Below are 922,746 nucleotides of genomic sequence, written 5' to 3'. Positions count from 1 at the left end.
CGGGAAACACCGCGATCGCTGCAATGTACCACGTGCCAATAGCCATGCCCTTCAGCTCATTGAGTGGTTCCAGGACGCAGGCAGATGGACCTGTCGGTGCGGTTAAGTGAGTTCTGGAGAGGGTATAGCCGTTCACCGCCCCCAGAACGTTGGCTCGTGATTGTGCCACAAGCCAATTGCTGTGATGAATCGTGTTGGCTTGGTCGCCCCGGATTATCGAACGCCAGATCTCGAAAGGTGGCTTCCCCTCAGATGCGACTGCCGTCCACAGAAACGAACTCAATCCCCTTGTCGCCATATCTGCAATTATTGCTAGGTCACCGCTGTCCCCTGGCGAGGCCGGTCGAATTTTAAGGCTGTTTGACATAGCCCCTCCTCAGTAGCACTGAAGAAGGACATTCCCTCGACGCGATTGGAGTTCGTCAGGTGGGAGCTTCATCTTCGAAGACAATGTGATTGTTCGTATGTGACGACACACACGGGATGCAAGTGGCTATCGAACAGGCTGAACCATCAAAATCCCGAAAGCCGCCATTCACTCATAGCGCAGCATCGTACACTTTGGGCTCCTTCCGGACATTCATTTCGTGTGGGCATTTTAGATGCTGTCGACGGCTAATCTGAAACTATGCGTTGGGTCGGAATTGCTCGACGATTGGGTCAGGAATGCGTGACTTTTTCAGCACTCGACTCCAAGCCAGACTCGGATCCCGAGTCGGAAATCGGTGACGCCCCACACCATTGTCGAGAGTCGAACAAACCTTCCTTTGTGGTGCTCGAACTACCATTCTCGACGTCCCTACCCTCTCCGCGCGTCTCGTTCCCGAGGTCTCAAGCAGCGCTGTCGCGGCTGCTGAAACGCACTGATCAGCCAAGCCCGGCGGCTCGTTGGGCAACTTGTATCTGACGGTCATGAGGCACCCCTCTGGTCGCTGGTTTTGAGCGAAGCCCCTTGGGGCGCTCGTCTGAGAAAACCTGCTCCCGGCGAGGGTTGGGGGTAGCAAGTGCAACACTATTCGACAGGGACTTGGTGCGGCGCGCAGCCCTTGGGCGAGGACACGGCCCTGTCTAATCGCGTTGCGCGCGCGTGGGGACGACGTCCCCTAGCTCTTCATGAAGAAGGAGGAATGCTCGCCGCAGACGGCGAGCTCAGTTCGCAGTGCGTCGGGGTTCGGAACCTGGAACCGGTGGGCGGGAAGCGGACCTTCGCTGTGGGTGCGAGAAGCGCCTCCCTGTTATTAAGCGGACGTTGGTTGACGGCGGCTAGAACGAAGCTGAGAGAATCTCACGCGCACGGCATGAATTTTCAAACACTTTGGGGCGTTTTTCTGCTCGAAGCACCGCATCATGCAGATTGCAAGCTATTGGATGTACAAACAGGCCCGTAAACGTTCAGGAAGTGGAAAACCTTCTTGATCTATGACTATGATTTGCTCGTCAGTTTCGTAGTCGGCCGATATGCCGTCGGGTACGGGATCGGTCAGTGCGCCGTATCGATCTACTAAGTAATCTGGCCGCGTTTCAAAGAGGACAGCGAAAAAATCTCTGAACTGATCAACCGCGTATGGCGGGTCAATGCTCGGAAAACATCGCACCGACGGATCGAAAGACCGACATCGCGTCGACAAGATCGCGGGTGCTGTTGACGCCGACCTTTTCATGAACGGACTGAATCTGGTTGCGGATGGTCTTTTCAGACCGGTCCATATCGGTCGCAAGTGTGGCCGCGGTCTGACCTTCCAGCAAGCCGCGACAAACTTCGGCCTCGCGCAGGGTCAACCCGAAAGCATCGCGCAACAGCCGCAAACTGACGCCGCCGCTCGGCCGCGCGCCGATGAAGACCGCAAACAAGAGTTGTCCGTCAAATAGCTTTTTGTCCACGTCAGTGGCAAAGGACAGCGCGGGTCGATAGGGACAAACACAGAAGGCCAGTGCCGTGTCCTCGATTGTGGCCTGGAACGCATGGGGGCCGCCATCGTGCAAAGCGGCTGCGATGGCGGCCTTGAACGCGGCATTGCCGCGGTCGTCCGGAAGGCGAGCCGTTCCACTGAGCGCATCGACTTGGATAACTTGCCCCCCCTCCAGAACCTGCTGACCGATGGCATTCGCCATTTGCACGCGGCCTTCTGCGGTCACGATGATCATTGGCAGGGCAATGGCGTCGATGAAGGCGGAATAGGTCTCTGCTACGCTTTTCGCCATATTGAGCGCCCGCGCGAAGGTGTTGGCGCGGATCATGTGCGGGGCAATGATCTCGATCACCTCCTCGACGCGGGTGTTGTCCTTTGGCGTGTCCACAAAGTCATTTTCAACCACCATAATCGCCGCCCGACGCCCGCCCGAGATTGAAAAATGAGCGCCGGTCCAATGGCCCGCGCCAATTGGTTCCATCGTCTGTTTATAGCCTTCGAAGTTGCGGAATTCATACTCTGTAAATATTCGGCGGGTGCTGTAAAGCGTGCCAAGTTCCAGCGGCTGGCGGCGGAACAGCGTATCGTTCAGATCGTCAGGCTGGCTCACTTCACCGGCCTCGACGTCTTCCATCAATTCGGAGATCTTCTTGCCATGTTCCCCTCCCGGTAAAGTGGGCACATGGCTGGACACCCAGCGCGCGTCCTCAAACGTGACCACGGCCGCAACATGTCCCGGGCACAGAGCGAACAACCGTGCAACAAGGCTGGACCATTGATTCTTTTCCAGACTGGAATCGTAAACTAACCCGATCAGTTCACTTGCCTCAGACACACACAGTGACTGCGCCATACCATTCACTCCTCACACTCTATTGGGACGCTAACGGTGGGTTCACCACAGGTCAATTTGTTGGCGGTTTTGGGTAAAATTACCCTACCGCCGCACCGGACGTACCACCACAAATCTTCTGGAGTGGACATTGAGCAGCGAGGTCATGCTGGACCAAACAGAAGACAACTTGGCATTTGACGTCGGCCAAGACGGCGTATTCTAGGATCTCACTGTTATCGGTGCCGGGATCGCGGTACTGAATGCGCTGTATGCGGCGACCGATTGTCTGCCCGCGGGGGCGCGGGTGCTGTTGGTGGATCAGAAGGATGCACCAGGAGGGATGCGGAACACGGCCTATGATAGTGGCCGGCTGCATAAGCCGCACCCGATGTTCACCGTGGGCGACATCGAATGGAAGTGGCGCCAGTCGCGCCAGTACTTGGCCGCGCGGGATGAGGTGCAGAGCAACCTGTGCCAAGCGCTGGCGCGTGCGGGCCGCAAGATGGACGTGACGCTACGCTTTGCGACCACGGCATCGGGCTGCGTCGATGTGGACACGCCACAAGGCCCCATGGCCCGCATCGAGCTGCACCCGAAAGAGAATCCGGCATAGCGAGTAGCGATTCATGCCTCGCGTGCAATCCATGCGCCGGCTCTGAACTACCGCTTAGCAACGCCTTTGCCGTTGAGCAGCGCCGCGTTGCACCCGATCATCCCTCAAGACCTGCGTGCAACCTTGCAAGCGCATCCCGGCGCGGCAGTGATCGTGGTCGGTGGCGGCAAAATCGGGATGGACACGGTGATGGCCACGCTGAGAGACGCCGCCAATCGCCACGTGTCTCTGTTCAAAGGGCGTGGCGTCAACTTTATCAATCGCGACAAATAACTGCCCAACGGCCTGAAGCACTGGACCGCGGGTCAACTGACCTCCCGCCTATTCCGCGACAGTGCGCTGACCTCCGATGGCAACAACGATGACGGACTGATCGCGCAGCTGCGCCAGAACTATGCGACTGACCTGACGTCTGATAGCGGGGCGCTTCTCTATGGGTTGCAGTCGGTCGATGAATGCAGGCGCATCAAGGCCAGGCTCGCCGCGACCTACAGCGACTATCTGACCGAAATCACCGACACTCCGGACAGGCCTCAGGCCCATTTGCGCAGCGGCAGGTCGGTCCCAGTCGCACCTGGCACGATCGTCGTGAATTGCAGCGGCAGCTTGTTCAGTGACGACCCGCTTTCGGAATTCGCACCGCTGGTATCCCCTGCCACGCCGCAGGGCCGGGTGTTTCGCATGAAATCCACCGCCGCCGCAGATTTGGCCCATTGTTGGCGCGTGCTGGACCGCGCGGCAAAGCGGTTCGATGGGCGGGCAGCGCCATTCAACTAAGGCCGGACCAGCCGGCCTTTAGGTAAAATTGCTCATGCCCTGGGTCTGTTGCCCATCCATTCTTTGCCTATTCGCAGCGTTTGCGGGGGGATGGGAACAGTTCGTGCCACCGCACATTTGTCAAAGAGGAAAACTAACATGACCAAAGCGGGTCCTTCTGGCGCCTTTTCCGGGCCAGCAGTCGCCATTCCGGGTCGGGATCAACCTCGCGAACGCGTCGACTTGGCAAAGGCCACCCAATCCGGTTTGCATCCGCGCTTGCGCGCTTGGTCAATGGTGACCCGCATTTCGACATGGCAGGTCAGCGACCCGGGACGTTTGCGGGGCCAGCTGGAACAGAAGCGCGATGCCATTGCCGCGCTGCCGGGCGTGGTGTCGTGTCATGTCGCATGGACCCCGGATGGCAATGGGATTACCTTTGCCGTGTTCTCCTCAGAGTCGGCGGCAGCCGCTTTTGACGCCTTGCCGATCTTTGCCGACACCGATGGCCTGATCTCACCACTGAGCACAGCAGTCTATCCAAACGTTGTGGCCCTGAAATGATCTTTGCATATTGGATGTCCAATTGGGCTATGCAGTTGCTGCTTTGGCTGACGGTGGGTGTTGTCACGATCGTTGTGGTGTTGGCCGTTTGGCTGATCCTGACGGCTTTTGGAATGAAACACCGACAGTCGCAAAGAAAGACATCAAATTGGAGACGGAACTAAATCGTTGCGCACAAAAATCGAGAAAGGCTTTGTGCCCACTGCAGTTGCAAATCTCTCACCTTAGGCGGCTTATCGAAAGCCGCCGTATTTAAGAATTCTCTCATCTTATAAGCATTTATCTAGCTGCGTACGGTAAAAAAACAGGCGAATGCTGGCTGCTTTAGAAATATATCCGTTCAGGTTTTATGTTCGATTGTTCTCAATACCCTGAGCATCACCGCAGTCGCATCGAAGCGCTAATATTGACTTCTACTGCTCTCGCTATTGCCGCGAAGCGAAAAATTCAGGCTTTGGGCAAAAGAATCCAGTTGGCCCATTTGTCCGCGATTTATGAGTTCAACGCGGACCAGAATTTGCAGGAGCGGCGAATGTCTCCTCTGACGGGCCGCGTTGCAACATCTTGGCCGTTGAGTGAACGTCTGCTTCGGGCCGTCGTTCGCCTAGCAAAGTGGCTTTTTCCGGGAATGGCCAAAGCTGACACAAGAACAGTGTCTCGTCAGTGGCTCTGAGGATTGCCCGAGTCGAAAGATTTGCACATTAGTTCGCTAGGTCCCCTATCTAGCGAGACTCTATTCTTCAGAGCGTTTCCATCGCCGCCAATGTATGTTCCAGCCCCAGCCGTATATGCGCCTCGAGGACACCTTTAGCGGTCTTGGCATCGCGCGCCAAAGCCGCTTCAAACATATCCTTATGTTCTTTCACAGCCTCTTCTCCACGATACGTAAGCACTAGCATCTGATAGCGAAGATACTTGTCAAATATCGTGCCATGCAAAGCTAAAAGGTTCTGCGAATTGCAGGCCTGAATAAGCGCCTGGTGGAACTCCCAGTCGTAGCGTTTCCAAAGTTCTTTCTGCGACGTTTCACCATTTAGCATCTTTTGCTCAATCAAGTGCAGCTTGTGATGGGCTGCAACAAGGTTGCCTTCCCAGTCTGCATCGCCCGACGCGATCGATGTCTCAAGTGCTGAGCATTCAAGCAAGATACGCAATTCTGCGATTTCTGTAAGATCTTCGGCGGACACAGGGCGCACGAAGAACCCACGTTGTTCCGCGGCTTGTACAAAGCCCTCACTGGCCAAACGACTAAGTGTTTCGCGCAACGTCGTAACGCTGGCTGCGTAACGTTCCCGCAGGCCGTCAAGCTTCAGCTTTGCACCCGGCTCTAACTCACCAAAGATGATGTCATGCTTGATGCGTTCGTAAGTGCTTGATCCAACGGTCGGGGTGGACTGTGACATGTAGGGCCTTCTAGCGCTTTTGCCTGCTAATAGCATGATCATCAGATATTTCTCAACTGAGGATAAAATAGGCCGTTATTTAAAACATCATATATTATTGCGAATCTCGTGAACTCTGATAGCGTGCTCGCATCAGGGAGAGACGCGACAAATGTCGAAGCCAATCAGACTTGCAGTTGTTGGGGCGGGCCTTGTGGGTCAGCGGCACATCATGGCAATGACCCAAGTCGACGGGGTCGTGTTGACCGCAGTGGTTGAGCCCGGGCCAACGGACCAGACTGTACCGGTTTATGAAACCCTGGAAGCAATGTTCGCGGCAGAGACGGTGGATGGCGTGATTTTGTCCACACCGACATTGTTGCATGTCGAGGGTGGGTTGGCCTGCGTAAGGCGTCGTGTGCCCGTTCTCGTTGAAAAACCATTGGCGGCGTCAGCAGACGCGGCCGAAGCGCTTGTCCAATCCGCGAAGGCCAACAGTGTTCCAATTCTTGTTGGCCACCATCGACGCCACAATCCAATCATCCAAAAAACGGCTGAGCTGATCAAACAGGGGGCGATCGGTCATGTCAGGGCTGCACAGGTAACCTGCTGGTTTTACAAACCAGATGATTATTTCGACGTGGCACCATGGCGCAAAAAGGCTGGTGCCGGACCAATTTCAGTGAACCTTGTGCATGACGTTGATCTTATGCGCCACTTCTTGGGCGAGGTTGTCACCGTGCAGGCGCAGATGGCTCCGTCTATGCGCGGTTTTGAGAATGAAGACCTCGCCGCCGCCGTACTGCGGTTCGAAAGTGGTGCGGTATGCACGATCACTGTTTCGGATAGCATAGTATCGCCCTGGAGCTGGGAACTGACCTCGCGCGAGTACCCGATCTACCCGGCCACCAATGAGTCTTGCTATCTGATCGGAGGATCCGAGGGGGCGCTCAGCATCCCTGACATGCGGCTCTGGCAGCATGAAGGGGACACCAGCTGGTGGAATCCCATCAAGGCGACCGCGATGCCGGTAAGCCAGTCGGATCCGCTGATCAATCAAATCGCCCATTTCGCAGATGTCATTCGCGGAGCGGCCAGCCCGCTGGTGACCGGAGAGGAAGGTCTTAAAACCTTACGGGTCGTTGAGGCGATCCAGACGGCAGCAAAAACACAAAGACTGATCACGATCGGCGCTGCCGCTGGCAACTGCTCGACGGCTGCTGAATGAAATATCCGATATTTTGCAAAATGTATTGCGAATAGAGGAAAGACAGGCATTGAATATGCCGCACACACTGCCTGTCAGGGCAGAAAACGTCTGGGAGGACTGAAATGACACTCAAACTAACTCGCCGCATTGCGATGGCCGCTGTGATCGCTGCTACCACATTGTCTGGTGCGGCATCTTTCGCGGATGGCCACGCCGTCCAGCTGCGGATGTCCACATCCGGCTCTGAGACGGATGCCCGTTCCGTGGCGCTCGCCGAGGTTTTCGGCCCTGCCGTTGCTGAGTTCGCGTCCTACGAGCCATCCTACAACGCAACGCTTTTCGACCAGGGCACAGAGCTTGACGCCATCAGCCGTGGCAACCTTGAAATGTCGATCACTTCGGCGCAGGAACTCGCTCAGTTTTTCCCCGAGTTCTCGATCTTTGCCACCGGCTATGTTCATCAGGATGCGGCGCATCAGGTTCGCGTCTTTAACGATCCGCTGATGGAACCCTTCAAGCAGACTGTTGAAGACGAGCTCGGTGTGCGCCTTCTGTCCGTCATGTATCTGGGTCGTCGCCACGTGAACCTGCGTCAGACCCGCGAAGAGCTGGATGTGCAGACACCTGCTGACCTCGCTGGTGTGAACCTGCGCATGCCAGGCACCGATGCCTGGCAGTTCCTCGGCGCAGCGTTGGGAGCATCACCGACACCAATGGCCTTCACCGAGGTTTACACTGGGCTGTCCACTGGCGCGATCGATGGTCAGGACAACCCACTGCCTACCGTCGTCGACCGCAAATTCTATGAAGTAACCAACCAGATCGCACTGACATCCCACCTGGTTGACCTGAACTACATCGCAATCTCCGCGGAAACCTTCGATTCCCTCTCACCCGAGCAGCAGTTGATCGTTCAGCGCGCCGCCGATGCTGCAGCCTCAGTTGGTCGCCTGCGTCAGCTTGAGATGGAAAACAACCTAGCCGCTTTCCTCGAAGAGAACGGCGTGGAAGTCTACACACCTGACACGGCCGCATTCCGCGAGCATGTTCAGGCGCAATATGTCGGGTCCGAGTTTGCTGCAAGCTGGCCAGAAGGTGTCCTCGACGCCATCAACGCACTGGGCAACTAAGAGCCAAAGAGGAGATCCACCATGTCCAAGTTTTTCAGGTGGGTTTCCCGAATTTCTGACGCGATCGCGGCCACACTGCTGGCCGTGATCTTTTTTACATTCCTTTTGCAGATTGCGACGCGCTATGCGCCCAAGATCATAAACTATTTTGGATTGGCAGAGATCTTTCCAGCCTTGGGCGCCATTCAACCCCTCGGCTGGACGCTAGAACTGATCGCGATCCTGTGGGTTTGGGTCATCTTTTTCAGCTGCGCCTTCGTGGTGCGTGAATGGGATCACGTGAAATTCGACATCGTTTTTCTAGCTGTTTCCCGCCGGATGCGCGCGATCTTTGCAGTGATTTCAGCCGTAGCCATCGTTGCGGGAATGCTCTACGCCCTGTTGCCCACACTTGATTACATCGACTGGATGAAGATCCGCAAAACCTCGACCGTGCGGAACCCATTCACGGGTAGCAAAATTCCAATGCGCACGATCTTCAGCGTCTACGGTGCCTTCATGATCGTCGTTGCCGTTCGCTATGCGTGGCTGGCGATTGACACATTTCGTAACGGCCCACCCAAGACCGAACTTGAAATTGTGCTTGAGGCGGAAGCCGCCGCTGAAGAGGCGAAATCATGAGCTTTGAGCTGATCTCTCTTCTCGTCACCCTTTTCTTTCTCGCCGGGATCGGTACGCCTATCGGCTATTCGATACTGCTCGCAGCCATTGTGTATCTTGGTGTTTCGGGCGCTGATGTGGCGTTGGCTGGAGAGAAAATTCTCCAAGGCTTCTACGGCAGTGCGATCCTTTTGGCTGTGCCGCTGTTCATTGTCGCTGCAAACATTATGAACGCAGGTTCAATCACCGACCGGTTGCTGAACTTCTGCGTGGCGGTCGTGGGTCGCTTCAAGGGTGGTATGGGCCATGTGAACGTGGTCGCTTCACTCATCTTCTCGGGTATGTCCGGCTCTGCGGTGGCAGACGCGGCAGGTATCGGGAAGATCATAATCTCAATGATGACCCGGAATGGTAAATATAACCGAGGGTATGCCGCGGCCATAACTGCGGCCTCGGCCACCATCGGCCCGATTATCCCTCCCTCGATACCGATGGTCCTCTACGCTTTGATTTCAAATGCTTCAATCGGGGCTCTGTTTCTGGCGGGCATCCTGCCGGGGTTGATTATGGGTGTTGTCCTGATGGCGATGAACGGCTTTCTTGCGCATAAGCGCGGGTTTGAGGTGGAAGAAGCTGTTCCGCTTAAGCAACTGCCCCGCATCACGGGGAACGCATTTCCAGCGCTGTTGATGCCGGTCATCCTGCTCTATGGCATTTATGGTGGCGTAACCACTCCAACTGAAGCCGCTGCGGTCGCTGCTTTCTATGCGTTGCTTCTGGCCGCTTTGTTCTACAGATCACTGTCGTTCAAGGTACTGTATCAGGTATTCGTGGATTCAGCCCGCTCGTCGGCCGCCGTTGGGATCGTCATCGGCGGGGCTTTTGTCCTCAACTACATCGTGATCACTGAACAGATCCCGCAGGCCATTCAAGGATGGCTGCAAGGTGCGGACATCAGCCCGATTATGTTCCTCATCATGGTCAACATGCTGATCCTGGTCCTTGGCTGCGTGTTAGACGCAACCACGATCATTCTGGTAATCGTGCCTTTGTTCATTCCGACATGTGAGGCCCTTGGGATCGATCTGGTGCATTTCGGCGTGCTTGTTGTCGTCAACTCCATGATCGGTTTGATCACGCCGCCCTATGGTATCCTTTTGTTCGTGATCAATGCTGTCACAGATATTCCGCTACGCGAAATCATCTCGGAAATCTGGGCTTTCCTTGCCGTGCTCGTCGGGGCTCTGGTCGTCATGATGTTGTCGCCTGATCTGGTGCTGTGGTTGCCGCGACTGCTAGGCTATCAGGGCTGATGCTGTCGATTTCGACAAGTCTACTGGCAGGTCCGTTCAAGGACCGTTTGAAGGCGATCTCCGCTGCTGGTTTCGACGCAATCGATCTGGATTTGACCGACGTTGCCCAGTTTGGGGGATCGATTGATGAACTCCGTGCAACGATCGCTGCGGCTGGTCTCCAAGTGTCAGCGCTTGGACCCCTGCCCGCCGATGCGGCGGCCTCGCTGATCAATGCGAAGATTGCGCTAGCGAAAAGTCTCGGCGCAGGCTGCCTAGTTGTTGGGTTTGACAGCATGGAAACCATGGTCATCCCCGACCCTGATGGGATAAGGATTGCGGTGCGTCCTACGCGGCGCGCAGAAGATGCAGCGATCCGCGCAATCACTGATGCGCATGACCCGCTGATTGGTCTAGCGCTCGACAGCTTCGCGGTGCTTGGGGACAGGTCTCGTCCGGCGCGACTGCGTGATATCGGCGGGGCAAAGGTCTTTCACGTGACAATGTGTGACGGACCGCAAAAGCCAATGCTGCCTGGTCAGGGGACGCTCAATCTTGGTGGCTTTGCACGCGTACTGGCCAGGGCAGGCTATGACGGGCCTTGGTCTGTCGGGAACGCCGTTGACGCTGAAACAAGCGTTCTGAACGCCTACCGCGCACTCGCCAATGCCTTATCAGACGCTGCCGAAACCGAGCCTTTGCTGCGCCCTGCTACACCCCGACTACCGCAAAAGGTGCCCGTACGGGGCGTAGAGTTTGTCGAATTCACAGTTGACGCGGAAAGCGCACGTGAACTTGAAGGCGTACTTGAAACACTTGCATTCCGCCGGGAGCGCCAGCATCGCAGCAAGGATGTGACGCTTTGGCGGCAGGGGGCGATCAATATCGTCATCAATCGCGACGGGGCCGGTCACGCCGCAGACGCCTTTGCGCAACACGGACCTTGTGTCTGCGACATGGGCTTGCGCGTAGGTGACGCCCGCCAAACAGTCGCACGGGCCGAGGCTCTGGGCAGTGCTGCTTTCGCGCAGGATGTCGCCTTGGGAGAGTTATCAATTCCCGCGATCCGCGGCGTTGGTGGCGGCGTGATCCACTTCATCGACGAAAATTCTGATCTGCACCGCGTCTGGGATATCGAATTCGAACCCTTGCCGCAGAACGCACCACCGCCGCCTGCCGGTCTTCGCCGCATAGATCACGTGGCGCAGACAATGCGATATGATGAGATGCAGAACTGGCTGCTTTTTTACCTTACCACTTTCGAGATGACGAAAGAGCCGATTGTAAATGTTGCCGATCCTTCAGGTGTCGTGCGATCTCAGGCCCTTGCGACTCCCGAAGGCGAGGTTCGACTAAACCTCAATGGGGCGGCAGGTGCAGCGACACTGGCTGGGTCGTTTGTGTCGGGTCAGTCCGGAGCGGGCGTGCAGCATCTTGCGTTTTCGAGCGACGATATCTTCGAAACGTCTGATCATCTGCACTCCGCTGGCTTCACACGCCTTGCCATCCCATTGACCTATTACGCCGACACCCAAAGCGCCTTTGATTTGAGCGATGCTATGACGGAACAACTGCGCGCACATAACGTTCTCTATGACCAAGACGAACACGGCGCCTATTTCCAACTCTATGGCTGCAGCATCTTTGGCGGTTTCTTCTTTGAGATTGTCCAGCGGACCGGGCGATACGCCGGCTATGGCGCCCGCAACGCACCGATCCGGCTTGCAGCACAAACTCATTTGAAAATACAAGGCGGTGCCGCATGAGTAGCGATGCAGACGCAATACGCAATTGGTGGCACACGTCCATCATCGATATGGAACCCGGGCGGATCGCCTTTCGCGGTCACCCAATAGAGACGTTGATCGGCAAAATCAGTTTCCCGCAGATGATCTGGTTGATGACTGCTGGTCGCCTCCCTTCGTCAGAAGAGGCGGTATTGCTCGAAGCGGCCCTTGTGGCTGGCGTCGATCATGGCCCGCAAGCGCCTTCCATTGCTGCTGCCCGTATGACGGCGACCTGTGGCGTCGGCCTAAATAACGCGATGGCCACTGGCGTTAATATGTTGGGCGACGTGCATGGCGGTGCAGGGGAACAATGCGCAGAGCTGTATTACGATATTGCCGCACGCATGGACGCTGGTGACGCATTGGAGGCGGCAGTTGAGACCGGTCTTGATGCTTGGCGTGCCGTGAACGGCAAGATCGTCAGTGGCTTTGGTCACCGTTTTCACAAACCGGTCGACCCTCGCGCCCCACGCTTGATGGCCTTGGTGCGCGAAGCAGCGCAAGCCGGCACAGTTGACGGGCAGTTCGCAGAGATCGGTGAGGCTGTGCAGGCCAACCTCAGTTTGCGCAAGCCGATCGCCATGAACATCGACGGCGCGACGGCAGTAATCTTTTGCGAGTTGGGATTTGCCGCGCCCTTGTCGCGTGGCCTGTTTTGCCTATCGCGATCTGTCGGAATCCTTGCCCATGCGTGGGAGCAAATGGAGCAAGGAGGCCGAAATAAGGGGCCGATGCCGCCATCCTATTTTCCGAAATATGACGATACATAAAATCACATAGATTTTGGATTACATATTATGATAATGCTATTTGCGGATATCATAAGGTGATTCACTCATGCCGGACGACGCTGGCACCCCGCTTTATTCGCTTGCTCATCTGACGCTGATCAATGCCACAGCGCCGGAACTGATCTATATCGCTGCGCGCGCGGGATATGACGCAGTATCGCCGCGCTTCATTCAGATGAACGTGCCCGGCGAGTTTCGCGAAAGTCCCATCGACAAAGCGATGGTGTCAGCGACGAAAACCGCGCTGCAGAGCACGGGTTTGAAGGTGCTCGACATCGAACTTGCGCGCGTTACCGAAGACTGCGACCCACGCACCTTCGAACGTGCCTTTGAGCTTGGCGGAGAATTGGGCGCCACGCGTATGATCATGTCCGCATGGACAACAAGCCGTGACGACCGTGACTTCGTCGTCGATTGCTATGCCGAGACCTGCGAAATCGCCGCACTGTATGGCTTGTCTGTCGATCTTGAGTTCCCCAGCTTTAGCCGCCTGCGCACGCTCGACGAGGCATTGGACATCGTCCGCGCCGCCGACCAACCCAATGGTGGTATCCTTGTTGACACTCTGTACCTGCATCTCAGCCGAGTGGATGTTGGTGAATTGCTGCACGTTCCCGGAAATCTGCTCAACTTCCTCCACATTTCAGACGCGTTGCCCGGCATTGCAGATACCCGTGAGGGCATGATCCAGCTCGCGCGCGATGCGCGGCTGTATCCCGGAGAAGGCTGCATTGATTTCGCGGGCATCATCGAACGGATGCCGCCCGTGGATTATTCCATCGAACTGCCCAACCAGTCCCGTGTCGCGGAACTAGGGTTCGAAGAGCACGCCCGTCGTTGCCTGATCCACGCCAAACGCACCTTTGGCTCTGTAAGAAGCCAGCGGCGCACTTATCCCATTCCACCGACCGAAAGCACAACTGATGCCCAAAGAGCTTACTGAAGAGGACCGCGCAATCGCGGCCGACATGATTGCTCGCGCCCGTGGAGCGATGGCCGAAATCGAAGATTGGACGCAGGCCGATCTCGACCGCCTCAGCCAAGCAATCGCTTGGTATGCGGGAAACGAAAAGACCTTCACACGGCTGGCTGAGCAGGGCGTTGATGAAAGTGGCATCGGGGATCGTGCGGGCCGCCCAGCCAAAAGGTTCAAAATCCAGATGGTCCTGCGCGATGTGTTGCGTACGCCCTCCACTGGAATAGTCGAAACGGATGAGGAGAAAGGCCTCGTCAAATACGCCAAACCAGCAGGAGTGATTGCCTCACTCATCCCAATGACCAACCCAGCCATGACCCCACCGGTCACAGGGGTCTCTTCTGCCAACGCCCGCAATGCAGTGATCTTCTCACCCCACCCGCGCACGGCTGGTACCACTTTTGAGATGACGCAAATAATGCGCAAAGCCTGTGTTGAAGCTGGCGCACCTGCCGACCTGTTTCAGTGTGTGCGTCACCCCTCGATTCCAATGACTCAACATTTGATGGAGGAATGCGACCTCACGCTTGCCACAGGCGGCAAACCCATGGTCACAGCGGCCTATTCCTCCGGTCGCCCTGCGTATGGCGTCGGTGCTGGCAACTCCTCTATCGTAATCGACGAGACGGCCGATATTGAGATTGCTGCTCAGAACACCCGAATTTCCAAAACATCTGACTTCGGGTCTGGCTGTTCGGCGGATGGCAACATCATCATTCAGAGATCCATTTACGATCAAATGGTCGCTGCGCTGCAGGCTGAAGGTGGATACCTCTGTAGTTCCAAGGAGAAGGCGCTGCTCGAGGCCGCGATGTGGGACGAAAGCGGAAACCGCACCTTCCCGACAATTGCATGCCGCCCGCAGCAGGCGGCTGACGTGGCAGGGTTTTCGATCCCCGAGGATCGCAAGTTTCTGATGGTCGAAAATCAGGGCCAGATCGGTGCGAAGTACAAGTTCAGCAAGGAAAAGCTAACGACACTCATGGCGCTCTATCATTTTGAAACCTTTAACGACGCACTCGATACCGTGCGCGCCATCTACAACACAGGCGGTAAGGGGCATTCATGCGGCATTTACAGCCACAGCGACGCCAATATTGACGCACTGGCCCGCGTGGCACCTGTGAGCCGGATGATGGTACGTCAGCCGCAATCCAAGGCCAATGCGGGCGCATGGACAAACGGAATGCCGATGACGTCCAGCCTAGGATGCGGGATCTGGGGCGGCAACATCACCAATGAAAACGTCACTATGAAGCACATGATGAACTACACTTGGGTGGCACGACCTATCCCCGAGGATCGCCCCTCTGAGAAAGAGCTCTTCGGTGAGTTTTACGGACGGGACGTGGCATAATGGTTGGTCAAGAAGCAGTCACAAAAGTAAGCGGTAAGACCGTTGCAGAGCACATCGTTGATTTCCTGCAGCGACGGGATGTTGAGCATGTCTTTGGCCTATGCGGACATACCAATATAGCTGTTCTGGCAGCTCTCGCTGAAAGCCCAATCGATTTCGTAACGGTGCGCCACGAACAAATCGCGAGTCATGCGGCGGATGCCTATGCGCGTGTAACAGGACGGGCATCGGTCGTACTCTCGCACCTTTCGCCGGGCCTAACAAACTGCGCTACAGGTGTTGCCAACGCGGCCCTTGACTGTATCCCAATGGTTGTGATTGCGGGTGACATACCTACTCATTACTACGGCAAACACCCGCATCAGGAGGTCAATTTGCATGCCGATGCGGCACAATGGGAAATTTATCGGCCCTTCGTGAAGCGAGCCTGGCGTGTCGATCGGGCGGACTTGATCGCGGAGATCTTGGAGAAAGCTTTCCACCTGGCTGAAAGTGGTCAACCCGGCCCCGTTCTGGTGAACGTGCCGATGGATATCTTTAGTGAAGTTATCCCATCTGATACCTTTGATCGCGTCGCTAGGAATACGAGGGCCCTGAACAAGCCCAGCATTGACGATGAGACAGCCCGCGCAATTGTCCAAAAGATCGCAAATGCTAAGACACCTGTCGCCTATGTCGGAGGCGGTATCCTTTTGGCGCAAGCATCAGAAGAGCTCGACGCATTCGCCACTCATATGGGGCTTCCCGTTGCGCATTCGTTGATGGGCAAAGGTGCGCTCCGCGACAACCATCCGCTCGTGATGGGAATGACGGGCTTTTGGGGGACCGCGTTGGTAAACCAAACCTGTCTGGCCGCGGATGTGGTATTCGCCGTCGGTACGCGGTTTAAAGAGGCTGACTGTTCCAGCTGGTACCCCGGGTTCACCTTCAATATTGGGACCGAGGGCAACGACACATCTGTGATCCACATCGACATCGAGCCGCAAGAGATAGGGCGCAACTACCCGACGGAAATCGGGGTTGTCGCGGATGCTAAGGCGGCCCTTCGGGTCCTGACCCGCATGGCAAAAGAGATGTATCCCGACGGGTTTGATCGCGTCGAGAAGAAGGCCGAGATTGCTGCCTTCCGCGAGCGTTTCACCGCCTCCAACGCAGAGATGCAGACCTCTTCCGCTTTCCCGATGATGCCTGAGCGCATACTTGCTGATACTCGATCAGCCTTGCCGGACGATGCAATTATCACCACGGATGTAGGATGGAACAAGAATGGGGTCGGTCAACAATTCGACATTCTTACACCGGGTTCCATCCTAACACCGGGTGGTTTTGCGACGATGGGTTTTGGACCACCTGCGGCCATTGGTGCAAAACTGGCAGCGCCTGATCGCGTTGTTCTTTCGCTGGTGGGCGATGGCGGCTTTGGGCAAAACCCGTCAATGTTGGCAACGGCGGTCGAGCTCGATCTGGCGATTATCTGGCTTGTGATGAATAATAATGCTTTTGGCACCATCGCAGGTTTGCAAAAGGCGCATTATGGTTTGACTTACGGCACCACATTCCCGGGCACTCCCGAGGCTCCAAAAAATGGGCCGAGTTATGCCGAAATCGCGCGGGCTTATGGGGCAGAGGGAATTCGCATCAGTTCCGCTGACGAGCTGCTGCCTGGGTTGCGAGCTGCAATTGCCTCAGGCCGCCCCACAGTGTTGGACGTGCCGATGATAAATAATCCAACTCCGACGACGGGTCATTGGAACATCCTCGACATCTATTCACCCGAGAAGGATGTAAGTCACGTGGCTACGTAAACAAATCTTCCACATTAGTCGTCGATGGGGATGCCTACTCCCCGTCCCTCCTCAAGATCGGTACCTAGTCCACTTCGGCACTTGGCGTAACAACCCCGACTCAAGCGGTTGAATCGGAACGTGTGATGTTTGTCTCGCTCTCAAGACAACTCACTACTGTCGGAAGTCTAGGATCAAAGAATAGTACTCCCTGCTTTCTCCCGCCAACCTGCACTTTTACTCCCAGAATGCGCTGCTTTGCAGCCAATGACAGTTTTCGAGAACCGCGACACAGCACACGGCTCGCTACCCCAATGTCAGCCTAAGGCCGCCCGCTGTCGTGTTCCGCAGTCATGCGCTTTACATGCTGGAATGCCTACCAAAGCAGCAATGGGCCCGCACCGTCCGATGCTGCGCAGCGCATGAACGGCGATATCAACTAGATCAAGCTGCAGTTGCAACATCTTGTTCCGCGTAGAATGCGACCCGGGTGCCCGGGCAGTTCCATAAGTCCGAAAGAAAGCTGCTGTAGCGGCTCACCTCTTTCACTCGTACGTCCGGTTGGGGGGTAGCTCCGCGTTTAGATGCGGCCGTGAGGCACTCGTGAGGAGGCGGTATGAGACGCGACATCAGGTGTCGTAACTGAGCACATGGCCGGCCGGTACAGACTTACACTGGTATGAAGCGGGGTTGTTTGAGACTCTGGAAAATTGCCAAGGTGGCCAGCAGATGAACCTTCACTACAGCGCAACGCGCAAGATAGATCCTTCGCAGGGCAGCCGCCTCGGCGACGGCACAGAGAATAACGGCAACCGCGTTGAGATTGGACCCACGCCGCTCGCCTTCGAGGAATGGCGAAAGGCAGGGTTGCAACTGCCGGATCTGAAGCTGATGCGCGAGGCGCGGCACCGTCGCCTAACGGATGCCGTCGTAGCAAGAGGCTATGGCGGTCTTCTCATGTTCGACCCTCTAAATATCCGTTATGCAACCGATACAACGAACATGCAGCTTTGGAACACGCACAACCCATTCCGGGCGGTGCTGCTCTGCGCAGACGGCTACATGGTCATCTGGGACTATAAGAACGCGCCCTTTCTGTCCGGGTTCAACCCGTTGGTGCGCGAGGCGCGGTCCGGTGCTGACATGTTCTATTTCGCACGCGGCGACCGGATTGGTGACGGCGCGAAGGCCTTCGCTGCCGAGGTCGCGGACCTTCTAGAAACCCACGCGCCAGGTCACAGGATGATCGGAGTCGACAAAATCCAGCCCCACGGACTCGATGCGCTTCGGGCGGCGGGGCTGGAGTATCGCGACGGCGAAGAGGTGACGGAGCGCACACGTGCCATCAAGACCGAACACGAACTGCGTGCGATGCGCTGTGCTGTCCATTCCTGCGAACGTGCCATGGCCGTGATGGAGGACTTCGCGCGGACGGAAATCCCGCGGGGCGGTGTCACCGAAAACGACGTCTGGGCGGTGCTGCATGCAGAGAACATCAAGCGAGGTGGCGAATGGATCGAGACGCGGCTGTTGACCTCTGGTCCCCGCACGAACCCGTGGTTCCAGGAATGCGGTCCCCGCGAGATCGCCAAAGACGAGATACTCGCTTTCGACACCGATCTGATCGGCCCCTACGGTATCTGCGCCGACCTAAGCCGGACGTGGTGGATCGGCGATGGCCCGGCTCCAGCACACATGCGGGAGAGCTACGCCGAGGCGGTGGAGCATATCCGTTATAACACTTCGCTGCTCCGGCCTGGCTTACATATGGACGAGCTGACGTCGTCACTCCATGTGCTTCGACCTAAGTATCAGGAGCTCAAATACTCGTCGCCACTGCATGGGGTGGGCATGTGCGACGAATGGCCATTGATCGCTTATCCCGACCGCTTCGTGCCGGGCGCCTTCGACGCAATTCTCGAGCCAGGACTTACCCTATGCGTTGAGGCACTGGTGGGCGAAGTTGGCGGTGACCACATGGTCAAGCTTGAGGACCAGGGCGTTCTGACCGAGGACGGCTATGAGACCATATCCACATATCCGCACGACAAGCGGTTCCTGTAGCCGCAATGTACCGAAAAAAGCGGGTCTTGCAGCATCCGCCGCGAATGGCCATTTTATCATGCCGAGCGTTACTTCGGTCGATCAAATGCACGGCAACGCAGCGAATGGCCCGTTTGCCGGACTGCATCGCAGCATTCAGCCCCCTGCCCCAAGGTCGGCTCCGGGCCACCTGCTCCAACGTGGCCAAACCAATGCTGCTGCGCGACTATCGTCTCGAATGAGCCCAATCTGCTCGTTGCTGCGTCATAAACGAACGTCCGCCATGGAGATGTACAGCGTACAGCGCGATGGAATTGAGTGATTCAAACAGGCCCGGCAGACAGTGTGACCCAGTCCAGAAACACCTTGGCGCTCAGAGACTTCGGTAGCCTTGCGGTGAGGTAGTACGACGTACCTAAATCTATTTCCCCCTCCGGCCACATACGCAGAGCCCCGTCACGCACCGCACCGCTCGCGATCGAGCGCCAGCCCAGCATGACCCCGCGCCCGTCGAGTACCGCCTGCGCCGCCTGCACGTAGTTGTTGAAGGTCTGCCCCGAGAGACGCGCCCGCGGGATGCCCCGGGCGCGAAGATAGTCCTCCCACCCGGCCCAATGCTGGTTGTGCGGACTGCGCACATGGATGAGCGGCGCCCGATCGAGACCCACACCCTCGACCTGCAACCGCTCCAGCAGGGCAGGCGCGGCCACCGGGCAGACCCGCTCATCGAAGAGCTTGAGCGTCGTGCCCTCGCGCCAGCCGCCGGTGCCGTAGCGGATGGCGATGTCGATGCCAGGCGAAAGATGCGGCAGGTCGGTCGCGGGGGCCTGCACGTTCACCGTCATCTCCGGATGCGCAGCATAGAACTCGGGCAGGCGCGGCATCAGCCAGTAGGTCGCCATGCCAAGCGTGCAGGACACCGTGACCTGGGCCTCGTCCTGCCCGCTGAGCGCCCGGATGTCCTCGAGCGCGGCCGAGATCTGCCCCAGCCCGTCGCGCACCGCGCGGGCCAGAAGCTCGCCCGCCTCAGTCAGCTGAGCCGGCCGCGTGGCGCGGTCGAAGAGCGTCGCCCCCACGTGCTCTTCCAGCGCCCTGAGCGCCTGGCTCACCGCCGGCTGGGTCACGTTGAGCCGCGCCGCCGCCAGTCGCATCGAGCCGTGACGGGCGACGGCCTCGAAGGTGGTGAGCAGGCGGAGTGGCGGGAGACGGTCCATCAACTTAACCCATGACTTAAGATATCATCAGGCTAATCCGCCTGTTTCGGGAAAGGAAGGCGTGGAATGCTTGTTTGCAGAAACGCTCCCCAACCCTACGCAACAGGCTGAGATACGTAATGAATGTCATGACCTCCCCAGTGGTGGCACCGGTCCTGCAGAACAACGGCCTGCGCATCGCCCTCTCCGACGGCGAAAGCCACTACTTCAACTACCACTGGCTGCGCGACAACTGCCCGAGCTCGTTCAACAGCTCCACCCGCGAGCGCAGCTTCGACATCTTCCACCTCGAGACCGCGCCTAAGGCGAAGACCGCCGAGGTCACCGGCGACGTTCTCGAGATTACCTGGGAAGCCGAGGATCACGTCACCAGCTTCCCGCTAAGCTGGCTCGAGGCCTACAAGATCCCGCGGCGCCGCCCCGACCCCGCCGACCTGTCGCGCGAGGCATGGTACGGCGACCACTACCCGGACGTGCCGCGCTTCAGCCAGCCGGAGCTGCTCGGCGATCCCGCCCTGCGCGCCAAGTGGATCGAGGCGATGCTGGTCGAGGGCTTCACCATCATCACCGACATGCCGAACAGCAACGAGGGGCTCACCGAGACCGCCGAGATGATCGGCCAGGTCCGCCCGACCTTCTTCGGCGACTATTTCGACGTGAAGACCCACATCAACCCAACCAACACCGCCTACACGGCCTCGGCGCTCGAGCTGCACACCGACACCCCCGCCGAGGAACACGCGCCGGGCATGCAGTTTCTGCATTGCCGCGCCAACACCGTCAAAGGCGGCTACAGCCTCTATGCCGACGGTGTAGCCGTCGCCAATGACTTCCGCACCCGCTACCCCGAGGGGTTCAAGCTGCTGGCCGAAACCAAGGTGCCGTTCTTCTGTGAACACGACACCTATGACATGCGTTCGCGCCAGACGGTGATCGAGCTGGACCAGTACGGCGACGTCTCGGGCCTGACGATCAGCCAGCACATGCTGGACATCTCGGACCTCGATCAGGAGCTTCTCGACAGCTGGTACCCGGCCTTTTGCCGCTTCGGGAAGATGTTGCAGGAAGAGAAATACATGATGACCTTCCTGATGAAGGCAGGCGAATGCATGGTTTTCGACAACCACCGCATCGTGCATGGCCGCGCCGCCTATACCGCCGAAAGCGGCGAGCGTTACCTGCGCGGCTGCTACACCGACCGGGCCGAGATGCGCTCGACCTACCGCGCGCTGGTCAGCGAAGGGCGTTTCAAATGAACGACATGCGCCCGGTTTCCTCGGAAACTTCCCTGCGGCAGGATCTCGCGGCTGCCTTCCGCATCTGTCACCGGATGGGATGGAGCGAGTCGGTCGGCAACCATTTCAGCGCCGCCGTCTCCGAGCACGAGTTCCTGCTGAATCCCTGCTGGCAGCATTTCGCGACGGTCCGGCCCGAGGATCTGCTGCGCATCGACGCCCGCGACGGGCGGGTGATCGAGGGCGCGGGCAGCCCCGACGCCTCGGCCTGGTGCGTGCACGGGACCCTGCACCGCCGGAAGCCCGAGGCGAGGGTAATCCTGCACGCGCATTCGCCCTATGCCACGGCTCTGGCCTGCCTCAAGGACCCGACGATGGTGCCCATCGACAACAACACCGCGCGGTTTTATGGGCGGATCGCATACGACCTCGACTTCGGGGGCATCGCTGATGCGGTAGAAGAAGGCGAGCGACTGGCGGACAGCCTGGGTGAAAAATCCGTGCTGGTGATGGGGAATCACGGCGTTACTATCGTCGGCGAGACGGTCGCCGCGGCTTTCGAAGACCTATATTTCTTCGAGAAGGCGGCGCAGACGCTGATCCTCGCGCGCTCGACTGGCGAGCCGCTGGCTGTACTGTCCGACGCGGTGGCGCAGAACACCGCCGACGGCTGGATCGCGTATCGCGGCATGGCGGATCGGCATTTTGATTACCTGAAATCTCAAATGCCTCATCTTGGCGTTTGAGAGGTTGATGTAGTCGGACTTCTTGTTGTGCCGAGCGGCAAGGGTTCCAACCCTGCACCCTTGAAACCAGGCAGCAGCAAATAGTCGGCGATCGGCAGCTTCGCCAACAGAGCTTCACTCTATTCGATCAAACACATGGCACCGCAGCGAATGACCGGTATGAAGAACCGCGATGCAACATCGATCCCCCTGCCCAAATGTCGGGTATGGGCCGGGTTCGGAGATGTCTACATCAACCATCCAGATCATCCCATCGTCAACGGGCCCAAGCAGGTTCCTACAGCGCAACAGTGTAGATTCGTCAGAGCGTGGGACCGAGCGCACGTTTTGTCCCGATAGTAAGATATGAGGAGGCTTTCCGGCGGCAGGACGACACGTGCGACGGGATATTTGGCTGACGGATGTAGGTTTGTCCCATAAGACAGTCCATCGACGTAGGTCGGTGTCTGGAAGTTTATCTCTTGGCGGACCACATTTGTGCGTGATTGCACATGACTATTGGTTTCTATTGGATAAGCTAACAATTCCCGACACACAGGTGAGGAGAAACGGCAGTGACGATGACACCAGGATGCGCACATGCTGCGCTTGGGGAGCTAACACCAGCCGAGCAAGCGCTGCTTGCGGCTGAATTGCATGGAGAGCTTGCGGAAACCGGACAAGCTGACGATAGCGCAATGGCAGTACCCGTTCCGACATCGACCTGGCCGCGTTGCGGGTCCTACTCGAATGAGACGGTTATTTCTGCTCCTGTGACGGCAATTTCAGCGCCGTGCATGGATCAAGCCAGCGACTCCGCTCTTGCAACGATCCCGACTGCGTTGGCCAATATGTGTTTTGCATCAGTCGACTCTGCTATTGAAGCGATGCCGCCGTCGCTACCTCCGGTATGTCGCTATGCTCCGGTCGATTCGGCTATTGCGGCACCCAAGCCGACGATGCCCCCAATTTGCGGTTACACGCCAAACGATTCAGCTTTCACTGCGCCTACGTCGACGACGCCGTTGGCATGTGGTCGCGCGCCGTCAGATGACGCAGCGCTTGCTGTGCCGATGCCAACCACCAGCCCGCTGGTCGTGTGTAGGCCATAACTGGCCTCTGAGGCGTCCCTGTCGTCGAATTCCTGTTGTTGCGACATTGGGATGACGACACTGCATGACTGCCGAAAGTGACTGCAAGAGGCTGGATTTCTGGCCTCTTGCCTTCTTTGTATTTACCGATCTCGATGGATATTTGCTGGGCCGTCATGTGCCAGGGAGTTGCTAAGCTCGTGGATCATGCATCCCTTCAAATGCAATCGGAGCAATCGCAGGGTGGCCCAACTGCGCGTGCGGTTGATGTTTTTGGTGATCTCTTCGACGAGCATGTTGGCCAGGCTGCCGCCGCTTTAGAGTGGGGAGCGGAATTTTCGCCCTCCGCTCAACAGAACCTGATTGACGCGCTGCGCGAACGCCTCGTCTGGGTGCATGAGCTCGCGCTCTACGAAGATTTCGCGATCTTTCGCACGCTGTCTGAGCGTCGCGCCGCGCCGGAGGAGGCCGCGCGTTCGGATTGGTTCGTAACCTGGCATGTCGGCATGACCCAACAGGGTGGGTTTATGCATTTGCTGGAAACGCGGCCTGTCTTGACGGAGTATTCGGCGCGTATCACCGCGCAATGGCAGCGAAGCACGCAGGCCTTGATCGACAGGTTTGCTGCGGATCGGCCTCCGCTTGTTACTGCGGGCCTCCTCACTGAACAGGCCGGGACTGTTCGGGAGGTTTCACAGGGTCTTTCCGACCCGCATGACGAAGGCCAAAGCGTTGCAATCCTTCATTTCGAAGACGGCACCCGGCTCGTCTATAAGCCGCGGTCGATGGAGGTGGATGCGCGCTTTCACGCTCATGTAAGTGAACTGACTGCCCAAGGAGCCCCCGAGGCCTTGCGTGCGCCGCGTGTTCTAGCGCGCGACGGATATGGTTGGGCCGAGGCCATTGAGCCGACGCCGCTCAACGAACCGGCCGATGCCGAGCAGTTCTATGCAAAGGCAGGGGCTCTGCTTGCCCTGCTCCAGCGTCTTCGCGCGACCGATTTTCACTTCGAGAATGTCATTGCCTGTGGCGACTGCCCGGTTCCGGTGGATTTGGAGACGTTTTTCCAACCGCTGGATAACCCGGCCCGGCCAACGCCAATCCGTGCAGCAATGGCGCGGGGATCGGTGCTGAGCCTCTATTCCACACATATGTTGTTTTCCCGCGCCTCCGGCGCTGTCGTCGGTGAAATGGGTGATCCAGCGCTGCGGCAAAACACGGTCATATCGACCTATCCAGACTGGCGATATAGCCACGCACGCACGTCCCAAATGCGACGGCGACACCATCCTACCCCGATCGCAAGCCCGACAAATCTACCCCACCTCGAGGGTGAACCTGTGGCGCCAAAACCTTATGCGGCAGCAATGGTTCGGGGATACGAGACTTACCAGTCGTTTCTGGAACGCACGTTAAAGCCGGGATGGGACCAACGTTATGTAGATGTTCCGCTCCGCTGGGTTCGGCGGGCGACACGGGACTATGCCGACCTGACGGATGCCTTGCGACGACCTGAACATCTTGTTTCCTCAGCGGCGCGGGATGTATTTCTTGAAAGCAGAGTTGCCGCGCCGATTGAGGCCGTGGCGCATGCTGAGCGGACTGCGTTGTGTCGGCTAGACATTCCAAAATTCACCTTTCAACGCGATGATAATCGGGTTTGGGAGAATGGGGAGATGATCGCCCACGACGCGATCACTCCTGCCGATCCGTGGCCATCTCTTGGCGCCAGTATAACGGCGGAGGCCGCAAGTCTTGGCCTCGCACTGGATCATGAATGGGTTTCGCGGCAGCAGCCTCGGGTGGCAGATCTTCCCGTGCCATTGGCCAGAGAGGCCGCAATTGCTGAGGCAACCCGATTGGGAGACTATCTGCTATCGCGTACAATTTGCGTAGACGGTCACGCGAACTGGCATGGGCTCGAACTGCGGCCAGGCGCAGAGCGTTTCGATATCTGCCCGATGGACACGGACCTCTATTCCGGGCTCGCTGGACCTGCGTTGTTCCTTACCTTGCTGTCGAAGGTTACCGGTGAAGCACGTTTTGGCGAGATGGCGCTGGCTGCCGAACAGACACTCACAGCCGGCCTACACCAGCGTCATGATACACCAATGCCGAGTGGTGGCTTTGCAGGGCCCATCTCTGGAGCATATGGCCTCGATCGTTCCGCTGAGATTCGGGGGGAAAGCACGCCACCTATTGCCGTGTCACTCGCGATGGCACTATCACCGGAAACGCTGCGATCGGATCGGTTGCTCGATATCGTTGGCGGCTCTGCGGGGTTGATCCTGATCCTGCTTCGGTTGTGGCGCAGAACTGGTCACGCAGGACTGCTGGATCGGGCCGAAGTCGCTGCGCGTGTGCTGCACGAGCACGCTGAAAGTGCGAAGCATAGATTGTGGGAATTGGGTCAGTCAGGCCGCACACTCACGGGCTTTAGCCACGGGACAACGGGCATAAGCTTTGCGTTGGATCGGCTTCGGCAGGCGCGACCAAGCCCCTTGCTGGACGATTTGATCACCCGGGCGTCACGGTTCGATGCCGACCTTTTTGCAAGATCGGGCGGCCGCTGGCCGGATCTGCGATCGGCGGAGGCGACGCCAGAAACGGCGGGTTGCCCGGATCAGTGGTGTCATGGAAGTGGAGGTGTCGCTCTCGCGCGCTGTCTTTCCCCAGGCACTTTGCCGGTGACGGAGGATCCCAACGCGGCTTATGAGCGGCTCGCCGCCTCGATCGAGACGCAGCTTGATGACTTGTGTTGCGGTGCAATGGGACAGGCCATGATCCTTGACGAGGCCGGCCGAACACTGGGGCGGGAGGATCTGCAAGTCAGGGCCCGTCAACGGGCGGGGGCGTGTCTTGAGCATGCCGCACTCACTGGCAGCTATCGTCTGTTTTCTGGTGATATGTACTATGCGCCGGGGTTCATGAAGGGCCTGTCCGGCATTGGCTACGCTTTGCTGGCCATCGCATCGGAGGAGCGGTTGCCCAACCCGCTTTGTCTGGAATGATCCCCACAGGACTGATGGAGAAATTCCAGATCACGCGGCTTGGCGCACAGGATGATGCAGAAATTGCAGCATTTGCCGCAAGCCTTGAAGAAGAGCAGCGTGCTCCCTTTTTGCCGGAGGTCATTGAAAGACACCGTATCGCCATTGCGGAGGAAAACCGTGTTGTCAGTCTGGTTCGGGATGTGGAGCTTGTTGCCATCGTAATCGAACAAGGGACACGGGTCGCGGTGCCGATCCCCTACCCAACGGTCCATGTTCGCGGGACACGGCGGCGAGAAGGCATCGGCACGGCCCTCATCAAACGCATCTTGGAAGCTGCTCGCGACGCTGGCTGTGAGGCGATTGCGGCGAGCGTCGCTGCCAAGGACACCACGCTTGCAAACTGTCTGACCCGCCTCGGCTTCAGGCACACAGAGACCCTGCTCAAGATGGAAACGCCACTGATCTCCGTGGAGACTGGCCTAGACAGCTTGGTGGATATTCAAGCCTGGGACGCCTCAAAGAGCGATTGGAGCGAACAGATTTCCAACCTCTACAATGTTCACTTCTCAACCCGGGGCAATATCCCCAGCATTACTGCGGAAAAGATGATTTGCGCCGCCAAGGAGGCCGGTGCCAGATTTCTTGTTGCGCTGGATCGAAAGACGGAGCGCTTGGTCGGATATGCCGACTGGTATGACGGAGGAATGGTGAATTCGATCGTCGTGCGAAAACGCTGGGGCGGGCGCGGCGTGGCAGAGGCGCTGGTGAACCGGGTGAAGCACGATGTCGGTGCGAGTGGTGGTGAAAAGCTGACGTCCTTCGTGTCTACGCGCAACGCCGCCTCTATCCGCTTGCACCGCGTCGCTGGCGCAGTGGAAGTCGATCAATTGCACACCTATAAGCACGCGCTTCGACCGGTTGCGTAGCTGAAGGTGGCGTATGCTGGCCATAGCACGATTTAACTCGCCTGGTTGCCGTGCCCTCGCGGTCACATCTAAGCCCGAGAACAACAGAATGGCAGGAAGCAGACATTGGCCCGCGTCTAGCGAATTCATACTTTGTCCCGTTAGCTTCACCTTGGTTGGTCAAATGACGGCACTGCAGCGAATGGCTGGTCTTAGAAACTGCGGTGCAACATTGCCCCCCCCTGTCCCAAGGTCGGCTAAGGGCCGAGATCGATGGCCTTTTCAACGCGGACAAACCAATGCTGCTGTGCCACTAATGTCTCGAAGGAGCCCAAACTCTCTAACAAAACGCCACACGTCTCTCGACGCTGAGGGCCTCAAGCGGACCTTGACGCCCCGGGGTAGCGCCCTCGCCAGACAGTCAGGACGCGATCTTCAACCACGAACAGCCTTTCGCACTCAGGCGCAATTAGACAATTGGAAGTCTCTCGGTCTTCGGCCAAAACGATCCGAGCGAAGTAAGCGAGGCCGAAAGAGGGGTGTATCGCGTCCGATAAACGGCCCGAGACTTTGGGCTTCAGCTGGTCAGATATGAGTTCCTGTTTGCATCTTCGGTGTTTGAGATCTGCCTGACTGAGGGTCCGAGACGCGCTAGCGTCGCCTAGTTTGGGGCAAGTGCTAGGTTGGGTTCTAACGACAGCCTATTGCGAACATCTGCCATGCCTACGCCATCTGACGGCGCAGAGCGATGGGCTGGTCAGTCGCTACATAGACAATTCGAATGCGCATTTCATATTCAGGCTCAATAGCTAGGACCCGTGGGTGTCGACTCCATTCGGTTGACTGTTTCGGAGACTTTGCCGGACAATAATTCGGCGGCTTCAAGCGTTGGAACACCGAGATATCCTAGCCCACATGGACTTAGACGATATGCGACGATAAGACTGAGTTAGGCTAACTTCAGTGCTGCCCTAATTTATAGATTTTGATTTTTTTGCTTACCAATATTGACAAAATGCATCATAGATGTGGTGAAATTTTGATTGAGGTCGAAATTTGGAAAATTTTATTAGAGACTTTTTTTACCTTTGACAAATATGTCAAGAAATTTTGCACTCTGAGTGGGCTGGAGGTGTGGGTATATTCCTCCAATACGGCAAGGATTTCCCTAATTTCAAGAAAGATAAGGATTATATCTTGGCAATTTTCTGAGCGCTTCTCTTTTGATAAAAAAGGGAGAAATCTGGGCATCGCTTCACATTCTTTTGGATAGGGCTGTTGGTGATTACAATAACTTTGGATTTAGAATTTTTAAACACAAAGAAAAAATATATTTAGAGAGAAATAACGATGGCTATAGATTTAGAATATACCAACATGAAATCGATGATATTGATTTCATAATGAAGGAGATAATAGATGGCTGATCCTAAAAGTAATTGGCTTGACGATGCTACGGTCACTTCATCGGCGATACCGTTTAGAGGAACAGTTACCATTGGTCCTGCAAAGGCTACGAACGATATTACCATTAATGCCGATACAGGTGATGTTGCGACACGATTTGGGGTGGAGTATTTAAACTACCGCGTACGAGTTACGTTCGACGAGGATCAATTTCCGACTTATGCCTTTGGTAACGCGCTAAATCGGTGAGGCCCCATCCGTAGGATGTCAGTGCGCTATCAATGCCTCCGATATAGTCACCAGTGATGACTGACAGATACAACGGGTTGTAGATAGGTCGAATACCGGTGCCGTCCGCTTCACCAGACTCCGATGCGCGAGCGGCCATATGTTCGCGCATTTCCTGCAGGCGATCTCTGCGGCCAACCTAGCCCTGAGAAACGGGCAACACATGAGTTCCGACCAATATATCGCAACCGCAACCAGCCAAGTTGCCACCAGCAATACCACCAAGGGTAGCCGCGCCGCCTCCAGCCACAACTGCTCCTGGACCTGTGGGACAGAAAACCACAGTGACAACGGCGCCAGCAGCTAATCCACCTATGACTTGACTTCGCCCCCCCCCGCCACAAAGAAATCTCGAACATCGATGCCATCCATAGTCTCGAACGCGAGCGTCATTGTTGCGCCAATTGGAGTAATCGCCTTTGTCCCGAAGCGAATACCAACCTCGGCAACATCAGAAAATTCATCAAGAGCAGCAGCGAGTAGTGAAGTTGTTGCTGTAAAAAAACCGCAACATTATCTTCATCGACCACTTACGATCTCAACGGAACGTAGTTAAAATCTTCATCAAACATATATTAAATCCGGAATGACTTTATAAATCGAATTGATATTCTTGCCGATTCAAAAATCAAATATGGTATCTGAATTGCCCCGGCAAATTTTGCCCTATTTATATAATTTCTCGAATCCATTGATTCATCATAGTCTCTTGGTATATAAATATAAATCAGAGATATCGATAAAACGATAAGAGATAGCACTATTAAATTCAAATTAATACCGCTAAATATTTTGCGGCCGTGTATATTATTCATTTTCTATACATCCATAGAATTTACACCTAACTTACGAGATGCCACCTTGTACCTTTGAGTCACATTCTCGATCAAAATTTGACGCTATTTGATATCACAAATCTCAGCGGCTTCACGGTATCGATTGACACGAGGTCGGCAAAAATTCTGATTTTGATAACGCACCTCAATGTCGATCCGATCGCACGGCAGAGGTGAATTTTGACCCACGTGCTAGGCTCTTTTGAGGATTCAACTGAAGCCCAGCAAGCTTCCCATCCGCCGACACGAATAATCAATAATGAGGTGGCATCCATTCGGTTCGCAAATTAAACAGTCGGGCCGCTCAGTCTGCTTTGCTAGAAGACAACGGCAAGGCCAGTTTCTGCTAGAGACCGTCTGCCGAACTCCGACTAAAGCTGACCCAAGCTCACAAATGCGAGCACGCCTCAAGCCCTCAATCAAGCAGGTCTCAAACTCTGATGAGGCAAACGAGAACTTATATCTGACCCAGATGGAGGCTAAGGTACCTGACCTGCTCCCCCTTGAGTCCGCGTTTATTGGTTAGCTCTGTTCAGGGTTTGGTCCTCTCTTCACCGTTGGTGATACTCCCACGGTGTGAGCCCGTCGAGGCTCGAGTGGGGTCGGTGATGGTTGTAGTCGTCGCGCCATGCCGCAATCAAATGGCGGGCATGGTGCAGGTTGGCGAAGAGGTGCTCGTTCAGACACGAGTCCCTCAGGCGGACGTTGAAGCTTTCTACGAAGCCGTTCTGCATCGGTTTGCTCGGTGCGATGTAGTGCCATTCGACCTGTCGATCCTCCTGCCACGTTAGGATCGCATTCGAGGTGAGCTCAGTTCCGTTGTCGGACACCACTATGTATGGGTAGCCTCGCATCTCGGCAATCCGGTCCAGCTCCCGAGCGACACGCACGCCCGACAGCGACGTATCGACAACCGAGGCCAGGCATTCCCGGCTGAAGTCGTCGATCACGTTTAGGATGCGGAACCTGCGTCCCTCGGAAAGCGTGTCTGACACGAAGTCCAGGCTCCACCGCTGGTTTGGCCCCTGCGGGATCGCCATCGGTGCCCTTGTGCCGATAGCACGCTTGCGTCCGCCCTCGTTTACGCACTGTTAACCCTTCTTCGCGGTAGATCCGATAGAGCTTCTTCCAGTTCACTTCCCAGCCCTCGCGCTTCAGCAGGATGTGCAAGCGGCGATATCCAAATCGACGCCGCGCAGCCGACAGCTCCCGCAGCCGCTGGCGCAGATCTTTGTCCTCCGGCCGCTTCGGGTGCCGCCGATACACACGCGGATCGATCCCGGCCAAGGCACAGGCCCGCCGTTGCGAGTAGCTCTTTTCCTTCATCGCCCAGTCCACGGCTCGCCGCCTCGAACCGGGCCTCAGAAGTTTTTCCCAGCATCTCTTTCTACGTGGCGACATCAAGCATCTGTTCCGCCAGCATCTTCTTCAACTTCGCGTTCTCCGCTTCCAGCGCCTTCAGCCGTCTGGCATCAGACACCTCCATGCCGCCATACTTCGAGCGCCAGTTAATGGGATGGATGTCTCTCCCTCCAACCGCGACGCTGTGAGGGTGTCACAGCAAATTTGGAGGAAGAGATGACGATAGCATTTATGGGGATCGATCTGGCCAAGAACGTGTTCCAGCTTCATGGCGTCGATGCTGAGGGCAATGCGGTATTCAAGAAACGACTTCGTCGGGAGGCATTGCTTGCCGAGTTGGCTGATGTGCCCACTTGCATGATTGGGATCGAGGCCTGCACGGGCGCGTTCTGGTGGCAGCGCCAGTTCGAAGCCCTCGGCCATAGGGTCAAAGTCATCGCGCCCCAATATGTCAAACCGTTCCTCAAACATCAGAAAAATGATCGCAACGACGCAGAAGCCATTTGTACTGCGCTGATGCAGCCAAACATGAAGTTCGTACCGCCCAAGAATGAAGAGCAGCAGGACATTCAGGCGTTGCATCGCGCACGACGGCGACTCGTGAACCATCGCACTGCCTTAGCCTGCCAAATGCGGGGCCTCTTACTGGACAGAGGCGTCACCATCCCTTTGACCTTGGGGCGTGCGCGGCAGCGCATTCCAGAGATTCTTGAGGATCAATCTAACGGTCTGACGGAGATGACCCGGGAGATTATCGCCGATCTGTTCGAGTTTATGCTTCAACTTGATACGCGGATCAAAGCCTTCGACAGGCGCATCGATCAGGTCTTCCGGGCCAATCCAGATTGCCAACGGATCGCCCAGATTTGCGGCGTCGGCTCCAAGACTGCGACTGCGGTCATCGCTGCAGTTGGTGACGGCAAAGAGTTCAAGAATGGGCGGCATATGGCGGCCTGGATGGGACTTGTGCCCAGGCAGCATTCCAGCGGTGACAAACGCCTTCTGATGGGCATCAGCAAACGCGGAGACAAGCACCTCCGAACCCTACTAATCCATGGGGCCCGTTCTGTTGTCCGCGTGTCGCAAGGCCGAACCGACGCCTTCAGCAGGTGGGTCAACTCGATCCGTGAGCGGCGCGGTATGAACAGAGCTATCTGTCGCCGTCGCCAACAAGAACGCACGCATCATTTGGGCGATGTTGCGCAGAAACGAAGAGTTCCGCGCTCATGTCTGAGCGTGAGACAAGGATTGCAAGACGACCAAGGAAATGAACCGACCGGCAAACTCCGGTGTGTGAGGAACCTGGCTTTTATAATGGCCTACTGAGGCCGACCATTTGTTGAGGCTCACCACGCGGAATTCCCATTTGGGCGCGCCATCCAACGGCGACGCCGGATAGATGTTTGCAACCAGGGAAACGCCGTCAAATCAGGACCGAAGAAACCTTGCAACGGGAGAGACATCCATAGATGTAGAACGTGGCATCGCTGATCCCGTACTTACGGCACAGCTCCTGCGCTTTCACGCCTGCCTCGTATTCCTTGATCATTCCAAGGATCTGTTCATCTGAAAATCTGCGTTTCATAGTCCATCCTCTACTCGGACGGATTACTAACACCTCACTGGCCTGATTTCAGGGGGCTGGGTCAACCATTCTCTGCAGCACCGCAAGCGTTCTTCACACCAACGATTGGCAGTGCACTCTGGACGATAGGAAAACAGCCCACTGTCAGCCTTGCTGCACTAAAATCAGACTGAGCGCACATAGACCAAAACTGTGAAGGTTTTTCATGCGTATTTCATGCATGTGCGTGTCACAAGAATGCGTTTCGATTGCGCGTACCCATGTTTGCCCTTGCCTCACGGCCTCAGGCTCTCGCAATCAGCTGAAGGGAATGAACCGCATGATCTCCGGGCGCGCTTTGATTGAGACACCGTAGCAATCGCAACTTAGGCCTGGTTCGTTCCATCTGACGCAGCGAGTCGGGTGGACCTGAGCTGGGCAATCGTGCACTCACTACAGCCACGCAGATTGCGAAGGTTGAGCGTATGGAAATTTGCAAGTCAGTAGCCGAAATCCGGGCCATTGTTGCGAACTACCGAAGAGCTGGCGAGCGTGTCGGGCTGGTCACGACCATGGGTGCGCTGCATGAAGGGCACCTGACATTGATGCGTGCCGCCCGCCGCGACAATGACCGGGTCATCGCTACCATATTCGTCAACCCGACACAGTTCGGGGAGGTCGCCGATCTGGCGCACTACCCGTCCGACGACATCAGGGATATCAACTTGTTGGAGGCGGAAGGCGTCGATGCGCTGTTCCTGCCTGAAGTCGCGACGATCTATCCACCGGGCGACGACACGATTGTCGAAACGGTGACGCTCGCCAATATGCTGCACGGAAAGGTCAGACCGGGGCACTTCCGCGGAGTGGCAACTGTTGTCGCAAGACTTTTCAACATAACGCTGCCTGACGCCGCCTATTTCGGGGAAAAAGACTACCAGCAGCTTCAGGTCATTCGTCGTATGACAAACGATTTGCATTTCCCGATAGAGATCCACGCCGTGCCAACGGTCCGGGAACCGGATGGACTTGCCATGTCATCTCGGAACGTAAGGCTGACACCAGAGGATCGCGCCGAGGCCGTTGTTCTGAGCCGCGCGCTAATGCAGGCGCAAGAATTGGTTGCAGCTGGTACGACGGTCGAGGCATTGGCCGAGGCTCTCCGTAGAACGATCAAGGCCAGCCCTCGTGCGACCTTGCGCGGTCTCGATATCGTCGAAGCGGAAACCCTCAGCCCCCTCAGCGGTCCTGTCGACCGAAAGATTGCCATCCTGATATCTGCCGAGTTTGGCGGAGTCCTTCTAATCGATCAATGCGAGGTGTCGCCATGAGCACGCAGAGCGCTAAACCCATCCGCCGTATCACAGTCCCCGCGATCACGTCGCGCAAGGGAAGCGATCCGATCGTTTCGCTCACCTCCTATCACGCGCATACCGCAGCGATTGTGGACAAGTTTGCAGATTTCATCCTGGTCGGCGATAGCCTCGGCATGGTGATGCATGGGATGGAAACCACGGTCGGTGTACCCCTGGATCTGATGATCATGCACGGACGAGCGGTTGTGCGCGGCACGCGGCGCGCGCTGATCGTGGTGGATATGCCCTTTGGCAGCTATGAGGAGAGCCCACAAATCGCATTCCGGAACGCCGCACGGATCATGAAGGAAACAGGCTGCGGGGCGGTGAAGCTCGAAGGCGGCGCGCGCATGGCCGAAACCATCCGCTTCCTGACAGAGCGCGGCATTCCCGTGATGGCCCATATCGGTCTCACACCGCAGTCGAGCCACGTTATGGGCGGCTTTAAGACGCAAGGACGAGACGAGGAAAGCTGGGCCGCACATCAGGCCGACGCCGCAGCAGTCGCCGATGCAGGGGCTTTCGCTCTCGTACTGGAAGGTATGGTCGAACCGCTCGCTGCTCGCATTACAGCTGAGATCGCAATTCCAACCATCGGAATTGGCGCAAGCGTCGAATGTGACGGCCAAATCCTTGTGCTGGAGGATATGCTGGGTCTCAACCCGACCCCGCCAAAATTCGTGAAGGTCTATGGCGATCTGTTGGGGCAAATCGAGCGCGCGGTTGAGCAATACGCCGATGACGTAAGATCCCGCAGCTTTCCGACCGAAGATCAGGTCTATCGCTGAGGCCGTTAGCTAGACTAGACGACGATCTCAGAGAGCGATCCAGCATCTCGTTGGCAGACCGTATCTGTACGAGTTGCACGCGTCTAAGGCGCAAGCGGATGGGAAAATCTTTTCTGGCCCCGGAAGCGAATGGGAACCCATGCTCCCTTGAAGGCTAGGGATGCGGAGACCTATGACATTCGCACCCAATTCGCCCGCGGCCTTAGGTGACGAAGCGAAAGTTACGTCTAAGAGGGTGACATTGGCGACAGTCTCATATCCTCAAAAGAAGATATTGAGGCCGATCATCGACACGATCAGGAACAGGACCGTCATAATGCCGCCTGAGCGGACAAAATCGACAACGCGGTAACCTGCGGGGCCCATGATCAAGGCATTGACCTGGTGCGTGGGGATCAGGAAGGAGTTTGACGTCGAGATTGCGACGGTGAGTGCGAAGATCGCGGGATCACCGCCTGCTGAAATCGCGATGGAAATTGCAAGCGGCACCAGCAAAACCGTCGCACCGACATTTGACATTACCAGCGTGAAAACCGTGGCAAGGATGGCGAGGCCTGCTTGAAGCGACCAGATTGGCCACCCGTCAAGCAAGGCCAATATCTGTTCCGCGATCCATGCAGCCGTGCCTGTATTCTGAACCGCCAGCCCAAGTGGAATAAGCGACGCGAGCAGAAAAACAGTGCTCCAACTCACGGCATCATAGGCCTCGTCGATCGAGAGAACGCGCGACAGGACCATACCGGTCGCTCCGGCCAGCAGCGCCAAAGATAGGAGCAAGTCCGTGAACAGGATAAGTCCAAGGGTCATCAGAAAGAAGCCCAGCGCCCAATAGACCTTCTGCGGACGCAATTCTTCCTGAGGGAAGTCCGATGTGACGACAACGAAGTTCTGGTCCGACTTCATCCTTGTCAGGCGCGACCACTGCACATGCGCGACCAACGTATCGCCGGCCTGCAGGTTCACCTCTCCGATATGGGTCGCCACATGATCATCTGTCTCGACATGGCTCATCGTTTCTTCGCCGCGATGGATCGCAAGAATGGACAAGCCGTGGGTTTGGCGAAGGCGCAACTCGATCGGCGATTGACCAATCACACTCGAACCAGGCGGAACCACCACTTCAGCCACGCCGGACTCAGTGGCGGCAAAATCATCGGCGAAAACATCGAGTTCGGGAAGGATCTGAAGACCATACGGCTCCGTAAATTCCTCGCAAACCACCCGCCGAAGGCCAAGCACAGCAAGACGTGCGGGGGCTTCGATGACCGTATCGGCCATCGGAGCAATCACCTTGTGGCCCTTGTGGGACGTTCCAAGAATATAGAGATGGTGGGCAAACATGATGTCGGACAGGGTTTGTCCGATCAGCAGCGACCCTTCGGGTACGCGCACCTCAAATATATCCGCCCTCAAACCATATGTATTTTCTACATAGGTCTGCATGGACCTTGCCGCGCCTGCATCCTCTCCACGGCCGCGCCGGCCTGGGAGGATCCAGCGGCCGAGCAACACGAAATAGAGCACGCCCGTACTCACCAGCATCAGCCCAACGGGTGTGACGGAAAAGAGTCCAAAAGGCTCCACCTGTTGATCAGCAGGCAGTGTTCGATTGGCGGAAAGCAATAGGTCGTTGAGCAGGATCAGCGGGGAAGATCCGACCATCGTGATCGTTCCGCCCAAGATCGCGCAAAATCCCATTGGCATCGCCAGACGGCTCATCGGGATCGAGGTCCTGGCTGAGATCCGGCTGATCACAGGCAGGAACAGCGCAGCCGCGCCAACATTCTGCATGAATGAGCTGATCACACCGACTGTGCCCGACACGATTGGAATGAGCCTGGGTTCCGTCGTTCCGCCACGCTTTAGAATGAAGGAGGCGACCTTTGACATCAGTCCGGTCTTGTCGAGCCCTGCCCCAATAATCATCACAGCGATGATGGACATCACCGCATTTGACGAGAAGCCCGCGAAAAGATCGCTGCGGGTGGAGAGATTTGCCAGTTCAGGAACGGTACTTAGCATTCCAAGAACCACCATCACGAGGATCGCGGCGAGGTCGATCCGGATGATTTCTGAAACGAACAGGAACACTGTGAATGCCAGCAGCCCAAGAACCACCATCATTTCCAGTGTCAGTGCTGTAGGTTCCATAGTCACTCCTTTGAGCGAAACTAACAGCCGTATTTCAAGACGGAAAGTATCAATCAGGGCTCAGGCACTACAAAGCGGCCGGCTGATCAGTCTCGCTCTACGTCACGTAAGCGTGGGGCGTGAACATGGACCCGGATGACTATCGCCGCGACGGCACCCGCAATCGCGCCAAACAGATGCGCTTCCCAGGAAATGCCAACCTGCCCGGGCAGTACACCCCATACAAAGGAGCCATATAGCAGGCCAATAATCAGCGCCGAGACAAGCGTAACCACCGACCGATCCACGAAACCGCGCACGATCAGAAAGCCAAACCAGCCAAATATAAGCCCCGATGCACCGACATGGATTGCAGAGCTTCCAAATAACCAGACAAGCGCGCCGCCCAGCCCGACGATCACAGCATTTACCTCCCGCAAGGCGCGGGTCGCGGTTACGGCCAGCAGCGTGCCCATGATAAGAATGGGAGGCGTGTTCGCGGTCAAATGGGCGAAGTTTCCGTGCAGCAAAGGCATCCCGACAACACCATCGAGCCCCGACACATGCCGCGGGATCAGACCGAACGCCAAGTTCAGGTAGTATCCTGATAACCAGTTCAGAACCTGAATTCCCCAAAGCACCGCCACGAAAAGACCCAGAAGGCCCAATCGCCTTAGCGCAGTGCGGGTATGTACGGTTCCGATCATCGGATGGAAGCTAACGAGATATGGCAGGCGTTCAAGATCGAACGAACGACGCCCATCGCTGAAGCATCTACGCGCGCCAATTCAGGTGAACTTTAGACCGGGACTCGACATTCAGCAGCGGACATATGAACCTCCTCAAAGTTCTCAACAGTGGAGATTGCCCCATGAAAACGATCGCGACTGCAAGCCTGGCCTTTGTTCTGACTTCCACTGCCGGATTGGCTGATGGTCACGCGAGCTGTGCAACTGGCAACACGCTGACCGATGGTGTTCTGACCATCGCTACGGGAAACCCGGCATATTATCCTTGGGTCATGAATGATGATCCTGAAAGTGGTGAAGGTTTTGAAGCCGCAGTCGCTTATGCAATCGCCGCAGAGATGGGGTTCGCAGCAGATGCCGTGACCTGGGTCCGCACCAGCTTTGATGAAGCGATCCAGCCCGGAGCGAAGAATTTTGACTTCAACATGCAGCAATACTCCATCACGCCCGAGCGGGACGAGATGGTGGATTTCAGCGCACCTTATTACACCTCTGCGATGGCTGTTCTCACGACACAAGCTGTGATCGATGCAGGCGCCGAGGCTTCGCTAGAGAGTTTGCGCAACCTCAAATGGGGCGCAGTCGCAACCACCACTGCCCTTCCGCTGCTGAGCGACGTGATCCAACCCGATAGCGATCCGCTGCTCTACAACGACAACGCGGATGTGAACGCCGCAATCATGGCAGGTCAGATCGACGCCGCGCTCTATGATCTACCAACAGCGCTCTACCTCTCAGCCGTGGTTGTAGAAGGCGGCGCGCTCTTGGGCCAGTTTCCCGCAGAGCAATCTGAGACGCCCGATCAATTCGGCCTTTTGATGGAGGATGGGAACCCGCTTAAGGAGTGCGTGGATGCCGCAATCGCGGCTCTGAATGAAAGTGGCGAACTGGCCGCAATCGAAGCGCAGTGGCTGGCCGATGCAACCGGCGTACCCGTCATCGAATAAATGAGCGAAACATCGCATAAGCCGAGCGCGGTTGCCCATGCAGCGACCGCGCCAACGCGCCGCGAACTCTACGAAGCGGGCGTACGGAAACGGTCCAACCGGGTTGCACTGCTCTCAACCCTTGCTGTCCTTGGCGCAATTGTAGTTCTCGTACCACTTGCACCCGGTTGGGAAAGCGTCCAGCGCGCCTTCTTCAACGGGCGTGTTTTTGCAGCGACATTTCCCGGGCTGCTTGAGGCATTTGTCCTGAACGTCGCGATCTTTGCGTGGTCGGCACCGCTCATCGCAATTGTCGGGCTCGCGATAGCGCTGTGTCGCGATACCCGCTCTCCTGCGCTCTTTCCCCTACGACTGTTCGGGATCGCATACACGGACGTGTTCCGCGGTCTCCCGGTCGTTCTCGTGATCTACATCATTGGTTTCGGCATTCCTGGCCTTGGGCTGCCGCGACCATGGAACAGCCCCTACATCTGGGGAACCCTGGCGTTGGTGCTGGTCTATTCAGCCTACGTGGCTGAGGTCTTAAGATCGGGCATCGACTCGATCCATCAATCTCAACGCAGTGCCGCTGCCTCTTTGGGGCTGAGTGAACGGGACACGATGCGATATGTCGTGCTGCCCCAAGCCATCCGAAATGTCGTGCCCGCCAATATGAACCTGTTCATTGCTCTGCAAAAAGACGTGGCGCTGTTGTCGTTCATCGGCCCGGTCGAGATTTTTCGTCAAGCGGGTGTCTACAAATCACTCTATGCCAACTTCACACCTTATGTCGGGGCTGCGCTGATTTTCCTTGCGCTCACGATCCCCGCGACACGCTATGCAGATTATCTGATGAATAAGCAAAACCGAGCCAGACGATGATGGCGAAGCTTTCCCTGCGCGGTGTGCGCAAACGATTTGGCGATGTCGATGTCTGCAACGGGATCGATCTCGATGTCGCCGATGGCGAAATGGTCTGCCTCATCGGTGCGTCTGGCTCTGGCAAGTCGACGCTGCTGCGCTGCATGAACCTGCTTGAGCCGATTGATGACGGCTCAATCTGGCTGGATGGCTCGGACATCTCGGAACCGGGTCTCGACGCCCAACCCGTACGTCAAAAGATCGGGATCGTGTTCCAAAGCTACAACCTGTTCCCGCATATGACAGCCGCAGAGAACGTCATGCTGGCACCGCGTCGTGTCCACGGCCACACCAGGGATGCACTCCGGCCGAAGATCACAGCGTTGTTTGAGCGGTTCGGGCTGGGCGACCGTATGGATCATTACCCCGATCAGCTCTCTGGTGGACAACAGCAACGCGTGGCAATCATCCGCGCGCTCGCCATGGCGCCAGAGATCATGTTGTTCGACGAAATCACGAGCGCCCTTGATCCGGAACTCGTTGGCGAGGTGCTTGATGTCCTTCGCGACCTACGCCAGCAAGGCATGACCATGGTACTCGCGACCCATGAAATGGGGTTCGCTCGCGAGCTAGCTGACAAAGTGTGTTTTCTGGACGCTGGCCGCATTCTGGAACAGGGGCCACCAGCGAAGCTATTCACGGCCCCCCGAGAAGCACGCACGAAGGCATTTCTGTCGCGCGTGCTCTAGTCATGCCATTTAGAGCTCTCGCCACGCTCCACCAGCAGCGCTCGACGCCTGACAGGTGGAGATGAAGCGCACCCCTGCCATGCCTTGATCGAGACCGATGAGCGTTGAAGGTGGATGTCCCTCAATCGCATCTGCCGCCTCGCGATAAAGCGTAGCAAAGGCATCCAGATAGCCCTCGGGATGACCCGCGGGAATTCGGGTCACCGCCTCCGCCGCCATGCCCGCGCCCGCTCCGCCGCGTGTGATGATCTGCGAAGGTTGCCCGAACGGAGTGTAGGTCAGGCTGTTGGGCGCCTCTTGTGACCACGACAATCCTGCCAACTCACCATAAAGGCGCAAAGTCAGCGCATTCTCATTTCCCGTGGCCACCTGACTGGCCCAAAGGTGGCCCTGCGCGCCACTGGCATAACGCATTTGAACCCGCGCATCGTCGTCAACCTGCCGGCCGGGCACGAATGTTGACAGGGTCGCACACAGCGCTGTCGGCAGCTCTCCAGTTACGAAACAGGCCAAATTATAAGCATGTGTCCCGATGTCGCCTATCGCGCCGCCGCCAGCCTGTATCGGGTCCGTTCGCCATGCCGCCTGCTTATTGTCTGGATCCGGCGTGTCGCTCAACCAATCCTGGAGGTACTCCGCCTGAATAATCCGAAGGCGTCCAAGCAGCCCATCTTCGACCATCTGCCGTGCCTGACGGACCATCGGATAGCCGGTGTAATTGTGGGTCAGAAAGAACTTCGCATCTGCGCCCTCCGCCACTTTGGCAAGCGCTTCCGCTTGGGCCAAGGTCGCCGTCAGCGGTTTGTCGCAAATTACATGAATCCCCGCAGTCAGAAAGGCGGTCGCAATTTCGCCATGCAGATGATTTGGTGTCACGATCGAAACAGCTTCGATCCCATCGGCGCGCGCGGCTTCAGCCGCCGCCATCTCGTGGAAATTGCTGTATGACCGATCAGCAGAAATGCCGATAGCCAGCGCAGAGCGCGCCGCGCGGTCTGCATCCGAGGACAGCGCGCCGGCCACAAGACTGAACCGCCCATCCAAACGCGACGCCATGCGATGGACGCCACCGATGAAGGCACCTTCGCCGCCACCAACCATGCCCAGCCGGATCGGTCTCATGATGAGATACCCAGCATGCGATGCAACTGCGCCGTATCCGTTTGGGCACCGGCAAAATCGTCAAACGCCTTGTCGGTCATGCGGATAATATGATCCGCAATGAAAGGCGCGCCCTCTGCCGCGCCCTGCTCAGGATGTTTCAAGCAACACTCCCATTCCAGAACCGCCCAGCCATCGAACCCATGGGTCGCGAGGCGCGAGAATATGCCGCGGAAATCGACCTGACCGTCGCCCAGCGACCGGAACCGCCCAGCGCGCTGGGTCCAGTTCGCATACCCGGAATACACCCCTTGCCGTCCGTCTGGATTGAACTCTGCATCCTTCACGTGAAAGGCGCTGATCCGTTCATGATAAATATCGATGAAGGCGAGGTAGTCGAGCTGCTGCAACAGAAAATGCGATGGATCATAGTTGATGCGGCACCTTGGGTGGCCGTCCAGTGCCTGCAGGAAGAGTTCGAACGTCGCACCGTCAAATACGTCTTCACCTGGATGGATCTCGTAGCCTACATCCACGCCGTTTTCATCGTAGACATCAAGTATCGGCCGCCAACGGCGCGCAAGTTCTGCAAACGTCTCTTCAACCAGACCGGCGGGACGCTGTGGCCAGGGGTAGAGGAACGGAAAGGCAAGTGAGCCGGTAAAACTCACCGAACCGTCGAGGCCCAGATTGCGCGACGCCCTGGCCGCCATCTTCACCTGGTCCACAGCCCAGGCTTGTCGCATCGCTGGGTTGCCGCGAACCTCTTCGGGCGCGAAGGCATCGAAAGCTTCATCATAAACCGGATTCACCGCGACCAACTGGCCCTGCAGGTGTGTCGACAACTCGGTAATCTCGACACCATGTTCAGCACACAAACCGGCAAGTTCGTCGCAATAGTCCTTACTTTCCGCGGCAAGTGAGAGGTCCATCAGGCGAGTATCCCAAGTTGGGATCTGTACACCCTTGTAGCCCAGATCCGCTGCCCATTTCACGATAGATGGCAGGGAGTTAAACGGCGCTTTGTCATCAAGAAATTGGGCAAGAAATAGGGCTGGGCCCTTAATGGAATTCGGCATTCGAGCCTCCGCAAGTCTTATGTCTTCAAGCCATCAGGGCCTGTGCTGCGTCCGGGGTCAGCGCGTCCGGCCGGTCACAGCTTGTGCTGATCTGTTCCACCTGACCCGTCTCACCCGCACGCAAGATTGAGGTCATCACGTCAACCACATGCAGCGAAAACTCCAGCGAGCATCTATGCGGGCGGCCCTGCGCAATGGCCTGGACCATGTCCGCCAATCCGGCGCCGCGGTAATTTGCATGATCACCATCATTCGCAACGCCAAATGGATGTGACCATGCCGGGGTAGCCACGGCATCCGCCTTAGCTGTGATCCGAAGATCCCCGCCGAAGAAATTGGGGTCAGGCACATACATCGTACCGTCCGTACCATAGAGCTCCATATTATTGTGCTCATTACTCCAAACATCCCAGCTTCCGATCAAGGTGATGATTGCGCCGCTGTGAAAGCGCAGCACCGCGTGGATTGTCGTCGGCGTCTCGACTGGAACCGTCTCCCCCTGCCGGGGGCCATTTCCAATCGTCCTTGTGTCACTGGCGGCCCCCGTAAATGCGGTGACGGACGCAACAGGCCCCAACAGCTGAACAAGATTGCAGATGTAGTAGGGGCCAATATCAAGGACTGGTCCTGCGCCCGGTTGGAAAAAGAAGTCCGGATTTGGATGCCAGCTTTCCATTCCGGGGCTCATGACCATTGCGGTTCCAGAGGTGATCCGACCCATCTGGCCACTGTCGACCAAATGACGTGCAAGTTGGTGGGATGCGCCCAAGAACGTGTCTGGGGCGGAACCCACTCGCAAACCATTTGCTGCAGCAAGTTTGGCGAGCTCCTCACCCTCGTCGACGCTCAGAACAAACGGTTTCTCCGAGTATACGTGCTTGCCAGCTTCAAGCGCGGCTTTCGAGACCGCCGCGTGCGCGGCAGGGATCGTCAGGTTAACAATCAGATCAATGTCCGCAGCGCCGAGCAGATCGTCGACCGTCTCCGCCCGAACATCGAAGGCTTCAGCCTGCGCCTTCGCCGCTTCGATATTGAGATCCGCCACCGCACGCACTTCGTAGCCCGCAAACAGGCTGGCCAGGCGCAAATATGCAGTGGAGATGTTCCCGCATCCGATGATGCCAACACCGATAAGCTCAGACATTCGTGTTCTCCCAAACCTTGGCAAAGGCGGCGGCCGATGTCGTCGCATATCGCATCGGATCGCTTGGATTGTCGTGCTCAAGGACATATTCGATTTCCTGCGGCAGCCTGCGACACGCAGCGATCAGCGCAGTCCAATCCACAGTTCCCTGCCCCAGGTCAGCCCAACCATCCTCGTCCAAATTCTCGCCGTTCGGCGCAATGTCCTTCACGTGAATGGCCGCCAGCTGCGCGCTGTATTTGTTGATGTAGGTGAGTGGATCACCGCCCCCGACGATGACCCACGCGAGATCCCCCTCCCAGGAAAGCTCTGGTGCCGCTTCAAACATAACGTCCAGCGGGATCGAGCCATCGTCCAACGCACGAAGCTCGAAATCATGATTGTGCCAACCGAAAGTAATACCCGCGTCCCGAAATGGGGCACCGGTCGCAAAGACTTCCTTGGCAAATGCGGCATAGCCCGCCGCGTCGGTCGGTCGCTGTGCCGCGTCGAGGTAGGGCACGAAAACCTGCTTCGCACCGAGGGTCTGCGCCACTGCAACAGCTGCTGAGGGGTCTGACTGAATGTAGTCGAGGCCCATATGGCATCCTGGCATTTCCAACCCCGAGTCGTTTACTGCACGAACGAACGCGTCGGGTGCTTCAAAGACGGCACCATAGGCTTCGACTTTCGTGATCCCCAGCGCGGGTAGCTTTGGCAACAGAGTGGCGAAATCCTCGCCATTGCGCATGGAATAGAGTTGCAATGATGCAGTCATGCTATTTGTCCTGGAATTGGCCGGTGCTCATAGCCGGTCTTCAGATTGATGATCGAAAATGGAAGCGCGGGCGGATTGAAGTCCGATGCGCAATGTGTCGCCCGGCTCCAGATCGCTTTGCCCATCTGTTCGCACCCGGATTGGCTTGCCGCCAAAGTTCACCCAAACCAACGTGTCTGAGCCCATCGGCTCAACAATATCAACGATAGTATCTGCCGACAGGTCGGCGGCTGCCGCCGCTTCACCTGTCACGATGTGTTCCGGGCGCAGACCGAGCCACGCCTTCCGGCGACCGATCTGAGGGGTTTCAAACTCATAGGATGTCAGCGGAAGTGTGAAATCCGGACCTTCGAAGACGCAGCTACCTGCCTCTGCGCTCAGATCGCCTTCAAAGAAGTTCATCGAAGGTGAACCGATGAAATCAGCAACGTATTTGTTGCGTGGCTTTCCGTAGATCACGGAAGGCGTGTCGAGCTGCTGGATCTTTCCGTCACGCATGATCGCGATACGATCGGCAAGTGTCATGGCCTCCACCTGATCATGCGTGACGTAAATCATGGTGTTTTTCAGCTGTTTGTGCAGGGCTTTCAGCTCAACGCGCAGATCGGTTCGCAGCTTTGCATCAAGGTTCGAGAGCGGTTCGTCGAACAGAAAGACATCCGCTTCCCTAACAAGCGCCCGGCCGATGGCAACGCGCTGACGTTGACCGCCAGACAGAGCGCCGGGCTTCCGCTTTAGAAGTGGTTCGATTTGCAGAATCTCTGCCGCACGGGCGACGCGTTGGGCGATTTGGTCCTTTGGCATCCGCTGATTTTTCAGACCAAAGCTGAGATTTCCCTCGACCGTCATCTGCGGATAGAGCGCGTAGGATTGGAAGACCATGCCAATGCCACGATCCGAGGGTTCTTCCCACGTCACATTGCGGCCAGAGATGTGAATCTGACCGCCAGATACGTCGATCAACCCGGCTATACAGTTCAGCAGCGTTGACTTACCACAGCCCGATGACCCGAGCAGGACCAGAAACTCCCCTTCTGCAATTTCCAGATTCAGGTTTTTGAGAACATCGACCGCGCCAAAGCTGAGGTCGAGATTTCGTATGGAGACAGAGGACATCGGATTACCCTTTGACCGCGCCGGCAGCGATGCCGCGCACGAACAGCTTACCGGAGATGAAATAGATGATGAGCGGAACCAGACCGGTGAGCAGTGTCGCGGCCATGTTGACGTTGTATTCCTTCACACCCTGTACCGAATTGACGATGTTGTTGAGCTGCACGGTCATCGGATAGGTCTCAGGCTTGGTGTAAATCACTCCGAAAAGGAAATCGTTCCAGATGCCCGTCACCTGCAGAATGATCGCAACGACGAATATGGGCAGCGCCATTGGCAGCATGATCCGGAAATAGATCCCCCAAAAGCCCGCTCCGTCCACACGCGCGGCCTTGAAAAGTTCCTCAGGGATCGATGTGAAGTAGTTGCGGAACAGAAGGGTCAGAATTGGCATACCAAAGACGGTGTGAACCAAAACCAAACCGGCCAGATCGCCCATCAAACCGATCTCTCTGAGCAATATCACGATGGGGTAGAGCATCGTCTGATACGGGATGAAGGCCCCGATGATCAGGATGGTAAAAAACGTCTCTGACCCTTTGAATTTCCAGTGCGCCAAGGCGTAGCCGTTCACGCTGGCAATCGCGATGGAGAGCACGACAGAGGGGATCAGAATGTTTACGGAATTCCAAAACCCGCGGCTAAGGCCATCGCAATTGATACCTGTGCAAGCCTCTGCCCAGGCCCGCACCCAAGGTTCGAATGTGATCTCAATCGGGGGGGCGAACACATTGCCCAGGCGGATTTCCGGCATGCCCTTCAGCGAGGTTACGATCATCACATAAAGCGGGAGTAGGTAGTACATCGAAACGACGATGAGCGTGCCGTAGAGAATGATGTTCCCGCGAGAGAAACGCTTGCTCGGTTTAGAGCCGGACGGCTCGATAACGGATTGATCAGTCACGTTTCTTGCCTCCGAATTCGAGGTAAGCCCAAGGAACCAGTATGATGATGACGGACACCAGCATCATCGTGGATGCCGCAAACCCCTGCCCAAGATTCTGCGCGCGGAACATGTAGTTGATCACGTATTTTGCCGGAACCTCTGACGCGATGCCCGGCCCGCCATTGGTTTGCGCGACAACCAGATCGTAGAGTTTGATGATGCCCGAAGCGATCAGTACGAGGGCCGTGATGAAGACAGGGCGCATCATCGGAATGATAATGCGGACGTAAGTTTTTACGGTGCCGATCCCATCCACTTTGGCTGCCTTCCAGATGTCCTCATCAATTCCGCGAAGACCCGCCAGCATGATGCACATGATCAGGCCTGTTCCCTGCCACAGTCCTGCGATGAGCAGGCCGAACATTACGATGTCGGGATTGTTGAGCGGGTCGAAAGTGAAGCCCTCCCACCCCATGCGGCGCACGACTTCCTGCAAGCCGAAATCCGGGTTGAGGATCCATTGCCACGCAAGACCCGTCACCACGAAGGACAATGCGAAGGGATAGAGGAAGATAGAACGGAACACCGCCTCGCCCCGAATTTTCCGGTCGAGCATTGCTGCGAGGGTGAAGCCGATCAGCAGCGTCAGGATCAGACTGCATATGCCGTATATCGCAAGGTTCTCAATTGAGATCAGCCAACGGCGCGTCGACCACAACCGTTCGTATTGATCAAGGCCCACAAAGTTGAGGCGGGGCAACAGCCGCGAGTCTGTGAATGAGTAGACGACGGTCCACGCTGTCCCCCCGACAAAGACCACGAGGGCCGTTAATATCATCGGGATCGATGCGATTTTTGCCATTGGATTGCGAAACAGCCTGATTGGTCTGCGCGCAGCTCTGGCGTCATCTTGCGATGTGGTGGTCATGTGATGCTCCCCGCCGGGCGTGTCTCCGCCCGTTTCGGTATGTCCCGGCAGCCATCACTGCCGGGACACGTACCTTGCCCAAACGCTTAGTCAGCGCTTGCGATGATATCGACATAGCGCGCTTGCGCTTCTGCCGCGGGCAGATCCGAGGACCAGAACTCAGCCATCAGATCTTCGATCTGCGTCTGCGTATCGGCGCTCAGGTTCATATCACCCGACGGTAGAACATTGCCTGCTGCAAGGATCTCAAGACCCTTCTGCATGCAGTCATTCGCAGTGCTCAGGTCAATATCGCCACGGACCGGGAGAGATCCTTTGGCAAGGTTAAACGAAACCTGGACTTCCGGAGAGACGAGAAGCTCGGCCAGCTCCAGCTGTGCTGCCTGTACTTCCGCATCCTCAACAACTGGGAAATAGAAGGCATCGCCCCCTGTATCGATGATCTCGTTCAGGCCAAGGCCGGGCAGGCAAGTATAGTCTTCGCCCGCAACCTGTCCGGCAATCTGGAACTCACCCTGCGCCCAGTCGCCCATGATCTGGGCACCAGCCTGTCCGGTGATGACCATGTTGGTGGCAAGGTTCCAATCCTGAACGTTGCTGTCTCGCGCCAATTCGCGTGCATCCGCGACGGCTTCGAAAACTGCGGTATACTCAGGACCAGCCGCGACCTCGGCATTGCGGTTCACTGAGACCTCGCGCCAAGCATCAATGCCTGCCACGGCGATTGTGATCGTGCCGAATGCAAGGTTTTGCTGCCAACCCTGCTGACCCATTGCCAACGGCACAATGCCGTTTTCCATCAGTGTGGGTGCTGCGGCCACAAATTCATTCCAATCCGACGGAACCTCAAGACCTGCGGCGTCGAACGCACCATGGGACAGCCAGATCCATTGGGCGGAGTGGATGTTCACCGGCGCGCAATAGATGCGGCCTTCATAGGTGCAAGCGTCCAGAAGCGATGGCGGATTGATGACCTCACGCCAGTTCTGCGCTTCGGCAACGTCGGTCAGATCGGTCAACAAACCCGCTTCGATAAGTTCTTCTGCCTGACGGCCATGGTTCAGCTGGGTTGCCCCCATCGGGTCACCGCCGATGATACGGCTGATGATGATCGGGCGTGCAGTTCCGCCGGATCCGGCGATAGCGCCGTCGACCCATGTGTGCTCCGTCTGCCCATTGAACGCGTCAGCGAACTCAGCAACTGCCGCAGCTTCGCCACCAGACGTCCACCAATGCGTGACTTCCAACTCCGCAGCCTGCGTGGACGCGGCTGCAACCAAGGCTGTCCCTGTGAGTAGGGACTTCCAGACAGTGTTCATAAATTCCTCCCGGAAACGGTGTTCCAATTTTTGTTCCTCGCTGCACCTTATGTTTGTGCAATCGATTACATGATCATTCTGATGCCGATGTGGCTTGTCAATAAAATTTGCAATCGATTACACTAACGTTGATCGACGGAGGCACTGATGTCAGAAAAAGTTGCGACGGCTCAGGATGTTGCGAGGGCTGCTGGCGTCTCCACAGCGACTGTCTCGCGCGCGCTTTCCCACCCGATGAAGGTCTCCGAGGCGACGCGAGCGCGCGTTGCACATGCCGTTCAACAGACCGGATATCGGGTCAATCGAACCGCCCGAAACCTGCGCACCAGACGTGCTGATTCGGTCCTTGTCCTGCTGCCTGATCTGGCCAATCCGTTCTTCTCCGGCATCCTGGAGGGGATCGCCCAGCACCTATCCACGCGCGGGATTTCCATGCTTGTCGCCGGTACGCGCCAGATGAAAAACAATGGGGAGCGTCTGATTGATTACTTCGATGACGGTCGCGTCGATGGTCTGATCAATCTTGATGGGGCCCTTGGTGAGGAAACTCTCAAGACCCTTTCCAACTCTCCGCATGGCGAGCGGATCATCTATGCCTGTGAATGGACCGAGGATCAGGCATTCCCCTGCGTGCGCACCGAAAATTTCGAAGGGGCGGCAATGGCGGTTCGTCATTTCCATGAACTCGGCCACCGGGCGATCGGGCACGTCATGGGACCGGCTGATAACGTGCTGACCCACGCGCGACGCGACGGTGTGATCGCTGAACTGAGCCGCCTGGGGCTGACTGCGCCAGACTACTGGATCATACCCGGTGACTTCTCGCTCGAAGCAGGCGTTGCGGCCGCACGGGCATGGCTGGGCATGGAAGAGCGACCAACAGCACTGTTCTGCGCATCGGATATCATCGCTTTCGGCCTAATCTCGGAACTGACGAAGCGCGGCTTCTCCGTTCCCAAGGATGTTGCGGTGATCGGGTTCGATGATATCGAGCTTGCGGCACATTTTATCCCGCCACTCACAACAATCCGACAAGATCGCTACGAGATCGGCATCGCCGCAGCGCGCCTTCTGACCGACCGGCTATCACCGAGCGTCGAAGATCAACCAAAGCTCGTGACCTTACCCGTGTCGTTGGTGTCCCGCGAAAGCTGCTAGGCGCGCTTGCTCGCTAGACGGGCCGCTCTCCTTTGACAGTCACGCGGCGGCCTTTCCGCTCTTCGGGCCAATAGTCCCAGATCGCCCGGTGCATACAGCAGCGATTGTCCCAGAACGCCATGTCATTGAGGCTCCAGCGGAAGCGGATTTGATAGTTGATGTGCTCCGCATGCTCAAACAGCATATTGAGAATTGCATCGCTCTCACTGTCGGAAAGACCGAGGATCTTGGTGGTGAATGTCCGATTGACGAATAGGGACTTCCGGCCCGTCTCGGCATGCGTGCGCACAATCGGATGGACCGCCTGCGGACACTCGATATCCGCATCATTGCGTCCCCGGTCGGAGTAGCGCCCCTTGTAAATGTGCTCTGAGCTATGGAGCGCGGAAAGCCCGCCCAGCATGGTTTTGATTGGATCGGAAAGATCCTCATAGGCGGCATACATATCGCTGAACATGGTGTCCCCGCCGCAACTGGGCAGGATGTGAATTTGAAGCATTGTTCCAAGCGGTGGGGTCTCATCACACGAAACGTCCGAGTGCCAAAACTCGCCATTAGCAACCTTCGAGTCCTTTGTCGCATGGATCTCGAAGATCTCAGGATAGCCTGCCATGGTTGGCGCGGCCGGATGGGCGTGCAGAGGTCCGAACCGTTTTCCAAACGCGATGTGCTGCTCTGGTGGGATCTCCTTTTGCGCCTTGAAGAACAGTACCTGATACTTGTGAAACGCGTCGCGGATCTCAGCAAATTGTGCGTCGGGCACCGGCTCGCTGAGATCAACGCCATAGATTTCTGCCCCCAAATTGGGCGCGAAAGGCTTTGCCTCAATCAATTTGTAGTCGTTGGTGAGCGGAGCAACCATAGCGGCCTCTTAGAATTGCAACTGCAGGCGGGTGAGGTCGTGGGTAAAGGCAAAATGGATTTGATAAAAACGAAAAAATATGAACCTTTGATTTAGGCAATTTTAACAAAGGTCATCCCATTTGAGCATTCGTGCATTACGCACTCTGGTCTTTATCCACCGTCATGGAAGTTTTCGTGCGGCTGCTGACGCTGCCCATCTCACGCCCGCTGCAGTCAGTCAGCAAATGCGTCTGCTCGAAGAAACATGGGGTCTGGACCTGTTCGACCGATCTTCCCGGACACCGCGCCTTACTCAGACCGGGCTGGCGCTCGTCGGCGAGGCACAATCTGTTCTATCGGCCTATGACAGCCTGCCGGACAAGGTCGGCGCAAAGCTGCAGCTATCAGGCGAATTGATCCTAGGCGCAGTACCGACAACGCTGACCGGGCTCGTCCCCCTTGCGTTGTCGGAGCTGAAAATCAGGCAACCGGATATCAAAGTACGGGTTGTGCCCGGCCTCACCAACCGCTTGCTGTTGCAACTGGATCGTGACCAAATCCACGCCGCTATCATTTCCCGCCCTGAGATCATCCCTCCGACACTGCAGTTTGCGAAAGTGGCGAGCGAGACTTTGGTTCTGATTGCCTCGGAAAAAGCGCCCAACGAAAACCCAACGGTCCTTCTGCGAACCCAACCCTTTATCAGGTTCAATCGCGATGCCGTCGTCGGGCGTCAGGTGGAGGCCTGGCTTCAGCGCGAGGACATTGCCGTCAATGACGTAATGGAGCTGGAAGGGTTGGAGGCTATTTCCAGCATGGTCGCCGCGGGGCTGGGCATCTCTATTGTCCCACAGCGTTGCATCCGCGAAGCCTCGCTCCATCGGCTCAAAACAATCCCGTTAGGTCAGACCAGCCCAGTGCGTCATCTTGGCTTGGCAAGCCGCAAGGACACTCCGAAAGGCAAGATGATCACCGCAGCCGAGCAATCGTTCCACGAGGCGGTTTTGATTGGGGAGTTCAAGACCGCCCGGGATTAGTGTTGTCCTCATCATGGACAAATGCTCCACGCGAAGCGCGCTAAATAACGATCCGGTCGGTCAACTCTCCTCAAGCACCTTTTTGGCGACGCGAAAACACTCCAAAGCTTGCGGCACACCACAGTAAATACCAATCACGTGGATGATCGCGCGGATCTCCTCTTTCGAGACGCCGTTGCTGACCGCACCACGGCAGTGAATTTCCCACTCATGCATTTTGCCCAACGCACCGATCATCGAGAGGTTCATCATTGACCGGGTCTTGGCATCGATCACATCATCGCCCCAACCAAAGCCCCAGCACCAAGCTGTCATCGCCTCCTGAAACGGTCGGGTGAAATCATCCGCTGCGGCTAGGTTCTTCTCAACATATTCAGCGCCCAGCGTCGCCTTGCGTTGTTCAAGACCCCTCAGGAACAGATCCTCATCAAAAGCGCTCATGACTGTTTTCCTTCTTTTCCTGTGGGAATTTTGCGGGCGTGTCGTGCGCCAAATCTATGCATCAACGCCTTCGCGCATCCAGCGCTGCAGATGCATCACGGGATGCTCCGAATTCACACCGCCTTTAGGGTCGATGACAAGTGGTCCGGGCCTATAACCCCTCGATCCAAGTCCACGCTGCACGCTTTCAACGAGGTGAATGTCTTCTTCGACGGTGGTTGAGCGGTCCTGTGCGGCCAGCCGCCGAACCTTCTCATCATCCACACCGTCGACCGTGTACCATCCGCGCCAGACCACAACGTGAGACGCATCCAGCGCCCGCCAATGATATGTGTTCAGGACATTGCCGGGATAGACTTGGAAGGAAAACATCGGCCACAAAAACCAGCTGGAATACTCATCAAAGTGATCAAAGCCTGAGTTGATGTCATATGTCATTGCATCAAGGCTCTGACACTCGGTTGTGTGCCGCAGACAGTACCCCTGAGGCTGAACGTCATATGTCTCCGGTCTGATTACGCCGCTGGCAAATGTCGGATGACATAGCGAGCAGTGGTAACACTCGGAGTAATTCTCGACGGAGACCTTCCAGTTGCATCTCTCTGGGATGTCGACCCATTCCAAAGGGCGCAGGTCCGCCCAGTTTGGAACCCATGCCTCAAGCTGCTGGCGCGCCTGCGGAAACCAATGGTCCATCGGCTTTGCGTCCGCGTCGAGATTCACGAAGAGGAAGCCGACGAATGGCTCTGACCGCACCTCGGTCAGGCAGATCGTTGAACGATCAAAGCCTTCGACCGAATGGATGTTCGGCCCGGCCCGCAATTGTCCGGTCAACTCATAGGTCCAGGCATGATAGGGGCATACGACGACGCGCGTCGTCCCCGCCCCTTGTACCAGTTGGTGGGCGCGATGTTGGCAGACATTGTAGAAGACGCGCACTTTGTCATCGCGGCCGCGGATGGCAAACAGGCTCTCGCCAGCGATCTCAAACGTCGTATAGGCCCCGATCTCGGCCAGTTCAGACAGGTGGCATCCAAACTGCCACGTCTTTGCCAGCACACCGCGCTTCTCTACCTCAAAGACCTGCGGATCGGTGTAGTACCGGGCGTCGAGACTGCGGATCGGTTCGGGCATCTCTATTCCTCGTGATACAGGCCAAGCTGATGGCGACGCTTGTGGAACGTGGCGACGCGCTGGGGAATCTCATCGCTTGCGACGGCGACCACGAATGACAGAAGCGTTTCAAGCAGCGCGATGATACTGACCGAGGACGGGAAGAATTGCGGGGTTTCCACCGAGACGGTGAAGCCGTGGTCGGCATCCCGCAGGATTGGGCTGGCAGGACTGTCTGAAAGCGCGACGACAGTCATACCCTGTTCCTTAGCGATGGAGACGGCCTCAACGACCTCCACCCGGTACGGCTTGCAGGTGATTGCAATCAAGACGTCGCGCTCATCGGCCCAGGCAAGATCGTCAACGGGTGTGGAGCCGGGCCGCGGTATCGCATGGATCTGCACCATCCCCGTCGTTGCAAGGTAGGTAAAGTTCCGGGCGTTCGAGTTGTTGATCCCAACGCCAAGGACGTAGACATTGCGCGAATTCCAGATTGCGTTCGCAGCCGCCTCCAGTTGATCGGCGCTGACAGCAGCGAACGTGTCCTCCACGTTTCGCAATGTCTCCTGCACCATATCGGCCAGCAGTGCGCCCATATCACCAGACTTGCGAATGTCCTGTAGCCAGCGCGCGCGGTCAGGAAAATCAGCCGCCCCCTTCCGGATCGCCTCGCGAAATGGCGTCCGAAAATCCTCATACCCTTCGAAACCCACCTGACGCGCCATGCGAACCACGGTGTTGGGCTTGACGTTCGCGGCTTCGGCAATTTCACGCACCGTAGAGACACCCACATCGCGTGGGTTTTCCAAGACGTAAGTCGCAGCCTTGCGCGCCTCTGGCGTCAGCTCGGAAAGCTCTGCGGCCAGCCGCTCCAAAATCGCCTTTGATACATTTGTCCCATTCATGATTGACGATGGTAAATCTGTCCGCTTAGCCTGTCGAGAGAAAAAGCGACTCGAAGGACCCGAGCGATGCCTGAATTTCCAACGCACAAGCGTGTCGTTATCGTCGGCGGCGGCGTGATGGGTGTGGGGCTTGCCTATCACCTTGGGCATGAAGGTTGGGGCGCAGACACGGTCCTTCTGGAAAAGGCCGAACTGACCAGCGGCAGCACTTGGCATGCAGCGGGACAGATCACGCACTCAACCTCCAGCTTCGGCCTTGGCAAATGCGTAGATTACAATATCGGCCTCTACTCTCATCAGCTTGAGGCGGAGACCGGTCAGCCCGTGACATGGCACGGATGCGGGTCGTTCCGTCTGGCCTACACATCGGATGAGATGGATTGGCTTCGCCACACCCTGTCCGTCGGGCGATCCCTGGGTTTCAACATCGAGCTCGTCGGTCCAGAGGACGTCGCAAAGCTGCACCCGTACTATAATCTGGAAGGCGTGCAGGGTGCACTTCACACCCCCGATGACGGTCATGTCGATCCGACAAATGTCACCATGGCAATGGCCGCAGGCGCCCGACAAAAAGGCGTTCAGATCATTCGCCATTGCAGGGCCACCAACATCACTCAGGCCGCTAACGGAGAGTGGATTGTAGAGACAGAGCGCGGCACAATCACCTGTGAGCATGTCGTGAATGCCGGCGGAACATATGCACGCCAGATGGGCGAGTGGTCTGGCCTGCAGCTGCCGATGACGTCGATGACCCACCACTATTTTGTCACCGAACCTGTCCCGGAATTCGGTGGGTTGGATCACGAACTCCCCGTGATCCGCGATGACAAGAAAGTCTCAGGCTATATCAGGATGGAGCAGCAGAGAGGACTGATCGGGATCTACGAAAAAGAGAATCCGAACTCCGTCTGGCACGACCATTGTCCCTGGGACTATGAGAACTGGCTCTTCGATGCGGATTACGACCGTGTCATGCCCTATCTGGAGGAGAGCCTGAACCGTATGCCAATCTTCGCTGATCTCGGTATCCAGCGAGAGGTTCACGGCGCGATCTCTCACCCACCGGACGGAAATCCGCTGATCGGCCCTGCGCCGGGCGTTCGGAACTATTGGTGCTGCTGCGGAACGCAGATCGGCATTGGCTGGGGGCCCGGTCTGACGCGGGAATTGGCACGTTGGATGGTACATGGTGCGGCCGATATCTCGATGCGCGACTATGATCCCCGTCGTTTCGGATCATACGCGACAAAGCAGTGGCAAGTGACCAAGGCGGAAGAAGACTACTGCCTGCGTCATGAAATTCCCTTTCCTCATCTGAACCGTCTGGCAGGCCGCCCCGTCAAGCCATCGCCACTGCACGAAATTCTCAAGGAAAAAGGTGCCGTTCATGAAGAAGTCTTTGGCTTTGAGCGTCCCCGTTTTTTTGCCAAAGGCATTGAGCAGCGCGACCACTACAGCTTCAACCGCACCGTTGTTGACGAGATGGTCAACGCCGAGGTGAGAGCAGTTCGCGAAACAGTCGGCCTGATGGATGTCACTGCGTTCACCAAAGTACTCGTGGAAGGCGCCGGAGCATTTGCTTTGCTTGACAGGCTTACGGCCAATCGCATGCCGCAAAAGCCCGGATCGATCACGCTTACCCATAAGCTGAACCGGCGGGGACGGATCGAGTTGGAAACAACCATTGTCAGGCTGGCAGAAGATCGCTTCTACCTCGTTTGTGCCGCCTTTTTTGAACAGCGCATGCTGGATCATCTGACACAGAATAAGAATGACGAACAGGTGACGATCACCGCACTGTCGGATCAATGGTCTGCGCTGTCTCTGAATGGACCACGTGCGAGGGACGTTTTGGCCGCATGTACAGATGCGCCGCTCGACAATGCTCGTTTCCGGTGGCTCAGCGCCCAGACAATCTCGGTAGCAGGTCATGAGGTGTTGGCTCTTCGCATGTCCTATGCGGGCGAGCTCGGCTGGGAGCTTCACATGCCAAACGCCGCATGTGTCGATGTCTACTCCGCACTGACGAAAGCGGGCATTCCACACGGGCTCACCGACTATGGAAGCTTTGCGATGAATGCCATGCGCATGGAAAAGGCGTTCAAGGGCGCAGGCGAACTGACCAACGAGGTCACGTTGGCGGAGGCCGATGTCCTCAGATTTGCCCGGCAGGACAAAGAATATCTGGGAAAGGCACAGACGCTGAACGAGGACCTGCCTTGGATCTGCGCATATCTTGAGATCGAACCAGACGGCAAAGCCGACGGGCATGGCGGTGAGGCGGTGATGCTCGGCGAAGGGGTCGTGGGTTCGACCGCCTCAGTCGCGTATGGTCCGACTGTCGGCAAGATCCTCGCCTTCGCCTATGTAAAGCCGCATGCCGCAGCTCCTGGAACACGACTTGAGGTGATCATTCACGGGGAACCCCGTACCGCGAAGGTGCTGGGCGCCCCGGCCTATGATCCAGAGAGTTCGCGACCGCGAACAGATCAGGTATTGGAAACCTCCCAATGACTGTCGGTAGACCTCCGACAGCGTCAGAAGAGATCGTGATCACTGATGGAAAGCGGGTGAACCTATCGTGCCCGATGTGTCGTCCATGGTCCCACCTTGGGGACCACAGATGAAGATCAGCCGCATCACGATCTATCAAGTGGATCTGCCCCTGGAGCATCCGTACTGGTTGTCCGGCGGGCGCCTGAAATTTGAGACGCTCGACGCGACCATCGTGAAGGTAGAGACCGAAAACGGTCTGGTCGGCTGGGGCGAAGGCACACCATGGGGCCACACCTACGTTCCAGCCCATGGACCGGGCATACGCGCCGGGATCGAAACGATGGCGCCATTCCTCATTGGCTTGGACCCCCGACGTCTGCTGGATGTCGAGAGAGCGATGGATCTGGCCCTGCCCGGTCATCTCTATGCCAAGGGCCCTATCGACATGGCATGCTGGGATATCGCCGGTAAATTTGCCGGTCTGCCAATTGCCGATCTGATGGGCGGCGGGTCGCGCACCCCGCGCCCCATCGCGTCATCTGTGGGTGCGAAGACCGTCTCAGAAACGCGAGAGGTCATAGAGCGATATCGCCAGCGGGGCTACATCGCGCATTCCGTGAAAATCGGGGGGGACGTGGAACGTGACATCGCGCGCATCTGCGACGTGGAGGCGATGCGGAATCCCGGTGACATCATTCTCTATGACGTCAATCGAGGCTGGAGCCGACAGCAGGCGCTGCGCGTCCTGAACGCTGTTGAAAGTCTCAACGTGATGATCGAACAGCCCTGCGAGACGTTGGAGGACATTGCCGCCATCAGTGCGCGGCATGCAACACCGGTCTCGGTCGACGAAAGCCTCGTCACCCTTCAGGACGCCGCCCGCATCGCGCGCGATGGTATTGCCGACATCTTCGGTATCAAACTGAACCGGGTAGGTGGTCTGACAAAGGCCGCACGCATGCGCGACATCGCACTGGCCCATGGCATCGACATGTTCGTAATGGCGACCGGCGGCACTGTCCTAGCCGATGCCGAAGCACTCCATCTCGCAGCGACAATTCCTGATGCGAACTGCCACGCCGTCTGGGCCTGTCAGGACATGATCACTGTCGACATCGCGCCGGGGCGCGGCCCCAGAAATAAGGACGGCCATTTGCATTTACCCGAAGCACCCGGACTAGGCGTTGAACCAGACGAAACCCTGCTCGGCCCAGCACTTGCGAGCTACGGATGAAGATCAGAGACCTCACACTCTGGTCGGTGCCGCTGACGAGCCATGAGACCTATTATATGGCGGAAGGTAAGACTTGCGCGACCGTCACCAGTCACGTGCTAAGACTGGAAACTGATATCGGTCTCACCGGCTGGGGCGAGGCTTGTCCCATCCCACACTATCTTCCCGCTTTCGCCGGCGGCATCCCAAGCGCCGTCGCGGAGATGGCGCCGAATATCCTCGGCAAGTCTCCATTGGGGGTCGATGCGATCATGGGGCGATTGGATGTGGTCTTGCTGGGCCATGAGGCGGCGAAATCACTGATCGATATCGCACTCTGGGACCTTTTCGGAAAAGCTGTTGATCAACCCCTCTACACCCTGCTGGGCGGGCGGACCCGCGCCGACATGCCGCTCTATCACTCGATCACATGCATAGAGGCTGATGAAATGGCGCGGATTGCACGTGATGCGTACGCAACAGGCATCCGGCAATTTCAGGTCAAACTGGGGGCCGACGCCTGCTGGCAGACCGATGCGGAGCGCCTCATCAAGGTGCGCGAAGCAGTTGGCCCCGGGCCCCTTGTTTACGGGGACTGGAACTGCGGAGCGACGAAGTTGCACGCGACTCGGACAGGGCGCGCGGTGGCTACATTGGATATCATGCTGGAACAACCCTGCAAAACTCTGGAGGATTGTGCCGCTGTTCGTCAGGTGACAGGCCTGCCGATGAAGATTGATGAAGGTGCCCATGATCTCGCAACTCTTCTGAGGGCACGCCAATTGGGCTGTCTGGATGCGGTCGCTCTGAAGCTATCGAAATTCGGCGGTCTGTCTGCAATGCAGCGTGCACGCGATCTGACCGTTCATCTTGGCGCGGAAATCTGTGCCGAGTGCACATGGGGGTCGGATATCGTGACGGCGGCAAGCCTGCATTTCGCCGCCTCAACTCCGCCCGGCTCGTTACTGAACACCTGTGATTTGTCTAGCTATGTCGCGCCGCGTATTGCACCCGACGGGCCGACCCGCGCGAACGGCCGCATTGCGCCGCCAGACGGGCCGGGGCTCGGCATCACGCCGGACGTCTCTGTCCTCGGCGCCCCGATCCTGGAGATATCGTAATGCTCAAACTCTCGACACAAGCAGATTGGATCGCACGCGCGCAGGCTGTGCTTCCTGCCGGTGGATTTGGGAATTTCGATCCGGGCATCATCATCTCCCACGGTCACGCAAGCCGTGTCTGGGATCAAGACGGCAACGAATATGTCGATTACCTAATAGGATCCGGGCCAATGCTACTGGGGCACGGGCATCCAGAGGTGATGGAGGCGGTCCTGGAACAATTGCCGCGTGGCATGACGTTCTTTGCCAACAATGCGAAGGGAATAGAACTGGCCGAGGCAATCGTCGAAGCGGTTCCCTGCTGCGAACAGGTTCGCTTCGTTGCGTCTGGCGGGGAAGCCGACATGTATGCGATCCGCCTGGCGCGGGCGTTTACGGGCCGCGACAAGATCCTCAAATTTGAAGGCGGCTATCACGGAATGAGCGCCGAGGCACAGATGAGCCTTGCGCCAGATCGCAAGGTAAACTTCCCGCAAGCTGTTCCAGACAGTGCCGGCATTCCGCAAAGTGTCGCCGATCAGATGTTGATCGCACCCTACAATGATCTTGCGGCAGTCGAGGCCTTGCTGTCAGAGCATGCCGACGTGGCCGCAATCATAGCGGAGCCGCTTCAGCGCATCATTCCGGCTCAGCCAGGATTTTTGAAGGGTCTACGGACGCTCTGCGACAAGCACGGGGTTCTGTTGATTTTTGACGAAATCGTCACCGGCTTCAGACTGGCCTATGGCGGCGCGCAGGAGCGGTATGGCGTCACATCTGACATTTGCACACTCGGCAAGATCATAGGTGGAGGCTTCCCATTGGCCGCACTCGGAGCACGCGCCGATATCATGGCCCATTTCGACAAACATGCAGTCGGCGCAGGTAGATGGTTGATGCAACTTGGAACGCTATCCGGCAATCCTGTCGCCGCCGCCGCTGGCCTCAAAACAATGGAGGTTCTTAGTCGGGACGGCGCCTATGAGCAATTGCGTGCGACCGGGGCCGACATTCAGAAGATGATCAGAACTGCGCTGGCGAGGGCCGAAATCGACCATCAAATCTGCGGTGATGAAACACTGTTTGACGTCTACTTCACCTCAAACACCTGCACCAATTACAGAAACGCCCGCCACGACGATCCGGCGCGCAACGCCGAGTTCAACGCCAGCCTGCGCACAAACGGAATCTTCAAATCCCCCGGCAAACTATACCCCTCCCTCGCGATCACGGACGAGGATTTGCAACGCACCCAGTACGCCATCGATCAGGCAGTTAGGGCCATTCACTAGTCAAATCGGGGAATGTCGTCACAATTGCTGGACTGATCGCAGAGGCCAGTTGGTCAGCAATTTTGCCACAGGCACCATTTCGCGGTTGCAGCCCGCCGGGGTTTGCATACCGTACGCGCATGGCGAACTACTCTCTCAGAATGATCGGCATTGTGGCGGGTGTTGCCGTACTCGCGACAGTTCTCCTGCTTGGCGGAGCACGTTTCCTTGGGTCTAGCAATGGACCGGCGGCTCCGCTGCCCGCACCCGGTGTCGCGGCACCTGTGGATGGAGACGCCTTGATGGATGCGTCTTACAATGTGACCATTGCTGTCCTGCAAGAAATCTACGCCGCCTTTGCCGAAACGTCCGAGACTGCCATTTACGATGGACTTGCTGGGGTGGCCGTCGGTGACGCGCTGAGTGCACTTTATCTGGAACGGGCGGGCGCGCTTGCCCGTGGTGGCTTGCCCGATCAGGTTGTTCACGAATTGCAGCTTTTGGGCGGCACTTGGGATTTCGAGAACGGCGCGCTGCGCGCTGACATCCGCTGGGCGGTATTGGGCGAGGTGGGTCATGCTGAGCATACCCACATGCGCGGCAATGCCTATTCCGCGGTCCTGCTGATTTCTGCAACAGAGACGGCATGGCGCCTTAGCGAATTTGAACTCACCGATGTCGACCGATCAGACAACGGTACGCTTACCACAATCGAACCACTGGGCACGGTCACGCAATGATCAAGGTTAGCGATGTCCGCTTTGCCTACGGATCAGGCTTCTCCATCAGCATAGATACGCTGACCGTCACAACGGGTGAGAAGGTGGCGGTTGTCGGTCCGTCAGGCACAGGTAAGACGACGCTGCTCAACCTGCTCTCTGGGATTGTCGTGCCAGATACAGGGCAGGTGCTTCTGGATGGAGAGGAAATTTCCGGCCTGCAGGACCATCAGCGCCGCCAAATGCGGGCCAGCAGGATTGGTTTTGTCTTTCAGGAATTCGCACTGGTGGACTATCTCAGCGCCGAGGAAAACGTTCTCTACCCCTATCGCGTGGGCAAGGGTCTAAAGCTCGACCGGACCGCCCGGGACAGAGCACGCGGCCTGCTCGCCGATTTCGGTCTCGGACAGAAAATGCGCCGCCGTCCCGCGCAACTCAGCCAGGGCGAGCGACAGCGGGTTGCGATCGCCCGCGCGCTGGTCGTACGCCCGCGCATCCTGCTGGCAGATGAAGCGACCGGTAACCTCGATCCCGCAAACAAGGCGGCCGCCTTGGATCTGCTCTTCGCCCAAACGGATGAGACAGGCGCTGCACTGCTCGCCGTGACGCATGATCATGAGTTGTTGCCCCGCTTCGACCGCGTGATCGACTTCAGCGAACTGAGCCAAACGTCATGAACGCGCTATATCTGGCTGCAGCCAATCTTCGATATCACTGGGCGCGCACAATCGTGCTGATCGTTGCGGCAGCGCTCGTCCTGTCCGTACCGGTGTTAACGCGGACGTTGTTGGCTGCGGGTGAGGCTGCGCTGACCGCGCGCGCCGAGGCGACACCCCTCTTGCTGGGAACACGCGGCAGTCGCCTCGATCTTGTGATGGCGGGCGCGTATTTCACGGATGATCTGCCAGAGCCCACCACAATGGCCACGAGTGAAGAAGTCTGGGACAGCGGGCTCGGCATCCCGGCCCCTTTGCACACTACATTCACGGCGTCAGGTGTGCGGATCGTCGGCACAACACTCGACTATTTCGACCTACGCAACCTCGAACTTTCCGAAGGGCGGGTCTTTGCGACACTTGGGGAAGCCGTGCTGGGGGCCAACGCGGCCCGCGAATTGTCGCTGGGCGTCGGGGAAACCATTCTATCGGATCCCGAAAACCTGTTTGACCTTGATGGGGCATACCCACTTGAAATGAGCATCAGCGGTATCTTAGAGCCGCGCGGCACGCCGGACGACGATGCGGTGTTTGTAGACATTAAGACCGCTTGGATCATTGAGGGCATTGGCCACGGTCATGAAGATATCATTGTGGAGGGCGAGGACGCCGCCAGCGCTGCCGCCCGCGTCGTACAGTTTTCCCGCATAACGCCCGAGAATGAAGCCAGCTTCCACTTCCATGGCGATCCGAATGGCTACCCGGTCACGGCGGTGATGGTCGCGCCTTATGACATCCGTTCAGAAACCATTTTGCGAGGCCGCTATCTGGATGCGGAGGGCCCGGTTCAGGCTGTTGTGCCGTCAGACGTGATTGATGCGCTTGTGGCCCGGCTGCTTCGCATTGCGGCCCTCGTTGACACTGTCACAGTCATTGTCGGATTTGCTGCGGCCCTTGCCCTTGGGTTGGCACTGTTTTTGTCGTGGCGCTTGCGCGCCGGTGAAATGTTCACCGCTTTCGCCCTTGGCGCCGGTCGAAGCATGATCGCGCGCCTGGCGCTGGCGGAGGTTGCGCTGGTGCTTCTGGGGGCCGCATTGCTTGCGACACCAGTTGTAATTGCACTGTCATCTTACGCCGATATCATCGTATCTCGCCTCGTCGCATTTGGATCCTAAGGAGTATTTGATCATGAAATTTGTCATCTCTACCGCATTCGCTGCATTGATTGCTGCTGCGCCCGTAGCTGCACATTACGGCATGATCATCCCATCAACCCCGATGCTGGCTCAGGAAGATGGCCGCTCCGTCGATTTGGCCATCAGCTTTTCCCATCCGTTCGAAGAGGCGGGCATGATCCTGGAGCGCCCCGAAGCGTTCACAGTGACGCATGAGGGCGAGGCCACCGATTTGCTCGGCGCACTGGAAGAGGCAACGATCATGGGAGAGACAGGGTACACGCTGTCTCACACCCTCGACCGCCCGGGCACACATATCTTTGCGATGACGCCCGTTCCATATTGGGAACCGGCAGAGGACGCCTTCATCCAACATTTCACCAAGACCTACGTGTCCGCCTATGGCGATGACGAGGGCTGGGATGCGGAACTTGGTCTGCGCACAGAAATTGTTCCGCTCTCCAAACCCTTCGGACTGTGGGAAGGAAACGTGTTCCAAGGGATCGTCATGCTCGAAGGCGAAGCCGTTCCCTATGCCGAGATTGAGGTCGAGTTCTACAACGAAGGTCAGCAAACTGCCGCACCGTCTGAGCTGATGATCACCCAGACGATCAAGGCCGACGAGAACGGTGTCTTCACCTATGCAACGCCCTCCGCTGGATGGTGGGGTTTCGCCGCCCTCAATACCGCGCCAGAGACAATGGCGTTCGAAGGTGAGGAGAAGGCCGTTGAACTGGGCGCCGTGATCTGGGTGCATTTCGAGGAGTGGATCTCCCAATGATCCGCACGTTTCTCGCCTGCATCCTGAGTCTCACCCTCGCTGCGCCTGCGCTCGCGCATCGTGTGAATGTCTTCGCATCCGTTCAGGATGTGGACGGAACCGAATTCGTTGTGGTGGAGGCACGTTTCTCCACCGGGCGGATCCCCGTAAGTGGGGACGTCACCGTTGAGGATGCGCAAGGCGAGGAACTCTTCGTCGTGGCTCTGGAGAGTGACGGCACAGCGCGCTTTCCGCTCGATCGGGAAGTGGCATCAGACGGATTGTCCATCGTCGTTCAGACGGGGGACAATCATGAAGGTTATTGGCTGCTGACCCCCGCAGATCTTGGGGAGGAGAACTGATGCGTTTGCCATTGCTGCTCCTTTTTTGCATGGCTGGCGCGGCAAGCGCACAGGATCGCCCGGTGATTGTCGCTGACAGCTATCCCGTCGCATATTTCGCAGAACAGCTTGCCGGCGACTCCGCGGATGTAAGGCTGGTTGTGCCGGAAGGACGCGATCCTTCATCTTGGCGCCCCAGCCTGGCGGAGATTGGGGAAATTCAATCGGCCGATTTGATCGTTCTGAACGGCGCCGGGCTTGCCGATTGGACCAGTCGCGCCGCCCTGCCCCGTGCCAGAACCGTGGAGACGACACGCGGCCTTACAGATCGCTTCATCCAGACCGAGACGATTACGCACAGCCATGGCGCCGAAGGCAGCCACAGCCACGAAGGGGTCGCAACGCACACATGGCTCGACCTTGAAATTGCTGCGGCGCAGGCCGAAGCGCTTTCCGTAGCCATTGGCCGAGCCTTGCCAGATATTGATGTTGCTGCAAATTTGCAGGCATTGGCCGATTTGCTTGCAGCGCTCGATGCGCAAGGAAATGCGCTTGTCGACGGCGACGCAGTTCCCACAATCGCCAGTCACCCGCGCTATGAGTATCTCGGCGCGGCTTATGACCTGGAGATCACCTCGCTAGACTGGGAGGCGGGGGCAGAACCGAATGCGGACCAGCTCGCCGTACTGAGTGAATTGATCGCAGAGACGGGTGCCACACTCTTCATCTGGGAGGCAGCACCACCGGCGTCTGCGAATGCTGCCGTCGCCGACTTAGGCCTCGCTCAAGCTGTCGTGCATCCATTAACGATGCCCTCGGGTGACATGGATTTTGCACAGACCATGCGCGCCAACTTTGCCGCAATTGAAGAGGCCCTGCGCTAACAGGGCCACCGCGCTCAACCGTTTGTCATCCGCTTCCGGCGTTCCTTGATCCGGTCATTCGATGCCTCGGTTCCGTCATGGAACGAGCCGAAAAACTTGTCCCATGGCAGTTCAAGTGACCCGTAATTGCACTCGAAATACCGGTGATGCATCTGATGATGGAACGTCCCGAGCCGCAGCCGGTTCTGATCCTTGACCACCAGCCCCTCGAAACCCGTATGGGTCGTCGCCGCCGTCAGGGCATAATATTGCAGGTGATAGAGGATGTGCACCGGATGGGCCGCAACGATCCAATGGATCAGCACAGAGCCTAGGAAAATCACATGCTCGACCGGGTGCATCGACAAACCAGACCAGGGACCGACATTGATGTTGCGGTGATGGAGGGCGTGCACATGCTTATAGAAGAATGGAATGTGCAAAAAGCGGTGGATCCAATAGAAATAGAAGCTCTCCCAAATCGGGATCAGCACGAATAGTGCAACGAACCAGCCCGGGTGAGCGGCCCATGTCAGCATCGGGGCATATCCGTTGGCCAAGGCCCAGAACATCAAAACCTCGTAGGCGGTCCAGATCGTCACGCCGCTGGCTAAGGTCCAGAATATGTTGTCCCGGATCTGCCCACCCAACGTGAACTGACGACCGTTCTTCATCAGGGGACGCGGATCGTATTTCAGGCGCTGGCCCTGCTTGGTGAATGTGTAGAAATACAGGTGCAGGCCGCCCGCAACGGCCGTCATCAGCACGAGGTTGCGCACGTACATTTCCGCGACCCAGCCAAAGGCAAGGGTCCGTGTTTCCTCAAGTGGGGGCTGGAACCAGTAAAAGGAGGCAAAGGCGACCCCGACCAGGATCAGTCGTTCCGTGATCAGAAACCAGGAATTCCAGACCCATGCGACCATTTCCAGCGGACGCAACGGCCAACGGAAAAAAGGCGACACTTTCAGCGGCACGTCAGGAACATGGTTCCAGCCCTTTAGGGGAGCATCAGACATCGGCACCTCGCGATCTTGAATCTCTTGCCCACCGTGATCGAACTCTGATGTAATGAAAAACAGTTTTAATCGCTCATTTTCAGCTGAAAACCCGAGGATGCATGGCTCTGACCCTGAAAGCGATGGAGTATTACGTTACCGCGGTTCGGCACGGAAACATTGCCAAGGCTGCCGACGAACTGAACATCGCGGCCTCGGCTGTCGGGACCGCGATTGATCAGGTCGAGCATGCTTTCGACCTCACCTTGATCACCCGTCAACGCTCAAGAGGTATTCAAGCAAATGCGAATGGACTCGCCGTCGCCCTAAGATGTGAACACCTTTTGGAGGAGTATCGCGGACTTCTGACCGAAGGGGCGGACCTTAAACACAAGCTTGGAGGAACGTTGCGAATTGGCTATTACGCCCCCATCGCCCCGGCTTTTCTGCCGCAGATCCTCTGCAAAATTCTGCCGCCGGATGCGGATGTCGAATTGCAGCTTGATGAGTGTGACAATGACAGCGCACAGCAAGGGCTGATCGACGGAACATACGACGTCATCCTTTTCGTCAGCGATGATGTACGTCCGAACGTCGCATTCGATGTCCTGCTGGAAGCGTCCCCCTATTGCCTTGTTTCGGAGGCGCATCCATTCGCGTCTCGCGACAGTGTTTCGATTAAAGACGTCGCGAAAGAGCCTCTCATCGTTCTGAACCGACCCGTTGCCGCAGCCTATTACAACGGGCTTTTCACGGCGCAGGATCAAGGGATGCAGGTACGCGGCCTTGCCTCCTCAACGGAAATGGTACGCAGCATGGTGGCCAGCGGCATGGGCTGCGCCATCCTGAACATGCGGCCTTCGACTGCAACGAGCTATGCGGGCGCAGACGTGGTCTGCGTCCCGCTTTCTGACCCGCTTCCGCCACTCTCGCTGTCGATCGGATATGACAAGGTCCGCGCTCGCCGGATCGTCACAGCCTTTGCGGCAGCCTGCCGGGCACACTTTGCCGGCGAAAACGGGCGTCGCTACAGCGTCGAATAGCTGTTGCGCAAGGGGTGTACAAACAGCATCAATCCCGATATGTAACCGCTTACATTTTTGATTGCAGAGTATCTTCACGCGCAATTCAGCGCGGGGCGTGCGGCGTTGGACTCATACCTTTTTCAGAAAGGACCTAGCCAAACGCTCTCAAATCGTTAGAAACTAGCGATCTAAAAATAAGACCAGAAGTATCAATAACGCGGCCAAGGCCCAGAGCGACAGGATCAAAATATGGGTCACCATCAGCCATCCATCGACACTTCTCCGAAGGTCTCGGACGAAATTCGCAAGACAACCTGCTACATGTGCGCCTGCCGTTGCGGCATCAACGTGCACATGAAGGATGGCAAGGTCGCCTATATTGAGGGCAACCGCGATCACCCGGTGAATAAGGGCGTGCTCTGCGCCAAGGGCTCTGCCGGGATCATGCAGGTGAATGCGCCGTCACGGCTGCGCAAGCCGCTCAAGCGCGTGGGGCCTCGCGGCTCTGGTCAGTTCGAAGAGATTTCGTGGGACGAGGCTTACGATATCGCCGAGGGTTGGCTGCGCCCGCTGCGCGAGACGGCGCCTGAGAAACTCGCCTTCTTCACCGGGCGGGACCAGTCGCAGAGTTTCACGAGCCTCTTTGCACAGAGCTTCGGCACACCGAACTACGCTGCACATGGCGGCTTCTGTTCGGTGAACATGGCCGCCGCCGGGATCTACACAATGGGCGGCGCGTTCTGGGAGTTCGGCCAGCCTGACTGGGACCACACCAAGCTGTTCGTTCTGTTCGGCGTGGCCGAGGACCACGACAGCAACCCGATCAAGATGGGCATTGGCAAGGTCAAGGGGCGCGGGGACAAGGTGATCGGCGTCAACCCAATCCGCACCGGCTATAACGCCGTGGCAGATGATTGGTACGGCATCACACCCGGCACGGACGGTTTGCTGATCCTTTCGCTGATCCACTGCCTGATGAGTGCAGGTAAGATCGACCTCGACTACCTCGCGCAATTCACCAACGCACCTTGCCTTGTGAACGCCGACGAGAGCAGCCCTGAATATGGCCTTTTGATCAAGGATGCCGACGGGCGTCCGCAAGTGATCGACGCCCGTACCGGCGCGCTGGCACCGTGGGATGGCGAGGGCGTCGAGCCGGACTTGTCCGCAACCTACGAACGAGACGGCATCACCCACCTGCCCGTTCTGCACCACATGGCAGAGCGCTATCTCGACCCGCAATACGCCCCTGAAGCCGTGGCCGGGCGCACCGGGATCAGTGCGGATCGGATCCGCCAGCTTGCAGGTGAAATCGCAAAGACCGCATTTGAGAGCCCGATCGTGGTGGATCAGCCGTGGACGGATTTCCGCGGAAAGACCCATCCCAACATGGTTGGACGCCCGGTTTCGTTCCATGCGATGCGCGGAATTTCCGCGCATTCGAATGGGTTTCAGACGTGCCGTGCACTGCATGTTCTTCAGATCATTCTGGGCGCTGTTGAGACGCCTGGTGGGATGCGCTTCAAGCCTCCGTACCCCAAACCCGCGACTGCCCATCCCAAGCCGCATTGTAAAGTGACGCCGGGTGCACCGCTCGACGGCCCGCATCTTGGTTTCGTGCATGGGCCCGATGATCTTTGTCTGCGCGAGGACGGCTCACCTGCGCGTATCGACAAAGCGTTCACTTGGGAGAACCCCATGTCGAGCCACGGGATGATGCATATGGTCATCTCGAATGCGCATGCGGGCGATCCGTACAAGATCGATACGCTGTTCCTCTACATGGCGAACATGTCGTGGAACTCCTCCATGAACACGTCGGGCACGATGAAGATGCTGACGGACAAGGATGAGAACGGCGATTACGTGATCCCGCATATCATCTATTCTGACGCCTACTCGTCAGAGATGGTGGCCTATGCCGACCTGATCCTGCCCGACACGACTTATCTGGAGCGGCACGACTGCATCAGCCTTCTCGACCGCCCGATCTGTGAAGCAGACGCTGTTGCCGATGCGATCCGCTGGCCGGTCATCGAGCCGGATCGCGATGTGAAGGGCTTCCAATCCGCGCTCTGCGACCTGGGCGCCCGTCTGGGCCTGCCTGCCTTCACCAATGAGGATGGCAGCCAAAAATACGCGGATTACGCCGACTACATCACCAATCATATCCGCCGCCCCGGCGTCGGACCGCTCGCCGGATGGCGTGGCGCTGCAGGAGACAGCGACGGACGCGGCGATGTGAACCCCAACCAGCTTGACCGCTATATCGAAAATGGCGGCTTCTGGATGGAGCATGTCCCTGACAATGCCGCCTACTACAAACCCTTCAACCGGGCCTATCAGGATTGGGCGGTCGAGATGGGCTTTTACGACAGCGTCAAGCCTTACATCTTCCAACTCTATGTGGAGCCGATGCGTCGCTTCCAGCTGGCCGCCGAAGGCCACGGAGAGCGGCAACCGCCCGAGCACCTGCGCGACCAGATCAAGGAACGTCTCGACCCGCTGCCAATTTGGTACGCGCCCGTTGAGGATAGCCATGTCGACACCGACACTTTCACCATCCACGCGCTCACACAGCGTCCCATGGCGATGTATCACAGCTGGGGCTCGCAGAACGCCTGGCTGCGCCAGATCCACGGGCGAAACCCGCTCTATGTACCCTCCAAAATCTGGAAGGAGCACGGCTTTACCGAGGGCGACTGGGCGCGGGTGTCCTCCGCCCATGGTGAGATCACTGTGCCGGTGATGGAGATGGCCGCACTTAACGACAACACCGTCTGGACGTGGAACGCCATCGGTAAGCGCAAGGGCGCCTGGGCGCTGAAAGGCGACACGCCGGAGGCAACAAAAGGCTTCCTGCTCAACCACCTGATCCACGAGCTTTTGCCTTCGCGCAAGGACGGCATGCGCTGGTCCAACTCTGACCCGATCACCGGGCAGGCAGCTTGGTTCGACCTGCGGGTCAAGATCGAGAAGGCGGTCGCCCCCGAAGCAACGAAACCGCATCACCCGGAAATACCCAGTCCCGTGCCCAGTGCGCCGGACAGCCTCGACTGGAAGGTGGGCAAATGACACAGCTCCCCCAAACAACCGAACGTAAACTGGGCCTTGTGATCGACCTCGACACTTGTGTCGGCTGCCATGCTTGTGTCGTGTCCTGCAAAGGCTGGAACACCGAAAACTATGGCGCGCCCCTGTCGGATCAGGAGCCATATGGCGAAGATCCCTCAGGCACCTTCCTGAACCGCGTGCACAGCTACGAGGTGACACCGGCGGAACCGGACGCGACAGCAAAACTGATCCACTTCCCCAAGTCTTGCCTACATTGCGAGGATGCCCCCTGCGTCACGGTTTGCCCTACGGGTGCAAGCTACAAGCGGGTCGAGGACGGCATCGTGCTTGTGAACGAGAGCGACTGTATCGGCTGCGGCCTGTGCGCCTGGGCCTGCCCCTATGGCGCGCGTGAGCTCGACGCCAAAGAGAAGGTGATGAAAAAGTGCACCCTCTGCGTGGACCGGATCTATAATGAAAACCTGCCCGAGGAAGATCGGGAGCCGGCATGTGTACGCACCTGCCCGGCAAACGCCCGTCATTTCGGCGATTTCGCTGATCCGGAAAGCAACGTCTCAAAGCTGACGGCAGAGCGTGGCGGCATGGATCTGATGCCTGAGATGGGCACAAAGCCCGTGAACAAATACCTGCCCCCGCGCCCGCGCGATGCAGCGCCCGATATGGACGTCCTGACACCGCTGCTCAAGCCGGTCGCGACGGAGGCGAAAGGCTTCGTCGGCTGGCTTGACAAGGCCCTCTCCACCCTGCCCGGAGGGAAGAACTGATGCATCCCGCACCATCCGTTATCATCTTCACCACGTTTTCCGGTCTCGGCTTCGGCATGCTGTTCTGGTTGGGGATCGGCGTTCACACGCCAACAGGCTTCACGGCCTTTGCCTATTTCACCGTCGCCTATTTGATGGCGGTCGGGGGTTTGCTGGCCTCAACGTTCCACCTTGGCCATCCTGAGCGCGCGCTGAAAGCCTTCACCCAGTGGCGCTCCAGCTGGTTGAGCCGTGAGGGGATTGCCGCGGTCGCAGCTCTTATCGTCATGGCTCTCTATGGTGCTGGCCTTGTCTTTGCAGCGACGCCTTTCCCCCTCGTCGGGATCATCGGTGCCATCTTGGCCGCTTTGACCGTCTTCACAACGTCGATGATCTACACGCAGCTCAAGACAGTGCCGCGTTGGAACCAGTGGCCAACACCCGCCCTGTTCATGTCGCTCTCACTGGGCGGCGGTGCACTTTTCGTCGGTCAGGTCACATTGGCATTCCTGCTGCTGCTGATCGCCGCTGTGATCCAAGGGATTCATTGGGTGGCGGGCGACAGTCGGCTCGCAGACTCGGGCACCACGCTGGGCACGGCGACCGGACTTGGCACGATGGGCCGCGTGAAGGCGTTCGAGCCGCCCCATACCGGCACCAACTACTTGCTGCGTGAGTTTGTGCATGAGGTCGGACGAAAGCACGCGTTCAAACTGCGCGTCATCGCCTTCGGCCTGGGATACGCATTGCCACTTCTTTTGCTGGCACTGCCCTACAGTTTTCTGCTTGCAGCGCTCGCCGCGATTGCGCATGTGGCGGGCATTCTGGCCTCGCGCTGGCTGTTCTTTGCCGAAGCTGAGCACGTCGTCGGTCTCTACTACGGTAAACGGTAACTGCAATGTCCTTCTCGTTCGCTGCGCTGCTCCCCCACCCTTGGTGGCGGGACGTCAGCTCCGGTACTATTCGTGCTGATCTGTTCGCCGGTCTAACCGGCGCAACTGTCGTTTTGCCGCAAGCTGTTGCCTTTGCCTCGATCGCGGGCCTGCCGCCCCAGTACGGGCTTTATGCTGCAATCGTAACGCCCATCGTGGCCGCGATCTTCGGCTCCTCAATGGTGATGGTCTCAGGACCGACAACTGCGATTTCAGCAATTGTCTTCAGCTCCCTCGCGGGCATTATCGAACCGGGCACACCGCTCTTCTTCCAAACCGCCGTCCTGCTCGCGGTACTGGTCGGGATTATCCAGTTTGCGCTGGGGATCTTCGGGCTGGGCAGATTGATTGCCTTCGTCTCCCACTCAGTGATGCTGGGCTTCATGTCGGCCGCGGCCATCCTGATCGCTGTCAGTCAGCTTGGTCCGGCCATGGGCATCTCGATCTCAGCCCATTCCGTCTTTGAGCGACTGGTCGGACTTGCCAATTCGATTGATCAGGCCCAATGGCCTGCGATCATGATTTCGGCATCGGCTCTCATCATCGCCCTGATAGCAAAGCGCATTTCGGGACTGCTGCCACACTACCTCATCGGTCTAATCGGCTCCGGCATTGTTGCCCACTATTTCGCCGTGGAAGGGGCGGACATTCGGATGGTTGGGGAGCTTCCGGACGTCGTGCCTGTCTTCGCAGTGCCCAACATCAACTGGTCGATCTTCACCAGCGTGCTTGAAAGCGCAATTGCAGTTTCGATGGTCGCATTGCTCGAAGCCGTGTCGATCGGGCGCGCCTTCGCGCCCAAAACGGGGCACCGCTTCAATGCAAATCAGGAGATCGTGGCCCAGGGTCTGTCAAATGTCGCAGGCGGCCTGTTCGGCGCCTATCCAGGCTCCGGTTCGTTCACCCGTTCCGGCATCAATTTCAGCGCCGGTGCAAAGACACCACTCGCAGCGATCTTCGCATCACTGTTCCTGGTGATACTGCTGCTGAATTTCGGCTTTCTGATCGCCCACATCCCACTGGCCGGCCTCGCTGGCCTGATCCTGTTGGTCGCGTGGAATCTTCTTTCGCCCTCAGAAGTCGTCAGACTGTTCAAGACCGATCGGACCGAGGCCTGGATCGTCACCTTCACCTTTGCGTCGGGCGTGTTTCTCGGGCTTGAGATCGCGATCCTCGTGGGCGTTTTGATTTCGCTTCTCGTCTTCCTGTCGAAGTCCTCCAAGCCAAATCTCATCGTGATCGCGCCAGAGAAGGCAGGCGTCTTCCGCAACGCGCAATTGTTCAAGTTACAGCAATGTCCGCAGGCGGTGTTTGTCCGTCTGGACGGGCCACTCTACTTTGGATCGGCTGAGGCGGTTGAGCGCGGCTTGCAGTCCATCTCACGGCTTTACCCACGTCAGAAACATGTGGTTCTGATCCTCAAGGGGGTCGGCGACGTCGATTTGTCTGGCGGGCAGGTCCTGATTGATGAGGCGGAGCGTATTCGCAAGCGCGGTGGCGCCCTGCACATCGTGATCCGCTACGCACCGCTAGAGCATCGTCTAAGGCAGATCGGCGTATTCCACGCCGTCGGGGAAGACCACATCTACCAAAGCAAGGGCGACGCGATCCGCGCGATCGTCGATCTGGCAGATCGAAGCATATGCCAATCTTGCTCCGCCCGCATCTTCCGCGAATGCCAGGGAATAGAAAAGGCAGCCTGACCCAGCTGCCGCGCATCTGGGACGGTGGTTGACGGCTCCGCAGCTCCTATATGTGCCTTTTGAGGCAGATTACGAAGGCGCGATGTCATGTCTGGAAAAACGCTAAGCCCCTGCATCAAAGTTTGTAAATTCAAACGTCAGGGGCACTGTATCGGCTGTTCAATGACAAAAGAGCAGAAATCCCTGTTCAAGAAACTGAAGGGGGAAAAGCACCGCCGGGCATTTCTTGTCCTTGTCATGAATCAGCAACGCGCACTTGGCCGTTTTACACATTGGACAGCAGCCTATCTCAAACGCGCGCGAAAAAAGGGCGCACGAACCGAGCTGCCCCGTTAGACCCGCGGGACATTGAGCGCTGTCAGACGATCCGCAAGTCCAGCCACCAACAATCTGAACAGTCGCTGATGTTGTGGCCGCAAACGAGAGCGGATCAGCAACTCGACCGACGCCAGATCCCCGGCCCGCCACCGCTCGAAGAGCCTCAGCAGCCACAATTCATCAAAGCTGCGACCAGTATCGCGTGGCGTGTAGAAGACAGCTGGACGGCCCAGCGCCTCCTCCAGCACCGCGACAAGTGTTTCCGCCATGGGCTGCGCTGGCCCGTCAACGGACAGCATCGAGCAGGCGGGCCAAAGGGCGGTGCGGCGGCCCGCACCACATCGCAAGGCCGTCATGCGCAGCACAAGCAGTTCATCGGTTGCCGCGAGCGCACCCGATATGCCGCTTCTGCCTTCATCTCGTCTCGCACGTGCCTGCATCAAACACTCTCAACATCAACGCCTATTCCGACTTTATTTATCGGATATACCGCAATGCGCAACCACCGTGTGAAAATTTGTGCGCTTCCTGCACAAATATTGTGGCGTGCACTGGCGGAGCCCCCTATACCTGAGTTACTTTATCGGAAATAAGGCGGTCAAGATGCGCTCCGTTCTGACAGTTCTGTTCGCCGTATTTCCCTTGGCCGCATTCGCAGACGTTCCGCTCGATATGCCGCATCTCGACATCGTCCCGCGTACGCTCGAAGAGCAGGACCGCATCCGGACTGTGACGGCCCCACCTCAGGATTTCAGCCGCGCACAAGGGTTCGAGGCAATGTCCGGCGGCGCAGGAACATCGCTGGCCGCACCAGATGCAGACGCATTCTCACATCCGTCCGAAACGCTCAGTTTCGCCGAACGCGGCGACTTTTTCGTGGGCAATGGGCTGTTTCGCCGGCTCTGGGTTACAGCGCCCTCTTCAACGATTGCGTCCGACGGGCTGGGCCCGCTTTATAACGCACGGTCCTGCCAGCGCTGTCACCTGAAGGACGGGCGTGGTCATCCACCTGAATCCGATGACGACTTGACCACTTCAATGCTCCTGCGGATCGCGGCCCCCGGACTGGGCGCCGATCAGGGGTTGGTCGATGCGATTGAAGGCTATATCGGCGCGCCGCCGCATCCGGTCTATGGGGGGCAGTTGCAGGACAGGTCCGTTCCCGGAGTGCCCGCAGAGTATGACCTCCGCATCCGCTATGAAACCTTCGAGGTCGATCTCGCCGGAGAGGCGCCGGCAACCCTTCGCCGTCCAATCTATGACCTTGCCAATCTGGGATACGGACCGCTCGGCCCAGACTATGCAGTCAGCCCCAGGATTGCCCCTCAGATGATCGGGTTGGGCTTGCTCGAAACAATTTCCGCCGAAGACATTCTGGCATATGCGGACCCTGAAGATCTCGATGGAAATGGGATTTCAGGCCGGGCGCAGGTGGTTTGGTCGGCCGAGTTCGACCGCCCCCTTCTGGGCCGCTTCGGATTGAAGGCGGGCGACCCGACAATAACCGAGCAGAGCGCCGATGCGTTCTTCAATGACATCGGTATCTCGAACCCGATCAATCCATCAGATCACGGGGATTGCACCACAGCGCAAGACGCATGCCTTTCCGCCTCCGGTGGCGGATCAGAGGCACAGGGCGGGTTGGAGATTGATCAAAACACGCTCGATCTCGTCGCATTCTACTCACGGAACCTCGCGGTGCCCGCCCGGCGGGACGTAGATGACCCCGGCGTTTTGCGCGGCAAGGCGGCGTTTCATGAGGCCGGATGTGCCGACTGCCATCGGCCAAGCTTTGTGACGCAGCGGCTTGTGGGTGGCGGACCGCAGAGCTTTCAGTTGATCTGGCCCTATACCGACATGCTGCTGCACGACATGGGAGAAGGGCTTGCCGACGGCCTGCCCGAGGGGCGCGCGACGGGACAAGAATGGCGTACCCCACCTCTTTGGGGCATTGGCCTGACCGAAACGGTCAGCGGCCATACCTATTTTCTGCATGATGGACGCGCCCGCAGTTTGCTGGAAGCCGTTTTGTGGCATGGTGGGGAGGCCGCCGCTGCGCGCGAGGCGGTTCAACAGATGACACCGGCCACGCGTTCCGATCTCATTCGCTTCTTGGAGAGCCTCTGATGTTCCGCCTCTTTCTTGCCGCCACCCTCTCGCTTGCCGGTGTGGCCTCGGCTCAAACCCATGGCGAGGTGGCCCAGATCGTCGTGGACCAGCACATCCTGCCGGGCTTCGCAGCTTTTGATCAGGCTGCGACCCCCTTGGCAGAGGCGTCCTGCGCTGAAATGAGGCCGGTCTATGATGCCGCGTTTGACGGCTGGATGGGGGTAAGCCATCTGCGATTTGGCCCCACGGAACTGGACGAACGGGGGTTCGCACTTGCCTTTTGGCCGGACACCCGCGGGGCGACACCTGCAACACTGCGCGCCCTGATAGCAGATGAAGATCCGATCATCGCATCGGAGTATTCCGACGTCTCGATCGCCGCACGCGGCTTTTTCGCTCTCGATTGGTTGCTCTTCGATACAGATGCACCTGTCATGGAGCCAGGCACCTATCCCTGTGCCTTGGCTGAGGCCATCGCCCGCGACATTGCGAACATAGCCGAAGCGCTGCATTTCACCTGGCAGAAAGAAGCGGTGTTGCTGACAACTGCCGGGGCCGAAGAGAATTTCTTCTATCTCGATGACGAAGAGGTCGTCCGCACCCTGTTCAGCGCTGTGCTTGTTGGCCTCGAAATCACAATTGAAAAACGTTTGGGCCGCCCGCTGGGCACGTTTGAACGTCCGCGACCGAGGCGGGCAGAGGCTTGGCGCTCCGCGCGCAGTCTGCCCAATATCGTTGGCTCCATGACGGCGCTGCGTGATCTGGCCAATCCCTTCCTGGCCTTCATTCCAGAGGAAGAGGCCGATCGCATCAACGCGGCATGGGACGCCACCTTGCGCACCGCCAACAATACCGCAGACCCCACGTTGGCAATAGTGGCGACGCCTGAAGGGCGCGTGCATGTTGAAGCCATACAAAGCCAACTTACCGGTGTGCATGACATGTTGGAGACCATCGTAGGGCCTGCACTTGGTGTGTCTCAAAGCTTCAACGCGCTTGACGGCGATTGATGCGTCGCCGTGGCTTTCTGGCCGGCCTGATGGCTGGCAGCGCAGCACCTTCCATTTCATGGGCGGGTGCGGGGGGTGCGGCCTTCATCGGCGCGGCGCGTTGTCCGGATCAGAGCTTCGCCCTGATCGGATTGACATCCGATCTGCGGGTTGCCTTTGAACATCCGATCCCCGCACGCGGACATTCTGGTGCCGCCCATCCGTGGCGCGCCGAGGCGGTGCTTTTTGCCCGTCGGCCAGGACGCTTTGCGCTTGTGCTCGATTGCGCGCGGGGCGACGCGCTGCACCGGCTTGAACCGCCTGACGGCTCTCATTTCTACGGCCACGGGGCGTTTTCGGCGGATGGTGATCTGCTGCTGACGACCGAGAATGAATACGAGACCGGCTCTGGCCGCATTGGCCTTTGGGATGTTGCGTCCGGCTATCGACGCGTCGGAGAGATTGCCTCGAACGGAATTGGCCCACATGAGATCATCCGCCTACATAACGACGGTTATGCCGTCGCAAATGGCGGCATCCGAACCCATCCTGCCACCGGTCGGGAAAAGCTCAACCTGCCTGATATGGCATCCAATCTCACGATACTGAATGCCGACTTAGGCGTGGAAGCCGTAACGACGCTGCCCGCGCGCGACCAACGCTACTCGATCCGCCATATTGCCCAGGGCCCTGACGATGCCATCATCATGGGCCTTCAATGGAATGACGAACGCGGACCGACGCAGTCGCCCCTCGCCGTCTTGGACCGGGACGGTCTCGTCCATCGCCCCACCTTGCCCACCCCATTGCTCACGCGGAGTGAGGGATATGTCGGCAGTGTCGCGGTCGATGCTGCGGGCGTCTTCTATGCATCGGCACCGCGCGGCAACTGCATGTTCCGTGTGAGCGCGACCGAATTCCTGTCGGTCGCTCCCGGCACCGATCTGTGCGGTCTTGCCGCCAACGGAGATCGGCTTCTGATCTCTCAGGGCGACGGGGGGGCATGGCTTGCCGATGGCAGTATTCGCCAGGAATTTGCGGTGAATTGGGACAATCACCTGCTCGCGGTCGGTGCCTGACCGAACCGCTTGCACTCCGCCCCTTGGCAGCGACGCAATCTGCGCTACATTAGAATAATTCTAAAGCGGTCAAGCCAATCCCAGCCAGACCGCCAGCTAATGGAGCACGATATGGCTGACCTCGCCCTTGATCTTTCACCGAACGCACAAACCGCCATCGCTGACGCGCTCAATCAATCTGTCGCCGAAACGGCAGTGACCACGATGATGGCGCAAAACTTCCACTGGAATGTCGAGGGGATGGCCTTCGGCCCGCTTCATGAACTGTTCCAGACCATCTATGAGGATCACTTTACCGCACAAGATGATCTGGCAGAGCGGATCAAAGCGATCGATATGCATGCCGAAGGTACCCTAGCTGGCATGATCAACCGGTCGAAAGTGGTGGAGGCCGAGGGGGCATTTGATGCAAGTGAGATGCTGCAGCATCTGCTCAAGGCCCAGATGACCCTAGCCAAGACCTTACGCGGTGCTGCTGCAATTGCAGAGGAGCATGGCGATCTGCTGACACAGGACCTCGCCATCGAACGCGGGCGTGAGCACGAAAAATTCGCTTGGATGCTGCGCGCGCACCTCAAGTCGGCCTGAGGCGACGTAAAAGTTCTGGCGGGGGCGGATCGATTGCCCCCACCGTACCATCATTACTCGAAGACCGCGTTCGGATTGTCGAGGCTGTCCGATCCCTCAAACGCAATCTCGGCCACGTTCAGCGCTGCGACCGCGCGCTCGATCGAGCGGGTCTGATCGACCAGCGCGTTCACCCCACCCATGACGAGCGCTTCACCGGCCGCGTTTCCACGCTCCAGCATCATGTCATAGGCGAAACCAGCCTCGGCGGCGGTCTTGATCCGGCCCAACGCCATCATCGTCGCATCCAGACGGGCGGAAAGTTCTGCATCCACATCTGCATCCGCGGCGGCCACCAGCGAAGAGAGCGACGCCCCAGAAACCACACGACCGTCGATGCCAGTATACGTGCCATTGTAGACGTTCCAGATGCCCAGCCCGTCATAGTAGTGGTCGTTATGCGTGTTGTCGGCAAAGCACGAATGCTCTTCCTCCGGGTCATTTAGCATCAGGCCAAGGCGCATCCGCTCGCCTGCCTGCTCCCCATAGGACAGGCTGCCCATGCCGGTCAGGATGGTGGAGATACCGACGGCCTCATCGGCCATCAGCGCGGCTCGTGCCGCTCCGCCCTCGGCCCACTGCGCACTCATCCATTCCAGATCGGAGACAAGCAACTGCGTCGCGGCCAGCAAGTAATCTCCACGTCGATCGCAATTGTCATTGGTGCAGGCATCGCCCACCGCATAGTCGGTCCACGGACGTTCCCCTGCACCGGCGTCGTGACCATTCAGATCCTGTCCCCACAACAGGAACTCAATAGCATGATAGCCGGTCGCGACGTTGCTCTCCACCGCGTCGGCCTCATGCAGCGATCCCTCCAGCAGCGCCGGTGTGATTTCCGTCGCATCAATCTCAACGCCTGACAGCGTGAACGTCGGGTTCGCAATTACATTGAGGGCGGCATACTCATTTTCATCTGTCGGACCGCCATAGGTTGCGTCGACATAGTCGATCAAACCCTCATCAAGCGGCCAGGCATTCACCTTGCCTTCCCATTCGTCGACAATCGCATTGCCGAACCGATAAACCTCGGTCTGCTGATACGGCACGCGTGCCGCCAACCAAGCAGCACGTGCGCGATGAAGTGCCTCGGCAGACGGGTTCGCCAACAGCACTTCCACCGCGTCCTCCAGCCGCTGAGCTGTTACAAGACTGTCAGTGTATTTGGCTTCGGCAATGTTGGCGTAATTGGTCAGGACATCGCCTGGCTCGGCAGCCAGGGCCGATGTGGCCAGACCGCTGGCGACAAGCGTGGTCAGATAAGTGCAGCGCATTTTGGGGGCTCTCTCTCAGTTCAACTTGCGGGGATTTTGTTGCGGTTGATGCGTATAGTTTGGGGCTGCGGCATGAAGCCGTGCAAGGTCCAGCCCAACCTCTTCAGCCAGCATCGTCATCGGCAGCCACGCCTGCGGCAGAACGAGGTGGGACGCCAGAAGCATTGCATCTTCCCGCTCTCCGACTGCCGCAGCAGCAACGAAATGAGCAAATGCACTTTCGTCGCCAGAGACAAGCGCGCACCCCATATGCCGACGTTGAAGCGGTCTGCGTGCCGCGTCAATCAGACCGCGCATAAGGCGTGAAAACTGATCCATCAACTCGGCCACATCTGCGGCCCCAGCATCATAAAAGGCGAGCGCCAATTCACTGCGCCCATCCTCGCCGGAACACCACATCCTCAGATAGCAGACAATCGCGGCCTCAATCCGCGGCATCTCCTCAAGATGGCCAACCGCCGCGCCACCCGCAGGCGGGGGCGAAATATGCCGATCATGAACACTCATTTTGTCAGGATCAGCTTATTCTGACGGGTAATGCGCAGCACATAGGATTTGTCATCCAGCCTGATGACGGCATCGCCATCCGGCCCGATCAACTCACGAGCATCATGCGCCGGTGCGGCCTGCGAGGCGGGTGAACTGGTAGAGACTGTCTCACACATGGTGGGGCTCCATCTTGCGTCGACCTGGCTTGCAAATGCTGGCTTGGCGTTGCCGCAAACCTGACAAAAAGAGTCGGCGCCGTCAATCCCGACTTTTTCTGTCAGCAAATCCTCGGATTGGTACGGAACGCGCCTTACGCTGCGGGATAACGTCGCAGGTTTTAGTGGCAAAGTGACGCATCTTGGTGTTAACCTCTCCGAACTTCGCTTTAGCCCTCATCGTCGCAAGACGTTACGGAGAATTGCCATGAGCACCCCCCCAAAGGACAAAAAGTCCAAAAACACCCTCACCGAAGACGACATCAAGACAGGTTCTTCCGAATCGCGTCGTAGCTTTCTTGCACGGACAGGCGTTGTTGCCGGTCTTGCCGCCGTAGGCGTCGCAGGTACCGCACAGCGCGCAGCAGCGGCCGACCCGGTCGGTGGCGGCTCTGACCGCGACCCTAACGACCCCATCGGCGGTGGTTCCGACCGCGATCCTAACGACCCGATCGGTGGCGGCACCGACGCGGATGTCGGCGGCTCCTACGGCGGCGGAAACTACTCCGATCCCGCAGGCACACGCACCAACAGCGATCCGAACGATCCCGTTGGCCGCGGCAGCGATTACGATTGATTTTCAGTCGAGTTGAGAGAAATATCACGGCCTCGGAATTCCGGGGCCGTTTGAGTATCTGCGTAAATCAGAAAGACGACTATCCATGAGCAAGACCGCTGACGCCCCCGCCTCGGTTCAGCCCGGCTTTTCATTCGAGCAGGTGATTGCCCCCCTCACCAAGGCCGAATTCTTTGAGAAATACTACGAGAAGGAAGGACTGATCGTTCAACGGAACGATCCCGAGCACTTCGCCTCCCTCCTGACCCTCGATCAGATTGATGAGTTCATCACGACGTCGAGCCCGAATGCAGCCCATGTCGCGATGGCCAATGCGGTGTCCGAGGTGACGTCCGCCGACTTCACTGGCCCGGACAACCTGATCGACGCGGCCAAGCTCTATCAACAGTTCAACGATGGCAGCACGATCATACTGCCGGGCCTACAGCGCAAGATCCCGGCCCTGGCCGCACTCTGCCGAGCGGTCGAGCAGGAGTTCGATGCGCAGCTTCAAACCAATATCTACCTCTCGCCGCCCAATGCGCAGGGCTTCAAGACCCACTACGACACCCATGATGTGTTCGTGTTGCAGGTCGCAGGCTCTAAGGAGTGGCGCTCATACGACGTGCCCGTGGAATTGCCGCTGATCGGGCAGAAATTTGACTCCAGCAAGTATACTGAGATCCCACCGGTCAAGGAATTCCGCCTGAATGCGGGCGATCTCTATTATTGCCCGCGCGGATTGGTCCACGATGCGCGCTCCACCGACGATATCTCGCTCCACATTACCTTTGGCCTCATGGCGAAAACGTGGACCGAAGTTATGGTTGAGGCCGTTACCGCCGCCTGTGTCGCAGATCCAGCCTTCCGCGAAAATCTGCCGCGCGGATTTGCCAGCGACCCCGACTTCGATCGTGATGCCGCCCGCGCGAAATTCCAGGACCTGCTTGCCTCCATCGGGGATCACGTTGATTTTGATGCGTTGCTCGACAATCTGGGCAGCAGCTTTGTGACAGACCGTAAACCGATGTTGCGCGGGCAAATGCACCAGATGATGCAACTCTCCAAGGTCGATACCGACACGCGGATCATGACCCGCCCGAACCTGATCTACACCGTCTCCACCGCGGACGAGGAGGTGACAGTGGCGAGCGGCCAGACCGTCCTCACGCTGCCCGATCATGTTGAGCCAATCCTGAAGGACATGCTCGCATGTGCAGAGCCGAAAGCCCTGTCCGCCTTCGATGGCGACTTGGATGCGGATGGCCGTGTGGTTCTGGCAAAGCGCCTGATCCGCGAAGGGCTGATCCTGGCTGCGGATCATCAGAACGGCTGACGCCCGCCAGACAAACGAATAATCCACAAGACGGGCGCATCAATGGCGCCCGTCTTCTTTCCTGACGCCGGGATTGCGGGCAGAGTATGCCCAAACCGGAACGGGAGAGCACCGATGCCCTTTCAATCGCCCCAACATAAAACCTATGACGTGATCATCGTCGGTGGCGCCATCATGGGCGCTTCGGCGGCATGGTTCCTGTCGGGCGATCCCGATTTTGATGGCCGCATCCTTGTGGTTGAGCGCGATCCGACCTATTCGGCCTGCTCCACCATGCACACCAATTCCTGCATGCGGCAGCAGTTCTCAACAACTCTCAACATCCAGATTTCACAATTCGCAGCGGCCTTCGTGCAGAACCTCGCCGATCATATCGGCGACATACCCTCAGTGCCGCAGCTGAGGGTCCACAATTTTGGCTATATGTATCTTGCCAACACAGAGAGCTTTGCCGAGACGCTGCGCGCCAATCACAAGGTCCAGCAGGCCGCTGGCGCCGCCACACAACTGATGACACGTGATCAGATCAGCACGGCTTATCCGTTCTACCAACTCGATGACATCATACTCGGCTCAATCAATCTGGTGGATGAAGGCTATTGGGATGCAACGGCGGTATTCGATTGCCTGCGCCGCTCTGGCCGCGCGCGCGGGGTTGAGTATCTTCACAACGAAGTCGTCGCGATGACCAAGTCGGCGGATAGAGCCCGCGTCGAAAGCGTCACGCTTGCGTCCGGTGATGTCATCGGCTGCGCAAGCCTGCTCAATGCATCGGGTCCGCGCGCTGACAGAACAGCCCGAATGGCCGGAATCTCACTGCCGGTCGAGCCGCGGAAGCGATATTCTTGGGTGTTCTCTGCCGCACAACCACTTGATCGGGATCTTCCGCTGACGATTGATCCCTCCGGCGTCCATGTGCGCGAAAATGGCGGCGGCACCTATCAGGCTGGCGCCCATACCGCGATTGACCCCGCCGTCGACTATGACGACTTCACCATGGATCAGGCGTTTTGGCAGGATCATGTCTGGCCGATCCTCGCCACCCGTATCCCGCAATTCGAGGCCATAAAGGTCACGGCCGAATGGGCCGGGCATTACGCATACAACACGTTCGATCAGAATGCGGTTGTCGGGGCCCATAGCGAGGTCACGAATTTCTACTTCCTCAACGGCTTCTCAGGTCATGGCCTACAACAGGCGCCCGCAATGGGTCGCGGTGCGGCAGAGTTGCTCGTCCACGGCCAGTACCGCACGCTCGATATGACCCCTTTCGACTATAGCAGGCTTGAAAGCGGAAAGGCCGTAATCGAAGGCGCGATCATCTGATCAGAGATTGTCAGGAAGGGTGTTTACGATGGTCGGGCAGAGAGGATTCGAACCTCCGACCCCCTGCTCCCGAAGCAGGTGCGCTACCAGGCTGCGCCACTGCCCGACTTCATCGTGACCGGATTGCCATAGCCGTCCGGTGCGCAGCATTTGCCTTATTCAGGGTCAGAGCGCAAGGGCCGATTGGCAGCATCCCGCATGCGCAGAACGTCGCCTGCCCGCAGGCCCGGGGCCGTATCGCCCCGTGGCGTACGAGAGCCAGAAACCGGGGTCGTCTGGCTACGCCCGCCGCTACGTTCTCGCGCAACGATATAAAGACCCGCGGCGATGATCACGCCAGCACCAACGGCGGTATTCCAGGTCGGGAACTCCATGAAGAACAGCGCGCCCAGCAGCGCTGCCCAGATGATCTGGGAATACTGCATCGGTGCCACAATGGCGGCAGGTGCAATCCGATACGCCAGGATCATCATCAGCATCCCGCCAAAGCTGAACAATGCAATCGCCGCAAGCGTCGCAAGCTGCACGCCAGATGGCGCAACGTAAACGAAGGGAAGCGCCAACCCCATGCACGCGAAATTCGCCAGCATCGGATAGAGGATCAGCACCGCACTGCGCTCTTCCCCACCGATCTTGCGCAGGATGATTGATACGACCGCTCCACCAAATGCGGCGATGAGTGCTGCCAGATGCCCCCATTGCAGATCTGCATTGCGCGGATCGAGCACGATCATCACCCCGATCAGGCCAACCAACACGGCGATCCAGCGCCGCCATCCGACACTCTCACCCAACAGGGGCACCGACAGCGCCGTGATCAACAGCGGTTGCGCAAAGATGATCGAATAGACCTGGCTCAACGGTAGAGAGGTAAAGGCATAGAACGCGCCGAAACTCGTTGTCACCGCAAGCAAGGTTCGCAACCCGACCAACCACGGATGCCGCGGCCGCAAGGTGCCTTCCGCCCTGTCGCGGATCAGCATGAGCATCACCAGCGGAAACCCGAACAGGACCGAGAAGAAGACAATCTGAAAAACACTGATCGCACCGCCCAGCGATTTGACCAGTGCATCGTGGCTTGAAAAGAACGCGAACGACATGAGGGCGGCCAGCGCCCCCTTTATCGGAGCCGTCATGATCAATGCCTTTCCAGCTGCGTGCTTACGCTTTCGTCAATCGCGTCTTACGCCTTGTCCTGCTCCTCTACCATGAGTTTCTGCAGGGTTTGTGCCGTCTGTTGGGCGGTCTTTGACATCTTTCGGATCTCATCCCCGATGATCGAGAAGCCTCGTCCACCCGCCCCCATCCGCGCCGCCTCGATGCTTGCGTTCAGGGCGACGTAGTAGAATTGCCGTCCGATCTCATTCAACTCCCCCACTGCACGCGCAGCCTGTTCTGCCTGCACGATGTGCGACTTCAGAACACGGATCAGAAAGATCTCTCTAAACCTGTCCAACGTCGCTTCGACTTGCAGCACGAACCGTCCTTGCAAGAAAGTGTAAAGCTCCACCCCGTCAGGCGAACTGTCGACGTCGAGCAATCGCTTATGGGTCTCACGCAACAGATTTGCGGTCTCTCGAAAGCGCGTCTGATCCTCGATGCCAACTGCAATGCCATGATCGCTGAGCAGTTGTGCCGCACGCATGCGAAAGGCATCCTCCGCACATTGCAGAACAGGCCCGATCTCCGGTCTGGCAATATTCAGGGCTTGGGCCACGCACCAAAGCGGAACCTGATGCAGGACCGGCAGCACATCCCGTTCCATCTGTATGATCGGATCCACCGTCCAATCGGGCGCATCGGATAAATTTTGGGCGACTGAAGACATCCATCTCCAATCGCCCAAAACTGCTTAAATTTCTCTGAAGATGCGAGGCTCAGAGGCTTGCATCGAGCTCCTTCAGGATCGCATCACCCATTTCAGAGGTGCTGAGCGGCGTACCGCCTTCCGGTCCCATCAAATCGCCGGTGCGCGCACCAGCTGCGAGCGTCCGCTCAACCGCCTGCTCCAGACGATCCGCCTCGGCGCCCTGATCGAAGGAATAGCGCAGCGCCATGGCAAAGCTCAGCACACATGCGATGGGGTTCGCCTTGCCTTGCCCCGCAATGTCAGGGGCGGAGCCGTGCACCGGCTCGTAGAGCGCCTTGGGGCGTCCATTCTCCATCGGTGCGCCGAGGGAGGCAGACGGCAGCATACCCAGCGACCCGGTCAGCATGGCCGCAGTATCCGACAGCAAGTCGCCAAACAGGTTGTCCGTCAGGATCACGTCAAACTGCTTGGGCCAGCGGCAAAGCTGCATTGCGCCTGCATCCGCGTACATGTGGCTCAGCTCCACATCCGGATATTCGTTCTGGTGGACCCAGGTGACTTCCTCACGCCACAGGATGCCGCTCTCCATCACATTGGCCTTCTCCATCGAGCAGACCTTGTTACCGCGACGGCGCGCCAACTCAAAGGCAGAGCGCGCAACGCGGCGAATCTCGGAGGTGGTGTAGCGCTGGGTGTTGATGCCAACCCGCTCCCCATTCTCCTCAAAGATGCCACGCGGCTCGCCAAAGTAGGAACCGGAAGTCAGCTCGCGCACGATCATGATATCGAGGCCAGAGACGACGTCGCGCTTGAGGGAGGAGAAATCCGCCAGCGCGTCAAAGCACTGCGCCGGACGCAGGTTCGAGAACAGGTCCATCTCCTTGCGCAGACGCAGCAGGCCACGCTCCGGCTTCACCGAGAAGTCGAGATCGTCATATTTCGGGCCACCAACAGCGCCCAGCAGAACCGCGTCCGCCTCTTGCGCGCGGGCCATCGTGTCATCGTGCAGCGGGGTGCCGTGCGCGTCATAAGCCGCGCCGCCTACCAAGTCTTCGGAGACGTCAAAGGCCAGATCCCGCTTCGCGCCAAACCAGTCGATGATCCGCCGCACCTCCGCCATCACTTCAGGGCCGATACCGTCGCCGGGCAGGATAAGAAGGGAGGGATTGCTCATGGGTCATCTCCAGATTTTCAGTCCGGCCTGTCGTGGCTTCACACCGCCCGAAAGTCAAGCAAACGCCACCGCGAGATGGTCATAGACCGCACGTATGTTGGGATTTGTGCGCAGCGCCCGCGGCGCTGTCAGCCAGACGGGCAAAGGCCGGATCATCAAGTCCGGCAGGACCTGACGCAGCAGCGGGTCAGCCCTGCCCGCATCCAATTGTCCGACTCCGATTCCGCACCCCGCGCGCACCATCTGCCAATTCGCGACCTGATCATCGCATCGAACAACAAAGTCCTCTCGCGTGAAATCGAGGCCCATTTCCGCCATCGCATCCAGGATCAGGGTCGAGCTGTCATAACCGATCAGGTCATGGCTGCCGAAGGTCTGCAGATCGACCGGCACACCGCGTCGCTCCAGATAGCTGTAGGCGGCAAACAGGCCCAGCGGCAGGTCCGCGACATGCCGTGTGATGACATCCGGTTGCGTGGGCCGATACATCCGCACTGCGATATCAGCCTCCCGGAACAGCAAATTTGCAGTGCTGTCTGATGGAACCAGTTCAATCGCAATCTCAGGGTGCTTTTGCCGAAGGTCGGCGATGACCTGCGGCAGCCGAAAGCTGCTCAAATAGGCGCTCGCCGTGATCCGAACCGTGCCACCGGGCGCTTCTGCCTGCCCCGCAGCGGTCAGCCGCATCCGCTGCATCGCATCCCGCATGGCCTGCGCGTCTGGCATCAACTGAGTGCCAGCTGCACTTAGATCCAGCCCGCGCGCGTGCCGCATAAACAGCTCTGCACCAACAGACTCTTCGAACTCACGGACATGACGCCCCAGGGTGGGCTGACTAATGCCTGTTAACCGCGCCGCAGCCGAAAGAGAGCCGGTCTCCGCCACCGCCAGAAAGCTCTCTACATAGGCCCAATCCAATCTATCCATTCAATTATGAATACCAGATAGCATTTTTTACGCAATTGTGTTCGCATGCTTTGGCGGTCACTTTGAGGGACATCAGCGAGAGGAGACGCAGAATGCCAACCATATTCATCTTGGGCGCGGGCGGCCGCATGGGCCGAAATGCGGCGGACGCCTTTCAAAATGCGGGATGGAACGTCGTGCGGCTGCAGCGCCCGGGCAAGGCGGCACAACCCGGCAGCATCAGTGCAGATCCCTTTGATGCCACGGATATGGCCCGCGCGGCCGCGGCCGTGAAACCAGATGTCATCTTCAATGGTCTTAACCCGCCGTACCATGATTGGGCACGGGACGTACCACGTCTGACCGAGGCGTGTATCGCCGCAGCCCGTGCGACAGAAGCAACCGTTATTCTGCCGGGCAATGTCTACACGTTCGGCGCGGACATGCCCCGGGTGCTGACCGCCGAAACCCCGCATCGCGCGGCAACAAAGAAGGGGCGTATCCGAATAGAGATGGAACAGAACTGGCGCACCTCTGGCGTTCAGGTCATCAACCTCCGCGCGGGCGACTTTATCGACACATCAGACAGTGGAAACTGGTTCGAAAGCCATATGACAAAAGGCGTCTCAAAGGGCCGTCTGATGTATCCCGGCCCAACCAATCAAGCCCACGCATGGGCTTTCCTGCCAGATATGGCGCGCGCCGCCGTTGCACTGGCGGAAATGCGGGACAGCCTGCCACGCTATCTCGACCTACCCTTTCCCGGGTACACGCTGACCGGTCAGCAACTTGCAGATGCGATTGCCAGCATCACGGCCAGGCCAATCCGCCTGACGCGCTTTCAATGGCCTCTCATCCGCGCCTTGGGTCTAATCAATCCGTTGATGCGCGAACTCACCGAAATGCGGTATCTATGGCACGTCCCACATCAGCTGGATGGCAGCGCATTTGAGGCCCTGCTCCCTGATTTCTCAATGACACCGCTGCACGACGCACTGCATCAATCACTGGCAGGGTCCCAACGGATATCGACCCAGACCAACCGATGGTCAGAAACAGCCGCTTCAGCCGCCAACGGCTGATCCTCCATCGGCCAAAATACCCCGGATCCCACCACCTCCAGCGCGGCATCGGGCAGAACATAGTCCACCCTCAAATTGCCCGGGCCGCGCTCATCATTCCAGTCTGCCGTATCAAGCGCCGGATCGCCCTGATGCGCGGCATTCACCCCGCCTGTCAGGGTCGCCGCCATCTGAGAACGCGGCTCTGTGTCCTGCACCCGCGGATGCGCCAAAAGGGCCGCGATGACATCATGCCAGCCATCCCCATCTGCGGGATCAGCATTGAGATCACCCAAAACCACAACCGGAGCGGGGCCAATCGGCCGGGCCTCGCCGGTATCATCCACGACAGGTTCACCATCGAGGTATCGCAGCCAGAACGCGATCTCATCCGCATTGCGCCGCCCGTTCGCGTCCTCGGGCCCATCGAAAACGGGCGGAGTTGGGTGTGCTGCAAGCAAGTGCAGCGGCGCGCCGGGCAGTCGCAATTCAACATCCCAGTGGCTCTTGCTGGACAGGCGCAAAAGGTTTTCAGCCTCCAGACCGAAATGATCCTGGGGCATGCGGCTGTCGGGCACGTCTCGCCAAAGCTCCGTTTGAAATGTCCGCACCTCGCCTACCGGATAGCGGCTGAACAGCGCCATTCCATAGTGGCCCGGCCAGCGACCGAACCCGTGGGCATCACGTGGACCGGTCAAGCTGCCATCACCGTCAAGATCGAGGCCGGTCAGCTCTCCAGCATTCACCGGTGCCGTGAAGACATGCGGCAGATCCACGCCCGCCTCTGACAAACGTTGCTGAAACGCCAGCGCGGCGCGCCGCTGGGGATCATGATCCAACTCATTGATCAGAATGATGTCGGGCTGCACCGCGGCGATCACAGACACTGCCGCCATTACATCCTCTGTCCCACGCTCGATATCGCGCAGCAGGGCACCGGCATAGGGGCGCTCCAAAGCGGCATTGAACGTTGCAATTCGGATTGTATCAGCGGCAGCGGGCAGCGCCAAAAGGGCTGCTGCAACTGTCAGCGCCAAACACCTCAATCGGTGCGCGCGCGATCGATCAGCCAAGCAATCTTCAGCATCGCCGATCCGCGGTTGAACAGCACCACAGGCGTAAAGGCCCAGAACACGCAGCCCCAGATCAGGGATTGGTGGTTCTCCAGCGCGGACGGATCAAACCAGCCGCCAGAGCGGGACGCGATAGAAATCGTGGTGTAGGGCAAGGCGATCGCGACGAGCATATTCATCATGCCCTGCCGCCGCAGACGCCAGCTTATGTCCTGACCAAGTGTCGGATCGAAGGTTGGCAAATTGACCCACAGATTGAAGCTTTCTCTCTCGGTCGGCCAGCGGAAGATCCAGATATAGGCCGAGAAGAAGATGATGGAGCAGGTCGCTATCGTGAAGCTCAGCGCCGCAGCCCGCGCGACGAGCGGGATGCCCTCCTCCCCATCCATCATCAGTCCGTCCGCCAGAACGACCGGGCTGAATGGCACGTTGAGAAGGCGCACCAAACCATCAGAAAACGCAATCATATCAGCAGAGAAGCTGTCCGCGCCAACATCCGCGCGACATAGGAAAATCAGCGCCATAACCAAGACGGCAAAGCTGAAAAAGCGCACGCGGTTATATGGCGGCGCAAACCTGAAATCGACCAATCCCGGATGGGAGGACGCGTATTCAAACATCGTGAACGCGCCGAGGATCGCCCCGATAATCAGGGAAATCTCCTGCGCGTTCCGATTGGCTTCCGGCAACAAAAAGGCCGGGGCGGCTATGAAAACAAGAACCAAAAATGCCCGCGAGATGCCGGTTATCAGCCTGACGAACATGCTGAAGGGAGTGGCGCGCTTGCGGGATATTTCGTTTCTTACAGCCACGGTGCCTGTTGTGCGTATTGCGCCTCGAACGAATCGATGGACGCGGATTTCTGAAGCGTCAGCCCGATGTCATCGAGGCCGTTCAACAGACAATGCTTGCGGAACGGCTCTACGTCAAACGTGATTGTGCCCCCATCGGGCCCGGTGATGGTCTGCGCTTCGAGATCGACCGTCATCACAGCGTTCGCGCCACGCTCTGCATCGTCCATCAGCTTGTCGACATCTTCCTGCGGCAAGACGATCGGCAGAATGCCGTTCTTGAAGCAGTTGTTGAAGAAAATGTCGGCAAAAGAGGTGCTTATCACACAGCGAATGCCAAAATCAGCCAGTGCCCAGGGCGCGTGCTCGCGGCTGGAACCACACCCGAAATTGTCACCTGCGACCAGGATCGACGCTTCGCGGTAAGCGGGCTTGTTCAGCACGAAATCCTCGATTTCCGAGCCATCGGTGTTGAAACGCATCTCGTCAAACAGGTTCGCGCCAAGGCCAGTGCGCTTGATCGTTTTCAGGAACTGCTTGGGGATGATCATATCGGTGTCGATGTTGACCAGCGGCATGGGTGCAGCAACACCCGTAAGAGTCGTGAATTTTTCCATAACGTGTCCTACTCCCCTTCGGGATGGAATTCTGTGATGTGCACAGAGCGTACACCAAGTGTGCACAACCCGTGCACCGGAAGAACGAACCGGCGAGCCTTAGGCCCGCCGGATGTTTTTAGTTCAATTCCCGTACATCTGTCAGACGACCGGTGATTGCAGCAGCAGCCGCCATCGCCGGGGAGGCCAAATGCGTACGTCCGCCACGGCCCTGACGCCCCTCGAAATTACGGTTCGAGGTGGAGATGCAACGCTCTTCCGGCTTCAGCTGATCGGGGTTCATCGCGAGGCACATCGAGCAGCCCGCCATGCGCCATTCAAACCCAGCTTCCTTGAAGATGTCGGCAAGGCCTTCCTCTTCGGCCTGTGCGCGGACGAGGCCGGAGCCCGGGACGACCATGGCGCGCATCCCGTCCTTGATCTTCTTGCCCTTCAGCACGGCAGCAGCGGCACGCAGATCCTCGATCCGGCCATTGGTGCAGGAGCCAATGAAAACCGTATCGACAGTCACGTCGCTCAGCTTCTGACCTGGCTCAAGACCCATATACGCCAGTGACCGGCGTGCGGCCTCAACCTTACCGCCTTCGAAATCTTCGGGCGAAGGGACGGTGGCCGTGATCGGCAGAACGTCCTCGGGCGAGGTGCCCCAGGTGACAAGCGGGGCGATGTCCTCACCCGCGATGGTCACGACCTTGTCGAAATGCGCGCCCTCATCGGTCTTGAGAGTTTTCCAGTAGGCGAGCGCTGCTTCCCACTGTGCGCCTTTCGGTGCGTGCGGGCGACCCATGCAGTATGCGAAGGTCTTCTCGTCCGGTGCGATCAGGCCCGCACGTGCGCCGCCCTCGATTGCCATGTTGCAGACCGTCATGCGGCCTTCCATCGAAAGCTCTTCGATGGCTTGCCCGCAATATTCGATGACGTAGCCTGTGCCGCCTGCGGTGCCCGTCTGGCCGATGACGGCCATGGTGATGTCCTTGGCGGTCACGCCGGGGCGCAGCGACCCGGTGATCTCCACCTTCATGTTCTTGGACTTCTTCTGGATCAGCGTCTGGGTGGCGAGCACATGCTCCACCTCGGACGTGCCGATCCCGTGAGCCAGCGCGCCGAAGGCACCGTGGGTCGCGGTGTGGCTGTCGCCGCAAACGACCGTCATGCCAGGAAGGGTCCAGCCCTGCTCTGGCCCGACGATGTGAACGATCCCCTGACGCACATCAGAGACGGGGTAGTAGTGGATGCCGAATTCCTTGGCATTCTTGTCGAGGGCTTCGACCTGAATGCGGCTGTCCTCGGTCATGGTCGCGGCATTGGCGCGGTCCAGCGTCGTGGGCACGTTGTGGTCCGGCACGGCGATGGTTTTTTCCGGCGCGCGTACGGTGCGACCCGCCATGCGCAGCCCTTCGAAGGCCTGCGGCGAGGTTACCTCATGCACGAGGTGGCGATCGATATAGAGCAGGCTGGTCCCGTCCGTATCTTCGTGGACGACATGCGCGTCCCAGATCTTGTCATAGAGTGTCTTGGCCATGGGTCATGTCCCTTGAGGCTGTCGTGATGGCTGAAAAAGGCAGGCTGCGCCGCGCTGTACATCAGCGGGCGCGGGGCGGCTCATAGTTGGGATTCAAGCGCCTTCGCGTCGCCAAAGAAGCGCCACGGAAGACGTGCATGGTCATCAAGGACCGGAATCTGACATGAGCGGCAGGTCATGGGGTACACATACGCAACCCCATGACCCGGCGCAAGCGATGTGCTTACTCGACAGTGATCGAGGCGATATCCTCGTTCACGCACTGGCTGAGCACGACACGACCCTGCATTTCGGCAGAGCTTTGCAGGCTGGCCATCCAGCGGCGCAGTTCACCGACCGCGCGCGGCGATTGGGCGAACTGCTCTTGCGAGATCAGCGCCTCGTAGGGCGTGTCGTGAAGCTTGATCCGGTCTGCACCACCGGTTGCTGCGATCACCGCCATGCCGCAAAGACCGACCTGATCGGGACAGGTCGACGAACAATACGCGTTCACGGTCGCAAGATTGGAATCGAGCGGCAGCTGACGCTCCATCACCGCGGCAGCATCCACGATATCACCATTGTCGACGAGGAATTCCGGCGTGCCGCGCATGGCCTGAATATAGTCGCGCAGCTGTTCGGAGGGGCGCAGATGCGGCGCCAGAACCGGGGCGACCAGTGACACCATCATCATGCCGCCGGTCCGGCCGGTGGCGGGGGTATCGGTAAGCCATGCCCAGGCATCCGGTCCCGGAGGAGCGCCGAAATAGCTGCGGCTCCAGCTGACGAAATCGAGCTCTCCCAAAAGGGGATCGTCGGGGGTCAGGGCGAAAATCTCGTTCCAGCGGCCACGGTCGAAGACCTGCCACGCCAGCGCGGTGCCCGCCTGTACTTCCCCCTCCTGCACGAGGAAGGACGCGGTTTCGAGCGTGGCGTCGGGCAGGCGTGCCTCCATCAACGCGGCCGCAAGCGGGTTTCCGTCCCGCTCTTGCACACGGGTCCAGGAGGTGCCTGACAGCCCGCCCTCGGACCGCAGAAGCGCGATGCGCTCACGGCGGTTGAGGTTGGCCAGAAACTCCGATCCTGCTCCGGGCGGGGCCACCGCCTCGATCTGCCCCAGCAACATTTGCGCATCCACATCGCCGGCATTGGCCAGGTCCGACAAGATGGGCAGCGCGGTTGCGTCGTCATCCGCGAGCCACGCGTCGATGCCGTCCTGCAAGCTCTGGGCCTGTACTGCCGTGATGCTGAGCGCACAGGCGACCAATGCGCCTGCAATTCGTGACGTAAACGTCATGTGTAATCCTTCCCTAAACCACACCCATCCACGCGCCCCCGAACATGGATGGAAGGTTTTTAACGGGCTTCGAGGCAGGAACAAGGGCAATCTCGCCCGATCCGTTCACAACTCGGCGTCGAGCCAGGCATCCATGCGCTCAACCCAGCCGGATGGGATTGCGTGCCCCCCCGGATGCAGCGTCATCGCCATGGCGGTCGCATTGGTGCAGTCGGACCACGCCCGGGTGAGGTAGGGCATGTCATCCTGCATCTGCTCGGCCGGGCGTGAGGTGCAGCCCATCGTCTGCCGCATGTCACCCAGGATCGCGAAGACATCACCTTGTGTGATCCCGGAGCCGACGGTGCGGCCTTCGAGCGGCACCACGCCGTCTGTCCAGCCATGGGTGTGGTGCAGTAGCGCAGGCGCGCCGCAATCGGTCGGGGCGGGATCCCAGAATGTGCCCGCGACCGGCAGATATGCCGCGAAGGCGTCGGGCGCATCACACGCGACACGCCATGTCATCATGCCCCCGCCGGAAAATCCGGCCAGCATCGTGCGTCCACGATCGAAGCCGAAGCGGGCGGCGGCATCGTCAGCGACACTCTCGATGAAGGCGACGTCATCGCGGCGTGGGGCGGGACGGGCGAGGCTGTTCCAACTGCCGCCGCGGTCGCCTGAGAAGCGCGGCATGCCCTGGACCGCGATCACGGCATAGCCATGCTCGTGAAAAGCCGACATCAGACCACGATTGCGCACAACGCTTTCTGCCCGGCCACCATAGCCGTGAAGCCAGACAAACGCGCCTGATATCTCTCCATCGGGAAGTGATGCATGATATTCGCCGCCTGAAAGCGTACACGGATCGCCCTCTGCCCCGCAGCTTGGCACCTGTGCCAGCGCTGCGGGAGATGTGCCAAGAAGGGCAAGTGCGATGGAGGTGAGATAGGCGGTCAGGCGCATGGGGCGGCTCCGATAGGGTGCAAACTTGATCCGCAATCTAGCTGGGGGTCGCGGGAAGCTGGAATCACGAAAGCGACAGCGCGAAAAGGCCCGCTTCAGCCCCCGTTCGCGCGCTGGCCTATTGCTGCCAGCCGCGCCGTGTCCGCAATGCGGCGAGCGCGGGTCTGAGGCTGCTTCGCAGTCTTGATCCACTCCAGAATGCCGCGTTTGGCGGATCGGGGAAATGCGTCCCATTCTTGCCGCGATGGAGGCGAGGCCGCGAACGCCTCTGCAAGGTCTGGCGGGATTTCGAGCCGTTCGACATCATCGAGAAAGCTCCACATTCCGTTAGCCTTTGCGGCTTCAATCAGCGCGCGGCCCGCGTCGGTCATCTGCCCCTCCGCCTCAGCGACGTCGACAAGACGCTTGTTCACGGCAGACCAGGCCGATTTCGGATTGCGCGGAGACATCAGAAGACGTGAGCTGTCAGCGTCACGCTTGCGCACGGCGCTGTCGATCCAGCCCCAGCACAGCGCCTCGGCCACTAACTCCATGTGATCGACATAGTGCGGGGTGTGCTTCTTCCAGCGGATCAACCAAACAGATCCAGCCTCAGCGTGATTGGTACTGAGCCAAGCCCGCCAGTCGGCCCGACTGCGGATGTCCACGTCTTTAATGTGCGACATCCGCGTCGCGCCGGGCGCGGGTATTGAAGAGCCAACCCCCATTCTCACGCGTGCCAAATTCACCAATGATGGCGTGTTCGCACCATTTCGCCTGCCCCAATGTCAGAAAGGGAAAGAGGCTGACGCCCAGGAAGCCCCTTGGCTGAGCCATGACAAAATCGAGCAAATCCGGCTGCATCCATGTCAGGCCAATGCGACCATCCCGCACCTGATCCTTTTCAAGATGCGCCAGCACGCGGACATCGCTGGCGCTGACACCGCAAAGGAAGGGCACACCTGCCGGACGGTCCCATAGCAGCCAGCAGAGCGGGGTGCGGCGATGATCGTTCAACCACAGCCGGGCGTCATCTGCTGACAGGATTTCGGCCATCGGGACAGCCCCGGCCGAAGATACATTTGCAATCCCCATGGGCACCTCCCCTTCGAAAACGTGCCCCCTCCACGACCGAATCATGGCAGACCGGCTCAGCGCTGAAAAGAAAAAGGGCCTGTGTTCGGCGCTCAAATCCCCAAGATGTGAGCGTAATTTCGCGCCTTAGCTGAGTTGTGCCGCACCCAATCGACCAGGGATTGTGACCCCCTCAGGATGCCCTGCCAAAGCGGACATGTGCCACAGAAGGGTTTGATTGCTGCTGAGCACCGGCATTGCGAGCCGATCCTCAAGCTCTTCAATCAGATCGAGCACCCTGAGGTTGGTGCAGGACAGGAACAGCCCATCGACCCCATGCACCAGCGATGCGGCAGCCGACCGGATACTGTCAGCGTCGATCCGCACAACATTCGCCTCAACCGGCTCGTCAAATGTGCCGAAAACAGGGGTCGCGATCCCCGCTGCCCTGAAACAGTCGCGCAGGGGGGCTGAGACCACCTCCACATAGGGAGAGAGGATCGCGAGGGATTGCAGGCCGAGCGCCCTGCAGGCCGCTATGGTGGCCGAGACCGGTTCGGTCACATGCTGTGTCGACGCACCGGCCCGGATCCGCGCAGCCACCGCCCCTGCCCCGATCTGGGCTGTGGCACTGGTGCATCCATAGCCAATCACGTCGAAGCGGTGCCCGTCAGGGAATAGCGCCGCCGCACCAGTCAGACGCGCCTCCATCGCACGCAAACTGTCTGGCGTGACGCTGTTGCCGCTTTCGACCCGTGTGACCAGAGGTTGGAGCGCCGGGGGCACCATTCGGCCTACGTCACGTTCCAACGTTTCATCGGCGCGTAGGACGATCAGTCCAAAAGCCGGGCCCGTAGACGGTGCCAGTTCGTATGAAAAGCGCCGCGACACCTTAGGTATCAAGCACAAGCAGATCGTCACCTGCACGGCTCGAAAGGTAGTGTGCACCATCCGCAGTGATCACGATGTTTTCTTCATGAACCATCATGCGATCCGGCCCAAATACAAGGCTGGGCTCCAGAGTGAGGACCATCCCTTCGGTCAGTTCCGTCGCGTCCATGGGCATGAGGGACGGGGCCTCCGTCAGTTGCAGACCCAAACCGTGACCGTATCGACCAACATCGGCTCCGCCCGCACCACCGGTCAGTACCTTGTCCATGGCGTGGAAGATATCGGCAGCGCTGTTACCTGGTCGGCAGATAGCGCGCCCTGCCTCGGTCGCTGCGATGAGGGTCCGGTGGGCCTCGGCTATTTCAGATGTCGGAGCGCCCACGCTGTAGTTGCGGTCGAAATCGCAGAAATAACCGCGCCGGATCAGTCCCGTATCAAGCATCAGGACATCGCCCGGCATGAGCGGTTCATCTGTCGCGGGTGAGATGACGTCGGCATATCCGCCCTGCCCTGCGGCGCCGGCCAGATAGGGCACCCAATCCGCGCCCTCTTCCAATCCCAACATCTGAAACCGGCGGAACACGTCGCTGAGGCGATCACCGGCCCGTGCGATGGATGGCACGCGTGCGAATGCGCGATCGGCCACGGCGCAGGTGGCGCGGATCAGCTCGATCTCGGCGGTTGATTTGGTCATGCGCAAAGTGCGTACCACCCCGGCATCCCCGCGAAAGTCGACCGGGGCGGACCGCAGCTGCGACCAGTCATGCAGTGGCATCCGCAGATGGGTCTCATGCCCGCTGGGCACCCCGACGCGCCCGCCCGCGCCGATGCTGTCGATGAGGGTGTCCTGAAGGAGAGAGGTGCCATCATCCTCCAGATCAGGGGCGCGCCAGGTTCGGATTTGGCCGACAGCGCAGGTGCGCATGAGGGCGGCACCAATCTGAGGGATCACCGCAACGGTGGGGCCCTGGACAGGCACGATCAGAAACCACGGTCGGGTCGGGCTTTCCCAAAAGCGGGTCAGAAAGCCGGTGAAATAGCAGATATCCGCCGGTGTGGTTAGCAAGAGCCCGTCCAGCCCTGCCCGCCGCATCAAGCTGCGCGCGCGGTCATGACGGGCGGCGAACTCTTCCGGCGCAATGAGGTTGAGGCTCATGCCTCGGGGCCTTCGCTGAAGATCAGCAGAACGCGCGCGGTTGCGGGCAAATCCGTGCCCATTGCCCCGCCCAGCCCGGCGGTGCCCGAAGGTGTCGAGGGCAGACCGGCGCGGGACGCCAATGCGGCTGCGGCGTGTCCTTCCTCCTCCGAGAGCGTGGCGAAGTGGTTCGCATCGCGGGCAAGGCCCTTGAGCGCGATCAGCGAGGGTTCCTTACAGTCGAGCCGCCCCATGGCCGAGACAGGTCCGGGGGCGTGCACCGCCTTCCCGGCACGGATGGAGGCTTGCAGGGCCGGGGCGGCTTCTGGCTCAACCACCGTGATTTCCAAGCCGTCGCCCCAAGCGCTGCGGGCCAGGGCGGCAGCGGCCCCGGCCAACCCACCGACGCCTGCTTGCAAGAAGAGATGCGTGGGGGGTGGATCGAGTGCCTCGATCACTTCGGCCATCAGGACGAGGTAACCCTCCATCAAGCGGTGGGGAACCGCGGTGTAGCCTTGCCAAGAGCTGTCAGACAGCAAGGACCAGCCATTGGTGGTCGCCGCATCAGAAGCAGCAGTCATGCTCTGTTCGTAATCCGACCCCGCGCGCACCACCTCGGCACCGATCTGCCGCAAGCGGTGGGCGAAAGCCTCTGGCACCGTGTCGGAGAGGTAAATAACAGCCTTCGCGCCGAACGCCTGTGCGCCTGCGGCCACGGACAGGCCGTGATTCCCCGCGCTCGCCGTGACATAGGTGCGGCCAGCGGCGGCGCCCTCCTGAGCGTCGCACGCGATCACATAGGCTGCGCCCAGCGCCTTGAAACTGCCCAATCCCATCCGGGCGCGTTCATCCTTCACCCAGACCTCAGCCACGCCCAGTGTCGTTTCAAGCGTCGCATTGCGCGCAAGCGGTGTCGGGGCATGGTGCGGGCAGCGGGCGACAAGGGCCTGTGCGCGGGCGGCCTCGACACTGGGAAAAGGCACGTCTGCAGGCAGCGCAAGCGCTGCATCGCCGAAGCGGTAGGGGTTCAAAAGCGTTTCCATCTGCCAACTGCACGGCAGATCGCCCTGCCGGGTCAATCTAATTCGGTGCGCGCACGCAAAATCACAAAGCCGTTGGATCGCTTGCCCCAGCCCATGCCGGGGCGGTAGGCAATGCGGAACGAAAGGATGGCCGATGCTAGACGCGCGGATGCGAACGCTGATTGACCCGGTGCTCAACACTGTGGGGCGCACGCTTGCCGCATGGGGGCTGACTGCAAATGGCGTCACGTTGATTGGCCTTGCGCTCGGCCTGATTGCAGCCGCGACAATCGCGCTGGGGGCCCCTTTGCTCGCCCTGATCCCGCTTCTATTCAGCCGAATAGCAGACGGCTTGGACGGAGCCGTCGCGCGCGCCACGCAAAAGACCGACTTCGGAGGCTATCTCGATATTGCGTGCGACTTCCTGTTTTACGGAGCAATACCGATGGCCTTTGTCTGGGCGGACCCGGCCAACAACGCCGTCGCGGGCGCGTGGCTGCTAACCAGCTTCTATTTCAATGGCACCAGCTTTCTGGGCTATGCCATCCTAGCTGAAAAGCATGGGATGGAGACGACTGCACAGGGATCGAAATCGCTCTACTATTCCAACGGACTGCTCGAAGGCACGGAAACCATCGTTTTCTTCGTGCTCATTTGCCTGTTCGCGGACGCCTTTGCGCCGCTGGCGTGGATATTCGGAAGCCTGTGCTTTCTGACCGGAACATTGCGGGTCTATGCGGCCCGCCAGATTTTCACCAAGCAAGAGGGACCAACCCCATGAAATTCATCGCCTTCGCGGCAGCAACGCTGACCGCGACCACTGCCTTTGCCCAGACTGATCCAGCAGATTGGGACGCGGTCGTCGCCGCCGCTGACGGGCAGACCGTCTATTGGAACGCCTGGGGCGGATCGACCACCACGAACGACTTCATCGCCTGGGTGGGCGAGCGTGTGGCAGAGGACTACGGCGTCACACTGGAGCATGTGAAACTGTCCGACACCGCCGATGCCGTGAGCCGTGTTCTGGCGGAGCGCAGTGCGGGGCAAGACAGCGACGGCGCGATCGACATGATCTGGATCAACGGCGCCAATTTCGCAGCCATGAAGGATGCGGAACTGCTGTTCGGCCCGTTCGCGGAGCAGCTTCCGAACTGGTCCATCGTCGATGTCGAGGGTAAGTCGGTGCAGACTGACTTCACCGTGCCGACGGAGGGCCTCGAAAGCCCGTGGGCGATGGCACAGGTGGTCTTCATCCACGACACCGCCGATCTGCCTGAGCCATTGGCAGATATGGAGGCGATTGCAGAGTGGGCCGCCGCCAATCCGGGTCGCTTCACCTTCCCCCAGCCGCCCGATTTCCTCGGCTCTACGTTCCTCAAGCAAGCGCTGCTGGACCTGACCGATGATGCGACGCCGCTTTATGCCCCGGTGGAAGAGGCGGACTACGAAGCCGTCACCGCGCCGCTGTGGTCTTTTCTTGAGGAGCTGACCCCGAACCTGTGGCGGCAGGGCCGCGCCTATCCGCAGACCGGACCGCGCCAGTTGCAGTTGATCGCGGACAATGAGGTAGACTTGGCCATTTCCTTCAGCCCCGGTGAGGCGTCCACCGCCATCGCCAATTTTGAGCTGCCGGACACGGCGCGGACCTTCGTGCTGGAAAACGGCACCATCGGCAATGCGAGCTTCGTGGCAATCCCCTACAACTCCTCTTCCACGGAAGGCGCGATGATCGTCGCGAACTTCCTGTTGAGCGCGGAGGCGCAGGCGCGCGCGCTTGATCCAGAGGTGCTGGGCTATGGCACAGTGCTGGACGTGGCTGCCCTGCCCGAAGCAGAGCGTGCTCTGTTCGACAATATCGACCTTGGCATTGCAACGTTGACACCCGAGGAGCTGGGCACCGCCCTTGCCGAGCCGCATCCGAGCTGGATGACCCGGATCGAGGCTGACTGGATCGAGCGCTACGGCGTGGCCGAGTAAGACCGGGACGGCCGATCATGTCTGCGCGGCGTGGCCTGCGCTTTGTCCCGGCGCTGACGCTGCTGGCCCTTGTCGGGCCGGTGGCGGCCGGGCTGATCGGCACCCTTTTGCCCGCCTTCGGCTATCTGCCGGCGGCGGGTTTGACGGATTGGGGTCTTGCCGCCTTTGCAGAGCTGGGCGCATGGCCGGGTCTGCCTGCCTCCGTCAGGTTGAGCCTGACCACGGGGCTGATCGCGACCGCCCTTTCGCTGGCCATTGTGACACTGGCACTTGCAGGTTGGCAGGGCACACCGGCCTTTCGGTGGATTGAGCGCAGCCTGTCGCCCTTGCTCTCGGTCCCCCATGCGGCGGCGGCATTTGGCATCGCCTTTCTGATTGCGCCGTCGGGCTGGGTCGTGCGGCTCTTCTCCCCCTGGGCGACGGGATGGGAGCGGCCTCCTGACCTTTTGATCCTGCAAGATCCTGCCGGAATCTCTCTGATCGTCGGGTTGGTGGCCAAGGAGGTGCCGTTTCTGTTGTTGATGAGCCTTGCCGCGCTGGGCCAGACGGAGGCAAGCCGCTCTCTGCTGGCTGCGCGCACGCTGGGCTATGGCCGCGTTGCGGGCTGGCTGGTGACAGTGTTTCCGCAAGTGTACCGTCAGATCCGCCTGCCGGTTTTCGTCGTGCTCGTCTTTTCGATGTCGGTCGTGGATGTGGCGATCATTCTGGGGCCGAACACGCCCAACACGCTGTCGGTCCAGATCGTGCGCTGGATGGGAGACCCGGATCTGGCGCTGAGGTTGCGCGCTGCCGCGGCCGCAATGTTGCAGCTTGCCCTAGTCTTTGGCGGATTGCTGGCCTGGCGGATCGGAGAGTGGGCTTTCGCCCGGATTGCCCGGCGTATTCTGGTCCGCGGACGCCGGGGATGCATGTTGGACCGAACACGGGGGCTAAGCGCTGGGGCGATCCTGTTGATTGCCGTTGCTCTTTTTGCCGGAATTGCCGGGCTGGCGCTGTGGTCATTTGCGGGCTTCTGGTCTTATCCAAACGCTTTGCCCGACATGCTGATCCTGCGCAGCTGGATGCGGCATGGACCGGAACTGCTGGGGCCTTTGGGCAGCACGGCGCTGATTGCGGGGCTGGCGGCTGGCATCGCGTTAGTACTGACAATCGGATGTCTGGAGGCCGAGCATCGCCACGGGGTAAGGATGCGGCGGGCGGGGGCGTTTCTGCTATACCTGCCGCTCCTGATCCCGCAGACGGCCTTTCTGCCGGGGTTGCAAACCCTGATGTTGAGCGCGGGTCTGCAATCGGGGCTTTGGCCCGTGGTGCTGGCGCATGTCGTGTTCGTCCTGCCCTATGTGTTCCTGAGCCTTGCTGATCCGTTCCGGGCCTGGGACACCCGGCTCGACATCGCGGCGCGCAGCATGGGGACCAGTGCAGATGGTGTGTTGTGGCGGGTGCGGCTGCCGATGCTGCTCGCGCCGCTGCTGACCGCCCTTGCCGTCGGGCTGGCGGTGAGTGTCGGGCAGTATCTGCCAACGCTGCTGGTCGGTGGAGGGCGTGTTCAGACGTTGACGACCGAAGCAGTGGCGCTTGCTTCCGGCGGGGATCGGCGGGCGATTGGGATTTACGGATTGGCCCAGACGCTGGCAGCCCTTCTGCCCTTTGCAGCAGCGGTGTTGGTGCCGCGTCTGGTGTGGAGAAACAGGCGGGGGATGCGCCATGATGGATAAAGCACGCGGGCTGACGCTCGACCATCTCACCTTGAGCAAGGGAACCGAGACGCTGTTGAGCGTCGACGCGCATGTCGCGCCGGGGGATGTGTTGTCGGTGATGGGACCTTCAGGGTCGGGGAAGTCAACGCTGCTCTCCGCCCTGATCGGGACACTCGCGCCCGCATTTGCGATGCAGGGCCGCATATTGCTCGACGGAGAAGACCTTGCGGGCAAACCGCCAGAGGCACGGCGGATCGGTCTTCTGTTTCAGGACGCGATGCTGTTTCCGCACCTGTCGGTCGGAGAGAACCTCGCCTTCGGGCTGTCACCGGATGTGCGCGGGCGCGTGGCGCGCCGTCAGGTTGTGGAGGAAGGTCTGATCGAAATCGGGCTGGAAGGCTTTGCCCCACGCGATCCGGCGACCCTGTCGGGCGGTCAGCGGGCGCGGGTGGCCCTGATGCGGACCTTGCTGGCAAGGCCGCGCGCACTGTTGTTGGATGAGCCGTTCTCACGCCTGGACACCGACCGCCGCGCGTCAATCCGGTCGCTTGTGCTGGAGCGCGCCCGCAAGGAACGACTGCCGGTCATCCTTGTCACCCATGACGAAGCAGATGCACAGGCCGCAGGCGGGCGAGTGGTGCGGATCGGGCAAGAGTGATGTGTGACAGTTGCCAGCGCGAGCAGCGCCAGGGATCTGAACAGCAACCTTAGCCATCACATGGTCTGGCCTGCGAGAAATGGCGGCTTAGCTCAGAACAACGTCATCGAAAAATGAAAAAAGATGCGATTTTTCGTCCTTTTTGAGAAAATAGGGCCAAAATCGCGTGTATTTCTAAATTTGGATGCCTAAGGTGCGGCAACGATAACAGGAGACGCATCATGTCTGACGACGCACCACAGTATTCCTTTGAGACCCTTCAGATCCACGCAGGCTCTCAACCCGACCCGGCAACCGGCGCGCGCCAAACGCCGATTTATCAGAACACCGGCTATGTGTTCCGCGATGCCGATCATGCCGCGGCGCTGTTCAACCTTCAGGAAGTAGGCTTCATCTATTCCCGCCTGACCAACCCCACCGTCGCCGTTCTGCAAGAACGTGTGGCGACGCTTGAGGGTGGCGTTGGCGCGGTGGCCTGTTCCTCGGGCCACTCCGCCCAGATCCTCGCCCTGCTGCCGCTGATGAGCCCGGGCGACAATGTGGTCGTCTCCACCCGTCTTTACGGTGGCACGGTCACGCAGTTCTCCCAGACCATCAAGCGCTTCGGCTGGGAAGCGAAGTTTGTTGATTTCGACGACAAGGGCAGCGTGTCGCGCGCGTGCACCAAGAAGACCAAGGCGATCTTCTGCGAGTCAATCGCGAACCCCGGCGGCTATGTCACAGACCTGCCTGCGATCGCGAAGATCGCCGAGCGTAAGGGCGTGCCGCTGATCGTCGATAACACTACCGCCACGCCTTACCTGTGCCGCCCGTTCGAGCATGGCGCAAATATCGTCGTGCATTCGACCACGAAATACATGTCCGGCAACGGCACCGCGATGGGCGGCATGGTTGTGGACTCCGGCACCTTTGACTGGTCGGCCTCCGAAAAGTTCCCGTCGCTCAGCCAGCCTGAGCCAGCCTATCATGGGCTGAAGTTCCATGAGACGTTCGGGGCGCTGGCCTACACGTTCCACGGCATCGCTATCGGTCTGCGCGATATTGGCCCCTGCCAGTCACCGCAGAACGCCTTCCAGACGCTGCTGGGTCTTGAGACGCTTTCGCTGCGGATGGAGCGCCATTGCGAGAACGCCAAGAAGATCGCGACCTGGCTGGAAGATGATGACCGGATCGAGAGCGTCTCTTATGCCGGGCTTAAATCCTCGCCCTCCTATCGCAAGGGCCGCAAGCTGTGTCCGAAGGGCACTTCGGGTCTGTTCACCTTCAAGGTGAAGGGCGGGTATGAGGCCTGCCAGAAACTGGTCGATAACGTCAATATCTTCAGCCATGTGGCCAACCTTGGCGATACAAGGTCGCTGATCATCCACTCTGCCTCCACCACGCACCGCCAGCTGACCGAAGAGCAGCAGGAGGCCGCAGGGGCAGGACCGGACGTAGTGCGCGTGTCCATCGGACTTGAGAATGCAGACGACCTGATCGCCGATCTCGATCAGGCGTTGACGGCTGCGCTGGCCTGATATCTGCAAAATGGCGTGCCCCGGACCTGATCCGGGGCCGCTTACTCATGACGGGACGAAGAGCCGGATGCGCTGGCTCCACATCTATTCGATCCCAAAGACGATGGAGACCTGGGCGCTGATCCCGACCTCCCCGGCGGCGACCGGGACGTTGTCGGCCATGCGCGACATCGCCATCATTTCCGGTCTTGGGCCGCCAAAGCCGCCCTGTTCGTTGATCGTGATGACCGGGCCGAGCGTCGCCCCCGCGGTTTCGACGTAGAGTGCCGCCCGCGCCATCGCATCTTCGACGGCAAGCTGGCGGGCCTCGTTCATCAGGGCCTCGGTTTCTGCGATCCCGAACGAGATGCCATTGATCCGGTTGGCCCCGGCCTGTGCCAGATCGTCGAGCACTTTGCCCAAAACACGCAGATCTCGCACACGGATCGTCAGCGCATTGCTTGCACTATAGGCAACGATGCGCGGCCCCTCACCACCAACCGAACTGCGGTTGTCATAGACCGGTTGCAGGCTGATACCCTGCGTCTGGCGATCGGCACCGTCGATCTCTGCCGCATCCAGAACGTTGAAAAGAGCGGTCATCGCGCCATTGTTGAGACGCAGCGCATCGGAGGCGGAGGCCGCCTGCTCGACCACTCCGACATTGATCGTGGCAAGGTCGGGGGCAGCAGCGACACTGCCCGATCCGCTTACAGTGACCGTGCGGGCCGGAGGTTCTTGTGCAAGGGCCGGAGCGGCGCTCAAACCGGCCAGAAGGAACAGAATTGCTATTCGCATGTTTTAACCCATGGATATGACGTCATATTACGACCATACAGGACTTAGAGCGGATGCGCGATTTAGGAGGGCTGCCGTGAAGCAACTTGTCAGCATTGGCATCGCACTGGGGCTGGCGCTCGGCGCACAGACAGCCAGCGCAGAGCTTCGCGCGGAGTTCGAAGGCGCGCCCGAAACCTATCTACGCGATGTGACACTGCCAATTGCGCCCGGCATTCAACTGGTCGAGGTGCCACTGATCGTGGGGACCGGTGTGCAGGTCGCTCAGGACGAGGGGCCGGATACCTCGCTCATTCCGCCGCCGCGCCCAGGACAAGTCACGCTGAGCGACGGCACCGAACCGCCTGCGCCACGTGTTCCGGCCCCCGCCCCGCCTGAGGGTGAGGGCAATCTTGCGGTGGTCGCCTCATCAGATGGTGCAATCCTGCGCCCGCGTCCGCGCCCCACGGATGAGATTGCCCGGATCCTAGAAGGCGTGCGCGCCGGTGCCACGCCTGTGGTCGCGGCTGACGCAATCGAATTGTCGGTTGTGACGGCTGACACGGTCATTCCGCGTCCGCGCCCCGCACGGTTGAGCCGGCCGCCCGAACCGCAGCCCACCGCTGCTGATGTCGCGTCGGATGCGACGGACACACCGAACGCGGTGTCGGCGCAGGCAACCGGGGTCAGTACGAATATGGCGCTCGACCGGATATCGCTCATCGGCGTGTTCGGCACAGACACCGCGCGGCGCGCGCTGCTGCGCATGCCCGACGGCAGCCGCATTCGCGTGGCAGCCGGGTCGCGCGTGTCAGGGTGGAGTGTCGTTGCAGTCGATCCCCGCTCGTTGAGGATGATCCGGGACGGCGAGGTTCGACTGCTCGAACTTCCCTAGCCGTTTCGCCGGGCGCGCCAGTCGGCCCATGCCTCAGGCGTATCGAGATCGGTGAGGGGAGCATCGTCCTCGACTTCGATCAGCTCCAGCGCGTCATGCGCTGCCGCGATCACGTCGCGGGCGCCACGGTCGCCTGTCACCGCGCACAGTGCCGGGACGTGTGACTTGCCAAAGAGAACGGGATGTCCCGCGCGGCCGTCCCTGAGAACGGGGCGAACGATCTCTGCCCCACCTTGCGCGCCTGCGCGCGCGATCAAACGGTCGAGAAGGGTTGTGCTGATGTCGGGCATGTCGCCAAGCATTACGATCGCGCTGTCAGCATCGCCGATCTGTTGAGCGGCAGCGCGCAAGCTGGCAGACATCCCTTCAACAGCATCCGGCACCTCCACAATCGTCACCGGAAGGCCCGCGAGGGCTGCGATGCGATCCGTGTGGCCGCTGGGTACGGCCACGATGACGGAGGTCGCCGCACTGGCAAGTGCCCGGTTGGCAAGGTGCCGGATCAGGGGTTGGCCGTCGACATCCTCGAGCAGCTTGTCAGCGCCACGCATCCGACGCCCTTGTCCGGCGGCCAGCAACAGGATCGCAGCGCGTGGCGCGCGTTGGGTCCGGCGTTGACGCGGTTGCGGTCGGGTCGGGATCTCCTTCAGCAAGCCCCCCACACCCATGGCTGCGATGTCGGCCGAGGTAACCTCAACACCCGCGACGAGCCGCTCTAGCACCCAATCCGCGCCGTTGAGCGCAGGCGACCGTGCGCAGCCCGGAAGGCCCACGATGTGCGACGCGCCCTTTTGCGCCAGAAAAAGCAGATTGCCCGGATCAACAGGCATGCCGAAACGCTGGATCTGCCCCCCCGCGGCCCGCACACCCTCGGGCACCGTGTCGCGGCGGTCGGATGTGGCGGAGCCGCCGAGGATCAGGATCAGATCTTCATGCGCAGCGTGCAAGGCATCGGCCAGCGCGGCGCTGTCATGCGGCACGACAATTGACGCAGCGGGCGAAAGGCCAAGTGCCGACAGACGCTCTGCAGTGACCTGTCCGCCCTTTGCCACCACGCTGTCCTTCAATCCCGGCGTCTGCGTCAGGATGATACGGCAAGTCAGAGGCCGAAACGGATGCAGGGTCAGGACACCGGGTGCGGGATTGGCCCGCTCCAGCGCTGTGGCAGGCGCGGCGTAGGGGATGATCTTAACAGTCGCCACCATCGCGCCCGCTGCAACGCGGGCGAGATGGGGCAGGGTTGCGAGCGTGATCGCCTCATCCACACTGTTCAGCGCATCAACCCCACCGCGATCAACCGCGATCAGACCCGCGCGTTCTGCAAACAGGTTCACCCTGCCTGTAAAGGGATCAGCAACGCGCAGTCCCGGAGCGGCAAGCGCTGTGGCAAGCCGGCGTGCGGCTTCATCTTCCGCGACATCGCCGGGCTCAAACCGGGCAACTGTCACCTCGGCAAACTGGGCTGCGCGCAGCATCGCGACATCGTCGTCAGACAGGACCGCCCCTTTGCGCAGCCGAAATCCATCGACCGTGATCGAATGCGCGAGCGTGGCGCCATGCGCCTGATCCAGGGGGACCGGACCGAATTTCATGCGCCGGGACGGGTCTGCGGGCGGCGCAGTCGCTCTGTGATCTGAGCCATGATGGACACAGCGATCTCTGCCGGGGCACGACCGCCAATATCGGCACCGACCGGTGCATGAATGCGGGCGATCTGGGCGGCAGTGAACCCGGCCTCCTCCAATCGCGCGACACGTTTCGCATGGGTCCGCGTGGAGCCGAGACACCCAAGATAGAAGATGGGAGAGGACAACGCGGTGCGAATAGCCGGATCATCAAGCTTAGGATCATGGGTCAGCGTCACCACGGCCGATCTGGTGTCGAGCGCCGCCGCCTGAAGCGCCTCATCGGGCCAGTCGTGGATCAGCCGCGTTTGCGGGAAACGGGCAGCGGAGGCAAATGCCTCCCTCGGATCAATGATCGTGACATCATATCCAGCCATGGACGCCATCCGGGACAAGGGCTGCGCGATGTGCACCCCGCCTATAATGAAGAGTCGGAGCGGTGGGTTGTGCACACCGAGGAACCACTCATCCCCCGCACGCTCCACAAGGGTTGCCCGGTCTCCGGCCAGGGCTGCCATACCATCCGCATCGAGGGTTCCCGCCGCTTCTAGCCTTCGCTCCCATGTAGAAAGGTTTACGGCATAGACTGTAGGGGTGCCCGCCGCACGGGCGGCAGCAAGGGCCTCAAGCACTTCAGGGTTCAGGCCACTTTGGCCGCCAACTGGTTCGACCAGAACGCGGATTGTGCCACCACAGGCAAGCCCTACGGCGAAGGCCTCATCATCCGTGACGCCAAAAGTCAGCAGGCGTGGTGTGCCATCGGCAAAACTGTCCAGTGCTTCCTCAACAACCGCACCTTCGACACACCCGCCAGAGACACTGCCCATCATGGCGGCTTCATCCGAGATGACGAGCTGTGATCCGACCGGGCGCGGCGCAGAACCCCAGGTCTGGATCACTGTGGCGAGGGCAACGGTGCGCCCGTCCCGCACCCATTTCAGGGCGATTTCGGGGATGCGGTCCACGTCTTCGTTCATGTCACGAGATCTCCTGTTCCATCCGCCCCATCATCTGCCGCCGCAGGCCAATATCGTCGGGCCGCGTCAACGCATCAGATAGGTCCTGCAACGATGCGATGGAATGGCTGGCGCGGAAACTGTCCACATGGGGCAGAAGCGCGCGAACCCCGCGCGCCTTTGGCGCAAACCCATCGAACCGCAGCAGCGGGTTGAGCCAGATCAGCTTGCGCGCTGAAAGACGCAGACGTTCGGCCTCTTTCACCAGCTGGGCGGGATCTTCCCGGTCGAGACCATCGGTGATCAGCAGGACCACCGCCCCCTGCCCCAGCACGCGCCGGGACCAGTCGCGGTTGAAAGCGTGCAGGCTGGCGCCGATGCGGGTGCCGCCCTCCCAATCCTTGGCTTCGGCACCCGTCGCCTTGAGCGCTGCATCCACGTCGCGCTGGCGCAGATGGCGTGAGATATTCGTCAGGCGCGTGCCGAAGGTGAAGGCATGAACCTGTGCCCAGCCCGCCCCCTTCTGGTTCGCCGCCGTGTGTAGAAAGTGCAGCAACATGCGGCTGTAGCCGGACATCGAGCCCGAGATATCGCAGAGTGCGACAAGATTTGGCCACCGGGTGCGCCGCTCTTTATGTCGCAGGGCGGCCACATCGCCCCGGCGCATGGCATCGCGCATCGTACCACGCCAGTCGGGCAAGGCCCCTCGGGTCGAGGCGCGGGTACGACGGGAGGCAATGGGCTGCACGGGCAGCTCCAGTTTCGCGATGGCGCGGCGCGCCTCGGCCAGCTCTGCCGTTGTCATCTGTTCGAAGTCCGTGTGGCGCAGTTTTTCCTCGGCCGAGAAGGTCAGCGTGGCGTCGATCTCGATGAGTTCGCTATCCTCTTCGGATGGAAGCTCCGGCGGTGGCGCGTCGGGCTCGTCAAGGATGGCCTCCGCCGCGCGGCGCTCCGCCTCCTTTGGATCCGGGGCTTCGTTCACACCACGCACCATTGGCGTCAGCATCGACATCATATGTTCAAGGAATTGCGGATCGCGCCAGTAGAGCCGGAAGACCTGTCCGAAGACGGCGCGATCCTCTGGCTTGCGCACGAAGCAGGCATGCAGCACCCAGTAGAAGTCCTGCTTGGTGTCGAAGCCCGCGGCTTCAACCGCGCGGATCGCATCAATGACCTGGCCGGGTCCGAACCGAAGTCCGGCGCGCCGCAACGCGCGGGCAAAATGGGTGATGTTCTGTGCCAGCTTCGGATTTTCGGGGAGCGGCAAATCTGCAAATTCGACCATGCGCCCCTCCTTGCTGAAGCTGTGCCGCTATTAGGACAGAAACGGCCCGGCACGCGCAAGCGCACCGGGCCGCAAAACCGGGATCATGTCTGATCAGTAGTTGTATTCCGTGATGACAAGGCGGGCACCCTGACCGCGACGGCCATCATAGGTGCCGACCCAGATGTCATAGAGGCCCTGGACGGGATAGCGGAAGGTGATTGCCGGGTTCAGGCCACGGTAATCATCGCTCCAGTGCCAAGTGCCGTTCGGATCGTTGATCAGCAGAACCGTGTCTGCACCGGACTCGGCTGCGATGGTCAACTGGCTGGCAGAGCCGCTCCAGTAGAGATCGAAATCGGGACGCGTGGACACGTAGCCCGCCCAACCACCGTTGATGCAGCGGGAAATCTGGTTCACGCCACCGGCGGTCACGTTCACATTATAGGGGTCGGGCAGGAAGCCAGCGCTGAGTCGTGCTGTCCCAAAATGGGGTTGTCCCTGCCAGTTCGGGCAGGCAATTGCGACGACCGGGGCCATCAACAGAGAGATAATCAAGGCGAGTGCCCGCATGGCGTGGCTCCTTCGGCTACTTCAGTTTTTCGTGCCCCCGCACGCAGGAAGTTTCATAGCGACGGCCCCAATCTGTCAACCCGTTGCGCCCTCGCGCGCCGCATCGAGAAGACGTTTCGCCTCTGATCCCTGAAGCTTTTGAATGTCGTCCTGATATTTCAGGATCGCACCGAGTGTGTCCGCAATAACCGCTGGGCTGAGTTCGATTGCATCCAGTGCGACGAGGCATTTCGCCCAGTCAATCGTCTCGGCGACACCCGGTTTCTTGAACAGATCCTCTGTACGCAGCCGTTGCACGAAGGCGACGATCTCGCGGCTCAAGCGCTCTGCCGCTTCGGGCGCGCGGGCGGTCACGATCTCCAGCTCACGGTCGAAATCCGGGTAGTCGACCCAATGGTAAAGACAGCGCCGCTTGAGCGCGTCATGCACTTCGCGCGTTCTGTTAGAGGTCAGAATGACGATTGGAGGCTCTGGAGCCTCTATCGTCCCAAGTTCGGGGATGGTGACGGCAAAATCACTCAGCGCTTCGAGCAGAAACGCCTCGAACGGCTCATCGGTGCGGTCAAGCTCATCAATAAGCAAAACAGGTGCACCACCGGGCTGGGGACGCATCGCTTCCAGAAGCGGGCGCTCAATCAGATAGTCGTCCGAAAACAGCTCATCCTTCAGGGCGGTGCGATCCGCATCACCGGATGCTTCCGCCGTGCGGATGGCAACCATCTGTGCCGCGAAATTCCACTCGTAGACCGCGCTGGATGCGTCGAGCCCTTCATAGCACTGCAAGCGGATCAATCGGCGGCCCAATACCGCGCTTAGCGCCTTTGCGATCTCGGTCTTGCCTACACCGGCCTCCCCTTCCAGAAAGAGCGGTCGCCCCAGTTTGAGCGCGAGAAAGGCCACAGTCGCGATGTCGCGGCCTGCGACATAGCCGACATCCCCCAGCATCTGGACAGTCTGGTCGATGCTTGTGGGCAATGCGATCTGGCTCATGGGATGCTCCTGACAAAACGGGGACACGCTAGCGCCACCAGCCTGCCGCCGCAATCGGTGGGAATGCTTTCATGTTTTTGCAAATTCGCAAGCTAGAGCAGCAAGGCAGAGGCGAGGCCGAGGAAGAGCATGAAGCCCACAACATCCGTAACCGTCGTTACAAATGTGCCCGACGCGAGCGCCGGATCAGCGCCAGCCTTATCAAGTGCAATGGGGATCAGGATGCCAGCAAGCCCGGCCACGGCGAGGTTGCCCACCATTGCGATGGCCAACACGACGCCGAGCATCGGGATGCCAAACCAGACCATGCCGATGATCGCGATGATGATTGCGAACGCCACGCCGTTTAACGTACCTGCAACAAGTTCACGGCGGACCACCCGCATCATATTTGACGCAGTCAAATCGCGTGTGGCGATGGCACGGACCGCCACGGTCAAGGTCTGGGTCGCCGCGTTGCCCCCCATACTCGCCACAATAGGCATCAGGATGGCGAGCGCGACGACGGCCTCCAACGTATCGGCGAATAGCGAAATCACGATGGAGGCGATGACCGCCGTCAGCAGATTGACGAGCAGCCATGGAAAACGACGTTTCGCAATGGCCCAGGTCGAATCCGAAATCTCCTCATCGCCGACACCGGCCAGCAGGCGCATATCCTCCTCGGCCTCATCTTCCAGCACGTCCATGGCGTCATCGATGGTGATCGTGCCAACAAGGCGCCCATGCTCATCCACCACCGGTGCCTGGATCATGTGATACTGGTTAAAGGCGTATGCGACATCCTCCTGACTTTGGTTGACAGGGATGGTGCGAAATTCGTCCTCCATAAGGGTGGAGAGTTTCACCGTGCGCGGATGGGCCATGACCTTACCGAGCCGCACTTCCCCAACCGGCTTTAGTGCCGGATCAACAATAATGATGTCATAGAACTGCTCGGGCAGATCATCAGAGGCGCGCATGAAGTCGATGATGTCGCCCACCGTCCAGTGTTCGGGGGCGGTGACCATTTCGCGCTGCATCATCCGACCAGCGGAGTATTCGTCATAGGTCAGCGATTGCTCGACTGCGACCCGGTCTGCATCGTCGAGCGCATCGAGCAGGATTTCCTGCTGCGGCTCGTCCATATCCTCGACCAGATAGACAACATCGTCTGTCTCAAGCTCCTGCACCGCCGAGGACAGCTGATCCGGTGTCAGCGTTGCGAGGACCAGATCGCGGGCACCTTCCTCAAGCTCAGACAGAACTTCGGGATTCAGATCCTTACCCCAGAGCTCGATCAGCCGTTCACGCTGGCTGACGTCGATCTGTTCGAGGAGGTCGGCAATGTCCGCGGGGTGCAGATGATCGAGGGTTTCGATCAGGCGCAGACGTTCCCCCGCCTCAACAGCAGCCAGAATGGCATCCACCGTTGCGGCATTCAGGGCGTAAGCATCCTCGTTTTCGACAATGCGCTCTGCTGGATCGGCCATGGCATCCCTTCCGAGGGAGAAGTGTTCGTTGCACTGCACATATTAGTTCCGGCGAGGCGGTCCACCAGTGCCACTTTGCAAAAAGCGTGAGGCGGACCTATCTGCTCAACGCAGAGTAAGGGATTGGCATGAGTAACACGATTTCGGGTCAGAGCGCCCAGCAGGCCCGCACCGCGCGGGAGTTGCGCGGACATCTCGCCGCGTTGGAGACGTTCACGCCGCTGGCCCTGGCAATCCTCGCGATTGCCAGCGGGATTTACACATATCTTGGCGTCTCAGGACTGCTGGAACAGACCGGCGCGATGAGCCTGTTCGCAGCGGTTGCCTATTCGATTGCCGTGTCGGTCGGGATCTTCGTGTTCTGGTCCTACATCCTGCGACTGCTGCCCTCGATGACGACAATGGCAGGACGGATCGGGCTGTCGGTCGCGACACTGGCGGGATCGCTTGCCATCATCGCGATGTCCAGTTGGCTGAACGCCGCTGCGCTGGCCGGATCGGCCGCCGTCGAGCAGCATCTGGCGGAGACCGTGCAAGACTATCAGTCCGCGCTGGAAACTGCGAATGCGAATGCTCTTGCCGCGCAGGGTCTGGCTCAGGATGTGGCCCGTGCGCGCGACAGCTTTGTTGCGTTGAGTGAGCAAGAAGCCTCGGGCGCGTTGTCAGGTGTCGGTGGACAGGGGGCTGTCTATCGACTGTTGCAACAAAAGGCCGGGGAGTTGTCCGCCCTAGAAACACAGATTGAAGCGCAGGGCCCGCAAATCTCTGCCGCGTTTCTGACCGGGAACGAGATTTTGAGCCGCATGCGCGCCCTGATCGTCGCCGGTGGCGCGGTTGAGCAGCGGTCCATCGGATTTGCAGAGCAATCGGTCCGGTTGGCCGGTGTGATCGCCGATCTGCGCCAGCTTTCTGTCGCGCCGCTGGTCGAGCGCGCGGCGAGCGACCTTGCCGCCTCCACCGTACTGCCGGAACTGGCAACGACCGACGACATCCGGGCCGCACAGAACGCAACGATTACATCGGTACTGGAAGCACTGGACACGCGTGCACAGACCCTCGGCGCCGCTGCGCAGGAAGTCCAATCTCTGCCACCGCCATTGGAGACGACATACACCCCGATTTCTACGGCCGATGCGGTGATCCGTTATGCGGGCAATTTTGCACCCAGCTGGGCCGGGGCGATCGCGATCGACCTGCTGCCCGCGGTGCTGGTGCTGATCCTGACGGTTGTTCAGGCCGCCATCCGCCAGAATGAGGGACAGCTCGATACAGAGCAGACAATGACCCTTGCCGATCTGGAGGCTGCGCGACGCGCGCTCGCCCGGCTCGACACGCCGCCGACGTCGGTGGCTCCGGCCCCGAAGGCCCGCGATGACAGCGCTTAGCCTTATCAACCGGGTCAGCCTGCGGGCGGCTCTGTGGCTGGTGCTGGGCGTGCAAGTGTTGATTGCTGGCGCGCTGGTCTGGAACGATTTTGATCGCATGCGCTTCCTGCCGGGGACGGATCGGGAGGTCGCGCCCCGCATCACCGATCCGGCGGCGCCGGGGGATCAGACGCGCCCCTATCGGCCTGGAACAGTGCCAGCGCGCGAGGGTCGCCCCGGCGGGCCCATCGCCCTGCCCCAGCAAATGGATGCGATGACATTTTCCTTTCAGGAAACGCAGGAGTATGGCCGGGTGATGCTGTTATCGGGCACGATTACGCCCGGCACATCCGATCGGTTCGAGCGGGAATTGGATGGCACCCCGGCACCTGACACAGTTGCGCTGCATTCCCCCGGCGGGTCAGTGCGTGACGCGCTGCGGATCGCACGCATCGTGCGGGAGAGCGGCTGGAACACGCTGTTGTCGCAGGACGCGGCCTGCGCCTCTGCCTGTCCGTTGATCCAGTTCGCGGGGGTCGAGCGATTTGTCTCACGCACGGCTTGGGTGGGCATGCATCAGGCTGCATTCGTCGATGGCGGTTTCCTGACCAGCGCGCAGGCGGCGCGCGAAATTCAGACGCTACAGGGCGAGATCCTGCAACATGTCGTTGATATGGGTGTCGATCCAGCTGTCCAGACCCATGCCCTTTCAACCCCGCCCGAGCAGGTCTACTATCTGCTGGAGGAGGAAATCGAGCGCTACGGGGTCGCGACGGAGTTCATCGACTAGACGATCTGGCCCAGCGCTGCATTCACCCGATCCGGACGCTCCAACGTGATGATGTGACCACAGCCTTCAATCACCTGAAGCTGTGCGTTCAGCATGGTGTCAGCAAGATCATGATGCAGGCGCGGCGGGCAGATGCGATCTTCGGAGCCTGCCAGTATTAAGGTGGGCACAGAGCAGCTCGCCATCGCCTCACGCAGATCAGGGCGGGTGTTGAGCGCGTGGGATTGGCGCAGATAGAGCGCCCCCCCCATTTCGATCATCATCGCCTCGGCATCGGGCCGCAGCCGTGTGGCGCAATCTGCATCATGGGCGAAGAACATCTGTGAAAAGGTCCGCGCGAATGCGGGCAAGCCCGCGTCATTCATGTCAGCACGCCAAGCCACCTCCTTTTCGCGGGCGGGCGTCGGGTCGGTGGCCAAGAGCAATGCAGAGGTCACACGATCCGGGGCTTGGCGCATCACCTCCATCGCCACCATCCCACCCATTGACAGACCGGCCAGCGAGAAAGTTGCAGGTGCCATGTCCAGAAGACGTGCGGCCATCCCCACGACGGTATCGTCACGGGTGACATCGGCAACGAGGGCATCAGGATAGTCCGCCAATTGAGGCGCATAGAGGCGCGCATCGCACAGATGGCCGGGCACAAGAACGAGGGTCATGTCGCGAAATCCTGAGCTTGAAGTGCATAGAGCACATGGGGGCGGAGCGGATGATCAGGCGGTAGGCCCGGATGATCGAAATCTCGTGCCGGATCGTGCTGCATCCCCAAGGCCAGCATTACATTGCGCGAGGCTGTGTTCTTAGGAACTGTGAACGCCACAATTTCCGCCAAGCCCAGATCTTCGAAACCAATTGCCAGCGCGGCCAATGCCGCCTCACGCGCGTAGCCCTGCCGCCAATGCGGGCGTGCGACGCTCCAACCGACTTCAACGACGGGGGCGCCCGCTGGCTCGAAATTCGGTCGGTGCAAGCCAACCATGCCGATGAAAGCGCCGTCGAACTTGCGCTCCACCGCGGCGAAACTGAAATCGTTTCGATCCCATGCTGACTGCATCTGGCTGACACGGTCCTCCGCCTCCAGGGCTGAGAGCGGCGCGGGGAAATAGCGCATGACCACCGGGTCGGCGGTCATCGCAGCGTAAGGAGCGATATCGCGCGGCTCCCACTCTCGCAGGATCAGACGCTGTGATTGTGCCCAGATCACAGGGGGACGGCCGCGAAATGGGCCGCAAGTTCATCAATCAGGCCCTCATGCACGGCGTCCATATGGGCGGAGGGTTGATGCGCTGCGATCCGAGCGGCGAGCGGATCGGTCGCGAGAATTTTGGAGCCGCTCATCTGCGCGAGAACGGCGTGACCGCAAAACGGCACATGCACCTCGGAATATCCGCCCTCATGCGCCATTGCGAGACGGCCCTCACACAGCGTATCTGCCGCCCGCATAAGCATAGCGGTCATCAGTCCGAACGTATCTGATCCCGCAAGCATGCGGGCGAGTGGATCAACCCCACTGGCATCGAAGCCGCAGGCCACGATGATCAAATCAGGCCGGAACCGCTTCAACGCAGGCAAAACGATCCGATCCATCGTCCGCAGATAGGCCTTATGGCCACTGCCCGGCGGGAGTGGGATGTTGATGTTGGCCTGTGCCGCTGTGTCCACGCCACCGGTGGTCCAGGGATAGTTCCCGTCCTGATGGACAGATAGCGTCAGCACATTCGAATCGTCCGCAAAGATTGCCTCCGTGCCATTGCCGTGATGTACGTCCCAGTCCACGACTGCGACGCGCAGATCGGAAGCCGCGCTGCGGATCGCTATTGCAATATTGGCCAGCAGACAGAACCCCATTGGATAGTCCGGCAAGCAGTGGTGACCGGGTGGACGGGACAAAGCGTAGGCGTTGCGTGCCTCCCCGGCGAGGACGGACCGGACGGCCTCTGTCACCAGACCGGCCGACAGCGCAGCAATGTCATACCCGCCCGGCCCGAAGGGCGTACGCTCCCCCAATTCGCCGCCGCCTTGCGCGGAAAGCTGGGCGAACTCAGTCAGGTAACTCTGCGGATGAACGCGCAGCAGATCGTCGAGCGGGGCGGCCGGGGCAGATCGGATCGTCAGATCAGCGGCAAGTCCCGTGACGTCGATCAGGTTGCGCAGGCGGCGCTTCGTCTCCGGGCTTTCCGGCAGGCCGCCCGCCGCGAGCGGCTGTACCAGCCCCCCAACAGGCGCGGTCAGCGCGTAGTTGCCGCCCGAGTGCCAGAAGCATTTTTCGTCAGTCAGAAACAAGGTCATGGCGCAGGCTTGTCCGAGGGCTCGCCCGCGTCAAGGGGAACCAGAAACACCTGCCGCGCATTTGTTCTGCATAGGTAAAGAGTTTGAGTAGAGGTATTTGATCATGGCTTTTTCCCGCCGTTCGCTGTTGCAGGGCCTTGCCGCCGGGACTGCAACACTTGCCGCCCCATCCATCGTACTGGCCAATTCCGGGCCTGACTGGAAGCCCTATTTCGACAGGATTGATCAGGGCGGGCTGCATGTGTCCACGACAGAGCGGAAGGTCACATATTGGACACCGGGCGGGCATTTTCACCGCCGCATGCCGACGGCCATTCCACGGACAGAAGAGCTGACACGGCGGGGGCGGACTGAAATTGTGCGCAAGCGCGCCGCACCGTCCTGGAATCCGACACCTGACATGTTGCGCCGGGACCCCAACCTACAGGGCACCCCAGGGGGGCATCCGGACAATCCGCTCGGCTCTCATGCACTGTATTTCGATTGGACCTATTACGCGATCCACGGAACGAATGATCCCAGCTCGGTCGGTGAGGCGGCAAGCTCGGGCTGTTTCCGGCTGCATGCGGAAGACATTGCTTTCCTCTATTTCACGGTGCCGGTTGGCACGCCGGTGCTCGTCACCTGAGCAGGGGGGTAAGTTCCTCGGCCAAGGCCGTCACCTCGGTGGCTGCTTTGGAGCGGGGCTGAAGCTCGGACGCAGAGCGCCCTTGCGCAAATGCCTGCTGGAATACAACGCGGTTGCCCAGGGCAGCATTTAGAAGGTCAGTCTCGATAGCGTTACGGGCCTGCGCCTCCGCCCCTCCGGTGGGGGGGACGCGGTTGAGCACGACGCGCATCTGGGTCTTTTCCCTTGTGGCCATATCGATAACGGGGTCGAGTGCCCAGATGTCCATGATGGATGGCTGGCACGGGGCAATCACCAGATCGCTGTCACGGATGGTCGCCCGCAACAGGATATCGGCATTGCCCGGGCAATCGACCAACACAAAATCAGCCTCACGCGCAGCGGCACGAATGTCGCCTGAAGCCTTCCAATCCGACGAGGTCCGGCAGTTCAGATCATCGCGCATCCCCGCCCAGCGTGCGAGGGACCCTTGCGGATCGAGATCAACCAAAGCGACCGAGTTCCCCGCATCCCGCCACGCGACGGCCAGTTGAACGAGGGTCGTCGTTTTGCCAGCGCCGCCCTTTTGCTGCGCAAATGTTATGATTTTCGCCATGATCGCCCTCATACCGCAGTGCAGCATGAGCCTGCCACGTCTTGCGCGCCGGGGAAAGCCCTTCGCCGCGTCTAGTCGCGCCGCAACCTGTATGCGCCTTCGGGAAGGTCGAGTGCTGCTGCAAGGTCGCGCATTTGTCCTGTCGTCAGTGCAATCGCACGAACCTTACCGGTCCGTGCTTCCAATTGCTCGACCCGCGCACCGTCGTCGAAAACAGAAATCGTGATGTCCTCGGCTGCCTGAGCATCATCGACAATCGTGATTATGGTTGCGTCGAAATCATGCTCAATCGTGAACATCGTCTAGTCCGCCTGTTTTGATCCGTGCTGTTGCAGCATGATCGACAAATCGGGCCAATCCAAGCGAATAGCGGTAATCCCTGCGCCGTGATCAGGGTCGGGGCCGCGCCACGTCTCAACCGCGCCGAGCCGTTGATAGAACCGTTGGGCATCATCATTGCCCTCAAGAATATAGAGCCACGCCCCGCGCACTCCGCGGGCAGCAACGGCGCGAAAGGCCGCGACAATCAGGGATGCGCCAAGACCGCCTCCCTGCGCAGACCGGCGGACATGAAGCGCGTCAAGATAGGCCGGATCAGCATCATCGATAGCAGTAAACCCCAAGAGCCCCGTGTCATCTTCGGCGACAAGAACCGTGCCGGTTGGCAGGACCTGCCATTTCCGAGCGAGATAGCGCGGGGCCTCTTCCGCCAGAAACGTCGGGGGCATGAGCGTTCGATAGGTGTGTTGCCAGCTTTCCAGATGGAGCGTCTGGATGGCAGCAAGATCATCTTGCGTCGCCAGACGGATCACACTGGTGTGCCCCACAAATCATACTCGCTCGCCTCGTCCACGCGAACGGGCAGAATGTCGCCCGGCGACAGATCCTCAAACCCCTCATCAATGAACAGGTTGCCGTCGATCTCCGGCGCGTCCGCTTTGGTCCGGCAAACGGCACCTTCGCCATCAACCTCATCGACAATCACATCGAGTGTAGAGCCAACCTTGGCTGCCAGCTTTTCCGCACTGATCCGCTGGGCGACTTCCATAAAGCGCGCGTAGCGCTCTTCCTTCAGTCCCTCGGACACGTGATCGGGCAGAACGTTGGAGCGAGCGCCCGCGACATTTTCGTATTTAAAGGCGCCAACGCGGTCGAGGCGCGCTTCTTCCATCCAGTCCAGCAGATGCTGGAACTCCGCCTCCGTCTCGCCGGGGTAGCCGACGATGAAGGTCGAGCGCAGAACGATCTCTGGGTTGATACTGCGCCAAGTCGCGATCCGCTCCAGCGTTTTGGAAGACGCAGCGGGGCGGGCCATACGCTTGAGCACGTCGGGGTGCGAGTGCTGGAAGGGGATGTCGAGATAGGGGAGCAGGTTCTCGCCCATCTCGGGGATCAGTTTGTCCACATGCGGATAGGGGTAGACATAGTGAAGGCGGACCCATGCGCCGAGTTTCCCCATCTCACGGGCGAGGTCGGTCATATGGGTGCGCACCTCCCCACCCTTCCAAGGATGCGTGTCGTGCCTGCGATCAACGCCATAGGCAGATGTGTCTTGGGAGATCACCAGAATTTCGTGCACGCCGCTTTCGACAAGCTTCTCCGCCTCGCGCAGCACAGCGTGGGCGGGGCGGCTGACGAGTTTTCCGCGCATATCAGGGATGATGCAGAACTTGCACTTGTGATTGCAGCCCTCTGAAATCTTCAGATAGGCAAAGTGGCGCGGGGTCAGCTTCAAGCCAGCAGGTGGCAGAAGATCAATATAGGGATCTGGGTCCGGCGGGACCGCGGCATGCACAGCATCCAGAACCTGCTCATATTGATGGGGGCCAGTGACGGCGAGGACACTGGGGTGCGTGCCTCGGATATAGTCCTCTTCCGCCCCCAGACAGCCGGTGACGATGACCTTGCCGTTTTCGTTGAGCGCCTCGCCGATCGCATCGAGGCTTTCCGCCTTTGCACTGTCGAGGAACCCGCAAGTGTTGACGATCACGCTGTCCGCACCGGCATAGTCGCCAGTGATCGCGTAGCCTTCTGCCCGGAGGCGGGTCAGGATACGTTCACTGTCCACCAGCGCTTTGGGACATCCCAGAGAGACCATGCCGATGGTCGGTTGGCCCGGGCGGGCCGCGCTGCGGATATTCGCTGCCGGAGCGAGGTCGGGGCGGAGGTCTGGTGGATTGGTGCTCATAAGCTGCGCCTTAGCCCAGAATTGCAGACGGGAAAAGCTCTGCCCTGTGCCAATGACAGGAGCTGGCAACGTGAAAAAAATTTGCAACCGGTTGCAATGCGCTTGACGGCTCCGCGACGCCGCGTCAGGTTGCAACGCAACATAATTGCGGAGGCCCCAGCATGGCAAACAAGGTTTACGGCTCAGCGGCAGAAGCACTGGAGGGCGTGCTGTTTGACGGCATGTTCATCGCCTCCGGCGGATTCGGTCTGTGCGGCATTCCAGAGAATCTGGTGGCGGGTATTGCTGCCGTCGGAACGAAGGACATTACGATTGCATCTAACAATGCAGGCGTGGACGGGTTCGGTCTGGGCGTGTTGCTCGAGAATCGTCAGGTCAAGAAGATGATCTCGTCCTATGTCGGGGAGAATGCTGAATTCATGCGTCAGTACCTGTCAGGTGAGCTGGAGTTGGAATTCAATCCCCAAGGCACCTTGGCAGAGCGGATGCGCGCCGGTGGTGCCGGCATCCCGGGCTTCTATACGAAAACAGGTGTCGGGACGGTGATTGCAGAAGGCAAGGATCACAAGGATTTCCCGACAGGCCCGGATGGAGCGATGGAGACCTATATTATGGAGAACGGCATCTTCGCCGATCTTTCCATCGTAAAGGCCTGGAAAGGCGACACCGCCGGAAACCTGATCTATCGCAAGACTGCGCGGAACTTTAACCCAAATGCGGCGACATGCGGGAAGATCTGCATTGCCGAAGTGGAAGAAATTGTGCCCGTCGGCTCCCTCGATCCGGATTTGATCCACACGCCCGGTATCTATGTGAACCGGATCATTCAGGGCGAGCACGAAAAGCGCATCGAGCAGCGCACGGTGCGGGCGGCCTGATGACCACTGGCACGCCAAGGATTGCGGGAACATCGCCAATCGTCCCGGTGCGGGACATTGCGGCCAGCCTTACCTTCTACACGGAAGTGCTGGGGTTTACGGTGCAGATTTCAAACCCAGAGCACGGGTTTGCGATGGTGCAGCGCGGGTCGCTGATGATCTCGCTTATCGCTGGCGCGGATGAGGCCGCATTGACGGCAACGGCAAACAATATCTCTGCACAACTGTGGATGGAGGATGTCGCCGGCTATTGGGACGAGATCAAGGACCGCTTCGGTGCCTATCCCGACCTTGCCAGCGATGGGCCGGTGGACCGCGACTATGGCGTGCGCGAATTGCACATCAAGGACCCGGATGGGTTCCTGATGTTCTTCACGGATTTGAACGATTTTACGAACGGAGTCTGATCACATGGCATGGGATCGCAATCAGATGGCCGCACGTGCGGCGCAAGAACTGGAAGACGGCACTTACGTAAACCTCGGGATCGGCATCCCGACGCTGGTGTCGAACTACATCCCGGAAGGTGTGGACGTGACGCTTCAGTCAGAGAACGGAATGTTGGGGATGGGCCCTTTCCCGACCGAGGATGAGATTGACGCGGACCTGATCAACGCAGGCAAGCAGACGATCACCGAGCTGGACCGAACCTCTTATTTCTCGTCTGCCGACAGCTTTGCCATGATCCGGGGCGGACATATCGCACTGTCGATCCTCGGCGCGATGGAAGTCGCTGAGAATGGCGATCTTGCCAACTGGATGATCCCCGGCAAGCTCGTAAAGGGCATGGGCGGTGCCATGGACCTGGTGGCCGGGGTCAAACGCGTCGTGGTCATTATGGACCACACGAACAAGAAGGGTGAGACGAAGCTGCTGAAGGAATGCACCTTGCCGCTAACCGGAGCGGGCGTTGTTGACCGCATCATCACAGGTCTGGGCGTGTTTGATGTGGTTGAAGGCGGGTTGAAGGTGGTCGAGATCGCTGAAGGCGTGACACTGGAACAGATCGAAGCTGCAACTGACGCGACGCTCGAGGGCTGATCGAGTTCAATCTAATCCAAGAGCGTGCCCGTTGCCGAGAAATCGCAGCGGGCACGTGCTGTTTGAGGAGGTGTCGCGCACAAGCCTCGTGCGACGCTCCACGCAGCCAGTACGCGCGGAACATAAGCGCGCGTTTCCGCATAGTTCGGCACACCGCCCGCACGCCGCACCGCACCAGGTCCCGCGTTGTAGGACGCTAGCGCCAAAAGTGCGTCGCCGGAGTGAAGGGCGAGCAACTGATCCATATAGCTGGTGCCGCCGCGAATGTTCTGGGCAGGGTCCGAGCTGTCAGCCACACCAAGATCGGCCGCAGTACCAGGCATCAACTGCATTAGACCAACGGCTCCTACCGGACTGACCGCGTTGGCCCGCCCCCGCGACTCTACATATATGATTGCTGCGATCAGAGCCGCGGAAACGTTCTGAGCCTCTGCCGCCCGCCGGATCGGCAGAGCGTAAGTTGTCAGAATCGTCTGAACATCAGAGCGGCGTACATTGAAAGGCGTGTGCGTCCTTGCAAGTTGTGAAGCGTCCAGAATCCGCGATGCATCCGCTGCACCGGACCGATGGGAAATTTGCCCCCAAAACCAATCCGCCGTGTTTGAGTCCGGCGTCGAGCGTGCTTGTCCCTGCTGGGAGAACAGATCGATCACGCCGCCGCGTGGACGACGCCCCAATTCCTCGTTGACCGAGCGAAACGTGAGACCTGGAGCAGTCTGAGCAACAACCTGCGCGGGAATCACGGCGCTCAAGATGGCGATGGTAAAAAAAAGTGCAGCAGCCGGTGGAGCAAATAGGACCGAATATGACCGGGAAAGGTCGCGAAATGCGCTCATTTGCGGCCGAACAGGCCCAGATCCAGCAATTGAGGCACAACCGCCCGCGCTTCGCCACATTCTCGCCACAATTGCCCTCAACTTTCTACCTGTGATTGAAAAAATATTTTTGAAGCCCGCCCCATTCAGGCCACAAACGGTTTCTAAGTTGATCTCAATCGCAGCAGACAAACTCTGCGACGCAGTTAACCGAAGCATTCCTTGGAGGGGATCACAATGTTCAAGTTCATCGAGAAGTTCCAGAAAGACGAGTCCGGCGCAGTCACCGTGGACTGGGTTGTCCTCGCAGGCGCAGTCGTTGCACTCGCAGTCGGCGTTGTTGCAACGATCGAAACCAGCCTCGAAGGCGCAGCATCCAACATCGATTCTCAGCTCGATTCCGTTATCACCGGCTCCGCAATCACTGACGTTGACACCAACTAATAGTCTTCTCAGGCTAGTGGGAAGAGAAACGAGGGGGCTGCCACCTTTGGCTGCCCCCTTTAATCTGAGATGGGGGGACTAGGCATGAGCATTTCTGAGAGCAAAAAGCCAGCCACCAAGCTTCTGTCCGATGAATCTGGTGCAGTGACTATCGATTGGGTGGTCCTGACCGGTGCGGTTGTCGCTATCGCTGTGGGAGTAATCGGTTTCATGGAAACCACTCTGGAAGATACCGGTTCGACGCTGACAACTTTGACAGACAATGCGCGGGCATCGACCACAGGCACAAATATTACCCTTACTGACTGATCACCACGCAGCACTTGCCGTTTGAACTCGCGGCGGGGGCCACGTAAGCTGATGTCGTCGTATTGGGGAATATCGACATCTAAGCGGGGGCTAATATGCGTGTAATCTTTCTATTGGTGCTGATTGTAGGCATGGGTCTGGCTGGCTTTGCCGTGCTGGAAACAAAGAACCGTTTCGATCAGTACAATGCGGCGCTTGCGCAAGCGAATGCCATTGCACAGGAACAAAACGCCAATCGCGTCGAACTCGTGCAGGTTGCCGTTGCGACCCGTCGTCTTGAGTATGGTGACACACTCATTCCCCGGAATGTCGAGTTTGTCGATTGGCCCGCCGATGCCGCGCCGGCGGACTATTTCTCTGTCGCTGCGGATATATTCGACCCTGAAGGTGAGGATCTGCGGCTCGTTTTGCGTACGATCGAGCCGAATGAGCCGATCCTTCCCGTCAAGATTACTGGATTTGGGCAAGAGGCCGGTATGGCTGCCCGGCTTGGTGAGGGTTTTCGCGCATTTACGATTCGTGTCGATGTCGCCTCCGGCGTATCGGGCTTTCTGACGCCATCAGACCGGGTCGATGTGTTCTGGTCCGGCGCTTTCCGCGGGCAGAACGTGACCCGCCTGATCATCGAGAATTTGCAGCTCATCGCGGTCGACCAGACCGATGATGTTCAGCGCAATCGTCCGATCGTTGCACGAACCATCACGGTCAAGGCGACACCTCAACAGGCTGCGATACTTGCACAGGCGCAAAGCTCGGGCGCGCTATCGCTCAGCCTGCGCGGCTTGGCCGATGACAGCGAGATTGGAGCCGTCGAGGTGAGCCTGGATGACGTCGTAGGATATGTCGCGCCGGAGCCGGTCGCAGCGCCCGAGCCGGAAGTCGTTGCGCCGCGTCGCACAATCACCGTCCGCCGCGGCGGCGATGCCGTGTCCACAGTGACGGCCGACTAACCACTTCCGTGGTGTTGCTCAAATCCCATAGCAACAACACCCTATAACCCATTGATTCTTGCCTTATTTCTAAATTCAGGCAGGATGAATGCAGAAACCGCCCCGTTAGATGGGTGGGACACCAGAGGTTGTGGGTCAGGAGATTTCGGCAACATGTCCTTGATAAAACTGATTCGTGCTGGCGCGATGGGGTTAGCGCTTTGCGCCATCACCTACCCCGCTTTTTCGCAATCCGGCCCTGTATTGCGGGTGGTTCGAGGGGCGACGGCCAGCAATATTGCTGTGACAGTCGACCGCGCCATCGTGGTGGAAAGCCAGGTGCCCGTTAGCGAGCTGAGCCTTGCGAACCCGGCCATTGCTGATGTGGCCGTTTTGAGCGAGACCAACCTCTATGTTCTTGGCCGTGCGCCTGGGCGAACCACCCTGACGATGATCGGCTTGAACGGTGAGTTGATTGCAAATGTTGAGATTGGCGTAACGCCCGACCTCACAGAGTTCAAAGAACGACTGGCTGACATCCTGCCAGGTGAACCGATCGAAGTACGCTCCGCTGGGGAAGGCATCGTGTTGAGCGGCCGGGTCTCTGGCGCGCGCCGCGTTTCCCGCGCTGTGGCGCTGGCGGAACAATACGCACCGGGCGCGGTGACGAATCTTTTGACAGTTGGCGGCTCCCAACAGGTGATGCTGAAAGTCCGTTTTGCCGAAATGCAGCGCTCAGTCAGTCAACAGCTCGGATTTGGTTTGGGGATCGGGGCGCAAGCGGGCGTTTTGACTGGTGCCGGTGCAACTTCAAACATCCTCGCAGGCACTCTCGGTGGGGAAGCCGCAAGCACTATCCCGATCAGCGGTGAGAGCTTTGGTGCGTTTGCAGCGCTTTTCCGCTCTAGCGACCTTGCGCTCGACCTTGTGATTGAGGCCCTGGAAACGGAAGGTCTTGTCCGAACCCTTGCCGAACCAAATGTCGTTGCCCTGTCGGGAGAGGAAGCGTCCTTCCTCGCAGGTGGTGAGTATCCGATCCCGGTCCAGAACGATGACGGGACAACCAGTATTGAGTTCAAGCCTTTTGGCGTCCAACTCGACTTTACCCCCACGGTGATCGACGAAGACCTAATCAATCTTGAGATTGCGACTGAGGTGAGCTCACTCAACGCGAATGTCACGGTCACCGCTGCGGGAATTGCGATTTCGGGATTCAACACGCGAAATGCGAATACCACGGTTGAGATGCGCGATGGGCAGAGCTTTGCCATCGCTGGGCTTCTACAGGACGATTTCACCGACACGGTCGCGCAGGTTCCACTCTTGGGGGATGTGCCAATCCTGGGGACGCTGTTCCGCTCAACCAGCTTCCGCCGTGCCCAAACGGAGCTTGTGATCATTATCACGCCCTACCTCGTTTCTCCGACGGATGGCGAACTGCTCTCCCTGCCTACAGATCGCGTGCAGATTCCAAACGAGCGCGAACTGTTCCTGATGGGACGTACGGTTGGAGCTGGCTCGGAAATTGCGGGCCAAGATTTCGAAGGGGGGTACGGCTATGTCCTTGAATAAGTATCTGTTGCTTGGCGCTGCGACAGTTGCGCTCGCAGCATGTGAGCCGGGCCCTCAGCTGGGTGCACCTATGGCGGGATTCGGCTCTACGACCGAAATGAATCACCTGGTGCATGTTGGCTACGCTGATAGCGGCATCATTTATGATCGCTATGCGAACAATTTCGCAGCAAATGTAACAGACACCGTTAACTTCGCGTTCAACAGTGCCCGGCTCACGGCCGAAGCGCGCGCGATCCTAGACGGACAATATCGCTGGCTTCAGGCAAATCCGCTCGCCCGCCTACAGTTGGCGGGCCATACCGATCTGGTTGGCGGTGAGGATTTTAATCTTGGCCTTGGGCTGCGCCGTGCCGAATCTGTCGCGAACTATCTGGTTTCAAAGGGTGTTTCGGCAAATCGGCTCGACACTGTCTCGACCTTTGGGGAAAGCCAGCCTGTCGTACCGACCCAGCGTCGTGAGGAAGCGAACCGTCGGGTTGTAACGACGGTTGCGGGTGTTGCGATCGGTGGAGGCGACGGGTTCGATGGACGTCGTGCAGACATCATCTACACCAACTACGCCGATGGTGGACAGGAAGTGGTCGCCGAGGAATAGGCCCAAGCGCCCGGATGCGACCCACCGGAACATGAAAAAATCTTTACCCACGTTCATTTAATGGTACTCTAGTAGGGTGGGGAAATAAGACTGTATCCATGGGGGGTCGAAGGTGCTCAAAGTAGCCTTTGATCGGATGCGTTCCTTTTGGCGTCGTGATCGAGGGGCGATCACGGTCGAATTCGTGGTGACGCTTCCGATCCTACTTGCCGTGCTGATGTTCGTTCAGCAGTACGGAGAAGCTATGCGCATTCGCAACGCCATGGATATCGGCGTTCGTGATGCAGCCCGCTTCCTTTCGCGTGCTCCAATTGATGAAGTCAGCGGCGGGATTCCCGAAACATTTGTGTGCCGCGCACGGACAATCGTAACAGACCGTTTGGCAATTTACGGCGCGACACCGTTTTCAGCCAGTGTCGATGGCGTGACAGCAGACGGGTGCAGTGGGCTCTACATCGACGATGCTACAGGAGATGCCGCAACTTACGACGATGGTGCGCTGATTGCCGACGCGTTGTTGATTGTGGCGACGGAGGATGCGGTTGCAGTCAGTGCGAGTTATGGCGTCCAGCTTACCTTTGCCCAAGCCTTCGCAAGCCGGAAACAGGATGTCGTCGTCACATTGGACAACCTGGGCAATACTGTTCAAACGCTCACGGCGCGAACCGATTTGCCTGAGGATCAGGAGGACCTGAACCGCTCCATCATCATGACGGTCATCGAAACATGGCCCAGAACGCAATGACGGGGTCAGTCTTTCATAAGTTTCGCCGGGACGAAAATGGCGCCGCGGCGATGGAATTCGTTATCGTCTTCTTGCCGTTGATGTTCCTGATCTTCCTAATCGTTCAGGTTGCTGTCGCCTATCATTGGTCGTTGAGCGCGCAGAAAGGTCTGGAGGTTGCTTCTCGTACAGCAGCCGTAAATGTGCCGGTCGCAAGCGAATTGGTTTCCATAACGGCTCAGGGCATATCGGGGATCACGAGATCGACCGTCGCGGGAGCCTCCGTCGGCGATGACTGTTTTGATGGCGCATGCGAAGCGATACCAACCTATTCCTGCAGTGGTGCATCGTTCCCGCCGCACAATACAAGTGGCGTTCCGACAACCTGTGATTTTGATCGCTTCATGGAAATCTACGACGCACTCGATGGTTTTGCGTATCAGCTTGACTCAACGGACCTCACGGTAACCTACGAAGATGTGGGCCTCGGACGGGCCGGACGTGCATATGTGCCCTTGATAACGCTCAGCATCTCTGAACAATCTCTTCCCACGATAATGCGTCTTTGGTCGTTTAACGTGACCGATGACGGCAACTCCGAGACGCTGGAGATCGGGGAACTGACGATTGACCAGACCGATGATGGCAGGGTCGAATTTGTTGTTCCTGCCATGACCTCCGTTATCGTCGCGGAAGATCTGGGCGGCTGAGGCAAGTATGGTTTTGAGATCGAAGAAGGCGCAAGCGACAGAGTCGCTCGTGATTGCTCGTGATATCGAGGAATTCGATCTTTTGATCGAGGATATGGATGGGGAATATCCAGAGGTTTGGAGTTCCTCCGATCTGGCAGGGGCCTCCAAGGCTATCGCTGCACTGGATGAAGACACGTCTGAGTCGGTCATTCTTGCCGTTCAGCGCGAGGACGAAGACAATCTTGACCAGTTCGTTGACCTGATCAAACAGGCCAAGGCGGCAGATATGCTTGCGCTTCTGGTTTTGGACGAAGTGTCACCGGCAGCGATGCACCGGCTGATCCGTTCTGGAGCAGATGATTTCACGCCCTACCCTTTGCCTGAGGGCGTCTTCAGTGAAACGGTCTCAAAGCTCCGCGAAAGACCTGCTCAAGCGGAAGCCACAACCTCATCAGCACCCCGCGGGCGGGGCGGAATGATCCTGCCGGTCTATGGTGTCGCGGGTGGTGTTGGTGGCACGACATTCGCGACAAATCTTGCTTGGGAACTTGCGCAATCTCCCCGCAAGGTAGACCGCAAGGTCTGCATCCTCGATCTCGATCTGCAATACGGCTCGGTCGCGTCCTCACTCGACATCGCACGGCGTGAAGCGAGTTCGGAACTGATGCTTGAACCGCAAGGCAAGGATCGAGAGAGCTTTTCGTCCGCGATGAGCAACTACAAGCAAAAACTTGATGTCCTGACCGCACCTCCCGACAGCATGCCGTATGACGTCATCGCACCGGAGGACCTGCGCGCTTTGCTTGAAATCGCGCGTGCCTCCTATGACTTCGTTGTGATCGACATGCCCAAGGCCTTGGTCAGTTGGTCCACGGAGGTGCTCTCTGCCGCCGAAGCCTACTTCGTTATTATGGAAATCGACATGCGTTCAGCCCAGAACATGCTGCGATTCCTGCGGTTGCTGAAATCCGAAGACCTGCCAATCGAGAAACTGCAATATATTCTGAACCGCGCGCCAGGTGGCCTGGACCTGGGCGCGAAAACACGCGTGAAGCGAATGGCGGAATCGCTTGGAATCGAATACAACGTACTTCTTCCTGATGGAGGTAAGACGGTGACGAGTGCCAATGACCAGGGTGAGCCTCTGGCAGAGCATTCGGGATCCAATGCATTGCGTAAGGAAATCCGCAAGGTCGCCAAGACATTGACCGAGTTGGCGGAGAAGCAACGCAACTCAGGTTTGTAACGCGTAACGAGGGGGGTCAGCGTGTTTTCGAGATACCAAAAGCCAGGGCAAGCGCCTAAGCCTGTTCCCCCGTCTCCTTCGCTGGAAAAGCCAAAGACGCCTGACGTTTCAGCAAAATCTGCGCCCGAAACGGCAGTTGTCAAAGAAGTGTCTCCGCGTATCGCCCCGGCTGCTCCTGCGCCCGACGCAGCTGAGCGGGAGCGTGAGGCCAAGCGCCGTGCGCGCCTTCTCGACATCCGAATGGAGCTGCACCGCAAGCTGTTGGAAACCCTCAACCTTGCCGTCATCGACAAGGTGGGTGAAGGCGATCTGCGTCGTGAGATCAGCGCCATCGTGCGCGAAGGCCTTCGTGAGCAGGGGCTGGTGCTCAACGGCTCGGAGACAGAGCAGCTCAACGCTGACCTGTATGACGAAGTTACGGGCCTAGGGCCACTTGAGCCTTTGCTGAAAGATCCGACCGTCAACGATATTCTGGTCAACTCGCATCGACAGGTCTTTGTCGAACGGGCTGGTAAGCTGCAACTGACTGATACGGTCTTCAAGGATGAAAAGCATCTGCTGCGCGTGATCGATAAGATCGTCTCGGCCGTGGGCCGCCGTGTTGATGAATCGAACCCATATGTCGATGCGCGCTTGCCTGACGGCTCACGTTTCAATGCGCTGGTGCCACCTTGTGCGGTTGATGGTCCGCTGGTCTCCATCCGTAAATTCTCGAAAGAGAAACTCTCGATTGATGAGCTGGTGGATTTCGGCGCCTTTACGGAAGAAATGGCGACCTATCTGCAGGCGGCCGTTTCCACGCGCCTCAATATCATCGTGTCCGGCGGTACGGGTTCAGGTAAAACGACGACGCTCAACGCGTTGTCGAGCTTCATCGACAATGCCGAGCGGATTGTAACGATCGAAGATACCGCGGAACTTCAGCTTCAGCAGATCCACATTGGCCGGATGGAAAGCCGCCCAGCCAACGTTGAAGGCAAAGGTGAAGTCACGCAGCGCGATCTTCTACGCAACGCGCTTCGGATGCGCCCCGACCGCATCATCGTCGGTGAAACGCGCGGTGACGAGGTCATCGACATGTTGCAGGCTATGAACACAGGTCACGATGGATCCATGACCACGATCCACGCAAACTCTGCCCGCGACGCCGTGTCCCGTCTGGAAAACATGATTGCGATGACCGGCGTAGAAATGCCGGTGACCGCAAGTCGGCAACAGATTGCTGCAGCGGTTAACTTGCTCGTGCAGGTTTCCCGTCTCCAAGACGGCTCTCGCCGGATGCTGTCGATTACAGAACTCACCGGGATGGAGGGGGAGATCGTGTCGATGCAGGAAATCTTCCGCTTCAAGCGCACGGGCCTTGCAGAGAATGGCAAGATCATGGGCCACTTCACGGCAACCGGCTTGCGATCTACCTTCTCGGAGCGGTTCGACCAGTGGGGTTACAGCCTGCCGAACTCTATCTACACGCCGGCCAAGGACTGATTTGATATGAGCTTTGAGCCGATCATCTATGCCCTGATCTTCGTCGGTGTCCTGCTGATGGTCGAGGGTATCTACCTGTTGATCTTCGGCAAGTCGGTGCGGCTGGAGAGCAAGATCAACCGCAGGCTGGAACTGCTCGAGAAAGGCGAAGACCCAGAGGACGTGCTGGAGACGCTTCGTGCGGAGCGGGACCAGCATCGCAAGAATACCGGAATTCCGGTGCTCGCCCCACTCTACGAGCGTGCAGCCCAGGCTAATATCGCATTCACACCGCGAGGACTTGTTCTGGTGATGGCGACACTCGCCATCATGTGTTTCGTGGCGATGACCATTTTTTCGTCCGCTGGCATCGTTCTGCGCATCGGCGTGTCGTTCATCATGGGCTATGGCGGCCTCTACATGTGGCTGAACAACAAGGCCAAGGCGCGCATGGAGCTGTTCGAAGAACAACTGCCCGACGCCGTCGAGCTGATCGTACGCTCGCTGCGCGTGGGCCATCCGTTCAGTTCCTCTGTCTCAATTGTCGCGCAAGAGATGCCGGACCCCCTCGGGACGGAGTTCGGGATCATCGCCGACGAGGCAACTTATGGCATGGAGATCACGGAGAGCCTTAACCGGCTGGCTGAACGTATCTCGGTTCAGGATTTGCGATTTCTGGCGGTGGCCGTGAACATTCAATCCCAATCCGGCGGTAATCTGGCAGAAGTTCTTGCCGGTCTGGCTGTCGTGATCCGCTCACGCTTCAAGCTGTTCCGGCGCGTGAAAGCGATCACTGCCGAAGCAAAATGGTCTGGCTGGTTCCTGTCGATGTTCCCGCTGCTCGCGATCATCATGATCCAGTTGGTGGAACCGAATTACTATGATGATGTCGAGGAAACCTCTCTGTTCATCCCGGCGATGATCGTTGTGGGGATCATGCTCGTCGTGAACATCATCTACATGCGTGCGATGGTGAATATTAAAGTATGACCTGGACCGATATCGTCTTCGGCCGCCTTCAGGGGGCTTATGATTTTCTAGAGGCGGCGTTTGGCCCGTTGGGCCCGCTCTATGCCTCCGTGGCCGCATTCCTGCTGATGGTCGCACTGGCGGCCCCCCTGGCGCTGCGCCGTCCGCCCGATCCCCTTGATCGTTTAAATGAGGAGGGCGGCGCCGGTCGTCAGCCAGAGCAACCTGTTGAGAAAGTCCCACAAAATAATGGGCTGAAGCTGCGCGCAGAGTCCAACACCGGACTGGCCTCTCTGGCACCGTACCTTGAGCCACAGGATCAAAAGCAGTTCTCTGAAATTCGCCTGAAGCTGACCCGCGCAGGCTACCGTTCACGCTCGGCAGTGTCCTCTTTCTATTTCTTGCGGGTCGCGCTCGGCCTCGGCTTGTTGGGCGTTGGCCTGATCTTCTACCTGGTCACCAAGGGTGAGCAGCAAGACATCATGAAGATGGTGATGACCGTCGGTTTTCCCGGTCTGATTGGATATTACGGCCCGGATTACTGGGTGACGCGTCGCCTTCAGGAACGGCAGGAAGAAATCACGACAGCATTCCCTGACGCACTGGACCTGATGCTCGTCTGTGTGGAAGCGGGCCAATCGCTTGATCAGGCGATCTTGCGGGTCGCGACGGAAATTCGGGTTGGATACCCTGTGCTTGCCGAAGAATTTGAGATCGTCGCCAATGAAATACGAGCAGGTAAAGACCGGGTCACCGTGCTGAGGGACATGGCAGAACGTTGTGGGGTCAACGACGTTTCCAGCTTTGTGACAGTGCTGATCCAGTCTGCAAGCTTCGGTACCTCCATTGCGTCTGCATTGCGCGTCTATGGGTCAGAAATGCGCGACAAGCGCGTGATGCGGGCCGAAGAAAAGGCCAACACCCTGCCCACCAAGATGACGCTGGGCACGATGCTGTTCACCGTGCCCCCACTGCTCATCATCCTTGTCGGGCCTTCCATGTACGAAATCTCGCAGTCGCTTGGCGGGGGCTAAGTCGACATCCGTTCTGGCGCTCGGCCTGGTGCTGGGATGTGCGGAGCCGGACCTTCCCGCGCTCACCCCGCTTGAAGGCGAGTTTCGGGCCAGCGCCGTGCAGAATGATGCATTGCCTGACCAGCTGACAGTTGGCCATCGTATGATGGCAGCAGGTCAGTATGAACTGGCTCTTCGTGCTTACACACGTGCCTTCGGAGTGGCACGTCCCGAGCAGACAGCGGAAATCTTGTTGGCTGTCGGCTCTGCCAATGCCCGCCTCGGCAGAGTTTGGCGCGCGCGCCGCACGCTCGAAAGTGCTGTTACCGCCGATCCCCGCTCCGTCACCGCGTGGAACAATTTGGGCGTTGTCCAGATGAGCCTCAATGACCCCTTCCCTGCCCTTGATGCGTTCCGCACGGCTGATCGGTTGGCACGTGGGCGCAATTCGGTTGTTCGGCGCAACATTGAGCGGGCGGAGGCTCTGCTCCAGTTCGATGCGCAACCAGATGAGATGATCGGCGAATTCGTACTAGTACGCCAAGGTTCTGGGCGGTATCGTCTTGAAGAACAGAGCGAATGAGGGGAACGCGATGATCATCCGAACCGGGGGAGCCCTCATTCTGGCTGCCACGATCCTGATGGGGTGTGAGGCATCCGGCCCCGCAGAAGGGGACGTCAACGCGGTCGATGTGATCGACTCCACCAATCTGGCAAATGTGGTTCTGGCGAGCGGAGACGCTGACGCGGCGGTGGAGTTCTTTCGCAACTCCCTGACGGAGTCGCCTGAGCGGGTCGACTTCCAGCGCGGCTATGCGGTCTCACTGTCGCGCGCGGGGCGTCATGAAGAAGCGACGATCGCCTTTGAACGGTTGGATGAACAGGGTGACCTGCAACCGGGTGATCGCCTGCGCTATGCTGAAAGCCTGATCCGGCTGAATGAATGGAACCGTGCCGAGGCACAGTTGAGCCTGCTGGGTCAGGCCAATGACAACTACCGCTGGAACCTGCTCAATGCCCTGATCGCGGATAATGGTCAGAACTGGGACATCGCGGATCGTTTCTATGCCTCTGCACGCGGGCTGACCTCTGCGCCAGCCTCGGTGCTGAACAATTGGGGCATTTCGAAGATGTCGCGCGGTGATCTGGACGGGGCCATTCGCAACTTCTCTGAGGCGGTCCGCTTTGATGCGACGCTCTTTGAAGCCAAGAACAACCTTGCCCTCGCGCGCGGTTTGCAGGGCAATTATTCGATCCCCGTTGTTCCGCTGACAGAGATTGAGCGCGCACAAATCTATCACAATCTCGCTGTTGTTGCCCTGCGTCAGGGCGAGGATGACATCGCGCGAGGCTTGCTTGAATTGGCCGTAGAGACGCATCCACAATTCTTCCCAGCCGCAGCGGACAAGCTGGCCGGTCTCGATACACAGGTTGACCGATGAGTGCTGCAACCGCCCAAATCTATCTTGCGCTGACGCTGATCCCCTGCCTGATCACGATGTGGAAAGATCTCAGCCAGATGCGGATCCCCAATCTGGTCTCGATTGCAATGATCGTGATCTTCGCCGTCACCGCTCCTTTCCTTCTGGAATGGTCCGAAATCCTGCGGCAGGTGCTGTTTGCCGTGGGCCTCTTTGTGATCCTGTTCATCTTCTACCTGACGGGCGCCGTGAGCGCCGGTGACGTGAAATTTGCAAGCACAATGGTTCTGTTCGTCGATCTGGGCGATGCGACCTTCTTTTTCCGCAATCTGGGCCTGATCGCGCTTGCGGGACTTTTGGCGCACATCATCGTCAAGAATATCCCGGCGCTGCGAAACCTTGCGCCAGAATGGCAGAGCTGGAAGGTCAAAGGTGTGTTTCCCTATGGGCTCGCCCTGTCCGCCAGCCTGATTTTCTATCTTATCACGCGGAGCATCTGATGCCGGTTCCCGCACCCGTAGCCCCGATCCGACTGGACGGATTGGGCATCGATCCCACCTTTGCCCGTGATTTGCTGCTCAAAACCATCTTCAGGATGAACCTGAGCACGACGATGGAGATGGCAACGACATGCGCTGTCGTAGCACCGGTCATCGAAACACTTATCGACATGTGCCGTCAGGAAGGGTTGATCGAAACGCTGGGCAACCGGGGTGCCTCCACTGCCGCCGAGTTGCGTTATCAGCTGACTGACGGTGGACGGACGCGGGCGCAGGACGCACTCACACAATCAGAATATTACGGGGCTTTCCCCGTCAGTCTCGAAGGTTTTGAAGAGCAGACCCGCCGCCAGACGATGCAGGGCCAACCGATCCTGCGTCCGCAGCTGGAGGCCGCGTCCAACCATCTGGTGATGCCCAACGGACTGCTCGACAAGCTTGGCCCGGCGGTCAATTCCGGGCGGTCAATCCTGTTCTATGGCCCGCCGGGCAACGGAAAATCGGTGCTGTCTGAGGCGATCCGCGATGCGCTGGGGGATGAAGTCTATATCCCGCGCACAGTTGTGGCATTCGGACAGGTCATTTCGGTGTTCGATCCACTCGTGCACCGCGTTGTATCTGAAGAGGTTGAGGATCCGAACGCGCTTCGCCGGGCCGCGCCTTATGATCGACGTTATGTGCGCTGCAAGCGTCCTTCGGTGATCACGGGGGGTGAATTGACCCTCGATATGCTCGATCTGGGCTACAACCCTGTCAGCAGAACCTATCAGGCACCGCTTCAGTTGAAAGCGACCGGCGGCGTGTTCATCGTCGACGATTTGGGACGCCAGCGGGAAAGCGCGCAAGCCCTGATGAACCGATGGATCGTTCCAATCGAGCAGCGCTACGATTTGCTGAGCCTTCAGTCAGGGCAAAAGTTTACGGTACCCTTTGACACCTTGGTGATCTTCTCGACCAACTTTGCTCCGACAGAACTGTTCGATGGGGCGGCTTTGCGGCGGATCTACTACAAGATCAAGATCGATCGCCCGTCACAGAGTGATTTCCTCAAGATGTTCGTGCTGATCTCACGCAAGATGGGGATCACCCCGCGAGAGGATGTCGTCGGGCACCTGCTCAACAATCTCTATCCCAGTCCGCAAGGCCCTTTCGCGGCCTATCACGCGCCCTTCCTGCTCAGCCAGATGCAGTCTATTTGCGATTATGAAGGCATGGAACGCCAGATGAGCATTCCGCTGATCGAAAGAGCCTGGGAAAACCTCTACGTCGATGCGGAAGACAGCTCCGCGAAAGGAACAGGATGAGCCGCGTCTCCGTCGAAATCAGTGATCACATCGCCCATGTCACATTGACCCGAGGCGACAAGATGAATGCATTGGACCCTGCGATGCTGGACGCCATCGCACTGGCTGGCGAGCAGGTGAACCGCGACGATGTACGCGCAGTCGTTCTGGCAGGAGAGGGACGGGCGTTTTGTGCCGGTCTGGACGTGGCCAGTTTCGCAAGCGTCGGTGCCAATCCGGCCGCATTGCTCGACCGCACGCACGGTCGCACAAACCTCTATCAGCAGGTTGCGCTGGTCTGGCGTGACTTGCCGATGCCCGTCATTGCCGCCCTACATCACACCTGCTTCGGAGGCGGCCTTCAGATCGCATTAGGGGCCGATATTCGCGTTGCAGCCCCCGGCACACGCATGAGCATCATGGAGATGAAGTGGGGGCTCGTACCGGACATGGGCGGAATGGTCTTGCTGCCCCGTTTGATGCCCGGCGACGTCATGCGCCGCCTGATTTACACCGGTGAAGTCTTTGAGGCCGAACAGGCGCTAAGCTGGGGACTGGTAACCGAGCTTGCTGAGGATCCACTGACGCGCGCACAGGCATTGGCGCAAGACATCGCGACGAAGTCACCCAGTGCAGTACGGACAGCAAAAGCACTTTCCGCCATCGCTGAAACGGCAGATGAGGATGCGGTCCTGATGGCGGAGTCCCGCCTGCAGGCGGATCTGATCGGCAAACCGCACCAGATGGAGGCGGTCATGGCCAATATGCAAAAGCGGGCACCCAAGTTCGAATGAAGGTCGCGGTCTGCGGATGCGGACGTATGGGCGGCCCAATGGCGGCGGCTCTACATCGTTCCGGTGTGGATGTCGTCGGCTTCGATGTGGCTGAAAAGCCGTGGCCGTTCATGGCGACATTGTCGGCACTTGACGATCGAGAGACCATCTTCACCGTCGTCCGCGATCAGGATGAAACGGACGCTCTTCTCTTCGATGTACAGCGTGTTGCGTCCCTTCCCGCAATGCGCACGCTTGTGATCTGCTCGACATTGTCACCCAAATATGTGCGGCAGCTGCGTGAGCGCGTGCCATCGCACATCACTCTGATCGACGCCCCGATGAGTGGCGCTGCTATCGCGGCTGAGGAAGCCCGGCTCTCTTTCATGCTGGGAGGCGAGGTGAAGGCCATCGCGGCGATCCAGCCGCTTCTGGATATAATGGGCAGCCACTTCCATCATATGGGCCCTTTCGGTGCTGGCATGGCGGCCAAAGTCCTGAACAATCTTGTTGCGGCAAGCTCAACAGCCGCGACCCGAACGGCACTTGCTTGGGCAGACGCGCATGGGATGGATCGCGAGAAACTGTTGGCGCTGATGCACAACAGTTCTGGCCAGACGTGGTTCGGGTCTGGATTTGAGAGCATCGAATTCGCGCGTGACGGCTTTGCCGACGAGAACACGATCGGGATTTTGGCAAAGGACGTTGCGGCCGCCATCGACGGCGCGCCGACGGATGCAGACACCACTCTTGCACAAGAATTGATCCGCACCATTCGCAACTTGAAGCCTCTGGACTAGGTTCCGGGCCATGACGCTCCCCGATATTTTCACCGAGTGGTTCGCACAGCAGGGCTGGTCTCCCCACCCACATCAGTTGGCCCTGCTGACGGCGACTGGCCCATCGACATTGCTGATTGCGCCGACAGGCGGGGGAAAGACTTTAGCCGGTTTTTTGCCAAGTTTGGTCGATCTCTATGACGGAAACCGCACGCCGGGATCAGTCCACACGATCTATGTCAGCCCACTAAAAGCGTTGGCCGCAGACATCCGCCGCAATCTTGATCGCCCGGTACGGGAAATGGGGCTCGACCTGCGTATCGAGGATCGGACGGGCGATACCAAGCAATCCACCCGCCAGCGCCAGCGCGTCGATCCGCCCGACATGCTACTGACGACGCCCGAGAGCCTCGCGCTCATGCTCTCCTATCCTGAGGCACCCAAGATCTTTGGCGGCGTACGCCGGATCGTGCTCGATGAGATCCACGCGCTGGCTGAGAGCAAACGGGGCGATCAGCTTTCGCTTTGCGTGGAACGCGTTGCCGCCTTCTCTACCGATCTGCGCCGTACGGGACTGAGCGCGACGGTGGAGGACCCGAGCGCACTCGCCCGGTTCCTTGGCGAAGGGACCCATGTGGTCGAGGCTGATCCCGGCCCGCCCGCTGATATCGCAATGCTCAAGGCCGAGCTGCCCGCGCCGTGGTTCGGACAAGGCGGACGGCATGCGGCGCGCGATGTCATGGATCAGGTGCGACGGCACAAGACCACCATCATCTTCATCAACACCCGCGCGCAGTCCGAACTCTTCTTCCAAGCGTTGTGGGCGGAGAATGAGGAAAACCTGCCCATCGGCCTGCATCATGGCTCTCTCAGCCGAGAGGCGCGGCAAAAGGTTGAGGGCGCGATGGCCGCGGGCCACCTGCGCGCTGTGGTCGCAACAGGCTCGCTCGACCTCGGCATCGACTGGGGGGATGTGGACCTCGTCATCCAAGTGGGCGCGCCGAAGAACGTCAAACGTCTCGTGCAGCGGATCGGGCGGGCGAACCATCGCTACAACGCACCCTCTAAGGCGCTACTGGTCCCCGCCAATCAGTTCGAGATCATCGAGTGTCAGGTGGCGCTCGACGCCGTGGTGGAGGCCGATCTCGACGGTGACCCGCGGCCTGATGGCCCGCTTGACGTGTTGTGCCAGCATATCCTGCTGACCGCTTGCGCGGCTCCGTTCGACGCTGACGCGCTCTATCACGAGGTGAAGCGCGCGCAGCCCTATGCCCGCCTCTCCCGCGCGGGCTTCGAGCGGTGCCTCGACTACTGCGCAACGGGTGGCTACGCCCTGCGCGCCTATGACCGCTATCAACGGCTTGTGGAGCGGGACGGCCTCTGGCATTTGCGCGATCCGCGCGCGGCGCGCGACCTGCGCATGAATGTCGGCACCATCCTCGACTACAACAACCTCAAGGTCGCCTATCGGCGCGGGAAGATGCTGGGTGAGATCGAGGAAGGGTTTGCCAGCACGCTTGTCCCCGGCGACACCTTTCTGATCGGCGGACAGGTCGTGAAATACGAAGGCCTGCGCGAGATGACGGTGCAAGTCTCGGCCACAAGCGGGAAGGAACCACGCATCGCGACCTTCGGTGGCACCAAACTGGCCATGACGACGAAGCTGGCCCATCGCGTCCTCGACTTCCTGAACAACCGGGAAGAGTGGACGAAACTGCCCACCCACACCGCCGAGTGGCTGGACCTGCAAACGCGGATCAGTCGAATGCCTGTGGCCGAGCGCCTGCTGGTCGAGACCTTTCCGCGCGGACCGCAAAATTACGCGGTCTTCTATGCCTTCGCCGGGCGCAACGCACACCAAACACTTGGCATTATCCTGACACGGCGCATGGAGGAAGCTGGGTATGGCCCGCTGGGCTTCGTGGCCAATGACTACGCACTGATGATCTGGTCGCTCGATCCGCTAGACACTCCCGAGAAGCTGATTGATGGCCAGGATCTTCGCGCCGCGCTCGATACCTGGTTTGCCGAGAACATGGTCATGAAGCGGACCTTCCGCATTCCCGCGCGGGTGGCCGGACTGATCTCCCAGAACCAGCCGGGGCAGCGCAAATCCGGCAAACAGGCGACCTTCTCCACCGACATTCTGTACGACACGCTGCGCCGCTACGACCCAGATCACCTGATGCTGGAGATCACGCGGGATGAGGCGATGCGCGGCCTCGTCGATTTCGACCGGATTGAGGAATTTCTGGGCCGGGTGCGCGGCCGCGTCGATCACGTCGAGGCACCGCATGTCACCCCGCTCTCCGCCCCACTGATCCTTGAGGTCGGTCGCGTTCCGGTGAAGGGTGAGGCCGAACGGCGGCTGCTCGACGAGGATATCGCCGCCGTGCTGACCGAAGCGGGGATCGGAACGAATGGTTAGACGCTCTGGTAAGGTTAAGACGCAATGATCCTGGCCTTCGATGCGGACGACACGCTTTGGCACAATGAGAGCGTCTTTCAGATGACTGAAGCGCGGTTTGCCGACCTGCTGGCCCCTTATTGCGAGGGCAGCAATCTCGCGCAGCGATTGGCCGCGACGGAGAAACGCAACCTCGCGCTTTACGGCTACGGCGTGAAGGGCTTCACACTCTCAATGATCGAGACGGCGTTAGAGGTGACCGAGCAACGTGTGCCACAGCCCCTGCTTGCCGACCTGCTGCATCTGGGGCGAGAGATGTTGGCCCATCCAGTCGATCTGCTTCCCGGGGTGGAGGAAACGATTGAAAGCCTGTCGGCCAGCCACACCCTCTGGATCATCACCAAGGGCGACCTATTCGATCAAGAGCGTAAGGTTGCCGCCTCCGGCCTAGGCGAGCACTTCACCCAGGTACATATCGTGAGCGAAAAATCCGCAGGCACCTACCGCCGCCTCTTCGGCGATCGACCGGCGATGATGATCGGCAACTCCCCGCGTTCTGACATTCTTCCGGCGCTGGAGGCAGGCGCAAACGCTGTTCACATCCCCTATGAGACGACCTGGGCGCATGAGGATGCTCCCCTGCCGGATCATCCGCGCCTACACCGCCTTCCGTCCGTCACCGCCCTGCCCGAACTCTTGCGGGAGACCTTTACAAAACCTTGATGTTCCTGCTTTGTATCGGCCATGGCCCCTTTCAGATTCCATACTGCCGATCTGGACGCGCTTGAAAGCGGCGCCCTCTATTGGGCGGCGGAGCGGCTGCTCTGCGTCTCCGATCTGCATCTGGGCAAGTCCGAGCGGATCGCGCGGCGCGGCGGCGCGCTCTTGCCGCCTTATGACACGCGGGAGACGCTGGATCGCCTCTCCGCCGAGATCGCGCGCCACGATCCGGCGACGGTAATCTGTCTTGGCGACAGTTTCGACGACCTGGACGCGCTCGACAGGCTGGCCGAAGCGGCGCGGCGCCATCTTCTAACGCTGATGGCCGGTCGGCGCTGGATCTGGATCGAGGGCAACCACGATCCCGGCCCCACCGATCTGGGCGGGGAACATCTGTTCGAGGCGAGTATCAACAGCCTGACCTTCCGCCATGTCGCAGAACCGGGCACGCCACCCGGAGAGGTTTCGGGCCACTATCACCCCAAGGCCAGTCTGACCCTGCGCGGACGGCGGGTCAGTTCCGCCTGTTTTCTCAGTGACGCGACGCGGCTGATCCTCCCCGCCTTCGGGGCCTATACCGGCGGATTGAAGGTGTCCGACCCGGCCGTGAGCAACCTCATGATGCCAGAGGCTTGCGTGCGCCTGACCCGCGCGCCACAGCATGCCATACCGCTAAGGCTCGTTGCATGATCCCTCGCAACCCCCAATTCGAGGCTGCCTGCCGGGCCGCGTTCAACCGCCAGGGCCTCATGCAGACGTTCGGGGCATCGATCAGCGCCATCGCGCCAGGCCTGTTTGAGATTAAGGCTCCGATCAGCCCTGCCGTGAGCCAGCAACATGGCTATGGACATGCTGGCCTCACATTCGCAATCGGCGACAGCGCGGCTGGGTTCGCGGCGCAAACCCTCATCGGTGCCGATCAGTCGGTTCTAACCGTTGAAATGAAGATCAATCTGATGGCGCCGGCACAAGGCACACAGTTGGTGGCGAATGGCCGTGTCCTGCGCGCAGGTCGCCGCGTTTCGACGGTGGAAACTGATGTCTTCGATGATCAGAACCGTCAGGTCGCACGACTGCTCGGAACGATGATGATATTGGACGGCTGAACTGGGGTATTTATGCCAATCCGAAACCAGCTTCGGATTGGCTCAAATACCCATGCACTGTCTTAGGCCGTAAGGCCTTCTGGCTCTTCCAATCCATGCGCGCGGCAACAGGCGGTAACCGTGTTGGCCAACAAACAGGCGATGGTCATTGGACCGACGCCGCCGGGGACTGGTGTGATGGCACCGGCAACCTCGACCGCGCTGTCAAAATGGACATCACCAACAAGTTTGGTTTTCTCTCCGTTCGGAATCCGGTTGATACCGACGTCGATGACGGTTGCGCCAGGCTTGACCCAATCACCGGTGATCATCTCTGGACGGCCAACAGCCGCGACGAGGATGTCGGCTCGGCGACAGACTTCCTCGATATCCTTTGTGCGAGAGTGAGCAATGGTCACTGTCGCACTGTCACGCAGCAGAAGTTGGGCCATCGGCTTGCCCACAATGTTCGAGCGGCCAACGACCACGGCATTGAGACCTGATAGAGAGCCATGCTCCTCGCGCAGCATCATCAGACAGCCAAGCGGTGTGCAGGGGACCATCGCTTTCTGTCCAGTCCCCAGAAGGCCAACATTCGAGATGTGGAAGCCATCGACATCCTTCGCCGGGCTGATCGCTGCCAGAACCTTATCCGCATCAATATGGTCAGGAACCGGCAGTTGGCAAAGGATGCCATGCACCTCAGGGTCGTTGTTGAGTTGGTCAATCAACGCCAGAAGATCTGCCTCAGACGTGCTCGCGTCCAGCTTGTGCTCAATGGAGTTCATGCCAACTTCGACGGTCTGCTTGCCCTTGTTGCGGACATAGACCTGGCTTGCCGGATCCTCCCCGACCAGCACCACGGCGAGGCCGGGTGTGATGCCGTTCACCTCTTTGAGGTGAGCAACGTGATCCGCCACCTTCCCACGCACATTTGCTGCGAAGGCTTTCCCGTCGATGATTTTCGCGCTCATGGCGTTCCCCTTATCGTTAAGCGCCTTCGGCCATATAGGCGTTGGCATAGTGTTCCATTTGCATCCGTGTTGCGGCGACCGCGTTCTGCATCAAAACCGCCACCGTGACAGGCCCGACACCGCCGGGTACGGGCGTCAGCCACCCGGCGACCTCAGCACAGCTTTCCATATCGGCATCGCCTACAGTGCGCGGCCCGTCCAGCGTCTCGACCCGATTGATCCCGATGTCGATCAGCGCCGCGCCCGGCTTAAGCATATCGCCCGTCACCAGCCCCGGCTTGCCGACAGCCACGAACACAGCATCCGCGGCACGAGAATGCATGGCGACCGAACGGGTCATATGGTGACAGACTGTAACTGTCGCCCCCAGCCCCATCAGAAGGAAGGCAATCGGCTTTCCCACGATCTCTGAATGGCCGATGACGGTGACGTCGAGCCCCTCCAGCTTCAGCGGCAGGGTCTTGAGGATTTCAACGGCGGCAACAGCCGTGCACGGGCCCAGCGCCAAATCGTTATAGACGATGTTGCCAATCGACGAGGGATGCATCCCCTCAACATCCTTAAGCGGGTGAACGGCCTTCTGCAGGGCCTTCACCGGAATATGCGCGGGCAGCGGACGTTGGATGATGATCCCATTTACGCGCGGATCTGCGTTGAGACCGGCGAGCACGCCAGTCAGCTGCTCCAGCGAGATTTTTTCGTCAAAGCGGCGCTCCTCGAATGCGACGCCCGCCGCTTCGGCATTTCGCTTCTGATTTCGGACATAGATGTCCGCGGCAGCAGTATCTCCGACACTGACAGAAACGAGGCGCGGGGCCCAACCCTTGGCTGTCAACGCATCGGCCTCCGCCTTTATCCGAGTGTGCATCTCAGCCGCGATGGTGCGACCGTTGATCAGAGCTGCGCGCGTCATTCGCGACCTCCATCCCGTGGGGGTTTGGTAAAGTGAAAGGCTGCAAGCAGCATGGTTGCGGTCGCAAATCCCCAGACCTCGATCGCACCGAAGCTCAATCGTCCAGTGCGCACATAGAGCACCAGCAGGACCAGAAGGGAGCCCGCAACCGCCGCCAGAATTGCGAGCAGACGTTTGCGGCTCATACGCCTGCTCCTATTTTCCCAGAACGACCTCTTCGCGCGCGATGGACCACTCGATCATCTCGCGCCACAGGGACTCGGCCAAATCCGGATCGAACCCCTGCTGTGTCGCGTTGCGCCGTGCGTTGGCAAGCACGGCCAGCACACGATCCTCGGCCCGCGCCTTGATACCCTCTGCCGGTTTCAACTCGATGGCTCGGTCGATGAAGCTGACGCGCCGGGCGAGCAGCTTCATCAATTCGATGTCCAATGCGTCGATCCCGGCGCGCAGTTCGGTCATGTTGCGGCAGGTGGCAGGGTCGGTCATGGCGGTCCTTTCGTGTTGCCATGGTCGTGACCCCTTGTGCCCCTGCCGTCAACAGCCAGTCCTTAGAACAGGCCTTCGATCTCACCCGCGTCATTGAGCATGATCTGCTCGGCCGACGGAACGCGCGGCAGGCCGGGCATTGTCATGATCTCACCGCAGATTGCGACGATGAAACCTGCGCCCGCGCTCAGGCGAACTTCACGGATTGGCACGGAGTGGCCTGTCGGCGCACCGCGAAGGTTCGGATCGGTAGAGAAGCTGTACTGCGTCTTCGCCATGCAAACCGGAAGGTTGCCGTAGCCTGCAGCCTCCCAATCCTTGAGCTGATTGCGGATTTTCTTATCCGCGATTACCTCGTCGGCGCGGTAGATGCGCTTCGCGATGGTTTCGATCTTTTCAAAGAGCGGCATTTCATCCGCGTAGAGGGGCGCGAAGTTCGCCATATCCGCATCCGCAATCTCTGCCACACGGGTCGCAAGCTCTTTCACACCGGCAGAGCCATCGGCCCAGTGCTTGCACAGGATCGCCTCGGAGCCTTGCGTGGCGACATAATCCTTCACCGCCTGTACCTCGGCGTCTGTGTCGGTGACGAAGTGGTTGATCGCGACCACCACCGGCACGCCGAAGGACTTCACGTTCTCGATGTGACGACCAAGGTTTGGGCAGCCCGCTTCGACCGCCGAGACATTCTCGGCGCCCAGATCAGCCTTCGCAACGCCACCGTTCATCTTCATCGCGCGTACCGTTGCGACGACGACCACAGCGGAAGGCGCGATGCCAGCCTTACGGCACTTGATGTTCATGAACTTTTCGGCGCCAAGGTCCGCGCCAAAGCCCGCTTCCGTCACCACATAGTCCGCAAGCTTGAGCGCCGTGGTGGTCGCAACGACCGAGTTACAGCCATGCGCGATGTTCGCGAACGGGCCGCCATGTACGAAGGCCGGGTTGTTTTCCAGCGTCTGCACGAGGTTCGGCTGCATCGCCTGTTGCAGCAGAACCGTCATCGCGCCATCGGCCTTGATGTCGCGCGCGTAGATTGGGGAGCGGTCACGGCGATAGGCCACGATGATGTCGCCCAGGCGCCTTTGCAGATCGTCCAAATCAGTCGCAAGGCAGAGGATCGCCATAACCTCGGACGCCACCGTGATGTCGAAACCAGTCTGGCGCGGGAAGCCATTGGCAACGCCGCCAAGCGAGGTCACGGTGTCGCGCAGCGCTCGGTCGTTCATGTCGAGCACGCGGCGCCAGGTCACGCGACGCTCATCAATCTCCAGCTCATTCCCCCAATAGATATGGTTGTCGATCATCGCGGACAGCAGGTTGTGTGCCGAGGTGATCGCGTGGAAATCGCCCGTGAAGTGAAGGTTCATCTCCTCCATCGGGACGACTTGCGCATAGCCGCCGCCCGCCGCGCCACCCTTCATGCCAAAGCATGGGCCGAGGGAGGCTTCGCGAATACAGATCGCCGCTTTTTTTCCGATAGCGTTCAGCCCGTCGCCCAGACCAACGGTCGTGGTCGTCTTCCCCTCACCCGCCGGGGTCGGGTTGATCGCGGTGACGAGGATCAGCTTTCCATCGGGACGATCCTTGACCGAGGCGATGAACTCCTCAGAGATTTTCGCCTTGTCATGGCCGAAGGGCAAAAGGTGCTCCCAGGCGATGCCAAGCTTCTCACCGATTTCCTGAATCGGGCGCTTCTTCGCTTCGCGGGCGATTTCGATATCGGTCTTGTAAGCCATGGTGATGTCCTTCAGGCGGTGTGCTGATGTTTTTGTCCTCCGTACAAGAACAGCGGCGCAAGGATGTTGGACGTACCTTTGCGACGGAAATGACAACACGTGCGACAGGAGCGCACACCCCGCGACGCCAATGGGAAACGGTGCGCATCATCGCGGACGCGGGGTTCTGGACTCACGATCAGAGGTGTGGATAGAGCCTCTGGGGCGGAACATGCAGGCGCACGGCCTCTCCCAATCGAATGCGCCCCTCGGCCTCGACCCATCCGGTTATCCCACGACGCCCCTTGGCTGCCGCCTTGTAACGCGCGCCATGTCCTGGGTGATGCCCTTCGATCTCCCGCGCGGGCCACTGACAGGGGGCGTTTTCCATATCCACAACGATGCTGGCCCCGTTGGCAAACAACAGTCGCGAGGATGGTGGAATCTGCGTGAAATCAGGGATGCCTTCAAGGATCATGCTGGCGCCCACCCATTCCGGTGCGATGTGCTCCAGTCCCATGGCTTGAGCTGTGGCAGCCATCTCTTCAACCGATAGGATCGAGATCTGTCGCGTATTACGAATTGGCGTGCCAACTGGATATTGCGTCTTCACGCGCGAGCAGCTTTCCCGGATCAGGCCTGAATGATATTCGCCCTCGATCCCGGCAAAACCAACGTCAACGGCTTCGACCGCTTCGGAGGCAAGCGAGACCTTACGGTCAGCAACGCGCCCCAGCCACGTGACGGTGCCGGTGATCTCTGTTGCGGTCAGGATGGGCATGTTCAGTCTTTCTTCAAAATCAGGAATTGCCGCCGAAAGGGAAACAGCACCGAACCGTCTGCGCGACGCGGGTAGGCATCCTCCAATGCGGCATCATAGGCCGTAAAGAAGCGGGCCGTTTGATCGGGGTCAAGCGCACTATGCACGGGCCTCGCCGCCGTCGAGCGTGTAAATGTGCGCACAGGATGCGCACCGTCCGGGTCTGCGGGCAGCTGCTGACAATATTCTGTCTCCCAGATCGTCACCTGGCCGAGTGGGGCGCAGATATCGAACAGCACCGCGGGCTCCGAGACGGGCGGCGTTCCGATTGAACTCGGTCTGAGTGCGAACAGCTCCTCCGCAATGGTTCGTATCAGGACATGGGAAGGCGCATCAAACTGGCGTGGCATCTGCACGGCCATCACCCCGCCATCGCTGAGCATCGAGGCCAAGCGCGGGAACAGCGTTTCATGATCCGGCAGCCAGTGCAGGGCCGCATTCGAAAAGATGAGCGCTACTGGTGCGTGCGGAGCCCAGTAGGCAATATCGGCCTCATCAATACGGTCATAGAGGTTGAGTGCCCGCGCCTTCTCAAGCATCTCAAGCGAACGATCGACACCGATTAAGCACCGATCATCTGATGCAAAGCGGCCGTGGAGATCAGCGGCGACTGCTCCACTTCCACATCCGAGGTCGATCACGTCTCCATCCGGTAGCGCCGGAACCTGCGCCAAGAGATCAAGTGCAGGACGCAAACGAAGACGCCGGAACCTGTCATAGGTCCCGGCGTCCCAATTGCTGTTCGGATCTGTGTAGGTCACGCGATCACGTTGGCTGCGGCTCAGCGTCACCAGCTCCGCCATCGGACCGCTTGCCGAGTTTCGGGATCTTCACGACCGACGGCTTGCCACCCTCATCCTCGTCATCATCAACACCTCGGTTGAGAGGCTCACCGGCAATCACCTTCGTGATCTCGTTGCCTGTGAGGGTCTCATATTCGAGCAGACCCTGCGCAAGATTTTCGAGATCTTGCGCTTTCTCTGTCAGAATGCGCTTGGCCTCATTATAGGCCTCATCGACCAACATACGAACTTCCTCGTCAATCTTGGCCTGCATTTCGGGGGAAGCCGAAGTGCCGTTCCCCTGCGGCCCAAGATAGCTTTCCTGCTCGTTCGAGTAGTTGATGTTACCCAGCTCTTTGGACATGCCAAACTGCGTGACCATCGCCCGCGCAATGCGCGTGATCTGTTGAATGTCGGACGACGCGCCAGAGGTGACGTTTTCCGGTCCGAAGATCAATTCCTCAGCAACCTTACCGCCCATGGCCATTGCCATCTTGGACTTGTATTTGGTCTGAGTGACTGAAAGCTGGTCACGCTCTGGCAAGGACAAAACCAAGCCCAATGCGCGCCCACGCGGAATGATCGTCGCCTTGTGGATCGGATCGTGTTGCGGAACATTCAGGCCGACAACGGCGTGACCCGCCTCGTGATAGGCTGTCAGCTTCTTCTCATCATCGGACATGACCATGGAGCGGCGCTCGGCCCCCATCATGACCTTGTCCTTAGCACTCTCGAAATCTTCCATCGTGACAAAGCGCTTGCCCGTACGTGCCGCCATCAGAGCAGACTCGTTAACCAGGTTGGCAAGATCCGCGCCCGAGAAGCCCGGCGTGCCACGCGCGATGACGCGAAGATCGACGTCAGGGCCGAGCGGCACCTTACGTGCATGGACTTCCAAGATGCGCTGGCGCCCCTTGATGTCGGGGTTCGGCACCTGCACCTGACGGTCGAAGCGACCGGGGCGCAGCAGAGCGGGGTCGAGGACGTCCGGGCGGTTGGTGGCTGCGATCAGGATCACACCTTCATTCGCTTCAAAACCATCCATCTCGACAAGAAGCTGGTTGAGGGTCTGCTCGCGCTCATCATTCCCGCCACCATAGCCAGCGCCGCGGTGCCGACCAACCGCGTCGATCTCGTCGATAAACACGATGCAGGGCGCATTCTTCTTCGCCTGTTCAAACATGTCGCGCACACGGCTCGCACCGACACCCACAAACATCTCGACGAAGTCAGAGCCAGAGATGGTGAAGAATGGAACACCCGCTTCGCCAGCAATAGCCCGCGCAAGCAAGGTCTTACCAGTGCCCGGAGGGCCGACGAGCAGAGCGCCCTTAGGGATCTTGCCACCGAGACGGGAGAATTTCTGAGGATCGCGCAGGAACTCCACGATCTCCTCCAACTCATCCTTGGCCTCATCAATGCCGGCAACATCATCAAACGTCACGCGACCGGATTTCTCGGTCAGCAGCTTCGCCTTGGATTTGCCAAAGCCCATCGCTCCGCCTTTGCCACCACCCTGCATACGGTTCATGAAGAAAATCCACACACCGATCAGAAGCAGGATTGGCAGGAATGGCGCCAGCACCGCGAGGAAGCCGGACTGCTGCTGCGGCTCTGCCTGAATGGCGACGTCGTTTTCACGCAACAAGGTGAAAAGTTCACGGTCTTCGACCGGACGCACCGTCTGGCGGGTAACGCCGTCGGTCGTCGTCACCTCGACCCGCTCCCCATCCAGCACAACATCACGCACGCGGCCATCTTCCACGGCACTCACGAACTGGGAATACTCCATCTGGTTCGCGCGCGTGGTGTTCGAGCCACTGTCAAAAAGTTGGAACAGCAGGATAATCAGCCCGAACAGGGCCATCCAAAAGAGCAGATTCTTACTATTGCCCAAAGTCATTCTCCCATCAGCGCGGTGTGACGCGCCGGAAACAGGCTATCACAGTTAGCTTCAACATAGGGTGCAGCCCGACTGGGTTCAACGCGACCGGGCACTCATGGTGAAGGGAATCAGGCGGATCATGCCGTGCGACATCGCCGCACCACCTGGAATCACAGGTGCGAGGCCCGTCTGCACCAGCGTCGGCACCGTTCTTGCCAACTCGGCAGGGTGAGGCGCGCCCATCCTTGGCCACGATTCGCGATCATGCGTCGCGAGAGGCATCACTTGATCGTCAGAGCGGGTTTTCGTGATCCTCCACCGATGATCCCAACAATGATCCGCGGTCCAGCTTGCGACCGCACGCGGCTCCCGTCGCAAATGAACGGAAGATTTGCTCTGCCGGATCAGCAGTCCTGCACCGGCCATCTCGCCCCCCTCCCGCAGGCAATTGTCCATTTGCGCGATCAAATCGTGGCGCGGCGCGTGACGCTGACCATTCATCCAATAGGTCAAAACGCGCAGAAGACGATATCGAAGGTCAGCCGGTGCGTCCGCGTAGACTTTGGGAGCAATCACTGCCTCACCAAGAGCCGTGAACGTGACGCATTCCGCGATAAGCGCGTCTGTCGTGGCAATAGCAGCGTGCCGCACGTCCCGCAGCGATGTGGCTGCTTGCGCAAGGCGCTCCGGCTCCAACCTTAAATTCGTCATCGCGTGTCGGATGCGCGCACGCTCAAAGCGCACGTCAGAATTGCTTGGGTCATCGGCCCAGTTGATCTGCTGATCGCGCAGCAGATCACGCAACTCGGCCCTACGAACCTGAAGAAGCGGCCTCAGCCACGTGATGCCCTGCGCATTCCGCACCGGCTCCATTGCCGCCAACCCGTCCGGGCCGCTGCCGCGCGCAAGTCGCATGAGTAACGTCTCGGCCACGTCGTCTATAGTATGGCCCAGAGCAACGCTTCGTCCGCCGTGCCTCCTGATCCATTCGGCAAGCAGCTTCTGCCGCCCTTCGCGGGCTGCCTGTTGAAGATTGCCGCCCTCAACCCCCGTCCACCTCAGCGTTTCATGGGGAATTCCCATGGACTTGCAAAGACGCGCTACCGCGTCCGCCTCATCCGCCGACTCCGCCCTTAGGCCATGGTCCACCGTCGCAGCGGTGAGCTGATATCCGGCTTGGTGCAACAACCAAAGCAGCGCCGTGCTGTCGCCGCCTCCCGAGACTGCAACGCCCAGCGGCCCCGGCCCGCACTGGGCCAGAACGGACTGATCCAGCATAGGCTCAGTTACAGCCCAGCGATTGCTGCGCGTTCAATATGTTCGTGGAATATGTCTCACCCTCAGAGGAAAAGCGGGCCAGCGCCTCTTCGTAGGTGAGGCAAGCCTCTGTCACCTGCCCGATACGCCCAAGCGCGTCAGCAAGGCTCGACAGCGCGAGCGGCGCATTTTCGCCATTCGGAGCGGCGGAATAGGCGTTGAGGAAATTCAAGGCCGCCTCGCGATAATTCCCCTGCGACGCCAGTACCCGTCCAAGGCCATAGCGCGCATCAGGGGCCAGCGGGCCACCCGGGAAACTTTCAAGGAAGCTCGAAAACGTATCCTGAGCTGCAGGAAGATCGCCCGCCTCAGCCAGCGCGACAGCGCGATCAAATGCGGCCTGTTCGGTTACGGCAACGACGGGGCCGGATGCGCCCCCTCTGCTCGCGGCATTTTCATTTGATACGCCACCGCCCAGTGGCGAAGCGGGAGCAGGCGCGGTGGCGCCGCTGCCCTCAAGCTCTCCAAGGCGAAACTCGATATCCGCAATCCGGCGTCCGCCATCTTCGGCCATGCGCTGCACGTCGAATTGCAGTCGCTCCACTTCCCCGGTCAGAACGCGGATACGGGTTTCCATCGCATTCAACCGTTCCAGCGTCGTGGCATCGAACGGCACGCCGGGATCCACCTGCCCCGTCGTGACCAGCTGTTGGCGCAGCTCCGTCAGCAGCTGGTCCAGCTCCTGCAAAGAAAGCCTAAGGTCCTCAAGGCTGGGGTCGGGTGTCGCGCTGGGATCAAGCAGTTCTGCCAAAGGATCCGTCGCTGTGTCTTGTGCAGAAAGGCTCGCAGGCAGCAACAGCACCGCGCTGAGCATGAGCAGGGACAGAAGACGGGTCATAGGGCTCTCCGACAGCAGAAAGGACGGGGCTCAAACGCCCCATCCGTGTGTTCACTCTTAAATGAGAGCGCCTAGCCTGTCAGCCCACCGGCGACCACGGTGACCGCGCGGCGGTTTGCGGCCCAGCAGCTTGCATCTGAGCACAGCTCCTCCGGACGCTCCTTGCCAAAGGACACGGTCGACATGCGAGACGGATTGACGCCTTGGGCGACCAGGAAGTCGAAGGCCGCCTGTGCCCGGCGTGCGCCAAGTGCGAGGTTATATTCGCGGGTGCCACGCTCATCCGCATGACCTTGAATAACCAGTGTACGGTCGGGATAGGTCGCCAACCAATCAGCCTGCAGGGCCAGCGTCGCCTGAGCGCTGGAATCGAGAGAGCTGCTGTCAGTGGCAAAGAAAACGCGGTCGCCAACGGTCGTTGTGAAATAGGCAATGCTGCCCTGATCGACGCTGGTGTTCACACCACCTGCGCCGCCCGCGCCAATACCCGCACCACCAGCCGTTCCGGCACCTGTGCCGTCGACCGAGGAACAGGCCGCGAGGGACACTGCCAGAGCTGCCGCGGTTACAAAGTTGAAAACCTTCATGATCTTAATCCTGTGCAAGAGTTGCGATGACTTCGTCATTCATTTTCTGCTCTTCATACAATGCGTCCCGCTCACCGGATCGCATCGGCCTTCTCATCCACGCGCGGCCTCAATTCGCGCGCAGCGGTGACCAGTTGGGGTCAGACCCACCCGCCGGGGTTGGTACATACCGCAAATTCTGGCCGGTAACATCGACTGACACAAGCGCGGCGGCGCCCAACGGCCCCGGCGTCTCACGGAAGAACATCAGAACCCGACCGTTCGGCGACCATGTCGGGCCTTCGTCGAGGAAGGAGGCTGTCAGCAACTGCTCTCGCGATCCGTCCGTATTCATGACGCCAACATGGAAACGGCCAGAGATGCTCGCCGTGAAGGCGATGCGGTCGCCGCGCGGGCTCCATACCGGGGTGCCGTAAGTTCCGTTGCCAAAGCTGATGCGACGGGCCGTGCCGCCGTTGGCAGGCATCACGTATAATTGCTGGCTTCCGCCCCGGTCACTCTCAAACACAATTTGCGATCCATCCGGGGAAAAGCTGGGCGCAGTATCGATCGCAGGGCTGCGGGTCAAACGGGTCCGCGCACCTGTGGCAAGATCAATCGTAAAGATATCGGTATTTGCGCCACTCGTCTGGCTCAGCACCACGCGACGACCATCCGGGGAAAACCTTGGCGCGAAACTCATGCCCTCGGTGTTGCCCAGCGTCTGGCGCGCGCCAGTGACCAGATCCTGAAGATAGACTTGCGGGAACCCGGTGCGATAGCTGGTGTAAAGAATCGCGGTACCGTTCGGTGCAAATCGGGGCGCCAGAACCAGATCGCTGCCATCCGTCAGATAGCGCACATTTGCGCCATCCTGATCCATGATGGCGATCCGCTTCACACGCGCATTCTTTGGGCCCGTCTCAGCAACAAAAACGATCTCACTGTCGAAATAGGCGCTCTCACCGGTGAGCCGAGTGTAGATCACATCCGACGCCTTATGCGCCGCACGCCGCCAGTTGGCCTGATCCGTGGTGAAGGTCACACCATCACCGATCTGTGTGTTGTTGAACGTGTCCCAAAGCTGGACCGCGACCGTCAAACGCCCATCCGCACCGATGGACGTCGCCCCGGTCACAAGGCCCTGCGCATTGATCACGGTCCAGTCCGTAAAGGTCGGCGTCACATCAAAATTCGGACGCGGCGTGATGAACGCGTCGGGTGAGATCGCTCGAAACAACCCGGTTCCCGTCAGGTTTGCGGTGATGACCTCTGCCACCTGACCCGAAAACTGCTCCGCCGCCGCATCCCGCGCCGTAAACTGCGGAATTGCCATTGGGATCGGTTCAAATACGCCCCGTCCAATTGTCGCGCGCAACGGCTCTCCGGTCTGCGCGAACAGCCCACCGGGCAGCGCGAGGACCAAGAGCGCGCAAAGCGCGCCAAATAGGTTTCTGATCGACATAGTGCTCACCTCATTACCCCAATTTTGTATGAGACGGCCCCGATCTTATGCCGGGTGCTGTCAGAAGCTCCAACCGCTGGACGGTGATGCTCCCTGCGATGCATCGAATGTTAGCTCGACGCGCCGCCATTGCTCGTACTTCTCTTGCGGAAGCTCAAATTCGTTGCCCCTGCTGGCAATCAGGATCGCGCGTCGCGCCGCCTGAAAAGTCTGTTCCTGCGTCGCCTCTGGCCCTGTGCCAGAGATCTTGACGACATCACCAACCACCTGCCCGTTCGGATCGAGCTCAAAGGCAACCGTGACGACCGTCTGATCGAAGCCGGGCAGACCCGACAGGCTCGCCAAATTCCAACGGTCCTCGATTGCTGACGTCATGCTGCCGATCTCTCCGGCCAGAAGCGGTGGACCCAGAGACGGTGCTTCTTCCACCGGCTGCGCCGGCTCGTCGTCTTCGTCGGTGGCCGTCGGTGCTTCTTCGGCAGGTGTCTCTTCCGGCTCCTCCGCGACAGGGGCTTCGGGCTCGGCCGGTTCTTCAACTTCTGCGACCTGCGGCTCTTCGGGCTGCGGGCGGGCCCGAGGTGGCGCTGCGACCAGCGGGGCCGCGTCCTCCTCGGTGACTTCCGCGACCTCTGTGCTGTCCTCAGGCAGCGGGTCCAGCGGCAGATCCTCGGGCAGATCTTCCGCGATCTCAGGAACGATCTCGGTGGCTGCTTCCTCGGGCGCGGTCGCCTCTTGCGGCGTCTCATCCGTCGTGCCGTTTTCGCTCAGCACAACCTCTTCCTGCTGTTCATCCGCAGTCTCGGCCTCTTCAGGCGGCGGGGCTGCGGGCGTGGTATCAATGCGCAGGCTCGGTCGTTGGGGGGCTGGCGGGCGCATGCCCCCAGGGCGCGCTGCCTGTGTCGGCCTCGCCCGATCAGGTCTCGCCGTCGGCACGACAAGCGCGGTATCGAAACTCTGCGGCAATGTCGGCGCCAGATCAGCCGTCGAGGTTCCCGCGCTCACCCGGTTCTGCACCAGAACTGCGGAAAGGTCCGCTTCAGCATCCGCGGCACTCGGATCATCGGGGCCGTCAACATCGTTGATGGTGACTTCCATCTCGAAATCGGGCTGCTCTGCATCAAAAATTTCGGAGTCAGGCGCTGCGCCCAACATGGCCAGCTCGGTCCCGACCATATCCGGTGCCTGTGACACCGCGGCCGAAAACTCGTCTTCCGTCATGATCGACACCTCGGTGACCACAACAGGTTCGAGGGGCAAATCCTCCTGCCAGCTGATTTCAGCCAGCGTTACGACCAGCAACGCAACATGCGCACCAGCGGAGAGGAGGATGGGACCGCGCACGGATCACTCGCCCCCTGCGCTATCCAGGGTCGGACCGTCACCGCTGGTCACCAGATTGATCTGCGTAAATCCGGCGCTGTTGAGCGCGCCCATGATCTGCGCGACCTGCTCGTAAGGGATGGTGCCATCCGCGCGCAGGAAGACGGCATTCGACGTGCGCTCCGCCGCGATGGCCCGCATTCGCGGGATCAGGCTGTTGCGGTCGATGGCAGTGTCCTGAACAAGTACCTCTCCCTCCGCCGTCATGGTCAGCGTCAGCGGACGCTCCTCATCCTGCGGCAGTGCCCCTGCCGCTGTTTCCGGCAACTGCACGGGAACACCGCTGGACAAGAGCGGTGCCGCCACCATGAAGATGATTAGAAGCACCAGCATCACATCGACAAAGGGCGTGACGTTGATCTCCGACATGGCCGCAGCCTGGCCGCGCCTGCGCCGCCGTCCACCGCCGCCGCCCCGCTTTGCCATTTGCGCACCCATCAGTCAGCCCGCTTTTCAAGCTGACGCGACAGGATCATCGAGAATTCATCGGCGAAATTCTCATGCGCACCCGAAATGCGATCGCTGTCCGCGCTGAGTTTGTTATAGAAAACCACCGCAGGGATTGCGGCCAAAAGGCCCAGCGCCGTCGCCAGAAGCGCTTCCGCAATTCCGGGCGCAACCACGGCAAGATCGGTGGATCCCTGCAAGGCAATCTCTTCAAACGCGTGCTTGATGCCCCAGACCGTGCCAAACAATCCGATAAACGGCGAAACCGCACCGATTGAGGCAAGCGATCCGAGCCCGTTGCCAAGCTTTTCTGCCTCTCGCGCGATGACAACGTTCATGGAACGATCAATGCGCTGCTGTGCGCCGGCAATCAGACCCGGTTGGCTGGCGCCCTTGTTCCACTCCGACATACCAGCCGCAAAGATCCGGCCCGTCGGCGCATCCGGCTTTTCGCCAACATCAGAGTGGATCTCATCGAGCATACGGCCAGACCAGAATGTGCTTTCGAACTCAGCATCCTTGGCTTTTGCGGCCCGGTAGACACGGAACCGGTCGAAAATGATCGCCCATGACCAGATCGACGCAATCACCAACATGATCATCACGATCTTGACCGTGATCGTCGCCCGCATGAAAAGTGCAATCAGCGAAAAATCGACCTCGCTGGCCGCGCCGAGAACTTCTGCTTCCATCTGCCTGCCGCCTGTCTGTCCAAAGTGCGGTTGTATCCGCACAGATTACCCCACTTGTCCCGTGACTGAGCCCATTATGCAAGGCGCTGTCGCGGTCCACTCCTCCAAAAGTTGTCTAGCAGCGTTCACTATTGCATGAAATCGGCAAGTTTGTGGCGGATTTCCGCCGGGAGCCGCGCGGGCCGACCCTCAAGCGACATGACGGCACAATCGATCCGCGCGCTCAATAAAACCTCGTCACCCCGCATCACGCGCTGCGGCATCGAGAAGCGTGCGCCTCGCATATCCTCAAGACCGGTTTCCACCGTCAGGATGTCATCAAAACGGGCGGGCTTGTGATAATCAGCCTCAACCCGCCGGACCACAAAAACCAGACCGGCTGTCTTCATGTCGAGTTGACTGATGCCCGCATCACGCACGGCGTCGGAACGGCCTCGCTCCAGAAACTTCAGGTAGTTTGCGTAATAGACGACCCCGGCCATGTCGGTGTCTTCGTAGTAGACGCGAAATGTAGATGTAGCCGTCATTGAAGGGGTCCCTGACTGGCGGTGATCCGCGCCTGCAATCGCAGCGCATGGGTCTCCGACTGTGTGGCAGAGGGCAGGACCGGATCGTATGCTGCACGCACAACATCCGCGATATCCGGGCGCAAAACCGGTCCGTCTTCCCCGGCAATCATAATGGAGCTTCCCAGAAACGCCTCGTCAGACCACAGCAGGATCGACTGCACGGCCTGCCCCAAAGTCAGTACATCCGCAGGAATGTCGGACATGATCTCATCCATCCGAATGAACACAAAGCAGGCTTTGATCGCGCCGTCTGGCTCAAATCGAAAAATGCGATACTGGTTTGCGTCTGCTGCCTGCAGGCGCCCCACCAGCGGCGCAAGATCGGGGATCAGCCGGTCAAGGTCCGGTGTCTCCAGCAGCTCTGACCAGTCCCGCAGGAAAAACCACATCATATTCGCGCCAAGCTCCGGATCAGTCTCGGCCATCTTATGCCCGGCGAGGGTCACCACCGCCTCAACCGCGCCCTTTACGGTCGCGATTGTCTGATCCTCGACGCCAAAAACAATCGGCGCAATCGGGCGCCCCCATCGCGCAAAGACAAACTCGCCATTAGACCGGGTAAACAGTCGGGTGATCGCCTCGACACTCATCACAGTCCTTCATTTTTTTCCCAAACTTGCCGACGAAGGCATGGCGCACCGGTTAGCTTTCGTCAAACAGATCCGATTGTTCAGCCCGCCGGGGCGGTGCAAGGCCCAGATGAGTCCATGCCTTGTGTCCTAGCATACGTCCGCGCGGGGTCCGCGCAATCAGGCCCTGTTGCAACAGAAAGGGCTCGATTACTTCCTCGATTGCATCCCGCGCTTCACTCAACGCCGCCGCGATGGTTTCGACTCCAACCGGCCCACCCCCATAGTTCTCGGCGAGCAGGCGCAAATAGCGCCGATCCGCGCCGTCCAATCCCAAATCATCGACGCCCAGCCGGGTCAGCGCCCGATCGGCGAGTTGCTGAGTGACGGTGCCATCGCCTTCGACAATCGCGAAATCGACGACCCGGCGCAGCAGCCGGCCAGCAATCCGCGGGGTGCCCCGCGCACGCCGCGCGATTTCTCGCGCGCCATCCGGTGTCGGAACCGTATCCATCAGTCGCGCCCCGCGCTCCACGATTTTTACCAGTTCATCGACGGTGTAGAATTCCAGCCGCGTGGGAATGCCGAACCGGTCGCGCAGAGGCGTCGTCAAAAGGCCAAGACGCGTTGTCGCGCCCACCAGCGTGAAAGGCTGCAGATCAATTCGCACTGTGCGTGCCGCGGGCCCCTCACCAATCACGAGGTCAAGCTCGAAATCCTCCATCGCGGGATAGAGCACTTCCTCAACCACAGGGTTCAGTCGGTGGATCTCATCAATGAACAACACATCACGCGCATCCAGATTGGTCAGGATCGCTGCAAGGTCTCCGGCTTTTGCCAGCACCGGTCCCGACGTCATGCGAAAATTGACGCCCAATTCACGAGAAACGATTTGCGCCAGCGTCGTCTTTCCAAGGCCCGGCGGACCATAGAACAGCGTGTGATCCATCGCCTCGCCGCGTTTGCGGGCACTCTCGATGAAAACACGAAGGTTCGCGCGCGCCTCGGCCTGACCGGTAAAGTCGTCGAGTGTCTGCGGTCGCAGGGCGCGATCCATTTCGGACCCGGCCAGATCCGCAGGCGTCTCATGCGGGCTCATATCGAAGGGATCACTCATGCTGACAGGCCGTATCCGATCCCACCACGCCGGTCCATCACCGATCGCGTCACTGGCTTAGCCTTTCGGGGCGAGCGCCTTGAGCGCCGCTTTGATGAGGGTCGATGCATCGTCCCCTTCAGCACTTGCGACGGCTGCGGCCGCCTCACCATGCGCATAGCCCAAATTGACGAGGGCCGAGAGCGCATCCGCCTGCGCGACCCCATCCGAGGAGGCTGCAGGCTCTTGCGTATCAACGACCACGGGTTCGGATACGTCCGACGTGTTCGCCGACGCAGGGGCTGTCGCCATGGCGCGGCGCGCGCCACTGGCCCCCAACGCCATGATCGCCGGGGCCTTGTCCTGCAACTCGTTCACGACCCGCGCCGCGATCTTGGGACCTATGCCGGGGGCCGCCTTTACAGCGGTCGCATCACCAAGGGCGATGGCCCGACTGGTCCCCTCTGGCCCCAAAGTGCCCAGAATAGCCAATGCCGCCTTCGCTCCGACCCCTTGTACCGACGTCAACAATCGATGCCATTCCTTCTCCGCAAGCGTGAGAAAGCCGTAGAGCTGCATGAGGTCTTCGCGCACCACCATCTCGGTATAGAGCGCGACTTGGGTTCCCTCAGCTGGCAGAGCGGCCAATGTCCGCTCGGAGCAATAGACGAGGTAGCCGACACCCCCCGCCTCAACCAGAACATGGTCGCCCATGCGATAATCCAACCGCCCCGAAACCTTCCCGATCATGCGCCTGCCCTCGCAATCGCCGCATCCAGCCGACCGGCAAATCGGGCGTGATGGGCATGGCACAATGCAATGGCCAATGCGTCCGCCGCATCCGGTCCCGCAATTTCAACGCCCGGCAATTGCATGCGCACCATATGATCGACCTGTGCCTTTGCAGCATGCCCAACGCCAACGACGACCTTCTTGACCGCATTGGGCGCATATTCAGCAACGCTCAACCCAGCCCGCGCCGGTACCAACAGCGCAATACCGCGCGCCTGGCCCAGCTTCAGGGTCCCGGCCGCATCCTTATTCACGAACGTATGCTCGACCGCTGCACAGACGGGCGCGAACCGCTCCACCACATCTGTCAGCTGATCGAAGAGCGTGTGAAGACGCGCGGCCAGATCGCTGCCTGACCCGGTGCAAACACCATTCCCGACATGGCTGATTCGAGATCCGGCAACGTCAATCACGCCCCAACCCATGCGCCGAAGGCCCGGATCGATTCCCAAGACACGCATCCGCCAGCCCCTCTCGCAAAAAATATCTTTCACAACGCTTAGCACGAAAGGGGAACATGGCAATAGGGCGGACAGGTGAAGGTCATTTTCGACACGCACTATTCTATCCGCGACACCTCGAAGCGCTTTGGTTTAACCCGTTAAGACCCATGCACAAATTGCATATCCGCCTAGGCCCAAACGCATCTTGTGGCGCCGCGCGACTTCCCCCAAATGCCGCGCAGAGCAGGATGATCCAGCTCGACATTGCTCGCATTTTTGGAGACCTGACATGGCAATGACCACCCAAACTTCTGTTGCACCATTCGGTGCCACTGCCGTTTACCGCTTCGTGACCGCAATTGACCGCGCCGTTCTGAAAGTGCGCCAGTGGATGATCGCGAACGAGACCGCTGAAGGGCTCCACCAACTCACTGACCGTCAGCTTGATGATCTTGGCCTGCTGCGCGCGAACATCGATGATGTCGCATCCGACATGGCGCGCCGCGTCTACTAAGACCCCGCCGATATCAAGACAGCTAGAGCCGCCCCAACCCGGGCGGCTTTTTGCTGCCGGCCCTCAGGCGCGACGCAATGTCAGTGTTGTCCACTCGCCAATCACGCGCCGCTCCATTCTGTGGAAACCGTAGCCCTGATAGGTCCGCTCCACACCGGTCGCCTGACGGTTCAGGATGCCCGAGAGGATCAAAACCGAGCCCGTTTCGGTATGCGTCACCATCTGAGGCGCAAGCCGGCGCAGCGGATTGGCGAGGATGTTGGCAAAAACCAGATCATATGGCCCGCGCTCGGTGAGGCGCCGATGCCGGAAACCAGGTGCTGTGACGCAGGCCACCCGATCGCCCAAGCCGTTCCAGCGCAAATTCGCCCGTGCGGTCACGGTTGCAAGGTCGTCAATGTCGCTTGCAATTGCGGCGCAGGGAAAAACTTTCGCTGCCGCCATCGCCAAGACGCCCGTGCCTGATCCGATATCGGCCACGTTCTCTGCCCGCAATCCCATCGTGATCAGTTTGTCGAGCGCCAAAAGGCAACCCTGCGTCGTGGCATGATGCCCGGTTCCGAATGCCATGGCCGCGTCAATCTCAAGCCCGATCCGATGCCCGGCGGCCCCACGGTCATGTGATCCGTGCACCACAAAGCGACCTGCCCGCACGGGCGCGAGTTCGCGTCGGACCTGCGCAACCCAATCCCGATCATCAAGCTTGGATACGGCAAAGGCCTCGGCGCCGTGCAGTGCCTCAAGCAGTGCAAGCCCCGCCCGATCAGGTTGCTCCGTAAAATAGCCGCCCACTTCCCACAAACCGGACCCGTCCTCGACCTCAAACACGCCGACACCGGTGGGCGCTGGATCGAGCGTCTCCATGGCTTCGCCAAGGGCGAGCGCGGGCGCTTCTCCGGCAAGGGTCGTCAGGGCGGTCCAGGTCGTCATCGCGGCTCTCCTGCAAAGTTCACGCGGGTATGCGCGGCAGGCTTGGGCCGGTCAAGCAGCGCGCGGAACTTTTGCTGCGAAAAGTCCCCCGCGCGCCGTCAAAAGGCAGGCCTTACGCCCCCACCCCAATCGGGCAGGTCACACCCGTTCCTCCGATACCGCAGTAGCCGCCGGGATTCTTCGCGAGGTACTGCTGATGATAGTCCTCCGCGTAGAAGAACTCTGGCGCGGAAACGATTTCAGTCGTGATCGCGCCATAGCCAGCCTTTTGCAGACGCGGCGCAAACTCGGCCTTTGTCCGCTTAGCGGCCTCCGCCTGTGCGTCGGTATACGTATAGATCCCCGAGCGGTACTGCGTCCCGGTGTCATTGCCCTGCCGCATGCCCTGGGTGGGATCATGCCCTTCCCAAAACACCTGCAAGAGTGCTTCATAGCTGATCACGTCAGGGTCAAAGACGACCAACACAACCTCATTGTGTCCCGTCTGCCCGGTGCAAACCTCCTGATAGGTCGCATTGGGCGTATAGCCACCCGCATATCCGACAGCCGTGGTATAAACGCCCTCCAGCTTCCAAAACATACGCTCCACGCCCCAGAAGCATCCCATCCCGAACATCGCTGTTTCCAGACCTTCAGGAAACGGGCCTTTCAACGGATTGCCATTCACAAAGTGGCTTTTCGCCGTCGGGATCGCGTCCGGGCGCCCGGGAAGGGCCTCAGCGGCGGGCACCATCGTCGACTTCTTACGGGTAAAGAACATGCATTTCTCCTTGCGTTGGCCCTAGATTTAGCCACCCGCCGCCGCCTCACAAGGGGGTGAGACGTTGTGTTCACACCCTTCTGATTGTCGCGTTACTCAGCCGGAGCAATCGAGCGCCCGGAAAAGATCGTCTCGTTGCCCTTCTCGGGATGCCTCGGGATCAACAGCGCTAGCATCAGCGAGATCGAGGCGAACGCCGCCGCGAGAATGAAAACCCCAGCCGGTGAGGTCAGCCAGAGATAGCCTAGCGCAGCGGGCAAAAACACGGCCGCAATATGATTGATGGTGAAGGCAACCGCCGCCGTCGGCGCAATATCTCCAGGATCAGCGATCTTCTGGAAATAGGTTTTCAGCGCAAAGGCCAGCGCAAAGAACAGATGATCCAGAACATAAAGCCCTGCCGCAATCGCTGCCCCAATCGCCAGATCGCCCCAATCGGCAAAGTAGAGCGCGCCATAGGCCAGAAAGATCGCAATCAGGCCGATATACTCAACCGTCAGCGCCGTTCGCTCCCCGAACCGTTGTACGAATGTCCCCATCATCGGCGCAAAGATCATGTTGGCCAGATAGTTGGCGAGGAAGAGGCCCGTCACCTCGTGCACCTCAAAGCCGAACTTCTCCACCATCATGAACGCTGCGAACACGACAAAGATCTGCCGGCGCGCGCCCGACATGAATTGCAGCGCGTAGTAGAGCCAGTACCGCTTGCGCAGCACCATCTTCTTGATCTGCGGATTTGGGCTGTCAAATTGCGGATAGGCCAGCCAGCAGACAAGCGCGAGCAGCACGGTCGCTCCACCCCCGGCAAGGTAAACCGCGTTATAGCTCCACTCGAACGTCTTCCACCCGATCACGAGTGCGCCGTAGGCCACCAAAGATGCGCCGGAACCCACGGCGACAATCCACCCCAGTAATTGCGGAGCTTTCGCCTTATCGATCCACTGAAGTTGCAGCGATTGATTCACCGTCTCGTAATAGTGAAACCCGATCGAGGAAATCAGCGTCGTGATGAGCAGGCCCTGAAAGCTAGGGAAGAACCCGGTTATCGCAACAGCGACTCCAAGCATGATAAGGGAAATGATGGCCAGCGTCTGCTCCCGCACGAAGATGATGATGAAAATCACCCCAATGGCGAGGAACCCGGGAATTTCCCGCACACTTTGCAGCCAGCCAATGTCAGCGCCGTCGAACTGCGCCGCCTCGATCACAAAGTTGTTGAGCAATGCCTGCCACGTCGAAAAGGCCAGCGGCATCGCCGCCGCCATCAGGATCAGCAGGGCAACGGGTCTGCGCCACTGCGGCAGCGCGCGGGACTCTTCAATCGACATAGACATGGCATGACCGTTACGCCCGCATCCGGGCCAAGCCAAGACAATTCAATGTGCGGGCACAATCCCGACGGTGGCGAGCCGCGCGGTCTGGACCTAGGATCGGCCCAGCCCCATCCCTCACCGCGAAGGTTCCCCATGTCGACACCCGCAATTTTTGACGGTCACAACGATGCCTTGCTTCGGCTTTACAAATCCGGCGGCAAGCCGGCACTGGCGGGGTTTCGGTCCGGCGGGCCGGGTCACATTGATCTGCCTACTGCCAAGGCGGGAAATCTGGCCGGGGGGCTGTTTGCGATCTTTGTGCCCGATGATGGCCCCTTCGACATGGCGGCGATGCTCAAGCCTGAATATGACTTGCCGACCTCTCCTAAACTGGAGCATGCGCCCGCCCTCGCAACGACACTTGCACAAGCCGCGCTGCTGATCGAACTGGACAGGCTCGGCGACGTGACGCTGTGCACTAGTGCTGCGCAAATTGAGCTGGCCATCACACAAGGCCAGCTCGCGGCCGTCATGCATCTCGAAGGGGCAGAGGCAATCGGCCCGGACCTCATGGAACTGGATGTGCTCTATGCGGCCGGCCTGCGCTCCATCGGGCCGGTCTGGTCGCGTGAGACGATCTTTGGCCATGGCGTACCCTTCCGCTTCCCCTCAACCGGTGACACCGGACCTGGCCTGACCGATGCGGGCAAAGCCCTCGCCCGTCGCTGTGCCGAATTGCGCATGGTCTTTGACACTTCACACCTGACGGAGAAGGGGTTCTGGGACGTGGCAGAAATCGGCCTTCCCCTCGTCGCCACCCACTCAAACGCACATGCCGTCTGTCCACATGCGCGCAGCGTGACAGACGCGCAGCTCAAGGCGATTGGGCAAACCGGCGGCATGGTCGGCCTTAACTTCGCGGGCGCCTTTCTGCGCCCGGATGGGCAGATGCGGGCTGAGGGTGCACTGGAATGGATGGTCCGACACCTCGATCATATGATCGAACACGCGGGCGAAGATCACGTCGGCATGGGATCAGATTTCGACGGCGCAGTCGTTCCGGCCGAGATCGGCTCGGCCGCAGGCCTCGATGCCCTGCGCGACGCGATGCGTGCTCACGGCTATGACGATGCGCTGATGGAGAAGCTCTGCCACCGCAATTGGATCGAACACCTGCGCCGCACGTGGGGGGAATGAGGCAAGCCACGCAATTCAAATGAAAAGGGCCGCCCATCGGGCGACCCTTTCCAAAATTCGATGATGTCGGCGAAGATCAGTTCTTCGCGTAGAATTCGACCACAAGGTTCGGTTCCATGACAACTGCGTAAGGCACATCGGCCAGAGCAGGCTTGCGCACGAAGGTCGCAGACAGCTTGGACGTATCGCAGTCGAGATACTCCGGCGTGTCACGCTCGGAGGACGCAACCGCTTCCATCACGATGGCAAGCTGGCGGGACTTCTCACGAACCTGCACGACATCGCCTTCCTTGACGCGGTAGGACGGGATGTTGACGCGCTTGCCGTTCACGGTGACGTGGCCGTGGTTCACGAACTGACGTGCGGCAAAGATCGTCGGCACGAATTTCGCGCGGTAGACGATCGCGTCCAGACGGCTTTCCAGCAGGCCGATCAGGTTCTCACCGGTGTCGCCGCGCAGACGCTCTGCTTCGGCATAGATACGGCGGAACTGCTTCTCGGTCAGATCACCGTAGTGGCCTTTCAGCTTCTGCTTGGCGCGAAGCTGGATACCGAAATCAGACAGCTTGCCCTTGCGGCGCTGGCCGTGCTGGCCGGGGCCGTACTCACGGCGGTTGACCGGGGACTTCGGACGACCCCAGATGTTTTCGCCCATACGGCGGTCGAGCTTGTACTTGGCAGACGTGCGTTTGGTCACGGCTGGATCCTTTCTATGTGCGCGTGTTGCGCGGTTGAAAGGTGCTTTCCTCTCCCTTTCGGGCGACAGGAGATCCCTTGCGGGGTCCACAAACACCAAGGCCCGCATGACCAATATGGCCATCGGGATGCGCGGGTTATACGGGGCAAACGGGCAGAGTCAACCGCCGCACTGGCTGTCATCTGCGCGATAGGGTAGACCCCGCTCATGCTGAGCTATCAACACGCCTATCATGCCGGTGGACCGGCCGATGTGCACAAGCATGTGATCCTGGCCCGCATGCTCACCGTGATGCTGCGCAGCCCTCGGCCAATCAGCTATCTTGAGACCCACGCAGGGCGTGGCCTCTATGATCTGGCAAGTGCCGAAACCGCAAAGACTCGCGAAGCGCATGAGGGCATCGCCATCGCAAATCTGGAGCGCGAACCGCTGGGTGAGGTCCTTGCCAATGTGCAGGATACGTTTGGCAACACCGCCTATCCAGGCTCTCCGGCGATCGCTGCATTGATGCTGCGCGATCAGGACGACATGCACCTGATGGAGCTGCACCCGGCAGAACATCGTGCGCTGTCCAACAACCTTCCCGGTGCAAATCTCCAGAGGCGCGATGGCTATGAGGGTCTTTGCGCCACCTCCGTTCCGCGAACCCATCAGACCTTGATCCTGATTGATCCGTCCTACGAGGTGAAATCGGAATATGTCCATGTGGCTGGCAAAGTTCCCCAGATCCTCGACACGCATCCGAATGCCACGATCCTGATCTGGTATCCCATCCTGCGCGCAGCCCGGCACGAAGCGATGGTGGATCAGCTTTCAGACCTCGCCCCGTTGCGCCACGAGATCAGCTTTGACTTGAAGGACGGAAAAGGCATGACCGGTTCCGGTATGCTCGTCCTAAATCCGCCCAAAGGCTTTGATCCCGGCCCCAAACGACTGCCCTAGCGGTGTCGTTTCATTTCTGTCGGAAACGCCCGGAAAAGGCGACCAGACGGCAGCACAATCTGCATGATATGGAACATCAGGCATTAGAAAAGCTTGGGAAAGTGGTGCCGCTGAAGGGACTCGAACCCCCGACCCCATCATTACGAATGACGTGCTCTACCAGCTGAGCTACAGCGGCGACGGCGTTTCTTTAGTCCGCCTGTTTCGGGCGTGCAAGCGCAATCATGCGCTAGCTCGCCTTTGGTTCTTCCCGCGCGCCGTCGGTCTCTGCCGCCGGGTCCTCTGCGGAGGCGGCTTGCTCCTCCACGATCTGCGGATCGGCATCCTCTTCCGCTTCGGGGGCATCGGCCTGTTCTAACATGCCATGGATCACCGGCAGCATCGCAGCCGACGTTGCATGTGTCGCCGTGGCTTCCGGCAGGTCCAGCCAATCAACCGTGTCAAAGCTATCGCAATTGGGGCAGACAGGCTCCCACCGGGCGTGGACAGCGCGGCAGTTCGAACAGGTCCACTGCGGCCCGCGAGGTGCCGTCAAAGCTCGGGTCAGCAGGCCGCGCACATCGCGATCCTCCGCCCCTTCGCCCTTTGCAATGGCCGCTTGCAGGGCCAGCGCACGCGTCGTCGGATGAGTCTCTGTCAAGTCGCCCAACGCGCGACGCGCAGCAGGAAAGTCCTCATCTGCAATGGCCAACTCGGCCCCTAGCATCCGGGCCTCAGGATGATCCCTGTGGAACCGCAGCAAGGGCTCGAATCGTTTCCGACGCTCTGCAGGGCTCTCACCCGCCTCAAGCTCGGCCAACGCCTCTGCCAGTTCGGGATGCGGTTCCATCTTCCACGCCTTGGTCAAGGCACGCTGGGCCGCTTTCGGGCTGCCATTGGCCGTGTGCACCTGCGCCACGGTAACTGCGGCAGGAACAAATCCTGGTGCAATCCTGTTTGCGTCGACCGCCGGTTCCTTGGCCTCAGCGATATTGCCGTGCGCCATCAAATTCCGTGCATCCGCGAGGCTGAGAACGGCATCCCGGCGATTGGCCACATCCTTCGGCAACGCCGCCGTCCGCATCTGAGTCGAGAGGGTTGAGCGGGCACCTGCCCATTGGCCCTGCTCGGTCTGCAAATTGAACAAGGTGGACTGAAGCCCGGAATGTTTGGGTCGAATGGCAAAGGCCTTTTCAGCCAGTTTCAGCGCGGTCTCGGTCTCTCCCATCGCGAGACGCTGGCGCATCAAACCATGGATACCAACAAAGCGCGTCCGCGGATCCTCCAGCATCGCCTTATATTGTTCTTCGGCCTCTTGGCGGCTTCCCGCCTCTTCCGCGGCCTGCGCGGTGACCAAGCGGGTCAGCTCTGGACGGCTCAGCAAACGGTCGGCTTTGCGCGCCTTGACCAAGGCGGTCTTTCCGTCGCCGGAGGCCTGCATCATCATCGCCTCGGCAAGCGCGTTAAAGCCGCGCCGCTCACGATTACGGTCAAAGAAGCGCGAAATCGCCGTCTCGTCCCCCGTCAGGAAGCGCAGCACCGCGATCAGCAGGCCTGCCACTTTGAGCAGGATGAAAAACGCGATCATCGCCAGCACCAGCAGGACCAGCACCTCAATCGGCTCAAACGGATATTCCCGACCACCCAGAGAGACGGTCAGCCCGCCATCCTGATCGATCACATAGAGCACGCCAAACGCCGCCGCGGTGACCAGAACGACAAACAGGACGATTTTGAGCAGAGACCAGAGCATATGCTTACTCTTTCCTTGGTAATCAGTTGCCGGCTTCAAGCTGCGCAGACAGCTCGTCATAACCGTTGAGAGCGTCCGCGCGTGCGTCGAGTTTTGCAAGCCATGTGCCCAGCACGGACTGCGCCGCATCGCTGAGCCCGTTGGCCTCGTCCCTTGCGGCATCGAGGTTGCCCTCACGCAAGCGCGCCTCGATCCGAGAGAGAACGGCATCGGTGTCCGGTCCCTCAAGCTCGGTCAGGGAGCGTCCCGCGACGCGCGCACGCAGGAAGGCTGACGCATTGCCAAACAGCCCGGCCCCTTCGCCCTCGGCCACGATAGCATCCTGGATGGCGGCATGTGCCAGATCGGGGAACTCACTCTCCAGCTGTTCCTGTGTGGCCACACCGGTGGAAGCTGATAGGCTCAGCCCTGGCGGGATCGTGGTCTGCGCGGCCAGCCCGTCCAAAGCATCTGCATAGGGCGCGCCGGTGGAAAGCGCATTGCGCAGCGCGATCATGTCGGCCTGCTCAGAGACCTCCATCACCTCGGCCGTCGCCTCAGCTTCAGCCTGTGCAACACGGTCATTGGCTTCCGCGATCTGCCGCTCGGCCGTGGCAGAGACGTCATCAATTCGCTGGCTCAGATTTCCATTCTGCTGGGCGAGCAGCGCAAGCTCCGCCCGCAGCCCCCCCAATGCAGCGGCAAAGGCGTCGATTTCGGCTGCATTCTCGCCAACCGCACCATCCGCACTCTCGGCGACACCGCTCAGATCAGCCCGCAGCGCATCCATTTCGGCGCGCAATCCTTCCAGCTGGACCTCTACCTGTCCAAGCCGCTCTTCGATCGGCGCGCTGTCAGAGGCGGCCACCTGGTCGGACACGGCGTCGACGCGCTCGGAAAGGCTCTGCGTTAGAGCAGCCATACGTTCTTCTGCGGCGATCATTTCCGCCTCGATCCGCGCATCCACATCGGAACCGGACAAACCAAGTTCAAGCGCTTCGATCCGCTCGTTCAGCCGCGCCTCTGCATCGGCAAGCTGGGTCTGCGCGGCACGCTCACCAGGCACCAGCCAATCTGCGACCGGCGCCATAAAGGGGGGCAGGTGCGGCGCGACCTTCGGTGCACCCCATAGAAACAAAACGCCCCCCGCGACGAGCAGGAACAGCCCCAGAAGGACACGGGATGCGATCGACGGCTGATCGTCTTCATAGTCGTCATACCCACCGTCATCATTCGCGTCCGCTGCTACCGGCGCGGCAGGCGGGATATAGTCAGGTGAGTTGGGATCGGTGGTGGACCGCTGGCTTATGTCCGCCGCTGCCCCGCCCCAAGGCGTAATCACTGGCGCAGGATCAGAGACTGCCTCAGGCTCAGTCGCTTCGACATCAGCATCCACGTCACCCTCCGGCACAGCACTCTCGGTACTGTCTTGCGCAGTATTATCCTGCTCCGCATCTGCGGAAACACGCTCCGAGTCCGTAACATCTTCAACCGCATCAGCCGCGACCGCCTCATCCTCTGCTTGAGCCGCACCCTCAGCATCGGCATCAGTATCGTCTGGGCGAGTTGCCTCAGCCTCTGCCGCGTCAGACGATTCCGATCCAGCCTCATCCTCCGATGCCGGAGGCGTAGACTCCACCATTTCGGCGTCTTCTACATCATCCGTGGGGCGTTTGCGGTTTGCCATAATATGGGTCTCGTCTCTCGTCGGTCGGTCGTCATTCTCATTGTACCTAGCACTGGCACAACGCGCTGCAAGCTATCCTAGCTGATTCCATTGCGCTGCAACATGCCTACAAATCCCGCCTCATCTGGTGTCAGGCTCACATGACACTGCGAAAAGCCAAGATTGTCGAGGGGACGCGCAACTTTCACACTGAGGCAAAAGGCGCTGACCTCTCGCAATGACCAGCCCTGCTTCAACGCCTCATCTGCAAAAAGCCGCGCGGCCCTGGGCGAAAAAAAGCAAATGCCGCCAAATCGGTTGCGCTCTAATCCGGCTTTCACCTCCGTCGAGAACGCCTGCGCAACTGCGTCATAGAGCGGATACGCGATGTAGCCATAGCCAAGCTTGGCCAATGACCGCTCGGGATCACCGGCAACATGCCGCCCGCGGACATGCAGGATCGCGCCGTCGTCAGCCCGCAGAGACGCGGCAATCAGGCGCACCAGCGCGGCCAGATCGCCAGAGGCATCCGACACCTCGAACCCCGCAGCCCGCGCCGCCTCGCTCGTCCGCGTTCCAACGCAAAAGGCGGGGAGTTGGACGGGCAGACCTGCGGCACGCCAACTGCCAACACCGTTTTGGGATGTGAACATCACCGCCTGTACACCGTCAGGCAGCGGTCCCGGTTCGGTCAATACGATCCGCGTCAGGGGGGCGATCACAGGCTGCCAGGGTGCCGGCACCCGCGCGGCGAAACGCTGTGCCAATACCTCTGGCCGCGTGATCAACAGGTCAGGCAAGAAATCCCGGGCCCGCCCGCTCTTTCAGGATACGACCAGCCGACGCGCCCATCGCCACTGCATCCGCGCGCGGGGCCCGCCATTCATCGGAATGGGAGATCTTGCCATCCGGGCGCACGATTTCACCCCGCAGCACGACATCCCCACCTTCCAGCGTTGCAAGCCCACCGATCGGCGTGCGGCAAGAGCCATCGAGCTCGGCCAACATCGCCCGCTCCACCCGGACACACAGCGCAGTATCCGCATGGTTGAGCGGCGCAATCAGGGCGGAGACGCCCTCATCCCCCTCCCGCTGCTCCAGCGAGATGGCACCCTGCGCCACCGCAGGCAGCATCACATCGACCGGCACGGGGTTGATCAGGTCGGGTTCATTGAGCCGTTGCAGACCCGCGCAGGCCAGAAAGGTCGCCTCTGCCAAACCGTCGTCAAGCTTGCGCAAACGCGTCTGCACATTCCCGCGAAACTCCACAAAACTGACATCCGGGCGCAATGCCAACAGCTGCGCGCGCCGGCGGATCGACGAACACCCCACAACAGCCCCCTGGGGCAAATCGGCAATGCTGGCATGTTTGCGGCTGATGAAACTGTCCCGAACATCTTCGCGCGGCAGATAGGTACTCAGCACCAGCCCATCGGGCAGAGTGTTGGCGACATCCTTGGTCGAATGCACGGCCAGATCGATACGCCCATCCATCAGGGCGGCCTCGATCTCTTTCGTGAACAACCCTTTGCCGCCAATCTCGCTCAGCGGACGGTCCTGCACGGCGTCACCTGTGGTGGTAATCACCGTGATCGCGAATGCCTCTTCGGGCATATCGTGCGCGTCCATCAGCCTCCGGCGGGTCTCGTGCGCCTGCGCGAGCGCCAGCGGAGACCCCCGCGTGCCAATCTTCAGCGGACGGTCGGGAGTGTAAACTTCACTTGTCATACCCCTACCTAGCCCGCCCGGACGCGCCCTGTCTATCGCTTCCCTGCATGGACGCCGTCCGTCGGGCACGATAGGACCATGGCATGAGCAAGCCTGCCCTCATCCTTGGCCTTGAATCGAGCTGCGACGACACCGCCGCCGCCGTCCTGCGCTGCACGGACGACGCGGGCGAGATCCTGTCGTCCAAAGTGTTCGGCCAAACCGACCTCCACGCTGATTTCGGTGGCGTGGTGCCGGAAATTGCAGCCCGCGCGCATGCAGAACGCCTCGACCATGTGACCGAAGCCGCCCTTTCTGCGGCAGATGTCTCGCTCGCCCAGATCGATGCGGTTGCCGTGACCGCGGGACCGGGCCTGATCGGCGGCGTTCTGTCGGGCGTCATGTTTGCCAAAGGCCTCGCCGCCGGGGCAGGCAAGCCGCTTATCGGCGTCAACCATCTGGCCGGTCACGCGCTGACCCCGCGCCTCGATCCCGGCCTGACGTTCCCTTACCTCATGCTGCTGGTCAGCGGGGGGCATTGTCAGTTCCTGTCAGTCACCGGGCCTGACAGCTTTACCCGTCTGGGCGGCACGATTGACGACGCCCCGGGCGAAGCCTTCGACAAAACGGCAAAGCTTTTGGGCCTGCCGCAGCCCGGCGGCCCGCACGTAGAGCGACAGGCCGCATCGGGCGATCCCACCCGTTTCCCGCTTCCGCGCCCCCTGCTCGACCGGCCGGGCTGCGACATGAGCTTTTCCGGCCTCAAAACAGCGCTGCGCCGCGCGCGCGATCAGCTTGTGACGGCCCAAGGCGGGCTCTACCAGCAAGACCGCGCCGATCTGTGCGCAGCCTTTCAGGCGGCGGTCGCAGGCGTGCTCGCCGAAAAGACCCGTCGCGCCATGGTTGCCTTCGCCTCCGAACATGGCCCGACGACCATCGCCGTCGCTGGTGGGGTCGCGGCGAACACGGCCATTCGCCACGCCCTACAGGACGTCGCAGACAAGACGGGCTTTGCCTTCACCGCCCCGCCGCTCCACCTTTGCACCGACAATGGCGCCATGATCGCCTGGGCCGGGTGGGAGCAGTTTCGCCTCGGCCACCAATCCGACATGACGCTGGCCGCCCGTCCACGCTGGCCGCTCGATCAATCCGCCGCCCCCCTGCTTGGATCAGGGAAGAAGGGTGCCAAAGCCTGAACAGGAGACCTCAATGCTCGTAGCTCTTTTCGCAAAGGATCGCCCCGGCGCGCTCGACATCCGCAAGGCAAACCGCGAGGCCCATGTCGCCCATCTCAAAGACAGTGGCCTGATCGCGCAAGCTGGCCCCTTGCTGGACGATAGCGGAGAGATGTGCGGCTCCCTCGTCATCCTCGACGTCGAAACCTTCGAGCAGGCACAGGAGTGGGCCGCAAACGATCCCTACGCAAAGGCCGACCTGTTTGAGAGCGTGACGCTCATCCCATGGAACCGTGTGATCGGAGGCTGACATGAACTATTGGCTCTTCAAATCCGAACCCAACACCTGGAGCTGGGATGACCAGAAGGCCAAGGGCGACGCGGGCGAGGAATGGGACGGCGTGCGCAACTATCAGGCGCGCAACAACATGCGCGAGATGAAGATCGGCGATCTTGGCTTCTTTTACCACTCGATGAAGGAAAAGAGCATCGTCGGCATTGTCGAGGTCATGGCCGAAGCACACCCCGACAGCAAAACCGACGATCCCCGCTGGGAATGTGTGGACATCAAGGCCGTGGCCGACATGCCCACGCCCATCACCCTTGAGGATTGCAAGGGTGAGCCGCGCCTTGCCGACATGATCCTGGTCAACAATTCCCGCCTGTCAGTCCAGCCGGTGTCCGCTGAAGAGTGGAAATTGATCTGCGAAATGGGCGGCTATCAGGGCTAGCGCGTCCAGGCGCACGCCCTCGAAAGTCTAAGCGCCCCCGGGAAAGGGGCGCTTGACGGGCCGGGCCGATCGGTCTAGCGGTGCGTCAGGTCGTAGACACCCGCCGCCCGCCGACATCTGTCTTGGTAAAGTTCTGCACTGGAAAAGTCTGTCCATCTCTCTCCGCATATCGCGCGGATGGCAATGCGGGTCCCATCTCAAACAGCGTGATTTTAGCGAAAGAGATCGGGATATGACTGACGCTCCCACCAACACATTTACCGATGGGCCACTAGGCCGCATCTACCTCAAGACCGCATTGCCGATCATCTTTGTGATGGGCATGAACGGATTGCTCTCCGTCGCAGACGCAATCTTCCTCGGCATCTTTGTCGGGCCAGAGGCACTGGCCGCTGTGACCTTAATGTTCCCGATCTACATGTTGATCGTCGCACTTTCGACGCTGGTGTCGAATGGTATGTCGAGCGTCCTGGCCCGCCATCTGGGCGCCTCCGATTGGGCGGGGGCCCGTGCTGTCTTTGCAGGCGCGCACGGGCTGGCCCTCACAGTTGGGGCACTGCTCATCGCGATGTTTACCGTGCTCGGCTCAGAGACGGCCCTGCTCGTCGCTGGGCAATCCCAACAGCTGGCTGATCTGGGCCTGATCTATCTGACGATCACGATCCTGTTCTGCCCCCTGCTCTTCGTTTTGTCTGTCAATTCCGACGCGCTGCGCAACGAAGGCCGCGTGGGCTTGATGGCAGGTATGAGCCTTTTCGTCTCCCTCGCGAATATCGCCTTCAACTATCTCCTGATCGCGGAGTTCGAGATGGGAGTGGCCGGATCGGCCTATGGCACAGCCGCCGCCCAGGCGCTCGCCTTTGCAATCATCCTCGCCTTTCGCATTTGGGGGGCGACCGTCTTGCGTCCCGCGGACCTGCTGCGCACCTCCTGGACGGGTCGCTGGCGCGAAATTCTGGCGCTCGGCGCACCACAAAGCCTGAACTTCATCGGAATTTCCCTCGGCGCGGCCTCGACCATCGCAGCACTGCAATGGGTCGGAGCACCGGGTTACGCGGACACAGTGACGGCCTACGGTATTATCACACGGATCATCACCTTCGCCATTTTACCGCTCTTGGGCCTTTCCTTCGCGATGCAGACCATCACCGGCAACAATTACGGCGCCGGTCACTGGCACAGGTCCAATACCAGCTTGCGGATCGCCCTCTGGGTCGCCGTCATCTATTGCAGCACAGTGCAGATCATCGTGCTCAGCGCACCGGCGCCCATCGCCTCGGCCTTTGTGGATGACCCTGCCATCATTGCCGAGGTCGTGCGCATCCTGCCGATCATGACAAGCGTCTTCTTCCTGATGGGACCGCTCATGATGGTGTCCGCCTATTTTCAGGCCATCGGCGCGGCGGCAAAGGCTGCAATCCTTGGCCTGACAAAACCCTATGCCTTCGCCATCCCCCTGACACTGTTGCTCCCGCTCGTGGTGGGTGAAATCGGGATCTGGCTTGCCGGGCCCATCGCCGAGTGCTGTTTGCTCGCGCTAACCGTGCTGGTTTTGCGGCACGCCGCGCGAACGGGCCCGCTACGCTGGGGCATTTTCCATACCGGGTTGGAGGCACGGCCATGAAAACGCCCCTTCCCACCAAGGCACAGGCAAAAGCGCTGGCCAGGCAATTGCGCACACGGCTAGAGGCGGCCGGTACCGACCTGACCCACACCGCAGCACTAGAGCGGATCGCACAGCAACACGGGTTTCGCGACTGGAACACGATGAGCGCCGCCCTTTCGGATGACCCAGCGCCATCTTGGTCCATCGGGGACAGGGTTACCGGGAAATACCTCTCCCACCCCTTCGCGGCACGGATCAATGCAATATCCGTGGTGCATGAGGGCTGGGTCAGGCTCGAACTTCAACTGGATAAGCCTGTGGACGTGGTCGCGTCAGAGCATTTCTCCAGCCTGCGCCACCGCATTCGCGGAACGGTCGGCCCCAAGGGCCACTCCAGTGAGATGACGAGCGACGGCACACCTCAATTGCAGATCGATTTGCTCTGATCATCAGCGCACCGGGCCGGGCAACCGGTTCGGTGCCCCAAGGCTTGCCTCACGCAGCCAATCACGCAAGACTGCGACATTCCAACGCACCAGATAGGGGAGTATCTGCCATGGAATTCGTATCTGTCCTCGCTGCGGCTGTAGTGATCTGGATCATCGGCGCGATCTGGTACGGCGTCGCCTCAAAACCGTGGATGGCCGCCAGCGGTGTCACCGCCGAACAAGCCGCCGCGATGAACAAGGTGATCTACCTTGCCAGCTTCATCGTCTTCATCTTCCTGGCTGGCTTCATGCGCTATGTCTGGGCCCGCATGGGTGTGGCCAGCGTCAGCGAAGGCCTCGTCATGGGCGCCTGCGTCGGAGCCTTCTTCGGCGTACCCTGGATGGCCGTGAACAACATGTACACCGGTCGCCCGATCATGCTGACCGTCATCGATGGCGCCTATGCTGTGATGGGATTAGCAGCGGGTGGGGCAGTGCTGGTGTTGGTCTAGCACCTTCTACAATCTCACTGGTGATGTCAGGGACAGGGTTTGTACCCGACAAGACAGGTGTCTTATCTAGAAGTAAATGCTGCGGTGGACAGAAATAAGTAAGCGCGGCGCTATTCATCTTGAGTAAAGATCGCATCCTTTAAGGAGGTTGCGGAAAACGGGACGCCTTGATCGAGAGCACTGGGTTGGTGCGCCATCGCGTAGTCCTCCAGGATCTCGACGAAACGGTCGAATTTCATACCTATTTCCAAATGATGGACCCAGATCACACGATCGCCATTCGGTAACGTCTCACCAGCAGGACGAGACTTAAGCGGTACCGATGTTGCGCTGGCCCCGCGGATCCATAAAAAAATGCCTTCTGTGGACTTCCATCCGCGCCGATATGGTGTCCAGTATCCGATCTTTTTGACGTCGCACCACGGAACTTCCCCGCCCAAAAGACGGTCAAACATCAACCCGCTTTTTGACAATACGATACGATTCCTTCGGGTTCTAATTGCCAAAAAACAAAAAGCGACAGATAAAACAGAAACTAAAAGACCCAACGAATTTTGTAAATAATGGTCGAAATCTGTATTACACTTTATAGTGCATGGCATGTATATTAGAGCGAACCCAAAAAACGCGAAAGCACACGCATACAGGATGGATTTTCGCATGCCAGCCCGCACAACGAGAGTCTCAGTCGGGTCGGCGCGCATCGAATATCTCAAATCAAGTGGTGCAGCAGCGACATGCTATTTCAGTCAAGCCTGTCTTCAAAACAAAAAAGCAGCACCACGACACCCGCGATGCTGCTTTTCCAATTCACGATCAGATCCGCGCGTTAGTAGCGATAGTGCTCCGGCTTGAACGGCCCCTCAGCGCTCACGCCGATATAAGCCGCCTGCTCATCCGACAGCTTGGACAGCTTCACGCCGATCCGGTCGAGATGCAGGCGCGCGACCTTCTCATCAAGGTGCTTGGGCAGGATGTAAACGCCCGGCTGATACTCTTCACCCTTCGTCCACAGCTCGATCTGCGCGAGCACCTGGTTGGTGAAGGAGGCGGACATCACAAACGAAGGGTGGCCCGTCGCGTTGCCGAGGTTCAGAAGACGACCCTCAGAGAGCAGGATGATGCGGGAGCCCGAAGGCATCTCGATCATGTCCACCTGATCCTTGATGTTGGTCCACTTGTGGTTCTTCAGGCTTGCCACCTGAATTTCGTTGTCGAAATGGCCAATATTGCCGACGATCGCCATGTCCTTCATCTCGCGCATATGCTCGATGCGGATCACGTCCTTGTTGCCGGTCGTGGTGATGAAGACGTCCGCAGTGGACACGACATCTTCCAGCGTCGTCACCTCGAAGCCGTCCATCGCGGCCTGAAGCGCGCAGATCGGATCGACCTCCGTGACCTTCACCCGTGCACCAGCACCGGCCAGCGACGCGGCAGAGCCTTTGCCCACGTCGCCGTAGCCCATTACGACAGCAACCTTACCGGCCATCATCGTGTCGGTGGCGCGGCGGATACCGTCCACGAGGCTCTCTTTACAGCCATACTTGTTGTCGAATTTCGACTTGGTGACGCTGTCGTTCACGTTGATCGCCGGGAAGGGCAGCTGGCCCTTCTTGTGCAGATCATAGAGGCGGTGCACACCGGTCGTCGTCTCCTCAGAGACACCCTTGATGTTCTCACGGGTCTTGGTGAACCAACCGGGGGAGGCCGCCATCCGCTTCTTGATTTGCGCGTGGATCACTTCCTCTTCTTCCGAGGTCGGAACACCCAGATCCTCACCCGCCTCAGCGCGCGCGCCCAGCAGGACGTAGAGTGTCGCATCGCCGCCATCGTCGAGGATCATGTTCGCGCCAACGCCGTTCTCGTCCTCGGGGAACAGGAAAGACTTGTCGAGGTAATCCCAGTGCTCTTCCAGCGACTGGCCCTTGATCGCGAAGACCGGGGTGCCACCCGCCGCAATCGCCGCCGCCGCGTGATCCTGCGTGGAGAAGATGTTGCAGGATGCCCAGCGTACATCAGCGCCCAGCTCCACCAGCGTCTCGATCAGAACCGCCGTCTGGATCGTCATATGCAGGGAGCCGACAATGCGCGCGCCTTTCAGCGGCTTAGCCTCACCAAACTCCGCCCGGCAGGCCATAAGCCCCGGCATCTCGGTCTCGGCAATGTCCAGCTCCTTGCGGCCAAAGGCTGCAAGCTCGATATCCTTAACGACGTAATCCTTGGCCATAGCGCCACGCTCCTCTATCACAACTTGCCGCGCGCATAGCACTGTGTGAGGGCCGGGGCAATGTGGTGTGCTATCAGACCGCAGACGACAACGTATCCGCGCAACCGAACGACCCGCATTGAACCCTCAACTTGATCTGAGGTTGAGGCCCCGCCAGTGTGACCCCAGTCCAACAAACCGAGCACCTCATGACTGCCAAGTACACCCCAACGGATGAACCGATTAAGATCGGCGGTATTGATGGTACGAAGGTGGAGTATTACCGCGAGATCCCAACCGCAGATGTGATCCACAAGAATGCCAAGTTCTTTGCGTTTACCGTTTCAACAAACCAAGTTGCGCCACATCGGGACTACGGGTCCGTGAAGTCCGACTGGGTGGATTGGATGAAACCAGGCTGGGGCATGGACAGCCCCTTCCGGAAACGTATCGAAATGCCCGAACCTCAGCCCCTGTGGGATGCTTACCTGTATGATTTCGAGCCGAAGGATATCGGACCCTATCTGCAAGACTTCTCCGTCAACGGCGCTCGGGCACATTGGGTGCCGGACATTTGGACTGCGGTAAACGGCCTGATCGTGACAGAGCGGGCGAGGAATGTGATCAAAGAGCTTGACCCTGGGCTGAGCTACTTCTTCCCGATGACAATTACGATCACTGAGACAGGTGAGCCTCTGCCCGAAAGACGGTTCTATTGGAAGCCGAGACGCACCTTTGATTTTTGGGATAGCCTTGGAGGAAAATCGCTTGGCCGCTTGACCAAGCCATTTTCGGCAGGATGTGCCTTCGGGCGACTAGAAGTTGCCTGGCAGCTCACCAACAACGAGGTTCTGCGAGACCACCTCGCCTCGCTTCCCTTTTGGACATTGGAACCAGACAATTCAAACTTCGGAATGCGCCCGGATGTCTTTGCTCGCCTAAAGTCAGAATTGTTCACCGGATTGATTGAGATCGTCGGCGACAACCGCAATGCGCCCGGCTTCGACAAGAACGCCAATATCGGGGTGTTCTAGGTTCGTCCCTGCTTGCCCGCACCGGCCCGTACTCCTTATGTCTGGGCCAACGTGACATCCCAACCGGACCGAGACCCAAATGACCCAACGCGCATGGCAACGGATGCTTTCGGGCCGCAGGCTCGATCTGCTCGATCCCTCTCCGCTGGATGTGGAGATCGAGGACATCGCCCATGGCCTCTCCTTCGTGGCGCGCTGGAACGGGCAGACGCAGGGCGACTGGCCCTATTCGGTGGCGGAGCATTCGCTGCTGGTCGATGACCTCTTCATCGAACTCTACCCCAAGGCCCCCGTCAAATGGCGGCTCGCCGCCCTCCTCCACGACGCGCCCGAATACGTGATCGGGGACATGATCTCCCCCGTAAAGGCCGCGGTCGGGCCGGGCTACAAGGCAATGGATGTGCGCCTGACCGAAGCCATCCACCTCCGCTTCGGCCTGCCCGCGGCCCTGCCCGCCACGATCAAGAAACAGATCAAGCGCGCCGACAAGATCTCCGCGTGGGCCGAGGCCGTCTTCATCGCGGGCTTCACCACGGAGGAGGCCAACAAGTTCTTCGGCGCCCCCCGCCACGCCCCCGCCGCCAAGCTGCGCATCGACCTGCGCCCGCCCATGCAGGTGAAGGCCGCCTTCCTCACCCGGTTCGAACAACACATGAGCGCGCTGTGAGCCGCCCGATCGAGGTCGGCCTGTCCGCCGTGCTCGTCGGCGTGATCGAGAGCGATGGCCGCGCCGAGCCCGTCGTCCTCACCCTGCCCGGCCCCGAACTGCCGACCCGCCCCTTCGACCCAGACCGCCACGGCACCCTCGAACTCTCCCTGCGCGATTGGGTGGAGACGGATACCGGCCACACGCTGGCCCATGTCGAGCAGCTCTACACCTTTGGCGACCGGCCCCAGCGCAGCGATCCCGCGCACCGCGTCTCCATCGGCTATCTCGCCATCGTGCCGGGGCGGGAGCGGCTGGAGGGGCAGGACTGGCGCCCCTGGACCCAGTTCTTCCCATGGGAGGATCGCCGCGCCGGCCCCGCCCCGATCCTCACCGAAACCCTCGCCCCCGCGCTGGAGAGTTGGGCCACGACACCCCAAAGGCGCGAACGCCTCAACCTCTCCTTCGGGCTGAGCGGCCAGCCGTGGCGCGATGAGCTGGTGCTGGAGCGCTACGAACTGCTCTACGAGGCCGGATTGGTCGAGGAAGCCGCCCGCGACCGCGCCCTCCCCCCGCCGCGCCCACTGGGCCGCGCCATGCCACGCGACGACCGCCGTATTTTGGCGACCGGCATCGGCCGCCTGCGCGCGAAACTGAAATACCGCCCCGTGCTGTTCGAGCTGATGCCAGAGACCTTCACCCTCTTCGACCTCCAAACCGCCGCCGAAGCCGTCTCCGGCCAACCCCTCCACAAACAAAATTTTAGGCGGATGATCACCCAATCCGGCCTAATCGAACCAACAGGCGCACAAACCGCCCGCAGAGGCGGCAGACCCGCAGCCGAGTACCGCTTCGCCGCAGAAGCGCAATGGGAGCGGAGGGTTAGCCCGGTGAGGTTCGGGGGCGCGAGGGCGAGTTGACCGCTACACTGGCACTGGTCAAGCTTCATGCAACCTCCAGCGAACAATAGAAACTCATCTACAAATTCCAAAACTAAGGCTTAGGTTTGACATTAGAACTTCGAACGCCGCACAATACTTCCAGTGTAAACAGCAATCCGCTCTAATGCACCGCCTTTTGAAAATCTAGCCAAAATTGATCCCGCCATGCAATCGTATGAAAACGAAAAAATTAGGTCTGAATTCACCAATTTGATCGACTCAAATCAAAGAGAACAAGTATATCAGGATTTTATGGAGAGACATACAGGGCTGATACCTCGCAATTTTGTTCTTAATCATGGGGTTCACTTTAGAATTGTACTTAGGAAGCTTTCATTTGGATCTGACTACAAGTCAGATTTTTTCTTTTTGACGAAAAGTAGTATTGATTGGAGCGCTGTTTTTATAGAAATCGAGAAGCCACAATCAAAATTCTTCCGAGACAAAAGCAATGAATTACATTCAGATTTTCAAAAAGCGATTCATCAAATAAAAACATGGCAATCATGGCTAAGTGATAGTGGTAACGCAGCTGGCTTTTTATCCTCCATTAGTGATATCCGAGTACCGCGTCAGATGGCAAATCACCCAACTGATTTTAAATTTATTTTAGTTCATGGGCGCAGATCAGAAATAGAGAATAATGACCAGAGAAAGCAATTAATTAAATCTTACCAAAGCGAAAATATTAAAATTATATCATTTGACAGCCTCATAGAAGGAATTCCGCTAAACTATCCCCTTAATATAGCCGTACGCAAAAACGAGTTTCTCGATATATTTGGTGACACAGTTCATGATGGATCTATTTTTTCTGCTATAGATCCATCCAAATTAAGAGTCAGTAGTGCAGTACAAAAGAGGCTGGAAGAAGGCTCAAAATCGCCTCAACACCTTGTAGAGTGCAACGGAGAATACGTCGATGCTTGGATTCTGGCAGCCCAAAAAGTACGAATACATAATTGATGTATCTTACTATTTACGAACCTAGTTTAAATAATTTGGAATAAGGTCGAGTTTTTTGACGCAGGTGGTGTCAGCACGAAATTGCGAAGTGGTTCCGCTGCACACCGTTCTCATCAAAATTCCCCGGCTCCAGCCACCGCTCGAACCGCCCCCGCAAATCCTCCCACTCCCCATCGAGCACGGAGAACCACGCCGTGTCCCGGTTCCGCCCCTTGGTCACCAACGCCTGTCGGTGCACGCCCTCGAAGGTGAACCCCAGCCGCTCCGCCGCCCGTCGTGACGGCGTGTTCAGCGCGTTGCACTTCCATTCATAGCGGCGATAGCCCAACTCAAACGCCTCGCGCATCATCAGGTACATCGCCTCCGTCGCCATGCGGGTCCGCTGCATCGCGGGCGAGTAAGTCAGGTGGCCGACCTCGATCGAACCCGCCTCCGGGTTGATGCGCAGATAGCTGCCAAAGCCCATGGCCCTCCCACTCTCCACATCGACAAAGGCGAAGAACAGCGGATCGCTGCTCGCAGGCTTGTCCGCCATGTAGTCCCGGAACGCGGCCTTATCCTCGAACGGCCCGCCCATCAGGTAGCGCCAGACTGCGCCCTCCCTATCGACCGCATAGGCCGCCCACAGATCGTCGAAGTGCCGCGCCTCCAGGGGCTCCACCCGAGCGTAGCGTCCGGTCAGCACCTTGCGCTCCGGCACGCGCGCACCCTGCCAATTCTCGACGATCTCACCCAGTTTCATGTCGACTTCCGTATGTCACATCGGTGCACGGGTTGTGCACGCCCTGTGCACAGGTTGTGCACACCACTTTTGACAGATCAAAGGTGAAGTTGTGCCGACACATCGACGGGCGTAAGACGGTCCCATGACCAAGCGCCCCGCCTTCTGGACCCGCCCCCTCGACACCCTCAACCGAGAGGAGTGGGAGGCGCTGTGCGACGGCTGTGCCAAGTGCTGTTTGCTGAAGCTGGAAGATGAAGACACCGGGGAAGTCGCTTATACCTCAATCACCTGCAGGCTTTTGGACGCAGGCACCTGCCGCTGCGGGAACTATCCGTTGCGCAAAACGCTGGTGCCCGGCTGCGTGGTCATTGACGCGGAGAATGTGGAGGAGATCAAGGACTGGATGCCCGCCACCTGCGCCTATCGCCTGCGCGCCGATGGCAAACCCCTCCCCGATTGGCATCCCCTGCTGACCGGAGACCCGCAAAGCCCTGTAAAAGCAGGGAAATCCATCCCGCGCCGCACCGTTGCAGAATACGAAGTCGATGAGGAAGACTTCGAAGATTACATCATCGAGGACCTGTCATGAACTTCGCCTCCGACAATTCCGGGCCCGCCCATCCAAAGGTGATCGAAGCCATCGTCAGGGCCAATGACGGCTACGCGATGCCCTATGGCAACGATCCGTACAGCATTGATGTGAATGACAAAATTCGCGATCTGTTCAACGCTCCGCATGCAGCGGTCGTGCTGGTCGGGATTGGCACTGCTGCCAACGCTCTCGCCCTGTCAACAATCTGCCCACCCTGGGGCCGTATCTTCTGCCACGAGCTCGCGCATATCGAGGAAGATGAGTGCGGCGCCCCCGAAGCCATGATCGGCGGCGGCAAGTTAACCCTTTTGAAAGGCGATCACGCCAAGATCACGCCCAAGACGCTGGCCGACGCCATTGCGGGCAGCACCGCTGGGATCGTGCATTCCCATCAACCTGCCGCCCTTTGCGTGTCAAACCTGTCAGAGCTGGGGGCGGCTTCCACCCCGGCAGAGCTTCAGGCCCTCGCGAAAGTCGCACATGCGGCGGGCTTGAAGCTTCACCTTGATGGCGCCCGGTTCGCGAACGCCTGCGCTGCGACCGGCGCCACAGCGGCAGAGATGGCCGCGCCCGTCGACACACTCGCCTTTGGCGGAACAAAGAACGGTCTGATGGGTGTCGAAGCGGTCGTGATCTTCGATCCCGATGCCCAATGGGAACTGGAATTGCGCCGCAAGCGGGCCGCGCAATTGTTTTCAAAGCATCGGTTCCTCGCGGCACAGATGGATGCCTACCTGACTGACGATCTGTGGCTGGAAATGGCGCATGCCGCCAATGCGGCGGCGACGGATCTGGCCAATGGCCTGCGCGATGCCGGGGTGGAGATCGCCCATCCCGTAGACGGAAACCAGATCTTCGCCCGCCCCACCCGCGCCCAGCATCGTCGCCTGCAAGACGCCGGTGCCGCCTACTACCTGCACGGGTCCCTTGAAGGACCGGATGAGGAACGGGTGACCTGCCGCCTTGTCACAAATTGGTCGACAAGCCAGCAGGATCGTCAGCAATTTTTGGCGGCACTCTAGCCTTCGGATTGGTCAAAATACCCCCGCCGAAGGCGGTCTGACCTAGAATGGCAGGTGCCGCGCCACCTCCGCCGGGTGCGTGATCGCCACCATATGTCCTGCGCCGGGGATCTCAGTCGGCTCCACCCCAACAGCACGGCCGACATGCCGCGCGATGCCAATAGCGGCGCCGACGGTCTGCGCGCCGTATAGGATGCGTACCGGGCCGGGCAGTGACGGCAGAACCGATAATGTCATTTGCCCAGGAGGATTGCCCATCACGTCCTCGGCGGACCGATCTATGAAGTGAATGCGCTCAATGGCATAGGCACGCAGCCTAGCGGGCAAATCCTCCCACGCGACACCGTTGCCCCAACGCGCCATGAAGGCACGGGCCTGCGCCTCTCGATCCCCGGTGGCCAGGGCGTCGGCATAAGCCGCACTCGCCACGCGCTCATCTTCGGCCAAGGGGTCGCCGGCCTCTTGCAGCAGATGAAACATCATCGGCTCTATCAGCGTGAGCGATGCAACGGCGGAAGGGCGCTCCAGCGCGGCCCTTGCCATCACGCGGCCACCAAAAGAGTGACCAACCAGATGCGCGGGACCATCGCCCAATATATCAAGCACCGCATCCGCGGCCTGCCTCTCGGGGGAGCGCGCTTCATCTGTCTCACTCTGCCCGTGACCGGGCAGGTCCAGCGCCACGGCGTCCAGATCGGGGCGAACCGACAACAGGGGTTTCCAGGCGCCCGAATGGGACAGCGAGCAATGGGACAGGATCACGCGTGGACCGTCACCGGCCCTGCGCATGATCCCGGTCCTGGCCCCGCTAAGGGTCTCAGGCATTTTCTGCGAGATAGGCGTCGAGATAGGACAGACGATCCTGCCCCCAATACACCTGATCGTCGACGATATAGGTGGGCGCGCCAAAGACGCCCGCATCCATCGCGGTGACAGTGTTCCGCTCGAATTGAGCAAGCGCCGCCTCGGCATCCCCATGGGCGACCGACGCGTCATAGCCGGCGGCAGTCAGGCAAGCCTCGATCACCTCCAGTTGGGAGATGTCCTTCTCTTCAGCCCACACAGCACGCAGAATCCCGTGGGTCAGCTTGCCCAGATCGCCGCCTTCCGCAGACTGCGCGTTGATCATCGCGATCACGGCTGGTTTCGGATCGGTGGGCCAGTGTGCCGGTTTGAGGTTGATCTCAAGCCCGTTCATCTTGGCAACACGCGCAAGCTCTTGCAGGCGATAGGCCTGACGAGATGGATGCCGCTTTCCCGGAGGCTGCGTGCCCTGTTCCCCAAAGACCTTCAGCAGATCGAACGGGATGTAGTTGATCGTCGCGCCGTGCGAAGCGGCGACGGCCTCCAACTGCTCCCCGGCGAGATAGGCGAAAGGGGACAGCGGGAAGGTGTAGTAATCAATCGTGGCCACGGCGCGGCACTCCTGTCGTTCTTTGTCTTATAGATGACACATAGGGTTTGCTTGGCGGGCGCACAGTGCTAACGCAACCGCACCAGCCCAGCCCGCATGAAAAGGTCTGACATGCCTGCCAAAAGGACGCCACCGATGAAAGCCGACATCAACCTCAAACTCATCTCTGGCAATGCCAACCGCGAGCTTGCCGAAACAGTCGCCAAGCGCATGTCGGTCTATCGCGGATCGCAGGTCGCATTGGCAAACGCCCGCGTAGAGCGTTTCAATGACAAGGAAATTTTCGTCGAGGTCTATGACAATGTCCGCGACGAGGACATGTTCATCATTCAGTCGACCTCTAATCCGGCCAACGATAATTTGATGGAGTTGCTGATCATGGCAGACGCGCTGCGCCGGTCGTCGGCTCAGCGGATAACGGCGGTGATTCCTTATTTCGGATATGCACGGCAGGATCGCCGCACCTCCGCCCGCACACCGATCAGCGCGAAGCTCGTCGCGAACCTGATTTCCGAGGCGGGCATCGACCGGGTCCTGACCATGGATCTGCATGCGGGACAGATCCAGGGCTTCTTCGACATTCCGGTGGACAACCTCTATGCCGCGCCGGTCTTTGCGCTCGACATCATGGCGAATTTCGATGACCTCAGCGACGTCATCATCGTCTCCCCCGACGTAGGCGGCGTGGCGCGGGCCCGTGAATTGGCCAAGCGGATCGGCGTCGGCCTTGCCATCGTGGACAAGCGCCGCTCCAAGCCCGGTGAAATCGAAGAGATGACGATCATCGGCGAAGTGGCAGGCAAACGCGCTATCATCGTCGACGATATCTGCGACACGGCGGGCACGCTGTGCAAAGCGGCAGAGATCATCCAGAACGAGGGCGGCGCCAAGGAAGTGCACGCCTATATCTCACACGGCGTTCTGTCCGGCCCGGCCGTTGGACGGATCGAAAAATCCGTACTCAAGAGCCTCGTCGTCACCGACTCCATCGAGCAGCCTGAGCCTGTGAAGGCGTGCGATAACATTCGCGTTGTCCCGATTGGCCCGATGTTTGCACAGGCGATCCTGAACATCTCGAACGGAACCAGCGTCTCCTCCCTGTTCTCGGAAGAAGCCCTCGGCCCGATTTACGAGGCATTTTACCCGATGCGGTAAATGTTGGGGCTTTAACGCCTGACGCCAAACACACATCTAAAGCCCCGAAGGAACATTCGGGGCTTTTTTTATGGCGCAGCGACTGCATGGCCTCGATCTGGCAAGATTTCTCGCATTCTCAGGCATGGTGCTCGTCAATTTTGACATCGTGTTGCGCGATCCAGAATTCGGCGCGCCGTGGCTGGTCGAGCTGTTGCAGGGCCGCGCTGCTGCTTTGTTCGTGGTACTGGCGGGCGTCAGCTTCGCCATCGGCGCGCGGGGTCGGTCCGCGAAACAGATCTCGCGGCGCACATTGAAGCGATCCGCTGTTCTGCTCGCAGTTGGGCTGGCGAACCTTGCGATCTTTCCGGCGGACATAATCCACTATTACGCCGTCTATTTCGTAGTCGCCCTGCCATTCCTGTTCGCATCAACACGCGCCGTTCTGCTCGCATGCGGCGCGCTGCTGATTGGACAGGTCGTGGCTATCCTCTTGTTTGACTATGATGCGGGTTGGGCGTGGGAAAGCCTGACCTATCTCGACCTCTGGACGGTTGAGGGTGCGCTCCGAAATCTTTTGTTCAATGGATGGCATCCGGTCCTGCCGTGGGTTGGCTTCCTGCTATGGGGCATCTTCCTTAGCCGATTTGACCTTGGATCTCGCAAAGTACAGGGGCACCTGATCGGTCTGGGCCTCGCGGTGGCGCTGATGGTGGAGATAGCATCTCACTTCCTCGTCGGCGCTGCCGGCCCGGACGAGTTGTCGTTGTTATTCGAGACAGAGCCGGTGCCGCCCATGCCACTCTACATGATAGCGGCCACGGGCTGGGCGACGGCAGCAATCGGGCTTTGCCTTTGGCTCTGTCCGTCTGAGAGAGGTTTTGCTGCTGTTCTTTCCGCCGGACGGCAGACACTCACACTCTACATCGCGCAAGTGATCCTTGGCATGGGGACGTTTGAGGCGGCGGGTTGGTTGATGAACCTGTCGGGTGGCGCGGCGCTTTTGACTTCTCTCTCCTTCATCCTGACATTGGTGACATATGCTTGGCTCTGGCAGCGCTATATCTCCACAACCGGACCGCTGGAAATATTGCTGCGTCGCCTATCGGGCTAAACGTCCCACAGCTCATCCGTGTCTACGAGAACACCGATCGCGGTCCAACGCATTCCAAGGCGGGCGATGCGCGTGTCCTCCCACGTGTCGGCGGCAATGGTGAAATCGGTGGTTGTCACGTCTTCTGTCCGCAAATTCAGGCGCAGATAGCTTTCATTGTCGGCATCAAGCACGGCAATCGAAAGGGAGACGGTTGGCGGCTCGGCAAACGGTTCATCGAACGAGACGGTCGCGCGAACCGTACGCTCCCCGGCACCATCCCACATCACCGTGGTTTGGGCCCAATGATCGAAGAGGCTGACAAAGCCCTCATCGATACCAATTTGATGCGAATTGAGACGTTTCATCCGCTCACCCTAAACAAAAAGCCCCACCGCATGCGATGGGGCCATTCGTTTCACTTTTAGCAATCAGTGCGGTCAGAGACCGAGCTGCTGCTTGAGGAACCGGGCGTGGTTCACGCGCTGGTTCACCGTGATCTTGTTATCGTCCGTGGCTTCGAGAGCTGCCTTTTCAGCAGCGTCCACGACACGGTCGATCCAATCGGTCGTGACGTCGGCTTTCAGGCTTGCCTGCTCTGCCAGAACGGACACGCCTTCCGGGCCGATCTCGGCAAAGCCGCCGGTCACGACATAGTCGTGAGCCTCGGTGCCTTCGTAAACCGTCAGCATACCGGGGCGCAGCAGGGTCAGCGTCGCGGCGTGCTGCGGCATAACCGTCATCTCGCCCTCTTCGCCATGGATCTGGACCTTCGTGACCTGAGCAGAGTGCAAGCTCCGCTCCGGGCTGACGAGGTCGAACTGCATGGTATCGGCCATTCAAGCCTCCTTGGTCGGGCGGGCGGGGTGCGGCTTGGCACCCCTGCCTACCTGTTCAGATCAAGCTGCTTCGGCAGCCATCTTCTCGGCTTTCGCGATCACTTCGTCGATGCCGCCAACCATGTAGAAGGCCGCTTCGGGAAGGTGATCGTACTCGCCAGCCACAACGGCCTTGAAGGACGCGATCGTGTCTTCGAGCTTCACCTGAACACCGGGGGAACCGGTGAACACTTCTGCCACGTCGAACGGCTGCGAGAGGAAACGCTGGATTTTCCGTGCGCGGGAAACCGTCAGCTTGTCCTCTTCGCTGAGTTCGTCCATGCCGAGGATCGCGATGATGTCCTGCAGCGACTTGTAGCGCTGAAGCATCTGCTGAACGTCGCCTGCCACCTGATAGTGCTCCTCACCCACGACCTGCGGGTCAAGGATACGGGAGGTGGAGTCGAGCGGGTCAACCGCCGGGTAGATGCCCAGCTCGGAGATCGCACGGTTCAGAACGGTCGTCGCATCGAGGTGCGCGAACGAAGTTGCCGGTGCAGGGTCGGTCAAGTCATCCGCCGGAACGTAGATCGCCTGCACGGACGTGATCGAGCCGGACTTCGTGGAGGTGATGCGTTCCTGCATCGCGCCCATGTCGGTTGCCAGCGTCGGCTGATAGCCCACAGCGGACGGGATACGACCCAAAAGTGCGGACACCTCGGAACCGGCCTGCGTAAAGCGGAAGATGTTGTCCACGAAGAACAGAACATCGGTACCGGACTGGTCGCGGAACTGCTCAGCCATGGTCAGGCCGGACAGAGCAACACGTGCACGCGCACCTGGAGGCTCGTTCATTTGACCGTAGACGAGCGCCACTTTGGACTTCGTCAGGTCGTCCGCGTTGATAACGCCAGATTCGATGAATTCGTAGTAAAGGTCGTTCCCCTCGCGGGTCCGCTCACCAACACCTGCGAACACCGAGTAGCCGGAGTGCACTTTTGCGATGTTGTTGATCAGCTCCTGAATGAGAACCGTCTTGCCGACGCCCGCACCACCGAACAGACCGATCTTACCACCCTTGGAATAAGGCGCGAGCAGGTCGATCACCTTGATACCCGTCACCAGGATCTCGGAGGAGGTGGACTGCTGATCGAAGGTCGGTGCTTCGCCGTGGATGGCGCGGTACTCGGTCGCTTCAACCGGGCCCTTCTCATCCACAGGTGCGCCGACAACGTTCATGATCCGGCCGAGGGTCGCATCGCCCACGGGAACCTGGATCGGGTTGCCGGAGTCGGTGACGGTCTGACCGCGCACCAGACCTTCGGTCGCGTCCATCGCGATGGTGCGCACGGTGTTCTCACCAAGGTGCTGCGCCACTTCGAGGACGAGGTCGTTGCCATTGTTGTCCGTGTTAAGAGCGGACAGGATCGCGGGCAGGTGGTCGTCGAATTGGACGTCGACGACCGCGCCGATCACCTGGGTGATTTTGCCGACAGCATTTGCCATGTTGTTTCTCCAGTCGTCTTAGAGCGCCTCGGCGCCCGAGATAATTTCGATAAGCTCGTTCGTGATCGCTGCCTGACGGGTCCGGTTGAACTCGATGGTCAGCTTGTCGATCATGTCGCCTGCGTTGCGGGTTGCGTTGTCCATTGCGGACATCCGCGCGCCCTGCTCGGAAGCGGCATTTTCCAGCAGACCGGTGAAGATCTGCGTGGCGACCGAACGGGGAAGCAGATCCGCAAGGATCGCATCTTCCTCTGGCTCGTAGTCATAAAGCGCGCCGGTATCGGCATCGTCTTCAACAACCGCCGGGATGATCTGCTGCGCTGTGGGGCGCTGCGTGATCACGTTCTCGAACTGAGCATAGAACAGCGTGGCGACATCAAATTCACCCGCGGCAAAGCGGCCCAGAACGTCCTGCGCGATGGCGGAGGCATTGTCGTAGCCAACACGCTTCACTTCGCTCAGATCCACGTGATCGACGAACAGGTCACGGAAGTCGCGGCGCAACTGCTCGCGCCCTTTCTTCCCGACTGTGATGATCTTCACGGTTTTGCCTTCGCCCTGCAAACGCTCGATGTGAGCGCGTGCCAGCTTGGCAATATTGGTGTTGAAACCACCGCAGAGGCCACGCTCCGCAGTTGCGACGATCAGCAGATGGGTCTGGTCCGACCCGGTGCCGCGCAGCAGCATCGGTGCGGAAGCGGAGTTCTTCGACCCCGCCGCCAGATTGCCAAGGACGGCCTCCATGCGCTCGGCATAGGGGCGCGCAGCCTCCGCCGCTTCCTGCGCACGGCGCAGTTTCGCGGCGGCGACCATCTGCATCGCCTTGGTGATCTTCCGTGTCGATTTGACACTTTCGATCCGGATTTTCAGGTCCTTGAGGCTCGGCATACGCCTTGCTCCCTTCCCTTAAGATTAACCGAACGTCTTCGCGAAACCGTCGATGACCGACTTGATCTTGTCCTCAAGATCGCCAGAGACCTTGCGGTCGTTGTCGCGGATGTCGTTCAGCAGATCCTGATGCGAATTGCGCAGCTCGGCCAGAAGGCCAGCTTCGAACGGCTTCACCTGGTTCACAGGCAAATTGTCGAGATAACCTTTGGTGCCCGCATAGATCACGATGACCTGCTCGGCGTTGGTGAGCGGCGAGTATTGGGGCTGCTTGAGCAACTCCGTCAGGCGCGCACCGCGGTTGAGCAGTTTCTGCGTGGAGGCATCGAGGTCGGAACCGAACTGAGCAAACGCCGCCATTTCGCGGTACTGCGCCAGCTCCAGCTTGATCGAGCCTGCAACCGACTTCATCGCTTTCGTCTGAGCGGAGGAACCCACACGCGAAACCGACAGACCGGTGTTTACAGCAGGACGGATGCCCTGGAAGAACAGTTCCGTCTCAAGGAAGATCTGACCGTCGGTGATCGAGATCACGTTGGTCGGAATAAACGCGGAAACGTCACCACCTTGCGTTTCGATAATCGGCAGCGCCGTCAGCGAGCCCGCGCCATTGTCTTCGTTCAGCTTCGCCGAACGCTCCAGCAGGCGGGAGTGCAGGTAGAAAACGTCACCCGGATACGCTTCACGTCCGGGCGGACGACGCAGCAGCAGGGACATCTGACGATAGGCAACCGCCTGCTTGGACAGATCATCATAAACGATCAGGCCGTGCATGCCGTTGTCGCGGAAATACTCCGCCATCGCCGTCGCGGAATACGGTGCGAGGTACTGCAGCGGTGCAGGCTCGGATGCGGTGGAGGCTACAACGATGGAATATGCCATCGCGCCGGTCTCTTCCAGCTTCTTCACCAGCTGCGCCACGGTGGAACGCTTCTGACCGACAGCGTTGTAGACGCAGTAGAGCTTCTTGCTCTCATCGTCGCCAGCCGCGTCGTTATAGGATTTCTGGTTCAGGATCGCGTCGAGTGCCACGGCAGACTTACCTGTCTGACGGTCACCGATGATCAGCTCGCGCTGGCCACGGCCGACGGGGATCAGGGCGTCAATCGCCTTGAGGCCGGTCGCCATAGGCTCGTGCACGGATTTACGCGGGATGATGCCCGGCGCCTTGACGTCCGCGACGCGACGCTCGGTCGCCTCGATCGGGCCCTTGCCGTCGAGCGGGTTGCCCAGCGCGTCGACAACGCGGCCCAGCAGGCCTTTGCCGACGGGGACGTCCACGATGGCGCCCGTACGCTTCACGGTGTCGCCTTCTTTAATCTCGGCGTCAGAGCCGAAGATCACGATACCGACATTGTCGATCTCAAGGTTCAGAGCCATCCCCCGGACACCGCCCGGGAATTCGACCATCTCACCGGCCTGGACGTTGTCGAGGCCATGGGCGCGCGCGATACCGTCACCGACGGAAAGCACACGGCCGACCTCAGCAACTTCGGCGTCCTGACCGAAATTCTTGATCTGCTCCTTGAGGATCGCAGAGATTTCCGCGGCTTGGATTGCCATTATCCGACCTCTTTCATTGCATTTTGCATGGCGGCAAGCTTCGAGCGGATCGACGTGTCGATCATGCGCGAGCCAACCTTTACGATGAGACCGCCGATGATGCTTTCATCGACGGTCGAATTGATTGCGACGTCCTGACCAACGCTTGCTTTCAGTGTTTTGGCCAGCGCCTCGGACTGTGCCTTCGTCAGCGCTTTCGCGGACGTGACCTCTGCGGTGATCTCACCACGGGCGTCAGCAGCCAGCGCCTTCACACCCTTGATGACATCTTCCAGCACAAAGAGACGGCGACGCGACGCCATCAGCGCCAGCGTGTTCGTCACCGTGTTGCCCAACCCCATAGCGGATGCGAGCGCGCGCATACCGCTTTGCTGGTCTTCGCGGCTATAGACCGGAGATGTCGTAAGATCGCGCAGGTCAGCGCTTTCGTTCAGCGCGGCCTGCAAAGTGTCGAGGTCCCCCTCAACTTGGGCCAGCGCGTTCTCTTCTTGTGCAAGCTCGAACAAAGCAGTCGCATAGCGACCGGCGATGCCAGAGACATGAGCGGATGTTGTGGCCAAGGGGCACCCCATCTTTCTAGCAGACCAGCCAGCACATTCACGACATGCCAAATGGTCCGCAGTGGTTCATGGCCACCCGGATGAGCGACCTGCGGAATGAAACTGCGCGGGTGATAGCAGAGGTACTTCCGCAGAGCAACATAAAGACCCATTTTATTAACGCTTTGAAAATATTTATCAAATTCGGTATTCCATGGTATTCCGTGGAAGAAAGCGCATTTTTTTTCGTGAATCCAATGTGCATTTTTTCACATCGGTGCGGCAGAATGCCCCGAATCCGACAGCGAGGAGCCTGCTTCGCGGCCCGATCCAGAAATTCAATGCGGAAAACGTTTTCAGCAAATCGGGAAAACGCTTGCATTTCACCCGGGCGATTCCCTCAGTCGCAGCGATGCCTGCGAGACGGAAGCGGCGTCGGTGCGGGTGCCGGAGCCGCCAGACCGCCCAGCAGGCGGGGCCGCCGCGCCTCTGCCCGGCGCCCGCGAGGCAGCGCATGCACTTCCTTGATCGCCTCGACCAACAGCGCCCCCGCGATCCGATCCGCCTTCATCTTCCGGCCAAGGCGCTCTGCGGTATTTTGCAGTCGCAACATTGAGCGTTTGTGCGATGGCGGCAGAAACAGGGCCGCGCGATGCCCTTCAGGCTCGAACCGGTGGGTGCGCAACTGTGCATCGAGCTGTCCGAAACTGTAGGGACGACCATATCCGAAAGGCGTGACATCCCGCTGCGCCCAGGCGCCGGTGCGGTTGGGCACCACAAAGATCACACGCCCACCCGGGGACAAGACGCGCCAGATCTCCTCAAGCAATGCTGTCGGACGCTCACAGGTCTCCAGACCATGGGCGACGATGATCCGGTCGAAGGCCCCCGCCTGCGCGGGCCAATGCGTCTCCTCGACCAGCGCACAATGATTGGGCTGTCCGGCGGGCCAGGCCATGACGCCCTGCTGGGCCGGCATGAAACTGAGCACACGTTCTGCATCCTTGAGAAACGGACGCAGGAAGGGCGCGGCAAATCCGAAACCGACCAGGCTCTGCCCCGTCAGATCTGGCCACATCTGACGCAAAGCGAATTGCAAGGACGCCTGCGCACCACGGCCCAGCCGGGTGCGATAGTAAAAGCTCTTCAGATCGACGACATCGAGATGCATTGCACTAGCTGCCCGAATGAACCAACGTCACGCACAGTATCGCACCCGGAGGACCCGCACCATGGCGCTCGACATTCAAACCGTTCCCTGTCTCGAAGACAATTACGCCTATATCCTGCGCGACGCTGAAACAGGCAAAGTTGCGGTCGTGGATGCACCCGAAGCCGGACCCTTGATCGAGGCGCTGGAGGCCCGTGGCCTGGGCCTCGATCTGCTGCTGATCACCCATCACCACCCTGACCATATCGATGGCACGGCAGAGCTGCGGGCGAAATACGGGTGCGAAGTGTGGGGCGGGAAAGCCGATGCGCATCGTCTGCCACCGCTCGACCGGGCCCTGGAAGAGGGCGACGATATCGCCGTCGGCGCCTCCACCGGCAAAGTCCTCGATGTCTCAGGCCACACGGTCGGCCATATCGCGTTTCACTTCGCAGGCTCCGACGCGGTGTTCAGTGCGGACAGCCTTATGGCGATGGGCTGTGGTCGGCTGTTCGAGGGAGATGGCCCGATGATGCAGACCACGATGGAGAAGTTTCTGAACATGCCCGACAGCACCATTGTGTATTCGGGGCATGAGTACACACAGTCGAACATGAAATTTGCGCTGACGATCGAGTCACAGAATGCCGACATGCTCGCCCGCGCCACCCGCATCGACAGCGCACGAGAGCGCGGACAGCCCACTGTGCCCTCCTCCCTGGCAGAAGAGAAGGCAACGAACCCCTTTCTGCGCGCGCATGTGCAAAGCGTGAAAGACGCCGTCGGCCTGCCCGATGGCAGCGATGCTGAGGTCTTCACCGAAGTGCGCCGCCGCAAGGACAATTTCTGAACGCAGCGCCGCCTCCGGCGGGGATATTTCAGCCAAGAAGAAGGCTGCCTCTTCTTCTTGGTGACAAATATCCTCCCCGAAGGGCCGACCAGAAGGGGAGCGTGACATGGCCCATGGATATGAGACTGGCAGGCTGGACCTGCCCTTCACCGGGATCGCGACTTTCGGCAAAAGCCCCTGGGTCAGCGATTGGGAGAAGATTGACGCCGACGTGGCCATTCTGGGCGCGCCTTTTGATGGCGGCACGCAATGGCGCAGCGGCACCCGCATGGGGCCAAGAGCGATCCGCGAGGCCTCCACGCTGTTCTCCTTCGGGCATGCGGGCGCTTATGATCACGAAGATGATGTCACCTATCTGCAGAATGTTCGGATGGTCGATATCGGCGACGCGGATATCGTGCATACGCTGACGGAAAAGAGCCACGCCAATATCGAAGCCGGCGTCCGCGCCATTCGCGCAGCCGGAGCTTTGCCTGTCGTGCTGGGGGGCGATCATTCGGTCAATATCCCCTGTATCCGGGCCTTTGACGATCACGGGCCGATCCACATCGTTCAAATCGATGCCCATCTCGATTTCGTGGATGAGCGGCATGGCGTGCGCTATGGCCATGGCAACCCGATGCGGCGCGCGGCGGAGCAGGACTACGTGACCGGGCTCAGCCAGTTCGGGATCCGCAACGTCTCCTCCACCGCGAAGGAAGGGTATGAAGATGCACGGGCGCGGGGCTCTGACATTCTGTCGGTGCGCCAGATCCGCAAGCTGGGCGTGGAAGCCGTGCTGGAGCGGGTTCCGGCCGGGGTGGACTATTATCTCACCATCGACATTGACGGGTTCGATCCCTCAATCGCGCCGGGCACCGGGACGCCCAGCCATGGCGGATTTCTCTATTACGAGGTGTTGGAGCTGATCGACGGCCTGACCAAGCGCGGCAATATTGTCGGGATTGATCTGGTCGAAGTTGCGCCCGACTATGATCAGACGGGAACGACGTCGATCCTCGCAGCCCAAATTTTGCTGAACACGATCGGGCGCATATTTGCCAATCGGTAAGCTTTTGGTTTCGCACGCGAAACCTCAATTTTACCTAATTTGGCAAGGATCTATTCACCCTTTTCCAGACGCTTTCGCATACGGCGAAGGGCGAACCACACGCCTGCAACAACGACCGGCGCGATCAGCGCGAGCAACCAGGCCTTGCCCAGCCCCGCCATCTCCCCAAACGGGGTGAAGAAATAGGCCGCAAGTCCAACCGCGTAATAGCTGATCGCAACAATCGACAGGCCCTCAACCGTTTCCTGCAAACGCAGTTGCAGGGCGGCGCGGCTATTCATGCTTTCCAGCAGTTTGGCATTCTGACGCGCAAGGTTCACATCGACCCGGGTGCGGAGCAAGTTTGCCGCCCGTTCCGTGCGCAGGGCGAGGTCCACCAACCGTCGCTCGGCACTTTCACAAGTGCGCATGGCCGGTTCGTAGCGGCGCATCATGAATTCCGCGAAGGTCTGACCGCCCCCGATACGGGTCTCGCGCAGCACCTCGATCCGCTGGTTCACGATCGCAGCGTACGCGCCACGCGCGCCGAAGCGGAACGCGGTGTCGGCGCCCAATGCCTCGATATCCGCCGACATGGACAGCAGGCGGTCGAGTGCGGCGGCATCGTCACCGTCCTGCGCGCTCATCCCACGGACCAGATCGCTCAACTCCCTGTCCAGCTGCCCGACTTTGCCGGACACATCGCGCGCCACAGGAAGTGCGAGCATGGACGCGCTCTTATAGGTCTCGATTTCCAGCAGGCGCTGCACGATCCGTCCGATCCGGCGAGGTCCGGTAGAGGGACGCGCGAGGACGGCAAAGCGGATATGCCCGCCTTCCTGCATCCGAAAATCACTCATCACCGTGGCGGCACTGTCGAGGACGTGGGATTTTGAAAAGCTCTCTGCCGCGAAATGGGTGCTGAGCCCGTTTTTGACCCGGGCTTTCGCTTCCTGATCGTCGGTTGCGACCTCAACCCGCACAAGGCAGGAGGTCAGCAGACGTCCCGGGGCCTGTTGCAGCCAGTCGGTGGGAAAATGGGCGAACAGTTCCCCCTCGAACGGGCGATCACCCAAACCTTCGGCGAATAGGGTGTAGGTCATGAATTCGGTGTGACGCTCCCATTTCAGGAACGCGCGCCCCAATGGGCCAGACCAGTGATTTGCATCCGGCGCGGGGTGCTGCGCCCCGAACCGGTCGAGCAGCGCGCGCAGGTGGTCCCGCTCTGCCTCACCATCCCGGTTCGGGCCGCCATCGGCCATGATGGCGACATGCGCCGCCCGGCCAGGGGCCTTCAACTCCGGAAACGGACGGGCGTGCAATTCGTTGGAAAGCGCGGCGCGATCGGGCAAATCGGCAATGGCGTGGCTGGGCATGATGTGCCTCCGGCGACTGGTCTGTCCCGGATACATCTAGTGCATACCGCCCGCGTGCAAGGAATACATGGGCATGCGGAATTATACCGAAACTCAGCTCCGCCCGAAGAGCCGCTCGATATCCGTCATCTTCAGCTCGACATATGTTGGTCGACCGTGGTTGCACTGCCCCGAATGGGGGGTCGCCTCCATCTCTCGCAGCAAGGCATTCATCTCTGCCGCCTGCATCCGCCGACCTGTCCGCACGGAGCCGTGGCAGGCGATGCGCGACAGGATCGCGTCAAGCCGCTCCGCCAGTGCGGTGGTGGCACCTGTATCGGCAAGCTCGTCGAGAATATCCGCGATCAGGGCGCGGGCATCGGGCTGGCCCAACAGCGCGGGAACCTCCTGAACCGCGACGGACGCGCCGCCAAACGGCTCAAATCGCAGCCCAAGCTGGGCGAGATCGTCGGCTGCCGCCATCAGGCGTGCCGCGTCCTCTGGCGAAAGCTCCACGATGTCGGGGATCAGCAGCGCCTGAGACACGACGCCGCGCTCTGCCATCTGCCGCTTCAACCGTTCGTAGACCAGCCGCTCATGGGCGGCGTGGGCATCCACCAGCACCATGCCATCCGTGGTCTGGGCGAGGATATAGTTCTCGTGCAATTGCGCGCGGGCAACGCCAAGTGGCAGGTCCGCCGGATCGGCTGGAGCCGTTTCATCCAGAACCCCGGTGGCCTCAGGCTCTTCCATTCGGGCGGAGGACCAGTCACCGTTCTGCAACTCTGCAAAGCCCGGTGCGGGCTGATGATCAGGTGCTTGCATCCGGTAGGAGGCGGAGCGCGCGCCCAAAGACGGGCGATCCATCTGATAGATCGGAGCGCCAGGCGCCGTGGCCGGACGCAGGGCGCCAAGCGTCGCATCACTCACAGTGGTCGAAGCACGATGCCCCGCCCCGGCCAGTGCGTGTCGCAAGCCGCTGACGATCAGGCCGCGCGCTATCCCCGGCTCACGAAACCGCACCTCGGTCTTGGCTGGATGCACATTCACATCCACCCGCTCTGGATCGCAGGTCAGAAACAGGCACGCGGCCGGGTGGCGGTCACGGCTCAGGAAATCGGAATAGGCTGCGCGCAACGCCCCCAGAAGCACCTTGTCGCGCACCGGGCGTCCGTTCACGAACAGAAACTGCGCGACTGCGGCCCCTCGTGAATAGGTCGGCAGTGCTGCAAAACCGGTGAGGGTGATCCCCTCACGCTCCGCATCGATGACGAGTGCGTTGGTCGCGAAATCCCGGCCGAGGATCGCCTCCATGCGTGCAAGATGGGCGTCGATCAAATCGCCCTGATGCCGTTCCACCTTGAATGTCGTCTTGCCGGTGCCGGTGTCGGTCAAGGTGAACGCGACATCCGGAGCGGCGAGCGCCAAGCGCTTCAACACATCGCTGATCGCCTGATTTTCTGCGCGATCCGAGCGCAGGAATTTGAGGCGTGCCGGTGTGGCATGGAACAGGTCCCGCACCTCGACCACAGTGCCACCGCGTAGCGAGCAGGGCGCGACCTCACCCAGCTTGCCGCCGTTCACGTTCAACTCCCACGCCTCGCCCTCTGACACGCGGCTGGCGATGCGCAGACGCGCCACGGCTCCGATAGATGGCAGCGCCTCGCCCCGGAAGCCAAAGGAGTGAATGTTGAGCAGGTCGGTTCCGTCGATCTTGGACGTCGCATGGCGCGACAGCGCCAGCTTCAGTTCTTCGCGCGGTATTCCGTGCCCGTCATCGGTGACACGGATCAGCGTTTTGCCGCCATCCGCGATCTCGACCCCGATCCGGGTCGCCCCTGCGTCGAGCGCATTTTCCACAAGTTCCTTGATCGCACTTGCGGGACGCTCCACCACCTCCCCGGCGGCGATGCGGTTGGAAGCGGTCTCATCCAGCTGCCGTATGGCGCGGCGCGATGGGCTTATGTTGCGGTCCTGAAGGGTCATGCCACTATTTCTAGCAGGGCGCGTCCGAGTCGCCCACCCGGAACCTGCGCGCAAGAACCGAAAAGCCTGCCCCTGCGTAACAGGAAACAAAATTTCCTAATTACGCCACGACTCACGCTGGCCTGACTTTCAAATCCCTGCAGCCTGTGGCATTGCAGCATAAATTTCGCCTGATGAGAGGAGACATCTCCATGAAGATCGGAGCGCTGAAGGAGACATGGCCCGGCGAGGCCCGTGTCGCCATGACGCCGCAGAGCATCGCGCAGCTGACGAAGCTGGGCCATACATGTGTGATCGAAGCGGGAGCCGGTGAGGCTGCGCGGTTCGATGACGCCCTCTATGCCGAGGCTGGCGCGGAGGTCCTGCCGGACGCCGCCGCCGTCTATGCTGCTGCGGACGTGATTTCGAAGGTGCGCGCGCCCGAGATGGCCGAGGTCGCGCATGTGCGCGATGGCCAGACCATCATCTCCTTCATCTGGCCGGCCCAGAATGCTGAATTGCTTGAGGCACTTAAGGCGAAAGGTGCCACGACCATCGCCATGGATATGGTGCCGCGCATCAGCCGTGCGCAGAAGATGGATGCGCTCAGCTCGATGGCCAATATCGGCGGCTATCGCGCCGTGGTCGAAGCCTCGAACAATTTCGGCCGCTTCTTCACCGGTCAGATTACGGCAGCGGGCAAGGTGCCTCCGGCAAAAGTTCTGGTCGTCGGTGCAGGCGTCGCCGGTCTGGCGGCCATCGGTGCCGCGACCTCGATGGGTGCGATTACCTATGCGTTCGACGTACGGCCCGAAGTGGCAGAGCAAATCGAATCGATGGGGGCGGAATTCGTCTTCCTCGATTTCGATGAAGAGCAGACCGACGGGGCAGAGACGGGTGGATATGCAGCACCGTCCTCACCTGAGTTCCGCGAAAAGCAGCTGGAGAAGTTCCGCGAGCTTGCGCCTGAGATCGATATTGTCATCACCACCGCTCTGATCCCCGGCCGCGATGCGCCGGTGCTTTGGACCAAGGACATGGTCGAGGCGATGAAGCCCGGCTCGGTCATCGTGGACCTTGCCGCTGAAAAAGGCGGCAACTGCGAGTTGACGGTCGAAGGTGAGAAAATCGAGACGGCGAATGGCGTCACGATTGTCGGCTACACCGACCTGCCCAGCCGTATGGCGACGCAATCCTCGACCCTCTACGCGACGAACATTCGTCACATGATGGATGATCTCACGCCCGAAAAGGACGGTGTTATCAACCACAATATGGAAGATGACGTGATCCGCGGGGCGACCGTGACCCATGCGGGTGAGATCACCTTCCCGCCGCCGCCGCCAAAGACCAAGGCGATTGCGGCAGTCAAGAAAGAGAAGGTGCCAGAGCCGACCGCAGAAGAGTTGCGCGCGGCAGAGGTTGCGGCCTTCAAACAGCAGACCAAGACGCAAGTGGGCCTGCTCGCAGGCGGTGCTGCCCTTCTGTTGCTGATCGGCTCGATTCCGGGCATGCCGGCGAGCTTCATGCAGCACTTCATCGTCTTCGTGCTCAGCGTGTTCATCGGCTTCCAGGTGATCTGGAATGTCAGCCACTCGCTGCACACGCCACTGATGGCGGTCACCAACGCGATCTCGTCGATCATCATTCTGGGTGCGCTGGTGCAAGTCGGCTCTTCCAGCGGACTGATCGCACTGCTTGCGGCGCTGGCCATCTTCATGTGTGGCATCAACATCTTCGGCGGCTTCATGGTCACGCGGCGTATGCTCGCGATGTTCCAGAAATCGTAAGCGCGGGGAACACGACAAATGGAAAACGCACTTCTCATCGCGGCCTATGTGGTCGCTGCGATCCTCTTCATCCTTTCGCTTGGCGGTCTGTCCGGTCAGGAAAGCGCGAAACGCGCGGTCTGGTATGGCATTGCCGGTATGGCACTGGCCGTGCTGGCCACTCTGATGGGGCCAGGCTCTGGCCTGTGGCTTCTGACGCTGATCCTGATCGGCATGGGCGGTCTGATCGGCTGGCAACTGGCCAACCGGGTGCAGATGACACAAATGCCCGAACTGGTGGCGGCCATGCACTCCCTCGTGGGTCTGGCAGCCGTATTCGTTGGCTTCAACGCACATATCATGATCTCCACCCTGACAGGTGTATTTGCTGAAGAGGGTCTGACCCTCGGCGGAACTGCGGGTGATGGCTATGCCTATGCCTCGCTGGCAGCGTACGAAGGTCTGTCTTCCTTCGGACAGCTGATCGCCAAGAAAACGAGTGTCGAGATTGGCATCCTGCGGGTCGAACTGGTGCTGGGCATCTGGATCGGTGCTGTCACTTTCACCGGGTCTGTCATTGCCTATGGCAAGCTGGCCGGGAAGGTCGACACGGCGGCGAAAAAGCTGCCGGGTGGTCACCTGCTCAACGCGACGGCGGCGGTTCTGTCTGTCATCTTCGCGGCGGCCTATCTGGGCGGCGCGGGCACCTGGGCGCTGATCATCATCACGCTGCTGGCGCTGTTCATCGGCTATCACCTGATCATGGGGATCGGCGGCGCGGACATGCCGGTCGTCGTGTCGATGCTGAACAGCTATTCCGGCTGGGCCGCTGCGGCCATCGGCTTCTCGCTCGGCAATGATCTGCTGATCGTGGTCGGTGCGCTGGTCGGCTCGTCAGGTGCGATCCTCAGCTACATCATGTGTAAGGCGATGAACCGCTCGTTCGTGAGCGTCATCCTCGGCGGCTTCGGCGGCGAGAGTGGCCCGGCGATGGAGATCGACGGGGAAATGGTGGCCACGGATGTGGATGCCGTTGCCAACGCCCTTGAAGAAGCCGACAGCGTTGTGATCGTGCCGGGCTATGGCCTTGCCGTTGCACAGGCTCAGTCCGCTGTGTCCGAGATGACCAAGCGCCTGCGCGCCAAGGGCAAGGAAGTACGCTTCGCGATCCACCCGGTCGCGGGTCGCCTGCCCGGCCACATGAACGTGCTGCTGGCTGAAGCGAAGGTGCCCTACGACATCGTTTTGGAAATGGACGAGATCAATGACGACTTCCCGGAAACGGATGTCGTGATGATCATCGGCGCGAATGACATCGTGAACCCGGCCGCGCAAGAGGACCCGAACTCCCCCATTGCCGGCATGCCGGTTCTGGAAGTGTGGAAGGCCAAGCAGGTCTTCATCTCTAAACGTGGTCAGGGCACGGGCTATTCGGGCATCGAAAACCCGCTCTTCTTCAAAGAGAACAGCCGCATGCTCTATGGCGACGCGAAAGCATCACTGGACGGATTGCTGGCCAAGATCAGCTAAGCGTCAGCCGTCACGAACGGATAAACCGCCCCGGCTTGTCTGGGGCGGTTTTTTTGTGGTCTGTCGTCATCAGTCCTAGCGGTTTGGACTAGTTTATCACCCCAACGGGCTAGGACGCGCGGAATTGTCCTTGTTAGAGTTGTCCCAACGTAACCCTGACAAGGACGGAGGTTTCCATGCGTGCCGTGACGCTCACCACACTCCCACTTTTGGCTGTTCTGGCAGCCTGCGGGCCGCAAACCGCAGGCAGTTCACCAACTGCCTCCATGAGTTTTGCCAGCAGCCAACCGTTTGGAGCACCGTTGCCGGGCTGCTCGGTTGACCGGGACACGCCAACGCCACCATGGGAGATCGTGGATCCAAGGGACGAATATTACGGGGCGGAGACAGATCCGATGTCTACCGCGCTCGATGGGTTCGCAGCAGCCATGCAGACCCTGACGGTGCGCGCCGCCTCCGACCCCGCAGCGGAGGCGCAGTTGCGGCAGAGTATTCTGGCGTGGGCGCGTGCTGACGCTCTGCGCTGGCCACGTGATTGGAACGCTGGCCGCGACAGTGGTCCTGCGACCGTCTACTTCACCGCACACACCATCGCGCCAACGGCCATCGCCTACGGCACATGGAAATCCAGCTTTTCCCCAGACGAGCAGGCAATTGTCGAAGGCTGGCTGGACCGTGTGCTTGAGCGTACGGGCAACAACCCGCGCATGCGGGGCTGGAATGAAAACAAGAAATTTCTCTACGGCGTCGGGCTTATGGCCTACGGCATCGCCGCAGAAAATACAGACGCATTCAACAGGGCCGTGCGTATCTATCAACGTGGCATAGACGCGATGCGCCCTGACGGCTCGATCCCCGGCGATACGGAGCGGGGCGGCAGCGCGATCCACTACGTCAACACCGCTGTTTCATCACTGGTGGCCATGGCGGAAATGGCGGCAGGGCAAGGCGTAGATCTTTATAGCTATGCGTCGGGCGGCACTGATCTTCATGACGCGGTCCGGTATATCGCTGATGCGACCCGCGATCAGGATCTCATCATTCAATATGCGCGCAATTCGGATCCAGATACCGGGTCGTTCCGCGCCTATTCGATCACCAACCAGCGGCGCGATTGGGTCGAAAAGCAAAATGCCAACTGGATCATCTTCTACCATGACCGGTTTCCCGCCCGCTCTGCGCAAGCTGGTTTGATGGCGCTATCATCCTATGCACGCGACCCGAGAAACGAGACACACCCGCCTTCCGGCGCCATTGCCCCGTGCTTTGTCAGGTAGACCCAAACGGGCGGGTGCCGGTCTCAGCACCCGCCCGTCAATAGGGGTTCGCGTGTCGCGCCCTCAATGGGCGACGGGCGCGCCCGGCGGGTTGTCGCGATCGACGAACAGCTCGTATTTCGGATCATGCTCTTCATCGCGCACGACAAGCTGGGTGTAATCCCCCAGACGCTGTGCGCAATCCGGGCTGAGACCGTGGAATTCGAGCGTCTTGCCCTCACGCTGATAGCGCTCCGCCAGGCTCTTGAGCGCATCGACGCCCGACATGTCCCAAACACGGCTTTCCGTGAAATCGGCGATCACGCGCTGCGGATCAGTCTTCGGCGTGAAGAGTTCACGGAACTTTTCAATCGACGCGAACATGACCGGGCCATTCAGGTGATAGGTCTTCACGCTATCATCGTCGGCACGCCAGGTCCGGGCCGAGACGAGGCGGCTGACCCGCCATGAGTGGATGAGGCTCGCCAGAATAATCCCGACAACAACTGCAATGGCCAGATCGGCAATCACCGTCACACCGGTCACAACCACGATCAGTATCGCATCCGATGTCGGCACCTTTCGCATGATCTGGAAGGTCCGCCACGCAAATGTTCCGATCACGACCATGAACATCACACCGACAAGTGCGGCCACAGGGATCTGCTCAATCAGGGAAGAGCCCACGAGAATAAAGGTCAGCAGGGCAAGCGCCGCCACAAGGCCGGAAAGGCGCTGACGGGCCCCAGATGAGATGTTGATCATCGACTGGCCGATCATCGCACAGCCGCCCATACCGCCGAAAAAGCCGGTGACCAGGTTGGCGACACCTTGGGCCACACACTCGGTCGAGTTCCGGCCGCGCGTCTCGGTGATCTCATCAATCAGGTTTAGGGTCAGAAGACTCTCGATCAGGCCAATACCGGCCAGGATCAGGGCGTAGGGCAGGATGATGTAGAATGTTTCCAGCGTGAACGGCACCGTGGGGATCGCGAATGTCGGGAACCCGCCCTCAATGCTCGCAAGATCACCGACCGAACGCGTGTCGAGGCCCAAAACCTCCACAACGGCCCAAACCACAAAGATGGCGACAAGTGGTGCAGGAACCGTCTTTGTGAACCGGGGCAGCACCCAGATGACCGCCATCGCCAGACCGACAAGCGCCAGCATCATCGCCAGCGCGCCGCCGCCCAGCCATTCATGGCCACCATCGGGGGTGCGCACCTGAAACTGCTCCAACTGGGCAAGGAAGATGACAATGGCGAGGCCATTCACGAAGCCCATCATCACAGGTTGCGGCACCAGACGGATGAACTTGCCCCACTTCAAAGCACCGAAAATGATCTGGATGATCCCCATCAGAATGACGGTGGCAAAGAGATATTGCACCCCGTGTTCCGCAACGAGCGACACCATTACGACCGCCAGCGCGCCGGTCGCGCCGGAGATCATGCCGGGGCGTCCGCCCATGATCGACGTGATCAGCCCGACCATGAAGGCCGCATAGAGGCCAACGAGCGGCTCGACCCCGGCTACGAAGGCAAAGGCCACCGCCTCTGGTACCAGCGCCAATGCAACTGTCAGCCCCGACAGGACCTCGATCCGGGCTTGAGAGCCGGACATCTGGAACATCTGTTGGAAATGCCGCTGAAGGATCGGGGCAAGAAGCATGGCGGGACCTGACAAATGGCTGAAAAGGGGACTCAGCGACCCTTTGGTCGCGGATCAGCGCGCCTTGTAGGCTGGATGGCGGCGCAGCGCAACTGCCCCGTCCAGCAACACAAGGCCCTCGCGATAGAGCGCTCAATCACAAGGAGAGTGTGACCTTGCGTCACTCGCGTCAGATTCATAGATTTCAATACTTTAGAGCCCCAAACTGTACCAAAGGATACATTGCAAACGTATACATTGCTCCGCTAAGCAATTTTGTAAGCGGTCTTGTTGGGGGATTTGGTCGCGAAGTCAGTTAGCGCAGAACGGGAACAGACAGCTATGAAATTCGCACTCCTCCTCACCGCAGCACTTGCTGCAGCTCCTTTCGCAAATGCACAGGCTCAGCTCGACCGGGCGGAAGCCGGCGCCTACCGCATTGACCTTGCCGGATCGATGCGCATGCGCACGCAGCGCATGCTGCGCAATGCCTGCTATGTTGCCATGGATGTCGATGTAGAAGGCAACGGCCAGGCCCTGAACGCTGACATTGCCGGGATGACCGAAACGCAAGCGACCTTGCTTGATGGCAACGAAGAGATCGGCCTGACTGCCGAACGCTCCCCCATCATCCGTCGTGAGTTGTCGAATATCGCTGAGACGAACTGGGCCCAGTATCAGATCTATCCGCTCTACATCGCCGCACGCGGCTATGCCGAGGGCACAGAGCTTGAGGACATGGCGCGCATTTCCGGGCGCCTGGTAGAAGAGGTCAACGGGTTGGTCGCATCCATGGAGGAGAAATACTCCCGCGCGTCGGTCCTGCCGGCCGACCAGTCTCGCACGCTCAACGTGATGGGACGCCAGCGGATGTTGTCGCAGCTTCTGGCCGCCCAGCACTGCCTGCTGGCGCAGTCGGATGACCCGATGACGATGCAGGGGGAGCTTGCAGCAACCTTTGCGACGCTGGTCGGTGCTCTGGCAGATCTGCGCACCGGCAATCTGGACAACCGTATTGTCGAACCGCTGCCGGAAGTTGCAACCGTGCTCAACTGCGCGCACGAAACCTTCACCGGGATCTCGGCTATCGTTCAATCCGCCATCATGGGGGAAACCCCGGACGCGGCGAAACTGGCTGAGATGCAGCGGCTCAGCGACCAGATGATGGCGCAGTCCAACGAAGCGTTGCAGATGGCGACAGCCCTGTTCTCAGGCGGGGAGCCGATCGCGGTGCAGAGCTGCACAGCCACCTGATCCATCAATAAGTTAGCCTAGCTGCGAAATTTCGCAGCCAGGCGTTCGAGGGGGGAAAGTGACTTTTCCTCCCCTGCCGGAGGGGGCAGGACCGGGCGTGGAGTGGTTTCACTCTGCGCCCGCTTCGATTTGTCACCCGTAGACGCGCGGGGCGGCGCGGTCCGCAGGGCCACGGCATTCAAGAACTTCCCGCTCTCTCCTGAGGCAAGCTCTGCCGCGCCATCCGATACACCGCGCAGCACATCGTCGAGCCAATCCTGATCCGCCTTGGCAAAGTCACCCAGTACATAGCCGGACACACGGTCCTTATGACCCGGATGACCGATTCCCAGCCGGACGCGCTGATAGTCCGGATCCGCATGTGCGTGGATCGAACGCAACCCGTTGTGACCGGCATGACCTCCGCCGGTTTTCACACGCACCTTCCCGGGCGCAAGGTCGAGCTCGTCGTGAAACACCGTCAGGTCATCTGTCGTCAGCTTGTAAAAGCTAAGTGCCGCGCCAACCGACTGACCGGAATTGTTCATGAAGGTCGTAGGCTTGAGCAACACCACCTTCTGCGTGCCCAGCCGCCCGTCAGAAACCTCCCCCTGAAACTTGGCGCGCCACGGCCCGAACCCGTGATCCGAAGCGATCCGGTCAAGCGCCATGAACCCGATATTGTGCCGGTTGCCGGCATATTTCAGGCCGGGATTGCCCAATCCAGTAAATATCAGCATCGCCCAATCCTCCGACAAACGAACCTGACAGCGACATAGCAAGTCACCCCGCCCCTTTCCACATCACCGCGTTCACGATAGGCCAAGAGACATGCAATCCTGCCGCCTAGACCGGATCGCACCGGTCGGTGTGATATCTGCCTCCATCTGCTTCGGGCTGGTCCCGTGGTTCAGCAAGGGGCTGACCGATGCAGGCCTCGCACCCCATGCTGTCGCCTTTGCGCGCTATGCCTTTGCGGCATTGGTGCTCGGCCCGCTACTGATCCGAGAGCGGACGGCGTGGCAGGCGATCCTCTGGGCGTTGGCCGCCGGGGCCATGATGGGATTGGGCTGGATCGGCTATGTCAGCGCGCTGCAATCATTGCCCGCCGCCACGGTGGGTGTGCTCTACATGACCTATCCCTCGTTCACATTGGCCGTGGCATGGATCGTCTTTCGGGACACCCCGCGCCCTCGGGCCGTCATCGCAGCGGCCCTGATCCTGACAGCCGCAGCGATCGCGGGCGGCGCGGTCGAGTTGGCAGGAGGCGGGCTGCAAACCATGCTGATTGCGCTGACCGCTCCACTGGGCTTTGCAATCGGGATCACCGTGCTTGTCCACCGGCTGGGTCCGCTCAGCGCGCTGGCGAGGGTCGCGGGGGTCTCGCTCGGCTCTCTGATCGGGCTCGCACCATTGATGGCCGGATCCACGATGGTGGAGATCACGCCCCCTACTCCGCTTGCATGGGCCTATCTGGCGGGCATCGGCCTGCTTTCAGCCCTGGTACCGCAATTGATCTATGTGATCTGCTCTCCGCGGATCGGCACCGCGCGCACCGCCGTTTTGGGAAGTGTCGAGCTGCCCACAATGATCGCGGTTGGCTATCTGGCGCTGGGTCAGGCGGTCGGGTTGCGCGAAGCGCTGGCTTGCCTGCTGATTGTGGGGGCGATGGTGCTGGCGCAGCAAGGTGCTGCGACCCCACGCTCGATGGCGGCAGATCGGTCATGAAAAACGCCGCCCTCCAGGGTGGAAGGCGGCGTCAAAGCATTTAGCGATGGGGCGCGGATTACTCCTCGCCGCCCTCTTCGCCTTCGCCCTCTTCACCTTCGTCATCATCAGACTGCGACGCGAGGCCGGACGGCGCCTGGATGTTCGCAATCACAAAATCGCGGTCGGTGATCATCGGGCGCGTGCCCTTGGGCAGCTCGATGTTGGAGATGGTGATGGTATCGCCGACTTCGTAACCTTCGAGGTTCACGACCAGCTGCTCGGGGATGTCCGCTGCCGTCACCTTCAGTTCCACTTCCGGGCGCACGACGGTCAGGACACCGCCCTTACGCAGACCCGGGCAAGTATCTTCGTTCTCGAAGACAACCGGGATGTAGAGGTTGATGCGGGACTTGTCGGACAGGCGCAGGAAGTCCACGTGGGTCGGCAGATCTTTCACGGTGTCGCGCTGAACGGCGCGGCAGATCACCTTGTGGACGGTACCGTCAATCGTCAGATCCATCAGCGTAGACAGGAACTTGCCACGCTTGAGCATCGTGAACAGCTTGTTGAACGGAACGTTGATCGCGATCGGGTCCTGACCGCCACCATAGATCACACCAGGTACCAGACCCTCACGACGTGCTGCACGAGCGGCCCCTTTGCCCGTACCTGCGCGCGACGTGCCTTCGAGAACGAGATTCTCAGCCATCGGCTATCTCCAATATCATATCACGTTTCAATGAGCGGCGATCCTCCAGGGGTGTAAACGCCGCAAGAGGCTGTGCCATAGTCCAGATCAGGTGGAAATTAAAGCGAAAGATTCGAGTTCCGTGTTCAAGCGTCTCCTGCCCTGCATTCTGGCACTCGCCGTGGCCGCACCAATGCCCGCCGCCGCAACCGTAACCTCCGACGAAGGCGTCACTTATGACCAGCAGCGCAACCGCTATGGCGTCGTGCTCAGGGCCGGTGATGACGTAATCTATCTGGGCGTCTCCTGCGATGTGCTGTCAGAGGCGCGGGGCGAGGGAAAATGGGCGACGACCTCTGATCAGGTGATTCTCGATTTCTTCGACCGGTCGCTCAGCCTGCAACCGATCGGACAATTTGTCGGACGCGACATTGCGGAATGCGCGCTCTGACCGCTTCGGATTGGGCCAAATACCCATGCGCTGCAGGTGCTCTCAACGCGCTGGGATATCCGCCTGCGCCGCTTTCGTCAGGGTCGCGCGGACCGCATCATAAGATGTCTCGATCCGTTCCTTAAGATCCGCCTCATCTACATCCTTCAAGGAAAAAGCCGCCCACCCGCCGCGCGGCAGATGCGGCGCTTTCTCGGCGGCGCCGATCTCGATCAGGAAGGCGGCCGTCTCGGCATCCTTGCATTTGAGCGTCACGCGCCCTGTCTTATCTGCGAAGATTGCGAACACCTTCGCCTTCTGTCCCGGTCCCACTTTGAACACATGGGCGCCCATCCACTGGACAACCATCCACGCGCCGGGCAGCGATCCTGCGTGATCTTCCAGCGCTTGTGTCATGGGCCGCCCTCCTTTTGTGCGGGGACAGAATGTGAACATCCCGCCCCCGCTGTCAACGAAGGACCGTCGCGCTGCGTTAGAACCGCAGGTCGTAGCGCAGGCTGACACCGTATCTGCGGACATCGTTCGAGATTTCCGCCGCGCTGAAATCCGCGCTCAGCGATCCTGCCCCCGCCTGCATCGAGAACCCGGCCTCCAATCGTGGGGAGATGCCATCCGACCGGCTCGTCCCGTTGTCGAACTCCCATGCGTCGAAGCCGATGGCGACATAGGGGTCAAACGCACCACGCGTCTCGAAATCGACACGGCTGCCGACACCCAGCGCATATTGTGAGATATCCTGCGCCGCCAATGTCCCCGCCGCGTCGATATCCTCCTGAAAACCGGACAGGTTCAGGAAGGGAGAGACGATATACCGGCTCTGCGGAAAGCGGCCCGACACACCCAGCGAATAGGTCAGACGCGACGCATCCGCCGACACCCCACCGCCAAAATCATAGTCTGGACGGCCGTAAAGGATGAAACCGTTCAGATTCAGGTTCTGGTGCTGATAGGCAAAATAGGGCCCGGCGACAAAGGCTCTCGCGTCGACATTGCTGCCACCTGAGTTCAGATCAAGGGTGCCGTAGCTGCCTGCCAGACCCGCGGTCAGGGCATCTGTGACCTGACGCTGAATGCCAAAGGTTAGATCCAGTCCCGTCCCCTCCGTCGTTCCATCATAGGTCGAGGCGCTGAACGCAGCCCAGGCCTCAAAGCCGGAAAGGCCGTCAGGATCACTGATCGGCGCCTGGAAATAGAGACCGCCGTCGCCGAAGGGCCGGATGGGCTGTTTGGTAAAGCCAGGCGCACCTGCGATTGCGTTGCGGATCGCTGCACCGACGTTGAAACCTTGCGATTGGCCTGTGGCCTGTGCAGCAATTCCAAGCAATTGCTGACGCAGGTTGTTAACCTGCGTGATTGTGGGCTGTGTCGTGCCACCACCTGCTGCGGCTGCGGCACCTCCGCCAGCGCCAGCACCGCCACCACCACCGCCTCCCGCGCCGGCAGCCGAACAGGACACCGTCGCGGTGATTGGCGTCGTGAACGAGGCATTTCCAATCGAGATGTTGAACCCGTTCTCAGCCGCCGCCGCCGTGAGCGAGCAAGTTGTCCCGCCGCAGAGCGTAAAGCCAGCAGCGCCGCCGCCACCCAAGCGGCCTGTCATGGTTCCGCTGGTGGTGACTGTCAGCGTTTCACCCGCTTGCAGGTCATAATTCTGGGCAAAAAAACCACCGACAGCGATGTTATTTGGGCCGGAGGCCGCCGTCGCGCAGGTCAGGGCCTGCGCATAAACAGCGGAAGAAAAACTCATCGCCGCTGCGATCAGCGCGGGGAGCATTCGCATGATACGTATCCTTCTGGTCGCATGTCGCGATCCAGCTTGCGTGTCGTCCGATTGCCCACCGAGATACTTAACTCATCAAAGTGAGGTGTAAAGAGACGATGCTTTCGCAGGTCTGCCGTCTAGGAGGTCTGCAGGGCCGCGTTACTCCACCCCACCTGCGACCAAAAAGACATGCAGCGCCACCGGTCCATGTGCGCCCAGCTGGAGCGTCTGCCCGATATCGGCAGAGCGCGACGGCCCGGTCACAAAATTGACTGTGCGCGGATCATGACCAGCGGCACGCAGTCCCGCGAAGACATCCTCGAACCCCGCCTTTACATCACTCTCTTGCAGCACTGCGAAATGCGTCTCGCCCAGGAAGGTAAGCGTCACCGGATTGTCAGGACCGGAGAGCAGCACCAGTGACCCCGTCTCCGCCATCCCGAAGGTCGCACGGGACAGGGTTGCGGGCTCCTCTATCCGGCCGGGCCCGTGAGAGACCTGAAGCCCACCGAAATCGAGGTGGGCAAAGTCGGGATCTGCGCCCATTCGGATCGCCGCAGGCAAGTTGCGCTGACGCAACTCGTCCGCCAAGGCAGCCGGAAGCGCCTCAAAACTGTCGAGGCGCGACAAGGTCGCAGAGGCCGCCTCGACCTGAGCGCAAAACCTCTCGATCCGCGCGGCCCCTTCGAGGGAGGCAATACCGGGAACCGGTGCTGCCAAATGCTCTGCCGCGGGCGCCTCGGCCTTTCGGATTCGGCTCAGAATTCTGTCCCGCGCACTCATCGCTGCGCCCTTTTATATTGCGCCATGAACGTGTCGCCTTGGGGTGCTGGCATATCCCTTGAACCAGTCCAACCACCGGCCAACGGGACGGAGGCGAGCTTTCCGCGACCGCGCCCCATCACACGCAGCGCGGCCATGCCCATCCGCGTTCCCAGACGATAGAGCGCGGGCCGCCGCGCGAACCACGCCCAAACGCCCAGGCCCCACCGGGTCGCCCCAGGGGTCAGCTTCTTTTCGAACTCTCGTTCCCGCCAATGGCGCATCATCTTGGGCAAGGGGATGCGCATTGGGCAAACATCCTCGCACCGCCCGCAGAAGGTCGAGGCGTTGGGCAACTGCCCGCCCTCCTCCACGCCAATCAGCGACGGCGTGAGGACCGATCCCATCGGACCGGGATAGACCCAGCCATAGGCATGTCCGCCGACCGTCTGATAGACCGGGCAATGGTTGATGCAGGCCCCGCAGCGGATGCAGCGCAGCATGTCCTGAAACTCGGTGCCCAGCATGTTGGAGCGGCCATTGTCGAGCAGGACGACATGGTATTCCTCCGGCCCGTCCGGGTCCTCCGCCCGCCGTGGCCCGGCACTCAGCGTGGTGTAGACGCTCATGTCCTGCCCGGTGGCAGAGCGGGCGAGGATCCGCAGGACCGTGCCCGCATCCTCCATCGTCGGCACGATCTTCTCGATTGAGGCCATGACGATGTGGACCTTGGGCAGGCTCTGGCTCAGATCACCATTGCCCTCATTGGTGACAATGATGCTCTGCCCTGTCTCGGCGATCAGCATATTGGCGCCAGTGATCCCGACCTCTGCCTCGAAATATTTGGCGCGTAACTCGCCCCGCGCCTCCGCCAGAAGCGTGTCGAGGCCCGACAGGTCGCGCTCTGCATCCAGATGCGGATGCGCCTCCATGAAGGCGTCGCGCACTTCGGGCACCGTCACATGCACGGCAGGCGCGATGATGTGGGAGGGATGCTCACCGCGCAGCTGGATGATGTATTCGCCCAGATCCGTCTCGACCGGCTTGATTCCGTGGGCCGCAAGGTGGTCGTTGATCCCGCATTCCTCCGAGATCATCGTCTTACCCTTATTGACGGTTTTGGCACCCGCCTGCTCGCAAATGTCGAGGACGATGGCCCGCGCATCCTCCGCCGTCTCAGCCCAATGCACATGGCCGCCAGAGGCTGTGACCTTGGCCTCATACGCCTCCAGATAATCGCCCAGATTGGCGAGAACGTGGTTCTTCAGATCCCGGCCCGCATCACGCAGCGCATCAAACTCGTCTGGCCCCAGCTTGGCGCGCGCTGCCGCCCGCCCGTTGACGAAACCGTTGCGAGCGCCACGCAGGGCCGATTGCAGGTTCTCATTGGCCAAGGCCTGCCGCGCGTTGGCTTTGAACTGCGGGGTGGTCGGGTTGTCGAGGCTCATGCACAGCCCTCCGACCAACATGCCCCGGACTTGATCCGGGGCCGGGTTGCCATCTGGGAATGGCCCAGGATCAAGTCCGGGGCATGTAGCGCGGTAATTCCCATCACTTCCCCTCCCCAATCGCAGGCGTGTCGGTCATCCCCGCCAGCACCTCGACCACATGGCGCACCTCGATCCCTCGACCCTCACGACTGGCCTTGCCTGCCATGTTCATCAGACACCCCAGATCACCGGCCAACAGCATCTCGGCCCCGGTCTCGGTCGCGTTTCGCACCTTGTCCCCCACCATGCTGGTCGAAATATCGGGATATTTCACACAGAACGTTCCGCCGAACCCGCAGCAAACCTCCGCCTCTTCCATCTCCCGCACGGTGATCCCGGCAGAAGCGAGCAGCGCGCGCGGTTGCTCCTTCACCCGCAGCGTGCGCAGGCCCGAACAACTGTCGTGATACGTCGCCAGACGCGGCACGTCCGCCGCAACGCTCGTGATGCCCAGCACGTCGGTCAGGAAGCTTGTGATCTCATGCGTCTTGGCCGCCAACGCCTCGGCCCGTGGCACCCAGGCCTCCTCCACCATCTGCGGATAGTCCTTTACGATCGTCCCCGTGCACGAGCCTGAGGGCGCGACGACATAATCGTACCCTTCGAATGCGCGGATCACATCCTGCGCAATCTTTGCCGCCGTCGCCCGATCCCCAGAGTTCCACGCCGGTTGTCCGCAACAGGTCTGCGCCTCGGGCACCTCAACGGTGCAACCTGCCTCTTCAAGTAGTTTTATCGTGGCAAAACCGACACTTGGCCGGAACATATCCACAAGACAGGTGACAAACAGCGCGACTCGCGGCATCTCAAAACTCCGAAATTGGTAAGATTACCTTACCACATCAGCCGAAAAGCACTAGCGGCAAAATGTGCCGCCGCCATATTCATCGGTGACATCGAAGTGCAGATGGTCGCGATGGGCCGCGTTGTAGTTGGGCCCGAGCACGGTGTTGAACGGCCCGCAGGCCCGCCCAGCGGCCTCCTGCAGGATGGTTGAATTCGTCCAATCCGACAGCACGCTCAAACGCCCACCATCCGCAAAGCCAAGCGCCGAGATGTCAATCGCCTGGCCCAGCGCATGGTTGCTCAAACGCCGCGTCCGTGTGCCATTGCGATTGCGGCAGGCAAAGCTTGCGACCGTGACGATCTCGGTCACCTGTCGCCCGTCGCGCGCGGCGGCCACTTGAAGACCCCCTTCGGCCCAATCCGCAAAGGCGCGCGCCGTCCGACAGGTCATCGTCGGACGCCCGGCCACAGTGATCCCAGCCACACCAGAAAGACGCACCGGGTCCGCCATCCCACACGCCCCCGGCCCCGTCACCGGAACCTGCGCCGTCCCGACGAGACGCGGATCACCGCAGAGCGCGCCCGCGACCGGTCCCCGCTCCACCGGCACATCCGCCGTGCATCCGGCCAGGATCAACAAAGCCAAAAGAGATCGCCTCATCGCGCCAACATCCTCAACCCGCCGGTCACATCCGCCCGCACAGCCAAACGCAGACCCGGCTCATCCCCCGCCTTCAGCGCGGCAATGATCTTCATATGATGATCGACCGCCTTGGTCTGCTGCTGCGTGGCATACATCGCCCGCAAGGTCGGGCCTGATTGCAACCAGACCGTCTCGGTCAGGGCCAGCATCGCCGGCGCCTGCGCCCGCAGATAAAGCGAGCGGTGAAATTCCATATTGGCACGCACATAGCCAGAGCGCGCACCCTCACTGACCAGCCGCTGAATCTGCCCGTTGATGTCCTGCAACCGCTCGATCAGCGCCATGTGGGCGCGCGGCATGGCCCGTGCCGCCAGTTCCGGCTCCAAAAGCGCACGGATGGCGGCAAGCTCCTCGATCCGCTCATTGGTCAGGGCGGGGGTCGCGATCCGGCCCGATTTCGACAGTGTCAGCGCCCCTTCCGCCACCAGCCGCCGCAACGCCTCGCGCACCGGGGTCATGCTGACGCCAAGCTCGCTGGCAATTCCACGCAGGGTCAGGCTCTCGCCCGGCTCAATCTCGCCATGCAGGATCCGGTTGCGCAGGCTGCGATAGACCCGCTCATGCGCAGGCCCCGGTCCGTCGATATTCCGCTTGTCACTCATGGCCGGACTGTCCGTCAGTGTGATCACAAAATCAAGCACGGGCCCGCGTCTTCTTGGCCAAAATATCCCCGCCGGAGGCCGCCACCGCTGGACACGCAGCACACCCTCGGCAAAGCTGGGCACAAGGCAATGGAGCACCCCTGATGGACCACCGCAAAGACTACGCTTTCCTCTCTGACGATCCGACCGTGGAAAGCCATGACGAGAATTTCTATTCCGGCGCTCTCAGCTTTTGCCGCCGCCCCTACACCCGCGACGTAGCCACGCTCGACGTGGCGGTGATGGGTGTCCCCTATGATGTGAGCGTTACAAACCGTCCGGGCACCCGTTTCGGCCCGCGTGCCGTGCGCGCCGCCTCGTCCAATCTGGCCTGGGCGCGGGCGTGGCCCTCCAGCTTTGATCCGTTCCAGCGGCTGAAAGTGGGCGATTGGGGCGACATCCATATCGACAATGGCCATCCAGAAAAAGTGCCCGCCCATATTGAAGCCGCCATCGCCTCCGTCCTCGCCAAAGACACAGCGACTTTGCTGATCGGTGGCGACCACTTCACGACCTACCCCTCGCTCAAAGCCCATGTCGCCAAGCATGGCCCACTTGCGCTGATCCAGTTCGACGCCCACACCGACACATGGAAGGATGACGGCAAGCGCATCGACCACGGCACCATGTTCTATCACGCGGTGCAGCAGGGCCTGATCGATCCAGACCGCTCGATCCAGGTGGGCATCCGCACCACGAATGACGACCCGATGGGCATCCTGATCCGCGATGCGATCGAGGTGAATGACACCCCGCTCTCCGAAACAATCGCCGCCATTCGTGACCGGGTCGGCGACAGCCCGGCCTATCTGACCTTCGACATTGATGGGCTTGACCCCTCCTGCGCGCCGGGCACGGGCACACCCGTTGTGGGCGGTCTGAGCACCCATCAGGCCATGAGCATCCTGCGCGGCCTGCACGGGCTGAACATCGTCGGTGCAGATGTCGTCGAGGTCTCTCCCCCCTACGATCATGCAGAGATCACGGCGCTGGCCGGGGCCACCATCGCGCTTGAACTGCTCTGCATCATGGGCAGCCGCGCATGAGCGACGACCAGACCATCGCGACCTATAACGCACAGGCCCAGCGCTATGCCGATCTGGTGAGCCGGACAGAACCCGACGCCGACCTGCAACGGTTCATGGACGGTGTGCCCGCAGGTGGCACCGTGCTCGATCTGGGCTGTGGACCGGGCAACTCGGCGGCAATGATGCAAAAGGCGGGGCTGGCCGTCACGGCCACGGACGCCTCTGAAGAAATGATCCGCATCGCGCGGGATACCTTTGGCCTCGACGCAAAAGTCGCCGTTTTCGATGATCTGGACGCGGTCGAGGCTTATGACGGCATCTGGGCCAATTTCAGCTTGCTGCACGCCCCGCGCGATGACCTGCCCCGCCACCTTGCGGCCATCCACACCGCGCTGCGCCCCGGTGGCCTCTTCCATATCGGCATGAAAACCGGCGAAGGCATGCAGCGCGACCGCCTTGGCCGTCGCTACGCCTATTTCACACCAACCGAACTGCGCGCCTTGCTTGGGCAGGCAGGGTTTGCCGTAGAGACGGAGCGTGAGGGGGAGGACAAAGCCCTCTCCGGCGAAATGTCACCCTTCGTTGTTCTCACCGCCAGAAAGACAGCCGCATGAGCCGCCCGGACTATGAAAGCATCCAGACCCGTCCAGCGCCCGACGGGCTGACCGTGCCGGAGCTATACACCCGTATGACCAGCCGCACGCCCGGATGGATCAACCTCGCCATGCGGGTCCGCGACCGGATCGGACGGCTCTTCGGTCTGCGCACTATTGACGACTTCAGCGCACCAACGGCGATGCAGGAAGGCAGCACGGTCCATTTCTGGCGGATCGAGGAATTGGGCGACGACCGCATGCAGGTCTCTGCCGAAGATCACCACCTGATCGTGCGCGCCGTACTGGAACGCAATGAAGATCAGTTTCGCCTGACCACGCGCGTCCATATCCACAATTGGGTCGGACGGCTCTATATGCTGCCCGTGGGGATCGCCCATCCGATCATCTGCAACACGATGCTCAACCGCGCCCTCACCCCGCCCTGACCACAACTTTGCTCCCGAAATATCTCGGGGTCCGGGGCAGCGCCCCGGTTCAACCTCTCAAACAGACCGAACCGCCATGAGCCTGCCCACCCCCGAATCCATCGCCACAACCCTCGCGACTGGAGAGTACCGTTCGATCGAGCTGGTCTATCCCGACATGAACGGCGTCTTGCGCGGCAAGCATGTGCCGCTCGATCAGGCGGGTAAGCTCTTCGGCGGGGTGCGCCTGCCCCGCTCAACCTACAACCTCGACATTCTCAGCGCGGATGTGGAGGCCGCAGGCATCGCCATCGACACCGGTGACCCTGACGGCCTGGGCCATTGCGTGGCCTTCGGACCCGCGCAATGGGCCGATCACGCGACGGCCTTGATGACGATGACCGAGGTGGATGGCAGCCCCAACCCCTATGACCCCCGGCAGGCACTGGCGGGCGTGGTCGCCCGCTTCACAGAACGTGGCCTGACCCCCGTCGTCGCCCCAGAGCTCGAATTCTATCTGATGGACGCCGCCCGCGATCCCGGCGGGCGCGGCCAGCCGCCGATTTCGCCTGTCACCGGCGACCGGCTGGCGGACCCGCAGATCTACCGCCTCAGCGTGCAGGAGCCGTTCCTGCCCATCCTCGACGCGATCCGCGAAGCCGCAAATGCGCTGGGGGCAGCTGCCGATGTCGCACTTGCAGAGTTCGGGCCGGGCCAGTTCGAGATCAATCTGGCCCATACCCCCGATCCGCTCAACGCCGCCGATCAGGCCATTATGCTCAAACACGCGATCCGGGGCGTGGCCCGCGCCAACGGGATGGAGGCCTGTTTCATGGCCAAGCCTTATGGCGACCATTCGGGCAGCGGATTGCACTATCACATCTCCCTGCTCGATGAGACCGGCACAAACATCTTTGCAGGCGACAGCGACATCCCCAACGCAGCACTCGGCGGCGCGGTGGCCCGGCTGGTGGAGGTGATGGGCGAAAGCACGCTGGGCTTTGCGCCGCACCTCAACAGTTACCGCCGTCTCGCCCCCGGCACCTACGCGCCGATCATCGCCGCATGGGGCCTCGACAATCGCGGCGTTGCCCTGCGAGTACCCGCCACGCAAGGGGTTGCTGCGCGGCTGGAACACCGGGTGCCCGGCTCTGACGCGAACCCCTACATCGCGCTTGCCCTCATCCTGCAAGGCATCCTCGAAGGGCTCGATGCCACGAAAGATCCGGGCACGCCCGTTGTCGGAGAGGCGACGACCGACCATGGTGAGGAACTGCCACTCGGCTGGGGCCGCGCCCTCGTCGCTTTTCAGGACAGCCCCTTCGCCGCCCGCGCTCTGGGGTCAGAGTTCCACCGCGTCTACGCACTGATGAAGGCGCAAGAAATGGACAGCCTGCGCACCCGCGTCACGGATGTGGAGTTCGACGTCTACATGCGCTCAATCTGACGCGCCGCAGCCACTTCGGATTGGCCCAAATACCCCCGCCGGAGGCATCACGCCCCAGCCAAGAGCTCTTCGAGCTGGGTCAACGCGGTGCCCCAACCGCCCTCGAAGCCCATCGCCTCGTGCTGGGCCCGCAATTCCGGTGTCGGGTGCAGGACGCGGGCTGTGTACTGGGTCTTCTCCCCGACCCCGACCATTTCGATGATCGCGGTGAAGGGGAAGTCGCTGGGCACGGGCTGAAACCCGCCCGACATCATCGAGGTGAAGATGATCCGCGCCTCGGCCTCGGCCAGCAGGAAGCATCCCGGCGTGCGCATCGCCTCCCCATCGGGGCCATGCATCGTCATCTCGAAAGCCCCGCCTGCCTGGACATCATGCTGATGAACTTTGGCGCGCCACGGGCGCGGCACCCACCATTGCGCGAATTTCTCCGCGTCGGTCCACGCGTCCCAGACCCTTGCGACCGGCGCGTTCAATACGCGGCTCAACTCCAGAGTTGTCTCTTCACTCATTGCCCTTGTCCTCCTGCAAAAATGCCTCCAGCCGATCCGTCCGCGCCTCCCAGATCAGGCGCTGATGATCCAGCCAGTCCGTCACAATGCCAAGCGCAGCGCGATTGAGTGTACAGGTCCGCACTCGACCGGCCTTTTGCGTGTCAACCAGACCCGCATCGGCCAGCACGTCCAGATGGCGCACGATTGTTGGCAACGCGAGCGCATGGGGTGCGGCCAGATCGCCGACACTTGCGGGCCCTTCGCCCAACCGCTCGACCATCTGCGCGCGCACCGGATGGGCCAGCGCATGCGCAACGGTAACAACTTTCTGGATTCGCTCAGCCATATGGCTAAGTATCACGTCCAATCAAAGCCGGCGACAAAAACTTAGCACAAAGCCTAACTGTCAGAGAGCTTCGCGGTCAGGATACTCGCCGCTGCTCCGCCAAAGGCGAGCGCAAACACGGCTTCCAACCCGCGCCGGGCGCGCAAATAGATCCGCGACAGCGGCGGGATCGAGAAGATCAGCGCATAGCCATGAAAGACAATCAGGCTCTGCACACCCACGGCGAGGATGACGGTGATGAGCACCAGCGGATCGGTGCCCGGTGCGATCCCCAGCGAATAGAGTGCACCGAAGAACAGGATCGCCTTGGGATTTGTGATGTGCAGGGCCAGCCCGCGCAGGAAGAAAGACCGTCCCGCAGGTGCCGTGCGCGGCATCAGCGCGCCGGGCGTCAGGGCGGATTTGGCGGATTTGAACGCCAGCCACAAAAGATAACCCGCACCGGCATAGCGCACGATCTCCAGAATCCAGCCATGGGCCAGCATCACCGCGCCCAGCCCAAAAGCCGCAGAGATCGACCAGAAGAAAGAGCCAAGCGTGATGCCAGAGGCCAGCGCCAACGCGGGCGCACGGCCCTGCCCCATGGCGGTTCCCATCAAAGTCAGCGTTGCAGGCCCAGGGCTCGCACTCGCGATCAGGGCGGCAATCAGGATCAGCGGAAGATCAACGGTGCTCAACATTTCCCCATCCTGCACCGCATCGCACATGGCTCAAACCGCTCATGCGTAACGATACATTTACACGAAGCCCTCGCGCGGGGTCACGGCTGCTTGAGCGGGTCTGTTAACCGGCGTCGCACGGCCCAAGTGCTGCTGACGCCCGCCGATCCCCGGCGGGTCGCTACACTTAGGAAAGGAGCCGCATCATGCAGACGACGGTTCACGATCTGGACAGCGCCCCCGAGGCCTCCAAACCCCTCCTCGAAAGTTCGATCAAGGCTTTTGGCCGGTTGCCCAGCCTTCACGGTGTGATGGCCACCAGCCCCGGCCTTCTGGAAGGGTACCAGCACCTCCACCGCCTTGCCGTGCAGGCAACGGCCTTTACCCCCGAAGAACGCACAGTGGTCTGGATGACCGTCAACGTGGCCAACCGCTGCCACTACTGCGTGCCGGCCCATACCGGCATCGCGCATATGGAAAAAATCGACCAGCCGATCATCGACGCCCTGCGGGATGAAACGCCGCTGCCCACCGAAAAGCTAGAGGCGCTGCGCACCTTCACACTGGCCGTGCGCGAGACCCACGGCCGCCCCGATGCCGCAGCTGTCGCCGCATTCGAAGCGGCCGGATATGGGGAACGTGCAGTGCTCGACATCATTCTGATCCTCGCCCAGAAGGTGATGTCCAACTACACTAACGCCATCTTCGATACGCCCACCGATGCCGCCTTCGCGAAGTTCGCGTGGACGCCAAAGGCAGACTGACCCACAGCCGTCCGGGCACGGTGTCCGGGCGGCTTAGCCTGCGGCGGCTTTGGTCTTCTGCGCAGCATATTCGCGCAAAAGACCGACACGGCGGGGGCGGAAACTGCGGCCATTAAAGGTTGCCGCCTCGATGCCAGAGGCGTGAAAATGCCGCCAATCCTGGCGCAAACAACACCAGACCAGCACCAGCAAGGATCGCTCGGAATAGCTGATGCCCAGGGGCCAGACCTCACGCTCGGTCACAGTGCCGTTCCGGTCGCGATAGCGCAGGTCGAGCGCGCGCTCTTCCCAACACGCTTGACGCAACAGGCCCATATCAACTCCCAGCATCGCGGGCCGCGCGGCGGGCCGGAAACTGCGCAGCGCGGTATGATGTGCCTGACGGGACTGATCGTCTGGCAAGGTTGCGATAATCCGGGCAAGCGCAGATCGGCCCGCCTGCTCCAGCGCAGGATCGCCGGTCTGCGCCAACTCCCCAACGGCCAGAACCAGCGCTTCGATTTCGAGTTGAGAGAAGCTCTGCGGTGGCAATGCGCCATCCTCGACCAGATGATAGCCGACGCCAGCCTCCCCATCGATCAGGGCACCGCCCGCCCGCAACGTCGCAATATCGCGATAGAGCTGGCGACGGGACACGCCGGTTTCCCCGGCCAGGTCGGCGGCAGTGGCCGGAGCAGGAAGACGCCGCAACGCGTCCATCAATCTCATCAATCTGTCCGCGCGCGCCATGCTGACAGAATATGTCAGTACCCGTCCGTTAGACAACGCCCATTCCCAATGAATGGAAACGGACATGCTCACGCTCTACCACGCTCCCAACAGCCGCTCTTCAACCATCATCGCCTTGATCGAGGAACTCGGGCTGCAATCAAAGGTCACGATCACCGAAGTATCGGTGCGCCGCGCCGATGGCAGCGGCGGACCCGATCCCAAAAACCCGCATCCCGAAGGGAAAGTGCCGTATCTGACCAGCGGAACGGATCATGTTTTTGAACGCGCCGCGATCGTGGCGTTTCTGATCGATCTCGCTCCCGACCACCCGATGGGCCGGGCCGTCGGTGATCCGCAACGCGGCGCCTATCTCAGCTGGTTAGCCTATTATCAGGGCGTGGTGGAACCGGTTCTGGTCCTGCACATGGCCGGGGTCGCACATCCAGTGCTCTCGGCAACCTTCCGCGACCTCGATCATGTCACTAGCCGCCTAAGCGCGACACTCGATACGCAGCCCTATCTGCTGGGCGACAGGTACAGCGCTGTCGATCTGCTTCTTGCCAGCCCATTCCACTGGATGCCCGACATCGCGCCAAGTGGCTCATCCCTTGCCGATTGGATCGCCCGGTGCGCGGCCCGGCCCAGTGTTGCGGCGATTGCCAAGCGGGAATTGGCCTTGCTCGCCAATTAACCATCAAAGATCGAAAAAGGGCGGCCCGCATAGGCCGCCCTGGTCAATTCATGCATTGCGGTCAGGCTTATAGTTCGGCCTCGATCACCGCGACGAAGTCGTCATAGCTCATGTTGGAATGCATGGTTCCGTTCACGACGAAGGAGGGCGTGCCCGAAATCTGATGCTCTTCCATGTGGTCCTGATACCGGGCCACCAGCGCCTCTGCGAGGTCCGCGTCAGCCAGACATTCGCCAATCTGATCCTCGGTCAGACCAGCCTGCGCGCCGATGCGCCCCAGCTGCGCCACAACCTCCTGGGCGGTTCCCGCCCGCGACCAGTCCGCCTGACGGGCATAGAGCAAGTTGGTCAGCCCGAAATACCGCGTGCCATCGCCACACCGTGCCAGCATCGCGCCCCAAAGGCCCGGACGGTCAAAATAGACCTCACGCACTTCGAACCGCACCTTGCCGGTGTCGATATAGTTTTCCTTCAGCTGCGGATAGACCACGCCGTGAAAGCGGGCACAGTGCGGGCAGGTCAACGAGGCATATTCGATGATCGTGACCGGCGCATCAGCATCACCAATCACCATCGGATCGGTCATCGGACCCGCGGCGCTGGCCTCAGCGGTCTCGCTGTCCTGCGCGAAAGCAGCAGCGGCAAAGCTGCCAGCACCCAGCGCTGCGGCACTGGCCAGAACGGAACGTCGGTTGAAAACTTTGGCCATGGTACTCCCCGGCGATTACTTCGTTCGTGTCTCTATGTTTTTACCTAAAGACAGAAGCGCCGCGCGCAAGCCTTCATCCCCCACCTCACGAAGGTCTGATCGCATCTGCGCTTCAATTTCTGGTGAGAGTGCCGGCGCGGCCTGCGGCTTATGGGCGAAAGGCACCTGCCCTTCCGCAAAACCTGTCGCGGCCGTCTGGGTCAATGTCACACGGCTGATCGCGGAATATCCGTAGCACGCATTCACACGCTCCATGATCTGCGGGACCATCATCTGAACCTGCGGGGCTGCCGCACCCTGAACCAAAAGCACCAGCGTCGCCCCGAATCCCTTCTTGGCGTAGCTCACCTTCTGCGGACGGGCGAGCGCTGCGATATCTGGCCCCACGATCTCCTCCCAGTCGGTCAGCAGACGGATCTGGGCAAAACCGCGCGTCTCAGACGCTCTTTTCAACTGCGGCGCGATGAGAGAGCCCGCCTTGGTGAAGCGACGCGCCCGTTTCGGCTGCCACTGCGTCCCTTTGGCCTGTTTGCGCATATGCACCGCTCCCGCTACTCAACAAGGACAGAGCTTATCACCGGATGGATCATGGACGCCACAACCCTTCTCGACTGGTACGACATCCATCACCGCGACATGCCGTGGCGCGTTCCCCCTGCTGCTCGGAAGGCAGGAGAGGTGCCAAACCCCTATCATGTGTGGCTGTCCGAGGTGATGTTGCAGCAGACAACCGTTGCCGCCGTCCGGGCTTATCACACGAAATTCACAGCTCTCTGGCCCACGGTTGAGGATCTCGCCGCGGCGGATGATGCAGACGTGATGGCCGCCTGGGCCGGGCTTGGCTATTACGCCCGCGCCCGCAACCTGCTGAAATGCGCGCGAGAGGTCACGGCCCGTGGCGGCTTCCCGAATACAGAGGCGGAACTGCTGACCCTGCCGGGCATCGGCCCCTACACCGCCGCCGCCGTCGCCTCCATCGCGTTCGACCGCAAAGCGACGGTGCTCGACGGCAATGTCGAGCGGGTCATGGCTCGGCTGCACGCGATTGAAGAGCCTCTGCCTGACAGTAAGGAGACGTTGCGCACCTTGGCCGCAGAGCGCACCCCGGACGCGCGACCGGGCGACTACGCGCAAGCGGTCATGGACCTCGGCGCGACCATCTGCACGCCCAAAAGCCCCGCCTGCGGCATCTGCCCGTGGATGAAAGGGTGCGCCGGGCGCATCGCGGGGATCGCGGCAGAGCTGCCGCGCAAACGCCCCAAGAAGGCCAAGCCGACCCGACTTGGTCACGTCTACATCGCCCGCCGCCCCGATGGCGCAACCCTGATGGAGACCCGCCCGCCCAAAGGCTTGCTCGGCGGCATGCTCGCCCTTCCGACCTCCGAGTGGACCGACGCGCCCAGCCCTGCTCCACCCTTGGAGGCAGGCTGGCGAGAGATCGGAGAGGTGCGCCACACCTTCACCCATTTCCACCTGATCCTGACTGTCTGGACAGCCGAGACGCTGGCCGCCGAGACCCGGGGCCACTGGGTCGATCAGGCAGATCCCGGCGACCTTCCCACCGTGTTCGCCAAGGCGTTGAGACTGGCGCTTTAGAGACGGCACACTTTTTGGCCGGATGCGACCAGCATCCGGCCAGCGCCCGACCTCCCCCCGGGAGGGCGCTTTTGCGATCGATCACGTTGCGAAACCGCCCGGCGGGCTTGTGAGATAAACTGCATCGTCCAGAGGGCCCAAACGCCCACCCAAGGTCGGGGCTGGCCTACCCGAACCCCACCTAATCAACATTGCCGCCCGAAATCCGGCGACAGGGCGCCGCGCCACCCGCTACACTCTGCGCATGTTATTCGATCTCCCTCCTCACGCGGACCTCTACGCCGCGCTTGCCGACCGCGACAAAAGCTGGGACGGGCGCGCCTATGTCGGCGTGTCCTCCACCGGCATCTTCTGCCGTTTCGGCTGCCCGGCCCGCACGCCCAAACCCGAAAACTGCGCGTTCTTCGAGACGGTGGCGCACTGCATGGAGGCCGGGTTCCGCCCCTGCAAGCGCTGCCACCCGCTGAAACCAGCCGCACAAAGCGAGCCGGTCATCCAGACCTTGCTTGACGCATTCGCAGCCCGCCCCGACCATCGCTGGCGTGAAGGAGATGTCGCCGCCCTTGGCGTTGACCCCTCCACAGCCCGCCGGGCCTTCAAGCGGCATTACGGGCTGACGTTCCTCGAAATGGTCCGGCTCGACCGCCTGCGCCGGGGCTTCGAGACCCTGTCGGACGGAGGGCGCGTGATCGACGCCCAGATCGACGCAGGTTTTGAGTCGCCCAGCGCGTTTCGCGAGGCTTTCGCGAAACTCCTTGGCGACGCGCCGGGCAACCTTGCCAAAGACGCCCTGTTGCGCGCGGACTGGGTGGAAACACCGCTCGGCCCGATGATCGCGGTCGCTGACGCCAAGGCACTGCACCTCCTCGAATTCATCGACCGTAAGGCCCTGCCCAAAGAGCTGGCGGATTTACGCAAGGCCGCGCGCGGGTCTCTTGGCTTTGGCCGGTTCGCGACGCACGACCAGATCGCGAAGGAGCTTGAGGCCTTCTTTGCCGGCACCTCCCCCACGTTCCAGACGCCGATCAGCCCACTTGGTACGCCCTTCTCGCAAAAGGTCTGGGCGGCTCTGCGCACAATTCCGGCCGGTGCAACCGTCAGCTATGGCGACCTCGCCCGCCAGATTGAGCAGCCCACAGCGACGCGCGCTGTCGCCCGGGCCAACGGGGCCAATCCACTGGCCCTGATCGTGCCCTGCCACCGGGTGATCGGGGCAGATGGATCGCTCACAGGCTATGGCGGCGGGCTATGGCGCAAGCAAAAGCTGATCGAGGTCGAACGCGCCTACGCAGCGTAATGTAGCGACCGCTACATTTTTCTTGATCCGTGGCACCGGGGACTGCACAGTCCGCTCACCCTGTGCTAAGGAATTCGCTATTATGCCTGCACCCGCCTTGCCGTTCTGGATGTCCCTGTCACTCGTGCCGCTGATCCTGCTTGCGGCCCTCAATGGCGGCTGGTGGCTCGCAGCAGTGACAACCTACACCATCGTCGTCATCACGTTCCTCGATGCCGTACTCAGCCACGACACCTCGAACGCGGACCCCATGACGCAGGACCGTCACCTGTTTTGGCATAAGCTCGTCACCTGGGTCTGGCCGCCGATGCAGTTTGTCATCGTCTTCGGCGCAATCTGGTGGGCGGTGAACGGCACGCTTGAACGGTGGGAGGCGATTGCCCTCTTCGCCGTGATCGGCGTCGCAACCGGGGCCATCGGCATCAACTTCAGCCACGAATTGATCCATCAGCGCAACCGGTGGGAGCCGCGGCTGGGGGAGTTCCTGCTGACCATGGTCTGCTACGGGCACTTCCGCTCGGAACATGTGCTGGTGCATCACCGCTATGTTGCCACGCCGCGCGACCCGGTCACGGCCCGCTATAATGAAAGCTTCTTCACCTTCTTCCCCCGCGTGCTCTGGCAGCAGGTCGTCAGCGGCTTCCGGGCCGAGGCGGCATTGCTCGCCCGCAAGGGCAAGGGCGCGTGGGACGCGTCCAATCCCTACTGGCGCTACATCATCGCAACCGCCCTGTTCGCCGCCCTCGCCTACCTGATCGGCGGCCTGTTCGGCCTCGGCCTCTTCGCGCTGCAGGCTTTCGTCGCCGTGCTTTACCTCGAGCTCACCAACTATATCGAGCATTACGGCCTGACCCGCCGTCATCTGGGCGACGGGAAATACGAGCATGTGAAGCCGCACCATTCCTGGAACGCCAATCACCGCGTCTCCAACTGGTTCCTCATCAACCTTCAGCGCCATTCGGATCATCACTACAAGCCCGACCGCCGCTTCCCGCTGTTGCAGGCCTATGACGAGACGGACGCCCCGCAGCTTCCCTTCGGCTATCCGGTGATGACGGTTCTTGCGCTGAACCCGCTGCTTTTCCGCCGGGTGATGAACAAGCGGGTCAAGGCATGGCGCCGGCGCTTCTACCCCGACATCACCGATTGGTCCGATTACAAGGCCGGAACGAACCCGCAGCCGCGCTGACGTTAAGTCATCTGTTCAATTCCCCCGCACCTCGCATAGTCTTTCGACCAAAGGGATCGAGGGGAGTTGAGCCATGGACGCAGATGCACTCATCATCGGGGCGGGCCTCGCCGGGTTGGTTGCCGCCTGCGAACTGATCGACGCGGGCAAATCCGTGTTGGTCGTGGATCAGGAGCCTGAGCAGCATCTGGGCGGACAAGCCTTCTGGTCACTGGGCGGCATGTTCCTTGTAGACAGTCCCGAACAGCGCCGCATGGGCATCAAGGACAGTTTCGAGCTCGCCCGGCAGGACTGGATGGGAACCGCAGGCTTTGACCGGAACGAGGATGGCTGGCCGCGCCAATGGGCCGACAAATATCTCGAATTCGCCGCGGGTGAAAAACGCTCATGGCTCATGGAGCGGGGCTTCAAGTTCTTCCCCATCGTCGGCTGGGCCGAACGGGGCGGGGTAAGCGCGGAAAGCTATGGCAACTCCGTCCCCCGCTTCCACATCACATGGGGCACCGGACCGGGCGTGATCGACCCCTTCGTTCAGCGGGTGCAGGAGGCCGCGAAAACCGGCAAGCTGCGCTTCGCCTTTCGCCACCGGGTCGATGGCCTGATCATCACCAATGGCGTGGTCGAGGGCGTTCATGGCGCGACCCTCGCCCCGGACAATGCCGTGCGCGGGGGCAAGACCAACCGCGACGAGGTTGGCACATTTGAGCTGCGCGCACCTGTCACGCTGCTCTCCTCCGGCGGGATCGGCGGCAACCATTACAAGGTGCGTGAACACTGGCCCGCGCGCCTTGGCACACCACCGGAATTCATGGTCTCCGGCGTACCGGATCACGTCGATGGCCGCATGCTCGACATCGCAGATGCGCAAGGCGTCAACCTGATCAACCGCGACAGGATGTGGCATTATGTGGAGGGTGTGCGGAACTGGGATCCGATCTGGCCCGCCCACGGCATCCGCATCCTTCCCGGCCCCTCTTCCATGTGGTTCGACGCCCATGGGGAACGTTTGCCAGTGCCAAACTTTCCCGGCTTCGACAGCCTCGGCGCGCTCGAACATATCTGCCAGACCGGCCAGCCCTACACCTGGTTCGTGCTCAATCAGGCGATCATCAAGAAGGAATTCGCCCTGTCGGGCTCCGAACAGAACCCCGACCTCACCGGCAAAAGCTGGCGGCAGGTCATCGGCCGCGCCTTCGGCAAAAGGGCGATGGGGCCTGTCGAGGCGTTCAAGGAACATGGCGAGGATTTCGTTGTCGCAAACAATCTGGAAGAGCTCGTCGCGGGCATGAACCGCGTCGGCACTGTAGAAGTTCCGCTCGACCGTCTGCGCGAACAGATCGAGGCACGCGACCGCAACGCCACCAATGCCTTTACCAAGGACGCGCAAATGGCCGCGATCCATGCCGCCCGCAACTATCGCGGCGACCGTTTGATCCGCACGGCAAAACCCGGCCCGATCCTTGATCCGGACAACGGCCCGCTGATCGCCGTGCGCCTCAACATCCTGACCCGCAAAAGCCTCGGCGGGATCGAGACCGATCTTTCTGCCCGCGCGCTCGGCAAAACCGGGGAGCCGATGCCAGGTCTCTATGCCGCGGGTGAGGCGTCCGGCTTCGGCGGCGGCGGCGTCCACGGCTATCGCAGCCTTGAGGGCACATTCCTGGGCGGCTGCGTCTTCTCGGGCCGCACCGCAGGCCGCGCCATGGCAGGTGCGCTGAAATGATCAAGTTCATCTATCCCGACGGAACTCACTGCTACCGCGCGCTCCACACCGTCCACGCGATCTTCAGAAACGACGCGGGGCAGCTGATTGCCCGCGCGGAAAAGGCGTATCAAAGCGGCATGTACGAGTTCGAGATCAAGGCCTTCGAAACCCTCGCACCCGGCACAATCTACGACTGATGCGGACCTGTGGCCAATCCGTACCACAGGCCGTTGCGCATCGGTGACGTGGCAAAGCTACAGCGCACCTGACGGAATCCCCCTTCCGTTAACCCTACAGAAAGCTCCTTCCTCACCAAGGCATGGACGCTTTGCGCAGTGCACTTTCGGTGCACGGGTTGTGCACGCTTGGTGCACGCCCTGTGCACGGGGCTATTGCCAAAGTGACACTTCCCGAATCGAACATATGTTCCTATTTTGTTCTCATCAGGAGAACGCAGATGGACGACTTCTTTTCAGACGACATTGACCCGGAGACCAGACGCGGACGCGGCGCGACCCGCAACCATGCGGGCCGGTTTGAACCGCACACCCGCCACCGCATGGATGATGGGTGGGAAGCTCAGGATCAAACCCCTGTCGCCACACAAGTCTACACCGACCATCCCCGCCGCATCATCACCCGAAACCAGTCCCCGGACGTGCCCTTTGACCGCTCGATCAACCCCTACAAAGGATGTGAGCACGGCTGCGTCTATTGCTTCGCGCGGCCGACGCACACCTATCTGGGCCTCAGCGCCGGGCTCGATTTTGAAAGCCGGATCTTCACCAAACCAAATGCCGCGGCCCTTCTGGAAAAGGAGCTTGCACGCCCGGGCTATGTGCCTGCAACCATGGCCATCGGCACCAACACCGACCCCTACCAACCGCTGGAAAAACAGCACCGCATCATGCGGCAGGTGCTGGAGGTGCTCGACGCCTGGAACCACCCCGTCGCCATCGTGACAAAGGGCGCGCTCGTCACCCGCGACACCGACATTCTGGGCCGCATGGCGCGAAGGGGTTTGGCCAAGGTCGCCATTTCGGTCACGACGCTAGATGCCAAGCTGTCCCGATTGTTGGAGCCACGGGCAGCGGCCCCGCAGGTGCGGCTGCGCGCCATTGGCGCACTGGCCCGCGCAGGCGTGCCCACGGGCTTCATGATGGCCCCCATCATCCCCGCGCTCAACGATCATGAGATTGAAAAGATTGTGGAAACCTGCGCCAGCGCCGGGGCCAGCTGGACCTCGTCCGTCGTTCTGCGCCTACCGCATGAGGTCTCACCCCTGTTTCGCGATTGGCTGGCAGAGCATTATCCGAACCGTGCTCACCGCATCATGGCGCAGGTCCGCGAAATGCATGGCGGCAAGGATTATGACGCGGAATGGGGCAAGCGGATGCGGGGCGAGGGCGTCTACGCCAACCTGATCGCCCGGCGGTACGAGGCCGCGATGAAGCGGCACGGCCTGCGCCGCCGGATCGCACCGCTCGATTGCTCCCGCTTTGCCCGCCCACCGCGCAAGGGCGATCAGTTCACTCTGTTCTAGTGGCACGCGCGCAAAAAAGCCTTAGCCTCATCGCACCCGCCCGGCAGCCATCGTTGCGCCCCCACGGGGCGGCGCTCCTGCATCGGATGGTGTATGTCAGGTCTTTGAAGGGGCACTTTAGGGGCTTGCCACGCGGACAGTGCTGACGCACGACGAAGCATGCAAAACGCTCCTGATCCCGCCTTCGATGCCCGCTATGCCCATCACGGCCCCGTCTGTGGTGTGGACGAGGTCGGGCGTGGCCCTTGGGCCGGTCCCATCATCACGGCTGCGGTGATCCTGGGGCCGGATGCGCCAAGCGGCCTGAACGACTCCAAAAAGCTCAGCGCGAAACGGCGCGAGGCGCTCTATGACGAAATCTTAAGCACCTGCCATGTAGGAATTGGAGAGGGCACCTTGCGCGAGATTGAGGAACTCAACGTCCTGCAAGCCTCGCTGCTGGCCATGGCCAAAGCAGTCAAAGCCCTGCCCGAGCATCCGGCTTTCGCCCTGATCGACGGCAACAAAACCCCGCGCAACCTCCCCTGCGCCAGCGCCACGGTCGTGAAGGGGGACAGCTTGTCGCCCAGCATTGCGGCGGCGTCGATTGTGGCGAAGGTCACACGAGATCGAATGATGGTGGCACTGGCGCAACAGTTTCCGGGCTATGGCTGGGAGACGAACATGGGATACGGCACAAAAGCGCATCAGGATGGCCTGCGCCGCTATGGCGTAACACCACATCATCGCAAGACCTTCGCACCCATACACAAGATATTGGTTCAAGAAAATTATTTAACCGACTGATTCATAACAATATTGACGGCGAATCACTCAATCGGTCATTTTGTCCCCAACAACCAGATAAGGGGCATGACATGGCGATCCGGCAGAAAAACGATACAGGCGACCTGCCATTGGACGTCATTCTGGACGGGGATTGCGTCGCGCGCATGAACGCGCTGCCCGAGAATTCCGTCGACCTGATCTTTGCCGATCCGCCCTATAACCTGCAGCTGAAAGGGGAGCTGCATCGCCCCGACAACTCCAAAGTCGACGCGGTGGACGATCACTGGGATCGCTTCAACTCTTTCAATTCTTACGATAAATTCAGCCGTGAATGGCTCGCCGCCGCCCGTCGCCTGCTTAAGCCCAATGGCGCAATCTGGGTTATCGGCTCTTACCACAACATCTTCCGCGTCGGCTCCGCCCTGCAGGACGCGGGGTTCTGGATTCTGAACGATGTGGTCTGGCGCAAATCGAACCCGATGCCGAATTTCCGCGGCAAGCGTCTGACCAATGCGCATGAGACGATGATCTGGGCGGCGAAGTCCGATACCGCGAAATACACCTTCAACTACGAGGCGCTGAAGGCGCTGAACGAAGGCGTGCAGATGCGCTCTGACTGGGTGCTGCCGATCTGCAATGGCAATGAGCGTCTGAAAGATGACAACGGCGACAAGGCCCATCCGACACAGAAACCGGAAAGCCTTCTGCACCGCGTGCTCATCGGCTCAACCAAGCCGGGCGACGTTGTGCTCGACCCGTTCTTTGGCACCGGCACGACCGGTGCGGTCGCGAAACGTCTGGGCCGCCATTACATCGGGATCGAACGGGAGGCTGCGTACCGCAAGGTTGCGGAAAAACGCCTCGCCGCGATCAAACGGTATGACCGCGACGCGCTGGAGGTCTCCACCTCCAAACGGGCTGAGCCCCGCGTCGCGTTCGGCACGCTCGTTGAGCGGGGGCTGCTCCGCGTGGGGGCGGAACTGCGCTCGCTCAACGGGCGGCATAAAGCGAAGGTGCGCGCCGACGGGACTCTCGTGGCCTTCGACACAAAGGGATCGATCCATCAGGTGGGCGCGGCTTTGGAGGGCGCACCATCTTGTAATGGCTGGACATATTGGACGTTCAAGCGCTCTGGCGACTGGGTTCCGATTGACCTCTTGCGCCAGCAGATCCGCGCGGAAATGGCCCCGGCCTGATCCGCATGCAATGCCCGGTTTCACGCCTGTGGAACCCACTTACCGACCGGAGCGATCCGGTCGGTTTTTTGCTTGAAAGAGGTTCAGGATGACGTCCGAAGCGGTCTGGTGGTTCGAGGGGTTTTGGGAGGAAGATCATTGTCGGGCGCCGGTTGCTGCTTACGCTGACACTGGTCAAGATCCAGTCCAAGTCATCGGGAGGTTAAGCAAAGAGCTGCGCCAACGCGAAATCAAATTTGGGAGAAAAGCTGGACCAGATTGCCTTTTTGTGTCCGATCCGAACCGCCGAAGCGACCGGGAATTCGATGATCTTGGTCCCATGACGATGAGAGGAATTCTCATTTCCGGCGCGATGATTGATTTGTTTACAGACTTTGAACTTGGCGCAAGCCAGGTTCTTGAGCTGCCGATGTACGAGGGCTTAGGCAAACAACTCAGTTCCCCCTCTGGTCTCAAACAACCAGATCTCACGCGCCCAGTACCCGGACGCTGGGGTCTGCTGCATGTGCGGGAACGGAAGAACTCGTTGATCGACGATAGATGCAGCGGTGTCAGCTTTCGTATCCGCAAGGCATGGATGGAAAACCCTCCACTAATGGCGGAGGTGCCATACCGAAATTCTCAAACTGTGATTGGATTGGATGCTACCAAAGCGAATGCTGGGCCAGACCTTTGGTTTGAAGAGCGAATAGATGATGTCCCCTTTATCTCCGACTGCCTGCGGCGGGCGATCCTCGATGCTGGGCTGCGGGTGCCTACCATGAAGTGGCTAAAGCAGGCGCGGCTCTACTAGCTGTTCCGGCGGTCAGTCATCGCGTCCATTGGTCACCCATGCGGATTGGGCGAGGCGTTGTGCGAGGGGTGCTACGGTCAGGCCCTGTACGATGATTGAGAAGATCACGACCATATAGGTCGCGCCCAGGATGAGCGGTTTCCACTCACTGTCGGGCAGGGCGAGCGCGAGGGCGATCGAGATGCCCCCCTTCAGCCCGCCCCATGTCATCACCGGGATCACGTCGCGCTCATGCCGTTTGAACGGCCGCAGCATCAGCACCGGAACGGCGACGGCGGCAAGACGGGCGAGCAGGGCGAAGAAGATGGCGAGCGCACCGGTGACCAGCACCTCCTGATTGAAGGCGACGGCAAAAACCTCGAACCCGATCAACAGGAAGAGGACGGCATTGAGGATCTCGTCAATCAGCTTCCAAAAGCTGTCTACATAGTCGCGCGTAATCTCTGACATGCCGTACCGCGTGCCGACATGGCCGATGAACAGACCCGCGACGACCGCCATGATCGGGGCGGAGAGGTGCAGCGCCAGGCTGAGCGAGTAGCCGCCAAAGGCAAGGCCGAGGGTCAGCAGAACCTCCAGTGAGTAATCATCCACCCGCCGCATCAGGCGGAAAGTGAGCCAGCCGAGAAGACCACCCATAACGGCGCCGCCCACGGCCTCTTGCAGGAACAGCAGCACGGCGCTGCCGAACGTCGCTGCATGGCCATCATCGGCCGGGAAGGCGAGTGCGACCAGCACCAGATAGACGACATAGCCGACGCCATCATTGAACAGGCTTTCCCCCGCGATCTTTGTCTCCAGAGACTTACGCAGGTTCGCCTCTCGCAACACGCCGAGTACCGCGACTGGATCTGTTGGGGAGATGAGCGCCCCGAACACCATCGCGATCAAAAGTGGCATACCTGTGAGCAGCGTGAACGCCGTCCCAACGACGAGGGTGGAAAGACCCACGCCAATCGTGGCCATCAGCAGGACAAGCGGCGCCTGCTTTTTCAGATCATCGAGCGAGACGTGGAGCGCCCCTGCAAACAGCAACAGGCCCAGCATCCCCTCTAACAACGCGTCTGAGAAGGCAATGCCGGTCACGCCGTCGCGCACCGTATCGCCAATCCCGAAACCCGGCGCGATCCAGTCAAAGGCGATGATCACGACCGAGGCGATCAGTGATACGACCAGGATGCCAATGGCGCTCGGCAGCTTCAGGAACAGGTAGTTCACCGTGCCGAACAGCCCTGCCAGCACGATAAGCAATGATGTAACCTGAAGAATGTCCATGACGGGGCCTCGCAAATATCGGGAAGGTCAGATGGGGCGGTTGCGCCCTGTGTCCACCGGGCAGCTTACCCGTCAGGGCCGATGACGAACTGGATCAGCCGGTGCATGAAGCGCGGCTGTTTGGGTTGGTAGGGCTGAATGGCGCGCAGCGCGAAGGGAAACAGGATGCCAAAGATCAAGGCCCCAAAAAACGCAAACGCGGCAATCGTGTAGGGGATCATCAGCCAAAGCGGATCATCCCACAGCGACACGACCACCAGAAGGGCAAGCAGAGCGGGGCCGGACCATTTCATGACCGTCAGCGCCTGTCGAGTCCGCGTCCTCACTTTGCCGACCGCCAGCGGTTCGCAATCGGATAGCGCCGGTCGAGCCAGAAGGCCCGTGTGCTGAGCCGCGTGCCCGGTGCCGACTGGAAGCGCTTATATTCCGAGATGTAGAGCAAGTGCTCGACCCGCTTGGCCGTATCGTGATCAAAGCCCGCGGCGACACAATCCGCGACGGAGCCTTCCTGCTCGATCAGGATCTCAAGCATCGCGTCGAGATCTTCATAGGGCGGCAGGCTGTCCTCGTCCTTCTGATCTTCGCGCAACTCGGCTGAGGGCGGCTTGTCGATGATGCGGGTCGGAATCACTTCGCCCGCGTTGCCCTTCATCCAGGCCGGATCATGGTTCGCGTTGCGCCAGCGGCAGGTCTCGAACACGCGGGTTTTGTAGAGGTCCTTGAGCGGGTTATAGCCGCCGGACATATCGCCGTAGATCGTGGCGTAGCCCACCGCGACCTCTGACTTGTTGCCCGTGGTCAGCAGCATCTCCCCAAACTTGTTGGAGAGCGCCATGAGCAGCAGCCCGCGCAGGCGCGACTGGATGTTCTCTTCTGTCACATCCGGGGTCGTTCCCGCAAAGAGCGGCGCGAGCGCGTCTGTCACGGCAGCGCGCGGGCCGGAGATCGGCACGTAATCATAGTGACAGCCGAGCGCCGTGGCGCAGGCTTCCGCATCCTCAAGACTGTGCTGCGAGGTATATTCCGAGGGGAGCATCACGCAGCGCACATTCTCGGGGCCCAGCGCGTCCGCGGCGATCGTCGCCGTCAGTGCCGAATCGACACCCCCGGACATGCCCAAAAGGGCCTTCTTGAAGCCTGTCTTGCGCCAATATGAGCGGATCGATTCGACCATAGCGCGATAATCGAGGGCATAGTCATCGCCCAGCGGCGCGCGCGCCTCAGTGACACATTGCCACCCGGCCGGGCCACGTTCGAAGTCTACGATCTGTTCAACCGTATCGAATGAAGGCAACAATACGGCAAGGGATGCATCGGATTGCAGCACGAATGAGGTGCCGTCAAACACCTGATCATCCTGTCCTCCAACCATGTTCAGATAGACCAGCGGCAACCCGCTTTCGACCACGCGGGACACCATGTGATTCATGCGCCGCTCGTGCTTGGCGCGGTGGTAGGGGGACCCGTTGGGGATCACGAGAATTTCCGCGCCGCTCTCCTCAAGCGTCTCCGTCGGACCCTCGTGCCAGCTGTCTTCGCAGATCGGGATGCCGACGCGCAATCCAGCAATGTTGACCGGGCCCTGAGGAGGCGCCGGCGTGAACAGGCGATGTTCGTCGAACACGCTGTCATTGGGCAGAATCTGCTTTTTTACAATGGCCGAGACGGCGCCATCTTTAAGGATGTAGTAAGCATTGTAGAGGTCGGCGCCCTCAAGATAGGGGGCGCCAATACCCAGTGCCGGACCGGTCGCAAGCTCAACGGCCAACGCCTCAACGGCTGCCATCGCTTCGGCCACGAAAGCAGATTTGCGCCCCAGATCAACGGTCTGATAACCGGTCGCAAACATCTCTGGCAGAGCGACGAAATCTGCGTCGGCCGCGGCCCCCTTGGCGTGCAGCGCGCGGGCTTGATTGATATTGCCCGGAATGTCCCCAACAACGGGATCAAGCTGCCCCAGCAGCAGGCGGAACCGATTGCTCATATCGCACCTCTCGCGCTTGGGCGTGCCTCAATATGGCCGCATATCGTGTGCAGACATAACTCTGCAAGGGCCAATGGCCGATGCATGATGTTACCGCTTAGGGCGCAATCGCTAGTTGTCAGCTTTAAATTGAGCAAATAGGATCGTGTCAAATTGCCGGATCGCCTGAGGGGGCGGTGTAACTCTGACAGGGGGCTGGCCATCGTTTCGGCTGGCAGAATGAACGCATGAAGACACGGATTTCACATATCGCCGTCGCGGCATTTGGACTGGGCGGCCTCGCGCTGGGCAGCGTTGCGGCAAATGCGCAATCTGATGGCAGCGTACAGACACGGCAATATGACACGGGCGGCGTATATGAAGGCGAGTTCCTGAACGGCCTTCAGCACGGCCAGGGTACATACCGCCTTCCCAACGGTTACGAGTATACCGGCACGTGGGTCGAAGGCCGGATCGAGGGTGAGGGTACTGCCCGGTTCCCGAACGGTTCTGTTTACACCGGCGAATTCATGAATGGTGAGCCGCATGGCGAAGGCTCCATCGTCTTCGCGGATGGCGGTACTTACGAGGGCCAGTGGGTCGACTCGGTCATTCAGGGTACCGGCGTTGCGGTCTATGCAAATGGCGTGCGCTATGAGGGCGAGTTCCAGAACTCTGTCCACCATGGTCAAGGCACGATGATTTCGACCAACGGCTACCGCTATTCCGGGACATGGGTTGATGGGACAAAGGACGGCAGCGGGACGATCACCTATCCCGACGGCGCTGTTTATGAAGGCGATATCGTGCGCGGCATTCGCGAAGGCACGGGCACTCTGACCCTGCCCGATGGCCTGACCTATACCGGTGAGTGGGTGGACAACCAGATCAACGGCACGGGTGTTCTGACCCAGGCGAATGGTGACGTCTATGAAGGGACGCTGGTCGACGGCCAACGCTCTGGCACGGGCATCGCGACTTTCGCGAATGGCGATATCTATGAGGGCGAGTTCCTGAACGATTTGCGCCATGGAATGGGCACCTATCAGGGCACCGACGGTTACGTATATGAAGGTCAGTGGGTCGAGGGCCGCATCGAGGGGACGGGGCTCGTCCGCTATCCCGACGGATCGGTCTATGAAGGCGAGTTCGAGAATGATCTCAGCCATGGTACCGGCACGATCACCTATCCCGATGGCTCTTCCTATTCCGGCGACTGGGTAGAGGGCGTGATCGAGGGTCAGGGCATTGCGCGCTATGATAACGGCCTGGTCTACGAAGGTGAGTTCCGCGATGCGCGCAACCACGGCTATGGCGTGATGACCTATGATGATGGGTATCAGTATGCCGGGAACTGGCAGGACGGTCTGCGCCACGGTGACGGTGTGGCGACCTATGCGGACGGTACGATCTACACCGGCAATTTCGCCAACGGTCAACGCCAGGGTGCTGGCACGATCACCATGCCGGATGGCTTCGAATATGTCGGTGGCTGGTCCGAAGGTGAGATCGACGGTGCAGGCACGGCAAAATATCCCAATGGTGACGTCTATGAGGGGTTCTTCGTGGCCGGACAGCGTCAGGGCCGCGGTCTTATGACCTACGCCTCTGGTGACACCTATGACGGCTTCTGGGTCGAAGGTGAGCAGGCGACCGAGGAAGAGGCCGCCGCAGCCGGCGTCGATGTGGAAGGTCAGAGCAACTGATCCAAAGACAGCCATTTGAATAGCGAAAGGGCGCCCGTTCGGCGCCCTTTTTGCTTTGCTCAGCCCCGCCTCACTGTCGCACTACCCGGCGGCACGTACCCTAACGAGCAAACGATCGGTCGCCGTCCCGTCCGGGATCAACCCATTGGCCTGCTGAAACTGCCGGATCGCACGTTCCGTATTCGGACCAACGAAACCGTCCGCGCCTTCTGTATCGAAGCCCAAGGCGGTCAGCCGCTCTTGCAATTCGCGACGGTCTGCCCGCGTGAGTGGCAGGATGTTCTGCGGCCAATCCGCGATGACGCCCTGCCCGCCATAGACCTGATCGCCAATCAGGCCGATGGCCAGCGCGTAAGCGGTGGAGTTGTTGTAGCTCTTGATCACTTCGAAGTTCGGATAGGTCAGGAAGACAGGCCCGCCTGCCCCCATGGGCGCGACGAGCGAAGCTGGCCCATGGTCGGGAAGCGCACCACCCAGGATCGGTGTCACACCCGCCTGTTGCCAGAAGGTTGTCGGGCGCTGAACGAAGCGGTCAACAAGGATCCAGTTGAAATTCGCAGGCAGAGAGACCTCGAACCCCCACGGTTGGCCCGGCGTCCAGCCCTCACCCCGCAGGTAATGCGCAGTGGATGCCAGCGCGTCGGTCGGGTCCGACGACCAGATATTGCGGCGGCCATCACCGTCGAAATCCTGTGCGTAGGCGTGAAAGCTGGAGGGCATGAACTGGGTGTGCCCCATCGCCCCAGCCCAAGAGCCGCGCAGATCCGCGGGGCTGGCGTCGCCCTCCTGAACGATACGCATCGCGTCGATCAACTCACGTTCCGCGAAATCGCGGCGACGCCCCTCATGAGCCAAGGTTGCCAAGGCTTGTACAACCGAGGTGTTTCCGCGCACAGCTCCATATCCGGTTTCAAGGCCCCAGATGGCCAGGACCACTTCTTTGTCGGTACCATAACGCTGCTCGATCGCAGTCAGCGTACCGGCATATTGGTCCGCACGACTGCGCCCGATGCGGACGCGGTCATCGCTGACGGCACGCTCCAGATATTGCCAGATCGGGCGCACGAACTCCGGCTGTGAGCCGTCAAGTTCCCGCACACGAGAAGACGGGCGGACATCGGCCATAAGCGCGTCGTGCAGCGCAGGATCAATGCCCGCCGCAAGGGCCCGCGCACGGAAACTGCTGCGCCATTCCGAGAAACTCAGCTCCCGCGCTTCACGCACCGCCATATCCTCACGCGCGACCGGTTGGGCGGATGTCGCCGGAGCGACGGAGACCGGATCAGCATCACCCTGCGCCATGGAGCATCCGGCCAACAGGGCGCTGGCCAGCAGCGACGTGGGAACGAGCGTCAAACGCATGAACGATCTCCTTGGAAAAACCGGGTGAAAGCGACCTCATCCTCCAAACAACCCGCGAAGGAGGGATTCGATCAAATTTGGCGCTTCATTTTGCTGTGAGGGCGCGGGCGTGGCGGGCTGAGGAGCCGGTGCTGCGACCTGCGGCGCGATCGGAACCAGAGCGGGCAAGGGCGTTGCCGGGCGCCCGGCATGCACACCTTCCATAGTGCGCTTCCAGATCTCCGCTGGCAGGCCACCACCGGTTACGCCGGTTAGCGGCGTATTGTCATCATACCCCATCCAGACCCCGGCAACATAGTCCCCTGAGAACCCGACGAACCAGGCGTCGCGCGCCGCCTGTGTCGTGCCGGTCTTCCCGGCAACTGAACGATCCTCAAGTGCGGCCCGCCGACCTGTGCCAAATGGGGAGGAGACGACCTGTGACATCATCCATGTCATGTAACCCGCTGTGCGTTCACTCATCGCGCGGACGGGTACCGGCGCCTGATTTTCGAGCAGGACGTCGCCGCTCTCACGCAGCGAGAGGGTGAGCAAACCGTAAGGCTCTGCCCGTACACCTCGATTAAGGAAGGCCGCATAGACGCCGGTCAGGTCAAGCAACGTCGTCTCGGACGCGCCGAGGGCAAGGGCCGGACTGTCATTTAGATCGCCGTCCCAACCAAGGGACCGCGCCATGGTGATGACACTGCCACGTCCCGTCGTCTCCGATATTCGGACAGCGGGTGTGTTCAGAGAGCGGGCGAAGGCCTCCCACATCGTGACATAGCCCATATAGCTGCGCGTATAGTTCTGTGGCGACCAATCCCCCGATCCGGGGATTCGCAAGGTGATGGGCGCGTCGTTCACCAGATCATTGGGGTCCATGCCGCTTTCCAGACCTGCCGCAAACACGATGGGCTTAAAGGCAGAACCGGGTTGCCGCAGGGCCTGTGTTGCCCGATTGAAGGTTCCCGCACCGCCAATCGCACGCCCACCGACCATCGCGCGAACCGCCCCGTCCGGGCTCATCACCACAATTGCAGCCTGCGCCTGCGAGCCCTCGCGCACCAGATCTTCGAACACAGAGGTCAGCGCGCCTTCGGCGGCCGCCTGAATGTCGCGATCGAACGTGGTTGCGATGCGGACATCCTCAGCCGTTTCGCGGGTTAGGAACTCTGGCCCATCGCTCATCACCCAATCTGCGAAATAGCCACCCGCACGGCTGCGCGCGCTGGCCGAAAGCTCTGCCGGATTGGCCTGTGCCAGCGCAAAGGTCAGATCATCAATATAGCCCTGTTCATGCATCAAACGCAGGATCACCTGAGACCGGTTCTGCGCGCGGGCCAGATCACGGGTCGGGGCAAAGCGGCTGGGCGCTGTTAGCAGTCCGGCCAGCATGGCGGATTGCGGTACATCCACCTCGCGCGCACTGATCCCGAAATAGCGCTGCGCGGCAGCCTCAAACCCGTTTGCAGACGCGCCAAGATAGGCGCGGTTCATGTAGATCGAGAGGATCTCCTCTTTGGTGTAGGCAATCTCCATTGCCAGGGCATAGGGGATCTCCAACAGCTTTCTGGTCATGGTTGGGTAGTCGGACAGGAAGACCAGCTTGGCCACCTGCTGCGTGATCGTGGACCCACCGTGACCTGAAAGCGCGGATCGGCCTTCGCGCAGGTTGATGCGGATCGCGCCAGCAATACCGCGGGGACTTAGCCCGAAGTGCCAATAAAAGCGCTTGTCCTCTGTCGCGACGACCGCGTTGCGCAAGTCTTCTGACATTTCCTGGGAGGACAGCACGCCCCCCTGCTCACCGCGCCAGGCAAAGACCCGGCCATTGCGGTCCAACATGGTAACCGAGCCGCGCTCGCGTCCATCGAGCAGCTCGTTAGCCTCTGGCAATTGGACCAAGACCCACGCCGTTGACGCCGCGACCGTGAGGCCGCCAATCAGGATCAAACGCAGCACAATCCAGCGCATCAGCCGAAACACCCCGGTGATCGCGCGCACAACGATGTTCCGACGCTTGCGCGGCGGGGTCGATTTTGCCTTGGTCATCTGCTCGCCAGCCTCTGTTCGGGCGGTTTCGTTCCAACATAGTGATTTTTTGCGCCGTTGCGAAGGGGCGCGATTTTGCTGCGATCAAATTCTGAGCAATACAAGTGCCTAAAATTTGATCGGCGGGATTTTGCTGATCAAATTTTAGGCACAACTGAATCGAAGCACGAACGACAAGGTGCCGGTGTTTTTTTATATCCTTGTTTTTCTGATGCTTACGCGATTTTCGGCCCTATTGGCACACAAATTGCATAGAAAGCCGCGAAAGCCAATAAGTCCATGAGGGATCAGAATGAAGCTTATCATCGCGGTCATCAAACCATTCAAGCTGGAGGAAGTGCGCGAAGCACTGACCACCATCGGCGTTCAGGGCCTCATGGTTTCTGAAGTCAAAGGCTACGGCCGTCAGGCCGGTCACACCGAAATTTATCGCGGCGCAGAATACGTCGTGAACTTCGTCCCGAAGGTGAAGCTGGAGATGGTCGTGGACGACGCGATCGTCGATCAGACCGTCGAGACGCTCTCGAACACTGCCAAGACCGGCAAGATCGGTGACGGCAAGATCTTCGTGCTCGACGTTGAGCAAGCCATTCGCGTGCGTACCGGTGAAACCGGCGCCGACGCAGTTTGACCCCCAGAACACACGACAACGAGGGACATGTAATGACCAAGTTTCTGAAAATCGGTGCAGTCGGAGCGTCCGCGCTTCTCGCTGCATCCCCTGTGCTGGCGCAGGACGCGTCTGCGGACCCCAGCCCCTATATCTTCACCACACTGCTGTTCCTGATGGGCGGCTTCCTGGTGTTCTGGATGGCGGCAGGCTTCGCCATGCTCGAAGCGGGTCTCGTCCGCTCTAAGAACGTCACCACTCAGCTGACCAAGAACATCGCGCTGTTTGGTATCGCGTCCATCATGTACTGGCTGGTTGGCTTCAACCTGATGTATCCGGGCGACTGGTGGATCTCTGGCTGGCTCGGCCCGTTCTTCTCCATCACGTCGCTTGAGCCTGTTGGTCTGGCCGCAGCTGACGCGTCGCTCGACTACGCATCTGCTGGGTCCGACTTCTTCTTCCAGCTGATGTTCTGTGCGACGACCGCGTCCATCGTGTCCGGTACGCTGGCTGAGCGCATCAAGCTGTGGCCGTTCCTGATCTTCGTGATCGTGCTGACCGGCTTCATCTACCCGATCGAAGCATCCTGGCAGTGGGGTGGCGGCTGGTTGTCCGAGTTCGGCTTCTCCGACTTCGCAGGCTCCACTCTGGTGCACGCAGCTGGCGGTTTCGCAGCACTCGCAGGTGCCATCATCCTCGGCCCGCGTATCGGCAAGTATTCTGCTGACGGCCGTGTGAACCCGATCATGGGCTCCAACCTGCCGCTCGCCACGCTGGGTACGTTCATCCTGTGGCTCGGCTGGTTCGGCTTCAACGGTGGTTCCCAGCTCGCCATGGGCACCGTGGGTGACGTGACCGACGTGTCCCGCATCTTCGCCAACACCAACATGGCCGCTGCAGCCGGTGCGGTCGCCGCGCTGATCCTGACGCAGGTTTCCTATGGCAAAGTCGACCTGACCATGGTGCTGAATGGTGCCCTCGCAGGCCTCGTCTCCATCACGGCAGAGCCGCTTGCGCCGTCGCTGTTCGGTGCGCTGATCACCGGTGCAATCGGTGGTGCGATCGTCGTCTACACTGTTCCGCTGCTCGACAAGCTGAAGATCGACGACGTTGTCGGTGCGATCCCTGTCCACCTGATCGCCGGTATCTGGGGCACGCTCGCCGTCGCCTTCTACACCGGTGGCTGGGTTGCTCAGATTGTCGGCATCGTGTCCATCGGCGCGTTCGTCTTCATCACCTCCTTCATCGTCTGGATGATCCTGAAGGTGACCATGGGCATCCGCGTTGGCGAAGAAGAAGAGATCATGGGTCTCGATGCATCCGAGCTGGGCATGGAAGCCTACCCCGAGTTCACCAAGGGCTAAGCCCAACGGTGTAATCGCGGCGCTCCTCCTCCCTGCGCCGCGATACGATTTCCCCGGAATGGGCTGCCTTACCCGGCTCATTCTAACTGGCCCGGAGCTTCGTGCTTCGGGCCTTTTTTGTGGGCTGGGCTTGAACGGTCGCCTCTCGGAATCGTGAGCAGGCGGCGGTTTGGGCAATGCGAGGGCACGCCCCATATGGCGGAGGATGACACAACCCAGATTGAACCGCCGTCACCTGCTCGCCAGCTTTGCCGCACTGCCCCTCGCGACGCCGAGCCTGGCACAGGACCGTTTTGCGGATTTGCGTGCGGAAGTCGCTGGGCTCGACCAGATCCACACTTTGCTGATTTCGCAATCCGGGCAGGAGGTTCTGGCCCAGACCTTGCGCGGCGGTGGCCCTGACCGGCTGGCCAACGTCAAATCCGTCTCTAAGAGCTTCGTTGCCGCGTGTCTGGGTGCCGCGCTGGATCGTGGCGTCGTAGCAGATGTGGATAGCCCTCTCGCCCACGTTGCCCCGTCCCTGATCCCGGGCAGCGCGGATCCCCGCGCTGCAGAGATCACTCTGGAAGATCTGGTGACCTTGCAGGCGGGGCTAGAGCGCACCTCTGGCGCAAATTACGGCCAGTGGGTGTCGAGTCGCAATTGGGTGGCGGATGCGCTTGCACGTGATTTCGTGCGCGAACCGGGGGCGGGCATGCTCTACTCCACGGGTTCGACACATATTCTGGGCGCCGCCCTTTCCGTGGCCGCGGATGAGACATTGCTGAGGTTGATGCGGGATTGGATCGGGCGCCCGCTTGGCATTGAGATTCCCGCATGGACGCGAGACCCGCAAGGTTACTACCTGGGCGGAAACGAGATGGCGATCACACCGCGTGCGATGCTGCGGTTCGGCGAGATGTACCGCAATGCGGGCATGTACCAGGGCGAGCAAATCCTGCCGGCCGATTGGGTGCGAGAAAGCTGGGTTGCCCGGACGCGCTCCCCTTTTTCACGTCATGACTATGGGTACGGCTGGTTTCTTGCGCAGGCCGGAGATTATCGGGTGGCCTATGCGCGCGGATATGGCGGCCAGATGATCTATGTCGTGCCGGAGCTTGAGCTGACAGTCGCGATCACATCGGATCCCACCCGACCGGCACGGTCGGGTGGATATGGCGGTGTGCTTAATCGCTTGCTGGCGCAGAGCATTATCCCCGCGCTGGCCTGATCAAAGCGTATGGAGGTGGGCGAGCGGGCCGCTGAGGGCTTCGTTCACCATGTCCTCGGCAAATTTGCCCTCGACATGCGGCAGCATGCCGGTGGCCAGTACCTTGCCCAACTCGACACCCCATTGGTCAAAGCTGTTGATCCCCCAGAAGACGCCCTCGGTGAAACACCGTGCCTCTGCCAGCGCAATGATCCGCCCCATCGTGCGCGGCGTCAGATCCCGGTAGAGCAGAAGCGTTGAGGGGCGGTTGCCCGGGAACGTCCTGTGCGGTGCGAGGCGGCGCGCCTCCTCCGCATCCATGCCGTCTTCGATCATCAGGGCTTCGGCTTCCGCCTCGGTCCGACCAAAGGCGAAGGCCTGATTTTGCGCAAAGCAATTGGCGATGAGGATGTTCTGAAGGTGCTCCAGCCCTTCTTCCACCGGTTCAGCCGCGATCATGAATTCGAGCGGTTGTGGCGTGGGAGACTGGTGCAACATCTGGAAATAAGCGTGCTGGGCGTTGGTGCCCGCGCTACCCCAAACAACCGGCGAGGTCGGCACAGCGACCTCATCCCCGTCTAGCGTGACGCGCTTGCCGTTGCTCTCCATATCCAGTTGCTGGAGGTATTGCGGCAGGGTCGCAAGACGCTGGTCATAGGGGACGACGCACCGGGTCGGGAAACCGCAGCCATTGCGGTGCCAAACCCCGACGCAGGCCATCAGAACCGGCAGGTTCTCGGCCAATGGCGCGCTCTGGAAATGAGTGTCGATCTCGTGGGCACCGGCAAGGAACTCACTGAAATTCGCGGTGCCCATGCCGATCATCAGCGGCAGGCCGATGGGCGACCAGACAGAAAAGCGGCCACCAACCCAATCAGCGAAGCCAAAACACCGCTCCGCCGGAATGCCGAACTGCTCAGCCGCAAGTGCGGGTTTTGTGGTCAGGGCGGCAAAATGAACAGATGCGTCGGCGACCTCTGACTTCATCCGGGCAAGCGCGACCTTGGCCGTTTCCATAGTTTCAATGGTGCCGAAGGATTTGGATGCAATGATGAAGAGCGTGCGGGATAGGTCGCAGTTTTGGAAAACCTGCGTCAAAGCCGCCCCATCAACATTCGACACGAAGTGGAGGCGTGGTCCGTCGCAATGTGCGGTCAAAGCCTCGGCAACCAGCACCGGACCCAGATCGGATCCGCCGATCCCGATATTAACCACATCGGTGAAGCTGCCCGCTGCCGCCGCATAAGCGCCGGAGCGCACGTCCTCGGCAAACGCGAAGCAGGCCGCGCGGCTGTCGAGAACCTGACGCGCTATGTCTTCACCCTCTGCATCCAGTACGGCATCCTCGGGCAGGCGCAGCGCGGTGTGCAGCACGCGCCGACCCTCGGTATTGTTGATCTTGGCTCCGCCGTACATGGCCGCCCGTTTTTGCGCGAAGTCGCGATCCTCAAGCATGCCAAACAGGGTAGCACGCGCGGCGACGGTCATTTGCGTCCGCGAATAGTCGAAGAGCATGTCTTCGTAAGTGGCCGAGAACTCCGCAAAACGCTCATCATCATAGAGCTCTGCGATGGTGTGGCCGCTTTCCGCCTGCAGGTCGGTCCAGCTCATAGCGTGTCCCCTTCGATGTTAATGTCCATTCCGATGTCCAGCGTGCCCGCCGCCATCGTGATCTTTGATGTGGAAATGTAGTCCACGCCGGTCGCGGCGATATCACTGACCGTGTCGAGATCAACGTTGCCAGAAGCCTCCAAGGTCGCGCGACCTGCGTTCAGGGCAACTGCGTCGCGAAGTTCGGTAAGGCTCATATTGTCCAGCAGGACGATGCGCGCGCCAGCATCGAGCGCCTCGGCAAATTGCTCTAGCGTATCGACTTCGATCTCAACTGCGGTCAGATGCCCTGCAAAGGCGTAGGCCCGCTCAAGCGCGGCCTTCACACTGCCGCAGACCGCGATGTGATTGTCCTTGATCAAAATCGCGTCGGCCAGACTCATCCGGTGGGACGATCCGCCACCACAGCGCACAGCATATTTCTCAAGCGCGCGCAGGCCAGGTGTAGTCTTGCGCGTGCATGTAACCCGCGCGGGATGCGCCCCGATTGCCGCAGTGAAGCGGGCGGTATGCGTCGCAATTGCCGATAGGTGCATCAGGAAGTTCAGGGCCGTCCGCTCTGCGGTCATTACAGCGCGTGCCGGGCCGCGGATCTCTGCAATCGTCAAACCGGCTGTAAGAGCATCACCGTCGGAGAGCTTCGTTTCAAAGGTGATGGAGGGATCGACCTCAGCGAAAGCAAGGCGCGCAAGCTCCAACCCGGCCACGGTGCCAGGATCGCGGGCATTGATCCGCGCCGTCGCGATGGCCTGCGGTCGCAATGTGGCCTGCGCGGTGATGTCTCCTGATTGACCCAAATCCTCAGCCAAGGCGCGCTGCACCGCCTCTCGCAAAAGATGCGGGGGCAATTCGGGGGGAAGGGCGTTGATCATCTCGGTCCTCTTGCGCAATGTCGCATGCGACAGAAATGGAGACACCCATGCATCCCCGCTACGCCGATGTTCATGCCGCAATCACGTCCCTATGTGAAGGGGAGGACGATCCTATTGCCCTGATGGCGACTGTCGCATGCGAGCTGCACCATAGCTTTGAGCACTTCAACTGGACCGGATTTTACCGGGTCGTCGCGCCGGAGTTGTTGAAGATCGGGCCTTATCAGGGGGGGCATGGCTGCCTTGTCATTCCGTTTTCGCGCGGGGTTTGCGGTGCTGCCGCGCGTGAGCAGACCACGCAACTGGTGGCAGATGTCGATGCCTTTCCCGGCCATATCGCCTGCGCCTCCTCCACCCGCTCGGAGATTGTCGTTCCGGTCTTCAACAAAAAGGCAGAGGTGATTGCGGTGCTGGACGTGGACAGCGACACCCCGGATGCGTTCGATGCGGTTGACCAAGCATCGCTGGAGCAGATCGTGCAGGAGGTATTCGGGCGGGTTTGACCCCACGACACCAATCCAGACGCAGACTATTATATCTCCAAACCCATCAATCATGAAATTTCCTTGCGCAATAAAATTTCTGCGCTATATCTCTTCGCAGATGCACAAAGGAGCGATTCATGTTGGATACGGGTCATAATCTGCCCAAGGGCACGATCGTCATCGAAGAGTTACAGGTCGGTATGTCGCGCTCCGTCGGCAAGACCATTGGCATGGCCGAGATTGAGGCCTTTGCCGAGCTGTCCACCGACCACAACCCGGTGCATCTGGACGAGGAATATGCGCAAGACACGATCTTTGGCGGTGTTATCGCGCACGGGATGCTGACCGCCGGTCTGGTTTCTGCCGTCATCGGGGAACAGCTTCCCGGTCACGGCACAGTCTATCTGGGGCAGAGCCTGAAATTCATGGCACCGGTCCGTCCCGGCGATCACGCCGAAGCGACGGTTACAGTGGCAAGCATCGACTACGCGAAGCGTCGGGTCACGCTTGATTGCAAAGTCTGTGTAGGCGATACGGTTGTGCTGAAAGGGGAAGCACTGGTGCTGGCCCCGTCCGCGAAGTTCGACTGAGCGCATCACCCGGTGCGCCGGGGGGTCCATGCAGGTCCATCATTCTGTCTCCGTGCCCGATGACGCACGCGGCGCATCTGTCGCCATGGGCAATTTCGACGGGCTGCACCTTGGCCATCAGTCCGTGCTCGATCTTGCCCGTCGCGCGGATGCGCCCCTGGGTGTTGTCACGTTCGAGCCGCACCCGCGTCAGGTTTTTGCACCAGACGCGCCGCCATTCCGACTGATGAATGCAACCGCCCGTGCGAACAGATTGGCCAAGCTCGGCGTCGATCAGCTTTACGAAGTGCCCTTTGACGCTGCACTCGCAGGGCTGACCCCTGAAGCGTTCATCAACGATGTTTTGATTGGCGGACTTGGTATCTCTCATCTGGTGGTGGGTGCGGATTTCCGGTTCGGAAAGGGTCGTGCCGGTGACGTGGAAACGCTTGCCCGCGCGCCTTTTGACCTGACCGTCGCGCCATTGCTTGAGGCGGACGGGGTGGAGATTTCATCGACGGCGATCCGCATGGCCCTGTCCGAGGGGCGTCCACAAGATGCGGCTTCAATGCTAGGCCACCTGCATCGGATTGAGGGCGTTGTGGAGCATGGGTTCAAGCGCGGTCGCGAGATGGGTTTCCCGACCGCAAACCTGTCCATGGCGGGGCTGCATCTGCCAGCTTTCGGCGTTTATGCCTGCCGTGCAGACGTTCTGACCGGGCCGCACAAGGGAAGTTATGATGCCGTGGCCTCGCTCGGCTCACGCCCGACATTCGGGGATAACGCGCCCAATCTGGAGGTCATGCTCCTCGATTTTGACGGCGACCTCTATGATGCAGAGATGTCGGTTGCGCTGATCGAATTTCAGCGGCCCGAGCTGAAATATGAAGGTATGGAGCCGCTGATTGCCCAGATGCATAAGGATCTGGACAAGGCGCGCATCATTCTGGCTGCGCGCTAGAAATCCGTTGAATAGGTGATCCCGACAGACGAACTGTCACCGCCCGTCGAAATCTCGGCATCGACGGTGATGTTCTCAAAAACATCCAATTCAATGCGAATCGCACTCGTCCCATCTGCCTGAGTTCGGGCACCGACAAAGATCCCCTCTCCCAGTGTTTTGCCGACAGTGAGGCTGGCGGCCTGCCCTTCGGAACCACCCTCGATCCGCAAGACATCCACGCCGAGCGCGCCGCGCACAACATCGAGCGGACCGGCGCTGCCGGACACAAGGGTCGCAATACCCGCTGCAAGCTGAAGGGCATCACCCGCGCTGAGGCTTTGCTGTGACGTGCCGAACAGGAGTTGGGGCAGAACCTCCTCCTCAGGCAGCGCAGGCTCGGACGCGAAGCTGAGCGTCGGGTTGCTTGCGGGGCCGGTTACAAGGATCTGGCCGACAAGATCCCGGTCAGCCCGCGTCAGGGCAATGTCGAGTTGTGGATCAATTTTGGCCCCACCGTTGAACACGACCTCTCCGCGCGAAAGATCGAAGCTGCGGCCAAGCAGGCTGAACGTTCCGCGCAACCGCTCAACCGAGCCGAGAATGCGCGGCTGGGTCGCCGTTCCGCGAATATCCAGCGCAACGCGCCATTCGGATTCAAGTCCGCGTCCGCGCACGAACACCCCGTCTGCAGCCCGCACATCGACGTCGAGCCGCAGGATCGCAGGCGGTGGCGGCGCTTCACGTGGGGGATCGTCACCAATCATGCGGATGTCGCCGAGGGTCACGATCTCTGGCGGGGAGGAGTTTACGAGGCGCAGCTCTGCGCGGTCGATCTCGACATCACCCTCAACGACCAGGTCATTTAGCGGGCCCGCGATCCCGACAGTTCCGCTCAGCTGAGCACTAAGATCATCACGCCGGATCAGCACGGCGTCGATGGCCTCAAATTGCGACGCGACGGTTATCGGGCCGTCGCCTGCCCGGATGTCGAGTTGTCCGAACAACTCCCCCGACCCGCCGTCGCTGGCATTGATCAGAAGAGTTAGGATGTCATTCTCAAAAAAGTCGGAGATAACAGTAAGTTCCGTCAGAATGAGACCGGCATCGAGATTCTCGTACCGTCCGTCAGAGACAGAGATGTTGCCCCCCACGCTGGGTGCGGAGAGCGATCCGCTGAGTTCAAGATCCAAAGTTGCAAGCCCGGACAGGATCTGACCTGAAACCGGCACAAGTGCCCATAGCGGACGCAGTTCCCCAGCCCAGCGAAGTTCGCTGGTGAAAGGTTGATTCATCTGCACGCTTGGGATGGGGCCAGGCCCGGCGCGCACGGGCAGATCGGCCGTTATCACAAAGGGCTCCCCGACTTCGGCTTGTATCCGCGCTTCGGTTACGAAGCGCCGTCCGTCCCAGTCGCCTGAGACGGTGGCATTCACAGCCGAGCCTTCATCGAGGATATCGGTCGCCAGCACCTTATCAAAGGCACCTCGCAGCTCGGCGGTTGCGCGACCGGGGCGGGTGTCGAAGCTGGCCCTCAAGTTCATACGACCGCCCGAGATGCTTACTGGCAGGGGCTCTGTCATCGCTCCCAAATCAGCGTTCGCAATGCGAAGCTCCCCAACGAGACCGCCTCCGATCAGATCGACCTCGCCAAGGATTTGGCCGCCGCCGGGCAACAGAATCTCGAGCGGGCCACCGTCGATAATGCCATTGCGCAAAAGCAGGGTGAGGGGCTGGGTGAGAGAGGTCTCATCTTCCTCAACGATCAGAGAGAGCGTATCGAGCGTGACCCGCGTCGCACCATCACCCAAGGCAATGGTGGAAGCCAGGTCGAGGGAGATCGGGATCGTCCCCAGCGCGCCTTCTGTCTGACCAGCGACGCGCAGGCTGGTGAGCGGTCCATTCGCCTGAACGCTCAGCCCGTCGATCACGACCTGTCCGGCCGTCAGACCAGATGTGGAAAGATCGGCCTGCACCCGCGGCGCACCAAACAGATCATCCAGCCGCGCGCTCAGGTCGATGCCTGCGAGCCGGGTGGCGCCCGCCCCTATGTTTCGCAAGCCGCCCGTGAGCGCCGCCGATTGGGATGTACCGCCCTCCAGCGTGAGTGTCAGCGACCCCGAACCTTCGAACTGAGCTCCGAGACCCAGCGCCCGGTCGAGGGCAGCCAGATCCACGCTGGTCAGATTCACTGAGCCATCCAAACGCGGACCCGCCGAAAGATCCGCCGCCACAGCGCCATTGACTTGCTGCCCAGCGACACGCCCCTGAAGCCCATCCACCCGAACGCTGGGCAGGTTGGCCGTCACGTTTGCTGACAGGTTGGTATCAGCAAGTGTACCACCCTCACCAACCAGTTGCAGCGACGCGTTGATTTGCTCATCAATCTCAACATCATGGGTCAGGCGCAATGTGCCAAAGCGCGTGCCGTTATAGGTCAGATCGGTCGCGGCCAAGGTGCCGGTGGCCTGCACAGGCTCGCCCGGACGGGCAGTCCCCGTGAGGCGAACCGCGCCAGAGGCGTCCTGGGCATAGGCCTGTGCGATGGGCGCGATCTGCGGCACAGTGGCTTCATAGTCGAGGCCAGGTCCGTCTGGCGTCAGATCGCCTGAAACAGTCAGGTCGAGCGCGTCGGATTCGACCCGGGCCTGCTCAACGATCACTCCTTCAGGCAGCATCGTTGCATCGACGCGCAACGTGGTTGCACCCCAAATCTCCGGTCCAATTTGATCAACGCGCAAGGCACGCAGGGCCGCATCGGCAGAAAGCTCCGTCGTGCCGCTTGCCTGTCTGAGAGATGCCTCGAACCGACCCTGCCCAACATCGGCCAGCGGGTGAGTGAAATCGCCCAATCCACCATTGGCCGTCAGCTCCACAACACCGCCACGTCGGCCGCCTTCGAGTTCCAAAGCTGCACGGCCCGACACATCCTGCCCGATCAAGGCAGACAACGGCGCAAGCTCCGAGACCGCCAAGGTTGCAGCGCCTTCAGCATCACCGCTGGTCGGATCAAGTTGAGCGCGCCCGGTCGCGTCGAGCAGACGTGACGACAGATTGAAGCTGTTCACCGCCAGCACGTCGGGTCCGACCAAGCCTTCAGCCTGCACACTGACCTCACCCAGATCGGCGGCGGAGAGGTCGAACCCCTCGACACCGCGCCCGCGCAGGTCAAGGACGATGTCGTAGTCGCCAGCGCCTGTAACATTGGCATTCACAAGAATCTGTTCGCCTGTCGCGAGGTTCGCGTAACGCAAACGCTCCAACACCACCTCAACGGTCGTATCCAATACGCCGTCTGTCAGCGCGCCCATGCCTGTGCTGCGCAATTGGCCGCCAGCGGGCACGTCATATGCTGCGGCGATGGGCGCAAGCTGACGGGTGCGCAAGTCATAGTCGAAGCGCAGTGCCCCGGTGTCTCGGTCCATATCGGCGGTCGCTTCAAGCTGGAACGGCCGCGCGGACAAAGACGCATCACGCAACGTGATCGTATCAGGTTCGAGAAGCACGGTGAGCCCCAGACGGCTTTCCCCAAGGATGGACGGGTCGATCTGGTCGAGGCGCAGTCCATCCGCATCAGCACGCAGTGTTGCCCGGATGGTTTCAGCCTCCTGCCCCAGATCAATTCTCAGATCCACCGACTCTGCGTCAGCCGGGGTGGAGGCAAAGTTTGAGAGCCTGCCGGCGGCCGTGCCGCTCACCACGCCATTCACGCGCTGAACATCTGCATCAAGTGTCAGCGTGCCGGTGGCCGGGAAATCATATGCACGGGTGATCTGTCCGAGATCGCTCGTCTCCACCGCGAGATTGGCATTGAGGTTCAGGAAATCGAGGGTTGTTTGCCCAGCCGCCGTGAGTTCCAGAACCGGGCTTTCCAGCAATAGGCGGCGCAGCTCAATCCCTTCGGGATCCTGCCTGAGATCGAGCCGTAGAAACGCTTCGCCAAGTGTATTTTCGTCCAGTTCATCCAGCCGCAATCCGCGCCCATCGCCGTTGGCGGTGAGGTTCAGAACCTCCCCCACACGGGTTGCGTTGATATCGAGAACAACGGCTTCTGCATCGACAATTGCAGAGCGCAACTCCGCCACCGTTGCCTGACCCTGCGCGCGCAAGTCATCTGGCGGGCCGGTCACGCGGCCTTCGAATGTCACTGTTTCAAACCGCGCTCCCGGTGTCAGCGCCGCCAGATCGCGCCCCGCATCCAGGAACACAGCGAGATCGGAGGAGGCGGTCGCGCGATTAAACGTGCCGGTCGCCTCAAGCCCCAACGCGGGGCTTTCAAGTCGTAACCGGCGCACGCGAACGATCTGGTCATCGCCTTCGGCAATATCGGCGGAGAATGTCGCAGTCTCCCCCACAATGGGCCGGAGGGACGCCGGAAACTGTGGACCGGCATCGACCGAGAAATCGGCAATCGCGCTAAGCGGCGCGACCGTGCTGACCGTCGCGGTACCAGTCGCCTCGAAAACGGCATCGCTTTGCGCATCAAAGCTCAAATCAAACGCGGTTCGGGTTCCTTCGCCCTGGAGCGTAACGTTCGATGCGCTTCCCGGCGGAAGACCCGCGAGTGTCGCGACCAGACCGCCAGGCTCTTCCTGCGCCGTAAGGTCGACATTGAGAGTATCGGCGGCGAAATCGCGAAGGTACTCGATTGCGATTTGGCCGGAAATTTCGTCAGTGCGCTCGACATCCAGAACCAAACGCTGCTCATCATCCTGATCGGCGGCACGGCCAGATGCGTCGAACGTGATTGTATGGCCGAATACGTCCGGCCCGATGCGAATATCTTCCATCACCAGCTGATTCAGCACCACAGGGATCGGTGCACGCGGCCAGTCAAAAGGGGATGGTGTGCCTTGGGTCTGCTCAACATCAAGCTCTGGCGCTTCGGAACCCGCGGCAGGGGCCCGCGCCACATTCATCCCACGGATCAGAATCTCATTGAGAGCAAGTTCACCGCGCAAGATGCGACTGCTGTTCCAGTCGACGACAAGCTGATCAATTGTCATCCAGACACCCTGTCCATCCAGGATGCTGACGCCGTTCAGCCGCGTTGCGCCTGTTTCGGTATCGTCCACAAGCTCTGCCACGATCTCAAAGCTGCCGGGGCTGCTGATCTGGCTAAGCGCGAATTGCACCAACCGGTTGTCGAGATCAAAAATCGACGTCTGTGCCCAAGCGAATACGGGCATAACCCAGATAAAGACAGTAAGGATCAACCGCCGCATCAGAACGCCTGCCCGATTGCCAGATAGAACTGAAAGGCATCCTCACCGGCCCTTGGCGAAATCGGGAACGCAAGGTCCGCACGAACCGGGCCGATGGGTGAATAGTAGCGAACCCCGCCGCCAATTGCCGTGCGCAGGGGTTGCGACAGATCCGGCAGTTCACTGTCGGTGACATTCCCCGCCTCGACAAACGCCACCGCCCCAAGCGTCTCACCAAAACGGTAGCGCAGTTCGGCGCCAAGCTCGACCACGGATAGCCCGCCGCGGGCGTCACCATCACTGTCAAGCGGTCCAAGGCTGTCGCGCGCGAACCCACGAACACTGCCGCCACCGCCAGCGAACAAGCGGCGCGTGACCGGAACCTGTGTCGCACTCTCACCGGTGATTGAACCGAGCCTTACGCGACCTGCCAGGACGGTACGTCCCTCATCATCCAGAGGGATGTAGGTTGCGAGCCTGCCGTCCAGCCTGGTGAACGCAACCTCTGCGCCATTCACGGTGCCTGCAAAGGGTGTAAGTTCCAGCCGCCCACGCAGGCCACGCGTTGCGTCCAAAGGCTCATCGGTCGTGTCATAGGTGACGAAGAGTGGCAGGCCGACCAGATTGATCTCTGAATTGGCACCGTCCTCAACGACAACAGATCGTTCGGTCAACAGGCCGTAGCCGCCACGCATCTCCTCATTGATGCGCCTGTCGATGCCGATGGAGGCCTCAATGACTTCTCCATTGTAAGCCTCCTCGTCAATCTGGGCATATCGAGTCCCGATCGTCAGGTCCTGCCCATCGCGTCGGAATTGAGGGATGGTGAACTGGATGCCTGCCGAGCTTTCGTTCTCGCTCAGGGACACATCGAAAGAGGCACGCTCATTCCGGCCAAACAGGTTTCGATGCTCCACGCCAAGCGTGACCGTCGCCCCCAGATCGGTGTCATAGCGCAAACCTGTGGAAAAGGTGCGCGGCAAGCGCTCATCCACGGTGACGGTGATGGGCAAAGCCTCCTGCGCGGGAGGGTCTTCAGGCGGTTCAACCGTGACGGCGTTAAAAAGCTCTGTCGTGATCAGACGTTGCTGAAAATCGGCAAGATCGCTTGCGGAAAAGGTGACGCCTTGTTCCCAGGTGACATAGGTTGTCAGGTATTCTGCCGACACGCGCGACAAGCCGACATAGGTGATCGGTCCAAACCGATAGGGGCGGCCAGCCCGTATCGTTGTCGTGACCGTCGCCGTATTGCTCTCTGGATCGCCGAGCACATCGCGGGACTCATATTCAGCGTAAGCATATCCTGCCCTGCGCAAAGCTGCGACGGCGGCATCCTCAGCCAGTATGATCTCTTCCGCGTCGGCTGGGGCATTGATGGGCGCGCCGAGTGTTGCGGGATCCAGTACAGGCGGTGTCCCTGTGAGGTCCTGCAGGTTGAACCTTTGTGAAGATAGAATGAAGGGCTCACCGGGAGTGAGGGTAAGGGTGGCGATCAGAGGCTCATCCTCACCATCGCCCGTCACGGTGCGGCTGGCCTCCGCCAGAAAATAGCCCTGCGATTGCAGAATGGACACGAGCGTTGGCAGATCGGAATCTGCGCGTCGTCGCAAGAAGGCCGGAGAAGCCGTACCGTCATCCTGACGCAGGTAGAGATCGAGCGTTTCCTCAGCGACCAATTGCACCTCTGCATTCGGTGCATTCTCAATTACGACATCGTAGGAGAAACGCTCCGCCGTATCAGGAACTGCAAAATCGACCTCATCGCCGCCGCAGGCGCTCAGCAGCGCTGGCAAGGCAAGTACTGCCAGAAGCCGTGCGAATGTCATTTGGCCCCCTCGCCTACACGCCTGGATCGGCGCTGGCGTGAGATTAGACCGCCAGCACCAGAGGCTCAATCGTTGCTTTGCCACTCATCGAGTGGCAGCGCAAATCAGACATTCGTGACAGGTAGCATCCGGAAAAAGAGCGCCTGATCGATCAGGACCTTCAGCTTACGTTCCTCGAACGGCTTGGTGATGACATAGGCCGGCTCAGACCGCTCGCCGGTCAACAAACGGTGGGGGAACGCGGTGATGAAAATGACGGGCACATCGCTGTTGCCGCCAACACTGAGAATGTCATCAACCGCCTCGATGCCGCTTGAGCCATCGGCGAGGCGAATATCTGCAAGGATCAGATCGGGGCGCAGGTTGCCCACGGCCTCCACCGCTTCGGCGTGGGTACGGGCCACTGCGATGACCTCGTGCCCGAGGGTTTCCACGATGTTGCTGATGTCCATGGCAATCAGCGGTTCATCTTCGATCACCAGAACGCGGCTTCGGGTCGTGCTCTCAATCTCACGCATGCCGATATCGATCAGCTCGCGCGCCTCACCTTCGGAGACGTTCATGATTGCGGCAACGTCAACCACACCAAAATCCTCTAGCAACCGCAGAAGAAGTGCTTCCCGGCTTTGCGGGGTGAGGACGGTCAGCCGTTCTTGCATGACCTTTTCGCGGCCCGACATCTCGTTATTGATCTGCTCGACCCGCGCGCCGGTTGAGCGCCAAATTGCGCAGAACACGGTGAACAGGTAGCGGCGGGCATCACCCGATTGGGTGATTTGCGCACTCTCCTCCTCCGCCAGGATGGATTCGAGTGTTGCTGCGGCATAGGCGTCACCTGTCGCCTGCGATCCGCACAGTGCGCGTGCAAACCGGCGCAAGTCCGGCAAGGCAGTGGCCAGCGCTTCGGGATCGTACTGCATAGTCATCCTTCTCATTCCTTATGAGCATTTCGCCACAAAGGCGCATTGGGTACGGAACGTTTCCGCCCCTGTTGAGTTGTAGGGTAGAGCGGCGGGTTAAGGGGTCAAATGCCGCCTTTGCGAAAAAGATCTTCATTTTGGTCCGGTGAACCAAAGCCACGCTGTAGATTTTTCCGTTCACCGACCCAGGTTGAAAATCGATTGCCGCCTAAGGGGAGTTACGAATGTCGAAGGAGAAGCAGGGCGCTGCAGAAAATGCCGAGACGCGCATTGAGTCACATCTCAAACGCGTCTTCGAGGATGATATGCAGGCGCCCATGTCCGACAAATTGGCAGCGCTCGTCGAGCAACTCCGCGCAAAGGGGAAGGCATCAGATGAGTGAAATGAGCTTTGAGGAAGAACTCGTATCGCTGGTCCCGGATCTTCGCGCATTCGGAAAATCGCTGACACGCGACAATGCCCGCGCCGATGATCTGGTGCAGGACTCCATGGTCAAGGCCCTTTCCAATCAGGACAAGTTCCAGCCTGGCACGTCGATGCGCGCTTGGATGTTCACCATCTTGCGCAACACCTTCTACTCCATGAAACGCAAGCAGAAATGGGAAGTGGAGGATGTGGACGGCGCCTATCAGGACAGTCTCAGCCAAAAGCCCGCGCAGGACGGCGTGATGGACCTCGCCGATTTCAGGCGCGCCTTTGACACACTGCCCTCCGATCAGCGTGAGGCGCTGATGCTGGTGGGTGCAGCGGGCATGACCTATGAAGAGGCAGCAGAAATCTGTGACTGTGCGGTCGGCACGGTCAAAAGTCGGGTGAACCGCGCACGCGGGCGCCTGACTGACCTTCTTCACTTGAACGATGATGAGCATGGCCGGACGGAGGGAACGACCCTCGCAGCCATGATCGAGGCATCCACCTAAGACCATCCAACCGAAGGAGATTTACGATGACCTACGCAAAGCTCGGATTGATTGGGGCCGCGCTGCTCGCCCTTGCTGCATGCAACACGATCCAAGGTGTGGGCCAAGACGTGCAAGATGGCGGACGTGCCCTTGAGAACGCCGTGACGAACTAAGCCCCTAACGCACTCCAGCAGGGGGCAATATCGTTCGCTGCTGGTGTTGCTGCGTAAACACCACGGGCAATTGCGCGGGCAAGGCAGATCGCCGCCGCGTGCCCCAAAAGTGACGTATCGGTGCAAGACCGCTCGGCTGTCGATACGCCGAAAATCAAGTCTCCATCCATTGGCGTATGGGCCGGAACGATTGCCCGCGCGAACCCATCATGCGCCGCTGTGGCAAGGCGCGTACATCCTGCCTTATCCAGAATTGCATTGGTGGCGACAGCTGCAATCGTCGTATTCTGGCCTTGGCCCAACGCACGCTTGAACAACTCTGCCTTCGTGCGGAAGGTATCTGCCAAGCTTGGCGGTGGTGCGGTCCCCAGACCTCCAAACTCATTCTCCTGTTCGAAGGGGGCTGCCCAGAAATGGCGACCAGAGCTGAGCACCGATCCGAGAGAGTTGACGGCGACCATTGCCGCCACGATCACACCATCCGGCAGGTGCAAAGACGCCATTCCAAACCCGCCTTTGATGTGGCCTGCGATTGCGCCCATGCCGCTGCCGACTGTTCCGATTGCCGGCCTTTCCGTCGCTGCATCCAGTGCCTCAACCCCAAGTGCGCGATACGGGTTCACGTCCCAGTTCTTTTCCCCGCCATTAATCAAGTCAAACAGGATCGCCGCCGGGACAATGGGCACCCGTGCTGGCCCTACAGCAAAGCCGCGCCCCTGTTGTGCAAGCCGGTCCATAACTCCGGATGCCGCATCCAGCCCAAAAGCTGACCCGCCAGATAACACAAGCGCGTCGACCGCGTGCACGGACTTGTCGGGGGCGAGCAGATCAGTCTCTCGCGTGCCCGGTGCGCCGCCCATGACGTGCACGCCGCAGACAAACGGTTTGTCTGCGACCAAGACCGTTACACCTGACTTCAGTTCTGCGTTCTGAGCATGACCGACCCTAAGGCCGGAAACATCTGTGATCCCATTTTGGGGGCCGGGCGTGTAGTCAACCATAAGCCAAGAGGTCCTTTTCCAGATTGCATCGCATTACGTGGCGAATGTGACCGTCACCATCGGGATCAGCCGGGACCGTGCGTTCGTGAACGAAACCCTCACGCTCCCAGAAGCGGCGCCCGGCCGGGTTGGCCTCTAACACAGCGATGCGCAGAACCGTTCCTTTGGCGTTGCGCGCAAGCTGAATGATATGGCGGAGGGCAAGTCGCCCCAAACCCATACCGCGCACCGCCGGATCCAATAGCAAGAGACCAATGTACCACTCATTCGGCTCGTAGTGACCCGTGAGACATCCAACGAAACCGGCCAATTCGTGGTCCGTCCGCTCCAGACCAAAAAGATGAATATCCTCGGGTGGCACTTGCGGTGGCGCCTCGACCATCGCTTCTCTTGCATAGTCGATATCCGGATCGCGGCCGGTCTCCAGACGGATATAGTCGCCGGCCCGATCAAACAGATCGGCGACCCGCATCAGGTCTTTGTCGGGATCGAGAGATACGATGTTGATCATGTGGATATGCGACCCGACCCCGTGCCGGAGGTCAAGGCGCATCCGGCAGCGTCAGAGTGCGCGGCACTCCGAAACATCTGGGTCAACCTGCGCGGCTGTCACTGCGATCATGTGAAGAATATCTTCTGCATCGCAGCCGCGCGATAGGTCATTCGCTGGCATGCTCAGACCCTGGAAGATCGGGCCAATTGCAACGGCACCGCCGATGCGCTGTGCGATCTTGTAGGCGATGTTTCCGGCATCAAGGTTTGGAAAGACGAATACATTTGCTTCACCCTGAAGCGCACTGTCCGGCGCCTTGCGTGCTGCGACCGATGGCACGAAGGCGGCATCGAACTGCAATTCTCCATCAATCATCAACTCTGGTGCCGCAGCTTTGGCGAGGGCCGTCGCCTCTGTTACCTTGCTGACATTGGGGTGTCGTGCGCTGCCCTTCGTGGAAAAGGACAGCATGGCCACCCGTGGGGTCTGACCCGTGAGCGCGGAGAATGAACGGGACGAAGATAGCGCAATCTCTGCCATCCCCGCCGCATCCGGATCGACGACCAAACCAGCGTCAGAGAAGACCACCGCACCCTTCCGCGCATGATGGTCCTTGCACAGAAGCATCAGAAAGAAGCTCGACACCATCTTGGCGCTGGGGGCTGTGCCGATGATCTGGAGCGCGGCGCGTGCAATATCTGCCGTTGCAGCCACCGCCCCGCCCAGCGTGCCGTGGGCATAGCCCGCCCGGACCAGCATTGCGGCAGCCGTGACCGGATCGGTCATGGCTTTCTCTGCCTTCTCGGCGGTCATGCCCTTATGCGCACGCAGTTCATGATAGGCATTTGCCAACTCCGCCCGTTGCGGTGCGTTTTCCGGGTCATAGATCTCGACCCCGTCAGGCAGGTCACCGCCAAAGGCCTCGACGATCTCGTCCGTCGCCCCGACGAGGATCAGACGCGCGGCTTGGGCTTCGCGTGCCGCGCGGGTCGCAGCAACAACGCGTGGGTCCGCGCCCTCACTCAGTACGATTTTCCGATCGGAGCGGGCTGCGTTTTCCAGGATAGTCTGAAGTGGTCTCATGATACCTCCGACAACAAGGTGATGCCCCACAGGATGAAAGCACCGATGAAGATCGTTTCCGCTACGATCACGACGATGGATTGCCCGCCGACCTCCTGCACGATGCGGAGCGAAGTTTTCATGCCAACGGCAGCGATGGAGATGAGCAGAGCCCAACGGCTGATGTCACTGATGATCCCCTGAACAGCGCCCGGCACGAGGCCAAGTGAATTGAATGCAGCCAGCACCAGGAACATGATCACGAAAAACGGAAGCAGCGGCGGACGCTCTCCATCATCATCCTTGCTGTCCGTAAAGGCGCGGATGGAGAGTGCGAAGATCAACACGACCGGCGCAAGCATGGTGACCCGCATCAGCTTAACAAGGGTCGCGGTGTCCCCCGTTTCCTCTGAGACGGAGAAGCCTGCGCCAACAACTTGCGCAACATCATGGATCGTACCGCCGAGGAAGATACCGCTTTGCACATAGTCGAGGCCGAACCATTGCGTGATGATGGGATAAAGGACCATCGCAACAGTGCTGAGGATCGTGACACCGAGCACCGTAAAGATCAGGTTCTGCTCGGATTTTTCATCCTTTGGCAAAACAGCGGCAATTGCCATTGCAGCCGAAGCACCACAGATCGCAACTGCGCCCCCGGTCAACAGACCCAGGCGCCAGCCCCGGCCAACAAGGCGCGAGCTGAGAAGTCCAAAAACAATAGTCAGGGCGACACCGGCGATGATCATCGCGATCATCTCCCACCCCAGCTCGATGATCTGATCGACGGAAATCCGTACCCCCAGAAGGGCGACACCGATACGCAAGACCGTCTTTGAGGTGAAGGCAACGCCCGCGACACACGGGCCTGATTCAGCGAGGAAATGAAAGGCGAGCCCCAATAGCAGGGCCATGAGCATAGCCGGCGCACCGTAATGCTCCGACAGAAATTGAGCGACGATGGCAACCATGGTGGCAACCGCAAACCCTTGACCGTTTACCTTGAAGAACGCGCGGGCGCGGTCAGGTAGTGTCATTGTGGCGGGATTGGGTTGGTCAGTCATAGTCCGCTCCGGATAAGTCTCAGAAAGGACTTGTCATAGCTGAGGCGCCCCAGATGGAAAGGGGCGCCTCAATCTGTTTGCTTAGGCGATCTGCTGAGGGCGCATGTCGGATGCGTTGATCGGCGCGACAGATACCGGCTTCTTCATCGCGTCACGACGGAACGGCTCACCCAGCTCCTGGTTCAGAACAACCTCGATGAAGGTCGTGACGTTGTCGTCCATTTGCTCCTTCACGGCGGTGTTCAGCGCGTCGGTTAGCTGATCCATGCTGCGCACCTGCACGCCTTTCAGGCCGCACGCGTCCGCAACTTTGGCGTAGTTCACGCCTTCGTTCAGTTCGGTACCGACGAAGTTGTCTTCGAACCACAGAGTCGTGTTCCGCTTCTCCGCGCCCCACTGGTAGTTGCGGAAGATGATCATGGTGATCGCGGGCCAGTCACCACGGCCACAAGCCGTCATCTCGTTCATGGAGATACCGAAAGCACCGTCACCTGCAAAACCGACAACCGGGACGTCCGGGCAGCCAATTTTAGCGCCGAGGATCGCGGGCAGGCCATAGCCGCAGGGGCCGAAGAGACCAGGGGCGAGGTACTTACGTCCGGCCTCAAAGGTCGGGTAGGCGTTGCCGATGGCGCAGTTGTTGCCGATGTCAGAGGAGATGATCGCCTCTTTCGGCAGTGCCGCCTGGATCGCACGCCATGCCATGCGCGGGGACATACGGTCGGGCTGACGGTCACGCGCACGCTCGTTCCAGTTGGTGCCCGGATCGTCATCCTCATGATCCATGGAGGACAGGGTCTGCAGCCAGCTGGACTTCGTTGTCGCGATGAGGTTCTTACGCTCCTCACGGCCTTCGTCACCGGCAGTTGCGTCGAGCTGTGCAAGGATGTCCTCTGCAACAGTCTTTGCGTCGCCCTGAATGCCAACGGAGACCTTTTTGGTCAGGCCGATGCGATCAGAGTTGATATCAACCTGAATGATCTTCGCATCCTTGGGCCAGTAGTCGATGCCATAGCCCGGCAGGGTGGAGAACGGATTGAGGCGTGTTCCGAGCGCGAGGACGACGTCGGCCTTCGCGATCAGCTCCATGGCGGCCTTGGAGCCGTTATAGCCGAGCGGGCCAACGGACAGCGGGTGGGAGCCCGGGAACGCGTCGTTGTGCTGGTAACCACAGCAAACCGGCGCGTCGAGGCGCTCAGCCAGTGCGGCGGACGCGTCGATGGCACCGCCGATCACAACACCAGCACCATTCAGGATGACCGGGAACTTCGCGTCGGACAGCAGTTTTGCGGCCTCTGCGACAGCGGCGCGACCACCTTGCGGACGCTCAAGGCGCACGATCTGCGGCAGTTCGATGTCGATGACCTGCGTCCAGTAGTCACGCGGGATGTTGATCTGAGCGGGCGCGCAGCCGCGCCATGCTTTCTCGATCACGCGGTTGAGGACTTCGGCCATACGGGACGGGTCGCGAACCTCTTCCTGATAGCAGACCATGTCTTCGAACAGTTTCATCTGCTCGATTTCCTGGAAGCCACCCTGACCGATGGTTTTGTTGGCCGCCTGCGGCGTGACCAGCAGCATCGGGGTATGGTTCCAGTATGCGGTTTTAACCGGCGTCACGAAGTTGGTGATGCCTGGACCGTTCTGAGCAATCGCCATGGACATCTTGCCCGATGCGCGGGTGTAGCCATCAGCGACCATGCCGCCCGAGGTTTCGTGCGCACAGTCCCAGAACTTGATGCCCGCAGCAGGGAACAGATCGGAGATCGGCATCATGGCCGAGCCGATGATCCCGAACGCATTGTCGATGCCGTGCATCTGTAGAACCTTCACGAAGGCTTCTTCGGTCGTCATTTTCATAGCAAATCTCCTTGCAGGTGCGCCGAGGGCAACACGGTGTTCGAGAAATCCGGCTGGATCAGTCTTGCCGGATCAAGAGTATTTTGGTGCGCCGCCCGGTAGGGCCAGACGCGATTAGGCATAAGGCCAGACAAATCAGGCCGGGACGCGAGCATCTTCGAGCATGAGATCACTCGCTTTTTCACCGATCATGATGGCCGGTGCATTAGTATTTCCTGACACGATCTCGGGCATGATCGAGCAATCGGCGACCCGTAGACCGTCGATCCCGTGCACGCGCAAACGCTCATCTACAACGGCTCCGGGACCGGACCCCATCTTACACGTACCTGTCGGGTGATAGATCGAGGACGAGTTGTTGCGCGCCCAATCGAGCGTGCCTTCGTAGTCATCCATGGAGAGTGCAGCGGTGGGCCGGAACTCCTCTGCAATCTTCGAATCGAGCGGCGCATGTCGGGCGATGCGGCGGGCGATGTTCACCCCTTCAACGATCGTCCGGCAATCCGTCTCGGTCGCCAGGTAGTTCGGATGGATCTTTGGATAGGCCATCGGATCAGGGCCCGAGAGCTTGATCTCTCCACGGCTTTCAGGCCGAAGCTGACAGACCGACATGGTAAAGGCCGAGAATGGATGCACGCCCTCGCCCGGACTGTCCGCAGACCATGGCTGTACGTGGAATTGAATATCCGGGGTCGCAACATCCGGCGACGTCTTCATGAACCCTGTGGCCAGGCTGGCTGCCATCGTCATCGGCCCGGCACGGAACATCGCATATTTTAATGCGATCCGCGCCTGATTGAGGAGCGAGCGAACTTCATCATTCAGCGTAGGCTCATTGCATTTGTAAACCAGACGCGCCTGTAGGTGATCCTGAAGGTTCTTGCCAACACCCTGAAGATCGTGAAGCGGCGAGATACCATTGTCGCGCAGATGATCTGCGTCACCGATGCCCGACAGCATCAAGATTTGGGGTGATCCGATCGCACCGGAACTCAGCACGATTTCCCGCCGTGCCTTGATTTTTTGCAACGCACCGGACTTGTCCCGCCAGACCACCGCGCTGGCACGTCGGCCATCCAGCTCGATTTTCTGAACCTGTGCGTTTGTTATGATCTCAAGGTTGTCGCGGCTGCGCGCCGGATTGAGATACGCGACAGCGGCCGAACAGCGTCGACCATTGCGGGTGGTCAGCTGGAAATAGCCGACCCCCTCTTGCTCAGCACCATTATAGTCAGGATTGAAGGGATACCCGGCGGCCTGTGCCGCCGCGACCCAAGCGTCACAAATGGGACGTTGAATGCGCATGTTCGAGACTGAAAGTGGACCACCGACACCGTGGTACTCGTCTTCACCACGCTCCTGATCCTCAGCACGTTTGAAGAGCGGCAGGACATCTTCCCAAGCCCAACCCGAATTGCCCATTTGCCGCCAGCGGTCATAATCTTCCGCCTGGCCGCGCACATAGAGAAGACCGTTCAATGATGAAGAACCGCCCAGCACCTTGCCGCGCGGCCAATCGAGGCGCCGCCCATTGAGGCCGGGATCGGGTTCGGTCTTGTAACACCAGTCCACAGACGGATTGTGCATTGTCTTGAAGTAGCCAACCGGGATGTGGATCCAAGGATTCCAGTCTCGTCCACCGGCTTCCAATAACACAACGCGATTCGCTGGATCAGCGCTGAGACGATTGGCCAAAACGCACCCGGCAGAGCCAGCGCCGATGACGATATAATCAGCCTCCTGGACGGTCATAACCTTCACTCCCCATGGTGTTTTAATTTTCTTTGGCAAGTTTTCCTTGCGTCATGTTTTGATACATGCTTCAAATTGAGACCACAAGTATCATTATTGAAAAATGATCGTGTTTAAAGGGAGGAATGACCATGAAAGTCAGCCAAAAGTTGAGTCGCATCAATCGACGCGATTTGTTCAAGCTTGCCGGACAATATGGCATGAGTTCAACACTCATGGCTGCCGGCACGTTCGGTGGTGCGATGAGCATCGCGGAACTCGCGAAAGCGGCAGAATCAACCTATGACCGCCGTTTCGGCCGTGAAGCACGCTTCACGCTGAAGTTTGGCGCCGCAGGTTTCAACGCACGCAACCTGTTGATCGAGCGCGCAGGCGCACTGGAATTCGCACGTGACATCGAAGCACGTACGGACGGCGAGATTCGCATCGAATTCATCGGCGACAACCAGATCTGCGGCCAGACATCCTGCGTTGAGAAGACGCAGCAGGGCATCGTCGACATCTATGCTGCATCCACGCAGAATTCCGCAGGTGGCGCGCCCTACCTGAACGTTCTGGACTATGCGTACATGTTCCCGGGTCGTGCGTCGCAGTACCACTTCCTCTACTCGCCTGAGTCCCAGCGTATTCTGCGCGATCCGCTGGAGCAGCGTCACGGCCTGAAGTTCCTCTTCTCGCATGCAGAATTGCGCGGCATTCAGCTGGGCCAGAGCTTCGCGGACAAGCCAACGGTCACCTCGATCGAAGAGCTGTTTGGCACCAAGAACCGTGTCACCGGCACCCAGTTGGGCCGGATCGCAATGGAAGCACTGAACCTGAACCCTGTTCCGGTCGCGTGGGAAGAGACCCTCGACGGTCTGCGTCAGGGTCTGATCGACGGCGCAGAGACTTGGGCCTCCGCTGTGGCATATGCTGGTATGTCGCCAGTGGTGTCCCAGTGTGTGGACCTCAAGTTCTTCTGCGGCACCGAGCACACGTCCATGTCCGCCTCTGTCTTCGACAGCCTCGGCGGCGACCTGCAGGACGCGGTTCTGGAATCCTCCTACTGGGCGCAGACCCACGTTCAGGCGGCAAACGAAGCAGCACTCGTCAAAACAGTCGGCTTCTCCGATCCGCAGCTTCCGGGTACGATCTTCGCAGAGAACGACGTGCGTTGTGCGTTCCTGTCGGACGACGAGATCCGCAAGGCCGAGGAAATGTGTTCGCCCGAGTTCCAGCCGCAGCTCTGGGAGCAGTGGCGTGAGCGTCTCAACGGTTGGGCCGGCGGCATCGACACCTATCAGGAAATCTACGACATCGCGCGTGAGGTTCCGGCAGACATGCTGCCCGAGAACGTTGAGCCCCGCCGCTGGTGGCGCAGCTAATCGGTTTCGACCGACAATTTCCCTGAAGACGTGTCAGCCCTCCTTGCGAGGGCTGACGCATCAGTAGAAACTGAAACGCAAGGCCCGCTTTAGTCGGGCCACTTCTATAATCACCGGGAGGAGCCAATGTCCCTGTTGGCAGACGCGCTCAACGTCGTGACAGCGATGTTCAGCGGAGATTCGTGGACACTGACCACAGCGCTGAAAACTGAAGGAGCCTGGATCACCGGGACGATCGCGACCGTCTTGGGCGGCCTCCTCGTCATGGTGCTTTACACCGCCGTTCCTTGGATTGATCGGCATCTGGAACGTTCGATCATGGTGTATTCGTACCTTTTGATCGCGATCATCATTTTCGTGGAGGTCTTTCGGCGGTTCGTTCTGTCGGTGCAGGCTCCGTGGTCAACGACATTCCCACCCGTCCTGTTTCTGGTCATGGCGTGGTTCGGGTGCTCCTACAACATCCGGCTGCGTACGCATCTGGCCTTTAGCGAGTTCCGCACGAACATGAACCGCAAGATGCAGTTCCTGTGCCTCAGCATGGATGCTGTCCTCTGGCTTGGCTTCTGCGTCATCGTTGTGGTGACAGCGAGCCGTGTTGCCGCACAATCCGCAAGCAATTTCCAAATTCTCGAAGGCACCGACAACGTGCTGAAGTGGTGGTATCTGATCGCGGTTCCGATTGCCTTTATCCTGATGGCAGGACGGGTCTTTCAGAACTGGCGCGATGACTATCGCAACTATCGCAGCGGCGAGCCGCTGATCAAACAAGCTGTTATCGGGGGGGATGTCTGATGTCTGACGGAACCATAATCACACTTATCTCTGTCGGCGTGACCTTCCTGTTCATGCTGGGCGTGCCGGTCTTCCTCATCATCGCCTATTGGGTGGTCGGTACAACATTTGTGCTTGGCACGCCGCTCGACAATATCGGTGCAGAGCTTGGTAATGTGTTCTCCAAGGGCTTTGCACTGTTGGCCATGCCGCTCTTCATCCTGACGGGGGATCTGATCAACCAATCGGGTATCGCGAAACGGTTATCAGATTTCGCTTATGCCTGTTTGGGATGGCTAAGAGGCGGTCTCGCCATGGCTGCGATCGGCGCTTGCGGCCTGTTCGCGGCGATCTCCGGCTCCAACTCCGCGACAACGGCAACCATCGGCTCGATGCTGCACCCTGAGATGGTCAATGGCGGCTATGATGAGCGGTTCTCTGCCGCGACGGCAGCCGCGGGTGGCACGGTCGGGATCATTATCCCGCCCTCGATCATCTTCATTGTCTATGGCTACCTGATGAACCTCTCGATCTCCGAACTGTTCATCGCAGGCATTCTTCCCGGCGCACTGATGGTCTTTGCCATGCAGTTCGCATGCTGGCTGATCTGCCGCATGAACGGCTGGGGCCACCTGATCCCGCTGAACCTGAACCGCATCCTGAAGACCGGATTCGGCGCATGGTTGGGCTTCTTTGCCATCGGGCTGGTGCTTTGGGGCATCTACACCGGCAAGTTCTCTCCAACCGAAGCAGCGGCCGTGACGGTTGGTTTCTGCCTGATCGTCGGGGTGATCTGCTATCCGCTGAACAAGATCATGAAGAACGACTCAAACACCCCGATCGAGCAGAAAGGCTTTGCCGACATGCTGGTCGTTGAGGGCTTCACGATCCCACAGATCCCGTCCATCGTTGTGCGGTCTGCCCAGATCACAGGCATCCTCGCACCGCTGATCGGGATTTCGGTCGTGATGCAGCAAAACCTCTCGCTGCTGGGTGCACAGGAAACCATTGGCAACTTCGTGACCGGCATGGGCGGCTATTACGCGGTTCTGTTCACATCCATGGTGATCGTGTTCTTCTCTGGCATGATCCTAGAGTCGCTCCCCGTGACGATCATTCTGGCCCCAATCCTGGCGCCAATTGCAGCCAGCGTTGGTATTGATCCGGTCCACTTCTCGGTGATCTTCCTGGTCGGCGCGTCGATTGGTTTCATCACGCCACCATATGGTCTGAACCTCTATGTGGCCTCTGGTGTGACAGGTGTTCCCTATTTCCGGCTTCTGAAATACACAGTTCCTTATCTGATCGCATTGATCAGCATCTGGTTCATCGTGGCGTTGACGCCGCAACTGGCCTTGATGCTGGTTCCGCAAATTTAAGGAAACCGGAAAATGGCAGATGGCGCAGAGGACAAGGGCAACATACCCACCAATTTGCGCCTTCTGATGGTTCTTGAAGAAATGGCCTCGGCCGGGGTTCCGGTGACCCCGACCGAGGTGAACAGAGAGTTGGGTCTGCCCAAGCCAACGATCCACCGTCTGTTCACCACCCTCGAATCTGAGGGTTTCATCCAGCGAGACATTGACGGACGAGCCTATTCCCCCGGGCGCAGGTTACGCTCTCTCTCCGCCGGTATCCTTTCGAGCCTGCGGATCAGAACGGCACGCATGGCCGTGCTGAACCGGTTGGCCGAAGAAATCGGCGAGACCTGCAACATCGCCCTTCCTGACCGGGATTGTATGCTCTACCTCGACCGGGTTGAGACGACATGGCCCCTGCGCATCCAGCTTCCAGTCGGTACGCGTGTTCCACTTCACTGCACGGCGTCGGGCAAGATGTATCTGAGCACGCTGAGCGAACACCATCTCAGCAGCTACTTGCGCACGACACCGATGGAAAAACGGACAGAGGCGACATTGATCGACCCTGATGCCATCATGAGTGAGATGAAGGCCATACGGACACAAGGCTACTCCGTCGACAATGAAGAGTTCATGGAAGGCATGATTGCCGTTGGAGTGGCGATTGATGATGCCGATGGGCGTCTTGTCTCTACGCTCAGCTTTCATGCGCCTGTCCAGCGACTTTCCCTTGATGACGCCCTGTTGAATCTCGACAGGCTCAAGGCTGCGGCGCGCGACCTGTCTTCTATCCTGATCGACTAGACCCTATTCGCACTCAAATTGGCAGCTTCGGCACTGCATCGATAAGCTGTCGCGTATAGGCATGGGACGGTTTCGCAAAGACTTGGGCAGTATCTCCCTGCTCAACAATAGCTCCATCTTTCATGACCAGCACGCGATCCGTAATAGCTCTGACAACGCTCAGGTCGTGGCTGACGAAGAGGTAGGACACATCAAACCGATCTGAAAGCTCAGCCAACAGGTCGAGGATTTGAGCGCGCACCTGTACATCCAATGCGCTGACAGCTTCATCCAGCACGACAATCTCTGGCCGGATGATCAATGCGCGCGCAATGGCGATCCGCTGCCGCTGGCCACCTGAAAATGCATGGATGTGGCGATCCATGTCGGTCGCGTTCAGTCCCACGCTTTCCAACATCTCACCCACCGCGGCGCGCTGCTCTGCCTTGGATGGTCGGCGGTCAAGCAGATGAAATGGTTCTGCCACCAACCGCGCGACGGTATGTCGTGGGTTGAAGCTTCCAAACGGGTCCTGGAATACGATCCCGATCCGCCGGCGAAGGTCACGCGCGGCGTCCATATCCATCAACTTCCCGCCAAGCTCGATCGAACCGCCCTGCACCGGCTCCAACCCCAACAGCGCACGGGTCAGCGTTGACTTTCCTGAACCACTTTCGCCGACGAGACCCAGATTCTCGCCCTTTCGGAGTTCAAACTTGACGTGATCTACGGCTCGAAAGGTCGGGCGCACGGAAAAGGGGTTACGGCGGGGAAGCGCATAGTCCCGCACGACGTCGCGCGCCTGCATCACCACCTGAGTCCCGTCACGCGGCGGCCTGAGTGGCGCATGGCTGGACGCTGCGATCAGTGCGCGGGTGTAGTCCTGTCCGGGCGCCTTCAGAACTTGCGATGTGACGCCGGTTTCAGCAACGCGCCCCTTCTCCATGATCGCCACGCGGTCGGCCATATCGTGGACCACTGCAAGATCATGGGTGATCAGGATCATCGCCATGCCGTCTTCGCGGACGAGTTTGCTCAGCAGGTCCAGTATCCCGGCCTGCGTTGTCACGTCGAGTGCCGTCGTCGGCTCATCCGCAATAAGCACCTTCGGACGGAGGGCGATGGCCAGCGCGATCACAACGCGCTGGCGCTGGCCACCTGACAATTCATGTGGATAGCGGGTCAGAGGAATATGCCCGAGGCCGACACGTTCCAACACGTCGGCCGCTTTCCCCAGCGCCTCACGCCGCCCAACGCGGCTGTGCAGCTCAATCGATTCTGCGACCTGCTGGCCAATCGTGTGCAGTGGATTGAGGGCCGTCATCGGTTCCTGAAACACCATGGCCACGTCGCGCCCACGCCGTTTGCACATTTCCCGTTCCGAAAGATCGCTCAGCATCTCTCCGTCTAGTGCGATCGTTCCGCTTTGATGCATCCCATCCGGCAAAAGCTGCATGATCGACAGTGCTGTTAGTGACTTGCCTGAACCACTTTCGCCCACCAGGCCGAAGATCTCACCCCTAGAGACCCTGAAGCTGACGTCCTTCAGGAGAGTGTTGGCGCCGACGCGCAGCGACAGGTTTCTCACGTCCAACAACGACATCACACCCGGCCCTGCTTTAGCTTAGGGTCGAACAAATCACGCAGACCGTCGCCCATCAGGTTCAGCCCAAGCACGCAGATCACGATGGCAAGGCCGGGGAACAGAGCCATATGCGGTGCGATTGAAATGAGCGTCTGGGCATCTGCAAGCATGCGACCCCAGCTTGGCAGTGGAGGTTGAGCGCCAAGTCCGACATAGGACAATGCCGCTTCGACCAGAATGCCAACGGAAAACTGTATGGTTCCCTGCACAATCAGCAGGTTTGCGATGTTTGGCAGGATATGTTCCGCGCTGATATGCACCGCACCCTTGCCCGCGACACGGGCCGCCATGATGAACTCACGGCTCCACAGGCTCAGCGCCGCGCCTCGGCTCAGGCGCGCGAACACAGGGATGTTGAAAATGCCGATGGCAAGGATCGCGTTCCAGACACTGGGACCGGCCAGCGCAGTGATGAGGATCGCAATCAGGATCGACGGAAAGGCAAAGATGAGGTCGTTGCCGCGCATGATGACCTCGTCCAACAGGCCGCCCCGCCGGGCCGCTGCCCAAAGGCCCAGTGGGACACCGACCCCCATCCCAATACCCACAGCAGCAATCGCGACTGCGATAGAGGTGCGCGCACCAACCATCAGCATTGACGCGATATCGCGGCCCAGATGATCCGTTCCCAGCCAATGCGCGCCACTCGGGGCTTGCATGCGATCAGGGATCGACAAAACGTCGACGTCGTAGGGGGTCCAGAGAAAACTGATCAGGGCAAGAGCGGCGAAGACGACCGAAAAGGCCGCGCCCACAATCAGGGAAACCGGCCACCTCATCGTCGCAACCTCGGATCGACCAGCGCGTAAGCCATATCGACGGCGAATGTCACGACAACCACGGAAAAGACCAGGAGCATGACGGCCCCCTCGACCACGATCAGATCGCGTTGGGTAATCGCCTGGAACAGCAGACGCCCCAAACCCGGCAGATAAAAGACGTTCTCGATAATGATGGCCCCGGCCAAAAGGAAAGAGAACTGAAGGCCGATGATCGTAAGCACCGGGATCATGGCGTTGCGCAATGCATGGTGCCAGATCACGCCCCGACGGCTCTGACCCTTTGCCCTCGCCGTTCGGATGTAGTCTTCGTCCAATGTTTCGATCAGGGCAGAGCGCATGATCCGCGCCAGGATACTGGCCTGTGGCAGTGCCAGCGCAATGGCCGGAAGGGTAAGACCCATCAGCCCCGCGACGGGGTCTTCCCAGCCCACAAAGCCACCAGCGGGAAAAATCCGCCATTGGATGGCGAATATCAGGACAAGAAACATTGCAAACCAGAAATTGGGGATCGCGATGCCAAGTTGCGTAAGCCCCATGACACCGTAATCCGCCACGCCTCCGCGCCGCAGCGCTGCAAGAATGCCAATCGGGAAAGCAATCGCGGTAGACAGCACCAAGGCATAAAGCGCGAGCGGCAGGCTAACCCAGATGCGATCGCCGATAAGCTCTGCAACCGGCACGCGGTAGGTGTAGCTCTGCCCGAAATCCCCAATCAGCAAACCGCCGACCCAATCGAAATAGCGGGCGATGAGGGATTGGTTGAGCCCAAGCTGATCTCGTAACGCCTCAACCGCTTCCGGCTGCGCATTTATGCCCAACATGAATGCCGCCGGGTCGCCAGGCAGGACTTCGATGATCCCGAAAATCAGGATCGAGGCCACGACAAGGGTAAGGCAAAGCGACACGAACCGCCTGCCCAGATAGATCAACACTTGATCACCCGATCGGGGCGCGCGCATGCCCGCATATCAAAATCCGTAAAGATCGCCGAATTTGGCGTTCAGATACTCGACAAGAGGTGCCGAGGTGACCGGACCGCCGGTCGCGCGCTCCATCAGGTTCGGTGCGGTCAGGATCGAACCATGCTGATGAACATTCTCGCGCAACCACGCCAGTGCGGCCGTCGTCTCACCCCGTTCCAGATCGGAATCGATGGACGGAACCGCGGCCCGAAGGCGCGCAAAGAGCGCGGCCGCATAGATGTTGCCAAGGCTATATGTCGGGAAATACCCGAACAGTCCCGCCGACCAATGGACATCTTGCAACACCCCTTTAGAGGGCTGGGGAACTGCAACCCCGAAATCGGCCTCAAACCGTTCGTTCCAGGCGGCCTCAAGATCGCTAACCTCCAGTTCGCCCATGATGAGGGCGCGCTCAAGATCGAAGCGCATCAGAACATGCAGATTGTAGTGTACCTCATCCGCCTCGGTCCGGATGAAGCCCGGGCCAACCCTGTTCACCGCGGCATAGAATTGCTCGGCATCAAGGTCGATGCCGAATTGCGCGACCATCTTGCCATGCAAGAATGTGCAGAAGGCACGGGAGCGGCCCATTTGATTTTCGAGCATCCGGCTCTGGCTTTCGTGCACACCCATCGAGACATGCCCCCCCGCCGGGGTTAGGGCATGTTCCAGGGGGAGGCCTTGTTCGTAGACCGCATGACCGACCTCGTGAACGACACTGTAGAGACAGTCAAAGGGCCGGATCGGGTCAACGCGCGTTGTGATCCGCACATCCGTCAGCGTGCCCGAGCAGAATGGATGGGTTACAAGATCCATACGGCCCGCCTGCCAATCGTAGCCAAAGACAGTCGCCAGCTCTCGCGCCACGGCCATCTGGCCGTCCGCATCGAACTGACCCTCCAGCGCCCTTGGTTGATGACCACTCTCTGCAATGCGGGCGCGCAACTCTGAAAGCGGAGCACGCAATCCGCCAAGGATGTCGGTAAGGGGACCGGTACGCATGCCCGGCTCGTAACCGTCCAGCAAGGCATCATAGCGCGTCTCATCATCGAGTTTTTGCGCGTCAGCCGCTTCCCTTTGCCGCGCAACCATGCGGGTCAGCGTCGGCAGGAATGCAGCAACGTCTTCATCCGCGCGCGCCTGTGCCCAGATCCCATGCCCGACAGATGTGAGCTTGGCCAGCTCCTCCGCAAGGTCGGCTGGCATACGCTCATTGCGCAACCAGTCACGCCTGATACGCCGGATGTTCGCAGCTTCCGCGGGGTTCAGCGCCGCCGCGTCGATTGACGTCAACCAGTCCCCAATGCGTGGGTCGGTGCGGCGGGCATGCAGGACAGCAGCCATGGCACCCATCTGCTCTGCCCGTTGTGCGCCAGCCTTAGGCGGCATGATTGCCTCCTGATCCCACCCCAGGAGACCCGAAACCTGGCCCAGCGCCTGCGTTTGTTTTTCAAACGCAATCAGTTCGGCATAACTCATCAGATAGGCTCCTTGCAGTTCGGATGCAGCGCACAAGAAATGCGGGGTGGGGTCAAGGACCCAAAGCTGCGCAAATGCCCCCAACTATTAGCCGGGGGCTGCGCACTTAGTACAACAACGCCATCACTGAACCCAGCGCACACCCGTCAGGTCGATGGCTTGCGTCGGGGAATTCTCCCAAAGTCCCTCGATGCGCGCATTCGCCACTCCAGTCTTCGCCAATTGGAAAAGATACGCGTTGACGTAGTCATCCGCGATCATCTCTTGCGCTGTCTGCATCAGATCAACCCGCGCGGCCTCATCTGTTTCGACATCCAGCGCATCCATCAAAGCGACGAAGGCAGGGCGGGCATATGCGAAATAGTAGTCTTCGCGCGCATAGATACCGATATCCATAGGCTCAGTATGGCTGACGATGGTGAGGCCATAGTCACGACCCCGGAAAACCTGTTCCAGCCATTGCGCCCACTCAACATTCTCGATTTCTGCCTCGATACCAACCGCGCGCAGTTGCGCTGCGATGATTTCACCGCCACGGCGCGCATAGGCTGGAGGGGGCAGTTTCAACGTCGTTGTGAAGCCATCGGCATATCCGGCTTGCGCCAGCAATTCCCGCGCCCGGTCAGGATCATGGGGACTACGATCCAGCAAATCGACATAAGCCGGATTATGTGGCGCGAAATGCGTGCCAATCGGCGTGCCGAAGCCAAACATTGCGCCGTCGATGATCTCCTGCCGATTGATGGCGAGCGCCACGGCTTCACGCACCAGCGGGTCAGCAAAGGGTTCGGCCGAGTTGTTCATGGCAAGGATTGTCTCGCCTTCCGTGCTGCCGACGATGACGTTGAAGCGCGGGTCAGCGTCAAACTGCGCCAGGTTCTCAGGCGCAGGAAAGACCGGGAATGCGTCGACATCCCCCGCCATCATCGCAGCAAACGCAGCGACCGGATCGGAGATGAACTTGAATGTGGCGGCCTCCAGCGCGATCGGCTCTCCCCAATAGTTTGGGTTCGCGGCAAGCTCTACACGGTCGCCCTGTACCCAATCAGAAAAAACAAAGGGACCGGTCCCAATCGGGTTGGTCGCATTGCCAGCCGCAGATTCAGGCGCGACGATGACAGCGTCGCCCCAGGCGAGGTTGAAAGGCAGATTTCCGCTGGGACTGCTCAAGGTGATCTGGACGGAGTTGGGTGCCAGCGCCTCGACGTTTTCAATTCCTGCGAAGAGCGCCTTTTGCGCGTTGGTGCTGTCCTCAGCGCGTGCCCTGTCGAGGGTGAAGACCACATCATCCGCGTCGAAATCAGATCCATCATGGAATGTCACACCTTCGCGCAGAGTGAACGTATAGACCGTGCCGTCATCGTTGATGTCCCAAGCGCTTGCGAGCGCCGGTAGGACTGAGCCATCGGAGCCAAAGCGCGTCAGCCCCTCAAACACATTCGCATAGACCACCTCATCGATGGCTGCCGCCGCACCACCGGTAGGATCGAGATTAGGTGGCTCAAGCTGCATACCGATTGTGATTGATGTGTTTTGCGCCATCGCTGTGGTCGCAATCAGCGATGCGGCTAGTGTCGCGACAAGGGCTTTCATGTGCCGGTCCCCAAATTTTTTCCAACGCCTGATGCAGCGCAGCGAAGGAACAATGACGCAAGTGGCAATCAATTTCCACAGCCGGGGCAAGAGTGTCGCCTCTAGCCCACGTTCAAGGTCAAGACCTCAGCCACGATAATCGAATAGGTTGGACAGTCGCGGCCCAGGGAATGTCATATCCGTCTGTTCACGCCCAATTCGTCTGTGGCAGGTTGCACAAACGACGCCCAATGCGGGCCAGTAATTTGAGGTATTTGAGATGGGCCGCGTGTTGGATTGGATCGGAGCGCGCGCCCGTTGGGTCATGGCGCTCGGATGTGTCGCCGCCTTGCTTCTGCCGGGCCTGGCCAGCTTTTTGCGCCCCGCCTTGCCTTTTCTGGTGTGCGTCGTCCTTGCCATGGCCATGGCGCGCATTGATCTGGCGCAGGTGGCCCGGGACGCTTTGAGCCGTCGGCGCCTTTTCGAATGGTTGTTTCTTGTCGCCCTGATGATGCCGGCCACTGGTGCAATTGCCTGGCTCATTGGGCAATTCCTGCATCCTAACGACGCGTTCGCGCTGATCCTCTTCGCGGCGGCACCGCCAATCGCCTCATCAGCCGGAATTTGCTTTCTGATGGGCTACGATGCCCGGCGCGCAGTCGAGGTCACCATCTTCGCCACTATACTAACGCCCGTGATTGGTCCGCTGATGCTGGATGTCTTTCTGGACGCACCGGTCGCACTGTCATCGCTGGATCTGGCCCTGCGGCTTGCGGGAATGATCGCTGGCGGCATCACTTTAGCTTTGGGCATCCGTGCCACGCTCGGCGGCGAGAGGATTGGGCGATTGGGACGGCGTTTTGACGGGGTAGCGGCCTGTGTGATGGTCACGTTCGTCTTCCCGCTATTTGATGGTGTTGGCCCGCTCGTCGTGGAGGAACCGCTGCGTGCGGTGCGCGTCCTCGTGCTGTCCTTCGTCATCAATCTCGGCCTGTGTATCGCAATCGTGATGACAGGTTCGCGCCGCATTGGCCGCCCCGCAGCGGGGGCACTTGGCGTTATGTGGGGCAACAGGACCGTCGCGCTCTATCTTGCCGCACTTCCATTTGATCCGACCTTGGCTTTGTTTGTCGCGCTCTATCAGTTTCCGATGTATCTGACGCCCTTGATACTACATGCGCTAAAGCTCGGTCATACTGACAACATGGTTGACCTTCGACCCCAAGGCGGCAATGTGCCGTAAACCTGATGTAAGGCCACCGCCATGCCACTGAACCGCTTATTGCTCTGGGCCGTGATCGCATTCGGCCTCGATCGCCTCTCCAAGCTCGTCATCGTTGAATGGATGAACCTCAAGGAGCGAGGCGTGATCATCTTCCTCGATCCCTATTTGAACTTCGCGATGGGCTGGAATCGCGGCATCAATTTCGGGCTGTTTGCCGATGATGCGGAAACGGCAAAGTGGATCCTGATCATTGTCGCGTTCGGGATTTCGGGGTGGCTGTTCTGGTGGGCCCGCAGGCAGTCAGCTCGGCTCATCCATATCGGAGCGGGCCTGGTCATCGGGGGTGCGTTGGGCAACGTATGGGACCGCTTTCAATATGGTGCTGTCGCGGACTATCTGAACATGAGTTGTTGCGGCATTCGCAATCCGTACACCTTTAACGTCGCGGACATCTTCATCTTTGCCGGTGCCGCCCTCTTGATCTTTGCTACCAATCGCGAAGACAAGAAAGCGTGACTGCACCCCGCGCATATCGTAGAGAGATTTGCATGACCCGGAACCTGACCCGAACCGCCCGCCTTTCGCTCTGCCTCGTCACGGCTTCGCTGACGCTTGCTGCATGTGGCGATGACCTGGATGAGAACCGTTCGCTGCTAGAGCGTTTCAGCATTGCCCAGGGTGGCCCGGACGAATTCCTCGTTATCGAGCGTGCGCCGATTGAGATCCCAGCAGACATACGTGCGTTGCCCACGCCAAATCCGGGCCAACGCAGCCGGGTTGAGCCGCAGGTCGATGTGCTTATCGCACAGGCCTTCGGTTCGAATGCGGCGCTGCAAAGCTCTGTCACGGTCTCGGGTGGCGAACTTGCCCTGTTACGGGCTGCTGGCGCCACTGATGTGCCAGAGGGAACGCGCGAGCTGATTGAGGCTGAGCATGTCGCCCGCGTGGCAGCAGGTGTCGATGCCGAAGGCCTGTTCGATGTGCTGATCCCTAACCTTGGCGACCCGTACCGGGAGGATCAGCTTGATCCTGTCGAAGAAGTGATCCGCCTTCGTCGGCTTTATCCCGGCATTGTGACCCCCGCAGCACCGCTGGACGAATAGACGCAATAGACTTTGCGCCGACGCGCACCCATGTTGTCAGGCAGCGCCACGACATGGGAGAATTGTCTTGATCCGATTGCTTTTGATCGCACTGACTGCGACGGGGATTGCCACGGCCTCCTCCGCGCAGATTGAGGTCACGACCCATACGCTCGACAATGGAATGGACATTGTCGTGATCCCGGACAATCGCGCGCCTGTGGTCACGCATATGGTCTGGTACCGGGTCGGCGCAGCGGATGAACCACCGGGAAAATCAGGGATCGCTCACTATCTTGAGCACCTGATGTTCAAAGGAACCGAGGCCATCCCAGATGGCGAATTTTCCGACATTATTGCCGCGAATGGAGGGGAGGAGAACGCGTTCACCTCTCAGGACTACACTGGCTATTTCCAACGAATTGCCGCAGATCGCCTTGCTCTCGTAATGGAGCTTGAGGCAGATCGGATGCAGAACCTCGTGATTTCCGAGGATAGCTGGCTGGCCGAGCGTGATGTGATCCTCGAAGAGCGGCGCAGCCGCGTGGATGCAAGCCCTGGTGCAATGCTGGCAGAGCAGCGCACCGCCGCGCTCTATATGAACCATCCCTACAGCACTCCAATCATCGGATGGGAGCATGAGATTGACATGCTGACGCGGCAGGATGCGTTGGACTTCTATGATCTCTACTATGCGCCCAACAATGCGATCCTGATCGTTGCCGGTGACGTCGAACCGGATGAAGTGATTGCATTGGCCGAAGAGCATTATGGCCCTGCCGAACCGTCGGACAGTTTGCCTGAGCGTGTGAGGCCTCAGGAACCGCCTCAACTTTCGCCCCGGCGCCTGTCCTATACCGATCCACGGGTCCGTCAGCCCTATATCGTACGTTCATACCTTGCGACGGAGCGGGATGCCGGCGCTCAGGATGAAGCGGCCGCATTGTCGATATTGGCTGATTTGTTAGGTGGTGGTGTCACATCCGTGCTGAACGAGGACCTGGTGCTGGACCAGCAAATCGCCCTTAGCGCAGGTGCCTTTTACGGCGGTACCGCACTCGACACGACATCGTTCGGGTTCTTCGTTGTTCCAACTGTGGATACGAGTCTCGAAGATGCGGAGGCCGCCCTTGATGCATCCCTCGCCCGCTTTCTAGAGGAGGGGCCGGATCCGGAGGCACTGGAACGGATCAAGGTTCAGGTCCGCGCGTCAGAGATTTACGCCCGTGATAGTCTTCAAGGTCTCGCCCGAACCTTTGGTACGGCACTGACCAGCGGATTGGCCGTGGAAGATGTGCTGAGCTGGCCGGACACGCTGGCCGCCGTGACCGAAGAGGATGTCATGACCGCAGCACGCAACCTGCTTGACCTTCGTAGATCAGTGACGGCCAGCCTCCTTCAGCCGGATGTTGAGCCCGAACCTGTCTCCGTGACAACTCAAACTATTGAAGCCGACGACGAGGAGCAATCCGAATGACCCGCCTCCTGCTGATCATCACCGTTCTCCTTGTTGGCCTCGTCCCCGCGCGTGCTGCAACCGAGATTGAAGAGGTTGTCACGCCAGATGGCATCACCTTCTGGCTGACCGAAGAACCCTCCATCCCCATCGTAAGTCTTGAGATTCGGATCGAAGGGGGCAGCTCACTCGATCCAATTGGTAAGGAAGGCCTCGCAGTGATGGTCATGTCGCTACTGGAAGAAGGTGCGGGCGATCTCGACAACACCGAGTTCGCAACCCGCTTGGAAGAGCTTGCCGCCGCCTTCACCTTTGAAGCCAATCGAGACAGCGTGACAATCTCCGCCACCATGTTGCGGGAAAACCGGCAGGATGTGGCAGAGCTGCTGCGCCTGGCCGTACAGGAGCCGCGGTTTGACGCGGACGCGCTGCAACGTGTGACAGCACAATTGCTTTCCATCATTCGATCCGAGGAAACGAACCCGGATCGCATCGCGTCACAACGCTTCTTCGAACTTGCCTTCCCCGATCATCCTTACGCGCGCCCGACCAATGGGACGTTTGACAGCGTGACCACCTTCACGACCGAGGATCTGGCGCAGCACCATGCCGAGCTTCTGGTTCAAAACCGCGTGCTCGTCAGCGTGGTCGGCGCTGTTTCCGCAGAAGAGGCATCTGCGCTGGTCGACACAGTCGTCTCCGATCTGCCCGTGGGTGGTCTCGCGCTGCCGGAACCCGCTGATATCGCTTTGGATGGTGGAGTTCACGTGTTCGATCTGCCCTCGCCGCAGTCTGATGCATTGTTTGGACATGTCGGCCTTGCTCGCGACGATCCGGACTTCATCCCAGCCTTCGTGATGAACCGTATCCTTGGGGGCGGCGGCTTCACCTCGCGCCTCACATCCGAAGTGCGGGAGGAGCGCGGCCTGACATATGGAATCAGCACGTTCCTTGCCCCGCTGGAATATGCGCCCCTCTATCTGGGGTCCGTTTCATCCGCGAATGAAACCATGGCCGAGGCGATCGAGATCGTCCGTGCCGAGTGGGCCCGTCTGGCCGATGGCGGTGTGACGGAACAGGAATTGGACGCCGCAAAACGCTTCCTCACCGGCGCCTATCCGCTGCGCTTTGATACAAATGCGAAGATCGCCGATATTCTGGTTGGGGTGCAGGCCGGAGAGTTGGGTATCGACTATACTCAACGCCGCAACAGCTTGATCGAAGCGGTCACGCTTGACGATGTATCCCGTGTGGCACGCCGGCTACTTGACGCGGACGCGCTAACCTTTGTCGTGGTTGGCCAGCCCGAAGGCTTGGAATAGCTCAAAGGCCGGGAATGTTCCCGGCCTTTATCCTCACTCAGACGGCTCTTCGGGTGCAGCAGGGTCTGGGGTCTTGCGCGCCGGCACCTCCGTCGGTGCACCGCTGAAGTCTTTTTCGCGGTAAAGGGCGAATTTGATGATCCTTGCGGGATTGCCCGCGACCGTCGCGCCTGCGGGAACATCGTGGGTGACGACACTGCCCGCACCGATGATTGCATCATTTCCGATCGTGACGCCGGGCAGGATAATGGCATGACCACCGATCCAGACATTGCGCCCGATGCTGACCGGGCGCCCAATCTCCAGCCCGGCCGCGCGAACTGCAGGATCCCGTGGATGGTCCGCTGCATAGATCTGCACACCCGGCCCGATCTGCGTCTTGTCGCCAATCGTGATCGGGCAGACATCCAACAGCACGCAGCCATAATTCATGAACACATCTGCGCCGAGATGAATATTGTAGCCGTAATCCACTCGGAACGGTGCGCGGATCGCGCCCGCCTCACCAAGCGTGCCCAAAAGATCTGTCAGAATCGTTCGGCGAATGGCCGCGTCAGCAAGCGTCGTGGAATTGTAGCGCTGCATCGCAAGTTGGGCGCGCATCCGATCCTCTGCCAACTCGGCAGCACCGGGCCGATATAAATCACCCCGAGTCATCTTGATCCGCTCGCTCATCGACTCTCTCCCGTCCCAAAGGCTGTCAGACCCACATATGAATGTTTCATAACAAATGTCTCGCCATTTATCGGCAAGCCATCATTTATGGCCAGTCAGGTATCAAAAGAATGGTGACCCCGGCAGGATTCGAACCTGCAACCTGCCCCTTAGGAGGGGGCTGCTCTATCCAGTTGAGCCACGGGGCCAGCGTGGCGGACACTGCCCCACCGATCCAAGATCGTCAATTATGGCCTTTCGTCCAAGCCCGATCCCTGACTTACTGTGCTCATAGCCTGCCTGAGGGGGAAAGGACGGGATATGCGTGTTGCTCTGACCGCATTGCTTTGCTTGATGATTGCGGGCTGTGCACCGCTTCAGATCACCGCCTCTCGGACCGATCGCTTCTCACAGGAACTGATCGACGATCTTGGTGGCCGGTTCGGCGATCCGGCGATTCAATCCTATGTCGAAGACATTGGGTACGAGATACTCGATGCCATTGGACGGCCGCATAGCGAGTTTCGCTTCATTGTTGCCGACAGCCATGTCAGCAATGCGTTCGCACTGCCTAACGGCGACATCATTGTCACACGCCGTATGGTTGGCACCTCGCGCGATCGGGCGGAACTTGCCGCTGTCATCGCTCATGAAATCGCCCATGTGACCGCAGGTCACTCGGTTCAGATGATCGGGCGTCGCAACGAGCTGATCGAGGTTGCGCGAAGCGATCTTCGGGGCGGAATGCCGTTTGATGTCAATCAGGTCAACGATGGTATCACGCGGCAACTGGCCGCCTTCAATCGCACACAGGAACAGGATGCGGACAACCTCGCGATCGGGTATGCGCAAGCAGCGGGCTTTGATCCGGTTGCGCATCTGGACCGATTGGCCGCGTACCTGCGCGAAGAAGAGCTCGACATCGCAACCGGTCGTTTGCCGCCGGGGGCCATGAGGCCCAGCGTCTATGATCGCCATCCACCGACAGCCGCGCGCTTAGCCATTGCCCGTACAAATGTTGCCCGGTTTCCACCCGGCGGAGAGCGGGGGCGCGGGCAGCATCTCGCAATCACTGACGGTTTGCTCTGGAGCGAAAGCGGCAGCGGCTTTCTTGCGCGCGGGGCTCGGCTGTACGATCGATCAGCCGGACTGTCATTCCGCCTGCCAGTGGAGTTCAGTGCAATGCCGGACGGTGATCGCGCGCTGCTTGTTTCAGACGATCTTCTAGTGCTGATCCGTCGTGCCGCCGATGGCGTGGCCAGGCGCGAGGGCATGACGGCAGGGGCATCGGGTCGCAGAGGTGCGCTCTCAATTGGCTCAGACACCATTTCGAGCGCACAGACCCCGGGCGGCGTGGAAACGATGGTCCGATTGATAGCGGCGCGTGCAGCAGGGGCTGAGTACCGCATTGCGGCACTGACGCCGCCTGATCAGGGTGCGCGAGCCCGTCTGGCGTCACTCGATCAACTGCTCGACGGTTCCAGGGCATTTGCACCTGGTGGCGACAATGCCCCCGCGCCGCGCCGACTGAGCACGATCACGGTGGATCCAAACGATACGGTTGCAAGTCTTGCGCGCCGCATGGCAGTTGAAGACAACGCTGTCGAACGCTTCCTATTGCTCAACAACATTCCTGCGGGAAGCTCCCTTGCACCCGGCACGCAGGTCCGCTTGATTGTCGAATGACCCTACCTTCTGCACTCCGAACTGAATTGATTGGCCGTCGCTACATCGACGGGACAGAAGAGCCGCAACTGCAAAGTGATGGATTGACCAACGAGGTCTGGCGGGTTGGTCGCGTCGGCGTGAAACTGTTTCGGAGCGCTGAGACATCACCCCTATTCCCCAATGCACCGGTCGCGGAATGGGATGCATTGCACCGTTTTGCACCAACCGGGATCGCTCCGACGCCGCTCGATTTGTTCACTCATCGAGGACAGGCAGTCTTGGTGTACGAATGGGCGAATGCTGATGGCGGTGAAGTGTCAGCAAAATCACTCGGAGCGATCTTGTCTAGGGTGCACAGACCGGCCGATGTTGGGGACGTCGGACGGGATCCTCACGCTGACGGCACCGCTATATTGAAAGAGTGTGCGGATCAGTCGCTTTGGCAGCTGGCCCCGGAACGCGTTGTCATCTCCTCACCTGCGGTCCAGTTGCATGGCGACCCGGTGCCGGGAAATACCGTGCAAACATCATCCGGCCTGCAGCTTATCGATTGGCAGGCGGCCAATTGCGGAACCGCATGGCACGACATCGCAATTGCGGTTTCGCCAGCAATGCGGATCGTGGCAGGCCTGCAACCATGGACTGAGGCGGAGCGTCGGGATTTGATCCGAACCGCCGGTCTGGATCCGGAAACCTGGCATGATCTCGCCCCGGCCTATCACTGGCGCATGGCGTGTCATTGCCAATGGCGGATCGAGCGCGGACATGCAGCCTATCAGGCTGGGCTGGTTGCCGAGATCAGAGCAGCGTTGCGATCCACAAACCAAGTAGCGTAAAGCCTGCGCCCGCTCCCATGCCAAGCAGCCCGATGCCCCAACTGGAAGATTTGCCACGGGAGGGTTTTTCACCCTCGCCCCGATTGCGGTTGATCAACGCTTCCTCAGCCATACGCGGAAGGAGCGGGCCAAACCTGGATAGGATGCGCACGGTCTCGAACAAGTCGCGTGCAACGGCACCGGGGCCGATATTGTCGCGGACATATCGCTCCACGACCGGTTTTGACGTTTCCCACATATTCATACGGGGATCGAGCGAACGTCCAACCCCTTCAACAACAACCATCGTGCGTTGTAGCAGGATCAGCTCCAGCCGAGTCTCCATCCCGAACCGCTCTGTCACGTCGAAGAGATGGGCCAAGAGGCGAGCCATAGAGATCTTAGATGCATCCTGTCCAAAGATCGGGGCAGCGACCGTGCGAAGTGCCTGGGCAAATTCGTCCATATCGCGATCTGCAGGGACATAACCTGCCTCGAAATGGACCTCTGCCACGCGGCGATAGTCCTGGCGCAGAAAGCCATAGACGATCTCGGCAAAAACACGCCGGGTATAGGCGTCGATGCGCCCCATAATGCCGAAATCGAGCGCAATCAGGTCACCCTCGGGACCAACCTTCAAATTTCCCTGATGCATGTCGGCGTGAAAGAAACCATCTCGCAATGCATGGTTCAGAAAAACCTGAACGACGCGCGCGCCCATTTCTTCCATATCGATACCTTGGGCACGCAGCGCCTCCACATCACCCATATTGGTGCCCGTCACCCACTGAGAGGTCATAACGGTTGAGGCGGAAAGCTCCCAAATTACCTCGGGCACCCTAAATCCCGCATCATCAGCTGAATTGGCAGCAAATTCTGCTGCCGCGGCGGCTTCTAGCCGAAAGTCCAACTCCTGCTGCACGACGCCATCGAAATGCGCAATGACGTCCGTTGGTTTAAGGCGGCGGGTCTTGGGCGCGAACCGCTCAATGGTTCGAGCAACGAAATAGAAGGCGGAGATATCGCGAGCGAACGCCCTTGCGATACCCGGGCGCTGAATTTTGACGGCAACCGTCTCCCCGGTGTCGGCACGGACAGCACGATGGACCTGCGCAATCGAGGCTGCGGCAATCGGCTCGCCAAATTCAGCGAACAGCGCCTCAACCGGTGCACCAAGTTCGAACTCAACGGCCCTGCGCGCGCGGTCCATCGAGAACGGCGGCAGCTTGTCCTGCAAGACACGAAGCTGCAGGCTCAACTCAGGGCCAGTCACATCAGGACGGGTGGACAGGATCTGTCCAAATTTCACGTATGAGGGGCCAAGCGCCTGAATTGCACGCACGACAGGTGGCAAACTGGGGTCGCCCTTTTCCCCCAGCCACTGAACGGGCCACATCAGAACTTTTGCCGCTACACGCAATCCTGTCGGAGCTTCGAGCGTGCGCATAGCCTCATCCAAGGCACCCGTTCGCTGGAACGTCGCGCCGGTGCGAACGAGCCGCCAGAGATCAGAGAAAAAGCTCAAATCTTCCACCCGGAATGCAGCGCGGCGATACCCATCGTCAAATTGCGATACTTGACCTGCTCAAAGCCTGCGGTGCGGATCATGGATGCAAACTTGTCCTGATCGGGAAACCTACGGATTGATTCAACAAGGTATTGGTAGCTTGCGCTGTCGTTCGCGATCACCTGACCCATACGGGGGATAATGTTGAACGAATAGAGGTCATAGACCTTCTGCATCAGATCATTGGGGATCTGCGAAAACTCCAGGCACAGGAAACGTCCACCCGGCTTGAGCACGCGGTACGCCTCGGACAAGGCATCCTCGATCCGTGTGACATTCCGAATACCAAAGCTGATGGTGTAGACGTCGAATGTGTTATCCGCGAATGGCAGCGCCATCGCGTCTCCGACAATCCATTCCATTGGCGCGCCCTGCGCCTCTGGTCGCAGCTTGCCCTCTTCCAGCATCGCAGCGGTCATGTCGCAGACTGTGGCCCTGCCCCCACCGCGGTTAAGGAAGCGGAACGCCACATCGCCCGTGCCGCCCGCAACATCAAGCATGTGTTGATGCGGACGTGGGGCCAGCCAATCCATCATCGCATCTTTCCAGATACGATGGATGCCCATACTCATCACATCGTTCATGACATCATATTTAGAAGCGACGTTTGAGAAGACGCCGTGCACGCGCCCTGCTTTCTCTGCCTCCGGCACGTCCTCAAAACCGAAATGTGTGGTCTTCTCGATCTCGGACATCTTGCGCTCCGTCACTTGGCATATTGCTGTGCAACCTAGTGATTTCCCGGGTAATGGAAAGCGCCAGACGTACGATTGCGGCGGAGCATCGCAGAGGTTATCCATAACATTCACCAAATGCAGGATGACCAATGCCCGAGTTGCCTGAGGTCGAAACGGTCCGACGTGGGCTGACACCCGTGATGGAGGGGCGCCAGATTGTGCGTGCTCAGGTGCGTCGGCCAGATCTGCGCTGGCCGCTGCCCGTTCAGATGGAAGATCGACTGACTGGCAAGCGCGTGCTGCGACTGGGTCGACGATCAAAGTACCTAATGGCGGAACTCGATTCAGGTGAGACCCTTATCATCCATCTCGGCATGTCGGGCCGTATGTTGATTGCAAAAGGCGATGAACGGGCCACGCAAGCGGGCGCGTTCTATTATAATCATCCGGCACCCGAAAAGCATGACCATGTCATCTTCGACATGGAAGACGGCACACGCGTAACCTTCAACGATGCCAGACGTTTCGGCGCGATGGACCTCGCCCCGACTGCAACAGTTGAGTCTCACAAACTGATTGCAGTGCTCGGACCAGAGCCGTTCGACAACGCCTTCAACGACAGGTACCTGGCGGCAAAACTGAAGGGACGGGCGACACCCATCAAATCGGCACTACTCGATCAGCGAATCGTGGCGGGTCTGGGAAATATCTACGTTTGTGAGGCGCTCTGGCGCACCGGGCTCCACCCGACCCGGCAGGCCCGTGACGTTACGGCCCGACAAATCTCATCTCTCACCACACAGATTCGCAATGTTCTGACAGACGCGATCGAAGCTGGCGGGTCCAGCCTGCGGGACTACCGCCAGGCAGATGGCGAACTTGGCTATTTTCAGCATAGTTTTGCAGTCTACGGGCGAGAAGGTGAACCATGTCGAACCACCGGATGTGATGGCGAAATCGGGCGTGTTGTTCAATCGGGACGGTCGAGTTTTTACTGCCCTATCTGTCAGGGTTGAAACCCAAAAGCGCTTGCAATCCGGGCCATGTGCCGTCAAATCGCCGTTCACATGCACGTCTTCGGCAGGAAGGGATGGACTTCATGGCCTATGAAATGCTGATCACGGAGATCTCCGACTATGTTGGTGTGATCCGACTGAACCGCCCCGATGCACTCAATGCTCTAAACGCGCAGTTGCTGCGGGAATTGGCTGATGTGCTCGGTCAGTGGGACACTGATGACGATGTTCGCGCCATCGTCCTGACCGGCTCTGAGAAGGCCTTCGCTGCCGGCGCGGACATTAAGGAAATGTCTGAGAAGAGCTTCGTTGACATGTTCGGCTCTGACTATTTCACGAACGAGACGGAAGCCGTTTCGCGGGTTCGCAAGCCGATCATCGCCGCGGTTTCTGGTTTCGCGCTAGGTGGCGGGTGCGAGCTTGCCATGATGTGCGACTTCATCATCTGCTCGGACACTGCAAAATTCGGTCAGCCAGAGATCAACCTTGGCGTCATGGCCGGTATAGGCGGCACGCAGCGCCTGACCCGCCTGGTCGGGAAGTCGAAAGCCATGGAGATGAACCTGACAGGTCGTTTCATGGATGCTGAGGAGGCAGAGCGTGCGGGCCTTGTATCCAGGGTTGTCCCCGCGAAAGATCTGATGGACGACGCCATGAAAACGGCAGGTAAGATTGCCGAGAAGTCTCAGATTGCCGTCATGGCCGTGAAAGAAGCCGTCAATCGCTCCTACGAGACGACGCAGCGCGAGGGCCTGCTGTTTGAGCGTCGGGTCTTCCACTCCCTCTTTGCCACTGAAGATCAGGCCGAGGGCATGGCGGCGTTTACCGAAAAACGCTCCCCAAAGTTTCGCGACAGTTAATTCGCTGCCGCGCCGTTGACACATCCGAGCCGTGGCGCTAATGCAGCGGCTCATTCTTTGAAGAAAGACCGGAATCAGACATGGCAAATTCGCCTTCCGCTAAAAAGCGCGTGCGCCAGATTGAGCGCCGCACCCTCGTAAACACGGCCCGCCGTTCGCGCATCCGCACGTTCCTGCGCAAGGTCGAAGAAGCAATCGCAAGTGGCGATCAGGATGCAGCTAAGACCGCTCTCCAGAACGCACAGCCTGAAATCATGCGTGGCGTGACCAAGGGTGTTCTTCATAAGAACACTGCATCTCGCAAGGTTTCCCGCCTCGCGAGCCGCGTTAAGGCAATGGCCTGATCGCTTAACCCTTTCGGGTTGAATTGGAATTTGGGCGTGCGGTGGCGCGCCCTTTTTCATGTCTGAAACCAACACCTGTTGCCGAGATGCCAAAACGCGAAGCCGCGTTAATGTTCTTTCTTTGTCCCGGTTGCCAGAATCGAGCCTCACTTCTACGGTCCTAACACTGCAAGACGCAGCTTGTGGATCAGAAATTGAAGACAATCACTATATTCGAGCGTGAAATTCCGCGGCTCGAGGTAGTAAATATTTGTCCTTAAATCTGAGAAAATGAAGTCGAAGGGCGCCGCCAGCTGCGTCTTAATTCGATTTACTTGACGTTACTAATCAGGAGGCCCAGCGTGCCAAATATAGAGCAGTTTACCCCGACAGAAGCGTATGAAGCGCTCCGGGAGGATGAAACTGCCGCGCTGGTCGACGTTCGTTCACGGGCAGAATGGACATTCGTCGGTCTTCCTGATCTGGCCGAACTGGGTCGAGATACGATTCTCGCCGAGTGGCGCCAGTTTCCTGGCATGACGCCAAATCCGTCCTTTCTCGATGATATGACCCGGCAGATGGGTGGCACCACCCCACAGACCGTTTTGTTCATCTGTCGTTCGGGCGCGCGATCGCAGGACGCAGCGATCGCGGTATCGCAGCTGATGGAGGAGGCAGGCACTCCCATCCGTTGCATCAACGTTGCTGAAGGGTTCGAGGGTGACCTCGACGGCAGCGGTAAGAGGGGCGGTTTGAACGGCTGGAAAGCTGCGAACCTTCCTTGGAAGCAAAGCTGACGGGATCCAATAGGACCCGTCCAAAAGAAAAGCCTGCCGAGATTGCAACAATCCGGCCACGATGACTGTTTGGGGACGGACATGACGCAAGCTGCTGCCTGGGGACGTATCTGCACGGATCTGCAAAAGAGCCTCGGACACGAGGCCTATAAGAGTTGGATTGATCCTCTCGTCTTGGATTGCGTGGATGGTTCGGTTGCGAAATTCAACGCGCCGACCTCCTTTATCGGACGCTGGGTCGATCGCAACTATGGCTCGCAGATCTGCGCAGGCTTCCTGAAAGAAGGCGTACCGGTGACGAAATTGGCGTTCAGCGTCGTGCGTGCCGCGAACGTAGCCAAAGCTGCACCAGCCCAAGCTGCGATGCCCGCAACACCATCCGCGGCAGAGGACGAATTGCCAGGATCGCCGCTCGATCCGAAATACACGTTCAACAGTTTCGTGGTTGGTAAACCCAACGAGCTCGCCCACGCGGCCGCGCGGCGCGTCGCCGAGAACCGCGAAGTCAGCTTTAACCCACTCTTTCTTTACGGCGGTGTCGGGCTCGGAAAGACCCACCTGATGCATGCAATCGCGTGGAAACTTCAGGAGGAAAACCCGGGGTTTCGCGTGCTCTATCTCTCGGCAGAGCAGTTCATGTACCGCTTCGTTCAGGCGCTTCGCTTCAAGGACATGATCTCGTTCAAAGAGCTGTTCCGCTCGGTGGACGTCCTGATGGTGGACGATGTCCAATTCATCGCGGGTAAGGATTCAACACAGGAAGAATTCTTCCATACTTTCAACGCCCTGATTGATCAAAACAAACAAGTGATCATTTCAGCGGACAGGGCGCCCGGGGAAATTGAAGGGATCGAGGATCGCATTCGTTCGCGCCTTCAGTGGGGCCTTGTCGTCGATTTGCATCCGACAGATTTCGAGCTTCGTCTCGGCATCTTGCAGTCTAAGCTGGAAGGCCAGCTTGCAATGCACCCCGACGTGCAGATCGAGGAGAAAGTCATCGACTTTCTGGCACATCGCATCTCGACAAACGTGCGAGTGCTTGAGGGCGCCCTGACCCGGCTGTTTGCTTTCGCATCTCTCGTCGGACGCCGGATCGATCTGGACATGACGCAGGAATGTCTGGCCGATCTTCTGCGCGCCTCGCAGCGCAAGGTAACAATCGAAGAGATCATCCGGAAGGTCGCAGATCACTACAACCTGCGCATGAATGATCTTTTGTCAGCGCGTCGCGCGCGCGCCATCGCGCGACCGCGACAGGTTGCGATGTTCCTTGCAAAGACCCTGACATCGAAATCCCTTCCGGAGATTGGCCGCAAGTTCGGTGGCAGGGACCACACAACTGTGATTCACGCCGTGAAAAAGATCGAAGAGCTCAAGCATACTGACAGCCAGATCGCTGAAGATGTCGAGCTGCTACGCCGGATGCTGGAAGCTTAAAGCGACGGGTTGAAACGATCCCGTATCCGGGTGGCGCGCCGCCGTCCTGCGATGCCCACTTCTGTATCCAGCCACTCATCACTGCTGTCAGCGGCAAGCAGGTAGGTTTGCATCACGGCGGCGCGGGCCTGTTCGACAGCCCATCCGTCATCTGCCCCCGACGCACCTGGCAGGGGCTCAAACTCGGCCATCAAGTGACGCCAGCGGTGTAGGGCCGCAATGCGCACGGAGGCGACCTGCTCGACGGGAAGGTCGACCAAATCGTCTGACTGCTCCAACAGCGCAGTCAGTGCCAAAGCAATCTCGTCGAATTCTTGCCGCAGATTTTCGGGTCTGAAGGGCTTCACCGCATCCGGTGGGAGTGTGAGACGGCCACGCGCCACGATAGCCCGGACGGGAATGGCTTGTTCAACGGAAATATCCGTTTCCGGGCGGATGTGAAGGCCCCGCCGCACCGAACGAAACCCGGCTCTGCTTAACCTATCCCGCTCCTCAGGGCGCAAATCCGTAACATGGACGAGCAGCCAGCTTGGCGCCTCAATCGGGGAGCGCGCGGCATATAAGCGCCGAACAGCGCGCCCTGCGGTGATCCTTCTGGATGTCGAAAAGCCGTAGCCAGCAGCACCATCGACCGTCTGGGCGCGAACCAGATCACCAGCTTGCACAGCCCTGACAAGCGCTGTGCGGACAGCGCCTTTCGAATAGCCCAATCCCGCCAGAAGGCTCTGAAGCCCTCCGGCCGTCAGAACACCACCGCGTGGCATCCCGACATCGATGAAGATCGTCATCAAGACCGAACGGAGCGGGACGCGAGCTTTGGAACCAGCGTTAAGCAATGCAGCCGCGGGCCCGATATCAGCATCCTCTGACATCAACACACCGTATCATTCGACCCGTTGATCGTGGCAGCGACCCTGGCTCAACCAATTGCACAGTGAACGCATCTGAGCATTGACCGTGGAGCCGTTCCGTAAGCGGCTCAACACCGGCAAGACCCTCCACCTCGACACGCGCCCGATCCAAGTCGCCATCACGGAGGCGTACGATACGGTAATGCGGGGTCAGGCCATCGATCGCCAAAATCTCTGCCTCGATCCGGGTTGGCAATATGCGTTCCCCTCTGAGTTCAACAATATCGTCCAAACGGCCCTGAATGCGGCTGATCCGTTGCTCCCCATTCGGTCCGTCTGGCTGCCGCATTGCGATATCCCGGGTGCGGAAGCGCAGAACCGGGAAAGCTTCGGTAGCAAGGCTGGTCAGGACCAACTCACCCGGCTCGCCGGACACTAAACTTTGGCCAGTGTCAGGATCGACAATCTCAGCCAGAAAGCGATGCGGCGTCACTGTAAGCGGCCCCTGCCCCATGGCGACACCGGGGCCGCCAAGTTCTGCCAGACCGTATATGTCAGCAACAGCAATATCGAAGACCCGCTCAATCCATTGGAGCAAAGCATCGCTCATCGGCTCGCCCCCCAGGAGGGCGAATTCCAGGGCAGTATCACGCGGATCAAATCCGGCACGACCCATAGCGTCATGGAGAGCAATCATCTGCGATGGCGTGGCGCAGATGCATTGCACTGCGCCATAAACGATCTGATCCAGATGCTGGGGCCGCAGGTCACCAGATAGCGGAAAGGCGACACATCCAGCGCGTACCACCCCCCGTTGCAGGGCCTGAGCATCGGCAAGCCGGTCAGTCCCATGCAAGACCGCAACCAACGAACCTTCGGCCAAACCGATCTGCCTGATTGCGGACGCAATTGTCTCGGCTGAGGCGGTGGCATCATTCGCAGTCTCACCGCTCAGAACCGCAGGGCCAGTTGTGCCCGAAGTCGCAAGAACCCGTACCAACTCCGACTGCGGCACCGCCGACATCGCCAGCATGGGATATGCGCGCAAGTCGCCTTTGGTGGTGAGCGGCAAGCTGGAAAAAACCTTTTGATCAAGCTGTTCTATCCAGCCTGAGCCGCCGAAATTGGCCAGCACCGAATAGTGCGGAACATGCTCAATCGCGTACCCAACACTCCATTGAAGCTGCCTTCGGGTCTGCTCATCGAACTCATGTGCCATCTGACCTCCCCCAGCCGTCGCATTGGTCACGGTGAAGGCCGCAGCCTGACCGGTCAAGGTGAAGTGAGAGCAGGAAACAGCCGCCCCCCTCTTTCACACCCGTCTTCGACGGGCATATATGGACACTATGACTGAAAACGATCAAACGCACTCTGCCCAACCATCACGTGAACCGTCCATCGCCCTGCTTTGGATACTGGTGGGGGTAATGATCGTCATTGAGATCGCGGCTTCCCTGGGGGATGCCGGGGTAGGGCCAGTCAGCCGCAACACTCTGATGTACTATGGAGCGTTCTGGATAACGTTGCTTGACGGAATGTCGGGCCTGTTTCGCGGCCAGCAATGGACAATGTTCCTATCGCACGCCTTCTTGCATGGCGGCGCAGCCCACGTCGCGATGAACACTGTCGTCCTGCTTTCTGTTGGGAAGCTTGTCGCAACGATCTGCGGGCAGTTTCGGGCCCTCATCCTGTTTGCACTGACCGCGATCGCAGGCGGCATCGGTTTCTGGCTGCTGGCGCCTGTCGAGTTGGTGCCAATGGTCGGCGCATCCGGTGCGGTCTTCGGCTTTCTGGGGGCATGGAAGCGATGGGAATTCAACGCGCTGCGCGCGACCGGTCAATCGGTACGGGGGGTCGGACTATTCGTGCTCGGCATGATCGTATTGAACATTGCCCTCGCTTTCGCGCTTCAGGGCGGATTGGCCTGGCAGGCCCACCTTGGCGGTGGGGTTGCAGGCTGGCTGATCGCGCCTTACCTCGCACGGCGCCCCGGACGGGCATGAAGGAGATCGCGATGAGCGAACAACAAAGATTTCCCGGATGGCACGGCACGACGATTGTGGCCGTGCGCAAGAACGGCAAGGTGGCTGTCGTAGGCGATGGCCAGGTCAGTGTAGGACCGACTGTTATGAAAGGAACTGCGCGCAAGGTGCGTCGCCTTTCGCCTGATGGGTCCGATGTTATATGCGGGTTTGCAGGATCGACCGCAGACGCGTTCACGTTGCTGGAGCGTTTGGAGGCAAAGCTAGAGGCTGCACCAGGCCAATTGGCGCGGGCCTGTGTCGACCTCGCCAAAGACTGGCGGACGGATAAGTATCTGCGGAACCTCGAAGCGATGCTGATTGTCACCGATGGTCGTGACCTGTTCATTGTCACCGGTGCAGGTGATGTGTTGGAGCCCGAGCATGACATCGCCGCAGTGGGTTCCGGCGGGAATTTCGCATTGGCTGCTGCGCGCGCGCTGATGGATCAGGAGATGGATGCAGAGGCGATTGCGCGGCGGGCTCTCTCCATTGCAGCCGACATTTGTGTCTACACCAACGGCAATGCCGTGGTCGAAGTCATCGGATAACAGGATCGGCGGCTATGAACGATCTCGCACTGGTCATCACAGGCGGCCTTGTCGGCGCGTTCATCAGCCCGCTCTTGCTTGAAATGTGGCGTCAGCACCAACGTGAGAAACGCTGGGCACGGCCGCGCAAAGAGCTGCTACGCAAGATGCTGAGCGCGAGTAATCGCACATTCACGTCTATCGAACGTCTATCGCGCACAATCGGTGCCAGCGAAGATGAAACCCGTTCGCTGCTCATCGAACTCGACGCACGTGGCGGGCGGATGAAGAGTGGCAAGGAAGCTTGGGCGCTCATCTCTCGTGCGCCGCTGGATCAGGACCAGGAGCCGGCCGACGACTTCTGAGCGCCGCGTCTCGAACCTTGCGCCCCGGCCGCATGCGCTTATCTGGGGGACAGCAAAGAGGATTATGCATGACTGACCTTACCCCGCGCGAAATCGTTTCGGAGCTTGACCGTTTCATCATCGGGCAGAAGGACGCGAAACGCGCCGTCTCAGTCGCGCTGCGCAATCGTTGGCGTCGCCGCCAATTGGATGATGCGATGGCCGAGGAGGTCTATCCAAAGAACATCCTGATGATTGGGCCGACGGGCGTCGGCAAGACCGAAATCAGCCGACGTTTGGCAAAACTGGCGCGCGCGCCTTTCATCAAGGTTGAGGCCACGAAATTTACCGAGGTTGGCTATGTCGGTCGCGATGTGGAACAGATCATCCGCGATCTTGTCGATGCGTCCATTGCGATGACCCGTGATTTCAAGCGGGAGGAAGTGAAAGCGCGCGCCCACGAAGCCGCCGAGGCGCGGGTCATCGCGGCCCTTGCCGGTGACGGCGCACGCGAACAGACGCGCGAGATGTTCCGAAAGAAGCTTCGCGACGGTTTGCTTGATGACACCGAGATCGAATTGGAGGTCCGCGATACCTCGAATCCGTTGGGTGGCATGGACATCCCCGGAATGCCTCCGGGCGGTGGTCAGATGATGGATCTGGGTGCGCTGTTCGGCAAGGCGATGGGCGGGCGCACGGTTCGCAAGAAGATGCGTGTCGCCGACAGCTATGAAGTGCTGATCGCGGAAGAGGCTGACGCGCTGCTTGACGAGGAAGCGCTGACACGGGACGCGGTACAGGCCGTTGAACAATCCGGGATCGTGTTCCTGGATGAAATCGACAAGGTGGCCACCCGCCAGGATGCACGTGGCGGTGAGGTCAGTCGTGAAGGTGTTCAGCGCGACCTGCTGCCACTGATCGAGGGAACAACCGTTTCCACCAAGCACGGACCGGTGAAAACGGATCATATTCTGTTCATTGCAAGTGGCGCGTTCCACATCGCAAAACCCTCGGACCTGCTGCCTGAGCTTCAGGGCCGTCTTCCAATCCGGGTCGAGCTTCGCGCACTGACGGAGGAAGATTTCGTCCGCATCCTAACGGAAACCGACAACGCGCTTACCCGTCAGTACACGGCCTTGCTGGGCACTGAAGGTGTCACGGTGACGTTTACCGAAGACGGCATTGCAGCGCTCGCGCGCATCGCGGCAGAGGTGAACACGAATGTGGAGAATATCGGCGCACGCAGGCTCTACACAGTGCTTGAACGGGTGTTTGAAGAACTCAGCTTCACCGCACCGGACCGTTCGGGGGAGAGCATCGAAGTGGACGCTGCGTTCGTCGAAACCCATCTGGGCGAACTGAGCCGGTCGACAGATCTCAGCCGCTACGTGCTGTAGACGGTACCGCCATCACAGCACGCGCGCTTTTCCACTTTCGGCTGAGAGTTTGCGGGTTTTGGCAAAGAGGCGCCCCTGCTTGATGCGGAGTGGAACCGTGCGCAGCTCCGGCCTACAATAGCACAATGACGCTTCTCGCCTGTCCTGCCTGTGATCTGTTGCACGAGGTGCCTGACCTTGCGCCGGGACGCCGCGCACGGTGTCGCCGGTGCGATACAGTCATCGTATCGGGCCAACGGGTTTCGCTAGACCGCACATTGGCGATGGCGGTTGCTGTGACGGTTCTAATCTTCTTCGCATTGTTCTTCCCGTTTCTCTCGATCAGTGAGCTGGGCTTGTCGAACTCGGCCACTCTGATCGAAATCGCGTTGGTCTTCATGTCGGGCTGGACCGCACCGCTTACTATTGCCGTCGCACTGACAATTGTGGGTATTCCGTTTCTGCGTGCGGCAATCCTTGTCTACGCGCTCGGCCCCATTCGTTTCGGTTACCCCATTCCCGACAAGGCGGCGCAGGCTTTCCGGCTCAGCCAGGCTCTGCGACCCTGGGCAATGGCGGAGATCTTTTTTTTGGGGTCGGCTGTTGCGTTGGTGAAAATCATCGATCTGGCCCATGTTGGGTTTGGCGCGGCCTTCTGGGCGTTTTGCGCCGCCACACTTATCATCGCTTTCGAGCGCAACACGACGGATTCTGCAGCGATATGGTCCCTGATCGACGATATGGAGTGACAGCGCGCGAGGCCGGTCTGGTCGCGTGCCATCGTTGCGAACTGGTATCTGAAAAGGATTTGCAAAGGTGCCCGCGATGCAATGCGCGGCTACGTTCGCGTAAGCCGCAATCCTTGCAAAGGGTCTGGGCGTGGTGGATTGCTGGCTTTCTCGCCTACATTCCGGCGAACCTGTACCCAATGCTAACCACGCGCCAGCTTGGCCGCGAAAGTGCAGATACGATCATTGGCGGCGTGATTGTCTTGATCGAATATGGCAGCGTCGGAATTGCGCTTATCATCTTTGTGGCATCTGTGGTCGTGCCGATGAGCAAATTCCTGGTCATTGCCTTACTTGCACTGTCGATTATGCGGCCCTCCCGCCTCAGTCAAAAAGCCCGCATCCATCTGCACGAAGTCATCGAATTTGTTGGTCGATGGTCGATGGTCGACGTCTTTGTTGTGGCCTTGCTGGCAGCGCTGGTCCAATTGGGTGCTGCAGCAGAGGTGAACCCCGGGCCTGCAGCGATTTGTTTTGCATTGTCCGTCGCTTTCACGATGCTGTCCGCGCAGGCATTTGACCCCCGACTGATCTGGGACACCCTTCCAGCAAAATCAAAGATGGAGAAACAGGCGTGACTGACGGACCGGCAGAGCCCCGTATAGAAGAGCGCCGACCTCCGCTTTGGGAGCGGGTTTCGATCGTCTGGCTCGTACCAGTTTTCGCAGTATTGGTCGCGCTCTATGTCGCCTGGCAAACTTGGTCTGATCGCGGTCCGGTCATTTTTGTGTCTTTCGAAAATGCGGCCGGCCTCGTGGCCGGGCAAACACCTGTTCGGTATCGCGATGTCCGTGTCGGCACCGTTGAGGGCATCGCATTTTCCAGCGACCTCTCCGAAGTTCTGGTTGAGGTACGGGTTTCGCCAGATTTGGCCTCCTATTTCACGAAAGAAGCTGAATTCTGGATTGTCCGTCCTGAGATCAGCGCACAGGGCATCTCCGGTTTGAACACAGTGCTCAGCGGCACCTATATCGGTGCAGAACTGCCCAGTACGCCGGGTCCTGTTGAAAGGCAGTTCGAAGGGCTAGAACGTGCGCCGTTGACCCCGATTGACCAACCCGGACTTCGGATCACGCTTCGCTCCTACGGGACTGCATCACTGGGAGTTGGCGCACCAATCCTGTATCGCGGTGTCGAGGTCGGACAGATTGAGGATCTGACATTGTCAGATGACGGCCAATCGGTGATCTATACCGCATTCATCAATGCCCCTTACAATGAGTTCGTTACAGAAGGCTCCCGCTTTTGGAACGCCTCTGGCTTCTCATTTGAATTGGGGTTATCCGGTGCTCAGCTCAACGTTGGGTCTCTCGTCTCACTTTTGCGCGGTGGCGTGACATTCGAAACGGTTTTTGACGGCGGCGGTCCGGCCAGTAGCGGTCGCGGTTTCCGCCTCTACGAGTCTGCAAGCGCGGCGCAATCCTCACTCTTCGACACGGCGACCAAAACGCCCGTTACGATCGGAACTGTTTTTGAAGGCTCCATTGGCGGGCTGACGGTGGGATCAACGGTCAGCTATCGCGGCGTTCCAGTCGGTCGTGTGTCCAGCGTCTCAACCCGGCTGACGTCCCGTGATGGCGCGAGCCGCGTCGAACTGCTGGCAGGGTTCGAAGTCGAGCCAGGGCGACTTGGCCTGCCACCTGATGCGCAGCCCGGCGATACGCTTGAATTGCTCGCGAACCTTGTTGAAAGCAACGCCCTGCGCGCAAGGCTAAGCTCCTCCACAATCCTGTCGGGTTCCCGCCAAATCGACTTGGTCGAGATGCCGGATGCACCAGCGGACATACTGCGTCTCGACGCGGAACCGTTCCCGATGATGCCTGCCGCATTCTCCGAGGCGGACTCAATGGCGCAGACCGCATCAGAGGTGCTGAACCGTGTTGATCAGCTGCCCCTTGCAGAGGTCCTCGCCTCCGCGACGCAGGCCATGGACTCTGTGACGCTGCTTCTGCGCGATCCGTCGACCCGCTCGCTCCCCGCCGGCCTTAACGGCATGCTGGGAGATATTCGGGGGCTTTTGCAGTCAGAGGGCGTACAGCGCGCGCCTGAAGAAGTACTGGCTTCGCTTCAATCGGTTCGTGCTTTGCTTCAGCAGGCAGAGGAGGCGGCCCTCGTCGATGCATTGACCCAGGCGTTACAGGACGCATCGGCCGCGGCCCAAACGCTGACCGACGCAACGGACACCCTGACGCCTGAATTGGGAACAGCTGTGAGCTATGCGCAGACGACGCTGCGCGCGGCCTCCGATCTGATCGCAAATCCGGCAACACAACGCCTGCCGGGGACAACAGCCAACGTGCTCGCCGGTTTGCGTGATCTGGTCAACAACCCCGAATTTCAGAACGCGCCAAACCAGCTGGGCGATGCACTGGCGCGGGTGAACACGATCCTGACCCAGCTTGAGAACGCCGCCATCGCTGACCGGCTTGCAAGCTCGCTCGACAGCGCTGAGGTCGCGGCGGATCGCATTGGGGCGCTGGTACTGAATGCCGAGACTCTGCCAGAAGATGTCGCGGAATTACTAGCGCGCGGCAGCTCGACACTTGAGAGTGTCTCCACCCTCCTCGACGATCCGGCGACGCGCGCCCTACCCGGCACCGCGCAAGGTGCGTTGAGCGATCTACGCACCATTCTCGGCGATCCGGCTACGACCGCACTTCCGGGTGAGGCACGTGATATGCTGCGGGTCGCAAGGCGGTTCTTTGAGGATGTTGAGGCAGCTGCCCTTCCCGAACGGCTCGCGACAGCTCTGGACGGCGCGACAACGGCCGCTGATGAGTTGGCTGCGCTCGCTTCCGCGTCGGCAGACATACCCGGAAACGTAAACGAGCTTGTCCTGCGCGGTGGAGAGGTTGTCGACGCCGCGGGTCGCCTTGTGGCTGACCCAGCGCTCAGCGCTCTTCCGCGTGAAGCCACCTCGGCGCTTGAAGATTTGCGCGCGCTCCTCAACGATCCGGCGACGCGCGCGCTCCCCGCAACACTGAACGCCTCCATTGGCGCGGCGGAGACCCTTTTGGACCAGATGCTCGAAGGACAGCTGGCGCAGACGTTGACCACGACCCTGCAAGATGCGAGCCGCGCCGCTGCCTCCATCGCAGACGCATCTGACGGCGTGCCGGGCTTGATCGATGAACTCAATCTGTTGGCGGTTCGTGCAAACGAAGTGCCGCTCGATCAGTTGGCACGGGACGTGCAAAATCTCGTGCGCAGCGCTGACAATGTGTTGAGCGCGCCGGGCGCGGAGGAGCTTCCAGCCGCATTGACCGAAAGCCTGCGTGAGTTGCGATTAACCCTGCAAGAATTGCGCGGCGCGGGCATTGGCGATGGTTTGAGCGGTGCACTGACCAGCGCGACGGAAGCGGCCGATGCCATCGCAATCGCCGCGCGGGGTGTCCCGGCGCTGCTGACCCGCTTGGATCGGATCGCGAACACGGCGGATGCAACCTTGCTGAGCTATGGCGAAGGGTCAGAAGTGAACGAGGCAGCGCTGCGCGCATTGGCGGAAATCCGTGACGCCGCTCGTGATATTGGCGCGCTCGTGCGCACCATCGAACGCAATCCAAACTCCGTTCTCTTTGGCCGGTAAGGAGAATTTCCATGATCCGTCCCCTCTTGATCCTTTGCGTTCTCGCGCTTGGTGCGTGCACGTCTCCGCCCGATCCTCGGCTGCTGTTGCCCGGCGCACAGCCTATGACCGGCGGGGTGACTGTCGCGCGCAGTGTCGAGATCCGCGAAATCTCTCTGCCCTACTACGCAGAGGGTGAGGAAGTCGCGATCCTTGGGGAGAACGGGACCGTTGAAATCCTCGACAGCCTGCTTTGGGCCGATCTGCCCCCGCGCGCCTTGACCCTGCGGCTGGCCGAAACTCTGGCCCGTGCACTTCCCCAAACTGCGGTAGCAGCAGAGCCTTGGCCTTTGCTGAGCCGCGCGGAACTGAGCGTCAATGTTCAGGTATCTCGCATTCTTGGCGCACCGGGCGGCGTGCTGGATTTTGAGGGACAATATTTCATCGTAGCAGAGGATCGCGGCAGCTACGAACGCGCCCGCGCCTTCGATCTCAGCCTGCCAGTGACGAGTGTTGGGGCCGGCGGTATTGCATCAGCGCAGGCACGCGCAATTGAGGAACTGGCAACACTGATTACAACGGATCTGGCCGGTGTAACCACCCGCGACCTCGGACGCCGCTGATGCCCAGCGAACAGCAGGATTTCGATCCAGATATCTTGTTTGCGCGCCCACTAATGGCCCATTTGGCCACCAGCGGAGCGGGTGGTGCCGCCTTTGGCAGTCCAGTCTGGTTTCTTTGGGAGGAGGGAGCTTTCTGGACGATCGGTGATCTGTCCAGCAGTTTTCTGAAACGCCTCGGGGTCCAGCCTGTTTGTGCCGTAACGATCACAGAGTTCGACGCTGAAGAAGGTATCCTCCTGCATCTCGGCCTACGCGGTCGCGCAGATGTTCTTCCGATGGATGCGGCGCGGTTCCGACGTTTGTTGGCGAGATATCTTGGCCCAGACCCAACAACATGGAACCCATGGTTCATCGACAACATAGCTGCCATCGATGATCCGGACGGACGGCTGATCCGAATTGCGCCAGATCATCTGGTCACGAAGAATGTCAGCTACTTTCGGACCGGGCCAAATATCATTCAGCCTTAGCGATCACTGTCCTGCCAGCGTGGGTTGATCCATGGCTGCGCATTGGATCGGGCCAACTTGCGTCCCAAAATGTGGTCCGCGGCCTTTTCGCCAACCATGATAGATGGGCCATTCAGATTGCCGTTCGGCACTCGCGGAAAAATCGAGCTATCGGCAAGACGTAGGCCGTCTACGCCGATGACTTTGCAATCAGCATCAACCACCGCCATTGGATCATCCCGCCGCCCCATCTTTGCAGTGCCACAGGGGTGATAGGCACTCTCGGCATGCTCGGCGATCACCGCGTCAATCTCATCATCGCTTTGAACGGAGGCGCCTGGCTTGATCTCCTTGCCGCGATAGGGGTCAAAGGCAGGCTGTGCAAAAATCTCGCGCGTCAGCCTGATACAGTGGCGAAAGTCGGCGCGATCCTCTTCGTTGTCGAGATAGTTAAACTGGATCACCGGTGCTGCCGTTGCAGTTGCATCCCGCAACCGGACAGTACCGCGAGAGCGTGCGCGCATCGGTCCGACATGGGCTTGATACCCATGCCCCTCTGCTGCGGCCTTTCCGTCATACCGCACGGCGAAGGGCAGGAAGTGATATTGGATGTCAGGATACTCGACACCGGGTTTGGATCGCAGGAACGCCGCGCTTTCGAATTGGTTGGATGCACCCAATCCAGTGCCGGTGAAAAGCCACTGTGCCCCCAAAATCGCCTTTGAGAACAGGTTCCAGTGCTTATAGAGCGTGATTGGTTGAGTGCAGGCCTGCTGAACATAGAACTCCAGATGATCCTGAAGGTTCGAGCCGACGCCGGGCCGATCCGCGATAACCTCAATATCATGCTCTGCCAGATGGGCGGCTGGGCCGATGCCAGACAGCATCAACAGTTTTGGCGAGTTGAAAGCAGAAGCGGCAAGGATCACCTCCTCGCGCGCGCGCACGACATCGGTGCGACCCGAGCGGGCGACAGCCACGCCCCGGGCACGCCCCTGTTCGATGACCACTTTCTCGGCAAGACCGCGCAGGACGGTGCAGTGCCCGGTTTTCTTGGCAGGTTCCAGATAGGCTTTTGCTGCCGACCAACGCCGTCCCTTTCGGATCGTCGCCTCCATGGCGCCGAAACCTTCCTGTTTCTCACCATTATAGTCGTCGGTGGTCTCAAAGCCTGCCTGCGCGCCCGCTTCGACAAATGCATGGAATAGCGGGTTTGTTCTGGGTCCGCGGCTGACGGTCAGCGGGCCGTCTTTTCCCCGCCAATCACTCTCACCCGCGGTCCAACCCTCCATTCGCTTGAAGTAGGGCAACACGTCCGCATAGGCCCAACCATCCGCGCCACTTTCAGCCCAGTGGTCGTAGTCGCGGGCATGCCCGCGCACATAGACCATCCCGTTAATTGACGATGATCCGCCCAGAACTTTGCCACGCGGCGCAGCCAACCGCCGATTGTTCAGATGCGGTTCCGGCTCGGTCGTGTAGCCCCAATCATATATCGGCATATTCATGGGATAGCTCAGAGCCGCGGGCATCTGGATCAGAGGTCCTGCGTCGGTTCCGCCCGCCTCAATCACGATGACGGACTTTCCCGCCTCGGCCAGTCGAAAGGCCATCGCGGATCCTGCAGAACCGGACCCGACGATTACGTAATCTGCCTCCATGCTCATCACGCTGCTCCATCGAGGTAGGACGCAATAATCCGCTGCATTTGTCGGGCATCGGGCGTCGCGCCGCGCAATGCGTGCCGAATGTAGAAGCCATCGATCAGTGCGGCAACGCCTTCGGCCGTGTCATGTGCAGCATCTCCGAAATCTGGCTTCAGCGCATGGACAAGGTTCGAGCGCAGCCGTCGGATATAGATCGACAAAAGCCGAGCCGCCTCTGGCTCAGTCTGCGCATACACATAAAATTGCAGCCAGGCTGAAACCGTCTGCGCGGCAAACTGCTCCGCATCCAGACTGGCCGCCACAATCGCCTCGACCCGCTCGCGCGGTGTGGCCGCAACGGCAAGGCGCGCGCGGACCGAGTTTCCGTATGCCGTCAGGATGTAGCGCATCGCGGCAGAAAAAATGCGTTGCTTGGAACCGAAATAGTGATGCGCCAAAGCGGATGACATGCCCGCCCGTCGCGCGATCTGAGCAACGGAGACGTCTAGCGAGCCTGCGGCACCGACCTCGGCAACCGTCGCCTGGACCAACGCAGCCCTGCGCGGGGCTTCCATTCCAACCTTTGGCATTTGTTCGCTCTCCACCTACACTACGCTTGCAAAAACCAGTTGAACCGTTTTGATTGACTCGTCAATCAACAAAAAGACCGCAGGAGGTTTTCCGATGATCCGCACGATGACCAGTGCCCTTGCCCTTAGCCTAGTCGCCGGCGCTGCCCTCGCAGATGGCCATGCCGCTTGCGGCGAAGTGACATTCTCAGACGTGGGATGGACTGATATTACGGCGACCACCGCTGCGACTCAGGTCGTCCTTGAGGCCCTTGGATACGAAGTCGACGTGAAGCTTCTGTCTGTTCCCGTGACCTATGCATCCCTCGCAGAGGGTGACGTCGACGTATTCTTGGGTAACTGGATGCCGACGATGGAAGGTGACATCGCTTCCTATCGCGAGGCGGGCACCGTGGATACGGTCCGCGCGAACCTCGAAGGTGCGAAGTATACCCTGGCCGTCAACGCGGCAGCAGCAGCACTTGGGATTGCGGATTTCGCGGACATCGCGACCCATGCCGATGCATTGGACAGCGAAATTTACGGCATCGAACCCGGAAATGACGGCAACCGTCTGATCATGGATATGATCGCAGCAGACGCGTTTGGCCTGTCGGACTTCGAGGTGGTCGAAAGCTCCGAACAGGGGATGCTTGCCCAGGTTGACCGTAAGTCTGACCGTGATGAACCGATTGTCTTCCTCGGCTGGGAACCCCACCCGATGAATGCGAATTTCGAGATGTCTTATCTGACCGGCGGTGACGATTGGTTTGGCCCGAATCTGGGCGGCGCAACAGTCTTCACCAACACGACCGCCGGCTACGTCGAGACCTGCCCGAATGTTGGCGCGCTGCTGACGAACCTCGCCTTCTCCCTTGAGATGGAAAACGAGATCATGGGCGCAATCCTCAACGATGGCGAAAGCCCCGATGAAGCTGCCACCGCATGGCTTCAGGCTAACCCGGCCATTCTGACCGGATGGCTCGACGGCGTGACGACCCTGGATGGCGGAGATGCCATGGCCTCCGTCAACGAAGCGCTGGGCCTCTGATTTGACTGGGCGCCCCGTAAGAGGGGCGTCCGACCACACTTCCCCTCAAACATATTAGGCAGGTGCGCACTTGGACTGGCTGACCGAAAACAAGATCCCCGTGGGCAAGACCGCGCGGGACATGTTCGACTGGATGCGCGACAATCTGGGCTTTATTTTTGATGCCATTGCCGTCGCGATGGAAGCCTTGATCGATGGCCTGCTCTGGCTGTTTCAGACGCCACATCCGCTGATCATCATCGCGCTATTCGTTGGCCTGACATGGGCCATCCAGCGCAACTGGAAAACCTGTCTGCTGGTTCTGGTGGGATTCCTGTTCATTCTCAATCAGGACTACTGGGAAGAAACGACCGAAAGCCTCACACTTGTCCTTTCGGCCTGTGTGGTCTGCATGGGCATCGGTGTTCCGATTGGCATCGCTGCGGCACATCGGCCACGTCTGAACGCCGCGATGCGGCCAGTCCTCGACCTGATGCAGACGCTCCCAACCTTTGTATATCTTATCCCGGCAATCGTCTTTTTCGGGATCGGAATGGTGCCCGGATTGATTGCCACCGTGATCTTCGTACTGCCGGCACCCATCCGTCTGACGGCCCTTGGCGTGGCTTCAACACCGAAGGCGTTGCTGGAGGCCGCTGATGCCTTCGGCGCAACGGGCAGGCAAAAGCTATGGAAGGTTGAGTTGCCCTATGCGCTTCCGCAAATCATGGCTGGCCTGAACCAGACGATCATGCTCTCCCTCTCCATGGTTGTGATCGCGGCCCTTGTCGGGGCGGACGGGCTCGGCGTTCCCGTCGTGCGCGCTCTGAACACCGTGAATACCCAACTTGGGTTCGAGAGCGGCTTTGTCATCGTGGTTGTGGCGGTCCTGCTCGACCGGATGCTTCGGATCGGAAAGGACGAGAAATGAGTGCGGTTCGCTTCGACAACGTCAACATCGTCTTCGGGAATCGGCCGCAAGATGCACTTCCTCTCATGGATCAGGGGCTTGAACGGGCTGAAATTCAGGAGAGGACGGGCCAAATTCTAGGGGTCCACAACTGCGACCTTGATGTCGCACAGGGTGAAATCCTCGTTCTGATGGGGCTTTCCGGCTCGGGCAAGTCAACGCTGTTGCGCGCAGTCAACGGCCTGAACCCCGTCGTGCGCGGTTCCGTGACTGTCACCGACGGGGACTGGACGTGCAATGTCACTGGCGCAGCGACGCCGGACCTGAGACGTGTAAGACGTGAGTGCGTGTCGATGGTGTTTCAGCAATTCGGCCTGCTTCCATGGCGCAACGTTGCGGAGAATGTCGGCTTCGGTCTTGAGGTTTCTGGCCTGTCAAAGGAAGAGCGGTCAGAGAAGGTGCGCACGCAACTTGACCTTGTTGGCCTGACCGATTGGGCGGACCGAAAGGTGGGTGAGCTTTCGGGCGGCATGCAGCAGCGCGTCGGTCTTGCGCGCGCCTTCGCGACCCCGGCGCCGATTCTACTGATGGACGAACCCTTTTCCGCGCTCGACCCGCTGATCCGCACCCGGCTGCAGGACGAACTTTTGGAACTTCAGCAGCGCTTGGGACGGACAATTATCTTCGTGAGCCATGATCTGGATGAAGCTTTCAAACTGGGCGACCGGATCGCAATCATGGAAGGGGGACGGATCGTGCAATGCGGAACACCGCGCGACATTATCCGCAACCCAGTGAATGCCTATGTTCAGGATTTCGTTGCCCACATGAACCCGCTCGGCGTGTTGACCGCACAGGATGTGATGCAGCCGGGACAAGGAACTGGACCTGCCGTTGAACCGGACACGCCGCTCAGCGATATCATGGAGCAGCTCGCGGACGTGCCCGCGCTAACCGTCGTGGATGGTGGCGAAACAGTTGGTGTCGTAACGGCGCACGACACGCTGCAATCCTTGAATCGCTAGACCGCCCTCAGCGCCGCGCGACGGGTCAACACCTGACGGCGGACAAAGGCGAAGATGAACATGGCGGTTAGGATCAGCACGATCGTCGGCGCCGGTGCGCTGTTGAGAAAGAAGCTGGCATACGTCCCGGCCACCATGGCGAACATGCAGATTATAACGGACACCCACAGCATCCGCGCAAAAGTCCGAACCAGCAGAAATGCAATCGCCCCCGGCGCAATCAACAGGCCGATGGCGAGGATCAGGCCAACGGCGCTTAGCGTCGCGACAATTGTCAATGAGAGGGCAGCGAGCAAGCCATAGTGCAGCCACCCAACAGCCAAGCCAGAGGCCCGCGCCTGTGCTGGGTCAAAGCTGTGCAGCAACAAGTCGCGCCACTTCATCACAAGAGCACCGCCAACCAACACAGCTATGATACCGGCTGTCCAAAGCTCCGCCCGATCGACTCCCAACATGTTGCCGAACAGGATGTGGTCCAGATGCATGCTCGTTTCGATTGAAGTGTACAGGACTAGACCGACACCAAACATGCCGGAAAACACCACCCCCATGACGGTGTCCTGTTTCACCCGGCTGTTCTCGGCCAGATAGCCTGTTGCAACCGCGCAGGTCATACCCGCCACAAAAGCACCGATAAGCAAGGGAAGGCCAAGTATGTAGGCCAACACGATTCCGGGCAGCACCGCATGGCTAACCGCGTCCCCCATCAGCGCCCATCCCTTCATCACGAGAAAGCAAGAGAGCAGGGCCGTTGGTATCGAAACGATCAGGGAGATCAGGAACGCGTTCTGCATGAACGGAAACCGAAACGGAAGAAGGAGCCACTCCAGTTCCATCAGGCTGCCCCCGCCCCGATGTCTCGCAAGGCGGCCCGCGCCTTTCGTTTTTGCGCCAGAAGACCATGCTTTGGCGCGAGAACGAAGGCGAGCAGGAAAACAAGTGTCTGAAGACTGACGATGACACCACCCGTCGCGCCGTCCACGAAATAGCTGAGATAGGCCCCGAAGAAACTTGTAACGGCCCCAATCGTGACAGAGGTGACAATCAACCGCGGAAACCGGTCGCAGAGCAGGTACGCCGTCGCACCCGGCGTTACGACCATCGCAATCACCAGAAATGCGCCAACGGTCTGCATGGCCGCGACGACGGATGCCGACAGCAAGATGAAAAAGACGGCCTTCAGGAGTTGAGGGCGCAGACCGATGGTTCTGGCATGGCTCTCATCAAAGAACGTCACCATCAGATCCTTCCATTTCGCGAGCAGTACGATCAGTGAGACAAACCCGATGATCGCCAGCTGAAGCGTATCCTCTGGCGTGATCGCAAGGATGTTGCCCATGGTTATCGTCTGTATGGAAACCGAAATCGGATTAATGGAAATCAGGAAAAGACCTAGTCCGAAGAAACTGGTGAAGATCAGGCCGATGACAACGTCCACTTTCAGCCCAGAGCGTTCGGAGAGGAACAGCATCGCACCTGCCGCCAATCCCCCCGCCAGGAACGCCCCCAAGGCGAAGGGCAAGCCCAGCATATAGGCCCCGGCCACGCCCGGCACGACCGAATGGGAGAGCGCGTCCCCAATTAGCGACCAACCTTTCAGCATCAGATATGCAGACAGAAAGGCGCAAACCGTGCCAACCAAGGCCGACACCCACATCGCGTTCGTCATGTAGCCGTAGCTGAACGGCTCGACCAAAAGATCGATCACGTCTTTGGTTCCGTGATCTGGGTCTTGTCGCCATATTGAACGAAAGGCCGCTCATCATCGGTAAAGATCGTGACGGCACGCGCATCCTCATCATCGTGCAAGGCCTCACCGCCCAGCGTGAAGTGACGCAACACGCCGCCAAATGCGGCCTCAAGGTTTTCCCGGGTGAACGTCGTTTCGGTCGGTCCGTGGCTTAACACCGTCCCCTTGACGAGGACCGTGCGATCACAGAACTCAGGGACCGAGCCAAGGTTGTGCGTGGAGACAAGCATAACGCGGCCTTCCGCCCGCAACTCCCCCAACAGAGCGATGATCTGCTCTTCTGTCGTCACATCGACGCCCGTGAACGGCTCATCAAGCAGGATCACCTGGCCGTTTTGCGCAAGCGCGCGGGCAAGAAAGACCCTCTTGCGCTGCCCCCCCGATAACTCACCGATCTGACGATGTCGGTAGTCCTGCATATTGACGCGTTTCAGCGCCTGCTCAACGGCAGCATGATCTGCGGTGCGTGGGCGACGCAAAAAGCCCATATGCCCGTATCGCCCCATCATCACCACATCTTCGACCAGCACCGGGAAGGTCCAGTCGACCTCCTCCGATTGTGGAACATAGGCAACGAGGTTTTTGCTGAGGGCCTGCTTCACGCTCTGCCCCAGTACCTCGATCTTTCCTGAAGATGCTGGGACAAAGCCCATGATCGCTTTGAACAGGGTCGATTTGCCCGCGCCGTTCACACCAACCAAGGCGGTCACTGTACCGCGCGGTATCTCGAAGCTCGCATTCCAAAGGGCGGTATGCCCATTGCGATAGGTCACCGTCACGTCCCGAGCCAGCAGCCCAGCGCCTTCGCGCGCCACTGGCGCCGTCGCTTTAACATTATCCTGCTGGTCTTTGGGCATCGGGTTCAGGCTCTCAAGTTCATGTCACAGCATCAATCAACCGCATCCAAAAGACCCGCGGTGACCGTGCTTACCGTGACTCGCAGCAAATCAAGGTAGGTGGGCACCGGGCCATCAGGCTCACTCAATGAATCGACATAGAGCACTCCGCCATAGTCGACACCGGTTTCACGAGCGACTTGTTCGGCGGGGGCCGTGTTCACAGTGCTTTCACAGAAGACGACCGGAATAGCGTTTTCCCTCACGCCATCGATCACGCTGCGCACCTGCTGAGGTGTCCCTACCTGATCGGCATTCATCGGCCAGAGATAAAGTTCCTGAAGCCCGAAATCACGCGCGAGATAGCTGAATGCCCCCTCACATGTCACCAGCCAACGCTGGCCCTCAGGCACCTGCGCAATTGCCGCCCGCAGTGGCTCAAGCGTTGCGCGCAATTCAGCGCGATAGGATTCCGCGTTCGCACGGTAGGTTGCGGCGTTGTCAGGATCGTTGGCGATAAAAGCCGCTTCGATGTTGTCGATATAGATCAATGCATTATCGAGACCCATCCACGCGTGGGGGTTGGGCAACCCCTCGTAGCTGCCCGATCCGATCGCAATGGGATCAATGCCGTCGGTCAGGGTGACCGATGGAACATCACCGAGGTTGTTGAGGAACTGCTCGAACCAAAGTTCGAGGTTAAGGCCATTCCACAGGATCAGATCCGCATCGAATGCTGCGACAATATCCTGCGGCGTCGGCTCATATCCGTGGATCTCAGCCCCAGGCTTGGTGACGGACACGACATCTGCCGCATCACCGGCAACGTTTGACGCCATGTCGGCCAGGACAGTGAATGTTGTCACCACTTTCATCCGATCATCGGCAAATGCGATGCCAGCAGACAGGGTCAGGGCAAGGGAACATGCAGAAACGCGCGCAATCATTCAGCAACTCCAGTCGAATCCTAATACATCGAGGCATCATTAATGCAAACCATTCTCAATAGTCAATCTTATTGCGAGGCGTTCTCAATAACCAAATAGCGACAAATCGTCCTGCAACTAGCGCAAACAGAGCGCTCGAAGGATTGCGACGCGATGTTGTGATTGAGTGGCGCACCCATCAGGATTCGAACCTGAGACCTCTGCCTTCGGAGGGCAGCGCTCTATCCAGCTGAGCTATGGGTGCGTCGGTCCCGCTCTTACTGTAAGCCGGGGGGGAGCGCAAATTGTTCTTTGGGGATCACTATGAGCTTCAATATTCTGATGGTGATACAATCTGGCCGCCTAAGCGCCGAGGCTGTCCTCGCCTTGGCCAGCTTGCGTGAGGTCGGCACGGACGAGACCCGGATTACACTGGCCGAGCCGCAACCCGGGCCGCTATGGGCAACGGATCCACGTATCTCTGATCCTGAAATACGCAGTTTCCTGACAGAGCGTGGCGCGCGTATCGTGCCCCTGCGCAGCCAGCATTTCGGCAGTTCGTATCCACATGGAAACAAAATTGAAGCGCTCAATCTGCTGCCAGCCGACGAACCCTTCATCTTCTTCGACACAGACACCCTGTTTTTGAACGACCCGCTGGTGCTGGAAACGGATTTCACCACTCCAACCGCGTCGCTGCGGCGCAGCCCGTCGTGGCCGAAGATTGAGACTGAAGATGAGCGCGCGCAAATCTGGAAAAGCCTCTACACGCGCTTTGGGTTGGAAATGCCGGTTGATCCAGCTCGGTCAAAATCCGATTGGCAGCGCATCCCCTACTATAATGCAGGTTGGATCCTGGGGCCGTGCCCGCATCGGTTTCAGAGCCGCTTCCTCAGATACGCTACTGAGATCAAAGCGCGCCCTGGCGTTGAGCTAACGGGGCAAAGCCTTGACCCGTGGCTCGATCAGATTGCTCTACCGCTCGCGATTGCGGCCGAGGGTGGGCACACGCGCGGTGTGACAGGGCTAGATGAACACATCAGTTGTCACTACCGCACCCTACCGCTCCTCTTCGCGCGAGAGGATGCGCATGTGGTCGAAACTGTGACCCGCGTTGCAGCCCGAAACAGAACGAAGAAGCTGCTGAAGCGGCATCCCGCCTTTCACCAAATGCTCTATCGCGGCGGCAGCGCGCGCGTTCAGGCACTCTTTGCCGAAGGGGCACCGACCGATGAAGCAGATCTGCGGAAGCGATTGCGCGCGGCTGGTCTTTGGATGCGGTAGCGCTATTGGGGCGACCGCACCTTGATCATCCGCCCCAGGAATGCACCAGCAAAGATATGGACGTGCAGATGCGGCACCTCCTGATGTCCATCAGGCCCAGCATTGGACAGCATCCGGTACCCTTGGCCTGCATCCGGCGTGACGCCCATCATCTGTGCGACCTTGCCGACTGCGCGCACATAGTCGGCAATCTCCGCTTCCGACGCTTCGGAGGCAAAATGATCAAAAGTCACATAGGGCCCCTTCGGGATCACCAGAACGTGTTGAGGGGCCTGGGGGTTAATATCCTCGAACGCAAGCGAATGGTCAGTCTCGAGAACGGTCTTGTTCGGAATCTCACCCCGCAGAATCTTCGCGAAGATGTTCTGTTCATCATAGCTATAGGCCATCGAAGCCTCCTTCAGTCTGTCAGGTTCACATTCTGCGCAATGTCGTCGGCATCCGATTGCGGAAGATCCGCAAACCGCGCGATCTGCTCTGATATCTGGGCTGGGCCATCTTCGGGCCCAATTGAGTAGAAGTGCAACAGGTCGAGGTCTCGCAACGCCTCGCTCTCATCTACAAACTGGCGAGCGAGCGTTGCGACCAGATCTCCGGCATTTTCAACACGAACCATGCGATCCGCCAACCCAACTCGATGCGCGTGGCCCATCAGGTATTCTGCATCGACCTTGGTCTGGATCTCTAACACCCGCAGACTGCACCGATCCGCGTTGAGATCGCGCAGAACGTCGATGTTCGACGGGTCGAGGCAGATCACCAACCGGTCCGCTTCATGATACTCAAAGAGCAACCGCATGACGGCACGCCTGTGCCTGCCCCGTTTCTCGCGCGTGCTTTCGATCCCCCCTAGATGAGGCAGCACGCCAACATCTTCATCAAACACATAGCCAAGCGACACCGGCCCGCTGGCATTGCGTAGTGCGGCTATGAAGCGTTTGCCGAGGTGATACTTTTTGCACACCACGACCATGACAGTCTGCCCGCGCCCGATCTGCCCCCCGCGCTCCCACATGCGCGGCATGCTTCGTGCGCCAACACGGCCGCGGCTCGTCACATACTCATACAATGTGCCAAATGCGCCCGATACAGCCGTAACCGTCGCACCGCTCGCATAGTGTTCGTAGAGGTCCTGCCTGAAAGCTGGCGCGGTCGCTGAGATTTTACGTGCGAACAAGGCGTCCTGCCGCAACAGAAGGTCCTTGTGGTCAGAATGGAGCACCAAAGGCAGGCCGTAGTCAGAAAAGGCCCGAAACGTGAGAATTTTTCCCGAAATCTGCTCCCGCGGAATGAGGTGCGGAACAAGGGTTTGAAAAAACGTCTCGTCCGGTATCCACGTGGTAGAGAAGAAGCGGATAATATCCTTTCGCTTCCGCAACAGCGCTAGGATCTTGTCGACAGTTGACCGGCGCAACACACACCATTGAGAACCAATGCGGATCTCCAGACCTTTGGGCAGATCCCGCTTAAGTTTCAGCTCTCGCTGAATTTTCAGCATGCCGTAGAACAATGGCTTGTTACGACGCTCATTGAAGAAGTGGCGATAGATCAGCCGATCTTCCTTCAAGCCAGTCTTGATCCAGTTGCTCTTGAAGAAATCGTGGTTCTCAACAAAGTCCATGTCATGGGTTGCGAGGTAGTCCGCGATCTGACGGCGCGATTTGATCGGCAGGCAATCGCCCGAGATGAAATAGAAGTGCGTGGCATCCTCAAAGGCAGTTCGCGCAGCTTCGATCCCGTTGAGCGTCGCGCGCACCAGCGACCACTCTCCCCAACCACATTTCACACGCTTCGCAAAAACGACCCTCTCTTCGCCCGCCAGCGCGTCGCGAACCTTTGCATGCATTCCATCCGCGGCATTCAGATCAATATGGAGGGATACGTAGTCGCCCTGCCCCGTCAGTGCGCGCGCCTGTTCGATCACCCCGTCCGGGTTGGCATGACACAACAGGATATAGGCGATCCGAACCACGGGCAGACCTCACGATACCGACGTGTTTTCTTGACAGGTTGAGACGAAAGCGACAAGCACCAGCATACTTCAAACGAGAGCCGAGGTCGGATCATGCCATTTCCCGGTGTCTGGATGACGCAAAGCAATTCGATGATCTACCGCGTCGTGCCCAAATGCGCGTGCTCGACGATCGGGCAGATCATGTACCATTCCGATCATGGTCGTTTTTTCGACGGCGACATCCACGACGCCAAAGATGGACTGCACAAATGGGCCCTCGAGGACAGTCAGCCCGTCATCTCTGCCGCCGTTCCGGCCCAACAGATCTACACATTCACGGCCGTTCGCAATCCATGGAGCCGGGTGCTGAGTTCGTTCTTCGACAAGATCGCCGGCATTCAGCGCAACGGCAAACGGTATCGCGGCAACCTGGTCCCGATGCTGACACAGCGATATGGAGTTGAGGTCGAAGGCGACTTTGACCAGATCCAAAGCTTCCGCCGTTTTCTGATGTTCGTGCGTGACACCATTCGGTTCCGCAAACCAATGGACCCCGACATTCATTGGTCTGCATGTTCAGGCCATGTCTCGACCCTGATCCGCAATGGCGGTCGCTATGACCTGATCTTCCCGACCGAGAAGTTCAACGAAGGTATGAGCGACGTTCTAAAGCACGTCAGCGTCCCACATGCCATCGATCTAGAGGCTATGCCGCGCTTCAACGAAAGCGCCGGTCACGGACCCAAACAGGCCCATCCCATCGAAGACTATTTCGATGATCTGTCGATTTTCATGATGCATGACATCTATCGCCGCGATTTCAATCTGTTCAAATACAGCAAGAACCCGAACCGGAATCCGCCTGTAAAGGAAATGGACCTCGATGAAATTCATGCCAAGTTGGGGAAGTAGGAAGAGCGCGCCCGACTGGCCCGATCTCGCCGAAATTGACTATGCCACGAAGCGTCTTCGCGGTCGGATTGTGGCGACACCAACGCTCGACCTGACACAAGCAGCACTGAAACCCATTTTTCCAGACGGCGCGCGTATCAGCATCAAGCTAGAGCTGTTTCAGCAAGCCGGATCATTCAAGGCGCGGGGCGCTCTGCTTTCTGTCGATGCGCTATCAGATACCGCGCGCGAAAGCGGCATTACGGCCGCATCCGGCGGCAACCATGCGTTGGCCGTCAGTTGGGCAGCTGCGGCAGCGGGCGTGTCAGCCCGCGTTCACATGCCCCGCGCAACCGATCCGGCACGACTGAACGGATGCCGGGACCTCGGCGCAGAAATCACACTACACGATGATATTGCAGCAGCTTTTGCGGCTATGCAGCGCGATGTAGAGGCTGGTCTTAGCGCTATTCATCCGTTTGAGGGGCGACCGATGACGTTGGGTGCGGCCACCTGTGGTTATGAGATCACGAATGCCCGACCAGATCTGGATGCCATCATTGTCCCGGTGGGTGGCGGAGGGCTGATCTCCGGAGTGGCCCGTGCGGTCAAGCTCTTCGCCAACGGTTGTGAAGTGATCGGGGTAGAACCCCAAGGCGCCGACAGCATCACACGATCCCGTGCCTCTGGTGCACCTGTTACTTTGGACAGGGTCGACACTGTCGCTGACAGCCTGGGGGCACCTTACGCGATGCCTTATTCCTTCGGTCTGATCGAAGAACACGTCGATGACATGGTCACCTTGCCAGACAGTGCGCTGATCGATGCGATGGTGACGATGCGCGATCAGCTCAAACTCGTTGCAGAGCCTGCGTGCGCTGCGAGCTTCGCGGCACTAACCGGTCCGCTGAGAGAGCGTTTTGCCGGAAAGAATGTTGCCATTATTGCGTGCGGCTCAAACATCTCGGCAGCGCGTTTTGAGAGTATCACCGCACGCGGTTAGCTCTAAATTTCAAAGCGACCTTCGGCGATTGCGGCGTCAACCTCTTTAAGCAGTGTTTCACAGTCAGGGTCGTGAATCCGCAGATGCGCGAACTGGGATACGATGTTCGCAAGATAGTCGCGGCTAGACCCCAGAAATCCAACGCCGGTCGCAGCCATCCGAACCTGGTCGGCTCGCGCAATCGAACTGTCCATCAGGTCAGAGTTATGATCGGCAAGGAACGTGAGTGCGCTGACCTGCTCATTGCCAATTCGCACAGGGACAAAGAGCGCGTGATAGCCGGGACCAACCATCTCGCGTTGAAACAGTACCTGTGTTTCTGACTCGACCTGATCCTCGGCGATGCGGAAGACCAGCCCCTCGCACCCTTCGCCGTCGTCAAGCGCGGCCATCAGGCCCGGACGCTCCGCCGTGCCGCGCCCGCCCTTGCTGTCAACGAGGATGAAGCGTCTGGCATGCGAGGGCGCAAATCCACGGCGCACCTCTGCGAACAGCAGAGCTGGATCCCACATCAACGATCCATAGGCAAAGACCCAAAGATCGCCAAAATGATTGCGCAAAGCTTCTTTGCGCAATGTCTCCCGCTCCTGATCACTGCGCAGCCAGGGCCGGATACTCTCTGGCTCTGGATGGCTGGCAAGAAGCGTCTCAACCGTCGCTGTTCGCCAAAACGAATCTTCCGCGGGCGTGATCAGATCCCTCAAACCCGGATGATGGCGAAAGGGATCAGGCGCCAGACTCAAAGACCGGCATTCGCAAACAAGGCCTTCATGTCAGCATGAGGTCGCGCACCCATGTGCGAGATGACTTCAGCAGCGGCGATGCAGCCCATTCGACCCGACTCTTCCAGGCTCCGACCGGTCGCAAGGCCATTGAGGAAACCGGCCGCAAATTGGTCGCCGGCCCCTGTCGCATCAACTGGCGTGACCTTGTTGACCGGAATATCGATGCGGTGACCGTTTTCGATCATTGCGACCGCATCACCTGAGCGCGTGCAGACGACAAGCGGACATGCGCGCGACGCGGCGGCCAAGGCATCATCCAGATCGTTGGCTTCGTAGAGTGTGCAGAACTCCGCTTCGTTCCCGATGACGAAATCCAGATCCTCAGCGACGAGCTTTTGGAAATCGGCCCGATGACGGTCAACGCAGAATGGATCGGACAGCGAGATACCGGCCTTACCGCCTGCCGTACGGGTCGCCTGCGCAGCTTTGCCAAAAGCGGATTTGCCTGCATCCTTGTCGTAGAGATATCCTTCGAGGAACAGGATTTCGGCCTCCGCCGCTACATCAGCATCAACATCCTCGGGTCCGACCTCGGACGAAATGCCCAGATAGGTGTTCATCGAGCGCTCGCCGTCGGGGCTGACGAAGATCATCGAACGAGAAGTAGGAAGCTCACCTTCAGACACAGGCTCGTTCGGGAAATCTGTACCGCCAGACTGCATGGCTTCTGCGTAGTAGCGCCCAAGGGCGTCATCGCGCACGCGGCCGATGAAGGCTGTCGAACGGCCCATATTGCCCAACCCGGCCAGCGTATTTGCGACCGAGCCACCCGCGGCCTGCACCCGGTTCTCCATCGCCGCATAGAGCGTCTCACCGCGCTCTTTCTCTACCAGCTGCATGATGCCTTTCTGAATGCCCATATGCTCCAGAAAGCTATCATCCGATTGGGTCAAGACATCGACAATTGCGTTGCCGATGCCGACAATCTGGTAACGTTTGGTCATGGCGTTTTCTCCTCGAAAGCGCAGTAATCATTGATAAGACAGTTGCCGCAATCGGGCTTGCGCGCCTTGCAGACATAACGACCGTGCAGGATCATCCAGTGGTGCGCGTGTTGCTGAAACTCGACAGGCACGTGATCTTCGATAGCACGCTCCACCGCCACGACATCCTTGCCAGGGGCGATACCGGACCGGTTGCCGAGCCTGTAGATATGCGTGTCCACAGCTTGCGCGGGATGCTTGAACCACATGTTGAGCACTACATTGGCCGTTTTGCGGCCGACACCCGGCAAACCTTCGAGCGCTGCGCGGGAAGACGGCACTTCTCCACCATAATCCTCGACAAGAATACGGCTGAGCTTCATGACGTTTTTCGCCTTGTTGCGATACAGCCCAATCGTCTTGATGTACTCAATCAGCGCGTCTTCGCCAAGATCCAGCATCTTCTGCGGTGTATCCGCGACCGCGAACAGGCCACGGGTGGCCCTGTTTACACCCTTGTCTGTCGCCTGCGCTGACAGAGCAACCGCGACGACGAGTGTATAGACATTCACATGTTCCAGCTCGCCCTCCGGCTCCGCGCAATCGTCGCGGAAGCGCGAAAAGATCGCGTGCATCTGTTGATATGGAAGCTGCTTGGCCATTGAACCCGTGTTTGGCACAGCCATGCATGGGCGGGCAAGGCACCTAAATCACGTATTGTGAGGAGGCGGCCCCCACACAGCACCGCCTCCTCGCGCGGGTCACCAAAGCCGATCTGGTTCAGCTTTGCTGGGCGACCCGAACCCACTCCTGGATCAGCGCTTGGTTGGCCGCGACCCAATCCTCAACGACAAATTCCATGCCAATCTCCTTGACCTGCGCAAGGAAGATCAGCTCGGTCATCTGTTCTGCCTCCACACCGAATTGGCTCAACAAAGTTGCGATCTGCGGATGAGAGTCGCGCAAGCGCGTGGCATAGGCGATTTGGACATTTTTGATCACGCTGGCCGATGCAATATTGCTCTCTTCAAGCCAGTTCTCACTGTCTTCGGGCGACACCAAGGTATAGTTTTCCGGATCGTGTGGCGGTTCTTCGAGCATGGTGAGATAGTCGTAGGCGAACCAGCTGTGCGGCTGATAGCAATAGAACGCCACCGGCTGGCGGGCTGCGAGGGCGTCGAACAGGATCGCCTGCCATTCAGCCTCGCCCATCACCACAGTATCAAGCTGTGACGTGAGATCGTAGCCATCTGCCTTAGCCAACATGACCTGTTGACTGACCCATCCATCGGCACCGACCCAAAGATCGCCGCGCCCGTCCCCATTGATGTCAAAGATGTCTCTGCCACGATCGGAGATCAGATCCTCGACACGGCTAATTCCATAGTCCTCGACAACATAGGTCGGGACACACATACCATCTACGCCACGATAGTTGGTCCCTGACAGGGCGATCGTACCAGCCTCTTGTCCGGGACCGACCCAGCGGATTTGATTGGGCATCCAGCTGTCTGCATGGATGTCATAGGTCGACGGCTCTGCAACCATACCGTCATAGATTTCACCGTTGCTGCCCGGCACGCGCTCAACTTCAACATCGAAGTTATCTTCGATCACCCGTTCCAGGATGAGCGAGATAAGTTCTCCTGAAAACCAGCTTGGCTGCCCGATACGTATTGGATCGGCGCTCTGCGCCTGTGCAGCGCTTACTGAGAGTAGGATGCCGAATAGAAGTGTGGGCGTTCGCATAGCTATCCTCGCTTTCGGCACATTCACCTGCTGCGATCAATCAGCGGGTGAGCATGCCAATCAGAAAATTGGTTCGATTCTGCCCCCAAGGCTGAGGGTGAACCGCACCACCCACCGCGACAATGCGATGAGTTCTGCAATGCGATAGATGCACTATTGATTTACGGAAACTTCCGACGGCTGTTGCCGATCGTACCGACTCTTTCATTTCGGAAAGAGTGGGTACGAATTGCCAAGTAGGCTCGAGAAAGCGGCGGCTCGATCAGCCCTGCCGTGCCCCGGCAACCCAATCGTCAATGAGCGGCTGATTGACTGCGATCCAGTCCTCGACCACGAACTCGAGCCCGATTTCCTTGACCTGGGCCAGGAAGATCAGTTCGGTCATCGCTTCACCGGACACACCAAATTGGGAGAGGAAGCCAGCGACTTCGGGATGACTGTCACGCAGCCGGGTCGCGTAGGTGATCTGGACATCTTTTATGTCATCTGCCGAAGTGATGTTACTTTCCGCGATCCAGTTCTCACTCTCTTCTGGCGAAACCAACTGCCAGTTCGCAGGATCGTGCGGAGGCTCTTCGAGGACGGTGATGTAGTCATACGCAAACCAGACATGGGGCTGGTAACAATAGAATGCGACGGGTTCGCGCGCGGCCATCCGGTCGAACAGGATTTCCTGCCAGTCCCCTTCCGACATCAACATGGGCGTCAATTCGGCGGAGAGGCCGTAGCCCTCCATCTTGACTTGCATAACGCGGGTTGAGCCCCATCCTTCTGCCCCGATCCAGATATCGCCCCGACCATCCGCATCGATGTCGAAGATTTCCCGCCCACGTTCAGAGATCAGGTCATCTACCGACCTGATATCATATTGCTCCGAGACGTATTGCGGCACGCACATCGCATCGACACCGGGATATGCGCTTTGCGACAGCGCCATGGTTCCCGCCGCGACCGCCGGGTTGACCCAGCTTGCGTGATTGGGCATCCAGGTATCGGTATGGATATCGACGGTAGGCGTGTCCGCGACCATGCCGCCGAACAGTTCGGGGTTCGAACCCGGGACAAGCTCAACCGCTACGTCGAACTCCGCCTCAATCACGTTGGCGAGAATCTTTGCAATAAGTTCGCCCGCAAACCAATTGGGCTGTCCAATGCGGATCGGATCCGGCGACTGCGCACTTGCAGACGTTGCGGACAATAGGCTGAGCGTTAGCAGAGTGGGGAGGCGCATCTTGATCTCGCTGGGATCGGGCAAAGGGTGAAACCCCAGCCACAGGCGTTGCATCACGGCGAGACCATTGAAAAACCGGCCAGCTCAAGGCGCGTCCCCACACGCGCCTGAGCCGAAGCCGGTTGAACCCGGCCCACATCCGGACCAACGCCTCGACATAGTTCACGCTAGCCGCGCCAGCCGAGACGATTTGGCCTAGATTGGGCCGAGGGGGCGCAAATCGACTAAATTCAGATCAAATTTGCGCCAATTTGCCCTCAGAGGGTTTCGACACCCGAGAACCATCCATTGATCTTCTCTTCGTTCAGAACGATCCAGTCCTGCACGGCAAGCTCGATTGACATGCCCTTCATGTCGATCATGAACATGAACTCAGTGATGTCGTCGTTCGTCAGACCGAAATTTGCAAGGAATGGTGCGATTTCCGGATGAGCATCGGCAATGGCTGTCGCGTATCCGATCTGAACCGTACTCAGTTCCTCGGCCGTTCGGATAGTCGACTCTTCCAGCCAGTTGTCGCTGTCGCCGGGAAGCACGAGGGTATACTCATCCTCCCCGAACTCTGGCTCTTCGATATACTCGATATACTCCATCGCAAACCAGCTCATCGGCTCATAGCATGCAAAGACAACATGCTCGCGATTGGCAAAGGCGGCATAGAGGTCTTCCTGATAGTCGCCTTCGCCCGCAATGACAGGCTCATAAGAATCGCGCAGGCCATAATCGCGCAGTTTGATCTGCCCGACCGCACTCATCTGCCAGCCTTCGCCGCCGACCCAGTAGGGAATATCCCCATCTCCATCAGGGTCCAGCCCTGCGATGACTTCGGAGCGCGCCATATCCTCGATGGTCCGCAGGCCCAGCGCATCGGCCGTGTAGCGCGGTGTGCACATACCGATACGGCCGTCATAGGTTGTGGTGGCCAGCGCAATGGCACCGTTTTCACGACCGTCTTCGACCCATTGCGCATGTCCTGGCATCCAGACATCTGCATGAACGTGATATGCGCCAGAATTGCTAGCAATCGCACCGAAGATTTCCGGATTGGTTCCGGCGGCGATCTCTACTTCGAGGTCGGTGCGCTGCTCGATGATGTCGTGCAAGACATTTGCGATGACCGTTCCGGAAAACCAGTTCGGCTCTCCGATGATGATGTCCTGAGCGGCGGCAGGCATCGCAGCTGCAGCGATCAGGATAGGAGTAGCGAAGCGAAGCATGTGGGGTGCCTCCTCAATAGATTTGCTCCCCGACAGTCGACCGCACGATTCGGGTCGAGATGCCGGTAATCCCAGTTTAACATGATTTTCCGTGCATTGAGAGGTTCAAATACGCCCCATGGTTGTCCAAAATTCGCAATTTGAGACTATCGCCGGAGTGATGCGACGGATCGAGGAGCGGCAGGAAGACCCCGCCTCTCTTGACGAACTGGCGGAACTTGCTGGTCTCAGCCCGTCCCATTTCCAACGCGTGTTCAGCCAATGGGTTGGGGTGAGCCCGAAGCGTTACGAGCAATATTTGCGCCTCGATCATGCCAGAACCTTGCTCGCCAACCGGCACACAGTACTAGACGCAACCTACGCCGCGGGGCTGTCGGGCCCGGGGCGCTTGCACGACCTGTTCGTACGTTGGGAAGCCATGGCACCTGGCGAATATGCAACTGGCGGCGAAGGGCTCTCATTAAATTACGGCTGGTTCGACACGCCATTCGGCGACGCGCTGGCCGTTGCTTCGGGTCGGGGCTTGTGCGGGCTTGCCTTCACTTCTGAGATAGGCCGGGAACCGGCACTTACGGAAATGACAAAACGCTGGCCCAACGCGACGTTGCGGGAAGATGCCTCGGCGCCACGTCCCCATGTCGAGGCTGCGTTCACCTCGGGAAAGGCCGAATTGCACGTGATTGGCGCGCCGTTTCAAATCAAAGTGTGGGAAGCCCTCCTTCGCATCCCAAGTGGTCATGTCTCAACATATGGAGACATTGCTGGCGCGATCGGCTCCCCGAAAGCAGTGCGCGCCGTTGGAACAGCGGTTGGTCGTAACCCGATCGGCGTTCTGATCCCCTGTCATCGCGCGATCAGGAAGTCCGGGGAACTGGGCGGCTATCACTGGGGCACACCTGTCAAACGCGCTGTGCTTGCCTGGGAATCAGCTCGGCTGGAGGCGGCGGAGGTTGCCTGACGTCTTGTCCTACTTCGCCCGAGCAGGCACGGTATAGTAATGACAGAGACTTCTACAGAACCGCAGGGGCGACTGGCCCTGCAAACGATCGCGATGCCCGCAGATACCAATGCGAATGGTGATATTTTTGGCGGGTGGCTGATGGCACAGATGGACCTTGGTTCATCCGTGCTGGCCCGCACACGTGCGCGCGGCCGCGTCGCGACGGTGGCTGTCGAGGGGATGACTTTCCTGAAACCAGTCCATGTCGGCGACCTTGTTTCGATCCATGCCGAGATGTTGCGAGAGGGAAATACTTCGATGCGCATCGGGGTCGAGGTTTGGGTTACACGTCAACCTGAAGGTGTTCGGTTGAAGATGACAGAAGGCATTTTCACCTTCGTGGCCGTAGATGAAACCGGCGCGAAACGCCCGCTGCCTGAGGAGGTCTGACACATGCGTGCACTTTGCATCGCCCTTCCATTCGTCATCGCAACATCTGCCGTGGCACAGGATATCGTTCCGTCAATCGCCCGCGTCATTGGCGTTGCGGAAGGGGACGTTCTGAATATGCGGGCAGGACCAGACGCGTCAGATGAGATTGTGGGCGCATTTCCGCCCGATGCCGATGGAATTGAGATCACCGCCTACACGCCCGACGGCCGTTGGGCCCGAGTGAACGCGGATGAGTGGAGCGGCTGGGTCGCAGCACGCTTCCTAGCGCCCTCAGACCTGCCAACGTTTCTGAGCTGCTTTGGAACCGAACCGTTCTGGAGCATCGACCTCTACGGCCCCGATGGCGGCATATGGTCAACACCGGAAGGTGAATTTTCCCCAACAACCAGCGAGGTGCTGACCCGCACTGTCGATGTAGACATGCGCGAAACACTTATCGCACTTTACGAGGATCGCCGCATTACCGTCACAAGCTTTCCGGAGACTGCATGCTCTGATGGAATGTCAGACAAGCTCTTCGCCCTCGGCGCGAGTGCCATCATTCAATATGATGAAGGCTGGGGTGAGGTTTGGTCCGGGTGCTGCACGATGGTCGCTGACTGAGCTGGTCGGCTCTGTCACATAGCGTTCCGGCGCGCCTCAACTAAAAGATCCATGGCGGCCATGCGAACGGCGACCCCCATTTCAACCTGTTCCTGAATGACCGACCGGTTGATGTCGTCGGCAATTTCGCCGTCAATCTCAACGCCACGGTTCATTGGACCGGGATGCATCACAATTGCATCGGGCTTGGCATGTCCCAGCTTCTCGGCGTTTAGGCCAAAACGATGGAAGTACTCCCGTTCGGACGGAATGAAGCCGCCGTCCATACGTTCCCGTTGAAGCCGCAACATCATGACGACATCTGCATCCGCCAACCCCGCGGCCATGTCGTCTGTGACTTCCACACCGAATTTTTCGATCCCCGGCGGCATCAGCGTTCGTGGGCCGACAAGCCGAACACGGTTCTCCATCTTGCCCAGCAAGATGATGTTGGACCGGGCGACACGGCTATGCGCAATGTCTCCGCAAATCGCAATCGTCAGCCGCCGCAGCCGCCCCTTCCGCCGTCGGATCGTCAAAGCGTCCAGCAATGCCTGTGTTGGATGTTCATGCCGACCATCGCCCGCATTCAGAACAGCGCAATTCACTTTCTGGCTCAACAGATTCACGGCCCCCGAGTTGGGGTGGCGGACCACCAAAAGATCGGGATGCATGGCATTCAAGGTCAGGGCAGTGTCGATCAGCGTTTCACCTTTTTTGATCGAGCTGGCTTGCATCGCCATGTTCATGACATCAGCCCCCAAACGTTTGCCGGCAATCTCAAAACTTGCCTGCGTCCGGGTGGAGTTCTCGAAAAACATATTGATCTGCGTGAGACCAGTAAGCTGTTCGGAATGTTTTGAGCCACTCCGCGACTGATCCACGAATTGCTCTGCACGATCGAGGATTGCGGTGATTTCGGCCGGGTTGAGCGGCGCGATTCCCAACAGGTGCTGTTGCTGAAACATCCTAAATCCTCCGGCTGACCGGCTTGCTTATGGCAACAGCCTGTCCACGCGGCAAGGGTTCGGCGCGCGAATGCGTCGAATTGGGAACGTCTATGGGGGAGTGCTGGGCATATCCCGGATCATTCCGATCAATTCGCCGAGCCGATCCTGACCGCGACGCAAGCAACACATTCCCGCAGCCCGCGTCCCGATGCGAGATGGGACCAATCGGCGCGTGGGGGGCATGACGTCGATAAACGGCAGCACGTCAGTTTGGCGGAGAACTGCGCACTAGGGAGTAAACACATGACCAACCAACCCACATGGTTGGTGGGCGCAATTGCGGTCGCGGCCACACTTGCCCCACAGATTACCCATGCCGCCTGTGACCCGGGCGAGGAATTGATCCGCTTTAGTCACGTCACCGCCGAAAGCGGTCATCCGAAAGGGGAAGCAGCAACACTGCTTGCCAACCGCATCAACACCGAACTGGATGGGCGTGCGTGCATGGAGGTGTATCCGCGCTCCTCCCTGTTCAACGACGATGATGTGCTGGATGCAATGCTCAGAGGCGACGTAGAGATGGCCGCGCCATCCCTGTCGAAATTCGAAGCCTATACACTGGCGTTTCGCATATTTGATCTTCCGTTCCTGTTCGAAGACATTCTCGCAGTTGAGGAATTTCAGGCCTCTCCACAGGGTCAGGAAATGCTGCTTGCCATGTCAGATCAGGGCCTCTTGGGCTTGGGATTCTGGCATAATGGGATGAAGCAAATCAGTGCGAATGTGCCGCTGGAACGTCCGTCTGATGCGGAAGGCTTGATGTTTCGGATCCAACCTTCCGCCGTGATTGCTGCACAGATCGCGGCGCTGGGCGCCGAAAGTCAGGCAATGCCGTTCAGCCAAGTCTTTGACGCGCTTGAAAGCGGTCAGGTCGATGCTCAGCAGAACACCTGGTCCAACATCTACACGCAGGGCTTTTATCTCGTGCAGGACGGCATCACCGAAACCAATCACGGCATCATCGATTATCTCGTCGTGACCTCATCCGATTGGTGGCAAGGGCTTGATGACGGGCTAAGGGCGGAGCTCGAACAGATCATTCTCGAAGTCACGCATGAGCGTAACCGCTTCGCCTTCGAACTGGGGGAGCTGGCCCGCATGCGTGTTCGGCAGGATGGCGGCGTGATCCGCAGACTCGACGACGCCGCGCGCGAAGAATGGGTCGCGGCCTTTGCGCCCGTCTGGGATCAGTTCCGTGATGAAATCGGCAGCGATCTGATTGCCGCGGCGCAGGCCGCCGAAGGGGGTATCTGACGTCCGGCGTTTCGGGCCGGTCCTTCCCCCGGCCCGTCTACTGCAGGTCAACTGGTCTGATCTGCGGTTACAGGAGGGAGTGCGGTGTGGGGCCGCCTCCCTCCACTTTTTGTCAGTTTCGCCCCGCCATCACGCCACCATCAACGGGCAGGATTGTCCCGGTGATCCAGTCCGCCTCGTCCGAGGCAAGGAACAGCTGCGCGGCGACGACATCACGCGCCTGCCCGTTCCGGCCCCAAGGGTGGAATGCGTTGAAGCCGTCAAGCACGCCAGCCACGTCCTCCTGCGGAATGAACGTGCCGTATACGTCTGTCTCCACCACCGCTGGCGCCACGGTGTTGATCCGAATCTTGTGCTCCGCCAGTTCCAACGCAAGGTTCTTGGTAAGCTGGTGAACCCCCGCATTTGCTGCGGAATATGCTGCAGACGGGGTCGCACCAATCGCCTGTAGCGCCCACATCGATCCAGTTTGAACGATAACCCCGCCACCGCGGTGGATCATGGCTTTGGCTGCTGCTTGGGCCGCAAAGAATTTCCCGCGCAGGATGATATTTAGGAACCGGTCGTATTCCTCAACACTTTGCTCAAGGAAAGGTTTGGGCGCGAAAATCCCGGCATTGTTCACCAGAATATCCAGCCCGCCAAAGGCGTCCACCGCCATATCAACTGCTGCCTGCGCAACGCCCGTCTCACCGATATCGCCGGCTGCAATGCGCACATTGTCGCCATTCGGATCAATGATACCTGCCGCGCGTTGCAGTTTCTCCGCATCGCGGCCCGTGATCACGACGGAAGCGCCTTCGCCGACCAGGCGTTGTGCTGCCTCACGCCCAATTCCGGAACCACCGCCGGTGACAAGCGCCACTTTGTTTTCAAATCGCATCTAAGCCTCCTGATTCTACCTAGTAGCAGGTAGATTACTTGCCCATTGCGATCACATGCACAACCCCCTATCTACCACATGGTAAAGAGGTGACATGACGGTATCGACGGCAGATCGGTTGAGAGAAACAGCCCAACGGCTGATCCAAACCCATGGCTATAACGGTTTCAGCTTTCGGGACTTGGCGACTGAAATTGGAATCAAGAGCGCGAGCATCCACTACCATTTCCCCACCAAAGGGGACCTCGCGCGTGACGTGGCGCAGCAATACAGAAAGAAATTCGCGGATCGGCTAGAGCAAATTCTGCAAGATCATGACGACCTTCCGGCCCGGCTCGCAGCCTATTCCGAGTGCTTTTCAGAGACGCTTAGAAACGGCAACCGCCTGTGCCTGTGTGGAATGCTTGCGAGTGAAAGCGACACACTCCCCCCGAAGGTGCACGATGAAGCCCGCTTGTTCTTTGCTGAGCAGGTCGCATGGCTCGAATTGGTAATCGCCGATGATGGCCCTCAATCGGACGAAACGCGCCAGTTTGCGGCCACCTATCTGTCTGCGCTCGAAGGCGCGATGATGATTGCCCGAGCAACGGGGGAAACAGACCGGATCGCACGCACATCAGCACAGCTGATCGATATGCACCTCAAGGGGCGCAACTAGCGCTCCGTATTCATGCCCCGTTGACAGCACAGGGTCCCGCCCCCATTTTCCCGGCCCAACGCAGACCAGTTCGGTCAAGGGAGTAGTTACATGGCAGTTGTCGTCGTCGAGTCGCCCGCAAAGGCAAAGACGATCAACAAGTATCTGGGGGACGACTATACCGTTCTGGCCAGCTATGGACACGTGCGCGACCTCCCGCCAAAGGATGGATCCGTCGACACCGAAAACGATTTCGAGATGAAATGGGAGGTCGCCTCAACCTCCCAAAAGCATGTCCGCGCGATTGTCGATGCGCTCAAGGACGATGACAAGCTCATCCTCGCAACCGACCCTGATCGTGAGGGTGAGGCGATTTCTTGGCACTTGCAGGAGGCACTGACAAAGCGCCGCGCGATCAAGAAATCCACGGCCGTCGAGCGTGTCGTCTTCAACGCGATCACAAAGACCGCCGTGACCGAGGCAATGAAAAACCCCCGCCAGGTCGATATGGAGCTGGTCGAGGCCTACCTGGCCCGCCGTGCGCTGGACTATCTCGTAGGGTTCAACCTGTCCCCGGTCCTGTGGCGCAAGTTGCCAGGGTCGAAGTCCGCAGGCCGGGTGCAATCCGTCACGCTGCGCCTGATCGTTGAGCGTGAGATGGAAATCGAGGCCTTCAAGCCCCGGGAATATTGGTCCGTCAAAGCGCTGCTTACGACACCGCGCGGGCAGGAATTCGAAACCCGCCTGACCGTGCTCGGCGGCAAGAAGCTCGACAAGTTCGATATCGCGACTGGAGAGGCTGCCGAACTGGCGGTCGCAGCAATCCAATCCCGTGATCTTTCCGTGCAGAGTGTCGAGGCCAAGCCTGGCACACGCAATCCTGCCGCACCCTTCATGACGTCGACCCTGCAACAAGAGGCAAGCCGCAAATTCTCGTGGGGCGCACGCCAGACCATGCAGGTCGCCCAGCGCCTCTACGAGGCCGGGCACATCACCTATATGCGGACCGACGGGATCGACATGGCACCCGAAGCCGTTGAGGGTGCACGCGCCGCTATCAAGGATCGCTATGGTGACAGCTATCTTCCCAGCGAACCCCGCATCTACAAGAACAAGGCGAAGAACGCGCAGGAAGCGCACGAATGTATTCGCCCGACCGATCTGTCCAAAGCGCCCGCCGACCTCGGCAGCTTAGAGCCCGACCATCGCAAGCTCTACGATCTGATCTGGAAACGCTCCATCGCTTCACAGATGTCGAGCGCACGTCTCGAGCGCACGACGGTTGATGTCGGCTCCGCTGATGGGGAGGTGATGCTGCGCGCCACGGGGCAGGTGGTGAAGTTCGACGGCTTCCTCAAGGTCTATGAGGAGGGTCGCGACGACGTGGATGAGGAGGACGGCAAGCGTCTGCCTCAGATCGCCGAAGGCGATGCGCTTACAAAGAAATCCGTTTCTCCCGAGCAGCATTTCACCCAACCCCCGCCCCGCTACACCGAGGCCACGCTGGTCAAGCGGATGGAAGAACTGGGGATCGGACGTCCCTCGACCTATGCCTCGATCGTTACGACGATTCAGGATCGCGGTTATGTGGTGAAGGACAAGAACCGCCTGATCCCGCAGGACAAGGGACGTCTGGTGACGGCCTTCCTCGAAAATTATTTCCGCCGCTATGTGAGCTACGACTTCACCGCGAAGCTGGAAGAAGAACTCGACCACGTGTCCGCTGGCGAGGCGGAGTACAAGGCACTGCTTGAACGGTTTTGGACCGACTTCAAAGCCGCGATTGATGAAACTGCGGAACTGCGCATCACGGATGTGCTCGAAAAGATCAATGAAGTGCTGGAGCCGCACCTCTTTCCCGCCAAGGAAGACGGCTCGGATCCACGCCTGTGCCCCAACTGCGGTGCGGGGCGGTTAAGCATGCGAACCGCCCGATCCGGCGGTGCATTCATCGGCTGCTCCAACTACCCCGAATGCCGCTACACCCGCCCGCTGGCGGGTGATGTGGAGGGCGGCGACGTTCTCGGCCCCGATGGGAAGCTGCTGGGCCATGACGATCAAGGCGTGCCAGTGTCCCTGCGCACTGGTCGCTTTGGGCCCTACGTCCAGCTTGGCGAACCGACCGAGGAAGCCCCCAAGCCCAAGCGCGCAAGCATCCCCAAGGGCACCGAGCTTGATCAGGTCACGCTGGAAATGGCGCTTCCGCTTCTCGCCCTGCCCCGCTTTATCGGCAAGCATCCCGATGGCGGCGATATCGAGACCAATATCGGCCGCTTCGGCCCCTATGTAATGCTGACCGAGCCATTGCCCGATAACGCGAAGGCCAAGGACAAACCGAAGAAAGTGTATGCCAACCTCGCCGATCCCGAAGAGGTTCACACGATCGGCCTGAACCGGGCGGTTGATCTGATCGAGCAAAAGAAGCTCAATCCGGGGCGTCGCGCTGCTGCGGCCGAACCTCTCAAGACACTTGGTGATCACCCGGACGGTGGTGCGGTGAACGTCATGAAGGGACGCTACGGCCCCTATGTGAAGTGGGAGAAAGTGAATGCCACGCTTCCCAAGGACGTTGAGCCTGAGAGCGTGACCCTCGAACAGGCACTCGTCTGGATCGAGGAAAAGGCTGGCAAGTCCAAGAAGAAGGCTCCCGCCAAGAAGAAAGCCACCGCGAAGAAACCTGCGGCCAAAAAGAAAGCCCCGGCCAAGAAGGCTTCTTCGAAGAAAACGGCAGAGCAATAGCAAAGCGCCGCTGTTTCTGCGTCACGCCCCTGAAAATTCAGTCAGGATGCCACCGGCGCGGCATCCTGGCACAAATTGCCATTAGATCCGAAACCAACCACGCCGTTTTGCGTTGATCCTGCACCAACTCATTTTGGTGAAAGGATTTTATTATGGCACTCAATACTCTCAAAGACATCTATATCGACCAGATGCAGGACATCTACAGCGCCTGCAAGCAATCCAAGAGCGCGACGCTGAAGCTCGTCGAACAAGCGACGGATGAGGATCTGCGCCACGCCCTGAAGGCCGGCGTCGTCGGCATCGACAAGGGAATGGAAACGCTGGAAGGCATCATCAAAGCCCATGGCGCAGACCCTGAAGGCGAATTCTGCAAGGGTATGGAAGGTCTCGTGAAAGAGGTGGAGGCCCACGTCATCGACGCCACCTTTGGAGATGATGCTGCAAAGGATGCGATGATCATCACGCAGTATCAGCGCATGGCCCACTACGCGATCGCCGGCTACGGCTGCTGCAAGGCCTTTGCGAAACGCCTGAGTCTCGATGAGGACGCGCACAAGCTCGATAAGTGCCTTGAGGCGTCTTACGAAGGCGACGAGACGATGACTGAAATCGCGACAGGCACCCGCGGCATCAACGCTGAAGCCGCCTAAACGTCATTCGAATGCCAATCTGCAGCCCCCGCCTTCGATCAGGTGGGGGCTGTTCATTTCCGCACTCCGCGGTTGTTCACCCTCGGTAAGAACTCAGGTCTTCAGGCGCATAGAGAAGCGTACGCTGATATTTCGGCAGATCATCGAATAGCGTCAGGGACGGTAACCGCTCTGGCCAATTGACATGGAATTGCGGCGCAAAGGTCTCTGGCGCATCCCTTGATCCGGCATAAAGGTGCATCCCTCCGGCATAGTGATCCGCCTCGAATCCTATCGGCGATCCACACTCCCCGCAGAAGTGGCGCCGAACCCCAGGCGAGCTGTTGAAGATGCGCGGGGTGGTCCCGGTCCACTGAAAGCTGCGCAGCGGCACGCCAAGCCATCCCACGACGGGCGCCGCGCAATTCCGGCGGCAATCGTCGCAGTGGCAATAGCACTGCCAGGTTGGTTCGCCCTCAAAGCGCCAGGTTGTTTTTCCGCAAAGGCAGCGCCCGGTCGTCATGCTCGTTCTCGCCCCCATGTTATAGTCTCAATTTGCAGACCTACCTGCGCGGGGGGGGCGTCGAGGCGGGACGTTCGACGAACCGAAAACGACGAGTTGTAGTTATCGAGGCCCCGCCTGCATGACCATCGGCAGGATGCGGCCCCATTGCGTATCCCGTGCGGGACCTTCGACCGCGAAGCCAGCCTTGCGATAGCTGGCAATGGCACGCGCATTGTCAGGATGTGGATCGACAGCAATCACCGGTGCGCCCTCCGACACGAGCGATGCAATCCGCGCTGCGATGAAGGCCGTACCGTGCCCGCGCCCCAACATGTCTGGCGGGCCGATAAATTGGTCAATGCCACGCGACCCGGCGGGCAAATGCGCACAGGGGTGATCGGGCCATCCATGCACCGTGTAGTCCTGCATGTAGGCGAACGGCCGCCCCTCGCACGAGACAATCCATCGGGCCACGCGCGCATCGGCAAGGGCCGTGTCGTCATGGGGCTCGGACGTCCCCCACCATTCGACCACATGCTGTTCTTTGCGCCATTCCGCGAGCATGTCGTAGTCTGCGCGCGTCACCCTTCGGAAATCGTACACTTTGGTCATGCTGTCATCCTAGCAGATCGCCCCCTCGTTATCCCCCGCGCTGCGTGCTACATGCCAAACATGAAAGACTTTCCCAGCAAAGAGCAGATCCTCGACTTTATCCGCGAGAACCCGAAGGCCTCCGGCAAGCGAGAGATTGGACGCGCCTTCGGCATCAAGGGAGCCGCGCGGATCGAGTTGAAACGCGTGCTCAAGGAAATGGCGGCAGAAGGCCTGATCGAAAAGGGCCGCAAGCAGTTCCGGAAGGCGGGTGAGCTGCCGCCGGTGACCGTGCTCAAGGTCATGGAGCCAGATGAGAGCGGCGACCTTTGGGCCGAACCGCTCAGCTGGGAGGGGGAGGACGCAATCCCACGCGTCTCCATCCGGCAGGCAAAGGGGGAGAAGGCGCTCGGCCAAGGCGACCGCATCCTGACAAAGATCGAACGATCTGCGCAGGGTTATTACGGGAAGGTCATTCGGCAGATCGGGTCCGGGCCCGCGAAGATCCTGGGCCTTTTCCGCCAGTCGGAGTTTGGCGGACGGGTCATTCCAGTGGACAAAAAGTCTGACAAGGAATGGCGGATCGAACCGCATGACGTGAATGGCGCGCGCGACGGCGAGTTGGTGGAGGCGGAGCAGACAGGCCCAAAGGCCCGGATGGGTCTTCCCAAAGCGAAGATCGTGGCGCGACTGGGCGATCCCGCAGCACCCCGCTCCGTCTCGCTCATTGCGATCCACGAACATGGCATCCCGGACCAGTTCCCCGACGAGGTGGTAAAGCAGGCCATCAAGGCCAAGCCAGTCAGCCTCGGCGACCGGGAGGATCTGCGTCACCTGCCGCTCATCACAATCGACCCGTCCGATGCGCGCGACCATGACGACGCTGTCGCCGCTGAGGTCGATACCAACCCCGCCAATCCCGGCGGTCATATCGTCTGGGTCGCCATCGCAGATGTCGCTCATTACGTTACCCCCGGCTCACCGCTCGACCGTGAGGCGCGCAAGCGGGGGAACTCCAGCTACTTCCCCGACCGGGTCGTGCCGATGTTGCCCGAGGAGCTTTCGGGCGACCTCTGCTCACTGCATGAGGGCGTGGACCGACCTTGCATAGCGCTGCGCATCCAGATCGCGGAGGACGGCACCAAGATCGGCCACCGCTTTACCCGCGCGCTTATGCGCTCACCCGCGGCGCTTTCCTATGAAGAGGCGCAAGCGGCCATCGACGGGGACGTGACGGAGCGGACCGAACCGTTGCTCGACTGGGTGCTGCGCCCGCTCTGGAACGCCTATGAGGCAGCCCAGCAAGAGCGCGCGCGCAGGCAACCTCTCGACCTCGATCTGCCCGAACGAAAAATCGTGCTGGATGACACCGGGGAAGTGACCTCCGTCGCCTTCCGCGACCGGCTCGACGCGCACAAGCTGATCGAGGAGTTCATGATCCTCGCCAATGTCTGCGCGGCTGAGACGCTGGAAGCGAAGCGCCGCCCGCTGCTCTACCGCGTGCATGAAGAGCCGAACGCAGACAAGATGGAGGCCCTGCGCGATGTGGTGGAGGGGGTCGGCCTGACACTCGCCAAGGGACAGGTCCTCAAAACCCGCCACCTCAATGCGCTGCTGCACGACAGTGCGGGACAGGAATTCGCGGAAAGCGTGAACATCGCTGTCCTGCGATCAATGACGCAGGCCTACTACGCGCCAGAGAATTTTGGGCATTTCGGACTGGGTTTGGTTCGCTATGCGCATTTCACCTCCCCGATCCGCCGCTATGCTGACCTCATCGTGCACCGCGCGCTGATCTCTGCCCATCGCTGGGGCAATGACGGGTTGAGCCCCGACGAGATAGACGAGCTGGAGGCGACCGCCGATCACATCTCCAAGACCGAGCGCCGGTCGATGCTGGCTGAACGGGATACGACTGACCGCTACCTCGCTATCTATCTCGCCGACCGGGTGGGGGCGGAGTTTGAAGGTAAGGTGTCAGGTGTGGCGCGCTTCGGTCTTTTCGTGAAGCTCGACGAGACGGGTGCTGACGGTCTGATCCCGATCAGCCGTCTGGGTCGCGAATACTGGCACCACGACCCTGAGACCAACACGCTGACCGCCGAACGTTCCCGTCGGGTGATCGCGCTGGGTCAGCATGTGACCGTGCGCTTGTCCGAGGCGGTTCCGGTCACCGGCGGGCTTCTGTTCGAGCTGCTGAGCATCGAGGACAAGGCGATGCCCCGGGCCCCGACTGGCCCGCGTAAAGGCGGGCCAAAACGCAAACTGACAAAATCGCGCAAGGCGGCGCGAAAAGTCAGTCGCAACCGACGCCGTGGTTGACAGCAGGCCAAGGCTCATGACGCTCGCGGAACTCAGGCGCGGGAGCCAAACCAGCATGAGCTGCGCAAATTGCCGCCAAATGCAACGTGACGGTCGAACAGGTCAGCTTGACCGCACCGTTTCGCGATCTATCGCCCGATCCTCTTGGCCGTCTCGCTCCCTGACGAGAGTTGAGATCGGAAATGCAACAGTCGCTCGGTCGCGGTATGCGGGATCAGATTGCTCGACGTGAGGCGCTGCGCTTCTGCGCGACACGAAACCCAACGCTTACTCCACGGCTTTAATCAGCTTACGTTCCAGCACACGCAGTACCGTCTTCAGATCATGGCCTCGCTTGAGGATATGGCCGTCCATGCCAATGACAGAGTACATCCCCTGTGCGCGGCTGAGCTTCGGGCGCTTTTCTATGCGATAGATCGGATGTTCAGCGGTGTGGCGAAAGATTGAGAAGACCGCGACATCCTTGAGCCCTGAAATTCCATAGTCCCGCCACTCTCCGGCCGCGACCATCCTGCCATAGAGTGACATGATCACATTCAGCTCGGTGCGGTGAAAATGAATCGGATCAACTGCGCGTGCGCCCGGAAAGGCTGAAGGGGGGATTTGTTTCATCGTCTCAGGCTACCGTTTATGGCCAGCTTGGCAAGCGCGGTCACTATTTGGGCGGAGCCGCCACAATTCATCACAAAAGCACCCATTTCGGCCCGCGGAATCGCCGCATTCAGTGGCGATATTGAAACTGTGCTACACGGAACGGCTCATTTCATGCCCCCAAACTGAATTCGGGCTTAACCGTGTAGCACACGTTTCCACCCAGTTTGATCCTTGCAAATCGTCACTGCGCGCTATCCTGTGCAAGGCGTTAACAATCATGGACGGGGGGCCACCATGCGCGATTTCCACCTTCCGGGGCGCTCCCCGGTTTTTGCGACAAATGGTATGGTTGCGACGTCGCATCCGCTTGCAGCCACCGTCGCCCTCGACACGCTCAAGCGTGGTGGAAATGCCGTGGACGCCGCCATCGCAGGGGCCATCCTGCTCGGCCTGTGTGAGCCGCAGATGACCGGGCTGGGCGGCGATATGTTCGCTCTGATCGCGGAAGACGAGAAGATCACAGGCCTGAACGCGTCCGGCCGCGCGCCCGCTGGCATAGACGCCCAGGGCCTGCGCATGCAGGGACACGACGCCGTTCCGGCTTATTCGGTGCACGCTGTCACGGTGCCCGGCGCGGTAGATGGCTTCTGCACACTGGCCGAGCAGCGTGGCAAGCTTGGCATCGCTGATATAATCGCCCCACTGATCCCCTATTTCCAGAACGGTGTGCCGGTCGCACCACGTGTTGCAGACGATTGGGCGAAAGCCACCCATCTGAGCGGTGACGCCCGCGACCACTACCTGATCCGCGGCGCGGCACCAGCACCCGGAACAATCTTCGCCGCACCCGGTCAGGCGCGCGTGCTTGATGCCATCGCGCGTGAGGGCCATGCAGGGTTTTATTCCGGCGAAGTTGCCGACGATATGGTCGCGTCGTTGAACGCTTTGGGCGGCAGCCATACCGCACAGGACTTTGAAGACACGGCCTGCAATTGGGTCGAACCGATCAGTGGAACCTACCGGGGCGCAGAGCTTGTCGAACTCCCGCCGAATGGATCAGGCGCAACGGCCCTGCTGATCGCAAAGATCCTCGAACAATTTGATATTGCCGCCCTCGATCCGTTCGGTGCCGAGCGTGCCCATCTAGAGGCTGAGGCTGCAAAACTGGCCTATGATGCCCGCAACCGGTTCATCGCCGACGCCAGTCACACAACGCGCCTGGACCATATGCTTTCCGAAGAGACGGCAAAGGCGCTGGCGGCCCTGATCGACATGGATCGAGCCGCCGCCGCACCGCCACCACTGGCAGAGCAAGTACACAAGGACACGGTTTACATCACTGTGACGGATCGCGACGGCATGGCCGTCAGTCTGATCTATTCGATCTTCCACTCGTTCGGCTCGGGTCTTGCATCCTCGAAATTCGGGATCGGCTTCCAGAACCGTGGTGCGGGCTTCACCCTAGAAGCCGGACATCCGAATGAAGCGGGCCCGGGCAAACGTCCGATGCATACGATCATCCCGGCCATGTTGCGGCGTGAGGGACGGGTCGAGATGCCGTTTGGCGTAATGGGTGGCGCCTATCAGCCCAACGGTCATGCTCGCGTCATCAGCAACATGCTCGACTACGGCATGGATCCGCAAACCGCGCTTGACGCGCCACGCAGTTTCGGCGCGCTCGGCCCGATGGATCTGGAGAATGGCTACGCTACAGAGGTCTGGGATACTTTGCGGAATAAGGGCCACAGCGTGCAGTCCCCTGAAACCGCCATTGGTGGCGCCCAGGCAATTCGTCTGCACCCCTCGGGCGTGATGGAAGGCGCAAGCGATCCCCGCAAAGACGGATGCGCTCTAGGCTATTGAAGAGGGCTAGTGAGTGGCGCCCGCAAGGCGGTAGCGGCCATCTTCCAGCAGATCGAACATCTCTCCGATATCTGGATGGTCGATCGGCTCTCCGCTTTCATCGGCCAACAGGTTCTGCTCGCTGACATAGGCGACGTAATAGCTCGTCTCATTCTCAGCAAAGAGATGATAGAACGGCTGGTCTTTCGCCGGGCGATGATCCTCTGGGATGGCCTGCCACCACTCCTCTGTGTTGGCGAATGTCGGATCAATATCGAACACGACGCCGCGGAACGGATGAATCCGGTGTCGCACAACCGAACCGAGAGAGAATTTTGCAGTACGTTCCATGGCTCCGCCTCCTGCCCCTTCGCTTCGCATAGTTGAGGGCTGAGGCCAAGGGTACAGCCCTCGCAAAAAAGAGAGTGCCGCAAAGGCACGTAATGCTGTAATATAGGCGATATGACGGACGGACCGGATACAAGGTCTGCCGTATTGAGCGAACCCGAGACAGTCATAGATACAGGAAAATGCCCCCATGCTTCGCCATCTGGCCCGCCTGACAAGTGCAGGGCTGCTCACCCTTTTGGTGGCCTGCACTGCACCTGCCCCCCAAGTTGCGACCGTTGGTCGCGACGACGCGCCCAGCAATCTTTTGAACATCTGCGCAATCTTTGCGGAACGTCCACATTGGCGTGACGCGATATACGCCTCATCCAACCGCTGGGGCATGCCGGTCGATGTGATGATGGGCATCATCTGGCGTGAAAGCCGCTTTCAGCAACACGCCTCCCCGGGCACCAGCAGTGCCTATGGCTATGCCCAGGCGATCAATGGGACCTGGGACTGGTACAGAGAGGCGACAGGGCAGCCGAACGCACGACGAGACCGCTTCAGCGACGCCGCAGATTTCGTCGGTTGGTACATGACACAAACTGTCCGCGCTAACGGCCTGTCCCCGACGGACAGCTTTGCCCAATATCTCGCCTACCATGAAGGCCACACTGGCTTTTCGCGTGGCACATATTGGGAAAAGGACTTTCTGCTTCGCGCAGCATCAGAGGTTCAGTCGATCAGTCAGGTGTACAGGACACAGATGAACCTCTGCTCTGCCTAGCGCGCCCTTGAAAATTGGCTGAAAAGCGCTTTCGTCAGGGGGACGGAAGCGAGGTAGCAGATGGATCGATTGGCACAGATGGAGGCGTTTATTTGCGTCGTGGACCAAGGTGGGTTCACCGATGCTTCGCGCAAACTGTCCATCTCAAAGTCAGCGGTGTCCAAGCACGTGTCGGCACTGGAAGCCCGCCTTGGGGCGCGGCTTCTGAACCGAACGACCCGGCGCGTCAGCCCGACGGAAATTGGGCTGGCCTATTACGACAAGGCCACGCGTGTCTTGTCTGAGGCGCAGGACGCTGACGCAATGGTCAGCTCCATGCAATCTGCCCCGCGGGGCGAATTGCGGCTTTCCGTGCCGATGGGGTTCGGCCTCAGTCACATATCGGGCCTTGTGGCGGACTTCTTGCTAGAGCACCCGGACGTAAGCGCTCAGATGATGCTTGACGATCGCTTTGTCGAACTCGTCTCTGAAGGATTTGACCTGGCGATCCGGATCGGTGAATTGCCAGACAGTTCCCTGCGGGCGCGCAAGTTGGGCGAAGGGATTGGCCTTCTTGTTGCAAGCCCCGCCTATCTCGAGAAGCACGGCATGCCGCAGACAATCGATGATCTGAGCGACCATGAATTGCTGCATTACTCCAACCTTGCAAGCGGCGCCTTCTGGAAACTTCAGACACCCAATGGGCAAGAGCGGCAGATCCGCGCGGGCGGCAAGCTAACAGCAAATAACGGTGAGGCGCTGCTCCGCGCGGTCGAAGCTGGCTTAGGCATCAGCCAGGTTCCAAGCTTTATCCTGCGCGACTCAATCGAGAAGGGGCGAACCGTCCAGGTTCTGCCCGATCTGCCGACCCGCCCTCTTTCCATCTATGCCGTCTATCCCCCAGGCCGCTTTCCCCAGCCGAAGGTTCGCGCGTTCATCGAGTTCATGGCCGCCCATTTCAAAAAACAGGGCCCGGTCATCTGGTAATGCTATTCCACGCCGCGCGTGGACCGGATCCGCAAGGCAAATTCCACGATCAGCGCCAGCGTGATTGCGACGACCGTAAATTGCAGCGGGTACTCGATATTCGTGCGCATCGGCGTGTAATTCACGAATGTTTCGCCCCGTGCCTGATCAATCGTGTGAAACAGCGGGTTCCATGAGAAGAATGGCAGCGTTGCGAGCGGCAGGGAATTTGCGACGAACATCTTGCCACTCGTGATCATCTGCAAGCGACGGTACACATTGTAGAGGCCGGGGATAATACCGGGTGCAAATGGTGTGAACGCCATAAAGAGCAGTCCAACGGCGAGGCCACTGGCCCAGGCAAGCGCCAGGGGCGCGAGCAGCCCCGGCGGATTGTAGATATCCAGCTCCCCACGATACAGAAAGATCACCAAAAGGATCAGAATGATTGAAATCGCAAGGATATAGGCCTCGTTGATCGCGGTGGACATGATGTTCACCAGTGTCGACGTCTTGGCGTAGAACATCATCCCCGCCTGATTGTGCCCCATGCCCTTGATCTGTTTTACCGCCTGAATGTGGGCGAGATAGAGGAAGATGCCGGTCAGAAGGTACAGCATGAAATCCCCGCGAATTACGGGAAGCCTGCCCACAATTTCATAGATCACATAGAAAGCGCCAAGCAGGAACACCGGCCGCATGAACTTGAAAATGAACCCAGTGATCTTGCCGCCCGTAGCGCCCCGAAACTCACGAATGATGCTGATATAGAGCGTATCCATGAAGGCCTGGGTGGTTTCCCAGGTTGAGGTGGTCCGGACATATCTTTGCAATCTTGGCATCGCTGACTTTGCTCACACTGCATTCACACCTTGTATCGCCAACCTATCCTGTCTCATACACGGTGGAAAGCTGACGTTCCGTATGGAGATAGACACCCATGGATTACGAATTCCTTGCGGAGAGGTTTCGCGCGCTGGCACTGGAAGCGGGCGACGCAATCATGGAAATCTACGGAACAGATGATTTTGGTGTGCGCGCCAAAGAGGATGAAAGCCCGGTCACCGCAGCGGATGAAGCAGCGGATGCGCTGATTTCGGCAGGTCTGCGCGCCGCATTTCCGGATTTGACGCTCGTGACCGAGGAACAGGCCGAGACCCACTCCCAGTCAGGAAAGACTTTCCTCATCGTCGACCCGCTCGATGGCACCAAGGAGTTTGTGAAGCGGCGTGGAGAGTTCACGGTAAACATAGCACTCGTCGAAGATGGCGTTCCCACCCGTGGCGTCGTTTACGCTCCCGCACGCGGCAGGCTCTTCTACACGGATGCGAATGGAAAATCGGTGGAAGAAAAGGCTCCCTTCCAATCGGCGACCGGTGCGACGCATCCGATTGAGGCCGCAACCGCTGACGGCCCCCTCCGCGTGGTTGCATCGAAATCCCACCGTGATCAGGCGACTGATGACTACATCGCGAAATATGACGTTGCCGATCTGGTGAGCGCCGGGTCATCCCTCAAGTTCTGCCTGGTCGCAGCAGGGGAGGCCGACCTCTACCCCCGTCTCGGGCGGACTATGGAGTGGGACACCGCTGCCGGGGATGCTGTCTTGCGCGGCGCAGGTGGACAGGTTGTCCGTTTCGACGACCATACACCGTTTCAGTATGGCAAGCCGGGATTTGAGAACAGCTTCTTCATCGCCATGGGCAGAGGGGTGGAGCTGAAGCAATGACCGATGTTCTGATTGTCATTCCCGCACGCTATGCATCGACACGGTATCCTGGGAAACCGCTTGTCGAACTCACGGGCGCTGGTGGGGAAAGCAAATCTCTGATCCGCCGAAGCTGGGATGCAGCAATGTCAGTCGACATCGAAGCGGATGTAGTCGTTGCAACCGATGATGATCGGATCAAAGACCATGCGGAGCGTTTTGGCGCAAAGGTCGTGATGACTGCCGAGAGCTGCCGAAACGGGACGGAGCGATGCGCCGACGTGCTCGGACGTATTGATCACCAGCCCGGTATCGTGGTGAATCTTCAAGGGGATGCGCCTCTCACACCGGCCTGGTTCATTTCCGATCTGGTCGCCGGTCTTGAGGCAAATCCAGATGCCGCGGTCGCAACACCTGTGCTGAGAACGGATGCAGACGCTCTGCGCGGTTTCAAGGAAGATCGCAAGAATGACCGCGTCGGCGGCACGACCGCCGTTTTCGACCAGACAGGTCGCGCGCTTTACTTCTCAAAAGAAGTGTTGCCCTACACCGGACGCGATTTCGCGGAAGGTGAGGAAAACCCCGTCTTTCATCATGTGGGCGTATACGCCTACCGGCCAGACGCACTAAGCCGCTATGCCCAGCTTCCCGAAGGCCGTCTGGAAAAATGGGAGGGTCTCGAACAGCTACGCTTCATGGAGCATGGACTCCATGTTCAATGCGTTGAGGTTGAAGCACGGGGGCGTGCGTTCTGGGAGCTGAACAACCCTGTCGACGTTGCCCGTATTGAGGCAATTCTGTCAGCACAGGGGCTGGACTGACCTGCCCATGACGTCGTGTGTCTCGGTCATAATTCTGCACACCGGACAACGCGATCATCATCTGGCCCGCGCACTCACGGCCATATTTGCCCAACGGCGACCGGCGGATGAGGTCATCGTCGTTTCTGACAAGGCGATCCCCCTCGACCTGCGGGTGACCTGGGCGCACATTAAGGGAAACAACGTCGCATCCGCCAGAAACGTGGGGTTGAGCATCGCAACCGGCGACTTGATCGCATTTTGTGACGACGACGCGGCACCCGAACCGGGCTGGCTTGGCCATCTGCTCCCAGCCTTTGACACCCCCCGCGTCGGAGCGGCGGGCGGGCCCGTGCGCGGCTCCGATGGAATCCAGATTCAGTGGGGAGAGACCCGGTTCGATGCCGACGGCGCTGATCGGCTGGATGGGGCCCACGTAAAGCTGAACGGCACCAACATGATGCTCCGTCGCGCGGCCGTGAAGGAACTCGGCGGCTTTGACCCGGAGTTTCGTTACTATCTCGACGAGACTGACCTGTTGCTGCGCATGGAGGCTGCGGGATGGAAGAGCGCTTGGGTGGACGCTGCGGAAGTGCACCATTCTGCGGCCCCGAACGCCATTCGCGGCGCAACGGCAAACGCGTCGGGCTTTAAACATATGGGCCAGTCCCTTGCCAGGTTCTGCGACAAACACCTGCCTGCCCCATTGCATGAAACGGCGAAAGCCCAATTCCTCGCCGAACAACGCCGCAGATTGCTACGCAGGTTTCAAATCGGTCGGCTAGACGCCACGCAGCTATCGGAAAGGTTGGACGCATTGCGTCTTGGCCTGAACGGGGCGCTCAGCGCAACGGAAGCATGTCGCCTCAAATTCATGAACGAGCCGTCCCGGTCCGATTTGCCCAAAAGTGCACGGGCGCGAGTTGTCATCGCATCGCGGCTAAGGACACGGCACCAAGCACACGAACTTGCCCGACGCCTCGTCGGTAGCGAATGCGAGGTTACCCTGCTCGCATGGCGATATTTGAACAGCCGACGTCAGGTCCGTCTCACTCATGAAGGATATTGGCTTCACTCAGGTGGCCTATACGCACGCAGAACACGGGATCGACGATGGTCCGGTGCTGTGCGGCGGGAATTGGCGCGGATCAAGCAACAACGCGCACCGAATGTAACGTTGCACGCCAATCGCGATCGCAGTTGGCTCCTCTGCGTTGACGGGAATCGGAAACATATCCCTGCAACCGACGATTTAGAGACTCTTCAAGAAACAGTACTAGGTGCTCTTTAGCACTTGGTTGCACCGCACACCGCCGCCTAAGCTGCTGTGTGCGTCACCCAGTGATGATGAGCTACGCCAGCCGGTTCCGGCGCTATGGGAGAAATTGAACCCGATGAAACGTAAAGTCACCAAAGCCATCTTTCCTGTCGCCGGACTTGGAACACGGTTTCTGCCTGCAACCAAGTCCATCCCGAAGGAAATCATGACATTGGTCGACAGGCCACTGATCCAGTACGCGATTGACGAGGCCCGCGATGCCGGCATTCGCGAATTCATCTTTGTGACAGCGCGCGGCAAGCAAAGCCTTGAGGATTATTTCGACGCGGCACCGGAACTGGAAAAGGTTCTTCGCAAGAAAGAGAAGGCTGATCTCCTGGCAGAGCTGCGCAAGACCGAGATGGACAGCGGCGCAATCGCCTATGTCCGCCAGAAAGAGGCGATGGGCCTTGGGCACGCCGTCTGGTGCGCGCGCCGCCTGATCGGGAATGAACCTTTCGCGGTTCTGCTCCCCGATGACGTCATCCAAGGCTCACCGGGCTGCCTGACACAGATGGTCGAGGCGCATGAAGAAACGGGCGGCAACATCGTCGCAGCGATGGAAGTCCCCACAGACAAGGTCAGCAGCTACGGCATACTGGGTGTTGATGAGGACACCGGCGAAGATTGCATCCGTGTCAGCGGCATGGTTGAGAAACCACCGGTGGATGAGGCGCCGTCAAACCTAGCCGTCATCGGCCGGTATATCCTGACCCCCAACGTCATGCGTCAACTGAACCGGAAGGAACGGGGTGCCGGTGATGAAATTCAGTTGACCGACGCAATCGCAAGGCAAATCCCCAGCGAAGAGGGTGTCTACGGCCTGCGGTTTGCAGGTGAACGTTTTGATTGCGGGTCAAAGGCAGGCTACCTGCAAGCGACCGTTGCTTTCGGCCTTGCGCGATCCGAGCTGCGTGATGAGCTCGCATCTTTCCTTGGCTCCCTCGATCTTTCGGAGCGCTTGGCAGACCCGGCGAAGTGATGACCGTGCGGGTCTGTGTCGACCTGACCCGCACCGCCAACCGAAAGATTGCGGGTCAACCCACCGGGATCGACCGGGTTGAGGCCGACACCGCCCGTTTGTTGCTTTCGAACACTGAAAGCTGCGCTGTCTTTCGAAGTGCGAGCAGCTTTCAACTGGTGGACGGACCGCACGCCCTTGAGCCAGATCGTGATCGCACCAAGTCTTTTCGCCCCCTTCGGCACCTGGCCGATGGCATCGCACAGCGTGCTGCAACATATCTCAGCGTTGGGCACAACCTTCCACCGGCGGAGCTGTTGGTCCTGCTGAAAAAGCGAGGCGTGCGCATTGTCGTGATGGTGCACGACATCATCCCCGTACTTCATCCAAGCTACGCCACATCAGCGTCTCGACGGAAGGCGGAACGCCAATGGCCGGCCGTCGCCGCCCACGCGGACTGCATCATTCACCTCACAGATGTTGGTCGGCGAAAGTGGATGAATACACTTGGCGAACCGCCTGAGGGCCAAGAACACGTCGTGATCCGCCCACCCGTGCACCGACCCTTAGCCCCGAACCGGCCTGTCACCGAGCGCCATGGTTTCTTAGCCGTTGGCACGATTGAGCCGCGAAAGAATACTGGCTTCCTCCTCGACATCTGGGAACGCATGCCCGCAGCAGAACGCCCTGCGCTTACGATCGTGGGGCGCGCAGGGTGGGAGTCCCAAGACCTGCTCAATCGGTTGCATCATGCGGCACAAAGCGGCGTTGTAACTTGGCATCAAGATCTTGATGACCCCGCACTCGCAGCTCTTTATCACCAGTCCGAAGGGTTGGTCTTTCCCTCACTGGCTGAGGGGTTTGGCCTGCCCATTGCAGAGGCAATATTGGCCGATCTTCCCGTGATCGCGACGGACCTTGAGGAACTGCGTGAGGTGCATAGAGAGGCCGTCACCCTTCTGCCAGCGACTTCGCCTGAACAATGGATCGAGGCTATCCATAAGAATATCTCGCAATTTTCGTCCATTAGCCGTAATTTCTCAGAAATTGAGCGGTGGGGGCCGAACGCTTATGGGGAAGCGTTGCAGGATGTTTTGGGCTGAAAAGCCGGTAGCGGGGGCAGCATGAAGGCGTTGAGGATTGCCAGGCAACTTGCGTTGCGGGCCAAGCGCCGTGGGCTGCAAGTGCGGGCAATCCGCAAGGGGCGCGAATTGAAATGCGCCGTAGACCGCACCGCCCAAATTCGGCCTGATGCGATCCTTCTGTTCTGCACTCTGCGCAATGAACTGATCCGCCTGCCCTATTTTTTCACCTACTATCGAAATCTCGGGATCGATCACTTTTTCTTCGTCGACAACGGGTCGGATGACGGAACGGCGGAGTATCTGGCAGGCCAGCCAGATGTGTCTGTCTGGCACACTGATGCAAGCTACAAAGCAGCGCGATTCGGTTCAGACTGGATCAACTACCTGCAGGCTCGACATGGACATGATCACTGGACACTCGTTGTGGATGCTGACGAGTTCTTCGTCTTTCCGCATTCTGACGTTCGACCAATTCGCGCGCTGACGGATTGGCTGGATTCATCGTCAATTAAGTCCTTTAGCGCAATGCTGCTGGATATGTATTCGAAAGAGCCCATAACCGACGTTGCGTACAAAGCCGGGCAAAACCCCTTCGATATCTTGCAATGGTTCGATCCCGGAAACTATCTGATCCGAAGAGATCGGCGTCATGGGAATCTCTGGATTCAGGGTGGGCCACGTCTTCGAGCACTATTTGCGCATGATCCGTCGCGTGCTCCAGCGCTCAACAAGATCCCGCTAGTGAGGTGGAAACGCAGTTACGTATACATTAGCTCAACCCACAGCCTACTTCCCAGGGGGCTGAATCGCGTATTCGATGAATGGGGTGGCGAAAAGGTCTCAGGCTGCCTTCTTCATGCCAAGTTTTTGGATTTACTCGATTCCAAGACGCGTGAAGAATTGGTACGCAAACAACACTACGCCGGGGGGCGTGAATATCGTGCCTATCGTGCGCGTATCGAAGCGGGGGAGTCATTTTGGACGCCCACGTCAGAACAGTACGAGGGATGGCGGCAGCTAGAGCGCTTGGGCTTGATGTCGTCAGGCGGATGGATATGAGGGACGCAGGCATTTGACAGTCGGTATCTGCATATTGGCACATGACCACCTGTACCGGGTGGAGCAATTGGCGCGCCATCTCGCGACCAATGGCTGCCGTGTTGCAGTTCACATCGACAAGCGCTGTTCGGATGCTGAATTCTCAAAGCTACACCATGCGCTGTCCGACCTGCCCGAAATACTGTTTCAAAAACGGACACGGTGTGAATGGGGAACCTTCGCGCTTCACGATGCCGCTCTCGAGACTGCGCGCACCCTGATCGATACCTACGAAGATGTGTCTCACGTCACTCTGGTAAGTGGTTCATGTATTCCCGTGCGCCCAATCGCAGAGTTGGAAGCGCACCTCAAACAGAACCCGAACACTGATTTCGTTGAGAGCAACATTGTCGGGATCAAGGATTGGGTTCAGGAAGGTTTGGCAGAAGAACGCTTTACGCTCTACTTCCCCTTCGGCTGGCGCTCGCAACGATGGCTCTTTGACAAATTCGTGGACCTGCAGCGTAAGTTGCACGTCCAGCGTCGCGCTCCCGAATACCTTACCCTGGCAATGGGATCTCAGTGGTGGACGCTTTGCCGAGGTACGCTTCGCGCCATTCTCGATGATCCACGCAAAGAGGAAACGGATCGGTTCTTCAAGAAATGCTGGATCGTGGATGAATCCTACATCCAGTCATTGGTGCGTACCCATTCCGTTAACCTCATCAACAAGTCACTGTGCCTGACTGAATTTGATCCGCAGGGTAAACCATTCACGTTCTATGATGACCATGCGCATCTTCTGGAGGAGACGGAAAGCTTCTTCGCGCGCAAGGTCTGGCACGGGGCAGATGGTCTCTATAACCGCTATATCAATGGCGTCACGCCCTTGGCGGTTGCACGGCGTCCACGCACCGAAAGCCTGAAGCAGATTATCGCACGGGGCCGCGATCTGCGTTGCGTTGGGCGTCCGGGCCTCGTGATGCAAAGCCGCTTCCCGGTTCAGGCGCATGAGCGTCAGCACTCCACAGCGCGGCGCTATATGGTCCTTGATGGATATGACGCCTTGTTCGATGGCATGCCACAATGGCTTGAAGACGAGGGCATCGAAGGCGCGCATGGCCGCATTTTCGCAAAGGATCGGGTCGAGTTTTCGGGCAATGGCGACACTGGCCCTGGCGGCATCGTTGCGAATCCGCGCATCCGCAACTGGAATACTGAACAGTTCCTGACCCATCTGATCTGGAACCGGCGTGAGTCTCAGCAGGCCTTCCTGTTCCACGTCTCCGATACAACACGAATGGCATCCTTCATCCTGAAGGACCCGAATGCGGATATCTTCCTGATCCGTGGTGCCTATTCCCTGATGTTGGAGCCGCAGATCGGCGAGACGGCGAACGATTTCCGTCGGCGCGCAAAGAAAATGCGCCGCCTTGAGGAAAAGCACTTGGCAGAGATCAAAGCCCCCACCACCCGGGCCAATGTACAGATCTTCGACCTACAGGAAGTGGTGCGCAATCCTGCCCTGCCCCTTGCCGCGGTTGCCAACGCGATCGAGAATCGCGCGGCGGCACTGAACGAAGAAAGTCTGCCACAACTGCGCAGCGCATATGGTTTGAGTGAACTGACCGCCCGCATGCGCAACGCTGCCGCTGCGGACCGCAAAGGTCAGATCGCTGCTGCGCTTGGCAAGCTGGCCTCGGATGGGGCGTAATGCCCGCCAGACCTTTCCGTTATTTCGTTATTCTGGGGTCCATGCGTACGGGATCGAACCTGTTGCAACGGACACTGGATCAGTTCGCCGACATCACCTGCTATGGCGAACTGTTCAATCCCAACTTCATTGACGGCCCCAACCAGCCGGATCGCCTTGGTGTCAGCAGATCACAGCGCGATACTGATCCTGACAGCCTGATAGAGGCGATGGAGCGGGCCAATCACGGTGTTGCCGTACCGGGTTACCGCTATTTTGACGGGCACGACCCCCGCGCGCTGAACCTCGCTTTGCATGATCGATCCATCGGCAAAGTGATCCTGAAGCGCAACCCGCTGGACAGTTTTGTCTCCCTGAAAATCGCGCAGACGACTGGCCAGTGGATGCTGGGCAAAGCACGTGGACGAAAATCCGCACAGATCCAGTTCGACATCGACGAGTACAACAGCTACCTCGCTCGATCAGAGGCGTTTTATGCGTTGATCGAGACCGCATTGCAGACGACCGGTCAGGCCGCCTTTCGGCTGAAATATCCTGATGTACAAGAACTTGACGTGATCAATGGGCTGGGGCGCTGGCTGGGAAGCGAAAAGTCCCTCCAGCGCATCGAACCGACCATCGAACGTCAAAACCCCGGCTCTCTTGAAGATAAGGTTATCAACTTTGAAGAGATGCAGCAGGCGCTCGCAAAGGCTGGTGGCCTGCATCGCACGGGTGAGGGCACATCGGGGGATCGTGCGGGCGGACTGCGCTTCATGCACACCTGCCGTCGTTCACCCGTCCTGTTTGCAGAGGTGCCCGGCACTGACGCCATGCCAATCAAGCGTTGGCTGCACAGTATTGATGGCGGCGATCCGCTGCGGGGCGATTTCGAGCAGATCCTCTTAGACGCGTCTCCTCTGGGGCGCCCTGCCAATCGCAAGGCGCTCAATGACTGGCTTCAAACCCATCCGGGTGCACTGACCTTCAGCTATGTAAGCCACCCGGTCGAGCGTGCCTATTCCACCTTCATGAACCACATCTGGGAGCCGGGTGATTCCAGTTTCCCACGCATCCGCGCCTTTTTGGAGGAACAGTACGGATTGATGCTCCCTGAAGCGGAAATGCGCGCGACCGGAAGCCGCGAAGTTCTGCAACGGGCCGGTCACGATGCAGAGGAACACGCCAAGGCCTTCTCAGCGTTCCTGGACTTCCTGCGGGCCAACCTGGCTGGGCAGACACCGATCCGTGTCGATCGACACTGGGATCTCCAAAGCCATTTCATTGAAGGCTTCAACACCGCTTTGCCGCTATCAATGGTCGTGCGTCAGGGTGAGATGCTGCCGGCCGCCGCCTATATCCGGAAGCTGTTGAACACGGATCGGATGAAAAACAAGGTGCTCCGCCTGCCAGCCAGCAACCATATCTTCAACCTGTCGGAGATTTGGTCAAAGCAGATCGAAATGCAGGTGCGGGGGATTTATACCCGCGACTATCTGATGTTTGCTTTTTCAGATTGGAAGCCCGCTCAGGCCGCCTGAGACGTCGCAGGCTCTGTCAGGATCATGTGCAATGCGCCTGCATCATCGGTAGAGCGCAACTTACGGCATACGTCGGCATTGCGCAGTGTGCGGCTGACACGGGCCAGCGCACGAAGGTGCTCGGCTCCGGCATCTTCCGGCGCCAACAGCATGAACACCAAGTCGACAGGACGACCGTCAACGGATGAGAAATCCACCGGCTTTTCCAACCGCGCGAAAAACCCGATGACATGCGGCAGGTGGGGCAGCCGTGCATGGGGAACGGCAATGCCATCCCCCATACCTGTTGGACCCAGCGCTTCACGTTCCTGCAACGCGTAAAGGCACTGACCGGCGTCAATATCGGTACACAGGTCAGCCGCCATCTCAGCAAGCTCCTGCAAAAGCCGCTTTTTGCTACCGACCTTAAGGCCAGCGCGCACAGCATCGCTCTGTAGGATGTTGGAAAGCTCCATGAAGCACGGTCCGCTTACTGTTCTAATGTCTACGCTACGCGCCCTTCAGGACGTCTTCCTGGGATCGATCCAGCCGATATTCCCATCGTCGCGGGTGTAAACCACATTAACGCCGCCATGGGAAGAGTTTCGGAACACCAGAAACGGAACGTCGCCAAGCTCCATATGCATGACGGCCTCACCGACAGAAAGTGTCAGCACAGGCGTCTTCATCTCTGCGACAATAACCGGCTCAAAGCCCTCAGGCTCATCTTCTTCCGCATGATCGGGATTTGCGATGACATATGAAGGCGCGCCGATGGACTCAATCGGGTCCTCGCGGTCCTTGTGATGGTCTTTCAGGCGGCGTTTATAGCGGCGCAGCTGCTTTTCCATCTTGTCCGCGGCCGAATCGAATGCGGCATAGATCTCCGTCGCACGTGCGCTTGCCTGCGTTTTCAGGCCAGAGGAAAGGTGTACCGACGCGTCGCACTTATATTCATGCGCATCACGCGAGAACGTGACATGGGCCTCAACTGGGCGACCGGAATATTTCGAAACCGAATCCTCCAACCTGTCCGCCACATGACCGCGCATCGCATCCCCAACGTCGATATGCTTTCCACTGATCTGTATCTGCATTTAAGCGTCCTTTCTTGTTGGCAGGTCCGACAAGATGTTGAACCCGCTGACCAATTAGATGGTCCTACAAGGTATCCGCTTCAATATTTCGGAGGGATTGAGGGCGTTCTCAGCCATCACATTCCCCTGAGACATCAGGGCCGGGAAGCGGCCTTAATACGTCGTCTCTGAACCGATGACGGGATACCCATAGCCTCACGATATTTCGCAACGGTCCGTCGCGCAACATCGACGCCACTCTCCCGCAGCATTTGAACCAGTTTGTCATCAGAGAGAGTGCGATGCGCAGGCTCGCTTTCGATCATGGTTCTCAGCCGCGCCTGCACGGCCCCTGCGGCAAAGCTGCTCGCCCCATCGGTTCCGCCAACCCCTTGCGAAAAGAACCAGCGCAACTCCCTCATGCCCTGCGGACTTTCCAGAAATTTGTTCGCTGCTATCCGGCTGACCGTGGACTCATGCATCCCGATATCCTCAGCCAACTCTGCCATGGTAAGTGGCCGCAACGCCTCAACGCCGTGCTCAAAATAGGCCGATTGCCGCCGGATCAGTGCCTCCCCAACTTTCAGGATCGTCTCTGCCCGCTGTTCAAGCGCCTTCGTCAGCCAGCCAGCGCTTGCACGGCAGCGTGACACGAAACGCGCGGCCTCCTGCCCCATCGCCGTCAGCTCACTCGCATAGGTATCGTTCATCAGGATGCGGGGCAGCGTGTCCGAGTTCAACTCAACGCGCCATCCCGCCCCCGCCCTGCGGATGAACACATCCGGCGCGGCAAGCGGCGGCTCATCTGTTGTAAAGGCACGCCCTGGACGCGGATCCAGCCCCCGCAGGTCGCGCAGCACCTCGGCAAGACGCCCCTCACTGATACCGTGCTCTTCCAGAAACCCTGCGCGCTCTGGCCCGGCGATCCGTTTCAGTCCATCGCAGACAGCCTCATGATCGGCACTCAGCAGACCCTTTTCGACTAGCTGAAGTTTCAGACACTCCCTAAGGGAGCGGGCGCCGATACCAGTGGGCTCGCAAGCCTGCACCAAGGCCAGAGCCGCATGCACCTGCCCGGCCACAACGCCATAACGGTCCGCCACTTCGAACGGAGGTGTCGTCATCCGGCCATCTGCATCCAACTCGTCGACCAGCACGCGGGCCAGTGCCAGAATACGCGGCTTTGCCTTCATCACGCCGATCTGGGCCAGCAAATGCATGCGCAAGGACGGCTTTTGTTCGACAAGAGCCGCCTTGTCGAAATCTTCCCCGCCGCTGCGCAGACCACCGGGCAATGCGCGGGGACGTTCGAGCGTCAGCAGGGGGTTCTTTTCGACCTCCTCCGCCAGCTTCGCGGTCAGATCGACATTCGACATCTGAAGAAGCGCAATCGCCTGACGAAGCTGCGGGGTCAACCGCAACTGCTGGGTCTGTGTCAGATCAAGGCGTTGTGTCAGAGCCATGGGTTAGCCTACCGCGCCACCCCGGCCCCAGCAATCAGACTAACGGCGGAAGCTCTCACCCAGATAGACGCGGCGCACATTCTCGTCGGCGACCACTTCATCCGGCCCACCCGACATCAGGACCGTGCCGTCATACAGGATATAGGCCCGGTCAATGATCTCCAGCGTTTCACGCACATTGTGATCCGTGATCAGCACGCCGATGCCGCGATCCTTGAGCTGTCCGACGAGGCTGCGAATCTCTCCGACAGCGATTGGATCAACGCCCGCAAAGGGCTCATCCAGCAAAACATAGGACGGCCGCGCGGCAAGACAGCGCGCAATCTCAACCCGCCGACGCTCCCCACCTGAAAGCGCCAGCGCAGGCGCGCGGCGCAGATGAGTAATGGAAAACTCCGCCAACAGCTCATCAAGCTGCTGCTCGCGCTTGCGACGCACCGGTTCCACCAGTTCCAGAACGGCGCGAATATTGTCTTCGACATTCAGGCCGCGGAAAATCGACGCTTCCTGCGGCAGATAGCCGAGGCCCAGCCGCGCACGACGATACATGGGCAGCAAGGTCGCATCCGTCCCATCAATCGTGATCGAACCAGAATCAGGCGTGACCAAGCCGGTGACGGAGTAAAAGCACGTGGTCTTACCCGCGCCATTGGGTCCGAGCAGACCGATGACCTCACCCCGATGCAACGTCAGCGAGACGTCCCGCAGAACCGGACGTTTGGAATAGGACTTGCCGACATTCTGAACGAACAGCCCCTGATCGCCATCCGTCACCGTCAACTCAGGCGCTGCACTCACTGGGAAGTCGGCACGAAGATGGTACGGACGCGGCCAATGAATTCGCCACTGCCGGTGTTCAGGTCGATGCGCATTTCGTCAGAGGACAACGCATTGTTGCCTTGGGTCAGCATCGCGTCGCCGCTCATATTCAGCGTCCCTTCAGCCACCATATAATCGGCAAACTGGCCTTCGGCAGTCTCGAGCAAACTCTTGAGGAAGACATCGCCCGTAGCAACCAAACGGACAACATCGCCCGTTGCCTCATCATATGTGACGGTCATTTCGTCAGCGGTCAGGGTCAACTCACCCTGCACGGCCTCAACAGACCCACGGAATACGGCCGTGTTCGCAGCCTGGCTGACGCCCAGCGTGTCCGAGAAGACCTCAAGCGGTTGCGTGGGATCATGCTGAAACGTCGAGAAAGGCTGGGCCTGTTGTGCCCCCACAGGGGAGGCCAACGCCACAAGGGCCGAAATCAGGATCGCGCGGGACATCATTTCTCTAATTCTCCGAATGCGGGGGCGTGCCCTCGACAAATAGCCGAACATTGCCTTCAAACCAAATCGTATCGTCGAGGGGAAGGTTTCCCTCCCGTCGGGCTGTGTCCGCACGCAGCGTGCCACCCGCAAATTCGACATCGACCGGCGTCAGGATCGACAGCGCACCGGTATCCAGTCCGATGCGCAAGTCATCCGAACGCAATTGGACCGAACCTTCTTCTACATCAACTTTCACAACCTCGGTGAGATAGAGCGAGTTTGTCGCCCCATCATAATTCCCTTCCTGAGACACAACCGTGATCCGACCTTGTTCAGCGGTATCCAACCGGGCCCGCGGCATGGTCAGCAACATTCCATCAGTCAATTGCTGAACTGATTCCGCAACGAGGCGATACGGCTCACCCTCATCGGTCCGACCGCTCATATCTGCATTCAGCACGCTTTGCGTGACGCGCCCACCTTCTGACAATTCGCTCAACGGCGGCAAATCGAGGTCAATTTGGTCGTCATCAATCAGAAAGATAGTGCTCATCAGTCCGAGGGCCGCCAGTGGCAGCACAATCTTGAACCAGCGTACAAAAGCTGAATATCGGCTCGAGCCTCGCATCCTCGCTTACACGATCCCCGCCCGCAAAAGGTCATGGATGTGTAGGATCCCCGTGGGTGCGCCGGTCTCCGGCTCCGTCACGAACAGCGTCGTGATCCGTCCCGACATGATGTTGAGCGCCTCCTGCGCCAAGGCGCCCGCATCAATGGTGCGAGGGTCCGCCGTCATCACGTCACCTGCCGTGCGAGACAGCAGATTGTCCATGTTGCGCCGCAAGTCACCGTCAGTGATGACACCGATCAACCGACCGGCGGGGCTGACGACACCCGCCGTACCGAACCCCTTTTGCGTAATGACCAACAGCGCTTCGCTCATCTGGGTTTCCGGTGCAATCAGCGGCATGTCCTCGCCGGTATGCATCAGATCATTCACCCGCATCAGCTGCGCGCCAAGCTTGCCGCCGGGATGAAAGACCCGGAAATCGCCCGCGCCAAACTCCCGCTCCTTCATCAGCGCAACGGCAAGCGCATCACCCAGCGCAAGCGTCATGGTGGTTGAGGTCGTCGGCGCCAAGCCGTTCGGACACGCCTCTGGTGCCTGTGTCAGCTTGATCGCAACATCCGCCTCGGTCAGAAGCGTGGATCCCGCGCGTCCTGCGACCCCGATCAAGGGAATCGAAAACCGCTTCGCATGGGCGATGATATCCGCCAGTTCCGGGGTCTCACCCGAATTGCTCAACACGATCAGGCTGTCCGCCGGGGTGACCATGCCCAGATCACCGTGGCTCGCCTCTCCTGGATGGACGAACTGCGCCGGTGCCCCGGTTGATGCGAACGTCGCCGCCATCTTTCGTGCCACATGGCCGGATTTGCCCATGCCCGAAATCACAATGCGCCCCTTGGTCGCCTTCAGCACACCAACAGCCTCGGCAAAACTTTCGTCGAGCGCTTCGGCAAAGGCCAGCAGCGCATTGCCCTCCGTCCGCAATACGTCACGGCCTGCCGTCAGACGGGTTTCGATTTCGCTCATCGCGTCCCTTTCAGTCTCCGAAACGGCGTCGCGTTCCGACGCAGTTCGGCTTAGTGGGAGAAGATATCCTGCTCAGGCCAACCGGCCAGATCAAGCGCCGCGCGCACAGGCAAAAAGTCAAAGGCGGCCTGCGCGATCTCGCGGCGGCCCTCGCGCTCCAAACGCCGGTCAAGCTCTTCGCGCAGACGATGCAGGTAGAGAACGTCAGAAGCCGCATAGGCGATCTGCGCGTCGCTGAGTTCCGCTGCGCCCCAATCACTCGACTGTTGCTGTTTGGAGATATCGACGGCCAACAGCTCATGCAGCAGGTTCTTAAGACCGTGGCGGTCCGTATAGGTCCGCACCAACTTCGACGCGATCTTTGTGCAGTAGACAGGTGCCGTGCGCACACCGAACGTGTGCTCCATCACCGCAATGTCGAAGCGACCGTAGTGAAACAGCTTCAGCACGTCTGGATCGGCGAGCATCCGCGTCAGGTTGGGTGCTTCAGTCTGCCCCTTGGCGATTTGAACCAGATGCGCATTGCCGTCACCGCTGCTCAACTGTACAACACAAAGGCGATCGCGGTGCGGGATCAGACCCATTGTTTCGGAATCAATCGCAACGACAGGACCAAGGTCCAGGTCGTCGGGCAAATCGTTCTGATGAAGATAATTTGTCATCTCATATCCCTCACGTCGCGCGGGGGCGGGAGATGTGGTGCCCAGGAGAGGACTCGAACCTCCACGTCCTTTCGAACACTGGCACCTGAAGCCAGCGCGTCTACCAATTCCGCCACCTGGGCAGGTGTCGTGGAGCGGCGTTTAGACGTCTGGCGCGGGGGTGTCAACGGGACTTTTGCGCGGGACGGCCTTTGTCCACCTTTTGATGAAGATGCCGGGTGGCCGAGGCCCGAATTGCGTCGGTCACAGGCGCCATCACTGTCGCCAATCGGCGGGGCCATTGCCAATGGAGGGGCGTGTCCAGCGGCGCGTCCGGCGCAAGGTCGATCAGTCTGCCGCTCGATAAATGGTCGGACACCAATGGTTCAGGGTTCATTCCCCATGCCAGCCCGCCCAGGGCCGCATCCACGAATGCATTCGTGTCCGGCACGATCGTGACAGGCGGTTCGCGCATGGCCCCCCGCGCCTCAGCCCAGCGATGTTGCAGGCGGTCCTTGCGACTGAAGGTTAGCATCGGGGCAAGCGATAACGCGGCAGGCGTCAGCCCATCCGGAAACCACTGCTTCGCGAATTCCGGGGATGCAGTGGCCCGGTATCGCAGCGCACCCAGAGAGATTGCGTCGCACCCTCGCAGGGGTTTTTCCTGGGCCGTCACAGCAGCCATGACGTCACCACGTGCCAGCAACTCTGCACTATGATCCTGATCGTCAATAATGATCTCAAACCGCCGTCCGCGGACCTGTGACAACCCCTCCATGAACCATGTCGGTAAAGAATCAGCGTTGACGGCGAGCCTCAGCAATGCGGCCTGATCAGCGTCGGGCCTGACCTCCTGATCCAAGGCCTGCTCCAACGCCGCCACTTCCCGAACATGACGATAGAGCGCTCTGCCCTGACTGGTGGCCTGACAGGGGCTGCCCCTGATGATCAACGTGGCGCCAACCCTCTCCTCCAACTGGCGGATCCGTTGAGAGATTGCGGACGGGGTAACGCCCAGCCGTGCAGCGGCAGCATCGAAACTGCCTGTGTCAAGGATTTCAGCGAGGGCACGCAGAGCCTGATAGTCGAGCAAGATTAGAAATCCTAATGCAGTATGCTTTTCTTTAATTTCACTTTATCACCGCCTCATCATATCCAGAAGCCTGTTGAAAGCAGGAGGCTCGACATGGATGCGGCACTCGCAGGTTTTTTCCTCAGCTTCGGGCTGATTCTCGCAATCGGCGCGCAGAACGCCTTCGTGTTGCGGCAGGGTATCCGAGGGGAGTTCGTGCTGCCTGTTGTTCTGACTTGTGCCATCTCGGACGCTCTGTTGATCACTCTGGGGGTCAGTGGATTTGGTGCGATCATGGCGGCGGCACCGTGGGTTGAACCTGCCTTTCGATGGGGCGGCGCGGCCTTCCTTTTATATTATGCATTTCGGGCCGCACGCTCCGCCTGGACTGGGGGAGAGGGGCTTGATCCGGCCAAAGGGCCCGGCGCGGGGCTGCGCGCGACGATTTTGACCTGCCTCGCGCTGACGTGGCTTAACCCCCATGTCTACCTTGATACGGTTATCTTGCTCGGCTCGATCTCCACCCAATATGCGGGCGCTCGGCTTGCATTCGGGGCGGGCGCGGTGACGGCCTCATTCACGTTCTTCTTCATGCTCGGCTTTGGTGCGTCACTTCTCAGACCGCTTTTCGCACGCCCGGCATCCTGGAGGGTTCTGGATGCCATCGTCGCCTTGATCATGGCCACCATCGCGATTTTGCTGATTTCCGGCCATTGAGCTGGTCCACGCGGCGCTCTGCCCCCTTGCCCGCTGCGCGTGGCGGGCCTATTGACGGGGTGGAAAAAGGATTGCGCGCCTGCGGCAGGAGACCAGCCATGACCATGACCCATATGCCCATCGCGACTGTGTTCGGCGGCTCCGGCTTTGTCGGGCGCTACGTGGTCGAAGCGCTGGCGCACGCCGGTTACCGCATTCGCGTCGCTGTTCGCCGCCCGAACGAGGCGCTGTTCACGATGACCTACGGCACGGTCGGTCAGGTGCAGACCGTGCAGGCGAACATTCGCGATGATGCCTCTACGGAAGCCGCGATTGCGGGCGCATCCCTGGTGGTGAACTGCGTTGGCATCCTGTTCCCCGTCGGCAAACAGAAATTCGACGCCGTCCAGAATGAAGGTGCGGCGCGTATCGCCCAGATGTCCGCCCGTCATGGGGTGGAACGCCTGGTGCACATCTCCGCCATCGGCGCGGACGCCGACAGCGACAGCGCCTATGCCCGCTCGAAAGGTGAGGGGGAGCAGGCGATCCTTGCAGCCTTCCCCAAGGCTGTGATCCTGCGGCCCTCCATCGTGTTTGGGCCAGAAGATGACTTCTTCAACCAGTTTGGCACCATGGCAGCTCGCTTCCCGGCGCTGCCGGTTGTGGGCGCAGAAACCCGCTTCCAGCCCGTCTATGTCGGCGACGTTGCAGAAGCAGCGCTCGCAGCTGCGCAAGGCAAGGTTGCCAGCGGAACCTACGAGCTGGGTGGGCCAGACATTGAAACCTTCCGTGAGTTGATGGAGCGCATCAAGCGTGTCACGCGCCGCCCGCGCCGTGTTCTGATCAACATTCCGACGCCAATTGCGGCGATGCAGGGATCGCTGCTCGACTTCCTGTCGAAACTGTCGCTGGGCCTCGTCCCCAACTCGCTGCTCACCCGCGATCAGGTGCGCTTGCTCAACCGTGACAACGTGGTCGGTGAGGCGGCAAACGGCTTTGACACGTTCGGTATCGTGCCGCGTGATATGGACTCGATCCTGGATGGCTATATGTGGCCCTATCGGCCCAGCGGTCAGTTTGCAGAGATGATTGAGTCCGCCAAGAACCTGCGTTGATTGGCTAGGTGTAAGCGATCACCAGCAGAACGACGCCCAGCGCGATCCGGTAGATTACATAGGGCGTGTAGCTCACGCTCTCCAGAAACCGCATCATCAGCCGTAAAGCGATCAGCGCGGCGACACAGGCAAAGGCAGCAGCGATTGCGGCATCGCGCCAGACCTGCGCATTGCTGGCCGGGATGTCGAGGCCGATCACAACAGCCGAGGCGATGATCGTCGGGATCGACATGAGCATCGCAAGCCGCGCCGCCTCTTTTCGCTCATACCCCAGAAAGCGCGCGCCCGTGATCGTGATACCGCTGCGCGATGTGCCGGGGATCAGCGCCAGCGCCTGCCAAAGCCCCATGATCAATGCGTGCTTCAGGGTCCATTGCGGTGCTGTCCGCTCCACCGGGCCGCGCTGATCCGCGATGTAGAGCAGGATGCCAAACAGCAGCATGGTCCAGCCAATCACGGTGATGGACCGCATGGCGTCGTTCAGATCCGTAATCGCGAGGATCAGGCCAAGAATGATCACCGGGATCGTCGCCAATACTAACGCCAATGCCAGATGAGCGCCCGGCGCGCGCAGATCGCCCTTGAGAAGCGAAATTCCGCCCCGAGTTGCCACCAGAACATCCGCGCGGAAATAGGCAATGACGGCAAAAAGCGTGCCGACATGGACTGCGACATCAAGTGTCACGCCCTGATCTGCATTTCCCGTCAGCGCGGGCAACAGGATTAGATGTCCGGAAGAGGAAACGGGAAGGAACTCTGTCACGCCCTGGATCAGGGCCAAAATAATCAAGTCCAGCAATGGCATAGGGATGCCGCCCCCTTGGATCGATTCGGATATATGATCAATCTATCCGCAGTGCGCAGCGGCGTGAATCCCCGCAATGGGGCCGGATCGGACCTATTTTTTGCAAAAATTTAAGCCCTAGCGCCAAAAAATCTGCCGCATCGCTAAATTAGGTCAGCACTTATGACTTTATAAGTCCGCGGCAACCGTATAGACGGGCGTGGAAACATGAAAAGCGTTGGCGGTGCACCCGTCGCGGAAGCGCCACATCGCTGCCGCCGTGCGCTGTCTGATTCGTACAGATATACGAGGAAAAGGTTATGGCAAAGGAAACGATGCTCAAATTCACCGACGTTCCGCGTCTTATGCCTGAAAAGCGTACGGCGACGGATCGGACGGAGGATTTCGGGGAGATCTATCGTGAATTTGCCGAGGCGAAGGCCGCAGAGCAGGCGTCGCGATGCTCGCAATGCGGTGTGCCGTTCTGTCAGTCTCACTGCCCACTTCACAACAACATCCCCGATTGGTTGAAGCTGACCGCCGAGGGCCGGTTGCAGGAGGCGTATGAGGTCAGCCAGGCCACAAACACGTTCCCGGAAATCTGCGGCCGCATCTGCCCCCAAGACCGCCTGTGTGAAGGCAACTGCGTCATTGAGCAGTCGGGTCATGGCACCGTCACCATTGGTTCAGTTGAGAAGTATATCACTGATACGGCTTGGGAAAACGGCTGGGTAAAAGCGATCAAGCCTCCCTCGGAACGTGCAGAGAGCGTGGGCATCATCGGCGCCGGGCCCGGTGGGCTTGCCGCGGCGGACATGCTGCGCCGCGCCGGCGTGCAGGTCACCGTCTATGACCGTTATGACCGCGCGGGCGGCCTGATGGTTTACGGCATTCCGGGCTTTAAGCTGGAAAAAGACGTCACCGAGCGGCGCAATCGTCAGCTGGAAGACGGCGGCGTTGAATTTGAGCTGAACTGTAACGTTGGCGAAGACATTTCCTTCAACGAAATCAGAGAGAAGCACGATGCCGTCCTGATCGCGACGGGCGTTTACAAGTCTCGCGATATGGGTGGACCTGGTGCAGGCCTCGACGGGATCGTGCGGGCCATCGACTATCTGACCGCTTCCAACAAGGTGAATTTTGGCGACAGCGTGCCGGAGTTTGAGAGTGGCGAGCTGAATGCCGAAGGGCGTGACGTCGTTGTTATCGGCGGTGGCGACACAACAATGGACTGTGTGCGCACGGCCATCCGTCAAGGCGCCAACAGCGTCAAATGCCTCTACCGTCGCGACCGCGCGAACATGCCCGGTTCTGCCCGCGAGGTTGAGAACGCGATCGAGGAAGGCGTTGAATTCGTGTGGCTTTCCCTGCCGACAGCTTTCCACGGCGAAGGCTCGGTCAGCGGTGTGCAAGTCCAGCAGATGCGCCTTGGCGCACCGGATGCAACGGGCCGACAAGCACCGGAGCCGATTGAGGGTGGCGACTACGTCACAGACGCGGACATGGTGATCAAGGCGCTCGGTTTCGAACCCGAGGATCTGCCGACGCTGTGGGGCGAGCCGGATCTGGAAGTGACCCGTTGGGGCACGATCAAGGCCGATTTCCGCACCCATGCGACCAATATGGACGGCGTCTATGCGGTCGGTGACATCGTGCGCGGCGCGTCGCTGGTCGTCTGGGCGATCCGCGACGGGCGCGAGGCGGCTGAGGCTATTCTGGAGCGGTTCAACACGGCCGCCGCGACCATCGCGGCGGAGTAAAATTCGCAATCAAAGCGGCCGAAATCCGGTGTGCACAAGGCGTACACAACCCGTGCACAAACCGTACACCGCAAAAGCAGACGCGGGAAAGCGCGGCGTTTTTCACACAAGTCAGCCCTGCTGACGCTTGATAGGTAAGGGAAAATTAACAGATGAGCACTGGTCACTGCCTTTGCGGATCCGTCCGCTACACCCTTGCCGAGACACCTTCCAGCTTTGGTGCCTGTCATTGTGAGAAATGTCGCCGCTTCACCGGCGGGATCGAGTTGGGAGTCAATGTGATGCCCGGTGGGATCACGTTCGATGCAGACGAAACGCTGAAGACCTTTAAGTCTTCGGATTGGGCCGAGCGCGGCTTTTGCTCGCATTGCGGGTCGAGCCTGTTCTGGCGGCTGACCGCCCCCGGTCCGATGCAGGGCATGGTGGTGGTGTGCGCAGGTACGCTCGACTCTCTCGACGGGTTGGCATTCGACACGGAAGTCTATGTCGACAACAAGCCCGACAACTACACCTTTGCCGGTGAGCGCAAGCAAATGACTGAGGCGGATGTGCTGGCCATGGTGGGCGCATCGTCATGAGCTGGATTGAAGCCTATCGCGAAGACGGGCGGCTGGAGGGCCGCTGCCTATGTGGTGATGTGCGCATCACCGTAGACGGGACCCATCTGGCCGCCATCGGCGTGTGCCATTGTGGCATGTGCCAGCGCTGGTCCGGCCATACATATGGTACATTCGAGGCGCCACCAGAGAGTGTGACGGTCGAGGGCGACGTACGCAGCTTTGCATCCACCGATTTCGCACACCGGGCTTTCTGCCCGACCTGCGGTTCGCATCTTTGGATGCGCAATGGGGAAGGCGACTATGAGTTGCACCCCGGACTGTTTCCCGACGCGGCGGCGTTTCCGCTCGTCTCCGAAATCTACAAGGACAAGGCCCCGGCCTATGCGCAACTGAGCGGTGACCACCGCAGTGCGACGCAAGCCGAGTACGAGGCCAAGAACCCCCATATCGAAGGAAATACGCCATGACCAAATTCGATGAAGCCTGGGTGGCAGGATATGAAGCAAAGGCCGCGCATCTGGCCGAAAAGGGCATGTATCTGCCTGAAGAAGAGCACGCGAACTGTGGTGTCGGTCTGGTCGTCTCCGTCGACGGTAAGCGGTCGCGCCAGGTCGTGGAGAACGGCATCAATGCGCTGAAGGCGATCTGGCATCGCGGTGCGGTCGATGCAGATGGCAAGACCGGCGATGGTGCGGGCATTCACGTGCAGATCCCGGTGGAGTTCTTCAAGGACCAGATCGCGCGCACGGGGCATGAGCATCGTGGCGAGCTGATTGCCGTTGGGCAGGTGTTTCTGCCCCGCTCTGACTTTGGCGCGCAGGAAACCTGCCGCACCATCGTGGAGACCGAAGTGCTCCGCATGGGGTACACCATCTATGGCTGGCGCCACGTGCCTGTCGAAATCTCGTGCCTTGGGGAAAAGGCGAATGCGACCCGGCCGGAGATTGAGCAGATCCTGATCTCCAACTCCAAGGGTGTGGATGAAGAAGAGTTCGAGCGTGAGCTCTATGTCATCCGCCGTCGGATCGAAAAGGCCGCGGCGAGCGCGCAGGTGCCTCAGCTTTACATCTGTTCGCTGTCCTGCCGTTCGATCATCTACAAGGGCATGATGCTGGCCGAGCAGGTGGCTGTGTTCTATCCCGACCTGATGGATGAGCGCTTCGAGAGCGCGTTCGCGATCTATCACCAGCGATATTCCACCAACACCTTCCCGCAATGGTGGCTGGCGCAGCCCTTCCGCATGCTGGCCCATAATGGCGAGATCAACACGTTGAAGGGCAACCTGAACTGGCTCAAGAGCCACGAGATTCGCATGGCGTCGAGCTATTTCGGGGACCTTGCCGAAGACATCAAACCGATCGTGGCGAATGGTGCATCTGACTCTGCCGCGCTCGACTCGGTCTTTGAGGTGATGGTGCGCGCAGGGCGCAATGCGCCGATGGCCAAAACGATGCTGGTGCCCGAGGCGTGGTCGAAGACCGCGACGAAGATGCCGCAGGAATGGCTCGACATGTATGCCTATTCCAATTCCGTCATGGAGCCGTGGGACGGCCCGGCAGCACTTGCCATGACCGATGGTCGCTGGGTCTGTGCGGGCCTCGACCGCAACGGTCTGCGCCCGATGCGCTATGTCGTAACCGGTGACGGGCTGGTGATTGCGGGCTCGGAAGTCGGCATGGTTCCGACAGATGAGATGAACGTTGTCGAAAAGGGCGCTCTGGGCCCCGGGCAGATGCTGGCCGTCGATATGGAGCGGGGCGTTCTGCTGCATGATGAAGAGCTTAAGGACGAGCTTGCCGCCTCTCAGCCCTTCTCTGAGTGGGTGGGCCGGATCACCGATCTGGCGAGCCTGACCGACACCACCGGTGAGAGTGCCGTGCTGACGGGTGAGGCGCTGCGCAAGCGTCAGATCGCCGCCGGATACGACATCGAAGTGTTGGAAACCGTGCTGCATCCGATGGTGGAAGATGCCAAAGAGGCGCTTGCGTCCATGGGCGATGACACGCCCGCAGCGGTGTTGAGCGAAAAGTACCGGCCGCTGTCGCATTACTTCCGGCAGAACTTCTCTCAGGTCACCAACCCGCCCATCGACAGCTTGCGCGAACACCGGGTCATGAGCCTTAAGACACGGTTCGGCAACCTGAAGAACGTGCTGGACGAGACGGGCGCACAGACCGAGATCCTGACGCTGGAAAGCCCGGTGCTGACAAATGCGCGCTTTGCCAAGATGCGGGAGTATTTCGGCGATGGCGCGGTCGAGATCGACTGTACCTTCAGCGGCGATACCCTGCGCGCCAATCTCGACCGTGTGCGCAGCGAAGCAGAGCAGGCCGTGCGCGCCGGAGCGAACCACATCATCCTGACCGATGAGCATGTCGATGCGGACAAGGTCGCGATGCCGATGATCCTTGCGACTTCGGCTGTCCATTCCTGGCTGACCGGCAAGGGCCTGCGCACGTTCTGCTCTATCAATGTGCGGGCAGCAGAGTGCGTTGACCCGCATTACTTCGCCGTGCTTGTCGGATCAGGTGCGACCACTGTGAATGCCTGGCTTGCCCAGGACAGCGTGGCCGACCGCATTGAGCGGGGTCTGCTCGATGGGCCACTTTCAGTGGCGATGGACCGGTTTGCAGAGGCGATCAATCAGGGCCTTCTGAAGATCATGTCGAAGATGGGTATCTCCGTCATTTCGTCCTATCGCGGTGGTCTGAATTTTGAGGCTGTCGGGCTGAGCCGCGCGATGTGCGCGGAATTCTTCCCCGGTATGCCGAGCCGAATTTCAGGCATCGGCATCAACGGCATCCAGAAGAACGCCAACCGGGTCCATGCCCGCGCCTATGCCAGCGGCACGGACGTTCTGCCGGTCGGCGGGTTCTACAAGTCACGAAAGTCGGGTGAAAGCCACGCCTGGGAAGCACAGCTAATGCATATGATGCAGGCGGCGTGCGACCGTGGTTCCTACAAGATCTGGCAGGAATATTCCGCAGCAATGACGGCGCGTGCGCCGATCCACCTGCGCGATCTGCTGGGCTTCAAGACCGACCGTGCCTCCATCCCGGTGGAGGAGGTGGAAAGCATCACCTCGATCCGTAAGCGCTTTGTCACGCCGGGCATGTCGCTGGGCGCGCTCAGCCCGGAAGCGCACAAAACGCTGAACGTCGCGATGAACCGCATCGGCGCGAAGTCGGATTCGGGGGAAGGCGGTGAAGATCCCAAGCACTTCTTCCCCGAGCCGAACGGTGACAATCCGTCCGCGAAGATCAAGCAGGTCGCCTCGGGCCGCTTCGGTGTGACGGCGGAGTACCTGAACCACTGTCAGGAGCTTGAAATCAAGGTCGCACAGGGTGCCAAGCCCGGCGAAGGCGGGCAGTTGCCCGGCTTCAAGGTGACCGAGATGATCGCCAAGCTGCGCCACTCGACACCGGGGGTCACGCTGATCTCCCCGCCGCCGCACCACGATATCTATTCGATCGAGGATCTGGCGCAGCTGATCTACGACCTCAAGCAGATCAACCCGGATGCGAAGGTCTGTGTGAAGCTGGTCGCGCAAACTGGCGTTGGCACGATTGCCGCCGGTGTGGCGAAGGCGAAGGCGGACGTGATCCTGATCTCCGGCCATAATGGTGGAACCGGGGCCTCTCCGCAGACCTCGATCAAACATGCTGGTCTGCCGTGGGAAATGGGCTTGAGCGAGGCACATCAGGTGCTGTCGCTCAACAACCTGCGCGATCGTGTGACGCTACGCACCGATGGCGGACTGCGGACGGGGCGTGACATTGTGATCGCCGCCATGATGGGCGCCGAGGAATACGGCATCGGCACCGCCGCGTTGATCGCGATGGGCTGCATCATGGTGCGCCAGTGCCAGTCCAACACCTGCCCGGTTGGCGTGTGTACCCAGGATCAGGCGCTGCGCGACAAGTTCACCGGCAATGCGGACAAGGTCGTCAACCTGATCACCTTCTACGCGCAGGAGGTACGCGAAGTGCTGGCCAGCATCGGTGCACGGTCGCTGGATGAAGTGATCGGACGCGCGGATATGCTGACGCAGGTCAGCCGTGGGTCGGCCCATCTCGATGATCTGGACCTCAACCCGATGCTGATCGCGGTGGATGATGAACGCACCGCCATCTATGACCGGGACCGTCCGCGTCAGGCCGTGCCCGATACGCTCGACGCGAAAATCGTGCGGGACGCGCAGCCCTTCTTCAAGGATGGCGAGAAAATGCAGCTGAGCTATGCGATCCAGAATACGGATCGCACAGTAGGCACGCGCGTTTCATCCCATATCGTGCGCCGATTTGGCATGCGTAATGAGCTGCAGACAGGCCATCTGACGGTCAAGCTGGAAGGCTCTGCTGGTCAATCCCTTGGGGCCTTCGCGGCACCGGGTCTGAAACTGGAAGTGTCCGGTGACGCCAATGACTATGTCGGCAAGGGCCTGTCCGGAGCCCAGATCGTGGTGAAACCTGTTCTGGGCTCGCCGCTGGATGCATCCGAGAACACCATCATCGGCAACACGGTGCTCTACGGCGCAACCGACGGCACGCTCTTTGCCGCGGGTCGCGCGGGTGAGCGTTTCTGCGTGCGGAACTCCGGCGCGAAAGTGGTGATTGAGGGCTGTGGATCGAACGGGTGTGAATACATGACCGGCGGTGTTGCCGTCATCCTTGGCAAGGTTGGCGACAATTTCGGCGCGGGCATGACCGGCGGAATGGCCTTCGTCTATGATGCGGCGGGTGATTTCGACGCGCGCATGAATGGCGAAAGCATCATCAGCGTCGATGTCGACAGCGCTCATTGGGAAGGTGTACTGCGCGGCTTGATCGAACAGCATTTTGCCGAAACCGGATCCCGCAAGGCAGAGCAATTGCTGCGCGACTGGGCGCTTGAACTGCCGAAGTTCCGGCAGATCTGCCCGAAAGAAATGCTGGAGCGGCTGGCCGCTCCACTCAGCGATACCGAAGCCGCAGCTCAGGCGTGATGCTTCGGATTGGTTGAAATACCCCGCCGAAGGCGCTCTATGCTGAGGGCAGGTGCCTCCGGCGGGGATATTTTGACCAAGAAGAAATTCAGACCTTTGCGATGGCTGTTCCGCTGGTGGGTGCGGATCGTATTTCTATGCACCGTAGCCGGTTTCCTGTTGGTCGGTGCCGGACGCTGGGCCATCCCACCAATCACGCATACGCAATGGGCAGAGCAGCAGCGGCTGGGCGGGATTGCGCGCACATGGCTTCCACTCGACAAAACCGGCGAAATGGCCGCAGCGGTGATTGCCGCCGAGGATGTCGAATTCTGCAATCATGCAGGCTTTGACATCGACGCGATCCGGGATGCGCTTGGTGATGGGCGGCGGCGCGGGGCGTCAACGCTGTCTCAGCAGGTCGCAAAGAACGTGTATCTGTGGCAGGATGCAAGCTGGCTGCGCAAAGGGCTGGAGGCCGCAATTACCGCAGTGATTGAACTCACTTGGCCGAAATCGAGGATCATCGAAGTCTATCTGAACGTGGCCGAGACCGGCACGGGCGTCTTCGGGGCCGAGGCGGCCGCACAGCATTGGTTCGGGGTGCGGGCACGTGATCTGAGCGCGCAGCAAGCAGCCTATATCGCAGCAATCCTGCCCAATCCGCGGGGACGCTCTGCCAATCCGCAGAGCAATTTCATCGCAGAGCGCGGCCGTGCAATTTACGGCGGCATGCGTATCATTGCTCGCGATGGGCGGCTTGACTGCCTGACCGAGGGTTGAAGCGCGGCCCGTCTGCTTCCATACACAAGATCAGTGATTTGTCTTGAAAGTGTTTCGGAATGCGGCGTCTGCATCATCTTCCCCTCTCCCCCTTCTCTCGCAAGGTTCGGCTTGTCCTGGCTGAAAAGAAGATCGAGGTGGAACTGATCGAGGAGAAGCCGTGGGAAAAGCGGATGGAGTTTCTGCTGCTCAATCCCGCAGCCCAGGTGCCCGTTCTGCAGATTGACGGTTTGACGCTGAGTGACAGTGTGGCGATCTGCGAATATCTCGACGAGGTCTATCCCGACATTGCACTGATGCCCCGAACGCCAGAGGCGCGGGCCGAGGTGCGCAGGCTGGTGCACTGGTTTGATGACAAGTTTCACCGCGAGGTGACGGAAAACCTGCTCTATGAACGGGTGACCAAGAAGATCAAGAAGACCGGCTATCCTGATGGCAGTCGCATTCGTGAGGGCACGAATGCGATCAAATATCACCTCGACTATCTCGACTGGCTTTTGGACAAGCGAAAGTGGCTGGCCGGCGATGAGATGACGTTGGCCGATTTCGCGGCGGCGGCCCATCTAAGTTGTCTCGACTATATCGATGATGTGGACTGGACCCGATCAGAACATGTGAAGGACTGGTACGCACGTATCAAGTCGCGCCCGGCCTTCCGGGGCATTCTGGCGGACGCGTTGCCGGGCATGCGGCCCCCGCCCCATTACGCGGATCTCGATTTTTGATCGGACGGGCCGAGGTTGAGGCAGAGGCCAAGGCGCTCGGCTTCGCGGCGATGGGCGTGTGCACGCCCGATGCGATCCCGCAGGCGATGGGGCGGTTACAGGACTTCCTCGACAAGGATTACCACGGCACGATGAATTGGATGGCGGATCGGGCGCACTGGCGGGGCGATCCGACGGCACTTTGGCCGGACGCGCGATCTGTCATCATGCTGGCAGAGCCTTATACACCCGATGTCGATCCGCTAACCCTGCTGGATGCGCGCGATCGCGGGGCGATCAGCGTCTATGCCCGCAACAAGGATTACCATGATCTGGTCAAGAAGCGGCTCAAACGGCTGGGCCGCTGGATGATCGACCAGGCCGGTGGTGAGATCAAAGTTTTCGTGGATACCGCACCGGTCATGGAAAAGCCGCTGGGGGCGGCGGCGGGATTGGGCTGGCAGGGCAAGCACACAAATCTGTTGAGCCGCGAGTTGGGCAACTGGTTCTTTCTGGGTGCAATCTTTACGACCCTCAATCTTGACCCGGATGCGCCGGGGGTTGAGCGGTGTGGATCGTGCACCGCCTGTCTGGACGCCTGTCCGACCAATGCCTTCCCGGCCCCGTTTCAACTCGATGCGCGGCGCTGCATCTCCTATCTGACGATCGAGCATAAAGGGCCGGTTCCGCTCGACTTGCGGGAGAAGATGGGCAACCGGATCTATGGGTGCGATGACTGCCTTGCCGTCTGTCCCTGGAACAAGTTCGCGCAAGAGGCCCGGGATGCTGGCTATTGGGCACGGGTGGAGCTGAAGGCCCCGAAGCTTGCCGAGTTGGCGCAACTCGACGATGGGACGTTCCGAGAAATCTTTGCAGGCTCACCCATCAAGCGCATCGGTCGAGGGCGCTTTGTGCGCAACGTCCTCTATGCAATCGGCAATTCGGAGGATGCGACCCTGTCAAAGGTTGCTGCAACGTTGTGCCGTGATGATGATGTGGTGGTGGCCGACGCGGCCAGATGGGCCGTGGAGCGGCTGGCTGGAGGCGCAACGGGTTCGCACGCACAGGAAGAGAGCAAATGAAGGTTCTGTTGTCGATTGGCCATGGCTTTTCTGCCCGCGCATTGGTGCCCTTGCTGGACGGATTCCGCATCATCGGCACGACCCGGTCCGAGGAAAAAGCGGTAGCCCTGCGTGCGGAAGGGATCGAGGCGGTGGTCTGGCCCGGAACCGACCTCGCACCCCTGATCGGGGAGGCGACACATATCCTGACTTCCGTCGCGCCAGGGGTTGAAGGGGATCCGGTTCTGGCGGCTTACGAGGCGGCTTTGCGCGCGGCCCCGGCGGAATGGGTCGGGTATCTGTCGACGACGGGGGTCTATGGGGATCGCGGCGGCGATTGGGTTGATGAAGGCTCAGCCCTCCTGCCCGCGACGAAGCGTGGCAAGGCGCGGGTCACCGCAGAGGCAGGGTGGACAGCGTTGGGACTGCCGCTGCACATCTTTCGTCTGGCCGGGATTTATGGACCTGGGCGCGGCCCGTTTGCAAAGGTGCGCAAAGGCACCGCCCGCCGGATCATTAAGGAGGGCCAGGTCTTCTCCCGCACTCATGTTGAGGATATCGCGCAGGTGGTCGCGGCAAGCATTGCGCGACCTGCACCCGGCACGGCTTATAATGTCTGCGACGATGATCCCGCTCCACCCCAAGACGTGATCGCCTATGCGGCTGAGTTGCTGGGTGTACCGGTTCCCCCCGCAATTCCGATCGAGGAGGCGGAAATGACCCCAATGGCGCGCAGCTTTTATGCGGAGAGCAAGAAGGTGCGTAACGACCGGATCAAGGATGAGTTGGGGGTGGTGTTGAAGTACCCGGATTACCGGGTGGGGTTGCGGGCGTTGTTGGAGGGGGAGGGGTAAGTCTAAGAAATTAGTATCATATCAGTACCAATTAGCCTTATCGTTTCAGCACACTGATACTTTATGGGCTAAGGAATGATAATATGCCGGATTTTGATATAAGTTGGGTGAGCGGACATGAGTCTGACTATCCCAATTTTCGCGCTGAAATTTTGCAAATACACGCAAGCGCCAAAAAGAACCTACGTGGTGCCGCGCAATTTCTAGAGCGAGATGCAGTAAACGTTAGCCAATACGGCTATACTGCCGTGGATAAAGATTTCGTCCATTATGAAAAGTATTTTGGGGCGTTTGATGAAGATCGCGCACGGTTTGTTGCAAATGTTTTTTCAAAAATGGCTGAAATTCTTCATATCAAGAAGCTGAAAATTGTTGTTGAGACAGCCGCTCTCGACCCCCACAAATCTAACGATACGATCGCATATACTTATTTAAATGCACAAGATGCCTCAATGTGGGTGTCGAAACTGTTCGTAGAGCAGCCTACGACGGGCGATAACTCAAAGCTGGATACGTTGGTGCATGAATTGGCGCATAACGTAACGACCAGCGTCGTGGATCAGAACAAAACATACGGTATGGACAAGGTAATAGCTCTTGCGAAATCTGATCCTGAAGCGGCTATAAATTGTGCCGAGTCTTATGGCTTTTACTTCGTTGAAGGACTGAAAAACGGCATTGTTGGCCCACCGGTTGCTGAAGGTTGGTCGAGCGGTTGGGTTTACCGCGCGGGTCCCGGGGCGCAATTGCAGGCAGATCGCTTCGAGACGGGATTCAAGACCGGACTTGGCTATTTTGGCCAACCGACGCCACCCGATGCATTCGGACCAAACAAATTCTTCTCAATCCATAGCGCGTTAACATCCGCATCAGCTGGTGTTTCCACTGCGCGTGCACCGTCCAGTGGGTGGATCAAGGAAAATCAGCGCTCTCGCTGGGTCGATGTGCCGGATGATGATGGTGAGCACCTATTTGTCAGCTTCATCCAAATCAGTGACACGTTTGATTTTGACCACGATGCAATCAACGGCCGCTGGTCCTGCGACGACAATGGCCGGGCCGTCCTCTATAATGATGAAGTGGGTGAGAAACCATTGAGCCAGTCCAATACGTCATGGAACAAATGGACGGAGTTCTCGGCAACACAAGCGGCCGGATTGCGGTACGGGCACAACGAAATCCGCTTTTACGTCAAGAATGATGGCGGTGGGGCAGGTGGGCTGCGTGTCGAGATCGAGCCGCCATTTGAGTGATCATTTGCGTGATAAAGGTGGGCTGGGGAACGCGCCCCCAGCCTCTCAATCACGAACCTCAAATGCCGCCCATGCACAGATACTTGATCTCCAAATATTCCTCGATGCCGTATTTGGAGCCCTCGCGGCCAAGGCCTGACTGTTTCACTCCACCAAACGGCGCCACCTCAGTTGAGATCAGGCCGGTATTCAGGCCGACGATGCCGTATTCCAGCGCCTCACCCACGCGCCAGCTGCGGCCGATGTCGCGGGTATAGTAATAGGCGGCCAGGCCGAAGATCGTGTCATTGGCTGCCGCGACGCCCTCTTCCTCAGTCTCGAACTTGAAGAGCGGGGCGACCGGGCCGAAGGTTTCTTCCTGAGTGACCTTCATGTCGGAGGTGACGCCGGTGACGACCGTTGGGGTGAAGAACAGCTCACCCACATCGCTGTCAGTGCCGCCCTGAATGATGGTTGCGCCCTTGGCCTTTGCGTCGTCGAGGTGGTCCTGCACCTTTTCCTTACCCGCTTTTGAGATCAGCGGGCCGATATCCGTGCTCTCATCAAAGCCATTGCCGACTTTGAATTCGGCGACCTTGGCTGCGAGCTTTTCCGCGAACGCGTCATAGACCCCGGCCTGCACGTAGATGCGGTTGGCGCAGACACAGGTTTGACCGGCATTGCGGAATTTGGAGATGATGCAGCCTTCGACCGCTGCATCCAGGTCAGCATCGTCGAAGACGAGGAACGGGGCGTTGCCGCCCAGCTCAAGGCTCATCTTCTTGATAGTGCCCGAGCACTGCTCCATCAGGATGCGGCCCACGCGGGTGGAGCCGGTGAAGGTGATCTTGCGGACCTTGTCATTCTCACACAGCTCTTTACCCATCTCCGAGGAGTTGGAGCCCGAGACGACGTTGAACACGCCCTTGGGGAAGCCTGCCTTCTCGGCCAACTCAGCCAGCGCAAGCGCAGTCATCGGGGTCAGTTCCGCCGGACGGGCGACGCAGGTGCAGCCCGCGGCGAGGCCGGGAGCAAGCTTGCGCGTAATCATGGCGAGTGGGAAATTCCACGGCGTGATCGAGCCGACAACGCCGATGGGCTGTTTGATCACGACGATGCGCTTGTCGGGCTGGTGCTGCGGAATGGTGTCGCCGTAGATGCGCTTCCCTTCCTCAGCAAACCACTGGATGAAGGAGGCGCCATAGGCAACTTCGCCGCGCGCTTCCTTGATCGGTTTGCCCATTTCGGCGGTGATGATCTGGGCGAGATCCTCCTGCGCCTCCATGATCAAGGCGTACCACTTCATCATGATCGCAGAGCGTTCGGAGGCCAGCTTGGCCGCCCAGTTTGCCTGTGCCGCATCGGCGGCGTCGATCGCGCGCGCCACTTCTGCCCGACCCAGATCCGCGATGGAGGCCACAGTCTCACCATTTGCGGGGTTCACGACATCAAAGGTCGCGCCATTGTCGGCCCCGACCCATTCGCCATCAATATAAGATTTGGTGGCGAAGAGGGCTTCGTTCTTGAGGTTCAGCATCGTGGGCTCCGCAATTTTATGTCGTCTGTTTTCGGTCTTATAGAACAGTCAGAAGTCTGACGTTATCCCCTTTTTCTCCCAATCGCCGAAGCGAATGGGCTCTGGCCCGTCGCGCCCGCCCAGTTCGGTCGGCAGGTCGAGGGGTGGGGTGTTCCGCTTACGCTCCTCCGCCTCGGCCAGCGCGCGCGCAGCGGCTTCTTTCAGGCGGTTCTGTTTATCAGAGGGAACGGTCATCCTATATCCTCCGTTATCCATGTGCTGATCTGGCATATGCGCCTTTGGCCCGTGCAAGCAAGGGAGTGCGGCATGAACTACGCGAAGACAATGATGTTGCTGGCCTCGCTGACCGCCCTGTTCATGGGCGTGGGTTGGCTTCTGGGCGGAACCGGCGGCATGGCCATCGCCTTTGCCATCGCCATCGCGATGAACGGCTGGGCGTTCTGGAATTCCGGGGAAAGCGTCCTGCGCAGGCACAATGCCCAACCTGTCACGCGGCAGTCGGTTCCAGAGCTTTATGAGATGGTTGAAGACCTGGCGCGCAATGCGAACTTGCCGATGCCCAAGGTGTATCTGATTCAGGAAAGCCAGCCAAACGCCTTTGCCACGGGCCGGTCGCCGGACCATGCCGCCGTCGCTGCGACCACGGGGTTGTTACAGCGGTTGAATTCGCAAGAGGTGCGCGGGGTGATGGCGCATGAGCTGGCGCATATCAAGAACCGCGACACGTTGATCATGACGGTCGCGGCGACAGTTGGCGGCGCAATTTCGATGCTGACGCAATTTGCCTTTCTGTTTCGCGGCAATGGCCGCAATTCAGGTCCGCTGGGTCTGATCGGAATGCTTGTCGCCATCTTTCTGGCACCGATGGCCGCGATGATGATCCAGATGTTGATCAGCCGGACGCGTGAGTATTCCGCCGACAAAATGGGGGCCGAGATCGCCCGTGATCCGATGGGTCTGGCCAACGCGCTGCGTAAGATCGCGGGCGGCTCTACCCGTCATGAAATGGAGAGCGCGGAGCGTGATCCGGCCTCTGCCCATATGTTTATCGTCAATCCGCTGACTGGACGTGGCGTCGATAATCTGTTTTCGACCCATCCTAATGTCGAAAACCGGATCGAGGCGCTGATGAAGCTCGCGAATGACCCAAATTTTGCTGTTGAGGCGCAACCTGCCGCGCGGACGATGACCTCTCCCGCGCCGACCACGCGGCGCAGCTCGATTCCACGCACGGGCGCACGGCGTTGAGCGCGCCGGGACTGGCCGCGCGAATTGCTGCGGCGGATATCATTCAGGGTGTCCTGAGCGACAAGCGCATGATCGGTGAGTTGGTCGAGGATCTGCCGCGCGATCTGCCCGGCCCATCCAAGGCGCGGGCGCAAAGCCTCGCCACGATGGTGCTGCGCAATCTGGAGCCGCTGACGATCGTGCTGGATCAGTTCCTGCACAAAAAGCCGCCCGCGCGGGTTCTGACGATCCTGCGGATCGCAGCCGCCGAGATGCTGATTGATGGCATCCCGCCCCATGCCGCGGTTGATGCCGCAGTGAATGCGGCGCGGGCGGATCGGAAGACGGCTCACCTGAAGAACCTTGTGAATGCGATTGCCCGCAACATCTCACGCGAGGGGGCGGAGATCTGGGCTGAGATGGAACCACAGTCCCTGCCACACTGGCTGCGTGTGCCGCTGGTGCGCGCCTACGGTGAAGACGGTGTCGCTGCGATTGAGCAAAGCCACGCGAACGGTGCGCCGCTCGACCTGACATTGCGCGGTGATCTGCCCGACGGGCTGGAGGCGGATGAAGCGCCGACGGGGTCCTACCGCATAGCGTCGGCGCAGGTGACAGCGCTGCCTGGATATGAAGAAGGTGCGTTCTGGGTGCAGGACGCGGCAGCCGCGCTGCCTGCGAAAGTCCTAGGCGATGTTGCCGGTCAGACCGTGCTCGATCTGTGCGCCGCACCGGGTGGCAAGACGCTGCAATTGGCCGCCGCTGGCGCGCAGGTCACGTCACTGGATATCTCTGGCCCGCGCATGAAACGGGTGCGCGAAAATTTGGCGCGCACGGGCCTCGACGCAGAGCTTGTGACCGCAGACGCATTGCACTGGACTCCAGAGCAACCATTCGACGCGGTTTTGCTGGATGCGCCGTGCACCGCGACAGGCACCATCCGCCGCCACCCCGATCTGCCCTTCATCAAGACCGGTGAAGAAAACAAAGGGCTCGTCGCGTTGCAGCGGAAATTGCTGTCTCGGGCTGCCGACTTCGTCAAACCCGGCGGGCGGCTGGTCTATTGCACCTGTTCCCTGCTGCCCTCGGAGGGTGAAGTGGCCGTGGAGAAGTTCCTTGCGGAGAACGACGCCTTCACGCTGGAGGCCATCGATGCCGAGGCGCTGGGCGGTGAGGCGCACTGGGCAAAGGACGGCGCATTGCGGCTGAGGCCCGATTACTGGCTCGAAAATGGCGGAATGGACGGGTTCTATATCGCGCTTTTGAAAAAGCGGGGCTAGACTCGGCCAATATCCCAAGGATCGCTCATGGCCCGCCCTACCCTTCGCAACAGACTAAGCGCCGCTGACAATCGCGTTCAGGCGTTGCGTTCTGCCTTTGCATCGAAGGTGAAGGCAATCCGATCGCAGCCAGAGCCGCGACGGATCGGGGATGCGGCCCTTGCCCGGCAGATGAAGGCCGGGCTCTTCCAACTGGGCGGCGAGATGATCGAAGCGGGCCCGCGCGGGATCTGGAACCTGCCGGAGCCAAGCGAGGCCGCAAAGCTTGAGGCGCAGGGTTTTGTCTGGCTGGACGATCTGGCGGCAGCAGGGGACGATGCGTCGCGCGCGCTGGCACAGGATTGGGTTTGGGAGTGGATTGAACGGTTCGGCGCGGCCAAGGGGCCCGGTTGGTATCCGGATATCACCGGACGTCGCCTGATTCGCTGGATCGTACACGCGCCCTTTCTGCTGAAAGGGCAGGAGGCCACCGCCTCTCACCTGTTTTTTAAGTCGCTGGGGCGGCAGACCGGATATCTCAACCACGCCTGGGATGATGCCGCGGATGGGTTGCCCCGATTTGAGGCGCTGACGGGTCTGATCTATGCGGCGATTTCGCTCGAAGGGGCGGAGTCGGCTTTGAAGAGCGCGCGCCGGGGTCTGGCGAAAGCCTGTGGCGTGATTGGTCCCGATGGAACCATCCCATCCAGAAGCCCCGAAGAGTTGCTGGAGATCTTCACCCTTCTTGTCTGGGTCGCGGATGCGCAACGGGCTGCGGGCCATGCACCGGAAGGCACGCATTTGGATGCCATCACCCGATGTGCTCCCGCGCTGCGTGCCCTGCGCATGGGTGACGGCGCGCTCGCCCGCTTTCACGGTGGGGGGCGCGGTGCGGAAGGTGCACTGGATCAGGCTTTGCTCGACAGTCGCGAAAGGGCAGGTCAGCGACCGGCCACCGCCATGGGGTATTCACGCATTTCAGCAGGGCGCACCGTCGTGATATTGGATGGCGGTCCGATGCCCAGCGACCCGTTCCGCGCCCATGCCGGAACGCTCGCCTTCGAAATGTCGAGCGGGCGTCGCCAGATGATCGTGAACCAAGGACCGGGGGACCGGTTTGGAGAGGACTGGCGCAAGGCCGCGCGGGAAACAGCGGCCCACACGACGCTGGAAGTTGCCAATCGGGCGATGGCCGATTTCGGGGACGTGCAGCGCTTTGGCTCTGCCGAGGCGACGCCGATGATCAACGGACCGACAACCGTTGCCGTCGAGCAGACCCGCGACCCTTCGGGCCATTGGGTTCTGGGAACCCATGACGGATACTCGAACCGGTCGGGGCTGATCCATTCCCGCCGGCTGTTCCTGTCGCCGGCAGGCGATGAATTGCGCGGGGAAGATACGCTGAGCGCGCAATCGAGCAGGGAGCGCGCGCGGTTCGCAAAAGAGCGGCAGGCCGCCCCCATCCCCTTTGCCATTCGCTTTCACCTACATCCCGAGGTTGAAGCGACGCTCGACCTGGGAGGGGAGGCCGTCAGTCTGACGCTGAAATCGGGTGAAGTCTGGGTTTTCCGGCAGTCCGGCGGGGAAATCGGGCTTTCCAATTCGACCTATCTCGACAGTCGGCGGGTAAATCCGCGTTTGTCGCAACAAATCGTGGTCACCGGCGCTGCAATGGACTATTCGACGCGCGTGAACTGGGTGCTGCGCCGGATCGACGGCGGATCGACTGCGATCAGGGATGTGGTGCCAGACCTGTCAGACGACTGAAGGACCTGCCCTGCCATGACCGTTTCGAACCTTGCTCCGCTGCAACGCGCGCTGCTTTCCGTATCCGACAAGACCGGGCTGGTCGATCTGGGCAAGGCATTGGCCGCGCGTGGGGTTGAATTGGTTTCGACCGGCGGCACCGCTAAGGCACTGCGGGACGCGGGCCTCAACGTGCGCGACGTCAGCGAACTGACCGGCTTTCCGGAAATGATGGACGGTCGCGTGAAGACGCTCCACCCGATGGTGCATGGCGGTCTGCTGGCGCTGCGTGGCGATGCAGGCCATGTTGGCGCGATGGACGCGCACGGGATCGTGCCGATCGATCTGCTGGTCGTGAACCTTTATCCGTTCGAGGAAACGGTGGCCAAGGGTGCGGATTACGAGACCTGCATTGAGAACATCGACATTGGCGGCCCAGCGATGATCCGCGCCGCCTCAAAGAACCACGGCGATGTCACCACCATCGTAGATGCAGAGGACTACACAGCGCTGCTGGCCGAGTTGGAGGAAAATGACGGTCAGACGACCTATGCGTTCCGCCAGCGCATGGCCCTGACCGCCTATGCCCGCACGGCAGCTTATGACACCGCTGTGTCGAGCTGGATGGCCAAGGCGCTCGACGAAAAGACCCCGCGTCGCCGCACGGCTGGCGGCACGCTGGCCGAAAGCCTGCGCTATGGCGAGAACCCGCATCAGGGGGCAGCGTTCTACACGGATGGCTCGAACCGTCCAGGTGTCGCCACGGCCCGCCAGGTCCAGGGCAAGGCTCTGAGCTATAACAACATCAACGACACGGATGCGGCGGTTGAGCTGGTGGCCGAATTTGGCGACGACGCGCCGACCTGTGCGATCATCAAACACGCCAATCCTTGTGGTGTCGCAACCGGTAAAACTCTGCTTGAGGCCTATACCCGCGCATTCGATTGCGACCGCACGTCCGCCTTTGGCGGGATCATCGCACTGAACAAGCCGCTGGACGCCGCAACCGCCGAGGCGATTACCGGGATCTTTACCGAAGTCGTGATCGCGCCTGGTGCAGACGAGGCGGCCATGGATATTTTTGCCAAGAAGAAGAATCTGCGGCTGTTGTTGATCGATGCGCTGCCTGATCCGGCGGCTCCTGGCCTGATGATGAAGCAGGTTGCGGGTGGCTGGCTGGCGCAGGATCGTGACAATGGGCGTATCACGATGGACGACCTGAAGGTCGTGACCAAACGCGCGCCTTCAGATGCGGAAATGGCCGACATGCTGTTTGCCTGGCGGGTGGCGAAACACGTGAAATCGAACGCCATCATCTATGTCAAGGATGGGGCGACGGTCGGCGTGGGCGCCGGGCAGATGAGCCGGGTCGACAGCGCCCGGATCGCGGCGCGAAAATCCGAGGATATGGCAGAGGCCATGGGCCTCGACACGCCGCTCACACAGGGCTGTGTCGTCGCATCTGACGCCTTCTTCCCCTTTGCTGACGGGTTGCTGTCCGCTGCGGCTGCCGGGGCGAAGGCCGTGATTCAGCCCGGTGGCTCTATGCGGGATGAAGAAGTCATTGCTGCCGCGGATGATGCTGGTCTGGCGATGGTGTTCACAGGTATGCGGCACTTCCGCCACTAACGGAGACTTGCGATGGCTGAGATCGTTCTGCTGGACGGGGGCATGGGCCAAGAGCTTGTCGCCCGGAATGACGCGGATCCGACACCGATGTGGTCTGCCCGCGTTCTGGCGGACAGGCCAGATCTGGTCGAAGCCGTACACCGTGACTTCTTCGAGGCAGGCGCGACTGTGGCGACACTGAACACATATTCGGTGACGCCTGAACGTTTGCACCGGCATGCACCGGATGAGGATACGGATGCGCTGTTTGAACGGTTGCAGGCCGCTGCGATCCGCGTTGCGAGTGCTGCGCGTGGTGACCGTGATGTGGCACTCGCGGGCTGCCTGCCGCCGCTTGCGTGGAGCTACAGACCTGATGCAGCGCCGCCGCAAGGTCTGATGCAGCAGACTTATGCGCGACTGGTTGCAGCACAGGGCGATCATTGCGATCTAATGCTGGCCGAGACGATGTCTGGTGTCCGAGAGGCGGGCGCCGCCACCCGCGCAATCGTCGCCGCAGGTCACCTCGCCTGGATTGCACTCAGCGTCGATGATCGTGACGGAACGCGCCTACGCTCGGGCGAGCCGTTGGAAGATGGGATTAGTGCCGTTGCCGAGGCGGGCGCCGACGCGATCCTGCTGAATTGCTCTCGGCCCGAGGCTATTGCACAAGGCTTGCCGATCCTTGCGACAGTTCATGTGCCTTTTGGGGCCTATGCAAACGGGTTCGAATTTGCCGGGGATCTTGAATTTGGCGGAACCGTCAAAGGGCTGACCAAACGGCTTGAACTGACGCCTGAGGCCTATGCCGATCATGCCATGACCTGGATCGCGGCGGGCGCGACCATTGTTGGCGGATGTTGCGAGGTTGGTCCGGCCCATATCGCGCATCTGGCCCAGCGCATTCGCGCCGCCGGACACCGTGTCGTGCGGCCTTAGCCGAAGCCATTGCCCGCCTCACGCGGTGCAAGGCGGATCAGACGTGAAGTCTCGACCGCATGCTGCCGGTGCGTGACGGCCCGTTGGTAATCGGGATCGCGGATCATCTCGATAAAGGCCGCAGCATTGGGATAGCGCGCGATAAAGACGACGTCCCAGCTTTCCTGGTCCGGGCCGATCAGAACCGCCTCGAACTGCCCGGACCATTCCACATGCCCCCCCACCCGGGCGAGAATTGGTGCCGTTTCCTTTGAATAGCGCCGATAGGCCGCTGCATCGCGCAGCTTGACCAGATTCAGCATTGAGATGGGCGTGTCCTGAGGGAGCTTTGCGAAGGCGCCGAACTGCTCTCGCGTCGGGTCGATATAGGGTGTTGTCATGGCGGTGGCCTTCCTGATTTTTCGCCAGTCTGTCAGGTGAATGCGGGCTTGCGAACAGGGTGTTTCATCGGTCTTGCGGCAAAGCCGCATTGCGAGCGGAAAATTGCCGGTTTGCATTTGCACTCCGACCCGGTTCAGCCTACCGTTTCCACCCTGCCAACCACCCTCGGAGACCGACCGATGAAAGTCAGCATCGAACGCAGCGCCCTACTCAAAGCGATGAGCCGTGCGCAGTCGGTTGTCGAGCGGCGCAATACCATTCCGATCCTGGCCAATGTGCTGATCGAAGCGGAAGGCAACAGCCTGAGCTTTCGAGCAACAGACCTGGACATCGAGGTTGTCGACAAGACGGACGCGATGGTCGAAGTCGCAGGGGCGACGACGGTCAGCGCGCATATGTTGCATGACATCGTGCGCAAGTTGCCGGACGGATCCACGGTGCAACTGTCCGAGGACATGGCAGCCGGGCGGATTGAGATTCGTGCGGGACGCTCGAATTTTTCGCTCGCGACGTTGCCGCGCGAAGATTTCCCGATCATGGCCAGTGCTGAATATGACTGCAATTTCGGGGCCAAGGCCGCGTTGCTGCGGCGGCTCTTCGACAAGGCCAAATTCGCCATCTCGACCGAGGAAACGCGGTACTATCTGAACGGGATCTATCTGCATTCCGCGACCGCGAGTGGCGGGCAGATGCTGCGTGCCGTTGCAACGGACGGACACCGGCTGGCCTGTATTGATGCCGATCTGCCGGACGGCGCAGACTCGATCCCCGGCGTGATCGTACCACGCAAGACGGTGACCGAACTTCTGAAGCTGCTGTCGGATGATGACGCCGATATCGCAGTCAGCGTGAGCGAGACAAAGATCCGCTTTGCCACGCCGGACATCACGCTGACCTCGAAGGTCATCGACGGCTCTTTCCCCGACTACACCCGTGTTATCCCGCAATCCAACGTAAAGCGGCTGGAAGTTGATGCGGCCGAGTTTGCGCAGGCAGTCGATCGTGTTTCGACCGTATCGTCCGAGCGGAGCCGCGCCGTGAAGCTTGCACTGGATGAGGATCGTCTGGTTCTCAGCGTAAATGCACCCGATAGCGGTGCCGCGGATGAAGAGCTGGCCGTGGCCTATGGCGATGAACGGTTGGAGATCGGCTTCAACGCGAAATATCTGCTGGAAATCGCCAGCCAGGTGGATCGGGAGAACGCAGTGTTCATGTTCAACTCCTCTGGCGACCCGACGCTGATGCGCGAAGGCAATGACGAAAGCGCTGTTTACGTCGTCATGCCGATGCGCGTCTGACGGGGTCTGGCTGGGGCGATGCCCCATATCACGTCTCTCAAACTCTCAATGTTCAGGTCTCATAAGCTCAGTGAGATCGACGTTGATGCGCGGCCTATTGCGATCCACGGGCCAAATGGGGCGGGCAAGACCAATATACTTGAGGCCATTTCCATGTTGTCGCCGGGGCGGGGCCTGCGCCGTGTGCCGGTTGGAGATCTGTCGCGCGCGCCTGAACGGCTGGGCTGGCAGGTACGCGCAGGGATCGAAGCCGATGGCCCGCGGGAGATTGTGACACGGTTGCAGGGCGAAGGCTCTCGCACGGTTGAGATCGACGGCAAGACCGCCCCGCAGACCGCTCTCGCCAAGTTGCTGCGCATCGTATGGTTGGTGCCCTCAATGGATCGACTGTGGCTGGATGGCGCGTCAGAGAGACGACGATTTCTCGACCGCATGTCCATGAGTTTCTTTCCCGATCACGCGGAAGCCGTGCTGGGATATGAGCGCGCCATGCGGGAGCGGAACCGGCTGCTGAAAGATCAAGTGCGTGACCCCCGCTGGTACGAGGCCCTTGAAGAGCATCTGGTGGAATTCGGCAGCAGGATTACGGCGAGCAGGCGCAACACGCTTGATCGTCTTGGGGTCGCACAAGACGCCGCGACCACCGCGTTTCCCGCGGCGCGGCTGTCTCTGATCGGGCCAGATGGTGCGGTCCGTCAGAACGAAGACGATCTTGCGCCCCGTCTGGCCGAGGGTCGTGGGCGCGACATGGCGGCGGGTCGGACGCTGAATGGTCCGCATCGCGACGACTTGCATGCTGTCTACTCAGCGAAGGATATGGAGGCACGGGACTGCTCAACCGGAGAGCAAAAGGCCCTGCTGGTGTCAGTGATTCTCTCCAATGCGCGGGCACTTTCCTCGGAAAAAGTTAATCGACCCGTCCTTCTTTTGGACGAAATTGGTGCGCATCTTGACGCAGGGCGCAGATCAGCCCTTTATGACGAGATCATCGAGCTTGGTGCACAGGCTTGGATGACCGGCACCGGAGCCGAGCTTTTCGAATCACTCGAAGGCCGGGCGCAATTTCTGCAACTTTCAGAAATTGCAGGTGAAACCAAACTGACATCTGCGCGTTAAGCCGCCATCAGGCTGCGGTTCGCCCATACGCAGCTTCCCTTCGTCTGAACAGTAGTTTCGTTAAACATTCATTAAGTTTTTAGGAAAAAATGTAATAATTTGAATGCTTTACGGAACGTGAGGCGCACCCGATGCTGTGTGCATCAGATTTGAGAGGAGCGTCAGAATGACCAGTTTCAAGCAGAAGCTTGCCGATCCCACCAAGCGTTTGAGCATGCATGTGAATGTGATCCCGTCCGCTGTTGTAACACAGGCAATTGCCGCCTCAGGCGCGGATGTGGTGGTGATCGACCGTGAACATGGTGCCGTCGATTACGGGACATGCCATGCTATGATCGCAGCGACCCAAGGCACGGAGTGCGCACCCGTGGTTCGCGTCAGTGAAATAGCCGATGCCGAGGTGAAGCGCGTCCTCGATCTTGGCGCGGAGGGGATCATCTTCCCCCTCGTCAAGGACGCCTATGACGTGAAGCGCGCCGTAGCCTCCATGCGGTATCCGGGGTCAATGGGTACGCGTGGCTTTGGTCCGTTCATCGCCCACTCACGCTGGCCCAATGACATGATGACCTATGCCAAGACCATCGAAGATCGCCTGACCTGCGGTATCCTGATCGAGACGGTTGAGGCGGTCGCCAATATTGATGCGATCGTCGAGCAGGAAGGCATCGATTACATGATCCTTGCCGCCTTCGACCTGTCGGCCACGATGGGCATTCCAGGTCAATTCGATCACCCGCAATTCGTCAAAGCGACAGCACGTGTTGAAAGTGCCGCGCGGGGCGCGGGCATTCCGCTCGGCGGGATTGCATTGACGGAAGAGGATGCGGCTGCGCGGTTCTCTGAAGGGTACCGCATCGTCTCGGGCTTCGACGTGCTTCACCTGAAGTCTCGTGTGGCTCAAACGGCGGCTTGGGCACGCCGTCCCGATCCGGTGCACGCTTATGTGCGTGACGGGGTTGCCGGGCCGAAGCATCCGCTGACTGTCCCGCACTAAATCTGCCTGTATAGTAAGCGCCCCCGGTTGCAGATCGTGCAGCCGGGGGCGCAGCCCTTTCGAAGGTGGCTTTAGATCAGAGCGTCCAAAGCTCTGTACCCGGGTGGAATTGCGACCAAGCGAACCAGAAAGCCTCGTGACTGCCCAGATCTGACCCATCCACATCGACCGCGCGGATGCCGCCTGCATCGAGTTCCAGCCTGACGTTTTCAAACGCGATCTCTTGTCCCTGCCGCAAAGCAAGCAATGCAGCGCGCCGCTCAAACGCGATGGGCTGACCTGAAGCAGTGATCACGCCGATGACGTCGTCGTGGACATCGAGCCGAGGATCGACGTCGCCTACAGGGAAGATCGGGCCGTTCGCATCACGTCCATTTCGGAAATCAAAGTCCCGTCCAAGGGCGAGGGATTCGACCAATACCGTTGTTTCAGGATGCGTGCGCCGCCATGTTCCCCAGTCGGTGGTCACGACTGTCGCCTGTTCCAATTGCAGGCCGATCTCCGCCAGAGGGCCTGTCACGGCGCGACCCAGGAAGGTGTCGAATACGGAGTGCGTTGTGATGTCGTACATGACCTTGTTCGACCGGATCAGCAGGCCAGTGGTGCGCAGGACCGGACGCTCTACCCCAGCTGGCAGTTGATCGGTGAAATATGCCTGCGCTGCACCGCAAAGCGTGCAGTACGGAATGCCAAGATCACGGCCACCCAGCGTGTCATTCACCATCTCGCGCACTTCCATGATCTGGCGGGGATAGGCGCGGTATTCCCCATTCACCTCGATGCCAAACACGATGTCGTCGTCGTCAAGCCATGTAGCCTCATCCGCCGCGCTGACCTGCGGATTGTCCGCCGCGGGAATGCAGTTGCAAGCCTGATGGGTCCGGTCATAGGGCCGCGCATCAATCAAGACGCCGCCCCAGGACACAAGGCGCCAGTCGATATCCCCCTCGACAAAGATCCGGTCCCAACCGGGAATGAAGTTGGTGAAGATAGCGCGCTTGTGCTGCAGATACCCGGGATAGGACGGAATATCCCATGCGATCAGATGGTCGGTCACCGCTCCCCATCTGCGATGGGTATTGATGGTGATGCCCAAAAGCGCCTCTGCCGCGGCAGCCAGATCGTTGTCATGCGCCTCGCGCCATGTGAACCGCATCATGTCGCTGATCACCCAAACCAAACGGGGATCGCCTGCGTCCACGATCCGTTCAAGTGCGGCGACCTCAACCGGGCCCCAACTCGATTGTTCAAGATTGTCCCCGAAGGCTGTCTGAATGTCGGCGGCCAGTGCCGCACTGATCGGACCTTCGGGCACGGCGGGCGGCTGGCCGAATTCGGCGACAACATAAGAGGGAAGCTGCTGTGCGGTGACCGGTGTCGTCGTGCAACCGACACCGCCGATGATCACGGATGTAGCGACGCAGAGCCATCGGGGCAGATTGCGAATGTTCAGCATGGGTCATTTCCTTGCGCGAGCGGGCAGAGACAGGGTCCTTTCCGGACTGGCCTGAAATTCTCAACCTTCGCGCTTATTTTGCCTAATCACGTTCGCTTAAGTCCGCGTGAACGCCGACCGTTACGGCACCCGGGAAGCTGCCGTATTTCGTGGGTCAAGCCCGTGACAATGCTCACAGAAAACGATAGAAACGGAACACAAAATAGAGGGCTAAGCAGATGTCAGACTCCAACGAGAACAATCAGGATTACGGCGCTGATTCCATCAAGGTTCTCAAGGGCTTGGAGGCTGTGCGCAAGCGGCCCGGGATGTATATCGGTGACACGGATGACGGTTCGGGCCTGCACCACATGGTGTATGAGGTCGTCGACAACGGAATTGACGAAGCGCTGGCCGGTCATGCTGATGAAGTAAAGGTCATTCTGCATGTCGATGGCAGCGTGTCTGTCAGCGACAACGGGCGCGGAATCCCGGTCGGCATCCATGAGGAAGAGGGCGTTTCTGCCGCTGAGGTCATCATGACCCAGCTTCACGCGGGCGGTAAGTTCGACAGCAATTCCTACAAGGTCTCTGGTGGTCTGCACGGGGTCGGCGTCTCGGTTGTAAACGCGCTCAGCGACTGGCTGGAACTGCGCATCTGGCGCGAGGGCAAGGAACATGTCGCCCGGTTCGAACGTGGTGACACGGTCAAGCATCTGGAGGTCGTGGGCGACACGGATCGCACCGGGACGGAGGTGCGCTTCCTTGCATCGACCGACACGTTCTCGGATGTGAACTACAAGTTCGCGACGTTGGAACACCGCCTGCGCGAGCTTGCTTTCCTCAATTCCGGCGTCCGCATCACCATCATCGATGAGCGGGAGGCAGAGCCGCTTGAGACAACGATGGAGTATGAGGGCGGCGTGCGGGAATTCGTGCGCTATCTCGACCGATCAAAGACAGCGATGATTGACGAACCGATCTTCGTAACCGGAGAGCGTGACGATATCGGTGTCGAGGTCGCGATGTGGTGGAATGACAGCTATCACGAGAATGTTCTGCCCTTCACCAACAACATTCCGCAGCGCGACGGCGGCACCCATATGGCCGGTTTCCGTGGAGCGCTGACGCGCACGATCAACAACTACGTCGCCTCTTCCGGCATAGCGAAAAAGGAAAAGGTGACGCTGACCGGTGACGATGCGCGCGAGGGGCTGACCTGCGTACTCTCCGTCAAGGTGCCTGACCCGAAATTCTCCAGCCAGACCAAGGACAAGCTCGTCTCCTCCGAGGTGCGTCCGGCGGTCGAAAGTCTGATGAATGAAAAGTTGGCCGAGTGGTTCGAGGAAAACCCGAACGAGGCGCGCATGGTTGTGGGCAAGATCGTGGAGGCCGCACAGGCCCGCGAGGCGGCGCGCAAGGCCCGCGAGTTGACCCGGCGCAAAAACCCGATGGACGTGACGTATCTGGCGGGAAAGCTGAAGGATTGTTCTGAGAAGGATCCATCGAAAACCGAACTGCTTCTGGTGGAGGGCGACTCCGCCGGTGGATCGGCGACGCAAGGCCGGGATCGCGGGACACAGGCCGTGCTTCCCCTGCGCGGCAAGATCCTGAACGTGGAGCGCGCGCGTTTCGACCGGATGCTCGGCTCGCAGGAGATCGGCAACCTCGTCATGGCGCTCGGCACCGGAATCGGGCGCGACGAATTCAATATCGAGAAGCTGCGCTATCACAAGATCATCATCATGACCGATGCTGATGTAGACGGCGCACATATCCGCACGCTGCTGCTGACGTTCTTCTACCGCCAGATGCCGCAGCTGATCGAGAATGGGCACCTCTATATCGCGCAACCGCCGCTCTATAAGGTCGCACGCGGCAAGTCGGAGGTCTATCTGAAGGATCAGGCCGCCCTTGATGATTACCTGATCGAGCAGGGCCTGAACGATGCGATGCTGGAACTGGGATCAGGCGAGCAGCGCACTGGTGCCGATCTGGCAGAGGTCGTAAGCACCGCGCGCAAGGTACGTGGTGTCATCAACGCATTCCCGACCCATGTGCCCCGCGTGGTGCTGGAGCAGGCGGCAATTGCCGGGGCCATGCAGGCAGAGAGCATCCAAGGTGATGCACAGGCCGCAGCCGACCGTGTGGCGGACCGTCTGAATCTGATCGCGCCAGAGACGGAAAAGGGCTGGTCCGGCCGTCCGACGCAGGATGGCGGCTTACGGTTCAGTCGCGTCGTGCGTGGTGTCGAGGAAGTGCGCACATTGGATGGCCGCGTCTTCCGCTCTGGTGAGGGGCGTAAACTGGCTGAGTTCACCGACGGATTGCAGGAGGTTTACGGCGCGCCGGCAAAGCTACACCGCAAGGACAAGCACATCACCGTGCATGCACCGACCGAACTGCTCGACCTTGTCATTGCGGAAGGTGAGCGTGGGCTGAGCTTGCAACGCTATAAGGGTCTTGGCGAAATGAACCCGGATCAGTTGTGGGAGACCACCTTGGACGCGGAAGCCCGCACCTTGCTTCAGGTCAAGGTCGACCAGATGGACGAGGCAGATGAGATATTTACCAAGCTGATGGGCGATGTGGTCGAGCCGCGTCGGCAGTTTATTCAGGACAACGCGCTCAGCGTTGAAAATCTCGACTTCTAGTCGACGCAGAGGATCGGGCTGGCTCGAACGTTCTAGAACACGACGGTGCAGGACAGACCTGCGAGCCAGCCGTTATCCGCATTGTCCACATCCGCATGTAGTCGGAATGTGCGGCTTCCAAAGTCGATGACCGGATCGACGAAACTGATCGTGCCGCGCTTTTCCGCGCCAGTTTCTGATCGCAGAACCAGGGACTGACCGACGCTATAGCGCCCGTGCAATGCCGCTGGCACCGATATCTCCGCCCGCAACGTGGAGACATCGATGATGGTCATCACGGGCTGGTCCGTCGCCAGCTCCCCCACTGATAGAGGTGTATCGACAATGATACCTGCATGGGGCGCGCGCAGGATATAACGATCACGCTCGGCCCGTACTTCGGCTGCGTCGGCGCGCGCGCGTGCAACGGCGTTGGACAGTTCGTCACGCTCTGCATCTGGCAGAAGGTTACCCAAGCGCTCCCCCCGGGCGAGCGCCCGCTCTGCAAAACCAATTTCGTTCTCGAGCCTGGCAAGACGTGCATCGAGCGCCGCATGGCCGAATTCGATCAGCGCCTCGCCTTCACGGACCCGCTGCCCCAGCGCAACGGGCCGTGCGACGGCAACCTCCTGCACCGCGCTGGCCAGCTCAGTATGTTCTGCGGGACGAATAAGGCAGTTTGAAAAGAATGAGGCCGATTCCTGCTGGGCGAAAACCGCCCCAGGGAAGGCTAAAAGCACGCTAACCGCGACGCGTAAAGCTGAGCATTTCATCGCGCTTTTCCTCACTCTTAAGCAGCTTCGTACGTCTGCCCCGTCTGATATTCTCCAACCGTGTTCGGCGGTGCGCGATATAGGCAAAGTATACCTTGCTCACGAACGGTCGCCCAACGGTTAGCATGATAGACAGAGTAGCGATGGTGCGTTTCGGCACAAGACGCTTTAATTCCGGCTCATCCAACGCATGAACAATGTCATAGCTGCCCGGATCGCCCTGACGCCCTGCCCGGCCATAAAGCTGCCTGTCCAACCGGTCACTGTCGAGCGCATCGAGGATGACAACATGAAGACCGCCCGCCGCCTTAACCTCTGCGCTGAGTTTGATGTCGGTTCCACGTCCAGCCATGTTGGTCACGATCGTGACGCGGCCCGGATGTCCGGCCTCTGCAACGATATCGGCCTCTTCTTCCAGCCGTCGTGCGTTGAGCACGTCATGTGGCAGTCCGAGATCCTGCAAGCGCTCTGAAAGCTCCTCTGACAATCCGACCGATGAAACGCCAAGCAGAACGGGCCGGCCCTGCGCACGGACCGCCTCAGCACGGCTTGCAGCCCAGTCCAACTTTTCAGCGGTGGTGTGAAACAGCCTGCGGATCTGGCGTTTGCGAATGATGGGCTTGTTGGTCGGTACGGCGGCGAGCGCCGTACGGTAGGTATCGCGCATCTCCTTGCGAACTTCCTTGAGAGTGCCGCTCATCCCCGCGATCTTGTGATACTTGCGAAAGAACGTCTGAAAGCTGAGCTTTGAGAGCGTCTTGCGGGAGGCCGTAGGCTCCAATCCTTCGCGCACTTCGAGGATCTGCTGCAATCCGAATGGCAGGGAGCGGTCGGGCATGGGACGGCCGGTCTGCTGATCCACGAGGACGATTTTTTCCTCTTCAACGATGTAGTGTGTATCGGCACGAAATCTGTCCTGCGCCGCTTTCGCCTGTGTCAGCATCTCTTCGGCAAGGGCAAGCGCGGCCCATTCGGGATCGGGACCCTTCAGGGTCGCGATCAAATCCGTCATCAACTCTGTCCTGAGCGCGGAAAACCCGAGATCGTCTTCCTTTTCCCACATCTCTTCGGGCGCCTCCGCCGCGAGCTGCACCGCCTGCTCGATGAATTGAACGGAGAGCGTGGTGCGCGTGGGTTCGGTCAAAATGAGCGGGATGTTAGCCTCGTCGATCAGGACGCTGTCCGCCTCGTCGATGATGACGAAATCGAGATCCGTGACGAGCGGTTGGCCGTCTCCCTCCAACCACAGGCGATAGGCAAGCGGGGAGCGTGTTGCCTCCTTCGAGCGGTCGCGCAGGTAGTCAAACACCAGTTCCTTGTTGGTGCAGTATGTCACGTTAGCGGCATAGGCCAACCGCTTTTCCGGCTCTTTCATGTCGTGGATGACATGGGCGCAGGTCAGCCCCAGCCGTTCGAGGATCGGGCGGGTTTCCTCGGCATCACGCTCTGCCAGATAGTCGTTGACTGTTACGACGTGGACCGCACAGCCGGACAAAGCATGGATTGCAGCGGGGAGCGCGGCGGTGAAGGTCTTGCCCTCACCCGTCGCCATCTCCACAAATTTGCCGGTGCACAAATGAATGCCCGCCATGAGCTGAGTGTCGTGATAGCGAAAACCGGTCTCGCGATGAAAAGCCTCATCAAGCAGGCTAAGACCTCGAACGAGCAGAGGCCCGGTCAGCCGACCACGCCGCAAGAGTTGCCCAAGCGCCTGCGCCTCTTCAATCAAGTCTGCATCTGCAAGCGAACCGCGGGCGGCCCGGATCGCCCTCAACCATGCCTTCCGTCGCAACCGGTTGTTCTGCCACAGCCCGGCAGCGGTCAGCACGAAGGTTGGGACCTTTTCCTTCCGCTCAACACGCTCTGGTGCACGTACCGGAAGGGGGCTGCGCGGCGCAGGTATCGTCAGTGCGCCGCTCATCCCGGACCGAAGCGCCGCAGGACTTCGCGGATCAGCGGCTGCACGATGCGGGGGGCCAACGGCTCCCACGGATGGCTGATTTTGAGATGAACAAGTTCGCCCAGCGCGAACTGGTCAAGAGGTGCTTCGACCTCGATCCAGAAATACGGGGACGTGGCCTGATACTGATCCGTATCGGGAATTGGCTCGGTCAGAACGGGACCGCCGAACCGATCAGCCAATCGCTCGTCCATCAGCGTGCGCGAGGCATTGGGCATAATCCGCATTGGGCCCGCCGTCAGGACCTGATCAGCACGGGATGGCGCGATGAAGCTGATGTCTTCGATCCCTCTCGCGAGCTTTCGATCTGCCCCCTCGGGGATCATGGCGAGCAATTCCCGACTGTCAGGACGATCCACCAAGCCGATGCGCGATCCACGCAGGATCAAAGATCCTTCCTGCGGGGCCGGATCATCCCAGACCCAAACCCCGGCGCGTGGGGACGTGACCAATGCAGCGGCGACACGTGCTGCATTCTGATTGCGGGCCGCTTCGAGCGCGCGCAACTCCTCTGCGATAGCGCCTGCAAGTGTCAGGTTCCCCTGTGCCCTTGCGATGCGCAGCTCAGCCTCGCGCGCATCAAAGCGTGCAGTGAGTGAGTCGCCTTCAGTCTCCAGCCGTTCGGGCCGCAACCGCAGAATGGCATCGCCCTCCTCGACCACATCGCCCTCTGTGACGAGCCTTTCGGTGATGAAACCCTCCGAGCCGGAATAGACGGCAGCCTCCTCCCCGCTCGCGACCAGGGCCCGCACGGTTGTGGAGCTTGGCAGCGGCACAAAGAAGATCAGCGCCACAAGGGCCGCGATGGTTGCAAGTAGACGGATGGTGATCCTCCGTTTGCGTTGAGTGAAGGCCGGGCTGCGGAGGTTTTTCCACGCGGCCTGCGCATTCGGCCAAATCAGACCGGCCATTACGATCCAGATTGCCAGAACTTGCCCGATATAGGGAACCTTGTCCGTAACAATGGCTGCAATCGAAAAGGTCACGAACACACGATAGCAAAACGCCGCGGCGGCATAGCTCATCATATAAAAACGGCCTGAGGAGCCCGCCGTCTCGGTCTCCGGTTCGGGGGGGTAGCCAAACAGACGCTTGAACCACGCGCCCAGAAGTTGCTGGCCCCGATTGCCCAGATTGGGGGTCTGCGTGATATCGGCCAGCGCGTAGTAGGCATCGAAGCGCAGCAGCGGGTTGCCATTGAAGAACAGTGTCGAAATCGTGCAGATGATGATCACGTTGAAGAGCACCGCGCGCACCAGGCCCGGCTCGGTATCAGCCCAGAGCAGGATTGCAGCCGCGCCGATCCCCAATTCCGCAAGAATACCCGCCAGTGCGACAATCGCCCGAGAGCCATGCGCGCGAAAATAGTTCGCAGCCGATGCATCCACATAGGGCATGGGAACAAAGATCAAGAACATGATGCCCGTCTCAGTCACGTGCCCGTCAAAGCGCCGGACGGCAAGGGCATGGGCAAGCTCATGCACCAACTTCACGACGGGATAGACGCAAATCAGGATGATGAGATTGTTGGGAGCAAGCGCGCGGTCGGCAAGATTGCCTGTCAGCGGCTCCCACTGACGGATCAGCTCCAACCCCGCGCGCCCCATCAGAATGACCAGCAGTAGCAGCGCAAGCGGTGAGAAAAGGGCACGTGCGACGCGCCCCGCCGCAGGGCCGTCCAGCCAGGCAGATGGATTGTAGAGCGGGATTTTCTGACTGACTGGGGATTTCAGCAGGGCTTTGAGCGGGGCGAGGGCCTTTTTGCGCTGGCTGCTGGCAAGCTTCTCTGCCTTTGGGATGCCCTCAACGCTGACAATGCCACTGTCATAGAGACGGCTCATTAACTCTATGAACTCGTCTTGTGGCGGCAGGTCCGGGTCGTTGTCACGGGCTAGCTGGGTCCAGATGTCATCAAGACTGCGTTGCCCATCAAAACGACGCACAACGGCCCATGCGGCCTCGGCCAGTCGATGGGTCTTCCCGCTCGCCTGATCGAGCAAGACATACCAGCGTGTCCCCAGATATTCGTGCAGCGCGACATCAATTTGTGCGCGTAGGCGAGGGCGCAGCTCGGCAACGCGGTACCAGTCCTGCGAGAGAAGCTGCGCGCGCGCCATGGCTTAGGGCAGCCACGACCAGAGGAACAGGTAGAGCGTTTCCCATGCAGGCAGGAGCCAGATACGCCAGAGCGGCGCTTCCCCCAATTGCAGACGCGCTGCACCCTGCATTCCATTTTCAAGCCGGATATCGGTCTGAGCGATGCGCGCATAGCCTACAAAGCGCAATTCACCGTCGACACTTTCAGCTGCTGGTTTGACACGAATGACTTCGATGGCGAGGGGTGTTTCGGGCGCGACATTCAGGCGGAGTGTTCCGGTCAGACCGGGGACAAGTTCGTCGCCATCGCGATTTGCGACATCCACGCGGACCTCTACGTCCTGCCGTGGAGCGATCTCCATAAGCGCTTCACCCCGCTCGACCTGACCACCGATGCGTTGGCGCAAGTCGCCCTGCAAGACGAGGCCGGTCGTACCGGCGCGAATAACGGTCTGCTCAAGCTCACGCTCAAGAAGGGACAGTCTGGCCTCTACCTCGGCGGTTTGCGCCCGGGCGACCGCTACGGCGCCCTGATCGGCCTGGCGGGTGGCGATCGCCTCTTCCGCGCGATAACGGGCGGCTTGCGCCTCTAGCTCTAGCTGCCGCAGCCGCAAGTCGCTGTCGTCGAGGACCGCAATCACCGTGTCGGGTGTCACCTCATCTCCGGGGATGACCCGAACTTCCGACAAAAAACCATCGGCGGGGGTGGAGACAATCCGCAAACCGGTATCATCAATCACCGTGTCGGCCCGCAAGGTCAGTGTGCCTGTCCCCCAGTACATCAACGCCGCGAGCGCAAGTACCGCAACCGTCCCGGCCTTTAGCCACAGATGCCCTTTGCCCAACAAAGCACCAAAAGCCGCCCCGATGCTGGATCCAGCGACCTGGAATATATTCCGGTTTGCGCGCCGGCGTAATTCGATGGCCGGTGCGGCCAGGATCCAAAGGCTCGACCAGTCGGACAGCATGTCATCACCAACCCGTTCCGGCCACTCGATAACAAGTGCGCCGCGAACCCGGCCACGGGCATCGGAAAGCGGTACGGATGCCGCCGATTTATCCTCATGCATGCGGGCAAGTGAGCGGAGCGGGCCACCGCCATCCCCTTCGTGATGGACAATAGCTTCGCGGCGGGCAATTGCCTCGGCCCCGGCCTGCTCAGTCAGGTCGTTCAGTGTCGTGCGACGATCCAGCGTCGTGGTTCCTGACACGGCACGCAGGCGCACCTTTCCCCGCCAGTTCTTCATCACGAGGCTGACGCGCGATGCCCCCATGCGATCCGCAACGATCGAGCACAGAAGCTGCTGCATCTCCAGCACCTTGCCCGCATCCAGAAGTTCGGAGAAAAGCTCGAAGCTTCCCTGAAGCCGATCCGAGCGGGCTTCCGCGCGCAGGCCAGCCTCCCGCACAATATCCCACCAGACCCAACCGGCGGCCAGTTGCACCTGCTGCATGATGAGTTGGAGTTGCCGTTCGGGCAGTTCAGCCAGCCCGATGAGAGCCACATGCATGGGGCCGACCGGATAGGCGATGACTTCCGCAACGCCATCCACCTCCGTCGCCATGGGCTGCAGCAAGCCTGAATCGCGCCCAGCAACGGCGTCGGCCGCTTTGGCATATTTGCCAAGTTCGAGTGAAGCAGGCGCCATCGCGAGGGCAGCCAACCCCTCATCCACTCGTGCGACAACCGCTACCTCAAGAACGCCGCGCAGCCGTGTGCGCAACATCTCACACCATTCGGTGAGTGCAGGGGCGCGCAGCTCCACCCGATCCGCGGAGACTGCGTTTTCGTTGACCGGTTGTGAAAGCGTCACCGCTGTCAGGCAGACCCGCCGGGTCCACTCCCATCAACTGGGCCGGCGTCGATTTTGCCGTACTTTGCCTCATGCTGTGCCACAGCATTGACCAGCATTGCCGCAAGACGCTTTGCCGTGAACGGAGACATCATGACACGATCGTTCAGATCGACCTCATATTCCTCTCCCTTGCCGTGCCAGCTGCGACCAATTCCATAGAGCACAGAAATCTCTTCCTTGGTGCTCGCCACATTCGCGACATTGGCATAGCTGGTGCGCATTTCCGCATCGCGAAAAACCACACTGCGGCCTTGGCCCTGATCCGTGTCGGACATTCGTTGCGTCCCCTTATCCTTTTGTTTCAGGTGAGCATACCGGTCCGCCCGGCATCGGTCCATGGTTTGAACCGCGCAGAGAGAAGCCCGCCCCCGACCAGGTGCGCAAGCGACGCTCAAGACTGCCCGCTCTCGGCTTGTGCCTGCGGATTGCGGGTGCCGCCATCAATGCAGCTGCACCGGCGACAATCGTGCCTTCGCCCTCTAGCTCATCCTGCTCAAATGCGGCCAAGAGGTCGAGGTCGCCGTCCTCAGCTTGCACCTCCACAACCACTTGCGGATCGGCATTTTCAGGCGTGGGCACCACGTCGTCCAGCAACTCCTCAAGCAGACCGTCGAAGTAGCCAGGAAGCTGTTGTCCCGGCGGTCCCTGTTCTGTCACTGGCTGTGGCTGATCAGGATCAACGCTGTATTCGCCTGTACGCGGCGTGCTCATCAGTTGCATTGCATTGCGGTTGACGACGCTACCGTCCGCCAGCGTGGCAAAGCCACGCAGGAAGGAATCGAACGAGAAGCCGGTTGGCGCACCGCTGTCATCACCGCGCGAGTTCTGGATCGCCTGTCGCGCCTCAGTCGCCCCGCTCGTGATTTCCACGAAGATCGTTTCAGCCGTGTTGGTCTGGACCACACGGTTGTCCAGAACCCCGCCCTGAACGCCCAGATTGAAGTAGGCCGCGATGTTGTTCAGGCCCTGACCCACGGTGAAGTCCAGCGCGCCGAGCGTTTCGAAGACCACATCAACGCCAGCGGCAACATTGAAGAAGTTCTGACCCGTTCCGCCGAAGATGAAGTCGCTGTCATAATTCGATGTCAGCGTGTCATTGCCGCCAAAGTCCTGATAGGCGGCCGTGGTTTCGATCTTCAACTCAAGCCCGTTCTGGAAGGTCATGTCGGCAAAGTCGCCGACCACGAAGTCCCGTCCAACCTGTCCCTCGACAAGATCTGCGCCTTCACCGCCAAAGAGAATGTCGTTCCCGGCTCCACCGCGGAGAGTATCTGCACCTGCCGAGCCTGTTGGCGTTGGCGTCAGGAACAGCGGCGTGAAGAAGTTGCCGAGTGCCGGCGCAAATGTCGCCGTACCGGTGTCCCCGAACAAAATGTCTCGACCAGCTGATGTTTGGAAAATGTCATTGCCGTTCCCCCCCATCATGATTGAGCGGCCTGCGCCCATCGTGACGGTGTCATTGCCTGCCTTAGTGCTATCCAAGGCAATAACGGTCGACAGGAAGCCCTGCGCTGTGAGCGAGATCTGTCCGTGATCGGTGAGAAGCGCAGCATCACCGGCGCCCAGCGAGATCACATCATCCCCACCTCCAGCGATTCCGAGGTGACGACCGGCACCAGCTGTCCAACGGTCATTGCCAGCCTGATCTACAGCCGGATCGGTGACCGGTCCCAACAGGCCGGTGATTTCATGCGTCGTGGCATCGACTCGAATACGCCCGCCATCACCCATGAATACGCCATCGCCATCGCCGGAGATCAGCGTGTCATTACCTGTTCCCATGATCGCACGCAGAGTGCCATCACCAATCGTGACGGCGTCGTCACCCTTGGGTGTCGTCGCAACATCATTGGACTGCATTCCGAGCAGGTTTCCAGTCGCAGCATCAATGTCGATTGTCGCGAGATCACCGGCGATCAATGCGTTCGCGACATCGCCAGCCGTGAATCGATCATCGCCACCGCCAAGCATGACGGACGCCTTTGCAGCACTCGTCAATGTCACCGTATCGTTGCCAAACTCGGTGTTCGCATCGGCGAACAGTCGTGTCAGGCGACCCTGTTGGTCCCAGGTGATTGTGCCGTGATCGGTCAGAAGCGCCGTCTCACCAGTGTCGAGAATTGCGGTATCACCGCCGCCACCAAGGATACCCGAGTGTCGGCCAAGGCCCGCCGTCCAGCGATCCGCACCGGCGCGGCTTATGGCAGGATCTGTGATCCGGTCGCTGAGGCCGATCACCTCATGCGAAGTTGCGTCAATCGTGATCTCTCCACTATCGCCGAGGACAGCTGCCGCGCCGTTGCCGGACGTAAGCGTGTCACCGCCCGTTCCGAGGATGGCGCGCAAGGTTCCGTCACCAATGGTGATCGAATCCGCACCTTGCGGCGTGGCGGCCACATCATTGGACTGCATGAACAAAAGATTGCCTGTCGGTGCATCAATCCGGATCTCGGCCAAATCGCCTGCCAAGAGCGCGGTCGTGACGTTGCCGGATGTCAGACGGTCGCCGCCTGCGCCCAGAATGATTGCGGCACGCGCCGCATTGCCTGTCGTGACAACATCTGCGCCTGCAATGCCCTCAAGCCCCGTGACTTCAACCAAGTTGACCACATCGTCACCAGCAGCTGCGGAATAGGTCGCGACACCGCCATCGGCCAGCAAGGTCACGTTGCCATCCGCCAGCGTCACAGTATCGGCACCCGTGCCACCGATCAGGTGGACGGTCGCATCACCGCTGGAAATTACATCGTCGCCACCATCCTGCGCTACGCGATCCTGCGCGGTCAGGGTGATGATTTCGCCCGGCGTGGCTCCGCCAACATGAAGGTCAATCTCACCATTGTCCCCCAGGATCACAACGCGATCCGCTGCACCGGTGCCGGTGATCGAAGTCGCAACGCCCGCCGCAGTCACCGTAGCGGCGGTTGTGATGGTGTCTGCACCGAAGCCGCCAAGAATGGCCGTGTCGCCGACGCCTGTCGCAATCGTGTCGTCACCGCCGACATGCAACACCGCGCCCGTGGCGTCCTTGGCATGGCGGATAAGATCCACAGCTCCATTCGTGAAATCGATCAGACCGCCGTCGCCCAGCAGGACATCCCGCCCAGTGCCGGTCAGGATCGTATCACCACCACCACCGCCGAGGATGTATTTGGTGCCGTTGGCAGCACGGATCGTATCGGCCGCACCGGTCTGTCCAACGACATCAGCCGTTTCAATCTGAACAATCGTCGCCATGCCCAGAATGTCGAGATATTGTGCCGGAACGACGCCCCAGGTCGGCTGCAGGGCAAACTCGATCTGGCCCTTATCTCCAATCACAATGGCTGTGCCCGACGTCGTGCCAGACGGATCACCACCCTGAACGTTGATCTGGTCAGAGCCGTCACCCCCGATGACAGCGACATCGGCCGCCGCCGAGTTGATCGTATCGTCACCATTCGAGAAGGCCCCGAAATTGTCGCGCATGAGCGTCACCGGCGCAGCGCCGGTTGCGTCAGACGCATTGAGCGTAACCTGATCGCCAAAGATCATCGCGCGACCATCACCGGTGGTGATGTTGTCATTGCCCAGACCGCCGGACACAACGATGCGTCCACCGCCCGTAGTAATCGTATCGCCGTATGCGGGAAGGTTTGCGATGCCCTGTGTGGCGGGATCAACGTTCTCACCCGACCCGACCAGCAGCAGCGTACGCGCAGGCACGGCAGCACGGGGATCGAAGAAGATCGTTGCTCCATCGCCGGTCACGACTTGAGACCGTTCCGTCACGCCCGCTGCAAGCGACAAGGTATCCGCACCCGCACCGCCCATGACCACGTGGTTACCATCTGACAGCGTCACAGTGTCATTGCCGCCGCGATAGAGTTGAAGCTCTAGCCGCGCCGGATTGCCGACAGGCGTTGTACCTTGGGCGTAATCAACACGGACGAGCCTGTCATTGGATTGCAGGCGATCAATCGAACCGGTGTCACCCACGACGGCGATGCCACGCGCTAGGTTCGTGGCCGCATCCGTAGTGGCGTCGAGAGAGGTGAACGTATCACTCCCCTCACCCAAGACGACATCGCCCGTCGCCATTGAGACGACGAAATTGTCATCCCCGCCATCCGAAAGCAGGCGCTTGTCGGTGTAGGTGCCGCCGGCCGCCTTGATCGCGTTGAGCGTCGCATCGCCATCGGTCAGCAAATCTGCGGCCAGATAGGGCGTCGCGCCGAAATCAGAACTCGGAACGAGGGACTGAACCCGCATAACGGGCAGTTGTGCCGTTGGATCAAACCCGTCAAGCGCAGGGCCGGACGGATAGTCAATCCGCTCGTCGCGTAGAATTTGACCATAGTCGGTCACAACACGGATCTTCATACCGCCGCGTGCCGATACGGCTGGCGGCGGCGTAGCAGCGCGCACGAGGCCAGCCCAGGTAAAGCCGGTCAGCACGTAGCCGTCCAAGACATCGAGCGAGAAGCCCGTATCAAACAATGGCAGCGGCTCTGTCGTGTCCCCATCGCTATCGCGATCGGCCGCATCAGGTTGCGGAACCGTCACGAAGCCTGCCCGCGCGAAGTCATCGCCGCCACCCGTGACCATATCCAGATCACCGGTGTTCAGCACAATCACGTCATTGCCGGAGGCGCGCCCAATATCTGTCTCCATCGTCTGCAGGGACGTAGGCTCACCCCATGTGGTGGCGTTGTCGAGCAACACAACCTGACCCGCATCGGACAGGATGTAACGCTTGGCCGGGTCGGCTGGCATCACACCCGTTGCGGCCCAGTCGTGTCCACCGATCACAACATCATGTCCCTGGCCGGCAAGCACTGTTGCGGCACCGTGACCGAACTGGATCCAATCATGCCCAATTGGGCGCGCGTTCTCCGCAACGCCCGCAAGGAAGCTGTCAGCGACCTTGAATACACGGGTGGCTGCGGCGGGATCGAAAGAGGCCGCGCGGTTATGGAAATCAATACGGCCCGTGTCACCAATGATGACGTGGCCATGGAGATGCGCCGCGTCGGTGTCACCGATGAAGATCGCATCGGACCCGGCACCGCCGATGGCAACTGTCGTCCCACTCAGCCATGTGGTCGTGGTGGCCGTTGCTGGCGCCGCAGAATTTGCCGTCGGACGCTGCCACGTGACGGTCGTGGGCGACAGGGCGTCGAAACGCGGTGTCGCGATGCCAGAGAACAGGCGATCCTGTCCACCCAATTGCAATTGATCTTCGGTCACCTCAAGCGAGTACCAGATCGCGTTCGGATCGCCGCCGCGGAAATTGACATTCGCATTCGGCTGGCCGTTCAGGTCCGTGCCCTTGCGCAATACGCCGCGGGCATCCGCAGCTTGCGAAAGGTCGGCCAACTGGCCCGCATCGTCCGAACGGTCGAAGAAGTAGTTTCCGCCCGCTTCCATCCAGCTGGCCACAAACTCCGACGAGGTGGGATCGACGTAGCGCCCGATTTCGTCACCGGCAATGACTTCGAGCTGCGTGCCCCAGAGCGCGTCATCGGCCGGGTTGCCCAGCACAGCAGCGCCATAGCCCTCAATCGTGTCGTCGCCCAAACCACCGATCAATATGTCGGTTCCGGTCGAGCCCTTGATACGGTCGTCGCCTGCGCCACCAAAGCCGCGCACATTCGCGATGGCCTGCGACATATCAATCGTATCGTTGCCGTCGCCGCCAAAGACCTGAAGGATGTCATGCGCCAAGACGCCGGATCCATTCACCAGCCCCTCATTCGCAGCGCCAATGGTCACCGCGATATTGGGTGTAGACGGATCATTGTCGTGATCGTTCAGTTCGACATTCGTTGCTGTGAGAACCTGCAGGTGATCCTCACCCGCGCCCAGATAGATCTTGGTCGGGCTGTCATTGCGGACCGACTTCACCAGCACCGAGGCATCGTCGCCCGCACCAGTGTAAAGAACCACACCGCGGTCGAAGGATCCGGCGCTGCGGTTCAGCTCCATCTTCTGCTGGGTCGTGGTGTATTTCACGCCAGTGTAGAACACGCCGGATTGGCCGGTCTGCTCTGCCCGAATGGTGATCGCGTTGTCGGCAAGCTCAATATTCGTGGAATCGTCCGTATCGCCCGCACGGCTGACAACGATCCTGTTGGACCCCGTACCGCCATCCAGCTTCAGCGTCTGGTTGATACCATCAAGATCGGAGGCCAGGACATTGTCCGGTTGAGACCCCATGAAGAATTCGTCATCACCACCACCGGCATGGATCGACAGATCCTGAGCGGCCGAAAGGATGTCGATATCGTCGTCACCAAGGCCCAGATAAAGCTGCGTTTCGGTGAAGGCGTTGAACGCCATTGACGACACGACGCCATCAATCTCGTCACGGTTCCGAATATCCGCCTGTGTGAAGGTGATCCGCCGCTTGAGCGGATCGGTTGAAACCTCATCGGCAGAGGACGTCGTCGGATCAGCCGGATTGAATGGCTTGTAATCCTGTGCGGTCACACGCATCGCGCGATCTTTGCTGGATGCATTGTTCCAGACCGTGACCGAGTTTACGCCGTCACCACCGATCAACAGCAGTTTCGACTTGATATCGGACGTGTCACCCACCTCGCCCAGACGCGCCGCTGCCAGATAGGTACTGTCACGCTCCTCCAGATCGAGTGCATCAAACCAAGCGTTCAGAACACTCAACTCCGAGCCGAGATCGACGCGATCAAGTGCCGCGAGCGTCATAACGTCAACTTGGCTGAGGCCCGCCGTCGCCATGCGGGACACCCAAAGACCACCACCGCTCATCAGGCCGAGCGCGCCTGCCGGAATCTGCGAAACCTTAAGCGAAGCGATCTCAGCCTCTGTCAGCACACGACCGACGGTGACAACATCGTCACCGCCCGCGAGGGAAATGACGGTGTACTGGATATCTTCATCTACACCGGACTGGATAAAGTTGTTGTTGGCCTCGCCAAGCTGCATCCGGACGAGTTCAAGATTGTCGAGCACAATGCCCTGGCTGTTGCCACCAAATCCGCGGACCCAGCCGAAGGTTGTATTGTCGGGGCTGTCGCGACCGGGAAGCTCACTCTCATCCGGCACATAATTCTGACCATAAACGGCCTTGAGCGCCCGGATCGTGATATCGCGCTGTGTCGTGATCCCCATTTCGCCGTCAGCGCGCGAACCATCGAATTCGCCCAACAGCTTGAAATCAACGACATCAGACCCGCTGGCACCGTCGAGCTGAACCAGATTGTCGAACGTCGTTAGATCGTTGACTGCACCAATGCGGACCGCATCGATGGAAAGGTTTTTCTTCTCGGATTGCGTCGAGCCCGAAACCGGCCGCAGCACGACCGTCGCGACGCGTTTCGTCACGGTGTAGCCCTGCACGAACACCGCAACAGACAGAGTCGTCCCGTCAGGCTGCGGCACGCGGTCGATCCGGGTGTATCCGGGCACCTGCTCTTCGATCTCGACATATTCGATGACCGGAACCAGTGCGTCCGGGCTGGACGTGTCGAGCTGGATCGATTGATCCAGCGGATCGAAGAATTGCGCCGGACCGCCAACGAAGATCTGGTCATTGCCGCGACCCGTGTTCACGGTCAGCCGTGTTTCCTGATTGATACCATAGACATAAATGGTGTCGTCACCGTCGATGGCATTGATCTGGATAGACTCCACGCCCTTGATGGAAGCGAGGTTCAGACCAGCGCCCTTGATCTGCTGAACCCCTGCATCATCCACGTAGACGATGAAACGATCGCCGATCTCGGTGCCTTCCAGAATGACCGTATCGAAGCCGGAACCGCCATCAATGTGAAGCGGTGCGTTCTTGTTGTAGCCGACCTTGTTCTTACCCTTGCCCGAGCCGAGGTTCGTAATGCCGAGCGTTGCCTTGATAAAGAAGGTGTCGTCGCCGGCATCACCGTAAAGCCACGTCTCAGCCTTGTTACGGTAGACTTGGAAATAGTCGTTGCCCGAGCCGCCGAACAGACGGGTATCATCGCTTGTACCAGCAGATGTCCGCACAACCGTGACCGAACCCGTCCCTTCAGGGTTCGGCGCCTGGCGCGTCGAAATGATGGAGCCGATAAAGAAGTTATCCTTCCCACCATAGCCATAGGCATATGTGAGCGCACCGGTGTTGTTCAGGGTGAAGCTGTCCTCACCCTCCGTACCATGCAGGAACAGCTGCTCGGTGCCGGAATAGGTCATGAAACGCTGCTGGAAGAGTTGCGGAACAGAGACGAGCGTGTCGCCTTCAAGCCGCTGAACGTCACCGCCATCAAGCGCCACCTTGACCAACGCCTGGTCGACTTCAATGGCATGCGCGCGCGTATCGACGACACCCGGTGCCCAATCGCGGTTGGCCTCCCATGTTGTTGCCCGCTCCGGCAAGTTGTCGATGCCAACGCTGACCTGATCGGCGTTCTCAAAGGACGAACCGGTATAGGTGAAGGTCTTGTCCCAAGTTGTGGGATCAAGCGATGTGATGATCACACCGCGACCCGGCTCGTCAGTGTAGTCGAGCGCAAGACCCTGTAGTGTCAGTGCGCCGCCCGCCAGCGGCGTGTCTGCCGTCGTACCAGTTGCAAGATACCGGACAGAGCCCAGGCGAAGGTCCGTCACTTCGAAACTGGTATTGGTGCCATTGCCGTCGCTGACCTGAAGCTGGGTGTCGAACCAGACATCGCCGAGATGATCATTGTCGAGCCAGACCGTCGCTTCGAGCTTGTCAGGATCCCATGTCGCGATCGTACCGATCACTGTCCCGCTTGCCACACCACCGGTGATCACCTCGATCGTGTCGCCCGCTCCGGGCTTCACGGTCGGCTGGATTTCCAGCACGAGCCGGACAACCGCCGGGGTTGCACCGTTTTGGGGTGTCAGGATCTTGACTTCCTGAACGCGGTAATCTGCGCCGACGGCATTGCCGCCGCGCGTCAGATCAAGCACCGTTTCGGTAGTCAGGCTCTCCGCGACGGCCTCGGTCATTGTTACAACCGCTGTCGTAGCATCTGCATCCCAAGTTGAAATCGTGCCAACAGTCACACCATTTAGACTTAACACATCAGCCGCTTGCGGCTGAATCGCCGTGTTACGAAGCGTCAGCCCGATCACCGCATCAGTGTCGATTGCGCCAAGGGTGACGGTCTGCTCAACCCCACCGGCACTGGACCATTTCACCGTCTTGCCCGCTTGCAAGAGCGCGTCTGTGGCGCCGGCAGCAATCGCTTCCCGTGTTATGACGACAGTAACCTTGTCACCGTCAACGGCGGTGATGCGGCCAAGCTCCGTCCCGTCGGCAGCGCGCAGGAATGTGTTGTCGACCGGCAGATTGGCGAGCGCAGACAGCGCAATCGCATAGGCACCGTCCACGACCTGGATCGCGTTCGCGAGGGTTGCAGAACGCGTCCCGCCGTCGGCACCGACCCAACTGATCTGCGTTCCGACCGCGAGCGTTTGCGTCCCATTGGCTGAGACCAGCATACGTCCAGCTTCGAGGTTGAAGACCGTTCCGATGGCTTGGCCACCCACGGTCACATCAGAGCCCAGTTTGGGTGAAGAGGTGAGCGTCGGCAGCACCACCTCAACCTGACGGCCGACGATGATTGCACCGGATGCATCAATATCGGATGCCATCGACTGACCATTCTGGATCAGATCGTAAAGGCTGTCGGCAGCATCCTGTCCACCAACATTTCTAAGCCCTGTGACGGTGATAACCTGCGTATCGCTGTTCCATTGCGAGACGGTACCTTCAAGCGCATCTCCACCAACAACCATGTTCGAGCGGAAGGCCTGACCGGCATAGAAGGCGAGCGGTGTGGCATTGACGAGAGTTACATCGGTCAGTGCACGGAACGTGGCCGCATCAACGGTCGACGGCTCTTGCTCAATAACATCGCCGACGGCGCCCAGCGCTTGCTGTGCGCCACCGATGGTGACGGTCTGACCCTCAAGGAACTCAGGATTCTCAACATCGAGCCATTCGAGCTCCATGATCGCATAGAGCTTGTTGCCGCTTTCGATGACATCCAGCACCGTGGCCTGATCGCCGGTCTTTCCATCGGTGACGCGGAAATTCAGACGATCGTTGACCAGCGGGCGGAACGGTTGCTGCATCGTTTCAGCGAACAGGGCCTCCGCCGGTGTGAGCTGCGTGCCGGCATCCCGCTTGTCCAGAATGTTCTGCTCATCAGCGGTCGGGGTATAGGACATCTCGACAGCGTAGATGCGCGTTACGGCGTCCGTTGCATCCTGCACAACATAGGTATTGCCGTTCAGTGTCAGCGCGTTCTGGTTGGCTGTTGTCACCTCGACTGCCGCACCGACGGCCCAGTTATTGCCGCCCACAGGATCATCTTCACGCACCAATGCGCCTTCGGTCACTCCGTTGAAGAAGTCACCACCTCGCCGCAGTTCGAGCGTGAGTTCCTTGGTCTTTGTGTCACCTGCCGAAAGTGCCGCGACCGAATTGATCGCCGTTACCTTGCCCACGACAGAGCCGTCGGCGCTAAGTACAATCTCGTCGTTGAGCGCAACAGCCGTTGCCGCCTCAACGCGGACGGTCTGGGTGTAGTTGGTCACCTCCCAATCGAGGTCCTCCAGCGTTGCGCGGAACGTGTAGTCGACGACCATTCCGGTCAGACCCGCGCCGGTCGGCATGATATAGGCTGGCAGCCGTGCCGCTGCGGTCATGCGGATGACGTCGCCTGCTTTCGCGGCCACTGCCGTTTCACCAGCCTCGACCTTGACCGACCATGAGCCGCTGCCCAAATCAGTCGCCCCAATCACACGGCCGCCAGCGACGCCCGCATCATTCAGCTCAAAGACCTGAAGGAAGCGCGGTACACCCTCATTGATCGAAATGTTAATCGCCGCATCCGTCACCAGAACGATATCGGTTGTGCCATCTGCATTGACCGTGGCCGATGCAATCACAGCGTCGATATCAATGCCCGCGCGGAAGGCCCACTGCTCCGCTGCAACGGTGGAGGTGAAGTCGGAAGCTGTCCCCGCCACGACGTTGGCGATCACCTGGAAATTGCCGGCTGCAAAGGCGGCATTGGTTGCCGCGCGGTCGATCAGCGCAACGCCCAGCACATCGCCATCTGCCGTCTGGTGGTACAAATGCGTCAGATCTTCGTGAATATTGAAGGTCGGGAACGTGTTGCCGTCCATCCCAATCGTCACCTGATCACCCAATCGAGCCGTCGAGGTTGGCGTGAAGATCGTGGCATTCGGGCTGGGAACAGGTGTCTCACGGAAATAGAGCTTGGTCGCTGGTTCGCGGGTCAGTCGTGCTTCTGCGCGGTCCTGCTCGATCACTTCGACCTGCATCGTATTGGTAGCGGCATTGAGCGAGACAATCCGCCCGATGTCCAACCCACGTGTCCCGCTGCTGAATTGCGACGAGATGTAGACTTCCGCACCCGGATTTGCGGTTAGGAACGCATTCAGTCGATCGGAGCTTTCGCGCTCCAGCCTGATTTCCCAGAATTCCGCGCCCAGATCGACGTCGAACGCCGCATCGCCAATTGTCAGTGTGCTGACAGATGAAGGCCCGAAGGTGCCACCCGTCTTGACGATGACCTCAAGTTTCTGGGTCGGCTGGAAAGGCTGGGCCGCGTTGCGCAAGCGGTTGAAGGTCAGATCAACATCACCACCCGCAATCTTGTTTCCATTCGCATCCAACGCATCGCCGACATAGCCCACTTCGACGAGCTCACGCCCGTCTGCGGTCACCAGACTGTCGCCGGTTCGGAAGCCAATCGGCCCAAGACCCGCGGAATTCTTGAAGAGAATGCGCTTGTTCTGCGGATCAATCCTGTTCGCATCATCAATCTTGAACGATCCGGTATGCGCCGCAGCACCCTCGGCCTTGAACTCGCTGTAGAGCATGGTTCCAAAGCCGATGGTCGGTGCGTTTGGTGCAAGTTTGATGTGTAGCTCACCCGCTCCGGCCTTGTAGACCTCCACCGTACCAAGCAGCGTGCGCCAACCCGTTGGATTGGCTGATTTGTCAACTGTAGGATCAACGGCGTAGACATCCTGACCCTTGATGAAGAGCCCCTCGAAGCCCGGCGGTGTCTTTACGACAGCGATGTCGAGGCCCATCACGACTGCATCCGCCGCAGGCGTATACCCAACCACATGGCCATCAAAATTGAAGCCCTGCAGGATTGTCGTCGCATCAGATCCACTGTCCGTCAGCGTGACGTGAAGGCGGCTAACGTCAAGTTCCTGGCTCTCAACAATCGCAGTTGTCGCGGCGGCAGAGCCATCGAGAACAGCCACGCGCTGGCCCTGATAGAACTGTTCAGCAAGGCCCGAGAGGCGCACCTTGCCGTTTCCGTTGATCGTAATGTCACCGAAATCATGCGCAACAGTCCGCCCTGCGACAACCGAGATTGGCGCGGACTGCGCATCGGCGATCTGACCAAGACGCAGAATCGGCTTTGTGCCCATCGCGACATCGTTGGCGGATTCGTAGAGCGCCATATCCGAGAAGGCGACGCGCGCATTGGTGTCCCCACTCTGACCCGGCAGAAGGCCACCAAAGGCAAATGTTATCTGGCCCTTGCTGCCATTCAAGGCCTTCACGACAACCTCATGACCCTGTGCTGTGAAGAGCGACAGTGCACCACCCTGAAGGGCATCAGAAATCACACCGAAGACCCGCGTCGTCGATCCCCCGCCAAGCAGTGTCTGCTCGACATATCCGCGTGTGCCGTCTGCATTGCTCTGCGACAGGACAAGGATCGGCTGCGCCGCGTCGGCGGAGCGAATGTCATAATCGGTGATGTTCGCGGTTGACGTGCCGCCAGGGCGCAAATCGTACAACGCCGTTCCGGCAGGCAGAGCCAGAGAGCCGTCTGCCGGCACCACTGTAACCTTGTCATCGGTCATCGCCGTGATCGTCACGGCGCGTGCAACGCCACCGATGTCGGCGAACAGAATGACCGGCTCATTCGCAGCGATCTTCTTCTCGACCTGAGTTTTCAGACCATCTTCGACAGACGCAGCAAAATCGGTTTCGACGCTGACGTTGTAGATGTAATCGGTCTGAATTGCCGACGTCAGGATACCAGCGACCGCGTCATCACCTGCCAAAGCGGTCAGCGTCTTGCCAGCTGCGGTCATGCCGCTCTGCCAGCGACCGTCAACAAGCTCCAACACCGTACCCGTACCGTCGTTCGGATCACTCACACGGAAGATGCTCTTGTCGAGGTCAGTGCCGATCAACAGATCCCCCACGGCGACACCCGCAAGGGCTGCAACCGTAATTTGCTGCGGAACTGCGGCGAGGCGAAGCACCGAAGTGGTCGCATTGATGGTCGCGGATCCGTTGGTGAGCTGTGTTCCGTCGGGCAACACCTCTCCTGAAACCAGATCGGCCACAATCGTGCCGAGCTGTGCATCGATTGCCGTGATACGCAGAACGGAATACGCCCCGGTATCATAATTCGTCTGCGCTGCCGGACGCTGAAGGATATCACCAACAGATAGGCCAGTCGTCGTATCGACAGCAAAGTTCACCGATATCGGGGTAGACGCGGCACGGCCAACAATTTCAAAGACTTCACCATGCTGTGGAATGCCGGTCAAATCGCTGAGCGCCATTATACCTGTGGTGTTCGAGTAACTTTGAACCGTGCCAACAACGCCGGAAGTCTGTCCACGCACGACTGTGACCTTCGGCTGGATCTGCGTAATGGCCGTAGGTGTCGGAACAAGGGTCACCTCGATCAGATCAAGGCCCACGAGCACTGCGTTGCTGCCCGGGTCAGTTACCGCTGCGTCCAATTTGACCACGTTGGTGGAATTCACCTCGATGCCGAACCGCTCAACCCCGATATCAGCGCGGTTTAGGACGGTGTCGGACCCTTCACGGCCGTCAATCACGAGACGACGCGAGAAGTCGTGGACATTGAACGTGTCGTCCAGATCGGTGCCCGTGAGAATCACGTTGTCGATCCCACGCAGCAATTCGGTTTCAGCACGGGTGATCGTGCTGCCGTTGAAATGGCGAAGCTCAAACGCTTCACCATCAATATCCATTCGCACATGCTCCCCAGCAGCGGCGAGCGCGGAAGCGTCATGGATCAGGCTGTCATTGCCCGAACGGTCAAGGAAGATATCGGCCCCGAGTCCGGCATTATAGTTATCATCACCGGCACCCCCGTCGAGCCAGTCGACGAGGTTAGAACCGACAAGAAGGTCATCCCCATCGCCCGCGACGACATGGCGGATCAGTCCGTCATCGGCAATCGGAAGACGCACAGCGGACAGGTCGACAACATCATTGCCTTCGCCGGTTTCGACACGGACCGTATCCTGTGCGGTGGAGGTGATATAGTGGCCCCCAACCTCGATGTTCTGGATAAGGGACCCGGCACCCAGACGCTCTCCCAACGGCTTGGTGGTATCTACGGTGTAGATCCCCCAATTCGTCCGCGTTCCTTGCGACGCCTGTGCCGCGATCACATTGTCGACACCCGTTTCGTCAATGATCGTGACCAGATCGCTCTGTCCGTCATTGCCGTTTCCAGTGCCCATCTCCACAACGATAGAGGCAACATCAACTGCATTGTTGAGCGTGTGGAATTTCGCCGTATCTTCACCTGCCCCAAGCGTCAGATCGAATGTTTCGACCCCTTTCACCTTCAGAGTTTCAAGGATTGCACCCTGCCAGAGCAGGCGGCTTTCGCCGGTAGCTGCATCCGAAATCACCTCAACGCTGTCAGCAACGGTTCCGGTAGATTTGGCGACCAGAAGGTCAGCCCCGCCGGCACCGCCATCAATCACATCGTTTGCTTCGCCGATTGTCCATTCGATCCGGTCAGCACCTGAGCCGCCCGTGATCTTATCGACGGCCGCACCACCAATGATCAAGTTAGAGCCGCTTGTACCCCGCAGATCATCTGCACCTTCAGCACCGTAGAGGCTGTCATCACCAGCACCGGCGACCAACGCGTCGTCACCGATCTGACCAAACAACTGATCCGCCCCTGCTTCACCGAACAGGAAGTCGTTTCCATATTGCCCGAACAGTTGGTCAGACCCAGCACCGCCGTAGATGTAGTCGTCGTCACCATAGCCACGCGCATTCTTGGTCCCGAATGCGGCTGCTTGCTCATCACCAAAGATGAAGTCATCACCTGCATCGCCATAGAGGGAATCCGCCCCCGCGCCGCCAGTGATCGTGTCGTTACCGGCACCACCACGCAGCGTCACCTTCCGGTCCGCACGCTGCAGAAGAACATCATTGCCCGCGCCACCGTCGACGAAGATCTCGGTATCTGCTTCCGAGACGAAATTATCGTTTCCATCGCCGAGAAGGACACGGATTTTCGCGTTCTTCACCGTGTCCGCAATAAAGATCCGGTCATTGCCGCCCTGGCCCGCAATGTAGACTTCCCGCACGTTTTCAAAACGTTGGGTGTCACCTGCAACGTCGACCAGGATGCGGCCATCGTTGGTCTGGTGAATGTCGATCTTGTCATCATCATTCGACGTGAAGACCGTCAGAACGCCATTTCCGTCGACTTCACCAAGTGGCGCAAGCTGGAAGTGCTTGTGATAGTCGAAACGCCAGATGAGCACGTCAACAAGGGTCGCCGTACGGGAGAAGATCGTAATTGTCGTGAACAACAGTTCCAGACGGATACTAACAAAAGCCTCAACCTTTGCACGGAATTCCGCCGATACGTCAAACAGGCCAAGTGGATCGCGCTGGAAGATATAAGCAAGCTCATCAACATAGACCTTACCGTCATAGACGCCCTCGCGGTTCGCCACGTCGTTCAGGTCAAAGTCGATCTCACCATAGATGCCACCACGGATGCCTGCGGCGACACTCATCACCAGATAGTTGCCGCCAATCTGTGCGGCCGCACTCATCTCAAGATCGATTTCGAGCTCCGTACGCTCCGAGCCGTCATCGTTCCAATCCCGCGCATGCAAGCCATAGAACAGATATTCCGGGCTGGACCAGCCCGTGTCGCGATAGAGGTTCAGACCACGCGTATCATATCCGAAGCTGAGATTGGCGCGCGCCGTGACAGAGGCAGAGAGATTTGCACTCAGGAACGGGGCCCAAATCCAGATGTCCTTAGAGACAGAGGCCGAGATCTCAAGCGTAGGCACGTCGAACACGACAAGATCGACATTCGAAGCCCCCGTGAAGATACCGATGGCCGTCATCGGATCTTCGAGAACTGGGAAGCGAAGCCCCTCTACCCCTTTCAGCTTACTCAGGAAGCCAGTCGTCTTACCGCTGGCCTTCTTGTTCGACGTATTTGAGCTCGGCTTAGAGTTTGCGCCCGCCGTTGTCTGGCCGGATTTCGACTGCGCAAGCGGATCGACGTTCTGCGTCTTGGTCTGCTGGCGCTGCTTGTTGTTGTCATATGTGATCGGCTTGCGCACATCACCGGCATCACCAAATCGATAGGATCCGAAGTTGATCATGACGCCATCCGCATCCGTCGGGATGGAATTGACGATATCGATCACCGCCTTCACGACCTTGAAGAACTTCACGTATTTCGCAACGCCCTTACCGCCGAACATCTCGATCATGTCCAGAACGGAGGTGGGTGATCCCAAAAGATCCGAGACGAAGGGCAACGGATCGACAATTGGCCCCAGCGCCTCGCCAATCGGCTTGGTGATTTTCTGAACTTCTTTCAGGATCGGCGCGGCAAAATCAGAGATGAATTTGCCAAGATCAAGGCGCATATCCGCCAGTTCGACCTCAGGTGGTGCACCAAAGACGGCCTGATCCATCGGCTTGCTGAGATCCACCTTCGCAAACACCTGACTATAGTGAATATCGGTCAGGAAGCGGGGGAAGTCTGCATTTCCGCCAAAGCTGGACACAGCACCCAGTGATACGTCGACGCCTGCATTGAACTCGGCCTTGAAAATGTCAGAGAAGCTGATGCCCTTAAGTTCTTTGAGCAGGCTCAACCTTCCATCATCGGCAACTGTACCCGGATCAAGAATGTCCCCGGTCAACGCCGCCGTCAGTTCCTTCACGCCGCCCTTGCGCAGATTCTCAATCTCGAACTGCAGGAAGCCCAGCTCCGCCGTGATCTTCGCGTCATCCGCGATGTCACCGTAGAACTCGAGCACCAGTTCTTCCGGCCGGTTCGGGTTTGCCTCAGTGTCGATGTAGAAGTCGAGCGCACCGTCGATGAAGCTGACACCAAACCCGAGCGCCAAGTCATACTGCATACCCAACGTGATGCCCGCATCCGAGCTGAAGCTCAGCGGCAGCCCCGGAACAGCACCATCCACGTCAAGATCAATCTGGATCGGCGGGAAGATATCGCCCATCGCGCGGACGTTGACCATCAGGTCATCGTAGTTGTCGGTCAGTTCGACATCGACCTGATTGTAGTGACGGATCTCGTTTCCATCCGCATCGACAAACCGGATTCCGGTCGCGTCATTCACCTCTTCAAACAACTCGAACAGACCGAATTGGATCAGGTCAACTGTCGTGAACTGCCCTCCATTGCGCGCCTTCTCTGCCTTGATCAGCGACGAGAGGTCGCCCAGCGCGCCATTTACCGGATCGATCAACGTAGAGGACAGGAAGTCTGCGCCACGACTGATCGCATCACCCACAAATGGCAAATCAAGCTGGAAGATCGGCGCACGGCGCAGTTGCGCATCAAGTGCCGTGAGCAATTTCTCCAGACCCTGCACCAGCAGCAGCGGATCTTCGATGAACATGCCCAGACCCATCTGGGGCATCGGGTTCGGTACGTAATAACTGATATAGTCAGCCGGATTGTCGCCCGTCAGCAGGTTTGCGAGATCGTAGCCAACGAAGATCGAGTTTCGCTGAACGAAATCAGGCAGATCGCCATCCTGATACAACGCATATCGGTTGCTCTCCGCTGCCAGCCAGTCATCCGTGACAAGCGCATCAGACCCCGTAAGCGGGTTCGAGCGTGTCGGGAAGTAGGTCGGCACCAACAGGGCTGCTTGACCCGCCAATTTGGCACTTGCGCCGGTCTGACCATTCGCAGCCGCGCCGGTTAGGATAAGATCCTGATCAAGGCTGTATTCAAGCCGTGCTGCGCCGTCGTCAATGATGTTGCCCGCTGCATCCAGCTCGACATCGCCGTCACGGTCAATCGCTAGTGTTGCATCAAGGACGGTCGCGGAAATCTCTGCGCCGGGCACGAAGGTGAGGCCGGCTGAAAGCTCTGCCTCGGCAACATGCGCGCGGGCGGCCATGTCAAAGAACACGCCCGAGCCTTCTTTGACGGTAACGGTTGGATCCAAGTTGGCGAAGGTGTCGAATGTGACCTGCAATCCGCCCTTGAGCCCCAGATCGAAATCGAGCTGCATGTCGATTGGTGCAATCTCAACATCAATGTCGACACCCAATGCGCGCAGTGCATTCAGTTCGTTTTGTGGCAGATAATCGGACGGCCGAATACGCTTGTTGAACGTGTTCTGAACACTCAACCCGTGCGCCATTCCCAATGCAATCAGACCAATGTCGAAGTCGAGCGCGATTCCGTTCGCGATCGGGGATCCGCCCGACATGTCGAAGACAAGACGTGCGTTAAGGTTGAGGCCCGGATCAGACACACCCTTGAACAGAGCGTTGTGCAGCTGGGTGTTCAAAGCGTCCAGATTGCCAGTGTTCGTACCTGCCGCACTGATGATGTCATCGGCGGCATCATCGAGCAGGTCGAGAATGGCATTGACCTTCATCATGTCGTCAATCGACTGCTCGACGAGTGGGATATCGGCCGTGATAATATCCTGCGCGATCTGGGTCTTCGTGATGGACACAAACGTCTTGATCGCGCGGGCGACGGCCTTGATGTCGAAGGTCGTGGCGCCCAGCGACTGGATGTTGGACAGGAAGCCGCTCGTGAGCTCCGTAATCCCATCCGCCATCGTGAAGTTGAGATAGACGTAATTGTCGTCGGCACCGTTCGCCGCAGCACCCCCAACATCTGCAAAGAAGGCAGGCGACATTGTTCCGTTGGTTGGGGCTGGATTGAACGAAATCGAAAGATCGAAGAGCTTCGTTTCAAATGCAGGCACACCGATGCCGCTGAAGTTCAGCGAGCCATAAACCGGGGCGTCGACGCGCACTTTCTCGTCCGAAGTGATAAGCGGAGAGCTGACCGCAATTGGGCCTGCGCTGACTGCCGGGACCGGGTATTTCGAGAACACCTTCGCCGAGCCCAGCGTGGTGATCGCTCGAGTTGCATCCTTCAGGCGTATGATCCGCTCGTTGGTGCCGTCGGTCGTGTTCGACAGGCCAAGCTTCACGGTTTTCGTCGTGTCGTCGCCGGTAGTGTAGATATTCAGCTTCTCAGCGTTGGTCGTGTTCGTGGTGACTTCAACAGAGTTGCTGAGAATCGAAGCAGACAACGCCGCAGACACCGTCTCAAGGTCGAGATCGACAAAGGCATTTGCACCCGAACCGATGAATACAATCGGCTTCTTTATGTTCTCAAGGTTTACACCAATGTCGATCTGCAGCCCGGCAGTCAGACCGATATCAACCTTCAGATCACCGCTCAGATCCACCAATGCGCTGAGTTCGGCGGGCAGATTTGCAGCAGCAAGCAGCGCCTCAAGCGATACGGAAAGATCGAGCGTTTCAAGGAAAGAACGCTGGATGTTAACACCGATGACGAGATCATTTCGGTCCCCGCCACCATCGTAGTCGACACGCTCAACCTTCGCGCGGCTTTCTGCGCCCTCGCCCGGCTCAAATCCAAGCTCGCCCAATTCCGCGTCGAGTATCGACTCGAGCTTGAGGAACGAGCCATCCAGATTGGCAACTGCATTCTGAATTGCCTGGAACGCGCCAACCAGCTGAGTCTTTGAGTCGATTGAGAAGCCCAGAACAGGCACCTCCGTCGTCAGCGCCACGTTTCCAATCGCGCCCGGAGTGGTGAATTGAGAAGAAACCTCCTCGATGATTTCGAGCAGTTCAGTCAGCGACAGCGTTCCGTCGAAGTTCATTGCGCCCAAAAGCGCACCGCTCAGATCAAGATCTGGCAGGTTGAAATCGAATGTCGGCAGGCCCGGCAAGCCGGGAAGTCCTGGAAGATCCGGCAGGTCAGGCAAGCTGATCGGGAAATCAGGCAGTGTGATTGACGGCAGGCTCGGCAAGCTTGGCAACGTTATGGAAGGCAGGCTTGGCAGAGAGGGCAACGAGGGCAGGTTCGGCAGGTCGGGAAGATCAATACCCGGCAGGCTGAAGAGGCCCGGAAGCTCGAAGGACGGCAGGCTCGGAATGCCAACACCGAAGTTGATCGACGGAAGATCGAAATCGAAATCGAAATTCGGGATCTCGATGGCGGGCAATTCGATATCCGCGACCGAACCGCTCAACTCAAGTGGCAGCGCAAAGCGCATCCGCATGCCAGAGAACGACGTGGATACAGACGGTGGAATAGCACCGAATCCGGAAGTGTTGGCTGTCCCTTCGGCGTTCCAGAACTTCGCTACCTTTGTCAGGCCCGTCGCGTCGTCACCAAAGCTGTTTTCACCTGCCCCGTCTTCGCCAGCATAGAGAACGTAGTCAGCGTTGTCCTGACCCGCGACACGGAGTGAGAAGTAGATTGGATCATCGCGCAAATTGGCCGCAGCCGTGTCGGTGAGCAGTTCGCGCAAGGTGGCGCTCGCGATGCTGGGTACCGTGTCGATGGTCCACTTTGCACCTGTGCCCATCGGGACGGCTTTGCTCTTCACGATGAGCAGGCCACGATCCTCTTTCAACGTGACATCCAGCTTTGAGACAGTGCCCCCGGCAATCGAGAGTGTCAGGCCAGCAGCGTCAATTGCTGTTTTGAGCGCGGAAAGATCTGTACCGGCGCCAAAGCTGTATTTGATACCCTCCGCTGTGACTTCGACCGAAGTCGGCGTCAGGCTCACACCTTCGAACATGTCTTGCGCCAGCACTGGCGTCGAACCAGCGGTGTACTTCACACTCGGCGCTGCAAGGGCAGGAAGCGGTGAGATCGGATTGTCGATGATGTAAAGCTCGACGGTGCCTGCCTGCTTCTCAATCCCGGCCACACGGTATTGCTGGTTGGACGAATCCTTCCAGACCTGACCGATATCCAGCCCCTCAAGAACAGTCTTGGCCGCTGCACCGGAAAGGGCTGTTCCGCTCGCATCCGTAATCGTGAAACGGGCTGTAAGACGGCTTCCATCCTCGCTCACGCCCAGTTGCGTGATCTTCGCATGATCAGTGCCCGGCAGATCCATGACTGCGTCGTTTTGCAGGCTGAGCGGCAGATCGTAGCTGACCAGTTGCTCGACTGGCGCCACGCTTCCGTTGAACGCCACAACGAGTGCTGACGGGTTCGCCGCGTCGAAGGTCGATACGACGACAGCCGTCACACCTCCACCGAAGTTGATAACCGTTCCACGCTCTGGCGCAGTTCCCACGGTCAGTGCATTTGCGAGCGAAAGTGCAGCAACCTGGCTGTCAGCATTCAGGCGGATGGCCGAAATACTGTTCGACCCAAGCAGCGGAGTACCATCGAATGTCCGGATTGATCCGTCGCTCAACAGGAGAGTTGAAACCGACGCGAGAACTGGATCGCCCTCATCCCACTCCGCAATACCGTCTTCCCAACCCTCGGCCTGATCGCGCACGTGGACGCGCAGAGACTCTGTCCCGGAATCCGAGACAATCTCGCTTCCGACGATGTCACCCGCGCGCTCGGAATATTGAATGTCCGCGCCACCAGCCTCAGGCTTACCGTCGGAAACGCGCAGCTTCATCCAGCCATCATCAGTGCCGGTGCCCTGATAATAGCTCTCGATGACGAAATAAGCTGAGCCTTGCTTCAACTGCTTGCCAACAAGGGTCGTGTAATCGTCAGCGGAGTCGAGACCGCTCACGGTCATTGTGCCAGCGGTCAGCGCAATCTCGGCATCATCCGCAATGGCAATTGTACCAGCCGCAACACCCAGATCGATCGAGGTCTCACCACGCGGGATCAGCTTTAGGGCATCGACCGCGACGGAGAGACCCGTGTTCTGGCCCAGGAACACCTGCGCTGGGGGACGTTGGCCAACCGGCACGCTAGTATCGATCCCGAAGATGATATCGAAGTTCATCTCGGCTTTTGCCTGCGCAACAACCGTGGCGCCGGCGGAGAAGGCGAGTGGCCCCAGATCAGCACCACCGAACAGTTCATTGCTCAGATCATCCTGATCCACGTCCATACTGATCGTACGGTCAAATCCGTAGTCGGTTACGGACATGCTGAGCCGCAGCTTGTCTGTTGTCCCACCCTGAGTGGTGTAGGGCTCCAAAGCGACTGCAACCGTTGGCGCAGTTGCACCTGCAGGTTGGGGGAGAATTGCATTGAGCGCGTCGCTCAACAGCATTTCCATCTTGCCCAGCGACTGTGCTGGCGCATTACGCAGGCTTTCGAACTGCGCGCGGATCGCGCCGATACCCGTCAGATCAGCGAGGCTCTTTTCAAGGAAGGGCAGCTCCGCGTCGATCAGACCCGGCTGACCGTCGGAGCCCATCATCGCATCGAGTGCGAAGAGGATGCCATCAATGACCTGGGCGTAGCTGAGACCTTCTTTCAAGGCTGCGACATCACCTGCGACATCGCGATATTTTGCAGTGAGGTAATCCGTCAGACTCGTCGGCACCGTCACCTCGGGCAGGGACACATTCGCGCCCTCGAAACTGGCGCGCGCAGAAACGACCCCAACAGCCTTATCCGTAGCCGAGAAACCGATTTGCATCGGCAGGAACAGCCCCAATTCGCCGCTGGATTGCGCGCTCAGAACGATGGATTCCGCCGGACGCTGCAACTTGTCGCCAGCAACGCCCCCGGACTCCGCACGGAATGTTCCGCTCTCCACCTTCAGCGTGACCTTGCCATTCGCGATCTTCAGCACTTCACCTTTGGCACCGGTCTGGGTGCCAACAACGGCATCACCGACCCTCAGGCCGTCACCGTCCGTGCTAAGAACCTGATACCGTGCGCTCGATGCCTCAGGTGTGGCCTGGGCTGCGGGTGAGCTGCCCAGAGCGATGCGTCGTGCGCTGACCGTTTCGGCATTGGTGACGCCGGTCGCAACCGTTGCGGCAGCGATATCCGTCACATCAATCGCAACCTCATCACCGACAACGCCAGTGACTGTCACAATCACACCGTTGATTTGAACAACGTCACCCGCGCTGACCAGCGCAGATAGCGCCGCATTGTCGATGGTGAGGGCCTCAACAGCCGAAGCCGAAGTGAAGTCATGTTCGTGAACCTTGACTACGCCGCCCGGGTTGGTCGTGTCTGGTGCTTTCAGTTGCCATGCCGTCGACGCGTCAAGCTGAGCGTATGTTGCATCGTCCATTACGAACGAAACAGTACTGCCACTGAAGGTCAGATCGCTCGATACCGTCGTGTAACTGCCGCCATTGTCAATCCGCAGTGAGTATGCGCTTTCCGGTTGGGTGAGCGTCGTGCCCCCCATATCAACAGACAGAGTCCAGGCATCGTCTGCCGCATCCAGTACCGCCGTGCCCAGCGCCGTCCGCGTGACCGGTGTAAAGGTGGCGGTTCCCACGAAGCCCTGACCCGAGGCGTCAACCAGCAGCTTGCCATCTTCGACGCCCAAAATGCGGGCTTCGAGCACGCCGCTGCCATCGGTTTGCGCCGCGCCGATTTGCTGGCGCACATGGGTCGCGGTCGCAAACTTGGCAAGATCAGCCGCGCTCATCGGGATCAGCCAACCGTTCGTTGTCTCGGAAGCCGTGATCTCTGAGGTTGGTTCGGCACTGCCCAGAACGATGTAACCATCATTGTCAGCGTCGACGACGCCGATGGTCACGCTCGCCTGTCCTGGCCGTGCGATGACATTGCTGACGGCGCCAAGCTCTGCCGAAAGCCCCGCAACGCTCAGGTCGCCCGTTGGGGTGGGCGCGCCGTCATCTGCACGCAGCTCGACCGTGCCGCGGGTGCGATCCCAAGCGGTCACTTCATACCAGTTCCCGGACCCGTCGGTCAGCCACCGCGCATCATCAAGCCAACTGCCGATTACGCCCTGTCCCGCAGCCGTGACCGCAAACTCAATCCGCTCAATCCCCGGAACCAGCGAGACATCCGTGGCCGATGCGAACTCAAGCGTCGGAGCGCCAAAGACGGAATCTGCCACTGGCGCAACTGCATGGTTGATTGGGGCCAGCCAAAGCGCGGTCGCGCCGGAGGCCTCGACCACTTCAAAAACCCGGCCATTGTCATCAACAAGATATCCGCCGACTAGCGCAGCTGTTGTCACGCCACCGGGCAGGCTCACGGTGACGAGGGTTTCGATCACGCCGGCTGCGGCGGCACGTGTGCCCTGAATGGCCGAGGCGTTGACCTTGTCGGTGCCAAGGATCCCGACGGTCGCAGCAAAACTTGCCTGCGGCACATCCGTACCATCGGCAAAACGGATCACACGATCCGGGGATCCGCTCAGCGCGCTTCCGCCCTCTTCCACGTTCAGTGTGACTGTGCCGTCCGTTGCTGCGATCGCACCCACCGTTCCAGTCCAGCCATTTGACGTCAGAACGTCACCGACTTCGATGTAGCGGGCAGCATCTGCCCCACCCAGGCTGGCCGTAAGGATCGTCGCCGCGGCCTGCACAATCTCGGTCACTGTGAAGCCAGCTACAGTCGGGACAGCACCGTTCGCATCGACGACAAAAAGCGGGTCAGTGGTATTGAGGCCATCTACCGGGGCCAACAATACCAATGTCCCGGTCGTGTGATCCCAGCTTTGTACAAGGCCGAACACGCCGTCCTGCGCGATAGCACGACCCACAGGGAAATCCGTGTCCTGAAGCGGTGTGATGCCGCGATTCACGGTCAGCGTTACCTCGCGCGATTGCGGGTTCGCATCGAGCCAGACAGCCGCATTTGACAGCGAGAATTCAGGATCAAAGCCGGTCCCCAAGACATTCAGCAACCCGCTCGACTGTGAGCTGAGCGTGATGGTCGAGGACGCGCCCGTTTCGATCTCCATCCCAACGCCAACCGTCAGTCCGGATGAGGTCAGCAGACGGGCATCAGCCGCCAGCGATCCGGCCTTTCCAACCAGTTCGACATCAAGATTCAGCGCCGCAGTCCCGAAGACCGATCCGCCAAGCGCGAAGCCGCCATCCAGCACGCTGCCCGCGATTGGGCCCAGATCGCCAAGATCAGCCAGATCCAGCGCCACGGTGATCGCTTCTTCAAACAACTGCTCAAGCTTGAGCGAAACCTGGATGGCCCAAGTCACCGGATCGCCAGGATTGGTCGGCTGCGTCTCGACATAATTGAGCGTCAACGCATCCTCTGGCAAGCCAGCGCGCTTGGCCGCCAATGCGGCCCAATCGCCCAGATTGTCAGGGTCTCCAGCCGCGGTTAGGGCGTCCAGCAACGTCTGCAATTTCGCGCGTAGACCAGTAATCTCATCCAGCGTCTGGCCTGCGAAGGGCAGTTCGATGTCAAGGAACGCACCCTCACCAGACCCATCCACCATCAGCTTGAGTGCCGTGCGCATATGGCCGACCAGCTCTGCCGGGGTCATGGATTTCAGCGCATCCAATGCGTTCGACACTGTGTTTTGCAGCCCTGCTGAAGTGAACGATACCGTTCCAAGCATCGACGCCAGATCATAGGTCGGAAGGGTTGCCACGTTGGTCAAATCGGGAAGTGCAGCAGTCGCGTCGAGCGAAGCAACCGTGATATTCCCAACCGTTGTCTTGAAATCGAGATCAATGGCGATTTCGCCATCAAGCGTCGGTACAAGCTGCGTCCGATCAAAGACCGGAAGATCGCCAAGTGCGATGACGGATCCGTTCAATGCAGCCTGCAAGGCGCTCAAATCGCCCCCACGGACGAGGCCGTCACCGGCTTCGGTCAACCCAAAGAGGATCAGCGTTACTTCACCTGTCGTTGCATCCACATCGAGAACACGCGCAGCGATGCCAGCTTCACCGAAGGTCAGGTCGGACACACCAGCGCCCGATGCATCTGCAAGCGGGCTCAGCCCGTTCAGAATCGACCCGGACGTGGCAGGATCAAGCGTCATTGTGAACGCGATCCCTTCAGACGAACCGATATCAATCGAATTTGCGGTCGAGGCCCCGGCGGAGCGGGTGCCATCATTGTCGACAGCCTCCACCACCACATTGGTCCAGTTGCCGGTCCATACACCCGGTGGGACCGCAACGGTAAGGACGGAACCTGTAGAGGGTTGACCCAGAATCGGAAGCGCGAAACTGCGATCAACGCCACCTTGTGTGAAGCTGACCAAAACGTGCGAGAAGCTATCAAAACGATCCGCATTGCCAGCGGCGAGCGTCAGGTCAACCTGACTTGCACCGGCAGAAACGGTGGGTGCGGTCGCGCTCAACGCTGAATTCGCGAAGACGCGCCGAAGGGTATCATTGCTTTTCAGTTGCGCGGATTGATCCCCGTCCAGCAGGATCTGAGACCCTGCCGCAGTGATGACGCCGTATGCGCCTGTCGCAGCTGCGTTCCAATCGCTTGCCGTCCCTTGCAGGGACAAACGATCGAACAGATCGACATTCACGACGCGGACCGAACCACCCAGTGCTGCGGGCTGACTCAATGTCACGAGCGTGACAGGAGTGGTTGCTCCTGTCAGAGCAGTAATCTGCCCCGACTGTAACGTCGTTCCGCTGATGAGATGACGACCGGCGGGGCTGTCATCAATAGCAAAGCTCAACGTCATCGGGCCATCGCCCGCCTGATTGGTGAGCGCGATCCGTCCGTCTTTAACGAAGACGCCTACCGCACCGGCACCGGATCCCACCGTCACCGCACCGGAAACATTCGTCGATTCAGCACTCAGCGTCAGATCAAGCTGGGTTTCGTCGCCAATATAAAGACGTGGCTTGATCAGATCGTCGTCAATTGCGAGATCACCAAGCGTGCGTTGTGAGCGATCAATCGGAAGCTCTGCGCCCATAACAATCGTACCAGAAACACCGGCCGAAAGCTCCGCCCTTGCAGACAGACCCGCGTTCACAACACCGTCTGTACCGCCATCGATCAAGTCAGCCAGATCAAGCGCGAGGTTTGCGGACTCGTTGAGCGTGTCGTCAAAGGTGAGTTTCATCTCGACGGATTGCGCTGGCGCGCCCAGCGTCCAAGCCGAACCGGGCTGTGCACCTAACGTCAGGGCGAACACAGGCGGATTGGTCCAACCAGTCAGTGCAGCAATTTTCTTGTTCACCTCAGCTTCGACCTGAAGCAAGGCATTCGCAGGATCAGAGGCTGCGGCAGCCAATGCGAGACCACCATCAATCGCATCAAAGATCTCTGCAACCGGCAAAAGATCGTTTACAGATCGGCCTGCGATTGGAAGCTCAAGCTCCAGGAAGCTTTCCCCACCGCCATTCTCAACCCACTCTTGGATTTTAGCATTCAGCGCCCGAAGATCAGCGATGCTCAGCGCGCTGAACTCGTCCAGTTGTGGGATCAGCAGGCTGCGCAGATCAGGCACAAATCCCGCTGGCAAGTTCGTAATATCAACGGTCTGCTGCAATCCGTTGGCCCAGCCCACACCCACATCCAGCGTTGCGTTCTCGAACGGGGTGATGGTTGCCCCGCTGGCATCCACAAACTCAATCCGCTTTTTCTCACCGTTGAAGTCGCGGAACAAATCAATGCTGGCTGTCAGATTGCCATCCGCAGAAACAGCGAGGGCGCCGCCTGCCTGGCGCGTCACCTTGAAGGTTGCGCCATTGGCTGCAAGCTGGCTCGAAAGGGACGCGTCAGTTATTGCCCCCGCATTGTCCTTCGCAAACACAACCTGAGACCCGTCCGCGATCAAGCCATAGGTGCCGAGGCTACCGGCATTCAACGCGAAACTGACATCAGCCGGACCCATTTGGCCCAACGCCTTGATCGTCAGCAGATCTTCAGGCCCGCCATTGGTCCAGACAAACGCGTTTGCACTGGTGGCGCCGGCCGGGATCTCAACATCAATGTTCAGTGCCGCCTCGAGAGCATAGCGCAGTTGCGCCTCGCGCGCTGCGACGGTGATCAACGAGGGGTCATCCAGCCCGAAGAGCGCACCACCGCTGAGTGCGGACAGATCGAGTCCAAGATCGATCATGCCCTCGAGAATACGGGTGCCGTCGATTTCAAGACGGAGTCGTCCCGCAGATCCTTCGCTGACGCGTACGACAAGCTCATCGGGCGCAAACAGCAGCGGGTTCCCGGCCTCCGTCATCGCATCATGGATGATTTGTGCCGCGAATTCCGGCGCACGGTCCTTGTTCAGTGCGATCGCCTGCTCAGCAGCGCGCAACGCCGCCCGCAGACCTGTCAAATCCTCGATACTCTGGCCAATGCCGGGCAGCACAGTGTCGAGCAGGTCCGTGGCTCCATCCGGGTTGCCAAGAACCATATCTGCGAGCAGGGAAAACGCTGTTTCCAGCGTTTCCATGTCGCTCCAGCCTGCGATGCCGGTGTTGAAGACGTCTCGGGCAGCGGTGACCAGATCACCGGCCTCCAGCACCATCGCGGGGGCGGTAAATGTGCCATCGGTCAGGTCAGCCGTGAGGGTCGCCTGTCCGAGATCCGCCGTAGTTCCGCCCAACGTCGCCTTGACGTCCAGCGTTGCGTCCGACTTCAAATCAACCGTCATACGCGGCTGCATGGAGGTGCCGCCAATGGATGGGAGCACGGCTGTCCAACCCGGCTCTTCACCGCCCATGGCGATAGCAATTCTGGCCTTCGCCAATTCGGTATCGCCATTGCCATCAACAGCAATCGCAGCGCCAAGGGTGCCGAGCAGTGGAAGATCGAACCGCAGCAGGTCGTCAGCGTCGGCCAGATTGAGCGCAGCTTCCGCACCAACGCGCGTCCCAAACGTATCCAGCAGCACCAAGGGCACAACATCCACGGTCGTAAGGGTCAGTGCCGCGCGCAAGGTTCCAGCAGCGGGGCTGTCATAGATCGATATCGTGTCGCCCGCTTCAAGCGTGCCCGTGGCCACAACCAGACCCACCCGGTTGCTGTCATCCAGCGTACCGGCAAGGCTGCCCGTTGCAGCAATGACACCGTTGCGCACAACTTGGAAATACGACCCTGCCTGAGCGCCGTTGGAGCTTTGGACGGTATAGTCCACGAGCGCTGTGCGCAGATCGATATCGACCCGCACCTGTCCCAGAAGCCCGCCAACACCTTGCGTCGCAGACCCGGTCGATACAGCAGTTGCGGTAAGCGCGGGACCGCTGGCCGCAAGCGTCCAGCCAGTGCGATCGGAATCGTCCCAGAGGGACCAATCGACATCAACATCCAAACCACTGATCGATGTGATCACACCATAGGCCCGCACCTGCGAGCCGCCATCCGTCCAAGTCAGTCGATCGCCGACCGCCAATCCAGCAACCGACGAGAGTGTCAGAGTATTATCGTGCGTGCGGCCGTGGAAGATCGTGTCCGTAACCGGAAGCTTTAGCGTATTTCGATCTGCATCCAGTGCGAGCCGTTCAAGCGTCCAGCCGGAACGATCTGCGGCATCATCCCACGACTGGTATTCAACGCGCAATTCGACCTGACCCGTGGATACGAGCACGGAACGCACAACGCCCTCGGCCTGTACCTGGCCATCTGCATCAACCCATTGGATCGCATCGCCTTCGGATAACTCATAAGGCGTACCCAATGTGCTCGGCTGAGCAGACTGGATCGTCAGGACACGCTCAAAGCGGCCAACGGTTCCGGTCAGCACAACTTCGAGATCAGCCGTGGTCACACTCTCAGGCAGTGGAATACCCAACAGGTCAGCGAACTGCGCCAATCCGATATCGTCGACATCGGACAGATTACTGGGCGCCCGCATCTCGATAATGACGCTCATCATATTGCGCGTCACGCCGTCCATTACATCTGGGACCTCGACCACGACCGAGATTGCACCACCCGCGATTGACGAAAGGGCTTCGTTCAGGATCTGTTGAAGCTGGCCAGCGGCAGTAGAAGGCGCATCCTTGATCGCATCCGTGATCACCTTGATGCCTGCATCGTAGCCGATCATTTCAGCCAGCGACCGTCCAATCAGGGGCAATTCTTGGTGCAGTACATCTGTCCCAGTGGCACTGAAGTCGGAATTGGTCAAAGCAGTCAGTGCCTTACCCAGTTCATCGGACAGGCTGGACAGATCAAAGCCTGACAATCCGCTCAGCGCTGGTGCCAGAACCTCGCTCAACGACGGCGGAGCGGCTGCCTCGACCGTTGCCGCGTTTGCGGCAGCAGCGCTGGAAACCGCGCTGTCCGGTGTTGTGACCGAACGTTCAAACTTCACTGCAACAGGTGCAGCAGCCGGACCACCGGTCGCCTGTGCTGTCGCTTCAAGCTCAGCGCTCAACTTCGACATGTCGAGAGTGGTTGCCGTGGCAACTGTACCCAGTTGTCCCCACATTGCGCCCAAATTCACACTTGCTCGGGCCTGCTCACCACCGCCGGACAGCGAAACCTCCCCGCCCGAGAACGTGAAGTCGATGGCGCTGCCATCTATCGTGACCTGGGAGGCGCCGCCGGTGACGGTGTTCAGGCTCAACTTTGTCTCGTCACCCGTGGCCGCATCCCGCACACCGAAGCCCATCGCGGTCGCAGCACCCAGATAGATGTCACTGGTATCGCCGGTCAGTGCGACAACGAGCTTCGGCGTGAGACGTAGGATCGCCGCACCTGAGGCTGTTGCCCCGGTCGCGCCGATGACCACATCGAGGCCCAGAAGCTTTTCGAGAGTCGCAGCGTCGAAATCAGCACTTGCCGTGTAGGCAACGTCGATAACGGGGTTAAGCTCCAGGATCAGACGCGGCGGTTGAACGGGACCACTGCCATTGGCAGGAAGAATATCGTAGCGCAGCGAGATCGGGTTCGGCGCATTTACAAAACCCGGAACCTTGCGCAGCTCAGTGGTCAATTGATCGACAACACCAGTAAGAGCTTCACTCCCCATCGTGCCATTGTCGCGCAGATAATCGCGCAAAAGATCGAGACCCAGCACATCGGAAAGCGGCTTCGCCCCATTTTGGGTCGCGATCTGAAGCAGGGTCTGACCGCCGGAGAACGGAACCTCAACGTTCAGAACATCACCGAACAGCGTTCCATCAACGCGGGCGGCGAGGTCGATGACGGCCTGCTGAAGGTCATCATCAGCGGTGATGGTCTGGCCGTTTCCGACGGCAAGACTGCCCAATGAGCGTGATTGATAATTGGCGTCGACGCCTGCACCCGCCACGGTGCCGTCCGTGAATGCAGCGATCCGGTCAAGCCGGGTCAGGTCCGTATCGATTAAACTTACGCCAACCGTGGTTTCCGTCCCGCCCGTTCCTCCCGAGGTGCCGGCGGAGACCGTCATCCGGACTTCGCCGGTCACATCAGCGATGACGCCATCACTCAGATCAGACCCATCCGCCGCAAAATGGAAGGTTGGGTTGAAGACCAGAACCGAACTTCCGGAATCGTTGAGCTGCAAAACTTCGTTACCAACGGTTGCCGAAAATACGGAATTCACATCCTGCGATGCCCGGATGATGCGCACGCCGTCGGCAGGGTTGCTGCCACCGCCTGTGTCGAGCGATAGCGCCATGCCGCCCTTGATGTCGGAAATCTCAACAAAGCTCTCAAACTGCGAACCGACACGCCGGATCCCAATATCAACTGCAATGTCGAGATCGGTGAAGAGGCGCAGCTGATCCTGCAACTTGGCACCCGTCAGCGTGATGCCCGTCGCCGAAAGGTCGAACAGGTCTGCAACATCCGTCGTCTTCGTGTTGCTGATAACGTCATCGAGCGAAAGCGAATATCGCAATTCATTCAGAAGATTGTCCGCCTGAGTGACTGTACCAGTCATACCAGTGATCGCATCCAGCGAGGTCACAAGCGCCGCAAGCTGTCGTGGATCGGCCACCGCGTTGTTGGCCGCGGTTTGAGCGCCAGCAAGGGCAGCGACAACATCGTCCAAAAGGTTTGCGGCCAAATCATTCGCGACCGCACCCTCAGAATCGAGGATGTCGAGGAAGCTGCGTCCCCCAAGAACGGGCATCGGCGCAGTCATGAAACCGCTCTGACCGCCGGTCATGGCGACGCTCGACTTGAGCAGCGCCAACAGCCGGTTGTCGGCATCGCCCGCGCCTGTCAGCCATCCGTCTGTCAGCTCGTCGCGCACATCAGTAATCGCCTGACGCAGTTCTGCATCTGCATCATTGACGAGGAATCGCGACACGCCGTCTTGCGAGAGTTCAGCAAAATCGCCTGCCTCAAACCGCAACGTGGTGGCTTCACCGCCCAGTGTCACCGGCATATTCATCAGCCAAGCGGCCTCTGCCTGCGCCGTGTCAATCGTCATCAGAGGCTGTGCGCCACCGGGCAAGGTGGTGTTACCGGCATCGGTTGTTCCGTTGCCTCCGACAGTTTCAAGCTTGGCCGAGAGCGCGAAACCTGCCGCTGTGGACGTCACCGCACCGATACCGCCCAAATCAACGGTCAGCGCGGTATTCCCAGAAATCGTGGTCGTCGGATTCTTCAGCGTCGCAGCGTCATAGCTGCCACCGCCCTGATCCATAACAACGCTGACTTCAAGCGGCGTATCCACGTCCTCGAACTTGGTATCGAAGACAAGTTTGCCGTTCCGCGTGACAAGCTTGATTTCAGCCCGTGCATGCGCACTGAGCTTAGGTGTCACCTGGCGGGCAGACAGTGCTCCACCCACCGCGAGGGAGAGCGCAGCAATCCCCGAAAAGTCGAGCGTTCGCAGCGGCAGGCTGACATCGCTGATTTCAAAATCGACTACGAAACCAGCCGAATGGCTGCCCGTGAGCGTAAATCCGGTCAATGCCTCAAGATCTGCGACCAGATCGGCCAATTCATCGGCCGCAACTCGCGTCTCGATCGCCTCTGCTACATTTGAATCGATCCACTGATCCAGATCGTCAGCACCGATTGCAGTGGTCACGAGGTCATAAATCGACATGCCGAGCGGCGGGACAGTGGCGGATAGTTCTGCAACACCCTTCAGTGCCGAAAGCCAAGCCTCGCCAAACCCGCTATCGAGTGTCGACAGCTTAAGCTGATAAAGCGCCTGGGTTGCTGCATCGGTGTCGAGGAAGCCAGCCGTCGCGGTATCAGCTGCGCGCATGTCAGCAAGGCTGCCCGCACCGCTGAAGTTCAGCGTATAGGTCTTGTTGAGCACGCCAAGCGCGTGAAACGCGATGGATCCTTCGCCGCGCGGGTCACCAAAGGACAGATCAAATTTGATCTCGCCATCTGCTGCATGCGTGGTCAGATCGAAGTCGGTCGTATCATAGTCGACGCGCTGGGTGATTTCGAAGGTCAGGACCTGACCGGTTCCACCATCAGCTTGTCCGAGCAGAACAGACGGATCCCCCGGCAATTCGCTGTCCAGCTTGCCCCAGACAGGATCCGCACCTGCCGCGACAGGGATTGAGGGGGTCATACGTAACGTGATGTCATATTGACCGGTGGCGGCCGTCGTACCGGCTGCATAGCTCAGGCCGACGTCGACGCCGACCGTTGCCAGCATCTCGCGCTCACCCAGACCGCGGAACATGGCGATCTCGTCCAGCATGCCCCGTGCGGTGGTAATCTCACGCAACTCGAAACCAGTGAGGTCTAGCGCCAAAGTTTTTGTCGCCGCCGTATAACTGAGGATCGGGCCGGTGCCTGTGGCATAGCCTAACAAAGCATCATCAATCAGATTTTCCTCACGGAAATCTGCTGCAACGATGGAGTTTGCGATCGTCTGAAGTGAGGCGGCGGTTCGATCTGCCGGATCGAGCGCACCCCAAGCGTCGGCAACCCGATCAGAGATCGCGGCAATCAGCTTTGGAAGGGCGCCATCTGCGCGACCGACACCAGCAAGAGAGGCGACATTCTGAATATCGCTCGTATCATCGCCGGTGCTTTGACCGATGCGGAGAACGGGCAGCTGGCTTTCAGGTATCACAGTCGGGTCGAGGCCCGGGGTCACGATGCGCTTATCACCGCCGACGACATTCGTTTCGCTGACGTCCCGCAAGAGGGCCGCCAGGCCCATCATGGACATGCCATCCGCACCTACAGGATGCTCAGAAGGCAGACGATCCAGAGTGTCCACTGCCCAGTCCGCATCAATCCAGGCACTCGCAACACCGTCACGCGCATTGCGCATCTGAATGATGCTGTCCGGCGTCGACGTTCCGACCAGTTGGGTCTTGTCGAGAGTATAGCTAGGCACAGTGGACCCGGCCGTGACCTTGCCGATAAGGTAGTTGCCTGAGAACACCTTTTGGATCGAACTCTCGCCGAAATCGAGCGGAAGCCGCGCGACCCAAGCTGCATGCCCAGTGCCGCCGGTATCCGTGGTCACGTAAAGTCGAACACGATCCAGCTCCACCACCGGATCTATCGCCAAATGGCTTTGCGCCACGTCATATTTGGCGGTTGCCGGGGTCAGCGTGGCGACGTTGGCGACCACGCCGTTCTCTTTCCAAGTTAGGGTCAGATTTCCAGCGGTGTTCGACACCTCGAATGCGGCACTCGCATAGCCATCGGCAGCCTGAAGTGCAGCGACCAGCACATCCATATTCGCAGCTGCCAGCAGGTCGGTCGCAAGAGTCGTACCGGCGACGTTCAGCTTATAACCAATACCTGCGAGTGGCGTGATAGCCAGAGTCTGAACCTCCGATACGCTTGCCGCTCCCGTTGTTGTTCGCACGGCCTCAATCGCGAGGCTCTGCGCCGGAGAAAGTTCAAGGCTGATCGAAGACGCCGAGGTTGAAGTGGTCGCGCCTGAGCCAAATAGAATATCGGTGCGCGATACGATCTTGGCCATGCCTGCGGCGGATGCGGGCTGAAACAGGCCAAGGCCGAGGCCCGTCCATGCGGCACCCGGCACCATATTGTCAGGCAAACCCGCCATGTTACCGCTGGAAATAAAGCCAATTTTCAGAAGGCTTTCGCCAGGATTTGCTGTTCCCGCAAAATCAAACGATACCCCGTTGACCATCCCCAAAACGCGGTCCGCCAGAGCATCCAGCGCGTCATTTTTCTGGGTCGCGGTCATACCGCTAAAGGTTCCGGCAACGACAAGGCTTTCGAGCGCCGATTTAAACGTGGTCCGCACGGCATCGGTTGCCGCACCAGTCGCAGAGGAGAATGGCGGCACGTCTTGCAGGGTTGAGCGATAGGTATCTACGATATTGGCGCGCGCTGCCGCAGAGAGCCCGCTCGTATCCGTCACGCTGGGTCCCGCTTCTGTCAGCAAGGTCGTACGTTGCGCAATGGCCGCATCGCGCGCCGCGCTGTTCAGCGTTTTGATTAGGGCCTCGACCCCACTTTTCAGGCCGTTGGCCAACCACTGGCCGGGGTCTCCGTTCGTTCCCCAATTCGCGTCATTGGGCAATGTGATCGGATTGCCAGCCGAAGGCTCAAACGCGTCGGCCAGACCGTCAATTGCCGTGAATACGGCATTGTTGAGTTGGATGATCTCATCGATCAGTTCGGCGTTGCGCACGCTTACGGCATCAAGCAAAACACCTGTCGCACCCGTTAGATTGAGCGCCTGCGCCTCAATCCGGCCCCAAGCGGCCTCAAGCTCCCAATCTCCACCGAGCGCAAGATCGCCAGTGGCATCCGTTGATGCCGCAACATCGGCCCCGGTGAGAACGGCCAGCCGTTGGGGCAAAAGCCCATCGGCCAGATCGCAGCCATAGAGCATCAGATCCGCCCCCGGGGCGAGCGCTTCACGCAGCGCCGCCACAATCGGATCATCCTCTGACAGATCAGCCGTCATCAGGTGTTCGCCGACCTTCTGTCCGGCTTCCATCCCATGCGTCAGCCAGTGGATCGCGTCGCGAGGTCCCGAGTTGTCGAGCGCCTGAACCAATGCATCGGCTGAATCGACCAGAACATACTGTCGCTTCGCACCATCTTCGGCGGAAAAACCAGCCTCCTCCAGTGCCCCGATCAGGGCTTGCAGCCCCCCGGAACGGACATCAAGCAGGGCAAGCTCACGTGGCTCGGCCTGCTCTGTCTGAACAGTATCCTGAGAGGTTGCAAAGGGGGATGGGGCGGGGGCTTCAGCCTCCCGCTCGATAGGTCGTTCATCCTCGGGGAGTTCGGGGGCCAACGGAATAAGATCCGCGGACAGAAGAACGCGTTGCTCCAGGCTTTCAACCTGCAGCTTGACGCGCCGGCGACCGGGGCCGCGTTTGCGAAGCATCCTGTTCATCTTCGTTCCTCCGGGTCCGCTCCCCAAAGCGGCCCCAAAAACTGCATTGGACTAGAGATCCAACGCCCTCCGCGCTGCGCGGTCATCGACCGCCAGCGCCCCTATGGTCTGCACCATATCGAAATCCAGCGAACCAGTTGCACGAGCCCGCGCAACGACTGCCAGAAGGTAATTGCGGCGAACGGTTGCCCGCCCAACCTGCGCCAGCACGTAGGCATATCGTGCCTGTGCTGCAGCAACGGGATTGGCCAATCCCGCCTCAACTTCATCATTTGCAAGCCGCAGCGCCACTGCACGCGCGCCAAGCACGCGGCTGAGCCGCTGGTCATTCTCATACAATGTCTCAATCGCGTCAGAAGCCGTTTCGAGCGCTCGCAGCAGATCACGAATGTCCGCCTCTTGCAGATGTCGCAATTCCGATGCTTCGGCGATCTGTCGTGCCGTCGCAGCAATCCGCGTGCCGCCGTTGTAGATATCCCAGCCGATGTTCAGCGTCAGCGTGTCTGTCAACGTCTGACTCGCGCCATCGAAAAGCGAGCCACCACGATTCACACCTTCGCGAGCAAAATCCAAGGTGACACGCGGATAGAAGGCACCGCGGGCCTGATCGATCTCACTCGTGGCAGCTTGCAGGGCTTGCTCGATCGCACGAATGTCAGGATTTTGCCGAACCCTTTCCCGCTCCTCTTCGGTCAATGGGGCGATGGCGGGCAGAACACCATCCAAAGCCAGCGACTGGATAGCCGGGCAAATTTCAACCTGTGCCAGTCGGCAGAACGCCTCTGACCGTGTCTGGAAATCGGCGACTGCGATCTCACGATCCGTTTCAGCCTGCGCCAGATCCGCAACCGTATCCGCGCGGGCGGAAGCACGAAGTCTGCCCGCCTCCACCTCCAACCGCTCAATTCGATTGACCGTTGAAAGGTAACGTACTGCTGCGTCAGCTGCCTGATATCGCTCAAGCGCCTCTATCCCATCAAGGTAGAGCGTCAGCACGGTGTCGAGTTCATCCTGGAACGCGCTATCCGTTCTCGCCCGCGCGGCCTCACGCTCATCCATAGCGACATCGATGCCAGCACTCGCCTCTGCATCGTAGACCGTTTGACTGACCCGCAGACCAAACGTCTCCGTCGGAAATTCGCTCGTGTTTCCACTAAATGACGGCTGAGAGGAAAAGAGGATCGCCTGATCAACCTGATTGCGTTCGAAATCCACTGACACTTGCGGATAAAACGCGCCCTGTTGTTCCCGCACCCTTGCCGAAGCGCCCTGTAGCGCAAACCCGGCGGCGCGCACGCGAGGGGATTGGTTTACAGCCGCCTCAGCGAAGCTCAAAAGCTCTCTGCTGGGATCAAAGCTGATCTCACCAGCCTCCAAAATCGCCCCGCCCTCAGCATCACTCAACAAGACCGGCGGCACCTCCAAACCCGGAGGAGACGCATCTCTACTGATCCGTGAATCCTGGCAACCGGCCATGACGGAAAGGCCACAAAGGGCCAATAGAGTTCTTACGCTTCGCACGGTTGGGGGCTCCGTCGGTGGCTATATTAGCAAAGAGTATTGCCGAGTAAGTGGCTTAAAGCCACAGAATTCTGCGCTTTTTTCCGATTTGAGCGGCCTCAAAACCGGATTGTGATCGCCTTATTTTCGACAATTTCGAGGTAAAATTCAGACCATTCCCGACACAGAATGACCGGTGCTAAGGGTCCCATGTTCAGTCCTGCAGGAACTTGACCTGCTCAAAGGCGTATCTACGTCTGTAGGATCAAATTAGGGGCAAGACATGACGACCAATCTGCGGGCAGGGCCATTTCTTTTTGCCCGCAAAGCGACAGCCGAGAAGAGCGACATCGCGATTGTCGCCGCACTATCGAACGATTCGTCTGTGCCAATCGTGCGCGATTCCAGTGGTCAGGTCATTGATCCAACGACTCTCTACAAGAAGTTTGGTGTCGTCATATTGCGTTGGGAGGTCAGTCTGCCCACGCAAGCCGGGGCGCACTACACCTTCAACGAAACCGTCTTCGACGTAGCAACGGATCTAACTAGTGATGTGCGTGTCGCCTACGCCTCGTGCAACGGCGAAGAAGACGAAGATCCAGACTGGTCGGAAGAGGATCGAAACAGGCTGTGGTCCCGTCTGGCGCAGGAGCACGCCGAAGCTCCGTTCGGATTGATGCTGCATGGCGGCGACCAGATTTACGCGGACGACATCCTGCAATCACACCCAGATATCGAAGCCTGGGAAGAGGCCGATCACGATGACAAGGATGGTTTCATCTGGTCACGCAGCATGCGCGAGGCGGCTGAGTCTCACCTGTTGAACCGTTACCTCGATCTATACGCGAGCAAGGATATCGCGCACATGCTGGCGCGGGTTCCCTCGGTTATGATGTGGGACGACCACGATATTTTCGATGGGTACGGCTCACATCCGAACCCAAAGCAAGAAAGTGCTGTCGGTGCGGGCCTGTATGCGATCTCCGCCACAATGTTCCGCCTGTTCCAGCAGGGTCTCGCCGAAGATGAGCCGATGCCGCGTGGTGGCGTGGCGTTTGACGCTCCGGGGTTCAGCGTCGTCGCGCCGGATCTGCGGGCAAGCCGAACGCCCGAACGCGTGATGGATGAAATGTCTTGGCAGTGGCTCGACGCGGCCCTGGCAGAGCGGCGGGATGGGCAGCACTGTTTTGTTATGTCGTCGGTTCCCGCCCTCGGGCCGCGCCTAAGCTGGGTGGAATTCATCCTTGATTACGTATGGCCGGGCACAAATCAGTATGAGGACGATCTGCGGGATCAGTGGCAAAGCCGAACACACCGCAAGTCTTGGCGACGGTTTCTGGGAATGATGGTTCGCGAGATTGAGGACTACCGACAGCCCGTCACGCTGCTCTCAGGCGAAATCCACGTCGCGACAAGGGCAGAGATGTTGATGAAAAACGGCGGCGTCCTGCATCAGCTTGTCGCCTCAGGCATCAGCCATACGCCTCCAGGACGGGGCTATGCGCGCATGTTGGGCGCGCTGGCCGCCGTCGGAGAAGACCCCCTGATCGGCTACCCGATCACGATCCATCCGCCGTTGGGCAAGAAACACCGCTACATCTCTGAACGAAACTACCTTCGACTGACCCGGCGGGACGGCAAATGGTACACGGATTGGGAGTTTGAGGAGTCGGGCCCCAACGAGGAAATGATGCTGACCGGTCAATTGCGCCTCGACAGCTGAACCGCCAGGATCCCGCCCATGATGACGGCGACCCCGATCAGATCGCGCAGCCCCAGCGCCTCCCCCAAGATCAGCGCAGCAATTGCAACACCCAGAAACGGATTGAGAAAATGGAACGTCGCCGCACGCGTCGGACCAATGCGATTGACGAGCAAGAACCATGTCACCGTTGCCAGAAGACCGGGCACGAGAGTGGTGTAAGTGAAGGCGACAATAAGCTGCCACTGAAGGTCGACGATCAGGTCCTCGGTCAGTAAGGACAAAGGAAGCAACCCCGCAGAGCCAACAAGCATCTGAAGGCCAACGACCGCGATCACGTTCCCGCCTGGCGAGGCCCCTTGTACCAAAAGAGTTGCAGCTGTCAGTGCGAGAACACCAATCACAACCATTGCAACGCCAGTCGGATCAGCACCGCCACCCAATCGATCGCTCATTATCACCAGAACGCCGACCAGCCCCACCACCAGCCCGGCAAGGGCCACCGCGCTCAGTCTCTCGCCGCGAAGAGCATTTGCGCCAGCAACAAGAAGTGGGAGCAAGCTGGCGACAATCACCGCAAGAGACGCATCGATTGTCTGCGCCGCCCAGAAATTCGCACCAAGATAAATAACATTCTGGCATAGGCCGAAGCCGACAACGGCCAACCACTGAGCACGCGTAAGGCGCAGGCGCTGCCCCAGAAATCGGGCAAGGGCGAGCGCTATAAGCCCCGAAATCAGGAACCGTACACAGAGCAAGGCGAAGGGTGGCGCGTATTGCACGGCGATCTTGGCCGACGTGAAAGCGGACGACCACATCAGCGCAAAGCTGACACCCATGAAGATTGCCCTAAAATCCATGACAGCGGCTTAACACGGCAACGCACTGGAACCAGTTCGTAAATTGTGCCGGGACAATCGGTTTGCCATCGGTAAACATGGTTTTGGCGCAACTTCTGCGCCATCACTCAACCGAGTGTCACGGGAGGGATCAACATGCGGGTTTCTGAAGCGGTAACCAAGCGCAGGTCCACGCGGGCCTTTCTGCCAACTCAAGTCGATCCCAACCTGCTCAAGCGTCTTGTCGCAAAGGCTGGCCGCACTGCGTCTGGTGGAAATCTGCAACCATGGCACGTGCATCTTTTGACAGGCGATGGCATGGCCCGATTTCGAGAGGCGATGGCTCCACGCCGCGCAACCGGCCAGGCAGACACGCCCGAATATCCTGTCTATCCCCAGCCGCTCGCAGAACCATACCGCACGCGCCGTTTCGCCGTTGGTGAGGCAATGTATGCAAAGCTGGATATCCCGCGTGAGGACAAGGCCAAACGCCTCGAATGGTTTGCACGTAACTGGGACTTCTTCGGCGCCCCCGCAGCATTGTTTTTGTTCGTAGATCGGCAAATGGGCGCTGCGCAATGGACGGATCTCGGCGCATATCTGAACACAGTCATGCTGCTCCTCGTTGAAGAGGGGCTTGCCTCCTGCCCACAAGAAGCGTGGAGCGTGCAGCACGAAACCGTATCCAGGTTTTGTGACGTAGCGCCGAACCTCATGCTGTTCGCCGGACTCGCAATAGGCTACGCCGACCCCGACGCGGACGTGAACGAACTTGTGACCGAACGCGCTGACGCACAGGAATGGATGACCCATCATGCCTGACCACATCCGGCCAAAGGCCGTTATCTTCGACATCGGCAATGTCCTGATCCACTGGAAACCAGAACGTTTCTATGAAGCGCGGCTGGGCAAACCGCGATCAGATCGTTTCTTCGCCGACGTCAAGCCGCATGCCGTAAATGATGAGGTAGATCGCGGACGTCCGCTCGACCAAATGGTTGAAGCGCATGCCCGCAAACATCCGGAGTGGGAAGACGAAATCCTGTGGTGGCGGGATCACTGGCTCGAACTGGCCAGTCCGGAAATTCCCGAGTCGGTTACGTTGTTGCGCCAGCTAAAGGCCAATGGCGTTCCCGTTATGGCACTCAGCAATTTCGGCATAGACACATTTGAGATGGCCCGGCCACGATATCCGTTTCTCGATGAATTCGACCAGCGGTTCATTTCTGGCCATATGGGCGTGATCAAACCTGACCCGAAGATCTATCAGATGTTGGAAGAGGGCACCGGTTTGTCAGGAACCGACCTTTTGTTCACGGATGATCGTGAGGACAATATTGCAGCCGCGGCAGAGCGCGGCTGGCAAACGCATCTATTTACGAAGCCCGAAGGCTTCAAAGCCGTTCTGATCGAACGCGACTTACTTTAGAAGTCGATGCCGTAGGTCAGGTAGACCGAGTTGACGCCAGGATTGCGGTCGTAAAGGCCCGCGTTGGATTTGTGCTCTACAACAAAGCCAATCGAAGATTTGCCCATATCGTAGGACAGACCCACCTGCGTGCGGAACTCTACCGTACCGCCTAGATCTTCGCCATCTCCACGCTCGTAGAGGCCCGGCGCAAAACTGGTGACAAAGTCCAGATTCTCGGTGAGCGGCGCATTTGCGAACACACCGAATCCAACCCACGCGTCACCGTCTTCGTCAACTTCCAGAGCAGCACCGCTGCGCAGCTCGAACGGGCCAAGGTTGCTGAAAACGTCATAACGGGATTCCAGCAGGAAGCTTGCAGCCTCCGGCCCATCATCGAAATTGTCGGAGCCGAGGCCAACAATGATGCTTTGCGCGTAGACAGGAGAGGTCATCAACAGGGCAGATAGGGCAAGGGGACGGAGCATTGAATTATCCTTTGGACCACAGACTCAGGGGGCGGGAGCCGATAGAGCGCAAGTCAGCGGAAATTCGCTCAGATTGCAAGCAAAGCCCTGCAAGTTTTTGACCTTACGTCAGCAACGCTTGCAAATTCGCAACGCCCCAGCTAATGCCCCCCGATCCGCGCACGGTGCGCGAAGAGGTCATCCGCGACCCTCTATAAAAAACGGAAAGGATAACTCATGTCCCGTGGATTCTTGATCGGTGTGGCCGCCATGGCCGCCGTCGTCGTTGCCTCAAACATTCTGGTTCAGCACCTCTTTGGTGATTGGCTGACCTGGGGTGCTTTCACTTATCCTATCGCCTTCTTGGTAACCGACCTTACCAATCGTCTTCTGGGACGTGACGCGGCCCGCCGTGTTGTGCTGGTTGGCTTTGCTGTTGGTGTGGCTTGCTCGCTCATCGGCAGTCAGATCGAAGGTGAGTTCGGCCCGCTGGTCAGCCTGCGCATCGCAATCGGCTCTGGCATCGCGTTCCTCGTGGCACAACTCGTTGATGTGGTAATCTTCGATCGGCTGCGCGATCGCGATTGGTGGCGTGCGCCACTTGCGTCTACGCTGGTCGGATCCACCGTCGATACCGCGCTGTTTTTCACCATCGCGTTTTCCGCCCTGTTCATCTTCATCGACCCTGCGCAACCCAATGGCTGGGCGCGCGAGATCGTGCCGCTCCTTGGCATGGGCCCGGAATTGCCGCTGTGGGTCAGCCTCGCGGTGGCCGATTTTGGGGTGAAGCTGGCGCTGGCTGCTCTGGCATTGATCCCCTTTGCTGCAGTGGCGCGACGGTCTGCCGCTTGACTTGAGCGCCCGATCTGCCACCCTCTATGCTGAACGAAGCAACTGAAAGGAGGTGATCTGATGTCGAGTGAGACGTTGGAGCAGGTGGTCGGGTTCAAGCATGAGGTGCGCGTCTGACGGGGCAACCCCCGCTGACACTTCCTTTGCTTAGGTGGATAACCTAGCCGGTCATCCGCCCCAGCTCACGAATTCTAAGATTTGAAGGGGCCTGCATTGCGGGCCCCTTCTCCATTGAGGACGAACCGATGCCCCTGCACATCAACGACCGCATCACGATTGAAGACTGGGAATTGACTGAGCAATTCACCCGCGCATCCGGTCCCGGCGGGCAAAACGTCAACAAGGTGTCAACTGCGGTCGAACTCCGCTTCGAAGCGGAGCGCTCACCCAATTTGCCCGGTGACGTTAAAGCACGCCTGCGCCGCATAGCAGGCCGAAAGTGGACCAAAGACGGGGCATTGATCGTCACCGCGCAAACCCATCGGTCCCAGGCCATGAATCGGGAAGAGGCCGAAACCAAGCTCATCGACATGATCCGCGCCGCCTGCCAGCGCCCGAAACGCCGCATCCCGACGAAACCGACACGGGCCAGCCAGCGCCGCAGGATTGAAGCGAAAAAGGCAACGGGCCAGAAGAAAGCATTGCGGGGCCGCGTCGATCCTGACTGATTGAATGGTCGTCCGCTATAATCCTAAGCCACTTTCACTTCCTGGAAGTATCCTCGCCGAAGGCATCATCCTGTCGGCCAAGACGCAGGATGAGTGGAACCAGCGCGGTCAGTACAAACAGACGCAGAACGTGGTGGGCCGCGACGAAGGCTGGATCCGCATCAAGCAAAACGGCCATCGCCGCCATTGTCTCAACACCGCCGGGCGAGAAGGCAATCAGGACCTGCATGACAGGCAATCCGGTCACCGAAGCGACCAGTGTGGCCCCTGATAACGAAATCACAATCGAAATGAGAGTAAGCGCGCATGATGCACCTAGGGCCTTACGCAAGGTCGCCCAACGGGTTCCGTCGAACCGTGTGCCGATCAGCGTACCCATGATCAGAAAGCCCGGAATGGTCAGCCACAGCGGCACACCGCCAGAGACCCAACCGGCCCCGTGCAAAAGGGAAGACGCGAACATGCCTCCCAAAAGCAATGCCGCCGGAACGCCGAAACGGCTCAAAATAAGACCGAGCCCGGTTCCTGCGGCCAAGACCACGACCAGTATCGGCAACGCCATGGCGGCGGGGGCCTCAGCAGGTGCATCCAGATCGCCTCCCAACACCACGACGACGGGAACGAGCAGCGTCAACGCCAGCAGCCGCAAGCTTTGCACCACGGTCACAAAGGGTACGTCTGCGCGCACGTCCAATCCCAACCCCAGAACGTAGCTTAAATGTCCGGGAGAGGCCGCAAGTGTGGCTGTCCGCCAATCCCGGCCGAACAGCCGGGCCACCGTCATCGCACCGACAAGCAGGATCGCACCAATTGAAACGGCCAGCATCACAACACTGAACGGCCAGGTGCGCATTGCCTCAAGTGTTTCGGGGGTCACACCAGCACCCATACCCGTGCCGATCACGATAAATGAGGCATCGCGCAACCGAACCGGCATATGCAGTCGAACCCCTGCGATAGCAGCTGCCGTAACCGTCAGAGCGGGGCCCATCAACATCGGCGCGGGCAGTCCGATGAGCCAGGCTCCCATCGCACCGAACGAGCCGATCGCCACGGCCATCAACGTTCGTGCCCAGAGCTGCGTCATCAACTGATCTCCTTCCGGCACCGTGCTTCGCGCATCGGAAACACGCTGGCAATGACGTCATTGTAGGGGCGCAACCTGACAGGGACCTGTCGCAATCGAACGCTGACACGTGCGCAAAAGGCGTTGCGACAGCGCCCTGATTGTCCCACGCTTACGCAAAAGACTGACCACCGGAGGATATTCCATGAAAACCCGTGCCGCCCTCGCCATCGAAGCGGGCAAGCCCCTCGAAGTGACCGAAGTGAACCTCGACGGTCCCCGCCAAGGGGAAGTTTTGGTGGAAATCATGGCCACCGGGATCTGTCACACAGATGAGTTCACGCGGTCCGGCGCGGACCCTGAGGGGATCTTTCCCGCGATCCTCGGTCACGAGGGCGCTGGCATCGTTCGCGAGGTGGGTCCGGGCGTGACCTCCCTGAAACCGGGCGATCACGTCATCCCGCTTTACACCCCCGAATGTCGGGAGTGTGAGTACTGCCTGCATCCCAAAACCAATCTCTGCCAGTCAATCCGTACGACGCAGGGACAGGGCCTTATGCCAGACGGCACAAGCCGGTTCACGACCCTCGATGGTGATCCGATCTTCCACTACATGGGCACGTCCACCTTCTCGAATTTCACCATCATGCCAGAGATTGCGGCGGCCAAAATTCGCGAGGACGCGCCGTTTGACAAGGTCTGCTATATCGGCTGCGGCGTGACCACGGGCATTGGCGCGGTGATAAACACCGCGAAGGTAGAGATCGGAAGCCGCGCCATCGTCTTCGGCCTTGGCGGCATTGGTCTCAATGTCATTCAGGGCCTGCGCCTCGCCGGCGCGGACCAGATCGTGGGTGTCGACCTCAACCCCTCAAAAGTTGAAATGGCGACCCGCTTTGGCATGACCGATTTCGTCAATCCGGCAGAGGTGGAGGGAGATCTGGTCCCCTATCTCGTCAACCTAACCAAGGGCGGGGCCGATTATACCTTCGATGCTACGGGCAATGTGCAGGTGATGCGCGATGCGTTGGAGTCGGCGCACAAGGGCTGGGGTGAGAGCATCATCATCGGCGTTGCGCCTGCGGGGGCCGAGATCTCCACCCGTCCCTTCCAGCTCGTCACCGGACGCTCCTGGCGCGGTACGGCCTTTGGCGGCGCGCGCGGCCGGACGGACGTGCCCAAGATCGTGGACTGGTACATGGACGGTAAGATCGAGATCGACCCCATGATCACCCACAAGCTGAGCCTTGATGAGATCAATCGCGGCTTCGACCTGATGCACGAAGGCAAGTCCATCCGCGCGGTGGTGGAGTACTGATCTGGTCCAGCGCCTGAACCTTACGGCAGTACTGGTTGACGGATATCCATCACCAGAACCCGGTGAGGTTCGCATTGCCGATACGGTCGTGAAAGGGTTCGGCCTGCGGATCTGGGCCGGACCAAACGGTGGCGGGCGCGCCTTTGATCTGCGCGCCCCAAAGGCCGAGGAGGGCAGGCCCGCAGAACTTTTCGACCTTGGGATCACGCTCGTCAGCTGAGCACTGATCCAGACGGCATGCGTGCATATCTTCACGGTCTTGGTGCATCGCTGGATTTGGCCCGAAATTGGGCCCGGGATGAGAAATACCGCCTCCTACAACTGCCGAAACCAGAAGAGGCAGGAACGACACGCTCTGACAGCGAACCCGCCCAATTGCGGCGGCGCCATCAGACAACGCCTCTGCTGGACCTCATTCAGGAAAATATTGACGAAATTGACCCTGCCGCCCCACCCCGGCGATCAAAGCTGCCGGGGTGGGCTTTCGGATTTAGGATGCCGTCACAACAATCGTTCCGACCATCTCCGCCCCGTGGTGGGGATCGCAAAAGTAGCGGTAGGTGCCCGGAACAGTGAAGGTCTGGGTGAACGTGCCACCGGCGGCAATTGAGCCACTGTCAAACGCCATCGCCCCCTCTGGCAGTGAGACGCTTGCCGCTTGCGCAGGTGTTGCTGGCGTGGTCGAGACCGTATGCGCAAATCCAGACACGTTGCGGAAGGTAACGCTCTCCCCCGCGCTGATTGTGACCGTCTCAGGCGTGAATGTCAGGCTGGGGGTCATGTCCACGACAACCCTTCCGGCCATTTCGGAGGCCATCGGCTCAGATGATGGACCACATGCGGCAAGTCCAAGGGTTGAAAGGGCAAGGGCGAAGGCTGCGGCGGTTTTCATGGGAACTCCTCTGTTTGTTCCCAGTCAGCCACGTGAACGACCATGAAAAGTTTCAAGGGCCACAAAAACGAGACGCCCGCAGCCATTGGCAACGGGCGTCCTGGGTCTTTTCCTGCGCAACACTCAGTCGCTTTGATGGGTCATGTCGAACATCATGCGGGCCCGGCAGCTCGCCAAGCCCAGCGCCTGCATCTCAGCCATACCACCAGCATCCCCCATCATCGTCAGAAGTGACAGAACGGTCTCACTTCGAATAGTCGTGGGAGACGTTATGGTGGCGCTGACATCGACGCTGGTATCCGTGCAGGGATCTGCACCTTGGCAGGTGTTTACCTCGAAAATCTCGCCGGTGAAGCTGTTCGGACCGCTGCGGCGCCACTCGATCCGCTGGCCGGGTTCATTCATGCGGTCAAGCTGACGGGGATCGAACTCCCCACCCCACTCTATCCGATGGCTTTGGGGAGGTTGATTCAGCACGCCGCTGGCCGTCAGCATTTGTGACACCATTGGATTGCACTGGGTCAACTGCACATCATCGAGCGCAATTTGCCAGAGACCGTCACGGGGAACGATGCCGCCCGAGCCACCGTCGGGCTCGTTTGGAAACAGGTCAATCTCACATTGACCGGATCCACCATAGGACCGGTGCAGATCATCGATGCTGCGAGGGTCGAGCGTCAGTGCATTTCCCTCCCGCACCAATGTGAACTCCCCTTGTGGCCGGGGAACAGCCAATAGCACGGCGGCCTCGGTCAATGTGACATTGCTCAACTGGCATTCGCAGCCCTGCCCAGCAGAACACTGGGCGTAGAGCATTTTCTGCTCGTTCTGAGCCATAGCGGCGGCAGGCAACATCATCACTGCGGCGATAACGGCATTTCTCATCATCGGGTCCATCTTTCTGGCTTTGCTCATTGGCCGAGAATCTGCTCAAGCAGGGCGTCGGGGTCGCGTCCGTTCAGCGGCACCGGAATCGACTCGGCGGCTGGTGCCGCTGCGGGCGCCCCACCATTGGTCGCGAAGTCCTGCAAATCCTGCAGGTTCATGCCACCCAGCATTTCCTGCAGCATGGCGGCCCCCTCTCCACCTCCATTCTCCGCAACACCCCCGAGAATGCCCTCGATCAGGGCTTGGGTTGGATCAGCAGCGTCCGTTTCGGGTGCCTTTGCCGGCGCGCCGAGCGAGGTTTGGATCAGACGGAAGGCTGGATCCCTTGGGTCAGGACCACACAGCGTCCCTTGCGCAGTTTCACGACACTGACCCGGCGCATTTGGGACGTTGAGCGTCACGGTTGGATCCCCGTCAGGACCAAAGAAGCTGGCGCGAACGCCGTCGGAGGTCTGCACAGGAAAGTCGCTGTACCAACTGGCAGGTAGCGTCAGCTCCAGACCGGTCTGGGCATCTGCAACGGCACATGGATCAATCCCCTCGCATGTCAGACCCACATCCTCATTCAGGATCGACTGCTCGCCATCATCTGCGGGAGCGGATGGGACTATGGGCTGCAATGCTGCGGGTGCAGGGGGCTCGGAGACAGTTGCGGGGGCGGAGGCGGCATGTGGCGGGATCGCCGCATCGGCAGGTGCACTCACGCTCACCTCGATCGGGACGCGACGAATGATGCGACGATTAAAGCGATTGTCCTCGATCACATAGCGCAACTCATACTGACCCGGCTCACTTGGTGCAGTTAGACTGCTCTCACTCACCTCTGGTGTTGTTTCGGTCAGATAGAAGTAGTCGATCTCTCCGCTAAAATCTGTGAAGCCCGGTGTCACGATATCGACCCAGAAATTCCCGTTGATCGGCCCTTCTGCACGGACCGGAAACTCCGATCCCGGCTGCACCGCAGCGGGGGCGACGATCTGCGCCGTACTTGGAAGGATCGTCAATGGAACAGCCAAACCGACAGCACGGGTGCTTTCCCCCTGAACGACATAGCGGAGGTTGTACTCGCCGGGTTCCACCGGAGCATGGAAGCGCGCCGGATTTCCTTCACTCACCCATGCCCAGGTGGGCTCGTTCTGGGTCGCATTCGATGTTGCATCCATGACGTCGAGATAGTCTTCATCACCCCCCGGACCGCGCCAATGTACCGTCATCAACTCACCAGGCTCAGCAAAAGCCGGACCGTCGAGAACGAACTCACCCTCAATGACCGTGATTGGACGGGAGGCAACGATCGGATCGGGCGCGTCGGTGGAGACGTAACGCAGAACATATTCACCCGGATCAGGCGGCATGCGTAATACAACAGTATCGCCCTCGCCAAGCGGCGCCCAGCTAAGCCAGCGACCCCGCGGCTGATCTGCTGGTGCAATATCGATATAGTCATCCTCCCCGCCAGGCCCGTCCCACGTCACAACCAGCGGGCTGACAATGACCGCGCTGTCCGCCGCCTCTAGCGAGGCCAGCGGTTGCGGCGGCGGTGGCGGGCTTGCCGGTTGCTCTACAACGACAGTCGCGCTTGCATTGATGGTCCGATCCAAAGCGTCAGTCAGTGCTGCTCCATCGGAGGCCTCAAAGTAGGAGCCGCCCGTATTCTCAGCGAGGCAAGAGACCTGCGCACCTTCTTCTGCGGTAAGGCCAAAGCCAACGACATGTGCTGTGAAGTTGAGGCCCGCCTGCTCCAACTCCGTTCCCAATGCGCAGGGGTCGGCATTGCAGGTTTCGAGCCCGTCCGTCACCAGAACAACAGTGGCCGGATCTTCCGTAAAGCGAAGCTCGACAGCGGCGCGGCGCACAGCCTCGGACAATGGAGTACGCCCCTGAAACCGCATGTTGTTCACAGCATCGAGAATGGCTGACCCCGTCCCAGCGGCGGGCGGAACCATGATCTCAATATCTGAACAGTCGCCACGCGTTCTATGACCATAAGCGATCAATCCGATCTGTCGTTCGGCAGGCAAACCGCCAACAACCTCGGCAACCGTCTCGCGCGCGATTTCAAGCTTCGTGCGGCCATCAATCTGACCCCACATCGAACCAGATCCGTCCATGACGACGATCGTGCGCGCCGGCACTGCATCTTGTGCACCTGCCGCAGTCGCGAGGGTTAAAAACAACGGGGCGAAGACGCGACGCATCATGTGAACGATCTCTCCTGCACAAGGCAAACGACCCACGGAAGGGGCCAATCCCTAACAGCGTCGCATGAGCAATTCGGTCCGTTCGACTACTATCTGGTAGTCTGGCTGGACGTTCTCTGGCGTCATTCATGTGACGCAGCGAGCCTACGGCCCGATCAGTTCTCAACTGTCAGGTTGCCTCCGTCCCGCGATCTGACCTATCGCTATTCGAGCAATTCGAACGACAAGAGGTTGGAGGCACACATTGACGCGCATCATGGTCACTGGCGCTGCGGGATTCATTGGCTTCCATTTGTGCAAGTTGCTCCTGTCCGCAGGTCACACAGTCTTCGGCCATGACGGCATGACCGAGTACTATGACGTCTCCCTTAAACAGGCGCGGCTCGCCCAACTAAGAGAGTTTGGAGCCTTCACATTTCATGAGGGCGCGTTGGAAGACGCCAATAATTTTTCAAGCTTTTCCGACCTCGCCCACCCCGAAGTGATCGTGCATCTGGGCGCACAGGCAGGGGTGCGATACTCGCTGGAGAACCCTCGCGCCTATGTCGATACCAATGTCGTGGGCACCTTCAACGTCATGGAAGCAGCCCGTACTCACGCAGTGAGACACCTGCTGATGGCTTCGACGTCATCAGCGTATGGAGCGAATACCATAATGCCATTTGACGAGCGACAGAAGGCTGACACACCGCTCACTATCTATGCCGCGACCAAGAAGGCTACGGAAGCCATGGGGCATTCCTATGCACACCTGCATGACCTTCCGACAACCATGTTTCGCTTCTTCACGGTATATGGACCATGGGGGCGTCCCGACATGGCCTATTTCAAGTTCGTCTCCGCCATTCTCGATGGTCGACCGATAGACATCTATAACCATGGAGAGATGTGGCGCGATTTCACCTATTCCGAAGATCTCGTCCGAGCGATCTCGTTATTGATTGATGCTGTTCCGGGGACCGAGCCAATTGGCGCGGTCGACACCCTCTCACCGGTCGCCCCGTTCCGAGTGGTGAACATCGGCAACGGGAAGTCCGAAAAATTGACCGACTTTATTGATGCGATCGAACAGGCGCTCGGCATAACGGCAAAGCGCAACTACATGGAGATTCAGGCTGGAGATGTCCCGGCGACATGGGCTGATAACCGATTGTTGCGTGACTTGACCGGGTATGTACCAAAGACAGACATCCGGTCCGGCATCGAGCGATTTGTTGAATGGTACCAGTCTTACTACGGTCCGCATGTGAGCCAGTAAGCCCCAAACGCCAAAAACGACGTGCCTTTCTCTGCCAAATCCCTATGATTTTCCAATAAATCGTTGAGGAAACCGCCATGTCTACCGCTCCCAAGCCGCGTCGCCGTATCGTTTCGTCCCGCCACCTGGCGGATGGCGAGGGCTGGGAGGCATCGGAATTTGAGTACGGCCTGATAATCGCGGGCAACGCCTTCAATCGGTGGATGCAACGCTGCATGAGCGCTGCCGGAGGCCTCGACCTGTCGCCGCTCGAAATCCTCGTTTTGCACAATGTGAACCATCGGGCGCGGGAAAAGCGGCTGACGGATATCGCCTTTTTGCTCAATATCGAAGACATCCACACAGTGAACTATGCCCTTCGGAAACTGCTGAAACATGGACTTCTGGAGTCCGAAAAGCGGGGTAAGGAAGTGTTTTATTCCACCTCTGAAGACGGCAGCGCGTTGTGTGAACGTTACCGTGACGTCCGCAATCAATGCTTGCTTGAGGGTATTGAGCGAACCGGATTGTCGGGTGAAAAGCTCAGCGAAATCGCATCCGCGCTCCGCACGCTGTCAGGGCACTATGATCAGGCGGGCCGCTCTGCGGCGTCGCTCTGATGCCTGCTCAACAGCCAGACTGCGCGTTTTCTTGAAATGAGCTTCCGATCAGCCTATTGAGGCTAGAGATTTCAAGGAGCGCCCGATGCCAAATCCGAACCCAAAAGGCGATCGCTATTACGGTCGGACTGCTGAGATCTACAATCGCAAGCGGCGTCGCCAGGGTTGGTGGCATATTGAGCACGAACAGATGGCAGAGCTGCTGGATCAGTTGCCGCGCGACCTCGCGGTCGTTGACATTCCATTTGGCACTGGGCGGTTCGTTCCGCTCTATCGCGAGCGGAACTACTCAATCTCCGGCGTCGAAATCTCACAGGATATGATCGATGCCGCCGCTGCCGATTTGGGTGATGCGTTCGACGGGATCGACGCTCGTGCAGCTTCGGCCTTTGACGTACCCTTTGATGATGCGCAATTCGATCTCCTCGTTTCGACACGCTTTTTAAGCAACATCATTACATTCAAGGACGCCAAGGTCGCATTGAGTGAATTTGCGCGCATCGTTAAAATTGGTGGACATGGCATTATCCAGTTGGGCCACAATACTGGCGAGACGCGTATGCCGGATGAAAACGAGACAATGGACACCTGCATGGCCATCGAAGATGTCGACGCCATGCTTCGCGCTGCGGGTTTCGAGCCGAAAGAGCGCCGCAAGGTTCTCGATGGTCCTGCGGAAAATGGTGAGATGCATCACATTCTGTGTGAACGCATCGCGATCTGATGAAATTCATTGAGTTCGCGGGCCCTCCTGGTGGAGGGAAAACGCAACTCGCTCAACTTCTTCATAACCACACGAGACGCATTGGCCTGCGGTCAATACACGCCGAAACGCTTTCGTTGGCGCTGCAAGAGAGTGGGCGTTTCGATTTGCTTGGAACATTCGCCAGGTCGCATCCAGAGGTGGCCAAAGCCATCCCCGAACTTCTGGGCGACGTTCGATCCAGCAAACGAAAACGACTAAATCAAGGGATGGAAACCTGGTCCGCGCTGCAGATCCAGGCGCATCGCATTGATCTCGGCTTCGTTGACGAAGGCCTCTTACAGCGAAATGCACATCTGGCCCACACGGGTGGGACACTAGATCGGTATCTAGAGGTTGTACGCCAGCAACCTGTTCCCGACTTGATAATCTACATCACGATCGACTTTCAACAGGGCTTGGAACGCGCGATCTCGCGATTGCCACCCGAAAGGCAAGCTGTCCGGCGGCGCAGGTTGATGCCGACTTTGGAAGTGCTCCCGACAATCGAAACGGCTATGAGATCCGCTCTCGAAATATACCGCTCAAGGGGCGTCACGGTGTTGGAATTAAACGGTGCAAGCCCTCAGATCAGGAACCTTAGGCGGGCTTGGCGGTGCATGCAGGATTGCGATCTGGTGGCGAAAACATCGCCCCGGCCACCTTCGCCCACCTAAGCGGCTGTCTCGTCACCCGTCTCATGCTCTGCGGCCTCGCTCGACCATGCCTCGACCAGCATGCCCAGCAACCCGCGCAAAGCCTTTTCGACCCGCGGATCATCCGCGATCTGCTCTCGCTCCAGAAACCGCTGCAAGCGGAAGGTCTTCTTGCTTTCGCAGATCCGCTTCAACACGCTGGGAAACAGGCCAGCGGCAGCGCCTGCAATCACAAACCCGCGCAGTTGGTCCGCCTCGTCCATCTCGCTGTCGAGGCACCACGTCCGCTCAAACAACAGCATGATGAAATCAAGCACCTCATCCTTGGGATGGCGGCGATCATCCTTGTAAGGCTGCCCAAACGCGTCCGTAATCAACTCATAGGAGGGCCAGTAGTGCAGCACCCCTTCATCCTTCAGCTCACGGTAGAGCTCGTCGATTGCCACGCGCAGCACGCCCTTCGACACTGCATTGGAAGTCATACAGGAATTATCGCGAAACGTTGCCTGTAGCGGGATCGGTGACAACGTGAAGATGATCTTTGCGTCTGGCCGATGCTTGCGGATCAGATCATAGATCCTGCGCATATTGGCCTTGTTCTCTTCGACGGTCGAAACCCGAAACTTATGCCGCTCTGGGTCGTAGGCATCCTTCGGAATGGTGCGCCAGAATACGTTGCCGGTCGGCTCATCGTACCAGATTTCGGACAGGCCGAATGTCAGGATGAACACATCGGTTTCATCAAACATCGCTTTGGTCTGCGCCTGCACCTCCGGATCCTGACCGTAGGCGGTGGCATCATAACCGTGCCAGAGCTCTTGCCCGAAATCCTTGCCCTCCCACGCCCATTCGAACTGTTGAAGGATCACAAAGGAGTTCACCATGCCTTCACCGCACGCGACCACATAAGCACGGCCGGCATCAGCCGCCTTGTTGAGAACGTTGTAATTACGCTTCGACAACCAATTCGAGATATTGGCCGCAAAACAGGACCCGAACGCGGTGACCTGGGTGTTCACATCAATGAAAGGTTCTTCAGGCGCCCAGCCCTTCAGCACGTATTTCTCAATCGCGCCGGGCCGGAAGAACTGATGATTGTGCGGAAGCGCGTTCGTATGTTCGCCCCGGAACCACGTCCGAAACTCGCTGCCCGAGCGGCTCGTCGTCTGAAACTGCAGTTTCTCTGCCTTACGTTCCTTGCGTGCCATAACGCTCTCCCTTTGTGCGGGGTTGGTCCCGCCAAGCAATCCTACGACTAGTATTTCATGCTGACGAGCAGAAACCAACCTGTGCCCGATGGCGAGGCGCCCCCAGACTGATTGATCGGCTATCGCTCAGCTGGCGTAAGCAGACCCTGTTCGAGGGCATCCAGATGAGCAATCGCTTTCGATGCAGCCTCTACGGGCTCGAGACCATCAAGCACATCCCTCAATTCTTTTAGGAGAGGTTGCAGACGTGCGGCTGCTTCATCCGCCAGTGGTCCACCAGTCGAAGCGTCCGCGTCTATGACCTCCACCGGTCGCAGGGGCATGGCAGGTTCGGTTCGCAATCGCAGGTGATCCTCACCCGCCGTAAGCTCCAACACTTCCTCGCGCAGCGCCTCGAAGGCGGGTTGTCCGCGCAGCTGCTCGATCTTTGCGGTATGCCAACTCACTGCTCCCCGATGCAGCGCGTCCAGACGCTCATCCCGGCGCAACTCCGCGATACGGGCCTGTGTCGCGTCAAGATGGCGAAGGATCGTTCGGTCTTCATCACCGCCGCGACACATCTTCTGCCAATAGTCCGCGCCGAGAATCTGTCTTGCATGATTGGCGCGTCCGCGGTCCCGTTTGACCAGGAAACTATCAATAGAACGCACGGCATAGTGGTTCACTTGCGCGGCATCATAGGCAAACTGCGTTTTGACCTTCGCATCACGCATATCCCCATCAAACAAAGTCCCGTCAGGCATACGGCTGACATAGGTTTCAACATGCTCTGACGCGACGACGGGGCGGTGCAGCCCAAGTCGTTCGACCTGTTCGAGCTTGCGAAAAACGGTTTTCACGAAGCGGTCGGGGAATCCACCCTGCGCCATGGATCGCTCGGCATCTGTAAATTGGGCAATGACCGGCTCATCCCGAAATGCCGTCTGCCCATCGTGAGAGAACAGTCTCCAAGTCACTGGAATCGAGTCCGTCTCCGCTGGCTGTGCCGCAATCAGCTCCTGAACTGTTCCTTCGCCAATGTGGATATTGAGATACTCATCAACGTCACTGACCATGATCCACTCAGCCGACCGGGTCAGCGGATGCTCAAAAGCATACTTCAAAGCGCTCTTGTGCGGACCACGCCGAAGCACCTTGTTGGGCTCGTGCCGTACGACCCCCATCTCGGTCAAACGCTCTAGGATCTCCACCGTGCCATCTTCGCAATCATTGGTGTAGATCAGAAAGTCCGAAAACCCGATATGCTGGTGATAAGCGACCCATTCCAGAATGTATGGCCCCTCATTCTTCATGGTTGAGATTAGCAAGGGACCGTTCACTGAGATGATCTCCAATCACGTCAAACTTCGCACCCTGACAGATCATAGACCGCCCAGTGGCGCAAATCCTGCATATCAAAACGGTCCGACGCTGCCAAAGACTTGGCGAAGGCAGGATCATCTTGCCAGTATCGGACGGACAGACCAAACTCGCGGAAACCCAATTCTGCAAACGCGGTGTCGAGCTTTCGGCTTGCCGTGTGACGAAAGAACTCCATGACGCCGATCCCTGTTTGCAACCTTCTGGGCAGTGGCAGTAACCCTTATCAAACGCTGATGTATTCCGGCCTTCAGGGCCGCTACACGTACCTGCCACTGCGAAAATTCCCTCAGGTCGAGGCCGTTCAAGAACGCACAGACGCTCCTGTCATCCTGCACCTGCATTGGGAAGACCGCATGTTTGCCAAGAGTCGCAACCGCGAGGGCAACAAGGCGACGCTAGATTGGCACATTGAGCATATGAACATGTTTCGAGAACGGGGCGGGCGGATCCTGTGGACAATCCACAACAGAACCCCACACGCCAATCGCGACCCGGAAACATTTGCTGAAGCACGCAGCGCGCTTGTCGATGTCGCAGATCGCATTCATGTCCATTCAGACCATGCCCGCAATTTCGTGGTCGACACGCTTGGCGCAGCGCCCGAAAAGTGCCGCGTCATCGCTCATCCAAGCTATCTAGGATTCTACGAACCAGCCGAAACCACGCTTGCACGTCCGCTTCCCGATGGCCCCGTCCACTTCTTGCAATTTGGCGTGATGCGCGGACAGAAAGGTATCGGGCATCTGTCAGAGGCGACACATCTGCTTCAGACACGACGCCCGGACAATTGGAAGCTGACCATTGCTGGGAGAACCCCGCGGAACATGCGCCGTCTGGTAAAGCAGATCTCGCGCTTGCCGATGGTAACAACACTACCGGACTACGTTCCAACCGCAGACGTGCCAGAGATTTTTGGAAGCGCACATGCATTCGTTGCCCCCTTTAGCGAAGTGTTCTCCTCGGGATCAATTGCTCTGGGTCTGACCTTCGGTCTTCCCGTGATTGGACCAGATGGTCCTGTCATGCAGGAGACTCTGCCAGAAAAATTGATCTCTCTTCTATATCCGCCAAACCAGACCCGCAGATTGATGCGACGCATGGCTCAAGTGCTTGATGTGGACAATGTTGTCCGCCAAGTCTGGCGGGAAGCTGCATTCGAGCAGGCCTTTGCGCATCGGCCCGAAATCATTTCAGGTCAGCTTGGCGAGCTTCTGGACGAAATCTGCGAGATTGCCTGAGCATTCGCGTTCCTTGGCGGGCTTTGCATTGCTCGCGCCCACTTGCTGCTAGTAGACAGCGATTGTTACAACACTTCGAAAAATCGCACCAAAATCCGGGACACCGAACCGTGCCAGATCGCAGATTCGCTTGCCGCTCAGCACTTAGGACCACACGAAGTGTGGACTTGGGTCTCTGCGAGCCTCTGCCATTGACCATCAAGCCCGCCGTAGATTGCAGGGCATCCCTGCACGACAGCGAGGGTCACGCAGCTTGGGGTCGATATGCCAATCATTGAACTTGCTGGACCTCCCGGAGCAGGCAAAACCCAGCTAATGGTGACGCTGCACACTCAATTGGTGGAAGCCGGATTGGATGTCGTGAGATCCGGACAACTGCGCCGGCGAACATTCGATCCGAATACGACAAGTGATCTCGAAAAGAACTTTGGAGACCGTAACCCTTGGGTCCGCAAGACCCTAGACGACCTCACGGAACTGGGAACAACACGCCAAAAAGCGCTTACCGCTCAATTCATTTTCTCTTGGGCCGCCGCCGAATATGCGTCGAGCCAAGGGCGCACCGTCTTCGTCGATGAGGGCTTTCTACAGCGGTGTGCCTACCTCGCGTTCAATGCCAACAAGCCTGAAGTCTACGCTGAACTTCTCGCGGCAGTGCCGACGCCCGACATGCTGTTCCACCTCGACATCTCACTAAAAGTCGGCGTGAAACGCGTAATTTCCCGTATGCCGCCAGAGCGGCACGCGACACGCGCAAGGCGGGCCAACCGCGAAATGGCACGCAACCAACAATGTGCTGAGATGATGCGAACTGGTGTCGAGATTTACAGATCTCGCGGCGCAAGCGTTCTGACACTTAACGGCGCCGAACCCGCAGCGCGCGTATCGCGGCGCGCTTGGCGAAAATTGCGGATGGCCGGGCTGACCACCTCAAGCATTTCCGCAGGTGTAAAAGATCTACAATGATACGAAGTTTGGTCATCTGGCCTTAGCCTGCGAGTAGTCGCATGATGACCCACAAGAGGAAACAAGCTGTGCCTGATCCCACAAAAGATCGCATCCGCAAGTTTGGCGAATCAAAGATGTTTGTCGGCCGGTTCACCTATGGGGACAACAAGATTGTCGTAAGGCAGTGGGGAGAGGGCGCGTCTGCCACGATCGGAAGCTTCTGTTCGATAGCTGACGGCGTTGTATTCATGCTAGGAGGTAATCATCGCGTTGATTGGATAACCACCTTTCCGTTCGGCCACATCTTTCGGACGAAGCTTGGTAAGGAAAGCGTCTCTGGCCACCCTACGACCAGAGGAGATATCGTCGTCGGCCACGATGTCTGGATTGGAGAAAATTCCGTAGTGATGTCAGGCGTTCAAATAGGCAACGGCGCCGTCGTTGCAGCCGAGTCTGTTGTTACCAATGACATTGCGCCTTACGAAATTTGGGGCGGCAATCCGGCACGCAAGATCAAGGATCGGTTTGATCCAGAGATTGTGGACGCTCTCTTGCAATTGAGCTGGTGGGAACTTGAGCTGGATACGATCCGCAAAATCTCGCCAAAGCTCTTAACAGCCCCCACTCTGGAGGGAATCGCCGAAATTGCGCAGATGATCAAAGCTGCATCCTGACCTCCGTCGGGGAATTCTCAGCATGCATAGAGCAGCGACTACGAACGAAACGGCGTTTGTGACAGGATCAAGAGCCCGGTCGAAACTACGGAATTTTGATGTGAGGAATCCTCTTGCGCGCTTCTGCACGCCCATATTGACGCCTCAATAGCCGCACCTGCTCTAGGAACTGGCCGTATTGGTCCTCGGTCAGAAGGGTCTGACCGGCCTCTAGCCCTGACTGCAGCGACGCATCTACCTCTTCAGATGTAGGCGCACGCCATGCTGTCTTCGGAGAGACAAAGCCGGAGACGCTCAACACATCATGAAGTTTGCCAAAATCAAGCTGTGCAAGCGACATGTTACCGCCTGTTTTGGGCGGCCAGTAAATTTCATCGATTGCGTCGATGGTTTCGAATGGCGACTGCACAACGCTACACAATTGCGCGGTGATCAAAGGCGGCAGGGTCCTGCGGCGCAAGACCACGCCAACCTTTTGTTCGGGCCGACGCACTAGCGCATATAGATGAAGTGCAGAGCTTTCAGAGAACAAAAGCGTCTCTGCGTCCTGATAGAGCTTGATCTGCTCCATCATGCTCAATGTCTCGGGCGCAATGATCTCGTAGCCGTTTGCTTCGAGATTTTGCTCAAGGATGCGCTCGCATGCAAATCGTCCCATAGTGTCCGGCAGCGCGGTGCGCGTTAGGTAGACACGGCGCCCTTTCTGAACAGGTCCAGCAGGTGGCAGGCGGCTCGCCAGCCATTCTCGGAAACGCTCTGTTGCCAGGCCGCCCAAAGGCTCCCCAAATTGATCATTGGGAATGACAGCAGAACCAACACGAAACGGCCCTTTGTAGAAAAGGATGGGATTTGGGACCGACAGCAAATCCAGCATGGGACGCAGAAACGGAACACGACGTTGCCGTAAATTGCTGTGAAAGAGGATAGGAACGTCGGTCGCCACACGGTCGAGCGCCCAAAGCCTGCCAATCGAATTGAGTATGGTGAAACCAAACTGATCCGTTGCATGGCCGCCGTAAAAGATCCGCTCAGGCCCGTCGACCGTTCCATCGGGCCAGCTGTCCAGATGGGTGACGGGCTGGGTATAGTATTTCACGCCCCCGACAGCCGTGTTGGGCATGGGCTGCCCATCGCGATCATATAGCCCGAATGAAACTCTACGCGCCTCATCCATGGATTTGAGAACAAGCAGGTCGGTTGCTTCGACGACAGAGGGGTCAGGCAGGGCTGGTGTCATTCAAACAATCAACGTTCAGTCCGCGGACGGTTCAGTGTCGACCGCATCTCGTTTGGGACGAGGACGCACCGGATACTCAAGGGGAGAGACACCATGCTCGCGCGCCAGAACATCAATGTAGCTCCCGTTCCGTGGCGGGCCATCTTCCAGACGCACGCGTAATCCAGTCGCATAAAGGTGAACCGACTGGGTGTTCTCCTTGATCGCACGGTGAATATGCAGCGGTCGACGGTGGAAATAGAATTTCAGGTTTGGTGGGATCGGGTACAATACCTCGGGCGGTGAGGCATGCTCGATCTCGCCACTTTCACGCAAGAAATGCGTAAGCGCCAAGGGTCCGGTTGTCCCCCACTTCATGGCCGAAAACTCGAGAGGCTCACCGGCTTCCAGGTAGTCAGCTTGCCGTTGCTCATCCCACCAAGGCGGCAGCGCGCCACCTGTTGCAAGATAGGCATCCAAGCCCGCCAGAGCAGGTGAATCCTGGGGCAATGCCAGAACACCGCTTCCAATGCGAAATTTCGACAACCAGCCGAAAAGATAGCCATTGGTGGGTTTCAGGGGTTTCACACAATACGCATCCAGATCAGCCCAGATTTTCCCTGTCTGCGCGATCATCTTCACGCGGAAGATATCGCTATGGATAGCGGGTGACCGCTTGGCCGTATGCATCATGATGTTGGTTTCGGGATAAACCTCACGCGCATCGCGCACTTCGATACCCTCAGGCACGTCATCGATCGGTTCGTAGGTGTAGAGGGTGAAAGGCTGCCCGGCGTCCACGTAAGACTTAAGACAGATGCGCTCCAAAAAGCTGAGATAGCCGCCGATCCAAAGCGAGCCGACTGGTGCAGGAGTGTCCGTCATTGCAAAATCACACCCATCTTGTCAGTGCATCCTCATCGCCAGGGCATTGCGCCCTGTCATCAGTTCATCGCAATCCTTGATCACTATTGCAACCATCCGCCCTGGTGAAGGTCGGCGGGTCCTCCAAATGCCCGTCGTCCCACCTACCGTGTTTGCATGAAGGCAGGCAAATCAAGGTGTAACGTATTCAGGAGCCTTCTGATCGTCTTTCCGATGCAGATCCGTCGTCGAAAACAGGCCTCCTCCCGAAAGGTACTCCCGCGCACCTAAATACGAGAATGTCTCCAGATAGGCGGATCGCGCAGCGTCAATTCCATCCTCGTTGGAAAATGTGGCGATGATCTCATCGTAGTTTTGCTCAAGCACCCTGTTGTCGGGATCAAGATTGCGGACGATGACAATCCCGGTTGGCGAACAATCCAACACATCGACGATCAGATCCGGGCGCCAGCGCTGCAAGATGGGCAGGATCTTCCACACATCACCGGTCCAGGCCCCCTTTGGCAGGTTGTCCAGGTCACGCGTCGTCATCTCTTCCGTAGACGGACAGCAATCATGCATCAGGATCGCGCCTTCGTGCAGACTATTACGCTCTGTCCCGATGAAGTCGCGGAGGAGATACTCAAAAAGATGCATCCCATCCAGAAAGCTCAGGCTGAGCCGCACGTCGTTTCGTTCCAGAAACTTGGAGGCGAAAAACTCGTCGCTGGTCTGTTGAAACGCCATGAAAACCGGTTTTTGACGAATGACATTCGCCTCCACACGGAAAAACGGATCAACACCTATTGTCTTTGCAGTGACCCCTGCAAGTGTGTCACCGGTTCGGCAACCGATCTCCATGTACCACTCAACCGGGATCCGAGCGTGCATTTGCCGTAGGAAGCGTCGATAGTTGAGGCCGGATGCAGGGCTGAACACGGTCGCGGCTCCTATGTTCGGAAAAAAGCCAGAAATCTTGTCACGTCGTTATCGCAACCGTTTGCGCTGCTTACAACATCGCTCTGCCAACGGTTGTGCAAAACGGATCACCGGTGACCCATTCACCTCAATATGATAGCGATAAGCCCGCAATGTGCAGGCGCGATTGAAAAAGACCGCTCCACAAGGCACAACGAAGGCCGAACGATCCAAAGAAGTGAGATTGCCGCATATGCCCGACTTACCCCGTGTTGCAGGTCTTTGGATCGGTGGCTCACTGTCTTGGCTTGAGCAGCTTTGCCTGACGTCCTTTGTTCAGATTGGACATCCAACAGCGCTCTACACCTATGGACAGGTCGATGGCGTACCCGAGGGGGTCGAGATCTGCGACGGGAATGACATCATGCCCGACCCGGAAGTCTACACGCATGAGCGTTCGGGCTCGGTCGCCCTGTTTTCAGACGTGTTCCGATATCACCTGATAAAGAATGCGCCGGGTACGATCTGGATCGACACCGACATCTACGCCGTACGCCCAATTGAGCCAGAGACACCCTATGTCTTTGGCTATGAAACAGATCGGCAGATGAACGGTGCTGTGCTCGGCATGCCCCATGACAGTGAAATGTTGGGCATGCTGCTGGATCTGACCTCTGATCCTTACAACATCCCGGAATTCCACAATCCGCGTGCGCGTGAGCGACATCGCCTTGCAAAAGAAGCGGGCACACCGGTCCATGCGTCTGAAATGCCGTGGGGTGTCTGGGGTCCGCACGCCGTCACGTGGGCGGCCAAAAAGTCCGGCAATGCAGACAAGGCGCAGGCGCGCGAGGTCTATTACCCCGTCCACTTTGCGGAACGAAATCTGTTCTTCAAGCGACCCCGCCTCGTGATGAATATGATCAAGCCAGAGACGCTGACCGTTCACATCTGGGGGCGGATCAAGCGGGTGTCAGGCAAGCGCCATGACGGCGGAGTGCCTGCGAACTGCTGGCTCGACCGCCTTTGCCAACAGCACGGAATTGATCCGATGGCCGCGCCAATCACCAGCCATGGGAAGTTCGACTTCACCGAAGATACACCTGAAGAGACGGCGGAGGGCTGATCCAGCCAATGCCCGCGCCCATTGTCAGCTACTGGGCCGGTGGTCCGCTGGACTACATTGCGCTCAGCGCCGTGACGTCCTGGGTTCAGCAGGGCCACGACGTCACCCTCTGGCATCACAATGCGTGCCCGCTTATCCTGCCATCTGGCGTGATCCCCCGCGATGCCGCCATATTACTGGACCCTGCTGCGGTGCGCGAGGTGGATCAGCATCTGATCCCGGATCGCATCCGGTGGGAGGCATTGGCCCATCAACCCGGCGCGATCTACGTGCCGATCGACCATTTCCTTCTCTCCGCGCTTGAGCTGCCGGAAGATGGCTTTCTGCTCGCCCGCGAAAGTACGGACTATGTCGCGCCTGGACCAATCGCACTGCCGCAGGACAGCGAGGAGCTAAGTTTTCTACGGGACCTTGCGAATGATCCGACCCCGATCCCTCCATGGATGGAGGCCGGAGATCAAAGAGCCTTGCACGACGCGGAAGAGCCAGTGCCCGCAGGGCACCTGCCCTGGGGTTTGCTTGGTGCAACCGCACTGACCCACATCCTGCAAAAGACTGGACGGCTTGAAAACACGCAGGATGCGGAGGTCTTCTTCCCGGTCGCCTTTCGCGACAGGGGAAAGCTGCTGAAGCGCAAACAGCTGATCGAAGGTGTCGTCACGGCAAAGTCGCTCGGCCTGCCGCTCTACCGTGAGGCGCTGCTGTCTGACATCGCGCGGGAGCTGAACGGCCTCCCCCGGTTTTGGTGTCCACTGGCCGAGGCCCTGCGAAAAACCGAAGTTGAACCGCGTGCACATCTGCCCCGGAACATCGTGCTGCCCGACAGCGACAATCGCTGGCGACCGAAATCCGGCGCGCCCAGCCTGCTCCCGACACCGGATATGATCCCCAGGGCGCGCAAGCCGGATGAGCGGATCTGCATCCTGACCTGCATGAAGAACGAAGGGCCCTTCATCCTCGAATGGGTTGCCCATCACCGCGCCATCGGCTTCACCGATTTCATCGTCTATACAAATGATTGCACCGACGGGACGGACGAACTGCTCGACCTGCTGGTTGAGAAAGGCCTGATCACCGCCCGTCGCGACAATCCCTGGCGTACCGAAGAGGCAAGCACCGCCGGCGACCCGCAACGCGCTGCCATGTGGCACGCCGAGAATGATCCACTGATGTCCGAGATGGATTGGATCATGCCGATGGATGTCGACGAATACCTGACAATCCACGTCGGCAAAGGCCACCTCGACGACCTTTTCGCCGCACGACCCGATGCGACCATGATTTCGGCACCATGGCGGCTGTTTGGCAATAATGACCTGAAACGCTTCGAAGACAGCTTCGTGACAGAGCGTATGACCCGCGCTGCCCCAGTCGATGTAAAGACACCCTACATGTCGTGGGGGTTCAAGACGCTGCTGCTCAATGACGGGGTCTGGGGCAAGTTGTCGGTCCACCGGCCGCGCAACCCCGACCCGCATCGCGAAGATGAAGTCCGCTGGTATGCGGGCAGCGGCGCCAGAATGCCCGAAAGCTTCCTGCGCACCGGTTGGCGTGTGATGGATGAGCAGCGCGGTCATGAGCTGGTGACCCTGAACCACTATTCCGTGCGCGATGCCGAAAGCTATCTGGTCAAGCGCGACCGGGGCCGGGTGAACCATATCGATCAGGATCAGGGTCTCGCCTACTGGTTCCGCATGAACCACAACGTCGTAAGTGACACGCGCATTGAGCGGCGGAAAACCGAAACCCGCGCTGCTTTCGACGCAATGATGGCTGATGAGCAGATTGCCAGCGCGCATCGCCACTGCGTCACGGCCCATAAGGCCAAGATTGAGGAGCTGCATGCCCGCCCCGATCATGCCGCACTCTATTCAGCTGTCACCGGTCCGGTACTGGAGCGCTTGTCCAAACTGGCACCCCACATCAGCAACAAGATGTTCACAGCCGGACCACAAGCGCTGCATCCGGGCTTTGTCGACTGGGTGAAGGAGTGGGACGAACAGACACCACTCCCAGACGCGCTCGACCAGATGTTGCCGCTTCCATCATTCGAAGCGGACGCGGACAGGCTTCTGCCTAACGATGCACCGATCCGCTTTTCGGACAACGTTGAACAAAGCCCGCTCGCCAACGCGCGCGCTCCGGGCGAGGCAAACGAAGAAGCGGTAGCACCGATGACGCCGCCGCGCCCACCTATTCCCCGCAGATCTGATGAGCGGATCTGCATTCTCACCTGCATGAAGAACGAGGGGCCGTTCATCGTTGACTGGGTTGCGCATCACCGGGCAATCGGGGTCACAGATTTCATCGTCTACACCAATGATTGTACCGATGGCACAGATCAGCTGCTGGATCTTCTTGTTGAGAAGGGTTTGGTGACAGCCCGCTATGACAACCCGTTCCAGCCTGACACGCCGGGTATGTCGAACCCGCAATTTACAGCGTTCGAAGATGCCGAGAAGCGTCCTGAAATGGCGCAGATGGACTGGCTGCTTCCCATGGATGTCGATGAGTTCATTGATGTGAAGGTGGGGGACGGGACGCTTGGCGCCTTGATGGACGCCGTACCCTATGCCGACACGATCTCGCTGACATGGCGCCTGTTCGGAAATGACGATTGCGCCACGTTCCGCGATGTACCTGTCACCGACCGGATGCACCGGGCGGCCCTCCCGAACTGCCGCAAACCCTATCAGGCACTTGGCTTCAAAACGCTCTACCGTAACGACGGGCGCTGGAAGACAATCAACGTACACCGCCCACGCGACCCCGATCCAATGCGCGAGCATGAGCTTTGGTGGGTCTCAAGCAGCGGCAGTCAGATGTTGCCAGAATTTCGGGACAAGGGCTGGCGCATCAGTCGGCCCCATGCAGGATATGACTTGGTCAGCCTGAACCACTATGCCGTTCGCGACGCAGAGAGCTATCTGGTCAAACGCGACCGCGGCCGGGTCAATCATGTGTCAGAGGATCAGGGCCTGAAATACTGGTTCCGCATGAACCACAATGTCATGCGGGAGCGGACATTCGCGAGCCGAACAGGCTCTGTGCAGACTGCCCGGCAAGAGCTGCTTGCGGACCCCCAGATTGCGGCCGCTCATCAGGCCTGCGTCGCTGCCCATCAGGCGAAAATCAAAGAGCTGCACCGCAGGCCAGATATGGCAGCTCTCTACACCCGCTTGACCAGCCCGCTGATGACCAACCTGTCGCGGCTGACACCTCTTTTCGGCAATCGGATCTTCATGCCCGGCCCCGATGCACTGGCCGACGATATCGTCGATTGGGTGCAGAATTGGGATCGTAAACAGCCGGTGCCCAAAGCCTTCGTCAATCCGGTCCCGAGGGAGGACTTCGTGGACGAGGCACCAGACACACCCGCTGTGAAAGAGCCAAAACCAACACGCAAGGGCGCCATCCTGACCGGTGCAGCCAGCGAGGCGGCATTTGCAGGCCTACTCGCCCGTGTGCAACCCCGGCAGGGAGTTTTGACACCGCCAGAAACGCCCCCGCCCTCTGAAAACATCGTCGTCATCACGGGAATGAAGAACGAAGCCCCGTTCATTCTGGAGTGGATCGCATGGCATCTGGCAATCGGCGTGAAGCACTTTCTGGTCTACACCAATGATTGCACCGACCCGACGACCCGCATACTGGATCGGCTGGCGGAAATGGGTCATGTCACCCATCTGGATAATCCGTTCAAACGTGATGCCGGGCAAAAACCACAACGCGGTGCCTTGAATGATGCCGCCAAACAGAAAGTCGTGCGTGAAAGCGACTGGTATCTGACCATCGATTGCGATGAATTCGTGACCCTGCATGGCGGCCTGACAACGCTGCAGGAGCTTGTCGCCCGCTCAAACCACCCTGATATCATCTCGATGACTTGGCGGTTCTTTGGCAATGGCGGCGTCCATGAATACGACGATCAGCCCGTCACCCGACAATTTGTCCGTTGCGCGCCCGAATATCTGCCGCGCCCGCGATTGGGCTGGGGCTTCAAATCAATGGTGCGTGCCAATGCGCCCACGTCCAAGATTGGCGTTCACCGACCGCTCGATCTGCAACCAGATGCGGATATCCGGTGGACCAATGGGGCAGGCCGCGTCATGCCACATGAGGTGATCGAGAACCGAGGCATCTGGTTTTCGCGCAAGAATTCCATCGGCTACGACCTTGTGACGCTCAATCACTATATCCTGCGCTCGGCAGAAAGCTTCCTCGTGAAGCGAGAGCGTGGCCGGATCAACCATGTCGATCAGGATCAGGGTCTGCACTATTGGAGCCGGCGAAACTACTGCACCGAACATGACAGCCGGGCTGCCGATTTTTTCGACGCCCATGTCGCCCCCGTGCTCTCCGAATTGATGCGGGATGAACAGCTCGCAGCCCTTCATGACGAAGCAGTGCGGTGGCACAAGAACCGGATTGCCCTGCTGAAAGCCCATCCCGACTACGCCAGTCTCTACGAAGCCATCACCGACCCATCCCTGGACGACGCCCTTTTCCTCGCAGCCCAAAAATCCGAAGACGCAGAGAAGTAGTGCCCCGATTTTGGACGGGTCGAGCCTGGACACGACGGCGGCACGCTTGCATCGCTTCAGCTCGCAGGACAGGTTGAGGCCATGTTGAATGCCGCATCACATGCAACCGGCGCCATGGTGGCGCGATGCTGACGCTCGTTACCTGCATTCGGGATGAAGGGCCTTTCATTCTGGAGTGGTTGGCCCATCACCGCGCGCTGGGAGTGACCGATTTCCTCGTTTATTCCAACGACTGTACGGATGGCAGCGATGCCCTTCTGGATGTGCTCGCCGCGAACGGAATCCTCACGCATATTCCACGCGGTGAAATGCGTCGGGGTCAAAGCCCCCAGTGGACGGCACTCAAGTCCGCGTGGGACCATCCGCTGGTTACACAGGCAGAATGGGTGCTGGTCTCGGACGTTGATGAATTTGTAGACACCACCGCAGACACCCTGACGGACCTGATCGAGAGTCGCCCGGACGGGGTTGAGGGCTTTGTTCTGCCGTGGCGGCTTTTTGGGTATTCCGGGCACGTCGACTATCAGGACAAGGACGTGACGAGCTTGTTTCGCCACCGTGCACCCGATGGCTATATCGGCACGATGGGCGGCACCTTCGTCAAATCGCTGTTTCTCAGGACGCGCAAACTTTCGAAGCTGGGCGTTCATCGCCCACGCCAGAAAAAGGATACGATTGTTCACTGGCTGGACGGTTCCGGAGAGCCGATGCCAGACCGCTATAATGCCAGTGACGAACACATCTCGACCTTCGCAATGGTCAACAGCGGCCCAACAAGGGCGTGGATCAACCATTACTCGGTCAGATCGGTTGAGAGTTTTCTGGTCAAGGCGGCGCGCGGCTTGCCCTCCAGCCGGAAAAAGCATGTCGATCTGTCCTATTGGGTCGAACGCAACTTCAATCATGTTCGCGATGAAACGATCCTGCGCCGGGCAGAGGCGCTCGCCGCTGCACGGGCCGAACTGGATGCCCTGCCCGGTGTGAAGGATGCGCACGAAGCGTGCGTGGCCGCTCATCGGCAGAAGATCAGTGACCTTTTGCGCGACAAATCCCAATACGAGTTCTACCGCGCCATGATCATTGCGGGGTCGTCATCCGGTGCCAGCGTGCCGAACCGCCGGCGCATCCTGCGGCAATGGCACCACGTCAAGAAGGACTAAAGCGAACGGCCCCGCATGGCGAAACGGAACGAGCGCCCTAGCTGGTGCTGCGACCCAGCCAGTGGAGCCCGCATATGCCTTTGATCCGCATCCTCCATCGTCTCGCGGTCCAGGCGGAACGGGCGGTCGATCGCTTCCGGCCAAAGGACCAGCGCCCACCCCTGGTGGAGCCCTATCGCGGCCACGCCACTCCAGACGGATTGGTCCTGCGGGGGCGGGTGCTCGCCGGGCTGCGCCGTGACACGCCACATAAGGCCCGCAACAAATGGGCAAATTTCAAGGCGATGGTTGGTCTGTTCTTCACCGATGAGATTGCCGATATTGAGGTGCTCCATGTCGCGAGCGGCGCGACAGCCCTGTCAGATGAGGAAGGTTACATCACCTTGCAGCTGCCGCGCCCGTCGAACGCCCAACCCGGCTGGCGTATGGAGCCGATCCAGATTGCGGGCGATGACAGCACGACCGTGCAGGTTCCCGTCCTGATCCCCGACCCGGCAGCGGAGTTCGGCGTGATCTCCGACATCGATGATACCGTCCTGCGGACAGGCGCCTGGAACACCGCACGCAACCTTTGGACCTCCCTAACCGGCAATGCCCTCACGCGTGAGGTCTTTGCCGACGGGGTCGCGCTGATGGAAAAGCTGCATGAGGGAAAGAACCCGGTGTTCTATGTCTCCTCCTCCCCATGGAACCTGCACGACTTTCTGGACAACATTCTGTTCCGCAAGGCGGGCCTTGTCGCCGGTCCGGTTTTCCTGCGAGATCTCGGAATCTCAGAGACGCAATTTATCAAGGGCACCCATGGTGATCACAAAGGTGCGGCCATCGACACCATCTTGGCCGCAAACCCCGAACTCTCCTTTGTGCTGATAGGCGACACCGGGCAACATGATGCAGAGGTTTACGCCGCCGCCCATGCCCGCCATCCAGGACGCATTCGCCGTATCATCCTGCGCGGCACAGTCGAAACGCGAGATATAAAGGCAGAGGCTGGATTGCTGAAACTTGAGAAATCCGGGCTGCAGGTCGACGTCGTTCCAGATTACAACAGCCTCGTCCAATAGAACCGATGGGGGAGAGACCGATGCACATTGCCGTTCTGGGAACAGGACTGATGGGCGCGCCGATGGTTCGACGGCTTGCTGACGCGGGCCACGTCCTTCACGTCTGGAATCGCAGTGCAGAAGGATCGGCCCCGCTTGCTCAGATCGCCAAAGTGCATCCCAGCGCTGCGTCCGCTGTGGTCGACACGGAAATCGTCATCTCAATGCTGCTCGATGGGCCTGTCACGAAATTGGTGCTCGATGGTCAGGGCGTCATCGACAATATGGCGCACGGATCAATTCTGATCGACATGGCCTCTGTCGAACCGGACACGGATCAGGGTCTGGCGGCACAGGCGATGGAGCGCGGCGTGAACTATCTCGACGCACCGGTATCTGGCGGCGTTGTCGGCGCGACAGAAGGCACCCTATCGATTTTCGTGGGCGGGGAGGTCGCAATCCTGGCCCGAGCATTGCCTGTCCTGAACCTCCTAGGCAGGCCCACGCATGTCGGCCCGCTGGGCGCGGGGCAAACCGTCAAACTGGCCAATCAATTGATCGTCGGTGCGACCATCGCCGCCGTGTCCGAAGGCTTGCGATTGGCCGAGGCGGCCGGATGCGACACGGGCACCGTGCGCACAGCGCTTCAGGGCGGTTTTGCCGACAGCCGCATCCTCGACCTGCATGGCGCCCGAATGGTCAGTGGTGATTTCACACCCGGTGCCCGCAGCGCGGTACAGCTCAAGGATCTGAACAACGCCCTCAAATTTGCGCAGGCGCAAGGTCTCGACCTACCCCTCTCCCAAACCGCGCAAGAAGGGTACCGCTCGCTGGTCGAGGACCATTCGGGGGCGGAGCTTGACCACGCCGCCTATTTCAAATGGCTGAAACTGCGAGACGGCTCACGCTAGCTCGTGGCATTGACCCGTGCGATCAAAGCCTCTCCGCTTTCCTTACGCTCACTATAGCGATCGACCAGATAGGGCGCGGCATCACGCGTCAGCCAGGTGAATTTCACCAGCTCCTCCATCACATCGACCATGCGGTCGTAATAGGATGAGGGCAACATGCGGTCGTCGCCGTCAAATTGCTGCCAGGCCTTCGCGACAGAGGATTGATTGGGGATGGTCAGGCAGCGCATCCACCGGCCCAAGATTCTCAACTGGTTCACCGCGTTGAAACTCTGCGAGCCACCGCAAACCTGCATCACGGCAAGCGTCTTGCCCTGCGTTGGGCGGACTGCGCCAATGGACAGCGGAATCCAATCGATCTGCGCTTTCATGATCCCGGTCATCGATCCGTGCCGCTCTGGCGAACACCAGACCATGCCCTCGCTCCATGTCACGAGATCACGCAGTTCCTGAACCTTTGGATGATCTGCATCCGCATCATCGGGAAGGGGCAGACCCGCGGGATTGAACGTGCGCGTTTCAGCCCCCAGCATGTTGAGCACCCGTGCGGCCTCTTCGGTCATGAGACGGCTGAAGGACCGGTCACGCAAAGAACCGTAGAGCAGCAGAATACGCGGAGCGTGGTCTGCGCGCGTCGTGGGAAACAACCTCGCATGATCAACCGATTGAAGGTGTTCGGGGGACAGGGCCGGAAAATCAGACAACGGGCTCGCCCTTTTCATTCAGGATCATCTGTCCGTCTTCCTTGTAGACCGCGCCCGTCGGCAGATTCTCAAGCAGATCGAGCACCCTTTCGGATGGACGGCACAATCGCACCCCTTTGGGGGAGCAAACGATTGGACGGTTGACGAGAACGGGATGCTCGACCATCGCGGCCAGCAGCTCCTCTTCGCTGACATCCCCGTCCAGCAGGCCCAACTCCTGCGCGGGAGAGCGTTTTTCACGCAACGCCTCACGCGCGGTCAGACCCGCCGCAGCAAACAGCCCCTGCAATTGCGCCGTGGTCCATCCCGTCTCAAGATACTCGACAACGACCGGTTCCACGCCAGAGGCGCGAATGATCTGCAAGACATTGCGTGAGGTGCCGCAACCGGGGTTGTGATGAATAACGATGCTCATCCGATGGTCCTTTCAGGCGATTCAGGCGTCTTTCAGAAGCCAGGCAAAAAAGCCGGTGGCGAGCACGGCCGCCACCAGTTGTACACCGATAAACGCGGCCACATCGGCGGGTGCGATGCCTGCGAAAGTGTCCGAAAACCCGCGCGCGATTGTCACGGCCGGGTTCGCGAAAGAGGTCGAGGACGTGAACCAATATGCCGCCGTAATATAGAGCCCGACCGCCATCGGAACGGCCGTTGGTCGCGCCTTCAGACAGGCCAAAATCGTTCCGATCAGGCCAAATGTCGCGACAAACTCTCCAGTCCATTGCCCCAACCCCGTCCGCGCTGTCGTCGATGGATCGAACATCGGATGTTCGAACATCACATGCGCCGCAAAGACACCCGCAATACCCCCAACAACCTGAACGACCGCGTAAAGGGAGGCTTCCCGCACGGCGATCTCCCGCCGCAGCGCAAAGCAGAGCGTCACCGCTGGATTGAAATGCGCCCCTGAAATCGGACCAAACACCGTGATCAGCACGACCAGAATGGCGCCGGTCGGGATGGTGTTGCCCAACAGGGCGACCGCGACGTTTCCGTCAGCCAGCCGTTCGGCCATGATGCCAGAGCCGACGACCGTAGCCAGCAGAGAGAATGTGCCAAGCGCTTCTGCTATCAGTCGGCGGTCAAGGGTCATGGGCAAACCGTCATTTATTTGTCATTTCGGAGATTACCGAATTGACAAATTGCTACGCCTTCCGCACGGTTCGGTCAAGCACAGGATTGAAGCTCATGGATCAGAAAGCAGCCCTCGACGCCTTCGCAGCACTCGCCCACCCGACGCGATTGGCTGTGTTCCGCTTTCTGGTACGCGAAGTCCCAAATGGTGTCCCAGCCCTCGCCATATCAGAAGCGCTGGACGCACGGCCCTCGACCATGTCCGGTCACCTGTCCGTGATGAAGTCCGCCGGGCTCGTCAGTACAACGCGCAATCATCGCGAGATCCTCTACGCAGCACATCTGCCTGCCATCAGCGCACTTGTCGGCTTTTTGCTGTCCGACTGCTGCGGGGGGCAGATCGACAGGTGCCAAGACATCCTCGCCCTGCTCGATTGCGAGTGCTGAGCGTCAATTGTGCTTGATTGAACGCCCAATTTGCGCCACCCAGACAACAGGGCTGGCGATGGCGTCGCCACCAGCTTGTCTGGCACACCCTGACCTCCTTTCCTGAACGCCGGGACTTGCTTTGCCGTGATGACGGTAGAGGAGCCGCGCGCCCCTTTTGTGCCGTTGTCATGGTCCGTGACGAAAGGACCATTGGATGACCCGTCCACATTTCTACCGCTTTCATCAGGGCGAAAAGACGCTCCCCTTTGCTGATGCAGAATACAGGGCACGCCTGACGAGGCTGCGCGCCGCCATGGCAGAGGCAGGTGTCGAGGCCTGTGTTCTGACCTCGATGCACAACATCGCCTACTATTCCGGCTTTCTCTATTGCGCCTTTGGCAGGCCCTACGCGCAGGTCGTCACGCCCTCCGACACCGTGACAATCTCCGCCGGGATCGACGCAGGCCAGCCATGGCGGCGCGGCTATGGCGACAACATCACCTACACGGACTGGGAGCGGAACAACTACTGGCGCGCGATCCGCTCCGTCACTGGAACGGAGAAGGTGATCGGCGTCGAGGGCGATCACCTCTCGATCATGCAAATGGGGTTGTTGCGTGAGTTCCTCCACCCGCAAGACACTGTTGATATCGCGCCGGCAACGATGCGGCTGCGCATGCACAAATCCCCGGCGGAGATCGACCTGATCCGCGCCGGGGCCGCGACGGCAGATGTCGGCGGCTATGCCATTCGGGAGGCAATCAGCGAAGGCACGCGCGAAATCGACATCGCCATGGCGGGACGTGACGCGATGGAGATTGAGATCGCCAAGCGCTATCCAGACGCCGAGTATCGCGACACCTGGGTGTGGTTTCAGTCTGGCATCAACACCGATGGTGCTCACAACCCGGTGACGTCCCGCTGCCTCCAGCGCGGCGACATCCTGAGCCTCAACACCTTCCCCATGATCTCCGGCTATTACACCGCGTTGGAGCGGACCCTTTTCGTGAGGGAGGTCGATCCGGCCAGCCTGAACATCTGGCAGGCGAACGTCGCCGCCCACGAATACGGAATGAGCCTGCTGAAGCCGGGCGTCAGCTGTGCTGAGGTAACCGCCCAACTCAACGCCTTCTTTGCAGAGCGTGACCTGCTGCAATACCGCACCTTCGGTTATGGCCACTCCTTCGGCGTTCTGTCCCACTATTACGGGCGTGAGGCCGGGCTGGAGCTGCGAGAGGATATCGACACAGTTTTGGAACCGGGCATGGTGATCTCTATGGAGCCCATGCTGACCATCCCGGACGGTCAGCCGGGCGCAGGCGGCTATCGGGAGCATGACATCCTGATCATCACCGAAGTCGGCAACGAGAATATCACCGGCTACCCCTACGGCCCGGACTTCAATATCGTTGGCTAGTCGAACAAACCCGCGCGATCAGTTGGTCGCGCGGGCATTGCGCACCCAGGCCACGATGACCTCGCGCGCCGCATTGTCCATCTGGATCGCATTTGGCGGCGGCATCGCGTGACTGACGCCCGCTTGCAGATAGATCTGATCGGCATGGCGGGCGACATCAGTTTCCGTCTCCAGCAACACCCCCTTCGGCGCCCAGCGAATACCATCCCACGAGGGCTGGCGTGCATGACACATCGAACAGTTGCCGATCACATGATTATACGCCTCGTCAAACCCGGCGGCAGAGGCAAATTGCGCCTCATAAGGCGTGAAATCACGGGTCGAGGCTTCCTCATAGTCATCCGCCGGACGCACGCTCGAAAGCCAAGCGATCGCGATCATCAGCAAGACCGTCACTGCCCAGGTCCAGTTCGGCCCGGCCCCTGTTCGGTGCATGGTGTTGAAATAATGCCGGATGGTCACGCCCGTCAGGAAGATCAGGCTCGCGATCAACCACGCATATTCCGTGGCAAAGGCCAGCGGGTAATGGTTGCTCAGCATCAGGAACACGACCGGCAGCGTCAGGTAATTGTTATGGGTCGAACGCAGCTTCGCGATCTTCCCATATTTTGCATCGGGCTTGCGCCCCGCTTTCAGGTCCGCCACCACGATCCGCTGGTTCGGCATGATCTGGAAAAACACGTTGCCGGTCATGATCGTCGCGGTGAATGCGCCCAGATGCAGCAGCGCCGCCCGGCCCGTGAACACCTGATTGTAGCCCCATGCCATCGCGACAAGGATCACGAACAGGAGCAGCATCAGCGTCGTCGGGCTCTCCCCCAGCTTTGACTTGCACAGCGCGTCATAGACCAGCCAACCGACCGTCAGCGATCCGGCGGAGATCAAAATCCCCTGCCACAAAGCCAGATCCGCCCGCGAGGGGTCGATCAGGTAAAGCTCCCCGCCCACCCAATAGACAATCATCAACAGCGCCGCACCGGACAGCCACGTCACATAGCTTTGCCATTTGTGCCAGGTCAGATGCTCCGGCATCCGCGCGGGCGCGACCATGTATTTGACGGTGTGATAGAAACCGCCGCCATGCACCTCCCACTCCTCCCCATGTGCGCCATCGGGCAGCGCATCATTGGGCTTGAGCATCAGGTCGAGCGCAATGAAATAGAACGAGGCCCCGATCCACGCCATCGCCGTGATGACATGCAGCCAGCGCACCGAAAACGCGATCCAGTCCCACAGAATGGCAAGGTCATACATCGGCTCAGCTTCCCCGATAGGTCGAATAACCGTAGGGCGAGAGGAGGAGCGGCACGTGATAGTGATCATCCTCCGCCATGCCGAACCGAATCGGAACTTGGTCGAGGAACAGCGGCTCGGCCCCTGCCTGACCCGTTTCGCGCAAATAGTCCCCGGCAAAGAAGATCAGCTCATAGGTGCCGGTCTCGAATGACTCTGCGGGCAGGATGGGGCTGTCTGTCCGCCCATCCGCATTGGTGACAGCCTCCGCAATTTTACGGTGCGAGTTGCCGGATACGCGGTAGAGCGCGATCTTGATGCCCGCCGCCGGGCACCCGCGAGCTGTGTCCAGCACATGTGTCGTCAGAAAACCGCTCATTTTGACCTCCCCCTCGGCGCGCCCCGGCTTATAGTTGACCGAAACGGGCTGGCTTAAAGGCCCGATACTGATCCAATTCGCAACGAGGTGCCAGCCCGTGAACCGCTATCCCCGTGACATGACCGGCCATGGCCAGACCCCACCCGCCGTCAACTGGCCCGGCAATGCCAAAATCGCCATTCAGATCGTCCTGAATTACGAAGAAGGGGGGGAGAACAACATCCTCCACGGCGATCCGGCTTCAGAGGCGTTCCTGTCCGAAATCACGGGCGCACAACCCTGGCCCGGTCAGCGGCACTGGAACATGGAGTCGATCTATGAATACGGCTCCCGCGCTGGGTTCTGGCGCATCCACCGCCTGCTGGGCGACCTGCCGCTAACCGTCTACGGCGTCACCACCGCGCTGGCCCGTGCCCCCGAACAGGTCGCAGCGATGAAGGCCGCGGGGTGGGAGATTGCCTCCCACGGCCTCAAGTGGATCGAGCACAAGGATATGTCCGAGGGGGAGGAAGCCGCCCAGATGGCGGAGGCGATCCGCCTGCACACCGAAATCACCGGCGAGGCGCCGCGCGGCTGGTACACCGGCCGATGCTCCAACAACACCGTGCGACTGGCCGCCGAAACCGGGCAATTCGCCTATGTCGCCGACAGCTATGCCGACGATCTGCCCTATTGGATGGAGTTCGGTGAGCGCGACCAATTGATCGTGCCTTACACGATGGACTGCAATGACATGCGCTTCGCCATTCAGGCAGGCTTCACCACCGGCGATCAGTTCGAAAGCTATCTCAAGGACAGCTTCGACATGCTCTATGCCGAGGGAGCGGCGGGCGCGCCGAAAATGTTCTCCATCGGGCTGCATTGCCGACTCGCGGGCCGTCCGGGCCGGGCACAGGCGCTCAAGCGCGCGATTGAGTACTTCCAAAGCCACGAAGGCGTCTGGTTCGCAACCCGCCTGCAAATCGCGGAGCATTGGGCCAAGACCCACCCGCATGTCCGTAGCACCCGCCCCTCGCAAATGGATCGGGAGACGTTCGTGGCTGAATTCGGCGGCATATTCGAGCATAGCCCTTGGATTGCCGAGGGCGCCCACGTCCTCGAACTCGGGCCACATCACGACAGCGCCGATGGGGTGCACAACGCGCTCGCCCGGATCTTTCGGTCCGCCTCGCAGGAGCAGCGCCACGGCGTCCTGATCGCCCACCCCGACCTCGCCGGAAAACTGGCCGCGGCCAGGCAACTGACCGCCGAGAGCACCTCCGAACAGGCGAGCGCCGGGCTAGACGCGCTTACAGATGAGGAGCGCGCGACCTTCCAGTCGCTCAACAGTGCCTATGTCGAAAAACACGGCTTCCCCTTCATCATTGCCGTGCGTGACCACACCAAGGCCTCGATCATGGAGGCGTTCAAGCGCCGGATCGACAATCCGACCCCGATTGAATTTGAAGAGGCGTGCAAACAGGTCGAACGCATCGCGCAACTGCGCTTGCTTGAGAAGCTCGGCGCATGACCCGGACTATCCTGATTGAGCCGATAACAGCACAGGCCTTCGCCCCGTTCGGGGACCTGCTCGACTGTGCAGGCGACCCGGACAAGATCATCAATCAGGGGATGTGCGGGCGCTACCATGACCGCGCGACGCTCGATTTCGCAGATGGCCGTGCTGGCATCAGCCTCTTCCGGGCGGAGCCGCGCACCCTGCCCCTGACCCTTGATCTGGTCGAGCGGCACCCGCACGGCTCGCAAGCCTTCGTGCCCATGAGCCTCGATCCGTTCCTCGTCGTCGTGGCCCCCGATACGGGCGACAAACCCGGCACGCCCCGCGCCTTTCGCACGGAACCGGGGCAGGCCATCAACTTCCACCGCGGTACATGGCATGGCGTGCTGACCCCGCTCCACGCCCCGGGACTGTTCGCTGTTGTGGACCGGATCGGCGATGGCGCGAACCTGCAAGAGCATTGGTTCGAGACGCCCTATACGGTTTCGGATTGACGCATAAGCGCACCTAGTTCCGATGCACGAGCGCCGTTCCGAGGGGTGGCGCAAGCGCGCCGCCCCGTGGGGGCGGAACGGCGCGGCGCAACGGTGCCCGTCGCGCGGGCGCTTTGTGAAAACCCATATGCTTTAAGGTAGAGTGGCCTGCATCAACTTTCCGGTGGTGCCCCACCCTCCGTTGTGCGCTTGTCGATAAACGCGCGCAGCTCTTCCAGCCGATCTCCAGGTGTCATCAATGGCGGCTCATCGGCCAAGATACGCTCCCAAACCCCCGTCGCGCGCTGATTTGCATCCAGCGCGCCCCGATCCGTCCACGTGCCGAAATTCGCATAATCATGGACGACCGGCTCATAGAACTCCGTCGAATACCGCTCCATCGTCTGCGGGGCGGAGAAGAAATGCCCCTGCGGCGCCACATGGGCCAGCGCATTGGCAAAACCGATCTCATCCGCACCCGCCCGGTTGCCCGCGCAAAGCTCGGCGACCATGTTGAGCACTTCCACATCGGTGATCAGCTTCTCATAAGAAACGGTCAATCCGCCTTCCAACCACCCCGCCGCGTGGATCACCACCGTCGCCCCGCCCAGCAGACAGCCCCAAAGCCCCATCTGGTTCTCGTTCGCGGCCTGCACATCATTGATGTTCGCCGCAGACCCAGCGGCAGAGCGCCACGGCAGCCCCACCATGCGCGCCATTTGCCCCGCGGCCAGTGAGGCCTGAAAATGCGTCGGCGTGCCAAAGGCGGGCGCGCCCGATTTCATATCGACGTTCGAGGTGAACGTGCCATAGCAGACCGGCGCACCGGGCTTTGCCAACTGCGCCAGCGTGATCGCGGCCAGACATTCCGCATGGCTCAAGGTGATCGCCCCGGCCACGGTGATCGGCGCCATCGCCCCCATCAGCGTGAACGGAGTGATGATGCTCAACTGCCCCGCACGGGCAAAATCGATCAGCCCCTGCGCCATGGGCATATCGAGCGTGCGCGGGCTGTTCGTGTTGATGATCGTGTAGGTGTGAACGCCTCCAGCGAACTCCACCTCAGACAGCCCACGCGCAATACGCAACATCTCGAAATTGTCCCGCGCCTGTGGCGTGCCGCGCGCGAACATGAACGGGAACTTATCCGTCAGCTCCATCTGTGCCAGCGTCGTGAAATAGTGGCGCAGATGCACCGGAACGTCCTGCGGCTCCACCGACGGGGACATCATCTGAAAAACATCGTAGTGCTGCGCAATGCGCGTGTAGTCACGATAGTCGCGCGCCGAACCGGGCCTGCGCCCGCGATTTAGGTCCGTGGCGTGGGGCGCGCCTGCGCCGGGCTGGAAATTCAGCGTGCCAAGCTCCAGTACCGTATCGCGATGGGCAGCTCCGGCCCGGCAATGGATGCTGCGCGGGGCTGAGGCAAGCGCTGCCTCCACAATCTCCCGCCCGATATAGACCATATCGTCCTCGACCCGCGCCCCGCCCTGCGCATAGAGCGTTCGCGCCTCAGGCAAGAGAACGCGAAAGCCCAACTCCTCCAAGGTGCGTAGGGCGGTCTCATGCATGTTCGCCGCTTCATCGTCAGAGAAAACGGACATGACCGGAAACGGATTGCGCAGCTGGCGATAATTCGGCGTCCGGGTCGGAGCCGCCGTCGCGTCACGGCGTCGCCCACGCCGTCCCTCTTTTCGTGAAGCGTCCTGAGCCATGCGCCCGCCTTTCTGCTCGCCTCACGATGGAGACGAACAAGGTAAGCCTTGCAGCAACGCGACCCACAGACATGCCAACCCACGACATGGCACACCCGGCAAGAGGTCGCTGTCAGACCACGGCGACCGGACTGCGCGGTTCAGCCCAACGGCATATGCCGGTTCACATCCTTGTAGAGCAGATAGCGAAACCGCCCCGGTCCGCCCGCATAGCAGGCTTGCGGGCAGAAGGCGCGCAGCCACATGAAATCGCCCGCCTCCACCTCAACCCAATCGTTGTTGAGCCGGTAAACTGCCTTGCCCTCCAGCACATAGAGCCCGTGTTCCATCACATGGGTTTCCAGAAACGGGATCACCGCCCCCGGCTCGAACGTCACGATGTTGACGTGCATGTCGTGGCGCAGGTCCGCGGGGTCGACAAAGCGCGTGGTCGCCCACTTCCCGTCCGTCCCCGGCATGACGTTCGGCGCTACATCCCGCTCATTCGCGATGATGACATCCGGCACATCGAGGCCCTCCACGGCCTGATACGCCTTGCGCACCCAATGAAAGCGCAACATGCCGTCGGACCTGTTGCGCAAGGTCCAATCCGCACCGGGTGGAAGGTAGGCATAGCCGCCCTCGCCCAACAGATGGGTCTCGCCCGCGATGGTCAGTGACGCCTCGCCCTCCACAACGAACAGAACGGCCTGCGCGCGCGGATCATCTTCGGGTCTGTCCGATCCGCCGCCAGAGCCAACCTCCATAATGTATTGGGAGAAGGTCTCGGCAAAACCGCTCAGCGGTCGTGCGATCACCCAAAGGCGCGTGTCCTCCCAAAACGGAAGATAGCTGGTGACGATGTCGCGCATCGTCCCACGCGGCAGCACGGCATAAGCCTCGGTAAACACCGCACGGTCGGTCAGAAGCTGGTCTTGCCCCGGATGCCCGCCATGGGGCGCATAATATTTCCCAGCCATCACAGCCCCCTTTGCTCACTCCGTGCAAAGCTATCGCCCGCCCGCAGGATCGTCATCCCAGAACTTGTGCCCGAACGCGCCGGTCTGGCAGGTAGCAGCGCAAGATCGGCGGATCGGCGTTGGCGCGATATGCCAATCAGCGTCACGCTGTTGAGCATGGATATCGCACAAAAATACGATCACGCCGCCCCGCTGTGGGGTCAGAAAGTCACTCAGCTTGGCTACACCGCAGCCTATGACGGCTTCCTGTCTGGTCAGGTGGCGGAAACGGGCGCGGTTCTGGATGTGGGCACGGGGACGGGCGCATTCGCACGAAGCTGGATCCGTCAGGGGGGCAGCCCTGCAATGACCCTGCTTGACCCGTCACCAGCCATGCTCGCCATGGCGCGGCGCAGCCTCGCGACCCATGGCCTGACCCCCTGGACGATATGCGCCCCGATGGAGCATCTGCCACAGGACGCACGCTATGATGCCATCCTGGGTGCGCATGTTCTGGAACATTTCGACCCTGCACAGGACGGTTTCCAACGCCTTGCCCATCACCTTGCCCCGGGCGGTCGGCTCTACCTCGTCATCTCGAAACCACACTGGTGCAATTGGCTGATCTGGTTGCGATATCGCCATCGCTGGTACGCGCCGGGACGGATCGAAGTCATGGCAAGACAGGCGGGACTGATCCCGATGCGGACGCACCGCTTCCACGCCGGACCACCAAGCCGGACAAGCCTTGGCTACATTTTCACCAAACCTGAAAGGAGCTGACATGCTCATCGCCCACGTTACATTTCGCACCCTCCCGAACGACCGGGCAGAGGCTCTTTCGGCCCTTCTCGATCAGGTCGCCGAGGTGCGCGCGATGCCCGGCTGTGTAAAATATATCCCGGCAGAGGACGCCAGCGATCCATGCGGACTGATCGTTGTGCAGGCATGGGAAAGCGCCGCCCGGTTCGACGCCTACCTCGCGTCACCTCCCTTCGCCCGTCTGGGGCAGTCTCTCCGCCCCCTGATGACGGCTCCCCCTGTCAGTCAGCGCTTTGACGCAACCCCTTGCCCCGGCTAACGATACAACATGCCACCTGACGCCTATTGTCTGCACGCGCACTTCGCGCCCGGCGGTCCGCTCTCCTTCCGGTCAGAGCGGCACTACCTGCTCTATGCGCTTGCAGGCACCCTCCGGCTAGAGGCGGAGGGTCAACGATGGACCCTTACGCCCACACGTGCGGCGTTCATACGGGCCGATATGCCGATTGAGGTCACAATCCTGTCCGAGCTGACATCGGCGTCCGTCCTGTTTGCTTCCGGCTATATCGCCCCGCCTACACGCGCCCTCAGCGTGTTCGATGTCTCCCCGCTGGCGCGGGAACTGATTAAGGCCTGCCGCGATTGGGGGGAGGACGGACCTCCTCTCTCGCCTTTGGCGGATCAGCTCTTCACCACTCTGGCCAGCGTCATCGCCCATCTCTCTGAAACTCCGAGCCCCTGCGTGATCCCTGTCCCGCGCTCAACCCGGCTGCAGAGGGCCGTCACACTGACCGAGGAGCGCGCACATGACGCCGTGACCTTTGACGAAATTGCGGTCGCGGCCAATCAATCACCCCGCGCGCTCGCCCGGCGTTTTTCGGACGAGATGGGGATGACATGGCGCGAAACGCTCCGCCGTATTCGCATCATTCGCGCGGTGGAGGCTCTCGCGATGGAAGACACGCCGGTTACCCAGATTGCCTTCAACGTCGGCTACAACTCACTGTCCGCGTTCAACGCGGCATTCCGCGATCTCATGGGGGTCACTCCGACGCAATATCGTGACAGCTTGCGAGACCCCAGGCTCTAGCCCGAGGCCCCTTTCAAAAGCTGCGTCTCGTTTCGAGTGACGAAGCGCCGCGCCGGTTTCAGCTCTGGCACATCACCGAAGATCAACTCGATCTCTGTGCGCGCCTCGTCCGTCATCGCATCCTTGGCCATTTCGCCAAGGTAAAGGCTCTCGGTCCAAAGGTTGTCCACGCGCACCAGCTCGTGCTGCGCGCACATGAAATGGATATAGGTCAGCCGCCCCATCTGAGGTTCGCGCACGATGGTTTCCCCGTCGATCAGACCCACCGCTGGGGCCAGCACCTCAGGCTGCCCGAACAATGTAGCGGCCTTTGGACCTTTCAACATGATCCGGTGCTGGGGCGATACGATCAGATCGCGCGACGGCATGTCCGGGCCCAGCGCACCCCGCCGCACCCGGATGGGCGCAAGGCTCGGATGGGCAATCAACTGCTCACGCGAGATGTCGCGACGGCCGATCCACTCGATCATCTGGATCCCGTGATCCCGCGTCAGGACAGGGCTGCCGACGTGCAAGCGCTCCACCGGCAAGGGGCCAGTCGGGGTCAGAACTCTGGCCCCCGGCGTGAAACAGACCACGTTCGTATTGTCGAAGAACAGCTCATCGGGGTTTACCCCGGGCAGGCGGACACCCCCGGCGAAATCGAGGACGCCATCTGCCGCATCATCGCGCAGCGCCTTGATGGCAAGGGCAAAGTCGGTTCCGTTCAGCGCATTATACGCATCCACCGTCCCGGCATTGTAAGACCCGGACAGGTCGAGGAAATCGTTGTTGGACTGGTTCCCGTCGTCAAGGACCTGCCCCGTGGCCGTGTTGAAATCCGTGATCTGATCGTCAGAGCCGTCGGCCACGAACGTATCAAATCCGTCTCCACCAGTCAGGGTGTCGGTGCCATCGCCACCCAGCAGGCTGTCATTGCCTTCACCGCCATCAATCGTATCGCTGCCGCTACCCCCATCAATGGTGTCGTTGCCCTCACCACCAGAAATCGAGTCAGCACCCGCATTGCCCTGGATGGTGTCATTGCCAACACCGCCCAGAATAGTGTCGTTGCCACCATTGCCGCGGATGTTGTCGTCGCCGAACTGGCCCAGAATGCTGTCGTTGCCACCGCCGCCGCGAATGTTATCGGCGTCCCCATCCGCTGGCTGAGCATCAAAGAAGATGTCCGTGATCGTGGCGGCCTGGTTGTTCGTGCCGAGGTTGAGGTATTCGACCTCAATCCTTGCGACCGGTCCGGCGACCTCTACCAGAATCGACCCACCAGCCGATGCGTTGCTCAACCCATTCGTGGTGGCCGTCGCGGTGTCGACACCGACAAATCCGTCGCCACCCGTATCGCTCAAGGTTGGTCCGGGCGTTCCGCCCGAACCTGACGTCAGCGTGACGTCTATGCGGGTGTTGGACGCGTCATAGGCCCGGATGATGACCTGATCCTGAAACCCGCCCGGCAGGTTCTGGTCAATGTCGTTGATCCGGAATTGGACGTTTGTGACCTCGTCGACAAAGCTGGTGCTGGAACTTTCGAAATTGACGGTCAGCGTGGACGTCGTGTTGGTCGTCGCATCCGCCCGGTTTCCAAAAAGCTGCCCTGACGAATTCGCGTTGATCGTCTCGCCGCCACTGTCAATGCCGGCGACATTGTTCAGCACATTCTGAAAGGTCAGATCCCGCGCGCCGACATTCTCTTCATCATAGTCGAGCGTGACCTGAATGCCGCCAGTATCCTGAACTACGGCTCCGGTTGCATCGGCTGAGGCCAGTACGTCCTCATCGTCAATCGTGGTCTGGTCATCTGGATCGGGGATCAGCGACCAGTTGAAGCTGAGGCGCTCCGCCTCCTGCCCGTCGCCGATGATGGTGTCGTTGCCGCCATTGCCGCGCAGACGGTCGGCCCCCTCACCGCCCACGATGGAGTCGGCGCCACCCCGGCCAAAGATGGTGTCATTGCCCGCGCCGCCGACCAACGTGTCAGCAGCGTTCGACCCGTCCAGACTGTCCGCACCATCTCCACCCGTCAGCTCGGTCGAGCCAGAGGCATTGTCGATGATGACCGTATCAGCACCCTCACCGGAAACATCCGAATAGTCGAACCCGGTCGTTGTGACGAGCGTCCCGCCAATTGAGTCCCCGATGCTCCACGTGCCAGAGGCGGAGTTGGGGACGAAGAACAGGTAATTCGTGCCACCGGATGTAAATTGCCCATAGACACCCTGCATCGAGATATCATTGGCGTTGATATTTGCCGCACCGGCCTGAAATTCGTTCGCATAAACGCCGTCCAGCGCGCCTGCGCCGGACAGCTCAAATGACTGATCGGCATCAACGTCGGCTTCCGCGCCATTGCCAAGGAACGTGCCATCACCGGCGTTGTCGGTAATCGTCAAGGTGACGCCGACATCCTCCACCAACAAGGTGGTGAGGTTCAGAATATAAACCCCGGTATATGTGTACGTGCTGGCCATAACTGCCGAGCTTATCCCCCGAATTCTTTACAAACTGCGCTCAGTGCGCTGCGTCGTCCATACTCCTTAGGTACAGCACGACAATGGACTCGCAGCATTCCCCAATGCGTGCGAGTTGCGTTGCTTTACCCGATTCTGCCTAGGTGGCAACGAAGCAGGCCACGTTCCATGTACGACGCGGCGTAAAATTGGGATGAATTGGGCAATAATTGCTTGTCTTGCAGGCAATGGGTGGCAAAATACCGCCCATTGCGGGTGCGCCCCGCCCGAAAGCGGGGCGCACGACGCTTACATAGCGTCAGGCAACATGGTGACGATCTGTGGAAAGACGATCACCAGAATGAGACCCAGAAGCAGCAGGAAGAAGAACGGTGCCGCCGCTCGCGCGACGCGCAAGATGTCGAGCCCGGTCAGGCCCTGGATCACGAACAGGTTGAAGCCAACCGGTGGTGTGATCTGGCTCATCTCCACCACAATGACGAGATAGATACCAAACCAGAGCGGATCGATCCCCACCGCCTGCACCATCGGCAGAATGATGGATGTGGTCAGCACCACGACCGAAATCCCGTCAAGGAAGCACCCCAGCACCACAAAGAAGACCGTCAGCGCTGCGAGCAGCTGAAACTTCGTCAGGCCGAAATCGCTGATCCATGCGGCCAGATTGCGCGGCAATCCCGTGAACCCCATCGAGATCGACAGGAAGGCGGCACCGATCAGGATAAAGGCGATCATGCAGCTTGTGCGCGTCGCGCCCATTAGCGCCGCCCGGAATTCCGCCCAGCCAAAGCCACCGGTGAAGGCTGCAAGGATCAGGGCCAGCACCACGCCCAGCGCTGCCGCATCCGTGGGCGAAGCCACGCCGGTATAGATTGACCCGATCACCCCGACGATCAGCAGTATCACTGGTATCAGGGAGCGGGACGCCTTGAGCTTCGCGACAAAGGCCTGCCGCTCTGGCGCGGGCGGGATCAGATCGGGGTTCATCCAGGCCCTGACAGCCACATAGGCTGCGAAAAGTCCGACCAGCATCAGGCCCGGCAGGATACCGGCGACAAAGAGCCGGGCGATGGATTGCTCCGTCGCCACGCCATAGACGATCAGAATGATCGAAGGCGGGATCAGCAGGCCCAACGTCGCAGAACCCGCGAGCGTCCCGATGATCAGACGCTCAGGATATCCACGGGCCGTCAGTTCCGGTACGCTCATCCGTCCGATCGTTGCAGCAGTGGCGGCCGACGAGCCCGAGACAGCGGCGAAAATCGCGCAACCCAGAATGTTTACATGCAAGAGCCGCCCTGGCGCCCGCCCCAACCAAGGGGCCAATCCGGTGAACATGTCCTGGCTCAACCGCGATCTGAGCAGAATCTCCCCCATCAGGATGAACAGCGGCAGGGCCGCAAGCGCCCAGGAATGTGAGTGACCCCAGATCGTTGTGGCCAGAACCAGTCCCGGCTCAGGGTTCGCGAAGAAGGTGATGGCGACCAGCGCTGTCGTCATCAGGGCCATGGCAACCCACAGGCCACCTGCCAGCATGATCAGCAAAATCGCGAGCAACAGGACAGCAATCATTGGATCGGTCATTCCGCCCCTCCTTCACCTGTCAGGATCGCGCCGCGCGCCTGTACGCTCTCGACGAGCGTGTGAATGAGCGCCAGCGTCAGCAGGGACAGCCCCAGCGCCACCGGCGTTTGCGGGATCCAAAGCGGGATCGCGATCATACCGGGGGATGTATCGTTGTAATGCAGGCTCTCGGCCACGAGCAGCCACATGTAATAGGTGGCAAACGCCGTCAGCGCGGTTGCAAGGGCGAGCACGAACAGCTCGACCGCCCAGCGCGCTCCATGCGGCAACCGGTTGGTCAACAGCGTGACGCGGATATGCCCGCCGCGCCGCAAGGTATGGGCGAGCGCCAGGAATGAGGCCGCCGCCAACGCAAATCCTGCGAAATCGGCGTAGGATGGAATGGTAAAGCTCAGGCCCGGCCCCCCGACGCGTGCCAGAATATTCAGTCCGATCTGCGCCGCAACGACCACGCAGATCATCAGGATCGCCAAGGCGGCCAAGGCCCCGGCCAGGTCATATAGACGGTCGAGCATCCTGCCCATGACACGCCCCTCCATTTGGAATGTGCAAAAGCCGGGCCCCCGTCGCCGAGGACCCGGAAGTCTCAGGGAGAGACCCTACTTACTGGCCAGCATAGGCGTCGAGCACGGCGATCGCCTGCTCGGATGCACCTTCACGCAAAGAGACCAGCATCTGCGCACCGATGGCCTGAAGACCTTCGACCAGAGCATCGGACGGCTCGACAACGGTGATGCCGTTCTCTGCCATGACCTGTGTTTTCGCCTCTGCCTCTGCCGCGGACATTTCCCAGCCGCGCGCCTGAGCGGCTTCGGCTGCGTTCAGCACGGCGGCCTGCGCCTCGCTGTCCAGACGATCAAAGGCGCGCTGGTTCACGACAACGATGTTCTTCGGAACCCACGCATTGATCGGCGTGTAATGTGTGACGAAATCCCATGCAGAGGTGTTTGCACCGGTGGAGGGGGACGTGATCATCGCCTCAACCTGACCCGTGGCAAAAGCCTGCGGAATATCAGCGGCCTCAACCTGAACCGGCGCGGCCCCGGCCAGTGCCGCGAACTCTTCGAGTTGAGCATTATAGGCACGGAAACGCAGGCCAGACAGGTCTTCGACCGTCGCGATCTCGCCATTGGTATAGAGACCTTGCGCAGGCCACGGCACGGAGAACAGCGGGATCAGACCCTCTTCCGCCAGAAGCTCGGTCACAACCGGACCCTGCAGGTCCCACAGACGCGCCGCGTCTTCATAAGAGGTCGCGAGGAACGGCTGGCTGTCCAGACCGAAGGCCGCATTCTCGTTGGACAGACGCGACAGGAAGAACTCCCCGGCCTGAACCTGACGGGAGCGGACAGCGCCCTTGATCTCCCCATGAGGGAAAAGGGATCCGGCGGAATGCACCGTGATGTCGAGCGCACCGCCAGTGGCCTCACGCACTTCATCGGCGAACTGCATGATGTTCACTGTGTGGAACGTCGTGTCGCCATAGGGCGTGGGCATATCCCAGTTCTGTGCGACGAGCGGCGTCGCGGCCATCAGAGCTGCTGCTGTGAAGAGATGTTTCATATCGTTTGTTTCCCTGTCGAACGTTGAGGTCAATGCATCGAAGTGTGGCAATACGTCAGCATGACGTTGACAAATTGTCATTGTTCGGAAATCAATGCAACACATTCTTTGAGTTTGGTTGGAGGACCATGTGATGAACGGCCAGAAAGATGCCCGACAGGACGCCAAGTGGGAGTTCTGGATCGATCGGGGCGGCACCTTTACCGATCTCGTGGGCCGTGCGCCGGACGGAACTCTGACCACCACAAAACTTTTGAGTGAGAATCCAGAGCGTTACAAAGATGCCGCCGTGCAGGGCATGCGTCAGCTTCTGGGCGTGCCCGAAGGAGAGCCGATTCCGGCAGGCGCGATTGCCGCCGTGAAGATGGGCACCACCGTCGCCACCAATGCGCTGCTAGAGCGCAAGGGCGCGCCCGTCGCACTCTTGATCACGCAAGGGTTCGGGGATCTGCCGCGAATCGGCTATCAGACCCGCCCGCGGCTCTTCGACCTCGACATCAAACTGCCTGACCTGCTCCACAATCAGGTACATGAGATACCCGAGCGGCTCGACGCCAGCGGCGATGTGCTCATAGATCTGGACGAGGACGCCGTGCGCCGTGCGCTGCAAGAGGCACAGCGCGCCGGCGTGGAAGCCGTCGCGATCGCGTTCCTGCACGCGTGGCTGGAGCCAAAGCATGAGGCCCGCGCCGCGGAGATTGCCCGCGAGATGGGCTTTGCCCAGGTCAGCGTCAGCCACGAAACCTCCCGCCTGATTCGTCTCGTACCCCGGTGCGACACCACCGTCGCAGACGCCTACCTCTCCCCGGTATTGCGCCACTATGTTGAGCAGGTCGCAGGTGCGCTGGGCGACGGCGCGGATCGACTGATGTTCATGCAATCCTCCGGCGGCCTGACCGATGCAGGACTGTTTCAAGGGCGCGATGCGATTCTCTCTGGCCCCGCAGGCGGCATTGTCGGCATGGCCCGCACCGGGGCCGAGGCCGGTCAGGACAAGATTATCGGCTTTGACATGGGCGGCACCTCCACCGATGTCAGCCATTATGCGGGCGAGTATGAACGCTCGTTCGAGACAGAGGTTGCAGGCGTCCGCCTCTGCGCCCCGATGATGGACATCCACACCGTCGCAGCAGGCGGCGGCTCGATCCTCAGCTTCCGCGATGGCCGGTACCTCGTCGGACCGGAAAGTGCCGGGGCCGATCCCGGCCCGGCATCCTATCGCCGCGGTGGCCCGCTCACCGTGACCGACGCCAACGTTATGCTGGGCAAACTTGACCCCGATCACTTCCCGCCCGTTTTCGGCCCGAACGGCGACCTGCCGCTCGACCGCGACGTGGTGGTGGAGAAGTTCACGGCGATGGCAGAGGAGATCGGCACCGCAACCGGCATCCTTCCCAGCCCGGAAGCGGTGGCCGAGGGTTTCCTCGCCGTCGCCGTGGACAATATGGCCCGCGCTATTCGCCGGATCGGAACCGAGAGGGGTCACGACCTGACACGCTACACCCTGGCCAGCTTCGGCGGCGCAGGTGGGCAACACGCCTGCCTGGTGGCAGAGGCGCTGGGCATGAGCCGCGTCATGGTCCACCCCTTTGCGGGCGTCCTCTCTGCCTACGGGATGGGCCTTGCCGACATCCGCGCCCTGCGCGAACGTCAGTTCGACGCTGGTGTCAGCGCCACCAATGAAGCGGGCGAAATGCTCGACGCGATGGCGGGCGACGCGGTGCGTGAGCTTGTCGGACAGGGCATTCCAGCGGCCACCGCCCGGGTCGAGCGGCGCGCGCGCCTGCGCTATGAGGGCTCCGAACAAGGCATCGAGGTCGCATTTGGCCCAACGGACCGCATGCAAGGCGACTTCGCCGCGGCCCATAAAGCCCGGTTCGGCTTCGACCTGCCGGGCCGTCCGATCCTTTTCGACATGCTCGTGGCAGAGGCGATTGGCGGAGCCAGCGACGGCGCAACACCCGCTTTGCCTGCTATGGCAGAAGCCACGCAAGCCGCAGAGCTTTCCATCTGGAACGGTGAGGGTCGCCGCGCCGTACCCCTCTACCGCCGTGAGGCCGTACCAGCAGGTCAGGTGATCCAGGGCCCGGCCGTCTTCTCCGAGGCGACAGGCACAACCGTCGTCGAACCGGGATGGCAGGCCACGATGGACCCGCGCGGGGTATTGATTCTCGATCAAACCGGCAAGGCGGAACGCCCCGCCGGGGACACCTCCGCCGATCCGATCCGCATGGAACTCTACAACAACCTCTTCATGTCCGTGGCAGAGCGGATGGGAGCAACCCTCGCACTGACGGCACAGTCGGTGAATATCAAGGAGCGGTTCGACTTTTCCTGCGCTGTGTTCGATGCAGAAGGCAACCTCGTAGCCAACGCGCCCCATGTGCCCGTGCACCTCGGCTCCATGTCCGACTCGGTGCGCGCAGTGATCGCAGCAGCGCCCGGCATCGCGGACGGTGACGCCTGGATGCTGAACTCCCCCTATCGCGGTGGCACCCACTTGCCCGACATCACAGTAATCACACCGGTCTTCGTAGAGGGTGAAGTTGCTTTCTGGACCGCCTCTCGCGGGCACCACGCGGATATCGGCGGACGCACGCCGGGCTCTGCCCCGCCCGACAGCGCTCACATTGATGAAGAAGGTGTTCTGATCGACCCGGTCTGCATCATGCGCGGCGGGCAACTGGATGAGGCGCTGATCCGCCGCATTCTGGGTGAGGCGAAATACCCCGCCCGTAACCCTGACCAGAACCTCGCCGATCTGGGCGCGCAGATCGCCGCGAACGAAACAGGCCGCGCCGCCCTTGTGGCGACGTGCACCGATCACGGCGCAGATGTCGTCCGCGCCTATGCAGGCCATGTGCAGGACAATGCCGAGGCAGCCGTGCGCGGCGTGATCGGCAGTCTCAAAGATGGGCAGTGTACCTACACCCTCGACCACGGGGCCCAGATCAAGGTCGCGGTGCGCGTCGATGCCGATGGCAAAGGGGCAGAGATCGACTTCACCGGCACATCGCCGCAGCATGCGGGCAACTACAACGCGCCCCGCGCGATTGCCTCGGCGGTTGTGCTCTATGTCTTCCGCACGCTGGTCGGCCGCGACATGCCGATGAATGAGGGCTGTCTGAAGCCTTTGCGCATCGTGATGCCAAAGGCCTGCATGTTGTCTCCCGAATATCCCGCCGCCGTAATCGCCGGGAATACAGAAGTCAGCCAATCCGTCGCCGATGCGCTCTTTGCCGCCCTTGGGGTCGTTGCCGGATCGCAGGGCACGATGAACAACTTTGTCTGGGGCACCGATGATTTCCAGAACTACGAAACCATTGCGGGCGGCTGTGGCGCAGGGCAAGGATTTGACGGGGCAAGTGCTGTTCAAAGCCACATGACCAACACCCGCATGACCGACCCAGAGGTGTTGGAGCGGCGGTTCCCCGTCCGCCTCGACAAGCTTTCGATCCGCCGCAATTCCGGCGGTCTGGGCAAGTGGAAAGGGGGGGAGGGGCTGACCCGTCAACTCACCTTCCTCGTCCCTGCAACGGTCACAACGCTCAGCCTACACCGCGAAACACAGGCGTTCGGCGCATCAGGTGGCGGCTGCGGTGCGGTCGGTGAGAACAGGGTCATCCGCAAGGATGGCGCGGTCGAGCGCCTCGCCGGCAATGCCGAAGTTGCCCTTGCCGCGGGTGATATGTTCGAGATGAAGACACCGGGTGGCGGCGCATTTGGCGCCTGACATCAAGCTTCAATGCGGGCGGGATCGAAAGGTCCCGCCCGCTTTCTTTGCAAATTCCGAAACTTCCTGTCCGTCTTAACCGTTCTTTCACTCAGGTCTGGAATTCAGACAGTGTGATTGAAGTGGAGAGTATGGTTATGGCACGGATTATTATCATTGGCGGCGACGGGTTCTGCGGCTGGCCCACGGCCCTGCATCTCAGCGCGAAGGGTCACGACATAACCATTGTCGATAATCTTTCGCGACGAGCGATTGATCGTGAACTGGGCGCCGACAGCCTGACCCCGATTGCCGACATCACCACCCGTTGCAAAGCCTGGCGGGAGGTGTCGGGTCGACCCATCACATTCCACAATCTCGATATCGCCACCGATTATGAAGGTCTGCGCATGGTCCTCGACGGGGTGGAGCCTGACGCCATCGTCCATTTTGGGGAACAGCGCGCCGCACCATACTCCATGCGTTCGCCCCGCGCGAAGCGCTACACCGTCGACAACAATGTCAGCGGCACGCATAACCTGCTCGTCGCGATAACCGAACTCGAGCTTGATCCACACATCGTCCACCTCGGCACGATGGGGGTCTACGGCTATGATGGTGACGGCCTGGAACTGCCCGAAGGCTATTTGGAAGTCTTCGTGAAGGGCCACGAGGGCCAGATGATCCCGCGCGAAATCCTCTACCCCGTCAATCCCGGCTCGGTCTACCACATGACCAAGTGCCTCGATCAGCTCGCTTTCCAGTATTACGCGAAGAATGACGGCCTGCGCGTGACCGACCTGCATCAGGGCATCGTCTGGGGCACACAGACCGATGAAACGCGCCAGGATGACCGGCTCATCAATCGCTTCGACTATGACGGCGATTACGGAACCGTGCTCAACCGTTTTCTGATGCAGGCCGCCGTGGGGCATCCGCTGACTGTCCACGGCACCGGCGGCCAAACACGCGCCTTCATCAACATTCAGGACACAGTCCGCTGCATCTCGATGGCGATCGAAAATCCGCCGAAATCCGGCGACGGTGTCAGAATCCGCAATCAGATGACGGAAACCCACTGCATCCGGGACCTTGCAATACTCGTCAGCAAAGCAACCGGCGCGAAGGTGCAGTATGTCGACAATCCCAGGAATGAAGCTGCGGAAAACGGCCTGACCGTCTCAAACAAATCCTTCATCGACCTCGGCCTCGACCCTATCACGCTGGAAAATGGCCTCCTCGATGAAACGCTTGAGATCAGCCGCAAATATGCCGACCGCGTCATCATGGACTGCATCCCAGCCCGCTCCACCTGGACCCCCGCCCAGGCCAACAAAAAGGATGCAGCTTAAGGGGGGAGGGCAGTACAGCCCTCCGTCAGAAGGCGATGAACGTGGCTGCCATGACAGGCGCGCAGCCCTCACCCACTTTCGCGGGCGAGATAAGCGATCAGGTTCTGCCGATCCTCCGCGTCGCCCATGCCGCGATAGGCCATGGACGTACCGTCCACGTAACCCCTCGGATCAGCGAGGAAACCGTCCAGCGTACCAGCGCCCCAGATCACGCCGGAAGCTGCCATCGCATCGCTATAACGAAAGCCATCAACCTGCCCTGCGGTCGCGCCGATCAGCCCATGCAGGCTGGGCCCGACACCATTACGCCCTTCATTCAGCGAATGACAGGCGCGGCACTGCCGAAACAGGCGTGCACCCGCTTCCGCGTCCCCCGTCACAGCGACGGTGACCACCTCCGTCACAGGGGCGACGGGCGCCGCCTCCGCCTGTTCGACATCGGCATCAAAGATCAGTCGCAACATAATCGGCGTTGTCCGCGTGATGCCCGGCAGGTCCGCCAGCTCCATCAATGTGTCGATCCCGGCCTCAATTCCCAGATCCTCTGTGCTCACGAACGTCATGCCATTGCTGGTCACAAGCACCTGATCCTGTGAAAGACGCATCACAAACAGGTCCAGCTCCAGCGGAATATCCGCCGCCAGAAAGCTCAACGTCGCATCCGTATAGATTTCATCCGTCCCACCTATGGCGAGCCCTTCCAGGCCGCTCATATCTATCGCGGCAGAGATCGTCGCCGTCCCGATACCATTGAACACGTGCTCCATCATCCGCTCGTTGCGAATGTCGATATTGGTCTGAACCGAGGTCAGGTCGATCTCGATTGCCACGGTGCCATCTGCGGAAACCGTCCCGGAAACGGTTTCGAAAGCGTGGGACTCACCCACCGTATCCTTCTTGATCGAGCCGAAGGCGACCAAAGAACTGTCTTCATTCAGTGTCCAGCTGTCCGCTATGGCCGCCGTTCCTGCCACCAGCGCACCGGTTACGGCTGCGATCGTCGATAGAGTTCTGAACATGATGTCTCCCTGTCATTTGATTGGCGCAGGCGTCTGTCGCCTGCCATGGTGGGGAAACACGTGACGAGATGGTTTTATTCGATGTTTTCTGTGCCAATTTCGCGGGACGCTTTGGGCAGGGCACTGCAAGAGCATGTGCCGGCAATCTGGCGCTTTGCGTTATCGCTCAGCAGGCGCCCCGACATTGCCGATGATCTGACCCAGTCTACCTGTGTCAGGGCGCTTGAACGTCATGCCCAGTTTGATGGGCACGGACGGCTGGATGCATGGTGCATGACGATCTGCCGTTCGATCTGGCTCAATCAGGTCCGGGCGGAAACCATTCGGCAGGCCAAGTCCATTGATGCCGTGCCCGAGAGCGATCTCGTCGCGCTGCATCCCGGATCGGAATCGAATATTTTCGCCACTCAGGTGTTTGCGGAAGTGATGAAACTACCCGAGGCGCAGCGCCAGACCGTCCTTCTGGTCTATGTTGAGGGGTTCCGCTACAGCGAGGCAGCGGCCATTCTCGACGTTCCGATCGGTACCATCATGAGCCGTCTGTCCGCGGCGCGCGGGCGCCTAAAACACCTGAACGAGGACACCCGCGTGGGCCAGACAAAGGGGAGGAAAGTCTGATGTTTACCGATGAACAGCTTCTCTCCGTCCTCGATGGAACGGCCCATCCTGATCTCGTCGAAGCTGTCACGCAGGCTATGGAAGCCGATCCGGCGTTGGAAGACCGTATGATGGCGCTTGATCCGCTCGCCGAAGTGATCCGGGACGCGGTCAGGCCCGTCTCTGCCAATGTGGAACCTGAAGCGTTCGTGCCGATCGCTGCACCGCCGCGCACAGCATGGTGGCCAGCGGGATTGGCAGCTGCAATCGGTGGTGCGGCCGTCTATGTGACCATGACACTGGTTGCGGCCGATCCGGCCAAGGACTGGATGGTTGAGGTTGCGGCCTATCAGGCGCTCTACAGCCCGCAAACGATCTCCGAGATTTCCACAACGCCGATGCAGCTTGCCCAGCAGTTCGACCGCGCAGGCGCAGCCATTGGTCGGTCGCTACCTGCTGAGGCGCTGAGCAGTCTTTCGGGGCTCTCGCTGATCCGAACCCAGATCCTCGAATTCGAGGGGGAGGCAATCGCCCAGATCGTCTTTGCCGACAGCTCTGGAAGACCAATCGCGTTCTGCATCACGCAGACTGGTGCTGCGGACACGCGGTCAATCGAATTTGCGGAGCGTCGCGGCATGGAAAGCGCTGCCTTTGCCCGTGGCGGCTTCGAGTTCCTGCTGATCGGTGGACAGGACGCTGTCCAGATTGAGCGGAGCGCGGGGGCGCTTCAACAGCTGTTTTCCTGATCCGAAAGCCGTTTAGGGCGACTTCGGTATGACATTTCGGTGCACGGGTTGTGCACGCGATGTGTACGCTTTGTGCACAGCCGTTTTTGCACCTTCACGCCACAAAAAAAGCCCGCCGCACGAAACCGCGCGACGGGCTTTGATCAGATGCGTGCCGGATCAGGCCAGATCGAACCGATCTGCATTCATCACCTTGGTCCAGGCTGCAACGAAGGTCTCGACAAAGGCCTTCTGGCTGTCGGCGGAGGCATAAACCTCTGCCAATGCGCGCAACTGGCTGTTGGAGCCGAAGACGAGGTCAACACGGGTTCCCGTCCAACGCACGTCACCGGTTTTGCGGTCCTTACCGACAAACTCGGATTCCGTATCATCGGTCGGGGCCCACTCGACGCCCATATCCAGCAGATTGACGAAGAAGTCGTTGCTGAGCACCTCGGTATTCGCGGTGAATACGCCGTGCTTGGACCCGTCAACATTTGCACCCAGAACACGAAGGCCGCCGACCAAGGCGGTCATTTCCGGGGCGTTCAGCGTCAACAGCTGTGCGCGGTCGATCAGCAACTCCTCAGCAGAGCGGGCATAGTCCTTCTTGAGGTAATTGCGGAACCCGTCCGCAATTGGCTCAAGCATCTGGACGCTGTCCACATCGGTCTGCTCCTGGCTCGCATCCGTCCGGCCGGGTGTGAACGGCACCTCGATGTCATGACCGCCCGCTTTCGCGGCAGCCTCCACAGCGGCCGTGCCGCCCAGCACGATCAGGTCCGCGATGGAGACCTGCTTGCCACCCGTCGCCGATGCGTTGAAGTCGGACTGGATATTTTCCAGCACGCCCAGTGCCTTGGCGAGCGCATCCGGCTGGTTGACCTCCCAATCCTTCATTGGGGCAAGGCGGATACGCGCACCGTTCGCGCCACCACGGTTGTCAGATCCGCGGAAGGTAGAGGCAGAGGCCCATGCCGCCGTGACCAGCTCGGAAATGCTCAGCTCAGAGGCGAGCAGCTTTTCCTTGAGCGATGCGACATCGGCCGCGTCGATCTGTGCATAATCCGCCTCGGGGATCGGATCCTGCCAGATCAGCTCTTCGGTCGGGGCGAGTTTCCCAAGATAGGTGGATTGCGGGCCCATATCGCGGTGGGTCAGCTTGAACCACGCGCGCGCGAACGCGTCGGCGAACTCATCCGGGTTCGCATGGAACCGCTTCGAGATCTCCAGATAAGCCGGGTCGATGCGCATCGCCATGTCAGCAGTCGTCATCATCACCGGCACGCGGCCATTGCCATCGACCTGAGGCGCGGTCGCATCATCAGGCTGACCCTTGATCTGCCATTGGTTGGCACCTGCCGGGCTTTTCGTCAGCTCCCACTCATTGTTGAGCAGCATGTCGAAATAGCTCATGTCCCACTGCGTCGGCGTCGGAGTCCAAGGGCCTTCGATACCAGAAGTGATTGCGTCCACACCCTTGCCGGATGCGTGCGTCGAAAGCCAGCCAAAGCCCTGATCCTGAATACGGCCCGCTTCCGGCTCTGCACCAACAAGGGCCGCATCGCCCGCGCCATGCGCCTTACCGAAAGTGTGACCACCCGCGACCAGCGCGACGGTTTCTTCATCGTTCATCGCCATGCGGCCAAACGTGTCGCGGATGTCGTAGCCGGAAGCCATCGGATCGGGGTTTCCGTCCGGGCCTTCCGGGTTCACATAGATCAGGCCCATCTGAACGGCTGCGAGCGGATTTTCCAGCTCACGCTCACCGGTGTAGCGGGAGCCAGCGCTTTGCGAATTGGCGAGCCATTCCGTCTCTTTACCCCAGTAAATGTCCTCTTCCGGCTCCCAGATATCCTCACGACCACCGGCGAAACCGAAAGTCTTAAAGCCCATATCCTCAAGCGCGACGTTGCCCGCGAGGATCATCAGGTCAGCCCAGGAGATCGCATTGCCGTATTTCTGCTTGATCGGCCAAAGCAGGCGGCGGGCCTTGTCCAGGTTGCCATTGTCCGGCCAGGAGTTCAGCGGTGCGAACCGCTGCGTGCCGGAGCGGGAACCGCCACGTCCGTCGGCGGTACGGTATGTACCGGCGGAGTGCCACGCCATGCGGATGAAGAACGGGCCATAGTGGCCATAATCGGCGGGCCACCAATCCTGCGAATCCGTCATCAGCGCGTGCAGGTCGGCAACGAGCGCATCCAGATCGAGGCCCTTGAACGCTTCAGCATAGTCGAAATCCGGTGCCATCGGGTTCGAGGCTGGCGTGTTCTGGTGCAGAATCTTGAGGTTCAGCTGGTTTGGCCACCATTCCCGGTTGGACCGCACGCTGTTCGTTGCGTGCATCACCGGGCAACCGCCCATTCCTGACATGTCATTGCCGTCCATAGCGCGCTCCAATTCTTGCTGGCTTGGTAGGTGTTTCAAATAGAGTTTCTGCGGGAGAGATACCACCGGTTTGCGATTTATGAAATTTGCAATTTCTGATGTATTCGATAGGATTTTCCTATGGCAAATCTTACGCTCAAACAGTTGCGCTATTTCGAGGCGGTCGCGCGCCATCGGCATTTTGGCCATGCGGCAGAATCGTGTGCGATTTCGCAACCGGCTCTCTCCGTCCAGATCAAGGAACTGGAAGCCTCGCTGGGCACACGACTGATCGAACGGGGACCGCGCCAGATCGCTTTGACCGCATTCGGGGAGGATTTGGCCGGACGGGCGCGGGAGATCCTGAACGCCGTCGACGCCCTGCCAGATCTGGCGCGCGCGGCGCAAAACCAACGTCTGGGCAAGCTGCGTCTTGGCGTGATCCCGACGATCGCCCCCTACCTTCTGCCGACGCTGTGCCGCAACCTGATGGCGGATGCGCCGGGGCTTGATCTGCACATACGTGAGACACTGACGCCGAAACTGCTGGAAGAGCTGGCCGATGGTCGGCTCGATGCCGCAATCGTTGCGCTGCCGGTATCAGAGCCGCAATTTACCGAAGTTGCGCTGTTTGATGAGGATTTCGTCCTCGTCCGTTCCGTCGAGGAGGCAGACCAGCCGGTCCCCGATGGCGAAACCCTGCGCCGGATGCGCCTGCTGCTGTTGGAGGAGGGCCACTGTTTTCGCGATCAGGCGCTGGCGTTTTGCTCGGTACCCGCGGCGATCCCGCGCGATGGGCTGGATGGCAGCTCGCTCACAACACTCGTGCAAATGGTCGGCGCCGGGATCGGTGTGACGCTGATTCCCGAAATGGCCATCAAGGTGGAGACACAATCCGCACCCGTCGCCGTCAGTCCCTTTGACGCGCCAAAGCCCAGTCGTACGGTCGGAATGATCTGGCGAAAGACCAACCCGCTGGCACAGCAATTGCTGCATGTCAGCGAGGTGGTGGATCGCGCCGCTGCTGAATTGGGGCTTAAGGGATCAGAATAATCTTGGGTGCTGCGACCTGCCCGCCGGCAATGTCGGAAAACGCCTGGGCGCCCTCCGCCAATGGTCGCTCTTCGGTCCAGTCCAATGCACCCAACCGCCCGTCGAAGATCGCGGCGGCTGTGTCGCGGAATTCCTGTGCCGTGTAGGTATATGTCCCGATGAAGGTGATCTCCTGCAACGTTGCGCGGCGAATATCCAAACCACCTTCTGAGCTTCCAAGACCGATATGTGCGATCACGCCACCGGGCCGGACAGCCGCACTGGCGCTGGCGCGCGTCGCCGCAAATCCAACGCCGTCGATGACCGCATCAATCGTGGGCAGCGTGTCCTCGATGGGATTGATGACCTCAAATCCCTCGCCACGCACCACCTCAGCCCGCGCCGGATTGGTCTCGGCGACAGTGACCTGTTCACAGCCATGCGCCCGCAGGGCGAGGGCAGCGCCCAGCCCGATTGCCCCGCCGCCCATGACGAGCGTCTTTGCCTCGCTGAGTGGGATGTCGAGCAACCGCTCCACATGACGCACCGCGTGCCAGCCGCACGCGAGAGGCTCGGCCAAGGCGGCCTTTTGGATTGGGACACCGTCGGGAACGTGGACCAAATTGCCCTCTGGCATGGCGACCTGTTCCGCAAAACCGCCCTCACGCGGGGGCATGGAGATGATCTGGCGCGTCGGGCACAAGTTGTCACGACCGGAGGTGCAGGCCGGACAGCTCCCACAGGTGACGAGCGGATTGATCGTCACCCGACGATTGGTGCCCGCCACTGTGCCCGCCGCCTCATGCCCCAGAATAAGCGGGGCCGGGCGGCGTTCGTCATGGCCAGCATAGGCGTGCATATCGGAGCCGCAAATGCCAACAGCTTCGATATGCACCACAACTTCCCCGTCCGCGGGGGTTGGATCAGGAAAGTCGCGATACTCAAGAGTGTGTGGACCGGTGTAAACGAGCGCTTTCATTTTGCGGTGAACCCCCCGTCGACATGGAGCACTTGGCCCGTGACATAGGCCGAGGCCTCGGAACACAGGAACAGGGCCGGACCAACGATATCATCCATCGTGCCATTCCGCCCGATACAGGTCTGCGCCGCATGGCGCGCGGACAGCTCCGGGTCAGAGAAGACCGGGCCAGTCAGCGCGGTGGGGAAAAAGCCCGGCGCAAGTGCGTTCGCGTTGATCCCGTGCGGGGACCACGCCTCTGCCATCGCGCGGGTAAGTTGCGAGATCCCGCCCTTCGTCGCACCGTAAGCGATGCCGCCCGGGAAGGCGCGGCTCGATTGCAGGGACGCAATGTTGACGATACGCCCCCATCCCTTTTCCTTCATCGCAGGGGCAAGGGCCTGCGCCAGAAAGAATGGGGCGGACAGGTTGAGGTCGATGGTCTTTTGCCAGCCATCGGATGTCACATCATCGGCTTTTTGCCGCGTGTTGATGCCAGCAGCATTGATCAGGATATCAGGCGGGCCAAAAGGCTCTGCCACTGCGGTGGCGAGGGCGGGCAGGTGATCGAGTTCCGACACATCCGCCTGCACGCTGACGGAACGGGTGCCATCCACCCATTCCGCCTGTCCGCGAGAGACCGTGACGACCCATGCGCCCGCATCCGCAAGCGCAGCCGCCATGGCCTGTCCCAGCCCCGAACTGCCCCCGGTGACACAGGCCACCCGGCCGGTCACCGAGAATTCGGGATGCGCGCTCATTCCGCGCCGCTCAGATCGAAGTTCTCACCGGGGAAATACTTCGCAAGGCGGATATCGGCTGTGCGGGCGTGCCCTTCCATCCCTTCGAGGCGGGAAATCCGGGCGGTGGCTTCTGCAACCGACTTCGACCCTTCGCGGGTCGCGCGCTGCCACGTCACGAGCTTCATATATTTGTGCACGGAAAGGCCGCCGGTGTATTTTGCAGCGCCAGAGGTTGGCAGAACATGGTTCGTGCCGGATGCCTTGTCCCCAAAGGCCACGGTCGTCTCTTCCCCAAGGAAGAGAGAGCCATAGCAGGACAGACGGTTCAGCCACCAGTCGAGTTCTTCGGCCTGGACCGTCAGGTGCTCTGGCGCATAGGCGTCGGAGGTTGCTGCCATCTCCTCCCGCGTGTCGCACAGGATCACCTCGGCATAGTCGCGCCATGCGGCGGCGGCGTTCTGCGCGTTGGTCTCGGGCAGGGTTTCGATCAACTCCGGCACGCGGTTCAGCACTTTCTCAGCCAGCTCGCGATTGTCTGTGACCAGCCAGACCGGGGAGTTGTAGCCATGCTCCGCCTGACCGACGAGGTCCCAGGCGACGATTTCGGGGTCGGCACTGGCATCTGCAAGGATCAGACTGTCGGTTGGTCCTGCGAACATGTCGATGCCGACACGTCCAAACAGCATGCGCTTTGCCTCTGCCACGAACTGGTTGCCCGGACCGACAAGGATGTCGGATTTCGGCAAACCGAACAGGCCGAACGCCATCGCGGCAATGCCCTGAACTCCGCCGAGTGCGAGGATGCTGTCTGCCCCGCAGATATCAGCGGTGTAGATGATCGCCGGGTTCACGCCGATTTCGGGGCGTGGCGGGGAGCAGGCGGTGATGTGTCCGCAACCCGCGACCTTGGCGGTCGTCACTGTCATCAGGGCCGAAGCCACATGCGAATAGCGGCCACCGGGTGCATAGCAGCCCGCTGCGTTACACGGGATCGCCTTTTGACCCGCGATCAGACCCGGATGGATCTCATATTCCATGTCCTGAATCGTGGACTTCTGCGCCTCGGCAAAGCGGCGCACGTTGTCATGTGCAAATCGGATGTCATCCTTGAGAACCTGCGGAACCTTCGCGGCGGCGGCGTCAATCTCATCGCGTGTCAGCAGGATATTGCCATCATAGCGATCAAACTTGGCCGCATATTTGCGGGCCGCGTCCTCACCACCAGCCTCGATATCGTTGAGGATACCGCGCACCGTCTCCTGCACGTCGCCCGCATCCGTAGCAGAGGTTTTCGGAGCTTTCTTGAGGTATGTAACCGACATCGGTTCGACTTTCTTATCTGAGGTTTTCAGGCAGCATCATGGTGGAGAACGCCGGGATATAGGCGATCATCAGAACCACGAGCAGCATGAAGAACACGAAGGGGACGGCGCGCGCGGCAATCTTGAGAATGGATTCTCCCGTTATGCCGGACACCACGAAGAGGTTTAGACCAAGGGGCGGAGTGATGAAGCCAACCCCCAAAGCCGTAATCAGCATGATGCAGAACTGGACCTCATTCATGCCGATATTGTCGGCCAGAGGCTTCAGGATCGGTGCCAAAATCACGATGTTCGGGGTCGTTTCCATAACACAGCCTGCGGCAATCAGAATGCCGATCATCATCAAAATGAGAATCCAAGGCTCATTAGTAAGCGAAGTTACGGAATAGACAAAGCCCTGAGGCACACCAATCGCGGCCATGGCCTGCGCCAGCGGAAGGGACATCGCGATGATCGGCAGGATGACGCCGTTCACCTTGGCAGAGCTGACCATCATGGCCGGGAAGTGCGACCATTTCAGCGTTCCGATGATGAAGCCGATGATAATCGTCACCACAACAGCGGTCGCACCAGCCTCTGTCGGGGTCAGTTTGCCCGAGAAAATACCGTAGAAGATGATGCCGGGCACAAGGAAGGCGTACCAACCACTTGCGAGTGTGCGCCCCAACTGGGCCAACCACTCCCCAAAGCTGAGCGCGACGCCTTTCGTGTATGCATGGCGGCGGTTCACGACCGAGTTCGTGACCAGGATCGACCCGAGGATCAGAATACCTGGGATCAGCGCGGCCTGGAAAAGGGTGGACGCTGAAATCCCCAGGATCAGACCAACCACGATATAGGCGATGGATGGCGGGATCAGGATGCCCGTACAGGCACCGGCTGCAACCAGTGCGCATGCGTAGGGTCGCGGATAGCCGCTCTCGACCAATCGGTCGATCGTCATCCGGCCAACCGCAGCGGCACCCGCAGCGTCGGAGCCGGAGATTGCAGCGAACATGCCACAGACCAGAACGGTGGCAGAACCGAACCCGCCGCGAGTCCAATTCGTCAACGCTTCGGCCACGTCGAGGAACTTGCGGCTCAACCCGGTGCGCACCAATACGTCACCGGTCAGAATGAAGAGCGGGATTGCCGTCAGGGCGAAATGGTCGATACCCGAGAACAGCGCCTCACCCACCAGACTGAGTGGGAGAACCTGACTGATATAGAGCATGCCGATCGAGGCTGCGCCGATAGCAGCCCACACGGGCACGCCAAGGGCAATCAGGATCACGAACAGGATCACAGGACCATAGAAGGACCAATCAAGGATGACCGGCTGGTTTTGGAGTTGTTGCCAAAGCATGTGTCAGCCTCCCCTCAATCGAACAGTTTTGCGCCTTCGTAGACGGGGGTGCCGTCACGAAAGTCTTTGAGGTCGCGCAGAAGCGACTGCACGAGGCGGAAGATCATGAGGGTAAAGCCGATGGGCACAGCCATCAGGAACCACACCTTATCGACGCGAAGGCCGTGGGTGACGGACCCGAATTCCCAGGACACGCCAACTTTCTCGAAACTCAGCCAGAGCGAGAACACCGCGATGATCAGCATCACGAGATCCCCGAAGATATAGAGGAGCGATTTCACCCGTGGCGGCACGTAGTTGAAGATCACGTCGATACGGATGTGAGCCCGCTCTTTCACTGCGGCGGCCGCCCCAATCCAGGCGAGATAGATAAAGGAATAGCGCACGATCTCCTCACCCCAGATGGAGGAGTATGAGAAGATTTCGCGCCGCAGCACCTCTACGGCCATTGTGACAACGAGCATGGTGTAGAACACCAATAGTGCCCATTTCTCCGCATTGCGGTCTATTGCGCCCAGCATGACAGCTCCGATCGGCCGCGTTCGGCCATCTGGTGAGTTTCGTCGGGATTTTTTGGAATGTGCCGGGCGGGGAGGGAAAAAGAAAACCCGCCCGGCTGACGCGGATTAGGCGTCGTGCACGTAGTAGCGACCCATTGTGCCGGCCGCTTCGACGAGGCTCTCGAACGCATCCATGGAGCCTGCAAGCTCCATCTTGAAGCTGTCCCACTCGGAGCGCTGATAGCCACCTGCGGCTTCCCACTCGGCCAGCTGATCGTCGCTGAGCGTGTGGAACTCGACACCGGCCTTGGACAGCTCGGACATGGCATAGGCGCGGGCCGCCGGAACCTTGGCGAGGTTCTGCTGGGCCGTGATCTCGGACGCGAAGTCGATCCCGTCCTGAACGTCCTGCGGCATGGAGTTGAACCACTCCAAGTTGCAGGAATAGACTTGAGAATCCGGCACTGCGCGCGTGAAGGTCACGTGGCTGAGCATATCCTTGAAGCCGAACACGTAGAGCGCGCCAACCGACGGATCGAGCGCATCTGCAACGCCCTGCTGGATCGCGGACGGCGTCTCACCCCATGCAACGGGCGTCGGGTTCGCGCCAACCATGCGGTAGTACTGCTGAAGCATCGCGGAGCCTGGGACGCGGAATTTCACGCCGTCCAGATCGCCCGGTGTCAGCACGGGGCCCGGGCCACCAGCGCGCACGGCGACCACACGGGGGTCGATGTTGACATAGAAGAGCGGCTTGAACCCACGCTCGTTCACCTGCGGGTGCACCGTCTCTTTCCAGTAGTCGGAGTTGACGAGATTGGTGAAACGCTGGTTGGAACCGCAGAGATACGGCATGTTGATCAGATCGACGACGGGCGCAAATGGCGCGAAGTTCGACAGGGAGTGCTGCGCGGCCTGGATGGTGCCGGACTGCACCTTGGAGGCCAGTTCACCACCGGCACCCAGCTGACCCGCGGGTGCGAGCTGGACGTAGACCTTACCGTTCGTCGCGTTCTGCACGTTCTCTTTGAAGTCGAGCTGCATGATCGGGTAGGAGCGGCTCGCACCCAGAACATAAGCGGTTGCGACAACCATTGTGTGCTCGGCTGCTTCCTGACGCTCCCGCTCTTCATTCGCGGTCTGCGCGGCTGCGGCATCAGACCACAGCGTACCTGCTGCACCGGCGACGAGCGCGGCGGTGAAACCACCTGTGCTGGCCAGTTTCAGGAAATTGCGACGCTCAGCGGACGCGACCGTCTCTTCTGGTTTGCGGCTCATGATGTATCCTCCCATGGATAATGATTTGCGGCTATTTGATGCCGTCTGGATTCTCTGATTTTGCTTTTGCCTCGCGCAGCAGGACGCCCATCACAAAGAACAGGGCCGACGCGAAGAGCGTCAGCATTTCCTGCACATCCGTAAGGAAGACCTGCCCGTCCGCAGCGCCGATGGCCACGTTCCCGAAAAAGATCGAGAAGAGCGCAAGCGCGATGAGCAGAGGGATAATTCCTGATCTGAACATGCGCATGACCTCCTGCGGCAAATGATCGTTAATTCTTGTAAGCGCTTACATTTATCATTGCAAGCGCTTACATGTACGCAAAGCTTGAATTGTTGCTATGGTCCTGACAAATGGGCAAAAAACGAGGAACATGTGTCGAAGAATCCGACCATTGCGGATGTTGCCCGTGAAGCGGGGGTTTCCACAGCGACCGTGTCCCGGACGTTGAACGACCCTGACCGCGTCAAGGAGCCCACACGCGTCGCTGTACAGGACGCGGTCAACAAACTTGGTTACACCCCGCATTTCGGCGGGCGGATCCTCGCCTCGAACCGCACAAATACGGTCGGGGCCGTTATCCCGACAATGGAGAATGCGGTCTTTGCACACGGCCTGCAAACCTTGCAGGCCAGTCTTGCCGATATGGGGATCACCTTGCTGGTCGCGACATCGAGCTATGATCGCGAGCATGAGGAGCATCAGATCCGCACCCTGCTAGCACGCGGCGTCGACGGGCTTGCGCTGATCGGGGCGGAGCGGAGTGCGGAGATTTACGCCCTGCTTGACCGCCGCGAAGTCCCCTATGTTTTGATGTGGACGGGCGGCAAGGCCGACGGCCACTTTACCGTCGGGTTCGATAATGACGCCGCCGCGCGGCAAGTCGTCGATAAGGTTGTCGCGGCAGGACACACAAAGATCGCTATGATCGCGGGTACGACCGAAGGCAATGACCGGGCGGCGGAGCGGGTGGCAGGCGTGCGCGCCGCCTTGGCCGAGCGGGGTCTGCCCGCCCCGACCATTGTCGAAGTTCCATACCAGATTGAGGAGGGAGAGCGGGCCGCTGCCGCCTTCCTCAGCGCAGCAGAGCGGCCCACCGTGCTGATCTGCGGCAACGATGTTCTGGCCGCTGGCGCCCTGCGGGCAGCCCGGACCCATGGCGTTAACGTGCCGGACCAGATTTCTATTGTGGGATTTGACGATATCGACCTCGCCCGTGTGGTTGAGCCGCCGCTGACGACGGTGCGGGTGCCGCATCGACGTATGGGAACCTCGGCCGCACAACATCTGGTCGAGTGGATGCGGACGGGCGTGAAGCCAGCAAGTATTTTATATCGCACCGATTTCATCGAGCGCGCCTCGCTAGGCCGGCCGCCAAAGTGATCAGCCAGCCGGCGCGGACCAAAGCGTGTCCATCCAGCCCAGACTTGCACATGTGTCGCCGCCCTCGGGGCGGTATTCCGCGCCGAGGGGCAGGTCATAGCCATGTCGCGTCAGCTCTTCGAAAATGAAGCTGTAGTTCAGTTCCCCTTGATCGGGCCGTCCGCGTGAAGGAGCACCCGCGATCTGGATGTGACCGATGATCGGCAGCAATCGCGCCAGGCGGCGCGACACGTCACCCTCCATGATCTGGACGTGGTAGCAGTCGAACATCAGTCGCAAGTTAGGGTGACCGACCTCTGCGATGATGGCTTCCGCCTGCTCTGTCGTGCTGAGAAAATACCCAGGCGCATCGAAATGGTTCAGCGGCTCAATCAGGATCAGGTGGTCACCGGCATTGTCGCAGGCATAGGTGAGATTTTCGATGAAGGTGCCCCGGGCGTTCGGCCCCGCGGCAAATCCGGCCATTATGTGAACCGCACGTGTTCCGGTGGCAGCGGCATAGGTTAGCGCTTGATCAATACTCGCGCGCGCCTGTTCGACGTGATCAGGCAAGGCGCAAACGCCATTCTCGCCAGCGGCGACATCGCCACGGGACGTGTTGAGACCCAGCATCCGCAATCCGGTCGCGCCAAGGGCAGCGCGCACGTCATCGGCTAAGGTCGCGTAGGGCCAGTGGCACTCAACCGCCGCAAAACCCGCATTGGCGGCAGCGTGGATCGCTTCGGGCAGGGGCAGTTCGGTCCACAGAAATCCCAGATTGGCGGAGAATTTCATGTCAAAGCCTTTCGAAGTGCAGGCGGAAGCAAGCCCCGGACGTGCTGCAGACAAGCTCCAACTCACAACCATGGGCCAGCGCAACGTTTCTGGCAATTGAGAGGCCCATCCCCGTGCCGCCACTGTCGCGTTTGCTCGTGAAGAATGGCTCAAAAATGCGGTCTGCATGTCCGTCTGAGATGCCAGGGCCATCATCGCAGAGCGTAACTGACGCCAGTGTTGCAAGAACTGTGACGCGCGTGGCCCCGTGTTCACCGGCGTTGCGTGACAGCTGGTGCAGGATAATCGTGAGTGCCTCAACCGGGATCGGGAGGGTCAGATCGCGTCCTTCTTCAACGACTGTCAGGTCGGGGTGCATCGCTGGAAGGTCAACGTCCCTAAGGGTGGATGTTCCCTCAAACCGCGTGGCACGGGCGCGGGCGGCTTCGGTCAATGCTGTCAGTTGATCCTCGATCTGTCCGCGCGCACCGTCAATCTGCTGCAAGAGCGCGCGATCCGATGAGGTCAGGTCGGCATCGTCCAGCAACTCCACAGCCGCGCGGATGGCCGTCACCGGCGTGCGCAGCTCATGTGTAACGTGCTGAGTGTAGCTGCGCACCGTCGCCTCCCCATCTTGCAGGCTTCGCGCCATCGCCAGGACGGCCTGGCCGGTATGGTGCAGCTCTTGCGTGCCAAAGCGGACGGGTGGGGCTACATCCTGCCCCCGTTGAACGCCAATCGCATAATGTTCGAGCGCCTGCATCGGACGCATGAGAAGCCGCGCAAAGAGCCAGGCGAGCACCATCGTAGCCGCCGCGATCCCTGCCATCACGATGGCTGCGGCCAGACGAAACCCGATCTCTGGCCCCAGATAACGAAAGAGGATCAAGCCAAGGAATGTCACGGCAAGCGATCCGCCAAGTGCCCCCATCAGGACCAGAACCAGCGGCGGCCGCCAACGGCGCGTCATGCTTGCCCCGACCGCAGGCGCAATCCGACACCATGCACGGTTTCCAGCATCTCCGGCACGCCTGCATCGGCCAGCTTTAGCCGCAGGTTTCGCAGGTGGCTGTCCAGCGTGCGATCAGAGACGAGTGAGCGCGGTCCCCAATGCCCCGCGACCAGTTGAGCGCGGCTGCACAATTGGCCAGGGTTTTCCATCAGCTGACCAAGCAGCGCAAACTCTGTTCCGGTCAGCGCGACCGGCGCACCGTCGACATGTACGGAATGACGGGCACGGTCGATGCGCAAAGGACCGAACACATCTGCCGCAGCAGTAGCGGACGGCTGGGACCGTCGCAGGATCGTGCGAATGCGTGCGACGAGTTCGCGGGGGCTGAATGGCTTTGTCACATAATCGTCCGCGCCAAGCTCCAACCCCAGAACGCGATCAATCTCCTCATCCCGTGCTGTCAGGAAGAGGATCGGCACATCAGCCCGGCCGCGAATGCGGCGGAACACCTCGAAGCCGTCCAGCTCTGGCAAGCCGATATCGAGGACGATCAGATCCGGTGAAACCTGTTCCGCCTGAATCAGAGCCGTCGCGCCGTCGCCAGCCGTGCTCACATCGAAACCAGCCCTGTCCGATGCGATCGAGACAAGCTCTCGCAGCCGGGGATCATCGTCCACGATCAGGATTTTCATCACGGAGCTCCCCTTGTTCGACGGCCGCGATTGTGCTGATGACGCGGGCTTTGCGAAAGCCCCAATTCCGCCAATCCGAGATGAACGGCCCGTAGTCCGCGCATCGATAGGCGTGGTTTGCATATTCCTCACGAAGCGAGGAGTTTTGTGCAAGGGCCAGCTCTATCGCGCCACGTGCCGTGTTTGGCAGATTGCAGGTGTAGTACCAGTCAATGCTCCCGCCACGGGTCAGGTTCTGATGCGCGATGAGTGCTGCGAAATTGACGAAACAACAGAGATAGAGTGTACCGCCCCCCAGCGCGATGAAGCGCATCGTAAGCCAGCGGTTGGGACATTGACGCCAGACCTGCCAGGCGATCAGACCGAGCCCGATCATGACCAGCACCATCCAGATGACGGCGCGCACGCGCAGGTAAGTCAGACCGTATGCATCCATGTAGAGGTCCAGACGCAAAAGCGCCGATGCGCACAGGGCTGCATTTTGCGCAAGCCACAGCATCATCAGCGCGACCAGTCCGCGCCGCTCACGCAGGTAGGGTCGGGCCAGAAGCGCAAAGCCACCTGCAAGAAGTGCCGTCGCCAGTAGCGGATAGGCCCCGCGATGCGCGTAGGTGGCATAGGTCATCCCCTCGGGCAATTGCGCCCCGCCCAGAAAGATCCCCAGATCGAGCAGCGTCTGGAGGCCAATCAGGACGTTGAATGCGATCAACGCGCGGAAGACGGACAATGCGTTCACCCCGAAGGATGGCACATTCCAGTCTCGTAAGTTTTCTTTGGGGTTAACTGCTGCCTGAGCGGGCTGAAGCAGAGGCCAGCACAACAGGCCGATTCCTACCCACAGAAAAACCCGCGAGATCGGGAATTCGAATTCCGGCTGCCATGTCAGATAGGATTGCAGCAGCGGGTTGGCGTCAAAGATCAGCGCTCCAAAGACAAGGCAGCCGCCAATGGGCACGGCCCACCCTTGCAGAAAGCGAATGACATAGCCCCGATCCATTGTTTCCGCCAAAGGACGGGACGTGACGCAGGCGCGGCTTGCGTCCCTAACGGCACCGATTGGAACCGAAGCGAGCAAGCGCAGGCTGCTGCGCGCAAGGCTAGCCTCTCGCGGTATGTGGGCCACGATCAACGCGGTCAGCGTTGCCGCGATCAGGATCGACACCGACAAGAACTGTGCATACTCGATGACCGGAAGCGCACCCAGGGTCAGGGTGCCCAGGGCGGCGGGCAAACGCTCTCGCCGGACCGGGCTGACGAGAGCGGCCACTCCGAAAACAACATACGCGAAGATCGCCTGCGACAAGGCCGGGAATGTCTTCCAAAACAGAATGTCCCCCGCCGCAATGATAAGTAGGATGGCGAGTGCAAGCCATCGGCGCCGCTCACCTGCTTCGCGGCGATGCTCGGGCTCGGCCGCGGTCCGCTCAGCTTCCGGCGTACTGGTCAGCCAGAACCCATCCAGCGCCAAGCGTGTAGGTATTCCGGGGATGATCGGGATCTGCTGCATTGGTGTCTCCTGCCTTTTTGTTAGGTCAGGAGTGGGCCGAAAACGGGATGAGAGACCGCTCAGGATCCGTGCAGAAATTCCGCAGATTGCTCAGAATCTTCAGAACCCAGCGGATCATCGGCCAGCTTGAGGGTCTTGGAGAAAAGCGGCTGACGTTCGATTTCGAAGTTCAGAAGCGCTCCGAACAGGACAACGAATGAGCTGACAAAGAACCACATCATCAGTGCCGCGACCGCACCGATCGATCCATAGACTTCGTTATAGTTCCCAAAATTCTTGAGGTAGTAGCTGAACAGGATGGACGCGAGCAGCCAAAGCAATCCGGCCACCAGCCCCCCGAAGCTGAGCAAGGGAATGCGATTGCCACGGCGATTTGGCCCATAGCGATAGAGAATGCCAATGGCGATCATCATGGCGCAAAGACCGATCAGATAGGTGAGCGCCCGGGCGAATGTCTCGGTCCCACCGCCCAAAGGCAGGAATTGCAGGGCAATGGGAACGGCGATGACGACCAGTGCTGTGAAGATCACCACCCCGATTATCGTAATCGTCAACAGGATGGCTGTCATCGTGTGCCGAAGAAAGCTGCGCTTCCCAACATCCGAGAAGACCAGCGTAAGGCCCTGTAGCAACGCGTTCGATCCCGCCCGCGCGGCCCACAGGATCAACGCAATGGAAATCAGCCCAGCAACCCCGAAATCAGCCTGCGGCGTTTGCAGGGCACGATGGACCTGACCATAGACCAGCTCATAGGCACTGGGCGGCATCACCGCTTCGAGCTGCCCCGCCTGCCGCACCAATTCGGACGGATCACTGAAATAGGCGTAAGAGGATATGAGCAGCGTGATCGTGGGAAAGATGGAAAGGGTCGCGAAAAACGCCATACCACCGGCGGCGAGGAACAGATTTCGTTCGCCCACCCCGGTCACCACTCGGATCGCCGTGCGCCACCAGTCCAGCCAACTGAACACCAGAAGCGGACGCAGCATATGAGTTGTCTTGCGGCTCATGCCGTCATCATGCGGGCGGGTGGTCGAAGGTCAACCAGACAGAGGTTAACGCCCCATGCTTACGCTGCCGCAGAGGTCAGCATAGCGGAGAGACGATCCAAGCTGACTTCGTTCTTACGGCCAGAAAGCTCAACTTCCCCGCGACGCATCACGACGATGCTGTCGGCCAGCTCATATGCGAATTTCAGATATTGCTCGACCAGTATAATGGCCATGTCGCCCTGATCGCGCAGATAGGCAATGACCCGCCCGATCTGCTGGATGATGTTGGGCTGAATGCCTTCTGTCGGTTCATCGAGCAGCAGCAGTTTCGGCTTCATCACCAGTGCCCGGCCAATGGCGAGCTGCTGTTGCTGCCCGCCGGATAGGTCACCACCGCGCCGATCCTGCATTTCCTTCAGTACGGGAAACAGCTCGTAAATCTCATCGGGCATCGCCCGTTCGCCCTTTGGCAGGCACGCAAGGCCGGTTTCAAGGTTCTCACGCACGGTCAGAAGCGGGAAGATCATCCGGCCTTGCGGCACATAGCCAACGCCACGACGGGCAAGATCATGAGGTCGAAGGGCTGGCAGCTGCTCCCCATCCAGTGACATCTCCCCACCGGACCGTGGATGCGTGCCGGAGATGGCCTTGAGCAGACTGGTTTTCCCGACACCGTTGGTGCCCATCACACAGGTGACTTCGCCCTTCTCGGCCGACAGGGAAATCCCGTTCAGGATGCGGCTACCGCCATAGTGGAGTGTCAAATCGCGGGTTTCGAGCATCTTCAGCGTCCCAGATATACGTCGATGACACGCTGATCGGCGGTCACGTGGTCGAGCGTGCCTTCGGCAAGGACGGAGCCCTCATGCAGCACGGTCACTTTGCAATCGAGGCGGCGGACGAACTCCATATCATGCTCGACGACAACGACGGCACGGGTCTTGGCCGCTTCCTTGAGCAGGTCGGTCGTGTGGTCCCGTTCTTCCTTAGTCATGCCAGCGGCAGGTTCATCGACGAGGAGCAGGCGCGGCTCCTGCGCCAGCAACATGCCAATCTCCAGCCACTGTTTCTGCCCGTGGCTGATTGTACCGGCAATCGTGTCGAGATGGTCGGAGAGGCCGATCTCTCCGGCCAATTCCTCGATGCGGTCGCGATCTGCCTTGGTTGGGCGATCCAGCAAGACTGCCAGTGGGCCGCGATCCTTGCGCAGGGCGACTTGCAAATTGTCGTAGACGGTCTGCTCTTCGAAAACCGTTGGGCGCTGGAACTTGCGGCCGATGCCAGCCTGTACGATCTGAGCCTCGGACTTGCGCAGCAGGCTTTCGTTCTTCTCCCCCCAGATCACTTGCCCCTCATCGGGCCGGGTCTTGCCGGTGACGATGTCCATGAAGGTCGTCTTGCCCGCGCCGTTCGGGCCGATGATCGCCCGCATCTCAGGCTCACCGATGGCAAAGGAGAGGTTGTTGATCGCACGGTAGCCGTCAAAGGTGACGGAGACGCCCGAGACTTCGAGAAGCGTGCTCATGCGTCTTTCCTCCGCGACATCAGGTCAATCAAACCGCCAAGGCCCTTGGGCGCATAGAGCGTGACCAGCACGAAGCCCAGGCCGAGCAGCACCGTCCACCAATCGACCCACTGGATCGTGTAGCCGCCCAGCGGAATGTCCGGCGCGCGGCCCCCAGTGAACCACGTGGAGGCGAGTGAGACGACCGCAGCGCCGATCACCGCCCCATAGAGCCGTCCGCGCCCGCCAATGGCGACCCAAACCGCGAGGTAGATGGAGGCGATTGGCGCAAGTTCATCAGGATTGATGATGCCCGCCTGCGGGTAGTAAAGCGCGCCTGCAATGCCCGCGATCACGGCGGACAGGACAAAGATGAAGAGCTTGAAGCCCTCCACCGGGTAGCCAAGGAACCGTACACGCGGCTCATCATCCCGGATGCCACGGACGACCTTGCCGAACTTGCCCGAAACGACCCACGCGCACAGCAGATACCCCAGTCCCAGCGCCAGTGCGCTGGCCCAGAGGAACCAGACGGACGTGAGCGCTTGCGGCGCTTCGACCCCCGGCAGGTTTTGCAAACCGGACAGGCCGTTGTTGCCGCGCAGCCCCGTGTCGTTCTGGAAGAGGTAAAGCGACAATGCCAACGTCATCGCCTGCGTCAGGATCGAGAGGTAGACCCCCGTGACCCGGCTGCGGAACGCCAGCCAGCCGAAGACAAAGGCGAGCAGGCCCGGCGCGAGTACGACCAGCGCCAGTTGCAGGAACAGGCTGTCCGAGAACGCCCACATCCAGGGGAAGCTGTCCCCCCCAACCACGCCGAAAATTTGCACGGCGATAGCATCGTTCAGCTCAACGGCAGTCGGCGGTATGGGCTGTGCAGCTTGCGCCGCAGCAATCGTATCGGCGGTCCGCGCATACATCAGCCACATCCCGATCATGTAACCGCCAAGCGCGAAGAAGGCGAAATGCCCAAGGCTGAGGATCCCGCAATAGCCCCAGACAAGATCCATGGCGAGGGCGATCAGGCACAGGCAAAGCGTCATGCCCAGCGTCTTGACCAGAGAGGTCGAGATGGCCCCTGTCCCGTACCCTTCGCTCATCACGGTAATGGCGAGGGTGATGGCCGCGAGGATCATCAGGAAAACAGGGACAGAGCGATTTTCAGCGAAGAGCTTACCCATGGCTCAATCCCCCGCCGCGCGGCCCTTGAGGGCGATGATGCCCCTGGGCCGGAACTGAATGAACAGGATCACGAAGAGGATCATGTAGGTTTGCGCGGCCAATGTGTTGGACGGGTTCAGCCACTCGATCCCCTTTTGCAGGAAGCCGATCAGCGAGGCTCCGGCCAACGTGCCGAAAATGTTGCCCACGCCCCCGACCACGACAGTCATAAAGCTTTGCACGATATAGTTGGTGCCAAGTTCCGGCGTGACCTGTGCAAACAGACCGATGGCCACACCAGCGATCCCGGCAATGCCAGAGCCGAGGCCGAAGGTCAGCATGTTGATGCGATCGGGATTGATGCCCATGGAAGATGCCATGGCCGGGTTCTGTGTAACGGCGCGAACCTCCAGCCCCAACCGTGTGCGGTTTAGGATGAGCCAGAGCAAGACGAAGAACACGAGACCCAGCGCGAATATCGCGATGCGGATATAGCTGATCGACACAACATCGTTGAAATCGAGTGACCCGGCCAGCCAGTCGGGCGGGGTCAGCGGGCGCGCCTGCGCACCAAAGACCTGCCGTACGATCTGTTGCAAGGCAATGGAGATTCCAAAGGTCGCAAGAAGCGTCTCTAGCGGACGGTGATAGAGCTTGCGGATCACCAACCGCTCCATCCCTACACCAGCGCCGAAAGTCACGACAAAGGCAAGCGGCAGCGCGATGACCAGAGCAATCGTATAATCCGGGACGATGGCTTGGACGAGGTAGCCGGTATAGGCGCCCATCATGATGAATTCGCCATGGGCCATATTGATGACGCCCATCACGCCGAAAGTGATGGCCAGCCCAATGGCCGCAAGGAAATAGATCGAAACGAGGCTCAACCCGTCGAGCGACAGATCAACGATCTCAAGCGCGCCAACCCGCGTGTTGATCCCTGCGAGAGTCTCGGATGCGGCATCGGTCACGGCCTTCGAGGGCTCACGGTATTGATCGAAAAAGACGTGGGAGGCGAGGGCTGCATCCACTTGCGCCTCTGTCACGAGCGGCGGCAGCGTTCCTTCTGCTGCAAGGGCTGCATAGGCTTCGAACCGGGCCGCGTCCGTGTCGAGAAGACGAACGGGGACACCTCCGACCATGTCATCCACAATATGATCCGTCAGGATCGCGCGAAGATCAGAGGTGGCGGTGAAGGCAGGTGCCAGATCAGCCTCTACCAACATCTGATAGGCTTCCATCCGGGGCAGGTCGCCGGTCCCAGGCTGCAGCACTTCGGCGATGTTGGTATCCTCTGGCAGTGCTTCCGCGACAGCGCGTCGGGTTGCGAGCAATGGGTTGAGCGTGGCGCGCGCAGCCACATCAATGCGGCCCCCAAGACCCTCAATCGCCGCGACCCGCTCCCCATCATCCTCGGCATAGGCGATTGTCAGGGACGTCAGAACATTCTGAGCGGTCGCAAGGACGTCGGGGTCCTGTTCTGCGGCAATCATCGCGCGAAGCAGAGGAAGCTGGCTTTCATCGGGGGAACGGTCGATGGCATCGAGGGCGGCCAGACGCGTCTGCGCATCGGGTGAAGACAGCTGGAACTGGACAAGGGCAGCACCAATCAGGTTTTGAACCCCACGGTTGGGGCGAAGATGTTCGACCTCGCGCTTGCCGGCCGTTCCCAGAACGTCTCCGGTTTCGATATCGAGAAGGGTATAGGGATCCGCGTCCTCATCCTGCACCAGCACAAAGGCACCATCTGGGGCGACGTAGACCTCGCGCGCTTGCCAGCTTTCGAGGAAAGCGGGGATACCTTCCTGGCCACTCGCAACAAGCGCATCCAGTGCGCCCTGCACCGTGCGACGGGAGGCGTCGACAATCAGTTCGCGATTTTCATCAAGCACAGTTTGAAGCGAGGGCCCGGTCTGGGCGGTCGCAGCTCCCCCGACTGCCAGCGCTGCGACCAGCGCGAGCCGGGTGAGGATATCTATGATTTTCAAGGTCTTACCGCCCGTTTTCAGTCAGCATGACGGCGGCCGGGAGGGGCCGCCGTCTTTTTTCATGTCAGATCAGATTAGTAGTTGGATTCGATCTGAACGCAGGTCTCGGTCTCGGTGTTGTACATGCCGCACTCCAGACCCGGCCAGTCGGAGACAAGAACCGCACTCTCTTCGAGGTAGTCGGTCCATGCGTCGCCTTCGACCTCAGCCGTCTGGGAGATGATGTCGAACTGACCGTCCGCCTGGATCTCACCGATCAGGACCGGCTTGGCGAGGTGGTGGTTCGGCAGCATCACGGCAGTACCACCGGTCAGGTTGGTGACTTCCTGGCCGTACATCGCAGCGCGCACGGCATCGACATCAGTGGTGCCAGCCGCTTCGACGGCCTGCACCCACATGTTGAAGCCGATATAGTGCGCTTCCATCGGATCGTTGGTCACACGCTCGGGTCCGGCAAACTCGTGCCATGCTTCGATGAAGGCTTCGTTTTCCGGTGTGTCGGCGGACTGGAAGTAGTTCCACGCCGCGAGGTGGCCGACAAGGTTCGTGGTGTCGAGGCCGGACAGCTCTTCCTCACCAACGGAGAAAGCGACGACAGGGATGTCATCGGCGGAGACGCCGGAGGCAGCAAGCTCGGAATAGAAGCCCACGTTTGCATCGCCGTTGATCGTGGAGATCACGCCAACCTGGTTGCCGCTCTCGCCCAACGCAACGACATCCGCAACGATCGAGGACCAGTCAGAGTGGCCGAACGGGGTATAGTTTACGAAGATGTTTTCCTGCGGGATGCCCGCGTCAAGCAAGTATTGCTCGAGGATACGGTTCGTCGTGCGCGGGTAAACGTAATCGGTGCCGAGCAGCGCGAAGGTCTCAACGCCCAGTTCCTCAAGGAAATAGTCTACAGCCGGGATCGCCTGCTGGTTGGGTGCGGCACCGGTGTAGAAGACATTGCGGGAGCTTTCCTCACCCTCGTACTGCACGGGGTAGAACATCAGGCCGTTAAGCTCTTCGATGACCGGCAGCACGGATTTGCGGGACACGGAGGTCCATGCACCGAAGATCACGTCAACTTCGTGCACCGTCAGCAGTTCGCGCGCACGCTCGGCAAAAAGCGGCCAGTCGGATGCCGGATCGACGACAACAGGCACAATCTCTTCACCCAGAAGCCCGCCCGCTGCGTTCTGCTGTTCGATCAGCATCAGCATCGTGTCGCGCAGGGTGGTCTCAGAAATCGCCATGGTTCCGGAGAGGGAGTGAAGGACGCCGACCTTGATTTCGGCAGATACGCTCGTGGCACACAACGCGGTAAGGGCACTCGTGAGGAGAAGTTTTTTCATGTTTTTGATCCGTCTGGGGTGCGATGCGGAGATACATCCGGGCTGGGATCATGCGGATAAAGGTGTTGCTGTCTGCATCAAAGTTTGCGCATGTGTGGTGCAATAATTGCACCACCAAATTTTGAGACCGATATGCGCCATTTGCGGATCTACAGGGCCATTGTCATGGTTGCCAAAGCCGGTTCAATCCGGGCGGCGGCAGAACATCTGGCGGTGTCGCCGTCCGCTCTGAACCGAGCGATACAGGGTTTTGAAGCTGAGCTGGGCATCGAGATCTTCGAGCGGCTGCCAAGCGGGGTGCGGCTTTCGGTTGTGGGAGAGTTGATTTACGGCCCGATCACCGACCACCTCGCCCAGATCGATGACTTCAAGCTTAGCCTTGCGGAAATGCAAGGGGGTGGCGCAGGCCAGTTCTCCATCGCGGTCTCGCAGGACGTACAGCACTCCATCCTTGCCCCAGCGCTTGAACACTTCCGCGACGCAATGCCCCACGTTTCCCTGACAGTCGAACAATATCAGGGACCTGCGAGCCTGCTGGATCGGCGCAATGACGTCGCCGTTGTCAGTACACCGGAGATCGTGGACGGGCTCGCCGTTGCCTGTGCGGCGACCTATCCCGTGACAGCACGGCTTCACCCCGATCATGAGAATTGCGGTGGGCACTTGCATTGGGGCGATGTCGAAACGCTTTCCATTGCGCTGCCTCCACCTGCCACAGGGGTTCATATGGCCGTGGAAGGAGCGCTGCGGAAGCATCGCGTCGCGGCCAGGCATTTGACATCCTGCCCTGACGGATTGCTTCCCCCGCGGCTCAACCCTGTTGCCGAGGTGCAGTTCGGGTTAGGTCAGGCGGGATCAAATGTGGGGACCGAGCAATTGCGGATCAGCCCGGTTCAGGTCTCTGTCCTCTACCGTGCCAGCGCACGGCCCACGACGCTGACACAGCGTTTCGTGACGCTGATCCAGCGACAATTTGACGAGGACAGCCTTTAGAGGTTTGAGGGTGTTGAAACTATCGCAGGCAAATGAGTCCGCGGTCAGAGATATCTGGCGGCTTCCGTCATCCGCGCCATTTCATGAGCGATACTGCCCGCTCCGGCCTTTCGCCACGAGATCGGATGCGCCATAGTTTCGCAATCCTCGGCACACGACCTAGAAGAGAGACCAAATATGGCAAAGCAGATGCTGATCTACGAGAATGCGGTTCCGATCTCCTCCGAACGGCACCGTGATCTCTCAGTTGAGACCGGCAAGGATTGGTCCTTTGCGCGCGAGCTGAATTCAGTGCCGTTGCTGGCCGCTGAATTTGCTCCGGCCGCTGGTCAGCATGTCATCGTATTCGCGGGCGAAGGGGATCAGGTTTTCCCCGTCATCATCCTTGGCGCGCGCCCCGGCCTGAACGCCCATATCGGTGAAAAGGGTGAGTGGCTGACGGACTATGTTCCAGCATTCCTGCGGCGTTATCCTTTTGTCTTCTCATCCAATGCGACACCGGAGGATGACAAGCTGACACTCTGCATCGACATGAGCTTTTCAGGTGTGAACACCGATGGACGCGGAGAGCGGCTGTTCGACAGCCAGGGGGAGCGGACGGAGTATTTGGGCCGCATGCTGACCTTCTCTAACGGGTTTCAGGCGCAGTTCGAACGCACCAAGGCCATGACCCATCGCTTGCGTGAACTTGAGCTTCTCGAAGAGTCACGGGCGGAGTTCCACGCCGGCGCGAATTCAGAGGCGGCGCAGGCAACCATGGGCGGGTTCATGACGGTCAATCGCGACAAGCTGCGCAAACTGCCAGGCGATGTGCTGGAAGAGTTGAACCGCACCGATGCGCTGGAATTGTGCCATTTGCATCTGCACTCTCTGTCCAATCTTCCACGGATGTCCCAGCGATTGGAGGCGGCCTTCGCAGCCGAAGAGCAGACCACCCACTAGTCGGCAACATCCATCAGGTCATCCAGCGCAGAATAATCCGGAAGCCCCTCTGCAACCGGACGCCCCGCGCGGATGACCAGACGATCAGATTGGGGTCGCGACAGGAATTCCGACCAATCCCGCGCGGAGAACAGAATGAAATCGGCTTTTTGGCCGGGCAGAAAGCCTGTTGGCTCAAACGACGCCATCTCTGTCGGGAGTGTGGTGAAGCTAAGTGGCCACTCCCCGTCGCCAAGGTCGAGATGTGCAAGGCGCGCGGACGCGCGCATGATCTCGACCATGTCCAGATCGCCATGTGGGTTAAACGGATCGCGTGTGTTGTCAGAGGCGAAGGCCACGGGAATGCCCATTGCCTGCATCTCATGCACCAATGTAATGCCTCGCCATCGTGGCGTGCGGCCCGGCATATGATCCTGAAGATAGGCGTTGGCCAGCGGCAAGCAGACGACACCGATCCCGGCCTCTGCCACACGCTCTAAAGTAGCTTGGGCAACCTCTTCTGATTGGGTGGCGAGCGAGCAGCAATGGCCTACGGTAACAGCGCCCTCGAACCCGGTCCGCAGGACGGCCTCTGCGATGTGGCGCAGACAGTCAGATTGAGGATTGTCCGTCTCGTCCGCATGGAAATCAACGGCGAGATCATGCTGGCGGGCTAGGGACAGAAACGCATCAAGCTGTTCGGGCAATTCTGGTGATGGCAGCGCCAGCGCACCCAATACGCCACCGGCATGGGCGACCATATCTGCGGTCAGTCGAAACGGACCAGTGGGATCGGTCGCCTCCAACGGCAAAAGCGTTGCTGCCTGAAGTGTGATCCGATCCGCCCATTCTTCGCGCAGTTCCAGAAACAAGGGCCAAACACGGCTTGCATGTTCCGGGCGGCTGTCGAGATGGGTTCGGATCGCTCGGGTGCCATGCACGAACGCAGACTCAAGCGCGAAGTTCATCCGCCGCCAGAGATCAATATGCGTCCAGTTGTCCCGATCCTGAGCCGTCGCGCGCATTGCGCCTGACAAGGTTCCGTGAGGATTGGACGCACGTGGCAGGATATGGCCCTTGTCGAGATGGGTGTGAATATCTGCAAAGGCGGGCAGGACAATTGCGCCCTTCATATCAAACGTAACCGCCCCCGGGCGGGCCACGATGTGCTCGCCCTCTACCGTAATGTTGAGATCTGCCAGATCACCGGGCTTTCCGATGAGAGCGGCCGGCACGCGCAGATTGGCCAGAGTATACGGACCATCAGTCGGAAGCTCTTTGGCAGTGGGAAACGTCATCGGGTACGTCCGTAGAAAGGGGCAACTTACTCTACGTCAAATCGGTGCGGTGACCAACTCAGGTTGCTTTTCGCAAGGTCAGATTGATCCGCCCACCGTTCTTCAGCAATGTGGAGGACTTATGGCGTATCCAATCGACACCATGGAAGCATAACCGCGCGGCACCCCCCATCACGAGGATATCCCCACTCTCCAAAAGTACGGTTTGTGTGGGCCCGCCACGCTCCTTGCCGCCAATCCTGAAGAGAGCCGTATCGCCCAGAGAGATAGAGACGACCGGTGCGGTCAGGTCTGCCTCGTCCCGATCCTGATGCAACCCCATCTTCGCATCGCCATCGTAGTAGTTGATCAGGCAGGTATCGGGTTGGACGGCATGTCCGGCGACCTTCTTCCAGATGTCGAGCAACTCTGCCGGAATCGGGGGCCAGGGCATTCCGCTCGGGTGGGTGGCTGCATATCGATAACCTTGCGCATCGCTGACCCAACCCACATTGCCAGCAGCTGTCATCCGGACACGCATTGGACGGCCCCCCGGCGTTTCATAGCGCGTGAGTGGAGCCTCTATCGCGATGTTTCGGGTCTGGTCCCGCAACTGCTCTTGGGCGGCCCTGTCCAAAAACGATTTGAACAGCAGGAATTCGCCGATCTTCAGCGGTGTCATCGTCATATCTGCGGTTTCAGGATGCTCATCTTCGCGATCCGAACATATGTGAAAATCCTCTGGCGTGAATGCAACGCCTGCGTAGTGTGGTCCGATACTCAAGAAAGGTCGCCAAATGAATCTTCCGCGCACGATGCACGCCATGGTCACAATTGGCCATGGAGGGTTCGAAAAGCTCTCTTACGAAACGGATTGGCCTGTTCCCACACCTGCCAAGGGCGACGTACTGATTGAAGTGAAGGCGTGTGGGTTGAACAATACCGATATCAACACGCGGATTGGATGGTACTCTAAAGCCGTCACGACCGCGACAGATAGCGATACGACCGAGGAACCGGATGGCGACGATCCCGCCTGGGGGGGATCCCCCATCAGCTTCCCCAGAATCCAAGGCGCAGATGTGTGCGGGATTATCGTCGCCGTGGGTGAGGGTGTCAGCGAGGCCCGGATTGGTGAACGTATCATTGCTGATGATTGGTTGCGCGACGAAGACGACCCAAAAGACATCAACCGAACCGGCTATTTCGGTTCAGAGCGTGACGGCGGCTTTGCCCAGTACACCACGATGCCCAGCCGGAACGCGCTGCGCGTTGACTCGACGCTTACCGATGCGGAGCTTGCGACGTTCTCATGCTCCTACTCCACAGCAGAGGGTATGCTGACACGGGCCAGCGTGACCTCGACGGATACTATTCTCATACCCGGCGCCTCTGGCGGTGTTGGCGGCGCGTTGGTGCAGTTGGCAAAGCGGCGGGGCGCACGGGTGGTTGCCATGGCATCCGAGGCTAAACACGAAGATGTTCGAAAGCTCGGCGCTGACGTTCTGTTGCCCCGCGCGCCGTCTGATCTGCGCGCAGCACTGGGGTCGGAGCGCATCACCGTCATTGCAGATGTCGTGGGCGGACCGCATTGGCCAACTTTGCTAGATGTTTTGGAGCGTGGGGGGCGGTACACCTGCTCTGGCGCGATTGCTGGTCCAATCGTGGAGCTCGATCTGCGCACACTTTACCTGCGGGACCTGTCCTTCTTCGGCTCCACCGTCATCGATCAGAGCGTGATGCCAGCGCTGATCCGCTATATCGAGGCAGGTGAGGTGCGCCCGGCGCTGGCGGCAACCTATCCTCTGCGTGAGTTGCAGCAGGCACAGGAGGCCTTTCTGGCAAAGCAGCACACCGGCAACATCGTCGTTGTTCCCTAAGTCTTAGGTGAGGCGGTGCGCCATCGCTTCGGCAGCCGCAAGGGCTCCTTCAAGATACCCACCCATTTCGGGCGCCAGCTCGGTCCCACTGAAATGCAAGCGCTGATCCGCGAGCTTGCTCAACTCGGAAAGTGGGCCGTAGTCGGGATGGGCGCGCAATGGTTCTAGATCGAGCGCCGTGGTGCTGTGGGGTTCTGTCGCCCAGTCCATCAGGTGAAAGGCTGATGGGCTAAGCGCCTCTTCACCAAACAGGCGCCCCAGTTGATCCAGGATTGCCGGTTGCAATTGATCGGCATGGTCGGCGCGAGCTTGCGGTGGCACGCCCACAAATCCGAAGAGCGCGGCGACACCGTTCATGGACGTCGCATCGTGGATTTCCACCAATGGCCCGCGTTGGCTGCTCGCATCCCCCGACAAGCCCTTCATTCGCCAAAAGGGCTCAGCATAGATGGCGACGCATTTTGCCTGGCCACCCATCCAGGTGGGAATGGCTCGCATAGCGGCCAACACGTCGGTGTCGAGGGGCTGGGCATAGGACAGTTCGGCGGCAACACGCGGAGGCAGGGTGACAACAATATGGTCAGCTTCCAACGCCCGGCCGTCGGCGAGCAGGGCGGTTCCCTGTCCGATCTGTCGAACCGGGGCCGCAGTTTCGATCCGCCTGTCAGGCACAAGAGACGCCAGACCATCAATCAGCGATGTCATACCGCCCTCTAGTCGCAAGGACCCGGCCATCGAGGCAAAGCCCCGCGCCGGGTGAACCTGTCCGGCGCGATCTTCCAGCAGCTGAATGCCCTGCGCGTATTGTTCGAAGACAGCAATTCCCAAGCGATCTGCCAGCGCTGCCATCCGATCCTGGCCCGGCCAGAACCAAGAGGGGCCAAGGTCAAACCGGGCCTGCGCATGAGAGACTGTGTGGATGCGACCGCCCAGCCGGGCGCGTGCCTCAACCAGGCGCCAATCGCGGCCAGCCTGCTCAAGCCGATCCGCCAGAGCCAATCCGGTCAATCCGCCACCGATGATGAGAATTTCTGATCGCAACTCTGTCAGACCTGAGGAGCCCGCGCATATGGCAAATGACCGGATTTCATCCAGAACGTCGTGCCGTCTTCACCGGCTGTAAGATCAAGCGTGCTGCCCTCTGGCAGCCGCAGCCAGGACCCTTTCCGCATCTCATCACCGTCGCTGCTGGCCGATCCTGCGAGGATCAGAACCTCGCATCCGCCCGGCACGGCCCGGGAAAAACCTACGCCCGGATCTAGTTCCTCGTAGCTGACACGCTCTCTTTCGTCCTCATGCAAAAGCGTTTGGGCATGACCGGTGGCCACCGACCGTAGACCGTCAGACATCTTCACACTGAACTGCGTGCGGTCATCCATGTCGAATTGCCAAAGCTTCACGAAGATTGTGCAGCCACCTTCGGATCCAGGTGTATGAGACGTCGTCGGCGGGTTGCGCACATAGGTTCCAGCCGGAGAATGCGCGTGCTCATCCTCGAACACACCATCAAGAACGATGAATTCCTCACCACCCGTATGGGTATGGGCTGAGAAGGCGCTGCCCGGCGCATAGCGCACGATCGAGGTCGCGCGCGCAACTTCGTCGCCAATCCTGTCCAGCATACGGCGATCAACGCCGGGCATCGGGGAGGCGATCCAATCCAGTTCGTCGGAATGGATCAGAACACGTTTCGAGAAATCTGAATTGAGTGTCATAGCATCAGTTCCCTGTGGGGATCGGCTCGCCACGGGCCTCCATCTCGGCGATGCGCGCTGCAAAGACGTCCCGCCGATTGACCCAGTTGAAATCATCATCCTCAACGATTGGACCCCAATAGGTTCGCCCGCCTGATCGCCATGGGTCCATGATGTAGCCTTCTTCCATCTCGGCACCCCGTGCGCTGACAATCAATGTGGAGTGGTCGAGCTGCCAGCCACTTTCAGACCCGGCAATGGCCCGATGCAGCTGAAGGGTTCTGAAATTCTCCATCTCCATCCGCTCTTGCAGATCATCCGCCCACTGGTAGCAGAGGCCGCGTTCCCGCAATCCCATATTGACCTTCATGTTATGGACAATCGGCGGATCGGTCACGTTGTAGGCTACGACCAGCTCTCGCGGATAGCGAATGGCAATTTCGGCGGCCCGCTGCGCCTCATCAGGATCGACCCGAGGATCAAGGGCGCGCAACTCCGCGGCTAGCTGGTCAATCTCTGCTTCATCAACCGGCGGAAGAAACGCACCAGGCGTGCTGGAACAACCCGCAATGGCGAATAGGGCTGCCACGGCAATACAACGGAATTTTGTCAGAATGAGCATGAGGGACCTCCAACGCGATAACGGCCTATCGCGCCAATCGGTTCCTGTCGAGAACTACGCGATCACACACGCGAGATCAGCGAGGGTTGACTTAGCGTGTCTCCAGCCGGTCGAGCAGGCGCATTCCACGCACGGCAAATGGCATAGCCGCCATCTTCAAGCCACGCAGAGGGATGCCGGTGATCCCCGTCACGGGTAAGGGCAACGTGTCTGGCGTCGCACCGAGCACTCGCTGCGCCATGACCCGGCCCATCACATTCGACATCGCAACACCGCGACCGTTATAGCCCAGCGCCGCAAGCAAACCCGGTTCCGGTTCGTGGAGATGTGGCAGGTGATCCTCGGTAATTGCGATGCGTCCCCCCCAGCGATGGGTCCACTTCACGCCTTTGAGTTGCGGGAACACCCGTTCGGCATCTTTCTGCAACCAATCGAAGCCGACAAGCTGGCCGTTGCTGTCCAGCTCTCCGTGTCCACCATAGACCATGCGATTGTCCGGTTCGCGCCGCGCGTACATGATGACCCGGCGGCTGTCCGAGATGGTGTGTCCGTGGGGCAGAATGCTGCCAATCACCTCTTCTGGCAGAGGATCGGTTGCAATCTGGATCGGTGTGACCGGGATGATGGATTGCGCGAGATCCGGGATGAGGTCGTCCGTATAGCCATTCGTCGCGACAATCACCCAATCCGCCTTCACCGTAGCACTGGCGGTCGCGGCGCACCATTTGCCATCTTGTCGAGTGAGTGAGGTAACGGCGCTGCGTCCAAAGACCCGCGCACCACGTTGAATCGCGGCACTTCCCAAACCTCTTGCGAGCATCAAGGGATGCACAGCGCCGCCTCGTTTGTTCACCAGACCCGATTTGTAGGCGCGCGTGCCGGAGATTGCTTCAATCTGGTCCGTCTCAACGATCTCCATTTCCGCACCCAGCGCGTTCCAGACCTTCACATCGGCCTCTGCCTTCTTGTGGGCTTTCTTGCTGTGATTGACGCGCAGCCAACCTTTCTGCCGTGCCTGACAGTCGATTTGGTAGGTTTCGACCATTCGGAACAGCTCGTCGGCGGAGCCGAGAGACGTTTCCGCCAGGCGCTCGAAGACATGCGGGCCAACCAGCGTTCGCAGTTGATCAGGTGAGTTGAACGGCATCATCGGATTGACCTGACCGCCCGTTCGCCCTGACGCGCCATATGCGACGTCGCCGGCATCCAGGACGGTCACATTTGTTCCCGCCTCAACGAGATAGAGTGCGGCGCGCAACCCCGTGAACCCCGCACCGATGATCACAACATCCGTGTTGTGATCCTCCTCAAGTGGCTGCGATGCCGGCGCTTTAGGTGCTGTGTGCAGCCACAGAGAGTCCGGCCAACCCGGAGTTTGAGCAGATAGATCAGCCATCACAGTCTCACAATACAGAACTCTGTTCCTGATATGTAAAACTATGCAAAGCCTAGGGGGCCTCCGTCAAGCGTCTCGCGCTAGCCCTCCCAGCCCAATTGTCGCGAGATTTCCTGCGCAGCGCTGACAAGCTTCGGCGCCATCTGCTCCAACTCTGCCTTTGTGGCGTCGTCTGTCGCGGTCCAGAGCGACAGGCACGCGGTGACCTGCTTCTGCCCATTCCAGATTGGCGCGCCCATACCCATCACGTGCAAATGCTCTTCGCAGATCGCGCGAGCATATCCCTGCTCGATGATGTCCGGAAATTCCGCCTCTAAGGCTGAGCGGTCGGTTACGGTGTATTCAGTAAATTTCTCAAGCCGAAGGGACTCCAGAAGATCGGAGCGTCTGCGCGGGCTGAGATGGGCCAGCAGAACCTTACCGGCAGCCGTACAATGTAGCGGTGCGCGATCACCTGCCCGATCCGCAAGCCGGATGGGAATATGATCGGAGGTTCTGAGATAAAGAATATGCTGATCGTCCAGAATAGAGAGCGCGGTGTTCATCCCCGCATCCTCGTTCAAGCTGTCCATCGGTCCCGCCGCGACGTCGAGCAGATCCGTGCGGTGCCAACTGAACCTCGCCCACCGTTTCACGCGATTACCGGTCTGATAGGTTCGCGTCGGCTTGTCATAGGAGATCATGTCTTCGCTCTGCAAAACGGCGAGAATGCGATGGCAGGAGCTTTTGACGAAGCCCGTCCGCTCCACAATTTCAGCGAATCCCAAAGGTCGGCGCGCTTTGCTGATGACGTCCAAAACCTCGGCACATTTCGTAACGATAGAACTTTGAGCGGATCGTGCCATTCGTTTCCTCTGCGAACTCTTACATTGCAGAACTTTCCACCGCAGAAGCTCAAATGCAAGCCTACTTCAATTTGCCCTTAGGTCAGAAAAGGGTTGACGCATCAATTTCTCGGCGCCTAGCCTTTTCATCGGAATGAAAAGTTCCGCAATGCGATAGTACCGCGAAAATGTAGCCCAGTGCAGAAACAGGATGTTCCGACGCTCAGATTTCGTGCAGGCTGACATCAATAATAAGACTAGAATTCCCAACTTGGAGAGTAAAATGAAAAACACGATCGCCAAACTGCTGGCCGGCACCGCCCTTGCCATGTGCGCACAGGGCGCTGCGGCAGACGGACATCTGGAAGAGATCACCGTTGCATACTTCCTCGAGTGGCCGCTGCCGATGCTCGAAGCAAAAGCGAGCGGTGCATATGAAGAAGCGCTCGGCGTCGACATCAACTGGGTGAGCTTCGAGACCGGCACGGCAATGTCCGCAGCCATGGCATCCGGCGACGTCCAGATCTCGGTCAGCCAGGGTCTGCCGCCCTTCGTGGTTGCGACGTCCGCTGGTCAGGAGCTCCAGATCATCGACGTTGCTGTGAGCTATTCCGACAACGACAACTGCGTTGTGCGCGAAGACCTCGAAATCGACGCAGAGAATGCGAGCGAGCTGTCCGGCCGCACCGTTGCGGTTCCGCTCGGCACCGCTGCGCATTACGGCTTCCTGCGCCAGATGGACCACTTCGGTGTGGACCTCGCCAGCCTTGAGATCGTCGACATGGCACCGCCAGAGGGTGCAGCTGCACTGTCCCAGGGCGCAGTTGACTTCGCATGTGGCTATGGCGGTGGTCTGGCACGCATGAAGGAATACGGCAACGTCCTGCTGACCGGTGCAGAAAAAGAAGCACTCGGCATCCTGGTGTTCGACGTGACCTCCGCGCCTGAGGCATTCATCGCTGAGAACCCTGAGCTCGTCTCCGCATTTGTCGGCGTCAGCGCGGCGGCGAACGAGCGCTGGAACTCCGGTGCTGGTGGCGATGAGATGCTTGAAGTCATCGCAGCAGAGTCCGGTATGGACCTCGAAGCGGCACGTGGCGCGATCGCAACGATGTCGTTCCCGTCCACCGAAGATCAGCTGGGCGCGACCTGGTTCGACGGTGGCATGGCAGAGTTCATGCTGGGTGTTGCGAACGTCTTCGTTGATGCGGGCAGCATCGACAGCGCGAATGACAGCTACGAAGACAACGTGAACGCAGAGCCACTTGCGGCAACCGCGGGCAACTAAGTCCTCTTCGAAGGGGCCCGGGAAACCGGGCCCCTTTTTCATTTCTCCCCATTGCAGCCCATATCTCTAGGTGCCCCGCATGAACGGCTTGGCCATCAACAATCTATCCATGCGCTTCGAGCTGCCTAATGGCAGTGCCGTGCAAGCGCTTCAGGATGTCTCGCTCGACATCAAGCAAGGTGAAATACTCAGTGTTCTGGGGCCGTCCGGCTGCGGGAAGACCACCTTGCTCAACATCGTTGCGGGCTTTCTCGCCCCCACCGCTGGCAACATTGTCCTCAATGGCAGCGACGTCCACGGCCCTGACGCCCAGCGCGGCATGGTCTTTCAGAAGGGCGCGCTGTTTGAGTGGATGAACGTCCGCGACAATGTCAGCTATGGCCCGCGCATGAAGGGGCAAAGAGCCTCCGAGTACGCAGGCAACGTTGACCATCTGCTCGACATTGTCGGCCTTGGCGATTTCAAGGACAAAGCGATCTACGAACTGTCCGGCGGCATGCAGCAGCGTGTGGCCCTTGCCCGCTGCCTTGCGAATGACCCCGACGTGATCCTGATGGACGAGCCGCTTGGCGCGCTGGATGCACTGACCCGTGAAAAGATGCAGAGCCTTGTGCTCAAGCTCTGGAAGGAGACGGGAAAGACCATCATTCTGATCACCCACTCTGTCGAGGAAGCCCTGCTTCTGGGTGAGCGGCTGATCGTGATGGCCCCGCGTCCTGGCCGCATTCACAAGGAATACCAGCTTCCCTTCGCCGATCTGGGCGTGAACGCCGATCTGCGCGAGGTAAAGAAGCATCCTGAATTCGGGAAAGTGCGTGAGGAAATCCTCAGCATGATCTGGGATATGGAAGAAGAAATCATGGGCAGAACGGAGGCCGCGAAATGATCCCTTTCCTGCTCTATCTGGGATTCTTCATCCTGTCCTTCGTTGCCGTACGGGCCGTCGTTGGCGGCATTGCGCGGACTGGCTTCTCTTCCCTCAAAACCGTGACATTCGGCGACGAAAGTGCCGTTGTTCCTGATCGCCGCGCCTCGATCCTTTCCGTGATCGCACTCTTTTTGTTGTGGGGGTCTTTCACCGGATCCGCCTTGCTGCCCTCGTTCCTGCATATGCCCGGACCAGCGGTGGGTGAGTTCACGTTCGAGCACACTGTTCAGGATGCTGACGGCAATACGGATGACGCGACTGTCACCGTACTGGTCTACGACCCCGAGGTCACAGAGGGTGAGCCAGAAGTACCCACAGTCGATCCGGGCGATGGCTTCGCCAAGAACGACGCCATGATCATCGAGACATATGATTCCGAGCTGGCCCGTCTGCAGAATAATGACGAGCTGACCCGCGACGATGGCACGAACATCATTGCTGTGAATGGTGAGCCGATTACACCTGGTGGTCGTCTGGAGTTCGATTTTGGCTCCATTACCATGTCGACACGCGGCTCGCTCAACATCGCCCCCGATCAGGGCCTGCAAATGGAACCGATCTGGCTGCCCCCACCGGAAGCTGTGGTCAGCCGTCTGTTTGAAATCGCGAATGATGGCTTCCGCAACTTCACCTTGCTTGAACATTTGGGCTATTCGCTGTTCCGCGTTGTCGTCGGCTTTGCCATTGGTGCCGCGGTCGGCATCCCGTTGGGCTATGCGATGGGATTGAGCAACTGGTTCCGCGGCTGGTTCGACCCGATTGTCGAATTCATGCGACCGGTCCCACCACTTGCCCTGATCCCGCTGGTGATCATATGGGCGGGTATCGGTGAGACAGGTAAGATCGTGCTGCTGTTCCTGGCTGCCCTCTGGATCATGGCCATTGCCGCCCGTGCAGGTGTGTCGGGTGTGAACATCACCAAGGTACACGCCGCTTATTCGCTGGGCGCCTCGAAATGGCAGATCATGCGGACGGTGATCATCCCGAACTCCCTCCCGGAAATCTTTACCGGTGCCCGCGTGGCGATGGGGGTTTGTTGGGGTACTGTGGTTGCAGCCGAGCTCGTCGCGGCAGAGCAGGGCGCTGGCATGATGATCATGACGGCTTCGCGCTTCCAGAACACGGATATCGTGATCTTGGGGATCATCCTGATCGGTGTCATCGGCTTCGGCATCGACATTCTTATGCGGATCGCCGAGCGGTATCTGGTGCCCTGGAAAGGGAAGAGCTGATCGCTCTTACATCCCCAAAAAAGCAAGGGCCGACCCATCGCTGGGCCGGCCCTTTTCTTTGGGATCAAGTCAGCTCAGACGAAGCGATTGACCCAGTTTTCCAATTTCTCCTGTTGGCCCGAAACAGGCTGCGGGTCGAGCTCGGCGGTCTCTGCCCGATCCGCGATCCCATCAAGCGTTGCGCCGTCCGCCAGCATCGCTTGCGCATCAGCTGTTGCCCAGCCAGCGTAGCGTGCGTCACGCGCCGCTTCCAAACCGCCATCCTCCAACATCGCAGCCGCTGCTTTCAGACCACGTGCACAAACATCCATAGCACCCACATGCGATGCGATCAGATCTTCTGCATCAAGGCTCTGACGGCGCAATTTCGCATCGAAATTCGTACCACCTTTGCCGAGGCCACCACCTTTGAGGATCTCGTAATAGGCAAGCGCAACTTCCGGCACGTTGTTCGGGAACTGATCGGTATCCCAGCCAGATTGGTAGTCGTTTCGGTTCATATCGATTGAGCCGAGTATGCCGAATGCGGTCGCCATGGCGATCTCATGCTCGAAAGAGTGCCCCGCAAGGATGGCATGACCTTGCTCGATATTCACCTTAACCTCATTCTCAAGCCCGAACCGCTTGAGGAAGCCGTAGACCGTGGCGACATCATAGTCGTACTGGTGCTTGGTCGGTTCCTGCGGTTTTGGCTCGATCAGGATTTCACCTGTGAAGCCGATCTTGTGCTTGTAGTCGACGACCATCGAAAGAAAACGGCCCATCTGCTCCAACTCACGGGACAGATCCGTGTTCAACAGGGTTTCATAACCCTCGCGGCCACCCCACAAGACATAGTTCTCACCACCCAGACGATGGGTGACGTCCATGCAGGTCCGCACCGTGGATGCGCAGTAAGCGAAGACGTCAGGATCAGGGTTGGTAGAGGCACCGGCCATATAGCGGCGGTTTGAGAACATGTTTGCCGTGCCCCACAGAAGCTTCGGCCCGTTCTCCATCTTTTGTTCGAAGTAATCCGCAATCTCATTCAAGCGGTCCCGGCTTTCCGTCAGGCTATCACCCTCTGGCCGCACATCATGATCGTGAAAGCAGTAAAAAGGGACACCGAGGATTCGAAACATCTCGAAAGCTGCATCCGCCTTGGCCCGCGCCAGATCCATCGTATCTGCGGGGAACCAGGGGCGTTCGAAGGTCTGCCCACCAAACGGGTCGTTCCCTTCCCAGACGAAGTTGTGCCAATAGCAGACCGCAAAGCGCAGATGCTCCGCCATCGTCTTGCCCATCACAATCTCGGACGGGTTGTAATGACGGAAGGCGAGGCCGTCGCTATCTGGGTCGAAGGGCACAGCCTCCATGCCGTTGAAATACGTACTCGTCATGGTGTGTTTCCTTCCATTTCAGTTCCTTGGCCCGACGCAGCGGGCAGATTTTCCTGCATGTAGATTGCGGGTATCAGATCTATCGGCGGCAGCGTTTTTTGGTCTGCCAATGCGCGCAGGACACCAAGCGCCTTCGCGATCTCCTCTTGCGGCTTCTGATCGATGATCGCGTCGATCAGATCGGCACGCAGGGCCGCCTCAGTCGTTTCGGAAAGCTCATGAACGATGACTGCCGGGCGGTGAGCTGATCGGTTTTGAAGAGCGCGCAACAGACCGCGATTGCCTGCCCCAACGTTGTATAGTCCGGTGATGGTCGAGCCCTCTGCCGTCGCAGCGGTTACCAGACGCTCAACCTCTTCGGCATCATCCGAGCTGCGGACCGCTGGCAGGATGTGAACGTCTGGATTCAATACGCCCATTGTCTGGAGAAAGCCGCCCAATCGCTCGGCATGGTCAGGCGCATCATGGGCCCCAACGATCGGCAGAATGCGTCCTGCGCGATGTCGATGCGCGAAGGCCAACATGCGCGCGGCAAGGCTGCCTGCGCGACGATTGTCCAAACCAATATAGGCATCGCGCGCATCACGGGCCGTCTCCGCAACGAGGGACACCACGGCGACGCCCTGACGTCTGAGCGCCCGCAGACGATCGCAGACCGCTTGATCGGCATTTGCGACCACGGCCAAACCGTCAATCACGTCCGCATCAAGGGCGCTAAGGCGCGCAATCAAATCATCTGCATCGAACGGAGTGAACTCGACTATGTCGATGGTCACACGCTCGGGCATCAGCGCAACAACCGCATCCCGCAAACTGGTTCGAAGCGCATCATAGAAGGCGTTCGCCCCGCCGGGCAAAACGAAGACAAACCGGTAGTTGCGATTCCGAGCGAGGTTTGCCGCCCGATCATCACGGATATAGTTGAGCGCACGAATGGCCGCCTCAACCTTGCGGCGGGATTTTTCAGCCACACCGCCACGGCGATTGATGAAGCGATCAGCCGTGGCATAGCTGACACCAGCCGCATCTGCGACATCCTGCAAAGTGGCGCGTTTAGTCATCCCGTCTCCTCTGCCCGCAGCAGTAGAGACGGTTTTGATAGGCGTCAATCATTTTTTGATAGGCGCCTATCAAACGAGGCCAGACTACCTTCAGATCTTGTCGAGTGCGCGGTCCTCGCCTGATACGAGCTTTGCCAGTAGACCGGCCAGGGCCTGACGTTCTGCCGTGGTGAGCTTGTCTCGGAAATGCGCGTTGTTCTCATCAACCACGTCGCGTCCCTGCCCAAGCAGGTGCAGTCCCGCTTCAGAGAGATGCAAGGTCTTGCTGCGCCGGTCTCGCGGTTCGTTTTTTTGCATCACCAGTCCCTGCTCCATCATCTGGCGCAGCAGGCGTGAGGTCGCCGGTCGTGTGATCCCGATATGTTCGGAAAGCTCTGATGGGGTGGAAACGCCCTCTAGCCCGATGCCGGACAACGCACACCATTTCAGTCGGGTCAGCCCAAGGGGCGACAGTCCCGCTTCCAGACGGGTCTGGAGGGATCGCGACGCGCGGCTCAACTGATAGCCCATCCGGTCATGCAACTGATAGTTCGACTGAGACATTGGCCACATCCTCCCAACGGCAGTGTAGCGATTGACAGGTGGGCCAACAATGCAGTTAGTTACCGCTGGTAATTACTGGGGTGTCTCATGGGCATGCGGTTCAAGTCGCAAAGGGAACGACCAATTCATTTGGGGCCGCACAGGCTCGAAGACCTCGCGCGGATGCAGGTGGCGGATCTGACGCGGGTGCCGCCGTTCCAGCCCCTCTCCTATGCCCGACCGGATGCGCCCCATTCGATCATTAACGCGATGCGCGATCATCAAGCCATGCTGGATGCCATTCGCGACGGCCTCGTCGCTAAGGTGAAATCCGCGCCGCCGCAGGATTTGGTTGAGCGTGCCAATCACCTCAAGTCGTTCGGATATTTCGCTGATGCATCTCTGGTTGGTGGATGCCTGCTGCCTGATCAAGCTCGGCTGGCTGAGCCAGCGAAGAATGCGGACGTGGCACGTCTCGCGGCCGACCTTCGGACAAAGCAGACCAAAACCTTAGCATCCGGCATTGACCTGATCATGGCTGATCTCAAGGAGTCGATGGAGGCACCCCCTGCAACCATCGACGGCCACACGCATGCGATGGTCTTCATGGTCCAGCACCCCCGTGAGGTGCAGCATGATGAGCCGGGGGCCGCTTGGATCCAGACTGCACGTCCCCAACGGTCCTGTCTGATCGCCTCGGAAATTGCTGTCGTAATCGCAACCTATCTGCGCGTGCTTGGTTTCGATGCAAAGGCGCATACGGCCAGCGCTCATGATGTCGATCTCAACCGCTTGGCGGTCGCGTCCGGACTTGGCATGGTTGAGAAAGACGACGTTCATGCGCCTTTCATTGGGCCGGAATTTGGTCTTGCGGCAATCACAACTGACTTCGCCTTTGAACCCGATCTGCCGCTTGCCGGCCCTCTGCCGAAACGTACGCCGCAGCCCTATGGAAAACGCATGTTTCGCGACGGCGCACATCCATTCGAAAAGCTCAAACGCGTCGATCAACCGACAACCTACATTGACGAGGCCAACGTCCCGCGGGTTCCAAAGCGAGCAGACCTGTTCGCGCGCGCTCAGTTTGGCGACATGGGAAAGCATGTCCAAGACGGCGCGACGGGGGGGAAATACGTTCGCAAATCCGCCCCGCCCATGGGTCAGCGGCGGGCGCTGGGGGCCTTTGTGTTGCTGCAGGATGGGGAGGTCGCGCCTGACCCGGTTGAACTGGACCCGCAGGAGGCCGCTGATCTGGTAAAGGCAACCTGCCATTTCCTGGGTGTCGACGCCGTCGGCATCTCCCGCTGCCCGGACTGGACTTGGTACTCACACGACGCGACCGGCGCAGCGATCAATCCACCCCACGATCAGGCGATCAGCATGGTGATCGATCAGGGCTTCGACACGATGGAGGGCGCCAGCGGGGACGACTGGATCAGCGTCGCGCAGTCCATGCGCGCCTATTTGCGGTTCTCCCTGCTTGGCGGAGTTGTCGCCGCTCAATTGCGAGGGCTGGGATATCCAGCGAAGGCCCATACGGTGATGGACGGAGAGGTCTTGCAGCCGCCCCTGATGCTGCTGAGCGGTCTGGGAGAGGTCAGCCGCATCGGAGAGGTTATCCTTAATCCCTATCTTGGCCCGCGTCTGAAATCTGGCGTGGTCACGACAACGCTACCAATGGCGCATGACAAGCCGATCGACTTCGGCCTGCAACGGTTCTGCGAGTCCTGCAAAAAATGCGCGCGGGAGTGCCCCTCCGGCGCGATCACCGCCGGGCCGAAGCTGATGTTCAATGGGTACGAGATCTGGAAATCAGACAGCCAGAAATGCGCGACCTATCGCATCACGACGCCCGGCGGCGCAATGTGCGGGCGCTGCATGAAGACCTGCCCTTGGAATCTCGAAGGTGTGCTGGCCGATGCCGCCTTCCGCTGGACAGCGATGAAGATCCCCGGATCTGCGCCCGCACTCGCCAAACTGGACGACATGCTGGACCGGGGCAGCCTCAATCCCGTGAAGAAATGGTGGTGGGATCTGGAGATGGAGGCCGACGGCGCCTACCGCCCGACGGACAAGCCGGTAAACGCCCGTGATCTGCAAAAGGACCTCGATCTGAAATATGAGGATCAGACGCTCGCTGTTTATCCCGCTGATCTGGCGCCACATCCCTACCCCTATCCCTTCCCGATGGATCGCGAGAAAGGCATCGAGGCCTATCAGGCGATGATTACCGCAGAGGAATATAAGCGACGCAAGGCCAGTGGCGAAACGGACCTCACGCCAAGCTACACGGCAGAGGGCGAGAGCCCCGTCCTGCGGGTTGAAATCTCCAAGGCGGAAAAAATGGCAGAGGGCATTACGAAATACGAAATGCGCAGCCTCGACGGTGCCGATCTTCCTGCATGGGAGGCCGGGGCGCATCTCGACATCGTCGTCGCACCGGAATTTCTGCGGCAATATTCCATGTCAGGCGATCCGGCCAATCGCTCTGTCTACCAGATCGGTGTGTTGAATGAGTCAGAGGGGCGCGGTGGCTCCGCCCTGCTTCATCGGATATTCAGCGGAGGTCGGAAGATCTTCATCTCGCGTCCGATAAATCATTTCCCGCTGATCGAAACCGCTCCGATGACCTACCTGTTTGGTGGCGGGATCGGGATCACGCCGATGATTGCGATGGCTCACAGGCTCCACGCGTTGGGGCAACCTTTCCAGCTGCACTATTCCGGCCGATCCCGCGCAACGATGGGCTACATGCACGACCTTGCCCACGTCGCATGGGCGGGAAACGTCACGCTGCACGTTACGGATGAAGGATCGCGCGCCAATCTTGGCGAGTTATTGAGCGATCCCACGGACGGCGCGCATGTCTATACCTGCGGGGCCGAGCGCTTCATGTCTTCGGTGATGGATGCGGCACAGGCTGCAGGTATTCCAGAAGAGAGACGCCACCTGGAATATTTCTCTGTCCCAGAGCAGCCCGACTATGAGAACCATCCGTTCCGCGTTCGACTCAAGGACGGGCGGGAACTGCATGTCTCTGAAAATGAAACACTTTCAGACGTCCTGACTGCGAGCGGCATTGCGGTCGATGTCAAATGTTCGGACGGAATTTGCGGTGTCTGCAAGTGTGGGTTGGTGGCGGGAGACGTCGAACACCGCGACTTCGTCCTGTCGAAAGCGCAGCGTGAAACCAGTCTCATCACGTGCCAATCTAGGGCCCTCCATCCAGATGGGCTTCTGGAGCTCGACATTTAACGTTTGGTTAACGCTCCAACGCTCTGATTTGACTCGCAATCAATGCGCCGCAGACGCTTGCACGGGCCGCAATCCCCTCCTATATCGCACGATGCAACTTGGCGGGTCGCTGTTCCGGCCCGTTTGGGATGGGGACTGGGGGCCTCTGAGAGGACCCAAGCTCCAAAATCGCCATGAAAGAAGGATGGATTTAGATGTCCAAGATTATCGGTATTGACCTCGGAACCACCAACAGCTGCGTCGCCATCATGGATGGCTCGACCGCGAAGGTGATTGAAAACTCCGAAGGCGCGCGCACGACGCCGTCCATGGTCGCGTTCACAGAAGACGAGCGTCTCGTCGGCCAGCCAGCAAAACGCCAGGCTGTCACAAACCCCTCCAACACCCTTTTCGCCGTCAAGCGTCTGATCGGCCGTCCCTACGGTGATCCGCTCGTCGAAAAAGACCGTTCCATGGTGCCGTTCGACATCGTAAAGGGCCCCAATGGCGACGCGTGGGTAAAAGCGCGCGACGAAGAATATTCCCCTAGCCAGATCTCTGCCTTCATCCTTGGCAAGATGAAGGAAACGGCAGAGCAATATCTGGGTGAGAAGGTCGAGAAGGCCGTCATCACCGTTCCTGCCTATTTCAATGACGCTCAGCGTCAGGCGACGAAGGACGCGGGCAAGATTGCAGGCCTCGAAGTGCTGCGCATCATCAACGAACCGACGGCAGCCGCACTTGCCTACGGCCTCGACAAGGACACGACGAAGACCATCGCGGTTTATGACCTCGGCGGCGGCACCTTCGACATCTCGATCCTCGAGATCGACGAAGGCCTGTTCGAAGTGAAGTCCACCAACGGCGACACGTTCCTCGGCGGTGAAGACTTCGACATGCGCATCGTCGAGTACCTCGCCAACGAGTTCAAGAAAGAGCACGGCATCGACCTGCGCGATGACAAGCTGGCACTTCAGCGTCTCAAGGAAGCGGCAGAAAAGGCGAAGATCGAGCTTTCCTCCTCCTCCCAGACCGAGATCAACCAGCCGTTCATCTCTATGGACCCGAACACGCGCCAGCCGGTGCACCTGGTCATGAAGCTGACGCGGGCGAAGCTCGAAAGCCTCGTTTCTGACCTTATCCAGCGCTCCATCAAGCCGTTGAAGGCCGCACTTAAGGATGCGGGCCTGTCCACCTCCGACATCGACGAAGTCGTCATGGTTGGCGGTATGACCCGTATGCCGAAGGTCGTGGAAGAGGTGTCCAAATTCTTCGGGAAAGAGCCCCATAAGGGCGTGAACCCCGATGAGGTCGTGGCCATGGGTGCCGCCATTCAGGCCGGAGTTCTGCAAGGTGACGTGAAGGATGTGGTCCTGCTCGACGTGACCCCGCTGACGCTGGGCATCGAGACGATGGGCGGCGTGCTGACCCCGATGATCGACCGCAACACCACGATCCCGACCAAGAAGTCCAACGTGTTCTCCACGGCTGAGGATAACCAGAATGCCGTGACCATTCGCGTGTTCCAGGGTGAACGCTCAATGGCAGCGGACAACAAACTGCTGGGCCAGTTCAATCTTGAGGACATCCCGCCCGCACCGCGCGGCATGCCCCAGATCGAAGTGACCTTCGACATCGACGCAAACGGCATCGTCTCCGTCTCTGCAAAGGACAAAGGCACCAACAAAGAGCAGAAGATCACCATCCAGGCCTCTGGCGGCCTCTCGGATGAGGATATCGAAGCCATGGTGAAAGATGCGGAGGAGAATGCGGAGGCCGATAAAGAGCGCCGCGACCTCGTCGAAGCCAAGAACCAGGGTGAAAGCCTGCTTCATTCCACCGAGAAATCGTTGGAAGAGCATAAGGACAAAGTATCCTCCACGACCGTCGAGGCGATCGAGATGGCGATGGCACAGCTCAAGGACGCGCTGGAAGGTGAAGATGCCGGCGCCATCAAGGCGAAGTCTCAGAACCTGACCGAGTCTGCGATGAAGCTGGGTGAGGCGATCTACAAGGCGCAACAGGAAGCCGAGGCCGGTGAGGTCGAGGAAGAGATCCAGGGCGCTGATGAGCAGATGGCCGACGACGTTGTCGACGCTGACTACACCGACATGGACGACGACGACAAGAAAGCGTCCTGATAGATCGGGTTGGCCCGGTGTGAAGATTTGCACCGGGCCCTTCCGCTCAGGTCTCACGCGATGATCGTGATCTCCGCACAAGCTTTCCCCCCCCGTTCGGGCGGGATCGAAAACCTTATGGCCGGACTGGCAGAGCATTGCGCTGCCGCCGGGTACGAGGTTCTTGTGCTGGCGGATGGTGCTGCGGATGCGGACGAAAACCGCCCCTACAAGGTCGAACGGTTCACGGGCCCGCGCCCACTGCGCCGTTGGATGAAAGCGCGCCGCTTGCGACAGGTCGTGGCATCGGGCGGCGTTGATGCTGTCTATTGCTGTTCCTGGAAAAGCGCGGAACCAATTGCCATGGCATTGCCCTGCCCGGTAATCGCCTACGGCCACGGGAACGAGTTCAAGCCCGCCAAATCAGACCGAATTCGCAAGGCCCTTGCCCACGTTGACACGTTGATCTGCGTCTCCAACGAAACGCAGGATCGCGCTTTGACGATGGTGCCCGACACCTGCACCATTTCCATCATTCACCCACCTGTATACCCGCACACGCCCGCCAGTGACGCGGACCGGGAGTGGGCCGAGGATATGTTCAAGGTATCCGGCCACCGCCTGCTTTCGATCTCCCGTCTGATCGGGTGGAAGGGTCAGGATCAGGCCATTCGCGCGGTTGCGGCCATGCGGCTGGAGTGGACGGACATCTCGCTTGTCATCGCTGGTATCGGTGATGACGAAAAACGGTTGAAGGCGCTGGTCAAGGATCTGGGTCTGGATTCCAACGTCGTGTTCGCGGGCCGTGTCGAAGGGGGCCGCAAGACGGCTCTGCTTGAGGCTGCAACGCTCTTTGTTCAACCCGGTCGGCAGATCGGTGAAGAACGCGAAGGGTTCGGGATCACTTATCTCGAAGCGGCCCTCGCAGGGCTTCCGACTGTCAGCGGAAACAAAGGCGGTGCGCCAGAAGCAATCGTCGATGGCAAGACAGGACTGGTGGTGGATGGTGAGAAGATTGACGAGGTGATTGCAGCCTTCCGTCGCCTTCTGACCGAAGAAGGCACCGTCGCCAGCTTCTCTGAAGCGGCCCGCGCTCACGGCCAGGCCGCATTGTGGACCAATATGATCGGCACGATCCTCGCTGTTGCAGGCTTGGAAGATCGTCGCCACATGAAAAAGAACGCGGGGGCGACAGACCCCCAGAACCCGAAAGGCGCATCCAATGGCCAAACGTGACTATTACGATGTGCTCGGAGTCTCAAAAGGGGCTTCCGATGCCGAGATCAAGAAAGCCTTCAAAAAGAAGGTCATGGAATTTCACCCCGACCGGAATCCAGACAATCCGGAGGCTGAGGCAAAGTTCAAGGAAGCGAACGAGGCACATGACGTCCTGAAGGACGGTGACAAGCGCGCGGCTTATGACCGCTATGGACATGCCGCGTTTGAGGGTGGCATGGGCGGCGGTGGCCGTGGCGGCCCACGCGGGCCACAAGGTGCTGATTTCTCCAGCGCATTCTCGGATGTGTTCGATGATCTGTTCGGCGATTTCATGGGCGGCCAGCGTGGCGGACGTGGCCGAGGCCAGCGCGCGGCGCGCGGCTCCGATCTGCGCTACAATATGACAATCACGCTCGAAGAAGCATTCACCGGCAAACAGGCCACGATCACCGTTCCGGGGTCCACGACCTGCGACAGCTGCAACGGCTCTGGCGCTGAAGGCAATTCCGAGCCTGTCACCTGTGGCACTTGCTCGGGCATGGGCAAGGTCCGCGCACAGCAGGGCTTCTTCACAATCGAGCGGACGTGTCCAACCTGCGACGGTCGCGGTCAGGTGATCCAGAACCCATGCCGAAACTGTGGCGGCGCCGGGAAGGTGCAGCGGGAGCGTACGCTCAACGTCAACATCCCCAAGGGGGTCGAAACCGGCACCCGCATCCGCCTCGCGGGTGAGGGCGAGGCAGGCGCGCTTGGCGGTCCGTCGGGCGACCTCTACATTTTCATCGAGGTTGAAAACCATCCGATCTTTGAGCGGGACGGCGTGAACCTTTTCTGCCGCATTCCGGTCCCCATGGCGACCGCCGCCCTTGGTGGGGATATCGAGGCGCCAAATCTCGACGGCGGGCGCAGTCGCGTGAAGGTTCCGGTCGGTGTACAGGCTGGCAAGCAGCTGCGCTTGCGGGGCAAGGGTATGCCTGCATTGCGCGGTCAGGGCGTCGGCGACCTTTACATCGAGCTGGCAGTTGAAACACCCGTAAACCTCACCGCCCGCCAGAAAGAGCTTCTGCGGGAGTTTGAGGCCGAGAGCGAAGCCAATAACCCGGACAGCGACAGCTTTTTTGCGAAGGCAAAAGGCTTCTGGGACGGGATGCGCGGGACCGGCTAATCCTCCGGTTCGAAGGTCAGGATATCCCCTGGTTGGCAATCGAGATAAGAACAGATCTTCTCAAGCGTCGCAAAGCGTACACCTTTGACCTTTCCCTGTTTCAGCAGGGAGAGGTTGGCCTCGGTTATGCCAATCTGAGCCGCCAGCTCTTTTGACGTTACGCCCCGGTCGGTGAGCACGATGTCAAGCGTTACAGTAATCGCCATCAGATGATCTGCCGGTTGTCTTCGGCTAGCTCTGCCGCGCGCACAAGAACGTCACCGATCAGCCAGAACATGAACCCGGCCAGCGCGCTCAGCACGCGCCCGGTGGAGATACCCCACGCAAGAACACGTTGCCCTTCGGGGTAGTGTAGCGTGACCAGCACCGACAAAAATGCAGGCAGAAGCAGACCGAAAATGGATGCCGCAAGATAAAGCGCCCCGAACCGACGCAAGGCACGTGCGCCGTCTTCATCAAACCAATTGCCAGCGGCGAAACTTTGAAAACAACGGCGTGCGGATAGCAGTGCGAATGAGACAAGCACCGGCGCAACCAGTGACACTGCAACAATCGCGAAAAGCTGCATACCCTGCGGCAGCGGCTGGGCGGGATCTACGACATTCGCGATCAGCGCTTCCGGCCCGAGGAAGATCCACGCACCCACGATGCTGGGCGGCAGCAAAATGGCCACCAAAAGGCAGATCCGGGCCGCCCAGCGCGATCTGCTTCGCAGGCTGAGATCGTCTATCATTTCCAAATTTTCCCAATCTATTTTCAAAAGGTACTAGAATTATTGTTTTACAATAACAACCTTGAGGATCAGAACAACGCCGATTCCAAATAAGACACCAAGAACTGGAAAATCCGATGACTGCCCCTTCGTCGAAAGAACCGCTTCAATTTCAGACAGATAGGGGCTCCAGTGCACCCCTCATTCTTGCAATCCTGCTGGTCGTGGCCCTGATCGGCTGGATGGGCAGCGGTTTCATATTTCCGTCCGAAGATGTCGAAACCGTCGATGAACCAACCGCGCCGAGGCTCGTGACCGTTGCCGTTATGTCGTCCGAGGCCAGCCCGGTAGCAAACGTCTTTCAGGCCGAGGGACAGGCCGAGCCTGACCGAGATAGCGCCCTGCGCGCCGAAATGACCGGTGAGGTCGCAGAGGTGCTCGTCGCTAAGGGCGACCGGGTGGAGGACGGCCAGTTGATCGCGCGCATCGATCCGGCAGACCGCACAGCCGCGCTGACCCGCGCGCAGGAGGAATTGAGCCGCGCCACCAGCGACCTGCAGAATGCAGAGACCCTCCTTGAACGTGGCAGTGCCACGCAAGATCGCGTGCGGCAGGCCCGTGCGACCCTCGCCGCGGCAGAAGCCGCCGTCGCATCTGCCGAAGCAGATATCAGCGATACAGAGATCCGCGCCCCCTTCGCCGGTCTGATCGACGATCTGGATATCGACACGGGTGAATATGTGATGGCTGGCAGCGAAGTCGGCTATTTGGTGGATTCGTCACCGCTCTCAATCGCCATCCGCGTACCACAACAAATGCGCGCTCAGCTTCAGGTCGGGGCCATGGCAGATGTCAGCTTCATCACAGGCGAACAGCGCAGCGGCACGCTGACCTTCGTCAGCGCGACAGCCGATCCGCAAACCCGGACCTTTCTGGCCGAGGTCGAAGTCGCCAATGATGACAGCGCCGTGCCTGCTGGCATCAGCGCCGAAGTCAGGATGATCACCGGGCAAAGCGTCGCGCATTTCATCTCTCCCGCGATCCTGTCGCTGGACACGGACGGCACGCTCGGGATCAAGGTCATTGAAGACGAGAACCGCGTCTCCTTTCGGGAAATCGCGATCATTCGCGCCCAGACCGATGGTATCTGGGTGACGGGCCTCGACCAGCGTGCAGACATTATCACCGTCGGTCAGGGCTTTGTCAGTGACGGCCAGATCGTCAATCCGTCCTTCGAGATGGAGCAAACACAATGAATGCCATCATCGACGCAGCTTTTGCACGCACACGCACTGTCACCCTGCTGCTGATCATCACACTGCTGACGGGCGCTCTGTCCTACGTCACGATCCCCAAGGAATCCTCACCAGAGATTCCGATCCCCATCATCTACGTGGTTACCACTCTCGACGGAATATCTCCTGAAGACAGCGAACGTCTGCTTGTCGAACCGCTGGAGACGGAGCTGGCCTCCATCACCGGCCTCGACCAGATCAGCGGCAGCGCGGGTGAGGGCTATGGCTCGGTCACACTCGAATTCGAACCGGGTTTCGATGCTCAGGAAGCCATGACAAAGGTTCGGGAGGCCGTGGACCGGGCGCAGACCGAGCTTCCCTCTGACGCATCCGAGCCCAGCGTGAACGAGGTGAACACCGCCCTGTTCCCGATCCTGTCCGCCATCCTCAGCGGGCCGGTGCCCGAACGGACGCTAAATACGATCTCCGAGGATCTGAAAGATCAGATCGAGGGGATCGAAGGCGTGTTGGAGGTAGATATCGGCGGCGCACGAACCGAGCTGCTCGAAGTGCTGATCGATCCGACAGTGTTTGAGACCTATAACCTGTCCTTTGATGAGTTGATCAGCCAGATCAGCCGCAACAACCTGTTGATTGCCGCCGGCGCGATCGAAACCGGTGCGGGCCGCATCGTGCTGAAAGTCCCCGGCCTCATTGAAGACGTCGCAGACGTCATGGCAATGCCTGTTCTCGTCCGCGGGGACACGGTCGTCACCTTTGCCGATGTGGCCACGGTGCGGCGCACCTATCAGGATCCATCGAGCTTTGCCCGCATTGACGGCCAACCCGCACTCGCGCTCGACATCAAGAAAAGGGTGGGTGCGAACATCATCGAAACAGTGGCCGCCGTTCAGGCGCTGATCGAGGACCAGTCGCAATACTGGCCTGACAGTGTTGAGATCACCTACATCCTCGATGAATCCGAACAGGTCGAAAGCCTGCTGACGGATCTAGAAGCCAACGTGATCGCCGCCATCATCCTCGTCATGATCGTGATCGTCTGGGCGCTCGGCCTTCGGTCCGCGATCCTCGTCGGTCTTGCCATTCCGGGGGCCTTTCTGGCCGGTGTCACCGCGCTGATGGCCATGGGATACACGATGAACATCGTCGTGCTGTTCGCCCTGATCCTGGTGGTCGGCATGTTGGTTGATGGCGCGATTGTCACCACCGAACTTGCAGACCGCCGCTTGCAGGAAGGTGAAACACCCAAGGCAGCCTATGCCTTTGCTGCAAAGCGAATGGCATGGCCCATCATTGCCTCCACCGCCACAACGCTCAGCGTGTTCTTCCCGCTGCTGTTCTGGCAGGGGACAATTGGCGAATTCATGAAGTTCCTGCCGATCACCGTGATCCTGACGCTGACCGCATCGCTGTTCATGGCCCTGATCTTCATACCCGTCATGGGCGGATTGATCGGCAAGCGCCAACCGCAAACAGCCAAGGCAAAGGCTGCGCTTTACGCTGCAGAAAACGGCGATCCGCGTGAGATTGGCGGGCTGACCGGGCTCTATGTCCGCCTGCTGGAGCGTGCAATCCTGCGCCCGGTGACCACACTACTTCTTGCCTTCGCCCTGCTACTGGGTGGGTTTGGACTCTATGGGCAATTCGGCAACGGTGTTAGCTTCTTCCCTTCGGTTGAGCCGGACTTCATGCAGGTCGAAGTTCGATCACGTGACAATTTCTCGATTTACGAACGGGATGCACTTGTTCGACGGGTTGAAGACCGGTTGATCGAATATCCCGAGATCGCCAGCGTCTACGCCCGTTCCTCCATCGGTGGGCAGGACAATGCAGAAGTCATCGGCACGCTTACGCTCGAAATGACGGAATGGGACACCCGCCGCCCTGCGGCTATCATCGGGGAAGATATCCGTCAGGACATGTCTGACATCGCGGGCATAGACGTGCAGGTCCAGACGGAATCCGACGGTCCCGCTGCCGGCAAACCGATCAACCTTCGCATCCTGTCGCGCAATATCGACGTGAGAAACGAAGCTGTCGATCAGGTCCTGACCATGATGGACGAGATTGGCGGCTTCACAGACGTCACCGACACACGGCCGCTACCGGGTGTGGAATGGCGCATTCGGATGAGCCGGTCCGAGGCCGCCCGCTTCGGCGCAGACGTCAACGTGCTCGGGCAGGCGATCCGAATGCTGACACAGGGCATCACCGTGGCCGACTATCGACCCGACGACGCAGATGGCCCCATCGACATCAAAGTCCGTTTTCCATCGGCAGACCGCACCTTGGAAGAGTTGCAGGGCCTGCGTGTACCGACATCTGTCGGACTGATCCCGATTGCCAATTTCGTAAGCTTCGAACCCGCACCGCGCACGGGTACGATCAAGCGGATCGACCAACAACAGGTCGTCACGATCGAGGCCAATGTCGCGCCCGGCATGCTGGTCAATGATCAGATCGTCGCCTTGCGCTCTGCCCTGGAAGGCACCGAACTGCCCGACGGCGCCAACTGGTCCTTCGCGGGTGAAGCTGAAGATCAGCAAGACGCCATGATCTTCCTGGTCGGGGCGTTCCTGACAGCGCTGGGCCTGATGTTTGCGATCCTCATCACTCAGTTCAACAGCTTCTGGCAGGCTTTCGTGGTGATGTCGGCCATCATCTTCTCAATCGCCGGGGTGTTGCTGGGTCTGCTGATCACAGGACGTCCGTTCGGGATCGTCATGGGCGGGATCGGCGTGATCGCACTGGCCGGAATCGTGGTGAACAACAACATCGTTCTGATCGACACCTACAACGATCTCAAACGCTCTGGCCAAAGCCCGCTGGAGGCTGCTCTGCGCACCGGGGCTCAACGCCTCAGGCCGGTCATGCTGACATCGGTGACGACAGCGCTGGGCCTGATGCCCATGGTCCTGGGCCTGAACATCGACTTCTTCACGCGGGAAATCGTACAAGGCGCGCCCTCGACCCAATGGTGGATTGAGCTGTCCACTGCGATCGTCGGCGGCCTCGTCGCGGCCACATTGATGACACTGATCGTTACCCCCGCAATGCTGTTGCTGCGGGAAAAGCGCGCGAAGCGGGCAGAGCCGACGGCCCTGCCTTCAACTGTCTGAAAATATCCCCGCCGGAGGCTTTGTGACAGCCGGGTCAGCGCCTCCGGCGGGGATATTTGGACCAAGAAGAAATCAGCCCACGCGGCAGGCGGCCATGACGGCCATGTGCAGGATGTCGCTGACGGTAGACGTGGTGGAGCAAAGCTTCACCTGCCGGTCAATGCCGGTCAGGATCGGTCCAATCACCGTTGCCCCTGCCAGTTCCTGCATCATCTTGACCGAGATCGAGGCGGAGTGCCGCGCCGGCACGACCAAAATATTGGCCGGTCCTGACAGACGGCAGAACGGATAGCTCGAAAGCACCTCTGCATTCAGCGCCACATCGACCGTCATTTCGCCATCATACTCGAAGTCCACATCGCGTGCGTCGAGCGCTTCGACCGCGTGGTGCATCTTCTCTGCCCGCTCTGAAACGGGATACCCAAAGTTGGAGAAGGAGCAGAACGCAACGCGCGGTTCGATCCCCAGTCCGCGGGCCACATCCGCCGCCCGCTCGGCAATGCTGGCCAGATCCTCACGTTCTGGCCATTCATGAACGAGGGTGTCCGCAATCAGCACAAGCCGTCCATTGTGCAAAATGGCGGATATACCGACAGCCCCATCGGCCGCTGTCGCATCGAAGACATGATTGATATTAGCCAACACCTGCGCGGCCTTCCGGGTCGCACCCGTGACGACTCCGTCCCCATAGTCATGGGCCAGCAAGAGCGACGAGAACACATGCCGGTCGCGACTGGCGAGGCGGTAGCAGTCCCGCTGATCATATCCTTTGCGCTGGAGACGCTGATAAAGATAGTCCGCCATCTCCTGAAGATTATCGACCGTCCCGGCATTCACGATGGTCAGCGCATCGATGGCCTCTTCCTGGCCTGCCTCCTCCAACATGATCGCGATTTCATCCCGGCGTCCGACCACAATGGCTTCACCAAGCCCTGACCGCTGATAGGCGAGTGCTGCACGCACCACCCGTTCATCATCCCCTTCTGCAAAGATCATCCGCGCCTGCGCATCCTTTGCACGGTTGAACAGGCCATCGAGGATGGAGGCCGTGGGATCGAGCCGTGCTTTCAGCGTCAGCTCATACGCTTCCATGTCGATGATCGGTCGACGGGCAACACCAGTGTCCATCCCGGCCTTCGCCACCGCGGGCGGAATGACATGGATCAGGCGCGGATCGAACGGTGTCGGAATGATATAGTCCGGCCCGAATTGCAGCTTGCGGCCATAGGCCATTGCGACCTCATCGGGGACATCCTGCCGGGCAAGCTCTGCCAGAGCATTGGCGCAGGCGATTTTCATCTCGTCATTGATCGCGCGGGCATGAATGTCGAGCGCGCCACGGAAAAGGTAGGGAAAGCCCAGGACGTTGTTGACCTGATTGGGGTAATCCGAACGGCCCGTCGCAACGATGGCATCCTCGCGAACCGCGTTCGCCTCCTCTGGCGTGATCTCTGGATCAGGGTTCGCCATTGCGAAGATGACCGGATTGTCTGCCATGCTCGCGACCATCTCGGCAGTGACAGCCCCTTTGACCGACACGCCGAGGAAGACATCCGCGCCTCGCATCGCATCTTCAAGCGAGCGGTCTTCGGTCACGGCGGCGTGGGCCGATTTCCACTGATTCATCCCCTCGGTCCGACCTTGCCAGATCACGCCCTTCGTGTCGCAGACGATACAGTTGTCGTGTCGAGCGCCCATCGCCTTGATCAGCTCAATACAAGCAATCCCGGCAGCCCCTGCGCCATTCAGCACGATCTTGCAGTCTTCAATCCTCTTCCCCGAGATCTTGAGCGCATTGATCAGCCCCGCCGCGCAGATCACGGCTGTGCCATGCTGGTCGTCGTGGAAGACAGGGATGTCCATCTCCTCCTTCAACCGCTGCTCGATGATGAAGCATTCAGGTGCCTTGATATCCTCAAGGTTAATACCGCCAAAGCTTGGCCCCATCAGCTTCACGGCCGAGATGAATTCGTCTGGGTCCTGCGTGTCGAGCTCCAGATCGATGGAGTTCACATCGGCAAACCGTTTGAAGAGCACGGCCTTGCCCTCCATCACGGGTTTGGAGGCGAGCGGGCCCAGATTGCCCAGTCCCAGAATGGCCGATCCGTTAGAGATCACCGCGACCATATTTCCCTTGGTCGTGTAGTCATAGGCCAGCGACGGATCATCCGCGATCGCTTGTACGGGAACCGCAACGCCAGGTGAGTAGGCGAGCGAAAGATCCCGCTGCGTTGTCATCGCGGTGGAGGCGCGCACCTCCAGCTTACCGGGGGACGGAGACAGGTGATAGGCAAGCGCTTCCTGATCCGTGATCCGGGTCTTTTGGGTCATTTTATTATCCTCAGGGCCAGTATGAGTGAGGCTTTATTACTCAAATCATATCCGGGGCGAAACCCGTAAACGCAAAGCCCGGTCTGAAGGAATTTGCGCATCCGACAGCACCGCCCTGCAAAAGCCCGCTGAATGATCCGGGCGGTGGCCCTTGTTTTGCCCCGGTGGTAGAAGTCCTTCGAACGTCCCGCGTACAGGTCCACCCGATGAGCACTGCTTCCACCGTCACGCCGATGATGGCGCAATATCTGGAGATCAAGGCCCAGCACCCGGAGGCTTTGCTGTTTTATCGGATGGGCGATTTTTATGAGCTGTTCTTTGATGATGCAGTGGCAGCTGCCGCAGCACTCGACATTGCACTCACCAAGCGGGGAAAGCATGAGGGGGAGGATATCGCGATGTGCGGTGTCCCGCACCATGCTGCCGAAAACTACCTGCTGACCCTGATCCGTAAAGGCTTCCGCGTGGCCGTCTGCGAGCAGATGGAAAGCCCGGCTGAAGCCAAGAAGCGAGGCTACAAGGCCGTAGTGCGTCGCGAGGTTGTTCGCCTCGTCACCCCCGGTACCCTGACCGAAGACACGTTGTTGGATGCCCGGCGTAACAACTACCTCGCCGCACGGGCTGAGATACGGGGCGAGGGCGCGCTGGCCTGGCTCGACATCTCAACCGGAGAATTTCACGTCTCCCCCTGTCCCGCCGTGATGTTCGGCCCGACGCTCGCTCGCATCGCACCGCGCGAAGTGCTGATCGCGGAAGGGGCAAACGGCTTCGATGTCATCGCAGAGGCGGGTGCTACGGTCACACCGCTCGCCGCATCCAGCTTTGACAGCCAGTCGGCCACCCAACGCCTTCTTAAACTCTATAATACCGGTTCACTCGACGGGTTTGGTCAGTTTGAGCGGGCGGAGATCGCCGCCATGGGTGCACTGGTCGACTATATCGACATGACGCAGAAGGGGCGCTTGCCGCTTATTCGCCCACCAATACGAGAGGTGCAGGGCAGCGCGGTTGAGATTGATGCAGCCACCCGCCGAAATCTGGAACTGACCCACTCACTGGCCGGTTCGCGTGCCGGTGGACTGCTCGCTGCCATAGACAGAACCGTCACCGGACCGGGTGCACGCTTGCTGGAACGTCGGCTGACTGCGCCCTCCACCGACCTGACATTGATTGCACGATGGCACGATGGTGTTGAGCATTTCACTCATCACCGCAGCCTTGCCCGTGACCTGCGCGACGCCCTGCGTGCCGCCCCGGATATGGACCGCGCGCTGACCCGTCTTTCCCTCGATCGGGGTGGTCCGCGCGACCTCACGAACATCCGCGACGGGCTGAGCGCTGCGTCAAAGCTTGCCGCCCATCTCGATGGAAGTGATGTCGCTTTGCTTGAGGATATCGCCGCCGATTTGCAGGGGCATGATGCATTGGCGAACCTGCTTCAATCCTCGCTGGTTGCGGAGCCGCCGCTGCTGGCCCGCGACGGCGGGTTCGTCGCAGAAGGTGTGGAGGTCGATCTGGATGAGGCGCGCACCCTGCGTGACGAAGGACGTTCGATCATCGCTGCCATGCAAACCGAGTTTGCGGAGCTGACGGGCATCAATGCCCTGAAAATCAAGCATAACAACGTGCTCGGCTATTTTGTGGAGGTTACGGCCACCCACGCCGACAAGATGTTGTCCCCACCCCATTCCGAGACGTTCATCCATCGCCAAACCACGGCCAATGCGGTGCGGTTCACCACGGTTGAGCTGAGCGAGATGGAGACGAAGATCCTCAACGCCGGTGCGCGCGCGCAGGAGCTTGAGCTGGCCGTATTTGCCCGTCTGCGTGAGGCAATCGTCGACTATGGACAACAGATCAATCAGGCAGCCCGCGCCTTGGCCCAGTTGGACGTCACCACCGCATTGGCTGAATTGGCGGTGGAGGGTGATTGGGTCCGTCCTCGCCTCGATGCATCCCGCGCCTTTGCCGTTGAGGCCGGTCGCCATCCTGTCGTCGAGCAGGCGTTGCGCCGTCAGAGCGGCGCACAGTTCATCCCCAATGACTGTGATCTAACCGCAGAGGATGAAGCCGCGCGCATCGTCCTGCTGACCGGTCCGAACATGGCAGGTAAATCCACCTGGCTGCGTCAGAATGCTGTGATCGCCCTTCTGGCGCAGATGGGCGCTTTCGTGCCCGCAACTTCTGCCCATATCGGCTTGGTCGATCAGGTCTTCTCCCGTGTCGGGGCTGCGGACGATTTGGCCCGTGGTCGCTCAACCTTCATGGTTGAGATGGTTGAGACTGCCGCCATCCTGAATCAGGCCGGCTCACGCGCGCTTGTCATTCTTGATGAGATTGGTCGCGGCACCGCAACGTATGACGGCCTTTCTATCGCGTGGGCAACGTTGGAACACCTGCAATCGGTCAATGGCTGCCGCGCTCTGTTCGCGACCCACTATCATGAACTCACAGCACTTGCCGGTTCGTTGGAAGGCGTATCCAATGCGACCGTGGCGGTCCGCGAATGGGAAGGCGACGTGATCTTTCTGCACGAGGTGCGCGAAGGCGCGGCAGACCGATCCTATGGCGTCCAGGTCGCAAAGTTGGCGGGCCTGCCACCTTCCGTCGTCGAACGCGCCCGTGTTGTTCTGGAAGCGCTAGAGGAAGGTGAGCGTGAGAAGGGCGGTAAATCCCGTACTCTTATAGATGACCTACCTCTTTTCAGTGTCGCGCCGACACCTGTGTCAAAACCGATGTCTCAACCCAGCGCAGTTGATGCCGCGCTCTCTGAAATCCTGCCGGATACCCTTACACCAAAGGATGCACTCAATCTTATATATGAGTTAAAGGACTTGGCACAAAACGCTCAATAGAGCGCTTTTTGGTAACGAGCTTCCATCTCCGCCTGCCCCTCGACACGATCGGTAGAGCCGATTTGATCGCGTATCATCTGACCCATACTGGGCACCGGTCGTGCCTCGGGCCAACCCTGCGGCGACCAGAGGCCAGAGCGCATGAACGCCTTGGCGCAATGCAGATAGGCACAGGATACCGTGATCTTCAGAACGGATGCGGGTCGTTTTCCGTCCACTTCGAATTGCGCACGCAGATCGTCATCCACCCGAATTTCAGCAGATCCACGCACCCGCAACGTCTCAGCCACGGTGGGGATCATGAAGATCAGGCTGATTTGGGGGTCATGCAGCAGGTTCGTCAACGTGTCGAGGCGATTGTTTCCCGGGCGATCGGGTAACAAAAGATGACCCGCCTCATCTACACGAACAAATCCCGGTGCATCACCGCGCGGCGTCACATCCTGGCCCTGCGGCCCCCGTGTTCCCACAACACAGAAAGGAGACGCCGCAATAAAGGCACGACAATGCATGTCGAGTGAGGTCAGCTCCTTTTCCACCGACCGTCCCCCTTTGGGGCGGTAGTGCTCGCGAAGCTGCTCTTCCGTGGTGATGCGCATGCCGTACTCCTCTTGCTGAGCACGGCATAGCGCAGAAATCGTGGCCTGTTTAGTCCGGGCTGCCAGAGGAGACGCCGACCTGCGCCGGGCGCAACAGACGATCTCCTATCATGAAGCCTTCTGTCATGACCTGAATGACGGTCCCGGCAGTTGTGCCGGGCAATGGTGCCTCAAACATCGCCTGATGCAGCTTCGCATCGAACTTTTCACCCATTTCCGGGTTCACGCGCGTGATCTTGTGCTTCTCAAACGCGTTCAGCAACTCGCGCTGAGTCAGCTCGACACCTTCAATCAGCGAACCCGCGGCCTCGCGCTGTTCATCCGTGACAGCATCAACGGCGCGTTTCAGATTGTCATGGACAGGCAGCAGCTCGCGGGCGAGCTTTGTGCCGCCATAGGTCTCCGCGTCGCGGCGATCCCGCTCCGCCCGCTTGCGCAGATTTTCCATCTCCGCATAGGCGCGCAGAAGCTTGTCTTCTGTCTCGGCCAATCGGGTGCGCAGCTCATCAATCTCTGCATCCGGGTCGGCATAGCCTTCACCCTCTGGCTCAACCCCTTCAGCTTCCGCCTCAAGGATCTCAGCCAGCGTTTCTTCGCTTGTCTTTTCGTCGGACATCGTCGGTCTCTTCCGTCGTTGGTCGGGTGCGCAGCTCAGTTGCCCTTCAGCATCAGACGGCCCACGAGCTGCGCGGTGTAATCTACAATCGGAACGATCCGGCCATAGTTGAGCCGCGTTGGCCCAATCACCCCAATCGCACCGATAATCTTTCGATCAGCGTTCATATAGGGAGATACCACCAGAGAGGAACCCGAAAGTGAGAATAGCTTGTTCTCAGACCCGATAAAAACGCGCACACCGTCGCCGTCTTCAGTCAAATCAAGCAATTGGGTCAGATCACGCTTCCGCTCGATATCATCGAACAGCTGCCGGATTCGATCGAGATCATCCTCCGCCGCGCCACCATCCAACAGATGGGAGGTGCCACGCACGATCAGACGGTCCCGCTCCGCGCCCTGCCCCTCGGCCCAGACGGCCACACCGGTTTCGACCAATCCCTGTGCAAGTTGATCAAGCTCCTGGCGACGCTTTGCGATTTCGGTATCTACAATCGCCCGCGCCTCCGCCAGCGTACGCCCTTCCAGAATTGCATTTAGAAAATTCGCGGCCTCCCGCATGGCGGACGGCGGCAAACCGGCTGGTGGTGTAAAGATCCGATTCTCGACCTGCCCGTCGGCCGTCACCATCACGACGAGGGCTTTTTCGGCAGACAGTGACACAAACTCGATATGGCGAATGGGCGCTTCGACCTGAGGGGTCAGAACAAGCGACGCGCCATTTGTCAGGCCAGACAGAACATCGCTGGCCCGTTCCAGCGCACCGCTCAGATCACCAGGATCGTTGCCCACGGCGCGCTCGATCTCCGACCGGTCAATCGAGGCAACCTCACCGCTCTCAATGAAACCATCAACGAACAGGCGCAGGCCCTGATGGGTCGGTATCCGACCCGCGCTGACATGCGGACTGTCCAGCAGGCCCAGCAATTCAAGGTCCTGCATCACATTGCGCACGGTCGCGGGCGACACCCGCTCTGCCAGATTGCGCGTCAATGTGCGCGAACCGACCGGCTCACCACTCTCCAGATACGTCTCAACCAGCGCGCGGAACACGGCCCGCGTGCGCTCATTCATCTCCCCATAGGCTGGATTCTCAGTGGACATAGACAACACCTAGTCACCCCACAGGAGGTGGTCAATTCTCACGCTGCTGGACGGGTTCGGTCCGCTGGGCTAGACGGGGCGCAGACCATGTACAGGAGCCAGACATGCGCCCATCCGGCAGAGCCCTAGACGCCCTTCGATCCATCACCATCGAGACAGACGTGACCAAGCACGCCGAAGGCTCTTGCCTCATCAAATGCGGCGACACCCATGTTCTGTGCACCGCATCGCTCGAAGAGCGCGTACCACCCTTCCTGCGCAACAGCGGGCTGGGCTGGGTGACGGCGGAGTATGGCATGCTGCCCCGCGCCACAACCACGCGGAACCGCCGTGAAGCACAGGCCGGCAAGCAATCGGGCCGCACACAGGAAATCCAGCGTCTGATTGGCCGCTCCCTGCGCGCTGCCGTGGATCGCCCGGCTTTGGGTGAGCGTCAGATCACCGTCGATTGCGATGTTATTCAGGCCGATGGTGGCACCCGCTGCGCCTCGATCACCGGGGGTTGGGTCGCCCTACGGCTTGCCGTGAACAAGCTGATGAAGGCAGGCGACATCAAGTCCGATCCACTGCTGGGCAATGTTGCGGCAGTCAGCTGCGGGATCTATGGCGGCCAGCCCGTCCTGGACCTCGACTATGCCGAGGATAGCTCTGCGGGAACCGACGCCAATTTCGTGATGACCGGTGAGGGCGGAATGATCGAGATCCAAGGCTCCGCCGAAGGGGCGACCTTCTCTCGGGCAGAATTCAACGCCCTGCTCGATCTGGCCGAAAAAGGCGTCGCGGAACTGGTTGCAGCACAGAATGCGGCTGTCGGCGGATGACCAAACTCGCCGGCCAGAAAGTCATTCTCGCCACCCATAATGCGGGCAAGCTGCGCGAAATCGCAGCTTTGCTTGCCCCCTATGGCGTGTCCATGACCTCCGCCGGAGAGCTTGGGCTGCCAGAGCCTGAAGAGACCGAAACGACCTTCGCCGGAAATGCGCGGATCAAGGCCCACTTTGCCGCAAAAGAAAGCGGCCTGATCGCCCTGAGTGACGACAGCGGCATCGAGGTAGATGTTCTGAACGGTGCACCAGGCGTCTACACCGCGGATTGGGCAGAAACGGGCGAAGGTCGTGACTTTCTCATGGCCATGACCCGCACACATGACGAGATTCAGGCCAAGGGCGCATCGGAACCGACACCTGCCCGCTTCGTCTGCACGCTGTGCCTCGCCTGGCCTGACGGGACTGATATGGTTTTTCGGGGCGACGCCGAGGGCCATTTCACCTGGCCCCCGCGCGGCGAGAACGGCTTCGGCTATGATCCATGCTTCCAACCGCTTGGCCACGACCGATCGTTCGGCGAGATGACACCAGAGGAAAAAGAACCGCTGACCCATCGCGCTGACGCGTTCCGCAAGCTGGTCGAGGCTGTCCTTGCCTGATTGGGAATATGGCGGTTTTGGCGTCTATGTGCACTGGCCCTTCTGCTTGGCCAAATGCCCCTATTGCGACTTTAACAGCCATGTTCGGCGCAAAGTCGACCAATCTGTCTGGCGCCGCGCCTTGGTGGCAGAGATCGCGCGCACCGCAGCGGAAACGCCGGGACGCACCGTAGACACAGTCTTCTTCGGCGGCGGCACACCCAGCCTGATGGAGCCAGAGACGGTCACTGCATGCATTGATGCCATCGCGCAGCACTGGACCATCGCTGACAACGCTGAAATCTCCCTTGAGGCCAATCCAACCTCTGTAGAGGCTGAGCGGTTTCGCGGGTTCCGTGATGCGGGCGTCAACAGAATCTCCATGGGAATCCAGTCGCTTAGAGATTCCGACCTGAAACGACTGGGCCGCATGCATTCCGTGGCGGAGGCCAAGGCTGCCTTCAACACGGCGCGTGCCCTCTTTGATCGGGTCAGCTTCGATCTGATCTATGCGCGCCAGGATCAAACCCTGCAAGACTGGGAGGCCGAGCTGAGCGAGGCGCTCTCGATGGCCGTCGATCACCTCTCCCTCTACCAACTGACCATCGAGGACGGCACCCGCTTTGGCGATTTGCATGCGCGCGGCAACTTGCGTGGTCTACCCACAGACGCGCTCGCCGCTGATTTTTATGATCTGACACAGGAACTTACGTCAGATGCGGGCCTAAATGCCTATGAAATATCCAACCATGCCCGCCCGAGAGCAGAAAGCCGCCACAACCGGCTTTACTGGCGATATGGCGACTATGCCGGTATTGGACCCGGCGCACATGGGCGGCTTACACACGGCACGCAAAGATTTGCCACGGCAACATGGCGCAACCCGGAACGTTGGCTGAAGTCGGCCCTTGCCGGATCTGGCGAAACAGATCGTGAGGCCCTGACAGATCAGGATGCAGCAACAGAGCTTGCGCTCATGTCGCTTCGGCTGATCGAAGGCCTGTCCCTTCAAAGATTCGAAGCGCTGAACGGTGCTCCCTTTGACGCGGACGTGCTCGACCGTCTTAGCAAGGACGGCTTGATCAAGGTTGATGACAACATCCGCCTGACAGCCGCCGGACGGCCGCTGACAAACGCTATCCTACGGGAATTGCTTGCTTAATGTGACTTGGACAAGATCCGGCAGATCTCATCCAACTGATCCAGCGACGTATAGGTCAGCTTCACCGATCCCCCGGTGCCATCTGGCCGATGGTCAATCGCAACCCTCAGACCCATCGCCGCACTCAAATCTGCTTCGAGCATTTTCGTATCAGCATCTTTGCCGGATGGACGCGCTGCACGCGGCTCTGGCGCCACGACGGGAGCCTTCGCCAGCGCCTCAGCTTGCCGCACGGACATACGCTCTGTGATGATCTTCTCGGCCAGCGCCATTGGATCAGCCGCCGGCACCAAGGCCCGCGCATGACCGGCTGAAAGCTTACCCTGCAGAACCAGATCTAGCACTTCGTCCGGGAGATTGAGCAAGCGCAGCAGATTTGCGATGTGAGAACGGCTTTTGCCCAAAGCCTCTGCCAGCTTCTCTTGCGTATGGCCGAAACGGTCCATCAACTGCCGATAGCCACGCGCCTCCTCCACCGCATTCAGATCCGCACGCTGAATGTTCTCAATAATGGCAAGCTCGAGCACTTCAGTATCATCGAGGTCGAGGACGATCACCGGAAGCTCATGCAGCTTAGCCCGCTGCGCCGCACGCCAACGCCGCTCACCCGCAACAATCTGATAATGCTCAGCTTTCTCAGCCTTGCGAACGATAAGGGGCTGAAACACGCCCTTCTCTTTCACAGACCGGGTCAGATCCTCAAGATCGCTCTCAAGGAACTGGCGACGCGGCTGATCCGGGTTGGGCTGAAGCCGCTCTACGGGAACCCGCTGCACATCGCGACGCTCACTGACGGGCTGGGCACCCGCAACCGGTTCTACATCTGCCAAAAGGGCCGATAGCCCGCGGCCAAGGCCCTTACGCTCTGCTTTTCGCGCCATCTTACTCGGCCCCTACAAGTCTGGAATTTTGTTCACGCTTCAAGATTTCTGCCGCCAGGCGCTGATACGCCAAGCTGCCCGCGCTGGTATTGTCGTAAAGAAGCGCCGGGATTGCGTGCGACGGCGCCTCGGACAACCGCACATTCCGCGGGATCACCGTTTCATAAACCTTGTCACCCAGGGTCGCGCGGGCATCTTCGGCCACCTGAGCTGACAAATTGTTCCGCCGATCATACATCGTCAGCACAACGCCGAGCAGATCAAGCTCAGGATTTAGCGCCTGCTTCACCTCTCGAATGGTCGACATCAGCTGAGACAATCCCTCGAGCGCGAAGAACTCTGTCTGCAATGGCACAATGACAGACGATGCGGCTGTCAATGCGTTTACCGTCAGCAGCGATAGTGACGGCGGGCAGTCGATCAGCACATAGTCATATTCATTCCGCACCCGATCCAACGCCGTCCGCAGTCGTGCAGCACGACCAGCATCCTCAAACAACTCCATATCCACGGAACTGAGATCAGTCGTCGACGGGGCAATGAAAAGCCCCGGAACTATTGTAGAATGACACACATCATCTAGCGGTGTGTCATCAATCATAACATCATATGTTGACGGATCGCGCGCTTCGCCTTCAATGCCCAATCCCGTTGAGGCGTTGCCCTGCGGATCGAGGTCAATCAGCAGCACCCGCTTTCCCGTCGCTGCAAGCGCCGTTCCAAGATTGATCGTGGTCGTCGTCTTTCCGACACCACCCTTCTGATTGGCCAAGGCAATGATATGGGCGCTGTGCTCAGTCTGTGACACGCTGAAAGTCCTTGATTAACAGGATGGTGGCGCTGGCATCGGTGAGACTCGGATGCTGCTCAACACTGAGTTTCCAGCGTTTACGCGCGTCGGTCAATTCCTGCATGGCATTCTGACCCTTGGGAAGAATACATGTTGTATGTGCAACACCGTGACGCTCGGCATGATCGAGCAGCTTCACCAATGGCGCGAATGCCCTGGCCGAGATGATATCCGCTGCTTGCGGCGCCAACTGCTCACTTCTCTCATTGTGAACCGTTACGTTCACCGACATTAATCGGGCGACCGTGCGCATAAAAAGGCACTTGCGCATATCACTCTCTATCAAATGCACATCCGCCTCAGGACATGCGGCCGCCACAACAAGGCCCGGAAAGCCACCACCACTGCCAATGTCGACCCATTTTTGCCAATCATCTGGCGCAAAGCGGAGGATCTGAAGCGAGTCTTCAAAATGCCGCTGTGCTGCATCTTCCAGTGTAGACTTGCTGACAAGATTGATCTTCGGATTCCAGCGCTTCAGCTCAGCAAGATAGATCTCAAGCCGCTCAGATGTTTCACGTGAAACATTCAAAGTGCTGTTCATGCTGATTTCTGCCGATCGATCTTGCGAATATGGGCAAGCAACAAAGTCAGCGCGGCTGGCGTCATCCCCTCAATCCGACCAGCCTGCCCTAAAGTCTCAGGCCGCGACGTTGAGAGCTTCACCTGCAACTCGTTCGAAAGTCCTGAAATCCCATGATACTCGAATGTCGCCGGGATCGTCACAGCTTCTTCCCGCTGCATCGTCGCAACGTCGGCACGTTGACGCTCGATATACTGAGCATATTGAGCATCACGCTCGACCTGGGCAAAAATATCATCGGGCAAATCCGCAAGATCTGGCCAAACCTGAGCAAGACGATGACGGTCGATCTCTGGATAAGCGAGCAGATCCAGGGCGGAACGGCGTGTTCCGTCATGCTTCACAGAAATCCCAACCTCAGCTGCTTCATTCGGTGTCAGCGTATGGGCCGCGCATTGATTGTTTGCCTCTGTAAGCGCGGCCATCTTCTCTTCAAACGCATTTGCACGCGCAACGGATACACAGCCAATATCAATACCGACACGCGTCAAGCGCTGATCAGCGTTATCAGCGCGCAGCGAGAGACGGAACTCTGCTCTCGACGTGAACATGCGATATGGCTCTGCAACGCCGCGGGAAACGAGATCATCGATCATCACACCGATATAGGCATCGGAGCGACTCAGTCGGAAATCTCCACGATCCAACGCGCCGAGCGCAGCGTTGATGCCTGCAACCAAACCTTGCGCGCCTGCCTCTTCATAACCGGTGGTTCCGTTGATCTGTCCGGCGAGATACAGACCCTCAAACTCCCGCAATTTCAGCGTATGTTGCAACGCTCGGGGATCAATATAGTCGTATTCAATAGCATAACCAGGCTGCAAGATCTCAGCCTGCTCCAGCCCAACCATCGAATGCACATAAGAGTCCTGAACCTCGACAGGAAGCGATGTTGAGATCCCATTGGGATAAACGACATCATCTGTGAGGCTTTCAGGTTCCAAAAAGACCTGATGGCTCAACTTATCTGCAAAGCGAGTGACCTTATCCTCGATTGACGGGCAATAGCGCGGGCCTACACCCTCAATATGACCACCATACATGGCCGAGCGCCCGATATTCTCTCGAACAATATCGTGGGTTTTTTCGTTCGTATGTGTAATCCCGCATTCGATCTGCCGCGCAAGTACATCGCGGGTCATGAAGGAAAAGAAGGTTGGATCCTCGTCTGCCGCTTGCCGGCCAACACGATCCCAGTCGATTGTTGAGCTTCGTAGACGCGGCGGTGTACCCGTCTTGAGCCGGCCCAATGGTAAGCCAAAGCTATCCAGTCGTGCTGAAAGACCCTCAACCGCCGGATCTCCAATTCGTCCCCCAGGTCGCGAAACATCACCAATGTGAATGACACCACGCAGGAAGGTGCCTGCTGTCAGTACAACGTTTCGTGCGGCAATCTCGCTTTCATCCGCAAGAACAACCCCAGCGATGCGGTTGCCTTTCATGATCAGATCAGCAACTTCCCCTTCGATAACCTGCGGAGCCTGCGCCTGCCGGAACTCAGCCTGCATGTGTTGTTTGTAAAGCGTGCGATCTGCCTGCGTTCGTGGGCCTTGAACAGCGGGCCCTTTCCGACGGTTGAGAAGCCGAAATTGGATGCCCGCCGCATCCGCGACGCGGCCCATCGCGCCGTCTAGCGCATCAATCTCCCGAACCAGATGACCTTTTCCAAGCCCGCCAATCGCAGGATTGCAAGACATCGTACCAATTCCGTCAAATGTATGTGTGATCAATGCTGTTCTTGCGCCAACCCGAGCGGAAGCAAGTGCTGCCTCACAGCCTGCATGACCACCACCGACAACTATGACGTCAAAATGTTTCACGTGAAACACTCCTACTTTCCGATGCAGAAGCTTGAGAAAATCTCACCCAACAAATCTTCAACATCGATACGACCGACAAGAACATCAAGACTTCGAACAGCGAGACGGACCTCTTCACTGATCAAGTCACTCATATCCGCCTCCATCTCGCACAATGCCAACGCCAGGTCGAGTCGTTCAACTGCTGTCGCAAGTGCTGACTTGTGTCTTTGTCGGATCAGCAGAGAGCTTTCGGCGGCGTCGGCTGAAATCCGCTGCGAAATAGCCTGAAGCAATGCCGCGATACCGTCGCCCGTCACGCCAGAGATTGTACCCTCTGCAGAGATGTCAGACTTTCCACGAACGATCAGATCATCCGCGCCAAGCACAACATCATCATCTGGTTCCGCCTGACCAGGCTCAAGCAGCGCGACGCGTAGATCTGCTTCAAGCGCGCGCTTCTTTGCACGAGCGACGCCAAGCGCCTCGATCTCATCCTCGGTTTCGCGAAGCCCTGCGGTGTCGAGCAGCGAGACTGCGTTTCCACCAATATCCAGACGCACCTCGATTACATCACGGGTTGTACCGGCAATGGACGAGGTAATCGCAGCGTCGCTGCCCGCCAATCGATTGAAGAGTGTCGACTTGCCGGCATTTGGACGGCCGATAATCGCCACCTCAAATCCACTGCGAATGCGTTGTGCGGCCTTTGCCCCGTCGAGCTGAGCCGCAATACCCGTGCGCACGGCTTTGATCCTGAGCACGATTTCCTTAACGAGATCGTCCGGTATCTCCTCATCTGCAAAGTCAATATTCGCCGCCAGTAGAGCAAGTGCGCGCAGCAAGTCAGCGCGCCACGTTTCGACTGCCTCTGAAAGATTGCCCTGCATTACGCGAAAAGCCTGCTTTCGTTGCGCTTCTGTATCTGCGTCAATCAGGTCAGCAAGGCCTTCGACCTGGGTCAGATCGAGCATCCCGTTTTCAAGCGCTCTCCGTGTAAATTCACCGCGATCAGCTGGTCTGGCACCATAGGATTCCAGCGCCGTTCCCATAGCTGCAACCACAGCCAGTGAGCCATGGCATTGAAATTCAACGACATCTTCACCCGTGAAGCTGGCTCCAGCGGCAAAGCGCAGGATCAGCGCCTCGTCAATTAACTCACCCGTTTCGACCATACGCAGCTTTCGAAGCGCGTGCGAACCCGGTTCGGGCAGAGAGCGGCATAATTTAGAAGCTATTTCAATGGCTTGAGGTCCACTCAGGCGAATAACGGCGACGCCTGCACGGCCAGAACCGCTTGCCAGAGCATAAATGGTATCCTGCATGGCTCCCCCTAAATGAAAAAGGCCCGCCCTGTTAGGACGAGCCTTCCAATTCTCTGCCCTTGGCCCGGTCAGGTGTTCATTGAATCGAAGAAATCCGAATTGCTCTTCGTTTGTTTCAACTTGCCGATCAGGAATTCGATAGCATCAGTCGTGCCCATCGGGTTGAGGATGCGGCGCAGGACAAAGGTCTTTGTAAGATCGGTTTTATCGACCAGAAGATCCTCTTTCCGCGTACCGGATTTCATGATGTCGATGGCCGGGAACACGCGCTTGTCCGCAATCTTACGATCCAGCACGATCTCAGAGTTACCGGTGCCCTTGAATTCTTCAAAGATCACCTCGTCCATACGGCTGCCCGTGTCGATCAGCGCGGTCGCAATGATGGTAAGCGAGCCGCCCTCCTCAATGTTTCGCGCTGCACCGAAGAAGCGCTTAGGGCGTTGAAGTGCATTTGCGTCCACACCACCGGTCAGAACCTTGCCGGAGCTTGGTACCACGGTGTTGAACGCACGGCCCAGGCGGGTGATGGAATCGAGCAAGATCACGACATCGCGTTTATGCTCAACCAGTCGCTTTGCCTTCTCGATCACCATTTCGGATACCGCGACGTGGCGCGTTGCAGGTTCATCAAAGGTGGATGAGACGACCTCCCCTTTCACCGAACGCTGCATGTCGGTCACTTCTTCCGGCCGCTCGTCGATCAGCAAAACGATGAGGTAACACTCCGGGTGGTTCTTCTCGATCGAGTTGGCGATGTTTTGCAGGATGACCGTTTTACCGGTTCGTGGCGGCGCCACGATCAGAGATCGCTGACCCTTACCAATCGGTGCCACCAGATCGATAACGCGGGCTGACTTGTCCTTAATGGTCGGATCCTCAACTTCCATGTGCAGCCGCTCATCGGGGTATAGCGGGGTCAGGTTGTCGAAGTGGACCTTGTGACGTGCCTTTTCAGGATCTTCGAAATTGATCTTTGTGACCTTCACAAGACCAAAATATTTCTCACCGTCTTGAGGTGCCTGAATCACACCGTCAACTGTATCACCGGTGCGCAGGGAAAACTTACGGATCTGCTGGGGAGACACGTAAATATCGTCAGGACCTGGAAGATAGTTCGCTTCCGGTGAACGCAGAAAGCCGAAGCCGTCCTGCAAAACTTCCATGACACCGTCGCCAGAAATCTCGCAGCCCTCTTCGGCCATTTCCTTAAGGATGGCGAACATCATGTCGCCCTTGCGCATGGTGGTCGCGTTTTCAATCTCAAGGGCTTCCGCCATCTTGAGGAGGTCAGCCGGGCTCTTTGCCTTCAGCTCTGCAAGCGACAGGCGCTCAATATCCATGATACATCTTTCAGTACATCGCGAGGCGGTCAGGTGAAGACGCGCGATATGGGAATGGGAAAGACAACGGCAGAACAGCCGCGTACCCCTCTATTTGGCCAAACGAGGTGAAATGTCAATGAATGAAGGTCAGAACGGTTTGACGATAACCATGATCACGATGATCAGCATCAGAACCGTCGGAACCTCATTTGCTATCCGGTAGGTGCGTCCAGTGTGCTTCACATCGTCAGCCAGAAACGCCTTGCGCTGCTTTCCCAGCCAGATGTGAAATCCTGTCATTGCTAGTACGGCGATGAACTTCACGATAAACCATCCGCCGCTGGCAACACCCGGTATTGCTGCCAGGAATAGACCTGCGGCCCAAGTGACCATCATCGCTGGATTCATGATCACACGGTGAAGCTTCATCTCCATCATCTTGAAGGTTTCCGACATATCGCTGCCGACCGGTGCCCTTTCGGCATGATGTACAAAGAGACGTGGCAGATAGAACAATGCAGCCATCCAAGAGATTACCGCGACCACATGCAGGGCTTTTACCCACGGGTACAGAACCAGCATCACATCCATCATTCTTCACCTCTTCACTCTGCCCTGCTTGCCGTACTGGGATCATGCTGGCGAGTCCTTTTTGGACCTCTCAGATTTTCCCAATAAACCATGAATCTTAGAAAAGGATGTTTGTTTAGTAGGGGTTGTGAACAATGGGGAATACCGTTTTCCAATTTTCCATCCACTTAGTTATCCACAAGCCATGGATTGTGTGGGTCGGTCTTTCGTCGCGCCGATATATCCTTTCGTCCAGATCAAATGATTGTTTTATATAGATAAATTTTTTGAGGAATCAGATTGCCAAACTCAGACCAGACATTGAATGGGGGAATGTCGATTCGAGGGTAGAGGTTTTCCCCATAGCCGGTGCAAATTCGTCCACCCCCATAAAATGCTGGGATAAGTGCGCGTGTAGTGGTGATGGATCCGGGCTGGTTGATTTCTCAACACTGACGGCTTCAACTTAGCAACAGGGTTTTCCCCAATTCAGCCCACAGGATTGTTGATCTTGACCGAACCGAAAGTGCTCAACCTCTACCTGATTTCTGATTCTACCGGGAACACACTCGCGTCCGCAGCCCGCGCTGTGACCATTCGATTCGAAACCGGTTCGTTTCGGGATCACAAGTTTGTCTTCGTGCGCACACCCGCGCGGATTGACGAGATCGTCGCGGGGATCGAGCAACCGGCCCTTGTTTTGCACACTGTCGTTGACGGGGCGTTGCGTGATCACCTCGACCAGGCCATTGCAGCCCGCGGTCTGGAGGCCTTGGCCGTTCTGGATCCGGTTGTCGCAAAGATTTCCCAAATGACAGGTGCGTCGCCGCGGGCGCGACCGGGGCAGCAATATCAGATCGATCACACTTATCATGAGCGTATTGCGGCGATTGATTATGCGATTGGGCATGATGACGGTCAGATTGCGGACAGGTTGCTTTCTGCTGATGTGATCCTCGTCGGTGTCAGCCGCACATCGAAGACCCCGACTTGCATCTATCTGGGTTATCAGGGGGTGAAGGCTGCAAATGTGCCGTTGACCGGTCAGACCGATGTTTTGCATCCATTGCTCGCCGCGCAGGAGGCCGGGATACCGGTGATCGGATTGATCGCCTCGCCCTCGCGCCTCGCGCAGGTCCGATCGCAGCGATTGCATGTTCTGGATCGGGGTGGCCCAGACACCTATGCAAATCTCGATCAGGTGCGTGAGGAAGTCGCGCAGGCGCGGCTGTTCTTTGATCGGCATGAAATACCGACTATAGACGTCACACGCCGCTCGATTGAGGAGACGGCGGCCGAAATTCTCGACATTTTACGAGGTCAGAAAAGCCGATGATCGTTTTAGCGTCAGGGTCACAGGCCCGCGCCCAGATGTTGCGCGATGCGGGTGTGGCGTTTCGTGTCGACACCTCACGTGTTGATGAGCAAAGCGTTAAGGCGGCGATGTTGGCGGAGGGTGCGCCACCGCGCGATATTGCCGACAAGCTGGCCGAATTGAAGGCGATGCGAGTGTCTTTGCGCAATAGCACCGAACTGGTGCTGGCCGGGGATCAGGTGCTCGTCAGTGGTGGGGAGCTGTTTGACAAACCTGCTGATCTGGATGGAGCCCGCGAACAGCTGCGCGCGCTGCGGGGCAAGACACATGAACTTTTATCTGCGGCGGTGATCTTTGAGGCTGGGAAGCCGGTTTGGCGTCATATCGGTCGGGCTCAGCTGATTATGCGTCCCTTTTCGGACACATTCCTTGAGGACTATTTGCGAAACGAGGGAGAAGGATTGCTCAGCAGCGTGGGTGCCTACAAACTTGAAGGGCGCGGGGCTCAGCTCTTTTCCCGCGTTCAGGGCGACTTTTTCACAGTGCTCGGATTGCCGTTGCTCGAAGTACTCGGCTTTCTGCGTGCGCGAGGGGAATGCATAGAATGACGATAGAGGTTCCACCGCTGGCCGGCGTTGTTGGCTTTCCGATCGGTCATTCCAAAAGCCCTGTGCTGCACGGGCACTGGTTAAAGCGGTATAATATCCCCGGTTACTACATTCCGCTGCCCATTCAGCCGCAGGATTTTGAAAGTGCGATCCGTTCCCTGCCTCGATTGGGATTTCTAGGTGTGAATGTGACGCTGCCCTATAAGCAGACGGTTATCAGCCTTGCGGACCGGGTTACGGATCGCGCGGCGCTGATCGGTTCCGCGAACACGCTCACTTTTCGTGATGGCGGGCTGATTTATGCAGATAACACAGACGGTTATGGGTTTATCGAGAACCTGCGGCAGTCGCAGCCAGAATGGGATGCGCGCAGCGGCCCGGCCCTTGTCATCGGTGCGGGTGGGGCAGCGCGGGCTGTTGTATCCTCACTGTTGGCAGAGGGCGTTCCCGAATTGCGGATTGCCAACCGGACACGTCAGCGGGCCGAAATGCTGCGGGACACGTTCGGGGCCAAGATCACGGTCGTGGACTGGAACCGGGCCTCCGACGCGATGGAAGGGGCCATGACAATTGTGAACACCACATCGCTGGGGATGGTTGGCCAGCCGGAGTTGAATATTTCCTTTGCCGCCGCCCATGGTGCCGCGATTGCCACGGATCTGGTTTATAATCCGCTGCGCACACCAATCTTGCAGGCGGCTGATGCAGCGGGGCTGCGCACGGTCGATGGGCTTGGCATGTTGCTGCATCAGGCTGCGCCGGGGTTTCGACAGTGGTTCGATCACAAGCCCGAGGTGGATGATGAATTGCGTCAGGCGGTGTTGAGCGCATGACGGCTTTTACCATTGCGCTCACCGGATCCATCGGCATGGGCAAATCAACAACGGCTGCGCTGTTTGCCGAACATGGTATTCCCGTCTGGGATGCTGATGCGGCGGTACATCGGCTTTATCAGGCGGATGGACCAGCAAGTGCGCCGCTTGCTGAACTCGTGCCGGATGCGGTTGGCGCTTACGGGGTGAACCGCGGCATCCTGCGGGATGCGATCATCGCCAATCCAGATTTGATGAAGAGTGTTGAGGCTATCGTCCATCCATTGGTCGCGGCAGATCGTGCAAACTTCCTGCAAGCTGCAACCGGACCGATTGTGCTGTTTGATATCCCGCTTCTGTTCGAGACGGGGCAGGCAGCGGCTTACGATTTGGTTGTGGTCGTCACCGCCCCGGCGGATATTCAGCGCGAACGTGTGATGGACCGGCCCGGCATGACCGCTGAGGTGTTTGAGAACATCCTCTCCCGTCAGACACCGGATGCAGACAAGCGCGATGAGGCAGACGAGATCATCGATACCGGTGAAGGCATGGATGCCGCACGGGCGCGCGTCGCAGAGATTCTGATGCAAATTCGCGAGAAACTGGCTGCGGGGACAGAGGATGCGTGAAATCGTATTGGATACGGAGACGACCGGCCTCGATCCGATTGAGGGACATCGGATCGTGGAGATTGGTGCGGTAGAGCTCGACCGTCACATTCCAACCGGTCGGACCTATCACCAATATATCAACCCCGAACGGGATATGCCTGAGGAGGCCTTCGCCGTACACGGTCTGGGCCTCGATTTTCTGGGCGACAAGCCGGTCTTTTCGCAGATCGGACAGGAATTCCTCGATTTTGTCGGGGACGCGCGATTGGTGATCCACAACGCGGCGTTCGATATGAAGTTTCTGAACGCAGAGCTGCGCTGGATGAAGCTGCCGCAACTGCCGATGACCCAGGCACTCGATACACTTGCGCTGGCCAGACAGAAATTTCCGGGGGCGCAGAACTCACTCGATGCGCTGTGTCGCCGGTTCGGAATCGACAACTCAGCCCGGACCAAGCACGGCGCGTTGCTCGACAGTGAAATTCTGGCGGAGGTCTATCTGGAGCTGACCGGTGGTCGTCAGCCGGACTTTGCATTGTCGGTTGTGTCGGGGGGTCAGACGAAAGGGAACGCTGCAACAGCTGCAGCCCAGTCCGCAACTCGCGAGCGCCCGACCCCTTTGCCATCACGTCTGTCCGGAGATGAGAAAGCAGCCCATCAGGCTTTCATCGCCGAGATGGGCGAAAAGGCCATGTGGGCCAAGTTTTCGGGGTAGAATGCTCCGAAAATGAAAAACGCCCCGATCCGTGGATCAGGGCGTCTTGGATCATTTGATCTCTACGTTCAGGCGGTGCCGCTGGGTGCTGCTGCTGCCTGTGCCTGCTGACGGCGCAGGATCTCGTTCCGGTACAACGCGATAAAGTCGATCGGGTCGATATTCACCGGCGGATAGCCGCCATCGCGGGTCATGTCGCTGACAATACGGCGCGCGAACGGGAACAGCATGCGCGGGCATTCGATCATCAGGAAGGGATGCATCTGAGCATCCGGCACATTTTCAATCTCGAAGGTGCCTGCATAGTCCAGCTCCATCAGGAAAACGGGCTGATCTGCGGCTTCTGCATTCACCTTCAGCGTCAGGATGACTTCGTAGAGATTGTCGCCGTTCTTCTTCGCATCGAGGTTCACGCCGACCTTGATTTGAGGAGGGGTCGTTGGGGTGAAACCCTTTTGCGCGGCGATGTTTTCGAAAGATACATCCTTCACGTATTGCGTGCGGATTTTGAGCTGCGGGGGGGTCTGCTGGGCGGCTGCTTCAGGAGCTGCTGCTGCGCCTGCTTCCGGTGTTTCGTCGGCCATGTCGGTCCTGTTCAAAATGACTGTAATCTACGAGTGCGCAGGCTGTTTATCAGGTCGAAACCTGCATCACAACGGGCGCTCAGCGTGGGGGGTTCTGCGTCCAGCCAGAATTGCCCGGAACGTCCTGACCCACAGGTGGTTCGACCGAATAGTCGCCATCGACCACGTCATCGGTATGCCCGCGCCCAGCACTTTGTGGCTGGGCCGCACTTTGGACCGTGATCCGCTTGGCCAACTCGCGGATGACGATTTCGCGCACAGGTGGGATCAGCAGCAGGAAACCAATCGCATCGGTGAAAAAGCCCGGTGTCAGCAAAACAATCCCGGCAACCAGGATCAGTGCGCCATGGGCCAGCGGGCCGCGCGGATCGCCACCTTCCCGCAAAATGTCCTGCAATCGACGCAATGTGCCGCTGCCCTGAAGGCGCAATAGCCAGGTACCCGCAATCGCTGTCAGCACCACTGTGGCAAGGGTCGGCCACAGGCCGATCAATCCACCGACCTGAATAAACAGACCGATCTCAATCAGCGGTACAATGAGCAGTGCGAGAAAAATCCACATCAAAACACCCAATTCCATCTCATGTGACACCGGCGTCGCATGGACTTGGCCCTTCCTGATGCTTAGATAGGAAGGAACCGCGCACATACTACTATGACGTGTAGAAAGCGCATACAGTTCTGAGGAATGGAACCCGAAAATGTCGATACAGCTTCTCGTTCTTGCCGCCGTCGCCGTATTTCTGGTGCTCAAGCTGCGGTCCACCCTTGGAACGCGCACCGGGTACGAGCCTCCGAGCGATGCGCGTATGCCCGGCGCCCCTGCTGATGACGCAGTCGATAGCGGTCCATTTGAGGTGATCGAAGGCGGTGGGATTGATCAGGATATTGCCGATCATGTCGATATTGATAGTGATGCGGGCCAGGCACTGACCGCGATGAAGCGGTTGGAGCCTGACTTCAACGTGTCCGAATTCCTGTCCGGCGCACGTCAGGCTTATGAAATGATCCTGATGGCGTATGAAAACGGTGATCTGGAAACGCTTCAGCAGTTCCTGGCGCCTGATGTCTATGCCGGGTTTGAGCAGGCTGTGGAGGCACGTGCCGAACAGGGTCTGACGGTTGACGCGCGTTTTGTCGGCGTGCGCGAGCTGAAGCTGAAAGACGCGAAATTCGACGATTATGACAATACCGGCGAACTGGAAATTCGTTTTGTGGGTGAGCTTGTGTCGGTCGTAAAAGACGCGAACGGCGAAATTGTCGAGGGTGATCCCCAGTCGATCCAGCGCCAGACGGATCTTTGGACCTTTGCCCGCACGATGGGATCGGACAATCCAAACTGGCTTTTGGTCGCCACGGGCGGCTGATCTGGAACGATGCGAACCATTCGAGCGATCTTCTGCGGCGCAGCGCTGCTGTTTGCGACGGCTGCCTCATCGCAGATGATGACGCCGATGAGCTTCGAGGATCTCGACGGATGGGCCGACGACGATCATGCCGCCGCGATGGTCGTGTTTCGCCGGACCTGCGCGCAAAGTGCGACCGGCGATCTGGTACCGGACGCGATCTGGCAGGGGTTGTGTCGCGCGGCTGAATTCGTTCCCGACGCGCGCGCCTTTTTCGAGACCGCTTTTCAGCCGGTGATGATCACGGATGGGAATGATCCGCTTTTCACGGGTTATTACGAGCCAGAGCTGCAAGCCAGTCGCAGCCACACCGATACGTTCCGCTACCCGCTCTACCGACGACCGCCGGAGGTGGCTGGAACCTCTGCCCCCTGGCTTTCACGTGCAGAGATCGAGGCGGGTGCGCTGAGGGGCCGTGGATTGGAATTGGCCTGGCTGGCTGATCCCGTCGACGCATTCTTCCTGCATGTGCAGGGCAGTGGCCGATTGCGTTTGACGGATGGATCCGTGATGCGCGTCGGTTTTGGGGGTCGCAACAACCACACCTACCGCTCTGTCGGGCGGCATATGGCTGAAACAGGATTGTTGCCGGCTCATCAGGTGAGCGCTGGCGCGATCCGCAACTGGGTTCGTGAGAATGGGGATGCCGGGCGCCGGGTTCTGAATCACAATCCCTCCTACATCTTCTTTGTCGAGGTGGAGGGTCTTCGGCCTGAAGACGGCCCGATCGGCGCGATGAGCGCACCTGTTACCGCGATGCGATCGGTTGCCGTGGATCGCAGCTTCACCCCCCTTGGATTGCCGGTTTGGGTTGAGACGACAACAACGGATGGACCCTTTGCGCGTCTGATGATCGCGCAGGATGTGGGGGCTGCAATCAATGGTGCGCAGCGGGCCGATATTTTCTTTGGCTCCGGCGCGGAGGCTTATCGGCAGGCGGCGGTTCAGCGCTATGGCGGCAGGCTGATCACGTTCTTCCCGCGCTCGCTGCTGGGCGAGTGACATGAAACGGCGCAATCGCAAACTGACGGAGGATGAGCGCGCCCTCTGGTCCGAGGTCGCGCGCAATGCGACCCCGCTTCACGCAATGCGCCCCCGTTTTGTGACCGGGGAAGAGCAGCAGGTGCCCGCCCCTGAAGATGCTGGTCCTGACGCGCAGCGCGACTTTATGGTGCTCAAACCTCACGGTTCCCGACGGGAGCCACGCACCAGCCTTACGTTGGCAGCGGCCCCGGGGCAGGAAGCGTTGCAGATGGATCGCAAGGCCTATGAGCGTCTGACACGCGGCAAGATCGCGCCGCAATCGCGACTGGACTTGCACGGTTTGACTTTGAGTGACGCGCATAGCAGCCTGCGCGGCTTCATTCTGCGGGCCCACAATGAGGGTTTGCGTCTGGTTCTTGTCATCACCGGTAAGGGCAAGCCCGGCCATGCGGATGCCATCATCCCAGAGCGTCATGGCGTTCTGCGCCATCAGGTGCCCCATTGGCTGCGCCTTCCACCGCTTAATGGACTGATCCTTCAGATCTCCCCAGCCCATCGCAAACATGGGGGCGAAGGGGCATATTACATCTATCTCAGGCGGTTGCGCGGACGCGGGTAAGCGCAATATGAAACACCGCGCACATGGTCAGCGAATAGGTCGCCATGGCCAGAAGCTGGTACTCGTAGGCAACGCCCGCGTCGATCAAAAACCCGGTAATGCCGGGCCCGGCTGCCGTTGCGAATACCATAATTGCCGTCATCACGGCCCGGACAGCGCCGAGATGCCGCGTTCCGTAAAGGTCGGGCCAGAGCGTCCCGACAACAGCATTGGCGGTGCCGGACATCGCACCCAGCAGGATCAGGGACAGGGCCGCAGCCCAAAGTGTCTGTCCCAATGCGGCGATCGTAAGCGCCGCGGCAAGCGGCAACAGCATGAAGGGCGCAACACGGTGCGACCCGTAGCGATCGCAAGCCATCCCCCCGGCAATCAGGCTGGCGACGGAAAGCAGGGTGTAGGCGGGATAGAAGCTGACGAATTGCGTGAGGGTCCAGCCCTTCACCTCCACCAAGTGAGCTTGTTGAAAGAAAAACGCAGTGGAAAAGACCGGCTGGGCGATTATACCCGGTAGAAGGACCCAGAACAGCCAATGGCAAAGGACCTCTTTCCGCGTCCAATGATGATGATTGAGGCCAGTGCTTTCCAACTGATCCACCGCAATGCGCGGGTCGCGTTCGGTGCGGAGCAGAAAGCTCACCAAAGCGGCACCGATCAGCAATAGAACTGCCGCGACGGCCCAGCTGGCCTGCCATCCGATGATGGCGATCAGGGCCACAAAGATCAGAGGTAGGGTCGCCTCACCCGCTGCATAACCGGTCTTCACCGTGGCAATGGCCCGGCCCCGGTTGGCTGCGAACCACTTGCCGGTCGAAACAGTCGGAATGTGGCTGAGCGCGCCCTGTCCAAAGAACCGTAACCCCATGATTGCGAGTGGCAGCAGCCAAAGAGGAACCCCTGCAAAGAACCACAGCGCGATGAGTGCCAGCCCGATCATGGCACCGCTGGCCAGAATACGCGCACGGATATTATCCGTCAGACTGCCCGCAAAGAGCATCAGCAACCCAGAGGCAAGCGTCCCGATCATATAGATCGCACCCCACGCGCCATGGCTGATCCCATAGGTTTCGCGGATGTCAGATGAGTAGAGAGCGATAAAGCTTGTCTGCCCGAAGGTCGACAGAAGAGTCATGGCAAAGCCCGCGCCCAGCCATCTGGCGTTGTGCCGGAAAAAGGACAACCGGGGTTCCGATCTCTCGTTCATATCACGAACCCTAAGCAGTGGCTGGTGTCCCTCCCAGCTTTGATTTCACGCAACTGCACCATGGCGCGACCGGGTGCTCCTGCGCTATGAGACCACAGATAGAAATGCGAGCGTCCCATGATCCTTTTGCACAATGCCTTGATTGTCGACCCTGAGGCGGAGGAGGTCACGCCTGGTGCCCTGCTCATGCATGAGGGCGAAATCGCTGAGCGCTTTGATGAGGTTGATCCCGATGCACCGCGCTTCAAGGGCGCGCAGGTGGTGGATTGTGGCGGCAAACACCTCGCGCCGGGGATCGTGGATCTGGGCGTCAAGATCTGCGAACCAGGTGAGCGTCACAAGGAGAGCTTTCGATCCGGTGGTCGCGCAGCCGCCCGCGGCGGTGTCACGACAATGGTCACGAGGCCTGATACCGATCCGGCGATGGATAATCCTGAGACGCTGAGCTTCCATCTTGCCCGGGCAAAGGATGATGCCCCCGTCCGTGTTCTGCCGATGGCCGCACTGACCAAGGGGCGCGCGGGCCGTGAAATGACCGAGATCGGCTTTCTCAAAGATGCCGGTGCGGTGGCCTTCACCGACTGTGACAATGTCGTCGCCGACACGAAGGTCTTATCGCGTGCGCTGACCTATGCTGCAGGGCTGGACGCGTTGGTCATCGGTCATCCGCAGGAACCGATCATGAGCAAAGGCGCCTGCATGACCTCGGGCCAGTACGCATCTCAACTTGGCCTGCCAGCTGTCAGCACATTGGCAGAGCGGATGGGGCTGGAGCGGGATCTTGCATTGGTGGAGGCGACAGGCGTGCGTTATCACGCCGATCAGATTACCTGCCGCGCGGGTCTTGATGTCTTGCGCCGGGCGCAAGCGGCGGGGCTGAAGGTGACGGCTGGAACCTCTATCCATCACCTTACTCTCAACGAGCTGGACGTCGCGGACTATCGGACCTTTTTCAAAGTGAAGCCCCCCTTGCGGCCAGAGGGTGATCGCCTGGCCCTGCTGGAGGCCGTGATCGATGGGGAGATTGGCATCATCTCCTCAATGCACACGCCACAAGATGAGGAAAGCAAGCGTCTACCCTTTGAAGAGGCGGCGAGTGGCGCTGTCGCGCTCGAAACTCTGCTGCCCGCGGCCTTGCAGTTGGTGCATTCCGGGCATCTGGAGCTGCCAGCGCTGTTCCGTGCGCTTGCCTTGAACCCGGCGCGTCTGTTGGGCCTTCAGCAAGGCAATCTGGATCAAGGCGCCCCGGCAGACATCATTTTGTTTGATACGGACGTGCCTTATCAGCTTGATCGCTGGACGCTGGCATCCAAGTCAAAGAACACACCATATGATTTGCGCCGCATGCAGGGGCGTGTTCTGCGCACCTTCGTGGCAGGTCAGCAGGTATTTGGAGACGCGATATGAGCGCTTGGTTGCCCGACATCATGGGATGGGACGTCGCCTGGCCCTGGCTGCTGGGCATTCTGATTGGCGGCTATCTGATCGGCTCGATCCCGTTCGGGCTGTTGGTGGTCAAAGCGTTCGGTATGGGTGATGTCCGCAAGATTGGATCCGGTAATATCGGTACCACGAATGTGTTGCGCACGGGCAGCAAACTTGCAGCGTTCCTGACGCTCTTGCTGGATGGTGGTAAAGGTGCTGTAGCCGTGTTGATCGCATGGTCGCTTTATGGTGGCACGGCGGCACAGGTCGCTGCGCTGGGCGCCTTTTTGGGCCACCTCTATCCGGTGTGGCTGAGCTTTAAGGGCGGCAAGGGTGTCGCGACCTTTCTGGGCGTAATACTGGCCTTGCATTGGCCTGCTGGTGCGCTCTGCTGTCTGACATGGCTGGCCATTGCAGGTGTATTTCGGATTTCGTCCCTGTCCGCATTGGTCGCAGCTGTGCTTTCCCCGGTTTGGCTGTTCGCGACGGGTGGTGATCCGATCATCTGGCTGTCAGTGGTCCTGGCGCTGCTCGTCGTGCTGAAACACCGCGAAAATATCGCGCGGTTGATTGCGGGCACAGAACCGAAGATCGGGCGGAAGTCCTAACGTCACACCACTTAGCGGAAAATTAAGAAATTCGCGGTTCTGTGAGGGAACATCTTCTCTAGCAGCGGGAGTTTCTGATGCGTGTGGCCCTCAAATCCGTTCTTGTAGCCGTGTCTGTAATGCTTTGGGCCGGTGTTGCCGTTGCGCAAGCCCCAGATCCGTCGATAGCGGACCCTGTGGTCGATGCGCCGACAACGGAAGAGCTGAACGCGTTGCAAAGACTGCGCACGCTTCTTTCCGCAGCGCAGACGCCAGAGGCGCGTCAACAGATCCTCGCCGATGCGATCGCCTTGACGCCAACGCTTGCAAGTAAACCGGAGCTCAGCACGGCGGTGCAGGAGGCTGCTGTGGAAAGCGGCCTGTCCGTTTCCCAGTTTGACACGGCGGTCATCAGTGGCCTCGCGTCTGCGTCCGCTCCGTCTGCGTCTGGCTTTCCGGTCGTGCAGGGGAGCGGTCAGTAGTGAACTGAGAACCGGTTTAGAAACGGATCTCAATTCCAAGGTAGCGGTTACTTTGACAGATTCCCGATGTTAACGTCTCGCCGAGTAGAAAGCGAAGGAACGCAACATGGGAATGAGTGAAGCAATTCGGAGTGTTCTCCAACAATATGTCGGATTTACCGGGCGCGCGCGCCGGTCAGAGTATTGGTGGTGGACCCTCGCGGTCGTCCTGGCGACGATCATCGTATCGGTCGTCGAGGTTACGTTGGGGCTTTTCGGTCTCTCTACGATCCTGAGTCTGGCAATCTTCCTTCCCGGTCTCGCCGTTAGTGTCAGACGACTTCACGATACGGGACGCTCTGGTTGGTGGCTTCTCGTCGTTCTGGTGCCGCTGATCGGCTTTTTGATTATCCTGTTCTTTGCGATTCAGGACAGCCAGCCTGGCACCAACGATTATGGGCCGAACCCCAAAGGCGCTTAAGGCCCTGTTAACGAATGGGTGGGCATGGTGCAGCAAAGGAGTTGCCCCGTGCCCGCATTCGACAACCCACCCGATCCATTGAAGCGACCGCCCGCGGATGAGCTGGAGGCCCATGTCGCGCTGGCAAGATCGCCCAGGGTTGGATCGGTCACGTTTCGTCGGCTGGTATCTGCTTATGGTGGTGTCGCCCGCGCGTTGGAAGCCTTACCCGAACACGCTGCGCGCGGTGGGCTTCGAAACTATCGCCCTGTCGATATGGCTCGTGTGCGGGAGGAGATATCCCGCGCAGCAGATATTGGTGCGACCCCCCTTCTTCTTGGCGATGACAACTACCCCAAATGCCTGATGGACCTGACCGACGCCCCGATGTTTCTGTGGTGTCAGGGCGATCTCACCCTATTCGATCGTCCCGCCGTTGGACTGGTGGGCGCTCGCAATGCGTCAGCCCTCGGCCTGCGCATGGCGACGGAATTGGCGCAGGATCTGGGGTCTGAGGGTCATGTTACGGTCAGTGGTCTGGCGCGGGGCATCGACACGGCCGTGCATGAAGCTTCGCTGACCAGCGGTACAATTGCTGTGCTTGCCGGCGGTCTGGACGTGATCTACCCGGCTGCAAATGCTGGCCTCGCAGCCCGGATCGCAACCGGCGGCTTACTGTTGAGCGAGGCGCCACCCGGCTTGCAGCCCATCGCGCGCCATTTCCCCAAACGCAATCGCATCATCGCAGGGCTGTCCTCAGCCGTCGTGCTGGTTGAGGCGGCAGAGCGGTCAGGGTCCCTCATCACTGCGCGTATGGCGCTGGAACAGGGGCGCGATGTGCTCGCCGTACCGGGCCATCCTTTGGATGCGCGGGCGGCGGGGTGTAATCGTCTGATCCGAGAGGGGGCGGGCCTCATCCGATCTGCGGAGGATATCCGCGACGCGCTCGCCTTGCCTGTGCAACGGGTGGATGGATTTCACGAGGAAACAGGCGCGTGGGATCAGGGGCCGATGCCCGACAGCGCCCGGCAACTGGTTGCGGGTCTTTTGTCCACGGCACCCGTTGCCGAGGACAGCCTGATCCGGGTGTTGGGTCTTCCCACGCAATCGGTGCTGTCAGCCCTGATGGATATGGAACTTGCAGGCCAAATCGTTCGGCACCCCGGTGGCATGGTCGCCCGCGCCGTCGCCTGATTTGGCTCTGGTCCCTTGCCTCACGGCACCTTAGGGTCCGGCCATGACCGACACCGCGCTTACATTCTCCGACGATCAGGCTGTGGCCTGGGACACTGTTTCAGATATGTTGGCCGAAGCTGGGATTGATATGGTTGAGGGCACAACGCTGCCCCAATCCGGATCGGGAACCAAGGTTATTGCGATCACGGGAAAAGCGGGATCTGGGAAGACTCTGCTCTTGGCCGAACTGGTCAAAGCCTTGACCGCCTGCGGTGTTGAAACGGTTTCTGGTGATTGGGAAAGCCGCAAACGTGGGGAGCGGCGGACCCTTGCGATCCTGGCGCCTACCAACAAGGCGGCCAGCGTTTTGCGCAATCGCGGCGTGCCAGCGACGACGATCCATCGCATCATCTACACGCCGGTCTACGACCCCGAATATGAGAAGATCGCCGAATGGCTGGCCGGTGAAGAAGAGCGTCCAGAGATCGAAGGCCTGACCGATGAGGCATTGGATCGCGCGGCGGCCTTTTATGCGCAACATGCCAGTGTGCCGGGTGCGTTGGCTGCGGCAGGCTTGCGGGGGTCGGATTTCATCACGGGTTGGAAGCGGCGGGATGACCCGCTCGATATCGGGTTTGTCGACGAATCTTCGATGCTTGATGACAAACAGATGGACGATCTGAAAGAGATCTTCTCAACCCTCATCCTGTTCGGCGATCCTGCACAGCTTGCCCCCGTCGGCCAGTCCGGCTCGATGGTGTTCGACGCCTTGCCAGAGGGTCGTATTCGCCACTTAGAACGGGTGCATCGGCAAGCCGCGGACAACCCTATCCTGGATCTTGCCCACGCGCTTGCCGATCCGCAGCTGGAGTTCCACGATTTCGAGCGGATGATCGAAGAGCGCGCTGCCCAGGATGATCGCGTCGTCGTTGCTGAAAGAGTGAACGCCGCCCTCATGGCCCGTTCACCGGTTCTTGTGTGGCGCAACGCCACGCGCATTCGCCTGATCGCTGCGTTTCGTGCAGCCTATCAGGCCCCGGAATTTGCGCTGCTCGAAGGCGAGCCATTGATTTGCGATGGTGTTGAGCTGCCACTGAAACACCGCAAGAAGCGCATCGATCTGGAGGCGCGGGGTCTGATCAAGGGGGCGCAATGCGTCTTTATGGGCGAGGGGCGCAAACCCGGATTCTCCCGCCTTTTCGTGATGGGTGCGGAAGATCCGCAGGTAAATGCCGCAACGATCATCAAGATTGAAAAACCCGATGAGGAAGAGCCGTTCATTCCGTCTGCCGCACGGATGGGCGCGGCTTTTGTGCATGGGGCTGCCTGTACCATGCACAAGGCGCAGGGATCGCAATGGCCAGAAGTTCAGGTATTTGCCCCTGACCTTTATGCCGCCAGCCGGGCCGGACGGATGGAGGCTGGACTGCCTTTGTGGAAACGTCTGGCCTATGTCGCGATCACACGGGCGGAGACGCGTCTACATTGGGTGACCCGATATCGCCTCGCCCGCCCGACAGAGCCACTGATGATTGATGATCTGAAAAAGGTTGAACCGGCTGCACTGACCTTGACGGGTTAACGGGGGGCAGCTGCACGGTTGAGCCGATCGTTGATCGCAAGCCCCAACCCTGTTTGGGGGATGGGCATCACGGCGATCCGCGTGGCGACACGATCTGCGCGGTGCAGCATGGCAAAGAGGTTCGCGGCCGCTTCTGTCAAATCGCCGGTAGGTGACAGGGTCCAATCGGATGGTCCATCGCCAAAGCGTAACAGCAATTCTTCAGGTTCTGCCTGCGTCGCGTTCAGCCGCAAGGCCGCCTGTGGCGCGTAGTGCGACAGCAATTGCCCCGGCGCCGTGATCGCTTCGCCTTTTGTCGAACGAACCGAACAGTTGAGCGCGGTTTCAATTGCTTCGACCGAAAGGCCACCCGCTCGCAGCAGCACCGGTCCGTCTTCCCAGCCGAGGATTGTCGACTCGAGGCCAACGTCGCAGGGGCCGTCATCCAGAACGGCAGCGATCTTCCCATCCAGACCGCTTAGAACATGGTCAGCCGTTGTTGGGCTGATCCGGCCGGAGGGGTTCGCGCTGGGTGCAGCGACTGGGCGGTTCACTGCGCGCAACATTGCGCGGGCCGACGCTCTTGCGGGTACGCGGACCGCTAGGGTGGATAGGCCCGCTGTGACGAGGTCACTGACCATGTCTGACTTTTTCGGCAAAACCAATGTCAGCGGCCCGGGCCAGTGATCAGAAATCAGCGGTTCAAGGGCGGGCGGGATGCAGACCAGCGCGTCCGCTGCCGACACATCTGCGACATGCGCGATCAGCGGATTGAATTGCGGACGTTCCTTTGCGGCGTAGATTGCGGCGACCGCCGCACTGTTGGTCGCATCTGCGCCAAGGCCGTAGACGGTCTCGGTCGCGAACGAGACGGTTTTGCCTGAAAGAATCAGGTCGGCGGCTCGCTTGATCCCGGCCTCATCGGCAAAAAGACGTTCCGTCCGCTGCTCCGATCTGTCGCGGCGTTTCGCTTGTGAGGGATCGGGCGCGCGCATAGCTTTCGCTCCAACAGATTTTCGAAAGGACGAGCAACATGACTTATGCGCCGCCCATCAAGGATATGCAATTCACGCTCGACCAGGTCATCGGTGCGGGCCGCCTGTCAGAGACGGATCTTTTCGCCGAGGCGACGGCGGATGTCGCGGAGGCTATTCTGCTGGAGGCCGGGAAACTTGCCTCTGACAAACTGGCCGAAATCAATCGGAGCGGGGACCTGCATCCGGCCCGGTTGGAGAACGGTGTCGTGCGCACGTCCCCGGGATTTGCCGACGCCTATCAGGCGATTGCGGAAGGGGGCTGGGTCGGCATCGCGGCGGATCCCGAGTTTGGCGGCATGGGTCTGCCACTGACGCTGACCAGCGCGGTGGGCGAAATGATGAACTCCGCCTGCTTGTCGCTCGCGCTCAACCCGCTGATGTCTCAAGGCCAGATCGAGGCGTTGGAGCATCATGCGAGTGAGGAGATCAAAGCGCTCTATTTGCCCAAGCTGATTTCGGGGGAATGGACGGGCACGATGAACCTGACCGAGCCTCAGGCCGGGTCCGATGTCGGCGCGCTGCGATCCAAGGCGGAACCGCAGGGCGATGGCACGTACAAGGTTACGGGCCAGAAGATCTACATTTCTTGGGGCGATCACGATGTGGCCGAGAATATCTGCCATCTGGTTCTGGCGCGTCTGCCGGACGGCGTGCCGGGAACGAAGGGTATTTCCCTGTTCCTCGTGCCGAAGTTCATCCCGACTGAGGATGGAAAGCCGGGCGTTGCCAACAGCCTGAAACCGATCAGCCTTGAACATAAGCTGGGCCTGCATGGCTCCCCGACCGCTGTGATGGAGTTTGACGGGGCAACCGGCTGGATGGTCGGGCCAGAGCATGGCGGCATGGCCGCGATGTTCACGATGATGAACAATGCAAGATTGGGGGTCGGTGTTCAGGGTCTGGGCATTGCCGAGGCTGCCTATCAAAAGGCGCTGGCCTACGCGCTCGACCGGACACAGGGCAAAGGTATGGTCCAGGACACGGGCACCATTCTCGACCATGCGGATGTCCGTCGAATGCTTTTGCAGATGAAGGCGCTGACCCGCTCGGCCCGTGCGATCTGCCTCGACACCGCATTCAGCCTCGATATGGCCCGCGCGACCGAAGGAGACGAGTCTGCTAAGTGGAAAGCGCGTGGTGCCTTCCTGACCCCGATTGCCAAAGCCTTTGGCACTGACGTCGGCTCTGAAGTGGCCGATCTTGGCATTCAGGTGCATGGCGGCATGGGGTTCGTTGAGGAAACCGGAGCCGCGCAATTTGCGCGCGATGTGCGGGTCACGCGCATTTACGAAGGCACGAATGGCATTCAGGCCATGGATATGGTCGGGCGCAAACTGATGGATGGCGGTGCTGCTGCCGAGGCCCTGCTGGGCGAGATTGAGGCGACCGCCAAGGATGCGCAGGCCAAGCACCCGCGCATGGCCGATGTCCTGCAGGATGTGGGCGAGACGCTGTCAGATACGCTTGATTGGATGGTGAAAGCCGAGCCGAATGATCGCTTTGCAGGGTCCGTTCCGTTTCTGCGTGCCTTCGCTCTGGTGCTCGGCGGGCACTATTTGTTGCGCGGTGCCATGGTTGGTGGAGATGAGGATCGCATCGCCCTCGCCCGTTTCCACATCCGTCAGGTGATGCCAGCGGCAATCGGCCTCTGCGCAGCCGCAACCGAAGGGGCAGCGCCACTTTATGCCCTGGATGCGGATCAACTCGCGTCGTGACGGGGTGGTCTAAAAGGGTGGGGCGCAGTATGGCTGGGCGACGTTCAAAGGAGCCTGTCCATGCCCCATCTTTTCCCTGCGCCGCCGGTTGATAGATCAGATGTCTGAGCGGTTAGAGTTCTCCTATCGCTCCTGGGGTATGGTGCTGACGGTGGTATGCGTCGGGGTCATGATCTTTGGCTTCACCGTGTCGTCCTTTTTCGACACCCATATCTTCCCGGCTGAGCAGATCGGGTTGATCCGTGCGCTTGTCGTTCTCAATCTGATCGTCACGCCGCTCATCGTTTGGTGGCTCTACCGCAAAGAGACGCGCGCCGGTCGTGTCATCGTTCTGGATGCTGATGCAATCCACGCGCCTCCACACGGGTTCAGTCGGCAGATTCTGCGAGTTCCCTACGACACCATCGAGCGGATCCATGTCACGCAGTTCAAGAGCAACACGTCACTGCACATCACTCATCCGGGCAAAGAGATTGGTATCCCACGCAGCGGATTGGAGAGTGATGGTGCCTTCAACCAACTGCATGCCGAGCTGATGAAACGGGTTCAGGAGGCGCAGGACAATGGGTGAGACCGACGGGCTGATCCGCTTCCCCCATTCGGAACCGCCAGCACATGGTGAGGTTACGGAGGTGGCGGATGGCATTCTCTGGGCACGGTTGCAGCTGCCGATGGTGCTGAACCACGTGAATATCTACATCCTGGACGATGGCGATGGTTGGACCGTGGTGGATACCGGCATCGACACATCGAAAGCCCGTGCGATCTGGGAGACACTTCTTGACGGCCCGCTCGCCGGCAAACCCGTACGGCGTGTGATCCTGACCCACCACCATCCCGATCATCTGGGCCTTGTGGGCTGGTTTCAGGCGCGCGGGGCTGAGTTGATCACGACCCGCACGGCCTGGCTTTTTGGTCGGATGCTGACACTGGATGTGCAGGAGAAGGCAACCGAGGAAGCGCTTACGTTCTACACCCGTGCCGGAATGCCGCCTGAAATGGTTGAGAAGCGTCGCACAGAGCGTCCGTTCAACTTTGCCGACGGCGTCCATCCTATCCCGGTGGGCTATACCCGGATCAAGCAGGATGACCGGATCAGGATTGGCGGGCGTGACTGGACTGTTGAAATCGGAAACGGTCATGCGCCTGAACATGCAACGTTCTGGACAGATGACCTGATCCTGTCGGGCGATCAGATCATACCCGGCATCTCGTCCAATATCGGTGTGTACCCGACCGAACCTGCGGCCGATCCGCTGGGCGATTGGATCGAAAGCTGTACGCGGCTTTCAGGGCTCGCCCATGATGGTCACCTCGCCCTGCCGGGACACAAGCTACCGTTCACCGGTGTCCCCGCGCGGTTACGCCAACTGATCGAGAACCACGAAAACGCCCTGCCGCGGCTGATCGCGTTCCTGGCAGAACCGCGTGTCGCGCCAGAGTGTTTTCCGCTGCTGTTCAAGCGGAAGATTGATGGCAGCACTTATGGTCTGGCCTTGGCAGAGGCGATTGCACATCTCAACCACCTTCATGCCATCGGCGCGGTGTCGCGGCAGGTTGGCGAAGATGGCGCGTGGCGCTGGCAGAGCGTCTAGGATCGGGTTGACGCAAAGCTCAACACTTGCCCCAATGCGCTGGCAGAGGAGAGCCTGATGAACAAGATCCAGACCACCGCCGAACTGATCGAGGGCGAAGTGCTCGCCCGGGCTTATCATGATGATGGTGAGGACATGGTCGAACATGCGGCCAAGCCACCCAACCGGCAGAAATCCGCTGCAGAATGGGCTTATGAGCGGGTGATCCTCTATATCCAGAAGTTCGAAGAGCATCTGGACCCGGAACATGAAGTGGCGATGGGCTTTGCAGGATCGGATGTCGGATCGCTCCACATCTCGGGCATGGGCTTCTTCGCGCCGGACCTGATTTCCTTTTACGGGTTGGACGATTTCGGCGCGAAGCGGCAACTGTTACAGCATGTCAGCCAGCTGAACGTGATGCTTCATGCCGCACCAAAGCTGAAGCCACAAGCGCGGCGCATCGGTTTCGCCTTGTCAGAGCAGCTTGATCGCGACAGCGAGTCCGCTTGATCGCCACCCCGTATTCATGCAAGAACGCGCCAACGCGAAAAGGGATTTGACCATGGCTGACAACCACCAGGAACATGAACACGGGTCGATGGATATCACCGACCAGCAGAAGACGTTCGAAGGCTTCATCACCTTTGGCATCCGGTCCACGATCGTTATCCTGATCATTCTGATCTTCCTCGCGATCTTCCGCACCTGATGTGCAGGTTTCGGATCTGATCCGGGACTGACCTAGAATGATGATTTACGCCCCGGGTCCTGCCCGGGGTTGTTCTATTTCATGATCTCATCGGCAGCGGTCGGACATTGTGTCCGGTCAGGATGCCCACCTCGTCCCCATCCAGCACCAGACAGGTCAGCGCATTGCCAAAGACTGCGCCAGTGTCGATGGCAATCCTGCTTTGATAGCGTTCTGGCTGCTCCATCACCGTGTGACCATGTACCACGATCTGGTCCAGCTTGCCGGTGAAGTCGACCCAACCTTCGCGCATCCATAGCAGCGCCTCCGTTGGCTGTGCGTCCAGCGGCAGCGATGTATCGACGCCCGCGTGTACAAACAGATAGTCGCCAAAGCTGACGTGAAGCGGGCGCCCATTGATCCAATCCACGTGATCTTGCGGAACAGCGGCGCGGGCCTGATCGTGAAAATCTGCCGCCTCATCCAAGGTAATGTCGTGGGCGGGCATCTGAACACCATAGGATTTCAATGTTTCAGCCCCGCCCAGTCGGGGATGCAGCCAGTGATAGCCTTTGTGCCGGTAAAGCTTTGGATCCTGCCAGCCGGGGCGTGTGACATAGCTTGCGAACATTCGGTCGTGATTGCCCAGCAAACTGATCCAATGGGGGTCCGCGCGCATCAGAAATTCTATGACCGCGCGGCTGTCAGGCCCCCGGTCAGTATAGTCGCCGATATGGATGATGCGCGCCTCACGGCCCGGATGCTCACCCATGTCGCGGGCAATCCAGTCATGCACCTCCCGCAAGGGGGCGATCATGCCATGAACGTCGCCGATGGCGTAAAGCCGGAAACCGCCGGTATCCATATCTCAATCCCTGAAAAGAAAGACCCCCGCACCGTGGGCGCAGGGGTCTGATATTACAACAGCTGGGTGACGCCAGCCGGTCGCAAGTCGATGCTTAGAGCATGCCTTCACGCTGAAGCTTCTTGCGCGCGAGCTTGCGCGCACGACGAACAGCTTCTGCCTTTTCACGGGCGCGTTTGACGGAAGGCTTTTCGTAATGTTGCCGGAGTTTCATTTCCCGGAACACACCTTCACGCTGAAGCTTTTTCTTCAGAGCCCGGAGGGCCTGATCGACGTTGTTGTCGCGAACCTGTACCTGCACTTGTAGTCACCACCTTTCAGGTAAAATTGCGGAATTGCAGGAGTGCGCTACATAGGCGGTTGAGTGTATGTTGTCCAGTGTAACGCGTGGGGGAGTGTCATGGCAGATGAGATGATTTCGCATTCGGATCAAAAGGATGCCGTGATCGACGCCGCATTGCTGCATGTCCCCTTCGACGGTTGGTCGGATGAGACGCTGCGACGCGCACTGGGTGATTCGGGTCTGGACCCGGCGCTGGGCCGTGTCATGTTCCCGCGCGGTGCCGTGGATCTGGCGCTTGCCTTTCACATGCGCGGGGACCGAAAGCTGGCCGAGTGGATCGCCTCTGATCCGTTTCAGGGGATGGGCATGACGGGCAAGATCACGGCCTGCGTGCGCCACCGGATCGAGCTGGTTCAAGGACATCGGGAGGCTGTGCGCCGCGGCACGACGCTCTTTGCTTTGCCCATTTACGCGGCCGATGGCGCCAAAGCGATCTGGAACACGGCTGATACGATCTGGGCCGGTCTGGGCGACAGTTCCACCGATCATAACTGGTACACCAAGCGGGCGACCCTGTCGGGCGTCTATTCTGCGACGGTGCTTTACTGGCTGGGCGATGAGAGTGACGGGGATGAGGCGACATGGGCCTTCCTCGACCGGCGCATCGCCAATGTGATGCAGATCGAGAAGGTGAAGGCGCAGATGCGGGGCAACCCGCTGGGCCGTGCCTTTGCGGCGGGGCCGGGTCGCTTGCTTGAACTGGTGAAAGCGCCGGGTGCAGCACGCCCCATGCCGGGGCGTTGGGGGCGGTAGCGCCTGCACGGAATCAAGCCGAAGGCGCCGTGCCAACGCCGACCCGCCCCCGGAGCGGCGTTCTGCCGATGTTGATCTTATCATCGGCCTTTTGCGGACTTGGCCAACCTAAACCGCGCTGATCAATGTACAGTCGCCGTCCCGCAGGCCGGCGTTGGCACCGCTCACACCCGCTCGCCTGCTTCGAGTTTGGCGAGGATTGCGGCCGCGCTGTCCGAGCTCGCCTCGCGCTTGTCCTCGGCCATTCGGTCCCATGTGCGGTACATCTGCGCCATGCGGGGATTGCCCTCAAACCGCTCCCGATTGCGGTTGAGGAAATCCCAATAAAGCGGGTTGAACGGGCAGCAGCCTTCCCCCGATTTCTTGCTCACCGAATAGGTGCAGCTTTTGCAGTAATCGGACATGCGGTTGATGTAGGCACCCGAGGCGGCATAGGGCTTTGAGCCGACAACCCCGCCATCGGCAAACAGGATCATGCCCACCGTGTTGGGGCTTTCCACCCACTCGAACGCATCGGCATAGACGGCCAGATACCACTCATGAACCTGCTGGGGATCGAGGCCTGCGATGAGTGCGAAATTCCCCGTAACCATCAGGCGTTGGATGTGGTGGGCATAGGCATCGCTGATGGTCTGGTCGATGGCCGCTTTCATGCAGGCCATATCCGTCTCACCAGACCAATAGAACCACGGCAAATCACGGTTGGCGTTCAGCGCGTTGCGCTTGGGATAGTCAGGTCCTTCGAGGAAATAGATCCCACGAATAAACTCCCGCCAGCCGATGATCTGGCGAATGTACCCCTCAACCGCGTTCAGCGGTGCGCGGCCCGCACGGTATTCCGCCTCCGCCCGCTGGCACAGGTCGATGGGGTCGAGCAGACCGATATTCAGATAGGGGCTGAGGATCGAGTGATAGAGGAATTTTTCCCCGCGCAGCATCGCGTCCTGATAATCGCCGAATTTCGGTAAGGCCTCTGCCATGAACCAGTCGCGCGCAGCCTCCGCGCCTGCACGGGTTGCGGCAAACCAGAAGGGGCGCAGCTCCCCGAATGTATCTGGGAATTCACGCTCAACGAGATCGAGTACGTCCGTCACGATCTCATCGTGTTGGTGGTGGAGCGGTTCGGGCATGAAGAGGTCGGATTGTGCGGGTTTGCGGTTGTCGTGGTCATAGTTCCACTTGCCACCCTCGGGCTGATCCCCGTCCATCAGAAGGCCCGTCTTGCGTCGCATTTCGCGGTAAAAATATTCCATGCGCAGGGATTTGCGGTCTTTGGCCCATGTTGCGAATTCGTCTTCCGAGGCGACGAACCGGTCATCGGGCAGCTGCGTGACCTTGATCGGCGTGTGGTCGAGCAGGGAGCGTAGGCGCCACTCTCCGGGTGCTGTCGCAATGACTTCCTCTGCGCCGAATTCGTCGGCCCGGCGCAGCAATTCCTTGCTGATTGCGTGGGTGTTTTCAGGATCGTCGAGGGTCGTATAGGCGACCTGCCAGCCCTCGGCGCGCAGATCACTTGCAAAGTGGCGCATGGCGGCGAGGATCAGCGCGATTTTCTTGGCGTGGTGGCGGACATAGGTGCCCTCATCACGCACCTCCGCCATCACGATGATGTCGCGGTCTTTGTCGGCCTCACGAAGCGCCGAGAGTGTCGGCGTCAGTTGATCGCCCAAGACGAGGATGAGGCGTTTGCTCATGCAGCGATCGCCAGGGGCTCTGCCCCCGGACCCCCGAGGTATTTGGGGAGCAAAGTGATGTGCAGGGTCACCATGGGATGACCTCCCCTTTCCAGTCGAAGAAACCACCGGTGTCTTCAGGGGTCAGTTCGCCCATCACAGTCACGAGGTTTTCCGCCGCCTCTGGCGGCGTTACCGCATCGTGACGCCCAAGATATTTGGCTGTCAGATCGCTTTGCACCGTGCCGGGATGGAGCGAAACAACCACAGCGTCGGGCCGTTTGCGCGCAATCTCGATGGCGGATGTGTGCATGATCTGATTCAGCGCCGCCTTGGCCGCGCGGTAGCTGATCCAACCGCCGAGGCGATTGTCGCCGATGCTGCCCACGCGGGCGGAGAGGGAGGCAAACAGGCATGGCCCCTCTTTGACCAGTAACGGCGTCAGGTGTTTGAGCGCCAGCGCTGGCCCGATGGCGTTGAGCGCGAACTGAGCGGTCATGGCGTCTGGCTCGATCTGGCCGATCGATTTCTCCGGCCCGGCGCCGTCGATTTCGAGCGCGCCTGTTGCGTCAAAGATCACGCTATAGCCTGGCGTGAGTTTGCTGGCCCAGTTCTCGACACTCTGCTCGACCGTCAGATCGAACCCGTTATGCGAGCGGCTGAGCGTCTCCACCGCCATGCAGCGGTTGAGGCGATCCACCAGTGCGCCGCCGATCCCGCCTGAGCCGCCGAGGACGAGGGCACGCCCGCCGCCATATCTGTCTTCAAAAGTCATGTGCCAGAACATGCGGCGTAGGCGCGTCACGTCCAGCCTGAAAACAGGCTTGGCCTGCGGCAGATCGCCCGCTATGGTGCCGCCCATGAGCATGACCGCACGCCTTATTGACCTCCTTCTTCTTAGCAGCCTCTGAGCGTGCCGGGACCCTGGCGCGCGCGCTCAGGGGACAAAGATTGAGAGCGCCGGATAGCAAGCTCACATGAAGGAATTCACAAAATGACCGATAAAGCCGCCAAGCAGGACCATGTCCTGATTTTCGACACGACCCTGCGTGACGGGGAGCAGTCGCCCGGCGCCTCCATGACCCATGATGAAAAGATCGAGATCGCAATGATGCTCGATGAAATGGGTGTCGATATTATCGAGGCCGGTTTTCCAATCGCTTCCATCGGGGATTTCGAGGCGGTCCGCGCCATTGCCGATCAGGTGAAGAGCGCGCAGGTCTGCGGTCTGTCGCGCGCGGCAATGGGGGATATTGACCGCTGCTGGGAAGCGATCCAGTTTGCCGTAAACCCCCGCATTCACACGTTTATCGGGACATCGCCGAGTCATCGCGGGATCACAAATCTCGACATGGATGGAATGGCCGATCACATTCACAACATGGTCACGCATGCGCGCAACCTGTGCGAAAATGTGCAGTGGTCCTCGATGGATGCGACGCGGACTGAACCGGATTTCCTGAAACGGACGGTTGAGATCGCGATCAAGGCTGGCGCCACCACGATCAATATTCCCGATACGGTCGGATACACTGCACCGCGTGAGAGTGCAGATATCATCAAGATGTTAATCAACGATGTACCTGGCGCGGATGAGGTGATTTTCGCCACGCATTGTCACAACGATCTGGGCATGGCGACGGCAAATAGCCTTGCCGCGGTTGAGGCCGGCGCCCGTCAGATCGAGTGTACGATCAATGGATTGGGGGAGCGTGCGGGCAACACCGCACTGGAAGAAGTGGTCATGGCGCTGAAGGTGCGCAATGACATCATGCCTTACGCAACCCGCATCAACACGCAGAAAATCATGGGAATTTCGCGCCGTGTGGCAGCGGTTTCGGGCTTTGCGGTGCAATACAATAAGGCGATTGTCGGCAAAAATGCATTTGCGCATGAGAGCGGCATTCACCAGGACGGAATGCTCAAGAACGCAGAGACGTTCGAAATTATGCGGCCTGAAGATGTGGGCCTGACCGAGACGAACCTGGTCATGGGCAAACATTCGGGTCGTGCGGCGCTGCGCTCTAAGCTGGAGAATCTCGGATTTACCTTGCAGGACAACCAGTTGAAGGACGTTTTCGTCCGCTTCAAGGAGCTGGCTGACCGTAAGAAAGAGGTCTATGACGAGGATCTGATCGCCCTGATGAGCGATGAGACGACCTCTTCCGGCCATGACCGGATCAAGCTGATGGAGATGGAAGTGCGTTGTGGCACGACCGGCCCGCAGACCTGCACCATGGTGCTAATGGTTGATGGTGAAGCGAAGCGGGCAGAGACCGAGGGTGACGGCCCTGTCGATGCGACGTTCAATGCGCTCAAGTCCTTGATTTCGCACAGTGCTTCGCTGGAGCTCTATAATGTGCATGCGGTGACTGGGGGCACGGATGCGCAGGCGACTGTGAGTGTTCGGCTGGAAGAGGACGGCAAGATCGTGGCCGGTCAATCGAGCGATACGGACACGGTCGTCGCCTCGGCAAAGGCCTATATCAACGCGCTCAACAAGCTGTTCGTACGCCGCGAAAAGAGCGCGCCGGAAGAGTTGGCGGGCTGATCTTGAGCGGGGCGGCGTTGGTTAACGCTGCCCCGAAGCCCCTGTGCACAACCTGTACACAGGGCGTGCACAACGCGTGCACCGACGTTGTGTTAACCAATTTCGACGTCGTGGTTTTGGTTGTAGGCTGAGGACGGCTTCGCGGGACAAAGCAGCCTCCGGCTTTGCGAAGGCGAAGGTCTACAGCGACCTGAGGCGACAACGGCCGGTCGCGACATGTCGGAAAACGTCACTGCAGTTGTTTTGTTACGCAAGGTATTTCACAAGCGCACATTAAGTTGCTTTCTCATCAATACGAATGGTCCTTCCGGGTAGGATTGCACTTCCAAAAATTCATAGCCAAGAGCCGCGTAAAAATCTCGCGCTGTTAGTGAGGCGTGAAGCATCAAGTCTGAGATTGCTCTCTGTCGCGCTTCTTCTTCAATTCTTGCGGTCAGCAATTTGCCTAACCCTTGCCCCTGAAACGCAGGGTCCACAAACAATGATCGTAAATAATCACCTTTCAGCCCCACAGTTCCAACAAGATTGGCACCCGCGAAACACAAAAGAATAGCCTCATTCTCGATTCTTCCGGTGAGCGGCCCGGGTTCAAAAATCGAGCACAGCATATCAATTGATTTTTGATCATAGTCCCCAGCATTTGAAACGCGGATAGTGCGTTGGATCAACTCGCTGAGCGGTACCACATCCGCGACAGTAGCTTTTCGGAATTTGAGCAACGTCATAACGTCAAACCTATTCCGGGGCATGCGGCGCCGACAAGCTGGCGGCGATGGCGAAGAGCCAGCGACTCTTTGTCATTCAAAAAAGGGAGGCGGATTCATGAGTTTCTTCGTGTGCCCCGCCGGCTGTCGGATCAGATGACGCCATCGCGATCGCAGACGTTCGTGCACAGCGCGGCATTTGCCACGTTGGGCTCAATGCAGCCGTTACTCTGTGTGGGCGATGCCGTAGGACCGCAATAATTAAGCGGCGCTTTGCGATGTTGGAGCTTTGAAAAGGATGGCTTTTCTGGCCAGCTCCGTCGGATCTTTTGAACCGCGAAAGCCGGCAGGCAGGCCCCACACCTGCCTGCCGCACTATCGCGCGGCGATCAGCTTTCGCTGATCCAGCCTTGTTCACGATAGTAACGCGCCGCGCCCGGATGCAGGGGCGCGGAGAGGCCGTCGGTTGCCATGCTCTGCGGATCGAGAAGCTCGAACGCGGGGTGGGCATAGCGGAACGCGTCGAAATTCTCGAACACGGTGCGTACGATCTCGTAGACGACATCGTCGGGTTGTGTCGCACTGGTCACGAATGTCGCGCGCACGCCGAAGCTGGGTGTGTCGATCTGGTTGCCCGACGCATAGTAGCCGCGTGGCACGATGGCGTCAGTGTAGAACGGATTGGCAGCGATCAGGGCCGCAACTTCCGGCCCCTGAACCGGAACAAGCTGGCTGTCGCAGAAGGCCGTTCCTTCATGGATCGAGTTGTTGGGATGGCCTGCAACGAAGAAGATCGCGTCGAGCTCTCCGGCACAAAGTGCGGGGCCCTGTTCATCACCGGTCAATTCGGCGGCAAGGGCGAAATCCGTGGCGGCCCAACCGTAGGCGTCCAGCAGAACCTCGGCTGTTCCGCGCTGGCCAGAGCCCGGATTGCCAAGGTTCACGCGTTTTCCGCGCAGATCGTCGAAGGTCTCGATTCCGCTATCCGCGCGGGCGAGCAGCGTGAACGGCTCCCCATGAACCGAGAACACGGCGCGCAGATCGTCAAACCCGTTGCCCTCAAACCGTGCCGAGCCGTTTATGGCGTGGAATTGCCAGTCGGACTGGGCCACGCCGAAATCGGCCTCTCCGACACGCAGGGACTCGATATTCGCGATCGATCCGCCGGACGTGCTGGAGGTGACGTTGAGGTCAGTGCTGTGGGAGTTGACGATGTCGGCGACCGTGTTGCCGACGACGAAATAAACACCGGCTTCCGATCCGGTGACGATGGATATGTCCTGTGCATGGGCACCGCCCATGACAGACATAGCCGCCAGCGCCGAGGCGCCTACGGTTGAGAGTCGCATTTCCTTCCCCTTGGCTTTCGCCGTTGTCGAGCGCTGTGGGTACACCCAGGAAATGCATTACTTCAAATTGTCATATTTCAGAACAATATGCTCTTGATACGAGATATCACGCAATTTTATGAAAGTGACTTAGGGTCATTTGGGCTTTTGGTCCGTATGTGCCGGGTCCGTCAGACTTCGAGATCGTAAACAATGATGCCGTCTGCGCCGCCTGAGCAAAGACTGCAGAGCTGTCCGCCCAATTCGATATGGCGCGGGTCGTTGGCGTATTCTTCCAAGGCGGCTGCATCGGCAAAACGGATGATAAAGCCGTGGCCGTGATCGGGGGACTTTGCCTCGAAATCGCGGTTCGGACCCGCCTCAAAACTGAGTGCGCCGTTGAGGGTGTCGCAGAGCGCTGAGAGACCGTCGAAGAGGTCGGCCAAGGCCTTGTCCGCGGTGGACGGCGCGATGTTGCAGAAAACGCAGTGGAGGATCATGGCGACTCCCTTGAAGGTGTGGCCCCGGACCGGATCCGGGGCCGTGAATTACTTCATCGCAGCGCTTGCAGCTTCGCCAACCGCTTTCATGGCGTCCATCCACGGGAAGGGGCCGTGGCTGATGCGGGCGACACCGCAAGAGGCAAGCGTGGCGCGGTCGGACATGCCCGGATAAGCCATGATGTTGACCGGCAGGGGACAACCTTCGCAAAAGGCGGTCATGAGGGCGGCGTCGCGCAGTCCGGGCGCAAAGATGCTTGAGCCGCCGGCATCGGCATAGGCGCGTGCGCGCTCCAAAGCAGTCTCCACCATGGCGGCGTCGTGGGTATCTGGCTTGGCCTTCAGGAATATGTCGGTGCGGGCATTGATCCAGAATTCCGACCCGGCCGCTTCGCGAATGGCCGTGATGCGCGCTGATTGCGTGGCGATATCGTAGAGGCCGTCGCCGCCGATCACCTGATCCTCAAAATTGATGCCGACAGCGCCGGCATGTTTGGCAAGAACCGCATGTTGTCCACCGGTTTCGGGATCGGCGGAATAGCCCCCCTCGAAGTCGAGGGTCAGTGGCAGATCAAGAGCGGAGGTGATGCGCGCTGCGTTGTCGAGCGCAAAATCCATCGGCAAGTCCTCCCCATCCGCCGCGCCAAGTGCGCCTGCGACGGAGGCGGAGCCGGTGGCAAGTGCCTTTGCGCCGGCCTTGGCCACAGCGCGGGCGGATCCGACATCCCAGATGTTGAACAAGACGAGCGGATCACCCGGCACATGCAGGGCGGCGAAGGTTGCGGCACGATCAGACCAGGACATTGGTATTCTCCTTGAAAATTATCATCCCGATCATGCCAGCAACGGCGATGTCCTGCCGCCGGAGACCGGGCGTGAATGCTGAAAATACCCTGCCGCGCACCACCGGTTCGGGGAAACTAAATTTTGTGTCAGGAACAAATGATCGGCGGGTGATTCCCTCTTGATCAGCAAGTTCCTGCCGATCTCGCCAATCTGTGTCCCGTTGAGATCATGATGCTGTGGAAAACTTTGGGATTCCGCCCGTCTGCGCCCCCGTAGCTCCCTTTACGGAATGGGGGCTGCGGCCCTATAAGGTTCCAACGGCTCTATCCGGCAGATCGGGGTCAACCTGACATCGGGTGGGGCAGAAAAAGGGACAGCGTAATGTTTAGTGCGATTTCTGGCATGTTCTCCTCGGATATGGCGATTGATCTGGGGACGGCCAACACTCTGATCTACGTGAAGGGCAAGGGTATTGTTCTGAACGAACCTTCTGTCGTCGCCTATCACGTGCGCGGCGGCAAGAAAGAGGTGCTGGAGGTCGGTGAGGACGCCAAGCTTATGCTGGGCCGGACCCCAGGCTCCATCGAGGCGATCCGCCCGATGCGTGACGGTGTGATCGCAGATTTCGACGTGGCAGAGGCCATGATCAAGCACTTCATCCGCAAGGTGAACAAGCGCGGCAAGCCGAAGATCATCGTATGTGTTCCGCATGGCGCGACCCCTGTTGAGAAAAAGGCGATCCGGGAGTCGGTGCTGGGCGCGGGCGCGCGGAAGGCGGGCCTGATTGCGGAGCCGATTGCAGCCGCGCTTGGCGCCGGTCTGCCGATTACGGAGCCGACGGGCTCGATGGTTGTGGATATCGGTGGCGGGACCACGGAAGTCGCCGTTCTGTCGCTTGCTGACATCGTTTATGCCCGCTCTGTCCGCGTAGGTGGTGACCGGATGGACGAGGCAATCGTCTCTTATCTGCGGCGGCAGCATAACCTGTTGGTGGGTGAGGCGACGGCAGAGCGGATCAAGACCTCCATCGGGTCGGCGCGGATGCCCGAGGATGGGCGTGGCCAAGCGATGGAAATCCGCGGACGCGACCTGCTTAACGGTGTCCCGAAAGAGACCGAGGTGACGCAAGCACAGGTGGCAGAGGCGCTGGCCGAGCCGGTGCAGCAGATTTGCGAGGCGGTGATGACCGCGCTGGAGGCTACCCCGCCCGATCTGGCCGCAGATATTGTCGACCGGGGCGTGATGCTGACGGGTGGCGGCGCACTTTTGGGCGATCTCGATCTGGCGCTGCGCGAGCAGACCGGACTTGCCATCACCGTGGCCGATGACGCGCTGAATTGCGTGGCACTGGGCACAGGCAAGAGCCTGGAGTTCGAGCACAAGATGGCGCATGTCGTCGACTACGGCGCATCCAACTGACCAGTCAGCCCCGGTAGTTTCAGGCCGGGCGTGAGGACGCTATGGCAGGGTTGAACGGACAGGAAGCCAGCGCGCTTTGGCGCACGACCCGGCAGATTGTGCTGGGCGCGATCATTCTGATTTCCATCGTCCTGTTTGCCCTGTGGCGCATTGATAACCCACGGGTTGAGCGGTTGCGCATGTCGCTGGCCGATGCGGTGTTACCGTCGTTGGAATGGACCGCACGTCCCATCGCCCGCGTGACGCAGATGGCGCAGGACTTCGAGAGCTATGTTCGCGTCTATGAGCAGAACGAGGAGTTGCGGCGTGAGTTGCAGGCGATGGAGGGCTGGCGCGAGCAGGCCCGCCAGCTGGAGCAGCGCAACGCGCGACTGCGGGCGCTCAACAATGTGCGTCTCAGCCCGCAGACAACTTATGTGACGGGTGAGATAATGGCCGATGGCGGTGGGCCGTTCTCCCGCTCTGGCCTGCTGAATATCGGCTCGCTGAACGGTGTGCAGGACGGCTCTGCTGCGCTGGACGGGCTGGGTCTGGTCGGGCGTATTTCGGGGGTCGGTGAGACGACGAGCCGTGCGATCTTTTTGACCGATTTGAACAGCCGGGTTCCGGTGATCGTGCAGCCGTCGGGGCTGCGCGGCATTGTGGCGGGCGACAACTCTGCCGCTCCACGGCTCGATTTTTTGAGCGATCCCGAGCAGGTGCGTCCCGGTGACCGGATCATCACAAGCGGTGATGGGCTGGTTCTGCCGCCGGATCTGCTGGTGGGGCAGGTGATTGTTGCCGCAAATGGGCAGCTGCGTGTGCGACCCGCGGCTGACTATCAGCGGCTGCGTTTTGTCCGCGTCCTGAACTATCGCCCACCAGAGGCAATCAATCAGCCCGGCGGGTTGATTGCGGCGGAGCAGTTCTTCTTTGGTGAGGAGCCGGGGGAATGAAGGTTGCCCTGCGGATCGTGGCGCTCATCTTTTCCGGGCTGGTTTGTACCGTCATTGCGATGATCCCTTTCGTGCCTGCACTGCCCAGTATCACCAGCCCTGATCTGTTGGCTGCGCTGTGCTGTTTTTGGGTGATGCGACGGCCCGAAACTGCGCCGCTGCCGGTGATTTTTCTGTTGGGCCTGGCGGCGGACCTGTTGCTGATGCGCCCGGTTGGGTTGGGCGCCTTGGTCCTTGTTTTGATGACGGAGGCCCTGCGCACGCAGGTTGTTGCGTTGCGCGACGTCTCACGATTTGTCGAGTGGATGATTTTTGCCGCCTTCTTTACGCTGGCGACATTGGGCATGCTGGGCGTGATCTGGGTAACGTTCGCCGAGGTTCCACCTCTGGGCGCGATGGCGCAGCGAATCGTACTGACGGTGGCGTGTTATCCGCTGGTCGGTGTCGTGGTGCGTGTCCTGTTTGGTGTGACCCGCCGTACGGCGTCGGGTGTTCGGGTGTAGTGGAGTATCGGGTGTGGCGAAGGATGAAGACAGCTCTGCCAATGTGACCCGCCGGGGTCTGGTGCTGATGGGTGCGCAACTGGCGCTGATCGCCGGGTTGGGCTGGCGTATGCGTCACCTTCAGGTCGAGGAAGGCGAGCGCTATCGCCTGCTGGCTGAGGAAAACCGCGTCAATGAGCATCTGATTGCGCCAAGCCGCGGGCTGATCTTTGATCGACAGGGTCATCTGATTGCGGTCAACCAGCAGAATTACCGTGTTTTGATGAGCCGGGAGCGTGGCAACCCGGCCGACACGTTGATGCAGTTGAGCCGTATCATTGATCTGAGCCCAGAACGGCGGGCACGCATTCTGCGCGAGCTCTATGATCGGCGCGCCTTTCAGAAGGTCACGGTTGCTGAGCATATGAGCTGGGAGGATTTTGCAAGGGTCGCGGCAAACTCCCCTGCGTTGCCGGGTGTCGAGACCGAAGTCGGGCTGAGCCGTCACTATCCCGAGGCGGGAACATTCGCGCATCTGGTTGGATATGTCGGGCCGGTGTCGGATTACGATCTGAGCCAGCTGGAGAACCCCGATCCGCTGTTGCGTGAGGTTCCTGATTTTCAGATTGGCAAGAACGGGATCGAGCGACGGTTGGAGGACAATCTGCGCGGATCTGCCGGGATCAGCCGGGTGGAGATCAATGCGAGTGGCCGGATCATTCGGGAGCTTGAGCGGGTTGAGGGTCGCTCTGGCGAAGATCTGCAACTGACCGTTGATAGCGGGCTTCAGGACTATGCCCAGCGGCGCATGGAAGGGGAGAGTGCGGCCACGGTCGTCATGGATGTGCAGAGCGGCGATCTGGTCGCCATGGCCTCTGCGCCGTCCTTTGATCCAAATAACTTCGTTTTCGGGATCTCTACCGGGGATTGGCGGGCGCTGAACGAGGACGAATACAGACCGCTCTATAACAAGGCGGTATCGGGCGTCTATCCGCCTGGATCGACCTTCAAGATGGTCGTGGCACTTGCAGCGATGGAGCTGGGCCTTGTCAACCCGAACGAGACGGTTTTCTGTGGTGGGTCGATCATGGTCGGCAACCGGCGCGCGCATTGCTGGCGGCGGGGCGGCCATGGTCACATGAACCTGCGCGACAGCCTGAAGAGCAGCTGTGACATCTACTATTACGACATTGCCCAACGGATCGGCATCGACCGGATCAGTGAAATGGCCAACCGGCTGGGCATCGGGATCCGCCATGACATTCCGCTGCCGGCAGTCCGCGCGGGGAACATGCCGGATCGTGAGTGGAAGCAGCGCGTGCACGGCGAGCCGTGGCTGATCGGGGATACGGTCAATTCCGGGATCGGGCAGGGCTTCATGCTCGCCTCTCCATTAGAGCTTTGCGTGATGACCGCGCGGCTGGCGACGGGAAAGGCGGTTTCGCCGCGCTTGGTGCGTTCGGTCAACGGTGTGCCGCAGCCCGCGCCTGAGCCGGAGGATCTTGGGTTTTCCGCGGCAGGGCTTGCCGCTGTGCGTGGGGGGATGTGGGCGGTCAGCAATGATCGGCGCGGCACTGCCTATCGCAGTCGCATCGCCGATCCGCAGATGGTGATGGCAGGCAAGACCGGCACCAGTCAGGTGCGCCGGATCACGGAGGCCGAGCGTCGTACCGGCGTCTTCCGCAATGAGGACCTGCCGTGGAACCGCCGGGACCACGCGCTGTTCGTAGCCTACGCACCCTTTGACAATCCACGCTATGCGATTGCGACGATTGTTGAACATGGTGGCGGTGGCTCGCGTGCAGCCGCACCCATCGCGCAGGATGTAATGATCCGCGCGCTTTACGGCCCTGAACCTCCGCTGGATGCGTGGCCGTCCGCCCGGCATCAGGAAATTCGGGAGCGGCGCAGGCTGGGGCTCGACAGTGCCTCGGTACAAAGGGATCGGGCATGACCTATTACGAGCAGATGAACCGCAAGCCGTTGCCGACAGGCCCGGCGAAATTGCTCTTCATCCACTGGCCGCTGGTTCTTTTGATCTGTGCGGTCTGCGCTACCGGATTTCTGATGCTCTATTCCGTCGCCGGTGGAGAGTTGGACCGGTGGGCGCGTCCGCAAATGACCCGGTTCGGCCTTGGCCTTGCCGTGCTGTTCATCGTCGCCGTCATCCATATCGACTTTTGGAAGAAGATGGCGCCGCTTGCCTATCTGGGCGCGATGGGCCTGTTGGTCGCGGTTGAGTTCGTGGGTGTTGTCGGCATGGGTGCGCAGCGCTGGATCGACATCGGACCTCTCAGGCTGCAACCCTCCGAAGTGATGAAGATCGCGCTCGTGATGGTGTTGGCCGCCTATTATGCGTGGTTGCCGCGTGAGAAGGTCTCTCGCCCGTTCTGGGTTCTGATTCCATTGATCCTGATCGCCTTGCCGACATTGCTGGTGTTGCGGCAGCCCGACCTTGGCACCTCTATCCTGCTGGTCGCGGGTGGATGTGTCGTGATGTTTCTGGCCGGCGTCAGCTGGTGGTATTGGGGTCCGTCCATCGCGGCGGGCGTCGGGACGATCTGGGCCGTTCTGGCCTCGAAAGGGACGGATTGGCAAATCCTCAAGGATTATCAGTATCGCCGGATTGAGACCTTTTTGGACCCCTCCACCGATCCGCTCGGCAGTGGGTATCACATTACGCAGGCGACCATTGCGCTGGGCGCGGGCGGTGTTTCGGGGCGTGGATTTATGGAGGGGACGCAGTCGCGGCTGAACTTCCTGCCGGAAAAGCACACGGACTTCATCTTTACCTCACTGGCCGAACAATTCGGTTTGATCGGGGGGCTTACGTTGCTTGGTCTCTATACAGCGATTGTCATGTTCTGCCTGCTGTCGGCCTTCTCGAACCGTAACAGGTTTGGTGCGCTGATGACCGGGGGGCTTGCGGCGACTTTCTTTTTCTTCTTTGCGGTCAATATGGCCATGGTGATGGGCATGGCGCCTGTTGTCGGCGTGCCGTTGCCTTTGGTCAGCTATGGCGGCTCGGCGATGTTGGTGCTGCTGGGGGCGTTCGGCCTCGTCCAATCGGCGCATGTGCACAGGCCACGAGGGGTATAGCGATGATCAATGTTCTGTTTTCCGCACGAGATGGCTTGTGGGCGGAGTATGAACAGCGCCTGCCAGAAGCCTTTGCCGAGCTTGAGTTGCAGGTTCGTTTCGGGCGCGATCTTCCACCTGAGGAGGTCGACTATATCGTTTATGCACCCAATGGCGGGTTGAGCGACTTTACCCCTTTTACCCGGCTGAAAGGGGTGCAGAGCCTTTGGGCCGGGGTTGAAAAGATCGTGGGCAATCAGACGCTTCAAGTGCCGTTGGCGCGGATGGTCGATCCCGGCCTGACGGATGGGATGGTCGAGTGGGTGGTGGGTCATGTGCTGCGCCATCATCTGGAGATTGATGCCGACATCCACCGGCAGACTGGGGATTGGAAGAAGGTGCCACCGCCGTTGGCCCGTGATCGAAAAGTGACGATTCTCGGCCTTGGCGCGCTGGGTGCTGCCTGTGCAAGAGCGCTGATCGCCTTGCAATTTGATGTGACAGGGTGGAGCCGATCCCCCCGGGATGTGATCGGCGCACGGTGTCTGAGTGGCCCGATTGGCGATGCGCTGGACGGAGCTGAAATTGTTGTTCTGCTGCTGCCTGATACGCCCGGCACCACGAATGTGCTGAATGCGGAGAGCCTTGCTCGTCTGGCGAAGGGGGCGGTCATCCTCAATCCGGGTCGTGGTCCGCTGATCGATGATGAGGCATTGTTGGATGCGCTCGATACTGGCCAGGTGGGGCATGCCACGCTCGATACGTTTCGGATCGAGCCGCTGCCCTCGGCTCATCCCTATTGGGCACATCCGAAAGTGACTGTGACCCCCCATATCGCCAGCGAGACCCGACCGGCCAGTGCCGCCCGCACGGCTGCCGCGAATATCGCGCGGGCCGCACGGGGGGAGCAGATGCAGTATCTTGTGGACCGTCAAAGCGGGTATTGAGGCGGTCAGGCCGTTTTCATGTCCTCCACAGCGGGCCGCCAGAGCGGCCCGACACCCAGCAGCAACACGCCGATATTGAACAGCACATTCGACGGATTGCCCGACAGGGCAGATCCGGTCGAGTCGAGTATGAACCAGCTGAGCAGGCCGAACAGAACCGCGCGGCGGACTTTTTCGGGAGCAAGGTCATAGACCCATTGCTGCAGTAGCCAGATCGTCACACCCCATCCCAGCAGGAAACCTCCGGTGAGGGCTGACAGAAAGCGCGTGTCTGGCGATGCCCATGTGGTCGCGCCATCAAGGGGCCAGCTCAGAATATCCATTGTGAGGCGGGCAGGCTCTGCCGTGGCTTCCATCGTCGCGAGGAAAAAGACCGGGCCGAATGAGCCGATGACGATTGCGGTGATCTTGAGCCAGAATTTGTGAAAGGACTGTGTCATGGGGTGCTCCATCTGAGTGATGGCTGCAATCTGGGGGAGGGGATATGGCCGTTCCAATTCCCTCAGAGGTAAATGACACGATTACCTTTGCGGCATAGAGTCGGGGTATGACCCAATTTCCTGATACACTTCGATCCTGGCGCAAGGCACGCCGTTTCAGCCAGTTGCAACTCGCGACAGAGGTGGAGATGTCGGTGCGCCATCTCTCGTTTCTGGAGACGGGCAGGGCGCGGCCCAGTCCGCAGATGATTGATCGGCTGGGGGACGCCTTGCAGCTGCCGCTGGATGCGCGCAACACCATGCTGCTGCATGCCGGATTTGCTGCACGGTATGCCGCCCGGGATTGGGCGGAGGCTGAGATGGTACCGATCCGCGCCGCGGTGACGCATATGTTGACAGTGCATGAGCCTTACCCCGCCATCGCCATCGACCGGCTGTGGTCGGTGCAGCAGATGAACAGGGTCGCGGCTGTGCTGTTTGGTCCACTCGGTGTTGGGGTGGGGGACAGCCTGCTCGATCTGATGATGTCAGATCATCTGCCGCCCTTGGTCGAGAACTGGGCAGAGGTCGCCCACCATGCGGCCCATCGGTTGAGACTGGAAAGTGCGGCCCAAGGCGGTGTGCCACGCCTTGACATGGCGGCTGCGCATCTGTCCGCCGTGGGGAAGCCCAGACGAGAAGCCTTGCAGCCCGTCATCCCGACCGTGCTGCGCATGGGAGATCAACGTCTCGCCATGTTCACGACACTCAGCCAGTTCGGCACCCCCGAAGACGTGACGCTGGATGCCCTGCGCGTGGAACTCTACTTCCCAGCAGATCAAGCGACCCGCGAGCTGTTTGAGGCTCTTGCGGCACCCTAGCCTCGTGGACAGACCCGCCGGGCTCGGGTAGGGCTTTGAAATCGAGCGGCGAGGGATATGGGCCATGAAAATCATCATCACGGGCGCATCAGGCTTCATTGGTCGACAGCTCGTACCCCGCTTGCAGGCGGGCGGTGCGTCCCTTGTCCTCGTCGGTCGTGATCCTGAACGCTTGAAGGCGCTATTTCCCGAACTTCCCACGCATGATTACAATTCGTTACCTACCCTCGAGGGCGATCTCTTGGTTCACCTCGCGGTGCTTAACAACGATCAACCGGGTGATGAGGCCGCATTCGACGCTATTAACGTGGCGTTGCTGGCCGACACTTTAGCGTCAGCGAAGGCTGCTCAGGTCACGCGGTTCTTGCAGGTTTCAACAATACAGGCGCTCGATGAAAAGCGTGTTGACCCCTATTCAGTTAGCAAACGCAAAGCGCAGGCCATCTTGAATGCGGTGGATGGCATCGAGGTACGTACGGTGTTTCTCCCAATCGTTTACGGCGATCACTTTTCTGGAAAACTCGCTAAGCTGGAACGCTTGCCTAGGTGGCTGAGGCCGAGTGCGCTGACCGTGCTTTCTGCTTTAAAACCAGCGGTGCATGTGGATCGCTTGGCAACACATATTCTAAGTGGTGGAGAGGGCGGTATCCTGACGGATGGTCAGGTGCAAAATCCGGCATATAAGACTATGCGCCTGATGATGGATTGGGGCTTCGCGCTGGGTGTACTGATCGCGCTATGGTGGATGCTGCTGATCGTCTGGGCAATCGTAGCAATATCGTCACCCGGACCGGGGCTCTTCGTGCAGCAACGAGTTGGGAAAGGCGGTCGAAATTTCCCTCTGTATAAGTTCAGGACCATGACCATTGGCACCAAGCAGGCTGGTACCCATGAGGTGAGTGCTGCTTCAGTAACTGGCGTTGGTCATTTTCTTAGACGCACAAAGCTCGATGAGCTTCCGCAAATCATTAATATCCTGCGCGGCGAGTTGAGCCTGATTGGCCCGCGCCCCTGCCTTCCCGTGCAGACTGAACTGGTGTCGGAACGGCGTGCTCGCGGCGTGCTCGACATTTTGCCAGGTATAAGTGGTCTGGCACAGGTTGAAGGGATCGACATGAGCGAACCAATTCGGCTCGCCCGTCGCGATGCCGACTACGTAGCGCTACGCGCCATCCTGCTTGACGTCCGCATCGCGATCGCCACTGCCCGGGGCCGTGGCAGCGGTGATCACGTCAACGAATAGTCAATATATCTTAGTTCAATCGCTTGAAGCCAGTGTGGCAAAGCGGGCCACGTAGTCGGTTTTCAACCGGGCGGCCCTCAGCAAGATCTTGTGAAATTGTCTGAAAAATGCGGTCAATGCTTTGTCCGTAACGTTCGACGTGCGCGTCTGTGTGGGCCATCGAGGCGAAGAAGCTTGAGCTGCCGAGGATACCATCCTCAAGCATTGCTTGCGCGAGATATGTTTTGCAGGCGCGTGCTTGATCATTGATGAAATCGAAGCTCGACAGCGCAGGTAGCCCAGAAGTTTCGATTTTTAGTCCATTGCGCTCCGCCAAATCAGCCCAAAGCCTCGAGATCTCACCGCCGCGCGCTGTGATATACTCCCACGATTTTTCCCGCTCCATCACATCTAGAGTTCTCAACCCAGCTGCCGAGCCGATACGCTCCGTCCAGAAAGTGCTGGATATAAACGTATTTTGTGCAGCCTGCATCACCTCGGACCGCCCGATGACAGCGGAAACAGCATAGCCGTTGCCGAGAGTCTTCCCGAACACAGCGATGTCAGGCTCTACCCCGTAGACTTTGTGCAGCCCGCCAAAACTCTGGCGAAAGCCGGAAGTGCATTCATCAAAGATCAGAACGATGCCATGACGGGTTGCAAGGGACCGTACCTTCTGCAGAAAGTCGTTCTGCGGTTCGAAATTGCGCGCAACTTCCATCTTAATTACACCGATTTCTTGTGTGCGGACGATCTCTTCAAGTTGCTCGATTTGGTTGTACAGGAATGGGTGCGTCAGGCCGGTCAGGCCCTTGGGAACACCATCGGTCGAGAGGCCGGACAGCAGGTGATCACCAAGGCTGTCGCTACGTGTTAGGTTGGTCGACAGATACCAATCATGCCATCCGTGATAGCCGCAAATGGCCACGCCATCGCGGCCTGCCGCCGCGCGGCCGATGCGCACGGCAATGGCATTTGCCTCCCCTCCGGAGCGGGCGAAGCGTGCCATTTCTGCAAATGGATGCATGTCGATCAGACGTTCGGCGAGATATACTTCTTCGGGCGCATTCAATGTGCTCATGTTGCCCGATCGCACAACATCCATGACCACAGCATCAACCTCCGGATGGCTGTAGCCCAGCGTGTTTGTCCCAACGCCCATCACACCCATATCCAGATATTCGACGCCGTCCATGTCCCAGACAGTAGCGCCGTCGGTTTTTGAAAAGTAACTTGGCCAGAGCTCGGGTAGTGTCATTTCCCCGCGTTTGGATAGAAGCATGTTTCCGCCCGGAATGATCTGCCGTGCACGTTGCCAAAGTTTTTGACCACTACCCATGTTGCTTCCCTCGTTACGCTCGATGACCTGATTCTCGAGACTGTTCTTTCTGAGATAGCTCACAATCTCACGCCAGCCCATGTCGAGGCGTGGATGGAATGCTTTGACGATCTGATCAAGGGCTCGGAGATCCGCTGCTTCGTCTAGCGTGATGCGCAGGTCGGAATTGTCAGTGTTGCAAGGATGAGTGGCTCGGCGGAACCCAGGATCCTCTCGCAAATAAGGCGTAACATGCTCGCGATGATGAGATAGATCTGTTTCTACAAAAGCTCGTCCGAGAGCAGCCATCGAGAAAATTTCGACGTCGAGTCCGTCTGGAAAAACTGGGGGTTGAGTATTGGAATAGTAGTCGACATTTGCCGACATGAACGCTTCGATCATCTCATCTGTCAGCGCGGGATCAACTAGCGGACAGTCCCCGGTAATGCGCAGAATTACATCTGCTTCTGCTAGGCGAGCAGCGTTATGGTAGCGACCAAGAACATCAATTTCATCGCCACGATAGATCGAGATGCCTTGCTTTTGTGAGTAGGCTACTAGCGGCTCCTCACGCGGCAAAGCGGAGGTTGCGAGGACGATGCCGTCAATATTTTTACATGTCTTCAGCCGTTCGTAGAGGACACCAATCGCCGGAGTGTTTCCGAGCAACTTCATCACCTTGCCGGGCAGCCTGGTCGAACCCATGCGGGCCTGAATAATAGCAACGGTTTTCATGGTTTCCTCTGACCGAAGGACACGGATTTATGTTCGGATACTTTTCTCTATTACGTGGTTTGGGTGCCGCACTATGCAAAAAGTGCTGCTGGCGACTGATCGACCGACAGATTGAACAGATAATCCACGCAGGCGAGGTTCGGTATAAAATCACCGTGTATTTGTGAGTATTGTGGTGTCGAAAAGCTCTGAAACGCGACGTCGATTCCGTTCTTGTCGAAGGCTTCGAGTTCAAGATAGTCCCGGCCATGCGTCCCTGAAAGGTAGTGGGTTGCACCAAGCTCTGTACAAATCTCAAGGATTAGATCGGATTTGCGACTTCTGAGATTGAGCGTGCTCGCCTTCACAATTTTTGTCTCGAGCTCAAAAAGCTCGGCAAGAACGCATAATTGTTCAAAGCACAGGTCGGCGAGAAGGTCTGTATCAGTGCGGATTGTTGCTTCAATCTGTTCTGAAAAGCGCGAATAAGATGGGGCTTTGCGATAGCTCGCTTGGAGGCTGGCAATGTGCTTACGCGCCCACGGCTGCCCATCAGCAATCTGCAATTGCGATAGTGGCTTACCGATGTGACCCTTGCTGACGACGGGTACAGTCAGCCAGATTGGGCCAGACGTGCTGTTGATCTGGTTGCGATTGGTAAAACTGTTTTTCTCGAACTGGACAGTATCCAGAAAGACGAACACGTCGGATTGAGCTATCTTCTCAAGATATCCCAGCCACGGCAGGTAGGCGGGTTGATGGATGCTGATGCGCATCACGCGATGTCCGAAAAGCTCAGTTGCTCGTTCGCCTTGATCGCGCGGCGGGCGGCCTGTCCGTGAAAGTCTGCCAGATTGCGAGCAGGCAGGCCTGTGCCGGGTCGTTGAAGATCGACATTCGAGGGTGTGAATGCCTCGCCTTCTGCGATGTCCACCATAGCGGTGATGGATCGGCGCGCCAACGGCTTCATATCCCGCTCAGCCGAAGTCGGTGCAACGCGTGACGAGCCTAGCATGCGATGTGCGGTTCGGATCGTCTCAACCCATCTACGAGCGTCAGCGGGGTCTTCTGAGAACCAATGATCTGGTCCGGGAAGGTTCCGGTCCAGTGTGAAGTGCTTTTCGAAGATGCTGGCACCCAAAGCAACCGCAGCAGCAGCTGCAACGGATCCACGTGTATGGTCTGAGAGGCCGACGACGAGTCCCGGAAAGGCGCCCTGCAAGGTCTTGAGCTTCGCTAGGTTCACATCCTCGGGTGGCGTGGGATACTGTGAAGTACACAAAAGCAACGCGACTTCTCCGCCGTCCAATGCGCCAGATGCCGTAAGACTTTCGTAGACTTCGGCTAAATTTGCCATACCACATGATAGAATTAGCGGCAGACCGGTCTGTGCATAGTGATGTACCAGTGGCGTGTTGGTGAAGTCGTCCGAACCGATCTTTAGGGCTGGGACACCGACGTCAAGCAATATCGCAAGATCGTCTCGATCCTGCGGTGTTGACATAAATACGATGCCTTCGTCATCACATGTCGTCTTGAGCTCTGCCCACTGCGCGGGCGTGAACTCGTGGCGACTAAACAGTGCCATTTGGCTTTCTGTTACCTCCTTACCTTGGGATACGTAGGTGAACATCGCGGTATCATCCTTAATGAACCGCGCGGCTTGGAAGGTTTGGAACTTGACCGCATCGGCACCTGCATCGCGCGCGCTACGGATCATTTCGCGCGCACGGTCCATTTCGCCATTATGATTGATGCCGACTTCAAGAATAATGAACGGGTCGTGACCTGGCCCGATGGGTGCTCCGTTGATTGTTAGATCCAATGTCCCTCTCACCTTCTAATTTGAGCTCTATCCAATTTGGCGGCCCAACTGAAATGCTTCGGCTCGGTCTACACCTACCATCGCTCCTCGCCACGTATTCAGCGCCTCAACCCCTTGATAGGAGCGGGGGTGCGGCCATTCGCGCATCTCCTCCGCATAGGCTGCCAAGGCAGCCTGCTTTTGTCGCATGAACTGTGAAATATCCTCGAACCAGTTGGGCTGAAATAGAGTTTCTGCCCCTTGAGTACGCCATTCGGTGCTTGAGGCAACTTCGCAGTACATCAGACGCCTTACCGGATGGCCGCTTTGAGGTCTGCACGCGGCTTGGCAGGCGAGGTGTGTCCTTTTGTGATCGATATTCACGTCGCTATCATGATGAGTGATTATCCAGCTCGGCGTCATATCAGCAATGTGTTGCTCAATGACCTGGGCGATATCAAGCAAGGCCACCGTGTCCATGCGATTGTCTGGAAATTCGTGAAATAGTGGAGGCTGTGCGCCAAGGATTTCACAAGCAGCGCGGGCGGCGTCCCGTCTGCGCGCGCGTTCGGCTTCGAAGGTCGACGTGTTGCGGGAGCCGACACCGTCTGCAAGGATTACAACAGACACGCGATCACCAGCGGCTGCACGTTTGGCCATTACGCCACCTGCGCCTAGAACCTCATCATCACCATGGGCGACGACGACCAATAACGAATTGTTGCTCATCAAGTGGACCCGTCATTGCAAAATGGTTCTGCCTGGACGACTACGCCGCTTGTCCGCAGGCCAGTGCTGCCGATCGGCGGGAACTCTATGTCCGGAATCTTTCCTTGCAGATCTTCCAGGGTCCAAATGACATCCTTAAAACCCATCAGTGCGCGCATTTCAGCCGTGGAAGAAAAGCGTGCGTTAATCTCAAAAATGCGGGGGCCAGCTTCTGTCAGCCTCAACTGGATATTGAGCGCTCCCCGTAGGTTAAGGGCCATAGAAACTTTGGTGCAAACCTCGTTTATCTGGGGAATGTCCACGACCTCGGCCCATGCAGTTGCTCCGTCTGCTAACTCTCGGTGAAGCTGAAGCACAGCGATCTGTCCTAGCCGGTCGCGAAATACCGCGCAGGTGTATTCCTGATCGTCCGGCAATAGCAGTTCCTGAAAGATCCCGCCGGGGTGGCGGGTCGAATGGAAGGCGACTTCTTCGACATCCGAGCATATGAACAATGCCTTGGAACCCGACCCGCTGCGCGGCTTATAGATACAAGGCAGGTGTGCTGCCGTCAGTTCCGATGGATCTGTGAGGCACCACGGAGACGGAACGCCGATATCTTCAAGAAAATGAACAGTCGCCAACTTATCTTGGCCTATTCGGAGAGCGTCTTGTCCTGCCGTCACCAGTGGCACGCCACTTGGCATTTCGAGCCCATCTTTCAGCAAGGCTACAAGTTCGGCTTCTGACATCGGAATGCAGAAGTCGGCCTGCTTCTCACGTAGCAGATCATCAAGCCATGCTCGGTAAGATGATTCACTAGCCTCGGGCGCAGTGATAACCTCATCGACAAAAAGATGCCCGGCGTGGCGGGTGCCCATGTCTGTACCAACGAGTTTACAGGACGGATAGGCTCGTCTGAGGGTTCGTGCGACGCCTTGTGCGATGTCGCCACCGATGGCTGTTATAACGATGCAGTTCATTGCCGGGTAAGTACCGTCCAGAGGTAGGGGAGGTGCGGGTCAATTCGACGCGCAGTCTCGATCACATCCATCATATCATAGGGCTCGCGCCGGAGGTCAATGTAGCCTGTCGTGGTGTCGAGTAAGGCCCAAGCGGCGCCGGGCTGGCGATCTCGTGGTTGGCCGACAGATCCGGGATTTACGATACGTATTCCTGCGACTGACGCACTCCAGAGCGCCTGATAATGTGTATGACCGAGGACGATCAGGTCTGGGCGTTCAACATCATCGCAAAGCCGATTGAGTATTTCCTCAGATGCATCTGGATAGACGTACGCATCTGTGTCCCAGGGAGCGCCGTGCGCAAGACGGATGCGCATGCCATCCACGGTCAGTAAGCGTGATACGGGAAGTCGAAGCAACGCGTCGAGCACCTCCGCTTTCACAGTTTCCAAGGCGTACGACAAACCGTGCCCATAGTCCCTAATCACCTTAGCCGTCTCCGACGGGTCCCCAACGGTCTTTGCGAGCATGTCCTCATGGTTTCCACGAACGGCGTCGTGTTGCCAACCAGACAGCTGTGCAAGTACTGCGCGCGGGGCATGATAATAGCCCAGCAGGTCGCCCGTATTTAGGATCCGCGTAACACCTTCACGTTTTGCAGCGTCTAGAACTGCTGAGAGCGCGTCTGCATTCCCATGAATATCGCCCAGTATTGCGAGACGGGTCACAGCCCATCAACTTTTTGTTGGGGAGAAAAAGGCTGTGAGGTCGCGACCCATACCAACACGAGCCAGCCCAGTAAAAAATGCACGCTTATCTTCGAGCGTGTTCTCAAGGATCAAATTTTCCAGCTCAATCCGGGAAAAATGCGCCGCCTTACCCTTCGATGGCTCTTCTATATAGTTTGAATTTTCGTTGAAAAGGTACCAATCAACCGGGAAATCGCCAATAAGCTCGTCACATTCCCATCCTGTTGCAGACCCAATTGCGCGTAGTGTGGGAGCTGTGAAGTAGCTCAGATGGTCCGGCGGAGAAATCCAGAATGCTTTGGATAGTTTTCCCGTGTCTAGGGCCTGCATCTGGAGTCGTGAAAAATCATTTGGAACTGTGACGACCAACATGCCGCCGGGCGAAATCAAATTTCGCAATGTTCGCAAAAGGCCCTCGGGGTCAATCACATGCTCCAGTACGTTCTGAAGCCATACGATGTCATAACGAACGTCTGAAGCCGTCTCATCTTCCAGTAGATCGAAAACATCGCCTGTGCGTAGAAATGGCTCGCATTCCCGATTTTGGGCGACAACACCCGCTGAGCTGAAATCCAACCCGCGAACCTTCCAGTTCTGCGCAAGACCGTGCGCGAGAACAAAGCCTTCCCCGCATCCGACATCCAGCAACCGTCCGGTTGTGGGCAAGCGATTTGCGATCAGCTCCCAGCGCAGACGCACTTTTTCTCGCGTGTTTTGAAGTTCGGCGGGTGTGTAGCAAGTTTCGTAGCTTCCGCGGCCTTCTTGATAGTATTGCGCGCTATAGTAGGACTGTAATTCCTCGGTGCTTGGCAAGTCTTTGATGCGGAAATAGCCGAGCTCAGTGCGCTCAACCAGATCCGAAAATCTGGAACCCTCTGCATTCATATCGGACGTCAAGATTAGGCCTCTGTCAGTTGCTGGTTGACGCTACCATCGCGGTATCCTTACCTCAAGCGTGCCCATGCCGGGCACACAGTCCTGCGATTTGGGTGGCTACTGCGCGGGCGCCGTAGACGTCCGATCCTGTCATCAACTGTCTTATCCGACTAGCATTCTCTTCAAGCGTCGAGGTCTGCGCCAAGGCCTCGCCGAGCACTTCGGAGAGCTGAGAATCGTTCAAGTCGTCTATCGGACTCAGCCTCAGGATAAGTTTAGCTTGCTCGAGATCGTTGGCGAGCGTGGCTTGAAATGGCTCGCTCTCGGTTATGATCGTCGGCACCCCCATCATAGCAAGTTCCCATACGGTTGAGCTGCAGGCGACGAACGCGGCCCGGGATCGATGCATCAGGCGTGCCATCTCGCTGGTTTGGATATGCAATTCGAACCCCGCGCTATTGCAGAGTTCCATGATCCTATCCTGTCCGGGTGTCATGGCTCCAACGACTATACACGCAGCAGGGGATGGGACCAGCTGGCTGAGAGCTTTGATCGTTCGAATGGTGTGCTGCTTTTGATCGGCTCCTCCGAATGATACGAGAACGTCTATATCTTTTGTGAGACCTTCATATGCGGCGCTTGGTTGCGAGAATTCGGGTCGCAGCATCGCATATCGAGGTCCGAGTAGGAGAACGGCCTCCGGCGGAACAAGTCCTGCATAGCGATCTTGCTCCAAATAGAAATTCTGATCTATCAGCAGGTCACACCTTTGCTGCCTATCTGCGAGATCGTCGATGACTGCGATCTTCGCACCGAGGCCTTCGACAATTGCATCATGCCATTCGGCTGTGATGTCATAGTGGTCGGTCAAAACAACATCCGGCTGAAAGTCACTTTCTGCACAATAGGCGATGACGGCGTCTGCATCGTCGATCACGGATGCGAGCGGACTTGTCAAAGTCCTTAAGCCAAAGCCACTTTTTTTGACTAGATCCGCAAGTTTCATCGCCGGAATGTGGCCGAGGAATCTAATATCTGCGAAATGTGTTCGAAGCTCCGTAGCGAGTGCGAGGCAGCGGGAGAGATGCCCGGCGCCAATTTCCTCGCTGGCATCAGTGCGTATGAGAAGAGACGGGATAGGTTTCGTGTCCATCACGTTAGTCTAAATTCAAATCCAGGTGTGAGCCGGCTCGCAAAGCCTGCCTTGAAGTCAGAGATTGAAACCTCTTTTGCGCTTGCCCAGTCTTTGTCGAAGTCAAAGAGGCGGTCCCCTATAGCATACCATTTCAACCCGCGACGTTGCATTTCTTGTATCGCAATTGTCTGCACGACATGACCAAGCGGTTTGTCAAATAGGTCTCGGTTGTAGACACCCGAGGAGTAGGCCGCCTCGTCGGGTGAATGAGTGAAGAGGCCAGCGCCAACCAACGCATTGTTCGCTGGATTGCGAAGACCGACCAAAAATGCCTTGTCGGATTTGATGAAGTCAAATTGCATATCCCATGTGGTTTGCGATCGGGTCTGTCGACCTGCTGTCTCCACGTGGAATGCCTGAAAGCTGTCCCAGACAGCGCGATCGGCTGTTTGGGATGTCATGAGAAACGGTGCCCAAGTGCGCAAACCACGGTTTATCAGTGGTTTGTAGCTCTTGCGAAAGCTGCTGCGTAACGTATTGAAAGGTTGGGACAACTCAACAAACATGTGATGGCGGGGGAGCGGGCGGCCAGTAATGTTCGCCAATGCTTCGTGCCACGGCCCTAGCCCGGAGTCTGCCTGCCAAGGGAGCATGCGACTGCTGCATTTGACGGTTGCGCCCTTGTCGACTAGCTCTTGCAGCCCGGCGATCAGGGCACGGATAATTGATTTTCGTGCGCGCTGCGGAGTTGCAGGCAGAAATTCTGGGTGAGCGACGGCGACACCATTGCTGATAAGTTGAACTTTATCGCTGCCCTCAAGAGCCTGGATAGACCAAAGGCCGCACGGCTTTCCTTCTGACAGAAGAATTATAGAGTGGTCGGTGCAGGAATAGGTTTCAGATACCATCGCCACACGGAAGTACTCCATGACTTCGGTTTCAAGCGCATATGGCCGGAAGGCGAGTTTGCTGTATGTTTCACTCCAAAGATCAGAGTTGTCCGTACGGGACAGATGCGGTGTAGCCCAGTTAATCATGTACCGGCCCTACTCTTCTTAGTGCGCTTAGCGTCGGCTTGCATGCGTTGAATTAGCGGAGCCAACGTGCCGACGGGGTCGTTTGTTGTCCGTGCATAGCGCTCGCGGAACACTGTGATTGCGTTCTGTACATTTTCGCTAGCCCACCAGCTCTCGACGTCGTGTCCGACTTCGTTCAGATGGGCGGCTAGCGCAGCTCCTGAAAGGTGGATTACTTTGGCGTCAATCAACAGTTGATAGGACGAGCGGGCTTCGTCCCGGATATGATCAATGCCATTCTGCCAAAATGCGAGTGTCGGAATGTTCTGGCTGAGGGTTTCTAAAATTCCGGTCGAGTCATATGCAAATATTACAAGACGGCTTTCGGCAATTGCCACATCAGCAGGTCGTCCACCGATCTCGAGTTTTAAGTCGGGATAAGCATCTGCCCAAAGTTTATGTTCACGCCTCAGGCTTGTTCGGACACCGTTCGTCATGCGTACTGTCAAATCGCGCCTGAGTTCCGGTGCAAGTCCATCAACCAGTGCACATTGATCTGCGAAGTATTCCGGGAATGTCGCGATCACGTCATGCAAGTAGATTTGATAAGCGCTCAAAAGCTGGAATAGAACGATGCCCCCTGCAGGGTTGTGGCGCAGTGTATTAGGTGCCGGGCGTTTCAAGACAAAACCTGGAAAGTACCCATCCATTCCATCGCCGTCCCATCCCCAAGTCAGGAAAGTGTCGCTGGTGGCTTCTTCCATGAAGGGGTTGTAGTGACGGTGCGTCCCGTAGTTTCCACCGTGTTGACCGACGAGATATTGCGCTCCACGCGCGAGATGCGAGGCGGCCCAAATCTTGAAGACATCATCGTAGTCATAGTTGTTGCTCGTGAAAATAACGTCCGGATCTCGGGGCCAACCCATTTCGTCAGCTGCGCTCTGAAGCTCTGTGAAGTCCTCCAAGTAGGAGGTTGGAATCATCTGCCAAAGCAGGCGTGCCATGATCTTGGCGTCGGAATCGTCTAGAATCTCAGCATGTTGGCTGCCCAGCATCTCTCTGCGGCGCATATCAACATTTCTTCGTCCTGCAGGGCGTTCCATGGACCAGAGTTGAGGAAGCTGACCCAACGCAAGATGTAGTCGGGAAGCCGTCTGTTTGGGTAGATAGCTGTTAAGTATGAACACTTTATCGCGTGCAGCGCAGCGCCGTGTCACTGCTTCCAGGACGCGTCGCAGAAAGTGTGGTGTCACACTTGTTCTACATTTATCGAGGTCGTACGAGGCTGCTGGCGGTGGACCCAGATCGACGCGGGTGCCAGTTTCAAGATTGAGCGACTCTATCAGGCGCGCGAAAAGGCAGTGATTCCAAAGCGGGTCATTTGCTGCTTGTACGAAAGATGCACTTGAACGACAGGCCAGTTGATATTGCGCCGGGTCGTACGCGCTTTCGGAGACGATCCTATAATTTCGAGTGGCCTGTCTGAGTGTTTCAATCCGATTGAACAGGATTATGGTTGTTCGCCTTAGCCAGTTCGCGACGATTACGGACCAGAATCTTTGGCCATGGAAGGTGCCGTGAGCGCTATTCAGTAAATCCGCAAGCCCCGGAAGCAATAGCCGCTCTAGCTCGCGGGCACGCGCGTGGTCGGCGTCCTCGTTGCGTCTTGTTGCGCTAAATGGTGTCGCTATCTCAAGGTGCTGTTCAACGGGACTGTTATAGCGTTCCGGTTGGAGGCACCAATCACCCAACAGTAGCACTGCTAAACCTTTGCTGTCCCAGCTTGCCTCGACCGAAGTGGTAACGAGATGGAACGGCCCGTCCGGCGCTGGTCTCGGGCTGGAAGCTGAACTCAAGGCTTGCTTGCCTCGATTACCAGAAACTCAAAATACTCTTCTCGGCCTCGATATGTCCGTCCACTGAGTTCACAATGAGTGGTTTTCAGCCCGGCCGCTTCTAGCATCGCGTCGTAACCGTCTGGGTCAAGGAACCGAAACGCGTAGTTATTGCCCTGAAAAGGACCATCTATGCGGTGCAGACCGTTCAAAGTGTCTTCGTCCAACCTCTGCTTGAAATCGGGATCAGGGTGATTGGGTTTCGTCCATGTGTCAGATGACTTGGATGGAAAGTACGAGAAGAACTTGCCGCCAGGCTTGAGAATTCGGGCTACTTCAGCAAGAAAATGCGCCCCGTCGTTACGGGTTAGGCAGTTCGATGAAAACACGTCGACGACAGCGTCAAAGTAGTCAGCGGCATAGCCTGTTTGGGTCATGTCCCCCACATTTAAGGTCGCCTTTGTCTCGTAGTGATCTAGCATGGCCTTACAGAGTGCAATTCCTTCGGCCGACAAATCGATGCCGTAGGCATCAAAGCCTTGCTTTGCAATCATCCAAAGATTTGCGCCGCTGCCGCATCCCGTCTCAAGGATCTTCACCGTACCGCGGGTCTCCTGCGCGACGGGAAAAAAGTTCCGCCCCATAAAGCGGCAAAGTTCTTCGTTAGGAAAAAGCCGTTGGGCGCCAAAGCCGGCTGTGCCGTAGGCAGCATCGTAGAAGGATCGTTGATCCTTGTTGTCGGGCTCATGTACCATTGCGTTTCCTATTAGGTATTGGCCTTTAGGCTTGCTATGAAGTGTTGAAGCAGAGCGACGCTATGATGTTTGCCGCTAGACTTGCCGACCAGATGCAGGTTTTCTAGTTGATCGCCTACTCGCGAGTTTAGTTGATCTGCATTATTTAAAAATTCGTTGGTGAAGCTTGGCCAAGCCCCGCGATGCAATCTCGTCGTTGCATCATGTATTTTGCTGTCTTCACTGATGAGACCAACGGCTTTGATTTCCTCAAAGAACTGGTTTTCCAGTTTTTCCAAATCCGGTTTGATGTCGTCTGTCACACTCTCAACCGTCATAGATGACCAGGGTCCGGGGCGCTCACAAAAATTCTCATAAAGCGTAGCGCGATAATATTTATGGTTAGAGTCATAATTATAGTGAAAATATCCACTGGTTTGTAATTCGCCGCTAAATAAATAGTGGGAAAGAACTGTATGGCGATAATTTGGAGGGCTCAAATCTGAAGTGTCCGTACCAATTATTTTCGCAAGAAATATTGCTGGAATAGTCCAAAAATATTGATCGGCATGAATTTTTTGACTGGCGTCGAGATGCGCGGCAATGATCCTGCCGTTATCATATTCGAACGAAGACACCGAGCTATCCATGCAGAGCGTCACGTTAGTCCGAGTTCGCAGATAGGTTTCCAAGCGATTTGCATAATCGGCCAATCCGGCGCGCTTGGGATAGATTTTTATCAGATTGCTAATGTTGTCATCACAACGCGCAAAAGCGATGCGGTCGTCGTTGAATTTGCTGTGCGACTTGAGAGCCTTGGCTTCATGGCTATCCGCGATGATGATACGGGCGATGCTGTAGAGGCTCAATGTATCAGCGGAGAGCCCCTCAAGTGGAGCGTTTGTCAATTTCGCTATGACAGGCTCAACTAAACTATGTGTGTAAATCTTACCAAAATGACCTAGGCAGAATTCACGCAGATTCCGCGGCGCATCAATTGGTGGCTCAAGCGCCAACATTTCTGCCTTGCCTGCTTCAAAAACTTCTTTCGGCAGCAATCTTGCATCAAGACAGTTTGAATACTCGCAAATATTTCCATTCTGATAGCTGTATTCCAGAAGTGTATCTGTCGATTTGGTGTATTCTGTATCCGGTAAAAGGCTTAGTATTAAATCGTCCAATTCCTGAATCCGGGTGGCTAAAATCGCCCGCGAACCGAAATCGAAATGATATCCGTCCTTACTGTGCGCACTATTATAGAGGCCACATAGCTTGTCCTGCTTTTCAATCAAGGTGACGTGAATGTCCGGGTTCAAGCTTGCGTAGAGCGCAGCCATAGTCCCCAGATACCCGCCCCCAACGATCGCGATGTGTTTCCCATTCATATCAGGCATAGGCCATACTCTCCTAGGTGCCTAACGCTGTGAAGGCCCCACTGCTTGCACTAGCGGTTTAGGTATGTTTTTCCAGAGAGTAAACTGCAGTGCGGCGCAGGACCACCGACATGTTAAGTATCCGAAATGGGTGAAATGAAGCTATCAATCTGTATCCCGACGTACAATCGGGCTCGACATCTTGAAAATTGCCTGCAGTCCATCGTGGATGCGGCAGGAGATACGGTTTCAGAATTCGAGGTCTGCGTGTCTGACAACGGTTCTGATGATGGAACGGCCGGTGTCGTTGCTCGCTTTCTTGATCAGCTTCCACTCAAGCACAATCGAAACAAACAGAATCTGGGCATTCCGCGAAATTTTCTAAAGGTTGTATCGCTTGCGGAAGGGGAGTTCGCGTGGCTGGTCGGAGATGACGATCTGGTGCTACCCGGAGCCATAGATAGAATATGCGAGATAGTTGCTAACAATGACGTCGACCATATCTACGTAAATGCTGCGCATTTGTCGTCGGACTACGTGGATGGATTCAATCATCCGTTTCGTACCTGCGATCTCCCTGCAAATATGGTTCCGTTCTCCACTTACGAAAAGGACGGACCTCACGACTTTCTTGACCTTATCGATCCGGCAATATCGTTTGATTTCCTCGGAGGAATGTTCCTGTCCGTTTTCCGCCGGCAGCTCTGGTTGGAGAATGCGCATCACTTAGATGCTGACGCTCTAGTCGATCCTCGCATTTTCTCGCATTTCGATAATACGTTTCCCCATCTCAAGATATTTTGTCATGCGCTCTCAAAGTCGAAAAGTTGGTTCGCGTCGGAGCCGTTTCTTGTTTGTATTACTGGGGTGCGTGAGTGGGCACCGATGTATCCGCTGGTGCATAGTGTTCGTCTTCCAGAGGCACTGGAGCTTTACCATCGCCAAGGTTTGAGCGATGCGCGGTATCACAGGGCTCGTAATTTCGCTGTATCAAACCTTCTCCCGGAACTCGGGCGCATGTGGCTCTATGGAGACAAAGCCGGGTATGGCTACGTAAGCCCGGTTGCATTGCTTTGGGCCAATGCGCGATACAGCGGGATGTATTTGTCGGTGCCACGTTTCTTTCTCCGAAAGCTAGGTGCACTTGTCGGCCGCCTAAGCTTTCTAGTGCCTAAACGTCGCAGGACCGCTTCGTAAATTGGGCTTCGCCTTGGTTTATCAATCGGGTAGGGAAAAGTGTCGGGCCAAAACGGATTGATAAGTATCGGACTTCAGGATGACGACTGAGCACTGGGAAGAGATATATGCTTCGGGTGAACAACTGAACAAGTATCCATTTTCCACTGTGGTCAGCTTCTATTTTGGAGCGAGGAGCCGCGCAGAGACTCCATTGGAGCAAGCGTTGGATGTCGGCTGCGGTTCAGGTGTGCACAGCGGCTTTCTCGCGCAACAGGGTCTTGGTGTGACTGCGTTTGATGTGAGTAAGTCTTCGATAGCTTATGCGCGGGCTACCTTCATTGATCCTGCGATTGTATTTCATGTAGCAGATCTAGCAGAAGCGCCAATTTCTGGCCCTGGTTTCGACTTGGTCGTTGACCATTGCGCAACGACCCACACAACGATCAGAGAGACGCGGATATTCTACCAAACTCTGCGAAATCATCTTCGACCTGGCGCTCAACTTTTCTGGCATGGATTTGCCGCCGACAATGGCTTCGCCCGTTTTGGTAAGAAACGCGTGGATCGTGCTTATGAAAACTTCAGTCAAGGCGTCTTCAAACCCTTGGGTCAAGTGAGCTTTTTTGACAGGGAAGACATCCTGTCAGTTTTTGAGGGATACCAGTTCATGTCGCTTCGTCATTTGGCTGAGACCGATGACGAGACCGGGATCGCCCACACGAGCTGGATTGCAGAGGTGCGTTATGAAGACTGAATATGACTGGCTTGTTCTGGGCGGTGGGTTTCGTTCGATCGTTGCGGCTTACGGTTTGGCCAAGCAGGGTGCATCCGTGCTGCTGGTGGAGAAGTCAAAGCAGATTGGCGGTTTCCTGTCACCAATCCGGTGGGGCGACTACTGGATCGACAAGGGCCCTCAATTCTTCGATAATTTCGAGCCAGATGATGTCGTTCTGATGAATGAGATGCTGGGCGAAGGCACGCTCAAGGATATCGGATTCTCCTACAGCTCCTACATGGCCGGGCAAAAGGATGATCGGTTTGCGATCCCAGTCTGGACCCATATGGGAGAGGAATTCGCCCGCAATGCGTTTCAGGGCCTGTTCGACCTGCGCGTCGCTTCCAACGCAGTGGCGCCTGGTGCAGATGCCAACTTTAGTGATGTGCTGAACTACGACGGCGGCCCGGTGCTGAGTGAGTATCTGCACAAATGCACGGAGAAGTTCCTATGCGCAAACGCGACCGAGTTGAGTACTCGGGCAACGTCGGTGGCGCCGTTCATGGGTCGGAAGGTGCTGTTTGACGGAGAATTGTCTGCAAAGCTGAAGGCATCGCCCCTGCTCGACGATATCCTCGCGGCACCGAAGGCCGCAGCCGGGGAAGTGCGCTACAATCTCTACCCGAAGGGCGAGAGCCTTGAGGTGGTGCGAGTGAAGCTTGAAGAGAAGCTACGCGAAATAGGCGTGGAGATCATGCTGGAAACCGCTGTCGAACAATTTGATGGGTCACGCCGCGTAGCCAAAATTGGCAACTTAGATTTGCAGTTCGGTCGTGTGTTCCTCGGCCCAGACCTCAAAGATTGTGAGCGTATCATTCTCGGAACTGATCGTGTTGCCCAGAAGACCGATGTACTGGCAGAGATATTCCACTGCTACTCGGTGCCGGCCGACAGTATCTACGAGACATATTATACGGTTGACTACGACCTTGGGCATCTATCGAGCAGATACACCAACTTCTCACACTATATGGGCAGTGCGTTGAAGGATGGTTTGGGCGTGTTCTGTGTTGAGCAGCCCGTGCTTACCGACAGTGCCTATTGGGCAGAGCCAGAGCAGGTGCACGACCGTATCTTTGCCGAAGCGCAGGCCGTTGGGAATGTTTCCTGTGATACGTTTGTTGAGGCCAAATCATTTCGCGTGCCCGCTACTTACAAGGTTCCACGACTAGGCATTGACGACGCAATCGCTTCTGTTCGGGATTCGTTTGCGGATGCCTTTGGCGATTGGATGATGATACCGGATCCTTTCACTCTCACGCGCAAGCAGACCATCGATGACCTGCGTGGCATAGGTGTTTTGCGCTAACCACTCAGGTGATCGGTTGACTTGATCCGACCTTTTTCGAGCTCGATGATCTTGTCTGCGTTTTCGAGCGTGCTGAGCCGATGCGTGATGATGATCATCGTCTTGTCGCCTTTCATCGCGTCTATCGCCGCCATAACAGATTTTTCTGTAGCTGTATCGAGCGCGCTAGTGGCTTCGTCTAATACGAGTATGCTGGGATTGTGATAGAGCGCACGTGCAATTCCAATCCGCTGTCGCTGTCCACCTGACAGCTTGATCCCTCGCTCCCCTACGACCGTGTCCAGGCCATGCTCGGCCTCGGCTACTACTGAAGACAATTGAGCTGCAGAGATCGCGCGCGCGATCGCATCCTCGTCGACGTCCTCTGGATCGAGCCCGAATGCTATATTGTCCCGAAGCGAGCTGTCGGTCAGATAGATATCCTGCGGAACGTAGCCAATTAAGTTCTGGAAGCTTCGCAAGTTGTCGCGGATATCCTGTCCATCGACCGTAATTTGTCCGCCTTGTGGGGTTAGTATGCCCAGAATTAGATCGACAAGTGTGCTTTTGCCCGCACCGCTCGCGCCGACAATCCCCACCGAATCTCCCTTGCGGATATCAAAGGAGATGTTTTGGAGCGATGGCGTCTCTTCGGCTTCATACGAAAACTCTAGCGCAGATACTTCGATCCTTTCGCGAAAGGACATCGGAGTTTCGTTACTTTTCAAGATTTTGGTTTCTGTGACTTCCCCCAGTTCTTGATCTAGAACATCAATCGCCACTCTGTTGAAACGGATATTTTGCGCGGCTCCCACCAATCTGTTGGCAGATGGAAGCAGTCTGAACGCTGCCGCCGCAAACAGCCCTAAAATCGGTGCTAGTTCACTAGGCTGACGACCCTGCGACAGCATTACCAACACCAATACTACAAGACCGATGACAGCCAGAAGTTCTAGCCACAGTCGCGGTAGTGCGCCTACAAAATTTTGCTTGGTGCCGACTTGCGCAATCGCCCGGTTTGGGCCGTCAAAGGTAGAGAGAAATGTCGCCTCGCGCCCCAAGACTTTCACGTCCTTTATTCCGCCCAGCCCCTGTTGGACGTACTGTATCTTTTTCCCATCCATCTCTTGGCGCAGCTTACCCCATGCCGTAAGGCGGGCGCGGGTCAACTTTAGGAAACCCAGAGCTGCCCCGCCCATAACAAAAACGACGATGAGAGCGCCAAACGGTTCTGTGATTAGGAGAAGTGACACGATCCCGAGCGCGACAAGAAACTCTGTCATAAAAATAAATCCCGCCATTAAAGCGCCTTGCGTGAACAGATGCACTTCCTGATTCACATTTCGGATCAGGTTTGCGGAGTTTCGACGAGCATGAAACGCAATCGGATCAGAAAGATACTTGCGGAACATTCGCCATGAAAGGTCTGCTTGCAGCTGGTAGACGAAGCCGAACTGTACCCAGTACATCACTGCGAGGAATGCTGCCTTGAGAACAAATAGTACCGCCATCGCAATCATGGCGGTCGCTATGATTTCTGTGCTGTTGGCACTCTGCCCGGCCAATAGCCTTAGCCCTTGCATCACCAGACTTTGCTCATTGTCCGGCATGTTCCCACTCAAAAGACCTAGTACTGGAATGACGACGCCGACGCCGAGCGTTTCGATAACCATGCCGACTAGCATGAGGATAAAGACGCCTATGGCTTGCCGCTTTTGTCGGCTGTCTAGAAGGCGGAGAATCTTGCGAAGATCGGCGAGCATTCAATGAGGCATCCTGTTACCCGATTGGGGTAGTTTCTTTTGGTGTTTCCACTGTTGCCGCAAATATCCGGGCATTGGAATGCGCAAAAGACGCAGACCGGCACATGTGATATTGCACGCGCTGTGGCAAAAACGTCCTGTCGCCGAAGCGCGCTTGCATTCCGACTGTCGTCTAACGCAAGAAGAAGCAGTATACTGTTTACGCTACGACAGCCTTCATAAATTAACGCAGCCACTCGGGTACGACAGAGGCAATGCACAGTAATAGTTCTAACCCCTCAGCGCGCTTCATACTTGGTAGTGTGCAATTCGGTCTCAACTACGGCGTTTCAAACACTCATGGAAAAGTTGATGCTGTTCAGGTGAAGCATATTCTGCAATCGGCGCGAGAGGCTGGTATTGTCGAAATCGATACGGCTGCTGGCTATGGCTCAGCGCAAAAGGTTCTAGGGCATGCCGGTGTTCAGTCGTTTGAAGTAGGTTCGAAATTTTCTGCCGAGGCGTTTGGCCCGGAACCGGATGGCAAGGCGCTGATCGCGGCGGTGGAGCACAGTCTCCGGGAACTCCGCGTGGATCAATTGTGTTATTGGCTGGTGCACGACCCTCAGTTTCTATTGAAGAGTGATGTTGATATGGCTGCGTGGAGAGCAGCGCTCGACACTGTGCGTGCGGATGGGCGCGTGGGTGCGATCGGTGTCTCCGTATACGCTGTCAAAGAAGCCCTATTGCTTTCGAAACTCTATTGTTTTGACGTTGTACAAATTCCAACCGTCCCAATTGACCATGCGCTTTGGCATAGTACGGACCTTGCAATATTGGCGGAAACCTACCGCGAAGTGCATGGACGTTCGATCCTCCTGCAGGGCCTTCTCACGATGCCGATCAATGGCTTACCTTCGTATTTTTCACCTTGGCTGAAACAACTCAAAGCTTGGCACGAACGGTGTGCCGAGCTGGGCGTCAGTCCCGTGGAGGCTGCGATACGTATGGTTTCATCTCATCCACACATCGACAAACTAGTAGTGGGCGTAACCCGGTCGGAGGAGCTTGACGAATTGGTCAAATTTCTTGCTCGTGGCCCTCTTGCTTCAATTGAAGCCGCGCTAACGGATGATGCCAGATTGCTTTCCCCCGCAATTTGGCGGCTCGAGGAGGTATGAGTGAATGCACCCTGACGCATTGAGGAAGCGGGCTTGAGCCGCCTTTGGAAGGCCGAGTGGAATCTTGAATACTCTCATCGTTTTGCGTTTCTTGGAGCTCGGGAAACGCTGAGTGAACGTCCATTGTTGGCTCATGCAATTGTCTCACTTGCCACCGCACAGATGGTTGCTGCAGGGCTCGCAGCCACCGATGGGATAGTCCAGAGTGGGATCGAAGTGGTGCTTGCTGCTTTGCTTGCCATTGTGGTTGCCGGAACGCCGATCCGCCGCTGGGAAATTTGCCTGCTTGGACTGCTAATAGTTGTAACCGGGTTTTCATTTGTCACGCAGAGCTTTCATATTGCAGCGGTAAATGCGAAGCAGAATGTATTGGGTGTATTGGCGCTGGTCGTATTTTCGAGGACTCGTTTTCGTATTTGGTGGATTTGGTTCCTAGTCTTTCTTAGCGTAGGGCTGGTCTACTTGGGTCGCTATCATTTCAATCTTGTTTTGCCATATCTTCACCTTTTTGCCGATCCGGAGCTAAATGCATCACGCTTTGGAGGGCTATTTTTGAACGTGCACTACAATGCATTTTTTCTCGCGGCAATGTTTACAGCGTTAATCACGGTTAGTCGTATACATTGGTTGGGATTGTGGGTGATGTATCTCACTGCTTCGAAATTTGTTGCCCTGGCCTATATTGCTCAACTTGGTTGGAGGCTATTCGGTAAGAGATTTCTTGGCTATCGAGGTCTCGCGATTATTGGTTGCATAACGGTCGGTGGTATATTCGCGGTAGAACCCTATTTGGCTGAGTTGATTGATCAGCGGCGGTTCAATTCACTCTATATTATCCTCTATCAAATTGGAAATATTGAGTATTATGAGCGCCTTGTGCAATTCATCCCTTCATCCGCCATCCCAATAGAGTTAAACGAGAGTTTCAATATTCAAGCCCTTCTTGTCGCGGGACGCATCTGTGAGAATCACAGTGAATATCTACTGGCTGCCTATGCGTTGGATACGGTCGAGCGATGCCTCATCATATGGCCACACGACGGTAGCAATGAAATCGGGTTGTTTGCGCTTGCAACCCATATGGGATTGCCGCTTGGTGCAGCGTTCTTGTTCCTTCTATTGCGCGCTGCCAAGGGCTTTCGTCTGCTTATTTTGTTCTCTTTGATCCACAACTTCTTCCTGCTGTCCCCGTTGATCCTATACATCATGCTCAATTACCCGCCCCGCGGTGCGGTTCTGTTCATGAGTGGCCAGAAGGCGAGAGTGGCTTGATGAAGCAGCACATTCGGAATAGTAACCGAAAAAGATCGGGTAGCTGCCATCGATCTGGGAGAATCTATGTTTGAAAATAAGACGATCTTGGTGACTGGTGGGACTGGTTCTTTCGGTTCACGCTTCGTCCCCCTGACGCTCGCTAAGTACAATCCCAAAAAGCTTATCATCTTTTCGCGTGATGAAATGAAGCAGTGGGAGATGGCAAAGAGATTTGTCGGTGACAGTCGAGTTCGTTTCTTTATTGGTGATGTACGCGATCGGGATCGCTTGTACCGCGCACTAGATGGTGTGGACTATGTTGTGCATGCTGCTGCTACTAAGATCGTGCCGACCGCTGAATATAACCCGTTTGAATGTGTGAAGACTAATATCAACGGCGCAATGAATGTCATTGATGCTTGTATTGACAAAGGCGTAAAAGGTTGCGTGGCTCTTTCTACTGATAAAGCCAGTAATCCGGCCAATCTGTACGGCGCAACAAAGCTGGCGTCAGACAAGCTCTTTATTTCCGGCAATGCCTACGCGGGCGAACATTCAACCCGCTTCTCTGTTGTCCGCTACGGCAATGTCATGGGCTCACGTGGATCTGTCATACCGTTTTTCCGTACGCTCGGCGATCGCTTTCCGATTACTGATCCGCGTATGACGCGGTTCATGATCACACTTGAGGAGGGGATCGATCTCGTCTGGAAGGCATTCGAAGACATGGAGGGAGGTGAGATCTACATCCGTAAAATCCCATCTATCAACATTGTCGATATCGCTAAAGCCGTCAACCCAACTGCTGAGCTGGATGTGGTTGGAATTCGCCCTGGCGAGAAGCTGCACGAGCAGATGATCGGCGCGGAGGATGCGCCCTACACTCGCGAATACGACAATTTTTTCAAGATCCTGCCTGCAATCAATAGTTGGTCTGACAGCCCAGCTCGGATCAAAGACGGCAAGAGCGTGCCTGAGGGCTTCGTTTACTCGAGTGAGACGAATACTGATTGGATGTCGGTCGAGAAATTGCGGGCCTGGATTGATCAGAATGCAGCGCGGCTGGGTTCGTTCTGAATGATCCCCTATGGCAGACAGTCGATCGATGAGCAGGATGTCGCTGCCGTCACAGCGGTCCTCAAATCCGATTTTCTGACCCAGGGCCCTCAGGTTCCGAAATTCGAGAAAGCTGTTGCCGACTACGTTGGTGCCGCGCACGGCATTGCAGTCAACTCCGCCACGTCTGCATTGCATATCGCCTGCATGGCGCTGGGGCTGGGTGCAGGCGATAGGCTCTGGACCGTTCCGATCACCTTCGTTGCGTCGTCGAATGTCGGCCTCTACTGCGGGGCAAGTGTGGATTTCGTTGATATCGATGCGCAAACGCTGACGATGTGCCCTAAGGCGCTGGAGGCCAAGCTCTCGGCCGCAGCATCGAGTGGATCCTTGCCGAAAGTGCTAGTACCTGTGCATCTGACCGGCCGGTCCTGCGACATGATCCGCATCAGCGCATTGGCGCGTGAGTACGGTGTACATATTATTGAGGACGCCAGCCATGCGATTGGCGCGACCTATGACGGGTCTCCGGTCGGGGACTGTCGATACAGCGACATCACCGTGTTCAGCTTCCATCCTGTAAAGATCATCACGACTGCTGAGGGTGGGTTGGCAACGACCCAGGATGCCGCACTTGCGAGTGCAATGGAACTTGCCCGATCACACGGCGTGACCCGCGACCCTGCGCTGATGACCGGTCCATCAGAGGGCGGCTGGTATTATCAGCAGGTCGCAATGGGCTACAATTACCGGATGACCGATCTTCAGGCGGCGCTAGGCGTTGCGCAGATGGAGCGGCTGGACGCACTGGTGGCTCGACGCCGCGATCTTGCGCAGTGGTATCACACCGCCCTTGCCAATCTGCCGTTAACCCTCCCTACGTTTGAGAGTGATGCGACTTCCGCTTGGCACTTATATGTCGTTGGGCTGAACGATCCGTCCCAGCGCCGGAACAAGGCTGACCTGTTTGACCGGCTGCGGGCGCGCGGGATCGGGGTGAACCTTCATTATATTCCGGTGCATTTGCAGCCCTATTACCGCACGTTGGGCTTCAATCCTGGGGATTTCCCTATTTCAGAAGCCTATTACGAGGCCGCTCTGACACTGCCGTTGCACCCGGGGCTTTCGCAAGATGATCTCAACACAGTCGTGCGTGTCCTGTCAGAAGAACTTGCGGACTAGCGCAGCAGCATCCACATCGCCTTCGCGCGAATTGCGAGCGGCGCAGATTTCAGAACCAGGCGGCGCAGGTAAGTGCGGGCTTCACGCTTGTGTCCCAGAAGGTAGTTGGCGCGCCCCATCCCGTAGTCAAACCACCAGCCGGCTTCTGCCAATTCATCATGTCGCCTCCGCAGGGTTCGGAGCGCGGTCAGGCTGCGGGTTGGATTGGTGAAATTGCCGTCTCCGACGCGATAATGGCCGAGCGCCTCCGGCATTCTGGCAAATCGTGCTCCCGCTTTGGCAAGGCGAAGCCAGAGGTCGAAATCCTCCATCCCCACGAGATCGGCGTTCTCCGCTTGGCGCAATTCGGAGAGCGTCTCGCGACGTACCACAACGCTGGAGTTTGCAAGGGCATTGCCGTTGCGGACGAGTTCCGAAAGGGGATCATCCGCGACAGACCATGTCCGGATCCGCTTGCCGGCGACAGGTGTGCAGGGATCCTTCGCGATCAGCAGGTCATGGTAGCTGATGTCAGCCCCGCCCTCAAGCGCCTCCACCGATCGTTCCAGTTTCGTGTCGGCCCACCAATCGTCGCTGTCGAGAAAGGCGATGTAGCGCCCGGTTGCCGCGGCCAGTCCGGCATTTCGCGAATGCGCGATGATGCCGTTGTTGTGCACGAACGAGAGATTGAGCCTTGGATCGTTTTGCGCGGCGATGAGCTCTGCCGTACCGTCGTCGGAGTGGTTGTCTACGATCAGGACCTCGAAGTCCCGCAATGTCTGGCGCTCTAGCGATGCGAGCGCATCCGGCAATTCGGCCACGCGGCGATAGGTCGGGATGACAACGCTGACGATAGGATCGGTCAAGAGGAATTTCCCTCGAACTCCCGCCGACAGAATGACCAGAGGCGCTCCAGTTCGGCTTGGGTGGATGCCGCATCGGGAACGGGTGCCCCCGTTGCACGCAGGCGCGACGTGTCGAGTGTCAGATCGGGTTGCGGTTCTCCTGTAAGGGGCGCCGTCGTCAATGCAACCTCCCGGCCGAGATCGCGGCTAGCAATGCCGACGAGCTGATCCACGAGCGTGCGCACGGGTTGCGCCTGACCAGACGCAACATTGAATACACCGGGTGTAGTTGCCTGTATCAGATGTGAAAGCGCCTCACAGATGTTAGTAATTGCGACGAAATCGCGTAATTGCTCGCCGGAGGATTGCAGGCGCGCTTCCCCCCGTTCGGCAATCTGCCGAGCGATGTCGTTGAGCACCAGCATCCAGCAATCCGCCTTAGGATCGACGGGTGCGCCGAAACCGTTGGACAGGCGGATAATTTGAGCGGTGAGCTCGGTTTTCTCTGCCACGCCAAGTAGCCCGGTTTCGCCAAGTAGGTTGCTGGTCGCGTAAGGGTGCTCATTGCGCGGGGGGAACGTCTCGTCCAGATGACCACAAAGTGGGGCGTCATAGACATGGGCTGTAGACAGAAACGTAAATCCCGATACGCCATTTCGGGCGGCCAGTTGCGCAAGCGCGGCCGTCTCCGCACCGTTTGTCTCGGCCGCGAGGGACGGATCCTTCGCGCAGGCCGCTGCGTTCATTCCTGCTGCATGAACCACCCAGTCCACACCGTTGAGAACGTCTGCGTGCATCTCTTGGGCGCTTAGATCAAAGCGGTGAAAGCCTGTCCGGGCCTTACGGGACGTACGGATAACGTCGAAGCGGCCAGAGGCGTTCAGAAACTCGGCCAGGCGTCCCCCCAGCAGCCCTGTTGCGCCCGTTATAACGACTTTCGGCATGGTGCGGACCGCCTTATCTGTGTTTGAGGGCCCAATCATATGGAATCGACGAGTCAAAGGCCGGTTTGCGGATGATTTCACCTGGGTCGTGGGCCAGGTCGGCGCAGTTTGCGACGATAGACATCTTGTCACCGATCCCCTTAAACCCGTTCCAAATGCCCGGCGGCACCGTGACCAGCTGGTAGTTTTCGGGCGAAATGAACAGTTCCTGTACAACGCCTTTCGTTGGGCTGTCATCCCGTCCGTCGAAGAGAACGACCTTCAGCTGTCCAACAAGCACGGCGTAGTTGAGCGTCATGCGCTTGTGCAGATGCCATGCCTTTACCGCACCAGGATAGGTGCATGAGAAATATACCTCCCCAAATTTGCGAAAGACCGGGCTATCATCGCGCATCATGTGCATGACCTTGCCGCGCTCGTCGAAGATCTGCCTGAGCGGTGTGATGACAACGTCGTGAATCATGCGGAGCCCTCGAAATACTCGGCGATTTGCGCCCGCGTGACCGCCTGCATGTCAGCGCCCTTAATAAATTCCGCATACCAGCGCGCGGTCGCCTCGAGTGTCTTGTCGACGCCCCAACGTGGTCGCCAGTTGAGGAACTGATGGGCCTTGTCGCAGTTTAGTTGGAGCAGTTGGGCTTCGTGTGGCTGACCTTCGGTCTGCTCGATCTTGACCTGCCCGCTTCCCAGATGCGCGATGATCGCGTCGGCGACATCCTTGACGGTGCGCACCTCATGCGTGGAGGGGCCGAAATTCCAGGCGCCCTTGCCCTGCCCGGGGGCGTTGAGCAGGCGTTCGCCCAGCAGAACATAGCCGGAGAGGGGTTCGAGCACGTGCTGCCAAGGCCGCGTCGCATTCGGGTTCCGCAACCTGATCGGTTCACCCGCCTCGATGGCGCGTACGCAGTCGGGGATGATCCGGTCTGCTGACCAGTCGCCACCTCCGATCACGTTCCCCGCGCGCGCAACAGCGCAGGCAAGGTCGGGTCTGTGCGCGAAGAACGACCGCTCGTAAGAGGAGTACACGATCTCGGCTGCTCCCTTCGAGGCGCTGTAAGGATCCTGTCCGCCCAGACGGTCTGTTTCGCGGTAGCCCCAGACCCACTCTACATTCTCGTAGGCCTTGTCCGACGTGATGAACACCAGCGAGCGTATGCTGTCTGTCTGTCGCACGGCCTCCAGCAAATGCGTCGCGCCCAGAACATTGCTGCGAAAGGTCTCAACCGGGTCGTGATAGGACTGCCGTACAAGCGGTTGAGCGGCGAGGTGGAACACGATTTCAGGCGCGAATTCAGCCATCGTGCCCCGCAGATGATCGAGGTCGTCCACGTTGCCGATGACGGAGTGCATCGCGTTCGTTAGACCCAGCACATCGAAGTGATTGGGCGATGTGTTTGGCGCCAGTGCAAATCCGCAGACTTCGGCCCCAAGATCGTGCAGCAATGTGCTCAGCCAAGTGCCCTTGAAGCCAGTGTGCCCAGTCACGAATACGCGTCGTCCACGATAAGCACGAGTAAGAGATTCCATCGATAGACTCATAGCTTCGGCAACCATGGGGAGTTGCCTGACTTATACAGATCGTTCAGCAGCCGGTACTCGCGTGAGGTGTCCATCGGCTGCCAGAACCCATCATGGGAATACATGGCGAGCTGACCATCTGCGACGATAGCGTTAACCGGTTCCTGCTCAAACACCAAATCGTCTCGGTCTTCGAGGTAGTCGAACAGTTTCGAGGTGGCGACGAAGAACCCACCGGAAATTCGCCCGCCGGAGGTTTGAGGCTTCTCGTTGAACCCACTCACGATACCTGTTTCGTTGGCGACGATCTCCCCAAAGCGGCCAGGAGGGCGCACCCCTGTTACTGTAAGAACCCGACCACTGTCTTTGTGGAAAGCGACTAGCTTACCTATGTCCACGTCGCTAACACCATCACCGTAGGTCAGCATGAAATCTTCATCACCAATATACTCACGGATTGCACCAATTCGGGCACCGGTCATTGCAGTCTGGCCGGTGTCAACAAGCGTTACCTTCCAATCGAGCGCTTCGACTTCGTCGTGGAACAGGATCTCGCCGTCATTAGCAAAATCAACCGTCAGATTGCGGGTGCGCGCGCGTAAGTTGAGGAAGAAGTCTTTGATGACGTTACCTTTGTGGCCAAGGCATACCACAAATTCTTTGTGCCCAAATCCTGCATAGATTTTCATTATATGCCAGAGGATTGGATATGGACCAATGGGGATCATAGGTTTCGGGACGTCCTCACTCACGTCTCGAATACGTGTTCCAAAGCCACCTGCTAGGATAACGACTTTCATAGTTTCTCTTCTCGGAGTTAAATGGCGCTGAGCGCTGTATGCCACTAAATGATCGGCAATACGAGCAGCGAAGTAATGTGCAGAGGTGTATTAGTGACGGCTGTCAACAGCGACTCCAGAACAGTGCTTTTGCGCGGTGGTGGGCGCTGGAGTATAGTGTTGGCAAGAGTGCTGACGGACGTTCTAGTCGACGGGTCCCGCTTCATCTGGGTGGCCGGAAAGGGTACTCACGCAGCGAGGCGCTTCGCTGAAGGGGTGACAGGAGCGAGACCGGGCCTAGAGTTGACAGTATGTGAAGCTTTGGCGGAGGTGGATGGCTGGCCGGAGCTTGATCTTGCGATAGTTGCTTCAGCTACTCCTCAGCATGAAGTAGATGTTGCAGCCATCGTGCGGCTCTGTTCACCTAAACGGGTATTGGTTGAGAAGCCAATGGCTTCAAACCCTGAGGCTGCAGCTCGGATGATCGAGATTTGTAAGGCTCCGGTTGAGCTGTTCGTGAACTACGAATTTCGCGCGACCTCCTACATACAGCAATTCGCAGCGCTATGTGCACGAGACGATGTGCTTGAGATGGAAGCTAGTTGGTGCGACCCGGCTGAGGAGCAACGAGGAGGTGCCGCCAAATCAGCAAACTGGGCCACACACATAGCACTTGATCAAGCATCGCACATCTGGTCGATTGTCGATCTTTTCCTACCGGGTGTTCGGGTTACATCTGCAACACCAAAGTTTCATATCGATGGTCGCGGGCTGACAATCGATTGCGAGCTTGAGGCAAACAGTCGTCCATCCGCAAACCTCACATTGACGATTTCGCGCAACGCTTACAGACGCGAACGTAGACTAACTGCCAGAACGCGCCGGGATAGGAAACTGGCCATCGACTACGCGGTTGAACCAGGTACGATCACGGTGAACGACGAGGTTCTTAGTACGCGGGAGGAGTGGCAGTCTGCCGAGCGTCCGCTGGCGCGCAGCATTCGTGCTTTGCTCGATCTGACGCTGCCTGATGATACCCTTGGGGCAGAGGCATTGAGGGAGTTGTTGAGTGCGTCCCGCTGCGCGGATGCGATGGAATTTGCCGAATACATCCGCCGGTGTATCGATTTAGAGGCAAAAGCGCTGCTGCTTACTGCATCGGGTTTGCAGCGAAACCTTGCTCGTGAAGTCTTGCTGACGCCGCATCACGCAACATCATCTTTTGATCGCCCAGATGACGCAACGCTGGAACGTAGCGCACAGAAATTTATTCGGGGCGAATAATCCCCTCGGCGGCAAGGTGGTCCAAAACGGCGTCAGCGATCAGTGCGCCCCCATATCGCCCCGGGTGTAATTGATCTGAGAAATACATCCTCTGTCCGCTGTTGCTAAGACATGTATCGGCGACGAGTGTGTCACAAAACAGCGACGCAACTTCGACAACGGTATAGGCGTGGTGATCAATTCTACCGAACGTTGCGAAGGCGGCCTCAGTTCTTTCGGTATAACGGCTTTCGGGATAAGACAATACTGACCGAATGCGGGCTTCGAACGCCACCAAATCGTCTTCACTGACCGGCACGCCGTCACTGCTGCGGATCGCTTGAATTTCACGCTGAATTGCTTGACTCACATTGTCGTCAAAACGCGGAAATGGAGCAATCTGAACGACGCGATAACCGCCTGCCAGAAGCGTGTTGACAGCGTTGACATACCCGGTCGCGATTGGAGTGCGTCCGTCCTCTGCTTCGAAACCGTAAGATGTATTTTCGAGGTAAAGGTCAAATGCGCCGCCTAAAATAACGGTCGCGTTACGTATCGCCTCGATCTCGGCGAGTCGGCGCGCCTGGTAGTCGAAATCGCACGGTGTGTCCGGGACTACTCTCGGTTGGCCACTATTCATGGCACGGAACCCGGGCAGGAAGAAGCAGGCTGAGCTGTTGAGGCTTGTCACCCGCTGATCCTGCTCCAAGAGGCGGGGCGTCAGCGCAACGGAAAGTGCCTCCATGGTGGAGTCACCCGCAAGGATCACGTCCCCGCGCGCCGCGTCCGGCTCGAAGACGCAGAAGCTCTCCTTCCCGTAGTCGCCGAAGCAATGCTCATCCGCCTCATTGCGCATGATCAACCAAGGGTAATGCGTGAAGTCTTCCGACAGGATATGCGGCATCCGGTCAGGATACCCATCCATGCGAATGACCTGCACCGCAAAAGCGGCTGCGGCAAGGCTTGTCGCAATCACGAAACCGGCAACCAACCGAAACGGGAGTCTTCTGCGGAACGGCTGCTCGATGAGGTAGTAGCTGATGACTGACAGAACGAAGGCGATCCCGATCCAGCCCGCGATGTCATAGACCGAGTAGGTCGCCATCTTGATGCGAAAGAAGGCGAAGACCGGGTAATGCCAAAGGTAGAAGCTATAAGAGATCAGCCCGAAAAATACGAACAGCTTACTGCCCAGTATCCGGCTTAATATGTCACGTCCGTTGCAATACCAGATGATAAGCATAGTACAGCCTACCGGAATGACAGTTATGACTGAGGGATGCTCCGTCCCGCCCGAAAACAGAATGATCGACAGAACGATCCAGAACATCCCAAACAACGGCCAAATTGTTGCCTGACGCGCAGTTGCGGGGGCGTTTCTTGCGGGCTCGCGCAATGCGAGATAGCTTCCGGCAAGAAGCTCCCATGCACGTGACGGAAGCAGGTAGAACCCCGCGTCCGGCGCAGCATAAACCAGAACTTGCGCGAGGATCAGTGATGCGATCCCGAGGCAGATGACGAGATACCTGACCCCCAACGCCGACCATGGCAAAAGCAGGGTCAGGAAAAGCGGGAAAAGCAGGTAATATTGCTCTTCTACCGCGAGTGACCATGTATGCAGCAGCGGCACCTGAGCGCTGTCCGCCTGCCAATAGCCTATGTCGCTCCAGAACCAGAAATTCGCTCCGAACACGATGGTCGAGAGGACGGATTTCGCGAAGCCGACAAAGTCGGGTGGCAGCAGGAGGAACCAGCCTGTGATTGAGGAAGCGACGATGACTGCCATGAGTGCGGGTAGAAGCCTGCGGATCCGCCGGGCGTAGAATGTCGCGAAAGAGAATGTCCCGTTACCGATCTGGTTCACGAGGATCGAGGTGATCAGGTAGCCGGAGATGACGAAGAAGATATCCACGCCCAGATATCCGCCAGAGACCGGGCTCGCGCTACCCGCGATGAACTCAGCGTGATAGAGCACCACTGCACCGACGGCGATCGCTCTTAGTCCATCGATTTCGGGTCTGTAGGGGATTGGGTGCGTCATATCGTATCTCAGCGCAATCGGAGCAGGTTCTATATGTCCATCGCACTGACCCGTCCCGCCGTTCCGGTCAAGAGATTATGGGCAGTTCGTCCCTCACCGCCGGATCAACACTGTCGGTTTCATGCGCAGCGCAGGCCGCTCTACGACGAACCACGACAGAGCTGCAAAGCCGAACGTGCCCGCAAGCACCAGTCCAACACCACCCGCGGATCCTGCGAGACCCCAGTACAGCGCGAGGTTCACGAACGGCATGTGGTAGATGTAGATGCCGTAAGACACGTCGTTCTTGTGCAGCAGGCGGTCCGCAAGTCCCCGACGCGTGAACGCGGCAGACAGCACCAGCCCACACAGGACGAAGACATAGGGCAGGCTCATCATGTTTCCCAACTGACCCCAGCTGGGAAGAAGTGTCGCAGACAGCGCGTGCGCAGCCGCATAGGCGGCGGCCCACCAGATGAACGTCCCTTCTACGAATGGTCTCAGGCGCTCCCACGACAGGGAGGCCAGAACGCCCAGCAGGAATAGCCCGAACCACGGCAGGAACGTCACGCTGACCAATTTGGCAACTAGACCGCCATTGCGCGCAAGCACGCCAAATCCGATGTAGATCGCAATGAAGCCCACGGCCGCAAGGGCGAGCGCCCGCCGCCCCGGCCCGAGGAGTGCGATCAAGATCGGGAACGCGATGTAGAATTGCATCTCGACGGGGATCGTCCACAGGCTACCGTTCAGAACGCCCACACCGAACCCGCGCAAGAAATCGGGATTGTAGACTTGCAGGACCGTCAGTTGTGCCGCGATCCATACAGCGAAATCGTTCAGCGGGGGCGGCGTCTCGCTGAAATATCCCGACGCGGCGACCAGTAGCACCGAAACGACGAAACAGGCCGCAAGCGCAGGATAGAGACGCAAAAACCGGTTCATGGCATATGAGCGCCAATTCGAACTGCGCAGGTAGCTGCGGGAAATCAGGAACCCGCTCACGAAAAAGAAGATCGGAACGCCGGGAAAATAGGACAGGAACCATGCGAGCGGCACGGCAATCGCGCCATCCATCTGCAGGTGCGAGATCATGTGAAGAAGCGCTACCTGTGTCGCCGCGAAAAGCCGCACAAGATCGAAGTTGTTTTGCCCGAGTTTACCGATGGGGCCTGAAGCGGCGTCTTGCCTGTCGGACACGATTTCCGATCCCTTATGAAAAGGCTCTGTTATTCGGTCTTCTTAGCCAGTATCTCCACAGGCATGAAACAAATTCTGCAAAATCTGGGCTCGGGCAAGACCGAGTTGACCGAGATCCCCTGCCCCGCCCCCGGTCCACAGGATGTGATTGTCAGAACCAGCCGGACGCTAGTGTCTCCGGGGACCGAGCGGATGCTGGTCGAGTTCGGGCGGGCGGGCTTCATCGGGAAGGCGCGGCAGCAGCCGGAGCGCGTGCGCGAGGTGCTGAACAAGATGCGGACAAACGGCATCGCACCGACGCTGGAGGCTGTGTTTCACAAGTTGGGTCAGCCCTTGCCGCTGGGCTACTGCAACGTCGGGCAGGTGCTGGAAACTGGCGGGCTGGTTGAGGGCTTTGCGGTCGAGGACCGTGTCGTGTCGAACGGGCACCATGCCGAAGCTGTATGCGTCGGCAAGAATATGTGCGCCAAAATCCCCGATACAGTGAGTGACGACGCAGCGGCCTTCACGGTTCTGGGGGCGATCGCGTTGCAGGGGGTCCGGCTGGCCAAGCCGACATTGGGCGAGACCTTTGTTGTTTCCGGGCTTGGTCTGATCGGTCTTATAACAGTGCAGATCCTGCGGGCGAATGGCTGCCGCGTGATTGGGCTCGACTACAGCGCCAGCCGTCTTGAGCTTGCGCGTCGCTATGGGGCGGAAACGGTCCAGCTGGGCGATAGCGTTGATCCGGTCGCGGCGGTGTCAGCGATGATCGGTCACAGCGTCGGTGGTGTTGACGGTGTTCTGATCACTGCTGCGACGACGAGCAACGATCCGGTCAGCCACGCGGCAAAGATGTCTCGGAAGCGCGGGCGGATCATTCTCGTCGGTGTGGCCGGGCTTGAGCTTTCGCGCGCGGATTTCTACGAGAAGGAGCTGACATTCCAGGTCAGTTGCTCCTACGGACCGGGCCGCTACGATCCCGACTACGAAACGGCCGGTTTCGACTATCCGCCCGGCTTCGTCCGTTGGACGGAGCAGCGGAATTTCGAAGCAGTGCTGGGCCTGATGGCGTGTGGTCAGCTCGATGTGAGCGACATGATGACGGACCGTTTCGATATCGATCAGGCCGAAGAAGCCTATGAGGCGCTTGCGAATGCATCGGCAGAGACGCTTGGTATCCTTTTGACGTATCGAACGGCGGAGGACCTGCCTGAGGCAGACTTACGTGCGCCTAATGTTGCCGTTCCCGCGCAGGAGAAGCGCGCAGAGAACGGACCGGCGATCGCGATGATCGGCGCCGGGAACCATACAGCCCGCACGTTGGGGCCAGCCTTCAAAAAGGCAGGTGCCCAGCTTCACACCATAGTTTCGCAGGCGGGCATCAGCGGTACGACGGTTGCGCGTCAGCTGGGGTTTGCGAACAGTTCCACCGATTTCGAAGCCGTGCTCACCGATCCGGACGTCAACATCGTGGTGATTTCGACCCGCCACGATTTGCACGCCGATCAAGTCTGCGCAGCCCTTGGCGCGGGCAAGCATGTGTTCATCGAAAAACCGCTGGCACTGACGCATGATGAGTTGGACCGGATTGAGGCCGCGACTGCCGCAGCACCGCACCTGCAGGTGATGGTCGGCTTCAATCGCCGCTTTGCCCCGCAGGTGGAAAAGATGAAATCGCTGATCCGGGCGAAAGGTGCCCCCATCGCGGTTTCGATGAACATCAATGCAGGCGCCATTCCGGCTGACCACTGGACGCAGGATCGAAAGATCGGCGGTGGCCGCATCATCGGGGAGGCCTGCCACTTCCTGGACCTTGCGCGGGATATGATGGGATCGCGGATTGCCGACGCTCAAATCATGGCGATGGACACGCCCACCCGCGACAGCGTGGCAATTTCGCTGCGAGGAGAGGATGGGAGCCTCTCGACCATCCAGTACCTCGCGAACGGTCCGCAATCCCTTCCGAAAGAACGGTTCGAGGTCTTTTGCGGGGGACAGGCGCTCTATCTCGACAATTTCCGGCATCTGCGCGGCTACAACTGGAAAGGCTTCTCGCGGATGCGGCAGTGGCGTCAGGACAAGGGGCACGCCGCATGTGCACACGCCTTCATTGAGGCTGTCAGAAAAGGAGATCCGACGCCGATCCCTGCGTCCGAGATGTTCGAGGTCTCCCGTCTGTCAATCGATCTCGCGGAGCGGATCGCATGAATACGCCGCTCATAGATATTATCGCCGGCGCCCGCCCGAATTTCATGAAAGTCGCGCCGATCATCCATGCGCTCCAGGCCTCTGGTTCGGGTTTGCGGTATCGGCTCATACACACCGGTCAGCACTACGATGCCCGGATGTCGGACACGTTCTTTCGCCAACTCAACATTCCGGATCCCGATATCAATCTTGGGGTCGGTTCCGGCAGTCAGGCCACCCAGACGGCCAAGATTATGATGAGTTACGAGGAAGTTCTGCTCAAGGAGCGTTCTCAGTGCTGTCTTGTAGTAGGCGACGTCAATTCGACGGTCGCGTGCGCGCTGACTGCGCAGAAGCTGGGCATCCCCGTGGCGCATGTGGAGGGCGGTCTACGATCTGGGGACTGGTCGATGCCGGAGGAAATTAATCGGCTGGCCACGGACGCGATTTCGAACTGGTTCTTTACAACCAGCCACAACGCGAATGCGACTCTCGCGCGCGAAGGTGTGTCTGAGAATCGTATCTTCTTCGTCGGTAACACGATGATCGACACGCTTCTCGCGAATATGGAGCAGCTGGCCCCCCCCGATTTTTGGGCGGAGCAGGGGCTAGCGCCTGACAACTACCTTCTTTTGACCTTGCACCGCCCCGCGAATGTCGATGATGCGGCGCCCTTCCGGGCCTTGCTGGAAGCGGTGGCGGAAACGGCTGCAGATATGCGCATCGTTTATCCGGCGCATCCGCGAACCATCGCAACGCTTGAGGGGTTCGGCGATCTTGCAAACCGGCTGATTGTGGTCGAACCCCAGCCCTATCATCAGTTCAACTATCTCGCGAAGCACGCGCTCGGGGTCATCACCGACAGTGGTGGTATTACAGAAGAGACAACGGTTATGGGTGTGCCTTGTCTGACATTGCGCGACAATACAGAGCGACCGGAAACAGTCTCCGAAGGCACCAACATCCTGGTCGGAACCAAACCGACCGCCCTGCGAAAGGCGTTGGCGGAGTTGCTGGGCGGTGTCCGCAAGACCGGGAAGGTTCCCGATCTGTGGGACGGACAGGCGGGGCAACGTATTGCCGCGAAACTGCGGGAGCTTCTTTGCCGGTGACCGAGCTGATCGCGAAATCGCGGCGGCTTTGGCATACCGTGCGCCCCTTGCGCTCGGTGCAAATCACCAACCGGATCGCGCGTCGGCTCGCCCGCCCGAAAGTGCGCAGCTTCGCGCCACCCGTGCTGCAGATGCGTCCAGAGAGATGGCAATCCGCCATTCGAAAGCCGAACAGCCAGTTGGCCAACGGCCTGTTCCGTTTTCTGAATGAAGAGTATGATTTGGCCAGAGGTGGATGGGACGATCCCGATGTCAGCAAGCTCTGGCGATATAACCTCCATTACCATGACGCCCTGGTGCAGAAGGATCCGTGCGACCCTGAAGGTCTGATCGCGTGGTGGATTGAGGAAAACCCTGCTCCACACGGATCAGGGTGGGAGCCTTACACGGTTTCCTTGCGCATCGTGAACTGGGTCAAGTTTTGGTTGCACGGCGGCACATTGGACGACGCGGCTCGGGCCAGTCTCGCGCAGCAAACCGATTGGCTGCTGCAGCGGATCGAATGGCATCTGCTGGGCAATCATCTCTATGTGAATGGCAAGGCATTGGTATTTGCCAGCGTCCTGCTGAACGGCTCATTGGGAAAGCGCGCGGAGACCCTGGGTTTGCGTATTCTGCTGGAAGAGACGCCTGAGCAATTTCTGGACGATGGTGGGCAGTTCGAGCGGTCGCCGATGTATCATGCTCTTGGCCTAGAGGATCTGCTCGACCTTGTAAATTTATGCCAATCCTTTGACAAACCTGCACTCCGCGATTTGGAGGATGTCATTCGTCCGCGCATTCCCGCCGCCTTGCGCTGGATGCAGATGATGAGCCATCCAGACGGCCGGATTGGGCTATTCAATGATGCGGCATTCGGTATCGCTGCAGAGGCCGATGCGCTGAACCACTACGCTGAACGCCTCGGATTTGGGGCTGAGCCCGTGCCAGAGCAAGGTGTCCATGAACTTGCGCCGAGTGGCTATGTTCGCTGCCAGCGCGGTGATACGGTCGCATTGCTCGATTGTGCGCCGTTGGGCCCGCGCTACCTGCCTGCGCACGCGCATGCGGATACGCTGTCCTTCGAACTCTCGAACGGCGCGCAGCGCATCGTCGTGAACGGCGGAACCTCGGTCTACGGGTTGGGACCAGAACGCGCGGCGCAGCGCGGTACGGCGGCGCATTCCACAGTGGTCGTGGATGGTCGCAACTCCTCGGACGTATGGGCAGGATTTCGGGTGGGGCGGCAAGCGTACCCCTTGAATCTGTCGATCACTGATGAGGGCGTAGTGACCTGTGAGCACGATGGCTACGGCCCGTGCACGCACGCGCGCAGCTGGACCCTCGGCGCGACCACGCTGGAGGTCGTGGATCGTCTGAGCGGACCCTTTGAAAAGGCGGAGGCATTTTTTCACTTGCATCCCGACTGGGTACCAGTCTCCAGCGGGGAGGACGATTTTGTTTTCAGGACCGCCACATCAAAAGGGGGCGGTGTTGTGTTCTCTTTCGTCGGTGCACGCTCCGTTGAAGTCGAAGATGGAAACTGGCATCCGGAATTTGGGCGCGCGGTGCCAAACAGTTGCCTTCGGGTGCGGTTCGACGATCGCGAACTGATCACCCGGATCAGCTGGGCAGCCGCGGATTGAGAAAGCGAAACCGACCATGAGAATCCTCCTGCTTTCGCTCTATTTTCCCCCCGACCTCAGCGCGGGATCATTCCGGATGGGTCCACTGGTCAATGCGCTGAACGAGCGGCTCGGGCCGGAGGATCAACTCGACGTCGTGACGGCGAAGCCAACCCGATATGGCAGCTACAGCAAGGAAGCGGCGGACGAGGAGCGGATTGGCGGCGCCCGCGTCCGTCGGATCACGTTGCCCAAGCATCAAAGCGGGTTCATCGATCAGGCCAAGACGTTCATCGCCTTCGCCCGTGAGGTGCTGCGCCTCACCAGTGACACCCGGTATGACCTCGTCATCTCGACATCGAGCCGGTTGATGACAGCGGCGTTGGGGGCCTACATCGCGCAACGGGATGGAGCGCGGCTTTGCCTCGATATCCGCGATATCTTCGTCGACACGATAGGGGATGTCCTGCCGCGCAAGCTCGCCTTCGTCGCCGTTCCCTTTTTTGATCTGGTCGAGAAGTGGACGATCCGGCGGGCTAATCTTGTTACGTTGGTCTCGCGCGGGTTCTCCAGTTATTTCGAGCGGCGCTATCCGCAGACAACGTTTCGCTACCTCACCAATGGAATTGACCGCGAATTCATCGATCGCGTCGGCACGTTTGGAAAAGACCACGAAGGCGGGCAGCCCATACGTTTGCTCTACGCCGGAAACATGGGCGCAGGGCAGGGATTACACCGGATCGTGCCCGGCCTCGCTGAAGGTTTGGGCGATGGGTACGAGATCATCCTCGTAGGTGACGGCGGAACGCGGCCCGCCCTTGAGGCTGAAATCGCGGCACGGGGACTGTCCAACGTCGAATTGCGCAAGCCTGTCGGGCGGGATGACCTGCTTGACCTTTACCGCGCTGCCGATGTGCTCTTCCTGCATCTGAACGACTATGACGCGTTCAAGAAGGTGCTGCCCTCAAAGCTCTTCGAATATGGCGCGACCGAAAAGCCGATTCTTGCCGGGATCGGCGGACACGCGGCGGAGTTCGCCCGGTCAGAGATTCCCAATCTGGGCCTTTTCGCGCCCTGTGATGTCGATGGGGCATTGAGGGCATTTCGATCCCTCGACACCGGCCAGACCGATCGATCCGCCTTCATTGCCAAATATGATCGCGCCGCGATCAGTGGGCAGCTGGCGGATGCGTTCCTGTCTGTGATGCCAGAGCGGTCGTCGCTAACGGATCCCTGAAGGCGCGATGCCACAGTTCGATGCTCAGCACCGAAAAGAGCGTGTATGAGGCGTCGATCTCACCGCGCTGGTTCTGCGCGATAAGCCGATGCACCGCATCGGCATCGAATATCCCGCGTTTGCGCAGCGAGGCATGGGAAAGCGTATCGTTCAGCAGGGGTAGCAGATCGTGGGTCATCCAGCGCCGCAGCGGGACACCGAAACCTGTCTTGGGCCGATAGATCACATCATGCGGCAGCTCGGCTTCCATCGCCTTTTTCAGGATCCACTTCGCCTGTCCTTTCCGTACACGTACATCGTCGGGCAGTCCCTGACTGAACGTGACGAGATCGTTGTCTAGAAAAGGTACGCGTACCTCCACACCATGTGCCATCGACATCTTGTCGGTGTAGATGAGATTGTGATCGGCAAGGAAGAAGCGTTGTTCGAGTGCCAGTGCCTGCGACATGCGGGTCAGTGAAGGTGGCAGCTCATCCATATACGTTTGTAACGGCGCATCAACCTCGCGGGCGAGATCTCCGCGCATTTCTGTGGACAAGAGGGCCTTCACCTTTTCTGGAGCAGTCCACCGAAAATAAGCGATCAGCCGCTCGTCGTCGGATGCGTCAGCATTTTCAAACAGTTTCGCGACTCGGCGAAGGCGCGTGGAATTGCGCGCGGCGATGCCAGAACCGCGCCGTAGGGCGGCACGCGCCGAACGAGGCATCCATGTCCAGTAACGTTCGGCTTCGATGGCTTGATGTCGCCTGTAGCCCGAAAACAGATCGTCCCCACCCGTGCCTGAGAGTAGTACCGATATGCCAGCCGACTTGGCTTGCTCGCAAATATAGGACACGTTCAGCGCGGCCGGATCTGCCAGCGGCTCATCAAGTTGGCCGATCATGCGTTCCACATCTTGCGCAAGGCGATCTGGGGACACCTCGACCACACTCAAATCGACACCTAAATGCCTTGCAACGCGTTCTGCATAAGGCAGATCGTCTGTCTGGTCGTCGTCCTGACCGCCAGTCATACGGATTGTGAAACATGGTAAATCTGCAGACGCCTCACGCGCAAACGCAACGATCGCAGAGCTGTCGAGACCACCGGAGAGGAAGGCACCGACTGGAACATCGGAGACCATCTGCCGGAGGCTCGCCTGCCGTACAAGCGACCTCGTCTTGGTCACTAGTTTATCCGTCGCATCGGTTTGCAGAGTGCTGAACCCTGAAATTGGACGATGCCAAGTCCATTTCCGCTCTACGTGACCATCCTTGACGGACAGAGCTGAGCCAGGCGACATCAGCTTGATGTCTGGTGCCGGAGTGTCCGCTCCCGGCGACCAGAGGTAACTCAAATAACGTGCGATGCAGGACGGGTCCATCGGTAGTGACAGATCCGACAATTCTGTCAGTGCCTTAAGTTCTGAGGCGAAAGCGACAAGACCGTCTCGCTCGATATAGTAGAGGGGTTTCACACCCATCCGATCCGTCGCCAGAAGCAAGTTACCATCTCTGGGGTCCCACAACGCTATGGCGAAAATACCGTTGAGGTGCTCCAGAAATGCTGCCCCGTCTCGTTCATACAGATGCAGGATGACCTCAGTGTCCGACTCGCTTTTGAATAAAGCACCGTTAGCCTGCAGTTCTGCGCGCAGGTCGCGAAAGTTGTAAATTTCACCGTTGTAGGCGACACGTGTTTGACCGCCAGGGCCTACCATGGGTTGCGCGCCGGCTGATGAAAGATCGAGAATGGCGAGACGGTTGTGCCCTAAACCAATTCCTTTTGCCTCAAAGTAGCCTTCCGCATCAGGTCCACGATGGCGCTGCGAACGTACCGCGCGCTCAAGGAACCCGATTGGCGCGTCACCCGAATAGCCTGAAATCCCGCACATTGTTTTTTCCTCAGTCCTCGAACGCTGGGTGTGATCCCGTGGGGTGCAACGCATCCAACAAGAGTGCGGTATTAGTCTCTCGATCATGGCGCGAGTATGCAGTTTGGAGAGCGCTCTTGCCGTGTATCGCAATCTGCTCAGGATGAGACAGGTATTTTTCCATCGCTTCGGTTAGGCTGTCGATATCGCGCGGCTGGATCAATTGCCCATTCTTTCCCGATATAAGCGAACCCGAGATGCCACCCACATTAGTCGCTATTGCTGGGAGACCCAAAGTGAAGGCTTCAATGAGCGACATTGGAAATCCTTCAGCATAGCTAGGCAAAACGAAGATATCAGCCTCTGCCATCCTAACTTGGAGACTATCGCCCTGAATCCATCCGGGAACACGGATTGCCACGTTGTCAGGCACTTCTGAGGCCCATTGACGAAGTTCCTCTAGCATTGTCCCCCCGCCAATGATTGTCACCTCAAAACTATGGTTTTTGGCCAAGCGCTCTGTCGCCGCCATCAGCTCTTTCAGCCCCTTTTCAGTGACAAGCCATCCGACGAATACAAACTTTACAGGAGCATCGGGGTCACGTGGGACGAGGTTTCTTCCCGCGCCAAATCCCTCAGGCAAGAAGAAATTGAAGTCGATGAGGCGGTCACGGCCGACGCCAAGGCGTTCATACATTTGAAGCCAGCGCTCGCCCATCGCGGCGACTTCTGTGGGGAACTTCAGGCAAATACGGCTTATGAGGCGCCATTTTCCTGACCGTTCGACCGCCTTCATGTACCAGCCATCGACAATCAATAAAATTGAACGCCGCTTATAGATGCGTGCAAGAAGCGCCATTGTACTTCGCTCAATGAAACTGAAACCCGACCCGCCGATGACTATGACGGGAGCATTCTGATGGGTGCGTAGTGACGCCACGAGCGCTCTCATTCGTATGAATCCGTTGACCGCCCGCGCCCGCATCGAGATATCACCAAATCCCGATCGGCTCGTATCGATCACAGTACAATCGTAGCCGCGGCGGCGTGCCTGATCCAATATGCCGGCAGACAGCGTCACGACCCCGCCTGGGTGGTGCCCGTCTTGCAGGCCGGGGTCAGCACCAACGAGAATGAGGTGGGGCTTCGTACTTGACAATATTCAATCCAAACTTGTCGTGGCGGCACTTTGCGGGGTTGGTCCGAGCCTTACGTCTCTCGCGTCCGATCAGTCAAGCCGCACTGATTTACCTTTGACCAATACAGGGTTAAACCGGCGTTAGAGTTTGGCGGGAGGCGCAAGGGAATGGTGACGGAATTGCTAGCGTCGCCACGCGTGTTGATTACTGGGATTACCGGTGAGTTTGGGCGTGTTTTGCGGTTCGGCCAGAAGATTAATCCCATTGCAGGTGACGTCATATATCATGGAAGACGCATTAAGCAGATTGATGGACATATTGTTCGAGCGATCGATTTGAGCGCATCGGAGGCGGAATGGCGCACTTGGTTTTCGAAAACTAAGCCGCAAACCATTCTGCACCTTGCAGGAGTGACATATACGAGCGGACTTGGCCGGGAGGAAATGGTTGCGCTGAATGCGGATGCGGCAGTCAAGGTGGCGCGCGCGGCAAGCGACGCCGGTGTGGAGCGGTTTCTATATGCATCTACTGCCGGGGTATATGGTCCTCAGCCAGACGATATCTCTACGTTGAAGGAGGGTCGACCAACGAGGCCCGGAAGCGACTACGCTACATCTAAGGCAATCGGTGAGGAGAAGATTCTAGCCTTTGCCCAAACTACTGATATGCAAATGAGCGTACTGCGCTACGCCACCACCGCTGGAAGTGACATGTTGGTGCGCAATGCCTTGATGGCGACCCGAGATGTGCCACTACAACTGGATCAGTTCGCCGACAACTCTACACCCGAACGCTCTTATTTGGGACCTTCTGATCTCGCATCGATTCATTGGAAGTTGCTGGCTGCGGACGGTATCGACATTCCCAACATCTTGAATATCGCTACACCGGGCTCTGTACAGATGCATCAGTTGCTTGGCGCACTACCTGCAGTCCTGGAGCGCAAGATTGCATGGACCTATCGCGATGCGGGCCAAAACGCCGTGCGGCGCAATGTGCTTGATTGCACTCTTCTCGAACGCACTTTGCGCCAGAAACTGCCTTTGACTGATCCAATTCGTCTTTCAGATCAGATAAAAGCGTTTCTCGACGCGGACCTCAAAAGCGCCTAATGGATGCGTATCCTTCGCGCGCGATGAAAGCCCCCATCAATATTTCTCAGGGACAAACTAAATATGCACAGTTTGGACAAATTAAAAATTGCTGTAATCGGCTTGGGATATGTTGGCCTTCCACTGGCGGTAGCATTCGGCAAGACGCGACGGGTGGTCGGTTTCGATATAAACAAGGCGCGGGTCGCGGCGCTTCTAGACGGAAATGATAGCACGCTTGAAACCTCTACTCAGGAACTAAAAGAAGCGAAGTTTCTTTCTTTCACCGAAAATTCGGCTGATCTCGCAGACTGCAATGTATTCATCGTCACGGTCCCAACGCCGATCCAGATGCACAATGAGCCTGATCTCTTGCCGTTGATTTCGGCATCAACGATGATTGGTCAGGTGCTATCTGCGGGCGACATTGTCATATATGAGAGCACTGTTTATCCAGGTGCAACCGAGGAAGATTGCGTGCCAGTCCTAGAATTGCATTCTGGACTGAAGATGAATGAAGACTTTTTTGTCGGCTACAGCCCCGAGCGGATAAACCCCGGCGACAAAACACATCGGCTTGCAAACATCCAGAAGGTGACTTCAGGCTCCACCCCTGAAACCGCTGATCTTGTGGACGCTCTTTACAATACTATCATCGAAGCGGGCACTCATCGTGCTCCCTCAATCAAAGTTGCTGAGGCTGCGAAGGTTATCGAGAATACTCAGCGGGATCTCAATATCGCGTTGATCAATGAACTGGCGGTTATTTGCAATCACCTCGACATTGATACGCAGGCAGTGCTGGAAGCGGCTGGAACCAAATGGAACTTCCTACCCTTTAAGCCTGGATTGGTGGGCGGGCACTGTATCGGGGTCGATCCCTATTATCTTACACACAAGGCACGTGCGGTAGGTTATACTCCTGGTGTGATTATGTCAGGGCGGAGGTTGAATGATGGCATGGCAACCTACGTGGCAGACCAGCTTATTAAGGCACTCCTCAAGAAGAGGGGAGAGCTCTCAGGAGCACGTATTCTGATACTTGGATTGGCATTCAAAGAAAATTGCCCGGACCTACGTAACACCCAGGTTGCTAACGTCATCGCCAAGTTGCGCGACTTTGATGTTGCCGTCGATGTTTGGGACCCCTGGGTTGATCCGACAGAGGCCAAGGCGGCATATGGAATTGACCTGATCCACCACCCTTTGAAGGGTGAGTATGATGGCGTCTTGATTGCTGTTGCTCATGATCAGTTCCGCGCGCTGGGCGCTGATGGAATTCGTGCCCTCTGCAAAGCCTCGGGAATAGTCTATGACCTCAAATACGTACTAGACAGAAGTGACGTCGATCTTCGGCTCTAGGACCGCTTGAACAAGCCCGTATCACTGACGTATGCAACAGCGGTGACGTGCGGGACCGCAACCATGAAGGAACAGGTGATGTTGGGTGAAACCCTAGAGATTTCGAAATGCGAAGTCTGCGGCTCGACGGAGCTGGACGCAGTGCTTGACTTGGGCCTTCATCCGATGTGTGACGACCTTGTCGAGGTGGGCGATGCGCGCCAGTGTGCCGAATACCCTATTGACATTCTGTATTGTAAGAACTGTCGCACAGCGCATCAGCGTTATCAGGTGCCAAAGCACGATTTGTTTCCGATCAGCTATCACTACCGTTCGAGGTTCACGTCAGATGTCCTGGACGGAATGCGCCAACTTGCCGCGGACTGCGCCACTAAGTTTGGTGATCTAGCAAATGCGACCGTGGTCGACATCGGTTGCAACGATGGTAGTCTGCTTGACGCATTTGCGCGCCACGGGGCGCAAGGGATAGGTATCGAGCCAACTAGTGCTGCGACGGACGCTGAAGGGCGGGGTCACCAGATCTATCAGGACTACTTGTCTGAAGAGGTCGCAGCACGCATTGTAGAGTCCCACGGACAGCCCGACTTCATCACGTTCACCAACGTTTTCGCGCATATCGAGGATCTGAGTGGTGTTCTGCGTGCTATGAAGGTGCTAATGTCTGATCGCACGGTTCTGGTGGTAGAAAACCACTATCTTGGCGCGGTGCTGGACCTCAACCAATTTGATACATTTTACCACGAGCACCCGCGTACCTACAGCTTCGCTTCATTCCAGCACATTGCGCAGAACCTCGGTGTCTCGATCGCAGACGTGAATTTCCCGTCGCGTTATGGCGGCAATATTCGGGTGTTCATGACAAACCGGCCGACGGACGGCACGATCCTGCTTGATGAAATCGATGCTCGAGAGGCTCAGTTCGCGGCCCGGTTCTCGACGCTCAACCGCAATGTCGAGCAGTGGAAGGCATGTAAGCGCGCACAGCTGGCGGCCCTTGCTGCTGACCACGGACCATTGCCGGCAAAGGCATTTCCCGGACGTGCCGCGATTCTCGTCAAGTTGCTGGAACTAGACACGGACCTCATCGAGTGCTGCTATGAGAAACCTGGTTCTATGAAGATTGGTCACTATGTGCCAGGCACCCGCATACCAATTCGCTCGGACGATGCATTTGAGCAGTTGGTGCAGAAACCACCCGTCCTTGTGAATTTTGCTTGGCACATTTCAAGCGAGATCCAAGCATACCTGCGCGGGCGTGGATATGAGGGCCAGATTGTCGACTTGATCGAAAGCAGCGACTTCAACTGACATCACCCCCAATGATCGTGGGCGTCCGATTTGCGCCCTACGGACACGGGCGACAAAGCAAAAGCGGCTGAACCAACAGCCGCCCCTATGAGAGACCTGCGTTGAACGACCGTGACAGATCAGCCATGCCTGATGCTTTCAGTTTGCTTGTTGCGGGGCTTTGCATTACCGCCCCGATTTCAAGCAAAGCGGGTCCAATCCTGTTGTTGATTGTGCTGGGATATGTCGTAATCACCGGCCAATATAAGTTAGTGCGCTTGAGCCCTATGCCGCCCTTTTTAGGACTAGCCTTGGGAATCGCCGCAACTCACGTGCTGGTTCCTTATCTCAATCCGCTTGGAACTGGTTTGATTACAGAGCCTTTTCGATTCGGCACCGTCATTCTCGCCGGCTGGGTTCTTGTTGCGGCACCTGCTATACCCGCAACGGACCGCGGTCTCACTTTGTTGACTGGCCTCCATATCTTAAGCGGTGTTGCGATTATAGCCTTACCAGTGTTGCATGAAGGATTTGCCGGCTTTGAAAGAGTGAACCAGAGCGCAATCGTCCATTTGTTTTCCGGAGCCGCTATTGCAATTCGCCTTTTTCGCGACGGAGTCCAATCAAAACCACTGGTTCTAGTGATCTTGTTTTCTTCAGGCGTCGTTTGCTTTGCGAGTGACTCGCAGAGCGCGCAACTGGCCTATCTACTTTGCCTTTTGGTGACTGGATTTGCTGGAGTAGCCTTCAGGTATGTTGCAACCGGCATCTTCTTGCTCACAGCACTTTTTGCCTTCAGTGCGCCATGGCTGGCGGCGAATGGTTCTTCGATATTTGTCGATAGTGGTTTCTTGCAGACTGAGTTGAGCCACGCGATGTCAGCAACCCATAGAATAGGAATTTGGGTAAGCAGCGCGGAATTGGTGAAAGAGGGCTTACCCTGGGGTTGGGGCGTAGAAGGCACCCCTGATGCTAGAATGATCATAGAAGGATATCCGATACCATGGACCCATCCGCATAATTTCTTCCTAGAAATGTGGTTGGGAGTTGGGTTCTTTGCGGTCCCCTTGTTTGGAGCGCTTGCAATTGTTGCCTATCGAAACGTTGTAAACTTCGGACGAGGACGGGCACTGCTTCTCGGCTTCGTTGTCGCCGCACTAGCGTTGTCTTCTGTCGGGCATAGCTTCTGGCAGGGGTGGTGGCAGGCGACGCTCGTCATAACTTTTGGTTTTGCGACGCGTCCGGCGAAGTATGCAGATTGGTCCTCAACTCGCGGTCGAATGGCTACCAAATCAGAACCAGCGTGATCGCGGGGAATGCCAGCAGAACGGCCACGCGGATGAGGTCGGATGCGACGAAGTATAGGACGGCGCGGTAGGTGTGCGTGATCGGAGTGTCGCGGTCCATTGCATTTATGACGAACAGGTTCATCCCCACGGGCGGCGTGATCAGGCCGACTTCGACGACGATCAGCACGATGATGCCGAACCAGATGGCCACAAGCTCTGCATTTGCGCGGTTCAGCGCGCCGTTTGTCGCGCCGCGCAAGCCAAGCTCGCGCGTTTGTTCGCGGGTCAACTCAACGCCCTGGGCGAGCAAATCGCGTGCTTCGGCCAGCAATGCTGGGGCAATCTCGGCCCCATCGGCGAGCATCGCATCAAGCCGCGTCGTCTGTAGATCCACCATCGTGATGAAGCTGATGTCCAGACCTTGAACAACCGGCCAGAAGATCGGGATGGTCAGCAGGATCATCGACAGGCTGTCCATCAGGCATCCCAGCAAGAGATAGAAAATCAGGATGAGGATCAGGACAAGCATGGGGCTGAGCCCCTGAGCACCCACGAAACCCGCCAGTTCCTGTGGGACCTGTGTTAGCGCCAGAAATCCGTTGTAGAAGGCGGCCCCGAAGATGATGAAAAAGATCATACCCGTCGATTTCGCCGTGGTGGTGAAGCTTTCGACGAGAGCGGTGCGGGTGAGGCCGCCCCCGAACCACGCGATCAGGCCAGTGCCGAATGCGCCGACTGCCGCCCCTTCGGTGGGCGTGAACCAGCCGCGATAGATGCCGCCCACGACCAAGCCGAAGACCAACAAAACCGGCCAAACGTCCAGCAACGCGCGCAGGCGGGCTGCGTAGGGCAGGCGTGCCTTAACACCCGAAGAGTTCGGATTGAGCCGGACATAGATTGAAATTGCGAGGATGTAGCCCAATGCCGCCAGAAGGCCCGGAATGAACGCCGCCAGAAACAGTTTGGCGATGTTCTGTTCTGTCAGGATGGCATAGATGACCAGCACCACCGACGGCGGGATCAGGATGCCGAGCGTTCCGCCTGCTGCGAGGGTGGCGGTTGAGAATCCGCCATCGTAGCCATAGCGCCGCAATTCCGGCAGGGCCACGCGGCCCATCGTGGCCGCAGTGGCAAGAGACGAGCCGCAGATCGCCCCGAATCCCCCGCAGGCCCCAACCGCTGCCATCGCCACGCCGCCACGCCTGTGACCCAGCCAACTTTCCGCGGCTTTGAACAACGCCTGGCTCATACCGCCGAGGGTCGCGAAATGACCCATCAACAGGAACATCGGGATGATGGAGAGCGAGTAGCTGGAGAAGGTTGAGAAGGTCTCCGCCTTTAGCCGGGCGAAGGGGACGGTGGTGTCACCGGTGACAAGGACCAGCCCAACCAACCCGGTCAGAAACATCGAAAGACCGATTGGAACACGCAGAAAGATCAGCAACAGCAGAGCCGGGAAGCTGGCGATGCCGATGGCGAGATCGGTCATTGCTGATGCCCTGTGGGTGCGCGCACGGCCAGGTAGACTGAGACAGCAGTGGCGAGGCAGAGGCCGGGAAGACAGGCGGCATAGGCCCACCAGATCGGAAATTCGATCAGGAATGTTGTCTGACCGCTGCGCGCCTTGCTGAAGGTACCCTGAAAGAACTGCACCGTGATCAGCACCATTGTGGCTGCGAAGATCATTGCGGTGATCCTTGCCAGAATGTTGGCAACAAACGGGGGGAAGCGACTGGCGAAGACATCGACTGTCGCGTGCGCACCGGCAATATGACAAAGCGGCAGAAACGAGACGATCGCGAAAGCGATGCCGACTTCCGTTAGCTCCACGTCCCCGTTGATCGGCCCGATGCCAAAAGAAAGCAGTGCGTTTGCCAATTCTGGCGCAGTCCCCTGCCAGAATGCGCCATGCAGGGCGCCGTTGAGCAGGCGGCCTGCAACCGAAATGACTGTCAGTAGAACCAGTGCACCCAGCACCAGCCCGCCGATCACTGCCATGCGCCGCGAAAGTGTCATCAACATGTGATGCATTTCATGTCGTCCGATCGGCAGGACGGGCAGCCAAAAGCGAGGGCGGCCCAGCTGAGGTTATTCGGCGGGCTCGTAGGCGTCCATCAGGGCGCGGGCCTCGTCAATGAGGGCCTGGCCGTCGATGCCACGTTCTTCCATATCTGCCAGCCAAGCGGCGTAGACGGGTTGAGCCGTCTCGGCCCAAAGCGCGGATTGCGCTTCATCCAGGGTGAAGATCTCGTTGCCATTCTCGACCGCAATATCGCGTGCCGGGCCATCGAAGGCCACCATCGTGTTGCCCGCGAAGATAGAGAATTCCAGACCGGAATTATCATCGATGACTTGCTGCAGGTCTGCGGGCAGTTCTGCATAGGCATCGTTGTTCATCGCAAGCACAAAGGTCACGGTGTAGAGCATGTTACCCGTGAATTCGGTATGAAACTCGACCAGTTCAGACGTGCGCAGCGCGCCGGTCACTTCCCACGGAATTGTCGTGCCGTCGATCACGCCACGCGACAGCGCCTCGGGGACGGCCGGAACGGGCATGCCCACGGGCTCTGCGCCCAGCTCTTGCAGCAATGCGTTGACCTGGCGGGATGCGCCGCGGATCTTCAGCCCGTTCATGTCGGACGGAACCTCCACCGGCTCGGCGGCGTGGATAACGCCCGGCCCGTGAACCCAGGTGCCGAGGATGTGGACGTCGGAGAATTCCTCCTGCATCCGCGTCTCATACATCTGCCAGAAGGCGGATGAGGCGGCGCCGGCGTCCTCGACGAAGAAGGGCAATTCGAACACCTCGGTCGACGGGAAGCGGCCTGGCGTATAGCCCACGACAGTCCAGATGATGTCGGCCACACCATCAATGGCCTGATCCATCAGCCCCGGAGGGGTGCCCCCCAGTTGCATCGAGGGATAACGCTCAATCTCGATCCGGCCCTCGGACGCCTCTTCAACATTGTCCGCCCAGACATCGAGGATTGATGCCGGAACGTTGGCCTGCGCAGGCAGGAACTGATGCAGTTTCAGAGTGTATTCCTGTGCTGCGGCCGTGCTGGCGCTGAGGGCGAGCATGGCGGCCGCACTGACGGCCCCGAGAATGGATTTGCGTTTCATCGAGGTGGTCCTCCTGACTTGGAACCGGTACTGGCGCAGGCTCTTTGGCTGCGTGGATGCATTAATCGCAAACACGACCCCTCCTGCCAGCATTAAATGGGCATTTTTGCGTCCATTGGCGACTCCCGCAGTTGGAATCGCCAACGGAGGTTTCAGATGAGCGGCAGCTACGTGCGTTTGCGAAAGATGATCTTATCGCTCCCGTCGCCGTACCAATCCCGGATTTTCGCTTCTTCCTCATAGCCCCGTGCGCGGTAGAAGCGGCGTGTTGCCGCAAAATTCGCATCGCCGGAGGTTTCCACGATGAGCAGGCGCGCGCCCTGCTTTGCAGCCTCCCGCTCGACATCGGCAATCAGTTGCGTGCCGATTGCGCTGCCCCGCCGATCAGGCAGGACCGCGATGAACCACAGGTTCCAGACACCGTCGGCTATCTGCTCCGGCCCGAAGAATGCCGCGGCTTCGATCCCCGTCCTCCCGGCCACGCGCCACTGCTCACCAAGGGTTCCAGCCGCCGCGTCAGCTGCGATTTGTTCGGAGAAACCCGCAAGTTCCTCTGATGTGAACAGGCCACTTTGTGCACAGATATTGATGATCTGCGGGGCTTCATCGTCGCGCGGTGCGCGTGGGGTTAAGTTGTAAGTCATAAGTCAGGTCCTGTTGTCGAGTTGCGCGCGCACGACGCTGCGCCCCAATTGCGAGGCGCGATAGGGTTTCCCACCGGTGGAGCGGATCAGGCCACGGCGGCGCAGGCGGCTGAAGAGGGCAAGTGTGCAGTTGCTCAGCACATTGCCGTCATGGGTGAAGCAGCGCACTCGCTCGATTTTTCCGTTTGCGCCGCGCTCGTGGCGGATTTCACCGCCTTGGGACAGCACGTGCAGGACGCGCTGTTCGTCTTTTGAAATGTTCATTGGTCTTGTTCAGCTTGGAAACACGCCAATTGCACCCGCACATGCAGGGTGGGATCAGCGGGCTGGCGATATCCCATACGGGGACATCTCAGTCGCGGGTTACAAGCTCGAACATAAACGCTCCGGTTTTCCGCAAAGGTGCGGTGGCAACCCTTTAGCCAAGAAAGGATTGTTCTGGCAAGGGATCAGAATCCGTCGGTGCGCGAGAAACTGCCATCGGCATTTTCGACGAGACCGCCGCCCAGCAGGCGCTGCAACTCTGTGGGGTCGAAAGACTCGATGGGTGGCAGAAACTCCGCATCAACCGTACTCACCGCCGCCGTGGGGGCTGGCGTGACGCGAGGGCCATCGTTGAACATGTCTGCCCGCAGGCACGGGTTCCATTGCTGGATGCCGGTCACGGGTTCGGGGCGTGTCTCCCAGCTCAGCGTGCAAAACAGCTCGATCCAGTCAGCGGGAATGTCGTTGATGTTCGCCCCTTCCGTCAGATCGAAAGGCAGGTTGTCATCAACGAAAAAGCGACGAGGTTCCACGACGCGATCAGGCTCCACCTGGACCGTCACCACGGTGATGATCGGTTCGCGCTCACAAGCGGCGAGCAGGGGCAGGGCCAGCAGGGCAAGCAGACGCTTCATCAAACGATCCCTCCGATCGGGCCCTGATTTCGGCCGATCTGACCGCGATGCAGCAGAATGTGATCGAGGATGACACAAGCGGCCATCGCCTCTCCTACCGGAACGGCCCGGATACCGACGCAGGGGTCATGGCGCCCTTTCGTAACCACCTCGGTGGAGGAGCCATCTTTGCGGATCGACCGGCGCGGCGTCAGGATCGAGGAGGTCGGTTTCACCGCAAAGCGAACCACCACGTCCTGCCCTGTCGAGATTCCGCCAAGGATGCCGCCTGCATGGTTCGAAGAGTAGACCGGACCATCCGGGCCCATGTCGATTTCGTCCGCATTCTGCTCACCCGTCAATGCGGCAGCGGCCATGCCTTCCCCAATTTCAACGCCCTTTACGGCGTTGATGCTCATCATTGCGGCGGCCAGATCCGTATCGAGCTTGCCATAAATCGGCGCACCGATGCCGGCCGGTACGCCTTGTGCGACGACTTCGATCACGGCACCGACAGAAGAGTGCGCCTTGCGGATGCCATCGAGATAGGTGGCATAAAGCTCGGCTGCGGCGGCGTCGGGGGTCCAGAACGGGTTGTTTTCAACTTCGTCCCAATTCCGCGACTCTGCTTTGTGCGGACCCATCTGAACAAGACCCCCTATGATACGTAGGTCTGGCGCGAGGGTTTTGAGTGCTTCGCGGGCGATGCCGCCGGCCGCTACACGGGCTGCCGTCTCCCGTGCAGAGCTGCGGCCACCACCACGATAGTCGCGGATCCCGTATTTCTGCCAATAGGTAATGTCGGCATGTCCGGGCCTGAACGTCTCGGCAATATCGCCATAGTCCTTTGAGCGTTGATCGGTATTCTCGATCATCAGCTGGATCGGTGTGCCGGTGGTCTTGCCTTCGAATACACCGGAGAGGATCTTCACGGCGTCAGGCTCTCGGCGTTGGGTTTCGAATTTGGTTTTTCCCGGTTTCCGCTTGTCGAGCCAGTGTTGCAGCATCTCGGCAGAGACCTCGACACCCGGTGGGCAACCATCGACAGTTGCGCCCAGCGCGGGACCGTGGCTTTCCCCCCAAGTTGTGACGCGGAAAAGATGACCGAAACTGTTGAGCGACATGCGAAAGGCTCCCTTTGCGCAAGGTATTAGCGCGAAGGATGGGGGCCGTCCATGCATCGGGCGCACCCGGTCGCGGCTTCACTCTCCCGAATTGGTCTCGACGGAGGCGGCAAGCCGCTCCAGATGTGCGGCGCGTCCATTTGGCGTAAGGTCATAGACCCCGACCGCAACACGCTCGAACCAGCCGTAGTGATTGTCGCGCATGCGCTGTGCGGCCTTCTCTGCGCCAACGGCTGCACCCGCAACGGATGCCTTGGTTGGCCCGTGTTCGGCCAGGTGATCTGCGAGACGGATACAGGCCTGCCGATAGGCCGTCATGATGCCGGTTCGACTGACACCACCGGGCGATGGATCGCCTTCACGCAGCTGAAATTCTTTGAGCAGACGTGCGGTGCGGGCCTTGTTGCCGCGCGGTGCATAGGGGCCGGGGTCCAGATGAACCTCCGCAATCCCTTCACGCACAACGATCAGGCCAAGGCCCAGCCTGCGCAGCATGGCTTTCACCCGTGCCCAGCCCTTGCGCCCGCGTGCGGGCAGCTTAGGCACGGCCAGATAGACATGGTCCGTCAGGGCGAGCCTGTCGACGCCTTGCAGCAGCAGCGCCATCGTCAGCCCCGTTTTCAGCTCGACAACTACGGGCGGATCGTCGCCCCGGACCGCCATCAGGTCGACGGGGCCGATTTCCCCTTTCACGGTATATCCTTGTGCTTCCAGCAGCGCCTTTACGGGCTGGTAAAGTTTGGCTTCCGACATGGCGATGCCGCTATTTTGAGAGGATCTGGTCCATGCAAAGAACCCTAGACCGGATTGCATCGTATGCAAATTCAGATAGACGAGCTGCAAAAGCGCAGGAGCTGATGCGATGATCGAATTTACTGAGCGTGATTTGCGCAACGCGTGCGGTGCGTTTGCAACCGGGGTTACGGTCGTCACAGCCCTCAACGATGATGTGCCGCTTGGAATGACCGCCAACAGCTTCTCATCTCTCTCGATGGATCCGCCTCTGGTGATGTGGGCGCCCGCCCGCCGATCCGCCCGGTTTGAGGCGTTTACGCTCGCAGAACGGTTCACCATCCACATTCTGAACGCAGAGCAGCTTGATCTTGCAGCAGGCTTTGCGCGGTCCGGCGATGCCCCTTTCGCTGAGGTGGAATGGCAAGAGGGGCCGGACGGCGTTCCCGAATTTCCAGGATGCGCGGCCGTGCTCCGATGCCGTCACCATGCGATCCATCCCGGCGGAGACCACGCCATCGTCGTAGGCCATGTCGAGAGCGTCTCGCACGACGCCAAGGCCCACCCGCTGGTCTTTCATGCGGGGCTTTACCCCCGGCTCGCCTGACGAATATGCGGTATTGGTGAAAGATGAATGGGGCGGCTTGCTTGCCCCATGCACGGGGCTGGGCTAAACCGCGCGCGACACCCATGCGGGGTGATGAGGACGGATCCGATGGCCAAGGACAAGAAGAAGAAACCGCAGCGCCCCAAAGCAGTGAATCCCCGGGGTTTTCGCGATTATTTCGGGGCCAAAGTGACGGCGCGCGGCCAAATGCTGCGCACGATCACCGATATTTATCATCAGTACGGATTCGACCCGCTGGAAAGCCCTGCCGTTGAGACCGTCGAGGCGCTGGGCAAGTTTCTTCCCGATGTGGATCGCCCGAACGAGGGCGTCTTTGCGTGGCAGGACGAAGATGAAAGCTGGATGGCGCTGCGCTATGACATGACGGCACCGCTCGCGCGGGTCTATGCCCAACATCGCAACGACTTGCCCACGCCCTATCGGCGCTATGCGGTCGGCCCTGTCTGGCGCAACGAGAAACCCGGCCCTGGCCGCTATCGCCAATTCTACCAGTGCGATGCGGATACGGTCGGCACGCCCACGGTTGCAGCGGATGCAGAGATGTGTGCGATGCTCTCGGACGTGCTGGAGGCGGTCGGAATCGAACGCGGCGGCTATATCGTGCGGGTGAACAACCGCAAAGTGCTCAACGGGGTGATGGAAGTCGCCGGGCTTGGTGGGCCGGATCAGGAATCGGCGCGGGGCATCGTCTTGCGCGCGATCGACAAGCTTGACCGTCTTGGGGAAGACGGTGTGCGTGCATTGCTGGGTGAGGGGCGCAAGGATGCCTCGGGCGATTTCACGAACGGTGCGGGTCTCGGCGCGGAACAGGCGGAGATCGTCATGGGTTTCGTGTCTGCTTTGCGCGATGACAATGCGGCAACCACAGCTCGGTTGTCCGAGCTGGTTGCTGGATCGGCCATCGGCATGAGTGGCGTGCAGGAGCTGGAGACCATTGCGGAGGCTGTGGCCGCCCAAGGGTATGGCACGGACCGGGTTCTGGTGGACCCCTCTGTCGTGCGCGGTTTGGGTTACTACACCGGGCCCGTTTACGAGGCGGAGCTGACGCACGAGATTCTCGATGAGAAGGGGCGCGTGCGGCAGTTTGGGTCCGTCGCCGGTGGTGGGCGGTATGATGACCTCGTGAAGCGGTTCATCGGCCAGGAAGTGCCTGCAACCGGTGTGTCTTTGGGCGTCGACCGCCTTTTGGCTGCGCTCGTCGCTCAAGATCGGATTGCGACCGATACGACCGGACCGGTCGTTGTTACGGTGATGGATAAGGGCCGGGTGGCTGACTATCAGGCAATGGTCGGTGAATTGCGCACTGCGGGTATCCGGGCGGAGCTCTACCTTGGCAATCCCAAGGATATGGGTCGACAGTTGAAATATGCCGATCAGCGGAATGCGCCGGTTGCGGTCATTCAGGGAAGTGACGAGGCAGAGCGTGGCGCGATCCAGCTAAAGGATCTTGCGCTCGGCGCGGGGCTGGCCGCCAACATCACAACAAATGAAGAATGGAAGGCTCAGCCCGCACAGATGGAGGTCGCGCGGACCGACCTTGTTGCAGAGGTCCGGGCGATGATCGCGCGGCGCGAGGGATGATCGCCGCGCGCGCCTATATGCCTGATGGCAGAATCGGCACCGGTCTGGAACGGCTGGAGGTAGAGGTTTCGCGCCTGATGGCTCTGTTCGCCGAAGCCGGTGCGCAAAAGGTAGAGCCGGGCGCCCTGCTCGATGCGGATGTGCTGCTCGACCTTTACGGCGAGGACATTCGCGGACGTGCCTATGTCACGCAGGACCCGGTTTTGGGCGAACGGATGCTGCGCCCGGATTTCACAGTGCCCGTGACACAGATGCATGCGGCCCATGGGGCAGAACCCGCCCGCTATGCTTATGCCGGGCCAGTCTGGCGCAGGCAGGAGCCGGGCAGCGGGCGTCCGACTGAGTATTTGCAGGTTGGTTTCGAAATCTTTGATGCCTCGGATGCAGCGCGTGTCGATGCAGAGGTCTTTGCACTTTTTTCCGCCGCACTCGCCGGGCAGGGATTGGCGGTTGAGACCGGTGATCTGGGTGTGCTGTTTGCGGCGATTGACGCGCTCGATATTGATGCGCGTCGTGCGGGGATGCTGCGCCGTCATGTGTGGCGGCCCAAACGGTTCCGGCGCGTGCTCGACACCTTCAGCAACACGACACGACGCGCGGCGTTGCTCGACCAGACTGTTGAGGACTGGCGGGCCGCTGCGCTGACCGCTTCACCTCAGAATGGCATTCGCTCGGTCGATGAGGTGATTGCGCGATTGAGCGACCTTGCTGCTGAACGCGAACTGCCGGAATTGAGTGGTGAGCAGCGGCAGATGTTGCAGCAAGTCCTTGATACAAAAGGTTCCCTGTTTAGTGCTCTAACTGAGTTGACAGAGTTGTCCCATAACTTCCCACCGCTCGCCAAAGCCGCTCAGCGACTGGAAGCCCGGATTGCTGCGCTTGACGCTGCCGGTCTTGATGGTGGGGCGTTGCCCTTTGCTGCGAGCTTTGGTCGGACCACCATGGAATATTATGACGGGTTCGTTTTCGGCTTCGTTGATCGGGAACGGCCGGATCTTCCCCCTGTCGCGTCCGGGGGGCGATATGATGCGCTGACGGCTGCGCTGGGCCCCGCGATACCTGCGGTGGGTGGCATCATTCGACCAGAAGCTCTTCTGTCGCGAAAGGCTGCATCATGAAACTGGGTCTGCCCTCGAAAGGCCGTTTGCAGGCAGATGCGATCTCGTGGTTCTCGCAGTTTCGCATCGAGATTTCGCGTACCGATGGCGGGCGCGAGTATGCAGGCTCTGTCATTGGGCTGGATGGGATCGAGCTTGTCCTTCTGTCCGCCGGTGAGATCCCGCGAGAGCTTGCTGCGGGACGTATTCATCTGGGCGTCACCGGCACTGATCTGGTGCGGGAAAAGATCGCTGACCCATCTGTGATCACACCTGTGCAGGAGATGGGTTTTGGCCATGCCGACCTGATTGTCGCAGTGCCAAAGCTGTGGATCGACGTCGACACGATGGACGATCTCGATGATGTGGCGGCGCGGTTCCGCGCGGACCATGGTATGCGTCTGCGGGTGGCGACGAAGTATCACAATCTCGTCCGGCGCTATTTTTCAGAACATGGCGTTGCGGACTATGTGCTGGTGGATAGTCAGGGCGCCACGGAAGGCACGATCAAGAACGAGACAGCGGAAGTGGTGGCCGACATCACCTCAAGTGGAGAGACCTTGCGCGCGAACCACCTGAAAATCTTGAGCGATGCGCCTATTCTGAAATCGCAGGCGACGCTGTTTGCCTCAGCCACGGCGGCTTGGTCGCCTGAGACACGGCAGATTGCTGATGAGCTGGCCGCGCGGATGAGCGTTGCGTCCTTCACGCCTCCGGCGCAGCAGAAGTGACCGGCACACCCGGCTGATCGGACGAAAGAGTCACATCTGACGCGTCCAATCGCCCCAGCGCGTCGAGCAAATCATGCAGCCCTTCCACCGGCATGGAGCCGAGATCGAGTTTTATGGTCCAGCCGGTATCCGTGCGCTCTGGCCCGCGCAGGGCGTGAACCGTGCAGCGAAACTCCTCACTCGCTTCGCTGAACCGAACCTGAAACGCTTCAAGAAACCAGAGACGCAGGGCGCCCCAGTTCGGTACCGTGCCGGTCTCATCCGCCTTAGTGCTGAAATAGACTGACAACGCCTGCCAGCGGAATGGGTGGATCAGCACTTCGCCCAGATCGCCATGCAGCAGCTTGAACGCATCGAACTGAACGGATTGCGTCTCTGTCACATCGAAGCGGAATTCCTGCCCGTTCCGCCGTGCCTGCAAATCACGGCGCTCTGGCAGGTTCAACGGTCCGAACCGCTCTAGGCCGCCATCGACATCGCGGCGGATGACATCGGTCTCGCAGTCGTAGTCGCGGTCCGCAGCGAACGCGATCTCCTCCAGCACCCGCGCGAGGAACAGATCCCTCGCCGGATTCAGGATTTCTTCGAGAACATCGTCAGCGCGCGTCATCTTGGCTATCTCACGCCCATATCAGACAGGGCTGTTGCCAACCCGGCCGGCAGTTCAGGTTCACCGCCATCGGCAGTGTCGAGGTCTTCAGGCACGTCTTCCGGAGCGAAATATCGCCAGCCCTGAAACGGGCGGCGCGGCATCGGTTGGGTCCGAATGATTTCCGGTACAAGCACGATACCACATCTGCGGATGCCATCCGACCCCACAACTTCATCAAGGCGTGCAATTTCTTGCCGTGCCAGGACCAGCCCCTTGAACACCCAATATAGCGATCCGCCATTCAGGATCTCATCCTGCCGCTTTGGCCACATGCGCGTGACGTGGATGTGAACCGGCTCCAATCCCTGCGCTGTTCGCTGTGCGCGCTGACGTTTTTGCCAGGCCTCCAGATCGGCGACTTTTTCCGCGCCGACGCAGAGTTTCAGCAGGTTCACGTGGCCGTCATTCATGTCTGTCTCGATTGGTGTACAACGCGATTGTCACAGGTAGCGTAGCAAACCGCAACCAATTGGCGCAGTTGACCGGGCTTCCTGCAGGGACATACTCATTCCCTCAATCAAGCAGAAGCCCGGATGGTTCCATGTCGCAGTTCGCAATGCAGATTTCAGAGCGCATCTGGGATATGAAGTACCGCCTGAAAGAGGCTGACGGCTCGGCTGTGGACGAAACTGTCGAGGAGACGTGGAGCCGAATCGCAAAAGCGCTGGCGGCCGTCGAGGAAGACAGCACCGCGTGGGAAGCACGTTTTTACGATGCTTTGGCGGATTTCCGGTTTCTGCCCGCAGGACGCATCATCGCTGGTGCAGGCACAGGCCGCAGCGTGACCCTGTTCAACTGTTTTGTCATGGGCACCATACCGGACTCGCTAGGTGGCATTTTCGAGATGTTGCGGGAAGCGGCGCTCACCATGCAGCAGGGCGGCGGGATCGGCTATGATTTTTCGACCATACGTCCCAAGGGCGCCTTGGTTACAGGTGTCGCAGCAGATGCCAGCGGGCCGCTCAGCTTTATGGATGTATGGGACTCGATGTGTCGCACGATCATGAGCGCCGGCGCGCGGCGCGGCGCAATGATGGCGACGCTGCGCTGTGATCACCCCGATATCGAAGATTTCATTACGGCCAAACAGGACCCTGCACGTCTGCGCAATTTCAACCTCTCGGTACTGGTGACAGATGACTTCATGGACGCCGTAAAGGCAGATGCGGAGTGGGAACTGACCTTCGATGGACAGGTCTATCGCAGGGTTCAGGCGCGGGCTCTGTGGGACCTGATCATGCGTTCGACCTACGACTATGCCGAACCGGGCGTGATCTTCATCGACCGCATCAATCAGCGCAACAATCTCTACTACGCTGAGGAGATCGCAGCGACCAACCCTTGCGGGGAGCAGCCGCTGCCGCCCTATGGCGCCTGCCTGCTTGGGTCCATCAACCTCGCCCGCCTTGTCGATGATCCCTACGGCGCGGGCGCGGCACTGGATGAGGATGCGCTGGGCGAGCTTGTCGCCACCGCAGTGCGCATGATGGACAATGTCGTCGATGCCAGCCGCTTCCCCCTGCCTGAGCAAGAGGCAGAGGCTCAGGCCAAGCGCCGGATCGGGTTGGGGGTCACGGGCCTGGCTGACGCGTTGATGATGGTGGGGGAACGCTATGGGTCGGAGGAGGCCGCGCAGCTGACGTCACACTGGTTACGCCGGATCGCCCGCGCGGCCTATCTGGCCTCCGCACAGCTTGCGAGCGAGAAGGGCGCCTTTCCGCTGTTTGACGCAGAAGCCTTCCTCGATGGGGAGACGATGCGCGCAATGGACCCGGATGTGCGCGCGGCCGTCAGCAAGCATGGGATTCGCAACGCGTTGCTCACCTCCATCGCGCCAACCGGCACGATCAGCCTCTACGCGGGCAACGTGTCCAGCGGGATCGAACCGGTCTTCGCCCATGCCTACACCCGCAAGGTGTTGGAGAAGGATGGGACCCGGTCGGAAGAGGAGGTCGTCGATTACGCTGTGCAGCTGTGGCGCGACAAGTTCGATGATGCCCCTTTCCCCGATCATTTCGTCACCGCGCAGGACCTTGACCCGCTTGATCATGTGCGGATGCAGGCCGCGGCGCAGGAATGGGTCGACTCCAGCATCTCCAAGACGATCAACTGCCCCGCCGACATCAGCTTCGAGGCGTTCAAGGACGTCTACATGGAAGCATGGAACACCGGCTGCAAAGGCTGCACGACCTATCGGCCCAACGCTGTGACCGGCAGTGTTTTGAGCGTGGAGGGGGAGAAGCCGGCTGAGCCACTGGTGCAAGCCTCCCTGACCGATCCGCTCGACCGGCCCGAGGTGATGGAAGGTCAGACCTACAAGATCAAGTGGCCCAATTCCGAGCATGCCATCTACATCACCGTCAACGATATCGTGGTGGGCGGGCAACGCAGGCCCTTCGAGGTGTTCATCAACTCCAAGAATATGGAGCATTTCGCCTGGACCGTGGCGCTGACGCGTATGATCTCCGCCGTGTTCCGGCGCGGGGGCGATGTCAGCTTCGTGGTTGAAGAACTCAAGGCCGTCTTCGATCCACGCGGTGGCGCATGGATGCAGGGCAAATACGTCCCCTCGATCCTTGCGGCCATAGGCGGAGTGATCGAAAAACACATGATCGGGATCGGTTTCCTCGCAGGGGAAGGCATGGGGTTGAGCGAAGACCCCGTCGCACAACGCGTCAACGCCTCCGCCGCCCCTGGCCCGGCCTGCCCCAATTGCGGAGCTTACGAGATGCGCATGGCCGAGGGATGCCTGACCTGCGGCAATTGCGGCTTCTCCAAGTGCGGCTAGGCGGGTGGCCGCCATGAAGGCCCATGACCCCGCATATTCAGCTAGCTCCAGCACTTCCCAGCAACTGGATCACTAAGGCGTAGGGTTGCCACATTAAGAACCGCAATGACACGCGGCTCAGCCATCGGAAAAACCACTAGGTTAACCCGCGGCGCCCGGTGGCAAGGGGGGCGATAGTGTGCGGAGATTTGACAGGAATGTGACCAGATTGGCTGACCCGGTGATGCTAGGATCGCATGATCATTTGGAGACAGCTTATGAAATTCTTTCTAGCGGCCATTGCCCTCGCTACGTTCGCGCTTCAGGCCGCACAGGCTGAAACGGTCCGGTTCCAGGCATCCGACGGTGTAGCCGTAACGGCGGAGTTTCAGGCGCCTGCCGCCGGATATTCAACGATCATCGTTCTCTTCCATCAGGCCCGTTCGAGCCGCGGCGAGTACGCGCAAATCGCGGACCGTTTGAACGCGATGGGCTACGCCACGCTCGCGGTGGATCAACGTTCGGGTGGTCAGGCCAATGGTGTGCGCAACCAGACGGTGGCCGAGCTTGGTGGAAGCACTGGTTTCGCTCAGGCGATACCGGACCTCATCGCGGCGGCCGCTTGGGCGCGTCAGCAGCCCGGCGCCCGAACTGTTGGCGTTTTGGGATCGTCCTATTCTTCAAGTCTTGTACTCGTATTGGCCGGGCGTGACCCGACCTTTGCCGATGCAGTGATGTCCTTCTCTCCGGGCGAATATTTCGGGACGCCGAACTTTGTCAGCAGTGAGGTTGGCCGCATTCAGGTGCCGGTGTTCCTGACGGCCGCGCGCAGTGAAACAGATCAGTGGCGGCCCTTCGAGCAACGCATCAACAGCGTCGTAACCGGGTTCGTGCCGCGCGGGGCGGGGCGACATGGTGCTTCGGCGCTTGATAGCAGCGACGGGGCGGAATACTGGGCAGCGCTTGCACAGTTCCTGTCGCAACATTTGCCCGCAGGCTAGGCGTCAACGGGCACGGGACGTGCGGAGAACCCAGATCGGGCCCGCACGACGGGTCACCAGGGCGCGACCAATGTCTCAAGCCCTACGAAGCGTTGCAATCGCTCCAGCTCAGCCATCAGTTTCGCCTGTCTTGAGGCCGGCCATTTGACGCGTGATTCCGGCCAGAAATTCAGGACGGATAGTGTCGATGCCTTGCGGTCGGCCTTTACTTCGATCCGGCCGACGAAGCGCGCGCCCTCAAGGATCGGGAAGACATAATAGCCCCACCGGCGTTTCGCCGCAGGCACGAACATCTCGACGCGGTATTCAAACCCGAAGAGCCTCTCCAACCGGGTGCGGTCACGGATCGCAGGATCAAATGGGTTCAGGATCCGCAAACGACTGGTGACGGGGCGCAGCTTTGCCAGGCGCTCCTCAATATTTGCTGGAGCGATTGCGGCTGCGATGCTGCCATCAGCACCTTCCACCTCAACCGGCACAAACGCGTCTTCGATCGGATCGAACCAGGTTCCAACCTCGTCCCGGCCGACGGCGTCCCAAAACCGCTGGATATCTCCGAGTGTTCCGAAGCCGATCCGGTCGAGCGCGGCGCGACACAGCCAATCGATCTGTGCGTGGTCCGGCATCTGGATTGAGCGTTCGTGTGGAGGGAAGACACGCTCGGCAAGGTCATAGTATTTGGTGAAGCCCTGCCGGTGGCATGTCGCAAGTTCCCCGGAATACCACATGTAATCCAGCGCCAGCTTGTGCGGTGGTCGCGACCACATCGCCTTTGGACCGCTGCGCTTACTCTCGAAATCCGTGGTGCAGAGCGGACCTTCGCGCGCGATCCGGGATTTGATCGCGGCACGCGCCTCTGCGTCGGGGAGGTCTTTGTACCATCCCCCCTTGTCGAGTTGAGCCTGCTTGCGTCGGAACTGCCGCTGCCACATCGGCAGAAACTCCATCGGCAACACCGAGGCGTCATGCGTGAAATGCTCGAAGATCGCGCGATCCTTTGCGAGCAACCGATCCAACATCGGTTCGCGATAGTTTTGATTGCGGCTCCACAGGATATGGTGGTGGGCGCGGGCGACCACCTGGATCGTATCAAGTTGAACGAATCCCAGGTCTCGGATGATTTGCATCAAATCGAGCGGGCCCGTCGGCGTTTGCGCCAGGCCATTGCAGCTGAGCCATAGCTGGCGCGCAGCCTTGTTTGGAATGCGCAGTGTCGCCCTACTCAAAACAATTCATCCCTTTCCCGCTCAACTGAACAGCGCTGTCCGGTGTAGTGTCGTAAGGCAGGCGCGCGCAATCAATATCCCTATGCGAGGACGCCGGGCTGTTCTGAATAGCGAGAACCCGTGCTGGGCCGCTCTAGGCCACAGAATTTGATTTGAACGTTATTGAATATCGGTCGCGCAACAACATGCGCGCCTCAGCGCGGTTCAGTGATGCCAGAGCCTCTTCTGTGGACGCTCCGCGGGCGCGGGCGTTTGTCCAGATTCGGTGTACAGATTTTGGTGACCAAGGCAGGGCCGCCTCAGAGAGCCACGCCCGCAGCGGCGCGGGCAACTGATCGTAGGCCGCCATGGGGTCTGAGGGCCGCCGTCTGCGCCGCAGGCTACTCTGCCCGAGATTTCTGTTCATTGTGCAGCCTCAATGCGGGACAAATGGCAGACGGGAACAGGTAGGTGCGTTTCGGTGGCTATGTGCATGGCCGTCCGGTCTCCTAAGCGTCCGTTTGTTCAATTGCTTCATGGGCGCGCAGCATGTCGAAGGATCGCTCTAGCTCCTCTTGAGTCATGTCACGCGCAATCACGACGATCCGGGTACGTGTGTCGTGTGACGGCCAGTCTTTCACTGGCCTTGGGCGATCAAAAACATGCTGGACGCCATGAAAGACGAAGGGCGTATCCAGCCGGTCGAGGAACACGATCCCCTTGACCCGCAGGATGTTCGGCCCGCGCAAAGCGATCAAAGTCTCAAGCCAAGTGTCGAAAAGGCGGTCTGTGATTGGCGCATGCAGCTCGATAGAAGCTGTCACGATCCGACCGTCATGTGGGGATGAGTGGGGCGCTGGCGCGGTGGCGTTCCCAAAGGACGTCGCGCGGGCCAACGCGTCTGCCCTCGGCGCTGGGGAGGTCCATGCCAAGATATCGGTCGGCATGCTGTCGTCACGCAGGGCCGTCAAGTGCCACAAGGCCCCGATCAGCCCATCACCGCGGACCGAAGACATGATGCGTGCACCAGAATTCAGCGCGCGTAGCCGGTGCTGAAGGGTCTCGATCGCAACAGGCCCGGCAATGTCGGTTTTGCTGATCACGATCAGGTCCGCCATTGCGGCCTGTGAGACGGCCTCGAATTGCGTATCCAGTGTTTTGGCGCCGTTTACCGCATCCGCAACGGTGACGATTCCGTCCATGCGGACGGTGCCAGCGAGAAACGGGTCGACTTGCAGGGTCTGATGAATTGGTCCCGGATCGGCGAGGCCTGTCGTTTCAATGATGATCCGATCAAACGCGATCTCATCTTGCGCGCGACGCTGCAACAAATCCTGCACGGTGCGAGACAGATCTCCGCGAACGGTGCAGCACAGGCAGCCTGACTGCATCAGCACGATCTCTTCATCCGATTGCTCGATCAGGTCGTGGTCCAGCCCTGCATCCCCGAACTCATTCACGATCACGGCGACGCGCCCAGCGGCCGGGTCGTGCAAGACAGCATTGAGGAGAGTGGTTTTACCCGCGCCCAGAAAGCCGCTGAGCAGGGTAACAGGAACACGTCTGCCACTCATCGCACCTTAAACTCCATCATCAGCTACGGACCAAGTGTCGGTTCGTCCGGTGGTTTGCGAGTCATGCAACTATATCAGTTACTCGACAAGAGCAACTGCGGAAGTTACAGATCCGAGTGGAGGTCTTCAATGAAACGGAACAGCCGCCTGTCGCTCGCACTGCACTCCGTCGCGCATATGGCGAGTGAGCCTGATCGCTTGCGCACATCTGCCGAAATTGCGGAGCACGCGCAGACCAATCCGGTTGTCGTTCGTCGCGTTCTCGGCAAGCTGCGCCAGGCCGGAATTCTCAAGGCTGAAAAGGGTCATGCAGGTGGCTGGCAGTTGGCCCGAGCGGCTGATCGGATAAGCGTGGCCGATATCTATCTTGCGCTGGACGAACGCCTTACGCCAGTCTCTGAAGACGCGCCGCCACGTTGCTCGGTTGAGCATGCGCTGGAGCGTCGCGTCAGCCTGATCATGGATCAGGCAGAGCGTGATCTGATCGAAAATCTCAAAGGTCTCTCAATCGCCGAGGCCCGCTTCCCGATCGACACCTAAGCGGCGCAACCACCTGATGTTAGCCATTTTCAATGCGGATTAGGCCCTGTCGGAACTTGTTCGTGTCAGCTTTGCCTGAATAGGCAGGCGTTTTAGTCAAATTTCTGCTACTATCCAAATCTCGGTATGGTTTGGAGTAACTTGATGCTCAGACTACTGATTCTGTTGTTTGGCTTCATGGCGCAGACGACGTTTGCTCAGTCGATTGCCAGCGATCTCGCGCGCGGCGAGGGTGATCTGACGCTATCTGTTCAGGTTGACGAGGTCCTGTCGACACAGGTGATTGAGGGCCGCACCGTAACACTCCGGGGTGACGGGGGGCGATTGTTGGCTGCGGACGATCTGGCCGCATTCTTCGTGCGCGATGGTGGCCATCTCATCTTGCAAGGCGTCGATCTGACCTTTGCGGGGACAGGCGATGCGCAGCCCCTGATCTTTGTCGCGGATGAGGGCACTGTGACATTGCGCGATTGTTCGCTGGACGCGCTAGAAGCCGTTGGGCTCTTCGTCAGCGGCGGTCATCTGGAGGTATCGAATTGCCAGATCGCAACGGAGCAGACAGCGATTGCGGTGCGGGCAGCGGGAACCGCAACGCTGACCGATCTGACCATTGCCGGAGGTTCAAGCGCGATCCGGCTGCAGGACGCTGGAACAGACGTGGTCGTTGCGGATCTTGCTGTTCGCAATGTCGATCGTGGTGTGACCGTAGAAAGTGGAGCGCACCTTCAAGCTGAAAGGCTCTCAGTAACCGAAGCATCCGAGGTCGCCATACTTGTTCCGGGGGGCGTGCTCCGCGCGACGGACCTGGCCATCAGTCAGGACTCCGGGTTTGGTGTCTATGTCAGCGATGGTGGTCAGATCGACGTTGATGATCTGTATCTGGAAGGGCAAATGGGGCAGGCGGTCAGCTTTCTGGGCGCCGCCGCCAGTACGGTTCGTGGTCTGGTCGCGAGAGACGCTCAATTGGGCGTGCTGATCGACAATGCCTCCGCGCTGGTCACTCTCATCGAGCCAAACCTGTCCACCGAATTGGATGAGGGCACTCTTGTCCGGGTGGCGAATGGCGACCTGTCTTTGCGAGGCGGCATCTTGCTGGGTGGTTCGACCGGGCTGAGCGTTCTGACGGGGGACGCAGAGGTCCGTGAAACGGCGTTTGTTGGGCAAAGTCGCTCAAGTGTCTTTGTGCGGGGCACCGGATCAGGTGCGGTGACACTCGACGCTGTCGAAATGGTGATGCCTGAAAGCGCCTATGCGGTTTACGCCGAGCGACCGGTTGAGCTGCGCAATGCGCTTATTCTGCACGCCGGGGTTCCCGTTGGCGGCGAAGGCTATTCTTCTTCAGTGATAGAGCAAAATATGCGCATGGGCCCTGCGGTGCCGGGATGGGGCGATGTGCACCGGCAACTGAATCGTTCGATCACGCCGGACGCGACCGGGCCGGACCTTCGCCTCGACATACTGAATGCTCCAGATGAGGTCAGTCGCGCTGCGTTGCTCGCCAACCTGGACGCCGTGATGGGTGAGGTCGGGGGCGCGCCGGGCCAGCTCGATTTGCTCACCTCACAGGTAGCTGCACGGGAACAACCCGTCTCAGGCATGCCACTCGGCACCCTGTTTCGGGAGGAGGGCGGTGCGGCAGAACAGATTGCGGCCCTGACGCCTGCTGACCTGCCGCTTCGTCTGGCGCCGGGCCGTTATGTTCTGGAGTCTCCGGCAGGTGCGTTCCGCCTTGAAATGCCTGCCGACGGTACGGTCCTGCTGCCCGAACTTTATGGAGCGGGGCCATATCCCAGCTATGAACAATATGAGGTGGACGAGAACGGGAATTGGTATCTGACCGGGACAGAACGGGGGCCCGCATTCTCACTCCGGTCGCAGGGAGAGATCCGTGCCTTGGCCCAGAGCTTTTGGCCGGGCTACCAGCAATATGTGCGCAGCGTCGTGCCACGGCCAGAGGCAAGCGAGGCGGAGCGCGCGGCGGCCAGAACTTCGGCCTTGGCGCATCTTAGTGCTCAGCTTGACCGCTTGCCGGGCGATGAGACATCTCTGCCCGCCGACTTGCTCGCCGACATGAACCTTGAGAGTGAGGCCGCACTAGCCATTCTTGCAACTGTCGGCACAGCGGACGAGATCGCGTGGTTGATTGCCCGAGGAGAGGAGCTGTCGCGCCGTCAGTTGTGGATCGCAAACGGCTGGCTTCGTGCCGGGCTGTCGGGCGATCTTCGTCTTGGCCTGCGGCCGGAGGGGCCGGCGCGGGCGGCGTTTGGGCGCGCCATAGAGGCCCCACCTGCTCAAAAATCCCAGCAAGCACTTGTCGTGACGACATTAGCCCAATTCGGTTTCCAACCGGCCATCGAATGGCTGATCCAGCGCATGGCGAAGGAGCAGAGCCTGTCTCACTGGCAGGCATGGCAGCGCAACGCTGCCTTGCGCGCATTGATCCCGGTGGATGATCCGGCGGTCACGGCTTACGCGCACAGGCTGCTATCCGCATGGCGCGAGCAGGATAACCCCACCGGACCGTGGAGAGATCCTGACGACCTTGTTGGCGGTCTTGCCGCAGCCTTTCTGATCGTTGCGGCGAATGGCAACCCGGTTCAACGGCAGGTGCTGGATGTGGCCTTGCCGGAATTCGACCGTGCCTTGCTGATGGCCTCGGCCCTAGCGGACCCGTTGGATTACATGCAAATGCAATATCGGATGTGGTCGGGTGGACCGGATGAAGTGTTTATACGACAAGTCGCTCGACAACTGTGTCATGCTGCCGGACCGCGTATCGATCTTACGGACGGCGATGGCCGCATCGCTGGTCTGCTGCAGGCGATGGTCGCGAATTTCGAGGATACCAGTCCGTTCTGGGGGGCGACCGTTCACGAGATCGCATTGGCGCATTGCCGTGCCCATCCACGCGCTCTCAGCCGTCTGAACGGACGTCTGAACGAACTGATGCGTGAGGCCGGCCCCGATCACTGGCAGCATGCCTTTGCAGATTACGGCGCGCCCTCAGCGGTGGGATTTGCGGCACTCGACAACGCCCCCGACAGCTGGAGGGCACCGGTTCTGGACGCTTTTCGCGACACGCCGGAGCACGCGCAGGACTTGCATCGCGCGATCGTTGCCACGACCCGGCACGATGCTGCGGCGGGTTTTTTCTTCCCCGATGGGGACCGACGCTTCTTCCTTGAACCGGTGGAGGAGGAGCCTGTGGGCGAGGCCTACTGGCTATCAGGTCGCGTCGATCTGCGGATGATCGAACGGGGGCAGGATCTATATGCCGCGATCCGGCTCAACGTGACGGGCGTCACGCATCAAGGGCTGGGCGGGATGATCGCAAGTCATCCTGACATTCTTGCGGTCGCGCTTGCAAATGGCGGTATCGGCCTGATCCGTTCGGTGAGCTTGACCGTGGGTGAAGACCGGGTCGAAATGCCGATGGGCCAAAGTGCGGGTGGAATAACGATATTCGGTCCCATCGAAGCGCCAGCACCACTGGATGACCTGCATCTGGATATTGAGATGCGAGCGGACGGTCGGAACGCTCGGGATATTTTGCGCAGCTGGACGGTTCGGTTCCCGCTCTACAATGGCCCGGATGCGTGGCGGCGCCTTTACGAAACAGGAACTGTCGGATTTGGATCGGAGACGCAATGAAACGCTTCAGCCTCTTAGCCACACCACTCCTCTTTGCTCTAGCGCTGCCAGTGGTGGCGCAGGACGTTTGCGATCTGCATGACGATCAAATTCTGACCGATGCGGTTGAGGTTGTTTTGCGTCTACCCGCAGATTGGGAAGAACCAGCCGCCCCTGATCCCGCGGCGCTGCTCAACATGGCTCCCGTGGGAGAGACCGAGCAGGTCGAGTGCTCCCGCGGCGGAATGGTCGGCGCGCTCAACTGTGTGACAGAGCAGATCGAGTCAGCCGGTGGCGATGTGGCCGGCCCACCCACGGAAGCCGAGGCTGAAGCTGAGGTTCGGGCCGACAGCCCGCCGCGCCCCTCGTTCGAGGAAGATCCGGGCGCATGGCTCGAAGCTCGCATTTCCATGCGCGCCAAGATCGACAGTCGGACAATCCCGGCAGGCGTCCGCTTTGTTCCCATCGGGATGCAGATCCAGGGCGATCATGAACGCATGACGCACGATGCGGCGCAACGGCTGCGTCAGGTATTGAACACCGCTTCAACGACCCTTCAAAGGGTGACGACCACGCTTGCCCACGAAGATCTGACCGAACTCACGGAGGGTGGCGACTTCTCTTCGCTCTTCTTTGAGGCTGCCGTCAGTGATTTGAATGGGCGCGGAGTGGCAGCCTTCACCCGCGGCGCGATTGAACTGCCCGAGCCATGCCGGTTCCTGTTGTCATTGCGGACGGCTTCGACAGCGGCCAATACCGAGATGGCCAGTCTTCAAGGACGGATTGTGCGGCTGAGGGACGCGTTGGAGCGCACGACCGACGACGATCAGAAACGCATGATCGAGGCCGAAATCGCCCGGCTCACGGCCGAGCGGGCGGCGAAGGCAGGTCCGGCGGACCTTTTGGCGCAACGGCTGGAAGCTGAGGAAACCCGGCAGGAAGAGGCCCGGCACGCCATCGAAGTCGCCGCCATCAAGGACAATCCACAGCTTCTGGAAGCCTCCGAAGTCGCCCGTCTGGGTCGCGCTGCTGAGAGAATGCGGGAATTCCGCAGATACGAGGCCACACGCGCTGCGGCCATGCAGGCCTATCGTGATGGTCTTGCGGATTTTGATGAGCAGATCGCGAACGCACCCGATGACGCCACCCGCGACATCTTGATTGAGCAGCGCGAGCGGTATGAACGTCTGGCTCAGGAATTTGCCGATCGCACCCGCAGTCTGATGACTGGCCGCCATCGGGATGCGGCGCGGGAGTTTGAACGCAACGCGGCGGACGGGATTGGCCCGACCAGCTATGCCGACGTGCATGCGCGGCTTTCCGAGCGTGGCTTCGACGCAAATGCCTATATCGAATTGTCCGATGAGGATCTGGTGCGGCGGGCCTCCCGCATCGCGCGATCGGATCAATACACGCAGGGCGGTGCGGCTGGGCGGGACAATGGCGCCCTGCAATTCATGGCGGATACCGGCGAAGCCTTTCTGGAAGAACGCAATCGTCTCGCCTTTACCCCGGACGGTGCTGTTCGCGCCATCTACGATATCGCGACCGGTGAACGGACCTTCGGTCAGGTGGTCGATGATCAGTTCACCTTCTTCAATCGCTATGGTCACTACTGGGTTGGCGTCGGTGAGGGCGGTGTCTCAGGCGTTGCGGGGTTGGTTGAGCTTGGCTGGGACGGCGTCAATCTGCTCGCCGAGACAGAGCAATATTACGCAAACGCGGTCATATCCGGCCTGGGCGGGCCCGATGACGCGATCAACCTAGTCGAGACTGACCGCACAGATGGGCTTTCCGAACTCTTCGCACGTGGTTTCGCCGCCGTTGATCAGGCCGAAGAGGCCCGTCGGCGTGTAGGCCTGCCCCGCCGGACGAGCGTGGCGGATGCCTGGCGCGATCCCAGCCTCATGGGCGATATGTTCTATGATCTCGCCGATGGGATGGGTGACGGATTGTCGGCAGGCGCTGACATGCTTGGAACAGCCGGCGGCAATCAGCTTACGGTCTTGTCCAGCCAGGGGGAGCGCGGGATTCTGACCGCGACACGTGGTACGGGGCGCGTGGTTGGTGAAACCGCTGATGTCGGTATGGCTGCTCTTTCAAGCGCGCGCGCTGTGCGCCGGTTTCTACGCGGCGCCGATGCTGCGGTTCCGGACGAAGCCATACGTGCGCTTGATGGACCAGTTGATGAGGTCGCAGGGGCTGCTGCGCGCGCGGATGCGCCTGCGGGACCAGCAACCGCGCCGTTCGAGGGGCAGTTGCGCCCGGATGGTCCGACCATTCTTCCTGATGAGGTCAACAATGTCAGGCTAACCGGCGCTGAGGATTATGTGCCCGATCCGTCCTTGGCACGCCAACCGGTCTTTGCAACCCAGGGTGAGGTCGATCTGGTCCGACAGGGTATGCGCGATGCCCAAGCAGATGCCTTCGGGCGACAACTCTACGAGTTTGATGATGTTGGGGAGTTGCCCGGAAATTTGACCGAAGCTGCCCCGTCTAGCCCGTTCAATGCTGACTACCGGGCAACGGATGTCGCCCTTCGACCAAGTGTAGCGGAAGCCCGAACCGCCGGTGGCGCGACTGTGCGACTTGATCGACGCTCAGCAGCGGGGACGGAGATCGCCGTCGATGGAGACGTTATTCAGCTCGGAGAACATGTCGGCTCGGGCGCTTCGACCAGTGTCTACCGCGCGGCGGATGGAAATGGTGTCTGGCGCGTGACCGATGGTGGGAATGCTGATGAAGTCCGCGCGATGGGCGAAGAGCTTGTTGGCCGCAACTTGCTGCGCGAAGCCGAAGCACGCGGCGCGCGTTATTTCAGGCCAGCCGCGCGTAGCGGTGCGCCCCGCCGCGTCCAGACGGACGGCAGCGCGCCGGTCTTCCTTACACGAGAGGAACAGGTCGACAGCGTGGCGAGCGTCTATGGCGCGACAGGCGAGCGTCTGGAGCCGATTGATCGTCTGACCCTCGCCCTTGCTCAGCGAGAAATGAACACCCATGGAATCGCATATACGGACATGAAGCTGAGCAATGTCGGTCTTGTGGATGACGTGGCATCGCCGACCGGGCGTCGGGTCGTTTATTTTGACACCGGCAATATCTTCCCGATGCGCGGTGCGACGGCAGTGGATCGGGCTGAAAATGCGCGCCACTTGCAGCAGATAACAGATCTGCCAATGCCCCGCGGCACCTCAGGCGCGGAGCGGGATTTCTGGCCGCAGAGTGCTTTTGGTGCCGGACGCATTGACGATGTTCTCGACACGCGTCCTTTCGGCGGCAGGGTGCAGGGCTATGGATCGACGCCCGAAGGCAATCGTGGCCGAGCGGAGTATCTTCGACTGATGGCGATGAGTGATGACGAATTGGCCAATGCAATCCGCACATCCGAGAGTCTGCGGGGTAGCGCCGCCCGCCGTGGCGTTGACCTCTCTCGTGTGCAGGTCCCCACAGCAAGGTGAGTTTGAAAATCGAAGGAATGCCTTAGCCGACACGCCTTACGATTGCCGCGCTCATGGACTGCAGTGAAAACGGCTTGGTGACTGAAGGTACACCACGGGTGAAGTCATGTGCCTTTGTCGCGTGACCGCCGGAGGCAAAGATGAAGGGCACGTTCATTTCGCTCAACTTATCGGCAATTGCTTCGCTTGTTTCGTCTTTCAGGAAGATGTCGAGCATTGCAAAGGTCACGTCCACGGTCTCTATAAGATGCATGGCTTTTGTAACTGACATTGCATGGACGACTTGCTCAGCTCCGAGTTCGAGCAGCATATCTTCGGCATCCATGGCAATGATCAGATTGTCTTCGACCAGCAGGACTGTTCCAAACAGGGGCGTATCCGGGGATGAGCTGCTCATCTTCTGTTGTCCTTCGAACATCGGTGTCTTGCGCTCTATAGTACTTAAATGAAACTTAACATGCCCATGGGAAATGTAGATTGCATTTTACGTCTTACTGTCAGGTAAATCTTACAGGCGTGTGAAAGACATCGGATCATCATACGAGCCCGCCTGTCGCTGTAGGAGCGTCTAAATCCTTATTCTCATTTTATCACTGGGTAATTTTGCAATCGGCATGGGCGTATTCGTTGCTGTCGGTTTGCTCAATCCATTGAGTGAGGCCTTCGGGCTGAGTGCTTCTGGCGCCGGTCTGATCCTGACGATCTACGCACTCGCCTATGCCGTCGGATCGCCCGTGCTCGTCTCTTTGACAGGGGGGCTGGCGCGGCGCACTGTCATGGCCACGGGGATGGGCCTCTTCGCTTTCAGTGCGATTGCGGTTGTCCTGTCCCCAACGGCGGAATGGCTCTTTGCAGCACGGATATTGACAGCGCTGGGTGCCGGTCTGTTCACGCCGATCACAGCGAGTGTGGCCGCCGCCGCTGTTCCGCCAGAGCGTCAGGGACGTGCGCTTGCAGCTGTTTTTGCCGGGCTGACCGTCGCCCAGGTTCTGGGTGTACCAGCAGGTTCATGGATTGGATACACCTTTGGCTGGCAGGCAGCCTTCCTCATCGTCGCGGTCCTCTCTGGCCTTTGCTGTGTCGCTGTTCTTTGGGCCGTGCCGCGTGATCTGCCATTCAGCGTGATCAACCTCGGCACATTGGGCCGAGCCATTCAGGATTGGCGCGGCTTGTTGGTGATCCTGTTCACGACGAGCTTTCTGGGCTCGATATATGTCATCTACACCTATCTCGCGCCGCTTCTGACCGAGCATATGGGCTATGGCCGGGATGGGATCACGATCATGTTCGTGCTGTTCGGCGTCGGTGCGGTCATCGGCAATCTTTTTGGAGGGTGGGTGGCCGACCGGATCGGCCCATTCCGCACGCTGCTGCTCCTGACCGGTGGGCAGATCCTGACCATGCCGTTCTTTGCGTTCTTTCCGATGGGGGATATCGCCTTTTCCGCCCTGCTTATCTTGTGGGCGGTGCTGGGCTGGTCCTTCGTGGCGGGGCAGCAAATCCGAGTGGTCCGGGTCAGTGCGGCCCCAACGGTCGGCCTCGCCCTGAACGCGGCGGCGATCTATCTGGGGGCGGCAACAGGGTCGAGCATTGGTGCGATGGTGCTTGACCGTTTCGACACGCTGGCATTGGGTTGGGCAGGAGCGGCGGTTGCGGTGCTGGCACTTGCGCATCTCGTCGTCTCACAAACCCTAACGCGGGAGCGTGGACGTGGCTGAACAGGCAAAGTTCCTTAGCGGGCGGCCAATGAAACATGTGGCGGTGATGTCATTTACGGCGTCTCTTGGGCTTATGGCCGTGTTTGTCGTCGATTTTGTCGACATGCTTTTCATTTCCATGCTGGGCAATGCCGCCCTCGCGGCTGCAATCGGCTATGCAGGGGCGATCCTGTTTTTCACAACCTCCGTCTCCATCGCCTTTGCGATCGCAACCGGGGCGCTGAGCGCGCGTGCCATTGGTGCGGGCGATCTTGACGGCGCAAAACGGCAGGCCAGCCATGCCATCTTGATCGGCGTGATTGTCTCGGCGCTGATTGCTGCCCTTGTTTGGTTCAATCTAGGCTTTCTGACCGCCCTTGTTGGTGCGTCGGGGGAAACGCAGGCGCTTGCGATTTCCTATCTCGCGATCATCGTTCCGTCCCTGCCAATTTTGGTTGTCGCCATGGCAGGCGGGGCGATCCTGCGGGCGCATGGCGCAGCAAAACCTGCCATGTACTCGACCATTGGCGGGGCGGTCGTGAATGCCGTGCTGGACCCTATCTTTATCTTTGCGCTGGGTCTGGAACTGCAGGGGGCGGCAATTGCGTCCGTGCTGGCACGGATTGCTATCGCTGTCTTGGCACTTCGTCCGATCTGGAAGGACTATGGCGGGCTGGTCGCCCCGCACATTGCTGCGCTGCGCGGTGATCTGGGCCGGATCAGGGCGCTCGCCTTCCCGGCACTTCTAACGAATATCGCGACGCCCGTCGGCGCCGCCTACGTCACCCGGGAAATGGCACGGTTTGGGGAAGACGCCGTCGCTGGCATGGCAATTGTCGGCCGACTGACGCCGATTGCCTTCGCCATCATCTTTGCCTTGTCCGGCGCGATTGGTCCGATCATCGGGCAGAATGCAGGGGCCAAGATGATGGACCGCGTCCGACGGGCGTTTCTCGACGGGCTGATCTTCGTGCTCGGCTATGTGGTTGTCGCGGCCCTGCTGCTCTATCTAATGCGACCATTCATTGCCGGCCTCTTTGAGGCTGAAGGCCAGACGCTGGCATTGATCTACCTGTTTTGTGGCCCACTTGCGCTGGCCTGGGTCTTCAACGGCTGGATTTTTGTGGGCAATGCGGCCTTCAACAATCTGGGCCATCCTTTCTGGTCCACCACAGTGAACTGGGGACGCAACACGCTGGGCACCATCCCGTTCGTCGCCCTTGGCGCGGCGTGGTACGGCGCGCCCGGCGTTCTGATCGGCCAGGCCGCAGGTGGTGTCCTGTTCGGTCTTCTTGCGGTTTGGCTCGGTCTGCGGATCGTGCGTCGGGATCAGGGTGAGGTGCCCGAGCTTGCACCCATGCAGCAACGCCTGCTGGCGCTGATGGGGCGCAACCGGTAACCGTCCGACTTAGGTGTTGAACAGGAAGTGCAGCACGTCGCCATCGGCGACGGTATATCCCTTGCCCTCAGCGCGCATCTTGCCCGCTTCCTTGGCCTTCTGCTCCCCGCCCAGAGTGATGAAATCGTCATAGGCGATCGTCTCGGCCCGGATGAAGCCGCGCTCGAAATCCCCGTGAATCACACCGGCCGCCTGTGGGGCTTTCGTGCCCTCACGTATGGTCCAGGCGCGCGCTTCTTTGGGCCCGACCGTAAAGTAAGTCTGCAGGTTCAAAAGCTCGTAGCCTGCACGGATCAACCGGTCGAGGCCCGCTTCCTCAAGCCCCATATCGCCGAGGAACTCGTCCCGCTCTGCGTCGTCAAGCTGGCTGATCTCCTCCTCGATTGCGGCTGAGATCACGACGGAGACGGCGCCCTGCTCTTTGGCCATTTCGGCCACGCGGGCGGATTGCGCATTTCCCTCAGCGGCGTTGTCTTCCTCGACATTGCAGACATAGAGGACCGGCTTCGCGGAGAGGAGTTGGAGCATCTTCCAGGCCTTTTCCTCATCCTCCTCGATTTCAACCGTGCGGGCGGGTTTGCCATCTTCGATGGCGGCTTTGGCCTTTTGCAGCAGGGCTTCCTGCTCCTTGGCTTCCTTGTCACCGCCTTTGATCTTGCGCTGAAGGTTGACCAGGCGTTTTTCGATGCTCTCCAGATCGGCGAGCATCAGTTCCGTCTCGATCACCTCGGCGTCTGCGACCGGGTCCACGCGCCCGTCGACATGGGTGATGTCGTCATCCTCGAAACAGCGTAGAACATGTGCAATGGCGTCCGTCTCACGGATATTGGCGAGGAACTGATTGCCAAGGCCTTCGCCCTTACTCGCCCCCTTCACCAGACCTGCAATGTCGACAAAAGTCAGGCGGGCCGGGATCACACTTTTGGACTGGGCCATTTCGGCCAAGGTCGTCAGCCGCGCATCGGGGACGGACACCTCGCCCACATTGGGTTCAATCGTACAGAAAGGAAAGTTGGCCGCCTGTGCTGCCGCGGTGCGGGTCAGCGCATTGAACAGCGTGGATTTGCCCACATTCGGAAGTCCGACGATACCGCAGCGAAAACCCATGACCTACCCTCGCGTTGAATGACGCGGTTTCCTACGCTTGGCGCTCGGTCAGGGTCAAGGGGCAGCGTCCCGCCTGTGGCGATCGCCCTTCGGGGAGGATATTTGAACCAAGAAGAAATCGGCTGCTTCGGATTGGTGGAAATACCCCCGCCGGAGGCCTTGGTTCGCCCGCCCTAGACGCCAAGATATCGTTCGATGAGCGCCGGTTCCAATGCATCAAATGCCCCGGTCCAGACATCCGCGCCCCGTTCCAGCAACACGGCACGATCGGCCACGTTGCCCAGTTCGGAAATGGATTTGTCGATAACAAGGATCGCAAGGCCGGTCTGAGCCTTCAGCTCCGCCAGCGCGGTCCAGATTTCCGCACGGATCAGCGGGGCCAGTCCTTCGGTCGCCTCATCCAGGATCAGGAGGCGAGGATTCGTCATCAAGGCGCGTCCGATGGCGAGCATCTGCTGCTCGCCGCCTGACAGGGTTCCGGCTGTCTGGTCGCGCCGTTCCGCGAGGCGGGGAAAAAGCGCCTCAACCCGAGTCCGGTCCCAATGGCCGGGCCGTGCGGTCGCGCTCAGATTTTCGGCGACGGTGAGTGGGGCAAAGCATCGCCGCCCCTCTGGCACAAGGCCGAGGCCAAGGCGCGCAGCCTTATGGCTGGGCAAGCGGGTGAGGTCCTGCCCTGCAAAGGTGAGACCTCCACCGGTTTCAACCATCCGGCAAATCGCGCGCACGGTCGTCGTCTTGCCCATGCCGTTGCGGCCCATCAGAGCCACAACTTCCCCTTCGCCAATCGAGAGTGAAACACCGAACAGGGCTTGCGCCGGACCGTAATGCGCAGTGACGGACTCAAGGGTCAGCAGGCTCATGCCGCATCCCCCAGATAGGCGTCGCGCACCGCACTGTCGCGGCGAATGTCTTCGACACTGCCCGTTGCGATGATCCGGCCATAGACGAGAACGCTGATCCTGTCGGCGAGCGCGAAAACCGCGTCCATATCATGTTCCACAAGCAGGATCGGAGCTTGCGTGCGCAGCCCGTCGAGTAAGGCCGTCAGGTCATGGGTGCCAGACGTGCCAAGCCCGGCCATTGGTTCGTCCATGACAAAGGCTTTCGGCGCTTGTGCCAGCGCCACGGCAACTTCCAGCTGCCGTCGTTGCCCATGGGACAGATCAGCGACACGGACCGCCCTACGCTCGGCCAGCCCAACTTGTTCAAGTGCCGCTTCGGCCAGCGCGCGCAAGGCCCGATCCCGCAGGATTGGACGGAACAGCGAGGGCCGTTTGCCCGCCGCGCCCAAAGCGCCCAGCATGGTGTTCTGCAGCACTGTATCCTCCATAGCGAGAGAGGAGATCTGGAAAGTGCGCGCGATCCCGGCCTCTGCGCGCTCTGCCGTGCTCAGCGCGGTCACATCCTGCCCTTCAAGATGTACTGTTCCCGCATCCGGGGTCAGTGCCCCGCAGATCTGCGCGATGAGCGTTGATTTGCCGGCCCCGTTCGGGCCGATGACCGCGTGGATCTCTCCTGCGTGCAGGTCCAAGCTGACCGCATCGCTCGCCACCAGCGCGCCGAAATGTTTGGTGATCCCTCGCGTCTCCAGAACCGGCTCAGTCATGTGCGGGTTCCTTCTTTACCAGCGCCCCGATCAGCCCACCCCGCGCGAACAGGACAACGAGCAGCAGCAGCGCGCCCAAAAAGACGTGCCAATAGTCCGAAACACCGCCCAGCCAATGTTCCAGCGTGATGAAGAGCGCGGCTCCGGCCACCGGACCGCAGAGCCGCGCGACCCCGCCAAGGATGATGAAGACCATAATCTCCCCCGACATTTGCCATGCGAACATGGTGGGGGAGACGAAGCGGTTCAGATCGGCAAAGAGCGCGCCCGCCAGTGCGGTCACCATCCCCGAAATCACAAATGCCACCAGTCGCAGCCGGAACGGGGTCAGCCCCGCCGCCTCCACCCGCGCCTCCGACTGCCGTGCGGCATTGAGCGCAAGGCCAAAGCCCGACCGCGCCAAGGTCCAGTGCAGGCCGAGTGCAAGCAACAGCAGTACAAAGCACAGCGCGAAGAACTGGATCGGGTCGAGGGTGTTAAGCCCCGGAAACCCATTGCGCACCCAGATCGACAACCCGTCCTCCCCCCCATAGGCGGGCCAGGAGATCGAGAAGAAATAGAACATTTGCCCGAAGGCCAGTGTGATCATGATGAAGTACACACCAGAGGTGCGCAGGCTGATCAGCCCGATCAACAGCGCGGCAATCCCGCCCATCACAATGGCGGTCAGCCAAATGACGGGCATCGACTTCGTCCCCTCGAACAGGAAAGGGGTCGTGAAGATCGGGTCATAATTCTGCGCATGACTGGCGAGGATTCCCATCGCATAGCCGCCAATCCCGAAGAAGGCGGCATGGCCGAGGCTGACCAAACCACCCAGCCCCAGCGCGATGTTCAGCCCGACGCCTGCAAGCGCGAGGATGGCCACCCGTGTGGCAAGCGTGATGGTAAAGGGCTCGTCCGTTATCCAGGCCCAGACGGGTATGGCCAGCAGCCCGGCGAGCAGGATGAGGTTGAGGTGTCGTTCCCGCATCATGCCGCACCTCCGAACAGCCCCTTGGGCTTCCAGAACAGCACGGCGGCCATAAGCAGGTAGATCAGCATGGAGGCCAGCGCCGATCCGGTGGAGCTGGCAGAGGACGCATCCATGAAGAGCTTAAACAGTTCGGGCAGCAGCACCCCGCCCAATGTGTCGGTCAGGCCGACCAGCAGCGCGCCAATCAGTGCCCCTTTGATGGAGCCAATGCCGCCGATCACGATCACCACGAAGGCGAGGATCAGAACAGGCTCACCCATCCCGACCTGCACCGACTGGATTGTGCCGACCAGCGCACCGGCAAGCCCGGCCAGCGCGGCGCCCAATGCAAAGACGATTGTGTAGAGCTTTGAGATATCGACGCCGAGGGCGGCCACCATCTCCCGATCTGCCTCGCCCGCGCGGATCTGGACCCCCAACCGCGTGCGCGAAATCAGCAGGAACAGCCCCACAGCGACGGCCAGCCCGATCCCGATCAGCGTCAGCCGGTAGAGGGGGTATTGAATGCCGCCGGGCAGGCTGACCGGGCCGGAGAGGTAGTCAGGGATGCTTAGATAGAGCGGGAACGATCCGAAAATATACCGTGTACCTTCACTGAAAATCAGGATGAGTGCGAAGGTCGCCAGCACCTGATCCAAATGATCGCGATCATAGAGCCTGCGGATTACCACCAACTCCACGATTGCGCCGGCCGCCGCCGCCGCCGCAAGGGCCGCGACCAGCGCCAGAAGGAACGACCCGGTGGCCCCGGCCACCGCCGCCGCCGCGAACGCCCCGATCATATAGAGGGAGCCGTGTGCGAGGTTGATAAGCCCCATGACACCGAAGACGAGTGTCAGGCCCGCCGCCATCAGGAACAGCATAACACCCAGTTGCAGCCCGTTGAGGACCTGTTCGATGAGAAGGATCAGTGACATGGGTGTGTCTCTCCCGATAGGTGGTCATCGAAAGGGGGCGGTCCCGGATCAAGTCCGGGACGCGAAAGGGACGTTACGCCCCGGCCTTCGAGCCGGGGCCGCTTTCCACGGAACTCAACCTCCGAAACCGCCAATAGACGTCCCTCTGCTTCCCCACTACCGTTGACCCTGAAAGCGAGGCCCGAATGTCTGTCACCGTCCGCCCCATCGACCGATCCCATGCCGCAGAGATGGCCGGTATTCTGAATCCGATCATCCGCAAGGGTGGCTCCACGGCCTATGAAACCGAGTTCACGCCCGCGCGGATGGCGGAATACGTGTTTGAGCGTGACACGCTTATCTGCGTGCACGGCGCATTTGATGCCGAGGGCACGCTTGCAGGTGTCCAGTGGCTCGACGCGGATGATGATCCCGCACAGCCGCTCGCCTATATTGCCACTTTCGCGCGGATGACGCCGAAGGTTCCGGGCGTCGGTACGGCGTTGATCGAGGCGACCAAGGCGGCCGCCCGCGCAGACGGTCGCACGGCGATTGTCGCCACGATCCGCGCCGACAATGTCAGCGGGCTGGCCTATTATTCCAAGATGGGGTTCGTCGATCATAGCGTGGAGCGGGCGGTTCCTCTGTCCGACGGAACGCCGGTGGATCGGATTTCGAAGCGGTTGGTCTTGTGATGCGCTTGTCCCTGCCATGCGCCGGGACCGCGTTGTTCAGCGTTGCCCCGGATCAGGTCCGGGGCATCACATCTTACATCTCGCATTCGGCTGCGTAGACATCACCATGATCGCTCAGCGCCGTGCCGATGATCCGGTTGGTGAAGACATCGCCTTCCTGGATGACTTCGCGCACATAGATATCCTGAACCGGGTGATGGTTCGTGTTGAACGAGAAGTCGCCCCGCGTGCTTGAGAAATCCGCCGCGCGCAATGCCTCACGGAACGCATCCGCATCCGCCGGATCGGCCACTTCAAGCGCGCTCAACAGCAGGTTCGCCGTATCGAACCCCTGGGAGGCGTAGAGCGAAGGCAGGCGGCCATACGCCTCTTCAAAGCTCTCCACAAAGGCTGCATTCGTCTCGTTTTCGATATCCTTGTTCCACTGCGAGGTGTTCACGACGCCAAGCGCCGCATCGCCCACCGCTTGCAGGATACCCTGATCGAAGCTGAACGCAGGGCCGACGACCGGCAGGTCAACGCCGCTATCGGCATATTGCTTGAGGAACGAGATCCCCATGCCACCCGGCAGGAAGAAGAAGACGCTGTCCGCCCCGCTCGCCCGGATCTGTGCGATCTCCGCGGCATAGTCCGTCGCGCCCAGTTCGGTGAACAGCTCGCCCGCAAGCTCCCCTTCATAGAGCCGCTTGAACCCTGTCAGCGCGTCCTGACCCGCTGGATAGTTGGGCGCAAGGATGAAGGTATTCGAATAGCCTGCCGCGTTCGCGTGTGCGCCCGCCGCCTCGTGCAGGTTGTCGTTCTGCCACGCGACGTTGAAATAGTTCTCATGACAGCCGCGCCCGGCAAGCTGGCTCGGCCCTGCATTGGGCGACAGGTAAAAGACGCCCTGATTGACCGCAGACGGCACGACGGCCATGGCAAGGTTGGACCAGATGATGCCGGTCATCACGTCCACATCCTCGGCCTGAATCATCCGATCCGACAGCTGCACCGCCAGGTCGGGGCGGCGCTGGTCATCTTCGATGATGACCTCGACATTCTCGGCACCCGATTGCTCGATGGCCAGCATGAACCCGTCGCGCACATCAATGCCAAGGCCCGCGCCACCGCCGGACAGGGTGGTGATCATGCCGACACGCACCGGGTCGGCATGGCCATCTGCAAAGGCAGGTGTGGTCAGGGCCAGGGCGGTCGCCGCGGCGCAAAGCAATCTGGTCTTCATGGGTCTTGTCCTCGCTGTTGGGAATTGGCGCTTCTTCAGAACGCCTTGAAAGTGAGTGTCGTGAGGGAGCGTTCCAGCCCGTCAATATCGAGCAGGTTCTCATTGACGAACTTGCCGATATCCTCCCCCTCGGGCACGTAGAGCTTCATCAGCAGGTCATATTCGCCGCTTGTGGAATAAAGCTCTGAATGAATTTCTTTGAGCGCAATCGCATCTGCCACGGCATAAGTCGTGCCCGGGCGGCAGCGGATCTGGATGAATACACAGGTCATCGGTGTTCCTCTCGGATTGGCTGGCGCTCAGTTTTGGGCACGTGCGCGCGGAACACAATGGTTTTGCGCGCCGTGTGCACCCAACAGACGCATTTCGCGCAGCTTGACCTTCCGCGATCCAGTCGCAAGTGCTCTTGCATGAAACACCTCCTTCTTGCCGCCGCACTCTGCCTGCTCACCGGATGTTCTGCCAACTACCGTGATCAATCGGTTGAGGTGATGACGGAACCGACGCTCGACCTCGAACGCTATGCGGGTCTGTGGTACGAGGTTGCGCGCTTTCCGAACTTCTTTGAGCGTGACTGCGTCGCAGCCACGGCGGAGTACACGCCCCGCCCTGACGGACGGATCACCGTACTCAATTCCTGCCGCGACGGCACGTTGGATGGTGAATTGAAACAGGCGGAAGGCGTTGCACGCATTGCAGGTGACAATCCCGCCCGACTGGAAGTCAGCTTCACGCCCTACATTCCCTTTGCGTGGGCTGACTACTGGGTGCTCGACATTGATCAGGACTATACCGTCGCTGTGATCGGCTCCCCGGGTGGCGGGTTGGGCTGGGTTTTGGCGCGTGACAGGGCTCTCCCCCCGGCGCGCGTAGACGCCGCGCTGCAAGTGCTGGCCCGCAACGGCTATGACATCTCACAAGTGGAGCGGTTCGGCCCGGACGGTGCCCCGCTTTGAGCCCTCTTCCCTCTGCCGTGAAACAGGTTCACCATATGCGGTGAAGGAGATCGCCCATGACGCCCCGTGACAATCATATGCCGACTGACGAGTTGCGGGCGCTGGACGCCGCGCATCACATCCACCCGTTTTCGGATACCGCACAGATGCGCGCGCGCGGGGCCCGCGTGATTACACAGGCCGAGGGCGTCTGGCTGACGGATAGTGAGGGCAATCGCATCCTTGACGGCATGGCCGGGTTGTGGTGCGTGAATATCGGCTATGGCCGGACAGAGCTTGCCGATGTAGCCGCCCGCCAGATGGCGCAATTGCCCTATTATAACACGTTCTTCATGACGACCCACCCGCCCGCCGTCGCTCTTAGCGCGAAGCTGGCGCAGATCGCACCAGGCGACAAGAATCGCGTCTTCTATGCCGGGTCGGGGTCCGAGGCGAATGAAACCAACATTCGTCTTGCCCGTCACTATTGGCACCTTTTGGGACACCCGGAAAAGAAAACCATCATCGCGAGGAAGAACGGCTATCACGGCTCCACGATGGGTGCGGCCTCTCTTGGTGGAATGGCGGGAATGCATGCGCAGGGCGGCATGCCAATCCCGGATATTGTTCATATCGATCAGCCCCATTGGTGGGCCGAGGGTGGCGGCATGTCGCCAGAGGAGTTCGGCCTCGCCCGTGCTCGCCAGTTGGAGGAGATGATTGACCAACTGGGCGAGGACAAGATCGCGGCCTTCATCGCTGAACCCATTCAGGGCGCGGGCGGTGTCATCATCCCGCCAGAAACCTATTGGCCGGAAATCACCCGCATCTGCCGCGAGCATCACATCCTGCTGATCGCGGATGAGGTCATTTGCGGGTTCGGCCGCACAGGTCACTGGTTCGGAACGGACTACTACGATCTCGATCCCGACATCATGACAATCGCAAAAGGGCTCTCATCGGGCTACCAGCCCATCGGCGGCTCGATCGTTCGCGAAAGCGTGGCGCAGGTGATCGAGGATGGGGGGGAGTTCAATCACGGCTATACCTATTCGTCGCATCCCGTTGCTGCGGCGGTCGCGCTCGAAAACATTCGCATTCTCGAAGAAGAAAAGGTCATCGACCGCGTCCGCTCTGAAACGGCGCCCTATCTGCAACAGAAATGGGCAAGCCTCGCGGATCATCCGATGGTGGGTGAGGCCCGCATGGCTGGTCTGATGGGGGCACTTGAGCTGACACCGGAAAAGGCGAGCCGCGCGAAATTTGCCGAAGAAGGGGCGGTTGGCCTGATGACGCGGGAACGATGCTTCGCCAATGGTCTGGTGATGCGACATGTGGGCGACAAGATGATCATTTCCCCCCCGCTCGTCATCTCAAAGGAAGAGGTCGACCGTCTGATCGAACTTGCCTGGCAATCCCTCGACGAAGGCATGGCCGATGCCCGCGAGGCCGGAGCCTTCCCTGCGTGAACCTGCTCTATGCCAATGACCGGCCGGGCGCCTACCCGGATAGCTATTATGCAGCCAGCGCCCCGCCAGCGCCGGTCAGCGCGGCTTTGGAGACTGAACTCACCGCCGATGTTGTGATCGTCGGCGCAGGATATACCGGTCTGTCTGCGGCGCTTCATTTGGCCGAGGCGGGCCGCGATGTCGTCCTGCTCGACGCACACCGCATCGGTTGGGGCGCTTCTGGCCGCAATGGCGGACAGGTCGGTTCTGGCCAGCGCGTTGATCAGCCAGAGCTTGAAAAGATGCTGGGGGAGCGACGCGCGCGCCAACTGTGGGATCTCGGTGAGGATGCCAAGAAGCTGGTAAAGCGACTGATCAAGACACACGAAATAGACTGCGATATGCGCCCCGGAATTCTCTATACCGATCATAAGGACAGCGGGACCGACGGCATGCGCGCCTATGCCGAACACATGAACACGGTCTATGACTACCCGATCACCTTCCTCGACCGAGTGGGCGTGCACGGGGAGCTTGGGACGCGCGCCTATGCGAGCGGAATTTTGGACAAACGCGCAGCTCACCTCCATCCGCTGAAATATGCCCAAGGGCTTGGCCGGATTGCCCGCGCCGCGGGTGTCCGTGTTTTCGAGAATAGTCCGGTCACGCAGATTGAACCCGGACGGGTTCAGACAAACAGAGGTTCGGTGCGGGCGCGCAATGTCTTGCTGGCGGCCAATGGCTATCTGGGCCAACTCGCCCCATCCGTCGCGCGTCACGTGATGCCGATCAATAACTACATCGTGGCGACCGAACCATTGGGCAAAGAGCGGGCGCAAAGCCTGATCCGCCGCAATGTGGCCGTGGCGGATTCGAAATTCGTCGTGAACTACTTTCGTCTCAGCGCCGATCACCGGCTGCTGTTCGGGGGCGGGGAATCCTACTCCTACCGTTTCCCCCGCGACATCGCGGCCAAGGCCCGGACGCCCATGCTCGAAATCTATCCGCAGCTGCGCGATGTGCGGATCGACTACGCCTGGGGCGGTACGTTGGGCATCACGATGTCCCGTTTGCCCTATCTGACAGATCTGGGGGACGGCATCCTAAGCGCGTCGGGCTATTCCGGCCACGGTGTCGCGATCGCGACGCTCTCGGGCGCGCTGATGGCAGAGGCGCTGACCGGTGACCGGTCGAGGTTCGAGGCGATGGCCGCCATTCCCGCCCAGCCATTTCCCGGACCGGCCCGCTGGCGCACGCCCCTTCTGATGCTGGCGATGAGCTGGTACGCCCTGCGCGATCGGTTCTAGGGTTTCGGCTTGGCCAAAATACCCCCGCCGGAGGCTCAGACACTGACCGCCTCCCGCACGGCTGCGACGATGGCGTCGGCGGCGCGGCTGATGCGCGGCACGCGCAGATCATCCTCATGCCGGATCAGGTGAAAGGCGCGGGTGAACGAAACCTCGTTTTCCAGGACGCGTGAGACCCCTTTCAGGGCCGAGCCGATGAAGTCGGGCAAAACGCCGACACCCGCGCCCGCCATGATCCAGCGCGCCTGAATCATCAACGCCGTACAGGTCAGCTGCGGTCGCAGATCGGGCGAGATCAGCGGAAGATAGTCGAGCTCCTTGTCAAAGATCAGGTCCGAGACGTAACCGATGAAGCGCACATCCTTCAGATCGCGCAGCCGTGTCAGCCCGTGACGCGCGATCAGCGCGTCACCTGCATAAAGGTGCAACCCGTAATCTGCGATCCGGCGCGTTGTCAGGCGCCCGGCAGAGGGCGGCGTCAGCGCCAGCGCCAGATCCGCCTCCCGTTTCGAGAGGGAAAAGACCCGCGGCAGCGCCACGAGTTCCAACCGCAGATCGGTATGTTCATCTGCGAGTGAAAGCAGCGCCGGTCCCAATACTTCATTCGCCACGCCGCCCGGCGCGCCAACTCGCACCGTGCCGCTGATCCCTTCGGGTCGGGCGCGAAAGTCACTTGTGGCCGCCGCCGCGCTCTCCATCCGCTCGGCAGGTTCCATCAACTTGCGCCCAGCTTCGGTCAGCGCATAGCCCCGGGGGGAACGGTCAAACAACCGCTCCCCCAGCGCCTGCTCCAGCGCGGCCACCCGCCGTCCGACCGTGGCAGGATCGAGGCTCAGCACCTCACCTGCGGCCAATAGGGTCTGCGCTCTGCTCAGCGCCAGAAAGATACGCAGGTCGTTCCAGTTCAGGCTCATCGGCATTCTGCATTTTTGCAAGATCAGACCGGAAACTTACCGCTTCATCTTGCGCTTGCGCAAGTCTACGGTCCACGCAAACAAGTCTGGGAGAGAGTCATGCAACAGCTCTGGCACTTCATTGATGGCAAACGCGTCGAAGGCACATCCGGCCGTTCGGCAGATGTCTACAACCCCGCAACCGGAGAGGTTCAGGCGCAGGTGCCGTTGGCCAATGCGGCGGAGCTGGACAAAGCCGTCGCCGGAGCTGTGGCCGCACAACCTGAATGGGCCGCCACGAACCCGCAGCGCCGTGCGCGCGTGTTGATGGAGTTCATCCGCCTTCTCCACCGCGACATGGACAAGTTGGCGGAGGCCCTGTCCCGCGAACACGGCAAGACCATTCCTGACGCCAAGGGCGATGTGATCCGGGGGCTTGAGGTGGCGGAATTCTGCCTCGGAGCCCCGCATCTGCTGAAGGGTGAGTATACCGATGGCGCGGGACCGGGCATCGACATGTATTCCATGCGCCAGCCGGTCGGCATCGCGGCAGGCATCACGCCATTCAACTTTCCCGCTATGATCCCGATGTGGAAATTCTGCCCGGCCATTGCTGCCGGAAACGCCTTCATCCTGAAGCCGTCCGAGCGTGACCCTTCCGTTCCGCTGATGCTGGCCGAATTGATGCAGGAAGCGGGCCTACCCGACGGCATCCTGCAAGTTGTGAACGGGGACAAGGAAGCGGTGGACGCGATCCTCGACCACGAGGCGATCAGCGCCGTTGGCTTCGTCGGCTCGACCCCGATTGCCGCCTATATCTACGAACGCGGCTGCGCCAACGGAAAGCGGGTGCAGTGCTTCGGCGGTGCGAAGAACCACATGATCATCATGCCCGACGCGGATATGGAGCAAGCCGCCGACGCGCTCGTCGGCGCGGGCTTCGGCGCGGCTGGCGAGCGTTGCATGGCGATCTCCGTCGCCGTCCCGGTCGGCGACGAGACAGCTGATCGTCTTATCGAGAAACTCGCGCCGAAGGTCGAGGCGCTCAAGATCGGGCCTTACACATCCGACGACGCCGATTTCGGCCCCCTCGTCACGAGCGAGGCAAAGCGCCGGGTCGAGGGTCTGGTGCAATCCGGTGTCGATGCGGGCGCAAAGTTGGTTGTCGACGGGCGCGGCTTCTCCATGCAGGGCTATGAGGACGGGTTTTTCCACGGTGCCTGCCTCTTTGACCATGTGACGCCAGACATGGACATCTACACGCAAGAGATCTTCGGCCCGGTGCTCAGCACCGTGCGCGCGCAAAGCTATGAGGAAGCGCTCAAGCTCGCCATGGACCACGAATATGGCAACGGAACCGCGATTTTCACCCGCGACGGCGACGCGGCGCGCGATTTCGCGGCGCGTGTGAATGTGGGCATGGTCGGCATCAACGTGCCGATTCCGGTGCCGCTCGCCTACCACACCTTCGGCGGCTGGAAGAAATCGGTGTTCGGCGATCTGAACCAGCACGGGCCGGACGCCTTCCGCTTCTACACCAAGACGAAAACCGTCACCGCCCGCTGGCCGAGCGGCATCAAGGACGGCGCAGAGTTCGTGATCCCAACGATGAAGTAAGCGCGACGCGCCCCGGACCTGATCCGGGGCCGTCCTGAAAGGAGGGCGGCGGCCCCGGATCAAGTCCGGGGCATGTTGCGAGAGGGAGCTAGGCCATGGATTTCGCCCTGACCGAGGAACAAACCGCCATTGCTGAGATGGCTGCCGACTTTGGCCGCGACCGGCTTGGCCCCATGGCGGCGGAGGCGGAGAGTGCTGGCATCGACCGCGCACTCCTCGCTGAGGTCGGTGCATTGGGCATGGGCGCGATCTATTGCGCCGAGGATCATGGCGGCACGGCGCTCTCCCGCCTCGACGCTGCACTGATCTTCGAGGGGTTGAGCCTTGGCGATCCAAGTGTCGCGGCCTTCATCTCCATCCACAACATGTGCGCGTGGATGATCGACAGCTTCGCCGACGATGCGCTGCGGGCCGAGGTGATCCCCGACCTCGCGAGCTTTGAAAAAGTGGCAAGCTATTGTCTGACCGAACCGGGCAGCGGGTCGGATGCCGCCGCTCTCAAAACCACGGCACGGCGTGAGGGTGATGACTACGTGCTGAACGGCACGAAGGCGTTTATCTCCGGCGGTGATTTCTCCGACTGGTACATCGTGATGTGCCGGACGGGGGAGGCAGGGCCAAAGGGCATCTCGACGTTGCTTGTGCCCAAAGACGCCCCCGGCCTCAGCTTTGGCGGGCAGGAGCGGAAGATGGGCTGGAAGGCGCAACCGACCGCGCAGGTCCAGTTCGACGATTGCCGGATACCAGCGCGTTGTCGGATCGGGGCGGAGGGCGACGGTTTCCGCTTCGCCATGAAAGGCCTCGACGGCGGGCGGCTGAACATCGCGGCGTGCAGCCTTGGCGGTGCGCAGGGCGCGCTGACCCGTACGCTGACCTATATGGGCGAGCGCCGTGCCTTCGGCGAAACCCTTGACCGGTTTCAGGCGCTGCAATTCCGCGTCGCCGATGCCGAGACGATGCTGCAAGCCGCCCGTGTCTTCCTGCGCCAAGCCGCGTGGAAACTCGACCGGGGGGAACCGGACGCCACGCAACACTGCGCAATGGCCAAGCGCTTCGTGACGGACGTGGCCTTCGACGTGGCCAATGACTGCCTGCAACTGCATGGCGGCTACGGCTATCTGGAAGATTACGGGATCGAGAAAATCGTGCGGGACCTCCGCGTCCATCAGATCCTCGAAGGCACCAACGAGATCATGCGCGTCATCATCGCCCGCAAGCTGCTCGCAGATCGGGGGAACGGGTGATACACCGCCGCTTGAACTGTAACGCCACGCAAGCCAGGCGCCCGACCCGCGGGGACTGGCGCAACGCGCCCACCTCAGGGGGGCGGGTTGTGCGCCCGGCGGGCCACTGGCCCGCCGAAGGAGCATTTCATTGACAGAAAGTGTTCGGGCCGTTGGGTGCTCCATCAAAACGATAGGTCATATGCTTCGCCGTCGATATATGCTGAGCGAATTGATCTTTCTTCGGCGTACGCTTCGCGTCCCGGTTTTCAGCTTGTTCTGCCTAGGGATACACTACCTCCCTTGGTTTCTGGCCATTGGGTTTGGCCTCGTTCCATTGGTTTTCCTTGCTGAATATTCCGCGACTGTTATGCCAGTCTGGCTTCTGTGGGGCGTCGCATTGCCTGGGTCTGTGATCCTTTCGATCCCAATCGTCTATTTTTCCGCGTACGACTTCATCCCCAAATACTTCATTGCTGCCGCCGCCATGTTCAGAAGTATGGGGCCTGCAAAAGATCGCATCGAGAAGGTTGAAGGCCGGCTCAGCACTTTGGAGACCAAATCTTGACCGACACCCATTTCCGCATCGAAGGCCGCGCAGGCCGCATCACGCTCAACCGGCCTGAGGCGCTGAATGCGCTCACGCATGAGCAGGTGCTCGACATCGAAAAGTACCTTCTGGAATGGCGCGATGATGACGCGGTCGAGCTCATCATCATCGACGGTGAGGGCGAGAGAGCCTTTTGCGCGGGCGGCGATATTCAAGACCTCTATGAAACGGGTCGTGCGGGCGACTTCGCCTATGGCAAGCGGTTCTGGGCGGATGAATACCGGCTGAACGCGCTGATCTGGAATTACCCCAAGCCCTATGTCGCGATAATGCATGGCTTTGTGATGGGCGGTGGGGTTGGTGTTTCCGCCCTCGGCTCCCACCGGATCGTGACCGATGGCACGCAGGTCGCGATGCCCGAATGCGGGATCGGTTTGATCCCGGATGTGGGTGGATCACTGCTGCTCGGCTGTGCGCCGGGGCGACTGGGTGAGTATCTGGGCACTACGGCAGCGCGCATGGGTCCGGCGGATGCGATCCGCGCGACTTTCGCCGACACATATGTCCCGGCGGACAGGCTCGACGCGCTCAAGAATGCGCTCTGCATCAAGGGCGTCGATATCATCCCGATGTTCGCCCAGACGCCCGAGCCGGGGCCGCTGGAAGCTCTGCAACCGAAGATCGACGAGCATTTCGGGGGCGAGCGTGCGCGCGACATCATCAACAGCCTTGTTCATGATGACAGCGACTTTGCGAAAAATGCGCTCAAGGCCCTGCGCCGCAATGCCCCCCTCGCCGTGGCCTGCGCCGTCGAGACGATCCACCGCGCGCGGGAGTTTGAGCGGATGGAGCAGGCACTGGCGCTCGAATACCGCTTCACGTCCCGCTGTATGGAGCATGGCGAGTTTCTCGAAGGCGTGCGCGCGGCGGTGATCGACAAGGATCGCACGCCGAAATGGGCGGTCCCAACCATCGAAGAGCTGCCGGGCGTCAAAGTCAGCCATATGTTGCAGCCGCTGGGCGCGGATGAATTGAAGTTATAAAGGGCATCGCCCCGGCCCCTGATCCGGGGCCGGTCAACCAATGCGGCCCCGGATCAGGTCCGAGGCGTGCCATACCGGGAGAAACACCATGAAGATCGGATTTATCGGGCTTGGAAATATGGGCGCACCGATGGCCGCAAACCTTGTCGCGGCAGGGCATGAGGTGACGGGCTTCGATGTTGCGGGTGTGACGGTCGAGGGCGTTGCGCAGGCGGGCTCCGCCGCTGAGGCTGCATCTGGGTGCGACGCGGTGATAACAATGCTGCCCAATGGTCAGATCCTGCGCGACGTCTATGCCCAGATCGTGCCCGCCGGGCAGGCGGGGGCCGTGTTCATCGATTGCTCCACCGTGGATGTGGACAGCGCGCGGGAGGCTGCGATCACGGCGGAGGATGCAGGCCTTCTTCCCGTTGATGCGCCGGTGTCGGGCGGCGTTGGCGGTGCGGCGGCGGGCACGCTGACCTTCATGGTCGGCGGCTCTGACAAGGCATTTGCCAAGGCGCAGCCGCTCTTTGAGATCATGGGCCAGAAGGCCGTGCATTGTGGCCCTCCGGGCAACGGGCAGGCGGCGAAGATCTGCAACAACATGATCCTCGGCATCACGATGATCGGCACGTGTGAGGCCTTCGCGCTGGCCGACAAGCTGGGTCTCGACCGGCAGGCGATGTTCGATGTCGTTTCCACCTCCTCAGGCTATTCGTGGAGCATGAACGCCTATTGCCCTGCACCGGGCGTCGGCCCGCAAAGCCCGGCGGACAATGACTACAAGCCGGGTTTCGCAGCAGCACTGATGCTCAAGGACCTGCGGTTGAGCCAGCAGGCGGCTGAGAGTGCGGGCGCGATCACACAGATGGGCGGCCGCGCGACCGAGATCTATGAGCGCTTCGTTGAGATGGATGAGGAGGGGCGCGACTTCTCCGCCATACTTCCGTGGTTGAGCGATCCGGCGAAGGTTTAGGTTATCCGGCCGGTTGCGACCAGCATCCGGCCAGCGCCCGACCTCCCCCCGGGAGGGCGCTTTTGCACCCGTCCGAGATGCGCAACCATAGTGCGGGCTTGAGCGATAAAGCACTTCGGGCGAGCCGGTGGGGCGCCCACCCGAGGTCGGGCGCTGGCCTCCGTCGGCGTCGCATTGAACCCCGCTCGCTAACCCGCGATACTGCAAACAAAGGAGACATGACATGCCCGACGGACAGATCACAGGCCACGGCCCTTCGCTTGCGTCTTTCACATGGGACGATCCTTTCCTGCTGAACGACCAGCTGACGGAGGAGGAGCGGATGCTCTCCGACGCGGCGCGCACCTTTGCGCAGGACAAGCTTCTGCCGCGCGTCACCGATGCCTACCTGAACGAACAGACCGACCCTGAAATCTTTGCCGAGATGGGGGAGATGGGTTTGCTGGGCGCCACGATCCCCGAGGCCTATGGGGGCTTGGGCGCGGGCTATGTCAGCTATGGCCTCGTCGCGCGGGAGGTGGAGCGGGTCGACAGCGGCTATCGCTCCATGATGTCGGTGCAATCCTCCCTCGTCATGTATCCCATCCACGCCTATGGATCCGAGGAGCAGCGGCAGAAATATCTGCCCAAGCTCGCCTCCGGCGAATGGATCGGCTGTTTCGGCCTGACCGAACCGGATGCGGGCTCTGACCCGGCGGGCATGAAGACGGTCGCGAAAAAGACCGATGGCGGCTACGTGCTGAACGGCGCGAAGATGTGGATCTCCAACAGTCCGCTGGCGGATGTCTTCGTCGTCTGGGCGAAGTCCGAGGCCCATGGCGGCAAGATCCGGGGTTTCGTGTTGGAGAAGGGCATGAAGGGCCTCTCCGCCCCCAAAATCGGCGGAAAACTATCGCTTCGCGCCTCCATCACCGGCGAGATCGTTATGGAGGGTGTCGAAGTCGGCGAGGATGCGCTCCTGCCTAATGTCGAGGGGCTGAAAGGGCCGTTTGGCTGTCTCAACCGCGCACGCTATGGCATTTCATGGGGCACGATGGGCGCGGCAGAGGATTGCTGGCACCGTTCGCGCCAATACGGCCTCGACCGGCACCAGTTCGGCCGACCGCTGGCGCAGACGCAACTGTTTCAGAAGAAGCTCGCGGACATGCAGACAGAGATTGCGCTGGGCCTGCAGGCCAGCTTGCGCGTTGGGCGGCTGATGGATGAAGGGCGTGCGGCACCCGAGATGATCTCCATCGTCAAACGCAACAATTGCGGCAAGGCGCTCGACATCGCGCGGCTCGCCCGTGACATGCATGGCGGCAACGGCATTCAGGCCGAATACCACGTGATGCGGCACGCGCAGAACCTTGAAACGGTCAATACTTATGAAGGCGCGCATGATGTCCATGCCTTGATCCTGGGGCGGGCACAGACGGGCTTGCAGGCTTTCTTCTAAGCTACATGCCACGGCGCAGGCTAGTCTGGTAATCTGCGGGGGCGGGCCATAGTCTCGCCCCCAACGACCTTTCCGCTTGGCCAAGTCAGGACTGCCCCTGTGTTTTGTATCCTTCGTGCGCTGTTTCTCGCGCTCATCGGTGTGCTGCCTGCCGTAGCACAGGACGACCTTTCTTATGCGGACCTGACGCAGAACCAGCAAATTGGTGTCATCCAAACCATGATCGAGGCCGGTCAGCTGGATGAGGCCGAGGTGCTGTTGGCCGTCACGCCGTTTGATGATGGTGATGCAGAATACGAGGCCGCCTTTCTGCAAGCGGTCATATTGCGCCTGCGCGGTGATTTCGCCGGGGCTGAAGCGATCCTGCGAGACATTCTGGCCGTAAGGCCGGAGTTTCGGCTGGTGCGCCTCGAACTGGCACAGGTGCTTGCCGCACAAGGTCGGCGGGAAGGGGCGGGCTATCAGTTTGGCATTCTGGCTGAGACCGCAAATTCCACGGCCGAGTCGCAAGAGCTGGACACGATGATAAGCGCGCTGCAACCCGGATCGGGCTTTCAACCCTCTGCGTTTCTGACGATCGCGCCGTCAACGAATTTCAACAATGGGGCCAGCGCGCAAACCGTCCTGATCGGGGGTCTTCCGTTTCGCATTTCGAATACGGCTCAGTCCGGTGTTGGTGTGCGCTATGGCGGGGCGCTCACCTTTACGGACGCCGTTTCCGAGGACACGCAGATCTATGCAACCCTGCATGCGCAGCGCGATGATTATCGCGCGCGCGCATTCGACACGGACACTGCGGGCGTGCGGTTGGGTGTCCAGCATGGGACAGAGCGGGACCGTTTCACCGCCGAGATCTTCGGCAACCGGCGTTGGGTCAATGGCGAACAATTTGATGATGGGTACGGCCTGCGTCTGTCGGTTCGTCATGCCATGACGCAGCGCCTTGCCTTTGATGGCAGCACGGCGATTGAACGGCGAGACTATGACAACGGCACAGACAGCATCCGGCGAACGCTGACGTTGGGGCTGGGCTATGCCGTCAACCGACAGTTTGGCGTGCGTGGCGGGGTGCGCTTTGACGGCCAGAACAGCGCCGTTGCCAATCTCGACTATGACGCTATCGCGCCGACGGTCGGGGCTTATTACCGCTTTGACAATGGCTTGCTGGTCGATGTCTCCTACGAGGCGGAAGATCGCAGCCACGAATTGATCATTCTTGGAACGCGCCGCGAAGATGAAACAAGCCGGACGCGGTTGGCTGTGCAGTGGGACAGGCTTCGGCTGGGGGATGTTGTGCCGTTGATCACCTTCACCCAGACCAACAATGCCTCAACCCTGACACCGTTTTCCTATGATGCGCGTGGTGTCGAGCTGACCTTTTCCCATGCCTTCTGACCTAAAGGTCGATGTTCTGGTTGTCGGTGCCGGCCCTGCGGGGCTGGCAGCAGCAGAGGTGGCGTCTGCACAGGGCGCGCGGGTGCTGGTGGTCGAGCGCATGCCGAGCATTGCCCGAAAACTGTTAATGGCCGGTAAATCCGGTCTCAACATCACTAAAGATGCCAGCGTCGATCACGTCATTGAAGCCTGCGGCAGACCATGGCTGGCACCGATGCTGCGGGCCTTTGGTCCGCAGGAGGTCCAAGACTGGATGCGCGGTCTCGGACAGGAGATTTTCACAGGCTCGTCGGGTCGTGTTTTCCCCGTCGCAATGAAAGCGTCTCCGCTCGTGCGCGCATGGGCAAAACGGCTGGAAGATCAGGGTGTGCAATTGTGGACCCGCGCGGTCTGGCAAGGGTTCGATGTGCCGGTTCTGACGGAAGACGGACCACGGCAAGTTATTGCGAAATCTACGATTTTCGCGATGGGCGGGGCCTCTTGGGCGCGTTTGGGATCGGATGGCGCTTGGGCAAAGACCTTTCAGGCCGAAGGAATTGATCTCGCGCCGTTTCAGCCCGCAAATATGGGCTTCGACCTGCGCTGGTCGGAGCCGATGCTGCGTCACGCCGGAACGCCGGTCAAAGCGGTCCGCGTCATGGCAGCTGGGGCAGAGGTCAGTGGTGAATTCGTGATCACCGAACGCGGGATCGAGGGGAGCGCCATCTACGCAATCTCAGCCGCTGTTCGGGAGGCGATGGGAACGGACGGCCTGGCGATCTCACTAGACCTCGCACCTGATCGAAGCCTTGACGCGCTGACCGGGCGCCTCTCGCGACCCCGCGGAAAAATGAGCCAATCCAACTACTTGCGCAAGGCAACGGGCCTGCAAGGTGTGAAGATGGCTCTGTTGCGTGAGGGTGGACCCTTGCCGCAGGAGGCACGCGCGCTGGCTGAACGGATCAAGGCGGTGCCGCTGATGTTGCGCGCGACGCGGCCTTTGGATGAGGCGATTTCGGTCGCGGGCGGTGTGACCGAGATGGCTCTGGATCGTGACCTGAGTTTGCGCGCGCGGCCAGGGGTTTTCTGCGCCGGAGAGATGCTGGATTGGGAGGCGCCTACAGGTGGCTACCTGCTGACAGCCTGCCTTGCGACCGGGCGCTGGGCAGGGGCAGCAGCCGCACGATTTGCCGCGAAGTCGACCTGAATACGCTGTGCACAACCCGTACACAGAACGTACACAACCCGTGCACCGAAAAAGCAGACGCCGGGGACCGCACAAGCGGATGGGATTTGGATATTTGAGCCAATCCGAAGCGGACGTCAGACCTGAAAGACGTCTGCCCAGTCAGGATGCTTTCGCCGTTCGGCGTTCACGAAGGGGCAGAGAGGGATGATCTTCCAGCCTTCTGCGCGGGCGTCAGCCACAAGCTGTTCGGCCATGCGTCGCCCCGCGCCTGTTCCACGAAGGGCGTCGGGCACCCCCGTATGATCGACAATGCGCAGCTTGGGGGATGTGATGGTGAAGGCCATTTCGGCCTCCACCCCGTTTTCGGTCAGGACATAACGGCCGTGAGAGCCTTCTTCCTCGCGCCGAATGTCCGCCATCAGTTGCCCGCACTTTCCATCTTGCGATGGGCCATGACCTGTTCGAGCCAGCCGAGTTCCATTTCTGGAACAGAAGACAGGAGCAGATCGGTGTAATCGTCGAAAGGCGGTGTCAGCACCTCGGTCTTGGTGCCGTAGCGGGCGAGGCGGCCCTTGTACATCACGGCAATCGAATCCGCGATGGCGCGCACGGTCGCAAGATCGTGGGTGATGAACAGATATGCCACGCCCTCACGCGCCTGAAGATCGAGCAACAGCTTCAGGATGCCGTCGGCCACCAGAGGGTCGAGCGCGCTGGTCACCTCATCACAGATGATGACATCAGGATTCGCAGCCAGCGCCCGCGCGATACAGACCCGCTGTTTCTGTCCACCCGACAGCTCCGCGGGGTAGCGGCCCGCGATGTCGGCGGGCAGTTCGATCTTGTCGAGCAGTTCGGCGACCTTCTCGTCCCGCTTGCGACCCTTGATGCCGAAATAGAATTCCAGCGGGCGGCCGATGATCGTGCCGATGGATTGGCGCGGGTTCATCGCGGTGTCGGCCATCTGATAGATCATCTGGATGCGGCGCAGATCCTCGCGTGGGCGGGATTTCTGATCAGGGGTGAGCGTGCGATCCTCAAACGTGATCTCGCCAGAGCGTGGGGGCAGAAGCCCGGTCAACACCCGGGCAAGGGTCGATTTGCCCGAGCCGGATTCGCCCACAACCGCGAGCGTCTGGCCCGGATGCAATTCGACGCTGACATCATCGAGGATCTTTGGCCCGCTGCCATACCCGGCAACGATGTTCTTCATCTCGATGATCGGTTTATCTGTCGGGACCTTTTCCTCGTGCGTGATGGAGCGGACGGAGACGAGCGCCTTCGTATACTCCTCTTGCGGGTCCTCGATGATCTGCTTGGTCGAGCCGTGTTCGACGGTTTCCCCGTTGCGCAGCACCATGATCTCATCCGCGACCTGTGCGACCACTGCGAGGTCATGGGTGATGTAGAGTGCCGCCACGCCGGTGACGCGGATCGCGTTCTTTATCGCGGCAAGAACGTCGATCTGGGTGGTTACGTCGAGCGCGGTTGTCGGCTCATCAAACACGATCAAGTCGGGTTTGGGGCAGAGCGCCATGGCGGTCATCACCCGCTGCAACTGCCCGCCAGAGACCTGGTGCGGATAGCGATCCCCGATATTATCGGGATCGGGCAGAGAGAGGGCGGCGAACAGTTCGCGCGCGCGGGCCATCGCCTCTGGCTTTGACATGATGCCATGCTCAAGGCTGGCCTCGATCACCTGATCGATCAGCTTATGCGCAGGGTTGAAGCCAGCCGCCGCGGATTGCGAGACGTAGCAGACCTCCTTCCCGCGAAAGCTGTTCAGCCCCGCACGGTTCAGATCGAGGATGTCGCGGCCATTGACCCAGACCTCCCCCCCTGTGATCTCCACCCCGCCGCGACCGTAGCCGAGCGAGGAGAGGCCGATGGTGGATTTGCCGGCGCCGGATTCGCCGATCAGGCCGAGGACCTTACCCTCTTCCAGCTTGGTCGAGACGCCGTGCACGATGGTGATGTCGCGCGGACGCTCACCCGGTTCACGGACGGTGACGCCGATCTTGAGATTGCGGATGTCTAGGAACGTATCACTGGCCACCACGGCCCCCTTTCAGATCGGTCGTGCGGTTCAGGATCCAGTCCGCGATCAGGTTCACCGAGATGGCAAGCAGCGCGATGGCCGCCGCCGGGATCAAGGCCGCACCGATGCCGAAGACGATGCCATCCTTGTTCTCTTTCACCATGCCGCCCCAGTCTGCCTGCGGGGGCTGGATGCCAAGGCCCAGGAAAGAGAGGGCGGAGAGGAAGAGCACCATGAAGATGAAGCGCAGGCCCAGTTCGGCCACGAGGGTCGAAAGAGCGTTGGGCAAGATCTCACGCGTGATGATCCACCAGCGGCCTTCACCGCGCAGTTTCGCAGCCTCAACGAAGTCCATGACATTGACGTCCACGGCCACTGCACGGCTGAGGCGGAAGACGCGGGTGGCGTCGAGGACACCCATGACGAGGATCAGGGTCAGCAGGCCCGGCGGCAGGACCGACAGGACCACAAGGGCGAAAATCAGGGTCGGGATCGACATCAGAAGATCGACGAAGCGCGACAGGATCTGGTCGGTCCAGCCGCCCACAACGGCGGCGGTCATGCCCAGAAGGGAACCGGTTGTGAAGCTGACCAGGGTTGCCAGCGCCGCGATGGTGAGTGTGGTTTGCGCGCCGTAGATCATGCGGCTGAAGAGGTCGCGCCCGAGGTTGTCAGTACCAAGCCAATGTGTCGCGCTCATCGGTTCCCACACGCCGCCGACCACTTCGGCCATGCCGTAGGGCGCGATGAGCGGTGCGAAGATGGCCGCCAGCACGAAGCAGGTGGTGGAGATGATGCCGATCCAGGCGGAGATGGGGATTGTTTTCAGGTCCATGTCTTCGCCCTCACTTCGGATGCCGCAGGCGCGGATTGGTGAGGATCGAGACCACATCTGCGACGAGGTTCAGCCCGATATAGATCGCCGCGAAGATCAGGCCGCAGGCCTGCACCACGGGGACGTCTCGTTTTGACACGTGATCGACCAGATATTGCCCCATGCCGGGATAGTTGAAGATCACCTCAACCACGACGACGCCAACGACCAGATAGGCCATGTTGAGCATCACCACATTGATGATCGGCGCGATGGCATTGGGGAAGGCGTGGCGGGCAATGATCTTGAAGGAGCCGAGGCCCTTAAGCTCTGCCGTTTCGATATAGGCCGATTGCATCACGTTCAGGATTGCGGCGCGGGTCATGCGCATCATGTGCGCGAGCACCACGAGTGTCAGCGTCAGCGCAGGCAGGAACACGGCCTCAAGCTTTGCAAAGAAGCTCATCCCGTCATTGATGCGGGCAAGCGACGGGAACCAGCCGAGGTTCACGGCAAAGAAGACGATCAAGAGGTAGCCGATGAAGAATTCAGGCAGCGAGATCGAGGCGAGCGTAGAGGCGGAGATCAGCTTATCGGGCCAGCGGTCCTTGTAGCGGACGGCGACGAGGCCGAGCAGAATGGCCAGCGGAATGGAGATGACCGCGGCTACGGACGCCAGGAAGAGCGTCGCTGAGAGGCGTTTTCCGACAGCCTCCGAAATATCGGCGCCAGATGTCAGCGCGGTGCCAAGGTCGCCTACGAGAATGCCGCCCAGCCAATCGAAGTAGCGGGTGAGGGCGGGTTCGTTCAGCCCCAGCTCTTCGCGCAGATTGGCGAGGCTTTCGGGCGTGGCGGACTGGCCGAGAATGGATTGGGCGACATCGCCCGGCAAGATCTGCGTCCCCGCGAATATCAACGCGGACACAGCGAGGAGCAGGAGAGCGCCCAGCGCAAGGCGCTGGGCGATCAATTTCAGGGCGGGGTTCATTTAGCCCACGACCCACATTTTCATGGGTGCCATGTAGTTCATCAGGTCGAAGCCCTTGGACGGGCCCCAGCCTGCGACTTCGTCGCTGGTCGCGTCGATGTAGTTGTTGAACATCGGGCAGATCAGGCCGCCTTCTTCGCTGACGATGGTGCCCATGTCGGCATACATCTGACGGCGGGTGTCCTGGTTCAGTTCACCGCGTGCAGCCACCAGAAGCTGGTCGAACTGCTCATTGAAGAAGCGGGTATCGTTCCAGTCGGCAGTGGAGAGATATGCTGTCGAATACATCATATCCTGCGTCGGACGACCGCCCCAATAGGAGGTACAGAACGGCTGGTTGTTCCAGACTTCGGACCAGTAGCCATCGTTGGGCTCACGACGGATGTCGAGCGTGATGCCCGCTGCTGCTGCCGACTGCTGGAACAACTGGGACGCATCCGGTGCACCCGGGAAGGAGTTGTCGGACGTGCGCAGCAGGATCGAGCCCTCGTGGCCGGACTCGCGGAAGTGGAACGCGGCTTTCTCAGGATCGTAGGTGCGCTGCTCCATCGCCTCGAACAGCGGGTAGGCTGCGTTGATGGGCGTGTCGTTGCCGACCGAGCCGTTGCCGAACAGGATCTTCTCAACCATTTCTTCGCGGTTGATCGCGTATTTCAGAGCCAGACGCAGGTCCTTGTTGTCGAACGGCGCGGTATTGGCGTGCATGATGAACACGTAGTGACCGGCCGACGGCTCGGAATGCACGGTGAGGTTCGGGGCGCGACCCACGAGGGAGGCAACCCGCGGCGGCACACGGTTGGCCATGTGGACCTGACCGGACTGAAGTGCGGCAACCCGTGCCGTGTCGTCGTTGATGACGAGCAGTTCGATGGTTTCTGCGTTGCCGAGGTCAGCATCCCAGAAATCGGCGTTCTTCTCGAACACGGTGCGCACGCCTGCCTCATGCTCTTTGAGCACATAGGGGCCGGAGCCGATCGGGTTCGCAGGATCATCCTTGCCGCCATTGGGCTGAATGGTCAGGTGGTAATCCGACATCAGGTAGGGAAGGTCAGCGTTCGGGCTGCCCAGCTCGATGATGAAGTCGCGGCCTTCGGCGCGCATGCTGTCGATGCCCTGCAACAGGCCGAGGGCGCCGGACTGGCTATCTTCACCGGCGTGACGCTCCATCGTGGCAAGCACGTCTTCCGCGGTCAGCGGCTGGCCGTTGTGGAAAGTGATGCCGTCGCGAATGCGGAAGGTCCAGGTCTGCGCGTTGGGGGAGGAGGAATATTCCTCTGCCACGCGCAGGTCGAGGCCGCCATCGGCGTTCAGTTCAACGAGGCACTCACCCCACAATTTGTTGAGCATTGCGGCGGTGGCGTTCGTGGCCAGTGCCGGATCGAGGCTGTCGGTGGAGGAGCCGCCCTGAATACCGACGCGGATGGTGCCGCCCTTGACGGCGCCTTGTGCGTAAACGGCGGAGGACAGCATGGTGCCTGCGAGACCTGCGGAGACGCCGAGTGCGCCTGCGCGGCCCATGAAGGCGCGACGGTTGAGGCGGCCTGCGGCAGCCATGCGTGCTAGGTACTTAAGTTCATCTGACATAATGGGTTCTCTCCAACTGTGGGTTTTCCGTTTGTTATGATATTGGCGCGCCAAGCCGGGGAATATCCTCGGCCCAGTCCCGCTCGAAAAGGCAGGTATCGCCTTCGAACGCGCGCAGACTGGTGCTCAGGCGGAAATGCGTTTCATCCGCGATGAGCGTTGTTTCAAGTTCGGTTCTGGCGGTTATGTCACCACGGGACAGCGCCCGATCCCATTGGATCGTGGCTTTCACATCGTCCGTACTCTCTGGATTGATGGACCAACGTTCTTGAACGCTGCTGCTATTTCTAAGGCCGTGGGACAGGTCCTGGGTCTCTCCATGATCCGCAATGATTGTCAGTGTGCGGTAGGATTCGTTGGTATTCCAGCCCTTTGTTTCGGTTCCCTTGCGCAATTGGGTATGGGTTTGGGCGGTTTCGGGCGGGTTCGGCTGCATTTCGGGTGTCTTGATATTTGAGGTGTCAAGACATGGAACGGTCAGGATGCCCGCAGTGACCGTCAGGTTCGCATTGCCCGGTTCGGGGAAGGCAAAGGGCCAGTAGCTGGGCGCGAGTGCGAGGCGCAAGCAGTGGCCCGGGGCCAGTTCATAAGCGCATTGGTCGAGTGCGAGCGTGACGGTGACGGGCTGTCCGGTGGTCAGCGGTTCTGCCACCTCGAACCCGTTGCGGAACGCCAGATTGAGCAGGCCGTAAGAGATCAGCGTCGAGGCCCCGTCCGGGGCGACGTCGCAGAGGCGTGCGACGAGCTGGGCGCGTGGCTGGTCGGCGCTGAGCGTGATCTCCACGGTCGGGGCGCCAACGATGGCCAGTGGAGTCTCAAGCGGGGGGCCGTCAAAGCACAAGGCGCGGCTGTCATCCTCCTGCTGGTTGTCCGGCAACTCCCCCGGACCGAAACCAAAGGGAAAGTACTCCCCACAACATTCACCATGGCGGGGGACGGATTTCGCCACGCGTGAGAACGGGGTGGCTTCTCCCAGACCATCTGCGCCGAGGGGGAGAGCCGTCTGGGATATCTCCTTTGCCGGCCAATCCTGAAGCGCGACCCAGCGGCCCGGGCGATGGGCATAGGCCGTTGCAGGGGCTATCCCATCCATCAGGTAGATCCGCGCGGCCGGATCATCCGCCACCCCAGTCTCCTCCCCTTTCAGCCAGTGATCCCACCAGCGGGCAGCCTCTGCCACATAGTCGAGGCGGGGTTCCGGCGTGGCGATATGGGGGTATTTGTGGTTCCACGGCCCGATGATGGCCTTGGCGATGCCGGGCAGACCTGCGAGGAGATGTGCGGGCGTGTTGCGATAACCATCATGCCAACCGCCGATTGCGAGCACGGGAACTTCAATAGCGGCGAAATCCTCGCAGATTGAGCCGTGCTTCCAATAGGCATCGCGGGTCTGATGGCGGGACCAGATCGCGCCGAGATGGGGGAAGGTCTGCAATCGCTCCAACCAGATGGCGCGCCAGTCCGCCACAAGGTCGGGGTCGGGTGGCATCGTAAGCCATGAGGTTGCGGTCGCGTGCCAGCCGAGATTCTCGGCCAACATGCATCCGCCCTTGTAATGAATGTCGTCAGCGAAGCGGTCCACGGTTGAGCAAAGGGTGATGACAGCGGCGAGGCCGCGCGGTCGGCGGGCTGCAACTTGCAAACCGTTGAAGCCGCCCCACGAGATACCCTGAATGCCGACTTTCCCGGTGCACCAGCTTTGATCTGAGATCCAGGTGATCGTATCTTCGATGTCGGTCAATTCCTGCTCGGAATATTCATCATCGAACAATCCTTCGCTTTCACCTGCACCGCGCAGGTCGACGCGCAGGCAGGCATAGCCCAAGGCAGCGAAACGGGGATGCATTGTGGCGTCACGGGCAGCGGTGCCGTCGCGCTTGCGGTAGGGCAGAATTTCGAGGATTGCAGGTTTTGGATTGGTGGGGTCCATGCCCCAAATCCGCGCAGACAGCGTGATCCCGTCGCGCATTGGTATGCGCAGATCATGCTCATCATCGTCGGACATTGGCTCTCCCAGTCTCAATAGCGATTAGCGTAGCGCCAGTTTACGACATCGCAATGCAATGTTTGCGACATTGATAAGGCCAGATGAGACGGGTTCACGTGGAATGAGAGGGGATGCGTTTGCGTATTTGCTGAAAGACGCGGGCTTCGGGCAGCGTGGAGGCGCTGCCCGAAGCGGCTGATTCAGTTGACAAAGGCGTCGTGCCAGTCGGGATGTTTTTCTTTGGCGGAGGCAACGAAACCGCAGACCGGTTTGATCCTCCAGCCGCTATTGCGCGCATCGTTCACCATACGCTCGACCAGGGCGTGCCCGACCCCGGACCCCTGCAGGGCAGGTGGCACAACCGCATGGTCGGCGGTGCGTACATCTTTAGATGTAACGGTATACTGAAGCTCTGCCTCAAGCCCATCGAGAGCCCAAGTATATTTCCCTCGACCGTCCAATTCCTCGCGCTTGATGTCGTGTGCCTGAATCTTTTGCATTTCAAATTCCTTTCTCAAATACCCCGACATATCGGGGTGGGAGAAAGAAACGCGTCGCGGTGGTGTGTGTTCCCTATTCCGCAGCCTGCTCGACCGGGCAGACCAGTTCGACGAGGTCGAACATGATGCGGTTCAGTTCGAAATCCTTCGGTGTGTAGACGCGGGCGACGCCCTGTGCGCGTAGTTTGGCGGCGTCCTCCTCGGGGATGATGCCACCGACGACGAGGGGCAGGTCCAGTTTTTCGTCTCGCAGGCGGCGCAACGTCTCCTCCACCAGCGGCAGGTGGGAGCCGGAGAGGATGGAGAGGCCGATGACGTGGGCGCGGCCCTCACGGGCATTCTCAACCAGTTGTTCCGGCGTCAGGCGGATGCCGTCATAGATCACGTTCATGCCGGTGTCGCGGGCGCGCACGGCGATCTGTTCGGCGCCGTTGGAATGCCCGTCGAGGCCCGGTTTGCCCACGAGGAAGGTGAGGGGGCGGCCCAGACGGTTGGCGGCATCGGCCACGGCGTCGCGGATCTCATCAAGGCCCTGGGTCGCGTTGCTGACCGCTTTCGAGACACCGGTGGGGGCGCGGTATTCGCCGAATTCGGTCCGCATGGCGGTGCCCCACTCGCCGGTTGTGACACCTGCTTTCGCGGCGGCGATGGAGGCGGGCATGATGTTGCGGCCTTCGCGGGCCGCGGCGCGCAGGTCGGCGAGGGCTTGCTTGACCGCGTCGTCGTCGCGGGCCGCGCGCCATGCTTCGAGCCGCCCGATCTGTTCGGCCTCAACTGCCGGGTCCACGACCATGATACCGCCATCACCTGTGGTGAGCGGGGAGGCCTCGCCCTGCTGGTACTTGTTCACGCCGACGACGACGGTTTCACCCTGCTCGATCCGGCCGAGGCGGGCGGAGTTGCTCTCCACCAAACGGCCCTTCATGTAGTCGATGGAGGCGACGGCGCCGCCCATCTCATCGAGGCGCTTGAGTTCGTCGCGCGCACCCTCTTTCAACTCATTTACCTTGCGGTCTACGGCCGGGTTGCCGTCGAAGAGGTCGTCATATTCCAGAAGGTCCGTCTCGAACGCCATGATCTGCTGCATGCGCAGAGACCATTGCTGATCCCATGGGCGCGGCAGGCCGAGCGCCTCGTTCCACGCGGGCAGCTGCACGGCGCGGGCACGCGCGTTTTTGGACAGCGTCACGGCCAGCATTTCGATCAGGATGCGGTGCACGTTGTTTTCAGGCTGCTGCTCGGTCAGTCCGAGTGAGTTCACCTGTACACCGTAGCGGAAGCGGCGCAGCTTGGGGTCGGCCACGCCGTAGCGGCTCTCGCAGATTTCGTCCCACAGCTCGGTGAAGGCGCGCATCTTGCACATCTCGGTCACGAAGCGGATGCCTGCGTTCACGAAGAAGGAGATGCGCGCGACCATGCCGGGGAAATCTTCGGCGCTCACCCGCTCACGGACTTCATCAAGCACGGCCTGTGCTGTGGCGAGGGCAAAGGCAAGCTCTTGTTCAGGCGTCGCACCGGCTTCCTGCAAGTGGTAGGAGCAGACGTTCATCGGGTTCCACTTGGGCACGTTGGCATAGGTGTATTCCGCGATGTCCCCGATCAGGCGCAGGCTGGGCGCAGGCGGGAAGACGTAGGTGCCTCGGGACAGGTATTCCTTGATGATGTCGTTTTGCACCGTGCCCTTGAGAGTGGAGATATCGGCGCCCTGTTCCTCCGCCACGGCGATATAGAGCGCGAGCAGCCATGCGGCGGTCGCGTTGATCGTCATGGAGGTGTTCATCTGCTCCAGCGGGATCTGATCGAAGAGCGTGCGCATGTCGCCCAGATGGCTGACGGGTACACCGACTTTCCCGACTTCACCCCGGCTGAGAACGTGGTCGCTGTCATACCCTGTCTGGGTGGGCAGGTCGAAGGCGACCGACAGACCGGTTTGCCCCTTGGCGAGGTTCGCGCGGTAAAGCGCATTGGATGCGGTGGCCGTGGAGTGGCCTGCATATGTGCGGAAAAGCCAGGGACGATCTTTCTGGGCCATGTCACGACTCGCGGGTTGGTGCTGCACTGCGGCATGACATAGCGTGAGACATAATGTTGCGCAAGGTTGCCGTGTGGGAAAATGAAATTGCGACGATAATTTTTTGAACCACGCAGGGTACTTCGCTTCGAGGTGTCAGAAAAAAAATACAAAAAAGTGTAAACCAGCTGAAACTTCTGGTGCGTCAATTCGTAGCTATAGGCCAATGAGACGCCTGGCATTGGGCTTGCGCGCCATTCATGGAGTAGACGCCTTGAGACTTTTTGCACGTCGCGTAACCGGACCGGAGGATCACCACGTCACGACCGGCGAGGTCCTGCAATCCAACATCATCCGGATCGAGCCGACGGCACGCGAGGCGGATTCTCATACACCCACTGAAAGGGACAACTACATGCGAGATCTGGCAACACACGACATGAGCGCGCTCAACACCCTACCTGGTTTCATTGGCGCATGCCTTGTGGACAGCGAGTCAGGAATGATGATTGCGAGTGAGGGCGGTCACGATTTCGATCTGGAGACGGCGGCCGCGGTAAACACCGAAGTTGTCCGGGCAAAGATGCGGGCGATCCGGTCGTTGGAGCTGGATGATGAGATTGAGGACATCCTGATCTCGCTTGGCCGCCAGTATCACCTGATCCGTCCGCTTTCGGATGATGCGGGGATCTTCTTCTACGTCGCGCTTGATCGGGCGCAGGCAAATCTGGCCATGGCGCGGGTGACGTTGCGAAAGCTCGATATCCTCTGATCAGGGCCCTCAACGGCCGAAAGCTATGGACCCTGTCCCCGCGTCGGGGCAGGGTTGCGCCATGTTTGAGACCGTCGAGTTACCGATCTGGATTGTCGTGCTGGGGGGCATCGCGTTGGCGTCTCTCACACTCAACGCCGTGTTATTACCATCGGTGCGCTGGTTCTTTCGGGGGCGTGTGAACCGCCTGCTGAGCCGTGCGAATGAACGGTTGCGGCTGTCGCTGAAGCCCTTTGCATTGACCAAGCGACAGGTTCTTGTCGACCGTCTGACCTATGACCCCGTTGTAATCGAAGCGGTCGCGCAGGAAGCGCGGGAGACCGGCGTGCCACGCGAAGTCGTGGCAGAGCGTGCTGCCCGCTATGCAAAGGAAATTGTCCCGAGTTTCTCGGCAGCTGCCTATTTCCTGTTCGGAGTGCGGTTGAGCCGTTGGATTGCGCAGACGCTTTATCGCGTGCGGCTGGGGGCCTCGGAAGATCGGGCGCTGGAGGGGATCGACCCTGAGGCTACCGTCGTCTTCGTGATGAACCACCGCTCGAATGTCGACTACCTGCTGGTGACCTATCTGGCGAGCGAGCGTACATCGCTGAGCTATGCGGCGGGGGAGTGGGCCCGTGTCTGGCCGCTGGAACAGATTGCAAAGGCGATGGGGGCGTTCTTCATTCGTCGCAAATCCGAAAACCCGCTCTATCGCAAAGTGCTTGCCCGCTATGTTCAGATGGCGACCGAGGGTGGTGTGACCCAGGCGATTTTCCCCGAAGGCGGGCTGAGCCGTGATGGATCGTTGCGCCCGCCGAAATTGGGCCTGCTCTCTTATATGCTGGAAACGTTTGATCCTGACGGGGAGCGCGATGTCGTCTTTGTGCCCGTCGGACTGAATTACGACCGGGTTTTGGAGGATCGGATCCTCGTCGGCCATGAGGTCGATGAAAAGGGGCGCCCTCGGTTCCGGGCCAGCATCTGGGTTGGGATTGGCTTCTTTCTCAAACACATTTGGCTGCGCATTATCGGGCGCTGGCACAAGTTCGGCTATGCCTCCGTCAGTTTTGGTGCGCCCATTTCGCTGAAGGCGCTTGTCACTGATGAGGCCAATGCACGAGATCTGGGGCGCGTTCTGATTCGGGCGGTTGGGGCAGTGATTCCCGTACTGCCGGTGCCGCTGATCGCCACGGTGATGGCAGAAGCGGAGGGCTCGCTGACACGGGATGAAGTTGTGTCACGCGCAACAGCGCTGCGCGATGAGCTGGTTGGCCGGGGGGCACATTTCCACGTGGCGCGCAGTGATTTCGACTACACCGTCGAAGTCGGGCTGCGCGCCCTGGTGCGCCGTCGGATTTTGAAGCTGGATGGCGACTCTTACAGCGTAAACTCCGAACAGGTCGCGCTTTTGAGCTATTATGCCAACGCGATTGCGCATCTGCCGCGGGGCGAGTGAACTGCCGCATCGGTATACCGATGCAATCAAATCGAAACGTTTAACGCTTAGATTCCCCCTCAGGTTGTGTTATGAATACCTATCCAAGCGGATTCGCAAGCGGGGGCTAACTGAATCCGAACCGCAATGCCTGGAGGGGTACGGTGGGGATTAAGCCCGGATACAGCGATGTATCCGGGCTTTTTTGTGCGCTGCCGCATAATTCCTGTTGACGAAATATATTTGCGCACATATCTCACTTCGTAGTGTTTTATTGCGCAACATAATTTCGTATGGAGTCACGCCAATGTCGCCTCTCGATGCTTCCTCTCCTGCCCAGACGGAGTCCGGTGAAATGAAAGATCTCTACGAAGTGGGTGAAATCCCACCGCTCGGCCATGTGCCAAACCAGATGTATGCTTGGACCATCCGGCGGGAGCGTCACGGTGTGCCGGAGAAGGCTTTTGAGCTGGAAGTGGTCGATGTGCCAAAGCTCGACAGCCACGAAGTGCTCGTCTTCGTCATGGCTGCCGGCGTCAACTATAACGGTGTCTGGGCTGGCAAGGGTGAGCCGATCTCGCCGTTCGACGGTCACGGCGCCGAGTATCACATCGCAGGTTCCGACGCGTCCGGCATCATTTGGGCGGTGGGCGACAAGGTGAAGCGCTGGAAGGTCGGCGATGAAGTCGTGATCCACTGCAATCAGGATGATGGCGACGATGAGGAGTGCAACGGCGGTGATCCGATGATGTCGCCCTCGCAGCGGATCTGGGGCTATGAGACGCCAGATGGCTCTTTTGCGCAGTTCACCAATGTGCAGGCGCAGCAACTTATGCCCCGCCCGCAGCACCTGACCTGGGAAGAAGCTGCGTGCTATACGCTGACGCTTGCCACCGCGTACCGGATGCTGTTTGGCCACCACCCGCATGAACTCAAGCCCGGCCAGAACGTGCTGGTCTGGGGTGCGTCCGGTGGCCTCGGCTCCTACGCGATCCAGCTGATCAATGCCGCTGGCGCAAACGCGATCGGCGTGATTTCTGACGAGAGCAAGCGTCAGTTCGTCATGGATCTGGGTGCGAAAGGCGTCATCAACCGTAAGGACTTCTCCTGCTGGGGTCAGTTGCCAACTGTGAACACGCCGGAATATGCGACGTGGTTCAAGGAGGCGCGCCGCTTTGGCAAGGCGATCTGGGACATCACCGGCAAGGGCAACAATGTCGACATGGTGTTCGAGCATCCAGGCGAGTCGACCTTCCCGGTCTCCAACCTCGTTGTGAAGCGCGGCGGTATGGTCGTGATCTGTGCGGGCACGACCGGCTTCAACACAACCTTCGACGTCCGCTACATGTGGATGCACCAGAAGCGTCTTCAGGGCTCGCACTTCGCGAACCTCAAGCAGGCGTCCGCCGCCAACAAGCTGATGCTGGAGGGGCGTCTAGATCCGTGCATGTCCGAAGTCTTCGAGTGGAAAGACCTGCCGGCCGCGCACACCAAGATGATGAACAACGAGCACAAGCCCGGAAACATGTCGATTCTCGTAAGCTCGCCACGTACTGGCCTGCGCACGATCGAGGATGCGCGCGAGGGCTAATGCCCTTTTCCCTGGCACACCCCTAGTGCCCTCGCGTTGCATGTTGGCGCGCCCCACTGGCCGGGGCGCGCCCTTTTTTTGGGAACCCTCCAAAGGTTACGGCGTTAACGACACAGCGGCATATTTCGCTGCGAACATTTTGATAACGCAAGTTTTTTTGGAGGACCTGATGAAGACATTTCTGATCAGCACGGCAGTTGCTGCTGCAATGGCAACTGCAGCCTATGCAGAGGGCCATTCGGGCATCAACTTCATGGCAGAGGCCGAAGGCGAGGCGCTGTTGGCGTCTGACCTGCTGGGCGCGCGCATCTATGCCACCGAAGGCGCGTTCGATGCCGCGAATTATGAGCCGGGTATGGAAACCGACTGGGACGATATCGGGGAGATCAATGAGCTGATCGTTGCCCGTGACGGCGCAATTGACGGTGTCGTGCTGGGCGTCGGTGGGTTCCTTGGTCTGGGTGAGAAAAATGTCGGTATCCCGATGGATCAGCTGACCTTCGTCTCTGATGGCGAAGATGCCGACGAATATTTCATCGTCGTGAATGCAAGTCAGCAGATGCTGGAAGAAGCGCCGGACTTCCGCACGATGCAGGAACGTCAGGCCGCCGCTCAGATGGAAGAGCGTGACCCGATGATCGATACCGAGGCGGCTGCCATTGAAGGTTCGATGATGCAGGAGGCCGAAGCTCAAACTGAAGAAGCGGCGAACGCCGTCGATCAGATGGGCGACGAAATCGAAGGCGAGACGCAGGAGATTGCTGCCTCTGCTGAAGCCATGGGTGATGAGCTGGAGGCGGAGACGCAAGAGGTTGCTGCCGATGTGACCATGGAGCGTGAGGCAGACACCCGCGTCGAAGTTGCCGAGGGCTCTGATGCAGAGACGATGCAGGACATGGGGGCAGCGAATGCGCCACTGCTTGCGGCACCAGAGATGGAGCGTGATGGCTATAGTCGGATCGAGATGGCGGATCTGACAGTTGAACGTCTGAACGGTGCAACGGTCTATGACGTCAACGATGAGAATGTCGGCGAGATCGGCACCTTCGTGCTGGACGGTGAGCGTCTTGACCAAGCAGTCATTGATTTTGGGGGCTTCCTGGGTCTTGGCGAAAAGCAGGTCGCATTGCCGATGGATGCACTCAACGTGCAGCAGTCGGCTGACGGTTCTTCGATCCGCGTCTATGTCGACGTGACTGAGGCACGTCTTGACCAGATGCCAGAATACGAAGGCTGATCTTCGTCGAGGACGTGACAGAGAGGTTGGGGGCGCCAAGTGCGCCCCCTTTTTCATATGGGTTTGAGGCGCTCCGTTCCTGATGACCCGACGTTCCGGCTTGCCGGATCAAATGGAATTTGGTCGGCTGCGTGGCTCTAGCTGGAGGATGCGCGATGACCCTACCCCAACCCGTGATGCTCTATGACACTGCCCGTGCGCCGAACCCGCGTCGCGTGCGGATTTTCCTTGCGGAAAAGGGTGTCAGCCTGCCGACGACCGAGATTGATATCATGGCGGGGCAGCATTTCGACAAGGCTTATCGCGGCAAAGTCGGCTCTCACAACGTTCCTGCGCTGGAGCTGGACGATGGCACCTTTCTGACCGAGACCGTTGCGATCTGCCGGTATCTGGAGGCGATTTATCCCGACAATAATCTCTTGGGAGATGGGCCGCTGGAGCAGTCGCTGGTCGAGATGTGGTCCCGCCGGATCGAGACGCATCTGATGATGCCCATCGCCTTTGTCGCCCGGCACGGGATCGCCGGCATGCAAGCCTTGGAGCGGGAGCAGTGCCCCGCATGGTCCGAACATAACGTGCCGCGGGTCGCCGCGGGCCTGCGGTGGTTTGAGAAGTGCCTTGGCGACAAGTCGTTTATCGCCGGTGATCGGTTTACGCTCGCGGATATTACGGCCTTCTGCACGCTAGACTTCATGCGATTGATCCGAACCCCGATCCCTGAGGAGAACCTGCGCACTCACGCATGGCGCGCCCGCTGCAAGGCGCGCGGCACGATTGTGAGCTGACGCGCGGCGCGGTAGCGTGGCGCCGAACCGTGAAAAGGGGAATCGGGCGTGGACGCTTTTGACCGCGATGCAGCCATTTCGGCGCTCGCCTGGCAGATCGAGTTAGGGGCGGATGAGGCCATCGCCGATCTGCCGGTTGATCGCTATGTCGACGTGCCCCCGCCTGAGCCAGCGGCGCCCGTCGCGGCGGCGCAAGCTTCGGACGCCCCCGCCTTGCCCAAGACTGATCCGACTGCCGGTCATATCGCGGAAGCGGCGCGGCTGGCGGCCACGGCGCATGACCTCGAAACACTGGCGCATGTCATGCAGGGCTTTGACGGTTGCTCGCTGAAACAGGGTGCGCGGAACTTCGTGTTCAGCGACGGCCATGCCGGGGCTTCGCTGATGATTGTGGGCGAGGCGCCGGGCCGCGACGAGGATATCGAAGGTCGTCCTTTTGTTGGTCGGTCCGGGCAGTTGCTCGACAAGATGATGGATGCGATCGGGCGCGCGCGAACGGCGGATGATCCCACAAATGCCGTCTACATCACCAATGTCCTGCCCTGGCGGCCGCCGCAGAATCGAGATCCGAGCGTGGACGAAATGGCGATGATGAAGGCTTTTCTGTTGCGGCATATCGAATTGGCCGCGCCGAAATGTCTGCTCCTGTTGGGGAACTCTGCGATGAAGACGCTGTTTGAGACGTCGCGGGGAATTACAGCCATGCGAGGACAATGGAAAGAGGTTGCGGGCGTTCCGGCCATCGCCTCATTTCACCCCGCAGCCTTGCTGCGGAACCCTGCGCACAAACGTGCGGCATGGGAAGATTTGCTGAATGTGAAGGCGAAATTGAAATGAGATTGATGGCATTCTCGGACCTGCATTGCGATCTTGGCGCTGCAGCAAAGCTGGTCACGGCGAGCAAGAGTGCAGATTTGGTCATTGGCGCTGGGGACTTTGCCCAAGGGCATGAGGGCCTTGCCGAGACCATGACCGCGCTCAGCCCGATGGACGAGAAGGCCGTTTACGTGCCGGGCAATAACGAGACGGAGGCCGCCTTGCGCGCCGCGACTCGGGCCGAGGTACGCCACAAGCAGGGCTTCACGTTTGAAGGTGTGACCTTTGGATTTCTGGGATGCGCGGTGCCTCCACTGCCGCCCAACAGCTGGGGCTCCTACGACATGACGGAGGACGAGGCCGCGATTGGTCTGCTCAGCTTTGGTGAGGTTGATGTGGTGATAAGCCATTCGCCGCCAAAGGGCGCTTGCGATGACCATAAGGACCTCGGCCCGCTGGGATCGGACGCGCTTCGCGGCTATATCGAGGTCATGCAGCCCCAACTGGTTTTGTGTGGGCATATTCACGATTGTTGGGGGCGCGAGGCACGCATCGGAAAGACGCTGGTGCGCAATCTTGGCCCTACAGCGAATTGGTTTGAGCTATGAGCAGTATTGACGAAAGCCGAGAGTTCATTCCCGTTCGTGTCGCGGTTCTGACCGTCAGCGATACACGGGACACGTCCGATGACCGCTCGGGCGATGTTCTGGTGGCGCGCGTTCAGGAGGCCGGCCACATTCTGGCAGATCGGGCGATTGTGCGGGATGATCGTGCGGCAATCGCAGACCGCCTGCGCAATTGGGCGGGGATTGTTGATGTCGTGATCTCCACCGGTGGAACCGGGTTGACGGGGCGGGATGTTACGGTCGAGGCGCATCGCGATGTCTATGAGAAGGAGATCGACGCCTTCTCCACCTTGTTCACAATGATCTCTGTTCAGAAAATTGGGACGAGTGCGGTTCAGTCGCGTGCTTGCGGCGGTGTGGCTGGCGGAACCTATATGTTTGCGCTGCCCGGCTCACCGGGTGCGTGCAAGGATGGTTGGGATGAGATCCTGAAATTCCAGCTCGACTATCGGCATCGGCCCTGCAATTTCGTCGAGATCATGCCACGTCTCGAAGAGCATAAGCGCCGGAAGTAACTTTTTCGCACGGAAAGTGACGGAATCCGCTTCGGCCCGCGTATCAGATGTACCGGCGGAGTATCGGAGCCTTCTTATGCGTTTCATCCTACGTGGATTTTTCGGCTTATTTGTTCTTGCGCTGACGGCAGCGGCCCTTGGCGTTGGCGGCTACACGCTTATGCAGGCCCGGTCTGAAGGGGGCGGTGGCGGCGGTTGGCCGCGCGGTGGCGGTGGTGGGGAGCGGGCAATCCCTGCTGTGATCGCCGTGATCGAGAATGGCGACGCCTTTCCGGTGATCCAGACTTATGGAGAGATTGAGAGTGCTCGCACGCTTGAGCTGCGTGCCGGGATCGGTGGGGTTGTGACGCGTCTTGCGGACAACTTCCGCAACGGTGCGGCCGTCGCTGAGGGTGAGTTGCTGTTTGAGATCGACCCGCTCGACGCGGAGGCCGCGCTGATCCGGGCAGAGACCGAGCAGTTGGAAGCTGAGGCAAACTTGCGTGACGCCCGTGCGGGGCTGGCGCTGGGACAGGATGAGCTTACGGCGGCGGAGGGGCAACGCGCCTTGCGTGAGGCGGCGTTGGAGCGGCAGCGCGATCTTGAGGGGCGTGGTGTCGGCACGTCTGCCGCGACGGAGCAGGCGGAGCTGAGCTTTTCGCAGGCAGAGCAGACGGTTCTCGCGCGCAGGCAGGCAATCCTGTCGAGCGAGAGCGCTATCAGCCGGGCAGAGATTGCCCTTGCGCGGGCCGAGCTTGCCGTGACCGAGGCGCAGCGCGATCTGGATGAAACCCGTACGGTCGCCCCTTTCTCGGGCCGGTTGAGTTCGGTATCCGCAGTCCAAGGTCGTCGGATCAACGCGAATGAGCAGCTTGCAGTGCTGGTCGACCCCGATGCGTTGGAGGTCGCGTTTCAAGTGACCAATGCGCAATATGCGCGTCTGTTGAATGCGCGCGGTGAGTTGCAACCGCTTGAGATTGGCCTCTCGCTCGACCTGGATGGAATCCCGTTCGAAACTACCGGCGTGATCGAGCGTTCAGATGCGGTTGTTGGCGAGGGAACGACGGGTCGGCGCATCTTTGCGCGTCTGGCCGAAGGGGGGGCTGATCTCTTCCGTCCGGGTGATTTTGTTGAGGTTCGGATCGTTGAGCCGATGTTGACGGATGTGGCGACGGTTCCGGCAACGGCGGTCAGTGGCGATGGGCGGATGTTGATCGCCGGGGAAGAGAACCGTTTGCGGGCTATTGATGTGCGGATCGCGCGGCGGCAAGGCGACGATGTGATCGTCGCCGGTGCCCGGACGGGCATGCGATATGTCGTCGAGCTGCGGCCACAGCTGGGCGCTGGCGTGCTGATCGATCCCATCGAGCAACCGCGTGACGGTGGCGCGATGGACGTTCAGGCAGAAGTCATGATCACGCTCGACCCTGACCGGCGGCAGCGTTTGATCGCCTTTGTAGAGGCCAACAACCGCATGCCCGAAGCCGCGCGTGCGCGGGTGATCAGCCAGCTTGAGGAAGAAGAAGTTCCCGAAAGCGTGGTGACACGCCTTGAAGGCCGGATGGGAGGGTAGGTCATGCTGCGCTACTTTGTTCAGCACCGCACCGCCGCGAACCTCTTACTGGTTGTCATGCTGGCGCTGGGCGTTGCCTCGCTTAGCCAGATCCGCTCGCAGTTCTTTCCCGATGTGGTTGTGGACAGTGTTTCGGTTTCTGTGAATTGGGAGGGGGCCGGACCCGAAGATGTGGATGATGGTGTGATTGCGCCCCTCGATCCGGTCTTGCTGGCTGTTGAGGGGGTGATCGGAACTTCTGCCACTGCGCGAGAGGGTGGCGGCAATATCCGCATGGAGTTCGAGCCGGGCTGGGACATGGCCCGTGCGGCGGCGGATGTGGAAACCGCCATCGGGACGGTGACGACTTTGCCCGATGGTGCGGACGATCCGGTGATCCGTCGGGGACAGTGGCGGGATCGCGTGACGAATGTGGTGATTACGGGGCCGGTCGAGATTGACCAGCTCGCCCGCTATGCCGACGAGATGATCGCGCGTCTGTTCCGTGAAGGTATCACGCGTACAACCGTCAACGGCATCGCCGCCCCCAGTCTGCTGGTGACCGTGCAAGAGGCTGATCTGGTCCGCAATGACACGACGCTCTCGGAAATTGCGCGGGCGATCAGTGCGGCGTCAGATACGGACCCGGCCGGTGAGGTGGCGGGCGGTGCCGCAAGACTGCGAACAGGGGTAGAGCGTCGGTCCATCGAAGATGTCGGTGAGATTCGGGTGCGCACGAACCCTGACGGTTCGCTGCTGTTGGTGCGCGATGTTGCGACACTGACGGATGAAAATACGGATCGTGCTCAAGCTTTCCGCGTCGGCGGGAACCCGGCTGTGCAGATTCGTGTGGACCGGGCGGACACCGGCGATGCCATCGATATGCAGGCCGCTGTTGAAGCGGTGGCCGCTGAAATGGGCGAGGGGCTGCCCGAAGGTGTTGAGATCGTTCTGACCAATACGCGCGCAGAGGCGATTTCCGGTCGCCTCGACCTTTTGATCGAGAATGGCCTGATTGGCCTCGCCCTCGTTGTCGGGCTTTTGTTCCTGTTCCTATCGGCCCGCACGGCGTTCTGGGTGGCGGCGGGCATACCGGTGGCGATGATCGCGACCATCGCGCTGATGTTTGCCTTCGGAATCACGATCAACATGATCTCATTGTTTGCGCTGATCATCTGTCTGGGAATCGTCGTGGATGACGCCATCGTGGTGGGGGAACATGCCGACTATCGCTATCGGTATTTGGGCGAAAGCGCATCGGAAGCTGCAACCAACGCGGCGAAGCGGATGAGCCTGCCGGTCTTGTCGGCAACGATCACCACAATCATCGCCTTTGCCGCACTGACCACCGTTGGCGGGCGGTTTGGCAGCTTGATCGCTGACATTCCGTTCACGGTGGCCGTGGTTCTGGCCGCGTCGCTGGTGGAGTGCTTCCTGATACTGCCTGCGCATATGCGTCATGCGCTCTCGAAGCAGTCCCGCACGAAGGTGGCGTGGTACGATCTGCCATCGCATTTTTTCAACAAGGGTTTCGACTGGTTTAAGCGGGTGTTGTTCCGGCCCTTCATGCGTGTGGTCTTTGCCCTGCGCTATCCTGTGATTGCGGGCGCTGTCGGAACGCTGCTGTGGTCGATATCTCTATTCTACTCGGGCGAGGTCACGTGGCGCTTCTTCAATGCACCCGAACAGTCGGAACTAACCGGCAACATCGCGATGATGACCGGGACGACGCGCGACGAAACCGAGGTGATGGTCGCTGAGTTGCAGCGTGCGGTTACGACGGTCGGTGCGCGGCTGGAGGCGGAGCACGGAACCAATCCTATCGTCTTTGCGCTGGCGCAGATTGGTGGAAATGCCGGACGCGCGATTTCCGGGTCTGATCAGAAAGACCGGGACCAGCTTGGCGCGATTGCCATCGAGATCATTGATGCAGACTTGCGCCCCTACTCCTCACGCGAGTTGCAGGGGATGATCGAGGAGGAAATTCGCCGCCACCCCAAGCTGGAGACGCTCAGCTTCCGCACTTGGGGCAGCGGACCGGGCGGTGATGGTCTGTCGGTTCAATTTACCGGGGCCGAGGCTGAGGTGCTGAAAGCAGCGTCTGGTGCGTTCCAGGCTGCGGTGCAGGATTTCGAGGTCATATCTGCCGTCGAGGACAACCTGCCCTATGACAAGACCGAGTTCATTCTGGATCTGACCCCGCGCGGGGCGGCGCTTGGGTTCACCACAGAGGGAATTGGTCAGGTTCTGCGCCAGCGATTGGGCGGCATCGAGGCAGCCCGTTTCCCGGTTGGGGTGCGCACGGGCACGATCACGGTGGCTTTGCCTGATAGTGAATTGACCGCAGACTTCATTTCGACCGCACGGTTGCAGTCACCCGCGGGCACGTGGGTTCCGTTGAGCGAGATTGTAAGTGTGCAGGAACGTCTGGGCTTTTCCACGGTTCTACGAGAGAACGGCCTGCGGGTCATCACCGTCAGTGGGCAACTGAGCGAGGATGATCCTGGCCGCGCGGCGGAAGTCACTGCCCTGTTGGAAGATGAGATCGTGCCGCAAATTGCGGCGCAATTTGGCGTCGAATATCTGATCACCGGTTTGGCTGAACAGGAGCGTGACTTCCTGAACGACGCGATGATCGGCTTCATGCTGTGCCTGCTGGGCATTTACCTGACGCTGTGCTGGATATTTTCGAGCTGGCTGCGACCTCTGGCTGTCATGGTCATCATTCCGTTCGGCTTGATTGGGACGATATGGGGGCACGCTCAATGGGATGTGCCCTTATCGCTGTTCACTGTTGTTGGGCTGCTCGGCATGACCGGGATCATCATCAATGACTCGATCGTTCTGATCACCACAATCGACGAATATGCCAAGACGCGTGGGTTGAAACCGGCGCTGATCGATGCGGTCACTGACCGTCTGCGTCCGGTTCTGTTGACAACGCTGACCACGGTACTGGGGCTTACACCGTTGTTGTTCGAGACCAGTCTGCAAGCGCAATTTCTGAAGCCCACAGTCATCACGCTGGCCTATGGGTTGGCTGTCGGAATGTTTGTCGTTTTGCTGATCGTTCCGGCCATCATCGGGGTTCAGCGGGATGTGGGACGTCTGACGCGCTCCACCCGCCGGGCGCTGAAGGCGCGCCACATGCCGGGACGGGTGACGGCTGTTGTGTGGTTTAGCGCCGTGGCAACGCTTGCCCTGACCATCGGCACAGTCGCGCTGAGCGTGCTGCCCGACACGGATCTGCCGCCGATCCTGCAGGATCGCGGCATGCTTGAACTGATCGGTGGATTGGCTGTTGCGCTTTTGGTGCTCTACACCTTGGCGGCGACGACGATTGCGGTGATCGGGCGCAGCAGGAGCATAATAGCGGCGGAATAGGGATCAGCAGCCCTGAATCTCGATGGCGCGTTCGCCTTCGGGCAAAAGTGTGATGCGGATATCATCGCGGGAGGCTGAAAAGGCCCCGGCGCCAAACCAATCCATCCCCGCGGTCAGGATCATTGGCGCACCCGCTGTCACCTGCGGGTCGTGCACCCAAAGGTCGGGGTTGGGAATTTCGACGACCGCAATCGGCGCATCACGTTCTGCGTGTCCGTGAACCTCTGCCGAGAGCTGCCAGACACCGACGCCCTCACCCGGTGCCAGGTGGCAATCCGCCGTGATCCCGTGTTCGGCAGCAATGCGGGCGCGCGATGAAAGCGCTGCTTCCAATTGTGGTGCCGTCAGATCGCGGGAGAGTTCAACCTGTCCGCTAATGGTGGCGCGCGCCGGGATGCAGATGTCCGAGCACACGCCGTAATCGAGCGTCAGTTGCAGCTCCATCGGACCGTTGGTGTGAGCTGGTGCCAACAGAACCGGGAAGATTACATCGCGATCATAGCCTATCGACCGCATGCCATAGGTTTCAAATACGGTCGGCGTTGGCCACTTGGTCTCTACTTCGACGAGGTTTTGCGACCCGTTCCAATCGAATTGAGGAGGGATTCCGCCGCTGCCCGGTGCACGCCAGTAGGTCTTCCATCCCTGGGCCAGTTCGATGCGCACCCCGGCCAGATATCGACCATCCTCCATCATGCGCCCGGGCAGAAGGCTGACACGGCTGTGGTCCTGCGCAAGGGAGGGCAGGGCAGTCATGCCAAGACACGAAAGTACCAAGGCGGAACGAAGCAGTGCGGATACGGGTTTGTTATTCATCATGCCCCATACATGGCGGCTGAGTTCGATATTGAGAAATCACGAGTGCGAGACTAAGCAACTTGAAAGCACTCTGCCGAGCAATAGGTAGCCGTTTATGTTTGAAACTGTCGAGCGCTCCCCTTTTCTGGACGGCATGCTGCTCATCGCGTCGCCGATGATGGAAGACGCACGTTTCGGCGGGTCGGTCATCTTCATGTGCACCCACTCTGATGAAGGGGCCATGGGCCTCGTGATCAACAAGCGCGCGAACGGTGTGCATATCCGTGATCTCGCCTCGCAACTGAACATCACACGCAAGGAAAGCGCGCCGGAGATCCCGGTGCTGATCGGTGGTCCGCTTGAGCATACGCGGGGGTTCGTTCTGCATTCCTCAGATCATCTGATGGACAAATCCTCCCTTCAGGTGGGGGAGGATTTTGCAATGACTGGTCACATCGGATTGCTGGAGGCGACTATACAGGGGCGCGGTCCCCGCAAAAGCCTACTGGCCCTTGGTCGATCTGGCTGGGATGCCGGGCAGTTGGAGGGTGAGTTACGCGAGAATGCGTGGCTGGTCTGTGATGCGACGCCCGAATTGGTCTTTGACACGCCCCGCGCACAGGTCTGGACGGCGGCGCTTGCCCAACTGGGGGTCAGTGCCAGCAATCTGAATGGTGCAGTCGGGCGCGCCTGAAAAATCTGCCTGCGTAATAAATCTGTCGTCTCGCTGTAATCTAGCTGCCATCCGGCTAGGCTACGTACGCTGCCAGCCAAACGGGTCAAATCCCGGTCAGCAACGTGAGAGAGATGAAATGGTTAAAGATCACATCAGCGATATGAGCTTCGACGATTGGGACGAGCAGGCGTTTCCGCGTCCCACCGAGCAGGAGTTCGATCGTGTCGTCGAGAAGGCGATTTCCCGCCGTGGCTTCATGGGCGGCGTTCTCGCCTTTGGGTCCGGCGCCGCGGTCATGGGCTCCGGATTGCTGAACGGCGCGGCTGCGCTTGCCGCGCAAACAAGCCGTTTCGCGTTCGAGCAGCTTGCCCCTCAGACAGACGGCACCGTTCATGTGCCCGAGGGCTATAGCTGGGACGTGATGGTGCGCTGGGGTGACAAGCTGTTTTCGGACGCGCCAGAATTCGACATGCAGTCCGGTGTTCCGACCGAGGGCTCTGACCGTGTGTTTGGTGAGAACACGGATGGGATGGAGTTCTTCCATCGCGGCGGCACACAGCTGTTGGTCGTGAACTCCGAGTATGTGAACACTCGCGTGAACCTGCCGGCTGAGCAGGACGGCAAGCCTGCCTCTGCCGACGACATCACGCGCCTTCAGAACTTCCAGGGCGTGACCGTGATGGAGGTGGCCGAGGGTGAGGACGGCTGGGCCGTCGTTGTGGACAGCCCCTACAATCGCCGCATCCATCACCGCTCTGCCATGATGATTGACGGCCCTGCCGCAGGTCACGACCTGCTCAAGACCGCGGCTGATCCGACCGGCACCCAGTCGCTGGGCACGTTCAACAACTGTGGTTCGGGCCGCACGCCGTGGGGCACCTATCTGACCTGCGAAGAGAACTTCAACGGCTATTTCGGCACGACCGAAGAGTTGGCGCTCGACGAGGTGACCGCCGCTGGCTTCCAGCGTTATGGGGTGCCGACCGACGTAAGCGAGGGTCGCTACAACTATCACGGCTTTGATGAGCGCTTCGACCTGTCGAAGAACCCCAATGAGCCGCATCGCGCAGGCTACATTGTCGAGATCGACCCGTGGAATCCGGATGCGACGCCGATCAAGCACACCGCCCTTGGCCGTTTCAAGCATGAGAACGCCGCATACGCCCTGGCCCCCGATGGACGTGTCGTTGTCTATATGGGCGACGATGAGCGTGGGGAGTTCATGTATAAGTGGGTGTCCGAGGATATCTACGTGCCGGGCGGCGACACCTCCACGTTGCTGTCCAAGGGTCAGCTCTTCGCGGCCAAGTTCAACGATGACCTTACCGGAAGCTGGCTGGCGTTGACCCCGCAGGCGACAGGCATGACGGAAGCAGAGATTTCGATCTTCACCCGTATGGCGGCCTCTGCCGTGGGCGCGACCACGATGGATCGGCCTGAGTGGATTGCAGTGAACCCCACGATGGTCGAGGCTTATTGCTGTCTGACCAACAACTCGCGCCGTGGCGCGCTGAACGACGATGGCTCTGTGCGTACCAACGCAGGCGGTGAGGCGATGGTCACGAACGCACCGAACCCGCGGGAGATCAACCGCTACGGTCAGATCGTGCGTTGGAAACCGCATGCTGACGATCATGGCCGCGCGACGTTCGATTGGGACCTTTATGTCATGGCGGGCAATCCGACCGTGCACCCTGAAGGCCCCTATGCCGGAACCGCGAATATCAACGAGGGCAATCTGTTCAACTCCCCTGATGGGATGCAGATCGACAGCTCCGGCCTGCTGTGGATCCAGACCGATGGCGATGATGACAACGAAGGCGATTTCGCGGGCATGGGCAACAACCAGATGCTTGCGGGTGATCCGGTGACGGGTGAGATTCGCCGCTTCCTGACCGGTCCGAACGGCTCGGAAGTGACCGGTCTGACCTGGTCGGCAGATCGACGCACGATGTTTGTTGGTATTCAGCACCCTGCGGCACCGTTCCCCGATGGTGAGGGTAATCTCCCCCGCTCTTCCATCGTCGTGGTCAAACGTGACGACAATGCTCTGATCGGGTGATCACACTATCTGCTCCGGCTGCTGCGTTAGCGGCCGGAGCAAACCCCTAACCCAGCAGCTCACCTGGTGAGATGGGTTTGCCCGGAAGACGATCTGCACTTCGCCTTTCCGCATCAAGATGGGCATAGATGCAATGGGTCCGCCACTGGCCTGCAATCTGCAGATAGCTTTGCGCATAGCCCTCGAAGGCAAATCCGCATTTTTCAAGCAAGCGCTGTGAGGGCTTATTCTCTGGCAGGCACCCGGCCTGAACGCGACCAAGCGCCATTTTGCGGTGGGCGTGGTCGACCACGGCGGAAAGGGCCTCGGACATGTAGCCCTGCTGGGCGAAGGGCTCTCCAATCCAGTAGCCAACAGTCGCATAGCGTGCTGGGCCGCGCTGAATGTTGTCGAGCGTGATTGCGCCCAGAAGCCGGTCATCGTCCCTCGCGAACAGGAATAGCGGAACGGCGCGGTCGGTCTTGATCGCCTGAGCCGCGTGGCGGACGCGTGAGCGAAACGCGGAAACGCTGAGATGATCGCGAGAGCGGACAGGCTCCCACGGATCGAGAAAGGCCGCTCCGTCACGGCGCAGGATCACCCAGTCACGATGATCGTCCATGACTGGGGGGCGCAGGTAGAGCCGTTTGGTATGCAGAACCAATCGCGGTTTCGCACCCAGTCCGAACATGGCTTAAGCCGCGAGGCGGTGGGTCAGATCGTCGAGCGGGGCCAAACGTTCCACCGGCCCATAGGACGCCATTGCGACCCGGCCGGCATCTGCAATTCGCCCGGCATGATCCATGACAGAGCGTGCATTCACCGCGTCGATCTTTTCGATCGTCTCTTCCAGCGTCGGGATTCGGTCCCAGATCGCCAAGAGGCGCGCCATCCGCTCTGCCCTGCTGGACGGGCTTTCGAGGCCCATGAGCAGCCCCGCCTTCATCTGTGCTTTGGCCCGGCTGATTTCAGCCTCGCTCATATCCGACGTTGCGCGACGCAGCTCGTCGACTGTCAGCTCTGCCAGCTCGCCCACCTGCTCTGCACTGGTGCCCGCATAGATGGTCAGCATACCGGTGTCGGCATATGCACCGGGTTGGGAGAAAATCGTATAGCACAAGCCGCGCTTCTCGCGTGCTTCCTGGAACAGGCGAGAGGACATTCCGCCGCCCAGAACCGTTGCGTAGACCTGGCTGTCATAGATGTCGTCGGCTCGATACCCAGAGGTTTCGAGGGCAAAGGTGAAGTGGGCCTGCTCAAGCGCCTTCACTTCGCGAAGCTCTCCACCCGCAAACGCGGCAGGTGTCTGTACGGGGCGGTTGCGCGGAACCAGATGGCCGAAAGCGACTTCGGCCATTCGGACAATTTCGTCGTGGTCAACTGCGCCAGCTGCCGAGATGATCAGGCTTTCCGGGCCATAGTGGCTGGCGACGAACCGTTCGAAATCCGGGCGACCAAAGGCGTTCACGCGCTCCGACGGGCCGAGGATCGTGCGCCCGAAGGGTTGGCCGGGATAAGCCGTTTCCTGAAGCCAGTCGAAAATGATGTCGTCCGGTGTGTCGAGGCTTTGCCCGATCTCCTGCAGGATTACGCCACGCTCAACCTCAATCTCACGCGCATCGAAGGCAGGATTGAGAACGATGTCCGAGATAACATCGAAAGCCAGTTGTACGTCTTCTTCGAGAACGCGGGCATAGTAGGCCGTCATTTCACGTGACGTGTAGGCGTTGATATAGCCGCCGACATTCTCAATCGCCTCGGCAATATCGAGGGCAGAGCGTCGGGCTGTGCCCTTGAACGCCATATGCTCAAGGAAATGAGCAATGCCGTTTTGATCATCCGCTTCATGCCGTCCACCGGCCGTGACCCACACGCCCAAGGAAGCACTTTTCAGACCGGGCATATGCTCGGTCACGATACGGACGCCATTGGCGAGGAGGTGCAGTTCGACGGTCATCTATGCTGTTCGATATGGGCCTGCAGGGCTGCGAGGTCGGCCGGAAGCCGGGTCACCCGCTCTATGCGTTCATACAGGTCCGCCATACGCGCTGGCAAGGCGGGGCGGATGCCCGTTGCTGCCTCGACCGCGTCGGGGAACTTTGCCGCATGCGCCGTTGCAAGTGTTACCATTGGGGCAGTTCCGGACTGCTCGCGGGCGATCTTCGTGCCAATGGCCGTATGTGGGCAGAGGATTTGGCCGGTCGCCTTTGCCATATGGGTGATTTCGGCTGAGGTTTCGTCCTCACTCACGCGGCCGCTGTCGAACTCTTCCAGCAAACGGTCAAGCGCGCCTTGTGACAGGGTAAAGCGGCCATCTTCCTTCAACTCGGTCATAAGCTGGGTCACGGCCTCCCCCTCACGATCATAAAGATCGAAGAGCAGCCGTTCGAAGTTGGAGCTGACCTGAATGTCCATTGATGGAGAGATCGACGGAGTGACGCCCTCTTTCTCATGCCGGCCAGTGACAAGGGTGCGGTGGAGGATATCGTTCTGGTTCGTCGCAATGATCAGCCGCTCAATGGGAAGGCCCATCCGCTTGGCCACGTAGCCTGCGAAGATGTCTCCGAAATTGCCGGTTGGTACGGTAAAGCTGATGCTGCGATCCGGTGCGCCAAGCGCCACGGCGGAGGTGAAGTAGTACACCACTTGCGCCAGCACCCGTGCCCAGTTGATGGAGTTGACGCCCGCGAGGTGCACACGATCCCGGAAGTCGAGATCGTTGAACATGTCCTTAAGCAGCGCCTGACAATCGTCGAAATCGCCGTCAATGGCGAGCGCGTGCACATTGCTTTCGGACGGTGTCGTCATCTGGCGACGCTGCACCTCACTGACCCGTCCGTGGGGGTACAGGATGAAGACATCAACGGCTTCCAACCCGCGGAACGCTTCGATTGCTGCCGATCCGGTGTCGCCTGAGGTCGCGCCGACGATCGTCACGCGCTTGCCAGACCGGGTCAATGACGCTTCGAACATCTGTCCGATCAACTGCATGGCGACATCTTTGAACGCCAGCGTCGGACCGTGGTGGAGTTCGAGCAGCCAATCATTCGGACCGGTCTGGATCACCGGACAGCGGACATCATGACCGAAGGACGCATAAGCGCGGTCGATGATGGCGCGGAACTCCTCGTCCGTGAACGTGTCTCCGATGAACGGACGCATGACCCGGAACGCGACCTCCTCGTAAGACTGCCCGGCCAGTGCGGCAATTTCATCGGTGACCATCTCTGGCCAGCTTTCGGGAAGGTAGAGCCCGCCGTCCCGCGCAAGGCCGGTGAGCATCGCTTCTTCAAAGCTCAGGGTCGGGGCCTGGCCCCGGGTGGAAATATAGCGCACGGCATCCCCCGTCTGTCTGGTGCAGCACCAATAACGGCAGGCGCAGCAGCGTGAAAGACGCGAATCCGTCCTTGCACGTCGCTGATGGTCAAATTCTGCGGCTTTATTGTGCCCGAAACAGGAAAGTGCGCGCATTCGCTCTCGATCCGGGGATGAAACCGGTGCGGACGCAGGGTATAGGCAAAGTATGACCGACTTTCTGAATGATCTGCCCGACCTCACCTTGTCCGTTCCCACGCAGGCCTATCTGGAAGAACCGCGTGGCCGCTATCAGGGGCGGGGTCTGACGGTTGCCAAACCTGCAACGGTCGACGCGGTCGCAGCCGTGCTTACGCGCTGCAATGCGCGGGGCGTCGGTGTGATCCCATGGGGTGGGGGAACAGGGCTCGTTGGGGGGCAGGTGAGCGAAACCCGTGATTGTGTGATCCTGTCGCTGGAAAAGCTGAACCGCGTGCGGGACTGCGCGCCGGGCGATGCGACACTGACCGTTGAGGCCGGTGTCACACTGGCTGAGGCGCAAGCAGAAGCGGCGAAGGTGAACCGGCTGTTTCCATTGTCCATCGCTTCCGAAGGTTCTGCGCGGATCGGTGGGGTCTTGGCCACCAATGCGGGTGGCGTGAATGTTCTGCGCTACGGGAATGCACGCGACCTTGTGCTGGGTATCGAGGCTGTTTTGGCGGATGGAACGATTGTCAGTGACCTCAAGAGGTTGCGGAAGGACAATACGGGATATGATCTTCGCCATTTGCTGATCGGTGCAGAGGGCACACTTGGCGTGATCACGGCGGCAAGCCTGCGCCTGATGCCAATCCCTGCGGAAAGATCTACGGCGTTTCTGGCGGTGGAAAGCCCCAAGGCCGCCCTGAATCTGCTGGCAGATATGCAGGGACGGTTGGGTGAGAGCATCTCAGCCTTCGAACTGATCCACCGGCAAGGGCTCGACTTTCTGGCGGAACATTTCCCGGCGATGCGGCATCCACTGGAAAGCCGCCCGGACTGGATGGTGCTGGTCGAGATTGGTGGCTCTAAGGGCAGTGCGGCCGCATTCGAGACGGCGCTGGAGGCCGCGTTCGAGGCGGAGCTGGTCTCCGATGCCGTATTGGCACAGAGCGATGGGCAACGTCAGGCGCTGTGGGACATTCGGGAGACGATCCCCGAGGGCAACCGCCTGACCGGTTCCATCTCGTCCCACGACATTTCAGTTCCTCTGTCCCGTTTGCCTGAATTCATTGAGCGCGCGGGTGTGGCGGTGCGCGCCATCGCGCCGGACGCGCGCATCAATTGCTTTGGCCATGTGGGGGACGGGAACCTGCACTACAACGTCTTCCCCGCACCTGGTCGTATGAAGGCTGACTATGTGAACATGCGTGGTCAGGTGCAGACAGCGGTGCATGAAGTGGCTGACGCACTCGACGGATCGGTGAGTGCCGAACACGGGATCGGTCGTCTAAAGGTAGGTGATCTTGAGCGGTTTGGCGATCCGGGCAAGCGGATTGCGATGCGCGCGATCAAGGCCGCACTCGATCCGAATGGAATTATGAACCCCGGGGCGTTGTTTGACGGCGCCCCGCTTGGGTAGGCAAGGCGCCGCCACAGGCAGTGCCTGACAAGCAACAAATCCGGTCGCCCGGATGCGGCGATCTAGCAAAACCATCGTTAGCAAAAGGTTAAAGCCTAGGGCTCAATCCCCCTCAAACGCGCAGAGTGCGTGAACGTCGACACCCATCTTTTCGAGCCGTGTGCGTCCGCCAAGATCGGGCAAATCGACAACGAATGCACATCCCGCAACCTTGCCGCCCAGCCGTTCCACCAAGCTGATCCCGGCTTCCGCAGTTCCGCCTGTCGCCAGAAGATCGTCCACAATCAGAACGGTTTCGCCCGGTTGCAGCGAATCTGTGTGGATTTCGACCGTCGCCGTTCCGTATTCGAGTGCGTAGTCCTGTGCGATGCGGTCATGAGGCAGCTTGCCCGCCTTACGAATAGGGATGAAGCCGATGCCCAGTTGGTGTGCGACGGCCCCACCCAGTATAAAACCGCGCGCTTCTAGTCCGGCAACGCGGTCGATGGGCATTCCAGCGAACGGATGCAGTAGCATGTCCACAGCCATGCGAAAGCCGCGTGCATCGTTGAAAAGCGTCGTGACATCCCGAAACATGATCCCCTCGTGAGGGAAATCTGGAATTGTCCGGATGTAGTCTTCAATTTGATTGTTCTTCACAACAAACCCTCCGCGTTTCGCCCTGTTTGGCGGGCGGAGGGCAGTGTTGCAAGACTTAGCGCAAGCGGTCGCGGAACTTGCGATAAAGACGACCGGAGAGCCACGGGAGGTGCGGCTTGTTCCAGTCTCGACGGTCCCGAAGGACAAGTGCCTGTGCAGCGATGATATTCATGTCAAACCTACTCTTTCCCGGACCCCCCGAATCGGGGCATTCTATTTTTTGTAGATCAAATGTATATACATTGCCTCTACAAGCAAGGCCGGGGACAGAAATTGAACAAGAAATCCGATAAAAAGTCCGACAAAAAGGGCAAAAAATCGTCTCAACTCGTCATCCGGGTGGAGAAAGATGAGCGGGATGCCTTTGTGAGCCTCTGTGAAGATATGGACACGAGTGCTGCGCGGGAAATCCGTCACTTCATGCGCGATTTCGTGAGGAAAAACAGCTAATTGTCACGCACTCGTGTCGCTGCGCCAACCCTCTGAAGGCGCAAACGAGCCGACTTGTAATCTGAGGAACTGACGTAGAACTGGTGCTAGTTCAGCACACGACCTGCAATTGGCTGAAGTTTTTTCACAAATTCTGGGTCTCGTGCCTCTGGTGCGGTGATCAAAGCGGTTTCCAGCGCACGATCGCAGCCGCAAGGGCAAACGTCACGCTGAGCCGCCAACCCTTTTGCCAGATGGACGACGGTACTGCGCGCGCGGTCGGCGTTGCCCATAAGCGTGCGCACGATATCTGCCACTTCGACCGCATCATGATCGGGGTGCCAACAGTCGAAATCGGTCACCATCGCGACTGGTGCGTAGCAAATCTCGGCTTCACGGGCGAGTTTTGCCTCCGGCATATTGGTCATGCCGATCACATCACAGTTCCATACCTCGCGATACAGCCGGGATTCGGCCAGTGTTGAGAACTGCGGACCCTCCATTGCAAGGTAGGTGCCGCCGTCATGAACGTTGGCGCCCGATTGCCGCGCGGCGTCGCTGACCATTGCGCTAAGGCGTTTGCACGTCGGATGCGCCACGCTGACATGCGCGACGCAGCCTGGGCCGAAAAAGCTCTTCTCGCGCGCGAAGGTCCGATCGATGAACTGGTCGACCATCACGAAGTCACCGGGCGGCATATCCTCGCGAAAGCTGCCAGTGGCAGAGAGACTGACGATGTCGGTAACGCCCAACTGCTTTAGCGCGCAAATGTTGGCTTTGTACGGAACAGAGGACGGCGTGTGGACATGGCCGCGCCCATGACGGGGCAGGAATACGAGTTGAAGGCCGTCCAACGTCCCAGTGAAGAGCGCGTCTGACGGCGCACCGAATGGTGTTTCCACGGATCGCCATTCCGCGTTCTGCAGTCCCGCAATCTCGTAGAGACCCGAGCCGCCGATAATTCCAAGCACTGTCATGTCATTCCCCCGGCCGTTTCAGGCTGAAGCGCTCGCGAACTGTGGTGTAGTCCCGATAGCCCATGCGTGCGAGGGGATTGAACGCCATCACATCAAAGATGCCATCCACCAGGCAATCATCCCGCAGGTGTACACCGACCACTTCACCGAAGACGGTATAGTTCGCCTCTCCTGGCAGTTTTACGATTTGGGTCAGTTTGCATTCCAAGGACGCCGGCGCGCCGGACACGCGTGAACAGGCGATCTGTTCACAACTCGACCGTTCGAGACCCGCAAGCGTGAATTCGTCCGTTTCGCGCTCGTAGGGACCGGATGAGACATTCATCGCGTCGCGCATCTGATATTCGACGATGTTCACACAGAACACTTCAGTGTCTCGTATATTGGCGACAGTATCCTTCGTGCCATCCCGATCAGGTTTTGCCGAGGTGCTGGCGAACATCACCTGTGGTGGTTCATAGGCGACAGCGTTGAAGAAGCTATAGGGTGCGAGGTTTTCCGACCCATCAGTGCCCCGTGTTGAGATCCACCCGATCGGGCGAGGCGTGACGATGGCGTTGAAAGGGTTGTGCGGCAGGCCGTGGCCGTCTTCCGGTCGATAGAACATGCGGTATCCTTGGCTTGGCAGGCGATTGATCCCGTGCTACCGGAGTGAAATGTAACTGAAAAGGGTTCAGACGGATGCTGCGACGAGGGTGAGAACGAGACGCTTCTTTTTCTCCCGTCAAGGACCCTGCATTTGACCCGCCTTCTTCCCGAACTGCCCGCTGACCAGCTTGAGGTCGAGTATCTCTATGATACGGCCTTTGCCCCTGGGCGCACCGCCTTGTCCTCCTACCGCTTGCGGGCTGGCCCCCCTGTCGCTGGGCTGAGTTGGCTTGTGCGCGACGATTATGACGCCGTGAATGCGGCGATCCGTTATTGGCCGGTGCAGGTCTCTGGCGCGCAGTGCCTGCTATTGGGACCGGTTGCCGTTCACCCGACCTGTCAGGGGGAAGGATTGGGCAGTCTGCTGATGCAACACTCCCTGACCGAGGCGGCTCGGCTGGGTTGGAGCCGCGTGATCCTGGTCGGGGATGAACCCTATTACCGGCGGTTTGGGTTCCGGCGGGATTTGGCAATGGGGCTCGACTACCCCCCGCCGACAAACCTGGATCGCCTTCTCGCATTGGAGCTTGCGCCTGGCGCGATGGATGGTGTTGTTGGGATGGTGGAGCCCGCCTAGCCACTATCGGTAGTACGCATCCCTAAGGACCCGCTTCATTAGCTTGCCAGTTTCAGTACGTGGTAGGGCAGGGGTAAATTCGATGGACCGCGGGCACTTGATGCCGGAGAGCGCGGCCCTGCACCATTGCGCGAGCTGTGAATCAATGTCCGCCGGTGCGTCTGCGGGGGCGAGCAGTTCGACGACAGCGTGCACGGCCTCACCCAAATCAGGATCAGGAATGCCGAAGACTGCTGCGTCTCGAACCAGCGGATGCATGATCAGCCGATCCTCGGTCTCTTGAGGATAGACGTTCACGCCACCTGTGATGATCGTGAAGGCCCGGCGGTCGGTGAGGTGCAAAAAGCCATCTGCATCCAGATAGCCCACATCGCCAAGGGTGCTCCAACCTTCGGGATGATGGGCGGCTGCCGTTTTCTCCGGGTCGTTGTGGTAGGAAAATTTCAATCCCGCATCGAAATAGACATCCCCGGTTTGCCCGTTCGGAAGTGGACTGCCCGTCTCATCAACAATGACCACGCGGCCCAGCAGCGGTTTGCCGACCGTGCCCGGATGTGCAAGCCAATCAACCGTGTCACAGATCGTCACGCCGTTCCCCTCGGTCCCGCCATAATACTCGATCAAGATTGGCCCCCACCACTCTATCATCGCTTTCTTCACCTCAATGGGGCAGGGGGCGGCCACGTGGATGGCACAGGTCAGTTTTGACACATCGTTCCGGGTACGTGTGGCGTCGGGCAGTTTCAGCAACCGTACGAACATGGTCGGCACGACTTGGGTATGGGTAATCTCATAGTCTTCGAGGGCTGAGAGGAATGCGTCTGGCGCAAACTTCTCCATGATGACGACCCGAGCGCCATACATCAGTGCGGAACTGGCGACGGCCAGTGGGGCGGAGTGATACAGCGGGGCCGGGGAAAGGTAGGTGCTGTTCTCATCCATCCCACCCATTTGCAGGCAGACGACTTGCATCATCGGATGGATGCCTTCGATCGGTCCCCCATCGAAGACGCGTTTGATCCCCTTTGGGCGGCCCGTAGTGCCGGAGGAGTAGAGCATATAGTGCCCCTTGGCCTCGTCCCTGATCCGCGTTGTGGGCAGGGGGTCGCACAGCGCCTGCCAGCTTTCAAAGTCGTCTTGCGCAATGTCGACGGTGAAACAGCGTAGGCTTTGATCAGCGGCTATTGGGCGTGCAGCCTCTATCGTCTGATCGGACGCGATGAAGATTTTGGCCCCACAATCACTGACAATGTATCCCGCCTCATCTGCCCCAAGGTACCGGCTGATCGCGGTGAAATAGACACCCGCACGTTGGCAGGCAAAGTATATCTCTAGAAGTTCCGGTCGGTTCTCAAGCAGCACTGCAATGTGATCGCCCTGTTCTATCCCCAGCGCGCGCAGCGCCTGTGCGCCGCGATTGGAGGCATCGTCCAGTTGGCGGTAGGTTCGGGTTGCACCACTGCCCACCATCTCGATCGCGATCTTGTCCGGCGTTCGTTCGGCATGCTGATAGATGTGGCTCATTGCGGCCATCCTCCCCGGCTTTTTCTTTATAGTGCATGGGAGGAGCATCTGCGCCAAGCATCCGTCAGCGGGGCTGGCTTGCCATCATATCCAGAAATTTGCGGATCGTGGCGCGTTCGTCTGTGCTGAAGGGCTCCATCAACCTTGTGTGGTAGCGCTGCGCCTCGCCGATCAGGTCCTTGAACGCAGATTGCCCACCGCGTGTGAGCGAAAGAACCTCGTGCCGACGATCAGTCTCGAGCGTGGTTCGGGTCAGGAACCTGCGCGCTTCCAACGCGGCCACCGCGCGGCTTACTTTTGTCTTATGCAGGCTTGCCCGATGGCAGATTTCCTTGGCTGTCAGATCCCCATATCGGCCCAGATGGAACAGCACCCGCCATTCGGTGCGCAGCATGCCGTATCGGTCGGCATAGTGGCGCTGAAAGCCCTTACTGGTGCCCTCGGCGGCGCGGTTGAGCATATATGGCATGAAGCCGTTGAGATCGAATTGGTCGTTCATGGGCGTCGCGTAGCGGTTGATAGTTACATTTGCAACCAATATTGCGATCTCAACTGAACAGAGGAGCACGACGTGACTTCCAAGACATTCAAGATCGCACCTGATGCGGGTGGCACGACCCCCGGCTACATGCCCGGTTTTGGCAACGACTTTGAGACGGAGGCGCTGCCCGGCGCGCTGCCGCAGGGCATGAATTCACCGCAGAAAGTGAATTACGGTCTGTATGGGGAGCAGCTTTCGGGCACCGCCTTTACCGCGCCCAGCCATCAGAACGAACGGACATGGTGCTATCGCATCAGGCCATCGGTAAAGCATTCCGGGCGCTACGCCCGTCTCGATCTGCCGTACTGGAAGACCGCGCCGCATGTGCCAGACGGGGTCACGAGCCTTGGCCAATATCGTTGGGACCCGGTGCCCCATACGGGTGAGGCGCTGACCTGGCTGACCGGCATGCGCACCATGACCACGGCGGGTGATGTGAATACGCAGATCGGCATGGCGAGCCATATCTACCTTGTCACAGAAAGCATGGTGGACAGCTACTTCTACAGTGCTGACAGCGAATTACTGGTCGTGCCGCAGGAGGGACGACTGCGCTTTTGCACCGAGCTCGGCATCATCGACCTCGCCCCGCAGGAGATCGCGATCCTGCCGCGCGGTCTGGTCTACCGCGTCGAGGTGCTGGAGGGGCCGTGCCGGGGCTTCGTCTGCGAGAATTACGGGCAGAAGTTCGACCTGCCGGGGCGCGGGCCCATCGGGGCGAACTGCATGGCGAACCGGCGCGACTTCAAGACGCCAGTGGCTGCCTTCGAGGATCGAGAGGTGCCCTCCACCCTGACAATCAAGTGGTGCGGGCAGTTTCATGAGACGCGGATCGGGCACAGCCCGCTCGATGTTGTTGCCTGGCATGGCAACTATGCCCCGGTGAAATATGACCTAACGACCTATTGCCCTGTCGGTGCGGTCCTCTTCGACCATCCCGACCCGTCGATCTTCACAGTGCTCACTGCGCCGAGTGGCGTGGAGGGGACAGCGAATATCGACTTCGTGCTGTTCCGCGAGCGCTGGATGGTGGCCGAAAACACCTTCCGTCCGCCGTGGTACCACAAGAACGTGATGTCCGAGCTGATGGGCAACATCTATGGCCAGTATGACGCGAAGCCGCAGGGCTTCGTCCCCGGCGGGATGAGTCTGCACAACATGATGTTGCCCCACGGCCCGGATCGCGAAGCGTTCGAGGGGGCGAGCAATGCGGACCTGGCACCGCACAAGCTCGACAATACCATGTCCTTCATGTTCGAAACCCGTTTTCCCCAGCATCTGACGGAGTTCGCAGGGAAAGAGGCCCCGTTGCAAGACGACTATATCGACTGCTGGAAGAGCCTGGAGAAGAAGTTCGACGGCACACCGGGGCTGAAGTAGCCGCTCTACTCGCCGCGCGGGAACCGCTGACCCTCTTCCACATCGTTGAGGTCCATGTGGTTGCGCATGAACCTTTCAGAGGCAAGGCGCAGGGGCTGATAGTCCCATGGGTAGTATGCACCGTTGCGCAGCGCTTCGTAGACGATCCAGCGCCGTGCCTGTGACCGACGGACTTCATCATCGAAGCGCGACAGGTCCCAACGATGATCCGCGAGATCCCGTAAGCGGGTGAGCGCATCTGCATGGGCTGGTTCGTTCGCCAGGTTCGTCAGCTCATGCGGGTCATTTTCGAGATCGAAGAGTTGTTCGGGGTCGAGCTCACAGCGAACATACTTATAACGCTCGTCCCGCAGGCAAATGAGCGGCGCATAGGAGGCCTCAGCGGCATATTCGATGGCCACTGGTCCGCGCGTGGTGCTTCCATCCACGACGCTGAACAAGCTCTTGCCTTCGGTCCACGGCGCTGTCTCTTCCATGCTGACGCCTGCCAGCTGAGCGAGGGTGGGGCAAACGTCAATGGTAGATACGGGCGTGCTGACATGACCTGGTGCCATTCCGGGGGCTGCGATCATGAGTGGCACGCGAGAGGAACCCTCGAACATACTCATCTTGAACCACAACCCGCGCTCCCCCAGCATGTCGCCATGGTCAGAGACGAATAGGATCGCGGCCTCCTGACGGGTCCGCTCCAGCACGTCGAGGATCTCTCCCACTTTGTCGTCAAGGTACGAGATGTTGGCGAAGTAGGCGCGGCGCGACCGGCGGATGTCATCCTCAGTGATGTTGAAGCTGCGCCAGTCATTTGCGTCAAAGATGCGTTTGGAGTGGGGGTCGTGATCCTCGTAGTCCATCGCCGGGACCGGCGGCAGAAGATGCTCGCAATCCTCGTAAAGGTCCCAGTACTTCCGCCTTGCCACATAGGGGTCATGGGGGTGGGTGAAGCTGACGGTCAAGCACCAGGGCCGATCATCCTTGCCGCGCGCAAGGTCGTAGAGTTTAGCGCAGGCGTTGAAGGCAACCTCGTCATCATATTCCATCTGATTGGTAATCTCGGCCACGCCCGCCCCGGTGACAGAACCCATATTATGATACCACCAATCAATGCGCTCACCCGGCTTGCGGTAGTCGGGTGTCCAGCCGAAATCGGCAGGATAGATGTCGGTGGTCAGACGCTCTTCAAAACCATGCATCTGATCGGGGCCGACGAAATGCATCTTGCCGGATAGGCAGGTGTAGTAGCCCGCCCGCCGCAGGTGATGGGCATAGGTTGGCAGATCCGCCGGAAATTCCGCCGCGTTGTCGTAAACGCCTGTCACAGATGGCAATTGCCCCGACATGTAGCTTGCCCGTCCGGGCGCGCAAAGCGGTGAGGCGGTGTAGCAGTTCTCAAACCGGGTGGAACGTTCGGCAAGGCGCTTAAGGTTTGGGGCATGCAGAAAATCTGCCGGTCCATCCGGGAAAAGCGTTCCATTCAACTGGTCGACCATCAGGATGAGGATATTCATTGGCAAATTCGCATATGTTGTGACGGGGCTATGCGGTGCCATTTACCAACAATGCGATTGGTGCAACCTGCGAATTCCGACTGACGGTCTTACCGAACCGTCAAATCAGCAAACATGCTGTGCTCGATCACCGCTCTTGCGTTGGGCAGGTCGTTGGAGCGTGCCCGGGCAACGGCGTCTTCCGGTGGAAGGCCATGCGCTTCCCAACGCTCGACGAGCCGCCGCTCAAGCTCTTCAAAAGGGACGTACAGCATGATCGTCATATCCCAATAGGACGTCATGCTCTGCCATTCAGGCTGACCGAGCAGCAGATAGTTTCCCTCAACGATCACGACCTCGGTATCAGGTGCAAGTGCACCGGCGCCTGCGATGGCGCAATCCATTCTGCGGTCAAAAAGCGGGTAGTACACCTCGTCATCCTGCGCGAGGGCTGGCAGCAGGCGCAGAAGGCCTGCCGCGTCGAAGGTGTGGGGCGCACCTTTCCGTGCCAGATCCCCCCGCGGCGCGATGATACGATTGTCGAGATGAAAACCGTCCATTGGCACAACTGCTGCCTTGGTGCCATCTTCTGTCAGCTTACCGGCCAGCGCTTCACCCAGTGTTGATTTGCCGGAGCCGGGTGCGCCAGCAAGAGCAATCAGCTTGCGTCGTTGCCTGGACGCCGTCGCGCGCACCTGCATTGCGATCGCGCTCAAGTTCGGATCCCATGACGTCATCGGGTCGGTTCCTTCGGTTTTCGCGTATCTCAGGAGGTTTCGAGCCCCTGCTTTCGCAGCCACGCTTCGACAACAGGGCGGGCTGATTGCTCCCCCCTTGCAGCGGCTCCGTCGATGACGCGGCGTAGGTCATCAAGGTTGATCTGGCGTAGCATGTGCTTGACCGGCCCGATGCTGGCCGGTCGCATGGACAAAGTGCGCAGTCCCATCGCGGCAAAACAGGCGGCCTCCGTCGGTCGCCCGGCATCTTCACCACAGAAACTGACGGGCGTGCCGTGGGCTGTGCAGCGATCAACGATCTGTCCGATGAAACTGAGATAACTGATGTTGAGCGTGTCATATCGCCGGCGCACACGCTCATTTTCCCGATCGGCGGCAAAGAAGAACTGTTTCAGGTCGTTGCCGCCGATGCTGACGAAATCCACCATTTTAAAGAATGCGTCCGGGGCAAAGGCCAGAGATGGGGTTTCAAGCATCGCACCGATTTCGACGTTCGACGGTAGCGTGTGGCCCAGCGCGCGCTCTTTCTCAATTTCGTTGAGCACCAATTCGCGCGCTTCGCGATACTCATCAAACTGCGCAACCATCGGGAACATCAAGGCCAGTGGTCGCCCATTCGCTCCACGGAGCAGGCTTTGCAGCTGCATGCGCATCACGCCCTTGCGGTCCAAGCCCAGCCGGATGGCACGCCAGCCCAAGGCCGGGTTCGGCTCATCCGCTGGGCGCATATAGGGCAGCACCTTGTCAGACCCGATGTCCAGCGTGCGGAAGACAACCCGTTTGCCCTGGCCCGCGTCGAGAATCCGGGAATAAAGTGCTGCCTGCTCTGACCGTCGTGGCACTTTCGAACGGATCAGGAACTGAAGTTCGGTTCGGTAGAGGCCAACACCCTCCGCCCCGGATCCCTCCAGCGAGGGCAGGTCGGCCATCAGACCCGCATTCATGTTGAGCGAAACAGTCGACCCGCATCGCGCGGTTGCAGGAAGTTCCCGGAGCGCGGCGTATTGCTGCTGCGCCTCTTCACGCATGGCGACCTTTTCGCGGAAGGCGGTCCTGACACTGTCTTCTGGTCGCAGGTGGACAAAACCTTCATCGCCATCGATGAGGACAGTGTCGCCATCCACGGCGTCCCGTGTGATACGGGTTGCCTGAACAACAAGAGGGATCGCAAGGGCACGCGCGACGATCACCGCATGGGAGGAGACAGCGCCCTCCTCCAGGATGACGCCGGAAAGTGCCTTGCCATAATCAAGCAACTCTGCCGGACCGATATTGCGCGCGACCAGGATCGCGTCGTCCGGCATCTCCCTATTGGCGGACTGGCCGGACAAAAGGCGCATCAATCGGTTCGACAGATCGTCAAGGTCGTGAAACCGTTCGCGTAGGTACGGATCCGACATCCGCGCCATCCGTTGCCGGATCGCCGATTGTTCCTTTTCAACAGCGACTTCCGCCGCCAAGCCTTCGGATATGCCCTGCTCGATTCTTGTAATCCAGCCTCGGTCGCGGGCGAACATGGCATAGGTCTGAAGGATCTCGGCCGCTTCATTCTGCTCGCTCACCGCTTCGGTGCCGAGCATGCGGTCAACCTCACCCCGCAGCCTTTGCAGGGCGTGGTGTAGTCGGGTCTGTTCGGCTTCGGGGTCGTCGCTGACCGGATCGGCGATGACGATATGAGGGTCGTGCAGCATCACGGTACCCTCTGCGACGCCCTCCTGCCCGCGGACGGCTCGGATGAAGACCGGGTTTGTGTGGGTTGCGGCAAGGCGCATCGGCTCTTCTTCACCGGTGAATGCGCCTGCTTCCGTCATCTCGGCAATAACCATGGCGATGATCTCTAGCCCGTGAAGATCATCCTCGGAGAACTTCCGCTCTTCCTTGTTCTGCACGACCAACACGCCGAGGCATTCGCCAAGCCGTTGGATTGGGACACCCAGAAAGCCGGAATAAATGTCCTCGCCGGTTTCCGGCATATAGCGGAACCCCTTGGTTTGGGGTGCATTCGCGGTGTTGACCGGTTCGCCCGACTGGGCGACGCGACCGACCAGACCCTGTCCAAGCTTCAAGCGCGTCTGATGGACGGCATCGGCATTCAGGCCCTTTGTCGCGCAAAGCTCCAACTGTCGTTCGTCTCGGCGCAAATAAACCGAACAGACCTCAGTCTCCATCGTCTCGGCAATCACGCGGACGATCTTGTCCAGACGCTCTTGCGCACCCTCCCGGCTGGCAAGCACATCGCGCAGTTTTTGAAGCAGGACGCGAGAAGAGGCGCCGCGGGCCGGTGCGTTCATGTCGGTGGGCCTTCGCTCGAACGGTTTGGAAGAGGATAGTGAGGTGTGACCAGTGTCTCAAGTGAAGGTTGTGTTGCGCGAACCTGCTCTCGTCACGGAATTTCGGCGCTTGCCTTGGTCGCTTCGATCCGCCAGGTCCAGCAAAAGGCGATCAGGTAGACCGCCTCGACCGACGAGGCTGTAAGGTGCAGCGGTCCCGCAAAGCCGCGCGTGACCTGCCAAAGGCCGAACACCAACATCGCTGTCATCGCGAGGGCTGAACTTTTCAGGACGGCGATGCGCGTGGGGCGGTGATGCGTGTCTCGGGTGAACCAATAGATCATGCCCAAAGCGGCGAACAAAATGGCAGCGCGTCCGGACATCAGATTTGCCGACTCTGATTGGGGGACGCCAAAGAGCTGTAGGACCAGGCCGGGGATAAGAAGGTAGGACAAGGACAGGAAGACCGCGATCCCAGCGGAGAGCATACAGACGGATCTGTAAGTTGGGGTCACGCTGCGAACGCTCCATTCTGATGCGGTGAGGATCACCACGGACTTCTGCCTATGGCAAAGTCTCTACCGGACAAATCGGGGAAATCCAGTCGGTTGAGCCACTAAGTATTCAGAATTGCACATAAAATTTGCTGTATTTCGTGCAAATTGCTACACAGATCGGCCATCCTTTGCCGATTTTAGGCAGTTTAGGTAGGCCATGAGGAAAAGCCCCTCACCGACCAGAGCGACCGCAACTCCGAACCCGACCTGCTTTGTCACAGCATGAAACACACCGACTGCAATCAGGGAGCCCATCGTTGCGATCAGAGATTTCAACGTCAGGACTTTTGCTTCATTTGTTCTGACGCTGCGGCCAAACCAGGAAAGTGCGGCCAGACCCACAAACAGCGCAGCCGCTCGATTGGACATGACGGTTGCATCATCGCTGCCGGGCAGGCCGAAAAGCAGAAATATCACCTCTGGCGCAGCGATCAGAAAAAAGGCGAGTGCGCCAAATAGGGACGCACTCGCCAACATGATCTTCGAATAAGTCAAAGCCAAACTCAGCCAGCTTTCTCCAGCCCAAACGCATCGTGCAGCGATTGAACGGCAAGCTCCAGATAGCGGCGGTCAATCAGGACGCTGACCTTGATCTCTGAGGTGGTGATGACCTTGATATTCACATTCTCGGCGCTCAACGCGGCGAACATCTTGGACGCGATTCCTGCATGGGAGCGCATGCCAATGCCAACAATCGAAACCTTGGAGACATCTTCGTCGGTTTCGAGGTCGTCATAGGTCAGTGTGCCGGCTGCTTTGCCATCTTCCAGCGCCTTCACGGCGACTGCGACCTGATCGACCGGGCAGGAGAAGGTGATGTCAGTGAACCCTTCCGCAGAGATGTCCTGAATGATCATGTCGACATTCACGCCTGCATCGGCGAGGGGGCCAAAGACACTTGCCGCAACGCCCGGCTGATCAGCCAGATGGCGCATGGTGATCTTTGCTTCGTCGCGGCTGAAGGCGACACCGGAGATGACGTTGGCTTCCATGATTTCATCCTCATCGCAGACGAGCGTTCCCGGCTCATCGGAAAAACTGGACCGCACGGCGAGGCGGACCTTGTGGGCCATGGCCAACTCGACCGAGCGGACCTGAAGGACCTTTGCGCCCAAGGATGCCAGTTCCAGCATCTCTTCATAGGCAATGCGGTCCAACTTTCGGGCCTTCTTCGTGATGCGTGGATCAGTGGTGTAGACCCCATCCACGTCCGTATAAATATCGCACCGCTCGGCCCCCAGCGCGGCAGCAAATGCCACAGCAGTTGTGTCGGAGCCGCCGCGACCCAAGGTCGTAATCCGGCCTTCATCGCTTAACCCCTGAAACCCAGCGATGACGGCATGGACGCCTTGCTCAAACTTTGCGTCGAGATTTGCGGTGTCGATCTCGGTAATCCGGGCCACACCATGGGCTGAAGTCGTGCGCACAGGGACTTGCCAGCCTAGCCAGCTCCGGGCGTCCACGCCAAGTTCTTGCAGGCAGAGCGCCATCAGACCGGCTGTGACTTGCTCTCCACTGGCAACAACTGAGTCGTATTCACGCGCATCATAGAAGCTGCGCTCGTTCGTGCCGGGCTTGGTCGAGGCGTCTCGGACCCAGCCAACCAGTTCATTCGTCTTGCCGGACATGGCAGAGACGATGACGGCCACGTCGTAGCCTGCGTCAATCTCCCGTTTGACCTTGGATGCCGCATTGCGAATACGATCAATGTCGGCCACCGAAGTGCCGCCGAATTTCATCACGAGGCGGGGCATGAGAGACGTCCTTAATGCAGATTGCGCCGCGTCTTAGCCCGCACGGTGCTGCGCTGCAAGTGCGACGCCATTTCGCAAGACTTTCCACGGCGGTTCGGTATTGTTGGGGCGCCAGGGCGAAGGGGACGAAAACCTATGAAAATGATCGCAATCTGCGTCGCATTGGTGCTGACACCATTAAGCGCTTTGGCCGACAGTTTCTGCGAAGACCTTTGGTTCACGCGGAACGCTCTGGCGGACCGCGGTGGCTATTGTTTTTCGAGTACGCTGGGTAGGGCTGTTTTCGACAATGACGGATGTACCGGATCAACTTCTGCTCTCGCGGCCAATGACCGTGCAGTTGTGAGCCGCATTGTTGAGTTGGAAGCTGAAGCACAATGCGCCGTTGATACAGAGGCTCAGGGTCTCGATCTCCCCGATTTGCCATGGCGTCGAACGATGATTGATCTTCCGGTCGCTGATGGTGCTGAAAGCGGTTGTCTGGGATGGCGCGGAGGGCGTGCCCTGCTGCACGCTGGGGCTGGCGCCTTCTCACGTGTCACAGGCTCGATCGAGCCAGGCGATGTCATTATTTCTGCCCATGAGGCAATCGAGTCGAATGCCGGCGGACGCTGGATCTATGTCACAGTTCATCCGCGCACTGCTGCCGCCGATCCCGTTTCGGCTGGCTGGACGGACGAAGCAATTTTTTCAGATTGCTCTTCTGTGGCGGGGTAGCGTTTCAGTTCGCTTTTGTCGGTCCAAAGGGTAGCGGCATGATCGGAATTTCGTCCTCCACCAGATCGCGCACCTCATCCGCGCTGGCTTGACCCCAAATGGGTCGGTCGTCGATTTCACCGTCATGCATCGCACGAGCTTCTGCCGCAAAGGAACTTCCGACAAAATCCGCTTCCGCTTCCACCTTCTCGCGCAAAGCGCGGATTGCCTGCTCAGCCGGGCTTGCCGGGGCAGAGAGCGGCCCATCATTTATCGGTTCAGCTGGAGGTGTAGGAACCGATCCAGTGGAAACGCTTGGCGCCATGATAGCTTTCTGGACATCCGCATCGCCACACACGGCACACGCAATGTGCCCGGCCTGTTGAAGCCGGTCAAAGGTCGCGCTGTCTGCAAACCAGCTTTCGAAGCTATGGCCCTGCGCGCATTTGAGTGTGTAGCGGATCATCCGCCATTCCCTCCACGAATTCGCGCTCTTTAAATATATGACGTTTGGGTGAAAGCAATGGCGCTTCTAGCCGCGCCCGGACGCCGTTAAGATGAGGTCGGGCACGAGCATGCAGGAAGGTGGGCGGACGATGCAGCGGAACTGGCGCGGATTTTTTGCCGTCATCATTTCGGCGGCCATCGCGGCTGCATTGACCCGTATGGAGCTTCCACTGGTGTTGGTTCTCGCACTCGCCATGTTTGCCGGCGGCGCGCTGCTGCTCGTATTGGACCCGACGCATTCGGAAGACGAAATGACCCTGCAGGCGCAAGAGGCCGATCTGCCCAGTGGATTTGGCCGTGCATTGCTGGACAACATTCCGTCCCCGGTCTTTGTCATAAACGAACGGGGGCGCGTGGCTTACGCCAACCGGCCGATGCGTTCCCTTGTCCCTCGGGCGGAGCCGGGCCTTCATTTCTCCGCCATCTTCCGGGCTCCACGCTTTGTTGAAGCGGTTAACAAGGCGTTCAATTCGTCCCCGGTACGGGACATTGACTTTTCCGCGCTCTTTGGGGGAACCGAACGTGTGCTCAATGCGCATATCGCTCAACTGCCGCCCGTATCGGATTTTGGACCCGGCGCGCAGGTCTTGGTTCAGATTGCCGACCTCTCGGACCAGCGCGCGACCGAGGTTGCCCGAACTGATTTCATCGCCAACGCAAGCCACGAGTTGCGGACACCGCTTGCCTCGATCCTTGGATACATTGAGACCTTGCGGGGACATGCCAAAGATGACCCCGAAGCACGGGCGCATTTTCTTGGGATCATGAACAGTCAGGCGCAGCGAATGCAGCGTCTGGTCGAAGACCTCATGTCTCTGACCCGGATCGAGATGGCGGCGCACAGCTCGCCCTCGGAAATTTGCGATCTCTACGACACGACGCGCGAAGCTGTGCGCGCGCTACAACCCCTGGCCGAGAAAATCGGAGCGGAGCTGAACCTCGCGCTGCCGGAAGAGGATCTTGCCCTGATTGCCGATCGCGACCAGATCGCACAGGTGATCACCAACCTGACAGAGAACGCGCTGAAATATGGCGGGCAGGGGGTCAGTGTCACGGTAAGTGCTGCAAGCAGCGTGCCGCCGCGACCAAGGATGGTCGGCATTGCCATTGAAGATACGGGCCCAGGCATCGCGAGGGAACACCTTCACCGCTTGACCGAGCGGTTCTATCGCGTGTCCGCCAAGAAGAGTAAGGAGCAGGGGGGCACCGGGCTGGGCCTCGCAATCGTGAAACACATTCTAGCGCGACATGGCGGTGAGCTGGCTGTTGAGTCGGAGCTTGAGCAAGGAAGTTCGTTCACGATCTGGCTGCCTGTGTCACAGAACTAGTTTTCAATAAAATGGCATAATTAAATCAGACGCTTAAACTGTCATATTTCCGATAACGACCAACGCTAAAACAACGGCAACCACGGGGAATCACCTGGGGTGTCCGCGCGATGCACGACGCATTGCACACCAAAATCGAAAATGGAGTTCACGCTGTGAATACCACCAAGTTTGTCGCCCTCGCCGCTGCTGGCCTCATGGTCGCGGGTGCAGCTTCCGCCCAGTCTCGCGATCAGATTCAGATCGTCGGTTCCTCGACCGTTTTCCCGTTCTCCACGGCTGTCGCTGAGCGCTTTGGCAACACGACTGATTTCAACACGCCGATCGTTGAGTCCACCGGCTCTGGCGGCGGCTTCCGCCTGTTCTGTTCCGGTGTCGGCACCGAGCATCCCGACATCACCAACGCGTCCCGCGGCATGAAAGCGTCTGAGTTCGAGACCTGTCAGGAAAACGGCGTAACCGATGTGACGCAGGCGCGTATCGGCTTTGACGGCATCGTTCTCGCGAACGCCAACTCCGCACCCGTTTATGACCTGACCATCGGTCAGATCTGGCAGGCACTGGCCGCTGACGGCCCGCTGCCCACGATGTGGAACGAGATCGACCCCTCCCTCCCGGCTGTTGCCATCGAAGTGTTCGGCCCGCCGCCGTCCTCCGGCACACGTGACGCGTTCGAAGAGCTCGTGATGGAAGAGGGTTGTGAGACCGTCGAAGGCGCGAACTGCGAAGATTCCGCTCACATCCGTGAAGATGGCGTCTATGTTGATGCAGGTGAGAACGACAACCTGATCGTGTCCCGTCTGGAAGCGAACCCGCAGGCCATCGGCATCTTTGGCTTCTCCTTCCTCGACCAGAACACTGACGCCATCCATGGTTCGCTGATCGGTGGCGTTGAGCCGACCTTCGACAACATTGCTGACGGCTCCTACCCGGTGTCCCGTTCGCTCTACTTCTACATCAAGAACGCGCATGTTGGCGTTGTTCCGGGTGTCCAAGAATTCGCGGACCTCTTCATGTCTGAGAACATGGTTGGTGAGGATGGCATTCTGCTCGACATCGGTCTGATCCCGCTGCCCGAGGAAGAGTACCTGGACGCACAATCCGTGGTGAACAACCTCACCGTGCTGACTGCGGCTGACTTCGAATAATCGACGTCCCGCGCACTGTGCGCGCACAGATTTGGTCAGGGGCATCCGACGGGTGCCCCTGATCGCATGAAGAGTGACACGAAAATTCCGGGTCAATGTCACAGAGACGTCTTTGACTTGAGCTTTTTTTCGTGCAGGTAGCGCGGCAAGCGTGCCTGACGGATGGAGATCGGCTGATGCTGTTGTTTACGTTTATTGCAATCGCCCTGTTGGCGCTGGGCGGCTACATGCTGTCCCGCGGTCGTGCGATCGCCTTGGCGGATGGGCGTCTTGCGCGCCTGCATTCAAGGCCAAGCTATCACGGTCTTTATTCCCTCTTGTGGACGGCTCTGGTCGGCATCGCCGTCCTGCTGATCGTGGGGGAAGGATGGCTCTTCCTCAATCAACAATTGTTTTACGGGATGATCGCGGATGCTCTGCCCGATGAACCGTTCATCGCGCACCAGTTGGTTCTGTCGGATGCCCGCGCCATCGCCGCCGGTCAGGTTGCCTCAACGACCGATGCTTTGCGCACCGAATTGGCCGACACGATCGCGTCGATGGAATCCCTTCGCATCTGGGTGACGTGCGGCCTTGCGCTCCTCTCTGCCGGGGCGGCGTGGTTTCTGACCTACAGCCGTATCTCGCTGGAATGGCGGGCCCGCAACCGGTCAGAACAGATCATTCAGGTGATCCTTGCCGTTTGCGCCGTCATCGCGATTCTAACGACCATCGGCATTGTGCTCAGCCTGATCTCCGAAACGCTGAACTTCTTCTCAAAGATTGGTTGGCGGGTCGATATGTACCTGTTCGGTACAACTTGGTCGCCGCTGTCCGGTGTTAGCGCCGGTGCATTGGACCCAGAAAAGGTCGGGGCCGTCCCGCTGTTTGCGGGCACATTCATGATCACAATCATTGCGATGTTGGTTGCCGTGCCGGTTGGTCTTTTCGCGGCGATCTACCTATCGGATTTCGCATCGAAGCGGACACGCAGCTGGGCCAAACCGATGCTCGAAGTTCTCGCGGGCGTTCCAACGGTCGTTTACGGCTTCTTCGCCGCAATCACTGTGGCGCCTGCAATTCGGGACGCGGGCACATTCCTGGGCCTGAATGTCGACAGCTCGTCTGCCCTCGCGGCTGGCACGGTCATGGGGATCATGATCATTCCATTCATCTCTTCATTGTCGGATGATGTCATCAACTCGGTTCCGCAGTCCTTGCGCGACGGGTCGTATGGCCTCGGCGCGACCAAGGCCGAGACGATCCGCCAGGTTGTCTTGCCTGCCGCGCTTCCTGGTATCGTTTCTGCAATCCTGCTGGGTATCTCCCGCGCTGTGGGCGAGACGATGATTGTGGTCATGGCTGCGGGACAGGGGGCAAACCTGACGTGGAACCCGCTGGAGGCTGTGACGACCGTCACAGTGCAGATCGTGATGCTCTACACCGGTGACACCGACCTTGAGACGGCGTCCGGCCCGGTCTTTGCGCTCGGCTTCACGCTGTTCTGCGTCACCTTGCTTTTGAACGTGGTCGCCTTGCGCATCGTGCGCCGCTACCGCGAAATGTATGATTGAGGACGGCTCACCATGGTTGATATGAGCGATCTCTCCGCCCATCACGGGTCCGATGCTTCGAAGGCGCGCCTGAAGAAACGACGCGCGGCCGAAACCCGTCTGCGGTTCTATGGCATTCTCGCGATCGTGCTGGCTGGTGCGGCACTTGTGACCTTGCTGTGGTCTGTTGTCGGCAACGCGCGATACGCCCTCAGCGAAAGCTATGTGACCGTCCCTGTCACGTTGGATGCTGAAGCGCTGGGGGTCGATCCCGAGGATCCAGACACAATTCGCCGTGGCGACTTTGAACGCTTGGTCCGCGATGCGGTGCGTGAGAAATTCGACTACGTCTCCGGCCGCACGCTGCGGCGGGAATTGTCTGATCTCTACTCCGCTGGCGCGGTCTTTGATCTGCGAGACGAAGTCGTGGCGGATCCCAGCATGATCGGAGACCAGGTAAGTGCACGCTTGCTCGCCTCTGACGTGACTGATCTCTATCTTAAGGGTGAGTACGGCACGCTGGAACAGTTGGACGTGGATGCAACGCTCGATTTCGAGTTTGTCGATGACGAGATTGTTCAGATCGAGGCGTCCGCGCCGATATTCACTGCGGCGCTACAAAGCGTGCAAGCTGATCTCGTCACTCTGTCAGAGCGGCGTGAGCGGGAGGCCGCTCGCCAGGATGCCGGGGTTGTCGAGTTTCAGCGCCGCGCAGATGCGTCCGAAACCGAAGATGAGCGCGATACCAATCTGGCTCAGGTCGTTGCACGCGCCGCAGCACGGGATGCGTTATTGGCCGAAGCGGAGGATCTGCGTGCCCGTGGTGCCGATCCAGAGGCGCGCGAGGCTATGACAGATGCAAACGAATCTCTGTTGATTGCCGTGAATGGAGGATGGCTGAAAGTTGTTGAAGTCAGCGCATCGGCCGCAACGGCAGAGATTTATGCACCGCTCGAAAGCACTGACGCACCTTTCGAATACACCCTCTACACCAACGAACTGGCCGAGGAAGCACGCCGCGTCAGCGATCACCAAATTGTCTGGATTGAGGAACTTCGCGCCGAAGGCAATGTCGAGCAGGTGTTCAACACGCGCTTCTTCACCGCTGGCGATAGCCGCGACCCCGAACGCGCCGGAATCTGGGGCGCTGCGGTGGGCTCGTTCTGGACCATGATCGTGACCTTTGCTCTCGCATTTCCCATTGGGACACTGGCAGCGATTTACCTCGAGGAATTTGCCCCCAAGAACCGGTTTACGGATTTTGTTGAGGTCAATATCAACAACCTCGCAGCCGTCCCATCAATCGTATTCGGTCTGTTGGGTCTTGCCGTGTTCCTGGGTTTCTTTGGCGTGCCACGAAGTGCGCCAGTTGCCGGTGGTATTGTGTTGGCTCTGATGACCTTGCCGACGATCATCATTGCAAGCCGCGCGGCAATACGTGCCGTACCGCCATCCATCCGCGATGCGGCCCTCGGTCTTGGCGCGTCGAAACTGCAAACGTCCTTCCACCATGTATTGCCGTTGGCGATGCCGGGCATTTTGACCGGTACCATCATCGGCATGGCGCAGGCCTTGGGCGAGACCGCGCCGTTGATCCTGATCGGAATGGTCGCTTTCATCGTGGAAATCCCACAGGGCGTGACCGACCCTGCGACCGTTCTGCCGGTGCAAGTATTCCGCTGGTCGGATTTCCCAGAACGTGCCTTCGAGGCCCGCACTGCAGCGGCGATTTGTGTGCTGCTTCTTTTCCTCGTACTGATGAATGCGCTGGCGGTCTTCCTGCGCAAACGCTTCGAGCGGCGTTGGTAAACCCTGGTCCCAAGGAAACCCTCTAATGACGAACATGCGTATGACCGAGAAAAACCTGAAAGACCGGGAAAACAAGATCTCTGCAAAAGGGGTTGATGTCTTCTACGGCGACACGCACGCGATCAAGGATGTCGATGTGAACATCCTCAACAACACGGTGACGGCGTTTATCGGCCCGTCGGGTTGTGGCAAATCGACATTTCTGCGCTGTCTGAACCGAATGAATGACACGATTGATATCGCGCGTGTCACCGGGCAGATCCTGCTCGACGGTGATGACATCTACGATAAGTCGGTTGATCCGGTAACCTTGCGCGCGCGCGTCGGAATGGTGTTCCAGAAACCGAACCCGTTTCCGAAGTCCATCTACGACAACATCGCCTACGGCCCCCGGATTCATGGTCTGGTCAACAACAAGGCAGAGTTGGACGAGGTGGTTGAAAAGTCGCTGCGCCGCGCTGCGATCTGGGATGAAGCAAAGGATCGGCTTGATCAGCCAGGTACCGGTCTGTCCGGTGGCCAACAGCAGCGTCTTTGCATCGCACGCGCCATTGCGACCGCTCCCGAAGTGCTCCTGATGGATGAACCTTGCTCTGCCCTCGATCCGATTGCGACGGCGCAGATCGAAGAACTGATCGACGAGCTGCGGCAGGATTTCGCCGTTGTGATTGTCACGCACTCGATGCAGCAGGCCGCGCGGGTTAGCCAGAAAACCGCTTTCTTCCATCTGGGCGTCGTCGCTGAGTATGGCGACACAAATCAGATTTTCACCAATCCTGTGGACAAGCGCACCCAGGACTACATCACCGGGCGCTTCGGTTAAGCCAGCCCGTAGTACAGAAAGGGCCGTGTTATGGGTCCGCATATTGTTTCCGCATTCGACGACGACCTGATCGCCGTTCAGGCCCGCATCTCAGAGATGGGCGGACTGGCCGAAGACATGCTTTCGTCCGCATTGGAGGCGGTGAAGAACCGTGATCCACAGCTGGCCAACGAAGTAATCATGCGTGACAAGCGCCTGGATGCGCTTGAAATGCAGGTTGAAGAGTTGGCAACCCGCGTGATCGCATTGCGCCAGCCGATGGCGGGCGACCTGCGGCTGATGATTTCCGCGCTCAAGATGGCTTCAACGCTTGAGCGGATCGGCGATCTGGCGAAGAACATCGCACGTCGCGCGGTATATCTGGCCAGTGTGCGGCCCGTGAAGGTCTCGACATCCATTGTCCGCATGGGCACGCAGACGCTTGGTCAACTGACCGAAGTGCTCGACGCCTATACCTCCCGCGATACGGATCTTGCCGTTTCGATTTGGCAGCGCGACATTGAAGTTGATGAGATGTACAACGCCATCTTTCGTGAAGTTGTCACATATATGATGGAAGATCCGCGCACGATTGGTCTCGGCTCGCAGCTTCTGTTCATTGCAAAGAATCTGGAGCGGATCGGGGACCACACCACGCATCTGGCCGAGATGGTGTATTACATCGTCGAGGGTGAACCGTTGGGCGATGATCGCCCGAAGGGTGAGCCGATCGGCCTTGAAGGACTCTGAGAGGATACCACCATGGCCCGCGTTCTTGTCGTCGAGGATGAGGAAGCGATCAGCGAACTGCTGAGCTACAATCTCAAGAAGGAAGGCTTCACCGTCACATTGGTTGACGATGGTGATGATGCCCTTGTCACGGTCGAGGAAGAGACGCCCGACATCATCCTGCTCGATTGGATGCTGCCCAATGTCTCTGGCGTTGAGATTGCCCGGCAACTGCGCGCCCGTCCGCAGACAAAAGCGATCCCTATCATCATGCTTACTGCACGTGGTGAGGAGGAAGATCGGGTGCGCGGGCTCGAGATTGGGGCGGATGACTATCTGACCAAGCCTTTTTCGATGTCCGAGCTTGTGGCCCGGATGCGCGCCGTCTTGCGTAGGACGCAGCCGACCGTCGCCGGTGATGTGGCGGAATTTGCGGACATCAAGCTTGATCGCGAAACGTGCCGGGTGAAGCGGGGAAGCAGGGATGTGCACCTCGGCCCGACCGAGTTTCGATTGCTCGACGTATTGATGCAGCGTCCCGGAAGGGTTTTCAGCCGGGAACAGCTTCTCGACCGTGTTTGGGGACATGACGTCTATGTCGAGATCCGTACAGTTGACGTGCATGTGGGGCGGCTGCGCAAAGCGCTGAACCGGCGGGGTGAGGTCGATCCTGTGCGCACGGTTCGTTCTGCCGGATATGCGCTTGATGAAACCTATTCCGGCGCGTCCGCAGCCCGCGCAAGCTAAATCCAAAAACACGATTTGAGGGCTCAGCGCAGCCTTCCATCTCGACAGCTCTGGCGGACATCACCGACAGTCTCGCTGCTGTGATCGGACGTGTTTTGAGAAAGAGCCATCTCAATGACACGTTCCTTCCCATCACATGGGAGTAACGATCATGCTGGGACGTCGTGCATTTTTGGCTGGAAGTACTGCTGCAGGTGCGATGCTGGCGGCGCCTTCACTTGTCACTGCCAGTGAGCAGGTTTTGCGGTGCGGTTGCTGGACGCCGGGCAACCATGTCGTGGTTCGCGACATTCTGGAGCCTTATTTCGAGATTGTCGCTGACGTCACGAATGGGCGTGTTCAGATGGTGCTCGAAGATGATCCCGAGCGTGATCCCGGACCGCAATACGACAAAATACGATCTGGTCATTTCGACGTAAGCTTCTCCCAGCACGGCTTTTCCGGCATGGATCGCTTTACCCGCGCACGCATCGGCCAATTGCCATTTCTTGGCGACAGCTACGGTACTTCCATCGTCTTTGATGACATCTACCGCAACGAATTGAACGCAGTCGAAGAACATGCCGAGGTCGAATTGCTTGGCCTCTTCACCCACGGTCCCGGTGCCCTGTTCCTGAAGAACCGCGTTCTGCGTCAACGCTCGGATTTGGAAGGGCTCACGATCACCTCGCCCGGTGGCCATGTGGACAGCCTACTGGCTGAGCTTGGCACCGAAATCCGGCATCTTCCGCCGCGCGACATTACCTGTGCATTCGCGCGCGATGAATTGCACGGTGCAACATTTGCCATGCACTCTGTCCCCGGCTTTGGCTTCGCTGACCGGGATTTCCATGCGACCACTTTCCCGGGTGGGCTTTTCAATTCCACCTGGTTTATTGCGATGAACAAGGAAAGGTTCGCTGAATTGAGTGACCGCGATCAGCGCGCCGTGTCAGAGATTTCGCGAGAGGTTGTCGGACCTTTGGCCGGAAAGGCATTCGATGATGCCGATCATCGAGCAACGCTGGGCTGTATCCAGCTGGGAATGACCATCGAGTGAGCAAGTGATGAACTGACCGCCGACATTGCAGAGATTTCACGTCGTTCCGAACTCGCATGGGCCGATGAGGTCAGTGCCCAAGGCTATGACGGACGGGCCATTCTCAACGTATTGCGGGCGCGGACCGGTCAGTCTCAGCTTTGATCGGACAACGGGGCCCAGAAAACAATGCCATTTCCAAAAGGATCGGTGACTGAAACTTCCCGCGCGCCATAGGAGGTGTCATTGATGCCAGGCCGGGCGTTTCGGTAGTTCTTCGCAGTTAACTCCGCGTGGAGCGCTTCAATATCCTCGACCTCCACGCGTACGCGGCCACCGGGTGTGGCGTCACCGTGATGTTCACTGATGTGCAGGACGCAATCCCGGCGACGCAGCTCCATATACAAAGGTGCGTCAGCCTCGAAGCGATGTTGCCACTGCACCTCGAAGCCCAGAAAGTCGATCCAGAATTCCCGCGCTTTGCTCTCGTCAAAGCTGCGAAAGATCGGAACGGGCGTCCCGACGCGCATTAGCGGGAAGACGACCGGCGGTCCCGACGGGAAGACATCGGCTGGAATGCAACAGCCGTATGTGCCTCACAATAAGGCTTCCCGGGCTGACAGCTGAGGCCGCAGAACCAGAATTCATCGGTCGCTGGATCGCCAATTGGCCATTTGCAGGTCCGTTCGGTCAGTTGCATCAGGTTCAGCTTGCGCGCCTTCTTTTCGACCTCGGCAAGATTGGCAAGTGCTTCTGCACTGATCTCGTTCGCGGAGGGCTGCGGGGGAAGCGGCTGGCCCGCCGTAATAATCGGCTTGCGGGGCGGAATTGGGATATTGGCTGGTTTTTCGGTCGTCAGCGGTTTTTGCGCTGGCGCGGGTTTCGGCTCGGGCTTGGGTGCCGGATCAGGCTTCTTCGCCGCCGGTTCCGCTGCTTTCACGGGTTCCGGCTTAGGCGCAGGTTCTGCCGTCTTGCTTGCAGGGGCAGTGGTGGTGCGATTCGAAAGGCCCAGACGGTGAACCTTTCCAATGACGGCATTGCGCGTCACGCCGCCCAATTCCTTCGCGATGACAGAGGCTGACTTGCCTTCGCCCCACATTTTTTTGAGAATCTCTACACGTTCATCGGTCCAGGCCATGGCCCACCCCTTCCAAAAACAGATCAGCGGCCCAAATAGACCGCTGCAACGTCACATATCCACTCTTTGCCCTATATTATGTCGTCTCGGGCATGGGTTACAAGTGCGGCCGCCTGCCCTGGAAGGAACCTCATGTCCGATTCAACGCTTCGACCGATGGGAGAACGGCGGTTCGGCCGCTGGAATGTGCTGGGAACCCAAACGTTGGCGATGCGGGAGATTCGCCGCTTCACCTCGGTCTGGACGCAGACATTGCTCGCGCCGATGGCGACAGCGCTTCTCTTCATGCTGATCTTCACCCTCGCACTCGGTGATCGCAGGGGTGAGGTTATGGGCCTTGAATTTGCGGCCTTTCTCGCGCCGGGTATCGTCATGATGACGGTCATTCAGAACGCCTTCGCAAACACCTCATCCTCAATCGTGATTTCGAAGGTTCAGGGGAATATCGTCGACACGCTGATGCCGCCGCTTTCCGCGTCAGAGCTGGTGGTTGGGTTCGCGGCAGGCGGCATGGTGCGCGGGATGCTGGTGGCCGTTTTTGTCTCGCTCCTCGCCCTTCCACTGGGTGGTGCGGGGTTGGACAACGTTCTGTGGGCCTTCGTCTTTGTGTTTCTGGGCGCGATGATGATGTCACTCGTGGGGATCATCGCGGGCCTTTACGCTGACAAGTTTGATCAGATGGCCGCGATCACCAACTTCGTCGTGACACCGCTCAGCTTTCTTTCCGGGACATTCTATTCCCTCGAAAGTCTTCCACCGCTGATGCAGCAGATCAGTCATGCAAATCCGGTGTTCTACATCATCGATGGGTTCCGCTATGGCGTGCTGGGCGTGTCTGACAGCTCCCCTTGGCTGGGGCTTAGTGTTTTGATCGCGATGAATGCGGCACTCGCCACCGCGGCATGGTGGTTCTTCCGAACGGGCTACCGGCTCAAGAGTTAAACCAGCGTTCCACGAAATGTCGCTCCGCCGAAACGCTGAGCGAACGGACAGCGTCCTTCGCATGCATCCAAACCGGTGTATGGTCCGGCTCGATTGGATCATCCAGTTGTTGAATAGGGCGCGCGGTATAGATCGTGCAGACCTTGCGGGCCCAATAGCCGTAGTCGGGCATGTAGACATATCGTTGGAACATGCCGAAACGGCGTGGTGCGCCGATGCGCCAGCCGGTTTCCTCCATCACCTCACGATGAAGAGCTTGCAGCGGGCTCTCACCGGGGTCGATCCCGCCACCGGGCAGCAGAATCGTTTCGCGAGCCGACTCGGTCTCGGCCAGAAGCAGCCATGGACCGTCGTGAATCAGGGCATATGCCCCGCGTCGATCGCGATAGGGCTTGCCCGGAACGTATCTTTCACCGAAACGACGCATGGCGGGTATTCCTGACAGGGGTTACATGTGCGCCAACGGCACACTATTTGGCGTGCTTCACTTTAACGGAGGGCTTTGCCATGACCAGTGCAGAACAGATCGTATGGGACGATTCCATCCTGCCCTTCCAGCTGGATGCATCCGATGTGCGGGGCCGGGTCGCGCGCCTGGACAATACGCTCGATGAGATTCTGACCCAGCACGACTATCCGACTGTCGTGTCCGATCAGGTTGCGCAAGCTGTGATGCTTACCGCGATGATTGGTCAGACGCTTAAGCTGCGCTGGAAGCTATCTCTGCAAATCCGTGGGGATGGACCACTGCGTCTGATCGCGACTGACTATTTTGCGCCGGGCAAGGATGGCCAGCCTGCACAGATCAGGGCCTATGCCAGTTATGACGCTGATACACTTGATGAACAGGCAGACGGCTTTGCCCAGATCGGGAAGGGCATGTTTGCCATCATCATCGATCAGGGTCAGGGCATGCAGCCTTACCAGGGTATCACACCGCTTGCGGGTGGGTCGCTGGCCGCATGTGCTGAGACTTATTTTGCGCAGTCAGAGCAACTTCCAACCCGCTTCGTTATCGCGGGCGTGCAGGAAGCCGGAGATGACGGCCTCGCGTGGCGTGCTGGTGGCATCATGCTGCAGCACATGCCGCCAGCTGGCAGTCATGTGCAGACTGACGAAGGATCAGGCGAAGGCGGGCTGCTGCAAGCTGGTGACCTGATCAATCGTGATGATGCGGAAGACTGGAACCGCGTGACGACGCTGGCGGAAACGGTTGAACTGACAGAGCTTGTCGGGCCGCGCATCACGCCGGAACGGCTGCTGATCCGTCTGTTTCATGAGGAAAGCCCGCGGGTGTTCGATGCTCAGGCGATCCGCTTCGGCTGCACGTGCGGGCCGGAAAAAGTCGTCCAGACGATGTCGATCTACTCCAGCAAGGATGTGGAGCAGATGACAGACGAGAGCGGCATGGTCACGGCTGACTGCCAGTTTTGCGGCGCGCATTACGAACTGGATCCGGCCGCGCTGGGCTTCGAAGCAGATCCGGAGCTTACGGCGAAAGCGGTTGCTCAGGCCAAGGTTCAGCCTTCGTCAAAGCGGGCGTAAAGATCCGGCAGGGTCAGGCTCGCCGGTACTGGATCGAGCGTGTCATCGTCAATGAAATTGGGGTCGGCTGGCAAACAGCCGATCCCGCACACGACATAGGCGCGCTCTGTTTCCAGATCGATGTGCCAGAAGCGCCCACCGGGTGTTGCAATATATGCATCTACACCCTCTTCCAGATCACCGATCATGTCATCGATGGACGGCACCTCGGAATCGTAATCCCAGTCATAGCTTCCGTGGGTGTGATATGAGGCAAGCAATTCCCAATCGAGCGGTGGCTCATCAGCAAAGCAGGATGATGGCTCACCCACTGTTGGTGTGCTCGCCACGATTTGCCCGGTTGGTGTTCGCCCGACATAGCCGCAAATCTCACGCGAGATGCGGATCGAACGGGTCTGGACTGAGGACAGGATGTCCCGCGCAACTTGTTGAACCCGTGCATCCTCCGTGGACTGAAATGTTGCTGCGGGCACGGTCGGTTGCGGAGCGGCGGACTGCTGTGGCGCGGCACAGCCCGTGAGGGCGACGAGCGTCGTGACAAGAGCATATCTCAGCATTTGCATTCCTTCCGGTGTCAGCGGGCCTGTAGCTGTGGCAGGGTGTAGCTTTGCAGAACGGGTGGTCCGGTCTCGCGGGCATTCGGATCCGAGGGCATACAGCTGCGGCACAGCTGATAAGCCCGGCGCGTCTCGAAATCGACATGCCACAACCGGCCACCGGGTGTGGCGATATAGCCGTCGATCCGATCCTGAAAATCACCCATCATGTCCTGCGGCGACGGCACCTCATTGTCATAGCCCGCATCAAAGCGACCATGAGTGTGGTAGGATGCGAGAACGGTCACATTGCCTGTCGGAGACGGATTGAAGCAGCGGGCGAGGGTGCCGGGATTGGCGCGCGTAGCCTGTATCTGACCGGAAGCTGTCTGAACAATGTAGCCACAATATTCACGCGCCTCGGTGATTGATTGACGCTGAACGGCAAGCAATGCCTGCGTCGCAACGGCCTCGACATCGGTGCCCGAGATCGCTGGTGTACTTGGAGCAGGCGCTGGCGCTGCGATCACTGCACTGCCAGGCAACACTTTGTCTGGCTCGCCCTGTGGAATGTCTGCCAGCGACGGAATCGGTTTGTCCGGCTCTCCGAATGTCGGGTTCTCCCGCACGACGGGCTCGGTGCAGCTTGCGAGCACCGTCAGCAGGGCGATGGTGACGACGATTCTCATTCGCCGAACCTGTTTCTCAAGGTATCTAACGTGTAGAAGTCGCGCACTGGTGCGCTGCCGGATGTTGTGAAGTTTGGATCCTGCGTGAGACAGCCCAAACCGCACAATTGCCCCGCGATCCCAGTACGGTGGTTGTGGAACCAGAGTCGCCCGCCGGGGGTGGAAATATAACCATTCGTGCCCGCATTCGCGTCTGAGACCAGGTCGATTGTGGAGGGGACTTCATCGTCATATTCACGCGTCCACGCACCATGGGTGTGGTACGAGGCGACCACTCGCCACGATCCGGGTGCCGCTTTGATCGAGCATCCGGCACGCGACCCCGGCCCTGCGGGTGTCGCTCGCAGCTCCCCATGTCGATCATAGGCCAGATAGCCGCAATATTCCCGGCTTTCAGCAATCGAGCGCTCCTGCAACGCTTCCAGCACCTGCCGCGCCAATGCGTGTTCGGCCAGCACACCGGACCGTCCGCCCTTGGTCTGCGCAACCAATGGGCCGCCCAGCCCCATCAGGACAAATCCGAGGATCAAGTATCGGAGCATTGCGCCCTCCCTTGTCAGGTCTAGGACGGTAGGCCATCTATCGTGGATGCTTCAAGACAAGACACCACAACAGATCATTCAACTTGTTGAACATCGCCTTTCGGGCGCACCGCTGGCGGCTTCTTCAGATTTTGATTTGAATGCCGAAGTGAAAGCACGGCTTTCACCGGACCGGCGGCTGCGCGACGCCGCTGTTCTCTGCCCGCTGGTAGAGCGGGACGGTCGGTTGAATGTCATGTTGACCCGCAGATCACCGCGTCTGAAAAGCCACCCTGGACAGGTCGCTTTTCCTGGCGGCAAGGTTGATGCGGGCGATCGTGACGCGGAGGCAGCAGCACTTCGGGAAGCGCGGGAAGAGGTTGGTCTGCCAACGGAGAGTGCACGCATGCTTGGCAGCTTTGCGCCACATGAGACGGTCACAGGATTTCGCGTGCAGCCCTTTGTCGCGCACATCACGAAGCCATTCACCCCAGTGCCAGAGGTGGCCGAAGTGGCCGAGGTTTTTGAAGTGCCACTCGACTTTCTACTCGATCCGGCCAACCGGCAGATACACGGACGGCGGTGGCAGGGCGTGGAAAGACGATACTATGCGATTCCCTATGGCCCTTATTACATCTGGGGGGCCACGGCGCGGATGCTGACAATGCTTGGGGCGCTGCTTGATGCAGATTGATGCAGCTTTCCTGAGTGACGCTCGCACACAAAGCTTGCTGTCTGCCCTCACGGCCGATGGCGCGCAGGCTTATGTTGTTGGGGGCGCTGTGCGCAATGCACTGCTTAGCCTTCCGGTCGATGATGTGGACATTGCGACGTCCCTCCATCCTGATGATGTCATCGCCTTGAGCAACGCCTTGGGGTTCTCCCCACACCCAACCGGGGTAGAGCATGGAACCGTCACCGTCTTCGTTGAAGGCTTGGCCCACGAAGTGACGACGTTTCGTACGGATGTCTCGACGGACGGACGTCGCGCCACTGTGGAGTTCGCAAAGACTGTTGAGGAGGATGCAGCCCGTCGCGATTTCACGATGAATGCGCTCTATGTCGATGCATCCGGGCGGCTGCTCGATCCGGTGAATGGCCTGCCCGACCTAAAGGCGCGCAAAGTCCGGTTTATCGGAATGGCTGAGGCTCGCATTCGTGAGGATTATCTGCGGATTTTGCGGTTTTTCCGTTTCCACGCCCGGTTTGGCGAAGGTGTGCCCGACCCGGTCGGGCTCTCAGCCTGTGCGGCATTGGCGGACGGGGTGCAGGGTCTGTCCTCGGAACGGATCACAACTGAACTGACCAAGCTTCTGAGCGTGGCCAAACCATTCAATACATTGCGCGCAATGCAGGGTGCAGGGGTGCAGGCTCATGTCATCCCGCAGGCGAGCCTCGCTCTGCTCGATGGTCTTGAGCGCGCTGAGTTTGGGGTGTCCCCGGACTGGCGCCGCCGGTTGCTCGCGCTTGGGGGCCAACGCGATCGCTTGAGGCTGTCGAAGGCGGATCAGCGCTATTTCGAGACGGCTGAAAGAGCGCTCGCAAGCGCGGAAACAACACAGAGACGCGCGTACCGCTATGGGCCTGACATTGCGCGGGACCTTGCTCTCGTAGAAGCGGCCATTTTGCGGATACCACCATCTGCGTCCCTGAATGACGCGCTGGCTTATGGCGCACAGGCCCGGTTCCCCATCACCGCGCAGGATCTGATGCCGACCTTTAAGCCAGGTCGCGCGCTCGGGCAGGAACTAAAGCGGTTGGAGGAGCTGTGGATCGCTTCTGACTTTACGCTCGACCAACGCGCCCTGCTGCAAAGCGTCAGCTCCCCTGATGTCTGACCGTTCAATGTGTCGGCACATCTCGGCGCTTGACCCCCGGCTATTCTGCGGAAAAGGCTCCGGGCCATGACGCTTGAAACTGTAATCGCCATCATGACCCTCGCTGCGGCCACGGTCTGGACACCCGGTCCGAACAATGCACTGCTCGCATCCTCTGGCGCACGCTTTGGTTATCGTCGGACCCTGCCACATGCGATGGGCGTTGCGTGGGGCTTTCCGTTGATGTGTTTTTGCATGGCGCTTGGGCTCGGAGAGGTCTTTCGTGCAGAGCCGCTGATCCGTGAGGCTTTGCGCTGGGTCGGTGCGGCGCTTCTTTTGTGGATCGCGTGGAAGACGCTGAACGCGAGCGCACCGGGCAGCGATGACAGCCACGCCAAGCCATGGACGTTCTTTCAAGCGATGGGGTTTCAGTGGATCAATCCCAAAGCCTGGATGATGGCGATTTCCATGATCTCTCAATTCGTCACCGGCGAAAACCCGTTGCTGGAGGCCGCGGTCGTTAGTGGTGTCTATGCGCTTGTCGGATTGACCTCTTCCAGTGGCTGGGCACTTTTCGGCGTTGCAATGCAGCGCTTCCTGTCGACGCCCCTTCGCCTAAAGCTGTTCAACGGGCTGATGGCCGGTCTGATTGTGATCACGGTCGCAGCTCTCGTGACCTCGGATCTGTCGGTATGATACCGGCAGAACTGCTGCTCTTCGTCTTCGCGGGCTTGTTCTCTCCCGGACCGAATGTCGTCTTGCTGACGGCGTCGGGCGCGCGCTTTGGCTTCACACCAACCCTTCCGCACCTGCTTGGTGTCGCGTTCGGTGTCGGTATCACGGCAGGCCTGACGGGACTTGGCCTTGGCGCGGTTCTGCTTGCTTATCCACAACTGACCTTTGCGCTTAAGCTGATCGCAGCCACCTGGATCTTGTGGCTTGCATCAAGATTGCTGCTTGCCACGCGACGCCAACACGCAGAGGCCGGGCACCGGCCGTTTACGTTTGTTGAGGCCGTCTTGTTCCAGTGGGTAAACCCTAAGGTCTGGGCCGTCGCCATAGCAGCCAGCGCCTTCGTCGCTGATGCCGGGCCTGTTCCGGCGGCCCTTACACTGGCACTCACGTTTTCATCGTTGAACCTGGGCGTGTGCCTGTTCTGGACGAGCGCGGGTCATCTTCTGGGTAAGTTGATGGCGAGCCCGCGTATCTGGCGCGGCTTCATGACGGTGATGGCCGCTTTGATGGCAGCCTCCGCCCTGTTGATCTTTCTCTAGGTCGCTTCGAGGCTCTGCCACCACGCATTCTTTGATAGGGTCCGGCGCAGAGGCGTGTCGGTGGCGGCCGGTGCTTCCTGAATATATCGGTGGGCCTCAGCAATCTGTTCGGTATCAAGCGTTTTCAGGTGAGCGATGGCGGCTGCAATGCCAAAGGGCTGTCCAGTCATACCTTCAAAATTGGCGTCCAGATCGGTCCAGATCGCGGCGTCATACGGGCTGTCTATAAGCCATGCTTGCACTGCATCCACGACAGCGGGCAAGGCACCATGCGCCTTATCCTTCGTCGCCCATGCAATTTGGGGAACCGGCGCGCGTTCTCGCCGGGCGACATCCTCTACAGCCTCAGAAAGCGCTTGGCGGCTAGAGCAGATTACATTTGTCTTGCACGGCACCCCGTGCACGGGGTCGAGACACACGGCCAAACCCATCTTCCGCTTGGGCGACACACGGCTGAACTCCATTGGCAGATCGGGGCCGGCGCCCATCTGCCAGCCGCCGTTCACGTGGGGCGCAAGGATCTCCAGATCCCAGATCAGCGACCCCCAACCGATAATCGCGATCTGCATCAGGGCCAAGCAGCCAGTGGTGGCAGGCTCATCAGGACGGCCTCCGGGTTGTGGCCTGTTTGCAAGCCGAATGTTGTGCCACGGTCGTATACCAAGTTGAACTCCGCATAGCGACCGCGCCGAAACAGCTGATGCTGGCGATCCTCATCCGTCCAGCTTTCAAACATGCGCTTTTCCACCAGCGGAACGAAGGCCTTCAGGAACGCGCGCCCGACATCCTGTGTAAACGCGAAATCTGCCTCCCAATCGCCCGAGCAATGATCGTCGTAGAAGATTCCACCAACGCCGCGCGCCTCGTTCCAGTGCCGGATCATGAAGTACTCATCTGCCCACGCCTTATAGCGCGGGTAGAGGTCCGCACCGTGCGGCGCACAGCCAGCCTCCTGCTGGGCATGGAAAAATGCAGTATCCTCCGCAATCTCACGCATTGGGTTGAGGTCCGATCCACCGCCGAACCACCATCCATGCGGTGTCCAGAACATGCGCGTGTTCATATGAACCGCGGGCACCTTTGGGGAGCGCATATGCGCCACAAGGCTGATGCCAGACGCCCAGAACCGGGGGTCCTCCGCCATGCCCGGCATGTCTTTCCGGGCAGCCATCGCCGCCTGTGCCGGGGGGGCGAGCGTCCCGTAGACTTCAGAGACGTTGACGCCAACTTTCTCAAAACACCGTCCGCCCCGCAGAACGCTCATTTCCCCGCCGCCCGCATCACTCCCATCGTCGGAGTGGCGCTTTGTCGGCTTGCGCTCGAACCGGCCGGGGGCAAGGTCCGCGAAGGGGCCAGAGACTTGCTCATCCTCCAGAGTTTCAAAGGCCGCGCAGATCGAATCGCGCAGCGAAATAAACCACTGTGCCGCGCGTTGTCTTTCGGAGGTCATGTCGGTGGTCATCAGGTGCGATCCGGCAGAATAGGGTCAAGTGTCATTGCCAAGCTGTAACGTATGTTGGACAGCCTGAAAACCGACCCCTTGTTCATCGTGGCGTTCGGCATACATCTATCCTTCGCGTCGGGTGTACGACCCGCCGCACTGCCAAGGCCCCGCCCATGTTCCGCTTCTTCGAAAATCTGGTCGACCCGTATCAGCCTTATGCGGATCAGGACACTCCCCCAGATCGGCTTGGTCCGTTCCTGTGGAGTTACCTGCGGCCGTTCCGCAAGGTTTTGATCCTTGCCACAATTGCGACATTGATTGTCGGCGCGGTTGAGCTTGCGCTGATCTATTACGCAGGTCGGGTGGTTGATCTGCTTGAGGGGTCAGAGCCTGCCGTCTTTTTGGCAGAGCATGGTGCCGAACTCGCCGCGATTGCCCTATTTGTCATCCTGCTGCGCCCGATCGCACAGATTGTGGATGCCCTGCTGCTGAATCAATCGCTCATGCCCAATCTTGGAACACTCGTGCGATGGCGGTCCCATAAGCATGTCCTTCGCCAGTCAGTGGGATGGTTTCAGAATGATTTTGCCGGTCGTATCGCCAATCGCGTGATGCAGACGGCTCCGGCAACCGGGGAGGCCGCGTTCCAGATTTTCGACGCGCTGGTCTATGCTCTCATCTATTTGGTCGGTGCTCTGGTGCTCCTCGGCGACACTGACTTGCGGTTGACCGTACCGCTGCTGATTTGGTCAATCGCGTATATCGGTTTGTGCTATTACATCATCCCGCGCATCGGCCACGCCTCTAAGGCCTTTTCGGACGCGCGTTCGGCGATCAATGGACGGATAGTCGACAGCTACAGCAACATTCAGACCGTCAAGCTCTTCTCCCATACGCTGGAGGAGGAGAAGTTCGCAGGCGAAGCCATCGAGGATGCTCGCGTCAAGTTCCAGCATCAGATGCGCCTGATTACCCTGATGGAAGTTGGCCTGCTCATCATCAACGGCTTCCTAATCGTCGCGGTCATTGGCTGGACGATCCTGCTGTGGCAAGCAGGCACAGCCAGTGTCGGGACGGTCGCCGCTGCCTCAGCGCTCGTTTTGCGCCTGAACGCGATGACTGGCTGGATCATGTGGGCGCTGTCCTCGCTCTTTCAGAATCTCGGCGTGGTGCGTGAAGGGATGGAGACGATTGCTCAGCCCATCACCCTGACCGATCAGCGCGATGCGGCGGATCTGAAGCTCAGCGGTGGCCAGATCACGTTCGAGAACGTGTCTCACCACTATGGCCGCAGCGGCGGTGGGCTTACGGACATTTCTCTCACCATCCCCGCTGGACAGCGGGTGGGCCTGGTGGGTCGGTCCGGTGCGGGTAAATCTACGCTGGTGAATCTCCTGTTGCGGTTCCACGATCCGGAGGCCGGTGTAATTGCAATCGACGGGCAGGACGTGTCGCGCGTCCAGCAAGACAGCCTGCGGCGCATGATCGGAATGGTGTCTCAGGATACGTCGCTGTTGCACCGCTCGATTGTGGACAACATTCGCTACGGCTCCCCCAGCCGGACAGATGCTGAGGTGCGCGCCGCTGCGGCGCAGGTGGAAGCGCATGATTTCATACTCGATCTGGAAGATCCCAAAGGTCGAAAGGGTTATGCCGCCGAAGTGGGTGAGCGCGGGGTCAAACTCTCTGGCGGGCAGCGCCAGCGCGTGGCACTCGCCCGTGTCGTTTTGAAGGACGCGCCCATCCTTGTGCTCGACGAAGCGACGTCCGCCCTCGACAGTGAAGTTGAGGCCGCAATTCAGGACGCGCTCTACGGTATGATGGAGGGCAAGACGGTGATCGCAATTGCCCACCGTCTGTCTACCATTGCAGCCATGGATCGCATTCTCGTGCTGGACGAAGGTCGCATTGTCGAGGACGGAACACATGACGCCCTCTTGGCCGCCGATGGCCTATATGCCCGGTTCTGGTCGCGACAATCAGGCGGTTTCCTGAACGCGGAGGAGACATGAAGCGGTTCTTCTCCGGCTTGATCGATCCTTTCGCCCGCGCCGATGGCCCGCCGCCGAATACGTTGGGGGCGTTCCTGAAATGGGTCCTGCGTGGTACCGGCACGGTGATCTGGGTTGCGGTACTTGCAGGCCTCGTTCTCGGAATATCCGAGGCAATGGCCGCCTGGCTTGTCGGCTATGTGATCGACTTGGCTGTTGCTGAGGGTCCAGAGCAATTCTTTGCCCAGAACCTCTGGCTGCTCCTTGGGACGGCAGCCTTCTTTTTGGTGCTGCGTCCGGCAATTGTTTTTGCATCCAACGGGCTGAACGTTTTGGGACTGACTCCCAACATTGCGACATTGGCCATGGCGCGACTGAACCGCCACACGATGGGTCAATCGATGCGCTTTTTCGGCAACGACTTCGCCGGGCGCATTGCGCAAAAGCAGATGCAAACCGTATCGGCAATTGGAAGCATCCTGTCCGAAGTCGTGAACTCCATGGCTTATGCGCTTTCCGTTCTCGTTGGATCTCTGCTCGTTCTCTTGCAGGTCGCACCGCGTCTGGGATTGATCCTGGCGGTCTGGTTCGCGATCTACGTTGTCTACATCCGCTATTTCCTGCCACGTGTGCGCAAACGGGCCTCCGCCCGCGCGGGTGCCCGCGCGGCTCTGTCCGGCCAGCTTGTCGATGTCATTTCCAACATGTCCACGGTGCGGCTGTTTGCCAGTCGCGCCCGGGAGGAACGGTCCGCGGAAGGGGCGATGATTCATCTGCGTGAAACGCTGATTGAATTCGGCGCGCTCTATGTTTTGTTCCGGCTGGGCCTTGCGGTGATGGCGGGCCTGCTGCCCGTGGCATTGATCGGTGGCGCGCTCTACTTTTGGCAACAAGGTGACGCCACTCCGGGGGACATTGCCATCGCCGGGCTCCTATCGACCCGGCTTGGCCAAATGTCTGGTTGGATCAGTTTCGTGGCCATGGGGATATTCTCGAATATCGGGGAGATTGAGAACGGGATGAAAACCCTGTCCCCGGCGCATGATCTGACCGATCCGGAAGCGCCGGTGGCGTTGACGGACGTTCGTGGAGCCATCGCGTTCGAACATGTGCGGTTTAATTATGACGGCACGGCGTCTGGGTTGCACAGCATGTCTTTGGACATCAAACCGGGTGAGCGTCTTGGACTGGTTGGTCCGTCAGGTGCTGGCAAATCGACAGCGCTCGCATTGTTGCTGCGCCTCTATGATGTTGATGGCGGTTCCATCCGTCTGGACGGTGTCGACATTCGTGATCTGCGACAGGATGATTTGCGCGCCTCCATTGCGATGGTCCGACAGGACACCGACATGTTCAACCGATCTGCGCGCGAGAATATCGGCTACGGGCGCGACGGCGCAACGGATGCTGAAATCGTGCAAGCAGCGAAACTCGCTCAGGCCGATGGGTTCATCCGTGATCTGGCGGATTCCAATGGGCGCACCGGATACGATGCCCATCTGGGCGAGCGGGGGGTGAAGCTGTCAGGTGGCCAGCGCCAGCGGATCGCGATTGCGCGCGCCTTGCTGAAAGATGCACCGATCCTGCTTTTGGATGAAGCGACATCGGCACTCGACTCAGAGACCGAGGCGGATGTGCAGGAAAGCCTCGAGCAGCTGATGGATGGCCGGACAGTGATCGCAATCGCGCACCGTCTTTCGACGATTGCCCGAATGGACCGAATCGTCGTGATGGATCAGGGCCGCATCGTCGAGCAGGGCACACATGCGGAGCTGATCGCCCAAGGGGGGCTCTATGCGCGGTCGTGGGCCCGTCAATCAGGTGGGTTCATGGATTTTCACGCTGAAAGTGCGGCATCTTGAGCGGACCGCTTCATCGCCACTTCGGACTCCGCAAGTCCAGATAGCCGGAACTGACCCATCAGGCCCTGAAGCTGTCCTACATGCATGGCCAGCTGCTTCGCCCGATCTGCCCCTTCGTCTGACAGGGACGCCTGGGCGCGTGTGCCATGGTCCATTGCTGCAAATGAGTCTGTCAGCGCGTTCACGGCGGCTGTCTGATGCTCCGCCTGTTCGGAAATCTCACGCATCGCTGCGGTAACGTTCATGATGAGTTCCGAAATATTTTCGAGCGCATCGCCGGTTTGCCTGACCTCATGCACGCCCGCAGCGACTTTTTCAGTCGTTTCGGCGATCAGTGAGGAGATGTCTTTCGCTGCATCGGCGGAGCGTTGCGCGAGATTGCGCACTTCTGCCGCAACGACGGCAAATCCGCTGCCTGCGGTACCTGCGCGCGCGGCTTCGACGGCGGCGTTTAGTGCCAAGAGATTTGTCTGGAAGGCAATGGAATCGATCAGGCCGACGATTTGTCCCATATGTGCCGCACCGCGCTCGATCGAGGCCATTTTGCGCTGGGCTTCTGCCGATAAGGTCGCACTTTCATGGGCGGTTTCCGACGCATGAACCGACAGGTCGCGCACTTCAGAAGCACGATCCGAGGTCGTGCGGATACCGTGTGCGAGATCGATCATCGTTTTGTTGTTCTGTTCCAGTGCGGCTGCCTGCTCATCGCTGCTGGCAGACAGGGTTTGGGCGTCGGAAGCGACCTGATGCGTCAGCCCGGCCACGGCATCGGCAGTCAGTTGAACATCGCTGACGATTTCAGCCAGTTGGGCACTGCAACTGTGTATGGCGTCTTGAAGCCGAGCGAATGCACCTGAAAATGATCCCTCCACCCGCTTTGTCAGATCACCGGAGGCGATGGTTTCCAGGGCGCGGGTCGTGCTGGCGATGTTGTTCTCAAACGTATCGCACAGCCCGTTGACTGCGTCCGCCATCAGACGCAGTGGTCCATCTGTCTCGCGTGTGTGGACCCTGTCGGAAAAGTCCCCCTCTCCGATCTTTCTGACCAGTTCAACGATGTCACTTTGCAGACGACGCACGGCGGTGCGATCCACGAATGTCAGGATCATTGCGCGGCCTGCTGCATCATGATCAATCGCAGTCGCGCGCAGATCGTATATCCGGTCCGCAATCTGCAGATCGAGAACGGTCTCACGCTGCGAACCGCTGCTTTCAAATCCGACCAAAACACGATCCTGTAGGGCGCTCAGGCCAACTTCTTCGTCCTTTCCGAGATGGCTCAACAACTCACCAGCCCGCGTACTGACGTAATCGGTATGCCCGAAGTCGCGGGCGACGATGATCGCAGCACCTGATGTGTCGAGCGCGTCTCGAATGCGGCGTGCGCCTGCTCCATTCTCTTCAATCTTGGCGGCGGACCGGGCCATCGCACCGAACTCATCGCCCAGCTCCAATGGTAGATCCTCGGGCTCTCTGCCCTTTGCCAATGCCTCTGTCGCGCGGGTCAATTGCCGAAGCGGACGGGTCACGGATCGCAGTGTAAAATGAGCTGTCATCCCTGCCAAAAGCACAACCACGGCCGCAGCGATCAGCGCCGCCTCGACCGCGTTCTGTGATTTCTGGCGCGAGACGAGGTTCAGGCCGCGCTGGCGCAACACCAGATCGTCCATGAGGTCTTCCATGTCATTGCCGATACGTGCGGCCAACGGATGAATGATCTGGCGACCGAGCCTGCTTTGCTGTCGGATTTCCTGCTCCGCACTCTCGATTTTAGTCAGGGCCAAGTCGACATAGTCGTAGACCGAGGTTGCGGTCCGCGCAGGATCGCGCGTCGAGACTGCTTGCAGCTGCAGTATATTGTCACGTGTCACCTCGACTCGTTGGGCAAGCCGGCCTGTGGCGGCCGCACTCGGTCGGGATCGCAGGATTCGCAGGTCGTTTTCGAGGCTGATCAGTTCATCCCGGATCTGTGACACCATGAACGCGATGGCTGGATTGCCCTGAGCGTAGTCGGATCGACCAAATATGGCGAGCAAGGCACGCGCTTCGGTCATTCGACGCTGGGCATCGAACATATCCTGACTGGCCTGCGCGCGCAGAACGTTGAGTTCGAGATAAGTCGAGTAAAGCCGCGACATATCATCGAATGCGTCAAGTTGCCGGTTCAGGATGTCCGGCATCTCTGTCAGGTCGTCAACATATCCAGGGGCCGCTGCGAATAGCAGGCGCAACGCTTCGCGCGTTTCGATCTGGAGTTGCAGATTGTTTTGCGTTGTGTCGCGGATCACAAGGCCACTGGCGTGGGAATAGGTGCCGTGCACAGCCACAACAGCAGCAATGCCCTTCGCTGTGTTGGAGAATAATCCCAGTTGGCCCAGCAACAGCGACAGCGCAAGGGCAAGGATCCCCACCAATCCTGCTGCAGCCATCATCAGGCCACCATAGCCGAGGCTTAGCCGCTGCGCGACAGACAGGCTCATACTCAGCTCCCCCGCTTTTGCTTTCTGCGGGGAGGACTAGGCCTGCGCGATTAAGATTCCCCTAATCGCGCGATGGCTTCGGCAAAAGCGGCATCAGCTTGGCCATGTCGGGGCCTCGCTCCATCCCGGACAGGGCTTTGCGCAACGGCATAAACAACGCCTTTCCCTTCCGGCCAGACCGTTCCTTCATCGTATTCGCCCATTCAGACCAGCTGTCCTGCGTCCACGGGCCATCGGGCAAATGAGCAAAGGCATCTGCGATAAATTCGGCATCCGCCTCATCCACCAATGGCGTTGCGCCCGTTTGTGTCAACGCCCAGAGCGGTTTCACGTCGCCCAGCGTCGTCACATTTTCTCGCGCCATGTCCCAGAATGCCGGTGCAGAGGGGCCTTCGACCCCGAGGGCGGACAGGCGATCAGCGACATCTGCAAACTCGGTGTCATGTAACAGCCGTGCGGTCAGCGGGCGCAAATCGGCCTCATCGAACTTCGTCGGGGCAGAGCCAAAGCGGCCCACATCAAACCCTTCGATCAGATCGGCCATATCACGACGCAGTTCCACCGGGTCGGAAGAGCCCAGTCGCGCCATAAGGCTCAAGATCGCCATAGGCTCAATCCCGGCGGCGCGCATGTCGCGCAGGCTGAGTGTGCCAAGCCGCTTGGAAAGGGCCTCACCCTGGGGGCCGGTCAGCAGAGAGTGGTGCGCAAAGCTCGGAACCGGCTTGTCCAGCGCCTCGATCATCTGAATTTGGGTCGCGGTATTGGTCACATGATCCGATCCGCGCACGACATGGGTTATGCCCATATCGGTATCATCAACGACACTGGCCAACGTGTAGAGTACTTGCCCATCGCCGCGGATCAGCACCGGGTCCGAGACACTGGCCGCATCAATAGAGATGTTGCCCAGAATGCCATCGGCCCATTCGATGCGCTGATGATCCAGCTTGAAACGCCAATGACCGGAACGATCCGCTCGCAGAGCGTCCTTTTCTGCCTCACTCAACGCAAGGGCACCACGGTCATAGACCGGCGGCTTGCCCATGTTCAGCTGTTTCTTACGCTTAAGATCGAGTTCGGTCGGCGTCTCGAAAGCCTCGTAAAACCGGCCATCGGCGCGCAGCTTGTCGGCCGCCTCGGCATAGCGATCGAGACGTGCGCTTTGCGTCTCAACCCGATCCCATGTCAGGCCAAGCCATTCGAGGTCTTCTTTGATCGCGTCCTTATATTCCTGCTTCGAGCGTTCCGGGTCTGTATCGTCCAGGCGCAGGATGAATGTTCCACCGGCCTTTTGTGCGATCAGCCAGTTGAACAGCGCAGTGCGCAGGTTTCCGATATGGAGATAGCCCGTGGGCGAAGGAGCAAATCGGGTAACGGTCATGACGGACTTTCGGCTTTGAGACGCTGAGCGGTCTCCATAACCGCTTCCGGCTCGGCATTTAAGTAGGAATTTGCGATTACGATACCCCCGCGCCCGCCATTCATTGCGATCAGGAATTTCGACAGCGCTGACAGTTTCGCGTCCGGCAGGACACGAAAGCGCAATCCGCCTGCGGACCCGTCCGTGATGTCAATTCCATCGATGGCGGCCCAGGGGATCGGACCAGTGCTGTAAGCCGCAATATTCACACCCGTGCGATCCATGATCAGGCTCGGTCCACCAAGCACCACCAACTGCCCTGCCATAACCAGTGATGCGACCGCGACCCCGGCCAGCAAAGCCAGAATTAAGCCCAGCAGCACCGCTGCCCACACCGGCAGGTATGTCGCGGCCCAGACCCCTGCGGCGATACTGAATGCCAGAAGGAAGAGCGCACCAGGCAGCAGGATCGCTCTGATCAGGCGAGGGGGGCGATAGGTATGAGTGTTTTCTGACATGGCGGCATCGGACCCGGACACCGCCCCATGGTCAAGTGCGCCCGTCGACACTATTCAGGGCCAATGAACGGACGTCCCCCTGATCTAGCCTCGATGCACCAGATGGCACTGAATGCATTTCAGTCGCTGCCAGATGAGATTCGCACGCTTTGTGCGGATTTGCGCATCATCATTGAGGATTTTGCCGATGATGCACTGTTGGACGAGTTGGGCATCGAAAACCCATTCGAGCTGACGGGCCTCTATTCGGGCGTCGCGCTGACGGAAAAGTCATTCAGTGATCCGTCGATCGAGCCGGATACAGTCTATCTCTTTCGTCGTCCGATCCTTGAGGAATGGATCGAGCGGGAAACGGTCGATCTCTCGGAACTCGTTGCCCATGTGCTCGTCCATGAGATCGCGCACCATTTTGGTTGGAGCGACGAGCGAATCATGCAGATCGATGATTGGACAGAGTAGCCCCCGACCTACAGTTTCGAACTAATCCGCCCAGTCGCAAAGCCACCCCATCGCAACTCCCCGAACAGGCGCTGATATTCGATCTTGGGGCAGCGGTTCATCACGACCTGCACACCGGAGGCTTGGGCCCGTGCGGCAGCTTCATGGTCTTCGACCCCGATCTGCATCCAGATCGTTTTCAAGCCGCGTGGCCCCAGAACCTCAAGCGCTTCATCAACCACCGCCCCCGCCTGCTCGGATCGTCGGAAGATATCAACCATGTCGATGCGCAGATCATCGGGCAGGTCACGCAGGCTTCCAACCAGGTCATGGCCAAAGGCGCTTTTGCCCGAATAGGCGGGGTTCACCCCGTACACCTCAAATTTTTTAAGCGTGAGATACCTTGCCACGAAGTAGGAGGGACGCACTTCGTTCAATGACACGCCGACGCAGGCCACCGTTTTGGTCGTTTTCAAAACATCGCGCAGGAAGGTGTCTGAATAGGTCATAGGCGGACGTTAGCGGGAAATGTACGCATAAAAAAGCGCCCGAACCTTGGGTCCGGGCGCGAAGTCAGAACGAGGGACAGTCATGGAGATCCGCGAGGGTCGTTCAAGCCTCGCCTCCGATTTTCACCTTACCATAAAAAAGGTGAAACAAAGGTAACGACTGATACGGAGTGCCCGAAAAATTACGTCACGATATCAGTCGCTTAATCAATTTCCTGCTGTTCAACGTGTTGCATTCGATGAAACTGCACCGATTGCGCAGTGGCGGAGAACAACCTAAAGGCGATTCGCCCTTACTGGATCAGCGTCGGCCAATGGCCATTGGCAAGTTCGATATGTCCGGGGATGTCCTGCTCCCAACGGCTTTGAATATCGGCGCTGTAGTTGAGGTACAGCTTGTCATCGACAATCCGCCAAGCATTCGGGTCAACCGATGCGGTGTAACCCTGGCTGACCGCCCAGGCGCAGTAACCACCATATTGAGGCGCATAGGCCTCTGGATCCGCATCAAACAGGGCCTTGTTCTCTGCGTTGGCAAAGGACCACGTGGCGCCATTCCACTCAGACTGAAAGTCGCCGCTGCCTTCGACGGGCCGACCCTCGGTGAAGTAGGCGACCGGGTCATAGCCACGGATCGCACCGCCAAAAAATGTAGAGAAGACGGGCGCTTCCTGAGCGGCAGCCGGAACTGCACTCAAAGCAACGGCAGAAGCGGCGGTCAGGGTCAGAAAGCTACGGCGGGTCTGGTTCATCTTGAGTCTCCGGGGTGTGAGATTTTGCTCGTCTGAAACACAGTATGGGGCGTCAAACCAGCGCTGCCGAGTCTGCCTCCCGCCGATGTGAACATATGTCAGCGTGCGGCAGATGCCGCGAATAATGAGACGGCCGCAGCATTCGAGACATTCAGTGACCCGAATTCGCCCGCATACGGAATGCGCACCAGCCGATGACAGGTCTCTTTTGTCTTCTCTCGCAGCCCCGGTCCCTCGGACCCGAGCGCAAGCGCGATGGGTACATTGCCAACTTCGGCCAGGGTCGTCGTCAAATCATGCGCCGCCTCACCATCCAGGCCGACAATGAAGTAGCCCATCTCGCGCAGAGCAGTCATGGCATTGGCCAGATTTGGCACCCGCAGATAGGGCTGACGCTCCAAAGCGCCTGATGCGGTCTTGGCCAGTGCACCCGTTTCGGGGGCGGCGTGGCGGTGGGGTGCGATGACTGCGCGCGCGCCGAACACCTCGGCCGATCGCAGCACGGCCCCAACATTATGTGGGTCGCTGACACGGTCGAGCAGAACCACCAGCGGTTTGCCGTCACCGGCAGCACAACGCTCACTAACCGATCCCCAATCGAGCGGTTTCACCTCCATCGCCGCGCCCTGATGGACCGATTGCGGATCAAGCGGTGCATCGAATTTGCGCGGATCGACGATGCGGGGCTCCGGCCCGTGGGTCAATGCGTCCCCCAGCCGATCTGCGGCATTCTTCGTGACGACCAGTTGTAGTTTCTCACGCGCTGGATTGAGCAGCGCATCGCGAACGGCGTGCAAACCGAACAGCCAAACAGTTTCCGGCTGACCTGCCCGCTTACGCTCTTTCTCAACGACCCAAGCGGGTTTTTTCTGGTCTCTGCGCGCCATTTCGGCCTCCCGCCCAATTCATGCGATCTGCATAGGCGTGCAGAAAGCGCGGGTCCAGTGCGCCCATGCGCTGTTTTCGAGTTGACGCCCCGCGCACACGGCATTATCCCCGCCGCCAGTCACCCGTGACTTGAGTGGGGGGGTGGCAGAGCGGTCAAATGCAACGGACTGTAACTCCGTCGGGGAAACCCTACACAGGTTCGAATCCTGTCCCCCCCACCAACCGAGTCACCGCAAAGCGTTGGCGAGTATCCTCCCTGAAATCAGTCCGAGCCTGAGAACCACCCTAAAGCTATGCTGTATACCCCAAGGGTCATCTGACATGGCGCTCGTCGCGACAGGTCTGTTCAGAGAGAAAGGGACAGAAGCGTCCAAGCCCCCTCGACACGTGCTCACACGCTCCCCTACCGTTCTGGTATGACAGAACATCGCTCAACCCATCAGGCCGAAGATGATCCGCGCAATGCGGACATAAAGGTTTGGATCAATGGCAGTCTGAAACCGCGTGCGCAGGCTACCGTCTCCATACTTGATTCCGGCTTCATGCTGGGCGACGGCATTTGGGAGGGCATGCGCCTCTACAACGGCCGGTGGGCTTTTCTCGACGAACACATGGACCGTCTTTGGGAGGGGGCGCTTGCGGTTGACCTCGACATCGGCATGCGCCGCGAGGCCCTGATCGATGCACTGGAAGAAACCCGTTCCGCCAACGATCTGCACAGCGATGCCCATTGCCGCCTGATGGTCACCCGCGGCCTGAAGGTACGTCCCTTCCAGCACCCCTCGCTCAGTCAATCGGGACCCACGATTGTCATATTCATGGAACATTCCAGGCCGAAGGCAGGTCGCCCCGTCGCCCTCGCCTCTGTTGCGCACCACCGTGGTCTGCCTCTCACACAAGACGCGAAACTGAACTCTCACTCCAAGCTCAACTGCATCATCGCACTCAACGCCGCTGTGCGCGCCGGGGCCGATGAAGCGTTGATGTTCGACCCGCATGGTTTTGTGAATACGACCAACGCGTGCAATTTCTTCATTGTGAAGAAGGGCGCGCTTTGGACGTCCACCGGTGATTATTGCATGAACGGCATCACCCGCCAAAAGGTCATCGATCTCGCCCGTGCAGACGGGATCGACGTGCAAGAGCGCAATTTCTCCCTCGTTGAGACATACAGCGCGGATGAGGCGTTCCTGACCGGCAGTTTCGGTGCACAAACCCCCGTTGGCAGCATTGATGGCCGCGTGATTGGTGATGGACAGCTTGGCCCGCTCACTCAACATATCCGCGGTCTCTACGCGGATCTGATTGCACGGGAAACGGAGGGATGAAGCTCGCCGTGTGGTCCGGTCCGCGCAACCTTTCGACGGCGATGATGCGTAGCTTTCTCGGCCGGGACGACTGCCGCGCTTGGGACGAACCATTCTACGCGGCCTATCTGGCACGCACGGGCGTCGCGCATCCGATGCGTGAACACGTTTTATCCGCTGGGATCACGAATGGTGACGAGGTAGCCGCACGATTAGAGGGCCACTCGCCCGCCGCGCTCTGGTATCTCAAACATATGGTTGCTCACATGATCGAGGATATGCCTCTCGGTCATATGCGCGACTGCACGAACATCTTCCTGATCCGGGAACCTGCCCGCGTCATCGCCAGCTTTCTGGCGAAACGACAGACGCCTGAGCCGTGGGAATTGGGCTTTTCCCGGCTGGGCGAACTGTTCGACTGGGAGGCAGACCGCCTTGGCACCGCCCCCGTGGTGGTTGAGACGGGTCGCGTGCGCGCTGATCCCGAGGGGCAGTTGCGCAACCTCTGCACGGCAGTCGGGATAGACTTCCAGCCTGCTATGCTCAGTTGGCCGGCGGGCCATCACCCCGACTACGGGATCTGGGCAGACCATTGGTACGGGTCAGTTTTGAACTCCACGGACTTCGCGCCCCCGGACAGGGCAGAACTGCCAGAGGTACCGGCGCACCTGCTCGATCCCGCACAACCGATCTACGACCGGTTGCTTCAGCACGCACTTTAGGTCGCAAAGATCCCGGACGTATCAGCATATCCCTTGATCTCGATCGGGTTGCCGGACGGATCGCGAAAGAACATCGTCCACTGCTCGCCGGGCTCGCCTTCAAACCGGACGGTTGGGGCAAGAACCCAGTCCGTGCCTGCCGCCTCCAGTCGGGCGCGCAACTCTTGCCAATCCGAAAGGGACAGAACGACGCCCAGATGCGGCATGGGCACCATATGTGCGCCAACCTTTCCGGTATTCGTGGTCTCGAAAGGCGTTCCCAGATGCAGCGACACCTGATGACCGAAGAAATCGAAGTCCACCCAGGTTTCCGTCGAGCGGCCTTCGGCACAGCCAAGAACGGAGCCATAGAACTGTCGCGCCACCTCCAGATCGGTGACGTGATAGGCAAGGTGAAACACGGATTGCATGGGCAGAGCCTCCAGCGGGGGGGTCTCTGGAAAGTGAAAACCCCGCGCTCTTTCACTTTCTTCAAATATCCTCGCCCGGCAGGGCGAAATCGCCTGCTTACGCGCTGCCGCCGACCGTAAGACCGCCAATCAGAAGTGTCGGCTGTCCGACGCCGACGGGGACCCATTGTCCGGCCTTGCCGCAATTGCCCATGCCCGGATCGAGTGACATATCGTTCCCGATCCCTCGCACCTGCTTCAGTGCGGTGGCGCCGTCGCCGATCAGCGTCGCACCCTTTACCGGCGCGCCAACTTTACCGCCTTCGACGCGGTAAGCCTCGGTGCACGAAAAGACGAATTTGCCATTTGTGATATCAACCTGACCGCCGCCAAAGCCGACGGCGTAGATCCCATCCTTCAGCCCGGCAAGGATATCTGCCGGATCGCTGTCGCCGCCGGGCATGTAGGTGTTTGTCATCCGGGGCATCGGCGTGTGCTCAAATCCCTGCCTGCGCCCATTGCCGGTGGGGGCGACGCCCATCAGGCGCGCGTTCTGGCGGTCCTGCATGTAGCCGACCAGAACACCATCCTCGATCAGCACATTCTTTGCGCTGGGCGTGCCTTCGTCATCGAAAGTGATTGAGCCGCGACGATCGGGAATCGTCCCGTCGTCAATGACTGTCACTCCCTTGGCCGCGACCTGTTTGCCCATCAGGCCGGCAAAGGCCGATGTTGACTTGCGGTTGAAATCCCCCTCCAGCCCGTGGCCCACAGCCTCGTGCAGCAGGATACCCGGCCAGCCCGGCCCAAGTACGATATCCATGACGCCTGCGGGGGCAGGAACCGCGTCCAGATTGACCGTCGCGATTCGCAGCGCTTCATCCGCGACCGCCTGCCAATGGGTCCGATCCATCAATTGGGTGAGGCCATGCCGACCACCGCCGCCCGCGCTGCCACTTTCGCGGCGTCCATCCCGCTCTACGATGACAGAGATGTTGAGCCGGCACATCGGACGCGCATCAATGAAGCTGTCGCCGCTGGCGCGCAGGATTTCGACCTCTTGAAAGCTTCCGCCCATGCTGGCGGAGACCTGCACGACAGAACCACTGCGGCTACGCAAATAGTCGTCAATTTCCTTGAGGACGTCGATTTTTACCGCGAACTCGGCATCTTGGGTTGGATCAACCTCGCCATATAGGTGCCGGTTCGTGCGTGCCGGTTCAGGCGCGGGCGTGGCGACCGCCTCGCGAACGGCAAGCCGCACGGTCTCACTGGCGCGGCGCAGGGCCGCCTCATCCAGTGTCGTCGCATGAGCATAGCCCGCCATCTCACCACTGACCGCACGTAGCCCGAACCCTTCGGACGCAGTGTAGTTGGCTGTCTTGATGCGCTGGTCGTCCAGAACCAGCATTTCCGAGCGCCGCCGCTCGAGGAAAAGTTCGCCATCATCTGCGCCTGCAAGCGCATCGCGCAGCACACGCAGCGACACCTCGCGGTCCAGATCGGTCTCGAAAGGACGGAAACGGTCGGTCTGGGGTGTCATGAAAACCACTCCTGCGGGCAAAAAACGATTGTGTGCGACGGAATGCAACATAGTGCCGCCTTGTTTCAAAGCACGTAGTGTGGTTTTAGACGCACATCAATCGGTGCGCGGTCCGAGTCACGCTGGGCTGCAAGCATGGACGATTAGGAAGAGGGCCCGGCAGGGCCGGAGACCGGGAAACTAATGATGCGATTTTCTAAGACCCTCACTGCTCTGACCGCGCTGCTGGGCGCGGGCGCTGCGCGCGCTCAGGATGAAGTGCTCAGCGAACTGCCGCTGATCGGCATTCCTCATGACAACGGCATCGCGTTCCAGTTTGCAGCGACTGAACTGGCCGAGGATATTCACTGGCTCGATTCCTGGCTGCTGGTCATCATCACGCTGATCGTGATCTTCGTGACGGGCCTGCTGGTCTGGGTCGCTGTGAAGTACAACGCGAAGGCAAATCCTGAGCCTGCGCGCTTCACGCACCACTCCACACTCGAAGTTGCCTGGACGATCATCCCTGTCCTGATCCTGATCGGCATCGGGTCGATGTCCCTGCCGATCCTCTTCAAGCAGGTTGAGATCCCCGAAGCTGATGTGACGATCAAGACGACCGGCTACCAGTGGTACTGGGGTTACGAGTATCCCGATCACGGCATCTATTTCGACAGCTACATGCTGGCTGAGGATGAGCTTGAAGAGTATGGCTATCCGCCTGAGGCGAACCTGCTCGCCACCGACACTTCCATGGTCGTTCCGGTGGGTCAGGTTGTCCGGCTTCAGGTGACTGCTGCCGACGTCATCCACTCCTGGAAGATCCCCGCATTCGGCGTCCACATGGATGGTGTTCCGGGCCGCCTGAACGAGACCTGGTTCCAGGTTGACGAGCCAGGCGTCTATTTCGGCCAGTGTTCCGAGCTGTGCGGTATCTCCCACTCCTACATGCCGATCACCGTGCGTGCGGTCCCGGTGGAAGAGTATGAGGCATGGATTGAAGCCGCGATCGAGGTTTACGCCTCTGACGATACGGTTGATCCGACCATCCAGCTGGCGGCTGCACAGTAAACGTCTGACGACTGTTGACGTGATGCGGCCCGCAACCTTTGCGGGCCGTCTTTACAAAGAGAGTTTGCGTTCATGACCGATATGACCCTGAGTGAGATCGACAAGGCCGCCGGAGAGGCGCAGGTGAAAGACTATTTCAACCTGCTCAAACCGCGCGTGATGTCATTGGTCGTGCTGACGGCGGCTGTCGGATTGTTCGCGGCACCCGGCGCGACCCACCCGGTGCTCGCCTTCGCAGCTATTCTCTGCATTGCTGTCGGCGCTGGCGCATCCGGCGCACTCAATATGTGGTGGGATGCGGATATCGACGCGATCATGAAACGCACGGTCAATCGCCCGCTGCCCGCAGGCAAGGTCGAACCGGGTGAGGCTTTGGGCATCGGCCTTGGACTGTCGATCATGTCGGTGCTGATGCTCAGCATTTTCGCCAACATCCAGGCCGCGATCTTCCTCGCCTTCACCATTTTCTTCTACGTCGTGATCTACTCGATGTGGCTCAAGCGCTCGACGCCGCAGAACATCGTGATCGGTGGCGCGGCCGGGGCCTTCCCCCCGATGATCGGCTGGATGTGTGTGACCGGTGGCGTCAGCCTCGAAGGCGTTCTTATGTTCGCGCTGATCTTCCTGTGGACGCCGCCCCATTTCTGGGCGCTCGCGATTTTCCGCAATGAGGATTACGTGAAAGCCGGCGTGCCGATGTACCCGGTGGTAAAGGGTGACCGCGCGACCCGGTTCCAGATCCTTGCCTACACAGTGATTCTGTTCCCTGTCGCGATGGCGCTCGCCTTCACGGAAGTGGGCGGCCCTGTCTACTTCCTTGCCGCGCTGGCCTACAACGCGCGCTTCGTCTGGGGTGCAGTTGCGATCTGGCGCCGGGATGAGGCGACAGCCAAGGCGGACAAATTCAAGACGGAGTTGCGGGTTTTCCTCGAATCGATTGGCTACCTCTTTGCTCTGTTCATCGCGCTCGGGGTCGACATTGCCCTGCGCTCGCTTGGCTGGGCTTGGTCCGGCTGGCCGGTTCTGTTCTGAGGAGATGAAGATGACACTCGGTCAGGAACCGCACGAAATTTATACTCGCCGCAAGGGCCGCAACGTGGCCGTGCTGATCATCCTTCTGTCCTTCGTGGCGCTGATTTTCGCCGTCACGATGGTGAAGATGCAGAACGGTGCGTCGATGGAGGCGTTCGACCACGCCCCGCGCGCGACCCTGCTGCCACTTGAGGAGGAGAATTAAGATGGATCGTGGCGTCAAACGCACCGCACTGTCCGCCGTTGGCCTCGTCGTTTTCATGGTCGGGATGAGCTTCGCGGCTGTCCCGCTCTACGACCTGTTCTGCCGTGTGACCGGCTATGGTGGCACCACGGCCGAGGGCACGGGCTCGGACACCGTTCTTGAAGAGACGATTACGGTTCGATTCGATGCCTCGCGGTCGCGCACGATGGAGTGGGAATTCCGTGCTCCCGAAACGCGCACAGTTGAGCTGCCCATCGGTCAGACCGGACTGGTATTCTACACGGCGCACAACCCTACGGATCGCCCGATCGCAGGGCAGGCCAGCTATAACGTTACCCCCTATTCGGCGGGTGGCTATTTCACAAAGATCGATTGCTTCTGTTTTCAGGAGCAGGTGCTGATGCCAGGCCAGACCGTGCAGATGCCGGTCACGTTCTATGTGGATCCTGAAATCATCAACGACGCCGAAGCACAGTTTGTGCAAGAGGTGACGTTGTCCTATACATTCTACGAAATCGACATGCCTGAGACGGAGGACACCGCCGCCCTCACGCCTGTCACGTCTGCGCAAGAGGGATAAGATGGCCCACGCCAAGAACCACGACTACCACATTCTCACGCCGAGCGTTTATCCGTTCGTCGGCGCCATCGCGGCCTTCGTCATGCTCTTCGGTGCTGTGCTTTGGATGTCCCCGAACGTTTCCGGCGCACTCAGCCAGCCCTATCTCTTCCTGATTGGCTTTGCCGCCGTTCTCTTCGTGATGTTTGCATGGTGGTCTGACGTCGTGCGTGAAAGCCGCGTTGGCGATCATACACCCGTTGTGCAGATCGGCCTGCGCTATGGTATGATCCTGTTCATCACGTCTGAGGTCTTTTTCTTCCTCGCGTGGTTCTGGTCCTTCTTCAAGCACGCCATCTATCCGATGGAAGCTGTTGGTGGTGTCTGGCCGCCGGTTGGCGTCGAAACCTTCGATCCGTGGCACCTGCCCCTGATCAACACGCTGATCCTGCTGCTGTCCGGCTGTGCTGCAACCTGGGCACACCACGCCATCGTGCATGACAACGACAACAAGGCCGCATCCCAGGGCCTGATCATCGCCGTGATCCTCGGCGTGATCTTCTCCTGCTTCCAGGTCTATGAATACACGCACGCTGCGTTCGGCTTTGCTGACTCCATCTATGGTGCGAACTTCTTCATGGCGACGGGCTTCCACGGTGCGCACGTCTTCATCGGTACGGTGTTCCTGCTGGTCTGCTATTTCCGCGCTCGCAAGAACCACTTCACCGCTGAAAAGCATCTCGGGTTCGAAGCTGCGGCTTGGTACTGGCACTTCGTTGACGTGGTTTGGCTGTTCCTGTTCGCTGCAATCTACGTTTGGGGCGCATAAGACCCGACCTGCATTGAATTCAGGCGCCGCGCGGGTCACTCGCGCGGCGCTTTGCATTTGAGGGGAAGACTGATGCTGAAACGCAATCTCGGCCCATTGCTGTTTGGCCTGATCGGCTGCGCTATCCTGATCTCGCTCTCGATCTGGCAGTTTCAGCGCATGCAATGGAAAGAGGGGCTGATCGCCGCAGCCTATGAAGGGCTTGCCGCCGCGCCCGTGCCACTGCCCGAAAACCCCACAGAAGCCAAAGATGAGTACACGCCCGTCTTGCTGGACGGTGAGATCCTCGCCGGAGAGGTCCACGTGCTGACCTCTCGCCCGGGGCAAGGCCCCGGTTTCACCATCATCGCTCCGTTTCAGACAGCAGACGGTCGGCGCATCCTGCTCGACCGTGGCTTCGTGCGAGAGGCGGAAAAGGATGCCACCCGCCCGCTCGGCCCGATTGCAGGTCCTGCCGTGCTGCTCTGGCCTGATGAGAGTGACAGCTACACACCTGCGCCCGACCTTGCGCGCAACTTCTGGTTTGCTCGCGACGTGACCCCCATGGCCGAGGAACTGGCGACACTGCCCATCCTGGCGGTCATCACAGAGGCACAGCTTGATGGTGCGCCGCGCCCCCTGCCGGTAACGGTCAATTTCCGCAATCGGCATCTGGAATATACCGTCACTTGGGCAGGTCTCGCCGTGGCGTGGGCCTTCATGACCGGTGTGTGGATTACGGCGCGAGAACGCGGGACAGAGAAGAACCTGCGGGTCTGAGCGGCCAAACCACCTTTCAAGACGAGGCGCCCTCCCCACGGCTCCGACCGGGCAAAATCAGCCCACATATGCGGGCGGCCTCAACGCCGTGCCTCAATCGCTTTCGATAAGACGCACATGATCTCGAAGATGATGTTCACGCCCAGCCAGGCCGTCCCTCCCGATGGATCAAAAGGTGGGGAGACTTCAACCATGTCAGCCCCGATCAGGTTCAGCCCGTCCAGCATCCGCACGCATTGCTGGGCTTGGAAGCTGGTCGGGCCACCCACCTCGGGCGTGCCCGTGCCCGGCGCAAAGGCGGGATCAATGAAATCAATGTCAAAGCTGCAATAGGTCGGCGCATCTCCGACGATCCGGCGGGCCTCCGCCATCACGGCCGGTACGCCAAGATCGAAGAACTCCTCAATAGTGATGATCCGAACGCCCTGCGCCCGGCCCCATTCAATATCCTCCCCATCATACATCGGCCCGCGAATGCCGATCTGGACGACTCGCTTGGGGTCCAGCACACCTTCCTCGATCGCCCGGCGGAACGGGGTACCATGGGTATAGCGATAGCCCCCGAAATAGCTGTCGTAGAGGTCGGTATGCGCATCGAAATGCACCATGCCCAACGGTCCGTCCTTGGCGAGCGCGCGCAGCACCGGCAGGGAGGTCAGATGATCCCCTCCGGCCGTCATCGGCACGATCCCCTGCGCGGCGACATCCGCATAAAAGCGCTCGATGCGCCCCAACGTATCCTCCAGATCGACAGGGTTCGGGTTCACGTCACCCAGATCGGCACAATTGCACAGCGCAAAAGGATCGGTCTTGGAATAGGGGTTCACGCGCCGCATCATCGTCGAATAATCGCGCAATTGACGCGGTCCATGACGTGGGCCGGGCCGGTTCGTCGTGCCTGCATCCCATGGGATCCCGATCAATCCGATATCCACTTCGGCCCGCCGCGGATCATCCTCGCCCAAATGGGGCAGTCGCATGAAGCTGGGCACACCTGCAAAACGCGGCAGGTCCTGCCCGGAAATCGGTTGATAATACGGGTCGCTCACGTCGGATACTCCTCTGCCAGACACCGCGCCACTTCAGGCGCGTGACCCGGCAAAGGCAAGCCTATTCCTTGCTCAAATAGGTTCGAAGGTCGCGCAGAAAGGGCAGTGCCGCCCGCACCCGGTCGCGTCCCATACCGACCATCACATCCTCAAAGACCGGCGCAATCGCTGCCACGGCGAAGTTGCGAGCACTGCGACCCGCCGGGCTGATGCTGACCCATTTCTTGCGTCCATCCTCCCAATCGGGGCGGATGTGGATCCAGCCAGAGGTTTCCAGCTTTTTCAAAGTATTGGTCATGGTGCCACGGGTCACATGAAAGGATCGTGCCAGCTGCGCGGGTGTCTTTTCCCCGCCCAAACGCGCGAAATGGTTCAGCACGGCAAACTGGCTCAACTCCATCCCCTTGGGCAGCGCACGCTGCAAGCGGCCACGGGCCAACTGTTCGAGCGTGTCGATCTCGCTCAACAGGGCTATGGCAAGCGGGTCTGAGGCGTCTTCCTTCATCCCGTTGTGATATCGAAGCCACGCTCATTCGCAAGGGCTGGAATGGAATTCCGGGCCCGTACCACGGCCTCAAGATCGATATCGACCAGCGAAACGCCGGGCTCCGTGCCCCCATCCGCCGCGACCTCCCCCCAAGGGGATACGGCGAGGGAGTGTCCCCAGGTCTCACGCCCCGAACCCGGATGTGTCCCGCACTGTGCGGGTGCCAGTACCCAACAGCCGGTTTCAATGGCGCGCGCGCGCAACAGGACGTCCCAATGCGCACGCCCGGTGGGCACCGTGAACGCGGACGGGTAGGTCAGGATCTGCGCGCCGGCTCGGGCTAATCCCCTTGCGAGTGTTGGAAAGCGCATGTCGTAGCAGATCGAAAGTCCAAGCTGTGCGCCCGACGCCTCTGTCACGATGGCCGCTGATCCGGGGCGATAACCTTTCGATTCGCGGTATCCGCCGTCCACGTCCACATCAAACATATGGATTTTGTCATAGCAGGCCTGAACCGATCCATCCGGGGCGATGACAAAGCCGCGATTTGCGAAGCGCCCATCCGGGTCGTCCGTCTTCAGGGCAAGCGACCCGATATGCAACGTGACCGCGAGTTCTGACGCCACCTCCCGCAAGCGCGCAAGCGTCGGATCGTCGGCCTCATGACGCAAAACGTCCATCTGCCGGGCGCGTGACATGGATACGCAATTGGTCACCTCTGGCGTGGCGATCAGGGTCGCCCCCTGATTTGCCGCGTCCCGGATGAAACCTTCGGTGATCGGCAGGTTGGCAAGCGGATCATCGCTGCTCGTCAACTGCACGAGGGCTGCACGGATCATGCGTCGGCCAGCATTCCATCAAGCTTGCCGGACCGTTCCAGTGCGTGCAGATCATCGCAGCCACCAATGGGTGTTCCGTCAATGAAGATCTGCGGCACCGTCCGCCCGCCGCCAGAGCGTTGGGTCATCTCAGCCCGTTTGTCGGGGTTGGACATCACGTCGATCTCAGAGAAGGAAACACCCTTCTGCGTCAACAGACGTTTGGCGGCGTGGCAAAAGCCACAGATTGGGGTGGTATAAATTTCGACGGGTTTCATCAGCAAGCCTCCGGGTCTAGGGACGATATAGTCACGCCCCCTTGTCCCTGACAACGCGCGCCAGCGTCAGGACGTTCACCTCTTTGGCATCAGCGGTGAGTAGGATCCGCGCGCAGGCCCGTAATGTCGCGCCGGTTGTCAGCACGTCATCGACCAGCAGGATCGACTTACCGGCGACGTCATGTGGCCCGAGCGCGATCGCCTCGGCCAGAAGAGAGCTGCGCTCATCCCGCCGCTTGCCATCGAGAAGGGGCGTAGATTTCACCCTGCGCAGCAGATCCTGGCCGCGTTTTTGGGGCGGGACTAATGCGCGGATCAATTCGGCCGACTGATTGTAGCGCCGCCTGAACAGCCGCGACCAATGCAGCGGTACCGGGGCGACAATATCTGCCCGGTCGATCAGATCGGGCGCCGCGCGTGCCAGCCAGCTTGCCAATGTGGGCGCAATATCGAGCCGGTCCCCATGTTTCAATTGCAAGATCACGCGCCGGCCTGCACCGCCATAGATCAGTGCCGCGCGACCGTCACGCCATGGGGGCGGATCGAGGGCGCAACTGTCACAACTCAATCGCTGTCCCGGTGCGCCTGCCTCGACCGGCGTTCCGCATTGCGCGCAGACCGGGCCAGAGATGAACTCGATCTGCCTCCAGCACTCAGCACACAGCGCACCGGGCGCATCGGTTTCCGAGGGGCACGCGATGCAGCGCGGCGGATAGACAAGTGCGGCAAGATGGAACAGAGCTCGCCCAACCAGCCCCTTCCCCTCGCGGCGTGCAACCTCTATCTGCCCTGCCATGACCGAGCCTCTCTTCGACCGTCGCGCCCTCAGCGCCCATCGCCACCGCGCGGGTGGTGCCACCTTCCTGCACGAAGCCGCCGCGCAGGAGGTTTCAGATAGGCTTCTTGAGATTAACAAGTCCTTTACCGATCCCTTGATCGTCGGGGATCAGACCGGGCTTTGGGCTGAGCAGCTGGGGCTGAAGGCCCGCCGCATCCCCGATACCGATGTTCTGGATGTTACCGAAGGCGCGCATGACCTCGCGATCCATGCGCTCAGCCTGCACTGGATGGAGGATCCGGTCGGCCAACTGGTCCAATTGCGCCGCGCATTGCGCCCTGACGGCCTGATGATTGCCGCACTCTTTGGCGGTGAGACGCTCACGGAACTGCGCGCCGCGTTCGGTCAGGCAGAGATCGAGGTTGAGGGCGGCCTGTCCCCCCGCGTGGCCCCGATGGGTGAACTGCGCGATCTTGGCGGCCTCGTCCAGCGCGCAGGGCTCGCCCTGCCGGTCGCGGATTCGATGCGCCTCACGGTCGATTATGCCGATCCGCTCGCCCTGATGCGCGATCTTCGCGCGATGGGAGAGACCAACGCCATGGCCGCACGGCGCAAGACCGTCCTCAAACGCGCAACGCTCGGCCGGGCGCTGGAGCTCTACACCCAGAACTACGCGCGAGCCGATGGACGTATCGAGGCAAGCTTTGAGATCGTCTTCCTCACCGGTTGGGCCCCTGCCGATACCCAGCAACAACCCTTGCGACCCGGCTCTGCCAAGGCACGCCTGGCGGATGCGCTGAAAGTGCCGGAGCGAAAGCTCTGATCCTAACCGCGGCTTCAGCCGTAGACAGGCCAACACCTGCCGCACTTGACCCCAACGGGCGCCGCGCGCACAACACCACAGCTATTTCGTGACGAGAGACGTTTTCCGATGTTCGACCAGTCCAAGCCCGATATGCATCAACCCGGCGATGGCCGCCTTGCCCATGCAGAAAGCGACCACCCGCCCGTGCCCCGCGCCCGCGTCGGCGTTATCATCTCAAATCTCGGCACCCCTGACGCGACGGATTACTGGTCGATGCGCCGCTATCTGAACGAGTTTCTGTCGGACCGCCGCGTCATCGACTACTCCCCCTGGCTCTGGCAGCCGCTCTTGCAAGGGATCATCCTGACCAAACGTCCGTTCTCGTCCGGTAACGCTTACAAGGGCATCTGGAACAACGAGCTGAACGAAAGCCCATTGCTCACAACGACCCGCTCTCAGGCGGAAAAACTGGCAGAGGCGATGGCGGCGAAATACGGGGATGATGTTATCGTCGATTTCGCGATGCGCTACGGCAACCCCTCGACCGAAAGTGTCATCAAGCGCGTCAAGGCCGCGGGGGCAGAGCGCATCGTGTTCTTCCCGCTCTATCCGCAATACTCCGCAGCGACGACCGGCACCGCCAACGATCAGGCGTTCCGCGCGCTGATGAAGATGAACTGGCAGCCCTATATCCGCACCGTGCCCGCCTATTACGAGCACCCGCTTTATATCGAGGCGCTGGCTCAATCGGTTGAGAAAGCCTATGCGGCGGCAGAGACCAAGCCTGACATCCTCGTCACCTCCTATCACGGCGTGCCAAAACGCTATCTGATGGAGGGCGACCCTTACCACTGCCAATGCCAGAAGACGACACGCCTCCTGCGGGAGCGTCTGGGCTGGGACAAGACAGAGATTGTGACGACCTTCCAGTCCAAATTTGGCCCGGAAGAGTGGCTTCAGCCCTATACGGTTGAAGAGGTGGCGCGCCTGGCAGAATCCGGCAAGAAGTCCATCGCGATCATGGCCCCGGCCTTCTCCTCTGATTGCGTCGAAACGCTCGAAGAGATTGATGAAGAGATCAAGGAGAGCTTTGAAGAAGCGGGCGGCGAACACTTCCTCTATATCGACTGCCTCAACGATGCTCCGGCCCATATCGACATGATGATGGCTGTGATTGAGAACGAAGCGCAGGGTTGGCTCTAACCCTATCCTCCTGAGCTTTTGCTCAATCCTCCGGGACAACGGGCGCTGGGCTGTGAAGCCTTGCGCCCTTTCGCTATCCTGCGGGTGATCGCGGAGGCTCCATGCAGGTTGAAGAATTTTACGCAGAGGTCAGCGCCTATCTCGACGCGCAATCGGCGCGAGAGGGGTTCATCCCGCTTCCCGTGCGCAACATCGGTCTGGTGCGTACCGTCCAATCCAAACGAAATGATGGCGCGATCTTTGCCCCGGTTCTGGCCCTTGTCCTGAATGGACGTAAGGACGCGCTCTACGGCTCGCGCAGTGTCGCATATGGCGCCGGGGATCTACTGATCATCGGCCAGACCGCTCCCATCCTTGCGTCGAGCGTCACGGCCACCCCCAACGATCCTTTCGTCGCGCTCTATGTCGAAATTGACTTACAGCTCGTGCGCAGTTTGGCCGGAGAGGTCGGGGCACTCGACACGGACGACAGCCCGGCACGGGGCGTCGAGGTCGGCGCCGCCGACGCGGAGCTTGTCGCGGCCATGGCCCGCCTGTTCCGCCTGCACTCCGATCCGATTGCAGAGCAAGCACTTGCCGGGTCCACATTGCGCGAAGTGCTCTTTCATGCGTTGCGGTCCCGACACGGCGGAAATTTGCGGCAGATGATGAATATCGACAGCAAGGCCAGCCGGATCGCCCGCGCTATCGTCCATATTCGAAAGGAATATCGCAGCCAGATTCGCGCCACCGATCTCGCTGCGATTGCCGGGATGAGCGCGTCTGTCTTTTACGAAAACTTCCGGGAGGTCACGGCGAACAGCCCGCTTCAGTTCCAAAAGGACCTTCGCCTTTTGGAAGCGCGTGACCTGCTGGTACAGGCGCGTCAGCCCGTCTCGCAGATCGCCTACGAGGTGGGATACGACAGCGCAGCTCAGTTCAGCCGGGAATTCACACGAAAATTCGGCGGCTCGCCGCGCAGTTTTCTGGGCGGCGCATCACAATAGTCCCGACTGCCGGAGGATCGTGCAAAAGCGGCGGAGAAACGCATCTCCTGCCCTGCGGAACACGCCCCTAATTTGAGAGCACACAAGATAGCTTGAAAGGAGAGCATCATGTCCCTCTCAGACCAGACACCCCTCGAAACCGGGTTCCATGCCAAAAGCACGGCTTCAGAGGTTCTCGCCGACATTGATCTGACCGACAAAACTGCGATTGTGACCGGCGGTTATAGCGGGATCGGCCTTGAAACCGTTCGGGCGCTCGCAGAAAAGGGTGCAAAGATTATTGTCCCTGTACGAAGCCGTGAAAAAGCAGCCGACGCGTTGGCCGGTGTGGCTGGCGACGTCTCCAGCAAGGCCATGGACCTTGGCGACATTGCTTCTGTCCGTGCCTTCGCGGCTGAGGTCGCGTCCGAACATCCCGTGATCGACATTCTGATCTGCAACGCCGGGATTATGGCCTGTCCTGAGGCCCGTATCGGCGACGGCTGGGAATCCCAGTTCGGCATTTGTCACATGGGCCATTTCGCGCTGGTCACGTCATTGATGGAACAGCTCGAAGCCAGCGAGGGTGCGCGGATCGTCGCGCTCTCGTCCACAGGGCACAAACTGTCGGGCATTCGTTGGGATGACATGCATTTTCAGGCAGAGCCCTATGATAAATGGGTCGCTTACGGCCAAGCCAAGACAGCAAATGCACTGTTTGCGAATGCGCTGTCCCGTCGTCTCAAGCCAAGCGGCGGTCATGCCTTCTCCGTCCATCCTGGCGGGATCTTCACGCCATTGCAGCGGCATCTGCCCAAGGAAGAGATGATCGCGCTCGGTTGGCTCGGTGAAGATGGGGAGCCGTCTGAACTCGCAAAGGCAGGTTTCAAGTCGCCGGAGCAGGGCGCTTCCACGACCCTCTGGGCCGCAACCTCTCCTGCGCTGAATGGTCATGCGGGTGTCTATTGTGAGGATTGCAACATCGCAGCGCCCAGCGATCCTGAAAGCGAGACGTCCCGCTATTTCGGTGTTGAGGCACATGCCGCCGATGATGCGGAGGCGGAACGTTTGTGGGAATGGAGCGCGAACGCCCTGAAAGCAGTATAGTCTGAAAAGGCGAAATTCTGTTGTCCGGGACGCCGGACAACAGTTCGTTTCAAATCACCACTACAATCAGACCGGGAATCCCCGGAACAGGCGTGTCCCGACCCGAACGGTGATGCTTCCATCCTTGAGCGCTTCGACAAATCGCCCCTGAACGGCAATGTATTTGCTGATCATGATCGTTTTCATAGCTTCCCCCGGCGTCGCTGTTTGTATGTGGACACTCTAGGGTAAATTTTAGGTTAACTCAGCTATCGGTCAAGTTGATTCACAACCAAGGGTTGCATTTGGTCAAAGCAAATCGATCAAATGCGATACAAGTGGGACGTCCGCTTCGGGCATGGGCAGGTGTCGTAGCTCTTTGGGCCTCACCCATTTGAGCGCTTGCCCTTCCATCCCGCGCACCGTGCCATTCCACTTGCGACAGACATAGAGTGGCATCAGCAGATGAAACTCTGCATAGCTGTGGCTCGCAAAGGTCAGCGGGGCCAGACAACTGTCCCAGGTCTCGATCCCCAATTCTTCGTGCAACTCGCGGATCAGCGCTGCTTCCGGGCTCTCTCCCGGTTCCACCTTGCCGCCCGGAAATTCCCACAGCCCGGCCATCGACTTGCCCTCAGGCCGCTGCGCCATCAGGACGCGCCCGTCGGGATCAACCAGTGCGACCGCGCTCACCAGCACCATCTTCATGATCGATAATCCGCGTTGATCGAGATATAGCCATGGGTCAGATCACAGGTCCACACGGTGGCAGCGCCGCCGCCAAGACCCAGATCGACACGGATCGCAATGTCCTCTTCCCGCATGATCGCAGCGCCTGCCTCCTCGCGATAGCTCTCCGCGACCCAGCCATTTTCGGCGACCAGAACATTGCCGAACCGGATCGACAGGGTGTCTCGATCCGCTGGCTCGCCAGACTTGCCAACCGCCATCACGATCCGTCCCCAGTTCGGATCCTCTCCCGCCACAGCCGTCTTGACGAGCGGAGAGTTCGCAATGCTCATCCCAACCTTGTGGGCAGAGCTGTTGGACGCGGCCCCCGTCACCGCGATCTCGACAAATTTGGTCGCACCTTCGCCATCCCGCACAACCTGATGGGACAGGTCCAGCATGACAGCCCGCAACGCCTCTTCAAACAGGGCGCAGCGCGGATCGTCTCGGGTCTCGATCCGTGGCGTCCCACCCCGACCCGTGGCCCCCAGGATCAATGTGTCAGAGGTCGACGTATCGCCATCCACCGTGATCGCGTTGAACGTCGTATCGGTCAGCTCGCCGAGAATCTCCTGCAAGACAGGTTGAGCGACTGCGGCATCGGTGAAGATATAAACCAGCATCGTCGCCATATCCGGCGCGATCATGCCAGAGCCCTTGGCCATCCCCGCGATGCGCATCCCCTCAACCTCGCACCACGCGCCTTTGACATAGGTATCGGTCGTCATGATCGCCTGCGCGGCGCGCGCGCCGGCCTCGGCGCTCAAACTGTCGGCAAGCTGGTCGATCTTTGCGACGATGCGGTCATGGGGCAACCGCTCCCCGATCACGCCGGTTGAGGCCGGAAATACGTGAGAGACCGGGCAATCCATCCGCGCGGCAACCGCCTTGGCCAGTGCGTCGGTGCTCTCATCGCCTGCACGCCCGGTGAAGGCGTTCGAATTGCCCGAGTTCACCAGAATCGCGAATGGCGCTTCAGTTTGCGCTGCCGTTGCCAGATGCGCCTCACACATTCGCACGGGGGCTGACCGTGTTGATGAGCGCGTGAACACCCCGGCCACCGACGATCCCGGCGCCAACTCTGCCAGCATCACATCCAGACGCCCCTGATAGCGCACACCTGCCTCAACCGCTGCAAAGCGCACACCTTCGATGGTTGGAAACACGGTTTCTCCATCGCGCGGCGCCAGCGGGGCGGCGTTGTCCTTCGGTGTGGCGGGCATCAAACGGGTGATCTGTGTCATGGCGTCCTGATGGGTCTGGGGGGAATACGAAAACCCCACCCGGCCCGGTGGGGCAGGGTGGGGTGAGTGTTGCGCAAAACCCGCCGATCAGTCGGCGGTCAGGTCCAACTCATCCAGCGCGTTCGGCGGCACCTGCGCGTCGGGCAGCACAATATCGGCTCCCGCGCGCAGCGCCTCGATTTCAGCGGCGAGTGCATCCTGATTCAATTGGCCTTCAATCTCTGCCCGCAATTCTTCCAGCGACGGCAGCGGCGACATCCGCGTCTCGTTCACGGTCAGAACGTGCCAGCCGAATTGCGTCTCGACCGGTTCAGAGATCGTTCCGACCTCCAGCGTCTGCACGGCCGCGTCGAATTCGGGCACCATCTGACCGGGGCCAAACCAGCCCAGATTGCCGCCATTGGGGCCAGATGGCCCGGTAGAGCGCTCGGCCGCCAGTTCCGCGAAATCAGCGCCATCGTTCAGAAGCCCCTGAATCTCGATGGCCTCTTCCTCGGTCTCAACCAGAATATGCGACGCATTATATTCCTGCGTGCGGGTCATCTCGCCAGTGATGTCCTCATAGGCGGCCTGCACGTCATCCTCGGTCACTTCGGCGTCCAGAACACGCATCACGCTGTCATTGGCCAATGCGGCCCGACGGTCGTTTTCGATCTGGATGCGGACCGGGCGCTTATCCTCTGCCCCATTCGCAACTGCCGCCTCGCTCAGCAATTGCTGGTCGATCAGCTGGTCCAGCAAGCCGCTGAACAGAACCTCGGGCGGGATCTGGCGATAGTTGGGGGGCAGACGGTCGTAAATCGCGATGAGGTGACCCATCGTGATATCGGTTCCGTTCACGGTGGCGACCACCGTATCCAGGTCGTAATCCTCGGCAAACGACGCCGCTTCCGTCGCCTCATCTGCCGTCTCCTGTGCCTGCGTCACTGTTCCCGTGAAGGCCAGCGTCAAACCCAGTGCGGTTGTCGTCAGAAACTTGTACATCATCTCTCCGGTTCGGTGCGCGGCCCCGTCCGGGTCGCGCCTTCTGTAAATTGCGGCGGCTCACACATCCCGTGCGGACGCGCTGCCGTTGACACGGTGATGTGCCGGGACTATCTCCCAAGGCGCTTTTACAAGGCCAGACGCACCGCCGCCGCGCCAAACCTAGGCTGTCAGCCGCGGACGGGCAACCACCCGATGATGACAGTTTCTGACGCGTTCGCACGGCACGCTCCGGCCCTTTGGAAATTGGAAACGGGTAGCTGTATGTTGGGTTTGGGCAAGGTCGCGAAAAAGGTGTTCGGCACCGCCAATGATCGCAAGGTCAAGTCGGTCCGGTCACTTGTGGCAAAGATCAATGATCTCGAACCCGCGATGCAGGCGCTCAGCGACGATGACCTGAAGGCGAAGACACAGGAATATGTCGGGCGTCACGAGGCCGGGGAAAGTCTCGACGCGCTTTTGCCCGAAGCCTTCGCCGCGATGAGAGAGGCATCCGTCCGCGCCCTCGGGATGCGCCCATTTGATGTTCAGCTCATCGGCGGGATCTTCCTGCACCAGGGCAATATCTCCGAGATGAAGACGGGTGAGGGCAAAACCCTCATGGCGACTTTGCCGGTCTATCTCAACGCCTTGACCCGCCGCGGCGTCCATGTCGTGACGGTGAACGACTACCTTGCCCGCCGCGATGCGGAGTGGATGGCAAAGGTCTACAACTGGATGGGGCTCAGCGTCGGCGTGGTCGTGCCCGGCATGAACGAGCAGGCCAAACAGCAGGCTTATGATTGCGACGTCACCTATGCGACGAACAACGAGCTGGGCTTCGACTATCTGCGCGACAACATGAAAACCTCCACGAAAGAGATGGTGCAGCGCGACCACCACTTCGCCATCGTGGACGAGGTCGACTCGATCCTCATCGACGAGGCGCGCACGCCCCTCATCATCTCCGGCCCGACTCAGGACAAGTCCGAGCTCTACATCACACTCGACAAGTTCATTCCCGATCTGACCGAAGAGCATTACGAGCTGGATGAAAAGCAGCGCTCCGCCACGCTGACCGAAGAGGGCAATGAATTCCTGGAAGAGCGTCTGAAAGAGGCCGGTCTGATCGAACCGGAGGCGACGCTCTACGACCCCGAATCAACGACGATCGTGCACCACATCACGCAGGCCCTGCGGGCGCACACTCTCTTCACCCGTGACAAGGACTACATTGTCCGCAATGGCGAAGTTGTTCTGATCGACGAATTCACCGGCCGCATGATGGCCGGTCGCCGGATGTCCGAAGGGCTCCACCAGGCGATGGAAGCCAAGGAAGGCGTCAAGATCCAGCCTGAGAATGTCACCCTCGCCTCCGTCACCTTCCAGAACTATTTCCGCCTCTACGACAAGCTGGGCGGGATGACCGGCACCGCACTGACCGAAGCAGAGGAATTTCAGGAAATCTACGGCCTGGGCGTGGTCGAGATTCCGACCCACCGCCCCATCGCGCGGATCGACAATGACGATCAGGTCTATCGCACCGCGAAAGAAAAATATGACGGCGTCGTCCGCGCCATCAAGATCGCCTATGAAAAGGGTCAGCCAACCCTCGTCGGCACCACCTCAATCGAGAAGTCCGAGCTGCTCGCCGGTCTGCTGACGAAAGAGGGGATCCCGCACAAAGTGCTCAACGCCCGCTTCCACGAAGAAGAGGCCGGCATCATCGCGCAGGCCGGACGTCTGGGCGCGGTCACGATCGCGACCAACATGGCCGGACGCGGCACCGACATCAAACTGGGCGGCAACGCGGAATTGATGGCTGCTGCCGAAGCGGCCGAGAAGGATATCACCGATCCAGAGGCCCTCGCCGCACTCGAAGCGAAATATGAGGCCGAGGTTGAGGCCGAGAAGCAAAAGGTGCTTGAGGCGGGCGGCCTGTTCGTCCTCGCGACAGAGCGTCACGAATCCCGCCGCATCGACAACCAGCTGCGTGGCCGTTCGGGCCGCCAGGGGGATCCGGGCCGCACCAATTTCTTCCTGTCCCTTGAAGACGATCTGATGCGCATCTTCGGCTCCGACCGACTGGACGGCATGCTGCAGAAACTCGGCATGAAGGAAGGGGAGGCGATCGTTCACCCCTGGGTCAACAAGGCCCTTGAGCGGGCGCAGGGAAAGGTCGAGGCGCGCAACTTCGACATCCGCAAGAACCTGCTGAAATACGATGACGTGATGAACGATCAGCGTAAGGCCGTGTTCGAACAGCGCCGCGAGATCATGGAAGCAGATGATCTGTCAGAGACTGTTGGCGATATGCGTCACGAAGCCGTGGACGATCTCGTCACCACCTACATCCCGCCCCGCGCCTATGCGGATCAATGGGATACCGAAGGGCTGGCCGAGGCGCTGAAAGATACGTTCGGTCGGGACTTCCCAGTCGTCGAGTGGGCGAATGAGGAAGGCGTCGATGATGATGACATCAAGGAGCGGCTGAAGGCTGATGTCGATCAGGCCGCTGCCCAGAAGGTCGCCAAATATGGTGCCGAGACAATGCGCGGCGTGGAGAAGCAGATCCTGCTTCAGACCATCGACAAAGAATGGCGCGATCATCTGCTGACCCTTGATCACCTGCGCTCTGTCGTTGGCTTCCGGGGGTATGCGCAGCGTGACCCGCTGAACGAATACAAGACCGAGGCGTTCGAGCTTTTCGACGGGCTACTGTCTGGCCTGCGCACGAAAGTGACCAAACAGCTTGCCAATGTGCAGATCATGACGCCGGAAGAGCGTGATGCGCTGGTCGCACGCATGCAGCAAATGGCGGCGGATCAGCAGGCGCAGGGCGCAAGTGCTGCCGCTCAGACCGGTGACACACCCGCCACCCCCGGCGTGCAGGCTGGCCCCGCGCGCAACCCCGAAGATCCGTCGACCTGGGGCAATGTTTCGCGCAACGAGGCCTGCCCCTGCGGCTCTGGCAAAAAGTACAAGCACTGCCACGGCCAACTCTGACCACGGCGTTCACCCGTTGTCGACAAACCACCTAAGCACGCTTCCGAACGGGAGGCGTGCTTTTCGGTGAGATCGTCAGGGCGACCGGCCGTTTGATTGCTCTCACGCCTGACGAAATCCCCTCACTGCGACGTTCCGCATAGGAGAGGCCGTCAGCGCGGTTTTGTATCCGTGCAATGCATCTCTCGACCCGCAGCGTTGCACCATGTCAAATGCGAGCAGGGCCGCCTCAATACCCCCCGCGAAAATCGTTCGGACTGAGGGCGGTTGCACGCGGTAGCGCGCTAAGCACCAACCAGCGCAAGACATGAGAGACGCCTGAAATGCCCCCATCGCAAACAATCTGGACCGGGCTTGTTGTCGCGATCATCGGCTTTTTCAGCTCCTTTCCGATCGTGCTGGCCGGGCTCGACGCCATGGGCGCGACGACGGTAGAGGCCGGGTCGGGTCTGATGTTCGCGGCGCTGTCCATGGGCCTGTCCGGCATCCTGCTCAGCCTCATCACCCGCCAACCTGCAAGCGTCGCCTGGTCCACGCCCGGCGTTGCCCTTCTGGCCGTCAGCCCGGCTGTCGAGGGCGGTTTTGCCGGGGCCGTCGCCGGATTTCTGATTGCGGGCCTGCTGACCCTGATCGCGGGCCTCTGGCGTCCCCTGGGACGGCTGGCGACCTCAATCCCACCGGCGGTGGCACAGGCCATGCTGGCGGGTGTCCTTCTCTCGCTTTGTGTTCAGCCGTTTCTGGCGTTGAGCGAGGCGCCGCAAATCGCGGTTCCGATTATTGCCACATGGTTCATCGTTGGACGCTTCAGCCGTCTGTTCGCTGTGCCAGCCGCCGTGCTGATGGCCGCCATTCTGATCGCAGTCCTGGGCGATCGGTCAGGTTTGGAAGACCTCCGGCTTGTGTCCGCTCCCGTTGTAACCCTCCCTATTTTCTCGGTCGAAGCCCTTCTCGGGGTTGGGCTGCCGCTGTTCATCGTGACGATGGCGACCCAGAACATCCCAGGCCTCGCCGTCATGCGCAGCTATGGCTACACACCACCCCCACGCACGCTGCTCAGCGGCGTGGGCGCGGCGAGCATCCTCACCGCCACGTTGGGCGCACCCGCCACCTGTCTCGCCGCGATCACGGCTGCAATGTGCTCGGATGAAGACTCTCACCCCGATCCGTCAAAGCGGTATTGGTCTGCGGTTTGCGCTGGTGCCTTTTACTGTCTGTTTGGTCTCTTCGCGGCGCTGCTGACCAGCCTTGCCGCTCTCGCACCCGATATGCTGTTGGCGACCGTCGCAGGTGTCGCACTGCTCGGCACATTCGCGAATTCCGCCAGTGCTGCGCTGTCAGACGCGGGCATGCGGGACGCAGCCGCGATTACGTTCCTGGCGACAGCGTCGGGTGTGACCCTCTTTGGATTAAGCGCGGCGGTCATCGGGTTGTTGCTGGGGGTGGGCGTGACTTTGGCAAAGCGATGACTCCTCAATGCGATCTGGGGGGATCACGAAGGGTTTTGCCGCCAAGATGTTAAGCAATCCTTTCGATGCGACTGCCATCGCAAGATCCGATTAACGTCCGCACGCCTGTGCGCTGTTGGCATACGCTTTGTGCACGGGTGGTGCACGCCTTGTGCACAGTGTTTTTGGCATTAACCTTTTGCAGCGCTGAGGGCGGCCCAAACCCGCCCCGGCGTATAAGGCGGGGCCAGTTCGCGTACGCCAAACGTCGCCAGAACGTCCATCACTGCATTGGCCACAGCAGGCACGGCCGCAACGGAACCCGCTTCTCCGCACCCTTTCAATCCCATCGGATTTGAGGGTGTCGGATGCTCGACAAAGGCCACCTCGAAGAAGGGCAGATCCGCCGCGCGCGGCAGCGCGTAATCCATCAAAGATCCGCTCAACGGCTGACCATCTTCATCCCAGATCATTGCCTCGCACAGCACCTGTCCGATGCCCTGCGTCACACCGCCATGGACCTGTCCCTCAACCAGCATCGGATTGATAACACGGCCGAAATCATCGACGACCGTATAGCGCTCAAGCGTGATCTGCCCGGTTTCGACATCAAGGCTAACCTCGGCAATATGGCAGCCATTGGGCGTCGTCTGCACCTTGTCATCGGTCCCGCCCTGCGCGGTCAGGCCGTCCATCGCCTCGACCACGTCGAGGAACGCGATGCTGCGGTCGGTGCCGACAATCGTGAAGGCCCCTTTCGTCTTGTCAAAGGTGATGTCAGTCGCAGCGACTTCCAGCATTTCCGCAGCATTTGGAAGGGCTTGCGCGATGGCATCCGCACTGGCCCTCAGAAAACTGCGCCCTGCCTGAACGGCGGAACGTGACCCACCCGTACCGCCTCCGGCCTCCAGCAGATCCGTGCTCGGCGCCTGCAGTTCGATGGTGTCAAAAGGAACGCCAAGCTCCTCTGCAATGATCTGAGCCCAGGCTGTGTCATGGCCTTGGCCAGAGCTTTGCGTTCCAACAACTGCCCTGATTTTCCCATCGCGTGAGATGTCGATTTTCGCGCGTTCCGTCGGCCCGCCGCCGGTTCGCTCATAATAGCAGGAGATGCCAAGCCCGCGCGGTGCGGCGCTTTTGCGCGCCCCAAATCCTGCCACATCCGCAAGGTCTGCGGCTTGTCGCAGGATCGCTGGCGCGTCGAGTGCGTCAAAGGGAATTCCGCCCGCTGTCTCATAGGGGATCTGTTCTGGCCGGATCAGATTGCGCAGGCGAATTTCAACGGGATCGAGCCCGGTTGCTCGCGCACCTTCATCCATAAGGCGTTCCATTACATGCAGAATTTCGGGCTTACCTGCGCCGCGATAGGCATCGACGGGGGCTTTGTTGGTTACGAACCCCTCCACCACGTGATGCACATGTGCGACGTCATAAAGCCCACCGATCAGATGGCCGGAAAAGAGCGTTGGCACGGCTGCGCCATAGCCCGGAACGTAGGCCCCCAGATCAGCGGTGGAGCGCCAGCGCAGCCCCGTCAAACGACCCTCTGCGCTGAAGGCTGCTTCGGCATGGGTCTGGACGTCGCGGCCCTGCATGTCTGACAGAAAGCTCTCGGATCGCGTGCCGGTCCACCGGACCGGACGGCCAAGATCCTGTGCAGCGATCAATGCCATGGCGTATTCAGGGTGGTCCATCAGCTTCATTCCGAAACCGCCGCCAACATCCGGTGCGTGGACACGGATATGTTCGGGAGCGACCTGCAAATCGCGGGAAAGATCGGACTGTGCGGCGTGAACACCCTGATTGCCGAGCCAGACACTCCACCCGTCGCCGTCTGGTATGGCGAGTATGCCCCGCGTCTCCACCGGATGAATAGCAAGGCGCTGGTTCACAACATGCAGGGCAACACAATGCGCCGCCTCGGCGAAAGCATGCTGGGTGGCGGCGAGGTCTCCGACATCCCAGGTGAAAACCTTGTTTGTTTGAAGGTGATCATGCAATTGCGGCTGGTCGACGGCTGGCTTCAAAGCTGTGTCGAGGGTGTCGGTCTCAACCTCAATGCACTCGGCAGCGTCCATCGCGGCGTTGAGGTTATCGGCGATGATTGCGACCAGAGGCTCACCGACATAGCGAACCTTGCCATGCGCCAGATGAGGTTGCGCAACGGCCGGTGCGGTTGAGCCGTCGGCCTGTATCAAAGGCAGTTGTGCATCAATGGCGTTGAGGCGATCCGACAGATCCTCATCCGTGTAGATCCTATGAACACCTGGCATTCCGCGCGCCCGGGATACATCGATCTTCTGGATCAGGCCGTGCGCAATGTCGGAGCGGAGCACGTGCAGCACCAACGCATCCGGTGCCTCGAGATCGTCGACATACGCCCCTTCCCCCCGCAGAAAGCGTGGATCCTCGATGCGCTTTACCGATTGTCCGACACCAAATTTCATGCGATTCGCTCCCGTCGCTGACGAACATTCCGTCATTTGACCCGCAATATGACGCGATTGGGCCACAATCTCTCGCTAAAACCGTCACAAATGCAGCTTTACCGCCGATCCAGTCCGAAGAGGTTGAAAAGTCAGACGGATGTGCGCTTTACTCAGGTTTGAGGGGTGACACTCGTCTCCTTTAATGATTCGTGGGGGATCGTTCAATGAAGGCCGATGATCGGTTTATGGTATTGCTAACGGCGGTCGTTCTGATCGTGGCTGTTGGCACCATGGCGCAAAAAAGCGACACGATCATGGCTGCCTTTGGTTCCGTGGATGACTACGAGGCAATTGAAGATGTCTTCACCGTCCGGGCCGGACGGACGCAAGCCCTCGATGTTCTGAACAACGATCTGAACGTCGCCGATGGCGACTCGGATCGCATTCTGATCCTGCAGCAGCCTGTCTGTGGTACGGCGCGCCGCTCTGGCGGGCAGATCGAATACTTGAATTCTGACCCGTGCGACGGGCGCGTGACCTTCACCTATTGTGTGATCCAAGGTGACGCGTGCCCCAGCGCACAGGTCATCCTGAATGTCAGCCTCCCTGAGGCACTGACAGGTCGCGACAGCGGCGCGATGGCAGAGGCTGGTGCCTCCGGATTCCCCACACTCCGGGCTCCATCCCTTGCCGCGCCCAACAGTGATGTTGGCATTTCCGCCGCTGACGCGACCGCCTCTTTGCGCAACCGGGACTTCGCGCCGGTTCAGATCGGAACACCGTCGCAGGTCGCCGGTGTCGGTCTTGCGCGTCAAGAAAGTGCGGGCGTGACCGCCGGCATGGTCTCTTCCGGCTTCGGCGGTACAGTCGTTGATGAGGGCAGCGTTCCAAGCCTGTCTCGCGGTGCCGCGCCAGAGCGTGTGGCGATTGCACGTCCGAGCGCGCCTCAGCTTGGCGGTGGTTCCCGCGTGTTCGCGCCCGCGCCGCCGCGCCCGCAGGGTGCATCCGGCGGTGGAACTCAGCTTGCCGGCCTCGGCCGTCCGTCTGCACCCTCCGCGCCGTCGCTGGGTGGTGGAAGCGGGCTGGGTGGTGGAAGCGGGCTGAGCACAAGTTCTGCTGCACCGTCGCGCCCATCGATTGGCGCACCGACACGCCCGCAATCGGGTGGTTTGTCTTCACCTTCCCTGGGTGGGCAGTCTGAAATCGCAGGAGCCGCACCGACGCCGTCGCGTCCGCAGCTGTCGCAGCCGCGCCTCGGTGCGATCGGCAATATCGACGATATTCAGGTTGCGGGTTTGGGTGATGCAGCTCCGGTTCGCCCGCAGCCTAGCGGAATTTCCTTGCGCACCGTCACGTCGATGTTCCTGCCGGCCGATGGCGGAACGTCGGAAAGTTCGGGCTTGAGCGCTCAAACCACATCGCGCCCGCAAATCGCGGCGGCACCTGGCTTGGGTGGGGACACCGGCGTTGTGACCGAGCGTGCGGCACAGATTATCCTGCCCGTCACCACCTCGCCGGAAGCCGATCGCAGCGCGCCGCGCCCGACAGCGCCCTCTACGCCGAGCTTGCTCGCCATGGCTGACATCGCGCTTCCGCGGCGCCCGTCTATTGGTGGGTCCGGAACCCGTCAGGCCGCACTGACCGATCGTCAGCTTTCTGTTCCGAGCATCACCGACGCGCCGCTCAGCACGGGTGCAGGGGACTGCGCTGTGGAACTGGCAGCGGCCGCAAAATTGGGCGAATTGGTGGCGATCAACCTCGTGTCAGACTGCCGTCCAAACGCGCTGGTCACACTGGCCTATTCCGGCATTCAGGTGGATTTCCTGACGAACGATTTCGGTCAGCTGGAAGCAGACCTACCCGCATTCGATGAAGATACTCAGATCACCGCAACGTTCCAGGACGGTGCGCAGGGCGAAGCGTCCATGTCGATCCGTGGCATCGACCGTATTGCGCGGGTTGGTATCGCTTGGCAGGGCCAGATGAACCTGGATCTGCACGCCTTTGAATATGGTGCCGGTGATGGGGATCAGGGCCATGTTTGGGAGGGTAATGCACGATCCTACCGCGATTCGCGCCGTCAGGGTGGTGGCTATCTAACACGTCTCGGCCTCTTGGGCGGACGCCAGCTGGAAGTCTATACGCTTCCCGTATCGCGCCGCACAGCCTCGGGCGTTGTTGATACAGCGCTTCGCGTAAACCCCGAGACTGGCGCATGTGATGAGCGTGTGCAGGTGCTTTCTCTCTATAATAATCAGGCACTTATCGCAGATCAGCGGGAAGTAAGCATTGAGACTGCGGGCTGTCAGGTTGGTGATGGGGCGATTTCATTTGAATCCGCCATCCGCGATATTGACGTGGCGCAAAGATAACCAAACGATAGGCAAACATCGCCGCCCAGGGCGAGACTTACGAAAAAAGGACAGGGGACAGAACATGGCAATTACCCGGACGAAACTGAATACCGTCGCGCTGGCAGCTGCCATCGCCGCGATGACTGCCGGTGCGGGTTACGCCCAGCAGGTCTCCCTTCAGTCTTATGACGGCTCGATCACCCTGCGCGGCGATCTGCTCGAATTCGATGGCCAGAACTACCAGATTGCCACGGCAATCGGCACGATCACGATCGACGCGAACCAGGTCTCCTGTGAAGGCGATGCGTGCCCGGCGCCTGAGTTGTTGATGTCCGAATTCCGTATCGCTGGTTCTGACACCATCGGTGTTGAGCTGATGCCTGCGCTGATCGAGGGCTACTCCTTCGCACTGGACGCGGACATTGCTGCGAACGAGCTGAATGCAGACGGCTCCATCGCATTGGCTATTGAAGATCTGGGTGGCACGCCGCTGGCAGATATCGAGATTGCGATCGCGAACTCTGGCGCTGGCTTCCAGGAGCTTCTGTCCGGTGCAGCTACGATCGGTATGGCGTCCCGTCCGATCCGTCCGCGCGAAGCGGCTGCTTTCCAGGAAGCGTCTCTGGGCAACCCGACCGACCCCGCACAGGAATTCATTCTTGCGCTCGACGGTCTGCTCGTGATCACCGCACGCTCTAACCCGGTTCGTAACCTCAGCATTGAGGAAATGGGCGGCATCTTCGCCGGTGACATTACCAACTGGGCCGAAGTGGGTGGGCTGAATGCTCCGATCAACGTCTATACCCGTGAGTCGGGTTCTGGCACGCGAACTGTTTTTGAAGCCAACGTCATGGAACTGATCGGCGCGGACATCTCTGACGATGCGCGTGTCTTCGATGACAACGCTGATCTGTCCGACGCGGTTGCTGCTGATCCGTTTGGCATTGGCTTCACCGGTTATGCGGCAGAGCGTAATGCTCGCGCCGTGGGCGTTGAGGAAGTCTGTGGGATCGTGACCCAGCCGACAGTCTTCAACATCAAGGCGGAAGAATACCCGCTTGCCCGTCGTCTGTTCCTCTACACCACGAATGCGGCACTTCCGAACCACGCACGCAATCTGCTGGAATTCACCTCCTCTGATGCGGCGCAGGACATCATCGCGGATGCGGGCTTCATCGATCAGGCGATCTCTGGCGCGCCGATGGCTGAGCAGGGCCTGCGTCTCGCGTCTGGCATGCTGGCGGCTGAGGACGGTGCACAGCTTAACGATCTGCGCGAATTCGCCTCCACGATGCTGAATGCAGAGCGTCTCTCCACCACGTTGCGTTTCCAGCCGGGTTCGTCCCTGCTCGACGCGAAAGCACAGCGCGACGTTGTGCGGATTGCCGAGCTGCTGGCGCGCGGTGCATTCGACAACAAGGAAGTGATGCTGGTTGGCTTCACAGACTCCATCGGTCGTCCCGACCTGAACCAAGCGCTGTCGGAGCGTCGTGCGGAGCAGGTGTTTGAGGCAATCGTTGCGGCTGCGCCGGGTGGCGGCATCGACGATCAGGCCATCACGGTTCTGGGCTATGGTGAGATTTCGCCGGTGGGCTGTAACGAAACCTTCGCAGGTCGTCAGGTCAATCGTCGCGTTGAAATCTGGGTGCGTGATCGCATCTGATCCCAACCGGGCAGCGATTTAAGGGAAAGGGGCGGTCTTCGGGCCGCCCTTTTTCATTTCAGGCGCTAGAGCAGTCCTTCACCCTTAAAACTGATCTCCCGCCCTTTACCGATTACCAAATGGTCATGGAGCACAATGCCAAGGGCATCGAGCGCGCGGTGCACCGCCTGCGTGATCTCTACATCCGCTGCTGAGGGTGTTGGGTCCCCGGACGGATGATTGTGGGCCAGAATGACCGCGGATGCAGAAAGCTCCAGCGCTCGACGGGCCACCTCGCGCGGATAGACCGGTACATGGTCCACGGTTCCACGCTGCTGCGCCTCATCCGCGATGAGGGCGTTCTTTCGATCCAGATAGAGAACGCGGAACTGCTCCACTGCCCCATGCGCCATCGCTGTTCGACAATAAGTCACAAGCGCATCCCAGCCCGAGATGACCGAGCGCTCCATCACTTCGGCGCGCGCAAAACGGTGGGCCGCCGCCTCGACGATCTTGAGTTCTTGAATCACTGCTGAGCCAACGCCCTGCACCTCTGCCAGACGGGCGGGGGAGGCGGCCAATGTGTGGTTAAAGTCGCCAAACCGCACAAGCAGTGCCTTTGCCAGAGGTTTCACATCGCGGCGTGGAATCGCACGAAACAGAACAAGCTCCAACAATTCATAGTCAGGTAAGGCATCTGCGCCACCGTCCATAAAACGGCTCCGCAGACGGGCGCGGTGGCTTTGAAAATGGGGTGCAGATTGTCCGGTGACGTCCGCATATGCGGACTCAAAACCAGGGAGGGCGATCTCCTCCATTCCGCGATTGTTATTCATGCGCCGATCATGGGCGCGTGGTGATTAATCAGGTCTTAAGAGCTGAAATCTGGCGCATAAATTCCAGCTGGCGACAGCGTAAAGATCTCATAACCCGTCTCGGTCACGCCGATCGAATGCTCGTATTGTGCACTGAGCGAACGGTCTTTGGTAACGGCCGTCCACTCATCCGACAGGATCTTCGTCTCTGGCCGTCCCAGATTGATCATCGGCTCTATTGTAAAGAACATTCCCGGTTCGAGCTTCGGGCCAGTTCCAGGTCGACCGTAATGCAGAACGTTTGGTGAGGAGTGGAATTGACGTCCCAACCCATGCCCACAGAAATCCCGTACCACAGAACAGCGCTGCGCCTCGGCAAACCGCTGGATGGCGTGGCCAATATCGCCAAACGTGTTCCCGGGCTTCACAGCCTCAATCCCTGCAAAGAGGGCGTCGTGGGTCACCTGAATCAGACGCTGCGCCTTCCGGCTGGGCTTTCCAGCCCAATACATCCGCGAATTATCGCCGAACCAGCCATCGACAATGACGGTCACATCAATGTTCAGGATGTCTCCATCTCGCAGAACCTTGCCGCCCGGAATGCCATGACACACAACGTGGTTGATCGAGATGCAGGAAGCGTGCTGATAACCCTTATACCCAATGGTGGCTGAGATTGCGCCGGCAGCCTCAATCCGCTCACGAATGAAATCATCGAGCATCGCCGTCGTGACGCCCGGTTTCACCAGTGGGCCAACCTCATCAAGGATTTCCGCCGCCAGTTTGCCTGCAGCATACATCCCGGCGAAGTGATCCCGCTCATGGATATTGATGCCGTCACGGTTCTGACGGATCGATGCTGCAAGGGAAGTCGTCATGCGGCGTGCCTCTTTCACAATCTCTACTCCGGCCATTTAGGAGGGATCGGGAAGGATTACAGGGTATGGAACGGAGAGTCGAATACCCTCAGTGCTGATTTCTGTGCCCATAGCATAAAATTCGACACCGCGCGCTGCTGCGCGTGCCATGGCCGCGGCATAGACTGGATCGAAATCAGCCGCGACGGTGACGTGATCGCAATCCGTGCGCTGAATGACATAGAGCATCGCAGCCTGTGCACCGCCCTCCACAATTGTGCCCAACTCATCGAGATGTTTTGCACCGCGAGCTGTCACGCTGTCGGGAAATTCTGCAAGTGTGCCGGTGCGTCGCAGATGAACGTTTTTCACCTCAACCCAAAGGACGGAGCCATCGGCACGTGAGAGGCGGAAGTCGATGCGGCTCCGCTCTCCATAGCGGACCTCGGCTTGAATGTCGGGCCAATCCGCGAAGGCCGGGATGCGACGATCCTGCAGCGCCTCGGCGACGATGCGGTTCGGGACGCCCGTATCAATGCCTGCAAGATGACCGTCTGCCAATTCGGTGAGCAGCCAGCTCCATTGCAGTTTTCGGTTTGGGTTGGTCGCGGGTTGCACCCAGATTCGGCTTTCCGGCTCTGCCACACCGATCATCTTGCCGGGATTGGCACAATGGACTGTGACCTCCTGTCCCGTCTTCTCAAGGATGACATCGGCTAGGAAGCGCTTATACCGGCGTAGGAGAGTTGCGGGTTGAAGGGGCGGGTCAAAGATCATGCCTGCCGCGCTATCGCGAAACGAACCGACCCACAAGGAGGCGTCATGTCCCAACCGACTGCAGCAATGATCGTGATCGGGGATGAAATCCTGTCAGGGCGCACGGCGGATGTGAATGTACAGGTCCTCGCTGTGGCATTGGGTCGTGCGGGAATCGCACTCGCCGAGGTTCGGATGATCCGAGATATCGAAGGGGAGATCATCGACGCTGTGAATGTGCTGCGTGAGAAATACGATAACGTCTTCACCAGCGGTGGTATCGGCCCGACCCATGATGACATCACCGCAGACAGCATCGCCGCAGCCTTTGGCGTCGGAATTGACGTGAGGGAGGATGCGCGCGCGATCCTGGCCACGAACTATGCCAATCCTGAGGCTGAGCTGAATGATATGCGGCTGCGCATGGCCCGCATTCCGGATGGAGCGACATTGATCGACAACCCGGTGTCCAAGGCGCCGGGCTTCACGCTTGGCAATGTGCATGTGATGGCAGGGGTGCCGAAGATTTTCTCTGTCATGGTAGAGAGCGTGATGCCCACTCTGACGGGTGGCGCCGTGATGCTTTCCGAAGAGCTCCACTTTGACCGTGGGGAGGGGCAGCTTGCCAAGCCGCTGTCCCTTATCGATGCGGCCCACCCGCTCGTGTCGATCGGGTCTTACCCGCGGGCAAAGGATGGTCGGTTCACCGTGAATGTTGTCGCGCGGTCAACCGATGCTGATGCGCTGGCCGCTGCTGTCGCGGATATTCGCGCGATAGATTGACGCTTGGCCCGGTTGTTCGGTGGTGCTAAGCCCGTCCCGTCGCCCGCTTGGTGGAATTGGTAGACACATGGGACTTAAAATCCCCCGGCCCTAGGCCGTGCCGGTTCGAGTCCGGCAGCGGGCACCATGCACTCTCATCATACGGGTTCCGTCCGGCTAATTTTCCAATAGTCTTGAGTAGCATTTTAGATAGCAATGCTAATCCGCAGCCCACTTCAACACACTGACGAGCTCTCAGATACTGGGCAAACAGTCTTGCGCGTAAGCAAAGGGCAGAACTACGTGGTTACGGATTCCGTTGGTCGACTGGGGGAAGCTCTTGCTGCGGGGCGAGTACGGTTTCAGAAATTGGCGGACTGCGGCCACCGGCACCTCGATTGCTGGTGGGCGAAGATGTTTTGATTGGCTCAGAGCAAGGCCTACAAAGCAGAAATGCTGGCACAATTGAAAATGCGGTACACGACACGTACGGCGATCGCGCAACAAATTACCTCTACACAATCGATGGCTGAGGTATGAATATTGCGCTCGAAACTACGGCAGTAGATACACGATGGGGAAAATAATAAATTCAAATGTGAGCGATTTGTATTTTTGGAGTTGCGGTTGTATTTAAATTTTTTGTGAATTTGAATTTGTAGCATGCGCATTTGTATTGTTGCAGCCTTACCAGTTGACCCAACGGAAAAGGCTCGCTATCGCTATCGGAACAACTGTTGGGGTGCCTCCGAAGGGGCTGAGATGCGCGGTGCGTGGACCCATTGAACCTGAACCGGTTAGGACCGGCGGAGGGAACAGCTGGCGGACCGACCGGTCTTGCTGATCGTTTCCTGCTCCCGTCCTGACCCTGAATGCCAAGGACGGTGACATGGTTGCACGGGCGTTGACGATAGCGGGCTCGGACTCCGGCGGCGGCGCGGGGATACAGGCTGACCTCAAGGCATTTTCGGCAATGGGGGTCTATGGGGCCTCTGCCGTCACTGCGGTGACAGCTCAAAACACGCGTTCTGTGACCGCCATACATCCAATCCCGGATGACGTGGTTGCGGCGCAGATTGAGGCCGTTCTGGACGATATTCAGATTGATGCAATCAAGATCGGAATGCTCGGTACGCCCTCTCTGATCAAAACGGTTGCGCATGCGCTGAAGGATTACACAGGGCCCATTATTCTCGATCCGGTGATGGTTGCCAAATCCGGGGCCGTACTGCTTGCGGATGAGGCGGTCGACGCTCTCAAGGCCGAGCTGGTAGGTCGGGCAACCCTTCTTACGCCCAACTTGCCGGAGGCAGCTGCACTGGTTGGCGCCGGTGAGGTGGGAGTGCAAGCAGACGCCCTGCTGAAACTTGGCGCGCGAGCGGTCCTGATGAAGGGCGGCCACGCGGATGGCGCAATGTGTGAGGACTTGTTCGTTTCAGCAAACAGCACGCGTACATTCACGGCAGTCAGGATCAATACTGCCAATACCCACGGAACAGGATGCAGTCTTTCCTCTGCGATTGCGGCGGGGCTTGCGCAATCTGAACAGCTGGAAACCGCTGTCGAAAAAGCCCATGGTTGGTTGCATCAGGCAATACGTGCGGCCGACGAACTGGGGGTCGGGCGCGGTCATGGCCCGGTTCATCATTTCCACGCTCTTTGGTCATGACGGCTCAATTCACCATACTCGGCGGTGGCGTTTGTGGCCTGGCAACGGCGGCAGAGCTCAGCAGCCGTGGCGCACGCATCAACGTCATTGACCCGAAAGGAGCTCCCGGACGGCATGCATGCTCCTGGTGGGCTGGCGGCATGCTCGCGCCCGACTGCGAGGGGGTCAGCGCGGAGCCTGCCGTTGTGAAGCAGGGGCGCAGGGCAGCGCGATGGTGGGAAAAGCACGGAGCAAATGTCACGCGGAAAGGCACCATGATCGTGGCCCTTGGCCGCGACCAGGCGGATCTAGCGACCTTCGCACGCCGCGCCCCAGCCGCACGAAAGCTCGACAAGGACGAGGCGACCTCGCTCGAACCGCGGGTCGCTGAAAAGATGTCTAGCGCCCTTTTCATCGAAGAAGAGGCGCATCTTGACCCACGTACAGCGCTTTTGGAGCTGCACACCAAACTGGCCAGGGACGGCGTGAACTTCGATGGCCCCCTCGAAGGTCAGATTGTTGACTGTCGTGGGCTATCAGCGCGCGACGCTCTGCCAGATCTGAGAGGGGTGAAAGGGGAGATGCTGGTCGTTCGCTGTCCAGATTTCTCCCTCTCGCGGCCGCTCCGCCTGCTGCATCCACGTTTCCCGCTCTACATCGTGCCGCGGGCCGACAATGTCTTCATGCTGGGTGCCACGCAGATCGAGAATGGTGAGCGCGATCGTGCGACCCTGCGATCTGTCATGGAATTGATGAACGCAGCATATGCGCTGCATCCCGCCTTTGGAGAGGCCGAACTGCTGGAGGTGGGCGTGGATGCCCGCCCTGCCTTTCCAGACAATCAACCGCGCATTCGCCACATGGATGATCGGATCTTTGCCAACGGCCTGTTCCGTCATGGTTTCCTGCTCGCCCCCGCACTTGCGCGTATGACCGCTGACCTGCTGCTCGACGGCAAAGAACCCGAGGTTTGGTATGAAGATCATCGTTAATGGCGCGCCGCTCGAAACCGATGCGTCCGATCTTGCGGCCCTGCTGCTGGAACTTGGGAAGGGTGACGCAAAGGTCGCTACCTCGCTGAACGAGGTGTTCGTCCCAAAGACAATCCGAGCAGACCAGGCGTTGAGCGATGGCGACCGGGTCGAGATTGTCGCCCCACGGCAGGGAGGCTGAGATGCCAGTCTTCTATGGCGAACATATTGAATCGCGCCTGATGTTGGGCACAGCGCAATACCCGTCGCCCGCGATCCTTGCAGAGGCCTTTCGTCAATCCGGCGCTGGAATCGCGACCGTCTCCGTTCGTCGAGAAGCTGGGCAAGACACCGCCGGGCAGGACTTCTGGGCGTTGGTGCGCGAGCTGGATGTCGTGCTGTTGCCAAATACCGCCCATTGCCACTCTGTTCGGGAGGCCGTGACAACTGCCCAGATGGCGCGAGAGCTCTTCGATACGAATTGGATCAAGCTGGAAGTCATCGGACATGCCGATACGCTTCAACCCGACCCATTTGGTCTGGTCGAGGCAGCGGCGCAGTTGGTGGAAGACGGGTTCGACGTGTTTCCCTATTGCACCGAAGATCTTGTTCTATGCGAACGCCTTGTTGAAGTGGGGTGCCGGGTCCTGATGCCTTGGGGTGCGCCAATTGGCACAGGGCTGGGGCTCAACAATCCCTATGGGCTACGCAGCTTGCGAGCACACTTCCCGGAAATTCCACTCGTAGTGGATGCCGGGCTTGGTCTGCCGTCACAAGCCGCACACGCGATGGAGTTGGGCTATGACGCGGTCCTTCTGAACACCGCGGTTGCCAAAGCTGGTGACCCGGTCGCGATGGCAAAGGGCTTTGCGCGCGCGGTTGAGGCGGGTGCACTCGCCGCTGAGGCCGATCCAATGGATCCACGTGACATGGCCGCGCCGTCCACCCCTGTTTTTGGAAAGGCGTTTCTGTGAGCCTGCACCGCTTCTATCCGATCTTCGATGATGTCAGTTGGTTGCGGCGTACGCTGCCGCTCGGCGTGAAACTGGTGCAACTGCGGATCAAGGAATGTTCGCAGTCCCAACTGCGCGACCAGTTGACCGAAGGACGCGATCTTTGCCGCGCACATGGTGCAACGCTTGTTGTGAATGACCATTGGGAACTGGCGATCGAATTGGCATGCGATTGGGTGCATCTTGGACAGGAGGATCTTGATACTGCCGATGTTGCTGCGATCCGCAGTGCCGGACTGAAACTCGGGCTCTCAACCCATGATGATGCAGAGCTGCGCCGCGCGCTGGACCTTGACCCGGATTATGTCGCACTGGGTCCGATCTATCCCACGATCCTGAAAAAAATGAGGTGGCATCAGCAGGGTGTCGACAAACTCACGGACTGGAAGGCGCGCGTCGGAAAGATCCCACTTGTGGCGATCGGAGGAATGAGTGTGGAGCGCGCCCCAGCCGCGTTTGAGGTGGGTGCGGATATTGTCTCAGCCGTCACCGACATCACCCTGCATGAAGAGCCAGAGGTGCGGGTCCAGCAATGGTTGGCAGTCAGCAAATGAACCGTTTTTCAAGGCAAATCGCGGTGATCGGAGCGGAGGCTCACGCCCGCATCCAGCAGTCATCAGTGCTGGTCGTTGGTGCAGGCGGATTGGCATCGCCGGTGTTGCAATATCTTGTCGGAGCAGGCTTGGCGAAGATCCGGCTTGTCGATGCTGATATTGTCAGCTCGTCAAACCTGCACCGTCAAACCCTGTTCAGAGGGGATGACATCGGTGCGCAAAAGGTCGATGTCGCACAACGCACGATGGCGGCGCTAAACCCAGAGACAATCATTGAAACTGTGTTCCAAAGGCTGGATCCTGCGAATGTCGCGGACCTTTGCCATGGAATGGATCTGATACTCGATTGCGCTGACAGTTTCGCGGCCAGCTACATCCTCTCCGACCATTGCTCTCAAACTCAACAACCCCTGATCAGTGCAAGCGTTGTCGGAAACGATGGATATGTTGGCGGCTTCTGCGGTGGAAAGCCAGGACTGCGGGCTATCTTTCCAGACCTGCCAGAGCGGCTGGGCTCTTGCGATGCCGATGGCGTCCTTGGGCCGAGTGTCGGGGTGATCGGAAGTCTTCAAGCCCAGTTCACGCTCGCTGTTTTGTCCGGGGATCGGACCCCTCTTGGCCAACTCACGACCTATGATGCGCGGACCTTCCGATTTGGAGGTTTCAGATTTGACGCCGCCCCAGACCCTGAACACGGCCACAGATTTATCCCAATCGCTGACGTCGGCGCCGATGATTTTCTGGTTGATCTGCGCGCGGTGGGCGAGAGCGGCCCGCCCTTGCCCGATGCCAGGCGCGCTTCTGTCGCTGATTTTGAAACGGGCGACTTGAGGCCACCAAATCACCAACGCGCGGTCTTCGCCTGCCGCTCCGGCTTACGGGCCTGGCAGGCTGCCGACCGCCTTTCCCAACACTGGCAAGGAGACATCAGGCTCCTCGCCCTTGGCCCATGATCACAAAGGACCCATCCATGAAATTTCCGATGATCGTTGCAGCACTCCTTTTGAGCGCTTCACCCAGCCTGGCGCAAGACAAGCTTACGCTCTTACTAGACTGGTTTATCAACCCTGATCACGGCCCGATCATCGTGGCTGAAGAATTGGGCTACTTCGCAGACCAGGACCTTGAGGTGGAGATTGTCGCCCCGGCTGACCCGTCCGCCCCGCCCCGGTTGGTTGCTGCCGGGCAAGGGGATATTGCAGTCAGCTATCAGCCGAGCCAGCACCTTCATGTTGCTGAGGGGCTGCCGCTGGTGCGTGTGGGTACGCTGGTTGCAACCCCGCTCAACTGCCTTCTCGTGCTGAAAGACGGACCCATCCAACAGATCAGCGATCTGCGTGGCGGAACGATCGGCTTTTCGGTCGCAGGGGTTGAGGAAGCCGTTCTGACGGCGATGTTGGGTCGGCATGGCGTCAGTCTCGACGAGGTTGAGATGGTCAACGTCAACTTCTCCCTCAGCCCCTCTCTGATGTCTGGTCAGGTAGATGCTGTCATCGGTGCCTACCGCAATTTCGAACTGAACCAGATGGAGATCGAAGGTGTTGAAGGCCGCTGCTTTTACGTCGAAGAGGAAGGCGTGCCGACCTATGACGAGTTGATCTATGTGACCAATCCAGAGCGCATGGATATAGACCAGACCCGCCGGTTCCTTCGCGCGACAGAACTGGCCACTCAGTACATCGTGAACAATCCTGACGCGTCCTGGGACATCTTCCGGAACTACGCGCCGGAACTTGATGATGAGCTCAATGCAAAGGCCTGGGTCGATACCCTGCCTCGCTTTGCACTGCGGCCTGAAGCACTGGACGAAGGTCGGTATGAAAGGTTTGAGAGCTTCCTGGCCGAAAGTGGTTTGATTGAAGGAACGCGCCCGGTTTCGGCGCTGGCCATCGATCTGGGCGCGCAATGACCTACGGGGCAACCTTCACGGCCTGGCGGGATGCGACTCCCGCCTGGCGCGACTACACCGCGCACAGTTTTGTCCAAGGTTTGGGGGATGGCAGCCTGCCCCGCGCAGCCTTTCTTCACTACCTTCAGCAAGACTACGTCTTTCTGATCCACTTCTCCCGCGCATGGGCCCTTGCCGTGACAAAGGCGGAGACGGTGGCGGAGATGCGGCTCGCCGCTGCAACGGTCAATGCGCTGATCAACGAGGAACTCGCGCTTCATATTGAGACGTGCGCCGAAGCTGGGATTGATGAGGCTGCGCTTTTTGCCACGCAAGAGCGTCAGGCCAACCTCGCCTACACGCGCTATGTCCTGGACGCTGGTCATTCTGGCGATTTGCTTGATCTGTTGGCTGCACTCGCCCCCTGCGTGATGGGGTATGGAGAGATCGGCAAAACGCTTGCAGCAACGGCGGCTTCGGCGGCGTATCGGCCTTGGATCGAGACCTACGCCAGCGCAGAATATCAGTCGGTGTGCCGCGATGTCGGGCAACTGCTTGACGATGCAGTTGCCCACCGATTGGGTGCAAACCCACAAACCAGCCCGCGCTGGTCCCGTTTGCAGTCCCGCTTCGCCACGGCAACGATGCTGGAGGTGGATTTTTGGGATATGGGCCTCTCGCCTTGAAGACAGCGCTGAAACTTGCTGGATCAGCCTCGATCGGCGGTACGCCCATCTTCTCCGATATCTCGCTCACAGTGGAACGAGGGAAGTGGACCTGCCTGCTGGGTGCGAGCGGTGTCGGCAAGTCGACGATCTTGCGTCTATTCGCCGGATTGGCTGACGGGGTCCAGATTAATGGGGATTTGCAGGCCCCCGAACGTGTCGCGTTGATGGCACAGCAGGATTTGCTCCTTCCATGGCTCAACGTCCTCGACAATGTCCTGATTGGTGCGCGCTTGCGGGGGGAAAAACCGGATCATAACAAGGCTCTGCAAACCCTGGCAAAAGTAGGCTTAGGAGAGCATGCGGAACGCAGGCCGTCTGCGTTGTCGGGTGGCCAGCGCCAGCGCGTCGCCCTGGTTCGAACATTGATGGAAGGATGCGAGACGGTCTTGCTCGACGAGCCTTTCTCGGCTCTTGACGCCCTGACCCGTGCGCAGATGCAGGATCTGGCCGCCGACATGTTGCGCGACCGTACTGTCCTTCTCGTAACCCACGATCCGGGCGAAGCCGCGCGCATGGGACATAAGATCGTGATCCTGACACGTGATCAGCTTTTGGACATCCCAACCCCAAGTGGAGGTGTTCCCCGACCAGTGGAGCAGCCGGACGTCCTGATGGTCCAAAGTCGCCTGCTTACAACCTTGAGAGATGCCGCATGACGGGGTGGCGGGCCGGGATCGCAGCCACCTGTCTGGTGATTGCCATTTGGCAAATCACCGTCTGGACCACTGGCGTGGCCCGCTTCATCCTGCCACCACCAATGTTGGTGGCCGAGACGATCTGGGCGGATCGGGCGCTGCTTTTGGAGCATGCCGGTGTCACGCTTCTGGAAATATTGATCGGGCTAGCACTGGGTGCCGTCCTTGGCTTTGTCTCGGCAATCGCGCTTGTGGCATCACCCATGGCCCGCGCGTTGGTGCGACCAATGCTGGTCTTCAGTCAGGCCATCCCGGTTTTTGCCCTCGCCCCCATCCTGACGTTGTGGCTTGGCTTCGGCCTTTGGTCGAAGATCACGATGGCGCTTATCATCATTTACTTCCCCGTAACGTCTTCATTCTTTGACGCTCTGATGCGGTCAAACAAAGATTGGATTGGCATGGCACGGGTCATGGGGGCCTCGCCCGCCCGTATCATGTGGCACATTCGAATTCCTGCCGCATTGCCAGGCTTTGCATCCGGATTGAGGTTGGCGGCAGTTTATGCCCCGATCGGCGCGATCATCGGAGAGTGGGTCGGCGCCTCGCGCGGCCTGGGCTACCTGATGCTTCTCGCCAATGGTCGCGCAAAGACCGACTTGATGTTCGCTGCCTTGATCATCCTTGCCTTGATGACAGTCATTCTGCACGCTGCGGTCAGCAAATTATGCGAGACAGCATTTGAGCGAGCTTCGAACTAAACGCTGCTTGCCCCACAGCCACCAGATTTTGCAAGCTTGCAGGCCCAAATGGTCGTCGAGGAGGCAGGAATGGATTTCCACGAGGAAAGATGCGCGCTTGCGGCTGCATTTCGGTGGGCGTTCCGTCTCGGCTGGCACGAGGCTGTCGCCAATCACTTCAGCCTCTCGGTGTCTGACAATGGTCAGGTCTTCCTCATGAATCCGGCAGGACTGCATTTCAGCCGGATCACGGCATCTGATCTAATCGTCTGCGACGCAAATGACCGAGAGGCGACATTCGCAGGGACAGCGGTTCCAGACCCAACCGCTTGGGGCATTCATGGGGCGTTTCACCGTCATCTTCCGCATGCACGGGCCTGCTTGCATGTGCATGCTGTCAACGCCACCGCGCTCTCCTGTCTGCAGGATCCCACCTTGCCACCCGTGGACCAGAACACGGCGCGTTTCTTCCGGCGTTTTGGATATGATGACGGTTACGGTGGCATGGGCTTTGCGTCTGAGGGTGAGCGGCTTTCGCAAACACTCGGGACCAACCGCATCCTTTTGATGGGCAATCACGGCGTGATGGCTGCCGCCGAAAGCGTGGCACGCGCCTTCGACGAACTCTACTATTTCGAGCGGGCGTGCGAGACCTATCTGAAAGCCGCGTCCACCGGTTTGTCCCTCAAAGTCCTGAGCGACGACATTGCCGAAAAGACGGCGCGTGAATGGGAAGACTACCCAGATGCGCCTTGGCAAACTCATTTTGATGCGCTGTGCGCGATCCTCGATGAGGAGGAGCCTGATTTCAGGTCGTAGAACTCAGGTGGATGTGGGAGTGTCCGTCCCGTTTAACGGAGGTTTTGACGCTGCCCACGATGCACTCACGCCAGTCGGGATCGACCCTGTTGCCGTCCCGGTGACACGCGCGAGAGAGACGATCAGAGGGGGCGCTTTGCCCCCTCTTTGCTTGAGTCAGTTCCAATATTCAGGGATCAGGCTGAGCAGGAACTCACCTCCATACCCAGGGAATGCAGCACGCAACTGGGCGGCCGCGGCATCTGGGCTTTCTGCCTGCATTGCCTCATCCATCACGCGAATATAGGCGATGGCCGTATCAAGTTCGCCACGGGTTGCAGGCAGACCGTGACCGACGAGAAGCGTTTCGGCAACAGGGTCGTCACGCAGGGCTTCCAGTGTCGCGATCCAATTCGCGCGATCAACGCCGGGGGCGAAGAAGACACCATTGTAGACCAGATCCTGGACGATGATGACCTTCTGATCGGGAAATGCCGCTGCAATCAGGTGAGGCGCCTCCGTATTGGTGTAGTGCCGGAACTCGACCGGTACACCCCCGATCTCAGACAGGCCGATCGGTAGGTCTGGCCCGTTGAGGACATTTACAGGCTCTGGGAAATTACCCTGCGCTGCTTCTGTTGCGATAGCCGAACGGATGTCCGGCAAGGTCGCAAAGGTGACACCCTCAATGGTCGCTGCACCGCCCCAGTGGTCCGGATGTTCGTGACTGATATAGGCTTGCGACACCGGTTTGCCTGTCGCTACAATCAATGAAGACACCTCCTGCGCGGTTGGTGGCAGCATGGTCGCATCAACAACCATCAATTGATCAGCGAATTCGACGATGTGTGACGTGACATTCACAGCCTGCGCGGGCGACACATAGGTGTGGAAGGTCACCTCACCCTTTGCAAAACTGTGGATCGTGCCAGCAGGCAAGGCGCCCTGTGCAACAGCAGGAGCGGGTGTCAGGGCGGTGCGCACAAGTGCTGCGGCCCCGACGGTAAGCGCGGTACCCTTCAACAGATCGCGGCGGTTCAGAGTGTCAGTCATGGTGGTCCTCTTTCATGCAAGCCAAACGGCCAATGGGTTTGTTTTCTTGAAACAAGAAGAGGAATAGACCCTGACTTCTTTTTGAATTAGTGGTGTAAAAGCCTATTCATATTTCCAAAAAATAGAATGATCGACACATACCGAAATCTCGCCGTTTTCGTCGCCGTTGCCGATTCAGGAAGCTTTAGTGCCGCGGCCCGCCGGCTCTCGCTTTCCACCTCAGTCGTCAGCCATCACGTCACCCGGCTGGAGGAGCGGTTGGAAACACCGCTCCTCTTCAGATCGACGCGCGCTTTAACGCTGACCGCAGAAGGTGAGCGTGTGCTCGGCTCTGCCCGCCGCATGGTGGCTGCGGGTGAAGACGCAATTGATGCATTGGCAGATACGTCGGACCAACTTGTCGGCTCACTGAAGATAAGCCTGCCAGCTTTTGGCGATCAGGGTCCCGTGCATCAGGCAATCTGGTCATTTGCGAAGGCGCACCCCCTCGTCGCTATGTCCATCCACAGCACCGACCGTCAGGTTGATCTGATCCGAGACGGCTATGACCTTGCGATCCGACTCGGCGTGCTGACAGACAGTGCCCTCAAGGCAAAGCGGATCGCGTGGTTTGAGCGGAAACTGGTTGCGAGCCCGGACGCCCTAACGCGGTGGGGGCGCATCGCATCGCTCGACGACCTCAGTCGAGGGGAGTTCATTCACTTCTCGATGGTGCCGCAGAAATTCGCGCTGACAGATGGGCGTGAGGAAATCATCGTGACGCCCGAACGTATCCGGCTTGAAGTCAGCTCGATCAGCGCAGGCCGTCAAGCCGCGCTGGCGGGCCTGGGCATGCTCAACCTGCCCGCAAGCGAAATAGAGGCTGATTTGGCGACAGGGCGGCTGGTCGAGGTGCTGCCACGCTGGCAGCCGCCTACGCTTGGGGTCTACGCAGTTTGGCCCGAAACCGGGGCCCGGAAACGTCTCACCCAGAGGCTGGTGGAGGTTCTTAGTCCCTGATCAAAGTTTTGGGGCGGGGCCTGACGAATTTCGCACAATCAGCTTTGCCGCCAGCTCTGCCCGCGCGCTTGGGCTTTCAGGGTTCTGCATCCGATCAAGCAACGTGCTCGCCAATTTTCGTCCCAATTCGTAGGGCGAGATGCTCATCGTTGTGAGGGAAGGGATTGAAAGGGCAGCATCCGCAATACCGTCGAAGCCGACGATGGAGACATCATGTCCAACCGTGAGACCGAGCCGGTCGAGACCAACGGACGCACCGAGGGCCACCATATCCCCATTGCAGACCATCGCCGTTACGTCCGGATAGGCTTTGTAAAGCGCCATCACCGCCTCGAAGCTTGCGGGTTTGGTATCAACGCATTCCCAGATGATCGGTTCACCCAGATCGTGACGTGCCATCGTCGCGACATAGCCCGCGACCCGCTCTCGGCGCACCGAGCTTTGGTTTTGTCCGCCCAAATAGGCAATTCTGCGATGACCAAGCGCAATCAAGTGCTCTGTCGCCTCCGTCGTTGCAGCCGCATTTCGGATCCCAACATGATCGAATGGGCTGCCTTCCAGATCGCGCATGAACGTCACGGTGGGCGTCAGATTTGTCCGCAACATCTCTATCGTCGTGGCAGCCGTATCTGTTGCGGGAACCCACAGGAGACCTGCCCGTCCATTTTCTATGAAGGATTGCAGATGGGTCGCATGCAGGGCTGCATCATCACCCCCATCCAGAATGGAAACGAGATAGCCCTCTTTACCCAGGCGATCACTTACGCCGCTAACAACTTCTGCATTGAACGGGTTTGAGATCTTGTTGATGACGAACCCGATTTCGAGATTTGCACCCGATCGCATCGCGGCCGCCCGACCATCGCGCACATAGTGAAGCTCACGCGCTGCCGCCTGAACCCTTTTTCTTGTCTCGTCAGAGATGCGTCCTTTGCCACGCATGACCTGGCTGGCCGTCGCAAGCGATACGCCGGCTCGGGTGGCAACAGTCTCCAATGTGGGCCGCTTTGTCATCTGGCTCTCACGTCGAATCTAATCCCAAACCGTGGGATAAACGTTATATCAAATTATGCTTCGCTTTGGGCCTTTCAGCAACCTTCACAGGCCCCATCAATACCGTAAGTCTCGGTTTTTAAGTCATAATAAATAATCGTTGACGAAAGGTATAACGTTGTACCACGATCCAGTAGTCAGAAACGATCACAGGATTGGGCGCGAGCGTCGGATGGCTTGCGCAAAACCTTGAGGGTCGAGCCGGTTCTGAAGGGCTGGTTGACGAAGACAAATTGGGAGGAATTCATGACCATCAAATCCACACTTACGGGTGCGGCAATCGCGGCTGCGCTGCTTTCAACTTCAGCCGCTGCTGAGGTGCTGTTCTGGTCTACGCAGGCAAAGCCTGTTGAAGAGGCGCAAGCGATGCGGGAGCAGGTGCTCAGCGGTTTTGCGGGCGAAGTCGACTATCAACCGAATGACGGCGGCCCTTGGATTACACGCCTTAACGCTGAGCTTGAAGCAGGTTCAGGTTCAATTGGCGTACTCGGCGCGTTGCACGGCGACTTCTCTGCCATGGACCCCGAGAATCTCGTCGACCTCGACGATCTGGGCGTTTCTGCGGCAAGTGACACGTTCAACAGCCTTGCAATGCTAGGCACGGACAACATGCAGTACATCCCGTGGATGCAGGCGAGCTATATCATGGCAGCAAATCGCGAAGCCCTGCCCTATCTGCCGGACGGCGCTGACATTAACGCGCTGACTTACGATCAACTGATCGCCTGGGCGGCGAATGTTCACGAGGCAACCGGCGAGCCGCGTTTTGGCTTCCCCGCGGGTCCGAACGGTCTGAAGCACCGCTTCTTCCAAGGGTATCTCTACCCGTCCTATACTGACGGCGTGGTACGCACCTTTGCGTCCGAAGCGGCTGTCGGCGCATGGGAAGCGTTCCGCGAGCTTTGGGCACATACAAACCCGGGTTCGACAAACTTCAGCTTCATGCAAGAGCAACTGCTGAACGGTGACGCTTGGATTGTGTTCGACCATACCTCGCGTCTGGCACAAGCGTTCAATGATCGCCCCGATGACTTCGTTGCCTTCCCGGCACCTGCTGGCCCGACCGGTCGCGGCTTCATGCCGGTGATCGCGGGTGTCGCGATCCCCGCCACGGCACCAGACATGGACGAGGCGCGTGCGCTGGTCGAGCATATGCTGCTGCCCGAAACCCAGATTGCCACGCTCCGGGCGACCAACTTCTTCCCGGTCGTTGATGTTGAACTGCCGGACGATCTGCCGCCTTCGGTGCAGGCCGCTGGTGCAGCTGTCGCGACGATGAGCGCATCCCCAGATGCCAACCCGGGTCTTTTGCCCGCGGGCCTGGGCGACAAGGGTGGTGAGTTCAACCGCGTCTTCGTCGACACGTTCGAGCGTATCATTCTGGCCGGTCAGCCCATCGAGGCGGTCCTTGAAGATCAGAAAGAGACGCTGATGCGGATCATGGAAGAAACCGGTGCGCCATGCTGGGCCCCAGATGCCCCGTCTGAGGGTGCCTGCCCGGTGGAGTAATTCTCCCCTTGGGGGCGCTAAGTGTGGCGCCCCCAAACTTACTTCGATCTTTTGGATCGAGCCTGTCATCATCGACAAAATAACCAGCGCCAAGGCGTCAAGAGGGGAGCGGTCGAATGAACCCGCGTCTATTGCCCTACGTCCTGATCCTGCCGGTCACATTGTTTCTGTGCCTGTTCTTTCTCTACCCATTCGTTTTGGTAGCCCAGCAGGCGTTCAGCGACGGTTCCGGCTTCACATTGGACAATTTCAGGGATGTTACCAGCCACTGGAAATTCCCGATCTCGCTCAAGAACACTTTCCTGCTCGCACTCGCCGTTGTGCCGATCCAACTCGCGCTGTCACTCCTGATGGCGACCATGGTGAACAGGATGAAGCGCGGGCGTGACCTGATCCTATATATCTGGACGATTCCGTTGGGCATTTCCGATCTGGCGGCAGGTATCATCTGGCTTGCCATCTTCGAGCAGTCGGGCTTCCTCAATTCAATGATGGGCGGCCTTGGTTTGATCGACAGCCCGACCAACTTCCTTAGCTATCAAAGCCCAATGATGGTCTTTGTGGCGATCATGTTGGCCGAAGTCTGGCGTGCAACCGCGATCATGTTGGTCATCCTCGTTGCCGGTATTGGCCTGATCCCCAAGGAATACTACGAGGCGGGCGAAGTATTTGGCGCCACCGCCTGGCAGCGTTTCCTCAAAATCACCCTGCCGATGCTGCGCCCCTCACTACAAACTGCGCTGGTCCTGCGCGTAATCCTCGCGTTCGAAGTCTTCGCCGTCGTGCAAGCCCTGGGTGGGACGCTGTTCCCAGTCCTGATGGGTGAAACCTATGAGTATCAGTTCACGCTGCTTAATGCAGGCGCCGCCGCTGCGATCGCTTTGATCATTCTGGGCATCTCAATCGCCTTCACCCTGATCATCATGCGTGCGCTGCGCGTTCCGAAAGGAGCCACGATATGACCGCTGAAACGACAGATGTCGCCGAAGTTGGCGCAAACACGAGAAAGGCCGGACAGTATGTCTATATTGCTGCCGTCGTCCTTCTCTGCGCCTGGGTCATCGTCCCGCTCTACTTCCTGCTGATCAACACGCTCAGCTCACCCGAGGCGGTCAACAGCTATCCCAAGCCGTTCATCCCGGAATTCGATCTGGGCAGCCTGACATTCTTCGCGAATTTCGCGGGGATCCTCACCGCCCTGAAGAACTCGATCCTTGTGGCCGCGCTCACGATGGTCATGTCGATCGCCATCGGGGCACCGGCGGGCTACGCGCTCTCCCGTTTCGAGTTTCGAGGCAAGGAACTGTTCCGTCTGCTGATCTTGCTGACGCGGGCGTTTCCGCTCCCCCTTTTGGCCCTGCCGCTGGCGGTGATGTTCATTCGGGTGGGGATCGATGACACGATCTTTGGCTTGGCTTTGGTGCACACAACACTGGCGATCCCATTTGCAGTGTTGATTACCTTCTCGCTCTTTTCTGGCATCCCGATTGAGTTGGAAGAGGCAGCGTGGACCCTGGGATGCAATCGCCTAACCGCATTTCAAAAGGTGATCCTGCCGCTTGTGCTTCCGGGCATCACAGCCTCGGCAATCTTTGCCTTCGTGATCTCATGGAATGAAGTGTTTGCGGCTGCGGTTCTCACGATCGAGAACCGGACCCTGACCGCATTCCTGCTGCAAAACCTCGACACCTCGCCACTGCATCTGAAATTCGCAGGCGGCTTTATCCTCGTCGTGCCGGCGCTGATCTTCATCTTCGCTGTTCGCAAGTACCTCTTCGCGATGTGGGGCATCGCCAACCGCTAAGCGCGGGTTGCCAGTTAAAGGAGCCCAATCATGGCTGTTATTGAAATCAAGAACGTCGCAAAGCGCTTTGGCGACTATCAGGCGCTGCACGACATCAATCTGACAATTGATGATCAGGAGTTCATGGTCCTGCTCGGCGCCTCTGGCTGCGGTAAGTCCACCCTGCTTCGGATCATCTGCGGACTGGAAACCGCATCGGAGGGTGAGGTCTGGATCGGTGGGAAGCGCGTTGACCACCTTCCCCCAAAGGATCGCGGGATCTCGATGGTCTTTCAGAACTACGCCGTGTTCCCGCACCTAACCGTGTTCGAGAATATCGGCTTTGGATTGCGCATGCAAAAGCTGCCCAATGATCAGGTCAAGCGGCGCGTTGAGCGCACAGCGGGGCTGATGCACATCGACCAGTTGCTCAAGCGGTATTCTGGCGAACTGTCAGGTGGTCAGCGACAGCGGGTCGCCGTGGCCCGTGCGTTGGCGATGGAGCCGGATGTGATCCTGATGGATGAGCCGCTGTCAAACCTCGACGCACTGTTGCGGATGGAAATGCGGGCGGAACTCAAGGGCGTTCTGGCGGAGAGCAACACAACCGCGATCTATGTCACCCATGATCAGGTAGAGGCCATGTCGATGGCCGACCGGATCAGTGTCATGCACGAAGGCAAGATCGTGCAGGCCGCGTCCCCGATCGAAGTGTATCGCGATCCGGCAGCCGAATTCGTTGCCGGTTTCATCGGCAACCCACCGATGAACTTCCTCCCGGCCACCCCGGCAGGAGCAGCAGGGCAGTGGAGCGTCGCGGGCCAGACGCTCCACGGCCCCAATGCGGGCAAGGATCTGAAATTTGCGATCCGGCCAGAGGACCTGACGCTTGCCGATCAAGGCTTTCAGGCGCGCGCCAAGGTGGTAGAACCTCTCGGCGCCCACCTCCTGGTGACTTGTGAAGTTGAAGGGCACCAATTCCGGGCGATCCTCGACAGCGAGACGCAAGTCCGTATGGGGGATACACTTACGCTGGCACCGCAGGATGGTCGCGGACGCTGGTTCGATCCTGCAACCACATTGGCGGTGTCGTAATGACGAAAGATCTGATTGCCGAAGCGAAGAACGTGCTCCGCCTGAATGACCGTGGTGCCTATACGGTTCCGACGCATGGGCTCTACCCGTTTCAGTGGAACTGGGACTCCGCACTCTCTGCCTTGGGCTTTGTACACTTCGACGAAGCGCGCGCTTGGACCGAGATCGACACGTTGATGAGCCACCAATGGCCGTGTGGGATGGTGCCGCACATCATTTTTCATGAACATGACGATGGCTATTTTCCTGGCCCGGATGTGTGGCAGACAGCTCGCCCCGTTGCCACATCCGGTATCACCCAGCCGCCTGTTTCAGGTTACGCGGTTGCACGGCTGATGGATATGGCTCGTGATAAATCCCTGGCGGAAGAACGTGCACGCGCTCTGCTGCCCAGCATCCACGCATGGCACAAATGGTTCTATCGCACCCGCGATCCGCGAGGTGAGGGATTGGTCGCAATCATTCACCCGTGGGAATCCGGCCGCGACAACTCGATCGACTGGGACGCACCCTTCGCGGCCGTTCCGACCGATGGGGTGGAGCCATACACACGGCGCGATACAATGCATGCGAACCCGGATCATCGCCCAACGAAAGAGCAATATGACCGCTATATCTGGCTGGTTCAGCATTTCAGGTCGCTGAAATGGGATACGGAAGTTCTGCACGATGCGTCGCCTTTCCGCGTTGTTGATCCCGGTTTCAACGCAATCCTGATCCGCTCCTGCGCGGCGGTAGCAGAGCTTGCGGCTGCACTGGGTGAAGGTGAAATTGCCAAGGAAAGCAGGGCAATGGCCGCGAAGGGTACGGCTGCCCTTGATCAGCTGTGGAGCGATACGCGCGGTCAGTACCTTTGCTATGATCGGGCAAAGGAGGAATTCATCGACAGCCCGTCCATCGGTGGCTTGCTAACCGTCTTCGCCCCCATCCCCGAAGGTCGTGCACAGGCCATTGCGGACCGCCTTAACCAGATTGGAAAGACTGCCGAATTTCTGGTGCCCAGCCACGATCCAGTTGCGCCTGAATTTGACGGCGCGCGCTATTGGCGAGGGCCGGTTTGGCTGATCATGAACACGATGATCTCCGACGGGTTGGCGCAAGCGGGTCAGCATGTCATGTCCCAACGCTTGATGGATGACAGTCTGCGGCTGATTGAGAAAAGCGGCTTTGCCGAATACTATGATCCCATCACGGCCGAACCTTGTGGAGGTGGCCACTTCACGTGGACGGCTGCGATGGTAATCGACATTCTTTACAGGCAGGAACAAGTTGCATGAAGCGTTCGCGCATCAATCAGATCATGGCCGAAGCTGACGAGATGATCCGCTCGTTCGGCTTTGTCCTGCCGCCCTTTGCCTATTGGACTCCTCAGGAATTCCAAGCGAATGCATCAGTCGCCCGTAGCTTGATCGATGCGCGTTGTGGTTGGGACATCACGGATTACGGCGCAGGCAATTTCGACAAGATGGGGTTGTTTCTGTTCACCTTGCGCAATGGGCGTCTCGACGACCTGCAGCGTGGCGGCGGCATGTGTTACGCAGAAAAGCTGCTGATCTCCCGCGAAGAGCAGCTGTCCCCCATGCACACCCACGTGGTGAAGGCCGAAGACATCATCAATCGCGGCGGTGCGACCCTCGTTGTCGAACTCTACGGCTCCGATCCGGATGGCAGGTTTGCCGAAGACCAGGGTGGTACGGTTCTGTGCGACGGGATCGCACGTACGTTCAAGCCGGGCGAGAAGCTTCGCCTTGCACCCGGTGAGAGTGTCACGCTCATGCCCGGCGACTGGCACGCTTTCTGGGGTGAGGGCGGTGATGTGCTGATCGGCGAAGTGTCGACGGTCAACGATGACGAAACGGACAATATCTTCCGCGAACCCATTGGACGCTTCGCAAAAATCGAGGAAGATGAAGACCCGACGCATCTGCTCGTCAGTGACTATGGCGAGCAGCTCCTCTGACCTTTCCAGATATTGAAGCAGATGACATCGCTGATCACTGATCCGAAATCCTTTCTCACTGACCTTTTCCAAACTGCTGTTGCCGCCGCTGATCCGATGAAGGTGGTGGCCCCCCATCTACCGTCGAAACCTGACGGCCGGTTGTTGGTCATCGGGGCCGGGAAGGCCTCTGCCCGCATGGCCGAAGCGGTTGAGGCGCACTATGGACCTTGCGAGGGGTTCGTGATCACGCGCTATGGGTATGGGCGGGATTGCGAAGGGATCGAGATTGTCGAGGCGTCCCATCCGGTCCCGGATCAGGCTGGTCTTAACGCGACCATGACCCTGCTGGAGCGGGTGCGTGACCTCAGCGCCGATGATGTTGTCGTCGCGCTGATCTCGGGTGGTGGTTCTGCTTTGTTGTGTGCCCCGGCAGATGGTCTGACGCTTGAGGACAAGATTGACCTGAATGCAAGGTTGCTTGCCTCCGGTGCGCCTATCGGAGACATGAACGTCCTGCGCAAATTCGTATCCAGTGTAAAAGGTGGCAAACTGGCCGCCGCATGCCATCCCGCGCGGCTGATCACCCTTCTGATTTCCGATGTTCCGGGCGACGATCCAGCGCTCATCGCATCGGGCCCGACTGTAGGGGCGAAGCATTCCGCGCAAGAGGCCGTTGCCCTGCTCGATCGGTGGATCCCGGATGCACCAGACCATTGGCGAAATGCTGTCGCGGCCGGATCGGTCGTCGCGCCCGATGATCCATCGCTGGCCCGCGCCGAAACCTACACAATCGCCGCCCCGTCTGGATCGCTAGCCATCGCCGCCGAACAGGCAAGATCAGCCGGAATTACAGTGCAGATGTTGGGCGACAATCTGGAGGGAGAGGCCCGTGACCTGGCCGCTGAACACGCGACAAGAGCGTTGGAGATCCAGCACACGCTGACTGCGCAAGATGCACCCGTTCTGTTGATGTCAGGCGGAGAATGTACGGTGACGAGGCGCGGTGACGGCAGCGGTGGACCCAATGCGGAATACACGCTTGCTGCTGCAGTTGCGCTCAACGGCGCACCCGGCATACACGTTTTGGCCTGTGACACCGATGGTGTGGATGGCGCAGCCGAGATCGCCGGCGCATATGCGGGGCCGCAAACCCTCTCGAAAGGTGCTGATGCAGTGGCCGCCCTCGCCATCAATGACGCCCATGGTCTCTTCCAGTCCATTGGTGACAGCATAGTCACCGGTCCGACCCTGACCAACGTCAACGACTTCAGGGCAATCCTGATTCAACCCCAACCCGATGGGATTGAAGACTAGGGACTCATCTCTTGGAAACAAGCGAGGTCACCAGACATAGACCTCCATCTCATCAGCGTTGATGTGGTATCCGGTCTGGCCCAAATCCGTCTCCTGAAGGCGGGTGCGAAGCGTTCCCGTCACCCAAACCGGATCCCATAGCATGTTGTTCGGCCAGGGCTTCTCTGCATCGACCATGACCAACTGGTTGGCGGGGGGTGGTGGGGTGTGGATGCAGGCGCCCAGATATGGGACAAGCATGAAATGTGTCACACCTTCGGCACTGACATCGAAGGGAATGATAAATCCGGGCATCCGAATATAGGCGCCATCCAACGTTTCGTTCAGTTTCGTCGCATTGGCATCGTAGATCGGGTTCCAGGTGTCGTTGATGACATCCATTTCCCCTTCCCCAATGATTTGGGCATAGGGCAGGCCGGGGGGGATTAGATCATCCCACGTAATCTCGCGGGCGCCGGTCGCAAAACCGGCAGAGGGCACGAGAAGCGACCCTGACATCATCATCAACGCAGTCCGGCGATCCATCGCAAAACTCCTCAAACCGATACTCTACGAACGCACCATCATACCATCGGCAACTGACATCCTGTAAGCCCGGATGGCGGGAAGCAGGCTCACAATCCCGCCAGCGCCCAGGACCGCCAGCACAACCCAAAGCTCTTGCAGGGTTGGCGGATCGATAGGAAGCCAAAGGCCAAACGCGCTATCGATCTGTGCACGTGCAACGCCGAGAACAGCGTAGACAATCGCCATACCCAACACCGCGCCTGATGCGGCCATCAGCATCGCTTCTGTCACCAAGAGTCCCAGGATCGTCCCCGGACCAGCGCCGACCGCGCGCAGAATCGCCATCTCTCGCCGTCGTTCGTTCAAACTGGAGAATAGGGTCGCCATCATCCCGATCAATGCCGTCAGAACCACCATTGCTGAAATCGCCACGAGCGCTGTTTCCGCAATACCAACAATGCCCCACAACTCCTGCAACGCGACGCCCGGCAATATCGCCAGCAGCGGTTCCTCGCGATATTCATTGATCGCGCGCTGTAAGGCAAACGTCTGCAAAGGGCTTTGCACGCCGACAAGGGCCGCCGTGATCGCCTGCGGCGTCAGATCCATATCGCGCAATACGGCTTCGGGTGTCGATTGCCCGGGTATGCGCGCACCACGACGCCAATCGACGTGGATCGCCTCGATTGCTTCGATACTGACGATAACCGTTCGGTCCACCGGCGTTCCGGTCTTTTCAAGAACACCGGCAACGCGGAACGGCAGATCATCATGCTCTGTGAAGGATGCGATCCCGTGGGCGACGACGATCGGGTCGCCCACCGCATAGCCCAGAGTTTCTGCCACATCCGCACCGATCACCGCATCGAACAGATCTGCAATCAATGCACCATCTTCAACCAGCAGGTTCTGCCCTCGCCTATAGCGATAATGCTCAAAGAAAGCTGGTGTTGTGCCCATCACGCGGAACTGACGATGACTGTCCCCCAGGGAGATTGGCACGATCCACTCGACCTCTGGCCGTGCTGCAATGTCCTGATAGCTCTCCCACGTTACATTGTTGGTCGCGTTGCCGATGCGGAACACAGAATAGAGCAGCAGTTGGACGGAGCCGGAGCGCGCCCCAACAATCAGGTCCGTTCCCGAAATGGTGTCCGCAAAGCTGGCCTTGGCGCCGGTGCGGATTTTCTCAACACCCAGATACAAAGCAACCGACAGGGCAATGGCCAGGATTGTCATCCCCACCGTCAGAGCCCGCGCAAAGAGTGAGGCAATGGCTAACCGGGCAATCATGTCATGCGTCTTTCAACCCGGGCCACATCCTCCATCCGCACCACACGATCAAAATACTGCCCAAGAGCCGGATCATGACTGACCATCAAAAGGGACGCGCGGCAGGCGGTAATCTGCTGGAACATCAAGTCGAGGAATGCGGTCTGACTGCCTGCATCAAGTGCGGAGGTCGGCTCATCCGCCACAATCAAAGACGGTTCACCAATCAGCGCCCGTGCGACGGCAACGCGTTGCTGTTGTCCGACGCTTAAGCGGGCGGCTTTCTCAGTCAGGATGCCGCCGGGCAGACCAAGTGCTGAACATAAGCGCGCTGCTTCCCCCGCTACATCCAGTACCCGGTCACGACGCGTGGGGGCAAAGCGCAAGGGTAAGGCGATGTTGTCCTGAACCGTGCCAAAGGGCAGCAGATTGAACTGCTGAAAAATCACCCCGATCCATTCCGCCCGGAAGCGATCGCGCGCACTGCTTGAAAGCTGGCTCAAGTCCTGACCGTCAACCGCCACGACACCCTGATCAGCCAAGACAGTCCCACAAATCAAAGACAGCAACGTTGATTTGCCAGACCCACTTTCGCCCAGCAGCAAAACGGTTTCTCCATGCGCGACCGAGAGTGCCTCGACCTCGATCGAGAAAGCCGTTCGGCCCGGCCAGGCATAACGCACCCCCGATAGGGAAAGGACGGGGGCAGTCATGTCTGTTCAGCGCTCCAGATCGAGGACAGGTGCAGCGCGCGTAACTTCATATGCGCGCGCTCCGGTCTCAGAGATAAGCTGAACTTCGACCTCACGCGCGTTCGGGAAAGCATCGAAATAGGCAAACGTGATTTGAGAGACCTCTGTCACGTTCTCACACTCCAGCAGATAGGTCGCATGGAACTCTGCATGTCCCTCATGCGCTTCGGTATGATCGTGATCGTGCGCATCGTCATGATCGTCGTGACCATGATCCGCGTGATCGTGCCCATCATGTTCTTCATGGTGTGCATTGCCTTCCAACTCAACGTCGACCTCGGCAATGGTACAGTCGGCTGCATCGGGTATGGTGAACAGATCGAGAGGGGCTTGCAGGAGCGTCTTCGCCGTCTCAATCGCTGCAAGGTCCTCGTCACTCTCGGCCTGATACTCAAACCCTACAATATCAGCGCCGGGGGCCGTGAACTCCATCGCGACGCTGTCCGCCTCGATCGCGATATTCAGTGTGCCGACCCCGTGTTCATGCGCATCCAGCTGGCGCGTCTCATCCGCGAGTGCAGGCCCCGCTGCCAGTGCCACGGCTATCCCAAGTGCTCTTCGCATGATCTTCCCAATCCTGATGAAAACGAGAGTCAGGCGGTGCAACCGCTGCACCGCCCATGAATTTCAACAATATGCCGCTCTGCCTGGAACGCTGTCCTGTCCGTCAAAGCTGACAGCTCTGGAAGTAAACCGCTGCCGTCATGCTCTTCTACGGTCCCGCATCGTTCACAGATGGCGAGCACCGGAACACTTTCAGAATGCTCACACCGACACGGCACGAAGGCCTTGATTGACTCCAGCTTGTGAGCCTGACCCTGGACCGTCAGCGCCGACAAAGTGCGGTAAACGGTAGGCGCGGCAATATTTGGCTCCTTCACCTGAAGGCATTCCAGGATCTGGTAGGCCGTCATGGGCCTATCAGACCCCTTGAGAACCGTCAGAACATCGCTCTGACGCGCCGCTGCTCGCTTCCGCATGACCTACGCCCTATGCAATCGCACCACATCCGTACTTTATAAAGTAACAGTCCGACAAGCAAAGGCAATCAGTACCTTGCACGATCACCTGATAGATTGACCCAGGTGGGAAACAGCAGAAACAATTCGCCCCGCGACGGTGCGGGGGCACTCCGTCGCGGGGCATTTAACCGACACTGCAAACCTACTGCTTGGGACAGGAAGAGTCAGTGCGTGCCGGATCAGAAGGACTCAACGTGTAGGGTCGCGTCGCAATAACCGCTGCCATAGGTGCCGACCCAAACATCGACGTACCCGGTGCGGGGGGAGTAGAGGTGCACCTCCGCGTTGGTTCCACCGGCTGAGTCATCGTCCCAGTGCCACCGACCCGTCGCATCGTTGACCATCAGCACGGTGTCACAGCCCGCACGCGCCTGAAATCGCAGCGAGTGATTGGCGTTATGGGTATAGTAGAAGGTGAAATCCGGTGCACGCGCGACATTGCCGACACCGGGAACAGAACCGCAGCGGGCCAGATCGACCGACCCTCCCGCAATCACTGGATAGCGACGCTCGGTCCAGGCGTCGGTGCTTGAAAAGCGATCTGGCGTGCCATTCAGGCTATAGTCTGGGCAAGCCTGCGCAGCACCAGCCGCAGAAAGACCCGCCACCATGGACAGCGCGAGGATCGTGGAACGTTTAAACATGGGGCACACTCTCGAAAATTGGTGTGCCGCTTGTGCGCGATCCGCGCGCAAATCCAAATATCCCATATGGGATAAGTGCGCCGCTTTTGGTTCTAGCCTGCCAAGCGATCCGTTAGCGCATCGGCATGCGGGATGGCATCCAAAACTGCATCCATCCGCTGGTAGAACAAAAGATGCGCCGCCCCGGATAGGCCAAGCACCTTGGTGTCATGCTGCGCGTGCGCAAATGTCCGCAGCAGATCTGGTGAGTAGACCGGATTGCTTTCCCCTACGCAAAGGACGACGGGGCAACGTGTTCCGTCAACCACCGGCTGCCAGTCCAACCCGCATAAGGCCAACTCGTGAGAGAAGCTGTCATAGCCCTGCTCAATCGTTTTCGAGAAGCTTTTGCGGAACCCATCACGCAAATGCGGGTCCTGCATGGTTTCGTGGTCAATCTTATTGTCCAGGAACCGTGTGAGAAATTCCTCATCAAACCCAGCTTCGACTTTGGCCAGCATGGCATGAACCAGCATCCGCCCAACTTTGGGGGCACGCCGCATCAACATGAAGCGCAGCTTTTCGTCAACCGAGATCGCGGACACATGCGCACCGCGATGACATGGCGTCGTGGGGTTCACCCCGATAACGGACTCGACCCGGTCAGGCTGATGACATGCCAGCCCGTAGGCAAACATGATCGAGGTGATGTGCCCGATCACCGGGCAACGTTCGATGCCCAACATATCAAGCAGTTCGGCCATATCCGCGGCATAGTCTCGAAACGCGCTCATCGTGGGATCGGACGGCGGCGAGCATCCCGCCATACCCGGACGCCACACCATGATCAGGCGCAACCCCCGTGCGAAAAGCTGCCGATACATCCCCGGCGTCAGCGTCGTACCGCCCAGCAAAGCCGGAAAAAAGACGATGGACCGACCGGCAGGCGGGCCGGCTACCTCATAAGTGAGGACACGCCCTGCCGAGCTTTCAAAACGGCGGCGCGGATGATTGTCCGCATCGTCCCAGGCCGGGGACCGGGTACCGCGTGCCTCATTCTCGGCAAAAGCGGCATAAAGACAGGCAAGTTCCGTCTGAGAACGCAGGTGAAGCTTCGCCAACAGCCGTTTCGCCTGCAAGCGCACGGTGCTGACCTTGCGACCGCGTTCTTCCGCCAGATCACTTAATGTCATGCCAGTTACAATCGCGCGCAAGATCTCCAGCTCAGCCCCGGTCAACTTCATCAGGTCCTTGAACTTCGTTGCCAGAACGACGTCCCAGATAGCGCTCATCTCGAACAGATATCCTGTCGCGACACCATTATCGTCGCGCACTTGCTTCAGCCCCATCTGTCGGGGCGGGCCGCCCTGGGCGTCCATCATTTTGAAGATGCCAAGGATACGATTGTCTTCAACCGAACCCAGCCGCGACAATGCGGCCCTGAATGCCGCTTCCGAGCCCTCTTCGAGCAAGTCGATATCAATCGGCCCATCGGTCGCCAAGCCCAGCGCCCGACGCGCTGCATCATTCGCATAACGGACTTCTGCACCCTGCCCGACCATCGCCAACGCGCGGTGGTCCTGCTCCATCAACTGAATGGCGTTCCATGCTGGACGGCGCTGCCGCGATCCTTGGTGCAGCATCTCCAACGCATTTGCGAAATGCGCTTCCAGCGACCCGAACTCACCGGCAATCAGCTCTTCACCGGATGTGCTTCCATCGCCCCCAGCCTCACGCAGCCGTGCCGACAGCCCTTCCTGCAACTCATAGAGCCGCTCAGGACCAATCGCCATGGCATAGGCCAAAGCTACAAGGGTCTCATCTGTGGGAACGCTGTTCGTCATGGTCCATTAAAGTGGGCGCTGTGGTTAAACGCAGTGAGTGCCGGATCGATCCTGCGATCACAAGACCTAAGGGAAACTACGTTGCGAGAGTCACTTTGGCTCACGTCAGTGTCTATGCGACAGTTGGTCGTCGCAGCTCTGTCCAACGTTCACAAAGGTTTGTGCGCGACATAGGCGATGCTGAATTTTCGGGCCGGATACGCCTTAGAAAAAGGGAGCGCTTTGGTGCGCGTGAAGCCCGCGGCATTCAGCCATGATTTTGCTTTGCCGATACTGACACTGTGTGTTCGCCATAGCAGCTGGACATAGGCCCCGGCCCAGCTGCGGCGGGTGATGCTTGTGATCAACACTCCGCCAGGCCTTAAGACGCGAAAGAGTTCGGCCAGCGCCCGGGCCGGGTCCGGAATGTGCTCAAGCACATGTGCCATCATTACGATGTCGAGGCTCTCATCAGGCAGGGGCAGTCGCTCTATGTCACCTTGGGTGAGTGTCAGCGAGTGCACGAGGGGTTTAAGCCGCTTCCGTGCCTCGGACAGCATGTCTGCGGAAATATCGACGCCACTCAATGCAACTTGCCCGGGCCACGTCCGGCAGAGCGCGGTCGACATCGCCCCTGTTCCGATACCGGCATCGAGCACCGCGATCGGGCGGGTATGATCGGCGAAAACATGCGCGACGTCGGCGCGGGTTAGCAGCTCTTCATAAGCCTGTTCAAATTGCAGCCGGTCGATGCGGGCCTGCCAGCCAGCGGCAAAGCGGTCATATCGGGCGCGCAAATGATCAGGGCTTAATACCTCGCGCGCGATCGAGATGCGCCATCCGCCCATCCCGAACGCAATTACGGGAACGGTCGGTGCAATCGTGGTGAGAGGGGCGCTGTCAGACATGGGTATCTCCTTTGCGCTCTCTTTTCAGCTATTCGAAATCTGTATAAAATTGACGAAATTGGGATAGTGGATATACAAAAAACTATGAACTGGGCCGCGATCAGCTTTGACTGGAATCATGTACGTGCGTTTTTGGCGACGGTGGAGCACGGCTCCCTATCCGGTGCAGCGCGGGCGTTGGATCAGACGCAGCCGACATTGAGCCGACAGATCTCCGTGCTGGAGGATGCTTTGGGCCTGACGCTGTTCGAGCGTGGGACACGCAAGATGCAGATCACCGATGCGGGCGCTGAATTGCTAAGCCATGTGCGCGCCATGGCGGATGCAGCGTCGCGGATCTCATTGTCGGCAACGGGGCAGAGCACTGCGGTTGAAGGCGTGGTACGCCTGACCTGCAGTGACGCGATGGCGGCATACGCCATGCCTGAATGCCTGATCGCTTTGCGGAACGCGCATCCGGGCATTCGGATCGAGCTCATCCCGCTCAATCAGGTTTCAGATCTTACACGCCGGGATGCGGACATTGCCATTCGCCATGTCCGGCCAGAGCAGCCCGATCTGGTGGCAAGAAGACTGGCGGATATCGAGGTAGGGCTCTTCGTGGCACCGTCGCTGGCTGAACGATACGGCCCCTTGGAGACGGCACAGCAAATCTCCGCCTTGCCGTTCATCGGGTTCGAAAAGGCGGAGCGGTTGATCCCTCAGCTGAAGCATATGGGTCTGGATGTGAGTGTGGAGAGTTTTGGGATCACGACGACCAGTGGAAGCGCGATGTACGAACTCGCCCGCGCGGGGGCAGGGGTGGCAATCCTTCCTGTCACAGAAGGCAGGGACCGAATGGGACTGGTGCGTGTGTTGGATGACCGCCCCACCATGAGCGTGCCGGTGTGGCTGGTCACGCATCGCGAAATTCAGACCAGTCGGCGGATCCGGCTGACATTTGACCATTTGGCCGGGTATTTCTCTGAACGTCGCTGGTCAACTCTTGGCGCAGGGTAAGTGCGGCGTCTCGCTGACCGCTCTCAGACGAGTCCCGCTTCTTTCCCGATCATCGCAGCATGTGTGCGGTTGCGCGCTTCCAACTTGCGGGACAGCGTCTTCACGTGAAGCTTCACGGTGACTTCCTGCAAATCCAGCTCGCGCGCTATTTCTTTGTTGGACAGCCCACGGCAGAGGCCGCCGAGCACCTGAAGTTCCCGTTCTGACATTTTGGCCGCAAGAGGATGTTTTGCGACCTCTTCTTCCTCGCGGGTCAGGAAATCGTGCGGGATATAGGTTTCGCCCATGCACATGAACCTGACCGCATTGACGAGCGATTTGGCCGCGATCGTTTTGGGCAGAAAGCCCGCGGCACCCTGATCGACGGCCTTTTGCGCGATCTCCTTCGGTGCGATACCGGACATGAGCGCGACAGGTTTGCCGCCATTTGCCGCCTGCGCTTCGCCCAATCCGTCGAGCCCGTTCATGCCGGGCATTCCATAGTCGAGCAGCACGAGATCATAGGGACCGTCTTCGGCAATCCTGTCCTTTGCTGATGGCAAATCCTCTGCCAGGACCACCTCGAATTCCCCCTCATTGGTGAGAAAGGCGCTAAGCGTTTCGCGCACAAGGTCGTGGTCGTCGGCAATCAGAATGCGCATGAGCAGGGCGTTTCCTCAGTCACGGCCCGGCAGGGCCTCCGAAATGGCTTCGGCCAGTTTGCGCAAATCGACGGGTTTGGCAAACAAGCCGGCGATATTTTCGGCCCGCAGGCGTGGGTCGGTGGTGCGCCGGGCCAGCGCGGTTACGACGAAGATCGGTACATTCGGGGCAACGGTGCGCGTGTGCTCCACCAACTCACCACCATTCATTCCGGGCATATCGTAGTCTGTGATCAGCGCAGACCAAGAATCGGGATCTTCTGCCAGCGCCTCGGCTGCATCCAGCGGATCTTCGCAGGTCGCGACCTCGGCCCCTTGGGCTTCGAGGAACGCAGAGAGGACTTCGGCAACGCCTGAATCATCGTCGACCACCAGCAGTGTCGTGCCTGCAAGTGAAATGTCAGTCGCGGTATCGTCGCTTTGCTGCGCTGCTTCAGACAGTTCGGCCAGAGGACAGAACAGGCGCATGATCGTTCCTTCGCCCAAGGTGGATTGCACGTCGATTGCGCCGCGCATGGCGCGGATCTGCGTCGCGGCGACGGCAAGGCCCAGACCTGTCCCCTTGGCCCCTTTTGTTGAGAAATAGGCATCGAATAGCTTTGGCAGGGCGTCAGCGTCTATACCCGCCCCCTCATCCTGGATTTCGATCAACGCATAGTGCTGACCTGCTTCGAGCACGCCAACGGCCTCCTGCGTTGTACGTTGGGGCGTGTGACTCGACAGGCTGAGTGTAATCTGGCCCGGACTGTCCCCCATCGCATCGCGTGCGTTGAGCACCATGTTGAGCAGGATTTGCGATAGCTCCGCCATATCGCCCTCGACAACGAGTGCCTGAGGACCGGCATCAATTTTGAGGCGCTGATTGCCCGGGAGGTTGGACCCGAGAAGATCGGGGAGGTCGGTCAGGGCCGATCGTAGGTCGAACAGGCTGTGATCTTGCGCCTCGGTGCCCATATCGAGCAACCGGTTGACCAGTTTGGCGGCAGATCGACCTGCCGTCTCGACCCGAGCGGCATGCCCGCGCGCCTTCTCATGAACGTTGTTGTCCATCGAGATCAGAGACGCGGACCCCATGATTGCGGACAGCACGTTATTGAAGTCATGGGCCAATCCAGCCGTGATCTGCGAAACAGCCTCCCGCCTTTGGGCAACGGCAAGTGCCTCTCCCAAGCTGCGGGCCTTGTCCTCTTCCCGCAATCGGGCGGTAACGTCCCGAATGACCAGCACGGTCCCATAGCGTGTGGGGGAAAGGCTGATCTCATGCCTTTCCTCCTCGCGCTCGCCAGAACGGGCAACGATGGCCGGTGTCTCCATATCTGGCTCTGCCCCAACATAACGACGCGGCCACTTGTGCCCCATCGCACTTTCCTGATCGCGGAAACCCAACAGGCCGACCGCTGCGCTGTTTAGCGAGAGGATGCGGCCGGATTTGTCCACCAACGCAATCCCGTCAAGGGCTGCATCAAGGGCGGCGAGCTGTTGCAAAGACACCCTCTCCGCCACTTTCAACGCCGTGATGTTGGTCGCGAAGACCACAAAGGCGCCATCTTCCATCCGCGAGGCATTCATCAAGAAGGATCGGCCATCGGGGAAAGACACTTCGCGCCGTGCGCCTTCGCGCGCCAATCTTGCGAAATCGGGAACGCGCAGCTCCTCCGCAGGGGCGCGGGGCAGGGCATTGAGGTAATCGGCCCAATTGTCGATGAAACGTGATCCGCGTGCCCATCCAATGGTGTCAGATGGGAATTGTTCGCGCATGGCGGCATTGGCAAAGATAATCTGGCCGTCAGGCTCAACGATGAGAAACGCATCTTCAGTTGCACGAAGCGCAGCCTCCATCCGGGTGCGGACCGCGTCGCGATCCTCTTCGGCCTGCACCCTGACGGTGGCGTCAGTTTGGGTGGCGACCAGATGGGTGACTTCATCCTGTTCGTTCAGCACTGGAAATAGCGTGAGTTCGTTCCAGAATCCTTCCCCCGACTTGCGCTTGTTGCGCAACAGAAACCGCCCGCGCCCATTCTGGGCAACCGTCGCGCTTAACCGACGGCGTTCAGGGGAGTTTTCCGGTTCTGCCGTCAGGAACCGGCAATTGCGGCCTAACACTTCCGCAGCGCTATAGCCCGAAAGCTCTTCAAACGCCGGGTTCACGTAGATCAGCGGTTTTTCATCCGTGCGTGCATCCGAAATGGCAAAACCAGAGGACGATCCCTGAATTGTCGCGGCAAGCAGGGCGTTTTCACTCACCAGCTTCGCAGACCGCCACCCTTGTGCTGCTAGGGGAGCAACCTTGCTTGCAAGCTCTGAGTCGAGGGCCGCGAAGGCAGCGGGCTCCTGAGCCAGCACCAATAGTGTCAGCTCGCCCCCCGCGGGTGCCACAAGGACACTGTTTAGGTCGTCAAAGGACAGGGCATCGCTGCTCCATTCCCCTGCGGCATGCAGATCCATCAGATTGCGCTGGCGTCGAAAGGGTGAGAAGGGGAACACAATCTCTGCACCCGCGGGCGTGCTCCCGTCCGAGATAGTGACCCGCGTTCGCATGCCTCCGACGCCCTCGACCAGCATCGCTTGATCGGCATTCAGGCGAGAGACCAGCACTTGCAAAAGCGCCCTGAGGCCGGTGCGGGGGTCTTCAGCGGAGTTGAGGGCCTCCAGACAGGCAAGCAGGTTCGCCGTCGTCGTGTGCGCCGCCGTCTCACGCTCCCGCAGGGTCTGCAATTCGAGAAGCGCTTCGCGAAGCGCCTCATCGCTTGCCATGTGGATCTCCTCAGCTGGCCTCGCCAAATACTATGCAAGAGATCATGAGGTTACCATGGCGGTTTTCGCCACCGACCACGGGGCCCTGCTCACCAAAGGAGAAATAGCCCGCGAATGGTGTTTCTGGCAGCGCGTCCGCAACGCCGTCACAAACAGCGTCGATGTGATCGCGCACTGCAAACATGCAGCCACCACAATAGACCATCAACGCGCCCGCGATACGGCGGTCGCGTAAGGAGCCGGCATCCTTTGCAAGTGTCGCGACCCGTCCCGCGCGGCTGACGAGGCCGCCGATGCTGCCCGACATCTGAACCAGTGTTTCCCCTTCGGCCACATCCGCGAAAAGATGCAGCCCCCCTGCGCTGTCGACGCCACTGGGGTGCGCCAGCAGATATTGCGGCACGTTATTGAGAGAGCCGATTTCCCGGCCCAAGGGCCAGAGGGTGCTCTCTGCAAGAATGGCCCGCGGTTCGTCGCCGGAAGGAGGCGCCGCAGGAACAGAGTCGGCCGTCCACTCGCGGTAGACATCCATCGCGGGTTTCCCGTCGAGTTCAAGGACATGCCGCCCTTCTGCGCGCGTAACCGTGCCGGAATGCTCTGTCGGTGCGTAGCCGTTCTGATAGGCGTGTTGCACTGGTCCGCTGGGAAAGAGAACGGCGACGGCAACTGCATCGCCCTTTAGGACGTCCTGACCAAAGACGAACCAGTCGCCTGAAACTGTATTGTCCGCAGCACTGCCACCGATGATGGGGACATGGGCAGTCACAACAGCCTCGATCCCCGCCAGAACGGCCTCCTCCCGCCCCGGTGTCGTCATCACCCAGACCAGCGCGGGCTGCTCCCCGATCCGATCGGCGTTGCGCAAGGCATCCGTCGTAGCCTGTCGGGCAGCCGCAGTCGCATCATCGGCGAGGGCGGCAGTTCCGACGCCATAGTCACCGTCGGCATCAGAAATGCAGAACGCAACTGCTCCATCAATCGGGCCCGCATCGCTCATACTACCAAGGGCAGAGGTCGCACCAATAAGCGCGGCATCGTCAGCCGCCGCGATGATTGCCGCCGGATCAAGCTCACAGTTGAGTTGGACAGAAATGAAACTCGGCTTTTCAGGAAGGGCAGAAATCTGCGCGGCGAGCGAATCTGCGCCGTCGGAAAGGCTTGCGTTGATCACGTCGATTTTCATGGCGAATCCGGTCTGCTGGGCTGTGCTGACAGGATAGATAGTGCAAAAGCGGCCCAGCCGCCCGTGGGCAGTCGGATAGGAGCGCTATACGAACGGATAGTCTGGACGTGTCAGGCCGACGTCGCAGCAATCATTTGTCCGCTCAAAGTGCCATAGACGCGGGTCCACGCAGCCTGATCTTCATCGGTGAAATCGCGACCGAGAAGGTCTTGCAAGGTTGTGATAAGGGCCGTCCCAACATGGTCGTAATGCTCGGTTTGGACGCCATAGGCGGTATGCCGGATGGCAAGATCACGCGCAGCAGGCAGCAGCGTGTCGAGCTCATCAAGATGATCGACAATGAAGTCGAGTGTTTCCACAAGCTTGCGCCCTTGAACGTCAATATCCTCACGAAACAGCGGCCGGGTTCCCGGCGCGATGCGAAAGAGATTGGCATAGAAACTCTGCGCTGTCTGGTCGGCCGCGGCCACTGCGGTCGCCCAGCCCTTGCGGACGAGTCGAATATCTGAATCATCAATTGCCATTGATGTACCAAAAGTGAGAGCCACGGGAATTGCAAGCCGAAGCGTTCAGGCGGCTGAGGGAAGGTGCCGCCCGAACGGCGTATCTTTTCATGTATCTGATGGCTGTCTCCTTTCACTAGACCACACAAGCCTACTTCCCCGCAGGCCATTGTCCTACGGCGCAAAAACATAGGCGCAGGACGCGAAAGGATAGTGGGCCTGAGCGAAAGAGATATGGCGTTAGGCGCGGCGCAAACCTGCCAACGCCTTGCGTATCTCCGCCTTTGTGTAGGGCTTCGCCACAACTGGCACATTGGGATGGGCAAGCGTCATCTCCTGCCGCTCGCCATAGCCAGTTGCGAGAATGACCGGGATTTTCTGCGCTAGACAGGCCTTTAGGACCTCGGCGGAGGTTTCTGTGCCTAAATTCACGTCCAGCAGGACGAACTCCGGCACGTCTTTTCCAAGAACCTCCATCGCGATGGCAACGCTGCCTGCCGTCTCAACACGTGTCGCCCCCAAATCTTCGAGGATGTCGACAGCCTCCATTGCGATGATCATGTTGTCTTCAACGACAAGGGCCGCGCCACTCAGCGGGCTTTCAATGTCATCGGCGCCGTTTTCATCTTGGTCCGTGTCATCGATTGCTTCACCGGCAGCCACGTGCCGAGCCGGGATTTCCAGCGCCACTTCGAGACCACCGGGATTAAACCACATCCGCGATTTGCCCTGCATTTCGTAAGGGATCGACCTTTCGATGATTGTAGTGCCGAAACCCCGTCGGCTGGGCGTTTCCACCTTGGGGCCGCCAGTTTCCTGCCAGCTCAGATGGGCCTCACCCTCTGCACCAATCGCCAGATGGATTGCGACCTTGCCACCCTCGCTGCGAAGCGCGCCATATTTGACAGCATTGGTCATCAGCTCATGAATGACGAGCGCCATGGTTGAGAACGCTGCGGGCGACAGGTCGATATCATGCCCGGTCAAGTCGACTGCGCCGAGAGCTGTGCTCTCAAAGGCCTGCAGCTCGGTCCGGATCAGTGCCTTGAGTGGAACCCAATCCCAGTTGCGGTTGGTCAACTGGTCATGAGCGCGCGCAAGGGCGCTGATGCGATCGTCCAGAATGCGGGTATAGCTTTCGACCGAAACGGCCTCCTGCCCAGTCTGGGAGACAAGGCCACGGATCAGATTCAGGATGTTGCGAACCCGATGGTTCAACTCTGCGATCAGCAATTCTTGTTGCTCAGCCGCCCGCGCCCGGGCTGCATTCGCATCGTCACTCATCTTCAGGACCACTTCGAGAAGCGTGACTCGAAGGGCATCAGCCGCGCGCAGTTCGCGCGTTGTCCAAGGTTGGCATTTGCCACGCACAATTTGGCGCCAGCTTGCGAAGCTGTTGCGCGGCGTCAGGCTGCGTCCATCGGCTGACAGGCCTGCGGCCTTGTTCGGGTCTCCGGCCCAATTCACCGATTGCGCCAGCTCCTGACGGAAGAAGACAATGTAGTCGCGTGGCTTTCGCGAGATCGGCAGCGCGAGGAAACCAGCCGCCCGATCTGCAAATTCCTCTCCTTGCGGATAGCGGGCGACGATCTCATCGGTTTTGTAGATTTCTCCCGGTGGTGCGGTGTTCAGGAATCTGGCGAGGCGGCTGAATTCCTCAGCCGTTGGCGCCCGCCCTTGCGAGCGATAGACGCTATCGGTGAAAATCGCGATCCCGTCGAATGAAATCACCTCGGCAATTTCCCGTTCGAAGGTTTCGAAACTGTCCAAAAGACTTTCGCCGCCGCTCATGCGCGACATGAAGCGACCATGCATCTGGTTGGCGCGCTCGATCTCCTCCAACTCCTGACTGGCGAGACGCTGATTGAGCTCGTAGTTGAAGAACTGGCTGAAAAGCTCAACCGTCATGCGTTTTTCAAACCCGATATGCCGGGGGCTGTTGTGGTGGCACGAAAACAGGCCCCAAAGCTCCCCTTTGCACAGGATGGAAACCGTCAGAGTGGCGCCTACGCCCATATTGCGCAGGTATTCCAGATGAATGGGGGAGACCGCCCGTGTCGCCGCGAGCGACAGGTCAGGTGGCGTTCCGTCGGGGCTAATCCGTGGCTCGATCGGGTGAATTTGGCCGTCCACGTCTTCGATGAGCCGCAAAAGGTTCCGTTTGTAGAGCGCGCGGGCCTGTTTGGGAATATCCGTTGCAGGGTACCTGAGGCCCAGAAACGGCTCCATCCCCGGATTGGCAAACTCTGCGGCCACCGTGCCGGATCCGTCCTCTTCGAAACGGTAGACCATGACACGGTCATAGCCGGTCAGCATCTTGAGGCCGCGCGCGGCCTCCCGCGCCAAATCTTCGACTTTTCCATGGCGACGGATGCGCGCGAGCAGACCCTGAACGATCTGGGAATCCGCACCGACGCGCCGCCCGGCCGCGCGCTGTTCAAATTCGAGAATGACATGCTGCCCAGACTGGTGAACGGCAATGTCGAATGGGCGTCCATCTTCGAACAAGTCAAAATCAAAGAGACGCGCCACCGCATCCGGGCCCGCCAGCATCTGAACCTGTGAGCGCAGGTCGTGCACCGACTTTTCCGGCAGAATGTCACGCAGAGGAACACCAACCAGATCCCCCGCAGACCGCTCGATCCCCAAAATCTGGCCGACATTCATCGAGATGTGGGCAATGTTCCAGTCCGAAGAACATGCGATCAACGCACCATAATTTTGGACATGCCCAAGCTGGTGGATCGGCTCCCGATCACAGCTTGTAAGGTCTACGTCGTCGATATGGTGAACTGAATTTTGCTCAGACATGGGCTTTCACTCGGTGACGTGCAGCATCTTCTGCAAGGGAGAGGAATGTGCCGAATAGAGCATTCGCATCCGTCACCACACGATCGGCGTGATGGCCGAAGGCGGGCTGAGCGCTCGCTTCTGCAACGAAGGCGCGCCAAAGCTCGATATAAGATGGGGCGCTGAAATAGGCTTCGGGTCGTCCAACAGCGCCGGATTGCCAGCGCCTCTTTAGGATCGAATTCCCAAGGCGCGAACCGCAAAGGACATATGCTGTCGCGAGTTGGTCAAGATTGTGGGGATTAGCGTGCGGCAAGTCAGGCGCTTCCAGCGCTGCGAGGTCAGATTTGGCCCGCAACAGCAGATCATCGACCATGACGTGAACTGGGTGAGAGAGGGGGCCCGAGCAGACGTGGACAAGACCAGCCGCTTGCATCCAAAGGTAGGCGCGCAGCCCATCTGAGCACGCCAAATCAAACGCGCTGACGCGTTCGTCCAGCGCGATATGCATTCGCATTGTGTCGCCGCGCAGTCTGCTCCGCAGCGTCATCTCATTGGCCGCATCAGTCAATGCCAACCCTCCCCAATGCTTGAAACCTATGATTGGTTCCATCGAGGACAAATTTTTTTTAGTTTTTCTTAACTATTGCGACGCTCGGCCCCGCGACGATGGTGCCCTATTTCCCTTTCCAGACCGGATCGCGTTTTTCTGCAAAGGCCCTAGCCCCTTCAAGCTGATCTTCCGAGCGATACAGCCGCTCAACAGTCTCAAACTGGCTTTTCGTGATCTTGTTGAGGGCATCCTGAAATTTCATTCCCTCCGCTTCGCGCACAACCTCCTTGATGGCCGCGTAGACAAGCGGTGGGCCTGACGCCAGCAATTCGGCAAGCTTGCGCGCCTCGCCCATCAGGTCCGCAGCCGGATAGACGTGGTTGATCAGGCCCCAGCGGGCAGCCTCGTCCGTGTCCAGCCAACGACCGGTGAACAGCATCTCCATCGCGATATGGTACGGGATCCGTTTTGGCAGCTTGATGCTGGCCGCGTCAGCAACCGTGCCAGATCGGATTTCGGGCAAGGCGAAGGTCGCGTGGTCGGCTGCGAGGATGATGTCCGCGGAAAGTGCAATCTCAAGCCCACCACCGCAGCAGATACCGTTAACTGCGGCGATCACCGGCTTGTTCAGGCCCCGCAATTCTTGCAGTCCTCCGAAACCGCCGACACCGTAGTCCCCATCCACCGCGTCCCCATCTGCGGCGGCCTTCAGGTCCCAGCCAGGGCAGAAGAATTTCTCACCAGCGGCGGTGAGGATTGCGACGCGCAATTCGGGGTCGTCGCGAAAGTCGGTAAAGACCTCACCCATGATACGGCTTGTGGCCAGATCGACGGCATTTGCCTTTGGCCGGTCGAGGGTGACTTCGAGCACGTGCCCGTTGCGCTGGGTTTTGATCGGTGCGTCGGTCATGGGTCAGGCCTTTCTTAGGATCAGGGCATCGGCAGCAATGGCTCGCTTTGGCGAACAGAGGACGGGATTGATCTCAACCTCGGCAGGGCGCTCCGCGATCACATAGTCCTGCACGGCCATCGCGGTGTCGAGCAGAGCGTCCAAATTGATGGGCGGTTTGCCGCGGTAACCCTGCAAGACAGGCCAGAGACGCAGTCCGGTCAGCGCGGTTCGAATGGAGTCACGTGAAGATGGAACAAGCAGGGATGTGCTGTCAGACAAAACTTCGGTTAGCGTGCCGCCAGCCGCCAGCGTCAGCACATAGCCATGAGCAGGGTCCAGAACGACACCGATCAGCAGTTCCGCAACCGTGTCCTGCACCATCTCCTCGACCAGATAGCCCGTCACAGGCAACTGGCCGATGGCCTGCGCCACGTCTTCAGGCGATAAAAGATTAAGTGCGACGGCCCCAGCCTCCGTCTTGTGGGCAAGGCCCTCCCCCTTAACCACGACGGGAAAGCCGATGCGCGTGGCGGCCTCGATTGCTTCGCGCAGAGTGTCGGCGCGTTCTGATGCCGGGATGGGCACGCCATAGCCGTTCAGGGCTGACTTTGCTTCTGCTTCAGAAAGCGTGATCGTAGCCGCAACAGGGTCTGGCAACAAAAGGGGCGCGGGTTCTGATCTGGAGAGGGAAAGCGCTGTTCCGACGGCCTCCACCGCTTCGGCCATGCCACAGAGCGGGACAATGCCCTCTCGGACGAGCTGGATGGCCACTTGTTCGGGCATGGTTTCAGGCAGAGATGACAGGATCGCCATCGGCTTACCCACGTCTGCTGCGGTTCGGCGGACGGCGTTGACCACCAAGTCCCACGCCGGGGCCGGGCAGCGGTCTGGACGCGGAAAGTCCAGCACCACGATGCCAAGGGAAAGGTCAGCCTGCATCATTGCTGTGAACGTGGCCGTCATCGCGTCTTCGTCAGCCCAGATATACGTGTGATAGTCCAGCGGATTGGCCAAGGCGACCTTCGCGCCAAGCGCATCGCGCAGGGCCGTTGACTGCATTGGCACGAGGGCCGGGAAGGTGGCAGGGCTGTCGACAAAGCTGTCAGCGATCAGGCTGGCTTCGCCCCCCGAACAGGACATGGCCGCGATCCTGTCCGAGGTCAGCCCACCGGTCACGTGCAGCAGTTTGAGCGCCTCCAAAAAGCCCGCGACGCTGCTGGCTTGCCCAATCCCAAGGCGGGAGAGAAGCGCGTTGGCGCCGGCGTCGCTGCCAGCCAAGGACGCCGTGTGAGAGATCGTGGCAGCGCGCGCTTGTGGTGATCGTCCCACTTTGAGGGCGATGATTGACTTGCCGAGCGTGCGGGCCTGCGCCGCCAACGCTTCGAAAGCCCGCAGGTCGCCTATCCCCTCGATATGCAGGCCCAGTGCGGTGACACGCGGGTCGCGCAACAGGGCTGCACCCACTTCAGACATGCCTGTCTGCGCCTGATTGCCCACGGTGACCATATAGGCGATGGGAACGCCACGGGTCTGCATCGTCAGATTGATCGCGATATTGGAGGATTGCATGACGATGGCCACGCCACGCTCAACCGGAAGGCCACCATGCTGGTCGGGCCAGATTGTGACCCGATCGAGGTAGTTGAGAAATCCGTAGCAGTTTGGCCCCAGAACGGGCATCTCACCTGCTGCCTCCAGAAGATCTGCTTGCAGGCCCGCCCCATCCGCAAGTTCGGCTTGCGCTTCGCTGAAGCCGGAAGCAAAGCAGACCGCTCCGCCGGATCCCCGGTGCGCAAGGGCGCGAACGATGTCGAGCGTAGCGTGCCTGTTCACGCCGATGAAACTGGCATCCGGCGGTGCGGGAAGGGCCTCCACATCGCGATATGCGGGCTGACCAGCAATTTCGGCTCGTGTTGGATGGACCGGCCAAATCTGGCCATCAAAGCCAATCTTGCGGCACTGCTCAACGACTGCGGGCACCCAGTCTCCCCCACCGAACACCGCGATGGAGCGGGGTCTGAAAAGGCGGTCTAACCCGCGCATCAGGCCCCCAGGGGGCGCAAGAGGTCGCGACTGATGATGTGGCGCTGGATCTCGGAGGTGCCGTCCCAAATGCGCTCGACCCGTGCGTCGCGCCAGAAACGTTCGATGGGAAAGTCATCCATCAGCCCCATCCCACCATAGATTTGCAGGGTCGCGTCCGTCACGCGGGCAAGCGCCTCGGACGCGTAAAGCTTCGCTGACGCAATCTCCCGATTGGCCGGGAGTTGCTGGTCGAGACGCCATGCGGCGGCCAGCGTCAGCCAATCCGCCGCATCAATTTCGGTGATCATGTCCGCGATTTGAAAACCAACGCCCTGAAACTTGCCGATGGGTTGGCCGAATTGCTGCCGCTCTGCCGCGTAGTTCAGCGCATAATCAAAACAGCGTCGGGCACGGCCAACACTGAAGGCGGCTACCGTCAGGCGTGTGGCATAGAGCCACTCATTCATCACAGCAAATCCGCCGTCGACCGCACCCAGGACTTGCGCATCGGGCAAGCGGCAGTTGTCGAAATAGAGGATGTAATTCTTGTAGCCCTTGTGGCTGACGGAATTGTAGCCCTCACGCACTTCGAACCCGGGTGTGCCGCGATCCACAAGGAACGTGGTGATCCGTTTCTTTGGCCCCTTCGGCGTGTCATCGACGCCGGTTGCTATAAACACGATGAAAAAGTCGGCATGCTCAGCGCCAGAGATAAAGTGCTTAGAGCCGTTGACGACCCAATCCCCCCCGTCCCGAGCGGCCTGACATTTCATGCCCCGCACGTCGGAACCGGCATCCGGCTCGGTCATGGCGAGCGCATCCATCTTTTCCCCCCGCACGGCAGGAAGCAGATAGCGCTCACGCTGATCAGTGTTGCAGGCCATCAGAATGTTCTGAGGGCGCCCGAAGAAATGGGTGAGGGCCATTGAGCCGCGACCCAACTCGCGTTCGACCAAAGTGAAGTCGACATGGCTGAGACCTGCTCCGCCCACGGACTCGGGGAAGTTGCAGGCGTAAAATCCAAGGTCGATGACTTTCGACTTGATGGCCTCCCCAAGCTCACGGGGCACCTGACCCGTCCGCTCAACCTCTGCCTCGTGTGGATAGATCTCCTTCTCCACGAAACTGCGGACGGTGCTGACGATCATCTCCTGTTCGTCTGAAAGACCGAAATCCATGGCACTCCCCTGTTCTGCTGGATCGAGCGTTGTTTCGATTGACCGCGAGGGATCGGCAGAATTAGACATATTTCATGCAAAATTGGACAAAATCAGCGAGTGATCGGCAAGCTGTGGGTGTTTTGCTTCTGCCAAGTTTTTCGAACCATTGCCTCGCCAATGCGATTGAACCACTGCGGGCAGCCAACGAATTTTTGGAGCGGTCTTTTTATGACTGGACGTTCCTGACGTTGGATGGCGGCCAGGTCGCGTCCTCAAGCGGATTGCCGGTCCTGCCCGCAATGTCCCTGCGCGATCATCCGGGTGGCGCCTATCTGTTCGTGTTGGCAAGTTATGATGTGCAGACACTGACTTCGGCAGAGACGCAGCGGGCGTTGCGCGCGGCGCGCGGGCGCTTTCGCATGGTTGTTGCCATGGATACCGGCCCTTGGTTGCTGGCCGATGCAGGTCTGTTGCGGGACGCACAGGCGACAATCCATCCGAATGAGTTGGTGGCCTTTTCCGAGGCGTTCCCGGATGTCGATGTGGTGGCAGATCGCTTTGTGCGCGATGGCAACGTCATGACCTGCGGTGGGGCGATGGCTGCCTTTGATGCAGTGCTGGACCTGTTGATGCAGACCCATGGCGTGGCGCTTGGTCTGGACGTGTCGGCTTTCTTCCTGAATGACCGGAACACCCCCGATCCCGGTTTCCGGCCCCGGAAAGGGGTGCCCCCCGCCGTTGCAGAAAGCCTGGTGCTGATGCGGCAGAACATTGAGGTTCCGCTATCGATCAGTGACATCGCAACGGCGCAAGGTCTGTCACAGCGAACGCTTGGCCGACACTTCCGTGCGAGCCTCGGGGCGTCTCCGCAAACAGTCTACCAGCGCCTGCGCTTGGGCGTTGCGCGCGACCTGATCCGCCGCGGTTCGATGTCCATTGCCGAGGTCGCGGTGCGCAGCGGCTATTGTGATGCGAGCGCCTTCGCGCGGGCCTACAAGGCGGCCTATGGCGTGCAGCCCAGCCAGTCGAACTGAGGGCGTCCGCGTCGCGCTCGGAAATCAGGATTGCCGATGCGCAACTGATGCACGGGCTTGCAACATTACAGGCAGCTCGATGGAGCGGATTGGCTTCCCCGTCATCAAATGATCTGCCATCGCGGCCGCAGTATGTTGCCCCATCTGCGCAATCGGAAGGCTTAGCGTTGTCAGGGAGGGCGTCACGAACTTGGATGGATCAAGATCATCGAATCCCATGATCGAGAGATCTTGCGGAACGGCAATCCCCCTCGACTGACAAACGAACAATGCGCCCATCGCCAGAACGTCAGACAGGCAAAGCACAGCAGTTTCGCCGGGGGTGAGACGGTCTATTGCCGCGGCCCCTCCCGCATAGCTGAGATCGGTTTCGATCAGGTTGAGGCCTGCGGCAGCCGGATGCTCCTGCAATCCGGCTATCCTCGAGCGTGTGCGGTCATTGCCAACCAGTGGACCGTGCACCACAGCGATTTTGCGGTGTCCATGGGCTACAAGGTGATCCAGAGCCAGGGCGGATGCTTTTGCGTTGTCGTATCCGATGGTCGGGAACGCGTGGTCAGGTTGATAGTAGGATGTCAGGACGAGCGGCACACCATAGCGCCGCGCCTCTGATGTCAGCTCATCGTTGTGGGAAAGACCCGACACAATCAGCCCCTCCACGCCCATGGCCAGCATCTTTTTTGCCTTGGAAACCTCGTAGTCCCGGTTTCCGTTTGTCACCGCGACGACAAGGTTGAAGCCTTGCGCCGACAGTTCCGATTCCAGCGTGTGTAGGAACTTCGAAAAGATGGCGTGATCAAGGGTTGGGATCAGCGCACCGATGGTCTGCGAACGTCCCGATACCATCGCTTTTGCCAAAGCATTGGGGACATAGCCGGTCGCGACAATCGCCTGCTGGACCTTCTGGCGGGTGGCTTCAGACACTGTTTCAGGTCGGTTTAGCGCGCGTGAGACGGTCGCATCCGACACCCCCGCCGCATGCCCGACATCAATTATGGTCGCGCGTTTCTTACGACGAAATTCATCTGCTGTGCTCATGCTCCCACCCTGCCATGAGATTGGACACTCTAAAAGTAACTTGACTCATGTAGGCGTCTACATATGAATTGCTCCGTGATGTAGACGTCTACATTGCCAAGGAGAGCGCTATGACAGTGTTGGCTTCATTCCTCAATGGTAAATCCCGCCCCGTCGGGCGGCGGTTTGATGGCCTGTCCGCCCCGCACCCCGCCCAGTCTTGGCAAGTCGAGCCTCGCCAGGCGACTAAGGTCGATCTTGAGGCTGGCGATACCGTCAGTCTTCATGCAACGGGCGGTGCGCTTGTCGCGGAGCTTGCTGCACTCGCAGCAGATGGGGGCGACGCATTGTCATTCCTCGGACTGCGAGCGAATAGCGAAGTGGCATTTGACTCGATAGCTGGCGAAATGATGTCCGGGTGGATCTGTGCGCGGGGTGGGGCGCTCGATGTGCCGTCTTGCGCCATCACTGCTGATGAAGATCTTTTGGTCCTTTCTGTCACGGCCCCTTGCACCCTCTGGGCACTGAACCCTGTCACTCGAGAGTGCCACGTCGATGGCGCGTCCCGCTCCTCTTATTTGGTGCAGGTCAAACGGAGCAATCGTTCCGGTATTGTGCTTCCCCCGCCCCTCGGGCGCATACGCGATGAATTCACCGTCCCGCGTGCGACGGCGATGTCCTATGAATTGCGCAAGGGCGAGACTGTTCAGGTCATTGATGTTGATGGGCAGCAATGCTCCGACTTTATGGCATTTCGCGCGCAGGGTCTGGAACGCGGCGTTGAAGAGCGTATCGACAGCACGGTCACACGAACGCTCGTCGGGGGCGCCTACCCGGGGCCAGGATTGTTCGACAAATTTTATGACGCCGAAATGCGTCCGTTGCTCAACGTCGTGCAGGATACTGTCGGGCGACACGACACATTTGCGCTGGCCTGTACGGCGCGCGGGTATGAAGAGCGCGGCTTTCCCGGTCACGTGAATTGCTCGGACAACATCTCTGACGCAGTGGAGCGTTTCGGCATTGCCCGTCGGACGGCATGGCCCGCGATCAACTTCTTTTTCAACTCCTGGATCGACCACGCCGATAACCGGATTCAGGTTGAGGAGTCATGGTCGCGCCCCGGCGACTATGTTGCGATGCGCGCCATGGATGATCTGGTCTGCGTGTCGACCGCCTGCCCGGATGATGTCGATCCGATCAACGGATGGAACCCGACTGATATTCACATTCGCATTTACGAGCCCGAGACGCCGATCCGGCGCGCAATCGCGCATCGGCAAAAAGAGGACGCCCGCATGACCCTCGGCCAGAATTCCGCCTTTCATGCCTGCACCAGCAAGCTGACGGAACAATACGCGCCAGCGCGCGATTTGTGGCTGCCCACCGCTTTCCCAGCGGTCGGCACATTGGGCGAATATTGGGCCTGCCGGGAGCGCGCGACGCTGCAAGATATGAGCGCGCTGCGCAAATATGACGTCGTTGGCCCCGACGCTGAACGCCTGCTGCAACGCGTGATGACACGCGATATTGCCAAGATGGCCCAATGGCGCGGCGGCTACATGTTGCTGTGCGACGAGCAAGGGATCGTGATTGACGACGGAACCCTGTTCCGCCTGGGGCCCCAAACCTTCCGCTGGTGCTGCGGAACCGAAGAATCGGGACGGCATCTCGTCGCGCAGTCCCGGGGCCTCGACGTGCGGATCAACGATATTCAGTCGTCCTTGCCAAACCTTGCCCTGCAAGGTCCGCGATCGCGCGATATTCTGAAGAAGATCGTTTTCACGCAGCCCCATGTGCCGAACCTGGACCAGCTCAAATGGTTCGGCGCGACCGTCGCCCGTCTGGGTGATCGTGAGGGAGCGCCGTTCATGCTGACCCGGTCTGGCTATACTGGTGAGCTGGGATATGAGCTGTTTTGCGATCAGGCAGATGCCCCACGGATCTGGGATGCGGTCATGGACGCCGGTGAGGAATTTGGCATCGCGCCAATGGGTGCCCATGCGCTTGAGATCATTCGGATCGAAGCGGGACTGGCGGCAGCAAACGCAGAATTTGCGGCTGATGTGGACGCATATGAGGCTGGTCTCGGCTTTGCAGTGGACCTCAAGAAATCAGATTTCATTGGCAAGGCCGCGTTGCAGCGCAATTCCGAGGCACCCAGGCGTGTGCTGAAAGGCATGCTGCTTGATTGCGATGATGTGCCGGCCCATGGCGCACACGTCTATTCCGGCGAACGCCCGGTGGGCGTTGTCACGTCCGCCACGCGATCCCCCAGCCTGGAACGGGCCATCGCAATTGTCCGGCTGGCGGTCGAGCACTCCGCCGACGGCACGCCTTTAGAGATCGGACAGATGGACGGTCACATGAAACGGCTGACTGGAACTGTCTGTGCCATCCCATTCCTTGATCCGCGCCGCGAAAGAGCGCGGGCTTGAACCAACCCTCCCTCTCTCTTCCAACAGGAGTAAGAACATGAAACTCAAGACAGCCCTTCTTTGTGGTCTCATCGCCATGGGCGCAGGTGCCGCTTCGGCGCAAGAGCGCGTGATGATCGGTGAGCCGAGCTGGCCCGGTGCAAAGATCATGGCCAACCTGATCGGCCAGATCATCGAAGGCCGCCTTGGCGGTGAAGTCGGCTATGCGCCCGGCGCCAATGCAGTCATCTTTGAAGCCATGGATGGCGGACGTGGCGATATCGATGTCCATCCGGATGTCTGGTTGCCGAACCAGTCCTCCTTCACCGACCGCTTTGTTGATGAGGCTGGCACGGTCTCCCTGTCTGAAGGCTCTTACGAGGGCCGCTCTGGCTTCTGTGTGCCGAATTACATGGTTGAAGATCATGGCATCACGTCGGTCTTCGATCTGGCCACGCCAATGGGCCAGGAACTGTTTGACGCCGATGGCAGCGGCATGGGCGAAATCTGGGTCGGTGCATCTGGCTGGGCCTCCACCAACGTCCATCTTGTGAAGGCGCGGGACTACGGCATCGACACCTTCCTTGAGCCGACCACGGAAGACGAGGCAGTCTTCTATGCCCGCTTGCGCGATGCGATCGCCGAAGAGCAGGGCGTCGTCTTCTATTGCTACCGCCCGCACTATGTGCACGCGCTCTACCCCGTCACCATTCTGGAAGAGCCGGAATACGACGCGGCCTCCTACACCATCAGCACGCCGGATGAGGATGCGAACTGGTTCGAGAACTCCTCGATCACAACCGGGGACGAGGTGAAGACGGTGCGCGTGGCCTATTCCAACTCTCTCAATGACCGGAACGCCGCGGCAGCATCGTTCCTGGCGGCCATCGATATGGATGCCGGAGAGCTGTCCGAGCTGACATACGAGGTCGTCGTGCAGGGTGGCGAGATCGAAGAGGTTGTTGCCGCCTGGATTGATGAGAACGGCGCCATCGTTGACGGCTGGCTCGGGCTGAACTGATCCACCCTCATCAGGGACACCAACAGACCTCGCCAACATGTCGTTGGCGGGGTCATTCGAATTACTGAGGATGGGACAGCGCTGATGTCGGATGATGCATTTATCGATGCAAGGGGCGTTTGGAAGGTCTTTGGCGACCGCGCGGATGAAGCGCTGGCCGCCATACATGCCGAAGGACTCGGCAAGTCAGAGGTTCTTGAACGGTTTGGCTGTGTTGTCGGGGTAGCCGACGCGAACTTTCAGATCGCAAAGGGTGAGCTTTTCTGCGTCATGGGTCTGTCAGGCTCCGGCAAATCCACATTGGTGCGCCATGTGAACCGCCTGTTGGAACCCACCGCAGGGGAAATCCGCATCGCGGGTGAAGACGTTATGGGCCTGGACGCCGCACGGTTGCGTGACCTGCGCAATCGGCGCGTTGCAATGGTTTTTCAGAATTTTGGGCTGATGCCCCACCGCACCGTCCGCGACAACGTTGCGATGCCGCTGGAAATCCGGGGCACCGGCAAAGGCAAGCGGTGGGAGGAGGCCGACCGCGTCCTCGAACTCGTCGAATTGACCGGCTGGGAAGACAAATATGCTCACGAGCTTTCGGGTGGCATGCAGCAACGGGTCGGCCTAGCCCGTGCCATTGCATCCGACCCCGAGATCCTGCTGATGGATGAGCCATTCTCGGCCCTTGATCCGCTGATCCGCAAACAATTGCAGGACCAGTTCATGGAGCTGAGCCACCAGCTCAACAAGACCACCATGTTCATTACACACGATCTGGACGAGGCCATCCGTATCGGCAACCGGATCGCCATCATGAAGGACGGCCGGATCGTCCAGATTGGCACACCAGAGGAGATCATCCTCAATCCAGTGGATGACTACGTCTCGGATTTCGTAGCCGGTATCTCGAAGCTGAACATGATCTTTGCCCACTCCGTCATGAAACCGGTGGATGAGTTCACAGCGACACATGGTGAGGTTCCCGATGATGCCGCCGAGGCGCATCCGGGCATGGATCTGAACGATCTGATGGGTCTTTGCGTCGACGGGCACGGCATTGTTGCCGTCACCGACGGCGGGAAGACGGTCGGGGTGATCAATCGCGCGGGGCTGATCCGCGCCATTCAGGACAGCCAGGGTTAAGGAGAGCGATATGTCACAAATGAACCCTGAAGCGGTTGAACGCATGAACGGTCTGATCGACACGTTCGTGGAGACCAATCAACCCTATTATCGCCGCGTCTTCGGCAAGATGATGGAGGCCCCCGGCTATCGGATGACGGTGAATTGGGCTGCGGCCCTGCTGGGCCCCATCTGGTTTGGTGCGCGTGGTTTATGGTCGTGGTTCCTTGGCGTGCTGGTGCTTGAGACGCTCGCCTATATCCAGATCGGTATGGGCCTGTTCGGAGACCTCGGCCGTGATCTGCGCCTGCGCGCCGAGAGTATTGGAGAAACCTTGGCCCTGCGGCGCGAGCAGATCGCGGCGGCAGAAGAGTCTGGTTCCGGCTCGCTCGATGCGCTGAAGCGGGCGGCAGAGGCACTGGAAGTGGCCCTCGTCGATGCGCAGGCCGCAAGCGAAGCTGCCGCCGCGAGCGGGATCACCTTCATCCTCGTTGGCCTCGTCCTGTTGGCGATCGTCAAGGGTGGCGTTGCCGTCCTCGCGAATTGGACACTGGAGGGCCAATTTGCCCGCTGGCGATCAGATCGCTCGGTCGCAAGTGGCTGGTCCATGACCCGTGCGGCAATTGCCTCGGGATTGATGGGTTTGGTCGTGGTGATTTCAGTGCTGAAATTCTCGCGCCCCGATGCGTTCGAAGTGCTCAACACCTTCCCCACCAACAGGGATTGGCGGCTGAATGTCGGTGATGGCGTCCAGGCTGCGTTTGATTGGACGAAAACCAGTGGCCGGGGCTTCTTTGATGCGCTGACCTTCGGAATGCGCTCTCTGCTTGACGCAATCGAGGTGGTTCTGGTCGGAACGCCTTGGCCGGTGGTCGCCTTGGTCATCATCATGCTGGCCTACCTTTCAGCCGGTCCCCGCGTTGCCATTTTCACAGGGGCGGCGCTGGCCTATCTGGGTCTGCTCGATTTCTGGGAAAAGGCGATGACCACCGTGGCGCTGTTGGGGGCCGCGGCTCTGATCTCGATCACACTGGGGATCCCGCTGGGCATATATTGCGCCCGCAGGCCAAAGGTATTCAGCGTGATCCGTCCGATCCTCGATTTCATGCAGTCGATGCCCAGCTTCGTCTACCTGATCCCGGTTGTGGCCTTCATCGGGTCGGGTAAGCCCGCGGGCGTCGTGGCGACCATGATCTTTGGGTCGCCGCCGGTGATCCGTTTCACGGTGCTCGGACTGCAACAGGTGCCAGAGACCGTGCGCGAGGCCGCACTCGCCTTCGGTGCAACGCCGCGTTACCTGCTCTGGCGGGTGGATCTGCCGCTCGCCGCGAAGACGATCATGGCGGGCGTAAACCAGACGATCCTTCTCTCTCTTGCGATGGTCGTGGTGGCTTCGCTGATCGGGGCAAAGGGTCTGGGTGAAGACGTGCTTGAGGCGCTGCAATTCGCGGCAGCGGGGCAGGGTATCCTGGCCGGTCTGGCCATCCTGTTCTGCGCATTGATCCTCGATCGGATTGTTGCGGGACGCAACTGAACCAATCGGATGTGAAGAGAGCCGCGCAATTGCTGCGCGGCTCTCGAACGATTTTGACTTCAGGAAGCCGACCGAACTACCAGCTTCCGTGCTGATCGCTTTCGCCAGTGTCGCGGCGCACAAAGCCATGCTGACCAAAGAAGTCACGCTGACCCTGGATCATGTTGGCAGTCCCTGATGCCAGGCGCATCGTGTCCAGATAGGCCAGCGCCGCGCCAAGCGCAGGCGCTGGATTACCGGAAGCGGCCGCCAGTCCGACAACGTTGCGCAACGCTCCATGGGTCTGCGCGATCTGCGCGGCAAAATACGGTGCCCGCATCAGGTTGCGATCAGCTGCATCCTCAAAGGCCGCGGCCATCTCATCGAGCATCGCAGAGCGAATGATGCATCCCGCGCGCCAGTTGCGCGCGACGGCGGCGCTGTTGAGGTCCCATTCAAAGGCGCGGGAGGCCCCGGCGATCATCTCAAACCCCTGCGCGTAGCACAGGATCTTTCCACAGATCAGCGCTTGCTCAAGCAGATCGAGCGAGAGGGCATCTGACCCAATTGTTCGGTCATCTGCGGGGAAAAGCGTCGCAACCTCACGTCTCTCCTCAAAGCGGGCGGACATATTGCGTGCGGCGATGGCAGCTTCGATGACTGGAATGGGCGTTCCCAGATGCTGCGCCTCGATGGCGGTCCAGCGTCCTGTGCCTTTCTGTCCTGCGGCATCGAGGATCACATCCAGCATGGGCTTGCCCGATACCGTGTCTGTCGCACCTGCAACCTTTGCTGAAATTTCAACAAGGTAGGATTGCAGCGGCCCTTCGTTCCATGTCGCAAAGGTCTCTGCAATCTGTGCAGGGTTCAGGCGGAGGCCGTCACGCATCAACCCATAAACTTCGGCGATCAGCTGCATGTCGGCATATTCGATACCGTTATGAACTGTCTTGACGAAATGGCCCGCCCCTTCGGCGCCCAGATGGGTTGCGCAGGCCTCCCCCTCGAATTTGGCGGCAATCGCAGTCAGGATGGGCGCAACGCGGCTCCAATGTTCCGCTTTGCCGCCCCCCATGATCGCGGGCCCATGACGCGCACCCTCTTCACCGCCGGACACACCAACCCCCAGGAAGGGCTGATCAAGCTCTGCCATGCGCCGGTTCGTGTCACGAAAATTCGCATTGCCTGCATCAATGATCAGGTCATCGTCGCCCAGAAGCGGGCGAAGGGCGGCGATCTGTTCGTCAGTGGCGCTGCCCGCTGGCACCATCAGAATGATTGCGCGCGGTTCCGCTAAGGAGTGCACAAAGCTCTCAAGGTCGTGCGCAGGGGTAATCCGTTCGGCCAGTTTGCCCGCCTCTTCCATGAACGCATCGGTCTTCGCGGCGGTCCGGTTGAAAACAGAGATGAAGAAGCCCTTCTCCGCGATGTTCAGCGCAAGGGCGGACCCCATGGTGCCGAGGCCAATCAGGCCGATTTGGGACGAACTCATGGAAATTGCACTCCATTCCGATTGAGAGTCACAGCGTAGAGGCTGGTGGTTGCTGTGATATAGAGTTCGTGTTTCGCCCTACCACCAAAGCAGATGTTGGAAACCGCCTCAGGCACGAGGATTTTACCAAGCAATCGGCCATCCGGTGAGATGCAATGAACCCCGTCCGCGGCAGAGGACCAGACATTCCCATCCGTGTCGATCCGAATGCCATCTGCAGCCCCCGGTTCAATCGTATGGAAATGTTGGCCGTTTGAGAGTTTGCCTGCCTGATCGCAATCGTAAACCCGGATATGTTGCGCATCGTCCGAGAACATCCGACCCGTATCCGCGACGTAGAGCCGTTGCTCATCAGGGGACAATGCCAGCCCGTTTGGACAATTCATGTCGTCAACAGCGACGTCGAGCGCCCCCGTCTCGGGATCAAGCCGATAGACCACACAGGGATTCTCCTGTTCGGCGCGGAACCCTTCATAATCGGTCATGATCCCGTAATGCGGGTCCGAGAACCAAATCGTACCGTCTGATTTCACGATAACATCATTGGGTGAGTTCAGCGGGCGTCCGTCGAACTGATCGGCCAGGACGGTGATTGACCCGTCATGTTCCGTTCGGGTCACGCGACGTGTGCCATGTTCGCAGGAAATCAGCCGCCCTTGGCGATCACGCGTATGTCCGTTCGCGAAATTCGAAGGCCCACGATACGTCGTGACGCCAACACCGGGCGTCCAGCGCATAATCCTGTCGTTTGGGATGTCCGAAAACAGCAGGCAGCCCGCATCCCCGAACCAGACAGGGCCTTCAACCCAGCTAAAGCCAGTCGCAAGCTGGCGCACTGGTGCATTGTGAAGCGTGAAACGATCAAAGGCGGGATCGAAGCTCTCGAACTGGGACATAGACAGGCAACCTCATTGTTTCCTGAAAAGTTATCGTTAACATATGCGAACGTCAAATAGAGGATTGCACAGATGACACCCTTTTCCCAGCGACCCGAGCTGACCCATCAGGGTGTGCTGAAGATGTTGCGCGCCGCCGTTGCCAGGGCGGAAAAAATGGACCAGCCGCAATGCATCGTGATCGTCGATGCCAGTGGCGTTCCACTGGGGGAGATCCGAATGACGGGCTCAAAATACCTCAGCCGGGCCAGCGCGCGCGCCAAGGCACGGACGGCCGCCTCAATCGGTGCGCCCAGCGCCTCTGTCCCAGAGGCGGTGCGCGCGCAGATCGGACTGGCTACAGATGGTGACGTCACCGGGCTTCCGGGCGGTTTGCCGATCACGGTTGATGGGCAGGTTGTCGGTGGAATTGGCGTCGGATCAGGAACCGGCGATCAGGATATCGAGGTTGCCAAAGCTGCGTTGGCCGCAATCGGGCTGAACTGATGCAGATTGCAGTCCTCGGGACAGGCTTGATGGGCAGCCCAATGGTGCGGCGGCTCGCGGCAGCAGGTTATGAGCTACATGTCTGGAACCGCAATGCCGCGCGGGCCCAACCACTGGCGAATTGCGCCACGATACATGCCGAGCCCATGAAAGCTGTGCAGGCTGCCGATGTCGTCATCTGCATGCTGCTCGATGGGGTGGCAACGCGGGAGGTTTTGCTGGGCCTCGATGTGCTCAACGCCATGCAGCCGGGATCAACACTCATTGATATGGGATCAGTTGACCCCGCCACCGACATTGCGCTGGCGGAGGCTGCGAAAGACCGGAATGTCGCGTTCCTGGATGCCCCGGTCTCGGGCGGTGTCGTCGGTGCGGAGGCGGGGACACTTTCCATCTTTGTCGGTGGGGATGTTGATACGGTATCCCGCGTCGCGCCGGTGTTGAGCAAGTTGGGGCGCCCCACCCATGTCGGTCCCGTGGGGGCCGGACAGGGCGTGAAACTCGCCAATCAGGTCATCGTCGCGGGAACGATTGCGGCTGTAGCAGAAGGTTTGCGTCTGGCCGAGGGGGCGGGCTGTGATCCTGCCATCGCGCGGCAGGCACTGGCCGGCGGCTTTGCCGACAGTCGTATTCTGGAGCTGCACGGCGCGCGCATGGTTGCCGGGGAGTTTACACCGGGTGGCCGGTCGGCGGCTCAGCTAAAAGATCTCGACAACGCAATGGACCTCGCGCAATCGGTCTCGCTGGATCTGCCCGCCTTGCGTCAGGTGCAGACGGCTTTTCGCGACCTGGTCGAGCACCACGACGGAGCGGAGCTCGACCATTCAGCCTATTACGAATGGCTTCTCATGCGGTGAAGTCGATCTGCGCCTTCATCGCTTGCGACCGATCCCCCGCGATGTCAAACGCCGCGACAGCCTCATCCAGCGGAAGCGTATGAGTGATCAACGGCTTCACGTCGATCAGACCTTTGCGCATCAGGCTGACCCCGGTGAAGAACTCTTCATGGAAGCGGAAAGAGCCTTTCAATGAGAGTTCCTTCGCCGTCATCGCCTGTACAGGCAGCGTCATATCACCACCAAGGCCCAGTTGGACGATCGTGCCGCCCGGTCGCATGGCCGGAACAGCACCTGCAAGAGCTACCGCCGCACCAGAGCATTCGAACAAAACATCAATCTGCCCCTTCCCGGCCTGATAAGGCGCGAGCCCGTCCGGCGCCTCAGCCATGTTGAGGGTCACATCCGCTCCGGCCAACTCCGCTTGCGCAAGGGTGAAGGCGCTCAGATCGGTCGCTATGATAAAGTCTGCGCCTGCACGTCTGGCGGCCAAAATGCAAAGAACGCCGATCGGACCACATCCGGTGACAAGCACCGACTTGCCCAACAAGGGGCCCGCATTTCGCATCGCGTGAAGACAGACGGCGAGTGGCTCGGCCATCGCAGCCTCACCCGCACTCAGCCCCCCTGCCCGCGCGCATTGTGCGGCATCGACAACGATCTGCTCGCGAAAGGCACCCTGAATATGTGGAAACGGCATGGCGGAACCGTAGAAACGCATGTTCAGGCAGTGATTGAATTGCGCCTTGTCGCAATACTCACAGGATCCACATGGTCTGGACGGCGAGATCGCGACGAGGTCGCCCTCACTCAAACCTTCGACCCCATCGCCCAGGGCCGTGACGCGCCCGGCAACCTCATGGCCCAGGATCATGGGTTCACGGATCCGGATCGTTCCGAAGCCGCCGTGGTTGTAGTAATGCAAATCCGATCCGCAAATTCCACCGGCCTGCAGGGACACGAGGACCTGCCCGGCGCCGGGTGTGCCCACCTCTGTCTCTTCGATGCGCAGATCCTTCGGGGCGTGAATGACAATGGATTTCATCTGAACCTCACAAGACCTGTGTTAGAAGCGATTCACCGGCAAAATGCGCGGCGAGATTGTCGCGCACCAGTTTCCCCATCGCCTTCCGGGTCTCGACAGTGCCAGACGCATGGTGAGGTTGCAGCAGCACGTTGGGCAGATCCAGAAAGCGCGGGTCGAGGTCCGGCTCCCCTTCAAAAACGTCGAGTGCCGCCGACCCCAGCGTTCCGTTGGAGAGCGCGGCGATCAGCGCATCTTCGTCAATGTTGGAGGCGCGCGAGATGTTGATGATCATGCCCTCTGGACCAAGCGCCTCGATCACTTTCGCATCAACGATGTGCCGCGTCTCTGCCGATGCGGCGAGGGTCACAAACAGCACGTCGGAGTTTTGGGCCAGCGCGACGGCATCAGCTACGAATGTCCAGTCGGCAGCATAGTCCTTTGGCCCGATGTCAGAATAGGAGATTTGCATGTCGAAACCGGCAAGACGCTTGGCGACCTCATACCCGATCCGGCCAAGACCCAGCACGCCCGCGCGTTTGCCCCAGATGCGGGATTTGAGCGGGTAGAGGCCCTTCTGCGCCCAATCGCCATCACGCACCCAACGTTCGGCACCGATGATGCCGCGCGATTGTGCCAACATCATCGCAACGCCCAGATCGGCCACATCGCCGGTCAAAACGTCCGGCGTGTTGGTCACATGGATTCCGTATTCGCGACAAGCCTCTAAATCGACCGCATCATATCCGACGCCGTAGACCGAGATGACTTCAAGATTCGGGCAAGCTTCGATCATCGCACGATCCGCGCCAAGCTCACCGCGCGTCGCGATCCCCCGAACGGAGGGGCCAACATCTGCGAGGAAAGCCGCTTTATCATCCGCCTCAAAATAACGGTGCATGGTGAACATCTGGTCCAGCGGTTGCTGATCCCACTCTGGATAGGGCCCCACTTGGAGGATGCTGGGCTGGGTCACGAGAACTCTCCGCTTGACTTGATTTGTTAACGATAACATAACGAGTGGAAACACAGCTGTCGAGACCCTGAAAGGATATGTCATGAGCCTCTCCCTATTTGATCTGAGCGGACGTCGCGCTTTGGTGACGGGTTCGTCACAGGGGATCGGGTTTGCGCTGGCGAAGGGTCTGGCCGATGCCGGAGCGGACATCGTCCTGAACGGCCGCGCCGCCGGAAAGCTGTCGGAGGCTGCTGACAGACTGCGTGAAAGTGGCGCAAAGGTTCACGAGTTGGTTTTCGACGTGACCGATCATCAGGCCGTGCGCGAGGCCGTTGATCGGTTTGAGCTGGAAGTCGGCAGCATTGATATTCTGGTCAATAATGCGGGCATGCAGCACCGCACGCCGCTGGAGGATTTTCCCGCCGACGCGTTCGAGCGGCTATTGCAGACCAATATCGCCTCGGTCTTTCACGTCGGTCAGGCGGTTGCGCGTCACATGATCGGCCGGGGTGCCGGCAAGATCGTCAATATCTGTTCGGTTCAGACGGCCTTGGCGCGTCCCGGAATTGCGCCCTACACCGCAACCAAGGGGGCCGTTGCCAATCTGACAAAGGGAATGGCGACCGACTGGGCGCAACACGGATTGCAATGCAATGGTCTGGCCCCCGGCTATTTCGAGACCCCGCTCAATCAGGCGCTTGTCGACGATCCTGAATTCAGCGCATGGCTTGCTAAGCGCACACCGGCAGGGCGCTGGGGCAAAGTGGAGGAACTTGTGGGCACGTGCATTTTTCTGGCGTCGGATGCGTCATCATTCGTGAATGGTACGACCGTCTTTGTGGACGGCGGTATCACGGCCTCGCTGTGACGGATCAGCTCTATATCGTGATGGGCGTTTCGGGCTGTGGTAAGAGCAGCATTGGCCAGGCGTTCGCGGCAGACATGGATCTCGTCTTCCACGACGGCGATGATCTTCACCCACAGGCCAACATCGAAAAGATGAGCCGGGGGGAGGCGCTGGACGATGCGGACCGCTGGCCCTGGCTCGACCTGATTGGCGCAGCACTCAAGGACGGATCTGCACAGGTCATCGCGTGTTCGGCCCTGAAGCGTAGCTATCGTGAGCGGATTGCCAAAGGTGCAGGCCGCCCGGTCACATTTCTCTATTTGCAGGGCTCAAAGGCTTTGCTCACCGAACGGATGTCCCATCGGGAAGGGCACTTCATGCCCGTGAAACTGCTGGAAACGCAGTTGGCCACATTGGAAGAACCCCAAACAGATGAGCGGGCGATTGCGGTCAGTATCGCCGCAAGTCCCGATGAAATCGTCGCCTCGATCCGGGAAGAATTACAAGGGAGGTTTGCATGAGCTTGAAAGCCGCATTGATTGGTGCAGGAGCGATGGGCGGAGCAATCGGGACCCGTCTTGCCGAAGTGGGTATCGAGCTTCATGTCTTTGATCTGGATGCAGAAAAGGTACAGCTTCTCGTCGACAAGGGCGCGAAAGCCGCGCCGAGTGCCGCTGCCGCTGCTGCCAATGCAACCCATGTCATTACCAGCCTGAACAGCCCGCGCATCGTGGAACTTGCAGTATTCGGGGAAGACGGCATCGCCTCTGGCGCAAAGCCCGGCACAATCCTGATCGACATGTCCTCCATCGATCCAGATGCCACTAAGGCCCTTGCTGCCCGCGCCGCCGAAAGCGGCCTGCGCTGGGTCGACAGCCCCCTGTCGGGTGGCGCACCCAAGGCGCTGACCGGCGAACTGACACTGATGGCAGGCGGCGCGGCTGAGGATGTGGGGGCAGCGCATGACCTGCTTCAACACGTATCCGCGAACTATACGCATATGGGCCCGGTCGGTGCGGGTCAGACGACCAAGTTGATAAATCAAGTGCTGTGTGGCCTTGGTTTTATGGCGGTGGCGGAGGCGACTCAGCTCGCGCTTGATGCGGGCGTTGATGCCGAAAAGGTTCCCGTGGCGCTGAAAGGCGGGCGTGCGGACAGTGCGTTGTTGCAGGAATACATGCCGCGTTTCGCGACCAAGGATTACCGCCGCACGGGCCGCATCGACAACATGGTCAAGGACTTGAACGGCGCGCAGGATCTTGCGCGGCGAACCAACACGTCCATGCCCCTGACAGCTCTTTGCGCTGAGGTGCACCGGATGCTGACGGCCGCCGGGCTGGGCGGAGAGGATCAGGCTGCCTTGATGGAGTATTTCCAGGGTCCAAATCAGGAGAATTTCAAATGATTACTCGATTTGCGTTGTTTGAGGGCTCTGTAAAGCCCGGACAAACAAAGGCTTTTCGCGCCGCCGTTCAGGACCGTCTTGTCCCGCTCTGGATCCAGTTTCCGGGCAATGATGATGTCCGCGTCATGTTCGGCGAGGAGCGTGATGAAGGTGCACCGGAATTTCCGCTGATCCTCGCAATCACCTATCCGGACCGGGCGACGATGGAGGCTGCGCTGACCAGTTCTGCGCGGAACCAGTCGCGTGATGTGACCGGTGAGATCGTCGCGGAATTCTTTGAGGGGCGCATTCATCACCACGTCACCGAAGCGAATATCTTCCCAGGCTGAGCGAAGGGCCAGTTCGCCAGCCACTTGCCCCGCGCCTACCCGGCGCGGGGTTTTTTCTGTCAAAAGTGCTGTGCACAAAGCGTGCACCATGCGTACACAACCCGTGCACCGCTTGTGTGATTTCAAGTCGAATGGAAGATGCGCGAAACGAGGCCCTAGAGAGCTTGCGGACCGAAGCGCCCGCGCGATCCTCTTACCCGAGCCGGTTGCCCGGGTGGGTGGGGTCAGGGCCCCAGATCGCCTCATATGTCGTGACCGGTCGGCGTTTGCGTTGCAGGTAGACGACAAGGGCGATCAGTGCGACCCACCACAGCATGATCCCAACCCACATCCAGCGCGGTGCGTTCGCCTGCCACAGACCGGTCAGGATGCTGAGCGCGGCAAGGCTCAACGCAAGATAGCCATTGGTCTTGTGCACACGTTCGAACAGCAGGCGGCGGGGTGTCATGTCGTAATGGTCACCCCGCAGCCGCGTGTCCATCGGCCCGCCCTTCGTCCCCCGCAACCAGCCAGAGACCGCCTGTAACAGCGCCAGCGCCAGCATCGCATAGCCGAGAATGCGGTGAAGGAACGCAGACGGCGTGAGGGATAGGATCGGGTCAGGATTGGACCGGATCAGCCAGAGGCCCACAAGGGCGAGGGCCATCGCCGAATATTGCGCCAGCCGATGGGAGTTCCACCAAGCCCGATTGTCGAGTTCCTGAGGCCAGTTCTGCCATGGCAGCACCTTGAAGAACCGCGCCGCGATCACGCCCATCGGGGCTAGGACACCCCAGGCAATGACCATTGTGCGGGCGTGCCAGGATAGGTGCACGCCCACCTCATGAGCCCGGGATGGGTCGATTGGTCCGAGTAACCAGTCGAGCATGCGCCTTAGCCCTTCACCGCGCCGGCGGTCATGCCGGTGATGATCTGGCGGGAGGCCACGAAGGTGAAGATAATCGGCGGCACGGCGAGCAGCATTCCGGTTGCCATGATCACGCCCCAGTCGATGTCGTACTCGGTCAGGGAGTTGACGATTGTGACGGGCACTGTGCGGCTGTTGCGATCGGCCAGCGCATTGCCCAGCAGGAACTCGTTCCATGCCACACGGAAGGTGAAGATCGCAGCAGCCGCCAGGCCGGGCTTGATCAGTGGGAGGACAACCAGGAAAAAGGTCTGAAAAGGACCGGCGCCATCCATGCGTGCCGCTTCCTCAAGCTGGATCGGCACTTGAACGATGAAGCTTTGCAGAATCCAGATGACGAAGGGCAGGTTCATCGCGACATAGATCAGGATGATGCCCATCCGTGTGCCGTCGATACCATATTGGAACGTCCAGATGCCGAAGACCGGGACCAGCAGCACAGCGGGCGGCACCATTCGTGTCATCAGAGTTGTGAGGCTGACCACATCACGGCCCATGAAGCGGAAGCGGACCAGCGAGTAGGCCGCCATACACCCGATGACCAGCGTAAGGATCGTCGAGACGGTCGCCACGATGAGCGAGTTCACCAGCGCCCGCCCGAAGGTCGGGTCGCAATAGCGGACATGCTCCGGCTCGTACCACAGCATGTCGCACAGCGCGGTTTCGTAGTTCTGCATGGTCGGCATGAAGATCAGGCTCGACGTGTCGGACATGATTTCGACGTTCAGCTTAAGCGAGGTCGCCAGCATCAGAACGATGGGACCGGCCGACATCACGATCAGGGCTACGAGCAGGGCGTAGAAGGCGGGGTTGGGGCCTTTGGCCTGGGCGTTTGCAGACATTCTCAGCTGTCCTTCTCGGCACGGGCACGCAGACGGGCGGCGCGCGCTTCGGTGATTTTCGTGTAGGCGAACATGGCCAGCGTCAGCAGCATCAGAAGCAGCAACAGCAGGTTCGACATTGCGGCAGCGGTGCCCAGTTCGCGGAATTCGGAGGCGGTTCGGCTGATCCGCAAGGCCAGGATCTCGGTCGATAGGCCCGGTCCGCCATTCGTCATGACGAGGATGACTTCGAGGACCTTGAACGCATCAATCATGCGCAGCAGGGCCGTGACGATCAGGACGGGCATCATCAGGGGCAGTTTGATGTGCCAGATCAGCCGCCAACCAGTCGCACCATCAATGCGGGCCGCTTCCATTGCAGAGGACGGCAGGGATTGCAGGGCGGCGAGGCTGAGGATGAAGATAAACGGCGTCCACTGCCAGATATCGGCGATTACGATGGAGGCGAAGGCCCAGTCCCCGTTGCTGAGCCATGGGACGGGATCGAGGCCAAGGCTTTTGAGGGTTCGGTTAAAGATGCCGACGGATGGGTGGTACATATAGCGCCACATCAGACCAACCACGATGGGGGCGATCATCATTGGCAGAATGAAGATGGTGCGGAGCACAGTCATGCCGCGCAGTTTGCGATCCAGAAGGAATGCGAGCCCGACGCCGAGGCACATCTCCAATACGACGACGATCACGGCGAAGCGGATCGTGACGAAGAAGCTTTCGCGGAACGCGCCGTCCTGTAGCAGGAACATGTAGTTGCGCAGACCGACAAACTCGGCTTCGCCAATGCGTTGGCTGGGGTTCCAGTTCAGGAAGCTTGCCCAGATCATGTACCCAATCGGGTAGAGCAGGGCGACCGCAAGGACGATCACGGCAGGCGCAAGAAAGAGGTATGGCGTCAATCTGTTGACGTTCGCGGTTTGCATGGCGTGCTCTCGGTCAGGATGCGGCAGTCATAAAAATTGGGTTGGCCCGCCCCGAAACGGGAAGATGATCGGGGCGAGCCAAATCTCCTGGGGAGGCGGAGATCAGTTGTCAGACGTCCAGGTATAGTAGCCTGCGTCCTGCATGGTGGCGCGGGTACGCTCTGCCACGCCGTCGAGCGCTTCCTGAATGTCGAGACCTTCGGTCAGGACCTGGCTGAGTGTGGTACCGAGGTCAGCGTTGATCGAACCCCACACCGGGATGATCGGGCGCCAGTCGGGATCGGCGTATTGCAGCGCCTCACCAAACACTTCGAGGTGCGGATGCACTTCGAGAACCGACGGATCGCGGTGTGTGGAGAAACGGGACGGGTTGCCGCCCGCGATGGCAATCGCGATGTCTGCCTCGCGGCTGGTCAGCCACTGCATCAGCAGGAAGGCCGCGTCCTTGTTTTCAGCATTGGTTGGGATGCCGATGCCGAACCCACCGGTCTGGCTGCCGCGGCGCACGCCCATCGGGTGCGGTGCCCAATCGACAAGGCCAACAACCTGGCTGCGGGCCGGATCGTTCACCTGACCCGCGAAGACCGTGGAGTCGAGGAACATCGCGGTGTCACCCTGCAAGAACGACGCGCCTGCTTCGGCAAAGCCGAAGGTTTCAGAGCCTTCGGGGCCACAGCCAACGATGGTCTGAAGCGCTTCTGCCGCTGCAACGCCTTCGGCGCTGTTCACGATCGGGTTCCATTCATTGTCGAAGATGCGACCGCCGAGGGGTGCGAGGTGCAGCAGGAATGCGTGGCTTGCGTGGTGACCGGAGGCTGCGCGCGACGCGAGACCGCCCATGCCCGGCTCAAGCTCGGGGATCAGACATGCAAGCTCAAGCATCTCCTCATAGGTTTCAGGAACTTCCAGACCGTGCTCTTCGAAGATGTCGCGGCGGTAGCCGAGGATCGAGGTCTCGGAGCCGAACGGGATACCGAAGAGCGATCCGGTCGGGCCGGGCAGGTAGCCGCGCTCACCGCCCGCGACGCCAATGTTCTGGACGTAGCCGTCGATCAGATCCTCTGCATCATAGTTCGGATCCGCAAGACGCGGGTTCATGAAGTAGGGTGCGAGGTTTTCAAGCTGACCGGCGTAGACATAGTCCGCCTTGGAAAAGACCACATAGGCGATGAGGTCATAGTCACCTTCATCCTTGGTCAGTTCGAGGGTCTGACGCTCACGCATGCGCAGGTATTGCAGCTGATCCACCTCGACCTCGATGCCGGTCTCTTCGGTGAATTGCGGAAGCACCTCCATCACCGCATCGAAATGCGGGTGGGCGGGGAAATTCACGACGAGTGTCGTGCCCTCATAGGGTTCATATGGGTCGGCGACAGCCGCGGTTCCCATCAGGAGCGCGCCAACTGTGAGCGCTGTCAGTCCTTTGGTCATTTGCATCTTCTTCTCTCCCTGATGCTGTGTTTTTGCTTGGCTATTGCGGGTCAGAGGCGCAGGCCGCTGTCCCGGTCGAAAATCATGAGTTCGTCCGTTGCCACACCGAAGGTGCGCACCTTTCCAGACTCAAAACGGTGGGCGCTGGCGATCTCTGCGAGCACCTCGGTCTGCCCGCAGCGTGTGACCAGAACGGATTGCGCGCCGAGATACTCGGCCACGGCGATGTGAAGCTCGATCGGAGCTCCGGCGGTCACATCCGGATCAATGGAGGATGGGCGCAGCCCCAACGTGATGTTGCGTGAGGTCGCGACCTGCGAAACACGCTGTCCGGTCTCGCCGGTCACGGGCAGCATATAGCCGTCGCCCTGCACCCAGGTTGAACCGTCCTTTGTGTGGAGTTCGCCATCGAGGAAATTCATGGTTGGGCTGCCGATGAAGCCTGCAACGAAGCGGTTTACCGGACGTTTGAAAAGTTCTTCCGGGCTGCCCTGTTGCTGGATCTTGCCGTCAGACATCACGACAATCCGGTCACCCAGTGTCATGGCCTCAACCTGATCGTGGGTCACGTAGACCATGTTTTTGTCGATGGTGTCGCGCATCTCTGCCAGCTCGGTGCGCATCTTTGCGCGCAGTTTGGCGTCGAGATTGGACAGCGGCTCATCAAACAGGAACGTGCCTGCATCGCGGACCATGGCGCGCCCCATTGCGACACGCTGGCGCTGGCCACCCGAAAGCTCTGCCGGTTTACGGTCAAGCAGATGATCGATGTTGAGGAGCTTTGCGACGCGGGTCACCTTCTCCTCAATCTCAGATTTGGAGACACCGGCAAGCCGCAGAGCAAAGCTCATGTTCCGCGCAATGTTCATATGCGGATAGAGCGCGTAGTCCTGGAAGACCATGGCGATGTCACGCTCTTTGGGTTCAAGTCCGCCGATGGGCCGACCGTCGAAATAGATCTCTCCGCCTGAGAGTGTTTCCAGTCCGGCAAGGATGCGCAGGGTCGTCGACTTGCCACAGCCGGACGGGCCGACGAGCACGGTGAATTCGCTGTCGTTGAGTTCCAGATCGAGGGGCGGCAGCACCTCGACGGCACCAAATGATTTCCGAACCTTGTCAAAAACGATTTCAGGCACGCTCAGTCTCCGTAAAAAGTTATCGTTATCATTTCCACTGGACAGGGCGCGGGGAAGGTGAAAAAACTGCCGAGAGCGTTAGCGTTAACGGAAATCCGTTAACCTATTGCCCGGAAAGCATTTTGAGAGCGGGGTCTCGGTGGCGAAATCCAGTATCCATGACGTTGCCAAAGCGGCGGGTGTCTCCATCATGACCGTATCGCGCGCTGTGCGCGGCGTTAATGGTGTTTCTGAGGCGACCCGTTTGCGCGTTCTGGAGATCGCGAAAACGCTCAATTACGTGCCCAATGGCAACGCGAGGGCGCTGGCCACCACCGGTTCGAACATGATCGGAATCTCGCTTCCGACTCTGTTCAACGATGTCTTCGCGGACGTGTTGCTGGGCATGCGCCGCACCTTTCAGCAGGCAGGTTATGACTCGGTGGTGGACACCACGGATTATTCATCCGATGGCGAATTGCAGTTCATAGAGCGCATCCTGCAATGGCAGCCGCTCGCCGTGATCCTGACCGGTGTGGATCATGATGAAACCGTGCGCGCCCGTCTGCCCCGCGCGAATATCGCGACATTAGAGCTTTGGGATATCACCGATCATCCCATTGACTTTTGCGTTGGAATTGATCACCGCGAGGCCGGTGTCGCGCTGGGCCGTCATCTTGTGGAGAAGGGCTATCGCGCGCCCGCGTTCATCGGCGCGCCCGCGGGAAAGGACACGCGGGCTGACAAACGTGTGGAAGGTCTGGTCGAAGCCTTTCGCGCGGCTGGTGGACGCACGTTGCGCCGGATTTCGGTCTCAGACGACAATGCATTCATCAGTGGTTACACCGGGTTCGAGCAGATCGACCGGGACCGGCGGCCCGATGTTGTCCTGTTTCTCAACGATCATATGGCCTTTGGCGGGTTGATGCGCGCGGAGCAAGAGGGTTTGAGAGTGCCCGACGACATCGGGATTGTCGGGTTCAATGAACTGGCAATCACCAAGGTGTTGCCTCGGCGCATTACGACGATGTCCACGCCGCGCCGCCAGATCGGCCTGGTTGGCGCCCGCAACCTGTTGGCGCGCCTGAACGGTGTGACGGTCCCCGAAAAAACAATCTTGCCCTGCACTTTGGTGCCGGGTCAGACGACAAGAGCCCAGTAGGGCGGAAGGCGGTTTTTGATGGCAAAGGCACCGACTATGAAAGAGGTGGCGAAGGCCGCCGGTGTATCCGTCATGACGGTCAGCCGCGCGTTTCGGGCCGATGCCTCTATCAGTACGGCGACGCGAGAGAAGATCCAGCGCGCCGCGGATGAGCTGGGCTACGTTTTTGATGCGACGGCATCCGGGTTGCGCGTGAAGAAGTCCGGATTTGTTGCCATGACGATCCCGTCCATCAGCAATTCCAACTTTGCCGACACTGTGGGGGGGCTGTCTGAGCGCCTGGCCGCATCCGGGCGGCAGGTCTTGCTGGGCTACACCAATTACGACATTGACGAGGAAGAGCGTCTGATCCGGCAATTGCTGGGACGGCGCCCCGAGGCCATTGTCGTGACCGGTGGTCAGCATACGGAAGCGGCACGCAAGCTGTTGCAGGGTTCGGGCATACCGGTCGTCGAGACGTGGGATCTGCCGACCGATCCCATCGGGTCGGTGATCGGGTTCTCTAACGCGAAAGCGATGGAAGCCATGGTTCAGCATCTTGTCGATGCTGGGCATCGCCGGATCGCGTATCTGGGCGGGGACGGAAATGCGGATACGCGGGGCGCAGATCGACGCCGTGGTTTTGCAGATGCAATGGCCCATCACGGTCTGGCTGCTGATCTTCTGATCGATGCGGGCTTGCCGCCGATTTCCATGCGGGAGGGCGCGCACGCGATGGGCGCGCTGCTCGACAGTGGGCGGACGGTCGATGCGGTGTGCTGTGTGTCGGATCTTGCGGCATTCGGCGCGCTGACGGAGTGCCAGCGCCGGGGCCTAAAGGTGCCGGACGATATCAGTATTGTCGGGTTCGGAGCGTATGAACTGGGGGATATCTGCGTGCCGACGATCACCACGATTGATCCCGCCGCGCGGGAAATTGGGGCGCGGGCGGCGGACCTGCTGATCAAGTGCCTCGATGAGGGGCAGAGTGAGACCAGCGCAGCCCCGATCACGCCCAAATTGCTGATCCGGCAGTCCAGTGATGCTGCAAAAGGCGGCCAGAAAAAGTAAGGCGCGGCAGGCTCCCACATGCCCGCCACGCCTGATCTCGCAGATACTGGCCCATCTTGCGAGATTGACCTGTGCTCAACTGTCCTGAGCGATTTCCTCGATCTCAATGAAATAGGCATCCAGGGCTGCGAACCCGTTTGCGCCTGCATCGACGGCGCGGGTGATCCAGCTTTCCCAGAAGGCTTGCTTCCAGCGGTCCTGCAGCTCTGCTTCGAGCAGGAGCTGTGCCGTGCGGATATCGACGTCGAGCTCTCGGAGTTTGATCTGTGCGGCATATTCTTCAATGTCCCACGCGGCGGACCGTCTGGCGAGCGCCTCACCGGACAAAGTGCGGATGATGTCCTGATCTTCGGGTGAGATCTGGTTCCACACTCGATCAGATAGCAGGATCGAATAGGTGGGGGTGAAAACGCCGCCGGGCACTTGCGTCATCGACGTGACGGACTCCAACACACGATGGGTCAGCACGTCGGTCGCGCTCATCGAAAGGGCGGCCTCCAAAACACCGTCGCCAAATGCGTCGCGGGTGGAGCGGGTGCCGATGTCAGTCGGCTCTGCGCCAAGCATACGCGCCGCACTCGCGGGTGCGCCTGCGAGCGTATAGACCGGGCGCCCATCGAAATCGGAAATGTCATCCAGCGCGTAGCGGGTCAGGCTCCACATCTGGGTGGGAGGGGCGGCAACGAAGCCCATAAGCTCTGCCCCCTCGAACTCTACCAGATCAGAGAAATAGCGCTCATAAACGCGCCATAGTGCGACTGCCGACGACTCCGCAGAGCCGGACGTCATCGGCGTCATCGACAACTGGATCAGCGGTTGTGTCTCTTCAAGAAAACCGTTGAAGACGTAAGCGCCGTCGGCGCCGCCGCTGGCCATCAGATCGAGTTGATCCGCTGCAGGTGCGAGGCTTTCAACTGGCGTGACGAAAGAGACGCGGCCCTCGGTCTGGTGCTCGATACGGCTTTGCCAGCGATCAATGATTTTCCAATTGATCGGAGAGCCGGGAACCTCGGATCGATTGAACAGGATTTCAACATCGGCGGCAGCAGGCTGGACCCCTAACCCAATCGCTGCCAACAGGCACATACGCGCAACTAACATCATTCGTCACCTTCCCCGTGAGATATATGGTAACGTTAACAAGTTGATGAAAATTGTGTGATTTTTGAGCGTTAGCGCTAACAATTCCTGTTAAATGGTCAGGCTAACCCATTCGGCACGAATGAGGATTTTCTGCTGTAGATGTGGTTAACCGGCGTGGTTCACCTCATCACGAACGGATTCGCCATGGGTTGGTCAGAGGTGTTGATCCACACGGTCTTGCTGCGGGTGTAGTCCTGAATCGCGGTCAAACCGGCCTCGCGTCCGTAACCCGACTGACCATAGCCCCCAAAGGGCGCGATTGGAGAGACGGCGCGGTAGGTGTTGATCCAGCAAATTCCGGCTTTCAGGCGGGATGACACCCGATGAGCACGGGCGAGATTTTGTGTGAAGATGCCAGAACCGAGGCCAAACGGGCTGTCATTGGCCAGGGCAATCGCCTGATCCTCTGTCTCGAAGGGGAGCAGCGACATCACGGGGCCGAACATCTCTATATCGAGGGTTTCTGTATCGCGTGTTGCGCATTCAACGAGTGTCGGTGCGAAGAAGTTGCCGGGTCTGTCGACCCGGTGGCCGCCCATGTGGATCGTCGCGCCCTGCTGTCGCGCCTTTTCCAAGGTGGCTTCGATATTGCGCACTTGTGCATCTGTGCATAGCGGGCCGATATGCGTTTCAGATGACAGCGGATCCCCGATTGCGACATCGGCCATCTTGTCACGGATGCGGTTGATAAGGTCGTTCAGAACAGACCGGTGGACGAGGCCGCGTGATCCAGCAACGCAGCTTTGCCCCGACGCCCCGAAATTTCCTGCAATCAGCCCGTTTGCGGCGCCATCAAGGTCTGCATCGTCGAAGACGAGAATGGGGGATTTGCCACCGAGTTCGAGGGTCGTGACCGCAAAATTCTCTGCCGAGTTCCGCACGACATGCCGCGCGGTTTCCGGTCCACCGGTGAATGCGATGCGGTCTACATCCGGGTGGCGTGTCAGCGGTATTGCGCAATTTTCAGCGTCGCCCGTGATGACTGAAACGACGCCGCGCGGGAAACCGGCCTTCTCGATCAGGCGTGCGAATTCCAGCATGGGTGCAGGGGCAATCTCTGACGCTTTCAGGACGACTGTGCACCCAGCGGCGAGGGCCGGGCCGAGTTTGGTGGCTGTCAGGAACATCTGGGCGTTCCACGGTACGATTGCGACGACGACGCCAATCGGTTCGGCGCGGGTGAAGACATGAAGGTCCGGCTTGTCGATGGGCAGGACGGCCCCCTCAATCTTGTCGGCCAGCCCGGCGTAGTAGCGATAGTAGTCGCCCACATAAGCTGTTTGCGACGCCGTCTCGGCAAGCAATTTGCCGCTGTCGGTGGTTTCGACCTCCCCAATATGAGTCGCATTTTGTTCGATCAGTTCGGCCAGACGGTACAGAAGCTTGCCACGTGCGGTTTGCGTCATGTCCCGCCACTTCGGGTCTGAAAGGGCGCGCCGGGCGGCAGAGACCGCAGTGTCGACATCCGTGGCGGACGCGCAGGCGAATGTCGCCCAATCCTGACCGGTTGCAGGGTTTTGAGAGGTCATGACCTGCGCGTCCGAACCGTCGCACCAGGTTCCATCAATGAACAGTTGATAATGAGGCGTTTGGGCCATCGCTAAATCCTCACTGAAACTGTGGCATGACATCGTCGATGAACCGGGCGAGCGACGCCTTCTTTCGCTCGAAGCTCATCCCGCTATCGATCCAGAATGAGTATTCATCGTATCCCAGATCCTCATAGCGGCGAAGACGGTCCGTAACGCTTGCTGCCGTGCCAATCGTCAGATCAAGGGCGAGGTTCTCTTTCGACATCATCTGGTTTGCAGCGATCTCGTCATCCGAGATTTCGGCAATCTGCCCCTGCTGGACGGGCCGCTTGTTCTGAAACCATGCACCGAAATAGTTGTAGAACCGCGAAAGCTGCTGCGCGCCAAGCTCTGCATCCTCCGCGTCTGCGGCGACATAGGTGTGATGCAACAGCATGATTTTCGGGCGTGGCCCGTCATAGGTCGCGCATGCGTCGTTGAACCGGCCCATGAGCGTCTCAATCTCCGCCATCCCTTGCCAGAGCGGTGTGACCTGAATGTTGAAGCCGTTGTGAACCCCGAATTCATGGCTGTTCGGGTCGCGGGCCGCGATCCAGATCGGCGGACCGTCGGATTGAGCGGGTTTCGGCGCGGAGGTGGTGGGCGGGAAACTGAAGAACTCCCCTTCATGGGCACAATCACCTTGCCAGAGTTTGGGGAGAAGCGGGGCAATTTCGCGCATCCGCTGACCGGCTTCCCAAGCGTCCAGGCCCGGCATGAGGCGTTCATATTCATAGGAATACGCCCCTCGGGCCACACCCAATTCGATCCGGCCCCCGGTCATGAGATCGGCGGAAGCTGCTTCACCAGCCAATTTGATCGGATGCCAGAAAGGCGCGACAATGGTGCCGGTTCCCAGACGCACATTCTTGGTGTGGTGGGCCAGATTGACGAGTGTCATCAGCGGGTTCGGAGCGATCGTGAAATCCATGCCATGATGCTCACCCGTCCAGATGGCGCGCATACCAGCGTCATCCGCCATTTTGCACAGGGCAATGAACTCTTCCTGGAGCTTTTCCTGAGGCTCGTCGCTTCCCAGGCGTTCCATATGGACAAAGAGGGAGAATTCCATGTCTCAGGTCCTTTCCATCAAGTTGTGCTGATCCCCGGACACCGCATCCCCGAGGTAGAAGGTGAAGTCCCGTGTCTGGGCCTCGCGCGCATACCGCGTCATCATGTCGGCAATCGGCTGGGTCGAGTATTTGAGCGTCGGGAGCGCATCGGGCGCGAAGCATGAAAACCGATCCGTGGGCGGGGCCGCATCGGCAGAGCCCAGAATGTATGCGGAGTGCCGGTCACGCTCGTCGAACGCGGAATAGACTGGGCCGAGCTGGACGGACATCCCCAGCGTTTCCAGATGAGTGGTCAGGACCGTGCGCGATTGTCCGCGCCCGGAACATGTGATCTGCGGGGGGCGCCAACCGGTTGGGGTGCTCTCCAAGAGCACTTGCCCGGCGATCTCGATCACCGCGCCGCAGATGAGGCGGGTGTGTGTGGTCTGGAGGGCCTCACGCTCCAGCCCGAGGCTGAAATACCGGCCGCCGACATAGCCGAGGCCGTTTCCGGCGCGCAGCGCGTAATCCTCCACTTCGCCGATAAGTATGCTGTGATCACCTGCTTCGTGGACAGAGGAGGTCTTGCACGAAAAGTGACACAGGGCGTCCTCAATGAGCGGAACACCCCAGGGGTCGTGCCGATGGGCGACTTGAGCGAAGCGATCACCCCTGCTGCTCGCAAACACGGTCGAAATGTCGTCCTGCCCTTCGGCAAGGATGCTGATGGCAAAGCGGCGCGCAGCAATAAAGGCCGGATAGGAGGACAGGAATTTGCCGGGGCATACCAGCAAGAGTGGGGGATCGAGCGAGACGGACGTGAAGGAATTCGCGGTGAACCCGACAGGCTCACCCTGGCCGCTCAGTGCGGTCACAACCGTCACGCCCGTCATATAGCTGCCAAACGCTTGCCTAAGGGATGTGGGGTCAATCCGGCTCATCACACCACCTTCGACATGAAGTTGGAGATGATCCGGTTCACTTCCGCCGCATGGGTCATTGGCATCATGTGCGCGGCACCCTCAACGATGGCGACTTCGCCACGAGGCGTCAGGTCCGCCATGCGGGTCGACATGTCGGGGGTGGAGTTCGGCTCTGCCGAGCCGGTGATGAAGCAGGCCGGGCACGGCAGCGCCGCCAGTGCCTCGGGTGTGGGCGACGTGCTGTTGGCAAATGCGGTGTAGGCCATCTTGTAGGCTGATGGATCAACCTCGCGAAGCCACGTTGCGCAGGCGTTGCGCTCGGCCGAAGGCGCGTCACCAAACCACCGTGTCAGCGTGGCTGTCGGGTCGGGCGTGCTTTCGCCGTCAAGCGCATCGGCCCGCTTGATGACGGCGTCCCGTGCTGCAGCGCTCCGCTGGAACACGGCGTTCAAGGCAACGACACCGCACACCGCGTCGGCGTGGTGGCCTGCGAGGTCGAGCGCGAGCATTGATCCCATTGAGTGCCCGACGACGATTGTGGGGCCTTGCAGTGATGCGAGCACATCTGCTGCGCACTGGACGTAATCGGTCAGCGTCAAACGGCTGGCGGGCAATCCGCTCTGCCCATGGCCGGGCATGTCAGGGGCGATGACGCGCGCCGTCGCGGCGAAGGCATCGATTTGCGCGGACCAAGCCTCTGCCCGTAAGCCGACACCGTGAAGCATCAGGATGTGGTATGGTCCGTCGCCCAGATCAATCGCGGCCTGTCCCGCGATCTTAGACCGCGGCCGGGTTGTCCAGGTCATGGCCGAGATCCTTCAGGTCCTGATAGCGGTCACCAATGCGATGGTGAGGACGCCCCGACATTGCGGCACCCAGCACGACGACAATCTCATCATCGCACGGCGCATCGGGTATCGCGAACTGGATGGTGAGGTAGTGAGACCTGCGCCCGGCATCGTTCTTATCCATCAGAGGCACCATGATGGGTGCGTTCGCACCGCCACGGGTGTTCGTGAAGGCGAGATAGGATTTCGCATCGACGGCCGCGCGATAGAAATTACCGAAGCGCAATGTATGGATCAGGCCGGAGGCGTGCTCGATCTCTCCATTCAGGCCGACAACGGCAGCTTTGCCGTAGGCCTCGATTGCGGCACCAGATCCAGCGAGCGCGATCATGCGGTCTGTCATCATCTCGCCCAGAACCGGCCCGAACGCGCGAATTTCCGGCTGAAGATCTTCGACATAGCGCCCGGCCCAGGGGTTTTCGAGAACGGCCGCGACCGCGAACATGCGCCATGGCTTGGCCGCTTCGCGAAACCCTTCGATCAGGATCTCTTCATCATAGGTCACGATTTTGCGGATACGCGGTTCCATCGGCTCTCCCCTTGCTTGTGCAGAGGCTAAGTCAGGGTCGGGAATTTTGACAAACGACGGTTCTATGCCCTTAGGTATTAAAAAAGCTAATGGGTGTTTTGATCATGGGGAAGTCATTGCCGCCGCTGACGTGGTTTCGCTCGTTCGAGGCTGCGGCGCGGACGCTCAGCTTTACCGCGGCGGCAGATGAGATCGGTCTGACCCAATCGGCGGTCAGTCAGCAGGTGCGTGCGCTAGAAAGCCGCCTTGGGGTGGCGCTGTTCATGCGGCGGGCGCGGGGTATTTCCCTGACCGACCATGGGCGCAGATTGCAGCCGCAGGTGGAGCAAGCGCTCGAAACGCTGGCATCCGCGGCGGGGGCTTTTGGACCTGACCAAACATCCGGGGTGCTGAACGTCGCGACATCGGTAAGTGTGGCCCAATGGGTCATTGCGCCGAACCTGCCAGAATTCACCGCGATGTTTCCCGACCTTCGCATACGCCTGTTGAGCACGGTTTGGCCCGACGATTTCCACGCCTCTACCGCCGATGTGCAGATTCGGTTCGGTTCCCGCGCGCAAGTTGGGCTGAATGCAGAAGCTTTGGAGCCATCGCGACTGGTCGCGCTGCGCTCACCCATGCTTCAAGGCGATCTGGCAGAGGTTCCGCTGATTGAAACGGTCGGAACGTCGGTTGGTTGGCGAGACTGGCCGATATTAGATGGCGGGCCTTTGGTGCCGTCGCTCTATACCGATACTTATGGAATGGCGCTGCAACTGGCCGCACAGGGAAATGGTGTGGCCCTGGTCAGCGAATTGCTGGCCAGTCACGCGATCGCCACCGAGCAGGTCGTGCGGGTTACGGAACAGACGCTCGCCGGGCGCGAGGGTTATTATCTATCCATTGCAGAGGGCAACCCTGCGGCAGCGGACTTTCGGACCTGGCTGATGGATGTTTTGAACCGATAGCGGCAGGCGTTTGAGCCGCCGCACATCATTCGGCTTCCGAGAGGGCGGCCTCCAGCTCCGCCACAGCTTCTGACAGGGTGTCGTCTAGATCTGCCTGAACAATCGTTTCGGCCTCTATTTCCAGCGTCCGCGCGAGAGAGGCGATTTCTGTCAGGCCCAGCATTGCCGCAGAGCCGATGAGGCCGTGGGCGTGGCGCGCCATCGTCCTTGCATCGCGATCCTCATGGGCCGCGGTGATCTTTGTCGTCGTAACCCGTGCATGGGCCACAAAGCGTTCAAAGAAGGTCGCGATCTCATCATCACTCATCGAAGAGCGCAGCGTATCCACGACATGCTCAGGCATGATTTCCAGCGCAATCGGACGCGACATGTTTAGCTACTTTCCAAAGTAACATTTTTATCTATCCCAAAGAATAGGACTACGACCAGATAAGCGTAAAGGTATAGGGACCTTTTCCGCGCCGCCAATTCGGGGCTATGTCGTTGAGACATGATAATTGATGCCCAGAGGATCTGAACTTTGCTTGATGCAGCCGAAGCGTTGAAGATTGTCGTTGTCGAAGACGACTACTTCCAGCGGACCTACGCTGTCAGCTTGCTGCGCAAGCTCGGGCATATCGCGTTGGAAGCTGAAGACGGGGCAACGGCGCTGGAGGTGCTGCGCGAGAGCGGGGCCAAGATCGTTATCTGCGACCTCGACATGCCCGGTATGGACGGTCACACGCTGGTGCGCCATGTCCGTGACGAGTGGCGGGGAGAGGATGAAAGCTATGTGCACATCCTGATGGTCACGGCATCGTCGCAGACGGCGGACCGCGAGATCGCGCTTGAGGCTGGTGTTGATGATTTCATGCTGAAGCCGCTGGAATTGCCGATCCTCTCAGCGCGGATCGCCTCCGTGGCACGCATGATCCGGCACGAGCGGTTGCTCGAACAGCGCAAGCGCGGTCTTGAGGAGGCCAACACGCGGATTTTGCGTGACCTTGAGGCGGCCTCACGCGCGCAGCGTCGCCTGCTTCCTGATGTCGGGCGCGATATTGGCGGACTGCGGTTCCATTCAGAATTCGTACCTTCGCAAATCCTGTCCGGGGATATGTTCGGCTTTTTTGAGCTGCCAAACGGGATGGTGGCCTTCTACGCGATTGATGTTGCCGGGCACGGGGTGCGCGCGTCGCTGAAATCCGTCGCGCTCGGCCATTTGCTGACGGCGGCCTATTTCAACAGCTACGCCTTTGCCGAGGATGGCTCCCCCGATCCGGCGCGACTGGTTGAGCGTTTGAATGAACGTTTCTTTGAAGATGGGCACGAAGAATATTTCACAATGTTCTGTGGGATCTTCGACGGCGCGACAGGTCGGGTCAGTGTGTGCAATGCGGGCTATCAGCCCCCGTGGATCGCGCGTGTACGAGACGGTGTGTCCCTGCTCGATTTGGGTGGGTTTCCCGTGGCCTTGCTTGGAAGCGCAACGTTCGAGACAGAGCATCTGACGCTGGATCCCGGCGATCTGCTGGTGCTCTGCTCTGATGGCGCGACGGAGGCTGACGACCTTGCCGGTCAGGCTTTCGGTGAACCAAGGGTTCAGCAGGTTGTCGAGACCTGTAAAGATCGACCCAAAATGATCCCTGCGCATCTTCTGGATGTACTAGACCGGTGGCGCGACGGTCGTGCACTGGATGATGACCTGACCATCCTGATCTGTGAGAGGACCCAACCAACATGATACGCACAACCAAAGATGACAGCACCGGTGTGTTGATTGTGGAGCCGGGCACCGAACGCCTGACCGCTGCGAACGCGACCCAGTTCAAGGAAGAGGTCGTCGCCTGTATCGATGCGGGCGAGAACATGCTCGTCATTGATCTTTCGCAAACTGGCTTCGTCGACAGTTCCGGCATCGGCGCTTTGGTCGGTGTTCTCAAGCGTTTGGGGAGCCGTGGGGAGGTCGTGGTCTGCGGACTAGGATCTGATGTGCGGCGGATGTTCGAAATCACACGTATGAACCGGGTGTTTACCGCACACACCGATCGGGCCGCAGCCGTCTCTGCATTGGCTGCGACGCTCTGAACGTGCGGGAGGTGATCGACATGGCCCCCGAATTGGGTGCGATTGATGCGGTTCTGGCGCGCGTTCGGCAGGTGGCCGCGCATGCCTTGCCGCCGTCACGCGCGGGGGATGTGGAGATCGCGCTGGCAGAGCTGCTGGCAAATACGGTTCGCTATGCCGTGCACGAGGGTGTTCTGGCGCCTTCGATACAAATCGAGATTGCGCAAGGTGAGGACGCATTGCGCATTGCCGTCACTGATCGGGGCGAGGCGCAGCCCAGCGATCTTTACGACGATGTCCCTGATTTGCAGGATATCGATCCGCTTGCCGAATCCGGTCGCGGGGTGCCCTTAATCCTTGCCATGGCCGACAGGGTGCGCGTGACGCCTCGGCCCGGTGCCAACCGAACTGAACTGAGCTTTTTGCGAAAGGTGACGAGATGACCCCCCGATCCCGCTCCAACTACACTGCTCCGATCTGGAACAAACCCGCGCAACTGCTTTGTGCCGCCTTGGTTGGAACGAGTCTGGTATCCGCCGCCTCTGCGCAGCAGATATCGACCCCTGTTGATGAAACAGAGGTGACTGAAACCATCGAGATCAGCAGTCATTTTGGCCGCAATGGCGCGTTGACCGAGCGTGAGCTTGAGATGGCGCGCACGGCCTGGTCCTATTTTGTCGACGCCTATCAGGAAGAGACCGGCCTGGTGAATTCCGTTGCGCGTTTCCCGTCCACGACGATGTGGGACACGGCAAGCTATATCAGCGGTCTCGTCGCCGCTTATGAGTTGGGGATCATCGACAAGCGAACCTTTGACGACCGCGCGATGCGCCTGTTGGCAACCCTGCGCAATCTTCCGCTGTTCCGGGGTGAGGCACCCAACAAGGTCTATAACACCCAGACCGGAGAGCGTGTCGACTACACCAATGAACCGGGTGAGATCGGGTATTCTGCGAATGATATCGGTCGCCTGCTCGTCTGGTTGCGGGTTCTTGCAGAACGCTACCCCTACCTCGCGAATGCGGCGGACAACGTGCCGCTGCGTTGGAATTTCTGCAACATGATCGATGAGCGGGGACGCATTCAGGGCACATTTGTCGGGGGCGACGGTGCGACGCGCTACGTGCAAGAGGGTCGTCTTGGCTACGAGGAATATGCGGCCAAGGGCTTCGCACTCTGGGGCTTTGACGTGCGCGGAGCACTGGAGGCTGAGCCGCTGGCCTATTCGCGCATCTATGACATCGACGTGCCCCATGACGGACGCGATCCCCGCGTCTATCGCAGCCAGAACTACGTGCTGACGGAAAGTTACCTTCTGGACGGGCTGGAGCTGGGTTGGGATTTGCCCACGGCCGATCCCGACGGGCCCGGCTTCGCTTCGCAGGGTTGGCGGGCGGAGTTTGCTTACCGTGTCTTTGCCGCTCAAGAGCGTCGGTTTGAAGCGACAGGTGTTGTTACCGCCCGCTCTGAACATCAGGTCGAGGGTAGCCCGTTCTTTGTCTACGACACGATTTTTGCGGACGGCTACGCATGGAACACACTCGACCCTTCGGGTGAGTATCAGCCGGATCGGGCGGCGGTGTCTGCCAAGGCCGCGCTGGGCATGTGGGCGCTTTGGGACGATCCCTATACCGATCTGCTGTTTGAGACGGTCGCGGACATCTCCATCGCAGATCGAGGCTTCTATGAAGGGGTCTATGAAAACGGAAATGGCGTTATTCCCCTGCGAACGGCCAACAATAACGGCATCATTCTCGCCTCGCTTCTTTACAAGGCGCAGGGGCCAATCCTGCAATATGTCAATGACAATACCCGCTACTGGCACACAGCCTTTGGTGAGGAAATCCGCGAGACGCGCTGCCTGCCGCAGCCGCAAGTGATCGAACGGACATGCTGCGCGTGCAACGGCGTTGAGGATCTGACACCCGCGCTGGCGTGGGATGAGTTCCGCTTTTGCCAGCCGGTGATGCGTGAACACGGCATTGGTGCCACGAATTGCAGTCCTGAAGAGCAGCTCTTTGAGGCACCGGCGCCGCGGGTCGTCGCGCCGCTCAGCTGCCCGGCGCCCTGGGCAAACCAATGAGCGGAAACCGCCTCGTCTGGTTTGACGCCAACCGTGTCTGGGCGGCGGTCGGCGTGGTGATGATCCACGCCACGACCGACTTTGCCGGTCGGCCGTTCCCGGCCGCGGAGACAGAGGAGCGGGCGATCCCGGTCTTCCTGCGCTCGCTGGGCGAGTTCTCCGGCTCGGAGATGTTCTTTCTGTTCTCGCTGTTCCTGATGGCGATGCGGATCGACCGGCACCGGCCCGGCTATCGCGAGGCGATCACGACGCAGGCTGAGCGGCTGCTGGTGCCCTTCGTCGCGTGGACGCTGTTTTATGCGTTCTTCCGACTGGTGAAGGCGGAGGCCTTTGGCTACGCGCCGCAATACTGGGCGACGCTGGGCGAGGCGGAGACGTGGGTGGCGTTCTTCCTGCTGGGCAAGTCGCAGTACCACATGCACTTTTTGCCGACTCTTTTTGCGATCCTGCTGTTCTTCCCGGTGATGCGGCTGGCCGTGCGCTATCCGATCCTCGGCGTCGCCCTGTTCGCCACGCTGGGCGCCATGGACCATGCGCAGCGCTTTTTCTGGGGCCTCGATATCGATCCGCTGCTGCGCGACTACCTCGTGCGGATAACCAAGGTGCTGGGCTATGTCGGCTATGGGCTGGCGGCGCATGCGCTCTATTCGCTGTGGAAGGACGGCATCCCGCGCGGGGAGGCGAAGCTGCTCAGGCGGGGGGCCTATTACTTCGCCGCGATGGCCTATGTCGCGACGCTGCCCTTCTTTGGCCACGCGCTGTTCACCGGAGAGTGGGGCATTCGGGGCGGCTGGGACTATTACGGTCACTTCCTGATGCCGCTCTTCGTGTTCTGCATCTTCATGGGCGGGCAGTATCGTGACTGGTCGCCGCGCTATTCGGAGTTGTCGAAATACACGTTCGGGGTCTATCTGGTGCATCCCTTCGTGATCGACCTGTTCGACATTGCGGTGTTCACCACGGGGCTGGCGGAGCTGATGTCGCCAGCGGTGCTGGTGATCGCGCGGTTCATCGTTGTGCTGCCGCTGGCCTTTGCCGTGACGATCGGGCTGTCGAAGCTTAAGCCGTTTGCCTGGACCATCGGTCTGGGCCCTAACCCCGCGCGGATGATCGCGGCGCGCAAGGGGGCCTGAGCGGATGGATCGTTATTTCGAGGCCTTCGAGGACCGCACCCCGCCCGAACCGCTGCCCTACAACCCTTGGCGCGAGGCGCTGTGGCAGTTCCTCGCCACGATCACACTGGTCATCGGCGCGTGGTATCTGTGGTGGCGATGGACGGCCTCGCTCAACCCCGACGCGATGGTGTTTTCGGTCGTGCTCGTGACGGCGGAGACGATGGCCTATATCGGCCTGATCTTCTTCGTCTACAACTTGTGGGCCGATCAGCCGGTAAAGGTGCCCGACGCGCCCGCCACATTGGGTGAGATTGACCCCGACGCGCCGGAGCCGGACCGGCCGATCGTCGTGGACGTGATGTTCACGACCTATGACGAGGATCCCGAGCTTGTCCGGCTCGGCCTGCTGGATGCCAAGAAGATCGAGTACCCTCATCCGATCGAGGTGCGGCTTCAGGTGCTCGATGATGGCAAGCGGCCCGAGATGCGCGCGGTCGCGGAGGAAGAGGGTGCGGGCTACATCACCCGTGTCGGCAACGAGGGGTTCAAGGCGGGCAATCTGCGCAATGCGATGGAGCAGACCTCCGGCGATCTGCTGGTGATCTGCGACGCGGATACGCGGCCGTTGCCCACGATGCTCAAGCGCACGTTGGGCTATTTCCGTGATCCGAAGATGGCCTGGGTCCAGACGCCGCAATGGTTCTATGACTTGCCCGAGGGCGAGCGGCTGACCGACCGGCTGGAGCGCGGACTGGGTGCGCCCGGCCGGCTGCTTGGCCGCGCGGTGGAGGGGATCGTGGGCGAATGGCGCGTCGGGGCCGATCCCTTCGTCAACGATCCGCAGATGTTCTATGACGTGATCCTGCGACGGCGGAACCGTGTGAATGCGGCCTTCTGCTGTGGAGCGGGCTCTATCCACCGGCGCGAGGCGGTGATGGAGGCGGCGCTGCGCAGCTTTGGCGATGCGGTAGAGCGCGAGGTGATCGCGGCGGAAGAGGAAGTGACCCTCGAAAGCCGGGAGCGGCGCGTCGATCCTGCCTTGATGGAGGCGATCCGGTCCGAGGCGGTAAGCACCGTCGCGCTTACGCCTTACAAGTTCCACGTCTCCGAGGACATTTTCACCTCGATCATGCTGCATTCCGACCGGGAGCGCGGCTGGAAGAGCTGGCAACATCCTTACGTGGAATCGAAGATGCTCTCGCCACAGGATCTGCTGACCTGGACGATCCAGCGGTTCAAATATGCAGGTGGCAGTCTCGACATTCTGGTCAACGAGAACGGGGCTTTCCGCAAGGGTCTGACCTTCGGTCAGCGGATGATGTATGGCTCCACCTTCTGGTCCTATCTGGGGCCGCTGTGGAATGTCATCTTCCTGTTTGCGCCAGCCTTCTACCTGTTCACTGCGATTGCACCGGTCAGTGCGTTCTCCGACGATTTTTTCCTGCATATCGTGCCGTTCCTCATCTCGCTGGAACTGGCGATGCTGGTGGGAACCTGGGGGATCGCGGGTTATGCGGCCAAGGCCAGTTACCTCAGTTTCTTCCCGCTGGGCCTCAGCGCCATATGGACCGTGCTGCGGGGGCAGAAGATCAGTTTCAAGGTCACGCCGAAGGACAGGCAGTCGGGCAATTTCCTGCGCCTCGTGCGCCCCCAGCTTGCCGTGCTGGTGCTGACGGGGTTGGGCGTGGTCTGGGGCTTTGCCGCCCTTGCTATCGGCGGGACGGCGCATACCCCCACGGGGGTCATTACCAATGCCCTGTGGGGCCTCAACAACTGTATCGCGATGGCGGGCATGATCGGTGCCGCGCTGTGGCAACCGCCTGAGACGGCGAAGGAGTGATCGAATGGCGTTCAAGGACAATCTTATCAGGGCGCGGGGGCATCTGGTGTTCCTCACCGGGCTTGCCGCGGGTCTTGCGCTGGTGCTGTGGCTGGAGGATCTGGGCGAAGGCAGTCCGGTGCAGGCCGCGGGCATGGATACAGCGATGAACGCGCTGGCGGACGATCCGCTTGCCGTACTCGACACCATCGAGCCGCTGCCGCTGGCCATTCGGGGTGAGAGCAGTGCCGAGGATCTGGCCCACGCCGCGGTCGCCTGGCGCTATTTCGAGAACAACACCAATCCTGAGACGGGACTGGCCAACTCGGTCAACAACTACCCCTCCACCACGATGTGGGAGACGGGAAGCTACCTCGTCGCCGTCCTGTCGGCGGAGCGGTTGGGGCTGATCGACCGAAACGAGGCGGAGGGGCGGCTTTCGGCGGTGCTCACCTCGCTACAATCCCTGCGTCTGTTCGATGGCATGTTGCCCAACAAGGCCTATCACGCGCGCACGCTGGAATTGGTGAACTACCAGAACCAACCGGTTGATCTGGGGCTGGGTTGGTCCGCGCTCGATATTGCGCGGATGGTTGGTGCGCTCGGTCTGGTTTCACGCAATCATCCTGCCCTGGCGGCCGAGGTGGAGACATTGGTCGCGGCATGGTCGCTCGACGAGATGGTTGAGGACGGAGAGCTGATCGGCATGAACATCGCGGGCGACACGCTGCGCCGCGATCAGGAGGGTCGTGTGGGCTACGAGCAATATGCGGCCAAGGCGATGATGCTCTTCGGCTTCGACACCTGGCGCGCCTATGAGGTGGCGGACAACCTGATGATCCAGGAGGTGGAAGGCCAGCCGATCCCGGTTGATACGCGCCTGCACCGGAACGTCACGCCCGCCTTTGTTGTCAGTGAACCCTATCTCTTCGACGGGCTGGAATTCGGCTTCGACGCCCGCTCGCTTCGGTTCGCCAGTGCGATTTACCGCGCACAAGAGGCGCGTTGGGCGCGTACCGGTATCCTGACCGCAGTGAGCGAGAGCCATATCGATGAACCGCCCTATTTCACCTATTCGAGCGTTTGGGGTGGCGGGGCACCGTGGGCGGTGATGACCTTCAGCGGAGATCGGCTCGACAGCCGCCGGACCGTTGCCACGAAGGCCGCCTTTGCTTGGGATGCGCTGTTCGGCACCGACTACACCGCGACGCTGGTCGCTGAGATTGCGGAGCTTGCCGATCCAGAGCGAGGCTGGCCTGAGGGCTTTTACGAGGGCGGTGAGGTGAACGGTTCTGTCACGGCCAACACCAATGCCCTTGTCCTCGCCGCGTTGTCCTTCAAGGCGACGGGTCCCCTGATGCGAAGCGCCGAATGACGGCAGCCGTTCGCATCTGCCTGTTCGTGGGGGCTTTGGCTGGTATTGCCACCACTGCCCACGCGGAACCCTGTACCGGGGTGTTCATGGAACGGCCGCTGCCGGATGCTGAAGCTGTGGAGACCCGTTTTGCAGACGTTCCGTCCGTGCGAGGGCTATATCTGTGGCAAGAGGGAATGCGCGATGGGTTGCGCTATGTGCTCTCAGCCGATCTGACCGCGCGGATTACACCCGGTCCGGGGGATCGGGATTGGGCGCTCGTCATCGATTGTTCGGCGGGGTCTGAGTGTTCCCGCGACCGTGTTGGTGTGCCGCCAGCCTCTGCCCGTACATTCGCCACTGCATTGGAACAGTGCCTTCTGGGCGAACCGATTTCGGCACCCGTGGCGGTGGCCCCGGTTCAGGAGCCGCCCGAACCCTGCGGGATCGAGACGATAGAGGCGGGTCCGACACCGGCCCATACGCTTCAACGTTTGCTTGCCACACAGGATGCGACGGTCGGTCGAATTGATGGAATAGTTGGACCACGCACCCTTGCTGCATTGGAGCGTGCTTTGCCGGAGGGGCCATCGTCGCCACTCGACATCGAGTCGGCGCTCGCGCAATTGAACACCCTGTTGTGTGCGGTTCAGTGATGGTGAGCCTTAACCCGGACACATCGGGTTAGGAAAGTGGCTGCGGGATAGTCGAAACTATCCTTTTGAGAATCACGCTATTCCCCCTGACCTTCGAACTATCCGTGCTGGATAATGCGGCACATCCCCCATTGAGCGAGAAAGGGTCATCAACGCGGTCACGTCCGCGGCCTCCTAAATCATCCGAAAGGACGAGACGATGACCATGATCACCGAAAACCGCCCGACCTTCCTTGGCACCAATGAAAACGATGGAATCGGCCACGGTTATAGCAACGGTATCGACGCCATGCTGGACCTGCTTGCCGACGTCGCAGACGCCGTGAATGGCCGCAAAGGCGACGATCTTATCGAAACGGGCGCCGGAAACGATCTTGCCGCGGGCGACATGCTCGGCGAAGAGTGGTCCCTCGTCGATGGGGTCTGGGTCTACGATGCCGGTCGCCAAGAGGTATCCGACATGTACCTGACGCGCTCCTACGATGATGTCATCGTGACGGGCGCGGGCAATGACGTTCTCTTGGGTAATGGTGGGAACGACATGCTCCACGCCGGGGCTGGCGATGACATCGTGAATGCTGGCCGGGACAACGATATGGCTTGGGGTGGTCTGGGCAATGACCTGCTGAACCTCGAGCATGGAAACGACTATGCCGAAGGCGGACAGGGCGACGATATCGTCAATGGCGGCGCAGGTGACGACGAGATCTATGGCGACGATCGTGACGACAACCTGCTGGCGCAGGCTGACGAGACCGTAGCCGGTTTCGGTGCACATGCCTCCGAAGGTGGATGGACCTTCTCTGACAGCTACGGTGTTCAAACCATCGCGCAGTCCGCTTCGACTGTTGCAGGTGAGAGCTATACGGTTGCTTTCGAGTTGGCGGCCAACCTCTCTGCCGGGCTGTCTTCGGCCAAGGTCGAAGTGCTGTGGAACGGGGAAGTCGTCGACACTGTCCAGGCTGACTCCGGGGTCTTTTCTAACTTCGAAGTCGAGGTGATCTCCAACGGCAGCGAAGGTGAGCTTGCCTTCCGTACCGTCGATACATCCGCTGATGCGGGCTATGATTTCAGCGGTCCGATCGCGTCTTATGCACGTGAAGTTGAACTCGGCGGTGAGACTGTGTCGGTCGCGGCTTTCGCACCCGGTCAAAGCGGCCTCTATCAGGTGATCTCTGGTCACCTGCACCTCTTCGACACGGAAACGAATACCTACACGCAGATCGGCGATGCGCCCGGCTTCAAGATCAATGCAATCGGCTTCAACGTTGAGGATGACCTGATCTACGGTGTGGCAAAGTCCAATGGCGTTGACAGCCTCGGCAATGCTGTTTCGAGCACTGACATCGTGATGCTCGACGCAAATGGCGCGTCCTATCGCGTCGGCGAAGGTCACTACGGCGATTATGTCGGCGACTTTGACGATGCGGGCAACCTGTGGACCTTCCACACCGCGCTGAACCGCCTTAGCGTCGTGGACGTCGACAACCGTGATGCGGATGGCAATCCGGCGGTAAGCCACTTCCACTTCCCGTCCGATCTGTTCACGGATCGCACATATGACCTGGCCTATAACGCCGCAGAACAGATGTTCCAGGCGGTCATCGCGCCCCGCGTTCACGGCGGTGACGGCAAGCTTGTGTCCATTGATGTCAGCGCAGTTGCTGAGGGTGGCCTGCCGACATTCACCGAAATGCCAATCACCGGCACACTCTACGGGGATGAGATGCAGGCCACGATGGCGAAGGGTGCCTACGGTGCCGTGTTCTTTGACGGTGACGGCAACCTGTTCTACGGCTTGAACCGCGGTGACCATGATCTGGACGCGTCCACTGAAAACACAGGCGGCATCTATCGGATCAATGTGGATTGGCAGTCTGGTGAGGCACATGCGGAGTTCATGGCCGAAGCACCGGCGACTGGCTCTAACGACGGCACAGTCGATCCACGCTCGGCTGATGCGTTTGTGGAAGTTGACGCTGAAGCGGCCGTGCTGTTGCGGGCACCGACGTTGACCCCGGTTGCTGGCGGCAATGACCAGCTGCGCGGTGGCACAGGCGAAGATGTTATCCACGGCAACGGTGGCGATGACACCCTGTCTGGCGGTGCTGACGACGATGCACTGTATGGTGATGAGGGCAATGACGTGATCGATGCGGGCACGGGCGACGACTTTGTCTGGGGCGGCACCGGCAACGACAAGATGCGTGGCGAAGCTGGAAACGACGCACTCGCGGGTGGAGCGGGCGATGACTATGCCCACGGCGGCAGCGGGGACGATGCTGTGTCTGGTGATGCAGGGGCCGATAAGCTGGTTGGCGGCACTGGCGCAGACGTCATCAACGGCGGCGCGGGCAATGATAAGCTCTGGGGTGGCAATTGGTCTGGGGACGGCGAAGCGGACACGTTCGTGTTCGAAGCCGGCACAGGCAAAGACTTCGTCTTCGATTTCGAGGCCGGCGTCGATCGCATCGACCTCACCGCTTGGAACACCGATATGGCAGCCCTTGGAAATGTTGCAGATGATCAGGGTTGGGCAACGATCCTCGACCTTGCCTCCCTTGACGGAGGTCAGGCTGGCGACCGTGTCATCCTGATGAACGTCGACTTCGACGCACTGGACAGCGACAGCTTCATGCTGTGATCGGCCGCTGCTCAGACGGACACCGGCAGGCCATGCTCCACGGAGTGTGGCCTGCTCCTGTTTGAAGCGTCCGTTCCAAAACTCTGTCCGCATGGACCTGTGCGGTCGTGCCAGCCTATAGTCATGCGGGGCATCGCATCGGGGAAGCTGTTAAGTTAATGGTGAAGGCCGTTCAGAAGCGCAGGCGATATCGCAGTATTGCAGCCGCGCTTTGGCCTTTCGTACTGCTTGCGCTGTTGGCCGTTGCCTTTTTTCCGCGGGTCGAAACAGGCAATATTGCGCGGGCAAAGGCTGAGGCGGAAACGGTTCTGGCGCTGGTTGGCGACGCCGTGGACCAAGCCATTCAACGATTTGAGCCACTGCCCGGTATTATCGCAGGGGATCCGATCCTGCTGAATTTGCTGCGGCAGACGGACAATCAGGGCGTGGTGCCCTTCGTGAACGAGAAGCTGCGGCTCCTCTCTCTCACAATCGGGGCATCGGATATCTTCGTTATGGACCGATCTGGTCTGACCGTGGCCAGCAGCAACTATCGCGAGCCTGACACGTTTCTGGGCCGCAATTTTGCGTTCCGTCCCTATTTTGGGCGGGCTTTGGCGGGCGAACCCTCTCAATTCCACGGGCTGGGCACGACATCTGATGAGCGGGGCTTCTTCTTTTCCGCACCGATCACGAACGGGATCGAGATCGTGGGGGTCATCGTCATAAAGATGACCGTTGAAGAGATCGAACAAAGCTGGGAGAGGTCCGACCGGGTCATCATGGTGGCCGATGCAGATGGCATCACCTTTCTGGCCAGTGATCCGCTTTATCGGCTGAGAGCGCTCGCCCCCCTTGCCGTGGACACCCTGACGCGGATTGAGCGCACGCGGCAATTCCCAGTGGATACGATTTCACCGATCCCATTCTCGGCCAGTGTGATCCGGGAAGCCGGAGTAGAGGTGGTTCTGGGATCCGAGCCGGACGAAACACGGTTCCTGTCGGTCAGCCTGCCGCTGACCCTTCCCGGCTGGCATGCCATCGTGCTGACCCCGATGGAGGCGGTACGCACCCAATCAATCCGTGCGATGACGATCCCGTTGCTGGTCGCAGCTATTGGCCTGTTGATCGTGTACGTTCTGCGCCAGCGCTGGATGGGATTGATGGAACGTGCGCAGCTTGAGCGGCGTCAGCGCACAGAGTTGGAGCGACAGGTTCGTGAACGCACGACCGATTTGCTGAAAGCGAACCGGAATCTGCGCAATGAGGTGGCGGAACGGCAAGCTGCGGAAGACAAGCTTCTCACGACCCAGAAGTCACTTTTGCAAGCCAGCAAGCTGGCCGCACTTGGCCAGATGTCGGCCGCCTTGTCTCATGAAATCAATCAGCCACTCGCCGCAATTATCTCTTATGCCGACAATGCCGAGACTTATTTGGAGCGTAACCGCATTGGCGAGGTGCGCAGCAATATCAGCAGCATCTCCCAAATGGCCAACCGCATGGCCAATATCACGCGAACACTGCGGTCGTTTGCCCGGCGACCGGGCGAAGCCCTTGGCCCGGTGCCGATCAACGAGACCATAGACGAGACCATTGTGATCGTCGCGCCGCAGCTGCGGGAGCGTGAGGCGGTTCTCGAATTTGATCCCGCAATGCCTGAGGTTTGGGTCTGGGCCGGGCGGCTGAGACTGCAACAGGTATTGGTGAATCTGGTCACCAACGCACTTGATGCGATGGGCGAGGCCCCCGATGCTCGGATCGAGCTGCGGGTGGAAGCGGCTGACGAAACCGTCACACTGGTGGTGCGGGACCATGGGCCGGGCTTGTCGGATGACGTTCTCAACCAGCTCTTCGAGGCGTTCTACACAACCAAGGATGTCGGGCATGGCATGGGGCTGGGCCTGTCGATCTCCTATAATATCATCGAGGATTTCGGCGGACGCCTTCTGGCGGAAAATCACCCGGAAGGCGGAGCGGTCTTCCGCGTCGAGCTGAAACGTCATTGGCCCGATGGGCAGGGGAGGCAGACATGAGCGCATCGGTCCTGTTTGTGGACGACGAAGAGCATCTGCGCATCGCCGGGCGGCAGTCATTGGATCTTGCGGGGATCGAGGCGGAGTGTTTCCCGAGTGCGACGGCGGCGCTGGAGCGTCTTGAGCGGGGCTTCGATGGAATTCTTGTGACCGATATTCGGATGCAGGGCATGGATGGCATTGAACTGATGCGCGAGGCCCGCACGCTCGATCCCGATTTGCCGGTCATTCTGGTGACGGGTCACGGCGACGTGGATCTTGCGGTCGCCTGCATCAAAGAAGGGGCATACGACTTTCTGGAAAAGCCATGTGCACCGGCGCGCCTGGTCGCGTGCGTCGAGCGGGCGCTTGAAGTGCGCCGCCTGACCGAAGAGAACCGCACGCTGAGGGAGCTTGTGGCCTCTCCCGATGTCATTGATGCGCGGCTGATTGGACGAAGTGATGTAATGCGACGCCTGCGCGAACGGGTTGCTGCGATTGCCGCGACAGATGCAGATGTCTTGGTGACGGGTGATACGGGCACCGGCAAGGAAGTCGTGGCACGCGCCATACATGCTGCAAGCGGGCGGGCAGAGCGCCCCTTCGTCCACATCAATTGCGCGGCATTGCCCGAAGCATTGATCGAGAGTGAGCTTTTTGGACATGAGGCCGGGGCCTTCCCCGGTGCAGTACGAGCCCGATTTGGCAAGCTGGAGCATGGGAATCGCGGCACGATTTGCCTTGATGAAATCGACTCTCTGCCATTGGCATTACAGGCCAAGTTGCTGGACGTGCTTCACAACCGCACGGTCATGAGGCTCGGGTCAAACGAGGCGATTGCCCTCGATATCCGTGTCGTGGCGCTTTCCAAAACGGATCTGAATGCTGCCGTGGCAGACGGCACGTTCCGGGCGGACCTGCTGTATCGCTTGAATGTGCTTGGCTTGGCGTTGCCGTCTTTGGAAGCACGGCGCGAGGATATTCCAGATCTGTTTCGTGTGCTGGTGGCGCGCGCCGCAGAACGCTACGGCACGGCCCCACCTGTGATCGAACCCGCCCTGGTGGGAGAGCTTGCCGCGGCACCCTGGCCCGGAAATGTGCGAGAATTGCGAAATGCAGCAGAACGGCTGGTCCTCGGCTTGAACGTCACGGAACACGGGCCGGAAGGGGAAGAGCGGCGTCTTGCGGATCATGTCGCGTCCTACGAAAAAGCGCTGATCTCGGCAGCGATTCATGCACATGGTGGACGGTTGAAAGAGGTTTACGAGGCGCTCGGCCTGTCGCGCAAAGGGCTCTATGACAAGATGCAGCGCCACGGTCTGAACCGCTCTGACTTCGTGGAATAGGGGCATGAGTAGCATTGCACCCGCGCCCGCCGCACAGAGTCACCCATTCTACCCCGACGGTGCAGGGTGCCGCTCACTTTCCACAAAATCAGTGGATTTTTCATAGCCGCGCGGCATGTCCCGCAGGCTAATTCCCCCAGCGCCCGGCAACGGGTGACACTGAGTGGCTCCGATCGAGGGCCCAATCCGGGAGGAAAACATGAAAAAGATTTCAACGGCACTTCTGCTGTCCACCGCTTGTGCATTCCCTGCATTTGCCGATGGTCACACCGCTGACTGGCCTGAGAGCTTCACCGTCGGCACAGCATCCCAGGGCGGCACCTACTTCGCCTATGGTTCTGGCTGGGCGAACCTTGTCGCGACTGAGCTGGGCCTGACCGGCGGCGGTGAGGTAACGGGCGGCCCGATGCAGAACATGGCGCTGGTCCACACGGGCGAGGCACAGTTCGGCATGACCACGATGGGTCCGGCAGCTGAGTCCCTGAACGGCACAAATCCGATCGCACCGGGTCTGGCCATGGACAACGCTTGCGCGATGTTCCCGATGTATCAGACCCCATTCTCGGTGACGGCGCTCTCCTCTTCGGGTATCGCGTCCATCTCGGACATCCCGGCCGGCGCACGCATCGGCTTTGGTCCTGCAGGTTCGACGTCTGATACTTACTTCCCGCGCATGATGGAAGAGCTCGGTGTTGAATTTGAGCGTCGCAACGGTGGCTGGACCGATCTTGGCGGTCAGCTTCAGGATGGCCTGCTGGACGTCATCGCCTTTGCAGCTGGTGTTCCGGTTCCTGCGGTCAGCCAGCTCGAGGTGCAGACCGATGTGAATATCATCGAATTCACCGCAGAAGAGCAGGCGCAGATCCTCGAAGCGTTCCCGGTCTCGCCGTTCGAAATCGGTGCAGACACCTACACTACGCTGGAAGAGGACGCGACCTCGGTTTCCATGTGGAACTTCGCGATTGCGAACTGCGATCTGCCCGCATCCTTCGTGAACGCAGTTGTCGAAGTGGTGATGAGCGACAATGAGCGCATGGTGAACATTCACCGCGCAGCACGCTCAACAACGCCTGACAATTGGGACAAGAACGGTGTTCTGATGTGGCACCCGGGTGCCGCCCAGTGGTTCATCGACAATGCCGGTGCGGATATTCCTGCCGACATGATCCACGGCGAATAAGCCCGATTTACGGCTTCAACCCATTTGGCGCGGCGCCCATCGGGCGGCGCGCCATCACCACAGTAAAGACGGTCGAACCCGAATCGAAACGGGAAGACACGACCGCACCCCGCACCTATGACGGATGCGGGCGCATTTTGCGTATTCAAGCGCCTGCCTGCAGACCGATCTAACCGCCCAATTCGATCCGGAGACAGTAGTCATGTCCGAACAAAGCAATCAGGTCATCGCCGAGGGCGTCGATGACGAACCGGTAGAAAGCAACCGCCGGTTATTCGAAGGCCGCGCCTATCTTGTCGTCGCGATCATGGCGGGCATCTATGCCTTCTTCCACATGGCCGCACTGAACGGGTTATCGATCTCTGCCACGACAGGCGTCACAATCCCATTCCTGCCCACATTCCCTATGGAAACATGGAATTTCCGGATCGTGCATATCGCTGGTGCTCTGATCCTGGGCTTCACCCTGTTTTCAGCACGGGCGTTCCCAGATGAGGAACCGGGCGGGGCCTCTAAACTGCTCGATCTGCTGGCCTTTGCGGGCATGCTGCCCGCGCTCTATGCCCTTTGGCAGGCGTTCGACATCGCGGGCCAAATCTCAGACGGCACCATGTGGAACGGCATCGCGGAAGAATTCGTGACGCAGGAGACCTGGCATTTCGGTGTTCCGCTATTGGCGGCAACCGGTATTGGCATCGTTCTGGGCTGGCTGCGCACAAGAACGCGTGGGCGCATTGTGCCTGCGGACATTCTTCTTTCAATCTGCGCTGTTGCCGTGGCTGTCTATCTCATCACCATTTACGGCACGCTGATGCGCAACTCCACCGGGACACCATTTGCGCCCATTGGTATCAGCCTGGCCGCAGTTGCAGGCGTTGCTCTGATCATGGAATTGACGCGGCGGGTGGCTGGCATGGCCCTGATCGTGATCGCGGCCGTGTTCCTGACCTACGTGTTTGTGGGGGAAAGCCTTCCAGGTTTCCTGAACGCACCTGACATCGCGTGGACCCGGTTCTTTAGCCAAGTCTACACCGATGCGGGCATCCTTGGGCCGACCACGGCGGTCTCATCTACCTACATCATCCTGTTCATCATCTTTGCCGCGTTCCTGCAGGCCTCAAAGGTCGGGGACTACTTCGTCAACTTTGCCTTTGCCGCCGCCGGCCGCGCGCGCGGTGGACCGGCCAAGGTGGCGATCTTCGCCTCCGGTCTTATGGGGATGATCAACGGAACGTCAGCGGGCAATGTGGTGGCCACAGGCTCCCTCACCATCCCGCTGATGAAGAAGGTCGGCTACCACAAGAAGACCGCAGGCGCAGTTGAGGCTGCCGCCTCGACAGGTGGGCAGATTATGCCGCCGATCATGGGGGCTGGTGCCTTCATCATGGCAGAGATCACGGGCATCCCATACACAGACATCGCGATTGCGGCGATCATCCCGGCGATCCTCTACTTCGCCTCCATCTACTTCATGGTCGATTTCGAGGCCGCGAAGCTGGGCATGCGCGGGATGCGCGAGGACGAACTGCCCAAGTTCCGCGATATGGTCCGTCGGGTGTTCCTGTTCCTTCCGATCATCATCCTGATCGGGGCGCTCTTCATGGGATATTCTGTGATCCGCGCTGGAACGCTTGCCACAGCCTCTGCCGCTGTCGTGAGCTGGTTCACACCCTACCGGATGGGGCCGCGCTCTGTCTCGAAAGCGTTCGAGATCGCGGGCGTCATGTCGATCCAGATCATCGCGGTTTGTGCCTGTGCAGGCATCATCGTTGGCGTCATTTCCCTGACGGGCGTGGGTGCGCGCTTCTCGGCCGTGTTGCTGGGCATCGCTGATGCGAGCCAGCTGCTCGCTCTGTTCTTCGCGATGTGTATTGCCATCCTGCTTGGCATGGGCATGCCGACAACGGCAGCCTACGCAGTTGCGGCGAGTGTGGTTGCGCCGGGTCTGGTGCAGCTGGGCATTCCGATGCTGACGGCGCATTTCTTCGTCTTCTACTTCGCCGTCGTCTCGGCAATCACACCACCGGTGGCACTGGCGAGTTACGCGGCAGCAGGGATATCGGGATCAAACCCGATGGAGACGTCTGTGGCCTCGTTCAAGATCGGGATTTCCGCATTCATCGTGCCGTTCATGTTCTTCTACAATGGCGCGATCCTGATGGACGGCGCCTGGTATGAGATCGCCCGCGCCGGGGTCACGGCCGTCATCGGTGTGTTCTTCCTCTCATCAGGTATGCAGGGCTGGTTTGCCGGGCGTGCCGTTGGCTGGGCAATGCGCCTCGGGCTGGTCCTTGCCGCGCTCTGCATGATCGCGGGCGGCCTGTTGACCGACGTAATCGGCGTCGCCCTGGCCGTCGGCCTCTGGTTCGCCCAGAAAGCCTTGGGCGGAAGCGCACCGGTCACACCTGCAACCCCGGTGGCCGACGAAAGAGGCTGATCAAGCCATTTCACGGATTTTGAAGTGAAAGGCGCGGCGATCATCGCCGCGTCTTTTTTTTCGATCGGAGTAAACGCCTAACCCATCCGGGTGATGCAAAACCCCAGATTTAATGTCATAGTGGAGAGGAAATTCAGGAGTGAGCTGTGACGAAGTTCAGACGTAGCTGGTTTAAATGATTCTTCGCCACAGTAACCGTACTGTTCCTGACTTCATGTGGCTTCGTGGTGGCCGAACGGTCCGGAAATTTCGCCCGAGATGCCTACGTGCTCGTGTTGGGCAGCGAGCCCGGTTTTATTTGGGAATGTGCGGGCGAACCTACGCGGATCACACCAACTGCAACTGGTGAGGTGTCGCGGTATGTTTATCGTGGTCTCAGTACGAGCCGACTGATATCTGGTATGAGGGCTATTTCGACTTCTACTTTGAAGACTCGGAAGTCGTCGATGTGAGGCCAAGCGCGAACAGAACGCGCGACAGCATCGGTTTTCCACTTGGGGAGAATACGATCGCGACGATGAGTGAGCCAGTCATTCGTGGATGCGTCACATGATCCGCATTGCGATATGCCTGGTATCGCTTTGCACTCTGATGACGTTGCAGCCCGTTTATGCTCAAACACACATCTGCCCAACTGTCGCGCAACTTCCCGCTTCCAGTGCGATGTCAGATGGCGTTTTGCGTGATCGAGAGCAGCTGAGGGCAGCGTTCCGGGAGGATATGACGAATTACGCGACCTACCGAAATGGCTGTCCCTCCCTGGCGCAGGCTTATCGAAACCGTGCAGACGGTCTGAAGGAAATCTTGCGCGGAGTAGCGCTGGACACGCTTGAAAGCTGAGCTATACCCCGATTTCGGACACTGACGTAGGCTACGAATTGCTGTCTGCTGATCTTCGACGAGAAAGGGATCAGAGATGTCGAAACGGAAGCAGCATTCGCCGGAGTTCAAGGCGAAGATGGCGCTGGAAACGCAGAAGCGTGAGCAGACGGCGGCCGAGCTGGCGAGCCGGTTCGGGGTTCATCCGACGATGATCCACACCTGCAAGCGGGCGTTGCTGGAAGACGCGTCTGGCGTGTTCGAGCGTGGCGGCAAGAAGGCTCCGTAGATCGGTGAGGAGAAGGTGAAGGAGCTGCACGCCAAGATTGAGGAGCTGGCCGTGGCCAATGATTTGTTGTCCAGAAAGCTCAAGCCGTGGACCGGGAAGTGAAACGGAAGATGGTTGAGCCCGCCAATCCCGAGCTGTCGATTGGCAAACAGTGCAAGCTGCTGGCGATCTCGCGGTCGTCGTTCTACTACCAGCCCAAGGGTGAGACGGCGCTGAACCTGAGGCTGATGCGCCAGAGCGACGTACAGTTCCTGGAAACGCTGTTCTTCGGAGTGCGGCAGATGACCTGGCAATTGTGCAACGAGGGTCTTCTGGTGAACGAGAAGCGCATCCGCCGGCTTATACGGCTGATGGCGATCTATCAGAAGCCCAACACCAGCAAGGCGGCGAAAGGTCACAGGACCTACCCCTACCTGCTGAAAGGGCTGCGCTTGACCCGGCCCAATCAGGTTTCGGCGGCAGACATCACCTACCTACCGATGCGGCGCGGGTTCCTCCATCTTGTCGCCATCATGGACTGGCACACCCGCAAGATTCTGGCCCGGCTATTTCGAACACGTTGAAGGCGGGCTTCTGCGTCGAGGCGCTGGACGGAACCACCGCCCGCTTCGGCCCGCCCCGAGACCATGAACACAGAGCAGGGCGGCCAGTTCACATCCTTCGCCTGGACCGACCGCTTGCGCCGATCCGGTGTGCTCATCTCGATGGACGGCAAGGACCGGTTCCTCGACAATATCTTCGTTGAGCGGCTGTGGCGGCGCCTGAAATACGAGTGCGTCTACCTGCACGTCTGTGAATACGGATCAGAGGCAAAGGCTGGCGTCGGCAAGTGGATCGAGTTCTACAACCGTAAGCGCCCGCATGCCGCCCTAGGCGGTAGGCCCCCAGCCGTGGTCTACTGGCCGAGAAGAGAAGACACTCAACCCGATCAGCAGGAGCGGAGAGTAGCTCAAGGCTCCCGAATAATACGCCCGAATAGTCTTTCGCGTAAGACATCCCGGCTGAATGAAAGTCCAGAGACCGGTCAGCACATTTGCAATGAACTGATCTTCGAAAAGGCGGCTTTGCGCCGCAATCAAACGACTTAGCTCAGTGTTCAAAGACTACTTTGCAAGTTGTGTATTACCAACAAAAGGCACCAAGCATTGATTTGCGCAGTCGGCGGCGACGCATCCCTGAGCGTAGGCTTGCCTCAAACAAGCTGGCGTAGTGCGACTGCTACTGTGTCGGGTTCTTGGAATACGGCGAGTTGTCCGCACCCTTCGATTGAGATCAGATCACAGTTTGGGCGGCTTGCGGCAAAGGCCTCTATCCCGCCGACGAGGAACATGCGGTTGAGGGCGCCGTGGACAAATCGCAGCCGGGTCGAGGCCGCCACCTCGCTGAGTAGTGGGGACCAGTTCGACGCCCAGCGAACGACGTCGCGCACCAACCTGTCGGTATCAAGAAACGAATAGCTGATGATATCGCGGGTAATGCCATAATAGCTCGGGTCGGTACGGGTGAGCACCTGATCCTCCGGGCTGCCGTCAAAAAAGTAGTCGACGACTGTGGCTTCGCCCTTGGCTGATCGGGCGAAATTTGCGGCGACCAATCTGTGCGGTAGAAGCAGCATCTCCGGAAATATCCGGGCGGGCACCATCGTGCGTCGGATCGTCGGCGGCAATCGCAGCAGGGCCGACGTGCTCTCAAATGGCGTGCCAGTGTCGATAAGGCAAACAGCGGAGGTCATGGCCGGATAGCGCCGCGCAAATTCAAGCGCGTAAAGCCCACCCGAGGCTTGCCCGGCAATGACCGCGCGCGGGATGGACAACGCATCCAGCACGTCACGGCAAAGCGGTGCAACTCGGTCTGGTCCCTCGGTCGGCTTTAAGGCAGCGCTCTGTCCCGCGCCCGGTTTGAGCGGAGCCAGAATGCGAAGCCCGGCTTGCGCGAATGCAGCGCGCAAGTCCCGCGTCAAACCCGGTGGATGCGTGGATTGAATGAGCAGGACCGGACTTCCATCCGGCGCGCCATAATCGAGCACCTCGATCGGTCCGACCCGACTGGTCAGGACGTGTCTTTTGACATCCCCATCATCGAATTTCGCGCTGCCGCGTCCAGGCAATGAAGGCGGTTTCATTTGCGCGAGAGCGGCAAGAAAGAGTGCGAGCTCGGTCTGGCCTGAGACCCCGATTTGGGCGAAAATCCGCGAAAGTTGCGTGCGGACGGTACGGATCGACCTCTTCCGGCTGTCGGCGATGCCCTGCGCAGATCCGGTTTCCACGAAGGCGCGCAGGGTGTCCACCTCGGCCCCGGTCAGCTCAAAGGATCGTGCGAGCGTGTCCCCAAGCGTGGCGGACCAACGCGGCTCGACGATCAGTGCGCTAAGTGGCGCGGCCTCAGATGAATCATTTTTGAGCTGGGGAAGATGGCCGATCAGAAGAACCACGGGTTTGCGGCGTCGCGGAACGTTCAGAGTAACGACGACCTGCGCGTCGAGGTTGTTCGCGCTTGCCAAATTCTCAAAGCGCACACGGTCATCGGAACTGGCAAAGTGCTCCGACAGGTCCGTGTGAGCACCCACGACGTTCGAAAAATCGAGGTTTGATGTGACAATCCTGCCAGATCGCTCGACAACGGCGGCCGGACCGTTCTGAGCTTCAACATAGCTGAGCGGAGTTTCCACCGGCTCACGTGTCAGGACATCGAAGACATGTCCCACTTGCTGAAAGTGATGTTTGAACAGCTTCTGCCAAGCCTTGGATGTATGGTTGTCACAGGTCGGGGCGCTGAGTTCCGCTTCGATAAACTCATCCATCGCGGCAAAGATGGGCTGATAATCCGCGCCGTTTCCAACCGCGTCATACAGCCTTGAAATCACCCGAAGAGCCTCCTGCGGTATGTCTTCTGGATCAGCTGGCCCTTGCGTCACGATGCCCCCACACACTGCGCTTCATCACGCCGCCACGCTAGGCCGTAAATCTCCGGTGCGCAAAGCAACAAACACGTGATTTACGTCAAATGACGTATGCGGATGCCAGCCGCAGTCCTTTAGACTACTCCAAGGGTTGAGTTGGAGCATTCTATTGCGACTTTTTCTTGTGACCGCGGCACTGGGCCTCGTCGGATCTGTTGATGCAGCCTTGGCAGAGCCGCGATGCGCGCCCATGCTGGAATCAGAGAGCCTCCCGTTAATCTATCTCGATCTACCTGACCCAGTTGCGAGCCGCGTGACAGGTTCGGTTGAGGAGGCCTTACTGGCAGAGCAAATTTCGGGAACGATGCCTGCTCCGCTCACCAAACTTTATTGCCATATCGGCATGTTCGAGATGTCCGTGCGCTTTGTTCAACCGGTCGAGGATGACAGCATCGCTGGCATCGTCACCGAAGCCGTCTATGCCTGGCAGCCCGATGGTGAACCGGCGGGCTGGCAGCTTTCGACGATGAACCGTCAATTTCTGTGCGCGCGCGGGGGTGAGCCCTTCGCGCCGCTTTGCCCATGATCCTATTCAATTCAGAAAGGAACGCACTATGATAGCGCGACGGCCCGCCTTGGTCCTTTTGATTTCCACTTGCCTTTCCCCCCTGCCCCTGGCCGCCGACAGCGATGCGGCTGAGCGTATAATGGACATGTCAAAGAGCGAGTTTTTGGAGGACTACGAGAACCGCTATATGAACATGCTGCGCGTCTCTGAGGTAATGATGCGGCGGTTCGATCCGGTCCATGCAGACGCATTTGATGCTGACACCCCAATCACGCAAGCTGAGCGGGACGGTTTTGAATGCACCTATGATGCCGTTGTTGCGGCTGGCGCGATGCCCGCATTTGCGCGCTATCTGAGCGCATCCGACGAGCTTTTGGAGCGGGTCGAGGCCGATCCAAGCTTCGACTATGTCGACATGATCTCACCCGAGTTCCAAACAGAGGGCGACATGGTCCCGGATGAAGCCGTAATGGGTGCGATGCTCGACTGTGATTTCCTGACCCTATCGCAAAGCCGGCTGGACTTTACCCCAGAGCTATGGAGCGACATCCAGGCCGCCGGAAGCGAACGCGGATATTTCTAAGCGGCGTTGATCCGGTTGGTTTGAGAAAAGGATTATCACGATGAAAATGTCTTTAATGCGAATGGGTGCGGCGGGGCTCGTGTCGATGCTGGCCGTGGGGTCTGCCAATGCACAGTCCATGGCGGACTTCCGCACTGAGTTCATGGTCCAATGTGTCCAAGGTGGTGAGGCAGAGACCGACTGCGCGTGCATCTTTGATGCCTGGTCCAGCCAAGTCGCGCCCGAGGAAGTGCCTACGGCGCGGATCGCACTCGATATGTACCTGGGCGAGCAGCCTGCGGACATGAATGATATGATGGCGGGCATGCAGATGATGCAGGGCATCGCGGGGGTAGCGATGCAATGTGCCCTTGGCGGCCAGGCCCTGCCCGAAGGGTTCGAGATCCCCGGTTTAAATATGCAGGTCGACGCGGCAGGCCCAGCTACCGAAGAGATGGCTGAGAGTAACGAGGCTGACATGGCCGAGGAAACGGATGCGGCGACCGCGGTGCTGGAACAGATGATGCGCCTGCAAGAAATGCAGGATGCTGAAAACGCAGAACGCGAGGCTGAGCGGCAGGCCCAGCAGGAACAAGAACAGCTGCAATATGCAGCACTTCAGGAGATCAGGGCCCAGTATGAGATGGAACTGGCGCGCATCCACAGCCGCGATATCAACGACTGGGAGGTTGCCGATTTCGAGCCTCTCTACCGGCTATATTGCGAGTCCGGCGGATCGAGCGCGCAGGAGTGCGCGTGCGCGTGGCCGCTTCTGGCCGATCTTTCGACATATAATGCCATCCCCTACCTGGCCTCTCGTAGCGAGGGCGATGATGTGCAGGAAAGGGTGAGCATTGCTGACAGCTCTGCTGCGTTTTTCACACATCGTGAGTTCCACCAGCGCAAAGAGGCGCTCTGTGAGTGATGCGCGCCAGTCTCAAACTCATACGATCAAGGAGATAGATATGCGTTTTCCGAAGCGTTGCCTCGTGCCGCTCGCCGGGCTGATCGCAGCAAGCGCTGTGCAAGCTCAATCCGTACCGACGCGAGATATCACGTTTAACTTCGATGTTCGGATCGAAGGGAACAGGGCCGCGATTGACACGGGCATTCGCATCGCCTGCGCGGCAAGCTACACGGCTGCCGACGGCGAGAGCGTCTTTAGAAATGCACGGGCCATTATCTTGGAACCTGGCGATCCCGCGCCAGCCTCTATTCCCGTCTCGGTGACGATATCGGACTTTCCGGTTTCCCGGAACTACAACCCGAACTCGACAGATGAAGCTATGAATTGGGGCTGTCAGGCCTATCCGGCCAATGGTTCACTTTCAACGCAGTTCCTGGCGTCCGGTCAGGCTGTCGATCCTGTTGCGTCGGGAACCTGCCCAACGGTCAGGGGGACATTCAATGTCTTGGGTGAAGTGTCTTTCGACAATCAGTACTGCGCGCCTTAGTGAGGATGGCCGGCAGAGCGAATTGGGAACGGTTTGACGCCGCGCGTTTCAGGCTGCGGTCCCAACTGCTATGCATGGCCACTCTGTGGGTCATTTTGGGCGCAGGCCATGCGGCTGCGCAGGACAGGCGTGATGCAGAGAGCTTGGTCATCCGCGTGCCGGATCTGGTTATCGTCGGGGCCACGACGGCGGGACCACTGGAAATAGCAACCCCTGACCTCGTAATCGTCGGATCAGAGACATCTGGGCCGTTGGAAATCGCGGTACCGGATTTGGTTATCGTCGGGTCAGAGACCGCTGGACCATTAGAGATCGATTTACCCGACCTGATAATCGTGGGGTCGCCCATTGCCGGTCCGCTGGAGATTGCCGTTCCTGATCTGATCATAGTAGGGTCAGAGACCGCCGGACCGTTGGAGATTAACGTGCCCGACCTCGTAATCGTCGGGTCGCCAACTGCAGGTCCGCTCGAAATCGCCGTGCCTGATCTGGTTATCGTCGGATCAGAGACCGCCGAACCGCTGGAGATTGCTGTACCAGACCTCGTGATCGTCGGATCGGAAATTACGGGCGCTTTAGAAATCACACCGCCTGATCTCATCATCGTTGGTGTCGAGGAGCTGGCCACATTCTTCATCACGCCCCCGGACCTCGTGATCGTAGGCACGAATGCTGTCCAACCTGACGACAGTTTGCAGCGCACCGATAACGAAGGATCCTTGCCCCAAACCAGCGCAAACAATCCCGAACCTGAAGAGACATCCGAAACGGGGCAATGGTGCGTCGGCGCTTATACAGCCCATGCAGGCACTGGGATGGGCACCGCGCTTGGCTTCAGTATGCCTGTGGGCCAGACGGAAACCGTGCCTGCGACGGTACGCGCCTCCCAATGCCGGACAGCGCTCACGGCCACGATCGCCGGCCAAGTCGTGACGCTCAACCTCAGCCAAGCACCCGCCACCTATGACGGCTCCATCTCCTTCGGCGATGGCGTGGCACGTACCATGACGCTGGAATGCGGAGAGGACCTGAACTTGCGAGGCACACTGGTCGCGCAGGACTCAGATCTAAGGATCGAGCGCCCCGTCTGGCTGATCCGCGACCCAAACAGCTCTGCCGATCTGCCCGAGAACTGCCCGCCAGCTCCTTCTCGTTAGAATTGCAAGGGTGAACCGATTGCGCGCTGGAGACTTATGAACCCGCAACGCCGGATCGAGGCGGGCAACAACTTTCGGCGGCACACCAATCCACGACTATGTCGCAGACATGGCCCAGCGATGGGACCGGATGTTAAGGTAAAGACTTCTAGCGCATCCCTCTATCAGAGCTTTTCAAGTGTCCCTTGCGTCAATGGTCTGTTCACCAAAGAAACGGCTCTCTTCGCCGACGGTCCCCTCACTTAGAGAAGGGAAAAGCTAGAGAGGGCGTTCTCAGGGGGACAATTCACTAGCAATATCTAATCTAACCGGCTCAAGGATTTCACCGGAAGCGGCTAAGGTTTCCAGCTGCTCACAGCTTGCTGGTGCCTCGTCGCACAGAATGACCTCCCTCCCACTGATTTGCTTCATGCGAGACGCCATCGCATCCGGACTTTGCAAATGGGCCGCTTGCGCGCTGTTGAGCGTAAGTACGTCGCCTGAAATCAACAACGTGCGCTCACCGCTGGGATCAATCTCATCCAACTGGCGAGCAATGAGGCGCGTCTGAACTTGCCAAGCACCGTAAGAGGCATATTGCTTCACTGTCACCATTGCGTAGAAGCACGACATTAGCAAAACAAGAACCCGAGCGATCCGCCCTCCGATAGCCGACTGTTGCTTCAGCGCCAAAGCAGCCCGGACGACAATAATGCCGTAAAAGATCCATGCAAAAATAAAGGCGCGCGGCGGGGTTATCACACCCGCCTTCAATACCAGCAGACCTATTAAACCCAGACCAGCGCCCAGCCCTGCCAACAGGTAGAGCGCCTCCATCGGTCGGACTCGCAGCAACACGACCGATGCCGACACTAGAATGAGGAGGTGTAAGTATCCCAGCGACTTAAAGCCATAGCTTGCCTTTACTATGAATTCTTCGAAAACCTCTATCAGAAGCGGCAAATTATTGATCATGCCAGCGAGGTCGTCCGCTCCGCTTGCATCACGCCATGTGTCCAGCGGTACGCCAAATACGCCATGAACCGCCCAGTTCAACGTGTAAGCCGCAAAAATCGCCAGTGCAAAACTGGCGACAAATAGACACAAAAGCCAAAGCAAATCTTTCAAAGAACGCTGGTCTGTCTGCGCTATGCAAAGAGCTAACAAAATCAAGGGATACGTTGTGTAGGCAGAGAAGCTCACCACCACAAAAAGTGGGAGCAAGCGGCGATAGGTGCGCTGTGAAAGTGCATGGCCCAAGACGCCATATAGTGTGAGAACTGCAAGTCCAGGAAGGAGAGTATTGAACCAAAGAGAAATCAGGGTCGAAAGTGACGATGAAATTATGAGAAGTGTTAGCGCTGCGACAAATACTCGGTCAGACTCATTTCGTGTTGCCTGCAGTGCAATAGTAACAGCTAGAACAGCCCACAGCGTTTGGTAGACTGCAAAATTGAACCATGCAGGTGTGATGACAGGCCGCAAATGCCAAACATAGTTTAGCCACCGGCCCTCATGAAGAGTCTTCGGCCAGAAGATCTCAGCGTCAGTGAAAAGCGCAGGATAGTCATCATGGCGTATCATAGGGTCGACGAGGTTCGGCGCTGAAAGAACTAAAGCCGAAACAATCGCCAAAATCACGGCGATGATATGCCATCGCCTTTCAGCCATCACTTGTTCTTGCTGCGCTGTCAGCTGTTGCTTATCGCCAAGTCCTAGAAAGCTCATCGTTTAGGGCGCGCGTTTCCCGCGAGATAGGAAGCAACAATTCGCGACTTAACTTGTGCGATCTGCGTAACCATCCGCCGGGGCATTCTGTTGACGACCGCGCGGCGTAATCGCCATCGAAGATTTCCGCCCTCGGCAAGTTCGACGCCCGCAGGAACCTCATAGTCGAGGATGTCGTTGCTCAGTCCAGCTCGACCTGCCTCGTTCAAATACAGGACAGAGTTGTAACGATACCAGGGCGCAACGTCGTGAAAATCAAATACTCTTGGTCGTATACAATCAAAGGCAACGTAGCCACGCTGGAGAAATTGATTCTGCCAATATGCGAGAGGTCTTTCGTTGACATGAAACTCGCCTCCTTGGCCCGGCACAGCTGCCGAAAACAAAATACGGTTAGAGGCTCGGGTCAGGTTATCGAGAAAAAAGTCCGCAGCAGAAGCAGGCAAGTGTTCCGCGACCTCAAGCGATTGAGCCAAATCAAACTTTCGTTCGAATTCGATAGGTTGCGTCAGATCGGCGGCCCTAAAACTCTCAGTCGGGATTGCTAGGTTTTCTCGATCAACATAGTCGCCGTCAACTGCGAGGACATCCTCTACACCTGCCTCAAGCCACTGTTGCAGCCAAATGCCGCGCCCCGAACCAAGATCCACAACGGATCGTGGCTGAACAAATGGGTGAAGAAGAACTACGAACCGACCAGCCGAGCGTCTTGATCCTTGGTCGATGTAGTCGAAGAACTGATCTGAATAGACGTGAGGCATGTTCTCTTCACCGCTTTCCCGCGTCGCCGACGAAGACCCAAAACTGCATGAATATGAAGTTTTGAACTGGCAAAACGATCGCTGTTGACACACTTGAAATCAGGGGGGTCAGCGCCATTAGTGATGCAATCGGGCCCGTAATCACATAAGATGTGACAAGACCTATTAATATCATTAATGAAAATCGAACCACTTGATATAGATTCTTTATTTCCTGACGAAAAGTAAAAACCGCCTGTAGGCAATATTGCGCAACTACAGCAATGAAAAATGCAAAAGCATTTGCAAATGGATGCGACAGACCGTTAGCAACGAGCAACAGGAACAAAGACACATAGAGTAGAGCCACAAATGCGCCGACACCAGCAAATCGTGCAATCCTTCCGGCGGACCACATAAGACTATTTGTTTCCCTGATCGGGCGCCGTGAGTCGGCTGCCAATCTCGTCTGCTACATAATAAAGTGGACGGTTTTTAGACTCTACACACAACCGCCCAACATACTCCCCCAATATACCAAGTGTCAGCAACTGGACGCCCGAAAATAGACTTATCACCACAACAATTGAAGCCCAACCAGGCGTAGTTTGGTAAATCGCGAAAGAGTAAAGAACATAGATCATCATAAGGGCTGAAAACCCCAAACTGGCAAAAGACATACGTGTCGCGAACTTGAGTGGTTTTGTTGAAAACGCCGTCATCGCATCAACGGCAAAACGCACCATTTTTCGTACTGGATATTTTGTCTCACCAGACGTTCGCGAAGCACGCGGGTACTCAATGCCGATCTGCTTGAATCCTACCCATGCGAACATCCCACGGACAAACCGAGCCCTCTCTGGCATCGCCAGAACAGCATCCAGCGCCCGTCGATTCACCAGCCGAAAATCACCGGTATCTTGCGGGATGTCAGTATCCGACATCGCGTTCAGGATTCGATAAAATACCCAGGCTGTGGCCCGCTTAAAAAACGTCTCGCCGTGCCGTTCGATACGCCGCCCGTAAACCACGTCATAGCCCTGATCCATCATGTGCATCATATCGGCGAGCAGTTCAGGCGGGTCCTGCAAATCCGCATCCAGCATGAATATCCGTGCTCCGCGTGCCGCCTCCAATCCAGCAGTCAGCGCAATCTGATGCCCCCTATTCGCGGATAGTCTAATGCCCCGCAGTTTCGGTTCCCTCTCACACGCTGCCTCTATCACCGACCAAGTTCTGTCTTTCGACCCATCATCGACCAGAATGATCTCCGCACAGGTGCCGTATGGCGCAACAACATCATCTAGGCGCGAAAGCAGTGAAGGGATCGCCCCTTCCTCGTCCAGACATGGCACGACGATCGAGATCGTGATTTGACTTTCTTCGCTCACGCAAGACCCTCTATGCCAATGATCGGACTTATCAGTTCTAGTGTTAGTCCATGATCCAGTCCGGGTCCATGAGTGCGAGAGTCTCGGACACCCGCTCACAGTGTCGCAATCCGCGGAAAGATCATCTGGTGTTGTATTGATTTCCTTGGATTGGCTCGTTGAAATGCCTTTGAATTTAAGTCGATCATTTCTCAAGCAAGCTCACATACACCAAGAACCGCTTCTTAGACGAAGCACATAAATCTGGCATCGTCGACGAGGATTACCCATAAATCAGTGCGTCAGATTTGTACCGCTGACGCGGGGATCGGTTCCGGTCTGACAACAATTGTGTCGTCGACACGCCGAGCTGAAGGTCGCCAGTTGCACACAACTGAAACGATATCTGATCGACAGACTCAAGCTTGGGAGACAGCAGGCTCAATAGACGATACATGTGTCCGCAAAATTGGAGCATATAGCAACCTCGGCAAGCCGTGCCTTCGAAACATCCCCATTGTCCACAGGCTATTAAAACGCAACGGCACCCCCCCGATTGAGAGCATAATTGTGGTGGCAGAGGGGCAACAGAGCGCTGAATTTACACCTTCGATTACCCAAGCTCACAGAGATTAAGCGATGGCCATGTCGTAGAGGCTCCGGCGCCTCCACAACCCTCCCTCCGACTCTCAGAAATCCTGTTAACGCAAATGGGCTGTTTGGTTCTTGCTGTTAACGCTCTGCCACACACCTGCCGCATGCAGGGTGCTAGCGTCTGGGCACATAGCAGACGGAGGCCTATCCCATGCGGCGCATCCTTGCATCGACCGTAGCTTCAATATTCCTCGCGACGCCGGGACTGGCAGAGGAGCTTCATATCATCTGTTCCGCGGAACAGGACTGGTGTGACCAGATGGCTGCCGGTTTTGAGGCCGAGAACCCAGAGATAGATGTGCTGATGGTGCGCAAATCGACGGGGGAAGCACTTGCCCAAATCCGCGCGGAGGCAGGGAACCCGAAGGTGGATGTCTGGTGGGGCGGCACGGGTGATCCGCATCTGATTGCATCGACCGAAGGGCTGATCCAACAGTCCGGTGTTCCCGTGGACGGCCTGCGACCTTGGGCAACAAACATGCTCGGCATCTCCGAAGAACGCACGGTGGGCATATATGCAGGCGCGCTTGGCATTGCATACAACCCAGAAATCCTGGCGGAGCGGGGGATTGAGCCGCCTAACTGTTGGGAGGATCTCGCCCATCCGCGCTTTGCAGGTGAGGTTCAATCCGCCAGTCCGCACAGTTCAGGCACCGCCTACACCCAACTTGCCACTATCGTGCAGATATTTGGTATGCGCGCCGGTTTCGATCTGCTTGCCCGCATCGGCCAGAACGTGAACGATTACACCTCTTCCGGGTCGGCACCGTCGAAGGCCGTCGCGCGGGGCGAGACCGGTGTCTCCATTGGTTTCATGCATGACATGGTCAAACTTGCGGAACAGGGATTGCCCATTGAGATCGTTACCCCTTGCGAGGGGACGGGCTACGAAGTCGGAGCAGTCAGCGTGATTGAGAATGCGCGGAATTTTGAGGCCGCGCAGGCCTGGGTCGCCTATGCGTTGCGCGCCGATGTGCAGACCCGCGCGGCAGAGGTACGAGCTTATCAGGTGCCGTCCAACAGTGCGGCGGCGATACCTGACGCTGCACCTGATTTCGATACGCTCGGGCTGATCGCATATGATTTTGTACAATTCGGAAATGCCGAGCTGCGCGCCTATCTTCTCGAGCGCTGGGACGAAGAGGTCGGCAGCCAGCTTCCGTCGAACTAAGGCTCAGACGCCTTGGGGGGCAATCGCCCGTCCGTATCTGTTGTGGGGCAGATAAGGGCGGGCGATTGTGCTGCCGCGGACCAAACCTCAGTCCGCATGATCAAGTAGCAAAACGTCCATACCAGCCCGCTCGGCAGCGCTTGCACCTTGCGGGCTATCCTCGATGACCAGCATGTCCTGCGATTGCAAGCCCGCGATCTGCGCCGCTTTGAGGAACATGGACGGGGCAGGTTTGGGTGCATCCACATCGTCCACCGCAACAACGGCATCGAACAGATCGATAATCCCAGCCCGAGTCAAAGAGGCCGCGGCGACCGCCCCTTCTGCATTGGTCGCGACAATACGCGCCAGTTTGCGGAACCTGTGCGCCAACGTCACGACCTCTTCGACCTTTGGGAGAGGCGCGTCCTGCGCAATATAGGCGGCAATACTGTCCGAGGTCGCCTGTCCGATGTCGAGTCCCGGCAGTACCTGTTCGGCACAGGCCGTCAGAAGTCCGGTGCGGTCGAGCCCTGTGCGCGCATCGTACCAGCCACGATTGAGCGTTCTGCCTTGCCGGGCAACCGCTTCCGAAAACGCTGCAAAATGGGCATCCTCGCTCAGAACCAGCGTTCCGTCGCAGTCGAAGATGAGACCGCGATAGCCACCCGTCTCAATCATGTCAGCCCATTCGTGATCCTTGAGGACCGTCGTTCCGTGGCGACCTATATGTCTTGCGCGCATTCTTGATATTCTCTTGACTGAAGACGGTGAATGGCGGCGAGCAGACGATCAGGCTGAAGCGGCTTTTCCAGACACAGGATGCGGTCGTGCAGCGCTGGTGGGAGCGGGATGCGACTTGGCATCTTGCCCGACATCACGATGACAAGACCTGCAGGGCTGCCCTCAAGCATATCTCGGGCAAGTTGCCATCCGTTTGGACCTGCCCCCAAATCGATATCGGTTACCAGCAGATCAGGCCGCCCGTCCGCCCGCAAACGAGCGGCCGCTTCCACCCCGTTGGCCGCAGTCTGGACAAGGGCTGCGGTTGAGCGCAGGCCGTCCTGGAGCAGCACCCGCGTCTCCGCATCGTCTTCCGCGATCAGGACGCGGCCGACAGTGCAGTTTGTGGCCCTGCTTGGATGTTCTTTGGTTTGAATCGGCAGGCTAAGCCGGACCGTTGTGCCAATATCGGGCTCGGACAGGATCTGAATATCGCCGCCGGTTTGTTTGATGAAGCCATAGACGATCGAAAGGCCAAGGCCGGTCCCACCGGTCTCCCCGCGCGTGGTGTAAAACGGCTCAACCGCATGGGCGAGTGTCGGAGTATCCATACCGCAGCCATCATCCGTAACCTCGATACGTGCCGTTTCCGAGGGCCCCTGTGAGACGGTGACGCGGACTGTGCCGTCCCGCTCAATGGCTTGGTTCGCATTGAGCACGAGGTTCAGCAACGTGCTTTCCAGTTGGCCGGGATCGACGGTTACCCGGATCGGGTGCTCAGGCGTTTCGATGCGAAGGTTGACACCGGATTTCAGACCGATCTCCAACAGATCCGCGAGGCCATCGAGTAGCTCGCCCAATTCCACGACCTCCGGCGTCAGCTTCTGCTTTCTGGCAAAGGCCAGAAGGCGGCCGGTGAGTGAGCTGCCGAACTCGACGGCATTGCCGATTGCGGCAAGATTTGCCTGGCCAACTGGGGCGAGATGCGGCGCCAGCAAATGTGCATGTGTGCTGATGGTCGAAAGGATGTTGCCAAAGTCATGGGCCGCGTCGCCCGTCACCTTGCCCAGTGTCTCAATCCGGTCAATCTGCTGCACACGCTCGGCCAGCCTGCGCTGCTCAGTCACGTCGGTCAGAAGCCAAACTTGCCCCCCCTCGGGCAGATGACTGACCCGAATATCAACGATAAGGGTGCGACCGCGCGCAAAGGTGACCGGCCCATACCCGGCAAGATCAGCGGGGGCTTTTTCTGTTGCTTCGAGGCCCGCTGCATGCAGCCGGGCTGGCATAGCGATGCTGCCATTGAAGGTGCCAAGCATCCGATCGAGTGCGGGGTTCGAGGCGGTGACCCTACCCATGGCGTCAACGACCGCAATCCCGTCGGACATATTGGCGAAAACCTTTCGGAACAAAGCGTTGCGCGCGTCGAGCTGCCGGTTCGTTCGATCGAGGCGCAGTGCGTTGGCCCGGAAAATGCGAAACGACTTGAAAAGCGCCCCAATTTCGTCTTCCCGCGCGCCTCGACGTGGCAGGCTGCTCGAACGGTCTCCGCTGGCGAGCTGAACCATCGCGGACGACACGCGCGAGATATTGAAGGTCACATAGCGCGACACATAAATCGCGGACGCAAGGGCGAGGCCCAGACTGGCCAGCACGATTGCCCCCACAAAGGCGCTTGTCCGCCCTATGACAGCCGAAGCGGTCTCGCGCTCGCGTGCGAGATAGGTCTCCGCCTCCTCAGCATAGGTGGAGGCCAGATCGCTGATCCGGCTTGCCGCCAGACGGATGCGAAACAGGGCATTCTGGGCATTGAGAGTCTCGGACAATTCCAGCCGTCGCCGCTCGAACAGCCCCAGCGGGCCGAAGGCCACACTATCGAGTTGCACCAGATACGCGCTTTGTGCCTCGGTCAGCGATCGATCAGCAAGCAGGCTGTTCTGCCGTAGATAGGCCCGCTGAGCCTCCCCCACGCCGATAAGGTTTCCAAGGTAAACCGCCGTGAGGGCATCCGCCGTCATGCTCTGCAACGTCCACCAGTCGAGCCGTTCGTCATTGGAGATACTGCGTTCGGCAATGCGTTCCATCGTTTCGCCGCGCATGTCCTGCAGTGCAGTTGCAGTGGCACGGATGGCGGTTCGCTGTCGATCAAGATGGGCGGTCGCCGCAACGAGATCCGTCACAGCTTCCGCAATTTGGTCCACCGCGCCGCTGACATCCGTGCGAGTCCGACCGTCGAGCACGAAAGTCGTTTCGGGCCAATCGACACGGATGACATCAAGTGTTTCAAGCAGGCGGCTCGCCTCCTGATTCAAAAGGAAGTTGGATCGCTGGTTCAGCAGATAGGGGGCTGACGTGGCGAGGTTGGCTGAACGGCGCGACAGCTCAAGCGCCTGAGCCACCTCACTCAATGTCTGCCGATGGAGTTCCTGAAGGTTCGCATCGACCCTTTGCAGCGAAACGAGTGTTATGCCTCCAACGGTGAGCACCGCGATGGACAAGAGGGCCAGCGCCGACCACAGCCGCCTGCGCACCCCCCAGCCATGGAACAGGGCCTGCCTTAAAGACATGGCATGACATCAGCGACAAAGATGTAGCCGCGCCCTCGCCTGGTTTGCAGATGAACCGGCTTAGAGGGATTTTCCTCAATCTTCCGCCGCAGGCGCAGGATCAGCACGTCAATTGTGCGGTCCATGTACCGGCTCATATCGCTGCCAATCTCGGCCAGCAGATCCACGCGCGGAATAATCGTGTTCGGCTTCTCAAGAAAGTACTCCAGAAGCCGGAATTCAGCATTGGTGAGCGAGACCTCCTCCCCATCACGATCCTGGACGATGCGCTGCTCACGATCCAGAACGAACCTGCCAAAGCCGATGCAGGAGGTGCTGCGGTCTGCAGCCTGCGGCGCTGTGCTTGCGGGGTTACAACGTCGCAGTACCGCGCGAATACGTGCGATCAACTCACGTGGGTTGAACGGTTTGAGCAAGTAGTCATCCGCTCCAACCTCCAACCCAACAATGCGATCAGTCTCGTTTCCCGTCCCAGTCAGCATGACGATCGGCAGATCGTGCTCGGCCCGGATCGTCATAGCCAGCGACAGCCCGCTTTCGCCGCGCAATTGAAGATCAATGATGACAAGGTCCAATGGAGCGCTGTCTGGCAGGGCTTCGAAGTCGGCACTTCCAGCCATTGGGATCGGTTCGAAGTCATGGGATCGCAAAAGCGCTGCGATCGCATCACGAACCGCCTTTTCGTCGTCGATAATACCAATGCGCGCGCGTTCCATTCCGCGATCCGCCCCTCGTCGTCCCCATCCGAGACTAGAAGCCCAATGGGCTGGTGTCCCGCCCTTTCAGATTTCATTTGTTACAGCTTGGGCTCGCGGCGTCACGTTGTTAACCTTTCGGCACATGGTTTGTAGCGCGATTAATCGGGCATCCCCTCACGTCCTTGGCCACTCGTGGCAAGAGTACAGGACCGGCAGCAAAGGACCGGAACGAACCAACTTGACGGAGGAATTCTAAATGAAACGCACAGGTCTTCTGACCGGCACCGCCCTCGCCGCATTCTGCACGCTCGCCAGCACAGCGCAGGCCGACGAACTCAACGTGGTCTGTTCCGCAGAGCAGGATTGGTGTGACCTCATGGTGTCCATCTTCGAGGCAGAGCATCCCGAAACCGAAGTCCTGATGGTGCGAAAGTCTACGGGTGAAACGCTCGCGCAGATCCGCGCGGAAGCGGGCAACCCGAAGATCGACGTCTGGTGGGGTGGCACGGGCGATCCGCATCTCATTGCCGCCGAAGAAGGTCTGTTGCAGGCCTCCGGCGTTTCCACCGACGAGCTTCTGGGCTGGGCGCAGAACATGTCCGAAATCTCCGGCGGCCGCACAGTCGGTATCTATGCCGGTGCACTCGGCATCGCGTACAATTCTGAAATTCTGGAAGAACGTGACATTGCGCCGCCAGCCTGCTGGGCTGATCTGATGGACCCGCGTTTTGCCGGTGAAATCCAGGTTGCGAACCCCAATTCCTCCGGCACGGCATATACCGAGCTTGCGACCTTCGTGCAGTTGTTCGGGGAGGATGAGGCCTTCCGCATGTTGCGCGACATCGGCGAAAACGTGAATTCCTACACGTCCTCGGGGTCTGCACCCTCCAGGGCTGCGGCTCGCGGTGAGACGGGCGTGTCCATCGGCTTCATGCATGACATGGTTAAGCTCGCCGCGAGCGGCTTCCCGCTCGAGATTGTCGCCCCTTGTGAGGGAACTGGCTACGAAGTCGGCGCGGTGAGCATCATCGAAGGGGCGCGCAACCCGGAAGGCGCGCGCGACTGGGTCGAGTTCTCACTGCGCGCAGACATCCAGTCTCGCGCGCCAGAGGTGCAGTCCTATCAGGTGCCGTCCAATTCCAACGCGGAAGTCGCCCCTGAAAGCCCCGATCTCGCGTCGATCCGGCTGATCGACTACGACTTTGCGACCTATGGATCCAGTGAGACACGCGCCCGCCTGCTTGCCCGATGGGACGAAGAGGTCGGCGACCCCAACCCCGAGCAGTAAGGCCGGGTCTCCCCGAGCATCGCATCCTTCCCTGCGATGCTCACTTCAGGGCGCCCGGTAGGTTCGGGCGCCCCTTTTCCCAGGGATAGATTTCAAATGAGACAGACGATTGCACTCTGGCTGCTGGCCGGACTGGCGGGCTGCACCCTGCTGCCTTGGTATATGACAAGTGGGGGCTTCTGGTCCTTCGAATGGGTCGGAGACGGCACCCCTGATAGCGCCCTCACCCAGATCGTGCAGGTGGGACGCTGGTGGTTGATCGCACCGATCTTGGCGATGCTGACGGTCGCCATTGTTCAGTTCGGTGTCGTCGAACCGGTACGCCGTGCAAAGCTGAGCCTCTGGATCGCCAGCGCCGGTCTTGTTCTCACCGCCCTGCAGGGACTTGTCATCGTGCGGGCGGGGCCACGCCTGTTCGAGGGGCTGTTCGGTGGCGAAGTGGCTGCCGCCGGACAGCCCGGCTTCGGCATCGGCGCCGGGGTCGCGCTCATAAGCCTACTTTTCATCGCAACAATCTCACTCTCACAGACAGGACGCGGGCGCGGCGACGCCTTCGTGGTCAGCATGATCGGCCTTATCGTCGCCCTCGTCGCGGTGTTCGTGTTCTACCCGGTAGCACATATCCTCATCCGTGCATTCGAGATCCCGGGCGGCTATTCGCTGACACAGTTTTTCCCGCGCTTTTTCGACAGCGGCCTGTGGGGGCTTGATTGCCTCTTTGGCGGGCAAAGCTGCGGAACGGCGATCAACTCCCTCTTCCTCGCGCTGATGACCGCGGCAGGGACGACAATTCTCGGCCTCGCCTTCGCACTGATCTTCACACGAACGGATTTCCGGGCGAAAAAGCTTTTGCGGGTGCTGACGGTCATTCCAATCATTACGCCCCCCTTCGTTATCGGCCTCGCCCTCATCCTTTTGTTCGGTCGCAGCGGCACAGTGACGGAGATCGCGGCAGAGCTGTTCGGAACGGAAAAAACGCGCTGGCTCTACGGGTTTTGGGGCGTCTACTTCGCGCAACTCCTCTCCTTCACCCCCATCGCCTTCCTCGTACTCATCGGTGTGGTTCAAGGCGTAAGTCCCTCGATGGAGGAGGCGTCCCAAACCTTGTCTGCGGATCGCTGGCAGACGTTCCGGCGCGTGTCCTTGCCGTTGATGCGACCGGGCCTGGCCAATGCGTTCCTGCTCGGCTTCATCGAAAGCCTCGCAGATTTCGGCAATCCTCTCGTGCTAGGCGGCGGCTACAACGTTCTGTCCACCGACATCTACTTCGCTATCGTTGGTTCTGCCGCGGATCCGGCGAAGGCCGCAATTCTTGCCATCGCGCTTCTGTCGCTGACCCTGTCCGCGTTCCTTGCGCAGCGCTGGTGGGTTGGGCGGAAGTCATACGCCACGATCACGGGCAAGGCCGACAGTGGACAAAACGCGGGCCTAAGCCCGGTGGTGAAGGCGATTTGCTATTGGATCGCCCTGCCCTGGGCGGCGCTGACGGCGGTGGTCTATTCCATGATTATCTTCGGCAGTTTCGTGAAGCTCTGGGGCTACGACCACAGCTTTACCTTCGACCACTACACAAGGGCCTTCGGCATCGATTTCACCAGTGGGCGCCTCACCGGTGTGGCATGGGACAGCTATTTCACCACGCTCACCATCAGTTCCATTGCAGCCCCACTGACGGCACTTGTGGGCCTTGCAACGGCCTATCTGCTGGTGCGGCAGAAATTCGTGGGCAAGGACGCATTCGAGTTCTCAACAATGCTCAGCTTTGCGATCCCCGGCACGGTCATCGGCGTGAGCTATATCATGGCATTCAACTTCCCACCGATCGAACTCACAGGCACCAGCATCATCCTGATCGTCGTGTTCGTCTTCCGGAACATGCCGGTTGGGGTACGTGGCGGGATAGCGGCCATGTCACAGCTCGACTCGAGCCTTGATGAGGCCTCAGTTACGCTAGGGGCAAATAGCTTCACAACTGTGCGTCGGGTGATCCTGCCGCTGATGGGCCCGGCCCTGTTCGCCGCAATCACATACAGCTTCGTGCGAGCGATTACCTCTGTCAGCGCGGTGATCTTCCTGGTCAGCGCCAAACACAACATGGCGACATCCTTTATCGTTGGACGGGTCGAAAATGGCGAATTTGGCATCGCGATCGCCTATTCCGCCGTGCTGATCGTGACGATGCTGACCGCAATCCTGTTGCTTCAACTCATCATCGGTACCCGTCGCCTGCGCCGCACCGACCGTGTGCAGACAGCCGCGCGCGCCTGACACTTTTTGGGAGAGATCAAATGACAAAGATTAACGCAGGCTCTGTCCGCTTCGACGGTGTGGTTAAGCGCTTCGGCGACGTGACAGCACTCAAGCGCCTCGACCTCGATATCGCCGCCGGTGAGTTGGTGACACTTCTCGGCCCGTCCGGCTGTGGAAAGACCACCACATTGCGCCTTATCGCCGGGCTCGAGACGGCAAGCGACGGGCGGATCGAGATTGGAGGCGAAGATGTCACCCATCTCACCGCGACCTCTCGTAAGGTCTCGATGGTGTTTCAAAGCTATGCGCTGTTTCCCCATATGTCGGTCGCGCAAAATGTCGCCTACGGGCTGACCGTGGGGGGGATGCGCAAAACCGAAGCTGCGCAAAAGGCTGAACATGGCTTGGAAATGGTGGGCCTTGCCGGGTATGGGGAACGCTTGCCGAGCGAACTTTCGGGCGGCCAACAACAACGCGTCGCAGTTGCCCGCGCCATCGTGCTCGAACCAGAAGTGCTGTTGCTCGACGAACCGCTCAGCAACCTTGATGCGAAGCTGCGACGGCATGTGCGTGAGGAAATCCGCCAGATCCAGCAGCGATTGGGGCTCACGGCAGTCTACGTTACCCATGACCAGGAGGAGGCGATGGCCGTTTCCGACCGGATCATCGTCATGCGCAACGCCGAAATTGCACAGGCCGGCAGCCCCAAGGAACTCTACGATTGCCCGAATTCAGCCTTCATTGCAGATTTCATCGGGGACGCGAACCTCGTACCGGTTGAGATCGACCGGGTAGACGATGGTCAGTGCCATTTCACCATCGGCAACCGACGCTACTCCACAACGAACGCACTGATCCAAGCCGGACCCGCGCAGGCCGTGCTGCGCCCGCAAAGCATCAACTTGGACAATCCGCAGATGGATGGCCTTCCAGGTGAGGTCACAGCAGCCGCCTATCTGGGGCGGGAAATCCAATACACAGTAGAGACATCCGCTGGGCCTCTCTTCGTAATCGCAGAAGCGAACGCTCGTGCGCATAAACGAGGCGATGCAGTGAGCGTGAACATAGCGAATGAAGCTGTGAGGTTGGTTGCCAATTGATGCAGATAAATAGGAATGGCTTGTTTTTCAGTATCAAGCCATTTAATTGGCCGAATTTCCGCCTTCATTGCTGTCGTCGGGGTCGGTTATGATGATGTAATATTTTATTTAATCATGAGTTTTTCCAAAATTAGCTCAATCACTTATTATTTTATAATATAAAATATCTAATTATAATATAAGATTATTTCGGAAAGGTAATAAGAACACGTAATTCGGCTTCCTGTATTGGATCGCTGCAACGGAGGCTGTACAAAGAAATAGTCCCACCACCAATCAAATTTGCCGTCCATATAGGTCTGAAAACAGTCACTTTCAGAGCTCCCGCCAAGTCGATTTCCTTGAACTCATTGAGGTGAGCCAGCCTCATGATCTCGGGTTTAATGCAGCGGCGCATCGCACCAATGCATCTATTCGAAATCCTCGTCGCTAATTTGCGGAGCACATAGTGCAATCCGCTGCGGCTGATCCGCCAGAGATTGCTTAGCGGCTCACTACACGGCTGCGATCTATCGTTTCTCTCGAGGACAAGGAAGTGGTCCCATCTTTTCGGACAGGATTGCAGCGTTTCTAAGGTGTATCGTGTTTAGGTTTCATGCTGCTTTCTGCTCTTCCAAGCCTGCCTACTATGCGTCCTCCGGCGTTCGCCGATCTAACGCGGAATGGGGCCGGTCGGTGTTGTAGAATGCCATCCAGTCTTTGCCGACTTTGCTAGCCTAGAAGCCGTCGTTGATCTCTTCGAGATAGATCGATTCCTGCTTCAAGCTTCGCCACAGCCGCTCGATGAAGATGTTGTCGAGGTAACGGCCCCGTCCATCCATCGAGATGCGCATGCCTGCCTCGGTCAGTTTCGTGATCCAGGCTGACCCGGTGAACTGGCTGTCTTCGTCCGTATTCATGATCTCGGGTGGGTCGTATTTGGCGATGGCCTCGTTCAGCGTATCGACGCAGAAGTCCGAGTGCATCGTGTTGCTGAGCCGCCAGCTGAGCACCTTGCGCAACGCCCAATCCATGATCGCTACGAGATATAGGAAGCCGTTTTTGACCGGCACGAAGGTGATATCAGCGCACCCGCCGCCTAGCGGGTCATGCGCAGCATGATCCCGAGAGGGAGATCTGGTTTGGCTGGCTGATCACCATCTTACTCAGCAGGTGCGGGAAGACACGATGTTGCGGGTGGGGTTGGCTGGTTCGAGGGCGTTTGTAGCTTGCCTGCAGCCCCATCTTTGCCATTAGGCGTCGCACGCGGTAACGGCCCACGACAAAACATTCATGGCGCAGATTGGCCGCGATCTGGCGGCTGCCGAAGACCGGGTATTTCGTGAACACCCGGTCGATCACTTTCTTCATCGCCAGCGTTTCGAAGTCGATCCCGACATGCGTGTATTAGAACGCCGACCGCGACAGCTGTACCAGTTTGCATTTCCGACTGATGCTCAGATCGGGGTGATCCCGCTGGATCATCGAGCGCTTCCTTGCAGGGCTCACCTATTGAGCCCTTCTGACAAAAAATCGTTCTCGACCGCCAGCCTCACAATCTTGGCTTGCAGATCTTTGACTTCGACATCCGTTGTGCGCTCTGGTTTGCCGCCACGGGCAAACACATCAGCCATCCCATCGACCGCTTGGCGTTTCTATGTGCTGACCTGGTTCGGATGTACCTCGTGCTTCGCCGCGATCTCCTGCACAGTCTTGTCGCCACGCATCGCTTCCAACGCCACATCGGCTTTAAACTGGTTTGTGAACTTCCTGCATTCCGCCATTCTCGTATCCATTCAAAGGTCCGGGATAAAGCTTAGCTCACTGTCCAGTGGCCTCAGAACACCTCAAGGCCCCGTTAATAAATCCGTTCACAAATGGACAAATTGAGTATTTTGGATAAGAACATATAGAGAACAAATTATCTAGCGGTGTTTATCCACATGTCTCATATAATTCAATTTCCACAGATCCAAGGCGGACGGAAGAGTCTGCAATTTACTGTTTTTTCAGGATTTTCAGACGTATTTCTAGACGTCATGAGCGATGCTGGGGTAAGCGCTCTGCTTCTTGCAAAGCTCGCAAGTACGGGAAAAACGATTCTTTGGGTGGGGGATCGCCAGTCTTTCCGAGAGGGTGGCGATCTCTACATGGCCAGCAAGGTTAAATGGGGTTTTCTGCATTGCAAAGTGCCGCGCGCGCTGGATGTCCTACAGGCTATGGAAGATGGGCTCGGCAGTTCAGGACTTGGTGCTGTAATCGGAGAGATTTGGGGTGAGCCCTACGAAGTGAGCTTCACCGCGACGAAACGGCTTGCCTTACGCTCTGAGGAGAGCGGCATTCCATGCGTTTTGATCCGCCACAATGCGCGGCCTAACCTAAGCGCAGCGCGCAACAGGTTCAGTATCGCTTCTTTGCCCTCAGCTCCCAATTTCGACGATCCAAATGCGCCTGGTGATCCGCGCTGGCGGGTCGAACTTTTCAAATCGCGTCACCAAATCCCCGGCACATGGATCGTGAAACATGACCGAGCGGCAAATCATCTCGATTTCATTCCCCTCGCTACCGATAGAACGGTGGGAGCGGGTATTAGCGCGTCAAAGCGAACCACATCCGGATGAGATTCCGGCAGTCCTTGCCGTGGAGGGGCATCACGGGCCGGTGGTGCATGCCGCGAACCGTGCGGCGCGGTTGCTTGGTATCGCTCCGCAGGAGCGGATCGTGGATATGCGCAGCCTCTGTCCACATTTACGTGTTGAGTATGGCGACCTCGAAGGTGACCAGCACGTGATGGATAGGCTTGTGCTTTGGGCGCGACGTTGGGGGCCGTGGAGTGTGCAGGACGGGGCACATGGATTGATCCTAGATGCAACCGGTGTGGCACATCTCTTCGGTGGAGAGGCGGAACTGCTTGCCGATATCGAAGAGCAGATGGCGCGATTTGGCCTGACGGCTAGACCGGCGATGGCACCGACATGGGGTGCAGCTTGGGCGCTCGCGCGATACAGTGCGCCACGGGCAATTGCATCTGTGGATGCTTTACCAGATGCCCTAGCTTCTTTGCCTGTCAGTGCGTTAAGATTGGATGCGCGTTGCATTCAATTGCTACATCGGCTTGGTCTCAAGTCGATCAAAGATATTGCTGCAATCCCTCGTTTGTCGCTGGCCCGCCGCTTTAATCGTGCAGAGCTATCCTCTAACCCGCTATTACGCCTCGATCAGGCTATGGGTCGATTGGCGGAGCCTGTTTCAAGTAAGGATGCGCCAGAACCTGTTCGAGCCATCGTACGTTTGCCAGAGCCTATACAAGATCCGACAGCTTACATTGCCGAACTATGTGAGGGAGTTTGCAGCCAACTGGCTAAGAGGTCCCAAGGCTGCAGAAGGCTTCATCTTAGGATCTTTCGAACAGATGGAGACGTGGCTGGAGTGAGTGCGGCAACATCACGCCCTAGTCGTGATCCTGTGCACTTGGCGAGGCTTTTTGAGGGTAAGCTTGAGAAAATTGATCCGGGTTTCGGCTTCGATCTCATCGCGCTTAACGCTGATGGTATTGAGGGATTTGAAGAGCTTCAGACGGGTCTGGATGGCGAGCGAGAAAACGGGCTGACGCTACCGCAGTTGATTGACAGGCTGAGTGCTCGCTTTGGGGCGAGAGCTGTGTCGCGGCCTATTGCATTTGAGAGCCATATTCCAGAAAGAGCGGAACGGAAGGTTGCTGCGCTTAATGAAACTCAAGTAGGCATAACCACCTTACGGGAGCGACCAGTGCGCATCCTGCAAGCGCCAGAAGAAATCCGCGTAATATATGCAGTGCCGGAGGGCCCGCCCGCACAGTTCATTTGGCGGCGGCAGACACTCAAGGTCGTGCGCTATGCAGGACCGGAGCGGATCGCCCCAGAATGGTGGCACGACCTGCCCGGTACCCGTTTGCGAGATTATTACAAGGTAGAGGATGCAAGAGGGCAGCGCTTCTGGCTCTACCGGGACGGCCATCATGAAGACGGACGCGGTGGTGACCCACGCTGGTTCCTGCACGGGATCTTTGCCTGATGCCTCTTAAGGATCATGAGCACCCTAGACGCACGATAGGGGAGGATCATTTCGCGCCCAACCCTCCTGTGGCCTTTGTGGAGCTGGGGCTGGCGAGTTGCTTTTCCTTCCTGCACGGTGCGTCGGATGCGGTGGATCTTGTAATGACCGCTTGGAATCAAGGCTATGACGCGCTGGGTATAGCCGACATCAATACAATGGCAGGCGTGGTACGGCATCATTCTGAGGCAGCAAAGGTCCATATCCGCCCGTTAATCGGCTGCAGGATCGTGCTGGTCAGCGGTGAAACGTTCCTCGCCTATCCAAAGGATCGTGCAGCCTATGGACGGCTTTGCGCCTTGTTAACCAAGGGCAAGCGGGAAACGACAGATGGTGCATGGCAGGAAAAAGGCGCTTGCGACATCACCCTTGCAGACTTGGTAAGTGCGGCAGAGGGCGTTCAATTGATCGTCATGCCAGAAGAGTCCCTACAGGAATTCGAGGCGAACCTGCCGCGACTGGTCGAGGCGCTGCCGACACTTTCACACGTCGCTGTTAGCTACCTGTATCGTGGGGATGATAGAGCACGGATCAATCGGCTGGATCGGGTTGCACAGGCGAGTGGCCTTTGCATTCTTGCGACCAACGATGTGCATTATCATGCGCCGGAACGGCGTCCATTGCAGGACGTTATGACTTGCATTCGCCATAAGGTAACGATTTCCAAAGCAGGCTTTCGTTTGCATGCTAATGCGGAACGGCACCTTAAATCTCCGGACGAGATGCTTCGTCTTTTCGCAGAATGGCCTCATGCGATCCGTGCTACGCGCGACGTCGCTAATGCCTGTACATTTGATCTGCGGGAACTCCGCTATGAGTATCCTGAGGAAACCGTACCAGAGGGGTGCACAGCCGATGAGCATCTCTCTGAACTGACCTGGAAGGGTGCGGCAGAGCGATATCCAAACGGTATCTCTAAAAAGGTACGTAGTGTGCTTGAAAAGGAACTGGCACTAATCGCGAAGCTGGAGATATCTCCCTATTTCCTCACGATTCACGACATTGTTAACTACGCCCGCTCCATCGGTATCCTGTGTCAGGGGCGTGGTTCTGCTGCCAATTCTGCCGTGTGTTACTGCCTCAAGATTACCTCGGTTGACCCTGATCAGCACGAGGTATTGTTCGAGCGCTTCATTTCGGAAGAGCGCAAGGAGCCGCCCGACATCGACGTCGATTTTGAACATGAGCGGCGGGAGGAGGTGATCCAGCATATCTATGAGAAATACGGTCGCCACCGCGCGGGCCTCTGTGCAACTGTCATCCACTACCGTCCCCGAATGGCGATCCGCGAGGTGGGAAAGGTCATGGGGTTGAGTGAAGACATCACTTCTGCCCTCGCGAAAACCGTATGGGGAAGCTTTGGGCGTGAATTGGGTGAACGGGAAGCTAAGCAGGCTGGTTTGGATCTAAGCGACCCACACCTATCACGCACCATCAAACTGGCTGATCAGTTAATCGGGATGCCGCGCCATCTGGGCCAGCATGTAGGCGGCTTCGTCCTGACGCAGAGTGCATTAAGCGAGACCGTGCCAATCGGAAATGCCGCAATGCCTGAGCGCAGCTTTATCGAATGGGATAAGGACGATATCGAGGCGCTGGGCATCTTCAAGGTCGATGTGCTCGCGCTCGGCATGCTCACCTGTATCCGTAAAGCATTCGACTTAATCGAAGCACATTATGGGGAGCGTTGGACGCTGGCGAGTGTACCACAAGCCGACACAGCGACCTATGACATGCTTTGTAAGGGAGACAGTTTGGGCGTGTTTCAGGTGGAAAGTCGCGCACAGATGAACATGCTGCCAAGGCTCAAGCCTCGAGAGTTCTATGACCTCGTCATTCAGGTCGCCATCGTCCGTCCCGGTCCCATTCAAGGCGATATGGTGCACCCATACCTGAGGCGGCGAAACAAACTTGAGGACGTAGAATATCCCTCTCCGAGCCCGGAACACGGTCCAGATGACGAATTGAAACGGATTCTCGAGCGAACACTAGGCGTCCCAATTTTCCAAGAGCAGGCAATGCAGCTTGCTATGGTTGCTGCTCAGTTTTCCCCAGCCGAAGCAAACAAGCTCCGCAAAGCGATGGCAACCTTCCGCGCCAGAGGCCAGGTTAGTGCGCACAAACAAACAATGGTCGAGCGGATGGTCGGGCGGGGGTACAATCCCGAATTTGCGGCCCGCTGTTTTTCTCAGATTGAGGGCTTTGGTGAATATGGGTTCCCCGAAAGCCATGCGGCAAGCTTCGCTCATCTTGTCTACATCTCAAGCTGGATCAAGTGCCACTACCCGGACGTGTTCTGTGCGGCGTTACTGAATTCTCAGCCAATGGGTTTTTATGCGCCTGCTCAGATCGTGCGGGATGCGCGGGATCATGGTGTGGACGTGCGGGCGCCCGACGTGAATCTCAGCGACTGGGATAATACGCTAGAACCGGTCATGCCGGGTCGATTTGCTGTAAGGCTTGGTCTAAGACAGATAGATGGCGTGAAGAAGGTGAGCATTGAGCGCTTGCTTGACGGGCGCGATGAGCCTTTCACCTCACTTGCAGACCTAAAAAACCGAGCCCGACTGGATGCGGGATCTCTAGGCAAATTAGCTGCGGCCGATGCATTCAATTCTCTTGGGCTAGATCGACGTGCGGCGCTTTGGGACAGTTCAGCGCTCAAAGACGCCCCGAACTTACCATTGTTTCGCGAATTTGCGGATGAAGGTGACGACGTTAGCGTAACGCTGCCCGCTATGCCGAGTTGCGAGCAAGTCGTGGCAGATTATCAAACCCTGCGCTTGTCCCTGAAAGCACATCCGTTGAAGTTTATGCGACGCAGCATGGCAGAGCAGGGTTTGATCTCAACCAAGACTCTCTCACGCACCGTCAATGGTGAGCGTGTGCGCATGGCTGGCCTTGTGCTTGTGCGGCAGAAACCTGGTAGTGCCAAGGGTGTCTGCTTCATCACGATGGAAGACGAGCACGGTGTTGCCAATCTGGTCATCTGGCCAAAGCTTATGGAGCAATATCGTGCAGCCATTATGGGCTCACGCCTCATCTATGTTGAAGGGCAGGTGCAGCGCGACAGTGAAATCATTCACGTTGTCGCCAACCATCTCGAAAACCGCAGTTCCGCGCTTGATAGACTCTCGGGAGAGAGGGTGCCAACTCCAATCGCTCCAGCCGACGAAGTGCTACGCCCAGTCCCGGATCACGGCTCTCGCCACCCACGCAATGTCCGTGTCATCCCAAAATCGCGCGATTTTCATTAAGCTGCCCACCGTCGGTCAAGAACGCGCTGTGCCAGATGTAAGCTCAGGCACCTGTGCTCTAGAAAACGGTTTGCCTATTAAAAATCTAAGAATTGCGAAATATGTATTCGCGGGCACAGACCTCCCGATCAAACGCGAATAAAATTTCATTTATAAAAACGTATTTTAAATAACGCGTGCGAATAAATAATTTTTTGGTTTCAAATTTCATATTGATATGAACGCGAAAAATTTGATAATTATTGTAACAATTTTCTAAGTCCAAGGTTAATTTGAAAGCGCCCTCAGTGCTCTCTGAATTTATGTATTCATGATCAGCGCTCAAAACCGAAATGTGTCTCCAGCACCGCTCAAAATTTTTATGTATCCGGAGCCGAACAGTCATAAAGTCCGCACCACAGTTCACACATATTTATGTCTGAGCCTATATGACTTCGGCTAAAGTGTTAGAGTCGTCGAAACCTTTGTCAGGACCCACATGCATCCGCCCGCTGTGATCAATTCAAAGCTCCGCCGTGTGGCCATCGGGGCGACCGTTTTGCTTGGATTGATCCTTGCCGGGATCCTCATAGCTTTTGTGGCGGGAGATCTCGATATCGCGGCGGTTGAAAGCAGGATCGAGGCGGCTGGTCTGTGGGGTGGCCTCATTGTCGTGGCGCTGATGGTGCTCCACACATTCATTCCTTTCCCTGCCGAGGTTGTGGCCTTCGCGGCGGGGGCTGTCTTTGGGCTCGTCTGGGGCACGCTGTTCGTGTGGTGTGGCGCGATGCTGGGCGCCTGGGTCGGGTTCGGCCTGGCGCGTTGGCTTGGCCGGGATGCGGTGGCCAGCCTCCTACCAGATCGTCAGCTTGCGCGATTGCAAAGCTGGGAGGGGAAGAACGGCGCGAGCGCCCTGTTGGCGGCGCGGTTCATTCCCGTGATTGCCTTCAATCTGATCAACGTCGCCGCCGGGTTGGCAACGGTGCGTTGGTGGACGTTCACATGGACCACCGCAATCGGGATCCTGCCGCTCACAACAGTGATGGTTTGGTTTGGCAGTACGATGATGGTGCTGAGTTGGCCGCTGATCATCGCGATCTCGATTGGAGGGATCGCGATGATCGGGCTTGTTCATTGGGCGGTCGCGCGCCGCTCAGCCTGACTTCACGTGCCAAGCGACGGTCATTTCGTTGACCAACTCACCCGTTTCATCGGTGATCGACACATTGACATCGAACTGGATGCGCCCTTCTGCCTTGAGTGCGGACAAGGCTTCGGCGCCCGGGATCGAGGTTTTGCCGGTTGCCGTCAGCTGACCCTTGGCCAGACGGAGATATTTGATGGACGCCTCAGCGGCTACCGGACGGCATTCCAGCAGGATTGGAGCAATTGCGCCGGCCATTGCCGCACCACTTGCCGTTTCACCAAGGGTGAAAACGGCACCGGCATGCGGGGTTGCGATGTGGTTCTGAGTCTCCGGCGTCGCCGGTAAAATGGCCTCCGCCTCTCCATCTGTGATGCGTGTGATTTCCACGCCCGTATGGGTTGCAAAGGGAATGGTGCGCATCATATGCGCGCGGATCATGTCGTAGGGGTTCATGGGATCCTCCGTTTTTTCCCAAACTAAGCCAATTGCCCACACGTCATGCAATGATCCCGTTGCCTGATGAACGCGGCGTCATGCAATAATCTTGGCGAAGGAGGGCGGCGTGATGCCATTGGACGTTTTATTCGTTGTTGTCGTGCTGGGCGTTGCTGGCGTTGTCTGGCTTGTCCATTCGACGGGTGGCTCGGCCGTGCGTCGGTTTACGGATGATGCGGACGCTGCCCGCGTTTGGTCCTTTGATCATCCCTCTGAGCAGGTGGAGACAGTCATTCTGTCGAAAGCGGGCAAGGCCGCCTTGATCGAGACGGATCGCGGAAGCGGCCTTCTGTGGAGTTTTGAGGCCGATGCGGTGTCCTATCCACTGTTACCGGCCAGCTTGCGCGCCGTATCGGAGCATCCGCGCGGCCTTCGGGTGGAGTTGGCCGAGTTTCATACGCCCGCGACGGTCCTGGAGTTGACCGGTGCGGAGGTCGCGGCCTGGACGGCGTACCTGTCCCGGTTTGTGAGGCGATAGGACATGACCGAGCCGAGCTATCCTGACATCGTGATGCTGGCCATTCCCGGCTTCGTCGTGCTGATGGTCGCGGAAATTCTGTATATTCGGTGGCGCGGGCACGGTGGCCGCTATGGCACCCGGGATACATTGGTCTCTCTGTTGATGGGCGCGGGTAACGTCGTGGCGGGGCTGCTGTTGGGCTTTATCGCCTACAATTTCTTCCATTGGCTGTGGGCGTACCGGCTCTTCGATTTGGGGCAGGCGTGGTACATTGTTGTGCTGTGTTTTCTGCTCGATGATCTACGCTATTACTGGGTCCATCGCATCGGTCATACCTCCCGCTGGGTGTGGGCCAGTCACGTCAATCATCATTCCAGCCAGCATTACAATCTGTCGACTGCGTTGCGGCAGACATGGACCGGGGAATTGACGGGGATGATGATCCTCCAGGCGCCGCTGGTGCTGATTGGTTTTCATCCGCTGATGGTGTTCTTCGTGGGCGCGATCAACCTGATCTATCAGTTCTGGATCCACACCGAGGTAATTGACCGTCTGCCGCGCTGGTTCGAGGCTGTCTTCAACACACCGTCCCACCACCGCGTGCACCACGCGCGAGATGCCGCATATCTCGATGCGAATTATGGGGGTACGCTCATTGTCTGGGACCGGCTGTTCGGAACTTTTGTGCCGGAAGATCATCGCCCAACCTATGGATTGGTTCACAATTTGGGCACATTCAATCCGATCCGTGTGGCATTTCACGAATATGTCGGTATGTGGAAGGACGTAACTCAGTCTGGCATCTCTTGGGGGGATAGATGGCGATATGTGCAACGCGAACCGGGCTGGAGCCACGATGGCTCCCGTCAGACATCGGCCGATATCAAGCGTGCGCATGTGGAGGCGAACCCACACCTAAAGGGGAAGCCCGGCCTCTGAACTCGGGGCGACAATGAGGCTCGATCAGGCATTGGTCGCGCAGGGGCTTGCCCCATCGCGCGCGCGCGCCGCGCAGTTGATTGCCGCAGGTGTCGTGCTTGTTGACGGCACGGTTCGGGCGAAAGCCTCTCACAAAATTGCGGATCAGGCGCTTGCTTTGAGCGAAGATCCGATTCCCTGGGTCAGTCGAGCGGCCCTAAAACTCGAATACGCGTTGGATCGGTTTGGACTGACGCCGTTTGGCGATTGCCTCGATCTGGGGGCATCGACGGGGGGCTTTACACAGGTGATGCGCGCGTGCGGCGCTGCGCGGGTCTTCGCCCTCGATGTTGGGCATGATCAACTGCATCAGGATGTTGAGGCAGACACTGGCGTCGTGAGAATGGACGGCGTGAATGCCAAGGATATCACCCCGGACCTGCTGCCCCCCCTCGATTGGATCGTGACCGATGTGAGCTTCATCTCTCTGGAAAAGGCCCTGCCCAATGCACTGGAGCTTGCCAAGTCGCAGGCGCGCCTGATCGCATTGGTCAAACCGCAATTCGAGGTTGGTCGCGCGGCGGTCGGCAAGGGCGGTATCGTGAAGGATGAGGTTGCGCGCGAGGCTGTCTTGCCGCGCATCGCGGCCTTTCTGGACGCATCCGGCTGGACTGTGACGCATCAGGACATCAGTCCGATCACGGGAAGTGACGGTAACATCGAGCATCTGATCGCGGCGGTGAAGCGATGAAGTGGCTTGCTCTTGTCATCGGCCTTTATGCCGCTGCCTGCGCCGGTTTCATGATCGGCCGCAATGACCTGATCTATCAATTCGACCCTGAAGATTATCCGACGAGTGTGGCCGGGCTGGATGTTCGGGTCGAGCAGGTGGGCGATGTTGAAGTCTGGGTGCACACAGGCGATCCGGATCTGCCTGTGGTTTTGTATTTCACCGGAAATGTCGGCAATCCCGGTCGGGTTGGCCCGGTGTTGCGCGAGTATGGCGTGAACGGCTTTAGCTGGGCGGTCATGCGCTATCAGCGTGAGGGTGTCTCGGAAGCTGCACTGGTGCAGGATGCGCTGAATGTGCGCGCGGAATTGTCCCGTCTGATCGGTCAACCGGTTCCGGCAGAACGGTTGGTTCTGCATGGGCATTCGCTGGGATCGGGGATTGGATCGAATGTTGCCCGCCAGGTTGATGCAGCCGGGCTGATCCTGGAGGCGCCGTTTACCAGGCTTTGCGCCCTTGGATCGGAAGTGTTTCCGGGCTTGCCCTACTGTCTGCTTTCGCCCGGCCACCGATATGCGACGATCGAACGAATCGATCAGATCGACATGCCTCTGCTTGTGATGCATGGCGGTGCCGATGAGGTGATCCCCGTCGAAATGGGACGCGCGGTGTTCGAGGCTGCCGAGGACCCAAAGCAGCTGATCGTTTATCCAGAAGGCAATCACAACGATTTGCGTCTGTTTGGTGGGGGCATCGCCGCGCGCCGTTTCGCGGTTGAGGCTACAGGTTCAACACCTCGTTGAGCAGCGGATTGGGAAAGCGTCGTCGCAGGGTGACGGCGTGAAACCGTTCACGAATGTCGGGCAGGTGCAGCGCTTCCACCAATGCGCCACTGGCAAGTTCGTCCTGAACGGCGATGGTGGGGAGCACGGCAAGACCCGCATCCTCGCGCGCGAGAAGACGCATCATCGAGATATCATCGACTTCCGCGGCAATCTGAGGTCGCAGATCCAGTCCGTCACATAACGCGTCAAAGGCCTCCCGCACGCCAGTCTCCACGGTTGGCAGGATCAGCGGGTTGTCACGCAGCAGTTCCACCACGCCATCCCGTCCTTCGACCCGGGTCGGAGTGCCGATCAGACTGACCGGTTGTTCGGCGATCTCACGACTGACCAATGCGCTGGCCGCATCGCGGGGTGGGGCCTGTGTCGTCAGCACCAGGTCAAGGCTGAGGTTTTCAAGCTCGCGCAGCAGTTCACCTTGTGATCCTGCGCGCAGCACGACCTCAACATCAGCACGCCCGATCAGGGGACGCAGAAACTCGATCTGAAAGTTCCGCGACAGGGTGGAAAGGGCACCGACACGCAAGGCTTTGCGCGCGCGGCCGGTCTCATCCAACGTGCTGAGCAGTTCCTCGCCCGTTCGGAAAATTGTCTCAGCGTGGTCGAGCGCAATGCGCCCCGCCTCTGTCAGGACGAGCGAGCGTCCGACCCGTTCGAACAGATCATGGCCCAGTTGCTGCTCTAGCGCTTTCACCTGCACCGACAGGGCGGATTGTGAGAGGTTCAGCTTTT

The 922,746-nt window shown here is 59.4% G+C and carries 835 protein-coding genes, 7 tRNA genes, 6 pseudogenes and 1 riboswitch (2 of these 849 cut by a window edge); of the genes and pseudogenes, 435 read left to right on the top strand and 413 right to left on the bottom strand.

Features of this window, described 5'->3' with window-relative positions; genetic code table 11:
* Both POI8812_RS05120 and POI8812_RS05110 read right to left on the bottom strand, forming a co-directional pair.
* Positions 1-367 carry the 5' portion of a GNAT family N-acetyltransferase gene (locus POI8812_RS05120; RefSeq protein WP_108781413.1) on the bottom strand. The gene continues 239 nt to the left of window position 1, outside the view, so only the first 367 of its 606 coding nucleotides appear in the window; its start codon is at positions 365-367; its stop codon lies beyond the left edge, outside the window.
* A 1,205-nt stretch (positions 368-1,572) separates the two neighbouring features.
* Positions 1,573-2,763 (bottom strand): helix-turn-helix transcriptional regulator, encoded by a 1,191-nt coding sequence (locus POI8812_RS05110; RefSeq protein ID WP_108781411.1) that lies wholly within the window; start codon positions 2,761-2,763, stop codon positions 1,573-1,575.
* Positions 2,764-3,058: 295 nt separating this feature from the next.
* Here POI8812_RS05110 and POI8812_RS05105 point away from each other — a divergent pair, with 295 nt between their 5' ends.
* Positions 3,059-3,358, top strand: a complete 300-nt coding sequence (locus POI8812_RS05105) for a hypothetical protein (protein WP_162844883.1) — start codon at positions 3,059-3,061, stop codon at positions 3,356-3,358.
* Positions 3,359-3,445: 87 nt separating this feature from the next.
* The gene (locus tag POI8812_RS05100; RefSeq protein ID WP_108781409.1) at positions 3,446-3,631 is read left to right on the top strand and encodes a hypothetical protein; all 186 of its coding nucleotides are present in this window, start codon (positions 3,446-3,448) and stop codon (positions 3,629-3,631) included.
* Positions 3,632-3,891: 260 nt separating this feature from the next.
* On the opposite strand, the gene POI8812_RS17605 is transcribed toward POI8812_RS05100, so the two are convergent.
* A complete protein-coding gene (locus tag POI8812_RS17605) occupies positions 3,892-4,041 on the bottom strand; it encodes a hypothetical protein (protein WP_162844882.1) in 150 nt (49 codons plus the stop codon).
* A 232-nt stretch (positions 4,042-4,273) separates the two neighbouring features.
* On the opposite strand from POI8812_RS17605, the gene POI8812_RS05090 reads away from it, so the two are divergent.
* Positions 4,274-4,678, top strand: a complete 405-nt coding sequence (locus tag POI8812_RS05090) for a hypothetical protein (RefSeq protein WP_108781407.1) — start codon at positions 4,274-4,276, stop codon at positions 4,676-4,678.
* A gap of 740 nt (positions 4,679-5,418) precedes the next feature.
* On the opposite strand, the gene POI8812_RS05085 is transcribed toward POI8812_RS05090, so the two are convergent.
* Positions 5,419-6,081, bottom strand: a complete 663-nt coding sequence (locus POI8812_RS05085; RefSeq protein ID WP_108781406.1) for a GntR family transcriptional regulator — start codon at positions 6,079-6,081, stop codon at positions 5,419-5,421.
* 151 nt (positions 6,082-6,232) lie between these two features.
* On the opposite strand from POI8812_RS05085, the gene POI8812_RS05080 reads away from it, so the two are divergent.
* The 10 genes from POI8812_RS05080 to dddP all read left to right on the top strand — a co-directional run bounded on the left by POI8812_RS05080 (position 6,233) and on the right by dddP (position 19,051).
* Positions 6,233-7,288 (top strand): Gfo/Idh/MocA family protein, encoded by a 1,056-nt coding sequence (locus POI8812_RS05080; protein WP_108781405.1) that lies wholly within the window; start codon positions 6,233-6,235, stop codon positions 7,286-7,288.
* 104 nt (positions 7,289-7,392) lie between these two features.
* Positions 7,393-8,400: a TRAP transporter substrate-binding protein DctP gene (dctP, locus tag POI8812_RS05075; protein WP_108781404.1), complete on the top strand. Its 1,008-nt coding sequence runs from the start codon at positions 7,393-7,395 to the stop codon at positions 8,398-8,400.
* A 21-nt stretch (positions 8,401-8,421) separates the two neighbouring features.
* A complete protein-coding gene (locus POI8812_RS05070; protein WP_108781403.1) occupies positions 8,422-9,021 on the top strand; it encodes a TRAP transporter small permease in 600 nt (199 codons plus the stop codon).
* Entirely contained in the window at positions 9,018-10,313 is a 1,296-nt protein-coding gene (locus POI8812_RS05065; protein ID WP_108781402.1) for a TRAP transporter large permease, read from the top strand. Before POI8812_RS05070 ends, POI8812_RS05065 begins: the two co-directional genes overlap by 4 nt.
* Positions 10,313-12,058: a bifunctional sugar phosphate isomerase/epimerase/4-hydroxyphenylpyruvate dioxygenase family protein gene (locus POI8812_RS05060; RefSeq protein WP_108781401.1), complete on the top strand. Its 1,746-nt coding sequence runs from the start codon at positions 10,313-10,315 to the stop codon at positions 12,056-12,058. The genes POI8812_RS05065 and POI8812_RS05060 overlap by 1 nt, the downstream gene beginning before the upstream one ends.
* The gene (locus POI8812_RS05055) at positions 12,055-12,849 is read left to right on the top strand and encodes a citryl-CoA lyase (RefSeq protein ID WP_108781400.1); all 795 of its coding nucleotides are present in this window, start codon (positions 12,055-12,057) and stop codon (positions 12,847-12,849) included. The genes POI8812_RS05060 and POI8812_RS05055 overlap by 4 nt, the downstream gene beginning before the upstream one ends.
* 67 nt (positions 12,850-12,916) lie before the next feature.
* Entirely contained in the window at positions 12,917-13,813 is an 897-nt protein-coding gene (locus tag POI8812_RS05050) for a sugar phosphate isomerase/epimerase family protein (protein WP_108781399.1), read from the top strand.
* Positions 13,794-15,203, top strand: coding sequence for an aldehyde dehydrogenase family protein (locus tag POI8812_RS05045; RefSeq protein WP_108781398.1), 1,410 nt, complete (start codon positions 13,794-13,796; stop codon positions 15,201-15,203). The genes POI8812_RS05050 and POI8812_RS05045 overlap by 20 nt, the downstream gene beginning before the upstream one ends.
* Complete coding sequence (locus POI8812_RS05040; protein ID WP_108781397.1) at positions 15,203-17,008, top strand: thiamine pyrophosphate-binding protein; 1,806 nt, start codon at positions 15,203-15,205, stop codon at positions 17,006-17,008. Before POI8812_RS05045 ends, POI8812_RS05040 begins: the two co-directional genes overlap by 1 nt.
* Before the next feature lie 708 nt (positions 17,009-17,716).
* Positions 17,717-19,051 carry a dimethylsulfonioproprionate lyase DddP gene (gene dddP, locus POI8812_RS05035; RefSeq protein WP_108781396.1) on the top strand — a complete coding sequence of 445 codons (1,335 nt, stop codon included), beginning with the start codon at positions 17,717-17,719 and terminating at the stop codon, positions 19,049-19,051.
* Positions 19,052-19,353: 302 nt separating this feature from the next.
* On the opposite strand, the gene POI8812_RS05030 is transcribed toward dddP, so the two are convergent.
* A complete protein-coding gene (locus tag POI8812_RS05030) occupies positions 19,354-20,244 on the bottom strand; it encodes a LysR substrate-binding domain-containing protein (RefSeq protein WP_108781395.1) in 891 nt (296 codons plus the stop codon).
* A gap of 119 nt (positions 20,245-20,363) precedes the next feature.
* Between POI8812_RS05030 and POI8812_RS05025 the strand changes: the two genes are divergently transcribed.
* The 5 genes from POI8812_RS05025 (at position 20,364) to POI8812_RS17535 (ending at position 28,849) form a co-directional block, all read left to right on the top strand.
* Positions 20,364-21,500 carry a TauD/TfdA family dioxygenase gene (locus POI8812_RS05025; protein WP_108781394.1) on the top strand — a complete coding sequence of 379 codons (1,137 nt, stop codon included), beginning with the start codon at positions 20,364-20,366 and terminating at the stop codon, positions 21,498-21,500.
* Positions 21,497-22,225 carry a class II aldolase/adducin family protein gene (locus POI8812_RS05020; RefSeq protein ID WP_108781393.1) on the top strand — a complete coding sequence of 243 codons (729 nt, stop codon included), beginning with the start codon at positions 21,497-21,499 and terminating at the stop codon, positions 22,223-22,225. Before POI8812_RS05025 ends, POI8812_RS05020 begins: the two co-directional genes overlap by 4 nt.
* 1,270 nt (positions 22,226-23,495) lie before the next feature.
* Entirely contained in the window at positions 23,496-26,306 is a 2,811-nt protein-coding gene (locus tag POI8812_RS05010; protein WP_162844881.1) for a DUF4135 domain-containing protein, read from the top strand.
* On the top strand, positions 26,303-27,214 hold the full coding sequence (locus POI8812_RS05005; RefSeq protein ID WP_108781390.1) for a GNAT family N-acetyltransferase: 912 nt from the start codon (positions 26,303-26,305) through the stop codon (positions 27,212-27,214). Before POI8812_RS05010 ends, POI8812_RS05005 begins: the two co-directional genes overlap by 4 nt.
* Before the next feature lie 1,398 nt (positions 27,215-28,612).
* Entirely contained in the window at positions 28,613-28,849 is a 237-nt protein-coding gene (locus POI8812_RS17535) for a hypothetical protein (protein WP_146186121.1), read from the top strand.
* Positions 28,850-30,275: 1,426 nt separating this feature from the next.
* On the opposite strand, the pseudogene POI8812_RS04995 reads toward POI8812_RS17535, so the two are convergent.
* Positions 30,276-31,231 (bottom strand): annotated as a pseudogene (locus POI8812_RS04995) (IS3 family transposase); the annotation flags it as partial.
* Positions 31,232-31,302: 71 nt separating this feature from the next.
* Between POI8812_RS04995 and POI8812_RS04990 the strand changes: the two are divergent.
* Positions 31,303-32,320, top strand: a pseudogene (locus POI8812_RS04990) (IS110 family RNA-guided transposase).
* Between the two features lie 231 nt (positions 32,321-32,551).
* Here the strand turns inward: POI8812_RS04990 and POI8812_RS04985 are convergent.
* Positions 32,552-32,671: pseudogene (locus tag POI8812_RS04985) on the bottom strand (transposase); the annotation flags it as partial.
* A gap of 464 nt (positions 32,672-33,135) precedes the next feature.
* Between POI8812_RS04985 and panC the strand changes: the two are divergent.
* Both panC and panB read left to right on the top strand, forming a co-directional pair.
* Positions 33,136-33,981: a pantoate--beta-alanine ligase gene (gene panC / locus POI8812_RS04980; RefSeq protein ID WP_108781388.1), complete on the top strand. Its 846-nt coding sequence runs from the start codon at positions 33,136-33,138 to the stop codon at positions 33,979-33,981.
* On the top strand, positions 33,978-34,793 hold the full coding sequence (gene panB, locus POI8812_RS04975; RefSeq protein ID WP_108781387.1) for a 3-methyl-2-oxobutanoate hydroxymethyltransferase: 816 nt from the start codon (positions 33,978-33,980) through the stop codon (positions 34,791-34,793). Before panC ends, panB begins: the two co-directional genes overlap by 4 nt.
* 261 nt (positions 34,794-35,054) lie before the next feature.
* On the opposite strand, the gene POI8812_RS04970 is transcribed toward panB, so the two are convergent.
* Entirely contained in the window at positions 35,055-36,944 is a 1,890-nt protein-coding gene (locus tag POI8812_RS04970) for an SLC13 family permease (protein WP_108781386.1), read from the bottom strand.
* Positions 36,945-37,030: 86 nt separating this feature from the next.
* Positions 37,031-37,630 carry a rhomboid family intramembrane serine protease gene (locus tag POI8812_RS04965; protein WP_108781385.1) on the bottom strand — a complete coding sequence of 200 codons (600 nt, stop codon included), beginning with the start codon at positions 37,628-37,630 and terminating at the stop codon, positions 37,031-37,033.
* 164 nt (positions 37,631-37,794) lie between these two features.
* Between POI8812_RS04965 and POI8812_RS04960 the strand changes: the two genes are divergently transcribed.
* From POI8812_RS04960 to POI8812_RS04950, 3 genes are read left to right on the top strand one after another with little or no spacing between them, the layout of a single operon-like run.
* Entirely contained in the window at positions 37,795-38,619 is an 825-nt protein-coding gene (locus POI8812_RS04960; protein ID WP_108781384.1) for an ABC transporter substrate-binding protein, read from the top strand.
* Positions 38,620-39,480 carry an amino acid ABC transporter permease gene (locus POI8812_RS04955; protein WP_108781383.1) on the top strand — a complete coding sequence of 287 codons (861 nt, stop codon included), beginning with the start codon at positions 38,620-38,622 and terminating at the stop codon, positions 39,478-39,480. It abuts the gene before it with no gap.
* Positions 39,480-40,208 (top strand): amino acid ABC transporter ATP-binding protein, encoded by a 729-nt coding sequence (locus POI8812_RS04950; RefSeq protein WP_108781528.1) that lies wholly within the window; start codon positions 39,480-39,482, stop codon positions 40,206-40,208. The genes POI8812_RS04955 and POI8812_RS04950 overlap by 1 nt, the downstream gene beginning before the upstream one ends.
* 9 nt (positions 40,209-40,217) lie before the next feature.
* Here POI8812_RS04950 and POI8812_RS04945 read toward each other — a convergent pair whose 3' ends face one another.
* The 8 genes from POI8812_RS04945 to POI8812_RS04910 form a co-directional block, all read right to left on the bottom strand.
* Positions 40,218-41,330: a Gfo/Idh/MocA family protein gene (locus POI8812_RS04945; protein ID WP_108781382.1), complete on the bottom strand. Its 1,113-nt coding sequence runs from the start codon at positions 41,328-41,330 to the stop codon at positions 40,218-40,220.
* On the bottom strand, positions 41,327-42,388 hold the full coding sequence (locus POI8812_RS04940) for a sugar phosphate isomerase/epimerase family protein (RefSeq protein WP_108781381.1): 1,062 nt from the start codon (positions 42,386-42,388) through the stop codon (positions 41,327-41,329). Before POI8812_RS04940 ends, POI8812_RS04945 begins: the two co-directional genes overlap by 4 nt.
* 25 nt (positions 42,389-42,413) lie before the next feature.
* Positions 42,414-43,532, bottom strand: coding sequence for a Gfo/Idh/MocA family protein (locus tag POI8812_RS04935; protein WP_108781380.1), 1,119 nt, complete (start codon positions 43,530-43,532; stop codon positions 42,414-42,416).
* On the bottom strand, positions 43,525-44,289 hold the full coding sequence (locus tag POI8812_RS04930) for a sugar phosphate isomerase/epimerase family protein (protein ID WP_108781379.1): 765 nt from the start codon (positions 44,287-44,289) through the stop codon (positions 43,525-43,527). The genes POI8812_RS04935 and POI8812_RS04930 overlap by 8 nt, the downstream gene beginning before the upstream one ends.
* 27 nt (positions 44,290-44,316) lie before the next feature.
* A complete protein-coding gene (locus POI8812_RS04925; protein ID WP_108781378.1) occupies positions 44,317-45,405 on the bottom strand; it encodes an ABC transporter ATP-binding protein in 1,089 nt (362 codons plus the stop codon).
* 4 nt (positions 45,406-45,409) lie between these two features.
* Positions 45,410-46,306 carry a carbohydrate ABC transporter permease gene (locus POI8812_RS04920; protein ID WP_108781377.1) on the bottom strand — a complete coding sequence of 299 codons (897 nt, stop codon included), beginning with the start codon at positions 46,304-46,306 and terminating at the stop codon, positions 45,410-45,412.
* The gene (locus POI8812_RS04915) at positions 46,299-47,216 is read right to left on the bottom strand and encodes a carbohydrate ABC transporter permease (protein ID WP_108781376.1); all 918 of its coding nucleotides are present in this window, start codon (positions 47,214-47,216) and stop codon (positions 46,299-46,301) included. Before POI8812_RS04915 ends, POI8812_RS04920 begins: the two co-directional genes overlap by 8 nt.
* 86 nt (positions 47,217-47,302) lie before the next feature.
* Positions 47,303-48,535 carry an ABC transporter substrate-binding protein gene (locus tag POI8812_RS04910; protein WP_108781375.1) on the bottom strand — a complete coding sequence of 411 codons (1,233 nt, stop codon included), beginning with the start codon at positions 48,533-48,535 and terminating at the stop codon, positions 47,303-47,305.
* A gap of 147 nt (positions 48,536-48,682) precedes the next feature.
* Here POI8812_RS04910 and POI8812_RS04905 point away from each other — a divergent pair, with 147 nt between their 5' ends.
* On the top strand, positions 48,683-49,693 hold the full coding sequence (locus tag POI8812_RS04905; RefSeq protein ID WP_108781374.1) for a LacI family DNA-binding transcriptional regulator: 1,011 nt from the start codon (positions 48,683-48,685) through the stop codon (positions 49,691-49,693).
* 13 nt (positions 49,694-49,706) lie between these two features.
* On the opposite strand, the gene POI8812_RS04900 is transcribed toward POI8812_RS04905, so the two are convergent.
* Complete coding sequence (locus POI8812_RS04900; RefSeq protein ID WP_108781373.1) at positions 49,707-50,555, bottom strand: TauD/TfdA dioxygenase family protein; 849 nt, start codon at positions 50,553-50,555, stop codon at positions 49,707-49,709.
* A 121-nt stretch (positions 50,556-50,676) separates the two neighbouring features.
* Between POI8812_RS04900 and POI8812_RS04895 the strand changes: the two genes are divergently transcribed.
* Positions 50,677-51,573: a LysR family transcriptional regulator gene (locus POI8812_RS04895; RefSeq protein WP_108781372.1), complete on the top strand. Its 897-nt coding sequence runs from the start codon at positions 50,677-50,679 to the stop codon at positions 51,571-51,573.
* Between the two features lie 60 nt (positions 51,574-51,633).
* On the opposite strand, the gene POI8812_RS04890 is transcribed toward POI8812_RS04895, so the two are convergent.
* From POI8812_RS04890 to POI8812_RS04880, 3 genes are read right to left on the bottom strand one after another with little or no spacing between them, the layout of a single operon-like run.
* Positions 51,634-52,014: a carboxymuconolactone decarboxylase family protein gene (locus POI8812_RS04890; RefSeq protein ID WP_108781371.1), complete on the bottom strand. Its 381-nt coding sequence runs from the start codon at positions 52,012-52,014 to the stop codon at positions 51,634-51,636.
* Positions 52,015-52,068: 54 nt separating this feature from the next.
* Entirely contained in the window at positions 52,069-53,148 is a 1,080-nt protein-coding gene (locus POI8812_RS04885) for an aromatic ring-hydroxylating oxygenase subunit alpha (protein ID WP_108781370.1), read from the bottom strand.
* A gap of 2 nt (positions 53,149-53,150) precedes the next feature.
* On the bottom strand, positions 53,151-54,032 hold the full coding sequence (locus tag POI8812_RS04880; protein WP_108781369.1) for a MurR/RpiR family transcriptional regulator: 882 nt from the start codon (positions 54,030-54,032) through the stop codon (positions 53,151-53,153).
* Between the two features lie 66 nt (positions 54,033-54,098).
* Here POI8812_RS04880 and POI8812_RS04875 point away from each other — a divergent pair, with 66 nt between their 5' ends.
* The 10 genes from POI8812_RS04875 (at position 54,099) to POI8812_RS04830 (ending at position 64,647) form a co-directional block, all read left to right on the top strand.
* Positions 54,099-56,546, top strand: coding sequence for an FAD-dependent oxidoreductase (locus POI8812_RS04875; RefSeq protein WP_108781368.1), 2,448 nt, complete (start codon positions 54,099-54,101; stop codon positions 56,544-56,546).
* Between the two features lie 109 nt (positions 56,547-56,655).
* Positions 56,656-57,762, top strand: coding sequence for a mandelate racemase/muconate lactonizing enzyme family protein (locus POI8812_RS04870; protein WP_108781527.1), 1,107 nt, complete (start codon positions 56,656-56,658; stop codon positions 57,760-57,762).
* Entirely contained in the window at positions 57,759-58,862 is a 1,104-nt protein-coding gene (locus POI8812_RS04865) for a mandelate racemase/muconate lactonizing enzyme family protein (protein ID WP_108781367.1), read from the top strand. The genes POI8812_RS04870 and POI8812_RS04865 overlap by 4 nt, the downstream gene beginning before the upstream one ends.
* Positions 58,862-60,133 (top strand): aspartate aminotransferase family protein, encoded by a 1,272-nt coding sequence (locus POI8812_RS04860; protein ID WP_108781366.1) that lies wholly within the window; start codon positions 58,862-58,864, stop codon positions 60,131-60,133. Before POI8812_RS04865 ends, POI8812_RS04860 begins: the two co-directional genes overlap by 1 nt.
* A 119-nt stretch (positions 60,134-60,252) precedes the next feature.
* Positions 60,253-60,852: a hypothetical protein gene (locus POI8812_RS04855; RefSeq protein WP_146186120.1), complete on the top strand. Its 600-nt coding sequence runs from the start codon at positions 60,253-60,255 to the stop codon at positions 60,850-60,852.
* The gene (locus POI8812_RS04850) at positions 60,849-61,508 is read left to right on the top strand and encodes an ABC transporter ATP-binding protein (RefSeq protein ID WP_108781364.1); all 660 of its coding nucleotides are present in this window, start codon (positions 60,849-60,851) and stop codon (positions 61,506-61,508) included. The genes POI8812_RS04855 and POI8812_RS04850 overlap by 4 nt, the downstream gene beginning before the upstream one ends.
* Positions 61,505-62,662, top strand: coding sequence for an ABC transporter permease (locus tag POI8812_RS04845; RefSeq protein ID WP_108781363.1), 1,158 nt, complete (start codon positions 61,505-61,507; stop codon positions 62,660-62,662). The genes POI8812_RS04850 and POI8812_RS04845 overlap by 4 nt, the downstream gene beginning before the upstream one ends.
* A gap of 13 nt (positions 62,663-62,675) precedes the next feature.
* Entirely contained in the window at positions 62,676-63,443 is a 768-nt protein-coding gene (locus POI8812_RS04840; protein ID WP_108781362.1) for a DUF4198 domain-containing protein, read from the top strand.
* Positions 63,440-63,784, top strand: a complete 345-nt coding sequence (locus POI8812_RS04835) for a hypothetical protein (protein ID WP_108781361.1) — start codon at positions 63,440-63,442, stop codon at positions 63,782-63,784. The genes POI8812_RS04840 and POI8812_RS04835 overlap by 4 nt, the downstream gene beginning before the upstream one ends.
* Entirely contained in the window at positions 63,784-64,647 is an 864-nt protein-coding gene (locus POI8812_RS04830; RefSeq protein WP_108781360.1) for a metal ABC transporter substrate-binding protein, read from the top strand. The genes POI8812_RS04835 and POI8812_RS04830 overlap by 1 nt, the downstream gene beginning before the upstream one ends.
* 14 nt (positions 64,648-64,661) lie before the next feature.
* Here POI8812_RS04830 and POI8812_RS04825 read toward each other — a convergent pair whose 3' ends face one another.
* On the bottom strand, positions 64,662-65,642 hold the full coding sequence (locus POI8812_RS04825; RefSeq protein WP_108781359.1) for a sterol desaturase family protein: 981 nt from the start codon (positions 65,640-65,642) through the stop codon (positions 64,662-64,664).
* Positions 65,643-65,743: 101 nt separating this feature from the next.
* Between POI8812_RS04825 and POI8812_RS04820 the strand changes: the two genes are divergently transcribed.
* The 6 genes from POI8812_RS04820 to POI8812_RS04795 all read left to right on the top strand — a co-directional run bounded on the left by POI8812_RS04820 (position 65,744) and on the right by POI8812_RS04795 (position 73,435).
* A complete protein-coding gene (locus POI8812_RS04820) occupies positions 65,744-66,664 on the top strand; it encodes a LysR family transcriptional regulator (RefSeq protein WP_108781358.1) in 921 nt (306 codons plus the stop codon).
* A 231-nt stretch (positions 66,665-66,895) separates the two neighbouring features.
* Positions 66,896-69,721 (top strand): molybdopterin oxidoreductase family protein, encoded by a 2,826-nt coding sequence (locus POI8812_RS04815; protein ID WP_108781357.1) that lies wholly within the window; start codon positions 66,896-66,898, stop codon positions 69,719-69,721.
* Positions 69,718-70,485: a 4Fe-4S dicluster domain-containing protein gene (locus tag POI8812_RS04810; RefSeq protein ID WP_108781356.1), complete on the top strand. Its 768-nt coding sequence runs from the start codon at positions 69,718-69,720 to the stop codon at positions 70,483-70,485. The genes POI8812_RS04815 and POI8812_RS04810 overlap by 4 nt, the downstream gene beginning before the upstream one ends.
* Entirely contained in the window at positions 70,485-71,357 is an 873-nt protein-coding gene (locus POI8812_RS04805; RefSeq protein ID WP_108781355.1) for a dimethyl sulfoxide reductase anchor subunit family protein, read from the top strand. Before POI8812_RS04810 ends, POI8812_RS04805 begins: the two co-directional genes overlap by 1 nt.
* Positions 71,358-71,362: 5 nt before the next feature.
* Positions 71,363-73,099: a SulP family inorganic anion transporter gene (locus POI8812_RS04800; protein ID WP_108781354.1), complete on the top strand. Its 1,737-nt coding sequence runs from the start codon at positions 71,363-71,365 to the stop codon at positions 73,097-73,099.
* 87 nt (positions 73,100-73,186) lie between these two features.
* Complete coding sequence (locus tag POI8812_RS04795; protein WP_108781353.1) at positions 73,187-73,435, top strand: DUF1289 domain-containing protein; 249 nt, start codon at positions 73,187-73,189, stop codon at positions 73,433-73,435.
* Here POI8812_RS04795 and POI8812_RS04790 read toward each other — a convergent pair.
* The gene (locus POI8812_RS04790) at positions 73,432-73,857 is read right to left on the bottom strand and encodes a hypothetical protein (protein WP_108781352.1); all 426 of its coding nucleotides are present in this window, start codon (positions 73,855-73,857) and stop codon (positions 73,432-73,434) included. The two genes, POI8812_RS04795 and POI8812_RS04790, sit on opposite strands and share 4 nt — an antisense overlap.
* Before the next feature lie 163 nt (positions 73,858-74,020).
* On the opposite strand from POI8812_RS04790, the gene POI8812_RS04785 reads away from it, so the two are divergent.
* From POI8812_RS04785 to POI8812_RS04770, 4 genes are all read left to right on the top strand, one after another.
* Positions 74,021-75,544, top strand: coding sequence for a di-heme oxidoreductase family protein (locus POI8812_RS04785; RefSeq protein ID WP_108781351.1), 1,524 nt, complete (start codon positions 74,021-74,023; stop codon positions 75,542-75,544).
* Positions 75,544-76,536, top strand: a complete 993-nt coding sequence (locus POI8812_RS04780; RefSeq protein ID WP_108781350.1) for an imelysin family protein — start codon at positions 75,544-75,546, stop codon at positions 76,534-76,536. The genes POI8812_RS04785 and POI8812_RS04780 overlap by 1 nt, the downstream gene beginning before the upstream one ends.
* Positions 76,536-77,594 (top strand): DUF1513 domain-containing protein, encoded by a 1,059-nt coding sequence (locus POI8812_RS04775; protein ID WP_245895249.1) that lies wholly within the window; start codon positions 76,536-76,538, stop codon positions 77,592-77,594. Before POI8812_RS04780 ends, POI8812_RS04775 begins: the two co-directional genes overlap by 1 nt.
* A 111-nt stretch (positions 77,595-77,705) precedes the next feature.
* Positions 77,706-78,182 (top strand): Dps family protein, encoded by a 477-nt coding sequence (locus tag POI8812_RS04770; protein ID WP_108781348.1) that lies wholly within the window; start codon positions 77,706-77,708, stop codon positions 78,180-78,182.
* A gap of 53 nt (positions 78,183-78,235) precedes the next feature.
* Here the strand turns inward: POI8812_RS04770 and POI8812_RS04765 are convergent, their stop codons facing one another.
* From POI8812_RS04765 to hemP, 3 genes are read right to left on the bottom strand one after another with little or no spacing between them, the layout of a single operon-like run.
* Positions 78,236-79,495 (bottom strand): imelysin family protein, encoded by a 1,260-nt coding sequence (locus tag POI8812_RS04765; protein WP_108781347.1) that lies wholly within the window; start codon positions 79,493-79,495, stop codon positions 78,236-78,238.
* 15 nt (positions 79,496-79,510) lie between these two features.
* On the bottom strand, positions 79,511-80,002 hold the full coding sequence (locus POI8812_RS04760) for a hypothetical protein (RefSeq protein WP_108781346.1): 492 nt from the start codon (positions 80,000-80,002) through the stop codon (positions 79,511-79,513).
* The gene (hemP, locus tag POI8812_RS04755) at positions 79,999-80,160 is read right to left on the bottom strand and encodes a hemin uptake protein HemP (protein ID WP_108781526.1); all 162 of its coding nucleotides are present in this window, start codon (positions 80,158-80,160) and stop codon (positions 79,999-80,001) included. The genes POI8812_RS04760 and hemP overlap by 4 nt, the downstream gene beginning before the upstream one ends.
* Positions 80,161-80,407: 247 nt before the next feature.
* Between hemP and POI8812_RS04750 the strand changes: the two genes are divergently transcribed.
* The 3 genes from POI8812_RS04750 (at position 80,408) to POI8812_RS04740 (ending at position 83,417) form a co-directional block, all read left to right on the top strand.
* Entirely contained in the window at positions 80,408-80,776 is a 369-nt protein-coding gene (locus POI8812_RS04750; RefSeq protein ID WP_108781345.1) for a hypothetical protein, read from the top strand.
* Positions 80,777-80,861: 85 nt separating this feature from the next.
* Entirely contained in the window at positions 80,862-82,091 is a 1,230-nt protein-coding gene (locus POI8812_RS04745) for a cupin domain-containing protein (RefSeq protein WP_108781344.1), read from the top strand.
* A gap of 114 nt (positions 82,092-82,205) precedes the next feature.
* Complete coding sequence (locus POI8812_RS04740) at positions 82,206-83,417, top strand: NAD(P)/FAD-dependent oxidoreductase (RefSeq protein WP_108781343.1); 1,212 nt, start codon at positions 82,206-82,208, stop codon at positions 83,415-83,417.
* 29 nt (positions 83,418-83,446) lie between these two features.
* Here POI8812_RS04740 and POI8812_RS04735 read toward each other — a convergent pair.
* The 5 genes from POI8812_RS04735 to POI8812_RS04715 all read right to left on the bottom strand — a co-directional run bounded on the left by POI8812_RS04735 (position 83,447) and on the right by POI8812_RS04715 (position 87,328).
* A tRNA-Pro gene (locus tag POI8812_RS04735) sits at positions 83,447-83,523 on the bottom strand.
* A gap of 49 nt (positions 83,524-83,572) precedes the next feature.
* On the bottom strand, positions 83,573-84,553 hold the full coding sequence (locus POI8812_RS04730; RefSeq protein ID WP_108781342.1) for a DMT family transporter: 981 nt from the start codon (positions 84,551-84,553) through the stop codon (positions 83,573-83,575).
* Between the two features lie 47 nt (positions 84,554-84,600).
* A complete protein-coding gene (locus POI8812_RS04725) occupies positions 84,601-85,245 on the bottom strand; it encodes a methyl-accepting chemotaxis protein (RefSeq protein ID WP_108781341.1) in 645 nt (214 codons plus the stop codon).
* A 49-nt stretch (positions 85,246-85,294) separates the two neighbouring features.
* Complete coding sequence (leuB, locus tag POI8812_RS04720) at positions 85,295-86,401, bottom strand: 3-isopropylmalate dehydrogenase (protein ID WP_108781340.1); 1,107 nt, start codon at positions 86,399-86,401, stop codon at positions 85,295-85,297.
* Positions 86,402-86,455: 54 nt separating this feature from the next.
* Positions 86,456-87,328, bottom strand: a complete 873-nt coding sequence (locus POI8812_RS04715) for a LysR family transcriptional regulator (protein ID WP_108781339.1) — start codon at positions 87,326-87,328, stop codon at positions 86,456-86,458.
* Between the two features lie 92 nt (positions 87,329-87,420).
* Here POI8812_RS04715 and POI8812_RS04710 point away from each other — a divergent pair, with 92 nt between their 5' ends.
* Positions 87,421-88,389 carry an NAD-dependent epimerase/dehydratase family protein gene (locus POI8812_RS04710; RefSeq protein WP_108781338.1) on the top strand — a complete coding sequence of 323 codons (969 nt, stop codon included), beginning with the start codon at positions 87,421-87,423 and terminating at the stop codon, positions 88,387-88,389.
* Here the strand turns inward: POI8812_RS04710 and POI8812_RS04705 are convergent.
* The 11 genes from POI8812_RS04705 to POI8812_RS04655 all read right to left on the bottom strand — a co-directional run bounded on the left by POI8812_RS04705 (position 88,308) and on the right by POI8812_RS04655 (position 98,711).
* Positions 88,308-89,405: an endonuclease/exonuclease/phosphatase family protein gene (locus POI8812_RS04705; protein ID WP_245895247.1), complete on the bottom strand. Its 1,098-nt coding sequence runs from the start codon at positions 89,403-89,405 to the stop codon at positions 88,308-88,310. The two genes, POI8812_RS04710 and POI8812_RS04705, sit on opposite strands and share 82 nt — an antisense overlap.
* Positions 89,406-89,410: 5 nt before the next feature.
* On the bottom strand, positions 89,411-90,130 hold the full coding sequence (locus tag POI8812_RS04700) for a hypothetical protein (RefSeq protein ID WP_146186119.1): 720 nt from the start codon (positions 90,128-90,130) through the stop codon (positions 89,411-89,413).
* A 113-nt stretch (positions 90,131-90,243) separates the two neighbouring features.
* Complete coding sequence (leuD, locus tag POI8812_RS04695) at positions 90,244-90,849, bottom strand: 3-isopropylmalate dehydratase small subunit (RefSeq protein ID WP_108781336.1); 606 nt, start codon at positions 90,847-90,849, stop codon at positions 90,244-90,246.
* 118 nt (positions 90,850-90,967) lie between these two features.
* Complete coding sequence (leuC, locus tag POI8812_RS04690; protein WP_108781335.1) at positions 90,968-92,371, bottom strand: 3-isopropylmalate dehydratase large subunit; 1,404 nt, start codon at positions 92,369-92,371, stop codon at positions 90,968-90,970.
* Positions 92,372-92,594: 223 nt separating this feature from the next.
* Complete coding sequence (locus POI8812_RS04685; RefSeq protein ID WP_108781334.1) at positions 92,595-93,647, bottom strand: hypothetical protein; 1,053 nt, start codon at positions 93,645-93,647, stop codon at positions 92,595-92,597.
* Positions 93,648-93,752: 105 nt separating this feature from the next.
* Positions 93,753-94,589, bottom strand: coding sequence for a CE1 family esterase (locus POI8812_RS04680; protein ID WP_108781333.1), 837 nt, complete (start codon positions 94,587-94,589; stop codon positions 93,753-93,755).
* Between the two features lie 95 nt (positions 94,590-94,684).
* The gene (locus tag POI8812_RS04675) at positions 94,685-95,254 is read right to left on the bottom strand and encodes a YdeI/OmpD-associated family protein (RefSeq protein WP_108781332.1); all 570 of its coding nucleotides are present in this window, start codon (positions 95,252-95,254) and stop codon (positions 94,685-94,687) included.
* Complete coding sequence (locus POI8812_RS04670) at positions 95,241-95,663, bottom strand: hypothetical protein (protein WP_108781331.1); 423 nt, start codon at positions 95,661-95,663, stop codon at positions 95,241-95,243. The genes POI8812_RS04675 and POI8812_RS04670 overlap by 14 nt, the downstream gene beginning before the upstream one ends.
* Positions 95,664-95,789: 126 nt before the next feature.
* Positions 95,790-96,533: a maleate cis-trans isomerase family protein gene (locus POI8812_RS04665; protein ID WP_245895245.1), complete on the bottom strand. Its 744-nt coding sequence runs from the start codon at positions 96,531-96,533 to the stop codon at positions 95,790-95,792.
* Between the two features lies 1 nt (position 96,534).
* Positions 96,535-97,689, bottom strand: a complete 1,155-nt coding sequence (locus tag POI8812_RS04660; protein ID WP_108781329.1) for a M24 family metallopeptidase — start codon at positions 97,687-97,689, stop codon at positions 96,535-96,537.
* Positions 97,686-98,711, bottom strand: a complete 1,026-nt coding sequence (locus POI8812_RS04655; RefSeq protein WP_108781328.1) for a pyridoxal-phosphate dependent enzyme — start codon at positions 98,709-98,711, stop codon at positions 97,686-97,688. Before POI8812_RS04655 ends, POI8812_RS04660 begins: the two co-directional genes overlap by 4 nt.
* A 133-nt stretch (positions 98,712-98,844) precedes the next feature.
* Here POI8812_RS04655 and POI8812_RS04650 point away from each other — a divergent pair, with 133 nt between their 5' ends.
* From POI8812_RS04650 to POI8812_RS04630, 5 genes are all read left to right on the top strand, one after another.
* Positions 98,845-99,471, top strand: coding sequence for a CDP-alcohol phosphatidyltransferase family protein (locus POI8812_RS04650; RefSeq protein ID WP_108781327.1), 627 nt, complete (start codon positions 98,845-98,847; stop codon positions 99,469-99,471).
* A complete protein-coding gene (locus POI8812_RS04645) occupies positions 99,468-100,667 on the top strand; it encodes an ABC transporter substrate-binding protein (RefSeq protein ID WP_108781326.1) in 1,200 nt (399 codons plus the stop codon). The genes POI8812_RS04650 and POI8812_RS04645 overlap by 4 nt, the downstream gene beginning before the upstream one ends.
* Positions 100,668-100,684: 17 nt before the next feature.
* Positions 100,685-102,382, top strand: coding sequence for an ABC transporter permease (locus tag POI8812_RS04640; RefSeq protein ID WP_108781325.1), 1,698 nt, complete (start codon positions 100,685-100,687; stop codon positions 102,380-102,382).
* The gene (locus POI8812_RS04635; RefSeq protein ID WP_108781524.1) at positions 102,375-103,022 is read left to right on the top strand and encodes an ATP-binding cassette domain-containing protein; all 648 of its coding nucleotides are present in this window, start codon (positions 102,375-102,377) and stop codon (positions 103,020-103,022) included. The genes POI8812_RS04640 and POI8812_RS04635 overlap by 8 nt, the downstream gene beginning before the upstream one ends.
* Positions 103,023-103,243: 221 nt before the next feature.
* The gene (locus POI8812_RS04630; protein ID WP_108781324.1) at positions 103,244-104,539 is read left to right on the top strand and encodes an O-acetylhomoserine aminocarboxypropyltransferase/cysteine synthase family protein; all 1,296 of its coding nucleotides are present in this window, start codon (positions 103,244-103,246) and stop codon (positions 104,537-104,539) included.
* An 84-nt stretch (positions 104,540-104,623) separates the two neighbouring features.
* Here POI8812_RS04630 and POI8812_RS04625 read toward each other — a convergent pair whose 3' ends face one another.
* Positions 104,624-105,316 (bottom strand): SIMPL domain-containing protein, encoded by a 693-nt coding sequence (locus POI8812_RS04625; RefSeq protein ID WP_108781323.1) that lies wholly within the window; start codon positions 105,314-105,316, stop codon positions 104,624-104,626.
* A 76-nt stretch (positions 105,317-105,392) separates the two neighbouring features.
* Between POI8812_RS04625 and POI8812_RS04620 the strand changes: the two genes are divergently transcribed.
* Entirely contained in the window at positions 105,393-106,190 is a 798-nt protein-coding gene (locus tag POI8812_RS04620) for a hypothetical protein (RefSeq protein ID WP_108781322.1), read from the top strand.
* On the opposite strand, the gene POI8812_RS17890 is transcribed toward POI8812_RS04620, so the two are convergent.
* From POI8812_RS17890 to mgtE, 6 genes are all read right to left on the bottom strand, one after another.
* Positions 106,187-107,782, bottom strand: a complete 1,596-nt coding sequence (locus POI8812_RS17890; RefSeq protein ID WP_108781321.1) for an NTP transferase domain-containing protein — start codon at positions 107,780-107,782, stop codon at positions 106,187-106,189. The two genes, POI8812_RS04620 and POI8812_RS17890, sit on opposite strands and share 4 nt — an antisense overlap.
* Positions 107,779-108,792, bottom strand: a complete 1,014-nt coding sequence (locus POI8812_RS04610; RefSeq protein ID WP_108781320.1) for an XdhC family protein — start codon at positions 108,790-108,792, stop codon at positions 107,779-107,781. The genes POI8812_RS17890 and POI8812_RS04610 overlap by 4 nt, the downstream gene beginning before the upstream one ends.
* A 1-nt stretch (position 108,793) precedes the next feature.
* A complete protein-coding gene (locus POI8812_RS04605; RefSeq protein ID WP_108781319.1) occupies positions 108,794-110,056 on the bottom strand; it encodes a vWA domain-containing protein in 1,263 nt (420 codons plus the stop codon).
* Between the two features lie 93 nt (positions 110,057-110,149).
* Entirely contained in the window at positions 110,150-110,608 is a 459-nt protein-coding gene (locus tag POI8812_RS04600) for a peptidase S1 (RefSeq protein ID WP_108781318.1), read from the bottom strand.
* A 75-nt stretch (positions 110,609-110,683) separates the two neighbouring features.
* Complete coding sequence (locus POI8812_RS04595; RefSeq protein ID WP_108781317.1) at positions 110,684-111,598, bottom strand: AAA family ATPase; 915 nt, start codon at positions 111,596-111,598, stop codon at positions 110,684-110,686.
* Between the two features lie 92 nt (positions 111,599-111,690).
* Positions 111,691-113,070, bottom strand: coding sequence for a magnesium transporter (mgtE, locus tag POI8812_RS04590; RefSeq protein WP_108781316.1), 1,380 nt, complete (start codon positions 113,068-113,070; stop codon positions 111,691-111,693).
* A 128-nt stretch (positions 113,071-113,198) separates the two neighbouring features.
* Between mgtE and POI8812_RS04585 the strand changes: the two genes are divergently transcribed.
* Both POI8812_RS04585 and POI8812_RS04580 read left to right on the top strand, forming a co-directional pair.
* The gene (locus tag POI8812_RS04585) at positions 113,199-114,455 is read left to right on the top strand and encodes a hypothetical protein (protein ID WP_108781315.1); all 1,257 of its coding nucleotides are present in this window, start codon (positions 113,199-113,201) and stop codon (positions 114,453-114,455) included.
* Positions 114,442-115,224: a COG3904 family protein gene (locus POI8812_RS04580; RefSeq protein ID WP_108781314.1), complete on the top strand. Its 783-nt coding sequence runs from the start codon at positions 114,442-114,444 to the stop codon at positions 115,222-115,224. Before POI8812_RS04585 ends, POI8812_RS04580 begins: the two co-directional genes overlap by 14 nt.
* Here the strand turns inward: POI8812_RS04580 and POI8812_RS04575 are convergent.
* From POI8812_RS04575 to POI8812_RS04565, 3 genes are read right to left on the bottom strand one after another with little or no spacing between them, the layout of a single operon-like run.
* Complete coding sequence (locus tag POI8812_RS04575; RefSeq protein ID WP_108781313.1) at positions 115,221-115,883, bottom strand: alpha/beta fold hydrolase; 663 nt, start codon at positions 115,881-115,883, stop codon at positions 115,221-115,223. The two genes, POI8812_RS04580 and POI8812_RS04575, sit on opposite strands and share 4 nt — an antisense overlap.
* The gene (locus POI8812_RS04570) at positions 115,880-116,428 is read right to left on the bottom strand and encodes a GNAT family N-acetyltransferase (protein ID WP_108781312.1); all 549 of its coding nucleotides are present in this window, start codon (positions 116,426-116,428) and stop codon (positions 115,880-115,882) included. The genes POI8812_RS04575 and POI8812_RS04570 overlap by 4 nt, the downstream gene beginning before the upstream one ends.
* Positions 116,425-117,513, bottom strand: a complete 1,089-nt coding sequence (locus POI8812_RS04565) for a histone deacetylase-like amidohydrolase (protein WP_108781311.1) — start codon at positions 117,511-117,513, stop codon at positions 116,425-116,427. Before POI8812_RS04565 ends, POI8812_RS04570 begins: the two co-directional genes overlap by 4 nt.
* A 103-nt stretch (positions 117,514-117,616) precedes the next feature.
* On the opposite strand from POI8812_RS04565, the gene POI8812_RS04560 reads away from it, so the two are divergent.
* Positions 117,617-118,141: a L,D-transpeptidase gene (locus POI8812_RS04560; RefSeq protein WP_108781310.1), complete on the top strand. Its 525-nt coding sequence runs from the start codon at positions 117,617-117,619 to the stop codon at positions 118,139-118,141.
* On the opposite strand, the gene parA is transcribed toward POI8812_RS04560, so the two are convergent.
* The 4 genes from parA to rimO form a co-directional block, all read right to left on the bottom strand.
* On the bottom strand, positions 118,134-118,736 hold the full coding sequence (parA, locus tag POI8812_RS04555) for a ParA family partition ATPase (RefSeq protein WP_162844880.1): 603 nt from the start codon (positions 118,734-118,736) through the stop codon (positions 118,134-118,136). The genes POI8812_RS04560 and parA overlap by 8 nt on opposite strands.
* Positions 118,737-118,807: 71 nt before the next feature.
* Entirely contained in the window at positions 118,808-119,035 is a 228-nt protein-coding gene (locus POI8812_RS04550) for a DUF8831 family protein (protein ID WP_108781308.1), read from the bottom strand.
* Between the two features lie 3 nt (positions 119,036-119,038).
* Positions 119,039-119,548, bottom strand: coding sequence for a GNAT family N-acetyltransferase (locus tag POI8812_RS04545; RefSeq protein WP_108781307.1), 510 nt, complete (start codon positions 119,546-119,548; stop codon positions 119,039-119,041).
* A complete protein-coding gene (rimO, locus tag POI8812_RS04540) occupies positions 119,545-120,924 on the bottom strand; it encodes a 30S ribosomal protein S12 methylthiotransferase RimO (RefSeq protein WP_108781306.1) in 1,380 nt (459 codons plus the stop codon). The genes POI8812_RS04545 and rimO overlap by 4 nt, the downstream gene beginning before the upstream one ends.
* A gap of 161 nt (positions 120,925-121,085) precedes the next feature.
* Here rimO and POI8812_RS04535 point away from each other — a divergent pair, with 161 nt between their 5' ends.
* The 3 genes from POI8812_RS04535 to POI8812_RS04525 are packed head-to-tail and all read left to right on the top strand — an operon-like array spanning position 121,086 to position 122,843.
* Positions 121,086-121,802 (top strand): CoA transferase subunit A, encoded by a 717-nt coding sequence (locus POI8812_RS04535; RefSeq protein WP_108781305.1) that lies wholly within the window; start codon positions 121,086-121,088, stop codon positions 121,800-121,802.
* Complete coding sequence (locus POI8812_RS04530; protein WP_108781304.1) at positions 121,802-122,209, top strand: VOC family protein; 408 nt, start codon at positions 121,802-121,804, stop codon at positions 122,207-122,209. Before POI8812_RS04535 ends, POI8812_RS04530 begins: the two co-directional genes overlap by 1 nt.
* Positions 122,210-122,213: 4 nt before the next feature.
* Positions 122,214-122,843 (top strand): CoA transferase subunit B, encoded by a 630-nt coding sequence (locus tag POI8812_RS04525; protein WP_108781303.1) that lies wholly within the window; start codon positions 122,214-122,216, stop codon positions 122,841-122,843.
* 11 nt (positions 122,844-122,854) lie between these two features.
* Here POI8812_RS04525 and POI8812_RS04520 read toward each other — a convergent pair whose 3' ends face one another.
* A complete protein-coding gene (locus POI8812_RS04520) occupies positions 122,855-123,586 on the bottom strand; it encodes a lytic transglycosylase domain-containing protein (protein WP_370739572.1) in 732 nt (243 codons plus the stop codon).
* 309 nt (positions 123,587-123,895) lie between these two features.
* Here POI8812_RS04520 and POI8812_RS04515 point away from each other — a divergent pair, with 309 nt between their 5' ends.
* The 21 genes from POI8812_RS04515 to POI8812_RS04415 all read left to right on the top strand — a co-directional run bounded on the left by POI8812_RS04515 (position 123,896) and on the right by POI8812_RS04415 (position 142,607).
* The gene (locus tag POI8812_RS04515) at positions 123,896-124,102 is read left to right on the top strand and encodes a hypothetical protein (RefSeq protein ID WP_108781302.1); all 207 of its coding nucleotides are present in this window, start codon (positions 123,896-123,898) and stop codon (positions 124,100-124,102) included.
* 84 nt (positions 124,103-124,186) lie between these two features.
* Positions 124,187-124,411, top strand: coding sequence for a hypothetical protein (locus POI8812_RS04510; protein WP_108781301.1), 225 nt, complete (start codon positions 124,187-124,189; stop codon positions 124,409-124,411).
* Between the two features lie 95 nt (positions 124,412-124,506).
* Positions 124,507-125,361: a Flp pilus assembly protein CpaB gene (cpaB, locus tag POI8812_RS04505; RefSeq protein ID WP_108781300.1), complete on the top strand. Its 855-nt coding sequence runs from the start codon at positions 124,507-124,509 to the stop codon at positions 125,359-125,361.
* A gap of 153 nt (positions 125,362-125,514) precedes the next feature.
* Positions 125,515-126,912: a type II and III secretion system protein family protein gene (locus tag POI8812_RS04500; RefSeq protein ID WP_108781299.1), complete on the top strand. Its 1,398-nt coding sequence runs from the start codon at positions 125,515-125,517 to the stop codon at positions 126,910-126,912.
* The gene (locus POI8812_RS04495; protein ID WP_108781298.1) at positions 126,899-127,510 is read left to right on the top strand and encodes an OmpA family protein; all 612 of its coding nucleotides are present in this window, start codon (positions 126,899-126,901) and stop codon (positions 127,508-127,510) included. Before POI8812_RS04500 ends, POI8812_RS04495 begins: the two co-directional genes overlap by 14 nt.
* 112 nt (positions 127,511-127,622) lie before the next feature.
* Positions 127,623-128,255 (top strand): TadE/TadG family type IV pilus assembly protein, encoded by a 633-nt coding sequence (locus POI8812_RS04490; protein WP_146186118.1) that lies wholly within the window; start codon positions 127,623-127,625, stop codon positions 128,253-128,255.
* On the top strand, positions 128,237-128,944 hold the full coding sequence (locus POI8812_RS04485; protein WP_108781296.1) for a TadE/TadG family type IV pilus assembly protein: 708 nt from the start codon (positions 128,237-128,239) through the stop codon (positions 128,942-128,944). The genes POI8812_RS04490 and POI8812_RS04485 overlap by 19 nt, the downstream gene beginning before the upstream one ends.
* 7 nt (positions 128,945-128,951) lie before the next feature.
* Entirely contained in the window at positions 128,952-130,172 is a 1,221-nt protein-coding gene (locus tag POI8812_RS04480; RefSeq protein WP_108781295.1) for a CpaE/TadZ family protein, read from the top strand.
* Positions 130,173-130,193: 21 nt separating this feature from the next.
* Positions 130,194-131,657 (top strand): TadA family conjugal transfer-associated ATPase, encoded by a 1,464-nt coding sequence (locus POI8812_RS04475; RefSeq protein WP_108781294.1) that lies wholly within the window; start codon positions 130,194-130,196, stop codon positions 131,655-131,657.
* Positions 131,658-131,663: 6 nt separating this feature from the next.
* Complete coding sequence (locus tag POI8812_RS04470) at positions 131,664-132,626, top strand: type II secretion system F family protein (RefSeq protein WP_108781293.1); 963 nt, start codon at positions 131,664-131,666, stop codon at positions 132,624-132,626.
* Positions 132,623-133,639 (top strand): type II secretion system F family protein, encoded by a 1,017-nt coding sequence (locus POI8812_RS04465; protein WP_108781292.1) that lies wholly within the window; start codon positions 132,623-132,625, stop codon positions 133,637-133,639. Before POI8812_RS04470 ends, POI8812_RS04465 begins: the two co-directional genes overlap by 4 nt.
* Complete coding sequence (locus tag POI8812_RS04460; protein WP_108781291.1) at positions 133,626-134,201, top strand: tetratricopeptide repeat protein; 576 nt, start codon at positions 133,626-133,628, stop codon at positions 134,199-134,201. The genes POI8812_RS04465 and POI8812_RS04460 overlap by 14 nt, the downstream gene beginning before the upstream one ends.
* Positions 134,202-134,211: 10 nt before the next feature.
* Positions 134,212-135,060: a tetratricopeptide repeat protein gene (locus POI8812_RS04455; protein ID WP_108781290.1), complete on the top strand. Its 849-nt coding sequence runs from the start codon at positions 134,212-134,214 to the stop codon at positions 135,058-135,060.
* Complete coding sequence (locus tag POI8812_RS04450; protein ID WP_108781289.1) at positions 135,057-135,539, top strand: prepilin peptidase; 483 nt, start codon at positions 135,057-135,059, stop codon at positions 135,537-135,539. The genes POI8812_RS04455 and POI8812_RS04450 overlap by 4 nt, the downstream gene beginning before the upstream one ends.
* Positions 135,539-136,843 (top strand): DUF8689 domain-containing protein, encoded by a 1,305-nt coding sequence (locus POI8812_RS04445; RefSeq protein WP_108781288.1) that lies wholly within the window; start codon positions 135,539-135,541, stop codon positions 136,841-136,843. Before POI8812_RS04450 ends, POI8812_RS04445 begins: the two co-directional genes overlap by 1 nt.
* On the top strand, positions 136,840-137,616 hold the full coding sequence (locus POI8812_RS04440; RefSeq protein ID WP_108781287.1) for a crotonase/enoyl-CoA hydratase family protein: 777 nt from the start codon (positions 136,840-136,842) through the stop codon (positions 137,614-137,616). Before POI8812_RS04445 ends, POI8812_RS04440 begins: the two co-directional genes overlap by 4 nt.
* Positions 137,613-138,395, top strand: a complete 783-nt coding sequence (locus tag POI8812_RS04435) for an NAD(P)-dependent oxidoreductase (protein WP_108781286.1) — start codon at positions 137,613-137,615, stop codon at positions 138,393-138,395. The genes POI8812_RS04440 and POI8812_RS04435 overlap by 4 nt, the downstream gene beginning before the upstream one ends.
* Positions 138,396-138,405: 10 nt before the next feature.
* A complete protein-coding gene (locus tag POI8812_RS04430) occupies positions 138,406-140,802 on the top strand; it encodes a ligase-associated DNA damage response DEXH box helicase (protein WP_108781285.1) in 2,397 nt (798 codons plus the stop codon).
* A gap of 24 nt (positions 140,803-140,826) precedes the next feature.
* Positions 140,827-141,504: an HAD family hydrolase gene (locus POI8812_RS04425; RefSeq protein WP_108781284.1), complete on the top strand. Its 678-nt coding sequence runs from the start codon at positions 140,827-140,829 to the stop codon at positions 141,502-141,504.
* A 21-nt stretch (positions 141,505-141,525) separates the two neighbouring features.
* Positions 141,526-142,191, top strand: a complete 666-nt coding sequence (gene pdeM, locus POI8812_RS04420) for a ligase-associated DNA damage response endonuclease PdeM (RefSeq protein WP_108781283.1) — start codon at positions 141,526-141,528, stop codon at positions 142,189-142,191.
* Positions 142,188-142,607: a PaaI family thioesterase gene (locus POI8812_RS04415; RefSeq protein WP_108781282.1), complete on the top strand. Its 420-nt coding sequence runs from the start codon at positions 142,188-142,190 to the stop codon at positions 142,605-142,607. Before pdeM ends, POI8812_RS04415 begins: the two co-directional genes overlap by 4 nt.
* Before the next feature lie 62 nt (positions 142,608-142,669).
* Here POI8812_RS04415 and folD read toward each other — a convergent pair whose 3' ends face one another.
* The 20 genes from folD to ruvC form a co-directional block, all read right to left on the bottom strand.
* A complete protein-coding gene (gene folD, locus POI8812_RS04410; protein WP_108781281.1) occupies positions 142,670-143,560 on the bottom strand; it encodes a bifunctional methylenetetrahydrofolate dehydrogenase/methenyltetrahydrofolate cyclohydrolase FolD in 891 nt (296 codons plus the stop codon).
* Between the two features lie 16 nt (positions 143,561-143,576).
* A complete protein-coding gene (locus tag POI8812_RS04405) occupies positions 143,577-144,473 on the bottom strand; it encodes a bifunctional 5,10-methylenetetrahydrofolate dehydrogenase/5,10-methenyltetrahydrofolate cyclohydrolase (protein ID WP_108781280.1) in 897 nt (298 codons plus the stop codon).
* The gene (locus POI8812_RS04400) at positions 144,470-144,658 is read right to left on the bottom strand and encodes a hypothetical protein (RefSeq protein ID WP_108781279.1); all 189 of its coding nucleotides are present in this window, start codon (positions 144,656-144,658) and stop codon (positions 144,470-144,472) included. The genes POI8812_RS04405 and POI8812_RS04400 overlap by 4 nt, the downstream gene beginning before the upstream one ends.
* Positions 144,659-144,668: 10 nt before the next feature.
* Positions 144,669-144,962, bottom strand: a complete 294-nt coding sequence (locus tag POI8812_RS04395; protein ID WP_108781278.1) for a chorismate mutase — start codon at positions 144,960-144,962, stop codon at positions 144,669-144,671.
* 62 nt (positions 144,963-145,024) lie between these two features.
* Positions 145,025-146,701, bottom strand: coding sequence for a formate--tetrahydrofolate ligase (locus POI8812_RS04390; protein WP_108781277.1), 1,677 nt, complete (start codon positions 146,699-146,701; stop codon positions 145,025-145,027).
* Between the two features lie 178 nt (positions 146,702-146,879).
* On the bottom strand, positions 146,880-147,461 hold the full coding sequence (locus POI8812_RS04385) for an MOSC domain-containing protein (protein WP_108781276.1): 582 nt from the start codon (positions 147,459-147,461) through the stop codon (positions 146,880-146,882).
* A 2-nt stretch (positions 147,462-147,463) separates the two neighbouring features.
* Positions 147,464-148,303 carry a methyltransferase domain-containing protein gene (locus tag POI8812_RS04380; RefSeq protein WP_108781275.1) on the bottom strand — a complete coding sequence of 280 codons (840 nt, stop codon included), beginning with the start codon at positions 148,301-148,303 and terminating at the stop codon, positions 147,464-147,466.
* Positions 148,266-150,179: an ATP-dependent zinc metalloprotease FtsH gene (gene ftsH / locus POI8812_RS04375; protein WP_108781274.1), complete on the bottom strand. Its 1,914-nt coding sequence runs from the start codon at positions 150,177-150,179 to the stop codon at positions 148,266-148,268. The genes POI8812_RS04380 and ftsH overlap by 38 nt, the downstream gene beginning before the upstream one ends.
* An 84-nt stretch (positions 150,180-150,263) precedes the next feature.
* Positions 150,264-151,445: a tRNA lysidine(34) synthetase TilS gene (gene tilS, locus POI8812_RS04370; protein WP_108781273.1), complete on the bottom strand. Its 1,182-nt coding sequence runs from the start codon at positions 151,443-151,445 to the stop codon at positions 150,264-150,266.
* A gap of 4 nt (positions 151,446-151,449) precedes the next feature.
* The gene (locus POI8812_RS04365; RefSeq protein WP_108781272.1) at positions 151,450-152,322 is read right to left on the bottom strand and encodes a tetratricopeptide repeat protein; all 873 of its coding nucleotides are present in this window, start codon (positions 152,320-152,322) and stop codon (positions 151,450-151,452) included.
* Between the two features lie 71 nt (positions 152,323-152,393).
* Positions 152,394-152,909: a peptidoglycan-associated lipoprotein Pal gene (gene pal / locus POI8812_RS04360; RefSeq protein WP_108781271.1), complete on the bottom strand. Its 516-nt coding sequence runs from the start codon at positions 152,907-152,909 to the stop codon at positions 152,394-152,396.
* 109 nt (positions 152,910-153,018) lie between these two features.
* Positions 153,019-154,353 (bottom strand): Tol-Pal system beta propeller repeat protein TolB, encoded by a 1,335-nt coding sequence (gene tolB, locus POI8812_RS04355; protein WP_108781270.1) that lies wholly within the window; start codon positions 154,351-154,353, stop codon positions 153,019-153,021.
* A 60-nt stretch (positions 154,354-154,413) separates the two neighbouring features.
* On the bottom strand, positions 154,414-155,694 hold the full coding sequence (gene tolA / locus POI8812_RS04350) for a cell envelope integrity protein TolA (RefSeq protein ID WP_108781269.1): 1,281 nt from the start codon (positions 155,692-155,694) through the stop codon (positions 154,414-154,416).
* A 3-nt stretch (positions 155,695-155,697) separates the two neighbouring features.
* Positions 155,698-156,171 (bottom strand): ExbD/TolR family protein, encoded by a 474-nt coding sequence (locus POI8812_RS04345; RefSeq protein ID WP_108781268.1) that lies wholly within the window; start codon positions 156,169-156,171, stop codon positions 155,698-155,700.
* Complete coding sequence (tolQ, locus tag POI8812_RS04340; protein ID WP_108781267.1) at positions 156,171-156,872, bottom strand: protein TolQ; 702 nt, start codon at positions 156,870-156,872, stop codon at positions 156,171-156,173. Before tolQ ends, POI8812_RS04345 begins: the two co-directional genes overlap by 1 nt.
* 128 nt (positions 156,873-157,000) lie before the next feature.
* On the bottom strand, positions 157,001-157,399 hold the full coding sequence (gene ybgC / locus POI8812_RS04335) for a tol-pal system-associated acyl-CoA thioesterase (protein ID WP_108781266.1): 399 nt from the start codon (positions 157,397-157,399) through the stop codon (positions 157,001-157,003).
* Positions 157,396-158,031 (bottom strand): hypothetical protein, encoded by a 636-nt coding sequence (locus POI8812_RS04330; RefSeq protein WP_108781265.1) that lies wholly within the window; start codon positions 158,029-158,031, stop codon positions 157,396-157,398. Before POI8812_RS04330 ends, ybgC begins: the two co-directional genes overlap by 4 nt.
* Before the next feature lie 52 nt (positions 158,032-158,083).
* Positions 158,084-159,127: a Holliday junction branch migration DNA helicase RuvB gene (gene ruvB, locus POI8812_RS04325; protein ID WP_370739568.1), complete on the bottom strand. Its 1,044-nt coding sequence runs from the start codon at positions 159,125-159,127 to the stop codon at positions 158,084-158,086.
* Between the two features lie 57 nt (positions 159,128-159,184).
* Complete coding sequence (gene ruvA / locus POI8812_RS04320; protein WP_108781264.1) at positions 159,185-159,856, bottom strand: Holliday junction branch migration protein RuvA; 672 nt, start codon at positions 159,854-159,856, stop codon at positions 159,185-159,187.
* Positions 159,853-160,359 (bottom strand): crossover junction endodeoxyribonuclease RuvC, encoded by a 507-nt coding sequence (gene ruvC, locus POI8812_RS04315; protein ID WP_108781263.1) that lies wholly within the window; start codon positions 160,357-160,359, stop codon positions 159,853-159,855. The genes ruvA and ruvC overlap by 4 nt, the downstream gene beginning before the upstream one ends.
* Positions 160,360-160,630: 271 nt before the next feature.
* On the opposite strand from ruvC, the gene POI8812_RS04310 reads away from it, so the two are divergent.
* Positions 160,631-160,855 (top strand): DUF1127 domain-containing protein, encoded by a 225-nt coding sequence (locus tag POI8812_RS04310; RefSeq protein ID WP_108781262.1) that lies wholly within the window; start codon positions 160,631-160,633, stop codon positions 160,853-160,855.
* A 63-nt stretch (positions 160,856-160,918) separates the two neighbouring features.
* Here the strand turns inward: POI8812_RS04310 and POI8812_RS04305 are convergent, their stop codons facing one another.
* The 3 genes from POI8812_RS04305 to POI8812_RS04295 form a co-directional block, all read right to left on the bottom strand.
* The gene (locus POI8812_RS04305; protein ID WP_108781261.1) at positions 160,919-161,785 is read right to left on the bottom strand and encodes a 50S ribosomal protein L11 methyltransferase; all 867 of its coding nucleotides are present in this window, start codon (positions 161,783-161,785) and stop codon (positions 160,919-160,921) included.
* Between the two features lie 112 nt (positions 161,786-161,897).
* The gene (gene msrA / locus POI8812_RS04300) at positions 161,898-162,545 is read right to left on the bottom strand and encodes a peptide-methionine (S)-S-oxide reductase MsrA (RefSeq protein WP_108781260.1); all 648 of its coding nucleotides are present in this window, start codon (positions 162,543-162,545) and stop codon (positions 161,898-161,900) included.
* A gap of 92 nt (positions 162,546-162,637) precedes the next feature.
* Complete coding sequence (locus POI8812_RS04295) at positions 162,638-163,873, bottom strand: MFS transporter (RefSeq protein WP_108781259.1); 1,236 nt, start codon at positions 163,871-163,873, stop codon at positions 162,638-162,640.
* A gap of 138 nt (positions 163,874-164,011) precedes the next feature.
* Here POI8812_RS04295 and POI8812_RS04290 point away from each other — a divergent pair, with 138 nt between their 5' ends.
* Complete coding sequence (locus POI8812_RS04290) at positions 164,012-165,055, top strand: dipeptidase (protein ID WP_108781258.1); 1,044 nt, start codon at positions 164,012-164,014, stop codon at positions 165,053-165,055.
* 76 nt (positions 165,056-165,131) lie between these two features.
* Here POI8812_RS04290 and rpsD read toward each other — a convergent pair whose 3' ends face one another.
* Positions 165,132-165,752 (bottom strand): 30S ribosomal protein S4, encoded by a 621-nt coding sequence (rpsD, locus tag POI8812_RS04285; RefSeq protein ID WP_108781257.1) that lies wholly within the window; start codon positions 165,750-165,752, stop codon positions 165,132-165,134.
* A gap of 207 nt (positions 165,753-165,959) precedes the next feature.
* Between rpsD and rlmJ the strand changes: the two genes are divergently transcribed.
* Positions 165,960-166,694, top strand: coding sequence for a 23S rRNA (adenine(2030)-N(6))-methyltransferase RlmJ (gene rlmJ, locus POI8812_RS04280; RefSeq protein WP_108781256.1), 735 nt, complete (start codon positions 165,960-165,962; stop codon positions 166,692-166,694).
* A 102-nt stretch (positions 166,695-166,796) separates the two neighbouring features.
* Here the strand turns inward: rlmJ and POI8812_RS04275 are convergent.
* The 5 genes from POI8812_RS04275 to hemC all read right to left on the bottom strand — a co-directional run bounded on the left by POI8812_RS04275 (position 166,797) and on the right by hemC (position 171,799).
* Positions 166,797-166,872 (bottom strand) — tRNA-Thr (locus POI8812_RS04275).
* Between the two features lie 51 nt (positions 166,873-166,923).
* Positions 166,924-168,426 (bottom strand): heme biosynthesis protein HemY, encoded by a 1,503-nt coding sequence (locus POI8812_RS04270; RefSeq protein ID WP_108781255.1) that lies wholly within the window; start codon positions 168,424-168,426, stop codon positions 166,924-166,926.
* 22 nt (positions 168,427-168,448) lie between these two features.
* On the bottom strand, positions 168,449-170,092 hold the full coding sequence (locus POI8812_RS04265) for a COG4223 family protein (RefSeq protein ID WP_108781254.1): 1,644 nt from the start codon (positions 170,090-170,092) through the stop codon (positions 168,449-168,451).
* A 77-nt stretch (positions 170,093-170,169) separates the two neighbouring features.
* On the bottom strand, positions 170,170-170,871 hold the full coding sequence (locus POI8812_RS04260; protein ID WP_108781253.1) for a uroporphyrinogen-III synthase: 702 nt from the start codon (positions 170,869-170,871) through the stop codon (positions 170,170-170,172).
* Positions 170,864-171,799 carry a hydroxymethylbilane synthase gene (gene hemC / locus POI8812_RS04255; protein WP_108781252.1) on the bottom strand — a complete coding sequence of 312 codons (936 nt, stop codon included), beginning with the start codon at positions 171,797-171,799 and terminating at the stop codon, positions 170,864-170,866. Before hemC ends, POI8812_RS04260 begins: the two co-directional genes overlap by 8 nt.
* 83 nt (positions 171,800-171,882) lie before the next feature.
* On the opposite strand from hemC, the gene tsaD reads away from it, so the two are divergent.
* The 6 genes from tsaD to POI8812_RS04225 all read left to right on the top strand — a co-directional run bounded on the left by tsaD (position 171,883) and on the right by POI8812_RS04225 (position 176,230).
* The gene (tsaD, locus tag POI8812_RS04250; RefSeq protein WP_108781251.1) at positions 171,883-172,974 is read left to right on the top strand and encodes a tRNA (adenosine(37)-N6)-threonylcarbamoyltransferase complex transferase subunit TsaD; all 1,092 of its coding nucleotides are present in this window, start codon (positions 171,883-171,885) and stop codon (positions 172,972-172,974) included.
* 13 nt (positions 172,975-172,987) lie between these two features.
* A complete protein-coding gene (locus POI8812_RS04245; RefSeq protein WP_108781250.1) occupies positions 172,988-173,263 on the top strand; it encodes a YciI family protein in 276 nt (91 codons plus the stop codon).
* 1 nt (position 173,264) lies between these two features.
* Positions 173,265-173,684, top strand: a complete 420-nt coding sequence (locus POI8812_RS04240) for an EVE domain-containing protein (RefSeq protein ID WP_108781249.1) — start codon at positions 173,265-173,267, stop codon at positions 173,682-173,684.
* 232 nt (positions 173,685-173,916) lie between these two features.
* Positions 173,917-175,308: an MATE family efflux transporter gene (locus POI8812_RS04235; RefSeq protein ID WP_108781248.1), complete on the top strand. Its 1,392-nt coding sequence runs from the start codon at positions 173,917-173,919 to the stop codon at positions 175,306-175,308.
* The gene (locus POI8812_RS04230; protein ID WP_108781247.1) at positions 175,305-175,736 is read left to right on the top strand and encodes a glyoxalase superfamily protein; all 432 of its coding nucleotides are present in this window, start codon (positions 175,305-175,307) and stop codon (positions 175,734-175,736) included. Before POI8812_RS04235 ends, POI8812_RS04230 begins: the two co-directional genes overlap by 4 nt.
* A 110-nt stretch (positions 175,737-175,846) precedes the next feature.
* Positions 175,847-176,230 carry a DUF1761 domain-containing protein gene (locus POI8812_RS04225; RefSeq protein ID WP_108781246.1) on the top strand — a complete coding sequence of 128 codons (384 nt, stop codon included), beginning with the start codon at positions 175,847-175,849 and terminating at the stop codon, positions 176,228-176,230.
* A 110-nt stretch (positions 176,231-176,340) separates the two neighbouring features.
* Here POI8812_RS04225 and POI8812_RS17530 read toward each other — a convergent pair whose 3' ends face one another.
* Complete coding sequence (locus POI8812_RS17530; protein WP_146186117.1) at positions 176,341-176,685, bottom strand: hypothetical protein; 345 nt, start codon at positions 176,683-176,685, stop codon at positions 176,341-176,343.
* A gap of 374 nt (positions 176,686-177,059) precedes the next feature.
* Positions 177,060-178,460, bottom strand: coding sequence for an adenosylhomocysteinase (gene ahcY / locus POI8812_RS04220; RefSeq protein WP_108781245.1), 1,401 nt, complete (start codon positions 178,458-178,460; stop codon positions 177,060-177,062).
* Between the two features lie 188 nt (positions 178,461-178,648).
* Between ahcY and POI8812_RS04215 the strand changes: the two genes are divergently transcribed.
* From POI8812_RS04215 to POI8812_RS04200, 4 genes are all read left to right on the top strand, one after another.
* Positions 178,649-179,473, top strand: coding sequence for a hypothetical protein (locus tag POI8812_RS04215; RefSeq protein WP_108781244.1), 825 nt, complete (start codon positions 178,649-178,651; stop codon positions 179,471-179,473).
* Between the two features lie 79 nt (positions 179,474-179,552).
* Entirely contained in the window at positions 179,553-180,140 is a 588-nt protein-coding gene (locus POI8812_RS04210) for an HD domain-containing protein (RefSeq protein ID WP_108781243.1), read from the top strand.
* Positions 180,137-181,039, top strand: coding sequence for an NUDIX hydrolase (locus POI8812_RS04205; RefSeq protein WP_211310369.1), 903 nt, complete (start codon positions 180,137-180,139; stop codon positions 181,037-181,039). The genes POI8812_RS04210 and POI8812_RS04205 overlap by 4 nt, the downstream gene beginning before the upstream one ends.
* Before the next feature lie 186 nt (positions 181,040-181,225).
* The gene (locus POI8812_RS04200) at positions 181,226-182,026 is read left to right on the top strand and encodes a Shedu immune nuclease family protein (protein WP_108781242.1); all 801 of its coding nucleotides are present in this window, start codon (positions 181,226-181,228) and stop codon (positions 182,024-182,026) included.
* A 70-nt stretch (positions 182,027-182,096) separates the two neighbouring features.
* Here POI8812_RS04200 and POI8812_RS04195 read toward each other — a convergent pair whose 3' ends face one another.
* On the bottom strand, positions 182,097-182,768 hold the full coding sequence (locus POI8812_RS04195; RefSeq protein ID WP_108781241.1) for a GNAT family N-acetyltransferase: 672 nt from the start codon (positions 182,766-182,768) through the stop codon (positions 182,097-182,099).
* Between the two features lie 124 nt (positions 182,769-182,892).
* Here POI8812_RS04195 and POI8812_RS04190 point away from each other — a divergent pair, with 124 nt between their 5' ends.
* Both POI8812_RS04190 and POI8812_RS04185 read left to right on the top strand, forming a co-directional pair.
* Positions 182,893-183,339 (top strand): YcgN family cysteine cluster protein, encoded by a 447-nt coding sequence (locus POI8812_RS04190; RefSeq protein WP_108781240.1) that lies wholly within the window; start codon positions 182,893-182,895, stop codon positions 183,337-183,339.
* Entirely contained in the window at positions 183,336-184,364 is a 1,029-nt protein-coding gene (locus POI8812_RS04185; RefSeq protein ID WP_108781239.1) for a threonine aldolase family protein, read from the top strand. The genes POI8812_RS04190 and POI8812_RS04185 overlap by 4 nt, the downstream gene beginning before the upstream one ends.
* A gap of 42 nt (positions 184,365-184,406) precedes the next feature.
* On the opposite strand, the gene POI8812_RS04180 is transcribed toward POI8812_RS04185, so the two are convergent.
* Positions 184,407-185,153, bottom strand: coding sequence for an alpha/beta fold hydrolase (locus POI8812_RS04180; RefSeq protein ID WP_162844879.1), 747 nt, complete (start codon positions 185,151-185,153; stop codon positions 184,407-184,409).
* 28 nt (positions 185,154-185,181) lie between these two features.
* The gene (locus tag POI8812_RS04175; protein WP_108781237.1) at positions 185,182-185,778 is read right to left on the bottom strand and encodes a 2-hydroxychromene-2-carboxylate isomerase; all 597 of its coding nucleotides are present in this window, start codon (positions 185,776-185,778) and stop codon (positions 185,182-185,184) included.
* Between the two features lie 135 nt (positions 185,779-185,913).
* Between POI8812_RS04175 and POI8812_RS04170 the strand changes: the two genes are divergently transcribed.
* Positions 185,914-186,933, top strand: coding sequence for a ribose-phosphate pyrophosphokinase (locus tag POI8812_RS04170; RefSeq protein ID WP_108781236.1), 1,020 nt, complete (start codon positions 185,914-185,916; stop codon positions 186,931-186,933).
* A 70-nt stretch (positions 186,934-187,003) separates the two neighbouring features.
* On the top strand, positions 187,004-188,026 hold the full coding sequence (locus tag POI8812_RS04165; RefSeq protein WP_108781235.1) for a DUF418 domain-containing protein: 1,023 nt from the start codon (positions 187,004-187,006) through the stop codon (positions 188,024-188,026).
* On the opposite strand, the gene POI8812_RS04160 is transcribed toward POI8812_RS04165, so the two are convergent.
* The 7 genes from POI8812_RS04160 to POI8812_RS04130 all read right to left on the bottom strand — a co-directional run bounded on the left by POI8812_RS04160 (position 188,023) and on the right by POI8812_RS04130 (position 194,490).
* A complete protein-coding gene (locus POI8812_RS04160; protein ID WP_108781234.1) occupies positions 188,023-188,373 on the bottom strand; it encodes an H-type lectin domain-containing protein in 351 nt (116 codons plus the stop codon). The two genes, POI8812_RS04165 and POI8812_RS04160, sit on opposite strands and share 4 nt — an antisense overlap.
* Positions 188,374-188,445: 72 nt before the next feature.
* Entirely contained in the window at positions 188,446-188,844 is a 399-nt protein-coding gene (atpC, locus tag POI8812_RS04155) for an ATP synthase F1 subunit epsilon (RefSeq protein ID WP_245895242.1), read from the bottom strand.
* 60 nt (positions 188,845-188,904) lie between these two features.
* The gene (atpD, locus tag POI8812_RS04150; RefSeq protein ID WP_108781233.1) at positions 188,905-190,329 is read right to left on the bottom strand and encodes a F0F1 ATP synthase subunit beta; all 1,425 of its coding nucleotides are present in this window, start codon (positions 190,327-190,329) and stop codon (positions 188,905-188,907) included.
* Positions 190,330-190,347: 18 nt separating this feature from the next.
* On the bottom strand, positions 190,348-191,217 hold the full coding sequence (locus tag POI8812_RS04145) for a F0F1 ATP synthase subunit gamma (RefSeq protein WP_108781232.1): 870 nt from the start codon (positions 191,215-191,217) through the stop codon (positions 190,348-190,350).
* Between the two features lie 24 nt (positions 191,218-191,241).
* Entirely contained in the window at positions 191,242-192,780 is a 1,539-nt protein-coding gene (gene atpA / locus POI8812_RS04140) for a F0F1 ATP synthase subunit alpha (RefSeq protein WP_108781231.1), read from the bottom strand.
* Positions 192,780-193,340, bottom strand: coding sequence for a F0F1 ATP synthase subunit delta (locus tag POI8812_RS04135; RefSeq protein WP_181377182.1), 561 nt, complete (start codon positions 193,338-193,340; stop codon positions 192,780-192,782). Before POI8812_RS04135 ends, atpA begins: the two co-directional genes overlap by 1 nt.
* A 379-nt stretch (positions 193,341-193,719) precedes the next feature.
* The gene (locus POI8812_RS04130; protein ID WP_108781229.1) at positions 193,720-194,490 is read right to left on the bottom strand and encodes a class I SAM-dependent methyltransferase; all 771 of its coding nucleotides are present in this window, start codon (positions 194,488-194,490) and stop codon (positions 193,720-193,722) included.
* A 61-nt stretch (positions 194,491-194,551) separates the two neighbouring features.
* Here POI8812_RS04130 and gloB point away from each other — a divergent pair, with 61 nt between their 5' ends.
* Both gloB and speB (POI8812_RS04120) read left to right on the top strand, forming a co-directional pair.
* Positions 194,552-195,319, top strand: coding sequence for a hydroxyacylglutathione hydrolase (gene gloB, locus POI8812_RS04125; protein WP_108781228.1), 768 nt, complete (start codon positions 194,552-194,554; stop codon positions 195,317-195,319).
* A 106-nt stretch (positions 195,320-195,425) separates the two neighbouring features.
* Positions 195,426-196,370, top strand: coding sequence for an agmatinase (speB, locus tag POI8812_RS04120; RefSeq protein WP_108781227.1), 945 nt, complete (start codon positions 195,426-195,428; stop codon positions 196,368-196,370).
* 50 nt (positions 196,371-196,420) lie between these two features.
* Here the strand turns inward: speB (POI8812_RS04120) and POI8812_RS04115 are convergent, their stop codons facing one another.
* Both POI8812_RS04115 and mutL read right to left on the bottom strand, forming a co-directional pair.
* Entirely contained in the window at positions 196,421-197,725 is a 1,305-nt protein-coding gene (locus POI8812_RS04115) for a DUF3422 family protein (RefSeq protein WP_108781226.1), read from the bottom strand.
* A 93-nt stretch (positions 197,726-197,818) separates the two neighbouring features.
* Positions 197,819-199,690 (bottom strand): DNA mismatch repair endonuclease MutL, encoded by a 1,872-nt coding sequence (gene mutL / locus POI8812_RS04110; protein WP_108781225.1) that lies wholly within the window; start codon positions 199,688-199,690, stop codon positions 197,819-197,821.
* A 191-nt stretch (positions 199,691-199,881) separates the two neighbouring features.
* Between mutL and POI8812_RS04105 the strand changes: the two genes are divergently transcribed.
* From POI8812_RS04105 to POI8812_RS04095, 3 genes are all read left to right on the top strand, one after another.
* Positions 199,882-201,459: a Re/Si-specific NAD(P)(+) transhydrogenase subunit alpha gene (locus POI8812_RS04105; protein WP_108781224.1), complete on the top strand. Its 1,578-nt coding sequence runs from the start codon at positions 199,882-199,884 to the stop codon at positions 201,457-201,459.
* A gap of 18 nt (positions 201,460-201,477) precedes the next feature.
* Positions 201,478-202,968 (top strand): NAD(P)(+) transhydrogenase (Re/Si-specific) subunit beta, encoded by a 1,491-nt coding sequence (locus POI8812_RS04100; protein ID WP_108781223.1) that lies wholly within the window; start codon positions 201,478-201,480, stop codon positions 202,966-202,968.
* A 176-nt stretch (positions 202,969-203,144) separates the two neighbouring features.
* Positions 203,145-204,245: an alginate lyase family protein gene (locus tag POI8812_RS04095; protein WP_108781222.1), complete on the top strand. Its 1,101-nt coding sequence runs from the start codon at positions 203,145-203,147 to the stop codon at positions 204,243-204,245.
* 63 nt (positions 204,246-204,308) lie between these two features.
* Here the strand turns inward: POI8812_RS04095 and POI8812_RS04090 are convergent, their stop codons facing one another.
* Complete coding sequence (locus tag POI8812_RS04090) at positions 204,309-205,895, bottom strand: SulP family inorganic anion transporter (protein ID WP_108781221.1); 1,587 nt, start codon at positions 205,893-205,895, stop codon at positions 204,309-204,311.
* 321 nt (positions 205,896-206,216) lie between these two features.
* Between POI8812_RS04090 and POI8812_RS04085 the strand changes: the two genes are divergently transcribed.
* On the top strand, positions 206,217-207,128 hold the full coding sequence (locus tag POI8812_RS04085; RefSeq protein WP_108781220.1) for a type IV pili methyl-accepting chemotaxis transducer N-terminal domain-containing protein: 912 nt from the start codon (positions 206,217-206,219) through the stop codon (positions 207,126-207,128).
* 17 nt (positions 207,129-207,145) lie between these two features.
* Here the strand turns inward: POI8812_RS04085 and pth are convergent, their stop codons facing one another.
* Complete coding sequence (gene pth, locus POI8812_RS04080) at positions 207,146-207,847, bottom strand: aminoacyl-tRNA hydrolase (protein ID WP_108781219.1); 702 nt, start codon at positions 207,845-207,847, stop codon at positions 207,146-207,148.
* Positions 207,848-207,938: 91 nt separating this feature from the next.
* On the opposite strand from pth, the gene POI8812_RS04075 reads away from it, so the two are divergent.
* Positions 207,939-208,835 (top strand): DMT family transporter, encoded by an 897-nt coding sequence (locus POI8812_RS04075; protein ID WP_108781218.1) that lies wholly within the window; start codon positions 207,939-207,941, stop codon positions 208,833-208,835.
* A 58-nt stretch (positions 208,836-208,893) separates the two neighbouring features.
* On the opposite strand, the gene POI8812_RS04070 is transcribed toward POI8812_RS04075, so the two are convergent.
* Positions 208,894-209,526 (bottom strand): 50S ribosomal protein L25/general stress protein Ctc, encoded by a 633-nt coding sequence (locus POI8812_RS04070; RefSeq protein ID WP_108781217.1) that lies wholly within the window; start codon positions 209,524-209,526, stop codon positions 208,894-208,896.
* Positions 209,527-209,647: 121 nt separating this feature from the next.
* Between POI8812_RS04070 and POI8812_RS04065 the strand changes: the two genes are divergently transcribed.
* Positions 209,648-209,956, top strand: a complete 309-nt coding sequence (locus POI8812_RS04065; protein WP_108781216.1) for a hypothetical protein — start codon at positions 209,648-209,650, stop codon at positions 209,954-209,956.
* 42 nt (positions 209,957-209,998) lie between these two features.
* Here POI8812_RS04065 and POI8812_RS04060 read toward each other — a convergent pair whose 3' ends face one another.
* The 7 genes from POI8812_RS04060 to POI8812_RS04025 all read right to left on the bottom strand — a co-directional run bounded on the left by POI8812_RS04060 (position 209,999) and on the right by POI8812_RS04025 (position 216,061).
* Positions 209,999-210,352, bottom strand: a complete 354-nt coding sequence (locus tag POI8812_RS04060; protein ID WP_162844878.1) for an MmcQ/YjbR family DNA-binding protein — start codon at positions 210,350-210,352, stop codon at positions 209,999-210,001.
* Positions 210,353-210,428: 76 nt separating this feature from the next.
* The gene (locus tag POI8812_RS04055; RefSeq protein WP_162844877.1) at positions 210,429-211,736 is read right to left on the bottom strand and encodes an autotransporter outer membrane beta-barrel domain-containing protein; all 1,308 of its coding nucleotides are present in this window, start codon (positions 211,734-211,736) and stop codon (positions 210,429-210,431) included.
* A 141-nt stretch (positions 211,737-211,877) separates the two neighbouring features.
* Entirely contained in the window at positions 211,878-212,501 is a 624-nt protein-coding gene (locus POI8812_RS04045) for a LutC/YkgG family protein (protein WP_108781212.1), read from the bottom strand.
* Positions 212,498-213,928: a lactate utilization protein B gene (locus POI8812_RS04040; protein ID WP_108781211.1), complete on the bottom strand. Its 1,431-nt coding sequence runs from the start codon at positions 213,926-213,928 to the stop codon at positions 212,498-212,500. The genes POI8812_RS04045 and POI8812_RS04040 overlap by 4 nt, the downstream gene beginning before the upstream one ends.
* 103 nt (positions 213,929-214,031) lie before the next feature.
* Entirely contained in the window at positions 214,032-214,775 is a 744-nt protein-coding gene (locus POI8812_RS04035) for a (Fe-S)-binding protein (RefSeq protein WP_108781210.1), read from the bottom strand.
* Between the two features lie 51 nt (positions 214,776-214,826).
* A complete protein-coding gene (locus POI8812_RS04030) occupies positions 214,827-215,417 on the bottom strand; it encodes an extensin-like domain-containing protein (protein ID WP_108781209.1) in 591 nt (196 codons plus the stop codon).
* Positions 215,414-216,061, bottom strand: coding sequence for a GntR family transcriptional regulator (locus tag POI8812_RS04025; RefSeq protein WP_108781521.1), 648 nt, complete (start codon positions 216,059-216,061; stop codon positions 215,414-215,416). Before POI8812_RS04025 ends, POI8812_RS04030 begins: the two co-directional genes overlap by 4 nt.
* 143 nt (positions 216,062-216,204) lie before the next feature.
* Between POI8812_RS04025 and speB (POI8812_RS04020) the strand changes: the two genes are divergently transcribed.
* The 4 genes from speB (POI8812_RS04020) (at position 216,205) to POI8812_RS04005 (ending at position 219,596) form a co-directional block, all read left to right on the top strand.
* Positions 216,205-217,146, top strand: coding sequence for an agmatinase (gene speB / locus POI8812_RS04020; RefSeq protein WP_108781208.1), 942 nt, complete (start codon positions 216,205-216,207; stop codon positions 217,144-217,146).
* The gene (locus tag POI8812_RS04015; protein ID WP_108781207.1) at positions 217,143-217,742 is read left to right on the top strand and encodes a class I SAM-dependent DNA methyltransferase; all 600 of its coding nucleotides are present in this window, start codon (positions 217,143-217,145) and stop codon (positions 217,740-217,742) included. The genes speB (POI8812_RS04020) and POI8812_RS04015 overlap by 4 nt, the downstream gene beginning before the upstream one ends.
* Complete coding sequence (locus POI8812_RS04010) at positions 217,739-218,170, top strand: DUF2867 domain-containing protein (RefSeq protein ID WP_108781206.1); 432 nt, start codon at positions 217,739-217,741, stop codon at positions 218,168-218,170. Before POI8812_RS04015 ends, POI8812_RS04010 begins: the two co-directional genes overlap by 4 nt.
* Positions 218,171-218,246: 76 nt before the next feature.
* A complete protein-coding gene (locus POI8812_RS04005) occupies positions 218,247-219,596 on the top strand; it encodes a glutamine synthetase family protein (RefSeq protein WP_108781205.1) in 1,350 nt (449 codons plus the stop codon).
* A 47-nt stretch (positions 219,597-219,643) separates the two neighbouring features.
* Here the strand turns inward: POI8812_RS04005 and POI8812_RS04000 are convergent, their stop codons facing one another.
* The 3 genes from POI8812_RS04000 to POI8812_RS03990 are packed head-to-tail and all read right to left on the bottom strand — an operon-like array spanning position 219,644 to position 221,113.
* Complete coding sequence (locus POI8812_RS04000) at positions 219,644-220,105, bottom strand: SRPBCC domain-containing protein (RefSeq protein WP_108781204.1); 462 nt, start codon at positions 220,103-220,105, stop codon at positions 219,644-219,646.
* Positions 220,098-220,433: an ArsR/SmtB family transcription factor gene (locus POI8812_RS03995; RefSeq protein WP_108781203.1), complete on the bottom strand. Its 336-nt coding sequence runs from the start codon at positions 220,431-220,433 to the stop codon at positions 220,098-220,100. Before POI8812_RS03995 ends, POI8812_RS04000 begins: the two co-directional genes overlap by 8 nt.
* 53 nt (positions 220,434-220,486) lie before the next feature.
* The gene (locus POI8812_RS03990) at positions 220,487-221,113 is read right to left on the bottom strand and encodes a LysE family translocator (RefSeq protein WP_108781520.1); all 627 of its coding nucleotides are present in this window, start codon (positions 221,111-221,113) and stop codon (positions 220,487-220,489) included.
* 185 nt (positions 221,114-221,298) lie between these two features.
* Between POI8812_RS03990 and POI8812_RS03985 the strand changes: the two genes are divergently transcribed.
* Entirely contained in the window at positions 221,299-221,856 is a 558-nt protein-coding gene (locus tag POI8812_RS03985) for a carboxymuconolactone decarboxylase family protein (RefSeq protein WP_108781202.1), read from the top strand.
* 33 nt (positions 221,857-221,889) lie between these two features.
* Here POI8812_RS03985 and POI8812_RS03980 read toward each other — a convergent pair whose 3' ends face one another.
* A complete protein-coding gene (locus POI8812_RS03980; RefSeq protein WP_108781519.1) occupies positions 221,890-222,585 on the bottom strand; it encodes a helix-turn-helix transcriptional regulator in 696 nt (231 codons plus the stop codon).
* 64 nt (positions 222,586-222,649) lie between these two features.
* Here POI8812_RS03980 and POI8812_RS03975 point away from each other — a divergent pair, with 64 nt between their 5' ends.
* Positions 222,650-223,258 carry a glutathione S-transferase family protein gene (locus POI8812_RS03975; RefSeq protein ID WP_108781201.1) on the top strand — a complete coding sequence of 203 codons (609 nt, stop codon included), beginning with the start codon at positions 222,650-222,652 and terminating at the stop codon, positions 223,256-223,258.
* 67 nt (positions 223,259-223,325) lie between these two features.
* Here the strand turns inward: POI8812_RS03975 and POI8812_RS03970 are convergent, their stop codons facing one another.
* Complete coding sequence (locus tag POI8812_RS03970; RefSeq protein WP_108781200.1) at positions 223,326-223,967, bottom strand: DsbA family protein; 642 nt, start codon at positions 223,965-223,967, stop codon at positions 223,326-223,328.
* 15 nt (positions 223,968-223,982) lie between these two features.
* Positions 223,983-224,504, bottom strand: coding sequence for a DUF721 domain-containing protein (locus POI8812_RS03965; protein ID WP_108781199.1), 522 nt, complete (start codon positions 224,502-224,504; stop codon positions 223,983-223,985).
* Between the two features lie 51 nt (positions 224,505-224,555).
* Here POI8812_RS03965 and POI8812_RS03960 point away from each other — a divergent pair, with 51 nt between their 5' ends.
* The 9 genes from POI8812_RS03960 to POI8812_RS03920 all read left to right on the top strand — a co-directional run bounded on the left by POI8812_RS03960 (position 224,556) and on the right by POI8812_RS03920 (position 234,054).
* Positions 224,556-225,563 (top strand): A/G-specific adenine glycosylase, encoded by a 1,008-nt coding sequence (locus POI8812_RS03960; RefSeq protein ID WP_108781198.1) that lies wholly within the window; start codon positions 224,556-224,558, stop codon positions 225,561-225,563.
* Positions 225,564-225,807: 244 nt separating this feature from the next.
* Positions 225,808-226,860, top strand: a complete 1,053-nt coding sequence (locus POI8812_RS03955) for a bifunctional transcriptional activator/DNA repair enzyme AdaA (RefSeq protein WP_108781197.1) — start codon at positions 225,808-225,810, stop codon at positions 226,858-226,860.
* Positions 226,861-226,942: 82 nt separating this feature from the next.
* On the top strand, positions 226,943-228,049 hold the full coding sequence (locus tag POI8812_RS03950; protein ID WP_108781196.1) for an alkane 1-monooxygenase: 1,107 nt from the start codon (positions 226,943-226,945) through the stop codon (positions 228,047-228,049).
* A 73-nt stretch (positions 228,050-228,122) separates the two neighbouring features.
* Positions 228,123-229,772, top strand: a complete 1,650-nt coding sequence (locus tag POI8812_RS03945; RefSeq protein ID WP_108781195.1) for an FAD-binding dehydrogenase — start codon at positions 228,123-228,125, stop codon at positions 229,770-229,772.
* The gene (locus POI8812_RS03940) at positions 229,769-229,951 is read left to right on the top strand and encodes a hypothetical protein (RefSeq protein WP_108781194.1); all 183 of its coding nucleotides are present in this window, start codon (positions 229,769-229,771) and stop codon (positions 229,949-229,951) included. Before POI8812_RS03945 ends, POI8812_RS03940 begins: the two co-directional genes overlap by 4 nt.
* Positions 229,952-230,211: 260 nt before the next feature.
* Entirely contained in the window at positions 230,212-231,297 is a 1,086-nt protein-coding gene (locus POI8812_RS03935) for a PA0069 family radical SAM protein (protein WP_108781193.1), read from the top strand.
* A gap of 159 nt (positions 231,298-231,456) precedes the next feature.
* On the top strand, positions 231,457-232,083 hold the full coding sequence (gene rnhB / locus POI8812_RS03930; protein ID WP_108781192.1) for a ribonuclease HII: 627 nt from the start codon (positions 231,457-231,459) through the stop codon (positions 232,081-232,083).
* A 71-nt stretch (positions 232,084-232,154) separates the two neighbouring features.
* A complete protein-coding gene (locus tag POI8812_RS03925) occupies positions 232,155-233,261 on the top strand; it encodes a site-specific DNA-methyltransferase (RefSeq protein ID WP_108781191.1) in 1,107 nt (368 codons plus the stop codon).
* A gap of 88 nt (positions 233,262-233,349) precedes the next feature.
* Positions 233,350-234,054 (top strand): hypothetical protein, encoded by a 705-nt coding sequence (locus POI8812_RS03920; RefSeq protein WP_108781190.1) that lies wholly within the window; start codon positions 233,350-233,352, stop codon positions 234,052-234,054.
* Positions 234,055-234,066: 12 nt separating this feature from the next.
* Here POI8812_RS03920 and POI8812_RS03915 read toward each other — a convergent pair whose 3' ends face one another.
* The 3 genes from POI8812_RS03915 to POI8812_RS03905 all read right to left on the bottom strand — a co-directional run bounded on the left by POI8812_RS03915 (position 234,067) and on the right by POI8812_RS03905 (position 237,313).
* On the bottom strand, positions 234,067-235,329 hold the full coding sequence (locus POI8812_RS03915) for a cation:proton antiporter (protein WP_108781189.1): 1,263 nt from the start codon (positions 235,327-235,329) through the stop codon (positions 234,067-234,069).
* 65 nt (positions 235,330-235,394) lie between these two features.
* Positions 235,395-235,655 carry a hypothetical protein gene (locus tag POI8812_RS03910; protein ID WP_146186116.1) on the bottom strand — a complete coding sequence of 87 codons (261 nt, stop codon included), beginning with the start codon at positions 235,653-235,655 and terminating at the stop codon, positions 235,395-235,397.
* Positions 235,652-237,313 (bottom strand): NAD+ synthase, encoded by a 1,662-nt coding sequence (locus tag POI8812_RS03905; protein ID WP_108781187.1) that lies wholly within the window; start codon positions 237,311-237,313, stop codon positions 235,652-235,654. The genes POI8812_RS03910 and POI8812_RS03905 overlap by 4 nt, the downstream gene beginning before the upstream one ends.
* Before the next feature lie 227 nt (positions 237,314-237,540).
* On the opposite strand from POI8812_RS03905, the gene POI8812_RS03900 reads away from it, so the two are divergent.
* Positions 237,541-238,998, top strand: a complete 1,458-nt coding sequence (locus POI8812_RS03900) for an MORN repeat-containing protein (protein ID WP_108781186.1) — start codon at positions 237,541-237,543, stop codon at positions 238,996-238,998.
* Between the two features lie 81 nt (positions 238,999-239,079).
* Here POI8812_RS03900 and POI8812_RS03895 read toward each other — a convergent pair whose 3' ends face one another.
* Positions 239,080-240,360, bottom strand: a complete 1,281-nt coding sequence (locus POI8812_RS03895; protein ID WP_108781185.1) for a lytic murein transglycosylase — start codon at positions 240,358-240,360, stop codon at positions 239,080-239,082.
* A 36-nt stretch (positions 240,361-240,396) separates the two neighbouring features.
* Entirely contained in the window at positions 240,397-242,394 is a 1,998-nt protein-coding gene (locus POI8812_RS03890; protein WP_108781184.1) for a transglycosylase domain-containing protein, read from the bottom strand.
* A 292-nt stretch (positions 242,395-242,686) separates the two neighbouring features.
* Here POI8812_RS03890 and POI8812_RS03885 point away from each other — a divergent pair, with 292 nt between their 5' ends.
* The 3 genes from POI8812_RS03885 to POI8812_RS03875 all read left to right on the top strand — a co-directional run bounded on the left by POI8812_RS03885 (position 242,687) and on the right by POI8812_RS03875 (position 245,578).
* On the top strand, positions 242,687-243,025 hold the full coding sequence (locus POI8812_RS03885) for a P-II family nitrogen regulator (protein WP_108781183.1): 339 nt from the start codon (positions 242,687-242,689) through the stop codon (positions 243,023-243,025).
* Between the two features lie 32 nt (positions 243,026-243,057).
* Positions 243,058-244,368, top strand: a complete 1,311-nt coding sequence (locus POI8812_RS03880; RefSeq protein ID WP_108781182.1) for an ammonium transporter AmtB — start codon at positions 243,058-243,060, stop codon at positions 244,366-244,368.
* 205 nt (positions 244,369-244,573) lie between these two features.
* The gene (locus POI8812_RS03875) at positions 244,574-245,578 is read left to right on the top strand and encodes a serine hydrolase domain-containing protein (protein ID WP_108781181.1); all 1,005 of its coding nucleotides are present in this window, start codon (positions 244,574-244,576) and stop codon (positions 245,576-245,578) included.
* On the opposite strand, the gene pgi is transcribed toward POI8812_RS03875, so the two are convergent.
* Both pgi and nadC read right to left on the bottom strand, forming a co-directional pair.
* Positions 245,579-247,168, bottom strand: a complete 1,590-nt coding sequence (pgi, locus tag POI8812_RS03870; RefSeq protein ID WP_108781180.1) for a glucose-6-phosphate isomerase — start codon at positions 247,166-247,168, stop codon at positions 245,579-245,581. It lies immediately after the preceding gene.
* Complete coding sequence (gene nadC, locus POI8812_RS03865; RefSeq protein ID WP_108781179.1) at positions 247,165-248,040, bottom strand: carboxylating nicotinate-nucleotide diphosphorylase; 876 nt, start codon at positions 248,038-248,040, stop codon at positions 247,165-247,167. Before nadC ends, pgi begins: the two co-directional genes overlap by 4 nt.
* A 47-nt stretch (positions 248,041-248,087) precedes the next feature.
* On the opposite strand from nadC, the gene msrC reads away from it, so the two are divergent.
* From msrC to POI8812_RS03850, 3 genes are all read left to right on the top strand, one after another.
* Positions 248,088-248,543 carry a free L-methionine (R)-S-oxide reductase MsrC gene (gene msrC / locus POI8812_RS03860; protein WP_108781518.1) on the top strand — a complete coding sequence of 152 codons (456 nt, stop codon included), beginning with the start codon at positions 248,088-248,090 and terminating at the stop codon, positions 248,541-248,543.
* A gap of 119 nt (positions 248,544-248,662) precedes the next feature.
* On the top strand, positions 248,663-249,115 hold the full coding sequence (locus tag POI8812_RS03855) for a MaoC family dehydratase (protein ID WP_108781178.1): 453 nt from the start codon (positions 248,663-248,665) through the stop codon (positions 249,113-249,115).
* Between the two features lie 28 nt (positions 249,116-249,143).
* Entirely contained in the window at positions 249,144-250,055 is a 912-nt protein-coding gene (locus POI8812_RS03850) for a bifunctional riboflavin kinase/FAD synthetase (protein ID WP_108781177.1), read from the top strand.
* Here the strand turns inward: POI8812_RS03850 and POI8812_RS03845 are convergent.
* The 3 genes from POI8812_RS03845 to POI8812_RS03835 all read right to left on the bottom strand — a co-directional run bounded on the left by POI8812_RS03845 (position 250,052) and on the right by POI8812_RS03835 (position 257,990).
* Positions 250,052-255,259 carry a translocation/assembly module TamB domain-containing protein gene (locus POI8812_RS03845; protein ID WP_108781176.1) on the bottom strand — a complete coding sequence of 1,736 codons (5,208 nt, stop codon included), beginning with the start codon at positions 255,257-255,259 and terminating at the stop codon, positions 250,052-250,054. The two genes, POI8812_RS03850 and POI8812_RS03845, sit on opposite strands and share 4 nt — an antisense overlap.
* Positions 255,259-257,064, bottom strand: a complete 1,806-nt coding sequence (locus tag POI8812_RS03840) for an autotransporter assembly complex protein TamA (protein WP_108781175.1) — start codon at positions 257,062-257,064, stop codon at positions 255,259-255,261. The genes POI8812_RS03845 and POI8812_RS03840 overlap by 1 nt, the downstream gene beginning before the upstream one ends.
* 104 nt (positions 257,065-257,168) lie before the next feature.
* Positions 257,169-257,990, bottom strand: a complete 822-nt coding sequence (locus POI8812_RS03835) for a response regulator (protein WP_219928821.1) — start codon at positions 257,988-257,990, stop codon at positions 257,169-257,171.
* 218 nt (positions 257,991-258,208) lie between these two features.
* Here POI8812_RS03835 and POI8812_RS17600 point away from each other — a divergent pair, with 218 nt between their 5' ends.
* From POI8812_RS17600 to POI8812_RS03825, 3 genes are read left to right on the top strand one after another with little or no spacing between them, the layout of a single operon-like run.
* Positions 258,209-258,367, top strand: a complete 159-nt coding sequence (locus POI8812_RS17600) for a NepR family anti-sigma factor (protein ID WP_162844876.1) — start codon at positions 258,209-258,211, stop codon at positions 258,365-258,367.
* A complete protein-coding gene (locus POI8812_RS03830; RefSeq protein WP_306438838.1) occupies positions 258,360-258,905 on the top strand; it encodes a sigma-70 family RNA polymerase sigma factor in 546 nt (181 codons plus the stop codon). Before POI8812_RS17600 ends, POI8812_RS03830 begins: the two co-directional genes overlap by 8 nt.
* A 26-nt stretch (positions 258,906-258,931) precedes the next feature.
* Entirely contained in the window at positions 258,932-259,060 is a 129-nt protein-coding gene (locus POI8812_RS03825) for an entericidin A/B family lipoprotein (RefSeq protein WP_108781173.1), read from the top strand.
* Here POI8812_RS03825 and POI8812_RS03820 read toward each other — a convergent pair.
* The 6 genes from POI8812_RS03820 to POI8812_RS03795 form a co-directional block, all read right to left on the bottom strand.
* Positions 259,057-260,061, bottom strand: coding sequence for a P1 family peptidase (locus POI8812_RS03820; RefSeq protein ID WP_108781172.1), 1,005 nt, complete (start codon positions 260,059-260,061; stop codon positions 259,057-259,059). The two genes, POI8812_RS03825 and POI8812_RS03820, sit on opposite strands and share 4 nt — an antisense overlap.
* On the bottom strand, positions 260,054-260,572 hold the full coding sequence (locus POI8812_RS03815) for a GNAT family N-acetyltransferase (protein WP_162844875.1): 519 nt from the start codon (positions 260,570-260,572) through the stop codon (positions 260,054-260,056). The genes POI8812_RS03820 and POI8812_RS03815 overlap by 8 nt, the downstream gene beginning before the upstream one ends.
* Positions 260,573-260,623: 51 nt before the next feature.
* Positions 260,624-261,637: a phosphate acetyltransferase gene (pta, locus tag POI8812_RS03810; protein WP_108781170.1), complete on the bottom strand. Its 1,014-nt coding sequence runs from the start codon at positions 261,635-261,637 to the stop codon at positions 260,624-260,626.
* Positions 261,634-262,653 (bottom strand): YeiH family protein, encoded by a 1,020-nt coding sequence (locus POI8812_RS03805; RefSeq protein WP_108781516.1) that lies wholly within the window; start codon positions 262,651-262,653, stop codon positions 261,634-261,636. The genes pta and POI8812_RS03805 overlap by 4 nt, the downstream gene beginning before the upstream one ends.
* A 108-nt stretch (positions 262,654-262,761) precedes the next feature.
* Positions 262,762-264,540, bottom strand: a complete 1,779-nt coding sequence (gene xsc / locus POI8812_RS03800) for a sulfoacetaldehyde acetyltransferase (RefSeq protein ID WP_108781169.1) — start codon at positions 264,538-264,540, stop codon at positions 262,762-262,764.
* Positions 264,541-264,675: 135 nt separating this feature from the next.
* Positions 264,676-266,292, bottom strand: a complete 1,617-nt coding sequence (locus tag POI8812_RS03795) for a GMC family oxidoreductase (RefSeq protein WP_108781168.1) — start codon at positions 266,290-266,292, stop codon at positions 264,676-264,678.
* Positions 266,293-266,423: 131 nt separating this feature from the next.
* Between POI8812_RS03795 and POI8812_RS03790 the strand changes: the two genes are divergently transcribed.
* The 4 genes from POI8812_RS03790 to POI8812_RS03775 all read left to right on the top strand — a co-directional run bounded on the left by POI8812_RS03790 (position 266,424) and on the right by POI8812_RS03775 (position 270,595).
* Positions 266,424-267,656 (top strand): TRAP transporter substrate-binding protein, encoded by a 1,233-nt coding sequence (locus POI8812_RS03790; RefSeq protein ID WP_108781167.1) that lies wholly within the window; start codon positions 266,424-266,426, stop codon positions 267,654-267,656.
* Positions 267,657-267,782: 126 nt separating this feature from the next.
* Complete coding sequence (locus POI8812_RS03785; protein WP_108781166.1) at positions 267,783-268,451, top strand: TRAP transporter small permease; 669 nt, start codon at positions 267,783-267,785, stop codon at positions 268,449-268,451.
* Entirely contained in the window at positions 268,451-269,809 is a 1,359-nt protein-coding gene (locus tag POI8812_RS03780) for a TRAP transporter large permease (protein WP_108781165.1), read from the top strand. The genes POI8812_RS03785 and POI8812_RS03780 overlap by 1 nt, the downstream gene beginning before the upstream one ends.
* A gap of 12 nt (positions 269,810-269,821) precedes the next feature.
* Positions 269,822-270,595, top strand: a complete 774-nt coding sequence (locus POI8812_RS03775) for an IclR family transcriptional regulator (RefSeq protein ID WP_108781164.1) — start codon at positions 269,822-269,824, stop codon at positions 270,593-270,595.
* Positions 270,596-270,608: 13 nt separating this feature from the next.
* On the opposite strand, the gene POI8812_RS03770 is transcribed toward POI8812_RS03775, so the two are convergent.
* The 5 genes from POI8812_RS03770 to POI8812_RS03750 all read right to left on the bottom strand — a co-directional run bounded on the left by POI8812_RS03770 (position 270,609) and on the right by POI8812_RS03750 (position 277,035).
* Positions 270,609-272,177 carry an ABC transporter ATP-binding protein gene (locus POI8812_RS03770; protein ID WP_108781163.1) on the bottom strand — a complete coding sequence of 523 codons (1,569 nt, stop codon included), beginning with the start codon at positions 272,175-272,177 and terminating at the stop codon, positions 270,609-270,611.
* Positions 272,177-272,998 (bottom strand): ABC transporter permease, encoded by an 822-nt coding sequence (locus POI8812_RS03765; protein WP_108781162.1) that lies wholly within the window; start codon positions 272,996-272,998, stop codon positions 272,177-272,179. Before POI8812_RS03765 ends, POI8812_RS03770 begins: the two co-directional genes overlap by 1 nt.
* On the bottom strand, positions 272,995-273,960 hold the full coding sequence (locus tag POI8812_RS03760; RefSeq protein WP_370739567.1) for an ABC transporter permease: 966 nt from the start codon (positions 273,958-273,960) through the stop codon (positions 272,995-272,997). The genes POI8812_RS03765 and POI8812_RS03760 overlap by 4 nt, the downstream gene beginning before the upstream one ends.
* A 9-nt stretch (positions 273,961-273,969) precedes the next feature.
* Positions 273,970-275,442, bottom strand: a complete 1,473-nt coding sequence (locus tag POI8812_RS03755) for a carboxypeptidase M32 (RefSeq protein WP_306438837.1) — start codon at positions 275,440-275,442, stop codon at positions 273,970-273,972.
* A gap of 123 nt (positions 275,443-275,565) precedes the next feature.
* On the bottom strand, positions 275,566-277,035 hold the full coding sequence (locus tag POI8812_RS03750) for an ABC transporter substrate-binding protein (RefSeq protein ID WP_108781161.1): 1,470 nt from the start codon (positions 277,033-277,035) through the stop codon (positions 275,566-275,568).
* 259 nt (positions 277,036-277,294) lie between these two features.
* Here POI8812_RS03750 and POI8812_RS03745 point away from each other — a divergent pair, with 259 nt between their 5' ends.
* From POI8812_RS03745 to POI8812_RS03725, 5 genes are all read left to right on the top strand, one after another.
* The gene (locus POI8812_RS03745) at positions 277,295-278,257 is read left to right on the top strand and encodes a hypothetical protein (protein WP_108781160.1); all 963 of its coding nucleotides are present in this window, start codon (positions 277,295-277,297) and stop codon (positions 278,255-278,257) included.
* Positions 278,258-278,278: 21 nt separating this feature from the next.
* Positions 278,279-278,755 carry a signal peptidase II gene (gene lspA / locus POI8812_RS03740; protein ID WP_108781159.1) on the top strand — a complete coding sequence of 159 codons (477 nt, stop codon included), beginning with the start codon at positions 278,279-278,281 and terminating at the stop codon, positions 278,753-278,755.
* 32 nt (positions 278,756-278,787) lie between these two features.
* Positions 278,788-279,342, top strand: coding sequence for a DUF3035 domain-containing protein (locus tag POI8812_RS03735; protein WP_108781158.1), 555 nt, complete (start codon positions 278,788-278,790; stop codon positions 279,340-279,342).
* 61 nt (positions 279,343-279,403) lie between these two features.
* Complete coding sequence (locus POI8812_RS03730; protein ID WP_181377184.1) at positions 279,404-280,798, top strand: M16 family metallopeptidase; 1,395 nt, start codon at positions 279,404-279,406, stop codon at positions 280,796-280,798.
* Positions 280,795-282,099, top strand: a complete 1,305-nt coding sequence (locus POI8812_RS03725) for a M16 family metallopeptidase (RefSeq protein ID WP_108781157.1) — start codon at positions 280,795-280,797, stop codon at positions 282,097-282,099. Before POI8812_RS03730 ends, POI8812_RS03725 begins: the two co-directional genes overlap by 4 nt.
* Positions 282,100-282,132: 33 nt before the next feature.
* On the opposite strand, the gene POI8812_RS03720 is transcribed toward POI8812_RS03725, so the two are convergent.
* Positions 282,133-282,774 (bottom strand): sugar O-acetyltransferase, encoded by a 642-nt coding sequence (locus tag POI8812_RS03720; RefSeq protein WP_108781156.1) that lies wholly within the window; start codon positions 282,772-282,774, stop codon positions 282,133-282,135.
* Positions 282,775-282,885: 111 nt separating this feature from the next.
* Positions 282,886-282,962 (bottom strand) — tRNA-Arg (locus POI8812_RS03715).
* A gap of 112 nt (positions 282,963-283,074) precedes the next feature.
* Here POI8812_RS03715 and POI8812_RS03710 point away from each other — a divergent pair.
* Positions 283,075-284,439, top strand: a complete 1,365-nt coding sequence (locus tag POI8812_RS03710; protein ID WP_108781155.1) for a M48 family metalloprotease — start codon at positions 283,075-283,077, stop codon at positions 284,437-284,439.
* Complete coding sequence (locus POI8812_RS03705) at positions 284,436-285,257, top strand: phosphotransferase (protein WP_108781154.1); 822 nt, start codon at positions 284,436-284,438, stop codon at positions 285,255-285,257. Before POI8812_RS03710 ends, POI8812_RS03705 begins: the two co-directional genes overlap by 4 nt.
* Here POI8812_RS03705 and ubiB read toward each other — a convergent pair.
* On the bottom strand, positions 285,220-286,770 hold the full coding sequence (gene ubiB / locus POI8812_RS03700) for a 2-polyprenylphenol 6-hydroxylase (protein WP_370739566.1): 1,551 nt from the start codon (positions 286,768-286,770) through the stop codon (positions 285,220-285,222). The two genes, POI8812_RS03705 and ubiB, sit on opposite strands and share 38 nt — an antisense overlap.
* Positions 286,758-287,498 carry a bifunctional demethylmenaquinone methyltransferase/2-methoxy-6-polyprenyl-1,4-benzoquinol methylase UbiE gene (ubiE, locus tag POI8812_RS03695; protein WP_108781152.1) on the bottom strand — a complete coding sequence of 247 codons (741 nt, stop codon included), beginning with the start codon at positions 287,496-287,498 and terminating at the stop codon, positions 286,758-286,760. Before ubiE ends, ubiB begins: the two co-directional genes overlap by 13 nt.
* Positions 287,499-287,629: 131 nt before the next feature.
* On the opposite strand from ubiE, the gene mutM reads away from it, so the two are divergent.
* The 5 genes from mutM (at position 287,630) to dnaA (ending at position 291,913) form a co-directional block, all read left to right on the top strand.
* The gene (gene mutM, locus POI8812_RS03690; RefSeq protein WP_108781151.1) at positions 287,630-288,496 is read left to right on the top strand and encodes a bifunctional DNA-formamidopyrimidine glycosylase/DNA-(apurinic or apyrimidinic site) lyase; all 867 of its coding nucleotides are present in this window, start codon (positions 287,630-287,632) and stop codon (positions 288,494-288,496) included.
* Between the two features lie 83 nt (positions 288,497-288,579).
* The gene (locus POI8812_RS03685; RefSeq protein WP_108781512.1) at positions 288,580-289,356 is read left to right on the top strand and encodes an enoyl-CoA hydratase; all 777 of its coding nucleotides are present in this window, start codon (positions 288,580-288,582) and stop codon (positions 289,354-289,356) included.
* A gap of 80 nt (positions 289,357-289,436) precedes the next feature.
* Entirely contained in the window at positions 289,437-289,700 is a 264-nt protein-coding gene (rpsT, locus tag POI8812_RS03680) for a 30S ribosomal protein S20 (protein ID WP_108781150.1), read from the top strand.
* A gap of 341 nt (positions 289,701-290,041) precedes the next feature.
* Positions 290,042-290,476 carry a rhodanese-like domain-containing protein gene (locus POI8812_RS03675; RefSeq protein WP_245895240.1) on the top strand — a complete coding sequence of 145 codons (435 nt, stop codon included), beginning with the start codon at positions 290,042-290,044 and terminating at the stop codon, positions 290,474-290,476.
* Positions 290,477-290,557: 81 nt separating this feature from the next.
* Positions 290,558-291,913 (top strand): chromosomal replication initiator protein DnaA, encoded by a 1,356-nt coding sequence (gene dnaA, locus POI8812_RS03670; protein WP_108781149.1) that lies wholly within the window; start codon positions 290,558-290,560, stop codon positions 291,911-291,913.
* On the opposite strand, the gene POI8812_RS03665 is transcribed toward dnaA, so the two are convergent.
* A complete protein-coding gene (locus POI8812_RS03665; RefSeq protein ID WP_108781148.1) occupies positions 291,910-292,785 on the bottom strand; it encodes a hypothetical protein in 876 nt (291 codons plus the stop codon). The genes dnaA and POI8812_RS03665 overlap by 4 nt on opposite strands.
* The gene (locus tag POI8812_RS03660; protein WP_146186115.1) at positions 292,769-293,983 is read right to left on the bottom strand and encodes a phenylacetate--CoA ligase family protein; all 1,215 of its coding nucleotides are present in this window, start codon (positions 293,981-293,983) and stop codon (positions 292,769-292,771) included. The genes POI8812_RS03665 and POI8812_RS03660 overlap by 17 nt, the downstream gene beginning before the upstream one ends.
* Positions 293,984-294,191: 208 nt before the next feature.
* Between POI8812_RS03660 and POI8812_RS03655 the strand changes: the two genes are divergently transcribed.
* From POI8812_RS03655 to POI8812_RS03615, 9 genes are all read left to right on the top strand, one after another.
* Entirely contained in the window at positions 294,192-294,767 is a 576-nt protein-coding gene (locus POI8812_RS03655) for a rhomboid family intramembrane serine protease (protein WP_162844874.1), read from the top strand.
* A gap of 11 nt (positions 294,768-294,778) precedes the next feature.
* The gene (gene hslV, locus POI8812_RS03650; protein WP_108781510.1) at positions 294,779-295,336 is read left to right on the top strand and encodes an ATP-dependent protease subunit HslV; all 558 of its coding nucleotides are present in this window, start codon (positions 294,779-294,781) and stop codon (positions 295,334-295,336) included.
* A 14-nt stretch (positions 295,337-295,350) separates the two neighbouring features.
* Complete coding sequence (locus POI8812_RS03645; RefSeq protein WP_108781145.1) at positions 295,351-295,680, top strand: hypothetical protein; 330 nt, start codon at positions 295,351-295,353, stop codon at positions 295,678-295,680.
* A gap of 68 nt (positions 295,681-295,748) precedes the next feature.
* Positions 295,749-297,056: an ATP-dependent protease ATPase subunit HslU gene (gene hslU, locus POI8812_RS03640; protein WP_108781144.1), complete on the top strand. Its 1,308-nt coding sequence runs from the start codon at positions 295,749-295,751 to the stop codon at positions 297,054-297,056.
* 125 nt (positions 297,057-297,181) lie between these two features.
* Positions 297,182-297,784 (top strand): paraquat-inducible protein A, encoded by a 603-nt coding sequence (locus POI8812_RS03635; RefSeq protein WP_108781143.1) that lies wholly within the window; start codon positions 297,182-297,184, stop codon positions 297,782-297,784.
* Positions 297,757-298,401 (top strand): paraquat-inducible protein A, encoded by a 645-nt coding sequence (locus POI8812_RS03630; RefSeq protein ID WP_108781142.1) that lies wholly within the window; start codon positions 297,757-297,759, stop codon positions 298,399-298,401. The genes POI8812_RS03635 and POI8812_RS03630 overlap by 28 nt, the downstream gene beginning before the upstream one ends.
* Positions 298,398-301,409, top strand: coding sequence for an MlaD family protein (locus POI8812_RS03625; RefSeq protein WP_108781141.1), 3,012 nt, complete (start codon positions 298,398-298,400; stop codon positions 301,407-301,409). Before POI8812_RS03630 ends, POI8812_RS03625 begins: the two co-directional genes overlap by 4 nt.
* An 11-nt stretch (positions 301,410-301,420) precedes the next feature.
* Positions 301,421-302,011: a PqiC family protein gene (locus POI8812_RS03620; protein ID WP_108781140.1), complete on the top strand. Its 591-nt coding sequence runs from the start codon at positions 301,421-301,423 to the stop codon at positions 302,009-302,011.
* The gene (locus POI8812_RS03615; RefSeq protein ID WP_108781139.1) at positions 302,011-302,481 is read left to right on the top strand and encodes a pyridoxamine 5'-phosphate oxidase family protein; all 471 of its coding nucleotides are present in this window, start codon (positions 302,011-302,013) and stop codon (positions 302,479-302,481) included. The genes POI8812_RS03620 and POI8812_RS03615 overlap by 1 nt, the downstream gene beginning before the upstream one ends.
* On the opposite strand, the gene betA is transcribed toward POI8812_RS03615, so the two are convergent.
* The gene (betA, locus tag POI8812_RS03610) at positions 302,478-304,121 is read right to left on the bottom strand and encodes a choline dehydrogenase (protein ID WP_108781509.1); all 1,644 of its coding nucleotides are present in this window, start codon (positions 304,119-304,121) and stop codon (positions 302,478-302,480) included. The genes POI8812_RS03615 and betA overlap by 4 nt on opposite strands.
* A gap of 5 nt (positions 304,122-304,126) precedes the next feature.
* Positions 304,127-304,696, bottom strand: a complete 570-nt coding sequence (gene betI / locus POI8812_RS03605) for a choline-binding transcriptional repressor BetI (protein WP_108781138.1) — start codon at positions 304,694-304,696, stop codon at positions 304,127-304,129.
* 94 nt (positions 304,697-304,790) lie between these two features.
* Here betI and choX point away from each other — a divergent pair, with 94 nt between their 5' ends.
* The 3 genes from choX to choV all read left to right on the top strand — a co-directional run bounded on the left by choX (position 304,791) and on the right by choV (position 307,640).
* A complete protein-coding gene (choX, locus tag POI8812_RS03600; protein ID WP_108781137.1) occupies positions 304,791-305,726 on the top strand; it encodes a choline ABC transporter substrate-binding protein in 936 nt (311 codons plus the stop codon).
* 70 nt (positions 305,727-305,796) lie between these two features.
* The gene (gene choW / locus POI8812_RS03595; protein WP_108781136.1) at positions 305,797-306,636 is read left to right on the top strand and encodes a choline ABC transporter permease subunit; all 840 of its coding nucleotides are present in this window, start codon (positions 305,797-305,799) and stop codon (positions 306,634-306,636) included.
* Positions 306,633-307,640 carry a choline ABC transporter ATP-binding protein gene (gene choV, locus POI8812_RS03590; protein ID WP_108781135.1) on the top strand — a complete coding sequence of 336 codons (1,008 nt, stop codon included), beginning with the start codon at positions 306,633-306,635 and terminating at the stop codon, positions 307,638-307,640. Before choW ends, choV begins: the two co-directional genes overlap by 4 nt.
* Here choV and POI8812_RS03585 read toward each other — a convergent pair.
* The 5 genes from POI8812_RS03585 to POI8812_RS03565 all read right to left on the bottom strand — a co-directional run bounded on the left by POI8812_RS03585 (position 307,637) and on the right by POI8812_RS03565 (position 311,417).
* Positions 307,637-308,476, bottom strand: a complete 840-nt coding sequence (locus POI8812_RS03585) for a metal ABC transporter permease (RefSeq protein WP_108781134.1) — start codon at positions 308,474-308,476, stop codon at positions 307,637-307,639. The genes choV and POI8812_RS03585 overlap by 4 nt on opposite strands.
* Positions 308,476-309,345, bottom strand: coding sequence for a metal ABC transporter permease (locus POI8812_RS03580; RefSeq protein ID WP_108781508.1), 870 nt, complete (start codon positions 309,343-309,345; stop codon positions 308,476-308,478). The genes POI8812_RS03585 and POI8812_RS03580 overlap by 1 nt, the downstream gene beginning before the upstream one ends.
* Complete coding sequence (locus POI8812_RS03575) at positions 309,345-310,247, bottom strand: manganese/iron ABC transporter ATP-binding protein (RefSeq protein WP_108781133.1); 903 nt, start codon at positions 310,245-310,247, stop codon at positions 309,345-309,347. The genes POI8812_RS03580 and POI8812_RS03575 overlap by 1 nt, the downstream gene beginning before the upstream one ends.
* Before the next feature lie 32 nt (positions 310,248-310,279).
* Positions 310,280-311,173, bottom strand: coding sequence for a metal ABC transporter substrate-binding protein (locus POI8812_RS03570; RefSeq protein WP_108781132.1), 894 nt, complete (start codon positions 311,171-311,173; stop codon positions 310,280-310,282).
* Between the two features lie 167 nt (positions 311,174-311,340).
* Positions 311,341-311,417, bottom strand: a tRNA-Arg gene (locus POI8812_RS03565).
* Between the two features lie 59 nt (positions 311,418-311,476).
* Between POI8812_RS03565 and POI8812_RS03560 the strand changes: the two genes are divergently transcribed.
* The gene (locus POI8812_RS03560) at positions 311,477-312,436 is read left to right on the top strand and encodes a GT-B fold glycosyltransferase domain-containing protein (protein WP_108781131.1); all 960 of its coding nucleotides are present in this window, start codon (positions 311,477-311,479) and stop codon (positions 312,434-312,436) included.
* Between the two features lie 2 nt (positions 312,437-312,438).
* Here the strand turns inward: POI8812_RS03560 and POI8812_RS03555 are convergent, their stop codons facing one another.
* Complete coding sequence (locus tag POI8812_RS03555) at positions 312,439-312,825, bottom strand: histidine triad nucleotide-binding protein (protein ID WP_108781130.1); 387 nt, start codon at positions 312,823-312,825, stop codon at positions 312,439-312,441.
* Positions 312,826-312,836: 11 nt separating this feature from the next.
* Positions 312,837-314,408 carry a DUF5928 domain-containing protein gene (locus POI8812_RS03550; protein WP_162844873.1) on the bottom strand — a complete coding sequence of 524 codons (1,572 nt, stop codon included), beginning with the start codon at positions 314,406-314,408 and terminating at the stop codon, positions 312,837-312,839.
* A 93-nt stretch (positions 314,409-314,501) separates the two neighbouring features.
* Between POI8812_RS03550 and POI8812_RS03545 the strand changes: the two genes are divergently transcribed.
* Both POI8812_RS03545 and POI8812_RS03540 read left to right on the top strand, forming a co-directional pair.
* The gene (locus tag POI8812_RS03545; RefSeq protein WP_108781128.1) at positions 314,502-315,302 is read left to right on the top strand and encodes a sulfotransferase family protein; all 801 of its coding nucleotides are present in this window, start codon (positions 314,502-314,504) and stop codon (positions 315,300-315,302) included.
* Positions 315,274-316,284 carry a threonine ammonia-lyase gene (locus POI8812_RS03540; protein ID WP_245895238.1) on the top strand — a complete coding sequence of 337 codons (1,011 nt, stop codon included), beginning with the start codon at positions 315,274-315,276 and terminating at the stop codon, positions 316,282-316,284. Before POI8812_RS03545 ends, POI8812_RS03540 begins: the two co-directional genes overlap by 29 nt.
* A gap of 2 nt (positions 316,285-316,286) precedes the next feature.
* Here the strand turns inward: POI8812_RS03540 and POI8812_RS03535 are convergent, their stop codons facing one another.
* From POI8812_RS03535 to POI8812_RS03510, 6 genes are all read right to left on the bottom strand, one after another.
* Entirely contained in the window at positions 316,287-317,027 is a 741-nt protein-coding gene (locus POI8812_RS03535) for a gamma-glutamylcyclotransferase (RefSeq protein ID WP_108781127.1), read from the bottom strand.
* A complete protein-coding gene (locus tag POI8812_RS03530) occupies positions 317,024-318,013 on the bottom strand; it encodes an adenosine kinase (protein ID WP_108781126.1) in 990 nt (329 codons plus the stop codon). The genes POI8812_RS03535 and POI8812_RS03530 overlap by 4 nt, the downstream gene beginning before the upstream one ends.
* On the bottom strand, positions 318,010-318,654 hold the full coding sequence (nth, locus tag POI8812_RS03525; protein ID WP_108781506.1) for an endonuclease III: 645 nt from the start codon (positions 318,652-318,654) through the stop codon (positions 318,010-318,012). Before nth ends, POI8812_RS03530 begins: the two co-directional genes overlap by 4 nt.
* Before the next feature lie 118 nt (positions 318,655-318,772).
* Complete coding sequence (locus POI8812_RS03520; RefSeq protein WP_108781125.1) at positions 318,773-319,741, bottom strand: glycine betaine ABC transporter substrate-binding protein; 969 nt, start codon at positions 319,739-319,741, stop codon at positions 318,773-318,775.
* 262 nt (positions 319,742-320,003) lie between these two features.
* Positions 320,004-320,972 carry a glycine betaine ABC transporter substrate-binding protein gene (locus POI8812_RS03515; protein WP_162844872.1) on the bottom strand — a complete coding sequence of 323 codons (969 nt, stop codon included), beginning with the start codon at positions 320,970-320,972 and terminating at the stop codon, positions 320,004-320,006.
* 257 nt (positions 320,973-321,229) lie between these two features.
* Complete coding sequence (locus POI8812_RS03510; protein WP_108781123.1) at positions 321,230-322,189, bottom strand: glycine betaine ABC transporter substrate-binding protein; 960 nt, start codon at positions 322,187-322,189, stop codon at positions 321,230-321,232.
* Between the two features lie 160 nt (positions 322,190-322,349).
* On the opposite strand from POI8812_RS03510, the gene POI8812_RS03505 reads away from it, so the two are divergent.
* From POI8812_RS03505 to POI8812_RS03495, 3 genes are read left to right on the top strand one after another with little or no spacing between them, the layout of a single operon-like run.
* A complete protein-coding gene (locus POI8812_RS03505; RefSeq protein WP_245895268.1) occupies positions 322,350-323,147 on the top strand; it encodes a methylated-DNA--[protein]-cysteine S-methyltransferase in 798 nt (265 codons plus the stop codon).
* A 39-nt stretch (positions 323,148-323,186) separates the two neighbouring features.
* Positions 323,187-323,579 (top strand): acyl-CoA thioester hydrolase YciA, encoded by a 393-nt coding sequence (gene yciA / locus POI8812_RS03500; RefSeq protein WP_108781121.1) that lies wholly within the window; start codon positions 323,187-323,189, stop codon positions 323,577-323,579.
* Between the two features lie 3 nt (positions 323,580-323,582).
* The gene (locus tag POI8812_RS03495) at positions 323,583-324,185 is read left to right on the top strand and encodes an SH3 domain-containing protein (protein WP_108781120.1); all 603 of its coding nucleotides are present in this window, start codon (positions 323,583-323,585) and stop codon (positions 324,183-324,185) included.
* Between the two features lie 14 nt (positions 324,186-324,199).
* Here POI8812_RS03495 and POI8812_RS03490 read toward each other — a convergent pair whose 3' ends face one another.
* On the bottom strand, positions 324,200-325,132 hold the full coding sequence (locus tag POI8812_RS03490; protein ID WP_108781119.1) for an aspartate carbamoyltransferase catalytic subunit: 933 nt from the start codon (positions 325,130-325,132) through the stop codon (positions 324,200-324,202).
* A gap of 285 nt (positions 325,133-325,417) precedes the next feature.
* Here POI8812_RS03490 and POI8812_RS03485 point away from each other — a divergent pair, with 285 nt between their 5' ends.
* Positions 325,418-326,428, top strand: coding sequence for a DctP family TRAP transporter solute-binding subunit (locus POI8812_RS03485; protein ID WP_108781118.1), 1,011 nt, complete (start codon positions 325,418-325,420; stop codon positions 326,426-326,428).
* A gap of 112 nt (positions 326,429-326,540) precedes the next feature.
* On the opposite strand, the gene POI8812_RS03480 is transcribed toward POI8812_RS03485, so the two are convergent.
* Positions 326,541-327,311: an SDR family NAD(P)-dependent oxidoreductase gene (locus POI8812_RS03480; protein ID WP_108781117.1), complete on the bottom strand. Its 771-nt coding sequence runs from the start codon at positions 327,309-327,311 to the stop codon at positions 326,541-326,543.
* A gap of 94 nt (positions 327,312-327,405) precedes the next feature.
* Between POI8812_RS03480 and POI8812_RS03475 the strand changes: the two genes are divergently transcribed.
* The 3 genes from POI8812_RS03475 (at position 327,406) to POI8812_RS03465 (ending at position 331,340) form a co-directional block, all read left to right on the top strand.
* Positions 327,406-327,969, top strand: coding sequence for a TetR/AcrR family transcriptional regulator (locus POI8812_RS03475; protein WP_108781116.1), 564 nt, complete (start codon positions 327,406-327,408; stop codon positions 327,967-327,969).
* Between the two features lie 90 nt (positions 327,970-328,059).
* The gene (gene topA, locus POI8812_RS03470) at positions 328,060-330,687 is read left to right on the top strand and encodes a type I DNA topoisomerase (protein WP_108781115.1); all 2,628 of its coding nucleotides are present in this window, start codon (positions 328,060-328,062) and stop codon (positions 330,685-330,687) included.
* Between the two features lie 152 nt (positions 330,688-330,839).
* Positions 330,840-331,340 carry a DUF892 family protein gene (locus POI8812_RS03465; RefSeq protein WP_108781114.1) on the top strand — a complete coding sequence of 167 codons (501 nt, stop codon included), beginning with the start codon at positions 330,840-330,842 and terminating at the stop codon, positions 331,338-331,340.
* Between the two features lie 76 nt (positions 331,341-331,416).
* On the opposite strand, the gene POI8812_RS03460 is transcribed toward POI8812_RS03465, so the two are convergent.
* Together POI8812_RS03460 and POI8812_RS03455 are read right to left on the bottom strand one after the other, a co-directional pair.
* Positions 331,417-331,842 (bottom strand): GFA family protein, encoded by a 426-nt coding sequence (locus tag POI8812_RS03460; RefSeq protein ID WP_245895236.1) that lies wholly within the window; start codon positions 331,840-331,842, stop codon positions 331,417-331,419.
* Positions 331,843-331,944: 102 nt separating this feature from the next.
* Positions 331,945-332,436: a GNAT family N-acetyltransferase gene (locus POI8812_RS03455; protein WP_108781112.1), complete on the bottom strand. Its 492-nt coding sequence runs from the start codon at positions 332,434-332,436 to the stop codon at positions 331,945-331,947.
* 60 nt (positions 332,437-332,496) lie between these two features.
* Between POI8812_RS03455 and rnr the strand changes: the two genes are divergently transcribed.
* Positions 332,497-334,737, top strand: coding sequence for a ribonuclease R (gene rnr, locus POI8812_RS03450; RefSeq protein WP_108781505.1), 2,241 nt, complete (start codon positions 332,497-332,499; stop codon positions 334,735-334,737).
* 267 nt (positions 334,738-335,004) lie between these two features.
* Here the strand turns inward: rnr and POI8812_RS03445 are convergent, their stop codons facing one another.
* On the bottom strand, positions 335,005-335,349 hold the full coding sequence (locus POI8812_RS03445; protein ID WP_108781111.1) for a DUF2794 domain-containing protein: 345 nt from the start codon (positions 335,347-335,349) through the stop codon (positions 335,005-335,007).
* Between the two features lie 276 nt (positions 335,350-335,625).
* Between POI8812_RS03445 and POI8812_RS03440 the strand changes: the two genes are divergently transcribed.
* On the top strand, positions 335,626-337,194 hold the full coding sequence (locus POI8812_RS03440; protein ID WP_108781110.1) for a gamma-glutamyltransferase family protein: 1,569 nt from the start codon (positions 335,626-335,628) through the stop codon (positions 337,192-337,194).
* A gap of 6 nt (positions 337,195-337,200) precedes the next feature.
* Here POI8812_RS03440 and hspQ read toward each other — a convergent pair whose 3' ends face one another.
* On the bottom strand, positions 337,201-337,524 hold the full coding sequence (hspQ, locus tag POI8812_RS03435; protein ID WP_108781109.1) for a heat shock protein HspQ: 324 nt from the start codon (positions 337,522-337,524) through the stop codon (positions 337,201-337,203).
* Positions 337,525-337,711: 187 nt separating this feature from the next.
* Here hspQ and POI8812_RS03430 point away from each other — a divergent pair, with 187 nt between their 5' ends.
* Together POI8812_RS03430 and POI8812_RS03425 are read left to right on the top strand one after the other, a co-directional pair.
* Positions 337,712-338,290, top strand: coding sequence for a transglycosylase SLT domain-containing protein (locus tag POI8812_RS03430; RefSeq protein ID WP_219928820.1), 579 nt, complete (start codon positions 337,712-337,714; stop codon positions 338,288-338,290).
* A 60-nt stretch (positions 338,291-338,350) separates the two neighbouring features.
* Positions 338,351-339,256 carry a LysR family transcriptional regulator gene (locus POI8812_RS03425; protein WP_108781108.1) on the top strand — a complete coding sequence of 302 codons (906 nt, stop codon included), beginning with the start codon at positions 338,351-338,353 and terminating at the stop codon, positions 339,254-339,256.
* A gap of 2 nt (positions 339,257-339,258) precedes the next feature.
* Here the strand turns inward: POI8812_RS03425 and POI8812_RS03420 are convergent, their stop codons facing one another.
* A complete protein-coding gene (locus POI8812_RS03420; RefSeq protein ID WP_146186113.1) occupies positions 339,259-340,017 on the bottom strand; it encodes an ABC transporter permease in 759 nt (252 codons plus the stop codon).
* Between the two features lie 158 nt (positions 340,018-340,175).
* Here POI8812_RS03420 and cysQ point away from each other — a divergent pair, with 158 nt between their 5' ends.
* The 8 genes from cysQ (at position 340,176) to POI8812_RS03380 (ending at position 349,379) form a co-directional block, all read left to right on the top strand.
* Positions 340,176-340,964, top strand: coding sequence for a 3'(2'),5'-bisphosphate nucleotidase CysQ (gene cysQ / locus POI8812_RS03415; RefSeq protein WP_108781106.1), 789 nt, complete (start codon positions 340,176-340,178; stop codon positions 340,962-340,964).
* Positions 340,961-341,764 carry a 3-deoxy-manno-octulosonate cytidylyltransferase gene (locus POI8812_RS03410; protein ID WP_108781105.1) on the top strand — a complete coding sequence of 268 codons (804 nt, stop codon included), beginning with the start codon at positions 340,961-340,963 and terminating at the stop codon, positions 341,762-341,764. Before cysQ ends, POI8812_RS03410 begins: the two co-directional genes overlap by 4 nt.
* 7 nt (positions 341,765-341,771) lie before the next feature.
* Positions 341,772-343,034 carry a glycosyltransferase family 2 protein gene (locus tag POI8812_RS03405; protein ID WP_108781104.1) on the top strand — a complete coding sequence of 421 codons (1,263 nt, stop codon included), beginning with the start codon at positions 341,772-341,774 and terminating at the stop codon, positions 343,032-343,034.
* A 103-nt stretch (positions 343,035-343,137) separates the two neighbouring features.
* On the top strand, positions 343,138-344,043 hold the full coding sequence (gene galU, locus POI8812_RS03400; protein WP_108781103.1) for a UTP--glucose-1-phosphate uridylyltransferase GalU: 906 nt from the start codon (positions 343,138-343,140) through the stop codon (positions 344,041-344,043).
* Complete coding sequence (locus POI8812_RS03395; RefSeq protein ID WP_108781102.1) at positions 344,043-345,125, top strand: glycosyltransferase family 4 protein; 1,083 nt, start codon at positions 344,043-344,045, stop codon at positions 345,123-345,125. The genes galU and POI8812_RS03395 overlap by 1 nt, the downstream gene beginning before the upstream one ends.
* A gap of 21 nt (positions 345,126-345,146) precedes the next feature.
* Positions 345,147-346,166 carry a glycosyltransferase family 2 protein gene (locus tag POI8812_RS03390; RefSeq protein ID WP_108781101.1) on the top strand — a complete coding sequence of 340 codons (1,020 nt, stop codon included), beginning with the start codon at positions 345,147-345,149 and terminating at the stop codon, positions 346,164-346,166.
* A 13-nt stretch (positions 346,167-346,179) separates the two neighbouring features.
* Positions 346,180-347,859 (top strand): DUF5927 domain-containing protein, encoded by a 1,680-nt coding sequence (locus POI8812_RS03385; protein WP_108781100.1) that lies wholly within the window; start codon positions 346,180-346,182, stop codon positions 347,857-347,859.
* Entirely contained in the window at positions 347,859-349,379 is a 1,521-nt protein-coding gene (locus tag POI8812_RS03380) for a sulfotransferase family 2 domain-containing protein (protein WP_108781099.1), read from the top strand. Before POI8812_RS03385 ends, POI8812_RS03380 begins: the two co-directional genes overlap by 1 nt.
* On the opposite strand, the gene ptsN is transcribed toward POI8812_RS03380, so the two are convergent.
* The 10 genes from ptsN to POI8812_RS03330 form a co-directional block, all read right to left on the bottom strand.
* Entirely contained in the window at positions 349,367-349,834 is a 468-nt protein-coding gene (ptsN, locus tag POI8812_RS03375; RefSeq protein ID WP_108781098.1) for a PTS IIA-like nitrogen regulatory protein PtsN, read from the bottom strand. The two genes, POI8812_RS03380 and ptsN, sit on opposite strands and share 13 nt — an antisense overlap.
* 45 nt (positions 349,835-349,879) lie before the next feature.
* Positions 349,880-350,455 (bottom strand): ribosome hibernation-promoting factor, HPF/YfiA family, encoded by a 576-nt coding sequence (gene hpf, locus POI8812_RS03370; RefSeq protein WP_108781097.1) that lies wholly within the window; start codon positions 350,453-350,455, stop codon positions 349,880-349,882.
* A gap of 134 nt (positions 350,456-350,589) precedes the next feature.
* Positions 350,590-351,897, bottom strand: a complete 1,308-nt coding sequence (rpoN, locus tag POI8812_RS03365; RefSeq protein ID WP_108781096.1) for an RNA polymerase factor sigma-54 — start codon at positions 351,895-351,897, stop codon at positions 350,590-350,592.
* A 39-nt stretch (positions 351,898-351,936) separates the two neighbouring features.
* The gene (lptB, locus tag POI8812_RS03360; RefSeq protein ID WP_108781095.1) at positions 351,937-352,695 is read right to left on the bottom strand and encodes an LPS export ABC transporter ATP-binding protein; all 759 of its coding nucleotides are present in this window, start codon (positions 352,693-352,695) and stop codon (positions 351,937-351,939) included.
* Positions 352,692-353,171 (bottom strand): LptA/OstA family protein, encoded by a 480-nt coding sequence (locus POI8812_RS03355; RefSeq protein WP_162844871.1) that lies wholly within the window; start codon positions 353,169-353,171, stop codon positions 352,692-352,694. Before POI8812_RS03355 ends, lptB begins: the two co-directional genes overlap by 4 nt.
* 7 nt (positions 353,172-353,178) lie before the next feature.
* A complete protein-coding gene (gene lptC / locus POI8812_RS03350; protein WP_162844870.1) occupies positions 353,179-353,709 on the bottom strand; it encodes an LPS export ABC transporter periplasmic protein LptC in 531 nt (176 codons plus the stop codon).
* A gap of 81 nt (positions 353,710-353,790) precedes the next feature.
* Positions 353,791-354,753: a KpsF/GutQ family sugar-phosphate isomerase gene (locus POI8812_RS03345; protein WP_108781092.1), complete on the bottom strand. Its 963-nt coding sequence runs from the start codon at positions 354,751-354,753 to the stop codon at positions 353,791-353,793.
* 50 nt (positions 354,754-354,803) lie between these two features.
* Positions 354,804-355,415: a ribonuclease D gene (locus POI8812_RS03340; protein WP_108781091.1), complete on the bottom strand. Its 612-nt coding sequence runs from the start codon at positions 355,413-355,415 to the stop codon at positions 354,804-354,806.
* Between the two features lie 35 nt (positions 355,416-355,450).
* Positions 355,451-355,537: transfer RNA gene (locus tag POI8812_RS03335), tRNA-Leu, on the bottom strand.
* A gap of 41 nt (positions 355,538-355,578) precedes the next feature.
* Positions 355,579-356,487, bottom strand: coding sequence for a LysR family transcriptional regulator ArgP (locus POI8812_RS03330; RefSeq protein WP_108781090.1), 909 nt, complete (start codon positions 356,485-356,487; stop codon positions 355,579-355,581).
* Between the two features lie 93 nt (positions 356,488-356,580).
* Between POI8812_RS03330 and POI8812_RS03325 the strand changes: the two genes are divergently transcribed.
* Positions 356,581-357,183 carry a LysE/ArgO family amino acid transporter gene (locus POI8812_RS03325; protein WP_108781089.1) on the top strand — a complete coding sequence of 201 codons (603 nt, stop codon included), beginning with the start codon at positions 356,581-356,583 and terminating at the stop codon, positions 357,181-357,183.
* Positions 357,184-357,281: 98 nt separating this feature from the next.
* The gene (locus POI8812_RS03320; protein WP_245895234.1) at positions 357,282-358,277 is read left to right on the top strand and encodes a complex I NDUFA9 subunit family protein; all 996 of its coding nucleotides are present in this window, start codon (positions 357,282-357,284) and stop codon (positions 358,275-358,277) included.
* A gap of 4 nt (positions 358,278-358,281) precedes the next feature.
* Here POI8812_RS03320 and POI8812_RS03315 read toward each other — a convergent pair whose 3' ends face one another.
* On the bottom strand, positions 358,282-359,082 hold the full coding sequence (locus POI8812_RS03315) for an undecaprenyl-diphosphate phosphatase (protein ID WP_108781088.1): 801 nt from the start codon (positions 359,080-359,082) through the stop codon (positions 358,282-358,284).
* Between the two features lie 299 nt (positions 359,083-359,381).
* Between POI8812_RS03315 and POI8812_RS03310 the strand changes: the two genes are divergently transcribed.
* From POI8812_RS03310 to POI8812_RS03270, 9 genes are all read left to right on the top strand, one after another.
* A complete protein-coding gene (locus tag POI8812_RS03310) occupies positions 359,382-360,821 on the top strand; it encodes an NAD(P)-dependent oxidoreductase (RefSeq protein WP_108781087.1) in 1,440 nt (479 codons plus the stop codon).
* Positions 360,822-360,973: 152 nt separating this feature from the next.
* Positions 360,974-361,399, top strand: a complete 426-nt coding sequence (locus POI8812_RS03305) for a GFA family protein (RefSeq protein ID WP_108781086.1) — start codon at positions 360,974-360,976, stop codon at positions 361,397-361,399.
* Positions 361,396-361,848 carry a GFA family protein gene (locus POI8812_RS03300; RefSeq protein ID WP_108781085.1) on the top strand — a complete coding sequence of 151 codons (453 nt, stop codon included), beginning with the start codon at positions 361,396-361,398 and terminating at the stop codon, positions 361,846-361,848. Before POI8812_RS03305 ends, POI8812_RS03300 begins: the two co-directional genes overlap by 4 nt.
* Entirely contained in the window at positions 361,845-366,365 is a 4,521-nt protein-coding gene (gene gltB / locus POI8812_RS03295) for a glutamate synthase large subunit (RefSeq protein WP_108781084.1), read from the top strand. The genes POI8812_RS03300 and gltB overlap by 4 nt, the downstream gene beginning before the upstream one ends.
* 39 nt (positions 366,366-366,404) lie before the next feature.
* Positions 366,405-367,127: a monofunctional biosynthetic peptidoglycan transglycosylase gene (gene mtgA / locus POI8812_RS03290; protein WP_108781083.1), complete on the top strand. Its 723-nt coding sequence runs from the start codon at positions 366,405-366,407 to the stop codon at positions 367,125-367,127.
* A gap of 59 nt (positions 367,128-367,186) precedes the next feature.
* Positions 367,187-367,852: an FtsZ-binding protein FzlA gene (fzlA, locus tag POI8812_RS03285; protein WP_108781082.1), complete on the top strand. Its 666-nt coding sequence runs from the start codon at positions 367,187-367,189 to the stop codon at positions 367,850-367,852.
* The gene (gene queG / locus POI8812_RS03280) at positions 367,849-368,913 is read left to right on the top strand and encodes a tRNA epoxyqueuosine(34) reductase QueG (RefSeq protein ID WP_281258535.1); all 1,065 of its coding nucleotides are present in this window, start codon (positions 367,849-367,851) and stop codon (positions 368,911-368,913) included. The genes fzlA and queG overlap by 4 nt, the downstream gene beginning before the upstream one ends.
* On the top strand, positions 368,910-369,746 hold the full coding sequence (locus tag POI8812_RS03275) for an SDR family oxidoreductase (protein ID WP_108781081.1): 837 nt from the start codon (positions 368,910-368,912) through the stop codon (positions 369,744-369,746). Before queG ends, POI8812_RS03275 begins: the two co-directional genes overlap by 4 nt.
* Positions 369,747-369,829: 83 nt before the next feature.
* Positions 369,830-370,999 carry a M35 family metallo-endopeptidase gene (locus tag POI8812_RS03270; RefSeq protein WP_108781080.1) on the top strand — a complete coding sequence of 390 codons (1,170 nt, stop codon included), beginning with the start codon at positions 369,830-369,832 and terminating at the stop codon, positions 370,997-370,999.
* Between the two features lie 58 nt (positions 371,000-371,057).
* On the opposite strand, the gene POI8812_RS03265 is transcribed toward POI8812_RS03270, so the two are convergent.
* On the bottom strand, positions 371,058-372,515 hold the full coding sequence (locus tag POI8812_RS03265) for an NAD-dependent succinate-semialdehyde dehydrogenase (RefSeq protein ID WP_108781079.1): 1,458 nt from the start codon (positions 372,513-372,515) through the stop codon (positions 371,058-371,060).
* Positions 372,516-372,563: 48 nt separating this feature from the next.
* Positions 372,564-372,749 carry a DUF1674 domain-containing protein gene (locus POI8812_RS03260; RefSeq protein WP_108781078.1) on the bottom strand — a complete coding sequence of 62 codons (186 nt, stop codon included), beginning with the start codon at positions 372,747-372,749 and terminating at the stop codon, positions 372,564-372,566.
* 72 nt (positions 372,750-372,821) lie between these two features.
* Between POI8812_RS03260 and htpX the strand changes: the two genes are divergently transcribed.
* The 5 genes from htpX to POI8812_RS03235 are packed head-to-tail and all read left to right on the top strand — an operon-like array spanning position 372,822 to position 379,294.
* Entirely contained in the window at positions 372,822-373,763 is a 942-nt protein-coding gene (gene htpX / locus POI8812_RS03255) for a zinc metalloprotease HtpX (protein WP_108781077.1), read from the top strand.
* A complete protein-coding gene (locus POI8812_RS03250; protein ID WP_108781076.1) occupies positions 373,760-375,022 on the top strand; it encodes an RsmB/NOP family class I SAM-dependent RNA methyltransferase in 1,263 nt (420 codons plus the stop codon). The genes htpX and POI8812_RS03250 overlap by 4 nt, the downstream gene beginning before the upstream one ends.
* 27 nt (positions 375,023-375,049) lie before the next feature.
* On the top strand, positions 375,050-376,768 hold the full coding sequence (locus tag POI8812_RS03245) for a heparinase II/III family protein (RefSeq protein ID WP_108781075.1): 1,719 nt from the start codon (positions 375,050-375,052) through the stop codon (positions 376,766-376,768).
* A gap of 15 nt (positions 376,769-376,783) precedes the next feature.
* The gene (purH, locus tag POI8812_RS03240) at positions 376,784-378,376 is read left to right on the top strand and encodes a bifunctional phosphoribosylaminoimidazolecarboxamide formyltransferase/IMP cyclohydrolase (RefSeq protein WP_108781074.1); all 1,593 of its coding nucleotides are present in this window, start codon (positions 376,784-376,786) and stop codon (positions 378,374-378,376) included.
* Positions 378,377-378,388: 12 nt separating this feature from the next.
* Positions 378,389-379,294, top strand: coding sequence for a homocysteine S-methyltransferase family protein (locus tag POI8812_RS03235; RefSeq protein ID WP_108781073.1), 906 nt, complete (start codon positions 378,389-378,391; stop codon positions 379,292-379,294).
* On the opposite strand, the gene POI8812_RS03230 is transcribed toward POI8812_RS03235, so the two are convergent.
* The gene (locus POI8812_RS03230; protein WP_108781501.1) at positions 379,291-379,674 is read right to left on the bottom strand and encodes a DUF1330 domain-containing protein; all 384 of its coding nucleotides are present in this window, start codon (positions 379,672-379,674) and stop codon (positions 379,291-379,293) included. The two genes, POI8812_RS03235 and POI8812_RS03230, sit on opposite strands and share 4 nt — an antisense overlap.
* A gap of 180 nt (positions 379,675-379,854) precedes the next feature.
* Here POI8812_RS03230 and dnaN point away from each other — a divergent pair, with 180 nt between their 5' ends.
* The 3 genes from dnaN (at position 379,855) to POI8812_RS03215 (ending at position 383,083) form a co-directional block, all read left to right on the top strand.
* A complete protein-coding gene (gene dnaN / locus POI8812_RS03225; protein WP_108781072.1) occupies positions 379,855-380,973 on the top strand; it encodes a DNA polymerase III subunit beta in 1,119 nt (372 codons plus the stop codon).
* A gap of 18 nt (positions 380,974-380,991) precedes the next feature.
* Complete coding sequence (recF, locus tag POI8812_RS03220; RefSeq protein WP_108781071.1) at positions 380,992-382,089, top strand: DNA replication/repair protein RecF; 1,098 nt, start codon at positions 380,992-380,994, stop codon at positions 382,087-382,089.
* A 166-nt stretch (positions 382,090-382,255) separates the two neighbouring features.
* Positions 382,256-383,083, top strand: coding sequence for an HpcH/HpaI aldolase family protein (locus POI8812_RS03215; protein WP_108781070.1), 828 nt, complete (start codon positions 382,256-382,258; stop codon positions 383,081-383,083).
* Between the two features lie 76 nt (positions 383,084-383,159).
* Here POI8812_RS03215 and POI8812_RS03210 read toward each other — a convergent pair whose 3' ends face one another.
* A complete protein-coding gene (locus tag POI8812_RS03210) occupies positions 383,160-384,539 on the bottom strand; it encodes a DUF3179 domain-containing (seleno)protein (protein ID WP_108781069.1) in 1,380 nt (459 codons plus the stop codon).
* Positions 384,540-384,757: 218 nt separating this feature from the next.
* Here POI8812_RS03210 and gyrB point away from each other — a divergent pair, with 218 nt between their 5' ends.
* Complete coding sequence (gyrB, locus tag POI8812_RS03205) at positions 384,758-387,172, top strand: DNA topoisomerase (ATP-hydrolyzing) subunit B (RefSeq protein WP_108781068.1); 2,415 nt, start codon at positions 384,758-384,760, stop codon at positions 387,170-387,172.
* A gap of 32 nt (positions 387,173-387,204) precedes the next feature.
* Here the strand turns inward: gyrB and POI8812_RS03200 are convergent, their stop codons facing one another.
* The 7 genes from POI8812_RS03200 to POI8812_RS03170 are packed head-to-tail and all read right to left on the bottom strand — an operon-like array spanning position 387,205 to position 431,481.
* Positions 387,205-387,924 (bottom strand): efflux RND transporter periplasmic adaptor subunit, encoded by a 720-nt coding sequence (locus POI8812_RS03200; protein WP_108781067.1) that lies wholly within the window; start codon positions 387,922-387,924, stop codon positions 387,205-387,207.
* Entirely contained in the window at positions 387,893-389,845 is a 1,953-nt protein-coding gene (locus POI8812_RS03195; protein WP_108781066.1) for a preprotein translocase subunit SecA, read from the bottom strand. The genes POI8812_RS03200 and POI8812_RS03195 overlap by 32 nt, the downstream gene beginning before the upstream one ends.
* Positions 389,842-392,001: a PqqD family peptide modification chaperone gene (locus tag POI8812_RS03190; RefSeq protein ID WP_108781065.1), complete on the bottom strand. Its 2,160-nt coding sequence runs from the start codon at positions 391,999-392,001 to the stop codon at positions 389,842-389,844. Before POI8812_RS03190 ends, POI8812_RS03195 begins: the two co-directional genes overlap by 4 nt.
* 3 nt (positions 392,002-392,004) lie before the next feature.
* A complete protein-coding gene (locus tag POI8812_RS03185; RefSeq protein WP_108781064.1) occupies positions 392,005-393,795 on the bottom strand; it encodes an efflux RND transporter periplasmic adaptor subunit in 1,791 nt (596 codons plus the stop codon).
* A gap of 5 nt (positions 393,796-393,800) precedes the next feature.
* Positions 393,801-394,112 (bottom strand): DUF3467 domain-containing protein, encoded by a 312-nt coding sequence (locus POI8812_RS03180; protein ID WP_162844869.1) that lies wholly within the window; start codon positions 394,110-394,112, stop codon positions 393,801-393,803.
* 13 nt (positions 394,113-394,125) lie between these two features.
* Positions 394,126-430,077 (bottom strand): DUF4347 domain-containing protein, encoded by a 35,952-nt coding sequence (locus tag POI8812_RS03175; protein ID WP_108781062.1) that lies wholly within the window; start codon positions 430,075-430,077, stop codon positions 394,126-394,128.
* A 51-nt stretch (positions 430,078-430,128) separates the two neighbouring features.
* A complete protein-coding gene (locus tag POI8812_RS03170; RefSeq protein WP_162844868.1) occupies positions 430,129-431,481 on the bottom strand; it encodes a TolC family protein in 1,353 nt (450 codons plus the stop codon).
* A 379-nt stretch (positions 431,482-431,860) separates the two neighbouring features.
* Between POI8812_RS03170 and POI8812_RS03165 the strand changes: the two genes are divergently transcribed.
* Complete coding sequence (locus POI8812_RS03165; RefSeq protein ID WP_211310368.1) at positions 431,861-433,300, top strand: alkaline phosphatase D family protein; 1,440 nt, start codon at positions 431,861-431,863, stop codon at positions 433,298-433,300.
* Here the strand turns inward: POI8812_RS03165 and POI8812_RS03160 are convergent.
* Positions 433,279-434,139, bottom strand: coding sequence for a DMT family transporter (locus POI8812_RS03160; protein WP_108781060.1), 861 nt, complete (start codon positions 434,137-434,139; stop codon positions 433,279-433,281). The two genes, POI8812_RS03165 and POI8812_RS03160, sit on opposite strands and share 22 nt — an antisense overlap.
* Positions 434,140-434,274: 135 nt before the next feature.
* On the opposite strand from POI8812_RS03160, the gene POI8812_RS03155 reads away from it, so the two are divergent.
* Positions 434,275-434,940, top strand: coding sequence for a nitroreductase (locus POI8812_RS03155; protein WP_108781059.1), 666 nt, complete (start codon positions 434,275-434,277; stop codon positions 434,938-434,940).
* Positions 434,933-435,547, top strand: a complete 615-nt coding sequence (locus POI8812_RS03150) for an HAD family hydrolase (RefSeq protein WP_245895231.1) — start codon at positions 434,933-434,935, stop codon at positions 435,545-435,547. Before POI8812_RS03155 ends, POI8812_RS03150 begins: the two co-directional genes overlap by 8 nt.
* On the opposite strand, the gene POI8812_RS03145 is transcribed toward POI8812_RS03150, so the two are convergent.
* Entirely contained in the window at positions 435,544-436,014 is a 471-nt protein-coding gene (locus POI8812_RS03145) for an acyloxyacyl hydrolase (RefSeq protein ID WP_108781058.1), read from the bottom strand. The two genes, POI8812_RS03150 and POI8812_RS03145, sit on opposite strands and share 4 nt — an antisense overlap.
* Before the next feature lie 216 nt (positions 436,015-436,230).
* Here POI8812_RS03145 and POI8812_RS03140 point away from each other — a divergent pair, with 216 nt between their 5' ends.
* Complete coding sequence (locus POI8812_RS03140; protein ID WP_108781057.1) at positions 436,231-436,845, top strand: queuosine precursor transporter; 615 nt, start codon at positions 436,231-436,233, stop codon at positions 436,843-436,845.
* 245 nt (positions 436,846-437,090) lie between these two features.
* The gene (gene arfB / locus POI8812_RS03135) at positions 437,091-437,513 is read left to right on the top strand and encodes an alternative ribosome rescue aminoacyl-tRNA hydrolase ArfB (protein WP_108781056.1); all 423 of its coding nucleotides are present in this window, start codon (positions 437,091-437,093) and stop codon (positions 437,511-437,513) included.
* Between the two features lie 34 nt (positions 437,514-437,547).
* On the opposite strand, the gene POI8812_RS03130 is transcribed toward arfB, so the two are convergent.
* On the bottom strand, positions 437,548-438,600 hold the full coding sequence (locus POI8812_RS03130) for an AbrB family transcriptional regulator (RefSeq protein WP_108781055.1): 1,053 nt from the start codon (positions 438,598-438,600) through the stop codon (positions 437,548-437,550).
* A gap of 184 nt (positions 438,601-438,784) precedes the next feature.
* Here POI8812_RS03130 and POI8812_RS03125 point away from each other — a divergent pair, with 184 nt between their 5' ends.
* Positions 438,785-439,897 (top strand): S-(hydroxymethyl)glutathione dehydrogenase/class III alcohol dehydrogenase, encoded by a 1,113-nt coding sequence (locus POI8812_RS03125; RefSeq protein WP_108781054.1) that lies wholly within the window; start codon positions 438,785-438,787, stop codon positions 439,895-439,897.
* Between the two features lie 49 nt (positions 439,898-439,946).
* Here POI8812_RS03125 and POI8812_RS03120 read toward each other — a convergent pair whose 3' ends face one another.
* From POI8812_RS03120 to POI8812_RS03105, 4 genes are all read right to left on the bottom strand, one after another.
* Positions 439,947-440,144: a hypothetical protein gene (locus tag POI8812_RS03120; RefSeq protein ID WP_146186112.1), complete on the bottom strand. Its 198-nt coding sequence runs from the start codon at positions 440,142-440,144 to the stop codon at positions 439,947-439,949.
* Positions 440,145-440,387: 243 nt separating this feature from the next.
* Positions 440,388-440,789 (bottom strand): cupredoxin domain-containing protein, encoded by a 402-nt coding sequence (locus POI8812_RS03115; protein ID WP_108781052.1) that lies wholly within the window; start codon positions 440,787-440,789, stop codon positions 440,388-440,390.
* A gap of 123 nt (positions 440,790-440,912) precedes the next feature.
* Positions 440,913-441,674 (bottom strand): hypothetical protein, encoded by a 762-nt coding sequence (locus POI8812_RS03110; protein WP_146186111.1) that lies wholly within the window; start codon positions 441,672-441,674, stop codon positions 440,913-440,915.
* A 26-nt stretch (positions 441,675-441,700) separates the two neighbouring features.
* Positions 441,701-443,878 carry a vWA domain-containing protein gene (locus tag POI8812_RS03105; RefSeq protein WP_211310367.1) on the bottom strand — a complete coding sequence of 726 codons (2,178 nt, stop codon included), beginning with the start codon at positions 443,876-443,878 and terminating at the stop codon, positions 441,701-441,703.
* A 244-nt stretch (positions 443,879-444,122) separates the two neighbouring features.
* Here POI8812_RS03105 and POI8812_RS03100 point away from each other — a divergent pair, with 244 nt between their 5' ends.
* From POI8812_RS03100 to POI8812_RS03090, 3 genes are all read left to right on the top strand, one after another.
* Positions 444,123-445,136: an NAD-dependent epimerase/dehydratase family protein gene (locus POI8812_RS03100; RefSeq protein ID WP_108781050.1), complete on the top strand. Its 1,014-nt coding sequence runs from the start codon at positions 444,123-444,125 to the stop codon at positions 445,134-445,136.
* A 77-nt stretch (positions 445,137-445,213) separates the two neighbouring features.
* Positions 445,214-445,735, top strand: coding sequence for a winged helix DNA-binding protein (locus POI8812_RS03095; RefSeq protein WP_108781049.1), 522 nt, complete (start codon positions 445,214-445,216; stop codon positions 445,733-445,735).
* A gap of 85 nt (positions 445,736-445,820) precedes the next feature.
* On the top strand, positions 445,821-446,459 hold the full coding sequence (locus POI8812_RS03090; protein ID WP_108781048.1) for a class I SAM-dependent methyltransferase: 639 nt from the start codon (positions 445,821-445,823) through the stop codon (positions 446,457-446,459).
* A gap of 691 nt (positions 446,460-447,150) precedes the next feature.
* On the opposite strand, the gene POI8812_RS03080 is transcribed toward POI8812_RS03090, so the two are convergent.
* The 3 genes from POI8812_RS03080 to POI8812_RS03070 form a co-directional block, all read right to left on the bottom strand.
* On the bottom strand, positions 447,151-448,341 hold the full coding sequence (locus tag POI8812_RS03080) for a GSCFA domain-containing protein (protein ID WP_108781046.1): 1,191 nt from the start codon (positions 448,339-448,341) through the stop codon (positions 447,151-447,153).
* A gap of 119 nt (positions 448,342-448,460) precedes the next feature.
* Complete coding sequence (locus tag POI8812_RS03075; RefSeq protein ID WP_146186110.1) at positions 448,461-449,660, bottom strand: glycosyltransferase family 2 protein; 1,200 nt, start codon at positions 449,658-449,660, stop codon at positions 448,461-448,463.
* Positions 449,661-449,680: 20 nt separating this feature from the next.
* Positions 449,681-449,878, bottom strand: coding sequence for a hypothetical protein (locus POI8812_RS03070; protein ID WP_108781044.1), 198 nt, complete (start codon positions 449,876-449,878; stop codon positions 449,681-449,683).
* Between POI8812_RS03070 and POI8812_RS03065 the strand changes: the two genes are divergently transcribed.
* The 3 genes from POI8812_RS03065 (at position 449,877) to POI8812_RS03055 (ending at position 452,563) form a co-directional block, all read left to right on the top strand.
* Complete coding sequence (locus POI8812_RS03065) at positions 449,877-450,941, top strand: glycosyltransferase family 4 protein (protein WP_108781043.1); 1,065 nt, start codon at positions 449,877-449,879, stop codon at positions 450,939-450,941. The genes POI8812_RS03070 and POI8812_RS03065 overlap by 2 nt on opposite strands.
* Before the next feature lie 264 nt (positions 450,942-451,205).
* A complete protein-coding gene (locus POI8812_RS03060; RefSeq protein ID WP_108781042.1) occupies positions 451,206-451,907 on the top strand; it encodes a nucleoside/nucleotide kinase family protein in 702 nt (233 codons plus the stop codon).
* A gap of 41 nt (positions 451,908-451,948) precedes the next feature.
* Complete coding sequence (locus POI8812_RS03055) at positions 451,949-452,563, top strand: CatB-related O-acetyltransferase (RefSeq protein ID WP_211310366.1); 615 nt, start codon at positions 451,949-451,951, stop codon at positions 452,561-452,563.
* 85 nt (positions 452,564-452,648) lie between these two features.
* On the opposite strand, the gene POI8812_RS03050 is transcribed toward POI8812_RS03055, so the two are convergent.
* From POI8812_RS03050 to POI8812_RS03040, 3 genes are all read right to left on the bottom strand, one after another.
* The gene (locus POI8812_RS03050) at positions 452,649-453,800 is read right to left on the bottom strand and encodes a glycosyltransferase 61 family protein (protein WP_108781041.1); all 1,152 of its coding nucleotides are present in this window, start codon (positions 453,798-453,800) and stop codon (positions 452,649-452,651) included.
* A gap of 15 nt (positions 453,801-453,815) precedes the next feature.
* Complete coding sequence (locus tag POI8812_RS03045; protein ID WP_108781040.1) at positions 453,816-454,664, bottom strand: hypothetical protein; 849 nt, start codon at positions 454,662-454,664, stop codon at positions 453,816-453,818.
* Between the two features lie 171 nt (positions 454,665-454,835).
* Positions 454,836-455,582 carry a class I SAM-dependent methyltransferase gene (locus POI8812_RS03040; RefSeq protein ID WP_146186109.1) on the bottom strand — a complete coding sequence of 249 codons (747 nt, stop codon included), beginning with the start codon at positions 455,580-455,582 and terminating at the stop codon, positions 454,836-454,838.
* A 232-nt stretch (positions 455,583-455,814) separates the two neighbouring features.
* Here POI8812_RS03040 and POI8812_RS03035 point away from each other — a divergent pair, with 232 nt between their 5' ends.
* From POI8812_RS03035 to POI8812_RS03015, 5 genes are all read left to right on the top strand, one after another.
* Positions 455,815-456,687 (top strand): hypothetical protein, encoded by an 873-nt coding sequence (locus tag POI8812_RS03035; RefSeq protein WP_108781038.1) that lies wholly within the window; start codon positions 455,815-455,817, stop codon positions 456,685-456,687.
* 8 nt (positions 456,688-456,695) lie between these two features.
* On the top strand, positions 456,696-461,231 hold the full coding sequence (locus POI8812_RS03030) for a glycosyltransferase family 2 protein (protein WP_108781037.1): 4,536 nt from the start codon (positions 456,696-456,698) through the stop codon (positions 461,229-461,231).
* Between the two features lie 125 nt (positions 461,232-461,356).
* On the top strand, positions 461,357-462,391 hold the full coding sequence (locus POI8812_RS03025; protein WP_108781036.1) for a glycosyltransferase family 2 protein: 1,035 nt from the start codon (positions 461,357-461,359) through the stop codon (positions 462,389-462,391).
* A 74-nt stretch (positions 462,392-462,465) separates the two neighbouring features.
* The gene (locus tag POI8812_RS03020) at positions 462,466-463,455 is read left to right on the top strand and encodes a phosphatase domain-containing protein (RefSeq protein ID WP_108781035.1); all 990 of its coding nucleotides are present in this window, start codon (positions 462,466-462,468) and stop codon (positions 463,453-463,455) included.
* Between the two features lie 20 nt (positions 463,456-463,475).
* Positions 463,476-464,345, top strand: coding sequence for an NAD(P)-dependent oxidoreductase (locus POI8812_RS03015; RefSeq protein ID WP_108781034.1), 870 nt, complete (start codon positions 463,476-463,478; stop codon positions 464,343-464,345).
* On the opposite strand, the gene arsH is transcribed toward POI8812_RS03015, so the two are convergent.
* The 3 genes from arsH to POI8812_RS03000 are packed head-to-tail and all read right to left on the bottom strand — an operon-like array spanning position 464,342 to position 466,142.
* The gene (arsH, locus tag POI8812_RS03010; RefSeq protein WP_108781033.1) at positions 464,342-465,049 is read right to left on the bottom strand and encodes an arsenical resistance protein ArsH; all 708 of its coding nucleotides are present in this window, start codon (positions 465,047-465,049) and stop codon (positions 464,342-464,344) included. The two genes, POI8812_RS03015 and arsH, sit on opposite strands and share 4 nt — an antisense overlap.
* On the bottom strand, positions 465,042-465,464 hold the full coding sequence (gene arsC / locus POI8812_RS03005) for an arsenate reductase (glutaredoxin) (protein ID WP_108781032.1): 423 nt from the start codon (positions 465,462-465,464) through the stop codon (positions 465,042-465,044). The genes arsH and arsC overlap by 8 nt, the downstream gene beginning before the upstream one ends.
* A 21-nt stretch (positions 465,465-465,485) precedes the next feature.
* Positions 465,486-466,142: an aquaporin gene (locus tag POI8812_RS03000; RefSeq protein ID WP_108781031.1), complete on the bottom strand. Its 657-nt coding sequence runs from the start codon at positions 466,140-466,142 to the stop codon at positions 465,486-465,488.
* Between the two features lie 95 nt (positions 466,143-466,237).
* Here POI8812_RS03000 and POI8812_RS02995 point away from each other — a divergent pair, with 95 nt between their 5' ends.
* Entirely contained in the window at positions 466,238-466,570 is a 333-nt protein-coding gene (locus POI8812_RS02995) for an ArsR/SmtB family transcription factor (RefSeq protein WP_108781030.1), read from the top strand.
* Positions 466,571-466,766: 196 nt separating this feature from the next.
* Positions 466,767-467,969, top strand: a complete 1,203-nt coding sequence (locus POI8812_RS02990; RefSeq protein ID WP_108781029.1) for an aminopeptidase P family protein — start codon at positions 466,767-466,769, stop codon at positions 467,967-467,969.
* A gap of 18 nt (positions 467,970-467,987) precedes the next feature.
* Here the strand turns inward: POI8812_RS02990 and POI8812_RS02985 are convergent, their stop codons facing one another.
* Positions 467,988-469,223 carry a urate hydroxylase PuuD gene (locus tag POI8812_RS02985; protein WP_108781028.1) on the bottom strand — a complete coding sequence of 412 codons (1,236 nt, stop codon included), beginning with the start codon at positions 469,221-469,223 and terminating at the stop codon, positions 467,988-467,990.
* A gap of 4 nt (positions 469,224-469,227) precedes the next feature.
* Positions 469,228-469,581, bottom strand: coding sequence for a hydroxyisourate hydrolase (uraH, locus tag POI8812_RS02980; RefSeq protein ID WP_108781027.1), 354 nt, complete (start codon positions 469,579-469,581; stop codon positions 469,228-469,230).
* A 97-nt stretch (positions 469,582-469,678) separates the two neighbouring features.
* Here uraH and puuE point away from each other — a divergent pair, with 97 nt between their 5' ends.
* On the top strand, positions 469,679-471,091 hold the full coding sequence (puuE, locus tag POI8812_RS02975) for an allantoinase PuuE (protein WP_108781026.1): 1,413 nt from the start codon (positions 469,679-469,681) through the stop codon (positions 471,089-471,091).
* Positions 471,088-471,573, top strand: a complete 486-nt coding sequence (locus POI8812_RS02970) for an ureidoglycolate lyase (RefSeq protein WP_108781025.1) — start codon at positions 471,088-471,090, stop codon at positions 471,571-471,573. Before puuE ends, POI8812_RS02970 begins: the two co-directional genes overlap by 4 nt.
* Positions 471,574-471,725: 152 nt before the next feature.
* Here POI8812_RS02970 and POI8812_RS02965 read toward each other — a convergent pair whose 3' ends face one another.
* Positions 471,726-473,267, bottom strand: coding sequence for a trimethylamine methyltransferase family protein (locus POI8812_RS02965; RefSeq protein ID WP_108781024.1), 1,542 nt, complete (start codon positions 473,265-473,267; stop codon positions 471,726-471,728).
* A gap of 140 nt (positions 473,268-473,407) precedes the next feature.
* Positions 473,408-474,226 carry a bifunctional allantoicase/(S)-ureidoglycine aminohydrolase gene (locus POI8812_RS02960; protein ID WP_108781023.1) on the bottom strand — a complete coding sequence of 273 codons (819 nt, stop codon included), beginning with the start codon at positions 474,224-474,226 and terminating at the stop codon, positions 473,408-473,410.
* A 129-nt stretch (positions 474,227-474,355) separates the two neighbouring features.
* Here POI8812_RS02960 and POI8812_RS02955 point away from each other — a divergent pair, with 129 nt between their 5' ends.
* From POI8812_RS02955 to POI8812_RS02945, 3 genes are read left to right on the top strand one after another with little or no spacing between them, the layout of a single operon-like run.
* Complete coding sequence (locus POI8812_RS02955) at positions 474,356-474,988, top strand: class I SAM-dependent methyltransferase (RefSeq protein ID WP_162844867.1); 633 nt, start codon at positions 474,356-474,358, stop codon at positions 474,986-474,988.
* 1 nt (position 474,989) lies between these two features.
* Positions 474,990-475,286 carry a putative quinol monooxygenase gene (locus tag POI8812_RS02950; RefSeq protein WP_108781021.1) on the top strand — a complete coding sequence of 99 codons (297 nt, stop codon included), beginning with the start codon at positions 474,990-474,992 and terminating at the stop codon, positions 475,284-475,286.
* Positions 475,287-475,295: 9 nt separating this feature from the next.
* On the top strand, positions 475,296-476,057 hold the full coding sequence (locus tag POI8812_RS02945) for an AraC family transcriptional regulator (protein ID WP_108781020.1): 762 nt from the start codon (positions 475,296-475,298) through the stop codon (positions 476,055-476,057).
* Here the strand turns inward: POI8812_RS02945 and POI8812_RS02940 are convergent.
* The 4 genes from POI8812_RS02940 to POI8812_RS02925 all read right to left on the bottom strand — a co-directional run bounded on the left by POI8812_RS02940 (position 476,054) and on the right by POI8812_RS02925 (position 481,669).
* Positions 476,054-478,522 (bottom strand): Hint domain-containing protein, encoded by a 2,469-nt coding sequence (locus tag POI8812_RS02940; RefSeq protein ID WP_108781019.1) that lies wholly within the window; start codon positions 478,520-478,522, stop codon positions 476,054-476,056. The two genes, POI8812_RS02945 and POI8812_RS02940, sit on opposite strands and share 4 nt — an antisense overlap.
* Before the next feature lie 288 nt (positions 478,523-478,810).
* Entirely contained in the window at positions 478,811-480,106 is a 1,296-nt protein-coding gene (locus POI8812_RS02935) for a TRAP transporter large permease (protein ID WP_108781018.1), read from the bottom strand.
* On the bottom strand, positions 480,103-480,630 hold the full coding sequence (locus POI8812_RS02930) for a TRAP transporter small permease (protein WP_108781017.1): 528 nt from the start codon (positions 480,628-480,630) through the stop codon (positions 480,103-480,105). Before POI8812_RS02930 ends, POI8812_RS02935 begins: the two co-directional genes overlap by 4 nt.
* 79 nt (positions 480,631-480,709) lie before the next feature.
* On the bottom strand, positions 480,710-481,669 hold the full coding sequence (locus POI8812_RS02925) for a TRAP transporter substrate-binding protein (protein ID WP_108781016.1): 960 nt from the start codon (positions 481,667-481,669) through the stop codon (positions 480,710-480,712).
* Positions 481,670-481,802: 133 nt separating this feature from the next.
* On the opposite strand from POI8812_RS02925, the gene POI8812_RS02920 reads away from it, so the two are divergent.
* Both POI8812_RS02920 and POI8812_RS02915 read left to right on the top strand, forming a co-directional pair.
* A complete protein-coding gene (locus POI8812_RS02920; protein ID WP_108781015.1) occupies positions 481,803-485,402 on the top strand; it encodes a hydantoinase B/oxoprolinase family protein in 3,600 nt (1,199 codons plus the stop codon).
* A 137-nt stretch (positions 485,403-485,539) separates the two neighbouring features.
* Entirely contained in the window at positions 485,540-486,733 is a 1,194-nt protein-coding gene (locus POI8812_RS02915) for an NAD-dependent epimerase/dehydratase family protein (protein WP_108781014.1), read from the top strand.
* A 68-nt stretch (positions 486,734-486,801) separates the two neighbouring features.
* On the opposite strand, the gene POI8812_RS02910 is transcribed toward POI8812_RS02915, so the two are convergent.
* Positions 486,802-487,752 (bottom strand): c-type cytochrome, encoded by a 951-nt coding sequence (locus POI8812_RS02910; protein WP_108781013.1) that lies wholly within the window; start codon positions 487,750-487,752, stop codon positions 486,802-486,804.
* A 60-nt stretch (positions 487,753-487,812) separates the two neighbouring features.
* Here POI8812_RS02910 and POI8812_RS02905 point away from each other — a divergent pair, with 60 nt between their 5' ends.
* Together POI8812_RS02905 and POI8812_RS02900 are read left to right on the top strand one after the other, a co-directional pair.
* The gene (locus tag POI8812_RS02905) at positions 487,813-488,370 is read left to right on the top strand and encodes an RNA polymerase sigma factor (protein ID WP_245895229.1); all 558 of its coding nucleotides are present in this window, start codon (positions 487,813-487,815) and stop codon (positions 488,368-488,370) included.
* Positions 488,370-489,095, top strand: a complete 726-nt coding sequence (locus POI8812_RS02900) for a hypothetical protein (protein ID WP_108781011.1) — start codon at positions 488,370-488,372, stop codon at positions 489,093-489,095. The genes POI8812_RS02905 and POI8812_RS02900 overlap by 1 nt, the downstream gene beginning before the upstream one ends.
* 159 nt (positions 489,096-489,254) lie before the next feature.
* Here POI8812_RS02900 and katG read toward each other — a convergent pair whose 3' ends face one another.
* On the bottom strand, positions 489,255-491,462 hold the full coding sequence (gene katG, locus POI8812_RS02895) for a catalase/peroxidase HPI (RefSeq protein ID WP_108781010.1): 2,208 nt from the start codon (positions 491,460-491,462) through the stop codon (positions 489,255-489,257).
* Between the two features lie 120 nt (positions 491,463-491,582).
* Here katG and POI8812_RS02890 point away from each other — a divergent pair, with 120 nt between their 5' ends.
* Entirely contained in the window at positions 491,583-492,494 is a 912-nt protein-coding gene (locus POI8812_RS02890; RefSeq protein ID WP_108781009.1) for a hydrogen peroxide-inducible genes activator, read from the top strand.
* Here the strand turns inward: POI8812_RS02890 and POI8812_RS02885 are convergent.
* The 7 genes from POI8812_RS02885 to POI8812_RS02855 all read right to left on the bottom strand — a co-directional run bounded on the left by POI8812_RS02885 (position 492,478) and on the right by POI8812_RS02855 (position 498,863).
* Complete coding sequence (locus POI8812_RS02885) at positions 492,478-493,452, bottom strand: zinc-dependent alcohol dehydrogenase (RefSeq protein WP_108781008.1); 975 nt, start codon at positions 493,450-493,452, stop codon at positions 492,478-492,480. The genes POI8812_RS02890 and POI8812_RS02885 overlap by 17 nt on opposite strands.
* Positions 493,449-494,192 (bottom strand): SDR family NAD(P)-dependent oxidoreductase, encoded by a 744-nt coding sequence (locus POI8812_RS02880; RefSeq protein WP_108781007.1) that lies wholly within the window; start codon positions 494,190-494,192, stop codon positions 493,449-493,451. Before POI8812_RS02880 ends, POI8812_RS02885 begins: the two co-directional genes overlap by 4 nt.
* Positions 494,189-495,496 (bottom strand): histidinol dehydrogenase, encoded by a 1,308-nt coding sequence (gene hisD, locus POI8812_RS02875; RefSeq protein ID WP_108781006.1) that lies wholly within the window; start codon positions 495,494-495,496, stop codon positions 494,189-494,191. The genes POI8812_RS02880 and hisD overlap by 4 nt, the downstream gene beginning before the upstream one ends.
* Positions 495,497-495,509: 13 nt before the next feature.
* Positions 495,510-496,841, bottom strand: a complete 1,332-nt coding sequence (locus POI8812_RS02870) for a TRAP transporter large permease (RefSeq protein ID WP_108781005.1) — start codon at positions 496,839-496,841, stop codon at positions 495,510-495,512.
* A gap of 14 nt (positions 496,842-496,855) precedes the next feature.
* Entirely contained in the window at positions 496,856-497,362 is a 507-nt protein-coding gene (locus POI8812_RS02865) for a TRAP transporter small permease (RefSeq protein WP_108781004.1), read from the bottom strand.
* A 105-nt stretch (positions 497,363-497,467) separates the two neighbouring features.
* Positions 497,468-498,619: a TRAP transporter substrate-binding protein gene (locus tag POI8812_RS02860; protein ID WP_108781003.1), complete on the bottom strand. Its 1,152-nt coding sequence runs from the start codon at positions 498,617-498,619 to the stop codon at positions 497,468-497,470.
* 31 nt (positions 498,620-498,650) lie between these two features.
* The gene (locus POI8812_RS02855; RefSeq protein WP_245895228.1) at positions 498,651-498,863 is read right to left on the bottom strand and encodes a hypothetical protein; all 213 of its coding nucleotides are present in this window, start codon (positions 498,861-498,863) and stop codon (positions 498,651-498,653) included.
* 132 nt (positions 498,864-498,995) lie between these two features.
* Here POI8812_RS02855 and POI8812_RS02850 point away from each other — a divergent pair, with 132 nt between their 5' ends.
* On the top strand, positions 498,996-500,003 hold the full coding sequence (locus POI8812_RS02850) for a LacI family DNA-binding transcriptional regulator (protein ID WP_245895226.1): 1,008 nt from the start codon (positions 498,996-498,998) through the stop codon (positions 500,001-500,003).
* Here POI8812_RS02850 and POI8812_RS02845 read toward each other — a convergent pair whose 3' ends face one another.
* The 10 genes from POI8812_RS02845 to urtA all read right to left on the bottom strand — a co-directional run bounded on the left by POI8812_RS02845 (position 500,004) and on the right by urtA (position 510,889).
* The gene (locus POI8812_RS02845; protein ID WP_108781001.1) at positions 500,004-500,777 is read right to left on the bottom strand and encodes a hydroxypyruvate isomerase family protein; all 774 of its coding nucleotides are present in this window, start codon (positions 500,775-500,777) and stop codon (positions 500,004-500,006) included.
* A 1-nt stretch (position 500,778) separates the two neighbouring features.
* The gene (locus POI8812_RS02840; RefSeq protein WP_108781000.1) at positions 500,779-501,726 is read right to left on the bottom strand and encodes a sensor histidine kinase; all 948 of its coding nucleotides are present in this window, start codon (positions 501,724-501,726) and stop codon (positions 500,779-500,781) included.
* Positions 501,723-502,400 (bottom strand): response regulator transcription factor, encoded by a 678-nt coding sequence (locus POI8812_RS02835; RefSeq protein WP_108780999.1) that lies wholly within the window; start codon positions 502,398-502,400, stop codon positions 501,723-501,725. The genes POI8812_RS02840 and POI8812_RS02835 overlap by 4 nt, the downstream gene beginning before the upstream one ends.
* Complete coding sequence (locus POI8812_RS02830; protein ID WP_108780998.1) at positions 502,375-503,907, bottom strand: DUF4153 domain-containing protein; 1,533 nt, start codon at positions 503,905-503,907, stop codon at positions 502,375-502,377. Before POI8812_RS02830 ends, POI8812_RS02835 begins: the two co-directional genes overlap by 26 nt.
* A 59-nt stretch (positions 503,908-503,966) precedes the next feature.
* Positions 503,967-504,917 carry a YihY/virulence factor BrkB family protein gene (locus POI8812_RS02825; RefSeq protein ID WP_108780997.1) on the bottom strand — a complete coding sequence of 317 codons (951 nt, stop codon included), beginning with the start codon at positions 504,915-504,917 and terminating at the stop codon, positions 503,967-503,969.
* A 59-nt stretch (positions 504,918-504,976) separates the two neighbouring features.
* Positions 504,977-505,681, bottom strand: a complete 705-nt coding sequence (urtE, locus tag POI8812_RS02820) for an urea ABC transporter ATP-binding subunit UrtE (RefSeq protein ID WP_108780996.1) — start codon at positions 505,679-505,681, stop codon at positions 504,977-504,979.
* Positions 505,682-505,683: 2 nt separating this feature from the next.
* Entirely contained in the window at positions 505,684-506,424 is a 741-nt protein-coding gene (gene urtD / locus POI8812_RS02815; protein WP_108780995.1) for an urea ABC transporter ATP-binding protein UrtD, read from the bottom strand.
* The gene (urtC, locus tag POI8812_RS02810) at positions 506,421-507,584 is read right to left on the bottom strand and encodes an urea ABC transporter permease subunit UrtC (protein ID WP_108780994.1); all 1,164 of its coding nucleotides are present in this window, start codon (positions 507,582-507,584) and stop codon (positions 506,421-506,423) included. Before urtC ends, urtD begins: the two co-directional genes overlap by 4 nt.
* A gap of 3 nt (positions 507,585-507,587) precedes the next feature.
* Positions 507,588-509,552 carry an urea ABC transporter permease subunit UrtB gene (gene urtB, locus POI8812_RS02805; protein ID WP_428842184.1) on the bottom strand — a complete coding sequence of 655 codons (1,965 nt, stop codon included), beginning with the start codon at positions 509,550-509,552 and terminating at the stop codon, positions 507,588-507,590.
* A gap of 74 nt (positions 509,553-509,626) precedes the next feature.
* Positions 509,627-510,889, bottom strand: coding sequence for an urea ABC transporter substrate-binding protein (urtA, locus tag POI8812_RS02800; RefSeq protein WP_108780993.1), 1,263 nt, complete (start codon positions 510,887-510,889; stop codon positions 509,627-509,629).
* A gap of 90 nt (positions 510,890-510,979) precedes the next feature.
* On the opposite strand from urtA, the gene POI8812_RS02795 reads away from it, so the two are divergent.
* Together POI8812_RS02795 and POI8812_RS02790 are read left to right on the top strand one after the other, a co-directional pair.
* On the top strand, positions 510,980-511,882 hold the full coding sequence (locus POI8812_RS02795; RefSeq protein WP_306438836.1) for a LysR family transcriptional regulator: 903 nt from the start codon (positions 510,980-510,982) through the stop codon (positions 511,880-511,882).
* 177 nt (positions 511,883-512,059) lie between these two features.
* Positions 512,060-512,824, top strand: coding sequence for a SapC family protein (locus tag POI8812_RS02790; RefSeq protein ID WP_108780991.1), 765 nt, complete (start codon positions 512,060-512,062; stop codon positions 512,822-512,824).
* Here POI8812_RS02790 and POI8812_RS02785 read toward each other — a convergent pair.
* Positions 512,821-514,101 (bottom strand): cytosine deaminase, encoded by a 1,281-nt coding sequence (locus tag POI8812_RS02785; protein ID WP_108780990.1) that lies wholly within the window; start codon positions 514,099-514,101, stop codon positions 512,821-512,823. The genes POI8812_RS02790 and POI8812_RS02785 overlap by 4 nt on opposite strands.
* 58 nt (positions 514,102-514,159) lie before the next feature.
* Complete coding sequence (locus POI8812_RS02780; protein ID WP_108781494.1) at positions 514,160-514,762, bottom strand: alpha-ketoglutarate-dependent dioxygenase AlkB family protein; 603 nt, start codon at positions 514,760-514,762, stop codon at positions 514,160-514,162.
* A gap of 115 nt (positions 514,763-514,877) precedes the next feature.
* Between POI8812_RS02780 and POI8812_RS02775 the strand changes: the two genes are divergently transcribed.
* The gene (locus tag POI8812_RS02775; protein ID WP_245895224.1) at positions 514,878-515,960 is read left to right on the top strand and encodes an alcohol dehydrogenase family protein; all 1,083 of its coding nucleotides are present in this window, start codon (positions 514,878-514,880) and stop codon (positions 515,958-515,960) included.
* 3 nt (positions 515,961-515,963) lie between these two features.
* On the opposite strand, the gene POI8812_RS02770 is transcribed toward POI8812_RS02775, so the two are convergent.
* The 5 genes from POI8812_RS02770 to POI8812_RS02750 all read right to left on the bottom strand — a co-directional run bounded on the left by POI8812_RS02770 (position 515,964) and on the right by POI8812_RS02750 (position 520,517).
* Positions 515,964-517,001, bottom strand: a complete 1,038-nt coding sequence (locus POI8812_RS02770; RefSeq protein WP_108780989.1) for a flavin monoamine oxidase family protein — start codon at positions 516,999-517,001, stop codon at positions 515,964-515,966.
* A gap of 5 nt (positions 517,002-517,006) precedes the next feature.
* Entirely contained in the window at positions 517,007-517,675 is a 669-nt protein-coding gene (locus POI8812_RS02765; RefSeq protein ID WP_108780988.1) for a cupin domain-containing protein, read from the bottom strand.
* Between the two features lie 4 nt (positions 517,676-517,679).
* Positions 517,680-518,276, bottom strand: coding sequence for a hypothetical protein (locus POI8812_RS02760; protein ID WP_108780987.1), 597 nt, complete (start codon positions 518,274-518,276; stop codon positions 517,680-517,682).
* 91 nt (positions 518,277-518,367) lie between these two features.
* Positions 518,368-519,672 (bottom strand): NAD(P)/FAD-dependent oxidoreductase, encoded by a 1,305-nt coding sequence (locus tag POI8812_RS02755; RefSeq protein WP_108780986.1) that lies wholly within the window; start codon positions 519,670-519,672, stop codon positions 518,368-518,370.
* Positions 519,673-519,752: 80 nt separating this feature from the next.
* Positions 519,753-520,517, bottom strand: a complete 765-nt coding sequence (locus POI8812_RS02750) for an IclR family transcriptional regulator (protein ID WP_108780985.1) — start codon at positions 520,515-520,517, stop codon at positions 519,753-519,755.
* A 262-nt stretch (positions 520,518-520,779) separates the two neighbouring features.
* On the opposite strand from POI8812_RS02750, the gene POI8812_RS02745 reads away from it, so the two are divergent.
* From POI8812_RS02745 to POI8812_RS02735, 3 genes are all read left to right on the top strand, one after another.
* Entirely contained in the window at positions 520,780-521,784 is a 1,005-nt protein-coding gene (locus POI8812_RS02745) for a taurine ABC transporter substrate-binding protein (protein WP_108780984.1), read from the top strand.
* 79 nt (positions 521,785-521,863) lie between these two features.
* Positions 521,864-522,670 (top strand): ABC transporter ATP-binding protein, encoded by an 807-nt coding sequence (locus POI8812_RS02740; RefSeq protein WP_108780983.1) that lies wholly within the window; start codon positions 521,864-521,866, stop codon positions 522,668-522,670.
* A complete protein-coding gene (locus POI8812_RS02735; protein WP_108780982.1) occupies positions 522,667-523,944 on the top strand; it encodes an ABC transporter permease in 1,278 nt (425 codons plus the stop codon). Before POI8812_RS02740 ends, POI8812_RS02735 begins: the two co-directional genes overlap by 4 nt.
* 74 nt (positions 523,945-524,018) lie before the next feature.
* Here POI8812_RS02735 and xylA read toward each other — a convergent pair whose 3' ends face one another.
* From xylA to POI8812_RS02720, 3 genes are all read right to left on the bottom strand, one after another.
* A complete protein-coding gene (gene xylA / locus POI8812_RS02730; RefSeq protein WP_108780981.1) occupies positions 524,019-525,323 on the bottom strand; it encodes a xylose isomerase in 1,305 nt (434 codons plus the stop codon).
* The gene (locus POI8812_RS02725) at positions 525,320-526,384 is read right to left on the bottom strand and encodes a LacI family DNA-binding transcriptional regulator (protein ID WP_108780980.1); all 1,065 of its coding nucleotides are present in this window, start codon (positions 526,382-526,384) and stop codon (positions 525,320-525,322) included. The genes xylA and POI8812_RS02725 overlap by 4 nt, the downstream gene beginning before the upstream one ends.
* A gap of 90 nt (positions 526,385-526,474) precedes the next feature.
* Positions 526,475-526,927, bottom strand: coding sequence for a MarR family winged helix-turn-helix transcriptional regulator (locus POI8812_RS02720; RefSeq protein ID WP_162844866.1), 453 nt, complete (start codon positions 526,925-526,927; stop codon positions 526,475-526,477).
* Between the two features lie 87 nt (positions 526,928-527,014).
* Between POI8812_RS02720 and POI8812_RS02715 the strand changes: the two genes are divergently transcribed.
* The 4 genes from POI8812_RS02715 (at position 527,015) to dnaJ (ending at position 534,643) form a co-directional block, all read left to right on the top strand.
* Positions 527,015-530,161, top strand: coding sequence for a 2Fe-2S iron-sulfur cluster-binding protein (locus tag POI8812_RS02715; RefSeq protein WP_108780978.1), 3,147 nt, complete (start codon positions 527,015-527,017; stop codon positions 530,159-530,161).
* 194 nt (positions 530,162-530,355) lie between these two features.
* A complete protein-coding gene (dnaK, locus tag POI8812_RS02710) occupies positions 530,356-532,281 on the top strand; it encodes a molecular chaperone DnaK (RefSeq protein ID WP_108780977.1) in 1,926 nt (641 codons plus the stop codon).
* A gap of 60 nt (positions 532,282-532,341) precedes the next feature.
* The gene (locus tag POI8812_RS02705) at positions 532,342-533,496 is read left to right on the top strand and encodes a glycosyltransferase family 4 protein (RefSeq protein ID WP_108780976.1); all 1,155 of its coding nucleotides are present in this window, start codon (positions 532,342-532,344) and stop codon (positions 533,494-533,496) included.
* The gene (gene dnaJ, locus POI8812_RS02700; RefSeq protein ID WP_108780975.1) at positions 533,483-534,643 is read left to right on the top strand and encodes a molecular chaperone DnaJ; all 1,161 of its coding nucleotides are present in this window, start codon (positions 533,483-533,485) and stop codon (positions 534,641-534,643) included. The genes POI8812_RS02705 and dnaJ overlap by 14 nt, the downstream gene beginning before the upstream one ends.
* Here the strand turns inward: dnaJ and POI8812_RS02695 are convergent.
* Complete coding sequence (locus POI8812_RS02695) at positions 534,640-534,849, bottom strand: helix-turn-helix domain-containing protein (RefSeq protein WP_108780974.1); 210 nt, start codon at positions 534,847-534,849, stop codon at positions 534,640-534,642. The genes dnaJ and POI8812_RS02695 overlap by 4 nt on opposite strands.
* Entirely contained in the window at positions 534,849-535,376 is a 528-nt protein-coding gene (locus tag POI8812_RS02690) for a hypothetical protein (RefSeq protein ID WP_108780973.1), read from the bottom strand. Before POI8812_RS02690 ends, POI8812_RS02695 begins: the two co-directional genes overlap by 1 nt.
* A 116-nt stretch (positions 535,377-535,492) precedes the next feature.
* On the opposite strand from POI8812_RS02690, the gene POI8812_RS02685 reads away from it, so the two are divergent.
* Positions 535,493-536,611: an efflux RND transporter periplasmic adaptor subunit gene (locus POI8812_RS02685; RefSeq protein ID WP_108780972.1), complete on the top strand. Its 1,119-nt coding sequence runs from the start codon at positions 535,493-535,495 to the stop codon at positions 536,609-536,611.
* On the top strand, positions 536,608-539,730 hold the full coding sequence (locus POI8812_RS02680) for an efflux RND transporter permease subunit (RefSeq protein WP_108780971.1): 3,123 nt from the start codon (positions 536,608-536,610) through the stop codon (positions 539,728-539,730). Before POI8812_RS02685 ends, POI8812_RS02680 begins: the two co-directional genes overlap by 4 nt.
* Before the next feature lie 72 nt (positions 539,731-539,802).
* On the opposite strand, the gene POI8812_RS02675 is transcribed toward POI8812_RS02680, so the two are convergent.
* Positions 539,803-542,061, bottom strand: a complete 2,259-nt coding sequence (locus POI8812_RS02675) for an NADP-dependent malic enzyme (protein ID WP_108780970.1) — start codon at positions 542,059-542,061, stop codon at positions 539,803-539,805.
* Between the two features lie 206 nt (positions 542,062-542,267).
* On the opposite strand from POI8812_RS02675, the gene mutS reads away from it, so the two are divergent.
* Positions 542,268-544,916, top strand: a complete 2,649-nt coding sequence (mutS, locus tag POI8812_RS02670) for a DNA mismatch repair protein MutS (protein ID WP_245895223.1) — start codon at positions 542,268-542,270, stop codon at positions 544,914-544,916.
* Here mutS and POI8812_RS02665 read toward each other — a convergent pair.
* From POI8812_RS02665 to hrcA, 3 genes are read right to left on the bottom strand one after another with little or no spacing between them, the layout of a single operon-like run.
* Positions 544,910-545,515, bottom strand: coding sequence for a pyridoxamine 5'-phosphate oxidase family protein (locus POI8812_RS02665; protein WP_108780968.1), 606 nt, complete (start codon positions 545,513-545,515; stop codon positions 544,910-544,912). The two genes, mutS and POI8812_RS02665, sit on opposite strands and share 7 nt — an antisense overlap.
* A gap of 49 nt (positions 545,516-545,564) precedes the next feature.
* The gene (gene grpE, locus POI8812_RS02660) at positions 545,565-546,131 is read right to left on the bottom strand and encodes a nucleotide exchange factor GrpE (RefSeq protein WP_108780967.1); all 567 of its coding nucleotides are present in this window, start codon (positions 546,129-546,131) and stop codon (positions 545,565-545,567) included.
* A 35-nt stretch (positions 546,132-546,166) separates the two neighbouring features.
* The gene (gene hrcA / locus POI8812_RS02655; protein WP_108780966.1) at positions 546,167-547,234 is read right to left on the bottom strand and encodes a heat-inducible transcriptional repressor HrcA; all 1,068 of its coding nucleotides are present in this window, start codon (positions 547,232-547,234) and stop codon (positions 546,167-546,169) included.
* Between the two features lie 104 nt (positions 547,235-547,338).
* On the opposite strand from hrcA, the gene rph reads away from it, so the two are divergent.
* From rph to hemW, 3 genes are read left to right on the top strand one after another with little or no spacing between them, the layout of a single operon-like run.
* Positions 547,339-548,055: a ribonuclease PH gene (gene rph, locus POI8812_RS02650; RefSeq protein WP_108780965.1), complete on the top strand. Its 717-nt coding sequence runs from the start codon at positions 547,339-547,341 to the stop codon at positions 548,053-548,055.
* Entirely contained in the window at positions 548,052-548,660 is a 609-nt protein-coding gene (rdgB, locus tag POI8812_RS02645; RefSeq protein ID WP_108780964.1) for an RdgB/HAM1 family non-canonical purine NTP pyrophosphatase, read from the top strand. Before rph ends, rdgB begins: the two co-directional genes overlap by 4 nt.
* Positions 548,653-549,801 (top strand): radical SAM family heme chaperone HemW, encoded by a 1,149-nt coding sequence (hemW, locus tag POI8812_RS02640; RefSeq protein ID WP_108780963.1) that lies wholly within the window; start codon positions 548,653-548,655, stop codon positions 549,799-549,801. Before rdgB ends, hemW begins: the two co-directional genes overlap by 8 nt.
* Here hemW and POI8812_RS02635 read toward each other — a convergent pair.
* From POI8812_RS02635 to hemJ, 7 genes are all read right to left on the bottom strand, one after another.
* On the bottom strand, positions 549,798-550,682 hold the full coding sequence (locus POI8812_RS02635) for a ParB/RepB/Spo0J family partition protein (RefSeq protein WP_108780962.1): 885 nt from the start codon (positions 550,680-550,682) through the stop codon (positions 549,798-549,800). The genes hemW and POI8812_RS02635 overlap by 4 nt on opposite strands.
* A 1-nt stretch (position 550,683) precedes the next feature.
* Complete coding sequence (locus tag POI8812_RS02630) at positions 550,684-551,490, bottom strand: ParA family protein (protein WP_245895221.1); 807 nt, start codon at positions 551,488-551,490, stop codon at positions 550,684-550,686.
* Complete coding sequence (gene rsmG / locus POI8812_RS02625; RefSeq protein ID WP_108780961.1) at positions 551,477-552,076, bottom strand: 16S rRNA (guanine(527)-N(7))-methyltransferase RsmG; 600 nt, start codon at positions 552,074-552,076, stop codon at positions 551,477-551,479. The genes POI8812_RS02630 and rsmG overlap by 14 nt, the downstream gene beginning before the upstream one ends.
* Positions 552,073-553,944, bottom strand: coding sequence for a tRNA uridine-5-carboxymethylaminomethyl(34) synthesis enzyme MnmG (mnmG, locus tag POI8812_RS02620; protein ID WP_108780960.1), 1,872 nt, complete (start codon positions 553,942-553,944; stop codon positions 552,073-552,075). Before mnmG ends, rsmG begins: the two co-directional genes overlap by 4 nt.
* 2 nt (positions 553,945-553,946) lie before the next feature.
* Positions 553,947-555,239 carry a tRNA uridine-5-carboxymethylaminomethyl(34) synthesis GTPase MnmE gene (mnmE, locus tag POI8812_RS02615; RefSeq protein ID WP_108780959.1) on the bottom strand — a complete coding sequence of 431 codons (1,293 nt, stop codon included), beginning with the start codon at positions 555,237-555,239 and terminating at the stop codon, positions 553,947-553,949.
* A 68-nt stretch (positions 555,240-555,307) separates the two neighbouring features.
* Positions 555,308-556,579, bottom strand: a complete 1,272-nt coding sequence (gene rho / locus POI8812_RS02610) for a transcription termination factor Rho (RefSeq protein WP_108780958.1) — start codon at positions 556,577-556,579, stop codon at positions 555,308-555,310.
* Between the two features lie 129 nt (positions 556,580-556,708).
* Positions 556,709-557,155: a protoporphyrinogen oxidase HemJ gene (gene hemJ / locus POI8812_RS02605; RefSeq protein ID WP_108780957.1), complete on the bottom strand. Its 447-nt coding sequence runs from the start codon at positions 557,153-557,155 to the stop codon at positions 556,709-556,711.
* Positions 557,156-557,642: 487 nt separating this feature from the next.
* Here hemJ and POI8812_RS02600 point away from each other — a divergent pair, with 487 nt between their 5' ends.
* The 5 genes from POI8812_RS02600 to dnaQ are packed head-to-tail and all read left to right on the top strand — an operon-like array spanning position 557,643 to position 561,192.
* A complete protein-coding gene (locus POI8812_RS02600; protein ID WP_162844865.1) occupies positions 557,643-558,467 on the top strand; it encodes a pyruvate, water dikinase regulatory protein in 825 nt (274 codons plus the stop codon).
* A complete protein-coding gene (locus POI8812_RS02595) occupies positions 558,464-559,054 on the top strand; it encodes a Maf family protein (protein ID WP_108780955.1) in 591 nt (196 codons plus the stop codon). The genes POI8812_RS02600 and POI8812_RS02595 overlap by 4 nt, the downstream gene beginning before the upstream one ends.
* On the top strand, positions 559,051-559,887 hold the full coding sequence (locus POI8812_RS02590) for a shikimate dehydrogenase (RefSeq protein ID WP_108780954.1): 837 nt from the start codon (positions 559,051-559,053) through the stop codon (positions 559,885-559,887). Before POI8812_RS02595 ends, POI8812_RS02590 begins: the two co-directional genes overlap by 4 nt.
* The gene (gene coaE, locus POI8812_RS02585) at positions 559,884-560,495 is read left to right on the top strand and encodes a dephospho-CoA kinase (protein WP_108780953.1); all 612 of its coding nucleotides are present in this window, start codon (positions 559,884-559,886) and stop codon (positions 560,493-560,495) included. The genes POI8812_RS02590 and coaE overlap by 4 nt, the downstream gene beginning before the upstream one ends.
* Positions 560,488-561,192, top strand: coding sequence for a DNA polymerase III subunit epsilon (dnaQ, locus tag POI8812_RS02580; protein ID WP_108780952.1), 705 nt, complete (start codon positions 560,488-560,490; stop codon positions 561,190-561,192). The genes coaE and dnaQ overlap by 8 nt, the downstream gene beginning before the upstream one ends.
* 68 nt (positions 561,193-561,260) lie before the next feature.
* Here dnaQ and secB read toward each other — a convergent pair whose 3' ends face one another.
* Both secB and POI8812_RS02570 read right to left on the bottom strand, forming a co-directional pair.
* The gene (gene secB / locus POI8812_RS02575) at positions 561,261-561,776 is read right to left on the bottom strand and encodes a protein-export chaperone SecB (protein ID WP_108780951.1); all 516 of its coding nucleotides are present in this window, start codon (positions 561,774-561,776) and stop codon (positions 561,261-561,263) included.
* 79 nt (positions 561,777-561,855) lie between these two features.
* Complete coding sequence (locus tag POI8812_RS02570) at positions 561,856-562,338, bottom strand: FxsA family protein (RefSeq protein ID WP_108781491.1); 483 nt, start codon at positions 562,336-562,338, stop codon at positions 561,856-561,858.
* Between the two features lie 139 nt (positions 562,339-562,477).
* Between POI8812_RS02570 and POI8812_RS02565 the strand changes: the two genes are divergently transcribed.
* From POI8812_RS02565 to POI8812_RS02555, 3 genes are read left to right on the top strand one after another with little or no spacing between them, the layout of a single operon-like run.
* A complete protein-coding gene (locus POI8812_RS02565) occupies positions 562,478-563,143 on the top strand; it encodes a Tim44/TimA family putative adaptor protein (RefSeq protein ID WP_108780950.1) in 666 nt (221 codons plus the stop codon).
* A gap of 9 nt (positions 563,144-563,152) precedes the next feature.
* Positions 563,153-564,184: a murein transglycosylase A gene (gene mltA / locus POI8812_RS02560; RefSeq protein ID WP_108780949.1), complete on the top strand. Its 1,032-nt coding sequence runs from the start codon at positions 563,153-563,155 to the stop codon at positions 564,182-564,184.
* 1 nt (position 564,185) lies between these two features.
* Positions 564,186-564,785, top strand: coding sequence for a Smr/MutS family protein (locus tag POI8812_RS02555; RefSeq protein WP_108780948.1), 600 nt, complete (start codon positions 564,186-564,188; stop codon positions 564,783-564,785).
* On the opposite strand, the gene POI8812_RS02550 is transcribed toward POI8812_RS02555, so the two are convergent.
* Entirely contained in the window at positions 564,760-565,986 is a 1,227-nt protein-coding gene (locus POI8812_RS02550; protein WP_108780947.1) for an MFS transporter, read from the bottom strand. The two genes, POI8812_RS02555 and POI8812_RS02550, sit on opposite strands and share 26 nt — an antisense overlap.
* 117 nt (positions 565,987-566,103) lie before the next feature.
* Between POI8812_RS02550 and pyrC the strand changes: the two genes are divergently transcribed.
* The 6 genes from pyrC to POI8812_RS02520 all read left to right on the top strand — a co-directional run bounded on the left by pyrC (position 566,104) and on the right by POI8812_RS02520 (position 571,677).
* The gene (gene pyrC / locus POI8812_RS02545) at positions 566,104-567,393 is read left to right on the top strand and encodes a dihydroorotase (protein ID WP_108780946.1); all 1,290 of its coding nucleotides are present in this window, start codon (positions 566,104-566,106) and stop codon (positions 567,391-567,393) included.
* Between the two features lie 20 nt (positions 567,394-567,413).
* Positions 567,414-568,019 (top strand): glycerol-3-phosphate 1-O-acyltransferase PlsY, encoded by a 606-nt coding sequence (plsY, locus tag POI8812_RS02540; protein WP_108781490.1) that lies wholly within the window; start codon positions 567,414-567,416, stop codon positions 568,017-568,019.
* Between the two features lie 77 nt (positions 568,020-568,096).
* On the top strand, positions 568,097-568,480 hold the full coding sequence (locus tag POI8812_RS02535) for a hypothetical protein (protein WP_108780945.1): 384 nt from the start codon (positions 568,097-568,099) through the stop codon (positions 568,478-568,480).
* Positions 568,481-568,592: 112 nt separating this feature from the next.
* The gene (locus POI8812_RS02530) at positions 568,593-568,940 is read left to right on the top strand and encodes a DUF805 domain-containing protein (protein ID WP_211310365.1); all 348 of its coding nucleotides are present in this window, start codon (positions 568,593-568,595) and stop codon (positions 568,938-568,940) included.
* A 48-nt stretch (positions 568,941-568,988) separates the two neighbouring features.
* Positions 568,989-570,113 (top strand): DNA-processing protein DprA, encoded by a 1,125-nt coding sequence (gene dprA / locus POI8812_RS02525; RefSeq protein ID WP_245895219.1) that lies wholly within the window; start codon positions 568,989-568,991, stop codon positions 570,111-570,113.
* Between the two features lie 43 nt (positions 570,114-570,156).
* The gene (locus tag POI8812_RS02520) at positions 570,157-571,677 is read left to right on the top strand and encodes an ATP-dependent DNA helicase (RefSeq protein WP_108780942.1); all 1,521 of its coding nucleotides are present in this window, start codon (positions 570,157-570,159) and stop codon (positions 571,675-571,677) included.
* On the opposite strand, the gene POI8812_RS02515 is transcribed toward POI8812_RS02520, so the two are convergent.
* Positions 571,674-572,651, bottom strand: a complete 978-nt coding sequence (locus POI8812_RS02515) for an L-threonylcarbamoyladenylate synthase (RefSeq protein ID WP_108780941.1) — start codon at positions 572,649-572,651, stop codon at positions 571,674-571,676. The genes POI8812_RS02520 and POI8812_RS02515 overlap by 4 nt on opposite strands.
* A gap of 38 nt (positions 572,652-572,689) precedes the next feature.
* Here POI8812_RS02515 and POI8812_RS02510 point away from each other — a divergent pair, with 38 nt between their 5' ends.
* The 5 genes from POI8812_RS02510 to POI8812_RS02490 all read left to right on the top strand — a co-directional run bounded on the left by POI8812_RS02510 (position 572,690) and on the right by POI8812_RS02490 (position 576,694).
* Positions 572,690-574,408 carry an acyl-CoA dehydrogenase gene (locus POI8812_RS02510; protein WP_108780940.1) on the top strand — a complete coding sequence of 573 codons (1,719 nt, stop codon included), beginning with the start codon at positions 572,690-572,692 and terminating at the stop codon, positions 574,406-574,408.
* 100 nt (positions 574,409-574,508) lie between these two features.
* Entirely contained in the window at positions 574,509-574,979 is a 471-nt protein-coding gene (locus POI8812_RS02505; RefSeq protein ID WP_108780939.1) for a hypothetical protein, read from the top strand.
* Positions 574,972-576,003: an MBL fold metallo-hydrolase gene (locus POI8812_RS02500; RefSeq protein WP_108780938.1), complete on the top strand. Its 1,032-nt coding sequence runs from the start codon at positions 574,972-574,974 to the stop codon at positions 576,001-576,003. The genes POI8812_RS02505 and POI8812_RS02500 overlap by 8 nt, the downstream gene beginning before the upstream one ends.
* A gap of 57 nt (positions 576,004-576,060) precedes the next feature.
* On the top strand, positions 576,061-576,495 hold the full coding sequence (locus POI8812_RS02495) for a DUF6173 family protein (protein WP_219928818.1): 435 nt from the start codon (positions 576,061-576,063) through the stop codon (positions 576,493-576,495).
* Positions 576,496-576,547: 52 nt separating this feature from the next.
* Positions 576,548-576,694: an aa3-type cytochrome c oxidase subunit IV gene (locus tag POI8812_RS02490; protein ID WP_108781489.1), complete on the top strand. Its 147-nt coding sequence runs from the start codon at positions 576,548-576,550 to the stop codon at positions 576,692-576,694.
* A gap of 79 nt (positions 576,695-576,773) precedes the next feature.
* Here POI8812_RS02490 and POI8812_RS02485 read toward each other — a convergent pair whose 3' ends face one another.
* Positions 576,774-577,538 carry a metallophosphoesterase gene (locus tag POI8812_RS02485; RefSeq protein WP_108780936.1) on the bottom strand — a complete coding sequence of 255 codons (765 nt, stop codon included), beginning with the start codon at positions 577,536-577,538 and terminating at the stop codon, positions 576,774-576,776.
* 94 nt (positions 577,539-577,632) lie between these two features.
* Positions 577,633-577,839 carry a 30S ribosomal protein S21 gene (gene rpsU, locus POI8812_RS02480; protein WP_108780935.1) on the bottom strand — a complete coding sequence of 69 codons (207 nt, stop codon included), beginning with the start codon at positions 577,837-577,839 and terminating at the stop codon, positions 577,633-577,635.
* Between the two features lie 99 nt (positions 577,840-577,938).
* On the opposite strand from rpsU, the gene POI8812_RS02475 reads away from it, so the two are divergent.
* Positions 577,939-578,634, top strand: a complete 696-nt coding sequence (locus POI8812_RS02475; protein ID WP_245895218.1) for a COQ9 family protein — start codon at positions 577,939-577,941, stop codon at positions 578,632-578,634.
* Positions 578,635-578,798: 164 nt separating this feature from the next.
* Here the strand turns inward: POI8812_RS02475 and POI8812_RS02470 are convergent, their stop codons facing one another.
* Both POI8812_RS02470 and POI8812_RS02465 read right to left on the bottom strand, forming a co-directional pair.
* Positions 578,799-580,328, bottom strand: coding sequence for a cryptochrome/photolyase family protein (locus tag POI8812_RS02470; RefSeq protein ID WP_108780934.1), 1,530 nt, complete (start codon positions 580,326-580,328; stop codon positions 578,799-578,801).
* A 67-nt stretch (positions 580,329-580,395) separates the two neighbouring features.
* On the bottom strand, positions 580,396-581,169 hold the full coding sequence (locus tag POI8812_RS02465) for an SDR family NAD(P)-dependent oxidoreductase (protein ID WP_245895216.1): 774 nt from the start codon (positions 581,167-581,169) through the stop codon (positions 580,396-580,398).
* 132 nt (positions 581,170-581,301) lie between these two features.
* Between POI8812_RS02465 and POI8812_RS02460 the strand changes: the two genes are divergently transcribed.
* Complete coding sequence (locus POI8812_RS02460; protein ID WP_108780933.1) at positions 581,302-582,858, top strand: 2-isopropylmalate synthase; 1,557 nt, start codon at positions 581,302-581,304, stop codon at positions 582,856-582,858.
* Positions 582,859-583,118: 260 nt separating this feature from the next.
* On the opposite strand, the gene POI8812_RS02455 is transcribed toward POI8812_RS02460, so the two are convergent.
* From POI8812_RS02455 to POI8812_RS02440, 4 genes are all read right to left on the bottom strand, one after another.
* A complete protein-coding gene (locus POI8812_RS02455) occupies positions 583,119-583,583 on the bottom strand; it encodes a GNAT family N-acetyltransferase (RefSeq protein WP_245895214.1) in 465 nt (154 codons plus the stop codon).
* A gap of 368 nt (positions 583,584-583,951) precedes the next feature.
* Positions 583,952-584,911, bottom strand: coding sequence for a TAXI family TRAP transporter solute-binding subunit (locus POI8812_RS02450; RefSeq protein WP_108780931.1), 960 nt, complete (start codon positions 584,909-584,911; stop codon positions 583,952-583,954).
* A 170-nt stretch (positions 584,912-585,081) separates the two neighbouring features.
* A complete protein-coding gene (locus POI8812_RS02445) occupies positions 585,082-585,390 on the bottom strand; it encodes a Dabb family protein (RefSeq protein ID WP_108780930.1) in 309 nt (102 codons plus the stop codon).
* A 48-nt stretch (positions 585,391-585,438) separates the two neighbouring features.
* Entirely contained in the window at positions 585,439-586,194 is a 756-nt protein-coding gene (locus POI8812_RS02440) for an isocitrate lyase/PEP mutase family protein (protein ID WP_108780929.1), read from the bottom strand.
* A 363-nt stretch (positions 586,195-586,557) separates the two neighbouring features.
* On the opposite strand from POI8812_RS02440, the gene POI8812_RS02435 reads away from it, so the two are divergent.
* From POI8812_RS02435 to POI8812_RS02410, 6 genes are read left to right on the top strand one after another with little or no spacing between them, the layout of a single operon-like run.
* The gene (locus tag POI8812_RS02435) at positions 586,558-587,595 is read left to right on the top strand and encodes a rod shape-determining protein (RefSeq protein ID WP_108780928.1); all 1,038 of its coding nucleotides are present in this window, start codon (positions 586,558-586,560) and stop codon (positions 587,593-587,595) included.
* 41 nt (positions 587,596-587,636) lie between these two features.
* A complete protein-coding gene (mreC, locus tag POI8812_RS02430; protein WP_108780927.1) occupies positions 587,637-588,530 on the top strand; it encodes a rod shape-determining protein MreC in 894 nt (297 codons plus the stop codon).
* Entirely contained in the window at positions 588,527-589,033 is a 507-nt protein-coding gene (gene mreD, locus POI8812_RS02425; protein WP_108780926.1) for a rod shape-determining protein MreD, read from the top strand. The genes mreC and mreD overlap by 4 nt, the downstream gene beginning before the upstream one ends.
* A gap of 13 nt (positions 589,034-589,046) precedes the next feature.
* Positions 589,047-590,966, top strand: a complete 1,920-nt coding sequence (gene mrdA / locus POI8812_RS02420) for a penicillin-binding protein 2 (protein ID WP_281258533.1) — start codon at positions 589,047-589,049, stop codon at positions 590,964-590,966.
* On the top strand, positions 590,963-592,111 hold the full coding sequence (gene rodA / locus POI8812_RS02415; protein ID WP_108780925.1) for a rod shape-determining protein RodA: 1,149 nt from the start codon (positions 590,963-590,965) through the stop codon (positions 592,109-592,111). Before mrdA ends, rodA begins: the two co-directional genes overlap by 4 nt.
* Before the next feature lie 2 nt (positions 592,112-592,113).
* Positions 592,114-593,037: a 2-hydroxyacid dehydrogenase gene (locus tag POI8812_RS02410; RefSeq protein WP_108780924.1), complete on the top strand. Its 924-nt coding sequence runs from the start codon at positions 592,114-592,116 to the stop codon at positions 593,035-593,037.
* Positions 593,038-593,042: 5 nt separating this feature from the next.
* On the opposite strand, the gene POI8812_RS02405 is transcribed toward POI8812_RS02410, so the two are convergent.
* Positions 593,043-593,477 carry a hypothetical protein gene (locus POI8812_RS02405; protein ID WP_108780923.1) on the bottom strand — a complete coding sequence of 145 codons (435 nt, stop codon included), beginning with the start codon at positions 593,475-593,477 and terminating at the stop codon, positions 593,043-593,045.
* A gap of 107 nt (positions 593,478-593,584) precedes the next feature.
* Between POI8812_RS02405 and POI8812_RS02400 the strand changes: the two genes are divergently transcribed.
* Entirely contained in the window at positions 593,585-594,337 is a 753-nt protein-coding gene (locus POI8812_RS02400) for a helix-turn-helix domain-containing protein (protein WP_108780922.1), read from the top strand.
* Positions 594,338-594,401: 64 nt separating this feature from the next.
* A complete protein-coding gene (locus POI8812_RS02395; protein ID WP_108780921.1) occupies positions 594,402-595,580 on the top strand; it encodes a sugar transferase in 1,179 nt (392 codons plus the stop codon).
* Positions 595,581-595,590: 10 nt separating this feature from the next.
* Here the strand turns inward: POI8812_RS02395 and POI8812_RS02390 are convergent, their stop codons facing one another.
* The 12 genes from POI8812_RS02390 to POI8812_RS02335 all read right to left on the bottom strand — a co-directional run bounded on the left by POI8812_RS02390 (position 595,591) and on the right by POI8812_RS02335 (position 608,807).
* Complete coding sequence (locus tag POI8812_RS02390) at positions 595,591-597,612, bottom strand: aminotransferase class III-fold pyridoxal phosphate-dependent enzyme (protein WP_108780920.1); 2,022 nt, start codon at positions 597,610-597,612, stop codon at positions 595,591-595,593.
* A 71-nt stretch (positions 597,613-597,683) separates the two neighbouring features.
* Complete coding sequence (locus POI8812_RS02385; protein WP_108780919.1) at positions 597,684-598,367, bottom strand: WbqC family protein; 684 nt, start codon at positions 598,365-598,367, stop codon at positions 597,684-597,686.
* On the bottom strand, positions 598,367-599,416 hold the full coding sequence (locus tag POI8812_RS02380) for an N-acetylneuraminate synthase family protein (protein ID WP_108780918.1): 1,050 nt from the start codon (positions 599,414-599,416) through the stop codon (positions 598,367-598,369). Before POI8812_RS02380 ends, POI8812_RS02385 begins: the two co-directional genes overlap by 1 nt.
* Before the next feature lie 27 nt (positions 599,417-599,443).
* Positions 599,444-600,124 carry a PIG-L deacetylase family protein gene (locus POI8812_RS02375; RefSeq protein ID WP_108780917.1) on the bottom strand — a complete coding sequence of 227 codons (681 nt, stop codon included), beginning with the start codon at positions 600,122-600,124 and terminating at the stop codon, positions 599,444-599,446.
* Entirely contained in the window at positions 600,124-601,086 is a 963-nt protein-coding gene (locus POI8812_RS02370; protein ID WP_108780916.1) for an ATP-grasp domain-containing protein, read from the bottom strand. Before POI8812_RS02370 ends, POI8812_RS02375 begins: the two co-directional genes overlap by 1 nt.
* Positions 601,083-601,796, bottom strand: a complete 714-nt coding sequence (locus POI8812_RS02365; RefSeq protein WP_108780915.1) for a metallophosphoesterase family protein — start codon at positions 601,794-601,796, stop codon at positions 601,083-601,085. Before POI8812_RS02365 ends, POI8812_RS02370 begins: the two co-directional genes overlap by 4 nt.
* Positions 601,797-601,802: 6 nt before the next feature.
* Positions 601,803-602,714, bottom strand: a complete 912-nt coding sequence (locus POI8812_RS02360) for a class I SAM-dependent methyltransferase (protein WP_146186106.1) — start codon at positions 602,712-602,714, stop codon at positions 601,803-601,805.
* Positions 602,715-602,766: 52 nt separating this feature from the next.
* Positions 602,767-603,846: a UDP-2,4-diacetamido-2,4,6-trideoxy-beta-L-altropyranose hydrolase gene (pseG, locus tag POI8812_RS02355; RefSeq protein ID WP_108780913.1), complete on the bottom strand. Its 1,080-nt coding sequence runs from the start codon at positions 603,844-603,846 to the stop codon at positions 602,767-602,769.
* A complete protein-coding gene (locus POI8812_RS02350) occupies positions 603,846-604,865 on the bottom strand; it encodes a FemAB family protein (protein WP_108780912.1) in 1,020 nt (339 codons plus the stop codon). Before POI8812_RS02350 ends, pseG begins: the two co-directional genes overlap by 1 nt.
* A complete protein-coding gene (locus POI8812_RS02345; protein ID WP_108780911.1) occupies positions 604,862-606,700 on the bottom strand; it encodes an LIC12162 family transferase in 1,839 nt (612 codons plus the stop codon). The genes POI8812_RS02350 and POI8812_RS02345 overlap by 4 nt, the downstream gene beginning before the upstream one ends.
* Positions 606,697-607,434, bottom strand: coding sequence for a class I SAM-dependent methyltransferase (locus POI8812_RS02340; RefSeq protein ID WP_108780910.1), 738 nt, complete (start codon positions 607,432-607,434; stop codon positions 606,697-606,699). Before POI8812_RS02340 ends, POI8812_RS02345 begins: the two co-directional genes overlap by 4 nt.
* An 11-nt stretch (positions 607,435-607,445) precedes the next feature.
* Complete coding sequence (locus POI8812_RS02335; protein ID WP_108780909.1) at positions 607,446-608,807, bottom strand: NAD(P)-binding protein; 1,362 nt, start codon at positions 608,805-608,807, stop codon at positions 607,446-607,448.
* Positions 608,808-608,933: 126 nt separating this feature from the next.
* On the opposite strand from POI8812_RS02335, the gene POI8812_RS02330 reads away from it, so the two are divergent.
* From POI8812_RS02330 to POI8812_RS02320, 3 genes are all read left to right on the top strand, one after another.
* The gene (locus POI8812_RS02330; protein ID WP_108780908.1) at positions 608,934-609,983 is read left to right on the top strand and encodes a glycosyltransferase family 2 protein; all 1,050 of its coding nucleotides are present in this window, start codon (positions 608,934-608,936) and stop codon (positions 609,981-609,983) included.
* Between the two features lie 79 nt (positions 609,984-610,062).
* Positions 610,063-610,719 (top strand): class I SAM-dependent methyltransferase, encoded by a 657-nt coding sequence (locus POI8812_RS02325; protein ID WP_108780907.1) that lies wholly within the window; start codon positions 610,063-610,065, stop codon positions 610,717-610,719.
* A complete protein-coding gene (locus POI8812_RS02320) occupies positions 610,709-612,049 on the top strand; it encodes an NAD(P)/FAD-dependent oxidoreductase (protein ID WP_162844864.1) in 1,341 nt (446 codons plus the stop codon). Before POI8812_RS02325 ends, POI8812_RS02320 begins: the two co-directional genes overlap by 11 nt.
* Here POI8812_RS02320 and POI8812_RS02315 read toward each other — a convergent pair.
* Positions 612,046-613,791, bottom strand: coding sequence for an ABC transporter ATP-binding protein (locus tag POI8812_RS02315; protein ID WP_108780905.1), 1,746 nt, complete (start codon positions 613,789-613,791; stop codon positions 612,046-612,048). The two genes, POI8812_RS02320 and POI8812_RS02315, sit on opposite strands and share 4 nt — an antisense overlap.
* Before the next feature lie 254 nt (positions 613,792-614,045).
* Here POI8812_RS02315 and POI8812_RS02310 point away from each other — a divergent pair, with 254 nt between their 5' ends.
* The 4 genes from POI8812_RS02310 to pseC all read left to right on the top strand — a co-directional run bounded on the left by POI8812_RS02310 (position 614,046) and on the right by pseC (position 618,443).
* Entirely contained in the window at positions 614,046-614,951 is a 906-nt protein-coding gene (locus POI8812_RS02310; protein WP_108780904.1) for an aldo/keto reductase, read from the top strand.
* 33 nt (positions 614,952-614,984) lie between these two features.
* Positions 614,985-616,223, top strand: coding sequence for a hypothetical protein (locus tag POI8812_RS02305; RefSeq protein WP_108780903.1), 1,239 nt, complete (start codon positions 614,985-614,987; stop codon positions 616,221-616,223).
* 66 nt (positions 616,224-616,289) lie between these two features.
* Positions 616,290-617,282 (top strand): UDP-N-acetylglucosamine 4,6-dehydratase (inverting), encoded by a 993-nt coding sequence (gene pseB, locus POI8812_RS02300; protein WP_108780902.1) that lies wholly within the window; start codon positions 616,290-616,292, stop codon positions 617,280-617,282.
* Positions 617,283-618,443 (top strand): UDP-4-amino-4,6-dideoxy-N-acetyl-beta-L-altrosamine transaminase, encoded by a 1,161-nt coding sequence (gene pseC, locus POI8812_RS02295; protein WP_108780901.1) that lies wholly within the window; start codon positions 617,283-617,285, stop codon positions 618,441-618,443.
* Here the strand turns inward: pseC and POI8812_RS02290 are convergent.
* The 5 genes from POI8812_RS02290 to rfbF are packed head-to-tail and all read right to left on the bottom strand — an operon-like array spanning position 618,440 to position 622,529.
* Positions 618,440-619,288, bottom strand: coding sequence for a glycosyltransferase family 2 protein (locus tag POI8812_RS02290; RefSeq protein ID WP_162844863.1), 849 nt, complete (start codon positions 619,286-619,288; stop codon positions 618,440-618,442). The genes pseC and POI8812_RS02290 overlap by 4 nt on opposite strands.
* Positions 619,285-620,211, bottom strand: coding sequence for an NAD-dependent epimerase/dehydratase family protein (locus POI8812_RS02285; protein WP_162844862.1), 927 nt, complete (start codon positions 620,209-620,211; stop codon positions 619,285-619,287). Before POI8812_RS02285 ends, POI8812_RS02290 begins: the two co-directional genes overlap by 4 nt.
* A 13-nt stretch (positions 620,212-620,224) precedes the next feature.
* Positions 620,225-620,674, bottom strand: coding sequence for a dTDP-4-dehydrorhamnose 3,5-epimerase family protein (locus tag POI8812_RS02280; protein ID WP_108780898.1), 450 nt, complete (start codon positions 620,672-620,674; stop codon positions 620,225-620,227).
* Positions 620,671-621,738, bottom strand: a complete 1,068-nt coding sequence (gene rfbG / locus POI8812_RS02275; RefSeq protein ID WP_108780897.1) for a CDP-glucose 4,6-dehydratase — start codon at positions 621,736-621,738, stop codon at positions 620,671-620,673. Before rfbG ends, POI8812_RS02280 begins: the two co-directional genes overlap by 4 nt.
* 8 nt (positions 621,739-621,746) lie before the next feature.
* Positions 621,747-622,529, bottom strand: coding sequence for a glucose-1-phosphate cytidylyltransferase (gene rfbF, locus POI8812_RS02270; protein ID WP_108780896.1), 783 nt, complete (start codon positions 622,527-622,529; stop codon positions 621,747-621,749).
* Positions 622,530-622,577: 48 nt separating this feature from the next.
* On the opposite strand from rfbF, the gene POI8812_RS02265 reads away from it, so the two are divergent.
* Entirely contained in the window at positions 622,578-623,792 is a 1,215-nt protein-coding gene (locus POI8812_RS02265) for a Gfo/Idh/MocA family oxidoreductase (protein WP_108780895.1), read from the top strand.
* Here the strand turns inward: POI8812_RS02265 and POI8812_RS02260 are convergent.
* Together POI8812_RS02260 and POI8812_RS02255 are read right to left on the bottom strand one after the other, a co-directional pair.
* Entirely contained in the window at positions 623,776-625,812 is a 2,037-nt protein-coding gene (locus tag POI8812_RS02260; protein ID WP_108780894.1) for an acyltransferase family protein, read from the bottom strand. The two genes, POI8812_RS02265 and POI8812_RS02260, sit on opposite strands and share 17 nt — an antisense overlap.
* A gap of 93 nt (positions 625,813-625,905) precedes the next feature.
* The gene (locus tag POI8812_RS02255; RefSeq protein ID WP_162844860.1) at positions 625,906-626,991 is read right to left on the bottom strand and encodes an acyltransferase family protein; all 1,086 of its coding nucleotides are present in this window, start codon (positions 626,989-626,991) and stop codon (positions 625,906-625,908) included.
* A 63-nt stretch (positions 626,992-627,054) separates the two neighbouring features.
* On the opposite strand from POI8812_RS02255, the gene POI8812_RS02250 reads away from it, so the two are divergent.
* From POI8812_RS02250 to POI8812_RS02235, 4 genes are read left to right on the top strand one after another with little or no spacing between them, the layout of a single operon-like run.
* On the top strand, positions 627,055-629,181 hold the full coding sequence (locus POI8812_RS02250) for a bi-domain-containing oxidoreductase (protein ID WP_108780892.1): 2,127 nt from the start codon (positions 627,055-627,057) through the stop codon (positions 629,179-629,181).
* Positions 629,178-630,272 (top strand): non-hydrolyzing UDP-N-acetylglucosamine 2-epimerase, encoded by a 1,095-nt coding sequence (wecB, locus tag POI8812_RS02245; RefSeq protein WP_108780891.1) that lies wholly within the window; start codon positions 629,178-629,180, stop codon positions 630,270-630,272. Before POI8812_RS02250 ends, wecB begins: the two co-directional genes overlap by 4 nt.
* Positions 630,269-631,897, top strand: coding sequence for a heparinase II/III family protein (locus POI8812_RS02240; RefSeq protein WP_211310364.1), 1,629 nt, complete (start codon positions 630,269-630,271; stop codon positions 631,895-631,897). The genes wecB and POI8812_RS02240 overlap by 4 nt, the downstream gene beginning before the upstream one ends.
* Positions 631,898-631,913: 16 nt before the next feature.
* Positions 631,914-633,113 (top strand): glycosyltransferase family 4 protein, encoded by a 1,200-nt coding sequence (locus POI8812_RS02235; RefSeq protein ID WP_108780890.1) that lies wholly within the window; start codon positions 631,914-631,916, stop codon positions 633,111-633,113.
* Here the strand turns inward: POI8812_RS02235 and asnB are convergent.
* On the bottom strand, positions 633,046-634,986 hold the full coding sequence (gene asnB / locus POI8812_RS02230) for an asparagine synthase (glutamine-hydrolyzing) (RefSeq protein WP_108780889.1): 1,941 nt from the start codon (positions 634,984-634,986) through the stop codon (positions 633,046-633,048). The genes POI8812_RS02235 and asnB overlap by 68 nt on opposite strands.
* Positions 634,987-634,996: 10 nt before the next feature.
* On the bottom strand, positions 634,997-636,046 hold the full coding sequence (locus tag POI8812_RS02225) for a glycosyltransferase (protein WP_146186105.1): 1,050 nt from the start codon (positions 636,044-636,046) through the stop codon (positions 634,997-634,999).
* 225 nt (positions 636,047-636,271) lie between these two features.
* On the opposite strand from POI8812_RS02225, the gene POI8812_RS02220 reads away from it, so the two are divergent.
* From POI8812_RS02220 to POI8812_RS02205, 4 genes are all read left to right on the top strand, one after another.
* Positions 636,272-637,216: an NAD-dependent epimerase/dehydratase family protein gene (locus POI8812_RS02220; protein WP_108780887.1), complete on the top strand. Its 945-nt coding sequence runs from the start codon at positions 636,272-636,274 to the stop codon at positions 637,214-637,216.
* Positions 637,217-637,279: 63 nt separating this feature from the next.
* A complete protein-coding gene (gene tviB / locus POI8812_RS02215; protein WP_108780886.1) occupies positions 637,280-638,557 on the top strand; it encodes a Vi polysaccharide biosynthesis UDP-N-acetylglucosamine C-6 dehydrogenase TviB in 1,278 nt (425 codons plus the stop codon).
* 63 nt (positions 638,558-638,620) lie between these two features.
* Positions 638,621-639,865 carry a class I SAM-dependent methyltransferase gene (locus POI8812_RS02210; RefSeq protein WP_211310363.1) on the top strand — a complete coding sequence of 415 codons (1,245 nt, stop codon included), beginning with the start codon at positions 638,621-638,623 and terminating at the stop codon, positions 639,863-639,865.
* 101 nt (positions 639,866-639,966) lie between these two features.
* Positions 639,967-641,151, top strand: a complete 1,185-nt coding sequence (locus tag POI8812_RS02205; RefSeq protein ID WP_146186104.1) for an O-antigen ligase family protein — start codon at positions 639,967-639,969, stop codon at positions 641,149-641,151.
* Here the strand turns inward: POI8812_RS02205 and POI8812_RS02200 are convergent.
* From POI8812_RS02200 to POI8812_RS02165, 8 genes are all read right to left on the bottom strand, one after another.
* Positions 641,129-642,622 (bottom strand): TRAP transporter large permease, encoded by a 1,494-nt coding sequence (locus POI8812_RS02200; RefSeq protein ID WP_108780884.1) that lies wholly within the window; start codon positions 642,620-642,622, stop codon positions 641,129-641,131. The two genes, POI8812_RS02205 and POI8812_RS02200, sit on opposite strands and share 23 nt — an antisense overlap.
* Entirely contained in the window at positions 642,619-643,164 is a 546-nt protein-coding gene (locus POI8812_RS02195; RefSeq protein ID WP_108780883.1) for a TRAP transporter small permease, read from the bottom strand. The genes POI8812_RS02200 and POI8812_RS02195 overlap by 4 nt, the downstream gene beginning before the upstream one ends.
* Before the next feature lie 57 nt (positions 643,165-643,221).
* Positions 643,222-644,256, bottom strand: coding sequence for a TRAP transporter substrate-binding protein (locus tag POI8812_RS02190; RefSeq protein WP_108780882.1), 1,035 nt, complete (start codon positions 644,254-644,256; stop codon positions 643,222-643,224).
* A 167-nt stretch (positions 644,257-644,423) separates the two neighbouring features.
* Positions 644,424-644,900, bottom strand: a complete 477-nt coding sequence (locus POI8812_RS02185; protein ID WP_108780881.1) for a GNAT family N-acetyltransferase — start codon at positions 644,898-644,900, stop codon at positions 644,424-644,426.
* 3 nt (positions 644,901-644,903) lie between these two features.
* Complete coding sequence (locus POI8812_RS02180) at positions 644,904-645,164, bottom strand: YjhX family toxin (RefSeq protein ID WP_108780880.1); 261 nt, start codon at positions 645,162-645,164, stop codon at positions 644,904-644,906.
* 185 nt (positions 645,165-645,349) lie between these two features.
* On the bottom strand, positions 645,350-645,799 hold the full coding sequence (locus POI8812_RS02175) for a hypothetical protein (protein WP_108780879.1): 450 nt from the start codon (positions 645,797-645,799) through the stop codon (positions 645,350-645,352).
* Positions 645,799-646,902: a chorismate synthase gene (gene aroC / locus POI8812_RS02170; RefSeq protein WP_108780878.1), complete on the bottom strand. Its 1,104-nt coding sequence runs from the start codon at positions 646,900-646,902 to the stop codon at positions 645,799-645,801. The genes POI8812_RS02175 and aroC overlap by 1 nt, the downstream gene beginning before the upstream one ends.
* A gap of 78 nt (positions 646,903-646,980) precedes the next feature.
* Positions 646,981-647,655 (bottom strand): DUF2161 domain-containing phosphodiesterase, encoded by a 675-nt coding sequence (locus POI8812_RS02165; RefSeq protein WP_108780877.1) that lies wholly within the window; start codon positions 647,653-647,655, stop codon positions 646,981-646,983.
* Between the two features lie 109 nt (positions 647,656-647,764).
* Between POI8812_RS02165 and POI8812_RS02160 the strand changes: the two genes are divergently transcribed.
* The 4 genes from POI8812_RS02160 to hisG all read left to right on the top strand — a co-directional run bounded on the left by POI8812_RS02160 (position 647,765) and on the right by hisG (position 651,671).
* Positions 647,765-648,241, top strand: coding sequence for a flavin reductase family protein (locus tag POI8812_RS02160; protein WP_108780876.1), 477 nt, complete (start codon positions 647,765-647,767; stop codon positions 648,239-648,241).
* A gap of 108 nt (positions 648,242-648,349) precedes the next feature.
* Positions 648,350-649,843, top strand: a complete 1,494-nt coding sequence (hisS, locus tag POI8812_RS02155) for a histidine--tRNA ligase (protein ID WP_108780875.1) — start codon at positions 648,350-648,352, stop codon at positions 649,841-649,843.
* Entirely contained in the window at positions 649,840-650,961 is a 1,122-nt protein-coding gene (locus POI8812_RS02150) for an ATP phosphoribosyltransferase regulatory subunit (RefSeq protein ID WP_245895210.1), read from the top strand. Before hisS ends, POI8812_RS02150 begins: the two co-directional genes overlap by 4 nt.
* Positions 650,958-651,671, top strand: coding sequence for an ATP phosphoribosyltransferase (gene hisG / locus POI8812_RS02145; RefSeq protein WP_108780874.1), 714 nt, complete (start codon positions 650,958-650,960; stop codon positions 651,669-651,671). The genes POI8812_RS02150 and hisG overlap by 4 nt, the downstream gene beginning before the upstream one ends.
* Here the strand turns inward: hisG and POI8812_RS02140 are convergent.
* Together POI8812_RS02140 and POI8812_RS02135 are read right to left on the bottom strand one after the other, a co-directional pair.
* Positions 651,646-652,281: a hypothetical protein gene (locus POI8812_RS02140; protein WP_108780873.1), complete on the bottom strand. Its 636-nt coding sequence runs from the start codon at positions 652,279-652,281 to the stop codon at positions 651,646-651,648. The genes hisG and POI8812_RS02140 overlap by 26 nt on opposite strands.
* A 5-nt stretch (positions 652,282-652,286) precedes the next feature.
* Positions 652,287-652,733: a DUF1489 family protein gene (locus POI8812_RS02135; RefSeq protein ID WP_108780872.1), complete on the bottom strand. Its 447-nt coding sequence runs from the start codon at positions 652,731-652,733 to the stop codon at positions 652,287-652,289.
* Between the two features lie 131 nt (positions 652,734-652,864).
* Here POI8812_RS02135 and POI8812_RS02130 point away from each other — a divergent pair, with 131 nt between their 5' ends.
* Both POI8812_RS02130 and POI8812_RS02125 read left to right on the top strand, forming a co-directional pair.
* On the top strand, positions 652,865-655,111 hold the full coding sequence (locus POI8812_RS02130) for an adenosylcobalamin-dependent ribonucleoside-diphosphate reductase (RefSeq protein WP_108780871.1): 2,247 nt from the start codon (positions 652,865-652,867) through the stop codon (positions 655,109-655,111).
* A gap of 257 nt (positions 655,112-655,368) precedes the next feature.
* Entirely contained in the window at positions 655,369-656,091 is a 723-nt protein-coding gene (locus POI8812_RS02125; protein WP_162844858.1) for a serine aminopeptidase domain-containing protein, read from the top strand.
* 53 nt (positions 656,092-656,144) lie between these two features.
* Here POI8812_RS02125 and POI8812_RS02120 read toward each other — a convergent pair whose 3' ends face one another.
* The 3 genes from POI8812_RS02120 to POI8812_RS02110 form a co-directional block, all read right to left on the bottom strand.
* A complete protein-coding gene (locus POI8812_RS02120) occupies positions 656,145-657,317 on the bottom strand; it encodes a winged helix-turn-helix domain-containing protein (protein WP_245895208.1) in 1,173 nt (390 codons plus the stop codon).
* Between the two features lie 133 nt (positions 657,318-657,450).
* Complete coding sequence (locus POI8812_RS17760) at positions 657,451-657,723, bottom strand: DUF6525 family protein (RefSeq protein WP_108780869.1); 273 nt, start codon at positions 657,721-657,723, stop codon at positions 657,451-657,453.
* Between the two features lie 82 nt (positions 657,724-657,805).
* A complete protein-coding gene (locus POI8812_RS02110) occupies positions 657,806-658,870 on the bottom strand; it encodes a CobW family GTP-binding protein (protein ID WP_108780868.1) in 1,065 nt (354 codons plus the stop codon).
* A 129-nt stretch (positions 658,871-658,999) separates the two neighbouring features.
* Here POI8812_RS02110 and POI8812_RS02105 point away from each other — a divergent pair, with 129 nt between their 5' ends.
* The 3 genes from POI8812_RS02105 (at position 659,000) to POI8812_RS02095 (ending at position 666,498) form a co-directional block, all read left to right on the top strand.
* Positions 659,000-659,410 carry an Rrf2 family transcriptional regulator gene (locus POI8812_RS02105; RefSeq protein ID WP_108780867.1) on the top strand — a complete coding sequence of 137 codons (411 nt, stop codon included), beginning with the start codon at positions 659,000-659,002 and terminating at the stop codon, positions 659,408-659,410.
* Positions 659,411-659,554: 144 nt separating this feature from the next.
* Positions 659,555-663,061: a right-handed parallel beta-helix repeat-containing protein gene (locus POI8812_RS02100; protein WP_108780866.1), complete on the top strand. Its 3,507-nt coding sequence runs from the start codon at positions 659,555-659,557 to the stop codon at positions 663,059-663,061.
* The gene (locus POI8812_RS02095; RefSeq protein ID WP_108780865.1) at positions 663,058-666,498 is read left to right on the top strand and encodes a hypothetical protein; all 3,441 of its coding nucleotides are present in this window, start codon (positions 663,058-663,060) and stop codon (positions 666,496-666,498) included. Before POI8812_RS02100 ends, POI8812_RS02095 begins: the two co-directional genes overlap by 4 nt.
* Positions 666,499-666,520: 22 nt before the next feature.
* On the opposite strand, the gene POI8812_RS02090 is transcribed toward POI8812_RS02095, so the two are convergent.
* A complete protein-coding gene (locus POI8812_RS02090) occupies positions 666,521-666,895 on the bottom strand; it encodes a response regulator (protein WP_146186103.1) in 375 nt (124 codons plus the stop codon).
* Positions 666,896-667,070: 175 nt separating this feature from the next.
* Here POI8812_RS02090 and POI8812_RS02085 point away from each other — a divergent pair, with 175 nt between their 5' ends.
* Positions 667,071-668,216, top strand: coding sequence for an MFS transporter (locus POI8812_RS02085; protein WP_306438839.1), 1,146 nt, complete (start codon positions 667,071-667,073; stop codon positions 668,214-668,216).
* Positions 668,209-669,594, top strand: a complete 1,386-nt coding sequence (locus POI8812_RS02080; protein WP_108780862.1) for an MATE family efflux transporter — start codon at positions 668,209-668,211, stop codon at positions 669,592-669,594. The genes POI8812_RS02085 and POI8812_RS02080 overlap by 8 nt, the downstream gene beginning before the upstream one ends.
* Positions 669,595-669,603: 9 nt before the next feature.
* On the opposite strand, the gene ychF is transcribed toward POI8812_RS02080, so the two are convergent.
* The 5 genes from ychF to POI8812_RS02055 form a co-directional block, all read right to left on the bottom strand.
* Positions 669,604-670,701 (bottom strand): redox-regulated ATPase YchF, encoded by a 1,098-nt coding sequence (ychF, locus tag POI8812_RS02075; RefSeq protein WP_108780861.1) that lies wholly within the window; start codon positions 670,699-670,701, stop codon positions 669,604-669,606.
* Positions 670,702-670,874: 173 nt separating this feature from the next.
* Positions 670,875-671,561 carry an ABC transporter ATP-binding protein gene (locus POI8812_RS02070; RefSeq protein WP_108780860.1) on the bottom strand — a complete coding sequence of 229 codons (687 nt, stop codon included), beginning with the start codon at positions 671,559-671,561 and terminating at the stop codon, positions 670,875-670,877.
* Complete coding sequence (locus POI8812_RS02065; RefSeq protein WP_108780859.1) at positions 671,558-672,307, bottom strand: ABC transporter ATP-binding protein; 750 nt, start codon at positions 672,305-672,307, stop codon at positions 671,558-671,560. Before POI8812_RS02065 ends, POI8812_RS02070 begins: the two co-directional genes overlap by 4 nt.
* On the bottom strand, positions 672,300-673,283 hold the full coding sequence (locus POI8812_RS02060; protein ID WP_108780858.1) for a branched-chain amino acid ABC transporter permease: 984 nt from the start codon (positions 673,281-673,283) through the stop codon (positions 672,300-672,302). Before POI8812_RS02060 ends, POI8812_RS02065 begins: the two co-directional genes overlap by 8 nt.
* Positions 673,280-674,200 carry a branched-chain amino acid ABC transporter permease gene (locus POI8812_RS02055; RefSeq protein ID WP_108780857.1) on the bottom strand — a complete coding sequence of 307 codons (921 nt, stop codon included), beginning with the start codon at positions 674,198-674,200 and terminating at the stop codon, positions 673,280-673,282. Before POI8812_RS02055 ends, POI8812_RS02060 begins: the two co-directional genes overlap by 4 nt.
* A gap of 185 nt (positions 674,201-674,385) precedes the next feature.
* Between POI8812_RS02055 and POI8812_RS02050 the strand changes: the two genes are divergently transcribed.
* On the top strand, positions 674,386-674,874 hold the full coding sequence (locus POI8812_RS02050; RefSeq protein ID WP_108780856.1) for a GNAT family N-acetyltransferase: 489 nt from the start codon (positions 674,386-674,388) through the stop codon (positions 674,872-674,874).
* A gap of 73 nt (positions 674,875-674,947) precedes the next feature.
* Here POI8812_RS02050 and POI8812_RS02045 read toward each other — a convergent pair whose 3' ends face one another.
* Positions 674,948-676,096, bottom strand: coding sequence for an ABC transporter substrate-binding protein (locus tag POI8812_RS02045; RefSeq protein WP_108780855.1), 1,149 nt, complete (start codon positions 676,094-676,096; stop codon positions 674,948-674,950).
* Positions 676,097-676,131: 35 nt separating this feature from the next.
* Complete coding sequence (locus POI8812_RS02040) at positions 676,132-676,368, bottom strand: Lrp/AsnC ligand binding domain-containing protein (RefSeq protein WP_108780854.1); 237 nt, start codon at positions 676,366-676,368, stop codon at positions 676,132-676,134.
* Positions 676,369-676,506: 138 nt separating this feature from the next.
* On the opposite strand from POI8812_RS02040, the gene POI8812_RS02035 reads away from it, so the two are divergent.
* From POI8812_RS02035 to POI8812_RS02025, 3 genes are read left to right on the top strand one after another with little or no spacing between them, the layout of a single operon-like run.
* A complete protein-coding gene (locus POI8812_RS02035; protein WP_108780853.1) occupies positions 676,507-677,052 on the top strand; it encodes a lipocalin family protein in 546 nt (181 codons plus the stop codon).
* Positions 677,053-677,108: 56 nt separating this feature from the next.
* Positions 677,109-678,500 (top strand): aspartate aminotransferase family protein, encoded by a 1,392-nt coding sequence (locus POI8812_RS02030; protein WP_108780852.1) that lies wholly within the window; start codon positions 677,109-677,111, stop codon positions 678,498-678,500.
* A complete protein-coding gene (locus POI8812_RS02025; RefSeq protein ID WP_108780851.1) occupies positions 678,497-679,786 on the top strand; it encodes an NAD(P)/FAD-dependent oxidoreductase in 1,290 nt (429 codons plus the stop codon). The genes POI8812_RS02030 and POI8812_RS02025 overlap by 4 nt, the downstream gene beginning before the upstream one ends.
* Positions 679,787-679,821: 35 nt before the next feature.
* Here the strand turns inward: POI8812_RS02025 and POI8812_RS02020 are convergent, their stop codons facing one another.
* Positions 679,822-680,700 (bottom strand): LysR family transcriptional regulator, encoded by an 879-nt coding sequence (locus POI8812_RS02020; RefSeq protein ID WP_245895206.1) that lies wholly within the window; start codon positions 680,698-680,700, stop codon positions 679,822-679,824.
* Between the two features lie 99 nt (positions 680,701-680,799).
* Here POI8812_RS02020 and POI8812_RS02015 point away from each other — a divergent pair, with 99 nt between their 5' ends.
* The 7 genes from POI8812_RS02015 to POI8812_RS01980 all read left to right on the top strand — a co-directional run bounded on the left by POI8812_RS02015 (position 680,800) and on the right by POI8812_RS01980 (position 690,089).
* Positions 680,800-682,296: a CoA-acylating methylmalonate-semialdehyde dehydrogenase gene (locus tag POI8812_RS02015; RefSeq protein WP_108780850.1), complete on the top strand. Its 1,497-nt coding sequence runs from the start codon at positions 680,800-680,802 to the stop codon at positions 682,294-682,296.
* A gap of 95 nt (positions 682,297-682,391) precedes the next feature.
* Complete coding sequence (locus POI8812_RS02010; protein ID WP_108780849.1) at positions 682,392-683,540, top strand: acyl-CoA dehydrogenase family protein; 1,149 nt, start codon at positions 682,392-682,394, stop codon at positions 683,538-683,540.
* Between the two features lie 543 nt (positions 683,541-684,083).
* Positions 684,084-685,112 carry an enoyl-CoA hydratase/isomerase family protein gene (locus tag POI8812_RS02000; protein ID WP_108780847.1) on the top strand — a complete coding sequence of 343 codons (1,029 nt, stop codon included), beginning with the start codon at positions 684,084-684,086 and terminating at the stop codon, positions 685,110-685,112.
* A gap of 88 nt (positions 685,113-685,200) precedes the next feature.
* On the top strand, positions 685,201-686,070 hold the full coding sequence (gene mmsB / locus POI8812_RS01995; RefSeq protein ID WP_108780846.1) for a 3-hydroxyisobutyrate dehydrogenase: 870 nt from the start codon (positions 685,201-685,203) through the stop codon (positions 686,068-686,070).
* A gap of 223 nt (positions 686,071-686,293) precedes the next feature.
* A complete protein-coding gene (locus POI8812_RS01990) occupies positions 686,294-687,508 on the top strand; it encodes an acyl-CoA dehydrogenase (RefSeq protein WP_108780845.1) in 1,215 nt (404 codons plus the stop codon).
* Between the two features lie 99 nt (positions 687,509-687,607).
* Positions 687,608-688,903, top strand: a complete 1,296-nt coding sequence (locus POI8812_RS01985; protein ID WP_108780844.1) for a surface lipoprotein assembly modifier — start codon at positions 687,608-687,610, stop codon at positions 688,901-688,903.
* A complete protein-coding gene (locus POI8812_RS01980; RefSeq protein WP_108780843.1) occupies positions 688,893-690,089 on the top strand; it encodes a TIGR03862 family flavoprotein in 1,197 nt (398 codons plus the stop codon). Before POI8812_RS01985 ends, POI8812_RS01980 begins: the two co-directional genes overlap by 11 nt.
* Before the next feature lie 116 nt (positions 690,090-690,205).
* Here POI8812_RS01980 and POI8812_RS01975 read toward each other — a convergent pair whose 3' ends face one another.
* From POI8812_RS01975 to POI8812_RS01940, 8 genes are all read right to left on the bottom strand, one after another.
* Positions 690,206-690,490 carry a GNAT family N-acetyltransferase gene (locus tag POI8812_RS01975; RefSeq protein ID WP_108780842.1) on the bottom strand — a complete coding sequence of 95 codons (285 nt, stop codon included), beginning with the start codon at positions 690,488-690,490 and terminating at the stop codon, positions 690,206-690,208.
* Entirely contained in the window at positions 690,490-692,127 is a 1,638-nt protein-coding gene (locus tag POI8812_RS01970) for an ABC transporter ATP-binding protein (protein WP_108781480.1), read from the bottom strand. The genes POI8812_RS01975 and POI8812_RS01970 overlap by 1 nt, the downstream gene beginning before the upstream one ends.
* Entirely contained in the window at positions 692,117-692,938 is an 822-nt protein-coding gene (locus POI8812_RS01965; protein ID WP_162844887.1) for an ABC transporter permease, read from the bottom strand. The genes POI8812_RS01970 and POI8812_RS01965 overlap by 11 nt, the downstream gene beginning before the upstream one ends.
* Positions 692,939-692,954: 16 nt before the next feature.
* Positions 692,955-693,911: an ABC transporter permease gene (locus tag POI8812_RS01960; RefSeq protein WP_108780840.1), complete on the bottom strand. Its 957-nt coding sequence runs from the start codon at positions 693,909-693,911 to the stop codon at positions 692,955-692,957.
* Entirely contained in the window at positions 693,912-695,495 is a 1,584-nt protein-coding gene (locus tag POI8812_RS01955; RefSeq protein ID WP_108780839.1) for an ABC transporter substrate-binding protein, read from the bottom strand.
* A gap of 34 nt (positions 695,496-695,529) precedes the next feature.
* On the bottom strand, positions 695,530-697,500 hold the full coding sequence (locus tag POI8812_RS01950) for a CocE/NonD family hydrolase (protein WP_108780838.1): 1,971 nt from the start codon (positions 697,498-697,500) through the stop codon (positions 695,530-695,532).
* Between the two features lie 182 nt (positions 697,501-697,682).
* The gene (locus tag POI8812_RS01945; RefSeq protein ID WP_162844857.1) at positions 697,683-697,982 is read right to left on the bottom strand and encodes a GNAT family N-acetyltransferase; all 300 of its coding nucleotides are present in this window, start codon (positions 697,980-697,982) and stop codon (positions 697,683-697,685) included.
* Between the two features lie 73 nt (positions 697,983-698,055).
* Positions 698,056-700,014 carry an ethylmalonyl-CoA mutase gene (locus POI8812_RS01940; RefSeq protein ID WP_108780836.1) on the bottom strand — a complete coding sequence of 653 codons (1,959 nt, stop codon included), beginning with the start codon at positions 700,012-700,014 and terminating at the stop codon, positions 698,056-698,058.
* A 253-nt stretch (positions 700,015-700,267) separates the two neighbouring features.
* On the opposite strand from POI8812_RS01940, the gene POI8812_RS01935 reads away from it, so the two are divergent.
* From POI8812_RS01935 to POI8812_RS01890, 10 genes are all read left to right on the top strand, one after another.
* Complete coding sequence (locus tag POI8812_RS01935) at positions 700,268-700,765, top strand: roadblock/LC7 domain-containing protein (RefSeq protein ID WP_245895203.1); 498 nt, start codon at positions 700,268-700,270, stop codon at positions 700,763-700,765.
* A gap of 61 nt (positions 700,766-700,826) precedes the next feature.
* Entirely contained in the window at positions 700,827-702,200 is a 1,374-nt protein-coding gene (locus POI8812_RS01930; RefSeq protein ID WP_108780835.1) for a 1-acyl-sn-glycerol-3-phosphate acyltransferase, read from the top strand.
* Positions 702,201-702,534: 334 nt separating this feature from the next.
* Positions 702,535-703,770 carry a crotonyl-CoA carboxylase/reductase gene (gene ccrA / locus POI8812_RS01925; RefSeq protein ID WP_108781478.1) on the top strand — a complete coding sequence of 412 codons (1,236 nt, stop codon included), beginning with the start codon at positions 702,535-702,537 and terminating at the stop codon, positions 703,768-703,770.
* A gap of 169 nt (positions 703,771-703,939) precedes the next feature.
* Complete coding sequence (locus tag POI8812_RS01920; RefSeq protein ID WP_162844856.1) at positions 703,940-705,007, top strand: PRC-barrel domain-containing protein; 1,068 nt, start codon at positions 703,940-703,942, stop codon at positions 705,005-705,007.
* A gap of 155 nt (positions 705,008-705,162) precedes the next feature.
* Positions 705,163-705,792: a glutathione S-transferase family protein gene (locus POI8812_RS01915; protein WP_108780833.1), complete on the top strand. Its 630-nt coding sequence runs from the start codon at positions 705,163-705,165 to the stop codon at positions 705,790-705,792.
* Between the two features lie 48 nt (positions 705,793-705,840).
* On the top strand, positions 705,841-706,629 hold the full coding sequence (locus POI8812_RS01910; protein ID WP_108780832.1) for a uracil-DNA glycosylase: 789 nt from the start codon (positions 705,841-705,843) through the stop codon (positions 706,627-706,629).
* Positions 706,626-707,216 carry a metallophosphoesterase family protein gene (locus POI8812_RS01905; protein ID WP_108780831.1) on the top strand — a complete coding sequence of 197 codons (591 nt, stop codon included), beginning with the start codon at positions 706,626-706,628 and terminating at the stop codon, positions 707,214-707,216. The genes POI8812_RS01910 and POI8812_RS01905 overlap by 4 nt, the downstream gene beginning before the upstream one ends.
* Positions 707,213-707,749, top strand: coding sequence for a molybdenum cofactor biosynthesis protein B (gene moaB, locus POI8812_RS01900; protein WP_108780830.1), 537 nt, complete (start codon positions 707,213-707,215; stop codon positions 707,747-707,749). The genes POI8812_RS01905 and moaB overlap by 4 nt, the downstream gene beginning before the upstream one ends.
* Before the next feature lie 76 nt (positions 707,750-707,825).
* A complete protein-coding gene (locus POI8812_RS01895) occupies positions 707,826-709,301 on the top strand; it encodes an efflux RND transporter periplasmic adaptor subunit (RefSeq protein WP_108780829.1) in 1,476 nt (491 codons plus the stop codon).
* A gap of 3 nt (positions 709,302-709,304) precedes the next feature.
* Positions 709,305-712,664: an efflux RND transporter permease subunit gene (locus tag POI8812_RS01890; protein WP_108780828.1), complete on the top strand. Its 3,360-nt coding sequence runs from the start codon at positions 709,305-709,307 to the stop codon at positions 712,662-712,664.
* 3 nt (positions 712,665-712,667) lie between these two features.
* On the opposite strand, the gene POI8812_RS01885 is transcribed toward POI8812_RS01890, so the two are convergent.
* The gene (locus POI8812_RS01885) at positions 712,668-713,420 is read right to left on the bottom strand and encodes a protein-disulfide reductase DsbD domain-containing protein (RefSeq protein WP_162844855.1); all 753 of its coding nucleotides are present in this window, start codon (positions 713,418-713,420) and stop codon (positions 712,668-712,670) included.
* 157 nt (positions 713,421-713,577) lie between these two features.
* Here POI8812_RS01885 and POI8812_RS01880 point away from each other — a divergent pair, with 157 nt between their 5' ends.
* Together POI8812_RS01880 and POI8812_RS01875 are read left to right on the top strand one after the other, a co-directional pair.
* The gene (locus tag POI8812_RS01880; protein ID WP_108780826.1) at positions 713,578-714,156 is read left to right on the top strand and encodes a YqgE/AlgH family protein; all 579 of its coding nucleotides are present in this window, start codon (positions 713,578-713,580) and stop codon (positions 714,154-714,156) included.
* Positions 714,157-714,274: 118 nt separating this feature from the next.
* On the top strand, positions 714,275-716,200 hold the full coding sequence (locus POI8812_RS01875; RefSeq protein ID WP_108780825.1) for a PhoX family protein: 1,926 nt from the start codon (positions 714,275-714,277) through the stop codon (positions 716,198-716,200).
* Between the two features lie 46 nt (positions 716,201-716,246).
* Here the strand turns inward: POI8812_RS01875 and POI8812_RS01870 are convergent, their stop codons facing one another.
* From POI8812_RS01870 to thrC, 3 genes are read right to left on the bottom strand one after another with little or no spacing between them, the layout of a single operon-like run.
* Entirely contained in the window at positions 716,247-716,870 is a 624-nt protein-coding gene (locus POI8812_RS01870) for a GNAT family N-acetyltransferase (protein ID WP_108780824.1), read from the bottom strand.
* Positions 716,871-716,873: 3 nt separating this feature from the next.
* Positions 716,874-718,136 (bottom strand): M16 family metallopeptidase, encoded by a 1,263-nt coding sequence (locus POI8812_RS01865; RefSeq protein ID WP_108780823.1) that lies wholly within the window; start codon positions 718,134-718,136, stop codon positions 716,874-716,876.
* Complete coding sequence (thrC, locus tag POI8812_RS01860; RefSeq protein WP_108780822.1) at positions 718,133-719,515, bottom strand: threonine synthase; 1,383 nt, start codon at positions 719,513-719,515, stop codon at positions 718,133-718,135. The genes POI8812_RS01865 and thrC overlap by 4 nt, the downstream gene beginning before the upstream one ends.
* 187 nt (positions 719,516-719,702) lie before the next feature.
* On the opposite strand from thrC, the gene POI8812_RS01855 reads away from it, so the two are divergent.
* Positions 719,703-721,094 (top strand): FAD-binding oxidoreductase, encoded by a 1,392-nt coding sequence (locus tag POI8812_RS01855; RefSeq protein ID WP_108780821.1) that lies wholly within the window; start codon positions 719,703-719,705, stop codon positions 721,092-721,094.
* 102 nt (positions 721,095-721,196) lie between these two features.
* Here POI8812_RS01855 and POI8812_RS01850 read toward each other — a convergent pair whose 3' ends face one another.
* Positions 721,197-721,733, bottom strand: a complete 537-nt coding sequence (locus POI8812_RS01850; RefSeq protein ID WP_108780820.1) for an adenine phosphoribosyltransferase — start codon at positions 721,731-721,733, stop codon at positions 721,197-721,199.
* Positions 721,734-722,006: 273 nt separating this feature from the next.
* On the opposite strand from POI8812_RS01850, the gene POI8812_RS01845 reads away from it, so the two are divergent.
* The gene (locus POI8812_RS01845; protein WP_211310362.1) at positions 722,007-722,183 is read left to right on the top strand and encodes a hypothetical protein; all 177 of its coding nucleotides are present in this window, start codon (positions 722,007-722,009) and stop codon (positions 722,181-722,183) included.
* Positions 722,184-722,269: 86 nt separating this feature from the next.
* Here the strand turns inward: POI8812_RS01845 and POI8812_RS01840 are convergent, their stop codons facing one another.
* On the bottom strand, positions 722,270-723,139 hold the full coding sequence (locus POI8812_RS01840) for an S-methyl-5'-thioadenosine phosphorylase (protein ID WP_108780818.1): 870 nt from the start codon (positions 723,137-723,139) through the stop codon (positions 722,270-722,272).
* Between the two features lies 1 nt (position 723,140).
* Positions 723,141-723,746, bottom strand: a complete 606-nt coding sequence (locus POI8812_RS01835; protein ID WP_108780817.1) for a flavin reductase family protein — start codon at positions 723,744-723,746, stop codon at positions 723,141-723,143.
* 132 nt (positions 723,747-723,878) lie between these two features.
* Between POI8812_RS01835 and POI8812_RS01830 the strand changes: the two genes are divergently transcribed.
* Positions 723,879-724,364, top strand: coding sequence for a GNAT family N-acetyltransferase (locus tag POI8812_RS01830; RefSeq protein ID WP_108780816.1), 486 nt, complete (start codon positions 723,879-723,881; stop codon positions 724,362-724,364).
* 3 nt (positions 724,365-724,367) lie between these two features.
* Here POI8812_RS01830 and POI8812_RS01825 read toward each other — a convergent pair whose 3' ends face one another.
* A complete protein-coding gene (locus tag POI8812_RS01825; RefSeq protein ID WP_108780815.1) occupies positions 724,368-725,888 on the bottom strand; it encodes an acyl-CoA synthetase in 1,521 nt (506 codons plus the stop codon).
* Between the two features lie 64 nt (positions 725,889-725,952).
* On the bottom strand, positions 725,953-726,387 hold the full coding sequence (locus POI8812_RS01820) for a MarR family winged helix-turn-helix transcriptional regulator (protein WP_108780814.1): 435 nt from the start codon (positions 726,385-726,387) through the stop codon (positions 725,953-725,955).
* Between the two features lie 129 nt (positions 726,388-726,516).
* Here POI8812_RS01820 and hmgA point away from each other — a divergent pair, with 129 nt between their 5' ends.
* Positions 726,517-727,809, top strand: a complete 1,293-nt coding sequence (gene hmgA / locus POI8812_RS01815) for a homogentisate 1,2-dioxygenase (protein ID WP_245895261.1) — start codon at positions 726,517-726,519, stop codon at positions 727,807-727,809.
* Between the two features lie 5 nt (positions 727,810-727,814).
* Here hmgA and betC read toward each other — a convergent pair whose 3' ends face one another.
* The 6 genes from betC to POI8812_RS01785 all read right to left on the bottom strand — a co-directional run bounded on the left by betC (position 727,815) and on the right by POI8812_RS01785 (position 734,611).
* Positions 727,815-729,314 (bottom strand): choline-sulfatase, encoded by a 1,500-nt coding sequence (gene betC, locus POI8812_RS01810; protein WP_108780812.1) that lies wholly within the window; start codon positions 729,312-729,314, stop codon positions 727,815-727,817.
* A gap of 89 nt (positions 729,315-729,403) precedes the next feature.
* Positions 729,404-730,030 (bottom strand): nucleoside/nucleotide kinase family protein, encoded by a 627-nt coding sequence (locus tag POI8812_RS01805; protein ID WP_108780811.1) that lies wholly within the window; start codon positions 730,028-730,030, stop codon positions 729,404-729,406.
* Between the two features lie 29 nt (positions 730,031-730,059).
* The gene (gene ptsP, locus POI8812_RS01800; RefSeq protein WP_108780810.1) at positions 730,060-732,321 is read right to left on the bottom strand and encodes a phosphoenolpyruvate--protein phosphotransferase; all 2,262 of its coding nucleotides are present in this window, start codon (positions 732,319-732,321) and stop codon (positions 730,060-730,062) included.
* A gap of 92 nt (positions 732,322-732,413) precedes the next feature.
* Positions 732,414-732,683 (bottom strand): hypothetical protein, encoded by a 270-nt coding sequence (locus tag POI8812_RS01795; protein WP_146186102.1) that lies wholly within the window; start codon positions 732,681-732,683, stop codon positions 732,414-732,416.
* 282 nt (positions 732,684-732,965) lie between these two features.
* The gene (locus tag POI8812_RS01790) at positions 732,966-733,352 is read right to left on the bottom strand and encodes a hypothetical protein (protein ID WP_146186101.1); all 387 of its coding nucleotides are present in this window, start codon (positions 733,350-733,352) and stop codon (positions 732,966-732,968) included.
* Positions 733,353-733,360: 8 nt separating this feature from the next.
* The gene (locus tag POI8812_RS01785; RefSeq protein WP_108780807.1) at positions 733,361-734,611 is read right to left on the bottom strand and encodes an aspartate kinase; all 1,251 of its coding nucleotides are present in this window, start codon (positions 734,609-734,611) and stop codon (positions 733,361-733,363) included.
* Between the two features lie 135 nt (positions 734,612-734,746).
* Between POI8812_RS01785 and POI8812_RS01780 the strand changes: the two genes are divergently transcribed.
* The gene (locus tag POI8812_RS01780; RefSeq protein ID WP_108780806.1) at positions 734,747-735,328 is read left to right on the top strand and encodes a DUF4453 domain-containing protein; all 582 of its coding nucleotides are present in this window, start codon (positions 734,747-734,749) and stop codon (positions 735,326-735,328) included.
* A gap of 4 nt (positions 735,329-735,332) precedes the next feature.
* On the opposite strand, the gene POI8812_RS01775 is transcribed toward POI8812_RS01780, so the two are convergent.
* Positions 735,333-735,773 carry a DUF1178 family protein gene (locus POI8812_RS01775; protein ID WP_108780805.1) on the bottom strand — a complete coding sequence of 147 codons (441 nt, stop codon included), beginning with the start codon at positions 735,771-735,773 and terminating at the stop codon, positions 735,333-735,335.
* Positions 735,774-735,864: 91 nt separating this feature from the next.
* Here POI8812_RS01775 and POI8812_RS01770 point away from each other — a divergent pair, with 91 nt between their 5' ends.
* The 8 genes from POI8812_RS01770 (at position 735,865) to POI8812_RS01735 (ending at position 744,948) form a co-directional block, all read left to right on the top strand.
* Positions 735,865-737,142: a sensor histidine kinase gene (locus POI8812_RS01770; RefSeq protein WP_108780804.1), complete on the top strand. Its 1,278-nt coding sequence runs from the start codon at positions 735,865-735,867 to the stop codon at positions 737,140-737,142.
* Positions 737,143-737,297: 155 nt separating this feature from the next.
* Entirely contained in the window at positions 737,298-738,290 is a 993-nt protein-coding gene (locus POI8812_RS01765; RefSeq protein ID WP_245895200.1) for a substrate-binding domain-containing protein, read from the top strand.
* 176 nt (positions 738,291-738,466) lie between these two features.
* On the top strand, positions 738,467-739,843 hold the full coding sequence (gene pstC, locus POI8812_RS01760; RefSeq protein WP_108780802.1) for a phosphate ABC transporter permease subunit PstC: 1,377 nt from the start codon (positions 738,467-738,469) through the stop codon (positions 739,841-739,843).
* 12 nt (positions 739,844-739,855) lie between these two features.
* Positions 739,856-741,631: a phosphate ABC transporter permease PstA gene (pstA, locus tag POI8812_RS17950; RefSeq protein ID WP_211310361.1), complete on the top strand. Its 1,776-nt coding sequence runs from the start codon at positions 739,856-739,858 to the stop codon at positions 741,629-741,631.
* Between the two features lie 25 nt (positions 741,632-741,656).
* A complete protein-coding gene (gene pstB, locus POI8812_RS01750) occupies positions 741,657-742,454 on the top strand; it encodes a phosphate ABC transporter ATP-binding protein PstB (protein WP_108780801.1) in 798 nt (265 codons plus the stop codon).
* Positions 742,455-742,484: 30 nt separating this feature from the next.
* Positions 742,485-743,183 (top strand): phosphate signaling complex protein PhoU, encoded by a 699-nt coding sequence (phoU, locus tag POI8812_RS01745; RefSeq protein ID WP_108780800.1) that lies wholly within the window; start codon positions 742,485-742,487, stop codon positions 743,181-743,183.
* Positions 743,184-743,195: 12 nt separating this feature from the next.
* On the top strand, positions 743,196-743,909 hold the full coding sequence (phoB, locus tag POI8812_RS01740; RefSeq protein WP_108780799.1) for a phosphate regulon transcriptional regulator PhoB: 714 nt from the start codon (positions 743,196-743,198) through the stop codon (positions 743,907-743,909).
* Positions 743,910-744,060: 151 nt separating this feature from the next.
* Positions 744,061-744,948 carry a type 2 periplasmic-binding domain-containing protein gene (locus POI8812_RS01735; protein WP_162844853.1) on the top strand — a complete coding sequence of 296 codons (888 nt, stop codon included), beginning with the start codon at positions 744,061-744,063 and terminating at the stop codon, positions 744,946-744,948.
* A 134-nt stretch (positions 744,949-745,082) separates the two neighbouring features.
* Here POI8812_RS01735 and POI8812_RS01730 read toward each other — a convergent pair whose 3' ends face one another.
* Together POI8812_RS01730 and POI8812_RS01725 are read right to left on the bottom strand one after the other, a co-directional pair.
* Positions 745,083-745,457, bottom strand: coding sequence for a glyoxalase superfamily protein (locus POI8812_RS01730; RefSeq protein WP_108780797.1), 375 nt, complete (start codon positions 745,455-745,457; stop codon positions 745,083-745,085).
* The gene (locus POI8812_RS01725; RefSeq protein WP_108780796.1) at positions 745,457-746,065 is read right to left on the bottom strand and encodes a GcrA family cell cycle regulator; all 609 of its coding nucleotides are present in this window, start codon (positions 746,063-746,065) and stop codon (positions 745,457-745,459) included. The genes POI8812_RS01730 and POI8812_RS01725 overlap by 1 nt, the downstream gene beginning before the upstream one ends.
* Before the next feature lie 132 nt (positions 746,066-746,197).
* Between POI8812_RS01725 and POI8812_RS01720 the strand changes: the two genes are divergently transcribed.
* Positions 746,198-747,007 (top strand): ABC transporter permease, encoded by an 810-nt coding sequence (locus POI8812_RS01720; protein ID WP_108780795.1) that lies wholly within the window; start codon positions 746,198-746,200, stop codon positions 747,005-747,007.
* Here the strand turns inward: POI8812_RS01720 and POI8812_RS01715 are convergent.
* Positions 746,997-747,434 (bottom strand): NUDIX domain-containing protein, encoded by a 438-nt coding sequence (locus POI8812_RS01715; RefSeq protein WP_108780794.1) that lies wholly within the window; start codon positions 747,432-747,434, stop codon positions 746,997-746,999. The two genes, POI8812_RS01720 and POI8812_RS01715, sit on opposite strands and share 11 nt — an antisense overlap.
* Before the next feature lie 80 nt (positions 747,435-747,514).
* Between POI8812_RS01715 and hslO the strand changes: the two genes are divergently transcribed.
* Positions 747,515-748,552 (top strand): Hsp33 family molecular chaperone HslO, encoded by a 1,038-nt coding sequence (gene hslO / locus POI8812_RS01710; RefSeq protein WP_108780793.1) that lies wholly within the window; start codon positions 747,515-747,517, stop codon positions 748,550-748,552.
* On the opposite strand, the gene POI8812_RS01705 is transcribed toward hslO, so the two are convergent.
* Genes POI8812_RS01705 through POI8812_RS01695 form a run of 3 tightly spaced genes read right to left on the bottom strand, consistent with a single transcriptional unit; the run spans position 748,528 to position 750,319 of the window.
* Positions 748,528-749,109 (bottom strand): DUF4329 domain-containing protein, encoded by a 582-nt coding sequence (locus tag POI8812_RS01705; protein ID WP_162844852.1) that lies wholly within the window; start codon positions 749,107-749,109, stop codon positions 748,528-748,530. The two genes, hslO and POI8812_RS01705, sit on opposite strands and share 25 nt — an antisense overlap.
* Positions 749,110-749,126: 17 nt before the next feature.
* Positions 749,127-749,777 (bottom strand): DUF4329 domain-containing protein, encoded by a 651-nt coding sequence (locus POI8812_RS01700; RefSeq protein ID WP_108780791.1) that lies wholly within the window; start codon positions 749,775-749,777, stop codon positions 749,127-749,129.
* Positions 749,774-750,319 (bottom strand): DUF4329 domain-containing protein, encoded by a 546-nt coding sequence (locus tag POI8812_RS01695; RefSeq protein WP_108780790.1) that lies wholly within the window; start codon positions 750,317-750,319, stop codon positions 749,774-749,776. Before POI8812_RS01695 ends, POI8812_RS01700 begins: the two co-directional genes overlap by 4 nt.
* Before the next feature lie 46 nt (positions 750,320-750,365).
* Here POI8812_RS01695 and POI8812_RS01690 point away from each other — a divergent pair, with 46 nt between their 5' ends.
* The 4 genes from POI8812_RS01690 (at position 750,366) to POI8812_RS01675 (ending at position 753,389) form a co-directional block, all read left to right on the top strand.
* The gene (locus POI8812_RS01690; protein WP_108780789.1) at positions 750,366-750,992 is read left to right on the top strand and encodes a CoA pyrophosphatase; all 627 of its coding nucleotides are present in this window, start codon (positions 750,366-750,368) and stop codon (positions 750,990-750,992) included.
* Positions 750,982-752,136 carry a CCA tRNA nucleotidyltransferase gene (locus tag POI8812_RS01685; protein WP_108780788.1) on the top strand — a complete coding sequence of 385 codons (1,155 nt, stop codon included), beginning with the start codon at positions 750,982-750,984 and terminating at the stop codon, positions 752,134-752,136. The genes POI8812_RS01690 and POI8812_RS01685 overlap by 11 nt, the downstream gene beginning before the upstream one ends.
* Positions 752,137-752,202: 66 nt before the next feature.
* Positions 752,203-752,811, top strand: coding sequence for a LysE family translocator (locus tag POI8812_RS01680; RefSeq protein WP_108780787.1), 609 nt, complete (start codon positions 752,203-752,205; stop codon positions 752,809-752,811).
* Positions 752,808-753,389 carry a LysE family translocator gene (locus tag POI8812_RS01675; RefSeq protein WP_108780786.1) on the top strand — a complete coding sequence of 194 codons (582 nt, stop codon included), beginning with the start codon at positions 752,808-752,810 and terminating at the stop codon, positions 753,387-753,389. Before POI8812_RS01680 ends, POI8812_RS01675 begins: the two co-directional genes overlap by 4 nt.
* On the opposite strand, the gene POI8812_RS01670 is transcribed toward POI8812_RS01675, so the two are convergent.
* Together POI8812_RS01670 and hemF are read right to left on the bottom strand one after the other, a co-directional pair.
* Entirely contained in the window at positions 753,386-753,958 is a 573-nt protein-coding gene (locus POI8812_RS01670; protein ID WP_146186100.1) for a hypothetical protein, read from the bottom strand. The two genes, POI8812_RS01675 and POI8812_RS01670, sit on opposite strands and share 4 nt — an antisense overlap.
* Positions 753,958-754,851 (bottom strand): oxygen-dependent coproporphyrinogen oxidase, encoded by an 894-nt coding sequence (gene hemF / locus POI8812_RS01665; RefSeq protein ID WP_108780784.1) that lies wholly within the window; start codon positions 754,849-754,851, stop codon positions 753,958-753,960. The genes POI8812_RS01670 and hemF overlap by 1 nt, the downstream gene beginning before the upstream one ends.
* A 155-nt stretch (positions 754,852-755,006) precedes the next feature.
* On the opposite strand from hemF, the gene POI8812_RS01660 reads away from it, so the two are divergent.
* Positions 755,007-756,845, top strand: coding sequence for an ABC transporter ATP-binding protein (locus POI8812_RS01660; protein WP_108780783.1), 1,839 nt, complete (start codon positions 755,007-755,009; stop codon positions 756,843-756,845).
* Positions 756,842-758,686 (top strand): ABC transporter ATP-binding protein, encoded by a 1,845-nt coding sequence (locus tag POI8812_RS01655; RefSeq protein ID WP_108780782.1) that lies wholly within the window; start codon positions 756,842-756,844, stop codon positions 758,684-758,686. Before POI8812_RS01660 ends, POI8812_RS01655 begins: the two co-directional genes overlap by 4 nt.
* On the opposite strand, the gene POI8812_RS01650 is transcribed toward POI8812_RS01655, so the two are convergent.
* The 3 genes from POI8812_RS01650 to POI8812_RS01640 form a co-directional block, all read right to left on the bottom strand.
* Positions 758,662-761,166 (bottom strand): methyl-accepting chemotaxis protein, encoded by a 2,505-nt coding sequence (locus POI8812_RS01650; RefSeq protein WP_108780781.1) that lies wholly within the window; start codon positions 761,164-761,166, stop codon positions 758,662-758,664. The genes POI8812_RS01655 and POI8812_RS01650 overlap by 25 nt on opposite strands.
* A gap of 61 nt (positions 761,167-761,227) precedes the next feature.
* Positions 761,228-762,547: a glutamate--tRNA ligase gene (gltX, locus tag POI8812_RS01645; RefSeq protein WP_108780780.1), complete on the bottom strand. Its 1,320-nt coding sequence runs from the start codon at positions 762,545-762,547 to the stop codon at positions 761,228-761,230.
* Complete coding sequence (locus POI8812_RS01640; protein WP_146186099.1) at positions 762,544-763,044, bottom strand: hypothetical protein; 501 nt, start codon at positions 763,042-763,044, stop codon at positions 762,544-762,546. The genes gltX and POI8812_RS01640 overlap by 4 nt, the downstream gene beginning before the upstream one ends.
* A 102-nt stretch (positions 763,045-763,146) precedes the next feature.
* On the opposite strand from POI8812_RS01640, the gene POI8812_RS01635 reads away from it, so the two are divergent.
* The gene (locus POI8812_RS01635) at positions 763,147-763,503 is read left to right on the top strand and encodes a metallopeptidase family protein (RefSeq protein WP_245895198.1); all 357 of its coding nucleotides are present in this window, start codon (positions 763,147-763,149) and stop codon (positions 763,501-763,503) included.
* An 8-nt stretch (positions 763,504-763,511) separates the two neighbouring features.
* On the opposite strand, the gene POI8812_RS01630 is transcribed toward POI8812_RS01635, so the two are convergent.
* The 3 genes from POI8812_RS01630 to rlmB all read right to left on the bottom strand — a co-directional run bounded on the left by POI8812_RS01630 (position 763,512) and on the right by rlmB (position 765,630).
* Positions 763,512-763,991, bottom strand: a complete 480-nt coding sequence (locus POI8812_RS01630) for a CoA-binding protein (RefSeq protein ID WP_108780777.1) — start codon at positions 763,989-763,991, stop codon at positions 763,512-763,514.
* 293 nt (positions 763,992-764,284) lie between these two features.
* Positions 764,285-764,743 carry a YHS domain-containing (seleno)protein gene (locus tag POI8812_RS01625; RefSeq protein ID WP_108780776.1) on the bottom strand — a complete coding sequence of 153 codons (459 nt, stop codon included), beginning with the start codon at positions 764,741-764,743 and terminating at the stop codon, positions 764,285-764,287.
* A gap of 98 nt (positions 764,744-764,841) precedes the next feature.
* Positions 764,842-765,630, bottom strand: coding sequence for a 23S rRNA (guanosine(2251)-2'-O)-methyltransferase RlmB (rlmB, locus tag POI8812_RS01620; RefSeq protein WP_108780775.1), 789 nt, complete (start codon positions 765,628-765,630; stop codon positions 764,842-764,844).
* A 136-nt stretch (positions 765,631-765,766) separates the two neighbouring features.
* On the opposite strand from rlmB, the gene POI8812_RS01615 reads away from it, so the two are divergent.
* The 3 genes from POI8812_RS01615 (at position 765,767) to POI8812_RS01605 (ending at position 767,660) form a co-directional block, all read left to right on the top strand.
* Positions 765,767-765,852, top strand: a tRNA-Tyr gene (locus tag POI8812_RS01615).
* A 195-nt stretch (positions 765,853-766,047) separates the two neighbouring features.
* Positions 766,048-766,959: an aminotransferase class IV gene (locus POI8812_RS01610; RefSeq protein WP_108780774.1), complete on the top strand. Its 912-nt coding sequence runs from the start codon at positions 766,048-766,050 to the stop codon at positions 766,957-766,959.
* Positions 766,956-767,660 (top strand): sulfotransferase-like domain-containing protein, encoded by a 705-nt coding sequence (locus POI8812_RS01605; RefSeq protein WP_108780773.1) that lies wholly within the window; start codon positions 766,956-766,958, stop codon positions 767,658-767,660. The genes POI8812_RS01610 and POI8812_RS01605 overlap by 4 nt, the downstream gene beginning before the upstream one ends.
* On the opposite strand, the gene POI8812_RS01600 is transcribed toward POI8812_RS01605, so the two are convergent.
* Together POI8812_RS01600 and tldD are read right to left on the bottom strand one after the other, a co-directional pair.
* Positions 767,657-768,070, bottom strand: coding sequence for a VOC family protein (locus tag POI8812_RS01600; RefSeq protein WP_108780772.1), 414 nt, complete (start codon positions 768,068-768,070; stop codon positions 767,657-767,659). The genes POI8812_RS01605 and POI8812_RS01600 overlap by 4 nt on opposite strands.
* 97 nt (positions 768,071-768,167) lie before the next feature.
* The gene (tldD, locus tag POI8812_RS01595) at positions 768,168-769,592 is read right to left on the bottom strand and encodes a metalloprotease TldD (protein WP_108781476.1); all 1,425 of its coding nucleotides are present in this window, start codon (positions 769,590-769,592) and stop codon (positions 768,168-768,170) included.
* Between the two features lie 186 nt (positions 769,593-769,778).
* Here tldD and coxB point away from each other — a divergent pair, with 186 nt between their 5' ends.
* The 6 genes from coxB (at position 769,779) to POI8812_RS01565 (ending at position 774,026) form a co-directional block, all read left to right on the top strand.
* Positions 769,779-770,642: a cytochrome c oxidase subunit II gene (gene coxB, locus POI8812_RS01590; protein ID WP_108781475.1), complete on the top strand. Its 864-nt coding sequence runs from the start codon at positions 769,779-769,781 to the stop codon at positions 770,640-770,642.
* Between the two features lie 72 nt (positions 770,643-770,714).
* Positions 770,715-771,674, top strand: coding sequence for a heme o synthase (locus POI8812_RS01585; RefSeq protein WP_108780771.1), 960 nt, complete (start codon positions 770,715-770,717; stop codon positions 771,672-771,674).
* Between the two features lie 10 nt (positions 771,675-771,684).
* On the top strand, positions 771,685-771,879 hold the full coding sequence (locus POI8812_RS01580) for a cytochrome c oxidase system small membrane protein (protein ID WP_108781474.1): 195 nt from the start codon (positions 771,685-771,687) through the stop codon (positions 771,877-771,879).
* Position 771,880: 1 nt separating this feature from the next.
* Positions 771,881-772,459, top strand: a complete 579-nt coding sequence (locus POI8812_RS01575; RefSeq protein WP_108780770.1) for a cytochrome c oxidase assembly protein — start codon at positions 771,881-771,883, stop codon at positions 772,457-772,459.
* A gap of 1 nt (position 772,460) precedes the next feature.
* Entirely contained in the window at positions 772,461-773,267 is an 807-nt protein-coding gene (locus tag POI8812_RS01570) for a cytochrome c oxidase subunit 3 (RefSeq protein WP_108780769.1), read from the top strand.
* A 72-nt stretch (positions 773,268-773,339) separates the two neighbouring features.
* Positions 773,340-774,026, top strand: coding sequence for an SURF1 family protein (locus POI8812_RS01565; protein WP_245895196.1), 687 nt, complete (start codon positions 773,340-773,342; stop codon positions 774,024-774,026).
* An 80-nt stretch (positions 774,027-774,106) separates the two neighbouring features.
* Here POI8812_RS01565 and speB (POI8812_RS01560) read toward each other — a convergent pair whose 3' ends face one another.
* The 5 genes from speB (POI8812_RS01560) to POI8812_RS01540 form a co-directional block, all read right to left on the bottom strand.
* On the bottom strand, positions 774,107-775,075 hold the full coding sequence (gene speB / locus POI8812_RS01560; RefSeq protein WP_245895194.1) for an agmatinase: 969 nt from the start codon (positions 775,073-775,075) through the stop codon (positions 774,107-774,109).
* 61 nt (positions 775,076-775,136) lie between these two features.
* Complete coding sequence (locus POI8812_RS01555; protein WP_108780768.1) at positions 775,137-775,580, bottom strand: MarR family winged helix-turn-helix transcriptional regulator; 444 nt, start codon at positions 775,578-775,580, stop codon at positions 775,137-775,139.
* Complete coding sequence (locus POI8812_RS01550; protein ID WP_108781471.1) at positions 775,577-776,398, bottom strand: carbon-nitrogen hydrolase family protein; 822 nt, start codon at positions 776,396-776,398, stop codon at positions 775,577-775,579. The genes POI8812_RS01555 and POI8812_RS01550 overlap by 4 nt, the downstream gene beginning before the upstream one ends.
* Entirely contained in the window at positions 776,398-776,658 is a 261-nt protein-coding gene (grxC, locus tag POI8812_RS01545; protein ID WP_108780767.1) for a glutaredoxin 3, read from the bottom strand. Before grxC ends, POI8812_RS01550 begins: the two co-directional genes overlap by 1 nt.
* 31 nt (positions 776,659-776,689) lie before the next feature.
* A complete protein-coding gene (locus tag POI8812_RS01540; protein WP_108780766.1) occupies positions 776,690-777,454 on the bottom strand; it encodes a ComF family protein in 765 nt (254 codons plus the stop codon).
* On the opposite strand from POI8812_RS01540, the gene POI8812_RS01535 reads away from it, so the two are divergent.
* The 4 genes from POI8812_RS01535 to POI8812_RS01520 all read left to right on the top strand — a co-directional run bounded on the left by POI8812_RS01535 (position 777,453) and on the right by POI8812_RS01520 (position 781,516).
* The gene (locus tag POI8812_RS01535; RefSeq protein WP_108780765.1) at positions 777,453-778,259 is read left to right on the top strand and encodes a methyltransferase domain-containing protein; all 807 of its coding nucleotides are present in this window, start codon (positions 777,453-777,455) and stop codon (positions 778,257-778,259) included. The genes POI8812_RS01540 and POI8812_RS01535 overlap by 2 nt on opposite strands.
* A gap of 108 nt (positions 778,260-778,367) precedes the next feature.
* The gene (gene hemH / locus POI8812_RS01530; protein WP_245895191.1) at positions 778,368-779,444 is read left to right on the top strand and encodes a ferrochelatase; all 1,077 of its coding nucleotides are present in this window, start codon (positions 778,368-778,370) and stop codon (positions 779,442-779,444) included.
* A 101-nt stretch (positions 779,445-779,545) separates the two neighbouring features.
* Positions 779,546-780,430 (top strand): AraC family transcriptional regulator, encoded by an 885-nt coding sequence (locus POI8812_RS01525; protein WP_108780764.1) that lies wholly within the window; start codon positions 779,546-779,548, stop codon positions 780,428-780,430.
* A 108-nt stretch (positions 780,431-780,538) separates the two neighbouring features.
* Positions 780,539-781,516 (top strand): oxidoreductase, encoded by a 978-nt coding sequence (locus tag POI8812_RS01520; RefSeq protein WP_108780763.1) that lies wholly within the window; start codon positions 780,539-780,541, stop codon positions 781,514-781,516.
* A 288-nt stretch (positions 781,517-781,804) separates the two neighbouring features.
* On the opposite strand, the gene POI8812_RS01515 is transcribed toward POI8812_RS01520, so the two are convergent.
* The 3 genes from POI8812_RS01515 to POI8812_RS01505 form a co-directional block, all read right to left on the bottom strand.
* Positions 781,805-782,203: a (deoxy)nucleoside triphosphate pyrophosphohydrolase gene (locus tag POI8812_RS01515; protein ID WP_108780762.1), complete on the bottom strand. Its 399-nt coding sequence runs from the start codon at positions 782,201-782,203 to the stop codon at positions 781,805-781,807.
* Positions 782,200-783,468, bottom strand: a complete 1,269-nt coding sequence (argJ, locus tag POI8812_RS01510; RefSeq protein WP_245895189.1) for a bifunctional glutamate N-acetyltransferase/amino-acid acetyltransferase ArgJ — start codon at positions 783,466-783,468, stop codon at positions 782,200-782,202. The genes POI8812_RS01515 and argJ overlap by 4 nt, the downstream gene beginning before the upstream one ends.
* A gap of 87 nt (positions 783,469-783,555) precedes the next feature.
* Positions 783,556-784,452, bottom strand: a complete 897-nt coding sequence (locus tag POI8812_RS01505) for a peptidylprolyl isomerase (protein WP_162844851.1) — start codon at positions 784,450-784,452, stop codon at positions 783,556-783,558.
* A 264-nt stretch (positions 784,453-784,716) separates the two neighbouring features.
* On the opposite strand from POI8812_RS01505, the gene secA reads away from it, so the two are divergent.
* Both secA and POI8812_RS01495 read left to right on the top strand, forming a co-directional pair.
* On the top strand, positions 784,717-787,437 hold the full coding sequence (secA, locus tag POI8812_RS01500; RefSeq protein ID WP_108780760.1) for a preprotein translocase subunit SecA: 2,721 nt from the start codon (positions 784,717-784,719) through the stop codon (positions 787,435-787,437).
* A 323-nt stretch (positions 787,438-787,760) separates the two neighbouring features.
* Positions 787,761-788,903, top strand: a complete 1,143-nt coding sequence (locus POI8812_RS01495; RefSeq protein WP_108780759.1) for a benzoate/H(+) symporter BenE family transporter — start codon at positions 787,761-787,763, stop codon at positions 788,901-788,903.
* Positions 788,904-789,073: 170 nt separating this feature from the next.
* Here POI8812_RS01495 and POI8812_RS01490 read toward each other — a convergent pair whose 3' ends face one another.
* Complete coding sequence (locus tag POI8812_RS01490; protein ID WP_162844850.1) at positions 789,074-791,329, bottom strand: xanthine dehydrogenase family protein molybdopterin-binding subunit; 2,256 nt, start codon at positions 791,327-791,329, stop codon at positions 789,074-789,076.
* A gap of 206 nt (positions 791,330-791,535) precedes the next feature.
* Between POI8812_RS01490 and POI8812_RS01485 the strand changes: the two genes are divergently transcribed.
* Both POI8812_RS01485 and POI8812_RS01480 read left to right on the top strand, forming a co-directional pair.
* Positions 791,536-793,683, top strand: a complete 2,148-nt coding sequence (locus tag POI8812_RS01485; RefSeq protein WP_108780757.1) for a hypothetical protein — start codon at positions 791,536-791,538, stop codon at positions 793,681-793,683.
* 64 nt (positions 793,684-793,747) lie between these two features.
* Positions 793,748-795,328 (top strand): substrate-binding domain-containing protein, encoded by a 1,581-nt coding sequence (locus tag POI8812_RS01480; RefSeq protein ID WP_162844849.1) that lies wholly within the window; start codon positions 793,748-793,750, stop codon positions 795,326-795,328.
* Between the two features lie 65 nt (positions 795,329-795,393).
* Here the strand turns inward: POI8812_RS01480 and radC are convergent, their stop codons facing one another.
* Genes radC through sfsA form a run of 3 tightly spaced genes read right to left on the bottom strand, consistent with a single transcriptional unit; the run spans position 795,394 to position 797,756 of the window.
* The gene (gene radC, locus POI8812_RS01475) at positions 795,394-796,143 is read right to left on the bottom strand and encodes a RadC family protein (protein ID WP_108780755.1); all 750 of its coding nucleotides are present in this window, start codon (positions 796,141-796,143) and stop codon (positions 795,394-795,396) included.
* Between the two features lie 35 nt (positions 796,144-796,178).
* Positions 796,179-797,000: a type I methionyl aminopeptidase gene (map, locus tag POI8812_RS01470; RefSeq protein WP_108780754.1), complete on the bottom strand. Its 822-nt coding sequence runs from the start codon at positions 796,998-797,000 to the stop codon at positions 796,179-796,181.
* A 36-nt stretch (positions 797,001-797,036) separates the two neighbouring features.
* Positions 797,037-797,756 (bottom strand): DNA/RNA nuclease SfsA, encoded by a 720-nt coding sequence (gene sfsA, locus POI8812_RS01465; RefSeq protein ID WP_108780753.1) that lies wholly within the window; start codon positions 797,754-797,756, stop codon positions 797,037-797,039.
* Positions 797,757-797,801: 45 nt separating this feature from the next.
* Here sfsA and POI8812_RS01460 point away from each other — a divergent pair, with 45 nt between their 5' ends.
* The 13 genes from POI8812_RS01460 (at position 797,802) to POI8812_RS01400 (ending at position 807,490) form a co-directional block, all read left to right on the top strand.
* A complete protein-coding gene (locus tag POI8812_RS01460; RefSeq protein WP_108780752.1) occupies positions 797,802-798,518 on the top strand; it encodes a competence/damage-inducible protein A in 717 nt (238 codons plus the stop codon).
* 41 nt (positions 798,519-798,559) lie between these two features.
* A tRNA-Leu gene (locus tag POI8812_RS01455) sits at positions 798,560-798,645 on the top strand.
* A 580-nt stretch (positions 798,646-799,225) separates the two neighbouring features.
* Positions 799,226-799,329, top strand: a riboswitch (TPP riboswitch).
* A 57-nt stretch (positions 799,330-799,386) separates the two neighbouring features.
* Positions 799,387-800,166 (top strand): bifunctional hydroxymethylpyrimidine kinase/phosphomethylpyrimidine kinase, encoded by a 780-nt coding sequence (thiD, locus tag POI8812_RS01450; RefSeq protein WP_108780751.1) that lies wholly within the window; start codon positions 799,387-799,389, stop codon positions 800,164-800,166.
* Positions 800,163-801,137, top strand: a complete 975-nt coding sequence (locus POI8812_RS01445; protein WP_108780750.1) for an FAD-dependent oxidoreductase — start codon at positions 800,163-800,165, stop codon at positions 801,135-801,137. Before thiD ends, POI8812_RS01445 begins: the two co-directional genes overlap by 4 nt.
* A complete protein-coding gene (thiS, locus tag POI8812_RS01440; protein ID WP_108780749.1) occupies positions 801,121-801,318 on the top strand; it encodes a sulfur carrier protein ThiS in 198 nt (65 codons plus the stop codon). Before POI8812_RS01445 ends, thiS begins: the two co-directional genes overlap by 17 nt.
* Before the next feature lies 1 nt (position 801,319).
* On the top strand, positions 801,320-802,090 hold the full coding sequence (locus POI8812_RS01435) for a thiazole synthase (protein WP_108780748.1): 771 nt from the start codon (positions 801,320-801,322) through the stop codon (positions 802,088-802,090).
* Positions 802,087-802,683, top strand: a complete 597-nt coding sequence (locus tag POI8812_RS01430; RefSeq protein ID WP_108780747.1) for a thiamine phosphate synthase — start codon at positions 802,087-802,089, stop codon at positions 802,681-802,683. Before POI8812_RS01435 ends, POI8812_RS01430 begins: the two co-directional genes overlap by 4 nt.
* The gene (locus tag POI8812_RS01425) at positions 802,680-803,636 is read left to right on the top strand and encodes a HesA/MoeB/ThiF family protein (RefSeq protein WP_108781468.1); all 957 of its coding nucleotides are present in this window, start codon (positions 802,680-802,682) and stop codon (positions 803,634-803,636) included. The genes POI8812_RS01430 and POI8812_RS01425 overlap by 4 nt, the downstream gene beginning before the upstream one ends.
* Before the next feature lie 17 nt (positions 803,637-803,653).
* Positions 803,654-804,592 (top strand): ABC transporter substrate-binding protein, encoded by a 939-nt coding sequence (locus tag POI8812_RS01420; RefSeq protein ID WP_108781467.1) that lies wholly within the window; start codon positions 803,654-803,656, stop codon positions 804,590-804,592.
* Positions 804,589-805,257 (top strand): thiaminase II, encoded by a 669-nt coding sequence (gene tenA, locus POI8812_RS01415; RefSeq protein WP_108780746.1) that lies wholly within the window; start codon positions 804,589-804,591, stop codon positions 805,255-805,257. The genes POI8812_RS01420 and tenA overlap by 4 nt, the downstream gene beginning before the upstream one ends.
* Positions 805,254-805,955 carry an ABC transporter ATP-binding protein gene (locus POI8812_RS01410; protein ID WP_108780745.1) on the top strand — a complete coding sequence of 234 codons (702 nt, stop codon included), beginning with the start codon at positions 805,254-805,256 and terminating at the stop codon, positions 805,953-805,955. Before tenA ends, POI8812_RS01410 begins: the two co-directional genes overlap by 4 nt.
* Positions 805,952-806,692 carry an ABC transporter permease gene (locus tag POI8812_RS01405; RefSeq protein ID WP_108780744.1) on the top strand — a complete coding sequence of 247 codons (741 nt, stop codon included), beginning with the start codon at positions 805,952-805,954 and terminating at the stop codon, positions 806,690-806,692. The genes POI8812_RS01410 and POI8812_RS01405 overlap by 4 nt, the downstream gene beginning before the upstream one ends.
* Positions 806,693-806,761: 69 nt before the next feature.
* The gene (locus POI8812_RS01400; protein WP_245895187.1) at positions 806,762-807,490 is read left to right on the top strand and encodes a class II aldolase/adducin family protein; all 729 of its coding nucleotides are present in this window, start codon (positions 806,762-806,764) and stop codon (positions 807,488-807,490) included.
* Between the two features lie 156 nt (positions 807,491-807,646).
* Here the strand turns inward: POI8812_RS01400 and POI8812_RS01395 are convergent, their stop codons facing one another.
* Positions 807,647-808,522, bottom strand: coding sequence for an MBL fold metallo-hydrolase (locus POI8812_RS01395; protein WP_108781466.1), 876 nt, complete (start codon positions 808,520-808,522; stop codon positions 807,647-807,649).
* Positions 808,523-808,648: 126 nt separating this feature from the next.
* Here POI8812_RS01395 and POI8812_RS01390 point away from each other — a divergent pair, with 126 nt between their 5' ends.
* Entirely contained in the window at positions 808,649-809,521 is an 873-nt protein-coding gene (locus tag POI8812_RS01390; protein WP_108780742.1) for a LysR family transcriptional regulator, read from the top strand.
* On the opposite strand, the gene POI8812_RS01385 is transcribed toward POI8812_RS01390, so the two are convergent.
* The gene (locus POI8812_RS01385) at positions 809,522-810,535 is read right to left on the bottom strand and encodes a LacI family DNA-binding transcriptional regulator (RefSeq protein WP_108780741.1); all 1,014 of its coding nucleotides are present in this window, start codon (positions 810,533-810,535) and stop codon (positions 809,522-809,524) included.
* 285 nt (positions 810,536-810,820) lie between these two features.
* Here POI8812_RS01385 and POI8812_RS01380 point away from each other — a divergent pair, with 285 nt between their 5' ends.
* From POI8812_RS01380 to POI8812_RS01350, 7 genes are all read left to right on the top strand, one after another.
* A complete protein-coding gene (locus POI8812_RS01380; RefSeq protein WP_108781465.1) occupies positions 810,821-812,083 on the top strand; it encodes an ABC transporter substrate-binding protein in 1,263 nt (420 codons plus the stop codon).
* Positions 812,084-812,199: 116 nt separating this feature from the next.
* Positions 812,200-813,045: a carbohydrate ABC transporter permease gene (locus tag POI8812_RS01375; RefSeq protein WP_108780740.1), complete on the top strand. Its 846-nt coding sequence runs from the start codon at positions 812,200-812,202 to the stop codon at positions 813,043-813,045.
* Positions 813,042-813,887 (top strand): carbohydrate ABC transporter permease, encoded by an 846-nt coding sequence (locus POI8812_RS01370; RefSeq protein ID WP_108780739.1) that lies wholly within the window; start codon positions 813,042-813,044, stop codon positions 813,885-813,887. Before POI8812_RS01375 ends, POI8812_RS01370 begins: the two co-directional genes overlap by 4 nt.
* Before the next feature lie 30 nt (positions 813,888-813,917).
* The gene (locus tag POI8812_RS01365; protein WP_108780738.1) at positions 813,918-814,961 is read left to right on the top strand and encodes an ABC transporter ATP-binding protein; all 1,044 of its coding nucleotides are present in this window, start codon (positions 813,918-813,920) and stop codon (positions 814,959-814,961) included.
* Positions 814,961-816,238 (top strand): MGH1-like glycoside hydrolase domain-containing protein, encoded by a 1,278-nt coding sequence (locus tag POI8812_RS01360; RefSeq protein WP_108780737.1) that lies wholly within the window; start codon positions 814,961-814,963, stop codon positions 816,236-816,238. Before POI8812_RS01365 ends, POI8812_RS01360 begins: the two co-directional genes overlap by 1 nt.
* Positions 816,235-816,921, top strand: a complete 687-nt coding sequence (locus tag POI8812_RS01355; protein WP_108780736.1) for a D-lyxose/D-mannose family sugar isomerase — start codon at positions 816,235-816,237, stop codon at positions 816,919-816,921. Before POI8812_RS01360 ends, POI8812_RS01355 begins: the two co-directional genes overlap by 4 nt.
* A 21-nt stretch (positions 816,922-816,942) precedes the next feature.
* Positions 816,943-818,217, top strand: coding sequence for a glycerate kinase type-2 family protein (locus POI8812_RS01350; RefSeq protein WP_108780735.1), 1,275 nt, complete (start codon positions 816,943-816,945; stop codon positions 818,215-818,217).
* A 27-nt stretch (positions 818,218-818,244) separates the two neighbouring features.
* On the opposite strand, the gene POI8812_RS01345 is transcribed toward POI8812_RS01350, so the two are convergent.
* The 8 genes from POI8812_RS01345 to POI8812_RS01310 form a co-directional block, all read right to left on the bottom strand.
* Positions 818,245-818,742: a DUF3299 domain-containing protein gene (locus POI8812_RS01345; RefSeq protein WP_245895186.1), complete on the bottom strand. Its 498-nt coding sequence runs from the start codon at positions 818,740-818,742 to the stop codon at positions 818,245-818,247.
* A 24-nt stretch (positions 818,743-818,766) separates the two neighbouring features.
* On the bottom strand, positions 818,767-820,017 hold the full coding sequence (locus POI8812_RS01340) for an ABC transporter permease (protein WP_108780734.1): 1,251 nt from the start codon (positions 820,015-820,017) through the stop codon (positions 818,767-818,769).
* Positions 820,014-820,709 carry an ABC transporter ATP-binding protein gene (locus POI8812_RS01335; RefSeq protein ID WP_108780733.1) on the bottom strand — a complete coding sequence of 232 codons (696 nt, stop codon included), beginning with the start codon at positions 820,707-820,709 and terminating at the stop codon, positions 820,014-820,016. The genes POI8812_RS01340 and POI8812_RS01335 overlap by 4 nt, the downstream gene beginning before the upstream one ends.
* 6 nt (positions 820,710-820,715) lie before the next feature.
* Entirely contained in the window at positions 820,716-821,312 is a 597-nt protein-coding gene (gene zrgA, locus POI8812_RS01330; protein ID WP_108781463.1) for a zinc uptake protein ZrgA, read from the bottom strand.
* Positions 821,313-821,341: 29 nt separating this feature from the next.
* Entirely contained in the window at positions 821,342-821,728 is a 387-nt protein-coding gene (locus POI8812_RS01325) for a Fur family transcriptional regulator (RefSeq protein ID WP_108780732.1), read from the bottom strand.
* A gap of 221 nt (positions 821,729-821,949) precedes the next feature.
* Positions 821,950-822,414 (bottom strand): hypothetical protein, encoded by a 465-nt coding sequence (locus POI8812_RS01320; protein ID WP_108780731.1) that lies wholly within the window; start codon positions 822,412-822,414, stop codon positions 821,950-821,952.
* 92 nt (positions 822,415-822,506) lie between these two features.
* On the bottom strand, positions 822,507-824,237 hold the full coding sequence (locus tag POI8812_RS01315; protein WP_108780730.1) for a bifunctional helix-turn-helix transcriptional regulator/alpha/beta hydrolase: 1,731 nt from the start codon (positions 824,235-824,237) through the stop codon (positions 822,507-822,509).
* A gap of 149 nt (positions 824,238-824,386) precedes the next feature.
* Positions 824,387-825,124, bottom strand: coding sequence for a class I SAM-dependent methyltransferase (locus POI8812_RS01310; RefSeq protein WP_108780729.1), 738 nt, complete (start codon positions 825,122-825,124; stop codon positions 824,387-824,389).
* Between the two features lie 84 nt (positions 825,125-825,208).
* Here POI8812_RS01310 and POI8812_RS01305 point away from each other — a divergent pair, with 84 nt between their 5' ends.
* Positions 825,209-826,123 carry a LysR family transcriptional regulator gene (locus tag POI8812_RS01305; RefSeq protein ID WP_108780728.1) on the top strand — a complete coding sequence of 305 codons (915 nt, stop codon included), beginning with the start codon at positions 825,209-825,211 and terminating at the stop codon, positions 826,121-826,123.
* Positions 826,124-826,146: 23 nt separating this feature from the next.
* Here the strand turns inward: POI8812_RS01305 and POI8812_RS01300 are convergent, their stop codons facing one another.
* From POI8812_RS01300 to POI8812_RS01260, 9 genes are all read right to left on the bottom strand, one after another.
* On the bottom strand, positions 826,147-826,764 hold the full coding sequence (locus POI8812_RS01300) for a response regulator transcription factor (protein WP_108780727.1): 618 nt from the start codon (positions 826,762-826,764) through the stop codon (positions 826,147-826,149).
* A 15-nt stretch (positions 826,765-826,779) separates the two neighbouring features.
* On the bottom strand, positions 826,780-829,518 hold the full coding sequence (locus tag POI8812_RS01295) for a PAS domain-containing hybrid sensor histidine kinase/response regulator (protein WP_108780726.1): 2,739 nt from the start codon (positions 829,516-829,518) through the stop codon (positions 826,780-826,782).
* A 10-nt stretch (positions 829,519-829,528) separates the two neighbouring features.
* The gene (locus tag POI8812_RS01290; protein WP_108780725.1) at positions 829,529-830,701 is read right to left on the bottom strand and encodes an FIST signal transduction protein; all 1,173 of its coding nucleotides are present in this window, start codon (positions 830,699-830,701) and stop codon (positions 829,529-829,531) included.
* 110 nt (positions 830,702-830,811) lie between these two features.
* Positions 830,812-831,225 (bottom strand): globin domain-containing protein, encoded by a 414-nt coding sequence (locus POI8812_RS01285; protein ID WP_108780724.1) that lies wholly within the window; start codon positions 831,223-831,225, stop codon positions 830,812-830,814.
* 219 nt (positions 831,226-831,444) lie between these two features.
* Entirely contained in the window at positions 831,445-834,015 is a 2,571-nt protein-coding gene (locus POI8812_RS01280; protein ID WP_108780723.1) for an HWE histidine kinase domain-containing protein, read from the bottom strand.
* Positions 834,008-834,565: a heme oxygenase-like domain-containing protein gene (locus POI8812_RS01275; RefSeq protein WP_108780722.1), complete on the bottom strand. Its 558-nt coding sequence runs from the start codon at positions 834,563-834,565 to the stop codon at positions 834,008-834,010. The genes POI8812_RS01280 and POI8812_RS01275 overlap by 8 nt, the downstream gene beginning before the upstream one ends.
* A gap of 106 nt (positions 834,566-834,671) precedes the next feature.
* Positions 834,672-835,457 (bottom strand): carnitinyl-CoA dehydratase, encoded by a 786-nt coding sequence (locus POI8812_RS01270; RefSeq protein WP_108780721.1) that lies wholly within the window; start codon positions 835,455-835,457, stop codon positions 834,672-834,674.
* A gap of 3 nt (positions 835,458-835,460) precedes the next feature.
* A complete protein-coding gene (locus tag POI8812_RS01265) occupies positions 835,461-837,482 on the bottom strand; it encodes an acetate--CoA ligase family protein (protein ID WP_181377179.1) in 2,022 nt (673 codons plus the stop codon).
* Positions 837,482-838,642 carry an acyl-CoA dehydrogenase family protein gene (locus POI8812_RS01260; RefSeq protein ID WP_108780720.1) on the bottom strand — a complete coding sequence of 387 codons (1,161 nt, stop codon included), beginning with the start codon at positions 838,640-838,642 and terminating at the stop codon, positions 837,482-837,484. The genes POI8812_RS01265 and POI8812_RS01260 overlap by 1 nt, the downstream gene beginning before the upstream one ends.
* 74 nt (positions 838,643-838,716) lie before the next feature.
* Here POI8812_RS01260 and POI8812_RS01255 point away from each other — a divergent pair, with 74 nt between their 5' ends.
* Positions 838,717-839,658 (top strand): GlxA family transcriptional regulator, encoded by a 942-nt coding sequence (locus POI8812_RS01255; RefSeq protein WP_108780719.1) that lies wholly within the window; start codon positions 838,717-838,719, stop codon positions 839,656-839,658.
* A gap of 24 nt (positions 839,659-839,682) precedes the next feature.
* Here POI8812_RS01255 and POI8812_RS01250 read toward each other — a convergent pair whose 3' ends face one another.
* Positions 839,683-840,696 (bottom strand): LacI family DNA-binding transcriptional regulator, encoded by a 1,014-nt coding sequence (locus POI8812_RS01250; protein ID WP_108780718.1) that lies wholly within the window; start codon positions 840,694-840,696, stop codon positions 839,683-839,685.
* 110 nt (positions 840,697-840,806) lie between these two features.
* On the opposite strand from POI8812_RS01250, the gene POI8812_RS01245 reads away from it, so the two are divergent.
* From POI8812_RS01245 to POI8812_RS01230, 4 genes are all read left to right on the top strand, one after another.
* The gene (locus POI8812_RS01245; RefSeq protein ID WP_108780717.1) at positions 840,807-843,113 is read left to right on the top strand and encodes a DUF1989 domain-containing protein; all 2,307 of its coding nucleotides are present in this window, start codon (positions 840,807-840,809) and stop codon (positions 843,111-843,113) included.
* Positions 843,114-843,150: 37 nt separating this feature from the next.
* A complete protein-coding gene (locus tag POI8812_RS01240; protein WP_108780716.1) occupies positions 843,151-844,113 on the top strand; it encodes an ABC transporter substrate-binding protein in 963 nt (320 codons plus the stop codon).
* 84 nt (positions 844,114-844,197) lie between these two features.
* Positions 844,198-845,247, top strand: a complete 1,050-nt coding sequence (locus POI8812_RS01235; RefSeq protein ID WP_108780715.1) for a quaternary amine ABC transporter ATP-binding protein — start codon at positions 844,198-844,200, stop codon at positions 845,245-845,247.
* Between the two features lie 10 nt (positions 845,248-845,257).
* Positions 845,258-846,760, top strand: coding sequence for an ABC transporter permease (locus POI8812_RS01230; protein ID WP_108780714.1), 1,503 nt, complete (start codon positions 845,258-845,260; stop codon positions 846,758-846,760).
* A gap of 76 nt (positions 846,761-846,836) precedes the next feature.
* Here the strand turns inward: POI8812_RS01230 and gnd are convergent, their stop codons facing one another.
* Positions 846,837-848,231: an NADP-dependent phosphogluconate dehydrogenase gene (gene gnd, locus POI8812_RS01225; RefSeq protein WP_108780713.1), complete on the bottom strand. Its 1,395-nt coding sequence runs from the start codon at positions 848,229-848,231 to the stop codon at positions 846,837-846,839.
* Positions 848,228-849,127: an SMP-30/gluconolactonase/LRE family protein gene (locus tag POI8812_RS01220; protein ID WP_108780712.1), complete on the bottom strand. Its 900-nt coding sequence runs from the start codon at positions 849,125-849,127 to the stop codon at positions 848,228-848,230. Before POI8812_RS01220 ends, gnd begins: the two co-directional genes overlap by 4 nt.
* 72 nt (positions 849,128-849,199) lie before the next feature.
* On the opposite strand from POI8812_RS01220, the gene POI8812_RS01215 reads away from it, so the two are divergent.
* Complete coding sequence (locus POI8812_RS01215; protein ID WP_108780711.1) at positions 849,200-849,613, top strand: GlcG/HbpS family heme-binding protein; 414 nt, start codon at positions 849,200-849,202, stop codon at positions 849,611-849,613.
* Complete coding sequence (locus POI8812_RS01210; protein WP_108780710.1) at positions 849,613-850,470, top strand: NAD(P)-dependent oxidoreductase; 858 nt, start codon at positions 849,613-849,615, stop codon at positions 850,468-850,470. Before POI8812_RS01215 ends, POI8812_RS01210 begins: the two co-directional genes overlap by 1 nt.
* On the opposite strand, the gene POI8812_RS01205 is transcribed toward POI8812_RS01210, so the two are convergent.
* On the bottom strand, positions 850,460-851,494 hold the full coding sequence (locus POI8812_RS01205; RefSeq protein ID WP_108780709.1) for an L-idonate 5-dehydrogenase: 1,035 nt from the start codon (positions 851,492-851,494) through the stop codon (positions 850,460-850,462). The genes POI8812_RS01210 and POI8812_RS01205 overlap by 11 nt on opposite strands.
* A 7-nt stretch (positions 851,495-851,501) precedes the next feature.
* On the bottom strand, positions 851,502-852,449 hold the full coding sequence (locus tag POI8812_RS01200; protein ID WP_108780708.1) for a 2-hydroxyacid dehydrogenase: 948 nt from the start codon (positions 852,447-852,449) through the stop codon (positions 851,502-851,504).
* Between the two features lie 82 nt (positions 852,450-852,531).
* Between POI8812_RS01200 and POI8812_RS01195 the strand changes: the two genes are divergently transcribed.
* Genes POI8812_RS01195 through POI8812_RS01180 form a run of 4 tightly spaced genes read left to right on the top strand, consistent with a single transcriptional unit; the run spans position 852,532 to position 855,012 of the window.
* On the top strand, positions 852,532-853,299 hold the full coding sequence (locus POI8812_RS01195) for an SDR family oxidoreductase (RefSeq protein ID WP_108780707.1): 768 nt from the start codon (positions 852,532-852,534) through the stop codon (positions 853,297-853,299).
* The gene (locus tag POI8812_RS01190; protein WP_245895182.1) at positions 853,296-853,799 is read left to right on the top strand and encodes a gluconokinase; all 504 of its coding nucleotides are present in this window, start codon (positions 853,296-853,298) and stop codon (positions 853,797-853,799) included. The genes POI8812_RS01195 and POI8812_RS01190 overlap by 4 nt, the downstream gene beginning before the upstream one ends.
* The gene (locus POI8812_RS01185) at positions 853,796-854,683 is read left to right on the top strand and encodes an NAD(P)-dependent oxidoreductase (protein ID WP_108780706.1); all 888 of its coding nucleotides are present in this window, start codon (positions 853,796-853,798) and stop codon (positions 854,681-854,683) included. The genes POI8812_RS01190 and POI8812_RS01185 overlap by 4 nt, the downstream gene beginning before the upstream one ends.
* Positions 854,680-855,012: a hypothetical protein gene (locus POI8812_RS01180; protein ID WP_108780705.1), complete on the top strand. Its 333-nt coding sequence runs from the start codon at positions 854,680-854,682 to the stop codon at positions 855,010-855,012. The genes POI8812_RS01185 and POI8812_RS01180 overlap by 4 nt, the downstream gene beginning before the upstream one ends.
* A 193-nt stretch (positions 855,013-855,205) precedes the next feature.
* Here POI8812_RS01180 and POI8812_RS01175 read toward each other — a convergent pair whose 3' ends face one another.
* From POI8812_RS01175 to POI8812_RS01155, 5 genes are all read right to left on the bottom strand, one after another.
* Positions 855,206-855,880 (bottom strand): cytochrome b561 domain-containing protein, encoded by a 675-nt coding sequence (locus POI8812_RS01175; protein WP_108780704.1) that lies wholly within the window; start codon positions 855,878-855,880, stop codon positions 855,206-855,208.
* Positions 855,881-855,885: 5 nt separating this feature from the next.
* Positions 855,886-856,761 carry a carbohydrate ABC transporter permease gene (locus POI8812_RS01170; protein ID WP_108780703.1) on the bottom strand — a complete coding sequence of 292 codons (876 nt, stop codon included), beginning with the start codon at positions 856,759-856,761 and terminating at the stop codon, positions 855,886-855,888.
* Between the two features lie 2 nt (positions 856,762-856,763).
* A complete protein-coding gene (locus POI8812_RS01165; protein WP_108780702.1) occupies positions 856,764-857,681 on the bottom strand; it encodes a carbohydrate ABC transporter permease in 918 nt (305 codons plus the stop codon).
* 102 nt (positions 857,682-857,783) lie between these two features.
* Entirely contained in the window at positions 857,784-859,118 is a 1,335-nt protein-coding gene (locus tag POI8812_RS01160; RefSeq protein WP_245895181.1) for an extracellular solute-binding protein, read from the bottom strand.
* 44 nt (positions 859,119-859,162) lie between these two features.
* Positions 859,163-860,248: an ABC transporter ATP-binding protein gene (locus POI8812_RS01155; RefSeq protein WP_108780701.1), complete on the bottom strand. Its 1,086-nt coding sequence runs from the start codon at positions 860,246-860,248 to the stop codon at positions 859,163-859,165.
* A gap of 139 nt (positions 860,249-860,387) precedes the next feature.
* Here POI8812_RS01155 and POI8812_RS01150 point away from each other — a divergent pair, with 139 nt between their 5' ends.
* Both POI8812_RS01150 and POI8812_RS01145 read left to right on the top strand, forming a co-directional pair.
* Positions 860,388-861,389, top strand: coding sequence for a LacI family DNA-binding transcriptional regulator (locus POI8812_RS01150; protein ID WP_108780700.1), 1,002 nt, complete (start codon positions 860,388-860,390; stop codon positions 861,387-861,389).
* A gap of 18 nt (positions 861,390-861,407) precedes the next feature.
* Positions 861,408-862,439 carry a LacI family DNA-binding transcriptional regulator gene (locus POI8812_RS01145; protein ID WP_245895180.1) on the top strand — a complete coding sequence of 344 codons (1,032 nt, stop codon included), beginning with the start codon at positions 861,408-861,410 and terminating at the stop codon, positions 862,437-862,439.
* 75 nt (positions 862,440-862,514) lie between these two features.
* Here POI8812_RS01145 and POI8812_RS01140 read toward each other — a convergent pair whose 3' ends face one another.
* The 6 genes from POI8812_RS01140 to POI8812_RS01115 all read right to left on the bottom strand — a co-directional run bounded on the left by POI8812_RS01140 (position 862,515) and on the right by POI8812_RS01115 (position 868,505).
* The gene (locus POI8812_RS01140; protein ID WP_108780699.1) at positions 862,515-863,543 is read right to left on the bottom strand and encodes a type 2 periplasmic-binding domain-containing protein; all 1,029 of its coding nucleotides are present in this window, start codon (positions 863,541-863,543) and stop codon (positions 862,515-862,517) included.
* Between the two features lie 158 nt (positions 863,544-863,701).
* Positions 863,702-865,180 carry an aldehyde dehydrogenase gene (locus POI8812_RS01135; RefSeq protein ID WP_108780698.1) on the bottom strand — a complete coding sequence of 493 codons (1,479 nt, stop codon included), beginning with the start codon at positions 865,178-865,180 and terminating at the stop codon, positions 863,702-863,704.
* 10 nt (positions 865,181-865,190) lie between these two features.
* Positions 865,191-866,225, bottom strand: coding sequence for an LLM class flavin-dependent oxidoreductase (locus POI8812_RS01130; RefSeq protein ID WP_108780697.1), 1,035 nt, complete (start codon positions 866,223-866,225; stop codon positions 865,191-865,193).
* A gap of 3 nt (positions 866,226-866,228) precedes the next feature.
* A complete protein-coding gene (locus POI8812_RS01125; protein ID WP_108780696.1) occupies positions 866,229-867,146 on the bottom strand; it encodes a flavin reductase family protein in 918 nt (305 codons plus the stop codon).
* The gene (locus tag POI8812_RS01120; RefSeq protein WP_108780695.1) at positions 867,146-867,934 is read right to left on the bottom strand and encodes an alpha/beta fold hydrolase; all 789 of its coding nucleotides are present in this window, start codon (positions 867,932-867,934) and stop codon (positions 867,146-867,148) included. The genes POI8812_RS01125 and POI8812_RS01120 overlap by 1 nt, the downstream gene beginning before the upstream one ends.
* Complete coding sequence (locus POI8812_RS01115; protein ID WP_108780694.1) at positions 867,906-868,505, bottom strand: amino acid synthesis family protein; 600 nt, start codon at positions 868,503-868,505, stop codon at positions 867,906-867,908. The genes POI8812_RS01120 and POI8812_RS01115 overlap by 29 nt, the downstream gene beginning before the upstream one ends.
* 104 nt (positions 868,506-868,609) lie before the next feature.
* On the opposite strand from POI8812_RS01115, the gene POI8812_RS01110 reads away from it, so the two are divergent.
* A complete protein-coding gene (locus tag POI8812_RS01110; RefSeq protein ID WP_108781458.1) occupies positions 868,610-869,452 on the top strand; it encodes a LysR family transcriptional regulator in 843 nt (280 codons plus the stop codon).
* Between the two features lie 25 nt (positions 869,453-869,477).
* Here POI8812_RS01110 and POI8812_RS01105 read toward each other — a convergent pair whose 3' ends face one another.
* Entirely contained in the window at positions 869,478-869,822 is a 345-nt protein-coding gene (locus POI8812_RS01105) for an Hpt domain-containing protein (RefSeq protein ID WP_108780693.1), read from the bottom strand.
* A gap of 150 nt (positions 869,823-869,972) precedes the next feature.
* On the opposite strand from POI8812_RS01105, the gene POI8812_RS01100 reads away from it, so the two are divergent.
* The 15 genes and pseudogenes from POI8812_RS01100 to POI8812_RS01030 form a co-directional block, all read left to right on the top strand.
* The gene (locus tag POI8812_RS01100) at positions 869,973-871,172 is read left to right on the top strand and encodes a PP2C family protein-serine/threonine phosphatase (RefSeq protein WP_108780692.1); all 1,200 of its coding nucleotides are present in this window, start codon (positions 869,973-869,975) and stop codon (positions 871,170-871,172) included.
* Positions 871,169-871,516, top strand: coding sequence for an STAS domain-containing protein (locus tag POI8812_RS01095; RefSeq protein WP_108780691.1), 348 nt, complete (start codon positions 871,169-871,171; stop codon positions 871,514-871,516). The genes POI8812_RS01100 and POI8812_RS01095 overlap by 4 nt, the downstream gene beginning before the upstream one ends.
* A 20-nt stretch (positions 871,517-871,536) precedes the next feature.
* Positions 871,537-871,938, top strand: a complete 402-nt coding sequence (locus POI8812_RS01090; protein WP_108780690.1) for an ATP-binding protein — start codon at positions 871,537-871,539, stop codon at positions 871,936-871,938.
* A complete protein-coding gene (locus POI8812_RS01085) occupies positions 871,935-873,578 on the top strand; it encodes a DUF3131 domain-containing protein (RefSeq protein ID WP_108780689.1) in 1,644 nt (547 codons plus the stop codon). The genes POI8812_RS01090 and POI8812_RS01085 overlap by 4 nt, the downstream gene beginning before the upstream one ends.
* A complete protein-coding gene (locus tag POI8812_RS01080; protein WP_108780688.1) occupies positions 873,575-874,711 on the top strand; it encodes an acyltransferase in 1,137 nt (378 codons plus the stop codon). The genes POI8812_RS01085 and POI8812_RS01080 overlap by 4 nt, the downstream gene beginning before the upstream one ends.
* A gap of 4 nt (positions 874,712-874,715) precedes the next feature.
* On the top strand, positions 874,716-876,533 hold the full coding sequence (locus POI8812_RS01075) for a glycosyltransferase family 2 protein (protein WP_108780687.1): 1,818 nt from the start codon (positions 874,716-874,718) through the stop codon (positions 876,531-876,533).
* 4 nt (positions 876,534-876,537) lie between these two features.
* Positions 876,538-877,887, top strand: a complete 1,350-nt coding sequence (locus tag POI8812_RS01070) for a DUF3131 domain-containing protein (protein WP_108780686.1) — start codon at positions 876,538-876,540, stop codon at positions 877,885-877,887.
* Positions 877,884-878,522, top strand: a complete 639-nt coding sequence (locus POI8812_RS01065; protein WP_108780685.1) for a lysozyme family protein — start codon at positions 877,884-877,886, stop codon at positions 878,520-878,522. Before POI8812_RS01070 ends, POI8812_RS01065 begins: the two co-directional genes overlap by 4 nt.
* Positions 878,523-878,721: 199 nt before the next feature.
* Positions 878,722-881,166, top strand: coding sequence for a calcium-binding protein (locus POI8812_RS01060; protein ID WP_108780684.1), 2,445 nt, complete (start codon positions 878,722-878,724; stop codon positions 881,164-881,166).
* Positions 881,167-881,273: 107 nt separating this feature from the next.
* Entirely contained in the window at positions 881,274-883,178 is a 1,905-nt protein-coding gene (locus POI8812_RS01055) for a sensor histidine kinase (protein WP_146186096.1), read from the top strand.
* Positions 883,175-884,503 carry a sigma-54-dependent transcriptional regulator gene (locus tag POI8812_RS01050; protein WP_108780682.1) on the top strand — a complete coding sequence of 443 codons (1,329 nt, stop codon included), beginning with the start codon at positions 883,175-883,177 and terminating at the stop codon, positions 884,501-884,503. Before POI8812_RS01055 ends, POI8812_RS01050 begins: the two co-directional genes overlap by 4 nt.
* Positions 884,504-884,702: 199 nt before the next feature.
* On the top strand, positions 884,703-885,683 hold the full coding sequence (locus POI8812_RS01045) for a TAXI family TRAP transporter solute-binding subunit (protein ID WP_108780681.1): 981 nt from the start codon (positions 884,703-884,705) through the stop codon (positions 885,681-885,683).
* 202 nt (positions 885,684-885,885) lie between these two features.
* Positions 885,886-888,120 carry a TRAP transporter permease gene (locus POI8812_RS01040; RefSeq protein WP_108781457.1) on the top strand — a complete coding sequence of 745 codons (2,235 nt, stop codon included), beginning with the start codon at positions 885,886-885,888 and terminating at the stop codon, positions 888,118-888,120.
* Between the two features lie 549 nt (positions 888,121-888,669).
* Complete coding sequence (locus POI8812_RS01035) at positions 888,670-888,960, top strand: hypothetical protein (protein WP_108780680.1); 291 nt, start codon at positions 888,670-888,672, stop codon at positions 888,958-888,960.
* Positions 888,961-889,036: 76 nt separating this feature from the next.
* Positions 889,037-890,160: pseudogene (locus POI8812_RS01030) on the top strand (IS3 family transposase); the annotation flags it as partial.
* 260 nt (positions 890,161-890,420) lie between these two features.
* Here the strand turns inward: POI8812_RS01030 and POI8812_RS01025 are convergent.
* On the bottom strand, positions 890,421-892,091 hold the full coding sequence (locus POI8812_RS01025; RefSeq protein WP_146186095.1) for a bifunctional helix-turn-helix transcriptional regulator/alpha/beta hydrolase: 1,671 nt from the start codon (positions 892,089-892,091) through the stop codon (positions 890,421-890,423).
* Between the two features lie 205 nt (positions 892,092-892,296).
* On the opposite strand from POI8812_RS01025, the gene POI8812_RS01020 reads away from it, so the two are divergent.
* From POI8812_RS01020 to POI8812_RS01000, 5 genes are all read left to right on the top strand, one after another.
* On the top strand, positions 892,297-892,713 hold the full coding sequence (locus POI8812_RS01020; protein WP_108780678.1) for a hypothetical protein: 417 nt from the start codon (positions 892,297-892,299) through the stop codon (positions 892,711-892,713).
* Between the two features lie 28 nt (positions 892,714-892,741).
* Positions 892,742-893,278 carry a hypothetical protein gene (locus tag POI8812_RS01015; RefSeq protein WP_146186094.1) on the top strand — a complete coding sequence of 179 codons (537 nt, stop codon included), beginning with the start codon at positions 892,742-892,744 and terminating at the stop codon, positions 893,276-893,278.
* A 40-nt stretch (positions 893,279-893,318) separates the two neighbouring features.
* Positions 893,319-894,182 (top strand): hypothetical protein, encoded by an 864-nt coding sequence (locus POI8812_RS01010; RefSeq protein ID WP_146186093.1) that lies wholly within the window; start codon positions 893,319-893,321, stop codon positions 894,180-894,182.
* A gap of 40 nt (positions 894,183-894,222) precedes the next feature.
* On the top strand, positions 894,223-894,711 hold the full coding sequence (locus POI8812_RS01005) for a hypothetical protein (protein WP_108780675.1): 489 nt from the start codon (positions 894,223-894,225) through the stop codon (positions 894,709-894,711).
* A 74-nt stretch (positions 894,712-894,785) separates the two neighbouring features.
* Positions 894,786-895,868: a hypothetical protein gene (locus tag POI8812_RS01000; protein WP_108780674.1), complete on the top strand. Its 1,083-nt coding sequence runs from the start codon at positions 894,786-894,788 to the stop codon at positions 895,866-895,868.
* Between the two features lie 273 nt (positions 895,869-896,141).
* Here POI8812_RS01000 and POI8812_RS00995 read toward each other — a convergent pair whose 3' ends face one another.
* From POI8812_RS00995 to POI8812_RS00980, 4 genes are read right to left on the bottom strand one after another with little or no spacing between them, the layout of a single operon-like run.
* Positions 896,142-897,575: a hypothetical protein gene (locus POI8812_RS00995; RefSeq protein ID WP_108780673.1), complete on the bottom strand. Its 1,434-nt coding sequence runs from the start codon at positions 897,573-897,575 to the stop codon at positions 896,142-896,144.
* On the bottom strand, positions 897,572-898,336 hold the full coding sequence (locus POI8812_RS00990; RefSeq protein WP_108780672.1) for a methyltransferase domain-containing protein: 765 nt from the start codon (positions 898,334-898,336) through the stop codon (positions 897,572-897,574). The genes POI8812_RS00995 and POI8812_RS00990 overlap by 4 nt, the downstream gene beginning before the upstream one ends.
* Before the next feature lie 7 nt (positions 898,337-898,343).
* Entirely contained in the window at positions 898,344-898,778 is a 435-nt protein-coding gene (locus tag POI8812_RS00985) for a GtrA family protein (protein ID WP_146186092.1), read from the bottom strand.
* The gene (locus POI8812_RS00980; protein WP_108781456.1) at positions 898,738-899,688 is read right to left on the bottom strand and encodes a glycosyltransferase family 2 protein; all 951 of its coding nucleotides are present in this window, start codon (positions 899,686-899,688) and stop codon (positions 898,738-898,740) included. Before POI8812_RS00980 ends, POI8812_RS00985 begins: the two co-directional genes overlap by 41 nt.
* A gap of 802 nt (positions 899,689-900,490) precedes the next feature.
* On the opposite strand from POI8812_RS00980, the gene POI8812_RS00975 reads away from it, so the two are divergent.
* Positions 900,491-901,510: an ABC transporter substrate-binding protein gene (locus POI8812_RS00975; protein WP_108780670.1), complete on the top strand. Its 1,020-nt coding sequence runs from the start codon at positions 900,491-900,493 to the stop codon at positions 901,508-901,510.
* An 87-nt stretch (positions 901,511-901,597) separates the two neighbouring features.
* Here POI8812_RS00975 and POI8812_RS00970 read toward each other — a convergent pair whose 3' ends face one another.
* Genes POI8812_RS00970 through POI8812_RS00960 form a run of 3 tightly spaced genes read right to left on the bottom strand, consistent with a single transcriptional unit; the run spans position 901,598 to position 905,495 of the window.
* Positions 901,598-902,233 (bottom strand): HAD family hydrolase, encoded by a 636-nt coding sequence (locus POI8812_RS00970; protein WP_108780669.1) that lies wholly within the window; start codon positions 902,231-902,233, stop codon positions 901,598-901,600.
* Positions 902,215-904,779 (bottom strand): ATP-binding protein, encoded by a 2,565-nt coding sequence (locus tag POI8812_RS00965; RefSeq protein WP_108780668.1) that lies wholly within the window; start codon positions 904,777-904,779, stop codon positions 902,215-902,217. Before POI8812_RS00965 ends, POI8812_RS00970 begins: the two co-directional genes overlap by 19 nt.
* On the bottom strand, positions 904,770-905,495 hold the full coding sequence (locus POI8812_RS00960; RefSeq protein ID WP_108780667.1) for a response regulator: 726 nt from the start codon (positions 905,493-905,495) through the stop codon (positions 904,770-904,772). Before POI8812_RS00960 ends, POI8812_RS00965 begins: the two co-directional genes overlap by 10 nt.
* A gap of 238 nt (positions 905,496-905,733) precedes the next feature.
* On the opposite strand from POI8812_RS00960, the gene POI8812_RS00955 reads away from it, so the two are divergent.
* From POI8812_RS00955 to POI8812_RS00945, 3 genes are all read left to right on the top strand, one after another.
* Positions 905,734-906,765: an ABC transporter substrate-binding protein gene (locus POI8812_RS00955; protein ID WP_108780666.1), complete on the top strand. Its 1,032-nt coding sequence runs from the start codon at positions 905,734-905,736 to the stop codon at positions 906,763-906,765.
* 96 nt (positions 906,766-906,861) lie between these two features.
* Positions 906,862-909,033 (top strand): ABC transporter permease, encoded by a 2,172-nt coding sequence (locus POI8812_RS00950; RefSeq protein WP_108780665.1) that lies wholly within the window; start codon positions 906,862-906,864, stop codon positions 909,031-909,033.
* Between the two features lie 20 nt (positions 909,034-909,053).
* Complete coding sequence (locus tag POI8812_RS00945; RefSeq protein ID WP_108780664.1) at positions 909,054-910,115, top strand: ABC transporter ATP-binding protein; 1,062 nt, start codon at positions 909,054-909,056, stop codon at positions 910,113-910,115.
* A gap of 626 nt (positions 910,116-910,741) precedes the next feature.
* Here POI8812_RS00945 and POI8812_RS17905 read toward each other — a convergent pair.
* The 5 genes and pseudogenes from POI8812_RS17905 to POI8812_RS00925 all read right to left on the bottom strand — a co-directional run.
* Positions 910,742-910,813 (bottom strand): annotated as a pseudogene (locus tag POI8812_RS17905) (integrase core domain-containing protein); the annotation flags it as partial.
* Positions 910,814-910,831: 18 nt separating this feature from the next.
* Positions 910,832-911,188, bottom strand: a pseudogene (locus POI8812_RS00935) (transposase); the annotation flags it as partial.
* 13 nt (positions 911,189-911,201) lie between these two features.
* A complete protein-coding gene (locus tag POI8812_RS00930) occupies positions 911,202-911,465 on the bottom strand; it encodes an IS3 family transposase (RefSeq protein WP_108780662.1) in 264 nt (87 codons plus the stop codon).
* Between the two features lie 134 nt (positions 911,466-911,599).
* A complete protein-coding gene (locus POI8812_RS17860) occupies positions 911,600-911,728 on the bottom strand; it encodes a hypothetical protein (RefSeq protein WP_281258530.1) in 129 nt (42 codons plus the stop codon).
* A 21-nt stretch (positions 911,729-911,749) separates the two neighbouring features.
* Complete coding sequence (locus tag POI8812_RS00925; protein WP_162844847.1) at positions 911,750-911,878, bottom strand: transposase; 129 nt, start codon at positions 911,876-911,878, stop codon at positions 911,750-911,752.
* Positions 911,879-912,037: 159 nt separating this feature from the next.
* Here POI8812_RS00925 and POI8812_RS17595 point away from each other — a divergent pair, with 159 nt between their 5' ends.
* The 4 genes from POI8812_RS17595 (at position 912,038) to POI8812_RS00910 (ending at position 918,584) form a co-directional block, all read left to right on the top strand.
* Positions 912,038-912,715 (top strand): ImuA family protein, encoded by a 678-nt coding sequence (locus POI8812_RS17595; RefSeq protein WP_162844846.1) that lies wholly within the window; start codon positions 912,038-912,040, stop codon positions 912,713-912,715.
* Positions 912,618-914,147 carry a Y-family DNA polymerase gene (locus POI8812_RS00920; protein WP_108780660.1) on the top strand — a complete coding sequence of 510 codons (1,530 nt, stop codon included), beginning with the start codon at positions 912,618-912,620 and terminating at the stop codon, positions 914,145-914,147. The genes POI8812_RS17595 and POI8812_RS00920 overlap by 98 nt, the downstream gene beginning before the upstream one ends.
* Entirely contained in the window at positions 914,147-917,443 is a 3,297-nt protein-coding gene (locus POI8812_RS00915) for an error-prone DNA polymerase (RefSeq protein ID WP_108780659.1), read from the top strand. Before POI8812_RS00920 ends, POI8812_RS00915 begins: the two co-directional genes overlap by 1 nt.
* 478 nt (positions 917,444-917,921) lie before the next feature.
* On the top strand, positions 917,922-918,584 hold the full coding sequence (locus POI8812_RS00910; RefSeq protein ID WP_108780658.1) for a TVP38/TMEM64 family protein: 663 nt from the start codon (positions 917,922-917,924) through the stop codon (positions 918,582-918,584).
* Here POI8812_RS00910 and POI8812_RS00905 read toward each other — a convergent pair.
* Positions 918,576-919,022: a PaaI family thioesterase gene (locus POI8812_RS00905; RefSeq protein WP_108780657.1), complete on the bottom strand. Its 447-nt coding sequence runs from the start codon at positions 919,020-919,022 to the stop codon at positions 918,576-918,578. The genes POI8812_RS00910 and POI8812_RS00905 overlap by 9 nt on opposite strands.
* Before the next feature lie 112 nt (positions 919,023-919,134).
* Here POI8812_RS00905 and POI8812_RS00900 point away from each other — a divergent pair, with 112 nt between their 5' ends.
* Genes POI8812_RS00900 through POI8812_RS00885 form a run of 4 tightly spaced genes read left to right on the top strand, consistent with a single transcriptional unit; the run spans position 919,135 to position 921,975 of the window.
* Complete coding sequence (locus POI8812_RS00900; RefSeq protein WP_108780656.1) at positions 919,135-919,542, top strand: hypothetical protein; 408 nt, start codon at positions 919,135-919,137, stop codon at positions 919,540-919,542.
* A gap of 3 nt (positions 919,543-919,545) precedes the next feature.
* Positions 919,546-920,463: a sterol desaturase family protein gene (locus POI8812_RS00895; protein ID WP_108780655.1), complete on the top strand. Its 918-nt coding sequence runs from the start codon at positions 919,546-919,548 to the stop codon at positions 920,461-920,463.
* A 13-nt stretch (positions 920,464-920,476) separates the two neighbouring features.
* A complete protein-coding gene (locus POI8812_RS00890) occupies positions 920,477-921,193 on the top strand; it encodes a TlyA family RNA methyltransferase (RefSeq protein WP_108780654.1) in 717 nt (238 codons plus the stop codon).
* Complete coding sequence (locus POI8812_RS00885; protein WP_108780653.1) at positions 921,190-921,975, top strand: alpha/beta hydrolase; 786 nt, start codon at positions 921,190-921,192, stop codon at positions 921,973-921,975. The genes POI8812_RS00890 and POI8812_RS00885 overlap by 4 nt, the downstream gene beginning before the upstream one ends.
* On the opposite strand, the gene POI8812_RS00880 is transcribed toward POI8812_RS00885, so the two are convergent.
* A protein-coding gene (locus tag POI8812_RS00880) for a LysR family transcriptional regulator (RefSeq protein ID WP_108780652.1) crosses the window boundary here: on the bottom strand, positions 921,953-922,746 show its 3' portion. 73 nt of this gene lie beyond the right edge of the window; the window shows 794 of its 867 coding nt (coding positions 74-867); its start codon lies beyond the right edge, outside the window; the stop codon is at positions 921,953-921,955. The genes POI8812_RS00885 and POI8812_RS00880 overlap by 23 nt on opposite strands.

The organism is Pontivivens insulae, assembly GCF_900302495.1.
In the GTDB taxonomy this organism is placed as follows: domain Bacteria; phylum Pseudomonadota; class Alphaproteobacteria; order Rhodobacterales; family Rhodobacteraceae; genus Pontivivens; species Pontivivens insulae.
Note: the sequence above shows the minus strand (reverse complement) of the source record. Positions and strands in the feature narration are given on the sequence as shown.

Bases quoted from the DNA above. Each gene is read 5' to 3' on its own strand.
- POI8812_RS05110 (WP_108781411.1), bottom strand. From the start codon at position 2,763: ATGGCGCAGTCACTGTGTGTGTCTGAGGCAAGTGAACTGATCGGGTTA.
- POI8812_RS17605 (WP_162844882.1), bottom strand. From the start codon at position 4,041: ATGCGAAACACCCGGCCCTGCGGCGTGGCAGGGGATACCAGCGGTGCG.
- POI8812_RS05090 (WP_108781407.1), top strand. From the start codon at position 4,274: ATGACCAAAGCGGGTCCTTCTGGCGCCTTTTCCGGGCCAGCAGTCGCC.
- POI8812_RS05085 (WP_108781406.1), bottom strand. From the start codon at position 6,081: ATGTCACAGTCCACCCCGACCGTTGGATCAAGCACTTACGAACGCATC.
- POI8812_RS05080 (WP_108781405.1), top strand. From the start codon at position 6,233: ATGTCGAAGCCAATCAGACTTGCAGTTGTTGGGGCGGGCCTTGTGGGT.
- dctP (WP_108781404.1), top strand. From the start codon at position 7,393: ATGACACTCAAACTAACTCGCCGCATTGCGATGGCCGCTGTGATCGCT.
- POI8812_RS05070 (WP_108781403.1), top strand. From the start codon at position 8,422: ATGTCCAAGTTTTTCAGGTGGGTTTCCCGAATTTCTGACGCGATCGCG.
- POI8812_RS05065 (WP_108781402.1), top strand. From the start codon at position 9,018: ATGAGCTTTGAGCTGATCTCTCTTCTCGTCACCCTTTTCTTTCTCGCC.
- POI8812_RS05060 (WP_108781401.1), top strand. From the start codon at position 10,313: ATGCTGTCGATTTCGACAAGTCTACTGGCAGGTCCGTTCAAGGACCGT.
- POI8812_RS05055 (WP_108781400.1), top strand. From the start codon at position 12,055: ATGAGTAGCGATGCAGACGCAATACGCAATTGGTGGCACACGTCCATC.
- POI8812_RS05050 (WP_108781399.1), top strand. From the start codon at position 12,917: ATGCCGGACGACGCTGGCACCCCGCTTTATTCGCTTGCTCATCTGACG.
- POI8812_RS05045 (WP_108781398.1), top strand. From the start codon at position 13,794: ATGCCCAAAGAGCTTACTGAAGAGGACCGCGCAATCGCGGCCGACATG.
- POI8812_RS05040 (WP_108781397.1), top strand. From the start codon at position 15,203: ATGGTTGGTCAAGAAGCAGTCACAAAAGTAAGCGGTAAGACCGTTGCA.
- dddP (WP_108781396.1), top strand. From the start codon at position 17,717: ATGAACCTTCACTACAGCGCAACGCGCAAGATAGATCCTTCGCAGGGC.
- POI8812_RS05030 (WP_108781395.1), bottom strand. From the start codon at position 20,244: ATGGACCGTCTCCCGCCACTCCGCCTGCTCACCACCTTCGAGGCCGTC.
- POI8812_RS05025 (WP_108781394.1), top strand. From the start codon at position 20,364: ATGAATGTCATGACCTCCCCAGTGGTGGCACCGGTCCTGCAGAACAAC.
- POI8812_RS05020 (WP_108781393.1), top strand. From the start codon at position 21,497: ATGAACGACATGCGCCCGGTTTCCTCGGAAACTTCCCTGCGGCAGGAT.
- POI8812_RS05005 (WP_108781390.1), top strand. From the start codon at position 26,303: ATGATCCCCACAGGACTGATGGAGAAATTCCAGATCACGCGGCTTGGC.
- POI8812_RS17535 (WP_146186121.1), top strand. From the start codon at position 28,613: ATGGCTGATCCTAAAAGTAATTGGCTTGACGATGCTACGGTCACTTCA.
- panC (WP_108781388.1), top strand. From the start codon at position 33,136: ATGGAAATTTGCAAGTCAGTAGCCGAAATCCGGGCCATTGTTGCGAAC.
- panB (WP_108781387.1), top strand. From the start codon at position 33,978: ATGAGCACGCAGAGCGCTAAACCCATCCGCCGTATCACAGTCCCCGCG.
- POI8812_RS04970 (WP_108781386.1), bottom strand. From the start codon at position 36,944: ATGGAACCTACAGCACTGACACTGGAAATGATGGTGGTTCTTGGGCTG.
- POI8812_RS04965 (WP_108781385.1), bottom strand. From the start codon at position 37,630: ATGATCGGAACCGTACATACCCGCACTGCGCTAAGGCGATTGGGCCTT.
- POI8812_RS04960 (WP_108781384.1), top strand. From the start codon at position 37,795: ATGAAAACGATCGCGACTGCAAGCCTGGCCTTTGTTCTGACTTCCACT.
- POI8812_RS04955 (WP_108781383.1), top strand. From the start codon at position 38,620: ATGAGCGAAACATCGCATAAGCCGAGCGCGGTTGCCCATGCAGCGACC.
- POI8812_RS04950 (WP_108781528.1), top strand. From the start codon at position 39,480: ATGGCGAAGCTTTCCCTGCGCGGTGTGCGCAAACGATTTGGCGATGTC.
- POI8812_RS04945 (WP_108781382.1), bottom strand. From the start codon at position 41,330: ATGAGACCGATCCGGCTGGGCATGGTTGGTGGCGGCGAAGGTGCCTTC.
- POI8812_RS04940 (WP_108781381.1), bottom strand. From the start codon at position 42,388: ATGCCGAATTCCATTAAGGGCCCAGCCCTATTTCTTGCCCAATTTCTT.
- POI8812_RS04935 (WP_108781380.1), bottom strand. From the start codon at position 43,532: ATGTCTGAGCTTATCGGTGTTGGCATCATCGGATGCGGGAACATCTCC.
- POI8812_RS04930 (WP_108781379.1), bottom strand. From the start codon at position 44,289: ATGACTGCATCATTGCAACTCTATTCCATGCGCAATGGCGAGGATTTC.
- POI8812_RS04925 (WP_108781378.1), bottom strand. From the start codon at position 45,405: ATGTCCTCTGTCTCCATACGAAATCTCGACCTCAGCTTTGGCGCGGTC.
- POI8812_RS04915 (WP_108781376.1), bottom strand. From the start codon at position 47,216: ATGACCACCACATCGCAAGATGACGCCAGAGCTGCGCGCAGACCAATC.
- POI8812_RS04910 (WP_108781375.1), bottom strand. From the start codon at position 48,535: ATGAACACTGTCTGGAAGTCCCTACTCACAGGGACAGCCTTGGTTGCA.
- POI8812_RS04905 (WP_108781374.1), top strand. From the start codon at position 48,683: ATGTCAGAAAAAGTTGCGACGGCTCAGGATGTTGCGAGGGCTGCTGGC.
- POI8812_RS04900 (WP_108781373.1), bottom strand. From the start codon at position 50,555: ATGGTTGCTCCGCTCACCAACGACTACAAATTGATTGAGGCAAAGCCT.
- POI8812_RS04890 (WP_108781371.1), bottom strand. From the start codon at position 52,014: ATGAGCGCTTTTGATGAGGATCTGTTCCTGAGGGGTCTTGAACAACGC.
- POI8812_RS04885 (WP_108781370.1), bottom strand. From the start codon at position 53,148: ATGCCCGAACCGATCCGCAGTCTCGACGCCCGGTACTACACCGATCCG.
- POI8812_RS04880 (WP_108781369.1), bottom strand. From the start codon at position 54,032: ATGAATGGGACAAATGTATCAAAGGCGATTTTGGAGCGGCTGGCCGCA.
- POI8812_RS04875 (WP_108781368.1), top strand. From the start codon at position 54,099: ATGCCTGAATTTCCAACGCACAAGCGTGTCGTTATCGTCGGCGGCGGC.
- POI8812_RS04870 (WP_108781527.1), top strand. From the start codon at position 56,656: ATGAAGATCAGCCGCATCACGATCTATCAAGTGGATCTGCCCCTGGAG.
- POI8812_RS04865 (WP_108781367.1), top strand. From the start codon at position 57,759: ATGAAGATCAGAGACCTCACACTCTGGTCGGTGCCGCTGACGAGCCAT.
- POI8812_RS04860 (WP_108781366.1), top strand. From the start codon at position 58,862: ATGCTCAAACTCTCGACACAAGCAGATTGGATCGCACGCGCGCAGGCT.
- POI8812_RS04855 (WP_146186120.1), top strand. From the start codon at position 60,253: ATGGCGAACTACTCTCTCAGAATGATCGGCATTGTGGCGGGTGTTGCC.
- POI8812_RS04850 (WP_108781364.1), top strand. From the start codon at position 60,849: ATGATCAAGGTTAGCGATGTCCGCTTTGCCTACGGATCAGGCTTCTCC.
- POI8812_RS04845 (WP_108781363.1), top strand. From the start codon at position 61,505: ATGAACGCGCTATATCTGGCTGCAGCCAATCTTCGATATCACTGGGCG.
- POI8812_RS04840 (WP_108781362.1), top strand. From the start codon at position 62,676: ATGAAATTTGTCATCTCTACCGCATTCGCTGCATTGATTGCTGCTGCG.
- POI8812_RS04835 (WP_108781361.1), top strand. From the start codon at position 63,440: ATGATCCGCACGTTTCTCGCCTGCATCCTGAGTCTCACCCTCGCTGCG.
- POI8812_RS04830 (WP_108781360.1), top strand. From the start codon at position 63,784: ATGCGTTTGCCATTGCTGCTCCTTTTTTGCATGGCTGGCGCGGCAAGC.
- POI8812_RS04825 (WP_108781359.1), bottom strand. From the start codon at position 65,642: ATGTCTGATGCTCCCCTAAAGGGCTGGAACCATGTTCCTGACGTGCCG.
- POI8812_RS04820 (WP_108781358.1), top strand. From the start codon at position 65,744: ATGGCTCTGACCCTGAAAGCGATGGAGTATTACGTTACCGCGGTTCGG.
- POI8812_RS04815 (WP_108781357.1), top strand. From the start codon at position 66,896: ATGGGTCACCATCAGCCATCCATCGACACTTCTCCGAAGGTCTCGGAC.
- POI8812_RS04810 (WP_108781356.1), top strand. From the start codon at position 69,718: ATGACACAGCTCCCCCAAACAACCGAACGTAAACTGGGCCTTGTGATC.
- POI8812_RS04805 (WP_108781355.1), top strand. From the start codon at position 70,485: ATGCATCCCGCACCATCCGTTATCATCTTCACCACGTTTTCCGGTCTC.
- POI8812_RS04800 (WP_108781354.1), top strand. From the start codon at position 71,363: ATGTCCTTCTCGTTCGCTGCGCTGCTCCCCCACCCTTGGTGGCGGGAC.
- POI8812_RS04795 (WP_108781353.1), top strand. From the start codon at position 73,187: ATGTCTGGAAAAACGCTAAGCCCCTGCATCAAAGTTTGTAAATTCAAA.
- POI8812_RS04790 (WP_108781352.1), bottom strand. From the start codon at position 73,857: ATGCAGGCACGTGCGAGACGAGATGAAGGCAGAAGCGGCATATCGGGT.
- POI8812_RS04785 (WP_108781351.1), top strand. From the start codon at position 74,021: ATGCGCTCCGTTCTGACAGTTCTGTTCGCCGTATTTCCCTTGGCCGCA.
- POI8812_RS04780 (WP_108781350.1), top strand. From the start codon at position 75,544: ATGTTCCGCCTCTTTCTTGCCGCCACCCTCTCGCTTGCCGGTGTGGCC.
- POI8812_RS04775 (WP_245895249.1), top strand. From the start codon at position 76,536: ATGCGTCGCCGTGGCTTTCTGGCCGGCCTGATGGCTGGCAGCGCAGCA.
- POI8812_RS04770 (WP_108781348.1), top strand. From the start codon at position 77,706: ATGGCTGACCTCGCCCTTGATCTTTCACCGAACGCACAAACCGCCATC.
- POI8812_RS04765 (WP_108781347.1), bottom strand. From the start codon at position 79,495: ATGCGCTGCACTTATCTGACCACGCTTGTCGCCAGCGGTCTGGCCACA.
- POI8812_RS04760 (WP_108781346.1), bottom strand. From the start codon at position 80,002: ATGAGTGTTCATGATCGGCATATTTCGCCCCCGCCTGCGGGTGGCGCG.
- hemP (WP_108781526.1), bottom strand. From the start codon at position 80,160: ATGTGTGAGACAGTCTCTACCAGTTCACCCGCCTCGCAGGCCGCACCG.
- POI8812_RS04750 (WP_108781345.1), top strand. From the start codon at position 80,408: ATGAGCACCCCCCCAAAGGACAAAAAGTCCAAAAACACCCTCACCGAA.
- POI8812_RS04745 (WP_108781344.1), top strand. From the start codon at position 80,862: ATGAGCAAGACCGCTGACGCCCCCGCCTCGGTTCAGCCCGGCTTTTCA.
- POI8812_RS04740 (WP_108781343.1), top strand. From the start codon at position 82,206: ATGCCCTTTCAATCGCCCCAACATAAAACCTATGACGTGATCATCGTC.
- POI8812_RS04730 (WP_108781342.1), bottom strand. From the start codon at position 84,553: ATGACGGCTCCGATAAAGGGGGCGCTGGCCGCCCTCATGTCGTTCGCG.
- POI8812_RS04725 (WP_108781341.1), bottom strand. From the start codon at position 85,245: ATGTCTTCAGTCGCCCAAAATTTATCCGATGCGCCCGATTGGACGGTG.
- leuB (WP_108781340.1), bottom strand. From the start codon at position 86,401: ATGAGCAATCCCTCCCTTCTTATCCTGCCCGGCGACGGTATCGGCCCT.
- POI8812_RS04715 (WP_108781339.1), bottom strand. From the start codon at position 87,328: ATGGATAGATTGGATTGGGCCTATGTAGAGAGCTTTCTGGCGGTGGCG.
- POI8812_RS04710 (WP_108781338.1), top strand. From the start codon at position 87,421: ATGCCAACCATATTCATCTTGGGCGCGGGCGGCCGCATGGGCCGAAAT.
- leuD (WP_108781336.1), bottom strand. From the start codon at position 90,849: ATGGAAAAATTCACGACTCTTACGGGTGTTGCTGCACCCATGCCGCTG.
- leuC (WP_108781335.1), bottom strand. From the start codon at position 92,371: ATGGCCAAGACACTCTATGACAAGATCTGGGACGCGCATGTCGTCCAC.
- POI8812_RS04685 (WP_108781334.1), bottom strand. From the start codon at position 93,647: ATGACGTTTACGTCACGAATTGCAGGCGCATTGGTCGCCTGTGCGCTC.
- POI8812_RS04680 (WP_108781333.1), bottom strand. From the start codon at position 94,589: ATGCGCCTGACCGCCTATCTCACCTCCATCGCACTTGCCCTTCTTGGC.
- POI8812_RS04675 (WP_108781332.1), bottom strand. From the start codon at position 95,254: ATGTCGCACATTAAAGACGTGGACATCCGCAGTCGGGCCGACTGGCGG.
- POI8812_RS04670 (WP_108781331.1), bottom strand. From the start codon at position 95,663: ATGGGGATTGCAAATGTATCTTCGGCCGGGGCTGTCCCGATGGCCGAA.
- POI8812_RS04660 (WP_108781329.1), bottom strand. From the start codon at position 97,689: ATGAGCCTCAACCTCATTGCGCCGGAAGAGTTCGCCGCCCGTCATGAC.
- POI8812_RS04655 (WP_108781328.1), bottom strand. From the start codon at position 98,711: ATGGAAACGCTTTTGAACCCCTACCGCTTCGGCGATGCAGCGCTTGCG.
- POI8812_RS04650 (WP_108781327.1), top strand. From the start codon at position 98,845: ATGCTAGACGCGCGGATGCGAACGCTGATTGACCCGGTGCTCAACACT.
- POI8812_RS04645 (WP_108781326.1), top strand. From the start codon at position 99,468: ATGAAATTCATCGCCTTCGCGGCAGCAACGCTGACCGCGACCACTGCC.
- POI8812_RS04640 (WP_108781325.1), top strand. From the start codon at position 100,685: ATGTCTGCGCGGCGTGGCCTGCGCTTTGTCCCGGCGCTGACGCTGCTG.
- POI8812_RS04635 (WP_108781524.1), top strand. From the start codon at position 102,375: ATGGATAAAGCACGCGGGCTGACGCTCGACCATCTCACCTTGAGCAAG.
- POI8812_RS04630 (WP_108781324.1), top strand. From the start codon at position 103,244: ATGTCTGACGACGCACCACAGTATTCCTTTGAGACCCTTCAGATCCAC.
- POI8812_RS04625 (WP_108781323.1), bottom strand. From the start codon at position 105,316: ATGCGAATAGCAATTCTGTTCCTTCTGGCCGGTTTGAGCGCCGCTCCG.
- POI8812_RS17890 (WP_108781321.1), bottom strand. From the start codon at position 107,782: ATGAAATTCGGTCCGGTCCCCCTGGATCAGGCGCATGGCGCCACGCTC.
- POI8812_RS04610 (WP_108781320.1), bottom strand. From the start codon at position 108,792: ATGAACGAAGACGTGGACCGCATCCCCGAAATCGCCCTGAAATGGGTG.
- POI8812_RS04605 (WP_108781319.1), bottom strand. From the start codon at position 110,056: ATGGTCGAATTTGCAGATTTGCCGCTCCCCGAAAATCCGAAGCTGGCA.
- POI8812_RS04600 (WP_108781318.1), bottom strand. From the start codon at position 110,608: ATGCGGGCACTCGCCTTGATTATCTCTCTGTTGATGGCCCCGGTCGTC.
- POI8812_RS04595 (WP_108781317.1), bottom strand. From the start codon at position 111,598: ATGAGCCAGATCGCATTGCCCACAAGCATCGACCAGACTGTCCAGATG.
- mgtE (WP_108781316.1), bottom strand. From the start codon at position 113,070: ATGGCCGATCCAGCAGAGCGCATTGTCGAAAACGAGGATGCTTACGCC.
- POI8812_RS04585 (WP_108781315.1), top strand. From the start codon at position 113,199: ATGAGTAACACGATTTCGGGTCAGAGCGCCCAGCAGGCCCGCACCGCG.
- POI8812_RS04580 (WP_108781314.1), top strand. From the start codon at position 114,442: ATGACAGCGCTTAGCCTTATCAACCGGGTCAGCCTGCGGGCGGCTCTG.
- POI8812_RS04575 (WP_108781313.1), bottom strand. From the start codon at position 115,883: ATGACCCTCGTTCTTGTGCCCGGCCATCTGTGCGATGCGCGCCTCTAT.
- POI8812_RS04565 (WP_108781311.1), bottom strand. From the start codon at position 117,513: ATGACCTTGTTTCTGACTGACGAAAAATGCTTCTGGCACTCGGGCGGC.
- POI8812_RS04560 (WP_108781310.1), top strand. From the start codon at position 117,617: ATGGCTTTTTCCCGCCGTTCGCTGTTGCAGGGCCTTGCCGCCGGGACT.
- parA (WP_162844880.1), bottom strand. From the start codon at position 118,736: ATGGCGAAAATCATAACATTTGCGCAGCAAAAGGGCGGCGCTGGCAAA.
- POI8812_RS04550 (WP_108781308.1), bottom strand. From the start codon at position 119,035: ATGTTCACGATTGAGCATGATTTCGACGCAACCATAATCACGATTGTC.
- rimO (WP_108781306.1), bottom strand. From the start codon at position 120,924: ATGAGCACCAATCCACCAGACCTCCGCCCCGACCTCGCTCCGGCAGCG.
- POI8812_RS04535 (WP_108781305.1), top strand. From the start codon at position 121,086: ATGGCAAACAAGGTTTACGGCTCAGCGGCAGAAGCACTGGAGGGCGTG.
- POI8812_RS04530 (WP_108781304.1), top strand. From the start codon at position 121,802: ATGACCACTGGCACGCCAAGGATTGCGGGAACATCGCCAATCGTCCCG.
- POI8812_RS04525 (WP_108781303.1), top strand. From the start codon at position 122,214: ATGGCATGGGATCGCAATCAGATGGCCGCACGTGCGGCGCAAGAACTG.
- POI8812_RS04515 (WP_108781302.1), top strand. From the start codon at position 123,896: ATGTTCAAGTTCATCGAGAAGTTCCAGAAAGACGAGTCCGGCGCAGTC.
- POI8812_RS04510 (WP_108781301.1), top strand. From the start codon at position 124,187: ATGAGCATTTCTGAGAGCAAAAAGCCAGCCACCAAGCTTCTGTCCGAT.
- cpaB (WP_108781300.1), top strand. From the start codon at position 124,507: ATGCGTGTAATCTTTCTATTGGTGCTGATTGTAGGCATGGGTCTGGCT.
- POI8812_RS04500 (WP_108781299.1), top strand. From the start codon at position 125,515: ATGTCCTTGATAAAACTGATTCGTGCTGGCGCGATGGGGTTAGCGCTT.
- POI8812_RS04495 (WP_108781298.1), top strand. From the start codon at position 126,899: ATGTCCTTGAATAAGTATCTGTTGCTTGGCGCTGCGACAGTTGCGCTC.
- POI8812_RS04485 (WP_108781296.1), top strand. From the start codon at position 128,237: ATGGCCCAGAACGCAATGACGGGGTCAGTCTTTCATAAGTTTCGCCGG.
- POI8812_RS04480 (WP_108781295.1), top strand. From the start codon at position 128,952: ATGGTTTTGAGATCGAAGAAGGCGCAAGCGACAGAGTCGCTCGTGATT.
- POI8812_RS04470 (WP_108781293.1), top strand. From the start codon at position 131,664: ATGAGCTTTGAGCCGATCATCTATGCCCTGATCTTCGTCGGTGTCCTG.
- POI8812_RS04465 (WP_108781292.1), top strand. From the start codon at position 132,623: ATGACCTGGACCGATATCGTCTTCGGCCGCCTTCAGGGGGCTTATGAT.
- POI8812_RS04455 (WP_108781290.1), top strand. From the start codon at position 134,212: ATGATCATCCGAACCGGGGGAGCCCTCATTCTGGCTGCCACGATCCTG.
- POI8812_RS04450 (WP_108781289.1), top strand. From the start codon at position 135,057: ATGAGTGCTGCAACCGCCCAAATCTATCTTGCGCTGACGCTGATCCCC.
- POI8812_RS04445 (WP_108781288.1), top strand. From the start codon at position 135,539: ATGCCGGTTCCCGCACCCGTAGCCCCGATCCGACTGGACGGATTGGGC.
- POI8812_RS04440 (WP_108781287.1), top strand. From the start codon at position 136,840: ATGAGCCGCGTCTCCGTCGAAATCAGTGATCACATCGCCCATGTCACA.
- POI8812_RS04435 (WP_108781286.1), top strand. From the start codon at position 137,613: ATGAAGGTCGCGGTCTGCGGATGCGGACGTATGGGCGGCCCAATGGCG.
- POI8812_RS04430 (WP_108781285.1), top strand. From the start codon at position 138,406: ATGACGCTCCCCGATATTTTCACCGAGTGGTTCGCACAGCAGGGCTGG.
- POI8812_RS04425 (WP_108781284.1), top strand. From the start codon at position 140,827: ATGATCCTGGCCTTCGATGCGGACGACACGCTTTGGCACAATGAGAGC.
- pdeM (WP_108781283.1), top strand. From the start codon at position 141,526: ATGGCCCCTTTCAGATTCCATACTGCCGATCTGGACGCGCTTGAAAGC.
- POI8812_RS04415 (WP_108781282.1), top strand. From the start codon at position 142,188: ATGATCCCTCGCAACCCCCAATTCGAGGCTGCCTGCCGGGCCGCGTTC.
- folD (WP_108781281.1), bottom strand. From the start codon at position 143,560: ATGAGCGCGAAAATCATCGACGGGAAAGCCTTCGCAGCAAATGTGCGT.
- POI8812_RS04405 (WP_108781280.1), bottom strand. From the start codon at position 144,473: ATGACGCGCGCAGCTCTGATCAACGGTCGCACCATCGCGGCTGAGATG.
- POI8812_RS04400 (WP_108781279.1), bottom strand. From the start codon at position 144,658: ATGAGCCGCAAACGTCTGCTCGCAATTCTGGCGGCGGTTGCGGGCTCC.
- POI8812_RS04395 (WP_108781278.1), bottom strand. From the start codon at position 144,962: ATGACCGACCCTGCCACCTGCCGCAACATGACCGAACTGCGCGCCGGG.
- POI8812_RS04390 (WP_108781277.1), bottom strand. From the start codon at position 146,701: ATGGCTTACAAGACCGATATCGAAATCGCCCGCGAAGCGAAGAAGCGC.
- POI8812_RS04385 (WP_108781276.1), bottom strand. From the start codon at position 147,461: ATGCCCATCCTGACCGCAACAGAGATCACCGGCACCGTCACGTGGCTG.
- POI8812_RS04380 (WP_108781275.1), bottom strand. From the start codon at position 148,303: ATGGCGGAGCTGGTGACGCTGAGCCGCAGCCAACGTGATCGCGTGACC.
- tilS (WP_108781273.1), bottom strand. From the start codon at position 151,445: ATGCTGGATCAGTCCGTTCTGGCCCAGTGCGGGCCGGGGCCGCTGGGC.
- POI8812_RS04365 (WP_108781272.1), bottom strand. From the start codon at position 152,322: ATGACCCGTCTTCTGTCCCTGCTCATGCTCAGCGCGGTGCTGTTGCTG.
- pal (WP_108781271.1), bottom strand. From the start codon at position 152,909: ATGAAGGTTTTCAACTTTGTAACCGCGGCAGCTCTGGCAGTGTCCCTC.
- tolB (WP_108781270.1), bottom strand. From the start codon at position 154,353: ATGTCGATCAGAAACCTATTTGGCGCGCTTTGCGCGCTCTTGGTCCTC.
- POI8812_RS04345 (WP_108781268.1), bottom strand. From the start codon at position 156,171: ATGGGTGCGCAAATGGCAAAGCGGGGCGGCGGCGGTGGACGGCGGCGC.
- tolQ (WP_108781267.1), bottom strand. From the start codon at position 156,872: ATGGAAGCAGAAGTTCTCGGCGCGGCCAGCGAGGTCGATTTTTCGCTG.
- ybgC (WP_108781266.1), bottom strand. From the start codon at position 157,399: ATGACGGCTACATCTACATTTCGCGTCTACTACGAAGACACCGACATG.
- POI8812_RS04330 (WP_108781265.1), bottom strand. From the start codon at position 158,031: ATGAGTGTCGAGGCGATCACCCGACTGTTTACCCGGTCTAATGGCGAG.
- ruvB (WP_370739568.1), bottom strand. From the start codon at position 159,127: ATGAGTGATCCCTTCGATATGAGCCCGCATGAGACGCCTGCGGATCTG.
- ruvA (WP_108781264.1), bottom strand. From the start codon at position 159,856: ATGATCGGGAAGGTTTCGGGGCGGTTGGATTATCGCATGGGCGACCAT.
- ruvC (WP_108781263.1), bottom strand. From the start codon at position 160,359: ATGCGTGTCTTGGGAATCGATCCGGGCCTTCGGCGCATGGGTTGGGGC.
- POI8812_RS04310 (WP_108781262.1), top strand. From the start codon at position 160,631: ATGGCAATGACCACCCAAACTTCTGTTGCACCATTCGGTGCCACTGCC.
- POI8812_RS04305 (WP_108781261.1), bottom strand. From the start codon at position 161,785: ATGACGACCTGGACCGCCCTGACGACCCTTGCCGGAGAAGCGCCCGCG.
- msrA (WP_108781260.1), bottom strand. From the start codon at position 162,545: ATGTTCTTTACCCGTAAGAAGTCGACGATGGTGCCCGCCGCTGAGGCC.
- POI8812_RS04295 (WP_108781259.1), bottom strand. From the start codon at position 163,873: ATGTCGATTGAAGAGTCCCGCGCGCTGCCGCAGTGGCGCAGACCCGTT.
- POI8812_RS04290 (WP_108781258.1), top strand. From the start codon at position 164,012: ATGTCGACACCCGCAATTTTTGACGGTCACAACGATGCCTTGCTTCGG.
- rlmJ (WP_108781256.1), top strand. From the start codon at position 165,960: ATGCTGAGCTATCAACACGCCTATCATGCCGGTGGACCGGCCGATGTG.
- POI8812_RS04270 (WP_108781255.1), bottom strand. From the start codon at position 168,426: ATGCTCTGGTCTCTGCTCAAAATCGTCCTGTTTGTCGTTCTGGTCACC.
- POI8812_RS04265 (WP_108781254.1), bottom strand. From the start codon at position 170,092: ATGGCAAACCGCAAACGCCCCACGGATGATGTAGAAGACGCCGAAATG.
- hemC (WP_108781252.1), bottom strand. From the start codon at position 171,799: ATGACAAGTGAAGTTTACACTCCCGACCGTCCGCTGAAGATTGGCACG.
- tsaD (WP_108781251.1), top strand. From the start codon at position 171,883: ATGAGCAAGCCTGCCCTCATCCTTGGCCTTGAATCGAGCTGCGACGAC.
- POI8812_RS04245 (WP_108781250.1), top strand. From the start codon at position 172,988: ATGCTCGTAGCTCTTTTCGCAAAGGATCGCCCCGGCGCGCTCGACATC.
- POI8812_RS04240 (WP_108781249.1), top strand. From the start codon at position 173,265: ATGAACTATTGGCTCTTCAAATCCGAACCCAACACCTGGAGCTGGGAT.
- POI8812_RS04235 (WP_108781248.1), top strand. From the start codon at position 173,917: ATGACTGACGCTCCCACCAACACATTTACCGATGGGCCACTAGGCCGC.
- POI8812_RS04230 (WP_108781247.1), top strand. From the start codon at position 175,305: ATGAAAACGCCCCTTCCCACCAAGGCACAGGCAAAAGCGCTGGCCAGG.
- POI8812_RS04225 (WP_108781246.1), top strand. From the start codon at position 175,847: ATGGAATTCGTATCTGTCCTCGCTGCGGCTGTAGTGATCTGGATCATC.
- POI8812_RS17530 (WP_146186117.1), bottom strand. From the start codon at position 176,685: ATGTTTGACCGTCTTTTGGGCGGGGAAGTTCCGTGGTGCGACGTCAAA.
- ahcY (WP_108781245.1), bottom strand. From the start codon at position 178,460: ATGGCCAAGGATTACGTCGTTAAGGATATCGAGCTTGCAGCCTTTGGC.
- POI8812_RS04215 (WP_108781244.1), top strand. From the start codon at position 178,649: ATGACTGCCAAGTACACCCCAACGGATGAACCGATTAAGATCGGCGGT.
- POI8812_RS04210 (WP_108781243.1), top strand. From the start codon at position 179,553: ATGACCCAACGCGCATGGCAACGGATGCTTTCGGGCCGCAGGCTCGAT.
- POI8812_RS04200 (WP_108781242.1), top strand. From the start codon at position 181,226: ATGCAATCGTATGAAAACGAAAAAATTAGGTCTGAATTCACCAATTTG.
- POI8812_RS04195 (WP_108781241.1), bottom strand. From the start codon at position 182,768: ATGAAACTGGGTGAGATCGTCGAGAATTGGCAGGGTGCGCGCGTGCCG.
- POI8812_RS04190 (WP_108781240.1), top strand. From the start codon at position 182,893: ATGACCAAGCGCCCCGCCTTCTGGACCCGCCCCCTCGACACCCTCAAC.
- POI8812_RS04185 (WP_108781239.1), top strand. From the start codon at position 183,336: ATGAACTTCGCCTCCGACAATTCCGGGCCCGCCCATCCAAAGGTGATC.
- POI8812_RS04180 (WP_162844879.1), bottom strand. From the start codon at position 185,153: ATGCGCAGGGCCGGTGACGGTCCACGCGTGATCCTGTCCCATTGCTCG.
- POI8812_RS04170 (WP_108781236.1), top strand. From the start codon at position 185,914: ATGAAAGCCGACATCAACCTCAAACTCATCTCTGGCAATGCCAACCGC.
- POI8812_RS04165 (WP_108781235.1), top strand. From the start codon at position 187,004: ATGGCGCAGCGACTGCATGGCCTCGATCTGGCAAGATTTCTCGCATTC.
- POI8812_RS04160 (WP_108781234.1), bottom strand. From the start codon at position 188,373: ATGAAACGTCTCAATTCGCATCAAATTGGTATCGATGAGGGCTTTGTC.
- atpC (WP_245895242.1), bottom strand. From the start codon at position 188,844: ATGGCCGATACCATGCAGTTCGACCTCGTCAGCCCGGAGCGGAGCTTG.
- atpD (WP_108781233.1), bottom strand. From the start codon at position 190,329: ATGGCAAATGCTGTCGGCAAAATCACCCAGGTGATCGGCGCGGTCGTC.
- POI8812_RS04145 (WP_108781232.1), bottom strand. From the start codon at position 191,217: ATGCCGAGCCTCAAGGACCTGAAAATCCGGATCGAAAGTGTCAAATCG.
- atpA (WP_108781231.1), bottom strand. From the start codon at position 192,780: ATGGCAATCCAAGCCGCGGAAATCTCTGCGATCCTCAAGGAGCAGATC.
- POI8812_RS04130 (WP_108781229.1), bottom strand. From the start codon at position 194,490: ATGCATCTCGATGTCGTCGATCTGAAGAGCTTTTACTATCGCACCCGG.
- gloB (WP_108781228.1), top strand. From the start codon at position 194,552: ATGGCGCTCGACATTCAAACCGTTCCCTGTCTCGAAGACAATTACGCC.
- speB (WP_108781227.1), top strand. From the start codon at position 195,426: ATGGCCCATGGATATGAGACTGGCAGGCTGGACCTGCCCTTCACCGGG.
- POI8812_RS04115 (WP_108781226.1), bottom strand. From the start codon at position 197,725: ATGCCCAGCCACGCCATTGCCGATTTGCCCGATCGCGCCGCGCTTTCC.
- mutL (WP_108781225.1), bottom strand. From the start codon at position 199,690: ATGACCCTTCAGGACCGCAACATAAGCCCATCGCGCCGCGCCATACGG.
- POI8812_RS04105 (WP_108781224.1), top strand. From the start codon at position 199,882: ATGAAGATCGGAGCGCTGAAGGAGACATGGCCCGGCGAGGCCCGTGTC.
- POI8812_RS04100 (WP_108781223.1), top strand. From the start codon at position 201,478: ATGGAAAACGCACTTCTCATCGCGGCCTATGTGGTCGCTGCGATCCTC.
- POI8812_RS04095 (WP_108781222.1), top strand. From the start codon at position 203,145: ATGCGTGCCGTGACGCTCACCACACTCCCACTTTTGGCTGTTCTGGCA.
- POI8812_RS04090 (WP_108781221.1), bottom strand. From the start codon at position 205,895: ATGCTTCTTGCCCCGATCCTTCAGCGGCATTTCCAACAGATGTTCCAG.
- POI8812_RS04085 (WP_108781220.1), top strand. From the start codon at position 206,217: ATGAAATTCGCACTCCTCCTCACCGCAGCACTTGCTGCAGCTCCTTTC.
- pth (WP_108781219.1), bottom strand. From the start codon at position 207,847: ATGCTGATATTTACTGGATTGGGCAATCCCGGCCTGAAATATGCCGGC.
- POI8812_RS04075 (WP_108781218.1), top strand. From the start codon at position 207,939: ATGCAATCCTGCCGCCTAGACCGGATCGCACCGGTCGGTGTGATATCT.
- POI8812_RS04070 (WP_108781217.1), bottom strand. From the start codon at position 209,526: ATGGCTGAGAATCTCGTTCTCGAAGGCACGTCGCGCGCAGGTACGGGC.
- POI8812_RS04060 (WP_162844878.1), bottom strand. From the start codon at position 210,352: ATGACACAAGCGCTGGAAGATCACGCAGGATCGCTGCCCGGCGCGTGG.
- POI8812_RS04055 (WP_162844877.1), bottom strand. From the start codon at position 211,736: ATGCGAATGCTCCCCGCGCTGATCGCAGCGGCGATGAGTTTTTCTTCC.
- POI8812_RS04045 (WP_108781212.1), bottom strand. From the start codon at position 212,501: ATGAGTGCGCGGGACAGAATTCTGAGCCGAATCCGAAAGGCCGAGGCG.
- POI8812_RS04040 (WP_108781211.1), bottom strand. From the start codon at position 213,928: ATGAGCCTCGACAACCCGACCACCCCGCAGTTCAAAGCCAACGCGCGG.
- POI8812_RS04035 (WP_108781210.1), bottom strand. From the start codon at position 214,775: ATGCCGCGAGTCGCGCTGTTTGTCACCTGTCTTGTGGATATGTTCCGG.
- POI8812_RS04030 (WP_108781209.1), bottom strand. From the start codon at position 215,417: ATGAGGCGATCTCTTTTGGCTTTGTTGATCCTGGCCGGATGCACGGCG.
- POI8812_RS04025 (WP_108781521.1), bottom strand. From the start codon at position 216,061: ATGAGTGACAAGCGGAATATCGACGGACCGGGGCCTGCGCATGAGCGG.
- speB (WP_108781208.1), top strand. From the start codon at position 216,205: ATGGACCACCGCAAAGACTACGCTTTCCTCTCTGACGATCCGACCGTG.
- POI8812_RS04015 (WP_108781207.1), top strand. From the start codon at position 217,143: ATGAGCGACGACCAGACCATCGCGACCTATAACGCACAGGCCCAGCGC.
- POI8812_RS04010 (WP_108781206.1), top strand. From the start codon at position 217,739: ATGAGCCGCCCGGACTATGAAAGCATCCAGACCCGTCCAGCGCCCGAC.
- POI8812_RS04005 (WP_108781205.1), top strand. From the start codon at position 218,247: ATGAGCCTGCCCACCCCCGAATCCATCGCCACAACCCTCGCGACTGGA.
- POI8812_RS04000 (WP_108781204.1), bottom strand. From the start codon at position 220,105: ATGAGTGAAGAGACAACTCTGGAGTTGAGCCGCGTATTGAACGCGCCG.
- POI8812_RS03995 (WP_108781203.1), bottom strand. From the start codon at position 220,433: ATGGCTGAGCGAATCCAGAAAGTTGTTACCGTTGCGCATGCGCTGGCC.
- POI8812_RS03990 (WP_108781520.1), bottom strand. From the start codon at position 221,113: ATGTTGAGCACCGTTGATCTTCCGCTGATCCTGATTGCCGCCCTGATC.
- POI8812_RS03985 (WP_108781202.1), top strand. From the start codon at position 221,299: ATGCAGACGACGGTTCACGATCTGGACAGCGCCCCCGAGGCCTCCAAA.
- POI8812_RS03980 (WP_108781519.1), bottom strand. From the start codon at position 222,585: ATGGCGCGCGCGGACAGATTGATGAGATTGATGGACGCGTTGCGGCGT.
- POI8812_RS03975 (WP_108781201.1), top strand. From the start codon at position 222,650: ATGCTCACGCTCTACCACGCTCCCAACAGCCGCTCTTCAACCATCATC.
- POI8812_RS03970 (WP_108781200.1), bottom strand. From the start codon at position 223,967: ATGGCCAAAGTTTTCAACCGACGTTCCGTTCTGGCCAGTGCCGCAGCG.
- POI8812_RS03965 (WP_108781199.1), bottom strand. From the start codon at position 224,504: ATGCGCAAACAGGCCAAAGGGACGCAGTGGCAGCCGAAACGGGCGCGT.
- POI8812_RS03960 (WP_108781198.1), top strand. From the start codon at position 224,556: ATGGACGCCACAACCCTTCTCGACTGGTACGACATCCATCACCGCGAC.
- POI8812_RS03955 (WP_108781197.1), top strand. From the start codon at position 225,808: ATGTTATTCGATCTCCCTCCTCACGCGGACCTCTACGCCGCGCTTGCC.
- POI8812_RS03950 (WP_108781196.1), top strand. From the start codon at position 226,943: ATGCCTGCACCCGCCTTGCCGTTCTGGATGTCCCTGTCACTCGTGCCG.
- POI8812_RS03945 (WP_108781195.1), top strand. From the start codon at position 228,123: ATGGACGCAGATGCACTCATCATCGGGGCGGGCCTCGCCGGGTTGGTT.
- POI8812_RS03940 (WP_108781194.1), top strand. From the start codon at position 229,769: ATGATCAAGTTCATCTATCCCGACGGAACTCACTGCTACCGCGCGCTC.
- POI8812_RS03935 (WP_108781193.1), top strand. From the start codon at position 230,212: ATGGACGACTTCTTTTCAGACGACATTGACCCGGAGACCAGACGCGGA.
- rnhB (WP_108781192.1), top strand. From the start codon at position 231,457: ATGCAAAACGCTCCTGATCCCGCCTTCGATGCCCGCTATGCCCATCAC.
- POI8812_RS03925 (WP_108781191.1), top strand. From the start codon at position 232,155: ATGGCGATCCGGCAGAAAAACGATACAGGCGACCTGCCATTGGACGTC.
- POI8812_RS03920 (WP_108781190.1), top strand. From the start codon at position 233,350: ATGACGTCCGAAGCGGTCTGGTGGTTCGAGGGGTTTTGGGAGGAAGAT.
- POI8812_RS03915 (WP_108781189.1), bottom strand. From the start codon at position 235,329: ATGGACATTCTTCAGGTTACATCATTGCTTATCGTGCTGGCAGGGCTG.
- POI8812_RS03905 (WP_108781187.1), bottom strand. From the start codon at position 237,313: ATGAGCAATCGGTTCCGCCTGCTGCTGGGGCAGCTTGATCCCGTTGTT.
- POI8812_RS03900 (WP_108781186.1), top strand. From the start codon at position 237,541: ATGAAGACACGGATTTCACATATCGCCGTCGCGGCATTTGGACTGGGC.
- POI8812_RS03895 (WP_108781185.1), bottom strand. From the start codon at position 240,360: ATGCGTTTGACGCTCGTTCCCACGTCGCTGCTGGCCAGCGCCCTGTTG.
- POI8812_RS03890 (WP_108781184.1), bottom strand. From the start codon at position 242,394: ATGACCAAGGCAAAATCGACCCCGCCGCGCAAGCGTCGGAACATCGTT.
- POI8812_RS03885 (WP_108781183.1), top strand. From the start codon at position 242,687: ATGAAGCTTATCATCGCGGTCATCAAACCATTCAAGCTGGAGGAAGTG.
- POI8812_RS03880 (WP_108781182.1), top strand. From the start codon at position 243,058: ATGACCAAGTTTCTGAAAATCGGTGCAGTCGGAGCGTCCGCGCTTCTC.
- POI8812_RS03875 (WP_108781181.1), top strand. From the start codon at position 244,574: ATGACACAACCCAGATTGAACCGCCGTCACCTGCTCGCCAGCTTTGCC.
- pgi (WP_108781180.1), bottom strand. From the start codon at position 247,168: ATGAGCTGGACCGACCTGCAGGCGGAAAGCGGCCACACCATCGCAGAG.
- nadC (WP_108781179.1), bottom strand. From the start codon at position 248,040: ATGATCAACGCCCTTCCCCCCGAATTGCCCCCGCATCTTTTGCGAGAG.
- msrC (WP_108781518.1), top strand. From the start codon at position 248,088: ATGCATCCCCGCTACGCCGATGTTCATGCCGCAATCACGTCCCTATGT.
- POI8812_RS03855 (WP_108781178.1), top strand. From the start codon at position 248,663: ATGTTGGATACGGGTCATAATCTGCCCAAGGGCACGATCGTCATCGAA.
- POI8812_RS03850 (WP_108781177.1), top strand. From the start codon at position 249,144: ATGCAGGTCCATCATTCTGTCTCCGTGCCCGATGACGCACGCGGCGCA.
- POI8812_RS03845 (WP_108781176.1), bottom strand. From the start codon at position 255,259: ATGCGGCGGTTGATCCTTACTGTCTTTATCTGGGTTATGCCCGTATTC.
- POI8812_RS03840 (WP_108781175.1), bottom strand. From the start codon at position 257,064: ATGACATTCGCACGGCTTCTGGCAGTACTTGCCTTGCCAGCGCTGCTG.
- POI8812_RS03835 (WP_219928821.1), bottom strand. From the start codon at position 257,990: ATGACTATGCAGTACGATCCCGAAGCGCTGGCCACTGCCTTGCCGGAC.
- POI8812_RS17600 (WP_162844876.1), top strand. From the start codon at position 258,209: ATGTCGAAGGAGAAGCAGGGCGCTGCAGAAAATGCCGAGACGCGCATT.
- POI8812_RS03830 (WP_306438838.1), top strand. From the start codon at position 258,360: ATGAGTGAAATGAGCTTTGAGGAAGAACTCGTATCGCTGGTCCCGGAT.
- POI8812_RS03825 (WP_108781173.1), top strand. From the start codon at position 258,932: ATGACCTACGCAAAGCTCGGATTGATTGGGGCCGCGCTGCTCGCCCTT.
- POI8812_RS03820 (WP_108781172.1), bottom strand. From the start codon at position 260,061: ATGGTTGACTACACGCCCGGCCCCCAAAATGGGATCACAGATGTTTCC.
- POI8812_RS03815 (WP_162844875.1), bottom strand. From the start codon at position 260,572: ATGATCAACATCGTATCTCTCGATCCCGACAAAGACCTGATGCGGGTC.
- pta (WP_108781170.1), bottom strand. From the start codon at position 261,637: ATGAGACCACTTCAGACTATCCTGGAAAACGCAGCCCGCTCCGATCGG.
- POI8812_RS03805 (WP_108781516.1), bottom strand. From the start codon at position 262,653: ATGACACTACCTGACCGCGCCCGCGCGTTCTTCAAGGTAAACGGTCAA.
- xsc (WP_108781169.1), bottom strand. From the start codon at position 264,540: ATGAAAATGACGACCGAAGAAGCCTTCGTGAAGGTTCTACAGATGCAC.
- POI8812_RS03795 (WP_108781168.1), bottom strand. From the start codon at position 266,292: ATGACCGTCCAGGAGGCTGATTATATCGTCATCGGCGCTGGCTCTGCC.
- POI8812_RS03790 (WP_108781167.1), top strand. From the start codon at position 266,424: ATGAAAGTCAGCCAAAAGTTGAGTCGCATCAATCGACGCGATTTGTTC.
- POI8812_RS03785 (WP_108781166.1), top strand. From the start codon at position 267,783: ATGTCCCTGTTGGCAGACGCGCTCAACGTCGTGACAGCGATGTTCAGC.
- POI8812_RS03780 (WP_108781165.1), top strand. From the start codon at position 268,451: ATGTCTGACGGAACCATAATCACACTTATCTCTGTCGGCGTGACCTTC.
- POI8812_RS03775 (WP_108781164.1), top strand. From the start codon at position 269,822: ATGGCAGATGGCGCAGAGGACAAGGGCAACATACCCACCAATTTGCGC.
- POI8812_RS03770 (WP_108781163.1), bottom strand. From the start codon at position 272,177: ATGTCGTTGTTGGACGTGAGAAACCTGTCGCTGCGCGTCGGCGCCAAC.
- POI8812_RS03765 (WP_108781162.1), bottom strand. From the start codon at position 272,998: ATGAGGTGGCCGGTTTCCCTGATTGTGGGCGCGGCCTTTTCGGTCGTC.
- POI8812_RS03760 (WP_370739567.1), bottom strand. From the start codon at position 273,960: ATGCGCGCGCCCCGATCGGGTGATCAAGTGTTGATCTATCTGGGCAGG.
- POI8812_RS03755 (WP_306438837.1), bottom strand. From the start codon at position 275,442: ATGAGTTATGCCGAACTGATTGCGTTTGAAAAACAAACGCAGGCGCTG.
- POI8812_RS03750 (WP_108781161.1), bottom strand. From the start codon at position 277,035: ATGAAAGCCCTTGTCGCGACACTAGCCGCATCGCTGATTGCGACCACA.
- POI8812_RS03745 (WP_108781160.1), top strand. From the start codon at position 277,295: ATGGGCCGCGTGTTGGATTGGATCGGAGCGCGCGCCCGTTGGGTCATG.
- lspA (WP_108781159.1), top strand. From the start codon at position 278,279: ATGCCACTGAACCGCTTATTGCTCTGGGCCGTGATCGCATTCGGCCTC.
- POI8812_RS03735 (WP_108781158.1), top strand. From the start codon at position 278,788: ATGACCCGGAACCTGACCCGAACCGCCCGCCTTTCGCTCTGCCTCGTC.
- POI8812_RS03725 (WP_108781157.1), top strand. From the start codon at position 280,795: ATGACCCGCCTCCTGCTGATCATCACCGTTCTCCTTGTTGGCCTCGTC.
- POI8812_RS03720 (WP_108781156.1), bottom strand. From the start codon at position 282,774: ATGAGCGAGCGGATCAAGATGACTCGGGGTGATTTATATCGGCCCGGT.
- POI8812_RS03710 (WP_108781155.1), top strand. From the start codon at position 283,075: ATGCGTGTTGCTCTGACCGCATTGCTTTGCTTGATGATTGCGGGCTGT.
- POI8812_RS03705 (WP_108781154.1), top strand. From the start codon at position 284,436: ATGACCCTACCTTCTGCACTCCGAACTGAATTGATTGGCCGTCGCTAC.
- ubiE (WP_108781152.1), bottom strand. From the start codon at position 287,498: ATGTCCGAGATCGAGAAGACCACACATTTCGGTTTTGAGGACGTGCCG.
- mutM (WP_108781151.1), top strand. From the start codon at position 287,630: ATGCCCGAGTTGCCTGAGGTCGAAACGGTCCGACGTGGGCTGACACCC.
- POI8812_RS03685 (WP_108781512.1), top strand. From the start codon at position 288,580: ATGGCCTATGAAATGCTGATCACGGAGATCTCCGACTATGTTGGTGTG.
- rpsT (WP_108781150.1), top strand. From the start codon at position 289,437: ATGGCAAATTCGCCTTCCGCTAAAAAGCGCGTGCGCCAGATTGAGCGC.
- dnaA (WP_108781149.1), top strand. From the start codon at position 290,558: ATGACGCAAGCTGCTGCCTGGGGACGTATCTGCACGGATCTGCAAAAG.
- POI8812_RS03665 (WP_108781148.1), bottom strand. From the start codon at position 292,785: ATGTCAGAGGATGCTGATATCGGGCCCGCGGCTGCATTGCTTAACGCT.
- POI8812_RS03660 (WP_146186115.1), bottom strand. From the start codon at position 293,983: ATGGCACATGAGTTCGATGAGCAGACCCGAAGGCAGCTTCAATGGAGT.
- POI8812_RS03655 (WP_162844874.1), top strand. From the start codon at position 294,192: ATGATCGTCATTGAGATCGCGGCTTCCCTGGGGGATGCCGGGGTAGGG.
- hslV (WP_108781510.1), top strand. From the start codon at position 294,779: ATGAGCGAACAACAAAGATTTCCCGGATGGCACGGCACGACGATTGTG.
- POI8812_RS03645 (WP_108781145.1), top strand. From the start codon at position 295,351: ATGAACGATCTCGCACTGGTCATCACAGGCGGCCTTGTCGGCGCGTTC.
- hslU (WP_108781144.1), top strand. From the start codon at position 295,749: ATGACTGACCTTACCCCGCGCGAAATCGTTTCGGAGCTTGACCGTTTC.
- POI8812_RS03635 (WP_108781143.1), top strand. From the start codon at position 297,182: ATGACGCTTCTCGCCTGTCCTGCCTGTGATCTGTTGCACGAGGTGCCT.
- POI8812_RS03630 (WP_108781142.1), top strand. From the start codon at position 297,757: ATGGTCCCTGATCGACGATATGGAGTGACAGCGCGCGAGGCCGGTCTG.
- POI8812_RS03620 (WP_108781140.1), top strand. From the start codon at position 301,421: ATGATCCGTCCCCTCTTGATCCTTTGCGTTCTCGCGCTTGGTGCGTGC.
- POI8812_RS03615 (WP_108781139.1), top strand. From the start codon at position 302,011: ATGCCCAGCGAACAGCAGGATTTCGATCCAGATATCTTGTTTGCGCGC.
- betA (WP_108781509.1), bottom strand. From the start codon at position 304,121: ATGGAGGCAGATTACGTAATCGTCGGGTCCGGTTCTGCAGGATCCGCG.
- betI (WP_108781138.1), bottom strand. From the start codon at position 304,696: ATGCCAAAGGTTGGAATGGAAGCCCCGCGCAGGGCTGCGTTGGTCCAG.
- choX (WP_108781137.1), top strand. From the start codon at position 304,791: ATGATCCGCACGATGACCAGTGCCCTTGCCCTTAGCCTAGTCGCCGGC.
- choV (WP_108781135.1), top strand. From the start codon at position 306,633: ATGAGTGCGGTTCGCTTCGACAACGTCAACATCGTCTTCGGGAATCGG.
- POI8812_RS03585 (WP_108781134.1), bottom strand. From the start codon at position 308,476: ATGGAACTGGAGTGGCTCCTTCTTCCGTTTCGGTTTCCGTTCATGCAG.
- POI8812_RS03575 (WP_108781133.1), bottom strand. From the start codon at position 310,247: ATGCCCAAAGACCAGCAGGATAATGTTAAAGCGACGGCGCCAGTGGCG.
- POI8812_RS03570 (WP_108781132.1), bottom strand. From the start codon at position 311,173: ATGATTGCGCGCGTTTCTGCATGTTCCCTTGCCCTGACCCTGTCTGCT.
- POI8812_RS03560 (WP_108781131.1), top strand. From the start codon at position 311,477: ATGAGCTTCAATATTCTGATGGTGATACAATCTGGCCGCCTAAGCGCC.
- POI8812_RS03555 (WP_108781130.1), bottom strand. From the start codon at position 312,825: ATGGCCTATAGCTATGATGAACAGAACATCTTCGCGAAGATTCTGCGG.
- POI8812_RS03545 (WP_108781128.1), top strand. From the start codon at position 314,502: ATGCCATTTCCCGGTGTCTGGATGACGCAAAGCAATTCGATGATCTAC.
- POI8812_RS03540 (WP_245895238.1), top strand. From the start codon at position 315,274: ATGAAATTCATGCCAAGTTGGGGAAGTAGGAAGAGCGCGCCCGACTGG.
- POI8812_RS03530 (WP_108781126.1), bottom strand. From the start codon at position 318,013: ATGACCAAACGTTACCAGATTGTCGGCATCGGCAACGCAATTGTCGAT.
- nth (WP_108781506.1), bottom strand. From the start codon at position 318,654: ATGGCCAAGCAGCTTCCATATCAACAGATGCACGCGATCTTTTCGCGC.
- POI8812_RS03520 (WP_108781125.1), bottom strand. From the start codon at position 319,741: ATGCGAACGCCCACACTTCTATTCGGCATCCTACTCTCAGTAAGCGCT.
- POI8812_RS03515 (WP_162844872.1), bottom strand. From the start codon at position 320,972: ATGCGCCTCCCCACTCTGCTAACGCTCAGCCTATTGTCCGCAACGTCT.
- POI8812_RS03510 (WP_108781123.1), bottom strand. From the start codon at position 322,189: ATGCTTCGCTTCGCTACTCCTATCCTGATCGCTGCAGCTGCGATGCCT.
- POI8812_RS03505 (WP_245895268.1), top strand. From the start codon at position 322,350: ATGCGACGGATCGAGGAGCGGCAGGAAGACCCCGCCTCTCTTGACGAA.
- yciA (WP_108781121.1), top strand. From the start codon at position 323,187: ATGACAGAGACTTCTACAGAACCGCAGGGGCGACTGGCCCTGCAAACG.
- POI8812_RS03495 (WP_108781120.1), top strand. From the start codon at position 323,583: ATGCGTGCACTTTGCATCGCCCTTCCATTCGTCATCGCAACATCTGCC.
- POI8812_RS03490 (WP_108781119.1), bottom strand. From the start codon at position 325,132: ATGTTTCAGCAACAGCACCTGTTGGGAATCGCGCCGCTCAACCCGGCC.
- POI8812_RS03485 (WP_108781118.1), top strand. From the start codon at position 325,418: ATGACCAACCAACCCACATGGTTGGTGGGCGCAATTGCGGTCGCGGCC.
- POI8812_RS03480 (WP_108781117.1), bottom strand. From the start codon at position 327,311: ATGCGATTTGAAAACAAAGTGGCGCTTGTCACCGGCGGTGGTTCCGGA.
- POI8812_RS03475 (WP_108781116.1), top strand. From the start codon at position 327,406: ATGACGGTATCGACGGCAGATCGGTTGAGAGAAACAGCCCAACGGCTG.
- topA (WP_108781115.1), top strand. From the start codon at position 328,060: ATGGCAGTTGTCGTCGTCGAGTCGCCCGCAAAGGCAAAGACGATCAAC.
- POI8812_RS03465 (WP_108781114.1), top strand. From the start codon at position 330,840: ATGGCACTCAATACTCTCAAAGACATCTATATCGACCAGATGCAGGAC.
- POI8812_RS03460 (WP_245895236.1), bottom strand. From the start codon at position 331,842: ATGACGACCGGGCGCTGCCTTTGCGGAAAAACAACCTGGCGCTTTGAG.
- POI8812_RS03455 (WP_108781112.1), bottom strand. From the start codon at position 332,436: ATGACCAAAGTGTACGATTTCCGAAGGGTGACGCGCGCAGACTACGAC.
- rnr (WP_108781505.1), top strand. From the start codon at position 332,497: ATGAAAGACTTTCCCAGCAAAGAGCAGATCCTCGACTTTATCCGCGAG.
- POI8812_RS03445 (WP_108781111.1), bottom strand. From the start codon at position 335,349: ATGAAACAAATCCCCCCTTCAGCCTTTCCGGGCGCACGCGCAGTTGAT.
- POI8812_RS03440 (WP_108781110.1), top strand. From the start codon at position 335,626: ATGCGCGATTTCCACCTTCCGGGGCGCTCCCCGGTTTTTGCGACAAAT.
- hspQ (WP_108781109.1), bottom strand. From the start codon at position 337,524: ATGGAACGTACTGCAAAATTCTCTCTCGGTTCGGTTGTGCGACACCGG.
- POI8812_RS03430 (WP_219928820.1), top strand. From the start codon at position 337,712: ATGCTTCGCCATCTGGCCCGCCTGACAAGTGCAGGGCTGCTCACCCTT.
- POI8812_RS03425 (WP_108781108.1), top strand. From the start codon at position 338,351: ATGGATCGATTGGCACAGATGGAGGCGTTTATTTGCGTCGTGGACCAA.
- POI8812_RS03420 (WP_146186113.1), bottom strand. From the start codon at position 340,017: ATGGATACGCTCTATATCAGCATCATTCGTGAGTTTCGGGGCGCTACG.
- cysQ (WP_108781106.1), top strand. From the start codon at position 340,176: ATGGATTACGAATTCCTTGCGGAGAGGTTTCGCGCGCTGGCACTGGAA.
- POI8812_RS03410 (WP_108781105.1), top strand. From the start codon at position 340,961: ATGACCGATGTTCTGATTGTCATTCCCGCACGCTATGCATCGACACGG.
- POI8812_RS03405 (WP_108781104.1), top strand. From the start codon at position 341,772: ATGACGTCGTGTGTCTCGGTCATAATTCTGCACACCGGACAACGCGAT.
- galU (WP_108781103.1), top strand. From the start codon at position 343,138: ATGAAACGTAAAGTCACCAAAGCCATCTTTCCTGTCGCCGGACTTGGA.
- POI8812_RS03395 (WP_108781102.1), top strand. From the start codon at position 344,043: ATGACCGTGCGGGTCTGTGTCGACCTGACCCGCACCGCCAACCGAAAG.
- POI8812_RS03390 (WP_108781101.1), top strand. From the start codon at position 345,147: ATGAAGGCGTTGAGGATTGCCAGGCAACTTGCGTTGCGGGCCAAGCGC.
- POI8812_RS03380 (WP_108781099.1), top strand. From the start codon at position 347,859: ATGCCCGCCAGACCTTTCCGTTATTTCGTTATTCTGGGGTCCATGCGT.
- ptsN (WP_108781098.1), bottom strand. From the start codon at position 349,834: ATGGAGCTTTCCAACATCCTACAGAGCGATGCTGTGCGCGCTGGCCTT.
- hpf (WP_108781097.1), bottom strand. From the start codon at position 350,455: ATGCAGATACAGATCAGTGGAAAGCATATCGACGTTGGGGATGCGATG.
- rpoN (WP_108781096.1), bottom strand. From the start codon at position 351,897: ATGGCTCTGACACAACGCCTTGATCTGACACAGACCCAGCAGTTGCGG.
- POI8812_RS03355 (WP_162844871.1), bottom strand. From the start codon at position 353,171: ATGTCCCGCGCGATCCTGATTTCGGCCCTTGTGGCGTTGGCCTCCCCT.
- lptC (WP_162844870.1), bottom strand. From the start codon at position 353,709: ATGAGCACTATCTTTCTGATTGATGACGACCAAATTGACCTCGATTTG.
- POI8812_RS03345 (WP_108781092.1), bottom strand. From the start codon at position 354,753: ATGAGCGAAATCGAAACCCGTCTGACGGCAGGCCGTGACGTATTGCGG.
- POI8812_RS03340 (WP_108781091.1), bottom strand. From the start codon at position 355,415: ATGACAAATTATCTTCATCAGAACGATTTGCCCGACGACCTGGACCTT.
- POI8812_RS03325 (WP_108781089.1), top strand. From the start codon at position 356,581: ATGGATGCGGCACTCGCAGGTTTTTTCCTCAGCTTCGGGCTGATTCTC.
- POI8812_RS03320 (WP_245895234.1), top strand. From the start codon at position 357,282: ATGACCATGACCCATATGCCCATCGCGACTGTGTTCGGCGGCTCCGGC.
- POI8812_RS03315 (WP_108781088.1), bottom strand. From the start codon at position 359,082: ATGCCATTGCTGGACTTGATTATTTTGGCCCTGATCCAGGGCGTGACA.
- POI8812_RS03310 (WP_108781087.1), top strand. From the start codon at position 359,382: ATGGCAAAGGAAACGATGCTCAAATTCACCGACGTTCCGCGTCTTATG.
- POI8812_RS03305 (WP_108781086.1), top strand. From the start codon at position 360,974: ATGAGCACTGGTCACTGCCTTTGCGGATCCGTCCGCTACACCCTTGCC.
- POI8812_RS03300 (WP_108781085.1), top strand. From the start codon at position 361,396: ATGAGCTGGATTGAAGCCTATCGCGAAGACGGGCGGCTGGAGGGCCGC.
- gltB (WP_108781084.1), top strand. From the start codon at position 361,845: ATGACCAAATTCGATGAAGCCTGGGTGGCAGGATATGAAGCAAAGGCC.
- mtgA (WP_108781083.1), top strand. From the start codon at position 366,405: ATGCTGAGGGCAGGTGCCTCCGGCGGGGATATTTTGACCAAGAAGAAA.
- fzlA (WP_108781082.1), top strand. From the start codon at position 367,187: ATGCGGCGTCTGCATCATCTTCCCCTCTCCCCCTTCTCTCGCAAGGTT.
- POI8812_RS03275 (WP_108781081.1), top strand. From the start codon at position 368,910: ATGAAGGTTCTGTTGTCGATTGGCCATGGCTTTTCTGCCCGCGCATTG.
- POI8812_RS03270 (WP_108781080.1), top strand. From the start codon at position 369,830: ATGCCGGATTTTGATATAAGTTGGGTGAGCGGACATGAGTCTGACTAT.
- POI8812_RS03265 (WP_108781079.1), bottom strand. From the start codon at position 372,515: ATGCTGAACCTCAAGAACGAAGCCCTCTTCGCCACCAAATCTTATATT.
- POI8812_RS03260 (WP_108781078.1), bottom strand. From the start codon at position 372,749: ATGACCGTTCCCTCTGATAAACAGAACCGCCTGAAAGAAGCCGCTGCG.
- htpX (WP_108781077.1), top strand. From the start codon at position 372,822: ATGAACTACGCGAAGACAATGATGTTGCTGGCCTCGCTGACCGCCCTG.
- POI8812_RS03245 (WP_108781075.1), top strand. From the start codon at position 375,050: ATGGCCCGCCCTACCCTTCGCAACAGACTAAGCGCCGCTGACAATCGC.
- purH (WP_108781074.1), top strand. From the start codon at position 376,784: ATGACCGTTTCGAACCTTGCTCCGCTGCAACGCGCGCTGCTTTCCGTA.
- POI8812_RS03235 (WP_108781073.1), top strand. From the start codon at position 378,389: ATGGCTGAGATCGTTCTGCTGGACGGGGGCATGGGCCAAGAGCTTGTC.
- POI8812_RS03230 (WP_108781501.1), bottom strand. From the start codon at position 379,674: ATGACAACACCCTATATCGACCCGACGCGAGAGCAGTTCGGCGCCTTC.
- dnaN (WP_108781072.1), top strand. From the start codon at position 379,855: ATGAAAGTCAGCATCGAACGCAGCGCCCTACTCAAAGCGATGAGCCGT.
- recF (WP_108781071.1), top strand. From the start codon at position 380,992: ATGCCCCATATCACGTCTCTCAAACTCTCAATGTTCAGGTCTCATAAG.
- POI8812_RS03215 (WP_108781070.1), top strand. From the start codon at position 382,256: ATGACCAGTTTCAAGCAGAAGCTTGCCGATCCCACCAAGCGTTTGAGC.
- POI8812_RS03210 (WP_108781069.1), bottom strand. From the start codon at position 384,539: ATGCTGAACATTCGCAATCTGCCCCGATGGCTCTGCGTCGCTACATCC.
- gyrB (WP_108781068.1), top strand. From the start codon at position 384,758: ATGTCAGACTCCAACGAGAACAATCAGGATTACGGCGCTGATTCCATC.
- POI8812_RS03200 (WP_108781067.1), bottom strand. From the start codon at position 387,924: ATGAAATGCTCAGCTTTACGCGTCGCGGTTAGCGTGCTTTTAGCCTTC.
- POI8812_RS03195 (WP_108781066.1), bottom strand. From the start codon at position 389,845: ATGAGCGGCGCACTGACGATACCTGCGCCGCGCAGCCCCCTTCCGGTA.
- POI8812_RS03190 (WP_108781065.1), bottom strand. From the start codon at position 392,001: ATGGCGCGCGCGCAGCTTCTCTCGCAGGACTGGTACCGCGTTGCCGAG.
- POI8812_RS03180 (WP_162844869.1), bottom strand. From the start codon at position 394,112: ATGTCCGACACGGATCAGGGCCAAGGCCGCAGTGTGGTTTTTCGCGAT.
- POI8812_RS03175 (WP_108781062.1), bottom strand. From the start codon at position 430,077: ATGAACAGGATGCTTCGCAAACGCGGCCCCGGTCGCCGGCGCGTCAAG.
- POI8812_RS03165 (WP_211310368.1), top strand. From the start codon at position 431,861: ATGACGACCAATCTGCGGGCAGGGCCATTTCTTTTTGCCCGCAAAGCG.
- POI8812_RS03160 (WP_108781060.1), bottom strand. From the start codon at position 434,139: ATGGATTTTAGGGCAATCTTCATGGGTGTCAGCTTTGCGCTGATGTGG.
- POI8812_RS03155 (WP_108781059.1), top strand. From the start codon at position 434,275: ATGCGGGTTTCTGAAGCGGTAACCAAGCGCAGGTCCACGCGGGCCTTT.
- POI8812_RS03150 (WP_245895231.1), top strand. From the start codon at position 434,933: ATGCCTGACCACATCCGGCCAAAGGCCGTTATCTTCGACATCGGCAAT.
- POI8812_RS03145 (WP_108781058.1), bottom strand. From the start codon at position 436,014: ATGCTCCGTCCCCTTGCCCTATCTGCCCTGTTGATGACCTCTCCTGTC.
- POI8812_RS03140 (WP_108781057.1), top strand. From the start codon at position 436,231: ATGTCCCGTGGATTCTTGATCGGTGTGGCCGCCATGGCCGCCGTCGTC.
- arfB (WP_108781056.1), top strand. From the start codon at position 437,091: ATGCCCCTGCACATCAACGACCGCATCACGATTGAAGACTGGGAATTG.
- POI8812_RS03130 (WP_108781055.1), bottom strand. From the start codon at position 438,600: ATGACGCAGCTCTGGGCACGAACGTTGATGGCCGTGGCGATCGGCTCG.
- POI8812_RS03125 (WP_108781054.1), top strand. From the start codon at position 438,785: ATGAAAACCCGTGCCGCCCTCGCCATCGAAGCGGGCAAGCCCCTCGAA.
- POI8812_RS03120 (WP_146186112.1), bottom strand. From the start codon at position 440,144: ATGCACGCATGCCGTCTGGATCAGTGCTCAGCTGACGAGCGTGATCCC.
- POI8812_RS03115 (WP_108781052.1), bottom strand. From the start codon at position 440,789: ATGAAAACCGCCGCAGCCTTCGCCCTTGCCCTTTCAACCCTTGGACTT.
- POI8812_RS03110 (WP_146186111.1), bottom strand. From the start codon at position 441,674: ATGAGAAATGCCGTTATCGCCGCAGTGATGATGTTGCCTGCCGCCGCT.
- POI8812_RS03105 (WP_211310367.1), bottom strand. From the start codon at position 443,878: ATGATGCGTCGCGTCTTCGCCCCGTTGTTTTTAACCCTCGCGACTGCG.
- POI8812_RS03095 (WP_108781049.1), top strand. From the start codon at position 445,214: ATGTCTACCGCTCCCAAGCCGCGTCGCCGTATCGTTTCGTCCCGCCAC.
- POI8812_RS03090 (WP_108781048.1), top strand. From the start codon at position 445,821: ATGCCAAATCCGAACCCAAAAGGCGATCGCTATTACGGTCGGACTGCT.
- POI8812_RS03080 (WP_108781046.1), bottom strand. From the start codon at position 448,341: ATGGCACGCAAGGAACGTAAGGCAGAGAAACTGCAGTTTCAGACGACG.
- POI8812_RS03065 (WP_108781043.1), top strand. From the start codon at position 449,877: ATGACGCCGATCCCTGTTTGCAACCTTCTGGGCAGTGGCAGTAACCCT.
- POI8812_RS03070 (WP_108781044.1), bottom strand. From the start codon at position 449,878: ATGGAGTTCTTTCGTCACACGGCAAGCCGAAAGCTCGACACCGCGTTT.
- POI8812_RS03060 (WP_108781042.1), top strand. From the start codon at position 451,206: ATGCCAATCATTGAACTTGCTGGACCTCCCGGAGCAGGCAAAACCCAG.
- POI8812_RS03055 (WP_211310366.1), top strand. From the start codon at position 451,949: ATGATGACCCACAAGAGGAAACAAGCTGTGCCTGATCCCACAAAAGAT.
- POI8812_RS03050 (WP_108781041.1), bottom strand. From the start codon at position 453,800: ATGACACCAGCCCTGCCTGACCCCTCTGTCGTCGAAGCAACCGACCTG.
- POI8812_RS03045 (WP_108781040.1), bottom strand. From the start codon at position 454,664: ATGACGGACACTCCTGCACCAGTCGGCTCGCTTTGGATCGGCGGCTAT.
- POI8812_RS03035 (WP_108781038.1), top strand. From the start codon at position 455,815: ATGCCCGACTTACCCCGTGTTGCAGGTCTTTGGATCGGTGGCTCACTG.
- POI8812_RS03030 (WP_108781037.1), top strand. From the start codon at position 456,696: ATGCCCGCGCCCATTGTCAGCTACTGGGCCGGTGGTCCGCTGGACTAC.
- POI8812_RS03025 (WP_108781036.1), top strand. From the start codon at position 461,357: ATGCTGACGCTCGTTACCTGCATTCGGGATGAAGGGCCTTTCATTCTG.
- POI8812_RS03020 (WP_108781035.1), top strand. From the start codon at position 462,466: ATGCCTTTGATCCGCATCCTCCATCGTCTCGCGGTCCAGGCGGAACGG.
- POI8812_RS03015 (WP_108781034.1), top strand. From the start codon at position 463,476: ATGCACATTGCCGTTCTGGGAACAGGACTGATGGGCGCGCCGATGGTT.
- arsC (WP_108781032.1), bottom strand. From the start codon at position 465,464: ATGAGCATCGTTATTCATCACAACCCCGGTTGCGGCACCTCACGCAAT.
- POI8812_RS03000 (WP_108781031.1), bottom strand. From the start codon at position 466,142: ATGACCCTTGACCGCCGACTGATAGCAGAAGCGCTTGGCACATTCTCT.
- POI8812_RS02995 (WP_108781030.1), top strand. From the start codon at position 466,238: ATGGATCAGAAAGCAGCCCTCGACGCCTTCGCAGCACTCGCCCACCCG.
- POI8812_RS02990 (WP_108781029.1), top strand. From the start codon at position 466,767: ATGACCCGTCCACATTTCTACCGCTTTCATCAGGGCGAAAAGACGCTC.
- POI8812_RS02985 (WP_108781028.1), bottom strand. From the start codon at position 469,223: ATGTATGACCTTGCCATTCTGTGGGACTGGATCGCGTTTTCGGTGCGC.
- uraH (WP_108781027.1), bottom strand. From the start codon at position 469,581: ATGAGCGGTTTTCTGACGACACATGTGCTGGACACAGCTCGCGGGTGC.
- POI8812_RS02970 (WP_108781025.1), top strand. From the start codon at position 471,088: ATGACCCGGACTATCCTGATTGAGCCGATAACAGCACAGGCCTTCGCC.
- POI8812_RS02965 (WP_108781024.1), bottom strand. From the start codon at position 473,267: ATGGCTCAGGACGCTTCACGAAAAGAGGGACGGCGTGGGCGACGCCGT.
- POI8812_RS02960 (WP_108781023.1), bottom strand. From the start codon at position 474,226: ATGGCTGGGAAATATTATGCGCCCCATGGCGGGCATCCGGGGCAAGAC.
- POI8812_RS02955 (WP_162844867.1), top strand. From the start codon at position 474,356: ATGCCAATCAGCGTCACGCTGTTGAGCATGGATATCGCACAAAAATAC.
- POI8812_RS02950 (WP_108781021.1), top strand. From the start codon at position 474,990: ATGCTCATCGCCCACGTTACATTTCGCACCCTCCCGAACGACCGGGCA.
- POI8812_RS02945 (WP_108781020.1), top strand. From the start codon at position 475,296: ATGCCACCTGACGCCTATTGTCTGCACGCGCACTTCGCGCCCGGCGGT.
- POI8812_RS02940 (WP_108781019.1), bottom strand. From the start codon at position 478,522: ATGGCCAGCACGTACACATATACCGGGGTTTATATTCTGAACCTCACC.
- POI8812_RS02935 (WP_108781018.1), bottom strand. From the start codon at position 480,106: ATGACCGATCCAATGATTGCTGTCCTGTTGCTCGCGATTTTGCTGATC.
- POI8812_RS02930 (WP_108781017.1), bottom strand. From the start codon at position 480,630: ATGGGCAGGATGCTCGACCGTCTATATGACCTGGCCGGGGCCTTGGCC.
- POI8812_RS02925 (WP_108781016.1), bottom strand. From the start codon at position 481,669: ATGAAACATCTCTTCACAGCAGCAGCTCTGATGGCCGCGACGCCGCTC.
- POI8812_RS02920 (WP_108781015.1), top strand. From the start codon at position 481,803: ATGAACGGCCAGAAAGATGCCCGACAGGACGCCAAGTGGGAGTTCTGG.
- POI8812_RS02915 (WP_108781014.1), top strand. From the start codon at position 485,540: ATGGCACGGATTATTATCATTGGCGGCGACGGGTTCTGCGGCTGGCCC.
- POI8812_RS02910 (WP_108781013.1), bottom strand. From the start codon at position 487,752: ATGTTCAGAACTCTATCGACGATCGCAGCCGTAACCGGTGCGCTGGTG.
- POI8812_RS02900 (WP_108781011.1), top strand. From the start codon at position 488,370: ATGTTTACCGATGAACAGCTTCTCTCCGTCCTCGATGGAACGGCCCAT.
- katG (WP_108781010.1), bottom strand. From the start codon at position 491,462: ATGGACGGCAATGACATGTCAGGAATGGGCGGTTGCCCGGTGATGCAC.
- POI8812_RS02890 (WP_108781009.1), top strand. From the start codon at position 491,583: ATGGCAAATCTTACGCTCAAACAGTTGCGCTATTTCGAGGCGGTCGCG.
- POI8812_RS02885 (WP_108781008.1), bottom strand. From the start codon at position 493,452: ATGAAAGCGCTCGTTTACACCGGTCCACACACTCTTGAGTATCGCGAC.
- POI8812_RS02880 (WP_108781007.1), bottom strand. From the start codon at position 494,192: ATGAGCGCGCATCCCGAATTCTCGGTGACCGGCCGGGTGGCCTGTGTC.
- hisD (WP_108781006.1), bottom strand. From the start codon at position 495,496: ATGTCGGTTACATACCTCAAGAAAGCTCCGAAAACCTCTGCTACGGAT.
- POI8812_RS02870 (WP_108781005.1), bottom strand. From the start codon at position 496,841: ATGCTTTGGCAACAACTCCAAAACCAGCCGGTCATCCTTGATTGGTCC.
- POI8812_RS02865 (WP_108781004.1), bottom strand. From the start codon at position 497,362: ATGCTGGGCGCAATAGACCGCAATGCGGAGAAATGGGCACTATTGGTG.
- POI8812_RS02860 (WP_108781003.1), bottom strand. From the start codon at position 498,619: ATGAGCCGCAAACCAGAAGAGACGGTCGCGTCCGCTGAGCGTCGCAAT.
- POI8812_RS02855 (WP_245895228.1), bottom strand. From the start codon at position 498,863: ATGTTCAGATCAGGAATTATCCCTCTGCTCATCGCGCTTGCGCTCTTC.
- POI8812_RS02845 (WP_108781001.1), bottom strand. From the start codon at position 500,777: ATGAAATTCTCCGCCAATCTGGGATTTCTGTGGACCGAACTGCCCCTG.
- POI8812_RS02840 (WP_108781000.1), bottom strand. From the start codon at position 501,726: ATGACGCGCCGTTGGCGGCCGCCGCTGGTTCTGGTCCTGATGGGGGCA.
- POI8812_RS02835 (WP_108780999.1), bottom strand. From the start codon at position 502,400: ATGAAAATCCTGATCGTGGACGATGATCCCCGGCTGCGAGAGCTTGTC.
- POI8812_RS02830 (WP_108780998.1), bottom strand. From the start codon at position 503,907: ATGCAGCAGATCCCGATCATCCCCGGAATACCTACACGCTTGGCGCTG.
- POI8812_RS02825 (WP_108780997.1), bottom strand. From the start codon at position 504,917: ATGAGCCGCAAGACAACTCATATGCTGCGTCCGCTTCTGGTGTTCAGT.
- urtE (WP_108780996.1), bottom strand. From the start codon at position 505,681: ATGCTCGAAACCCGCGATTTGACACTCCACTATGGCGGTAGCCGCATC.
- urtD (WP_108780995.1), bottom strand. From the start codon at position 506,424: ATGAGCACGCTTCTCGAAGTCTCGGGCGTCTCCGTCACCTTTGACGGC.
- urtC (WP_108780994.1), bottom strand. From the start codon at position 507,584: ATGGGTAAGCTCTTCGCTGAAAATCGCTCTGTCCCTGTTTTCCTGATG.
- urtA (WP_108780993.1), bottom strand. From the start codon at position 510,889: ATGAAAAAACTTCTCCTCACGAGTGCCCTTACCGCGTTGTGTGCCACG.
- POI8812_RS02795 (WP_306438836.1), top strand. From the start codon at position 510,980: ATGTGTGGTGCAATAATTGCACCACCAAATTTTGAGACCGATATGCGC.
- POI8812_RS02790 (WP_108780991.1), top strand. From the start codon at position 512,060: ATGGCAAAGCAGATGCTGATCTACGAGAATGCGGTTCCGATCTCCTCC.
- POI8812_RS02785 (WP_108780990.1), bottom strand. From the start codon at position 514,101: ATGACGTTTCCCACTGCCAAAGAGCTTCCGACTGATGGTCCGTATACT.
- POI8812_RS02780 (WP_108781494.1), bottom strand. From the start codon at position 514,762: ATGACACCGCTGAAGATCGGCGAATTCCTGCTGTTCAAATCGTTTTTG.
- POI8812_RS02775 (WP_245895224.1), top strand. From the start codon at position 514,878: ATGAATCTTCCGCGCACGATGCACGCCATGGTCACAATTGGCCATGGA.
- POI8812_RS02765 (WP_108780988.1), bottom strand. From the start codon at position 517,675: ATGACACTCAATTCAGATTTCTCGAAACGTGTTCTGATCCATTCCGAC.
- POI8812_RS02760 (WP_108780987.1), bottom strand. From the start codon at position 518,276: ATGCTCATTCTGACAAAATTCCGTTGTATTGCCGTGGCAGCCCTATTC.
- POI8812_RS02755 (WP_108780986.1), bottom strand. From the start codon at position 519,672: ATGGCTGATCTATCTGCTCAAACTCCGGGTTGGCCGGACTCTCTGTGG.
- POI8812_RS02750 (WP_108780985.1), bottom strand. From the start codon at position 520,517: ATGGCACGATCCGCTCAAAGTTCTATCGTTACGAAATGTGCCGAGGTT.
- POI8812_RS02745 (WP_108780984.1), top strand. From the start codon at position 520,780: ATGAAAAACACGATCGCCAAACTGCTGGCCGGCACCGCCCTTGCCATG.
- POI8812_RS02740 (WP_108780983.1), top strand. From the start codon at position 521,864: ATGAACGGCTTGGCCATCAACAATCTATCCATGCGCTTCGAGCTGCCT.
- POI8812_RS02735 (WP_108780982.1), top strand. From the start codon at position 522,667: ATGATCCCTTTCCTGCTCTATCTGGGATTCTTCATCCTGTCCTTCGTT.
- xylA (WP_108780981.1), bottom strand. From the start codon at position 525,323: ATGACGAGTACGTATTTCAACGGCATGGAGGCTGTGCCCTTCGACCCA.
- POI8812_RS02725 (WP_108780980.1), bottom strand. From the start codon at position 526,384: ATGACTAAACGCGCCACTTTGCAGGATGTCGCAGATGCGGCTGGTGTC.
- POI8812_RS02720 (WP_162844866.1), bottom strand. From the start codon at position 526,927: ATGTCTCAGTCGAACTATCAGTTGCATGACCGGATGGGCTATCAGTTG.
- POI8812_RS02715 (WP_108780978.1), top strand. From the start codon at position 527,015: ATGGGCATGCGGTTCAAGTCGCAAAGGGAACGACCAATTCATTTGGGG.
- dnaK (WP_108780977.1), top strand. From the start codon at position 530,356: ATGTCCAAGATTATCGGTATTGACCTCGGAACCACCAACAGCTGCGTC.
- POI8812_RS02705 (WP_108780976.1), top strand. From the start codon at position 532,342: ATGATCGTGATCTCCGCACAAGCTTTCCCCCCCCGTTCGGGCGGGATC.
- dnaJ (WP_108780975.1), top strand. From the start codon at position 533,483: ATGGCCAAACGTGACTATTACGATGTGCTCGGAGTCTCAAAAGGGGCT.
- POI8812_RS02695 (WP_108780974.1), bottom strand. From the start codon at position 534,849: ATGGCGATTACTGTAACGCTTGACATCGTGCTCACCGACCGGGGCGTA.
- POI8812_RS02690 (WP_108780973.1), bottom strand. From the start codon at position 535,376: ATGATAGACGATCTCAGCCTGCGAAGCAGATCGCGCTGGGCGGCCCGG.
- POI8812_RS02685 (WP_108780972.1), top strand. From the start codon at position 535,493: ATGACTGCCCCTTCGTCGAAAGAACCGCTTCAATTTCAGACAGATAGG.
- POI8812_RS02680 (WP_108780971.1), top strand. From the start codon at position 536,608: ATGAATGCCATCATCGACGCAGCTTTTGCACGCACACGCACTGTCACC.
- POI8812_RS02675 (WP_108780970.1), bottom strand. From the start codon at position 542,061: ATGACCCAAAAGACCCGGATCACGGATCAGGAAGCGCTTGCCTATCAC.
- mutS (WP_245895223.1), top strand. From the start codon at position 542,268: ATGAGCACTGCTTCCACCGTCACGCCGATGATGGCGCAATATCTGGAG.
- POI8812_RS02665 (WP_108780968.1), bottom strand. From the start codon at position 545,515: ATGCGCATCACCACGGAAGAGCAGCTTCGCGAGCACTACCGCCCCAAA.
- grpE (WP_108780967.1), bottom strand. From the start codon at position 546,131: ATGTCCGACGAAAAGACAAGCGAAGAAACGCTGGCTGAGATCCTTGAG.
- hrcA (WP_108780966.1), bottom strand. From the start codon at position 547,234: ATGTCCACTGAGAATCCAGCCTATGGGGAGATGAATGAGCGCACGCGG.
- rph (WP_108780965.1), top strand. From the start codon at position 547,339: ATGCGCCCATCCGGCAGAGCCCTAGACGCCCTTCGATCCATCACCATC.
- rdgB (WP_108780964.1), top strand. From the start codon at position 548,052: ATGACCAAACTCGCCGGCCAGAAAGTCATTCTCGCCACCCATAATGCG.
- POI8812_RS02635 (WP_108780962.1), bottom strand. From the start codon at position 550,682: ATGGCGCGAAAAGCAGAGCGTAAGGGCCTTGGCCGCGGGCTATCGGCC.
- rsmG (WP_108780961.1), bottom strand. From the start codon at position 552,076: ATGAACAGCACTTTGAATGTTTCACGTGAAACATCTGAGCGGCTTGAG.
- mnmE (WP_108780959.1), bottom strand. From the start codon at position 555,239: ATGCAGGATACCATTTATGCTCTGGCAAGCGGTTCTGGCCGTGCAGGC.
- rho (WP_108780958.1), bottom strand. From the start codon at position 556,579: ATGGATATTGAGCGCCTGTCGCTTGCAGAGCTGAAGGCAAAGAGCCCG.
- hemJ (WP_108780957.1), bottom strand. From the start codon at position 557,155: ATGATGGATGTGATGCTGGTTCTGTACCCGTGGGTAAAAGCCCTGCAT.
- POI8812_RS02595 (WP_108780955.1), top strand. From the start codon at position 558,464: ATGATCGTTTTAGCGTCAGGGTCACAGGCCCGCGCCCAGATGTTGCGC.
- POI8812_RS02590 (WP_108780954.1), top strand. From the start codon at position 559,051: ATGACGATAGAGGTTCCACCGCTGGCCGGCGTTGTTGGCTTTCCGATC.
- coaE (WP_108780953.1), top strand. From the start codon at position 559,884: ATGACGGCTTTTACCATTGCGCTCACCGGATCCATCGGCATGGGCAAA.
- dnaQ (WP_108780952.1), top strand. From the start codon at position 560,488: ATGCGTGAAATCGTATTGGATACGGAGACGACCGGCCTCGATCCGATT.
- secB (WP_108780951.1), bottom strand. From the start codon at position 561,776: ATGGCCGACGAAACACCGGAAGCAGGCGCAGCAGCAGCTCCTGAAGCA.
- POI8812_RS02570 (WP_108781491.1), bottom strand. From the start codon at position 562,338: ATGTGGATTTTTCTCGCACTGCTCATTGTACCGCTGATTGAGATCGGT.
- POI8812_RS02565 (WP_108780950.1), top strand. From the start codon at position 562,478: ATGTCGATACAGCTTCTCGTTCTTGCCGCCGTCGCCGTATTTCTGGTG.
- mltA (WP_108780949.1), top strand. From the start codon at position 563,153: ATGCGAACCATTCGAGCGATCTTCTGCGGCGCAGCGCTGCTGTTTGCG.
- POI8812_RS02555 (WP_108780948.1), top strand. From the start codon at position 564,186: ATGAAACGGCGCAATCGCAAACTGACGGAGGATGAGCGCGCCCTCTGG.
- POI8812_RS02550 (WP_108780947.1), bottom strand. From the start codon at position 565,986: ATGAACGAGAGATCGGAACCCCGGTTGTCCTTTTTCCGGCACAACGCC.
- pyrC (WP_108780946.1), top strand. From the start codon at position 566,104: ATGATCCTTTTGCACAATGCCTTGATTGTCGACCCTGAGGCGGAGGAG.
- plsY (WP_108781490.1), top strand. From the start codon at position 567,414: ATGGGATGGGACGTCGCCTGGCCCTGGCTGCTGGGCATTCTGATTGGC.
- POI8812_RS02535 (WP_108780945.1), top strand. From the start codon at position 568,097: ATGCGTGTGGCCCTCAAATCCGTTCTTGTAGCCGTGTCTGTAATGCTT.
- POI8812_RS02530 (WP_211310365.1), top strand. From the start codon at position 568,593: ATGAGTGAAGCAATTCGGAGTGTTCTCCAACAATATGTCGGATTTACC.
- POI8812_RS02520 (WP_108780942.1), top strand. From the start codon at position 570,157: ATGACCGACACCGCGCTTACATTCTCCGACGATCAGGCTGTGGCCTGG.
- POI8812_RS02515 (WP_108780941.1), bottom strand. From the start codon at position 572,651: ATGCGCGCGCCCGATCCCTCACAAGCGAAACGCCGCGACAGATCGGAG.
- POI8812_RS02510 (WP_108780940.1), top strand. From the start codon at position 572,690: ATGACTTATGCGCCGCCCATCAAGGATATGCAATTCACGCTCGACCAG.
- POI8812_RS02505 (WP_108780939.1), top strand. From the start codon at position 574,509: ATGTCTGAGCGGTTAGAGTTCTCCTATCGCTCCTGGGGTATGGTGCTG.
- POI8812_RS02500 (WP_108780938.1), top strand. From the start codon at position 574,972: ATGGGTGAGACCGACGGGCTGATCCGCTTCCCCCATTCGGAACCGCCA.
- POI8812_RS02495 (WP_219928818.1), top strand. From the start codon at position 576,061: ATGAACAAGATCCAGACCACCGCCGAACTGATCGAGGGCGAAGTGCTC.
- POI8812_RS02490 (WP_108781489.1), top strand. From the start codon at position 576,548: ATGGCTGACAACCACCAGGAACATGAACACGGGTCGATGGATATCACC.
- POI8812_RS02485 (WP_108780936.1), bottom strand. From the start codon at position 577,538: ATGGATACCGGCGGTTTCCGGCTTTACGCCATCGGCGACGTTCATGGC.
- POI8812_RS02475 (WP_245895218.1), top strand. From the start codon at position 577,939: ATGGCAGATGAGATGATTTCGCATTCGGATCAAAAGGATGCCGTGATC.
- POI8812_RS02470 (WP_108780934.1), bottom strand. From the start codon at position 580,328: ATGAGCAAACGCCTCATCCTCGTCTTGGGCGATCAACTGACGCCGACA.
- POI8812_RS02465 (WP_245895216.1), bottom strand. From the start codon at position 581,169: ATGGGCGGCACCATAGCGGGCGATCTGCCGCAGGCCAAGCCTGTTTTC.
- POI8812_RS02460 (WP_108780933.1), top strand. From the start codon at position 581,302: ATGACCGATAAAGCCGCCAAGCAGGACCATGTCCTGATTTTCGACACG.
- POI8812_RS02455 (WP_245895214.1), bottom strand. From the start codon at position 583,583: ATGACGTTGCTCAAATTCCGAAAAGCTACTGTCGCGGATGTGGTACCG.
- POI8812_RS02450 (WP_108780931.1), bottom strand. From the start codon at position 584,911: ATGCGACTCTCAACCGTAGGCGCCTCGGCGCTGGCGGCTATGTCTGTC.
- POI8812_RS02445 (WP_108780930.1), bottom strand. From the start codon at position 585,390: ATGATCCTCCACTGCGTTTTCTGCAACATCGCGCCGTCCACCGCGGAC.
- POI8812_RS02440 (WP_108780929.1), bottom strand. From the start codon at position 586,194: ATGTCCTGGTCTGATCGTGCCGCAACCTTCGCCGCCCTGCATGTGCCG.
- POI8812_RS02435 (WP_108780928.1), top strand. From the start codon at position 586,558: ATGTTTAGTGCGATTTCTGGCATGTTCTCCTCGGATATGGCGATTGAT.
- mreC (WP_108780927.1), top strand. From the start codon at position 587,637: ATGGCAGGGTTGAACGGACAGGAAGCCAGCGCGCTTTGGCGCACGACC.
- mreD (WP_108780926.1), top strand. From the start codon at position 588,527: ATGAAGGTTGCCCTGCGGATCGTGGCGCTCATCTTTTCCGGGCTGGTT.
- rodA (WP_108780925.1), top strand. From the start codon at position 590,963: ATGACCTATTACGAGCAGATGAACCGCAAGCCGTTGCCGACAGGCCCG.
- POI8812_RS02410 (WP_108780924.1), top strand. From the start codon at position 592,114: ATGATCAATGTTCTGTTTTCCGCACGAGATGGCTTGTGGGCGGAGTAT.
- POI8812_RS02405 (WP_108780923.1), bottom strand. From the start codon at position 593,477: ATGACACAGTCCTTTCACAAATTCTGGCTCAAGATCACCGCAATCGTC.
- POI8812_RS02400 (WP_108780922.1), top strand. From the start codon at position 593,585: ATGACCCAATTTCCTGATACACTTCGATCCTGGCGCAAGGCACGCCGT.
- POI8812_RS02395 (WP_108780921.1), top strand. From the start codon at position 594,402: ATGAAAATCATCATCACGGGCGCATCAGGCTTCATTGGTCGACAGCTC.
- POI8812_RS02390 (WP_108780920.1), bottom strand. From the start codon at position 597,612: ATGAAAACCGTTGCTATTATTCAGGCCCGCATGGGTTCGACCAGGCTG.
- POI8812_RS02385 (WP_108780919.1), bottom strand. From the start codon at position 598,367: ATGCGCATCAGCATCCATCAACCCGCCTACCTGCCGTGGCTGGGATAT.
- POI8812_RS02375 (WP_108780917.1), bottom strand. From the start codon at position 600,124: ATGAGCAACAATTCGTTATTGGTCGTCGTCGCCCATGGTGATGATGAG.
- POI8812_RS02370 (WP_108780916.1), bottom strand. From the start codon at position 601,086: ATGAACTGCATCGTTATAACAGCCATCGGTGGCGACATCGCACAAGGC.
- pseG (WP_108780913.1), bottom strand. From the start codon at position 603,846: ATGGACACGAAACCTATCCCGTCTCTTCTCATACGCACTGATGCCAGC.
- POI8812_RS02350 (WP_108780912.1), bottom strand. From the start codon at position 604,865: ATGATTAACTGGGCTACACCGCATCTGTCCCGTACGGACAACTCTGAT.
- POI8812_RS02340 (WP_108780910.1), bottom strand. From the start codon at position 607,434: ATGGTACATGAGCCCGACAACAAGGATCAACGATCCTTCTACGATGCT.
- POI8812_RS02335 (WP_108780909.1), bottom strand. From the start codon at position 608,807: ATGCCTGATATGAATGGGAAACACATCGCGATCGTTGGGGGCGGGTAT.
- POI8812_RS02330 (WP_108780908.1), top strand. From the start codon at position 608,934: ATGGGTGAAATGAAGCTATCAATCTGTATCCCGACGTACAATCGGGCT.
- POI8812_RS02325 (WP_108780907.1), top strand. From the start codon at position 610,063: ATGACGACTGAGCACTGGGAAGAGATATATGCTTCGGGTGAACAACTG.
- POI8812_RS02320 (WP_162844864.1), top strand. From the start codon at position 610,709: ATGAAGACTGAATATGACTGGCTTGTTCTGGGCGGTGGGTTTCGTTCG.
- POI8812_RS02315 (WP_108780905.1), bottom strand. From the start codon at position 613,791: ATGCTCGCCGATCTTCGCAAGATTCTCCGCCTTCTAGACAGCCGACAA.
- POI8812_RS02310 (WP_108780904.1), top strand. From the start codon at position 614,046: ATGCACAGTAATAGTTCTAACCCCTCAGCGCGCTTCATACTTGGTAGT.
- pseB (WP_108780902.1), top strand. From the start codon at position 616,290: ATGTTTGAAAATAAGACGATCTTGGTGACTGGTGGGACTGGTTCTTTC.
- pseC (WP_108780901.1), top strand. From the start codon at position 617,283: ATGATCCCCTATGGCAGACAGTCGATCGATGAGCAGGATGTCGCTGCC.
- POI8812_RS02285 (WP_162844862.1), bottom strand. From the start codon at position 620,211: ATGCCGAAAGTCGTTATAACGGGCGCAACAGGGCTGCTGGGGGGACGC.
- POI8812_RS02280 (WP_108780898.1), bottom strand. From the start codon at position 620,674: ATGATTCACGACGTTGTCATCACACCGCTCAGGCAGATCTTCGACGAG.
- rfbG (WP_108780897.1), bottom strand. From the start codon at position 621,738: ATGGAATCTCTTACTCGTGCTTATCGTGGACGACGCGTATTCGTGACT.
- rfbF (WP_108780896.1), bottom strand. From the start codon at position 622,529: ATGAAAGTCGTTATCCTAGCAGGTGGCTTTGGAACACGTATTCGAGAC.
- POI8812_RS02265 (WP_108780895.1), top strand. From the start codon at position 622,578: ATGATCGGCAATACGAGCAGCGAAGTAATGTGCAGAGGTGTATTAGTG.
- POI8812_RS02260 (WP_108780894.1), bottom strand. From the start codon at position 625,812: ATGACGCACCCAATCCCCTACAGACCCGAAATCGATGGACTAAGAGCG.
- POI8812_RS02250 (WP_108780892.1), top strand. From the start codon at position 627,055: ATGAAACAAATTCTGCAAAATCTGGGCTCGGGCAAGACCGAGTTGACC.
- wecB (WP_108780891.1), top strand. From the start codon at position 629,178: ATGAATACGCCGCTCATAGATATTATCGCCGGCGCCCGCCCGAATTTC.
- POI8812_RS02235 (WP_108780890.1), top strand. From the start codon at position 631,914: ATGAGAATCCTCCTGCTTTCGCTCTATTTTCCCCCCGACCTCAGCGCG.
- asnB (WP_108780889.1), bottom strand. From the start codon at position 634,986: ATGTGCGGGATTTCAGGCTATTCGGGTGACGCGCCAATCGGGTTCCTT.
- POI8812_RS02220 (WP_108780887.1), top strand. From the start codon at position 636,272: ATGGTGACGGAATTGCTAGCGTCGCCACGCGTGTTGATTACTGGGATT.
- tviB (WP_108780886.1), top strand. From the start codon at position 637,280: ATGCACAGTTTGGACAAATTAAAAATTGCTGTAATCGGCTTGGGATAT.
- POI8812_RS02210 (WP_211310363.1), top strand. From the start codon at position 638,621: ATGAAGGAACAGGTGATGTTGGGTGAAACCCTAGAGATTTCGAAATGC.
- POI8812_RS02200 (WP_108780884.1), bottom strand. From the start codon at position 642,622: ATGACCGATCTCGCCATCGGCATCGCCAGCTTCCCGGCTCTGCTGTTG.
- POI8812_RS02195 (WP_108780883.1), bottom strand. From the start codon at position 643,164: ATGCATCACATGTTGATGACACTTTCGCGGCGCATGGCAGTGATCGGC.
- POI8812_RS02190 (WP_108780882.1), bottom strand. From the start codon at position 644,256: ATGAAACGCAAATCCATTCTCGGGGCCGTCAGTGCGGCCGCCATGCTC.
- POI8812_RS02185 (WP_108780881.1), bottom strand. From the start codon at position 644,900: ATGACTTACAACTTAACCCCACGCGCACCGCGCGACGATGAAGCCCCG.
- POI8812_RS02180 (WP_108780880.1), bottom strand. From the start codon at position 645,164: ATGAACATTTCAAAAGACGAACAGCGCGTCCTGCACGTGCTGTCCCAA.
- POI8812_RS02175 (WP_108780879.1), bottom strand. From the start codon at position 645,799: ATGAAGCGTCTGCTTGCCCTGCTGGCCCTGCCCCTGCTCGCCGCTTGT.
- aroC (WP_108780878.1), bottom strand. From the start codon at position 646,902: ATGTCGCTCAACAGTTTCGGTCATCTTTTCCGCGTCACAACTTGGGGG.
- POI8812_RS02165 (WP_108780877.1), bottom strand. From the start codon at position 647,655: ATGTCGGAAGCCAAACTTTACCAGCCCGTAAAGGCGCTGCTGGAAGCA.
- POI8812_RS02160 (WP_108780876.1), top strand. From the start codon at position 647,765: ATGATCGAATTTACTGAGCGTGATTTGCGCAACGCGTGCGGTGCGTTT.
- hisS (WP_108780875.1), top strand. From the start codon at position 648,350: ATGGCCAAGGACAAGAAGAAGAAACCGCAGCGCCCCAAAGCAGTGAAT.
- POI8812_RS02150 (WP_245895210.1), top strand. From the start codon at position 649,840: ATGATCGCCGCGCGCGCCTATATGCCTGATGGCAGAATCGGCACCGGT.
- hisG (WP_108780874.1), top strand. From the start codon at position 650,958: ATGAAACTGGGTCTGCCCTCGAAAGGCCGTTTGCAGGCAGATGCGATC.
- POI8812_RS02140 (WP_108780873.1), bottom strand. From the start codon at position 652,281: ATGACGCGCGCTGACGATGTTCTCGAAGAAATCCTGAATCCGGCGAGG.
- POI8812_RS02135 (WP_108780872.1), bottom strand. From the start codon at position 652,733: ATGAATGACGGCCACGTGAACCTGCTGAAACTCTGCGTCGGCGCGGAA.
- POI8812_RS02130 (WP_108780871.1), top strand. From the start codon at position 652,865: ATGTCGCAGTTCGCAATGCAGATTTCAGAGCGCATCTGGGATATGAAG.
- POI8812_RS02125 (WP_162844858.1), top strand. From the start codon at position 655,369: ATGAAATTCTTTCTAGCGGCCATTGCCCTCGCTACGTTCGCGCTTCAG.
- POI8812_RS17760 (WP_108780869.1), bottom strand. From the start codon at position 657,723: ATGAACAGAAATCTCGGGCAGAGTAGCCTGCGGCGCAGACGGCGGCCC.
- POI8812_RS02110 (WP_108780868.1), bottom strand. From the start codon at position 658,870: ATGAGTGGCAGACGTGTTCCTGTTACCCTGCTCAGCGGCTTTCTGGGC.
- POI8812_RS02105 (WP_108780867.1), top strand. From the start codon at position 659,000: ATGAAACGGAACAGCCGCCTGTCGCTCGCACTGCACTCCGTCGCGCAT.
- POI8812_RS02100 (WP_108780866.1), top strand. From the start codon at position 659,555: ATGCTCAGACTACTGATTCTGTTGTTTGGCTTCATGGCGCAGACGACG.
- POI8812_RS02095 (WP_108780865.1), top strand. From the start codon at position 663,058: ATGAAACGCTTCAGCCTCTTAGCCACACCACTCCTCTTTGCTCTAGCG.
- POI8812_RS02090 (WP_146186103.1), bottom strand. From the start codon at position 666,895: ATGAGCAGCTCATCCCCGGATACGCCCCTGTTTGGAACAGTCCTGCTG.
- ychF (WP_108780861.1), bottom strand. From the start codon at position 670,701: ATGGGTTTTCGCTGCGGTATCGTCGGACTTCCGAATGTGGGCAAATCC.
- POI8812_RS02070 (WP_108780860.1), bottom strand. From the start codon at position 671,561: ATGAGCCTGCTGACCCTTGAGTCCGTCACTGCGCATTACGGTCCGGCG.
- POI8812_RS02065 (WP_108780859.1), bottom strand. From the start codon at position 672,307: ATGACTGAGCCGGTTCTGGAGACGCGAGGGATCACCAAACATTTCGGC.
- POI8812_RS02060 (WP_108780858.1), bottom strand. From the start codon at position 673,283: ATGATGCGGGAACGACACCTCAACCTCATCCTGCTCGCCGGGCTGCTG.
- POI8812_RS02055 (WP_108780857.1), bottom strand. From the start codon at position 674,200: ATGTCACTGATCCTTCTCATCGAACAGGTCCTCAACGGGCTGCAACTG.
- POI8812_RS02050 (WP_108780856.1), top strand. From the start codon at position 674,386: ATGTCTGTCACCGTCCGCCCCATCGACCGATCCCATGCCGCAGAGATG.
- POI8812_RS02045 (WP_108780855.1), bottom strand. From the start codon at position 676,096: ATGAAGACCAGATTGCTTTGCGCCGCGGCGACCGCCCTGGCCCTGACC.
- POI8812_RS02040 (WP_108780854.1), bottom strand. From the start codon at position 676,368: ATGACCTGTGTATTCATCCAGATCCGCTGCCGCCCGGGCACGACTTAT.
- POI8812_RS02035 (WP_108780853.1), top strand. From the start codon at position 676,507: ATGAAACACCTCCTTCTTGCCGCCGCACTCTGCCTGCTCACCGGATGT.
- POI8812_RS02030 (WP_108780852.1), top strand. From the start codon at position 677,109: ATGACGCCCCGTGACAATCATATGCCGACTGACGAGTTGCGGGCGCTG.
- POI8812_RS02020 (WP_245895206.1), bottom strand. From the start codon at position 680,700: ATGAGCCTGAACTGGAACGACCTGCGTATCTTTCTGGCGCTGAGCAGA.
- POI8812_RS02015 (WP_108780850.1), top strand. From the start codon at position 680,800: ATGCAACAGCTCTGGCACTTCATTGATGGCAAACGCGTCGAAGGCACA.
- POI8812_RS02010 (WP_108780849.1), top strand. From the start codon at position 682,392: ATGGATTTCGCCCTGACCGAGGAACAAACCGCCATTGCTGAGATGGCT.
- mmsB (WP_108780846.1), top strand. From the start codon at position 685,201: ATGAAGATCGGATTTATCGGGCTTGGAAATATGGGCGCACCGATGGCC.
- POI8812_RS01990 (WP_108780845.1), top strand. From the start codon at position 686,294: ATGCCCGACGGACAGATCACAGGCCACGGCCCTTCGCTTGCGTCTTTC.
- POI8812_RS01980 (WP_108780843.1), top strand. From the start codon at position 688,893: ATGCCTTCTGACCTAAAGGTCGATGTTCTGGTTGTCGGTGCCGGCCCT.
- POI8812_RS01975 (WP_108780842.1), bottom strand. From the start codon at position 690,490: ATGGCGGACATTCGGCGCGAGGAAGAAGGCTCTCACGGCCGTTATGTC.
- POI8812_RS01960 (WP_108780840.1), bottom strand. From the start codon at position 693,911: ATGAACCCCGCCCTGAAATTGATCGCCCAGCGCCTTGCGCTGGGCGCT.
- POI8812_RS01955 (WP_108780839.1), bottom strand. From the start codon at position 695,495: ATGTCAGATGAACTTAAGTACCTAGCACGCATGGCTGCCGCAGGCCGC.
- POI8812_RS01950 (WP_108780838.1), bottom strand. From the start codon at position 697,500: ATGTCCGACGATGATGAGCATGATCTGCGCATACCAATGCGCGACGGG.
- POI8812_RS01945 (WP_162844857.1), bottom strand. From the start codon at position 697,982: ATGCAAAAGATTCAGGCACACGACATCAAGCGCGAGGAATTGGACGGT.
- POI8812_RS01940 (WP_108780836.1), bottom strand. From the start codon at position 700,014: ATGGCCCAGAAAGATCGTCCCTGGCTTTTCCGCACATATGCAGGCCAC.
- POI8812_RS01930 (WP_108780835.1), top strand. From the start codon at position 700,827: ATGTTTGAGACCGTCGAGTTACCGATCTGGATTGTCGTGCTGGGGGGC.
- ccrA (WP_108781478.1), top strand. From the start codon at position 702,535: ATGAAAGATCTCTACGAAGTGGGTGAAATCCCACCGCTCGGCCATGTG.
- POI8812_RS01920 (WP_162844856.1), top strand. From the start codon at position 703,940: ATGAAGACATTTCTGATCAGCACGGCAGTTGCTGCTGCAATGGCAACT.
- POI8812_RS01915 (WP_108780833.1), top strand. From the start codon at position 705,163: ATGACCCTACCCCAACCCGTGATGCTCTATGACACTGCCCGTGCGCCG.
- POI8812_RS01905 (WP_108780831.1), top strand. From the start codon at position 706,626: ATGAGATTGATGGCATTCTCGGACCTGCATTGCGATCTTGGCGCTGCA.
- moaB (WP_108780830.1), top strand. From the start codon at position 707,213: ATGAGCAGTATTGACGAAAGCCGAGAGTTCATTCCCGTTCGTGTCGCG.
- POI8812_RS01895 (WP_108780829.1), top strand. From the start codon at position 707,826: ATGCGTTTCATCCTACGTGGATTTTTCGGCTTATTTGTTCTTGCGCTG.
- POI8812_RS01890 (WP_108780828.1), top strand. From the start codon at position 709,305: ATGCTGCGCTACTTTGTTCAGCACCGCACCGCCGCGAACCTCTTACTG.
- POI8812_RS01885 (WP_162844855.1), bottom strand. From the start codon at position 713,420: ATGACTGCCCTGCCCTCCCTTGCGCAGGACCACAGCCGTGTCAGCCTT.
- POI8812_RS01880 (WP_108780826.1), top strand. From the start codon at position 713,578: ATGTTTGAAACTGTCGAGCGCTCCCCTTTTCTGGACGGCATGCTGCTC.
- POI8812_RS01875 (WP_108780825.1), top strand. From the start codon at position 714,275: ATGGTTAAAGATCACATCAGCGATATGAGCTTCGACGATTGGGACGAG.
- POI8812_RS01870 (WP_108780824.1), bottom strand. From the start codon at position 716,870: ATGTTCGGACTGGGTGCGAAACCGCGATTGGTTCTGCATACCAAACGG.
- POI8812_RS01865 (WP_108780823.1), bottom strand. From the start codon at position 718,136: ATGACCGTCGAACTGCACCTCCTCGCCAATGGCGTCCGTATCGTGACC.
- POI8812_RS01855 (WP_108780821.1), top strand. From the start codon at position 719,703: ATGACCGACTTTCTGAATGATCTGCCCGACCTCACCTTGTCCGTTCCC.
- POI8812_RS01840 (WP_108780818.1), bottom strand. From the start codon at position 723,139: ATGACAGTGCTTGGAATTATCGGCGGCTCGGGTCTCTACGAGATTGCG.
- POI8812_RS01835 (WP_108780817.1), bottom strand. From the start codon at position 723,746: ATGTTCTATCGACCGGAAGACGGCCACGGCCTGCCGCACAACCCTTTC.
- POI8812_RS01825 (WP_108780815.1), bottom strand. From the start codon at position 725,888: ATGAGCCACATCTATCAGCATGCCGAACGAACGCCGGACAAGATCGCG.
- POI8812_RS01820 (WP_108780814.1), bottom strand. From the start codon at position 726,387: ATGAACGACCAATTCGATCTCAACGGCTTCATGCCATATATGCTCAAC.
- hmgA (WP_245895261.1), top strand. From the start codon at position 726,517: ATGCCCGGTTTTGGCAACGACTTTGAGACGGAGGCGCTGCCCGGCGCG.
- betC (WP_108780812.1), bottom strand. From the start codon at position 729,314: ATGAATATCCTCATCCTGATGGTCGACCAGTTGAATGGAACGCTTTTC.
- POI8812_RS01805 (WP_108780811.1), bottom strand. From the start codon at position 730,030: ATGACGTCATGGGATCCGAACTTGAGCGCGATCGCAATGCAGGTGCGC.
- ptsP (WP_108780810.1), bottom strand. From the start codon at position 732,321: ATGAACGCACCGGCCCGCGGCGCCTCTTCTCGCGTCCTGCTTCAAAAA.
- POI8812_RS01795 (WP_146186102.1), bottom strand. From the start codon at position 732,683: ATGTCCGGACGCGCTGCCATTTTGTTCGCCGCTTTGGGCATGATCTAT.
- POI8812_RS01785 (WP_108780807.1), bottom strand. From the start codon at position 734,611: ATGCCCCGCCTCGTGATGAAATTCGGCGGCACTTCGGTGGCCGACATT.
- POI8812_RS01780 (WP_108780806.1), top strand. From the start codon at position 734,747: ATGAAAATGATCGCAATCTGCGTCGCATTGGTGCTGACACCATTAAGC.
- POI8812_RS01775 (WP_108780805.1), bottom strand. From the start codon at position 735,773: ATGATCCGCTACACACTCAAATGCGCGCAGGGCCATAGCTTCGAAAGC.
- POI8812_RS01770 (WP_108780804.1), top strand. From the start codon at position 735,865: ATGAGGTCGGGCACGAGCATGCAGGAAGGTGGGCGGACGATGCAGCGG.
- pstC (WP_108780802.1), top strand. From the start codon at position 738,467: ATGCTGTTGTTTACGTTTATTGCAATCGCCCTGTTGGCGCTGGGCGGC.
- pstA (WP_211310361.1), top strand. From the start codon at position 739,856: ATGGTTGATATGAGCGATCTCTCCGCCCATCACGGGTCCGATGCTTCG.
- pstB (WP_108780801.1), top strand. From the start codon at position 741,657: ATGACGAACATGCGTATGACCGAGAAAAACCTGAAAGACCGGGAAAAC.
- phoU (WP_108780800.1), top strand. From the start codon at position 742,485: ATGGGTCCGCATATTGTTTCCGCATTCGACGACGACCTGATCGCCGTT.
- phoB (WP_108780799.1), top strand. From the start codon at position 743,196: ATGGCCCGCGTTCTTGTCGTCGAGGATGAGGAAGCGATCAGCGAACTG.
- POI8812_RS01735 (WP_162844853.1), top strand. From the start codon at position 744,061: ATGCTGGGACGTCGTGCATTTTTGGCTGGAAGTACTGCTGCAGGTGCG.
- POI8812_RS01730 (WP_108780797.1), bottom strand. From the start codon at position 745,457: ATGCGCGTCGGGACGCCCGTTCCGATCTTTCGCAGCTTTGACGAGAGC.
- POI8812_RS01725 (WP_108780796.1), bottom strand. From the start codon at position 746,065: ATGGCCTGGACCGATGAACGTGTAGAGATTCTCAAAAAAATGTGGGGC.
- POI8812_RS01720 (WP_108780795.1), top strand. From the start codon at position 746,198: ATGTCCGATTCAACGCTTCGACCGATGGGAGAACGGCGGTTCGGCCGC.
- POI8812_RS01715 (WP_108780794.1), bottom strand. From the start codon at position 747,434: ATGCGTCGTTTCGGTGAAAGATACGTTCCGGGCAAGCCCTATCGCGAT.
- hslO (WP_108780793.1), top strand. From the start codon at position 747,515: ATGACCAGTGCAGAACAGATCGTATGGGACGATTCCATCCTGCCCTTC.
- POI8812_RS01705 (WP_162844852.1), bottom strand. From the start codon at position 749,109: ATGCTGAGATATGCTCTTGTCACGACGCTCGTCGCCCTCACGGGCTGT.
- POI8812_RS01700 (WP_108780791.1), bottom strand. From the start codon at position 749,777: ATGAGAATCGTCGTCACCATCGCCCTGCTGACGGTGCTCGCAAGCTGC.
- POI8812_RS01695 (WP_108780790.1), bottom strand. From the start codon at position 750,319: ATGCTCCGATACTTGATCCTCGGATTTGTCCTGATGGGGCTGGGCGGC.
- POI8812_RS01690 (WP_108780789.1), top strand. From the start codon at position 750,366: ATGCTTCAAGACAAGACACCACAACAGATCATTCAACTTGTTGAACAT.
- POI8812_RS01685 (WP_108780788.1), top strand. From the start codon at position 750,982: ATGCAGATTGATGCAGCTTTCCTGAGTGACGCTCGCACACAAAGCTTG.
- POI8812_RS01680 (WP_108780787.1), top strand. From the start codon at position 752,203: ATGACGCTTGAAACTGTAATCGCCATCATGACCCTCGCTGCGGCCACG.
- POI8812_RS01675 (WP_108780786.1), top strand. From the start codon at position 752,808: ATGATACCGGCAGAACTGCTGCTCTTCGTCTTCGCGGGCTTGTTCTCT.
- POI8812_RS01670 (WP_146186100.1), bottom strand. From the start codon at position 753,958: ATGCAGATCGCGATTATCGGTTGGGGGTCGCTGATCTGGGATCTGGAG.
- hemF (WP_108780784.1), bottom strand. From the start codon at position 754,851: ATGACCACCGACATGACCTCCGAAAGACAACGCGCGGCACAGTGGTTT.
- POI8812_RS01660 (WP_108780783.1), top strand. From the start codon at position 755,007: ATGTTCCGCTTCTTCGAAAATCTGGTCGACCCGTATCAGCCTTATGCG.
- POI8812_RS01655 (WP_108780782.1), top strand. From the start codon at position 756,842: ATGAAGCGGTTCTTCTCCGGCTTGATCGATCCTTTCGCCCGCGCCGAT.
- POI8812_RS01650 (WP_108780781.1), bottom strand. From the start codon at position 761,166: ATGAGCCTGTCTGTCGCGCAGCGGCTAAGCCTCGGCTATGGTGGCCTG.
- gltX (WP_108780780.1), bottom strand. From the start codon at position 762,547: ATGACCGTTACCCGATTTGCTCCTTCGCCCACGGGCTATCTCCATATC.
- POI8812_RS01640 (WP_146186099.1), bottom strand. From the start codon at position 763,044: ATGTCAGAAAACACTCATACCTATCGCCCCCCTCGCCTGATCAGAGCG.
- POI8812_RS01635 (WP_245895198.1), top strand. From the start codon at position 763,147: ATGGCACTGAATGCATTTCAGTCGCTGCCAGATGAGATTCGCACGCTT.
- POI8812_RS01630 (WP_108780777.1), bottom strand. From the start codon at position 763,991: ATGACCTATTCAGACACCTTCCTGCGCGATGTTTTGAAAACGACCAAA.
- POI8812_RS01625 (WP_108780776.1), bottom strand. From the start codon at position 764,743: ATGAACCAGACCCGCCGTAGCTTTCTGACCCTGACCGCCGCTTCTGCC.
- rlmB (WP_108780775.1), bottom strand. From the start codon at position 765,630: ATGGCGCGCAGAGACCAGAAAAAACCCGCTTGGGTCGTTGAGAAAGAG.
- POI8812_RS01610 (WP_108780774.1), top strand. From the start codon at position 766,048: ATGACAGAACATCGCTCAACCCATCAGGCCGAAGATGATCCGCGCAAT.
- POI8812_RS01605 (WP_108780773.1), top strand. From the start codon at position 766,956: ATGAAGCTCGCCGTGTGGTCCGGTCCGCGCAACCTTTCGACGGCGATG.
- POI8812_RS01600 (WP_108780772.1), bottom strand. From the start codon at position 768,070: ATGCAATCCGTGTTTCACCTTGCCTATCACGTCACCGATCTGGAGGTG.
- tldD (WP_108781476.1), bottom strand. From the start codon at position 769,592: ATGACACCCCAGACCGACCGTTTCCGTCCTTTCGAGACCGATCTGGAC.
- coxB (WP_108781475.1), top strand. From the start codon at position 769,779: ATGCGATTTTCTAAGACCCTCACTGCTCTGACCGCGCTGCTGGGCGCG.
- POI8812_RS01585 (WP_108780771.1), top strand. From the start codon at position 770,715: ATGACCGATATGACCCTGAGTGAGATCGACAAGGCCGCCGGAGAGGCG.
- POI8812_RS01580 (WP_108781474.1), top strand. From the start codon at position 771,685: ATGACACTCGGTCAGGAACCGCACGAAATTTATACTCGCCGCAAGGGC.
- POI8812_RS01575 (WP_108780770.1), top strand. From the start codon at position 771,881: ATGGATCGTGGCGTCAAACGCACCGCACTGTCCGCCGTTGGCCTCGTC.
- POI8812_RS01570 (WP_108780769.1), top strand. From the start codon at position 772,461: ATGGCCCACGCCAAGAACCACGACTACCACATTCTCACGCCGAGCGTT.
- POI8812_RS01565 (WP_245895196.1), top strand. From the start codon at position 773,340: ATGCTGAAACGCAATCTCGGCCCATTGCTGTTTGGCCTGATCGGCTGC.
- POI8812_RS01555 (WP_108780768.1), bottom strand. From the start codon at position 775,580: ATGAAGGAAGACGCCTCAGACCCGCTTGCCATAGCCCTGTTGAGCGAG.
- grxC (WP_108780767.1), bottom strand. From the start codon at position 776,658: ATGAAACCCGTCGAAATTTATACCACCCCAATCTGTGGCTTTTGCCAC.
- POI8812_RS01535 (WP_108780765.1), top strand. From the start codon at position 777,453: ATGACCGAGCCTCTCTTCGACCGTCGCGCCCTCAGCGCCCATCGCCAC.
- POI8812_RS01540 (WP_108780766.1), bottom strand. From the start codon at position 777,454: ATGGCAGGGCAGATAGAGGTTGCACGCCGCGAGGGGAAGGGGCTGGTT.
- hemH (WP_245895191.1), top strand. From the start codon at position 778,368: ATGTTCGACCAGTCCAAGCCCGATATGCATCAACCCGGCGATGGCCGC.
- POI8812_RS01525 (WP_108780764.1), top strand. From the start codon at position 779,546: ATGCAGGTTGAAGAATTTTACGCAGAGGTCAGCGCCTATCTCGACGCG.
- POI8812_RS01520 (WP_108780763.1), top strand. From the start codon at position 780,539: ATGTCCCTCTCAGACCAGACACCCCTCGAAACCGGGTTCCATGCCAAA.
- POI8812_RS01515 (WP_108780762.1), bottom strand. From the start codon at position 782,203: ATGAAGATGGTGCTGGTGAGCGCGGTCGCACTGGTTGATCCCGACGGG.
- argJ (WP_245895189.1), bottom strand. From the start codon at position 783,468: ATGACACAGATCACCCGTTTGATGCCCGCCACACCGAAGGACAACGCC.
- POI8812_RS01505 (WP_162844851.1), bottom strand. From the start codon at position 784,452: ATGTACAAGTTTCTGACGACAACCGCACTGGGTTTGACGCTGGCCTTC.
- secA (WP_108780760.1), top strand. From the start codon at position 784,717: ATGTTGGGTTTGGGCAAGGTCGCGAAAAAGGTGTTCGGCACCGCCAAT.
- POI8812_RS01495 (WP_108780759.1), top strand. From the start codon at position 787,761: ATGCCCCCATCGCAAACAATCTGGACCGGGCTTGTTGTCGCGATCATC.
- POI8812_RS01490 (WP_162844850.1), bottom strand. From the start codon at position 791,329: ATGAAATTTGGTGTCGGACAATCGGTAAAGCGCATCGAGGATCCACGC.
- POI8812_RS01485 (WP_108780757.1), top strand. From the start codon at position 791,536: ATGAAGGCCGATGATCGGTTTATGGTATTGCTAACGGCGGTCGTTCTG.
- POI8812_RS01480 (WP_162844849.1), top strand. From the start codon at position 793,748: ATGGCAATTACCCGGACGAAACTGAATACCGTCGCGCTGGCAGCTGCC.
- radC (WP_108780755.1), bottom strand. From the start codon at position 796,143: ATGAATAACAATCGCGGAATGGAGGAGATCGCCCTCCCTGGTTTTGAG.
- map (WP_108780754.1), bottom strand. From the start codon at position 797,000: ATGACGACTTCCCTTGCAGCATCGATCCGTCAGAACCGTGACGGCATC.
- sfsA (WP_108780753.1), bottom strand. From the start codon at position 797,756: ATGATCTTTGACCCGCCCCTTCAACCCGCAACTCTCCTACGCCGGTAT.
- POI8812_RS01460 (WP_108780752.1), top strand. From the start codon at position 797,802: ATGTCCCAACCGACTGCAGCAATGATCGTGATCGGGGATGAAATCCTG.
- thiD (WP_108780751.1), top strand. From the start codon at position 799,387: ATGGTTGCACGGGCGTTGACGATAGCGGGCTCGGACTCCGGCGGCGGC.
- POI8812_RS01445 (WP_108780750.1), top strand. From the start codon at position 800,163: ATGACGGCTCAATTCACCATACTCGGCGGTGGCGTTTGTGGCCTGGCA.
- thiS (WP_108780749.1), top strand. From the start codon at position 801,121: ATGAAGATCATCGTTAATGGCGCGCCGCTCGAAACCGATGCGTCCGAT.
- POI8812_RS01435 (WP_108780748.1), top strand. From the start codon at position 801,320: ATGCCAGTCTTCTATGGCGAACATATTGAATCGCGCCTGATGTTGGGC.
- POI8812_RS01425 (WP_108781468.1), top strand. From the start codon at position 802,680: ATGAACCGTTTTTCAAGGCAAATCGCGGTGATCGGAGCGGAGGCTCAC.
- POI8812_RS01420 (WP_108781467.1), top strand. From the start codon at position 803,654: ATGAAATTTCCGATGATCGTTGCAGCACTCCTTTTGAGCGCTTCACCC.
- tenA (WP_108780746.1), top strand. From the start codon at position 804,589: ATGACCTACGGGGCAACCTTCACGGCCTGGCGGGATGCGACTCCCGCC.
- POI8812_RS01405 (WP_108780744.1), top strand. From the start codon at position 805,952: ATGACGGGGTGGCGGGCCGGGATCGCAGCCACCTGTCTGGTGATTGCC.
- POI8812_RS01400 (WP_245895187.1), top strand. From the start codon at position 806,762: ATGGATTTCCACGAGGAAAGATGCGCGCTTGCGGCTGCATTTCGGTGG.
- POI8812_RS01395 (WP_108781466.1), bottom strand. From the start codon at position 808,522: ATGACTGACACTCTGAACCGCCGCGATCTGTTGAAGGGTACCGCGCTT.
- POI8812_RS01390 (WP_108780742.1), top strand. From the start codon at position 808,649: ATGATCGACACATACCGAAATCTCGCCGTTTTCGTCGCCGTTGCCGAT.
- POI8812_RS01385 (WP_108780741.1), bottom strand. From the start codon at position 810,535: ATGACAAAGCGGCCCACATTGGAGACTGTTGCCACCCGAGCCGGCGTA.
- POI8812_RS01380 (WP_108781465.1), top strand. From the start codon at position 810,821: ATGACCATCAAATCCACACTTACGGGTGCGGCAATCGCGGCTGCGCTG.
- POI8812_RS01375 (WP_108780740.1), top strand. From the start codon at position 812,200: ATGAACCCGCGTCTATTGCCCTACGTCCTGATCCTGCCGGTCACATTG.
- POI8812_RS01370 (WP_108780739.1), top strand. From the start codon at position 813,042: ATGACCGCTGAAACGACAGATGTCGCCGAAGTTGGCGCAAACACGAGA.
- POI8812_RS01365 (WP_108780738.1), top strand. From the start codon at position 813,918: ATGGCTGTTATTGAAATCAAGAACGTCGCAAAGCGCTTTGGCGACTAT.
- POI8812_RS01360 (WP_108780737.1), top strand. From the start codon at position 814,961: ATGACGAAAGATCTGATTGCCGAAGCGAAGAACGTGCTCCGCCTGAAT.
- POI8812_RS01355 (WP_108780736.1), top strand. From the start codon at position 816,235: ATGAAGCGTTCGCGCATCAATCAGATCATGGCCGAAGCTGACGAGATG.
- POI8812_RS01350 (WP_108780735.1), top strand. From the start codon at position 816,943: ATGACATCGCTGATCACTGATCCGAAATCCTTTCTCACTGACCTTTTC.
- POI8812_RS01345 (WP_245895186.1), bottom strand. From the start codon at position 818,742: ATGGATCGCCGGACTGCGTTGATGATGATGTCAGGGTCGCTTCTCGTG.
- POI8812_RS01340 (WP_108780734.1), bottom strand. From the start codon at position 820,017: ATGATTGCCCGGTTAGCCATTGCCTCACTCTTTGCGCGGGCTCTGACG.
- POI8812_RS01335 (WP_108780733.1), bottom strand. From the start codon at position 820,709: ATGACTGCCCCCGTCCTTTCCCTATCGGGGGTGCGTTATGCCTGGCCG.
- zrgA (WP_108781463.1), bottom strand. From the start codon at position 821,312: ATGCGAAGAGCACTTGGGATAGCCGTGGCACTGGCAGCGGGGCCTGCA.
- POI8812_RS01325 (WP_108780732.1), bottom strand. From the start codon at position 821,728: ATGCGGAAGCGAGCAGCGGCGCGTCAGAGCGATGTTCTGACGGTTCTC.
- POI8812_RS01320 (WP_108780731.1), bottom strand. From the start codon at position 822,414: ATGTTTAAACGTTCCACGATCCTCGCGCTGTCCATGGTGGCGGGTCTT.
- POI8812_RS01315 (WP_108780730.1), bottom strand. From the start codon at position 824,237: ATGACGAACAGCGTTCCCACAGATGAGACCCTTGTAGCTTTGGCCTAT.
- POI8812_RS01310 (WP_108780729.1), bottom strand. From the start codon at position 825,124: ATGTCTGACAGCGCCCCTCTCACCACGATTGCACCGACCGTTCCCGTA.
- POI8812_RS01305 (WP_108780728.1), top strand. From the start codon at position 825,209: ATGAACTGGGCCGCGATCAGCTTTGACTGGAATCATGTACGTGCGTTT.
- POI8812_RS01300 (WP_108780727.1), bottom strand. From the start codon at position 826,764: ATGCGCATTCTGATTGCCGACGACCACGACCTTGTGCGCGAAACGCTT.
- POI8812_RS01295 (WP_108780726.1), bottom strand. From the start codon at position 829,518: ATGGCAAGCGATGAGGCGCTTCGCGAAGCGCTTCTCGAATTGCAGACC.
- POI8812_RS01290 (WP_108780725.1), bottom strand. From the start codon at position 830,701: ATGAAAATCGACGTGATCAACGCAAGCCTTTCCGACGGCGCAGATTCG.
- POI8812_RS01285 (WP_108780724.1), bottom strand. From the start codon at position 831,225: ATGGCAATTGATGATTCAGATATTCGACTCGTCCGCAAGGGCTGGGCG.
- POI8812_RS01280 (WP_108780723.1), bottom strand. From the start codon at position 834,015: ATGTCTGAGCAAAATTCAGTTCACCATATCGACGACGTAGACCTTACA.
- POI8812_RS01270 (WP_108780721.1), bottom strand. From the start codon at position 835,457: ATGACCGACGCACCGATCAAAACCCAGCGCAACGGGCACGTGCTCGAA.
- POI8812_RS01265 (WP_181377179.1), bottom strand. From the start codon at position 837,482: ATGCGCGGGTTAGACCGCCTTTTCAGACCCCGCTCCATCGCGGTGTTC.
- POI8812_RS01260 (WP_108780720.1), bottom strand. From the start codon at position 838,642: ATGGATTTCGGTCTTTCAGACGAACAGGAGATGATCGTCAGCACCGTC.
- POI8812_RS01255 (WP_108780719.1), top strand. From the start codon at position 838,717: ATGCAAAATTGGACAAAATCAGCGAGTGATCGGCAAGCTGTGGGTGTT.
- POI8812_RS01250 (WP_108780718.1), bottom strand. From the start codon at position 840,696: ATGAGCACAGCAGATGAATTTCGTCGTAAGAAACGCGCGACCATAATT.
- POI8812_RS01245 (WP_108780717.1), top strand. From the start codon at position 840,807: ATGACAGTGTTGGCTTCATTCCTCAATGGTAAATCCCGCCCCGTCGGG.
- POI8812_RS01240 (WP_108780716.1), top strand. From the start codon at position 843,151: ATGAAACTCAAGACAGCCCTTCTTTGTGGTCTCATCGCCATGGGCGCA.
- POI8812_RS01235 (WP_108780715.1), top strand. From the start codon at position 844,198: ATGTCGGATGATGCATTTATCGATGCAAGGGGCGTTTGGAAGGTCTTT.
- POI8812_RS01230 (WP_108780714.1), top strand. From the start codon at position 845,258: ATGTCACAAATGAACCCTGAAGCGGTTGAACGCATGAACGGTCTGATC.
- gnd (WP_108780713.1), bottom strand. From the start codon at position 848,231: ATGAGTTCGTCCCAAATCGGCCTGATTGGCCTCGGCACCATGGGGTCC.
- POI8812_RS01220 (WP_108780712.1), bottom strand. From the start codon at position 849,127: ATGTCCCAGTTCGAGAGCTTCGATCCCGCCTTTGATCGTTTCACGCTT.
- POI8812_RS01215 (WP_108780711.1), top strand. From the start codon at position 849,200: ATGACACCCTTTTCCCAGCGACCCGAGCTGACCCATCAGGGTGTGCTG.
- POI8812_RS01210 (WP_108780710.1), top strand. From the start codon at position 849,613: ATGCAGATTGCAGTCCTCGGGACAGGCTTGATGGGCAGCCCAATGGTG.
- POI8812_RS01205 (WP_108780709.1), bottom strand. From the start codon at position 851,494: ATGAAATCCATTGTCATTCACGCCCCGAAGGATCTGCGCATCGAAGAG.
- POI8812_RS01195 (WP_108780707.1), top strand. From the start codon at position 852,532: ATGAGCCTCTCCCTATTTGATCTGAGCGGACGTCGCGCTTTGGTGACG.
- POI8812_RS01185 (WP_108780706.1), top strand. From the start codon at position 853,796: ATGAGCTTGAAAGCCGCATTGATTGGTGCAGGAGCGATGGGCGGAGCA.
- POI8812_RS01180 (WP_108780705.1), top strand. From the start codon at position 854,680: ATGATTACTCGATTTGCGTTGTTTGAGGGCTCTGTAAAGCCCGGACAA.
- POI8812_RS01175 (WP_108780704.1), bottom strand. From the start codon at position 855,880: ATGCTCGACTGGTTACTCGGACCAATCGACCCATCCCGGGCTCATGAG.
- POI8812_RS01170 (WP_108780703.1), bottom strand. From the start codon at position 856,761: ATGTCTGCAAACGCCCAGGCCAAAGGCCCCAACCCCGCCTTCTACGCC.
- POI8812_RS01165 (WP_108780702.1), bottom strand. From the start codon at position 857,681: ATGCAAACCGCGAACGTCAACAGATTGACGCCATACCTCTTTCTTGCG.
- POI8812_RS01160 (WP_245895181.1), bottom strand. From the start codon at position 859,118: ATGCAAATGACCAAAGGACTGACAGCGCTCACAGTTGGCGCGCTCCTG.
- POI8812_RS01145 (WP_245895180.1), top strand. From the start codon at position 861,408: ATGGCAAAGGCACCGACTATGAAAGAGGTGGCGAAGGCCGCCGGTGTA.
- POI8812_RS01140 (WP_108780699.1), bottom strand. From the start codon at position 863,543: ATGATGTTAGTTGCGCGTATGTGCCTGTTGGCAGCGATTGGGTTAGGG.
- POI8812_RS01135 (WP_108780698.1), bottom strand. From the start codon at position 865,180: ATGGCCCAAACGCCTCATTATCAACTGTTCATTGATGGAACCTGGTGC.
- POI8812_RS01130 (WP_108780697.1), bottom strand. From the start codon at position 866,225: ATGGAATTCTCCCTCTTTGTCCATATGGAACGCCTGGGAAGCGACGAG.
- POI8812_RS01125 (WP_108780696.1), bottom strand. From the start codon at position 867,146: ATGAGCCGGATTGACCCCACATCCCTTAGGCAAGCGTTTGGCAGCTAT.
- POI8812_RS01120 (WP_108780695.1), bottom strand. From the start codon at position 867,934: ATGACCTGGACAACCCGGCCGCGGTCTAAGATCGCGGGACAGGCCGCG.
- POI8812_RS01115 (WP_108780694.1), bottom strand. From the start codon at position 868,505: ATGGAACCGCGTATCCGCAAAATCGTGACCTATGATGAAGAGATCCTG.
- POI8812_RS01110 (WP_108781458.1), top strand. From the start codon at position 868,610: ATGGGGAAGTCATTGCCGCCGCTGACGTGGTTTCGCTCGTTCGAGGCT.
- POI8812_RS01105 (WP_108780693.1), bottom strand. From the start codon at position 869,822: ATGTCGCGTCCGATTGCGCTGGAAATCATGCCTGAGCATGTCGTGGAT.
- POI8812_RS01095 (WP_108780691.1), top strand. From the start codon at position 871,169: ATGATACGCACAACCAAAGATGACAGCACCGGTGTGTTGATTGTGGAG.
- POI8812_RS01090 (WP_108780690.1), top strand. From the start codon at position 871,537: ATGGCCCCCGAATTGGGTGCGATTGATGCGGTTCTGGCGCGCGTTCGG.
- POI8812_RS01085 (WP_108780689.1), top strand. From the start codon at position 871,935: ATGACCCCCCGATCCCGCTCCAACTACACTGCTCCGATCTGGAACAAA.
- POI8812_RS01080 (WP_108780688.1), top strand. From the start codon at position 873,575: ATGAGCGGAAACCGCCTCGTCTGGTTTGACGCCAACCGTGTCTGGGCG.
- POI8812_RS01075 (WP_108780687.1), top strand. From the start codon at position 874,716: ATGGATCGTTATTTCGAGGCCTTCGAGGACCGCACCCCGCCCGAACCG.
- POI8812_RS01070 (WP_108780686.1), top strand. From the start codon at position 876,538: ATGGCGTTCAAGGACAATCTTATCAGGGCGCGGGGGCATCTGGTGTTC.
- POI8812_RS01065 (WP_108780685.1), top strand. From the start codon at position 877,884: ATGACGGCAGCCGTTCGCATCTGCCTGTTCGTGGGGGCTTTGGCTGGT.
- POI8812_RS01060 (WP_108780684.1), top strand. From the start codon at position 878,722: ATGACCATGATCACCGAAAACCGCCCGACCTTCCTTGGCACCAATGAA.
- POI8812_RS01050 (WP_108780682.1), top strand. From the start codon at position 883,175: ATGAGCGCATCGGTCCTGTTTGTGGACGACGAAGAGCATCTGCGCATC.
- POI8812_RS01045 (WP_108780681.1), top strand. From the start codon at position 884,703: ATGAAAAAGATTTCAACGGCACTTCTGCTGTCCACCGCTTGTGCATTC.
- POI8812_RS01040 (WP_108781457.1), top strand. From the start codon at position 885,886: ATGTCCGAACAAAGCAATCAGGTCATCGCCGAGGGCGTCGATGACGAA.
- POI8812_RS01035 (WP_108780680.1), top strand. From the start codon at position 888,670: ATGATCCGCATTGCGATATGCCTGGTATCGCTTTGCACTCTGATGACG.
- POI8812_RS01015 (WP_146186094.1), top strand. From the start codon at position 892,742: ATGATAGCGCGACGGCCCGCCTTGGTCCTTTTGATTTCCACTTGCCTT.
- POI8812_RS01010 (WP_146186093.1), top strand. From the start codon at position 893,319: ATGAAAATGTCTTTAATGCGAATGGGTGCGGCGGGGCTCGTGTCGATG.
- POI8812_RS01005 (WP_108780675.1), top strand. From the start codon at position 894,223: ATGCGTTTTCCGAAGCGTTGCCTCGTGCCGCTCGCCGGGCTGATCGCA.
- POI8812_RS01000 (WP_108780674.1), top strand. From the start codon at position 894,786: ATGGCCACTCTGTGGGTCATTTTGGGCGCAGGCCATGCGGCTGCGCAG.
- POI8812_RS00995 (WP_108780673.1), bottom strand. From the start codon at position 897,575: ATGAGCTTTCTAGGACTTGGCGATAAGCAACAGCTGACAGCGCAGCAA.
- POI8812_RS00990 (WP_108780672.1), bottom strand. From the start codon at position 898,336: ATGCCTCACGTCTATTCAGATCAGTTCTTCGACTACATCGACCAAGGA.
- POI8812_RS00975 (WP_108780670.1), top strand. From the start codon at position 900,491: ATGCGGCGCATCCTTGCATCGACCGTAGCTTCAATATTCCTCGCGACG.
- POI8812_RS00970 (WP_108780669.1), bottom strand. From the start codon at position 902,233: ATGCGCGCAAGACATATAGGTCGCCACGGAACGACGGTCCTCAAGGAT.
- POI8812_RS00965 (WP_108780668.1), bottom strand. From the start codon at position 904,779: ATGTCTTTAAGGCAGGCCCTGTTCCATGGCTGGGGGGTGCGCAGGCGG.
- POI8812_RS00960 (WP_108780667.1), bottom strand. From the start codon at position 905,495: ATGGAACGCGCGCGCATTGGTATTATCGACGACGAAAAGGCGGTTCGT.
- POI8812_RS00955 (WP_108780666.1), top strand. From the start codon at position 905,734: ATGAAACGCACAGGTCTTCTGACCGGCACCGCCCTCGCCGCATTCTGC.
- POI8812_RS00950 (WP_108780665.1), top strand. From the start codon at position 906,862: ATGAGACAGACGATTGCACTCTGGCTGCTGGCCGGACTGGCGGGCTGC.
- POI8812_RS00945 (WP_108780664.1), top strand. From the start codon at position 909,054: ATGACAAAGATTAACGCAGGCTCTGTCCGCTTCGACGGTGTGGTTAAG.
- POI8812_RS00930 (WP_108780662.1), bottom strand. From the start codon at position 911,465: ATGAAGAAAGTGATCGACCGGGTGTTCACGAAATACCCGGTCTTCGGC.
- POI8812_RS17860 (WP_281258530.1), bottom strand. From the start codon at position 911,728: ATGGCTGATGTGTTTGCCCGTGGCGGCAAACCAGAGCGCACAACGGAT.
- POI8812_RS00925 (WP_162844847.1), bottom strand. From the start codon at position 911,878: ATGGCGGAATGCAGGAAGTTCACAAACCAGTTTAAAGCCGATGTGGCG.
- POI8812_RS17595 (WP_162844846.1), top strand. From the start codon at position 912,038: ATGTCTCATATAATTCAATTTCCACAGATCCAAGGCGGACGGAAGAGT.
- POI8812_RS00920 (WP_108780660.1), top strand. From the start codon at position 912,618: ATGACCGAGCGGCAAATCATCTCGATTTCATTCCCCTCGCTACCGATA.
- POI8812_RS00915 (WP_108780659.1), top strand. From the start codon at position 914,147: ATGCCTCTTAAGGATCATGAGCACCCTAGACGCACGATAGGGGAGGAT.
- POI8812_RS00910 (WP_108780658.1), top strand. From the start codon at position 917,922: ATGCATCCGCCCGCTGTGATCAATTCAAAGCTCCGCCGTGTGGCCATC.
- POI8812_RS00905 (WP_108780657.1), bottom strand. From the start codon at position 919,022: ATGAACCCCTACGACATGATCCGCGCGCATATGATGCGCACCATTCCC.
- POI8812_RS00900 (WP_108780656.1), top strand. From the start codon at position 919,135: ATGCCATTGGACGTTTTATTCGTTGTTGTCGTGCTGGGCGTTGCTGGC.
- POI8812_RS00895 (WP_108780655.1), top strand. From the start codon at position 919,546: ATGACCGAGCCGAGCTATCCTGACATCGTGATGCTGGCCATTCCCGGC.
- POI8812_RS00890 (WP_108780654.1), top strand. From the start codon at position 920,477: ATGAGGCTCGATCAGGCATTGGTCGCGCAGGGGCTTGCCCCATCGCGC.
- POI8812_RS00885 (WP_108780653.1), top strand. From the start codon at position 921,190: ATGAAGTGGCTTGCTCTTGTCATCGGCCTTTATGCCGCTGCCTGCGCC.